Below are 922,746 nucleotides of genomic sequence, written 5' to 3' on the forward strand. Positions count from 1 at the left end.
AGACAGCATGGATTATCGTCAGCGCCCGGTGCCGACCACCGATGCGGAAACCTACGAGTTCATTAACGAGCTGGGTGACAAGAAAAATAACGTGGTGCCGATTGGCCCGCTGCATGTCACTTCCGATGAACCGGGCCACTTCCGTCTGTTCGTCGATGGCGAAAACATTATCGACGCCGACTACCGCCTGTTCTACGTCCACCGTGGTATGGAAAAACTGGCGGAAACCCGCATGGGTTATAACGAAGTCACCTTCCTGTCGGATCGCGTGTGTGGTATCTGCGGTTTCGCGCACAGCACTGCCTACACCACTTCCGTGGAAAACGCGATGGGCATTCAGGTGCCGGAGCGTGCGCAGATGATCCGCGCCATTCTGCTGGAAGTGGAGCGTCTGCACTCGCACCTGCTAAACCTCGGCCTCGCCTGCCACTTTACCGGCTTTGACTCCGGCTTTATGCAGTTCTTCCGCGTGCGTGAAACCTCCATGAAAATGGCGGAGATCCTTACCGGGGCGCGCAAAACTTACGGTTTGAACCTGATCGGCGGGATTCGCCGCGATCTGCTCAAAGAGGATATGATCCAGACCCGTCAACTGGCGCAGCAGATGCGTCGTGACGTGCAGGAGCTGGTGGACATGCTGCTGAGCACGCCGAATATGGAACAGCGTACCGTGGGTATCGGCCGTCTGGACCCGGAAATTGCCCGCGACTTCAGTAATGTCGGCCCGATGGTGCGCGCCAGCGGCCACGCCCGCGACACCCGCGCCGACCACCCGTTTGTCGGCTACGGTCTGCTGCCGATGGAAGTACATAGCGAGCAGGGTTGCGACGTGATTTCTCGTCTGAAAGTCCGTATCAACGAAGTCTACACCTCGCTGAATATGATCGATTTCGGTCTGGATAATCTGCCGGGCGGCCCGCTGATGGTGGAAGGATTCACCTATATTCCGCACCGTTTTGCGCTCGGCTTCGCTGAAGCGCCGCGTGGTGACGATATCCACTGGAGCATGACCGGCGACAACCAGAAGCTGTACCGCTGGCGCTGCCGTGCGGCGACCTACGCCAACTGGCCGACGCTGCGCTATATGCTGCGCGGCAACACCGTCTCCGACGCGCCGCTGATTATCGGCAGCCTCGACCCGTGCTACTCCTGTACCGACCGGATGACGGTGGTCGATGTGCGTAAGAAGAAGAGCAAAGTCGTGCCGTACAAAGAACTTGAGCGCTACAGCATTGAGCGTAAAAACTCGCCGCTGAAATAAGGAATCGCCATGTTTACCTTTATCAAAAAAGTTATCAAAACCGGCACGGCGACCTCGTCTTATCCGCTGGAGCCGATTGCGGTTGATAAAAACTTCCGCGGCAAGCCGGAACATAATCCGCAGCAGTGCATCGGCTGTGCCGCCTGCGTTAATGCCTGCCCGTCGAACGCGCTGACGGTGGAAACCTTACTGGCAACTAATGAGCTGGCGTGGCAGTTCAATCTTGGCCGCTGCATCTTCTGCGGTCGCTGCGAAGAGGTGTGCCCGACGGCGGCGATCAAACTGTCGCAAGAGTACGAACTGGCAGTGTGGAAGAAAGAAGATTTCCTGCAACAGTCCCGCTTCGCGCTGTGCAACTGTCGCGTGTGTAATCGTCCTTTCGCGGTACAGAAAGAGATCGACTACGCCATTGCGCTGCTTGCGCACAACGGCGACAGCCGCGCGGAAAACCACCGCGAAAGCTTTGAGACCTGCCCGGACTGTAAGCGTCAGAAATGCCTGGTGCCGTCCGACCGTATTGAACTGACTCGCCATATGAAAGAGGTCAGCTAATGAGCAATTTATTAGGCCCGCGTGACGCCAACGGCATTCCGGTACCGATGACGGTGGATGAATCCATCGCCAGCATGAAGGCGTCTTTACTGAAAAATATTAAGCGTTCGGCATACGTTTACCGCGTGGACTGCGGCGGCTGTAACGGCTGTGAAATCGAAATCTTTGCGACGCTTTCGCCGCTGTTTGATGCCGAGCGTTTCGGCATCAAAGTAGTACCGTCGCCGCGTCATGCCGATATTCTGCTGTTTACCGGCGCGGTGACCCGCGCCATGCGCTCTCCGGCGCTGCGCGCCTGGCAGTCGGCACCGGACCCGAAAATCTGTATCTCTTACGGCGCCTGCGGCAACAGCGGCGGCATCTTCCATGATCTGTACTGCGTATGGGGCGGTACGGATAAAATCGTCCCGGTGGATGTGTATATTCCAGGCTGCCCGCCAACGCCTGCCGCCACGCTGTACGGATTTGCGATGGCGCTTGGCCTGCTGGAGCAGAAAATCCACGCCCGCGCGCCGGGTGAGCTGGACGATCAGCCCGCAGAGATCCTGCATCCGGATATGGTGCAGCCGCTGCGCGTGAAGGTGGATCGCGCGGCGCGCCGGCTGGCGGGTTATCGCTATGGTCGTCAGATCGCCGATGATTACCTGACACAGTTGGGGCAGGGCGAGCAGCAAGTGGCGCGTTGGCTGGAAGCGGAAAACGATCCGCGTTTAACCGAAATTGTCACCCATCTCAATCATGTTGTTGAAGAGGCGCGTATCCGATGAGCGAACAGGTGGTGTTCAGTCAACTGAGCCGTAAGTTTATTGATGAGAACGATGCGACGCCCGCCGAGGCGCAGCAGGTTGTCTATTACAGCCTGGCGATTGGTCACCACCTGGGGGTTATCGATTGCCTGGAGGCCGCGCTCACCTGCCCATGGGATGAGTATCTGGCGTGGATCGCCACCCTGGAAGCCGGTAGCGATGCCCGGCGTAAAATGGAAGGTGTGCCGAAGTATGGCGAGATCGTCATCGATTTCAACCATGTGCAAATGCTGGCGCGCGCGTTTGATGAGGCGCGCGCCGCGCAGACCCCGCAGCAGCAAGAATGGAGCAAACTGATGCTCAGTATGCTGCATGACATTCATCAGGAAAGCGCCATCTACCTGATGGTGAGGAGGCTTCGTGACTGACGTTTTACTCTGTGTCGGTAACAGTATGATGGGCGACGACGGCGCAGGCCCGTTACTGGCGGAAATGTGCGCGGCGCAGCCGAAGGGCAACTGGGTTGTCATCGATGGCGGCAGCGCGCCGGAAAACGACATTGTGGCGATTCGAGAGCTGCGCCCGCAGCGTCTGTTGATTGTCGACGCCACCGATATGGGACTTAATCCGGGCGAGATCCGCATTATCGATCCGGATGATATCGCCGAAATGTTTATGATGACCACCCACAATATGCCGCTCAACTACCTTATCGATCAGCTGAAAGAGGATGTCGGCGAGGTGATTTTTGTTGGTATCCAGCCGGATATCGTCGGGTTTTATTATCCGATGACTCAACCGATTAAGGACGCGGTAAACATCGTCTATCAGCGCCTGGAAGGCTGGCAGGGAAACGGCGGATTTGCCGCGCTGGAAGCGCCGGAGGCGTAAAATGCGCACATATTTAGGGAGAATTTGTGTTACACGGCAAAGGTTGTAAGAAGGACGTGAAGATTATCGTATGGAGCGGACTGCTATTTCTCTGCCTCGCCGCACGCGCACTGGCCACCGGTGTTGTCGGTTACCTGCCGATGAGTGACGGTGAATATGCGCAAAAGCGTGCGCTAAAGCCTCTGTTGACCCTGCCTTATTCTGTATCGCCCGACCAGACATGGCATTTTCGCCAGGTCGGAGTCAGTGGCGTGACGCTACTGCCGGAGCCGAAAAAAGATAACGAATGGCGGATTAGTGGAAAAGACAGAGCCGGTAATTCGTGGGTTGTCCCGGTGGGAATGCTGATTAATTTGGCGGGTAATGCGCAATTTTATCGCGCTGACCTCGATCGTAACGGCATTCAGGATCTGGTTATCTGGTTGGGCAATCCTGGGTTGGGCCTGGCGCCGAGCGCGCAATACATCATTTTCACCTTTCTCAATAATGGCCGCCCCTGCGTCTTTGAACCGTGGGGGTTTTATACCGCCAGCGATACTGGCGTCGATGATTTGCTTGATTTACAGGGCAATGGGCGTACGCAACTGTTGGATATGCAGTTTGACTCAGGCTACTGGATAACCAATTTATATCAGGTGAAGGACGCCCGCTGGCAGCGCGTACACGGCTGGTTTGGCCGGTTGAGTTATCCGGCGCTGACCCGTTTTAATCACTATCCTGGCCGTAAATTAATTATCAAACCTATTGCCGGAAGGAATCCGCAAACGGACGATCTTTCCCTTACGCAGCGCTGTTTAATACGCGGTAACGTATTGCCAGGCGTTAATCAGGATTGATGCCAGTTTCGGTGCAGAGTTGACTGGCTATCACTGCAAATCTTGACCACCACTGGCGACATTACGTGTCATCGACACTTGTGACGATGACACGTAAATGCTCACGAAAATAGAAAGAATATTCTTAAATAACAATGAAATAAAAATTGGCACGATTCGTGTATATATCGGCACATCATCTGTTATTGCTGGAGAATTTGATGAACCGTTTCATCATTGCAGACGCGAGTAAGTGCATTGGTTGCCGTACCTGTGAAGTGGCTTGCGTCGTATCCCATCAGGAAAATCAGGATTGCGCATCGCTGACCCCTGAAACCTTTTTACCTCGTATCCATGTCATCAAAGGCGTGAATGTTTCCACGGCAACGCTGTGTCGCCAGTGTGAAGACGCGCCGTGCGCCAACGTTTGCCCGAATGGCGCCATCAGCCGTGACAAAGGCTTTGTTCATGTGATGCAGGAACGCTGCATTGGCTGTAAAACTTGCGTAGTGGCATGTCCTTACGGCGCCATGGAAGTGGTGGTACGTCCGGTGGTTCGCAATAGCGGCGCGGGGCTGAACGTGCGTGCCGAAAAAGCCGAAGCCAACAAGTGCGATCTGTGTCACCACCGTGAAGCCGGTCCGGCCTGTATGGCCGCTTGCCCAACGCACGCCCTCATCTGCGTGGACCGCAATAAGCTTGAACAGCTGAGCGCGGAAAAACGCCGTCGTGCGGCGCTGGATTCAACGGCATCGCTGCTTTTCTGATTTCTGCGATTGCGCGTAGAATACGCCACAAAGCATTGCCGGATGGCGGCATCAATGCCTTATCCGGTCTACGGTCCGTGCGGTTGTAGGCCTGATAAGCGTCGCGCCATCAGGCATCCGGGTTCGATGATGGCGGGAAAATAAGATGGCGATAGACACTCCTTCCGGCGTACAGCTACGCATTCGGGGCAAAGTACAGGGCGTCGGTTTTCGTCCTTTTGTCTGGCAGCTGGCGCAGCAGTTGCAATTACACGGCGACGTGTGTAATGACGGCGACGGCGTCGTCGTTCGGCTGCTGGAAGAACCGTCGCAATTTATTGCCGCGCTCTATCAGGATTGCCCGCCGCTGGCGCGCATTGACAGCGTTGAACACGCGTCGTTGGTATGGGAGCGCGCGCCGACGGATTTCGCTATTCGTCAGAGCGCAGGCGGTTCGATGAACACGCAAATCGTGCCGGATGCGGCGACCTGCCCGGCATGTCTTGCCGAGATGAATACCCCAGGCGAGCGGCGCTACCGTTATCCTTTCATCAATTGCACCCACTGTGGACCACGCTTCACCATTATTCGTGCTATGCCCTATGACCGGCCATTTACGGTGATGGCGGCGTTTCCCTTGTGTCCGGAATGCGACAGCGAATACCGCGATCCGTACGATCGCCGTTTTCATGCCCAGCCCGTTGCCTGTCCGTCATGCGGGCCGCATCTTGAGTGGCGGAGCCAACATGAACGAGCGGAAAAAGAGGCGGCTTTGCAGGCGGCGGTCGCCCAACTGAACGCCGGAGGCATTATTGCCGTTAAAGGGCTGGGTGGTTTTCATCTGGCCTGCGATGCGCGCAATGATAACGCAGTGGCGATGCTGCGGGCGCGTAAACATCGCCCGGCGAAACCATTGGCGGTGATGTTGCCCACGGCGCAAACGCTGCCGAGCGCGGCACGTTCGCTGCTGACCACGCCAGCGGCCCCGATTGTACTGGTGGATAAGCAGTATGTACCTTCGCTGAGTGAGGGCATCGCGCCAGGGCTTACGGAGGTGGGCGTGATGCTGCCCGCCAACCCATTGCAACATCTCTTGTTGCAGGCGCTCAATTACCCGCTGGTGATGACATCCGGCAACCTGAGCGGCAGACCGCCCGCCATCACCAACGAACAGGCGCTGGACGATTTACACGATATTGCCGATGGTTTTCTGTTGCACAATCGCGACATTGTACAGCGCATGGACGACTCTGTTGTGCGCGACAGCGGTGAAATGCTGCGTCGTTCGCGGGGATACGTGCCGGACGCGATTGCGTTGCCGCCCGGATTTCGCGATGTGCCGCCGATACTTTGTCTGGGCGCGGATCTGAAAAATACGTTCTGTCTGGTACGCGGCGAACAGGCGGTTGTCAGCCAGCATTTGGGCGATCTCAGCGATGACGGTATCCAGGCGCAGTGGCGCGAGGCATTGCGTCTGATCCAGTCAATCTACGATTTTACCCCAGAGCGTATCGTCTGTGATGCGCATCCGGGCTATGTTTCCAGTCAGTGGGCCAGTGAGATGCGTCTGCCGACAGAGACGGTGTTACACCATCATGCCCATGCGGCGGCTTGCCTGGCCGAGCATGGTTGGCCGCTGGACGGCGGAGAGGTGATTGCCCTGACGGTAGACGGTATCGGCATGGGCGAGAATGGCGCGCTATGGGGCGGAGAATGTCTGCGGGTCAATTATCGCGAATGCGAACATTTAGGTGGTTTACCCGCCGTGGCGCTGCCGGGAGGCGATCTGGCTGCCAAACAGCCGTGGCGTAATCTGTTAGCGCAGTGCCTGCGCTTTGTGCCGGACTGGCAGGATTACCCGGAGACAGTGGAGCTGCAACAGCAAAACTGGAATGTCCTGGCGCGCGCCATTGAGCGCGGCGTCAATGCCCCGTTGGCCTCTTCCTGCGGGCGGTTGTTTGACGCGGTGGCTGCCGCGCTTCGCTGCGCGCCAGCATCGCTTAGCTATGAGGGCGAGGCCGCCTGCGCGCTGGAGGCGCTGGCCTCTCAATGCGCTAACGTTGAGCATCCGGTAACGATGCCGCTTAACGGCGCTCAACTGGACGTCGCCGTTTTCTGGCGGCAATGGTTGAACTGGCAGGCCACGCCCGCGCAACGCGCCTGGGCTTTTCATGATGCGCTGGCGTGCGGGTTTGCCACGCTAATGCGCCAACAGGCTACGGCGCGGGGGATAACCACTCTGGTCTTCAGCGGTGGGGTGATACACAACCGCTTACTTCGCGCGCGTCTTGCCTTTTATCTTTCTGATTTTAAATTGTTATTTCCGCAGCGGTTACCGGCGGGCGACGGCGGGCTGTCGTTTGGACAGGGCGTGATTGCCGCAGCGCGAGCATTAAGGGAAGTGTAGGGCACCGGATGGCGGCTGCGCCTTATCCGGCCTGTAAACAGATGCTCACTCGTAGGCCGGATAAGACGCGAAGCGGCGCCATCCGGCATCACAGGCTTATACGAACAACGTTTTCAGCAGTGCAAAGGCCTCTTTCATGCGGTCTTCACTCACCACAAAGGCGCGTAGTTGGCCTTCTCCGCTCATGCCTTTGGCAATCATACCGTCAGATTCTGTGGTAATATGCCAGCTTAAATCACGGCGCTGAGTTTCTCCCGCCAGATGCAGCGGCAGTTCCGGCGTTTTGACTTTTACCAGCATCGCCGGTAGCTTCAGCGGCGCGCTGCCACCGAGCAGATTTTTCGCCAGGTACATCGCGCTTAACTGGATCGGTTGCAGGAAGGGCAGTACCTGACCGTTGATCTCCGCGCAATCGCCGATCGCATAAATATCCGGGTGACTGGTCTGTAGATAGCTATCCACGCAGACGCCGCGGTTGACGACTACCCCGGCGCGGCGCGCCAGAGCGGTTTCCGGGCGTAAGCCGGTGGCGGCAATCACCGCATCGACCTCAATACTACGCTGGCTTGCCAGCGTAGCGCGGATACCGGCTTCGATTTTCTCCAGTTTTTGCAACTGCGATTTCAGCAGCAGATGCACCCCCATATCGGTCAGGTGATGCTGTAAGCGACTGCTCACTTCCGGTGGCATCAGTGAGGCGAGAAGGCTGGCGGCGTTATCCATCAGCGTTACCGTTTTCCCGGCGCGGCAGAAATCCATCGCTAATTCACTGCCAATGAGACCGCCGCCGACAATCAGCACCCGCTGCGCGTCGCGCAGTGGTGTCTCACAGGCGCGGTACTCCTGCTGGCTATTCAAAGTAAGCATTAACTCACGTCCTGCAATCGGCGGCACAAAGGCTGCCGCCCCGGTCGCCAGTACCAGCTTGTCGTACTGCCACTGCTTATCCTGACTTTTCACCACATGGGCATCGGCATCAATGTCAGTAACCCAGGTATGCGGGAACAGTCGTAGATTAAACTGTTCAGCAAATTCCCCCGCTAACTGGCGGGTGAGATCATCGGCGCGCTGCGACTGGCTGATAACGTGGCTGAGATCGGGCTTGTTGTACTCATCCATGCTGTCCGCCGCAATCAGGGTTAACGGCACATGCGCATCTTGTTTACGGATATTTTTGACGAGCTGGCGGGCGGCGAAGCCCGACCCAATAATGATGATCCCCCGACTCATTTTGCCTCCGTCGCCAGTACGTCGAACACGTCTTTACCTAATGAACATTCCGGGCACAGGAAGTTATCCGGCACGTCGCTCCACGGCGTACCCGGCGCGACATCCTGCAACGGCTCGCCCAGCGCAGGGTCGTAAATCCACTGGCATACGCTGCATTGCATTTTGGGGCCGAGGTCTGCGGCGGCGCAGGTTGTGGTTTCTTCGACTGGCGCGGTTTTCTGTGTGGTTTCCGGCAGCGGAGCAAGCGCCCACTGACGGGCGATGTCGCGACCATGCTGACGGCACAACTCCAGCGCATCCAGATCCGGACGCCATTTCGCTTTCAGACTCAGGGACATTTCAAAACCGGCATCCTGTAAGCGCGTGGACAGTCGATCTACCGCGCCGCCGCTCCAGCCATGAGAACCGAAGGCGCTGGCGCGTTTGTTGCGAAAGCGCAGGCCGGTCATCTCTTCCACCAGACCAGCGATTTTCGGCATCATCACGTTGTTCATGGTAGAAGTGCCGACCAGCACGCCTTTCGAACGGAAGACGTTGGTCAATATTTCATTTTTATCGCTGCGGGCGACGTTAAAGATTTTGACCGCCACGTTGGGGTCTACTTCATTGATACCCTGTGCGATGGCATCCGCCATCATGCGAGTATTGTTCGACATGGTATCGTAGAAAATAGTGATACGATCTTCCTGATAATCTGCCGCCCATTTCAGATACAGCTCCACGATTTGCGTTGGGTTGTCGCGCCATACCACGCCGTGTGAGGTGGCAATCATATCCACCGGCAGGTTGAAGCCGAGGATTTCGGTAATTTTTGGCGTTACCAGACGGCTGAACGGCGTCAGGATATTGGCGTAGTAGCGCTGGCATTGTTCAAACAGTTCGGTTTGGTCCACTTCATCATTGAACAGGCGCTCGTCGCAGTAGTGCTGACCAAAGGCGTCGTTGCTGAATAACACCGCGTCGCCGGTCATATAGGTCATCATGCTGTCCGGCCAGTGCAGCATCGGCGTTTCCACGAAGATCAACTGCTTGCCGTTGCCGATATCCAGCGTATCGCCGGTTTTCACCACCTTAAAATTCCATTCCGGGTGATGGTGATGGCCGTTGATAGAGTCAATGGCGTTGGCGGTACAGTAGATAGGCGTGTCCGGGATCTGCGCCATCAGTTCGGTCAGCGCGCCTGCATGGTCTTCTTCGGCATGGTTAATGATGATGTAGTCGATATCCGCGAGGTCGATTTCACTGCGCAGGTTTTGCACAAACTCACGGCTAAACTTATGATCGACGGTATCGATCAGCACATTCTTTTCTTCACGAATGAGATAGCTGTTATAGCTGCTGCCGCGCAGCGTTTTGTATTCAGTGCCGTGAAAATCACGTACTTCCCAGTCGCGCTGGCCAACCCAATGAATATTATTTTTAACCAGAATAGACATAACCACCTCAATTCATTCAACGTTTACAAAAAGTTGTTTTGCTTATTGCAGCTAGTGTGCCAACTTTTCATCTTATTGATTTGTATTGAGTTATATTTGTTTTGTATTTTTGATGTAGTCAAAAAGACTATAAATGATGCTGTCAATATGACACTATAGGTTGTCAAAATGACAATGAGGTAACCATGAGTTTTTCCGTGGAGGTATTGGCGGGCATCGCCATTGAGTTACAACGCGGCATTGGGCATCAGGATCGTTTTCAGCGGCTGATTACTACGCTGCGTCAGGTGCTGGCGTGCGACGCCTCGGCGCTGTTGCGTTATGAATCACGACAATTTATTCCACTGGCGATTGATGGCCTGGCGCAGGACGTCCTCGGCAGACGTTTTACCCTGGAAGGGCATCCGCGCCTGGAAGCCATCGCCCGCGCGGGGGACGTGGTGCGTTTTCCGGCTGATAGCGATTTACCCGATCCGTATGACGGGTTAATTCCCGGACAGGAAAGCCTGAAAGTCCACGCCTGTGTTGGTCTGCCGCTGTTTGCCGGACAGAACCTCATCGGTGCGCTGACCCTTGATGCTATGACGCCGGAGCAGTTCGAGGTATTTAGCGATGAAGAACTACGGCTTGTCGCCGCGCTGGCCGCCGGGGCATTGAGTAATGCGCTGTTAATTGAACAACTGGAAAGCCAGAACATGCTGCCGGGGTCGTCAGGCGTGTTTGAACCGATAAAAGAGACACACATGATCGGCCTGTCGCCGGCGATGACGCAGTTGAAAAAAGAGATCGAGATTGTGGCGGGCTCCGATCTTAACGTGCTGATCGGCGGTGAAACGGGGACTGGTAAAGAGCTGGTGGCGAAAGCCATTCACCAGGGCTCTCCCAGAGCGGTCAATCCGCTGGTCTATCTCAACTGCGCCGCGCTGCCGGAAAGCGTGGCGGAGAGCGAGTTGTTTGGTCATGTAAAAGGGGCTTTTACCGGGGCTATCAGTAATCGTAGCGGTAAGTTTGAAATGGCGGATAACGGCACGCTGTTTCTGGATGAGATTGGCGAACTGTCGCTGGCGCTACAGGCCAAGCTACTTCGCGTGTTGCAGTATGGCGATATTCAACGCGTCGGCGACGATCGTAGCCTGCGCGTGGATGTGCGGGTGTTGGCGGCGACCAACCGTGACCTGCGTGAAGAGGTGCTGGCGGGGCGTTTTCGCGCCGATCTGTTCCATCGCCTGAGCGTTTTCCCGCTCTTTGTGCCGCCGCTGCGCGAGCGCGGCGATGATGTGGTGCTGCTGGCGGGCTATTTTTGCGAGCAGTGCCGACTGCGGCTGGGGCTGTCCCGCGTGGTGCTGAGTCCCGGCGCGCGCCGCCATTTGCTCAACTATGGCTGGCCGGGCAACGTCCGGGAGCTGGAACATGCCATTCACCGTGCGGTTGTACTGGCGAGAGCGACCCGGGCAGGGGATGAGGTGATACTGGAGGCGCAGCATTTTGCCTTGTCAGAGGACGTTTTACCCGCGCCGCCTGCGGAAAGCTTTCTGGCGCTGCCGACTTGCCGCAATTTGCGCGAATCGACGGAGAACTTCCAGCGAGAGATGATTCGCCAGGCGCTGGCGCAAAATAATCATAACTGGGCGGCCAGCGCGCGGGCGCTGGAAACCGACGTCGCCAACCTGCACCGGCTGGCGAAACGTCTGGGACTGAAGGATTAGATAATCCCCGCCTGGTAGAAATCCTGCAGGTTAATGGCGCCGGTGAGTTTGCCGTTTTCATCGACCACTGGCGCGGCGGTAATTTTGCGTTTCATCAGGAGCTCTTTGGCGTCAATGGCGCGGCTTTGCGCCTGGAGCGTAATACCGTTGGGCGTCATGGCTTCGCTTACCGGCGTGGTGAGCGCGCCGCCGCCTACCAGCCAGCGACGCAGGTCGCCGTCGGTAAAGACACCTTTCACAACATGTTGCTCATCGCAAACCGCCACCAGCCCCAGCCCGGTACGGCTAAGTTCCAGCATGGCATCCATCACGCTGGTGGCAAGCATCACCTGCGGTATTGCATCGCCCTGGCGCATCAGGTGATGCACATTATTGAGCAAACGCGCGCCCAGTGCGCCAGCCGGATGCGAACGGGCGAAATCTTCTTCGTTAAAACCGCGCGCCTGCATGACCGCCATCGCCAGCGCATCGCCCATCATCAGCGTATTGACGGTACTGGACGTTGGTGCCAGATGCATCGGGCAGGCTTCACGCTCGACGGAAATATCCAGAACGGCTTTTGCCGCTCGCCCCAGCGGAGAGTGAAGTTTACCGGTCATCGCCAGCAGCGCGACGGATTTATCTTCCAGACGCGGGATGATGAGGTCGAGTTCTTTTGCGCCGCCGGAATAGGAGATAAATAACATCACGTCGCGGCTTTCAATCATCCCCAGATCGCCATGCAGTGCTTCCGCCGGATGAACAAAAAAAGCGGGAGTACCGGTACTGGCAAGCGTCGCGGCGATTTTTTTACCAATATGACCTGATTTACCAATACCGGAAACGATCACTTTGCCTTCACAGTGAATAATGATATTGGCGGCGCGGACAAAATCATCGCCCAGACGCTCCGGCAGACGGCTGGCTTCCTGTAGCTCCAGCATTAAGGTCTGACGGCCCGCGTTTAGTAGTGCATCACTCATTGCTTTCTCCGGTTATGATTACTTCAATCCCTTTTGCTTCCAGCGCCTGACGAAATGCCGGATCGATCCCCGCGTCCGTGATCAGTTTGTCGACGGTTTCCAGACTGCACACCACATTGGGGCTTTTACGACCAAATTTTGAGGAGTCCGCCATCAGAATCACCTCGCGTGCTGCATTGCACATTGCGTTACTGACGGTGTAAACCTCATTGAACGTGGTCACACCGACGTTCAGGTCAATACCGTCAGTTCCCATGAAAAGTTTATCAAAGCTGAATTGCTCAAAGGCGTTTTCCGCCAGTTGACCGTGAAACGACGCCGATTTTTTACGGAAGGTGCCGCCGGGCATCAGGATAGTTTGTTCGTTGTCCAGTTCCGATAGCGCGTTGACAATATGGAGGCTGTTGGTCATCACCGTGATGTTGCTAAAACGCGAAAGCAACGGCACCATCTGTAACACGGTACTTCCGGCGTCCAGAATAATGGAATCGCCATCATGGATATATTTCACAGCGGCTGCGGCTATCAGCGCTTTTTTGTGGGTGTTGATAAGCGTTTTGTGATCAATAGGCGGATCGGACTCTTCTTTATTCAACACCACGCCGCCATAGGTGCGGATGACGGTTCCGGCATTTTCCAGAATGACCAGATCTTTACGGATAGTGGTGCCTGTCGTGTCAAAGTACTGGGCCAGTTCTTCAACCGAGCATTTTCCCTGTTTTTGCAGGTGCTCCAGAATCGCGGCCTGACGCTGACGAGGTTTCATAGGCGTGATTACCCTGACTTATGTATTTACCCGTCATATTTCACGCTGCATGTGCGTTGGCTTTCCTCGCTCACCCCGGTCACGTACTGATGTACGCTCCTGGGATTCGCTGCGTCGCCGCCTTCCTGCAACTCGAATTATTTAGGGTATTGGTTGCAAAATGATAATTTCGCAAGCTATACGCATTCACAACGAAATTACCCATGTTTCAGTTTAAGCGCCAATGATAGTGCATTCTGCGCGAGCGAATCATGGGGAAAGATCACATCAGGCTGTAATTCATGCAAATGTTTTCCTTGCATTGCGGCAATTTTAACCGGTCTGGCGAATACCGTAAGGCCTTTCATCAATAAAGTGTCCGTCACCCGCTGCTGTTCGTCCAGCGCCACGGCAACCACCACCCGGGGCTTAAAACGCCCGCCGGAGCGCCCGACGCCGACCCGCCCCTGTTGGCTAAGTTTATCGAAGGCCCGATTAAAGCGGGAAATCTGCCAGCCGCCCAGCGCCAGCTGCGCACACCAGGCGATAACGGCGACGGTAATCAGAGTGGAAACCATAATGTGCTCCTGTTGGTTTGCCTGATGGCGGCGTAACCGTCTTATCCGGCCTACGGCGCCATCCGGCAATTCACGGTCAGAACATCACTTGACCGCCGGTTACGTTGATCGACTGCCCGGTGCAATAAGACGCTTTCGGGCTGGCATAAAATAGCAGCATGTTCAGCACATCCTGATAATCACACCCGCGTTTGAGCGGTACTTTATCAATGTAATACTGTTCCACCTCGTCGGGCTTAATGCCCAGTTTAGTGGCGTATTGCGGCAGCAGTGACTGGAACATTGGCGATTTCAACAGGTTGCCGAGCATCAGCGAGTGTACGGTAATGCCGTATTCCGCCAGGTCCAGCGCCAGAGACTGGGTTAACCCCACGCCGCCGAATTTCGCCGCGCTGTAGCCGGAGTTGTGTTTACTGCCCACTTTGCCGGATTTAGAGTTAATCTGAATAATGCGCCCCTGAATGCCGTCGCGTATCATCAGGCGGGAAAACTCACGGGCGCAGAGGAAATAGCCCACCAGATTCACCTGTAGCGAGCGGTCAAAATCGCCCAACTGGAAATCGCTGATAAACGCCGCTTTGGCGATACCCGCGCTGTAAACCAGCAGATCGACGCGCCCGAAAATCTCGTCTACGCCGCGGGACAGCGCCAGCACGCTCTGCTCGCTGGTAGCGTCGGCGCCAAAACCGTACGCCATACCTTCGCCAAAATCGGCGTTAATTTCCTGGGCGACATTCGCGGCTTTATCGCTTTGAATATCAACGACCGCCACGCGGTATCCTTCTTCTGCAAGCCCACGGCAAAGGAATGCCCCCAGGGTCTGGCCTCCGCCAATGACAACGGCAACTTGATTCATGTTTTTTCTCCTTAAGCGACAAACGTCAAAATACAGCCCGGCGCGATATCGTCCGGTACAGGCCCCGCAACGTGTACGGTGCCGGGAAATTCTGCTTCGCGCAGACCATCGAAGCGCAAAGTGATATGCCCCAGTTCACGCAGGTTTTGCTCGGCTACGCTGCCGACCGCCGTGACCGGATAGCAATGTTGGCCCAATTCACACCGCGCGCCAGGCTGCAGCGCGCCGGTCAGTTCGCCATGACAATGGATGAAGCAAAATTCTTCGATATCCGCCGGCGCGCCTTCCCGAAACGTAATCAGCATCTGTTCGCCGAGCGCCTCCTTCGCGCTCTGGCCGATACGGGTGATGGTGGTTTGATAAATCACGCTCATGTCTGAACCTCTTATTGATAGATAAAGCCGGAAACAAACCAGGCGATAAGTACCGTGGGCGCGCCAGTCAGGAAGCGTCCGACCAGCACGGAAGGTACGCCGACGCGAACGGTGTCTTGTTTCGCTTCCGCCAGTGACAGGCCGACCGGGATAAAGTCGCAGGCCGCCTGCGCGTTAATCGCGAACAGGGCGGGAAGCGCCAGATGCGGGGGGATATTGCCCAGGCCTATCTGAACGCCGATCAGGACGCCAATGACCTGAGCGATAACCGCGCCAGGGCCGAGAAAGGGCGACAGCAGCGGGAAAGAGCAGATCAATGCCAGCGTCACCAGCCCCAGTGGATGGCTGGCTAATGGCGCCAGGCCGTGGGCGATCCAGTCGCCAAGACCTGAGGCCATAATGATGCCGATCAGCGCCGAAACGAACGCCATAAACGGCAGGATTGTTTTCAGGACCGTATCAATGGTGTCGCGACCGGACTGGAACAGTACCGCCACGGCGGAGCCCATTCCCATACCGACTTTTGCCAGCAGCCCGTCGCTCTGCTCGGTGATTTTTTTGCTGGTGTCGTAGTCACGTCCTAATGTCGTTTTGGCAGGCTGGGGACTGGCAGGCGTTTCGCCGACAAGAGTAATGTTTTCTTCTTTTACGCCGGAGACATAAATATCCTCAACAATATACTGCGCCAGTGGGCCGGACTTACCCGTCGAGTGAATATTAATGGTTGGAATCCGGCGTTTCGGATAGATACCGCAGCGCAGCGTACCGCCGCAGTCGATAATGGCCGCGCCGATTTCCGCTTCCGGCGGTTCGCCTTCTTTAAAGCCGTCCACCGCTTGCCAGCCTGTTAGTTGCGCCAGTTTGTCGACGATCGCCGGGCGCGTACCGGCTGTGATATAGACGATCTTTTTGCCTGGCGTAACGTCCAGTTCAAGCGGGCCGCCCCAGCCGCCGGCGCCTTTCTCAATACGAACCCGTGTCATGATACCGCTCCTGTCAGATGAACTTTCTGCTCAAGTTGAATCCCCATTTTTTTCTCAAAAATAGCGGTGGTGAGATCGGTGACCCAACCGCGGAAGAAGTTCGTCACCAGACCTACCAGCAGATAGCTCACCGCGAGCGGGCCGAGAGGAAGCCCTAACGTGGTGAGTCCGCTGGCGATACCCAGATAAACAAACAGTTCGCCGGGATTGATATGCGGAAACAGACCGTTCATGGAGTGACAGCTATAGGAGGCCGCCGCGTAATAGCTCGGCTTGTACTTCTCCGGCATAAAGCGTCCCAAACTCAGGGTCATCGGATTACAAAAAACAAATGTCCCGATACACGGTAAAAGCAGGTAACGAGATAGCGGATTTCCGGCGCAGCGTTGGGCAAAACGCTCAATACGCTGCTGGCCGATAAAATTGATGAGCGCATTCATGATAACCAGCAGGCTTATCAGTAGCGGAAGAATACCTGTCACCATACCGGTAAACACCTCTCCGCCTTTCTGGAATAACCCGATGAACCACTCCGCACCATGTGTAATGGTTTCGATCATTGTTCTCTCCTGTAGGGTTTTTAGTTTTCTTGCTAATTTCCTGTTCATTGTAATCGTGTTGAAAGATTTAAAAGTGTTATTGTGATCGCAAAATAAAAGAAAAATATTTTAAGTTGAAAGATTGCGGGGTGGGGGAGCGGATACAAACTGAAAAGAGGAGAAAGGTGATTTATTCTCTTGTGCCGCTTCCTTGTGCGGCGGGGGATGCTTTACCATACTTCTCCCTGGCTGAATTTGTTTAATGGATGTCTCATGTTCAAGCGTCGTTATGTAGCGTTACTTCCACTTTGCGTATTGCTTGCTGCCTGTAGCAGCACGCCAAAATCTTCCGAGACTCAAGCGACGACGGGCACGCCTTCCGGCGGCTTCCTGCTTGAGCCGCAGCATAACGTCATGCAAATGGGCGGCGACTTCGCCAACAACCCTAATGCGCAGCAGTTCATTGATAAAATGGTCAGTAAACACGGTTTCGACCGTCAGCAGTTGCAAGAGATCCTCTCGCAGTCTAAAAGACTGGATTACGTTCTGCGTCTGATGGACAGACAAGCGCCGACCACTCAGCCGCCCGCCGGACCAAATGGCGCCTGGCTTCGCTACCGCAAACAATTTATTACGCCGGATAACGTGCAAAACGGCGTCGCGTTCTGGAATCAGTATGAAGACGCGCTGAACCGCGCCTGGCAGGTATACGGCGTACCGCCGGAAATCATCGTGGGCATCATCGGCGTGGAAACCCGCTGGGGACGTATCATGGGGAAAACACGGATTCTGGACGCGCTGGCGACGCTGTCATTTAACTATCCGCGCCGGGCGGAATATTTCTCCGGCGAGCTGGAAACCTTCCTGCTCATGGCGCGCGATGAGCAAGACGATCCGCTCAATCTGAAAGGTTCCTTTGCCGGCGCGATGGGCTACGGCCAGTTTATGCCGTCTTCCTATAAAGAATATGCGGTCGATTTCAATGGCGATGGGCACATTAACTTGTGGGATCCGGTAGATGCCATCGGCAGCGTGGCGAACTATTTCAAGGCGCATGGTTGGGTGAAAGGCGATATGGTTGCGGTGCCGGCGAGTGGTCAGGCGCCTGGGTTGGCGAATGGTTTCAAAACAAAATACAGCATCTCTCAGCTTGCCGCCGCAGGCTTAACGCCGCAGCAATCGTTGGGCAATCATCAGGAAGCCAGCCTGCTGCGTCTGGATATCGGTACGGGATACCAGTACTGGTACGGCCTGCCGAACTTCTACACCATTACCCGATATAACCACAGCACGCATTATGCGATGGCGGTTTGGCAACTGGGGCAGGCGGTAGCGCTGGCGCGGGTGCGCTAATTTACGCTTAGGGAGGGGAGCCCCCCTCCGCTATTACTATGGCTTTTTGGGCTGATTCTCTGCCTGCAAGTGGGATATCTTTTTTGATAGTGCCAGACTATAACCCAGACATCCCAGGCCTAAGATAATTTGACCGCCGTCATACGGTTCAAAATAGCCTGACGACAATATATTCAGTACTCCCATTCCTAATGAACATACTCCACCCACAATTAACCACAGCCGTAGTTGACAGGTTTGTTTCAGTTTGTGCTGTGCGCTTTCCGTTTTTTTGAGTGACATCCTTGCTTTCTCTCCGTGCGTGTAAATTTAGCGACATAGTACTGCTATTTAGTCATGTGCTACCTCTTTCATTCTGCATAAATAACCTGCTGGCATTTTTTCGGAATCCGACTCGTAAAATCGACAGCTCGTCCCCATCTCTGGTGAGAAAGTGCTATCTTGTGCGGCAGGATTTCTAACTGACAGAGGTCATGATGACTGACAGTGAACTGATGCGGCTTAGCGAACAGGTCGGGCTGGCGTTAAAAGCGCGCGGGGCGACCGTAACGACAGCGGAGTCCTGTACCGGCGGCTGGCTGGCGAAAGCCATTACCGACATCGCCGGAAGTTCCGCCTGGTTTGAACGCGGCTTTGTCACCTATAGTAATGAAGCCAAAGCGCAGATGATTGGCGTGCGTGAAGAGACGCTGGCGCAGCATGGCGCGGTCAGCGAACCCGTAGTGGTCGAAATGGCGATCGGGGCGCTGAAGGCCGCTCGCGCCGATTTTGCTGTCGCTATTAGCGGGATTGCCGGGCCGGATGGCGGCAGTGAAGAAAAGCCGGTTGGTACGGTGTGGTTTGCTTTCGCCAGCGTCAGCGGAGAAGGGATTACGCGTCGGGAATGCTTCAGCGGCGACCGTGAATCGGTGCGTCGACAGGCGACGACATACGCGCTACAAACCCTGTGGCAACAATTTCTACAAAACACTTGATACTGTATGAGCATACAGTATAATTGCTTCAACAGTACGAATTCACTATCCGGTTCAATACCAAGTTGCATGACAGGAGTAATAATGGCTATCGACGAAAACAAACAGAAAGCGTTGGCGGCAGCACTGGGCCAAATTGAAAAGCAATTTGGTAAAGGCTCCATCATGCGTCTGGGTGAAGACCGTTCTATGGATGTGGAAACTATCTCCACCGGTTCGCTTTCACTGGACATCGCACTCGGTGCGGGCGGTCTGCCGATGGGGCGTATCGTCGAAATTTACGGGCCGGAATCTTCCGGTAAAACGACCCTGACGCTGCAGGTGATTGCCGCTGCGCAGCGTGAAGGTAAAACCTGTGCGTTTATCGATGCGGAACACGCGCTTGACCCCGTTTACGCACGCAAGCTGGGCGTCGATATCGATAACCTGCTCTGTTCTCAGCCGGATACCGGCGAGCAGGCGCTGGAAATCTGTGACGCGCTGGCGCGTTCAGGCGCGGTGGACGTCATTGTGGTCGACTCCGTAGCGGCGCTAACGCCGAAAGCGGAAATCGAAGGCGAAATCGGCGACTCTCACATGGGCCTCGCGGCGCGTATGATGAGCCAGGCGATGCGTAAGCTGGCGGGGAACCTGAAACAGTCCAATACGCTGCTGATCTTCATCAACCAGATCCGTATGAAAATTGGCGTGATGTTTGGTAACCCGGAAACCACCACCGGCGGTAACGCGCTGAAATTCTACGCCTCCGTTCGTCTTGATATCCGTCGTATTGGCGCGGTGAAAGAAGGCGATAATGTCGTGGGTAGCGAAACGCGTGTGAAAGTGGTGAAAAACAAAATCGCCGCGCCGTTTAAGCAGGCCGAGTTCCAGATCCTCTACGGCGAAGGCATCAACTTCTATGGCGAACTGGTTGACCTGGGCGTGAAAGAGAAGCTGATCGAGAAAGCGGGCGCATGGTACAGCTACAACGGCGAGAAGATTGGCCAGGGTAAAGCGAACGCGACTACCTGGCTGAAAGAGAACCCGGCGACAGCGAAAGAGATCGAGAAAAGGGTTCGTGAATTACTGTTGAGTAATCAGAATGCCACGCCCGATTTCGCCGTTGACGATAGCGAAGGCGTTGCAGAAACCAACGAAGATTTTTAATCATCAGGTGATGGTGGGTCGGACAAAACGAAGCCGCCATTCAGCAAAACGTTAAATTACCATCAAGGGCTGCATTTATGCGGCCCTTTTGGCATTTACCCCTGTTAAGGTTTTTTATGAGTGAACCCACATCGCGCCGTCCCGCTTATGCTCGTCTCCTTGATCGTGCGGTACGTATTCTTGCTGTCCGCGATCACAGCGAGCAGGAATTACGGCGTAAACTCTCCGCGCCGGTGATGGGCAAAAATGGGCCGGAAGAGATTGATGCGACGGCAGACGATTATGAACGCGTGATCGCCTGGTGCCACGAACATCACTATCTTGATGACGAGCGCTTCGTGATGCGCTTTATCGCCAGTCGTAGCCGCAAAGGCTATGGCCCGGCGCGTATTCGCCAGGAGTTGAATCAGAAAGGCATTTCCCGTGAATCGACTGAAAAAGCGATGCGAGAATGTGAAATTGACTGGAGTGAAATGGCACGTGAACAGGCCGTTCGCAAATATGGCGAGCCGCTCCCTTCAAACTTTTCAGAAAAGGTTAAGGTACAGCGCTTTTTGCTCTATCGCGGGTATCTGATGGACGATATCCAGCAAATATGGCGAAATTTTGCAGATTGAGCGCATACGGGATTTTACTTCCCGGTAAAGAAAACTTATCTTATTCCCACTTTTTCCGTCTGGACGCGGGTTGCTTAACGGCGAACAGCGTCTGCGACGAATATTCCTTAAATACACAAAATCATTCAAGCCGCATCAAAGCGGCAAGTGAGCCTCGGGAACGCGTGACCGGGAAACTCGCAGCCAACGCAGAGGCGGCCTGAAGGATGAAGTGTAGCTTGATTTCAGGATAATTATGAGCAAGAGCACCGCTGAGATCCGTCAGGCGTTTCTCGACTTTTTCCATAGTAAAGGGCATCAGGTAGTTGCCAGCAGTTCCCTGGTGCCTAACAATGACCCCACTCTGTTGTTTACCAATGCCGGGATGAACCAGTTCAAGGATGTTTTCCTTGGGCTCGATAAACGTAATTATTCCCGTGCAACCACTTCCCAGCGTTGCGTACGCGCGGGGGGTAAACACAACGATCTGGAAAACGTCGGATACACTGCACGTCACCATACTTTCTTCGAAATGCTGGGCAACTTCAGCTTCGGCGATTACTTCAAACACGACGCCATTCAGTTCGCATGGGAATTACTGACCGGTGAAAACTGGTTTGCTCTGCCAAAAGAGCGTTTATGGGTCACCGTCTATGAAACCGACGACGAAGCCTATGAGATCTGGGAAAAAGAAGTCGGCATCCCGCGCGAGCGTATCATCCGTATCGGCGACAATAAAGGCGCGCCATACGCATCGGATAACTTCTGGCAGATGGGCGATACCGGTCCCTGCGGTCCGTGCACCGAAATCTTCTACGATCATGGCGACCACATCTGGGGCGGCCCTCCGGGAAGCCCGGAAGAAGACGGCGATCGCTATATTGAGATCTGGAACATCGTCTTTATGCAGTTCAACCGTCAGGCTGACGGGACGATGGAACCATTGCCGAAACCGTCTGTAGATACCGGTATGGGGCTGGAGCGTATTGCCGCGGTACTGCAACACGTTAACTCTAACTATGACATCGACCTGTTCCGCACGTTGATTGAAGCGGTAGCGAAAGTCACCGGCGCCACCGATCTGGGTAATAAATCGCTGCGTGTTATCGCCGACCACATCCGTTCTTGCGCATTCCTGGTTGCCGATGGCGTGCTGCCGTCGAATGAAAACCGTGGCTATGTGCTGCGTCGCATTATTCGTCGCGCGGTTCGTCACGGCAACATGCTGGGCGCGAAAGAGAGCTTCTTCTACAAGCTGGTTGGGCCGCTGATTGAGGTAATGGGCTCCGCAGGCGAAGAGTTGAAACGTCAGCAGGCGCAGGTCGAGCAGGTTCTGAAAACGGAAGAAGAGCAGTTCGCCCGTACGCTGGAGCGCGGTCTGGCGCTGCTGGATGAAGAACTGGCGAAATTGCAGGGCGACACCCTGGATGGCGAAACCGCTTTCCGTCTGTATGATACTTATGGTTTCCCGGTCGATCTAACGGCGGACGTCTGCCGTGAGCGCAACATCAAAGTCGATGAAGCCGGTTTTGAAGCCGCTATGGAAGAGCAACGCCGTCGCGCGCGCGAAGCTAGCGGTTTTGGCGCGGACTACAACGCGATGATCCGCGTTGACAGCGCTTCTGAATTTAAAGGTTATGACCATCTGGAACTGAACGGCAAAGTGACCGCGCTGTTTGTCGATGGTAAAGCGGTTGAAGTGATTAACGCGGGACAGGAAGCGGTTGTCGTGCTGGATCAGACCCCATTCTATGCGGAATCAGGCGGTCAGGTTGGCGATAAAGGCGAGCTGAAAGGCGCTGGATTTACTTTCGCTGTGGACGACACGCAAAAATATGGTCAGGCGATTGGTCATATCGGCAAATTGTCTGCGGGCGCTCTGAAAGTGGGCGATGCGGTACAGGCTGACGTAGATGAAGCGCGCCGCGCACGTATCCGTCTGAACCACTCCGCCACGCACCTGATGCACGCGGCGCTGCGCCAGGTATTGGGTACCCATGTGGCACAGAAAGGCTCGCTGGTTAACGATAAAGTGCTGCGTTTCGACTTCTCTCATACCGAAGCCATGAAGCCTGCTGAAATTCGTGCCGTTGAAGATCTGGTGAATGCGCAAATTCGTCGCAACCTGCCGATTGAAACGAACATCATGGATCTGGAAGCGGCGAAAGCCAAAGGCGCAATGGCGCTGTTTGGCGAGAAATATGATGACCACGTGCGCGTTCTGAGTATGGGCGATTTCTCCACCGAACTGTGTGGCGGTACTCACGCCAGTCGTACCGGTGATATCGGTCTATTCCGTATTATCTCTGAGTCCGGCACCGCAGCGGGCATTCGTCGTATTGAGGCGGTAACCGGTGAAGGCGCTATGGCCACCGTTCACGCGCAAAGCGATCGCTTAAACGATATTGCGCATCTGCTGAAGGGCGACAGCCAGAATCTGGGCGACAAAGTGCGTGCCGTACTGGAACGTACACGTCAGCTGGAAAAAGAGTTGCAGCAGTTGAAGGACCAGGCCGCAGCGCAGGAGAGTGCAAATCTTTCCAGTAAAGCGGTTGATCTCAACGGCGTGAAGCTCCTGGTCAGCGAGCTTGCTGGTATTGAGCCGAAAATGCTGCGAACCATGGTTGATGATCTGAAAAATCAACTGGGGTCTACCGTTATCGTACTGGCAACGGTTGTTGAAGGTAAGGTTTCTCTGATTGCGGGCGTGTCGAAGGATGTGACCGACCGGGTTAAAGCAGGGGAGTTGATTGGTATGGTCGCTCAGCAGGTGGGCGGTAAGGGTGGCGGTCGTCCGGACATGGCGCAAGCCGGTGGTACGGATGCGGCAGCTCTGCCTGCAGCGTTAGCCAGTGTACAAGGCTGGGTCAGCGCAAAATTGCAATAATTATAAGCGTTCGTTGGCGCCGCAGCCCATGCTGCGGCGTTTACGTCAACGCTATCGACAACGATAAAGTCAGGTTGAAGTTTTGTATATCGGCTAAACTTAGGTTTAACAGAATGTAATGCCATGACTGCTTACACCTAAGGTGTTTGTCATCGCTTACTTTTTGGCGTTATATGATGGATAATGCCGGGATACAGAGAGACCCGACTCTTTTAATCTTTCAAGGAGCAAAGAATGCTGATTCTGACTCGTCGAGTTGGTGAGACCCTCATGATTGGCGATGAGGTCACCGTGACAGTTCTAGGGGTGAAGGGCAACCAGGTGCGTATTGGCGTGAACGCCCCGAAAGAAGTTTCTGTCCATCGTGAAGAGATCTACCAGCGTATCCAGGCTGAAAAATCCCAGCAGTCCAGTTACTAAGGTTTTCGCGTCTCACTTTTCGGGTGAGACGCAGCCTCTCTTCTCGCTCGCCCGCGTTGTCCCTTCATGACATTTTTCAACCTCACTGTTGATATGGTGCGCTTTTGGCGGCTAGCGTGTCATCGAATTATCTGTTGATAAAACACTCTTTTTGGCTTTTTTACAGACTAATTGAGCGTGAAGTGTGCAAACGATAAAAGCTCTGGAAAAATTGTTTGACTTATAAGTCCCAGAAAGTAATATGTGCGCCACGCAGCGACGATGAGCAGAACAAGTTCTTCGAAGCACTCGTAAGAGGCGTGTGGTGAGGTGGCCGAGAGGCTGAAGGCGCTCCCCTGCTAAGGGAGTATGCGGTCAAAAGCTGCATCCGGGGTTCGAATCCCCGCCTCACCGCCATTTGCATCCGTAGCTCAGCTGGATAGAGTACTCGGCTACGAACCGAGCGGTCGGAGGTTCGAATCCTCCCGGATGCACCATCTCTTACTTGATACGGCTTTCCCGCGGTATCAAAATCTGCAGTAAAGTAAGTTTCCCGATGCATCCGTAGCTCAGCTGGATAGAGTACTCGGCTACGAACCGAGCGGTCGGAGGTTCGAATCCTCCCGGATGCACCATCTCTTACTTGATACGGCTTTCACCGCGGTATCAATATCGGCAGTAAAGCAAGTTTTCCGATGCATCCGTAGCTCAGCTGGATAGAGTACTCGGCTACGAACCGAGCGGTCGGAGGTTCGAATCCTCCCGGATGCACCATATTCTCCGTACTTTCAGCGATGAAGATACGGATAAGATAGCGGTAATCACCGCTGGCACCAGGAAGGATAACGTTGCGTTAGCAACGGCCCGAAGGGCGAGCCGTAAGGCGAGTAATCCTCCCGGATGCACCATCTCTTACTTGATACGGCTTTCACCGCGGTATCAATATCAGCAGTAAAGCAAGTTTCCCAATGCATCCGTAGCTCAGCTGGATAGAGTACTCGGCTACGAACCGAGCGGTCGGAGGTTCGAATCCTCCCGGATGCACCATATTCTCCGTACTTTCAGCGATGAAGATGCAGATAAGATAGCTATAATCCCCGCTGGCACCAGGAAGGATAACGTTGCGTCAGCAACGGCCCATAAGGCGAATAATCCTCCCGGATACGTTACTGCCCTGCAATCGCTTTTCCCCTTATCCTGAATACACCTCTTCATCTCTATTAGCGACAAAATCAACCAATTGCGATAAAGTACTGTCTGGTTATTCGGTTTGCGAGAACACGATGTACGCACGTTATGCTGGTTTGATTTTTGATATGGACGGTACTCTCCTGGATACCGAACCCACGCATCGCAAAGCGTGGCGTGAGGTTTTGGGGCGCTATGGTCTTCGTTTTGATGAACAGGCAATGGTCGCGCTTAACGGTTCGCCAACCTGGCTTATCGCCCAGTCAATCATTGAGCTTAACCATGCCGATCTTGATCCCCTGTCACTGGCGCGTGAGAAAACCGACGCGGTAAAAAGCATCCTGCTGGACTGCGTAGAACCGCTGCCGCTGGTTGAGGTGGTCAAAGCGTGGCATGGGCGGCGTCCCATGTCGGTCGGTACCGGTAGCGAAAGCGCTATCGCGGAAGCCCTGTTAGCGCATCTGGGGCTGCGTCGTTATTTTGATGCGGTTGTGGCGGCAGATCACGTACAGCATCACAAACCTGCGCCTGACACCTTCCTACTGTGCGCCCAGCGGATGGGCGTCATGCCGACGCAGTGCGTGGTATTTGAAGATGCCGATTTTGGTTTACAGGCGGCGCGGGCGGCGGGAATGGATGCCGTGGATGTTCGACTATTGTGAGTGACGGACTGTCGCTCCTGTCTCTGTTTGCCAGTAGTTTTCTCAGCGCGACGCTGTTACCCGGTAATTCTGAGGTGGTTTTGGTTGCTATGCTGGTCTCCGGCGTCAGTCATCCCTGGGTCTTAGTCTTAACAGCAACAATGGGTAATAGCCTTGGAGGGGTAACTAACGTTATTCTTGGGCGTTTCTTTCCGCTGCGCAAAACGTCGCGCTGGCAGGAAAAAGCGACTGGCTGGCTAAAGCGTTATGGCGCAGCCACACTATTATTAAGCTGGATGCCGGTCATCGGTGATTTGTTGTGCCTGTTAGCGGGATGGATGCGCATCCCGTGGGGGCGGACGATCTTTTTTTTGTGTCTTGGTAAGGCGCTGCGCTATGTTGCGCTCGCAGCGGCGACGGTTCAGGGCATGATGTGGTGGTAATAATTGTAGGTTTGGCATGTATGGCCGCCATTACAGTTATGCTTATTAAAACGATTTGGACAGGCGGGAGGTCAATTTGATCCCGGACGTATCACAGGCTCTGGCCTGGCTGGAAAAACATCCTCAGGCGTTAAAGGGGATACAGCGCGGGTTAGAGCGCGAAACGCTGCGTGTCAATGCTGATGGCACGCTGGCGACAACAGGTCATCCTGAAGCGTTAGGTTCAGCGCTGACCCATAAATGGATTACCACGGATTTTGCGGAAGCCCTACTGGAGTTTATTACGCCAGTCGATGGCGATATCCAGCATATGCTCACTTTTATGCGCGATCTCCATCGGTATACGGCCAGGAAACTGGGCGATGAGCGGATGTGGCCATTAAGTATGCCCTGCTATATTGCGGAAGGGCAGGACATAGAGCTGGCGCAGTACGGCACATCCAATACCGGGCGCTTTAAAACGCTCTATCGCGAAGGGCTGAAAAATCGTTATGGCGCTTTGATGCAAACCATCTCCGGCGTACATTACAATTTTTCATTACCGATGGCGTTCTGGCAGGCGAAATGCGGCGTTACGGAAGGCGAAGCGGCAAAAGAAAAAATTTCTGCCGGCTATTTTCGTCTGATTCGCAACTATTACCGTTTTGGCTGGGTCATCCCCTATCTGTTTGGCGCGTCTCCGGCCATTTGCTCCTCTTTCCTGCAAGGAAAGCCAACCACATTACCGTTTGAAAAAACGGACTGCGGCATGTACTACCTGCCGTATGCGACGTCGCTGCGTTTGAGTGATTTGGGCTATACCAATAAGTCGCAAAGCAATCTCGGAATTACGTTTAACGATTTGCATGAGTATGTGGCAGGTCTGAAGCGCGCGATTAAAACCCCTTCCGAGGAGTACGCGCGGATTGGTGTGGAAAAAGACGGTAAGCGGCTACAGATTAACAGCAACGTTCTGCAAATTGAAAATGAGCTGTACGCGCCCATTCGTCCCAAGCGCGTGACGCGCAGCGGCGAATCGCCTTCTGACGCGCTTCTGCGTGGTGGTATTGAGTACATCGAAGTTCGTTCTCTCGATATTAACCCGTTCTCACCGATCGGCGTAGACGAGCAACAGGTGCGCTTCCTCGATCTGTTTATGGTCTGGTGCGTATTGGCCGATGCGCCGGAAATGAGTAGCGATGAGCTGTTATGTACGCGTACTAACTGGAATCGCGTTATTCTGGAAGGGCGTAAGCCGGGCCTTACCCTGGGGATTGGCTGTGAAACCGCGCAGTTCCCGCTGCCCAAAGTAGGGAAAGATCTCTTCCGCGATCTGAAACGCGTGGCGCAAACGCTGGACAGTATCCACGGGGGAGAGGAGTATCAAAAGGTGTGTGATGAGTTGGTCGCCTGCTTTGATAATCCTGAACTGACATTCTCCGCCCGGATCCTACGGTCTATGATTGATGAAGGCATTGGCGGCACCGGGAAAGCGTTCGGTGAGGCTTACCGTAATCTGTTACGCGAAGAGCCGCTGGAGATTTTACAGGAAGAAGAGTTTATTGCTGAACGTGACGCTTCAGTACGTCGTCAGCAGGAGATTGAGGCGGCGGATACCGAGCCGTTTGCCGCGTGGCTTGCGAAACACGCCTGACCCAAAAGAAAAAGGCCACTCACGGAGTGGCCAAAATTTCATCGCTGAAAACAGGGATGATGATAACAAATGCGCGTCTTTCATATACTCAGACTCGCCCCGGAACAAAGAGTTCAGTTTATTTTTAAAAAATTATCGGAGGTGACTAAATGCCATTATTAGATAGCTTCGCAGTCGATCATACCCGGATGCAAGCGCCGGCGGTCCGGGTTGCAAAAACGATGAACACCCCGCATGGCGACGCAATCACCGTGTTTGATCTGCGTTTTTGCATTCCGAACAAAGAAGTGATGCCGGAAAAAGGGATTCATACGCTTGAGCATCTGTTTGCTGGCTTTATGCGCGACCACCTCAACGGTAACGGCGTTGAGATTATCGATATCTCGCCGATGGGCTGCCGCACCGGCTTTTACATGAGCCTGATTGGCACGCCGGACGAGCAGCGTGTTGCCGACGCCTGGAAAGCGGCGATGGCGGATGTGCTGAAAGTGCAGGATCAAAACCAGATCCCGGAGCTGAACGTTTACCAGTGCGGTACGTATCAGATGCACTCGCTCAGTGAAGCGCAGGACATTGCCCGTCATATTCTGGAGTGTGATGTGCGCGTGAACAGCAATAAAGAGCTGGCGCTGCCGAAAGAAAAACTGCAGGAACTGCATATTTAGTCTTATTGGTAAGCGTTTCCAGTATTTAAATTAACCCCGGTCTATGGCCGGGGTTTTTTATTGCTTAATATAATTTGCGTTTATTATATTTGCGGCGAGAATACATTTTAAATTAAGTAATGCCTGGCCTGTTAAATAATAAAGTGTGATCTGGTAAACAGAAAAGGCGGATAACTCACGATGCCAGAGTGTATTGATCACATAAACTAAAAATCATAAATAATTAATAGAAAAACATAATGGAATGCGCCAGATATCCAGGTAATAACAAGACTCTACTAATAGCCGGTCGATGGGGTTTTTAGCAAATCTTATCTGGTATACATCAAACTTAAGGGATAAAAAATGAAGGCTAAATATTTGGCGCTGATGATCGGCGCTTGCTTTTCTCATAACCTTTGGGCAGCGAATAATATCACTATTGAGCAGCGTCTGGCTGAACTGGAGCAACGTGTTGTTAATGCTGAAAAACGTGCATCCGATGCCGAGGCGCAAATTCGCTCGCTGAAACAGCAGCAGGTCGCCGCTACGCCGACGGTGAATGTCCAGTCCGCCGAGCCCATTGCAGCAGATAAAACGCCGCCGAAGCTGACCTTATCCGGATTCAGCGATATTAAGTTCTATGGCGATGTCGAATTTAATATGGATGCGGCAAGCCGTTCCGGTAGTCTGACATCGACGAGAACGTCAGCGAATAAAGATTGGGCATCAGGAACCAATGAACGCTGGGATATTAACGGACGCCTGTTGCTGGGCTTTGATGGCTACCAGCGGCTGGACAACGGTAATTTTGCCGGATTCTCTGTACAGCCTCTGGCGGACCTGACCGGAAAAATGAACCTTGATGATGCCGTTTTCTTCTTTGGTCGTGAGAATGACTGGAAAATTAAGGTTGGTCGTTTTGAAGCCTACGATATGTTCCCGCTGAATCAGGATACGTTTATTGAATATTCGGGGAATACAGCGAACGATCTTTACAGTGACGGTTACGGCTATATCTATATGATGAAAGAAGGACGGGGACGTAGCGACAGCGGGGGTAACTTCCTGCTGAGTAAAACCATCGACAACTGGTATTTCGAAGTTAACACATTGCTGGAAAATGGCAGTACGTTATATACCGAGAAGCAGTACCACGGAATGGATTTAAGCAACGATAAAAACGTGGCTTACGTCCGTCCGGTTATCGCCTGGCAAAACGGGCGTTTTTCAACGGCGATAGCGATGGAAAGTAACGTCGTTAACAACGCCTATGGCTATTATGAGAATGGGAAGTGGATCGATCAGTCAGATCGTACGGGCTATGGTTTTACCATGACCTGGAATGGTCAAAAAACTGACCCGGAAGATGGCGCAGTGATTAACCTGAATACCGCCTATATGGACGCGACCGATGAGACAGATTTTACCGCCGGGGTGAATGCGTTGTGGCATCGATTTGAACTGGGTTATATCTATGCGCATAACAAAATCGAAGCCTTTAATGCTACCAATATCGATGCCGTTTGTGAGGACGATTGCTGGGTCACCGATCCCGGCAATTATGACATTCACACTATTCATGCCTCATATTTATTCCCCAACGTGATGGATATGAAAAACTTTAACATCTACCTCGGTGCCTATGCTTCATGGGTAGAGGCCAATCCGAATAATGGCGATAACAGTGAAGATGCGCGTTACGGCGGGCGTCTGAGATTCAAATATTTCTTCTGATTGTTGGTCTACTAAAAAAGGGATCCGCAGATCCCTTTTATCAGATAGTTAGTGCGCGCCGCCGCCGCCGCCGCCCGCACCGAAGGGCGGTTTGGCGAACCACACCAGGCCGAGCAGCACCAGGAAGATCCCCGCCGACATCCAGAAGATTTCGTTGGCGGAAATAATCAGCCCCTGATTCGTGATTTGCTGGGCTATCCAGCCTGACGCCTGTTGGTGCGTCATCCCTAAGCCTTCCAGTTTATCGTACATAGCCTGAGCGTTTGGATTATACGCCGTAACCGACTCCGTGAGCTGAGCATGGTGTAGCGACTCACGATCGGTCCACATAGTGGTGGTAATCGAGGTGCCGATGGAGCCCGCCAGCGTTCGCGTGAAGTTCGACAGGCTTGATGCCGCCGCCAGCCGTTCTGGCGGTAACCCGGAGAGCGTAATGGTGGTCAGCGGCATAAAGAAGCAGGCGACGGCAAATCCCTGAATAAACTGCGGCCATGCGGAAGCGCCGAAATCCATACCCGGTTCGAATGTCCAGGCGCGCCAGTAAAAACAGACGGCGTACATAATGAAGCTGAACGTGACCAGCCTGCGCATATCCAGTTTATGCGCGAAGCGTCCGATAATCGGCGACAAAATTACCGGAATAATGCCGACTGGCGCCGACGCCAGACCTGCCCACGTTGCGGTATAGCCGTACACCTCTTGCAAAAGCTGCGGCAGTAGAACAATGGCGCCGAAATAGAGCATATAGGCAAGGCTGATGCACAAGCAGCCAATAGTGAAGTTACGCGATTTAAAAAGAGAAAGATCGACGATAGGGTGATCGTCGGTCAGTTCCCAGACGATCAGGAAACTGATGGCGATGACGGCGACCACGGTCAGGATGATAATTTCCTGCGAGGAGAACCAGTCCAGCTCTTTACCGCGATCGAGCATAATTTGCAGGCTGCCGATGCCAATCACCAGTAACGCCAGCCCGACGGCGTCAATACGTCGCCGTTCGGTATGCGTTTCACGTCCGCGCAGCGTGTGTAATGTCATCAGGACGACGGCGATGCCAATCGGCACGTTGATGAAGAAAATCCATCCCCAGTGGTAATTATCACTGATATAGCCCCCCAGAATCGGGCCGCAAATCGGCGCGACAATGACGGTCATTGACCAGAGCGCCAGCGCAATGGAGCGCTTTGCAGGCGGATAGTTATTCAGCAACAGGCTTTGCGAGAGCGGAATCAGCGGCCCGGCGACCACGCCCTGCACCACGCGGAAGAAGATCAGCATATTCAGGCTGCTGGATACGCCACAGGCCCAGGAGGCTGCGGCAAAGGCGACCGTCGACCACATGAACAGTTTGACTTCGCCAAAACGTTTCGCCAGCCAGCCGGTTAAGGGAATCGAGATAGCGTTCGCCACCCCGAAAGAGGTGATAACCCATGTCCCCTGGCTTAGGGAAGAACCCAGGTTCCCGGCGATGGTCGGAATCGCTACGTTGGCAATGGTGGAGTCCAGCACCTGCATGAATGTCGCCAGCGACAGCGCGATCGTCATGATGACGAGCTGCGCGCCCTCCAGCGGTTTTTGCTGTTGCATCACACGCACCTCAGGATTAACCCGCGTTAGCCTGTACGATGTCGTCGATCAGTTTATTGACCGGCGCGAGATTAATTTCGCGTGCGTTACTTTCGGCAACCGGCGTCGTTCGTACCTGGCTGGCCAGTACCTGACCGTCGCGATTAGCGGTATCCACGGTGACCAGCGTCGATAAACCAATACGCAGCGGATGTTGTTCTAACTGGCGGGCGTCCAGTTCGACGCGTACCGGCAGACGTTGAACCACTTTAATCCAGTTACCCGTCGCATTTTGCGCTGGCAGCAGGGAGAAGGCGCTGCCTGTCCCCATATCCAGACCGACGACTTTACCGGTGTATTTTACGTCGTCGCCATAAATGTCAGTAATAATCGTCACTGGCTGCCCAATGCGCATATTCGCTAATTGGGTCTCTTTAAAGTTAGCGTCCACCCACAGATCGGTTGCAGGCACCACGGCCATCAGCGGCGTGGTGGGGCTGATCTGCGCGCCAGGCTGGACGGCGCGGCGGGAGACATAACCGGTCATTGGACTGACGATGCGAGTACGCTCCAGCGCCAGCCAGGCGTTACGCACTTCGGTCGCCGCTTGTTGAACCGCAGGCTGATCTTCCAGATTACTGTTGAGTATCATTGCCTGGTTGGCATTGTACTGTTGAATGGCGACATCCAGCTGTGCCTGCGCGCTGGCGACGGCATCGCGGGCGTGTTGCAGCTCTTCCCGGCCAATAAGATTGGCATTACCCAGCGGCACACGACGGTTAAGGTCGCTCTGCGCTTGCGCCAGGGCGGTTTTTTGCACGTCGATATTCGCCTGCAACTGCTTACTGTTAATCATCAACTGGTGCGTTTGGCGCACGCTGGAGGCCAGCGCCGTTTTGGCTCTTTCAAACGCTTGTTTGGCGTCAGTCTGATCGAGCGTGACCAGAACATCGCCCTCTTTTACAAAGTCGGTGTTATCAGCCCAGACTTTCGTCACGCTGCCTGACACCTGCGCCATGATTTGAACCTGGTTCCCTGCCACGTAAGCATCATCTGTCTCTTCAATATGACGCAATACTAAAAACCAATAAATTCCATATGCCACGGCAATAATAACAAAGAGCAAGGTAAGAAGTAGCAGCGCTGTTTTGCGTTTGCCTTTCTTCTTAGCCGGTTGCTGCGGGGTTTGGATCTCCGCATTTGCGCTCATGTTGTTCTCCACGATCTTATTATTCACATCGGCTGAGCCGACCTGTTGTCAGAAAGGCCAGCAGTAATGCGTGCCGGCCTGTCCGCTTTCCTGTTATTAATCTGGATTTTTGAGCGGGTCGGCGCTTTAGCGCAGCGCCTCAAGAACAGTGCCTTCCTGCTCCATTTGATCAAGACGCGTCAGGAGTTTACGAGTGATGTGCTCAAGTTGATCTTTTTCGGCTGTGCTAAGTGATGACCAGAGTTGATGCAGACAATGATGCTGAGGCGGAAGCACTTCTTGCAAAAATGCCTGGCCTTTCTCCGTTAATTGCAGATGCAGGCAACGGCGGTCGTTATCGCTCTCACGACGCTCAATCCAGCCGCGTTTTTCCAGCTCATCTGCAATGCGTGTCGCATTGGTGCGAGATGAACCCAGCGCGCAGCTTAATTCAGACGGCTGAATACTGTGGTTTTCCTGAGACTCCAGCGTAATCAACGCCATAAACAACGTCTCGTTAATCCCTTGAGCCTTCAGCATTTTATTGCGGTTTTCCAGGAGCTTGCCTTGCATGTGCATACAAAGACGAGTCAAAAGAATTTCCTGGTAAGGAAAGTCTTCGTGACGGCTGGCGCGAAATTTTAGCATTTGTTCAATGGGCGTAAACGAACTATCCATTTGGGCATGACCTCATTAATTTCAGCCGATATAGTAACGACAGTGACAAATAAAGTAAATGTATTATTAATACAAAATCATTCTTTCAGGCTATAAAGCAACCAATGATACGCAGACTGAGACGTCAGCGGGAACATTGGGCCCGGTAAAGCGCCGCCTGCGGCAAATCCAGGAATGACGAGAAAAGCGTGAGTGCCTGCATGAAAAAATCAGGAGAGAACGATAAGCGGGAGGGGCGAAAGCCGGGTAAACGGCCTTACAACCCGATGCAAAAGCCACCGGAATATCACGAATAGCTATCGGTGAACGACCTTCGAATCCTTGAACGGGCGCTATTGGCCTGGGAGCAGATGGGGATGCAGGGCTTTCCATAGAATTATATTATTCTTCACCGGTATAAAAATAACCATGATAAATGAATAGCATAACCTTAACAGACTGGGGAGCTCCTTAACACCCTAAGGAGCTTAAACAAAGGTAAACGCTCACTATCCGCTTAATTTACGGCTTCCTGTCGGTGAAAACCTCGCCACCAGACCAGTAAATTAAGTAAGGCTACCGTGACACCCGCCAGACAAACGCCGGCCCAGCCGGCATGTTGCCAGGCGGAGGCGGAAATCAGCGACCCTGCGGCGCCACCGATAAAGTAGCTGGTCATATAGCCGGCGGTGAGCCGGTTACGCGCATCCGGATGCAAACGATAGATGACCGTCTGATTGGTGATATGTACCCCCTGAACGGTGAGGTCCAGTACCAGAATGCCAATAATCAGCGCCAGTACCGAGGTGTGCCCAAGCCAGATCGCCAGCCAGGAGAGTAACAGCAGCAGTAAGCCGAACGTGGTGGTGAGGTGAGATTTACCTTTATCGGCAAATCCGCCAGCCGGACGCGCGCCTAAAGCGCCGGCAGCCCCCGCCAGGCCAAACAGGCCAATCATCCCCTCGGAATAGCTAAACGGCGGCGCGGCGAGCAAAAAGGCCATTGATGTCCAGAGGATGCTGAAATTAGCAAAGGTCAGACAGCCCAGCAGCGCGCGGGTACGCAGCAGCTTATCGTGAATAAACAGGCTGAATACAGAACCCAACAGTTGCGGGTAGTTAAGATGGGTGTCGGATTTGAGCTTTGGCAGTCCCCGCCATAACGCGACGGCCATCAGCGCCATCAGCGCCGACGCTACCCAAAATACGGTGCGCCAACCGCCGAGGTTTGCCAGCAGTCCGGCGACCGTTCGCGCCAGCAGGATCCCCAGCAACAGGCCGCTCATAATGGTGCCGACCACTTTACCGCGGGTGGCGGGCGTCGCAAGCGTGGCGGCCAGCGGAACCAGAATCTGCGCCACCACGGAGAACAGTCCGGTTAAGGCCGTTCCGAGTATCATCATGCTAAGCGACTGACTGCTGGCGGTGATCAGCATTCCGCCAGCCGCCAGCAACGTCATGGAGACAATCAGCGTTCGGCGTTCAAACATGTCGCCGAGCGGCACCAGAAACAACAGGCCAGCGGCATAGCCCAACTGCGCGGCGGTAACGATAAACCCTGCGGAGCTGGCGGAAAGCGAAAAGTGATGCGCGATGGTATCAAGCAGCGGCTGGGCGTAGTAGTTGCTGGCGACCGCCAGACCCGTGGCCACAGACATTAAAACGATCAGCGCCGGGCTAAGCCCATGAGTGGGTTTCGTCATTATGGTAATCGTGATTTAGATAATTATTTCCTGGGAAAACAATCATAGCGGATGTTGATGAATAAAGGGGAACAGTGACGTGATGAATCGTGCGCTTTGAGGAGAAATTGCGTTGGCCGGATAGCGGCGCATGAACTGCGCCTTATCCGGCATAAAAAACGATATTATTTCTGCGCGGCCAGCGCTTCTTTCACCCAGCCGTCAAACTGCTGCTGGTGGGCGTTGATCCAGCCGTCTACGTGGCCCTGAACATCGGCTTCAGACGATTTACCGGCATGCATCATGGCGTTCTGCGCGTTGATATCCGCCAGCGGCAGCTTCATGATGGCGAACAGTTTCGCCGCCGCCGGGTTTTTCTCCGCCCATGCCTTATTGGCGACAATATGCATGGTATTAACCGGGAACCCATAGTTCGCGCCGTTCGGCAGTTTAGTATCAATATTTTTCTGTTCGCCTGGCAGGGAGGAGAACGGCACCTGTAGCCAGACGACATCTTTACCCGGCTTCATTACGTCGCTCACCCAGTACGGGGTCCAGGTGTAATACAGCACCGGCTTGCCTTCTTTAAAACGGGTAATGGTATCAGCCATCATCGCCGCATAGTTACCGTGGCTGACCTCAACGGTTTTTTGCAGATCAAACGCTTTATTCTGGTGATTGATTACGGCTTCGCAGCCCCAGCCCGGCGAGCAGCCCATCATGTCCGCTTTTCCGTCGCCATTGGTATCGAAGATTTTGGCGATTTTCGGATCTTTTAGCTGAGCGATATTGGTGATGTTGTACTGCTCGGCGGTTTTTTTATCGATCAGATAGCCCTGCGCAGCGCCGGAGACGAAGACGCCCTCGCGGTAAAATTTTTTGTCTCCGCCTGCTGCGGCATACATATCATCATGCAGCGGCTGCCAGTTCACGGCGGTAAACGTCGCATCGCCAGAGGCGATGGAGGTGTAGCCTACGTTGTAATCGACTTCACTCGGCTTATTTACGGTATAACCCAACTTTTCCAGCGCCCGACTGACCAGTAACGTCTGGAAGGACTCTTCAGAAATCGTGCTTTGGATAGGTTGGACGGTAATGCCTTTGCCAGGCAGGTCGGCAGCGAAAGCGCTGGCGGTGACAAGGGTGGCAAACGCTGAGGCAAATATCACGGTATGTCGCATCGTTGTTCCTTTAATTATGGTAGGGAGTTGTAAGCCCGGTAAGCGCAATGTCACCGGGCGTCAGGAGAGTTACTTAACGAAAGGGCGGGTGATTAGCCCAACAGGACCGGTGGTATACCAGCGACGGTTACCGCGGCTACGCGAGTCGCGCCCGACGGCCTGCGTCAGACGGTCCAGAATGATGGCAAGAATCACAATGCCGACGCCGCCGACGGTTGCCAGCCCCATATCAAGACGACCAATGCCGCGTAGTACCATCTGGCCAAGTCCGCCGACCGCAATCATCGAGGCGATGACGACCATCGAGAGAGCCAGCATCAGCGTCTGATTAACCCCTGCCATAATGGTGGGCATCGCCAGCGGTAGTTGCACTTTGAACAACATTTGGCGCGGGCTGGCGCCGAACGAGCGCGACGCTTCAATTAAGTCGGCAGGCACCTGGTTAATGCCCAGGATCGTCAGGCGTACAATCGGCGGTAGAGCAAAAATAATCGTCACCACCACGCCCGGCACGTTACCGATGCCGAATAACATGACAATCGGCACCAGATAGACAAACGCGGGCGTGGTCTGCATCGCATCCAGCAGCGGACGAACTATTTTGGCTGCGCGCGGGCTGCGCGCCAGCCAGATTCCCATCGGTAATCCGATCACGACGCAGAACAACAGGGCGGTCAATACCAGCGCCAGGGTAATCATCGCCTGCGACCAGGCGCCGATCGCGCCGATGGCGATCAGCGATATCAGCGTTGCGATCCCCATGCCCACGCCGGAAACCTGCCAGGCAATCAGCGCAAAGAGAATAATCGCCACAGGGGCGGGCATTCCCAGCAGCAGTTGCTGAAAGCCGTTAAGAATGTAATCCACCGGCACACGAATCCCCTGAAAAAGGGGACGGAAATGGGTGACGACCCAGTCGATTCCCTCTGTGACCCAGTTATCCAGCGGGATCAGCGTCTTATGGAACGGGTCCAGAAGAGAAAAGTGTTCAGGGGCTGGCGCGGGCGCGCTGTTCAACCAGTCGGTACTGCCGCCGTCCGTGGCTACACCTGCCGGCGTTCCCCAGGCATCAGCCGTTTGCGTCGTAGTATCGGCCACCTGTGCGGTATCCCACGGATTCGTTTGATCAGCCATTGTTACCCCCCTCGCGATCTAAAGCCTGTAGCAACATACGTTTTGAAATAATGCCAACATACTGGTGTTCTTCATCGACAACCGGCACCGCGCAGGGCGCCTGGCCGACGTGAGAGAGCAACTCGCTGAGTGGGGTTTGCGCATCAACGACTAAAGGGTCGTCGATAAGCGCCGCTTCAATCCCTTGCGCCTGGCTTAATGCCGCTTTTAATGAGTCGATGGACACGACGCCCACGAATTTATTGCCACGCTCAATGACGTAACCATATTCACGGTCTTCGTCCTGTAATAATTTCAGTGCCGAACGGGGACCGAAACCTGGCGTTTTACGAATTAAGCCGACCGGACTGCGACGGGCAATATCTTTGGCGCTAAAGACCTGACTAATATCCACGCCACGGAAGAACGTGCGGACATAATCATTTGCCGGATTATTCAGGATCTCATCCGGCGTACCAACCTGTACGACCTCGCCATTTTGCATAATGGCAATCCTGTCGCCAATACGCATAGCCTCATCAAGATCGTGGGAAATAAAGACAATGGTGCGCTGATGTTTCGCCTGTAATTTCACCAGCTCATCCTGCATTTCGGTACGAATTAATGGATCGAGGGCGGAAAACGCTTCATCCATTAATAAGATATCAGGGTTGATTGCCAGCGCGCGGGCAAGCCCAACACGCTGACGCATCCCACCGGAAAGTTCATCCGGGTAGGCGTGAGCGTAATTCTCAAGCCCCACCTGACGCAAGGCGTCCAGCGCTTTTTCGCGACGCTCTTGCGCCGCGATGCCCGCTAATTCCATACCGAATGCCGTATTATCCAGCACGGTCATATGTGGCATGAGCGCAAATGACTGGAAGACCATCGCAATCTTTTTCCTGCGCACCTCGCGAAGCTCAGCGTCTGATATTTTGGCAATATCAACGCCGTCAATCAGTACCTGTCCGCGGGTGGGTTCAATCAGGCGATTGAGAAGGCGTACCATTGTGGATTTACCCGAGCCGGATAATCCCATGATGACAAATATCTCGCCTTCTTCAATGGCCAGACTGGCGTCTTTAACGCCAAGCGATAGCCCCGTTTTTTCCAGTATTTGCTCTTTCGATAGTCCCTTTTCAATATATTTGAAGGCACGCTGCGGATGCTCTCCAAATATTTTATACAGATTCTTCACTTCTAATTTAATTGCCATGCAATAGAACGATTCCTGTTATTTACTTATGTCGATATGTTACCTGATAGAAATAGTTACCTTTTTCTACCCTAACATACTCAGAATCTGAGACAACCCTGAATTTGCTTCTGGCATGAATATTGCGAGGTGCTATCGGCTGTGATTTCCCATGATATAAGGGCTGAACGCGAATGGGGAGGAAGAGATATTTTTTGAGACAACCAGCAAAAATCCACCTGAATTGGAGGAATCCAGGTGAATAATGTCACTCGTATTGAGTGTAGGACATGTTGTAATATTTGCGCGATTTAACCCGGTATTGCTTGAAATAAAGGCATGGAAAATGTAACGTTATTTCCCATGCCCGTAAGGTTAAAAGTTCCAGTCTTCGTCTTCGGTTTCGACCGTTTTTCCCATCACATAAGATGAACCTGAGCCGGAAAAGAAATCATGGTTTTCATCGGCATTCGGCGAGAGCGCGGCAAGGATTGCGGGATTCACGTCTGCCATCTCCGGCGGAAATAACGCCTCATAACCCAGGTTCATTAAGGCTTTATTGGCGTTGTAGCACAAGAAGGCTTTGACGTCGTTAACCCAGCCGGTTTCCGCATATAACGCTTCTGTGTAGCGGATTTCGTTGTCGTACAGTTCCATCAACAAATCCAGCGCGAAAAGCTTTAACTCTTCACGCTCGATTGCCGATAGTTTTTGTAGCGCTATCTGATACTTATAGCCAATATAATAACCGTGAACCGCTTCATCGCGAATGATTAAACGAATCAGGTCGGCAGTGTTCGTGAGCTTACCGCGGCTGGAGAAATACATCGGCAGCCAGAAGCCGGAATAGAACAGAAAAGACTCTAAAAAGACGCTGGCAATCTTTTTCTTTAGCGGTTCATCGCTGACGTAATGAGCTAAAATAATCTGCGCCTTACGCTGAAGCGGCGGGTTTTCTTCGCTCCAGGCGTAGGCGGCATCAACCTCTTTCGTCTGGCACAGCGTGGAGAAAATAGAACTGTAAGAGCGGGCGTGTACCGCTTCCATAAAGCTGATGTTCGACAGTACGGCCTCTTCATGCGGCGTGATGGCATCTGCCATTAACGACGGCGCGCCTGCGATGTTCTGGATAGTGTCGAGCAGCGTAAGACCCGTAAACACGCGAATGGTGAGCTGCTGTTCGGCGGCGCTCAGCGTCTGCCAGGCCGGAATATCATTCGATAACGGCACTTTTTCCGGCAGCCAGAAGTTACTGGTCAGCCGGTTCCACACCTCCAGATCTTTGTCGTCCTGGATCTTGTTCCAGTTGATGGCGCTAATACGAGATAATTTCATATGGCTTTCCTTATAGCGCGCAGGATACGCAGCCTTCAATTTCAGTACCTTCCAGCGCCAACTGGCGAAGCCGGATGTAATACAGTGACTTAATACCTTTTCGCCAGGCATAGATCTGCGCTTTGTTGATATCGCGGGTCGTGGCGGTATCGGGGAAAAACAGGGTGAGCGACAGCCCTTGATCGACGTGGCGCGTGGCCTCGGCATAGGTATCAATAATTTTTTCCGGACCGATATCGTAAGCATCCTGATACATGTCCAGATTTTCATTGGTCATAAACGGCGCGGGGTAATACACACGCCCGGTTTTGCCCTCTTTGCGAATCTCAATTTTGGCCACAATCGGATGAATGCTGGAGGTCGCATGATTAATGTAAGAAATCGAACCGGTCGGCGGCACCGCCTGCAAATTTTGGTTATAGATGCCATAGCGCATCACATCGTCGCGCAGCTTTAGCCACATTTCGCGTGTGGGCAGCGTAATGCCGCTGCGGGCAAATAGCGCCCTGACTTTCGCCGTTTTCGGTTGCCAGTCGTCTTGTAAATACTGCGTAAAATAGTCGCCACTGGCATAGCGCGACTGCGCAAATCCGGCGAAGGTTTTGCCGCGTTCGCGGGCCAGCCGCATTGAAGTATGCACGGCATGCCAGGTAATAGTGTAAAAATAGAGATTGGTGAAATCCAACGCCTCCGGCGAACCGTAGGCAATGCCTTCTCTCGCCAGATAGCCATGCAGATTCATCTGGCCCAGACCGATGGCATGAGAGGCGGCATTACCGGCGGCTATTGAGGGCACGCTGCGTATATGGCTCATGTCCGACACCGCCGTCAGGCCGCGAATAGCGGTTTCTACGGTACGGCCAATGTCCGGTGAATCCATGACGTGAGCGATATTCAGCGAGCCGAGATTGCAGGAGATGTCATGCCCGATGTGGGTATAGTCAAGGTTATCGTCGTAACGAGAGGCGCTATTGACCTGTAAAATTTCCGAGCACAGGTTGCTCATATTAATGCGACCAGCAATAGGATTCGCGCGGTTTACCGTATCTTCAAACATGATGTAGGGATACCCGGATTCGAACTGAATCTCCGCCAGTGTTTGAAAAAAGTCACGGGCGTTAATATAGGTTTTGCGCACGTGCGGATCGGCAATTAATTCATCGTACCGTTCGCTAATGGCGATATCGCCAAACGGTTTGCCGTAGCGTCGTTGTACGTCATAGGGCGAAAAGAGCGCCATTTGCGCGTTTTCTTTCGCCAGCCGGAAGGTGATGTCCGGGATCACCACGCCGAGAGAGAGCGTTTTGATCCGGATTTTTTCGTCAGCGTTTTCCCGTTTGGTATCCAGAAAACGCAGAATATCCGGGTGGTGCGCATGGAGATAAACCGCGCCGGCCCCCTGGCGCGCGCCAAGCTGGTTGGCATACGAAAACGCGTCTTCCAGCATTTTCATCACCGGGATCACGCCGGAAGACTGATTCTCAATGCGTTTGATCGGCGCGCCCGCCTCGCGCAGATTGGAGAGTAAAAACGCGACGCCGCCGCCGCGTTTGGAGAGTTGTAGCGCCGAATTCACCGCCCGCCCGATCGACTCCATATTGTCTTCGATACGGAGCAGGAAGCAGGAGACCAGTTCCCCACGCTGCTGTTTGCCGCAATTTAAAAAAGTCGGGGTGGCGGGCTGAAAGCGACCAGAAAGCATTTCATCGGTCAGTTGGGTGGCCAGCGTTTCGTCACCCTGCGCCAGCGTCAACGCCACCATTGTCACCCGATCTTCAAAGTGTTCCAGATAACGTTTGCCGTCGAAGGTTTTCAGCGTGTAACTGGTATAGAACTTCCAGGCGCCAAGAAACGTCTGGAAGCGAAAGCCGCTGGCATGGGCGTGCTCGAACAGGCGAAGGACGAAGGCGCGGTCGTAACGCGCGAGGACGGCGTCATCGTAATACCCTTCCCGAACCAGCGTCTCCAGACGTTCATGCTGGCTGGCAAACGTCACGGAATGCGGGCGGACGTGGGCGGCAAAGAAGGCGTCGATCGCCTGCTGGTCCTTGTCGAACTGAATATGGCCTGCTTTATCATAAAGATTCAGCATCGCGTTTAGGGCGTGGTAATCCATGGTTTCCTGCATTACGCGCTCCGGGGTAGTTGTTGCCAAAATTCATTTACTCCTTTTCGGACGTTATCGATGTCGCGTTGTGTGCCCATGAGCTCAAAGCGGTACAGCCAGGGTACGCCACATTTTTGTGCTATCACATCGCCAGCGCATCCCCAGGCATCGCCGAAATTGCGATTACCGGAGGCGATAACGCCGCGAATGCGCGCCCGGTTGTGTTCATCATTTAAAAAGCGGATCACCTGTCGCGGCACCGCACCGGCCATCCCGCCGCCGCCGTATGACGGCACAACCAGAATGTACGGTTCGTCTACCCGAATTCGCTCCCGCTCATTGAGCGGAATACGCGTGGCGGGTAGCCCCAGACGCTGCATAAAACGGTGCGTATTTTCAGAGCTGCTGGAGAAGTAGACGAGCGCGCTCATGCGTTTGCCGCGTGGGGTGTCGGGTGCAGACGGTTAATCATGTCCGGACGGAAGCCAGACCAGCTCAAATCGCCCGCCATCACCACCGGTAATTGACGAAACCCTTGCGCCCGGAGCGTATCCGCTGCATCCGGCACCAGATCGACGTTCACCATCTCAAATTCAAATCCACGGCTTTCCATCGCCCGCTTTGTGGCGTGGCACTGAACACAGTTATTGCGAGTGTAAATAGTAATGCTCATGATTCGTATTTCCATTTAAAATGAGAAAACGGCGCGATGAAACGCGTCGGATTGTCGGGTGTTGATACAGGAAATACTAGATGTAGTTGAATTAAGATTCAACCATACAAGATATGGGAATTTTCGATTGATTTTAACGCCGCAGATGAACGCAGCGGGGTAGGGGCGGCATGGCTAATTTTTGCCGGATGGCGGCGTGAACGCCCGATCTGGCCTGCAGGTTCACGCATAACAGAGTTGGCTGGCATCCGCGCCATCCGGCAACAATGCGTCACATTCGCATACCGATCGCCAGACGGTTAAAGCAGTTCATTAAACCGATGGCGAAGGTCAGATCGCTGATTTCACGCGCGCTGAAATGATCGAGCAGCGGCAAGTAAACATTATCTTCGGCGTGGGTTTCAGCAATGTGCGTCACCGATTCCGCCCAGGCTAACGCCGCGCACTCTTGCTCGCTGAAATGGTGGCTTACCCGCCATCCTGCCAGCGCATCTAATTTAGCTTGATTCACGCCAGCCTTACGCAGCGCTTTGCTGTGCATCTCCAGGCAAAATGCACAACCATTTATTTGCGAAACACGCAGGTAAATCAGCTCCATCAGCGTGGGGTCAAGCGTGCTCTTTTCCAGCGCGTTTTTCGCCTGCACCAGAGCGCTGTAAACCTCCGGGCTCAGTTCATAATAGGGTTGGCGTAACGTCGTCATCATGTTTCTCCTCGTGTTGATGACGAGCACTGTAGCACTATAATGGTCTGTAAAAGAGGGCCATATTTTTACAGAAAAAGCAGACCATATGCCGCGCTATCAGCACATCGCTCGTCAGTTAAAAACGGCCATTGAGCAAGGAGAACTCGCGCCCGGAACGCGTTTGCCTTCCAGTCGGACGTGGGCGCAGGAACTGGGCGTTTCTCGCGCCACGGTGGAAAATGCCTATGGCGAGCTGGTGGCGCAGGGCTGGCTGGAGCGACGTGGCCAGGCAGGCACGTTTGTGAGCAACGCTCTACGGTTTGAGACGGCGCCGCCGATACCCGCTGTTTTTGCCGGAGAAAGTCCGGAACCGAAACCCTTTCAGATGGGGTTACCGGCGCTGGATCTCTTTCCGCGCGAGAAGTGGGCGCGAGTGATGGGGCGTCGGTTGCGCACGCAGACGCGCTTCGATCTGGCATTAGGCGACGTCTGCGGCGAGGCGATTTTGCGCCAGGCGATAGTCGATTACCTGCGGGTTTCACGTAGCATTGAATGTCTGCCGGAACAGGTATTTATTACCTCCGGATATGCGGATTCTATGCGGCTAATCCTGCGTACATTGTCTGTGCCGGGAGACAGCATGTGGGTGGAAGATCCCGGTTTTCCGTTAATTCGCCCGGTGATAACGCAGGAGGGGATTACGCTGGCGCCGATTCCGGTCGATGCCGATGGGCTGAATGTCGCGGCGGGGATGCGGGATTGCCCGCAGGGGCGCTTTGCATTGGTGACGCCCGCCCACCAAAGTCCGTTGGGGGTGGCACTGTCGTTAACTCGCCGACGGCAACTTCTGGCATGGGCGGCGAATGTGCAGGCCTGGATTATTGAAGATGATTACGACAGCGAATTTCGTTATCACGGTAAACCACTTCCGCCGCTCAAGAGTCTGGATGCCCCGCAGCGAGTGATTTACGCCGGAACGTTCAGTAAGTCGCTCTTTCCGGCATTACGTACCGCCTGGCTGGTGGTGCCGATAAAGCAGATTGAGCATTTCCGCCAGCAGGCGTCGCTGATGCCCTGTAGCGTACCGTTGTTATGGCAGCACACGCTGGCTGATTTTATCCGTGATGGCCATTTCTGGCGGCATCTGAAAAAGATGCGCCAACATTATGCTCAGCGACGGTTATGGATTGAAGAGGCGCTGGCAGAACAGGGATTTGTCGTGACATTACAGAAAGGCGGTATTCAATTGGTTATTGAGGTTGAAGGTGATGATAAAGCGCAGGTAGCAAAAGCGAATCAGGCCGGACTGGCGGTACAGGCGCTAAGCCGTTGGCGAGTGGTTTCGTCAGGAAAGGGGGGCATTTTACTGTCGTTTACCAATATTACTTCCGCTGGCATGGCGAAACAGGTCGCATGGCAGCTTCGACAGGTGATACGGTAACCGTTTCGCCGAATGGCGCGACCTGGGCCTGCGGCAATGATGCAGGCCCCATAAAGTATGTCGCCATCCGGCTGCGCACGTCGTTAGCGACGCAGGCTAAGCAGCGCCCCGATAAAAATCCCTACCGCTGCGGCGGTTCCTACGCTACACCAGGGTTTTTCACGCACAAACGTATCCGCGCATCCCATCGCATCACAGGCGGCTTGTTTTACGCGAGTACGACCCTGCATCCGCGCCCGGGTCTCTTTCAGCAACGCCTGTGCTTTGCGTCGCGCAGCCTCAGCTTCGTCTTTCGCATCGCTTCCCCAGGATTTAAGGACATCTTCCAGACTGTCGGCTAATCGATTGACATCATTCTGAATATCCTGAACACCATCATCGACGTCGTTTCGGTTCGGTTTGTTAAGCATATGATCCTCCATTGATTTCGATGTAGCTTTCAGTGTAGTTCATATTTTTACCTGCTGAGGCTTGTTACGGCGATATCATGCGTTTCTGGACTTTTCTGAAAGCGTTGATAACGCGCTATCGGGTAAGGTAAGCCCGCAGTACAAGAGAATGAGGATAAAATATGTATTTACGACCTGACGAGGTGGCGCGGGTACTGGAAAAGGCAGGGTTTACCGTCGATGTGGTGACGAATAAGACGTATGGTTATCGACGCGGCGAGAATTATGTTTATGTTAACCGCGAGGCGCGTATGGGGCGTACCGCGCTGATCATTCATCCCAGATTAAAAGACCGTAGCTCATCACTGGCTGACCCGGCTTCGGATATTAAAACCTGCGATCATTACCAAAATTTTCCGCTCTATTTAGGCGGCGAGACCCACGAACATTACGGTATTCCCCACGGCTTTAGCTCCCGAATAGCGTTAGAACGTTATCTGAACGGGCTTTTTGGCGACGAAAAAAGCGACTAAAAGCGCGACTGGCAATGCCAGTCGCGACGTTAACTTATGCCTTAGCCTGATGATAGCTGCTCACTTTAAACAGGCGGCGACAATAATCCAGGAAGTAGCCATAAACCGCGCCCATTAACATTGAAACAACAATGTTTGAACTCACGGCGGCCACTATCTGATGCCAGCCGGCGCCGACGGTCAGCAAGATGATAATATAAACGGGTGACTGAAAGGTGACATAAGCCAATACATCCGCCAGGTTTTTGGCCCATCCCGCCGGGCTTGCCTTACGCGCGACGCGCATAATCAGATCGCGGTAAACGCCGTATGGCCATGCAATCAAAATGTTGACAGGTATCGCCACCAGCCTGGAAGAAAGCGACTGCTCAAAGCTCATTCCGGAGAGGAATATCTCGATCAACATGTTCACAACAGAACAGTAAACAACCATCGCAAACGTGTCTGCTACGGCATGACGCAAGCGTGACTGTGGAGAGAACATGTTAATGCTCCTTGTAGCGTATCGATCAGAATGAGGTGATAGTTGGTAGTGAAATCATAAAGCACTTTTGTCTTTACATAGAGTATATCCCTACATAATAACTATCAACTAGTGTAATATTTTTATTTATAGGCTTTTTGTCGATAAAATACTCTGTGATTGTGTGTTTTTTGCTCGCAGCGAGATTTTCGTTGTTGTTAGTCATTAATTACTTTTAAATCAATGCATTATAATGCATTGTTTTTCTGGCGATTTTCAGCCACATTCCAAATGTTGTCAGATGCGATGTATTCTCGGCTAACGGCACGCGCTCTACTTTTCTCAGCATAATTATAGCTATTGCAGGCTGATTTTTAGCATAAAGCTCTGATGATAATTTTTGAATGATTAATCTATTATTGTGCTGAAATATTCACTTCTGTATAAGGTCAGCCACCGTGAGGGTCACCGCGGTTACTGAGATACGCAATACGCTATAAACAGCCAAACGGGAAACCTACAGATATACCGTAGGCAGAATAACCTGAAACACGCAGGGGGTAATGAATATAACCTTCTGGTTAACAGATTAATATAATTAATCGAGTTATGCTGTGTATATCTGTATGAACTTTAGGATCTGGAAATATAATCAACAATCGCATACAATACCGCCTGTAATAGTTTTTTGTTTTCTGCGTTAAAAGGTTTTTATTGATATGAATTTGATGTTACAGAACTTAAATAATATCCGCACGCTGCGCGCTATGGCTCGCGAATTCTCCATTGACGTTCTTGAAGAAATGCTCGAAAAATTCAGGGTTGTCACTAAAGAAAGACGCGAAGAAGAAGAATTGCAGCAACGCCAGCTTGCCGAGAAGCAGGAGAAAATTAATGCCTTTCTGGAGCTGATGAAAGCAGACGGTATTAACCCGGAAGAGTTATTTGCCATGGATTCAGCAATGCCGCGTTCTGCTAAAAAGCGCCAGCCGCGTCCGGCAAAATATCGTTTTACTGATTTCAATGGCGAAGAAAAAACCTGGACCGGACAAGGTCGTACGCCTAAACCGATTGCCCAGGCGCTGGCGGCGGGGAAATCTCTGGATGATTTCTTAATCTAATCACGGATAGCTTTTAACTGATGGCGCTTCGTTTCCTGTCTCTATTAATCGGGACTCCGGGAACGTTGCGCCATGCTCATTCTGATAAATCAGCACACGCCAAAATCGCCCTCTTCGCAATAGGGGGTGACATCTGCCGCTTTGAGGATCAATTTTTCGCCCGGCTCATTACCGACCTGTACCGCGACAATATGATCCTCGTTGACTTCAATCACTTTCAGTTTCGGCCCACCCATTCGGGGCTGTACGATATCGCCTGGTGTGAACATAACGCTCTCCTGTTGAACAATGGTATAAACCCGCCTTCAGTCTACTACACACCTACCGACGCGCGGTGAAGGTACCGCTTAATGAGTACGGGTATTCCAGGGCATTTTTTCCAGTAGTCGCGCCATTCCGCAGAAGCCGGTCATGCCTGCCAGCATTAACCCGGCCCCGACAAAACCGCTAATGAGGAAAAAGCCGCCGTGGACCGTATAGCCCAGAATCACCCCAAGCAACGTCAACCCGCCGGCGGCGATTTGCACCTGACGCATCAGTGGCAACGGTTGCGATTTGTCTTCTGTGACGGGCAATCCTGCCGCTTTCCATCCGTCGATACCGCCTTCCAGTAGACTGACCTGAGCTGGGGCGGCAATGGCCTGTAGTTTTGCTGCATTGCTGCTGGTTCGTTTACCTGACTGACAGTGAAAAATAATCTGTTCCGCTCGCAGGTTGGCGGGCAAATCGCCCTGTTCAAGCCGGGAAAGCGGCGCCAGTTGCGCATGTGGAATATGCTCGCGCAGATATTCGTCGGCGTCGCGTACATCAATCAGTTTCGCGCCTTGCGCTATCAGCGCTTGCGCCTCACGGGGGGAAACTATCCCAATGGACATCGTGCCTCCTTATGGACAATAGAGATTCTTTAACGTGGCGATAATCGTATTAACCGCCTCATTTTTAATGAAATAGTGAATGCGCTGGGCATCGCGTTGACTATCAATCAGCCCTTCTTCCCGCATCCGCGCCAGATGCTGCGACGTCGCGGAGGGGCTTAGCCCGGTAATGCGCGCCAGTTCGCCTGCGCTGGTTTTTGGCGAACCGCAAAGCATACATAAAATCAGTAATCTTTTTGGGTGGCTCATCGCTTTGAGCAGGGCCGCCGCCTGTTCTGCGCTGGCCTGAAGTTGTTCAAGCTCTGTCATAGTTATTTAAGTATTTTCTAAATTTAGTTAATTCTAAAATAAACATCAACCTGATGCCAGCGTAAAAAGCGTAAAGGAGGGTAAAAGCGCGGCGCGCGACTGGCAGGCTCAGGTAAACTGACTATGCTTAGAGATAAAATCTCTTTTTAAACAATGACTAATTTTGCTTGTATGGAGTGTATATGGGTTTCTGGAGAATTGTATTTACGATTATTTTGCCTCCGCTCGGCGTACTTTTAGGAAAAGGGTTCGGTTGGGCATTTATCCTTAATATCCTGCTGACATTACTCGGATATATTCCGGGGCTTATCCACGCATTTTGGGTTCAGATGCGTCATTAATTACCGGCCACCGGCGGCGCATAAGCGCCGCTTATCAGGATAACCTCATTCCCTCTGCTACACTTTTCTTTGTGTGTATTTTTGACAAGCGAGGTGAATATGGGACTTTTCAATTTTGTAAAAGATGCAGGTGAAAAACTCTGGGACGCGGTAACCGCTAATCATGATAAGGACGATCAGGCGAAAAAAGTCCAGGAACATTTAAATAAAACGGGAATACCCGACGCTGACAAAGTGAATGTGCAAATAGCTGATGGAAAAGCGACAGTGACGGGGGATGGGCTGAGTCAGGAGGCAAAAGAAAAAATTCTGGTTGCCGTGGGGAATATCGCCGGGATTAGCAGCGTTGACGATCAGGTTAAAACCACGACGCCGGCGGCTGAAAGTCAGTTTTATACCGTAAAATCAGGCGACACCCTGAGCGCTATTTCAAAGCAAGTGTATGGTAACGCCAATCTGTATAATAAAATTTTCGAGGCAAATAAACCGATGCTGAAAAGCCCGGAAAAAATATATCCGGGACAAGTGTTGCGTATTCCTGAAGAATAATGGCTATCAGGTCGCGCCAGGCTACATTTTCCCTGCCATCGCCTGGCGAATAATGGGAATCGGCGTCAGCAAATGCTGACGCATTAATTCGCTGGCGCGTGCCGCCTCGCGCGCCAGTATCGCTTCGGTTAGCGTGTGATGCTGGATATGTTTATCTTCCAGCATCTCGACGGACAGAACGGTTTCACGTAACCAAATAAAGCGGTAGCGGGCCGCCAGGTCAAATAAGCGTTCGCGCATCTGTAGCAGATAGTGGGAGCCGCACCCGGCGACAATGGCGGAATGGAACGCCTGGTGGCGCTGATCCCATTCATCGAGCATATGTTCACTGGCATCGCTGGCTTCCAGTTTGCTGAGCATATGCGCTCGCGCCAGGATCTCCGCCTCCCACGCATCATCGCCGCGTTCAATCGCCAGGCGTACCAGCATCGCTTCCATATTGGCGCGCGCGTCAAAAATATCGAGGAGTTCCGCCTCTGACATGGACGCCACGCGATAGCCTTTTTGATTCACCACGGTGACCAGCCGTTCCGCCACCAGTTGTGACAGCGCCTCGCGCAGCGGCCCTACGCCAAGCGCATAGCGGGCGGTTAATAAACTCATCCGCAGTTTCTCATCCGGCTGATAAGTGCCGCGAATAATGTCATTTTTAAGCCAGCGATAGCCATCTATGGCCGTCGGTTGGGAAAGGGCGGTCATCTTTTACTCCTGAGAAGCTTCCCGGCTGACGCCGGGAATAACTAACGTAGGTTTTGCAGGGGGGCTTTTTGCCACCTTATCAGTTTTTTCCAGCGAGACATAATGGGGACAGTACCTATTATGCCCAGCCCTAACAGCCCCGTTGAAATGACTTCTAGTTGCTGTGCCGGTCGAAATAGCATCACCACCAGGACAAAGCAGATAAAGCCGATAACCAGCCAGGTGAGCCACGGATAAAGCCACATTTTCGGCTTAATTTCTCCGCCCTGCGCCAGCAGAATTTTACGCATTCGCAATTGCGAAATCGCAATCACCAGATAGACCAGCAGCGCGATGGCGCCAGAACTGTCGATAAGAAATTTAAACACTTTTGCCGGGGCGTAATAATTGACGATAACGGTTAAAAACGCCGCGCCGGTAGAGAGGAGAACCGCCACCCAGGGCGTTTTGCTACGGTTAGTTTTTCCCATTATCGCAGGCGCATCGCCGCGGCGGCTAAGGGAATAGAGCATCCGGGAGGCGGTATATAATGCGGAGTTCAGACAACTGGTCACCGACAACAAAATCACGCAGTCCATAATGAATTTTGCGTGCGGAATATGAAGCAGCTCCAGTACCGAACGGTACGAACCTACGCTTTTCAGACCCGGCATATTCCACGGGATCAGCGCCACCACCACAAAAATGGAACACAGGTAAAAGATGGAAATTCGCCAGATAACAGAATTGGTGGCGCGTACGATATGTTTATCCGGCGTATCGGATTCCGCGGCAGCAATAGTAACGATTTCCGCGCCCATAAAAGAGAACATGGTGATCAACATGGCGCTTAACACCGCGCCGAAGCCGTTAGGCATAAAACCGCCGTGATCCCAGAGCCGGGAGATACCGCTTACCTCGGCATACGGATAAAAACCGCTAATCGCCGTCGCGCCCAGCGCGATAAACGCCAGAATGGCAATTACTTTACATAGCGCCAGCCAGAATTCGAACTCGCCGTAATTTTTGACGCTCAATAAATTGCTTCCGGTTAAGGCAAGCGTAATCACTAATGAAAATAGCCATACCGGAATACCCGGTATCCATGAATTCAGAATAATGGCGGCAATATTGGCCTCCAGCGGAATAACCAGCACCCAAAACCACCAGTATAACCAGCCGATGGTATACCCGGCCCAGGGGCCGATCGCTTTATCCGCATAGGTGGAAAAAGAACCGGTATCCGGTGTGGCGACGGCCATTTCAGCCAGCATTCGCATAATCATGACGACTAAAAGTCCTGCGAACAGATAGGCCAGCAGTACCGCAGGGCCGGCCTCCGCAATCGCCACGCTGGAACCGACAAACAGGCTGGCGCCGATGACGCCGGCGATCGATAACATGGTGACGTGGCGTGATTTCAGCCCGCCCCCTAATGCATGTGATTCTGACAATTGCCCCATCCTAAAACCTCTTTATTGTTATTGCGCTCGTTTACCGGATGGCGCCTGGCTTATTCGGCCTACAATCGAAACGGTTTTTGTAGGCCGGATAAGACAGTTACGTCGCCATCCGACGCTGCTTATTGGACATTACGCTTGTTTCGCCTCATCAAAGCACTGGGCGATAATCTCCAGGCCTTGCCGAATCTGCGAGGCCTCAATAGTGAGTGGAACGAGGATGCGCAAGATGTTGTAGTAAGGACCGCAGGAGAGCAGAATTAACCCTTTCTCGCGGGCGCGGGCCACAATGTCGGCGGTCAGAGCCGCGTTCGGTTTGCCGGGGTCGCCATTTTCGAACAACTCAATGGCGATCATGGCGCCCAGTCCGCGCACGTCGCCAATCTCACGGTGCGTTTCCGCTATCTCCATCAGGCCATCGCGCAGCGTTTTGCCAAGCGTATTCGCCTTTTGCAGTAGATTTTCCTGCTCGAAAATGTCCAGTACCGCCAGCGCGGCGGCGCAGGCAATCGGGTTTCCGGCATAGGTGCCGCCCAGCCCGCCCGGCGCGATAGCGTCCATCACGTCTGCCCGGCCGGTAACGCCTGCCAGCGGAAAGCCGCCGGCGATCGATTTCGCAAACGTGGTAATATCTGCCGCAACGCCCATCTGTTCCATGGCGAACAGCGTACCGGTCCGGCCCGCGCCGCTTTGCACTTCGTCGGCAATCAACATAATGCCGTGTTGGTCGCATAGCGCGCGCAGTCGCTGCATAAACTCGGGAGAGGCGGCGTAAAATCCGCCTTCGCCCTGTACCGGCTCAATAATAATGGCGGCGATATCTTCCGGCGCGGCATCATTTTTAAAGATGCGCTCAATGCTGGCGATGGCGTCGTCGTCGCTGATGTTGTGTAGCGGGCAAGGATAAAGCGCGCGGTAGACATGGCCTGGCATCAATCCCATACCAGCAGAGTACGGGTGTACTTTCCCGGTCAGAGAGAGCGTGTAGTGGGTACGACCGTGGTAAGCGCCGCTAAACGCGATAGCGCCGCTGCGTTTTGTCGCCGCGCGGGCGATTTTCACCGCGTTTTCAACCGCTTCTGAACCGGTCGTGACCAGCAACGTTTTTTTGGCGAAATCGCCCGGTACCTTCTGGTTCATGCGTTCGCACAGCGCCAGGTACGGTTCATAGGCCAGCACCTGAAAACAGGTATGCGACAATTTCTTCAGCTGCGCTTCGACCGCTGAAACAATGCCGGGATGTAAATGACCGGTGTTCAGGACGGCAATGCCGCCCGCGAAATCGAGATACTCACGGCCTTCGACATCCCAGACCCGACAATTTTCCGCCCGCTCGGCGAAAATCGGGTGAATCTGCCCCACGCCGCGAGGAACGGCGTTATGACGGCGCTGCATTAAAGCGTTATTGGTATTCATTAGCGACTCTCCTGTTAAAGGCCGATGCACATATATTTGATTTCTAAATAATCTTCGATGCCGTATTTGGAACCTTCACGGCCTAATCCGGAGGCCTTAATACCGCCGAAAGGCGCGACTTCGTTGGAGATAATGCCGGTATTAATACCGACGATGCCGTATTCCAGCGCTTCGCCGACGCGGAAAACGCGGCTTAAATCGCGTGCATAAAAATAGGCTGCCAGGCCGAACTCGGTATCGTTAGCCTGTCTGATGACATCCGCCTCGTCGCTGAAGCGGAACAGAGGCGCGAGCGGCCCGAATGTCTCTTCTTTGGCGACTTTCGCGTTATCAGGAACATCCGCCAGAATGGTCGGTTGAAAGAAGTTGCCGCCCAATTTGTGCGCTTCACCGCCCGTAATGACGCGGGCGCCTTTTTCCAGCGCATCGGCGATATGCTCCTGGACTTTCGCCACGGCTTTTTCATCAATCAGCGGCCCGATAGCGACGTCGGCTTGCAGGCCGTCGCCGACCGCGAGCTTATTTACCGCCTGGTTGAGTTTTTCCGCAAAACGATCGTAAACGCCGTCCTGAACATACAATCTATTGGCGCAGACACAGGTCTGCCCGGCGTTGCGAAACTTCGAAGCCAGCGCGCCTTCGACGGCTTTATCCAGATCGGCATCGTCAAAGACGATAAACGGCGCATTGCCGCCCAACTCCAGCGATACTTTTTTAATGTCTTTGGCGCATTGTTCCATCAGCTGGCGGCCAATCTCCGTCGAGCCGGTAAATGACAGTTTGCGTACCAGCGGGTTGCGGGTCAGCTCGTCGCCGATATCGCCTGCCGAACCGGTAACGACGTTAAATACGCCTGCGGGAATTCCGGCGCGCCGGGCCAGTTCCGCCAGCGCCAGCGCGGAAAATGGCGTCTGGCTGGCGGGTTTGAGTACCATTGTGCAGCCTGCGGCCAGCGCGGGGCCGGCTTTACGGGTGATCATCGCTGAGGGAAAGTTCCACGGGGTAATCGCGGCGGTGACGCCGATGGGCTGTTTAATCACCAGCAGCCGTTTATCGGCCTGATGACCTGGAATCGTGTCGCCATAGATACGCTTGCCCTCTTCGGCGAACCATTCAATAAACGAGGCGGCATAGCTAATTTCGCCTTTCGCTTCCGCCAGCGGTTTACCCTGTTCCAGCGTCATCAGACGCGCCAAATCGTCCTGATGTTCCATCATCAGATTAAACCAGCGACGCAGGATATTGGCTCGCTCTTTGGCGGTGAGCGCGCGCCAGGCGGGCAGGGCGCGATTGGCGGCGTTGATGGCGTCGCGCGTCTCTTCCGCCCCCATTTTGGGCACATTGCCAAGCGGTTTCCCGTTGGCGGGGTTGCTCACGGGGATGACATCGCCGCCGCGCGCGTCGCGCCAGTCGCCATCGATAAAGGCCTGCTGGCGGAACAGGGTAGAGTCGTTAAGTTGCATAATTGCTTCCTGTCTGAAGGGTTAACGGGTAAATGCGGCGTGTAGTGCGTCCACGCTGCGTGCCGCACGCAGCGTACGTCCGGGGTTGCTCTGGCTTTCGCGTAGCGCCTGAACTTTGCTGACGATATGCGCGCCGATAGGTATCGCGGATGTCGCCGCCGGGGAGGGGGCGTTACAGGTGTGAATGGAACGCGGCGTCGTAACAAACAGAAAATCATCAATCAGTTTGCCGTCCGGCGAAACCGCCTGCGCCCGCACGCCTGCCGGCCAGGGCTGGAGATCGTTGACGGTCAGGCTGGGGCAATACTTTTGTACTCGCCGCAAATAGCCGCTTTTGCACAGCGAGTTTTTCATCTCGCCCAGTCCGGAAAGCAGATGGTTTTGCAGTACGCGGCGAATGCCGGCGGAGCGGAAAATCTCCAGGGTGTCGGTGAAGGAAACGTCGCGCTTACGGTAGCCTTCGCGTTTAAGCGCCAGCACCGCATTCGGCCCGACCGTGACGCTGCCGTCGATCATGCGGGTAAGATGGACGCCGAGAAACGGCATTGCCGGATCGGGGATCGGGTAGATCAAATGGTTAACGATCCGGTTGTGTCGCGGGGCCAGACGAAAGTACTCGCCGCGGAAAGGGCAGATAATAAAACCGGGCTCCACGCCCAGCATTTTGACCAGCCGATCCGCCATCAGTCCTGCACAGCCGATAAGCGTAGCGGTTTCTATTTCCCGACCTTGCGAGGTGCGAATAACAATGCCAGCGGCATGTTCTGTTAGCGCGCTGACCTCGGCATGGTAGATGATCTCGCCGCCTTTGGCCTGAAAGCGGTTCGCCATGGCCGTCGCGACATCGCGATAGCTGACAATCCCGCTGGAAGGGACAAAAATCCCGCCCAGGCCAATGATATTGGGTTCGCGTTCACGCAGCTCCGCCGCGCTTAACCACTCGCGCTCTAAGCCGTTGGCCGCCGTCCGCTCCCATAGCGCGCGCATCCGCGCCATTTCCAGCTCCGAGGTGGCGACCAACATTTTGCCGCAGGTGTCGTAGCGGATGTTGTTTTGATCGCAAAAGGTTTTGGTCGCCTGATTGCCTGCCAGACAAAACTGCGCTTTGAGGCTGCCGGGCGTGTAGTACACCCCGGCATGGATCACGCCGCTGTTATGCCCGGTCTGGTGGCAGGCTGGCGCGGACTCTTTTTCCAGCAACGCGATGCGCGCATCTGGGTAGACATCAATAAGTTGCATGGCGGTCGACATGCCGATAATGCCGCCGCCGATAATCACAAAATCATACATCCGCGTAATTCCTTCGCCGTGGCGTTTATTGGTGAGTTTGATAATGGCTGGCGGCGTAGGCGAAGTAACCTCGCTGGCGCATCAGTTCGCGACGCAAGTCAGGATGCGGCGTAAAACGATCGCGTCCATGTAGCCAGAACAGATTGTTAATCAGCAGGAATTTGCCGACCGGTACCGGCACGGAGAGGATGTTTTGACTGGTTTCCAGCGCGTCTGAAAGCTCGCTGAGCCAGACGCCTTCTTCAAAGTCTTTTGGCTGGACGAACTGGTCGATATAACGCATGACCGGGCGGCCTTGTTGGTCGACATCAAACACCGGGTGCCAGACGTCATGGCTAACATTTTTGCTTGGCGGCGCCGCCCAGCGCATGACGCGACGCGCCAGCGGATGGGTAAAAAACGACTCCAGATGTTCCCAGTCATCAAGGTGCAGCAGCAGCGAATTACCGCCTTCCATATTCTGTTCGTCGATTTTCATCATCAGCACGTAGTCGGTCACCTCCTCAACATAGGTACCGTCATTGTGCAGTTCCATTACGCGGTGGGGCTGGCGCAGATAACTGTCGGAGTTGTCGACGTTTTTGACCACGAAACGCGCGTAGTACTGGCCGCTCATCGCATCGTAGTTGGAGCGACCAATAAGATGTGCCACCGCCGTCGCCAGTTTGACCATCTCTTCTGCCTGTGCGACATCATCGATCCCTTCGGCGCTGATCAACAGCGCGCCTTGTGCACGGTTGAGGAGCGTTTTGATCAACAGCGGTTGTAGCTGATTGCCGCACAGATCGTCGAGGATCTTGCCGATTTTGAAACGTAAGAAAGATTTGTATTCCAGCGCCTGCACCGGCCACTGCGCGACCTGATGGAGAAATTGTCTTGTGGTATCCGCCGTAAACGTTAACGCCAGCAGACGCGGCGACTGCGCCGAAGGGGCAAGGGTGAAACCAGTATGGCGTTGGGCTAAATCATCTGTGTTCGCTTTTACGGCAGTCAGTGCATTCATCAGAATCATTCCTCTCGGTAAGATGGTCAGGGAGACATGGCGATGCTCATTTCGTAGCCATAAATTAAAAATATCGACATTTTCCAGGAACGCGTATGAAATAACCGCTTTTGTTTAATTATTGTGATCAAAAACAACAAATATTTAACAATACGAAAGGTGAGGTTAACGGCGCCACGAGCCTGACAACGGCAAGAAGGGGTGTAAAATGAGCGAGTTATGGGGAGAGTGATGCTGGCGGGGTTGCCCGGCCTGGCACATGAGCGCGTAGGCCGGACAAGTACAACGTATTTCAGCAGTCAATTAACTGGCGTCAACCTGCGGTTTACGGCTGTGTTTACGGATCAGACGTAACACTGGCGGTACGACAATGACCATGATCGCCATGAGCAGCAGGGCTTTGGCAACGCCGCTTTGCCACAAAATCGCCATATTGCCGTTACTGATGGAGAGTGCGCGACGCAGGTTCTGCTCCAGCATTTCCCCCAGTACGAATCCCAGGATCAGCGGCGACATGGGGAAGTGCATTTTACGTAAAATGTACCCTAACACGCCAAGTGCGACCATCAGCACCAGATCGAAGGTGGTGCTGTGTACCGCATACACCCCTACCGCCGATACGGCAGCGATGGCGGGTACCAGGAACCACAGCGGAATGGTGAGCATACGGGTGAACAGACCGATCAACGGGATATTCATGATCAGCAGCATCACGTTCGCAATCAGCAGCGCAGCGATGAGTCCCCAGACGATATCCGGCTGTTCGGTGAACATCGCCGGGCCTGGCGTGATGTTGTACAGCGTCAGCGCCCCCATCATCACTGCCGTAGTACCGGAACCGGGAACGCCCAGCGTCAGCATCGGGATGAAGGAGCCGCAGGCAGAGGCGTTGTTTGCCGCCTCCGGCGCCGCGACGCCGCGAATATCCCCTTTGCCGAAGCTATCGCTGTTGCCGCTGAGTTTTTTCTCGGTCATATAGGTAATGGCGCTGGCGATGGTCGCCCCGGCGCCGGGCAATACGCCGACAAAAAAGCCGATCACGGAGGAACGCAGGGTGGTGCCGATACACTGCGCGCCTTCTTTCAGGTTGAACAACATTCGACCCGTTTTGCGGACCATTGTTTGCCCGCTGCTGGTATGTTCCAGCATTAAAAGTATTTCTGATACCGAGAACAGGCCGATCACCACGACGATAAACTGTACGCCGTCGGAAAGATGAACGCTGTCAAAGGTAAAGCGATAAACCCCGGTGTTGGCGTCCACGCCGACGGTCGCAAGGCCAAGACCGATCAGCGCTGCCAGAAATGATTTAAGCGGGTTTTGCGCCATCATGCTGCCAAGACAGGCGATGGCAAAAACCATTAAGGCGAAATATTCCGCCGGACCGAAGGCCAGCGACCATTGCGCCAGTAAAGGGGCGAACAGAATGATGCCGCCGATAGCGATTAATGAACCGAAAAATGAGCTGACTGCGGAAATCGACAGCGCTACGCCGCCTTTCCCTTGCTGCGCCATTGGGTAACCGTCCAGCGCCGTCATGATCGCCGCCGCATCGCCGGGGACGTTGAGCAATATGGAGGAGATCCTGCCGCCATACTCACAGCCAATGTACACCGTCGCCAGCAGAATTAGCGCCGACTCCGCAGGCAGATGCAACGCAAAGGCCAGCGGCAGTAAGATTGCCACGCCGTTGATCGGTCCCAGGCCCGGCAGCAGACCGACGATCGTGCCCACGAAGCAGCCAATCAACGCGATAACCAGGTTTTCCGGCGTCATCGCCACCGCAAAGCCCTGAGAAAGATATATCCAGGTATCCATCGTTGCTCCGTTAACTCAGCCAGGCGCCGAGAGGTAAGGTGACATCAAGCAGCCGGTCAAAGGCATACCACAGCAGAATGCCTAATACCGCGCCGGAGATACCCGCCGCCGGAATCGTGGCGCCGAACAGCATCCCGATAACCATGGTGAGAAGCGCGGTGGCGATGGGAAAACCCAGCCATTCGAATCCCCAGGCATACATCAACAGGATGATGATCATGGTAATTAGCTTTTGCAGAACATGGCGGCGCGGCCAGCTCACCGTGTCGGGATGGCGCAATAACAGCGCCAGCGCGCAGAGCGCCATCAGGCCGATAATCCCCAGCGGAAAAGGGCGGGGGCCGACGGGTTCATAGCTGTATTCGCTTTGGATCTGCCAGGCGATGAATAGCCCGGCGATACAGAGCAACAGCCAGATACCCGCAAAGATACGATCGCTCATCATTGCCTCCGCGATTATTTCGCGAGTCCGAAGGCTTTCGCCTGTTCACGGTAATCAGTAACCTGTTTTTTCACGTAGTCATCGAGCTGCTGGCCGGTCATGTCGAACTCAAACAGGCCGCGCAGATCGCGCTGTTTTTTAAACTCGTCGGTTTGCTGGAGCTTCTTGAAGGTATCCACCCACCACTGGTAATCGGCATCGCTGACTTTGGGCCCGACGTAGAAGCCGCGAATAATCGGCCACACCAGGTCGTAGCCCTGTTCTTTAGCGGTAGGGATATTGGCAAGCTGGCCCGGCAGACGATTTTCTGAAAAGACGGCAAGCACGCGGATTTTGTCGCCGCCCAGATAAGGCACCATTTCACTGAGATCGCCGGAGACAACCTGAACATGGTTGCCCATTAATGCCGTCACCGGCTCGCCGCCGCCCTCAAAGGCAACGTAGCGCATCTTGTGCGGGTCGACGTTCGCCTTTTGCGCCAGCAACGCCGACTTCATCCAGTCCTGGCTGCCAATAGAGGCGCCAGCGCCAATGACCACGCTGTTGGGATCTTTTTCCATCGTCGTCATCAGATCTTTCAGCGTCTTCCACGGGGAATCCGCACGCACGGCGATCATGCCGTAATCAGTGCCCACGCTTGCCAGCCAGCGCACATCATCCACGCCGTAGCGACCAAATTTCCCCTGCGACAGGTTGAGCAGCGAACCGCCGGAAAAGGCGACCACAGTCCCGGGTTCGCCAGGGCGTTGGGCGACTATCGCGTTATAGGCCACAGCGCCGACGCCGCCGGGCATATACGTTACCCGCATGGGTTTCTCGATAGCGCCAGTCTCCAGCAAACTCACCTGAATCAGCTTACAGGTGAGGTCGAAACCGCCGCCAGGTTTGGCTGGCGCGATACATTCCGTTCGCGACGGCGCCTCCTGCGCCAGAACAGAGGTACTCATTAATAAAATGCTTGCAGTAAGGGTACGAAGTAATTGTTTTTTCATTTTTTATCCTCACGCCGGACGTCCGGATTTTTCAGGTTCGGAAGAAGATTTTTGTGATTATGTGAGCCGACATGTAGCAGTTCGGTTGCGTGATTGTTAAAACAATAACCTTTCAATTCCCTTTCAATGCGGCAGAAACTTTACAGGATGTGATATGCGTCTCTTATTGGCGGAAGATAACCGTGAGCTGGCTCACTGGCTGGAGAAAGCGCTGGTGCAAAACGGCTTTGCCGTGGACTGCGTATTTGACGGCCTGGCGGCTGACCATCTTCTGCACAGTGAAATGTACGCGCTGGCGGTGCTGGATATCAATATGCCGGGAATGGATGGACTGGAGGTGGTGCAACGGCTGCGTAAACGCGGTCAGACCTTGCCCGTTTTGCTGCTCACGGCGCGAAGCGCGGTGGCGGATCGCGTAAAAGGTCTCAACGTCGGCGCCGATGACTATCTGCCGAAACCCTTTGAACTGGAAGAGCTGGATGCCCGTTTACGGGCCTTGCTCCGACGCAGCGCTGGGCAGGTCCATGAAGTTCAGCAACTGGGGGAATTGATCTTTCATGATGAAGGGTATTTTCTGTTACAGGGACAACCGTTAGCGCTGACGCCGCGTGAGCAGGCGCTCTTAACCGTATTGATGTACCGACGAACGCGGCCGGTTTCGCGTCAGCAGCTTTTTGAACAGGTGTTCAGCCTGAACGATGAGGTAAGCCCTGAAAGCATCGAACTTTATATTCATCGACTGCGTAAAAAACTTCAGGGAAGCGATGTACGAATTACGACGCTGCGCGGCCTGGGTTATGTGCTGGAGCGCGGCGATGAAGTGGGTTAAGCCACAATCGTTGTACCTGCAACTCTTACTGTTCCTGGGTTTGCCGCTGATTCTGCTATGGGGGCTGTCGGCGTTTAACAGTTATGTCAATGCGCTACAGGCCGCCACTCAGGCTTATGATCGTACGTTGCTCTCCTCGGCGCGAACGGTATCGGAACGGCTGGTGGTGCGCAATAAGCATCTGGAAGTTAACGTGCCCTGGGTGGTGCTGGATAGCTTCGAGCTTAATATGAATGATCGACTCTATTACAAAGTCGTCGACCCTTCCGGGAAGGTCATTTCCGGTTATGACGATCTGCCTGCCATGCCGCCCGCTACGCCCCGTACCCGGCTTTATCCGGCGCTGGCGTGGTTCTATCATACCGAGTATCGCGGCGAGGCGATCCGCGTGGCGCGTTTGCTACAGCCGGTCAACGAAGGCGGCATTATCGGCATGGCGGAGGTTTATGTCGCAGAAACGCTGCAGTCCCGTCGTTATCTGGCGGGCCAACTGCTGTTCTCTTCCTGGATCTCACAGGGGCTGCTGGTGCTGCTGACCTTGGTGCTGGTTGGCTGGTTATTACGCCGGATCCTGCGCCCTATGCGTCAACTTTCGTCATTAATGGTACGCCGCGAACCGGGTCTGCTGACGCCGCTGCCGGAACTGCTGCCGTGGTCGGAAACACGCTTGTTAATCGTGGCGTTTAATCGCTACATTGACAGGCTCCGCGGCATCCTTTCCCGGCAGGAACGCTTTAGCGCCGATGCTTCTCACCAGTTAAAAACGCCGCTGGCGGTGTTAAAAACGCAGGCGGCGGTGGCGTTAGCCAGCCGGCACCCTCATCACTGGTACGAAAGTCTGCAGGCGATGAGCGTAACGCTGGATAGCACCATTCAGCTCACGGAAAGATTGTTGCAACTTTCTGCGGTAAAGCATAAAGAGCAGGGCGAGCGGCGTTTTTCCCCGGTGAATCTGTACGATATCGTACAGAGCGGCTGTTTTACCCGACTGGCGCAGGCGCGGAGTAAACATATCGACCTGGGCTACGAAGGCGAACAGGAAGCGATGTGGATCGAGGGGGATGAGGTACTGCTTAGCGAGCTGTGCGGAAACTTGCTGGATAATGCGCTGAAATACACGCCTGAGCAAGGCATCGTCACCGCGCGGCTTGAACGGGATGGCGATGCCGTGACGCTGGTTGTCGAAGATAGCGGCCCCGGCATTGATGATGAACACATCCATCTGGCGCTACAGCCGTTCCACCGGCTCGATAACGTAGGAAATGTGGCCGGGGCGGGCATTGGTCTGGCTTTGGTCAATGATATCGCACGCCTGCACCGTACTCATCCCCATTTTTCCCGTAGCGAAGCGTTGGGAGGGTTATACGTTCGGATACGCTTTTTAAGCCTTGTTCTGCAGTAATGCGCACAAATGTGTCAGCGGTAAAGCACGTTTACAAAAAGTCGCATCTTGAGGTGTGACGTTTTAATCAAATGATCATACATTCCCCCTACAAACCGTAGCGTTAATTAAAAATATAGTGGGTGCAGGGGCATGAATAATCATACTAAACGACGGGGAATAGCATTAACCGTCTTTCTTGTCGGGGTTAACATCCTGGCCTGGATTTGGGCGTTCTGTGTTTTTCATCACCATGCAGTCATGCTAAGCGCAGCCATACTGGCGTATAGCTTTGGGCTGCGTCATGCGGTTGATGCCGATCATATCGCAGCCATCGATACCGTCACCCGTAAACTGATGCAGCAGGGTAAAACGCCTTTAGGCGTGGGGGCGTTTTTTTCATTGGGTCATTCGACCATTGTCGTTCTGGCATGTCTGGCGATTGTTGTGACGTCGATGGCATTTCGCGATCGTATTGATGTTTTGCATCAATATGGTTCGTTGATTGGTACGGCTGTTTCCGCTTTTTTTCTGCTGGCGATGGCCCTGCTTAACCTGTTTATTTTGTTCAACGTCTGGCGGCAATTTCGCTCGGTTACCCGCGGCGAGTCAGTGAGGGCGCATGACGAGGCCATACCTGGCGGGCTGATGACGCGTATATTTCAGCGTACGTTTCGTTTGGTCACTTCCAGTTGGCATATGTATTTTGTCGGTTTTCTGTTTGGCTTGGGATTTGATACCGCAACCGAGGTTGGGTTGCTGGGCATTTCCGCTTCAGCAGCTAACCAGGGGCTATCTCTCTGGTCGATGATGATTTTTCCTGTGCTGTTTACCGCCGGGATGGCGCTGGTGGATTCCCTGGATAACTTTGTCATGGTCGGCGCTTACGGTTGGGCTTTCTCGCGTCCATTACGTAAGCTTTATTATAATATGACCATTACCGCCGCATCCGTCATTGTCGCGCTGGCGATTGGCGGGCTTGAGGCGCTGGGGTTGATTGATGATGCGTTACAGTTAAGCGGAACATTTTGGCAGACCGTCAGCACGCTTAACGATCATATGGGGAACGTGGGCTTCTGGGTAGTGGGTGCTTTTGTGCTATTCTGGCTGCTCTCGTTGTTGAATTATCGCTGGCGCGGCTATGATAAAATCACCCTCAATACCTGATTGATTTCTGTAAAAATAGCATTTCGGCAGTGGTGTCATATCATTGCCGAAGCATTTTATCTCCTGAGAGTATATTCTTCCCGGTAAGTGCGTTATTTTTCATGCTTGCCTTTCGTTATCAATTTAAGCAATCCGATATAACATACAATACCAAAAATAATAATAACAGTTGTATACCCAAGAATCAGCCAGTCTGCATGTGTCATAATATAATCCAGTTATCAGGTATCCCGTGTTAAGGCGATCTTTAAGCCTGTTGTCAGCAAGAACCACTGTACCCGTTCAGTGCTGTTGGCAATAACGTATTGTTTATGCACAAGAGCGTTGTTACAAATAACGTATACATTGAGCATAGACCTCACCCACATTTTTGTAATGCCATAAAGCAAGGCTACACCTTTAATCTACTGACGGTATGCCAGGCCAGAAGAGATAAAAGGGTGGTTGTCATCATCATCTGTTCCTGACGCCAGGTTAATGACACATACATATGAAAATGTATAACCGCTGCATGCTTTTTAGCACGTTATCTGTAACATACCGTGTTAATCAATTCCATAAAACCGAGTATAGTGTAAGTGAATTTCGAGTAATTGTCATTATGATTATATGGTGGTTAACTTATTTTTTAAATTCTGATTAAATTTTCGTTTTTTATCAGGTCATCAGGATTTATGAAAAACCTGGGCGTAAAAACATATTTACGTCCAGGCTTTCTTTTTAGCAAATCGATTTCCCGGTAAAATAGGGGGTCGACCACATGCGCTTATATTCCCATTCAGGCCTTAGTATGCCGATGGAAAAAAGTAATTTTTTTTGTCTTTCCTGGCAGTAATGTCTGGCACGGTTAATATTTAGCCACATTAGTATGCTGCCGGGACTGAGTGGTCTGAACTCATTTTTAATTGCACCATTAGATACGTCAAAGTAGACGTTCATCTGGCTTTCAGATTTCAATACGATATCAAATGCACAGGGTATCCCTTCAATATAAAGAATATGCCCAAACAGAAGGTGATGCAGTTGACTAAAAAAGTTGGCAAGGTTATCAGCGGGATAGCAGGATGAAGTATTGCCGAAACGAGACCGAAATAACTCGATAAAAATATGAGTCAGTTCATCAGAAGAACAATCAGCAACGCTTTTTACACTCCCGCCTTTTTTAAGAAATTGCTGATATTCATTACGGCGTCTTTTTTCAAACTTAGAAGAGAACGTTTCTTTGACCAGACAATTTTGTTTCTTTCTGGTGAGTTTCCATATGGCATTGCGTATTTGTGGCTGATGCAACGCCGAAAGTCGGTTAGTACGATCGGGCAAGAAGCAGCGTAAATCTGGCGCCATCGGAATAAGTATCTCATCTGAAGATAGCGGGAAGGTTCTGCGCGTCAGGATGCCAATATTCTGATCATTACAGATAAAGTAGGCGCCTTTAATCTTATCATCTTCTTTATAGTGGAAGAATTTAAAATGCCAGTTATGGCGCTTCATAAAATAATCAACAATATCTGGGTGCATATTGATACTACCGCCGTATTGCGTAAACACCTCCCGGTATAGGGTAAAGGAAGACGGTTGCCAGCGGGTTAATATACGCTTAACTTCTTGTATTTTCACCAAAACTCCTGACTTAGCTTACTGAAAATGCTATTTTGTATTATTTTTTCGCTCAACCAAATAAAAATGTGAAAAATGTTTAGCTTGTATTTAATGGTTAACATGCTAATCGATGACGTTATGGTGAAGGGAATAAGATTAAGATGTTGATCATAGCATGAGTGAAAGCGACGGTTTAATGCCGCGCTTTTCACTCGCAAGCCATTCCGTATTTAACCATTCAGTAGCGATACAGATTTCAAAGAGCTCCGCTGAACGGTAGCAGGATCTGCACATCCGCGTATGAAATAGTTCTACCGGGAGAGGCTGTTAACCTCTTGTATTATTGTATCCAGAATATGATAGCGCTTCCGATACTCTGCGCGTTTTTTGCTGGGGATACTTTCAGGCGCTTTACGCATCACCTGTGATGGCAGATGATATAAGGCACCTTTCTTAACGCCGTTTAGCGACTCCCAGAATTCACTATAGCTGGCTACAAAAGTTTTTTTCTTCTGGAATAAGTACCGGAGTTGACGATAAACATGGTTGTTTTCACTTACCGCATAAATCTCGTCGACATTACAGGCCTGCATCAATGTCGCAAATGCTTCATACAGCATCCGTTTAGGAAAGAGACCGTAACAATCTTTGGTGGCGTTACGTATGACTTGTGGGCCGACATGTTTACTGGGCCCTTGTAACCCGGCAACCAGCGCTATTTGCTTCCCTTCATGGCGTATAAAGGAAAATGATAAACGTGCCAACGGCGTATCATTGAAGCACAGCGTTAATGTCAGTTCACCTTCTCTGTCATAGCCACAGGGACCGCAGTAGATATCTACCAGAGCGCCGTTTTTTCCTTCCAGGTGAGCGAGTAAGATTTGTTCCTCGGACAGAAGGATCTTTTTAATTTTATTTTCCGGAAAGGACTGAACGAACTGGTAGTGTTCCAGAATAGCCCTTGCCCGGCAACGCATGCTAAGTCCGGTATACAAATAGGGCCGCTGGATTTTTGCCGGCAACAGTGGACGATGAATGATCAGCGTTCTGGGCTGAGACAGATGGCATAATTCATTGAAGTATTTAATTGTCGTTATGGGGTTAATAAGGCAACGTAATACAAATTTATAGCGAAACTTACGCTCTCCCCAGCGTTTATGGCGATAAGGCGTCTGCGCCATGACTTCTTTTAACATTAATAATGGATTATATCTTTCCATATCACTTTGCTGCATCGTCATACTACGTCCCTACTACTCGATAGACTTATAACCGAGACGGTAGCCTGATTGAGTTAAACGTAAAGGCAACGAAGAAGGCCTGTACAGACGACGTTGTTAAACAGTTTATCAATGGCAGCAATAAAACGCCTGAACGCGCTTTTTAATAGGTTTTCTGCTAATGAGTGGGATGAGTCCTGAACGTAGTATTAAAACGAATGCCGTGTTTATTATTTTAAATAATGTTATATATTCTAAATAATTCGAGTTGCAGGAAGGCGACAAGCGAGCGAATCCCCAGGCGCTTACTAAAGTAAGTGACTGGGGTGAGGGAACGCAGCCGCAGCACATGCAACTTGAAGTATGACGAGTATAAGCCAATATATTTATTTGGCTGGTATTGTGTAAGCCAGACAGCAACGCGTCGTGATGCGTTATTATGTAACCAGACGCAAAGGGGTATTCACCTTATCTCTAAATGCAAATCTATATGATAAATTTTATCATGTACTGTGTTGCTCTCTCTGGGAGAAAATATATGCAGCGTTCACTCGATAGTCTGGCCGGTATGGCTACATCTGCTTTTGGCGCGGGGACTTCTGCTGCTATGCGGCAAGCTACCTCGCCCAAAACCATTCTGGAATATATCATTAACTTTTTTACCTGTGGTGGGGTGCGTCGGAAAAATGAAGCACAATATCAGGAATTGATAGAGACTATGGCTGATACATTGAAAAGTTCAATGTCTGACAGAGGTGCTCCGTTGCCAGAAAACATCATCCTGGATGATGTGGATGGGTGTCGTGTCGAATTTAATCTTCCTGGTGAGAATAACGAAGCTGGACAAGTTATTGTACGGGTCAGTAAAGGCGACCATTCTGAGACGAGAGAAATTCCGTTTTCCTCTTTTGAAAAAATATGTCGAGCTTTACTATTCAGATGCGAATTTTCTCTCCCTCAGGATTCTGTAATATTAACTGCCCAGGGAGGCATGAATCTTAAAGGCGCTGTCCTTACCGGAGCAAATCTGACGGCAGAAAATTTATGTGGCGCAGACCTAAGCGACGCAGATTTAGGGGGGGCAGTACTGTTTATGGCGGATTGTGACGGTGCAAATTTTAAGGGCGCAAATCTATCGGGAGCATCATTAGGCGACAGTAATTTAATGAACGCCTGTCTGGAAGATAGTATTATGTGTGGCGCTACCCTCGATCGCGCTAATCTTACTGGTGCCAATTTACAACACACAAGTCTGTTAGGCTGTAGCATGGTAGAATGTAATTGTTCCGGTGCGAATATGGATCACGCTAATGTTTCAGGCGCAACCCTTATACGTGCCGATATGAGCGGTGCGACATTACAGGGTGCTACTATAATGGCTGCTGATATGGAAGGCGCTATCTTAACCCGGGCAAACCTGCAAAAGGCGAGTTTCATTTCTACGAACCTGGGCGAGGCTGATTTGTCCGAAGCTAATTTAAAAAATACCAGTTTTAAAGATTGTACACTAACCGATTTGCGTACTGAAGACGCCACAATGTCTACGAGTACACAAACACTTTTTAACGTATTTTATAGTGAAAATATTTAGCCCTATTTGATGTAAATCTGAAATAAAAGCAATGTAAGAAAATAATCTGCTACTGAATAGTAGCTGGGAGTAAATTATTTACAGTATCTTTTATTATTACAGGAGTATGCGACGGTAAAAATATCTGAATAACTATTTCTATTTTCTCAAGTAGAACTTCCAACTAAAGCGAATTGTTTGAAAAGGAAAACGTTATGCCTGGATGTATAAGTGCCTGTTCGTGCGTTGCCAGCCCGACGCCTCCCGATCCTAAGGCCCCCCCTAAGCCTAAGTGGATAGAGTTAAAAGGTTATTGTGTTACATGTACTAGTCAGGAGGATATTCGTCCACCTAAAGAGGGTGAACCAAAGCAAAAAATGACACCCAGCGAGTTAGTGCTGTTACGAGGTCTTTTAAAAGACCTGGGGGTAACACAACATCCCTGGCAAGACCCGACAGTAAAATCCACTAACTGTGGGTTGCCATATTTTCCAGTAGATCCTGGAGAACGAGAAACCGATGTTTGATGGTTTTCTGTCTGCAAAGCGCCTGATAAATATTACCAGGCGCTTTGTATTTTGGAGCCAACATCACTTTCATTGTCATATATCGAATGACTACAATCGTATCCGATCCCGCCATTACCCTGACGGAAAGCCTCTGGCAAACTGTAAGAACGGTTCGCCGTCGGCAGGGAAGCGTCGGTGAACCCTGAACCACGCTATACCATTTTTCCTGGTTGTTTCTTGTCATTAACGCTTTGAAAAATAGTTTTATTTCTCTATTCCTGTTTTGTAAAACCTCCGTTCAGTAGGCGCATTCTGCCACCCCTCCCGGATTTACTGGCAAAGTGGAGCCCGGACAGAGAGTCATATTGCAAAATCCCGTTTCCGTTTTCTTATTACCAGATTTTTGCGGTCGAAAGATTGCCTTTTTCTTAATTGAATGATAATTATTATCATTAGCATATGATAATAATTACTATATAGCCGTAACCTGGCAAGGATGTGAGCTTGAGGGCAACAGCGCTACTTTAGACATTATTTAGGGAATGGGTATGAGAGTTAATAAGTTCCTCTGGTTAATAACCGTGGTTTCTACAGGGATTAATAGTCCATTATCAGCAGCAGAATCTACAGACGACAACGGCGAAACGATGGTGGTTGAATCCACTGCCGAGCAAGTATTAAAGCAACAGCCGGGCGTTTCGATTATTACTCGTGACGATATTCAAAAGAATCCTCCCGTTAACGATCTTGCCGATATTATTCGTAAGATGCCTGGGGTTAATCTTACCGGCAATAGCGCCTCGGGGACGCGCGGAAATAACCGACAAATTGATATTCGTGGTATGGGGCCGGAAAATACCTTAGTGCTGATTGACGGCGTTCCGGTGACGTCGCGAAATTCGGTTCGCTATAGCTGGCGCGGAGAACGCGACACCCGTGGCGATACGAACTGGGTGCCGCCGGAGATGGTAGAACGTATTGAAGTGATCCGTGGGTCCGCCGCCGCGCGCTATGGCTCCGGTGCCGCAGGCGGGGTGGTGAATATCATCACCAAACGCCCCACTAATGACTGGCACGGCTCGCTGTCGCTCTATACCAACCAGCCGGAAAGCAGCAAAGAAGGTGACACCCGGCGGGGTAACTTTAGCCTTAGCGGCCCGTTGGCTGGAGATACGTTGACGATGCGCCTGTACGGTAATCTCAACAGAACCGATGCCGATAGCTGGGATATTAACTCCTCCGCCGGTACCAAAAATGCCGCCGGACGGGAGGGGGTCACCAATAAAGATATTAATAGCGTCTTCTCATGGAAAATGACCTCGCAGCAAATCCTTGGTTTTGAAGCGGGATATAGTCGGCAGGGGAATATTTATGCTGGCGATACGCAAAACAGTACTTCAAACGCGGTTACCAAAAGTCTGGCGCAGTCCGGGCGGGAGACCAATCGCCTGTACCGGCAGAATTACGGTCTAACTCATAACGGCATCTGGGACTGGGGGCAAAGCCGCCTGGGGTTCTACTATGAAAAAACCGATAACACCCGCATGAATGAGGGGCTCTCCGGCGGCGGCGAGGGGCGTATTACCAACGACCAGACGTTCACCACTAACCGCCTGACCTCGTATCGCACCAGCGGCGAGGTGAATGTTCCGGTGATATGGCTATTTGAGCAAACGCTCACCGTCGGCGCGGAGTGGAACCGCGATGAGCTGAACGATCCTTCCTCTACCAGTCTGACGGTTAAGGATAGCAATATCGCCGGGATTCCCGGTTCGGCGGCTAACCGTAGCAGCAAAAATAAATCGGAAATCAGTGCGCTGTACGTTGAAGATAATATCGAACCCATGGCCGGTACCAATATTATTCCGGGTCTGCGTTTTGACTATTTGAGCGAATCCGGGAGTAATTTTAGTCCCAGTCTTAACCTTTCCCAGGAGTTAGGTGAATACGTCAAGGTGAAAGCCGGTATTGCCCGGGCCTTTAAGGCACCGAACTTGTATCAAACCAGTGAGGGGTATTTACTCTATTCGAAAGGCAACGGTTGTCCAAAAGATATTACGTCAGGCGGCTGTTACCTGGTCGGTAATAAGAACCTCGATCCTGAAATTAGCATCAATAAAGAGATTGGGCTGGAATTTACCGTAGACGATTATCACGCAAGCGTCACGTATTTCCGTAACGATTATCAGAATAAGATTGTCGCAGGTGATCAGATTATTGGCAGAAGCGCATCTGGCGCTTATGTATTGCAGTGGCAGAACGGCGGTAAAGCGCTGATTGAAGGTATTGAAGCCAGCATGGCTGTTCCGCTGATGCCGGACCGTCTGAACTGGAATACCAATGCGACTTATATGATTGCTTCTGAGCAAAAAGATACCGGCAATCCCTTATCGATAATCCCGAAATATACGGTGAATACCTTCCTCGACTGGACTATTACCAGCGCACTCTCCGCTAACGTCAACTGGACGTTATACGGCAAGCAAAAACCGCGAACACATGCGGAGTCGCGTAGTGAAGAGACCAAAGGATTGTCCGGGAAAGCGCTGGGGGCTTACTCACTGGTTGGTGCCAACGTTAACTACGATATCAACAAGAACCTGCGTCTTAATGTCGGTATCAGCAATATCTTCGATAAACAGATCTATCGCTCCGCCGAAGGGGCAAATACCTATAACGAACCGGGTCGGGCTTATTATGCCGGTGTGACGGCCTCGTTTTGATGGGTTATGCCCGCCGCTGGCGGGCATATTCTGGCGACGGGTTAATGGCAGCGTGGTTCTTGGCTTGCCGGTTCGCGACTGATATCCAGCAATGCACTGCGAAAAGAGGCGTTAAACATGGGCCCGTGGCCCAGGCCCGGGTAATGCTGCAGGGCCGCGTTAACGCCGTTGTTCTCAAGCGTTCTCACGGTCTCCTGAACTTTTTGCAGGAGCTCGGCCATCTGGCGTTGCCTGCTATCCCCATTCGACGCTGAACCTTCCATTATGATGAGTTTTTTATGGCAGAACGGCGACGGCTTCACTGTCGTAAGGCGATTCAACAGGGCAAAGTTATCCCTGCTGAGTGACGGGCTGGCGCTGTAATAGATATGAAAGAAGGATGACGACAGCCAGGAGTCCAAAACGAACAGGCCGCCATAAGAATGTCCCCATACCCCGCGCCGTTCGGGGTTGATGGTTATTCCTTGTTCCACCTGCGGCGCGATATGTCTCTCCAGTAGCTGGCGGAACGCTGGCCCGCCGCCGGTCTTACGATGAAAACGCGGGCTATTTTCACTGCCTTCGCGATCGATTCCCGGCGCCGACGTATAGTCATAAGCTCTGCCGTTAAGATCAAACGGCAGGTTAGTCTGATAGCCAATCGCCACAATCACCGGCGGCGAGTGGTCTGCCAGTTGTTTGAGCAGCGCCTCCGGCAGTCTGTCCATCACTGCGTTGCCGTCCAGCATATATAAAACAGGATAACCCGACGGCGGGGCGGCTTTGTTGGGAATAGCGGTCCATACCCGGTAATGTCTTGCGCCATCGGCAGATTGAAAGTCATTGACCCTAAAATGGTAATATCCCGAACCTTTATCAGCGATATTCGGCCCTAATGGCTGCATATCCGGCTGCGCATAACTCAGCGCGCTAAAACAAAAACTCACTAAAAATAGCGCCATGCGATAGCGCTTGTTGTGGTACTGGCGACCATACATCGGATGTGATTCCTTTTTGGTAGGTGAAGTTTTATCGGGGCAGTAGACGTAATCCGTCAATCAGCGCGCCGCGCCACCAGGCATAATCGTGACCGCCGGTGTACACGTTGCAATGGCTTTCAACGCCGGCGGCGCGCAATTTTTCATGCAACTGTTTGACCTGCGGGACCGTTGAACCTTCCAGCGATCCCACGCACAGATGCGTACGTACGGCTGGCGAGGGCGCGGATAACACATGTTCGCTGACCCATGAGCGCTCTTCTGCGCTGAAATGGGGCGGGCGATTGCGGTTGTCCGGCGTCCACCACATTGAGGGGGAGTGACTCAGTACCAGGCCGAAGCTCTCTGGCGCGTGGCGGGCCGCCATCAGCGCGGTCACGCCGCCGAGGCTTTGCCCAGCCAGCACCGTTTGTGTACGGTCCGCCCACCACCGTTCCGGGTATTTGGCGCGAAGGGTTGGCAGCAGGCGTTCGGCAATGTCGAGCACCAGCTCGCGGCGACCGCCGAGGATTGCGACGCGTTCACCCGCGTTGATGTTATCAATGCCGAGTACGGCCACCGGCGCGATGCGTCCGCTGCGGATGGCGGCGTCAATGGCGGCGCTTACCCCAAGATGGTCGAACCAGATCTCGCCATCCGTGAGTACCAGTAAGCCCAGCGGTTGTACGACAGGAACGTCAGGAAGATACAGCCGCACACGGCGACGTTGTCCGGCGAGCCGATGCTCTGAGGTGAAAAGCTGCCCGGCGTAAGCGCGACAGCCTGACCACTCCTCCTGTGCCGGGGCATGATCCAGCGCCAGAACGGATTCCTGCGCATTGCCCCGAACATTTATTCCCGGCGCGCTGTTCAGCGGGTCCGCCTTCCCGACAAGGGAGGCGAAACGGCTTCCAAGCTGCAACACCGTCTCGTCCGGGGTTTCCGGTGGTATTTCGACCATCGTATAGGAACCGCAGTAGGACGCCGGTAAGCGAAGCGTCAGATGCCAGATATCCGTTGTGGGCAGTTGCGTCATCATACCTTTCGCCACGTTATCTTTATCGGTGACACGGTTCAGGCGAACATAAACCCCCCGCAGAGGAGAGGCGGCACGCCACAGGAAGGTGACTTCCCGTTCATCGTCTGCGCCGTTAATGGCTGTCACCAGCGGCAGCGCGAGCGAGTTTACTTCTCGCCAGAAGTGAGAAGCGTCAACCTGGCTTCCGGCGGCGAGTTGGCGGCGAAGGCGCGTAGCGGTCTGTATAGCGACAGGAGCGACGGGCGGGCTCAGTCTCATTCTTTGTATTCCATCTCATTTATATTTCGGTCAGTACTAATAGCTAAAGCGGCTGTTACAGGAACAGCCGCTTGCGGGCTTTCTTTTGCGTAAATCGTGGCGATAAAAACTATCCCATGACCTCTTCTTGCGTATCGCGTGTCTGGCCGACGCTGTCCCGCCACAGACGAGCATACAGGCCATGAGTCGCTATCAACTGCTCATGGCTGCCATATTCAGCGATACATCCTTTATCGATTACGACAATAACATCGCAACGGCGAGCGGTGGTCAGCCGGTGCGCGACGATAAGCGCGATGCGTTTCTCGGTATGCGTCACTCCGGTAAGCGAGGTTATTAAGCGCCCCTCGGCGCTGCGGTCGATACGCGCTGTCGCCTCGTCGAGCAGCAGAATGTGCGCCTGTGCCAGTTGGGCGCGGGCGAGGGCAATCAACTGACGCTGGCCCGCGGACAGATCCGTGCCGCCGTTATTGACCGGAGTACGAAACCCCAGCGGCAGATGTTGCACAGTTTCAAAGAGTCCCGCCCGTCGCGCCGCGATCTCCACCTCCGTGTCGCTGCTGTCTGGCCGCGAATAGCGGATATTTTCGGCAATATCGCCGCTAAATAATGCGACATCCTGAGTGACCAGCCCCGTCTGGCGACGATAATCACTAAGCGACGCGGCATCAATTACGCGCTCACCGACACGGATTTGCCCGCTACCGGGAGAGTAGAGTCCGGCCAGCAGCTTGATCAGCGTCGATTTGCCAGCGCCGCTACGTCCGACCACCGCGACTACCGTTCCTGGCGGAATGGTGAGCGAGAGATTATCAAGCACAGGTTGCGTTTTTTCGGGATAGCGGAATGTCAATGCCTCCAGACGTAGCGCGCCAGTGCCAGGCGTTATGGAGGACGGTTCAATATTCTCTGTTTCCTCAGTCGCCAATAGCGCATTGATATGTTTGCCGCTGGCGGTCGCCTGCTGCCAGGAATCGACAATGCCTGACAACTGCTGTACCGGGCCATAAAATTGTCCCAGTAGCAGGAAGAACGCCGCCAGTATCCCGGGCGTCATTTCGCCTCCGGCGACCCGGGTCGCCCCGATTAAAAGCACGGCGGCATAGGCGGCCTCGGTGCAGAAAGTCAGGAACGGAAAATAGACGGCAAGGTATTTTTGCGCCCGCACGCGGGTGGCGCGGAAGTTATCTGATAACGCCCGTAGCCTGGCGGCTTCCTGCTGTTGTTGGCCGTGTGACTGTACTACCCGCATACCGGAGACCTTTTCCTGAAGCGTACTGTTCACCTTACCAATTTCCAGCCGTGCCTGGGCGTAGGCAGGCGAGCTCAAACGGCGGTAAATCCACGTCGCCAGCACCACTACAGGTACGGCGCTTAATGCCGTTAACGCAAGAATGGGGTCAAGCCAGAACATTGCCGCGGCGATAGCGACCATTGTCACGATGCTGGTGGCCGCGCTGGCAAGACCGTTTTGCAGAAATCGGGCGAGTGAATCAACGTCGACGGTCATGCGAGTAAGACGCGAGTCGATGTGCTTCTCGTGCCAGGGAAGACTCAGGCGTAGCAGGTGGCTAAAGCTGCGTAAGCGTACCGTATGCTGTACCGACTCTGCCGCGCGGGCGGCGAAGATCGTTTGCAGCGCATAGCAGCACCAACCGATCGCTACCAGACACAGCGCGAGCAGAGCGCATATGCCAATAGTCGACATATCCCCTGCGGCAACGCCTGAGTCAATACCGCGCTGCAAAAGCACCAGCACGCCAACGCCTGCGGCGGAATCAAGCGCGATAAGCAGGGCGGCGATGACGAACATCCAGGCTACTGGCGTCAGCAGCGATGAGACTTGACGCCCGTGGCCTGCCAGCGCCATCTGTACGGCGCGTTCTGGAACGCGCGTCATCCGGTCGACAAAACCTTTTCCGGCGGGTGTCTGGCGCTCATGCGCGTCGTCGGATTTTGCCGCCTGCGTTGTTGGCCATAGCGCACGTTGTTCCGCTGGGGCGAGGGCGAGAAAATCACCCTCGCCGCTCATCAGCGAGCGAAACGTCGGACACCTTGCATCCAGCTCCGCCTGGGTACCGATATCCACGACGCGGCCTTTATCCAGCACGACGATCCGATCGGCTAACTGCAGTGTTGAACGGCGGCGTGCAATCACCAGCAGCATATGCTCATTATCGGCATAACGACCAAGAGCCGTGTTAATTTCCGCTTCAGTACCGGCATCGACCGCCGAGGTGGTGTCATCGAGAATCAGCAGTTCCGGCGCGGTAATCAGTGCCCGGGCTAGCGCAATACGCTGGCGTTGGCCGCCGGAGAGGTTGCTTCCGCGTTCGGCCAGTCGGGTATTGAACCCCTGCGGTAGCGCATTGATGAACCCGCTGGCGCCTGCGGCATCGGCGGCGCGTCGAATGTCGTCCTGAGTCGCTTGCGGGTGCCCATAGGCGATGTTTTCCGCCACCGTACCGGCAAACAGAAACGCGTCTTCAAACACTACGCCAACGCGACGACGAAGCGCCGTCAGTTTCAGGTCGCGAATATTCTGTTGACCCGTAGTGGTGTTGAGCCATACTCCGCCGGAGGTGGGATCGTAAAAGCGCGCCAGCAACATCAGCAATGTTGATTTCCCGGAGCCGGATGCGCCAACCACCGCCACGGTTTCACCGGCGTGAATGGAAAACGAGATCTCATTGAGGATACGGTTACCGTTGTCGTAGTGGAAACTCATCTTCTCCACGTCCAGCCCGATAATCTGACCTTCAACCGACTCAGTACCGTCTTCCATGCGAGAACGCGTGTCGATAAGCGCGAAGACGCGCTCCACCGACGCCTGTGTGCGCTGTGCGATAACCAAAAACGATGCCAGTACGCGGGTAGGGCCGGTCAGCATAGCGAGAAAACTCGCGAACGCAACGAAGGTTCCCAGATCGATGCGCCCATTCATTACCGACCAGCCGCCATAGCACAGCAGGACGATTTGCCCTATCACCGGTAGCGCCAGCATGGTTGCGCCCGGCATCGCCTGCGAGATAGCGGCGCCGATGCGTACCCGCACCATCTGCCGCGACTGACCATCGAGCCAACGCGTTTCGCGTAACTCCGCCACGCAGGACTTCACCACTGAGATCTGTTCCAATACTTCGCGCATATGTTCCGTCATGTGCGCCAGCCGGTCTGAGGCAAGCCCCGTTTGTGCGAAAACACGGCGACGGGCGCGCAGGGCGGTAATGGCAAGGGCGGCCAGTACGCAAATCACGATAAGCGTCATGGATGGCGACATCCATAGCATCACCGCGATACCGGCCACATAGTAAGTGAGCACCGCCAGCGGCACCGGACACATCTGTAGCAAGGTGTGTACCTGTTGAAGATCGCTGTTGGTACGCGAAATGACCTGCCCGGTACGCAAGGCGTCCTGGCCTGCGCCGTCCAGTTTTTGAATACTGTCGAACGCACGGCTACGTAACGTATGCTGAACCCACAGCGAGAGTTCCCCGGCATAGCCGCGGCGCACGTAATTCCCGATAAAATCAAAAAGGGCAATTAACAGCAGGCCGCAGGCAAGTAACGGCAGGTGGGTCGTCTCGCCTGCTATCGCGTCATTGACGGCCTGACGCGTTATTAGCGGCGTCAGCGCAGCCAGTAAAATGGTCGATACTGATGCTACGATGACAATGATGCTCAGTGTTTTACGTTCCCAACACACGCGGGCAAGGCGAACTATCCAGGCACGAGCGGGCATGGGGAAATGAGTCGCGGGCATTAAGCCTCCTTATCGGTGAAAGATGAGATATGGCGACACACGCTGGGTTCAGCCGCCATATTGTCATTGCGCTGCTGCGGTTAGCCGTGTTGCAGCATAGCGATCAGTTTTTTTGCCACCTCGGTCGGGCAAGGCTGGGCCGCCATTTCCGCCGCGACCTCCTGCGACGCCTCGCGAAGCGCGCGATTACCGAGGAAGGTATTGATCATGCTGCTCGTAAGCCCGCTCTTACCGGGAATAATGCCGCATCCGCGCTCGACCACGGCGCGGGCATTGACGGGTCTGTCGGCACCCTGGCCAAAGACTATCTGCGGAATGCCGGCATGCAGCGCCGTCAGGGTGTTGCCTGCGCCGCCATGGTGGATAAAACCGTCGGCGCCGTTAAGGAAAACGCCCATCGGAAGCCAGTCGACCAGACGGACATTCGGTGGCAGAGAACGTAAATCCGAGCGGGCGTTTGCCGGAAGATGCAGGATGATTTCGGCATCTACTTCGCCGGCAGAATCCATTACCCAGGAAATCAGATCCAGGCCATCTACCATCGGTTTGACGGTGCCGAGGCTAACCAGAAGACGCTTGCGATCAGGTGTACGTTCCCACCATTCTTCCCAGACGGCGCCGCCGTTATACGGGACGTATTGCATGGAGATAACCGGCTCTCCGTCATTTTGCAGTATGCTCATGCTGGGCGGTGTGACGTCTATCCACGCCAGATCTCTTGGTGGCACGCTGACCCCATGGCGGCGGTAGGCGTTAGAAAGTGATTTCGTCACGCCTTTGATGTGCCAGGGCGTATGACCGAAGCCGACGGTTTGCATCACTACTGGAATGTCATACTTAGCGGCAATCAGTGGTCCAACGACCCCAAGGGGAGGATAGACGATGAGATCTGGCCGCCACTGTCCGGCGAACGCGACCAGCGGGTCGGTCATCTCTTCGCTGAAAAATGAGAAGTTCCCCATTTTTGTTCCAATGTTATTTTCTTTTCGCAATGCCTCCTGACGGCGATAACCCGCTTCCGAATCGAAACCAGGCGCAGCGTCAAATACCACCAACCCAGCTTCTGCTGCTTTCTGTGCAAATTTTCCACCGCTTGCAATCAGCACTTCATGGCCATTAACACGAAACGCTTGCGCCAGGGACAGCACAGGGTATAGCAGTCCATACAGTGGTGGACCGACAAACAGAATACGCATGAGAAATCCTCTCTCTCCACGTCATAAATCGAACAAGTCGTTAATGAGAATGATAATAATTACCAATATCATTTGAAAAATGCAATAACAAATACGACCCTTGATCATGTGATGATTTTTTGCGTAAAAATCGGGGAAGAGGAGAGCGTTACGCGGTGAAGTTTGGTTTCAGGCTTATTTACGCGCGTATGGTCGCGAAGGCAAAGCGCCAGAATTGGGGAACTGGATTCGAATACCAGACGCCCGTGGATTATTAATGATAACTTCGCAAATAACCTTTCAGACAATGCGGTAAACGTACCGACAGCAAGGTAACGGGAAACGTAGGGAGTAGTATTGATAACACGTTGCGGGGCAATTTAATGGTGTCCGGCGGCGGATTGTGTTCTGTGCAGACTTTCCGGCGTTAAATCCCGTATCACCTGCGAGCCTGGACTATCTCTGTGGTATCAACTCTGTAGGAATTTTGTCCCCTTCGTCTTCATTAGCCAATGAAACCGGTTTTACGTTACCGTTCGAATGTTGCGAACGAACAGCTCCTTATGCGGACTATCGTCACCGCTCTGCGATTTTTATAGCGCATCAGCCACACGATTTATTGGTTCTTGAAAACCAAGGTTTTTGATAAAGCAATCCTCCATGAGAAAAGCGACTAAAATTCTTCCTTATCTGATGTAAAGGAGAAAATCATGGCTACTATTGGGTATATTCGGGTGTCAACAATTGACCAAAATATCGATTTACAGCGTAATGCGCTTACTAGTGCAAATTGTGACCGCATTTTTGAGGACCGTATCAGTGGCAAGATTGCAAACCGCCCCGGCCTGAAACGGGCGTTAAAGTATGTAAATAAAGGCGATACTCTTGTCGTCTGGAAATTAGACAGACTGGGCCGCAGCGTGAAAAACCTGGTGGCGTTAATATCAGAATTACATGAACGTGGAGCTCACTTCCATTCTTTAACCGATAGTATTGATACCAGTAGCGCGATGGGGCGATTCTTTTTTCATGTAATGTCGGCACTGGCCGAGATGGAGCGAGAATTAATTGTCGAGCGAACCCTTGCCGGACTGGCTGCCGCCAGAGCGCAAGGACGACTGGGAGGGCGCCCTCGGGCGATCAATAGACATGAACAGGAACAGATTAGCCGGCTATTAGAGAAAGGCCATCCTCGGCAGCAACTAGCTATTATTTTTGGTATTGGCGTATCTACCTTATACAGATACTTTCCGGCAAGCCGTATAAAAAAACGAATGAATTAAAATAAAAATCACAACAGGGTGGATATAACATTTTTGTAATACAGGCGTATGGCATAAATAAACCGAAAGGGTATACGAAAAAGACAGCATCTAATTAAAAAGAGAAAAAAATTCAACGCATTAACATATATAGTGTAACGCGCTCACGATAAAGCCTATGTTATATCCAGCTATAGACGACATCGCTCAAAACACTACCAGACGCAGTGTTCACATAGAAAGGCTTTTTAATCAAACTGTTAGGTGTAAGCAATTACAGACAGAAAAAGTAGTAAAGTTTATGCCTCAAGTGTCGATAACCTGGATGACACAGGTAAGCCTGGCATAACATTGGTTATCAAAAACCTTCCAAAAGGAAAATTTTATGGCACAAGTAATCAACACTAACAGTCTGTCGCTGCTGACCCAGAATAACCTGAACAAATCCCAGTCCGCACTGGGCACCGCTATCGAGCGTCTGTCTTCTGGTCTGCGTATCAACAGCGCGAAAGACGATGCGGCAGGTCAGGCGATTGCTAACCGTTTTACCGCGAACATTAAAGGTCTGACTCAGGCTTCCCGTAACGCTAACGACGGTATCTCCATTGCGCAGACCACTGAAGGCGCGCTGAACGAAATCAACAACAACCTGCAGCGTGTGCGTGAACTGGCGGTTCAGTCTGCTAACAGCACTAACTCACAGTCTGACCTCGACTCCATCCAGGCTGAAATCACCCAGCGTCTGAACGAAATCGACCGTGTATCCGGCCAGACTCAGTTCAACGGCGTGAAAGTGCTGGCGCAGGACAACACCCTGACCATCCAGGTTGGTGCCAACGACGGTGAAACTATCGATATCGATCTGAAGCAGATCAACTCTCAGACCCTGGGTCTGGACTCACTGAACGTGCAGAAAGCGTATGATGTGAAAGATACAGCAGTAACAACGAAAGCTTATGCCAATAATGGTACTACACTGGATGTATCGGGTCTTGATGATGCAGCTATTAAAGCGGCTACGGGTGGTACGAATGGTGCACCTAGTGTAACAGGTAGTGCGGTTAAATTTGACGCAGATAATAACAAGTACTTTGTTACTATTGGTGGCTTTACTGGTGCTGATCTTGACAAAAATGGCGATTATGAAGTTAACGTTGCTACTGACGGTACAGTAACCCTTGCGGCTGGCGCAACTAAAACCACAATGCCTGCTGGTGCGACAACTAAAACAGAAGTACAGGAGTTAAAAGATACACCGGCAGTTGTTTCAGCAGATGCTAAAAATGCCTTAATTGCTGGCGGCGTTGACGCTACCGATGCTAATGGCGCTGAGTTGGTCAAAATGTCTTATACCGATAAAAATGGTAAGACAATTGAAGGCGGTTATGCGCTTAAAGCTGGCGATAAGTATTACGCCGCAGATTACGATGAAGCGACAGGAGCAATTAAAGCTAAAACCACAAGTTATACTGCTGCTGACGGCACTACCAAAACAGCGGCTAACCAACTGGGTGGTGTAGACGGTAAAACCGAAGTCGTTACTATCGACGGTAAAACCTACAATGCCAGCAAAGCCGCTGGTCATGATTTCAAAGCACAACCAGAGCTGGCGGAAGCAGCCGCTAAAACCACCGAAAACCCGCTGCAGAAAATTGATGCCGCGCTGGCGCAGGTGGATGCGCTACGCTCTGATCTGGGTGCGGTACAAAACCGTTTCAACTCTGCTATCACCAACCTGGGCAATACCGTAAACAACCTGTCTGAAGCGCGTAGCCGTATCGAAGATTCCGACTATGCGACCGAAGTTTCCAACATGTCTCGTGCGCAGATCCTGCAGCAGGCTGGTACTTCCGTTCTGGCGCAGGCTAACCAGGTCCCGCAGAACGTGCTGTCTCTGTTACGTTAATTTATTTCGTTTTATTCAGCCCCGTGAATTCGGGGCTTTTTCATTTAGCATAGATGAATATATATTTATGGAATGTATAGCTGTAAATGATATTTCCTACGGGCGAGAGGCTGAAATATGGCCGCGGGATTATTCTATGCTTGCTCGTCGAGTTCAATTTCTACGTTTTAATGATATCCCTGTTCGATTGGTGAGTAATAATGCCCGGATAATCACAGGCTACATTGCGAAGTTTAATCCGAGGGAAAATTTGATTCTGGCTTCGGATGAACCTAAAGGAAATAAGCGCATTGAAGTTAAATTAGAGTCTCTGGCAATTCTTGAAGAATTATCAGGTAATGATGCTTTTAATCTTTCGCTGGTGCCGGCTGACGAATTTAATCTTCAGCAATATACTCCATCGAGAAGAGATTATTTCTCGATTTGCAATAAGTGCTATAAACAGGGAGTCGGTATCAAAATCTATATGAAGTATGGACAGGTTTTGACTGGCAAAACGACAGGCGTAAATGCGTGTCAGGTTGGTGTGAGGACATCCAATGGCAATCATATGCAAGTTATGTTTGACTGGGTGAGCAGGATCACGTCTTCGGATTACGCTGAATAACGCATACGGTAATAAAAAATTCCGTGAGAAAAGTAAAACTTAGGGGGCTACCGGAGAGGACCTGATGAACGGAGGACATGAATGGTATTCATCGTGCCAGACTCCTGCTCTTGTCAGAAGAAGGTAAAAGTAGGTTCCGCGACGCATTTGGGTTCACGGGCATCATAAGAGAGATGAACACTGATAAAGTACTTTCTCCTGGGGTACCGGAACAGTCCAGGAAAGAGGGCAGTTGCACTATTGTCGTCTGGTGATGATTACTCTTCATTCATGCTTGCCGAACGAGTTGAAGCGATGTAAAAGGCCGTAGCTACCGATCCCAACAATCACAAAATTTACCAGGCCTTTTATGAAGGCTCAAATTTGGCTCAATGGGTACGCCAACGCCTTCTGTGATACTGTAGGGGGCCAGGTTATCCGTGGCGATTCACGACAGCCTCCTAATGCGCAATGGTCAAAGCATCTTCAAGCGCCCGCTGCTCTAGGTTTTGCATGTGGCAACATACATGAAGTGAAAGGTCGTGAGTACGATGCAGTATGCGTCGTAGTCCCGCCGAATCGAGCCCCTGAAAACAGAATTGAAGCACTGTTTGAGTCATGGCAAGAACGAGTAGATGCTGAGGCAAAGCGTGTACTCTACGTTGGCCTAACCCGTGCTCGCAATTTTGTTGCTCTTGCGATACCAAACGCCTTTGCAGGGCGTTGTGTTGATCTGCTGACCACAGGCCAAGTGCCCTACACAAGAGTGAATTTGTGAACCAGATACCAACAGTTTTCATATCCTATTGATATAAACTAATTTTAAATGGATTTTTCGCTATGTGGCATGACAACGAGACAACTGTTGATTATTTGAATTTTGGTGTTGTTGCTGATGCATGCGCAAGCCTGCTGAAGCAGGCTAATGGGGAACCTATTTCTATAGGGGTCTCAGGTGGCTGGGGAGCTGGTAAATCTTCTCTGGTGAAAATGATTGCATCCCGCCTGGAGAGCTCTTCAGTTAAAGGGGCGTTGGTTGAAGAGAGAAATCAAGAAAAGCATTCCTTCGTCGTACTCACTTTCAATCCATGGCTGTACCAAGATTTTGAGTCCGCCAGAAGTGCATTGTTACAAATTGTGGGGGACGAGATTGTTCGGCTTACAGATGAAAATAAGACTATCACTGACAAAGTATCTGAATTGTGGCGAAGGATAAATCTTCTCCGAGTCGCTCAATTAAGCAGCGAAGCTGCATTGACTTTAACTACTGGCATTCCTGTCGGTTCTCTTGGAAAAACCGTTTGTAAATTGGCTGGTTGGTTTGCGTCGGATGACAAATCGAGCAATGGATCATCAGATACAGATAGTCTCGAGCTAAATACCAGTGGTCTTCTAAAACCGAGTGAACCATTCTCGATGCCAGCCCATATTCAGGCATTCAGGGATACTTTAGAGAGTATTCTCGATGAGTTGAAAATTACGCTAGTAATATTTGTGGATGATTTAGACAGATGTTTGCCACAAACAGCAATTTCAACACTTGAATCAATTCGTTTATTACTATTTATTCGCCGTAGCGCTTTCGTTATTGCTGCAGATAATGATTTTATAAAAGCTGCAGTGAAGGTTCACTTTGATGGAGCGGGAATTACGGGCGATGTTGCAACTAACTATTTCGATAAATTAATACAGGTTCCACTGCATGTTCCTCGCCTTGGTTTGAATGAGGCGAAAGCGTATCTGGTGCTTTTGCTGCTTGAGCGAGAGACCAACGCAGGTCATTTCAGTAAGGAAAGATTCAATCATGCTCTTAGCGTTATCCCTGAGAAGCTGCGTAATAGTTGGAAAGGTGAAACGATCAATCAAGAGTTTTTATATGAACTGGTTGAGCATGTTAATGCACTCAAAAGTTTAATGGATTTAGCCCAAGGCCTTGCGGCTCTTCTTCATAGTTCTTTAGCAGTAAACGCTAATCCCCGGCTAATGAAAAGATTTTTAAATACTGTTTATTTGCGTGATGCTCTTTCTGCGCCTCAGGGAATAACGTTAGATATAGCCGCACTGGCAAAATGGCATCTCCTTGAAAGGTGCGACGAAAGCCTTGCTGAGGAACTTGCTAGTCGTGTTCATTCGGATAATGACGGTAGGGTACAAGTTTTGGCGGATGCTGAAGCTGCTGCAGCGGGTCAGAGTAGTTTACCTGAGCCTTTCAAGAATACGCCATTTACTCAGCAATGGCTCCAACTCCTGCCAGCTTTGGGAACCGAGGATCTACGCCCGCTTCTCCACCTCAGTCGTGACTCTGGAACTCGTGACTTCGGTGATGACAATATGACTCCTGATTCTAGAAAATTGAGAGACGCACTGAAAGTTGCAACTAATGGTCATGAGTCCTTAGTTGAACTTATGAGGAAAATAGGACCTTCACAGACAGAGTTGGCGATGACTAAGGCCTGGCAGAGCAATAGTACCTCACGTACCTGGAAGAGTAGCAAAGAAATTGTAATGCTGATTGAGTGCTGCAAGGTTTACACGGAAATTGGGAATAAAGCAGTCAGCTTGTTGGATCAGGCTCCTCTGAAACTTATTGGCCCAGGTTTAATCCCAACTCTTGGTGCTCAGCCATGGGCACAGCAACTTTTAGAACGATGGAAAGATCTTAACGAATTACCAAAAACAACTAGGAATGCAATTGTGAACCTTGGGAGGAGGCGCTAATGGGAACATCAACTTCTAGTGGGGGAGGCCGTGCAGGTTCACCGTTTGATCCTGAATGGTTAAAACCTGAAAGTGACTCTACAACAGGTGGAGGTGATTCGCCTGATTCACCATCGGAGGAGAACGGTGGAAATGTAATTCCTGATGGTGCAATAGCACCAGAACGACGGTTTGGACCTGCTCGTTCGCTACTTGGGAGATATCTGCAAAATGGCAGCCACGATAATTTACGTGGTGCGACAAAAAGCATGGTCTCCAAAGGCATGGGGGGCGCGCGACGAGCAGCCGCTACTATGCGAGGTGTTGCCAGTGGTGTCGGTAGTCTTGGTGAGTTCCTGACGTCTGTTAGGGATGGAAACGACCAGCGAGTGATTGATTGGCTTACTCACGTTCGTCAAGAGAACCTTTCGGCAACAGATCTTACTCTTGAAATTTTGAAAGAGGTTATTCCTGGGACAGGAAGCGTTGATGACGAATCGCTCCGTAATGCTGGCGCGGAGGCTATGGCACAACTCTATGAACTTTATCCGGACGTGGACATATTTAATCTCACGGATGCGCAGATAGCTGAAGTCATGGGGTTGACCATTGCGAATGAGATTTGTAATCGAATAGATCTCCAGCTTGGACAGACTTACGAAAAATTAAAATATGATCCTTTATTAATTCAGGAACGGCGTTCTGATATTCGCGAGTGGGTCGGTGCTGAGGTTAGAGTGGTATTGGAAAAACAAACTACAAAAAATACAGAACCGAAAAGTTTGGCTCAGTCAATTCTCTTGTCTGCCTTAGAGGTATTTTCAGAATGATTAAAGTTATGTGTGCTAAAGCAGAACTGATTCCAGCGCAGATTCCTGCTGATGAGCGAGTATTCTCCTATTTTAAAGGCGCTAAGCGTGCAGGTGTTGGTACAATTGCGAATCGATGGCATGGTGCATTAAAACGGGGTGGGTTTCGACCTTCAACAGAGATTTGGGATTTCGTACAGTTTTGCCTCGCGGTATGTAGCGCGGATCTATCAAGCCCTAGAAGAACAAGTGCAGATGGCTGGACCCGGAATATTCAGCTTACGGTTGGGTTGTGCGATCCAGATAAATGGCTACCGCTGAAATCTGATCTTGAAGATATGCTAAAAGTTCTGACTGGTGATTATTGGTTATTAAATTTCAATAATGCAGGCATGGAATCTCCTCAAGGAGACGGCGCTTTTCTCAGCAATGACTGCGTGTCTTTATTATCGGGGGGATTAGATAGTCTAATAGGTGGGATTGATTTAGTAACTAAAGGCCAAAAACCTCTATTTGTTTCTCAGCTCGCACATAAAGATTCAGAGCGACAGAGAGCATACGCGGCTATGCTGATGGGAAATGGCTCACATTATCAATGGAGTCATGGTATCAGCTTCAAAGGATCGCGCGAACCTTCTACACGTGGTCGTTCATTAGCTTTTTATGCATTTGCACTACTTGCTTCAACAAAAATCAACCAACCGAAGCCAACAATATTTATCCCGGAAAATGGGGTGATCTCCATTAATCCTCCTTTGGTTCCAGGGCGTGTATCTAGTTTGAGTACTCGAACAACGCATCCTATGTTTATCGATATGTTGCAAAGAGTTCTGGATACTTTGGGTATTAATGTGCAGTTTCAATTGCCTTACCGTTTTAAAACTAAAGGCGAAATGATGCGGGAATGTCTTGACCAAGACCTCTTGCAAAAATGGGCTGCTGATTCTACAAGTTGTGGCCGTTTTCGAACTTATAATCGTCAGCACTGTGGACGCTGTGTTCCATGCTTGATCCGTCGGGCTGCATTCCTTGCATGGATACCTGAGGGGGATACAACATCTTACCGCTTTGAGTCTGTTGTTGGCAGTGATAAATCAAGTGCACCCGATGATCCTATGGCTGTTGCACTTGCCATCCTTGATGTAAGGAAGAGAGGGCTTGATAGATTTCTTGGTGGCTCGTTGGCTTTTGCACCGATTAACGAGCGCCCTATGTACCGTAGAGTTTTGCAAGAAGGTATAAAAGAGCTAGAAACTGTACTCACTCAGGATAAATTGCTTTGATTGATTTTCACTGTCACGTTGATTTGTATCCCAAGGCTAGAAATGTTTATGCCGGTGCGATTAAGCGTAATGTTTTCACTTGGTTAGTTACTACGAGCCCAAAGGCTTTTCAGGCTACAAGTCATGTTTTAGAAAAACATGAATCGGTAATGATCAGTCCTGGACTTCATCCTGAAATTGTCGCTGATCGTTTCCAGGAATTGGAAATGCTTCTCGAGTTGATTCAAAACGTAGCTGCTGTAGGTGAGATTGGATTGGATGGTTCAAAACGATATTCCACCAGTTACGCGATGCAACGTCGAGTGTTTTCCGAGGCGGTCAGGAAGTGCCACGATGTTGGGGGACGAGCAATGAGCATTCACTCAAGACAGGCCGTTCCGGATGTGCTAGCTACCTTAAAAGCGTTCCCCTCTCACGGAATTCCTATTTTACATTGGTTCACTGGAAGTGTTACGGAATTGAGGGATGCTTCAGCACAGGGATGCTGGTTCAGTATTGGTCCGGCTGCTTTCAACTCTGCCGCAGGGAAAGCTCTTGCTACTAAGCTCCCTAAAGACAAGGTTGTGCCAGAGAGCGACGGGCCATTTGCTCAATTTGACAATCGAACTGTGATGCCATGGGATTTCAATATTACAGTTCGATTGCTGGGTCAGGCGTGGTCAATGCCTGAAAATGATGTAAAGCTACAATTGTTAAGCAATACGAAAACGTTGCTTGGACAGATCGGGGTCAATCGAATTGCTCTCAACTCTTAAACGAAATGGTATTCAATTGCCACAGGTTTAACAGATATTTTAGTCGGATGGTGTAAGTCTCAATGCGTATGCTGTTTGTTGACATAGTGAGTAACCGCAACGTACTTAAATCAAGGAACCTCATAACTTTTAGGGGGAATTGGCAGCGAGAGACATTACCGACGAGTTTTATGGAGAATCATCTTTGTGAGCATTTGACTGCCAAAACTAGGTATGCTGGATTTTTATTCTACAAAAGGAAAATGTGATGGAGTCTGCACGTGATAAACATACCCGTGAGATTGTAGAGGCAGAGGATCTGTGGTTGCTTGATAGTGTTGATACGGAAGGCTATGTGTGCTGGGGGTGTGGTATAACCATGCATCCTGCTGCATGGGAAAAAGATAAAAAAGTCAGAGCCTATTTTAAAAAGAAACGACATATTCAACATCATCATGAATGTGATGCTGATGCTGAAAGCACAGTAATTCGCCAAGGCCAGAAGGCGAGTGTCCGCAACATACTGGACAGTGCTCCGGGTTTAATGCCCTCGGGATTAAAGTTGATCGAAAAACGCCCGGTTGTTGAACCCGGTTTCTCTGGTGATGAAAGTAAATCCAGTTCGACACGTTCAGCATCCTCACAATCTGGTGAAGGTAATTCATCCGAACGACAATCCCGGCGTCAAGTGAATGCTATTCGCAATATTTGCCGTGCCTTCATCCGGTTCCCGCATGACCGGGGAATGTCGCTTAACGTTCCTGGTATCAGTGGTCAAATCTACATGACGGCGTTTAAAAAGCTCCGGAATGAGATTCAACCTTACCCGGAGCCGAAGATCTTTTATGCACCACTACTCTGGAACAAATTTACTGAAAATGATGAAAAACTCATCATTCCACTGTCTGGTGAATGGGGGGAAGATGAGTCAGGTAAACCTAAACCCACTCGAAGCTACCAGATCTACATCGATTGGGCTGGCTGGTCAAAAGCCAAGCGTACCGTGGTTCGCAAAGAGCTGGAGGCCGCTCGGACAGAGGCGATAGAAGCCAAAGGGAAAGGGCTGAAAGATAAAGCTTGGGTTTTCTTTATCGGCGAGCAAAGTGCGGATAATCCGGAGATCTTCTACGTTAGCGATTATCGACTCATCTGCGCGATTGTAGGGCATATCACTTATCCCTGACGTGAAAAAGTCTTCCCGAGTGGAAAGGCCTGCTCATATGGCTATTTGTGACTACCGCCGAAATTGAGCCTGTCAGTAATTCTGTGTAACTGCCAATATATTAAAGGTGATCGTTCAGGCGGTCACCGAACTCGACAATAAAGCGACTCATCGCCAGTCACCAATTCTGGATCGGCATACTCCATTTTTTTGATGCATCCTTGATTGCCAGATAAATAACCTTTCGTACCGAGTCATCCTGACCTTCCCCCTGTAAACAGTGCCAGTCTAAACTGAAGTTTCCGGTCTTTCTTCCATCATACAGCTGGTAATCGGTATCTTTAAGTTTGGCGGCTTTGATTTCCGTATCTGTTAACGCTTGGTTCGTCTTGCCATGAGTCGTCTCCATGCTTTTAGGCCCAACGAAAACAATAGAGCTTTTCGTTGGGCCTATCAATGGGCCTAAAAGTTCAGAATAAATTAGTTTGCTTGAGATTTTGCAGGACAAATTGAAGACATAAAAAAGCCCGCAGAGCTTGTGCCATGCGGGCTTTCAGGATTTCATCGGATGACTCTGGTAATCACCGATGGAGAATTTTGGTGGAGCTGGCGGGAGTTGAACCCGCGTCCGAAATTCCTACATCCTCGGTACTACATGCTTAGTCAGTCTTTACATTCGCCTGGCACCTGCGGACGGACACGCCACTACCAGACTAGCCTGATTCGTTTTAACGCTTCAACCCCAGGCAGGGCATCCGCGCGATCTCTTTTGGGTTTGACCTCTCTTGATCCCCGTCCTAAGAGCGGAGGCTAGGGAGAGAGGGCTCTAAGCAGGTTATTAAGCTGCTAAAGCGTAGTTTTCGTCGTTTGCGACTATTTTTTTGCGGCTTTTTACGAGGCCAACCGCCCCTCGGCATGCACCTTGGGTTTCGCAAATCCCGTCGAATCCAGAATCAGCCCCAATGTGTAAGGTAAGTATAACAGACTTGTGACACGCGTGACCAGCCCCCGTATCTTCTTATCTTCAACGATTTACCGCTCGCGCAGCGCTTCTTTCGCGCGATTAAACGGTTTGATTAAATAGTCGACAATGGTTTTTTCACCGGTTTTGATATCTACCGTGGCGATCATGCCTGGAACAATCGAAAAACGGCGTCCTGATTTATTTTGTAGATAGTCCTGGTGGGTGCGGATAAACACGCGATAGTAGAAAATTTCCGGTTTCACTTTATCCTGAATGGTATCCGGTGAAATGGTCTCCACCACGCCGTCAAGCCCGCCGTAAATGGCGTAATCGTAAGCAGTAATTTTAACCAATGCGCGTTGGCCGGGATGAATAAAGGCGATATCACGCGGCGAAAGGCGGGTTTCAATCAGCAGACGATCGTCTACCGGCACTATCTCCATCATCTCGCCGTTAGGCGGGATCACGCCGCCAATCGTCGTGACCTGGATATTTTTAACAATGCCGCGTACCGGCGAACGCACGGTGAGGCGGGTGACGGAATCCTCGCGTCCTTTTAAAATGGCGGAGAGCATATCGACCTCAGCGTTCGCTTTCGATAACGCTTCGCGTGCCTGCACATAATATTGTGAGCGCAGATCGGTAATTTTTAAGCCTAAATCGCTTTTTTGTCGTTGCAGGCGCAGCACTTCAACATGACTGGCCGCGCCGCTTTTCTCCAGCCGCTGGGTAATGGTCAGCTCTTTATTAACCGACGCCAGCGCATCCCGTAGCTCGGCTTCGGTATCGGCCAGCTGCGCGCGGCGGCTTTTATAGAGACGCGTCTCTGCGGCAATCAGATCCGGCCAGCCGTTCAGCTCAGCGGGGAAGGCGAGAGGTAAGTCGCTGACTTCCGCGGTTAACCGTGCGCTGGAGGCGAGTGAAGCGCGATATTTTGCCGCACTTTCACCAACATTGGATGCCAGACGCGTCGGATCAAGCCGGGCGACAATCTGGTTGGCCTGAACTCTGTCGCCTTCCCGCACCGTCAACTGCGCCAGAATGCCGCCATCCAGCGACTGCAGAACCTGTTCGCGTGAACTTGGGATCACTTTCCCGTTGCCGGTGGAAACCTCATCCAGTCGGCCAAACCACGCCCAGATGCCGAGAATGAGAAATAACAGTGAGCAGATCAGAACAATACGACCCGCGCCGGAAAACGCCCGTTCACGCTGAATATCGAAATCGTCCATCGCGGCATCATGCTGATTGATTTTCATTTTTCCACTCCCGACGGTGACTTTGCATCCGATCCGCGTTAAGCGCCTGCGCTTTTGGCGCATCCATCACCAGTTGTCCTTCTTTCAGGACAACGACACGCTCAACCAGCTCCAGTATTGGTACCCGGTGCGTCGCGACGATCAGGGTACGGTTGCCAAGCCACTGATGTAACCGCTGAATAAACTCTCGCTCCGTATGCTCGTCCAGCGAGGCGCTGGGTTCGTCAAGTAACACAATATTGGGGGAGCGCAGCAGCATTCTCGCCAGCAACAGGGACTGACGCTGCCCGCCGGACAGGCCGTTACCGCCCTCCATAATGGGATGATCCAACCCTTTTGCCAGCCGCCTGACGAAGACGGCGCCGCCGCTGACTTCGAGCGCGTCAAAAATCTGTTCATCGTTGGCGTGCGGCGCGCCGAGCGTCAGGTTCTCTCGTAGGGTGCCGAAGAAAAGCCGCGCGTTCTGGCTAAGAAAGCCGATGTTGCGGCGTAAATCCGCCATATCGATGTGCGACAAGCTGAGATTATCAAGCCGGGCATCTCCCTGAATCATCTCCAGGCCGCCCGCCATCGCCTGTAAAAGTGTGGATTTACCCGCGCCGTTACGCCCCAGTATCGCAATCCGCTCGCCTGGCATGATCTCCAGACGTACGAGGCGCAACGGTATGCGTTGATCGTCGTTATGGTAACGAAACTGAGCGTTTTCAAAGAGGTAATGCCCGTGGAGGATGTCGCGGTGTATCAGGCTATCGTCATGCTGTGTCTCGGTGGGCAGTTGCATAATGTTGTCGAGACCCATCTTCGCCGCTTTCACCTGCTGCCAGCGCGCCAGCACGCCGCACAGGTTAGCCATTGGCGCGATCATCCGCGAGCCGAGCATCGACGCGGCGACCACGGCGCCGGTAGTCATACTGCCTTCAATGACCATCGGCGCGCCGAACATAATCACTGCGGCATACACCAGACTTTGTACCGACATCCCCCAACTGATAAGCCCTTGCGTGAGTTTGCGGGTGCGTAGACCCGACTCGCCGGTAATACGAATATAGCTATTCCACTGCTGAAGAAAGCGGTTCTCCGCCTGCATCAGTTTAATATCTTCCAGCCCCTGAACGCTTTCGACCAAGACTGCATTGCGTAGCGTCGCTTCATGGGCGGCCTGGTTGGCGAGGACAGCCAGTTTTTTTTGCAGTACGACACCCGGCAGGATCATCAGCAGAGCCGCCACGGGCGCTATCCATGCCAGCGGTGGGGCAATAATCGCCAGGACTATCATAAACAGGAAAAAGAAAGGCAGATCGACAATGGTCGCCAGCGTTGAAGAGGTAATCATCTCGCGGATCTGCTCCAGTTCGCGTAACTGCGAGATAAAACTGCCGGTGGAACGGGGGATAGCGCTGTTGCGCAGCCTTAACGCATGACCGAATACCCGATCGGAAATGCGCATATCGGCGCGTTTACCGAGCACATCCATAATGTGCGTACGCGCTTCACGCAGCAGAAAACCGAACAGCACCGCTACCAGCACGCCGAAGGAGAGAACGTACAGGGTAGGATATGACTGAGCGGGGATCACCCGATCGTAAACCTGCATAGAGAACACAATCCCGGCCAGCGACAGCACGTTAATCAGAAAGGCGGCGACCATTACCGGTAAATAAGGGCGAATATCCTGCAGAACCAGCTCGCGCATCCAGTCGGGTTTAAAGCGGGAGATATAGCGGTCGACGCGGCTATCCTTGAGCGCCGATAGCGGGCGTAGCGCGGCAACATAGAGGATCTCCGGCAATAACTCGCTGAGCGTCAGGCGGTTACGCTGACCCTCTTCTTCAATCACAAAAACGTCTACCGCATCTTCGCTATTAACATGTTCGATGACCAATAACTGCCCGTCCCGGAGCTCGACAACCAACGGCAATCGCCACTGACTAAATGCCGTTTTGTCTATGTCCGGCGCATGAAAGGATAAACCCGCCTGCCGCGCGAGCTGCGTTAAGGCGGTCGTTCTGCTTTTACCCCTAAACCACGGGGCGTTGGCCTGAATTGAACCGGGAGAACAGGCAACGCGATAATGACCGGCGACATAGCTGATGGCCTGCGCCCATTGGCTTAGCGCGCGCTCACTGAGTACCTCTTCTACATCGGGGGCGGCGCGGGTCATGGCTGGATCTCCACGGATTGAATGCTGCGATGATTTAACGCGAACGCCTGACGAAGCGCGCCGGTGTTATACAGACAGTTCAGTTGCAACTGATGCAACTGGCTTTCCGTTTGCAGTTCGGCAAAACGCGCCTGGTAAACTTCCTGCTCCGCATTAAGCACGTCGAGCAGCGGGCGGGAACCGAGGTCAAGGTATTGCTGCTGATACAGTTCGCGCGTACGTTCGCTAAGCTGCTGTTGCCGACGAAGGATTTGTAACGCGCTGGCAAGACTCATTGCCTGGCTGCGCGCCTCCATCAGTTTCTGGCGGACATCAAGCCGGGTGCGCTGAATGGTCGACTGAGCCGCGTCTACCGCATGGCTGGCGGCGTTGCGTCGGGCAGTCAGCCCTCCGCCCTGATAAAGCGGCATCTCAACTTTTACCCAGGTGGAATACTGGGTTTTATCCAGCACTTCATGACTGGGATATTTATCATTAAGATAATGTTGTACAGAAGGTTCGAGCGAAATCGTCGGCGTCATTTGCGCGCTGGCATAGTCCAGATTCGCCCGCGCAACGTTGGCCTGCGCCCAGGCGGCCAGTACCGCGGGCACCAGTCGATCGTCGGGCGTCGCCGTCTCACAGCTGCGAGCAAGTTTCGCCGGGAAGTCATTATTGATGCCGTTAAGCGAATTCCAGCCCAGCCAGCTCATCAGTGAGGCTTTCGCACTGTCGAGATTGGCCTGATACTGCGCCAGTTGCGAGCGGGCGGATTCGATTCTGGCTTCGGTTTGCACCACGTCAGAGAGCGACGTAGCGCCTTCATCGCTGCGCTGCCGGATAAGTTTACCGATGCTGTCCAGCGCGACGAGCTGTTCTTCCGCCGCTTCTACCATTTGCTGCCAGCTCTGCGTTTGTACAATGGCGTTGGCGGTTTCGTGCGCGACGGTATCAATACTGAGCAACACGTTGGCCTGTTGCTGTGCTGCGCCTGCGGTTTCGGCGCGAACCTGGCTTGCCACTTTGCCGAAGTCATAAAGCATTTGCGATACCGACAGCACCAGCGAGGGGCTATACCCGTGATCGGTGTAGGTATTGCTGTACCCATTGTTCACGCCAGCGCTGACTTGCGGATAATATTTCGATTTGGCGACCTCTATTTGTTCATTCTGTGCGAGCAGTTTGCCGACGGCTTCGCGAATAGAAGGATGCCAGTTAACGGCGCGATTGACCGCATCATTGAGCGTCAGGTTGCCCGGCGCGGCGGCGCTGAGCGGCAACTCAGCGGCGGAGCCATCCAGCGAAGGGAGCATCTGGTTCGTTGCTAATCCTTCGGATGTAATCATTGGCGGCGCTTCTGCGCCCCGGGGCTGGTGATGAAACAAAGCAAATGCCAGTACGATGGCGACAGGCGCGACTCTTCCCATAGTTTATCCCTTTTAAATATCACCGCTTGTTGCCCCGAACGTCGTGGCGTTCGGGGCTTTTTTATCAACCGCCGGTTATCAGGTGGTTGTTCTGCAACAGATCATTTAGCGTGAGCTGCACATTCTCCAGAGTGACAAGGTCAGTTGATTTAAACGCGCTGCCGGCGCCGTCGCGATCGACGGATATCACCGTATTGGCGCCGCTGGTATGAACCTGAACAAAGTTACCCAGCGTCGCCGCCTGGTGATCCCAGCCGGTCAGCAGTTCGTGGATATCGATCTTGTCGCCCTGCGCGGTAGAGAAGTTTTGCCAGCGATCGGCGCCGTTGCCGCCGGTCGCGTCCGCGCCGTTTAACAGGTGGCAAATCAGCGTATCGCCATAGGCGGAGCCGATGAGAACATCGTTTTGGTTGGTACTGACGATTTGCGGCGCCATATCAATGGTCAATGTGGCGCTATCCGTATGACCCATCTTGTCATCCAGTTGATAGGTAAAGACCTCTTTACTGGTGATGGACGACATCGCGACGCCATTATTCAGGGTGTAGGTGTAGGCGCCATCGAGGTTAATTTGCAATGTGCCGTAATGTCCCTGAATCGTGGCGCTGGTGGTATTCGCCGCGGCGTCCAGCGTGGCGGCGCTGCCGTTATACCCGCTAATGCTCAGGCGGGTATTCACCGTATTAAGCTGATCCATCGCCCCCGCCGCATCGCTGCCATCAAAAATATTGCCGGGAACGGTATGCGTTCCGGACGTTTCAAAATTATCCAGATCGACGGTGGTGCCGATGACGCGTGGCGTGATCGTCGCCGCCCCGGCCAGGGTATTGGTGCCGGTAAAGTTAAGCGTGTACGTTCCGGCATCCAGCTCCAGGCCGCTCAGGTTGACGGTCACCGTCGCGCTGCCCAGCGTGATATTCGCCACCGGGACGGTTCCGTTGCGTATGACGGCCCCGTTCTCCTGAATGGCCCAGCTAATATTCAGATTGCCCAGCGTAATGAGCGTGGAGACATCAAAGACCAGTGACGCGCCTTTAAGTACGGTGCCCGTTGCAACGTCAAAGGTGCCGCTCCCGCTGCCCGATTTGCCGAGTAGCCCCCAACTGGCGCTGCCGACGCTGGAGTCCAGCCAGGCAGCGGTATCCTGAAGCGTGGCGACGCTAAGGGTATCGCTGACATCATTAATCGCATCCAGCGCCCTGGCGGTTGGCGTGATATTGAGCGAGGCCGTATCGGTATCGCCGTTTGGCGCTTTGACCGTATAGATAAAGCTGTCCGGCGTTTTAATGCTGTCGGCGCCGACGCCGTTCTTCAGCGTGTAGGTATAGTTGCCTCTTGCGTCAATGGTGAGCGTGCCATACAGCCCGTTTACCTCCGTCGTGCCGGTCGCCGCAATCGCCACGCCGTTTACTTCAGTGAGGAGGGCGTCCGTAGGGGCGACATCATTGGTCAGTACGTTGCCGGTGGTGTTGGCGGTGATACTGTCAACGGCATAGGTGTGGTCCTGGGAAATCGCCAACGTATAGCCTGTGAGGACGCTAATGCCGCTGGCGGTATTCAGCACGAACAGGTATTCGCCGCCAGGCAACGTCAGGGTCAGCGGCTGGGACTGTCCGGCTAACAGCAGGGTGTTAATCCAGCCCTTTTCCACCCGGAACTGCTCATATTGCTGAATGGCATCGTTGAAGCGATAAACGTACAGATCGAACGTGGAAACCAGTGAGACGCCGCCGACGGTTCCCTGTAACGTCATGGTTCGCGTAGCGCCTTCTTCAACGTTAAAGATGATCGGATTAGTCATATCATCAAGCAGATTCGCGTTCAGTACATTACCAAGTCCGACGCTTAATACCGTGACGCCGCTTTGTGTCGAGGGACCGTTGTTGACGTAGCTAACGTGAGTATCAAAGACCAGAGAGGCGTTATTGTCTGTCGCTATCACACTGCCCGGTACAGGCGCGGGACCCAAATTAATAACCAGTTGCGCGGCGCTGCTACCGACGCCATTCTGGGTGATGGTGTAGGTGAAGCTCTCTTTATGTCCGTATCCCGCCGTGGGCTTAGTCAGCGTGTAGGTGTAACTGCCATCCTGATTAATGTGCAGCGTGCCGTATTGTCCCTGGATATCCACGCCACCCGCGCCGACCGGCGTACTGACGCCGTTGGCGTTGGTGATGGCGGTGACCGTGGTGCCCGTCGGCGCGGTATCATCAGCCATGACGTTGCCGGTACTGATGGTTGGCCCGCTAATAATACCTGCGCTGGTCTGGTGTACATCGACATCCAGGCTGGTATATGACCCGGTGGCGAGCAGACTGGTGTTATAAGTGAGTACCCGGTACTGGCCTTCGCCCAGGCCGCTCAGGTTCAGAGTAACGCCGCTCCCGGTCAGGGTAAGCAAATTCGCGAAGTCGCCAACGGCGGTGTTGACGATCGTCGTCCAGGCGCCGAGGCTGGTGTCGTAGCGCTGTACCACAATCTCCTGAGTACTGAGCAGCGAAAGCACGATTCCCGTTGCGGCGGCATCGATGGTGACGTCGCCCGTACCACCTTCAGCAATGGTGAACTCAACCTGAGCGGTATCGTTACCCAAAACCGAGGCGACATTGCCAAGCGCGCCAACCAGCAGCAGGCCGTAATCCGAATAATTTTGCGTGCTGGTGACGGCGGTAGAGGTCAGATCAAGACTGGTGATGTTATCCCTTGCCGCCAGCGGCAGAACCGGCGCAGTAATGCCTAACGCGCCGGAGGCGTTACCCGCAGCGTCAGTGGCCGTCACGTTAATGAGTTGACCTTCAATTTGTTTTGTCGGCAAGGTGAGAGACCATGCGCCGTTGCTGCCGGCGGTGGTGGTGAGCGTCACGCCCCCCGTCAGCGTGACGGTTACGGTGCTGTTTGCCTCTGCCAGCCCGGAAAGTGAACCGCCATCGGCGCTGAGCGTACCTGACGGCGTACCGGGCGCCAGCGTATCGACAATCACCGTCGCGGCGCTGGAGACGCTGCCTGTACCGTTGGCGTTAGTCGCGGTGGCGGTGAAGGCGTGGCTGCCTTCGGTCAAATTGCCTGTCGGGGTAAAGCTCCAGTTTCCGCTGGCGTTCGCCGTGGTGGTGCCGAGCAGCGCCCCGTTGTTATAAATGCTCACCGTGGCGCCCGCCTGAGCGGTACCATTCAATGTGGGTTGTGCGTCATTAGTGACCTGGCCGTTGGCGATAGCGCCGGTATAAATACCCACATCATCTACTACGTTGGTGATGATCGGTGCTTCCGGCACACGCGTATCGGGCGCGGTAAATCCGGCGGCAATGCCAGTGTTGCCTGCTTTATCCTGGGCAAATGCCAGTAGCGGCTGACCATTGGTCTGCGCGGGCGTGAGTGTGGCGGTGAAGCTGCCTGTACCGTCGGCGGTGGCGGTTCCCAGTACCACACCAGTATCAGAGGTAATCGTCACTGTACTGCCTGCTTCCGCGGTGCCCGTCACCCGATTACCGGTAGCATTGATGACCAGGTTGCCGGGCGCGCCGGGCGCAATGGTATCCACGATAATCGTTATCGATGGCGAAGCGGCGCTAACGTTACCAGCCGCATCGGCGGCGCTAACGCTATAGGCGTGACCTCCCTGGCCGAGCGCGGCGGTTGGCGTCCAGCTCCAGTTGCCGCTGGCATTGGCGTTCACGGTCGCGACCAGCGCGCCATTATCGAAGATGCTTACCGCGCTGTTGGCTTCCGCAGTACCGTTGAGCGTCGGCTGTGTGTCGTTGGTCGATTGTCCATTGCCAATGGCGCCGGTGTTGTTCGGGACATCATCAACGATGCTGGTTATAAGCGGAACCGTTGGCGCAAGGGTATCGACCACGATAGTAAACCCGCTGGTGGCCGGGCTAACGTTGCCTGCCGGGTCGGTGGCGGTCACTGTTAATGTGCGCGTGCCGTCGTTTAACCCTGTCGTCGGCGTGAAGCTCCACGCGCCGCTCGCGTTAGCCGAGGTGACGCCAAGCAGAGTGTCGCCATCATAGATACTGACCACGCTGCCCGCTTCGGCAGTGCCGTTCAGCGTGGGGCGGTTATCATTGGTTATCTGACCATTAGCGAGATTTCCTGTGACCCCGCCCGCGACGTCATCCACCACGGACGTCAGGATTGGCGTTTGCGGCGCGGTGGTATCGACCGTCAGGGTGAAAGCCGTACTGTTCGGGCTGCTGTTTCCTGCGGCATCGGTGGCGACGGCGGTGATGACGTGCGTTCCGCTTGCCAGCGTTGAGGTGGAGACGCTCCACGCGCCGTCAGGCTGAGCCGTTGTCGTGCCAATGACCGTACCATTTTCATAGAGCGTGATCGTGGCGCCGGCTTCTGCGGTGCCGCTGAAGGTTGGCGTAGGATCGTTGGTATTTTGGCCGTTCGCGATCGTGCCGAGGTCTGGCGCCTGATCGTCACTGACTGATGTGATTACCGGCGTCAGCGGCGGCGTGGTATCGACGACGAAATTAACGCTGTCTGAAACGGGACTGGCGTTGCCTGCGGCATCAACGGCAATGACGGTAATTACATGGTTGCCCGTCGCCAGAGAGGCATCAGGCGTATAGCGCCAGCTACTGCTATTGTCGGCGGGAATTTCAGCCAGCAGCGTGCCGTTATCGTAGAGACGAATAGCTGTGTTGGCTTCACGGGTGCCGCTAATGACAGGGCGCGCCTCGTCTGTGATCTGCCCTGAACTCAGATTGCCGGTAATGGGGCCCGTACCGTCGTAGACCGTATCAATAACAGGCGCGGCGGGAGCCGTGGTATCAATAGTAAACGAGCGTATTTCGGACGCGGCGCTGGTATTGCCTGCCGCATCGGTTGCTGTCGCCGTCAGGTTCCAGACGCCCGCGCCCAGCGAGGTAGACGGCGTAAAGCTCCAGCTACCGTTGGCCTGAACTTGCGCCGTGCCGACCAGCGCGCTGCCATTATAAATCGAGATGGTTGTACCCGCCTCACCGGTACCCGAGAGTGTTGGTCGGGTTTCGTTCGTCGAGCCGCCGTTGGGGACGATGCCCGTCACCGGCGCCGTATTGTCTGCCACGCTGGCGATAACCGGCGCGGCGGGCGGTGTGGCGTCAATCGTCAGCACAAATCCGCTGGACACCGAGCTGCTATTACCCGCCGGATCGGTGGCGCTAAGGGTGAACGTGTGGCTACCGTTTGCAAGCGGCGTCTGCGGTGTGAAACTCCATGTGCCGTCGCTATTCACCGTCGTGGTACCGATGGACGCGGGATTACCGTCAAGATAGACATTAATCGTCGCGCCTGCCTCTCCGCGCCCGTTCAGGGTGGGCGTCGCATCGTTCGTTAGCTGCCCGCTAACCAGGTTGCCGGTAATACCGGGCTGGTCATCCACGACGGAGGTGAGAACCGGGATCGCCGGAGGCGTAATATCGACCACGATCGTCCACGGCGCGGAGACCGCGCTGGTATTGCCCGCCGGATCGGTAGCGCTAACCGTCAGATTATGGCTTCCTTCTGACAAATTGCGGGGCACCGGGAAGGTCCAGCTACCGTTTTCGCCTACCTGAGCTGTGCCAAGCGGCGTACCGTTATCAAAAATGGTGATTGTCGCGCCAGGTTCGCCAGTTCCGTTCAGTATTGGCTGTCGATCGTCGGTGGATTGCCCCGGTAACACCGGGACGGTCGGTTGATTGTTATCGTCAATCACGGAGGTGATAACCGGCACATCTGGCGCCAGCGCGTCAATGTTCAGCGTAAAGCCGTCCGAAGGCTGGCCGCTATTGCCAGCGGGATCGGTCGCCACGGCGGTAAAGATGTGTGCGATGCTCTCCAGCGGCGCGTTCGGGGTGAAGCGCCAGTTGCCGCTTTGATCTACCGTGGCGGAACCGATTTCTACGCCGTTATCCAGAATGCGGATCGTGGCGCCTGCTTCTCCCGTTCCGTTGAGCGTCGGGCGTGAATCATTGGTGAGCGCGCCGTTATCCAGCGTACCGGTCATGCCGGGGACATCATCCGTTGCGCTGGTAATAACCGGTTGCGCCGGCGCGCTAAGATCGACAGTGATCCCGACCGGTGCGGACAGGCCGCCCGGGCCATTCGCATTGGTTGCCTGGACGGTGAAGTAATGTGTACTTTCGCTTAATGGCGTCGCGATCTCAAAGATCCAGTTCCCGCTGGCGTCAACGGTGGCAAAGCCTGCTGAATCGCCATCAATGAAAACTTCAACGGTAGAGCCGATATCCGTGGTGCCGCGCAGCGTCGGCATGGTGTCGTCCGTGGCGCCGCCCGCCGCAATATTCCCCTGTATGCTCCCGACATCATCTTCAATCGCCGTGATGGCCGGGACGGCGGGCAGACCGCTGTCGGAAGCAGGAAAATTCGTAGCCGGGCCGTTATTCCCCGCGCGATCGATAGCAATTGCCGTCAGCGTACCGCCATCGGTTTGCGCCGGACTGAGCGTAACGACGAATTCACCGGTGCCATTAGCGACAGCGCTGCCGACCAGGGTGCCATCGGCATGGTGAATTTCAACGGTAGCGTAAGGATCGGCAAGTCCGGCGACGCGCGTGCCATCGTCGTCCACCGTCTGGATCGTTGGCGCGGGCGGGGCGGTGATATCCACGGTAATGATGATCGGTTGGGTTTGCGCCGTGGTATTTCCAGCGTCGTCAGTCGCGCTGAAGGTTAGCGCATGGCTGACTTCTGACAATTCTGGCGTATTGAATGTCCAGACCCCGTCGGTAACGAGCGCCGTCCCGATTGCCACGCCATTGTCGTAAATCGTGACGGTGCTGCCGTTTTCGCCGCTGCCGTTGATAGTCAGCGTCCGATCGTTAGTAAAGGCGCCATCGGTTAATGGCCCGGTCACTGGCGCAATATCGTCAAGGATCTCATTGACGACGGGCGGCTGCAACGGAACGGTGTCGACGGTGAAGGTAAAGCTGTTCGATACGCCGCTGCTGTTTCCGGCGGCATCGGCGGCAATGGCGGTCAGGGTGTAGACGCCATCCGGCAACGCGCTGGTCACCGCTAGCGTCCAGGTACCGGTCTCATCGACGGTGACTACGCCCACGACACTACTGCCGTTATAGAGCGTGATCACGCTGCCGATGTCGCCAGTGCCGTGAATGACCGGTGTATTGTCGTCAGTGGTTGCGCCGCTGACAATAGTATCCTGGACTTCGCCGACGTTATCTTCGGCAAAAGTGATAACCGGATTGGCGGGCGCAGTGGTGTCTAGCGTAAAAGTGACTGAGGCGGAAGGTGGACTGATATTGCCCGCTATATCGGTTTCCGTGACGGTAATGGTATAGGTTTCTGGCGTCAGTGCCGCAGGCGTAAAGTTCCAGCTACCGTTATCGCCTACCGTTGTGCGACCAATTTCACTGCCATTATTGTAGAGAATTATCGTGCTGCCGATCTCTCCCGTGCCGCTGAAGGTCGGCGTGGTATCGTTCGTTGCGCCATTATTGCCGATGTTGCCGATAACCGGCGCGACGTTATCGCTGATCAGCGGCGCGTCAGGCTGCGCTGGAGGCTGGGTATCAAGGGTAACGGAGAAAACGCCGGAGGTCGGGCTACTATTGCCTGCGGCATCCGTGGCGGTGGCCGTCAGGATGTTTAATCCTTCGCTCAGATTACGGGTTAGCGGATAGATCCAGCTACCCTGTGGATTGACCTGGACGGTAGCCAGTTCTACGCCGTTATTGTACAGGGTGATGATGGCGCCGGGTTCGCCGGTGCCGCTGAGGGTCGGCATACGCTGATTGGTAATACTGCCGTTTGCCAGTAGCACCTCGCCTTCTCCGCCTGTGATGGCGGCTGACACGATCTGCGGCGCATCCGGCGCCTGGGTATCGATGCGTAGGGTAAAGCTGATGGATTCCGGACTTTCGTTCCCCGCCGGATCGTTGGCGCGAGCGGTCAGAAGGTGGTCGCCGTCGCCCAGCGCGGCAGGCGGCGTAAACTGCCAGCGTCCGTCCGTGCCGACCAGCGCCTGACCTATGGCATTGCCATTATCGTAAAGGATGATTGTGTCGCCTGCGGTGCCGCTACCGCTCAACCGGGGCTGGGATTCCTGGGTAATCTGATTGGTATCAATCGTATTTCCGTCGCCGTCAGCTACGCCGATAACGCCGGGGGCGGCAGGGGCCTGGGTATCAATGGTAATCGTAAAATCGGTCGAAAAAGGCGTGGTGTTGCCGTTACTGTCGCTGGCCGTCACGGTAAAGGTGTAGGTGTCGTCCGCCAGTGGCGAGGCCGTGGTGTAAGCGTAGCTCCAGACGCCGGAATTACCGACGATAATATCTGCTATCCGGGCGCCATTCTGATACAGGTGTACTGTGGAACCCGGTTCACCTGTACCATTAATCGTTGGCGTGCTGTCGTTAGTGAGCCCCAGATGCGCGACGCTACCGAGAATACCCGGCGTATCATCTGTAATGAAGGTGATTACCGGTTGCTGCGGCGATTGCGTATCGACCACCAGGTCGAATGACGCGGCCGGACTTGCATTGCCTTTAGCGTCGGTTGCGATTACGGTCAGTCGATGCGCGCCTTCACCTAAATTTTGCGACGGCGTAAACGTCCAGCCGCCGTTGGGCTGTAGCGTGGCGAGTCCCAGCGAAACGCCGTTATCAAAAATTTCGACACGCGCGCCAGCCTCCGCCGTACCGCTAAGGGTGGGGCGGTTGTCATTGGTGGTTTGTCCGTTAACCAGCGGCCCGGTGAAGCTTTCAACATCGTCCAGCACCTGAGTGATAATGGGCTTATCCGGGGCGGTGATATCGGGCGCTTGCGCTGTGGTTGGCGGGCTGACGTTGTTGGCGCTGTCGGTAGCGGTGACGGTAACCTGTTCGCCGTTGGTCTGTGCGGGGACGAGGGGAAGGGTAAAATGACCTTCGCCATCTGCTTTGCCGCTGCCAAGCGGCTTGCCGTCCGGCGTGGCGATCGTGATGGCGCTACCCGGTTCGGCGGTGCCGCTGATACTGGTGCCATCCTCACTAATTACCACGTTTTTCGGCATTTCCGGCGCGGTACTGTCCGGCGCGATAACCGTCGCGGCGGCGCTTTCGTTTTTCGCGACATCGGTGGCGGTAGCGATAAGCGCCTGGCCGTTAGTCTGCGCCGTATTCAGCGGAACGATAAATTGTCCGTTGCCATTAGCGACGGCGCTGCCAAGTACGGTGTTGCTACTGTCGCGGATAGTGACCGTTGCCCCGGCTTCCGCCTGACCGCTTACGGACAGACCGTCGGTCGCCACGGTAAGACCGTCCGGTGCCGCAGGCGCAGTTTTATCCGGCGCGTTCAGCGTTTCTACCGGACCGCTATTCGTGGCTTTATCGGTAACGCTAATGCTTAATGTTTCGCCGTTAATTTTCGCCGGGCTAATACCTATTGAGAAGGTACCGTCGTCGCCTGCCGTTCCACTACCGAGCGTATTTCCCAGGCTGTCTTTGATAACCACAGTACTGCCAGCTTCCGTAGTGCCGGTGAGTCTGTCGCCGACGTCGCTAACCGCCAGGCCTTCCAGCACCGGCGGCTGCGTGTCGATATCAATGGTAAAGGAGACGGACTGCCCGCTGGTGCCGCGATCGTTGGTCGCGGTAGCGGTAAAGACATGGTCGCCATCGGCAAGCGCCAGCGAGGGGGTAAAGCTCCATTTGCCGTCAGCGTCAGCGACAATGGGCGGAAAGGTCGCTACAGGAAAGCCATTATCGTTAATCGATATCGTACTGCCTGGTTCAGCAGTACCGCTGAGGGTTGGGCGGTTATCATCTGTGGCATCGCCATTTTTCAGCAGCCCGGTAACGGCGCCAGCGTCATCCGTCACGGTAAGGATAGTCGGCTGGGCAGGATACTGTGAGTCAGAAGCGGTAAACTCCGTGGCGGGGCCGATGTTACCGACGGCGTCCTGAATACGCGCTTCCAGACGCTCGCCGTGGGTCTGAGCCGGATTCAGCGTGATGCTGAAGTGGTTATTTTCTCCGGTAATCGTGGAGCCCAGGTAATTTCCCGCCGGGTCATAGATCGACACAGTACTGCCAGCTTCAGCGGTGCCGCTAACGGTTGTGCCGTCTTTCGCAACATTATCAATGATAGCGGCGTCAGGCGGTGTGGTGTCCACAATGATAGTAGGCGTTGTCGTCACGCGGCTCGTGTTTCCGGCTTTGTCGCTTTGTTCGACGGTAAAGGTATGTTCGCCATCGCTTAACGGCGTAGTCGGCGTAAAGGTCCAGCGTCCATTTTCGTCTACGGTAGCGCTGCCGATAACGGTTGAACCTTCTTTAATCGTGATGGTATTGCCTGCCTCTCCCTGCCCGGAAAATAGCGGTTTTGCCTCGTCAGTCCGGTCATTATTCTGTAGCGGCCCGGTGAGCAAACCGGTGTTATCGGCAATCAGTTCAACGCGTGGGGCATCGGGGCTGAGTGTGTCGATAGTCAGCGTAAAGCGGGCTGATTCGCTACTTTCGCCTTTAACGTTAGTCGCAATGGCGGTGAAATGATTTTCCCCATCCGCTAGCGCGCTGGTAATGGCAAAACGCCAGTTTCCGCTGGTATCAACCGTTGTTGAGCCTATTTCCTGACCATTGGCGTAAATATGGATGACTGTGCCTGCGCTGCCGGTGCCCTCCAGAGTGGGGGTACTGTCGTTCGTAAACTGATTATTGCTCAGCGTGCCGGTGAGGGGAGCGGCATCATCGATAGCGGCGGTGATAACCGGTGTATCGGGGAGAGGAATGTTGGGCGCATCAATGGTTGCGGATGGGCCGGTATTGCCGGCATCGTCAGTCGCGGTCACGGTAAGTTGTTCGCCGCTAATCTGTGGCGCTGTCAGATCAATACTAAATTTACCGTCGCTATCCGCTTTGCCCTCGCCAACGACGTTGCCTGAGGGATCTTTGATGGTAATGGTACTGCCCGCTTCGGCTTGCCCGCTTACCGTTTTTCCGTCCGCTGAAATCAATAATTCGCCGGGAGCGAGAGGCGGGGTAGTATCTACAGGATTACTGCTACCTGGAGTATTGCCGTTGGGGGTACTGCCGCCGGGATTGCTGTTATCAGGGGGATTACCGTCAGGATTGGTGTTATCGGGGGGCGGATTATCGCCATCCGAATGATGGTGGGAATCGCCGCCGCCGGAAGACGCGATAGCGGCAATGCCGCCAGCCGCCACCGCGCCAGCCAGTACCCACGGCCAAACGGCGCCGCCTGCTTCATGGGAAGCGCCGGAAGTGACCAGCAGTTCATTAATATCAGCGATTTGTTCAAAATGTAGCCCGGCTTGAGGATTTTCTACCCACCATAACGTGCCATCGTTTTCCGCCAGTACTAACTGGCTTGCGCCCAGATCGTTGGTAACGTAAAAGTTTTTAATCGTGATCGTTTCGCCGGAATGGAGCCTCACCACCAGATCCTGATTAATGCGCGTAAGTTGACTAATTTCCTCCCGGGCCACTGATAATTTAACAATTGACGGGGCGTTAAGAGTGACCGCTGAGGATTCCACAGTGGTGGAGACGCCAGTCAATTTCGAAACCACGGCGAGTAGACGCATAAATTAGCTCCTGATGGATTTGCTCTGTGTATTAATTAACGGGCACGACGTTCAGGGCAAAATGCGTAGACGAGCCTTCCCGTTCATCGTGAGAGATGAATTTCCGTAGCCATATTCTTTTTTATGAGCGTAGGTGGAGGTCTGGTTTTCTCGCCGAATAACCCTTTGTTTTTTGTGCCTGACTAGTGCTTTCGTATTAGATGATATAGTCAGAAAAAAATCTTTCTGCAAATTAAGATCTATTGATAAAGGTGTTAGTGCGTCTGAAATATAACGGAGTTTGTGTTAAGTAGAGGTAGAGTGGGCTAACAATGCATGATAATTTTTTATTTATCTTTATGTTTTATAATGAATTTTAATTTTTTCTTCTTTTTCTCTTTTAACATAAAAACAATACTTTTTGTGAAGGTATTCAGCAATATTAAATTTTATAAAAATCATTTGAAGTATTGTGTTATTAGGCTATAAAAATTTTTTAAACAAAGAATATATTCTTGTTGTGGTATTTATTGCTATTGATAAGCGTCAGACACAGAGAATATATTTTCGAGGCATGCATGAGATATGAACATTGACCAGCTTCATACTGAGAAGCTGGTCACAAAAAATGTCTATTATCGGCCTGCATTTTTCATAATGCGTGCTTTATCCAGTTGCCACTCACGTTCTTTAAGATCGGAACGTTTATCATGTTGTTTTTTACCTTTCGCCACGCCGATCTTTACTTTGCACCAGGCATTTTTCCAGTACAGAGAAAGCGCGACGACAGTATAACCTTCACGATTAATACGGCCATACAGCGAATCAAGCTCACGCTGATTTAACAACAGTTTGCGGGTTCGGGTTGGGTCGCATACAACATGTGTCGAGGCGACCGCCATCGGCGTAAAGTTTGCGCCAAACAGCCAGGCCTCGCCATCTTTGAGGATAACGTAACTGTCGCCGATATTGGCTTTTCCTGCGCGCAGAGATTTTACTTCCCAGCCTTGCAGGGCGAGACCAGCCTCGAACTCTTCTTCGATAAAGTATTCGTGCCGGGCGCGCTTATTCAGCGCGATGGTGGCTGAGCCCGGTTTATGTGCTTTTTTCTTCGTCATAAGTGTCGTGAATTCATAGGTAATCTGATATCGAAAACACCCCATTACGTCCTGATGAGGTGCAAAAATCTATCTTAGCATGAGTTGGGCTATGCACGCACAATTAAGGCATGACGGTTGGGGACAGCATTTTTTTTACTCGCTGATAAGTGGTATTATTTACACGATTTATGTTGATGGGAATTGCTATGCCTCAGATTAGTCGGACTGCTTTAGTCCCCTACAGTGCGGAACAGATGTATCAGTTAGTGAATGACGTGCAATCGTATCCCCAGTTTTTGCCTGGGTGTGTTGGCAGTCGTGTCCTGGAGTCATCGCCAGCACAGATGACGGCGGCTGTTGACGTGTCGAAGGCGGGTATCAGCAAGACGTTTACGACGCGTAATCAGCTAACGCGTAACCAGAGTATTCTGATGCATCTGGTGGATGGCCCCTTTAAAAAGCTGATCGGCGGCTGGAAATTTACCCCGCTCAGCCCCGAGGCGTGCCGTATTGAGTTTCAGCTTGATTTTGAGTTTACCAATAAACTCATTGAGCTGGCGTTTGGTCGTATATTCAAAGAGTTAGCGTCCAACATGGTGCAGGCGTTTACGGTTCGCGCCAAAGAGGTTTACCGTGCCGGATAAACTTGTGGTTGAAGTGGCTTATGCGCTGCCGGAAAAGCAGTATTTGCAGCGCGTAACGCTGGAGGAGGGCGCGACGGTCGAAGAGGCGATTCGCGCTTCCGGCTTGCTGGAATTGCGCACGGATATCGATCTGGCGAAAAATAAAGTAGGTATCTACAGTCGTCCGGTAAAACTCACCGATACGGTGCAGGATGGCGATCGGGTTGAAATTTACCGTCCCTTAATCGCCGATCCAAAAGCATTACGCCGCCAGCGCGCCGAAAAATCGGCTGGTAGATAATTAGCCTCTTTTGCCGGATAACGGTGTGAAAGCCGTACCACACCTGAAGCACAGGCGTGCCTGTAAGCCAGATAAACGTAGCGCCATCAGGCAAATTCGTACCAAATGGCGGGGGAGAGGTTTGCAGGCCTGATGAACGTAACCTCATCAGGCGGTATCACAAACTTACTTCGTCAACGCCGGTTTGTTATCAATATTGGTTAACACGCCGCTGCTGTTAAAGGTGAGCGTCAGAGTCTGCTGCGTCACGTTCTCATGTCCTGGCTGCTGGCGGAAGACATAAAACCAGGTGTTCGTACCAAAAGGATCGGTCATCATCGGCGTGCCTAAAGCATACGCAACCTGTTGTTGCGTCATACCAACACGCACTTTGGCGACATCCGTAGGTGTAAGATAGTTCCCCTGATTGATGTCAGGTCGGTAAACCACTCGCTCCAGAGTGGAACAGCCTGCGGTCAACATCAGGAGTACTGCTGCGGCAGCAGTCAGCGTTTTACAGCGCATAGTGATTGGGTTCCTTTTCGGGCCTGAGCAGTACGTGGCTCATATTAATATGCCGATGATAATAGACCTTTCATCACTTTAAAACCTTTTGCTGTCGGGTCTTACGGCGTTTTTGTTGTGAACTCAGACCTTCGGGAGATAAAAAAGTTTACGCCGCCAGCAGTTCTTTTGCGTTTGCCAGCGTATTACGCGTAACTTCACTTCCTCCCAACAGGCGGGCCAGTTCCTGTAAACGCGCACGTTTATCCAAAGGTTGCATATGGGTTTCGGTCATTGCCCCGTCTGTTTCTTTACTGACAAAGAAGTGCTGGTGACCGCACCCGGCTACCTGTGGCAGGTGAGTGACGCACATCACCTGAGTGGATTCGCCAAGCTGACGCAGGAGTTTACCGACCACGGCGGCGGTTGGGCCGCTGATGCCAACATCGACCTCGTCAAAAATTAGCGCCGGCGTTTCCATTTTGCGCGCGGTAATCACCTGAATAGCCAGCGCAATGCGCGACAGTTCACCGCCAGACGCGACTTTAGCGATAGGCTGCAGCGGCTGACCCGGGTTTGTCGTCACTTTAAACTCCACGCGATCGGCGCCGTCGTTGCTCAGATGATGCTCATCAAATTTCACGTCGATAGTAAACAGACCGTGCGGCATCGAAAGTAAATGCATACTTTCAGTGATCAACTGCCCCAGCTCCTGGGCGTAAAACTGACGCTGTTGATGCAGCGCTTGCGCCGTTTCCAGCGCTTGTTGGTGATGCTTATTAACCGCCAGCGTTAGCGTTTCCAGCGAATCGGCCTGATCGTCGAGCTGCTGCTGTTCTTCGAGCAGTGACTGATAAAGCTGCGGCAGCGCTTCCGGGCTGACGTGATGTTTTCGCGCCAGCGAAATTTGTTTAGCGATGCGCTGTTCAAGCTCAAACAGGCGATTGGGGTCTAAATCCAGACGCTCGCAATAGTGGCGTAATTCATCGCTGGCTTCGGTGAGTTGGATAGTGGCTTCTTCCAGCATATCCAGGATGCCGGAAAGCTTGCTGTCCATACCTACCAGCTCGCTAACCAGTTGTTTTGCGCTATATAACTGGCTTTGCAGGTTAACGTCTTCGCCGTCCGCGAGTAGCGCCAGAGCGTTCTGGCTGGTCGTAAGCAACTGCCCGCTGTTGGCCAGCCGTTTGTACTCTTCGTCAATTTGCTCGAATTCGCCGGCCTGCGGATTAAAGTCGTTCAACTCTTTTAACTGATATTGCAGCAGTTCCGCGCGCGCGGCGCGTTCCTGGCTTTGTTGCTGGTGATGGGCGAGATCGCGGCAGCTTTGATGCCATAATTGGTAGCGAGCAGCCATCTGCTGCGCTAAAGCGGCTTCGTTGGCATAGCTATCCAGCAGCGATTTTTGCTGTTCGGGTTTGGTAAGCTGCTGGTGCGCATGTTGACCGTGAATTTGAATCAGCAACTGACCGAGCTCGCGCAATTGAGACAGGGGCACAGCGGTGCCGTTAATAAAGCCCCGTGAGCGACCATCGCTGCTGATAACGCGGCGAAGTAAGCATTCGCGACCTTCTTCAAGCTGGTTTTCTTCCAGCCAGCGCAATGCCGCAGGCGTGTCTTTCAGCGCAAAGCGGGCACACAAATCGGCGCGGGTCGCTCCGGTACGGACCATATCGGCCTCAGCGCGACCGCCCAGACACAGACCCAGGGCATCAATCGCAATAGATTTACCCGCGCCGGTTTCACCAGTAATGACGGTCATTCCGCTCTGAAAATCGATCTCAAGCTCACGAACGATAGCAAAATTGCTGATGGTCAGTTGCGCCAACATAGCTGTTTTCCTGTATGAAAAACCATGACTGTAATTAAATACAGTATAAACTGGTTTTTTATACAGTAAAGAGGCTAACGTAAAATTAGAATAATTTTTTTGACCAACCGAGTTTTGTGCTTAATGTATTGAAATAGCTATAGTCTTTGGGATGTATGAGGTTGAGATGGTAATCGCAGCGGCGAATCAGCACATCTTCTCCTTCCTGAATAGGCAGCGCTATCTGGCTGTCGCAGCTAATTTCCAGATCGCTACGGCGATGCGAAAAACGCAGACGAATCGTGCTACTGCTGTTAATGACTAACGGGCGCGCCGACAAGGTATGCGGGAACATCGGCACCAGGGTGATTGCATCCAGTGAAGGGGTCAGAATAGGGCCGCCTGCGGAGAGCGAATAGGCGGTGGAGCCGGTCGGCGTAGAAATGATCAGACCATCAGACCGCTGTGAAAAAGCGAAGGTTTCATCAATATAAACCTCGAACTCGATCATATGCGCCACTTTTCCCGGATGCAGCACCACTTCATTAATGGCTGTGCTGATACGTTTCTGGCGGCCCTGTTGGCAGACCTGCGCTTCCAGCAGAAAACGTTTTTCGGAGATATAGCGCCCTTCCAGCACATCAGATAATTGTTGCAGGGCGTTGTCCGGATCGAGATCGGTCAGGAAGCCAAGATTACCGCGGTTAATGCCAATCACATTGATGTCATAACGCGCCAGCGTACGCGCTGCGCCAAGCATATTGCCGTCGCCGCCCACGACTACCGCCAGATCTGCCTGTTGACCAATTTCCGCCAGCGTGCCGGTTGGCACATTTTTTAGCTGTAATTCGTGGGCGATTTGTTGCTCCACAATGACCTCATAACCCTGATCGCATAGCCAACGGTAGAGCATTTCATGTGTCGTGAGTGCGGTGGGATGACGCGGATGCCCCACAATGCCGATACACTTGAAATGATTATTCATTTTTCTGAGGTCCTTGTAGCGAAGATTGATGACAATGTGAGTACTTCCCTTGAAACCCTGAATCTGATCCCCATAATAAGCGAAGTTAGCGAGATGAATGCGAAAAAAAACGCGGAGAAATTCATGAGTAGTAAAGAACAGAAAACGCCTGAGGGGCAAGCCCCGGAAGAAATTATCATGGATCAGCACGAAGAGGTTGAGGCAGTTGAACCAAACGATTCTGCTGAGCAGGTGGATCCGCGCGATGAAAAAATTGCGAATCTGGAAGTTCAGCTTGCAGAAGCCCAGACTCGCGAACGCGACACCGTGTTGCGTATCAAAGCGGAAATGGAAAACCTGCGCCGTCGTACTGAACAGGATATCGAAAAAGCGCATAAATTCGCTCTCGAGAAGTTCGTCAACGAATTGCTGCCGGTAATCGATAGCCTGGATCGCGCGCTGGAAGTTGCAGACAAAGCCAATCCGGATATGGCGGCAATGGTCGAAGGGATTGAGCTGACGCTGAAGTCTATGCTGGATGTGGTGCGTAAGTTCGGCGTGGAAGTGATTGCTGAGACCAACGTGCCGCTGGACCCGAACGTGCATCAGGCGATTGCGATGGTGGAGTCGGAAGAGGTTCCGGCAGGCAATGTGCTGGGTATTATGCAGAAAGGCTATACGCTGAACGGTCGTACCATTCGCGCGGCGATGGTGACTGTAGCGAAGGCGAAGTAAAAGTCTGATGGCCGATGTAAAGTCGGCCATTTTTTTAGCTTAAAAAATCCTGCACTTCCAGCCACGGCGTGTTGAAATCCTCTATTTTTTTATATTCGCTCATTGGCAGAACGACCACATTATAGGTGTCAGATCCTTCATTCAGATCAAAAATCTGGAAGCCCCTCTTATTGAGTTCGGTCTGGATGCGTTCAAAGATCTCGTCAAGGTAACGGTCTCCGGCTTCACAGACATCGGAGATTTCATCCTCTTGGGTTATTTCGACAAGAAGATTTCTTAATTCCTCAGAATTCGTCAGGTTTTTTGTGAGTTCATAAAAGCGATCTGCGGCAAAATTAGCCAGTTCGCCTTCTTCATCTTCACCTTTCCAGTCAACGAGGTGAATAAATCCTTCGCCGCGTAGAACTTGTAAAAATGCCTGTGCCAGCTCGTTATTTCCGAGATCGCCACCGCTACAATCCAGGACGTCCTGCAACCCATATTCGTCTTCATCTTCGTCTTCAAAGATTTCAGGTTGCGTCGAAAGTTGAGAGAAAATAGTGGGCCATAAGGTTGGGTTGTGTGATAAAAAAACGTTGGCGACGACGTTGAGGTCGTCTGCAAAATTCTTATCCCATTCAATTACATAATCTTCTGACATAACATCAATATCCTTTCTGAATGCCTGAAAAGACATTATTGCATTGTTAAGTAAATGGCAGGAATTGATGGAATCTTAAAAGACGGCGATAAAAAAGGCGAACCGGAGTTCGCCATTGTGTTACTCCGCCACACTCTCGCGCAGCGGTTTTACCGGTACGACCTTCACCTGCTTAATCATATTTTCCTGTACGTCGAGAATATCGATATCGTACTGCTCAATGCGCACGCGCGTGCCAGCAACCGGAATTTCTTCCAGAGCCTCCAGAATCACCCCGTTGACGGTGCGCGCGTCATCTTCCGGCAGGTGCCAGTTAAACGCTTTATTGATTTCCCGGACGTTGGCGGTACCGTCAATAATAACCGAGCCGTCGTTTTGCGGCGTGACCTCTTCCGCCAGTGTCGGCGACATCGAGGTGGTGAAGTCGCCGACGATCTCTTCGAGAATATCTTCCACGGTGACCAGACCCTGGATATCGCCATATTCGTTGACGACTAATCCGACTTTCTTTTTATTGCGCTGAAATTTAATCAGTTGCGTACTGAGCGGCGTACCTTCCGGGACGTAATAGATTTCATCGGCGGCGCGCAGCATCATCTCTTTGGTGAACTCTTTTTTCTCGGCCATTAACCGCCAGGCTTCACGCACGCGCAGCATACTGATGGCGTCATCCAGCGAATCGCGATAGAGCACAATGCGTCCGTGCGGCGAGTGGGTAAGCTGCCGCTCGATAGATTTCCAGTCGTCATTGATATCGATCCCGATAATTTCATTACGCGGCACCATGATGTCATCCACGCTGACCTTTTCCAGGTCGAGAACCGACAGCAGCATATCCTGATTGCGGCGAGAGATTTGCGAACGGGATTCATGCACGATAGTGCGTAATTCCTCTTTGCTTAACGACCCGCTGACCACGATGTCCGTTTTAATTCCCATCAGACGCATCAGCAGGCGGGTGATGGTGTTAAGTAACCACACCAGCGGCATCATCAGTATCTGTAACGGCGCCAGCAGGAAGCTGCTGGGATAGGCCACTTTTTCCGGATAGAGCGCGGCGATAGTTTTGGGCAGGACTTCGGCAAAAACTAACACGACAAACGTCAGTACCCCGGTGGCGATAGCCACGCCGGCATCGCCGTAAAGCCGCATACCCACAATCGTGCCGAGCGCCGAGGCAAGAATGTTGACCAGGTTATTGCCGATCAGCACCAGGCTTATCAGTCGGTCGGGTTTACGCAGTAATTTTTCTACCCGTTTTGCCGAGCGATTACCTTGCTTCGCCATATGGCGTAAACGGTAACGGTTTAGCGTCATCATTCCAGTTTCGGAACCGGAAAAATAGGCCGAGATGACCACCATGATGATTAATATGATAATCAGCGTGGTGGTGGAGATGTGTTCCAGGGGAAACTCCTTTAAAAGCTTAGCTTACAAATTGCTGTAATATGCGGCTACCAAAATAGGCCAGCGTCAGAATACCCGCGCCTGCGACGTTAAACCACACGACCCGGCGACCCCGCCAGCCTTCATGGTAATGCCCCCACAGCAGAACGATATAGACAAACCATGCCACGATAGAGAGCACGGCTTTATCAATATTTTCAGTACTGAACAGGTTATGCATGTAAAACAGGCCGGTACACAGAGTAAGGGTCAGCAGTACGACGCCAATCTGCGTGATATGAAACATTTTGCGCTCAATGCTCATCAATGGCGGCATTTCATTACTAAACGCCAGCTTTTTGTTCTTCAACTGATAGTCGATCCACGCCAGTTGTAGCGCATACAGCGCGGCGATTATCAGCGTCGCGTAAGAGAAAAGCGACAGACCGATGTGCACCATCATGCCTGGGGTCGCTTCCAGATGCGTAATATATTCATTAGGCATGAACGTGGCGAAGGCGAGGTTAATCAGCGCAAAAGCATAGACAATGGGCAGAAGTAGCCAGCCGCGATTACGCGACGCGACAATGGTCATCACCGTGCAGATCATCAGGCTGACCAGCGAACCGACATTCAGCAGGCTCAGGTTTTGTCCACTGTCGCCGCCGGGCAGAATACGCGATTCCAGCGCGACAGCATGGCACACCAGCGCGATGACCGCAGAAAGAATAGCCATACGCCGCCAGCCGCTGTTTTTTTGCAACAGTCCGGGAACGATCAGCGCGAGGCTGAAGGAGTAGGCGACAAGGGCAAGTAAAGCAAAAACGGGCATAGTTGTGTCGACAGTTGACCAGTGAGAAAGAGAAGCAGTATAGCGTTACGTGACCGCAGCTCCAACCGTTGCATAACAACAAAGACGGCTTCATGGTATACTGTGGCGAAATTCTGTAACTGTGTCGCTGCGGCGACCAACCGTTTCCACCCCAGGCGAGAGACAATGTTTGATAATTTAACCGATCGTTTGTCGCGCACGCTGCGCAATATCAGTGGCCGTGGGCGCCTTACTGAAGACAACGTTAAAGAGACGCTGCGCGAAGTGCGCATGGCGCTGCTGGAGGCTGACGTTGCGCTGCCGGTAGTGCGTGAGTTCATCAATCGCGTAAAAGAGAAAGCGGTTGGTCATGAAGTTAACAAGAGCCTGACCCCAGGGCAGGAGTTCGTCAAGATTGTCCGTAGCGAACTGGTTGCGGCGATGGGCGAAGAGAACCAGACGCTGAATTTAGCTGCGCAGCCGCCAGCCGTAGTATTGATGGCGGGTCTGCAGGGGGCGGGTAAAACCACCAGCGTCGGTAAGCTGGGTAAATTCTTGCGCGAGAAGCACAAGAAGAAAGTGCTGGTCGTCTCTGCCGACGTCTATCGCCCGGCGGCGATCAAACAGCTCGAAACGCTGGCTGAGCAGGTTGGCGTGGATTTCTTCCCGTCTGATGTCGGCCAGAAACCGGTTGATATCGTCAACGCCGCGCTGAAGGAAGCGAAGCTCAAATTCTACGACGTGCTGCTGGTGGATACCGCCGGTCGTCTGCACGTTGACGAAGCGATGATGGACGAAATCAAACAGGTCCACGCTTCTATCAAGCCAGTAGAAACGCTGTTTGTCGTCGATGCGATGACCGGTCAGGATGCGGCGAATACCGCAAAAGCCTTTAACGAAGCGCTGCCGTTAACCGGCGTGGTGCTGACCAAAGTTGATGGTGATGCGCGTGGCGGCGCGGCGCTCTCTATTCGTCATATCACCGGCAAGCCGATTAAATTCCTCGGTGTCGGCGAGAAAACCGACGCGCTGGATCCGTTCCATCCGGATCGTATCGCCTCGCGTATTCTCGGCATGGGCGACGTGCTGTCGCTGATCGAAGATATCGAAAGTAAAGTTGACCGCGCACAGGCTGAAAAGCTGGCGACTAAACTGAAGAAAGGCGACGGTTTCGACCTGAACGACTTCCTGGAACAGCTCAAACAGATGAAAAACATGGGCGGTATGGCCAGTCTGATGGGCAAATTACCGGGCATGGGGCAGATTCCGGACAACGTTAAATCGCAGATGGATGACAAAGTGCTGGTGCGTATGGAGGCGATCATCAATTCGATGACGCTGAAAGAACGCGCGAAGCCGGAAATCATTAAAGGTTCCCGCAAGCGTCGTATCGCGCAGGGCTGTGGGATGCAGGTGCAGGACGTTAACCGCCTTCTGAAACAGTTCGACGACATGCAGCGCATGATGAAGAAAATGAAGAAGGGCGGGATGGCGAAGATGATGCGGAGTATGAAGGGGATGATGCCGCCAGGCTTCCCGGGTAGATAAATATATCGGGCTACCTTATTTGCCATTTTGACGCCGGAGTGTGCTCGACAAAACACGATAGTGTTTTGAACGCCCTTTAGGGCGGCCCGAAGGGCGAGCGGAGCGAGTAAATGCTCACGTACTGCGTGTACGCTCCGCTTTCTGCGCGCACGCCGACGCCAAACTGGCTGCAACGGTCACGCCCTGGAATCAAGCTTCATCACATGTTGATTGCTTTTTTCCCAGAAATCAGTAAAATTTTCGGGCTTTTAATATGACGCCGGGCTCCGTTCCTCGATGGGGCCCGGTTGTTTTATTCACACAAGAGGATGTTATGGTAACTATTCGTTTAGCTCGTCACGGCGCTAAAAAGCGTCCGTTCTACCAGGTTGTTGTCACCGACAGCCGTAATGCACGCAACGGTCGCTTCATTGAGCGCGTTGGTTTCTTCAACCCAATCGCTAGCGAAAAAGAAGAAGGCACCCGCCTGGATCTGGATCGCATCGCTCACTGGGTTGGCCAGGGCGCAACCATTTCCGATCGCGTTGCGGCGCTGATCAAAGAAGTAAAAAAAGCAGCTTAATCTGTCACGGTGGTCATGATGAGCAAGCAACTCGCCGCACAAGTACCCGCTGAACCGGTTGTACTGGGGAAAATGGGTTCTTCATACGGTATCCGTGGTTGGCTCAGAGTGTTTTCCTCCACTGAAGACGCCGAAAGCATTTTTGACTATCAGCCCTGGTTTATCCAGAAGGCGGGTCAGTGGCAGCAGGTACAGCTGGAAAGCTGGAAGCACCACAATCAGGATCTGATCATCAAGCTGAAAGGCGTTGACGATCGAGATGCCGCGAATCTTCTGACGAATTGCGAAATTGTCGTGGATTCCTCGCAACTTCCTGCGCTTGAGGAGGGAGACTACTACTGGAAAGACCTGATGGGCTGCCAGGTAGTCACCGCTGAAGGCTACGATCTCGGTAAAGTTATCGACATGATGGAAACCGGGTCGAATGACGTTCTCGTCATTAAGGCGAACCTGAAAGATGCATTTGGTATCAAGGAACGACTAGTACCGTTCCTCGATGGGCAGGTTATCAAGAAAGTCGATCTCGCTACTCGTACTATCGAAGTAGACTGGGATCCTGGTTTTTAAACCACCGAATAAACGGTAATAAATGGCGTTATGGGGATTGGCTTGTGTTTATTGGCATCGTTAGCCTGTTTCCTGAAATGTTCCGCGCAATTACCGATTACGGGGTAACTGGCCGGGCAGTAAAAAAAGGCCTGCTGAACATCCAAAGCTGGAGTCCTCGCGACTTCACGCATGACCGGCACCGTACCGTGGACGATCGTCCTTACGGCGGCGGACCGGGGATGTTAATGATGGTGCAACCCTTGCGGGACGCCATTCACGCAGCAAAAGCCGCGGCAGGTGAAGGCGCTAAAGTGATTTATCTGTCGCCTCAGGGACGCAAGCTTGATCAAGCGGGCGTTAGCGAGCTGGCCACGAATCAGAAACTTATTCTGGTGTGTGGTCGCTACGAAGGCGTAGATGAGCGCGTAATTCAGACCGAAATTGACGAAGAATGGTCAATTGGCGATTACGTTCTCAGCGGTGGCGAACTACCGGCAATGACGCTGATTGACTCCGTCGCCCGGTTTATACCGGGGGTTCTGGGGCATGAGGCATCAGCAATCGAAGATTCGTTTGCTGATGGGTTGCTGGATTGTCCGCACTATACGCGCCCTGAAGTGTTAGAGGGGATGGAAGTACCGCCAGTATTGCTGTCGGGAAACCATGCTGAGATACGTCGCTGGCGTTTGAAACAGTCGCTGGGCCGAACCTGGCTTAGAAGACCTGAACTTCTGGAAAACCTGGCTCTGACTGAAGAGCAAGCAAGGTTGCTGGCGGAGTTCAAAACAGAACACGCACAACAGCAGCATAAACATGATGGGATGGCATAGGCCCCCGAATATCAGTTTACCCAGGATAAGAGATTAAATTATGAGCAACATTATTAAGCAACTTGAACAAGAGCAGATGAAGCAGAACGTACCTTCCTTCCGTCCGGGCGATACCGTGGAAGTGAAAGTATGGGTTGTTGAAGGTACCAAGAAACGTCTGCAGGCATTCGAGGGCGTGGTTATCGCTATTCGTAACCGCGGTCTGCACTCTGCATTCACTGTTCGTAAAATTTCCAACGGCGAAGGCGTTGAGCGTGTCTTCCAGACTCACTCTCCGGTAGTTGACAGCATTGCTGTTAAACGTCGTGGTGCTGTTCGTAAAGCTAAACTGTACTACCTGCGTGAGCGTACTGGTAAAGCGGCTCGTATCAAAGAGCGTCTTAACTAAGAACGCGCTTTCGCAACATCCGAAAGCTTGTAGAAAAGAAGGGGCTGGCATTACGCTGGCCCCTTTTTTATGGGGTGCTCCACGCCATAGACGGTTACATGATTAGGCCGGGTCTGTGGTCTCAACGCTGAGTCAGAAACGGCCTGGCCCGTTCCTTAGTTTAGCGAGCGTTCCGCACGCCGGTGTTTAGCCTGATACATATTTCGATCGGCCAGTTCTTGTAGTTTTTCGGCAGTGGCATGTTCCCATGTCAGCGCAAAGCCAATACTCAGGGTCATCGTTATCCGCTGGCCGTTATGCAGTTCAAAAGGTCGATTAAACGCCTGGGATAGCGCTGCGCAAATACGTTGTACTTCATATTCCGAATGTACATCGTAAAGCACCATCGCAAATTCATCGCCGCCGAGTCGGTAAGTCTGATAACGGCTACCACCGAATTCCGCTAATCTTTTGGCAACCTCTATAAGTACGCGGTCGCCTGCCGCATGTCCCCAGGTATCATTAATATATTTAAAGTTATCGCCATCCAGAAATAACAATGCCGAACTGCTACGAGCGGAATTGTCCTTCATCAGCGCGTTAATACAGCTGCGAAATGCCGCGCGATTGGCAAGCCCCGTCAGCGGATCGTGCAGCGCGGTACGTAGTAACTGAGCATTTTTAGCCTGAAGCCGTAGCTGCCATTCTTCCATCTCATCCAGAAGGCTATTGAAATCCTGCGCAAACAGGTGAAATTCCGCAATACGCTCATCAGGTACCCGGCGTGAAAAATTTCGGTTAGTGCGAACGTCGTGTACAACTTCAGTAATATTTTGCAGCGCATCCACAACGCCATTGTGTAAATAACGTGTGAGCAGCAGGGCAATGCCGGATGCCAGCAGAATACATCCTGTCAGTACTGCCAGCGATAGCCAGATAAAATGACCAATAAGGCTGTCGCGGGCGACAAGCCGTACTTCGCCGATGGCCCTGCCGTTGTGCCAGACGGGTTGTGATACCGGCAATGGAAAAAGCCAGTGGCTAATTAAGCCGATGAGCTTATCGTCTGCGGCTCGCGCATCATAGCGCCATGAGGCGATAGTTCGGCCATTTTTATCGCGGACCTCCGCCGCTGAAAATTGTCCCTGGCGTCCCAGTGTGGCGAGCGTTTCCGCTGCGGCCGCGTTATCGGAAAATACCAGTGCCGCTTCAAGGCTATGGGCCATTGTGGCGGCGGTCAAATCGAGATTCTTTTGCGCATACTGTTTGAGCGTAAGGACAGACGCAACGCAAATTAATAGCCAGATCAATGTCATTGTAAGCAGCACGCTGATTATACTAATCCGCCGTAGTGTGCGTTTAAATGTTGGTCTGGACAGAGAAAATTCCTTATTCATGCTTTTGATTCCGTGCAAGCATTAATACTTCTGGATTCACTCTCACCCCGCTATGCGAGAGGGAGTCCAGGTTGACGGAAAATTTGACTTCATCATTGTTAATGATCAGACAAAATGCGCTGCCAATAATACATTCAGTATTTTGCTCGGCAATTAATAACAAAGCATTAACTGGATAATGACGCGTTAACTCCACCTGATAAGCTGGCGATTCATTGCCAAAGTAAAAACCATCACAGCGGGCGCTCAGGGCTTCTTGTGTGGTACGGATGACAAGCGGTTGATAAGGGAAAGCCCAGTCAGCCTCTTCGCTAAGTACCCTGACAAAACGAGCAGATGAAAATATGCATAGCCTTGGCGGCCCGGATAACGCCGGCCAGTGTGTATAACTGACGATACCGGAGACGATGGCGCGTACGGATTTCTCTTCTTCCGTGACGCGTTGAGCATACAGAGGCAAGCTTGCTAATAATAGCGATAACAGAAGGATAAATCGGTGAGAAAAACGCATTAACAAGTCCCCACCATCTTCATTCGTAAAGCATTAAAATACATCCGTGATTGTTTGTAGCAAAATAACATTATTTTGCCATATCGTCATTATGTCTTATTGATAATATGAATAATTTAATTGGCGTCCCTGATATTAAATTCTTGTGATTATGGTATTAATCACCCTATATCAGAAAGTAAAAATATGTGTGCGGAGAAAAAATAATCAAAAAATAGCGAGCATCGCTCATTTTACCGCTTTTCTGAGGCTGGGAATAAAATAATTCACTTGTTGTGTAAATTTTTTGATACGAAATGGAGGGGTTTAATCGACGATTGCGCATGGTGTAAAGTTTATTTTACGTAATATGGATTGAAATCTTTACTTTTTGTGGTATGGTTTAAACATCCTCGTGGAGGATCAACTATCGCAAACAAGAAAAGACAGGATCGCCATCATGCAAAAAGACGCGCTGAATAACGTACGTATCACCGATGAACAGGTATTAATGACGCCGGAGCAGCTTAAAGCGGCCTTTCCTTTGAGTCTGGCGCAGGAAGCGCAGATAGCGCAGTCCCGGGGAATCATTTCTGACATTATTGCCGGGCGCGATCCGCGTCTGTTGGTGGTATGCGGTCCTTGTTCTATTCACGATCCTGAAACCGCTCTGGAATATGCCCGTCGATTTAAAGCCCTTGCCGCAGAGGTCAGCGATAGCCTCTATCTGGTAATGCGCGTCTATTTTGAAAAGCCGCGGACTACCGTCGGCTGGAAAGGGCTGATTAACGATCCTCACATGGATGGCTCATTTGATGTGGAAGCCGGGTTGAAAATAGCGCGTCAGCTACTGGTGGAACTGGTGAATATGGGGTTGCCATTGGCGACCGAAGCGTTGGATCCGAACAGCCCGCAATACCTGGGCGATCTGTTTAGCTGGTCGGCGATAGGCGCGCGCACAACCGAATCGCAAACCCACCGCGAAATGGCGTCTGGTCTTTCTATGCCGGTCGGCTTTAAAAACGGCACGGATGGCAGCCTGGCGACAGCGATTAACGCCATGCGCGCCGCTGCGCAACCTCATCGTTTTGTTGGCATTAACCAGGCCGGTCAGGTTGCGTTATTGCAAACCCAGGGAAATCCGCATGGCCATGTGATTTTGCGTGGCGGCAAAGCGCCAAACTATAGCCCGGCAGATGTCGCTCAGTGTGAAAAAGAGATGGAACAGGCGGGACTACGTCCTTCGCTGATGGTAGATTGCAGTCATGGTAACTCCAATAAAGATTATCGCCGCCAGCCAGCCGTTGCCGAATCTGTGGTTGCGCAGATTAAAGATGGCAATCGTTCAATCATTGGCTTAATGATTGAAAGTAATATTCATGAGGGGAATCAGTCTTCCGAGCAGCCGCGCAGCGAAATGAAGTATGGCGTTTCCGTCACCGATGCTTGTATTAGCTGGGAGATGACCGATGCCCTGTTACGTGAAATTCATAAAGATTTGAGCGGCCAGCTGGCGGTGCGCGTCGCATAAGAGGTTGTTATGGTTGCTGAATTGACCGCGTTACGCGATCAAATAGATGATGTCGATAAAGCGTTGTTGAATTTACTGGCTAAGCGCCTGGAACTGGTTGCCAAAGTCGGCGAGGTGAAAAGCCGTTTTGGCCTGCCTATTTACGTGCCGGAGCGTGAGGCCTCTATGCTGGCTTCACGACGGGCGGAAGCAGAAGCGATCGGTGTCCCGCCCGATCTCATTGAAGATGTCCTGCGCCGGGTAATGCGTGAATCTTACTCCAGCGAAAATGATAAGGGGTTCAAAACGCTTTGTCCTTCTCTGCGTCCGGTCGTCATTGTGGGCGGCGGCGGACAGATGGGGCGTCTGTTTGAAAAAATGCTCACGCTGTCGGGCTATCAGGTCCGTATTCTGGAACAGCAGGATTGGCCGCGCGCCAGGGACATTGTCGCCGATGCCGGAATGGTGATCGTCAGCGTGCCGATTCATGTTACTGAACAGGTCATAGCGCAACTGCCGCCCTTGCCGTCCGACTGTATTCTGGTCGATCTGGCATCGGTGAAAAGCGGTCCGTTGCAGGCAATGTTGGCGGCCCATGATGGCCCCGTGTTGGGCTTGCATCCGATGTTTGGCCCGGACAGCGGGAGCCTGGCGAAGCAGGTGGTGGTCTGGTGTGACGGGCGTCAACCGGAAGCGTATCAGTGGTTTCTTGAGCAAATCCAGGTGTGGGGCGCGCGGTTGCATCGAATTAGCGCAGTCGAGCACGATCAGAACATGGCTTTTATCCAGGCGTTGCGCCACTTTGCTACCTTCGCTTATGGGCTGCATCTGGCGGAAGAGAACGTCCAGCTTGAGCAGCTTCTGGCGCTTTCATCGCCGATTTATCGACTGGAGCTGGCGATGGTCGGGCGTCTGTTCGCCCAGGACCCGCAGCTGTATGCGGACATTATTATGTCGTCGGAGCGCAATCTGGCGCTTATCAAGCGTTACTATAAACGTTTTGGCGATGCGATCGGGTTACTGGAACAGTGTGATAAGCAGGCTTTTATCGACAGTTTTCGCAAAGTTGAACACTGGTTTGGCGATTATGCCAGACGCTTCCAGAATGAAAGCCGTGTGTTATTGCGTCAGGCGAATGACAGCCGACCATAATGATGACATCTATACTAAAAGCCAGCTTTGCTGGCTTTTTTCGTTTAAGGAACCGTTATGACTACGCCGCACGTTTTATTTGATTATGTCGGACATCTACCAGAATGCCCCACATGGAGCGAGGATGAAAGCGCGCTGTATTGGACCGATATCCTGGAACAGGAGATCCATCGTTACCATCCGGCGAGCGGGACGCATAGCGTGCTGGCGTTTCCGGAAGAGGTGGGCTGTTTTGCCTTGCGTGAGCAGGGCGGATTTATTGTGGCCATGCGTCATGCTATCTGGCTGGCCGATAAAAATGGATTATTGCAGCGTAAGGTTTGCGACAATCCCTCTAATACGAAACTGGCGCGTTTCAACGATGGCGGCACTGATGGCGATGGACGTTTTTATGCCGGAACGTTCTGGGCGCCAGGTGACTATAATGGCGCGTTGCTGATGCGGATCGATCATGACCTGACGGCAAAAGTGATCCAGTGCGATATCCAGGGACACAACGGCCTGGCGTTCAGCCCGGATAACCAGTGGATGTATACCTCCGATACGCCGAATGGCGTGATATACCGCACGTTACTTGATAAGCATGGCGAACCGGGCAAGCGTGAACTTTTTCGCCATTTTGGCGAAGGAGAAGGACTTCCCGACGGCGCGGCGATGGATAGCGAAGGGTGCTACTGGAGCGCGATGTTTGACGGCTGGCGCGTGGCGCGTTTCTCACCGCAAGGAGAGCAGCTGGAAGAGTACCGGTTGCCGGTACGTTGTCCGACGATGGTTTGCTTTGGCGGCGCAGATATGAAAACGCTGTTTATTACAACTACCAGAGAAAATATGTCTGCTCAGGAAGTGGCGGATTATCCGCTCTCCGGCGCCATCTTCACCCTGCAGGTAGCCGTCGCAGGGATGAAGAAAAGCCGTTTTATTGAACGTCAGGCAGGTTCTACCGGCACGACGTTTTCGCTGGGATAGCAGCCAAGCACTTTCATTGAGCGCGTGATCTCGCCCAGCTCTTTTAGCGCGCTTTGCATTACCTGCGACTCCAGGTTCGCCTGAATATCGAGATAAAACATCTCTTCCCACGGATTGCCGTGAATGGGGCGCGACTCCAGTTTCGTCATGATGAGATTGTGGTTACGCAGCACCAGCAGCGCTTCGACCAGCGCGCCAGCTTGCTGCCCGGTGGCGATTAACAGAGTGGTTTTTGCCGGAACCTGATCGGAAACGTTGATGGCTTTGCGCGCCAGTACCAGAAAGCGGGTGATATTCTGCGTCTGGTTTGCGGCGATGCGTTCCAGCACCTGTAAACCGTGCAACATGCCGCCTGCCTCGCTGCCGAGCGCCGCGACGCGCGGAGAGTTCGCCTGCGCGACTTTTTCCATCGCTGCCGACGTACTCTCGGTATAGTCGATTTTCCAGTGCGGATAGCGGCTCAAAAACTTACTGCACTGCTGGAACGGCTGCGGATGGCTGTACACCGTTTCGATGGTATTCAGATCCGTAGCGCCGGAAACCAGCACGCAGTGATCGATAGTGACGGTCATCTCACCGACAATCGACAGGCTGGTGTGTTGCAATAAGTCGTACACATCGTTAATAGCGCCGGAGCTGGTGTTCTCTATCGGAACCACGGCGTAATCGGCCTGGCCGGTTTCGACCTGATGAAAAATATCGGCGAATTTTGCGCAGCCGCTCTCAATAAATTGCTCAAAATGGCGTGCAGCATACTGGCGCGCCGCGAGATGAGAATAGGAGCCTTTCGGCCCAAGAAACGCAATACGTGCCGAATGAGGGTGAGTATTATTCAGATGTTGTTGCAGCAGCGCCTGCTGAGTAAGCACGGAGTCTTCAATGATAAGCTGGAACAGACGGGTAATGTAGTGTGCGTCGAGATGGTGGGCTTTACCGAGATGGATGAGTCTGTCCAGCAGCGCGCGTTCACGATCGATATCCCGAACCGGACGATGCGACAGTAGTTTTGCTTGTCCCACTTCAATCGCCAGCGCGCGTCGTTTTGCCAGTAAGGCCAGTAACTCTTCGTCTAAAGCGCTGATTTTATCTCGCAGCGCCAGTAATGGGTTTTCCGATGTCATAGTGTTGCCTTTTTTGTTATCAATAAAAAAGGCCTCCCGGTGGGGGAGGCCTTCTTGTTCGTCTTCGCATTCTTTATCACATGACGAAACGCCTCCCGGTCAGGGGAAGATAAAAAAGAATGCGAAGAAAAACCGGGTGAGCTTCATAACTGTTTCCTTTGTGTACGTAAGTACAGTACCCGTACTGTTTTAATCCTGTCAACAAAAAACGCGCCCGAAGGTGCGATTGAAATGCTTGTTAAATAAGGCGCTCTTATTTAAATCAATCAGTTATGAGCGCCTTATCAGCCCTAATTACCCCTAAAGTGCCTTAGTTGGTGGACATTATCTGGACACTCCCGCGCATAGGGTTAAACCGTATAGCATCGGATAAATAGTCCGGGGCGAAGTGAGCATACGTCATTGTTTGCTCAATAGTTGTATGCCCCAGGATTCGCTGTAGCGTGATAATGTTTCCACCGTTAATCATGAAATGAGTAGCAAAAGTATGTCGTAACACATGAAGCGCTTGTCCTCTTGGCAGGTCGGGTTTTACCTTACGGAGTACATCGCGAACTCGTTCATAGTTAGTGTCAAACAACTTTCCTGATTTGCGCGTAAGGATGTAGTCAGCTATCTCTTGTGAAATTGGAACTGTTCGGGCGGGGCCAGTTTTAGTCTTGACGAAAGTTACACGATTACTGATAACGTGTTCTGCTTTCAGATTACTGGCTTCGCCCCATCGCGCCCCTGTATTTAGGCATAACACGACAACCCTACGATCATCACCAGTGAGTGCCATTAATAAGTCCCGGATCTCCTCTTCTGACAGGAAGGACATTTCTGTGTTTTCTAGGCGTAGTTTACGCACCTTGTGAAATGGGTTTTCATGATGAAACTCCTCCATATCAATTAGCAGCCTAAACATGCTGGACATAGTGCAAAAGTCCCTGTTTACCGTTCCGGCAGATACACCATCATGTAGCCTGTTTGCGCGATACTTCATTAAAAAATTACGGGTCAGTTCGTAAACTCTGGGTTCGCCCATTTCACGGTTAATCTTTTCTAGCCGTTTTTTGTATGAGTCACCGTAATTATGGTTTTTACCGTGGTAACTCCACCATAGCGCGATCAAATCAGACAAAAGTCTTCTGTCTGCTGGTTTATCCTGCCACTCTTTATCGTGGAAGTTTGTCAAAACATATTTTTCATATGCCTGAGCTTCTGACTTCCTGTTGAATTTTCGGCGAATCCTCTTTCCTGAAGTTCCGCGCGGTCTTACGTCCACTTCATAACGACCATCATCGAGCTTCTTAATCGACATAGCGAAGCCCTCCGACATTCGAATCATTATGTAAATTATGTGCTAATGCGTATAGAAAACAGACAATTAACCAGCCTTCTGGGCGGAGTGGGATGATTTTTTGTCGTCTTGCCCATCAGGGGAGAGAGACGGCGCGATCTGTCCCGCTGCCGGTGCTGTTTTGCCTGTCATCAGCCAAAGCGTATATTTTTCAAACCGCTGTACTCCAACAGCACGTTCAACAATTTCAGCTCTGGCCGATTGATGTCCAGATTCATATTTTTTTACTGTCCCGATAGCGACTCCGGTAAGTTCCGCAAAACTTTTCTGGGTTAAACCTTCGGCCTTACGTATCTGGCGGAGTTTCTCCGCATAATCTCTTGACATGGTTCTTAAATTGCAACTATCATCGGTTCTCGTATAAGAACCTTGTTTAACAAACCCTAGAACGCCCTAAGATGCTCTAGGAACCCAAACTGACGGAGGATAACACAGATGAAAGAGCTATCCGAAAACGAGATTTCATTACTGGTGACACCAGAACTTTTTGCTACCTACATAGGTAAAACACCGTCTGCGATCCGAAAAATGGCTTCTGCTAATAAGTTGCCAGTTGTACGCATGAAAGATCCTGATAACCCATCGAAAAAAGGGGGAGAAATTTATATTCATCGTGGCGAATGGGATGATTACGCAGCTTACCTTGCGCAGTCTGCACCGCCTGAGTGGCATAACTGGAAAAACCGCTTATTTACATCTGAACCAGGAATCTTTAAAGAGTGGGCTAAGCGAGTTTTTACGACGAGTAAAACAACAAGCCATAATAAAAAATAATTTTTTAATTTATTCGGGATTCACTATGAAAGCGAAATACGCCACGCTTATTCGTAGCCTGTTACGTACCTATCGCGAACAGGCAAGTGCTATTGAGAAGGAGTCATTCTCTGTTCATAGCGATGGTATCCAGTTAATGGAGCTAAATTTAAAACTGGCGAAGTGTCTCGAAGGTATGTCTTTAATGGCCAGGTTTAATAATGAATTTGAGGATTATTGTGAACTTCACGAAATTACTATGATGGCTTTTAATGGGAGTATTCCGGTTGATGATAATATTCCAGGCCTCATTTCACTCGCTTCATGCACTGTAAAAAATAATAAATCTGCTGTACAACTTACCGCCGTTCAACGTTAAGGAAATACCATGAAACATTTAATGATTGACCTTGAGACAATGGATAATAAACCAACCGCTGCAATTACTGCTATCGGTGCTGTTCTGTTTAATCCGGAAACGGGTGAAATGGGGGAAACATTCTATCGTCGTATCAGTCTTACAAGTAGCGTTGATTACGACTGCACGATGGGCGCAGATACAGTGTTGTGGTGGCTGCGTCAGTCCATCGAAGCAAAGAGCGAGATTATTAATGATGCGAATTGTCCGCTGGATACCGCCATATCTGACCTTTTCCATTTTATCTGTGAACTCACTGATGCACATCATTTACAGGTCTGGGGTAATGGAGCGTCATTCGACAACGTTATTCTTCGTCATGCTGCAAATAAGGTCGGCTTGTTAAGCCCAATGTGGAATTACTGGAATGATCGTGATGTAAGAACAGTAAGTGCACTGGCTAAAGCTCTGGGACTGAACATTAATAATATTATTAAGTTTGAAGGCGTCAAACATCACGCTTTATATGATGCTATCCATCAGGCAAAAATTGTTTCTTATGTCTGGACGTACCTCATGAAAATAGCCAGTGTGAAATAACTATGCTGAAAGTGACCTCTCATGCAAGTGAAAGTGTCATAAACAAGGCATTTTCAGCGCTGACAGAATATTACAACGGCAAAAAGGTTTATCAGGTTATTAAGCCGAATCATTATTTTTCTGTTCATGTCTCCTATCGCTGGCGTCTGCTTAGTAAGAATAAGGGCAGGGACTGGGAATTAATGACGCACGAGCGATATAACAAACAGTATAAAATATAATTTTTGCCTTTCTTCCACTATTCATATCTGGATTATATATGAACGCTACGATACAACGGGACGTTGTGCGCCGCCTTGTCCGTGACTTTGAATTTAAAGAAAAAGATAAATATTTGCAGCAGGGCATATGCCCTTCCTGTCATAAACGTGAGTTATTTACCAGTATTGAGAAACCCTGGATTCTGAAATGTGGCCGCGAAAATAACTGCGGTCATCAGGTCGTTGTTAAAGAGCTGTATTCGGATATTTTTGAAGACTGGTCTAAGCGTTATCAGGACACGCCCGAAACCCCACATGCGGCGGCAGAAGCCTATCTGCGTGAGGCCAGAGGGCTGAATACGGAACCACTGAAAGGCAGTTTTACCCAGGGCGCATTTGTGAAGGATGGTATGGGATCTGCCACTGTCCGGTTTAAGTTGTCATGTGGTGCCATGTGGGAGCGTATCATTGACCAGCCGCAGCGCTTCGGAAAACAAAAAGCGAATATCAAAGGAAGCTATGTTGGTCACTGGTGGGTACCGCCTTTTATTAACCTGCTGGAAGTGAACGAAATCTGGATCACCGAGGGCATTTTCAATGCACTGAGTCTTTGTCAGGCTGGCTTACCTGCGGTGGCAACACTGAGCAGCAATAATTATCCGCTGGCCGCGCTGGATACACTGGCCAAAGAATTGGGTGAAAAACCACGCCCGCGCCTTGTATGGGCGTTTGATGGTGATAAGGCCGGTACAAAACACACACTGGCTTTTGCTGCGCGCAGTGATGCCGCCGGCTGGAAAACGCGCGCCGCGCAGCCGGTGAAATCATCGTCTTGCCTGGACTGGAATGATTTGCTGCTACGTGACCGTTTCAGTAAATCAGACATAAAAAATTACCGCTATTATGGCGATCTCCTGCTGGCGAAAAGCCCGACTGAAAAAGCCCTTCTTATGCATCAACATAATGAATGGCATTCGTTTTATTTTGAGTATGGCTCACGTATGTACTGGTTTGAGCTGGATCTTGACCGGTACACACGCGCACTGGATCGTATTACCAATACCGGAACCGAAGTCATACAGGAATGGGAGGCCAGAGAAAAAGCTGTTAAAGAGTCCGGATGTGTCACGGAAATTGCCAACTGCTGGCTGACTCCCCTGTATTTCCAGCGTTCTGAACCCACGGACGAGTCCTGGTATTATGTGAAGGTGAATATGCCAAACAGACCGGCTGTGAAAGACACCTTCACAGCAAATCAGCTTACCAGCTCCGCCGAGTTTAAAAAGCGGTTGTTGCATATTGCCAAAGGGGCTGTGTATACCGGGAGTACCAAACAGCTGGATAAGTTTATTCAGATGCGTCTTCCCGAAATCAAAGAGGTTAAAACGCAGAATTTTATTGGTTACAACAAGGATTATTCAGCGTGGTTGTTTAATCGTGTGGCCGTTTGCGATGGCCGGCTGTATGAAATGAATGACGAGGATTATTTCGAAATTAACCATGCAAGCGTAAAAAGCCTGAGTCTTACGCCTGTACTGGATCTGAATCCAAAGCTGAATGAATTTACCACAGGCTGGATTGACGATATCTGGACGGCGTTCGGTGAAAAAGGATATGTGGCGCTGGCGTTCTGGCTGGGGTCACTCTTTGCTGAACAAATCCGCGAACGTGACAAGTCATTTCCGTTTCTGGAGATTGTCGGCGAACCCGGAACGGGTAAATCAACGCTTATTGAGTTCCTTTGGAAACTCGCTGGCCGTGAAGAATATGAAGGTTTTGATCCATCTAAATCGACGGCCGCAGCGCGCGGGCGTAACTTTGCTCAGGTAAGTAACCTGCCGGTGGTGCTAATTGAAGGTGATCGCACTACGGACAACGCGAAACAGCGTGCTTTTGACTGGGATGAACTGAAATCACTGTATAATGGTCGGGCATCCCGCGCAGTAGGCATCAAATCCAACAATAACGAGACATATGAACCGCCATTCAGGGGAAGTATTGTTATCGCACAGAACGCAGATACAGACGGCAGTAAGGCGTTTCTGGAGCGTATTATCCATATCTACACTGACAAACGTGGCCAGTCCATTCAGACGCGACATGCCGCAGAGCGGCTTGAACAAATCCCTGTCAGTCGGGTGTCCGGATTCACGTTACTGGCGGCCATGCGTGAAAAAGAAATTATGGATACGTTCAGCAGGAGTTACGAACGCGCCCGTAATGAACTGGAGTCAGATGCGGATATTCGCCATATTCGTATTGCAAAAAATCACGCGCAGCTGGCTGGTCTGCTGGATGCGCTCGCGATTGTTGTACCGTTGCCGGTTGAGCGCATAGAAAAAACCCGTGCGGCTATCACTGCACTGGCCGTGGAACGCTGCCAGGCACTTAAAAAGGATCATCCTATGGTTCAGGAGTTCTGGGAGTTGTTTGATTACCTGGATGAACTGGCACCTTATGGCATCAATCATTCGTCTGATGAGAATGAAATAGCGGTTAATTTTAACCACATGGAGGAAGTCGCCGCTGCACACCGGCAGCGCATACCTTTTACCTTAACGGAAATCAAAAAGCTGCTTAAAAACGGTAATGAACGCCGTTTCATCAGGCAGGGAACCACACGCAGCGCAGTAAGTGAGCGTCATAATCGCGGTAAAGGGGATATGTCCAGAATGCCTGAGACCTTCCGGTGCTGGATATTTGGTCGAGAGAAATAAAAAAGGCACCGTGTGCGGTGCCATGTGTTATGCGGCCAGACTGGCTTTTAATAAATCCAGCGTCATTTGCTTCTGTTCTGGTGAGAATGAATTAATGATGGTCTGTAACATCATATCGCCTGTCTTCGCACTGGGGCTGAGTGTGTGGGAGAATGTCAGATTCAGTACAAATGTATGTCCGCACTCCACATCCGTACAGGCGCAATAAATATCTGAAATATGGGGGTGTTTGGGATTGGTTTTTCTGATAACCGCTTTTGCCCCGCACTCCGGACATTTTACTTTCAGTACCCGCATATCCCTCGCTCCGTTAATCTGAAAACGCTGATATTTTAGCCTTTTTCTGGACATTAATCACCTTCCAGCTCACTGTCTTTCAGGAAATTAAGGTACAGGTGGGGCGGTACATCACTTTCCTGCGCCACTGAGGCGCTGAACATACGCTGAATGGGTAAAATCTCCGCTTTACGGTATGTTTTAGCCGCTTTCTCAATATCACCCATTATAGCTCCGTTGGTGGGGATAATCCCTGCCAGACCAGCCGGAAAACGATGCGCGGTCAGCACGTCCTGGGCGCTGATGCTTTTGATGTTCTGAAACTCATCTTTGGCGCTGATATCGCCAATCGGGATAAATTTGATGCCATCCGGATCGCCTTTGGGGATGTTCACAAACATGGTGCTGAAGTTCCCGATCCCCTTCGACTGCTCCAGCTTCTGAATGATTTCTTCTTCCACTTCGTCGGTCATATTCGGGTCGTTGCAATAAATCATGCCGCCCGTGTGACCACCGTTGTGGTAGTAACGCCGGCGAAAAATCGTGGCTTCACCGTTGAGCATGGCGGAGTGGATGCCGCTGATGTAATCCGGAAGACCATAAATGGCCTGTTGCGGGTCGTACTGCCTGAGAAAAATAATATCTTCAGGCGGATAAATTACCGGTTCACCCTGCTGTAGTACAACAAATTCCCCGGTCTTACGCTGGCGGGTATAGAGTGCCGGCAGCGGGTAAAGTGCGATTACATCCCCCCAGCCGTTACGTACCTTGAGAATGGCCACATCACCGAACGTCAGCCAGTCAAACACGGCCGCGCCCAGTTGCTCATGCGTCAGGCCACCGCCATCATAATTTGCTGTCACCATATTGCGGCGGGCATACAGCACGCCACCGTGCTGCGCGTTCAGGTTTACCAGTTGCGCCAGCGCCAGCCGGTCAATCGGGAGCGTCCAGTGTTCCGCCTCATTGTCATACCAGACGTCTGTATAGTTCGTGCCGGTTGTCAGAATGGGTTCTGGCTTACCCAGCGTGATAAGGCTCATATGGCGCTGTCTGGTAACGGTGCGGCGTTCCCTGTATTTCCGTTTTTTCATGCTGCTTTCCCTAAGTTGCCCCAGCGTGATTTTCGCTGGTTTTCAAAGTTTAATGGTTCGTTGTCAATGGCATGGGCGATAGCCCAGAAGCTGTCAGCGTGGCCGGTTTCAGCTGTACGGTCGGCAACAAACGTCATGGCGTTACCGCTGGCCGTGGATGTTCTGCGGATGGTCATAAAGCTGGCGGCGATTTCCGTCTTCTCCTTATCCCATTCCACGCGGTTGTCTTCGATAACGTCAATCATCTTCATCACCAGGCGGTTTTTCGTTTCCACGCCGTAGCGGATAGCCACCGCCTGACGCATGGCAAAATGCTGCACATCCTCAAAGACACCACTCCCCAGACCGGTAATATCAATGCCGATGTAGGTCATGTTGTACTGACCAAACAGCTTCTTAATTTGTGCCGCCTGCCATTTCCAGTTCATTCCCTGCCAGTGGAATACGCGCAGCACGCGAAATTTTTCGCCAGCCACGATCGGCGGCGCGATAATCACGAAGGTGGATGTGTCCCCGCTGCGTGCAGGGTCATAGCCTGCCCACACTTCACGATTGCCGAATGGTCGTGGCAGGTTTTCGTCATGATCCTCCCAGATATCCGGATCAACACAGCAACGTTCGACGTGGGAGAACGAAAATACGCTGTCCTTGCTGTCCACGAACACGCACATGTACAGCATGTTGAAGGTGTCGCGGTTGTAGCGGTTGCGCAGCTTATCGATGCTGGCCAGGTTAAACCCGCCTGCGATCGCGTCTTCCAGCGTGATGATGTAGCGCCACTGGCCATCAGGACATAACCGTCCGCCGTCACGCAGCTCCTTCTCTGTTGGGAACGCCACGCGTGCGCGTTTTTTGTCGCCGCGCTTCCACTCTTCGCCTGTCCAGAACGGGTACGCCTGGTGTGTTTTGCTGCTGGGTGTGGAAAAGTAAGTGGTGCGCCATTTGTCGTGTGTGGCCATTGCGCTGGCCACTTCGTTTAATTTTGCAAAGTTGGGTACCCAGAAATATTCATCACAGTACAGATGGCCACTGTATGACTGGGCGGTGTTCTTGTTGGTTGACAGGAAGCGCAGCTCCGCGCCGTTGGACAAACGGATGGTATTGCCGGTCAGCTCCACGCCGAAATACTGCTCCGCAATGTTGACGATATAGCTGCGGAATACTTCAGCCTGGGCTTTTGAGGCGGACAGGAAGATTTGTGGATCACCTGTCATAACCGCATTCTCAAACGCTTCTATTGAGAAATACCAGGTTGCGCCAATCTGGCGGCTTTTCAGGATGTTCCTGATTTGCTGATGAAGATTGTCGCGAAGGTGTTTCTGGTAGCCGAAAAGGTGCTCCAGCGCGAAACGGTCAAAATCCTCCTGGGTTAAATGGCTGATATCGTTCTTTTTGTATTTGCCGCGTTTCCGGGGCTTTTCGTCGCCACAGGACTGGCGGGACGCCGGCGCATCACTTTCACTGTGTTTAATTTCTGCCAGCTTTTCCTGATGCTTATTATGCTGTGCACGGAGTTTCACCAGGTGAGACACGAGGCTGTCCAGCTCCCGCAGCTCCAGTTCCGATTTCCCTTCACGTAATGTCAGTGACTGAATACGGCGGTTTAATGCGTCTTCTGTTGATTCATGACTGAGTAATTCCGCCCAGCAATATTTCTCCGCCCAGTAATAGACGATACGTCTGTTAGGCAGATTAAGTTCATCGGCAATTTCCTGCGGAGTATATCGTTTTAAATAGAGTGCCCGTGCAACGCCTTTTAATTCTTCACTGTATTTCGCCATTGGCTTCCTTGCCTTTATGTCAGTACTGTCTTTTCGGTTAAATCCGGAAACAGTGGTATGTATGAATTATTCAGCAATTTGGTTTTCTTTTTTGAAAATAATTTCGTGGATATACGGATAAGCGACATAACCGAATTATTCCGGAATGAAGTGAATGCGGAGGCTAATTTTATTGGCGATACTGAAAACCGCAGCAGGAAGGGAGGCAATATGTCAGCTTCACAACTGGCAACAAACTGGATTTGTATCGCTACTGCGGGTGAAACGGTGGATAAGCGGGCTATTGAAGAGCAATGGCTACTGGATGCCGCTGAATTATACGACCCCTCTTTGTATACGGCGCTGTTATGGCCGGAGCATTCCCGTAATTTCGGGAATATGGGGGAGGTGCTGGAATTAAAAGCTGAACGTGATGATGAAGGTATTTTGCGTTTATATGCTCGTTTATGTCCTGGTATTTCGTTACTTCAGGCGAACGCCAACGGGCAACTTTTATTTTTGTCGCCGGAATTCACACCGGACGGTAATTTCCGGAACACCGGTAAAACCTATCTGGAAGGGCTGGCAGTCACTGACAGCCCGGCAGGAGTGAGCACCACACGGCTACGTTTCAGCCGCACCAAAGGAAAACGCATCGGCCCGTATAAGCCGCTGGCGTTTGATGAAGTCAGGGAATTTAAAAAGGAAAAGGGAATGTCTAAAGCGAAAAAAGGCTGGCGCCATTTTTTCAGTATTGAAGAACCAGAAGCGACCGCGGAGCAGGAAACATCACAGCCTGATGCTTTACAGGCGCTCGCTGAAGCGCTGGATGCGATTGATAAGCGTGTATCTGCCATTGAAACCCGTTTGGGTGAGGCGGAAGAAGCGGTATCTGATGTCCAGGAAGATGTGGACACCGTTAAGGAAGTGGTGGATACCGAAGATTTTGCGCGCCTGGTAGGGAATCTGCCAGAACTGGTGAAAAACTTCAGCAAGCTGAACAGCAAAGTTACCCAGTTGCCGGATAAAAAATTCAGCAAGGGCAAAAAAGGCTTCAATTTCCTGTAAGGGATAACACAACTTTTCTTTAAGGAAAAAGAATATGCAATTAAATGCGAAAGCCCGTGAGTTTCTGCGCCAGTATCACAATGGTCTGCGTGAATCCTACGGTGCGACCGATGACGACCGCTGGTTTGCGCTGTCAGATCCGAAAGAAACCCAGATGCGTAATGCGCTACTGGAGGAGTCATCTTTCCTGAATCTGTTGACGGTTGCTGATGTGGATCAGTTACAGGGGCAGGTGGTTCCGGTTGGCAGTTCTGGCCTGTATACCGGGCGTGTGCTGGATGGCCGTTTCCGTAAAAAAGTGGGCGTCAGCGGCAATGATTACAGGCTGGTCGAAACAGATTCGTGTGCCGCACTGACCTGGCAGTTGCTTTCTGTCTGGGCGAATGCCGGCGATGAAAACGAGTTTTTCCAGCGTGTCCAGGAGTTCACCAATCAGGCGTTTGCGCTGGATATGCTGCGTATCGGGTTTAATGGTACCAAAGTGGCAGAAACCACAAATGCGGAAACCAACCCGAACGGCGAGGATGTGAACAAGGGCTGGCATCAAATCGTTAAAGAGTGGAAGGATGGCCAGCAGATCATCACTGATAAGGTTGTGCTGGACGGTGACGGTAAAGGTGATTACGTGTCGCTGGATGCGATGGCATCCGATCTTATCAATGCCAAAATTCCGGCACAGTACCGTAATGATCCGCGTCTGGTGGTTCTGGTAGGTGCTGACCTGGTGGCGGCGGAGTCGTTCCGTCTGTATCAGAAAGCTGATAAACCCACTGAAAAGATTGCGGCACAGCTGCTGTCTGACAGTATCGCCGGCCGTACGGCTTATGTTCCTCCGTTTATGCCAGGCAAGCGCATGATTGTTACCACACTGCCTAACCTGCATATCTACACCCAGCGCGGTACGCGTCAGCGTAAAGCGGAGTTTGTGGAAGATCGCAAGCAGTATGAAAACAAATACCTGCGTAATGAAGGCTATGCCGTGGAATATCCGGAACTGTATGCCGCATTTGACGAAAGCGCGGTAACGATTGGGGCAACGGCTGCACCGTCAGCAGGCGCATAACGGGGGAAATAATGCAGTTGTCACCGGCACAGCGACACAGCGCGCGTATTGCAGCAGAACGGCTGCTGCGTCAGCAACAATCTCTCGACAGTGAAACCAGTCTGCACGTCCAGATTGCGGCACTGGAAAAGGATGTGGCAGCGGCCGCAGCGATTAGCAACCGTGCGGAGCGCATGGAGTTCAAGCGTGATGTGCTGTTGCCCCGCTGGATGCCGACCGCACAAACCTGGCTGGAAAGTGACAGCATGCATCAGAATCCCGTTTTTGCCTGGTGTGTCATCTGGCTGTTTGATACCGGCCAGTTCGATCAGGCGCTGGACTGGGCGGATGTGGCCATCGAACGGGGGCAGGAAACCCCGGCCGCGTTCGGCAGTGCGTTCCCGGTGTTTGTGGCCGATACGGTACTGGCCTGGGCGGAGACGGAAGCCGCACAGGGGCAGGATGTGGAGCCGTATTTCAGCCGCACGCTGGGAAACGTTATGCAGCACTGGAATGTGTATGAGGTCATCAAGGCCAAATATGTGAAATTTGCCGGTCTGCACCTGCTACGCGATGAGAACGGAGAGCCACGCGCAGCGGCAACGGAAGACAGGGATGTATTGCTCCGGGCGAAGGATTTGCTGGAGCAGGCGAAGGGATTCGACCCTAAATGTGGTGTCGGCACGATGTTGCAGCGCATTGCTGCACGTCTGCGGGCGCTGGATAAGTAATCACAGGCTACCGACCCGAAAGCGGGCGCGGTGGAGGGGAGCGCATCAGCGTATCGCCCGTGGAAACCGGCCAGCCCGCTTTTTTCCGGAGGAACAGGATGTTCAGCGGAACTGCAATTGATTTTGATGATGCCATTCTGACTAATGATGGCTTCTGGCCAGACCTGAGCGTGAAGGATTTTCAGTCCCAGCGTGCTATTCCTGCCGATATCGACGCAGCCACCATCCGTCAGGCGCTGCTGACCGCAGCCGGTGAAATCAATGATGATCTGGTCAGGGTAGTGGCGGATTGTCGCCTCAGTGGCCATGCAAGCGCGGCGGACGTTCCGGGCGTTGAGATTGACGGTGAAAATCTGTTGTGCGCCCGTTACCGCAAGGCTGTTTTTGCCCGCGCCAAAGCTGACCTGATGGGCGAATTTGCGTCTGTTGGGCGCCGTGAAAGCCATCCTGGGCAGGAAAGCGATGAAACCCGCTCCAGTCTGATAGCGGAATCCACGCTGGCGGTACGGCGTATCAAAGGGCTGAAACGCATCACGGTGGCCATGATATGAGCCAGCTTACCGAATTAACGGATTTTCTCATTGCGAACATGCCCAGACGGGCAATGCAGGGATTTGACAGCCAGATGGATGAAATCGCATTCATCCCGGCACAGCGTGACACCGGGCTGGGGCAGTATCGCATTGCCATCATTCGTTATAACGCCGTGCTGACGTGGGAGCGTTATCCCTACCGTGAGTACGATCCCAAAATTCTGATGGCGTTATTTATGTCGTGGCTTTGTCAGGATGAGCGGGCGCTCTTTGAGGAAACCGGCATTGATGCCGAATTACCTGAATTTGATATCGAAACCATCGACCAGGAAACCGCCATTATGGTGGTGACGCTGCCAATGGTGGAGGAACTGAATCTGATCCCCGATCCCAAAGGTCAGATCCCGTTTGATGGCCAGCGCTGGAAGCTGGCAAACCCCGAAGTCTGGACGGCGGATGAGGTGACGGTGATCCCCGTCAATGAGGGGGATGGATGATAAATGGCGAACTGAACCAGGAACAGTTCCGCCAGCTACAGGAGGCGCTGAAAAAGCTGGATTTGCCTCCTGCCAGACGTCGCCGGCTGTTGTGGCGCATGGCGAAATACGGCGTGGAAGCCGCAGCAAAGCGCAATGTGCGCAACCAGCAGTCACCGGAGGGGGATAAGTGGCAGGGGAGACAGACCCGGCGTAAAGGCAAGATGTTGCGCAATATGCCGAAACTTATCCGCATCCGTGAAATGCCGGAAACGGATTCCGTCAGGTTGTATCTGGCTGGTGGCCATTACCGGAATGCGAAGGGAAATCTGCCTGCCGGCGTGGTGGGTTATGTCCAGCAGAATGGCATGAGCGTAACCGTCAACCGCAGGCAGGTGGAAGGCCGTGAGCAGGGGGATAAACCTGCATCACTGCGACAGGCGAAACGTCTGCGTAAGGCCGGGTATAAAGTCAGGCGCGGCAAGCGCTGGCGTAAGCCCGGTTATAAGGAAATACAGGAAAAAATGACCGCCAGACAGGCAGGTTTGCTTATCCGGATACTGGAGGACAAACCGGTCAAAACATCCTGGCAGATTGATTTACCTGCCAGGGCGTTTCTGGGGATAGGTCAGGATGATTTTAACAGAGCGCTGGCACGACAGCTTCAGGCTATCGGGTTCGGCTGGGATGTTAACGCGCAGGATATCAGGGGGAGAGCATGACCTGGCCAATCGTAACCGTTAACCAGGTAAACCAGTTACTGGGTGAAACCAAAGAGGTGGAACGCACGTTGCTGTTTATCGGTACGGGTACCAAAAATGTGGGAAAAACTCTGGCTGTTAATGCACAGAGTGACTTTAACGCGCTACTGGGTGAGGGAAACAGTCCGTTAAAAAGTGATGTACTGGCTGCACTGGCGAACGCCGGCCAGAACTGGTGGGGATTTGTTCATGTACTGGCCGCAGACAGTGAGCCGGGCGCGTGGGTGGATGCCGTCAAAGCTGCACAGGTTTCCTGCTCGGTGGAAGGCGTGGTGCTGTCGGATGATGTGGCGGCAAAAGAACAGATTAACCAGGCGGCAACGCTGCGATCTGAACTGATTGCGCAATACGGGCGCTGGGTGTGGTTCATCCTGGCGGTTCAGGGAATGCAGGAGGATGAAGCCCAGGCGGATTATCTGAAACGTCTGTCCACCCTTCAGCAGGGTATTGCAGAGAAAGCGGTTCAGCTGGTTCCGCGTCTGTGGGGGAATGAACCGGGCGTGCTGGCCGGTCGCCTGTGTAACCGGGCGGTGACGGTGGCTGACAGCCCGGCGAGGGTGAAAACCGGGCCGTTACTGAATCTGGGCAGCGATGAACTACCGGAAGATGGCACCGGGAAAACACTGGAGCTGGCCACCCTTAAAGCGCTGGAAGCGCAGCGCTACAGCGTGCCGATGTGGTATCCGGATTATGACGGTTTTTACTGGGCTGACGGACGTACGCTGGATGTGGAAGGGGGGGATTATCAGTCCATTGAGACGCTACGTATTGTGGACAAGGCCGCCCGTCGTGTCCGTCTGCTGGCTATCGGTAAGATTGCCGATCGCTCCCTGAACAGTACACCGGGAAGCATTGCCGCACACCAGACGCTGTTTGCCCGTCCGCTGCGTGAAATGTCCACGGCGGCCAGCATTAACGGTGTGTCATTTCCGGGCGAAGTGAAGCCACCGCAGGACGGTGACGTGACCATTGTCTGGAAGAACAAAAAGGCGGTGGATATCTACATTGTGGTGCGTACGTATGAAGTACCACTGCAAATCACCATCAGTCTGTTACTGGATGCGAGTCTGGAGGCCAGCGCATGACCAAACGTATTTCAGGGATGTCCTTTGACGTCTACGTGGATGGCGACCTGATCCATATTGAAAAGATTTCGCTGGATATCACCGACAACAGCGCCGCAGCTCAGACACGCGGTGTACCTGACGGCTATGTCGACGGCGATGTGGCCGCAGAGGGTGAAATTGAAGTCAGTTCAAAAGTGCTTCAGGTACTGACGGCCAAAGCCCGTTCAGCCGGTTCATGGCGGGGCATTCCCCCTGTGGACTTCCTTTTTTACGCCAAAGCCGGCAGCGAAGAAATGAAGGTGGAAACCTTCGGTAATAAGCTCCAGCTCAATAGTGTACTGGATGTTGATCCGAAGGGCAGCAGCGTGTCCACGCATAAAATTAAATACTTCGTGACCAGTCCGAAGTTCGTCAACATCAACGGCGTTCCGTATCTGGAAGCGGAGGCCACGGAAAACCTGGTTGGATAAGGGGCAGCAGGGATGCAGGACTATGAAAAGGGATTTATTGCCCTTGTGGTTATGGGGGGGCTGATTGCACTGGGGAAACTACTTAACAGTGACGAGCCGATTACCCTTCGTCTGGTGGCCGGCCGTGTCATTGTCGGGGCCGGGTTATCTGTTATTGCCGGCGTTGCTCTTTACTTTGTACCAAATATTCATCCGCTGGCATTGCTGGGATTTGGTTCTGGTCTGGGGATTCTGGGACAAAACGTGGTGGAAGCATGGTTACGTAAACGTGGATTTGCCGGAATTTTGGGCAAGGGGGTGACAAAGTGACACTGAGTGAAAAACAGCAGTTGTTTACCATTATGGTGGCAAATCTGATCCACTGGGCAGAAGAACACGGCTACCGGCTGACGTTCGGGGAGGCTTACCGCACGCCGGAACAGGCGGCGCTGAACGCTAAAAAGGGTAGCGGTATTAGCAACAGTCTGCATACCCGGCGTCTGGCGGTGGATTTTAACCTGTTTATTAACGGCCAGTACCAGACCCGCACAGAGGATTACCTGCCGCTGGGCGAATACTGGGAGTCACTGGGCGGCAGCTGGGGCGGGCGCTTCAAATCCAGGCCGGACGGCAATCATTTCAGTCTGGAACATGACGGGGTTCGCTGATGGAGCGTGTGGTGGCGGGCTGGCTTGTGACGGTTGTTCTGGCCTTCTGGGCAGGCTGGAAGGCGGCTAACTGGCAGCGTGACAGTATCGATCTGGCCATCAGCCGGTCAGCCAGCGCTACCGGGGAAACGCTGGCGAGCGTGGCCGGTGAATCCGGGCGAAAACTGGAAGAACAACTGGAGGCTTTGAAAAATGCGCCGCCGCGTGAAATTCGTACGGAGGTGGTTAAACCGGTGTTTACTAACGTGTGCCTGTCTGATGACTTTGTCCGCATGTACAACGACGCCGTCACCAGTACCGAACGTACGTTATCAGGAAAACCTGAAAACTAAATGTGCCACGCAGCTGCCGCGCCTGAATGGCACGCAGGGAAAAGATGCGGCGGAATTACTGACACTTTATCTGGAGTTATACGGGCAGTGTGCTGCACGTCATAACACGCTGGTTGATGAAATTAATTTAAGAGAGAATATTATTTATGGAAAAAATTAATCTGGTTGTATGTAAGAAAGAAATTACGTTTGAACCAAATCAGACGGCTTATAATAAATTCATCAATGAAATGGCGATGGATAATAAAGTGGCTCCAGCCCATAGTTATCTTATGCGTATTGTTGTACCAGAGTGTAAAGAAGCGCTGGAAGATATTCTGAAGCGTCCGGGGGCAGCGCTTCAACTTGCAGGGAAAATCAATGAGCTTTATGCGCCAGAACTGGAAATTGAAGTAAAAAACTGACAAAGCGAGTCCGGTCAATTGAACAGAACGGACTCGAACAATATCTGATTTTACGGCGTCATTATTTACCGCACGGTCAGGATTCCGTGGATGATATTTCCGCCGCTATCTGGCTGGATAATCGCCACTGGGAAAATACGCGCATAGCGGTTGCTAACGGAATAAGCACCGCATTTAAAGGTTCAGGATGAAACAGTTAGATTTTACATTAAGCCTGATTGATAAACTGACGCGCCCGTTAAAGCAGGTGCAGAGCAGTGTCACAGGCTTTGCGGAAAAATCGAAAGCGGCCTTTACGCAGATTGGGGGCGGTGCGCTGGCTTTAGCCGGCACAGGGATGGCCATCAAAGGGGCGTTATCGCCGGCTATTGAGATGTATGACGCACTGAATGACGCTGCGGCAAAAGGGATTGATGATCAGGCTTTAAAGGCTGTCCAGCGTGATGCGCTGCGGTTCAGTATGACCTACGGTGCCAGCGCGGTGGAGTTTGTTAAGTCCACAGAAAATATTAATGCCTCCATTGCCGGCCTCGCCGGTAATGAGCTGCCGAAAGTGACAAAAGTTGCTAATACCCTGGCATTTGCCCTGAGATCCACATCTGCCGAAACGGCGGAATTTATGGGGCAGATGTTCGGTAACTTTTCCGCTGATGCGGAGCGTCTGGGCAAGGTTCAGTTCGCTGAGCAGCTGGCCGGAAAAATGGTGTATATGCGCAAGGTCTTCGGTACTGAAATGGGCACTATCAAAGACCTGATGGAAGGGGCGCGGGGCGTTGGTACCAACTACGGCGTCGGACTGGATGAACAGCTGGCCGTACTGGGGCAGCTTAACCGCACGCTGGGAACGGAAGCCAGCAGCGCTTACGAAGGCTTCATGACCGGAGCCATTGAGGGCGGTAAAAAGCTGGGGCTGTCCTTTACGGATGCCACCGGCAAAATGCTGTCCATGCCTGAAATGCTGATCAAGTTACAGGGCAAGTATGGCAAAAGTCTGGAAGGGAACCTGAAAGCACAGGCGGAGCTGGATGCGGCATTTGGTGACAGTTCGGCGGTGGTGAAACACCTGTACGGCAATGTGGCCTTACTGCAACGTAACATCACCGAGCTGGGCGGATCTGACGGGCTGAAGCGTACACAGGAGATGGCCGGCAAACTGGTGAAACCGTGGGATCGCTTTGTACAGATCCTTAAGTCTGTTCAGACCGTCATTGGACTGACGTTGATCCCCGTCCTGTATCCGGTGCTGAACCGCCTGGCTGATATGGGACAGACCTTTGCCCGCTGGATGCAGTTGTTTCCCAACATTGCGCGTGTTATCGGTTATGCGGCTATGGCGTTGTTGGGGTTTGCTGCTGCCGGCGCAATAGCTAACATCGTTCTGGGCGTCTCAAAACTTATTAAGCTGGGCGCGATTGCTCTCTGGAAGACACTGACTTCAGTCACGAAGATATACACCGCCACCGTCTGGATTGCCTCAAAAGCTGTAGCGGCATGGAATCTGACGCTTAAATTTCTGCGTGGTACGCTTCTTGCGGTTCGTATGGCGGCAATTATGGCCGGAATTGGCATAAATCTGATGAGCTGGCCGGTTCTGCTGGTTATTGGTGCGATTGGCCTGCTGGCAGCAGGGTGTTATCTGCTGATTAAACACTGGGACGATGTACAGGCGGCGGTGATGAATACGGCAGCGTTTACCGCTGTGGCTGGCGTTGTCGAATGGCTTGCCGGTGTGTTCTCGACGGCATGGCAATGGATTAAGGACGGCTGGAACGGCTTTATTAATCTGCTGACGGGATTTTCACCTTCACAGGCATTAAGCGGGATGGCCGGTGGTATTGTATCCATGTTTGATAATATCTGGCAGTCCGTTAAAGGTAGCTTCCTGAAATCATGGAACTGGATTGTAGAAAAGCTGAATAAAATACCCGGTGTCAATATTTCGCTGGCTAACGAGTCACCTCCGGCACTGACAACAAATACGCTTTCTACTGGTGGAGAATTAAAAGGTATTGATAAAGGTGGTATTAATAAATCTATAAGTAATAACTCAAGGGCTGTGACGGATAACAGCCGGAAAATTAATACTGTCAATATCTATCCAAAAGAAATGATAACGCCGGGGCAGTTAATGGAGTTTCAGGAGCTGGGCGTATGAATGAAATCCTGTATGTTGATTTATTAATTCAGGGAAATGACTTTGTCCTGAATACCGGTAATGAACCTGAATTATGTAATAACCGTAAAAGTATCGGGCAGGACATTATTCATTCCATTATTGAAAGCGGTCTGGCGACGGAATTAATTGCCGAGAGAAGCCCGACCATGCGGGCAGATATTTTTACCCGTATGGAATTACTGATTGAGGATGATGAACGTATCGTTCCGGGAACAGTGGAAATCGGTGAAGAAAGCCGGACACGGTTGTGGATCACGGCCAGCACTTATGACTTCGGCGGAATATCGGTACAGGTGGATTTATGACGGAAAAGCCACAGGTTGACTTTGAAGAGGTGGTGAAAGCCAGCGGTATGCCGGTGACGGAAGAAGAGATTCGCGATCGCTTTAATACCATTGCGACGGAGGAGGGAATTATCACGAATACCTCCCGTATGTCTCCGTTCTGGCGACTGGTCACGGCCATTGTAACCGCGCCGGTGATGTGGCTGAAGGAGGTTCTGATCTCCACCGTACTGGCAAATATGTTTGTGGCCACGGCCAGTGGAAGCATGTTACGGCTGCTGGCATGGGCGGTGAATATCACGCCGAAGCCCGCCAGCGCTGCACAGGGCGTTATCCGTTTTTACAAGGAAGACGCCAGCGCCGTGGTGACGGTGAAGGCCGGAACGGTGATACAGACAGAACGTATTAACGGCAGGGTGTATGAACTGGCCATCACGGAAGATGTGGTGATTGCCTCCGGTACCGCCAGCGCACTGCTGCCGGTAAAGGCAACGGGAACGGGCGGCGCATATAACCTTGCGCCGGGATATTACCGCATTCTGCCGGTGGCCGTGGACGGCATCAGCCATGTGGCCAGTGAAGAAAACTGGCTGACCGTACCGGGCGCGGATGAGGAAAGCGATGATGAACTGCGTGAGCGTTGCCGTAACCAGTTTAACCTGGTGGGCAACTACCACACGGACGCGGTGTACCGGTCGATGATTGCCGGTGTTGCCGGACTGAGCATTGACCGGATTTTCTTTGAGCACGAAGCACCGAGGGGGCCGGGGACGGCCAACGCCTATTTATTGCTGGACAGCGGCGTGGCTTCTGCGCCGTTTGTGGATGCCGTGAATGACTATATCAACACGCAGGGGCATCACGGCCACGGGGACGATATGCAGTGTTATGCCATGCCGGAAACCCTGCACGATCTGGCGGTCACTGTCTGGGTCAGGAACCTGAACAATATCAGTGATGATGAACAGAAGCGCCTGAAGGACGGTATTGAAAACCTGATCCGGTGCGCCTTCCGGGAAAATACGGATTATGACGTCAGAAGGACGTGGCCGTATTCACGGTTCTCCTTCTCGCAGCTGGGGCGCGAAATCCATAAAAATTTTCCGGTAACGGAATCGCTGAATTTTTCGCTGGATGACATTGCCAGTGAGCTGAATGTGCCGCGCCTGAAATCGCTTGTGGTGAGTATTGAGAATGAATGAGTTCATGAAAAAACTGGCCGGAATGGTACTTCCCTCCTGGATGGACAGGGGCGAGCCGCGAAAACTGCTGCAAACGGCGCGTCGGTTCTGGGCGGAAGTGTACGGCTGGGTGACGTGGCCACTGAACCAGTTTGATCCGCTGACCTGTACACCGGCGTTACTTAACCTGCTGGCGTATGACCGGGACATTTCCCGCTTTGACGGGGAGCCGCTGGAACTGTTCCGCAGGCGTGTGGCGTATGCCTTCGTGAATGCGCGTGACGCCGGTTCTGTTGAGGGATTTATCAGTATCTTTGAGCGGCTGGGGATCGGGTACGTTGAACTGATGGAGCGCCAGCCGGGAATTGACTGGGATGTGATTCAGGTTCGCGTCACGGACAGCCAGATTGCGACTAACACGCAGCTGATGATCCAGATTATCCGGCAGTACGGGCGGACATGCCGCCGTTACCAGTTTGAAGTGATCACGTCCGAACGGCTGACTATCCGGGCGGGATGGGATCAGGGGGAATATGTGGTTTATCCGGCAGCACTGAGCGGTACGGAAACCAGCAGCGCAACGTACAGCGCAGGGTTATAAGGGGATTATATGTCACAGACAACAATCACACTGGCATTTGAACAGTGGAAAGCGCAACAGGGCACCACGGGGGAGCCTGTTCTGCTGGATGAATTTGTGTTCGCTAATGTGCCGGCACTTGACCCGGATCAGCCGGTTGACCGCAATGAAACCCTGCCACCGGCTGAACAGATTGTTCACCGGCAGGCCGTCAGCCGTAAGGGCGTGGTGAATGACAACGCTGTGGTGCATTCCGTCGTACTGGGGGCTGATGTGGGGGATTTTTCCTTTAACTGGATTGGTCTGATTAATAAGGCCAGCGGTACGCTGGCAATGATTGTTCATGCGCCATTACAGCAAAAACTTAAAACAGCTGAAGGGCAACAGGGGAACGTGCTTACACGCTCGTTTCTGATGGAATATAACGGCGCACAGGCTGAAACCGGAATTAATACGCCTGCTGAGACCTGGCAGATTGACTTTACCGCGCGTATGGCCGGAATGGACGAGCGCCAGCGCCTGGAAAATATCGACATCTTCGGGGCGGCGGCGTTTTTTGGGGACGGCTATCTGGTCGGGAAAAGCGGGAATCAGTTTTATGTGACCAAAGGTACCGGCTATGTGGCAGGTCTGCGCACAACGCTTGCAGAAAACCTGAATATTACCGTGACAACCAGGCCAGTCAAAGTCTGGCTGGATGTATGCTGGACAGGAACGCTTACCAGCGTGTGGGGTGTGCAGTCCCGTATTACGGTTGCTGACAACCTGGCGGATTATGTGCAGAACGGCGTACAGCATTATGTGTTTGCGGTGGCGGGTATTGATGAAAACGGCAATATTACGGATTTACGCCCGAAAGGGACACTGAATGAGCAGCAGGCCAGCGATGCGCTGAGAAAACATGAGCAATCCCGTAATCATCCGGACGCCACTACCAGCGCGAAGGGGTTCACTCAGTTAAGCAGCGCGACAGACAGCACCAGTGAAGAACAGGCCGCTACGCCGAAAGCAGTCAAGATTGCTATGGATAATGCCGCAGCACGACTAGCGAAAGACAGGAACGGATCGGATATTCCTGATAAACCTCTGTTTGTTCAAAATATTGGACTGGGAAATGTGCTTTTCAAAGGTGATGGCAGGTTCCTCGCGGGAACATTTGTCAGTGACGCAATTGACCGAACATCAATTGGTGCCAGGGCGGCTACAGGCTGTCAGTTTATGCGCGCACATCAGGCACCTGATGCGCCAGACCAGGTAAGTTTCTGGCAAATTATTACCCTTAGCGAGGTGGTAAGTCCGACCACTGTTGTGGATGTTCTTGCAGTCAGTGGCAATAACGTATTGTTTGGTCACGGTACAGGAGCAGGTATTACCTCATGGCGTCATGTGGCGATGCTGGAGGGGGGCGCCTTTACGGGGGGGATTTCTGCTCCAAATATGCGTGGCGATACCCTGGTTACGGTTGGGGATGGCACTGGTGGGATGGCTAAAGGTGACGTTGATAGTGCAGGTTTTAATGGTAACAATCTGAACATTAAGTCATGGAATGGTATTGGATTTCAGAACTCAGAAGACCTGGCTATCCGGGCATATATCAGCACCCGACTCGGTGTTATCGCAGCTGCTGAAAATTTGCAGGCCGGAAATGCGATATTCAACAAAAACGGCGATGTTTACGGCGATATATGGGGCACAGGCAGCGGGCCTGGCTGGTTGAGTGCGTATATTGCAGGCAGACCGTTACGACAATACATCACCATGGTCGGTGTGTACCAGAACGACAAAACAAAGCCATTTATGCTTCATGATGATGGTTCTGGTGTATTCCTTGCTACAACTGACATGCTAAGTGGGTATGTTCAGTCAATTCGATTCGGTGCCGTTGAGCATGGAAACTTATATCGTTCGCCCGGATTTGCAGACCAGTTAGGTTACGTCATTACAGGTGTTGAGAATGGAGACTCGAACGATACACCAGACCGGATCCAACGACGCTTGTTACAGCTTAAAGTGAATGGTCAGTGGTATACGGTAGGGACATAAAAATGAGACATTTTAAAAAATTCACTAAAACAACGGAATTAACCCCTGTTCAGCAGGAGTTATCAGAGAACTGCAGCGTTCAGTTTATCCACGATGAATCAGGTGTTGACTGGTATGTGCTACAGAAATTATTTCAGCCAGACACACTGAAAATACAGTATGACAAAACAGGGCTGATTATTGCTGCGGATAAAGATGCAACAAAGTTATTTCCGCTGAATTGCTCTGTTGTGGAACTCGCTGATACTGATATTCCTGATGGTTTCCAGGCTGGTAATTTTACCTATAGCAACGGCGTTATCGCACCTGTTCAGGTTGATTATGTTGCTTTAGCGACAGCAGAACGCGACCGGCGCATGGCGTCGGTCACGTCAAAAATCAATCAGCTTATGGAAGCGCAGGATGATAGTGATATTACTGATGCCGAGCTGGTCGAACTTTCCGATTTACGTGAAGTGCGTACAAAATTGCGCCGTCTGGATCTGACTGGTGCGCCAGATATTGACTGGCCGGAGGTACCGGATGTGGCGTGAAGCGCGTCTGGCTTTTACGGATTCTCTGGCTGCGCTGGATTGTTCCGTCGTTCCGGCGCATCCGTGGATTCACGGTCTGGGGCAGCAGACTGATAACGGGGCATACCTGAGTCCGGTCAATGCAATCCATTATCTGGCGGAAAGGCTGGCCGGAACGGGAGGCAATACCGATGTGGTGATCATGATGGTAACGGGACAGACCCATGAAAACTTCATGAAGGGGCTTAACAGCCTGGTGGATGTTTTCCCCGCGCCCGCATTCACCCAGGTTAGACGTCTGGCTGAGTCTGCGGCGACACTGGCTACTGAGAAAATGCAGATCCCCGCGAAAGCCGGGGCAGGACTGCCGGTTGCCATTCCGCTGTCCGTTCCGACCAGCAGGGCAGCGTTATCCGCTGCCGCTATCAGTGAGGCGCAGAAAGCGGCTGGCGCCGGATTCAGCCTGGACGGGCTGAAACAACAGCTGGAGGAATTTACGCAACTGCGTGACAGCCTGATTAACGATGTGGCCAGCGGCCTTGCTGATTTGCAGGGGAAAAGCGCCAGGGCATGGGTATTTACGGCCAGTGGCGACACCGCCGCCACCCTTCTGGCGCTGGTAAAGGACATTCCGCAGCCTTCAGCTGTTTATACTGCGGCAATCATGCTGGCCGGAAAAAATCTTGATGGAATAAGGGGCATGATTCATGACGTCGATCCCGACACTGGCGCTTAATGGTGAGGCCATACTGCTGAAAAACATGCGCGTGACCGTTTCCCAGCAGTTTCAGGATAAAGACCAGTCCGGTCAGACCAGCGCGACCACCAAATCAGAGCAGGGGGCAAAGGGCAAAGAGCTGCGTATCAGCGGCGAAATACCCTTTAAAAACCCGGAGATCCTGAAGCGTATTTTTGAACTGGCCAGCGCCACCGATGCAGACGGGAAACGCATGAAATACCGCGTTGCGCATGAGGTGGCCAGAGCGGTGAATTTTCGTGAGGCCACCTTCAGCGGAATGCTGGATGCACCGCCGCAGGACGGGAAAATGGCCTGGCTGGTCACGTTCACCCTGGCGGAACATGTCAGCGTACAGGAGAAGCGGGAAGCCAGGGCAACCGGTAAAACAACGGCAAAAAAACAGACGGCCAGCAGTACGGGACAATCCGGTGGCCAGAGTGCCGGAGAGGATGAAGAAAAACTGACGTGGTTTGAACGCAGGGTGCTGAAGCCCGTCAATGATGCTTTAGGTTAATGATGAAACCAGTAAAACGCCTTTACCTTTCAACGGATGAAATACACCTGGCTGACGCCAGTCTGGTGCTGGAGCTGAACAGCTGCGGACGTGGCTTTATTACGGCACAGACGACCACAGACTACACCGGCAAACTGGTACGGCTGGATGTGGGGTATTCCGGTTTACTTCTGCGCTGGTTTACCGGCTATGTGGAGCGCTCACAGCCTGCCGAAAACGGTTATCAGCGTCTGTTTGTCCGCGAGCTGGCTGGCGTGTTTGAGCGGATGTGGCCATGCTCATTTCAGCATCCCACACTGCGCGATGTGGCCGGATGGCTGGAGGAAAACAGCGGGATCAGCATTGCGGTACCGGATGTGCCGTACAGTGATAAACCGATCCCCCATTTCACCCATAACGGGACGGGATACCAGCTGCTGAATAACCTGGGCAGGGCATTCAGTATCACGGATTACATCTGGTATCCATTGCCGGATGGTTCGCTGTATGTCGGCGGCGCAGAAAAGGCGCTGTTTGCCGGACGCCCGGTAGAAATCCCGGCAGAGTTCAGCCAGGGAACGGCGGGCGGTAATTCCATGACATTGCCGGTGATCCAGAGTCTTCGTCCGGGCGTGGACGTGAACGGGGAACGCGTGACCAAAGTTCATCTGACGAATGACACAATGACCATCACCTGGACACCACGGAACCGCGCCACAGGTCAGCCATTGCAGAAAACACCGGCGCAGCGCCAGATAGAAAGCCATTACCCGGAACTGGCTTCAGGTCTTCACCTGCCCAAACTGGCCAGGGTGGTGGCGCCCAGCGAGGCCGTAAAAAGCGGTAATTTTGCCGACCCGTTCCGGCCACGGTACGCTGTTGACGTGCAGCTGCTTGACGCGGACGGCAACCCGGACAACCAGACGCCGGTATATTCCGCCGTACCGCTGCCGGTGCCAATGGCCGGTAACGATTCGGGAATGTTCCAGTTTCCACCGGAAGGAACGCTGGTAGAAGTGGCGTTTACGGGCGGCAGACCGGACAAGCCCTTTATCAGGCAGACGCTGCCGGATGGCACCAGTCTGCCGGACATTAAGCCCGGCGAACAGCTGCAACAGCAGCGAGCGGAAGTCTCGCAACGCGTGACACAGGCAGGAGACTGGGTACGCCAGACGGATCAGACCATCAGTGAAACATCGATGGCGCGGACGGTGAAAGCCGACACGGAACGACGAGAACTGGTCAGCCGTGAAACCACGGTGAAAGCCACGGATAAAATCACAGTACTGGGTACCGCCACGCTGATGGCCGGAGCCATACAGCAGGTCAGTGCTGGCGACTTCAGCCAGGCGGTAAAAGGAAACCGGCTGGCCAGTATTACAGGAAATGAAGAAACCGAAATCGCCGGGCAGCTGTCCACGAAAGTGGCCGGCGCCATGAATGTTGATGTGGGGGGAACCCTGACAGAAAAGATTGCCGCATTACGTAAATCCGTGGCAGCGGGCGGTCAGCAGATTATGGGGCCAACCGTGCATATCGGTAGCGAGGGCGTAAATACGCTAACCATGATGCTGGACACCATTGATTTACTGGCAGAGCTGGCGCAGCAATGTGCGAGCCATTCACACCCCAGTGTTGGTACGCCGACGAACGCGGGCGCATTTAATCAGACAGCAGCGAAGGCCGGGCAGACCCGGAGCAAGTACCAGAACATCATCGCCTGATTCTCTCTTTTCAGCCCGCATAATGCTGGCTTTTTTATCCCCACTTTCAGACCGTATCAGACGCATTTTTAGCGTCGTTAATATCTGCCCCCGTTCATCCATTACCACATTTGTTTCAGTGGCACAGCAAGCCGCTGCGGCTGTCTGTTGGCGACGAAATAACGGAGGAAGAGACGAAAACGGCGCTACACCGCACCCGCCTGCGGTTTTCGTGTTGAGAATGATTTCAGTTTTTCCGGTCGTACAAAACACATCGCCAGACCGCGCCAGCGCTGGGGCTTTGGCAGTGGTTCGCCAACTGAAATGTGTGAAACAGATTTCAAGGATTTCAGTTTTTGTGCGATTGCCGGCTATGGGGGAGAAATATCGGAGCCTGATTACATGCGGGATTAACAGCGATTACGTGACTTTTTACGTAACGACCGCAGCGGGATCACGTAAGAGCGTGTAAGTGTCCAGGCCTTAACTGGCGTACTCTGGCGCGGAATGGCAGTGGAATGCGGAACTGAAATACTTTGCACAGCCTGAACCATTGCCATACCTGCACTAACGTAGACGCTCCAGTGCTCAAGTCACTAACAGTTAGATATACAAAACTACCAACAAATCAGGGTGATTTCTGACCAATTCTGATTTTTTCAAAAATTGAGGGGGACCATCGGAAAACCGTCACAAACGTCACAAGATTTAAAAATAGTATCTATCTATATGATATTAAATAATAAATAGGCATTACTAAAACCATCACAAAAACATCACAACAGCATCACAGTGTGACGGTCTTAGATCATCACAAATCTGTTTTATAACTCACTGAATTTATTGGGTGTGACGGTTTGCGTTACGTTTTGTGATGGTTTTACCGTCACAACATTTATTTATAATAATCATATGGTTAATGTGTAATTTCAGGATGCGTGATGGTTGTGACGGTTTTCCGATGGCCGTCTTAAATATGAGAGGTGGGGGAGCGCAAATTCATTAACATTTTACAGATACAAAAAAGCCCCAGAGAATGGGGCTATTGCTGCGTTTACTGGTCGTCTTGTTTGGGCTTCACAACCACTGATGCCAGCTTGTCGATCAGACGTTCGCAAGCCTCAACATCTTTCAGGCTACGCAATTTTACCTTTGCTGTTTTCGGCTCATCACCGCGAGTGCAAAGATTCAACTCGATTTCAACATCGTTCCTGTTCAGTAATCCCATAATAACCCCTGCTAACTTCCTTGCCTGAGTAGCCACTTCAAAGATGAGATTAAGTCTATCTGGTGCATTGTTGGAAAAGCAAACAGTGTTACTAACGTCAAACCCGTTACTTTTGAAGTAATCTTTTATTGAAGCTGAAAGTTCAGGAGGACAAGCAAGCCTGACGCCGGCCAGTTTTGATTGATGTAGTGGTGCTCCTTCTAACTCTTGCATTTAAGGCTCCATATGAAAAAACCCCAGATTCGGGGTTTTTTGTTGTCGATGTGGTCGATATGTGGACGCTGGTTGAAATAAATCCTTTTATTTCAGTGTGCTACAGTGAAATAAAACGCGCCCGAAGGCGCGTTGGCGATACACTCAATGTAAGGGACTACTCTTCTTCTGCTTCGACGAAGCTGGCATCTTTCACCGATGCGGTGGCACGACGGGCTTCGCCTTTGTGCTGCACTTTATTGAGCTGCCGTTCCAGCTTGTTGATCAATTCATTAATAGCGGTGTACATATCTTCGTGTTTTGCGCTGGCGACCAGATGTCCGTTCGGTGTATTAATGGTGGCGTCAGCAATAAAACCCTGTGGCTCTTTAGACAGAATGATATGAGGATTAATCAGGTGAGTTTGCCATTTTTCCAGTTTGGCGAGACGGTCTGCGACATGTTGGCGGATTGCCGGAGTAATTTCCATTTGTTTACTGGTAATGTTCATTGTCATAAATTTTACCTCTTGTCTTTCCCGTCTTGGTGATTCCAGCATACCGTTCTTAATGTCAAAATGTGTGATGTAAATCACATTATTTTGTCACTTTTTGTCAAGGCGAACTTTTTGTGAGGCATCGCAGGAAGAAGCGATCTTTTACTTGAGGAATGGCTGAAAGCAGGCCATATTTGACTGGATGCGTTGCAGTGAAATCATTTCTGTTGCATCAGATATCGAATAAAAAAACGGCAGCCGGAAGGCTGCCGTTTTGCTTGTTGGTATTGCTTCAGGTGTTTTTGCTGTTAGCGGCAATAATTTTCGCGACTTTGTCAGCCTGCGCATTCAGCTGCATCTGACGATAGGCGTTTTCCATCAGCGGCAACGCATCGCGCGTGGCCTGCGTATCAGGATAATTGCGTAGCATACCTTCTACCCGGTTTACGACCGCAACCCATGCGCCGCGCGCGGTATAGTACTCTGCGACGGAATATTCATATTTCGCCAGACGGTCTTTCAGGAATACCAGACGCTTAGTGGCGTCGGTGGTGTACTGGCTATTAGGATAGCTGCGTACCAGTTTCGAAAAGTCATTGAACGCCGCCCGCGCATGTTGCGGATCGCGATCGCTGCGATCGACGCCAAAGAAACCTTGCAGCGCGCTATCATCCAGCGCCATGTTCGTCAGGCCGCGCATGTACATGACATAGTCAATATTAGGGTGCGTTGGATTAAGACGCATAAAACGATCGATGGCGGCCTGCGCTAGCGGCAAATCGGCGTTTTTGTAATAGGCGTAGATAAGATCCAACTGCACCTGCTGAGAATACGGTCCGAATGGATAACGATTATCTAACGCTTCCAATTGCGTTATTGCCTGTTTCCAGTTACCGTCCTGCAGCTTTTGCTGAGCAGTCGCGTAGATTTCATTCGGCGGATTATCGGGCACCTCTTCCTTTGAACCCGAGCAACCCGCCAGAAACAGGCTCAACGTGGCTGCTGCCACCAGATATTTCATGCGCGTCATGACGTTTTGACTTTCCTCAAAATGTTTTACGGGAGATTCTCTGTTCCTGCTCCCGGTTAAGACCAGCTACAATAGCACACTATATTAAACGGCAAAGCCGTAAAACCCAACGTTAAACGAAGAAGCTGTATATGGCACAACGAGTACAACTCACCGCAACGGTCTCCGAAAACCAACTCGGTCAACGCTTAGATCAGGCTTTGGCCGAAATGTTCCCGGATTATTCACGTTCGCGTATAAAAGAATGGATTTTGAATCAGCGCGTGTTGGTCAATGGTCAACTTTGCGATAAGCCAAAAGAAAAAGTGTTAGGTGGCGAGCGGGTGGCTATTGATGCGGAGATCGACGAAGAGATTCGTTTTGAAGCGCAGGATATCCCGTTAGATATTGTTTATGAAGATGACGATATTCTGGTTATCAACAAACCACGCGATCTGGTGGTACATCCTGGCGCGGGTAACCCGGACGGTACGGTACTGAACGCGTTGCTACATTATTATCCGCCGATTGCGGATGTCCCGCGCGCGGGCATTGTGCATCGTCTGGATAAGGACACGACGGGGCTGATGGTGGTGGCCAAAACCGTTCCGGCGCAAACGCGCCTGGTGGAGTCTTTGCAGCTGCGCGAGATCACCCGCGAATATGAAGCGGTCGCGATCGGACATATGACGGCGGGAGGAACGGTGAATGAACCCATCAGTCGTCACCCGACCAAACGTACCCATATGTCGGTGCATCCCATGGGCAAACCGGCGGTGACCCACTACCGCATTATGGAACATTTCCGTGTGCACACGCGTCTTAGGTTGCGTCTGGAGACCGGGCGTACGCACCAGATCCGCGTGCATATGGCGCATATTACGCATCCGTTAGTGGGCGATCAGGTCTACGGTGGTCGTCCACGTCCACCGAAAGGCGCATCGGAAGAATTTATTTCCACGCTGCGTAAGTTTGACCGCCAGGCGCTTCATGCAACGATGCTGCGTCTCTACCATCCTGTATCGGGTATCGAAATGGAGTGGCACGCGCCGATTCCACAAGATATGGTGGACCTTATCGATGCGATGCGCGCCGATTTTGAAGATCATAAAGATGATGTGGACTGGTTATGAATGCACTGATTGTCCCGCAGTGGCCGCTGCCGAAAGGCGTCGCAGCCTGTAGTTCTACCCGTATTGGCGGGGTGAGTTTACCGCCTTACGACTCGCTGAATCTGGGCGCGCATTGCGGCGATAACCCGGAGCATGTTGAAGAGAACCGCAAGCGTCTGTTTGCGGCGGGCAATCTGCCTTCGAAACCTGTCTGGCTTGAACAGGTTCACGGTAAAAATGTGTTGAGGCTTACCGGAGAACCTTATGCCTCCAAACGTGCGGATGCGTCTTACAGCAATACGCCAGGAACCGTCTGCGCGGTAATGACGGCAGACTGCCTGCCTGTGCTATTCTGTAACCGTGAGGGAACAGAAGTGGCGGCGGCTCATGCGGGCTGGCGCGGATTATGTGAAGGCGTACTGGAGGAAACTGTCACCTGCTTTGCTGACAAACCAGAAAATATCATCGCCTGGTTAGGTCCGGCGATCGGCCCGACCGCGTTTGAAGTGGGGCCGGAAGTGCGTGACGCATTTTTAGCAAAAGATGCGCAAGCCGATAGCGCATTTTTGCCGCACGGGGGAAAATTTCTGGCGGATATTTATCAGCTTGCACGCCAACGTCTGGCGAATACCGGCGTTGAACATGTCTATGGCGGGGATCGCTGCACCTTTAGCGAAAGTGAGACTTTCTTCTCTTATCGTCGCGACAAGACGACAGGTCGTATGGCAAGTTTTATTTGGCTGATATAACCTAAAGAATCAAGACGATCCGGTACGGGTAACTTTCTTTTCACATAATTCAGGTCATTCACCTTGAATAATTGAGGGATGACCTCATTTAATCTCCAGTAGCAATTTTGACCTGTTATGGGAGGAGTTATGCGTCTGGATCGTCTTACTAACAAATTCCAGCTTGCTCTTGCCGATGCCCAGTCGCTCGCGCTGGGGCACGACAACCAATTCATCGAACCTCTTCATTTAATGAGCGCCTTGCTGAACCAGGAAGGGGGATCGATACGTCCTTTATTAACCTCCGCCGGCATTAATGCTGGCCAGTTGCGCACCGCTATCGATCAGGCGCTGAGCCGTTTACCGCAGGTGGAAGGCACCGGCGGCGACGTACAGCCTTCTTCGGAACTGGTACGCGTACTGAACCTTTGCGACAAGCTGGCGCAAAAACGGGGGGACAATTTTATTTCGTCAGAGCTGTTTGTTCTGGCGGCGCTTGAGTCTCGCGGCACGTTAACCGATCTGCTGAAATCAGCCGGTGCGACCACGGCCAATATCACTCAGGCAATTGAACAGATGCGCGGAGGTGAAAGCGTGAACGATCAAGGGGCTGAAGACCAACGTCAGGCCTTGAAAAAATATACCGTCGATCTGACCGAGCGGGCTGAACAAGGTAAGCTTGACCCGGTAATTGGTCGTGATGAAGAAATTCGCCGTACCATTCAGGTACTGCAACGTCGTACTAAAAACAACCCGGTGTTAATCGGTGAGCCAGGGGTCGGTAAAACGGCAATTGTTGAAGGGCTGGCGCAGCGCATTATTAATGGTGAAGTTCCTGAAGGCTTAAAAGGCCGCCGCGTACTGGCGCTGGATATGGGCGCGCTGGTGGCCGGGGCGAAATATCGCGGCGAATTTGAAGAGCGTCTGAAAGGCGTGCTGAACGACCTCGCAAAACAGGAAGGCAACGTCATCCTGTTTATTGACGAGCTGCACACGATGGTTGGCGCAGGTAAGGCCGATGGCGCCATGGACGCCGGGAATATGCTGAAACCGGCGCTGGCGCGTGGTGAACTGCACTGTGTGGGCGCCACCACGCTGGATGAATACCGTCAGTACATTGAAAAAGACGCGGCGCTGGAACGTCGTTTTCAAAAAGTGTTTGTCGCAGAACCTTCAGTGGAAGACACCATTGCTATTCTGCGTGGCCTGAAAGAACGTTACGAGCTGCACCACCATGTGCAGATCACTGACCCGGCGATTGTGGCGGCGGCAACATTATCTCACCGCTATATCGCTGACCGTCAGTTGCCGGATAAAGCTATCGACCTCATCGATGAAGCGGCATCCAGCATTCGTATGCAGATTGACTCTAAGCCGGAGGAGCTGGACAGGCTCGACCGCCGCATTATTCAGCTCAAACTGGAACAGCAGGCGTTGATGAAAGAGTCTGACGAGGCGAGTAAAAAACGTCTCGATATGCTGAATGAAGAACTGGACGATAAAGAGCGTCAGTATTCTGAGTTAGAAGAAGAGTGGAAAGCGGAAAAAGCGTCGCTCTCTGGTACGCAAACTATTAAAGCGGAGCTGGAGCAGGCGAAGATTGCCATTGAGCAGGCGCGTCGTGTGGGCGACCTCGCGCGAATGTCTGAACTGCAGTACGGCAAAATTCCGGAGCTGGAAAAACAGCTGGAAGCCGCGACCCAGTCGGAAGGTAAAACCATGCGTCTGTTACGTAACAAAGTAACGGATGCGGAAATTGCCGAAGTGCTGGCGCGCTGGACCGGTATTCCGGTTTCCAGAATGCTGGAAGGCGAACGTGAAAAACTGTTGCGTATGGAACAAGAGTTACACAGCCGTGTGATCGGGCAGAACGAAGCGGTTGAAGCGGTATCTAACGCGATTCGCCGTAGCCGTGCTGGGCTGTCCGATCCGAACCGTCCGATTGGTTCATTCCTGTTCCTTGGGCCGACCGGGGTCGGTAAAACCGAACTGTGTAAAGCGCTGGCTAACTTTATGTTCGACAGCGACGACGCGATGGTGCGTATCGACATGTCTGAGTTTATGGAGAAACACTCCGTGTCTCGTTTGGTCGGGGCGCCTCCGGGATATGTCGGCTATGAAGAAGGCGGTTATTTGACGGAAGCGGTGCGCCGTCGCCCTTATTCCGTCATCTTGTTGGATGAAGTGGAAAAAGCGCATCCGGATGTATTCAACATTCTGTTGCAGGTGCTGGACGACGGTCGACTGACTGACGGGCAGGGGAGAACGGTCGACTTCCGTAATACGGTGGTTATTATGACTTCTAATCTCGGTTCCGATCTCATTCAGGAGCGCTTTGGCGAACTGGATTACGGTCGAATGAAAGAGATGGTGCTGGGTGTGGTTAGCCAAAACTTCCGTCCGGAATTTATCAACCGTATTGATGAAGTTGTGGTATTCCATCCGTTAGGTGAGCAACACATCGCTTCTATTGCTCAGATCCAGCTGCAGCGTCTGTACAAACGTCTGGAAGAACGTGGTTATGAAATCCATATCTCCGACGAGGCGCTGAAACTGTTGAGCGCCAACGGTTACGATCCGGTCTACGGGGCGCGTCCGTTAAAACGTGCTATTCAACAGCAGATCGAAAACCCACTGGCGCAGCAAATCCTGTCTGGTGAACTGGTTCCTGGCAAAGTGATTCGCCTTGAAGCCAATGATGATCGTATTGTGGCAGTGCAGTAAGTCACAAATTTGAATAAAACGGGCCCTGACGGGCTCGTTTTTGTTTAAAAACCAGGCGAAAATAGGCTTTTGGTTCAAATGTTGTTTGAAAAGTGAACGGTTGAGCTTTTTTTTGCATTTAGGTCTTGTCAGGCTCTAATAACTCCCTATAATGCGCCACCACTGACACGGAACAACGGCATACAGGCCGCCGGGTCAGAAAGGCTTCGTTAAGAAGTCTGTGAGGAAAGCGAAAATAAAGGCTTGACTCAAAAAGAGGAAAGCGTAATATACGCCACCTCGCGACGGTGAGCTGAAAGCCGCGTCGCACCTGCTCTTTAACAATTTATCAGACAATCTGTGTGGGCACTCGAAGATACGGATTCTTGACGTCCTCGGACGAAAAATGAATACCAAGTCTCAAGAGTGAACACGTAATTCATTACGAAGTTTAATTCATTGAGCATCAAACTTTTAAATTGAAGAGTTTGATCATGGCTCAGATTGAACGCTGGCGGCAGGCCTAACACATGCAAGTCGAACGGTAACAGGAAGCAGCTTGCTGCTTCGCTGACGAGTGGCGGACGGGTGAGTAATGTCTGGGAAACTGCCTGATGGAGGGGGATAACTACTGGAAACGGTGGCTAATACCGCATAACGTCGCAAGACCAAAGAGGGGGACCTTCGGGCCTCTTGCCATCAGATGTGCCCAGATGGGATTAGCTTGTTGGTGAGGTAACGGCTCACCAAGGCGACGATCCCTAGCTGGTCTGAGAGGATGACCAGCCACACTGGAACTGAGACACGGTCCAGACTCCTACGGGAGGCAGCAGTGGGGAATATTGCACAATGGGCGCAAGCCTGATGCAGCCATGCCGCGTGTATGAAGAAGGCCTTCGGGTTGTAAAGTACTTTCAGCGGGGAGGAAGGTGTTGTGGTTAATAACCGCAGCAATTGACGTTACCCGCAGAAGAAGCACCGGCTAACTCCGTGCCAGCAGCCGCGGTAATACGGAGGGTGCAAGCGTTAATCGGAATTACTGGGCGTAAAGCGCACGCAGGCGGTCTGTCAAGTCGGATGTGAAATCCCCGGGCTCAACCTGGGAACTGCATTCGAAACTGGCAGGCTTGAGTCTTGTAGAGGGGGGTAGAATTCCAGGTGTAGCGGTGAAATGCGTAGAGATCTGGAGGAATACCGGTGGCGAAGGCGGCCCCCTGGACAAAGACTGACGCTCAGGTGCGAAAGCGTGGGGAGCAAACAGGATTAGATACCCTGGTAGTCCACGCCGTAAACGATGTCTACTTGGAGGTTGTGCCCTTGAGGCGTGGCTTCCGGAGCTAACGCGTTAAGTAGACCGCCTGGGGAGTACGGCCGCAAGGTTAAAACTCAAATGAATTGACGGGGGCCCGCACAAGCGGTGGAGCATGTGGTTTAATTCGATGCAACGCGAAGAACCTTACCTGGTCTTGACATCCACAGAACTTTCCAGAGATGGACTGGTGCCTTCGGGAACTGTGAGACAGGTGCTGCATGGCTGTCGTCAGCTCGTGTTGTGAAATGTTGGGTTAAGTCCCGCAACGAGCGCAACCCTTATCCTTTGTTGCCAGCGGTCCGGCCGGGAACTCAAAGGAGACTGCCAGTGATAAACTGGAGGAAGGTGGGGATGACGTCAAGTCATCATGGCCCTTACGACCAGGGCTACACACGTGCTACAATGGCGCATACAAAGAGAAGCGACCTCGCGAGAGCAAGCGGACCTCATAAAGTGCGTCGTAGTCCGGATTGGAGTCTGCAACTCGACTCCATGAAGTCGGAATCGCTAGTAATCGTGGATCAGAATGCCACGGTGAATACGTTCCCGGGCCTTGTACACACCGCCCGTCACACCATGGGAGTGGGTTGCAAAAGAAGTAGGTAGCTTAACCTTCGGGAGGGCGCTTACCACTTTGTGATTCATGACTGGGGTGAAGTCGTAACAAGGTAACCGTAGGGGAACCTGCGGTTGGATCACCTCCTTACCTTAAAGAACTGTTCTTTGCAGTGCTCACACAGATTGTCTGATGAAAAGTAAATAGCAAGGCGTTTACGCGTTGGGAGTGAGGCTGAAGAAATAAGGCCGTTCGCTTTCTATTAATGAAAGCTCACCCTACACGAAAATATCACGCAGCGCGTGATAAGCAATTTTCGTGTCCCCTTCGTCTAGAGGCCCAGGACACCGCCCTTTCACGGCGGTAACAGGGGTTCGAATCCCCTAGGGGACGCCACTTGCGCGGTAATGTGTGAAAGGCGTTGCCATCAGTATCTCAAAACTGACTTACGAGTCACGTTTGAGATATTTGCTCTTTAAAAATCTGGATCAAGCTGAAAATTGAAACACAGAACAACGAAAGTTGTTCGTGAGTCTCTCAAATTTTCGCAACACGAAGTGAAACATCTTCGGGTTGTGAGGTTAAGCGACTAAGCGTACACGGTGGATGCCCTGGCAGTCAGAGGCGATGAAGGACGTGCTAATCTGCGATAAGCGCCGGTAAGGTGATATGAACCGTTATAACCGGCGATTTCCGAATGGGGAAACCCAGTGTGACTCGTCACACTATCATTAACTGAATCCATAGGTTAATGAGGCGAACCGGGGGAACTGAAACATCTAAGTACCCCGAGGAAAAGAAATCAACCGAGATTCCCCCAGTAGCGGCGAGCGAACGGGGAGGAGCCCAGAGCCTGAATCAGCATGTGTGTTAGTGGAAGCGTCTGGAAAGGCGCGCGATACAGGGTGACAGCCCCGTACACAAAAGCGCATGTGCTGTGAGCTCGATGAGTAGGGCGGGACACGTGGTATCCTGTCTGAATATGGGGGGACCATCCTCCAAGGCTAAATACTCCTGACTGACCGATAGTGAACCAGTACCGTGAGGGAAAGGCGAAAAGAACCCCGGCGAGGGGAGTGAAAAAGAACCTGAAACCGTGTACGTACAAGCAGTGGGAGCCCCACCACTAAGCCAGTGGTGAACTCCACATACGCATCCTTTGCTGATGGCAATGGTTAACGGAGCGAAAGCGACGTTCAACCGCAAAACAAGCAGAGGGGGCTTAGTGGTGGGGTGACTGCGTACCTTTTGTATAATGGGTCAGCGACTTATATTCTGTAGCAAGGTTAACCGTATAGGGGAGCCGCAGGGAAACCGAGTCTTAACCGGGCGTTAAGTTGCAGGGTATAGACCCGAAACCCGGTGATCTAGCCATGGGCAGGTTGAAGGTTGGGTAACACTAACTGGAGGACCGAACCGACTAATGTTGAAAAATTAGCGGATGACCTGTGGCTGGGGGTGAAAGGCCAATCAAACCGGGAGATAGCTGGTTCTCCCCGAAAGCTATTTAGGTAGCGCCTCGTGAATTCATCTCCGGGGGTAGAGCACTGTTTCGGCTAGGGGGCCATCCCGGCTTACCAACCCGATGCAAACTGCGAATACCGGAGAATGTTATCACGGGAGACACACGGCGGGTGCTAACGTCCGTCGTGAAGAGGGAAACAACCCAGACCGCCAGCTAAGGTCCCAAAGTCATGGTTAAGTGGGAAACGATGTGGGAAGGCCCAGACAGCCAGGATGTTGGCTTAGAAGCAGCCATCATTTAAAGAAAGCGTAATAGCTCACTGGTCGAGTCGGCCTGCGCGGAAGATGTAACGGGGCTAAACCATGCACCGAAGCTGCGGCAGCGACACTCAGGTGTTGTTGGGTAGGGGAGCGTTCTGTAAGCCTGCGAAGGTGGCCTGTGAGGGTTGCTGGAGGTATCAGAAGTGCGAATGCTGACATAAGTAACGATAAAGCGGGTGAAAAGCCCGCTCGCCGGAAGACCAAGGGTTCCTGTCCAACGTTAATCGGGGCAGGGTGAGTCGACCCCTAAGGCGAGGCCGAAAGGCGTAGTCGATGGGAAACGGGTTAATATTCCCGTACTTGGTGTTACTGCGAAGGGGGGACGGAGAAGGCTATGTTGGCCGGGCGACGGTTGTCCCGGTTTAAGCGTGTAGGTGTGTGTTCCAGGTAAATCCGGTTCACTTTAACACTGAGGCGTGACGACGAGGCACTACGGTGCTGAAGCAACAAATGCCCTGCTTCCAGGAAAAGCCTCTAAGCATCAGGTAACATCAAATCGTACCCCAAACCGACACAGGTGGTCAGGTAGAGAATACCAAGGCGCTTGAGAGAACTCGGGTGAAGGAACTAGGCAAAATGGTGCCGTAACTTCGGGAGAAGGCACGCTGACACGTAGGTGAAGTGATTTACTCATGGAGCTGAAGTCAGTCGAAGATACCAGCTGGCTGCAACTGTTTATTAAAAACACAGCACTGTGCAAACACGAAAGTGGACGTATACGGTGTGACGCCTGCCCGGTGCCGGAAGGTTAATTGATGGGGTCAGCGCAAGCGAAGCTCCTGATCGAAGCCCCGGTAAACGGCGGCCGTAACTATAACGGTCCTAAGGTAGCGAAATTCCTTGTCGGGTAAGTTCCGACCTGCACGAATGGCGTAATGATGGCCAGGCTGTCTCCACCCGAGACTCAGTGAAATTGAACTCGCTGTGAAGATGCAGTGTACCCGCGGCAAGACGGAAAGACCCCGTGAACCTTTACTATAGCTTGACACTGAACATTGAGCCTTGATGTGTAGGATAGGTGGGAGGCTTTGAAGTGTGGACGCCAGTCTGCATGGAGCCGACCTTGAAATACCACCCTTTAATGTTTGATGTTCTAACGTGGACCCGTAATCCGGGTTGCGGACAGTGTCTGGTGGGTAGTTTGACTGGGGCGGTCTCCTCCTAAAGAGTAACGGAGGAGCACGAAGGTTGGCTAATCCTGGTCGGACATCAGGAGGTTAGTGCAATGGCATAAGCCAGCTTGACTGCGAGCGTGACGGCGCGAGCAGGTGCGAAAGCAGGTCATAGTGATCCGGTGGTTCTGAATGGAAGGGCCATCGCTCAACGGATAAAAGGTACTCCGGGGATAACAGGCTGATACCGCCCAAGAGTTCATATCGACGGCGGTGTTTGGCACCTCGATGTCGGCTCATCACATCCTGGGGCTGAAGTAGGTCCCAAGGGTATGGCTGTTCGCCATTTAAAGTGGTACGCGAGCTGGGTTTAGAACGTCGTGAGACAGTTCGGTCCCTATCTGCCGTGGGCGCTGGAGAACTGAGGGGGGCTGCTCCTAGTACGAGAGGACCGGAGTGGACGCATCACTGGTGTTCGGGTTGTCATGCCAATGGCACTGCCCGGTAGCTAAATGCGGAAGAGATAAGTGCTGAAAGCATCTAAGCACGAAACTTGCCCCGAGATGAGTTCTCCCTGAGACTTAAAGTCTCCTGAAGGAACGTTGAAGACGACGACGTTGATAGGCCGGGTGTGTAAGCGCAGCGATGCGTTGAGCTAACCGGTACTAATGAACCGTGAGGCTTAACCTTACAACGCCGAAGATGTTTTGGCGGATGAGAGACGATTTTCAGCTCAGATTCAGAGTCCGAAGGATTTTACGCTGAGACAAGGCGGCAAACGCAGCGACGGAAGGAGCATACAGAAGTATGTGACTGACGCCCGCAAGAGCAGCCAACGCCGTATCAGTGTAAAAGACACAGGACAGAGCACAAAGAATTTGCTTGGCGGCCGTAGCGCGGTGGTCCCACCTGACCCCATGCCGAACTCAGAAGTGAAACGCCGTAGCGCCGATGGTAGTGTGGGGTCTCCCCATGCGAGAGTAGGGAACTGCCAGGCATCAAATTAAGCAAACGGCTCAGTCGAAAGACTGGGCCTTTTGTTTTTGTCTGTTTCTGCCGGATGGCGGCTCCGCCTTATTCGGCCTACAGGAATTATCCCGCCTACGAAGCTGGTGCTCTTGTAGAACTGATAAGAGCACAACCCACCCAATCGTTAACGATGAACTATCCTTTACACGTGCTTATATAAGCAGTGAGGATTTTCATTGGCTATCAAACCTTTTAACTACCAGCAGGACTTTTCCAGCATCGATTTCCGCCAGCAGCCTGAATTGTATCAGGTTGGACGAGGCGAGCAGGGGGTGCTACTGGTTGAACCCTACAAAAGCGAAATTCTTCCTTTCTGGCGCTATAAAGATGAAGCATCGGCGATGAAATCCGCAGAGCAAATCTACCAGTTGTTCGAAGCTTACCGGCAGCAGAATGATTTCGTTGGTATGGACATGGCGCGTAAATTTATTCAGATGGGATACACCCGCGCCAGGCGATACGCTAACTATAAAGGCGGTAAAAAGTATGCAGAAGACGGCAGCCTGATTACACGGGGTAATGATCCTATTAAGGCCGCGGCGGCAACGGTTTTCAAAGGTTGGTGGGATAAAATCCGTCAGGACGAAGACTATCTGAAACGGAAACGCCAGCATCAGGCACGGTGGGGATAAAAATTAGCAAACAAATAATTAACACTTTATTTACTTTTTAGTCTCGCGTAATCTGAATCTCCAAAATAAAAGGCCGATTAAGCCTGGCAACGAGGAGAACAGTATGGCAGAAATTATTCAGCGTATAGATAAAAACAACGCTGAGGCTCCGGAGATGCGGCGACGCATATGGGCTATCGTGGGGGCCTCTTCCGGAAACTTAGTGGAATGGTTTGATTTCTACGTCTACTCTTTCTGCTCGCTCTATTTTGCACATATCTTCTTTCCTTCTGGTAATACCACTACTCAGCTTTTGCAAACGGCAGGCGTCTTTGCCGCCGGTTTTTTAATGCGGCCTATCGGTGGTTGGCTGTTTGGACGCATTGCCGATCGACGCGGGCGCAAAGCCTCAATGTTGATTTCGGTGTGCATGATGTGCATGGGGTCGCTGGTGATTGCCTGCTTACCTGGTTACGATACCATCGGCACCTGGGCACCGGCGCTGCTACTTATTGCAAGGTTATTTCAGGGGCTCTCGGTAGGGGGAGAGTATGGGACCAGCGCGACATATATGAGTGAAGTTGCGCTTGAAGGTCGTAAGGGATTTTTCGCGTCTTTTCAGTACGTTACGCTTATCGGTGGCCAGTTGCTGGCATTGCTGGTCGTTGTGATTTTGCAGCAGGTTCTGGAGGATGCTGAGCTTCGTGCCTGGGGATGGCGTATTCCCTTTGCGCTGGGCGCCGTGCTGGCAGTTGTGGCGTTATGGCTACGTCGCCAACTGGATGAAACCTCGAAGCATGAGACTCGCGCGTTAAAAGAAGCCGGTTCGTTGAAAGGTTTGTGGCGTAATCGCAAAGCCTTTTTGATGGTGCTTGGTTTCACCGCGGCAGGCTCGCTGTGCTTTTATACCTTCACCACCTATATGCAGAAATATCTGGTAAATACAGCAGGTATGCATGCCAATGTCGCCAGCGGCATTATGACGGTCGCGCTGTGTGTTTTCATGTTGGTGCAGCCGTTATTCGGCGCGTTATCCGATAAGATTGGCAGGCGCACTTCTATGCTATGTTTTGGCGCGCTTGCGACGCTTTTCACCGTTCCAATTCTCTCCGCGTTGCAGAATGTGACGTCGCCTTATGCCGCATTTGCTTTAGTGATGTGCGCGCTATTGATTGTGAGTTTCTATACCTCGATTAGCGGGATCCTGAAAGCGGAGATGTTTCCGGCGCAGGTTCGCGCCCTGGGCGTCGGTTTATCTTACGCGGTAGCAAATGCGTTATTTGGCGGCTCTGCGGAATATGTCGCGCTGTCGCTAAAATCTGTCGGTATGGAGAGTTCGTTCTTCTGGTATGTTACCGCGATGGCCGTTCTGGCTTTCCTGGTTTCGCTGATGTTGCACCGTAAAGGAAAGGGCTTACGCCTTTAGTATCGCGCCATTTGCCAGATAGCGTAACCGGTTGTCGCGCCAGCGACATCCCAGACAAAATCTTTCCAGCTCCAGCCGCTGCCTTCCGGGCGGCTGTCCCAGAGTTCTTTTGAGGCTCCGAGACTCAAAGAAAACATCAGCCCTATCGCTGCGCTGCGGTCAGGGCTTACTCCCTGGTGACGCGCATACTCATTACCGGCTGCCGATAGCATCGCTGATGCCATAAAATGCTGGGCTTTATCCTGACCGCTCCAGTGGTCGTTAGCCAGATGGCTGCACCCGGAGAGAAACAACACCGTAAAAGGAATCAACACGCGCACCAGTTCACTCCTAAGAGAAAACCCCGTACAGGACGGGGCTTCGATTACAGGATACGGCTAATTAATCTGTCGATGCGGATCCGGCGCAGACGGCGAATCAATTTACGCACTTTTATCGGATAGTCGGCAATGCTCTGCAGGTCACGATAATGTTTTACGATGGTTGTGTGCGTTCGGATAAGTTCCAGCTCTTTTTCCCGCTGAGGGGCAAGCTCCTGCTTAGGATCGTGGATCAGAATGGCGTTTTCCAGATCCAGACGCCAGGCGCGAGGATTCAGATTGTTGCCGGTGAGTAGCATCCATTTATCATCTACCCACATCCCTTTCAAATGATAGGTATTGTCGTCATCTTTCCACAGACGCACCACAAGCTGATCGGTATTGACGTAATACTGTAAACGGCTCAGGAAGCGGCGCAGGTTAATCTCATAGAGATAGGGCAGCGCGCCAATGATCTTGAACGGTTCATCTTCTGGAATGTAAAAATCATTTGCGGTTTTATCGCCAACAATGATTTCGACTTTCTTTCCGTCGCGCAGTAGCTGAATAATATTCCGCACCAGTACCGCTGGTAGATTGAAGTAAGGGGTACAAATGGTGAGCTTATGCTCCGCACAGGGCATGAGATGGAAAATGGTTTTGTTCAGCAGACTGGATTTTCCAAGCCCGACCAGCGGCGTAACGGAGAGCTGCTCGTCATTAGCGTCACCCTGAAAATGATATGACGCATCACGCAGCTCCTGACGGTATAAGCGGATATCGTTTTTAATCTCCGGGCTTTTCGGCCGCTGGGTATTATCCAGACGATTCACACCACGGCCATTCATCAGATTTTGCGTCACCCAGTCAAACATGATGTCTGCCATTTGCCGATTGCGAATCAGCTGGTAGCGATCGTAGCGATATTTGTCATGCTGATGGAGATAGACATCGTTCAGGCTGGCGCCGCTGTACAGGACGCTATCATCAATGATAAAGCCTTTAAAATGCAGTACGCCAAGCGCTTCTCGTGTATTAATCGGTACGCCGTAAACCGGGACATCAATGCCGGGGTTTTCCTGCGCCAGTCGGCAATACCAGTCTGCATTGGTATTCGAGGCCGCTGCGCCAATGCGCCCGCGTTGCGCGCGATGCCAGTCGACCAGCACCCTCACGTCCAGTTCAGGACGCTGCCGTTTAGCCGCATAGAGCGCGTCGAGTATACCTTTACCCCCATCGTCCTGTTCCAGATACAGGGCAACGATACAAATACGCTGCGTCGCGCTGGCGATTTTCTCCAGCAGTGTCTCCCGAAAAGTAGCAGGAGTATAAAAGAAATCTACATCATCAACTGACTGAGAAATCTTAGGGAGTTGGGCAAGGTGTTGTTGATGTTTATTACGCTTAAATTTTGACAACATCACAGTGCATTTCTTCTCTGTTCATTGAAGGGTCCTCTGTGCTATGCAGACGACATAAGCGAGCAATAATAACATCAGTACCCGTTAAAGTGGTCAACATTTCCAGTACATTACTCACGATTCATCACATTTGGCCAGATTCAGCGTCAATCCCACGATGCCCTCGTCGAGCTGAATATCGACCTGAAATCCCAGTTTTCTGGCCAGCGCGACCATGCCGCGATTGTTCGGCATCGTAATACCGTTCAGCCGCTTCAATCCGTGATCGCGAGTATAGGCAATCAATTTCTCCATTAAACGGCGTCCTAAACCCAACCCTTTGAGATCTGAACGCACCAATACGGCAAACTCGGCATCTACGTTGTCAGGATCGGAGATCGCGCGCGTTACGCCGAGGATCTCTTCAGCGTTGTCCATCCGCCTCACGGCCACAAAGGCCATTTCTCGATCGTAGTCGATCTGCGTCATGTTGGCTAAATCTTCATGGGTGAATTCGTTGATCTCGCTGAAATAACGGTAGTAAAGATCCTCTTTGGTGACCTGTGCGATGAATTGTCGCAGTTGGGGCTCATCTTCCGGCAGGATCGGACGGAACAGGCAGCGATCGCCATTTTTCATCTCCACCCACTCTTCAAGCTGGTGGGGATAGGGGCGTACCGCAAGTCGACTTTCGTTATCGCCATCAAACGGGGCAATATCCAGCGTCACATCCAGCGCGGTAAACTCACTGGCGGAAGCCAGCAGCGGATGGATATCCAGACGCTGAATTTCCGGGCAGTCGACAATCAGGTTTGAAACCTGGACCAGCAATTGGCTTAAACCGACAATATCCAGCGGACGCAGCGCGCTACGGGCGCGAATTTTCCGCTGTTTAATGCCCTGAATCACCAGATAGCGCGCCAGATTCATGTTGAGCGGCGGCAGCGCGACGACAGCCTGCTCTTCCGGACGCCACTCTACGCCGCCTTCACCCAACATAATCAAAGGACCAAACACCGGATCGTGCTCGACCACCACACGAAGCTCCTGCGCGCCGGCGCGGTTAGCCATGCTTTGTACCAGCAAACCGTGAATCCGCGCTTGCGGCCAGGCCATCTTTACACGATCAAAAATGGCGTTCGCGGCCTGTTGTACCTCGCTTGCGGTCCGCAGGTAAAGCATGACCCCCTGAACTTCAGATTTATGCGGAATGTCGGGCGAGCGCAGCTTGAGAGCTACCGGATAGCCTATCTGTTCGGCGATATGCACCGCTTCAGCGCTGTCGCTGGCAATCCAGGTCGGGAGCGTGTGCAGCCCATAGGCGTGTAAAATCGGCTGTACTTCATGGGTATCCAGTGAGGTGGCGCCTTCCGCAATCGCCCGCTGTAACAGATTATGCGCCTCAGCGGTATTGGACGTCAGGTTACTCGGCAGCGCTGGCGTTTCCCGCAGTTGCTTCTGGTTACGCCGGTATTCCACCATATGCATAAACGCGGTAATCGTGCCTTCCGGCGTACGGTAGGTTGGTAATCCGGCTTCGCTGAATAGCCGTCTTGCCTCCTGAGACGAGAACTCGCCGCACCAGTTTGTCAGCAGCGTAACAAACTTGCCTCTGGGGTGGCGCTTAATCGTCTCGATCAGGGCATGGGCGCTTTCCGTACCCGGCGCGGCAGCGCTGGGAGAGTGGATAACCATAAGCGCGTCAAAATCCTGACTGGCGAGCAGGATATCCAGCGTTTTGACGTAATGTTCGCTGCTGGCGTCATCACACAGATCCAGCGGATTGGCAATATCAATGTGCGCGGGAAGCGCCTGCCGTAGTTGCAGGCAGGTCTCTTCGCTCAACGTCGCCAGCTTGCCGTTACGCGACCACAACTCATCTAACGCCAGCGCGGCAGGCGCGGCGCCATTGCTGATGATCATCAGTCTGTCGCCGCGTAGCGGACGCATATGGCTCAGTGTTTCGACGGCGGAAAAAAGCTCGTGCGTATCCTGGACTCGCAGCAGGCCTGCGCGCTGGATGGCCGCATCCCACGCAGGGTCCATTCCCGCGCTGGTATTAAGTAAACGCTGGGCAGCCGGGCTTCGGCCGCTTTTAATCACCAGAATCGGTTTGTTACGTGAAGCGCTACGGGCGGCGGAAACAAAACGGCGGGCGTCGCTTAACTGTTCCAGATAGAGCAAAATCGCGCTGGTCTTGCTGTCGCGCGCCAGATAGTCCAGTAGTTCATCGACATCAATATCCAGGCTATCGCCCAGCGCGATAAAGTAGGAAAAGCCCATTTCACGCTGTTGCGCCCAGTCAAGAATAGTATTGGAAACGGCGGCAGACTGGGAAATAAAAGCGAGCTTGCCCTGTTTAATCGGGACGGGAGAAAAGCTGGCATTCAGCCCTTGCCACGGCGCGAGGAGCCCAAGACTGTTTGGACCCAGCAGACGCATTTTATAATGCCGGGCACAGGCAAGAAGTTCTTCATGTTGCGACGTGGGAGCAGACAGGATAATGCACGTTTTACACCCTTTCGCGCCAAGCGCGTCCAGTAACGCCAGGTTACGGCTGGCGTTAGTGCATAAAATAGCCAGATCGGGGGTGAAAGGAAGACTGGCGATATCCGGCCAGGCCATGACGCCTAAAACGGCTTTCCAGGCGGGCGTCACGGGAAGGACGGGGCCATTGAATCCGCCCGCCAACAAGTTACGCATCATCAGGTAACCCGCGCGGTGGGGCTTCATTGATGCGCCAATCACTGCGATCGATTTTGGTCGCAGTAGCGCTTCCAGTCCTTGCTGGCTCATACCGGTTTCCCTTACACAGAAGTGACCGGATAATTTTAAACGCTTTCGCTATTTTATGCTGTGACGTTTCCCGGATGTTGCGTTTTTCCTGCCAGATAGCGCGTTTTAAAACGGGTAAAATGTTCACCTAAACTGGTTGCCGCCTCGGTATCTCCCGCCAGATCTAACAACGCTATCGCGACTTCGGCGGTGCAATATTGCCCTTCGGCATGGATTTCACGCAGACGATAAGCTGAAAGACGCGATAAATCGACGGAAATGACCGGCAGATGATCCAGATAAGGGCTTTTACGAAACATTTTACGTGCTTCGGGCCAGGTGCCGTCCAGCATAATAAACAGCGGCGGTTTCCCGACGGGCGGGGTGGAAATGACCTCGCGCGCTTCGCCGGCGTAGGACGCAGGAAAGACCACTATCGGCTGATAATCCGGATGCCGTACCAACTCCAGCAACGCCTGCGGCGGCTCGGTACGCGACCACTGAAACGCCGCGGTATCCGGCAAAATATCGGCTATCAGCCGGCCGGTATTACTGGGTTTCATCGGTTCAGTGTCAAACATGACCAGACAAAAACGGCTTTTCGCCTGAGAAGGCGTTAACGTATCACACAGGCAAGATTTTAGCGGCAGCAGGCAGCGTTGACAGCGGCGAACCCGATTGCCTCTGGCAAGAAAAGGGCGTGTAGCGCGCGCAAGCCGTTCGGCGCGTAACTGAAGGACAGCGTTATTGGTCATAGGAAGCGTTTGCGGAGAAAAACGCTATTGTGGCAGAGGTGAAAACGGGGCACAAGATGCGCCCCGTGGTGTTTACAGCGCTTCGTTCAGCCAGTTGTCGAAAGGCGCTTTAGGCACTGCGCCATTAAGCATATCGACCACCTGTCCATGTTTAAAAATCATAATCGTCGGGATGCTGCGAATACCGAAACGGGCGCTGAGTTCCCGTTCCGCCTCGGTATTTACTTTGACGAAACGGACTTTACCGCTGCGCTCTTCTGCGACATCCTCGAAGATTGGCGCAAAGTTACGGCAAGGGCCGCACCAGGGTGCCCAAAAGTCGATCACCACTGGAAGATCGTCCTTCAACAGTTTGTCCAGCGTTTCGCCGGTCGCATTAATGACTTCTCCGTCAAACAACTCATGACCGCAGCGTCCACATTTTGCCGTGTCCTGAAGCCGATCGTCGGGGATGCGGTTAATGGCCTGACAATGGGTACAAACGGTGTTCATAGCTAACCTCTGAATACGTCGGAAGACGTCCCGCTACGCGCGGGATGTTTCTATAATGTTACATATTATCGAGGAGTCTGTGCTAAACAACAATGTGTTTTATTCAATGAGTACAATAGTCGCAAGCTTTTAAACGAAATCATGGCTAACCGGATGCACATCGGGTAATCTTCGCGCTTCGCGCAGCGCTGGTGGAGAAAAGCATGAACGATGAATTAAAAAACAAAAGCGGCAAAGTCAAAGTGATGTATGTCCGTAGTGATGATGACTCTGATAAACGCACCCATAACCCGCGTACCGGGAAAGGGGGAGGCCGCCCAGCAAAGTCTCGCACTGACGGTGGACGTCGCCCCGCCCGTGATGAGCGAAATAATCAGAGCCGTGACCGTAAACATGAAACTTCGCCGTGGCGCACCGTGTCCCGCGCGCCAGGCGATGAAACGCCTGAAAAAGTCGATCATGGTGGTATTAGCGGTAAAAGTTTTATCGACCCTGAAGTTTTGCGTCGCCAGCGTGCGGAAGAGACACGCGTCTACGGCGAAAATGCCTGCCAGGCGCTATTCCAGAGCCGTCCTGACGCCATCGTGCGCGCATGGTTTATCCAAAGCGTAACGCCGCGTTTTAAAGAGGCGCTGCGCTGGATGGCGGCGAATCGTAAAGCCTACCATGTGGTGGATGAAGCCGAACTGGCAAAAGCTTCCGGGACTGAGCACCACGGTGGCGTGTGTTTCCTGATTAAAAAGCGTAACGGTACGACCGTTAAGCAATGGGTAAAGCAGGCGGCGGATCAAGACTGCGTGCTGGCGTTGGAAGATGTCGCTAACCCGCATAATCTGGGCGGCATGATGCGTAGCTGCGCGCACTTCGGCGTGAAAGGCGTGGTGGTACAGGATGCGGCGTTGCTGGAGTCCGGCGCGGCGATTCGTACTGCGGAAGGCGGGGCGGAGCATGTCCAGCCGATCACTGGTGAAAGCATTGTTGACGTACTGGATGATTTTCGTCAGGCGGGGTACACCGTGGTGACGACGTCCAGCGATCGCGGTCAGGCGCTCTTTAGTACGACCCTGCCGGAAAAGATGGTGCTGGTCTTAGGCCGTGAATATGACTACCTGCCGGAAGCGGCGCGCGAACCCGACGATCTGTGCGTGAAAATTAACGGCACCGGGAACGTGGAAAGCCTGAATGTGTCGGTTGCGACAGGCGTACTGCTCGCCGAGTGGTGGCGACAGAATAAAGCGTAAGGGCTGCAGCCCGGTGACGCAACGCGCGCCGGGCCAATGATGTACTTCCTACCGCCCGGTCAGACAAGGCGCTTTCGCGCCGTTATCCGGGCGATAAAACGGCGAGTCGCCAACGTTATTCACTCTCAGCCGGTAATACTGGCGTCCAGTCGATAGTTTTCTCGCCGTGTTGTTCCAGCCATTGGTTCGTTAGCGCAAAATGGTTACAGCCAAAAAATCCGCGGTGCGCAGAGAGTGGCGAGGGATGCGGAGCTTTCAGAATATGGTGGCGCTGTGGATCAATAATCGCGCCTTTCTTCTGGGCGTGCGAGCCCCACAGCAAGAAGACGACCCCTTCGCGGTGTTGGTTAATCAGGCTTATCACTTTATCCGTAAAAGTTTCCCACCCCAGGCTGGCATGAGAGTGCGCCTGGCCTGCCCGTACCGTGAGCACCGTATTCAGTAACAGTACGCCCTGGCGCGCCCAGCTTTCCAGATAACCGTGCGCGGGGCGAACAAAGCCGGGAATGGAGGCTTCCAGCTCTTTGTACATATTCACTAATGACGGCGGGGGAGCGATCCCAGGGCGCACGGAAAACGCCAGACCATGTGCCTGGCCGGGGCCGTGGTAAGGATCTTGTCCCAGGATCACCACCTTAACGTCGCCCAGTTCCGTGAAGCGAAAGGCGTTAAACACATCTTTTTGCGGCGGGTAGACCGTGATACCCGACTGACGCTCGCCAGCAACAGTGTGAAGCGTATTGATAAAGTAAGGTTGCTGTTTCTCATCAGCCAGCACATCGTGCCAGGTTAACTCAGTCGCCATCTCGCTCTCCTGCGAATTTCCAGTTCCCTTAGCTTAACTGCTTCTTTCTGCAGTGCAAAATCCTGCGTGCTACAAAAACGGTTACCTACAAAAGATAGTTGAAAATTTATGTAAAAAGTTTATAGGTCTGAATGGTGTAAGTTGATGTAAAACAATAAATTCCCTTCATTACCCTTTTTATGGTGTGGTTTTTATTGATTTAAATCAAAGAATGAAGGGTGATCGAAGGGTATATATACACTCAAGCAACAATGGTTTTACCAATTGGCCGGGATTAGGCCGACCGAAATCAAATAATTTTGCCTGGGGAGGCATCACATGATTACAGGTATCCAGATTACTAAAGCCGCTAACGACGACCTGCTGAATTCCTTCTGGCTGCTGGACAGCGAAAAAGGCGAAGCGCGCTGCATCGTTGCAAAATCCGGCTTTGCTGAAGATGAAGTTGTGGCTGTCAGCAAACTGGGCGAGATTGAATACCGTGAAATTCCGATGGAAGTTAAACCGGAAGTACGCGTTGAAGGCGGTCAGCATCTGAACGTTAACGTTCTGCGTCGTGAAACTCTGGAAGACGCGGTTAAGCATCCGGAAAAATACCCGCAGCTGACTATTCGTGTTTCTGGTTATGCGGTGCGTTTTAACTCCCTGACGCCGGAACAGCAGCGCGACGTTATCGCTCGTACCTTTACCGAAAGCCTGTAAGGCTTATCCGGTAATAACAAGCGGAAGAGGCCGGGCCTTTTCCGCTTTTGTTTTATTTGGGTCAGTAAAAAATCCGCACCGCGCAGTACACCAGCAGTAACGCCAGAATGATATTTAACTGGCGACCATAATGGCGAAACGCCCGCTGAAACAGATGTCCCGCCAGCGCCCAACACACATTACCGAACGTGCCGATCAATGCCAGCAATATACTGACGCCGATGACCCAGTTCAGCGCCTGCGTTTGCGGTAAAACAAATGTAGACAGAGCGGTAATGCCGTACAGAATAATTTTGACGTTCACAAACTGCAGGCCAAAGCTTACCCAAAAGCCAACCGGTTTTGGTCTGACCTTCTCATCCGCCGCTGGACTGGTGGCAATTTTCCACGCCAGCCACAGGATATACGCAGCCCCCACCCAACTGAGCAAATGAATGATTGCCGGATCGATAACCGCAAGGGAAAACGCGATCCCGGCGCACAGCAGCATGACGACCAAAAATCCCAGACTCATACCTGCCAGTACACGAATACTCTGCCGAAAACCATGTGCAGTTGCTGCGCTAAGCGCGAGAATATTGTTAGGGCCGGGGGTAAGGGCGGTGATTAATGTATAAGTCCAGAAAGCGCTTAAAAGCATCGGTGCCACTTGTCATCTCCTCTGTTTTAGCAGACAGTACCCGATATGAAATATTTAAAAAAATGAATGTTTTTTAATTCTGAATTCGAGATTTTCGATAGGTTGGTGGTTATGGATCTGCGTCGGTTTATTACGCTGAAAACGGTAGTGGAAGAGGGCTCGTTTCTGCGGGCTTCGCAAAAGCTGTGCTGTACTCAGTCGACGGTAACTTTTCATATTCAACAGCTTGAACGTGAGTTTTCCCTGCAACTGTTCGAGAAAATAGGGCGCCGAATGTGCCTGACCAATGAGGGGAAAAAGCTGATGCCGCATATCCATGAACTGACGCGTGTGATGGAGTCGATTCGTGAAGCCGCAAGGCAGGATGCGGAACCCGGCGGAGAGCTGCGCGTGGCGACAGGTGAAACCTTACTGGCGTACAAAATGCCGCAGGTTTTACAACGTTTTAAGCTGCGAGCGCCGAATGTCAGATTGTCGCTACAATCGCTGAATTGCTATGTGATACGTGATGCGTTGCTGAATGACGAGGTCGATCTGGGCGTTTTTTATCGCGTAGGTAATGATGACGCGCTCACGATGCAGCAACTGGGGGAGCAGTCGCTGGCGCTGGTGGCCTCTCCACTGCTACAGAATGCTGATTTTACGCAGCCAGATCAGCATATCCCCTGTAGTTTCATCATCAATGAACCGCAATGTGTCTTCCGCCAGCTGTTTGAAAGTACGCTACGGCAGAGGCGGATTACGCTGGAGAACACCATTGAACTGTGGAGTATTGAAAGCATTAAACAGTGTGTGGCTGCTAACCTGGGCATCAGCTTTTTACCACGTTTTGCCGTTGAACGAGAACTTAGTACCGGTCAGTTGAAAGAGCTGCCGTTTGGCGCGCCGTCGCTATCGATCATGGCGCTGTGCGCCCATCATGCCGGGAAAGCGGTCAGCCCGGCAATGCAGATATTTATGCAGTGTATGGAGGCGTGTTTTACCGTGGAAGATAAAAAAATGCCGGGTTAACGAACCCGGCATTATTATTACTCTTCGCTGGATGGCTCCTGCATTTTCGTACCGCTTGGCTTGCGGCGTTTACCGATATTTTTTGTATCGCGGTGACGTTTCTTCACGCGCGGCTTCTCTTTTTCTTTCTCTTTTTTCTTCTCGGCGCGTTTCGCCAGCACTTTTTTCGACGGTTTGCCGGTCAACTTTTCGCTAGGCGCACGCGTGGTCGGGCGAAGCTCATCAATGATGCGCGCTTTTAGCGGCTCTTCGATGTAGCGACCGATTTTCAGCAGCAACAGATGGTCGTGGGCTTCTACCAGCGAGATTGCAGTGCCTTTGCGGCCAGCACGGCCTGTACGACCAATGCGATGCAGATAGGTATCGCCACTGCGCGGCATGTCGAAGTTAATGACGTGGCTGACGTCAGGAATATCAATCCCGCGTGCCGCGACGTCGGTCGCGACCAGCACGTTAACGCGACCGTCGGTGAGACGCTTAATACCTTCGTTACGTTTGATCTGCGCCATCTCACCTTCAAGATAGCAATTGTTGATCCCTGCCAGACGCAGCGTTTCAGCCAATTCATGGACGCGTTCACGTTTACGTACAAACACGATAGAACGGGTTGCATCGTCTTGTTTTAGCAGGTGCTTCAACAGCGCAACTTTATGTTCGAAATTGTCGGCACGGTAGTACCACTGGTGAATTTTCTTACGCTCGCGGGTTGACGGATTGGCGGAAACCTCAACCGGGTCTTCCAGCAGGCGCTCGGCAAAATCTTTAATCGCATCGCCTTCCAGCGTGGCGGAGAACAGCATCGTTTGTTTACGCCAGCGGGTCTCACCAGCGATATGTTCAATGTCCTGAGCGAAGCCCATGTCGAGCATCCGGTCAGCTTCGTCAAGGATCAGTGTTTCAACCGCCCGGCAGTCAAAGTTCTCTTCTTTTATATATTGCAGCAGACGGCCCGTCGTGGCGACCACGATATCCTGGTTTTCGCTAAACACTTCAGCATGGTTCATATAGGCCACGCCGCCGGTAATCGTGGCGATATCCAGATGAGTATGCTTAGCCAGTTCACGAGCGTGATCGGCAACCTGCATTGCCAGTTCGCGGGTTGGCGTCAGGATCAGAATGCGCGGCGGCCCCGATTTTTTACGCGGAAAGTCGAGCAGGTGCTGCAACGCCGGCAGCAGATATGCCGCCGTTTTACCGGTGCCTGTCGGCGCAGAACCGAGTACATCACGGCCATCGAGCGCAGGCGGAATGGCGGCAGCCTGAATGGCGGTCGGGCGAGTGAAACCTTTATCCTGGAGGGCATCCAGCAGGCTTTCGTCGAGTTCAAGTTCGGAAAAAGTCGTTACAGTCATGTTCTACCTCTGTGTGGGGCGCTGATTATAGACGTTACGGCCGCAATCTTCATCTGTTTGTATGGATATCCCTTCTCAGGTATTGTTTTCACCCGGCGCTGTCGCCGTTTTTTGCAAGGTTGTTTTTACATGTCTCAGTCTGGCTCCGCTCTTCGTCGTAACGGATTTACGTTTAAACAGTTTTTTGTCGCACACGATCGGTGTGCGATGAAAGTGGGAACTGACGGTATTTTACTCGGGGCGTGGGCGCCGGTCGCGGATGTAAAGCGAATTCTGGATATCGGTACTGGAAGCGGTCTGCTGGCGTTAATGCTGGCGCAGCGGACGGATGACAATGTGCCTATTGACGCCGTGGAACTGGATGCCGGGGCTGCCATGCAAGCGCAGGAAAACGTTGCTCACTCTCCCTGGCCGCATCGAATAACAGTGCATACTGATGATATTCAGTGTTGGGCGCCTCGCCAGACGGTACGCTTTGATCTTATTATCAGCAACCCGCCTTATTACGAACCCGGTGTGGAATGCGCCACGCCGCAGCGGGAGCAGGCGCGTTACACCGCTACGCTGGATCACCAGACGTTATTGGCTATTGCGGCGGATTGTATTACCGAAGACGGCTTTTTTTGCGTAGTCTTGCCGGAACAAATAGGTAACGCTTTTACGCAGCAAGCGCTCAACATGGGATGGCATTTGCGGTTACGTACTGACGTTGCGGAAAACGAAGCGCGCTTGCCGCACCGGGTTTTGCTCGCATTCTCCCCGCAAGCCGGGGAGTGCTTTAGCGACAGATTAGTAATTCGCGGGTCAGACCAGCATTATTCTGAAAGTTATACGGCGCTGACCCAGGCATTTTATCTGTTTATGTGAGGCGTTAACGGCGAAAGGATCGATGGGCCTGATTCAGCCAGTTGTTGCGGATAATCCAGCGTAAAGTGCAGCCCCCGGCTCTCTTTACGCATCATCGCGCAACGCACAATCAGTTCGGCCACTTGCACCAGATTGCGCAGCTCCAGTAAATTATTCGAGACGCGAAAGTTGGCGTAATACTCGTCAATCTCTTGTTGCAACATGGTAATACGCCGTAGGGCGCGCTCCAGCCGTTTCGTCGTGCGCACAATCCCCACATAGTCCCACATCAGCAGGCGCAGTTCATGCCAGTTATGCTGAATCACCACCCGCTCATCGGCGTTCTCCACGCGGCTTTCATCCCAGGCGGGAAGGGCGTCAACGCTATGGACAGAAGGCATTCGCCTGTCGATATCCATTGCTGCGGACCAGCCGTACACTAAGCATTCCAGCAACGAGTTGGACGCCATACGGTTAGCGCCGTGCAGGCCGGTGTAACTGACTTCGCCAATGGCATATAAGCCGTCTATATCGGTACGACCATAATCATCGACGACTACGCCGCCGCAGGTATAGTGCGCGGCAGGAACAACGGGAATCGGTTCTTTGGTTAAATCCATCCCCAAATCGAGCAGTTTCGCATAGATCATCGGGAAGTGCTGGCGGACAAAATCGTCAGGCTTGTGGCTGATATCGAGAAACATACAGTCTGCGCCGAGTCGTTTCATCTCATGGTCAATCGCGCGGGCGACAATATCGCGCGGCGCCAGTTCGCCGCGTTCGTCAACGTCCGGCATAAACCGTGAACCGTCCGGACGTTTAAGGTATGCGCCTTCGCCGCGCAGCGCTTCGGTAAGGAGAAAATTACGCGCCTGCGGATGATAAAGGGCGGTGGGATGAAACTGGTTAAATTCCAGATTAGCGACCCGACAGCCCGCGCGCCAGGCCATCGCGATACCGTCGCCGGAGGAAATATCCGGGTTAGTGGTATATTGATAAACCTTTGAGGCGCCACCGGTCGCCAGCACCACCGACTTCGCATGACAGGTTTCAACCCACTCTTTATTGCGATTCCAGATCCAGGCGCCGACGACCCGGCGAGGCCCCGGCAGACCCATTTTATCGGAGATAATTAAATCAACGGCGTTGCTGCGTTCCAGCACCTGAATATTAGGATGATTTTGCGCCCGACTGACCAATGTGGTTTCGACTTCCTTTCCGGTAGCGTCGGCGGCATGAAGGATACGGCGATGACTATGGCCGCCTTCACGCGTGAGATGATAGCTCTCCTTGCCGTTTGGCTGGACATGCGTATCAAACAGCACGCCCTGATCGATAAGCCACTGCACGCAGGTACGGGCGTTGCTGGCGACAAACTCCACCGCGTGGCGATCGCAAATTCCGGCGCCGGCAATCAGCGTATCTTCGACATGCGACGCAATACTGTCGGTTTCATCAAACACGGCGGCAATACCGCCCTGCGCATAAAACGTGGAGCCCTCGCTCACCGGCCCTTTACTCAGGACGATAACCTTATGTTTTTCAGCCAGACGCAGCGCCAGCGAGAGTCCGGCCGCGCCGCTGCCGATAATTAACACATCACAGGACAGTTCAGGAGTTGTCATCATGGTTCTTGTTTAATTTACTAAACATGGTTGCGGCAGATTAGCACTATATGGCGCTAAAAAGCACGTTGTGATTTCGCTGGTGTTGTGCTTATTAAACATAAAATAAAAATACGGCGAGAGATAAACGGCAAAAAATATTTTATAGGGCAGGGTGTTAGCGTCGGATTTTGTAGTGAAATAAAGATGCTGTTAGGTTACTCTGCACACGACGAAATGGGCATTTCTGTACAGATAGTGCGTTGTTCAGCATCTGTAGACTTATAATGGAAGATAAGACCTGTCTACAACATGACAAACAAAAACAAATGCGTAACGGAACTTTACGAAACATAGACACTCTAACCTGTTGCTTGCTCATAGTGCGGCTTATGGAGTGGCGTTTCGAAAGCGCGTGGAAATTTGGTTTGGGGAGACATTACCTCGGATGAGCGAGCAGTTAACGGACCAGGTCCTGGTTGAACGGGTCCAGAAGGGAGATCAGAAAGCCTTTAACTTACTGGTAGTGCGCTACCAGCATAAAGTGGCGAGTCTGGTTTCCCGCTATGTGCCATCGGGCGACGTTCCCGATGTCGTACAGGAATCATTTATTAAGGCCTATCGCGCGCTGGATTCTTTCCGGGGGGATAGCGCTTTTTATACCTGGTTGTATCGCATTGCGGTCAATACCGCGAAGAACTACCTGGTTGCTCAGGGGCGTCGTCCGCCTTCCAGTGATGTAGACGCGATTGAAGCAGAAAACTTTGAAAGCGGCGGCGCGCTGAAAGAAATTTCGAACCCTGAGAACTTAATGTTGTCAGAAGAACTGAGACAGATAGTTTTCCGAACTATTGAGTCCCTCCCGGAAGATTTACGTATGGCAATCACCTTACGGGAGCTGGATGGCCTGAGCTATGAAGAGATAGCGGCTATCATGGATTGCCCGGTGGGGACGGTGCGTTCACGTATCTTCCGGGCGCGGGAAGCTATTGATAATAAAGTTCAACCGCTTATCAGGCGTTGACGATAGCGGGATACTGGAAAAGGTATTAGGCATGCAGAAAGAAAAACTTTCCGCTTTGATGGATGGCGAAACGTTGGATAGTGAGCTGCTCAAAGCGCTTACGCACGACCCGGAAATGCAGAAAACCTGGGAGAGTTATCACCTGATCCGCGATTCAATGCGGGGGGATACGCCTGACGTTCTCCATTTCGATATATCCGCTCGCGTGATGGCCGCTATTGAAAACGAGCCAGTACGTCAGGTGTCGCCATTAATCCCTGAGGCCCAACCCGCTCCGCAGCAATGGCAGAAAATGCCGTTCTGGAAAAAAGTGCGTCCGTGGGCGGCGCAGCTTACCCAAATGGGCGTGGCGGCGTGCGTTTCACTTGCAGTTATCGTCGGTGTCCAGCACTATAATGGGCAATCTGAAACATCCCAACAACCTGAAACGCCGGTTTTCAATACCCTGCCTATGATGGGGAAAGCCAGCCCGGTAAGTCTGGGAGTGCCTTCTGAAGCAGCGCCTGTCGGCAGTCAGCAACAGCAGGTACAGGAGCAGCGTCGTCGCATTAATGCCATGTTGCAGGACTATGAACTGCAGCGCCGACTGCACTCCGAACAGCTTCAGTTTGAGCAGGCGCAAACCCAGCAAGCCGCGGTACAGGTGCCAGGAATCCAAACTTTAGGAACGCAATCGCAGTAATGAAGCAACTTTGGTTTGCCATGTCCCTTGTGGCGGCTAGCCTGTTCTTCTCAGTAAACGCCTCGGCCGACCCTGCGTCCGGGGCGTTATTGCAGCAGATGAACATCGCCAGTCAGTCACTGAATTACGAGCTGTCATTCGTCAGCATCACGAAACAAGGCGTTGAATCTCTGCGTTATCGACACGCACGCCTGGATAGTCGCCCGCTTGCGCAATTGCTACAGTTGGACGGTCCCCGCCGGGAGGTCGTACAGCGTGGTAATGAAATCAGTTATTTTGAACCGGGCCTTGAGCCGTTCACCCTGAACGGTGATTATATTGTCGATTCTCTGCCTTCCCTGATTTACACCGATTTCAAGCGCCTGGCGCCTTACTACGACTTTATTTCCGTCGGTCGCACCCGTATCGCAGACAGATTGTGCGAAGTTATCCGCGTTGTGGCGCGCGATGGTACGCGTTACAGCTATATCGTCTGGATGGACATGGACACCAAACTACCGATGCGCGTTGATCTTCTGGATCGCGATGGCGAGACGCTGGAGCAGTTCCGCGTTATTGCGTTCACGGTGAGTCAGGATATCGGCAGCAACATGCAGGCGCTGGCGAAGGCGAATCTGCCGCCGCTGCTTTCTGTTCCCGGTGGCGAAAAAACGAAATTTAACTGGAGTCCATCCTGGGTGCCGCAAGGCTTTAGCGAAGTTTCCAGCAGCCGTCGTCCGTTGCCGACGATGGATAACCTGCCTATCGAATCGCGGCTTTATTCTGACGGTCTGTTTAGCTTTTCCGTCAATGTGAACCGGGCGACGCAAAACAGCAGCGATCAGATGCTGCGCACCGGGCGCCGAACGGTTTATAGCAGCGTTCGCGACAACGCGGAAATCACCATTGTCGGCGAGCTTCCGCCGCAAACGGCGAAGCGCATTGCCGACAGTATCAAATTCAGGGCAGTACAATGATTAAAGAGTGGGCAACCGTTATCTCCTGGCAGAATGGTCAGGCGGTGGTGAGCTGCGACGTTAAAGCGTCATGCAGCAGCTGCGCCTCCCGTGCGGGATGCGGCAGTCGCGTGCTGAATAAATTAGGGCCGCAAACCACGCATACCATTGTTGTGCCAAGCGCGGAGCCGCTGGCGCCGGGGCAGAAAGTCGAGTTGGGCATCGCCGAAAAAAGCCTTTTAGGTTCGGCGTTGCTGGTCTATATGTCGCCTTTAGCAGGGCTATTTCTTTGTGCGGCGCTTTTTCAGATGCTGTTTGGATCTGACCTTGCCGCATTAAGCGGGGCCGTGCTGGGCGGCGTGGGCGGTTTTCTGGTTGCCCGCGGCTATTCCCGAAAACTGGCGGAGCGCGACGCCTGGCAGCCGGTGATTTTAAACGTTGCCCTCCCGCCGGACCTTGTTCGCGTCGAAACTACCTCAATCGAAACGCGCCAGTAAACGTTTTGCCCAACGGTACACCTGCCGCGTTGGGTTGTTGTCCCGATAAGCATTCGCTTTTCCTGCGTTGCGGTGTTTTACAGGAAAAAAGCGAGGCGTTTTCCAGTTCCCGCTCTCCTTACACTATGAACATTTCCTCGCCTTAGCGTTGTAGTGTAGAATGCGGCGTTTCAGTTAAAACAGACGTTAAGCTCAGAACAGCGACCTCTAAAGTCTGGTCAACCAGGCGTAAGGCATAATAATTTATCTCTATGAAGAACATACGTAACTTTTCGATCATTGCTCACATTGACCACGGTAAATCGACGCTGTCTGACCGTATTATCCAGATCTGCGGTGGCCTGTCTGACCGTGAAATGGAAGCTCAGGTACTTGATTCGATGGATCTTGAGCGTGAGCGCGGTATTACTATTAAAGCCCAGAGTGTGACGCTGGATTTTAAAGCGTCTGATGGTGAAACTTATCAACTGAACTTTATCGACACGCCGGGACACGTTGACTTTTCCTATGAAGTTTCCCGTTCGTTAGCCGCCTGCGAGGGCGCGCTGCTGGTGGTGGATGCCGGCCAGGGCGTAGAAGCGCAAACGTTGGCGAACTGCTACACCGCGATGGAAATGGATCTTGAAGTGGTGCCGGTGCTTAACAAGATTGACCTGCCGGCCGCCGATCCGGAGCGTGTGGCGGAAGAAATTGAAGACATTGTCGGCATCGATGCGACGGATGCGGTACGCTGCTCCGCCAAAACGGGTGTCGGCGTGACGGATGTTCTGGAACGCCTGGTGCGCGATATCCCGCCGCCGCAAGGCGATCCGGACGGCCCGCTGCAGGCGCTGATTATTGACTCCTGGTTCGATAACTACCTGGGCGTGGTATCGCTGGTGCGTATTAAAAACGGCACCATGCGTAAAGGCGACAAAATTAAAGTGATGAGCACCGGGCAGACCTACAACGCTGACCGCCTGGGGATTTTCACGCCGAAACAGGTTGATCGTACCGAGCTGAAGTGCGGCGAAGTAGGCTGGCTGGTCTGCGCCATTAAAGATATCCTCGGCGCGCCGGTTGGCGATACTTTAACCTCAGCGCGTAACCCAGCGGAAAAAGCGTTGCCGGGCTTTAAGAAGGTGAAACCGCAGGTCTATGCAGGTCTGTTCCCGGTCAGCTCCGACGATTATGAAAGTTTCCGCGACGCGCTCGGCAAGCTGAGCCTGAACGATGCCTCACTGTTTTATGAACCGGAAAGCTCCTCGGCGCTGGGCTTTGGTTTCCGCTGCGGCTTCCTCGGCCTGTTGCACATGGAGATCATTCAGGAGCGTCTGGAACGCGAATACGATCTGGATCTGATCACCACTGCGCCGACCGTGGTTTATGAAGTAGAAACAACGGCGAAAGAGACTATCTATGTTGATAGCCCCTCCAAGCTGCCGCCGTTGAATAACATTTATGAACTGCGCGAGCCTATCGCCGAGTGTCATATGCTGTTACCACAAGCCTATTTAGGTAACGTTATTACGCTGTGTATTGAGAAACGCGGCGTACAAACTAACATGGTATATCACGGTAACCAGGTCGCGTTGACCTATGAAATCCCGATGGCGGAAGTGGTGCTCGACTTCTTTGACCGTCTGAAATCAACGTCGCGCGGCTATGCGTCTCTGGATTATAACTTCAAGCGCTTCCAGGCTTCCGATATGGTGCGTGTTGATGTGTTAATCAACAACGAGCGTGTCGATGCGCTGGCGCTGATCACGCACCGTGATAACTCGCAAAGCCGTGGTCGCGAGCTGGTGGAGAAGATGAAAGATTTGATCCCACGTCAGCAGTTTGATATCGCGATTCAGGCGGCGATTGGTACGCATATTATTGCCCGTTCGACGGTAAAACAGTTACGTAAAAACGTGCTGGCGAAGTGCTACGGCGGTGATATCAGTCGTAAGAAAAAACTGCTGCAGAAACAGAAAGAAGGTAAGAAACGCATGAAGCAGATCGGTAACGTCGAGCTGCCTCAGGAGGCGTTCCTCGCCATTCTGCATGTCGGTAAAGACAATAAATAATCCCTAAGGAGTTGGCATGGCGAACATGTTTGCCCTGATTCTGGTGATAGCCACACTGGTGACGGGCATTTTATGGTGCGTTGATAAGTTTGTTTTCGCGCCAAAACGTCGGGCGCGCCAGGCTGCCGCGCAAACGGCGTCGGGAGATGCGCTGGATAACGCTACGCTCAATAAAGTGGCGCCTAAGCCGGGCTGGCTGGAGACCGGGGCGTCGGTTTTCCCGGTTCTGGCGATCGTTCTGATCGTTCGTTCATTTCTTTATGAACCCTTTCAGATCCCGTCAGGCTCAATGATGCCGACACTGCTTATCGGCGATTTTATTCTGGTGGAAAAATTTGCCTACGGCATTAAAGATCCGATCTACCAGAAAACCCTGATTGAGACCGGTCATCCAAAGCGCGGGGATATTGTGGTATTTAAATATCCGGAAGATCCTAAGTTAGATTACATCAAACGCGCCGTCGGTTTGCCGGGCGATAAAATCACTTATGATCCGGTTGCGAAAGAGGTGACGATTCAGCCTGGCTGTAGCTCCGGTCAGGCGTGCGAAAATGCGCTGCCGGTTACCTACTCTAACGTTGAGCCGAGCGATTTTGTACAGACCTTTGCCCGCCGTAACGGCGGAGAAGCGACCAGCGGTTTCTTTGAGGTTCCGCTAAACGAGACGAAAGAAAACGGCATTCGCCTGACCGAACGTAAAGAGACGTTAGGCGATGTGACCCACCGCATCCTGATGGTGCCGATAGCCCAGGATCAGTTGGGCATGTATTACCAACAGCCAGGACAACCGCTGGCGACCTGGGTTGTACCGCCGGGACAATATTTCATGATGGGCGACAACCGCGATAACAGCGCGGATAGCCGTTACTGGGGATTTGTTCCGGAAGCGAATCTGGTCGGTAAAGCGGTCGCTATCTGGATGAGCTTTGACAAGCAGGAAGGGGAGTGGCCGACAGGCGTACGCCTGAGTCGTATCGGCGGTATTCACTAACTGTGACGAAATGATCGTTTACGCTGCCGTCTTTTTAGCGGCAGCGTGAATTATTTCCTGGATAAATTCCCTCAGACTAACGACATCCCCTGTCGTTGTGTATAGAATATTCCCCCGAAGTTTTAGGTTGGCGCCGTTTGGTCGCCACGGCACACGAAACAGCGTTGGTTATAGACAACCTTCTTTCCGCTGCAGCGATGCGGCAGGACAGATGACGTGTATCAGGTCTGTTTCGTGTGCTGGATTGTTGACGCATTCATTTATTGGTATCGCATGAACCCCATCGTAATTAATCGGCTTCAACGGAAGCTGGGCTACACTTTTAATCATCAGGAGCTGTTGCAGCAGGCATTAACTCACCGCAGCGCCAGCAGTAAACATAACGAACGCCTGGAGTTTTTAGGCGATTCAATCCTGAGCTTCGTTATCGCTAACGCGCTTTATCACCGTTTTCCACGGGTGGATGAGGGAGATATGAGCCGTATGCGCGCCACGTTGGTACGTGGTAATACGCTGGCGGAATTAGCCCGTGAATTTGATTTAGGCGAGTGCCTGCGTTTAGGGCCGGGCGAATTAAAAAGCGGCGGATTTCGTCGGGAGTCCATTCTGGCGGACACCGTTGAAGCGTTAATCGGCGGAGTATTTCTCGATAGCAATATCCAGACCGTCGAGCAGTTAATCCTTAACTGGTATAAAACTCGTCTGGATGAGATAAGTCCGGGCGATAAACAAAAAGATCCTAAAACGCGCTTGCAGGAGTATTTGCAGGGTCGCCATCTGCCGCTGCCATCTTACCTGGTTGTGCAGGTACGCGGCGAAGCGCACGATCAGGAATTTACTATCCACTGCCAGGTCAGCGGCCTGAGTGAACCGGTGGTTGGCACGGGTTCCAGCCGTCGTAAGGCGGAGCAGGCTGCCGCCGAACAGGCGCTGAAAAAACTGGAGTTGGAATGAGCACCGACAAAACTTATTGCGGATTTATTGCCATCGTCGGACGTCCGAACGTTGGCAAATCCACCTTGCTGAACAAACTGCTTGGGCAGAAGATTTCGATCACTTCCCGTAAAGCGCAGACCACGCGCCACCGCATTGTCGGTATTCATACCGAAGGCCCGTATCAGGCAATCTATGTCGATACCCCGGGACTGCATATGGAAGAAAAGCGCGCCATTAACCGTTTGATGAATAAGGCGGCGAGCAGTTCGATTGGCGACGTTGAGCTGGTGATTTTCGTTGTGGAAGGCACCCGTTGGACGCCGGACGACGAAATGGTCCTGAACAAACTGCGCGATGGCAAAGCGCCGGTTATTCTCGCCGTTAACAAGGTGGATAACGTGCAGGAAAAAGCCGATTTGCTGCCGCACCTCCAGTTCCTGGCAAGCCAGATGAACTTTCTTGATATCGTACCCATCTCTGCTGAAACGGGTATGAACGTCGATACCATTGCCGGTATCGTGCGTAAACATTTACCGGAAGCGATTCACCACTTCCCGGAAGATTACATCACCGATCGCTCTCAGCGCTTTATGGCGTCTGAAATCATCCGTGAAAAGCTGATGCGTTTTCTCGGCGCCGAGCTGCCGTATTCCGTTACCGTTGAGATTGAACGTTTTGTTACCAACGAACGCGGCGGCTATGATATCAACGGGCTGATCCTCGTCGAGCGCGAAGGGCAGAAGAAGATGGTGATTGGCAACAAAGGCGCCAAAATCAAAACCATTGGTATTGAAGCGCGTAAAGACATGCAGGAGATGTTCGAAGCGCCGGTACACCTGGAACTGTGGGTGAAAGTGAAATCCGGCTGGGCCGATGACGAACGCGCTCTGCGCAGTCTCGGTTACGTAGACGATCTGTGAGTTAACACAGCGTGGAAGGGTGGCAGCGCGCATTTGTCCTGCACAGTCGCCCCTGGAGCGAAACCAGCCTGATGCTGGACGTCTTCACGGAAGAATCGGGGCGCGTGCGCCTTGTCGCCAAAGGCGCGCGATCTAAACGTTCCAATCTGAAAGGCGCGTTACAGCCTTTTACACCGTTATTGCTACGCTACAGCGGACGCGGCGAGGTGAAAACCCTGCGCAGCGCCGAGGCAGTTTCTTTGGCGCTGCCGTTAAGCGGTATTACGCTCTATAGCGGCCTGTACATCAACGAGCTCCTCTCTCGCGTACTGGAATATGAAACGCGCTTCTCCGAACTCTTTTTTGATTATCTGAACTGTATTCAGGCGCTGGCGGGAACCACCGGCTCGCCTGAACCGGCGTTGCGACGTTTCGAACTGGCGTTGCTGGGGCATCTGGGGTATGGCGTCAATTTTACCCACTGTGCAGGCAGCGGCGAACGGGTGGATGACACCATGACCTACCGTTACCGCGAAGAAAAAGGCTTTTTCGCCAGCGTCGTCATCGATAACAACACCTTTACCGGACGGCACCTGAAAGCGCTGGAGGCGCGGGAATTTCCGGATGTAGATACCCTGCGTGCCGCTAAACGCTTTACCCGTATGGCATTAAAGCCGTATCTTGGGGGAAAACCGTTAAAAAGCCGGGAGCTGTTCCGGCAATTTATGCCCAAACGCACAGTAAAAACGAAAAAAGATTAACGAGGATTGTCATGGCTGAATTACTGTTAGGCGTCAATATTGACCACATTGCCACGTTACGTAATGCGCGCGGCACCGACTATCCGGATCCGGTACAGGCGGCGTTTATTGCTGAACAGGCAGGCGCGGACGGTATTACCGTACACTTGCGCGAGGATCGTCGCCACATTACCGATCGCGATGTGCGCATTCTGCGTCAGACGCTGCATACGCGTATGAATCTGGAGATGGCGGTGACCGAAGAGATGCTGGCGATCGCCGTAGAAACCAGGCCGCATTTCTGTTGTCTGGTGCCGGAAAAACGCCAGGAAGTCACCACCGAAGGCGGTCTGGATGTGGCCGGACAGCGCGATAAAATGCGTGATGCCTGTGCGCGCCTGGCGGCGGCTGGCATCCAGGTTTCGCTCTTTATCGATGCCGATGAAGCGCAAATCAACGCGGCAGCGGAAGTCGGCGCGCCGTTTATCGAAATCCATACCGGCTGCTACGCCAACGCGGAAACCGATGCGGAACAGGCAAAAGAGCTGGCGCGTATTGCCAGCGCCGCGACCCTGGCGGCCCGTCTGGGGCTAAAAGTAAATGCGGGTCATGGCCTGACTTACCATAACGTCAAAGCTATTGCCGCACTGCCGGAAATGCACGAGCTCAATATCGGTCATGCCATTATTGGTCGGGCGGTGATGACGGGGCTGAAAGAGGCGGTGGCTGAAATGAAACGTTTGATGCTGGAAGCGCGCGGTTAATGGCGATTCTCGGCCTGGGAACGGATATTGTAGAGATTGCCCGCATTGAGGCAGTGATCTCCCGTTCCGGCGAACGTCTGGCAAGGCGTGTGCTCAGTGACAACGAGTGGGCTATCTGGGAGACGCATCAGCAGCCGGTGCGTTTTCTCGCCAAGCGTTTTGCGGTCAAAGAGGCGGCAGCGAAAGCTTTTGGCACCGGCATCCGCAACGGTCTGGCGTTTAATCAGTTCGAAGTGTTTAACGATGAGCTGGGAAAACCACGTTTGCGGCTGTGGGGCGAGGCGTTAACGCTGGCGGAAAAACTCGGTGTGGCGCACATGCATGTCACGTTGGCCGATGAACGCCATTACGCCTGCGCTACGGTCATTCTGGAAAGTTAGATTTGCCGGATGGAGGCGTAAACACGTTACCTGACCTACAGGCCGATATATTGTCGGCCTGATAAGCATAGCGCCATCAGGCATTGTTGCGTTGGAAGTGCGTTAACCCGCTTACAGTTTATCTGCGTGATGCATCAGAACAAACTTATCCCACAACTGTTCTTCGGTTTCGACATGGGCGGGATCCTGCAAAATCGTATTGGGGATCGGACAGACTTTCTGACAGGTCGGCGTTTCGTAATGGCCTACACACTCGGTGCATTTGTCGCTGTTAATCTCATAAATGCTGTCGCCCATTGAAATCGCCTCATTCGGGCACTCCGGCTCGCACATATCGCAATTGATACATTTTTTGGTGATTAACAGCGCCATCAGGAAATTCTCAGAAACAACACAAATCGGGCGGGCATTATACGCCTATTTTCTGCTCGGGCCAGCTCTTTTCTGGCGCTGATTTGTTATCTACCGTGTAAAAATTTTTGATCTGCTTGAGCAGGCAGATGGTTGCGTTATCCAGTGAAAGGTCATTACTGTGCACCAGCATGACAGGAATAAAGAATGCGGGGATGCCCAGTGAAACCAGGCGAACATTTTTGGGTGTCGATAAATGGGTTAGCGAGCGGGTAATAAATGCGATGCCAATCTGCGCTTCGGCATACTCAAGGCATGAGTAGTGGTTATCCAGTTCGCAGATGACGTTAGGAACGACTTTGCGGTTATTAAATTCAGTGGTGATGATCCCCCTTAATAGCAGAGAGTCATTAAGTACGATAATGGGCTGGTCGTTTAAATCTTTTAGATGCAGACGTTCGCGTGTCGCCAGAGGATGAGAAAGTGGGATTGCAGCGATAATTTCATCTTCAAACAGCATGGTCGAGCTTAGCTGGGCAGGGAGCGCTGTTCGATAAACAATGCCAATATCAACGGCGCTATCCGTCAGCTTTTTAATGGTTTGCTCAGTTGAGAACTCTTTAACATTTAAAGATATTTCCGGATGGTGTGCCATAAAGTTGCGAAAAGCGGGCAGGACCAGGTAGCTGCCTGACACCCCGATTGAAATAGTATCGCGCTGTTGATCCTGATAGGGAAGAAGTTCATTTTCTGCATTTTTTAAATCCAGCATTATTTTGTTAGCGTGTCGTTGCAAAATAATGCCTGCTTTTGTTAATTTAATTCCTCTACCTTTTCGCTTAAATAATATTGTTTTAAGTGATGACTCAAGTTGTTTTATTTGCTGACTTAATGATGGCTGAGTGATAAACAGGCGACTGGCTGCCCGACCATAATGTAATTCATCACACAATATCAGGAAGGAATGTAGTTGTTTGATATTCATTAAAATTTAATGCCAATCGATTGGGTTTTGTTATAACGATTATAAAAAATACCAAATTGTTTGCCTATTTTGCTTTTTTTAAACTGTGATCAGTGCATTTTAAAAAGGGAAAATTATGTCGGCATCAATCAACCGCTGGGGAATGCTTGCCGCTCACGTGTGCATCAATTTTGTGCTCGGGGGCGTCTACGCATTTAGCTATTTCAAAACACCACTCATGGCGCAATATCACTGGGATCCGGCTACGCTGGCGTTAGCATTCTCTATCAACATGGGGATCATTCCTTTACCGATGATTTGGGGCGGGAGAATGATCGACAATGGTAAAGGAAAGCAGGCGATAGTTATCGGTGGTATCCTGTTTTCTTTAGGTTTTATCTTGTCCGGGTTTGTGGATAATTTGCCCATGCTGTTTTTAACCTACGGCGTCATTGCCGGGTTGGGATCGGGCCTGGCTTTTACGGGTAATCTTAATAATATTCTGAAATTTTTCCCTGACCGTCGCGGTCTTGCCAGCGGTATCGTACTGGCGGGGGTTGGCGTCGGGACGCTACTTTGCACCCGCCTGGCCGAATATTTTATGGCGCAAACTCACGATGTTAGTCGGGCGTTGTTATATCTTGGTATTGTTTATCTGGTGGTTATTTTTATCGTCCAGTTCTTTATTCGTAGCGCGCCAGCAAAAGATAGCGGAGGAATTAAAGCGTCGCCACTGGATAAAGACTATCGGCACATGCTGAAAGATCTGCGCTTCTGGCTGTTGTTTATGATTCTGGCGCTGGGCGTGTTCTCTGGGATGGTAATTAGCTCAAGCTCTGCGCAAATTGGTATGACGCAGTACGGTTTACTGTCCGGTGCATTAGTCGTTAGCCTGGTCTCGATATTTAACTCGATCGGTCGCCTGTTCTGGGGAGGGCTAACCGATAAATTAGGCGGCTATAATACGCTGGTTATTGTTTACCTCTTTACCTGCTTGTGTATGCTGCTGTTATTTTTCTTCAATGGCAATACTTCGGTATTTTATTTCAGCGCTCTGGGCGTGGGCTTTGCTTATGCCGGTATATTAGTTATCTTCCCTGGCTTGACCAGCCAGAATTTTGGTATGCGTAACCAGGGACTAAACTACGGCTTTATGTATTTTGGTTTTGCCGTCGGTGCGGTTATTGCTCCTTATGTCACGTCCGCTATTGCAAAATATACCGGAAGCTACAATACAGTATTTATTTTGACAACGGTGCTATTGCTTATTGGAGTCGTGTTGACCCTGATAACGAAAAAATATGTCGCAACGGTTTTAGCCAAAATTCATTAATCAGATAATAAGGAAATAAAAATGAAAATTGCAATCGCAGGTGCAGGCGCTATGGGGTGTCGTTTTGGCTATATGCTGCTGGAGGCCGGGCGCGACGTGACGCTTATCGATAGCTGGCAGGAGCATGTCGACGCTATTCGTAGCAAGGGGTTGTTTGTCGAAACGGAAACGACTCAGAAGTATTACCCCATCCCTGCTATGTTGGCTGATGAATCCCAGGGGGAGTTTGAGCTGGTTATTCTGTTTACCAAAGCCATGCAGCTGGATAGCATGTTACAGCGTATCAAGCCATTACTGCCAGCCGCGAAAGTCGTGATGATTCTATCTAACGGTCTGGGAAATATTGAAACGCTGGAGAAATATGTCGATCGGCAGAAAATCTATGCGGGTGTGACGTTATGGTCCAGCGAACTGGAGGGAGCTGGGCATATTATGGCCACCGGTACCGGAACGATTGAACTGCAGCCGATTGCCAGCCAGGATTCGGCTCAAGAGGCTAAGGTCATTGCCACCCTTAATAGCGCTGGATTGAATGCTGAAATAAGCCCTGACGTATTATTATCGATCTGGAAGAAAGCAGCCTTTAATAGCGTAATGAACACCTATTGCGCGCTACTGGATTGTAATGTCGGCGGATTTGGTCAGCGGCCTGGTGCTTTAGATTTAGCGCAAGCGGTAGTTGATGAGTTTGTGTTAGTTGCTGCCAGCCAGAATATTCCGTTGACTGAGCAAATGGTGATGAATACGGTGAAGAAAGTGTTCGATCCGCGTGAGAGCGGCCACCACTATCCTTCTATGCATCAGGATTTACATAAAGGCCGACTGACTGAAATCGACTATTTAAATGGTGCGATTGCGCGAATCGGCGCTCAGAACAATATTGCCGTACCGGTTAACACACTCCTGACGCAATTGATTCACGCTAAAGAAGCGCAATAAACTTGATGGCTCTTCTGCATGAGGCGGAAGAGCCATTTCAAACCAGTTTTTTTACCAGCGCCTCGCTATGGCGAATACGCTCCGGCGCCCGCTCTAAATCCTGTTGTACCAGCGCCATAAACAGTAAGTCGGTCAACATCATTTGCGCATGTGTCGAGGAGATAGCGGCGCTGCGCGTCGCCTGCTCTTCAGCAATCGTATACAGACAGCGGGTGGCGCGCTGCTGCAAGGCGTTGGGAGAAAAACCGGTAATGGCCAGGATCTTCGCGCCTGCGCGTAATGTTTCGTCCGCCGCCAGGTTCAGCTCGCGCCGTTCCCCGGAATAAGAGATCGCCAGCAGCAGATCCTCCGGCGCCAGCGCCTGCACCGTCGCCAGCAGGGCGTGCATATCGCGCTCAACCACCGCGTTAATGCCAATCTTCAGTAGCTTCCAGGCAAAATTTTGCGCCACCAGCCCAGAGGCGCCAATCCCGGTGATCACAATACGGCGGGCGTGGCGCAGCATCGTGACGCTTTCTAACAGTTTTTCTTCACTGTTAACGTCCAGCGTGGCGTGCATCGCCGCCACATTCTCTTTAATTAATTTTTCCCCGACCAGGCGCATCGGATCGTCGCCGCGAATCTGGTTATGAACGGGAACGGAATGCGGATTAGGATTGCTGGCCAACGCTTCGCTGAGAGCCAGTTTCAACGCCGGAAACCCTTTAAACCCCAGTTTTTGCGCGAACTTGACTACGCTGGATTGGCTGACGCCCGCTTCGGCCGCCAGTTGCTGCGAGCTCAGATGCCGCGCCGTATCCGGTTGCGCGAGCAGATAATCCGCCAGTTTCCTGTCGCTTTGCGCGAGATCCGGATAACGCTGGCGAATACGAATCAAACAGTTCATGGGCAGCTCCTGCGAAACGTGATGGCGACGACAAAACGAAATTTCACTCGCCTGGGGGAATATTCTATTCCATCATGGACGCTTATTATGAATTAAAAATTCCAGAGGGACAAAAATGAATCTTGGTACCTTAGTGTCTGAAACCCGTAACCCGCAAACGATGGATCTGGATGCGTTGCCTACTCCTGAATTAGTTAAGCGTTTTAATGAACAGGATACGCTGGTAGCGGAAGCAGTAAAAGCCACTCTGCCTGACGTCGCGCGTGCGGTGGATGCCGCGGCGGCGGCGCTGAAGTCTGGCGGACGTATCATCTATATGGGCGCGGGCACCAGTGGTCGGCTTGGCGTACTGGATGCCTCAGAATGCCCCCCGACGTTTGGCGTTCCGCACGGTCTGGTCGTCGGGCTGATTGCCGGCGGGCCGGGCGCGTTGCTGAAAGCGGTCGAAGGCGCGGAAGACAGCCAACAGGCAGGCGAAGACGATCTTGTCGCGCTAAATCTGCAAGAACAGGATCTGGTCGTGGGGCTCGCGGCGTCGGGTCGTACACCCTATGTGATTGGTGGCCTGCGCTATGCGCGACAGTCCGGTTGTACCACTGTTGCCGTCTCCTGTAATCCAGATTCGCCTATTGCGCGGGAGGCTAATATCGCTATTTCGCCCGTTGTCGGGCCGGAAGCGCTTACCGGCTCCACGCGGCTGAAATCCGGCACCGCGCAGAAAATGGTGCTCAATATGATTTCTACCGGCGCGATGGTGAAGTTCGGTAAGGTCTATCAGAACCTGATGGTGGATATGAAAGCCACCAACGTCAAACTGGTCGATCGCGCGTGTCGGATGGTCGTTGAAGCGACCGGGATAGGTCGTGAAGAGGCGGAAACGTTGCTGAAACAGACCGATTTTGAGGTTAAGCCCGCCATTTTGATGGCGCTTACGGGGCTGGATGCTGCAGCCGCCAGGGAAAAACTCGCCGCTCATCAGGGCTTTTTAAGGGCGGCGTTAGAACACTAAAGAGGTGTGTATGGATAAGACGGCAGCGCTCGCCAGCGACATTTTACGTGGTATCGGCGGAGAGCAAAATATTCTGCGCCTGGAAAACTGTATGACGCGAGTCAGGGTGGAGGTACAGGACGACAGCCAACTGGATATTCCGCGCTTAAAAGCGTTGCCTGGCGTCAGTGGATACGTAAAGCAAGGGGAGCAACATCAGCTGATCGTTGGGCCGGGGAAGGCTGCGCAGGTGGTTGATGCGATGCGCGTGCAGATTGCCGCAGGTGGTGTAAAGCCGGACGATGCTATGGCGCGTACCAAATCCGAGGCGAAAGCGAAGTATAAAGCGCCGATGAGCGATGCGTTGCGTAAGCTGGCGAATGTTTTTATTCCGCTTATTCCCGCCTTTATCGCATCCGGTTTGATTACCGGCATTATCAACATTCTTAAACGTCCGGATATCGTCGGCGATGTTGCCGTCCACTATCCTAACCTGCTGGGCCTGATGGGGATATTTGGTAGCGCGGTATTCGCTATCATGAACATTCTGGTTGGCGTCAATACCGCGAAAGTCTTTGGCGGATCGCAGGCGTTAGGCGGCGTGATGGCGGGGATCCTTTCCAGCCCGCAACTGGCGCAGATTACGCTCTTTGGCGAGGCGCTTCAGCCGGGACGGGGCGGCGTCATCGCCGTCCTGCTGGTGGTGGCGTTAATGTGCTGGATTGAGCGCCAGTTCCGTAAGCTGCTGCCGGGGTCGCTGGAGTTAATTCTTAACCCTTTATTGACGACTGTTATCACCGGCGCGGTAGCGATTGTCGCTCTGCAACCGCTTGGCGGCTGGATTTCAGACGCTATCGCTCACGGCGCGTCCTGGGCTATCGATCGCGGCGGTTTTCTGGTGGGCGCGGTGTTAGCCGGAACCTTCCTGCCGTTGGTACTGACCGGGCTGCATCAGGGGCTGGTGCCTATTCATGTGGAGCTGGTGCAAGCGCACGGCTATAACGCGCTGTTTCCCATCCTGGCGATGGCGGGCGTTGGTCAGATAGGCGCGGCCATTGCCGTACTGATGAAAACCCGCAATGCGCGACTCAAAAAGGTGATTAAAGGCGCGCTTCCTGTCGGACTGCTGGGGATTGGCGAGCCGCTGATTTTTGGCGTCACGCTGCCATTGGGTAAGCCATTTATTGGCGCTTGCCTCGGCGGCGCGGTAGGCGGGGCGTTGATCAGCTACTGGAAAGTGGCGACGGTAATTACCTTTGGTATTTCCGGTTTGCCGCTGGCATTAACAATTGTTGCCGGAAAAGTCCTGTTCTATCTGTTAGGCTATTTAATAGCGGTAATTGCCGGGTTTATTTTTACCTGGCTGCTGGGGTTCAATGATCCAGAGGAGTAAGGTTTGGTCAGCCACGAGCGTCGTGTCGTCTTTTTTGATTTGGATGGAACGTTACATCAACAGGATATGTTCGGCAGTTTTCTGCGTTATTTGCTGCGCCGTCAGCCGCTAAATGCGCTGCTCGTACTGCCGTTGTTGCCCATTATCGGTATCGGTTTACTGGTAAAAGGGCGTGCGGCCCGCTGGCCGATGAGTCTGCTGTTGTGGGGCTGTACTTTTGGCCATAGCGAAACGCGTTTGCAGGCGCATCAGGCGGATTTTGTCCGTTGGTTTCGCGCTAACGTCACGGCGTTTCCGGTCGTACAGGAGCGTCTGACCACCTATCTATTGAGCTCTGACGCGGATATCTGGCTTATTACCGGTTCTCCGCAATCATTGGTAGAGCAAGTCTATTTTGATACGCCGTGGTTGCCGCGTGTTAACCTCATCGCCAGCCAGATGGCGCGACGGTATGGCGGCTGGGTATTAACCGTGCGCTGTCTGGGCCATGAAAAAGTCGCGCAACTGGAACGTAAAATCGGTACGCCGTTGCGTCTTTATAGCGGCTACAGCGACAGCAAACAGGATAACCCGCTGCTTTATTTTTGCCAGCATCGCTGGCGGGTGACGCCGCACGGCGAGTTGCAGCAGCTCGAATAGTGAAACGCATAGCGTCTGTGTATAATGCCGCCCGCTTTCATTACCGGAGTTACCTCTTTGTCTGATGTCGAATTAGATCACGAATACTGGATGCGCCACGCGCTGACGCTGGCGAAACGCGCCTGGGACGAACGCGAGGTTCCGGTTGGCGCGGTATTGGTGCATAACCATCGCGTCATTGGCGAAGGCTGGAACCGACCCATTGGCCGCCACGATCCTACTGCGCATGCTGAAATAATGGCGCTGCGTCAGGGCGGTCTGGTATTGCAGAATTATCGGTTACTGGATACCACGCTGTATGTCACGCTGGAACCCTGTGTGATGTGCGCAGGCGCTATGGTGCATAGCCGCATTGGACGCGTTGTCTTTGGCGCGCGCGATGCAAAAACCGGCGCGGCCGGATCGCTAATTGATGTGCTGCACCATCCGGGAATGAATCACCGGGTCGACATTATTGAAGGGGTGCTGCGCGATGAATGTGCGACGCTGCTCAGTGATTTTTTCCGTATGCGTCGTCAGGAAATTAAAGCCCTGAAGAAAGCCGACCGTGCGGAAGGCGCGGGGCCGGTAGTATAGCGCAATGCCGGATAAGACGTTGCGCGTCGCCATCCGATAAGACCATCGCGCTATTTTTCTTCTTTCTTCTGCGGCGTAAACAGTAAAGACGGCGAATGCGTCAGGTAGCCTGATGACTGCGATAAAAACGACAGGAGGGGGAAGGGCGCTTTATTCAGCTCCTCCGGCGACACCGCCGGGTAATCCTGCGCCAGTTTCATGGCTTCCGCTTCCTGCTTTTCTTTTTCCTGTAAATACCCCACTAAACTTATCTGGTATTTACGGATATTTTCCACATAAGCATAAGCCTCATGTCCACGCGCGTAACCGTAGGTTAGCTTACTGTAATACGGTTTTTGGCTTAACAGAGGCAAACGCTGCTTCACATCGGTCCAGCTATCCGGATTGCCTTTGGTTTTTACCGTCAGCGATCTGGCATCGAGCATGTGCGCATAACCCATATTGTAGGCGGCTAAGGCAAACCAGATACGCTCGTCTTCCGGAACGGTTTCGGGAACTTTAGCCATCATATCTTCAAGATAGCGAGCGCCGCCGCTGATGCTTTGCTCCGCATCGGTACGGTCGGTCAGCCCCAGACTTTGGGCGGTATTTTTAGTCAGCATCATCAGGCCGCGCACGCCGGTTGGCGAGGTCGCCAGCGGGTCCCAGTGTGATTCCTGATAAGAAATCGCCGCCAGCAGGCGCCAGTCTATCTCTTTGGCATATTTTTTAAATAACGGCTCCAGCTCCGGCAGGACGTTATCCACCGCTCGCAGGAAAGAGCGGGTATCAACGTAGTCGAAATCATCGCCATGCCCCAGATATTTCTCTTCGATCCGCGCCAACGACCCGTCTTCATTGATCGAATTGAAAAAATCGAGCAGCGCGGCGGAGAGCGTATTATCGTCGTCCAGTCGGCTAAACCAGGTCACGGGCTGTTCATCCGTGACGTCCAGCGCCACGGCCAGTTCGGGATGGACGCGCTGAAACAGACTGATCGCCACTGAATCGGCAATGGTGTAATCCAGCTTGCCGCTGATGACCTCTTCCAGCAGCGTCGTCGAGCCTTTTTTATCATCCACCTTCCAGCTCAGGTCGGGAAACTTTGTCTCTTTTAAACGCTGTAAGTCATTGACCACGACGTGCCCTGGCGCAATGGTAAGCTGATTCTCGTTAACGGTCGCCAGCGAACGTGGGCGATATTGTCCGACCCGGTAGACGAGCTGTTGCGAAACCGAATAATACATGGGGCCGGGCTGATAGTTTTTAACGCGCGCGCTGTCGTAGACCAGCCCTGCCGCGAGCAGGTCGGCATTGCCGTTATCCAGATCGTCAAACAACTGGCTGATATTCTGGCGCACCGTCACTTTCAGCTTCACGCCGAGATAGTTGGCGAACTGCTGCGCCAGTTCATAGTCCAGACCATATTTTTTACCGTTGATAACGGAATAGGTTAATGGCGAGTCGATCGTACTGACGCGCAGTACCCCCCGGGCTTGAATCGCGGCGATATGGTTTTCGGTTTTACCGAACCAGGGGATTGAGGGCCAAAGGGCTGCTGCCAGCAGCAGCGTCAATATGCCGATGAACAGATAATTAATCTTTAATTTTTTCAATTAGTTAATTCTCTGGATCGTGCGTTGCCTCGGGCTGAAAAAGATGTTTTGCTGCAATAGATAAGTCATTAATGAGCGGCATTTTGCGTAACAATGCGCCAGTTGGCAACTTATTCGCAACGATAGCCGCACCGTATGACAAGAAAAAGCGGTGATTTTATTTCTACGCAAACGGTTTCGTCGGCGCGTCAGATTCTTTATAATGACGGCCGTTTCCCCCCTTGCGCACACCGAAGCTTAGAAGACGAGAGACTTATGATGGAAATTCTGCGTGGTTCGCCTGCACTGTCTGCATTCCGTATCAATAAACTGCTGGCGCGCTTTCAGGCTGCCAACCTCCAGGTCCACAATATATACGCTGAGTATGTCCATTTTGCTGACCTGAACGCCCCGTTAAATGATAGCGAGCAGGCGCAGCTTACCCGTCTGCTACAATACGGCCCGGCGCTTAACAGCCATACGCCGGCGGGTAAACTCCTGTTGGTCACACCGCGTCCTGGTACCATCTCCCCCTGGTCTTCAAAAGCAACGGATATCGCCCACAACTGCGGCCTGCAACAGGTTGATCGGCTGGAGCGCGGCGTAGCGTACTATATCGAGGCTTCGACGTTGACGGCGGAACAGTGGCGACAAGTGGCCGCAGAGCTGCACGACCGTATGATGGAGACGGTGTTCTCTTCTTTAACCGATGCGGAAAAACTGTTTATCCACCATCAGCCTGCGCCGGTTTCCAGTGTCGATCTGCTGGGAGAAGGCCGTCAGGCGTTAATTGACGCCAACCTGCGTCTCGGTCTGGCGCTGGCGGAAGATGAAATCGACTATTTGCAGGAGGCGTTTACCAAACTGGGGCGCAACCCGAACGATATCGAACTGTATATGTTCGCCCAGGCGAACTCCGAGCACTGCCGCCACAAGATTTTTAACGCCGACTGGATTATCGACGGTAAACCGCAGCCGAAGTCGCTGTTTAAAATGATTAAAAACACCTTCGAAACCACGCCGGACTATGTGCTCTCTGCCTATAAAGACAATGCCGCGGTGATGGAAGGATCTGCGGTGGGGCGCTACTTCGCCGACCACAATACTGGCCGTTACGATTTTCATCAGGAGCCCGCACACATTCTGATGAAGGTCGAAACGCATAACCATCCAACCGCCATCTCTCCGTGGCCGGGGGCGGCGACCGGTTCCGGCGGCGAAATTCGTGATGAAGGCGCCACCGGGCGTGGCGCGAAACCAAAAGCCGGGCTGGTGGGCTTCTCCGTTTCCAACCTGCGTATTCCGGGCTTTGAACAGCCGTGGGAAGAGGATTTTGGCAAGCCGGAACGTATTGTCACCGCGCTGGATATCATGACCGAAGGTCCGCTGGGCGGCGCGGCGTTTAACAACGAATTTGGTCGCCCGGCGCTGACCGGCTACTTCCGTACTTATGAAGAGAAAGTGAACAGCCACAATGGCGAAGAGCTGCGTGGCTACCACAAGCCGATCATGCTGGCGGGCGGGATCGGTAATATCCGCGCCGATCACGTGCAGAAAGGCGAGATCGTCGTCGGCGCGAAGCTGATCGTCCTTGGCGGCCCGGCGATGAATATCGGCCTCGGCGGCGGCGCGGCTTCTTCAATGGCTTCCGGCCAGTCTGATGCGGATCTCGATTTTGCCTCTGTTCAGCGCGATAACCCGGAAATGGAACGCCGCTGCCAGGAAGTGATCGACCGCTGCTGGCAGTTGGGCGACGCTAACCCAATCCTGTTTATCCATGATGTGGGCGCGGGCGGTCTCTCCAATGCGATGCCGGAGCTGGTGAGCGACGGCGGGCGCGGCGGGAAGTTCGAACTGCGCGACATTCTTAGCGACGAGCCGGGCATGAGCCCGCTGGAAATCTGGTGTAACGAATCCCAGGAGCGCTACGTACTGGCGGTCGCGGCTGACCAGTTGCCGCTGTTCGATGAACTGTGTAAGCGCGAACGCGCGCCGTATGCGGTCATTGGCGACGCTACCGAAGAACAGCATCTCTCGTTGCATGATAACCATTTCGACAATCAGCCGATCGACCTGCCGCTGGATGTCCTGCTGGGCAAAACGCCGAAAATGACCCGCGATGTGCAAACATTGAAGGCGAAAGGCGATGCGCTGAACCGCGCGGATATCACAATTGCCGACGCGGTAAATCGTGTTCTGCATCTGCCGACCGTGGCGGAAAAAACCTTCCTTGTCACTATTGGCGACCGTACCGTCACCGGTATGGTGGCGCGTGACCAGATGGTTGGCCCGTGGCAGGTCCCGGTGGCTGACTGCGCGGTCACTACCGCCAGCCTCGACAGCTACTACGGCGAAGCGATGTCGATTGGCGAGCGCGCGCCGGTGGCGCTGCTGGACTTTGCCGCCTCCGCCCGTCTGGCCGTCGGTGAAGCGTTGACTAACATTGCCGCGACGCAGATTGGCGATATCAAGCGCATCAAGCTTTCCGCTAACTGGATGGCGGCAGCCGGTCATCCTGGCGAAGATGCCGGTTTGTATGACGCGGTTAAAGCGGTGGGAGAGGAACTCTGTCCGCAGCTTGGCCTGACGATTCCGGTGGGCAAAGATTCGATGTCGATGAAAACCCGCTGGCAGGAAGGCAACGAACAGCGCGAAATGACCTCGCCGCTGTCGCTGGTGATTTCCGCGTTTGCCCGTGTGGAAGACGTGCGTCACACCCTTACGCCGCAGCTGTCAACGGAAGATAACGCCTTGCTGCTGATCGATCTTGGTAAGGGCCACAACGCGCTGGGCGCAACGGCGCTGGCGCAGGTCTATCGTCAGCTTGGCGACAAACCCGCGGACGTGCGTGACGTCGCGCAACTGAAAGGCTTCTATGACGCCATGCAGGCGCTGGTCGCTGCGCGTAAATTACTGGCCTGGCACGACCGTTCCGACGGCGGTCTGCTGGTGACGCTGGCCGAGATGGCCTTTGCCGGCCACTGCGGCGTGCAGGTCGATATCGCCGCGCTGGGCGATGACCATCTGGCCGCACTGTTCAACGAGGAGCTGGGCGGCGTGATTCAGGTACGCGCTGAAGACAGAGACGCGGTCGAAACGCTGTTGGCGCAGTACGGCCTTGCTGACTGCGTCCACTACCTTGGTCAGGCCCTGGCTGGCGATCGCTTTGTGATTACCGCTAATGACCAGACGGTATTCAGCGAAAGCCGCACTACGCTGCGTGTCTGGTGGGCGGAAACCACCTGGCAGATGCAGCGTCTGCGCGACAATCCGCAATGTGCTGACCAGGAACACGAGGCGAAAGCGAATGATGCCGATCCGGGCCTCAACGTGAAGCTGTCGTTTGATATTAATGAAGATATCGCCGCGCCGTACATTGCGACAGGCGCACGACCGAAAGTCGCTGTACTGCGCGAGCAGGGGGTGAACTCTCACGTGGAGATGGCGGCGGCGTTCCATCGTGCGGGCTTTGACGCGATTGACGTCCATATGAGCGACCTGCTGGGCGGTCGTATCGGTCTGGGCAACTTCCATGCGCTGGTGGCTTGCGGCGGCTTTTCCTACGGCGACGTGCTGGGGGCAGGCGAAGGTTGGGCGAAATCCATTCTGTTTAACCATCGGGTGCGCGACGAATTCGAAACCTTCTTCTATCGTCCGCAGACGCTGGCGCTGGGCGTGTGCAACGGTTGCCAGATGATGTCGAATCTGCGCGAGCTGATCCCGGGCAGCGAACTGTGGCCGCGTTTTGTACGTAACCATTCTGACCGCTTCGAAGCCCGCTTCAGCCTGGTAGAAGTGACGCAAAGCCCATCGCTGCTGCTGCAAGGAATGGTAGGCTCACAGATGCCGATTGCGGTTTCCCATGGGGAAGGGCGCGTTGAGGTGCGGGACGATGCGCATCTTGCCGCGCTTGAGAGCAAAGGCCTGGTCGCTCTGCGCTACGTTGATAACTTTGGTAAGGTGACTGAAACCTATCCGGCTAACCCGAACGGTTCGCCGAACGGCATCACGGCGGTGACGACCGAAAACGGTCGGGTGACGATTATGATGCCGCATCCGGAACGTGTATTCCGCACCGTCGCCAACTCCTGGCACCCGGAAAACTGGGGCGAGGATAGCCCGTGGATGCGTATCTTCCGTAATGCGCGTAAGCAGCTTGGTTAATTAGCCCGATAGCCATTAAGCCCCTCTTCACGAGGGGCTTTTTTGTAGACGGCGCTTATCAGGCCCACGGGGAAGCGCGGTTGAAGCTACCGTCTTGAACGTCAAGCGGTAGGCCGGATAAGGCGTTTACGCCGCCATCCGGCAATAAACTAGTGCTTATGCCGCAAGATTAAAGTGTCGGGAAATCCCGACATGAGTGGGGGATAGGTTGTCGCCAAAAAGAGACATTTAACTATTTGATTTTAAATTGTTTTATTTTTAGGTGTTACAGGTGTTGCTGATTGGCGACAGAAAGGGCAAAAAACAGACAGAGCCATTTTTAGCATGAATAGCGATATTTTTCATATCTATCATTGTGTTAACAAAGTCTTTTGAATGTTGGCACAATTACTGCATAATGATAACCAGTGGCTCATTCACCTTCTTATGTCAGCCCCTTAGGGACGCGCTACATAAACTTCGAATGACGCACAACAAGGTGCCTGCCGTCCAACTTCTGATAATAGCGTAGCTTTATCAACCTCCGGGCGAAACGTCGAGTTAGGCACCGCCTTATTCCATAACAAAGCCGGGTTTAGCCCGGCTTTGTTGTATCTGGCGCTTCCCTCGGTTAGCATCTTTTTTATTCTTCTTTTATGTGAGCGACACGTTGAAGCGCTGGTCTGTTTTCCCCCGTTCTTTACGACAATTGGTCATGCTGGCCTTTTTGCTGATCCTGCTGCCGTTGCTGGTTCTGGCCTGGCAGGCGTGGCAAAGCCTTAACGCGTTAAGCGATCAAGCTGCGGTGACTAACCGCAGCACGCTTATTGACGCCCGGCGCAGCGAGGCGATGACCAACGTCGCGCTGGAGATGGAGCGAAGCTACCGACAGTATTGCGTGCTTGACGATCCGACGCTGGCAAAAGTGTATCAAAGCCAGCGTAAGCGCTATAGCGATATGCTGGACGCCCATGCCGGCGTCTTGCCGGATGATAAGTTGTATCAGGCGTTACGCCAGGATTTAAACGCGCTGGCGCAATTGCAGTGTAAAGATAGCGGCCCGGAAGCGGCAGCGGCCGCGCGCCTGGAGGCCTTTGCCAACGCGAATACGGAAATGGTGCAGGCGACGCGTACTGTGGTTTACTCGCGCGGGCAGCAGTTACAACAAGAAATCGCCGAGCGCGGACAATTTTTCGGCTGGCAGGCGCTGGTGCTATTTCTGGTGAGCCTAGCGATGGTGCTACTTTTTACCCGCATGATTATCGGGCCGGTGAAAGGAATTGAACGGATGATTAATCGCCTGGGCGAAGGCCGTTCTTTGGGGAATACCGTCACCTTTACCGGTCCGCGTGAATTACGATCGGTGGGGCAGCGCATTATCTGGCTGAGTGAGCGTCTGGCGTGGCTGGAATCCCAGCGCCATCAGTTTCTACGTCACCTGTCCCATGAGCTGAAAACCCCGCTGGCCAGTATGCGCGAGGGGACTGAGCTGCTGGCCGATCAGGTGGTTGGGCCGCTGACGCCGGAGCAAAAAGAGGTGGTCGATATTCTGGATGACAGCAGTCGTAATTTACAAAAATTGATTGAGCAATTGCTTGATTACAACCGGAAACTGGTAGACAGTGCCACAGAGCTGGAAGCGGTCGATATCGCGCCGCTTGTGGATATGGTGGTTTCCGCCCACAGTTTGCCTGCCCGCGCTAAAATGATGCATACCGATGTCGACCTGGAGGCCGAACGCTGCATAGCAGAGCCCATGTTGCTGATGAGCGTGCTGGATAATCTCTATTCCAACGCGGTGCACTATGGCGCTGAATCCGGTAACATTTGTATCCGTAGTCGCTCTCAGGGCTCCACGGTTTATATCGATGTGGTTAATAGCGGCGAACCGATTCCGCAAACCGAAAGAGAAATGATTTTTGAGCCTTTTTTCCAGGGAAGCCACCAGCGAAAAGGGGCGGTAAAAGGCAGTGGGTTAGGGCTGAGTATCGCCAGAGATTGTATTCGTCGAATGCAGGGAGAGATCCAACTGGTGGATGACAAAGCGCAGGAAGTTTGTTTTCGCATCTCGCTGCCATTGCCTGCATCTGACAAACACTAATATGAATTTAAGCCTGGTGCGTATGTCACACGTTTTCGTCCAAACTATTAAACGATGCCTTTTGCGGTGGGGAATACCGGTGGGCATATCGTGTCTGGCGCTGACCGCATGTGTTCCCCATGCTTCACAGCAACTGCCCGGTAGCGCAGCGCAGGACACGCTCCCCCATTATCAACTGGCGGATTATCTCCCGACGGCGTGCGCGGATATCTGGTCGCTACGCGGGCAGGCGGTAGAGACGAATCCGCTGTACTGGCTACGCACGATTGACTGCGCCGATCGTCTGATGCCGGTTCAGTCGCGCGCAGAGGCGCGCGCGTTGACGGATGATAACTGGCAAAATGCCTTCAGGCGCGGGATTTTACTGGCGGATGCAAAAATTACGCCGCCGGAGCGGCGCGCCATAGTGACCCGTCTGGAGGCGTTAAGCGCGCAAATACCGGCTCAGGTACGGCCCGTCTACCAAATCTGGCATGACGGTCAGGCGTTGCAATTAGCGCTTTCTGCCGAACGTCAGCGTTATAGCAAACTCCAGCAAACGTCAGATAGTGAGCTGGATACGCTGCGCCAGCAGCAACAGGCCTTGCAAACGCAGCTCGATCTTACCACCCGTAAGCTGGAGAGTTTAACCGATATTGAGCGCCAGCTTTCGACACGAAAACCGGCAGGGAATTACAACGCCGATACGCCGCATACGAATGACAAACCCGCGACGTCTGAAGATGGCGCGGCGCCGTCGCCGTCACAAGATGAGGTAACGCCATGATAAGCCGTAAACCGGCGCACCTGCTGCTGGTCGATGACGATCCCGGATTACTGAAATTGCTCGGTATGCGCCTGACCAGTGAAGGATACAGCGTAGTGACCGCAGAGAGCGGCCAGGAAGGACTACGGGTACTGCATCGGGAAAAAGTGGATCTGGTAATAAGCGACCTGCGCATGGACGAAATGGATGGTATGCAACTGTTCACAGAAATTCAGAAAGTACAGCCGGGAATGCCGGTTATTATTCTGACGGCGCATGGTTCTATTCCGGATGCGGTGGCCGCTACCCAGAAAGGCGTATTCAGCTTTTTGACGAAGCCGATCGACAGAGACGCGTTATATAAAGCGATAGATGAAGCGCTGGAGCAGTCCGCTCCCGCGACGGACGATAGCTGGCGCAACGCTATCGTTACCCGTAGCCCGCTGATGCTGCGACTGCTTGAACAGGCGCGCATGGTCGCGCAGTCGGATGTCAGCGTATTGATTAACGGACAAAGCGGCACCGGGAAAGAGATTTTCGCACAGGCGATTCATAATGCCAGCCCGCGCAGTAACAAGCCGTTTGTCGCCATCAACTGCGGCGCGTTGCCGGAACAGTTGCTGGAGTCCGAATTATTTGGCCATGCGCGCGGCGCCTTTACCGGCGCAGTGAGCAATCGTGAAGGGTTGTTCCAGGCGGCGGAAGGCGGCACGCTGTTTCTGGATGAAATTGGCGATATGCCCGCGCCGTTACAGGTGAAGCTGCTGCGGGTGTTACAGGAGCGCAAAGTCAGGCCGCTGGGCAGCAATCGCGATATTGATATCGACGTGCGAATTATTTCCGCGACGCACCGCGATCTGCCGAAGGCGATGGCGCGGGGCGAATTTCGTGAAGATTTGTACTACCGGCTGAATGTTGTGAGCCTGAAAATTCCGGCGCTGGCGGAGCGTACCGAGGATATTCCGCTGCTGGCTAATCATCTGCTCAGACAGTCGGCACAGCGGCATAAACCGTTTGTTCGCGCCTTTTCTACTGATGCAATGAAACGGCTGATGACGGCAAGCTGGCCGGGCAACGTGCGCCAACTGGTCAACGTCATTGAACAATGCGTGGCGTTAACCTCTTCGCCGGTGATCAGCGATGCGTTGGTCGAGCAGGCGCTGGAAGGCGAAAACACCGCTCTGCCCACCTTTGCCGAAGCGCGAAACCAATTTGAACTGAACTATCTGCGCAAGTTACTGCAAATTACCAAAGGTAACGTGACTCACGCGGCAAGGATGGCGGGGCGCAACCGCACGGAATTCTATAAGCTACTCTCCCGTCACGAACTGGATGCGAATGATTTCAAAGAGTAGTTTTCATGCCGTAAAGTAGCGCGAAATATGTTACGTTTAACCGATCAAAACACAGGCGACCTTTTCAAGGAATAGCATGAAAAAGATTGATGCGATTATTAAACCCTTCAAGCTGGACGATGTCCGTGAAGCGCTGGCCGAGGTAGGTATTACCGGCATGACGGTCACTGAAGTCAAAGGCTTTGGCCGTCAAAAAGGCCACACCGAGCTGTATCGCGGCGCGGAATATATGGTGGATTTTCTGCCGAAGGTAAAAATTGAAATCGTTGTGCCTGACGACATCGTGGATACCTGTGTTGACACCATCATTCGTACCGCGCAGACGGGGAAAATCGGCGACGGTAAGATCTTTGTCTTTGATGTCGCCCGCGTTATTCGTATCCGTACTGGCGAAGAAGACGACGCGGCTATCTGATGTGCCGATTCGCTGCCCGTCCCCTCCTTGTGGGCAGCGAACCACCGTTTAATCGCCCTGCGGTAGCGCCGATGTAGTCCGGGTGCAAACCCATCTCAGGCCGACAATGGCGACGATCAGCGCCACGCAACTTAGCGTCCACTCGCCCATTTGCGAGAAAAAGTGTCCGTAGGCGGCTACCGCCGTATCACTAATTTGCGATTCCGTGGTTTGTTGCGCGACGACGCCAGCCAGCCAGTTAGCGACCGCGCCGGTCGCCAGCATATAAATACCGGTTAGTACGCCCGTGACGCCAGGCAGGTTGAGGCGGGTAATTTGCGCCATCGCGACCGGATCAATAAACAGCTCCGCAAAGCCCATCAGCGCCAGCCCTGCGATCATCATTCCCATTGATGCCTGCCCGTCTAACCGGGCCTGATGCGCGTTTAGCGCCAGCAGCATAAAACCGCCGCCCATTAATACCAGCCCCACGGCAAATTTAAGCCAGACGCGCAGCACCGAGCGGGCGCTCTCTTTCGGGCTGCTCAGCCACGCCAGCACCACGCCCGCCGCCATCACCGCAATCGCATTGACCGACTGGAACAATGCGGTGGGGACGGTCATGTTCAGCCAGTGGCGGTTGACAAAACGGTCGATGAATAAACTGATCGAACTTCCACCCTGCTGCGCCAGAACCCAGAAGAGAGTGCCGGTGATCATTAACAGAACGATTTGCCACAAGGCGCGACGGTGTTCGGGAAATTTAACCATAATACGGGCGATAAGTTGCGCCGCGAAGACGCAGACAATGGCCAGCACATAGCCAGACCAGTTATTTTCCAGCAGGAGGGTGAAGAATACCGGCGCGATACACAGCATTAATACCAGCCAACCCCAGGTTGGAAGGGCGAATTTAACCGCCCGCAGCGCGGGGCGATTAACACCGCGCGTCTGCTGAAAGTGGCGATGACCGCTTAAAAAGATGAGCAGGCCGATGAACATTCCCACGCCCGCCAGCGCAAAGCCGACATGCCAGCCATACCACTGCGCCGCCAGACCACAGGCGATCGGCGCGGCTATCGATCCAATATTTCCGGCGGCGTAGAGCAGCGAGAATCCTCCGTCGCGGCGGTTGTCATCAGGGGCGTAAAGTTCGCCCAGCAGACAGCTAATATTGGATTTAAACAAGCCGTAGCCGCAGATAATAATGGCCAGCGCCGCATATAAACTCAGCGTTGAATCAGATTCTAAGCCCAATACCACATGACCCAGCGTCATCAATAAGGCGCCGGTGATAACCGCCACGCGGTTGCCAAGCAGGCGGTCGGCAAGCCAGCCGCCAAGAATAGGGGTAACGTAAACTAAAGAGGCGTAGGCGCTGAAGAGGTTGATCGCGTGGCTGTCATTAAAACCAAGCTGGTGGGTAAGATAAAGGATGAGTAAGGCACGCATGCCGTAAAAGCTGAAGTATTCCCAAATTTGAATCGCCACGATGTAAAAAATCGCGCGCGGTTGTGAGGGTGTTTTCATAAAGTCTCCTTGCTGCGTGAAAAAAGGGAAGTGGCAAGCCACTTCCCTTTGGTACTTATTTCGTATTTTCTTTCAGCACCTTAACGGTGTAACGTCCGTCTGCCTGACGATAGGCGCCGTGGATATCGGTTTCGAAGCCCGGATAGTGGGCGCCGATTTCGCACAGCATTTGCAGGAATTCCAGTACCGGACGGCTTTCCTCGGTGATCATTTCACCAGGCATCACCAGCGGCACTCCCGGAGGGTAAGGAAGGATCATGTTGGCGTTGACGCGTCCAACCATCTCTTCAAGATACACCTCTTCCGTTTCGCCATGCAGTTCTTTCTGGAACGCAGTATACGGCGTCATCACCATTTTCGGCAGCACTTCAAACGCACGGTACATTAAGTCCGGCAGATTATGGTGTTCGACCAGTTTATGAATATTCTGCGCCAGTTCCTGGATGCGCATATTTTCATAAAACTCAGGCGCTTCGCGGTACAGTGCCGGCAGAATGTTTTTGACGCGCAGGTTCAGGTCAAAGGCGCGTTTAAATTCAGTGAGCGCGCGCAGCAGGCTCAGAGCTTTGGTTTTGTCGATACCAATGCTGAACAGGAACAGCAGGTTGTATGGACCGGTTTTTTCTACGATGATGCCACGTTCATCGAGATATTTGGCGACCAGACTTGCCGGAATACCGAACTCATCCATCGTACCGTCTTTCTTCATCCCCGGCGTCAGGATAGTGACTTTGATCGGGTCGAGGTACATGTGTTCGTTATCGATATTTTTGAAGCCATGCCATGCGCTATCTGAACGCAGCGGCCAGCACTCAGCTCCATCGATATGTTCCGGCTGCCATACGTCAAAGAACCAGCCGTCAGATTCGCTTTTCAGGCGTTTAATTTCTTTACGGAATTTAATCGCACGTTCAATAGAGCCGTTAATCAGGCGTTTACCCGCATTACCTTTCATCATCGCCGCTGCGGTTTCAGTAGACGCTACGATACCGTAGTGCGGAGAAGTGGTGGTATGCATCATGTAGGCTTCGTTAAAGGTTTCTTCGTTAATGTCGCCTTTAACATGAATCATGGATGCCTGTGAAAACGCCGCCAGCAGTTTATGCGTGGACTGGGTTTCATAAATGATTTTGCCTTCTACACGGTCGCCGCTCATACCGCATTTACCCTGATAAATAGGGGAGAAATTGGTATAAGGCACCCAGGCGGAGTCAAAATGAATGGACTTCACATCCAGAGTTTTCTTGATGTAGTCAGTGTTATACAACAGACCGTCATAGGTTGAGTTAGTAATAACAGCGTGGACCGGCCAGGTTGCGTTAGGCGTCTCTTTTACCCGTTTAGCGATAGTGGCGTGCTGGAACTCGCTTTGCGGAATACCGCCAAGAATACCGTAGGCGTTACGGGTTGGGCGGAAATAAATCGGCGTAATGTCGCTCATCATCATCAGATGGGTCAGCGATTTATGGCAGTTACGGTCAATCAGTACCGTGCTGCCTGCCGGCGCGGAGTACATACCGACGATTTTGTTCGCCGTAGAGGTGCCGTTCGTCACCATGTAGCTACGTTCGGCGTTAAAGACGCGGGCGATATACTCTTCCGCTTCTTTATGTGGGCCGGAGTGGTCCAGCAGTGAACCCAGTTCGGAAACGGAAATCGAAATATCGGATTTCATCGTGTTCGGGCCGAAGAAATCATAAAAGATGCTGCCGACGGGGCTTTTCTGGAAAGCAGTACCGCCCATGTGGCCAGGCGTGCAGAAAGTGTATTTCCCTTCGCGCACATATTTGAACAGCGCTTTTGTCAGCGGCGGCAGAATATTGTCGATGTATTCATCGGTATTCTGGCGAATTTTCGCCGCGATATCGGCTGCGGCGCCTAAAGCATATTCAAAGAAGCGAACCTGCATTCTCAGATCGTTGAGGCTGACGTCCAGCGTAGAGTAGCTGTTGGCGAAGGCGTACAGCGGCATATACTCGTTCAGCTTGCTAATCTCTTCGCAAAGCTCAAGGTTATATTTATCCCAGTCGAAAATGACGCCGCAAAGGCGGGAGTTATTTTCAATCAGCTTCAGCAGGTCTTCTCGGTCGTTTGGATAGACGATACGGAAATTTAAACCTTCCAGTGCACGATGCAGTTCACGAATAGGCTCTTCTTTAAAGTAGACGCCCATGTGGTTCATGATAGCAATAACGTTCATAGTCTTGTTCCTGGTAAAGTGGGCCCCTCCCGCTACGCTATAGCAGGTGACGAAAGGGGCTTTGAGAAAAAGGAGTTAGCGGTTAAAGCGCTTCAGCCGTATTGTTGTCGCTGTCGTTGTTCTGGCGCTGGTGCATTTTGCGACCGTAGAACATCAGGATGATCAGACTGACGATAAAGGTGCCGGAGAGTTCGAAGGAGCTGGCGCCCATCAGTGCGATGAAGCAAAATGCGCAGCCCAGTACAGAACAAATTAGGCTTACCGAGTTACGGATGTTGAACCCTTCGAAGCGAATCAGGTCAACACAGGAGTAGAAGTACGGCAGCATGGTAAGCAGTACGGCAATCCCGGTCAGTTCGCCGAACAGGTCGGACGCTTTACCGCCGCTGGAGTTCATGATGGTGATCAGAATCATCAGCGCCGTCATTTTCACCGCAGCCAACAGCAGACCTTTTTTCGGAATACCGTTTTTATCCATTTCACCGTAAATTTTCGGGAAGTTGCCGTCGTTGGCGGCGCGAACCCCAGCCTGGCCGACCAGCATCATCCAGGAGCCCAGAGACGTCAGGCAGGCGAAAGCGGTAAAGGCGGAAACCAGCGGCGCAGCCCAGCCACCCAGAATCGTGGAGGTACTGATAGCGAACGGCGCGCCGGAAGAGGCCATAACGGAAGCTGGGAACATCCCGGCGATAACCTGAGTCGCGGCGATATAGATGATGCCTGCCAGCGCGGTACCCAGCATGGTTGCCAGCGGTACGGTGCGTTTCGGGTTTTTCACCATGCCGGTGCTGACGGCGGCAGACTCAACGCCAACGAACGCCCACAGGCAGAGCAGAATACTTTTAACAATGGCGTGAGAGTCGGTCGTCGTGGACGTGTTCCAGTTCGCGTGATAGGTCGCGATATCGAACCAATGCCAGCCGGCGACTGCGGTCAAGACTACCGGGATCAGCACCAGGAATAGGCCAATCGTTGTCAAGCGGCTGACCCAGGCCCCGCCCAGCATATTAATAAAGGTGAACAGCCAGACGATAGCAATACAGGCAATACCTGCCGGTATTGGATTATTTAATGCCGGGAAGAATGTAGAAAGATAAGAAACCGCGGTAATACCGATGGCTAAGTTACCAATCCAGTTTGCGTGATAATAAAGAACGCCGGTCTGGAAACCAAACGCCGGAGATATTTCCCCAGCATAAGCGATAGGGCCACCCTGTTGCGGGTTTTTGGTTGCCAGCCTCGCATAAACATAAGCCAGCGACATTGCCCCAATAATAGAAATTACCCAGCCCCAGATGGCAATGCCACCAATACTGGCAAGGTTGGCGGGTAATAATGCAATCCCGCTCCCCATCATATTACCGGCAACGACGCCAGTACAGGCAAATAGCCCGATCTTTTTGACAGAACTCATGTTCATTTCTCCTGAGCTGTATTTTTAAGAACCGGGCTTATGCTTCATATATGCTGCGTGCCCGTTCAACTGTCGACAAGATTAACGAATGAGTTGAGATAAGTCCTAAAGAAAAAGTGAAATAAACACAAACATGAAAAAACTGATAGATTGATTTTTTTGAATTAACATATAAATATCATGAAAAATATCATGAAAGGATAAACATCGTTTAATTACAAAGAGTTATATTTACATATCTTTGCGATGAATATGTTGCCAAAATTAACATAAGCTATTTTTGGCAACATGTTTTTCACAAAATAAAAGCGAAAAATTTAATATCTTTTCGCTTTTATTTGTCATAGTTCAGCGTTAAATTTAATCTTCTGCCAGAAAACTATTCAGATAAGGGACAATTTTCTGAACGGATGTCTGAAATACGCCATTTTCGATCCAGTACAGCGTGTTTTCACCTGGACGTAAATTAAAGGCGGTCAGATAGGCATCAGCGGCCAGACGATTCTCACCTTTCATTTCGTAAACTTTCCCCAACAGGACATAGTTAAACCACGACATTTCAAGCTCGATGCTTTTATTGATTTCCTCATACGCTGCATCGATATCACCTTTGCCCAAAAGATCAACGGTCTTGATTTTATAATAAACAGACGTTTTCTCAACGCCCGGAATTTGATCTATTTTTTTAAACTCTTCGTTCAGCGCAGCCACTTGTTCTTTATCAAACGGCTGTTGTGATTGCCGTAATACATCTACCAGCACTTTATATTCATAGGCATAGTTGAAATCAGGCGTTTCCTTAATAATGCCATTCAGAATATCGCTGGCTTTACTTAGCGCCTGCGCATCGCCGCTCAGAATAAGCTGGCGCGCCTCATAAAAACGCATCAGCGCGGTATTTTGCGGCGTTCTGAACAGGGCCAGTTGTTCTCGCATACGATTAGGCCAGGGCTGTGTTAAAACGAAAGACAGGCTATTAAACAGATCATCCTGGATGGACAACTGGTTAGTATTGGTGACGAAATAACGCTTATCCAGCATGGTTGAACCATCGGCGTTATCAATGAGCACCACAGACATAAAGCACTGCTGCGCCCGATAGTGGCGCTGATTGACAAACTGAATGGTTAACGTCTTACCGGAGCTGCTTGGCTCATTGACCCGGTAATTGGTTTTATCGTGCACCATAAAGGTCGAGTAGGTGTTCAGCAGGTCGGTGATTAAGCCGCCCAGACCGATGGCGTAGGACTCCTGCGAGACCCAGTTATTACAGGAATTGCCGCCTTCAAAACGAACATCTATATCTCGTGGGTTAAGTAATAACCGCGTTTTTGTTACCGCGGCATTATGATCTACCACCGACATCACGATAAACACCACCAGCGTCGCCAGCGAGAGCAGGAACATCACCCACGTCCAGAAAGCGGCGATACGCGGCTTTTTCGCCTTTTTAGTCGGCGTTTGCAAAGAGGCGGGCGGCACAGGCGTAGCGGCAGTAACCCCCTCCGTCGGTTCTGCATTCGTCGCTGCGATCGGCGGCTGCGACGACGTTGATGAATTATCGATCTCATCGCTATTTTCTTCGCACCAGATAACCGGCGCCGTCAGCTTATAGCCGCGTTTAGGTACGGTAACGATGTATTCAGCATTGCTGTCTCCGCCATCTCTTAATGATTTGCGTAGTTCAGAAATGCTTTGGGTGACAACATGGTTGGTCACGATGGTGCGCATCCAGACATGATCAATAATGTTATCCCGGCTTAACACTTCATCCGGATGATGCGCAAAATACATCAGAAGATCGATCAGCCGTGGTTCAAGAGTAATCTGGCGTCCCTGACGACTGATCTGATTAACAGAAGGTGTAACCAGCCACTCTCCAATGCGTACAACAGGTTGCTGCATAAAAAGATGCCCTAACGAGCTAAGTCAAACGTTAATAATAACACGATTTGCACAGACTTTTTTTATTCCCCTGACCCGTCCTGAATAGCGTTGACACGTTCCAGACTTAAATCCGGAGAACGTGATGATGACTGAGTTCAAACGCACCCAACGCGATTATCCTCTATCCTTTAAAATAGCCGTCGTTGAGCAGGTCGAAAAAGGCGAGATGACCTATAAACAGGCCCAGCAGCGATATGGCATTCAGGGGCGCTCCACCGTACTTGTCTGGCTGCGTAAATATGGCCGGCTTGACTGGAGACCCGGACTTCCTGACCTGGTGAAGAGGAAACTGCCTGTGGCTCAGACAACTATCCCGCTGACACCCGAGCAAAGAATCAGGGAACTTGAAGAACAGCTTGAGCTGGCAAACCAGAAAGCTGAGTTTTTTGAGTCCGTTATCAACGTCCTGAAAAATGATTACGGGGTAAGTGTTGTAAAAAAGCGGCCCGGCAAGTCCTCACGCAAAGTCAGGCCCCCAAAATAACAGTTACGCGTGCATGTCAGTTCCTGGGGCACAGCAGACAGGCGTGGTACCAGTACAATACAAGATGTAATAAACGGCAGGAGCATCATGCTCAGGTTCTTGATTTTGTTGCCCGTACCCGGTGCCGCCAGCCGCGAATCGGTACGCGTAAACTGCACTATCTGCTGAACATGCAGGCCGATAAAACGCTGAATATCGGACGGGACCGTCTGTTTAATCTGCTGGGTGAATACCGGCTCCTGGTACCCGTGAAACGGGCATATCACAAAACCACCAACAGCCATCATCGCTTTTACCGGCATCCTAATCTGCTGAAACCCGGCCCTGAACAGGTTACCGCCCTTGAGCCAGAGCAGGTCTGGGTCGCCGATATTACTTACCTTCCACTACGCAGCGGCACGGCCTGTCTGAGTCTGGTCACCGATGCCTGCTCCAGAAAAATCGTGGGTTACCATGTCGGGGAAAACCTGCAGACAGAAAATGTGGTAAAGGCGTTCAGGCAGGCTCTGAGGCGGAGAAAAACGACAGGTCCGCTGGTACATCACTCTGACAGAGGACTGCAATACTGTTCGGTACTTTATCAGTCAGTTCATGAGCGAAACGGAATAACCTGTTCAATGACCGATGGTTACGACTGCTACCAGAATGCGCTGGCTGAGAGAATAAACGGGATACTGAAAAATGAGTTTTTACTCTCGCGTCCTGCAGACCTGGAGCAAGCGCGGGAAATAGTAAAAGAGTCCGTGGCAATTTATAACCATGAACGGCCACACCTGGCCCTGAAATACAAAACGCCCGATGATGTTCATCAGGCGTTTTACAGACAAAAAACTGTCAACCTATATCAGGACTAGTCACCCTTTTTTGTAAAAGAAAGGCATAAAAAGCAGCGCAATAAGCAGGGGAACGGGGAGGAAAACGGGCGTTCGCCTTAACGATAACGCCCGTTTTTTCAGAGGATTTCTTGCAATTACAGCACCTTATGCGGGCCGAAGCATTCGTAATGAATGTTTTCGTTATTCACGCCAAGTGAAACCAGTTGTTTTGCGGCAAACTGCATAAAGCCTACCGGGCCGCAAAGATAGAACTGCATTGCCGGATCGCTGATCGCGGCTTCCAGTTTGCTTAAATCCATCAGCCCTTCGCTGTCAAAGAGGCGTTGGGCGCGATCGGCCTCGGTTGGCTCGCGGTACCAGGTATGGGCAGTGAAACGCGGCAGTGTACGGCCCAGCTCGCTCACTTCGTCGGCAAACGCATGGACGTCGCCGTTCTCCGCCGCGTGGAACCAGTTCACCTGCGCGGTATGCTGTTCTTTCGCCAGCGTATCGAGCATCGCTAACATCGGCGTCTGGCCGACGCCAGCGGAAATCAGCGAAACGGGGGTATCAGCGGCGACATTCATAAAGAAGTCACCTGCCGGCGCAGCCAGATGTACCACATCGCCTACGCTGGCGTGATGGTGTAACCAGTTTGATACCTGGCCGCCGTCTTCACGCTTCACGGCAATACGGTACCCTTTGCCATCGGGTTTACGGGTCAGTGAATATTGGCGGATCTCCTGATGCGCAAAACCTTCCGGCTTCAGCCAGACGCCCAGATACTGCCCGGGACGGTATTCCGCCACCGTACCGCCGTCGACCGGTTCAAACTCAAAGCTGGTGATCAGTGCGCTACGCGGGGTTTTCGCAACGATGCGGAAGGGGCGCGTGCCTTCCCAGCCGCCGTCTTTGCTGGCGTTCTCGTGATAAATCTCGGCTTCCCGATGAATAAAGACGTTAGCCAGTACGCCATAGGCTTTGCCCCACGCGTCCAGCACTTCCTGGCCTGGGTTGAACATTTCGTCCAGCGTCGCCAGCAGATGCGTCCCGACGATGTTGTACTGCTCCGGCTTAATCTGGAAGCTGGTGTGCTTCTGCGCGATTTTTTCTACCGCCGGCAGCAACGCCGGTAAATTTTCGATATTGCTGGCGTAGGCCGCGATAGCATTAAACAGGGCTTCGCGCTGATCACCGTTACGCTGGTTGCTCATATTGAAGATTTCTTTGAGCTCCGGGTTATGCGTAAACATACGGTCGTAGAAGTGGGCGGTCAGTTTCGGTCCTGTTTCAACCAGCAGGGGAATGGTGGCCTTTACTGTAGCGATGGTTTGTGCGTCAAGCATACGTGCTTCCTTTATGTGAAAATCTAATGATGTATATCAAATGCATCTTATAAAAATACCCTTGCATTGTAAATGGATCTTCTCTGCTTTACGTTATGGATGTAACAACGTGAAAAATCTGCATCACAAAGCTGAAAAGAAATCCGTTGAAATTCGTCAGGCTCTCGTTCAGGAAACCCTTATCTGACGCACAGGTAATCGTTTGCGTAAAAACCTTTGTCAAGACCTGTTATCGAAGAATGATTCGGTTATACTGTTGGCCGAAGTCCCACGGACTGCCTTTTCAGGCACAAATTTTATTGTTAGCTGAGTCAGGAGATGCGGATGTTAAAGCGTGAAATGAACATTGCCGATTATGATGCCGAGTTGTGGCAGGCTATGGAGCAGGAAAAAGTACGTCAGGAAGAGCACATCGAACTGATCGCCTCCGAAAACTACACCAGCCCGCGCGTGATGCAGGCGCAGGGGTCTCAGCTGACCAACAAATACGCTGAAGGATATCCGGGCAAGCGCTACTACGGCGGTTGCGAATACGTTGATGTCGTTGAGCAACTGGCTATCGACCGCGCGAAAGAACTGTTCGGCGCCGACTACGCTAACGTGCAGCCGCACTCCGGTTCTCAGGCTAACTTCGCTGTTTACACCGCGCTGCTGCAACCGGGCGATACCGTTCTGGGTATGAACCTGGCGCAGGGCGGCCACCTGACTCACGGCTCCCCGGTTAACTTCTCCGGTAAACTGTACAACATCGTACCTTACGGTATCGATGAGTCCGGTAAAATTGACTATGACGAGATGGCGAAGCTGGCCAAAGAGCACAAGCCGAAGATGATTATCGGTGGCTTCTCTGCCTACTCCGGCGTGGTTGACTGGGCAAAAATGCGTGAAATCGCTGACAGCATCGGCGCATACCTGTTTGTCGACATGGCACACGTGGCGGGCCTGATTGCCGCAGGCGTTTACCCGAACCCGGTTCCGCACGCTCACGTTGTCACCACCACCACCCACAAAACCCTGGCGGGTCCGCGCGGCGGCCTGATCCTGGCGAAAGGCGGCGACGAAGAGCTGTACAAAAAACTGAACTCCGCCGTCTTCCCAAGCGCGCAGGGCGGCCCGCTGATGCACGTGATCGCGGGTAAAGCGGTAGCACTGAAAGAAGCGATGGAGCCGGAGTTCAAAGTTTACCAGCAGCAGGTGGCGAAAAACGCCAAAGCGATGGTGGAAGTGTTCCTGAACCGCGGCTACAAAGTGGTGTCTGGCGGCACTGAGAACCACCTGTTCCTGCTGGACCTGGTGGATAAAAACCTGACCGGTAAAGAAGCTGACGCCGCGCTGGGCCGCGCTAACATCACCGTGAACAAAAACAGCGTGCCGAACGATCCTAAGAGCCCGTTCGTGACTTCCGGTATCCGTATCGGTTCTCCGGCGGTCACTCGTCGCGGCTTCAAAGAAGCGGAAGTGAAAGAGCTGGCTGGCTGGATGTGTGACGTGCTGGACAACATCAATGATGAAGCCACCATTGAACGCGTGAAAGCGAAAGTGCTGGATATCTGCGCCCGCTTCCCGGTTTACGCGTAAGCGTTTGTGTTGTGTAAATGGCCCGATGGCGCTGCGTCTGTCGGGCATTACTTATGCGCCATAACGTGACGCCGCCGGAAGTCATTATCCGGCGGCGTTGCCGTTTGAACTTCTCCCTCCGCCTGTTAACCTTATGTTACCCTTGCCAGCGCAACCGTTTACCGCCAGACTATCGCCTCCAAACGGGAGGGAATCATGGCATTGCATTCCACGCGCTGGCTGGCGCTCAGTTATTTCACCTACTTCTTTAGTTACGGTATTTTTCTGCCCTTCTGGAGCGTCTGGCTCAAAGGTCTTGGGCTAACGCCGGAAACCATCGGTCTTCTGCTGGGCGTGGGTCTGGTCGCGCGTTTTCTCGGTAGTCTGCTCATTGCGCCTCGCGTAAGCGATCCTTCGCGGTTGATCTCCGCGCTGCGCGTCCTGGCATTGCTGACGCTGGTATTTGCGCTGGCATTTTGGGCAGGAACGCATGTCGCGTGGCTAATGGTGGTGATGGTTGGGTTTAACCTCTTCTTTTCACCACTGGTGCCGCTGACCGATGCGCTGGCCAATACCTGGCAAAAGCAAATTACCCTGGACTATGGTCGGGTGCGGCTGTGGGGGTCCATCGCCTTCGTGATAGGGTCGGCGCTGACCGGTAAGCTGGTGAGTTTATACGATTACCAGGCGATTCTGGCGCTACTGACGCTCGGCGTCGCCTCGATGTTGCTGGGTATGTTGTTACGTCCCAGCGTGCCGCCGCAAGGGGAAAGCCGTCAGCAGGAGAGCGCAGGCTGGCCCGCCTGGCGTACGCTGGTGGCACAAAGTTGGCGTTTTCTCGCCTGCGTCTGTTTGCTGCAAGGGGCGCACGCCGCCTACTACGGTTTTAGCGCCATCTACTGGCAGGGGGCTGGCTATTCAGCATCGGCGGTCGGCTATTTATGGTCGTTGGGCGTGGTGGCGGAAGTGATCATTTTTGCCCTGAGTAAAAAGCTATTCCGCCGGTTTAGCGCCCGCGACTTGCTGTTGCTTTCCGCTGTGTGCGGCGTGGTACGCTGGGGACTGATGGGCTGGAGTACGGCGTTGCCGTGGCTGATTGTGATACAAATCCTGCACTGTGGCACGTTTACCGTTTGCCATCTGGCCGCCATGCGCTATATCGCTGCGCGTCAGGGAAGCGAGGTGATTCGTTTGCAGGCCGTCTATTCCGCTGTGGCGATGGGCGGCAGTATCGCGATTATGACGGTCTTTGCCGGTTTTCTGTATCAACATCTGGGCGGCGGCGTGTTCTGGATTATGGCGCTGGTGGCATTGCCCGCTATCTTCCTTCGGCCCAAAGTGGTTGCCGTGTCATGATTCCAGGATCTTGCGGATCTGCTGCTGTTGGTGCTCTGTGAGGGCGCGATCCGCATGAATTAATGGCGGTGAGAAGAGCGGTAGCGGCGTGGCGTAAGGGGTAACAATCAGCGCTACGCCGCGCGGGCATCCCTCTTTTTGAAACGCCTGGAGCGATATCCGTCTGATATTCAGCGGCAATAGGGTCAGTTCACGCAGTTGCTGCTCAATATGCGTCTCCAGCGCATCATTTTTATCCGCTAACAATACGATCTGTCTCTCATGCAAATCGTTATCCTGCATCAGCCAGGCGCCGAAAATCACTGCCACCAGCCCCGTCTCTTCCTCGGAAAAGTGGATACCATATTCGGCTTCAAACCCGGCGAGCGCCTCACGTGTGGTGCGAACCAGACGCGGATAAAGACGGTTGAACTCTTCCGGAAGCGTATTATCGATGCCAATCGTGAATAAACTTCGGTTCAGCGCCTGGGCGAGATGGACATACAGCTGATCGTTAAGCCCTTGTTCGTCGCTGAAGCGTACGTTCCCTTTTTCTCGAAAGCGCAGCACCAGCCGCGCCACCTCCAGTCGCAGTTGCTGCGCCCGTTGATGCGTGTCGCGAATCGGGTCGGGGAGGCGAATCATTGAAAACAGTAACGCCATAAACAGCGCTTCATTGAGCGGTGCGGCCTGCATCACGTGGCGCTGCCAGTGACGACCAATTTCCTGGGCGAGTGGATATTCCGCACACGACTGCGCCCAAATCTGCTGTACAGGGTTGAACTCCGGGGTGATGCCGGCATGGTGTTGTAGCAGACAATACTGTAAAAAGAGACGCAGGAACTGCACGTCGCGATGTTCAAATGGTTTTTGCAACCGGCGGGCGCACAGATTGATGAGCGCGTGCAGATTAATATCGTCATACAGCGGACGCGCGATACCGCGCTGCTTTAGCGCGTTTTTTAAGGCCGGGGTAAACTGTTGCGTGACGAAGGTCGGGCATAAACGCAGGCCGCGCCTGAGCCAGTGTAAAAGGCAAAGGCGCTGATCGAGTGCTGTACCTTCGATCCGATAGCAACCGTTCTGGCATGTTGTGATGGCAAGGCGATGATAGCGCTGGATCTCCAGGCTTGTCTCAGTGATATCCTCACGGGCAGTATCATCATCAACGCCATTAAGCGCGCTGAAGATTTCCACCGTGGCAATTGGCTCCGGCTGGAAAAGCGTCAGCAATACCTGACAGCGGCGCTGGGGAGCGGAAAGTACAGATGGTGGGGCAATTGTCGGCATCATCTGTCAGGTCTCCCGTTAGTTTGTCTGGTAAGGATAGCTAAAGTTTGCGTGTGAAAAATGTGATAAGCGTGCTTTTAGGCCAGGAATGCTGAGGAGTGTCACAGAATTTTTATCGCGAGGAACAGATGAAGCCAGTGAAACGCAGCGCCTTAATACTATTTCTCGCCGTTTTATCTTTCGTAGCGGCGGCGCATCCGCACAGCTTCATCCGTCTGCAAACGCAGGTGGTCAGTGAAAATGAGCAATTTGTGGCGTTAAAAATGCGCTGGACAATGGACGCGCTGACGTCCGCCGATCTGCTGTATGACGCCGGAAACGCGGCGCCGGGTTCAGAAATATGGAAAAAGTTGGCGGCGGAAGTGATGGCTAACGTACTTGGGCAGCACTACTTTACAGAAGTGTGGCGCAATGGCGCGAAAGTGAAGTTTAAAAACAGGCCGACAGAATACGGTATGACGCGTGACGCGCATCAGGCGGTATTGACCTTTACGCTACCGCTGGCTGAACCGCAGCCGTTAAGCGGACAGACTTACACCTTTTCAACGTTTGATCCCTCTTATTATGTCGATATGCATTATGACCAGGACAGCGATATCACGATGCCGGAATCGCTGCGCGAAAAGTGTCGGATTCAGGTTTATACTCCTGCGCCCGGCGAAGAGACGCTACGTTTCGCCCAGTCGCTGGATAAAGAGGACGCGCCGCCGGAGGATATGGATTTAGGTAAACAGTTTGCCCAAACGGTGACCTTGCAATGTCAGTAATTTTTTCTCAACGCACTCCGGGGCGACGCTGGCTCTCGCTGTGGCCATTGGCGTTATTCCTGCTGCTGATGCTGGTTGGCGGTCTGTGGATATGGCAGGCCTGGCCGCAGGTGATGTTGAAAAGCGCTCTTTGGCAGCGGGACGTGAATCAGCAGTTGAGCGCGCTGCTTAACGCGGTGGCGACGCATCCTGAGCGGGCGGGCGGATCGTTGCTTCTGCTGAGTTTTATGTATGGCGTGCTTCATGCGCTGGGGCCGGGACACGGCAAAGTGGTGATCGCGACATGGCTGGCGACGCATCCTTCGAAGCTGAAATCAAGTATCGTGTTAACCCTCGCCGCCGCGTTATTGCAGGGATTCGTGGCTATCGGGTTGGTGGTGGGCGTGCTGACCGTATTGCAACTTCCGGCCAGGCAGCTCCATCTGAGCGGTTTCTGGCTGGAAAAGGGGAGCTATGCGTTAGTTGGCGGGCTGGGCATCTTGCTGTGCTGGCGGGCCATAAAAAGGTTACGCGCGCTGCTACGTAAACCTGTCTTTATCGCTTTTACGCCGCGCCATGTTCACCATGAAAAATGCGGCTGCGGACATCAGCATCTACCGACGCAGGAACAATTGCATAGCGGCGATGACTGGCGCGCGCGACTCATGATCGTACTGTCTATGGGGATGCGGCCCTGTTCCGGCGCGATAATGGTGCTGTTATTCAGTAAAGTGATTGGCGTTTTTAGCTGGGGAATGGTGTCGGTACTGGCAATGGCGGCGGGAACCTCGCTAACGATTACCTCGCTGGCGCTGCTGGTACACACTTTTCGTGCTCTGGCGGTGAAACTCAGTGGAAACAAAGCGCCTGCGTTATGGCGGCAGGTAGGCTGGTCAACGCTGGCGCTGGCCGGAGGGGTCATACTGCTTGTTGCGGCGCTGGTCATGTGGTTTAGCGTGCCGCAGCCTGTGGGCGGGCTGCGGCCATGGCGTGGTTGATTAGTGTCCGGCGGGTTTGAGATGCATCCGCGCGACGGATTCGTCTTCGGCCCAGTAAATGCGTTCGGCGACCATCGCTTCCGGATTGAGCTGAACGCCGCGCAGTACCCGTTCTTTAAAACGCAGATAGCCGCCTTTGTCGATCAGATGGCCCATATGTAGATAGATCGGTTTTCCGCCGAGCATCTCTTTTTCAAATTCATACAGGTTAACGATCACCTGCTTTATCACATCTTCAGTCACCCAGTTGAGGAAGAGCTTGCCGACGCGCGGCGTCTTTTTACTGGTGCGTCCGCCCAGACGGACTTGCCAGAGCTGATCCGGCTTACGTTGCCAGGCCAGCGTCGGACAGGCCAGCACGCACTCGCCGCAGCCGATACAGGCGGACTCTTCTTTGACCGCTTTGCCGTTCTTCAGCGCCAGGCAGCCTACCGCGTGGTGACTACAGGCCTTCACGCAGGCGCCGCAACCGATACAGCGATCGGCAGTGAAGCGCATTTTCGCCACGCCAATAATTCCCAGATCGGCCATTGACGCCTTCGCGCAGTCATTCGGGCAGCCGACGATGACCGTTTTGAGATGATAAGGGCTGGGATAGACCAGTTTTTCAAGACGACGGGACAGACCGGTCGTGTCAGTGTTGGCTTTCTGGCAAATGCGGTTCCCCTGACAGGCGACAATATTTCGCCCGCCAATAGCGAGATAGCCCGCTTTGGTATCCTCAACCTGGACGTCGCACAGTTCTATTTCAATCTCGCGAAGAAATGGCTCCAGCGCAGCGTTCACGTTGTCGATATCTTCGTAACGGATACCCGGCATCGCCAGCTTCTGGCGGGTAGTGAGGTGAATTTGTCCGTTGCCCCAGGTTTCGGCGATGTCACGCGCTACCGTCAGCAAATGCGCGGGCAAAATACCGCCGGGAATGCGGACGCTGATCATGGCTTCGCCGCGCACTTTTGACAGGCGATATTCGTTTTTCGCACGGGCTTTAATGATATCAATATCAATGCTCATGATGTTCTCCTTAATCGGCAAAACGTTGCGCGACGGCGTAGTTAAATATCGGACCGTCGGTGCAGACATACACTTCGCCCATACGGCAGTGGCCGCACTTCCCGACGGAGCAGGCCATCCGGCGTTCGTAGTCCACCCAGATTTGCTCCGGCTTGAGCCCTTTTTGCAGCAGCATTTTTACGGTAAAGGTAATCATTATTGGCGGCCCAACGACGATGGCCTGCATAGTGTCGATATCGCTAAGCGTCATGTCGGCAAGCCGATCGGTCACCCGGCCAATCTGGTAACGGTCATCAGCCTCGCCTTCATCCAGCGTGAGCACCAGATTATGTTTGCCGTGCCACGTCGCCATTTCTTCTTTGTACAGCACGCAATCGCGATTTTTATAGCCGAGAATCATATCCAGTTGACCAATTTCCTGGGGATTCTCAACGAAATAGCGCATTAAGCCTTTCACCGGCGCGACGCCCGTGCCGCCTGCGACAACCAGTAAGGGTTTATGGCGCAGCGTATCGACCGGATAGCCATTGCCATAGCAGCCGCGTAGCCACACGTTGTCGCCTTCTTTCAGCGTAAAGAGGGCGCTGGTCACTTTTCCGACATTACGAATCAGCAGATCTATCCAGCCGTCGCCGTAGTCGGAAACGGAGATGGGCGCTTCGCCGACGCGCGGCAGCGACACCTCAACAAATTGCCCCCAGTGCGCGGGAAAATCGACGGCCACGCGGAAATTCCACTCCAGCGGCGTGTGGCGAGTAATACTGAGGATGCGGTACGCCGCAGGCAGCAAACTGTGCTGCGGTTTATCATGACAGGAACAATGTGACATGCGTTATGCCTCCTCTGCCAGCGCCTGCCGAACGGCAGCGGTCATTTTATTGATAATCAAAGAAAATTTGATGTATTGCGGGCAGCGATCGTCGCAGCGGCCGCAGCCGACGCACATATGTTCAATGCCGTTGCGCGCTTTGTAGTCATTGACCTTATGCAGGGCGCGGTAGCGCAGACGCTCGCCGGGTTTTTCGCGAAAACCATGACCGCCGGCCATGTCGCTAAAGCCCGGCACCATGCAGCTTGCCCACTGGCGACGGCGTTCGCCGCGCTGCGGATTTTCATCATAGGCGACGTCAAAGACGCTATAGCAGGTACAGGTTGGGCACCCGGTAGTGCAGCGGCCACAACTGATGCAGCGGCTGTCGTAAGCGTCCCATAGCGGATGGCGGGTGAGAATGTCGCGAATTTTTTGCGGATCGCGGCAAACGCTGTCCGGCGTGACGACGGTTTCCCGGTTTTCGCTGACGAAAGAGGGGGTATAGTCAGCCTCCTGCCCCAGCCCTTGTATCGCCGCCTCGATAAAGGGATCGCGGATGCTGACAAGCGCGCCCTCATCGCTAAAACGCATGGCGGCGCTATAACAGTCAGTTTTATTAGTACCCATTGAGACGCAGAAACAATTTTCGAAGCTTTCTTCACACTCAATAAGGACGAAACGAATATGCTCCCGTAGCAGTTGATAACTGTAATCGGAATTATTCCCATTTGATAAATACATATAATCCAGCCGCGACATGGCGTTAATGTCGCAGGCGCGGGCAAAGATGATTATCGGGGAGGTGTCTGTCTCGGCAATTTGAATGGTGTCTTTATCGAAATAAAAGAGCGTTTCGGTGATAGGGGCGATAATGGTATTCGGCGACATGTGCGATTTCTCGTGCCAGATGAGATCGCGCTAGCCGCTAATCCGTTGATAAATAATGTTGTCAGTGTCGGAAAAACGCCCGCCGCGAAACTCTGCGGACGGGGCAAACACGCGCCATTTTTTGTTTAATCGCTGGATAAGCAGACTAAACTCGTCAGGCGTAATTTTGATAGCCATCACATACTCCACAGTAATATTCAGGAAAAACAAATGAAAATAAATTGTTATAAAAATCAGTTGAATATTACTGTTACGCTAGCGCTAATCCACCGCCTTCGCTAACGGGAAAAAATGGTTTTTACTATCGGTATAATAAATATATTCTTAATCATAAAATATGCATATATACAGCGTCGCGCTATTTAGCGGATAGCGCGGTCTGAATAAATTTAATCATCGCATCACGGTAAAGGTTTGCATAACGTCCGGAAAAAGCATCAATGTGATCGCCGTCAGGAATGAAGATTTTTTGTTTGGGCTCCCGGGCGAGGGCATACAATTTCTCACTGTCCTGCCAGGGAATAACATGGTCTGCCGTGCCATGAAGAATCAATACCGGAATGGGGCTGACGCTGGCGATATTGCGATCCGCGCTATAGCGGTCATCAAGCAAATAGCCGCTGCCCGGGATCATCTGGTTGGCGATGGAGGAATAGGATAAAAACGTTGAGTCGAGAATAATCGCACGTATGCCCGCCTGGTCGGCGTAGCGCATATTTGCGCAGCCTACGCAGTGGCCTACGGCGGCCAGTACATTATTGCCGCCCAGGCTCTGCCCCAGCAGTACCAGGCGCTCGGGGTTAACGTCGGCGCGATGCCGCACATAATCTATCGCGCTTTTCGTATCGTCCAGTAGCCCCTCTTGTGATGGGGTACCCTCCGATTCGCCAAAACCACGGTAATCAAACATAAACAGGTTTACGTTGCGTACTGGCAGCCAACTGACTAACGGCCAGTGCGCCGACATATTTCCGGCGTTGCCATGGACATGAATCACCGTCGCGACGGCGTTTTCCGGCCTGCCGAAAGCAGTGGGAATAAACCAGCCGTGCAGATGCGTGCCATCTTTGGCGGTAAAGGTAATGGATTCAGCTTCGGCAGGGGTTGGCCCATAGACTTTATTGTCCGGGTAATAAAAGGCATTGATCGCTACGCGGGGTAGCAGATAAATACAGACCACAATGATAAACAGAATAAAAAGGGATTTGACGATGCGTCGGGTATGTTGAAGGGTCATGTTCGCTTCCTTGCCGCTTTATGCCAATAGCGGAGCAGGGAGCGATCGTACAAAAACATGCAGGCAAGTAAAGCGATGAGGCTGTGTTTAGGAAAAACGCCTGAAAAGGCACGGCGGATGAGTGGCCCCATCCGCCGAAGAGACTTAGCGCTTCAGCGCATCGCTCAGTTCGTCGCGCATATTCGCCAGCATGGCTTTAACGACGCGCGGATTCCCCGCCACGATATTACCGGTCATCATGTAGTTATGACCGCCGGTGAAATCGCTGACGATACCGCCCGCTTCACGAACCAGCAGTTCGCCCGCGGCGAAATCCCACGGACGAAGGCCAATTTCAAAGAAACCATCGACACGACCTGCAGCCACATAGGCCAGATCCAACGCGGCGGAACCGGTGCGGCGGAAATCGGCGCATTCGGTGAACAGCTTGCCGATAATATTAATGTAGGTGGTCGCGTATTGTTTGGCTTTGAACGGGAAGCCAGTAGCGAGGATAGTGCCGTCCAGATCGCGCGCGGTACTGCCGCGCAGACGGTAGCCGTTCAGCTGTGCGCCCTGACCGCGGGTGGCGGTGAACAGTTCGTTACGCATCGGATCGTACACGACAGCCACTTCAGTACGGCCTTTAATGCGTACAGCAATGGAAACAGCGAAGTGTGGCAGACGTTTGATGAAGTTGGTGGTGCCATCCAGCGGATCGATAACCCATTGAACATCCTGATCTGTGCCAACGTGCTCACCGCTTTCTTCGGTGATAATAGTGTGTTGCGGGTAAGATTTGCGAATGGTGTCGATAATCACCGCTTCAGCGGCCTTATCCACATTGGTCACAAAATCGTTACTGCCTTTTTGGCTCGCTTCTACAGCGTCCGGAGTTTCATAGTTTTTGGCAATTACATTACCCGCCTTGCGCGCTGCGCGCACGGCGATGGTCAGCATCGGATGCATCGGTCTCTCTCACTGGATGTTAAAGAACGGGAAAACGGCGCAGAGTATAGCAGCGAGATCGGAATCTGTCTTGGTTTTATGGTAAGATGTCAGAATAATCTTTAGCTGAAGAAAGACAATGCTGCAAAACATTCGAATTGTGCTGGTGGAAACCTCCCACACCGGCAATATGGGCTCCGTGGCTCGCGCTATGAAAACCATGGGCTTAACTAACCTGTGGCTGGTAAACCCGTTGGTGAAACCGGACTCCCAGGCCATCGCCCTGGCGGCAGGCGCCAGCGATGTGATCGGTAATGCGCAGATCGTCGATACGCTGGATGAAGCGTTGGCTGGCTGTAGCCTGGTGGTCGGCACCAGCGCCCGTTCCCGCACTTTGCCGTGGCCGATGCTTGATCCGCGCGAGTGCGGCTTAAAAAGCGTGGCGGAAGCGGCAAATACGCCGGTTGCGCTGGTTTTTGGTCGTGAGCGTGTCGGGCTGACTAACGATGAGTTGCAAAAATGCCATTATCACGTCGCTATTGCCGCTAACCCGGAGTACAGCTCGTTGAATCTGGCGATGGCGGTACAGGTCATCGCGTATGAAGTCCGTATGGCCTGGCTGGCGACGCAGGAAAACGGCGACGCGGCAGATCATGAAGAGACGCCGTATCCGCTGGTCGACGATCTTGAACGTTTCTACGGCCATCTGGAGCAGACGTTGCTCTCCACTGGCTTTATTCGCGAAAACCATCCGGGGCAGGTGATGAATAAATTGCGCCGTCTGTTTACCCGCGCCCGCCCGGAAAGCCAGGAGTTGAATATTCTGCGTGGGATTCTGGCGTCTATTGAGCAGCAGAATAAAGGCAAGTAACCGCGTTAATGCCGGATGGCGCTTCGCTTATCCGGCCTACAGGCCGCACGATTTGTAGGCCGGATAAGCGAAGCGCCATCCGGCACATCAATATCGCACGGAACGCTAAATACCTGACTAATTTACTCAAGTAAATAGTTGACCAAATTACTCGGGAATGTCAGACTTGTCCCTGCTATGCAATACCCCCATTTTACAATAAAAAACCCCGGGCAGGGGCGAGTTTGAGGTTAAGTAAGACATGAGACTGACATCTAAAGGACGTTATGCCGTGACCGCAATGTTAGACGTTGCGCTCAACTCCGAAGCGGGCCCGGTACCGTTGGCTGATATTTCTGAACGTCAGGGGATTTCCCTTTCTTATCTGGAACAGCTATTTTCCCGTTTACGTAAAAACGGTCTGGTTTCCAGCGTACGCGGGCCGGGCGGCGGTTATCTGCTGGGTAAAGATGCTGGCAGTATTGCGGTCGGCGAAGTGATCAGCGCGGTTGATGAATCCGTTGACGCGACCCGTTGCCAGGGCAAAGGCGGCTGTCAGGGCGGCGATAAATGCCTGACCCATGCGCTGTGGCGTGATTTAAGCGATCGCCTGACCGGTTTTCTCAACAATATTACCTTAGGCGAGCTGGTGAATAACCAGGAAGTTCTGGATGTGTCTGGTCGCCAGCACACGCATGACGCGCCGCGCGCCAGCGGTCGTGCGCAGGATGCTATCGACGTTAAATTACGCGCTTAATTAAAATATTACGCCATCTCTTCTGGCGGCCTCATGCGGTGAATGCCGCGGTCGTCTGAAGGATGAAGCGTAAAAAAGAATTCAGAATCAGGCCGGGACGCGGACGTCCCGTCAACACGGTCGTACATCCAGCCGGTTGCCTGATTCCTTGCATTGAGTGATGTACGGAGTTTAAGAGCAATGAAATTACCGATTTATCTCGACTACTCCGCAACCACGCCGGTGGACCCGCGTGTTGCCGAGAAAATGATGCAGTTTCTGACCCTGGACGGAACCTTTGGGAACCCGGCGTCTCGTTCACACCGTTTCGGCTGGCAGGCTGAAGAAGCCGTCGATATCGCCCGCAACCAGATTGCTGAACTGGTCGGCGCCGACCCGCGTGAAATCGTCTTTACCTCAGGGGCGACGGAGTCCGATAACCTGGCGATCAAAGGCGCTGCCAACTTTTATCAGAAAAAAGGCAAGCACATCATCACCAGCAAGACCGAGCACAAAGCGGTGCTGGACACCTGCCGTCAGCTTGAGCGCGAGGGGTTTGAAGTGACCTACCTGGCGCCGCAGCGCAACGGCATCATCGATCTCAACGAGCTCGAAGCAGCGATGCGTGACGACACCATTCTGGTTTCCATCATGCACGTGAACAACGAAATCGGCGTGGTACAGGATATCGCGACCATCGGCGAAATGTGCCGCGCGCGCGGTATCATCTACCACGTTGACGCCACCCAGAGCGTGGGCAAACTGCCTATCGACCTGAGCCAACTGAAAGTGGATCTGATGTCCTTCTCCGGTCATAAAATTTATGGTCCGAAAGGCATTGGCGCGCTGTATGTGCGTCGTAAGCCGCGTATTCGCATTGAAGCGCAGATGCATGGCGGCGGGCACGAACGCGGTATGCGCTCTGGTACTCTGCCTGTCCACCAGATCGTCGGTATGGGCGAAGCTTACCGTATCGCGAAAGAAGAGATGGAGACCGAAATGGCCCGTCTGCGCGGTCTGCGTAACCGTCTGTGGAACGGCATCAAAGATATTGAAGAAGTTTACCTGAACGGCGACCTTGAGCAGGGCGCGCCAAACATTCTCAACGTGAGCTTTAACTACGTTGAAGGCGAGTCGCTGATCATGGCGCTGAAAGACCTGGCGGTCTCTTCCGGTTCCGCCTGCACCTCCGCCAGTCTGGAACCGTCCTACGTGCTGCGCGCGTTGGGCATGAATGACGAGCTGGCGCATAGCTCTATCCGTTTCTCTTTAGGTCGTTTTACCACTGAAGAAGAGATCGACTACACCATTGATCTGGTTCGTAAATCCATTGGCCGCCTGCGTGACCTTTCTCCACTGTGGGAAATGTACAAGCAGGGTGTGGATCTGAACAGCATCGAATGGGCACATCATTAATCGGTATCGGAATCAGGAGAATTTATAATGGCTTACAGCGAAAAAGTAATCGATCACTATGAGAACCCGCGTAATGTAGGGTCGTTTGACAACAACGATGATAACGTGGGAAGCGGCATGGTTGGCGCGCCGGCCTGCGGCGACGTCATGAAGTTGCAGATTAAAGTTAACGATGAAGGTATCATTGAAGACGCGCGCTTCAAGACTTACGGCTGCGGTTCCGCTATCGCCTCCAGTTCTCTGGTAACGGAGTGGGTGAAAGGGAAATCCCTGGACGAAGCGCAGGCGATTAAAAACACCGACATTGCAGACGAACTGGAGCTGCCGCCGGTGAAAATTCACTGCTCTATTCTGGCGGAAGACGCGATTAAAGCCGCTATTGCGGATTACAAAAGCAAACGCGAAGCGAAATAAAATAGAACGTTAACATTGAGGTTTTGTTATGTCGATTACACTTAGCGACAGTGCAGCAGCGCGAGTTAATACCTTCCTGGCCAACCGTGGTAAAGGGTTTGGTCTGCGTCTGGGCGTGAGAACCTCCGGCTGCTCAGGTATGGCTTATGTACTGGAATTTGTTGACGAGCCAACGGCGGAAGACACCGTGTTTGAAGACAAAGGCGTTAAGGTAGTGGTTGACGGCAAGAGCCTGCAATTTCTGGACGGTACACAGCTGGACTTCGTAAAAGAAGGTCTGAACGAAGGGTTTAAATTCTCCAACCCGAATGTGAAAGATGAGTGTGGTTGCGGCGAAAGCTTCCACGTGTAACCGTGTTCCGCTGTTATACCGAGCATTCGTGCTGTAGAAAAGCGGCAAGCGAGTGAATCTCCAGGCGCTTACTTGAGTAAATGACTGGGGGAACCCGCGCAGACAACGCATCTGCGGCGCGAAGTAAGAAGGTATAACCCCACCGTGGTCGCCTGCGTGTGGGGTTTGTTCTGACAGGCTATCCCTGAGAATGTTATGGATTACTTCACCCTCTTTGGCTTACCAGCCCGTTATCAGATTGACACCCAGGCGCTGAGCCTTCGTTTTCAGGATCTGCAACGCCAGTATCACCCTGACAAATTTGCCAACGGCACTCAGGCGCAGCAGCTTGCCGCCGTCCAGCAATCCGCCACGATCAACCAGGCCTGGCAAACGCTGCGTCACCCTTTGACGCGCGCGGAGTATCTGCTCTCCTTACACGGGTTCGATCTGGCCAGCGAGCAACATACGGTACGCGACACCGCGTTTCTGATGGAACAACTCACGCTTCGCGAAGAGCTGGACGATATCGAACAATCAAAAGACGACGTGCGGCTGGAAAGCTTCATCAAACGCGTACAAAAGATGTTTGATGCTCGTCTTCAGCAAATGGTGGAACAGTTGGACAACGCCGCGTGGGACGCGGCGGCGGATACGGTGCGCAAACTGCGGTTTCTCGATAAACTGCGAAGCAGCGCAGAACAACTCGAAGAAAAGCTGCTCGATTTTTAACTGGAATCTAACATGGCCTTATTACAAATTAGTGAGCCTGGTCTGAGCGCCGCGCCGCATCAGCGTCGTCTGGCGGCGGGCATCGACTTAGGCACTACCAACTCTCTGGTTGCGACGGTTCGCAGCGGCCAGGCGGAAACTCTGCCTGACCACGAAGGGCGCCACCTGTTGCCTTCAGTGGTTCACTATCAGCAGCAGGGCCATACGGTCGGTTACGCTGCGCGTGACAATGCCGCGCAGGATACGGCCAACACTATCAGCTCTGTGAAACGCATGATGGGACGCTCGCTGGCGGATATCCAGGCGCGCTATCCGCATCTGCCTTACCGGTTTAAGGCAAGCGTTAATGGGCTGCCGATGATTGACACGGCGGCTGGATTGCTCAATCCGGTACGCGTATCGGCTGATATTCTCAAAGCGCTGGCCGCGCGGGCTAGCGAATCGCTCTCCGGCGAGCTGGATGGCGTGGTGATTACCGTTCCCGCCTATTTCGATGATGCCCAACGTCAGGGGACGAAAGACGCCGCGCGGCTGGCAGGCCTGCATGTGCTGCGCCTGCTCAACGAACCGACGGCGGCGGCGATTGCCTACGGTCTGGACTCAGGCAAAGAAGGCGTTATTGCTGTTTACGATCTCGGCGGCGGTACCTTCGATATCTCTATTTTACGCCTGAGCCGCGGGGTGTTTGAAGTGCTGGCGACGGGCGGTGATTCTGCGCTCGGCGGCGACGACTTTGACCATCTGCTGGCGGACTATATTCGCGAGCAGGCGGGAATTGCCGATCGTAGCGACAATCGCGTTCAGCGCGAACTGCTGGATGCCGCGATTACCGCGAAAATCGCCTTAAGCGATGCCGATACCGTTCGCGTTAATGTTGCGGGCTGGCAGGGGGAGATCACTCGCGAGCAGTTTAACGATCTCATTTCCGCGCTGGTTAAGCGCACGCTATTGGCCTGCCGTCGCGCATTGAAAGATGCCGGCGTTGATCCCCAGGACGTTCTGGAAGTGGTCATGGTCGGCGGTTCGACCCGTGTACCGCTGGTGCGTGAGCGGGTGGGCGAATTTTTTGGCCGCACGCCGTTAACCGCTATTGACCCGGATAAAGTGGTCGCTATTGGCGCAGCGATTCAGGCCGATATTCTGGTCGGCAACAAGCCGGACAGCGAAATGCTGCTGCTGGACGTGATTCCACTCTCTCTTGGGCTGGAAACGATGGGCGGCCTGGTGGAAAAAGTCATTCCGCGCAACACCACTATCCCGGTGGCGCGCGCGCAGGATTTCACCACCTTCAAAGACGGCCAGACCGCGATGTCTATCCATGTGATGCAGGGCGAACGCGAACTGGTGCAGGACTGCCGCTCGCTGGCGCGCTTTGCGCTGCGCGGGATTCCGCCGCTGCCGGCGGGCGGGGCGCATATTCGCGTGACCTTCCAGGTAGACGCCGATGGCCTGTTGAGCGTCACCGCAATGGAAAAATCCACCGGCGTCGAGGCCTCCATTCAGGTCAAACCTTCCTATGGCCTGACCGATGGCGAAATCGCCTCGATGATCAAGGATTCCATGAGTTTTGCCGAGCAGGACGTGAAAGCGCGTATGCTGGCGGAGCAAAAAGTCGAAGCCGCGCGCGTGCTGGAAAGTTTGACCGGCGCGCTAACTGCCGACGCCGCGCTGTTAAGCGCCGCAGAACGTCAATGCATTGATGATGCCGCCGCACATTTAAGCGCGGTCGCACAAGGCGATGATGTTGACGCCATAGAACAAGCCATTAAAAACGTAGATAAACAAACCCAGGAATTTGCCGCGCGCCGCATGGACCAGTCGGTTCGTCGCGCGTTGAAAGGCCATTCCGTAGACGAGGTTTAACATGCCGAAGATTGTTATTCTGCCTCATCAGGATCTTTGTCCGGATGGCGCAGTTCTGGAAGCTGAGACCGGTGAAACCATTCTTGACGTTGCGCTGCGCAACGGCATCGAGATTGAACACGCCTGCGAGAAATCGTGCGCCTGCACCACCTGTCACTGTATTGTACGTGAAGGCTTCGACTCCTTGCCGGAAAGTTCGGAAGAAGAAGACGATATGCTGGATAAAGCGTGGGGGCTGGAGCCGGAAAGTCGACTGAGCTGCCAGGCCCGCGTTACCGACGACGATCTGGTTATCGAAATTCCACGTTACACAATCAACCATGCGCGTGAGCATTAACAGAGGGTAGTATGGGACTCAAGTGGACCGATAGCCGCGAGATCGGCGAAGCGTTATACGACGCATATCCTGATGTCGATCCTAAAACCGTTCGTTTCACCGATCTGCATCAGTGGATCTGCGAACTGGACGATTTTGACGACGACCCTAACGCATCCAATGAAAAAATTCTGGAGGCGATTCTGCTAGTCTGGTTGGATGAAGCAGAGTAAGTCAAATAACGGGCTGCCCTACGGCGGCCCGTTTGCTAATAAGGAAAATAACAATGACAGAAGCCATGAAAATTACGCTTTCCACGCAGCCTGCCGATGCGCGCTGGGGCGATAAAGCCACTTACAGTATTAATAACGACGGTATTACCTTGCATCTTAACGGTAAAGACGATCTGGGATTGATCCAGCGTGCGGCGCGTAAAATCGACGGCCTGGGAATAAAACAGGTCGCGCTGACAGGCGAGGGATGGGATACCGAGCGTTGTTGGGCATTCTGGGCGGGTTACAAAGGACCAAAAGGCGTCCGTACCGTAATGTGGCCGGATTTAGACGATGCCCAACGTCAGGAACTGGATAACCGCCTGACCATTATTGACTGGGTGCGCGACACCATTAATGCTCCGGCGGAAGAGCTTGGGCCGGAGCAACTGGCGCAGCGCGCGGTGGATCTGCTGTGCAGCGTCGCGTGCGATAGCGTCACTTACCGTATCACCAAAGGCGAAGATCTGCGCGAGCAGAACTATATGGGGCTGCATACCGTAGGCCGTGGTTCTGAGCGTCCGCCGGTGCTGCTGGCGCTGGATTACAACCCGACGGGAGACAAAGATGCGCCGGTTTACGCCTGCCTGGTCGGTAAAGGTATCACCTTTGACTCCGGCGGTTACAGTATCAAACAAAGCGCTTTTATGGACTCAATGAAATCCGATATGGGCGGCGCGGCGACAGTAACGGGCGCGCTGGCGTTCGCCATTACCCGTGGGCTGAATAAACGCGTAAAACTGTTCCTGTGCTGCGCCGATAATCTGATCAGCGGCAACGCGTTTAAACTGGGCGATATTATTCGCTACCGTAATGGCAAGAATGTCGAAGTCATGAATACCGATGCGGAAGGGCGACTGGTACTGGCGGATGGCCTGATTGACGCCAGCGCGCAACACCCGCAGCTAATCATTGATATGGCGACGTTAACCGGCGCGGCGAAAACAGCGCTGGGTAACGACTACCATGCGCTATTCAGTTTTGACGATACGCTGGCGGGGCGCTTGTTGACCAGCGCGGCGCAAGAAAATGAACCGTTCTGGCGTCTGCCGCTGGCGGAGTTCCACCGTAACCAGCTGCCGTCTAACTTTGCGGAACTGAACAACACCGGCAGCGCGGCTTATCCCGCCGGGGCAAGCACCGCCGCGGGTTTTTTGTCGCACTTTGTTGAAAATTACCGCGAAGGCTGGCTGCACATTGACTGTTCCGCCACTTATCGCAAAGCGCCGGTTGAGCAGTGGGCTGCCGGGGCAACCGGTCTGGGTGTGCGCACCATCGCGAATCTGCTGACCGCCTGAACGGTGTTTTTGTAGGCCGGGTAAGCGAAGCGCCACCCGGCATTTTGCCTGATGACGCCGTGCGTCTTATCAGGCCTACAACCCATATACATAATTTGTGATTCCTATGTCCGAAACTAAAAATGAATTAGAAATCTTGCTGGAGAAAGCGGCGATTGAGCCCGCGCATCGTCCGGCATTTTTCCGTACCTTACTGGAGTCCACCGTCTGGGTGCCGGGCAGCGCTGCCGAAGGCGAGGCGATTGTGGAAGACAGCGCTCTGGATTTGCAGCACTGGGAAAAAGAAGACGGCACGACCGTCATTCCCTTCTTTACTTCTCTGGAGGCGCTGCAGCAGGCCGTGGAAGACGAACAGGCGTTTGTGGTGATGCCGGCGCGCACGCTGTTTGAAATGACGCTTGGCGAAACGTTATTCCTCAACGCTAAATTGCCGACCGGCAAAGAGTTTATGCCGCGTGAAATCAGCCTGCTTCTCGCTGAGGAAGGCAGTCCGTTAAGTACGCAGGAAGTGCTGGAAGGCGGCGAGTCGCTTATTTTATCCGAAGTGGCCGAGCCGCCGTCGCAGATGATTGATTCCCTCACTACGCTGTTTAAAACCATCAAACCGGTGAAACGCGCATTTCTCTGCGCGATTAAAGAACATGCGGACGCCCAACCCAATCTGCTGATTGGTATTGAGGCTGACGGCGAGATTGAAGAGATCATTCACGCAGCGGGCAATGTGGCGACCGACACGTTACCGGGGGACGAACCGATCGATATTTGCCAGGTGAGGAAGGGCGAGCAGGGTATCAGCCATTTTATCACCGAGCATATCGCGCCGTTCTACGAGCGCCGCTGGGGCGGGTTCCTGCGCGATTTTAAACAGAACCGCATCATCTGAAGAAAAGAAAGCCGCCCAACAGGGCGGCCTCCTGGCTTACCTGCTCTGGACGTTGAGCGTTACGGGAACAGAGCTACCTGGGTGGCTTCTGTCTGCGTGAAGACACAACGTGCCAGAAACAAGAAGCACGACACAAAAGTATCGTACCTTCATGTTGCGGTCCTTGCGAAGACCGTATCACGGCAGCACCGCTGGCGATAATGCCGTGATAGCAGGCACTACGGTGTGCCTGCGCTTACGGCCATGGGTTATCCTCTCCTGAAGCCAGCGCCCGTTTGCGAGACGGCGGAAAGGGCCGGGAAAGATAATACCTCAAATGTTGAATAGTTTCCCGGTAAATCATATTGACATTTGCTCCCTTAAAAGGGAGTATTAATCCCCTACGGTGTGCCTGCGTTGCTATGGCAACAAAGCCTGCTGGAAAGGCCGCGAACCGGACCAGCACAAAAAAACCGCTCAATTGAGCGGTTTTTTTGTGGCCTGCTTAAACAGAATTTATGTAGATTCGCTTTAAATCAGCCTGAACGGTAGGCCGGATAAGCGTGAGCGCCACCCGACATCATGTCGATTAATCGACGAGCGCGTCCAGTTTTGCCCAAAACGCCTCATGATAATCCTCCAGGTCAAGTAAAGCGGCATCGCGTTGTTCATTCATTTTTTGCTGTGCCTTCCATTGCGGAAGATGTAAATCCTCTTCGGTAAAGCCAATGTCTTTAGCGCCCGAAATAATATTATAGAGATATTCCACCAGAGAAGACTCCGCCAGCCAGAATTCATTACGTTCCATGCGGGCAATAGGGTATTCGCCGTTGGCATCCCGTTCTGTGATATAGATAAAAATGGCCTGATCGCCGACATGATCGATACGAATTAATGCCGGAAGACGGGGATCGTTACTCCAGACAGGCATCAGATCTTCAATATCAATACCTGAGCTATCCATGCCAACGCCGTAATACGCCTCTTCATCAGGGGAGTAAGAATGAATTACTCCCTCTTTATCAATAGATCTTTGTAATGTTTCAATCACAGGCATATTATAATTGCTAAGTAGATCGCGGTCGTAGGCCAGTAGCGCCTTCAGGCTTTCAGGTAACTCAGTGGTTTCCGTATTTTGCGGATCGCGATACTTACGCACTCGCAGACGACTTATTTCCTCGGCAGACATAGGAGTAGGTACCTTATTACGGTTAACCTTTTTAACCAACTCAATTAAATTAGTGAGTGAAATATCCATTTTCCATCCTTAAAAAATTATCTTTACAGGAGTTATTTTCCGGTGAAAACCAAAACAGCGGTAATGATACTCCTTATACCGGACGTAAAGTATTTACCGATAAAAAATAGGATTTTATTAAGAGAAAATAATGCCCGTTTGCAGGACAGCGGAAAAGAGCGGAATAAAAACAATGTCTGTAGATCGTTTTACATCAGCCTGAACGGTAGGCCGGATAAGCGTGAGCGCCATCCGGCATGGCGGATATTAAGCGGGTTCAACCGGTAAATCGGTACGCGCGCCCCATTCGCTCCACGCGCCGTCGTAAAGCGTGACGTCAGGCACATCCAGCGTGGCGAGCGCCAGTACCACGACCGCGGCCGTCACGCCGGAACCGCAACTGGCGATAATCGGTCTGTCGAAACTCACGCCGTGGCTGAAAAAAACCTCATTCAGTTCGTCAGTGGTCTTTAATTCGCCTTCATACACCAGTTCCGTCCACGGGACGTTTAGCGCGCCAGGAATGTGTCCGCGCCTCAGTCCCGGACGCGGTTCATCAGCCTGAGCGTTAAAACGCGCCGCCGGACGCGCGTCAACGATTTGCGCGGTTTTTTCATGGCTTGCCAGCAATACGTCGGTGAGACGCACCACGGCTTGCGGCGCGAATTTCGCCTCAAACTCGCCTCCTTCATGCGCTTCTTCGCCTTCGCGCAATAGCCATTCGTCGCGCTGCCAGCCCGCCAGTCCGCCCGCCAGAATGGACACTTTCTCGGCACCGAACGTGCGCAGCATCCACCATGCCCGCGGAGCGGAGAACAGATTGCCTTCATCGTATATGACCAGGTGTTTATCCTGGCGAACACCCAGTTCACGCATGGCCACCGCAAACGCTTCCGGGCGCGGCATCATATGCGGCAACGGCGATGCGCGATCGGAGAGCGCTTCAATATCAAAAAACAGCGCGCCGGGAATATGTCCGGCGCGATATTCGCCCGCCATATCACGATGTTCTTGTCCTGGCGGCGCCATACGGGCGTCAAGAATCTGTATTTCCGGATCATCAATATGTTCGGCAAGCCAGTCGGCGGCGACAAAAAAGGCGGTGGTCATGGGCATCTCCATTGTTACCTGGTTATGGTCAAATTGTCGGACGTTTCCCGAAAAGGGACAAGTAGAAGAGGCTGTTTTGGCTGGCGAAACCACATTTCTGCGTAAAATTTTCGCATCATCACAGTAATACGGACTTACACAATAAAATTTCTCGCGCATAATATCTCATCAACCGTTGCTGACAGGCCGTTAAGGCCAGGGATGAAAGATGAAACATTTACGCGTGGTGGCCTGCATGATCATGCTGGCGCTGGCGGGATGCGATAACAACGATAAAACCGCCCCGACGACTAAAAGCGAAGCGCCAGCCGTAGCGCAGCCCTCGCCCGCAAAAGACCCGTCACAGCTACAAAAGCTGGCGCAGCAAAGCCAGGGCAAAGCGCTCACGCTATTAGACGCCTCCGAAGCGCAGCTCGACGGCGCGGCGACGCTGGTGCTGACGTTTTCAATTCCTTTAGATCCTGAACAGGATTTCTCCCGTGTGGTTCACGTGGTTGATAAGAAAAGCGGCAGCGTTGACGGCGCATGGGAGCTGGCGCCAAATTTAAAAGAGCTAAGGTTACGTCATCTGGAACCTGAACGCGTGCTGGTGGTCACGGTTGATCCCGCCGTTAAAGCGCTGAATAACGCCACCTTCGGCAAGTCTTATGAAAAAACGATTACCACGCGTGATGTCCAGCCCAGCGTCGGATTTGCCAGCCGGGGATCGCTGCTACCGGGGAAAATCGCGGAAGGACTGCCGGTCATGGCGCTTAACGTCAACCACGTTGATGTGAACTTTTTCCGCGTTAAGCCCGGATCGCTGGCGTCATTTGTCAGCCAGTGGGAGTACCGTAGTTCTCTCTCTAACTGGGAGTCCGACAATCTGCTGAAAATGGCGGATCTGGTTTATACCGGTCGTTTTGATCTTAATCCGGCGCGCAATACGCGTGAGAAACTGCTGCTGCCATTAAGCGATATTAAGCCGCTGCAACAGGCGGGCGTATATGTGGCGGTAATGAATCAGGCTGGACACTACAACTATAGTAATGCCGCTACGTTGTTTACCCTTAGCGATATCGGCGTGTCCGCGCACCGTTACCATAATCGGCTGGATATCTTTACGCAAAGCCTGGAAAACGGCGCGGCGCAGTCGGGAATTGAGATCGTTCTTCTGAATGATAAAGGGCAGACGCTGGCGCAGGCGACGAGCGACGCGCAGGGGCATGTGCAACTGGAGGCTGATAAAGCGGCGGCGCTATTACTGGCGCGTAAAGAGGGGCAGACCACGCTGCTTGATCTCACGCTTCCGGCTCTGGATCTGTCGGAATTTAATGTCGCTGGCGCGCCCGGCTACAGCAAGCAGTTCTTTATGTTCGGCCCGCGCGATCTCTACCGACCGGGCGAAACGGTTATCCTCAACGGATTACTGCGCGATAGCGACGGTAAAACGCTGCCCGATCAACCCGTTAAGCTGGAAGTGGTAAAACCAGACGGACAGGTGATGCGTACCGTCGTCAGCCAGCCGGAAAACGGGCTATACCGTTTGAATTATCCGCTGGATATCAACGCGCCGACCGGCTTGTGGCATGTCCGCGCCAACACCGGCGATAATTTGCTGCGGAGTTGGGATTTCCACGTGGAAGACTTTATGCCGGAGCGGATGGCGCTCAACCTGACGGCGCAAAAAACACCTCTGGCGCCTGCGGATGAGGTGAAATTCTCCGTTGTCGGCTATTACTTGTATGGCGCGCCTGCTAACGGCAATACCCTGCAAGGGCAACTTTTCCTGCGTCCGCTGCGCGACGCTGTCGCGGCATTGCCTGGCTTCCAGTTCGGCAATATTGCTGAAGAGAATCTTTCGCGCAGCCTGGACGAAGTTCAACTGACGTTGGATAAAGGCGGACGTGGTGAAGTGAGTGCTGCCAGCCAGTGGCAAGAAGCGCATTCGCCGCTGCAGGTAATTCTACAGGCCAGCCTGCTGGAGTCTGGCGGTCGTCCGGTCACTCGTCGCGTAGAGCAGGCGATTTGGCCTGCCGATACGTTACCGGGAATTCGTCCACAGTTCACCGCCAAAGCGGTATACGACTACCGTACGGATACCACCGTTAATCAACCGATTGTCGACGAAGACAGCAACGCCGCATTCGATATTGTTTACGCCAACGCGCAGGGCGAGAAAAAAGCGGTGTCCGGTTTACAGGTGCGGCTCATCCGCGAGCGTCGCGACTATTACTGGAACTGGTCGGAAAGCGAAGGCTGGCAGTCGCAGTTTGATCAAAAAGATCTGGTGGAGGGTGAGCAGACGCTGGATCTGAACGCGGATGAAACCGGAAAAGTCAGCTTCCCGGTGGAATGGGGCGCGTACCGTCTGGAGGTCAAAGCGCCGAATGAGACGGTCAGCAGCGTTCGTTTCTGGGCCGGCTATAGCTGGCAGGATAACAGCGACGGTAGCGGCGCGGCGCGTCCGGATCGCGTCACCCTCAAACTGGATAAAGCGAATTATCGTCCAGGCGACACCATGAAATTGCATATTGCCGCGCCGGTCGCCGGTAAAGGTTATGCGATGGTGGAGTCCAGCGATGGTCCGCTGTGGTGGCAGGCGATCGACGTGCCGGAGCAGGGGCTGGAGCTCACGATTCCGGTGGATAAAACCTGGAATCGCCACGATCTCTATCTCAGTACGCTGGTGGTGCGTCCCGGCGATAAATCTCGTTCCGCGACGCCAAAACGCGCCGTGGGGTTACTACACCTACCGCTGGGGGATGAAAACCGCCGCCTCGATCTGGCGCTGGAAAGCCCGGCTAAAATGCGCCCGAATCAGCCGCTCACCGTCAGGGTGAAAGCCAGCGTTAAACACGGCGAAATGCCAAAACAGATCAACGTGCTGGTCTCCGCGGTCGATAGCGGCGTATTGAATATCACCGATTACGCGACGCCGGACCCGTGGCAGGCGTTCTTCGGTCAAAAACGCTACGGTGCGGATATCTACGATATTTACGGCCAGGTCATTGAAGGGCAGGGGCGGCTGGCGGCGTTGCGTTTTGGCGGCGATGGCGACGACCTTAAGCGCGGCGGAAAACCGCCGGTAAACCATGTCAATATCATCGCGCAGCAGGCGCAGCCGATCACGCTCAATGAGCAGGGCGAAGGGGTCGTAACGCTGCCGATTGGCGACTTTAACGGCGAACTGCGGGTTATGGCGCAGGCATGGACAGCGGACGATTTTGGTCGCGGCGAAAGCAAAGTCGTTGTCGCCGCGCCAGTGATTGCCGAGCTGAATATGCCGCGTTTTCTGGCGGGAGGGGATGTTTCGCGACTGGTGCTGGACGTCACCAATCTGACCGACCGCCCGCAGACGCTGAATATTGCGCTCGCCGCCAGTGGGTTACTGGAGCTGCTTAGCCAGCAGCCGCAACCGGTCAACCTGGCGCCGGGCGTGCGCACTACCTTATTCGTTCCGGTACGCGCGCTGGAAGGTTTTGGCGAAGGCGAAATCCAGGCGACCATTAGCGGTCTGAATCTGCCGGGAGAAACCCTCGACGCGCAGCATAAGCAGTGGCAAATCGGCGTGCGTCCGGCCTGGCCTGCCCAAACGGTAAATAGCGGCATTGCGCTGGCGCCGGGAGAGAGCTGGCATGTACCAGAGCAGCATCTGGCAAACGTCTCGCCAGCCACGTTACAGGGACAACTGCTGTTAAGCGGAAAACCGCCGCTCAATCTGGCGCGCTACATTCGCGAGCTGAAAGCATATCCGTACGGGTGCCTGGAACAAACCACCAGCGGGTTATTCCCGGCGCTGTATACCAATGCCGCTCAATTGCAGTCGCTCGGTATTACCGGCGATAGCGATGAAAAACGGCGCGCCGCGGTGGATATCGGCATCTCCCGGATACTACAGATGCAGCGTGATAACGGCGGTTTTGCGCTATGGGATGAAAATGGGGCGGAAGAGCCCTGGCTAACGGCCTACGCAATGGATTTCCTCATTCGCGCGGGCGAGCAGGGATATAGCGTCCCGCCGGAGGCCATTAACCGGGGCAATGAGCGACTGCTGCGCTATCTGCAGGATCCCGGCACGATGCTGATTCGTTATAGCGATAATACCCAGGCCAGTACTTTTGCCGCTCAGGCTTACGCCGCGCTGGTACTGGCGCGCCAGCAGAAAGCGCCGCTCGGCGCGCTGCGCGAAATCTGGGAGCGCCGTAGTCAGGCGGCTTCAGGACTGCCGCTGATGCAATTGGGCATCGCGTTAAACACGATGGGTGATGCCAGACGCGGCGAAGAGGCCATTACGCTGGCTCTGAATACGCCGCGTCAGGACGAACGGCAATGGATGGCGGATTACGGCAGTTCTCTGCGCGATAACGCTCTGATGTTGTCGTTACTGGAAGAGAACAACCTCAGACCGGACGCGCAAAACGCGCTATTAAGCTCGCTTTCTGAGCAGGCCTTCGGTCAGCGCTGGCTCTCTACCCAGGAGAACAATGCCTTGTTCCTCGCCGCGCATTCGCGACAGGCCAGCGCGGGCGCCTGGCAGGCGCAGACCTCGTTAGAGGCGCAGCCGCTGTCGGGCGACAAGGCGCTGACCCGTAATCTGGATGCTGACCAGCTGGCCGCCCTTGAGGTGACGAACACCGGTAGCCAGCCGCTATGGCTGCGTCTGGATAGCAGCGGCTATCCCTCATCTGCGCCTGAGCCTGCCAGCAACGTTTTGCAGATTGAACGACAAATACTGGGGACCGATGGTCAGCGCAAATCGCTGTCCTCGTTGCGTAGCGGCGAACTGGTGCTGGTCTGGTTAACGGTAGTGGCCGATCGCAATGTGCCGGATGCGCTGGTGGTGGACCTGCTCCCGGCCGGGCTGGAGCTGGAAAACCAGAATCTGGCTGACAGCAGCGCCAGCCTGCCGGAAAGCGGTAGCGAAGTGCAAAATCTGCTTAATCAGATGCAGCAGGCGGATATTCAGTATATGGAATTCCGCGACGATCGGTTTGTGGCTGCCGTCGTTGTCAATGAGGGCCAGCCCGTGACGCTGGTCTACCTGGCGCGCGCGGTAACGCCGGGGACGTACCAGCTTGCGCAATCGCAGGTGGAATCGATGTATGCGCCTCAGTGGCGGGCAACCGGCGCGAGCGAGGGGCTGCTGATTGTGACGCCTTAAATGAACGGTTGGCGTGGTAAACGTGGCCGCTGGCTGTGGCTGGCGGGCGCGCCGTTTTTTATTCTCCTGGCGTTATGGGCGGCGGATAAACTCTGGCCGCTGCCGCTCAATGAGGTCCATCCTGCGCGGGTCGTGGTCGCCCATGACGGTACGCCGCTGTGGCGCTTTGCCGACGCCGGGGGGATCTGGCGTTATCCGGTGACGATTGAAGAGGTCTCTCCCCGTTACCTGGAGGCCTTAATCAATTACGAAGATCGCTGGTTCTGGCAGCACCCTGGCGTTAACCCTTTTTCCGTCGCGCGCGCGGCATGGCAGGATCTTACCGCCGGGCGCGTTATTTCCGGCGGCAGTACGCTGACTATGCAGGTGGCGAGGCTTCTGGACCCGCATTCGCGCACGTTCGGCGGTAAAATCCGCCAGCTTTGGCGCGCCCTCCAGCTTGAATGGCATTTGTCCAAGCGCGATATCCTGACGCTGTACCTGAACCGCGCGCCGTTCGGTGGCACGCTACAGGGTATTGGCGCTGCAAGCTGGGCCTACTTCGGCAAGCCGCCCGCGCGCCTGAGCTACGCTGACGCGGCGCTGCTGGCCGTATTGCCGCAGGCGCCGAGCCGGTTACGCCCCGACCGCTGGCCTGCGAGAGCCGAAGCGGCACGGAATAAAGTGCTGGATCGGATGGCGGAGCAGGGCGTCTGGCCTGCCGAAACGGTACGCGAGTCGCGTGAAGAGCCGGTCTGGCTGGCGCCGCGTCAAATGCCGCAACTGGCGCCGCTTTTTGCCCGAATGATGTTGAGTAAAAGCCGGAGCGACAAAATTGTGACCACGCTGGACGCCGGATTGCAGCGGCAACTGGAAGATCTGGCGCGGGCATGGAAAGGGCGGCTGCCTGCACGCAGTTCGTTGGCGATGATCGTCGTCGATCATACCGATATGAGCGTGCGCGGCTGGGTAGGATCGGTAGACCTTAATGACGACAGCCGTTTTGGTCATGTCGACATGGTAACGGCGATCCGATCGCCGGGATCGGTACTCAAACCCTTTGTGTACGGTCTGGCGCTGGATGACGGCTTGATCCATCCCGCATCATTATTACAGGACGTTCCGCGCCGCACCGGAGATTACCGCCCGGGAAACTTCGACAGCGGATTTCACGGCCCGGTCAGCATGAGCGACGCGCTGGTACGCTCGCTGAATCTGCCTGCCGTTCAGGTACTTGAAGCCTATGGGCCGAAACGATTTGCGGCAAAACTGCGTAACGTCGGCCTGCCGCTATATTTGCCTGCTGGCGCGGCGCCCAATCTTTCGCTGATTCTGGGCGGCGCGGGCGCGCGGCTTGACGAGATGGCGGCGGCATACAGCGCGTTCGCTCGTCATGGGAAAGCGGCGAAACTACGGTTACAGCCGGACGATCCGCTGTCGGAAAGACCATTAATGTCGCCGGGAGCGGCGTGGATCATTCGACGGATTATGGCGGATGAAGCGCAACCCTTGCCGGATAACGCGCTGCCGCGCATTGTGCCGTTGGCGTGGAAAACCGGCACCAGCTACGGCTATCGCGATGCGTGGGCTATTGGCGTTAACGCGCGCTATATCATCGGCATCTGGACAGGCAGACCCGACGGCACGCCTGTGGTGGGGCAATTTGGTTTTGCCAGCGCGGTGCCATTGCTTAACCAGGTCAATAATCTGTTACTGGCGCATACGGGACGCCTGCCGGAAGATCCGCGTCCGCAGACGGTAAGCCGCGGCGTCATTTGCTGGCCGGGCGGACAGACTCTGCCTGCCGGAGACAGCAACTGTCGCCGCCGACTGGCGACATGGCTGCTCGATGACAGCCAGCCGCCCACGCTGCTGTTACCTGAGCAGGAAGACATCAACGGTATTCGTTTCCCGGTCTGGCTGGATGATACGGGGCGGCGTGTCGCTGCCGACTGTCCGCAGGCGCGTGCGCATACGTTTATCGTCTGGCCGCGGCCGCTGGAGCCGTGGCTGCCGCCTGCGGAAAGACGTAGCGCCCGCTTGCCCGCGGCGTCCGACCACTGTCCGCCGCTACAGGGCAATGATGCCGCGCCGTTAATGCTGTCAGGAGTGAGGGATGGCGCGGTGATCAGGCAATTGCCAGGCCAGGAAAACGTTACGCTGCCCGTCTCGACTACCGGCGGTAAAGGGCGTCGCTGGTGGTTTTTAAATGGCGAACCTGTTAATGGCGAAAATAATCGCCTTTCTTTATTAATAAATATCGCTGGACGTTATCAACTTGTCGTAATGGATGAGTCCGGTCAGGTTGCAGCGGTTAATTTTGAATTAATACGTTAACCATTCTCCAAAATAGATTATCAATTCCTTTTAATTTAAGCTTAATGATAATTGTTAATTATTACTGGATCATACATAACCGGAGAGCTTGATAAATATCAAGAGAACCAACGCATAAAAACGTGAGAATGGGTTTTTATTTGACGAGTCGGATCATGAAAAATATAAAAAGCCAGGGAAATGGCGAACAGCCTGCTATTTCTCGCCGCCACTTTATCCAGGCCAGCTCCGCGCTTATTGCGTTACCGTTTGTCTCCTCGCCAGCTATCGCTCAGGCGCGCGCTGTGACGGCAACTGAAAACAGGCCTGCGGAAAAAGTCGTTCAGACATGCAGCACTTTTGACTGCGGGGGCAAATGCGATATTCGGGCGCATGTTAGTGACGGTATCGTGACGCGAATTTCAACGCGACCGGATAATGCGCTGGATGCGCAAATGCCGGTGATGCGTGCCTGTGTTCGTGGACGCGCATACCGTAAATTTGTTTATCATCCTGACAGACTTAAATATCCCATGAAGCGCGTAGGAAAACGCGGTGAAGGAAAGTTCGAGCGAATTTCCTGGGATGAAGCGACAACCTTAATCGCCGATAATTTAAAATCGATTACTGAAAAATATGGCCCGGCTTCGCGCTATGTTCATGTTGGTACCGCCGTTTCCGGCGGCACCTTTTCCGGCGATAAAATGGCGCGTCGCCTGCTGAATCTTACCGGCGGCTATCTCGAAAGCTACCATTCGGTGAGTATGGGCAACACGGTAGCCGCGACGCCCTATACTTACGGCGCTGCCGCCAGCGGCAGTTCGCTGGATACGCTTTTGGACACCAAACTGGTGATTCTGTGGGGCCATAACCCGACGGAGACCATTTTTGGTCATACCAACTATTTCTTGCAGAAGATGAAGCAGAACGGTACGCGGTTTATCGTGGTCGATCCGCGCTATTCCGACACCGTTTCCTCGCTGGCGGATCAGTGGATCCCACTGTTGCCCACCACCGACAATGCGCTGATGGACGCGATGATGTACGTCATCATCAGCGAGAATCTGCACGATCGCGCATTTATTGCGCGCTACGCTATCGGTTTTGACGAAGACTCAATGCCGGAAGGCGTACCGGCTAACGAATCGCTGGTGGCGTATCTGACCGGCGTCAAAGACGGTGTCGTTAAGTCCCCCGAGTGGGCAGAAAAGATCACCCATGTGCCGGCGCAAACCATTCGCCAGTTAGCGCGTGATTACGCGAATACCAAACCTGCCGCGTTGATTCAGGGGTGGGGGCCACAGCGCCACAACTGCGGCGAGCGCACCGCGCGCGGCTCGACCCTGCTGGCAACCATTACCGGTAATGTCGGCATCAAAGGCGGTTGGGCTGCGGGTTACGGCGGCTGCGCTAACCGTAAATTCGCCGTGGGTCCGGAGATGCCGGATAACCCGGTAAAAGCCAAAATTTCGGTGATGAACTGGGTGCAGGCCGCAGACGACGCCAGCAAAGTGACGCCGGATATGGGGCTGAAAGATGCCGATAAGCTGGACAGTAACATCCGTATTCTGTTCTCGCTGGCCGGGAACTATCTGGCGAATCAGAACCCCGATCTGCACCAGGCGGTACGCGTACTGGAGGATGAATCAAAGATCCAGTTTATTGTCGCCAGCGATCTGTTCATGACGCCGAGCGCGAAATACGCCGATCTACTGCTGCCGGAAACCAGCTTTATGGAACGCTGGAACATCGGTGAAACCTGGGGCACGGCAAGCTACCTGATACTCTCTGAAAAACTGATCGAGCCTGAATTTGAGCGTCGCTCCGACTACGACTGGCTACGTGAGGTGGCGGCGAAATTAGGCATTGAGAATGAATTTAGCCAGGGGCGCGATGAGAAAGCGTGGATTGAACACATCTGGGAACAGACGCGCCTGGCGATGCCGGACGAAAATCTTCCGGATTTTGCCACGCTGCAAAAGACCCGTCAGCATCTGTTCAAAAGCGCGCCATTTATCGCCTTTGAAGACAATATTCGCGATCCGGACAATCATCCGTTCCCGACGCCGTCAGGGAAAATAGAGATCTTCTCGAAGCGCCTGTACGACATGCAGCATCCGGAAATCCCGGCGTTATCGCACTACGTTCCCGCGCATGAAGGCCCGGAGGATGCGCTGGCGAAAGATTTTCCGCTCCAGTTAATCACGTGGAAAGGAAAAAACCGCGCCAACTCAACGCAATACGCTAACCCGTGGCTGATTGAAGTGCAGCAGCAGACATTGTGGATCAACCCGCAGGATGCGCAAACGCGCGGCATTACGCATGGCGATATGGTGCGCATTCATAACTCACGCGGAATTTGCGAAATCCCGGCGGAAGTGACGCCGCGCATTATTCCCGGCGTTGTCGCGATGCAGGCCGGCGCCTGGTGGCAGCCGGATGAGAACGGTATTGATAAAGGCGGCTGTGCGAACGTCCTCAGCTCGGCCCGTATTACCGCCCTGGCGAAGGGAAATTCACATCAAACCATGCTGGTGGAGGTGGCTAAAGCATGAGTCAGTTTACACATTACCCGCCGGTGAGCGATAAACAACTGGGGTTTTTCATCGACTCCTCACGCTGCTCCGGTTGTAAAGCCTGCCAGGTGGCCTGCAAAGACAAAAACAATCTGGAAGTAGGCCGTCGTTTCCGCCGCGTCTATGAAGTCAAGGGCGGAAGTTTCATCCCTACCGGGCAGGGCGGGGTCAGCAATAACGTATTTGCTTATACGCTTTCTATTTCCTGCAACCACTGTGCGGACCCTGTCTGCACCAAAAATTGCCCGACTACCGCTATGCATAAACGCCCGGGCGACGGCATTGTGCGCGTTGATACCGACAAATGCGTCGGCTGTGGCTATTGCGCCTGGTCCTGCCCTTACGGCGCGCCACAGCTTAACGAGCAGACCGGCCAAATGTCCAAGTGCGACATGTGCGTTGATTTACTGGCGAAAGGTGAACCGCCCGTCTGTGTCGCGACCTGTCCGCTGGAGGCCATCAAGTTTGGCCCGATTGATGAACTGCGCGCGAAGTACGGTAGCGTATGCGACGTTAACGGGCTGCCAGATTCATCAATAACCAAACCTAATCTGGTTGTCAAAGCGCATCAGGGCGCAGAAAAAGAGGGTAAACGCCATGCATGAGTTACCGCTGCTGATTTTTACGCTCTGTTTGCAAGGGTCTGTGGGTGTGACTCTGTGGCTGGCGTTGGGCCGCCAGTACGCCGTAGAGGGACGGGTGCCTGCACACGGCGCGCTTCCCGCGATGGCGGGGGCGTTTGTACTGGCCTGCGTAGGGCTGCTTGCTTCAGCGCTACACATGGGCTATCCCCTGAATGCGCTAAATGCGTTACGTCATGTCGCCAGTTCGTGGCTGAGTCGCGAAATCGTCTTTGCCAGCCTTTATCTGGCGGCGCTGGGGCTAGGGGTTGTGCTGCTGTTTTTCCGAAAGCCAGGCTGGCAGCCGCTGCTGGCGCTGGCGGCAGCGTTCGGGCTGGTGGATGTATTCTGCATGGCGCAGGTTTATATCCATGCCTCGGTGGCGACCTGGCAGCATAGCAACACGCTGGCGCTGTTCTTTGGCACGTCAGGCATTATCGGCTCGGTAGTCATTGCGCTGGCTTATCTGCGCAACGCTGGCGCCGCAATGCGCTGCGCTGTGGTGGTGGTCGCACTGATGGTGCTGATTCGCCTGATCATGCAGCCGCTATGGTTGGCGGATATTAATGCAGTGGATACGACGGTCGTCACTTTCCCGCATCATCCGCTACAGGCGCTGGCGCAGTTGCGCGACATCTATCTTCTCGGCTGGTGTGTCTCAGCGGCGGGAATGCTCTGCTTTGCCGCAGGCGGTCTGCGAAACGCCAGAGGGACTCTGGTGGCGGGCAGCGTATTGCTGCTTCTCGGCGAGATTATGCTGCGCTACGTCTTCTTTAGTATTGGCTGATGGTTAACCTGACGATCGATCCGGCGGTAGACGTGACGCAGGCCTGCGTCCGTCGTCGCTTTCGTTTTTCTTCCTGCCGCGCTTGCGCCGATGTTTGTCCGGCGCAGGCGTTTTCACTGGCGCAGGGGCAGGTCAGCATAGATACGACGCGCTGCATAGCCTGTGGCGACTGTCTGTTTGTCTGTCCTGTTGACGCCATTATCGGTATCAAACCGGTTAAACGCTTTGTGCAGGGGGATACGTTGGTGGGGCCGTTTTCGCTACAGGCGCCAACGGTCGATGAACTGCTTCTCTGGCACAGCCAGTACGGTATTCGCTTTATTGATATTGCGGTGGAGCGATCGGCGCAGTGGCTGATGGCGTTGGCGGGGCTAAATTTAGCGCTGCGCCGCTACGGCGAGCCGGGCTGGTCTTTCAAACATGTTGTCGGCGCGGAGATTAACGCCTCGCGGCGCACTCTGTTTCATGTTCCGCGCGACGCCATTACCCCGTGCGCCGTCGAGCCGGGGAAACGGCGTCTCAGACAGGCGTTTTCCGCGTTCAGCGAATGCGTACCCGAAATCAGTCCGCAAGAGTGCAGGATGTGCGGCGCCTGCTGGCGAAGCTGCCCGGAAAACGTTATCCAGTTTGACGACGACACGCTGACGATAGCGGCGGCGCGTTGTACGGGATGCGGCGGCTGTGCGGCGGTATGTCCGCATCAGGCGCTGCGGCTGCGGTTTGACGTGGAACCCGCCTCAACGCGGCATAGTGCGGTGCATACGCTCACCTGCGAAAGCTGCAAACGTACTTTCCATGCTCTCACGCCTGAACACACGCACTGCGTGCTGTGTCAGTCCCCTGAGTTTGCTGTGCGCCTTTAACTTTTGTTGCTAATGCTCATTTTATTTTAAAAAAATGTTACCTGCATCCATAGGCAATTGATGGGATGCTCTTTATAATCCGCGCCTGACATAACAACAGAACATATTTCAGAGGTAAACATGGCTATTGAACGGACTTTTTCCATCATTAAACCCAACGCGGTGGCAAAAAACGTTATTGGCAGCATCTTTGCGCGCTTTGAAGCTGCAGGGTTCAAAATTGTTGGCACTAAAATGCTGCACCTGACCGTTGAGCAGGCGCGCGGCTTCTATGCTGAGCACGACGGCAAACCGTTCTTTGACGGTCTGGTGGAGTTCATGACCTCTGGCCCTATCGTGGTATCCGTGCTGGAAAGTGAAAATGCGGTGCAGCGTCACCGCGATCTGCTTGGCGCCACCAATCCGGCGAACGCGTTGGCGGGTACGCTGCGCGCCGACTACGCTGATAGCTTAACTGAAAACGGCACCCACGGTTCGGATTCGCTGGAATCCGCGCAGCGCGAAATCGCCTTTTTCTTCGGTGAAGGCGAAGTGTGCCCGCGCACCCGTTAATCTCCTTCGTCTTTCACGCTGTAAATGCGTTGGCGATAAATTATCGGTTCAAATATTATTTTTGCTAATGCCGCGTGCAGACGTGGCATCCTTACGCCAGAATTTGTACAATGCAGCGCCCCCGGACGAGCAGTAAGCTTACCGGGGCGTTTCTTTTTTCAACCCTCCAGGGGCCATAACGTGTAATAACGAGGCCGGAATAGCATATGTCTGAACAAATTGTCACACCTGAAAGCAGTACCCCGGTAGTTCTTAACAACGAAACAAAAATCAACCTGCTGGATCTCAACCGTCAGCAGATGCGCGAGTTTTTTAAAAACTTAGGTGAAAAGCCTTTCCGCGCCGATCAGGTGATGAAATGGATGTATCACTATTGCTGCGATAATTTTGATGAGATGACCGACATCAACAAAGTGTTGCGCGGCAAATTAAAAGAGGTCGCGGAAATCCGCGCGCCGGAGGTCGTTGAAGAGCAGCGTTCCTCAGACGGCACCATTAAGTGGGCGATTGCTGTCGGCGATCAGCGCGTTGAAACGGTCTACATCCCGGAGGATGACCGCGCTACGCTGTGTGTCTCTTCACAGGTAGGATGCGCGCTGGAGTGCAAGTTTTGTTCAACTGCGCAGCAGGGCTTTAACCGCAACCTGCGCGTATCGGAAATTATCGGTCAGGTCTGGCGTGCGGCGAAAATCGTCGGCGCGGCCAAAGTCACCGGCCAGCGTCCGATCACCAACGTGGTCATGATGGGGATGGGCGAGCCATTGCTTAACCTGACCAATGTCGTACCGGCGATGGAAATTATGCTCGATGACTTTGGTTTCGGCCTGTCCAAACGTCGTGTCACGCTCTCAACGTCAGGCGTGGTGCCTGCGCTGGATAAACTGGGCGATATGATAGATGTCGCGCTGGCTATCTCCTTACATGCGCCGAATGACACTATTCGCGACGAAATCGTCCCGATCAACAAAAAATACAATATCGAAACGTTCCTGGGCGCGGTTCGCCGCTATCTGGAGAAATCCAACGCCAATCAGGGGCGCGTGACGATTGAATACGTAATGCTTGACCACGTTAACGACGGCACTGAACACGCGCATCAACTGGCGGAGCTACTAAAAGAGACGCCTTGTAAGATTAATCTGATTCCGTGGAACCCGTTCCCTGGCGCGCCGTATGGCCGCAGCTCTAACAGCCGTATCGATCGCTTTTCTAAGGTTTTGATGAGTTATGGTTTCACGACCATCGTACGCAAGACGCGTGGCGATGACATTGATGCGGCATGCGGACAGTTGGCTGGCGATGTGATTGACCGTACCAAACGTACCCTGCGTAAGCGTATGCAGGGAGAGGTGATTGACATCAAGGCTATTTGATAGCAGTTGCGCCACGGGGCATTCATTATACCGTGGCGCAATGTCAGTTGAATAATGTCTGGCGTTGTACTTGTCTGGTCAATAATAACGGTGCGTTTTTGTCGACTTTAAGGCAGTATGTAATGGTGCAACAAGAGTTTAGCCTTGTGTCTTAGCGGTTTTGTCATCTGCGGCCTGACAGGCTTATACTGTCTGACTAAGGTTAACTAACCTGATGTTTCGCGGTGTGGGCGGGCATTACGGCTCGTCGGCGCCTGAATCCTAATTTACACGTACCTGTAGCTGTAGCGAATGAATACTGAAGCCACGCACGACCAAAATGAAGCACAAACCACCGGCGTTCGTCTGCGCAATGCCCGTGAACAACTCGGACTCAGCCAGCAGGCTGTCGCTGAGCGACTTTGCCTGAAGGTTTCTACGGTACGCGATATTGAAGAAGATAAGGCGCCGTCCGATCTTGCTTCAACCTTCCTGCGCGGATATATCCGCTCATATGCGCGTCTGGTGCATGTTCCAGAAGAGGAACTGCTGCCGGGGCTGGAAAAACAAGCTCCGCTGCGCGCCGCTAAAGTCGCCCCGATGCAGAGTTTCTCATTAGGAAAGCGTCGTAAAAAACGCGACGGCTGGTTAATGTCTTTTACCTGGCTGGTACTGTTTGTGGTCGTAGGGCTGACCGGCGCCTGGTGGTGGCAGAACCACAAGGCGCAGCAGGAAGAGATCACAACAATGGCCGATCAAAGCACGGCTGAACTGAACGCAGATAAAGACAGCGGCCAAAGCGTACCGCTGGACACCGGTGCCGCGACAAGCCAGGATACGACGCCAGCGCAAACGGCTCCGGCGCCTGCGACGCCGGTTGATTCGACGGCGGCGACGCAAACGCCAGCGCCAACGGCGGCGGCAACGCAAAATACGGTAGTCGCGCCTTCGCAGGCGAATGTCGATACGGCTGCGACATCTGCCGCGCCAGCGGCAACGGAAACGCCGTCCGCGCTGCCGACCAGTCAGGCTGGCGTAGCGGCGCCTGCTGCCGATCCGAACGCGCTGGTGATGAATTTTACCGCTGACTGTTGGCTCGAAGTCACTGACGCCACGGGTAAAAAACTGTTTAGCGGTATGCAGCGTAAAGATGGCAATTTAAACCTAACCGGTCAGGCGCCTTATAAACTTAAAATTGGCGCGCCGGCCGCGGTGCAGATCCAGTATCAAGGAAAACCTGTCGATCTGAGCCGCTTTATCAGAACTAATCAGGTTGCGCGTCTGACCCTTAATGCCGAACCGACACCGGCGCAGTAACAGACGGGTAACGCGGGAGATTTTTCATGCATAACCAGGCTCCGATTCAACGTAGAAAATCGACACGTATTTACGTTGGGAATGTGCCGATTGGCGATGGCGCCCCCATCGCCGTCCAGTCGATGACTAATACGCGTACCACTGACGTGGAAGCGACGGTTAATCAGATCAAAGCGCTGGAGCGCGTTGGCGCAGATATTGTTCGTGTTTCTGTACCGACCATGGACGCCGCCGAAGCGTTCAAGCTTATCAAACAGCAGGTTAACGTCCCGCTGGTTGCCGATATTCACTTCGACTACCGCATTGCGCTGAAGGTGGCGGAATACGGCGTTGACTGCTTGCGTATCAACCCCGGCAATATCGGTAACGAAGAACGCATTCGCATGGTGGTGGACTGCGCGCGCGACAAAAACATCCCTATCCGTATCGGCGTAAATGCCGGATCGCTGGAAAAAGATCTGCAGGAAAAATACGGTGAGCCGACCCCGCAGGCGCTGCTGGAATCAGCCATGCGCCATGTCGATCATCTCGATCGTCTCAACTTTGATCAGTTCAAAGTGAGCGTAAAAGCGTCCGATGTATTCCTTGCCGTTGAGTCTTATCGTTTGTTGGCTAAACAGATCGATCAGCCGCTGCATCTGGGGATCACCGAAGCGGGCGGCGCGCGTAGCGGGGCGGTCAAGTCGGCGATCGGTTTAGGTCTGCTGTTATCGGAAGGTATCGGCGACACGCTGCGCGTATCGTTGGCGGCCGACCCGGTGGAAGAGATCAAAGTCGGTTTCGATATTCTGAAGTCGCTGCGCATTCGCGCGCGCGGCATCAATTTCATCGCTTGCCCGACCTGTTCTCGCCAGGAGTTCGACGTTATCGGCACGGTGAACGCGCTGGAGCAGCGTCTGGAAGATATCATCACCCCGATGGACGTCTCGATCATCGGTTGCGTAGTGAACGGGCCGGGCGAAGCGCTGGTATCGACGCTGGGCGTGACGGGCGGCAATAAGAAAAGCGGCCTGTATGAAGACGGCGTGCGTAAGGACAGACTCGATAACGACGATATGATCGCGCAGCTTGAATCCCGTATTCGCGCGAAAGCAAGTCAACTTGATGAAGCGCGTCGGATTGACGTGTTGCAGGTTGAAAAATAAGAACGTGATGGGAAGCGGCGCGCTTCCCGTGTATGATTGAACCCGCATGGCTCCCGGTTCGTTCGGGGAAGCGCTGAGGGTTCATTTTTATATTCAGAAAGAGAATAAACGTGGCAAAAAACATTCAAGCCATTCGCGGCATGAACGATTATCTGCCTGGCGAAACCGCCATCTGGCAGCGCATTGAAGGCACACTCAAAAACGTGCTCGGCAGCTACGGTTACAGTGAAATCCGCTTGCCGATTGTAGAGCAGACCCCGTTATTCAAACGCGCGATCGGTGAAGTTACTGACGTGGTTGAAAAAGAGATGTACACCTTTGAGGATCGCAACGGCGATAGCCTGACATTGCGCCCTGAAGGTACGGCGGGCTGTGTACGCGCCGGCATCGAACATGGTCTCCTGTACAATCAGGAACAGCGTTTGTGGTATATCGGGCCGATGTTCCGTCATGAGCGTCCGCAAAAAGGCCGCTACCGTCAGTTCCACCAGCTAGGTGCCGAAGTCTTTGGCTTACAAGGCCCGGATATCGACGCGGAACTGATTATGCTGACCGCACGCTGGTGGCGCGCGCTGGGCATCTCTGAACACGTTAGCCTGGAGCTGAACTCTATTGGTTCCTTAGAGGCGCGTGCGAACTATCGCGATGCGCTGGTCGCGTTCCTCGAACAGCATCAAGAGACGCTGGACGAAGACTGCAAACGCCGCATGTATACCAATCCGCTGCGCGTGCTGGATTCAAAAAATCCGGACGTACAGGCGCTGCTCAACGACGCGCCCGCTCTCGGCGACTATCTCGATGACGATTCACGCGAGCACTTTGCCGGCCTGTGTAAATTGCTGGACGCGGCGGGAATTGCCTACACCGTCAACCAGCGTCTGGTACGCGGTCTGGATTACTACAACCGCACCGTATTTGAATGGGTAACAAACAGTCTGGGGTCACAAGGCACCGTCTGTGCGGGTGGTCGTTATGACGGTCTGGTGGAACAACTGGGCGGTCGCGCTACCCCGGCAGTGGGCTTTGCGATGGGCCTGGAACGACTTGTTTTGTTAGTTCAGGCAGTTAATCCGGAATTTATTGCCTCTCCTGTTGTCGATATATACCTGGTAGCTGCCGGCGCACAAACGCAGTCTGCGGCAATGACGCTGGCGGAGCGGCTGCGCGATGAAATGCCAGGCGTGAAGCTAATGACAAACCACGGCGGCGGCAACTTTAAGAAACAGTTTGCCCGCGCCGATAAGTGGGGCGCCCGTATTGCACTGGTTCTTGGCGAATCTGAAGTCGCCGATGGGACTGTTGTAGTGAAGGATTTGCGCTCCGGTGAGCAAACGGCAGTGGCGCAGGACAGCGTTGCCGCGCATTTGCGCACTTTATTGGGCTAAGGAGAAGGACAGCGTGGAAATTTACGAGAACGAACACGACCAGGTGGATGCGATTAAACGCTTCTTTGCCGAAAACGGCAAAGCGCTGGCTGTCGGAGTGATTTTAGGGGTTGGCGCGCTGGTTGGCTGGCGTTACTGGAGCAGCCATCAGACGGAGTCCGCGCGTGCTGCTTCTCTGGCGTATCAAAATGCGGTGACAGCGGTAAGCGCCGATAAGCCGGATAGCATTCCCGCCGCTGAAAAATTCGCGGCTGAGAATAAAAATACCTATGGTGCGCTGGCGTCTATGGAACTGGCGCAGCAGTTTGTGGATAAGAATGAACTTAAAAAAGCCGAAGCCCAGTTGCAGCAGGGGTTGGCGGCCACCAGCGATGAAAATCTCAAAGCGGTGATTAATCTGCGTCTCGCTCGCGTTCAGTTGCAGCTTAAGCAAGCCGACGCCGCGCTGAAAACTCTGGATGCCGTTAAAGGCGAAGGATGGACAGCCATTGTCGCTGATTTGCGCGGCGAAGCGTTGCTGAGTAAGGGTGATAAAAAAGGCGCGCGCAGCGCATGGGAAGCGGGCGTCAATAGCGATGCTTCTCCGGCGTTGAGCGAAATGATGCAGATGAAAATCAATAATTTGTCCATCTGAGAGGGACCCGATGCAATTGCGTAAATTACTTCTGCCAGGGTTGCTTTCCGTTACCCTGCTCAGCGGCTGTTCACTGTTTAGCGGCGAAGAAGATGTCGTCAAGATGTCTCCATTACCGCAGGTTGAAAACCAGTTTACCCCGACCACTGTCTGGAGCACCTCTGTCGGTAACGGAATTGGCGAATTTTATTCTAACCTTCATCCGGTAATGGCAGATAACGTGGTCTATGCAGCCGATCGCGCGGGCGTGGTAAAAGCGCTTAATGCGGATGATGGCAAAGAGATCTGGTCTGTGAATCTGGGCGAGAAAGACGGCTGGTTCTCTCGTTCGTCCGCGCTGTTGTCCGGCGGCGTCACTGTCGCGGGCGGTCACGTCTATATCGGCAGTGAAAAGGCCGAGGTTTATGCGCTGAATACCAGCGACGGTACCACAGCATGGCAGACGAAGGTCGCAGGCGAAGCGTTGTCTCGCCCGGTTGTCAGTGATGGAATCGTCCTTATCCATACCAGCAACGGTCAGTTGCAGGCGCTAAATCAGGCGGATGGCGCCATTAAATGGACGGTGAACCTGGATATGCCTTCGCTGTCGCTGCGCGGCGAATCTGCGCCGGCAACCGCGTTCGGCGCGGCTATCGTTGGTGGTGATAATGGCCGCGTCAGCGCCGTGCTGATGCAACAAGGGCAGATGATTTGGCAGCAGCGTATCTCCCAGGCCACTGGCCCAACGGAAATTGACCGTCTGAGCGACGTCGATACCACGCCGGTTGTGGTAAACGGCGTCGTTTACGCGTTGGCGTATAATGGTAACTTAACGGCGCTGGATCTGCGCAGTGGTCAGATTATGTGGAAACGCGAGCTGGGGTCGGTCAATGACTTTATCGTCGACGGCGACCGTATCTACCTGGTCGATCAGAACGATCGCGTGCTGGCGCTGACCACTGACGGCGGCGTAACGCTGTGGACGCAAAGCGATCTGCTGCACCGTTTGCTGACCTCCCCGGTACTGTATAATGGTGATTTAGTCGTCGGCGATAGCGAAGGTTATCTGCACTGGATTAATGTCGATGACGGGCGTTTTGTGGCCCAACAAAAAGTAGACAGTTCTGGTTTCCTGACCGAACCGACGGTGGCGGATGGTAAACTGCTCATCCAGGCCAAAGACGGTACGGTCTACGCGATTACGCGTTAATCGTCACGGTTGTGCGTTTTAAAAAACGGCTCCTGGTGTAGGGGCCGTTTTCCTGTTTTTAACAACGGCGTAAAAATGACGCGCGTTGTCTGATGATTTTTTAAATGAGGCTTTAAACATGGTACCTGTGGTCGCGCTTGTCGGGCGCCCTAACGTCGGAAAATCCACGCTATTTAACCGTCTGACCCGCACCCGAGATGCGCTGGTTGCGGATTTCCCGGGTCTGACTCGTGACCGTAAGTACGGTCGTGCGGAGGTTGAAGGCCGCGAGTTTATCTGTATCGACACCGGCGGTATTGACGGCACCGAAGACGGCGTCGAAACGCGGATGGCGGAACAGTCGCTGCTGGCGATTGAAGAAGCGGATGTGGTGTTATTCATGGTAGATGCGCGCGCTGGTCTGATGCCGGCGGATGAAGCGATTGCCAAACATCTGCGCTCCCGTGAAAAACCGACCTTCCTGGTGGCGAATAAAACGGATGGTCTCGATCCCGATCAGGCGGTTGTCGATTTTTACTCGCTGGGATTAGGCGAAATTTACCCTATCGCCGCCTCACATGGTCGCGGCGTATTGAGCCTGCTGGAACATGTGCTTCTGCCGTGGATGGATGATGTCGCGCCGCAGGAAGAGGTGGATGAAGACGCGGAATACTGGGCGCAGTTCGAGGCGGAACAAAATGGCGAAGAAGCGCCGGAAGATGATTTTGACCCGCAAAGCCTGCCGATCAAGCTGGCGATTGTCGGTCGCCCGAACGTAGGTAAGTCCACGCTCACTAACCGTATTCTCGGCGAAGAGCGCGTGGTGGTATACGACATGCCGGGCACCACTCGCGACAGTATTTATATCCCGATGGAACGCGACGAACGGGAATATGTGCTGATTGACACGGCGGGGGTGCGTAAGCGCGGAAAAATCACCGATGCGGTAGAAAAGTTCTCGGTGATTAAAACGTTGCAGGCGATTGAAGACGCTAACGTCGTACTGTTGGTTATCGATGCGCGCGAGGGGATCTCTGACCAGGATTTGTCTCTGCTGGGCTTTATCCTCAATAGTGGGCGCTCACTCGTTATCGTAGTCAACAAATGGGATGGCCTGAGCCAGGAAGTCAAAGAGCAGGTGAAAGAGACGCTGGATTTCCGTCTGGGCTTTATTGATTTTGCCCGCGTGCACTTTATCTCTGCGCTGCACGGCAGCGGTGTCGGGAACCTGTTTGAGTCCGTACGCGAGGCTTACGACAGTTCCACTCGCCGGGTGAGCACTGCGATGCTGACCCGTATCATGACGATGGCGGTGGAAGATCATCAGCCGCCGCTGGTGCGCGGTCGCCGTGTGAAGCTGAAATATGCCCACGCTGGCGGCTATAACCCGCCGATTGTGGTTATTCACGGCAACCAGGTAAAAGATCTGCCAGACTCCTATAAGCGCTATCTGATGAACTACTTCCGCAAGTCGTTGGAAGTGATGGGTACGCCGATTCGCATTCAGTTTAAAGAAGGGGAGAACCCGTATGCGAACAAGCGTAACACACTGACGCCAACGCAAATGCGCAAACGTAAGCGTCTGATGAAGCATATCAAGAAAAGCAAGTAATGCTTTTTCAGTAATATTCCAGGCCTGATAAGCGCAGCGCTATCAGGCCTTTCAAGTAAAAGCGAGTCACGCGCCTGAGGAGAATGTTATGGAAATAATCTGCCCTGTTTGCCATCACGCGCTGGAGCGCAATGGCGATACAGCCCATTGCGAGACATGCGCTAAGGATTTCTCGTTACAGGCACTTTGTCCTGACTGCCGCCAGCCGTTACAGGTGTTGAAAGCCTGCGGCGCAGTGGACTATTTTTGCCAGAACGGTCATGGTTTAATTTCAAAAAAACGAGTTAATTTCGTCATTTCCGATCAATAAAACCGCTGTCGACGTTGCGCCGCAGAGCAGAGGCGCCGACGTCTTATCCGGCTAAGGGCAAAAGCGTTATTCGATACTCCCGTAATATCAGCATAGTATCCTGCCCGGCGGCTATTTTATTCTTTTTATTTATTCAACTATTTATAGGGAATATTATTCCCGAAAATCAATATTAAAAATAAATAACATCTTTCTTTTTATTTATTATATCAATATTATAAGTCTGTTTCATATTAAACTTTTCTTTTTAGGAATATATTTAGGCCTGTTAGTTATGATTCCCTATGAATCATCCATATAATATCGTTTCATAGCAGCGTGTTTATTTAACGACAGGGATATCATATGGTGCGAAGGATTCGCATTCTGGTTTTGCTATTAGTGTCTGGAGTATCAGTTGCGGCTTCCGGCGCAGGTAACTCTGTACCTGCAAACGATGAAAGCCACTCCTCCCTGCCTGATTTAGCCAGCGAATCCGCGAAAAAAGAAGAACAGGAAAATAAAGGAAAGTCCTTTAAAGAACAGGGCGCTGACTACTTTATTAATTCCGCCACCCAGGGCTTTGATAATCTCACCCCGGAAGCGCTGGAATCCCAGGCGCGTAGCTATTTGCAAAACCAAATCACTTCATCAGCACAGTCATATCTTGAAGGCGTAATGTCACCTTATGGCAAGATCCGTACCAGCCTCTCCGTAGGCGAAGGCGGCGATCTGGACGGCAGTTCGCTGGATTATTTCGTTCCCTGGTATGATAACGAAAAAACCTTACTTTTTAGCCAACTCTCAGCCCAACGTAAAGAAGACCGCACCATTGGTAACTTTGGGCTTGGCGTGCGCCAGAACGTCGGCAACTGGCTGCTTGGCGGCAACGCATTCTATGACTACGATTTTACGCGCGGTCACCGTCGACTAGGTCTGGGAACCGAAGCCTGGACGGATTACCTGAAATTCTCCGGCAACTATTACCATCCTCTTTCTGACTGGAAGGATTCCGAAGATTTCGACTTTTATGAAGAACGACCTGCGCGCGGTTGGGATATCCGCATGGAAAGCTGGCTGCCCTTTTATCCGCAGCTTGGCGCTAAATTAGTTTACGAACAGTACTACGGCGATGAAGTGGCGCTGTTTGGCACCGATAATCTGCAAAAAGATCCTCATGCCGTTACCTTGGGGCTGGAATATACGCCGGTACCGCTGGTTACGGTTGGTTCGGATTACAAAGCCGGTACTGGCGATAATAACGATTTTAGCGTTAAAGCGACTGTGAACTACCAGATAGGAACGCCGCTGGCGGCGCAACTCGATCCGGAAAACGTTAAAATCCAGCACTCTTTAATGGGCAGCCGCACCGATTTTGTCGATCGTAACAATTTCATCATTCTCGAATACCGCGAGAAAGATCCGCTGGACGTCACGTTGTGGCTGAAGGCCGACGCCACCAACGAACACCCGGAATGCGTGATTGAAGATACGCCTGAGGCCGCGGTGGGGCTGGAGAAATGTAAGTGGACGGTCAACGCGCTGATTAACCACCATTACAAAATTATTTCTGCTTCCTGGCAGGCGAAAAACAACGCCGCCCGTACTCTGGTGATGCCGGTGGTAAAAGCAGATGCGCTGACCGAAGGCAACAATAACAGCTGGAATCTGGTGCTTCCTGCCTGGGTTAACGCCGATACCGAAGAGCAGCGCACCGCCCTGAACACCTGGAAAGTACGCATGACGCTGGAAGACGAAAAGGGCAATAAGCAGAACTCCGGTGTGGTGGAAATCACCGTCCAGCAGGATCGCAAAATTGAGCTGATCGTTGACAACATTGCCGATACCGATCGTAGCGATCACAGCCATGAAGCCAGCGCGCTGGCCGATGGCGAAGACGGCGTGGTGATGGATCTCCTGATCACCGACTCCTTTGGCGACTCCACGGATCGCAATGGTAACGAACTGGTGGACGATGCCATGACGCCCGTGTTGTACGACAGCAATGATAAAAAAGTCACCCTGGCCCAGACGCCCTGCACCACGGAAACCCCCTGCGTGTTTATTGCCAGCCGTGACAAAGAAGCGGGGACGGTGACGCTTTCCAGCACCCTGCCGGGCACTTTCCGCTGGAAGGCGAAAGCAGACGCCTATGGCGACAGTAACTACGTTGATGTCACTTTTATCGGCGACAACCTGAGCGCGCTGAATGCGGTGATTTATCAGGTCAAAGCCGCCAACCCCGTCAATCTCATTGGTAAAGAAGATAAACATCCTACGGTTAATAACACCTACCGTTTCCTGCTGTGGCGCGACAAGAATAAAGACGGCGTATTCCAGATGTCCGAGCAGCTCACGGAAGAAGAGATGGCGTTGTACGACTACCAGTGGGAGTTTACCGGACAGAGTACAAACGGACATACCGGCGCGCTGGCCAACACCATAAATGAAGATCTTGTTCTGCCAGTAACCAATAAAGAGGCGGCGCAGAAGTTTGCCGCCAATGTGGAAGATGGCGTTCAGGGTTACGGCATACGCGTTACGTATAGTCAGAAATAGCGTCAGCGTTGTGGCTGACCAGCCAGCCGCTGAATTTTGAGAAAAAGGAGAGTCTGAATGCAAGCAACAGTAAAACGGCGGCTGACGAAGGTCGCTTTAGCATTAGTAGTTGCCGGGTATTGCGCCGCGCCGGCGGTGGCGGCAAACGGTAATCTGAAATCGGGGCAGTGGCAGATTGTCTCTGAACAGACGGGCACCATTCAGGGTTCGGTGCCGTGGATTACCCGTGCGGCGGATAAGACCGCGGATACCGACAAAGATCACGTAACGGTAACTATCGATCGCGGCGATCGTACCATTGTGACCGAAGGCGATAAGCAGTTCCACGTTGGCGATAAGGTCACGGTCAACTGGGCGATTGGCGATACGGAAGGCGACCTGGATGTCGACAACGCCGCCACGAAACTGACGGTGCAGTGGATGAGATACAGCGACCAGAATGGTAGCAATCCCGAAGAGATTGGCACCAAAGGCAGCGATACCTATGAAATTCAGGCGGGTGACGCAGACCATTATATCGGTATCAAAATCACCCCAACCACCACCACCGGTGACCCTGCCGTGGCAACCGAACTGCTGTTGAAAGACCTGTCGACCGATGCGGGCGGTGGTGCGGATGGCGACGACATTCCGGAAGGTCCGGTGGTGGATGAAAACGTCCATGTGGTTATCTATGAGTCTGGCTCAACCACCAACCTGCTGGGTACCTCTACTCCGCTCAAAACCGACACCACCTATAAAGTGCTGCTGTGGAGCGATAAGAACGGCAACGGTACCTATGATACCGGTGAAGACGTTACCAGCCAGTACGACTACCGCTGGAAATTCGTTGGCACCAGCGCAATTGCAGGTACTGGCACTGGCGGTATTGTCAACGAAAACTGGAACGATAAAGACCTTGTTATCCCTGTCACCAACGTCGACGCGAAAGCGGCGTTCGAAGGTGCGGAAGGCGGCGTTACCGTGGGTAGCGACGGTGTCCAGGGCTTTGGTCTGTCCATCGACTACAAACGCAAATAAGTTGTCCTCAACATACCACTCCCCGCGGGGAGTGGTATTTTCCGCGCACTTTGCTTAGCCGCGCGCTAAGCAAAGTGGGTTGAATTACGACAGAGAATGAAAACGGGTGGCTATCGCTCATGGACAGGAATCGGCAAGTGAATAAAGTTGTACATTTCTTACTGACATTACTGATCATGTTTGTAGCGTCGATCGCCCCTGCGCAGGCCTTACTGAAAGGCGGGACCTGGCAAGAGTTGAACTCAGCCACTGCCGCAGTTAACGGCACCGTGCCCCGCGCCGACGGCGCGATTATTCCCGTGTATCAGGGAAGCATGCTGCTTGACCCGACCAAAACCTACGATGTTGCGTTCACCGCCATGCCGCGCGATTTTAGCGCGGATGCCACCTCAACCTCGATGCGTGCGGTCAATTCCACCGATACCGAAGGCGATCTCTTTAGCGATCCGCCGACCATTGCCTGGGAAAATCAACAGCCGCCGAGCGTGGGCCTGTTATGGGCCGATGCCGCCACGCCCGACACGCCGCTTTCGCCGCAGCCGATGCCTAACCAGACCTTTTGCGCCCAGAACCTGGCCGGACGGAAACTGGTTGTCTGGCCGCAGCCAGACGATGAAACGACCGTCCCCGCGCTGTGGCTCTATACCCACACCGGCGTGCCGAATAATGCGGCCATCCCGTTGCTCAGCCCGAAAGTGACTGTCAATATTGCTCAGGCCGTCGGCCATCCCGTGTCGGTCAGCGGCGATCATGTTGACGCCAGCTTTGAAGCCTCAAAAGTGAAAGTGGGAGAGAGCATCACCCTCACCGTCACGACCAGAGGGTGTGATGGCGAACTGGTGAAAAATGCGCCGTTTGTCATCCGCCGTGAGGATGCCAAAAACCGTCAGGGTGTGGTCAATAACACTAACCCGGTGCACGTTGGCGATACCGAGCTAACGACCGTGCAAACGGAGTATCGCGGCGTCACCGATGCCGAAGGTAAAGCCACAGTGGTGGTGACGCAGGATGAAGGCCCCGGCGTAAAAACGCATCTTATCGTCGCTTCGCAAAGTTATCCTACGCTGACGGACGGCGTGGACGTTATTTTCACCACCATCACCAGCCCCGACACCGCCCAGGCCAACATGTACGGCCACATGCTGGAGAGCGCCAGCGCCACGCTGAACGGCGCGACCTACACTTTCACTCGACCGAAGCTGGCGGTGGAGGCGGGTAACGCTGACGAAAGCGTCAACGATACTAACGAAACCTGGGCGCAGTTTACCTGGGGCGGCGCGGATAACCATTGCGACGTTCTGCCGGACGCCGAACAACTGGTGGCGCTAAGACATGCGCACAGCACGCTGGCAACGTACACCGGCTGGCCGGCGTCGGGCGATGCGGAATACTGGTCATCGACCAAAGATCAGATGAGCAACTACCACGCTGCCGTGCATATGAACAGCGCGTCGGTCGTCAGGGCGCCCAACAGCGATACGCTGCTGGTTAGCTGTGTGGACAAGGCCCAGCCCGCGGCGCACCCGCAGATTACCCTCTCCCCGGAAGGGCCTTATAAGGCGCAGGTGGGGGAATCGATTGATCTGGTCATGACCGTGGTCGATAAAGACACGCAAAAACCGCTGCCTTACCGTTACATGGAGCTGTTTATCGATCCGGCGAAAAACCGCAAAGGGGAGCATCAGGACGCGTGGGATAGCCAGCGGGTTACCGTCAGCTCCGAAGATATGCGCGCCTCTTCGCCGGAGCACTATACCGGCGTGACCGACGTCAACGGTCAGGCGCACCTGACGCTACAGCACGACAGCGGCATGGGGGTCGAGACACCCATCCGCATCGTGATGCCGGACGATGAAGGCGGCAACGTCGAGCTACCCTTTAGCGTGATTTTCACCGTAATCACCAGCCCGGACGTGGACGGCGCCAACATGTGGGGCCATATGCGCGGCGTGGTGGATGCGGGCAACCTGTATAAACGCCCGCTGCTGGCGGTGGAAGCCAGCCATAAAGACGGCCAGTTCAGTGAAAACAACGAAGAGTGGGCGACGTTTAACTCCGTGGCATCGGCCACCGCGCAGTGCGGCGTCGGCCAGGTGCCGGATCAGTCATCGCTGGCGCATTTATACAGCGAGCACCCCAGCGGCAAGATGGAAATCGAACACGGCTGGCCGACCGAAGACTACTTCATTGCCGCCGACAGCGACGCCTCGGGAACGGTACACGTCAACCTCGAAAATGGCGATAGCAACAAATTTACCAATCAGCCGAACTACCTGACCTGCTCGGCCAATGAAATGGTGGCGGTGCTGGACGTCTACTTCAACGACGACCCAACGACCAAAAATGCTGATATGACCGCCAAAGTCGGTGAACAGATTAAGCTAAACGTTCATTCGCGCAACGCCCTTAACGACATGGCGATTGCCTATACCGACTTCACCATCACCATGGCCAACGGCAAGCGGCGCGACGGGCAGTCGACCGGCTTTACCGATCCCAGCAACGGCGAGATGCAGTTTGACGGCGTGGGCTACCTTGCCGGGCAGGTTTATCACGGGATCACCGACGCCAACGGCGATGCGACCATTATCCTCACCCAGAATAAGGGCGTGGGGCTGCTGACGCCGTTAAGCATCGCGCCCGTCGATTCATTAATCAAGACGCCGATTTCCCGCAGCGTCAAGTTTACCGTCGCCACCAGCCCGGATGTCAGCGTCGCCCGCATGTGGGGGCATATGACGCCGTCGCTGACGGCTGCGGATGGCGCGGTGTACAAGCGCCCGCTGCTCTACGATGAACTGGCCAGCAAGACCAATGCTGCGGAGTACCCGGAAGACAACGAACGCTGGGTGGTGTTCTATGGGCCGAATACGACCAAAGGCGCTAGCCCGGAAACCTGCCCCAAGGGGTATTTTCCGTCCGTTGAGCAACTGGATTCGCTGTACAGCAAATACCCGAACGGAGCGATAAAAACCGCCCAGGGCTGGCCGATCATCCGTTCTTACTGGAGCGGCACAAACGCCGGGACGCTCACCCCGGGAATGCCATCCTATGACTATTACACGGTCGATCTGAATGATGATGCGCACCGGAAGGTTCCCAATATTAGTGATAGCGACAGGCAATACCAGATTTGTTCCGCGACGCCGCAGACTCTGGCCGGGCGGATTACGCTCACTTCTACGCTGGCGACGGATAGCGATATCCAGGCGGTGAAGGCAAAAAACAGCGACTCGATTCCGCTGGTGATCACCACCACCGATGCGGCGGGCAACCCGGTGCCTTATACGCCATTTTCCCTTATACGCGACGCCGGGACGGCGCGCAACACCAGCTATACCTTTACCGGCAGCACTAACATGATGCTGGCGCCGCCCACCGGTTCGGCGCAACAGTTCTACTATAATGGCTACACTATTTACGGTGCCACCGGCGCGGACGGCACGGCGGTCCTCACGCTGACGCAGGCCGCAGGGCCGGGGGTGAAAAACGTGATAACCGCAGCCCTGACCGACACGCCGACGGTAACCTCGACGCTGCCGGTGGTGTTCACCACCGTGACCAGCCCGGACAGCCCGCAGGCCAATATGTATGGCCATATGCCGGAAACCTTCACCGCCAGCAACGGCGCGGAGTTTAAGCGCCCGCTGCTGTATAGCGAGCTGGCGTCGACGTTAGGTGTGAAGAGCTATGCCGACACAAATGAAAACTGGCCTATAGTGAATAATTTTGATACCAGTAATTATGGCGCCTGTTCGATAAATCAGATGGCCACGCTGGATGATCTCCAGGCGCTGTACCGCGATCACCCCAGCGGCAAGGTCACGACCGACATAGGCTTACCCGTCAAGAAGAAATGGTGGGCGGGCGACAGCCTGCTGCAAGGTCAAGTCATTTACTGGCAATATATCGATCTCAGTACGAGCAAAGAGGGCTCTATGTCGGGAACGCCGGGTAATTACTATTACCAGCTCTGCCTGACCAAACCGCGCCAGATGAATATCGCGCTCTCTACGGACGCCTGGAACGCGGACAAATCGGCGGCCGTGGCGAAAAAAGGCGAAACGATCCCCATGACGGTGAAGGTAACGAACGCTGCCGGGCAGCCGGTTAGCAACGCGACGGTGAAAATCACGCGCGGCGATGCGCTGACGCGTGCGGGGAGCGTGTACACCACCAACAACGCGGACGATATTACCTTAAGTAATATCCAGCCTTCCGGTACGGCGACGTACTTGCTGGGGACGGTGGATAAATATATGTATGCGCAAACGGACGCCCAGGGGCAAATAACGTTTAGCGTGTCGCAAAATAATACCATGGGTCTTAAAACGCCCATCCGCGTCACCGTTGCGAATGACATTTCAGCAACGAGCAGTAAGGACGTGATATTTACCGTCCTTACCAGCCCGGATGCCGCCAGCGCCAACTACTGGGGGCATATGCCGGAAACCGTGGAAGGGCCGGACGGCCTCCGCTACCAGCGCCCGCATTTGCAGGCGGAAGCGCCGTCGGGCGTCAACTACATCACCGTGAACGGTGAAAAATGGGCGGCGCCGACCGGCGTACAGACGTATACGGCAGGCCAGTCTGCGTGCGACTTTGAGTATATGCCGCTGATGAATGACTTAAAGGCGCTACAGCAACTCTATCCTGACGGCGCGCTGGAGGATCAATTCGGCTGGCCGGTGAAAACCGGTAAACTCTGGTGGTCTGCCGATCTGAATAGCTCGAAAGCACACCAGGCGATAAACCTGAAAACCGGTCAGATATCGGCGCCAACCTCCACCAGCTTGCAGGCCTGCCTGGTCAATGCGCGTAATGTCCCTGCCTCCATTACGCTAACCTCGACGGCGATGGATGCGGCGAAAGGCGCGGCGGTGGCGAAAAAAGGCGAGGCTATTCCCTTGACGGTGACGGTGAAAAACCGCGCGGGCGTTCCCATAGCGAATGAACCGTTCACCCTGAAACGGGGCGATGCGAATGATCGCCTCGACATTAAATATACGTGGAATACTACAGCAGACGATTTGACGTTGCAGGAACTGACGCCGTCGCCGGCAACGAAATCAATGACCTCTTCCGGCAATGTGTTTAGCGGCGTCACGGGGGCTGACGGGACGGCAACGTTTACGGTGAACCAGGACGGCAGTGTGGGGCTAAAAACCGAGCTGACGGCCAGCGCGACGGGGGATGTCACGCAATCAACCAACACCGTGCTGGGCGTGATCTTTACCGTGATTACCAGCCCGGACTCCAGTTACGCGGAGTTCTGGGGGCATATGCCGGATACGCTGACGGTTGATGGCGTGACGCTGCATCGACCCTTGTTAATGAAAGAAGCGCCTGCTGGCGCGACGGATAGCCGGAAAGAAAATAACGAAACCTGGGTTTCGGTTTATACGAAAGCCGATGGCACTATCTATGATATGAGCAAGAACTGTGGCGGGATGGCCGGGTTCCCGGCAAAAGGCGTGCTGGAAAAAATGCGCGATGAGCAGATAGCAGTCGCTAACGGATGGCCGACAATCTCGTTGCCTTATGTTAGCAGTACGCCTGGGACGTATAATTATTGCCGGGTTTCGTTAGCGAAAGGGGGCACAACACATTGCCCGACCACCAACAACGATTTCACGATAGGCTATGCCGCCTGTCTTGTACAGCCGTGATCGGGATGGTTGGGTTTCGGTAAATTGTCGTTGGTACCGGTAGTGAAACGTTTCGCATTTTTACCGCCGATGGAATGAATAGTCAGAAAGGGATGTATTCCAGGTGCTGCATTGAAACTGAAAACGAATACCCGTCTTTTATCCGGGCTACAGGCATGTCTGTTTTGTGTTACCGCTTTTTTTGCCCAGGCGGCGCAAAGCAGCACCCCATGGCAGGAGCCTGACGTCTCAACTGCCGCCATTAACGGCACGCCGCCGCTGGCTGATGGCGTGACGATCCCGGTTTATCAGGGCAGCGTTCAGTTGCGATCTGATGCAGCGAATCCCGTCGATTATTCCGCGAAACCCAGCCAGTTCAGCACCAGTGATGTCGGCAGCGCGCTGATCTTAACCAATCCGCGCGATGCCGAAGGCGATATTTTCGCCGAGCCGCCGCTGGTCTGGCAGAGTGAACGGATACCCTCCGTCACGCTGGTATGGGCCGACGCCGCCACGCCGGAGACGCCGCTGTCTCCGCAGCCGTCGGCAAACCTGACGTTCTGTGAGCAAAATATGGCAGGCCGTCATCTGGTAGTCTGGTCGCAACTGGATACCTCAACCGCTATGCCGCCGTTGTGGTTGCTTACCCGCACCGGCGTGCCTTATAACACGGCGGTCGAAGTGCTTGATCAAAAGTTTGCCGTGGATATCGCGCCCGCCGTGGGTGACCCGGTAACCCTTACCGCCGATCATCTGGATGAGTCGCTTAACGCCGCGAAGGTGAAAGCGGGCGAAAGCATCACGCTGACGGTGAATACCAAAGGTTGTAACGGTGAGCCAGCGGGCAATATCGCGTTTGTGATTACCCGCGGCGATGCGCAAAACCGCCAGGGCGTGGTGAACAATACCGCGCCGGTACGCGTCGGCAACACCGAACTCACCACCACTGCCACCGAATACCACGGCACGACCAACGCGGAAGGGGTGGCGACGGTGACCGTCACCCAGGCTAACGGGCCGGGCGTTAAAACCCCGTTGATGGCGCACCCGTCGAACGCGCCTGCGCTGAAAGCCAGCGCGGATGTGATTTTTACCACCCTCACCAGCCCGGACAGCAGCAGCGCCAACATGTACGGCCATATGGCGGACAGTTCCACCGCCACGGTGGACGGCGCAAGCTACACCTTTGACCGCCCCAAACTGGCGGCGGAAACCGAGGGCGAAGACCGCGTCGCCAGTATCAACAATGAAAACTGGGCGCAGTTCACCTGGGGCCATGCGGATAAACACTGCGATATTCTGCCGGATGCGCGCCAACTGGAAGGGTTAAAAATCGAGCGCGGCGATTTAGCCACCACTCTCGGCTGGCCGGTGGGGGGGACATCCGGTGACGAAGAGTACTGGTCCTCCTCACAGGGGGCGAGCGCAACTGACCACATCAGCATTGATATGCGCAGCCGCGCCCTTACGCAGATGCCGGACGCCACGCAATCGCTGGTGAGCTGTGTGGATAAAGCCTCGCCTGCGGTCACGCCGAAATTAGTGATTAGCACCGATAATTTTGATTCGACGGTCAACGCGGCGAAAGTGAAGGTGGGCGAAGAGATCAACATGAAGATCGCCGTCACCGACAGCGCCACCAATAAACCGCTGCCTTATCGCTACTTTAATGTCTACCTGGGCGACGAGCAAAATCGCCAGAATCAGAAGAACGCCGATCTTGATGCTGCGCATCAGTGGACGGATGAACCGGTAGTCATCACCAATCTGGACGGCGGCGACGGTCACTATCACGGCATCACCGACGCCAACGGCCAGTTTTCGCTGGCGCTGACCCAGGACAAGGGCGCTGGCGTATTAACCCCGGTGCGTGTGGTGCTGTTCGACGGCACGGAAGCGACGCAGAACGTGATTTTTACCGTCGTCACCAGCCCGGACGTGACGCAGGCCCGTATGTGGGGCCATATGCAGGGCGTGGTGGAAGCGGGCAATATCTACAAACGCCCGCTGCTGGCGGAAGAGGCCGCGCAGGATACCGGTTCCGAATTTGAGAATAACGAGTACTGGGCCACGTTTAACTCAGTGACGGCGGCGACAAACCAGTGCGGCGCAGGCCAGGTGCCGGGACAACTGCTGCTGGATACGCTGTATGAAGCCCATTCCGGCAATACGATGGAAACGACTTACGGCTGGCCGACACAGAAACACAGCTATATTGCGGCGGATACCGATGGTTCCACCACTGCGCACGTTAACCTGGCGACCGGTGCGGACAGCCTGTTCAGCGGCGCTGAACCGAACTATCTCTCCTGCTCCGGTAACGAGTTGGTGACCAGCCTGGACGTGTACTTTGATGGCAACGAGTCGTTACGTAATGCGGTAGCCAAAGTGGGCGAAAAAATTACGATGAACGTCCATTCCGTCAACGCGATGAACGGGTTAAGCGTGCCCAACGCCAGCTTTACCGTCACCATGTCGCACGGTAAAAATCGCGCCAACGCCACCACGGGCTTTACCGACTCCAGCGACGGAGCGCTGGTGATGGGCGGAGCGTCTTTCGGCTCTTCCCAGGCGTCGATGACGTACCAGGGCATGACCGATGCCGAGGGCAACGCCACGCTGGTCATTGAACAGCCGCAGGGCGTCGGCTTGCTGACGCCGCTGACCGTACTGCCGGTTAACTCGCTGATCACCACCCCCGTTAACCGCAGCGTGAAGTTTACCGTTTCCACCAGCCCCGACACGCCGGAGGCGCAAATGTGGGGCCATATGTCCGACACCATCACGGTGGGCGATATGACCTTTGAGCGGCCGAAGCTGGCAACAGAGGTTGCCGCGACCCGCACCCAAACCGAGGCTAACGAGAGCTGGGCGCGCGTTACCCATGCCGATGCGGTAGGCAATACGGCGGCGGGCGGCTGCGCCGCTAACCGATTGCCGCGCGCCGATCAACTGGAGGCGCTGTATGCCGCCAACCGCGACGGGGCTATCAACAGCACGCACGGCTGGCCGGTACTGATTAATTACTGGACCTCTACCTGGCAAAGCGCCACCACGTGGAAACTGATAGCGCTTTCTAACGGTAGCGAATTTCCGGGCGGCGCTGGCGCATCCGATTACGTCAGTTGCCTTGCCAGCGATAACCCGACGGCAGCCTCCATCACCATTGAGCCGGTGAATACGTCATTGTGGTATGACGAGAACAGCGAACACGCGGTGAAGGTGAAAAAGGGCGATACGCTCCAGCTCAAAGTGACGGTAAAAGACGCCAGCGGCAATCCTCTGCCGCAAGCGCCGTTTGTGCTCAGCCGCGGCGACGGCTACACCCGTCAGGGGGAAAAACATATCGCCGGCAGCGGCGACGGCATCGTCTCGGCGGTAGTGATTGACGGCGATTCGCTCAACGACACCGCCACCAAAATCGGCGGCATGACCGGTGAAAACGGCAGAAAAATCATCAACGTCACCCGCCCGGATGCCCACGGGACGAAAGTCGCGATTACGGCGGCGCTGTACGATAACGCCAGCGCGACGGCCAGCATCGACACTATTTTTACTGTGGTCACCAGCCCTAATAGCGACAAAGCCAAAATGTGGGGCCATATGCCGGAAACGACCACGGCGGCCAACGGCGTGGTGTTTAAGCGCCCGCTATTATCGGCTGAAATCGCCAGCGGCTTTACCCACGGCGACAATACGGAAAACAACGAAGCCTGGGGAATCGTCGATTTTGAAGTGGCGAACGACGCCTGTGGCGCGGGATACGTACCGACACTTGCCGATCTGCAATCGCTGTACGACGCCAGGCCCGGCGGCGCCATGAATACGCAGCAGGGCTGGCCGCTGGATGGTAAAAACTACCAGAACAGCACCGCTGATTTGAGCAGGAGTACGGAAAACCGCTACGTTAAGTCGATTGATCTGCGCGATGGCGGTATTAGCTCGCTGGCGTGGAGTGAACAACTCTATTTCGTCTGCCTGCAAAACGCCCATCCGGCGGCGACGCAGATAACGCTCACTTCGCCTGTGTATAACGACAGCGACGGCTTTGCCAAAGCGAAAGTCGGCGAGTCCATCCCGGTCATCATCACCACGCGGGACGCCCAGGGCAACCTGGCCGCCGACACGCCGGTTATCTTTACGCGCGGCGACAGCGTTGGGCGCGCGAATCAGGAAGTGAATAGCGCGTCGGCGGCGGAGATACAGATAAACCACAGCGACGGGCGTAGCAGCGGCGTTAAATATTACACCGCCACCGGCGCTGACGGCACGCTGACGCTGAATATCAGCCAGGACAGCGGCGCGGGCTTTAAAACGCCGCTGACGGCGGCGATAGAGCACAACGGCGTAACGAGCGCGCCGCTACCGGTCATTTTTACCGTCGTCACCAGCCCGGACACGCCGAAAGCCAACTACTGGGGCCATATGGCGGAAACGCTGACCGACAGCAGCGGCGTGGTGTACAAGCGCCCGTTGCTGGCCAGCGAGTTCAGCGTCACGCCCGGCAAATCGCTGACCATCGCCAACGGTTACTACGACAAAGGCGAAACCTGGGGCATGATAACCGTCGATAAAGCCTGGAACGGCGCCGGCGGCGGCTGCGGGCGCAATTATCTGCCCACCGTCAGCAACCTCCAGACGCTGTACAGTACCTGGCCTGATAACGCCATGCGCAGCCGTAACGGCTGGCCGATGACCAGTTCTGGCAACAACAATGTCAGCCGCTACTGGTGGGCGGGGGATTACGTGATGTCGTCAGACGGCGCGCAGTCGCTCTACGCGGCGGTCAACCTGTTTAACGACGGCAATGATGTCAAAACGACGACCAGCACCACGACGTACTATATGCAGACCTGCCTTACCTCGCCACGCAGCGCCGCCGCCAGCCTGACGCTGACGCTGGCAGGCCAGGATGCAGCCACCGGGATCGCAAAAGCGAAAAAGGGCGAGCAGATGGCCGCCACCGTCACGGTGAAAGACGCCGCAGGTCAGCCGATGAAAAACGTGATGGTGAAAATCAGCCGGGGATCTTCGTACAACCGCGTCAACAGCGCCACATCGTCCTCAAGCGCTGCAGACGATATTACGCTGCGTAATGTGATGCCGTCCGGCCCGGCGACATACCTGCTGGATACCTCCGCGAAATATCTGTATGCGCAAACCGATGCCCAGGGACAGGTGACATTTACCCTTGCGCAGGACAGTACCGCAGGTTTAAAGACCACCATCAGCGCCGCCACGATGGACGGCAGCAACCTGACAGACAGCAAAGACGCTATCTTTACCGTTATCACCAGCCCGGATAGCGACAAGGCCTCATACTGGGGCCATATGCCGGAAACCTTTACCAACAGTAAGGGCGTTGAGTTTACGCGGCCGCTGCTGCGCGCCGAGCTTTCTTCAACGACGGATACCACGTCCTTCCTGTCAAATAATGAGCTCTGGTACACCTGGAACCGCTATCCAAACCTGTATCAGGACTCCGCCAGCCCGTGCGATCGGCTGGGATTGCCGACGCTGGATGATTTAAAAACGTTGTATAACGACTATCCGAATGGTGGACTAACGGCCGCCTTTGGGTTGCCTGTAGACGCGGGGAAATACTGGGGAGCAGGGGATTCGAAAGTCAACGATACGCACTCGACGAATAATTTCCAGTATATCAGGCTAAATAACGGCGTTACGCAGGTCACAAATACGAATACCTCAACGGCGCAGCTCTGTCTGGCGAAGCGCAGGGTGTTGGCGATAGCGCTGACCTCCAGCGCCATGAATGCCGAAAAATCCGCCGCGCTGGCGAAAAAAGGGGATAAAATCCCGCTGACGGTGACCGTCACGGACGGCGCCGGCACGCCGCAGCCCAACGTGCCCATTCGGCTGGGGCGAGGAAACTATTCGCAAAACCGGGCTGGCGGTAGTGACAGCACCAACAACAGCGACATGCTGTTAACGCCGATTGCGCCGCCAGCGGATGCTAAAGTATTTGCCTACCATTATTCCGGGGAGCAGCTCTGGTACTGGTACGGCACTACGGATGAGAGCGGCAGGGTGCAGTTTGAGCTGACGCAGGATAATACCCCCGGCCTGAAAACAGCGCTGCAGGCGATGCTGTCCGACAATCCGCCGACCGTCAGCAATATGGATGTTATTTTTACCGTCATTACCAGCCCGGACAGCGATAAAGCCAAAATGTGGGGCCATATGCCGGAAACGGCGGTCAACAGCGCGGGGGTGAAATTCCACCGCCCGCTGCTGGCTGCGGAGATGACGTCGAATAGCGGCACCTACTATTACAATAACGAAACATGGCCTCTGGTGACTATCGCGAACACCCAGAAAGCGGGCGCGACCACCTGTGATGCGGCATATCAGCCGTTGTTTAATGACCTGCAAACGCTGTATAGCGACCATCCAGACAGCGCTCTCAATACGGCATTCGGCTGGCCGGTAGGGGCGGGTAAAAGCTGGCTGGCGGTGGACCAGGAGCCTGGAACCGGGTATTACCAGTATCTGCGGCTGGATACCGGCGCCAAAGGCCACACCAGTTCCACGAGCGTGTCTGGCGCGCAGGTGTGTCTGGTCGAGCCGCATACGTCTACTCCTGCCAATATTACGCTGACCTCGACGGCGATGGACAGCGCGAAAAACGCGGCGGTAGTGGAGAAGGGAAGCGCGATGCCGTTAACGGTGACGGTAAAAGATAGCAGCGGTAACCCGGTCGCCAACGTCGGTTTTACGTTGTCACGTGGCGATTCGAAAAATCGGGCAGGTACGGTGGTAACGGATGGCGACGTGGCAGCGGATGCCGGAGCAGATGATCTCATGCTTAAAGAGCTGACTCCCGCAAGCGCCAGCCGAAGTATGACCACCACCGGGATTGTCTTTACCGGCACTACCGGCAGCGACGGTACGGCAACGTTTACGCTTAATCAGGATAAAAGTCTGGGGTTAAAAACGCCACTCACGGTGAAACTGACGGACAATACGGCTCTTCACGCCTCACTGGATGTGATTTTTATGGTACTTACCAGCCCGGATACGGATAAAGCGTTGTTCTGGGGAAATATGTCGGATACGACATCCGTCAACGGAAAAACGCTGCATCGTCCGTGGCTGCAGGCTGAGCTACCGTCAGGCGTGACGCCAGTATTTACCAACGGAGTTCATGCAAATAACGAGTACTGGGCGATGACGCATACGGTGGACAACACTAAATGGGATATTGCCAAACAGTGCGGTAGCCTGAGCAAAGCACCGGATAATAACGACCTGTTGACGCTGTATCATTCAATTAGCTCGTTAGGCTGGCCGACGCTGGGCTATCCCTATTTATCTAAATCAACCTCGGGCGGCGGCATGTATTGCGGCGTGGATGAGAATACTAAGCAACAAAACTGCGCCATTCAGCCGGCAAGTACAGCAGGTTATGCGACGTGCGTGGAGTAACGTATTAAGCGTCTGGCACGAAAAATAATTTGTTTTTCACGTTCAACTGAGCTTCATGAAAAAGTGAACGGAGCATTCATTGAAAAGTATATGTTCTGTTAATTGGAGTCATCACCGTTTGCCGCTGGTGTGTAGAAGCGCCGTTTCCCTTCTGTAACCCGGCATCTGGCGCTACCTATATACAAAATAACACCAGGTGTCGCATGATAATCACACCTTTTATCTCACGTATCTATTTATCTGAATATATGAAACCATTAAATATTATTCATAATATAAATATTTATTAAATAGGTGAAGATATTCATATTAATTATAAATTAACCAGAAACTGACCTGGCATTAAAATAAGGCTTGAAATTAGTTAATAATTTGGCTTTGATAATACATTGTTACAGATGACAGCAACCATTCATAGAATCATATTTTTGTTATTTATTATTTAACTCATTTATATACACCATTTAAAAGTTATTTGCAGCCAATCAAATCAAGTTTGCTTCGTGAATGTTATTAAAAGGAAATTTAAAAATTGAACAGGACCTACAGTATCGTCTGGAGCGCCGTGCGAAATATGTATGTCGTAGCTTCAGAACTGGCGCGAAGCCACAGCAAAGTTAAAATACAGGCGCACGCTAATGAAGTCGCCCCTTCTATTAAAAAGCCTGATTCAGGATGGGCAAGACACCATGCGCTGGCCCTGGCAATTGTTGCCGCGCTTGGCTTTGCCAGCCCGCTGGCCATCGCCGATAATCCGGTGTCATACACCGATGGGGTCGAGCACGACCTGAACGCCGATTCGCCGATTTCCTACTCAGGCACTGGTGAAGGTTCTGCACTGCACCTCGAAGGCCTGGCAACGCCCGAAGGGGGGTGGCAGGCAACGTCGGGTACAGGTACAAATGTCGTGATTAACACCAACGGCGGCGGCGATCCTGTTCAGGGAACTCATGCTATCGCCACGGCAGTTACCCTCAACAAGGGCGCAACACTTGACCTGACCGGGGCGCAGATCTCTACAGAAGGAACCTACACGGCAGGTATCGACCTCCAGGCGCAAAGCAGCATGACGCTGAATGGCGGGAGCATCCAGATCGGAAGTAATTACGGCATCCTGACCCTCTCTGGCGAGTCATGGGCTGCCCTGATTGGCACCAACGTTACGGCAACGACGCAAAGTCGTAGCAGCATAGTGTCACAATCAGGTAGCACGCTTAACATTAAGGACGGGAGCGTAATCACGCTGACAAACGGTCAGGTGCGCGTAGTAGGCGAGACGACATACAACTCCTGGCTGAATGTGTCCGATAGCACGATGAGCTCCACGGGTACGGATAGTACGCTTCTTGTGTCCAACAAGGGCGTTCTTGATATTACGAACTCTACCGTCACGCACGATAATGCCACAGGCGCCGCCATTGAGGTGAAAAACGCCTCAACGGTGAGCATCTCTGACGATAAAGATTCGATGGCCATCAACTCCAAAGGCATCGGTATTAAAATCCTTGCCTCCAGCGTGGATATTAACGGCGCCACCATCAACGCCGACGGCGACGGCATCTTTATAACAAGCAAAGGTAAAAGCGGTGGGTATGATGATATCAACGCGCTGACGGTTAACAAAGCACAGGTTAATTCAGAGACGATTGCGCTGCATGTGGACTCTGGCACGACGATTAACGATCCTATCGTGCTAACCGATAGCGCATTTGACGCGCCGGCAGTGATCAAGCTGGGCAGCAAGGCGGTCATTCAGGCCGACAATACGACATTGAACGGTGACGTTGTTCAGAGTGACATGTCATCGTCATCGCTGTCTTTAAGCCAGGGTTCCACGTTAACCGGTAGTGTAGATGCGATGTTTACTACACTGTCGCTCGACGATACTAGCCAGTGGAATATGACCGACTCGTCAATCATCGGCAACCTGACCAACAACGGCGACATTACGCTGAACAACGAGAGCGGTTCGACAGGCACGCTGCTGACGGTGGGCAATACCCTGACCTTGCAGGACGGCAGCCAGATAAACGCGACGCTGGATACCGCCAACAGCTCGCCAATTATCAAAGCCGCCAACGTCACGCTGGGCGGGACGTTGAACCTTAGCTCAGCGGCCACCTTTGTCGCGCCCGAAACCGACGAGCAGTTAGGATCGTTCACGCTAATTGATTCGCAAACCGCGATTACTACCGATTTTGACAGCGTAACGCTGGATGCCGACACCTCCGCTATGCCGGATTACCTGACGATCAACGCGGGCGTTGATGCGAATGATAATACCAACTACGTGTTGTCTACGGGCCTGAGCTGGTACGCGGGCGCAAAATCTGCGCGCGTTGCGCACGGCACCTTTACCGTTGACGCAGGCGATACCTTTACCGTCACCAGCGAACTGGATGAAACCGCGGCCACCTCCAACTGGGACGGTAAAACGCTGTTCAAAGAAGGCGACGGTACGCTCGTCCTCAGCAACACGGCGAACGACTTCGGCAATACCGACATTAACGGCGGTACGCTGATTGCAAATGATGCCGCCGCGCTCGGCAGCGGCGACGTGGCCATTGCAGAAAACGCAAAGCTTGAGTTGAGCCAGGGCACGCTGGATAACAACGTGACCGGCGAGGGCCAAATTGTCAAAAGCGGTAGCGATGAGCTGATCGTGACCGGCGATAACAACTACAGCGGCGGTACCACCATTACCGGCGGTACGCTGACGGCTGACCATGCGGATTCGCTGGGCAGCGGCGATATCGACAACAGCGGTGTGCTTCAGGTCGGCGAGGGCGAGCTGGAAAATACGCTTTCCGGCAGCGGTTCGCTGGTGAAAACCGGCACAGGCGAACTGACGTTAAGCGGCGATAACAGCTACAGTGGCGGCACCACTATTTCCGACGGCACGCTGATTGCCGCCAACGTTAACGCGCTGGGCGGCGGCAATATCGACAACAGCGGTACGCTGATGCTGGACGCGGAGGGCGAATTCAACCTTGCGAATGTCACGACCCAGTCAGGAGCAACGACTGAGCTGGCCAAAGGTACGACGCTCAACGTCGACTCGCTGACTCAGCAAGCCGATAGTACGCTGAATATTGACCTCAGTAAGACTAATGGTGAAAGCGCCATTACCGCCGACAGCGTCACGCTGGGCGGCACGCTCAACATCAGCGGTATCGGTAATGTTACAGACAGCTGGACGCCTGAGGCATACACTTACACGCTGATTGACAGCGACAGCGCCATTACGACCGATTTCAATGATCTGACCGTCGCGGGAATGAATAGCGAAGATGTTGACTTCCTGACCATCGACGGAAAAGTCGACGAAGCAGACAGCACAAACTATGATCTGACGGCCTCCCTCTCCTGGTATGCGGACAGAGACAACGCTTCTACTGACGCCCACGGCACCTTTACGCTAAGTGACCCTGACGGCAGCTTTAAGGTTGCGGCTAAACTGACAGATGTTGATGACGCGCTGGATCCGGGCAGCACATGGGACGGTAAGTCGCTGACCAAAGAAGGCGCAGGCATGCTGATCCTCTCCGGCGACAACGACTACAGCGGCGGCACTACAATCAATGAAGGTACGCTGGTCGCCGCCAGCACGACGGCGCTGGGCACCGGTCTGGTGGACAATAACGCCACGCTGGTACTGGACGCAGACGGTGCAGTCAGCGCGGCGGGCGGCATCACCACTCATAGCGACGCGACGACCCAACTGGCGCTCGGCACCTCGTTGGATCTCGGCGACAGCGCGTTAATTCAGGAAGATGGCAGTACGCTGAACGTTGAGCTGAATAGTGACTCAGTGCAACCGCTGATTACCGGTGGCAGCGCCACGCTTGGCGGTGATTTGGTCGTCAGCGACGCCAGCCTGCAAGCGCGCGCCTCCGACGCGGAGTTCCAGTCCTTTAAACTGATGGATATGGACAGCGATATCAGCGGCGACTTTACCAGCCTGACGATGAACCTCACCGACAAGCCGGACTATCTGACCGTAACCGGAACAATCAATCCTCAAGACCAGTCTGAATACCTGCTTACCGAAGGGCTGAGCTGGAATGCGACCGCAACGTCAGCGACGCCAGCACACGGCACGTTTACCCTGGGCGCAGGCGATAGCTTTGACGTCACCAGCGTACTGGGCGATAAAACCGGCAACGGCGACTGGGATGGTAAAACGCTGACCAAACTGGGCGCGGGTAAACTGACGCTGAGCGGCGCGAATACCTATAGCGGCGATACTAACGTACAGGAAGGCACGCTGTGGCTGGCCGGTGCCGGTACGATTGGCGAAATGGGCAGCCAGCAGGCGGTGAACGTCGCCGCCGACGCGACCTTCGGCGGCAGTAATGGTACTACCGTTAACGGTAAGGTGACCAACGAAGGGACGCTGGTCTTTGGCGACAGCGACGAAACAGGCGCCATCTTCACCCTCAATGGCGATCTGATCAACATGGGGACGATCGCCAGCGGTAACAGCGCAAGCACGCCTGGCAATACGCTTTATGTCGATGGCGATTACACCGGCAACGGCGGCTCGCTTTACCTGAATACCGTCCTGGGCGACGATGATTCGGCGACCGATAAGTTGGTCATTACCGGCGATGCCTCCGGCACCACCGATCTGTACATCAACGGCATCGGCGATGGGGCGCAGACCACTAACGGTATCGAAGTGGTGGATGTTGGCGGTGTATCAACCAGCGATGCGTTTGAGCTAAAAAATGAGGTGAACACCGGTCTGTATACCTACCGTCTGTACTGGAATGAAAGTGACAACGACTGGTATCTGGCGTCAAAAGCACAATCTGATGATGACGACAGCGGCGGCGATGACAGTGATGTCACGCCTCCGAGCGGAGGCGGCGATGTCGCACCGCAGTACCGGGCGGATATCGGCGCGTACATGGGCAACCAGTGGATGGCGCGCAACCTGCAAATGCAGACCCTCTATGACCGCGAAGGCAGCCAGTATCGTAACGCCGATGGCAGCGTCTGGGCACGCTTCAAAGCGGGTAAAGCGGAATCAGAGGCTGTCAGCGGTAATATCGATATGGACAGCAACTACTCTCAGTTCCAGTTAGGCGGCGACATTCTGGCCTGGGGCAACGGCCAGCAGAGCGTTACCGTTGGCGTCATGGCGAGCTACATCAACGCCGATACCGACAGCACCGGTAACCGTGGCGCAGACGGTAGCCAGTTCACCAGCAGCGCCAACGTAGACGGCTACAACCTTGGCGTCTATGCCACCTGGTTTGCCGATGCCCAAACGCATAGCGGCGCGTATGTCGATAGCTGGTATCAATACGGTTTCTACAACAACAGCGTAGAGAGCGGTGATGCGGGATCTGAATCTTACGACTCAACTGCTAATGCTGTCTCGCTGGAAACCGGTTATCGCTACGATATTGCGCTTAGCAACGGCAATACTGTCAGTCTGACGCCGCAGGCGCAGGTTGTCTGGCAGAACTACTCAGCGGATAGCGTGAAGGATAACTACGGCACCCGGATCGACGGTCAGGATGGCGACAGTTGGACAACGCGCCTGGGTCTGCGTGTTGACGGCAAGCTGTACAAAGGCAGCCGTACGGTTATCCAGCCGTTTGCTGAAGCCAACTGGCTGCACACCAGCGATGATGTGTCGGTATCGTTTGATGATGCCACGGTGAAACAGGATCTTCCGGCTAACCGTGCGGAGCTGAAAGTGGGTCTGCAGGCAGATATCGATAAGCAGTGGAGCGTTCGCGCTCAGGTTGCCGGGCAGACTGGCAGCAATGACTTTGGCGATCTGAACGGTAGCCTCAATCTGCGCTATAACTGGTAAGTTAGACAAAACCGGGCGGGTATTCCCAGCCCGGTTTTGAGTCTAATGACAAACCGGTTGATCGTCGGATTATGGCTACACCTTATCCGATGTGGCGCGTAGGTTGGCTGAGGCGAAACCGAAAGCTGACATCGCGGTGCAAAGGGTGGGGGAATATTGGATTACGTGCCCGGCGTGACGGATTTGACTTCACTTTCAAGCCAACCGTCCTCCAGCCGCGTGGTCATGATATCGCCCGCTTTGACCTGTTTGATCTTTTTCAACACCTTGCCGTCCGTTGTCGTCGAAACCGTATAGCCGCGCGCCAGCGTGGCTAACGGGCTGACCGCTTCCAGATGCGTGACCGCGTTGCCAAAACGCTCGCGCTGTTCGCTTAACCGTGAGCGGATATTCTCCGTCAGACGATATTCCAGCTGTTGGATGCGCGACTGCGCGCGGTGAATGCGCGGCTGCGGATTTTGCTGGCTCAGGCGTTGACTTACGCGCTGTTGGCGCTGAGTGGCCTGCTTAATCCTGGCCTCAAGCGCAAATCCCATCCGTTGGCGTAGACGTTCCAGCGCGGTTTGCTGGCGGGCCAGACGCAGTTGCGGATGTTGCTGTTGCAGACGGTGAAAAATCTGCGTGAAACGACGGCTGCGATTGGCGAGGTAATAGTCCATCGCCATGCCCAGGCGCTGCTGGGCGGACTGGATCTGACGCAACAACTCCTGCTGGTTACGGCTGACAATTTCTGCCGCTGCTGATGGCGTCGGCGCGCGCAGGTCGGCGACAAAATCGGCGATAGTGACGTCGGTTTCGTGACCGACGGCGCTGACCACCGGAATGCGGCTGGCAAAAATAGCCCGCGCCACGCGTTCGTCGTTAAAACTCCACAAATCTTCCAGCGAACCGCCGCCGCGCCCGACGATCAGCACGTCGCACTCGCCGCGCGCGTTTGCCAGTTCGATAGCACGAACGATCTGCCCCGGCGCATCGTCGCCCTGGACCGCAGTCGGGTAGATAATAACGGGCAGGGATGGGTCACGACGCTTCAGCACATGGAGAATATCGTGCAGCGCCGCGCCGGTTTTCGAGGTGATCACCCCAACGCAATGGGCCGGGGTGGGCAACGGCTGTTTATGCTGCTGATCGAACAAGCCTTCGGCCTGGAGTTTGGCTTTTAGCTGCTCATACTTCTGCTGCAACAAGCCTTCGCCAGCCGGCTGCATACTTTCGGCGATGATTTGATAATCGCCGCGCGGCTCGTACAGCGTAATGTTGGCGCGTACCAGCACCTGCTGCCCGTGCTGCGGGCGGAACGTCACCCGGCGGTTGCTGTTGCGGAACATCGCACAGCGCACCTGAGCGGTATCGTCTTTGAGCGTAAAGTACCAGTGGCCCGACGCAGGCTGCGTGAAATTAGAAATCTCGCCGCTGATCCATACCTGTCCCATCTCCTGTTCTAACAGCAGACGAACCGTCTGGTTAAGGCGGCTTACGGTAAAAATTGAGGAAGTTTGAGAGGATAACATGTGAGCGGGATCAAATTCTAAATCAGCAGGTTATTCAATCGATAGTAACCTGCTCACGGGGGATCGCAAGCACTATTTGCAAAAAAATGTAGATGCAACCGATTACGTTCTGTATAATGCCGCGGCAATATTTATTAACCTCCCAGGTGAGATATTGCCCATGCTACGTATCGCTAAAGAAGCCCTGACGTTTGACGACGTCCTCCTTGTTCCCGCTCACTCCACCGTTTTGCCGAATACTGCCGATCTCAGCACGCAGTTGACGAAAACTATTCGTCTGAATATTCCTATGCTTTCTGCGGCGATGGACACCGTGACGGAAGCGCGTCTGGCAATTGCCCTGGCCCAGGAAGGCGGCATCGGTTTTATCCACAAAAACATGTCTATTGAGCGCCAGGCGGAAGAAGTTCGCCGCGTGAAGAAACACGAGTCCGGCGTAGTGACCGACCCGCAGACCGTCCTGCCAACCACCACGTTGCATGAAGTGAAAGCCCTGACCGAGCGTAACGGTTTTGCGGGCTATCCGGTGGTGACTGAAGATAACGAGCTGGTGGGTATCATCACCGGTCGTGACGTGCGTTTTGTGACTGACCTGAACCAGCCGGTTAGCGTTTACATGACGCCGAAAGAGCGTCTGGTGACCGTTCGTGAAGGCGAAGCCCGTGAAGTCGTGCTGGCAAAAATGCACGAAAAACGCGTAGAAAAAGCGCTGGTCGTTGATGATAACTTCCATCTGCTTGGCATGATTACCGTAAAAGATTTCCAGAAAGCGGAACGTAAACCAAACTCCTGTAAAGATGAGCAGGGCCGTTTACGTGTCGGCGCGGCGGTCGGCGCAGGCGCGGGCAACGAAGAGCGCGTTGACGCGCTGGTGGCGGCAGGCGTTGACGTACTGCTGATCGACTCCTCTCACGGTCATTCAGAAGGCGTGTTGCAACGTATCCGTGAGACGCGCGCTAAATATCCTGACCTGCAAATCATCGGCGGCAACGTTGCGACGGGCGCAGGCGCTCGCGCACTGGCGGAAGCCGGTTGCAGCGCGGTGAAAGTGGGTATCGGCCCGGGTTCCATCTGTACCACTCGTATCGTGACTGGTGTGGGCGTTCCGCAGATCACCGCTGTTTCCGACGCAGTTGAAGCGCTGGAAGGCACCGGAATTCCGGTTATCGCTGACGGCGGTATTCGCTTCTCCGGCGATATCGCCAAAGCCATCGCCGCAGGCGCGAGCGCGGTAATGGTGGGCTCTATGCTGGCCGGTACGGAAGAATCCCCGGGCGAAATCGAACTGTACCAGGGCCGTTCGTACAAATCTTACCGCGGCATGGGCTCGCTGGGCGCGATGTCCAAAGGTTCCTCTGACCGTTACTTCCAGAGCGACAACGCCGCCGACAAACTGGTGCCGGAAGGTATCGAAGGCCGCGTAGCCTATAAAGGTCGCCTGAAAGAGATCATTCACCAGCAGATGGGCGGCCTGCGCTCCTGTATGGGGCTGACCGGTTGTGCTACCATCGACGAACTGCGTACTAAAGCGGAGTTTGTGCGTATCAGCGGTGCGGGTATCCAGGAAAGCCACGTTCACGACGTGACCATCACCAAAGAGTCCCCGAACTACCGTCTGGGCTCCTGATTTTCTTCGCCCGACCTTCGCGTCGGGCGATTTATTTAATCTGTTTCACTTGCCTCGGAATAAGCGTCAATGACGGAAAACATTCATAAGCATCGCATCCTCATTCTGGACTTCGGTTCTCAGTACACTCAACTGGTTGCGCGCCGCGTGCGTGAGCTGGGTGTTTACTGCGAACTGTGGGCGTGGGATGTGACAGAAGCACAAATTCGTGACTTCAACCCAAGCGGCATTATTCTTTCCGGCGGCCCGGAAAGCACCACCGAAGAAAACAGCCCGCGCGCGCCGCAGTATGTCTTTGAAGCAGGCGTGCCGGTATTTGGCGTTTGCTATGGTATGCAGACCATGGCGATGCAGCTTGGCGGTCATGTAGAAGGTTCTAATGAGCGTGAATTTGGTTATGCGCAGGTCGAAGTGTTGACCGACAGCGCGCTGGTTCGCGGTATTGAAGATTCCCTGACCGCAGACGGCAAACCGCTGCTGGACGTGTGGATGAGCCACGGCGATAAAGTGACGGCGATTCCGTCCGACTTCGTGACCGTCGCCAGCACCGAGAGCTGCCCGTTCGCCATCATGGCTAACGAAGAAAAACGCTTCTACGGCGTACAGTTCCACCCGGAAGTGACTCACACCCGCCAGGGGATGCGCATGCTGGAGCGTTTTGTGCGTGATATCTGCCAGTGTGAAGCGTTGTGGACGCCGGCGAAGATCATCGACGACGCCGTGGCGCGCATTCGCGAGCAGGTAGGCGACGATAAAGTGATCCTCGGTCTCTCCGGCGGCGTGGATTCTTCCGTCACCGCGATGCTGCTGCACCGCGCGATCGGTAAAAATCTGACCTGTGTATTCGTCGACAACGGCCTGCTGCGTCTCAACGAAGCCGAGCAGGTGATGGACATGTTTGGCGACCATTTTGGCCTGAATATCGTTCACGTTCCGGCGGAAGAGCGCTTCCTGTCCGCGTTGGCTGGCGAAAACGATCCAGAAGCCAAGCGTAAGATCATTGGCCGTGTTTTTGTGGAAGTGTTCGACGAAGAAGCGCTGAAACTGGAAGACGTGAAATGGCTGGCGCAGGGCACCATCTACCCTGACGTTATCGAATCTGCGGCGTCTGCAACCGGTAAAGCGCACGTCATCAAATCTCACCACAATGTCGGCGGCCTGCCGAAAGAGATGAAGATGGGGCTGGTTGAACCGCTGAAAGAGCTGTTCAAAGACGAAGTGCGTAAGATTGGTCTGGAGCTGGGCCTGCCGTACGACATGCTGTACCGTCACCCGTTCCCGGGTCCGGGCCTCGGCGTTCGTGTTCTGGGTGAAGTGAAGAAAGAGTACTGCGACCTGCTGCGTCGCGCGGACGCTATCTTCATTGAAGAGCTGCGCAAAGCGGATCTGTACGACAAAGTCAGCCAGGCGTTCACCGTCTTCCTGCCGGTCCGTTCCGTAGGCGTCATGGGCGATGGTCGTAAGTACGATTGGGTGGTCTCCCTGCGTGCCGTCGAAACCATCGACTTTATGACTGCGCACTGGGCGCATCTGCCGTATGACTTCCTGGGTCGTGTTTCCAACCGCATCATCAATGAAGTCAACGGGATTTCCCGTGTGGTGTATGACATCAGCGGTAAACCACCAGCTACCATTGAGTGGGAATAAGTCGATAACCCTTCCTGTGTTTTCATGAACAGGTAAAAGTGAATTTAACCCTCTGTTTTTGCAGAGGGTTTTTATTTATGTGCATTCATGAATTTTCTATGTGGCGCACAGTTCCTGACGGCAAATTTGACGTAATCCTCGGAAAAGTAAACAGTACGAGATCGATGGAGTAAGCAGCAGGAGTTCGAGCGAATGCGACAACGTTTTGTGCTGTCTCAGCTCACTCATAGTTTTCCTCGAATTGCATGCAGGAAAGCCAGACTACAATGTCCGCTGTGAGCGAGGAGAGGTCGTCCCATCCAGCGTAAGAACGTAAAAAAACCGCCGTGAGGCGGTTTAGTTGTTCAGTTAGGAAGTGACGCTTGCGAGTCGTGCTGCAAATCCAATGAAGAACATACCTACCAGCGTGTTTCCAATGGTTGATAATCTACGGTTGCCTTTCAGACGGCTTAGCAGATAAGAGCCGCAGAAAACGAGGAAGCCGAAATAAACGAGAGTAATCGCGAACATTACCGCAGCAAGAATGATAAACGCCATCCAGGAGTGTTCAGCCTGAACATTGATGAACTGGGCGAAAAAAGAGATATAGAACAGTAGCGTCTTTGGATTCAGTAGAGTAACCAGCATTCCGCGTCCGATGATCCCCTTAGCATTAGCTGAAGATTTCTTTTCCTCACTCGTTTCGATAGCTGGCTTAAAGATAGTGCGTATCGTCTGGACACCGAGATAGAAAAGATAGGCAGCACCTGCGTATTTGATGGCGTTAAACAAGGCAGGGGTTGAGCTTATGACCGCAGCCAGCCCACACCATGCCAGCAGAACCAGAAGTACGTCACTCATGAGAATGGAAAATATTGCAGCAAAGCCTCGTTTGATGCCGCTCGTAATGCTTGTTTTAATCACGAACATGGTCTCAGGGCCAGGAGCAAGGACTATCAGTGTCGCACCAAGCAGATACGTCCAGAAATTCACGATACCAAAATCAGCAAACATTTTTACTCCAGCTCTATCGTTTTCAACGAGGTTATTCTAACGTAACAGGCCATAATGAAAACACATCATGGCTACTTTCAATTCAGCCAATGTTCGCTTCTGGCACCAGGCCGACTACGCCTAAAAAATTTCAGAGCTTAATGGGCTCTTTACAAAACAAATTCTGACGTATGGGACTGGTCACCTTATTCTCCTTCCACGATGGTTATCTTCCTGATTTCGCATTGACTATGGCGGATAGGGCGGAACCGCAGGTGACCTTTGAGTATACGTTTACGGTAAAGCACTGCATCGACACAATAGCGGGTTTCCTGAAGTGCGTTGAGGTTGAGCCGCATCCGGTTATCACAGAGATACTCACACAGTTTGAGAGTACCGTACGTCAGTGCCCGCTGGGATGCCAGATTTGCCCTGAACTTGTGCCAGCTACCGGGAGTTTAACCACGCTGAAGGCTATCGGGTTTTGTATTCGGTCGAGGGAATCTTAGTAACCGCGCATGTGATCTTATCACCTAGGCAGGATATCCCGCGGTTGCTCTTTAAGCGTCTGATCATGGTCTGAACCCATTGAGTGGGTTGTCTTTTTGCGTTAACGCTAAAGCTTCTTTTTCTTGCGCGGGCTTTTTTATGTAGGGTGACCCGTCCTGAACAGCGAAAATACTGTGCGACCAGACAGAAACCTCCGCTCACGCAGAGGTTTTTTACTGGTCATAAATGATTAGCGAAATCAGTTAAACCAGCCGCTTGCCTTTTCCTCTCGGGCTTTACCTTCGCTTTGCAGCAGATCGCGACCGCCTTCAGATAGATTTCTGTTTGCATCAGCATGAGATTGAATAACATCTGTCTGGGCAGCTTTACTTTTCAGCTCTTGATCGATGAATTCATTTTCTCTTTTTACCCGGGCCTCTTCCCTGGCCAGCGCCAGTTTTTGTTTCTGAATTTCTAAACGACGAAGCTCATCTTCGTAGCTTTGATCGCGCGCTTTATCTTGCGCGGCTTCCGCTGCCAATTTTGCTTGCCGTGCTTTCCGTTCAGCTTCTGCCGCTTTTGCTCGCTGCTTAGCAACCGCTGCCGCATTGGCTTGCCTTTGTCTTTCCTGTTGAGCCTCTTGATCTCGTTTGGCTTGCAGAGCATCACGCTGTCTGTTTTCTTCATTTTTTCCTTGCTGTTCAGCCTGGGCTACCGCCGCAAGCTGATCCTGCAAAGAAGAAGATAAAACCGAGCCGCTTAGGGTGAATAAAACAGCGCCTAAAATAACTTTCTTCATAAAATCTCCTGATAGTTAGCTTTTCTCAGGACATTTCGTATTGGGTTGAATTCGCGTTTCGTTATCTTTGGTCGATATCACCATAGCCAGACCGGTGGTAAATTGGCACGTTTTTCCCACCTGGGTGGAGGTATAAACCTTCGTTCCTTCTTTGTAAGTCAAAGATACGGCTTCAACTAACGTTTTATCTTTAACTAATGAACCCGCCGCTGCGCCAACGGCTCCGCCGCCAACCGCGCCGGCAGTAGTACCCAAACCGCTACCTGAGCCCACGTTATGACCAGTAACGCCGCCCGCTACAGCCCCAAGAATTGCGCCGAAGGTCTGAGCGGTTTTTTTATTGGCGGTGTTATCTACGGCAACTTTCGCTGGCAAAACAGAGATAATATTGACGGTCTTTGTTTCTTGCTTCGCGTTTAACTGCCCGGTTTGGTAAACATCTGCGGCGTAGTCATCCGCATTGGACTGGCATCCGGCAAGAGAAAAAGAGGCAAACAAAACCAGAGGCAAAGCATTTTTTTTTTAAATTCATCACAATTCCTTGTTTAGGTAATAACGCAAAAAGGAATGTATTTAAGACTAATCTTAAAAAAAGTAAACTATCGTTTCTTGTAGTTGATTGTTTTTTTATACTAAAAAACAAAGCATTAGATAATGCGATGCTTTGTTTTTATCGGTTCATGCTAAGCCAGGGAAGGGGGTAACAGAGCGCTGGATAACACGGCAAACCTGTGACGATAATACCGCCATCACTATTTTAACGGATAACAGCTTAACGTTGTCCCGGCGTGGTGACAGAAAGCGATGACTGTTGCGCTTCTTTTTTATCCTGATGGTGCTGCCAGGCGCCGATAGAAGAGTAGACGAAACGTCCAAAGAAGAAGAGAAAACTGATAAGCAGTACGATACGGGTCATGCGAGTGTTAAATCGATGTCGTTTTCGCATACTGTTGGCCTGACTCACAAAGGGTTCCTTAACGTTGGCCCAGCGGTATGGGCGGGATCAGGCTGAGTTCTTCAAGGGTATTATCAGGGCGAAGAACGTAACAAGCCTGCGTTCACTCTACATTAAGGCATACTGCGAACCGATGGTCAATTCCTCTTAATGTAAAATTGCGTCAGTTGATTTATCTTATATTGTTATGGAAGATAATTTTAGTATTTACATTAATAATAAATTAATGATAACAAAGAATAAAAAGACGAATAAAGGCTGCAGGAGAAAGGTAATAATTGACTTAAATCAAATGTTACTTTTGTTTAATAATTACAATCGATGACTATCGTGTGATGTATATCGCATCATCAATTTAAAGTCAGGTGGGATGCCTGTCTGTTAACGCCCCTTTGGGATTGGGGGGTTCTGCTGAGCATCTATGAAGCTGAATAAAACTTATATAAATATCAGAGATAAATGGTGGGGACTACCGCTCATCCTTCCTTCGATTTTACTACCTGTTTTAAGTAGCGCAAATACTTATGCGCTTACCAGCACTGGAAATGTGGTTCTTTTTTACCTCCCGTTAGCTTTTATGCTTAGTCTGATGCTCTTTTTCGGCTGGGCAGCACTGCCGGGTATTGTGCTTGCTATCTTCTGGCGCAGATACCCGCAGACAGGGCTGTATGAAACCCTTTCTGTGACGATGCACTTTATCATTACTATCGTGCTAAGCTGGGGCGGCTATCGTGTCTTTTCCCCCCGGCGAAACAATGTTTCCCACGGCGACGCCCACCTGTTGTTTCAACGAATGTTCTGGCAGGTATTTTGTTCAGCGACATTATTTCTGGTCATTTACCAGTTTGCCGCTTTTGTTGGCATGTACGAAAGCAAAGCCAGCCTGATGGGGGTAATGCCCTTTAATATCAACACGCTGATTAATTACCAGGCGTTACTGGTCGGTAACCTTATCGGCGTGCCATTGTGCTATTTTATTATTCGTACTCTCCGCAATCCGCTGCACCTGCGAGGGTATTATCAGCAATTAAAGCTACAGATTGATAGCAAGGCCACTAAAAAAGAGATCGTTATTTGGCTGGCCGTATTGACTACACTAATGTTTATACTGTGTATGCCATTGACTGATAATAGTTCAATATTTAGTACCAACTATACGCTTTCGTTATTATTGCCGGTCATGCTGTGGGGCGCGATGCGCTATGGCTATAAGTTTATTTCAATTATCTGGGCCGTCGTGCTAATTACGTCGATTCATTATTATCAGCGTTATATGCCCTGGTATTCAGGTTATGATACGCAATTAGCGATTACCTCTTCGAGCTATCTGGTTTTTTCTTTTATTGTTAATTATATGTCTGTACTGGCCACGCGTCAGCGCGTAGTGAGTGGTCGCGCACGGCGCCTGGCCTATCTTGACCCGGTTGTACATCTTCCCAATTTACGTGCGTTAAATCGCGCGCTTAAAAATGCACCCTGGTCTACGATCTGTTTTTTACACGTGCCGGGTCTGGAGCTATTGGGTAAAAATTATGGCGTCATGTTACGCATCCAGTATAAGCAAAAGCTCTCTCACTGGATTACGCCGATGTTGGCCTCAAATGAGTGCGTCTACCAGATGTCAGGGCACGACCTGGTGCTGCGTCTTAATACAGAGGCGCATCAGCAGCGTATTGAAGCGCTGGATAAACATATTAAGCAGTTTCGGTTTATCTGGGACGGACTGCCGCTACAGCCGCCTGTCGGCGTGAGCTACTGCTGCGTACGTTCTCCGGTTAGCCACCTTTATCTTCTGCTAGGCGAATTAAGCACCAGTTCCGATCTTTCGTTGACGACTAACGCGCCGGAGGATTTACAGCGGCGCGGCGCAATGCACCTGCAGCGCGATTTGAAGGGCAGAATTGCGATGATGAATCGGCTGCAACAGGCGTTGGAGCACGATCATTTTTTCCTGATGGCGCAGCCTATTTTCGGTGTTCGTGGGGATGTTTACCATGAAATTTTACTGCGACTCAGGGATGACAACGGCGACGTTATCAACCCGGACAATTTTTTACCCGTGGCGCATGAGTTTGGTTTGTCTTCCGCTATCGATCTCTGGGTGATTGAAAACACGCTGCGGTTTATGGCGGCCAGCCGGGAATATATGCCCGCGCATCGTTTTGCCATTAATCTGTCGCCAACATCGGTATGCCGCGCTCGTTTTCCTGCAGAAGTTAAGCAGCTGCTTACGCAATATCAGGTTGAACCCTGGCAACTGGTTTTTGAGGTAACGGAAAGCAACTCTCTCACCAATGCTGAGCAGGCGCAGTTGACGCTGGGACAGCTACAGCAGTTTGGCTGTCAGATAGCGATTGATGATTTCGGTACTGGCTACGCCAGCTATGCGCGGCTGAAAAACGTTGACGCCGATATTCTTAAAATTGACGGCAGTTTTATTCGCAATATAGTGTCAAACAGTCTCGATTATCAGATTGTGGCTTCTATTTGTCATTTAGCGCGAATGAAAAATATGCAGGTCGTCGCGGAGTATGTCGAGAGCGAAGAAATACGAAGCGTCGTGCTGTCGTTGGGGATCGACTATCTTCAGGGATATTTAATTGGCGAGCCGCAGCTATTATCTGAGATTCAGTAAAGGCAGACGCCGCAGCGCGGCGTCTGATCCACAATTTACGCGGCGATCTCCGGCGAGCTTTCTTCCTCAATATTGAGACGCCAGCCAGTTACCGCTTCCCAGTACTGCTGTTCTTTTTCCAGATCAAGCAGTACCAGCGCATTCTGGCTGAACCAGTCATGCGGAAAACATAACGTCCAGTGGCTGTCATCGGTCGTTAGCCGCAGCGTCGGCGGCGTGGTGGTCGCCTGCCGCTGGTTGTTCAGTAATACGCCCAGCCGAAGTAGCTGGATTAACGGCAGATACTGTTTTTTCTTAAACAGCGTAAAGCGGGGCATATCATCTAGTTTTATGGCTTTACGATGATAACGCACCAGCGTCGCCATCATCATTTGCTGCTCCTGATTAAAGCCGGGCAAATCGCTGTGTTGCAGAATATAAGCCGAATGGCGATGTAAACCGCTGTGATTAATATTCAGTCCAACCTCATGCAGCATTGCCGCCCAGCGGAGCAACGCTTCAAGCTGCGGATGCGCCAGTTTTGGCTGCTGGGCCTGCCACTGCTCGTACATCTGCATGGTGGTTTCCAGCACGCGTCTGGCCTGTTCTCTGTCAATGTTGTATTGATTGGCCAGACTTTTTGCGGTACGGCTGCGAACATCCTGATGGCGGAAGCGGCCTTCCATTTCATACAGCACGCCTTCGCGCAACGCGCCGTCGGAAAGGCGAAGCTCGCGGATAGCCAGAGCATCAAAAACGCCGCACAGAATCGCCAGGCCCGGCACAAAGACCGCTTTTCGTTCTTCAGACAGACCCGGCAGGCTGAGCGCATTAAAGGAGCGGTGCTTCAACACTTCTGACTTCAGTTTATCGAGGCGCTCCGGCGTAATGAAGCCATCTTTCTCACCCAGCGCCAGGAGAACTTCATGAGCGGCCTTAATCGTACCGGAAGCGCCCATCGCCACGTTCCAACCCTGAATACGATACTGCCAGGTTAAGGTTTCCAGTTTTTGCGCTGCCGCCATTCGGGCGCGCTGGAAGTTTTCTTTATTGATAACGCCGCCGGGAAAGTAGAGCTGCGCGAAGCTCACGCAGCCCATACGACGGCTTTCAACCAGCCTGGGTTCGAAGTTTTCGCCAATGACCAGCTCTGTTGACCCGCCGCCGATATCGATCACCAGCTTGCGGCCTTTTTCCGGCTGCGTATGTTCTACGCCCATAAAAATCAGGCGCGCTTCTTCGTTACCGGAAATAATCTCTATCGGGTAGGGAATAACCTTTTCCGCGCGTTTGAGAAAATCAGCGGCATTTTGCGCCTGACGTAACGTATGGGTGCCTACGATACAAACGCTGGAAGGGGAGAAACCTTGTAAGCGTTCAGCAAACAGCGACAGACAGCTAAGCCCCCGTTCCATGGCTTCTTCGCTGAGTTTGTTATCTGCGCCCAGCCCGTCCGCCAGATGGACGCGCTGTTTTAAGCGCCCGATAATCTGCATTGCGCCGTCAACCACGCGGGCAATGACCATATGAAAGCTGTTTGAGCCGAGATCGACCGCAGCGAACTCCTGCGGGCGAGGGGATTTATCGTAAATTGGCATAGCGTTAGTCTGGTTGCTCGAGTGATTTGATGTAGTCATAAATTGCCAGCTGCGCCTGAACTTTGCGGCGATTGCCGCGCGGTACGTAGCGGTTGCTGAGTTCTTTATCGATAAAACGCGCTTTTACCGTGTCGCTAAACAGAATGTCAATGATATCCAGGACGCGTTGTTTAAGCCGCGGGTCGAGGATAGGCGTAGCGACTTCGATACGGTAGTCAATATTACGCGTCATCCAGTCAGCTGAAGAGAGCCAAACTTGCTTATCACCGCCGTTTTCGAAAATATAAACCCGATCGTGTTCAAGATAGCGATCCACGATGCTAATCGCGCGAATATTATCGCTAATTCCTTCCAGTTGCGGAATAAGAGAGCACATACCGCGCACCAGCAGATTGACCTGGACGCCCGAACCCGACGCGGCGTATAACCTGTCGACCAACCCTTTATCGACCAGGTTGTTAAGCTTTAACGTAATCCCTGACGGTAAGCCTTGCTGGGCATTGGCGATTTCACGATCGATCATCTCATACAGCAGACGCCGTGAGTTTTGTGGAGAAACCATCAAATAATCGAAAGTGACCGGGCGATAGGGGTTTTCAATAAAATTAAAGACCCGGCGCACTTCATTGGTAATGCGCGCATCGGCGGTCAGCAGCGAATAATCGGTATACAGCCGCGCCGTTTTTTCGTTGAAGTTACCGGTGCCGATATGCGCATAACGCACCACGTCATCGCCCTCTTTTCGTGAGATGAGAAAGAGTTTGGCGTGAATTTTCAGCCCAGGCGCAGAGAAAATAACGTGGACGCCCGCTTCGGTTAACCGCTTGGCCCAGTGAATATTTGCCTCTTCATCGAAGCGCGCCTGCAACTCCACCACCACGGTGACTTTTTTGCCGTTATGGGCGGCATGGATCATCGAGTCAATAATGCGCGAGTCTTTCGCTACGCGATAAATATTGATTTTGATCGCCAGCACGCTTGGGTCAAACGACGCCTGGCGTAGCAGTTCCAGTACATGTTCAAAGGTGTGATAAGGATAATAGAGCAGCACATCACGTTCACGAATCGCGTCGAAACCGTTACGAAACTTCTCTTTATCAAACCAAAGATGGCGTAACCGCGGTAACGGTTTATTGACCAGGTTGGCTTTACCGACATTCGGAAAATTAATAAAGTCTTTAAAATTGTGGTAGCGCCCGCCGGGTACGATTGAGTCATACCGGGAGATCGTCAGTTTTTCCCGCAGCACGTCGACCAGCGCGGCGGGCATATCGCGTTGATAGACAAAGCGCACAGGTTCAGCGGTCAGGCGCTGCTTCAGGCTGGAGGACATCAGCTCCATCAGACTGGATTCCATCTCATGCACCAGGTCATATTCGGCATCGCGGGTCATTTTCATCGAATAGGCATTGAGCGCGTCATAGTCGAAGAACCCTTTAAAAATGTCATCCAGGCAGTAGCGCAGAATATTATCCAGCAGGATCATCGGCTTGCGTCTGCGCGGTGTCTCCGGCGGCAGATTAACGAAGCGTGGGACTTTGTCGGACGGTATCTCCAGCAGCGCATAGTTGATGGTGTCGCCGCGGATAATCTCCACCGCCAGATAGGTGTAATCATCTTTTAAAAACTGAACAAGATCCGTCTCCCGGTTAATGAGAATCGGGGTAATATGCTGGCGCAAATAGTGCTTAAAATAGTGGCGCAACCAGCTTTGTTGGTTCACCGAGAGCTGACGCTCGTTGATCAGAAAGATTTGATTACGCGCCATTTCCAGCAGTAATTCGTTGTACAGGCCGTCGAACTCCTGGTCTGCTTTCAACACGCGGGACTGAATTTTGCCTAACAAATGGCGTGAATGAGAATTTGAACCCTGCTCTTCGCTGATAATAATGCGTCGTTTCAGTTCAGCGAAACGCACTTTGTAGAACTCGTCGAGGTTATTAGAATAGATTCCCAGGAACCGCATCCGCTCAATCAACGGGTTGGATTTATCCGCCGCTTCCTGTAACACGCGTTCGTTAAATGCTAACCAGCTCAGCTCTTTCTCGATATATAGCTTTTCCTGACCCATTACTACCTATACTCCGTTTTATTCACGGGACACTGCCTGATAATTATGGCGAGCATTACGCGTTAATGTCCAACAGCGTCAGAAAAATATGACAATAAACTGATAGCATAAAGGAAGGGAAAAGAGTAGGCCGGATAGGCATTTATGCCGCCATCCGGCAAGCAGACGCAGTCCTGTTCGATGACATATTATTCGTCAGACGCATAACCTTGCGGCGGCAGACGACGCCCGTCCAGCCAGGCGGCGTTATCGCGCATCTTTAGACGCCCCTGCGCAAACCAGCTAATCACCAGCGGATAAATCGCATGTTCCTGAGTCTGTACGCGTGCGGTGATATCATCTTCGCTGTCGTCGGCAAAAACCGGCACCTTCGCCTGGAGAATGACCGGGCCGCCGTCGAGTTCGTCTGTCACGAAATGTACCGAGGTACCGTGCTCCTCATCGCCGTTTTCCAGCGCCTGGCGATGGGTATGCAACCCCGGATATTTTGGTAGCAGGGAAGGGTGAATGTTCAGCAGACGCCCGTAGTAATGCGCGACAAACATCGGACTCAGAATACGCATAAAACCGGCCAGCACAACCACATCGGGCGCATACGCGTCTATCTTGCGAATCAACTCGCGATCGAAGGCGTCGCGGCTGTCAAACCGATCGGCTGTCAGCGCTTGCGCCGGAATGCCGGCTTCTCTGGCGCGTTCAAGGCCGAACGCGTCGGCCTTATTGCTGAATACTGCCCTGAGGGTGCCTTTAATTTTCTTCGCTTCGCAGGCATCGATAATCGCCTGTAAATTGCTTCCGTTGCCGGAAATCAGCACCACAATATTCATTATTCAATAACCACACGCTGTTCGGAATCAGAGGCTTTGATGATACCGATTTTCCATGCGTTTTCACCTTTCTCGTTTAGCAGAGCAAGCGCTTTGTCCGCTTCCGGAGCGGAGAGCGCAATCACCATGCCGACGCCGCAGTTAAAGGTTCGGTACATTTCATGTCGGCTGACATTACCGGCGGTTTGCAGCCAGGTAAAGATGGCGGGCCACTGCCAGGACGACTCATTAATTACCGCCTGGGTATTCTCCGGCAGAACGCGCGGAATATTTTCCCAAAAGCCGCCGCCGGTGAGGTGGGCGATAGCGTGCACATCGACGTTTACAATCAGTTCCAGAACCGATTTTACGTAGATACGGGTCGGTTCAAGCAGATGATCGGCCAGCGGCTTCCCTTCCAACAGAGTGGTTTGTGGGTCGCAGCCGCTAACGTCAATAATTTTCCGCACCAGCGAATATCCATTCGAGTGCGGGCCGCTGGAGCCGAGCGCAATCAGCACGTCGCCTTCGGCAACCCGGGAGCCGTCGATGATTTCTGATTTTTCGACTACGCCGACGCAGAAACCCGCCACATCGTAATCTTCGCCGTGATACATGCCCGGCATTTCCGCCGTCTCGCCGCCGACCAGCGCGCAGCCGGATTGCAGGCAGCCTTCGGCAATACCGTTGATCACGCTGGCAGCGGTATCGACATCCAGTTTACCCGTGGCATAGTAATCGAGGAAAAACAGCGGTTCCGCGCCCTGAACGACCAGATCGTTTACACACATTGCCACCAGATCAATACCGATAGCGTCGTGGCGCTTTAAGTCCATTGCCAAGCGAAGTTTGGTGCCTACGCCGTCAGTGCCGGAAACCAGTACCGGTTCACGATATTTTTGCGGCAACGCGCACAGCGCACCGAAACCGCCCAGACCGCCCATAACCTCCGGGCGGCGAGTTTTCTTCACTACGCCTTTGATTCGATCAACCAGAGCGTTACCCGCATCAATATCGACGCCGGCATCTTTATAGCTAAGAGAGGTCTTATCGGTCACTGCCTGGTTCCCCACGTTTTTTCTTGCGGTAAAAGTTAAATTCGGCGCAATTCTAACAGGGAAAGCAAACGTTTGCGAGCGTGGTCTGCGCCCTGGATATCCGGACGATTTTTTTGGCATGGTTTCGGTCGCTGCTTGAAAATTTCTCTGTTGGTAAAAAAGAAAAGGATATCCAGCACTTGGTTTACGACAGGCGGTCGGGACAGGCCATTCATCCTTAAAATTGCTAAGATTCAAACGGTTGTTAGCCTTTATCGCCTGTTTCAACGTGAGTGATTTATACTCACTTTTCCGCTATCTGCGCTTTTGGTTGATCCAGGTCAAGCATACATTGTGTTGCGTCAGAGAGGAAAAGCGGTATAATCCGGCGATTTTTTTTGTGGTTGCCAGTCATCTGAGGATAGGAGAAGAGTATGAAGATCGTGGAAGTCAAACACCCACTCGTCAAACACAAGCTGGGTCTGATGCGTGAAAACGACATTAGCACTAAACGCTTTCGTGAACTCGCCTCAGAAGTAGGCAGCCTGCTGACGTATGAAGCGACAGCCGACCTGGAAACGGAAAAAGTCACCATCGAAGGCTGGAATGGCCCGGTGGAAATCGACCAGATCAAAGGTAAAAAAATTACCGTTGTGCCGATTCTGCGCGCGGGTCTGGGCATGATGGAAGGCGTTCTGGAAAATGTACCGAGCGCGCGTATCAGCGTAGTCGGGATGTACCGTAACGAAGAGACGCTTGAGCCAGTACCTTATTTCCAGAAACTGGTATCGAACATTGATGAGCGCATGGCGCTGATCGTCGACCCGATGCTGGCGACCGGCGGTTCTGTCATCGCGACCATCGACCTGCTGAAAAAAGCAGGCTGTAGCAGCATTAAGGTGCTGGTGCTGGTCGCCGCGCCGGAAGGCATTGCGGCGCTGGAAAAAGCGCACCCGGACGTTGAACTGTACACCGCCTCTATCGATCAGGGGCTTAACGAGCACGGATACATTATTCCGGGGCTTGGCGATGCCGGCGATAAGATTTTTGGTACCAAATAAGTGAATAAATAATTAAAAGCCGACTTTAAGAGTCGGCTTTTTTTTGAATAAAACCACTCATAACAAACACACTTAGAGGAAAACACTATGACGCGCCGTGCTATCGGGGTGAGTGAAAGACCGCCGCTTTTACAGACAATCCCGCTTAGTTTACAGCACCTTTTCGCCATGTTTGGCGCGACCGTGCTGGTGCCAGTTCTGTTTCATATCAATCCCGCGACGGTGCTGCTGTTTAACGGTATCGGAACGTTGCTGTATCTCTTTATCTGCAAAGGTAAAATTCCTGCCTACCTCGGATCGAGCTTTGCCTTTATTTCCCCGGTATTACTGTTGTTGCCGCTGGGTTATGAAGTGGCGCTGGGCGGTTTTATTATGTGCGGCGTGTTGTTCTGTCTGGTCTCTTTCATCGTTAAAAAAGCGGGCACCGGCTGGCTGGATGTGATGTTCCCGCCTGCGGCAATGGGCGCAATCGTTGCCGTCATCGGTCTGGAGCTGGCTGGCGTCGCGGCGGGGATGGCCGGATTACTGCCTGCGCAAGGGCAGTCGCCGGACACGAAAACAATTATTATCTCCATGGTCACGCTGGCGGTGACGGTGTTCGGCTCCGTACTGTTTCGCGGTTTCCTGGCGATCATTCCGATTTTGATCGGCGTGCTGGCGGGCTATGCGCTGTCATTCGCGCTGGGGGTGGTCGATACCACGCCGATTGCCCAGGCACACTGGTTTGCGCTGCCGACCTTCTATACGCCGCGTTTTGAATGGTTCGCGATCCTGACGATTCTGCCCGCGGCGTTGGTCGTGATTGCTGAGCATGTCGGTCATCTGGTGGTGACGGCGAATATCGTCAAAAAAGATTTAGTGCGCGATCCCGGTTTGCACCGCTCGATGTTCGCTAACGGACTGTCGACGATCATTTCCGGTTTCTTCGGCTCCACGCCGAATACCACCTATGGGGAAAATATTGGCGTCATGGCGATCACCCGCGTTTACAGTACCTGGGTTATCGGCGGCGCGGCGATTTTCGCCATTCTGCTTTCCTGCGTCGGCAAACTGGCGGCGGCGATTCAGATTATCCCGTTACCCGTGATGGGCGGCGTCTCGCTGCTGTTGTACGGCGTCATCGGCGCGTCGGGGATTCGCGTCTTGATCGAATCGAAAGTCGATTACAACAAAGCGCAAAACCTGATCCTCACCTCGGTGATTTTGATCATCGGCGTGAGCGGCGCGAAAGTGCATATCGGCGCGGCAGAATTGAAAGGGATGGCGCTGGCGACCATCGTCGGGATTGGCCTGAGCCTGATTTTTAAACTGATTAGCCTGTTGCGTCCGGAAGAAGTGGTTCTGGAGGCAAATGATGCGGAGCCTCCGCATCAGTAACGGGTTGCCGGGCAGCGATGCTGCCCGGTTCTATCTCACGGGAATTATGTGGTAAACTCAGCGCGATTTTATGTCATCCTGGGTTGAGGTATCTCTGAACACACCGGCACAGCTCTCTTTGCCACTTTATCTTCCTGACGACGAAACTTTCGCAAGTTTCTGGCCGGGGGATAACGCCTCTCTACTGGCCGCGTTACAAAACGTGTTGCGCCAGGAACATAGTGGATATATCTACCTTTGGGCGCGTGAAGGCGCGGGCCGCAGCCATTTGCTGCACGCCGCCTGCGCTGAATTGTCGCAGCGTGGAGATGCGGTAGGCTACGTCCCGCTCGATAAACGTACCTGGTTCGTGCCGGAAGTGCTCGACGGTATGGAACACCTCTCGCTGGTGTGTATTGATAACATTGAGTGTGTCGCTGGCGATGAACTGTGGGAGATGGCGATCTTTGATCTCTATAACCGCATTCTGGAGTCCGGTAAGACGCGGTTATTGATCACCGGCGATCGTCCGCCAAGACAGTTAAATCTGGGCTTGCCCGATCTCGCTTCCCGTCTGGACTGGGGGCAAATCTATAAACTCCAGCCTCTTTCCGATGAAGACAAACTTCAGGCGCTACAGTTGCGCGCCCGGTTACGGGGGTTTGAACTGCCGGAAGATGTCGGGCGGTTTTTACTCAAACGTCTTGATCGCGAAATGCGCACGCTGTTTATGACGCTGGATCAGCTCGATCATGCGTCGATCACTGCCCAGCGAAAACTGACGATCCCGTTTGTCAAAGAGATCCTGAAACTGTAATACGCCGCGACGGCGGCGTTTAACGGTTAACCGAGGATGTCCAGCACCTGCTCAGGCGGTCGGCCAATACGCGCCTGACCATTTGCTACCACAATGGGGCGCTCCATCAGTTTAGGGTGTTCAACCAGCGCCTGGATTAACGCCTCTTCACTCAGCTGGCTATCCGCCAGGTGAAGCGTCTTATAGAGATCTTCTTTCTGGCGCATCAGTTCGCGCGCGCTGGACATGCCCAACATACGCAGCAGTTCCCGCACGGTGGCGGCATCGGCGGGCGTATCCAGATAAAGCACCACTTCCGGTTCCACGCCGTTAGATTTCAGCAGGTTCAGCGTGTCGCGGCTCTTCGAGCAGCGCGGGTTATGGTAGATTTTAATCGTGTCGGTCATGAGTTCTCCTTGTGACGCCATCCGGCTAATAAACGGCGATTACATTTTCGTGTATGGCTTGAAGCGTTCCTGTAACTGGCGCAACTGGTCGATACGCGCATCGTAACGCGCCTGTTGCTGACTACCCAGTTTTGCCTGGGCGCTGGCGCTGCTGAGCAGTGAAATTGCCTGATCCAGTCGTCCCGCCAGCGCATAACTTTCAGCGCGCGCCGCCAGCTCCTGATCGCGGTTGTTCAGCGCGGCTTCGGCCTGAGCAAGCAGATCCCAGCCGTTACCGTCATCTTTATGGCTAAAGGTGTAGCGATTCAGAATGGTTTCCGCCGCTTTTGGCTGGCCTCCCTGGAGGTACGCATTGGCGAGGTTTAACTGCAGCACAGGATTAACGCGCAGATCGCGGGCATTTTTCAGGCGATTAATCGCGTCGTTGGCTCTTTTCTGCCCCAGGTCAATATCGGTGGCGAGGTCAAGATACCAGGCATTATTCGGTTCCGCGCTTAATAGCGGCTGCAACGTTTTGCGCGCTTCATCGTACTTGCTCGCTTCCATCGCCTGCAACGCCCGGCCATATTGCGCCGCATGTTGCTGACGCACGTTGCCTTTAGACCACTGATCCAGCAGGTCGCTGGTGAGCTGGTTACGTCCGGAATTGTACATTCCCAGGGCGCGCGCTTTGGCGAAATAAAAGTCGGCGGAAGATTGCACCACGACCGGGCGCATCTGGTTGGCACGGTTGCGGGCATCCGCAAGGCGGCTTTCCGGTAAGGGGTGAGTGAGCAAAATTTCAGGCGGGCGCGTGGAGTAACGCGCCTGGTCGAGCAGTTTTTCGAGGAAAGAGGGCATCGCCTGTGGGTCAAATCCGGCGCGTTGCAGTACCTGAATACCAATACGGTCGGCTTCTTGCTCATTTTGCTGGGTGAAACTTATCATTCCCTGGCGCGTTCCCGCCAGAGTACCGGTTAGCGCCGCCATACCGGCCTGTGGGCTGGCCATGGCCAGCAAAATGGAACCCAGCGCGCCCACCCAGGTAAGCGGCGCGCTGCGCTTTTGATCTTCCATCGCGCGCGCCAGGTGGCGCTGCGTCACGTGGGAGATTTCATGCGCCATGACTGAAGCTAGCTGGCTTTCGTTATCCGCGTAGCGAAAAAGCGCCGAGTGCAGCACCACATTGCCGCCAAAGAACGCGAACGCGTTGATTTCGTCATTATTGATCAAGAAAAAATGGAAGGGCGTTTTGACGGAGTCGGCGTGCGAGACCAGACGCATCCCCAGCGCGTTAATGTATTGCACCAGCAGCGGATCGTTGATTAACGGCGCGCTGCCGCGTAGCTGGCGCACATAAAAGTCGCCCATTTGCATCTCTTGTCCGATAGAAAGCGTGCTTCCTGCCGAGGTTCCCATATCGGGCAGCGTGTCGGCAGGGTCGGCAAATGCGGGCGCGACCTGACCGAGAGCCAATGCTGCAATGAGGGTTGCCACCAGGTTTTTTTTCAACTGCCTGAACATAACCTCTATCCTGTTGTTTTGAGATAGCCCTTTGACCAACGTCGTGAAATATCGTTCCACGCTCCGACACTTCATAAGTGTAACTGTGATGAGCACAGACTCACTATTTTAGTTTCCTGAATCAACGATAAAAAGCGAAGTCTTTTTTGTGACATTTCGATACAATTCGGCATCACAATCCCGCAGTTGAGTTCTGGGAAGGGTTTTATGCTCGAAATGTTAATGCAATGGTATCGCCGTCGCTTCAGCGACCCGGAGGCGATTGCCTTGCTGGTCATTCTGGTGGCTGGTTTTAGCATCCTCTTTTTCTTTAGCGGCCTGTTAGCGCCGCTGCTGGTCGCAATCGTACTGGCCTACCTGCTGGAGTGGCCGACGGCGCGCCTGCAGGCGATTGGCTGTTCCCGGCGCTGGGCAGCCTCCATTGTCCTTATCCTCTTTGTCGGCATTCTGTTATTAATGGCGTTTGTGGTGATGCCGATTGCCTGGCAGCAGGGTATTTACCTGATTCGTGATATGCCCGGTATGCTGAATAAACTGTCCGATTTTGCCGCGACCTTGCCGCGACGCTATCCGGCGCTGATGGATGCGGGCATTATTGATGCGATGGCGGAAAACATGCGTACCCGGATGCTTAACATGGGCGATTCGGTGGTGAAGTATTCGCTGGCGTCGTTAGTCGGGCTACTGACGCTGGCGGTATATCTGGTGCTGGTGCCGCTGATGGTCTTTTTCCTGGTAAAAGATAAAGAGCAGATGCTGAATGCCGTGCGCCGCGTACTGCCGCGTAATCGCGGGCTGGCGGGGCAGGTGTGGAATGAGATGAATCAGCAGATCACCAACTATATCCGCGGAAAAGTGCTGGAGATGGTAGTGGTGGGCGTGGCGACCTGGCTGGGCTTTTTGCTGTTTGGCCTCAACTATTCGCTACTGTTGGCGGTACTGGTGGGCTTTTCGGTCCTGATCCCCTATATCGGCGCCTTTGTGGTGACAATTCCGGTGGTGGGCGTCGCGCTGTTTCAGTTTGGCCTGGGGACGGAATTCTGGAGCTGTTTTGCCGTTTATCTGATTATTCAGGCGCTGGATGGCAATCTGCTGGTACCGGTACTTTTCTCCGAAGCGGTGAATTTGCATCCGCTGGTGATTATTCTGTCAGTGGTGATTTTCGGCGGTCTGTGGGGTTTCTGGGGGGTGTTTTTCGCCATTCCATTGGCGACGCTGATTAAAGCCGTTGTCCATGCCTGGCCGGATGGTCAGGTGACGGATACCTCATCCTGAGCGGTCTGTACAAAAGTTGTAAAGCGTGAACAACATCATAGTACCCTGCCGCCATTTTGCGCACGCCTGATGAGGGACAAGCGCTTAGAAAGCCGCTCTTTTTTTTAATGCCGCACCGTGTTGCGGCATTTTTATTGTCGGAACCTACAAAATTCTCGCTGTAAAGCCGCCAAAATTTGGTGACTTAGCCTAAGCATTCTTCTGAGAAACTCGTTAATAAGTGACATCATTGATGCGAGATTGTTTTTTTAATGTGAAGCGATAACGAAACAGGGAATGAGTGTGTTGAGAAAACATTACTTGAAAGGGTATACCGCGCGGCAAATTGTACAGCGAGCCATGAAAATTATTCCTTACTCGGTAAACGTCATGGATGAGCATGGCGTCATTATCGCGTCTGGCGAACCTTCGCGGCTTCGCCAGCGTCACGAAGGGGCCATTCTGGCGCTGAAGGAAAACCGTATTGTAGAAATTGATTCCGCTACCGCCAATCAGCTTAAAGGCGTGCGATCCGGCATTAATCTTCCCATCTCTTTTCATGAACAGCTTATCGGCGTGGTCGGCATTACCGGCGAGCCGGAGGAGGTTCGCGCGTATGCCGAGCTGGTTAAAATGGCGGCGGAGCTGGTGATCGAGCATATGGTGCTGATCGAACAGCGACAATGGGATAAACGCTATCGCGAAGAGCTGATCAACCAATTGATTTTGCGGGAAAATTCAACAGAGTCGTTGCGATCCATGGCGGCCTATCTGGGTATTGATCTGGCGGTTCCCAGAGTGGTGCTAATTATTGAACTTTCCCAGCCGGATCGCGAAGCGTTGCGCAATGTAATGGATTATTTCGAGAATCACGCGCGCAACCATTTGGTGACGTTTACCGAATTTAATGAATTAATCATTATTAAGCCTATCACGTTAAAAGAGGGAAAGTGGAATACCCGCCAGGAAATGGGGGAATTGCAGATTTTTAAATCATGGGCTGCATCATCGGGCTTTAGCCGTATTTTGGTTGGGGGCTATTTTGCCGGCGAGACGGGATTGCACCGATCTTTGCTCACTGCGAGAGCCACGCAGGCGATGGCGAAAAGACAAAAGCTGCGCAGCCAGTACATTTTTTATCATGACCACGCGCTTCCCGCGCTGCTAAGCGGGCTGTCTGAAAGTTGGCAAGTGCAGGAGTTATCGCGTCTGTGGCTACAACTGGCGCAACATGACGCGAAAGGCGTATTGCAACAGACGCTGCGGACCTGGTTTGAACATAATTGTGACCTGACGCAAACGGCCAAAGCATTGCATATTCATGTGAATACATTGCGCTATCGCTTACAGCGCTGTGAGGATATTACGCACATAAAAATCAACGAGTTAAAAAGTACGCTTTGGCTTTATATTGGTATGGAGCTCCAGGCCGAATCTGTACCGTCCGACAAGTTACCGCTGCCAGGTCGAATCGAAATTTGTTGAAAGCTCCAGCGGATTTTTAGGCGGGTTTTTCCATACTGCGCGCTCCATGTTAAAGGAGGCGCAGTATATGACGTCGATATCCACCCTGGGAGCCATTGCCGCATTGGTTGTGGCCATCGTATTAATTTTAAGAAAAGTGTCGCCAGCCTACGGCATGATGGCGGGCGCGCTGGTCGGCGGTTTGATTGGCGGCGCCGATCTTCTGCAAACCGTGTCGCTGATGGTGTCAGGCGCGCAGGGCATCGTTAATGCTGTATTGCGTATTCTGGCCGCAGGCGTACTGGCGGGCGTATTAATTGAGTCCGGGGCGGCGAATACGATTGCTGAGACGATTGTCCGCAAAGTGGGGGAAACCCGGGCGTTATTGGCATTAGCCATTGCCACACTATGTCTGACCGCCGTCGGCGTATTTATTGATGTGGCGGTGATTACCGTCGCGCCGATTGCGCTGTCGATTGCGCGTAATGCAGGCCTGTCAAAAAGCGCTATTCTGCTGGCGATGGTCGGCGGCGGCAAAGCGGGTAACGTGATGTCACCCAACCCGAACGCTATTGCCGCCTCCGATGCGTTTCATGTTCCTCTTACCTCTATTATGCTGGCGGGCGTGGTTCCGGGCATCGTTGGGCTTATTATCGCCTATCTGTTAGCGAAACGGCTGAATAATAAAGGCGCGGGCGTCGCCGATCATGAAGTGACTCACCATGATGACTCCGTCGCCAGACCCGGCTTTCTGGTGGCGATTAGCGCGCCGCTGGTCGCTATTTTCCTGCTTTCTCTCCGTCCGTTTGCCGGCATTTCCATTGACCCGTTAATTGCCCTGCCCGTAGGGGGATTGGTCGGTCTGCTGTTGATGGGACGCGCGCGCCACTGTAACCAGTACATGGTCGCCGGTCTGATGCGTATGGCGCCTGTCGCTATTATGTTGCTGGGAACCGGTACGCTGGCCGGCATTATCGCTAATTCCGAACTTAAAGATGTCCTGATTCATGGCCTCACCGCTTCGGGATTGCCATCCTGGCTGCTGGCGCCCGTGTCTGGCGCCATGATGTCAATGGCGACGGCCTCAACCACAGCGGGAACGGCGGTGGCGTCCGGCGTTTTCTCTCCCACGTTACTTGAACTTGGCGTTTCCGCCCTGGCGGGAGCCGCTATGATCCATGCGGGCGCCACGGTGCTGGACCATCTGCCGCACGGCAGCTTTTTCCACGCGACGGGCGGCAGCGTCAATATGCAAATTCATGAACGTTTAAAGCTAATGCCGTATGAAACGCTGGTGGGGTTAGCCATTACCTTTATTTCTACTCTGATGTTCGGTTTCTTTGGTTTTGCAGGATAATCCCTATGAAAATTGTTATTGCTCCTGATTCATTTAAAGAAAGTTTGTCCGCAATGGCGGTCGCTGAGGCGATAGAAAAGGGGTTCCGCGAAATTTATCCTGACGCCGACTACGTTAAAGTGCCCATGGCGGATGGCGGGGAAGGAACCGTACAATCAATGGTGGAGGCCAGCGGCGGGCGTTATGTTGACCAGTGGGTACAAGGCCCGCTTGGGCAACCGGTGGCCGCGCGCTGGGGAATGCTGGGCGATAGCGATACCGCCGTGATTGAAATGGCGGCGGCATCCGGGCTGCATCACGTTTCGCCTGAATTGCGCAACCCGCTTAATACCACCAGCTACGGCACCGGCGAGTTAATTGTCGCGGCGCTGGAGCGTGGCGTAAAGCGTATTATTCTGGGAATTGGCGGCAGCGCGACGAATGACGGCGGCGCGGGGATGATGCAGGCGCTTGGCGTTATATTGCGCGATAAACAGGGGCGCTCGCTTTCTCCGGGCGGCGAGGCGCTGGCGGCGCTGGCCTCTATCGATCTGTCCGGTTGTCACCCATTGCTGCGTAAGGTATCGATAACCGTGGCGTGCGATGTCAACAATCCGCTGTGTGGTCCCCAGGGCGCATCGGCCATTTTTGGCCCACAAAAAGGGGCGACAGCGGAAATGGTGAACACCCTGGACGCGGCGCTGGAAAACTGGGGCCGGCATATTTATCAGGCTACGGGACGTGAGGTGATTAACGCTCCCGGCGCGGGCGCGGCAGGTGGAATGGGCGCCGCGCTTTTGGGGTTGCTCAATGCGGAATTACGCGCCGGCGTAGAGATTGTCGTGGAAACGCTACAGCTTGAGCAGGCGGTTAAAGATGCCGATCTGGTGATTACCGGAGAAGGGCGGCTGGACAGCCAAAGTATTTGCGGCAAGACGCCGATTGGCGTCGCCAGAGTGGCGAAGCGGTATCATAAACCGGTTATCGCGCTCGCCGGTGGGCTGCAACACGATCATCACGTTGTGTATCAACAGGGTATCGATGCGGCGCTGTCGATTTTGTCGCATATCGTTACGCTGCCGGAAGCCTTACACGAGGCAGAATATAATCTGAGCCTGTCGGCGCGCAATGTGGCGGCGATATGGCGTCTGGCGCGGCAAGCCTGACGGCGCATTCCCTTTCCAGGCCGCACATCAGCGCGGCCTGAGGCTTTTACGCGTTTTCTTTCAGCCAGTTCAGCACCACATCATGGTGATTGCTGGTTTTAAAATCATTAAAGACGTGCTCAATCTTACCATCAGCGTCAATCAAAAAGCTGATGCGGTGAATGCCGTCATACGTTTTGCCCATAAACGACTTTTCGCCCCAGACGCCGAACTGTTCACACACCTGATGGTTTTCATCGGACAAAAGGGTAAAGTTCAGCAGCTCTTTTTCAGCGAAACGGGAGAGTTTTTCAGGTTTATCGGTGCTGATGCCCAGCACGTCCACGCCTGCTTTTTTAAGCTCGTCCATGTTATCGCGTAAGCCGCAGGCCTGCACGGTACAGCCGGGTGTCATGGCTTTTGGGTAGAAATAAACCAGAACGCGCTGCCCCTGGAAGTCGGTCAAATTTACTTGTTCCCCGTCTTGATCCGGCAAGCTAAATTTCGGTGCGATATCACCGGCTTTCAGTGGATTCATTACTTAACTCCATCCTGTTCATCATGTTGTGAGTAATTGACGACGTTTATACTGCCTTGCGCATTGAGTTCTGTACATAGTGCTTTAAAGGCTTGCTCAATATTTGCGGAATTTTGCGACGCCGGGCTATGTGCGGTGATTTGAATAAATAATTGCGCAGCTTTATCACCTTCAGCCGGCTGCGTGCGGGAGACCAGCTCCGCAATATTCATTTCATGACTATTAAACAGCGCGGTGAATCGCTCAATTAAATGCGGGGAGTCGGCGACCTCAACCTGAACCCATACCGTCGCAGGCATTGCCGGGCGGGGGCGGTCGGACGTCCGTTTCATCACAATCAGCAGATCCAGCTCCGCGCCTTTTAACGGCAATGTCGATTCAATCAAGGTAATCGCGTTCCACGTGCCGGACAACAGCATAATAAACGTGAATTCATCGCCCAGCATCGCCAGTCGGCTGTCTTCGATATTACAGCCGCAACTGCTGACATGGCGAGTAATGGTATTCACAATACCGGGCCTGTCGGCGCCCAGCGCAGTGATAACCAAATAGTGTTGTGATGACGGTGTCAAACCAGTTATTCCTTTGAGCGGTGAGGTAATCTTAAGGAAACCATAAAAAAAACCTGCATACAACAATCAGAACGGCTTTGGTCGCTTGCTTTTATTGCCATACCAAACGTACCATTGAGGGACTTGTTTGCACAGAGGATGGCCCATGTTCACGGGAAGTATTGTCGCGCTTGTTACGCCGATGGATGAGAAAGGTAACGTCAGTAGGTCTTGCCTGAAAAAACTCATTGATTATCATGTCGCCAACGGTACCTCGGCGATTGTTTCGGTTGGCACCACCGGCGAGTCTGCCACGCTAAGCCATGATGAACATGGCGATGTCGTGATGATGACGCTGGAACTGGCTGACGGACGTATTCCGGTTATCGCTGGCACGGGCGCAAACGCGACCGCGGAAGCGATTAGCCTGACGCAGCGTTTTAACGATAGCGGCATTGTTGGCTGCCTGACGGTAACGCCGTACTACAATCGCCCCACGCAGGAAGGTTTGTTCCAGCATTTCAAAGCCATCGCGGAACACACTGCCTTGCCGCAAATTCTGTATAATGTGCCGTCCCGTACCGGTTGCGACATGTTGCCGGAAACCGTGGGTCGTCTGGCGGAAATAAAAAATATTATCGCTATCAAAGAGGCGACAGGGAACTTAACCCGCGTTCACCAGATCAAAGAGCTGGTTTCAGACGATTTTATTCTGCTTAGCGGCGATGACGCGTCCGCGCTGGACTTTATGCAACTGGGTGGTCATGGCGTGATTTCCGTTACTGCTAACGTAGCGGCGCGCGATATGGCTGACATGTGCAAACTGGCGGCGGAAGGGCAATTTGCCGAGGCGCGCGCTATCAACCAGCGTCTGATGCCGTTACACAACAAACTATTTGTCGAACCCAATCCTATCCCGGTGAAATGGGCATGTAAGGCATTGGGTCTTGTGGCGACCGACACGCTGCGCCTGCCAATGACGCCTATCACGGACCATGGTCGTGACATCGTCAAAGCAGCGCTTCAGCATGCTGGCCTGCTGTAAAGTTTAGGGAGATTTGATGGCTTACTCAGTACAAAAGTCGCGCCTGGCGAAGGTTGCGGGTGTTTCGCTTGTTTTGCTGCTCGCTGCCTGTAGTTCCGATTCGCGCTACAAGCGCCAGGTAAGCGGCGATGAATCCTATCTGGATGCCGCGCCGCTTGCTGAACTTCACGCCCCGGCAGGAATGATCCTGCCGATAACGACCGGCGACTACGTTATTCCGGTCACGAAGGGGAGCGGCGCGGTTGGTAAGGCGTTGGATATCCGTCCGCCAGCGCAGCCGTTAGCGTTAGTGAGCGGCGCGCGTACCCAGTTCTCTGGCGATACCGCTACGCTATTGGTGGAAAATGGTCGTAGCAGCACGCTGTGGCCGCAAGTCGTCAGCGTGATTGAGGCTAAAAATTATCCGATTGAAAAACGTGACGATGCCAGCCAGACCCTGACGACCGATTGGGTGAACTGGAACCGCCTGGATGAAGACGAACAGTATCGTGGACGTTATCAAATCTCGGTGAAGCCGCAGGGCTATCAGCAGGCGGTAACGGTAAAACTGGTTAATCTGGAACAGGCTGGCAAGCCGGTCGCTGACGCGGCGTCGCTGCAGCGCTATAGCACGGAAATGATGAACGTCATTTCCGCCGGTCTGGATAAGACCGCTACGGATGCGGCAAATGCCGCGCAGAACCGTTCCGCCGCAACGATGGATGTGCAGAGCGCCGCTGATGATACCGGTTTACCTATGCTGGTCGTTCGCGGTCCGTTCAACCTCGTGTGGCAACGCCTCCCGGCCGCGCTGGAAAAAGTGGGCATGAAAGTCACCGACAGCACTCGCTCTCAGGGCAGCATGGCGGTAACGTACAAACCGTTGTCTGACAGCGACTGGCGGGATCTGGGCGCTAGCGACCCGGGCCTGGCATCCGGAGACTATAAATTGCAGGTCGGCGATTTAGATAACCGCAGCAGCTTGCAGTTTATCGATCCTAAGGGGCATACTCTGACGCAAAGCCAGAACGACGCGCTGGTTGCCGTCTTCCAGGCAGCGTTCAACAAGTAATTTAACAGGGCTGGAGTAATCCGGCCCTTTTTTCTGATAAGATACGCAAACGTGTGCGTCGGTACAAAAACGCGATTTAACCGCTATTTCGCACCACAATTACAGGCCGGCGTCTCCGGCAGGCGTAGCAGGAAATGAATACTTATCGTTAATTCACACCCAGGAGTGTTAAAGATGCAAAAGCAAGCTGAGTTGTATCGTGGTAAAGCGAAAACCGTATACAGCACGGAAAACCCGGACCTGTTGGTGCTCGAATTCCGCAATGATACGTCAGCAGGGGATGGCGCGCGCATTGAACAGTTTGATCGCAAGGGCATGGTAAATAACAAATTCAACCATTTCATTATGACTAAACTGGCCGAGGCGGGCATCCCGACCCAGATGGAACGTTTGCTGTCTGATACCGAGTGTCTGGTGAAGAAGCTGGAGATGGTGCCGGTTGAATGTGTGGTGCGCAACCGTGCGGCAGGGTCGCTGGTCAAGCGTCTGGGCGTGGAAGAAGGCATGGAGCTTAACCCGCCGATATTCGATCTGTTCCTGAAAAACGACGCGCTGCACGACCCGATGGTGAATAGTTCCTACTGTGAAACGTTCGGTTGGGTAAGTCAGGAAAATCTGGCCCGTATGAAAGAGTTAACCTACAAAGCCAACGACGTACTGAAAAAACTGTTTGATGACGCGGGTCTTATCCTGGTGGATTTCAAACTGGAGTTTGGCCTGTATAAAGGCGAAGTGGTGCTGGGCGATGAGTTTTCGCCGGACGGCAGCCGCCTGTGGGATAAAGAGACGCTGGACAAAATGGACAAAGACCGCTTCCGCCAGAGTCTGGGCGGTCTGATTGAAGCCTATGAAGCCGTCGCGCATCGCCTGGGCGTGAAATTAGATTAATTCCGCTTCTGACCGGGGGGCAACCGCTCTCCGGTATCATCCTTTCCTCATTCTGATAGCGTTTACCTGTGGTAATCCTGCGCCTGACCGCCTACGATCATCTGTATAACAAAGAGAGAATGAGGTGATTATGCGCTGGCAAGGGCGTCGTGAAAGCAACAATGTAGAGGACAGACGTAATCGGCCAGGCGGCCCCTCGCTGGGTGGCCCAGGCTTTCGTCTTCCGCGCGGAAAAGGCGGCATCATTCTGTTAGTGGTGGTGTTGGTCGCAGGGTACTATGGGGTGGATTTAACCGGTCTGTTGACCGGCCAGCCGGTTTCGCAGCAGCAGTCGACGCGTTCGATAAGCCCCAATGATGATGAAGCGGCAAAATTTACCTCGGTGATTCTGGCGACGACCGAAGATACCTGGGGTCAACTCTTTCAAAAAATGGGGCGCGGCTATCAGCAGCCAAAACTGGTGATGTACCGTGGTATGACGCGCACCGGCTGTGGTGCGGGTCAGTCCGTAATGGGGCCGTTTTACTGCCCGGCGGATGGCACCGTTTATATCGATCTCTCATTTTACGATGATATGAAAAATAAGCTGGGCGCGGACGGTGATTTTGCCCAGGGTTATGTCATCGCCCACGAAGTCGGCCACCACGTACAAAAACTGTTAGGTATTGAGCCGAAAGTACGCCAGTTGCAGCAAAACGCGTCGCAAACGGAGGTGAATCGCCTTTCGGTGCGCATGGAGCTACAGGCGGATTGCTTTGCCGGCGTGTGGGGACACAGTATGCAGCAGCAAGGCGTACTGGAGGCGGGCGATCTGGAAGAGGCGCTCAATGCCGCACAGGCTATCGGCGACGATCGCTTACAACAACAGGGGCAGGGGCGCGTCGTGCCGGATAGTTTTACCCACGGCACCTCAGAACAGCGCTACAGCTGGTTTAAGCGTGGCTTTGACAGCGGTGACCCGGCGCAATGTAATACGTTTGGCAAAAACTTTTGATAAACCGGGGCAGGGATGTCTGATATCGATGCGCTACAGGCGTTAACGTCGCAAATGACACAGGAAGGCATTCGCCGTTTACTGGTCATCAGCGGCGACGCGGCGTGGTGCCGGGAGCGGGCCGAGGCGATACGCGCTGCATTGCCCGGTGACTGGCTGTGGGTCGCGCCTGACGCGCCCGCCCAGCCGTGCTGTACGCCACAGGCGTTACAAACGCTGCTGGGCCGTGAATTCCGTCATGCGATATTTGATGCCTGGCAGGGCTTTGACGCCGCAGCGTTTGCCGCTCTGAGCGGGACCTTGCAGGCCGGAAGCTGGCTGCTTCTGCTGATGCCGCCGTACGAGACGTGGGAAAGCAGGCCTGATACCGATTCACTGCGCTGGAGCGACTGCGCGCAGCCTATCCCTACACCGCAGTTTGCACAGCATCTTAAACGGACTCTTTCCCGCGATCCGCAAACGCTGCTTTGGCGACAGCGCCAGCCGTTTTGCTGGCCATCTTATCCTTTCCGTGGACGCTGGCGACCCGCCACCGGCGAGCCGCAGCCGGAGCAGGCGGCTATCTTATCGCGTTTACGTGAAATGCCGCCCGGCGTGGCGACGGTGATTGCCCCCCGTGGGCGCGGCAAATCGGCGCTGGCCGGGCAATTCATCTCCCGGATGGCGGGCACGGCTATCGTGACCGCACCGGCGAAAACGGCAACGGATATCCTGGCAGCGTTTGCCGGTGAGCGGTTCTGCTTTATGGCGCCGGATGCGTTGCTGGCGAGCGGGGCAAGAGCCGACTGGCTGGTGGTTGACGAGGCGGCGGCAATCCCCGCGCCGCTGCTGCTGCAACTGGTTTCGCGCTTTCCCCGCATACTACTCACCACCACCGTTCAGGGCTACGAAGGCACCGGACGCGGTTTTTTACTTAAGTTTTGCGCCCGTTTTCCGCAGCTTCACCGCTTCACGCTTCGTCAGCCTGTCCGCTGGGCGCCAGAATGCCCGCTGGAAAATATCGTCAGCGAGGCGCTGATATTCGACGATGAAGCGTTTGCGCAGGCGCCGCATGGCGCGATAGCAATCTCGGCTTTTTACCAGCAGGCCTGGGGGGAGACGCCCGCGTTGCCGAGGGCTGTGTATCAGTTACTGTCGGGGGCGCACTATCGTACTTCGCCGCTGGATCTGCGCCGAATGATGGATGCGCCAGGACAGCATTTCTTGCAGGCTACGGCGAATAACCGTGTGGCGGGCGCCCTCTGGCTGGTCGAAGAGGGTGGGTTATCCGCAGAACTCAGTCAGGCTGTATGGTGCGGTTTCCGGCGTCCGCGTGGAAATCTGGTGGCGCAGTCGCTGGCGGCGCACGGTAGCGACCCTTTAGCCGCGACGCTGGTTGGGCGTCGCGTAAGCCGTATCGCGGTGCACCCTGCCCGCCAGCGCGAAGGCATCGGTCAGCAGTTGATTGCCTGCGCGTGCGTACAGGCGGCGCAGTGTGATTATCTTTCCGTCAGCTTTGGCTATACGCCGGAGCTGTGGCGTTTCTGGCAACGCTGCGGCTTTGTACTGGTACGGATGGGCAACCATCGGGAGGCGAGCAGCGGTTGCTATACGGCGATGGCGTTATTGCCGCTGAGCGACGCGGGAAAACGGCTGGCGCAGCAGGAACACCGACGTTTGCGCCGCGATGCGGATATCCTGACGCAGTGGAACGGCGAGGCGATACCGCTGGCGGCGTTAGATGAACAGGCGCTTAATGATGAAGACTGGCGTGAGCTGGTCGGTTTTGCGTTCGCGCACCGTCCGCTACTGACATCGTTAGGTTGCCTGCATCGTTTACTGCAATACAGCGCATTGCCATTACCGGCGCTGAGAGGGCGGCTGGAGGAAAAAGCCAGCGATGCCGAACTGTGCGCCCGGCTACGCATTTCAGGCCGTAAAGCTCTGCTGGCGTTGCAGCGTGCGCAGGCGGCGCAGGCGCTGATTGCGCTGGATGCCGGACGAACGCAGCTTTTGCGCGACGTAATGCCCGGCGGTGGGGACCATGCCGGATAGCGATACCTGTCCGGCATGATATTCGGTTACTTTTTCGGCTGATCTTTCTTCGGCCAGTCGTCTTCATCGTCCCACTTATCGTTAAAATCGCGATGCGGGGGCAGCTCAGGTTTATTGGCAAGGAATTTCTTATGGTCGATGCGTTTGAGATCTTTGATCACATTCAGCAGTACGCCTACCAGAAACACCAATACCAGAATCCACCAATATTTTGCCAGCCAGTCCATGCTTATTTCCTCTTACAGGAACGCTCATCAGGCGACGAGCTGTTCCATAATGCGTTGATACATACGGGCCAGTAGCTGGAGATCGGCGGCATTCACACATTCATTAATTTTATGAATGGTGGCGTTCACCGGCCCCAGTTCTACCACCTGCGCTCCCATACGGGCGATAAAACGTCCGTCGGACGTACCGCCCGTCGTCAGTAATTGCGGTTTAATTTCATTATAGTGCTCAATGGCGTTTACCACCGCGTCCACCAGCTTTCCGCGTGCGGTCAGGAACGGCTGACCGGAAAGCCACCAGTCTACGGTATAGCGTAGCTGATGCTTCTCAAGCAGCGCATGTACCCGTTCTTTGATCATCTCATCGGTCAGCTCCGTGCTAAAACGGAAGTTAAACTGCACGAACAGTTCGCCGGGAATGACATTATTGCTGCCGGTGCCTGCCTGGATATTGGCTATCTGCATACTGGTGGCCGGGAAAAAGTCATTGCCCCGATCCCACTCGATAGCGACCAGTTCATTAAGAAAAGGCGCAGCGCGATGAACAGGGTTATCCGCCAGATGCGGATAGGCGACGTGCCCCTGAACGCCATGAATAGTGAGGTTACAGGTGAGGGAACCGCGACGCCCGTTTTTGACGACATCACCCACAATTTCAGTACTGGAAGGTTCGCCGACCAGACAGTAATCCAGCCGCTCGTTACGGGCCATCAGCGCTTCAACCACCTTTACGGTGCCATTTTTTGCGCTGGCTTCTTCATCAGAGGTAATCAAAAATGCGAGACGGCCCCGGTGATGAGGATGCTGCGCAACAAAACGTTCAGCAGCCACTACCATGGCCGCCAGTGAACCTTTCATATCCGCCGCGCCGCGACCGAACAACATTCCGTCGCGAATCGTAGGTTCAAACGGCGGATTGATCCAGCGATCGACATCGCCAGCCGGTACGACGTCAGTATGCCCGGCGAACGCCAGCGTTTCGCCACGCCCACGCCATGCCCAAAAATTTTGCGTGTCGCCAAAATCCATATGCTCAATGGTAAAACCGATTTTATGCAGGCGTTCAATCATTAATGCCTGACAGCCTGCGTCATCCGGACTCAGGGAGGGGCGACGAATAAGTTGCTGTGTCAGCTCAATAACCGGGCACGACATAGACTACACCTCATCAAAAAACTGCTGATAACGGGATTCACTGAAACCAAGCAGCATAGGCTTCCCGGGCGCGCAGAGCAATGGGCGTTTGATGATTGCCGGCTGTTCAACCATGAGAGCAGCGGCGGAGTCGGCATCGGTAATCCCGCTGCGGTGGCCTTCATCCAGTTTGCGCCATGTTGTGCCGCGCGTATTCAGTAAAGGCTGCCAGCCGAGTTCGGCAATAAAGGTATTAAGAAGAGGGAGGTCTATGCCATCCACACGGTAATCGTGAAAACGATAATCAATGCCATGCTCCTCCAGCCAACGGCGCGCTTTTTTGATCGTGTCGCAATTCTTAATGCCATAGAGGGTAATCATATTGAATCCTTTAACGCGAAATTCGAATAAATAATCAATAGTATCGTCTGCGGGATAATAAGTGTGGCTGTTAATGGTTATTTATCCAGCGCTGATCGGCAATCAATATAACATTGTTGAGTGAATGTGAATAATGATTCCAAAACGTTCCAGATGTGGCTTGTTTATAATTCGCGAGGAAAATCTTATTTTGCGCACATGCAATTGTTTGTTTTTTAACCCGATTTGATAAAGTAGTAGAAAAGGTATTAATGTTGCTAAATATTGCAGTAAGTCACATAAAATTTACGGCTACAGCGCCATAGTAATATCATAGACAGCATAACCAGAGGATATCGCAACAATCGGTTAAATGAACTTCTCTCTATACCGCTAACTACGTAGAATACCCATAATAATAAGAGAGGCTATTATGATTGAACGTGAACTGGGGAACTGGAAAGATTTTATCGAAGTCATGCTTCGTAAATAAATGCCTGGAAGGCACCGCGCTCCCATAGGGGATAAGAAAAGGCGACTCAACGAAAGTCGCCTTTTTTGTGCCCGGCACCTCGTATCAGGCTGGCCGGGATCTTATTCCGGGCGCGGCTTCAGCGGGAAGCGGCGACGTATCAGCACGAAAAACAGGGGTACAAAGAAGATAGCCAGAACGGTTGCTGAGATCATTCCCCCCATCACGCCGGTTCCGACAGCATGTTGGCTACCCGAGCCTGCCCCGGTGCTGGTGGCCATCGGCAATACGCCAAAGATAAACGCCAGCGAAGTCATCAGTATCGGTCGCAGGCGCTGGCGGCTGGCGTACAGCGTGGCGTCTAACAGCGCGTGTCCCTTCTGATTCATTTCGTTGGCGAATTCCACAATCAGAATCGCGTTTTTCGCCGAGAGGCCGATAACGGTCAACAGCCCCACCTGGAAGTAAACATCGTTTTCCAGCCCGCGCATCCAGGTGGCGAGTAACGCGCCGATGACGCCGAGCGGCACAACCAGCATCACCGAGAAGGGCACCGACCAGCTTTCATACAATGCCGCCAGACACAGGAAGACGACTAATAGCGAAATAGCGTACAGCGCAGGCGCCTGCGCGCCGGAGAGCCGTTCCTGGTAAGACATGGCTGTCCATTCCAGGCCAAAACCGCCCGGTAGCTGATGCACCAATGACTCCATGACATCCATTGCCGTCCCGGTACTGACCCCCGGCGCGGCCTCTCCGACAATTTCTACCGCCGAATAGCCGTTATAGCGTTCCAGACGCGGCGATCCGGTTTCCCAGCGCGAGGTGGCGAAGGCGGAGAAGGGGACCATGCCGCCGTCTTTGTTACGGACATACCAAAGATTAATATCATCCGGCAACATACGATATTTCGCTGCGGCCTGAACATAGACCTTCTTCACGCGGCCCCGGTCCATGAAGTCGTTGACGTAGCTCGACCCCCAGGCTGTTTGCAGGGTGTCGTTGATATCGTCAATCGATACGCCCAGCGCCTGCGCTTTTCGTTGGTCAATATCAATTTGCAGTTGCGGGCTGTCGTCCAGGCCGTTGTGGCGCACGCGGGTCAAGGAACTGTTTTTCCCGGCCAGCTCAATGAGTTGATCTCGTGCGGCCATCAGCGCGTCATGGCCTGCTCCGGCGTGATCCTGTAATTCCATATCAAAACCGGCGGAGCTGCCCAGACCGCTAATTGCCGGCGGGCTGCTGGCGAAGACGCGAGCTTCTTTAATCTGGTTAAATGCTTTTGTCGCCCGCTCAATAATGGCGAACGAGGAGCCGGTGGTGGGATCGCGCGCGTCCCAGTCTTTCAAGCGAACAAACATGCGCGCGACGTTTTGCCCGTTCCCGCCAGGGCCGGAACCGACCGTCGAGAAGACCGACATAATGTTGTCTTTCTCATGGGTGAAGTAATAGTTTTCAACCTTTTCAACGACTTTCAGGGTCTGCTGTTGCGTAGAACCGCTCGGTAGCTGGATAGACGTAGTGAACATGCCCCGATCTTCCTGCGGCAGAAAGGAGGTGGGGAGGCGCAAAAACAGGAACACCATGCCGCCAAGCAACAGAACATAAATCAGAATCCAGCGCAGGCTGCGATGCAAAATTTTCGCTACGCCTTTCTCATAACGTTCGGCATTACGATTGAAGGTACGGTTAAACCAGCCGAAAAATCCGCGTTGCCCGTGCTGCTCGCCTTTGTGCAGCGGTTTTAATAACGTTGCGCACAACGCTGGCGTCAGGATCATGGCGACCAGCACCGACAGCACCATTGCCGAGACAATGGTGATAGAAAACTGACGATAAATCGCCCCGGTGGTACCGCCAAAGAACGCCATCGGCACGAATACCGCAGACAGCACCATCGCGATACCGACCAGCGCCCCCTGGATTTGTCCCATGGATTTGCGCGTCGCTTCACGCGGCGTGAGCCCTTCTTCGCTCATGATACGTTCGACGTTTTCCACCACCACGATGGCATCGTCGACCAGGAGCCCGATCGCCAGCACCATCGCGAACATGGTTAATGTGTTAATACTGTAGCCGAACGCGTAAAGCACAGAGAAGGTGCCCATTAATACTACCGGCACGGCGATCGTCGGAATTAGCGTGGCGCGAAAGTTTTGCAGGAACAGATACATCACCAGGAAAACCAGCGCGATAGCTTCCAGCAACGTTTTGACCACATCGATAATCGAGGCTTTGACAAAGGAGGTGGTTTCATACGCGATCTTGTATTCCAGGCCGTGAGGGAAGTACTGCGCCAGCTCGTTGAGGCGATCCAGCACCAGCTTCGCGGTCGCCATTTCGTTCGCGCCGGAGGCCAGCTTAACGCCAAGGCCGGAAGCCGGATTGCCGTTAAAACGGCTGAGGTAGTCATATTTTTCCGCCCCCAGCTCCACGGTGGCGACATCGCCCAGTTTGACCTCGGAACCGTCCTGATTAACGCGCAGGGTGATATCGCGAAATTGTTGCGGCGTTTGCAGCAGCGACTGCGCATTAATGGTGGCGTTCAGCGCCTGCTTGTCGACCGAAGGCGTACCGCCAAGCTGCCCGACGGCGATTTGCGCATTCTGCGACTCAATCGCATCGGTCACGTCTTTCGTGGTCATCTGAAAACTATTCAATTTGGCCGGATCGAGCCAGATACGCATAGAGTACTGTGAACCATAAGCGTCAATATCGCCCACGCCGTTGACGCGGCTGAGCGGGTCCTGAATATTACTGGCGACGTAGTCGGCGATATCCTGCTTGTCCATAGAACCGTCGGTAGAGACGAAAGCGATGGTCAAAATATTGGTATCGCCCGTTTTGCGTACCGTGACGCCTTGATCCTGTACCGCCTGCGGCAGTTTACGCATCGCGGACTGTAACTGATTTTGCACCTGCTGAACCGCCTCATCAGGATCGGTTCCCGCAATAAAGCTCAGGGTGATGGTCGCCTGTCCGGTTCCGCTGCTTTGTGATGACATGTACATCAGATTATCGAGGCCCGTCATATTCTGCTCAATAACCTGGGTTACGGTATTTTCCAGCGTTTGCGCCGACGCTCCCGGATAATTCGCGGTAATACGTACGTTGGGCGGCGCCAGATCGGGATATTGTTCAACAGGTAAAGAAAAAATGGCTAACGCCCCTGTCAGACACAACAGGATAGCCAGCACCCAGGCAAAAATGGGGCGATCGATAAAAAAATTCGCCATTAAAGGGGAACCTCGTGTTTCTACATATCGTTATAGATTTGAACTGCTTCACTGTAGCGGCAAGCTACGAGCCAAACGTGGAGAAATAAAGGAGATAATGTAAATTATCATGCGCTTTTACAGCATACTTTTTGTGCCAACGCCGGAAAGCCTGACATCTGGCCTTCCGGCGATTTGCCGTTCTTTACGTTAACTGACTCTCTTCCTTATTGGAGGAGCGAAAACTGATACTGACCAGCGTGCCGCCGCCGGAGGGTTGCGAAAAATTCAGCGTGCCGCCAAGGCGCTCCGCGCGCTCACGCATTATATTCAGACCATAGTGTCCGGCAGGCTCATGCGGTTCGCCGATACCAATGCCATTATCGCGAATATAAACGGTATGATCGCCGTCAGGCGCGGTGACGCAGCTCACGGCGATTTCGCTCGCGTTGGCGTGTTTAATGGCGTTCAGGACCGCTTCGCGCACAATTTGCAACAAATGCACCTGCATTTGCGCATCCAGCGCCAGCGTGGGTAAACGGCAATCCAACGTGAGTTTGGCCGGAGTCTGACTCTGTAAATCTTCCAGCATCTCATGCAATGCGGAGGGTAAATCGGCCTGCTGTAACGTCAGACGGAACGTGGTGAGTAACTCGCGAAGCTGACGGTAGGCGTCGTTCAGCGCTCTGGAAAAATCCGCCATGATGCTTTGCGCGCCGGCGTTATCTTCTGGAATGGCGCGCTTCAAAAGCGTTAACTGAATACGTAAATAAGAAAGTACCTGCGCCAGCGAATCGTGTAACTCACGGGCAATCGTCGCGCGCTCTTCCATTAACAAAAGTTGCTGGAAGTGTTTTTGCGCCTGATTAAAGTACAAACCACGCCCCAGCATCGTGGAGACGCTGTTCAGCAACGGCGTAGAGGCATTAACGTTGGGGCTTTGCCAGTGGAGTTCGCCATAGACCGTGTCCTGCATCGTCACTGGCAGCATTTGCATCGGCAGGTCGGGGCTTTGCGTGCCTTCGCTAATCCGCCAGTTATCGCCCACGGTTAACTCCAGATACCAGGCGGCGTCATGTTCACGGACAATTTGCAAAATATGGCGAAAACAGTGGACATCGATTTGGCTGGTATTCAGCGCCTGGGAGCACTGGTATAACACCTCCAGGCGGCGGTGCGCTTCGTGCAGATCGTGCGTTTTTTCTTCCACCGAGGCTTCCAGCGAACGGTAAAGTTTATGCAGCTCGCTCGACATCTGACTAAACGTTTTCGCCAACAATCCCAGCTCATTGGGTAAGCTGGTATCCAGCGGCAGCGGGGCGAACTGACCATGTTCAATTCGCTGACTGGCGGTGACCAGTTGATTCAGCGGGCGAACGACCTGCTGGCGGATACGCCGTAGGGTAAAAAAGACCAGCGTAAAGATGCCGATACCGCCCGCCAGCGATATGGCGACGACCAGCATGACTTTACGCTCGGCGTAATGCTGTAACGCCAGAACGAAGAGATCAATTTGATCGACGTAATTGTTGATATTGGTCTGATACCAGGCAATGTCGCCGTCCTGTAGGCGGCTATTCATCTCCAGCCAGTTGGCGTGCAGGCGCGCGTAGCGAGTTTTCACCGCCTGCGGCACATACCAGGCGTTGAGATTTTGCAGTACCGGCGAGTTGAGCGCGTGCTGGAAAAGTTGACGATGCGCATTAATCTGCGGGCTACGGCTTTGCAGATCGTAACCCAGCCGATAGCTCTGCATTCGTAGCGAGCCGGCGATATTGATCGCTTCGGCATCCCGTAAACTGCTGGTCAGCGTCAGTAATGCGCTGCCGGTGGACAGAATAGACAACAGCACAATATAGAAAAAAGCCTTAGCCAGACTGGCTGAGACCGGGCGTTTAACCGTCACGCTGGGACTCCCCGCATTTAGCTGAATCGCAATTGCATTTGCTTTGAAATAAATTGATCTGCCACAGGTTCTGGACAGATAGTTGTGCTTCCTGGGCAGATGAACATTGCCGACCCCGCCTTCGTCAGTTAATAACAATGCTCATATAAAGAATAAGGTTTTTACAACCAAAACAGAAGGATGCCATGAATCGTTTTATTATGGCCAATAGCCAGCAGTGTCTGGGCTGCCATGCCTGCGAGGTCGCCTGCGTAATGGCTCACAATGATGAGCGCCATGTCCTGACGTCACAGCGCTATCAGCCCCGAATTACTGTCATCAAACATCAGCACCAGCGCAGCGCGGTCACATGTCACCATTGCGAAGATGCGCCCTGCGCCCGTAGCTGTCCGAACGGCGCGATCGCGCATATTAACGACAGCGTGCAGGTCAATGCGCAGAAGTGTATCGGCTGTAAATCCTGCGTCGTCGCCTGCCCATTCGGCACCATGCAGATGGTATTGACGCCCGTCGCGCCAAACCAGTTCAAAGCCAGCGCGCATAAATGCGATCTGTGTCAGGGACGTGAACAGGGTCCGGCCTGTGTGGAAAATTGCCCGGCGGATGCGCTGCAACTGGTCACCGAAGACTCGTTGACCCGTCTGGCTAAAACGCGACGGCTGCGTACCGCCCGGCAGGAGATTCGCCCCTGGCATACCGTGGATACACAACACAGTGGGACAGCAAGCAGTAAAGTCGAGCGTATGCAGGCGACGCCGCCGCGCGGCGAACCGGATAAACTGGCGATTGAAGCGCGTAAAACCACCTTTGAGGAAATTTATCTGCCGTTTCGCGCCGCGCAGGCGGAGCGTGAAGCGGCCCGCTGCCTCACATGCGGGGAACACAGTATCTGCGAATGGACCTGTCCGCTGCATAACCATATTCCCCAGTGGATCGAACTGGTGAAAGCCGGCGATATTGATGCGGCGGTAGAGCTTTCCCACCAGACCAACTGTCTGCCGGAAATTACCGGGCGCGTCTGTCCGCAGGATCGGCTATGCGAAGGCGCGTGTACACTCCGCGATGAGTATGGCGCGGTTACCATCGGCAACATTGAGCGCTATATCTCCGATCGCGCTCTGAGCAAAGGCTGGCGTCCCGACCTGTCGGACGTACAGAAGAGCGATAAGCGCGTGGCGATTATCGGCGCGGGGCCGGCAGGTCTTGCCTGCGCTGACGTGCTGGCGCGCCATGGCGTAAGCGCCACCGTCTACGATCGCCACCCTGAAATCGGCGGTTTGCTCACCTTTGGTATTCCGGCTTTCAAACTGGATAAATCTCTGCTGGCGCGCCGTCGGGAAATCTTCAGCGCGATGGGGATTCGTTTCGAGCTTAACTGCGAAGTAGGGAAAGATATTTCTCTGGAGACGCTGCTGGAGAGTTATGACGCCGTCTTTGTCGGGGTAGGAACCTATCGTTCCATGAAGGCTGATTTACCGAATGAAGACGCGCCGGGGGTATATGATGCGTTGCCATTCCTCATCGCCAATACCAAACAGGTGATGGGGCTTCCGGCGTTGCCTGACGAGCCGTTTATTGATACTGCGGGCCTTAACGTGGTTGTGCTGGGCGGCGGTGACACCGCAATGGACTGCGTACGTACGGCGCTGCGTCATGGCGCTGCCAACGTCACCTGCGCCTATCGCCGCGATGAGGCCAATATGCCAGGGTCGAAAAAAGAGGTGAAAAACGCGCGGGAAGAGGGCGCGAACTTTGAATTTAACGTTCAGCCGGTTGAGTTGGTGCTAGATACGCACGGGCGCGCCAGCGGTATTCGCTTTTTGCGTACGCGGCTTGGCGAACCGGATGGTCAGGGGCGACGCCGCCCGGTACCTGTACCGGACAGCGAGTTCGTGATGCCGGCGGATGCGGTCATTATGGCGTTTGGTTTTCATCCGCATGGTATGTCGTGGCTGGAATCGCATGGCGTGAAGGTGGATAACTGGGGACGTATTGCCGCCAGCGTCGAGAGCGAGTTTCGTTACCAGACGTCCAACCCGAAAATCTTCGCCGGCGGCGATGCGGTGCGTGGCGCCGATCTGGTGGTGACAGCGATGGCAGAAGGCCGACATGCCGCACAGGGGATACTCGACTGGTTAGCTAAATAAGCGTATTTGTAGGCCGGTTAAGGCCTGGAACGGTTAAATGATTGAGTGATAAAAAATCTTAAACTTATTGGCTAACCTTACTCCGTTTGCAGAAATGTTGACGCTCGCAGGGCTGGACGCCCTGCGATAAACATTTTCCCGTCGGGTCGACGTTTAACAGGCCTGATGAGGCCAATCTTAGTATTGAAAATAGAGTGTAAATTGAAGGAAGGGACGCTATCAGAATCCCTTCTTAGAGCCTATCCCATTAGGGCTATTTTACTTGCCATTTTGGTCCTGGGCAGTGCTCGCCAAAACGCGTTAGCGTTTTGAACGCCGCTTGCGGCGGCCCGAATGGCGAGCGTAGCGAGTCAAACCTCACGTACTACGTGTACGCTCCGTTTTTTGCGCGCTGTCCGTGTCCAAACTGGCTGCGCCAATAACGCCTGGTAGGACAGGCTCTTAATTTTTATTTTAAGGAACCATATATCTGGTCAACAATCCAGCCATACGTCGCCGCAGGTAATAATCCACTGACAAAAACATTCGGATTCACTTTAGGATTTGCTACCGGCGAGTGCGGCCTGTTACCTAAAATCACAATCGCCATATGATTAACCGGATCGATAGACGTCAGCGTTCCGGTCCATCCGGTATGTCCATACGTTTGCGGACTGGCTAATACCCCGAACGTGGGGGTCATTGAGGCGTTGCCGTTAACGCGCCATCCCAGACCAAAGGTAGCGTCTTCTGGCGAGCGGCGAGTAAACTGCGCAACCGTTTTGTCGTCGAATAGCTTCACGTTACCGTAGCCGCCCCCATTGAGCATGACTTGCATTAACACAGCCATATCATGGGTATCAGAAAACAGTCCGGCGTGTCCTGAAACGCCGCCCATTGAGTACCAGGCTTTTTCATCATGCACCTGGCCCCATAGTGTATTGGTGCGAATATTGGGGAAATGAATCACGCCGTCACGCGTATTGCCGTGTAGTTCCGTTGCGGCGATTTGCGGCGGCGTGAAGCCTTTCATCAGCGGGTTAAAGACGGTATGTTTTAATCCGAGCGGTTTATAAATGGTGGTTTCGACGTAGCGATCTAATGGCATTGCCGTTATCGATTCAATGATAAAACCAAGAATCATATAATCCACGTCGCTGTAGATATGCTTCGACCCAGGTTGATATTCCAGCGGTGTCTTTTTAATCATCTCCAGAGTAGTGCTTTTACTCTGTGAAAATAATTTACCGGCGACGTTTTTATTGGGATATTGTGGGTCGGCAGGAAAGCCCGCGACGTGATGAAGAATATCAATAATGCGGAGTTTATCTTTGCCTTTTATTTTATCCCCAGGCATATCCTTAAAGCCGGGGATGTATTTTGATACCAAATCATTGACATCTATTTTTCCTTCATACACCAGTTTTTGCAATGCAAAGTTAGTGGCATACATTTTTGTGTTTGAAGCCAGGTCATACATCGTGTTAGTGGTCGCCCGAATGGGATGGGCTAACAGCGTGGAACCGTCATATTTTTTGGCATAGCCCCAGGCTTTTTGTAGAACAATATGATTATCTTTTATCACCAGAAGATTGATGCTGGGATATCCGGCATCAATTTGATTTTGAATCCAGCCATCAAGTCGGTGAAGTTTTTGGCTATCAAACCCCACCTGATCAGGGCTCGCGGTGGTCAATACCGGATACTCAACGGCAAAAGCTGAAAGGGAAAACGTCAGTAGAACCGTCGCAACGAGAGTAAATTTCATGATGATTCCCTCAGTCTCACTCCGGCCGTCAAATCATATCGCGAGCATGGACTCTGCGGCCCGGAGAAGCAGAATATGGTCATGGCAGTGACAGAAAAATATGGCTGTACGTCCGTTCAGTCGGCATTAAGGATTAACCCTTCAGCAGACAAAACCGACCTCACGGCGTAATATTAATGCTCTTTTTACACCCTGGAGCCAGCATGTCGCAAACCATTACGCTTATTAAGGATAAAATTCTTTCTGATAATTATTTTACTCTGCGCAACATTACCTATGACCTGACCCGTCGTAATGGCGAGGTTATCCGTCACAAGCGTGAGGTTTACGATCGCGGGAATGGCGCAACTATTCTGCTTTACAACTCAACTAAAAAAACCGTGGTTCTGGTTCGCCAGTTTCGCGTGGCGACATGGGTCAACGGTAATCAAGACGGTATGTTAATTGAAACCTGCGCTGGCCTGCTTGATAACGACGAGCCGGAGGTCTGTATCCGTAAAGAGGCCATTGAAGAGACAGGGTATGACGTTGGCGAGGTACGCAAGATATTTGAGCTGTATATGTCGCCAGGCGGCGTCACGGAGCTGATTCATTTCTTCATTGCCGAATATCATGATAGCGAGCGCGCCAGCATCGGCGGCGGCGTGGAGGACGAAGAGATTGAGGTGCTTGAACTACCGTTTTCCCGGGCGCTGGAAATGGTGCGCTCAGGCGAGATTCGGGACGGTAAGACCGTGTTATTGCTTAACTATTTACAGACGTCTCATCTAATGGACTGAAAAAAAAGAAATATATTTCTTTACACAAAAAAGACCAATCCGATAAATCTGATTGAGAACCCTGAGGCGCGCAAGGAAGATACCGCCTGAGCTGTGTTGTTCTGAATCTGGGGTTGTTCCGTTCATGCGCTACCGCGTTATTCTTTTTTGTCTGTTTGGCCTGTTGCCGGTCCAGCTACTGTGGGCTGCGCCAGCGCAACGGACTTTTTCCGACTGGCAGGTCACCTGCAATAACCAAAATTTTTGCGTAGCGCGCAATACTGGCGAACATCATGGGCTGGTGATGACATTAAGCCGCAGCGCCGGGGCGCGTACCGATGCGGTACTGCGCATCGATCGCGGCGGTTTGGCGCCGCCCGACGCTAAAGAAGCCGCAATTGCGCCTCGCTTATTGCTGGATGGCAAACCGCTTTCGTTCAACAGTCCACACTGGCGCGTGTCGCCCTGGCATCTCATGACCGGCGATCCTGCCACCATCACCACATTTTTACAGACGATTCAGGATGCGCAGGCCATCACCTTAAAAAACGGCGTTCAGACGCTTTCGCTGGCGGGATTAAAAGCGGCATTACTGTTTATCGACGCGCAACAAAAACGTGTGGGCAGCGAAACCGCCTGGATTGAAAAAGGAAACGAACCGCCGCTCAGCGTGCCCCCGGCACCGGCATTAAAGGGGATCGCCGTTATTAATCCAACGCCCGTACCGCTGAGTGAGGAAGAACGCGACGATCTGCTGGACTACGCAGCATGGCGGGTAAACGGCATTCGTTGTTCGCTTGACCCGCTGCGTCGCGAGACGCAGGTCAGCGCGTTGACGGATGATAAAGCGTTATTGATTGTTAACTGCGAAGCTGGCGCCTATAACACTATTGATCTCGCCTGGGTAGTTTCACGCAAAAAAACGCTCGTCTCGCGCGCCGTGCGTTTGCGGCTGCCGTTTAATCGCGGCGTCGAAAGTAATGACATGGAGTTGATGAACGCCTTCTTTGACGAGAAAACGCGCGAGCTGGTGACGTTGGCGAAAGGGCGGGGGTTAACCGACTGTGGTATCCAGACGCGCTGGCGTTATGATGGCGATCGTTTTCGTCTGGTGCGTTATGCCGAAGAACCGAGCTGCGATAACTGGCACGGGCCGGATGCCTGGCCTACGCTGTGGATCACGCGTTGAATCCTGGTTGTTATCCCCTTTTCAGAATAGGGATACACCTATTGAGGTTTCATTTATGGTATAGAGATTGCTACGTTACGGTAGGATTGTTACTTTACCCGATAGCCTCACCACAGCAGGAAATAGTATGAAAATAAATAATGGCCCCGTATTATGCCCCCATTGTGGCTGCCTGAGCGCTTATTATGAAATAGATCGGCTGGCGGCGATAAGAGAAAAAGTGAATAAAGAAGGCGGATCAGCGGCGTGGGATTCAACATTGCAGGCGCATAAAAAAAAGGCCTTTTGCCTGATGTGCCATAAATCCATTGATGAGGTCGTCATCGGGCAGTCAGATGCGCCTGAGTCTACGAAGTAATTTTGCACAGCCTACAGAACAGGTCTGCAGACTGCGCAAAGTCTGTGTTGCTAACGCTCGCCTTAGCCTTTGATGTTCAGCACCCGGCGGGCTTTTTCTACAATATTTTCCACGGTAAAGCCAAAATACGGGAACAGTTTGTCAGCCGGGGCGGATTCACCGTATCCCGTCATGCCGATAATTGCGCCTTTTAGGCCAACATATTTATACCAGTAGTCGGCTATACCGGCTTCCACCGCGACGCGGGCGGTCACGTGCGCCGGTAGCACTGATTCGCGATATGCCTCGTCCTGCGCATCGAAAATGTCCGTTGAAGGCAACGACACCACGCGAACGTTATGCCCCTCGCCAGTCAATTTTTCCGCCGCCTGGAGGGTAATTTCCATTTCCGATCCGGTAGCGATCAGAATGATATCCGGCTTGCCGCCGCTATCTTTGAGAATATAACCGCCGCGGGCAATCGCTTTCACCTGTTCCGGCGTGCGTTCCACCTGCGCCAGATTCTGCCGCGAGAGAATCAGCGCCGTCGGCCCGTGCTGACGTTCAATGGCCAGCTTCCAGCCGACCGCCGCCTCAACCTGATCGCAGGGACGCCAGGTGCTGAAGTTTGGCGTTAAGCGCAGGCTCGCCAGTTGTTCCACGGCCTGGTGCGTCGGGCCATCTTCGCCCAAACCGATGGAGTCGTGGGTATAGACCATAATCTGCCGGGCTTTCATTAAGGCCGCCATACGCGCCGCGTTACGCGCATATTCGACAAACATCAAAAACGTGGCGGTATACGGTACAAAGCCGCCGTGGTGGGCGATGCCGTTGGCAATGGCGGTCATGCCGAATTCGCGCACGCCATAGTGGATGTAATTACCTGCCGGATCCTCTTTCAACGAGGTCGAACCTTTCCAGATAGTCAGGTTGCTCGGCGCCAGATCCGCCGATCCGCCCAACAGTTCCGGCAACAGGGGACCGTAGGCATTGAGCGTATTTTGCGATGCTTTACGGGTGGCGATTTTGGCCGGATTAGCCTGCAAGTCGTTAATAAATTTTTGCGTGGCGGACTCCCATGTCTCCGGCAGTCCGCCGCTCATCCGGCGGGTAAACTCCGCGGCCAGCTCAGGATAAGCCTTCTCATAAGCAGCAAACTTTTCCTGCCACTGCTGCTGCGCTTTCTCGCCTTTTTCACGGCCATCCCACGCGCGGTAAATCTCTTTTGGGATCTCAAACGCCGGATGATGCCATCCCAGCTTCTGGCGGGTCAGCGCCACCTCTTCTTCGCCCAGCGCCGCGCCGTGCGACTCCTCCTTCCCGGCTTTATTCGGCGAGCCAAAACCTATCACCGTCCGACAGATAATTAGCGAAGGTTTATCTTTTACGCTCTGGGCTTCGAGAATGGCTTTTTTCACCGCTTCCGGATCGTGCCCGTCAATGTCATGCACGACATGCCAGTGGTAGGCTTCAAAACGTTTGGCGGTATCGTCGGTAAACCAGCCTTCGGTTTCGCCATCAATGGAGATGCCGTTGTGATCGTAAAAGCCGATCAGTTTGCCCAGTCCCAGCGTACCAGCCAGCGAACACACCTCATGCGAGATCCCCTCCATCAGACAGCCGTCGCCCATAAAGACATAGGTGTAGTGGTCGACAATCTCATGGTCCGGCCGGTTGAACTGTGCGCCTAACGTACGCTCGGCAATCGCCAGCCCGACGGCATTCGCCAGCCCCTGGCCCAGCGGCCCGGTGGTGGTTTCAACGCCGGGCGTATAGCCAATCTCCGGGTGACCAGGCGTTTTAGAGTGCAGTTGACGGAAGTTTTTTAACTCCTCCAGCGGCAGGTCATAACCGGTTAAATGCAGCAGACTATAGAGCAGCATGGAGGCGTGACCGTTGGAAAGGATAAAACGGTCACGGTCATACCAGGTCGGATCGGTGGGGTTATGTTTAAGAAAATCGTTCCATAGCACTTCAGCGATATCCGCCATCCCCATCGGCGCGCCGGGGTGCCCGGAATTGGCTTTTTGAACGGCATCCATGCTCAGCGCACGAATCGCATTGGCAAGGTCTTTACGGGACATAAATCACTCCATGCAAAGTTTATAGTTTGGCGGCAAGCAGGTCTTCCAGTTTGCGCTGGTCAACGGCAAAAAGACGGATACCTTCCGACAGCTTCTCTACGGCCATCGCGTCCTGATTATGTTCCCAGCGGAACTCCGCTTCCGTCATTGGCGTAGGACGGTGGAACATCTGCGAGGAAGGCACCAGTTTACGGATCACCGGTTCTTCTTTTTCTTTCAGCTCTTTAAGCAGGTTAGGGGAGATAGTCAGTCGATCGCAGCCGGTTAGCGCGAGGATTTGCTCAGTACGGCGGAAACTTGCGCCCATCACGATGGTTTCATAGCGATGCTGTTTAAAGTAATCGTAGATATTGCGTACCGATTTCACGCCGGGATCTTCCTCCACGACATACGGCTCCAGCGGACTACGCGCCTGATACCAGTCGTAAATTCGGCCCACGAACGGAGAGATCAAATAGACGCCCGCTTCGGCGCAGGCGCGCGCCTGGGCAAAAGAGAACAACAACGTCAGGTTGCAATTAATGCCCTCTTTTTCGAGCTGCCCGGCGGCGCGGATACCTTCCCAGGTTGCGGCGAGCTTGATCAGAATGCGCGATTTATCAATACCCTGCTGCTGGTAGAGATCCACCAGATGGCGCGCTTTCTCGATACTTTTTTCTTTATCGAATGATAACCGCGCGTCGACTTCAGTGGAGACGCGACCGGGAATACTTTTCAGTATTTCCGCGCCAAAATTGACCGCCAGTTTATCGCTGGCTGCTGCAACCTGCTGTTCCTGCGTACCGCCGTGTTTTTTCCCCCAGGCAATCGCATCCTCAATCAAATGACCATACTGCTCAAGCCCGGCGGCTTTCAGCAGTAAAGAGGGATTTGTCGTGGCATCCTGCGGCTGGTAGTGGCGGATGGACTCAATGTCGCCGCTGTCGGCGACGACGGTAGTGAATTGTTTGATGCCGTCTAGCTGGTTCATAGGAAATACTCCTTGAAAAGTAAAGTGTTAGATGAGTGTGTTGATTCACACTTCTGAAAGATTGATACACTACATAACCAAAAAGCATAGCAGACAGGCATGGTATTGCTGGTATAAGCAGGTAACATGGCCGTTATAAGTTGATAACAAACTCTTGCGCCGTGTCGTGATAGTTTGCAGACCTTCAAAGTTTGTGTTGCGCAGTACGGTGATAATGTGCGGCGCACCAGGCCGCGTCACTTTTTGAACGATACGTGAAAGGAACAACAAGATGGATGAGCAGTTAAAACAAAGCGCCCTTGATTTCCACGAATTTCCGGTACCCGGTAAAATTCAGGTTTCTCCGACTAAGCCCCTAGCCACCCAACGCGATCTGGCGTTGGCTTACTCGCCAGGCGTGGCGGCGCCCTGCCTGGAAATCGAAAAAGATCCGCTGGCAGCCTACAAATACACCGCGCGCGGCAACCTTGTCGCGGTCATTTCCAACGGTACAGCGGTGCTGGGGTTAGGCAACATTGGCGCGCTGGCCGGCAAGCCGGTCATGGAAGGCAAAGGCGTTCTGTTTAAAAAATTCGCCGGCATCGATGTGTTTGACATTGAAGTCGATGAGCTTGATCCGGACAAATTTATCAATGTGGTCGCAGCGCTGGAGCCGACCTTTGGCGGCATTAACCTTGAAGACATTAAAGCGCCGGAATGTTTCTATATTGAACAGAAACTGCGCGAGCGCATGAACATCCCGGTTTTCCATGACGATCAGCACGGAACGGCGATCATCAGTACGGCCGCCATTCTTAATGGCCTGCGAGTCGTAGAGAAAAATATTTCCGACGTGCGAATGGTCGTCTCCGGCGCAGGGGCGGCGGCAATCGCTTGTATGAACCTGCTGGTCGCGTTGGGGATGCAAAAGCACAACATCGTGGTTTGCGACTCTAAGGGCGTTATTTACAAAGGCCGTGAGCCGAATATGGCGGAGACCAAAGCGGCCTATGCGGTAGACGACAGCGGCAAGCGCACGCTGGATGAAGTCATTGACGGCGCGGATATTTTCCTCGGCTGTTCAGGCCCGAAAGTGCTGACTCAGGAGATGGTGAAGAAAATGGCCCGCGCGCCAATGATTCTGGCGCTGGCCAACCCGGAACCGGAAATTCTGCCGCCGCTGGCGAAAGAAGTGCGTCCGGACGCCATCATCTGTACCGGTCGTTCCGACTATCCGAACCAGGTGAACAACGTATTGTGCTTCCCGTTTATCTTCCGCGGCGCTCTGGACGTCGGCGCGACGGCGATCAACGAAGAGATGAAACTGGCGGCGGTCCGTGCGATTGCCGAGCTGGCGCACGCCGAACAGAGCGAAGTGGTGGCCTCGGCCTATGGCGATCAGGACCTGAGCTTTGGGCCGGAATACATTATTCCGAAACCGTTTGACCCGCGTCTGATTGTCAAAATCGCTCCGGCGGTCGCGAAAGCGGCAATGGATTCCGGCGTGGCGACGCGCCCGATTGCTGACTTTGATGCCTATATCGATAAACTGACCGAGTTTGTCTACAAAACCAACCTGTTCATGAAGCCGATCTTCTCGCAGGCACGCAAAGATCCGAAGCGCGTAGTGCTGCCGGAAGGGGAAGAGGCGCGCGTGCTGCACGCAACCCAGGAGTTGATAACCCTGGGGCTGGCGAAGCCCATCCTGATCGGACGTCCGAGCGTGATCGAAATGCGTATCCAGAAACTGGGGCTACAGATCAAAGCGGGCGTTGATTTCGAGATCGTGAATAATGAATCCGATCCGCGCTTCAAAGAGTACTGGAGCGAGTATTACCAGATCATGAAGCGTCGCGGGGTAACTCAGGAACAGGCGCAGCGTGCGATGATCGGCAACCATACGGCCATTGGCGCGATCATGGTGCAGCGTGGGGAAGCGGATGCGATGATCTGCGGCACCATCGGCGACTACCATGAGCATTTCAGCGTCGTGAAAGCGGTCTTTGGCTACCGTGACGGCGTGCATACGGCAGGGGCGATGAACGCCTTACTGCTGCCAAGCGGCAACACTTTTATCGCCGATACTTATGTTAACGAAGATCCCACGCCGGAACAGTTGGCGGAGATCGCCGTAATGGCGGCGGAAACCGTTCGCCGCTTTGGTATTGAGCCGAAAGTCGCGCTGTTGTCGCACTCTAACTTTGGTTCCTCAAATTCGCTGTCCGCCAGCAAAATGCGCGAAACCCTTGAGCGGGTACGCGAACGAGCGCCCGATCTGATGATTGACGGTGAGATGCACGGTGATGCGGCGTTGGTAGAAAGTATTCGTAATGACCGGATGCCGGATAGCCCGCTGAAGGGAGCTGCCAATATTCTGGTGATGCCGAATATGGAAGCCGCCCGCATTAGTTACAACTTACTCCGCGTCTCCAGTTCCGAAGGCGTCACGGTCGGCCCGGTCCTGATGGGCGTGTCTAAACCGGTACATGTATTAACGCCGATCGCCTCTGTACGTCGTATCGTGAATATGGTGGCGTTAGCGGTAGTTGAAGCGCAAACCACGCCGCTTTAATAACGCATTACTCTCTCTTCTGGCGCAGGTTCTCCTGCGCTTTTTTTATGCGCCGCTGGGCTTCGCCATGACATGAAAGGCTCAGGTGGGGATACTCTGGAACCTATTGCGTTACCCCTACTTATTTCACTGAATCTGTACTATGCACAAATCGAGTGATACGCATTATTTTTATCAATAGTAGTAATACAAAGAATAGCTGGTGGGTATTTATTTCGGAACAGGCTTAAATTCAGAATGACGCCTGAAAATGTGATGCACCACGATATTTATCGTTAACACCCTCGACAGAAGTCCCTTTTATTTTCTTTCTCTTAGTGATCTACCTCACCTTTTACATCACCTTGCCGAATTTTGTTATTTACTCCGACAAAAAATTGCCACGATGACGGCAGTTTCAGTGGAGGCGGTGAGCAATGAATAAAGAACGCATTATTCAGGAATTTGTGCCGGGCAAACAGGTCACGCTGGCGCATCTCATTGCGCACCCTGGTGAAGAACTGGCGAAAAAGATCGGCGTTCCCGATGCTGGCGCGATTGGCATTATGACCTTAACGCCGGGGGAAACGGCGATGATCGCTGGCGATTTAGCGATGAAGGCTGCGGATGTACACATCGGTTTTCTCGACAGATTTAGCGGCGCGCTGGTGATTTATGGCACCGTCGGCGCAGTAGAAGAAGCGCTATTACAGACGGTCAGCGGGCTGGGGCGATTATTAAACTTTACCCTGTGTGAGTTAACAAAAAGTTAATTGGTGGCGGTAATGAAACGTATTGCTTTTGTCGGCGCGGTCGGTGCCGGAAAGACAACGCTTTTTAACGCGTTACGGGGAAATTACTCCCTCGCCAGAAAAACGCAGGCCGTGGAATTTAATGATCATGGCGATATCGATACGCCGGGTGAATATTTTAGCCATCCCCGTTGGTATCACGCCTTAATTACCACGTTGCAGGATGTGGACACGCTGATTTATGTCCACGCGGCAAACGATAAAGAAAGTCGCTTACCTGCCGGGTTATTGGATGTTGGAACCCGTAAACGACATATCGCCGTTATCAGCAAAACGGACATGCCGGATGCCGACGTCGCCGCTACGCGGCAGTTGCTTTGCGAGATTGGATTCCGGGAGCCGATTTTCGAGCTCAACGGCCACGACCCGCAAAGCGTGCGGCAGTTGGTGGATTATCTGGCAGCTCTCAGTGAACAGGAGGAAGAGGCAGGTGAAAAAACTTATCACAGCTAACGATATTCGTGCGGCCCACGCCCGCGGCGAACAGGCGATGTCGGTAGTGCTGCGCGCCAGCATTATTACCCCGGAGGCTCGCGAAGTGGCGGAACTACTGGGCTTCACGATTACCGAATGCGACGAGCCCGTCCCGGTATCCACATCGGCGCAGTCGTGTAAAAGCGAAAGCCAGCGCATTCGGGAAGCCATCATCGCGCAGCTCCCGGAAGGGCAGTTTACTGAAAGCCTGGTAGCGCAGTTGATGGAAAAAGTGCTCAAGGAAAAGCAGTCGCTGGAACTGGGGACGATGCAGCCGAGCTTTACCTCCGTCACGGGTAAAGGCGGCGTGAAAGTCATTGACGGCAGCAGCGTGAAATTTGGCCGCTTCGACGGCGCCGAACCGCACTGCGTCGGCTTAACCGATCTGGTTACAGAGCAGGATGGCAGCAGCATGGCCGCCGGGTTTATGCAGTGGGACAACGCCTTTTTCCCGTGGACGCTGAACTACGACGAAATCGACATGGTGCTGGAGGGCGAACTGCACGTACGCCATGAAGGCGAAACCATGATTGCCAAAGCCGGAGATGTCATGTTCATCCCTAAAGGCTCCAGCATTGAATTTGGCACGCCAACGTCCGTGCGCTTTCTGTACGTCGCCTGGCCTGCGAACTGGCAATCCGTATGAACGATTTCATCACCGAAACGTGGCTCAGAGCGAATCATACGCTCAGCGAAGGATCGGAGATCCATCTGCCCGCTGACGCACGACTGACGCCCTCGGCCCGGGAACTGCTGGAAAGCCGCCGCCTGCGCATTAAGTTTCTGGATCAGCAAGGCCGGCTGTTTGTCGATGATGACGAACAGCAGCCGCAGCCGGTACATGGCTTAACCAGTAGCGATACGCACCCACAGGCCTGCTGTGAACTGTGCCGCCAGCCGGTGGTGAAAAAGCCCGATACGCTGACCCATCTGACGGCGGACAAAATGGTCGCCAAAAGCGACCCGCGCCTCGGCTTTCGCGCCGCGCTCGACAGCGCCATCGCGCTGACCGTGTGGCTACAAATCGAACTGGCGGAACCCTGGCAGCCGTGGCTTTTCGATATCCGCTCGCGGCTGGGCAACATTATGCGCGCCGACGCTATAGATGAACCACTGGCGGCGCAGTCTATCGTCGGGCTGAACGAGGATGAGCTGCATCGGCTTTCCCACCAGCCGCTGCGCTATCTCGACCACGATCACCTGGTGCCGGAGGCCAGCCACGGTCGCGATGCGGCGCTGCTTAATCTCCTGCGAACCAAAGTCCGCGAAACGGAAACCCTCGCCGCACAAGTGTTTATTACCCGTAGTTTTGAGGTCTTGCGCCCGGACATTTTACAGGCGCTGAACCGTCTCTCCAGTACGGTTTACGTGATGATGATTTTGAGCGTGGCGAAACATCCGCTGACGGTCGCCCAAATTCAACAACGGTTGGGAGAGAAGCCATGATCATTGAACGCGCCCGCGAACTGGCGGTACGCGCCCCCGCCAGAGTCGTCTTTCCCGATGCGCTGGACGAACGCGTGCTGAAAGCGGCGCATTACCTGCAACAGTACGGTCTGGCTCGCCCCGTTCTGGTCGCCAGTCCGTTTGCGCTGCGTCAGTTTGCCCTGAGTCATCGTATGGCGATGGATGGCATTCAGGTCATCGACCCACACAGCAACCTGAGTATGCGCCAGCGTTTTGCGCAACGCTGGCTTGCCCGCGCCGGAGAAAAAACGCCGCCAGACGCAGTGGAAAAGCTTAGCGACCCGCTGATGTTCGCTGCCGCCATGGTGAGCGCCGGTGAGGCAGATGTGTGTATCGCAGGCAACCTGTCGTCAACGGCGAACGTGTTGCGCGCAGGGCTGCGGGTGATTGGCCTGCAACCCGGGTGCAAAACATTGTCGTCTATTTTCCTGATGCTGCCGCAGTATGCCGGTCCGGCATTAGGGTTCGCCGATTGCAGCGTAGTGCCGCAGCCGACGGCGGCGCAGCTGGCGGATATCGCTATCGCCAGCGCCGGCACCTGGCGGGCCATTACAGGCGAAGAGCCGCGCGTGGCGATGCTGTCATTTTCAAGCAACGGCAGCGCCCGTCACCCCAATGTTGCCAACGTGCAGCAGGCGACAGAGCTCGTTCGCGAACGTGCGCCGCAACTGCTTGTGGACGGTGAATTGCAGTTTGACGCCGCTTTTGTACCGGAGGTCGCCGCGCAAAAAGCGCCTGACAGCCCGCTGCAAGGCCGCGCCAACGTGATGATTTTCCCGTCGCTGGAGGCGGGCAATATTGGCTACAAAATCGCTCAGCGTCTGGGAGGCTATCGCGCTGTTGGGCCGCTAATTCAGGGGCTTGCCGCGCCGCTTCACGACCTCTCCCGAGGCTGTAGCGTGCAGGAAATTATCGAACTGGCGTTGGTGGCAGCCGTGCCGCGCCAGGCTGACGTGAGCCGCGAACGCAGCTTACACACACTGGTTGAATGAACGGTCCCGTTCTGGACCCCTTTAATGAGAGGAAAACACGATGGAAGCATTAGGAATGATTGAAACCCGGGGCCTGGTTGCGCTGATTGAGGCCTCAGATGCGATGGTAAAAGCCGCGCGCGTGAAGCTGGTCGGCGTGAAGCAGATTGGCGGTGGCCTGTGTACGGCTATGGTGCGTGGCGACGTGGCGGCATGCAAAGCCGCAACCGATGCTGGCGCCGCTGCGGCGCAGCGCATTGGCGAGCTGGTCTCCGTACACGTGATTCCACGCCCGCACGGCGATCTGGAAGAAGTGTTCCCGATCAGCTTCAAAGGCGACAGCAACATTTGATGGTAGGCCGGATAAGACGCGCAGCGTCGCCATCCGGCATGAATGCGCGCCATTGCCTGATGGTGCGCAGATTCAAGGCCTACGACCCAACGGGCAATCCATGGAGGCGGATATGAAACTGGCAGTCGTCACAGGACAAATCGTATGTACCGTCCGCCATCAGGGACTGGCGCATGACAAATTGCTGATGGTGGAAATGATCGATGCCCAGGGCAACCCCGACGGGCAGTGTGCCGTCGCTATCGACAGTATTGGGGCGGGAACCGGAGAGTGGGTACTGCTGGTCAGCGGCAGTTCCGCACGCCAGGCGCATCGCAGCGAATTATCACCGGTCGATCTGTGCGTCATTGGCATCGTCGATGAAGTGGTGGCTGGCGGGAAAGTGGTTTTCCATAAATAGGACTGAACATCATGAATCAACAGGATATTGAACAGGTGGTGAAAGCGGTACTGCTGAAAATGAAAGACAGCAGCCAGCCGGCCAGCACTGTTCATGAGATGGGCGTTTTTGCCTCCCTGGATGACGCAGTGGCGGCAGCAAAACGGGCCCAGCAGGGGCTGAAGAGCGTGGCGATGCGCCAGCTTGCCATTCATGCCATTCGCGAGGCGGGCGAAAAACACGCCCGAGAATTAGCGGAACTTGCCGTCAGCGAAACCGGCATGGGACGCGTTGACGATAAATTTGCTAAAAACGTGGCGCAGGCGCGCGGCACGCCGGGCGTCGAGTGTTTATCTCCGCAGGTGCTGACCGGCGATAACGGCCTGACGCTGATTGAAAATGCGCCGTGGGGCGTGGTGGCCTCGGTCACGCCGTCCACCAATCCGGCGGCGACGGTGATTAATAACGCCATCAGCCTGATTGCCGCAGGCAACAGCGTCGTGTTTGCCCCGCATCCGGCGGCGAAAAAGGTCTCTCAGCGGGCAATCGCTCTCCTCAATCAGGCGGTGGTCGCCGCCGGCGGCCCGGAAAATCTGCTGGTCACCGTGGCGAACCCGGATATCGAAACCGCCCAGCGGTTGTTCAAATATCCCGGTATTGGCCTGCTGGTGGTGACTGGCGGCGAAGCGGTGGTGGACGCGGCGCGTAAACATACTAATAAACGCCTGATCGCCGCCGGTGCCGGTAATCCCCCGGTGGTGGTGGATGAGACCGCCGACCTGCCGCGCGCCGCACAATCCATCGTCAAAGGCGCGTCGTTTGATAACAACATCATCTGTGCCGACGAAAAAGTGCTGATTGTGGTGGATAGCGTCGCTGACGAGCTGATGCGTCTGATGGAAGGTCAGCACGCGGTGAAACTGACCGCCGCTCAGGCCGAACAGCTCCAGCCGGTGCTGCTGAAGAATATTGATGAGCGCGGCAAAGGCACCGTCAGCCGTGACTGGGTCGGTCGTGACGCGGGCAAGATTGCCGCAGCCATCGGCCTGAACGTCCCGGATCAAACGCGCCTGCTGTTTGTGGAAACGCCCGCCAACCATCCGTTTGCCGTTACTGAAATGATGATGCCGGTACTGCCGGTGGTGCGGGTCGCCAACGTCGAAGAAGCCATCGCCCTGGCGGTTCAGCTTGAAGGCGGTTGCCACCATACGGCGGCGATGCACTCGCGCAATATCGACAACATGAACCAGATGGCGAACGCCATCGACACCAGCATTTTCGTCAAAAACGGGCCGTGCATTGCCGGGCTTGGATTGGGCGGAGAAGGCTGGACCACCATGACTATCACTACGCCAACCGGCGAAGGGGTGACCAGCGCGCGTACCTTTGTGCGGCTGCGTCGATGCGTGCTGGTGGATGCGTTTCGCATTGTATAAGGGATGACTCATGGCGCACGACGAACAACTCTGGCTCACCCCAAGACTGCAAAAAGCGGCGGCCCTGTGTAACCAGACGCCCGCCGCCAGCGATACACCGCTGTGGCTGGGCGTCGATTTGGGCACCTGCGACGTGGTGTCGATGGTGGTCGACGGCAACGCCCAGCCGGTGGCGGTATGCCTTGACTGGGCCGACGTTGTGCGTGACGGCATCGTCTGGGATTTCTTCGGCGCCGTCACCCTCGTGCGCCGCCATCTCGACACCCTTGAACAGCAGCTCGGCTGCCGCTTTACCCACGCGGCGACCTCGTTTCCGCCAGGCACCGACCCGCGTATTTCGATCAACGTGCTGGAGTCTGCCGGGTTAGAAGTCAGCCATGTACTGGATGAACCGACGGCGGTAGCGGATCTGCTGGCGCTTGATAATGCAGGCGTGGTGGATATTGGCGGCGGCACTACCGGCATTGCCATCGTCAAACAGGGCAAGGTGACTTACTCCGCCGATGAAGCCACTGGCGGGCACCATATCTCCCTGACGCTGGCGGGCAACCGCCGTATTCCCCTGGAAGAGGCGGAACAGTACAAGCGCAGCAATGAGCAGGAGATTTGGCCGGTAGTGAAGCCGGTGTACGAAAAGATGGCGGAAATCGTTGCTCGCCACATTGAAGGGCAAGGAATTGCTGATTTATGGCTGGCGGGCGGTTCCTGTATGCAGCCGGGCGTGGAGGCGTTATTTCGCCAGCGTTTCCCGGAGTTACAGGTGCATTTACCGCAGCACAGCCTGTTTATGACCCCGCTGGCGATAGCTAACAGCGGGAGAGCGAAAGCGGAGGGACTCTATGCAAGCTGAACTACAGACGGCGCTGTTTCAGGCATTCGACACCCTGAATCTGCAACGGGTGAAAACGTTCAGCGTACCGCCGGTCACGCTGTGCGGACTTGGGGCGCTCGGCGCCTGCGGCCAGGAAGCGCAAGCGCGAGGCGTAAGCCATCTGTTTGTGATGGTCGACAGCTTCCTGCATCAGGCGGGAATGACCGCGCCGCTGGCACGCAGCCTGGCGATGAAAGGCGTGGCGATGACGGTCTGGCCGTGTCCGCCAGGCGAGCCGTGCATCACCGATGTTTGCGCGGCGGTGGCGCAACTGCGTGAGGCGGTGTGCGACGGCGTAGTGGCCTTTGGCGGCGGTTCGGTGCTGGACGCGGCGAAAGCGGTCGCCCTGCTGGTGACTAACCCTGACCAGACGCTGAGCGCCATGACCGAGCGCAGTACATTACGCCCGCGTCTGCCGCTGATTGCGGTGCCGACCACCGCCGGAACCGGTTCTGAAACCACCAACGTGACGGTGATTATCGACGCGGTCAGCGGGCGCAAGCAGGTGCTGGCGCACGCGTCACTAATGCCGGACGTGGCGATTCTTGATGCTGCCGTGACCGAAGGCGTTCCGCCAAACGTGACGGCGATGACCGGTATCGATGCGTTGACGCATGCGATTGAGGCCTACAGCGCGCTCAACGCCACGCCGTTTACCGACAGCCTGGCGATTGGCGCGATAGCGATGATTGGCAAATCGCTGCCGAAGGCCGTCGGCTATGGGCAGGATCTGGCGGCGCGTGAAAATATGTTGCTGGCCTCCTGTATGGCGGGAATGGCCTTTTCCAGCGCCGGTCTGGGGCTGTGTCATGCGATGGCGCACCAGCCAGGGGCGGCGCTGCATATTCCGCACGGCCAGGCCAACGCCATGCTGCTGCCGACAGTCATGGGCTTTAACCGGATGGTATGCCGCGAACGCTTCAGTCAAATCGGTCGGGCGCTAACCAATAAGAAATCGGACGATCGCGATGCGATTGCGGCGGTGAGCGAGCTGATTGCCGAAGTAGGGCAGAGCAAACGGCTGGCTGACGCTGGCGCCAAACCCGAACACTACAGCGCGTGGGCGCAAGCCGCACTGGAGGATATTTGTCTGCGCAGTAACCCACGCACCGCCACACAGGCACAGATTATCGACCTGTACGCGGCTGCCGGGTAATGCCTGTAGGCCGGATAAGGTGCTCGCACCGCCATCCGGCAATAACACGGCGTTAATGCCGGAGGCGACGTAAACGTCTTATCCGGCCTACAAATCATAAATGGCAGGGAGTAAGGGCTATGGGAATTAACGAAATCATCATGTACATCATGATGTTCTTTATGCTGATTGCCGCCGTGGACAGAATCCTGTCGCAGTTCGGCGGGTCGGCGCGCTTCCTCGGTAAATTCGGTAAGAGTATTGAGGGGTCTGGCGGCCAGTTTGAAGAGGGCTTTATGGCGATGGGCGCGCTGGGACTGGCGATGGTCGGTATGACCGCGCTGGCGCCGGTGCTGGCGCATGTACTGGGGCCGGTTATTATCCCGGTATACGAAATGCTGGGCGCGAACCCATCCATGTTCGCGGGTACGCTGCTGGCCTGTGATATGGGCGGATTCTTCCTCGCCAAAGAGCTGGCCGGCGGTGATGTCGCGGCGTGGCTATACTCAGGGTTAATACTTGGGTCGATGATGGGGCCGACCATTGTGTTCTCCATTCCGGTGGCGCTCGGCATTATCGAGCCGTCTGACCGCCGCTACCTGGCGCTTGGCGTACTGGCGGGTATCGTCACCATTCCCATTGGCTGCATTGCGGGGGGGGTGATCGCCATGTACTCAGGCGTGCAGATCAATGGTCAGCCAGTGGAGTTTACCTTCGCGCTGATCCTGATGAACATGATCCCGGTATTGATCGTCGCGGTGCTGGTAGCGCTGGGGCTGAAGTTCATCCCGGAAAAAATGATCAACGGTTTCCAGATTTTCGCCAAATTTCTGGTGGCGCTGATCACCATCGGTCTGGCGGCTGCGGTGGTTAAATTCCTGTTGGGCTGGGAGTTGATTCCGGGACTCGACCCGATCTTTATGGCGCCAGGCGACAAACCCGGCGAAGTGATGCGCGCCATTGAAGTGATCGGCTCTATCTCCTGCGTGCTGCTCGGCGCGTATCCGATGGTGCTGTTACTGACCCGCTGGTTTGAAAAACCGTTGATGAATGTCGGTAAACTGCTGAACGTAAATAATATTGCGGCGGCAGGCATGGTGGCGACCCTGGCGAACAATATCCCCATGTTCGGCATGATGAAGCAGATGGATACCCGCGGCAAAGTGATTAACTGCGCATTTGCCGTCTCTGCGGCGTTCGCGCTGGGCGACCATTTAGGCTTCGCCGCCGCCAACATGAACGCCATGATCTTCCCGATGATTGTCGGCAAGCTGATCGGCGGCGTGACGGCGATTGGCGTGGCGATGATGCTGGTGCCGAAAGATGACGCCGCCCAGGTGAAAACCGAAGCGGAGGCGCAATCGTGAACACTCGCCAGCTACTGAGCGTCGGTATCGATATCGGCACCACCACCACGCAGGTGATCTTCTCGCGCCTGGAGTTGGTTAACCGTGCGGCGGTGTCGCAGGTGCCGCGCTACGAATTCATCAAACGCGACATTAGCTGGCAAAGCCCGGTCTTCTTTACGCCCGTGGATAAGCAGGGCGGTCTGAAAGAGGCCGAACTTAAAGCGCTGATTCTGGCCCAGTATCAGGCCGCAGGCATCGCGCCTGAATCGGTGGACTCCGGGGCTATCATTATCACCGGCGAAAGCGCCAAAACCCGCAACGCCCGTCCGGCGGTCATGGCGCTCTCGCAGTCGCTGGGCGACTTTGTGGTCGCCAGCGCCGGGCCGCATCTGGAATCAGTCATTGCCGGTTACGGCGCCGGAGCGCAAAGCTTGTCTGAGCAGCGGATGTGCCGGGTGCTGAATATTGATATCGGCGGCGGCACGTCTAACTACGCGCTGTTTGACGCGGGAAAAGTCAGCGGTACCGCTTGCCTTAACGTCGGTGGTCGCCTGCTGGAAACCGACGCTCAGGGGCGCGTGGTTTATGCCCATCAGCCGGGGCAGATGATTATCGATGAGGTGTTCGGTTCGGGTACTGATGCTCGCGCCTTAGCTGCCGCACAGTTGGGGCAGGTGGCGCGGCGGATGGCGGATCTCATCGTCGAGGTTATCACTGGCGCGCTCTCGCCGCTGGCGCAATCGCTGATGCAAACCGGGCTGCTGCCCGCCGATATTACGCCGGAGGTGATCACCCTTTCCGGTGGGGTAGGTGAATGCTACCGCAACCAACCTGCCGATCCGTTCTGCTTTTCTGATATCGGGCCGCTGCTGGCGACCGCGCTGCATGAGCACCCGCGTCTGCGCGAGATGAACGTGCAGTTTCCGGCGCAAACCGTACGCGCCACGGTGATTGGCGCGGGGGCCCATACGCTCTCGCTTTCCGGCAGTACTATCTGGCTGGAAGACGTCCAACTGCCGCTGCGCAACCTGCCGGTGGCGATCCCGCAGGATGACGCCGATCTGGTGAACGCCTGGCGGCAGGCGCTTCTCCAGCTTGATCTCGACCCGCAAACCGACGCTTACGTGCTGGCGCTTCCCGCCACGCTTCCGGTGCGTTACGCCGCATTACTCACGGTCATCAACGCGCTGACGGCTTTTGTCGCGCGTTATCCCAATCCACATCCCCTGCTGGTGGTGGCCGAGCAGGATTTTGGTAAAGCGCTGGGCATGTTATTGCGCCCACAGTTACCGCAACTTCCGCTGGCGGTCATCGATGAGGTGGTCGTGCGGGCGGGAGACTATATCGACATTGGTACGCCTCTTTTTGGCGGATCGGTTGTGCCGGTGACGGTGAAATCACTCGCATTTCCTTCCTGAGGGAACGACTTATGAAACTAAAGACCACATTGTTCGGCAATGTTTATCAGTTTAAGGATGTAAAAGAGGTACTGGCTAAAGCCAACGAACTGCGTTCGGGGGATGTGCTGGCCGGGGTTGCCGCGGCAAGTTCGCAGGAGCGCGTAGCGGCAAAACAGGTACTGTCGGAAATGACGGTGGCGGATATCCGCAACAATCCGGTGATTGCCTATGAAGAGGACTGCGTGACGCGCCTGATTCAGGATGACGTCAACGAAACGGCCTATAACCGGATTAAAAACTGGAGCATCAGCGAACTGCGCGAATACGTACTGAGCGATGAAACCTCCGTGGACGACATCGCGTTTACCCGCAAAGGCCTGACCTCCGAAGTGGTGGCGGCAGTGGCGAAAATCTGCTCCAACGCCGACCTGATCTACGGCGGTAAGAAAATGCCGGTGATCAAAAAAGCCAATACCACCATCGGTATTCCGGGCACCTTTAGCTGCCGTTTGCAGCCGAACGATACCCGTGACGATGTGCAGAGTATCGCCGCGCAAATCTACGAAGGGCTTTCTTTCGGCGCAGGCGATGCGGTGATCGGCGTTAACCCGGTGACCGATGACGTGGAGAACCTGACCCGCGTGCTCGACACCGTTTACGGCGTTATCGATAAATTCAATATTCCGACCCAGGGCTGCGTGCTGGCGCACGTCACCACCCAGATTGAAGCGATTCGTCGCGGCGCGCCAGGCGGACTGATTTTCCAGAGCATTTGCGGCAGCGAGAAGGGCTTAAAAGAGTTCGGTGTCGAGCTGGCAATGCTCGACGAAGCGCGGGCAGTGGGGGCGGAGTTCAACCGCATCGCCGGGGAAAACTGCCTGTACTTTGAAACCGGACAGGGCTCGGCGCTGTCGGCTGGCGCGAACTTTGGTGCCGACCAGGTGACGATGGAAGCGCGTAACTACGGGCTGGCTCGCCACTACGATCCGTTCCTGGTGAACACCGTGGTGGGCTTTATCGGGCCGGAGTATCTCTACAACGACAGGCAGATTATCCGCGCCGGTCTCGAAGATCACTTTATGGGCAAGCTGAGCGGCATCTCGATGGGCTGCGACTGCTGCTATACCAACCATGCCGACGCCGACCAGAACCTTAACGAAAACCTGATGATTCTGCTCGCCACTGCCGGCTGTAACTACATCATGGGGATGCCGCTCGGCGACGACATCATGCTCAACTACCAGACTACCGCTTTCCACGATACCGCCACCGTCCGTCAGTTGCTGAATTTACGGCCGTCGCCGGAGTTTGAACGCTGGCTGGAAACGATGGGCATTATGGCAAACGGTCGTCTGACCAAACGGGCGGGCGATCCGTCACTGTTCTTCTGATGACGCGGGGATAACACCATGGATCAAAAACAGATTGAAGAAATTGTACGTAGCGTGATGGCGTCAATGGGACAGGACGTACCGCAACCCGTCGCGCCGTCAACGCAGGAAGGCGCAAAGCCGCAGTGCGCCGCGCCGACGGTGACCGAAAGCTGCGCGCTGGATTTAGGTTCCGCAGAGGCAAAAGCCTGGATTGGCGTCGAGAACCCACATCGTGCGGACGTGTTGACCGAACTGCGTCGCAGTACTGCGGCACGCGTCTGCACGGGTCGTGCCGGGCCGCGTCCGCGCACCCAGGCGCTGTTGCGCTTCCTGGCGGATCACTCCCGTTCGAAAGACACCGTGCTCAAAGAAGTGCCGGAAGAGTGGGTAAAAGCGCAAGGGCTGCTGGAAGTGCGTTCGGAGATCAGCGACAAAAACCTGTACCTGACGCGCCCGGATATGGGGCGTCGCCTGAGCCCGGAAGCCATTGACGCGCTGAAGTCACAGTGCGTGATGAACCCGGATGTGCAGGTAGTGGTCTCCGATGGCCTCTCTACGGATGCGATCACCGCCAACTATGAAGAGATCCTGCCGCCGCTGCTTGCCGGTCTGAAGCAGGCCGGGCTGAACGTCGGCACGCCGTTCTTTGTGCGCTATGGCCGCGTGAAGATTGAAGATCAGATTGGCGAAATTCTCGGCGCGAAGGTCGTCATCCTGCTGGTGGGCGAACGTCCGGGGCTGGGGCAGTCGGAAAGCCTCTCCTGCTACGCCGTCTATTCCCCGCGCGTGGCGACCACCGTCGAGGCCGACAGAACCTGTATTTCAAACATTCATCAGGGGGGGACGCCGCCGGTAGAAGCCGCCGCCGTGATTGTGGATTTGGCCAAACGAATGCTGGAGCAGAAAGCGTCCGGCATCAACATGACCCGTTAAGGAGACATCATGCCTGCATTAGATTTGATTCGACCTTCAGTGACTGCCATGCGCGTGATTGCCTCCGTGAATGACGGCTTTGCGCGGGAACTTAAATTACCGCCACATATACGTAGCCTCGGACTCATCACGGCAGATTCTGATGATGTGACCTATATTGCCGCTGATGAAGCGACAAAACAGGCGATGGTGGAAGTGGTCTATGGCCGCTCCCTCTATGCCGGGGCGGCTCACGGGCCATCGCCTACCGCCGGTGAGGTGTTGATTATGCTGGGCGGCCCGAACCCGGCGGAAGTGCGCGCCGGTCTGGATGCGATGGTCGCCAGTATTGAAAACGGCGCGGCGTTCCAGTGGGCGAACGATGCGGAAAATACCGCGTTCCTGGCGCATGTGGTTTCGCGTACCGGCTCGTACCTCTCGTCTACCGCAGGTATCGCGCTGGGCGATCCAATGGCCTACCTGGTGGCGCCGCCGCTGGAAGCGACATTCGGCATTGACGCGGCGATGAAATCCGCTGACGTTCAACTGGTGACTTACGTGCCGCCGCCGTCGGAAACCAACTATTCGGCCGCGTTCTTAACGGGAAGCCAGGCCGCGTGTAAAGCCGCCTGCAACGCCTTTACCGACGCCGTGCTGGATATCGCCCGTAACCCTGTCCAGCGTGCGTAACGGAGGCTGCCAATGATCAATGCCCTGGGATTACTGGAAGTGGACGGAATGGTCGCCGCCGTCGATGCGGCGGATGCCATGCTGAAAGCGGCCAACGTGCGTTTGCTCAGTCATCAAGTGCTCGACCCTGGCAGGCTCACGCTGGTGGTGGAGGGCGATCTGGCGGCGTGTCGTGCGGCGCTGGATGCCGGAAGCGCCGCCGCGCAGCGCACAGGCCGTGTGATTAGCCGCAAAGAAATTGGTCGTCCGGAAGAGGACACCCAGTGGCTGATTGGCGGGTTTGCGCGTGCGACAACGCCGACTGAGAAAGCGCCCCAGGTACCCGCAACGCCTGAGTTCGCTGAAGCGTTACTGGCGCTGCTGGCATCAGTACGCCAGGGAATGACGGCGGGAGAGGTGGCCGCGCATTTTGGCTGGCCGCTGGAGCAGGCCAGAAACGTGCTGGAACAACTCTTTTCTGACGGAGCGTTGCGTAAACGCAGTAGTCGCTATCGCATCAAAAATTAATCTGTCGGAGGGCCGGGCGTCCTGGCGGGCGTCCGGCATAGAAGATCATGAAAAAGACCCGTACAGCGAATTTGCACCATCTTTATCATGAAGCGTTACCCGAAGACGTTAAACTTACGCCCAGAGTCGAGGTGGACAATGTTCATCAGCGACGGACGACGGATGTCTATGAACATGCTCTGACTATCACCGCCTGGCAGCAGATCTACGATCAGTTACACCCGGGTAAATTTCATGGCGAGTTCACGGAAATCCTGCTTGATGAGATTCAGGTGTTCCGTGAATACACCGGCCTGGCGCTGCGTCAGTCGTGTCTGGTTTGGCCAAACTCTTTCTGGTTTGGTATTCCGGCGACGCGCGGCGAACAGGGATTTATCGGCGCGCAGGGGCTCGGCAGCGCCGAGATTGCCACCCGACCGGGAGGCACCGAGTTTGAACTGAGCACGCCGGATGATTACACCATTCTGGGCGTCGTTATCTCGGAAGATGTTATTTCCCGTCAGGCCACGTTTTTGCATAACCCGGAAAGGGTGCTGCATATGCTACGTAACCAGTTAGCGCTGGAGGTAAAAGAGCAGCATAAAGCGGCGCTGTGGGGCTTTGTGCAGCAGGCGCTGGCCACCTTCAGCGAGAGTCCTGAAACCCTGCATCAACCTGCGGTGCGTAAGGTCTTGAGTGATAATTTGTTGCTGGCGATGGGCACGATGCTGGAAGAGGCGAAGCCGATTCATAGCGCCGAGAGCATCAGCCATCAGGGATATCGTAGGCTACTGTCGCGGGCGCGGGAATATGTGCTGGAAAATATGTCGGAGCCGCTGACGGTGCTCGACTTATGTAACCAGCTACACGTAAGCCGTCGCACGCTGCAAAATGCGTTTCACGCCATTTTGGGCATTGGCCCCAATGCGTGGCTGAAACGTATTCGCTTAAACGCAGTACGCCGGGAGTTGATTAGCCCGTGGTCGCAGAGCGCCACGGTCAAAGATGCCGCGATGCAGTGGGGATTCTGGCATCTGGGGCAATTTGCCACCGATTATCAGCAATTATTTGCCGAAAAACCGTCGTTGACGCTGCATCAACGGATGCGGCAATGGGCTTGATATTGATGGGTAGGCTCTCCGGTTGCTGATAACGTGCGCGTGTCGGGAATTGCCCGGTGGCGGCTGGCGCCTTACCGGGCCTACGGATTCGCTGCTGTCTGTGGTTGGTAGTGTCGGTAGGCCTGATAAGGCGCAAGCCGCCATCAGGCAATGAGATGATTCCCATGCCGGATGGTGACGCGTTGCGTCTTATCCGGCCTACGAAACGGAACTATTATCAGGTAACGACACCCAGTCGCGTACCTGAATAAACTCGCTCAGCGCCGCTTCCGGGCTACCCGCTTCCGGCTGCCAGTCGTACTCCCAGCGCACCAGCGGCGGCATCGACATCAGGATAGATTCAGTGCGCCCGCCGGTTTGCAGACCAAACAGGGTGCCTCTGTCCCACACCAGATTGAACTCCACGTAGCGCCCGCGGCGATAAAGTTGAAAATTACGCTCCCGCTCGCCCCAGACCATCGCTTTGCGTCGTTCGACAATCGGTAAATACGCCCGGGTGTAGCCGTTGCCGACCGCCTGCATAAAGTCGAAGCAGTGGTCGAAATCCGGCGTATTCAAATCGTCAAAAAACAGGCCGCCAACGCCGCGCTGCTCGTTGCGGTGTTTGAGAAAAAAGTAGTCGTCGCACCACTTTTTATAACGCGGATACACATCGTCACCAAACGGCTGGCACAGGTCGCGGGCGGTGCGGTGCCAGTGAACGGCATCCTCTTCAAAGCCGTAGTAGGGCGTTAAATCGAACCCGCCGCCAAACCACCACACCGGATCGGCGCCCGGTTTTTCGGCAATAAAAAAGCGCACGTTAGCATGGCTGGTGGGAATATACGGATTGTGCGGATGCACCACCAGCGATACGCCCATCGCTTCAAAGCTACGCCCGGCGAGTTCTGGCCGATGCGCGGTGGCGGACGCGGGCATTGCATCGCCGTGAACGTGAGAGAAATTAACGCCCGCCTGTTCGAAAATCCCGCCGTTGCGTAATACCCGGCTGCGTCCGCCGCCGCCCGCTTCGCGTCGCCAGCTATCTTCGACAAAGTTTGCGCCATCCACAGCGGATAACTTTTGGCAAATATCATCCTGCAGGCGTAGCAGAAACTGTTTTACGTGATGTGCATCGGGTTTCATGATTACCGTTTCTTCGTGTGTGCTTTCTGATTATCAAACCAGTGAAAATAACTGATGATGCCGTTGGCGATCGCCGTAGCGATTTTCTGGCGAAACGCCGTCGTGCCCAGCAGGCGTTCTTCTTCCGGATTGGTAATAAACGAGGTTTCGACCAATACCGACGGAATTGACGGTGATTTTAGCACCACGAAAGCCGCTTGTTCGGTAGTGCGGCTGTGTAATTTATGTATAGGTTTGATTTTCTTGAGAATATGCGAACCCAGCGTCAGACTGTTTTTAATCGTATCGGTTTGCACCAGATCAAACAAAACTTGTTGTAATAGATGATCCCGGTCAGTGGCTTTTTTACCCGCCACTTCGTCCGCGCGGTTTTCACGCTCGGAGAGATACTTCGCCATGGCGCTACTGGCCCCGCGGTTGGAAAGCGCAAAAACGGAAGCGCCTGCCGCTTTCGGGTTGGTAAAACCATCGGCATGAATAGACATAAACAGATCCGCGCCGTGCTTATGGGCGATTTCCACCCGATCGTACAGCGGAATAAAGGTATCCCCTGTCCGGGTTAAACGCGCATCGATTCCGTGATTTCGCAAAATAGCGCGTACGTTTTTGGCAATTGCCAGCACGACGTGTTTTTCCTGAGAACCGTTGCGGCCAATCGCGCCGGTATCGATGCCGCCGTGTCCGGGGTCGAGCATCACCAGCCGTTTACTGCCGGTTTTTTTGGTTTTGGGTTTGCTGTGACCATTACTGGTTTTTAGCGTTTCTTCTTTGGCTATTGCGTGCGACATACCTGACAGCGTCAGGGCCGCCAGACCTGTTTTGAGTACCTGGCGGCGCGATGTGAGAGTTTTTAGGAGTTTAAAAGTGCTCATACGGCCTGAGTTGTGAAAATTAAGTTCAAGATGTTATATCGTATCGCGTAATCCGTTACGACGGTTGGTGATGAGAATTGTTTTACTTTTCATTTCAATACGTGACACATCGCCATTATGCCATTTTTTCCGCTACATCGCGTCAGATATTGGCTGAATCAGATGTTTGCGCCATAATCTTGGTTTTTCCACCCGAAAAGGCAACGAATACCATGGAAATACGCGTTTTTCGCCAGGAAGATTTCGAAGAGGTGATTACCCTCTGGGAGCGTTGCGACCTGCTGCGTCCATGGAACGATCCTGAAATGGATATTGAACGCAAGGTGAATCACGATGTCAGCTTGTTCCTCGTTGCGGAAGTTAGCGGCGAAGTCGTCGGTACGGTAATGGGCGGTTATGACGGGCATCGCGGCTCGGCGTATTACTTGGGCGTTCACCCGGAGTTCCGCGGGCGCGGCATTGCGAATGCGTTGCTTAACCGGCTGGAAAAAAAACTCATCGCCCGCGGGTGTCCGAAAATCCAAATTATGGTGCGCGATGATAACGACGTTGTGCTGGGCATGTATGAACGTCTGGGGTATGAGCATTCTGACGCCCTAAGTTTGGGTAAACGCCTGATTGAAGATGAAGAGTACTGAGTTTCATCCAGCCGATTATGATGTACACGGACGTTTACGCCTGCCGTTTCTGTTCTGGTGCGTACTGTTACTTCAGGCGCGCGCCTGGGTACTCTTTGTCATTGCCGGTTCATCCCGTGGACAGGGTAATACTTTGTTAAACTTTTTTTATCCCGACCATGACAATTTTTGGCTGGGGCTGTTGCCCGGCGTTCCGGCGGTAGTGGCATTTTTACTCAGCGGGCGGCGTGAAGCGGTTCCTGGTGTGTGGCGCTGGCTGCGCGGACTCCTGATCCTTGCTCAACTGGTGTCGTTGTGCTGGTTGCCGGTGATGTGGCTGGGTGGCGACCCGGTCAACGGCGTCGGGCTGGCGCTGCTGCTGGCGGACATCGTCGCGCTGATCTGGCTGTTAACCAATCAACGTTTGCGTGCCTGTTTTTCCTTTGAGAAAGAATAACGGCACTTTTTGGCGAACCCGCACTCCAACCAACGTTAATTAATAAAAGAAAGGAAGTGAGATGAAATCGCTGCGTTTGACTTTACTCGCACTGCCGCTGGCGCTGACCGGCTGCTCGACGCTCTCCTCGGTCAACTGGTCTGCCGCAAATCCATGGAACTGGTTTGGTTCCTCGACAGAAGTCACTGAGCAAGGCGTGGGAGCGCTGACCGCCGCCACGCCGCTGGAAGAGCCGGCTATTGCAGAGGCATTAGATGGCGATTATCGCCTGCGTAGCGGTATGAAAACCGATAACGGCAACGTGGTGCGCTTTTTCGAAGCGATGAAGGGCGACAATGTCGCGATGGTGATCAACGGCGAGCAGGGAACCGTGAGCCGTATTGATGTGCTGGACAGCGATATCCCAACTGCCGCGGGGGGCAAAATCGGTACGCCGTTTAGCGACCTTTACAGCAAAGCGTTTGGTCACTGCGAGCCGGTTTCCAGCGATAGCCATACCAGCGTCGAATGTAAAGCCGAGGGAAGTCAGCATATTAGCTATGTTTTCTCCGGCGAGTGGAGCGGACCGGAAGGCTTAATGCCTCCTGATGACGTCTTAAAAAACTGGGACGTGCGCAAAATTATCTGGCGTCGTTAATTTGCGCCTGAACAAACCGCTTCGCTTAAAAACAAGGTAAAATAACCTCCATTAATGCCACGACTGCGTGGCATTCTCATTTTCAGGAGGAATCATGTCTCAGGTTCAAAGTGGCATTTTGCCGGAACATTGCCGTGCGGCAATTTGGATTGAAGCCAATGTGAAAGGCGACCTGGACGCCCTGCGCGCGGCCAGCAGAACATTTGCCGATAAACTGGCGACCTTCGAAGTCAAATTTCCGGACGCCCATCTTGGGGCCGTTGTGGCGTTTGGCAACAATACCTGGCGTGCCCTGAGTGGCGGCGTCGGGGCGGAAGAACTGAAAGATTTTATTCCTTATGGTAAAGGACTGGCGCCAGCCACGCAGTATGACGTGCTGATCCATATCCTTTCCCTGCGCCACGATGTGAATTTTTCTGTTGCTCAGGCGGCGATGGAAGCCTTCGGCGACTGTATCGACGTGAAAGAAGAAGTTCACGGCTTCCGTTGGGTGGAAGAACGCGATCTGAGCGGCTTTGTCGACGGGACAGAGAACCCGGCGGGCGAAGAGACGCGTCGTGAAGTGGCGGTGATCAAAGATGGCGTGGATGCCGGCGGCAGTTATGTGTTCGTGCAGCGTTGGGAACACAATCTCAAGCAACTTAACCGGATGAGTATTCACGATCAGGAGATGATGATCGGGCGTACCAAAGAAGCCAATGAAGAGATTGACGGCGATGCGCGTCCGGCAACATCTCACCTGAGCCGCGTCGATCTCAAAGAAGATGGCAAAGGGCTGAAGATTGTACGCCAGAGCCTGCCATACGGCACCGCCAGCGGTACTCATGGTCTCTATTTCTGCGCTTACTGCGCACGTCTGCACAATATCGAACAGCAGCTTTTGAGTATGTTCGGCGATACCGACGGTAAACGCGACGCGATGCTGCGCTTCACCAAACCGGTGACTGGCGGCTACTATTTTGCGCCGTCGCTGGATCGCCTGTTAGCGCTATAAGGTAAAACCCTGTCGGATGGCAGCGCAAACGCTTTATTCGACCTACGATTGGTAGGACTGATAAGCGCAGCGCCATCAGGCAGAACAGCATGAAAATGCCCATCCCCGCCTCCGCGGGGATTTTTTTACCTAATATTTACCTGAATTAGTGAGCTATTCCTCAGCACTTATTTGTTATTACTGTATTTTCAGTGTTAATGGAGTGTAAGACTCCATATTCAAAAGGAGACATTGAAAATGGGTAAACTCACGGGCAAGACAGCATTGATTACGGGCGCATCGCAGGGCATTGGCGAAGGGATCGCTCGCGTATTCGCACGCCACGGCGCGAACTTAATCTTGCTGGATATCTCCGATGAGATTGAAAAGCTGGCGGATGAGCTGGGCGGGCGCGGGCATCGCTGCACTGCCGTTAAGGCTGACGTCAGAGATTTTGCTTCGGTGCAGGCGGCGGTTGCGCGCGCCAAAGAGACTGAAGGTAGAATTGATATTTTGGTGAATAACGCTGGCGTGTGCCGTCTGGGCAACTTCCTCGATATGAGTGAAGAAGATCGCGATTTCCACATTGATATTAATATTAAAGGTGTCTGGAACGTCACCAAAGCCGTCCTGCCGGAGATGATTAAACGTAAAGATGGCCGCATTGTGATGATGTCTTCCGTCACGGGAGATATGGTGGCGGACCCGGGTGAAACGGCCTATGCGCTGTCAAAAGCCGCCATTGTCGGTTTAACCAAATCGCTGGCGGTAGAGTATGCGCAGTCCGGTATTCGCGTGAATGCCATTTGCCCTGGTTATGTAAGAACACCGATGGCGGAAAGCATTGCCCGTCAGTCTAATCCTGACGATCCGGAATCGGTATTAACGGAAATGGCAAAAGCCATTCCGCTACGCCGTCTTGCCGATCCGCTGGAAGTAGGGGAACTGGCGGCATTTCTGGCTTCCGATGAGTCCAGCTATCTTACCGGAACGCAAAACGTCATTGATGGCGGCAGTACCCTGCCTGAAAGCGTAAGCGTAGGCGTCTGATTGATGCCGGTCTCCTCCCCGCGCCGCGTGGGGAGGGATTCTCTTATTCCCTTTTCAACTTTCAAATCATCAAACGGTATATAAAACCGTTACTCCTTTAGCGCTGGTTATAAATATGATGACCATAAGAAAGTCATTAAATTTATAAGGGTGCGCAATGGCCGTTAACTTACTGAAAAAGAGACCCCTGACGCTGGCAGCAATGCTATTACTGGCAGGGCAGGCGCAGGCAACAGAGCTGCTGAACAGCTCATACGATGTCTCCCGCGAGCTGTTTGCCGCCCTTAACCCGCCGTTTGAGCAACAATGGGCGAAGGATAACGGCGGCGATAAGCTGACGATTAAGCAGTCTCATGCCGGGTCATCAAAACAGGCGCTGGCGATTTTGCAGGGACTGAAGGCAGACGTCGTGACCTACAATCAGGTGACCGACGTACAGATTCTTCATGATAAAGGCAAACTGATCCCTGCCGACTGGCAAAGCCGTCTGCCGAACAACAGTTCGCCATTCTATTCCACGATGGGCTTCCTGGTGCGCAAGGGGAACCCGAAAAATATTCACGACTGGAGCGATCTTGTACGTTCCGACGTGAAGCTGATTTTCCCTAACCCGAAAACCTCCGGCAACGCCCGCTATACGTATCTGGCGGCATGGGGCGCGGCGGATAACGCGGACGGCGGCGATAAAGCCAAAACCGAACAGTTTATGACCCAGTTCCTGAAAAACGTCGAAGTGTTTGATACCGGCGGTCGCGGCGCTACGACTACCTTTGCCGAGCGTGGTCTGGGCGATGTGCTGATTAGTTTTGAGTCGGAAGTGAACAATATCCGCAAACAATATGAAGCCCAGGGATTTGAAGTGGTGATCCCGAAAACGAACATTCTTGCTGAATTCCCGGTTGCCTGGGTGGATAAAAACGTGCAGGCCAACGGCACAGAAAAAGCCGCCAAAGCTTACCTGAACTGGCTGTATAGCCCGCAGGCGCAGACCATCATCACCCATTACTACTACCGCGTGAATAACCCGGAAATCATGGGCAAGCAAGCAGATAAATTCCCGCAGACCGAACTGTTCCGCGTGGAAGAAAAGTTTGGTTCCTGGCCGGAAGTGATGAAAACGCACTTTGCCAGCGGCGGCGAGCTGGACAAACTGTTGGCGGCGGGGCGTAAGTAATGCTTGCCGTTTCTTCCCGACGCGTGCTGCCCGGCTTTACGTTAAGCCTCGGCACCAGTTTGCTGTTTGTCTGCCTGATCCTGCTGTTGCCGTTGAGCGCGCTGGTGATGCAGCTCTCACAGATGAGCTGGGCGCAATACTGGGATGTTGTGACCAACCCACAGGTGGTGGCTGCCTATAAAGTGACGCTGCTGGCGGCATTTGTAGCGTCGATTTTTAATGGAGTGTTTGGCCTGCTGATGGCGTGGATTTTAACCCGCTACCGTTTTCCAGGGCGCACGTTGCTGGATGCGCTGATGGATCTGCCGTTTGCGCTGCCGACAGCGGTAGCGGGGTTAACGCTGGCCTCGCTGTTCTCAGTGAACGGTTTCTACGGTCAGTTTCTTGCGCAGTTTGATATCAAAGTGACCTATACCTGGCTCGGTATTGCGGTGGCGATGGCCTTTACCAGCATTCCATTTGTGGTGCGCACCGTCCAGCCGGTACTGGAAGAGCTGGGGCCGGAATATGAAGAAGCGGCACAAACGCTGGGGGCCACCCGGCTGCAAAGTTTTCGCAAAGTCGTGCTGCCTGAGCTGTCGCCTGCGCTGATTGCCGGCGTGGCGCTCTCTTTTACCCGTAGCCTGGGCGAGTTTGGCGCGGTGATTTTTATCGCTGGAAATATTGCCTGGAAAACAGAAGTGACCTCGCTGATGATTTTTGTGCGTTTGCAGGAGTTTGATTACCCAGCCGCCAGCGCCATTGCCTCGGTGATCCTTGCGGCATCCTTGCTGCTGCTGTTCTCTATCAATACTTTGCAAAGTCGCTTTGGTCGACGTGTGGTAGGTCATTAATGGCGGAAGTGACTCAATTGAAGCGATACGACGTCCCCCGCATTAACTGGGGAAAATGGTTTTTGATTGGCGTCGGGATGCTCGTTTCGGCGTTTATCCTGCTGGTGCCGATGATTTACATCTTCGTGCAGGCGTTCAGCAAAGGGTTAATGCCGGTACTGCAAAATCTGGCCGATCCGGACATGCTGCACGCCATCTGGCTGACGGTGTTGATTGCCTTGATCGCAGTGCCGGTGAATCTGGTGTTCGGCATTCTGCTGGCGTGGCTGGTGACGCGCTTTAACTTCCCCGGACGTCAGCTATTGCTGACCCTGCTGGATATTCCCTTTGCCGTCTCACCGGTGGTGGCCGGTCTGGTTTATCTGCTGTTTTATGGCTCCAACGGCCCGTTGGGCGGCTGGCTGGATGAGCATAATTTGCAAATGATGTTCTCCTGGCCGGGGATGGTACTGGTCACTATTTTTGTCACCTGCCCGTTTGTGGTGCGCGAACTGGTGCCGGTGATGCTCAGCCAGGGCAGTCAGGAAGATGAGGCGGCGATTTTACTGGGCGCATCCGGCTGGCAAATGTTTCGCCGCGTGACGTTGCCGAATATTCGCTGGGCGCTACTCTACGGCGTGGTATTAACCAACGCCCGCGCGATTGGCGAGTTTGGCGCGGTGTCGGTGGTGTCCGGCTCGATTCGCGGCGAAACGTTATCGCTACCGTTACAGATTGAATTACTGGAGCAGGACTACAACACCGTCGGCTCCTTTACCGCCGCCGCATTGTTGACGCTAATGGCGATTATTACCCTGTTTTTGAAGAGCATGTTGCAATGGCGTCTGGAGAATCAGGAAAAACGCGCGCAACAGGAGGAAAATCATGAGCATTGAGATCGCCAGAATTAAGAAATCGTTTGGTCGCACTCAGGTACTGAATGATATCTCGCTGGATATTCCTTCCGGCCAGATGGTTGCCTTGTTGGGGCCGTCTGGTTCCGGCAAAACGACGCTGCTGCGCATTATTGCCGGGCTGGAACATCAGTCCAGCGGCCATATTCGTTTCCACGGTACGGACGTTAGCCGCCTGCACGCGCGTGAGCGTAAAGTCGGTTTTGTGTTTCAGCACTATGCGCTGTTTCGCCATATGACGGTGTTTGACAACATCGCTTTTGGCCTGACGGTGCTGCCGCGACGCGACCACCCAACTGCGGCGGCGATTAAAACGAAAGTGACGCAATTGCTGGAGATGGTGCAACTGGCGCACCTCGCGGATCGCTTCCCCGCCCAGCTTTCCGGCGGACAAAAACAGCGCGTGGCGCTGGCGCGCGCGCTTGCCGTGGAACCGCAAATTCTACTGCTGGATGAACCGTTTGGCGCGCTGGATGCCCAGGTACGTAAAGAGTTACGTCGCTGGTTGCGCCAGCTACATGAAGAACTGAAATTCACCAGCGTCTTTGTCACCCACGATCAGGAAGAAGCGACGGAAGTGGCGGATCGGGTGGTGGTAATGAGTCAGGGCAATATCGAACAGGCTGACGCGCCGGATCGGGTGTGGCGTGAACCGGCAACCCGCTTCGTACTGGAGTTTATGGGCGAGGTGAACCGCCTGACAGGCACCGTCCGCGGCGGGCAGTTTCACGTTGGCGCGCATCGCTGGCCGCTGGGTTATACGCCCGCGTACCAGGGGCCGGTCGATCTGTTCCTGCGTCCGTGGGAGGTGGATATTAGCCGCCGCACCAGCCTGGATTCTCCGCTACCAGTACAGGTCATTGAGGCCAGCCCAAAAGGTCACTATACACAGTTAGTGGTACAGCCGCTGGGGTGGTATCACGATCCGCTGACGGTGGTGATGGCGGGTGAGGATGTTCCGGTTCGCGGCGAGCGTTTGTTTGTCGGCTTACAGAACGCACGTCTCTATCATGGCGACCAGCGTATTGAGCCCCATGAGGCGCTTGCTCTTGCGGAGTCTGCCTGATAGGTTAATTTGCATAGTTATCGCCCGGTGGCGCTTCGCTTACCGGGCCTACAGCGTATATCGTGATTTTGTAGGCCGGGTAAGCACAGCGCCACCCGGCATTTTTATTGAGCTGAAAACGTGAATACATTAGAACAAACCATCGGCAATACGCCGCTGGTCAAATTACAACGTCTGGCGCCGGATAACGGCAGTGAAATCTGGGTCAAGCTGGAAGGCAATAATCCGGCAGGGTCGGTGAAAGATCGCGCGGCGCTATCCATGATTGTCGAAGCGGAAAAGCGCGGAGAAATTAAACCGGGCGATGTCCTGATTGAAGCGACCAGCGGCAACACCGGCATTGCGCTGGCGATGATCGCCGCGCTGAAAGGTTATCGCATGAAGCTGTTGATGCCGGACAACATGAGCCAGGAGCGTCGGGCGGCAATGCGGGCCTATGGCGCGGAACTGATTCTGGTCACTAAAGAGCAGGGAATGGAAGGGGCGCGCGATTTAGCGCTCGCTATGTCTGAACGAGGCGAGGGCAAACTGCTCGATCAGTTTAATAACCCCGATAACCCATATGCGCACTACACCACCACCGGCCCGGAAATCTGGCGGCAAACGTCAGGTCGCATCACCCATTTTGTCTCCAGCATGGGCACGACCGGCACCATTACCGGCGTGTCGCGTTTTCTGCGCGAGCAGGAAAAACCGGTCACTATCGTTGGCCTACAGCCGGAAGAGGGCAGCAGTATTCCGGGCATTCGCCGCTGGCCAGCGGAATATATGCCGGGCATTTTTAACGCCTCGCTGGTAGATGAGGTGCTGGATATTCACCAGAATGATGCCGAAAACACCATGCGTGAACTGGCCGTTCGTGAAGGCATTTTCTGCGGCGTGAGTTCCGGCGGCGCGGTAGCGGGCGCGTTACGCGTCGCACGAGCCACGCCCGGCGCGGTAGTGGTGGCGATTATCTGCGATCGCGGCGATCGTTACTTGTCTACCGGCGTGTTTGGTGAAGAGCATTTCAGCCAGGGGGCAGGGATTTAAACGAGGTGCCATCGTCGTATGGCACCCGTGTGTTATAGCGTTTTATCCGTTTCCGCAATAAGCGCATGTAAATAAGGCTGCGCGTTTTCATCGCTTTTACCGGGAATTTTAACGATATAGGGCTTTCCGGTGATGGACGACGACGACGCGACTTTATCGATAAACTGTTCGGCGGTGTCGATACGATTGCGTGTGTTACCCAGTTTTAAGCGCAGGTGCGATACGGCTTCCTCGCAGTTATGCGCATCACCGTTACGAACGAATGTCAGATCCTTTTTCTGCGCCAGCGCATTAAGCATGGCGTTAATGCGCGCTTCTTCATGGGCGTTCAGCTTCGCCCAGGCGGGTAGGGTCAGCAGGAGCGCAACGACGGCGCAGACAATTTTCTTCATGGTAAAATCCTTTTTCATGCGATAATCACTGCACCTCAGACCGTTAGCCGGATAATAAGTTGCACTCCTGGTGTGGTTATTTCTGTGAGTGCGCCAGCGTGAGTTCATCCAGAAAACGCCACAGCTTTTCATTCATTTGCTGGTAATCCCATGCGCGCATCTCGGCAACCGAGCGGATAAAACGTTTCCCTTGCGCGTCGGCCAGCTCCTGCTGCGAATGTTGGATTAATCCTTCAACCGCCTCGACGGTAAATTCCATATGACACTGGAAGCCGTAGACAAAATTGCCATACTGCACTATCTGACGTGGACAGCCGGCACTTTCAGCCAGCACGGTCGCCTGATCGGTGAGTCCTGGCATATCGTTGTGCCAGTGGCCGACGGTTAACGGGGAGCCAAAGTGGGCGATAAGCGGATGCCGCAGACCGGCTTCAGTGAGCGTAATAGGGTAGTGACCAATCTCTTTTTCCGGACTTTGGCACACAGCGGCGCCCAGCGCCTCGCCAATGAGCTGCGAACCAAGACAAATGCCGATAACCATTCGCCGGGCCGTAATCGCCTGATTAATTAAGTGCTGTTCGGCGCGAGAGTCAAAGTACGGGCACTCTTCGCGGGTGGTGCGCGGCGACTGCGGACCGCCAAATACCACAAGCATATCGAACTCATCGGCATTGGGCGGTAGCGCTTCTCCGGCATAGACGCGCGACCATGAAATGGTATAACCGCGATCTTCAGCCCATTTCAGATAAGCGCCAGCGGATTCAAACGACTCATGGACAACAAAATGAACTCGCACGTTATTTTCTCCTGTTAGCGATTTAGCGCCTGATGGATATCAGCCGCCAGCGTGTTGATCTCGCCGTCATTTAATGTCGACAGCGTGATACGTAGACCGTGAGACGGCGCGCTTACGCCAAAGGCTTCGCCCTCACGTACCAGCCAGCCGGATTTTGCCAGCGTAAACGCGGTAGCCTGGCTATGGGTGTCCAGCGGGAGCCAGGCATTCACGCCGTCGCCGGGAGAAATGGCGATGCCATATTGCTGTAGGGCGCGGGCCAGTTTTTGTTGCCGGGTGGCGTAAAACAGCCGCGTTTGCGCCAGCCTGTGCTGATACTCAGGGTCGGTCAGGCAGGCGTAGACCAGATCCTGTAACAGATGGCTGACCCACTGACTACCGGCATTTAGCCGCAGCCGAAGTTTTGCCGAGGTCGCGCTGTCGCTGGCGACAATAGCAAGACGTAAATCAGGGCCGAGGGCTTTGGAAACGGAGCGTATCACCGCCCAGTGTTGCGTTGTCTGCGCAATAACCGGCTGCCAGGGCGACGAAGAAAGCAGGGCGAAGTGATCGTCGATAATGACCACTACCTGAGGGTAACGCGCCAGTATATTTTGTAGCGCAGCGGCACGGCGAGCGCTCAGGCTACAGCCGGTAGGGTTGTGTGCGCGCGGCGTTAAGATCACTGCCCGCGCGCCCTGGTTTAGCGCCTGTTCCAGCTTTTCAGGCTGCATTCCTTCGCTATCCACACTGACCGGGCTGGCGCTAAAACCGGCATAGCGCAGCATATTGATACTGCTTAAAAAACAGGGATCTTCCACCGCGACGCTGTCGCCCGGCAGCAGATGCGCGCAAAGCAGTCTTTCGATAGCGTCGATAGCTCCGCTGGTGATATCAATTTCGCCTGCGACGGGGGTGGCATCCCGTAGCCAGCGCGCCGCCCAGGCGTGTAGTTCAGGGGAAACGGGCGCATCGCCGTACAGATGCGGCGTGCGGCTGAGACGAGCAAAATAACGGCTAAGGTCAGGCAGACGCTGCGGATCGGGATTGCCGCCGGAAAGGTCGTGCAGAGGCGTATGCGGATCGCCGCCTTCCAGCGCTACGGGAGACGGACTGCCTTTAATCACCGTCCCATTGCGGCCTAAACTTTGCGCCAGTCCCGCCGTTATCAGCCGTTTATACGCCGCTGCGACGGTATTGCGGTTCACCTTTAATTCGCTTGCCAGCTCCCGTACCGGCGGGAGCGAATCCTTCGCCCGTAACGTGCCGGCGATAATGTGTTGACGGATACTGTCAAAAATTTCGTTAGCGGTTTTTCCGTCGATCATTATTGACCTATGACAAAATGAATTTTAGCATATGACAATGATAATGAGGCGGTAGCCTGCTGTCCAGCGAGAGGAAAATTTTATGGGACAAGAGAGTGATATTCAGTCAGTGCTCTTCGACGACAACCATCGGGCGTTACAGACCGATATCGTCGCCGTCCAGTCACAGGTCGTGTACGGCAGCGTAGGCAACAGTATCGCTGTTCCGGCCATTAAAGCGCAGGGACTACGCGTGACGGCGGTCCCGACGGTGCTATTCAGCAATACGCCGCACTATAAAACCTTTTATGGCGGCATTATTCCCGCCGAGTGGTTTGCAGGCTACCTTACGGCGTTGAATGAGCGCGATGCGCTACGTGAATTAAAAGCGATTACCACCGGTTACATGGGCAGCGCAGACCAAATTGTCTTGCTTTCGAAGTGGCTAATGGCGATCCGGGCTTCGCATCCGGAGGTGTGTATTCTTGTCGATCCGGTCATTGGCGATACCGACAGTGGAATGTATGTGCAGGCGGAAATTCCGCAGGCTTATCGCACACATTTGTTGCCGCAGGCGCAGGGGCTAACGCCGAACGTATTTGAGCTGGAGATGCTGAGTGGTAAACCGTGCCGCACGCTGGAAGAGGCGGTGGCGGCGGCGCAATCGCTGCTTTCCGATACGTTGAAATGGGTGGTTATCACCAGCGCGCCGGGCGAGTCTCTGGAGACCATAACGGTTGCGGTCGTTACTGCGCAGGTCGTAGAGGTCTTTGCCCATCCGCGGGTGGCGACGGAGTTAAAAGGGACGGGAGATCTCTTCTGCGCCGAGCTGGTCAGCGGTATTGTGCAGGGGAAAAAACTGACGACCGCGGCAAAAGATGCGGCGCAGCGCGTGCTGGAGGTGATGACCTGGACACAGCAGTGTGGCTGTGATGAGTTAATTCTGCCGCCGGCAGGGGAGGCGCGATGAAGAGTTATCGGCTGGTGGTTCGCCAGCAGGGACGTATCGTGGGGCATTTTGAAACGAGCGGGCTGGACGCGCTGGAAGATATTTGCGTAGCGCGGGCGATGTTTGGCATCACTGGCGGCTATCAGTGCGAGTTGCAAGTGTCCGATTCCGAACGCAGGATGCTGGAGAGTGGCCCGGATGGGATGAAGATCCTGATGCGCGAGAAGTGCTTTCGCCCGGTGACCTCGCAGTTGTAACCCGTGGATTGGCGCTGAAATGTTCGCAACCTTGTAGGCCTGATAAGCGTAGCGCCATCAGGCAGTGCGCCACACCATCGCCGGATGGCGGCGCAAGCGCCTTATCCGGCCTACAGGCAAAAAATGGCGCCCAAAGGCGCCATTCTTCACTGCGGCAAGAATTACTTCTTAATGCGGATAACCGGAGTTTCACCCACGGTCACGCTACCGGACAGTTTGATCAGTTCTTTGATTTCATCCATGTTGGAGATAACAACCGGAGTCAGGGTAGACTTGGCTTTTTCTTCCAGCAACGGCAGATCGAACTCGATGACCGGATCGCCAACTTTCACGCGCTGACCTTCTTCAGCAATACGCTTGAAGCCTTCGCCTTTCAGCTCAACGGTGTCGATACCGAAGTGAACGAACAGCTCAATGCCGCTATCGGATTCGATAGAGAACGCATGGTTGGTTTCAAAGATTTTGCCGATGGTACCGTCAACAGGGGCGACCATTTTGTTACCGGTTGGTTTGATAGCGATGCCATCACCAACGATTTTTTCAGCAAAAACTACATCCGGCACGTCTTCGATGTTGACGATCTCGCCAGAGAGCGGGGCAACAATCTCAATAGTTCCGGTGTCTTTCTTATCATCAGAAACCAGAGATTTTAGTTTATCGAACAAACCCATGATCTTCTCCTAAGCAGTAAATTGGGCCGCATCTCGTGGATTAGCAGATTGTTTTTTCTTCAATGAACTTGTTAACCAGCGTCATTAACTCGTCCGTTGTCGGTTGAGCAAGAGCCTGCTCTGCTAACACCTTCGCATCTTCGAAGTTCGTGTTACGGATAATCTTCTTAATGCGCGGGATAGAAATGGCGCTCATAGAGAATTCGTCCAGACCCATCCCCAGCAACAGAAGTGTAGCACGTTCGTCGCCTGCAAGCTCACCACACATGCCAGTCCATTTACCTTCTGCATGAGAAGCATCAATAACTTGCTTGATCAAGTTCAGTACGGACGGTGACATTGGCTGGTAAAGGTGTGAAATCATATCATTACCACGGTCAACTGCCAGGGTGTACTGCGTTAAATCATTGGTGCCGATACTAAAGAAATCAACTTCTTTGGCTAAATGACGCGCAATTGTCGCCGCAGCCGGTGTTTCCACCATCACGCCAATCTCAATGCTTTCGTCAAATGCTTTACCTTCGTCACGCAGTTCCTGTTTGTAGATTTCAATCTCTTTGCGCAGCGCGCGAACTTCTTCAACAGAGATGATCATCGGGAACATAATGCGCAATTTACCGAAAGCGGAGGCACGCAGAATCGCGCGAACCTGGTCACGCAGGATCTCTTTGCGATCCATGGCGATACGCACGGCGCGCCAGCCCAGGAACGGGTTCTCTTCTTTCGGGAAGTTCATGTACGGCAGCTCTTTGTCGCCGCCAATGTCCATGGTACGGACGATAACCGCCTGCGAGCCGCACGCTTCAGCGACCGCTTTATAGGCGGCAAACTGCTCTTCTTCCGTCGGCAGCGCGTCGCGATCCATGAACAGGAATTCAGTACGATACAGACCAACGCCTTCCGCGCCGTTACGCTCAGCGCCTTCAACGTCGCGAACGGTACCGATGTTGGCGCAAACTTCGACCTGATGTCCATCCAGCGTGATTGCCGGCAGATCTTTCAGTTTTGCGAGTTCCGCTTTCTCGGTCGCAACCTGCTCCTGGACGGCGCGCAGTTGCTCAATAACATCGTTGGTCGGGTTGACGTAAACCTGGTTGTTTACGGCATCCAGAATCAGATAGTCGCCGTTTTTCACCTGAGCGGTGACGCTACCGGTACCTACGATCGCTGGCAGTTCCAGAGAACGCGCCATGATGGAGGTATGAGACGTGCGTCCGCCCGCGTCGGTGATGAAGCCCAGCACTTTCTGCAGGTTCAGCTGCGCGGTTTCTGACGGCGTCAGGTCAGCGGCAACCAGGATAACTTCTTCCTGAATCGCGCTCAGATCGATAATGGCCAGACCCAGGATGTTGCGCAACAGGCGCTTACCGATATCACGTACGTCAGCCGCACGCTCTTTCAGGTATTCATCATCCAGTTCTTCCAGGGCAGTGGCCTGACCTTCGATAACTTCATGTGCGGCTGCGTCAGCCGTCATGTGCTTATCTTTAATCAGGGCTATGATTTCCTGCTCCAGCTCCTCATCTTCGAGCAGCATAATATGCCCTTCAAAGATGGCTTCTTTTTCTTCACCGAACGTTTCACCAGCTTTTGTCTTGATCGCTTCCAGTTGCGCAGATGCCTTGGCACGACCGCTCAGAAAACGTTCAACTTCCTGATCAACCTTGTCGGCAGAAATTTTTTTCCGGTCAATGACGATTTCGTCTTCTTTCAGCAGCAGTGCTTTGCCGAAAGCGATACCCGGGGATGCTAAAATGCCTGAAATCATAACCCTACCTTACTTGTGACTGATTTTTAAAAGAACCCGGAAAAAAACTTACTCGAGTTCCGCCATCAGTTTGACCAGATGTTCAACCGCTTTCTGCTCATCTTCACCTTCTGCGGAGATGGTGACGACGGTGCCTTGAGTCAGGCCCAGAGTCTGCAGTTTAAACAGGCTTTTCGCGCTGGCGCTTTTGCCGTTGGAAGTCACAGTAATCTCAGAAGTGAAGCCTTTTGCTTCTTTAACAAACTGAGCAGCAGGGCGGGTGTGCAGACCGTTCGGAGCGGTAATGGTAACTTCTTGCTGGAACATTGTATTTCCCCAACTTATAGGTTTAGTGTTGTGGAACTAAAGTCTAGCCTGGCGGCTCAACTTTAGCCTGTATTGTTAGCGCCGGCGTAAACGGGACGCGACACAAAAGGTGTTCTACGCAATCCGTTGCTGGCAACTTATGGCCGCTGACGTTTCGCTCGTCAGTAAACATTATGCCGCGAAAGGAAGATTTGAACCAAATCATAAAATCGATTCAGCTAACGCTTTTCCTGTAACGATTAATTTCGCGCATCAAAATAATTAGTCTGGTTAAATACCAGTTCCGGCAGGGTGAATCAATGCCAGGTGAGGTGAAAGTTTGAAGCAGGCCACAAAAAAGCACCCAAAAAGGTGCTTTTTTACGCGTTTTTAACATGCTGGCATCACTGTTGCAGTTCTTTCTCAGTAAAGAGATCGGCGAACAACGCGGTGCTCAGATAACGCTCACCTGATGAGGGTAGGATAACCACAATATTCTTATTGGTAAAGCTTTCATCTTCCTGCAGCTTAAGCGCTGCAGCAACTGCGGCGCCGGAAGAAATTCCTGCCAGAATACCTTCCTCTTCCATCAGACGGCGCGCGGTAGAAATGGCTTCTTCATTGGTGATGCCAACCACTTTATCAATCAGTTTCAGATCCAGGTTGCCCGGGATGAAGCCTGCGCCGATGCCCTGAATTTTATGCGGGCCTGGTTTGATCTCTTCACCAGCCAGCGCCTGGGCGATAACCGGGGAGTCAGTGGGTTCTACCGCAACGGTGATAAGATCGGTTTTACCCTTCGTCCCTTTGATATAACGCGTGACGCCAGTTAACGTACCGCCAGTGCCGACGCCGGAGATAAACACATCCACCTGACCATCGGTGTCTTCCCAGATTTCCGGGCCGGTGGTTTTTTCATGGATTTCCGGGTTGGCAGGGTTGCTGAACTGCTGGAGCAGGAGATATTTTTGCGGATCGCTGGCGACAATTTCTTCGGCTTTCTGAATAGCGCCTTTCATCCCTTTCGCCCCTTCGGTCAGCACCAGATTCGCGCCTAATGCTTTGAGTAGCTTGCGGCGTTCAATGCTCATGGTTTCCGGCATGGTCAGGGTGAGTTTGTAACCGCGCGCGGCGGCGACATACGCCAGCGCAATACCGGTGTTGCCGCTGGTCGGCTCCACCAGTTCCACGCCAGGTTTCAGTACGCCACGCTTTTCGGCATCCCAAATCATGTTGGCGCCGATACGGCACTTGACGCTGAAGCTCGGGTTGCGCGACTCCACCTTCGCCAGAATGCGTCCATTACCGATACGGTTCAGTCGAACCAGCGGCGTATGACCGATAGTCAGCGAGTTATCTTCATAAATCTTACTCATGGCCTGTCCTTAACTGTATGAAATTGGGATACCTTCCCAGCATACCTTCCAGCCAGATATGGGGAAGTAAGGATTTCGCATATCTATATGCTGATGGGGAATAATGGTTATCAGTATGGAATAAGAGACAGCATAAGAGCCTATCCCATTAGGGCTATTTTACTTGCCATTTTGGACCTGGGCAGTGCTCGCCAAAACGCATTAGCGTTTTGAACGCCGCTTGCGGCGGCCCGAAGGGCGAGCGTAGCGAGTCAAACCTCACGTACTACGTGTACGCTCCGGTTTTTGCGCGCTGTCCGTGTCCAAACTGGCTGCGCCAATAACGCCTGGTGGGATAGGCTCTAAGCCATCTCTTATTTATACATTTTTACGTTATTTCCATAACGCGTGCTTAGCACGCCAGCAATCAACCCACATTGCCGTCGCGCCACAGACGGCGACAGGCATAATGAAAAGGTTAAGCACCGGAATCATCGTAAAGAGGCTGGTGAGCGCGCCAAATTGCATATTCGCCACCTTCTGCGTGCGCAACGCGGCGCGCATCGTTTTAAACGGCACTTTGTGGTTATCAAACGGGTAGTCGCAATACTGGATCGCCAGCATCCAGGCGCTGAACAAAAACCACAGCACCGGCGCGATGGTTTGGCCAATGCCAGGAATAAAATAGAGAACCAGCAGCACAATAGCGCGCGGCAGATACCACGCCAGCTTTTGCCATTCACGTTTCATAATGCGCGGTACATCTTTCATGATGCCGAGTATGCCGGTATCTGGCGGCGTGGCGCCGGTTAACCGCGCCTCAAGCTGTTCGGCTAAAAGGCCGTTAAACGGCGCGGCGATCCAGTTGGCGAGGGTCGAGAAAAAATAGCCAAAGACCAGCAGAACAGAGATAACCGCAATCGGCCACAGCAGATAGCTCAGCCATTGCAGCCAGTCCGGCACATGACTCATCAACGAAGGTATCCAGGCGTCAAGCTGGGTAAACAGCCACCAAAATGCGCCGCCCATCAGCACAATGTTGACCAGCAAAGGTAAAATAACAAAGCGGCGGATTCCCGGTAGGGTGACTAACTTCCATCCTTGCGAGAAATAATAGACGCCGCTACGTGGTACGGTTGTGGATGATGAAACCATATTCAGGACATACTCCTTTTTCTTAAAGCCCTGGGTAAACGTGGGATATCTTACCCGGTTATCAGGCGGTGGATAGTTCGGAAATGTTCGAAAAAACAGCAAAAAGCACATTTTCCTTCATCTTTATGCTGCGAAAGCCAACAGTACACTTGCACTTGACGTAATCGGCAAATACTCTTAGTGAGTAAATGTTTGCCGTGGTGGCAAGGTGTTAGAACAACAGAGAATATAATGATGCAGGATTTGCGTCTGATATTAATCATTGTTGGCGCGATCGCCATAATCGCTTTACTGGTACATGGTTTCTGGACCAGCCGTAAAGAACGATCTTCTATGTTCCGCGATCGTCCACTAAAACGCATGAAATCGAAACGCGACGACGACTCGTATGACGACGATGTCGAAGAAGACGAAGGCGTGGGTGAAGTTCGTGTTCACCGCGTAAATCATGCCCCCGGCCAGTCGCAGGAGCATGATGCCCCTCGTCAGTCGCCGCAACACCAGTACCAGCCGCCTTATGCGTCTGCGCAACCGCGTCCAGCGGCGCCGCCGCAGCCGCAAGCGCCGATGCAACAGCCGGTTCAGCAACCGGTCCAACCTGCGCCGCAGCCTCAGCAGGTTCAGCCATCTGCGCCGCCGGTACAGCCGCCGCAACAGCAGCCTGCGCCGCCGTCGCAAGCGCCGCAGCCTGTTGCGCAGCCCGCGCCGCCGCCATCAGCGCAAACCTTCCAGCCTGCGGAACCTGTGGTTGAGGCGGAACCGGTAGTGGAAGAAGCGCCGGTTGTGGAAAAACCGCAGCGTAAAGAGGCGGTCATCATTATGAACGTCGCGGCCCATCATGGCAGCGAGCTTAATGGTGAAGTGTTACTGAACAGTATTCAGCAGTCAGGCTTTAAATTTGGCGATATGAATATTTTCCATCGTCATTTGAGCCCGGACGGCAGCGGCCCGGCCTTGTTCAGTCTCGCGAATATGGTCAATCCGGGAACGTTCGATCCTGAAATGACGGACTTCACTACGCCTGGCGTCACTATCTTTATGCAGGTACCGTCTTACGGCGATGCGCTGCAGAATTTCAAGCTGATGCTGCAATCCGCGCAGCATATCGCTGATGAGGTCGGTGGCGTCGTGCTGGATGACCAGCGTCGGATGATGACGCCGCAGAAACTGCGCGAATATCAGGACCGCATCCGCGAGGTGATGGACGCTAACGCCTGAGGTTAACGCAGGTGTGACATTTTTAACGTAACCCCCGCCTGTCGGGGGTTTTTTATCATTGATGGTGTGATATGGAACCAATCGAACAACAACTGACAGAACTGCGAACCACGCTTCGCCATCATGAATATCTGTATCATGTGATGGATGCGCCCGAGATTCCCGACGCCGAATATGACCGCCTGATGCGGGAACTGCGAGAGTTGGAGGCGCAACGTCCGGACCTTATCACGCCGGATTCGCCCACGCAGCGCGTTGGCGCGGCGCCGCTGACGGCATTCAACCAGATTCGCCATGAAGTACCGATGCTGTCGCTCGATAACGTATTTGATGAAGAAAGCTTCCTGGCGTTTAACAAGCGAGTGCAGGATCGTCTAAAAAGCACGGAAAATGTCATCTGGTGCTGCGAGCTAAAGCTGGATGGCCTGGCGGTCAGCATTCTGTATGAAAACGGCGTGCTGGTGAGCGCTGCGACGCGTGGCGACGGCACCACCGGTGAAGATATCACTTCAAACGTGCGCACGATTCGCGCCATTCCGTTAAAGCTGCACGGCGATAACATTCCGGCGCGTCTTGAAGTTCGCGGAGAGGTATTTTTACCGCAGGCCGGGTTTGAAAAGATCAATGAAGACGCGCGCCGCACTGGCGGCAAAGTGTTTGCTAACCCGCGTAACGCGGCGGCGGGCTCGCTGCGTCAGCTCGATCCGCGTATTACGGCGAAGCGACCGCTAACATTTTTCTGCTACGGCGTCGGTATTCTGGAAGGCGGCGAGTTGCCGGATACGCATCTGGGACGTTTGCTGCAATTTAAAGCGTGGGGGTTACCGGTCAGCGATCGCGTGACGCTGTGCGATTCTCCCCAGGCGGTACTGGATTTTTATCACAACGTCGAAAAAGATCGCCCCACGCTCGGTTTTGATATCGACGGCGTGGTGATTAAGGTCAACTCGCTGGCTTTGCAGGAACAGCTGGGCTTTGTGGCCCGCGCGCCGCGCTGGGCGGTGGCGTTTAAATTTCCTGCTCAGGAGCAGATGACTTTTGTGCGCGATGTTGAGTTTCAGGTCGGGCGCACCGGGGCGATTACGCCGGTGGCGCGTCTGGAACCGGTTCAGGTGGCTGGTGTGCTGGTCAGCAATGCCACGTTGCATAATGCCGATGAAATTGAGCGACTTGGCTTGCGCATTGGCGATAAGGTGGTTATCCGTCGGGCAGGCGATGTGATCCCTCAGGTGGTCAACGTGGTTCTGTCCGAACGCCCTGAAGAGACGCGTCCGATTGTGTTTCCAACGCACTGTCCGGTGTGCGGATCGGACGTAGAGCGCGTCGAAGGCGAAGCCGTTACCCGTTGTACCGGCGGGCTGATTTGCGGCGCGCAGCGTAAAGAGTCGTTGAAACATTTTGTGTCGCGCCGGGCGATGGATGTAGACGGGATGGGCGATAAGATCATCGACCAACTGGTGGAAAGGGAGTATGTCCATACGCCAGCGGATCTGTTCCGTCTGACGGCGGGTAAACTGACCGGCCTGGACCGAATGGGGCCAAAGTCCGCGCAAAATGTTGTAAACGCGCTGGAAAAAGCCAAAGCGACGACTTTTGCGCGTTTTCTCTATGCGCTGGGCATCCGTGAAGTGGGTGAAGCGACGGCGGCGGGGCTGGCGGCTTATTTCGGCACGCTGGAGGCGCTGCAGACCGCTACCATTGACGAGTTGCAGAAAGTACCCGACGTGGGGATTGTGGTCGCTACGCACGTCTTTAACTTTTTTGCCGAAGAGAGCAATCGTGACGTGATTGGGCAGCTACTGGCGGAAGGGGTTCACTGGCCCGCGCCGGTAGTCATTAATGTGCAAGAGATCGATAGCCCGTTTGCCGGTAAAACCGTGGTACTAACCGGTAGCCTGAGCCAGATGTCCCGCGATGACGCTAAAGCGCGTTTAGCGGCGCTGGGCGCGAAAGTGGCAGGCAGCGTATCGAAGAAAACCGATCTGGTGATTGCCGGTGAAGCGGCGGGCTCCAAACTGGCCAAAGCGCAGGAACTGGGTATTACCGTGATTGATGAAGCGGAAATGATCCGCTTACTGGGTGCCTGAGATGGAAAAAGAGCAGCTGGTTGAAATCGCCAACACCGTGATGCCCTTTGGCAAATATCAGGGACGTCGATTGATCGACCTTCCGGAAGAGTATTTGCTGTGGTTTGCCCGTAAAGATCAATTTCCGGCGGGTAAACTAGGGGAGTTGATGCAAATCACGCTGCTGATTAAAACCGAGGGGCTGACGCAACTGGTACAGCCCCTGAAACGCCCGCTTTAAGCTTTCGCGGCGCGGCTTTCCTGCTGCGCCTGTAACTTCTCGGTCTGGCGTTTGTAGCGCCGCGCCAGCCCTGCGCAGACCATCAGTTGGATCTGGTGGAAGATCATCAGCGGTAATACCATCATACCCAGCACTGACGTCGGAAACAGAATATTGGCCATCGGGATCCCGTTGGCCAGGCTTTTTTTCGAACCGCAGAAGACAATAGTGATTTCGTCGGCTTTATTGAAGCCGCATTTACGGGCGACAAAGACGTTAATGGCGATGACGATCGCCAACAGTATGAGGCTGACCACGACGATAAACAGCAACGATCCCCAGCCGACTTTGTGCCAGATGCCGTTGACCACCGCTTCGCTGAACGCCGAGTAGACCACCAACAGAATAGAGGTCTGATCCGTTTTCGCGATCCACTTTTTGTTGTGCGCGACCCAATTGCCGATCCACGGGCGAGACAGGTGTCCCAGCACAAAAGGCAGCAGCAGTTGCAGCATAATTTTGCCCACCTCTTCCAGACTGCCCTGCGCGCCATGAATATTCATTACCAGACCGACCAGCAGCGGCGACAGGAAAATGCCCAGCAGGCTGGACGCAGACGCTGAGCACACCGCGGCCGCGACGTTACCGCCCGCGAGTGAAGTAAACGCAATCGCAGACTGCACGGTGGCGGGCAAAATACACAGATACAGAAAGCCGCTGTAGAGCATAGGGTTGACATTGACAGGCGCCCACCAGGCAAACAGTACGCCGAGGACAGGAAAGAGCACAAAAGTGCTGCACATGACCCACAGATGCAACCGCCAGTGGCTGCCGCCAGCGATGATCGCTTCACGCGAAAGCTTCGCGCCATGCATAAAAAACAGCAGAGCGATAGCCGCTGTCGTAATGCCTTCAACGACAGGCACAAAGCCACCTTCCGCCGGGAAAAAAGAGGCCAGTAGTACCACGGTGATAAGTGTCAGCGTGAAAGGGTCAAGGATACGAAAAAGTTTCATAAAAACTCCTGAAAGTCGGTGCAGCTATTTTGCGTTTTTCGCTTTGAGAAATAAAATTGATTTATTGCATCTATATATGAATCTAGTCGATGAACTATTCACTGCGTCAACTGCGTATTTTTATTACCGTCGCCCAGGCCAAAAGTTTCAGTCGGGCAGGGGACAGGATTGGACTGAGCCAGTCTGCGGTCAGTCATAGCGTAAAAGAGCTGGAGCGGCAAACCGGCGTCAGACTGTTGGATCGCACTACGCGTGAGGTGGTGCTGACCGAGGCGGGGCAACAGCTGGCGACGCGTCTGGAGCGGGTGCTTGATGAACTGAACAGCATACTGCGCGATGCAGGCAGAGTAGGGACACAATTAACCGGCACCGTGCGCGTTGCCGCGAGCCAAACCATTTCTGCGCATCTTATTCCGCAATGCATTGCCCAAAGTAATTCACTTTATCCCGCTATTGATTTTGTATTGCACGATCGTCCGCAGCAGTGGGTGCTGGAGAGCATCCGCCAGGGTGAAGTGGATTTTGGCATCGTTATCGATCCCGGCGCAGCGGTGGATTTACAGTGTGAAGCCATCTTATCAGAGCCTTTTTTACTGTTGTGTCGCCAGGATCATCCGCTGGCGCATCAGGAATGGGTGAGCTGGCAGGATCTTAAACAGGCCTCGCTGGTCTTACAGGATTATGCTTCCGGCAGTCGACCGCTGATTGATGCGGCGCTGGCCCATTTTGCTATTGAGGCGGATATCGTGCAGGAGATTGGTCACCCGGCCACGCTGTTTCCAATGGTGGAAGCGGGAATCGGCATCAGCGTGCTGCCCGCGCTGGCGTTACCGCTCCCGCAGGGCAGCCACTTACAGGTTAAACGGCTGACGCCCGTAGTTGAAAGGCAGCTCATGCTGGCGCGGCGAAAAAACCGATCGCTCTCCACGGCGGCGCAGGCGTTGTGGGACGTGGTGCGTACTCAGGCCAGCGAATTAACCGCCGCGAGGGCGAAAGATCCGCTGTATCAGCTATAAATATCTATCTGTCCGTGTGTGAGGTGCGGTCTTGCCCTGCCATTTTTGACAGGGCAGTGTGTTAAAACAGGTATTTGATGGAATAAATAATGCCATCCTGCAGGAAGGATTCTCCTAACTTATTATCAGCGTAACGATATTGTACTCCTGCGGTCAGGTGAGGAGTCGCATTCCACCACAGCGCTACTGCGCCATTAATGCCATCTTTCCCGCCATTGCCCGCAGCGTAGGACGCATCGCGGTCAAACTCATACTCATTCCAGTTCGTTACGCTGAATTTCTCACTACCCAACGAGAAGCTATAGCCGGCCACCCAACCTAATACATAACCATTATCGCCTGTGTAGTAGGTCTGATCGGTATAACGTTTGGCAAAGAAGGGTTTAAACCAGTAACCGTTACCTGTGAAGTTATAGCCTAAACCATAGAGAAACATGTCATCATGGAAATTAGCGCGATGAGGTGAACCGTACGTCCCGTAGGCATGGAGATAGAGGTTTAATCCTGTATCGCCCAGATAAATACGGTTGGTATTTTTAAAGGTGTAACGCTGTTCGCTGCCTGGTTTAGCGTGGCGGCCATTGTAAAAATTTTCCCAGTCGAAGAACCCGTACATTTCTCCCCAGCTAAAATTCGCTCCGCCTTCCAGTTCCAGGTACCCAAAATCATCTTTATGGGATTTTTTACTGGTTTTTTCCGTGGTGTCTGATGTCCAGTCGAGGTAATGGAGGCCGATATCGGCGAACCCGCCTTTAAATTCCGCATGGGTGAGTGCGGGAATAATGAGTAAAGAAGAAAGCATCAGAGTAAGAATTTTTTTCATAGCATATTTCCCTATGCCGATAATTATTAATGGGTTAATTAAAAAGAGGCAATTTATAAATATGAAAGCGGCATATTGTTAATATGAAGTGCAAGCAAAAACCAATACTGTTTTCCCTCTGTATTAATACAGAAGCGATCTAAATCTATCGATATTAAATGGCTATTGATGACACGTGAAAAGTGTATTGGTCAGCAAGGGGCGATGGTCGTTATAAAAAGGAGTCAAATTAAATCCGATAGAACAAGGAAACTTATGCCTCACGCTCTTTTTTCTCATAATCCTGAGTATTGTATTGATATTATTCATGCACATAAACCGGCATTTACCCCGCGAGTCGCGTTTATTTTAGGCTCCGGGTTGGGTGCTCTGGCGGATCAAATCGAAGATGCGGTAGCCATTTCTTACGAGAAATTGCCGGGATTTCCCGTCAGCACCGTACACGGCCATGCTGGTGAACTGGTGCTCGGCCATCTGGCGGGTGTTCCGGTGGCCTGTATGAAAGGCCGCGGACATTTTTATGAAGGGCGTGGAATGGCGGTGATGACCGATGCCATTCGCACGTTGAAATTACTGGGCTGTGAAGTGTTGTTCTGCACCAATGCGGCAGGATCTCTGCGTCCGGAAGTGGGGCCGGGTAGCCTGGTTGCGCTTAGCGATCACATTAATACGATGCCCGGTACGCCGATGGTGGGGCCAAACGATGATCGTTATGGCGATCGCTTCTTCTCGCTGGCTAATGCTTATGACGCAGATTATCGCGCCATGCTTCAGTCCGTTGCGGCAGAGGAGGGATTCCCCCTCACTGAAGGCGTATTTGTTTCTTATCCGGGTCCGAACTTCGAAACGGCGGCAGAAATCCGCATGATGCAGATTATTGGCGGCGATGTGGTCGGAATGTCCGTTGTCCCTGAGGTGATTAGCGCACGTCATTGTGGCCTCAAAGTTGTTGCCGTCTCAGCGATCACCAATCTGGCGGAAGGGCTGGGCGATGTAAAACTCTCCCATACGCAAACGCTGGCTGCGGCTGAACTTTCCCGGCAGAACTTTATAAATCTGATTTGCGGCTTTTTACGTAAGCTGGCCTAAACACAATGACTACGGCCCCGTATTGGGGCTTTATCTCACGGCAAGGAATAAAAAATGGGTATTACGTCCCGCTTAAAAGTCATGTCGTTCTTGCAATATTTTATCTGGGGGAGCTGGCTGGTTACCCTGGGCTCTTACATGATCAACACTCTGGATTTTACCGGCGCGAATGTTGGTATGGTCTACAGCTCAAAAGGACTGGCAGCGATTATCATGCCAGGCATTATGGGGATCATTGCTGATAAATGGCTGCGCGCTGAGCGAGCCTATATGCTTTGCCATCTGGTTTGCGCGGGGGCGTTATTATACGCCACCACAGTTACCGATCCCCAGACGATGTTCTGGGTGATGTTGGTTAATGCGATGGCGTATATGCCAACGATTGCATTATCCAATAGCGTTTCGTACTCCTGTCTGGCGAAAGCAGGTCAGGATCCGGTAACGTCATTTCCGCCTGTGCGCGTTTTCGGCACAATAGGTTTTATTGTTGCGATGTGGACGGTGAGCCTGATGGGGCTGGAACTGAGCAGTGCGCAATTATACATCGCTTCTGGCGCATCGTTATTGCTGGCCCTGTATGCGCTGACGTTACCGAAAATTCCGGTAGCCGAGAAGAAGGCGAACACCACGCTTGCCAGTAAGCTCGGACTGGATGCTTTTGTTCTGTTTAAAAATCCACGCATGGCAATCTTCTTTTTGTTTGCGATGATGTTGGGGGCGGTGCTGCAAATTACCAATGTCTTCGGTAATCCGTTCCTGCATGATTTTGCCCGTAATCCTGAGTTTGCCGACAGCTTTGTGGTGAAGTATCCCTCTATCTTGCTTTCAGTTTCGCAGATGGCGGAAGTGGGCTTTATCCTCACCATTCCGTTCTTCCTTAAACGCTTTGGTATTAAAACGGTAATGCTGATGAGCATGCTGGCGTGGACGCTGCGTTTCGGCTTCTTTGCCTTTGGCGATCCATCCCCGTTTGGCTTTGTGCTATTGCTGCTGTCGATGATTGTTTATGGCTGCGCATTTGATTTCTTCAACATCTCAGGGTCAGTATTTGTAGAGCAGGAGGTGGACTCAAGTATTCGCGCCAGCGCGCAGGGGCTGTTTATGACCATGGTTAACGGCGTGGGGGCGTGGATTGGGTCTCTTTTAAGCGGTATGGCCGTGGATTATTTTTCTATTGATGGCGTAAAAGATTGGCAAACCATCTGGCTGGTTTTTGCCGCCTACGCTCTGGCATTGGCCGTTATTTTTGCATTGTTCTTTAAATATCAGCACCATCCAGAAAAACTGTCGACCAAATCATTAGCACATTAATTTTATTTGACTGGCGAGAGGATGTTCGCCAGTCCATTTTTATGAACAAGGACACAGTATGAAAGAAATTATTCTCTCCTCCGGTATTGGATTTGGTATTGGCGCATTTTTTACTTTATGCCGTATACCTATTCCTGCACCAAATGTTTTACCCGGGGTATTATCTATTGTATTTATGTATATTGGGTATCTTGTCGTTAAATCTATTTTTTACTAGGTAATATGGTAAATTCCAGACGTTATCCCTTATTCCTGGAGTGCGATAGTGATGGAACGAGCCCATCGTATTGATCTAAAGCTATTACGTTATTTCCTCGCTGTTGCAGAAGAATTGCATTTTGGCCGGGCTGCTGCCCGGTTAAATATGTCACAACCTCCCTTGAGTATCCATATCAAAGAACTTGAACAGCAACTGGGTACATTGCTGTTTATCCGTCATTCCCGCAGCGTTGCATTAACCCATGCCGGGAAAGTTTTGATGGAGGAGTCACGTCGCTTGTTAGCCAATGCAAATCAGGCGCTGGCGCGAGTGGAGCAGATTGGTCGCGGTGAAGCGGGGCGCATTGAATTGGGTGTGGTTGGTACGGCGCTGTGGGGAAGAATGCGTCCTGCGATGCGTCACTTTTTGAAAGCAAATCCCAATGTTGAAGTACTTTTTCGCGAAAAGTCTCCCGGTATGCAAATGGCGTTGTTAGAGCGTCGGGAACTTGATGCAGGGATCTGGCGTATGGCTATCGAACCGGCAGTCGGTTTTACCAGCATACGTTTGCATGAATCTGCATTCATGGTTGCAGTTCCGGAAGATCACGATCTGGCATCCAGAGATTCTGTGCCGCTGGCGGCGTTGCGCAATGAATATTTTGTTACGTTGCCTTCCGTACATTCTGATTGGGAATTTTTACAACGTGTATGCCAACAGGCAGGCTTTTCGCCAATGATTATTCGGGAAGTGGTTGAGCCGCAAACGGTGTTGGCGATGATCAGTATGGGGATTGGGATTACGTTGATGGCTGATGGCTATGCGCAAATGAGCTGGCCGGGTGTGGTGTTTCGTCCGTTAGAGGAACGTATTCCGGCGGATTTGTATATTGTGTATGACCAGCAGCAGGCAACGCCAGCACTGGAGAAACTGGTGGCGGCGTTGACGGTATGATGTCTGTGCCGGATGGCGACTAACGTCTTATCCGGCCTACGTGTGCGGTGTCGTCTGTAGGCCTGATAAGCGCAGCGCATCAGGCAAGACCCGAACCTGCGGCAGGTTCGAATCTTATAAATCGCAGATAGCAAAAAAGCGCCTTTAGGGCGCTTTTTTACATTGGTGGGTCGTGCAGGATTCGAACCTGCGACCAATTGATTAAAAGTCAACTGCTCTACCAACTGAGCTAACGACCCGAAGTGGTGGGTGATGACGGGATCGAACCGCCGACCCCCTCCTTGTAAGGGAGGTGCTCTCCCAGCTGAGCTAATCACCCACTTCGGTACTTCACAATAAGAAATTTAGCTGGCGAGAAAGTGGTGGGTGATGACGGGATCGAACCGCCGACCCCCTCCTTGTAAGGGAGGTGCTCTCCCAGCTGAGCTAATCACCCACTTCTCAATTTCTTATCTACACGGCGGAGACTACATAAAGTAGTTGGTGGGTGATGACGGGATCGAACCGCCGACCCCCTCCTTGTAAGGGAGGTGCTCTCCCAGCTGAGCTAATCACCCCCGCTGTGTGGAGTCGCATTATAGGGAGAGTTGAAAATGAGTCAACGCATTTTCTAAAGTTTTTGTTTGTTCGTCGTAAAATTAAACAAAACGATCGTGAATTACCCCGCACTGCATGATTTCTATACGGAAATAGCAAAGCGCAGCGTTCTGACCGGATCAACATTGAGGAATCAAGCCACAGTGATAGAATACAAGGCTATTCATCTTTCCAGGATTTGCCGGTTGTCGGCATCTTTATAAACGTAAGGCCATTTCATGAAAATCAAAACTCGCTTCGCGCCTAGCCCGACAGGTTATCTGCACGTCGGCGGCGCGCGTACTGCTCTTTATTCCTGGCTTTTCGCACGTCACCACGGCGGTGAATTCGTGCTGCGTATTGAAGACACCGATCTTGAGCGTTCCACGCCGGAAGCCATTGAAGCCATCATGGATGGTATGAACTGGCTGAACCTGGAATGGGACGAAGGCCCATATTTCCAGACCAAACGTTTTGATCGCTATAACGCGGTGATTGACGAGATGCTGGAGGCGGGAACAGCCTATAAATGCTACTGCTCTAAAGAGCGTCTGGAGCAACTGCGTGAAGATCAGATGGCGAAAGGCGAGAAGCCGCGTTATGACGGGCGTTGCCGTCACAGCCACGAACATCATGCCGACGATGAGCCATGCGTGGTGCGCTTTGCCAACCCGCAGGACGGTTCCGTTATTTTTGATGATCAGATCCGTGGGCCGATCGAATTCAGCAATCAGGAGCTGGACGATCTGATCATTCGTCGTACCGACGGTTCCCCGACCTACAACTTCTGTGTGGTGGTTGACGACTGGGATATGGAAATTACCCATGTGATCCGTGGCGAAGACCATATCAACAATACTCCGCGCCAGATTAACATTCTGAAAGCGTTAAACGCGCCGGTGCCGATGTACGCGCATGTGTCGATGATTAACGGCGACGACGGTAAAAAACTGTCTAAACGTCACGGTGCGGTGAGCGTGATGCAGTATCGCGATGACGGTTATCTGCCGGAAGCGTTGCTGAACTATCTGGTGCGTCTGGGCTGGTCCAGCGGCGATCAGGAGATCTTCACCCGCGAAGAGATGATCAAGCTGTTCTCCCTCGGTGCGGTGAGCAAGTCTGCGAGCGCGTTCAACACCGATAAACTGCTGTGGCTGAACCACCACTATATCAATACGCTGGCGCCGGAATATGTGGCGACGCATTTGCAGTGGCATATTGAGCAGGAAAATATCGACACCCGTAACGGCCCGCAGCTTGCTGAACTGGTGAAGTTGCTGGGCGAGCGCTGCAAGACTCTGAAAGAGATGGCGCAGAGCTGCCGCTACTTCTATGAAGACTTCAGCGAGTTTGACGCCGATGCGGCGAAAAAACACCTCCGCCCGGTGGCGCGTCAGCCGCTGGAAGTGGTGCGCGACAAGCTGTCGGCGATTACGGACTGGTCAGCAGAAAACGTCCACCACGCGATTCAGGCCACGGCGGATGAGCTGGAAGTGGGGATGGGTAAAGTAGGGATGCCGCTGCGTGTGGCTGTGACCGGTGCCGGGCAGTCGCCTGCGCTGGATGTCACCGTACATGCGATTGGTAAAACCCGCAGCATTGAGCGCATCAACAAAGCGCTGGGCTTTATCGCCGAGCGTGAAAGTCAGCAGTAACGCCAGCTGAAATAGAATAAACGGCAGGGCAGACGCCTGCCGTTTATTATTTGTTAGTCCGCCTCATTGATACCTAAACGCGTCAGAAATCCGCGAATACCTTCCCGCGATAAAAACAGCGCCAGTTTTTCCTGTTCCTGAGCGGACATATTTTCAACGGCATCAATAATTTGTCGATAAGCGTGACTGTGCGCCGCGTTCGCATATTCTGCGAAAGCCTCTTCCGCCTGATAAAACGCAGGCAGTTTGCGAAAAGCCGGAATATTGAGAATAAACTCCCGCACGCTGGCATCAATATGGATGAGTCTTGCGCGTCCGCCTTTGACGCCGGGAAATTTTTCGGTTTTCCAGTGTTGTTCTCTGATCCAGCGATTGACGGTTTGTCTGGCCACGCCGAGGCATTCAGCCAGCTCTTCAGTGGTCATTTTACTGCGTAATCTTTTCATATTATTTGCTATCGCGTATCCCTAAGCGTTGTAACAAACCGGTAATCCCTTCACGCACGAGGAGAGAGGTAAACTGTTTCTGCTCGGATGAGGTCATCTCTTTGGCGAGCGTCATGAGCAGCGCTTCAAGCGATGCGTTGCTGGCAGGCGTGAATGTGTCTGCGTGATGGTCAACTGAACGTTCAGCGCTGCGGATATATTCACGAACCTGTTCGTTTACATGAACCAGACGGGCTTTACCGCCCTGGACGCCAGGTTTGGGCGATGTTGCCCAGCCTTCTTTCCGTACCCATTTATTGATGGTTTGTCGGCTGTAACCGGTGAGATTAGCGAGTTCTTCTGGCGTCATCCGTTCCTTGAACATAACGATTCCCTGAATAGTCGTGGGGTTAATTAGTGGTTCATTTTATAGCACCATTTTAGTCGAAACCGTGACGTGTTTAACTACTGAATGCGAGTTGTGCCGCAATGTCCTTTATTTGAATGCTTTTTCAGCGATTGAATTCGGCAAGTTCATTTTGCCGTTGACACATGCCGAGGGAATTCATATGATGCCGCCCGTCAACTCGACAAGCTTTACGTAGTGGGGCTATAGCTCAGCTGGGAGAGCGCTTGCATGGCATGCAAGAGGTCAGCGGTTCGATCCCGCTTAGCTCCACCAAATTTACTCCCGATAAATTTGGCGTATACGTAAAAGCACTATGGGGCTATAGCTCAGCTGGGAGAGCGCTTGCATGGCATGCAAGAGGTCAGCGGTTCGATCCCGCTTAGCTCCACCAACATTCAAACCCTCGCTGAAAAGCGGGGGTTTTTGCTTTTTGTCACAAAATTTATGGCGTCTGAGCTGCTCTTCAGGTGCGTTTGTTTGCCGCTGCTTTTGCGGTCAATATGAGCTTTTGTTAGATTGCTTCATAATGAGAATATACTTATTATTCATGCGCCTTATATAATGATGTGAGCATTAAAGCAATGCCGGATAAGTGTAACGTATTAAAAAATATAAAAATATTCTTACTGGCCTTCTGCCTGACCGTTCCGGCTATTCTGCTATCTCGTCTCATTTCTCCCCGCGCCACAATTGATTCCAGCTATATCTTTCTGGCCTGGCTACCGCTCTGCGTCATGTTTTCCGTGCTGTTCTTATTTGGCCGCCGTGGCGTCGCGCCGATGGTAGGCGGAATGATGTTGACTAATGAATGGAATTTTCATTTACCTCTGCCACAGGCGATGGTGCTGCTATTTTGCCAGACGTTTCCCGTGTTGCTGGTTTGCGCTATCGTACGCTGGCAGCTGGGCGCGCGCTGGCGCTACGGAATACCCAACCAAGGCATCTGGCTACGCGTTTTCTGGTTAGGGTTAATGACGCCGTTTGGCATAAAAATCAGTATGCATCTGGCGGGGCGCTACCTGGCTTTCCCGGTGACCATCTCTACCTTCTTTGGCACCGGCACCGCTATTTTCTCGATTGTTGATTTATTGAGTCTGATTTCTGCCGCGCTTATTTTTACCCTCTTTTTCTATTATCCGCTGCGGATGATAGTCAGCCCGCACTATATGCGTATTTTCTGGCGGAGGGATGTCGCTCCTTATCTCGCCAAAGAAAAACGCCTGTTTACGCTTCTCTGGTTTGCCACTCTGGCGACGCTATTAGCGGTGCTGTGTACGCCTTTCGAGACAAAGTATATTGCTGGCTATCTGGTGCCAGTTCTGTTCATTGGATTTACCATCGGCGTGGGGAAAATCAGCTATCCGCTGTTGAATTTTAGTTGGGCTCTCACTGCGCTATTCCTGCTTAGCTATAACCGCAATTTTCTGCAGGGCGTGGGCTCAGAATATTCGCTGGCATTTATCCTTTCAGTTCTCATTTCTTTTAGTATTTGTTTGTTGTACATGGCGCGAATTAATCAGCGTAGCGAATGGTTGAATCGACAATGGCACTCGCAGGCATTGACCGATCCGTTGACGCAACTGCCTAACCTGCGTGCGCTGGAGCAGTTTCTTTTACAGGATGCCGGGCAAAGCGTGTGTTATCTACGCATGGAAAACCTGGAATTTCTGAGCCGTCATTACGGTATGCAGATGCGTGTACATTGCGAACGCGAGGTGTTTCGCGTGTTGCAGCCGCTGCTGCTGGAAAAGGAGAAAATTTTCCATCTGCCGGGCAGTGAATTATTGCTGGTATTGACGGGGCCGGAGACGGAAGCCCGCCTGCAATATATGCTCAATGTGCTTAATAACCGCAAAATTTACTGGAACAATACCGGTCTGGACATGGAATACGGCGCATCGTGGGGAACATTCGATGGTCGCCAGGAAACCTTGCAACCGCTGTTGGGGCAATTAAGCTGGCTGGCGGAGCAATCCTGCTCGCACCGTCGGGTGCTTGCACTGACCCAGAGTATTGAAGCCGCTTCCGGGCAGACGACGGAACGGGTGCTGCGGTTGCAGAAAATCCGTCAGGCGCTGGAGCGCGGCGCGCTGGTTTTGTATGCGCAACCCATTCGCGACGCGCAGGGAAAAGGGTATGACGAGATTCTGACGCGGCTTCGGTGCGACGACGGTATCATGATGCCGAATCAGTTCATTCCGCTTATCGCCCAGTTTAACCTGAGCGTACGGTTTGATATGCAGGTGATGGAAGCGCTCCTGCAATGGTTGTCCGCGCATCCTTCGGCGGAGCAGGGGGCGCGTTTCTCGGTTAATTTGATGCCGCTGACGCTGCTGCAAAAAGAGACGGCGTCGCGCATTATGCAGCTTTTTAAACGCTATGGCGTCCCGCCTGCTTCGGTCATCATCGAAATTACTGAAGAACAGGCCTTCTCTCATTCCGAAATCAGTATGCACAATATCAACCAGCTGCGTAAGTTTGGCCTAAAAATCGCCATTGATGATTTCGGCACCGGCTATGCAAACTATGAACGGCTAAAACGCCTCAAGGCGGACATCATTAAAATCGACGGTTGTTTCGTAAAAGATATTCTGACGGACTCCCTGGATGCGATGATCGTGAAATCCATCACTGATTTAGCGAAAGCGAAATCGTTGAGCGTCGTGGCTGAGTTTGTTGAAACGCCTGCGCAGCGCGATCTGCTATTGCAGCTTGGCGTACACAGTTTGCAGGGATATCTGATTGGCCGCCCGCGCCCGTTAGGCAAATAAGCGGCATAAAAAAACCGGGGATAGCTCCCCGGTTTCTACATTAAACGCAGACTTACAGTACCAGCGCCGCGATAGAGGCGGACAGTACGCTCACCAGCGTAGAACCGTAAACCAGTTTCAGACCAAAACGGGAAACCACGTTGCCTTGCTCTTCGTTCAGGCCTTTAATCGCGCCCGCAATAATACCGATGGAAGAGAAGTTCGCGAAGGACACCAGGAAGACGGAGATAATGCCTTCAGCGCGTGGAGAGAGGGTAGAGGCGATTTTCTGCAGATCCATCATCGCCACGAATTCGTTGGAAACCAGTTTGGTCGCCATGATACTTCCTACCTGCAGCGCTTCACTGGACGGTACGCCCATTACCCATGCGACCGGGTAGAAGATGTAACCCAGAATGCCCTGGAAGGAGATGCTGTAGCCGAACCAACCGGTAACCGTTGCGAACAGCGCGTTCAGCGCCGCGATCAGCGCGATGAAACCGATCAGCATCGCCGCGACGATAATCGCCACTTTAAAACCTGCCAGAATGTACTCGCCCAGCATTTCGAAGAAACTTTGGCCTTCATGCAGGTTCGACATCTGAATATTTTCTTCGCTGGCATCAACGGTATAGGGGTTGATCAGCGACAGAACGATAAAGGTGCTGAACATGTTCAGAACCAGCGCTGCGACCACATATTTAGGGTCCAGCATCGTCATATACGCGCCCACGATAGACATGGAAACGGTAGACATCGCCGTTGCAGCCATGGTGTACATGCGGTTACGGGACATTTTGCCGAGGATATCTTTATAAGCGATAAAGTTCTCAGACTGGCCGAGGATCAGCGAGCTGACGGCGTTAAAAGACTCCAGTTTGCCCATACCGTTTACTTTGGACAGCAGGAAACCAATAGCGCGGATGACCACTGGCAGAACGCGGATATGCTGGAGAATACCGATCAACGCGGAAATAAAGACGATCGGGCACAATACTTTCAGGAAGAAGAACGCCAAACCTTGATCGTTCATACTGCCAAAGACGAAGTTTGTCCCTTCGTTGGCAAATCCGAGCAGTTTTTCAAACATCTCGGAGAAACCTTTTACGAAGCCAAGGCCAACATCAGAGTTCAGGAAGAACCAGGCCAGTAGCACTTCGATAACAAGTAACTGAATGACGTAACGAATGCGAATTTTTTTACGGTCGCTGCTAACCAGCAGTGCGAGTACCGCAACAACGGCAAGCGCCAGGACAAAATGAAGGACGCGGTCCATATTTGCTCCAAATATGAGGCAGGTTTAATTTTCGTGCACATTCTATGCAACAGCCGTAAAGAAAACGAGATCCAACACACACTATAATAAGGACCTGTGACGAGATTCAAAATTAGTGATCTGTAATACACTTTTACTGTACTGAATATGAAAATGAAAAGTTATATCAGTGTGCTAATCTTGTAATGTTAAGCCAAACTGTTCTGATACAGGTCGTCATCGTATCGGTCTATCGTTTCACACTATCAAAGTAATCACCCGTACCCATTGAAATGCACTTGATAATCATTATCAATAAACATAGCATGAAACATAGCAAAGGCTATGTTTTTGAGGCAAAAGATGACTGACAATCGCGTAGAGAATAGCAGCGGACGGGCGGCGCGCAAGCTAAGGCTCGCATTAATGGGACCTGCGTTCATTGCCGCGATTGGTTATATCGATCCCGGTAACTTCGCGACCAATATTCAGGCCGGCGCCAGCTTTGGCTACCAGCTACTCTGGGTGGTGGTCTGGGCGAACCTGATGGCGATGCTGATTCAAATCCTCTCGGCAAAACTCGGAATCGCCACGGGCAAGAACCTGGCGGAGCAAATTCGCGACCATTATCCGCGCCCGGTAGTCTGGTTTTACTGGGTACAGGCGGAAATCATCGCGATGGCCACCGATTTAGCTGAATTTATCGGCGCGGCAATAGGTTTTAAGCTGATCCTGGGCGTCTCTTTATTACAGGGCGCGGTATTGACCGGTATCGCGACGTTTCTGATTTTAATGTTACAGCGCCGCGGTCAAAAACCGCTTGAAAAAGTCATCGGCGGTTTACTGCTTTTTGTCGCCGCTGCTTACATTGTGGAGCTGTTTTTCTCTCAGCCTGATATGGCGCAGCTCGGAAAAGGAATGGTTATCCCGGCGCTACCGAACCCGGAAGCCGTATTCTTAGCCGCCGGCGTGCTTGGCGCGACGATTATGCCGCACGTGATTTATCTGCACTCGTCATTAACGCAGCATCTGCACGGCGGAACGCGGCAACAACGGTACTCAGCAACGAAATGGGATGTCGCTATTGCTATGACGATTGCCGGTTTTGTCAATCTGGCAATGATGGCGACCGCCGCTGCGGCGTTTCATTTTAGCGGCCACACCGGCATCGCCGACCTCGATCAGGCATACCTGACGCTGGAACCGTTATTAAGCCATGCGGCGGCAACGGTGTTTGGTCTTAGTCTGGTAGCGGCAGGGCTTTCCTCCACTGTGGTAGGGACTCTGGCGGGGCAGGTGGTGATGCAAGGGTTTGTCCGTTTTCACATTCCGCTGTGGGTACGGCGCACCATTACCATGCTGCCCTCATTTATTGTGATTTTGATGGGGCTTGACCCTACCCGAATTCTGGTGATGAGCCAGGTGCTGCTGAGTTTTGGTATTGCGCTGGCGCTGGTGCCGCTCCTGATTTTCACCAGTAACGCTACGCTAATGGGCGAGCTGGTGAACACGCGGCGAGTAAAACAGATTGGCTGGATAATTGTCGTGCTGGTCGTCGCCCTGAATATTTGGTTGCTGGTTGGAACGGTGATGGGGTTGTCATAAAGACAGAAAGATAGCAGGCCCGATGCGTGGGCGTCATCGGGCTGTTATTCAGCAGGAGGCTTAGTGATGATGTTTGTGACCCCGGCCTCGCCCGCGATGATCGTCGCGATCGCGCCAGCCTTCCCGATAACCGCGTTCATACGCTTTACGCTTATCCCAGCCGCGATGATAGCCGTTGTCATGGCGCCACCAGCGATTTTTACGCCATTCATAATGGTTGTGCCAGTAATCACGGTCGCGCCAGCGACCACCGTCCCAGTAGTTACCGTAATCATCGCGATCGCCAATCTGTAATTTAATTGAGGGCAACAGGGTGATTTCGCCCGCATTCGCGGCAAGCGGTGTAAAAGCCAGCAAGGCTGCCGCCAGAATCAGTGACCTGAACATACTTTCTCTCCTTCACGATCGAGCCGTCGCCGGCCTGTTAATGCAATATTACAAAGCAGTAAAGATTTGTTTCATCGCCTTAACTCTTAAATCATGAAGGAGAGCATTTTTTGCTAAAACCGGCCCTCCAGAATAGCGTCAATTTCTGCACATTCCGCCGCCGAAAAACGGCGATTGGCCAGCATTCCTACGGCGTCTTCGATTTGCGACGGTTTGCTGGCGCCAATCAGTACCGAGGTAACGTTATCGTTACGCAGCACCCAGGCGAGCGCCATCTGAGACAATTTTTGGCCCCGTCGTGCAGCCAGTTCATTCAACCGGCGAACTTTTTCCAGTTTGTCGGCGGTAATCTGTTCTGGTTTAAGGAAACGGCTTCCGCTCGCCGCGCGGGAATCTTCCGGAATGCCATTCAGATAACGGTCAGTGAGCTGCCCGCCCGCCAGCGGCGAGAAGGCAATACTGCCGACGCCTTTTTCCTGCAACAGCGCCAGCAGCCCGTCCTCTACCCAACGCTCAAAAAGCGAATATTTAGGCTGATGAATCAGGCAAGGCGTGCCGAGATCCTCCAGAATATCGATAGCTTGTCTGGCCAGATCGGCAGGATAGTTAGAGATCCCCACGTACAACGCTTTGCCGTGGCGCACAAGGTGATCTAACGCTTTCATCGTCTCTTTAAGCGGCGTTTCGGGATCGGGACGATGGTGATAAAAGATATCGACATACTCCAGCCCCATACGTTTCAGGCTTTGATCGAGGCTGGCGATAAGGTATTTCCGTGAACCCCAGTCGCCATAAGGGCCATCCCACATGGTGTAGCCCGCTTTGGTGGAGATGACTAACTCATCGCGCCACGGTAAAAAATCTTCCTGCAGAATGCGGCCAAAATTGCATTCTGCGGAGCCCGGCGGCGGCCCATAATTATTGGCGAGATCAAAGTGGGTAATGCCCAGATCGAACGCGCGTTGCAGCAGCGCCCGGCTATTTTCTACCCGTGTCGCATCGCCGAAGTTGTGCCATAGCCCCAGCGAAATGGCGGGAAGTTTGACGCCGCTGCGCCCGCAGCGACGATACTCCATTGTGTGATAACGATTTTCATCGGGCTGATAAATCATGACCTTTCCCCCTGTGGCGTGAATAAATAGTGTATACGGTTACACTCGCCAGGCGGTATCCGGATTTTACTGTTCGCCGCTGTAAACATTGTTTTCCAGGCTTTCATCCCCGTCGTGCTGGACAGCCATCGGCATTCCTTAATACTCAACATAATGTCAACGTCAGAAGGAAAGCTGTCATGCAAAACCCCTATACCGTGGCCGACTATTTGCTGGACAGACTGGCAGGATGCGGCATTGGCCATCTTTTTGGCGTACCGGGCGATTATAACTTGCAGTTTCTTGACCATGTGATTGACCACCCGACCTTGCGTTGGGTGGGATGCGCCAATGAGCTGAACGCCGCTTATGCCGCGGACGGCTATGCGCGCATGTCGGGCGCTGGAGCGCTACTCACCACCTTTGGCGTGGGAGAACTTAGCGCTATTAACGGTATCGCGGGCAGTTACGCGGAATATGTCCCGGTCTTGCATATCGTCGGCGCGCCCTGTAGCGCTGCGCAGCAGCGTGGCGAATTGATGCACCATACCCTCGGTGACGGCGATTTTCGTCATTTTTATCGCATGAGTCAGGCGATATCCGCTGCCAGCGCAATATTGGATGAACAGAACGCCTGCTTCGAGATTGACCGCGTATTGGGTGAAATGCTTGCCGCACGCAGGCCAGGATACATCATGTTGCCCGCCGACGTGGCGAAAAAAACGGCCATCCCGCCTACGCAGGCGCTGGCGTTGCCCGTGCATGAAGCGCAAAGCGGCGTGGAGACGGCTTTTCGTTACCACGCCCGTCAGTGCCTGATGAACAGTCGGCGCATTGCGCTATTGGCCGACTTTCTTGCCGGGCGTTTTGGTTTACGACCATTGTTGCAGCGCTGGATGGCGGAAACGCCCATCGCTCATGCGACACTACTGATGGGGAAGGGGCTTTTTGATGAACAGCACCCGAACTTCGTTGGCACCTATAGCGCTGGCGCCAGCAGCAAAGAAGTGCGTCAGGCCATAGAGGACGCCGATAGGGTTATCTGCGTCGGCACCCGTTTTGTCGATACCCTTACGGCCGGATTTACCCAACAATTGCCGGCGGAACGCACGCTGGAGATTCAGCCTTACGCGTCGCGCATCGGCGAAACCTGGTTCAACCTCCCGATGGCGCAGGCGGTGTCTACGCTGCGCGAACTATGCCTTGAATGCGCTTTTGCGCCGCCGCCGACGCGTTCCGCCGGACAGCCAGTGCGGATTGATAAGGGAGAACTGACCCAGGAAAGCTTCTGGCAAACCTTACAGCAGTGTCTCAAACCCGGCGATATTGTCCTTGTCGACCAGGGGACCGCCGCCTTTGGCGCTGCCGCGCTGTCGCTTCCTGACGGCGCGGAAGTTGTGGTTCAGCCGCTGTGGGGGTCTATCGGCTATTCCTTGCCCGCCGCGTTTGGCGCGCAAACCGCCTGCCCCGATCGGCGGGTGATTCTGATTATTGGCGATGGCGCGGCGCAGCTCACGATTCAGGAGATGGGCTCGATGTTACGCGACGGGCAGGCGCCGGTCATCCTGCTGCTCAACAATGACGGCTATACCGTAGAGCGCGCCATTCACGGCGCGGCCCAGCGGTATAACGACATCGCGAGCTGGAACTGGACGCAGATACCACCGGCGCTAAACGCGGCGCAACAGGCGGAGTGCTGGCGGGTGACGCAGGCTATCCAACTGGCGGAGGTCCTCGAACGGTTGGCGCGCCCACAACGTCTGTCATTTATTGAAGTGATGTTGCCAAAAGCCGATCTGCCGGAATTACTGCGTACCGTGACCCGGGCGCTGGAAGCCCGCAACGGGGGATAATGGCCCCCGCTGCGCCGGATTAGGGTTCGTGACGGTTGGCGGCCAGCAACGGTTTTCCCGCCAGCAATAGCCAGGCGGGGAGCATCACAATGCAGAGCAGCGGCAGCAGATTGGTATCCGGTACGACGACTGCCGCCATAAACAGACTGAGCCAGCCGTCGCGCGTCACTACCAGCACTAAGCCAAGAATCGCGCAGGAGACGGTAATCGCCGCGGGTACGGCCTCAACATGGGCATGGAGCATGAGCCCCAGCGCCGCGCCGATAAACACAGCCGGAAAAATGCGCCCGCCGCGAAAGCCGCTCGCCGCCGCGATGACCAGCGCGGCGAGTTTGACGACGGCTAAGGTAAAATAATCTCCCGCGCCCAACGTCTGGCTAAACGCCATTTGTTGCATTTCGTCCAGGCCTTTAAACAGGGTAAGCGGCCCGCCAATGACGCCCAGAATACCCAGTATAAAACCGCCAATGCCGAGAATCAGGACCGGATTTTTCAGGCGATGCAACAACTCATGCAGACGCGGAAGGCACCAGACGGCGACCATCCCGGCGGCAATGGCGATCGCCGCGACGATCGCTCCGCTGGCAATGTCCACCAGCCGCATCTGCGTGTAATGGGCGATGGGTAACGAAAAATGCGGATGAAAGAACAGACTGGTGGTGAGTGACCCCGCCGCTGCCGCCATTAACGGCGCAAACAGGCGATCCCACATGGGAATATCGTTAGAGCCGCTAAGTGTTTGCGAAAAAATCAGCGCTGCGGCGACGGGCGTGCCGAACAGCGCGCCGATGGTGCCCGCTGAGGCCAGAATCGTCCAGTCTAACGCCGTGATACGCGGAAACAGGCGGGAGCCGAAAGCCGCCGCCAGCGCGATATTTATTGTCATTATCGGATGCTCTGGCCCCAAACTTACCCCACCAGCAAGGCCGATGATTAAGGCGAGAAGCAGCCCGGGTAGCGCAGATGGCGAGACCGGCATACTGATTAACGGTTCGATGGCCGGATCGGGGCCAGCGTGTCCGGGACTGTAACGGATAATCAAACCCACCACGATCCCGGTTAGCGTGAGCATACCCACTATCCAGAACGGCGAATCATAAGCGATGCCGATGCTGGTGGGCAGTCGTTGCCAAAGAAATTGCTGAAAAACCGACGCGACTTTCATCGCAGCGATTAAAACCAGGCTTGACGCTACGCCAATAATCAGCGCGGGGAGCGACAGCAGCAGCATCGTTCGGGCACGCGGGTGGAACATAATCTCTTCCTTACACGGGGTCGTATACCTATTTTGCACAGCCTGCCCGACGGCATTGCTGCAATTGGTGCTGAAACAAGAAAGTAATTCTGTGATGAAGATCTATATTTATAGGCAGTCAGCCTGATGGCCGTTGTTGTTATGCCCCCATGAATTTACAGTGTGACAAAGACTTATTTTGACTTTAGCGGAGCAGTAGAAGAATGACAAAGTATGCTTTAGTAGGAGATGTAGGCGGCACGAATGCGCGTCTTGCCCTGTGTGATATCGCCAGTGGAGAAATCTCGCAGGCCAAAACGTATTCCGGCCTGGATTATCCCAGTCTTGAGGCCGTGGTGCGCGTTTATCTCGATGAGCATAGCGTCAGCGTGGAAGATGGTTGTATCGCCATAGCCTGCCCGATTACCGGTGACTGGGTAGCGATGACTAACCATACCTGGGCTTTTTCTATTGCGGAAATGAAAAAAAATCTCGGCTTTAGCCATCTGGAAATCATCAACGATTTCACCGCCGTGTCGATGGCGATCCCGATGCTGAAAAAAGAGCATTTAATTCAGTTCGGCGGCGGCGAACCGGTAGACGGCAAACCTATTGCGGTGTATGGCGCGGGAACCGGCTTGGGCGTGGCACATCTGGTGCATGTGGATAAGCGTTGGATTAGCCTTCCGGGCGAAGGCGGGCATGTCGATTTTGCGCCTAATAGCGAAGAAGAAGCTATGATTCTGGAAATATTGCGCGCCGAAATTGGCCACGTTTCCGCCGAGCGCGTGCTGTCTGGCCCGGGGCTGGTGAATCTTTACCGGGCGATTGTTAAGTCCGACAACCGTCTGCCGGAAAATCTGCGCCCGAAAGATATTACCGAACGCGCCCTGGCGGATAGCTGTATCGATTGTCGCCGCGCGTTGTCGCTCTTTTGCGTCATCATGGGGCGATTTGGCGGCGATCTGGCGTTAACCATGGGGACATTTGGCGGCGTTTATATCGCTGGCGGTATTGTCCCGCGCTTCCTGGAATTTTTTAAAGCGTCCGGCTTCCGTGGTGGCTTTGAAGATAAAGGCCGCTTTAAAGATTATGTACACGGTATTCCGGTCTATCTGATTGTCCATGATAATCCTGGCTTGTTAGGTTCCGGCGCGCATCTGCGCCAGACATTAGGCCATATTCTATAAGTCAGACGGCGGCATAAACGCCTTATCCGGCCTACAAAAGCGTGTCATCTGTAGGCCTGATAAGCGTAGCGTCATCAGGCAATGAAACATTCTCTTGTCAGTCTCAAACCGCGTGCCTCACGCGGTTTTTTCATTGCCTGACCTGTCCTGAATAGCGTTGACACGTTCCAGACTTAAATCCGGAGAACGTGATGATGACTGAGTTCAAACGCACCCAACGCGATTATCCTCTATCCTTTAAAATAGCCGTCGTTGAGCAGGTCGAAAAAGGCGAGATGACCTATAAACAGGCCCAGCAGCGATATGGCATTCAGGGGCGCTCCACCGTACTTGTCTGGCTGCGTAAATATGGCCGGCTTGACTGGAGACCCGGACTTCCTGACCTGGTGAAGAGGAAACTGCCTGTGGCTCAGACAACTATCCCGCTGACACCCGAGCAAAGAATCAGGGAACTTGAAGAACAGCTTGAGCTGGCAAACCAGAAAGCTGAGTTTTTTGAGTCCGTTATCAACGTCCTGAAAAATGATTACGGGGTAAGTGTTGTAAAAAAGCGGCCCGGCAAGTCCTCACGCAAAGTCAGGCCCCCAAAATAACAGTTACGCGTGCATGTCAGTTCCTGGGGCACAGCAGACAGGCGTGGTACCAGTACAATACAAGATGTAATAAACGGCAGGAGCATCATGCTCAGGTTCTTGATTTTGTTGCCCGTACCCGGTGCCGCCAGCCGCGAATCGGTACGCGTAAACTGCACTATCTGCTGAACATGCAGGCCGATAAAACGCTGAATATCGGACGGGACCGTCTGTTTAATCTGCTGGGTGAATACCGGCTCCTGGTACCCGTGAAACGGGCATATCACAAAACCACCAACAGCCATCATCGCTTTTACCGGCATCCTAATCTGCTGAAACCCGGCCCTGAACAGGTTACCGCCCTTGAGCCAGAGCAGGTCTGGGTCGCCGATATTACTTACCTTCCACTACGCAGCGGCACGGCCTGTCTGAGTCTGGTCACCGATGCCTGCTCCAGAAAAATCGTGGGTTACCATGTCGGGGAAAACCTGCAGACAGAAAATGTGGTAAAGGCGTTCAGGCAGGCTCTGAGGCGGAGAAAAACGACAGGTCCGCTGGTACATCACTCTGACAGAGGACTGCAATACTGTTCGGTACTTTATCAGTCAGTTCATGAGCGAAACGGAATAACCTGTTCAATGACCGATGGTTACGACTGCTACCAGAATGCGCTGGCTGAGAGAATAAACGGGATACTGAAAAATGAGTTTTTACTCTCGCGTCCTGCAGACCTGGAGCAAGCGCGGGAAATAGTAAAAGAGTCCGTGGCAATTTATAACCATGAACGGCCACACCTGGCCCTGAAATACAAAACGCCCGATGATGTTCATCAGGCGTTTTACAGACAAAAAACTGTCAACCTATATCAGGACTAGTCAGCCTTTCCTGTGCATGAATACTTCAACTGACTGAATTATTTCACTTTACTCTTGCTGAGCGAAAGGTCAAACACCAGCGCGTTGAGTCATCACGTCATGGTGATTACTCAGGCGAAAACAGGGATTTATTTTACTGTACGTATCCGGTTCGCTGCCTTATTTACGCTTTCATCGCGGCAGCTTGCCGGAAAGGCTCCTTATTTTCGGGGAAATATCCCTGAAAAATACCGCAATATGACATGATCGAATACCATTATCGTTAGTAAGGCTTTTGATTAAAGAGGAAAAACCACAAAATCAAAAGGGGATTATTTGAGATAAGGTCTATTGACAGGAAATTATCGTCGGCCGTACCGCGTTAGGTAAATTCAATGATATCAATTTGTTAATGATATGATTTATTTGGTGCTATAACTGACACGCTTAAAAAGTAAATTTTTACGGTTGTTCCTCTTTTTCGTCGCTAAAAAATATTTTCATTAGCCTCTCGACAGGAAGAAAATTTTCAGGCTATTTTCTAAAGGAGCCACCATCGTGGCAGCGTCGCTCGGACGGTCCGGGCGCTAACGTTAATCTGAGGATATTATGGCTGACTCCCGCCCTGAACGTCGCTTTACGCGCATCGATCGCCTTCCGCCCTATGTTTTTAACATCACCGCTGAACTCAAAATGGCTGCGCGTCGGCGCGGCGAAGATATTATTGATTTCAGTATGGGTAATCCTGATGGCGCAACCCCTCCCCACATTGTCGAAAAACTTTGCACCGTCGCGCAGCGTCCGGATACGCACGGTTATTCCACGTCCCGCGGCATACCGCGTTTACGCCGCGCGATTTCTCACTGGTATCAGGAACGTTATGATGTCGATATCGATCCGGAAACCGAAGCGATTGTGACCATCGGTTCCAAAGAGGGACTGGCGCATTTAATGCTGGCGACGCTGGATCATGGCGATACGGTACTGGTGCCGAACCCCAGTTACCCGATTCATATCTATGGCGCCGTTATCGCCGGGGCGCAGGTGCGTTCGGTTCCATTGGTCGAGGGGGTGGATTTCTTCAACGAGCTGGAGCGCGCTATTCGCGAAAGTTATCCGAAACCGAAAATGATGATTTTGGGTTTTCCGTCTAACCCTACGGCTCAGTGCGTCGAACTGGAATTTTTTGAAAAAGTGGTCGCTCTGGCTAAACGTTATGATGTGCTGGTAGTGCACGATCTGGCGTATGCCGATATTGTGTACGACGGCTGGAAAGCGCCATCCATTATGCAGGTGCCCGGCGCGCGCGACGTGGCGGTCGAATTTTTCACGCTGTCGAAAAGCTATAATATGGCGGGCTGGCGTATTGGGTTTATGGTGGGCAATAAAACCCTGGTCAGCGCGCTGGCGCGCATTAAAAGTTATCACGATTATGGCACCTTTACCCCGCTTCAGGTGGCGGCTATCGCCGCTCTGGAAGGCGATCAGCAGTGCGTGCGCGATATTGCCGAGCAGTATAAACGTCGTCGCGATGTGCTGGTGAAGGGACTGCATGAGGCGGGCTGGATGGTTGAAATGCCGAAAGCCTCAATGTACGTCTGGGCGAAAATCCCGGAGCAATATGCGGCGATGGGGTCACTTGAGTTTGCCAAGAAGCTGCTGAATGAGGCGAAGGTTTGCGTTTCTCCAGGGATAGGCTTTGGTGACTATGGCGACACCCATGTACGCTTTGCATTAATAGAGAATCGCGATCGCATTCGCCAGGCCGTCAGAGGGATTAAAGCGATGTTCCGCGCCGATGGCGTGCTGCCGTCACATCCGAAACCCGTTGAAGCGAGCACGGAGTAGAAAAGCAAACAGGAGCCCCATGGCTCCTGTTTTTCTTTGCATTGTACTTTTAAATCATCAGGGCGAAAGTACCGGCCCAAACGATGACCATAAATGAAATGCCCATAAAGAAATATTTCACGTTTCATCTCTCCGCGTACCTGTCGTACGCCTAAATGAACTTACACTTACCTGATTATAGAGATTTGATGCCGGACAATACGAAATTGAGAATTATTCGTGTTTCGACCGCCTGCATCACCTCAGAATTCTGCGCGTCATCGCTCCAGACGGCGCTAATGTACGCCTAAAAATGAGGTGAAACAAGAGGCATTTTCTTATTTACTTTTAGTAACTTACAAGTGTCGGGGATCGGCGACAGTTTAATTTCTGACAGTGATAAATCGCCATTGAGCGACGCCGCCGACACAGTAAAAAACCGCCTGTAAACAGGAGACTTATCGCTAAAAGCAAGAATGAGTTATTTATGATATGAATATTATGGCGGTGTGAAATGACAAAATAAAAGGCCTTGCGGCCTTTTTCAGATGTAGAGTGACGCTTCCCCCAACGGGCGAGTTTTGAAACGGCGATGGATCCAGAGATATTGCTCCGGGGCGCGCATGATCTCTTTCTCAATAATTTTATTCATATAGGCAGCGGCTTGATTTTCATCTGCCGGGTAACCTTCCATTTCAGGGGTAATATACAGACGATAACCCGAGTTATCGGATTTCCTTACCATTGTAACGGTCAACATGGCGGCGCCGGACAGCCTGGACAGTACATAGGTGCCGTTGGTGGTGGCGACGTTTTCAACCGCGAAAAATGGCGCAAAGGAGCTGCCTTTAGGGCCGTAGTCCTGGTCGGGAGCAAACCAAACGGCTTCCCCTTTTTTTAGCGCGCCCACAATGCCGCGCAGATTGTTTCTGCCGATCATCGCTTTATTTGAGCGCATACGACCGCGCGTCTGCACCCACTCCATGAGCGGATTGTTATGCGGACGATAGGTCGCCATCATCGGCTGGCAGAGACCCATTACCCGGCCTCCCAATTCCAGCGACATAAAATGCACGCCAACGACCATTACGCCGCGATTTTGCGCCTGCGCACGGGTAAGGTTGTCCAGCCCGTCCACATCAAACCATTTGCGAACCCGGCTATCAGGCCAGAACCAGGCCATGCCCGTTTCAAGCAGCGCCATGCCAAGAGAGTGGAAATTCTCGGCGATCAGTTTTTCCCTTTCTTCCCGGGAGAGGGTCGGAAAACAGAGTTCAATATTTTTCTGGGCGATCGACTCACGTCGCTTCAGGAAGGGGCGCGCCAGCTTACCGGTGCGGGTGCCCAGAAAACGCAAAACCGGGTAGGGAAGCTGCACCAGTAACCAGAGGACGCCAACGCCAAACCACGTCAGCCAGTAGCGCGGGTGCAAAAACGCGCGTGAAAATTTGCTTTGAGGAAACATAAAATACCTTCTGTAGATACGAAAATAATGTATCGCAGAAGAGTCATTATCCGCAGCGGTACACTCTGAAATACGCATCATCCTTCAAGTTGCGTTCGCTTATCCGAAGCACTTACTTGAGTAAGCTCATCAGGGTAACTTGAATGATTTACGTATAGTTAGGCCATCATGTACGACAATGGTTCCCGTAAGGAGTGTAAAACTAAGTCAGTACTAAACCACGAGGGCATGAACGCCAGGCAGGTTAATGTACCACCAGTTATTTACTCGCGCCCAGAAATTCTTTATCAAGAAGCGTAAATATTTCTCCCGTAGCAAAAATAAGCTAATCATTATTTTTAATGCATTGTTTTTACAGTAATAATTTTATTTCAGACGAAGGTTATTGAAAAATGATTAGAAAAATAAAATGTGAGATAAATGTTATGGAAATGAAGGGCTGATAAGGTTTATCTTAAAGGAGAAGTGAGAGGGACCGTAAGGCTATATGGAAGCCTTGCCATAGACAGGAGGTATTATAGATGATCTATTTATGGACATTTCTTGCAATAAGTATACTTGCCGTGAGTGGCTATATCGGTCAGGTGATGGGGGCTTTTTCTGCGGTTTCTTCTTTTACGGGAATGGTTATCCTTGCCGCGCTGATTTATTTACTCAATGTATGGCTGCAGGATGGCGATGACATCGTTAGCGGATTATTGCTTTTTCTCGCACCGGCATGTGGGTTAATTATTCGCTTTATGGTGGGATACGGTAAGCGTTAGTCAGTACATACCCTTCATACTTCAAGTTGCTGATGTGTTGGCTATGGATTACTCGGCCCATTCATGGGCCTCGCCCTGACGGGACGTCGCTCACCCCAGTCACATCGTTATCTATGCTCCAGGGGACTCACTCCCTTGCCGCCTTTAAGCAACTCGAATTATCTTGGGTATACACGATGTCAGTGAATAGATAGCGCCGATAATATCGGCGCTTCTGTTCCCCGGGAAGGCTAATCGTTTATTGCGCGTCCGCAAGCTGCAGTGAGTCCTGATTATGTAACGCATTCTGGCGCTGGCGTTCCAGTTCCAGCGCGCCGCGATGGGAGAGGTAACAGAATAGAATGCAGCACACGATGCCGCCCATCAGAAGATAAAATCCGCCGTACCAGCCCAGTTTATCCACCATGACGCCAAACAGGCTGGTGCCCAACGAGGCGCCGAAAATATAGCTCATGAACCCACGTAAACCGACGGCGGAACCTACGGCAAAGCTGGGGACTATCTCCATTGTCTGTACGGACGCGAGGAATTGCGGGACGTAAATCAGACAACCTACAATGGCGGCGAAAATCGTTACCATCAGCAAAGATTCACTTTTCCAGTATCCGATCAGACAGACAAAAATCAGCGCCATGCAAATCATGGCTAACGGCATTCTGCGGCCCTTAAACAGTTTATCTGACAGCCAGCCTGCCAGTAGCGTAGAGGGAATTGCCGCCCACTCGAAAAAGAGAAACGCGACGCTCATCTGTTCTTTTGAAAAGTGTTTTACTGTCAACAGATAGATAGGCAACCAGCTAATCATGCCAAACCGCACCATATAGACGAAGACATCCACCAGCGAAATATACCAGGCATTTTTATTGCGCAGCACATAAGTACAGAAAATTTGCCATGCGCTCATATTTTCCGGCGCTTTTGCCGTATTCTTCGTTTTCAGTACGACTTTTTCTTCCGGCATCATCTGTTCCAGGGAGGGAAGACCTTCTTCGCGCGGCGAACCTTTTCCCAAGACCAGAACAATTAAGGCAAAAATGACGGCGACGCAGGCCGGAACGATATAACTGGCGCTTTGCCAGTGTTCGCTGCCCAATATCGCAAAAGCCGCACCGACGATAGGCGCGACGATCCCGCCGCCAACGTTATGCGAGATATTCCAGAAGGCGCCTACGCGTCCGCGTTCCCGACGAGGGAACCAGTTTGCAATAGTAATAAACGAGGGGCCGACGCCCATGCCCTGAAAAAGGCCATTGAAGACCACCAGAGCGGCAAATATCCAGAATGCGCTACTGAATCCCAGCCCAACGTTAACAATCGCGCAGAGTACCAGACCGCACGCCATGAAGACTTTTGGGCTGGCTTTATCCGCCAGACTGCTCATTACGCCTTTACTGATTCCGTAAGCAATAAGCATACAGCTACTCAGCAGGCCGATTTGCGTAGCGCTGAGATCCAATTGCTCTTTTAAATAAGGCGTCGATAATGTGAAATTGTTTCTGACTATATAGTAAGCGAGATACCCCAGAAATACGCTTAACAATGCCTGTATACGATATCGACCATACGTAGCCTGGACTTTTTCCGGTGGGACTTTATGCGCCGATTGCCCTGTTTTTAATATTGTTAACATGGAGTCACCTGTATTTTATAGTGAGATGAACATCAGGAGGTTTTGTCGGTAGAGTGAAAGGAGTGACAATAAAATTCAAGTCGAAGAAATGTGTCAAAATTGACTCAATTGGGTGAATTTAAAGGTTGTTTTTGACCCATTCTGAAGGGTGTGGTGAAACTTTAATTATTGACATGGCCGTTTTATCGTTAGCATGTGCGGATATTAACAAATTTGCTGCCAGTGATCTGATACGCTTTATTGATGTTTTCGGGCGACGGACCCGTTATTATTCAAATAACGTTGTTCTGGATGCCAACAGAAATAAAAGGGTAAGTTTTGTCTCAATATTTTCTTTATGTGATATCGATATTTATGAACGGGATCACAAATCGACTTTTCTCATGCTGTAGTCGTTTCGCCAGAGTGGGCGCTTTTACGCTATGGCTGGCGGCAATGTTCGGTTCTTGCCAGGCGTACAGCCGCGAGCTGGTGATGGCAACGACCTTTTCACCCAGCGCGACCGCCTGGATTATCCAGCGCTGGCAGACGGAGCCGGGTTCCGTCATGATTCGTACGCTCAACCGTACCAGCGGTTCTTTAGAGCAATTACTTGATACGGCGAATGCGGAAAATGTCGATCTGATCCTGACGTCATCCCCCATGCTGTTGCAACACCTTCAGGAGCACCAAAAGCTGGCGCTATTGGATAGCGCGCCTGCCGCCAGCCAGAAGCTGGTGCCGCGTTCTATCCGCTCAACTTCAGTGGCGGTAGCGGTATCCGGATTTGGGCTATTGATCAATCGTTCAGCGCTCGCTGCGCGCCATCTTCCGCCGCCTGCCGACTGGCAGGATATGGGCCTGCCCAGTTACCAGGGCGCTCTATTAATGAGCAGTCCGTCACGTTCAGACACCAATCATTTGATGGTGGAGTCGCTGTTGCAGCAAAAAGGCTGGACGGCAGGATGGGCGACGCTGCTGGCAATCTCGGGTAATTTGGTCACGATTTCCTCTCGCAGTTTCGGCGTAGCGGATAAAATCAAAAGCGGGCTTGGCGTTGCCGGGCCGGTCATTGATAACTATGCTAATTTGCTACTTAACGATCCTAATCTTGCTTTTACCTATTTCCCGTATTCTGCGGTGTCGCCCACTTACGTCGCGGTGTTGAAAAACAGCCGTCATGCAGATGAAGCGCGTGCTTTTATTCATTACTTATTAAGTCCGAAAGGGCAAAGGATACTGGCTGACGCGAATACCGGTAAGTATCCCGTCGCACCGCTTAGCGCCGATAATCCTCGCGCCGCGCAACAACAGCGTTTGATGGCCCAGCCGCCGTTGAACTATCGTCTGATCCTGAAGCGTCAGCAACTGGTACAACGCATGTTTGATACCGCGATCAGTTTTCGACTTGCGCAGCTTAAAGATGCATGGCGAGCGTTGCACAGCGCAGAAACGCGGCTTAAACGCCCCTTACCTGAAATCAGAGCCTTATTGACCAGCGTCCCGGTGGATGCGGCAAGCAGCGAAGATGAAACCTGGCTGGCGCAGTTTGATAATAAAAGCTTTGCCGAACAAAAAATGATGGAGTGGCAGATCTGGTTTCTGAACAATCAGCGGCTGGCGATTCACAAACTGGAAGAGCTGAAATGAAGGGGAGATTATTGCAACGGCTTCGTCAGCTCAGTATCAGCAACAGTTTACGGGGCGCATTTTTAACTGGCGCATTACTGACGCTGATTGTCAGTATGGTCAGCCTTTATTCCTGGCATGAGCAAAGTTCGCAGGTTCGCTATTCGCTTGATGAATATTTTCCTCGCATCCACTCCGCTTTTTTAATTGAGGGGAACCTGAATCTGGCCGTGGATCAACTCAATGAATTTTTGCTGGCGCCGAACACGACGGTACGTTTGCAGTTACGTACGCAGATTATTCAGCATCTGGATAAGATTGAGCGTCTCAGTCAGGGGCTTCAGCTTGCTGAGCGCCGGCAACTGGCCGTCATTTTACAGGATAGCCGGACCTTGCTGGCGGAGCTGGACAACGCCCTCTACAACATGTTTTTGGTGCGGGAGAAAGTCAGTGAGCTTTCCGCTCGCATCGACTGGCTCCATGATGATTTCACCACGGAGCTAAATTCGCTGGTACAGGATTTTACCTGGCAGCAAGGGACGCTACTCGATCAAATTGAGGCGAATCAGGGCGATGCAGCGCAGTATTTGCAACGTTCGCGCGAGGTGCAGAACGAGCAGCAGCAGGTATATACCCTGGCGCGAATTGAAAATCAGATTGTTGACGACCTGCGCGACAGATTGAATGAGCTCAAGTCCGGCAATAATGACGGGATGCTGGTGGAGACCCATATTCGCTATCTGGAAAACCTAAAAAAAACGGCGGATGAGAATATTCGTGCGCTCGATGACTGGCCCAGTACGATCACGCTGCGGCAAACCATCGACGAACTATTGGAAATCGGGATGGTAAAAAATAAGATGCCCGATACCATGCGCGATTATGTTGCGGCGCAAAAAGCCTTACTGGACGCCAGCCGCGCCAGAGAGGCTACGCTAGGGCGCTTTCGCACGCTGCTTGAGGCGCAGTTAGGTAGTAGTCACCAGCAAATGCAGACGTTCAATCAACGCCTGGAACAGATTGTTCGCGTTAGCGGCGGGCTTATTTTAGTGGCGACGCTCCTGGCGTTGCTGCTGGCCTGGGGACTCAACCACTATTTTATCCGTTCCCGGCTGGTAAAGCGTTTTACCGCGCTTAATCAGGCTGTGGTACAGATAGGGCTGGGGAGAACCGACTCGACTATCCCGGTTTACGGGCGCGATGAGCTAGGACGGATAGCCCGTTTGCTACGTCATACGCTGGGCCAGCTCAATATGCAACGCAGGCAGCTTGAACAAGAGGTCGCCGAGCGCAAAGAGATAGAAGCCGACCTGCGCGCCATGCAGGATGAGTTGATTCAGACGGCGAAACTGGCGGTAGTCGGCCAGACCATGACCACGCTGGCGCATGAAATTAACCAGCCGCTGAATGCGCTTTCAATGTATTTATTTACGGCGGGACGCGCGATTGAACAAGGTCAGAGCGGACAGGCGAGAAATACGCTCACCAAAGCGGAAGGGCTCATTAACCGGATTGACGCCATTATTCGTTCGCTGCGGCAGTTTACCCGCCGGGCGGAGCTGGAAACGCCATTGTATCCCGTTGATCTGCGCCAAACCTTCGTGGCGGCATGGGAGTTATTAGCCATGCGCCACCAATCCCGGCAGGGAGCGCTTTCACTGCCAACCGACACCGTATGGGTTAGCGGCGATGAAGTGCGTATTCAGCAGGTTCTGGTGAATGTGCTGGCGAATGCGCTTGACGCCTGTTCGCATGATGCGGCGATCGCGGTGACATGGCAGACGCAGGGAGAGGCGCTGGAGGTTTATATTGCAGATAACGGCCCTGGCTGGCCTGGGGCGCTGTTGCCCTCTTTACTCAAGCCGTTTACCACTAGTAAAGCTGTCGGGTTGGGTATTGGGCTGTCGATTAGCGTGTCGCTGATGGCGCAAATGAAGGGCGACCTGCGTCTGGCGTCGACGCTAACGCATAACGCTTGCGTGGTGCTGCAATTCTCGGTAACGGATGTCGATGATGTTGAATGATGAATGTTCTATTTTGCTGATTGATGATGACGTTGATGTACTTGACGCCTATACCCAAATGCTTGAGCAGGCAGGCTACCGCGTGCGTGGCTTTACCCATCCTTTCGAGGCCAAAGAGTGGGTAAAAGCGGATTGGGAGGGGATCGTTTTGAGCGATGTATGTATGCCGGGGTGTTCCGGTATCGATCTTATGACGCTGTTTCATCAGGATGACGATCAACTGCCAATCTTATTGATTACCGGACATGGCGATGTACCGATGGCGGTTGATGCGGTGAAAAAGGGCGCCTGGGATTTTCTGCAAAAACCCGTCGATCCGGGCAAACTGTTGATATTAATTGAAGACGCGCTACGCCAGCGTCGGTCGGTCATTGCACGGCGGCAATATTGCCAGCAGACGTTACAGGTTGAATTGATTGGGCGCAGCGAGTGGATGAATCAGTTTCGACAACGGTTACAACAACTGGCGGAAACGGACATTGCCGTATGGTTTTACGGTGAGCATGGCACTGGACGTATGACTGGCGCCCGTTATCTCCATCAACTGGGGCGTAACGCGAAAGGGCCGTTTGTACGCTATGAACTGACGCCGGAGAATGCCGGGCAGTTGGAGACATTCATCGACCAGGCGCAAGGAGGCACGCTGGTGTTGAGTCATCCCGAATATCTGACACGCGAACAGCAGCACCATCTGGCGCGTTTACAAAGCCTGGAGCATCGGCCTTTTCGTTTGGTGGGCGTTGGCAGCGCTTCGCTGGTGGAGCAGGCGGCAGCTAACCAGATTGCGGCCGAGCTTTACTACTGTTTCGCCATGACCCAAATCGCCTGCCAGTCTCTTTCTCAGCGACCGGATGATATCGAGCCGTTATTTCGCCATTATCTTCGAAAAGCCTGCCTGCGACTCAATCATCCAGTGCCGGAAATAGCGGGGGAATTACTGAAAGGAATAATGCGACGCGCCTGGCCAAGCAATGTGCGCGAACTGGCTAATGCGGCAGAGCTTTTTGCTGTTGGCGTGCTGCCGCTGGCGGAAACGGTCAACCCGCAGTTGCTTCTGCAGGAGCCGACCCCGCTTGACCGGCGCGTTGAAGAGTATGAGCGACAAATTATTACCGAAGCATTAAATATTCATCAGGGACGAATTAATGAAGTGGCGGAGTACCTGCAAATTCCCCGTAAAAAACTTTATCTGCGCATGAAAAAATATGGTCTAAGTAAAGAGCATTATAAATTCTGATATTACAGTTACTTTCAATCTGGCTGACAACATCAGCAACGATGTCGTTAGCCAGATAACGTCGCATCACCGTAATGGTAAATCATTCCATCATGATTATAGATTGCTTATTATTCACCTGAGCATCAAATTCTATTTCTTAACTTCAATATAAGGTAAAAATGCGTCAAGTTCTCTGGCGTAATAAATGTACTCTTGTCCGACGATTTGACAAGATGAAAACTTCATCACCTCTCCAGATTACATCTGAATATGAGGACAAGAGAAATGAAAAAACATGCTATTGCAGTAATGATGATCGCCGTATTTTCTGAGTCGGTTTATGCGGAGTCTACCTTATTTATTCCGGACGTCTCTCCTGATAGCGTCACGACATCCCTTTCTGTGGGTGTGTTAAATGGTAAATCCAGGGAGCTGGTTTATGATACCGACACCGGGCGGAAGCTGAGTCAACTGGACTGGAAAATAAAAAATGTCGCCACGTTACAGGGGGATTTATCATGGGAACCCTATTCGTTCATGACGCTGGACGCCCGCGGCTGGACGTCTTTGGCGTCGGGATCGGGTCATATGGTTGACCATGACTGGATGAGCAGTGAGCAGCCAGGCTGGACCGATCGTTCAATTCATCCGGACACCAGCGCCAACTATGCTAATGAATACGATTTGAATGTGAAAGGTTGGTTATTGCAGGGCGATAACTACAAGGCGGGCGTGACAGCGGGCTATCAGGAAACCCGTTTTAGCTGGACGGCAAGAGGCGGGTCTTATATTTATGATAATGGTCGATATATTGGTAATTTTCCTCATGGCGTGCGCGGCATAGGTTATAGCCAGCGTTTCGAAATGCCCTATATCGGGCTGGCGGGTGATTATCGTATTAATGACTTTGAGTGTAATGTACTGTTTAAATACAGCGACTGGGTAAATGCGCATGATAATGACGAACACTACATGCGCAAACTTACCTTCCGTGAAAAAACGGAAAATTCACGATATTATGGCGCTTCTATTGACGCCGGATATTATATTACCAATAATGCAAAAATCTTTGCTGAGTTCGCTTACAGTAAATATGAAGAAGGTAAGGGCGGTACGCAAATCATAGATAAAACCAGCGGTGATACGGCGTATTTTGGTGGCGATGCCGCAGGTATAGCTAATAATAACTATACGGTTACCGCGGGGTTGCAGTACCGCTTCTAGACCACATCAGGATGTCATCGGTCATAACCGGCCGATGACGACTTTTTGCTGAACGTATGGCATGTCCGGTGATATTGTGTTTACCTCATATAGATCTGGCGAGTTTGGCGTTAAGATGTGGCAAGGAACAGTAGAGGGGGACCTCATCCAGATGTTATAAACTTCAATTCAGAAAGTTACTTTCCATATACTCTTTGTGGGACTGCTTCAACCTTTGGGCAGATATCGGAAATGAAAAAGATAGACCAGGCGACTATTCGCTATCAGGCACTGTTGCAAATAGTCGGTGGTGATAAACTTATCATCCCCTTTTGCTGATGGAGCTGCACATGAACCCATTCAAAGGCCGGCATTTTCAGCGTGACATCATTCTGTGGGCCGTACGCTGGTACTGCAAATACGGCATCAGTTACCGTGAGCTGCAGGAGATGCTGGCTGAACGCGGAGTGAATGTCGATCACTCCACGATTTACCGCTGGGTTCAGCGTTATGCGCCTGAAATGGAAAAACGGCTGCGCTGGTACTGGCGTAACCCTTCCGATCTTTGCCCGTGGCACATGGATGAAACCTACGTGAAGGTCAATGGCCGCTGGGCGTATCTGTACCGGGCCGTCGACAGCCGGGGCCGCACTGTCGATTTTTATCTCTCCTCCCGTCGTAACAGCAAAGCTGCATACCGGTTTCTGGGTAAAATCCTCAACAACGTGAAGAAGTGGCAGATCCCGCGATTCATCAACACGGATAAAGCGCCCGCCTATGGTCGCGCGCTTGCTCTGCTCAAACGCGAAGGCCGGTGCCCGTCTGACGTTGAACACCGACAGATTAAGTACCGGAACAACGTGATTGAATGCGATCATGGCAAACTGAAACGGATAATCGGCGCCACGCTGGGATTTAAATCCATGAAGACGGCTTACGCCACCATCAAAGGTATTGAGGTGATGCGTGCACTACGCAAAGGCCAGGCCTCAGCATTTTATTATGGTGATCCCCTGGGCGAAATGCGCCTGGTAAGCAGAGTTTTTGAAATGTAAGGCCTTTGAATAAGACAAAAGGCTGCCTCATCGCTAACTTTGCAACAGTGCCCTACAAATTGCTTTGATCGATATAAGCGATCAATAATTGTATTTTTAATAGTTTTAAGCTATTGAGTTTTGATATATTGATCGATGTTATCGATCAATTGGTATTGCTGATTTCCAAACGTCTTGGAATAAAAACGGGACATGTAAAGCTTTGCATCGTCTTACAAGGCTTTGCATGTTTTTTCAGGGAGAGGTACTTGAAAGGGTGGAAGTGCTGGGGAGAGGGGGAGCGTTAAAAATTCTGTATAATTTTAGTAACATAAAATAAAAAGAATGGCGCATGTCCCACCCCTTCGATTTCGACAAAGCACTTAAAGCCCTTCAGGTCCGGCCAGGCATTAACGGGCAAAGATGGCATCTTAACGCCATTAATCAAGTATTTAACCGAGTCTACCCTGTCTGCTGAACTTGACTCCCATCTGGCTCAGGATGTTGAGGCAAACCGTAAAAATGGTTCCGGCAAAAAGCCATTAAAGCCCCAACAGGCAGTTTTGAACTGGCAACTCCGCGCAATCGTAACGGCACTTTTGAGCCATAACTGGTGAAGAAGCTTCGGACCCCCCTGTACGACGAGATCGAGCGCAATATCATTCGACTGTTTGCGCTGGAGATGAGTTATCAGGACATCGGCCGGGAGAGTGAAGATCTTGATGCCTTCAGCGTTTCAACCGCCACCGTCAGTGCAGTACCGATAAAGTCCTCCCTGAACTAAAACAGTGGCAACAGCGCCCGCTGGAGAAGATTTATCCCGTCGTCTGGCTAGACGCTATTCATTATAAAAACCGTGAGGATGGCCGTTATCAGAGCAAGGCGGTTTATACCGTTCTGGCACTGAATCTGGAAGGCAAAAAAGAAGTTCTGGGCCTATATCTGTCGGAAAGTGAAGGTGCTAACTTTTGGTTAAGTTCTAACAGCGAGAGGGTACTTTAAAGGGATGTTTTTCGTTATGTTTATAGGCACTATTCGCTGGAAATCATAAGACATCAAAGACGCTGCAACGCCTTGTGTGGTGTGGGTTTGCTGAGATTTGTGAGAGGTGGGTAAAAGAGGTCATGGTGTCCCCTGCAGGAATCGAACCTGCAACTAGCCCTTAGGAGGGGCTCGTTATATCCATTTAACTAAGGGGACAACGCGGCGCCAGTATAGCGTTTTTTATTCGCCGGAGTAAGTGTAGCGCCGCCTGACTGGTTAAACCGTCGCCACTCAGCGCTGTTTTTCCGCTTTTTTCCGCTCCCGTTCCAGGCGCTCGCCGCGTAGCCTCGCTTCTTCCTTACGTTTATTGCTCATATCGTTGCGGATCTGCGCGTGGCTCATTAATGCGAAAATAAAAGTGCCGCCGCAGATATTTCCGGCAAGTGTGGGAAGGGCGAAGGGCCAGAGAAAGTCGCTCCAGGGCAGCGTGCCGTTGAAAACCAAATACAAAATTTCAACGGAACCGACGACAATATGGGTGGTATCGCCCAGCGCGATAAGCCAGGTCATCAAAATAATGACCACAATCTTTGCCCCGCCTGCTGCAGGAAACATCCATACCATTGTGGCGATGATCCAGCCAGAGATAATCGCGTTGGCAAACATCTCCGTTGGGCTATTTTTCATGACCTCCATACCAATTTTGACAAAGGCGTCGCGGGTCTCTTCATCAAATATAGGCATATATTCAAATGCCCACGCCGCAACCCCGGTGCCAATAAGGTTGCCCAATAAGACTACGCCCCATAAGCGCATCAGCAGGCCAACGTTACTCAGAGTGGGATTTTGCATTACCGGCAATACGGCGGTAACGGTATTTTCAGTAAATAATTGCTGGCGGGCCATGATGACAATGATAAAACCAAAGGTATAGCCGAGATTTTCCAGTAAAAAGCCGCCGGGAACGCCTTCAAGCTGCACGTGAAAAATCCCTTTCGCCAGGAGTGATGCCCCCATAGAAAGTCCTGCGGCAATGGCTGACCAGAGCAAAGCCATCGCATCGCGTTCCATCTCTTTTTCACCATCCTGGCGAATATGTTCATGAATCGCCATGGCGCGGGAAGGAAGACGATTTTCATCCACTTCAATCTCTTTACCGCTTTGTTTTTCTTCGCTTTCAACTTCCAGGTCACTGCTGTGCCGGTTAATTTTATCGTCGTTAAGGCTATCCATGATGATCCCTGCTGATTAACACATATTAATAAAGCGTAGCGGTTTTTCATTTACCCAGGCCGGGGCATTCTCCGAAAAAATAAAAATGATCACGCTCGTTTTTATCTGTTTCGTTAGAATAGGGCCGTCACGTTGTTGCGTTACCAGGCTATGCTCAAAGCAATGAGATCGCGCATATAGACATCGTTTGACGTGCTGTTAAAATCGCTCACACCTAAACAGGCGGATACGGTAGCGTTCCGTCATGGATGGCAATCAGCGATAGCCATAATTCACAGGGAGACATCTATGAAGCTTCGCCTGTCGGCGCTGGCGCTGGGAACCACACTGCTGGTCGGGTGTGCGAGTTCCGGTACAGAACAGCAGGGGCGTTCAGACCCATTTGAAGGGTTTAACCGCACCATGTACAACTTCAACTTTAATGTGCTGGACCCGTATGTTGTTCGGCCGGTCGCGGTCGCCTGGCGTGATTATGTTCCACAGCCTGCGCGTAACGGTTTAAGTAATTTCACCGGCAACCTCGAAGAACCGGCGATCATGGTGAACTATTTCCTGCAGGGCGATCCTTATCAGGGTATGGTGCATTTCACCCGTTTCTTCCTGAACACCTTATTAGGGATGGGCGGCTTTATTGACGTCGCGGGAATGGCGAATCCTAAGCTGCAGCGCGTTGAACCGCATCGCTTTGGCAGTACGCTGGGCCATTATGGCGTGGGGTATGGGCCTTATATGCAACTTCCGTTCTACGGCAGCTTCACGCTGCGTGAAGATGGCGGGGATATGGCGGATACCTTGTATCCGGTGCTCTCGTGGTTGACCTGGCCAATGTCCATAGGAAAATGGACTATCGAAGGGATAGAAACCCGCGCGCAGTTGCTGGACTCCGATGGTTTGCTGCGCCAGTCTTCCGATCCTTATATTATGGTGCGCGAGGCGTACTTCCAGCGTCATGACTTTATCGCCAATGGCGGAAAACTCAAGCCGCAGGAAAACCCGAACGCGCAGGCGATTCAGGACGAACTCAAAGAGATCGACTCGGAATAAACGGCAGTAAATAAAAAGGTGAGCGCAATGCTCACCTTTTTGATCCGTCTCAGAAAGAGATTAGAACGCGTAGTTAAAGTTAGTACCGAACAGCCAGGCTTTCCCTTCAGATTCAAACTGATAAGGGCCTTCATTAATTTTCACGCTCTGACCATGCATATAAGAGACGCCAACGTCGACAGACGCATCTTTATTAAAGGCGTAAGTCGTACCGGCGCTCAGCCAGAAACGGTCCTGGTCCGGAATAGAGATAGAACGGTTTTGCGCTGGTACCGGGCTGTCATCGAAGGCGATACCGGTACGGAACGTCCAGTTGTCATCGTAGTAATAGGTGGTGCCCAACGCAATGCGATAAGCGTCTTTAAAGCCTTCATGCTTCTCAAAGAGCGTATCGCCAGCGGTCGATTTTGCCTTCAATTCCTGGAACTGGCTCCAGCTGGTATAGGCCAGGCTATAGTGGATGGCCCACTGTGGCGCCACACGGTTATAACCGGACACTTCCCACATTTCCGGCAGATTCAGCGTCAGGTAGCCTGACTGCGTCGCGCCGCCGGTTGCCGTTGGGATAGGCAGGTTAAAGCGGTTTATAGCGATGGGAAGATCGCTACTGTAGTTGCCTTTAAAGTCAATTTTGACTTCCGAGCGGTAGGTCAGCGCGTAGCGGTTATTTTTATCCAGTTCATAAAGGATACCGGCATTCCAGCCAAAGCCCCACTGATTACCGTTCAGGTGGGCAATCTTGGTGTCGCTGGGAATCTGACCCGCGACCGGCGCCAGCGCCGGATTCTGTGCCGCGACCAACTGGCCTAAATCGCCCGCAAAACGTTCGATTTTTGCACGCGCGTATACCGCATCAAAGCCGAGGCCGAAGCTCCAGGCCTCATTTAAGCGATAAGCGCCGCTTAAATTCAGGTTCATGGTTTCAAGATCGGTCGTACCGCCAACCGAGCCGCCGGCGTATGTGTCGTTAAACTCTGTCGCCAGACCATAGTTAGAGGTAATAGAAGCCCCCCAGCCAAACTGATCGTTAATCGGGGCGACAAAATGGACGTTCGGCACCCAGGCCGTCGGCGCGATGTTATCCGCATCTAACGTCCGACGAGATGGCGATGTCCCGCTAATATTAACATCAGGATCAATATAAACCGCGCCCGCTGAAAACGTCGGGCGGTCAAACATGGTAATTAACGCCGGGTTGCGGCTAACGTTACCCGCATCATCTGCGATTGCGCCTTCACCCGAATAGGCCCGGCCAAGGCCAGAGGAAGAAAATTCGTTTAACTGAAAGCCTGCAGACCAGGCCTGGGTGGAGATGATTGCCACTGCGACTGCGAGAGCAGACTTTGTAAACAGGGTTTTCTGGCTCATGACCATAACCTCATTGATTATTTTTATACAAACTATGTTACATGCTGTAACAGGAGCGCGAAGTGTAGGGTCTGCGGTACGACTTAGAAATCAGACCAGTGGCGAGAGTATAGGTCTGACCAGCTAGAATGTTGCAAGTATGTTTATAAGTTTTTTCAATTGTGATCTTAGAAACGAGATCTGGCTGGCAAAATCGGCGGGCTTAACGGTCTCCCGATCGCGCGATTTTTGTTTTAGATCATTTTTAAGTGTGATTTCGGTCACTTAACGCGTTTCCCACCATTAACGACTGGAGAGGCGAATGCCGGGAGCGTAAAATATCCCCATCGTTTATCTGGCACCCTGGGTGCAAATACAGAGGAAATCTACAATGAGTAAATGCAGTGCTGATGAAACCCCGGTTTGCTGCTGTATGGACGTTGGAACCATCATGGACAACTCCGATTGCACCGCGTCATACAGCCGCGTATTCGCTACCCGCGCAGAGGCTGAAGAGACGCTGGCGGCGTTAACCGAAAAAGCGCGTAGCGTGGAGTCTGAACCTTGCCAAATTACGCCAACCTTTACCGAGGAATCCGAAGGCGTTCGTCTGGATATTGATTTTGTTTTCGCCTGCGAAGCAGAAACGCTGATCTTCCAGCTCGGCCTGCGTTAATCCGTTCATTCACGACGCCTCCGTCATCATCTGGCGGAGGCGTTTTCTTTTTTTGTCGCTTCCCTTCACTGTGCCTTAGCTCCCACTTTCTTTTCTCTCTGCTTGGCTAAATGTAAAAAATTGGTTAAGACTGTGATCAGGTCAGACCACTAATTTATTTTTTTACAGGGGAGTACTATGCGTCAGGCTTTACCGTTGGTCACCCGTCAGGGCGATCGCATTGCTATTGTCAGTGGGTTACGAACCCCCTTCGCTCGTCAGGCCACTGCATTTCATGGTATTCCCGCTGTTGATCTCGGCAAGATGGTGGTAGGCGAGCTGCTGGCGCGCAGTGAAATTCCAGCCGATGCCATTGAGCAACTGGTTTTTGGTCAGGTAGTACAAATGCCGGAAGCGCCCAACATTGCGCGCGAAATTGTGCTGGGTACGGGAATGAATGTTCATACCGATGCCTATAGCGTAAGCCGCGCCTGCGCCACCAGTTTTCAGGCGGTAGCGAATGTGGCGGAAAGCCTGATGGCCGGCACGATACGCGCGGGTATCGCTGGCGGCGCAGATTCGTCGTCGGTACTGCCAATAGGCGTGAGTAAAGCCCTGGCGCGGGTACTGGTTGATGTCAATAAAGCCCGGACGACCCGCCAACGGCTGACGCTTTTTTCTCGTCTGCGCTTACGCGACCTGTTGCCCGTTCCTCCCGCCGTTGCTGAGTATTCCACCGGTCTGCGCATGGGCGATACCGCCGAACAGATGGCGAAAACGTATGGTATTACGCGTGAACAGCAGGACGCGCTGGCGCATCGTTCACATCAGCGCGCCGCGCAGGCATGGGCGGAGGGCAAACTGGCGGAAGAAGTGATGACGACCTATGTGCCGCCGTATAAAAACCCCTTTGCAGAAGACAACAACATTCGCGGCACCTCCACGCTGGCGGACTACGCTAAACTGCGTCCCGCTTTTGACAGAAAACATGGCTCCGTGACCGCCGCCAATAGTACACCGCTGACCGACGGCGCTGCCGCCGTTATTCTGATGACCGAATCCCGCGCTAAAGAGCTGGGGCTGCACCCGCTTGGTTATCTGCGCAGCTACGCCTTTACCGCTATTGATGTCTGGCAGGACATGCTATTGGGGCCGGCCTGGTCAACGCCGCTGGCGCTGGAGCGGGCCGGGTTGACGATGGCCGATCTGACGCTTTTTGACATGCATGAAGCGTTTGCCGCTCAGACTCTGGCGAACTTACAACTGCTGGGCAGCGAACGATTTGCCCGTGAGGTGCTTGGTCGTGCGCAGGCGACAGGGGAGGTGGATGACGCTAAATTCAACGTGCTCGGCGGCTCAATCGCCTACGGGCATCCTTTTGCCGCAACGGGCGCGCGGATGATAACCCAAACGTTGCATGAATTACGGCGTCGGGGCGGAGGTTTTGGCCTGGTCACGGCCTGCGCAGCTGGCGGTCTTGGCGCGGCGATGGTTCTGGAGGCGGAATAATGACTACCACATCTGCTTTTATGCTTAACGTGCGTCTGGATAATGTCGCGGTTGTCGCTATTGATGTCCCTGGAGAAAAGGTGAACACCCTGAAAGCGGAGTTTGCCGCGCAGGTACGCGCCATCCTGAAGCAGATCCGGGAAAATAAAGCGTTGCAGGGCGTTGTTTTTATCTCAGCCAAAGCAGATAACTTTATTGCTGGCGCTGATATCAACATGATAGGTCACTGCCAAAACGCGCAGGAAGCGGAAACGCTGGCGCGTCAGGGGCAACAACTGATGGCGGAGATTCAGGCGTTGCCTGTTCCGGTTATCGCTGCCATTCATGGCGCCTGTCTGGGGGGCGGCCTTGAAATGGCGCTGGCCTGCCATCGGCGTATCTGTACCGATGACGTTAAAACCGTTCTCGGACTGCCGGAGGTACAGTTAGGGCTTTTACCGGGATCGGGCGGAACGCAGCGTCTTCCGCGGCTGGTGGGGGTCAGTACCGCGCTGGATATGATCCTGACAGGTAAACAGCTTCGCGCCAGACAGGCGCTTAAAGCCGGGCTGGTTGATGATGTGGTGCCGCAAACTATTTTACTGGAAGCGGCTGTCGAGCTGGCTAAAAAAGAACGCCTGGCGCAGCGGACTTTACCGGTCCGTGAACGTATCCTGGCGGGGCCGCTGGGGGGCGCGCTGTTATTTCGCCTGGTGCGTAAAAAGACGGCGCAAAAAACGCAGGGTAATTATCCGGCGACGGAGCGGATCATTGATGTGATTGAAACCGGACTGGCGCAGGGCAGCAGTAGCGGCTATGACGCGGAAGCGCGCGCTTTCGGCGAGCTGGCGATGACGCCGCAATCGCAGGCGCTGCGCGCTATTTTCTTTGCCAGTACCGAGGTGAAAAAAGATCCCGGTAGTGATGCGCCGCCCGGCCCGCTGAACAGCGTGGGCATCTTAGGCGGCGGGTTAATGGGCGGCGGTATCGCCTGGGTTACGGCCTGTAAAGGCGGCTTGCCAGTACGAATTAAGGATATAAATACTCAGGGAATCAATCATGCTCTGAAGTACAGCTGGGATCTGCTTGAAACAAAAGTACGCCGCCGCCATATCAAAGCCAGCGAACGCGATAAACAGTTGGCATTGATATCAGGTTCGACCGATTACCGTGGTTTCAGTCATCGTGATCTGGTCATTGAAGCGGTGTTTGAAGATCTGCCGTTAAAACAACAGATGGTGGCGGAAGTGGAGCAAAATTGCGCTGCTCACACCATTTTTGCCTCCAATACTTCTTCCCTGCCGATTGGCGATATTGCGGCGAATGCGGCCAGACCGGAACAGGTGATTGGATTGCACTTTTTTAGCCCGGTCGAAAAAATGCCGCTGGTTGAGGTCATTCCTCACGCGTCTACTTCCGCGCAGACCATCGCCACGACCGTTAAGCTGGCGAAAAAACAGGGTAAAACCCCGATAGTCGTCAGTGATAAAGCCGGGTTTTATGTTAACCGAATTCTTGCGCCATATATCAATGAGGCGATTCGGATGCTGACTGAAGGCGAACGCGTCGAACATATTGACGCCGCCCTGGTAAAATTTGGTTTTCCGGTGGGGCCAATCCAACTTTTGGATGAGGTAGGAATCGACACGGGCACTAAAATTATTCCTGTGCTTGAGGCGGCGTATGGAGAACGTTTTAGCGCGCCTGCAAATGTTGTCGCTTCAATTTTGAATGACGATCGCAAAGGTAGAAAAAATGGTCGCGGTTTCTATCTTTATGGCGAAAAAGGGCGTAAAAGCAAAAAACAGGTTGACCCTGCTATTTATAAGCTTATTGGCGTGCAAGGGCAGAGTCGACTGTCTGCGCAGCAGGTGGCAGAGCGCTGTGTCATGTTAATGCTTAACGAAGCGGCGCGCTGTTTCGACGAAAAAGTGATTCGCAGCGCGCGCGATGGCGATATTGGCGCCGTGTTTGGTATCGGTTTTCCGCCGTTTCTCGGTGGCCCGTTCCGCTATATGGATGCTCTCGGGCCGGGTGAAATGGTGGCGACATTACAGCGCCTGGTGGCACTTTACGGTCCTCGTTACGCGCCTTGTGAACAATTAGTGCGCATGGCGGAGCGCAGGGAGCATTTCTGGACGAATGGGGAAACTGACCAGGGAAATTGAGGTCAAAGAGAATATGAATCCGCACTGAATGCCTCCTTAGTGGCGAAATAATAATCAAGGATTGACTATACTTACGCCATTGAGGTAAAAAACAGCGTTTCATTCGGTGAATGGATAAGGCACAATGCCGGCCACCGCATTTTTGCCGCAGCCAATAGGGGCATGTGGTAAGCGTGTTGGTGAAACTGGTTAACAAAAGCGGTGCAATATGCAAGTTTTTATCATGCGTCACGGCGACGCAGCCCTCGATGCCGCCAGTGATTCGGTTCGTCCCTTGACCTCTTGTGGGTGTGACGAGTCTCGCCTGATGGCGAACTGGCTGAAAGGTCAAAAAGTGGATATCGAACGTGTTCTGGTGAGTCCGTTTCTTCGGGCCGAACAGACGTTAGATGTGGTCGGCGATTGTATGAATCTGCCGGCTCAGGTGGATGTCCTGCCGGAGCTAACGCCCTGTGGCGATGTCGGTCTGGTTAGCGCTTACCTTCAGGCGCTGGCCAATGAAGAGGTCGGATCGGTGCTGGTGATCTCTCACTTACCTCTGGTCGGATACCTGGTATCTGAGCTTTGTCCGGGCGAAACGCCGCCGATGTTCACGACGTCCGCAATTGCCAACGTTACGCTTGATGAAAGCGGCAAGGGGACATTCAACTGGCAAATGAGTCCCTGCAATCTGAAAATGGCGAAAGCGATTTAATCTTTGCTGCCTGATGGCGCTTCGCTTATCAGGCCTACGACAGCGCTGGCTGTTCGTAGGCTGGATAAGGCGCTTGCGCCGCCATCCGGCAATTCCGCATCAGGGTAATTCGGGCGGTTGCCACTCTTCCACTTCAATCAACACCAGCAGCGCGGCGTCGCCGCCGTACTCTTTCGGCGCCTGGTGAAAGGCCATCACATGCGGATGCTGCGCCAGCCATAACGGCGTTTGCTGTTTCAGAATATGTTTACCGTGTCCATGCATGACGCAGGCGCAAAAAATATGTTCCCGACGGCAGGCGGCAATCAGCGCCCCCAGTTCCTGCTTGGCCTGAAGCTGCGTTAAGCCGTGTAAATCCAGAAACAGTTCTGGCGAATAGTCGCCGCGGCGCATTTTTTTTAGCTCGAAATGGCTGACATCTTCACGGACATACTTTACCGGCCCTTCCGTATTGAGCAGCGGCTGGAACTCATCAGAAAAATAGTGGCTGGCGTCCGCCTGTTCCTGAATTAACCTTCGGGTAGGGACTTCCGTGATTTTCTTGCGCAGTGGCCGATGGACGATAGTATCCTGTTTAATCTTTCGGGTGCCGACCATCAGCTGACGGAACAGCGCCTGGTCCTCCTCGCTGAGCGATGTTTTCTTTTTCATTCGTGGGTCTCGTCTGATCTTTTGCCTTAGTTTACCCGACCCGGAGGATATCCGAACGGTCAAAACGGATTTTTCGTATTCTCCCGCCGCGTCAATGCTGATTTATCCCTGTCTTCGTGGCAAACTAGCCGCCGAATTTAATGCGAGCATGCCCTGGAGGAATACGTGGATAAAATTTTCGTCGATGAAGCAGTAAGTGAACTGCATACCATTCAGGACATGTTGCGCTGGGCGGTAAGCCGCTTTAGCGCGGCGAATATCTGGTATGGACACGGTACCGATAACCCGTGGGATGAAGCGGTACAACTGGTGTTGCCGTCTCTTTATCTGCCGCTGGATATTCCGGAGGATATGCGGACCGCGCGGCTGACGTCCAGCGAAAAACACCGCATTGTCGAGCGAGTGATTCGTCGCATTAACGAGCGTATCCCGGTCGCCTACCTGACCAATAAAGCCTGGTTCTGCGGCCACGAATTTTATGTCGATGAGCGCGTGCTGGTGCCGCGTTCACCGATTGGCGAGCTGATTAATAACCACTTCGCTGGCCTTATTAGCCAACAGCCGAAATATATTCTGGATATGTGTACCGGCAGCGGCTGCATCGCCATCGCCTGTGCTTATGCTTTCCCGGACGCAGAGGTTGATGCGGTCGATATTTCGCCGGATGCGCTGGCTGTCGCCGAGCATAACATTGAAGAACACGGTCTTATCCATCACGTGACGCCAATCCGTTCCGATCTGTTCCGCGATCTGCCGAAAGTTCAGTACGATCTGATTGTCACTAACCCGCCTTATGTCGATGCGGAGGATATGTCCGATCTGCCGAACGAATATCGCCACGAACCTGAGCTGGGGCTGGCGTCCGGCACTGACGGCCTCAAATTGACTCGTCGTATCCTGGGAAATGCGCCGGATTATCTGTCCGATGATGGCGTTCTGATTTGTGAAGTCGGAAACAGCATGGTACATCTGATGGAGCAGTATCCGGATGTGCCGTTCACCTGGCTGGAGTTTGACAACGGCGGCGATGGCGTCTTTATGTTGACCAAAGCGCAGTTGCTCGCGGCCCGTGAACATTTCAATATTTATAAAGATTAAAACACGCAAACGACAACAACGATAACGGAGCCGTGATGGCAGGAAACACAATTGGACAACTCTTTCGCGTAACCACTTTCGGCGAATCACACGGGCTGGCGCTTGGGTGTATCGTCGATGGCGTGCCGCCCGGCATCCCGTTGACGGAGGCCGATCTGCAGCACGATCTCGACAGACGCCGCCCTGGCACCTCGCGCTATACTACCCAGCGCCGCGAACCGGACCAGGTAAAAATTCTCTCCGGCGTGTTTGATGGCGTGACGACCGGCACCAGCATTGGCCTGCTGATTGAGAACACCGATCAGCGCTCGCAGGACTACAGCGCGATTAAAGATGTTTTTCGTCCGGGACACGCGGATTACACCTATGAGCAGAAATACGGCCTGCGCGATTACCGTGGCGGTGGACGTTCTTCCGCGCGTGAAACCGCGATGCGCGTAGCGGCAGGGGCGATCGCCAAGAAATACCTGGCGGAAAAGTTCGGCATCGAAATCCGCGGCTGCCTGACCCAGATGGGCGATATTCCGCTGGAGATTAAAGACTGGCGTCAGGTTGAGCTTAATCCGTTCTTTTGTCCCGATGCGGACAAACTTGACGCGCTGGACGAATTGATGCGCGCGCTGAAAAAAGAGGGTGACTCCATCGGCGCGAAAGTGACGGTGATGGCGAGCGGCGTGCCGGCAGGGCTTGGCGAACCGGTATTTGACCGACTGGATGCGGACATCGCCCATGCGCTGATGAGCATCAATGCGGTGAAAGGCGTGGAGATCGGCGAAGGATTTAACGTAGTGGCGCTGCGCGGCAGCCAGAATCGCGATGAAATCACGGCGCAGGGTTTTCAGAGCAACCACGCTGGCGGCATCCTCGGTGGCATCAGTAGCGGGCAACACATTGTGGCGCATATGGCGCTGAAACCTACCTCCAGCATTACCGTGCCGGGACGTACGATCAACCGGGCGGGTGAAGAAGTCGAAATGATCACCAAAGGGCGCCACGATCCGTGTGTGGGGATTCGCGCAGTGCCGATCGCAGAAGCCATGCTGGCGATCGTGCTGATGGATCACCTGCTGCGCCATCGGGCACAGAATGCGGATGTAAAGACAGAGATTCCACGCTGGTAAGAAATGAAAAAAACCGCGATTGCGCTGCTGGCATGGTTTGTCAGTAGCGCCAGCCTGGCGGCGACGCCGTGGCAGAAAATAACCCATCCTGTCCCCGGCGCCGCCCAGTCTATCGGTAGCTTTGCCAACGGATGTATCATCGGCGCCGACACGTTGCCGGTACAGTCCGATAATTATCAGGTGATGCGCACCGATCAGCGCCGTTATTTCGGCCACCCGGATCTGGTCATGTTTATCCAGCGGTTGAGTCATCAGGCGCAGCAACGGGGGCTCGGAACCGTCCTGATAGGCGACATGGGGATGCCTGCCGGAGGCCGCTTTAATGGCGGACACGCCAGTCATCAGACCGGGCTTGATGTGGATATTTTCTTGCAGTTGCCGAAAACGCGCTGGAGCCAGGCGCAGCTATTGCGCCCGCAGGCGTTAGATCTGGTGTCCCGCGACGGTAAACACGTCGTGCCGTCGCGCTGGTCGTCGGATATCGCCAGCCTGATCAAACTGGCGGCACAAGACAATGACGTCACCCGTATTTTCGTCAATCCGGCTATTAAACAACAGCTTTGCCTCGATGCCGGAAGCGATCGTGACTGGCTACGTAAAGTACGCCCCTGGTTCCAGCATCGCGCGCATATGCACGTGCGTTTACGCTGCCCTGCCGACAGCCTGGAGTGCGAAGATCAACCTTTACCCCCGCCGGGCGATGGATGCGGCGCTGAACTGCAAAGCTGGTTCGAACCGCCAAAACCTGGCACCACAAAGCCTGAGAAGAAGACACCGCCGCCGCTGCCGCCTTCCTGCCAGGCGCTACTGGATGAGCATGTACTCTGATGGACAATTTTTATGATCTGTTTATGGTCTCCCCGCTGCTGCTGGTGGTGCTGTTTTTTGTCGCCGTACTGGCAGGATTTATCGATTCTATCGCCGGGGGCGGAGGGCTGCTCACTATCCCTGCGCTGATGGCCGCCGGGATGTCGCCGGCAAACGCGCTGGCGACCAATAAATTACAGGCGTGCGGCGGCTCCCTCTCGTCTTCGCTCTATTTTATTCGCCGTAAAGTGGTAAACCTGGCCGAGCAAAAGCTCAATATTCTGATGACGTTCATTGGCTCGATGAGCGGCGCGCTGCTGGTGCAGCACGTGCAGGCGGATATTTTGCGCCAGATCTTGCCTATCCTGGTGATTTTCATCGGCCTCTATTTTTTATTGATGCCGAAGCTGGGCGAGGAAGATCGCCAGCGCCGCCTGTATGGATTACCGTTCGCGCTGATAGCCGGGGGATGCGTCGGGTTTTACGACGGCTTTTTCGGGCCTGCCGCCGGGTCGTTTTACGCTCTGGCGTTTGTCACCTTATGTGGCTATAACCTGGCGAAATCCACGGCACATGCCAAAGTGCTTAACGCTACCTCCAACGTTGGCGGCCTGCTGTTATTTATCATCGGCGGCAAAGTGATCTGGGCGACGGGCTTCGTGATGCTGGTTGGTCAGTTTTTAGGGGCGCGAATGGGGTCGCGTCTGGTGTTGAGCAAAGGCCAAAAACTTATCAGACCGATGATCGTTATTGTCTCGGCGGTAATGAGCGCCAGGTTACTTTATGATAGCCACGGACAGGAGATCCTCCACTGGTTGGGGATGAATTAATGAACAATACGCACCATTACGAACAGTTAATTGAGATTTTTAACGGCTGCTTTGCCGAAGAATTTAATACCCGTCTGATTAAAGGCGACGACGAACCGATCTATCTTCCTGCTGACGCGCAGGTACCGTACCACCGCATCGTCTTTGCGCATGGGTTTTACGCCAGCGCGCTGCATGAGATTTCTCACTGGTGTATCGCCGGTAAGGCGCGCCGCGAACTGGTTGACTTTGGTTACTGGTACTGCCCGGATGGACGCGACGCGCAGACCCAAAGTCAATTTGAAGACGTCGAGGTGAAGCCACAGGCTTTCGACTGGTTGTTTTGCGTGGCGGCGGGGTATCCCTTTAACGTCAGTTGCGACAATCTGGAAGGCGATATTGAGCCGGATCGCGTGGCGTTTCAGCGCCGGGTTCATGCGCAGGTAATGGCGTATCTGGAGCAGGGCATTCCTGAACGTCCGGCCCGCTTCATCAAAGCGCTACAGAATTACTATCACACGCCCGAACTTAAGGCGGAACAGTTCCCGTGGCCGGAAGCGCTTAATTAAAGCCAGCGCCACGTTTACAATGAGGAAAGAAGATGATCGCGGAGTTTGAATCACGCATTCTGGCATTAATTGACGATATGGTAGAGCACGCCAGCGACGATGAGCTTTTTGCCAGTGGATACCTGCGTGGCCACCTGACGTTAGCCATTGCCGAGCTGGAGAGCGGTGATGACCACTCCGTCGAGGCGGTCTATGCCAACGTTAGCCAAAGTCTGGAAAAAGCGATCGGCGCCGGCGAACTGTCGCCGCGCGATCAGGCGTTAGTCAAAGCGATGTGGGACAATTTGTTCGACAAGGCAAAACAATAACGCCGTGGGCCGGAAGGCGACGCTTGCCGCCTTCCGCTATTGACAGGCCCATTACTTCACCGCTTTTCCCTTCAATAACTTTCTCACCCATAACCGATTCGGATTTAACGCCGCCAGCGTACTGGCATCCAGAGGAATCGGCTCGTTACTCATCTGCGCCGCCAGAATTTCTGCGCATAATGGCGCTGAGCACAAACCGCGCGATCCCAGCGCGCCGAGCATAAATAAACCCGGATACACAGGCGCAGGCGCCGCCGACGTTTTATTATCGGCTAAATCGGCGTAATGCGTCAGCGTGGCGTGGTAATCCGGGACATTGCCCACCATCGGCAGATGGTCGCGGGTGGCGCAACGCACGCCGCAACGGGCGCTGTTGCCGCTGACGTCAACCTCTGTGGCCCATTTCGCATCCGGAAAACAGTCAAGCAGACGCTGTCGGTTCTGACGCTGATCTTCTTCGCGCCAGACGGTGCTTTCGTCACCCCGGTGATAGCTGGCGCCAATACAGTGCTGCTGATTATGCGGATTTTGCGGCGTCAGATAGCCGTCGTAGCATAACACCTGACGCAACGCCGAGAGAGCGGGGGTGGTGGGAATATGACTGACCTGCCCCCCGACGGCATACACCGGCAGCGGCTGGGTCTGATCAAAACGGTTAATCTGATGGCCGTTCGCCAGAACGACGGTCTCATGGCTGGCGGTTTCACCTGACGTAAAGCGCAGTTGCCAGCGCGACTCCTGCGCAACGAGCGACGTGAGCGTATGGCGAAAGCGCGTTTGTAAACCCTGTTCGGTCGCCAGTGCGATGACTGCGCGAGTTAATTGTTCCGGGCACAGCCAGCCGCCTGCCGGATAGGTAATTCCTCCGCAGCGTGTCGTCACGCCAACCGCCTGTTCCGCCTCTTCGGCATTGAGCGCCGAGGCCAGTCCGGCGGGCAGCGCCAGGGACAGCATCTGGGCAATTTTCTGCTGGCTTTTCTCATCCCATCCGAGCTGCGTTACGCCGCACCAGGCATGATCAAAAGAGACGGGCAGGGCATCATACAGGCGACGGGCAAAGGTGAATGCGGTCGGGAAAAAGCGATTAATGGCGGCGTCATGTTTGCTAAGGAGCGGATAAAGCGCGCCCTGTCGATTACCGGAAGCGCCCTGGGCGGGCTGATCATCTGCGCAATAGAGCGTCACCTGCCAGCCGCGACGCAGTAACGCCAGTGATAACAGCGCGCTGGCAATGCCGCCGCCAATGATCGCCGTTTCACGTTTTTCGCTTCCACTGCGGTAAAACCAGGGCGCGGAAAGGGTCGGCATGAGGTGTTGTTCCATCACTCCACAAAGCATCTCGCGTTTACGCCCGAAGCCTTTGCGTTTTTGCATGGTAAAACCGGCTTCCTGCAATCCCCGACGGACGAAACCCGCCGAGGTAAACGTCGCCAGCGTTGCGCCGGGCCGCGCCAGCCGCGCCATCGCGTTAAACAGGTTTGGCGTCCACATATCCGGATTTTTCGCCGGGGCAAAACCGTCGAGGAACCAGGCGTCGACTGTTTGATTCAGCGTGGCGTCCAGTTGGTCGGTCAATTCATTAATATCGCCAAACCACAAATCCAGCGTCACCCGACCCCGATCCAGCAATAGGCGGTGGCACCCCGGGAGCGGCAGCGGCCATTGCGCCTGCAGCTGCTCTGCCCAGGGCGCGAGCTCCGGCCAGTGTTGGTGCGCCAGCGCCAGATCGTCGCGCGTTAACGGGAATTTCTCAAAACTGATGAAATGTAACCTTTGCAGCGTCGCCTGTGGGTGCGCAGAACGAAAGCTGTCAAACGCCTGCCACAGCGTCAGGAAGTTGAGTCCGGTGCCAAAACCGCTTTCCGCGACTATAAATAATGGATGTGAATGTACGGGAAATCGCTCCGCAAGACGATTGCCGCCAAGAAAAACGTAGCGTGTCTCTTCGAGTCCATTGTCATTAGAAAAATAGACATCATCAAAATCTCGGGAAACAGGTGTACCCTCAGCGTTAAATTCGAGTGTGGCGGGTTGTATGGCGTATTGTTTCACGTAAGTTACTCGTCTGACGGGCGGTATCGCGATCTTAACGATGTGTGCCTGATGGCGCAAATTTCCGTACTAAATGGCTGATCGGACTTGTTCGGCGTACAAGTGTACGCTATTGTGCCAATCGAAACTTAAAAATAGTGCGAATTACAGAGGTATTGAATGAAACGTGCAGTGATTACTGGCCTGGGCATCGTTTCCAGCATCGGTAATAACCAGCAGGAAGTCCTGGCATCTCTGCGTGAAGGACGTTCAGGGATCACTTTCTCTCAGGAGCTGAAGGACGCCGGCATGCGTAGCCAGGTATGGGGCAACGTAAAACTGGATACCACTGGCCTCATTGACCGCAAAGTCGTGCGCTTTATGAGCGACGCCTCCATCTATGCTTATCTGTCTATGGAGCAGGCAGTGGCCGACGCCGGTCTGGCGCCGGAAGTCTATCAGAATAACCCGCGTGTCGGCCTGATTGCAGGTTCCGGCGGCGGCTCCCCGAAATTCCAGGTCTTTGGCGCAGACGCCATGCGTAGCCCGCGTGGTCTGAAAGCCGTGGGCCCGTATGTGGTGACGAAAGCAATGGCATCCGGCGTTTCCGCCTGCCTCGCTACGCCGTTTAAAATTTATGGCGTGAACTACTCCATTAGCTCCGCTTGCGCGACCTCCGCACACTGTATCGGCAATGCGGTTGAACAGATCCAACTGGGCAAACAGGACATCGTTTTTGCTGGCGGCGGCGAAGAGCTGTGCTGGGAAATGGCCTGTGAGTTCGACGCGATGGGGGCACTGTCCACCAAATATAACGATACGCCTGAAAAAGCGTCCCGTACCTATGATGCGCACCGTGATGGGTTTGTCATCGCGGGCGGTGGCGGTATGGTTGTTGTCGAAGAGCTGGAGCACGCTCTGGCGCGCGGCGCGCATATCTATGCGGAAATCGTCGGCTATGGCGCAACATCCGATGGCGCAGACATGGTTGCTCCGTCTGGTGAAGGCGCAGTACGTTGCATGCAGATGGCGATGCACGGCGTAGACACGCCGATCGACTACCTGAACTCTCACGGTACCTCTACTCCGGTAGGCGACGTGAAAGAACTCGGTGCAATCCGTGAAGTGTTTGGCGATAACAGCCCGGCTATCTCCGCGACCAAAGCGATGACCGGCCACTCGCTGGGTGCGGCTGGCGTGCAGGAAGCTATCTACTCTCTGCTGATGCTGGAGCACGGTTTTATCGCGCCGAGCATCAACATCGAAGAGCTGGATGAGCAGGCTGCGGGTCTGAACATCGTGACCGAAACGACCGAGCGTGAACTGACTACCGTAATGTCTAACAGCTTCGGTTTTGGCGGCACCAACGCCACGCTGGTGATGCGTAAGTTGTAAGCCTGACTATTACGTTGTAGTATCAACAATGAAACAGGTCGCTAATGCGACCTGTTTTTTCATTCAGGGAACAACAAATTATATGGATATTATATAAATGCCAACTAATACATTAGATAAAATTAGGCATAGTTTGAGTTGTGTGGCTGTTTTATTTGGTTTGTTCGGCATTTTTGTTTTTGCCTCATTTTCGCCTTCCTATGCCTGGCTTTATTTGGGAGGTCTGGCTGCGCCTTTTATATATAGTATTGTTTTTGTCTATGCGATTGCCGCCTGGAGTATTTATTCAAAGTATTACCCGTTTTTATCATTGGGTCGCTTATCATTCGTGGAGTGTTTTGTTCCGGCGCTGGCCCTGGTGTGCCTTACCGTTCTCTACAATGCTTTTAGTGGCCCGGAACCCTGGATGGCCGAGTTATCAAGGCAATTTTTTCTTCATAAATTTCTTAACACGCTGGCGATGTGCTTTCTGGCTCCTGTGGCGGAGGAAATTATATTCAGAGGGTTTTTATTAAACAGCAGTATCGGTTGGGGTCGGTACTCAAGAGCTTCCGGTATTATTATTACTTCACTCGCTTTTGCATTTATGCATACACAATATCTCTTTGCGGTGACTTTTGTTTATCTGTTTGTTTTTTCATCGATATTATGCGTTGTTCGAATGAGAAGCCGTGGGCTAATGATACCTATAACACTTCATATTTTAAATAATGCCTGGGTTGTTTTCGGCTTACTGTTTTCAGCGACGGAATAAGAGCCTGATGAAATAGGCGCTTTAACCTCTCCGGTACGAACAAGAGACCGATGGCGATTCCCTTTTTTAATGCTTCTTATATTCCGGCGCGACTTTTGCTGACCAGGCCTCAGCCTGGGTGATGGCGCCTGCGTCATAAATCGGCTGTTCATAACCCCTGTCAGCATCCCGAACGCGGTAAATTTTCCAGCGTCCCTCTTCCCAACGGGTATAAACTTCCAGGTGGATGGGCGTTGACTCTGTGCCCAACAGAACATCCACTTTTTCTCCGCCGAGGAAAGGGTGTGCCTTCCCAACCCGTAACTGTGGAATCCACTCTGGCGCATAGTCCTGCGCATACATAAAATAATCTGCCCCTACAATCTCCTGTTCATAAAGGGACTGTATTAGCGCCAGGCGATGAATAACCTCTTTAGCAACGTAACGTTGCATTAAGGCGGTGGTGTCGTCAGGGGTATTCACATCGTTCGTGAACGTCGTCACCCATGAGGTATAGAACTGCTTCACGGCCTGCGTACTGTCGTGATGAGGCGCAGAGCAACTACAAAGCAACAGGATAAGCGCGACAAGGGAGAACGTTTTCATTAATTCTTCCTGTAGATGGTATATGAGGGCCTGGCTGCCCGGTAGCCCGGGCCGGCCCACATATCGCGTTGTTTAAAATCTGAATACCACTCTGTGCCATCGTATATCGCCATGTGACCGCTCGGGTTTCCGCCAGCGTAAGGTTGAATAATGATGACGTCACCCTCGCGCGGCATTTCATAGGTACCAATAGCGGTGAATCCGGCGCTTCTTAACATTGGGCCATAATCTTTCGCATGATATGTATGCCCAGCGTGATACCGCCCGCCTGAATTGCCTTTCGGGTAAATTCCGCACACCGGCCTGACGAGAAAGATCTCTGAGCGTAATACCTCTTTTTTCAAGTGTACTTTTAATATCTGCACGATGCCAGTCCTGGCTTTTTGGTTCCATTCTGTAATCCTAAGAAGATGTGTTATCGGCACCGATATTTTTAAGGTAAAAATTAGCGCGAGAAAAAGAAAGTTACTTTCTTTTTCACTCTGAGAATAGTGCCAGAAAGAAAGCAAAATTTCGCGAAAAAGAAGAAATATTTTTATTTCATCAGGGGAAAGGAAAGAAACCGATGGCAAAGGAATGGTTCACGGTTAAGGAATGTCTTGGCTTACCGGGGTTTCCGGGAAGCGAGCCTGCGGTTCGCGAACGTTTATATAAGTACAGCGAAGGGAAAGAGGGTGTCAGGCGTAAGCGTGTTAAATCAAAGGCCGAGGAGTTTCATATATCTGTTTTCCCTCTTTATGTTCATCGTTATCTTGACGACAGCGGAGAGGAACCGACGCCAGAACCCATTTCCTTACAGGAAGCGGAGCCTGAAGATATCTGGGAGATGATGTTCAGGTTACTGACGCCAGAACAGCGCAAGCAGGTGACCGGACGCTTTAAGGTGAGAGGAATGAAAGCGGTCTTTCCCTTTCTGTTTGATGACACGCCGCCACGTTGATACCCTGGCTGCAATTTCAAGGTTGACAAGTTTCGCGTCTCACAGGCAGACTTCACTCTCTACATTATCCTTCCGATAATGCGTAAGCGTTTAACGTTATCCAACGCACCTTAATCCTGACGTTCAGGTAGAGGGGGGCGTGGCCTTTCCCCGCCTTACTCTGCATTCTGGAGTAATGCATGACAGCAGTTAGCCAAAAAACAACGACCCCGTCTGCGAATTTTTCGCTGTTCCGCATCGCCTTTGCGGTTTTCCTGACCTATATGACGGTCGGCCTGCCGTTACCCGTCATCCCGCTTTTTGTTCATCACGAACTGGGCTATAGCAATACGATGGTTGGGATCGCCGTGGGCATTCAGTTTTTTGCGACGGTACTGACGCGCGGCTATGCCGGACGGCTGGCGGATCAATATGGCGCTAAACGATCGGCGTTACAGGGGATGTTTGCCTGCGGGCTGGCGGGCGCCGCCTGGCTCCTGGCCGCGCTGTTGCCGGTTTCCGCGCCGATAAAATTCGCGCTGCTTATTGTCGGGCGTTTGATCCTCGGATTTGGCGAAAGCCAGCTGCTGACCGGAACCCTGACCTGGGGACTGGGGCTGGTTGGCCCAACGCGTTCCGGTAAGGTGATGTCGTGGAACGGGATGGCGATTTACGGTGCGCTGGCGGCCGGTGCGCCGTTGGGCTTGCTGATCCATAGCCACTTTGGCTTCGCGGCGCTGGCGGGGACGACGATGGTTTTACCGCTGCTGGCCTGGGCATTCAACGGCACCGTGCGTAAAGTGCCTGCGTATACGGGGGAGCGACCTTCACTGTGGAGCGTGGTCGGGCTTATCTGGAAACCGGGCCTGGGCCTGGCATTGCAGGGCGTGGGCTTTGCCGTCATCGGTACGTTTATTTCACTTTATTTTGTCAGCAATGGCTGGACGATGGCGGGATTCACCCTGACCGCGTTTGGCGGTGCGTTTGTACTGATGCGCATATTGTTCGGTTGGATGCCGGACCGCTTTGGCGGCGTGAAGGTCGCCGTTGTCTCATTGCTGGTTGAGACGGCAGGGTTGCTGCTCTTGTGGCTGGCGCCGACGGCCTGGATAGCGCTGGTAGGCGCGGCGCTCACCGGGGCAGGGTGTTCACTGATTTTCCCGGCGCTGGGCGTGGAGGTTGTGAAACGCGTACCTGCACAGGTACGCGGTACGGCGCTCGGCGGCTACGCCGCGTTTCAGGATATCTCCTACGGCGTTACCGGCCCGCTGGCGGGCATGCTGGCCACGTCATGCGGCTATCCTTCCGTATTCCTCGCGGGAGCGATCTCCGCTGTGGTTGGCATCCTGGTGACGATATTATCGTTCCGGCGTGGTTAAGAAACCAGCCAGAAAAGCGCCAGTACAATTATTAGCGCGATAAACAACAGGCCTGGCCGCGCAGACAGATTTTTCACGGTTTCAATCATCGGCGCAAACGGGCGGTAGATGGGTTGAATAGAGAGCGGTTCCAGCTCATCAGTCTCCCGCTCTACGCGACGCAGGAAAATATGGTTAAGTAAATCCTGCACCTGGGCGGTGGTCAGCACCGTTTGCGGCTGAATTTGATAAGTGTGTTGGGCATACTCTTTGATCGCTGTGAGTTCGTCCGGTTCCAGCGGTTGTTTTAACGCAGCCTGCAGCGTATGTAGCGTAGGCGCGTGTTGTAGTGACAGCGTCTGCCGCGCCTGTAGCCATGTCGCCAGATGGGTAAACTGTTTTGCCGGAATGAGCTCGCCGCTTTTCACGCCGGAGAGTTCCAGCATTGATTGCCAGATAAGTTTGTTTGACTCGCCGGTCGCGGCCGCCAGCTTCGTCACCAACTGATTCAACGTATTATGTTCAGCAGGCAATAATGGCCGATCCGTTGCCGGACGTTGCTGCGGCTGCGGAATGGAAAGCTGCCCCTGTTGCAGGAGCGTCAGCACGTTTTTGAGTTGATCGGGCGTAAGCTGGCTAAGCGCGGTTTGACCGTATTGCTGACGGATAAAATCGCTGACGGCCTGACGATTATTCCCGACGCCAAGCAGCTCTGTTAGCTGTGAAAGCACCTGACGATTGGCATGATTTTGCTGCGCTACGCCCAGACGCTGGGTAAGATTCTGTTCAGCGGCGGGGAAGTGGCGCGACAGTAGCGGCGCGTCATTTTTTATCCCCAGATCGTGTTTCATTCCGGCCCATACTTCCGCGCTTTGCTGCTGGGTCAGTGAAATCAGGCGCGTGATCAGCCTTTCCAGTACCGTACGCTGTTGCATGGAAAGCGGCTGCTCGCTCGCAGCGGAAAGAGGATTACGCCCTTCGCCTGGAGGCTGTGCAGGGGCGCCGGAGATGGGATGCATAATTAATTATCCTTTAACCATAAATCTGAGCAATATATGCCTGGCGGCCAGATTATGGCACACTTGTCCGGTTAACTCTCGTTCTCAAACAGGTACGACAGTCGTGAAAATTCTCGTTGATGAAAATATGCCTTACGCCCGCGAATTATTTAGCCGCCTGGGTGAGGTAAAGGCAGTGCCGGGTCGCCCGATCCCCGTTGAAGAATTGAACCATGCCGATGCGTTAATGGTGCGTTCGGTCACGAAAGTGAATGAATCGCTGCTGAGCGGCACGCCGATTAACTTCGTTGGTACTGCTACGGCAGGCACCGATCATGTGGATGAGGCATGGCTGAAGCAGGCGGGCATCGGTTTTTCAGCCGCGCCCGGCTGTAATGCTATCGCCGTGGTGGAGTATGTGTTTTCCGCGCTGTTGATGCTGGCCGAACGTGACGGCTTTTCGTTACGCGATCGCACTATAGGGATTGTCGGCGTGGGTAACGTTGGAAGCCGGCTACAGACCAGGCTTGAAGCGTTGGGTATCCGTACGTTGCTGTGCGATCCGCCACGCGCCGCACGCGGGGACGAGGGTGATTTTCGTACGCTGGATGAGCTGGTGCAGGAAGCGGATGTCCTGACTTTCCATACGCCGCTCTATAAAGACGGACCGTATAAAACGCTGCATCTGGCCGATGAGACGCTGATCCGTCGACTGAAACCCGGCGCCATTCTCATTAACGCCTGCCGCGGTCCGGTGGTGGATAACGCTGCGTTGCTGGCGCGACTTAATGCCGGGCAGCCGCTGAGCGTGGTGCTTGATGTGTGGGAGGGCGAACCGGATCTTAACGTCGCGCTACTGGAGGCCGTGGATATCGGCACATCGCATATCGCCGGCTATACGCTGGAAGGCAAAGCGCGCGGCACCACCCAGGTCTTTGAGGCGTATAGCGCGTTTATCGGTCGCGAGCAGCATGTCGCGCTGGAGACATTACTGCCTGCGCCTGAGTTTGGTCGTATTACGCTTCATGGCCCGCTGGATCAACCGACGCTGAAAAGACTGGCGCATTTGGTGTATGATGTGCGCCGCGACGATGCGCCGCTGCGTAAAGTCGCTGGAATTCCGGGTGAATTTGATAAATTGCGTAAAAATTATCTTGAGCGCCGTGAATGGTCGTCTTTATACGTGATGTGTGACGACGAAACGGCAGCCGCCTTGCTGTGTAAGCTAGGTTTTAACGCTGTTCATCACCCGGCACATTAATGTCTTCTTAATGCTCCCTGTCGAATAATGCGACAGGGACGCTTATGTATTTCTGGAGTAAATCACCATGTCTGAAGGCTGGAACATTGCCATTCTGGGCGCAACGGGCGCCGTAGGCGAAGCCCTGCTTGAAACACTGGCTGAACGCCAGTTCCCGGTCGGTGAAATTTATGCGTTGGCGCGTCATGAAAGCGCGGGCGAGCACCTCCGTTTTGGTGGCAAGTCGGTCATTGTCCAGGATGCGGCGGACTTTGACTGGACGCAGGCGCAGTTGGCGTTTTTCGTTGCCGGCGCAGAGGCATCGGCTGCCTGGATAGACGACGCGACCAATGCAGGTTGCCTGGTGATAGATTCCAGCGGTCTGTTCGCGCTGGAGCCTGATGTGCCGCTGGTCGTGCCGGAAGTTAACCCGTATGTACTGGCGGATTACCGTAACCGTAACGTGATTGCGGTCGCCGATAGTCTGACCAGTCAACTGCTGGCGGCGCTCAAGCCGTTAATCGATCAGGGGGGACTGTCGCGCATCGCCGTCACCAGTATGTTATCAGCGTCCGCACAGGGGAAAAAAGCGGTCGATGCGCTGGCTGGACAGAGTGCGAAGCTGCTTAACGGCATACCGATTGATGAAGATGATTTCTTTGGCCGCCAGTTAGCGTTCAATATGCTGCCGCTGCTGCCGGATCGGGAAGGCAGCGTGCGCCAGGAACGTCGTATCGTCGATGAAGTGCGTAAAATTTTGCAGGATGATGGCGTGATGATCTCCGCCAGTGTCGTGCAGTCGCCGGTGTTCTATGGCCATGCGCAGATGGTGAGCTTTGAAGCGCTCCGTCCGCTGGCGGCGGAAGAGGCGCGCGAGGCGTTTTCCCGCGGTGAAGATATCGTACTGTCAGAAGAGACGGATTACCCGACGCAGGTGGGCGACGCTTCCGGCAATCCACAGCTCTCTATTGGCTGTGTGCATAATGATTACGGTATGCCGGAACAAATTCAGTTCTGGTCAGTGGCGGACAACGTGCGTTTCGGCGGCGCGCTGATGGCCGTTAAAATTGCGGAGAAGCTGGTGCAGGAGTATCTGTACTGATGTCCGGACAGCAATCATCGCCGGTCTATAAAATTGCGCTGGGTATTGAGTACGACGGCAGCAAGTATTATGGCTGGCAGCGTCAGAATGAAGTGCGCAGCGTGCAGGAAAAGCTGGAAAAAGCGCTCTCGCAGGTGGCAAATGAACCTATTAACGTGTTCTGCGCCGGGCGCACCGATGCCGGCGTTCACGGCACCGGGCAGGTTGTCCATTTCGAAACGACCGCATTGCGCAAAGATGCGGCATGGACGCTGGGGGTAAATGCGAATTTGCCTGGTGACATTGCCGTGCGCTGGGTGAAAACTGTACCGGATGATTTTCACGCGCGATTTAGCGCTACGGCTCGCCGTTATCGCTATATCATCTACAATCATCGACTGCGTCCTGCGGTGTTAGCAAAAGGCGTGACGCATTACTATGAGCCGCTGGATGCAGAGCGGATGCATCGCGCGGCGCAGTGTCTGCTTGGCGAAAATGATTTTACCTCGTTTCGCGCGGTGCAGTGCCAGTCGCGCACGCCGTGGCGTAATGTGATGCACATCAACGTTACCCGCCACGGCCCTTATGTGGTGGTCGATATCAAAGCGAATGCCTTTGTTCATCATATGGTCAGGAATATTGTCGGCAGCCTGCTGGAAGTAGGCGCTCACAACCAGCCGGAGAGCTGGATCGCAGAGCTGTTAGCGGCCAGGGACAGAACGCTGGCGGCGGCAACGGCGAAGGCGGAGGGGCTATATTTGGTTGCGGTGGATTACCCTGACCGGTTTGACCTTCCAAAACCGCCAATGGGCCCGCTATTTCTGGCGGACTAATCCGAATCGCACACCCGAAACGTGTCGGGTAGAAAGGCAAAGACAAATATGGACCTGATCTACTTTATTATTGATTTTATTCTGCACATCGATGTGCATCTGGCGGAGCTGGTCGCGGAGTACGGCGTCTGGGTGTACGCTATTTTGTTTTTGATTCTGTTTTGTGAAACCGGCCTGGTCGTCACGCCGTTCCTGCCGGGCGACTCGCTGCTGTTTGTCGCCGGGGCGCTGGCTTCGCTGGAAACCAACGATCTCAATGTGCATGTCATGGTGGCGTTAATGCTGATCGCCGCAATTGTCGGCGATGCGGTAAATTACACGATTGGTCGACTGTTCGGCGAAAAACTGTTCAGTAATCCGAATTCGAAAATTTTCCGCCGCAGTTATCTGGATAAAACCCACCAGTTTTATGAAAAACACGGCGGTAAAACTATCATTCTCGCTCGCTTCGTGCCGATCGTCAGAACCTTTGCGCCGTTTGTGGCAGGGATGGGGCACATGTCCTATCGGCATTTTGCCGCCTATAACGTCATCGGCGCGCTGCTGTGGGTACTGCTCTTTACCTACGCCGGTTATTTCTTCGGTACGATACCGTTGATTCAGGATAACCTTAAGCTGCTGATTGTGGGGATTATCGTGGTTTCGATATTACCTGGCGTCATTGAGATTGTCCGGCATAAGCGCGCTGCGTCGCGTGCCGCAAAATAGAAAGTAACTCAGCGGTTCGACCACTTTTTTATCCAAAGTTTCGGGCTGTTATGTTTTAATGTGCAACATTCATGGTCTGTTGGGGGCAAAAATGGCATTATGCGCCCCTTATAATAAAGCTGACTAAGGTTCAGGCAGAAAGGTCACCAATGAGCTGGATTGAACGAATTAAAAGCAACATTACTCCCACCCGCAAGGCAAGCATTCCTGAAGGGGTGTGGACCAAGTGTGATAGCTGCGGTCAGGTTTTATACCGCGCTGAGCTGGAACGTAATCTTGAGGTCTGTCCTAAGTGTGACCATCATATGCGCATGTCGGCGCGCAATCGCCTGCATAGCCTGTTAGATGAAGGTTCCCTTGTGGAGTTGGGTAGCGAGCTGGAGCCAAAAGACGTGCTCAAGTTCCGCGACTCCAAAAAATATAAAGACAGACTGGCGTCCGCGCAGAAAGAAACCGGCGAGAAAGACGCGCTGGTGGTCATGAAAGGGACGCTTCACGGTATGCCGGTTGTCGCCGCCGCGTTTGAATTCGCGTTCATGGGCGGCTCCATGGGGTCTGTCGTTGGCGCACGCTTCGTTCGCGCCGTTGAACAGGCGCTGGAAGATAACTGTCCGTTAGTGTGTTTCTCTGCTTCCGGCGGCGCGCGTATGCAAGAAGCGCTGATGTCGCTGATGCAGATGGCGAAAACCTCGGCGGCGCTGGCTAAAATGCAGGAACGTGGTCTGCCCTACATCTCGGTATTGACCGATCCGACAATGGGCGGCGTTTCCGCCAGTTTTGCGATGCTGGGCGATCTCAACATCGCCGAGCCAAAAGCCCTCATTGGCTTCGCTGGCCCGCGCGTTATCGAACAAACCGTTCGTGAGAAGCTCCCGCCGGGATTCCAGCGCAGTGAGTTCCTGATCGAAAAAGGCGCTATTGATATGATAGTTCGCCGCCCGGAAATGCGCCTGAAGCTGGCGAGCATTCTGGCGAAGCTGATGAATCTGCCCGCGCCGAATCCGGACGCCCCGCGTGAAGGCGTGGTGGTGCCTCCGGCGCCGGATCAGGAGTCTGAGGCCTGATAACTGAAAAGGGCAGGGCCGCAGGCTCTGCCCTTTTGCTTTTCACCGTAAAGAAGCAGCGGAATCAATGAAAAACAAATCTATACCTCAAGCTGCGTCGCCCCTGGCCTCGTGGCTTTCTTATCTGGAAAACCTGCACAGCAAGAGTATCGATTTAGGCCTTGAGCGCGTAAGCCAGGTGGCAGCGCGTCTGGACATCCTCAAGCCTGCGCCGTTCGTTTTTACCGTTGCGGGAACCAACGGCAAAGGTACGACCTGTCGAACGCTGGAGTCGGTGTTAATCGCGGCGGGATACCGTGTGGGCGTCTATAGTTCGCCTCATCTGGTACGTTACACCGAGCGCGTGCGCGTGCAGGGGAAAGAATTAGCGGAATCCGCGCATACCGCGTCCTTTGCGGAAATAGAAGCGGCGTGCGGCGATATTTCATTGACCTATTTTGAATATGGTACGTTGTCGGCATTGTGGCTGTTTAAACAGGCTAACCTTGACGTGGTGATTCTGGAGGTCGGGTTGGGCGGGCGCCTGGACGCCACGAACATTGTGGATGCCGATGTAGCGGTAATTACCAGCATCGCGCTTGACCATACTGACTGGCTGGGGCCGGATCGCGAAAGTATCGGCCGCGAGAAGGCCGGGATTTTTCGTGCGGAAAAACCCGCTATCGTCGGCGAACCGGAAATGCCGGCAACCATCGCGGATGTCGCGCAGGAGACCGGCGCGCTGTTGCTGCGTCGCGGCGTTGACTGGCGTTATGAGGTGACAGCGACCCACTGGGCGTTTACCGATGGTGACGGCATGCTTGCCGGACTGCCGTTGCCGCAGGTTCCTCAGCCGAATGCCGCCACCGCTCTGGCCGCGCTGCGCGCCAGCAGGTTGAACATTGACGAGCAGGCGATTCGCGACGGTATTGCGCAGGCTACCTTGCCGGGACGTTTTCAAATCGTGAGTGAGTCGCCGCGCGTTATCTTTGATGTCGCCCATAATCCCCACGCGGCGGAATACCTGACGGGTCGTCTGAAAATGTTGCCGAAACGCGGGCGCGTGCTTGCGGTGATTGGTATGCTGCATGATAAAGATATCGCCGGCACGTTAGCCTGGTTGAAAAGCGTGGTTGACGACTGGTATTGTGCTCCGTTAGAGGGGCCGCGCGGCGCGACGGCGGAACAACTTCTGGAACATCTGGGGAAAGGGAATGTCTATGATAGCGTCGCGCAGGCATGGCAGGCCGCTATCGACGCGGCGCAGCCAGAAGATACCGTGCTGGTGTGCGGATCGTTCCACACCGTCGCACATGTTATGGAAGTGATAGACGCGGGGAGAATCGGTGGCGAGTAAGTTTCAGAATCGTTTAGTCGGCACGATTGTGTTAGTCGCGCTGGGGGTTATTGTGCTTCCCGGTCTGCTGGACGGACAGAAAAAGCATTATCAGGATGAATTTGCTGCGATTCCACTGGTACCGAAGCCTGGCGACCGCGATGAGCCGGATATGATGCCTGCCGCAACGCAGGCGCTGCCGACACAGCCGCCGGAAGGGGCGGCTGAAGAGGTGCGGGCGGGAGATGCGGCAGCGCCATCGCTGGACCCGTCGCGCATGGCGTCTAACAATGTCGAGCTTGATCCGATACCGGCGGAGACGCCTAAACCGAAGCCGGTTGAAAAGCCGAAGCCGCAGCCTAAACCGCAACAGCCGGTTGTCGCCGCTTCCACGCCGACGCCCGCGCCGCAACCAGTCGCCGACGATAAACCTGCGCCGACCGGCAAAGCCTATGTCGTACAGTTGGGCGCGCTGAAAAATGCGGATAAAGTCAACGAGATAGTCGGCAAGCTTCGTTCCGCCGGGTTCCGGGTTTATACTTCCCCCTCAACGCCGGTACAGGGTAAAATAACCCGTATTCTCGTCGGGCCGGATGCGTCGAAAGATAAGATGAAAGGATCGCTTGGCGAGCTCAAGCAGATTTCCGGGTTAAGCGGCGTGGTGATGGGATATAGCCCGAACTAAGGCGCGTTTTGCCTGAGCGCGCAGCGTTAAGGCCTACGGTGTTCACCTGGTAATAGCCGAAGTTCTGTAGGCTGGATAAGGGGTTTACGCCGTCATCCGGCAGAAGGAATAAACCTGGTATCCTGCGCTTATCAGGCCGATGGCAGCTCTTCTGGTTGTGCCCGAAGAGATAAAAAGTGTGATGGCGTTGAATATTTTTTCAGCGCCATTTTTATTTACGCGTGGGAAGGAAATCCCTACGCAAACGTTTTCTTTTTCTGTTAGAATGCGCCCCGAACAGGACGACAGGGCGTAAAATCGTGGGACATCTATGGTCTGGATTGATTACGCCATTATCGCGGTGATTGCTTTTTCCTGTCTGGTTAGCCTGATCCGCGGCTTTGTTCGTGAAGCGTTATCGCTGGTGACGTGGGGTTGTGCTTTCTTTGTCGCCAGTCACTACTACACTTACCTGTCTGTCTGGTTTACGGGCTTTGAAGACGAACTGGTTCGTAATGGGATTGCTATCGCGGTACTGTTTATCGCGACGCTTATCGTCGGCGCTATCGTGAATTTTGTGATAGGTCAGCTAGTAGAAAAGACCGGCCTGTCGGGAACTGACCGGGTGTTGGGGATCTGTTTCGGCGCACTGCGAGGCGCGCTGATTGTCGCCGCCATTCTGTTCTTCCTTGATACTTTCACCGGCTTGTCGAAAAGCGAAGACTGGAGCAAATCGCAGCTCATCCCGCAGTTCAGCTTCATCATCAGATGGTTCTTTGACTATCTGCAAAGCTCGTCGAGTTTCTTGCCCAGGACGTAACAGGTTCTGAGATGTGGCTTAACGAGGAAAATGACGTATGTGCGGTATTGTCGGTATCGCCGGTGTTATGCCGGTCAACCAGTCGATTTATGACGCGTTAACAGTGCTCCAGCATCGTGGTCAGGATGCTGCCGGTATCATCACCATTGATGCGAATAACTGCTTCCGCTTGCGTAAGGCAAACGGGCTGGTGAACGATATTTTTGAAGCTCGCCACATGCAGCGTTTGCAGGGCAACATGGGGATCGGCCATGTGCGCTACCCTACCGCAGGCAGCTCCAGCGCTTCGGAAGCGCAACCTTTTTACGTTAACTCGCCGTATGGCATCACGTTGGCCCATAATGGCAACCTGACTAACGCGCACGAGCTACGTAAAAAGCTGTTTGAAGAAAAGCGCCGTCATATCAACACCACCTCCGATTCCGAAATCCTGCTCAATATTTTCGCCAGCGAGCTCGACAACTTCCGTCACTATCCGCTGGAAGCCGACAATATTTTTGCCGCGATTGCCGCGACTAACCGTCAAATCCGCGGCGCCTATGCCTGCGTGGCGATGATTATCGGCCACGGCATGGTGGCTTTTCGCGATCCGCACGGCATTCGCCCGTTAGTGCTGGGCAAGCGTGACGTTGGCGATGGTCGTACGGAGTATATGGTCGCTTCTGAAAGCGTGGCGCTGGATACGCTGGGCTTTGAATTCCTGCGCGATGTCGCGCCGGGCGAAGCTATCTATATTACCGAAAAGGGGCAACTGTTCACGCGCCAGTGCGCGGATAACCCGGTCAGTAATCCCTGCCTGTTCGAGTACGTTTATTTTGCTCGCCCGGACTCCTTTATCGACAAAATCTCCGTCTACAGCGCTCGTGTGAATATGGGCACCAAACTTGGCGAAAAAATCGCTCGTGAATGGGAAGATCTGGACATCGACGTCGTGATCCCTATCCCGGAAACCTCCTGCGATATCGCACTGGAAATTGCCCGTATTCTCGGCAAGCCGTACCGCCAGGGATTTGTCAAAAATCGTTACGTGGGACGTACCTTTATCATGCCGGGCCAACAGCTACGCCGTAAATCCGTGCGCCGTAAGCTCAATGCTAATCGCGCGGAATTCCGCGATAAGAACGTCCTGCTGGTGGATGATTCCATCGTGCGTGGCACCACATCAGAGCAGATCATCGAGATGGCCCGGGAAGCCGGCGCGAAGAAGGTTTATCTGGCGTCCGCCGCGCCGGAAATTCGTTTCCCCAACGTCTATGGCATTGATATGCCGACCGCCAATGAGCTGATCGCGCATGGTCGCGAGGTGGATGAGATTCGGCAGATTATCGGCGCAGACGGGCTTATCTTCCAGGATCTGAACGATCTGATCGAAGCCGTACGCGCGGAAAACCCGGATATCCAGCAGTTTGAATGTTCGGTATTTAACGGGGTATATGTCACCAAAGACGTAGACCAGCAATACCTCGACTTCCTGGATTCATTACGTAATGACGACGCCAAAGCGGTGCTGTTCCAGAACGAAATGGAAAACCTGGAAATGCATAACGAAGGCTAATGGCTTTGCCAGCGGCGCGATGCCGCTGGCCGATGTCAATTACGTACCACGCCGAAGCGAATAGCGTATTTTTGTACTTTGTACTGTAACGTGGTGCGCGATACGTTAAGGCTGCGGGCCGCGGCGGCAATATTCCCCTGATGCGTATCCAGCGCGGTTTCTATTAAATGCCTTTCGTAGTTGGCAACCCGTACCTCCAGCGACCCTTCATACTGCGGATCGGGTGACGAGGGAAGGGGATTTTCCGGCGCGGTTTCCGGTACGCCTAAATTTAACTCGTCCTGTTCAAAAATGATGTGTTTCAGCAGCCCGTCTTTTTCCTGCATGATCATACTGCGTACAATCGCGTTTTCCAGCATCCTGACATTACCCGGCCAGGCGTGATTGAGCAGATCAGCACGTGCCGTCTCGCTTAATCCGTGAATATCCTGCGGCACGTCATTACGGTATTTATCAATAAAATAATTCGCCAGTAAGGGAATATCTTCCGGGCGGGCGCGCAGCGGCGGTAACGTCAACATTCCGACGCTCAACCGATAAAAAAGATCTGCTCGCAGACGTTCTTGTTGAATTAATTTGACGGGCGCTTCGTTCATGGCGGCAACGATCCTGACATCAGAGTGGAGTTGCTGTTGTCCGCCGAGCCGCCAGAAGGTTTTATCCTGCAAGAATCGCAGCAGCTTACTTTGCATCTCTATCGGCATGGCGTTCAGCTCATCAAGAAAGAGCGTTCCCCCGTTTGCCAGTTCCAGATAGCCCTGGCTATTTTCCGCGCCGGTATAGGCGCCGCGCACGGTGCCGAAAAGCGTACTTTCGATAAGCGTAGGCGGTAGGGCGCCGCAGTTCAGGGCGATGAAGGGTTTATTCGCCCGCTTGCTGCATTGATGTATCAGGCGGGAAAATAACTCCTTACCCGTTCCCGTCTCCCCGACAATCGTCACCGGAATATTACTGGCGGCCAGCCGTTTGGCTTTGGCGATATTACTGAGCATTTCCGGGTTTTCGGTAATAATGGCATGGTGCTTCTCATGGTGATCGGCATACAGCAGTTGGTTCAGTTCTACCACCTGCTCCTGGAGCCGCCTGACGCCGGACATATTCCTGCCGATTTCGATAACGCCGACCATGCCGCCATCGCTTGCATAGAGCGGCGCGGTGGTGTGCTGATAGTCAACGGCCTGGCCTCGCGCATTGTAATAAATTTGATAATGGCCAATGTATTCCACGCCTTTTTTTAACGATGAAAGCATCGTACTTTGCGTCTCTTTCATGCCCGGATAGACATCGAGCATATGTTTTCCCATTGCCCGTTCAATGCTGTAGCCGTCCAGATCCGCGCTTTCCTGATTGTAGTAAACGTATTCACCACGCTCATTAATGACGGCCAACGGCTGATGAATCAAATCGAAAAAGCGGGAAAACATCCTGAGCGCCGAGGCCAGTTCCTGATTGGTGGATGCCATACATGCATTCCTCATATCTATTGTTCATATTGCCATTATAAAAGTGACGAATTTTCGTCGTTGTGATGAATAGCAAACTCAATGACGAAAATGAGAAATAGCTTATTTTTATAAGTAATTGATTATTTTGATAAAAAATAGTGGCATGCCTTTTGCTTTATCCCTGTAAAGAATGCGGATTTTTACCATAAACATTAAGCAGAGGGCGTTATGACTGACTCGATTATGCAGAATTACAACCAGCTACGTGAGCAGGTAATCAACGGCGATCGCCGTTTCCAGCACAAAGACGGTCATTTGTGTTTTGAAGGGGTCGATCTGGACGCACTGGCGCGCCAGTACCCCACGCCGTTCTATGTGTTTTCTGAGCCGGAGATTATTCGTAACATTCATGAAATCCAGCGGGCATTTGCGGCGCATAAAAATACCAAAACCTTCTTTGCGTCAAAAACCTGCTCGGTCATGGGGGTGTTGAAAGCCATTCGTGACGCCGGAATTTGCGCGGAGGCAAACTCACAATATGAGGTTCGCAAGTGTCTGGAGATAGGCTTTCGCGGCGATCAGATCGTCTTCAACGGCGTGGTGAAAAAGCCTGCCGATCTGGAATATGCTATCGCCAACGATCTGTATCTTATTAATGTTGATAGCCTGTATGAGCTGGAACATATTGATGCCATCTCTCGCAAGCTGAAGAAAGTCGCCAATGTTTGCGTCCGCGTAGAGCCGAATGTTCCCTCGGCGACGCATGCGGAACTGGTTACCGCTTTCCATGCGAAGTCGGGTCTCGACCTGGAACAGGCGGAAGAAACCTGCCGCCGCATTCTGGCAATGCCTTATGTGCATTTGCGCGGCTTGCATATGCATGTAGGCGATCAGGTGCCGGAGTCAGAGCCTTTCGCAAAAGCGACTAAAGTGCTGGTGGATGAATCCCGTCGCCTGGAAGAGGTGCTCGGTATTAAATTTGATTTGATTAACGTGGGCGGCGGAATTCCGGTTCCCTATAAATATGACGACGAGAATGGCGACCCGTTAAAAGATAATATGTATGCCGGTATTACCGCCCAGGATTTTGCCGATGCGGTCATTCGCGAAGTGCATAAATGGCGTACCGATGTGGAAATATGTATTGAACCGGGACGTAAAGTGACCGGGTCGGCGGCGGTTTTACTTACGGAAGTCTCCTGCGAAAAACGTAAAACAAATTACGATCTTAACGGCAATGTGGAATGCCACGTTGAATGGAAATTTGTCGACGCTGGTTACAGCGTACTCTCTGACAGCCAGCATTTTGACTGGTTCTTTTATGTCTATAACGCCTCTCGCATGACGGCAGCGCACGACGCCTGGATAAAATTAGCCGGGCCGCTGTGTGATGGCGGGGATTATTTCCACATGGGAGTGAAAGGCGAAGAGTTTTTACTGCCGAAGGAGACTCATGTTGGCGATATTGTCGCGTTTCTTGATGCCGGGGCATACACCATTGAAAGTCAAACCGTTTATAACAACCGTCCGCGCACGGGCGTGGTGATGATCGATAAAAATGGTGAGACGCGTCTGATTCGTCGGGAAGACAGTTACGAAGATATGGTCAAGTACGACATTTATTAATACTGTTTTGGGCTTCAGTTTCATGCTGAAGCCCGTCGTCAGATGATAAGAAGAGGGCAGTGATGCCTGAATGCATAACAGGAGATGGCCATGAGTAACACGAATTCTGGCTTACTTGGCATCAAAGACATTGTCTTTATGAATGTCATCGCTATTCTGAGTTTGCGGCAAATCCCTAACGTGGCGCCTTACGGGGCATCGGCCATGTTGTTATGGGTGATAGCCGCATTCTGCTTGTTTTTTCCTTTAGCGATGGTATGCGGCGAGCTGTCAACCGGCTGGCCGAAAGATGGCGGGATATTTGTCTGGATTAAAGAGGCATTTGGTAAACGTATTGCATGGATTGTCGTGGTTTGTTTTCTCTTTTCCTGCGTACTGTTTTTCCCATTAATGCTGCAATTCGGCTTTACCGCGTTGGGCTATATGATCGGCGGCGGCCTGGCGGAAAATAAAGCATTTATCGGTATTGGTTCCGCGGTAATTTTCTGGCTATTAACGCTGATGAATATCCGCGGGATGGAATGGACAAAAATTATTAATAGCATCAGCGCCTGGTGCGGCGTATTTATTCCCTCCGCCATCCTCATTTTACTGGCGGTGGTATGGCTATGTACCGGACACCAGATGCAGACGGACTACACTACAGCGAAAAACTGGATTCCGGATCTCGGACACTGGGATACGATCGTTTTCTTATCCAGCATGATGTTTGCGTTTGCCGGACTGGAGGTCGCCCCGATGATTGCCGGGCGTACCCGTAATCCACAGCGTGATTTTCCGCGAGCGATGGCCGTCTCCGCCGCCGTTATCGTTGGGATCTATATGGTCGGCACCTGGGCGCTAAACACGCTTTTACCCGCCGGGAAAACCGACATTGTGGCAGGCGTCATGCAGGCTATGCATGCTGCTGCGGATACGCTGCATATGCCGTGGTTAATTCCTGTTATGGCCATCTGTATGTTTTTTGGCGCTCTCGGGCAGATTAACTCCTGGCTGGTGGGGCCGATTTATATGCTCCAGGAAGCCTCGCGTGAAGATAATCTGCTGGGGGACCGAATCGGCAAATTACATCCGGTGTGGAAAACGCCCGCCTTTGCCTTGACTGTACAGGCGATTATTGTCACGGTCCTGTGTTTTTCGACTTTTATTTCGCCAAGCGTTGCGGCGGCTTACTGGATGTTAACGGCGCTAACGACCATCACCTATTTTATTCCTTACCTGGTGATGTTCCCGGCGTTCTGGCGTTTACGTAAGACTCAGCCGGATACGCCAAGAAGTTTTAAAATTCCGGGCAAGGTTTTACCGGCTATTTTACCCGCGCTGGGCTTTCTTTCTATCGCCTTTGCCGTTGCGCTGTTATTTATTCCGCCTTCTCAAATTGATATGGGCGGATATTTCCAGTACGCCGGGAAAATTATTGGCGGAGCCGTGCTGGCGGTTGTCGTCGCGGAGTACATTTACCATCGGGCGCAGAAACGTAATGCCCGTTTAAGCATGGCGGGAGGAAAATAAAATGTATATGCCAGTTCTGGAAATCAATCTACGCAAGCTGGAAGAAAACGCCCGCACGGAAAAAGCTCTGCTGGCAAGCAGCGGTATTGACGTGATGGCTGTCAATAAAGTTTTTGACGGCTGCGTGGAAACTGCACAGGCGGTGTTCAACGGCGGAATTACCGTTATTGCTGAATCACGAACCTATAATTTGAAAAAAATACGCGAGACAGGATGTACGACTTGCCTGTTACGCAGCCCGTGTCTGAGTGAAATCGAAGATGTGGTGCGCTACGCGGATATTAGTTTAAATAGCGAGCCGGTGGTATTACGGGCATTATCGCAAGAAGCCCAACGCCAGGGGAAAACGCATCAGGTATTACTGATGGTGGATATGGGCGATTTACGCGAGGGTATCTGGTTTGGTGAATATCAACGCATTCTTGAGACCGTGACTCTGATTACTGGTCTGCCCGGTCTGGAATTATATGGACTGGGCACCAACTTTAATTGTTACGGCACCGTGTTGCCAACGGTAAAAAATGGCGAGGATTTTCTGGCGCTGGCCGCCCGGCTGGAAGCCGACAGCGGTATTCCTGTCCGGCGGCTTTCTGCGGGAAACTGCACCAGCTATCACCTGCTGGATAAAGGTATCTGGCCGCAGGGACTGAATCATCTGCGCATCGGCGGACTGCATGAATTCGGCATTGAATATGTGGACATGAAATACCTGAATGAATTTCACCACTCCGCAAAACCGGTCGATAAAGCCTGTTCCGATATGTATATCCTGGAAGCGGAAATCATCGAACTGAACAGTAAACCTACCGTCCCGGTCGGGGAGCTGGGCGTCGATGCCTTTTTGCAAAGTAAAACCTTTGTCGATCGTGGCATACGCCGACGCGCATTGCTGGCGTTTGGTCGCCAGGATGTGCCGTCGGATAACTGTGTGCCATGCGACGACGCTATCACTATCTTAGGACAAACCAGCGATCATACGCTGGTGGATATTGAAGATTGTCGTCAGTCGCTAAAAGTAGGCGATGTGGTTCGCTTTGAGCTGGATTATACGGGCCTGTTAATGGCCTGCCAGACCAAAGGCGTCGCCTGGAGGTTTACGCGTTAACGCATAACCGCCGCGGCTATGTCGCGGCGGCATCTTTGACCTCACGAAAGACAGGGAGTAACGATGGATACCCTGCAACAACCACCGCCAGCAGAGCCCGAAGGCGGTCTGCGGCGTAACCTGAAGAAGCGGCATCTGCTAATGATGTCGTTGGGCGGCACGATTGGCACCGGCTTATTTATCGGCATTGCCGAACCGTTAAGCAGCGTCGGGCCGGCGGGAACCTTACTGGCCTATCTGTTTGCCGGAAGCATTATGCTGGCGACGATGATGTGTCTTGGCGAATTATCATGCGCCTTTCCTCACTCCGGTTCATTTCAACATTACGCGCTGATGTTCATGCCGTCACCTTGCTGGAGCTATACCATTGGCTGGCTTTACTGGTTTAGCTGGGTCTTTTCCCTGGCAGCCGACCTCACTGCCGCAGGGTTTATTGCTCACCAGTTTTTCCCCGCGGTTCCGGTATATATGTTCTGCCTGGCGATTCTGCTCATCCTGACGGCCATCAATCTTACCTCCGCAAAAAGTTTTGGCGAATGCGAATACTGGCTTTCGGCCATTAAGGTCTTCGCGATCGTGCTGTTTATTTGCGCGGGCGGGGTTATGATCTACTCGCTAATGGGCCATAGTGACTGGCACCCGACGTTAAAAACAGACGGAATGTGGTTTCCCCACGGTTGGGAGCAAATTGTGGTCTGTATGACGATCGTGATTTACTCCTTCCAGGGGGTGGAACTGGTAGGAAATGCGGCAGGGGAGACCGAATCGCCGCACATTATTTTACCGAAAGTGATCCTGGGGATCGGTCTCAGAATCATTTTGTTTTACGGCCTGGCGATTGCGGTGCTGGCGCTGGTCTATCCGCATGAACTGACGCCAAATGGACAAAGTCCCTTTGTATGGGTATTCTCCCACGCGGGCATTCCGGGGGCGGATACGCTGATGACGCTGGTGATCTTTTCCGCCGCGGTTTCTGCCGCTAACTCGGCTATTTACGCCAGTTCGCGTATGCTGTGGTCTATGGCGGGCGATCGCTTTGCGCCAGCCTGCTTTGGTAAAACGAACGGCGGCGGCGTGCCGGTGTATGCTATTTTAATCACGGCCTTGTTGGCGTTGGTGTCGTTGCTGACCCGCTATATTCCCGCACAGCAATTTTATTTATATCTGATCGCCAGTACCGGGCAGGTGGGTTGCCTGGCATGGATAACCATCGGATGGTGCCAGTATCGTTTCCGACAATCGGTGCGTAATGGAACGTACGCCAGCGATTTGCTACGCTATCGATCGCCGCTTTTCCCCTGGACGGCCCGATTTGTCATTATCACCAATTTTGCCATTATGGTCGGCACCTGGTTTAGTGAGCAAGGGGTAGTGATAATGTTGGTTGAGCTGGCTTTTATGATAGGGATTCTTTTGTCATGGTATCTCTTCAGACCCACTTTGAGCCGATTACGTAACACAGTGGGATGAACGGCGCTCGTAAACGGTAAGAGAACATGAAACGACTCATTGTAGGAATTAGCGGCGCCAGCGGAGCGATTTATGGCGTGCGCTTATTACAAATTTTGCGCGATGTCGATAGCGTGGAAACGCATCTGGTGATGAGCCAGGCGGCCCGGCAAACGCTGGCGCTGGAGACCCATTTTTCGCTGCGCGAGGTGCAGGCGCTGGCCGATGTGACGCACGATGCGCGCGACATTGCCGCCAGCATTTCCTCCGGCTCTTACCCGACGGCGGGAATGGTTATCCTGCCCTGTTCGATTAAAACGCTGTCGGGGATTGTCCACAGTTATACTGACGGACTGCTTACCCGCGCGGCGGATGTGATATTAAAAGAGCGGCGACCTCTGGTGCTGTGTGTGCGCGAAACGCCGCTGCATATCGGGCATTTGCGTTTAATGACCCAGGCCGCTGAGATAGGCGCGGTGATTATGCCGCCGGTTCCGGCTTTTTATCACCTTCCTCAGACGTTAGATGATGTTATAAATCAAACGGTTAACCGAGTTTTGGATCAGTTTGATATCCCCCTTCCGCACGATCTTTTTGTTCGCTGGCAGGGCGCATAGCGTTGTCTGTTTAGCGTGCATTATTGTCCCTGTTGCCCTGTTTCAGGGCAATTTTGTAACCGCGATCATATCCTCAACATTTAATTCGTTAAAAGCCGCCGAAACGCTGCGGTTCAACCGTCATACCTGCTATCTTCAACATCAGGACAATATTGCAACGTTTTATTAACAAATTTAACGTCGAATCGTTTTGCTGACGTGAAAATGGCATAAGACCTGCATGAAAAAGTCTGCAAACACACAACGCCACGTAAAACATAAGAAAATGACGCTACTTGAGGGGTATGTATGAAGAAGACCGTTCTCGCTTTGTCTTTGCTGATAGGTCTGGGCGCGACGGCGGCCAGTTACGCCGCGCTCCCGCAAACGGTTCGTATTGGAACAGATACCACCTACGCGCCTTTCTCATCGAAAGATGCCAAAGGCGACTTTATTGGCTTTGATATCGATCTCGGTAATGAAATGTGTAAGCGTATGCAGGTGAAATGTACCTGGGTCGCCAGCGACTTTGATGCGCTTATTCCCTCACTAAAAGCGAAAAAAATTGATGCCATTATTTCATCGCTCTCTATTACCGATAAACGCCAGCAAGAAATCGCGTTTTCCGACAAACTTTACGCGGCGGATTCACGCCTGATTGCGGCAAAAGGGTCTCCCATTCAGCCGACGCTGGAATCGCTGAAAGGCAAGCATGTCGGCGTGCTGCAAGGGTCCACGCAAGAGGCTTACGCCAATGATAACTGGCGCACTAAAGGTGTGGATGTGGTGGCTTATGCCAACCAGGATCTTATCTATTCCGATTTAACCGCCGGTCGTCTGGATGCCGCATTGCAGGATGAAGTCGCCGCCAGCGAAGGTTTCCTGAAGCAGCCAGCGGGCAAAGAGTATGCGTTTGCCGGTCCTTCCGTGAAGGATAAAAAATATTTTGGCGACGGGACGGGGGTTGGGCTGCGCAAAGACGATACCGAGCTAAAAGCCGCGTTTGATAAAGCGCTGACCGAACTGCGCCAGGACGGAACTTACGACAAAATGGCCAAAAAGTACTTCGATTTTAATGTTTACGGCGATTGAGGGAAGGGGATAACGCGCCGCGCTGGGGAACTATCACGGTGCAAAATAGATGTTTTGCACCTTTTTGGTGCATAAGCCGTTGCGGAACAGGCGCATAAATGCATACTTAATCGATTTTTATGCAAAATAAACCGGCTGACAAGGTAGAATGCTTTGCCTTGTCGGCCTGATTAATGGCACGATAGTCGCATCGGATCTGTAAAGATCTCCTGGAAAGACAGTCTGTTGAGGATAGTTATGAAAAAACTGGCGTTATCCCTTTCTCTGGTGCTGGCATTTTCCAGCGCTACCGCAGCATTTGCCGCTATTCCACAAAAGATTCGTATCGGTACCGATCCTACATACGCACCGTTTGAATCCAAAAATGCACAAGGTGAATTGGTCGGCTTTGATATCGATCTGGCCAAAGAGCTGTGCAAACGTATCAACACACAGTGTACGTTCGTGGAAAACCCGCTGGATGCGCTGATTCCGTCTTTAAAAGCGAAGAAAATTGATGCCATCATGTCCTCGCTGTCCATCACTGAAAAGCGCCAGCAGGAAATCGCGTTTACCGACAAGCTTTACGCCGCTGATTCCCGTCTGGTGGTGGCGAAGAACTCTGATATTCAGCCGACCGTCGCGTCGCTGAAAGGCAAGCGCGTCGGCGTGCTACAGGGGACGACGCAGGAGACCTTCGGCAATGAGCACTGGGCGCCGAAAGGGATTGAGATCGTCTCTTACCAGGGGCAGGACAACATTTATTCCGATCTGACGGCTGGCCGTATTGATGCAGCGTTCCAGGACGAGGTCGCGGCCAGCGAAGGTTTCCTTAAACAGCCCGTCGGAAAAGACTATAAATTCGGCGGCCCGGCGGTGAAAGATGAGAAGTTATTCGGCGTAGGAACCGGTATGGGGCTGCGCAAAGAGGATAACGAGCTGCGCGAAGCGCTGAACAAAGCCTTTGCTGAAATGCGTGCTGACGGTACTTACGAAAAGCTGGCGAAAAAGTACTTTGATTTTGATGTTTATGGCGGTTAATCACCGTCGGTGCAGATAAAGCCCAAAGAATATTGACTGTCTGCATTGCCTGAGGGCGCTGTGCGTGTCAGGCCTACGGGGAGCATCGTAGGCCGGGCAAGGCACAGCCGCCATCCGGCGTGATGTGAGGCAAAAATGCAAAAGAGGCTTCTTACTTCACCACACACAACAGGACAGGCTGCATGTTGTACGGGTTTTCAGGCGTAATTTTACAGGGCGCGATCGTCACGCTGGAACTGGCGCTCAGTTCCGTGGTGCTGGCCGTGCTTATCGGTCTCGTCGGCGCGGGGGCGAAGCTTTCGCAAAACCGGGTAACGGGGCTTATTTTTGAAGGGTACACCACCCTGATTCGCGGGGTGCCGGATCTGGTCTTAATGCTGCTGATATTTTACGGATTGCAAATCGCGCTTAACGTGGTGACCGATTCGCTGGGTATCGACCAGATAGATATTGATCCGATGGTGGCCGGTATTATCACCCTTGGTTTCATCTACGGCGCCTATTTTACCGAAACCTTTCGCGGCGCGTTTATGGCGGTACCGAAAGGCCATATCGAAGCGGCGACGGCCTTTGGTTTTACCCACGGGCAAACCTTCCGGCGGATTATGTTCCCGGCGATGATGCGTTACGCCCTGCCGGGGATCGGCAATAACTGGCAGGTGATACTCAAAGCGACGGCGCTGGTGTCGCTACTGGGCCTGGAAGATGTCGTCAAAGCCACGCAACTTGCCGGTAAAAGCACCTGGGAGCCTTTCTATTTTGCCGTGGTCTGTGGACTTATCTACCTGGTATTTACCACCGTTTCCAATGGTGTGCTGCTCTTACTTGAGCGTCGCTATTCCGTGGGCGTGAAGAGGGCCGATTTGTGATTGAGATCATTCAGGAGTACTGGAAATCCCTGCTGTGGACGGATGGCTATCGTTTTACCGGCGTGGCGATTACGCTGTGGTTGTTAATTTCATCAGTGGTGATGGGCGGTCTTCTGGCGGTGATTCTGGCGGTGGGTCGCGTTTCCAGTAATAAATTCATCCGTTTTCCCATCTGGCTGTTTACGTATATTTTTCGCGGCACGCCGCTGTACGTACAGCTACTGGTGTTCTATTCGGGGATGTATACGCTGGAGATAGTCAAAGGCACCGATCTTCTTAACGCGTTTTTCCGCAGCGGACTGAACTGTACCGTACTGGCGCTGACGCTGAATACCTGCGCGTATACCACGGAGATTTTCGCCGGGGCGATTCGCTCGGTGCCGCACGGTGAAATTGAAGCGGCACGGGCCTATGGCTTCTCGTCATTTAAAATGTATCGCTGCATTATTTTGCCGTCGGCATTACGCATCGCCTTGCCTGCCTACAGCAACGAAGTGATTTTAATGCTGCACTCTACGGCGCTGGCGTTTACCGCGACGGTGCCGGATTTGTTGAAAATCGCCCGCGATATTAACTCAGCGACTTACCAGCCGTTTACCGCGTTTGGCATTGCCGCCGTGTTGTATTTACTCATTTCGTATGTCCTGATAAGCCTGTTCCGTCGGGCGGAAAGACGCTGGTTGCAGCACGTGTCCTCTAAATAATTCGAGTAACATGATGTCAGAAAATAAATTACACGTTATCGATTTGCACAAACGCTACGGCGGTCATGAAGTGCTGAAAGGGGTATCGCTGCAGGCCCGCGCCGGAGATGTGATTAGCATCATCGGCTCGTCCGGCTCCGGTAAAAGCACTTTTTTGCGCTGTATTAACTTCCTCGAAAAACCGAGCGAAGGCGCGATTATCGTGAACGGTCAGAACATTAATCTGGTGCGCGACAAAGACGGGCAGCTCAAAGTGGCGGATAAAAATCAGCTACGCTTGTTGCGTACCCGCCTGACGATGGTGTTTCAGCACTTTAACCTCTGGAGCCACATGACGGTGCTGGAAAATGTGATGGAAGCGCCGATTCAGGTACTGGGATTAAGCAAGCACGACGCGCGCGAGCGGGCGTTGAAATATCTGGCGAAGGTGGGGATTGATGAGCGCGCTCAGGGCAAATATCCCGTCCATCTCTCCGGTGGCCAACAGCAGCGCGTTTCTATTGCGCGCGCGCTGGCGATGGAACCTGACGTTTTACTGTTCGATGAACCCACATCGGCGCTCGATCCTGAACTGGTCGGCGAAGTGTTGCGCATCATGCAACAACTGGCGGAAGAAGGCAAAACGATGGTGGTGGTCACGCATGAAATGGGCTTCGCCCGCCATGTCTCTTCGCACGTTATTTTTCTGCATCAGGGGAAAATTGAAGAAGAGGGCGATCCGGAGCAGGTGTTCGGTAATCCGCAAAGCCCGCGTTTACAGCAATTCCTGAAAGGCTCGCTGAAATAAAAGAAGCCCGGCGGCGCATCGCTTACCGGGCAGGATACGGCGCTTTGGGAACTAGCGAATCACATCCGCCAGCGCCTCTTCTAAATCATACCAGCGAAATGCGAATCCGGCGGCTTCAAGCCGTTTTGGCAGCGCCCGCTGTCCGCCCAGCACCAGCACTGACGACTCGCCCATCAATAAGCGAATTGCCGTCGCCGGAATGCGAATAATCGCCGGACGACGCAGCACGCGACCCAGCGCATGAGCAAAATGCTCATTATGGACGGGATACGGCGAGACCATATTGAAGGGACCGCGAAGATCGTTATTCAGCAGCCACAGGATGCCGTTGACCATATCGTCGATGTGAATCCAGGCCAGATATTGCCGACCATTACCCACCGGACCGCCGAGTCCGAGGCGAAACGGCGGAACCATTTTCCCCAGAATCCCGCCTTGCGGTGCCAGGACAACGCCGGTACGCAGCAGGCAGACGCGGGTCTGGTCGCTCTGCGCACGACAGGCAATCTGTTCCCAGCGGGCGCAAAGTTTATGCGTAAATTCGTTGTGCGGCGGCTCATCTTCAGTGACGACAACGTCGCCCAGATCGCCGTAATAGCCCGTGGCGGAGCCGGATATCAACACCGAGGGCGGTGTAGCGCTGGCATGAATTAAATCCACCAACTTTTGCGTGATAGCCCAGCGGCTTTGGCACAACCGTTCTTTTTGTTGCGACGTCCAGCGCTTGTCGGCAATCGGTTCGCCCGCCAGATTGATGATGGCATCAATCTCATTGAGGTGCTCACGTTCCGCCAGCCCTTTCCATAATGTCACTCTGGAATCGAGAATCTGACGCGCGTTATCGGGATTGCGCGTAACAACCGTCACCTGATGCCCCAGTGTTAACAGCCGGGGAATGAGATGACGCCCTATCAGGCCCGTACCGCCGGTAATCAGAATCTGCATATGACCTCCAGAGTAGGGAGGATTTCCTCTTCCCTAATGTCAGGTTTTTAATACGAATAAGGGTGCCGGACGCAGGTTTTTTCCGTGTATACACCTCTACATCATACATGATGTATGCTACCTCGTTACGCTTTCGTACTGTTACAGTGCAGTTGCGCTTGTAACAGTGCGCGCGCTGTCGCAGGACGCGTGCGAATGCGTTCAAACCAGTTATACACCGCCGGGTAGCTATCAAGATCGATTCGCTGACGCTGATGTGCGTTAACCCACGGCCAACTGGCGATATCCGCAATACTGTAGTGGTCGCCGCCCAGCCACGGGGAGGCTTCAAGGCGTTTATTCAGGACGTTGTATAAGCGTTGCGTTTCAACCTGATAGCGTTCAATCGCATAGGGGATGGCCTGCGGCGCAAAATGGTTAAAGTGATGATTCTGGCCCAGCATCGGCCCTAACCCGCCGACCTGCCAGAACAGCCATTGCAGCGTGGTATGGCGTTCACGCAGCTCCCCGCTAAGCAGTTTGCCGCTTTTTTCCGCCAGGTAGAGAAGAATTTCGCCGGATTCAAAAAGACTAAGCGGTTGACCGCCGTCTGCCGGGGCGTGATCGACGATGGCAGGAATTTTATTATTGGGAGAGATAGCCAAAAAATCAGGGCGAAACTGATTGCCCTTGCTGATATCTACTTTTAGCAAACGATACGCCAGCTCCGCCTCTTCCAGAAACAGCGTTATTTTATGCCCGTTGGGCGTGGGGGCGTAGTAAAGGTCAATCATTTTGGCTCCTGCATGTGCGTAAAGAGTCTGGGCTGAATTAAGTATAGAAAGCCTCCTGATGTGTGTGAGTTTTCATCAGGTGACAGCAGGCGAAAGACGCTATATTTTGGGAAGAAACCTAATACGCCCTCAAGAGGACATTATGAGTAAGCCTGTTATTGTGCTGTGGTCGGATGCGAACTTTTTCTCTCCCTACGTCTTGTCCGCCTGGGTGGCATTACAAGAAAAAGGGCTTTCCTTTACTCTGAAAACCCGCGATCTGGACCAGGGAGAACATCTGCAACCTGGCTGGCGAGGATATGCGCTGACGCAGCGCGTACCGGTGCTTGAGGCCGACAATTTTGAGCTGAGCGAGTCGTCCGCTATTGCGGAATACCTGGAGGAGCGTTTCGCGCCGCCGCAGTGGGAGCGTATCTACCCGCACGATTTACAAAAACGCGCCCGCGCGCGACAGATTCAGGCGTGGCTACGCAGCGATTTACTGCCGCTTCGCGAAGAACGGCCTACCGACGTGGTGTTTGCCGGGGCGAAAAAAGCGCCGCTAAGCGAGGCTGGAAAAGCCAGTGCGGCAAAACTGTTTGCGACGGCTGAAGCGCTATTGGGGCAGGGGACGCAAAATTTATTTGGTGAATGGTGCATTGCCGATACCGATCTGGCATTGATGATCAATCGTCTGGTGCTGCATGGCGATGACGTGCCGGCGTCGCTGGCGGCGTATGCGACATTTCAGTGGCAGCGTGCTTCCGTACAGCGTTTTATTGCGCTTTCCTCGAAGCGTTCAGGCTGAAAATCTATTCATATTCCAGTATCATAACGCCGTTTTTCACAATGAGGAGTGAGCGATGAAACTGATGTTCGCATCGGACATTCATGGTTCTTTACCCGCCACGGAACGCGTGCTTGAGCGGTTCGCGCAAAGCGGCGCGCGTTGGCTGGTGATATTAGGCGATGTCCTTAACCACGGGCCGCGCAATGCGCTGCCTGAAGGCTATGCGCCCGCCCAGGTTGCCGAACGCCTGAACGCGGTGGCGACGCAAATCATTGCCGTGCGCGGCAACTGCGATAGCGAAGTGGATCAGATGCTGCTGCATTTCCCGATAACTGCGCCGTGGCAGCAAATATTGACGCAAGAGAGGCGGCTATTTTTAACGCATGGGCACCTCTTCGGGCCGACGAATCTGCCCGCTCTGCATACTGGCGATGTGTTGGTCTATGGTCATACGCATCTGCCGGTGGCGCAACAGCAGGAAGGGCTGTATCACTTTAATCCTGGGTCAGTGAGCATCCCGAAAGGCGGGTATGCGGCAAGCTACGGTATTCTGGATGATAATGTGTTGAGCGTAATCGCACTCAATGATCAAAGTATCATTGCGCAGGTTGCAATTAACTCGTAATTTACCTCACAAACGTAAATGCGCCGTAAGAGCGCCAGAAATAAGAAGGTTTCCTGATGGTGGAACAGCGTCGTTTGGCAAGTACGGAATGGGTGGATATTGTGAATGAAGACAATGAAGTCATTGCACAGTCCAGCCGGGAACAGATGCGTGCGCAACGCTTACGGCATCGTGCGACGTATATCGTCGTTCATGATGGTATGGGTAAAATTCTGGTGCAGCGTCGTACCGAAACAAAAGATTTTTTGCCCGGTATGTTAGATGCTACCGCAGGCGGCGTGGTCCAGGCTGATGAGCAGCTACTGGAATCTGCCCGCCGCGAAGCGGAAGAAGAGTTGGGTATTGCAGGCGTGCCGTTTGCCGAACACGGTCTGTTTTACTTTGAGGACCAACATTGCCGGGTTTGGGGCGCGCTGTTTAGCTGCGTTTCCCACGGGCCTTTCGCGCTTCAGGAAGATGAAGTCAGCGAAGTGTGTTGGCTGACTCCGGAGGAGATCACCGCGCGCTGTGATGAATTTACGCCGGACTCGCTCAAAGCGCTGGCGCTGTGGATGACCCGCAACGCCAAAAACGAAGCCGCGCTTCAGGAGAAACCGGAAGAGACGGAATAAGCGTTTTAGCAGCTTTCCCGCATACATAAACTGGAGGCGATAGATTTTCGATCGCTCCAGTTTCCCTGATTTAACCTCTCCAAGAGCGCCCGTCCGGCTTCACTGCCAATCTTACGGTGCGGTACGGCCATGGTGGTTAACGGCGGCTGGCAGACCCGGCTGACATCGCTATCGCCAAACCCGACCACCGCTAAATCGTCCGGAACTTTGATCCGCCGTCGTTGGCACTCGTATAACGCGCCGCAGGCCAGCTCATCCGATACGCATACCAGCGCGTCCAGCTCCGGCCACGCCAGTAAAAACTCAGGCAGTTGCGACGCGCCGGTAGAAAAATTGGGCGGCAAGGCGGCATTAATCACCCGGTTTGGCGACATATGGTGGCGAAGCATCGCTTTGTACCAGCCGTGCAGATGTTGCTGAAAAATCCACTGCTCCTGATTGGCGCATAGTAGCCCGATATTCTGATAACCGCGCTGAATCAGCATTTCCGTCAGCTCATACATTGCCGCAACGTTATCAATACCGATATTCATATCAATAGGATCGCTGCGAATCGCGCCCATCTCCATCACCGGGATAGAGGCATTTTTTAGCCACTGGCGCACGGTAGTGCTATGTTCGACGCTAAGCAGAATCGCCGCGGCAATGTTGGAGGCCAGCAGCGTTTCGAGCAGCTTCTCCTCTTGTTCCACGCGATGCTGCGATTCCGCCAGCATTATCTGGTAGCCTGCGGGCTGTAAAATTTGTTGCAGCCCGGCGAACATTTCAGAACACCCCGCTTCCGCAAGGTTCGGTACGACCATCGCGATGGTGTGCGAGGAGGCAGACGCCAGCGCGCTGGCGGCGAGATTAGGCATATAGCCCAGCTCATGCACTGCCGCTTCGATTTTTTCCCGGAGTTTATCAGAGACCTGTTCCGGCGTGCGTAAGGCTCGTGATACGGTCATCGTGCCTACACCGGCAAGTTGGGCTACATCGGCGATAGTCACTTTACCGGTACTGCGCCGTTTACGGGGTATCGACATACAAATTCCTGCGTCATTACAACATGTTGAGATGCTTTTTTATTGTCGTTCTTTGCTTCGCATGACTGGCAGTATACGCCTTAAATCCGCTTTTTTGCTGTGATTTCACACCATGATTTTAATTTGATAGCGCTATCACAATTCTGAGTAATAGTCGCTGGTAGCGCTATCTTTGTGATAACGATCGCAGCTAATATCGGATGGCTTGAATAAAGTTTGTTCATAATTTCATACACCATGGGGGCGAATAACATGCTGGGAACCTGGTTATCTGACGCAACCATCACGCTACGGGAGAGCGTGGAAACGTGGCCGCAGGCGCTGGAAATTTGCGGCAAACCCCTGCTGGACGCAGGTGTTATCGCACCGGAATACATTACGGCGATTGTTCAGCAGCATCAAAAGCTTGGGCCGTATTATGTATTAGCGCCAGGGTTAGCGATGCCGCATGCGAGGCCGGAAGAGGGGGCGAAAGGGTTAGGTTTATCGTTACTGAAACTACAGCGCGGCGTTTCATTTGGCGCAGACGAATTTGATCCGGTTGACATCATTATTATGCTGGCGGCGCCTGATAAGCACAGTCATATCGAAATGATATCGGCGCTGGCGGAATTATTTTCCAGTGATGTAGATATGGAACAATTACATCAGGCAAAAAACCTGGAGGACATTAAAACGATTATTGACCGTTTCTGATTTTATTCCATTTTCTTGCGGTAAATAACATTACGCCCGTGCGTGATGCAGACCAACTCTACTTTTAAAAGGTGACAATAATGAAAATCATGGCAATTTGCGGTTCCGGCCTGGGTAGTAGTTTTATGGTAGAAATGAACATTAAAAAAGTATTAAAGAAACTCAATATTGACGCCGAGGTGGAACACTCCGATCTCTCATCGGCCACGCCCGGGGCTGCCGATCTTTTTGTAATGGCCAAAGATATCGCGGCCAGCGCCAGCGTACCGGAAAGCCAACTGGTGGTGATCAATAACATCATCGACATCAACGAACTGGAAACGCAGCTGCGCGCATGGTTCGCTAAACAATAATTATTGCTGGCGAGGTGGATATGTTTATCCTTGAAACGCTGAATTTTGTTGTTGATATTTTAAAAGTGCCCTCGGTGCTTGTAGGGTTAATTGCGCTGATTGGTCTGGTGGCGCAGAAAAAAGCGTTTTCCGATGTGGTAAAAGGCACGATTAAAACCATTTTAGGTTTTATTGTGCTTGGCGGCGGCGCAACCGTACTGGTGGGTTCATTAAATCCGCTAGGGGGTATGTTTGAACACGCTTTTAATATTCAGGGCATTATTCCTAATAATGAAGCGATAGTTTCAATCGCGCTGGAGAAATATGGCGCGTCCACGGCGTTAATTATGGCATTTGGTATGGTGGCCAATATTGTCGTGGCGCGCTTTACGCGTCTTAAATATATCTTTTTGACCGGGCATCACACCTTTTACATGGCCTGTATGATTGGCGTAATCCTGACCGTGGCGGGGTTTGAGGGCGTAGGGCTGGTCTTCACCGGATCGCTGATCCTGGGGCTGGTGATGGCCTTCTTCCCGGCGTTGGCCCAACGTTATATGAGGCGGATTACCGGTACCGATGACATTGCGTTTGGTCACTTCGGTACCCTGGGATATGTGCTTTCCGGCTGGATTGGCAGCCTGTGTGGTAAAGGCTCCCGCTCCACGGAAGAGATGAACCTGCCGAAAAACCTCAGTTTTTTACGCGACAGTTCTATCTCGATTTCGCTGACCATGATGATTATCTATCTGATCATGGCAGTCAGCGCAGGGCGTGAGTATGTCGAAGCGACGTTTAGCGGCGGGCAAAACTATCTGGTGTACGCCATCATCATGGCAATCACCTTCGCCGCCGGCGTATTCATCATTCTGCAAGGCGTCCGTCTGATTCTGGCGGAAATTGTTCCGGCCTTTACCGGCTTTTCAGAAAAACTGGTGCCAAACGCGCGTCCGGCGCTGGACTGCCCGGTGGTGTATCCCTATGCCCCTAACGCGGTACTGATTGGCTTCCTGTTCAGTTTTCTCGGCGGGCTGGTGGGTCTGTTCCTGCTGGGACAGATGAAGCTTGTGTTGATCCTGCCAGGCGTTGTGCCGCACTTCTTTACCGGCGCGACCGCAGGCGTCTTTGGCAATGCCACCGGCGGTCGCCGCGGGGCGATGATCGGCGCATTTGCTAATGGTCTATTAATCACTTTCCTGCCAGTGCTGTTACTGCCGGTTCTCGGCGCGATCGGCTTCGCCAATACCACGTTCTCGGATGCTGACTTTGGCGTAATCGGTATTTTGCTGGGCAACCTGGCGCGTTATCTGTCGCCGATGGCTATCACGGGGCTGGTGGTGGCGCTATTCGCGCTACTGGTGGCGTACAACGTGTTGGCCAAAAACAAAAAAGCGACTGCCGAAGTGCAGGAAAATAGCGGAGCGAAAGAATGAACGTAACCGAAATCACCCAACTGGCGCGCGATATTCGCGTCGCCACGCTCAAATCCTTAAACCATCTTGGCTTTGGTCACTATGGCGGCAGCATGTCGGTAGTGGAGACTCTGGCGGTTCTGTACGGCGCGGTGATGAAAATCGACCCTGCCGACCCGGACTGGCCGGAGCGCGATTACTTCGTGCTGTCGAAAGGCCATGCGGGCCCCGCGTTGTACAGTACCCTGGCGATTAAAGGCTATTTCCCGCGCGAAGAGCTGAATACGCTTAACCAGAACGGCACCCGTCTTCCCAGCCATCCGGATCGGCTAAAAACGCGCGGCGTGGACGCCACGACCGGCTCACTGGGACAGGGCATCTCTATTGCGGGCGGTATGGCGCTGTCGCATAAACTGGCGCGGCGACCCAATCGGGTATTTTGCATTGTCGGCGATGGGGAGCTGAATGAAGGGCAGTGCTGGGAGGCGTTTCAGTTTATTGCCCACCACCGCCTGAATAATCTGACCGTTTTCATTGACTGGAACAAACAGCAGCTTGACGGCGAGCTGGAGGAGATTATCAATCCATTCGATCTGGAAGGGAAATTCCGTGCGTTTGGTTTCGATGTCGTCACCGTCAAAGGCGATGATATCGCCGGACTACTGGCGGTGGTTCAGCCAGTGCCGCCCGCTGATGCCCGGCCACGGGTTGTGATCCTTGACAGCATTAAAGGGCAGGGGGTGCCATGCCTGGAGCAGTTAACGAATTCTCACCACTTACGCCTGACGGATGGCATGAAGCAGACGCTCAATGAGGCCATTCATCAACTGGAGGTCATGCATGATTAAGCTTGCGCCCGCAGGGCTTAAAGACGATATCGAAATGCGCAAAGTTTACGCCGGTTTTGTCGCCGGGCAGATTGAGGCCGGAAGCCCAATTATTGCGCTTGAGGCTGATTTAATGAGCTCGATGGCGATGGACAGCGTGGCGCGTGACTACCCGCAGCATGTCATTAACTGCGGTATTATGGAGGCGAATGTGATTGGCACTGCGGCGGGGCTGGCGCTGACCGGTCGTAAACCGTTTGTGCATACTTTTACCGCTTTTGCCAGCCGTCGCTGTTTTGATCAGCTCTTCATGGCGCTGGATTATCAGCGTAACAACGTCAAAGTGATCGCCTCCGATGCCGGAGTGACGGCGTGCCATAACGGCGGCACCCATATGTCTTTTGAAGATATGGGGATTGTTCGCGGGCTGGCGCACTCCGTAGTACTGGAGGTGACGGATGCGGTGATGTTCGCGGATATTTTACGCCAGCTAATGGACCTGGACGGTTTTTACTGGCTGCGTACCATCCGTAAGCAGGCGCGGAGTATCTATGCGCCAGGCTCTACCTTTACCATTGGCAAGGGCAACGTACTGCGTGAGGGCGATGATATTACGCTTATCGCCAATGGCATTATGGTGGCGGAGGCGCTGGAGGCGGCGCGCCAACTGGAGCAGGAAGGTGTGAGCGCCGCGGTCATTGATATGTTCACCTTAAAGCCTATCGATCGCATGTTGGTGAAAAACTACGCGGAAAAAACGCGGCGTATCGTCACGTGTGAAAACCACAGCATCCATAATGGACTGGGGTCAGCGGTGGCGGAAGTGCTGGTGGAAAACTGCCCGGTGCCGATGCGCCGTGTTGGCGTCAAAGAGCGTTATGGGCAGGTAGGAAGGCAGGATTTCTTACAACAAGAGTACGGACTCACCGCCGAAGCGATTGTAGAAGCCGCGAAATCACTGCTTTAATCATGGAGATATTGCCGGATGGCGCTGATGCTCATCCGGCATTTTGGATCAATGATATCCCATCATCTGCGCGCCAATGACGACCACGCTGGACATAATAAACAGTAGTCCCAGCAGCGACGCCCCCACTTTCAGCCAGTTGCGAAAATCGACCCGGCACACGCCCAGCGTGGCCATCAGCGAGGCCGATGTCGGATAGATAATATGGCTGAAGCCATCGCCAAACTGGAAGGCCAGAACAGTCACCTGACGGTTAACGCCGACCAGATCGCCGAGCGGCGCCAGTAATGGCATGGTTAACGCCGCCTGACCCGAACCGGACGTGACAAAGAAATTAAATACCGCCTGGAAGAGCAGCATAAACCAGGCGGCGATAGCATTATTAAGCCCGCTGATGCCATGCGCGATACTGTTAAGCAGCGTATTGAGCACGCTGGGTTCCCCAGCTTCGCCGTTGCCGACCAGCAGCAGAATGCCTTTGGCAAAACCCACCAGCAAGGCGGGCGCGATCATCATCCTCGCCCCTTCGGTGAATGAGGACGCCATCACGTTGACCGTCATACCGTTGAGGCGGAAGATAACGCCGATGAGGCCGATCACCACGCCCATGGTGAAAAACTGGCTGGCGATCTCCGGAATAAACCAGGCGTGGACAATCACGCCCCAGACGACCCAAATCATTACGCCGGTCAGAACCAGCAGTACCAGCCAGTCGCCGAAGGTGAAAGGGCGCTGGACGACTTCATCCTGCTGTTCGCGGAAATAGCGATCGGATTCGTGGACGCGGGAAAGCAGCGGATTCTTTTTCACGCGTGAGGCGTAGACCAGCGTAAAAACCAGCCCAATCAGCGTGGCGACAATCCAGACCACAATACGCAGCCCGGAGCCTGAAAGTACCGGCACGCCGGCAATCCCCTGGGCGACGACTACGCAGAAAGGGTTCATCCACGAACTGGCAAAGCCAATTTGGGTGGCGATATAGGTCACCAGGACGGTGGTAATGCTGTCATAGCCCAGCCTGACCATCAGCGGGGCTATGATAATTGCAAAGGCGACCGCCTCTTCGCCCATGCCAAATACGGCGCCCCCTAACGAAAAGAGGACAAATAGCACCGGAATAAACAGGACTTCGTTGCCCCGCGTGTGGCGAATAAGCGCCAGAATGCCGTTATCCACGGTGCCGGTACGCATCACGATGCCGAATGCGCCGCCAATCACCAACATAAACATAATGATGCCGACGGCAGTGCCGAACTTCGATCCGGATGTTAACCCTTCAAACGGAAAATTCATCAGCCCTGGTCTTTCATCGCCAGTAGTGAAAAATTGTACGCGATGATACTGCGCTTCCCCGGCCTCATTGGTCACAATGCGAAAAGAGTGCGGGTCGACGACCTTGCGGGTTTTTGTCTGACCATCGACCTGATACTGCACTTCCTGGCTATCAAACATCCCAACGGGGACGACCCAGGTAGCGATACTGGTTAAAATGGCGACAAAAAAGATGATGACCAGCGTATCGGGCATTGCCCATTTTCTGGCTGTTTTTGATTCTGTAACGACAGACATGACAGACTATCCCTGTTGCAAAGCAAAGAGGCTAAGTATGAGAAGAAGGGAATAGTTATTCATTGATGCAGCGCAGTTAAGCAAAAAATTCCGCTTTGCAGGGTAAATAGCAGAATGCCGGATGGCGATGCTAACGCGTCTTATCCGGCCTACAACGGTATTTCACCTGTAGGCCGGACAAGGCGTTCACGCCGCCATCCGGCATTAGCTTTTACTGTTACTGCTGCTGTTGAGAAGCCTGGATTGCCGTCAGGGCGATGGTGTAGACGATATCGTCAACCAGCGCGCCACGGGACAGGTCGTTCACCGGCTTGCGCATACCCTGCAGCATCGGCCCGATGGAGATCAGGTCGGCAGAGCGCTGTACCGCTTTGTAGGTGGTGTTACCGGTGTTCAGATCCGGGAAAATGAACACGGTAGCGCGACCCGCAACCGGCGAGTTCGGCGCTTTGGATTTCGCTACGTCAGCCATGACCGCGGCGTCGTACTGCAACGGACCGTCGATCATCAGGTCAGGACGTTTTTCCTGCGCCAGACGCGTCGCTTCACGTACTTTCTCTACGTCGCTGCCCGCGCCAGAGGTGCCGGTGGAGTAGGAGAGCATTGCCACACGCGGTTCGATGCCGAAGGCAATGGCGGAATCCGCAGACTGAATCGCGATTTCTGCCAGCTGCTCTGCAGTCGGGTCTGGGTTGATTGCGCAGTCGCCGTAAACGTAAACCTGTTCCGGCAGTAGCATAAAGAATACAGAAGAGACCAGGGAGCTACCCGGCGCCGTTTTAATAAGCTGCAGCGGCGGACGGATGGTGTTGGCGGTGGTATGAACCGCGCCGGAAACCAGGCCGTCGACTTCGTCTTGCTCCAGCATCAGCGTGCCGAGCACCACGTTGTCTTCCAGCTGTTCGCGGGCAACCGGTTCGGTCATGCCTTTGCTCTTACGCAGCTCAACCAGGCGAGCGACATAGCTTTCACGCACCACTTCCGGATCGACGATTTCAATGCCTGCGCCCAGCTCAACGCCCTGAGATGCCGCGACGCGGTTGATTTCATCCGGGTTGCCCAGCAGTACGCAAGTGGCGATGCCGCGTTCAGCGCAGATTGCCGCCGCTTTGACGGTACGCGGTTCGTCGCCTTCCGGCAGCACTACGCGTTTACCGGCTTTACGCGCCAGCTCAGTCAGTTGGTAGCGGAACGCCGGCGGAGAGAGACGACGGCTACGCTCGGAAGTGGCGGTCAGCGACTCGATCCAGTCAGCGTTAACGTAGTTCGCGACGTATTCCTGAACTTTCTCGATGCGCTCATGGTCATCAACCGGGACTTCCAGATTGAAGCTTTGCAGGCTCAGCGAAGTCTGCCAGGTGTTGGTGTTCACCATAAAGACCGGCAGACCGGTGGCGAATGCGCGTTCGCACAGTTTAGAAATGCGCGCGTCCATTTCATAGCCGCCGGTCAGCAGCAGGGCGCCGATTTCTACGCCGTTCATCGCGGCCAGGCAAGCTGCGACCAGTACGTCCGGACGGTCAGCGGAGGTCACTAACAACGATCCTGCGCGGAAATGTTCCAGCATATGCGGAATACTGCGCGCGCAGAACGTAACGGATTTAACGCGGCGGGTTTTGATATCGCCTTCGTTAATGATGGTGGCGTTCAGGTGACGCGCCATATCGATAGCGCGGGTCGCAATCAGATCGAAGCTCCACGGCACCGCGCCCAGAACCGGCAGCGGGCTGGATTCCTGCAGTTTAGCAGGATCGATTTTGATCACCTGCGCTTTGGAAGAGTCGTCAAAGATCTCCGACAGATCCGGGCGAGTACGGCCTTGTTCATCAACCGGCGCATTCAGTTTGTTGATGATAACGCCGGTGATGTTGGTGTTTTTCGCGCCGCCGAAGCTGCTGCGCGTCAGTTCGATACGCTCGTTCAGCTGTTCTGGCGTGTCGGTACCCTGAGACATGACAAAAACGATTTCCGCATTCAGCGTTTTCGCGATTTCATAGTTCAGAGACTGAGCGAACTGATGTTTACGGGTCGGAACCAGACCTTCAACCAGCACCACTTCCGCGTCTTTGGTATTCGCATGGTAGTTTGCGATGATCTCTTCCATCAGCACGTCTTTCTGGTTGCTGGAGAGCAGAGATTCAACGTGACTCATCTTCAGCGGTTCAGCAGCCGGCAGGGTAGAGTTCGCGCGAACGATAGTGGTGGTCTGGTCAGGCGCATCGCCGCCAGCGCGAGGCTGGGCGATAGGCTTAAAGACGCTCAGACGAACGCCTTTGCGTTCCATAGCACGGATGACGCCGAGGCTGACGCTGGTCAGACCGACGCTGGTTCCGGTAGGGATCAGCATAATAATACGGGACACGGTTTATCCTCTTTCGTTACCGTCTTTTGGGGACGGGTTACAAAACAGCACCGCCAGCGAGGCTGGCGGTGTGAAATCAGGCAGTCAGACGGCTCGCGTCCTGCGCGATAACCAGTTCTTCGTTGGTTGGGATCACCACCGCCGGACGGGTACCTTCTTTGTTGATGAAACCAGATTTGCCGAAGCGGGCCGCCAGGTTACGTTCGTGGTCGACTTCAAAGCCCAGTACGCCCAGTTTGCCCAGAGACAGCTCGCGAACCATCGCGGCGTTTTCACCGATACCGCCGGTGAACACGACTGCATCCAGACGACCGTCCATCAGAGCGGTGTAAGAACCGATGTATTTCGCCAGGCGGTGGCAGTAAACGTCCATCGCACGTTTTGCGTCTTCTTTGGTGGCGTAGTTGTCTTCAACATAACGGCAGTCGCTGGTCACTTCAGTCAGACCCAGCAGACCGGACTCTTTGGTCAGCATTTTGTTGATCTGATCCACGCTCATGCCCAGAGTGTCGTGCAGGTGGAAGATAATCGCAGGGTCGATATCGCCGGAACGGGTACCCATGACCAAGCCTTCCAGCGGGGTCAGACCCATAGAGGTATCCACGCATTTACCGTTACGAATAGCGGAAACAGAACCGCCGTTGCCCAGGTGGCAGGTGATAATGTTCAGTTCCTCTACCGGCTTGTTCAGCATTTTTGCCGCTTCCTGAGTTACATAGAAGTGGCTGGTGCCGTGTGCGCCATAGCGACGAACGCCGTGTTCTTTATACAGGCTGTACGGCAGGGCATACAGGTAAGATTCTTCCGGCATGGTCTGATGGAAGGCGGTGTCGAACACGGCAACGTTTTTATCTTTCAGCTGCGGGAAAGATTTCAGCGCTTCGGCGATACCAATCAGGTGAGCCGGGTTATGCAGCGGTGCGAAAGAGGCGGAATCTTTGATGCCCTGAATGACGGACTCATCAATGACTACGGAGCTGGTATACTTCTCGCCGCCGTGTACGATACGGTGACCAATTGCAGTTAACTGCGCAGACAGTTCTGGTTTTTGTGCCAGAATAGTGTTAACGATAAAGTTCAGCGCTTCACTGTGAGCGGCGCCTGCACCTAAAGCCGCTTCTTGTTTACTGCCGTCCATTTTCCATTTGATGCGTGCTTCTGGCAGATGGAAACATTCGGCTAAACCAGAAAGGTATTCATCACCATTAACTGCATCAATAATTGCAAATTTCAGTGAAGAACTACCGCAGTTCAGAACCAGTACTAACTTACTCGACATGGAAGTACCTATTTATGATACGTGGCTAAAAAAACGTCAGTGAGCCATAGAGCGTAGCGCATGATAGCCCTGACATTTATGATTAACATCATGCGCAGGAGTTTTTTTGGGCATGATGGAAGAAATACCTTTGAGTCTATGCCATTTTGCGTATTTTTCAGCCAATGGCATACTATGTGTAATATTGACGACTCAATGATTTTAAACTACCGGCCTTTGACAGGCCGACACAGGATACCTGATAGTGGGTATCGAAGACAAAATGTTTTGAACGTTGTCCCTCGCAGTTGTTGTTTTGCACAAATTTTTTAAATTTTATATGTGAAGTTGAGGTAGGCCATGTCGACACCGGATAATCGCTCCGTAAATTTTTTTAGCTTATTTCGCCGGGGGCAGCACTACGCGAAGACGTGGCCGATGGAAAAGCGGCTGGCGCCCGTTTTCGTCGAAAACCGCGTCATTCGTATGACGCGCTATGCCATACGATTTATGCCGCCTGTCGCCGTCTTTACATTATGCTGGCAGATAGCGCTGGGCGGTCAGTTAGGCCCGGCCGTGGCGACCGCTCTGTTCGCCCTGAGCTTGCCCATGCAGGGATTATGGTGGTTAGGGAAACGTTCTGTGACGCCATTGCCGCCTTCAATCCTCAACTGGTTTTACGAAGTTCGCGGTAAATTGCAGGAGGCTGGACAAGCGCTGGCGCCGGTAGAAGGAAAGCCGGATTACCAGGCATTAGCTGACACGCTTAAGCGCGCCTTCAAACAACTGGATAAAACTTTCCTGGATGATTTGTAATTGACCCCGGATTACGCATATAAAAGAAGGCATACCAATGCCTTCTTTTTTTCATCGCCATAGCGTGATACAGGAGTTCAAAATGGAAATGACCAACGCGCAACGTCTGATTTTGTCTAACCAGTACAAAATGATGACGATGCTCGATCCCACCAACGCCGAGCGTTACCGTCGCTTACAAACAATTATTGAACGCGGCTACGGCCTGCAGATGCGCGAGCTGGATCGCGAGTTTGGCGAGCTGACGGAAGAGACCTGTCGTACCATCATCGATATTATGGAGATGTACCATGCGCTGCACGTCTCCTGGACCAACCTCAAAGATACGCAAGCCATCGACGAACGTCGCGTCACCTTCCTGGGGTTTGACGCCGCGACGGAAGCGCGTTACCTCGGCTATGTCCGTTTTATGGTGAATATAGAAGGACGCTACACTCACTTTGACGCCGGGACACACGGCTTTAATGCCCAGACGCCGATGTGGGAAAAATACCAGCGGATGTTGAATGTCTGGCATGCCTGCCCGCGTCAGTACCACCTGAGCGCGAATGAAATCAATCAAATCATTAATGCCTGAGGAGGCTCGCGTGCAGTGTAAAGGTTTTCTGTTTGATCTGGATGGAACGTTGGTTGACTCATTACCTGCCGTTGAACGCGCGTGGTGTAGCTGGGCCGATCGTTTTAACCTTGCTCATGATGAGGTGCTGGGCTTTATTCATGGCAAACAGGCGATCACCTCGTTGCGGCATTTTATGGCGGGTAAATCGGAGGCGGAAATTGCCGCTGAGTTTACGCGCCTGGAGCAAATAGAAGCCACTGAAACCGCAGGGATCACCGCGCTGCCGGGGGCAGTCGATTTACTCAATCACCTGAATAAAGCGGGCATTCCGTGGGCTATCGTCACCTCCGGTTCAATGCCGGTCGCGCGTGCGCGCCATCAGGTCGCGGGCCTTCCAGCGCCAGAGGTGTTTGTCACCGCCGAACGAGTCAAACGCGGCAAACCGGAGCCGGATGCGTATTTGCTGGGCGCACAACTGCTTGGCCTGGCCCCTCAGGAGTGCGTCGTAGTAGAAGATGCCCCGGCTGGCGTGCTGTCCGGACTGGCTGCGGGCTGCCACGTCATTGCGGTCAATGCGCCGGCCGACACGCCGCGTCTGGCGGATGTTGATTTTGCGTTGGATAGCCTGACGCAATTATCGGTCGCTAAACAACCAAACGGCGATGTGGTGGTGTTAAGAAAGACCTGATCATGATATCGCCCCGCTTTGGCGGGGCATATTTATGGCAGAATCGCGTTATCTTCTCATCTGACAAGGATATGTTGTGAACGGTGAATTGATTTGGGTTCTCTCTTTACTGGCGATTGCCGTCGTGTTGTTTGCGACGGGCAAAGTACGTATGGATGCGGTGGCTTTATTCGTCATTGTTGCTTTTGTCCTTAGCGGTACCTTGACCCTTCCGGAAGCCTTCTCCGGCTTTAGCGATCCGAATGTCATTCTTATCGCCGCCTTATTTATTATTGGCGACGGCCTCGTGCGCACCGGCGTTGCGACGGTGGTCGGTACCTGGCTGGTTAAAATGGCGGGCAGCAGTGAAATCAAAATGCTGGTTTTACTGATGATCACCGTCGCCGGACTTGGCGCTTTCATGAGTTCAACCGGCGTGGTGGCGATCTTTATCCCCGTTGTTCTTAGCGTTTCTATGCATATGCAGACCTCGCCTTCGCGCCTGATGATGCCGCTGAGTTTTGCCGGGCTTATCAGCGGAATGATGACGCTGGTGGCGACGCCGCCGAACCTGGTGGTTAACAGTGAACTGCTGCGTGAAGGCCTGCACGGGTTCAACTTTTTTAGCGTGACGCCGCTGGGGATAGTGGTGTTGGCGCTCGGCATTGTTTATATGCTGGTGATGCGCTTCATGCTAAAAGGCGATGCGCCCGGACAACAGGCCGGTAAGCGGCGCACTTTCCGCGATCTTATCCGCGAGTACCGTCTGACGGGGCGCGCTCGCCGTCTGGCGATTCGCCCCGGTTCGCCAATGGTGGGACAGCGGCTGGACGACCTTAAACTGCGCGAACGTTACGGCGCCAATGTCATCGGCGTTGAACGCTGGCGGCGCTTTCGGCGGGTTATCGTCAATGTGAACGGCGTATCGGAGTTTCGCGCTCGCGACGTTCTGCTGATTGATATGTCGGCGGCGGAGGTTGACCTCAGAGAGTTCTGCGCCGAGCAACTGCTGGAACCGATGGTATTGCGTGGAGAATATTTTTCCGATCAGGCGTTGGATGTTGGCATGGCGGAAATTTCGCTTATTCCGGAGTCTGAACTGATTGGCAAGTCGGTGCGTGAAATCGCTTTCCGTACACGTTACGGGCTGAATGTGGTCGGCCTGAAACGCGACGGCGTCGCGCTGGAAGGGTCGCTGGCCGATGAGCCGTTATTGATGGGCGATATCATTCTGGTCGTGGGGAACTGGAAGTTAATCAGCCTGCTGGGGCAAAAAGGCCGCGACTTTGTGGTGCTGAATATGCCGGTCGAGGTCAGCGAAGCCTCTCCTGCGCACAGCCAGGCGCCGCACGCCATTTTCTGCCTGGTATTGATGGTGGCGCTGATGTTGACCGATGAAATTCCCAACCCGATCGCGGCGATTATCGCCTGCCTGCTGATGGGAAAATTTCGCTGTATTGATGCTGAAAGCGCATATAAAGCGATCCACTGGCCGAGTATTATCTTGATTGTGGGTATGATGCCGTTTGCGCAGGCGTTGCAAAAAACCGGCGGCGTCTCTCTGGTCGTGCAAGGGTTAATGAATATCGGCGGCGGCTATGGGCCATATATGATGCTGGGATGCCTGTTCGTGCTGTGTGCCGTCATAGGACTGTTCATTTCTAACACGGCAACGGCGGTGCTGATGGCGCCGATTGCGCTGGCGGCGGCGAAATCGATGGGGGTGTCGCCCTATCCGTTTGCGATGGCGGTGGCGATGGCGGCATCCGCCGCCTTTATGACGCCGGTTTCATCGCCGGTGAATACTCTGGTTCTGGGGCCGGGAAACTATAGCTTTAGCGATTTTGTGAAGCTTGGCGTGCCGTTCACGCTTATTGTGATGGCGGTTTGTATTGTGATGATTCCGATGTTGTTTCCGTTTTAACCCCAGGCAGGAAAAGGCCTGATGGCGCTGCGCTTATCAGGCCTACGGGTATCACGCTACGTCCAGGCCGGATAAGACGTTGACGTCGTCATCCGGCACAACCGTTTAAAGCGGTGAATCCTGGCTTATCTCGTCAAGAGAGAGATGGAAACTTGGCACGAACACCGCCATAAAATAGTCCATCTCCTGGCTGCGACGTAATTCCAGCGTTTTTTCCAGCCGCGTTTTTGCCAGTCTAAACTCATTATTTCCCGCTGAGAGCTCCTCCAGGCATTTCAGGTAGGCGCAAAGCGCATCGGCCTGTTTTACGATTGCCTGTTCTTCTTCGCTCCAGGCATTCTCATCAATAAGCGGTGCGAAAATATCGCGTAATTCATCCGGCGCCATATCAACCAGCTTTTGCTGGGCGATTTTTTCGATCGCTTTATATTCCTGGGCTATCTGGGAATTAAAATATTTTACCGGCGTTGGCAGATCGCCGGTCAGTACTTCCGAGGCATCATGATACATCGCCAGAAGCGCGATGCGTTCAGCATTGAGCTGGCCGCCAAATTTACGGTTTTTTATCGCCGCTAACGCATGGGCGACCATCGCCACCTGCAGACTATGTTCGGAGACGTTTTCCGTACGCACGTTACGCATCAGCGGCCAGCGGTTAATCAACTTCATGCGGGAGAGATGGGCGAAAAAATGGCTCTGCTTCATAGATTACCTTTTGTTTTCACTGCGGCAGACTTCATTGTGCGGGGAGGGAGATGAAGATGCAATTCAGGCTACCGAAGTAGCCTGAATTTAAGATTATTGATGGTAACCTGAGAGGAAACGCCCAAAACGGTTGATGGCCATCTCCAGGTCATCTTCACGCGGTAGCGTCACAATGCGGAAGTGATCCGGCCACGGCCAGTTAAAGGCGGTACCTTGCACCAGCAGCACCTTTTCCTGTAGCAGGAAGTCCAGCACCATCTTCTGGTCGTCGTGAATATTAAAACGTTTAGCGTCGATCCTGGGGAACATGTACAACGCGCCGCGCGGTTTTACGCAGGAAACGCCGGGAATATCGTTAATCAACTCCCAGGCTCGGTTACGCTGTTCATACAGTCGACCGCCCGGCAGAATAAATTCGCTAATGCTTTGATAGCCGCCGAGCGCGGTCTGAATAGCATGTTGCGCCGGGACGTTGGCGCACAGGCGCATTGAGGCTAACATCTCCAGCCCTTCAATATAGCCCTTCGCATGTTTTTTCGGCCCGTTTAGCACCATCCAGCCCTGGCGGAAGCCGGCGACGCGATAGGTTTTAGACAAACCATTAAAGGTGATGGTCAGCAGATCAGGCGCCAGTGCGGCGATAGAGTGATGCTCGGCATCGTCATAGAGAATCTTGTCATAAATTTCATCGGCGAAGATGATGAGATTATGCTCGCGCGCAATGTTGACAATTTCCATCAACAATTCTTTAGAATAGACGGCGCCAGTAGGGTTGTTTGGATTAATAATGACAATACCACGCGTACGTGGGGTGATTTTGGCGCGGATATCGTCAAGGTCCGGGAACCAGTCGGAAGATTCATCGCAAAGATAATGTACCGCCTTGCCGCTGGAGAGCGATACCGCCGCTGTCCATAACGGATAATCGGGCGCGGGAACCAGCATTTCATCGCCACTGTTAAGCAACGCCTGCATCGCCTGAACGATCAGTTCGGAAACGCCGTTACCGATATAGATATCTTCCACGGTTACATCGCGCATTCCACGGGCCTGATAATGCTGCATAATCGCTTTACGGGCGGAATAAAGCCCTTTCGAGTCGCAATATCCTTGCGCCGTCGGCAAATTACGAATGACATCGACCAGAATTTCGTCCGGCGCTTCGAATCCGAAGGGGGCGGGGTTGCCGATATTCAGTTTAAGAACTTTATTACCTTCTTCCTCAAGGCGTTTTGCTTCTTTCAGAACGGGGCCACGAATGTCATAACAGACATTTTCGAGTTTGCTGGATTTTTCAATGGGGGACATGAATCTTGACCTTTTAGCTGTTATTGCCACTCCCTGCCGTGGAAGTCAGCACGAAACAATGTACTCCCACGACGGTGAGTTTTGAAGAGTGAACAGAAGAAGATTTTGTTTATTTTTAACGCGCTTTCGTACTGTTTAAAACTTCATAAAATCATTTGGTTAGATGCATTTTCTATTTTTGGTTGCATGTATAGTGTTTTGTTCTATGTGATTGCGCGTAATGTGGTTTTTTATGTTGTCAGAAATTATCTGTTTTATGAGAGATAAGCATTCATCATTAGTGTCGCGCTGGCTATTTCGGAAATACTGAGTATTAAAGGTAAAATGAGAAGGTTAGACCTTTCCGGCGGCGGGGGGTGTGAAACTATTGTTAAGTATAATTAATGAATGGTAGAAATCTTAATTAATTATTATTTAATATTTAAAAAGCATTTACTAAAGTCGTAATAATATCTTTCTGGTCCGATTAGTATAACATATCCCAGGTTAAGATTATTCGTAATAATACTTATAAATATAGCGGTTTTAGGTTAAGATAATGATCCGAAACGGGGGCGTAGTCTGCGTAGTCTGCGTTGTCTGCTAATTATCATGACGCGATTTTATACATAACCTATTGTTCAATATATTGTTTTTGTATCTGTGCGTCTCGGTAAACTATTTGACGCTGTTACAAGATTTACACGTCCATCATTAGCAGAAATCTGTAGACGCCTAAAGGTATGACACATTCTCTTTGATATATCCCGATCAGTTGCATTTGGTATTATATCAGTAAGTAAGAGAAGTGTTTTGGTCGTATTTTCAATTACATTCTAACATTTACCTGGGTAACCAGGCGGTACTGCGAAGGATGCACATTACAAATGGAATTGCTTGTTTCTGAATGCACAGCATTAACCAGGTCAGCCCGATATGACCCGCCAGTAAGTGAAAAATTATGATAAATGCAAATCGTCCGATAATTAACCTCGATCTCGATCTGCTGAGAACGTTCGTGGCCGTTGCCGATCTGAACACCTTCGCCGCGGCGGCGGCGGCGGTATGTCGTACTCAGTCTGCGGTCAGTCAGCAAATGCAGCGTCTTGAGCAACTCGTGGGAAAGGAATTGTTCGCCCGCCATGGCCGTAACAAACTTTTGACCGAACACGGTATCCAGCTTCTGGGGTACGCCAGAAAAATCCTGCGTTTTAATGATGAGGCGTGTTCATCATTAATGTTCAGTAATCTTCAGGGAGTGTTAACAATCGGCGCTTCTGATGAATCAGCTGATACTATCCTGCCTTTTTTGCTTAGCCGAATCAGCTCGGTTTATCCGAAACTCGCGCTTGATGTACGGGTAAAACGCAACGCCTATATGGTGGACATGGTTAAATCGCAGGAAGTAGATTTGGTGGTGACGACTAACCAACCTCATTCGCTGGACTGTCTGAATTTGCGGACCTCGCCCACCCATTGGTATTGTGCGGCTGAGTATGTTTTGCAAAGGGGAGAGCCCGTACCACTAGTCCTGCTGGACGATCCCAGCCCATTCCGCGATATGGTGCTGGAGACGCTAAATGCAGCGGGTATTCCCTGGCGGCTGGCCTATGTGGCGTCTACATTACCGGCGGTACGCGCGGCCGTTAAAGCCGGTCTTGGCGTAACGGCTCGACCTGTCGAAATGATGAGTCCCGACCTTCGCGTGCTGGGCGCCGCAGACGGATTACCGCCTTTGCCGGATACGGAATATCTGTTGTGCCGCGATCCCAATAGCCAGAACGAGCTGGCGATGGTGATTTTCCATGCGATGGAAAGCTATCAAAACCCATGGCATTACAACCAGTTTTCTGCAGAGGGCGGAGATGATCCGCTGATGGTGGAAGGGGGTTTTGAGTAGCTCGCAGGCAAAAGGCGCTAAGTCGTAAATGTAAAAAAGAGCCGCTGGCGATGAAAAAACGCTCAGTGGCTCTTTTTTTGTGCCCATCTGTACGCGCTTAACCGCACAAATTGTAAAAGTTGCGGTAAATCAGCCAGTAGCGATTCGCAGTTCAATGTGGGCAAAAAATAACCAGAACATCCATTTTATGAATTTGCATGTTAAAAAACTAGAGAAATTGTTGCTGTTTTAGGGGGTGAATTAACAAAAGCGTGTCACAGATCAAGAAAATACTCCCATTTAGGGGGAGGCATCTTCACAAATTCCTGTCAAAATAGGTGTGTGTTATTTCTTTTGCTTCACAACGGACACGATTCAACAACATAAAATCCCCCCTGGCCGAAGAGTCATTTTCTCCAGGATGGCACTTAATGTTAATGGTGATGAATTGATGTAAATTAATGTGAAGGAACTTTTGTTAAAGTTGACAAAAGGTTATAGAAAGGAGTAAAAAACCACATCAATTAGCTGTTTTTATCATTTTCTACAGTAATTGTAGGGTTTTTTTTATTCCTCCCCATGAATCGATGTGGCGCCCATCTGCCGTAAAGAGCAGAGAAACTGGCGCTACTTTTGATGAGTAAGCAATGAGTATGTCAACATCCACTGAAGTCATCGCTCATCACTGGGCATTCGCTATCTTTCTTATCGTTGCCATTGGCCTGTGCTGCCTGATGCTGGTAGGCGGTTGGTTTTTGGGCGGTCGCGCACGCGCGAGGCACAAGAACGTTCCGTTTGAATCAGGTATCGACTCGGTCGGCACCGCCCGCTTACGCCTGTCTGCCAAGTTTTACCTGGTAGCCATGTTCTTCGTTATCTTCGACGTTGAAGCGCTGTATCTGTTCGCATGGTCAACTTCTATCCGCGAAAGCGGCTGGGTTGGCTTTGTGGAAGCTGCAATTTTTATTTTTGTGTTACTGGCTGGTCTGGTTTATCTGGCGCGTATTGGCGCGTTGGACTGGACGCCCGCGCGTTCACGCCGCGAGCGTATGAACCCGGAAACGAACAGTATCGCTAATCGTCAACGCTAACCGCGAGGCATTAAGATGGATTATACGCTCACCCGCATAGATCCTAACGGTGAGAATGACCGTTACCCCCTGCAAAAACAGGAGATCGTAACCGACCCCCTGGAGCAGGAAGTTAACAAAAACGTGTTCATGGGCAAACTGCATGACATGGTTAACTGGGGCCGTAAAAACTCAATTTGGCCCTACAACTTCGGCCTTTCTTGCTGCTATGTAGAGATGGTGACCTCTTTTACCGCAGTGCATGACGTTGCTCGTTTCGGCGCGGAAGTGCTGCGTGCGTCGCCACGTCAGGCTGACCTGATGGTGGTGGCCGGTACCTGCTTTACCAAAATGGCCCCGGTTATTCAGCGTCTGTATGACCAAATGCTGGAGCCAAAATGGGTCATTTCTATGGGCGCCTGCGCTAACTCCGGCGGCATGTACGATATTTATTCGGTAGTGCAGGGCGTTGATAAGTTCATCCCGGTGGATGTGTATATCCCTGGCTGTCCGCCGCGTCCGGAAGCGTATATGCAGGCGTTGATGCTGCTGCAAGAATCGATTGGCAAAGAGCGCCGTCCGCTCTCATGGGTGGTGGGCGATCAGGGCGTGTATCGCGCCAATATGCAGCCAGAACGCGAACGTAAACGCGGCGAGCGTATTGCCGTCACGAACCTGCGTACCCCGGACGAGATTTAATTTGCGCCTGTCGGCAGCAGCACTTCACTTCGCTAACCACTATTTTAATAGCGCGAAGCACTGCCGACCACCACGGACCATTTGCAATGGTGAACAATATGACCGACTTAACCGCGCAAGACGCTGCATGGAGTACCCGCGATCATCTTGATGATCCGGTTATCGGCGAACTGCGCAACCGTTTTGGGCCGGATGCCTTTACCGTTCAGGCGACCCGCACCGGTATCCCCGTTGTTTGGGTCAAGCGTGAACAACTACTGGAGGTTGGCGATTTCTTAAAGAAACTGCCGAAACCTTACGTCATGCTGTTTGACTTACACGGCATGGATGAACGCCTGCGTACGCACCGTGACGGGTTACCCGCCGCGGATTTTTCCGTTTTCTACCACCTGATTTCCATTGAGCGTAATCGCGATATCATGCTCAAGGTGGCGTTGTCTGAAAACGACCTGCGCGTGCCGACCTTCACTAAACTTTTCCCTAACGCCAACTGGTACGAGCGTGAGACCTGGGAGATGTTTGGTATTGATATCGAAGGCCACCCGCACCTGACGCGCATCATGATGCCGCAAACCTGGGAAGGCCATCCGCTGCGTAAAGATTATCCGGCGCGCGCGACCGAATTCGACCCGTTTGAGCTGACCAAAGCCAAGCAGGATCTGGAGATGGAAGCGCTGACCTTTAAGCCGGAAGACTGGGGGATGAAGCGCGGGACTGACAACGAGGACTTTATGTTCCTCAACCTCGGCCCGAACCACCCATCTGCGCACGGTGCGTTCCGTATTATCCTGCAACTTGACGGCGAAGAAATCGTCGACTGCGTGCCGGATATCGGCTATCACCATCGCGGCGCCGAAAAAATGGGCGAGCGCCAGTCCTGGCATAGCTACATTCCCTATACCGACCGTATCGAATACCTCGGTGGTTGCGTCAATGAAATGCCGTACGTGCTGGCGGTAGAAAAGTTGGCAGGGATCACCGTCCCGGATCGTGTGAACGTCATCCGCGTGATGCTCTCTGAACTGTTCCGCATTAACAGTCATCTGCTGTACATCTCGACCTTTATTCAGGACGTCGGCGCGATGACCCCGGTCTTCTTTGCCTTTACCGACCGGCAGAAAATTTATGACCTGGTGGAGGCGATTACCGGTTTCCGTATGCACCCGGCCTGGTTCCGTATCGGCGGCGTCGCGCACGACTTGCCGCGCGGTTGGGATCGCCTGCTGCGAGAGTTCCTTGAGTGGATGCCGAAGCGTCTGGATTCTTACGAGAAAGCCGCGCTGCGTAACACCATTCTGAAAGGGCGTTCGCAGGGCGTTGCCGCTTACGGCGCGAAAGAGGCGCTGGAGTGGGGCACCACCGGCGCAGGGCTGCGCGCGACCGGGATCGACTTCGACGTGCGTAAATGGCGTCCATACTCTGGCTACGAAAACTTTGACTTTGAAGTGCCGGTGGGCGGCGGCGTTTCCGACTGCTATACCCGCGTGATGCTGAAAGTGGAAGAGCTGCGCCAGAGTCTGCGCATTCTTCAGCAGTGCCTCGATAACATGCCGGAAGGCCCGTTCAAAGCGGATCACCCGCTGACCACGCCGCCGCCGAAAGAGCGCACGCTGCAACATATCGAAACCCTGATCACCCACTTCCTGCAGGTCTCCTGGGGCCCGGTGATGCCGGCGCAGGAGTCCTTCCAGATGGTGGAAGCGACGAAGGGGATTAACAGTTACTACCTGACCAGCGACGGCAGCACTATGAGCTACCGTACCCGCGTGCGCACGCCGAGCTTTGCGCACCTGCAGCAGATTCCCTCGGCGATCCGCGGTAGCCTGGTCTCCGACCTGATTGTCTATCTGGGTAGTATCGATTTTGTTATGTCAGATGTGGACCGCTAATTATGCACGAGAATCAACAACCACAAACCGAGGCTTTTGAGCTGAGTGCGGCAGAGCGTGAAGCGATAGAGCACGAGAAGCACCACTACGAAGACCCGCGTGCGGCGTCCATTGAAGCGCTGAAAATCGTTCAGAAGCAGCGTGGCTGGGTGCCGGACGGCGCGATCTACGCTATTGCCGATGTGTTGGGTATTCCGGCGAGCGACGTCGAAGGCGTCGCCACATTCTACAGCCAGATCTTCCGTCAGCCGGTCGGTCGCCACGTGATTCGCTACTGCGACAGCGTGGTGTGCCATATCACCGGCTATCAGGGGATTCAGGCCGCGCTGGAAAAAAATCTCAACATCAAACCGGGGCAGACGACCTTTGATGGCCGCTTTACGCTGCTGCCGACCTGCTGCCTGGGGAATTGCGATAAAGGGCCGAACATGATGATTGATGAGGATACTCACAGCCATCTGACCCCGGAAGCCATTCCTGAACTACTGGAGCGGTATAAATGAAAAACGTTATCCGTACTCCCGAAACCCATCCGCTGACCTGGCGTCTGCGCGATGACAAACAGCCGGTCTGGCTGGATGAATATCGTAGCAAAAACGGCTACGAAGGCGCGCGTAAGGCGCTGACCGGCCTGTCTCCGGATGAAATCGTCAGCCAGGTAAAAGACGCCGGTCTGAAAGGGCGCGGCGGCGCGGGCTTTTCCACCGGTCTGAAGTGGAGCCTGATGCCGAAAGATGAATCCATGAACATCCGTTACCTGCTGTGTAACGCCGATGAAATGGAGCCGGGCACCTATAAAGACCGTCTGCTGATGGAACAACTGCCGCACCTGCTGGTGGAAGGCATGCTGATCTCCGCGTTCGCGCTGAAAGCGTATCGCGGCTACATCTTCCTGCGCGGCGAATATATCGAAGCGGCTGTACATTTGCGCCGTGCGATTGCTGAAGCCACCGAGGCCGGGCTGCTTGGCAAAAATATCATGGGCACCGGGTTCGACTTTGAACTGTTTGTCCACACCGGGGCAGGGCGTTACATCTGTGGTGAAGAAACGGCGCTGATTAACTCCCTCGAAGGCCGCCGCGCGAACCCGCGCTCCAAGCCGCCCTTCCCGGCGACCTCCGGCGTATGGGGCAAGCCGACCTGTGTGAATAACGTCGAAACGTTGTGTAACGTCCCGGCAATCCTCGCCAACGGCGTGGAGTGGTACCAGAACATCTCGAAAAGCAAAGATGCGGGTACCAAGCTGATGGGCTTCTCGGGCCGCGTGAAGAATCCGGGCCTGTGGGAATTACCGTTCGGCACCACCGCGCGCGAGATCCTCGAAGACTACGCCGGCGGTATGCGCGATGGCCTGAAATTCAAAGCCTGGCAACCGGGCGGAGCGGGAACCGACTTCCTGACCGAGGCGCATCTTGATCTGCCGATGGAATTCGAAAGCATCGGTAAAGCGGGGAGCCGTCTGGGGACCGCGCTGGCGATGGCGGTAGACCACGAAATCGGCATGGTATCGCTGGTGCGTAACCTGGAAGAGTTCTTTGCCCGCGAATCCTGCGGCTGGTGTACGCCATGCCGCGACGGGCTGCCGTGGAGCGTGAAAATTCTGCGCGCGCTGGAGCGTGGCGAAGGCCAGCCGGGGGATATCGAGACACTTGAGCAACTGTGTCGTTTCCTCGGACCGGGTAAAACCTTCTGCGCGCATGCGCCGGGCGCGGTTGAGCCACTGCAAAGCGCAATTAAGTATTTCCGCGAAGAATTCGAAGCTGGCATCAAGCAGCCGTTCAGCAATACCCATTTAATTAATGGTATTCAGCCGAACCTGCTCAAAGAGCGCTGGTGAGTTAACGATTTTTAATTTGGAAGCATGCTAATGGCTACGATTCATGTAGACGGCAAAGAATACGAGGTCAACGGCGCGGACAACCTGCTACAGGCATGTCTGTCCCTCGGCCTTGATATTCCGTATTTTTGCTGGCACCCGGCGCTGGGAAGCGTCGGTGCTTGCCGCCAGTGTGCGGTGAAGCAATACCAAAACGCGGAAGATACGCGTGGTCGCCTGGTGATGTCCTGTATGACGCCAGCCACCGACGGTACCTTTATCTCTATTGACGACGAAGAAGCGAAACAGTTCCGTGAAAGCGTGGTGGAGTGGCTGATGACTAACCACCCGCACGACTGTCCGGTTTGTGAAGAGGGAGGTAACTGCCATCTTCAGGATATGACCGTGATGACGGGTCACAGTTTTCGTCGCTACCGTTTCACTAAACGTACCCACCGCAACCAGGATCTGGGGCCGTTCATCTCTCACGAAATGAACCGCTGCATCGCCTGCTACCGTTGTGTGCGTTACTACAAAGATTATGCCGATGGCACCGATCTGGGCGTCTATGGCGCGCATGACAACGTCTACTTCGGGCGTCCGGAGGACGGTACGCTGGAAAGCGAATTCTCCGGTAACCTGGTCGAGATTTGCCCGACCGGCGTATTCACCGATAAAACGCACTCCGAGCGCTACAACCGTAAATGGGACATGCAGTTTGCGCCGAGCATCTGCCAGCAGTGTTCCATCGGCTGTAACATCAGCCCGGGCGAGCGCTATGGCGAATTACGCCGTATCGAAAACCGTTACAACGGCACCGTTAACCACTACTTCCTCTGCGACCGCGGTCGTTTCGGCTATGGCTATGTGAACCTGAAAGACCGCCCGCGTCAGCCGGTTCAGCGTCGTGGCGATGACTTTATTACTCTCAACGCCGAGCAGGCGATGCAGGGCGCGGCGGATATTCTGCGCCAGTCGAAGAAAGTAATCGGTATCGGTTCGCCACGCGCCAGCATTGAGAGCAACTTTGCGCTGCGTGAGCTGGTTGGTGCGGAAAACTTCTACACCGGTATCGCGCGCGGTGAGCAGGAACGTCTGCAACTGGCGCTGAAAGTGTTGCGTGAAGGCGGAATTTACACCCCGGCGCTGCGGGAAATCGAATCTTATGACGCGGTACTGGTCTTGGGCGAAGACGTTACCCAGACCGGCGCGCGCGTTGCGCTGGCGGTACGCCAGGCGGTGAAAGGTAAAGCGCGTGAAATGGCGGCGGCGCAGAAAGTGGCCGACTGGCAGATTGCGGCCATCCTTAACATCGGCCAGCGTGCCAAACATCCGCTGTTCGTGACCAACGTGGACGACACCCGTCTGGATGATATCGCCGCCTGGACCTATCGCGCGCCGGTGGAAGATCAGGCGCGCCTGGGCTTTGCGATTGCTCATGCGCTGGACAATACAGCGCCTGCGGTTGACGGTATCGACAGCGACTTACAAAACAAAATTGATGTCATTGTGCAGGCGTTGGCCGGCGCGAAAAAACCGCTGATTATCTCCGGCACTAACGCCGGTAGCAGTGAGGTTATTCAGGCGGCCGCCAACGTGGCGAAAGCGCTGAAAGGCCGTGGTGCCGACGTCGGTATTACTATGATTGCCCGCTCCGTGAACAGCATGGGGCTGGGCATGATGGGCGGCGGTTCGCTTGACGATGCGTTGGGCGAGCTGGAAACCGGCAGCGCGGACGCGGTGGTGGTGCTGGAAAACGATCTCCACCGTCATGCAAGCGCTACGCGCGTGAACGCCGCGCTCGCCAAAGCGCCGCTGGTGATGGTGGTTGACCATCAGCGCACGGCGATTATGGAAAACGCGCATCTGGTGCTTTCTGCGGCAAGCTTCGCCGAAAGCGATGGTACGGTCATCAACAACGAAGGCCGCGCGCAGCGCTTCTTCCAGGTTTATGATCCGGCCTACTACGATAACAAGACGATTATGCTGGAAAGCTGGCGCTGGCTGCATTCGCTGCACAGCACCGTCGAAAACCGCGAAGTGGACTGGACTCAGCTTGACCACGTGATCGACGCGGTCATTGCCGCCATGCCGCAATTTGCCGGCATTAAGGACGCCGCGCCGGATGCGACCTTCCGCATTCGCGGGCAGAAGCTGGCGCGCGAACCGCATCGTTACAGCGGTCGTACGGCGATGCGCGCCAATATCAGCGTGCATGAACCACGTCAGCCGCAGGATAAAGACACCATGTTCGCCTTCTCGATGGAAGGGAATAACCAACCGACTGCCCCGCGATCTGAAATTCCGTTCGCCTGGGCGCCGGGCTGGAACTCCCCGCAGGCGTGGAACAAGTTCCAGGATGAAGTGGGCGGCAAACTGCGTCACGGCGATCCGGGCGTGCGTTTGATTGAAGCGACTGAGGGCGGTCTGGATTATTTCACTACCGTGCCGGCAAGCTTCCAGGCGCAGGACGGTCAGTGGCGTATTGCGCCGTATTACCACCTGTTTGGCAGCGACGAATTGTCTCAGCGTTCTCCGGTCTTCCAGAGCCGTATGCCGCAGCCGTATATCAAACTTAACCCGGCGGATGCCGCGAAGTTGGGCGTCAATGCCGGGACGCGCGTCTCCTTTAGCTACGATGGCAATACGGTGACGCTGCCGGTTGAAATCTCTGAAGGGTTAGCGGCAGGGCAGGTAGGGCTGCCGATGGGTATGCCTGGCATCGCGCCGGTTCTGGCTGGCGCGCGTCTTGAGGATCTGCGGGAGGCGCAACAATGAGTTGGATTACACCGGATCTGATTGAGATCCTGCTGAGCATTCTCAAAGCGGTGGTGATTCTGCTGGTGGTCGTCACCTGCGGGGCCTTCATGAGCTTTGGCGAACGTCGTCTGCTGGGTCTGTTCCAGAACCGTTATGGACCAAACCGCGTTGGCTGGGGCGGCTCGCTCCAGCTGGTCGCGGATATGATCAAGATGTTCTTTAAAGAAGACTGGATCCCGAAATTCTCGGATCGCGTCATCTTTACCCTGGCGCCGATGATCGCGTTTACTTCGCTGCTGCTCTCCTTCGCCATTGTGCCGGTTAGCCCTAATTGGGTGGTGGCCGATTTAAACATCGGGATTTTGTTCTTCCTGATGATGGCCGGTCTGGCGGTTTACGCGGTGCTGTTCGCCGGTTGGTCGAGCAACAACAAATACTCGCTGCTGGGCGCGATGCGCGCGTCTGCCCAGACGGTGAGCTACGAAGTGTTTCTTGGTCTTTCCCTGATGGGCGTGGTGGCGCAGGCCGGTTCATTTAATATGACCGATATCGTCAATAACCAGGCGCATCTGTGGAACGTGATTCCGCAATTCTTTGGGTTTGTTACTTTCGCCATCGCGGGCGTAGCGGTCTGTCACCGTCACCCGTTTGACCAGCCGGAAGCCGAGCAGGAACTGGCGGACGGTTACCACATCGAATATTCCGGTATGAAATTCGGTCTGTTCTTCGTGGGGGAGTACATCGGTATCGTCACCGTTTCCGCGCTGATGGTAACGTTGTTCTTCGGTGGCTGGCATGGCCCGTTCTTACCGCCATTCGTCTGGTTCGCGCTGAAAACCGCGTTCTTCATGATGATGTTCATTTTGATTCGTGCGTCGTTACCGCGTCCGCGTTATGACCAGGTAATGTCCTTCGGCTGGAAAGTTTGCCTGCCGCTGACGCTCATCAACTTGCTGGTAACGGCGGCTGTCATTCTGTGGCAGGCGCAATAAGGGACACAAAGACCATGACCTTAAAAGAATTATTAGTAGGTTTCGGCACTCAGGTACGCAGTATCTGGATGATCGGCCTGCATGCGTTCGCCAAACGCGAAACGCGGATGTATCCGGAAGAGCCGGTCTATTTACCGCCCCGTTACCGTGGCCGTATCGTGCTCACGCGCGACCCGGACGGTGAAGAGCGCTGCGTTGCCTGTAACCTGTGTGCGGTAGCCTGTCCGGTAGGCTGTATCTCTCTGCAAAAAGCGGAGACCAAAGATGGCCGCTGGTATCCGGAATTTTTCCGCATTAACTTCTCACGCTGCATCTTCTGCGGCCTGTGCGAAGAAGCGTGCCCGACCACGGCGATTCAGTTGACCCCGGACTTCGAACTGGGCGAATACAAACGTCAGGATCTGGTGTACGAAAAAGAGGATCTGCTGATTTCCGGTCCGGGTAAATACCCGGAATATAACTTCTACCGGATGGCGGGTATGGCAATCGACGGCAAAGATAAAGGCGAAGCAGAGAACGAAGCCAAGCCTATCGACGTCAAGAGCCTGTTACCGTAAGGAGAGGGCAATGGAATTCGCTTTTTATATCTGTGGCCTGATAGCCATCCTCGCGACCCTGCGAGTGATCACCCATACCAATCCGGTACACGCGCTGTTGTATCTGGTGATATCGCTACTGGCGATTTCCGGGGTGTTCTTTTCGCTGGGCGCTTACTTTGCCGGTGCGCTGGAAATTATCGTCTACGCGGGTGCCATCATGGTGCTGTTTGTGTTCGTGGTGATGATGCTCAACCTCGGCGGCAGCGAAATCGAACAGGAACGCCAGTGGCTGAAGCCGCAGGTGTGGATTGGTCCGGCGGTTTTGTCGGCCATTATGCTGGCGGTCATTGTGTACGCCATTCTGGGCGTTAACGACCAGGGCATCGACGGCACGCCGATTAGCGCGAAAGCGGTGGGCATTACGCTGTTCGGGCCTTATGTTCTGGCGGTCGAACTGGCGTCTATGCTGCTGCTGGCAGGCCTGGTGGTGGCGTTCCACGTCGGTCGTGAAGAGCGTGCGGGCGAAGTGCTAAGCAACCGCACCGATGACCGCGCGAAAAGAAAAACGGAGGAGCGCGCATGATCCCCTTAACACATGGACTGATCCTCGCTGCGATTTTATTCGTCCTGGGTTTAACCGGTCTGGTTATCCGCCGCAATCTGCTGTTTATGCTGATCGGGCTGGAAATCATGATTAACGCCTCCGCGCTGGCCTTTGTGGTCGCCGGGAGCTACTGGGGCCAGACCGATGGTCAGGTGATGTACATTCTCGCCATCAGCCTTGCGGCTGCGGAAGCGAGTATTGGACTTGCACTGTTGCTGCAACTCCATCGCCGTCGCCAGAACCTGAACATCGATTCAGTAAGTGAGATGCGTGGATGAACATGCTTGCCTTAACCATTATTCTGCCATTGATTGGCTTTGTACTGCTGGCGTTCTCTCGCGGACGCTGGTCGGAAAATCTCTCCGCGACCATTGGCGTGGGCTCCGTTGGTCTGGCGGCGTTGGTGACAGCGTTTGTCGGGATGGATTTCTTCGCCAACGGCAAACAGGCGTTCAGCCAGCCGCTGTGGACGTGGATGTCGGTCGGTAACTTCAACATCGGTTTTAACCTGGTGCTGGACGGCCTGTCGCTGACCATGCTCTCTGTGGTCACCGGCGTCGGCTTCCTGATCCACATGTTCGCGTCCTGGTACATGCGTGGGGAAGAGGGCTACTCTCGCTTCTTCGCTTATACCAACCTGTTTATCGCCAGCATGGTTGTTCTGGTGCTGTCCGATAACCTGCTGTTGATGTACCTCGGCTGGGAAGGCGTGGGCCTGTGCTCTTATCTGTTGATCGGCTTCTATTACAGCGATCCGAAGAATGGCGCAGCGGCAATGAAAGCCTTCGTGGTGACCCGTGTCGGTGACGTGTTCCTCGCCTTCGCGCTGTTCATTCTCTACAACGAACTGGGCACGCTGAACTTCCGCGAAATGGTCGAGCTGGCGCCAGCGCACTTTGCTGACGGCAACAACATGCTGATGTGGGCGACGCTGATGCTGCTGGGCGGCGCGGTCGGTAAATCTGCGCAGCTACCGTTGCAGACCTGGCTTGCCGACGCGATGGCCGGTCCGACGCCGGTCTCCGCGCTGATCCACGCCGCCACCATGGTGACCGCCGGTGTCTACCTGATCGCTCGTACCCATGGTCTGTTCCTGATGACCCCGGAAATTCTGCATCTGGTGGGCATTATCGGGGCGATTACGCTGGTAATGGCAGGTTTCGCCGCGCTGGTGCAGACCGACATCAAGCGCGTGCTGGCCTATTCCACCATGAGCCAGATTGGCTACATGTTCCTGGCGCTTGGCGTGCAGGCGTGGGATGCGGCAATTTTCCATCTGATGACGCACGCCTTCTTTAAAGCGCTGCTGTTCCTGGCCTCCGGCTCGGTGATTCTGGCCTGCCATCACGAACAGAACATCTTTAAGATGGGCGGTCTGCGTAAGTCGATTCCACTGGTGTATGCCTGCTTCCTGGTGGGGGGCGCGGCGCTGTCGGCGCTGCCGCTGGTCACTGCGGGCTTCTTCAGTAAGGATGAGATCCTGGCTGGCGCGATGGCGAACGGTCATATCAATCTGATGGTGGCGGGTCTGGTCGGCGCGTTCATGACCTCCCTGTACACCTTCCGGATGATTTTCATCGTATTCCACGGTAAAGAACAAATTCATGCTCATGCAGGGAAGGGGATTACCCACCATCTGCCGCTGATTGTCCTGATGATTCTGTCTACCTTTGTTGGCGCGCTGATTGTGCCGCCATTGCAGGGGGTGCTGCCGCAGACAACTGAACTGGCGCATGGTCGCGTCATGACCCTGGAAATTACCTCTGGCGTAGTGGCGATTGCCGGCATCCTGATTGCCGCATGGCTGTGGCTGGGTAAACGTACGCTGGTGACGTCGATCGCCAACAGCGCGCCGGGCCGTCTGCTGGGGACCTGGTGGTATAACGCCTGGGGCTTTGACTGGCTGTACGACAAAGTATTCGTCAAGCCATTCCTCGGTATCGCCTGGCTGCTGAAGCGCGACCCGCTTAATGCGTTGATGAACATTCCGGCTATCCTTTCCCGTTTTGCAGGCAAAGGCCTGGTACTGAGCGAGAACGGTTATTTGCGCTGGTATGTGGCATCCATGAGCATCGGCGCGGTTGTGGTGCTGGCGCTGCTGATGGTACTGCGTTGAGTTTGTTGGCTGGATGAACGACTGCCGGATGGCGCAGTGCTTATCCGGCCTACAAACCCAAAAATAATTTTTAGAATTCGTTGAAAATCTGTTCCTGAAGTACAGGCGTCATCGGCGAAGTCAGACCGGATACCGCCAGCGCACAGCAACCGGAGCGTACTGAAGTACGTGAGGATGATTCGCGAAGCTCACCCCTACGGGGCCGTCCTTACGGACGTTCAAAACGCGCTGCGTTTTGTGTGAGCACTGGCAGGATTTGGGCTGACGAGTGAGATAGCCTGAGCAGGAGTAAATATAAGGGACATACTTAGCTATGTTATTACCCTGGTTGATATTAATCCCCTTTATCGGTGGCTTCCTGTGCTGGCAGACCGAACGCTTTGGCGTGAAGGTGCCGCGTTGGATAGCGCTGATTACCATGGGGCTGACGCTGGCGCTCGGTCTGCAATTGTGGTTGCAGGGCGGCTACTCACTGACGCAATCCGCCGGTATTCCGCAGTGGCAATCTGAATTTGTTCTGCCGTGGATCCCGCGTTTTGGCATCTCTATCCATCTGGCGCTCGACGGACTGTCGCTGCTAATGGTGGTGCTGACCGGCCTGCTCGGCGTTCTGGCGGTGCTTTGCTCCTGGCGAGAAATCGAAAAATATCAGGGCTTCTTCCACCTGAACCTGATGTGGATCTTAGGCGGCGTTATCGGCGTGTTCCTGGCCATCGACATGTTCCTGTTCTTCTTCTTCTGGGAAATGATGCTGGTGCCGATGTACTTCCTGATAGCGCTGTGGGGCCACAAAGCTTCTGACGGTAAAACGCGTATCACGGCGGCAACCAAGTTCTTCATTTACACCCAGGCGAGTGGTCTGGTGATGTTGATTGCCATCCTGGCGCTGGTGTTTGTGCACTATAAAGCGACCGGCGTGTGGACCTTCAACTATGAAGAGCTGCTGAATACCCCGATGTCCCACGGTGTGGAATATCTGCTGATGCTGGGCTTCTTCATCGCCTTCGCGGTGAAAATGCCGGTGGTGCCGCTGCATGGCTGGCTGCCGGATGCGCACTCCCAGGCGCCGACCGCCGGTTCTGTCGACCTGGCCGGTATCTTGCTGAAAACCGCCGCTTACGGTCTGCTGCGTTTCTCCCTGCCATTGTTCCCGAACGCGTCGGCGGAGTTTGCGCCTATCGCCATGTGGCTTGGCGTTATCGGCATTTTCTACGGCGCGTGGATGGCCTTTACCCAATACGACATCAAGCGCCTGATTGCCTATACCTCCGTTTCCCACATGGGCTTCGTGCTGATCGCCATCTACACCGGTAGCCAACTGGCGTACCAGGGCGCGGTGATTCAGATGATTGCGCACGGTTTGTCCGCAGCCGGTCTGTTCATTCTGTGTGGCCAGTTGTACGAACGTCTGCATACGCGTGACATGCGTATGATGGGCGGCCTGTGGGGCAAAATGAAATGGTTGCCTGCGCTGTCCATGTTCTTTGCGGTGGCGACGCTCGGGATGCCGGGCACCGGTAACTTTGTCGGCGAATTTATGATTCTGTTCGGCAGCTACCAGGTGGTGCCGGTGATTACCGTTATCTCGACCTTTGGGCTGGTATTCGCCTCTGTATACTCGCTGGCGATGCTGCATCGCGCTTACTTTGGTAAAGCGAAGAGCCAGATTGCCAGCCAGGAACTGCCAGGGATGTCGCTGCGCGAGCTGTTTATCATTCTGTTGCTGGTGGTGCTTCTGGTACTGCTTGGCTTCTATCCGCAGCCGATTCTGGATACCTCGCATTCTGCGATGAGCAACATCCAGCAGTGGTTTGTTAATTCCGTTACTACTACAAGGCCGTAAATCGCCATGACAATAACTCCACAACACCTGATTGCGCTGCTACCGCTGCTGATCGTCGGCTTGACGGTGGTGGTTGTGATGCTCTCCATTGCGTGGCGACGCAATCACTTCCTCAATGCCACGCTGTCGGTCATTGGGCTTAACGCTGCTCTGGTTTCGCTTTGGTTTGTCGGCCAGGCTGGGGCAATGGACGTCACGCCGCTGATGCGCGTTGACGGCTTTGCGATGCTCTACACCGGGCTGGTGCTGCTGGCGAGCCTCGCCACCTGTACCTTTGCCTACCCGTGGCTGGAAGGCTATAACGATAACCAGGAAGAGTTCTACCTGCTGGTGTTAATCGCCAGCCTGGGGGGAATTCTGCTGGCGAACGCCAACCACCTGGCGGCGCTGTTCCTCGGTATCGAACTAATCTCACTGCCGCTGTTCGGCCTGATTGGTTATGCTTTCCGCCAGAAACGCTCGCTGGAAGCCAGTATCAAATACACCATCCTCTCCGCCGCCGCCTCGTCTTTCCTGCTGTTCGGGATGGCGCTGGTCTATGCGCAGTCCGGCAACCTGTCTTTCGAAGCGCTCGGTAAGAGCCTCGGCGATGGTATGCTGCACGAGCCGTTGCTGCTGGCGGGCTTTGGCCTGATGATTGTCGGTCTGGGCTTTAAACTCTCTCTGGTGCCGTTCCACCTGTGGACGCCAGACGTTTACCAGGGCGCGCCTGCGCCGGTTTCCACCTTCCTGGCGACGGCGAGCAAAATCGCTATCTTCGGCGTGGTAATGCGTCTGTTCCTCTATGCGCCGGTAGGCGACAGCGAAGCGGTACGCGTGGTGCTGGGCATTATCGCCTTTGCCTCTATCATCTTCGGTAACCTGATGGCGCTGAGCCAGACCAACATCAAACGTCTGCTCGGTTACTCTTCTATCTCTCACCTCGGCTATCTGCTGGTGGCGCTGATTGCCCTGCAGAGCGGCGAGATGTCGATGGAAGCGGTAGGCGTTTATCTGGCCGGTTATCTGTTCAGCAGCCTCGGCGCGTTTGGCGTGGTCAGCCTGATGTCCAGCCCGTTCCGCGGCCCGGATGCCGATTCCCTGTACTCTTACCGTGGTCTGTTCTGGCACCGTCCGGTTCTTGCCGCGGTGATGACGGTGATGATGCTGTCGCTGGCAGGTATTCCGATGACGCTGGGCTTTATCGGCAAATTCTACGTGCTGGCGGTCGGCGTTCAGGCCAGCCTGTGGTGGCTGGTCGCCGCCGTGGTGGTGGGTTCCGCGATTGGTTTGTACTACTACCTGCGCGTTGCGGTGAGTCTCTACCTGCACGCGCCGCAGCAACCGGGACGCGACGCGCCGACAAACTGGCAGTACAGCGCAGGCGGTATCGTGGTGCTGATCTCCGCGTTGCTGGTGTTGGTACTGGGCGTCTGGCCGCAGCCGCTGATTAGCCTTGTGCAGTTAGCGACGCCGTTGATGTAAGCAATAAGTAAAAACGAAAAACCCGCTTCACGAAGCGGGTTTTTTATTACCTGATGTCATTCTTTAAAATGACTCAGGACGGTAGACCGGATAAGGCGCTTGCGCCGCCATCCGGCCTGTAAGGTCTCAGCGACCGGAATTTAACTTAGCAACTGCCGGCTTACCAGCGGGCCGCTGATGTTTTGCGCCGCGCGTTCCATCACTTCCTGTATCACTGAAGAGAGTTCGTTAATCTCAAACTTGGCCACGTAGCCGTCGGCTTTCACCTTACGCACATGATCTTCGTTGGCGCTGCCGGAAAGGGAAGAGTGAATAACAACCGGGATCTTTTTCAGCCGTTCATCGGTTTTAATTTTACGCGTTAACGTAAAGCCATCCATCTCCGGCATCTCAAGATCTGTCAGGACCAGCGCGATTTTCTCGCTAATTGGCTTACCTTCGGCCTCCGCTTCCTGCGCCAGTTGCTGGATTCTCTCCCATGCATCCTTGCCGGTCACATGCATCTGATGCGGAATTTCCATCGCGTTCAGCCCTTTTTCCAGCATCGCGCGGGCGACTTTGGAGTCTTCCGCCACAATGGCTACCGCACCAGGGGTAATATAAAATTTATTGGTCTTCAGATTGGTGGCGCGCAGATCGTGGCTGGAGGGGACAATATCATAAAGGATCTGCTCAACGTCGAGCACCAGCGCCAGGTTGTTGGTTTCTTTGTTGTCATCCAGGCAGGCAATACTGGTGATGTAGCGACCGTTGACGGCTTTCTCGGCGGTATGCACCTGTTGCCAGTCAAGACGCATAATATTTTCCACCGACTCGACGGCAAATGCCTGTACGCTGCGCGCATATTCGGTGATCAGCAAAATATTCAGCCCGGTTTCCGGCTTGCAGCCCGCTACCGCTGGCAAATCAATCACCGGAATGACCTGATCCCGAATATTGACCATGCCCAATAGCGGCGCTTTCATGCCTGCCGGGCGCGTAAAGGCGGGCATTGGTACGATTTCGCGCAGCTTAAATACATTGATGCCGAACAGCTCTGACTTCTGTTCATGCAGCGATGTACCAAGACGGAATAACAGCAGTTCAAAACGGTTGGACAGGGTTAAATTGGCCCTGTCATCAATATCTTTCTGAAAATTGTCCATCCTAACCTCATTATGAAAGCCTGCCTTTTTTAGTGTTATCGGCAATGAGGACAAAAAATGGAGCGCTAAACCGGGAAAACAGAAAAATCGTAAGCCAGCTCCGTCGCCGGGAAAATAGCGCGGCATTCCGCCAGTAAGCGCTGACAGCCTTTATCGTCATAGCGTGAGCTAATATGGGTCATGATCAGCCGACCAACGGCAGCTTCCCGCGCCAGCGTCGCGGTTTGACGGGTGGAGCTGTGTCCGCGAGCGTTGGCTTTCTCCTCCATTGACGCATCCAGCGTGGTTTCATGAACCATCACATCCACACCCTGCGCCAGTGCGAGGGCGGCCTCGCAGGGCGCGGTATCGCCGAAAATCGCCACTGATTTCCCGGCCACTGCGGGAGCAAGGTAGTCGGCGCCATTGATCTGCCTTCCATCGGCAAGCGTAACGGTTTTTCCTGCCTTCAACGCCTGAAACAGCGGGCCGGGCGTAACGCCTGCGGCTTTTAACGCCCTGGCATTCAGCGCGCCAGGCTTGTCATGTTCAACAACGCGATATCCGTAGCACGCCAGTGGATGCTCCAGCCTGAACGCGGTCACTTTACGCAGACCGTCGTCAAGAATATCGCCAGCGCTAATTTCTTCAATTTGCAACGGAAAATCGGTCCATGAACCGCTAAGGCGCAGTGTGGTTGCAATAAACTCACGCACGCCTTGAGGCCCGTATACGGTTAGCGGATGGGGATTCCCCGCCATCGACCGGCTGCATAGCAGACCCGGCAGGCCAAACAGATGATCGCCGTGAAGATGGCTGATAAAAATGCGCTCAAGCTTACCGGGATGAAACGCGGTATTAAGCATTTGATGCTGTGTCCCTTCGCCGCAATCAAAAAGCCATACTCCCGGCTGCGTTGGATGTTGCAGATGTAATAAAATTGCCGTTACATTGCGTGAGCGCGTGGGAACGCCTGCGGACGTACCTAAAAAAATTAATTCCATCTTGTCCATACACGTTTGGTTATCGTTTAACCCAAGATTACCACAACACAGGAGCGCATCATGATTGACTGGCAGGATCTCCACCATAGCGAACTTACCGTTCCTCAACTTTACGCGTTACTCAAATTGCGCTGCGCAGTCTTTGTGGTAGAACAGCGCTGTCCTTACCTGGATGTGGATGGCGATGATTTAGTTGGCGACAATCGTCATATTTTGGGCTGGCATCAGGATGAGCTGGTGGCGTATGCGAGGATTCTGAAAAGCGATAACGAATCAGACCCGGTTGTTATTGGCCGGGTGATCGTCAGCGATGCCTGGCGAGGGGCGAAACTGGGCCAGCAATTAATGGCGAAAACGCTGGAATCTTGTGGGCGGCACTGGCCGGATAAGCCGCTATATCTGGGGGCGCAGGCGCATCTAGAACCTTTTTATGCGCGGTTTGGTTTTATTCCGGTTACCGATGTTTATGACGAAGACGGCATTCCGCACCGGGGAATGGCGCGGGAGGTTCATCAGGCATAAACCGAAACCGTTGACTATAGTTAGGAGCAGGTGTTAACACAACGGAGAATGAGAATGTCATATCAATTTGGTGAATCACGTGTTGATGATGATCTGACTTTGCTCAGCGAAACGCTGGAAGAGGTTTTACGTTCCTCAGGCGATCCCGCCGATCAAAAATACATTGAGCTGAAAGCCCGCGCGGAACAAGCGCTGGAAGAGGTGAAAAACCGCGTAAGCCATGCGTCGGATAGCTATTATTACCGGGCAAAGCAGGCCGTTTATAAAGCGGATGACTACGTTCATGAAAAACCCTGGCAGGGTATTGGCGTAGGCGCGGCGGTAGGACTGGTGCTTGGACTGCTGCTGGCGCGGCGCTAAATCCCCCCACTGAACAGAATTGCAACCCTCCCTAAATGAGGTACTGCTTTTTTAGGGCAGTACCCCGTATAATGTGGGGTTTTTAACAGGGAGGGTCCGCGTGCATTCTATTACTACTGCGCTGGAAAATCTGACGCGTCAGCTATCGCAAGAGATACCGGCGACGCCAGGGCTTTGCGTTTTCGATGCGCCTTTCCCTTTAAACGATGCCTTCGATGCATTGAGCTGGCTGGCCAGCCAGTCATCCTTTCCGCAATTCTACTGGCAACAGCGCAATGGCGACGAAGAAGCTGCCGTTCTCGGGGCCATCACCGTATTTTCATCGCTCGATCTGGCGCAACGGTTTTTACGTCAGCACGCGCAGCCTGACCTGCGTATTTGGGGGCTGAATGCGTTCGAGCCGAAAGAGGGCTACTTATTGCTGCCGCGGCTGGAGTGGCGACGTAGCGGGGGTACGGCGACCTTACGCTTACATCTGCACAGTGACGTTTCGCTACGCGATGATGCGCGCCAGGCGAAAGCGTTTCTCGCTTCTCTGGTCGGTATTAAGCCTGTTCCGGCGCTGCGCCTTTCGCTCACGAGCGAACAACACTGGCCGGACAAAGACGGTTGGGTGAAGCTGATTCAGCAGGCCACCCACACCATTGCGCAAGAGGCGTTTGATAAAGTTGTGCTGGCGCGGGCCACCGACTTACAGTTCTCCCGTCCGGTCAATGCCGCCGCGATGATGGCGTCCAGTCGTCGTTTAAATCTCAACTGCTACCACTTTTTTATGGCCTTTTCCGCCGATACCGCCTTTCTGGGATCATCGCCGGAGCGGCTCTGGCGGCGGCGTGAAACGGCGCTGCGTACCGAAGCGCTGGCCGGGACGGTGGCGAACCATCCGGATAACCATAAAGCCTGGCAGCTTGGCGAATGGTTAATGAAAGACGATAAAAACCAGCGAGAAAATATGCTGGTTGTCGAAGACATCTGCCAGCGACTGCAAAACTGCACCCACTCGCTGGATGTGCTGCCGCCGCAGGTGCTCAGACTGCGCAAGGTTCAGCATTTGCGCCGCTGTATCTGGACGGCGCTTAATCAGGCGGACGACACGCTCTGCCTGCACCAGTTACAGCCTACCGCAGCGGTCGCCGGGATCCCTCGTGAACCCGCGCGTTGTTTTATAGAACAACATGAGCCGTTCGAACGTGAATGGTATGCCGGGTCGGCAGGCTATCTCTCCACGCGGCAAAGTGAGTTTTGCGTGACGTTACGTTCAGCCAAAGTGACGACCAATGTGGTGCGATTGTATGCCGGCGCGGGAATCGTCCGCGGCTCCGATCCGGAACAGGAATGGCAGGAAATAGATAATAAAGCGGCCGGGTTACGTACCTTATTGCAGATGGATGCGTAATGAGTCACATATTCCCGACCCATATCAATAATCCATTTTTGCAGCTCTTTATACTTAGTCCCAATGATTGATACCGGACAAACTCATGTCAGTAAGTGCATTTAACCGGCGCTGGGCGGCGGTCATCCTGGAAGCCTTAACCCGTCATGGCGTCAGGCATGTTTGTATCGCCCCTGGTTCCCGTTCCACGCCGCTCACGTTGGCGGCGGCAGAGAATCCTGCTTTTATTCACCATACGCACTTTGATGAGCGTGGGCTTGGTCATCTGGCGTTAGGGCTGGCGAAAGTCAGCCAACAGCCGGTTGCCGTTATTGTCACTTCAGGTACCGCCGTGGCGAATCTCTATCCGGCGTTGATTGAGGCGGGGCTGACGGGCGAGAAGCTCATTTTACTTACAGCCGATCGCCCGCCGGAGCTGATTGACTGCGGCGCCAACCAGGCGATCCGTCAGGCGGGGATGTTTGCCTCGCACCCCTCCCAAACTCTGTCGTTGCCGCGTCCCTCGCAGGATATTCCGGCGCGCTGGCTGGTGTCGACCATCGACAATGCGCTCGCCATGCTTCATGCGGGCGCGCTGCACATTAACTGTCCTTTTGCCGAACCGCTGTATGGCGATATGAATGACACCGGTCTGGTCTGGCAGCAGCGTCTCGGCGACTGGTGGCAGGATGAAAAACCCTGGCTGCGCGAAGCGCGTCGACTGGAAAGCGACAAACAGCGCGACTGGTTCTTCTGGCGACAAAAACGCGGCGTTGTCGTCGCCGGGCGTATGAGCGCGGAAGAAGGCAAAAAAGTGGCGCAGTGGGCGCAAACTCTGGGATGGCCATTAATTGGCGACGTATTGTCGCAAACCGGGCAGCCGCTGCCGTGCGCCGACCTGTGGCTCGGCAACGCCAAAGCGGTGACCGAACTGCAGCAGGCGCAAATTGTCGTCCAGCTTGGCAGTAGCCTTACCGGAAAACGCTTACTGCAATGGCAGGCAACCTGCGAGCCGGAAGAGTACTGGGTAATCGACAATATTGAAGGTCGTCTGGACCCTGCGCACCATCGTGGACGCAGACTGGTAGCGAAAATCGCCGACTGGCTGGAACTACATCCGGCGGAAAAACGTAAACCGTGGTGTGTAGAGATCCCGCGTCTGGCGGAACTGGCGTGGCAACGGGTGGTCGCGCAGCGAGACACCTTTGGCGAAGCGCAGCTGGCGCACCGTATCCGCGACTATCTGCCGGAGCAGGGGCAATTGTTCGTGGGCAATAGTCTGGTGGTACGTCTGATCGACGCGCTGTCACAGTTGCCGGCCGGCTATCCGGTATACAGCAATCGCGGGGCAAGCGGCATTGACGGCCTGCTTTCCACGGCGGCGGGCGTGCAGCGCGCCAGCGCTAAATCGACGCTGGCTATCGTCGGCGATTTATCCGCGCTGTACGATCTTAACGCGCTGGCGTTACTACGTCAGGTATCCGCGCCGTTTGTGTTGATTGTGGTCAACAATAACGGCGGGCAGATCTTTTCCCTGCTGCCGACGCCGCAAAGCAAACGTGAGCGCTTTTATTTGATGCCGCAAAACGTCCATTTTGACCATGCGGCCGCCATGTTTAACCTGCGCTATCATCGCCCGAAAAACTGGGAAGAACTGGAGTCTGCGCTGGCTGGCGCGTGGCGAACCCCGGCGACAACGGTGATTGAGCTGGTGGTAAACGATACGGACGGCGCGCAGACGTTGCAGCAACTTTTGGCTCAGGTAAGCCATTTATGATGTTGCACGCGCAGCACATGCCCGGACAGCCTGGGGCGCCCTCGCTGGTTTTCCTGCACGGTTTTTCTGGCGATTGCCGCGAATGGCAGCCGGTTGGCGAACAGTTTCACGGCTGTTCGCGGCTCTATATTGACTTACCGGGACATGGCGGATCTGCGGCTATTCCGGTCGGCAGATTTGCCGATGTCATCAGATTACTGCGCGCTACGTTAATTAGTTACAACATACTAAAGTTTTGGTTGGTGGGATACTCCCTTGGCGGCCGGGTGGCGATGATGGCAGCCTGCCAGGGAATACCAGGCCTGTGCGGCCTGGTGGTTGAAGGCGGTCATCCGGGGCTGCAAAATGAACAGGCGCGCGCTGAAAGACGATTGTCCGACGGGCGCTGGGCAGAGCGTTTTCGTCATGAACCATTGACTGAGGTTTTTCACGACTGGTATCAGCAGCCGGTGTTCGCCTCGCTGACGGCGCAGCAAAGGCAGGCGCTGACGGCGCTGCGTAGCCAGAATAACGGCGAAACGCTGGCTGCGATGCTGGAGGCGACATCGCTTGCCGTCCAGCCGGATTTACGCGAGGCGCTCAACGCGCTGGCATTTCCGTTTTATTATTTATGTGGCGAACGCGACAGCAAATTCCGCGCCCTGGCGCAGGAAGTGGCGGCGACATGCCATGTTATTCGTAACGCCGGACACAACGCGCATCGGGAAAACCCCGCTGGCGTGGTAGACAGTCTGGCTCAGATTCTGCGTCTCTGACTAAAGGACACACTATGATCTATCCTGATGAAACAATGCTTTACGCACCGGTAGAATGGCACGACTGCTCGGAGGGTTACACCGACATTCGTTATGAAAAATCCACCGACGGTATTGCAAAAATCACCATTAATCGTCCGCAGGTGCGCAATGCATTTCGTCCGTTGACCGTCAAAGAGATGATTCAGGCGCTGGCGGATGCCCGTTACGACGACAACGTGGGCGTGATTATTCTGACCGGCGAAGGCGATAAAGCGTTTTGCGCGGGCGGCGACCAGAAGGTGCGCGGCGATTACGGCGGTTATCAGGATGACTCCGGCGTGCATCACCTGAACGTGCTGGACTTCCAGCGCCAGATTCGCACCTGTCCAAAACCGGTTGTCGCGATGGTCGCGGGATATTCCATCGGCGGTGGCCATGTGCTGCACATGATGTGTGACCTGACCATCGCGGCGGAAAACGCCATCTTCGGCCAGACTGGTCCGAAAGTTGGCTCCTTTGACGGCGGCTGGGGCGCTTCGTATATGGCGCGTATCGTTGGTCAGAAGAAAGCGCGTGAAATCTGGTTCCTGTGCCGCCAGTACGATGCGCAACAGGCGCTGGATATGGGGCTGGTTAACACTGTGGTTCCGCTGGCGGATCTGGAAAAAGAGACCGTGCGCTGGTGCCGCGAAATGTTGCAAAACAGTCCGATGGCGCTGCGTTGCCTGAAAGCGGCGCTGAATGCCGATTGTGACGGTCAGGCCGGGCTGCAGGAGCTGGCGGGCAACGCTACCATGCTGTTCTACATGACCGAAGAAGGGCAGGAAGGCCGTAACGCCTTTAACCAGAAGCGTCAGCCTGACTTCAGCAAATTCAAACGGAACCCATAATGCGTAGCGCGCAGGTATACCGCTGGCAGATCCCCATGGACGCGGGGGTGGTTCTGCGCGACAGGCGGTTAAAAACTCGCGACGGGCTGTATGTTTGTCTGCGTGACGGCGAGCGTGAAGGGTGGGGAGAGATCTCCCCGCTGCCGGGCTTCAGTCAGGAAACGTGGGAAGAGGCGCAGACGGCGCTCCTGACATGGGTGAATGACTGGCTTCAGGGGAGCGAGGGATTACCGGAGATGCCTTCGGTCGCGTTTGGCGCAAGCTGCGCGCTGGCGGAACTGACTGGCGTATTGCCGGAGGCGGCGGACTATCGCGCTGCGCCGTTATGCACTGGCGATCCTGACGATCTGGTGCTGCGGCTTGCCGATATGCCCGGCGAGAAAATCGCTAAGGTCAAAGTGGGTCTCTATGAAGCGGTACGCGACGGCATGGTGGTTAATTTGCTGCTGGAGGCGATCCCGGATCTGCATCTGCGTCTGGATGCGAATCGCGCCTGGACGCCGCTAAAAGCCCAACAGTTCGCAAAGTATGTTAATCCGGATTACCGCGCTCGTATCGCCTTTCTCGAAGAACCGTGTAAGACGCGGGATGATTCCCGCGCCTTTGCCCGTGAAACCGGCATCGCGATTGCCTGGGACGAAAGTCTGCGCGAAGCGGATTTCACCTTTGAAGCCGAAGAGGGCGTCAGGGCTGTGGTTATCAAACCTACGCTGACCGGATCGCTTGATAAAGTGCGTGAGCAAGTCGCTGCCGCCCATGCGTTGGGACTGACGGCGGTCATCAGCTCTTCGATCGAGTCCAGCCTCGGCCTGACGCAACTGGCGCGGATTGCCGCCTGGTTGACGCCGGGAACGCTGCCCGGACTGGATACCTTGCATCTGATGCAGGCGCAACAGGTTCGCCCCTGGCCCGGTAGCGCGTTGCCTTGTCTGAAGCGTGATGAGCTGGAACGACTGTTATGACATTCACGGACTGGCCGTGGCGCCACTGGCGTCAGGTTCGCAGTCAGGCGCCCGCTCTGCGCCTGAACGATGAAGTGCTAAGCTGGCGCGCCCTCTGTGAGCGTATTGATGCGCTGGCGGACGGGTTTGCCGCGCAGGGCGTACGCGAGGGCGACGGTGTCCTGCTGCGCGCCGGGAATCAGCCGCGCACTCTGTTGGCATGGCTTGCGCTGATGCAGTGCGGCGCGCGGGTTCTGCCCGTCAACCCGCAGTTGCCCCAGACGTTGCTGGAGGCGCTGGTGCCGAAGTTAACGCTGCGTTTTGCGCTGACACTGGAAGGCGAAAACGCGTTTTCCGGATTAACCTCGTTGCAGATACAAAAGAGCACAGCGGCGTATGCCGTGGCCTGGCAACCGCAGCGTCTGGTTTCCATGACGCTGACATCGGGTTCCACAGGATTGCCAAAAGCGGCCGTACATACGTGCCAGGCGCATCTTGCCAGCGCGCAGGGAGTGCTTTCGCTAATGCCGTTTGGCCCGCAGGATGACTGGCTGCTATCGCTGCCGCTGTTTCATGTATCCGGGCAGGGTATTATGTGGCGCTGGCTCTTCGCCGGGGCGCGCATGACGGTACGCGATAAGCAACCGCTGGAGCAGATGCTGGCAGGGTGTACTCATGCTTCGCTGGTGCCGACGCAGCTATGGCGGTTGCTGGCGAATCGGGCGGCGGTGACGCTGAAAGCCGTTTTGCTCGGCGGCGCGGTGATTCCGGTTGAACTCACCGACCAGGCCAGCAAACAAGGGATTCGCTGCTGGTGCGGGTATGGGCTCACGGAGTTCGCGTCTACAGTATGCGCCAAGGAGGCCGATGGTTCTGATGATGTGGGCGCGCCGCTCCCCGGCAGAGAGATCAGAATCGTCGATAATGAAGTCTGGCTGCGCGCCGCCAGTATGGCGGAAGGTTACTGGCGTGATGGCAAACTGATCCCGCTGGTTAATGACGAGGGCTGGTTTGCCACGCGCGATCGCGGCGAGCTGAACCACGGCAGGCTAACCATCGCCGGGCGGCTGGACAACCTGTTCTTTAGCGGCGGCGAAGGCATTCAGCCGGAGGAAGTCGAACGCGTTATTAACGCGCATCCGCTGGTGCAACAAGCCTTCGTCGTGCCGGTAGAAGATAAAGAGTTTGGCCATCGTCCCGTTGCGGTTGTGGAGTATGCATCGCAGGCCGGAGACGTGAACCTCGCTGAATGGGTTCGCGATAAACTGGCGCGTTTTCAACAGCCGGTTCGCTGGTTGACGCTGCCGTCAGAACTGAAAAACGGAGGGATTAAAATATCTCGCCGTGCGCTCCAGCAGTGGGTGTGTAAGATCTGTAAAAATTAATGTTAGGTTAATATACAACCATTCCATCGCTATTGCCGTTTTGTTTATCCGTTGATGTGTAACGTGTTATGAACAATCAGCGTGAAACGGGGGCGCTATGGAATGGTTGGTTAAGAAATCGCATTATGTCAAAAAGAGGGCGTGCCATGTTCTGGTGCTGTGCGATAGCGGCGGTTCGCTAAAAATGATCGCCGAGGCGAATTCCATGATATTACTGAGTCCCGGCGATATCCTGTCGCCTTTACAGGATGCGCAGTATTGTATTAATCGGGAAAAACACCAGACCTTAAAAATCGTTGATGCACGCTGTTATTCCTGCGACGAATGGCAGCGGTTGACGCGCAAGCCATCATGATCTGGCGGGCAGAAAAATCAGCATTACCCCCGCCATAATGCACAATACGCCGAGCATCGCTTTTAGGCTGAAAGCGCCTTGCAAACCGGGTAACAACATTGAGGCTACCCAGACAAGCACATAGCTGAGACTCAGCAGCGCATAGGCTTTGCTGAGCGCAAGCGTGTGTAATGTTTTATGCCAGCAGAAGACGGAAACCAGATACCCCGCCAAACCGGCGAATAGCGCCAGGGTCGCGGCATTAAGAGCGCCCAGCCCGGAAATAAACGCCAGCGGATGCGCTATCGATGGCAGTCGCATCATGGCGAATCCTAAACTCAACTGGGCGAGGGAGGCAATCGCAACGCTTATCAGTCCCCACATTACGCCCATTATGCCGCACTCCCCAGAATGATAATGCCGCTGATAATTAATGCGACGCCCAACCAGTGGCGGGGCGGAACCTGTTCATGCCAGATTTTCCAGGCCGCCAGCGTGACCCAGACAAAATTCAGACTCAACATCGGGTAAGCAATTCCCACCGGCAGGGTTTGTAGCACCAGCAGCCACAGCACCATCGCTGCGCCCATGCATATCAGCGCCAGGCCCAGCCACAGCATCAAGTGACGGCGGCGTCCGCCCGTCGTCAATGGCCGTGTCGCTTGCTTTTGGCAGAGCTGACCGCCAACGCTGAGCAGACTGGCAAGCACCAGAACGATGCCGATCATTTAGGCCGATACTGAATTAACACCAGACGCCCCTGATAATCAACATTGTCCGCAGGGGGAAGGGAAAGAGCGCTGATGTCTTCGTCTTTGTCTATTGAAAGTACTAGCGTAATAATGCCCTCCTGACGATGCTGGTTGAGCCAGGCGTTAAAATCGTCGGCTTTAACGAATTTATTCTGTACATCAGGATAGCTGAGACCATACCTGAGTTCGCCCGCGTGTCCGTAGAGCATAATATCGTCTCGTTTCAGACTCCAGGCCAGCCCGGCGGCGACGCCGACGTTGTCGGCAAGAATATAGCGGCTTGATGCCAAAGGCGCCTGGGTCATTTCGACAAAAAACTGGGGCTGTTTGGACTCCATCACCCTGTCGGGGATGGAAAAGCCGAACAGCAGCGCCAGTCCCAGCGGACAAAACGCGGGTAATAGGTATTTTTGGCTATGACAGAGGCTATACCAGCCCATAAACGCCCAAACAGTAAAGACGCCCCAGACGCAAAAAACTTTATAGGTTTCGATATGTGTCCACACCGGCGATTTCAACGGGCCCCATGAGGAGACGACAAACGCCGCGACGATCCCGACTAACCCGAACACCAGGTTGATCCCGCCGTTGACACGTAGCGCGGCGACGCCTTCTTTTACGTTATGCAGGACGAAGCGCGCCATGAGTATCGCTATCGGTGCGAAACAGGAAAGAACATAGGTGGGCAGTTTCCCTTTCGCAATACTGAAAAAGAGAAGCGGCATGATCGTCCATCCGAGCAAATAGAATGCGCCGTTTCGCTCGCGCCAGCCCAGTTTAAGCGCGCCAGGCAGTAACCCCAGCCACGGTAAACTTCCCGCGAGCAGTACCGGCAGATAGTACCAGAAAGGGGCTTTATGCTGGGCATCGCTCATGGCGAATCGCTGGATATGCTCCACCCAGAAAAAGTAATGCCAGAAATCGGCTTCGCGTCGCGCAATGGCGATCGCCCAGGGAAGGACAACCACAAAGCAGCTCAAGACCGCCAGCCAGCCGTAAAGCAAAAAGTCCTTCCAGCGTTTCTGAACAATAACCCACGGCAGCACGCTCACCACCGGTACGGCCAGGGCGAGGAAGCCTTTAGTTAATACACCCAGACCGCAGGTTGCGCCCAGTAGCAAAAACATCCCAATCTTGCCCGTTCGGGTCGTGGCCTGCATCCCCTGCCAGAAACAACACATCCCGGCCGTAAGCCAAAGCGCGATCATCGGGTCGAGTACCGCATACGTCCCGATACTGTAAACGGCAAAGAGGGAGAGAAATATCACGGAGGCGAGCAACGCGGTACGTTTATCCCGCCATAAGCGGAACGTCAGCCACGCCACCAGCGCTGCGGCCAGCAATGTCGTTAAAATAGCGCCGGCCCGCACGCCAAAATTGGTAGCGCCAAAAAGCCACTGACCCAGACTGTTTATCCAGTAACCGGCTATCGGTTTTTCAAAATAACGTAATCCCAGAAAATGCGGCACGATCCAGTCGCCAGACGCCAGCATCTCCCGACTTATTTCGGCATAGCGCGTTTCATCCGGCTGCCAGAGCAGGCGGCTGTTGACAGGAATAACATAGTAGAGCGCGATAAACGCGGCGAAAGCCAGATAATAGCGTATCGATTTCATCATGAGGCGCTCGCTGCCTGTTGGCACCCCAGCCAACCTTCACGGCCAGGGATGTGTCCACGTACAATTTGCCCCAACGGCAGAGACTCAGGCGATGTCGGCAGCAGTTCGCCCAGAGGACAAAAGGTGATCCCCGCGTCACGTGCACGAACGAGCAAATCTTCAAACAGCGGCTGATGGACAATACCTTCGACTTCCGCATGGATGGTATATACCGGCGTGCCTTTGTCCTGCAACATACGGGAGATAATCCAGGTATTGAACGACTGCGCCTGAACGGCGGGGCCGATAACCTCATCCCACGTGGGTAAGGTGACGGGGATTTGCGGCGTCCCTGTCTGGCCCGGCATCAGTAGCGGACGGAATAAGGTGGTTCCACGGCAATCGCTGTTATACCGCAGGTTGAACGGCTCTTTCGCACGAACAACGCGCCCATCCGCTCGCCAGCCGGCCGCGGCTGAGCAGGTGACGGGTTTTCCGATAATGGCCTCAAGCGCCGTTATGCCGCGCGCAATATCTTCTTCAAGCTGGCGGATACTCCAGTGGCCGCTGTGAGTCTGCCACGCATGGTGATCCCAGGCGTGTAGTCCCGTCTCATGGTATGTTGCCGTTTCACGAATAATCCCGGCATTGGCGTTGCCGATATTTTTTCCCGGCCAGGCGGTACCGGCCAGCAGGATATCCCAGCCGTAGAGCGAAGCGGCGTTTGAACGTAGCATTTTCCATAAAAATCGCGGTTTTATCAGACGCCAAAGATGGCGTCCCATATTGTCCGGCCCGACGCTGAAGAAAAAGCTGGCCTGAACGCCGTGGCGATGCAATGTCGCCAGCAGCCGGGGAACACCTTCACGCGTTCCTCGCAAGGTATCAACATCAATGCGTAAACCGACTTTCGTCATGATGCGCGTTCCGCGACATCTACGCTGCGCAGGAAGAAGTCCAGCGTTTCTTCAACCGTATCACGCATCGCAATAGACGGTTCCCAGCCCAGACAGCGCCTGGCATTGTCGATACTGGGTTTCCGGTGTGCGACATCCTGATAACCCTTGCCGTAATAACTACGGCTTTCGACGACCTGGAAACCGGCAAACGGTGGGAAATGGCAGCGCAGCGGATGCTTATCAAAACTGTCGAGCAACAGCGTCGCCAGTTCCTGAATACTGGCTTCGTTGTCAGGATTGCCGATATTAATGATTTTGCCATCGCACCGATCGCCCTCATTCACAATAATGCGGAATAATGCTTCGATCCCATCGCGAATATCGGTGAAACAGCGCTTCTGCTGACCACCGTCGATAAGCTTGATCGGCGTCCCTTCTACCAGGTTCAGAATCAACTGCGTTATCGCGCGTGAACTGCCGATACGCGCCGCGTTCAGGCTATCCAGCCGCGGCCCCATCCAGTTAAAGGGACGGAAAAGCGTGAAGCGCAATCCCTCTTTTTCGCCATAAGCCCAAATCACCCGGTCGAGAAGCTGTTTGGAAACGGAGTAAATCCAGCGTGGCTTATTCACCGGCCCGACGATCAGATTCGATTTGTCCTCGTCAAAAGAGGCGTCCGTACACATGCCGTACACTTCAGAGGTAGACGGGAAAACCACGCGTTTACGGTATTTCACGCAATAACGGATAATCCGCAGGTTTTCTTCAAAATCAAGTTCAAAGACGCGCAGCGGGTTGCGGGTGTATTCAATCGGGGTAGCAATCGCTACCAGCGGCAGTACGACATCGCATTTTTTGACATGATATTCGATCCATTCTGAGTGGATGCTGATATCTCCCTCCACGAAATGAAAGCGAGGGTGGAGCAGGAACCGGCTAATGGCGTTGCTGCCGATATCCATACCGTAGACCTCGTAATTCTCTTCATTCAGTAACCGTTCGGTCAAATGATTGCCGATAAAACCGTTGACGCCGAGGATGAGAACGCGAATGCGACGTTTACCGCTGGTCGCTGGTGGACGGTTCAAACGCGCGCCCGCCACCAGACCAAGCGTCTGTGCAAGCTGCGAGCCCTGTACAGTAATGCCGTCTCCGGCCTGGCCGGTAATAATCTCCAGCGCGCCATCGGCGCAGGCGACCCGCAGCGGAGAGACCGAAATTACCGAGCCGGGAAGCGCGCCCTGCGCATCCGGACAAATTCGGGAAGACCAGATAGTGAATTTTTGCGAGCCGTTATAGCTGAACGCGCCGGGCCAGGGGGCGGCTACCGCCCGCACCAGGTTATGCACCGTGGAAACCGGTTTGTGCCAGTCGATAAGGCCATCTTCCGGCCTGCGGCGACCATAATATGTAGCGTCAGACTCACGCTGGGGAACAGAAGGTATATCGCCGCATTTCATGGTGGGCAGGATGCTATTAAGCAACTGGCGCGCGGCCTGACATAGCTTATGATGCAGGGTAAGCGCAACATCGTCCTGCGCAATAGCGACGCGTTGACTGGCGACAATCTCTCCGGCGTCGGCACGTTTGACCATACGATGCAGCGTTACGCCCGTTTCGCTTTCGCCGTTAACCAGAACCCAGTTTAGCGGCGCACGGCCACGATAGGCAGGCAATAGAGAACCGTGCAGATTGAACGCGCCAGCCGGGGCGAGGTGCAGAATTTCTTCGCTTAACAGGTTGCGGTAATAGAACGAAAAAATAATATCCGGCGCAAGCTCAGCGATGCGGTCGACCCAGATAGGATGGTTTACGTTATCCGGTGCATAAACCGGAATCCCTAATTCTGCCGCCAGCTGGGAGACGGAGCCAAAAAAGGTGTTTTCCGCAGGATTGTCGGCATGAGTAAAAATCGCGGCAATCTCATACCCGGCATCCAGTACGGCCTGCACGCCCTGACATCCCATATCGTGATAGGCAAAAATAACGGCTTTCATTGGTGACTTTCCTCAGTAAACGGCGTGCTTTCCGGGTAGATAACTTGTTGAACAAAATAGCGGGGGCGGGCGCGGACATCGTTATAAATGCGACCGATGTATTCGCCCAGCAGTCCCATACCGATGAATTGCGCGCCGATGAAGGTAAACAGGACGGCAAAGAGCATAAATACGCCTTCCGCCGCCCACTGCGGCCCCAGCGCCAGGCGAAGTACAATAAGCAATACCGACAGGCTAAACCCGCCGATGGCGATAACGCTGCCCAGCAGGCTCAACAGGCGCAGCGGCGTCGTCGTCAGGCAGGTCACCAGGTCATACATCAGGTTAATGAGACGCATAAAACTGTATTTAGAGTCGCCAAATTCACGTTCAGCGTGATGCACCGGGATCTCGGTAGCCCGACGAGCGAAAATGTTGGCCAGAATAGGGATAAAGGTGCTGCGTTCATGGCAGCGCAACATAGTATCGATAATAGGGCGGCGATAGGCGCGTAACATGCAGCCGTAATCGCCCATCGCTTTGCCCGTTGTGCGCTGGATCAGTAGATTAATGATTTTTGACGCCGATTTGCGAAACAGGCTGTCCTGTCGGTTCTGGCGCACGGTGCCTACCACATCGAACCCTTCATCGGCTTTCGCCACCAGACGTGGGATCTCTTCCGGCGGGTTTTGCAGATCGGCATCCAGCGTAATGATAAGATCGCCGCTTACATGGCTAAACCCCGCCATAATCGCTGCATGTTGACCGTAGTTACGGTTGAGTAAAATAGAGATGATATGGCTATCGGCCTCCTGGGACGCCTTAACCATCAGCTCCGCCGAGCTATCGCTGCTACCATCATCTATCAATAAAATCTCCCACGCTTTGCCCAGGCTCTCGCAGGCGGTGGTGGTGCGTCTTATCAATTCCGGCAGGCTTTCCTGTTCGTTATAGACAGGAATAACCACCGAGACTTTTTTTATGGGGGCGGCGTCAAACATGCTTATTGTCCTGCTATCTGATGAAGGGCGGTAATGACCCGATCAAAGTCACTCTCGGTCATGTCCGGGAAGAGCGGCAGTGAGCAGATCCGCTCGCTGTTCCACTCGGTGTCAGGCAGCGTGAGCGTTGGGAAACGTTCGCGATAATATTTTTGCGTATGCGCGGCGCGGAAATGCAGCCCTGTGCCGATGCCTTTCGTTTTCAGCGATGCCATCAGAGCATCCCGGGTAATACCGCAGCGGGCTTCATCGACCCGGATAATGAATAAATGCCAGGCGTGAATATGCTCCCACGACGGAAGGCTCAGAGGCTGAAAAGGCAGGTCTGCCATTGCCTGGTGGTACTGCGCTGCGATGGCGGCGCGGCGAGCGTTAAGCGCATCCAGTTTCTGTAACTGAGCAAGCGCGATAGCGGCGTTGAGGTCGGGCAAATTATATTTGTAGCCCGGCGCCAGGACTTCCGCTTGTGGCGCGCGTCCTCCGCTCTGTCGATCCCAGGCATCAACGCCAAGCCCGTGAAACTTGAGACTGCGCAGTTTATCGGCGAATTGCGGGTTGTCCGTGACGACGATACCGCCTTCAGCGCAGGTAATGTTCTTAATGGCGTGGAAGGAGAAAATCGCGGTGCCCCGGGCGCCAATGTGGCGACCTTTGTATCTGGTTCCTGTCGCGTGCGCCGCGTCTTCAATCACCGGAATGCCATAACGCTCGCCAAGAGCGTAAATAGCGTCCAGATCGGCGGGCGCGCCAGCGTAGTGGACGGGGATAATTGCTTTGGTTTGTGGCGTAATCGCGGCTTCGATATGTTCAGGCGTGACCATCAGCGTATCGCGATCGACATCGACCATGACGGGATTCGCGCCGAGTAAAACGATCATATTTAGCGTAGAAACCCACGTCATTGACGGTGTAATGACCTCGTCGCCTTCACCAATGCCCAGCGCCATCAACGCGATGTGCATACCGGCAGTGGCTGAACTGACGGCAACGGCATATTGATTGCTAGTTAACCGACAAAACGCCGCTTCCAGTTCCTGATTTTTCGGGCCGGTTGTTATCCAACCTGAGTCCAGTACGGTCTTAACAGCAGCAAGCTCTTCCGCGCCCATCGCCGGACGGGAGAAAGGCAAAAAGTCCGACATCATTTTTCCTTCAGCCATTGAAAGCCGCTTTTCAAATATTTCGGCAATAGAAAAGGGCTTATTTTTTAACGCATTTAGCTGAACCCTACTGGATGAAGATTAAATTAACATTAAGAAATTAAGGTGAAGTAAAAAGATAATTTTTAACGGAATTATGCTTTGCTTTCGCCGAAAGTTTAAGGCATTTTATGCATGCCCAAAAGCTGTTTTTATGTTTCTGGTCTGGTCTTCCGTCGCGGAATTTCATTTTAATCGTATTGCTATTAAGTTAGCTGCACTGTCTGCCTGAGAGGTTAATGTGCTGGCATTTACCCTACGCTTTATTAAAAACAAACGCTATTTCGCGATTCTGGCGGGGGCGTTGGTTATTATCGCCGGGTTGGCCTCACAACATGCCTGGAGCGGTAACGGTCTACCGCAGATTAACGGTAAAGCGCTGGCGGCGCTGGCGAAGCAGCATCCGGTAGTCGTGTTATTCCGCCATGCCGAGCGGTGCGATCGTTCCGATAATACCTGCCTGTCAGACAGCACGGGGATTACGGTCAACGGTGCGCAAGATGCCAGAGCGCTGGGTAAAGCCTTCAGTGCCGATATACAAAATTACAATCTCTATTCCAGTAATACGGTGCGCACCATCCAGTCGGCAACCTGGTTTTCTGCGGGCAAGTCGCTTACGGTGGATAAAAAAATGATGGATTGCGGCAGCGGTATTTATGCTTCAATCAATACGTTACTGAAAAAGTCGCAGAATAAAAATATAGTCATTTTTACCCATAATCATTGTTTGACGTATATTGCAAAAAATAAGCGCGGCGTAAAGTTTGATCCGGACTATCTTAATGCGCTCGTTATGCATGCGGAAAACGGAAAACTCTTTTTAGATGGTGAATTTGTTCCCGGCTAGCCGCATGTTAAAAGCGTAAAGACAGCCTGAAGCGGCTGTCGTCATTATAATAACCCTTTCAATGCTAATGTGTGGCGTGTCGCTACATTCAAATCATACAGCGCCAGTTCTTCTGGCTTGACCCAGGCGTAGTCCTGAAATTCGTCGTTAATACATATATCGCGGTTAGCGGAAACACAGTCGAAGATGAGATAAATCATATAAATCTCTTCTTGTCTGCCATCAGCGTAGGTTTTAACGCGGATATCGTCGCGGAAGGTCCACGGCGTAATATCGCTCAGAATCAGTTGTTCGCCGAGTTCCTCCCGAATCTCCCGACGCAGCGCCTCTTCAATGCGTTCGCCTGGCTCGACCCCGCCGCCCGACAGCGCCCACTGACCGGGAAAGACGCCGCGGTTGTCGGCCATTTTGCACAGCAGATAACAGCCATCATTTTGAATTAATGGGCAAACTATAGTTCGTTGACGCATAAGTCGCTTCCTTAAACCACCAGGCCATCAGCTTAACAAATCATTCTGCGAAATTCTTTGTGAAAAATGGAAGCGATAACGCAGACTGCGTTTTTTGTTAATTTTGTTGATGCAGGCGTCGCCATGTGATGGCGCAATGATGCGTCATGGCGAAAGTAGTATTTCGTTACAATATGTTTTTGGAATGGTTTCTTAGTGCATTGATTCCTCAGCGTCTGGCAGTACAATTCTGCCGTTTTGGGGAGTTTTTCTTTATGTGCTTGCTGGAAAGGGTAAAAATGAAAAAAAGCATATTATTAGGTTTTGCCGGAATGCTGTTCGTTTCTGCATCGGCGCAGGCCATCAGTATTAGCGGCCAGGCGGGCGAAGATTACACCAACATTGGCGTGGGTTTTGGTACGGAATCGACGGGGCTGGCGCTAAGCGGCAACTGGATGCACAACGATGATGATGGCGACGCTGCGGGCGTGGGTCTGGGGCTGAACATTCCGGTGGGACCGCTGCTGGCGACGGTCGGCGGTAAAGGTATTTATACCAATCCGAAAGACAGCGATGAAGGCTATGCGGCGGCTGTCGGCGGTGGGCTACAATGGAAAATCGGCAACAGCTTCCGTCTGTTCGGCGAGTATTATTATTCACCAGATTCGCTGTCCAGCGGTATCGACAGCTATGAAGAAGCGAATGCAGGCGCGCGTTTCACCATTATGCGCCCGCTGAGCATTGAAGCCGGTTATCGTTACCTGAACCTGGCGGGTAAAGACGGCAACCGCGACAATGCGATTGCTGACGGCCCTTATGTTGGCGTAAACGCCAGCTTTTGATGCTAACGGCGCGGCAATCGTCGCGCCATATTCCTCCTTTTCCCGTCATTCTTCTTTCCACGTCATATTCGTCTTTGCGTTATAGTGTTTTCATCATAAAAGCAGGAGAACACAATGCTAAATGTGGAAATGCTATCCACCGGGGATGAGGTGTTGCACGGACAAATCGTTGACACCAATGCCGCCTGGCTGGCTGATTTTTTCTTTCATCAGGGCGTTCCGTTATCACGGCGAAATACGGTAGGCGATAACCTGGACAGTCTGGTCGCTATCTTGCGTGAACGCAGTCAACATGCTGATGTTTTGATTGTTAATGGCGGGTTAGGGCCGACCAGCGATGATTTAAGCGCGCTCGCCGCGGCAACGGCAAAAGGCGAAGGATTAGTACTGCACCAGGCGTGGCTGACCGAAATGGAACGTTACTTTCAGCAGCGTGGTCGCGTGATGGCGCCGAGCAACCGTAAACAGGCGGAACTGCCTGCCAGCGCGGAGTTTATTAATAATCCGGTCGGCACTGCCTGTGGATTTGCGCTCCAGCTCAACCGCTGCCTGATGTTTTTCACCCCCGGCGTACCGTCGGAATTTAAGGTTATGGTGGAGAAGGAAATCTTACCGCGGTTACGCGCGCGTTTTTCGCTGCCGGAGCCGCCGCTTTGCCTGCGGTTAACGACTTTTGGACGTTCAGAAAGCGACCTCGCGCAGCGTCTCGATTCACTGCCGTTGCCGCCCGGCGTGACGATGGGGTATCGCTCATCAATGCCGATCATTGAACTGAAGTTGACCGGCCCGGCGACGCAACGGGAGGCGATGCTGGCGTTATGGCCAGAGGTCAAACGGGTTGCCGGGCAGAGTCTGATTTTTGAAGGTACGGAAAATCTGCCGGCGCAAATAGCCCGCCGCCTGCAGGAAAGGCAGTTGAGTCTGACGTTGAGCGAGCAATACACCAGCGGCTTACTGGCGCTACAGCTTTCCCGCGCCGGGGCGCCTGTTCTTGCCAGCGAAGTCGTTCCTTCTCAGGAAGAGACGCTGGCGCAAACGGCGCACTGGACGACAGAACGACGCAGCAATCATTATGCCGGTCTGGCGCTGGCCGTGTCGGGGCTGGAAAACGAACATCTTAATTTCGCGCTGGCGACGCCGGATGGCACGTATGCCTTACGCGTGCGTTTTAGCGCCAATCGGTATAGTCTGGCAATACGTCAGGAGGTCTGCGCGATGATGGCGCTAAATATGCTGCGCCGCTGGCTTAATGGCGAGGACATTATCAGCGAGCATGGCTGGATAGACGTGGTTGAATCATTGACGGCATAGAACTTTTAGTGGGAAGGCCTGGCCTTCCCATCCTTATATACTTATAAATTCTTGGCAGAGCATCATTTCAGGATAAGTACTCGCCATTACTGGAGACTGTATTCATATATTTGTCGCCGGGTTTGGGTGTTAAATAGTGTTTGTTCCTCTACTGAAAGCGTTAAGAACTTTTCCGCAAACTCTCGTAGTGTGGTAGCAGGATCGTTTTGTCCGGCATTCGATAAGAGTTGAATTGTATGGTAACAAAATAGACCACAGCCGTTGGGTACATTATTTTGTAAATTCATTTCAATAAAATCAACATCTTCGTTTTCTGATATACCTGCAATTTTTGCTGCTTCTATAATCTCTTGCTTAGTATTTTCATTTAAATCATGATAACTGTTAAATATGAGACATTTTATTTTTTCTGCAAGTTTATAAAATAAACAGAGAAGCCAGTGATCTCCTGTATTTATCAGAAAGATTTCATTTTCACATAATCCTGATTGAGCAATCTTTTCAAGTAGCTGAGTGCGTAATATATTTTCTTTGGTGGTAGGATGAATAAGCCCAATGGGATAGTTTACCGAGAGAAAAGGTGATTCTTGAACCAGACCTTGCGTTGCAGCTGCCAGCTCATCTGACGACATCATTCGCACACTACACCAAAGATTTTCAACTCCTACCTGTTCTTGATCTGTCTGAGCGAACTGGTCGCCCATAATTTTATGTGCTATTCCTATTTTTTTAGAAAGGTCGGTTGTCGCGGAACCGGCCATATAAAGTAATCTGGAAGGGGCATGTAGCTTTTTCCACTCAGTATTATCTTTTGTTATATCGTTATTGGCGATTTGATGTAATACAAGGCAAGCCTGATTGATTTTTTTGTCTATATCTGGTGATCCCGATCTTTTTCCGCTAAAGAGATCAAAAAGTAATTTCTCAACTTTATGTCCCAGGTCATCGTTGCGTAACGCAAGATTGCATAACAGATCAATACAATTCTGATTACCGTTCTCTACTTCGCCAATCAACAACGCAAGCGCCTCATCGCTCACATCTTCTGAATATAAACTGTGAAATTGCGGTGTGCTCAATCGGTAAAGTGAATTTACACATATATTCATTTTGCTCTGTTTCCTGGTAGGTGAAAGTAACGAATATGATGTCATGTATAATTATTTGTAAAAATATTATTGTTAGTGGGAGATATATTAAATCAGGCATAGACCTGATTTTATTATTATTCACATAACACTCAATTATTATTGGAGATATTCAGTTATCCCCCTCTTTAAAGGAGGCTGGTAACGCGGCGATACAAGAGATATTGCTCTATAAACAGTAACGTCGTTATCTGTCATGCCACCGTGGGTTAGCGGTCATGGTTAACCAAATAGGGCAGGTTATTGCAAAGAGACATCCGCGTTTATACCCAAAATAATCCGTAGCCAACACATAAGCAACTTGAAGTATGAAGGGTACATGTCTGATGGAAAATCGTCCCTGGTGAGTAGGGTAATAGCGCCGGAGGGGCTCCGGCGCTTTTTACTTAGCCGAGCGCCTGGGCCAGTAGCGTAATGGGGTGTTCGCAGCGTTTGCTTGTAGACATCTCAATTTGCCACTTACAGGTTTCACAATCGGTGACGACAATGTCGGCGCCGCTCTCTTCAATCTGGCGGAACAGCGGCGCGCCGATGGACTGTGATGTCGGATAGTTTTCCTTTTTAAATCCATACGTACCGGCAATGCCGCAGCACTGTGAATCAAGTACCGTCAATTCAAGCCCCGGAATTTGCCGCAACAGTTCAAGCGTGTAAAGCGTCCAGCCCATTTTTTCCATATGACACGGCGTATGGTAGACCACTTTCAGCGGCAAAGGATTAAGCGGCAGCGTTTTCCCGGCATCCAGTTTGCGCCATAGCCAGCGGGTGGCCAGCTCGATATGTTCGCGCAGCCCGGCGTTGTCCACGTCCAGCACTTCAGGATATTCATCGCGCAACGCAAACGTACAGGTGGATGACGTGGCGATGACCGGAATACCTTTGACGGCAATCGCCTCGCGTAGCGACTCCACATTGCTGATAGCCTGTTTGCGGGCTTTATCCGTAAAACCGTTAGCGATCAGCGGCACGCCGCAACATTTCTCTTTACTCAGTAGCTGTACGCCGGTACCCATTGCGTTCAGCACCTTAATCAGATCTTTTCCGAGCTGCGGATGGTTGTAATTCACAAAACAGCCATGGAAAAAGGCGACCTGATCTTTGTATTTAGCCTGCTGCGCCGCCACGCTACGATACCAGCGGCGGAAGGTGCCGAAAGAGTATTTTGGTAAGGTGCGGCGATGATCGATTTTGAGCGCGTAATCAAGCAACTGGCGCACTGGCTTTAATGCGGTGGCGGTATTGACCACCGGCGCGAACGGCGTTGAAACGCTGCCCATCAGATCGGTATGGCTGAGAATAAAATTACGCAATGACGGGCGCGTCGTATCGTATTTCGCGCGGGCGCGCTGGATGATATCGCCAATCTTCACGTCCGACGGACAGGCGACCTCACACCGTTTGCAGTTAATGCAATATTTCAGCGCCTCATCATACAGCGCGCCGTCTTTCAGACGCAGGCGTTCGCCATCCGGTCCGGCCTGTTTAGGGCCAGGGTAGCCTGGATTAACGCGGCTGACCGGGCACGCGGTGGTGCACACCGTACATTTAATACAACTTTCAAAACGTGTGTCGCTCATTGCTGTTCTCCTGCACGCTCAGCGATATGGTGCGCGGCCTGGAGGGCGCTGACTGCGCAGACGCCGCCGCCGCATCCCTCAGCTATAGGATCGAATCCCGCCAGCACAGAACCTATTGCATACAGATTTTCTACCGTGTTGCCCGCAAGGGAGGGGCGGAAAGCGTCATCCGTCACGACGCCAAACTGCTGCCAGGGCTGTGGGTCGAAGAAATGTTGTTGATACCATTCGGCGCGGGTGGCCGTTTGCTGTACGTCGAGCCCTAAAATAGGTTCGCGGATCCCTTCGCGCTCGGCAACCAGACCGCTACTAAAGAAGCTACCGCTGGCAAGTACGGCAAAACGCGGGCGTAGTGGGATATCGGCATGGTTGCGGGTCCATATTTCGCTCACGATACCGTGACGGCAGGTGACTTTCTTCACTTCATCGCCCGGCATCCAGATGCCGCCCTGACGGACAAACTGGCGCTGGAGCTGATTGTGCAGACGAATACCGAGCACCGATGGCGGCAGCGTCGGCAGCAGCGTAAGCGCGCAGGGCAGACGTTCGTTAAGCCAGCGCCACAGCGTATCGTTCGCCAGCCCGAAACAGGCGGGCATGATGATCATGTCGCAGTTTGTCGCTATTGGCGACAGCGCGTCGTACAGCAGCGGCCATTTTTCTTCGTTATCAAGCAGACGCGCAATATTGACCGCGCGAAATTCCGTCGGGTTATCACGCAGTACGTCCAGTTCCGGAAGGTCGATTTCTGCGGTTTCCACGTTGAGGTCGCGTTGGCGCAGCGACGCTGCCGCAAGGTGCGCCTGGAAATCCAGTAATCCGCTAACGCCGACGACGCAAATTCGCTGTGCGGATAACGGCCAGACCGGTACTTCCGGCGAGCTAAGCCAGGTTGAACGCAATGTGCCAAGCGGCGTGACACGCTGGTGCGCCTGCTGTACGTCACCGTATAACTGCGCGCCGCTGGCGTTAAGTAGCGTTTGCGCCTGTTGCGCCAGCGTAAGGACTTTTTGCGCGCCTAAACGCGAATAAGGATGTTCAGGCGCCTGGCGGCACAGCGCATCAAGCCCGGCGGTAATGTCGGTCACCGGTTGGCCGTCGGGCAGGGCGCTGAGTAGATCCAGCGAGCCGGAGGAAAAATGCAGCGCGCTTTGTCCGCGGGTGACGATGGCGCAGCGTAATCCATGCTGCTGGAGTTGCAGTCCGCATAGCAAACCGGCGAGACCGCCGCCCATAATAACCGTATCAAATTTCATCCTGGTGCTCCTTCTCCAGACCGCATAATCCCTGATAAACCCAGCGCGTGAATTCGCTTTCGCGCAGCGCGTCTCCCCAGGCGACAGGTTGTACGCCTTTCCAGCGCTCATTCAGAAATTCAGAGAGTTGCGTAATAGATTGCGCCGCGGTCGTCACATTAAAACGCTGCAATAGCCCGGCCGCGCGGCAGGCGCACAGTTCGCCCTGGCAAGTGCCCATCCCTACGCGGGTGCGACGGCGCAGATCCAGCAGGCTATTCACGGTTAAGTTTTCGACGGCATACTGCACTTCCCCCGCCGTGACGGCCTCGCATTCACAGACCAGGCTACGGTGTTGGCGGCCTTCACTCAGCCACCCCGGCGTGCGATCGCCATGCCGATAAACCGCCGATCCGCGTAGCGGCGCGGGAAGCGAGATAATGCGTTTCAGCGTATGTTCCGTAGACTCTTTTGAGCCAGGCAACGGCGTATCCGCCGTGATGCAGGGGCGAGTATTGCCCAACTTGCGGCACACGGCGTCGGTCGCCCATTCCGCCATCAGGCGGTAAGTCATTAGCTTCCCGCCGGTAATGGTAATGAAGCCATCAAGCCCGTCGCGTTCGGCGTGGTCGAACAACACAATACCGCGGCTGACGTTACGACCGCTGGGATCGTCATCGCTGGCCACCAGCGGGCGGACGCCGGAATACGCGCGCAGAATACGCGTCTTCGCCATGACAGGGGCCAGTTTTTCCCCTTCACGCAGCAGGATATCGACTTCATCTGCGGTGACGCGGTTGCTGTCTATCTCATTGTAATCAATATGGGTAGAGGTGGTGCCGATCAGTGAAATCGTATCGCCAGGTACCAGAATGTCGGCATCCGATGGTTTCCGACAGCGGTTAATGACATGCTGGTTGATCCGATGGTCCATGATCAACAGCGAGCCTTTCGCCGGGAACATGCGAATACTCAGGTCGGCGTATTCGGCGATCCGTTGCCCCCAGATACCAGCCGCATTGACCACCACCGGCGCGTGAAGCGTCTGGGTTTCGCCAGTGAGATGGTTACGCACATGGACGCCGCAGACCGTTGCGCCTTCACGAATGAGCCCGGTCACTTCATGCGCCGTTAACACGATTGCGCCATGTTCTCTGGCATCCAGCATATTGGCGGCGGTCAGGCGGAAAGGGTCCACGGTGCCATCCGGCACTTTTACCGCACCGATGAGCGCAGGGTTAACGGAAGGTTCGATGATGCGAGCCTGCTGCGGATCGATGGCTTCAGCGCGAATGCCTGCCGCTTCACAGGCGCGAATAAAGGTGGCCTGAAACGCAAGATCATCTTCCGGCAACGTAATAAACAGACCATCCGTCGGTTCGACGCAATGGCGGGCGATCCGTTTTAAAATCTGGTTTTCACTAATGCACTCGCGCGCGGATTCCGCGTCGGTAACCGCATAACGAGCGCCGCTGTGCAGCAGCCCGTGGTTACGCCCGGTCGCGCCAGTCGCTATATCATGCCGCTCCACCAGAATGACACGTAAACCGCGCAGCGCGCAGTCGCGGGCGATCCCTGCGCCTGTTGCTCCACCGCCAATGATAATCACGTCACTTGCTTGCGAGTCGCGAGTTTTCATTGTTTTTCCTCACAGTTCGTTTTTTATCATTTAGCCATACAAATCATATGGAATGTTTGATTTCGCGCATAATCGCTCACTATTCGAAAATGAAACGTGATTTCGTGCGCCTTTCTGAACATTAGTCATAAAACTGTAACAATATGTGCTGTAATTCACATTAACGTGACGTATCTTTACTTAACATCGCGGCCACACTGGGAGCAGCGGGGTTGTTTGAACGAACTGCGGTGTTTACCTCTAAATAAAATACGGGCCACGGAGGCTACAATATGTTGAGTATTTTTAAACCAGCGCCGCATAAAGCGCGCTTGCCAGCGGCGGAGATTGATCCGACCTATCGCCGATTACGCTGGCAGATTTTCCTGGGGATATTCTTTGGCTATGCCGCGTATTATCTGGTGCGCAAGAACTTTGCCCTCGCGATGCCCTACCTGGTAGAACAGGGTTTTTCACGCGGCGATCTGGGCTTTGCGCTGTCCGGGATTTCCATCGCTTATGGTTTTTCGAAATTTATAATGGGTTCGGTGTCCGATCGCTCGAATCCGCGCGTTTTCCTGCCGGCAGGGTTGATTCTGGCCGCAGCAGTCATGTTGTTTATGGGCTTTGTGCCGTGGGCGACATCCAGCATCGCCGTGATGTTTGTGCTGTTGTTCCTTTGCGGCTGGTTCCAGGGGATGGGGTGGCCGCCGTGCGGACGTACGATGGTTCACTGGTGGTCGCAGAAAGAGCGCGGCGGCATTGTGTCGGTCTGGAACTGTGCGCATAACGTCGGCGGCGGGATCCCGCCACTGCTGTTCCTGCTGGGGATGGCGTGGTTTAACGACTGGAAAGCGGCGCTCTATATGCCAGCCTTTGGCGCGATTGTGGTGGCGCTGTTCGCTTTCGCAATGATGCGCGATACGCCGCAATCCTGCGGTCTGCCGCCTATCGAAGAGTATAAAAACGACTATCCGGACGACTACAACGAAAAAGCGGAAGAAGAGCTGACTGCGAAGCAGATCTTCATGCAGTACGTACTGCCAAACAAACTGTTGTGGTACATCGCTATCGCCAACGTGTTTGTTTATCTGCTGCGCTACGGCATCCTCGACTGGTCGCCGACCTACCTGAAAGAAGTGAAGCATTTCGCACTGGATAAATCCTCCTGGGCCTACTTCCTGTATGAATACGCGGGTATTCCGGGCACGCTGCTGTGTGGCTGGATGTCGGATAAAGTCTTCCGCGGCAACCGCGGTGCGACGGGCGTGTTCTTTATGACCCTGGTGACTATCGCGACCATCGTTTACTGGATGAACCCGGCAGGGAACCCGAACGTTGATATGGCTTGTATGATTATCATCGGCTTCCTGATCTACGGCCCGGTAATGTTGATCGGTCTGCACGCGCTGGAACTGGCGCCGAAAAAAGCGGCGGGTACGGCGGCGGGCTTTACCGGTCTGTTTGGTTACCTGGGCGGTTCTGTCGCTGCAAGCGCCATTGTGGGTTATACCGTTGACTTCTTCGGTTGGGATGGCGGCTTTATGGTGATGATTGGCGGCAGCATTCTGGCGGTAATCCTGCTGGTGGTCGTGATGATTGGTGAAAAACGCCATCATGATGAGCTGCAGTTAAAACGCAACGGAGGCTAATAATATGAAAACCACACTGAAAAACCTTAGCGTGGCGTTAATGTTGGCAGGAATGACCATCGGAAGCGGCGCCGTGGCGGCTGAAAAAGTCGTTATCGCCCACCGTGGCGCCAGCGGTTATCTGCCGGAGCATACGCTACCGGCGAAAGCGATGGCGTATGCGCAAGGGGCAGATTATCTGGAACAGGATTTAGTGATGACAAAGGACGACCATCTGGTCGTCCTCCATGACCACTACCTTGACCGGGTGACTGACGTCGCTGACCGTTTTCCGGACCGGGCGCGTAAAGATGGGCGCTATTACGCTATCGATTTTACGCTGGATGAAATTAAATCCCTGAAGTTTACCGAAGGGTTTGATATTGAAAACGGCAAAAAAGTACAAACTTATCCGGGCCGTTTCCCGATGGGAAAATCTGATTTCCGCATTCATACCTTTGAAGAGGAAATTGAATTCGTTCAGGGATTAAATCACTCTACCGGTAAAAATATCGGTATTTATCCGGAAATTAAAGCGCCGTGGTTCCATCATCAGGAAGGGAAAGATATTGCCGCGAAAACGCTGGAAGTGCTGAAGAAGTATGGTTACACCGGCAAGCAGGACAATGTCTATTTGCAGTGTTTTGATGTCGCTGAGCTGAAACGTATTAAGAATGAACTGGAACCCAAAATGGGGATGGATCTCAATCTGGTTCAACTTATTGCGTATACCGACTGGAATGAAACACAGCAGAAACAGCCGGACGGTCGTTGGGTAAATTACAACTACGACTGGATGTTTAAGCCGGGCGCTATGAAGCAGGTGGCGGAATATGCGGACGGTATTGGTCCGGATTACCATATGCTGGTTGCGGAAGGTTCGACGAAAGGGAATATCAAGCTGACTGGAATGGTGCAAGACGCGCATCAGAATAAGATGGTAGTGCATCCTTACACTGTGCGTGCCGATCAATTGCCGGACTATGCCACAGACGTCAATCAGTTATACGATATCCTGTATAACAAGGCGGGCGTCGACGGGCTGTTCACCGACTTCCCGGATAAGGCGGTCATGTTTCTGCAAAAAAATGACTAAAGGTTTGCCATAGTCGAAGTGACGCGCCGGATGAGGGCATAAACGCCTCATCCGGCCTGGCGCAACGTTTGCCAGCGTAAGTCTGGTAAACGCAATGCCATCAGGCGGTGTTGTTTTATAGCAACCCCTCATCGGTCAGTGTTTCCATACATTTTTGTAATAAAAATAGCGGACTTCCTTCTACCGGCGGTTCTTTTGCTAACAGGGAAATTTGTCGATAAAAGGTGGGTTCCAGCGCCACGGAGCATAATTTTTCTGTCGTGGCTTTTAAGGTTAATTCTGGCAATAAGGCGATACCTAACCCCTGGCGAATAAAATTCAGCGCAGTATCGGGATGGTTAAATTCATATTTAAATATCGGTTCAATACCCTTTTCTTTAAACAACGCCATAATGCTTAATTCATAACGACCTTTACTGACAATAAGTGGTTCGTCCATCAGTTCTTCGACCGTTACTGTACTATTGGCCGCCAGGGGATGATTTTCAGGCACCACTACGGTGAATTTATCCCGGTAAATGGGGACGCAATACATACCGTTGACCGGAAAAGGAACGAAACCGGCATCAATACTTCCGTCCTGCAGCGAATCAATAATAGCCGTACTGTTCTCTTCATAGGGGATAATTTTTACATTTGGATGATGGCTTTCAAAATAGCGAATGACGCCGGGTAAAATGCAGGCGCAGGCGCTGGGAAAACAGCCAATCCGTAGCGTACGGGCTGGGTTCTTTTTTTCTTGTTCGGCAATCTCTTTTACCGCGTTGACGTCGCGCTGGATCGCGCGTAAGTGCCTGACGATGCGGCTACCGGCGGCGGTAAGCTCAATCTCTTTACGACGCTCACGAATCAATATATCAACGCCGAGCTCCTCCTCAAGCGCGGAGATGGCCTGGCTGACGGCGGATTGCGTCATGTATAGCCGTTTGCTGGCCTCGGTAAATCCGCCGTACTCCAGTACGGCAAGCAGGGCGTGGATTTGGGTTAGTGTCATTAGTAAAACCTAATTAATATAATTAAAACGATTAATTTTTCTAATAGAGTGCACTTGTTTATACTGTGATTCTATCGAATACATCACATTTTGACGCACCTGATAGGTGTTCAGTTGAGCTGAGCGTTGCCTGCGTGCGCCATCTGAACGGGTCGTTAAGAATGAAAGAAAAATTATGGACGAAGGATTTTTGGGCAATCACCATAGTAAGTTTTATTATCTTTTTTGTTTTTTATGTACTGCTAACTTTATTACCCATTTATATCGCTGACCGCCTGCATGCTTCTGCAGATAAGGCCGGGCTGTTAGTGACATGTTTCCTGGCCGCGGCAATTGTTATTCGGCCATTTGCCGGACAGTGGGTGGGAAAATATTCGAATAAAAAGATTCTGGTGCTCTCTTCTCTGGCTTTTTTGGTGATTACCGCGCTGTATCCGGTTTGCCATTCTATCGAGTCGCTGCTCTTTATCCGCGTACTTCATGGGATTACGTTTGGTGTTATTACCACGGTAAAAGGAACTATTTCAGCGCGGTTAATTCCGGCCTCCCGACGTGGAGAGGGCATCAGCTTTTTCTCTTTAGCGATGGGCCTGGCGATGGTCGTAGGACCGTGGATCGGTTTGAATATGGCCCGCTGGGACGCGTTCACTGCCGCATTCTGGCTTTGTTCCGCTGTAGCGGCGTTAGGGATTGTGCTTTCCCTGATTGTGACGGTCCCTCCGGTAATTCGTCATGCCGATGGTTCGAAACCGAATCTGGGTTTTGCCGCGATGTTTGACCGCGCCGCCTTGCCTTTTGCGCTGGTCACCTTTTTTATGACTTTCTCCTATGCCGGCGTGTCGGCTTTCCTGGCGCTGTATGCGCGTGAGCTGGATTTAATGGCGGCGGCCAGTAATTTCCTGCTGTGCTACGCGATTTTACTGATGATATGCCGTACCTTCACCGGGAATATTTGTGATAAAAAAGGGCCGAAATATGTTGTTTTCCCATGCCTGTTGGCTTTTACCATCGGTCTGGTGGCGCTGGGCTACACCAATGGCAGCATCATGATGATTATTTCCGGCGGTCTCATCGGTATCGGCTACGGTTCGGTCACGCCGGTTTTCCAGACGCAAATTATCAGCTCGGTTGAACCGCATAAAATCGGCGTGGCGAATTCACTGTTCTTTAACGCGATGGATGCCGGAATGGCGATTGGCGCCTTTATCATGGGAATGATGGTTGAGTCGGTTGGCTATCGTATGATTTATGTCGCTGGCGCGGTGCTGGTGGTACTCGCTGGCGCACTGTATGCCGTGCAGATGAAAAAACGTGGCGTGATGCCGTTGGTTTCCACCAGCGAGTTGCACTGAGTTACATCTCGATTTCGATATCGCCTTTTGCCCTGCAGCAGCAGGGCAAAATCTCTCCCGGCTGGATAAACGCTAAAGGTTCCGTAATCCAGTCAACCTGACCGGCAACCAGCCGGGTACGACAGGAGCCGCAATATCCTTCGCGGCACTGATACTCCACCTCAACGTTATGCGATTCCAGCGCGGCCAGCAGAGAAGGGTGTTCATCCTGGCACAGCAGTTGTGTGCCAGTGATACGCAGCGTGACGCGTCCCATCAGAGCTGGAAATTACTCAGATCGTCGGTATCGACTTCCGAATCGATTTGTCCGACCAGATAAGAGCTAACTTCCACTTCCTGTGGCGCGACCTGAACGTTATCGGACACCAGCCAGGTATTGATCCACGGGATTGGGTTGGAGCGGGTCTGGAACGGCAGATCCAGCCCTACCGCCTGCATACGAATATTAGTAATATATTCAACGTATTGACACAGGATATCTTTATTCAGGCCGATCATCGAACCGTCGCGGAACAGATAGTCCGCCCACTCTTTTTCCTGCTGCGCCGCCTGCACGAACAGGTCATAACATTCCTGTTTACACTCTTCGGCGATTTCTGCCATCTCCGGGTCGTCCACGCCGCTACGCAACAGGTTCAGCATATGTTGCGTGCCGGTCAGATGCAGCGCTTCGTCACGGGCGATCAGACGGATAATTTTGGCGTTGCCTTCCATCAGTTCACGCTCGGCAAATGCGAAAGAGCAGGCGAAGCTGACGTAGAAGCGGATGGCTTCCAGCGCGTTCACGCTCATCAGGCACAGATACAGTTTTTTCTTCAGCTCACGCAGATTCACGACAACCGTTTTGCCATTAACGGTATGGGTGCCTTCACCGAGCAGGTGCCAGTAACTGGTCATCTCAATAAGTTCGTCGTAGTAGGCGGAGATACCTTCGGCGCGCTTCTGAATTTGCTCATTGGTCACGATATCGTCAAACACGACCGCCGGATCGTTGACGATGTTACGAATAATGTGGGTGTAGGATCGTGAGTGAATCGTCTCAGAAAACGCCCAGGTCTCTACCCACGTCTCCAGCTCCGGGATGGAAATGAGCGGCAGCAGGGCGACGTTCGGGCTACGTCCCTGAATGGAATCCAGCAGCGTCTGGTATTTGAGGTTGCTGATGAAGATATGTTTTTCGTGCTCCGGCAACGCCTGATAATCGATACGATCGCGGGAGACGTCGACCTCTTCCGGACGCCAGAAGAAAGAGAGCTGTTTTTCGATCAGTTTTTCGAAGATGTCATATTTCTGCTGGTCATAGCGTGCAACGTTGACCGGCTGGCCAAAGAACATGGGTTCCTTGAGCTGATCGTTTTTCGTCTGTGAAAAAGTGGTGTATGCCATTGAAGTGAATCCTTTATGGGATGAGCGCCGGATGGCGGCGCAAGCGCCTTATCCGGCCTACAAACCGTACAATCGTAGGCCGGGTAAGCATAGCGCTACCCGGCACTATTCATCAGATCTTACAAGCGCCGCTTTCGCAGCCATCGTCCTGAATAGAAGGCGCCAAATCGTCCTGCGCATCTTCCGCGCCGTCGCGGGTATTTTGATAGTACAGAGTTTTCACGCCAAACTTATACGCAGTGAGCAAATCTTTCAGCAGTTGCTGCATCGGCACTTTTCCTGACGGGAAACGTGATGGATCGTAGTTGGTATTAGCGGAAATCGACTGGTCGATAAACTTCTGCATGATACCCACCAGTTGCAGATAACCGTCGTTGTTCGGCATCTCCCACAACAGTTCGTAAGCGTCTTTCAGATGCTCATAATCCGGCACGACCTGACGCAAAATACCGTCTTTCGAGGCCTTGATGCTGACGTAGCCGCGCGGTGGTTCGATACCGTTGGTGGCGTTGGAGATCTGGGACGACGTTTCCGACGGCATTAGCGCCGATAGCGTGGAGTTACGCAGACCGTGGGTTTTGATCGACTCACGCAGTTGTTGCCAGTCGTAGTGCAGCGGTTCGTTGACGATCGCATCCAGATCTTTTTTGTAGGTGTCGATCGGCAGAATGCCTTTTGCATAGGTGGTTTCGTTGAACCATGGGCAGGCGCCTTGCTCTTTCGCCAGTTCGTTGGACGCTTTAAGCAGATAGTACTGAATGGCTTCGAAGGTTTTATGCGTCAGATTATTGGCGCTGCCGTCGGAATAACGTTTACCGTTTTTCGCCAGCCAGTAAGCGAAGTTAATCACGCCAATGCCCAGCGTACGACGGCCCATTGCGCCGCGTTTGGCAGCCGGAATCGGGTAATCCTGATAATCGAGCAGAGCATCCAAAGCGCGTACTGCCAGAATAGCCAGTTCTTCCAGCTCGTCCAGAGTCTTAATGGCACCCAGGTTGAAGGCAGACAGCGTACACAACGCAATTTCGCCGTTTTCATCGTTGACATCGTTCAGCGGTTTGGTTGGCAGGGCGATCTCCAGACACAGGTTAGACTGGCGTACCGGGGCGACAACCGGATCGAACGGACTGTGAGTATTGCAGTGGTCAACGTTCTGGATATAAATACGGCCGGTAGAGGCGCGTTCCTGCATCATCAGCGAGAACAGTTCGACCGCTTTCACACGCTGTTTGCGGATGCTGTCGTCGTTTTCATATTTCACGTACAGGCGTTCGAATTCGTCCTGGTCGGCGAAGAACGCATCGTATAGCCCGGGTACATCGGACGGACTGAACAGCGTAATGTCGCCGCCCTTCAGCAGACGGGTATACATCAGTTTGTTGATCTGTACGCCGTAGTCCATGTGACGTACGCGGTTGCCTTCCACGCCACGGTTGTTTTTCAGTACCAGCAGGCTTTCCACTTCCAGGTGCCACATCGGGTAGAACAGTGTCGCCGCGCCGCCGCGCACGCCGCCCTGCGAGCAGGATTTCACCGCCGTCTGGAAGTGCTTGTAGAACGGGATGCAGCCGGTGTGGAAGGCTTCGCCGCCACGAATCGGGCTGCCCAGCGCACGAATGCGTCCCGCGTTGATGCCGATACCGGCGCGCTGAGAAACGTATTTCACGATAGCGCTGGAGGTGGCGTTGATGGAATCCAGACTGTCGCCACACTCGATCAGTACGCAGGAGCTGAACTGACGGGTTGGGGTACGCACACCGGACATGATGGGCGTCGGCAGCGAGATTTTGAACGTAGAGACCGCATCGTAAAAACGTTTTACATAGTCAAGACGCGTTTCACGCGGGTAGTTCGAGAACAGGCAGGCCGCTACCAGAATGTAGAGGAACTGTGCGCTTTCATAGATTTCGCCGGTCACGCGGTTTTGCACCAGATATTTCCCTTCCAGTTGCTTAACGGCAGCGTAGGAGAAGGTCATATCGCGATCGTGAACGATAAACGAATCCATCTGCTTGAACTCTTCTTCCGTGTAGTCTTCCAGCAGATGATTGTCGTATTTGCCAAGCTCAACCATTTTTACCACATGGTGGTAAAGTGCGGGCGGCTCAAACTGGCCGAAGGCTTTCTTACGCAGGTGGAAAATCGCCAGACGCGCAGCCAGGTATTGATAATCCGGCGCATCGCGAGAGATCAGGTCTGCGGCGGCCTTAATGATAGTTTCATGGATATCGGAGGTCTTAATCCCATCATAAAACTGAATATGCGAGCGTAGCTCGACCTGAGAAACCGATACGTTATTCAGTCCTTCTGCCGCCCAATCAAGCACGCGATGAATTTTGTCGAGATTGATGCGCTCAGTACGGCCGTCACGCTTTGTCACCAGCAGACTCTGATTCATGTGGTTTTCTACCTGTTTACCTGTCCGTGAAAGAAAAATATCCCCCCGCTTATCCACAACGCCACGTTGTGACTAACTCTGTGGATAAATACTATATATAGGGGGTAATCGATAAGTGAAACGCTATATGGTGAGTATTCTAGTAGGGATTCTTTTGAGTACAAGAGTTGATTTTGGCGTTAAATTGCGGTTGCAAAAGCGTAAGAATCGCTAAATGCGCGTCTGATAAGGCCTGGAGAGGATGTCAACAATTCATAAAAAAAAATCAAAATTTGATCGAATGCTGATTTCTTCATCGAAGAGAAAGGTTGCGCCCGATGATCTAACGCAACCCTTATAGGAAAATTCTTTGATGTCAGGCTTTTTTAGCGCGGGTATGCAACATGTAGTTAACGTCTACTCCGGGACCGAGTTTGAAAGTATTAGTTATCGGGTTGTAGTGCAGCCCGGTGATATGTTGCTCTTTCAGGACGGTTTCATCTACCCAGCTTAACAGTTCAGCAGGCTTAATGAATTTCTTCACGTCGTGCGTGCCTTTTGGCACCATGCGCAGAATATACTCAGCGCCGACGACCGCCATCAGCCAGGATTTTCCATTGCGGTTCAACGTTGAGAAGAACACCTCGCCGCCGGGTTTAACCAGTTGGGCGCAGGCGTGGACGACCGATTGCGGATCGGGAACATGCTCCAGCATTTCCATACAGGTGACGACGTCGTATTGCTGGGCGTGTTTTGCCGCATGTTCCTCAACCGTCTCCTGCACGTACTCTACCTCGATGCCGCTTTCCAGCGCATGCAGTTTGGCGACCTGCAAAGGCTCAAAGCCCATATCCAGCCCGGTGACGGTTGCGCCTTCGCGTGCCATACTTTCCGCCAGAATGCCGCCGCCGCAGCCGACGTCGAGTACCTTTTTACCAAACAGGCCGCCTGAGCGCTCAGTAATGTAGCCAAGGCGTAGAGGGTTGATACGATGCAATGGCTTGAATTCGCCCTCCAGATCCCACCAGCGCGACGCGACGGCTTCGAATTTGGCGATTTCATTATGGTCAACGTTGTGAGCTACCGACGGTTTTTCAGTGTTCATGAGTACATGAGATTCCGCTATTGATCTATCGGGGCAGTATAGCAGGTGCAAAGTCGCTGCGTTATATCTACTGCCGTCTTTATTACGCTTTCAGCGCAAGAAGTTTTCTTGCGCGTTCTGTAAAACCGCTACCGATGTGGTGCGTGATAAAATTACAGACGCCCTCGACGTTGTTGTTTTTTAACATATCCAAAATAGTGGCATGTCCACGGTTAGAGCTGGTGATATATTCAGCGGTAAAATCCAGTCTGTAGCGAATTGCCAATAAACGTGCTGAGATCAACAGGTGTGCTTGTGAAATGTATTTATTATCGGCATATTTCACAAAAACATAATGAAAATCATGATCCAGTTTGAGGTAAGCTTGCGTATCGCGCTCTGCATTAATTTTTGCTGACTTCGATAAAATATTGCTTAATTCGACTATGACATTGTTAGCATTTTTCTCCATCGCTTCACGAATTGCGCCCTGTTCAAGGATAACCCTCATTTTGATGAGATCATTGATATCCTCGTCGGTGACAGAAAAAACAAATGTCCCACTGCGGGGAATGATGTTGACCAGGTTTTCATTATAGCTCAGCCAAATAAAAGCTTCACGAATTGGTGTTTTACTTACCATCAGAATATTTGATAGTTCATTTTCACTGATCGCTTGCCCAAGATCGAAATCGCCATGGATAATCATCTCCCTTATTTTCTCTTTAATCACCTGGGTGATGGATTTGGGTATTTCAATTGATATGTGACTAAAATCACGCTTTAATCTATTTTTCATTTTCTTCTCCTCCATGGTTAAACCCGGCTCCATTGTAATTAATTTATTCAAAATTAACGGATCTAATATATCAGATATAAGAAAATTTACATACTTTATTGTTGTTATTGTATATTTCATTAAGTTTGCTTGCTGATATATCAGATATGACACATTAGCTTTTGAATTGTATTGTTTTTTACGTAACATCAATTCCGGTCAATACCCTTATTCATTGAATCATAAAAGGTGATGCAAAATGAGTAGTCCACAAGAAAATTTATACGATGCAATTCGTATTGTAAAAAGGAAAATCATTCCTTTGGCCTTTATTCTTTACTTTTTTAACTATATGGATCGTGTCAATATTGGGTTTGCTGCATTACGCATGAATGAATCTCTCGGTATTACGCCTGAGGATTTCGCTAATATTTCTTCTATATTCTTCATATCATATTTAATCTTTCAAATTCCGAGTAGCATTGGCTTGCAAAAGCTTGGCGCAAGAAAATGGATTAGTTCCATTATTATCGGCTGGGGAGCGGTAACAGGGCTGATTTTTTTTGCTAAAGATACTCAACATATTTTGCTGGCTCGCATTTTTTTGGGGATATTTGAAGCTGGCTTTTTCCCGGGCATGGTTTATTATCTTGCATGTTGGTTCCCGGCTCGTGAACGCGGAAAAGTCAATAGTTTCTTCATGTTATCTATTGCTGTTGCATCGGTATTGGCTGCACCGATGTCTGGTTGGATCATCGAGCATTTGAATACCCCGGATTATGAAGGCTGGCGCTGGCTTTTTGCTATTGAAGGTATCCCTACCGTATTCCTTGGCATCCTGACATTTTATTTACTGCCTGACAGTCCAGAAAAGGCTAAATGGCTTACGCCACAGCAGATATCGGCCTTAGTTAATAAATTACGCACTGACAATGAAACCGCAGCTGCATTAAATAAAAATACCAACTCATCCTTTCTTTCCGTAATCAAAAATCCAGTTTTGCTTCAGCTTTCTTTCGCCTACATGTTGATTCAGGCGGCTGCTCTGGCGGCAAACTACTGGTTGCCGGGGTTGGTGAAGGGATTTTCAGCTGATTTTACGGATACTGATGTTGGTTTAATCATGAGTATTCCGTTTATTTTCGCTATGTTCAGCATGCCCTGGTGGGGCTGGCATTCCGATAAAAAGAATGAACGAAAATGGCATGCTGCATTACCCATGTTTCTGGCAGGCTGTGGTTTTCTGATGATTGCTCTTGTCCCCTCAATGTCGCTGAGAATGCTGGGGCTAACGTTCTATGGTGTTGGGATCCTCAGCTATTACGGACCTTACTGGGCGCTGCCTTCTGCATTATTGTCGCCGTCAGGGTTGGCTATCAGCATTGCGTTTATTAACTCATGTTCAAGTCTTGGCGGATTCCTGATTAATAAGTCACTGGGATTCGTTTCTACTCATTATGGTGCGACAGGAATATTTATTGTAGAGGCAATACTTTGCTTCGCTGCGGTAGCCGTTTTGGCGTTAATGAAAATTGATGTGAAAAAAGAAAAAAGCCAACAAACAAATGTTGTATCACGAACCTGATAAATGGAGAAATTATGAAAATTACGTCTATTGAAGTTTTTGACTGTGAATTAAAAAAAAGAGATCAAACGATGTCATCCTATAACCCAGTACTTATCCGGGTGAATACCGACTCAGGATTAAGTGGTATTGGCGAAGTAGGACTGGCCTATGGCGCAGGCGCTAAAGCTGGCGTAGGGATCATCAGAGATCTGGCGCCATTGATTGTGGGTGAAGATCCATTAAATATCGAAAAAATTTGGGAGTTCTTTTTCAGAAAGACTTTTTGGGGAATGGGAGGCGGGAACGTTTTTTATGCCGGAATGAGCGCTATTGATATTGCTCTTTGGGATATCAAAGGTAAATATTTAGGTGTACCTGTTTATCAGCTCCTTGGCGGGAAAACTAATGAAAAATTAAGAACCTATGCTAGTCAGTTACAATTTGGTTGGGGGGATAAACGCCAGATATTAGTGACACCTGATGAATATGCTGAGGCGGCGCGTGCGGCTCTTGACGATGGATATGATGCGATTAAAGTGGATCCACTCGAAATCGATCGTAATGGCGATGACTGTGTTTTTCAGAATAAAAATCGTAACTATTCAGGATTGTTACTTGCCGATCAATTAAAAATGGGGGAAGCGCGAATTGCCGCTATGCGTGAAGCAATGGGGGATGATGCTGATATTATCGTGGAAATCCATTCTCTTCTCGGTACAAACTCAGCTATTCAATTTGCGAAGGCGATAGAAAAGTATCGTATCTTTCTTTATGAAGAACCGATTCATCCATTAAATTCTGATAATATGCAGAAAGTTTCCCGTTCAACAACGATTCCAATCGCCACTGGCGAGCGTTCCTACACAAGATGGGGATACAGGGAATTACTGGAGAAGCAGTCTATTGCCGTAGCGCAACCTGATTTGTGTCTCTGCGGCGGAATTACCGAAGGAAAGAAAATCTGTGACTATGCTAATATTTATGACACCACTGTACAGGTGCATGTTTGCGGCGGTCCTGTTTCCACGGTAGCCGCGCTGCATATGGAAACAGCAATTCCCAACTTTATTATTCATGAGCATCATACCAATGCGATGAAAGCATCTATTCGGGAACTTTGTACCCACGATTATCAACCGGAAAATGGCTATTATGTCGCGCCGGAACAGCCCGGATTGGGTCAGGAATTAAACGATGAGGTAGTGAAAGAATATCTGGCCTATGTGATTAAATAGCATCTGGTGATACTGATTATGGTTTATGCCTCCCGGCATATCCCCTAAATAATTCGAGTTGCAGGATAAAATGGTTAACCGTCTTGAACAGCGCTTGCGCTAACCGCGACGGGGCGAGGCCCAGGGATGGGCCGAGTAACTCGCAGCCAACGCACATGAAACTTGAAGTATGACGGGTATACACGGGAGGTATTGATTTTCTAACCTCTTCCTGGCCAGGCCCCGATCTCCCCTGTGTCGCCTCTGAAGCCGATCGCCAATAAACGCCGAGACCACGCTTATAAATGAAGAGAGCATGCGGCACCCGAATAAAGCATTGTCTGGCTGCATTCCGTTTACCAGTACGTGGGCGAATGTGTTATAATTTGCGACCTTTGAATCCGGGATACAGTAGAGGGATAGCGGTTAGATGAGCGACCTTGCGAGAGAAATTACACCGGTCAACATTGAGGAGGAGCTGAAGAGCTCCTATCTGGATTATGCGATGTCGGTCATTGTTGGCCGTGCGCTGCCGGATGTCCGAGATGGCCTGAAGCCGGTACACCGTCGCGTACTTTACGCCATGAACGTATTGGGCAATGACTGGAACAAAGCCTATAAAAAATCTGCCCGTGTCGTTGGTGACGTAATCGGTAAATACCATCCCCACGGCGATTTCGCAGTGTATGGCACCATCGTTCGTATGGCGCAGCCATTCTCGCTGCGTTACATGCTGGTGGATGGTCAGGGTAACTTCGGTTCTATTGACGGCGACTCCGCGGCGGCAATGCGTTATACGGAGATCCGTCTGGCGAAAATCGCCCACGAACTGATGGCCGATCTCGAAAAAGAGACGGTGGATTTCGTGGATAACTATGACGGTACGGAAAAAATTCCGGACGTCATGCCGACCAAAATTCCGAATCTGCTGGTGAACGGTTCTTCCGGTATCGCAGTAGGTATGGCGACGAATATCCCGCCGCACAACCTGACGGAAGTGATTAACGGCTGCCTGGCGTATATCGACAACGAAGACATCAGCATTGAAGGGCTGATGGAACATATTCCGGGGCCGGACTTCCCGACCGCCGCGATCATCAACGGTCGTCGTGGTATCGAAGAAGCCTACCGTACCGGTCGTGGCAAAGTGTACATTCGCGCCCGCGCGGAAGTTGAAGCTGACGCGAAAACGGGCCGTGAAACCATCATCGTCCATGAAATTCCCTATCAGGTGAACAAAGCGCGCCTGATCGAGAAAATCGCCGAGCTGGTGAAAGATAAACGCGTGGAAGGCATCAGCGCGCTGCGTGACGAATCCGATAAAGACGGGATGCGCATCGTGATTGAAGTGAAACGCGATGCAGTGGGCGAGGTGGTGCTTAATAATCTCTACTCCCAGACCCAGCTACAGGTTTCCTTCGGTATTAACATGGTGGCGCTGCATCATGGCCAGCCGAAGATCATGAACCTGAAAGATATTATTTCAGCGTTCGTGCGCCACCGCCGTGAAGTGGTGACGCGTCGGACTATTTTTGAACTGCGTAAAGCCCGTGACCGCGCGCATATCCTTGAAGCTCTGGCGATTGCGCTGGCCAACATCGATCCGATTATCGAACTGATTCGCCGTGCGCCAACGCCGGCGGAAGCGAAAGCGGCGCTGATTTCGCGTCCGTGGGATCTGGGCAACGTTGCTGCGATGCTGGAGCGCGCCGGTGACGACGCCGCGCGTCCGGAATGGCTGGAGCCAGAATTTGGCGTGCGTGACGGTCAGTACTACCTGACTGAACAGCAGGCGCAGGCGATTCTGGATCTGCGTTTGCAGAAACTGACCGGCCTGGAGCATGAAAAACTGCTCGACGAATACAAAGAGTTGCTGGAGCAGATTGCTGAACTGCTGCACATTCTGGGCAGCGCCGATCGCCTGATGGAAGTGATTCGCGAAGAGATGGAGTTAATTCGCGATCAGTTCGGCGATGAGCGTCGTACCGAAATCACCGCCAACAGCGCCGATATTAATATCGAAGATCTGATTAGCCAGGAAGATGTTGTCGTGACGCTGTCTCACCAGGGTTACGTCAAATATCAACCGCTGACGGATTACGAAGCGCAACGTCGTGGTGGGAAAGGTAAATCTGCCGCACGTATTAAAGAAGAAGACTTTATCGACCGTCTGCTGGTGGCCAACACCCATGACACCATCCTCTGCTTCTCCAGCCGGGGCCGTCTGTACTGGATGAAGGTCTATCAGTTGCCGGAAGCCAGCCGTGGCGCGCGCGGTCGTCCGATCGTTAACCTGCTGCCGCTGGAAGCCAACGAACGTATCACCGCGATTCTGCCGGTTCGTGAATACGAAGAAGGCGTCAACGTCTTTATGGCGACCGCCAGCGGTACCGTGAAGAAAACGGCGCTGACCGAATTCAGCCGTCCGCGTTCCGCCGGTATTATCGCGGTGAACCTCAACGACGGCGACGAGCTGATTGGCGTTGACCTGACTTCTGGTTCTGACGAAGTCATGCTGTTCTCGGCCGCGGGTAAAGTGGTGCGCTTCAAAGAAGACGCCGTCCGTGCGATGGGGCGTACCGCGACCGGTGTGCGCGGTATTAAGCTGGCGGGAGACGATAAAGTCGTCTCTCTGATCATCCCACGCGGCGAAGGCGCTATTCTGACCGTAACGCAAAACGGCTACGGGAAGCGTACCGCAGCGGACGAGTACCCGACCAAGTCTCGTGCGACGCAGGGCGTTATCTCTATCAAAGTGACCGAGCGCAACGGTTCCGTTGTCGGTGCGGTACAGGTAGACGATTGCGACCAGATCATGATGATCACGGATGCCGGTACTCTGGTGCGTACCCGTGTGTCCGAGATCAGCGTAGTGGGACGTAATACCCAGGGCGTTATCCTTATCCGCACGGCGGAAGATGAAAACGTGGTGGGTCTGCAACGCGTTGCTGAACCGGTAGATGACGAAGAACTCGACGCTATCGACGGCAGCGTGGCGGAAGGGGATGAGGATATCGCCCCGGAAGCGGAAAGCGATGACGACGTTGCGGATGACGCTGACGAGTAATGTTATTGCTGTGCGAGGGCCGGAGATCCGGCCCTTTTTCTTTGCCGTTGCGGGCTACGTCATTTACCGCTACCTTAGTCACACTCTATTTACATCCTGAGGCGGAGCTTCGCCCCTTTGAAATACCTTGCTTCCTTTCGAACTACGCTGAAAGTCTCGCGCTACTTATTCAGAGCGTTAGCGTTACTCATTTGGCTCTTAATCGCCTTTGTTTCGGTGTTTTACATCGTCAATGCCCTGCACCAGCGGGAGTCTGAAATTCGTCAGGAGTTCAACCTTAGCTCCGATCAGGCGCAGCGTTTTATCCAGCGCACGTCGGACGTGATGAAAGAGCTCAAATATATCGCCGAGAACCGTTTAACGGCGGAAAACGGCGTCATGTCGTCGCGTGCGCGTGATGACAAAATGGTGGTGCCGGATTTTGAACCGCTATTCGCCGACTCAGACTGTGCGGCGATGGGCTCCGCCTGGCGCGGCTCGCTGGAGTCGCTGGCCTGGTTTATGCGTTACTGGCGCGACAACTTTTCAGCGGCGTATGATCTTAACCGCGTTTTCCTGATTGGCAGCGATAACCTCTGTATGGCGAATTTCGGCCTGCGTGAAATGCCCGTGGAGCGCGATGATGCGTTAAAAGCGTTACATGAGCGGATTATGAAATACCGCAACGCGCCGCAGGAAGAAAGTGGGAATAACCTTTTCTGGATAAGCCAGGGCGCGCGTCAGGGCGTGGGCTACTTTTATGCGCTGACGCCGGTGTATCTGGCCAACCGTCTGCAAGCGTTGCTGGGCGTCGAGCAGTCCATCCGCATGGAAAATTTTTTCACGCCGGGCAGTTTGCCGATGGGCGTCACCATTATTGATGAGAACGGCCATTCGCTGATTTCGTTGACCGGTCCTGACGGCATTATTAAAGCGGAGCCGCGCTGGATGCAGGAGCGCTCCTGGTTTGGCTATACGCCAGGTTTTCGCGAACTGGTACTCAAAAAAAGCCTGCCGCCATCCTCGCTCAGTATTGTCTATTCTGTGCCTGTAGATTTAGTCCTGGAGCGTATTCGTATTCTTATCCTGAACGCTATCCTGCTGAACGTGCTGGTGGGTGCAGGGCTGTTTACGCTTGCGCGGATGTATGAGCGGCGAATTTTCATTCCGGCGGAGAGCGATGCTCAGCGCCTGGAGGAGCATGAACAGTTCAACCGTAAAATCGTTGCCTCCGCGCCGGTGGGGATCTGTATTCTGCGCACTATTGATGGTGTCAATATTCTGAGTAACGAACTGGCGCACACCTACCTGAACATGCTCACGCATGAAGACAGACAGCGCCTGACGCAAATCATTTGCGGCCAGCAGGTCAACTTTGTTGATGTATTGACCAGCAATAATACCAATTTGCAAATTAGCTTCGTCCATTCCCGCTATCGCAATGAAAACGTCGCGATTTGCGTGTTGGTAGATGTGAGTACGCGCGTCAAAATGGAAGAGTCGCTGCAGGAGATGGCGCAGGCGGCGGAACAGGCAAGCCAGTCTAAATCCATGTTCCTTGCGACGGTCAGCCATGAATTGCGCACACCGCTGTACGGTATCATCGGCAATCTCGATCTGCTGCAAACCAAAGAGCTGCCAAAAGGCGTGGATCGGCTGGTCACGGCGATGAATAACTCCTCCAGTCTGTTGCTGAAAATTATCAGCGACATTCTCGACTTCTCGAAAATTGAGTCGGAACAGCTAAAGATTGAGCCGCGCGAATTTTCACCGCGAGAGGTGATGAATCATATCACCGCCAATTATCTGCCGCTGGTGGTGCGTAAGCAGCTCGGCCTGTATTGTTTTATTGAGCCTGACGTGCCGGTATCGCTGAACGGCGACCCGATGCGTTTACAGCAGGTCATTTCAAACCTGTTGAGCAACGCCATTAAGTTTACCGATATTGGCTGCATCGTGCTGCATGTGCGCTGTGATGGGGATTATCTCAGCATTCGCGTGCGGGATACCGGCGTCGGTATTCCGGCAAAAGAGGTGGTTCGCCTGTTCGATCCCTTCTTCCAGGTGGGAACCGGCGTACAGCGTAACTTTCAGGGGACCGGTCTGGGGCTGGCGATTTGCGAAAAATTGATCAGCATGATGGACGGCGATATTTCCGTCGATTCGGAGCCGGGCATGGGGAGCCAGTTTACGCTGCGCATCCCGCTTTATGGCGCGCAATACCCTGTGAAAAAGAGCGTGGAAGGACTCGCCGGAACCTGCTGTTGGCTGGCGGTGCGCAATACTTCTTTGTGCCAGTTTATTGAGACCAGTCTGGCGCGTAGCGGCGTTCATACGCAGCGTTATGAAGGGCAAGAACCCGCCGCGGACGATATTTTAATTGTCGATGACGCGCTGGAGCATACCTGGCAGGGGAGGGCGGCGGTCGTCTTTTGCCGCCGTCATATCGGGATTCCGTTGGAAAGAGCGCCGGGCGAGTGGGTGCATAGTGTGGCGTCGGTGCATGAGTTGCCCGCGCTGTTGGCGCGTATTTATAGTATTGAGCTGGATAGTGAAGCGCTTTCCAGCGCATTGCCGACGACGGATAAAACCGCAGATTCAAATGACGACATGATGATTCTGGTCGTTGACGATCATCCGATCAATCGCCGTCTGCTGGCCGATCAATTGGGATCGCTGGGGTATCAGTGTAAGACAGCCAATGATGGCGTGGACGCTCTGAATGTGCTGAGTAAAAATGCTATCGATATTGTTCTGAGCGATGTGAACATGCCGAACATGGACGGCTATCGTCTGACGCAGCGTATCCGTCAGCTTGGGCTGACGCTGCCGGTCGTCGGCGTGACGGCGAACGCGCTGGCGGAAGAGAAACAACGTTGCCTGGAGTCCGGTATGGATAGCTGTTTGTCGAAGCCTGTGACGCTGGATGTGTTGAAACAGACGCTGGCGGTGTATGCCGAGCGGGTACGTAAAACGCGGGCATAAAAAATGCCGGATGGCGGCGTCGCCTGTCCGGCCTGTAAAAGATGAGTCGACTGGTAGGCCTGATAAGCGTAGCGCCATCAGGCTGGGTAACATAAAAGCGATTTATTCTTTGTCTGTCGGACTCAGGGTGACGGAAGAGAGATAGTTGAGCAGCGCGATATCATTCTCTACGCCCAGTTTCATCATCGCCGATTTCTTCTGGCTGCTGATGGTCTTAATGCTGCGGTTGAGCTTCTTGGCGATTTCGGTGACCAGGAAGCCCTCGGCGAACAGGCGTAATACTTCGCTCTCTTTTGGCGACAGGCGCTTATCGCCGTAACCGCCTGCGCTGATTTTCTCCAGCAGGCGAGAAACGCTTTCTGGGGTGAATTTTTTGCCTTTTTGCAGCGCGGCCAGCGCCTTAGGCAGATCGGTTGGCGCACCCTGTTTGAGTACGATCCCTTCAATATCAAGATCCAACACGGCGCTCAGGATCGCCGGATTGTTGTTCATGGTCAGAACGATAATAGACAGGCTCGGAAAATGACGCTTGATGTACTTGATCAAGGTGATCCCATCGCCGTATTTATCTCCCGGCATGGAGAGGTCAGTGATCAACACATGCGCATCTAATTTCGGCAGGTTGTTGATCAATGCTGTGGAATCTTCAAATTCGCCGACAACATTCACCCACTCGATTTGTTCAAGTGATTTGCGAATACCGAACAGTACAATCGGGTGGTCATCGGCAATAATTACGTTCATATTGTTCATGTATTGGGCTACCTTGCTACAGCAAGCTTTTGACGTAGGCGTCAATGTCGCTGATATATTTTTCTATACCTGGAGCATCTTTCTCACGAATCAGATGTTCCAGCGTTTCACATAACTGCTTGCCGGGTACCAGATTAAGCATGGCAAACACCCCTTTCAGGCGGTGGGCCGTTTGGGCCAGCGCAGCGAAATCGCTGGTTGCCGCCTCAGTATACAACCTCTTAACATCATCCGGTACTGTGTCTACAAATAGCGCATAATAGCCGCTGGCATGAAGCTCGGCATTTTCATCTCCGCCGAGCGGGGAGGCGGGAATCTCTTCCTGCGCCAGCTGCTCTTCGATAAGTTGTAGTACAGCTTCCTGCATAGCATTGCTCATATTAAAGTTGACGCGCAACTGACCCGGGCCAATTTTCCGCACGCCTGACTCATCATCGCTTAAAAGCAAGCCCGAGGCAGTAAGATTAGACGGATTATCCGTTAAAAAGAGATCATATTCTTGACTTATCTGCCTTTCATCCGGCGTGATGCAGGTGGCGCCCCAGTTTTCTAACTGACGCAGCACAATCGCGCGAACCTCGTTGGACGTCACATCGACCATCACGCTCACGTCGTCCAGCAGGCGCTCTTCGACCTGAGTATGCTGATCGTGAGGAAGCATTTTGACATGAACGGTATAGCGCGTGCCCAGCGTTTCTCGCGCTTTAATGTTGAGATGACCGCCCAGTTTGCGCGCCAGTTGATTGCACAGCCAGAAGGTGAGCGGATTCGCTTTGCCGTAACGATCGCCCTGCGTTTCATTCATATACGGGAAATGCAGATTATCAATCTCGTTTAACGTTACACCTTCGCCCGTATCCAGAATACGGAAAGTCAGACGCTCCGCGATAGATTCATCCTGCTCGACTTCAAGCGTAATTTTACCCATAGCGGTCGTCGTGACGGCATACTGAATCAACAGCAGCAAAATCCGACGCAGGGCGTCGCGATCGCCCCAGCGTTCATCGTTGCCGCTAAGATGGTTATTAATCAGCAGTTGCAGCCCTTTACGCTTAATGGCGGGCAGCACTTCCGGCACGACTTCGTCAATAAGATCCTGCAGGGAGAACAGCGTTGCTTCGCTCTTCCATGCGTCATTTTCCAGCATATTCGCCAGTTGGATTTCATCGATCATACGTACCAATACATCCGCCTGATCCGCCAGTTTCAGGCTTTCCGGCGTGGTGACTGCCGCGGCGTTAACCGCCAGTTGGCGTACGGGCTCTTTAAGCGTGTTGCTGATATTTTGCATAAAGGCGGCGCGGCCCTGCTGATTCTTCTCATACAAACGCTGCGCCTGTTTAAGCTTCTTATTTACCAGCACTTCCCGGTCCTGATCGCGAATAATAAAGATCTGCGTGCGGGGAGCGATCTGGCTGCGAAACAGACGGATCTCATACAGTTCGTTATTAATTGTCGCCTGAATCACGCCCTGATGCTGCTCCGCCATGCTGGTAATATTTTGCAGGTTAAGATGCGGCAACAGATGATCGGCGATTTTATTGCTGATCACGGTGCGGTTGCCTTCCTGATCGTAGACCAGCAGACCCAGCGGCAGCAGAGAAACGATCTCTTCATTAATGGCGCGTAAGACGCGAAGCTCATTATTCGCCGCGTTGCCGGATGTCGATTCCGTCGACCGTCCCGGCTGATGACGGAACGTGGCGTAGCCAAATAACGCCAACGCCAGCAGCCCGATGTTCAGCAGTAAAGGCAGCAAAATATTTTGCAGCGTATCAAGCAAAAGCGTACCGAACGGTACCTGCCAGATCAGGCGCATTCCGGTAGAGTTAAGCGCTGAGGAGATCTCAATTTTTGAACCGTTAAAGCTAATCGTGACGCTATCTGGCGCTTCCTTTTCACTGCTTCGCCCCGTCGTCTGGGTTGCGTCAGGCTCTATCCGAAAACTGTCCAGCGGCATTCCCGGCGGGATTAAATCATTAATGGGCAGATCAAACGCCACCACGGTCGCCAGATGTCCTGGCTGATTGAAGGTCGTGCGTAGCGTAAAATAGTGACCGTTTTGCCAGGCCAGTTTTCGCAATGAGGAGAAACTTTCGCGCTCATCCAGCGCATTCGCCTGTTGCAACATCTCTGCCCGGCGGGAATCGACGATATTGCCAATAGTGGACTCTTTAAAGCCGGAAGAGAGATCTTTCAACGGTAGGGTAGAGATAAGAATCAGGCTGTTATCCTGTCCGTTGAGGTAATACATTGACCACGGCACGTTTTCCGCGCCCCACAGCGTATCCAGATAAGTTGACATACGCTGCGTCATTTCCAGCGTGGCGCTGTCATGGGAACCGAAAATCAGCGCTTCAGTTTTACGTCGCGGCTTTTCAAGATAATACACATCCTGCTTCAGACGCGTTTCCTGAAGTCCTTCACCTGTCGATGGCGTAGTGGTCGCGGCGATGTTGTCATAAATTTGCCAGGTAACATACCGCCAGGTGTCCACGCGTTTATGAATAGCGTGAGTGATATCGACAATTTGATAGCTTTTGTCTTTCAACCAGGCGTTGACGGCGCTCTGTACCATAACGCCCATCGTTACCAGCAGCACAATGATCAGCAATAAGAAGAAACGGGTAATGCTTCCCGGTAGAAGGGAGAATCGGGTAGAGACCGTTGTGTCAGACTGACTCATTTATGTTTACGACCTGTAAAAGCAACGCTGAAGGTGAAGGGCAGTATAAAGGGTAATGAATGAATTTCCAGACTCTTACGTCATGCCGGGCAACTTAACACGCGCTCCGTCGGCGGGACGGGAAAAGCGTACAACCTTCGCAGAACGGTACAAATATAAAGACTACTTATAAATGTTTAGCACTAAATATCAAGAAATTATTTGCTAATGTCTTACGAACGGTCGAGCAGGGGAGGGTAGTGAATAACCGTGATAGTTTTAGGCAGGTAGCATAAATCTGCCGGGTGTGTCTGAAAAAACGTAAAAAAAACCGAATGCGAAGCATTCGGTTGAAATAGGGGTAAACAGACATTCAGAAGTGAATGACGGTAATAAATAAAGTTAATGATGATAGCGGTCACTATTTTAGTTGCGAATGAAGATTCTGTTTTATCATTCAGTGCTATGAATTTCATCAATTTAACCCGTTGATTTTAAAAGTCTCGTGAATATATTTTATCTATTTGTGCTTATTTTTACTTGATTTTTGTTTTAAAAAAGTTCCGTAAAATTCATATTTTGAAACATCTATGTAGATAACTGTAACATCTTGAAAGTTTTAGTATCATATTCGTGTTGGATTATTCTGTATTTTTGCGGAGAATGGACTTGCCGACTGGTTAATGAGGGTTAACCAGTAAGCAGTGGCATAAAAAAGCAATAAAGGCATATAACAGAGGGTTAATAACATGAAAGTTAAAGTACTGTCCCTCCTGGTACCAGCTCTGCTGGTGGCGGGCGCAGCGAATGCGGCTGAAATTTATAATAAAGACGGCAACAAATTAGACCTGTTTGGTAAAGTTGATGGCCTGCACTACTTCTCTGACGACAAAGGCAGCGACGGTGACCAGACCTACATGCGTATCGGCTTCAAAGGCGAAACGCAGGTTAACGATCAGCTGACCGGTTATGGCCAGTGGGAATATCAGATTCAGGGCAACCAGACTGAAGGCAGCAACGACTCCTGGACGCGTGTGGCGTTTGCGGGTCTGAAATTCGCTGACGCAGGTTCCTTCGATTATGGTCGTAACTACGGCGTAACCTATGACGTGACCTCCTGGACCGACGTTCTGCCGGAGTTCGGCGGCGACACCTACGGCGCTGACAACTTTATGCAGCAGCGTGGTAACGGCTATGCCACTTACCGTAACACCGACTTCTTCGGCCTGGTGGATGGCCTGGACTTCGCGTTGCAGTATCAGGGCAAAAACGGCAGCGTGAGCGGTGAAAACACCAACGGTCGCAGCCTGCTGAACCAGAACGGCGACGGTTACGGCGGATCGCTGACTTATGCAATCGGCGAAGGCTTCTCTGTCGGTGGCGCTATCACCACGTCTAAACGTACTGCCGATCAGAACAACACCGCTAACGCTCGCCTGTATGGTAACGGCGATCGCGCCACGGTTTACACCGGCGGCCTGAAATACGATGCGAACAACATCTATCTGGCAGCGCAGTATTCTCAGACCTATAACGCAACCCGTTTTGGTACCTCTAACGGCAACAACCCGTCCACCTCTTACGGTTTTGCCAACAAAGCGCAGAACTTTGAAGTGGTTGCTCAGTACCAGTTCGACTTTGGTCTGCGTCCGTCTGTGGCTTACCTGCAGTCTAAAGGTAAGGACATCAGCAACGGCTACGGCGCCAGCTATGGCGACCAGGACATCGTAAAATATGTTGATGTCGGCGCGACTTACTACTTCAACAAAAACATGTCCACCTATGTTGATTACAAAATCAACCTGCTGGATAAAAACGACTTTACCCGCGATGCGGGCATCAACACCGACGACATCGTAGCGCTGGGTCTGGTTTACCAGTTCTAATCAGCAAAAGATGTTGCTAAAGGGCCTGCGGGCCCTTTTTTCATGCCTTATTCCGGCGTACAAATACGACGTTTTGATATACGCTTGCGTCCATTCGAATGAGGATAAACAGCGATGAAAATGACTTTTTGCCGGGCCGTGTGTCTGGCGGCGGCTTTTTTACTTATGGGCTGCGATGAGGCTCCCGAAACGACAACAGCGTCACCTGCCGCTCAGGTGCTGGAAGGTAAAACGATGGGGACCCTCTGGCGGGTGAGCGTGGTTGGCATCGATGCGAAACGCGCCGCAGAGTTACAGACTAAAATCCAGACTCAGCTTGATGCTGATGATTGGTTGCTTTCTACCTATAAAAATAACTCCGCGCTGATGCGTTTTAACCATTCACGCAGTCTTGCGCCCTGGCCGGTCAGCGAAGCCATGGCGGATATCGTGACCTCGGCGCTGCGTATTGGCGCGAAGACGGATGGCGCGATGGATATCACCGTGGGCCCGCTGGTCAATCTGTGGGGGTTTGGACCGGATCGGCAGCCGCTGCATATCCCAACACCAGCACAAATCGATGCGGCAAAAGCGAAAACAGGCCTGCAACATTTGCAGGTTATCGACAGGGCTGGACATCAGTTTTTGCAAAAAGATCTGCCGGATCTTTATGTTGATCTCTCCACGGTCGGGGAGGGCTATGCGGCGGATCATCTGGCGCGTCTGATGGAGCAGGAGGGCATTGCGCGTTATCTGGTCTCGGTGGGCGGCGCATTAAGCAGTCGCGGGATGAATGCGCAAGGGCTGCCGTGGCGCGTCGCGATTCAGAAGCCGACCGACCGGGAAAACGCGGTGCAGGCGATTGTGGATATCAACGGGCATGGCATCAGCACCTCCGGCAGCTACCGTAACTATTATGAGCTGGATGGCAAGCGCGTCTCGCACGTTATCGATCCGCAAACGGGGCGCCCCATTGAACACAACCTGGTATCGGTTACGGTCATTGCGCCAACGGCGCTGGAAGCGGATGGCTGGGACACCGGCCTGATGGTGCTCGGTACGCAAAAGGCGCAAGAGGTCGTGCGGCGGGAAGGGCTGGCGGTCTTTATGATCATGAAAGAAGGTGAAGGCTTTAAAACCTGGATGTCGCCGCAGTTCAAAACGTTCCTGGTGAGCGATAAGAATTAAAACGCAAGATTACGGGTTTTTGTGGGCGGATTTACGGACACACTGCATGTAAGCAAGCACTATGCTTAATGAAGGAGTCTATGATGAAAAAAGCGTTACTTACCGATGATGAATGCTGGCTGCGGGTGCAGGCGCGCGATGCCAGCGCGGATGGGCGTTTCGTTTTTGCAGTGCGAACCACTGGCGTTTTTTGCCGCCCTTCTTGTCGCTCGAAGCGGGCGTTACGTAAAAATGTTCGCTTTTTTGCCAACGCGCAGCAGGCGCTGGACGCCGGTTTTCGCCCCTGCAAGCGCTGTCAGCCGGATAATGCGCGCGCGCAGCAACGGCGGTTGGATAAGATTGCCTGCGCCTGCCGTTTGCTTGAGCAGGAGACGCCGGTAACGCTGGCGTCTCTGGCGCAGGCGGTGGCGATGAGCCCGTTTCATCTGCACCGTCTGTTTAAAGCGAGCACCGGAATGACGCCGAAAGGGTGGCAGCAGGCGTGGCGCGCCCGGCGGCTGCGTGAGGCTTTGGCGAAAGGAGAGCCGATCACGGCGGCTATTTATCGCGCCGGCTTCCCGGATAGCAGTAGCTACTACCGTCATGCCGACCAGACGCTGGGCATGACGGCAAAACAGTTTCGCAAAGGCGGCGATAATGTCTCCGTTCGCTATGCGCTGACGGACTGGGTTTACGGACGGTGCCTGGTGGCGGAGAGCGAGCGGGGGATTTGCGCGATTCTCCCCGGTGATAGCGACGACGCGCTACTGGCTGAATTACACACCCTTTTCCCGGCGGCCCGCCACGAACCTGCTGACGCGCTTTTTCAGCAACGGGTGCGGCAGGTTGTCGCGGCTATCAACACACGCGATGTGCTGCTCTCGTTGCCGCTGGATATCCAGGGAACCGCGTTTCAACAGCAGGTCTGGCAGGCGTTATGCGCAATTCCCTGCGGCGAAACCGTAAGCTATCAACAGCTTGCCGCGACTATCGGCAAACCCACGGCGGTACGCGCGGTCGCCAGCGCGTGCGGCGCGAATAAACTGGCGATGGTGATCCCGTGTCATCGGGTCGTGCGTCGCGATGGCGCGCTCTCCGGTTATCGTTGGGGCGTGCGTCGAAAAGCGCAGCTATTAAAGCGAGAAGCGCAAAAAGAGGAGTAGCAATGCTGGATCTATTTGCTGATGAAGCGCCTTGGCAAGAGCCCCTGGCGCCTGGCGCGGTGGTGTTGCGCCGCTTTGCGTTTCGCGCGGCGCAGTCGCTATTAGACGATATCGGGTTTGTCGCCAGTCAGTCTCCGTTTCGTCAGATGGTGACGCCGGGCGGCTACACCATGTCGGTGGCGATGACCAACTGCGGCGCGTTAGGGTGGACCACCGATCGTCACGGTTATTGTTATGCCGTGCGCGATCCGTTGACCGATAAACCCTGGCCTGCGCTGCCGTTATCGTTTGCCAGCGTATGTCGTCAGGCGGCAATCGCGGCAGGGTATGCGAGCTTCCAACCGGACGCCTGCCTGATCAATCGCTACGCGCCCGGCGCAAAACTGTCGCTGCATCAGGATAAAGACGAGCCGGATCTGCGCGCGCCTATTGTCTCAGTTTCGTTGGGGGTGCCGGCGGTTTTTCAGTTTGGCGGCCTGTGTCGCAGCGACCCGATCCAGCGGATCTTACTGGAGCATGGCGATATCGTGGTCTGGGGCGGCGAGTCCCGGCTGTTTTATCATGGTATCCAGCCGCTTAAAGCGGGCTTTCATCCCATGACCGGTGAATTTCGTTACAATCTCACCTTCCGTCAGGCGGCTGAAAAAGAATAAAAATAAGAATTATTATTGCTGTGCAGGTGGAGTTAGTTAAACTGCGGGCTGTTATTATCGGTCCGGGTTGTATGCATGGAACTTCTTATTCTTGTCTGGCGGCAGTACCGCTGGCCATTTATTAGCGTGATGGCGCTGAGCCTCGCCAGCGCGGCGCTGGGGATTGGCCTGATCGCGTTTATCAATCAGCGCCTGATTGAAACGGTGGACACCACCGTCATGGTGCTGCCGGAATTTCTCGGTCTGCTCCTGTTGCTAATGGTCGTCACATTAGGTTCCCAACTGGCGCTCACCACTCTGGGACACCATTTCGTTTACCGCCTGCGCAGCGAATTTATCAAGCGCATTCTGGATACGCACGTTGAACGCATTGAGCAACTGGGCAGCGCCTCTTTACTGGCCGGTCTGACCAGCGATATTCGCAATATTACTATCGCCTTTGTGCGTCTGCCTGAGCTGGTGCAGGGCATTATCCTCACCGTCGGCTCGGCGGCGTATCTGGCGATGCTATCGACAAAAATGCTGCTGGTTACGGCTATCTGGATGGCGGTCACTATCTGGGGCGGATTCGTGCTGGTGGCGCGGGTTTACCAGCATATGGCGACCCTGCGCGAGACCGAAGATAAGCTGTACAACGACTATCAGACGGTGCTGGAAGGACGCAAAGAGCTGACGCTAAACCGCGAGCGTGCGGAGCAGATTTTTCAGCAATGTTATACCCCGGATGCCAAAGAGTACCGTCATCACATTATCCGTGCCGATACTTTTCACCTGAGCGCCGTCAACTGGTCGAATATCATGATGCTGGGAGCGATAGGCCTGGTCTTCTGGATGGCGAATAGTCTCGGCTGGGCGGATACTAACGTCGCGGCGACCTATTCACTGACGTTGCTGTTCCTGCGCACGCCGCTGCTGTCTGCGGTGGGGGCGTTGCCAACCCTACTGACCGCCCAGGTGGCGTTTAATAAACTGAATAAATTCGCGCTCGCCCCGTATAAGCCTGATTTTCCACAGCCGAAAGCCTTTCCCGACTGGAAGACGCTGGAGCTGCGCAACGTGGTTTTCCACTATCAGGATAACGCGTTTTCCGTGGGGCCCATCAACCTGACGATTCACCGCGGCGAACTGCTGTTTTTAATTGGCGGCAACGGTAGCGGGAAATCGACGCTGGCCATGTTATTGACCGGTTTATACCAGCCGCAATCGGGAACGATTTTACTTGACGGTCAACCTATTGCCGCCGGGCAGCCGGAAGATTATCGCAAACTGTTTTCTGCGGTGTTCACCGATGTGTGGTTATTCGACCGCCTGCTGGGGCCGCAGGGGAAACCCGCCAATCCTGCGCTGGTCGAAAAGTGGCTTGAGCACCTGAAAATGACGCACAAGCTGGAGCTAAACGACGGGCGCATCTTGAATCTTAAACTGTCGAAAGGGCAAAAAAAGCGCATTGCGCTGCTGCTGGCGCTGGCGGAAGAGCGCGATATTATTTTGCTGGATGAGTGGGCCGCCGATCAGGACCCGCATTTCCGCCGGGAATTTTATCAGGTACTGTTGCCGTTAATGCAGGAAATGGGGAAAACCATTTTCGCCATCAGCCATGATGATCACTATTTTATTCACGCCGATCGTCTGCTTGAAATGCGTAACGGGCAGTTAACCGAACTCACCGGCGACGAACGTGACGCCGCTTCGCGTGATGCGGTTGCGCGTACTGCGTAATGGACTATGGCGCCGGATGAACCACCTGATGGCAGCCCGTAGGCCTGATAAGATGCTACGCGTCGCCACCAGGCTGCGGGCGGGCGGGTTTCCAGACGTGTTTTAAAAAGAACCCCGGAGCGCTGCGTGAGTCGGCGTGTTCAGATGCCCGGTAAGTGTGACCGGGCAGCGTAACATTATCGCGTGACGGCGTTCTGTACGTTAGCGTCCGCTTTCCAGATGCGGTATTTCACGTCCACATTCGCCGGGGTATACACCACGATCGGCAGCTTGCTGTTGTAGCGCAGCATCCCGTCTTCACCCAGCCAGGCGGTGACGAATTTTTGCTCTTTCTTACCGTCAGGGCAGGCCATCATGGTTGATACCGGAGAGGTGACGTTATCAAAGACATAATAGTCATAGCCCCAGCCTTCCAGCGTTTTTGTTTCCAGCGTGCCGCCGAGGCGATGCTGGTTACAATCCACATTCAGCGTTTGGCCAATCAACAGTTCCACTTTGAGGGTAGATTCATCCTGCTGAGGGGTAAGGGTTATCACTTGCCGCTTCATTCCTTTTTCCGCCTGCGGATAGGGGGCGATTTTTTCCAGCGGCTGGGCGGTATCGCCATTGTTAGCCCAGGCAGAGGCGCTGGCGAGGGCGGCGAAGACGACGGCAGGGACAAACATCTTCATTTGATTGTTCACAGTATTTCCTTTCTGCTGTTTTCGGTATTCACTGACAACAGATTAACACATTCATATTATCTATTAATCTGTATTTACTCATATTTTCAAGATTATTAATAAAATAGCGTCTTTTTATATAGTGGAATATTCTGATATTGATAATGTAAATGAAATTATCAGCTATTAGTGGTTTTCGTTATATAAATATCTATATAACTCATTGAAATGTGAGAAAAAGCACGTTTACGGGTCTTTACCCGGCACTCTTTTGATCCGGCAACAGCATTTACCTCTATCGGGGTATGCATCTCTTACACATCCTGAAATATCTTATTTACAAAAATAACTACTCATAAATTGTACGGTTTTTATTGGCATTCACTCCCTATGGAAGCGTGTCGTTATGGAAGGGCGATATCATGGTTGATTTATCCCGTCGAAGCATGTTGACCGGCAGTTGGCGCAACGCCAGCAATGGGATTCTTCCGCCGTGGGCCAGAGAAACGACCTATTTTCTCGCACATTGTCTGCGTTGCGACGCCTGTATCCAGGCGTGTGAGGCCGACATCCTGCAGCGAGGGGCGGGGGGATATCCGAGCGTAGATTTCAAACGGGGCGAGTGCAGCTTTTGTTATGCCTGTGCGCAGGCCTGTACTGAATCGCTTTTTCTTCCGCGCCACACCAGGGCCTGGGATCTGATTTTTACGCTCACGGAAAACTGCCTCGCCAGGCAATCGGTTGAATGCCATCGCTGCCAGGACAGTTGTGAACCTATGGCCATTACCTTTCGTCCCACGCTATCCGGCATTTACCAGCCGCAGCTTGACTCGCAGGCCTGTAACGGATGCGGGGCGTGTGTGGCTATCTGTCCCGTGTCAGCCATCAAAGCGGAGAACCACCATGCGCACTAACTGGCAGGTCTGTAGCCTGGTCGTGCAGGCCAAAAGTCAGAACATCGCCGCCATTGGCACACAGTTGAACACGTTGCCGGGTTGCGAAGTCGCGTTAAGCGACGTTGAAAGCGGGCAGCTGATCGTGGTGGCGGAAGCAGATCAGAGTGAAACGCTGATGCAAACAATTGAGTCAGTACGCAATGTCGAGGGCGTACTGGCGGTGTCGCTGGTTTATCACCAGCAGGATGAGCAAGGTGAGGAAACACCATGAAACTCAGTCGTCGTAGCTTTATGAAAGCTAACGCCGTTGCGGCCGCTGCGGCGGCTGCCGGTCTGAGCGTGCCGGGCGTCGCCCGCGCCGTTGTCGGGCAGCAGGAAGCCATCAAATGGGATAAAGCGCCGTGCCGTTTTTGCGGAACGGGTTGCGGTGTGTTGGTGGGAACGCAGCAGGGCCGTGTGGTCGCCTGCCAGGGCGACCCCGACGCGCCGGTCAACCGTGGTCTGAACTGCATTAAAGGCTACTTCCTGCCCAAAATCATGTACGGTAAAGATCGTCTGACGCAGCCGATGCTGCGCATGAAAGACGGCAGCTATCACAAAGACGGCGAGTTTACGCCGGTGAGCTGGGAACAGGCCTTCGATGTGATGGAGGAGAAGTTTAAAACCGCCCTGAAAGAGAAAGGACCAGAAGCGATCGGCATGTTTGGATCGGGTCAATGGACCATCTGGGAAGGCTATGCCGCCGCGAAACTGTTCAAGGCTGGTTTCCGCTCTAACAACATCGACCCGAACGCGCGTCACTGCATGGCCTCGGCGGTGGTGGGCTTTATGCGCACCTTTGGCATGGATGAACCGATGGGCTGCTACGACGATATTGAGCAGGCCGATGCGTTTGTGCTGTGGGGTTCCAACATGGCGGAGATGCACCCGATTTTATGGTCGCGCATCACTAACCGCCGTTTGTCCGACCCGAACGTGAAGGTTGCCGTCCTCTCCACCTTCCAGCACCGCAGCTTTGAACTGGCGGACAACGGTATTGTCTTTACCCCGCAAAGCGACCTGGTGATCCTTAACTATATTGCGAATTACATTATTCAGAACAACGCGGTAAATCAGGATTTCTTCACAAAGCATGTGAATCTGCGTAAAGGGGCGACGGATATCGGCTACGGCTTACGCCCGACGCACCCGCTGGAAAAGGCGGCGAAGAATCCGGGCTCCGACGCTTCCGAGCCGATGAGCTTCGACGAGTATAAAGCTTTCGTGGCGGAATATACGCTGGACAAGACTGCTGAAATGACCGGCGTGCCGAAAGATCAACTGGAACAGTTGGCGCAGCTCTACGCCGATCCGAATAAGCGCGTGATCTCTTACTGGACGATGGGTTTTAACCAGCATACCCGCGGCGTGTGGGCGAATAACCTGGTTTACAACCTGCATCTGCTGACCGGAAAAATCTCCCAGCCTGGCTGCGGTCCTTTCTCGCTGACCGGCCAGCCTTCCGCCTGCGGTACGGCGCGTGAAGTGGGAACCTTCTCACACCGTCTGCCCGCAGACATGGTCGTGACGAACGAAAAACACCGTGATATCTGCGAAAAACACTGGCAGATCCCCGCTGGCACTATCCCGGCAAAAGTGGGTTTACACGCGGTGGCGCAGGATCGCGCGTTGAAAGACGGCAAGCTGAACGTCTACTGGGTAATGTGTAATAACAATATGCAGGCCGGGCCGAACATCAATGAAGATCGGATGCCGGGCTGGCGCGATCCGCGTAACTTTATCATTGTCTCCGATCCTTACCCGACGGTGAGCGCGCTGTCTGCTGATCTGATCCTGCCGACCGCCATGTGGGTTGAGAAAGAAGGCGCTTACGGCAACGCCGAACGCCGCACGCAGTTCTGGCGTCAGCAAATTAAAGCGCCGGGCGAAGCCAAATCCGACCTCTGGCAACTGGTGCAGTTCTCCCGTCGTTTTAAAACCGAGGAGGTCTGGCCGGAGGCGTTGCTGGCCCAGAAGCCGGAGCTGCGCGGCAAAACGCTGTATGACGTTCTGTTCGCCACGCCGGCGGTCAGCAAATTCCCGTTGAGCGAGTTGAAAGAGGATCAGTTAAACGATGAGTCTCGTGAGCTGGGCTTCTATCTGCAAAAAGGGCTATTTGAAGAATACGCCTGGTTTGGACGTGGCCACGGGCACGATCTGGCGCCGTTCGACGATTACCACAACGCGCGCGGTCTGCGCTGGCCGGTCGTCGAAGGCAAAGAGACGCAATGGCGTTACAGCGAAGGCAACGACCCGTATGTAAAAGCGGGGGAAGGGTACAAATTCTACGGTAAACCGGATGGCAAAGCGGTGATCTTCGCGCTGCCATTTGAACCCGCGGCGGAGTCGCCGGACAACGAGTACGATCTGTGGCTTTCCACCGGTCGCGTGCTGGAACACTGGCATACCGGCAGTATGACGCGCCGCGTGCCTGAATTGCATCGCGCCTTCCCGGAAGCAGTGGTCTTTATTCACCCGCTGGATGCGAAAGCGCGCGATCTGCGTCGTGGGGATAAGGTTAAAGTGTCATCCCGCCGCGGCGAAGTGATTTCGATTGTCGAAACGCGTGGACGTAACCGTCCGCCGCAGGGACTGGTGTATATGCCGTTCTTCGATGCCGCTCAGCTAGTGAACAACCTGACGCTGGATGCGACGGACCCGCTCTCTAAAGAGACGGACTTCAAGAAGTGCGCCGTTAAGCTGGCGAAGGTGTAACGCGTTATGTCCCGTACAGCGAAACCCCAAAATGGCCGCCGCCGCTTTCTGCGTGATGTTGTGCGCACTGCGGGCGGGCTGGCGGCGGTTGGCGTGGCGCTGGGCTTGCAACAGCAAACCGCGCGCGCATCGGGCGTGCGGCTGCGTCCGCCTGGCGCGCTGAATGAAAATGTCTTCGCCAGCGCCTGTGTGCGCTGCGGGCAGTGCGTTCAGGCGTGTCCATACGACACGCTAAAACTGGCGACGCTGGCCTCCGGGCTATCGGCAGGCACGCCCTATTTCGTCGCTCGCGACATCCCCTGCGAAATGTGTGAAGACATTCCGTGCGCCAAAGTCTGCCCCAGCGGGGCGCTGAATAAAGATATCGCCTCCATTGATGACTCGCGTATGGGGCTGGCGGTGCTGCTGGATCAGGAAAACTGCCTCAACTTTCAGGGGCTGCGCTGCGACGTTTGCTACCGCGAATGCCCGAAAATCGATGAGGCCATCACGCTGGAGCTGGATCGCAACATGCGCACCGGCAAACATGCGCGCTTTCTGCCCACCGTACACAGCGACGCCTGTACCGGCTGCGGCAAATGCGAAAAAGTCTGCGTACTGGAGCAACCAGCGATAAAAGTGTTGCCGTTGTCATTGGCGAAAGGGGAGTTAGGACACCATTACCGCTTCGGCTGGCTGGAGGGGAAAGATGGCAAATCGTAAACGCGACGCCGGGCGAGAAGCGCGGGCGAAAAAAGGCTGGTGGCGTAGCCACCGCTGGCTGGTGTTACGCCGTATCAGCCAGTTTATGGTGCTGGGGATGTTTCTCAGCGGCCCGTGGCTGGGCTTTTGGGTTTTGCATGGCAACTACAGCAGTAGTTTGCTGTTCGATACCCTCCCGTTGACCGATCCGCTGATTACCCTGGAAAGTCTCGCCAGTGGACATCTTCCCGCTACCGTGGCGCTGACGGGAGCAGTGATTATCGCTGTGCTGTATGCGCTGGCGGGAAAGCGATTATTTTGCAGTTGGGTTTGCCCGCTAAACCCCGTTACCGATTTGGCTAACTGGATGCGCAGGAAATTTGACCTGAACCAGTCTGCGACGATTCCACGCCATATACGGTACGTCCTTCTGGTGGTGGTGTTAATCGGTTCGGCCTTGACCGGCACGCTGCTGTGGGAATGGATTAATCCCGTGTCGCTGTTAGGTCGTAGTCTGATTATGGGATTTAGTAGTGGCGCGTTGCTGATTATTGCTTTGTTTTTATTTGATTTATTAGTCGTTGAGCACGGTTGGTGCGGGCATATTTGCCCGATGGGCGCGCTGTATGGCGTGTTGGGCAGTAAAGGCGTAGTGACCGTGACGGCCAAAAAACGTGAGAAATGTAATCGCTGTATGGATTGTTTTCATGTTTGCCCGGAACCGCATGTGCTACGTGCGCCGGTGCTGGATGAGCAAAGCCCGGCGCAGGTCACTCACCGCGACTGCATGACCTGCGGTCGCTGCGTGGATGTCTGTTCTGAGGATGTTTTTACAATAACGATACACAACATCATTCGGGATGCATCGCGGCGGTAAGCGAGGAAATCCCCAGGAGCATAGATAACGATGTGACTGGGATTTTGGAGCGCAGCCAACAAAGAGGCAGCTCGAAGGATGAAGTGTAAATGCGATGGAGTTCGGGAGCGAAACAATGAAAAGCCATGACCTGATGAAAGCGCTGTGTCAATGGATGGCCACGCTTGCCCTGGTGGTAAGTGGTGCGGTTTGGGCGGCAAACGGAGTGGATCTGAGCCAGTCGCCGGAAGTATCCGGGACGCAGGAAGGGGCGATTCGTATGCCGAAAGAGCAGGAACGTATGCCGCTAAATTACGTCAACCAGCCGCCGATGATCCCGCACAGCGTCGAGGGCTACCAGGTGACGACCAATACCAACCGCTGTCTGCAATGCCACGGCGTGGAAAGTTATCGTACGACGGGCGCGCCGCGTATCAGTCCGACGCACTTTATGGACAGCGACGGTAAAGTGTCGGGCAACGTCGCGCCGCGTCGTTATTTCTGCCTGCAGTGCCACGTACCGCAGTCTGATACCGCGCCGATTATCGACAATACCTTTACCCCCTCGCAAGGTTACGGGAAATAAGAGGTCATTATGGAAAATTCTAACCGTAAACCCGGCTGGATAAAGCGCGTCTGGCGATGGTGGCGCAGCCCCAGCCGCCTGGCGCTGGGGACGCTGCTGTTAATCGGTTTTATCGGCGGCATCATCTTCTGGGGCGGCTTCAATACCGGAATGGAAAAGGCTAACACCGAAGAGTTTTGTATTAGCTGCCATGAAATGCGCAACACGGTGTATGAGGAGTATATGGAAACCGTCCACTACAACAACCGTAGCGGCGTTCGCGCCACCTGTCCTGACTGCCATGTGCCGCATGAGTGGGGGCCGAAGATGATCCGTAAGATCAAAGCCAGTAAAGAACTGTACGCGAAGGTATTTGGGCTGATAGATACACCGCAGAAATTTGAAGCTCATCGCCTGACAATGGCACAAAATGAGTGGCGGCGCATGAAAGACAACAACTCGCAGGAATGCCGTAACTGCCACAATTTCGACTTTATGGATCTGACCGCGCAAAAAGGCGTCGCGGCGAAAATGCACGATCAGGCGGTAAAAGACGGACAGACCTGTATCGATTGCCACAAAGGGATCGCGCATAAACTGCCGGATATGCGTGATGTTAAACCAGGTTTCTGACAGGACGTTGATGAGTGGGAATGCTTGAAGCCAGAGATCTGTACTGCGAGCGGGACGAGAGGACGCTGTTTCGCGGGCTGTCGTTCACCGTGGAGGCCGGGGAGTGGGTGCAGGTCACCGGCGGCAACGGCGCCGGAAAAACCACCCTGCTGCGCCTGCTGACCGGGCTGGCGCGCCCGGACGGCGGGGAGGTGTACTGGCAGGGCGAGCCCCTGCGCCGCGTGCGCGACAGCTTCCATCGCAGCCTGCTGTGGATAGGGCACCAGCCGGGGATAAAAACCCGCCTGACGGCGCGGGAGAACCTGCACTTCTTCCACCCCGGCGACGGCGCGCGCCTCCCGGAGGCGCTGGCGCAGGCCGGGCTGGCGGGATTTGAGGACGTGCCGGTCGCCCGGCTCTCGGCCGGGCAGCAGCGCCGGGTGGCGCTGGCCCGCCTGTGGCTGACCCGCGCCGCGCTGTGGGTGCTCGACGAGCCGTTCACCGCCATTGACGTTAACGGCGTGGTGCGCCTCACCCGGCGGATGGCGGAGCACACGGCGCAGGGCGGGATGGTCATTCTCACCACCCACCAGCCGCTGCCGGGGACCGCGGACACCGTCCGCCGCCTGGCGCTGACCGGCGGGGAGGCAGGGCTGTGATGTGGCGTGTCTTCTGTCTCGAACTGCGCGTGGCGTTCCGCCACGGCGCGGACATCGCCGGCCCGCTGTGGTTCTTCCTGATGGTCATCACCCTGTTTCCGTTAAGCGTCGGGCCGCAGCCGCAGCTGCTGGCGCGTATCGCGCCGGGCATCATCCAGGTGGCGGCGCTGCTGGCCTCGCTGCTGGCGCTGGAGCGGCTGTTTCGCGACGACCTGCAGGACGGCAGCCTGGAGCAGCTGATGCTGCTGCCGGTGCCGCTGCCGGCGGTGGTGCTGGCGAAGGTGCTGGCCCACTGGGCGGTGACCGGCCTGCCGCTGATTATGCTCTCCCCGCTGGTGGCGCTGCTGCTGGGGATGGACGTGTACGGCTGGAAAATCATGGCGCTGACGCTGCTGCTCGGCACGCCGGCGCTGGGGTTTCTCGCCGCGCCGGGCGTTGCGCTGACGGCCGGGCTGCGGCGCGGCGGCGTCCTGCTGGGCATTCTGGTGCTGCCGCTGAGTGTCCCGGTGCTGATTTTCGCCGCCGCGGCGATGGACGCGGCATCGATGCATTTACCCGCTGACGGCTATCTGGCGGTGCTGGGAGCGCTGCTGGCGGGCAGCGCGACGTTAAGCCCGTTCGCCACCGCGGCGGCGCTGCGCATCAGCGTGCAGTAGCGCCCCGGCACGACGGACATTTTATGGTTTCAGGAGGTCAGGTGACGACTATGTGGAAAACCCTTCATCAGCTGGCGGCGCCGCCACGGCTGTATCAGATTTGCGGCAGGCTTGTGCCGTGGCTGGCGGCGGCCGGCATCATCGCGCTGGCCACCGGCTGGGTCCGGGGCTTTGGTTTCGCCCCGGCGGACTACCAGCAGGGGGAGAGCTACCGCATTATGTACCTGCATGTCCCGGCGGCCATCTGGTCGATGGGTATCTATGCGGCGATGGCGGTGGCGGCGTTCACCGGGCTGGTCTGGCAGATGAAAATGGCCAGCCTTGCCGTCGCGGCGATGGCGCCGGTGGGGGCGGTGTACACCTTCATCGCGCTGGTCACCGGCGCGGCGTGGGGCAAACCGATGTGGGGCACCTGGTGGGTGTGGGACGCGCGCCTGACCTCGGAGCTGGTGCTGCTGTTTCTCTACGCCGGGGTCATCGCCCTGTGGCACGCCTTTGACGACCGTAAAATGGCCGGGCGCGCGGCGGGCATTCTGGTGCTGGTCGGCGTGGTGAACCTGCCGGTTATCCACTATTCCGTCGAGTGGTGGAACACCCTGCACCAGGGCTCGACGCGGATGCAGCAGAGTATCGACCCGGCGATGCGCTCGCCGCTGCGCTGGGCCATCGCCGGCTTCCTGCTGCTCTTTATGACGCTGTCGCTGATGCGGATGCGCAACCTGATTTTACTGATGGAAAAACGCCGCCCGTGGGTGAGCGAACTGATACTGAAAAGGGGGCACCGGTGAGTCCGGCATTTTCATCGTGGAGCGATTTTTTCGCCATGGGCGGGTACGCCTTTTTTGTCTGGCTGGCGGTGGCGATGACCGTGGCGCCGCTGGCGCTGCTGGCGCTGCACACGGTGCTGCAGCGCCGGGCCATTCTGCGCGGCGTGGCGCAGCAGCGGGCGCGCGAGGCGCGGATGCGTGCCGCACAGGCGCAACAGGAGGCCGCGTGAACCTGCGACGTAAAAACCGGCTATGGGTGGTCTGCGCGGTGCTGGCGGGCCTGGCGCTGACTACCGCCCTGGTCCTGTACGCGCTGCGCGCGAATATCGACCTGTTCTATACCCCCGGCGAAATCCTCTACGGCAAGCGCGAGACGCAGCAGCTGCCGGCGGTGGGCCAGCGCCTGCGCGTCGGCGGGATGGTGATGCCCGGCAGCGTCAGGCGCGACCCGGACTCGCTGAAGGTGAACTTCAGCCTCTACGACGCCGAAGGGTCGGTGACGGTGAGCTATGAGGGGATACTGCCGGACCTGTTCCGCGAGGGGCAGGGGGTGGTGGTGCAGGGCACCCTGGAGAAGGGCAACCACGTCCTGGCGCACGAGGTGCTGGCCAAACATGACGAGAACTACACCCCGCCGGAAGTGGAAAAGGCGATGCAGGAAAACCACCGCCGCCCGCAACGCGCTGATAAGGACACCTCATCATGATGCCTGAATACGGCCACGCGCTGCTGTGCCTGGCGCTCGGCGTGGCGCTGCTGCTGTCCGTTTACCCGCAGTGGGGCGTGGCGCGCGGCGACGCGCGGATGATGGCGTCGGCCGGGGTGTTCGCCTGGCTGCTGTTCATCTGCGTGGCGGGCGCGTTTTTCGTGCTGGTGCACGCCTTTGTGGTTAACGACTTCACCGTGGCCTATGTCGCCGGCAACTCGAACACGCAGCTGCCGGTGTGGTACCGGGTGGCCGCCACCTGGGGGGCGCACGAGGGCTCGCTGCTGCTGTGGGTGCTGCTGATGAGCGGCTGGACCCTGGCGGTGGCGGTGTTCAGCCGGCGGGTGCCGGCGGATATCGTCGCCCGGGTGCTGGCGGTGATGGGGATGGTCTGCGCCGGTTTTCTGGCGTTCATCTTGTTCACCTCCGGCCCGTTCGCCCGCACGCTGCCGGCCTTTCCGGTGGAGGGGCGCGACCTGAACCCGCTGCTGCAGGACCCGGGGCTGATTTTCCACCCGCCGCTGCTGTACATGGGCTATGTCGGCTTCTCGGTGGCCTTCGCCTTCGCCATCGCCGCGCTGCTGAGCGGGCGTCTGGACAGCGCGTTCACCCGTTTTGCCCGCCCGTGGACGCTGGCGGCGTGGGTGTTCCTGACGCTGGGCATCGTGCTCGGCTCGGCGTGGGCCTACTACGAGCTGGGCTGGGGCGGCTGGTGGTTCTGGGACCCGGTGGAGAACGCCTCCTTTATGCCGTGGCTGGCGGGTACCGCCCTGCTGCACTCGCTGGCGGTCACCGAACAGCGCGCCGGCTTCAAGGCGTGGACGCTGCTGCTGTCCATCTGCGCCTTCTCGCTGTGCCTGCTGGGCACCTTCCTGGTGCGCTCCGGGGTGCTGGTGTCGGTGCACGCCTTCGCCTCCGACCCGGCGCGCGGAATGTTTATCCTCGCCTTTATGGTGCTGGTCACCGGCGGCTCGCTGCTGCTGTTCGCCGTGCGCGGGCACAGGGTGCGTTCGCGGGTGAACAACGCGCTGTGGTCGCGCGAGTCGCTGCTGCTCGGCAACAACGTCCTGCTGATGGCCGCCATGCTGGTGGTGCTGCTGGGCACCCTGCTGCCGCTGGTGCACAAACAGCTGGGGCTGGGCAGCATTTCGGTGGGGGAGCCGTTCTTTAACACCATGTTCACCTGGCTGATGGTCCCCTTTGCCCTGCTGCTGGGGGTGGGGCCGCTGGTGCGCTGGGGCCGGGACCGGCCGCGTAACATCAGGAAACTGCTGCTCACCGCCCTGGTCTCCACCCTGGTGCTGTCGGTACTTTTGCCATGGCTGCTGGAAGATAGAATCATCGCCATGACGGCGGTGGGGATGGCGATGGCCTGCTGGATTGCGGTGCTGGCGGTGGCCGAAGCCGTACAGCGCGTGTCCCGCGGCACGAAAACCTCTCTCAGCTACTGGGGAATGGTGGCGGCGCACCTCGGGCTGGCGGTGACGATTACCGGCATCGCCTTCAGCCAGAATTACAGCGTGGAGCGTGACGTGCGGATGCGGGCGGGCGACAGCGTGACCATTCACGACTACCGCTTCACCTTCCGGGAGGTGCGGGACATCACCGGGCCCAACTACCGCGGCGGGGTGGCCCTCATCGGGGTGACGCGCCACGGCGAGCCGGAGGCGGTGCTGCACGCGGAGAAACGGCTCTACAACACCAGCCGGATGGTGATGACCGAGGCGGCGATTGACGGCGGGCTGACCCGCGACCTGTACGCCGCGCTCGGGGAGGAGCTGGACAACGGCGCGTGGGCCGTGCGCCTGTACTACAAACCGTTTGTCCGCTGGATATGGGCCGGGGGGCTGCTGATGGCGCTGGGCGGGCTGCTGTGCCTGGCGGACCCGCGCTACCGCCGCCGTAAACCATTGCCGGAGGCCGGATGAAACGCAACGTACTGTTATTACCGCTGCTGATTTTTCTGCTGATTGCCGCGGCGCTGCTGTGGCAGCTGGCGCGCAACGCGCAGGGGGATGACCCGACGAATCTCGAATCGGCGCTGACCGGGAAGCCGGTGCCGGCGTTCCGCCTGGAATCGCTGGAGACACCGGGTCAGTACTATGAGGCGGAGGTGCTGACGCAGGGGAAACCGGTGCTGCTTAACGTCTGGGCCACCTGGTGCCCGACCTGCCGCGCCGAACATCAGTACCTGAACCAGCTTTCTGCGCAGGGTATCCGGGTGGTCGGGCTGAACTATAAGGACGACCGGGCGAAGGCGGTGGCCTGGTTAAAAGAACTGGGCAACCCGTATGCGCTGAGTTTATCGGACAGCGACGGGATGCTGGGGCTGGACCTGGGCGTGTACGGCGCGCCGGAAACCTTCCTCATCGACGGCAGGGGGATTATCCGCTACCGCCATGCGGGCGATTTGAATGCCCGGGTATGGGAAAGTGAACTGAAACCGCTGTGGGACAGATACAGCCGGGAGGCGGCGCAATGAGACTGTTACCGGGCATGGTGATGCTGATGCTGGTGCTGGTTATCTCCGGGTCAGCGCGGGCGACCACCGACGTGATGCCGTTTAAAGATGAAGCGCAGGAGCAGCAGTTCCGCCAGCTCACGGAGCAGCTGCGCTGCCCGAAATGCCAGAACAACAGCATTGCGGACTCGAACGCGATGATAGCCACCGACATGCGCCGCAGGGTGTATGACCTGATGCAGGAGGGGAAGAGCCGCCAGGAAATCATCGATTACATGGTGGCGCGCTACGGCAACTTCGTCACCTACGACCCGCCGCTGACCCCGCTGACGGTGCTGCTGTGGGTGCTGCCGCTGGCCGCCATCGTGGCGGGCGGGTGGATAATCGTCGCCCGGACGCGCCGGCGGGTGCGCCTGCGCCGGGAGCCGCTGCCGGCGGACACCCCGGTTTGCGGCGCGCGCGCCGGGTGGGGCGTTTACGTGCCGGGGGCCGTCATTGCGCTGGCGGTCGGCGCCGGCAGCTACGCCCTGACCGGTGGCTATCCGCAGGTGAGGGCCTGGCAGCAGGCAACGGCGCAGACGCCCGGGCTGCTGGCGCGGGCGCTGGATCCGCAGGCGCAGCCGCTGAATGAGGAGGAGATGGCGCGGCTGGCGCTGGGGCTGCGCACCCGCCTGCAGAATGATGCCGGCAATGTTGAGGGCTGGCTCATGCTGGGGCGCACCGGTATGGTACTGGGTAATGCCGGTACCGCCACCGGGGCGTATGCGAACGCTTACCGTCTGGACCCGAAAAACCGCGATGCGGCGCTGGGCTACGCGGAGGCGCTGACGCGCTCGTCCGACCCGGAGGATAACCGCCGCGGCGGGGAGCTGCTGCGTCAGCTGGTGAGCCGCGACCACACGGATATCCGGGTGTTAAGCCTGTATGCGTTTAACGCCTTTGAGCAGCAGCGCTTTGGCGAGGCGGTGGCGGCCTGGGAGATGATGCTGAAGTTACTGCCGGCGGGTGACGCCCGGCGGGCGGTGATAGAGCGCAGTATCCGGCTGGCGCAGGAGAAATAAGACCCTGACGGCCCGGTGGCGCGGCGCCATCGGGCCTGGCTTGTTACTGCATTCCGCGTGTTTGTAAAAATAGAATGGTCGCCGCGACGCGCGAGCGCACGTTTAGCTTGCGAAGTAGATTACGAATGTGCACCTTAACCGTCTGCTCAGAAATATTCAGTACTGACGCAATCTGTTTGTTAGAAAGCCCCTGCGCCAGCTCATGCAAGACATCTAACTCTCGTTCGGTCAGGATACTAAAGGGATCTTCCTGCGCGCCAAACCGTTCGCGCTCACGCAGATATTCATTGACCCGATCGCTAAAGACTTTACCGCCGTTAGCGCCTTTGCGAATGGCCTCCAGCAGCACCTCCGGATCGCTATCTTTGAGCAGATAACCGTCGGCGCCGGCGTCGATCAGCGCGTAGATGTCGCTAGCGGAATCCGAGACGGTAAGAATAATAATTTGCGCCGTCACACCATCCCGGCGTAGCGCGTTCAGGGTATCTAACCCGCTCAGACCTTTCATATTCAGATCCAGCAGGATCAGATCGGGCTCAATGCGATTCGCCAGATCGATCGCACTCGCCCCGTCACCCGCTTCGGCAACGACATGAAAAGCCGGGTCCAGTTCCAGTAATTGACGAATACCTCGCCGCATAAGTGGATGGTCGTCCACAATAAGCACCTGAAAAGGTGTTACTTCAGGCATGCTGTATCTCCTGAGTTTTATTAGAATGATTATTGTTTTCAGCGCGGAAATCGTCCAGATTTGCCACATTGTCAAGCGCGTAAATTTTACCCTAATTAGTGCATGGGTAAGTAGTAAAACCTGTGACAGGCGAGTAATTAGCTGAACGATAGAAAGGATAAAACAACCCGTTGTGAGAGAAAACAGAATACTCCCTGAAGTTGAATACTGGTCTGGACGCTTTTTTCGGACAATGTGACATAACAGAAGTGTGGCATATGTTGCTGCGCCCTTGCACCCGTAAGTCCAGACTATCTTTACTGGCAGGAAATTCCTTATTAAAAGTCATAGCGTCTAAAGCTTGTCATTATTAACAAATTATTTTAACTGAATTTATTTATGGTTTTATTAATGTCAATGATATACATCTGAGCAGAACGAATAAACCGCGACATCTGTTAAATTAAATATTAAGTCAATAGCAGAGGTATTTTTATGCGATAAAGAGATTCTGACGATATTCTTATCATAAATGAAAATGTGGTCAGAAATGAGTGTCATTCACTTATAACTTATCCTGGATGTGCCTGAACAACACTCGCGGCGTTTTGAGCACCCGTTGGGGCGACTCAAGGGGAGAACGTAGTGTGGATGCTATATCAGCCGTTTCTGTGAGCGTAAGCGTGGCGTAGAAAATTTTAAATATGTTAGCCGGTTAAAAATAACTATTGACATTGAAATGGTGGTGGAGTGTATATGAAGAGAATATTTATATATCTATTATTACCTTGTGCATTCGCATGTTCTGCTAATGATAATGTTTTTTTTGGCAAGGGCAACAAGCATCAGATCTCTTTTGCTGCGGGAGAAAGTATAAGAAGAGGAGGGGTTGAGCACTTATATACGGCTTTTCTGACATACAGTGAACCCAGCGATTTTTTCTTTTTACAGGCAAGAAATAATCTGGAGTTAGGAGGATTTAAGGCTAAGGGTAGCGATGATTGCAGTAAACATTCTGGCAGCGTTCCCTGCAATAAATATAACCAGGGCGTATTGGGTATCTCGAAGGATGTGGCGCTGGTTCATTTCGCTGGTATCTATACTGGTATTGGTCTGGGGGCTTATATAAAATCTAAGTCGCGAGATGATATGCGTGTCAATTCTGCATTTACCTTTGGAGAAAAAGCGTTTCTTGGCTGGAACTTTGGGGCTTTTTCTACAGAAGCTTATATCCGGCATTTCTCGAATGGATCACTTACGGATAAAAATTCAGGGCATAATTTTGTAGGTGCTTCAATTAGTTATAATTTCTGAAGTTGAATAACAATTAGCGAGTTGCTGGCTGAAGGAGTAATTAATCACCGTACGTTGTCTACAAAACGTGTTGTGAATAGCCGATCGTTATCGACCCTATGGCGACAGGGAGGCTAATTGTTAGCGACAAAGGCGTGGTAGGCCGTTTACCTTACCAGAACGTTTTATTATTGCTGCGACAGATTGCTTACTCATTTACCTGCCACTGCAAACATTTCTTCCAGCATAGGGTGTAGATGCGCTTTTTCTGTTTTAGTACAAAAATGGTTTACGTTATTTGCCTGCATTGACTTTACGTTGACCACTGCACGGGAAAGGTGTCCGATCAGTTTATGCAAAATCAGTTCATGCAAAATAACGTCTCTGGCATCAGCTAACTTTTTAATTGTAGGCATAAAAAAACCAGCCCTGAGAGGCTGGTTTTTAAGGGGAATTTTGGTCGGCACGAGAGGAGCGGAACTAGTGCTCTAACCTGCTAGTTTTACAAGCAATTTGTTCTGTTCAGAGAATGGCGATTTGCCTAAAAATTAGCCTGTAAGGATCGCTTGGTGAATTTGTGATGTTCATCGCTTATTTGCGGCCTGTTAATTCCATGCTGCCACGCACAGCACTGCCCACCTCTTGTCAACTCCTCTGTTAGCGGTAAAAGAGCAAATTTTGTTCATATCAGGTGACAATCCTATCTGCCGTTATATAATGAATATAACCAATATATCCATAATGAGGAGGGGATGATGGCAGTGAAAGGTAACACCGTGCGCCGTGACGAATCCTTCTTTGACATTAAAACCGTCAACGGCGATGAACTGCATACTCTGACTACGCGCGCTGATTCGGAGTATTTGGTCATTGATTTAGGGAGCATCAGCGAACGTCATACAGGGTTTGACGAAACTCTTAAAGTTGCGATGAATGCTGCGGTAAATGCGGTTATCGCCTCAATGGGGATTGTGGTCCCTGGCGTAAGGGCACGGAAAGCAGCAGGCGCACCGAAAGTAGTGAAATCGGCGGGTGAAGCCGTGACTCAAGCCGATAAGCAGGGGCGAGCAGAACGTAATGCGCAGCGTCGTGAAGCGCTTAATACCCGCATTCTTGCTGATTCTGAGTGGCTGTCAGCAAAAGAGCTCTCAGAGAAAGCGCAGTTCAAAAACACCAACCCCAGCGCCGGGCCTAATCGCTGGAAGTCTGCCGGGCGGATATTTGCTATACAGATTAATGGAAAAGACAAATATCCGGGATATGCTCTGGATGAAGGCTATCGTCCTGTGCCCGTCGTTAAACAGATTATCTCCGTATTTGGCGAGAAAAAAACGCCCTGGGGACTGGCCATCTGGTTCGGTTCGGCAAATAGCTGGCTGGGAGGTAAAAAGCCAAAAGATGTACTGAAAACAATGCCAGGTCAGGTGCTGCAGGCGGCGCAGGCCGAGCTGGATGGAGGGGCGCATGGATGATCCTGATGATAAGGGGCTGATTGAACGAAAAGTACCGGCCCCGAAGGAAAACCTTACCGCTAATTTTGCGAGCTGGGCTGCCGGAAAACCGATTTACCGGATCCATTCATCCAGATTCACCGCGACGCAGTTTAATCCAGGTCTGGGAAGCGCTCGTTTCAGCCCAATGAGCAATGGCGTGCCGACGCTGTATGGCGGCGTCAGCACCGGCGTGGTGATTATGGAAACCCTTTTTCACGATCTGCCCGTAGATTCTGCTGGCGTTCCTTTTGATTTAGGCAGGCTGGAAGGAAAGGTGCATTCCGTCGTTAAGCCTGTTCTGGATCTGAACTTGGTCGATTTGAATCCTAAAACGTTACGGAAGATGGGCGTGAAGCGATCGGAGCTTCTTGATTCTCCGGCAGAGCAGTATGTATTCACGCAGGAATATTCTGTCGCTATCTATAACGCGCACCCGGATGCGCACGGGTTGCAGTGGTCATCTCGGCAACATGGCGGCACAGCTCTGATGTTATTTGGCGATCGGGTAACGCCGGAACAACTGACGGTTGAAACGGAGTCTGAGCCTGTTCTGGCGTCAGAGAGTATTCTGGCGTTGATTGAGGAGGAGGCGGATCAACTTGGCATTGTTTTGATCGAGCCTTATGGTGGTGATGAACCGGGGGAAATGTAACGAATTGGTGTTTTCCTTATTCGTGACATCCGGTCATTCGTACCATGTCGACAGCTTGCTGTTATAAGTATTTTGATGTAATCAAGGATATTGCAGCAGGCTTCTTCCAACATAGTAAATGTTTTTATCTGCTAACGTGTCAGAAGTTTGAAAAATTTTTTGCAAGTGTGTTGTCATGGTAGTTTCCTCATTGTGCGGTTGTTACATTAACTGACTGATAAGGTGTATGTAATTACTGATCCACTACTTCTTTGCTAAAGCAGACCTTCAATGATACAAAGCGCAATCGCTTAATTTTTAACGCACTAGCGCAGCCTATCTTGGGCGCATATCATAATCAAAAATATTGGCGCTGCTAATGTTAGTGTGGATGAGGGAAGAAATGCCCTCCCGAAGGGAGAAAAGTTGATGAGTATTGCAGGCATACGTTCCAATCGTGGAGATGGTTACCAGACACTGGTAGCCTTTGATTGGGCGTTGACAGTACTATCCGACCAGGATTTTCAATGGATTGAAATCGACTCGATAAGTTATCTCGTTGATGATGTAGTTATTGGCAAAATCGACGGAAATATAATCGCTTGTCAGTGCAAAAAGAATCAAACCGATTTCAAGGCTTGGACGATAGCTGACCTTGGAGATGAACTAGATAAAGCCTCCCTTCTACTGGCTGAGAACCCAAAGGTGAATGTCCGATTCTATTCCCGAAATAACTTTGGCGACCTTGCAAAACTTAAAGAGCACAGTTCATCTCAACCAGACGAAGGCAGTTACCAACAAAGTTTAGGTAAGGCGCAGCGGTTGCTGGATGACGCCTTGTCAAAACAACTGGCAAAAATTGCCCCCAGCCTTTCAACTTTTGAATTCCTGAGTCGAACCAATTTCGTGCCAGCGACGATTTAGATCGGATGGAAGCATTGTTACGCGAACGTTTACGAAACTTGGTGAGCAATACTGACTCTGCCTTCAATGCTCTCTGGATGAAACTCGACCAACTAGGCGCACGCATGGATGGCAGTAGATCATCTACAGCGGTTCAGCATCGCCTAACCAAACACGATCTTCGGAACATTATCCAACAGTCTGGGTCAACACTGGCTCCTCCCATGGATCTTGTAGGGATACGCCATTCTTTTTCCAGTACTTCTGCTATTGGTAGGTCTTGGCGTCGAGACATTGCGGGGCTGCGTATTACCAGCCCAATTGTGAATGAGATTCTTGCCGCCATTGATGTGCGAAAAAGATCTATCCTGCTTACAGGTCTCCCTGGTTCTGGGAAAACATGTGTAATGCTTGCATTGCAGGAGGCATTGGAAGAACGTGTAAAAACCTGTTCAAATATTGTACCTCTCTTTATTCAATCACGTGAGTTTGCTGACCTGGCTACGTCAGAAGAGCGTCAGGTTCAGGGACTATCGCAACAGTGGGTTGAGAAAGCTGCAAGGCTGGCTGAAGACGCTCATGTGGTAGTCGTTATTGATTCTTTAGATGTATTGTCCATTGCTCGTGAACATCGCGTACTGCAGTATTTTCTTGCACAGATCGATCGTCTGCTGTTGATCCCCAATATCACAGTTGTTACCGCCTGTCGCGACTTTGACAAACATTACGACAGACGGATTGCCGAACGGCATTGGGATTGTGAATTAAAGTGCCAGCCACTGGACTGGAATAATGAAATTGTGCCATTGCTTGATACGCTAGGGATTGCGACAGCCGCTATCGATGCTGATACGCGCGAGCTGATTCGCAATCCGCGTGAATTGGCACTATTTGTTGAACTGGCCCGAAGAGACGGCAGTTTCAACGTAGTGACCAGTCAGGCACTGGCGCAACGTTATCTGGATACTATTGTGCTTGCTGATAGCGACTTAGGGGATAATGCGATACAAGCGATTGAAGCTATTGCGTCAGAAATGCTGAAAATGCGAAGCCTGGTAGTACCGCATCAACGCTTTACTGCTTCTCCAGACATTCAGCGAAAACTTTGTAGCCTCAATGTATTGCAGGAAACTCAGGATGGGAAGCTGACCTTTGGTCATCAAACCCTTCTGGATGTGCTTGTCATAAGTCGAGCCATTCGTAATGGTGTCACATTGAACGAATTCATACGCGATTTACCACCTGTTCCATTTGTTCGTCCCAGCATCCGAAGTTTTATCGCTCAGTTGGCTCTGGGTGAGCGCCGCGAGTACAGAAAACAACTTAGAACCGTATTGACGGGTAATGCGGCCTTCCATATCAGACGTCTGGTAGCAGAATCGTTTGCTGAACAAAAACCGCAGAATGAAGACTGGTTATTGATACGAGAACTGCGAGAAAAAAACCGTGAAGTTTTTCAGGTAGTTTATGTCGCAGGCGGATCGATTGAGTGGCATCGTTTCTGGATCAATAATTTGGTTCCCTATTTAAAAGCGACCCGGGATGCTGAAGGCGTGGCGATGCATGTTCATCGTATTGCCCAATGGAGCAATATTGATACTGCTGGCGTGGTATCATTCTGGATAGAAGCGCTTACGCTGAACTGGTTTGATAGCAATGGAATTGCGGATCAGATAGCAATGCATCTCTCAGTCATTAAGGCTGAAAATTTATCAGTAGTTGTTCCATTGCTTATGCGATTACTTGATACGCCACTATCGGATTACAGCCCTCTTGGGGAGGTCATTGCTAATTGCGTGGCTGCTGGTGTGATAGGAGATACGTTACTTTGGCGTTATATTACGGATGGCCTTACAGGTGAGGATATACTGCAAAATAGATTCGATAATAAGCTGCGTTGCCAACCCCATGAATTTGGGAGTAAAAATGAAAATTTTCTCCAACAACGGATGGTGCAATCCAGTGCTTTGCTGGATTTAGCTGTAGAAGCAATAGAATATTGGAGTTATACCCAAGAATCACAATATGGCGCAACCCGTATAAGTTATCGTTATGGTTTCCTGGGGGAAACGTCATATGAAAATGTTCATAGTCAGCGGGATATACATCATGTGGACAGTATGAATATTCTTTTTGACGCAGTTGAAGCTGGTATTCTTTACAACGCAAAAATACACTCAAACTGGTGGCAAAAAAACTGTGAACGCCTTTGTTTCCATCATGAAGGCGCGTTGCTCTATTTTGGTATACTTGCCTGTACCCAATCGCCAGAAGCCAATATTGACCTGATAGGCCGCATGTTGTGTGACCGCAGTATGCTGGAGTTTGAACTTTCTTTTGAATTAGGTGGTTTGATACAGTCAATATTCACATTTCTTCCTTCCCCCAAACAAGATGCTGTGATGGCTAGCATTTTAAATATGTGGAAAGATGTTGCCGATAGTAATGATTTAAGGGTGATGAAATCGCAAGCCGAAGTGATTGTGTCGATTCCTTGCCACCTGCGTTCACTCGAAGCGCAGGCGGTGTTGGATACCTATGAGAAAAAAGCAGGAGTATTGATCCGTCAGCCTAAAATTCATTCTCATGGTGGCATTGTTAGAGCGCCATTCTCATTTGAGCTATTTCTTGGCATCAATGACGACGGAGTGTTGAAATTACTGGCGCATTATGAGGGCCATTCTGGTTGGGATTGGAATGATTTTTTGGTCGGCGGTGAGCGTGAGGTGGGCTGGCAATTACGAGAGGCCTCCTCTCGTCATCCTTCCCGATTTTTGGGCTTATTATCTAATCACTGGACGGACATACCTGAAAGTTTTCGTGATGATGTCATGAGTGGGGTTTCCACATATCTGGCCCATCGCTATGGCAACTTGAAGGCTGACGAAACATGGAATCCGCTCGAAGAACCTGATGCTTCCCTCCTGGCAAACCGGATCCTTGATGAACTGGAAAGACACCCAAGGTACTGGAGGCATCGACGCTCTACGGCTAAAGCCCTTGAAGCATGCTCGCATGTCATACATGACCCACGAAAAGCAGAGCAGCTTTTATTTTTAGCCATAGATTTCGTTGGGTTTCAGGAAGAGGATCCAATCAAGGGTGACTCTGTCGGTTTACTTGGCTTAGGACTCAATATGGCAAAAGGTGCCGTAGCCGAAGCTTTGATGATTCTCGCAGATAATTTTCTAGCGCAGGACAACGAATTCCCTGAGCTGCTGGCACCTACATTGCGCCGTTTCGCCCGTGACAAACATCCGGCGGTTCGCGCCATGATCTTACGCCGCTTACCCTATTTGCAAAGCAAATCTTTCGATTTCGGTTGGGATTTATTCCACCTCGTCATGCAGGATGCAGATGGACTTTGGAAAATTGCTGAGCGATGCCTTTATTATGCATACCACAGACATTTTGATGTCGTGGAGCCTTTATTAGCGCGCCTTCGCTGTGAAGGGCGTGGTAAAGATTTGGAAACTTGGGGACGCATTTCGGCTTTAGCAGCCATGACTCAACACGTTGAGTTTAATGAATTTCTAAACGACTTGAATGCTCTGGACACTACAGAAGCCTGGCATGGCGCAACCACCGTCTGGACAAACGCTGAAAACATGCGACAGCAAAGGGAACAGTGCTTTGCGGGTATTAAGGCGGGTTTAAATGCTGATGGCCGCCATGCCCTGGGAGTAGCGGGTGAGATGGCTCGCATTTTCCACTATAAAGGTGAAGTCGTTTTTGTTCCGATAGGATTGCTCAGTCGTTGTTTTTCAGTATTTGAAAACGCTGGCGATGGTGAGAAGAAACATCCTCGTTTCTTCGGGTTTATCGAATGGCTTAATGTAATTTCGCTACAAGACCCAGAATACGCTTTAGCTGCGACAGAAATCTACTTAGCCTATGTAGATCATAGCAAACAACGCTTATATGATCATAATGATAATCTCACCCAATTGATGACCAGGCTTTTTGCGGAAGCAGAAGAACGTGAGGAGTCTGATCGTGGTTCAATGCTACAACGCGTTGTGGCGATACAAGATACGCTACTTTCTTTGGGGGTTAAGGAGATAGCCGATTGGTTAAAAGCAGCGGAAAGGCCATAATTTCCATACACCATAATCTTGCTGCTTTATGCTTTAGATAGAGTGATCATATCATTTCCATTTTCTGCGATCTCAGCCCCTGGATAATGTAATGAAAGGGGTTGAAATGAGCTCTTAATGTGCTGGTGAAAGATAAGGTGCGGTCAGATCGAGACCTATCACTTTCAGTCTTAGAGAGCTGTCTTTGGCCATAAGATGTTCAGCTTTTGCATTGAGTAGATCAACTAATTTATTGAGGTTGAGGTATTTTTTGGTTAATGGATCGCGCCAGCGTTTTTTGGCTTTATCGCGGATCTCGCGGGCGTAACCGAGAGAAACAGCGGGGTAAGGGCCAATACTCATGGTTCGTCATTTGTGCGAGTGGGGATGGTAGTAGCGAAACAGCCACAACTTTGAGCCTTGCGGAGTGATTTTTAGTTCCAGCCCATCACCATCATAAAGTACGTGTGGTTTAGCGGAAGGGCGGGCATTTTTGATTTCTATATTGCTTAAGGGCCGAGGGTTTTGCATTGCACTGCCCTCTATAAAACAATGTATTTATTGAGGAAAATGCCACTTTGGGCATGTCGGGATAACGCCAAAGATCTCGATAGCCCAAATATATGCCTAAAAACTGCGGATGCAAGCGAACAACTATGAACGACTACGAACGAACAATAAAAAAACAGCGAGTCTTACAACTCGCTGTTTTTGTGGGGTTTATGAACGAGTACGAACGACTACGACTAGTTCAAAAAATTTGATTGGTCGGCACGAGAGGATTTGAACCTCCGACCCCCGACACCCCATGACGGTGCGCTACCAGGCTGCGCTACGTGCCGACTTGTGGGTGCTAATACTACCTCTTTCCAACGCGAATGCAAGGGAAAACGGTGCTAACTGATTTATAATTAATCAGTTAGCGATAAAACGTTTCTCTTCTGTTAGCACTTGCAGCAGCAGACTGAGCTGCGGCTTCTGATCTTTGATCTTCTCGCCGTGTAAGTCATAGGTCTGATAATGACCGTTATTATTGAGCACCAGGGTCATTTGCGGCGTCGTGATTGCCAGCGTACTGCCGTCTGCCGCCGTTACCCAGTTATGGCGACGTGGAACGGTAAAGATGTCCTGGCCCTGTGAATATTCGTTCGCTGGCGTGCTGACATGTAACAGGCGTTGCATCAACGTGGTCATCACATCGGTATGATCGGTAAGCACATTAATACGCTGCGCAGGCGTCCCCGGCCAGTGGATCACCAGCGGTACTTGCAGATGACCTTGCGACCAGTCGAAGCGATTTTCTTCCGGCGTCAACGGTATGCCGCGTCCTGCGGTAATGATCACGACAGTATTGTCGAATTTACCGGCCTCTCGCAGCGCGTTCAGAACCCGATTGATTTGCGCATCCACGTCGCTGGCGGCACTGGCGTAACGCTTAACAAAATTTTTCTGGTTACTGTCATCAATATTAGTACCGTTAAACGATATCCATGAGAACCAGCGGTTATCTTCCTGTGCGTAGCGCCCAAGCCAGTCTATCCACTGGCTGGCCGTTTGCGCATCAGACTGCGTTTGCGCTGCCGGCATCGAGAAATCGGACAGTAATGCCTGACGATAAAGCGGGCTGGCGAAGCCATCCGAAGAAAACAGTCCCAGTTGGTAGCCTTGCTGATTCAACGCGGTAATGAGCGCCGCAGGCGTTCTGGTGGATAACACGCCATCCATATAGCCTGGCGATATGCCATAGAACAGGCCGAAAATACCGTTATCAGTGGTATTCCCTGAACTCATATGACGGGTGAAGTCGATGTTTTGCTCGGCAAATGTAGCCAGCTCCGGCATCTGCTTCTCAAAGCGAGAATAGTTCAGGCCGTCTACGGTAATGAGCAGCACATTCTGACCGGTGCCCATATCGCGATAGTGCAAATTGCTGAGCGGGTACTGAACGGAGACCGCTTCCGGATTGCCTTGCTCTACCAGACGGCGCTGATATTCCTGCGCATCCAGCAGACCGTGTTTTTCAAGAAAACGTCGCGCCGTCATCGGATAAGAGAGCGGCAGGTTTGCCCGCTGCATGGTAATCGGCCGGTAAAAATTAGCGTCTGCCCAGATGTAGATAAGATGCGATGCGATAAAGGAGACGAAAAAGAATGCCGCAAGCGGCCTTGCGAAATGGCGACGGCGCGTGAGACTGCGCAGCTTTTGCCAACTCCATGTCGCAAATAGCATCTCAATCAATAAGATAACCGGCACGCTAATAAACATAAGCTGCCAGTCGCGCGCCATTTCGTTCTGGTCAGGGTTGATGACCAGCTCCCAGACAATGGGATTAAGATGCAGGTGAAAACGGGTAAAGACTTCGCTGTCGATAAGCAACAACGTCATACCCGCGGTCGCCAGAATGGCTGATAAAAACCGCATCAGCCGCTGGGACATCACGATAAACGTGAGCGGAAAAAGAATAAGCAAATAGGTGGCGAACACCAGAAAGCTAAAGTGCCCGACAATGCTCAGGTAGGAGTATATGCGACCCGCAAGCGTTGTCGGCCAGTCGGCGACAAACAGGTAACGGCTGCCGAGCAACGTAGCCAACAGTATATTGAACAGAGCGAACCAGTGCCCCCAGCTAACCATCTGGGAGACTTTTTCACGGTAGCGCTGACGATGAGTTACCATACCTGTCGCTTGTTTCTCCGGAGTCGGCTTTTTAGTGCGCGTTGTCTTCGCTAATCGAAGACTGCAAGGCGCGGGCAAAAGAGTTCGCAATCGCCTGGCGTTGAGCCGGCGCAACGCTGGTGTTGATAAGGTTGGTGACCATATTTCCCAGCACCATCAGGGAAAGATCGGTCGGCGCCTTATGTTTTTCCAGTACACTGAGCAGTTCGCTCAGCAGTTGTTCAACATGTTCATCACTATAGCGGGAGAGTTGTGGCATAAATCAAAATCTGTTTGTTCATGAAAGGGCAACATATTACCGTAGCAACAGTTTTTTTTCTGCATTTTTATCCCCTAAATCATCCGCGTTACGGATAACGCCTGAAATGACAGGGCGATTGCTTGCGTCTTCCGGCAGGCGGTGGTTGAATACCGCCCGGTCTTAAAGGAGAGTTTATCATGAGTCTGGATATCAACCAGATTGCCCTGCACCAGCTTATCAAGCGCGATGAGCAAAATCTTGAGCTGGTCTTGCGCGATTCATTGCTGGAGCCGACAACCACCGTTGTCGAGATGGTGGCTGAACTGCATCGGGTCTATAGCGCCAAGAATAAGGCGTATGGCCTGTTTAATGAAGAGAGTGAACTGGCGCAAGCGCTGCGGTTGCAACGTCAGGGGGAAGAAGATTTTCTTGCCTTTAGCCGGGCGGCGACCGGACGCCTGCGTGACGAACTGGCGAAATACCCCTTTGCGGACGGCGGCATTGTATTGTTCTGCCATTATCGCTACCTGGCGGTGGAGTATCTGCTGGTTACGGTACTGAACAACCTGAGCAGTATGCGGGTCAATGAAAATCTGGACATTAACCCGACGCATTATCTTGATATCAATCATGCGGATATCGTGGCGCGTATCGATCTTACCGAGTGGGAAACTAATCCGCAATCGACCCGCTACCTGACGTTCCTGAAAGGTCGTGTAGGGCGCAAGGTCGCTGACTTCTTTATGGATTTCCTCGGCGCCAGCGAAGGGTTGAACGCCAAAGCGCAGAATCGCGGCCTGTTGCAGGCAGTGGATGATTTCACCGCAGAAGCGCAGTTGGATAAAGCAGAACGTCAGAACGTGCGCCAGCAGGTGTACAGCTACTGCAATGAGCAATTACAAGCCGGGGAAGAGATTGAACTGGAATCGCTGTCTAAAGAGCTTTCCGGCGTCAGTGAAGTCAGCTTCAGCGAATTTACCGCCGAAAAAGGCTATGAGCTGGAAGAGAGCTTCCCGGCAGATCGCAGTACGCTACGCCAGTTAACCAAATATGCCGGCAGCGGCGGCGGGTTAACGATTAACTTTGATGCGATGCTACTGGGCGAGCGGATTTTCTGGGACCCGGCGACCGATACGCTGACTATCAAAGGGACGCCGCCGAATTTGCGCGATCAGTTGCAGCGACGCACGTCGGGCGGGAAATAAAGGCATACGACATAAAAGGACGCCGTAGTGAGTAAAGGAATACGTCAGAAGCCGCCTGTTAATTTCAGTTTATTTCGGCAGGTTTTGTATGCGCACATTGTCGCATTTTTGATGATGTTGGTGCTCGGCATGGTGTTCACCGTTCTCTCGTTGGTACTGTTTTATACTTATGGTGCCAACTGGTTACTGAGCTTGTTCATATGCCCGCTGTTCTTGTTAAGTGGTTTATTCATTACTGGATTTGCTTTTAAATCAACCTGGTCCAGCATACGTTACTATTACGACAAGGGGCAGTTGAAACGGTATGGACTCAATCTTGATGCAACTTTGACGCATAAAGAGAAGGTGGAAATACGCATCGATAATGCAAAGCGTCAAGTGCGTGTAGATGAACTGGAGCTCCATGTCTTATTTGATTTTCAGTTTGATAGCAAGACATGGAGCTGCGGCGACTTACTGACCAATGAAAAGGTATTTGATGCGTTGAATGATGGGCAAACGATACCAATACGAATTCTGCCATGGAAACCGGAAAGTGCCAGCGTTCGTCAACGGGCATTATTCAATCGGCTTAAAGGTATGAATACCGCGTCGGAAACTACAGATCCTCGATTAGGGGAGGCGCTAATTGAATGTGGCGAGGTGTAAGAAAGCAGAAAAGCAAAGTGGGTTCTCGTTGCTCTGCATGTCGTCAAATTCAATTAAACGCATAAAAAAACCCCGCCGGGGCGGGGTTTTTCTTCAACTTCCAGTCGATTACGCGCGAACGAAGTCGATGTGAGTCAGCTTCGGTTTGTAAGCGTGACGCTGTACAGCCTGAGCTTTAACTTTTACTTCTTTACCGTCAACAACGAGGGTCAGAACTTCGCTGTAGAATTCAGCTTTAGCTTGCATGTTCATCACCTGGTCGTGGTCCAGTTCGATAGCAATCGGGGCTTCAGAACCGCCGTAGATGATTGCCGGGAACTTGTTAGCGGCGCGCAGGCGGCGGCTCGCACCCTTACCCTGCTCTTTACGTACTTCTGCGTTGATAGTAAACATTTAAATCTCTCTTTAATAATTCCTGCTACAGGCGACCCAGCAACAGGTAAGTGATCTGCTTTGCGTATGCAAAGGCGGGCGGGATTCTATACTCAAATCGCCGTTACATCAATGAAAAGTACAATTAACCACGTAATTCGTGCGCTCGGCGGAAGCGGCCTTCATAGTCGAACACTTTTTCACGCACCTGCCAGCACTGGCCTTTCATCCGCGCGACCACAAAATCGGGATGCCGCAACAGCGCCTGCTGCGCGACAATATCCGCCGCCGTGATCCAGCGTAAAGGAACGCCGGGCGTGCGGGTATGCGGGCGAATAAATAGCTGTTCGAAAGCGGTACGCTGGGCGGGCGTGTGCAAGCGGAAGCGCTCACTGACATCCGCGCCGTCCTCGTCATAGTAAGTGATTTTCAGCCATTCGCCTTTCTCATCCTGCCCATGCTGCATCGTCATTCCGCTACAGCGCAGGACTAACGCATCCTTGAGCCTGAGCGCCGCTTTTAACATATCGTCCGGGTCGACCAGAATGGCGTCACATTCCCGGCAGCGTCGGGCGGCAATATCGTTTTCGGCATTACACTGCGGGCAGTTTTTGAAGCGAAAGCGAAAATCGCACTGCTCGCGATGGCCATCGTCATCGTCAAACCAGCCCTGGCAGCGACGGCCAAAGTGTTCAATCAGCGTGCCGTCGGCAGTGGTTTTCCCCCAGAAGGTGTTGGCAAAGCCGCAGGCCGGGCAAAATACCTGGACAGGGACGTTATCGCTTTTTCCCTTCGGGCTACCGACCTCCGGGGCATACAGGTCGTGCGGGTTGCCTGCGTAATCAAGAATCAGGCAATCGGTCTTTCCCGGCGCAAGGCGCAGACCACGCCCGACAATTTGTTGGTAAAGACTAACTGACTCGGTGGGACGTAGAATCGCGATGAGATCAACGTGTGGGGCGTCAAAGCCGGTGGTCAGCACCGAGACGTTAACCAGATAGCGAAAACGCTGCGCCTTGAAATTATCAATCAGCGCATCGCGCTCGGGCCCTGGCGTATCGCCGGTAATCAGCGCCGCGTCTTCCGCCGGAAGCAGACCGACAATCTCTTTCGCATGTTCGACCGTGGCGGCGAAAATCATCACGCCTTTGCGCGTTTGCGCAAATTCCATAATCTGGCTGATGATGTGCGGCGTAATCCGCTGCTGCTTTTTCAGCTCGCGGTTCAGGTCGGCTTCGCTGAACAGCCCATTGCTTTGGGCCTGCAGGCGACTGAAATCGTATTGGACCACTGGCATATCAAGCCGCTCAGGCGGCGTCAGATAGCCGTGTTTAATCATATAGCGCAGCGGCAGTTCATAAATACAGTCGCGAAACAGAGCGTTGTCGTTGCCGCGCACCATACCGTGATAATGAAATTGATAAATCCAGCCTTTTCCGAGGCGAAAAGGCGTGGCGGTGAGTCCAAGCAGACGTAAGTGAGGATTAACTTTACTCAGGTGAGTGAGGATTTGCTGATACTGACTGTCTTCATCGTCACCGATGCGGTGGCATTCATCGACAATCAACAGCGAAAACTCCTCCTGGAAGGCGTCAAGATTACGCGCCACCGACTGTACGCTGCCGAACACGACTTTGCCCTGACTCTCTTTACGTTTGAGTCCGGCGGCGAAAATATCCGCTTCCAGCCCCAGCGCGCAATATTTGGCGTGGTTCTGCGCGACCAGCTCTTTCACATGCGCCAGCACCAGTACCCGTCCGCGGGCGACGCGCGCCAGTTCGGCGATCACCAGGCTTTTACCTGCGCCGGTCGGCAGAACAATCACGGCGGGCGTACGGTGGCGGCGAAAGTGGCTGAGCGTGGCGTCTACGGCTTCTTGCTGGTAGGGGCGGAGTGTAAAAATCATGGTCTCACTACGTTAAACGGTTCCGGGAATAGTATGCCATGAATCATTTCCCTTGAGGGATATAGTTAGCCCGCTATACTGAGCGGATAGCAATTCCCTTTTTTCGGGTAGAATGCCCGATTTCCGTATTATTACAGGCTAAATCACACACATGCGACTTGATAAATTTATCGCTCAGCAGCTTGGCGTCAGCCGCGCTATTGCCGGGCGTGAAATTCGTGGTAACCGCGTTACCGTCGATGGCGACATCATTAAAAATGCGGCCTTCAAACTGCTCCCGGAACATGCGGTTGCGTATGACGGCAATCCCTTAGCGCAGCAACACGGGCCACGCTATTTTATGCTTAACAAGCCGCAGGGATACGTTTGTTCAACCGATGATCCCGATCATCCAACGGTGCTGTATTTCCTGGATGAGCCGGTGGCGTATAAGCTGCATGCCGCAGGACGTCTGGATATCGATACTACCGGTCTGGTGTTAATGACAGATGACGGTCAGTGGTCGCACCGCATTACGTCGCCGCGCCATCACTGTGAAAAAACCTATCTGGTGACCCTGGAGTCGCCGGTGGCCGACGATACGGCAGCGCAATTTGCGAAAGGCGTGCAGTTGCATAATGAAAAAGATCTCACTAAACCCGCTACGCTGGAGGTGATAACGCCTGTGCAGGTCCGGCTGACCATCAGCGAAGGCCGTTATCATCAGGTGAAGCGGATGTTTGCCGCAGTAGGCAATCACGTTGTGGAACTGCACCGCGAACGGATTGGCGCCATTACGCTGGATGAGAATCTGGCTCCCGGCGAGTACCGCCCGTTGACTGAAGAAGAAATCGCCAGCGTCGGCTAACTATCTCGTTAAATTCAGGAGTTCGATGTGACCACCCGGCAGCACTCTTCCTTTGCTATTGTCTTTATTCTTGGCCTGTTGGCCATGTTAATGCCGCTGTCGATTGATATGTATCTTCCAGCGCTGCCGGTGATTTCTGCGCAATTCGGCGTGCCTGCCGGTAGCGCGCAGATGACGCTCAGCACCTATATTCTGGGGTTTGCGCTGGGTCAGCTTATCTATGGACCGATGGCGGATAGCCTCGGGCGTAAGCCGGTCATCCTGGGCGGGACGCTGGTATTTGCCGCTGCGGCGGTCGCCTGTGCGTTGGCGCAGACTATCGATCAACTGATCGTGATGCGTTTTTTCCACGGTTTGGCGGCCGCGGCGGCAAGCGTCGTCATCAATGCGCTGATGCGGGATATTTATCCAAAGGAAGAGTTTTCGCGCATGATGTCATTTGTCATGCTGGTCACTACGATAGCGCCGTTAATGGCGCCCATTGTCGGCGGCTGGGTGTTGGTATGGTTAAGCTGGCACTATATCTTCTGGATACTGGCCATTGCGGCGATTCTGGCGTCAGTCATGATCTTTGCTCTGATTAAAGAGACGCTGCCCGTTGAGCGGCGTCAGCCTTTTCATATTCGTACCACAATAGGTAACTTTGCCGCGTTGTTTCGCCACAAACGCGTACTGAGCTATATGCTGGCGAGCGGGTTCAGTTTTGCCGGTATGTTCTCTTTTTTGAGCGCGGGGCCGTTTGTCTATATCGAAATTAATCATGTTCCGCCGCAGGATTTCGGCTACTACTTCGCGTTGAACATCGTATTTCTGTTTGTGATGACGATTATCAACAGCCGTTTTGTCAGACGGGTAGGGGCGCTAAACATGTTTCGGGCCGGGCTATGGATTCAGTTTGCGATGGCGGTATGGATGGTTTTCAGCGCGCTGATGGGCATTGGATTCTGGGCGCTGGTGGTCGGCGTTGCGGCGTTTGTCGGCTGTGTGTCGATGGTTTCGTCCAATGCGATGGCGGTCATTTTGGATGAGTTTCCGCATATGGCCGGAACGGCGTCTTCGTTGGCGGGCACTTTCCGCTTTGGTATTGGCGCTATCGTCGGCGCGTTGCTGTCGCTGGCTACCTTTACCAGTGCGTGGCCGATGATTTGGTCGATTGCGCTTTGCGCCGCCTGTTCCATTCTGTTTTATCTCTACGCCAGCCGTCCCAAAAAACGGTGACGGGCGCGCTGTCCCTCAATGGCGCCGAAGAATGCGCAGGCGGCGTTGGGGGACGCTATCCGCTACACGATGGCAAAGCCAAACGGCTTTCATAGTTGATGTATATCAATTACCAATTCATCATTTTCCTCCTTTATGTTTATTTTATGTAAAATCCATTTATGTAAAAAGTCACATCATTGTAGTTAAAAAGGTTGAGTTAGATCGCAGAAACGGGTACATATAGCCCGCCGCTATCTCCGCGTCGGTAAAACTATTTTAACTCCCGCTTGCTGTAGAGCCACTGACGGAGAGAAGGGCGTTAGCAATCTGTTTAAGGACGGGTTGTCAATGATGTGTTAATATAAATGTAAGCAAATTGTGAAGTAATTGTGCTTCCGGGGAAAGAAAGTGAATACATTACAGCTCTCAATTGTTCACCGTCTGCCGCAAAACTATCGCTGGTCGGCGGGTTTTGCGGGGTCAAAGGTTGAACCGATTCCGCAAAACGGGCAGAGCACCGAGAATAGTCTGGTGGCGCTTAAACTGTTGAGTCCGGCAGGCGATAGCGCGTGGTCAGTGATGCATAAGCTCAGCCAGGCGCTAAGCGATATTGAAGTTCCTTGCTCCGTGCTGGAGTGCGAAGGGGAACCGTGCCTGTTCGTTAATCGTCAGGATGAGTTTGCCGCCACCTGTCGGCTGAAAAATTTCGGCGTGGCGATAGCGGAACCTTTTTCTAACAATAATCCTTTTTAGGCGTCAGCTTAACGCGAGTAGCTGACGCGTATACGCTTGTTGCGGTGCGGTAAACACGCGCTCGCATTGCCCCTGTTCAACCACCTCCCCCTGTCGCAGCACGATAACCTGATGGCACAGCGCGCGTACTACATGCAGATCGTGGCTAATGAAGATATAGGCCAGACGGTGCTTTTGCTGGAGCGATTTCAGGAGGGCAAGAATCTGCGCCTGAACGGTTTTATCCAGCGATGAGGTCGGTTCATCCAGAATAATAAGCGACGGTTTTAAAATCAGCGCCCTGGCGACGGCGATACGTTGACGCTGGCCGCCGGAAAACTCAGCGGGGTAACGATGCCGCGTTTCCGGGTCCAGGCCGACTTCCATCATGACCGCTTTCACCTGCTGTTCGCGCTGCGCGCCTGAAAGCGTAGGCTGGTGGACGCGCAGGCCTTCTTCGATAATTTGCAACACGTTTAAACGCGGGTTTAGCGATGAGTTCGGATCCTGGAATACGACCTGGATACGGTGGCGAACAGGTAAAAGCTGGCGGCGGTTTAACGTATCCAGTGATTGACCGTCAAACACGATGCGGCCTTCGGAGCGGATAAGCCGTAACAGCGCCAGACCGGTGGTACTTTTTCCCGATCCTGACTCGCCGACCAGACCCAGCGTTTCGCCTGGATGCAGGGTGAAACTGATATTGTTAACCACCACATTATGATCCACGACGCGCTTCAGAATGCCTTTGCGGATCGGGAAGGCGACGCGCAGCCTGTCTACTTCCAGCAACGGCGTCTGCCCGGCGGGGAGCGGAACCGGATCGCCTGTGGGTTCGCTGTTGAGTAGTTTTTGCGTGTATGGATGGGTCGGCGCGGAGAGCAGCGTGTCGGCGCGTTGGTTCTCTACGCACTTGCCGTGTTGCATTACCGCCACTGAATCCGCCAGTTTTTTTACAATGCTGAGGTTATGGGTGATAAACAGCAATCCCATATTGAGCTCGCGCTGGAGTTCCCGCAGTAGAGATAAAATCTGCGCCTGTACGGAGACGTCGAGGGCGGTGGTCGGCTCATCGGCGATCAGTAATTCCGGCCGTGTTAACAGCGCCATGGCGATCATGACGCGCTGGCGTTCGCCGCCGGAAAGCTGATGAGGGTAATCGCGCAGACGCTGGCTCGCCTGGCGGATACCGACCCGATCCAGACAACCGATCATCTCCGCCCTTGCCGCCTCCCGACGCATTCCCCGATGGAGCGACAGCACTTCATAGAGCTGTTTTTCCAGCGTATGCAGCGGGTTAAGTGAAACCATCGGTTCCTGAAAAATCATGGCGATTTTATTGCCGCGCACGCCGCGTAGCGTCTGCTCGCTGGCATGAAGCAATGATTCGCCGTGAAAGCGAATATCGCCGGAGAGGTAGACGGCGGGAGGGGTAGGCAAAAGACGCAGAATGGAAAGCGCCGTCACGCTTTTTCCTGACCCGGACTCGCCGACCAGCGCCAGCGTTTCCCCGGCGTTCACCTGTAACGAAATGGCGTTAACGACAGGACGTACGTGCTGTTGCTGACGGAAACCTACCGATAAATTTTCAATCGCAAGCAATGGAGATGTCATCTTATACCGCCTTAGCAGGATCAAAGGCGTCGCGTACCGCTTCGCCGATAAAAATCAGCAGCGATAGCAGAATGGCGACAGACAGAAAGGCGGCGATCCCCAGCCAGGGAGCCTGTAAGTTGTTTTTCCCCTGTAAAAGAAGTTCGCCGAGAGAAGGGGAGCCAAGCGGCAGACCGAATCCCAGAAAATCCAGCGACGTCAGGGTGGTGATGGAGCTACATAAAATGAACGGTAAAAATGTCAGAGTAGCGACCATCGCATTAGGCAACATATGGCGCAGGATAATGTCCCGATCGCTGACGCCAAGCGCCTGCGCGGCGCGGATATAGTCAAAATTGCGGGTCCGTAAAAACTCGGCGCGCACTACGCCCACCAGACTCATCCAGCCAAACAACACGGTTATGGCCAGCAGCCACCAGAAGTTAGGCTGCACTACGCTGGAAAGTAAAATAATCAGAAACAGGGTCGGCATCCCCGACCAGACTTCGATGAGACGTTGCCCCCATAAATCGACTTTGCCGCCATAATAGCCCTGTAGCGCGCCCGCCAGTACGCCCATGACGCTGGAGCAAATCGTTAACATCAGACCGAATAAAATAGAAATGCGGGTGCCGTACAGGATGCGGGCGAAAACGTCGCCGCCATTCGCATCGGTGCCCAGCCAGTTTTTCGCCGAAGGCGGGGAGGGGAAAGGCTGCGTGGTGGCAAAATTAATGGTATTGGCGCCAAAGCGTACGGGGGCCCACAACACCCAGCCCCGATTCTCAAGCTGCCGTTGTAGCCAGGGGTCCTGATAATCTGCCGTTGTCGCCAGCGGGCCGCCGAAATCGCGCTCGCTGTAATTTTTTACCAGCGGAAAATACCACTGGCCTTCATAGCGCACCAGCAATGGCTTATCGTTAGCAATCAGTTCCGCGCATAAGCTCAGGCTGAACACGACCAGGAAAATCCATAGTGACCAGTAGCCCCGGCGATTATGGCGGAAACGCGCCCAGCGGGCCTGATTGACCGGGCTTAATCGCGGCATTATCGTCCCTCAAAATCAATGCGTGGATCGACCAGCGTATAGCTGATATCGCTCAGGATATTCAGTAATAAGCCAATCAGGGTAAAGATATAAAGCGTGCCGAACATCACCGGATAGTCGCGCGAAACGGTTGCTTCATAACCCAGCAGCCCCAGGCCGTTGAGCGAGAACATGACTTCAATTAGCAACGAGCCGGTGAAAAACATACTGATAAAAGTGGCGGGAAACCCGGCGATCACCAGCAGCATGGCGTTACGAAAAACATGTTTCCAGAGAATGTTTTTTTCACTCACGCCTTTAGCGCGAGCGGTAACGACATACTGTTTACGCACCTCGTCGAGAAACGAATTTTTCGTCAGCATCGTCAGGGCGGCAAAACCGCCGATGACGGTCGCCAACACCGGTAGCGTAATATGCCACAAATAATCGGTGATTTTCTGGTACCACGGTAACGTGTCAAAGTTGGCGGAGACCAGGCCACGTAGCGGAAAGATATCGTAGTAGCTGCCGCCGGCAAAAAAGACGATTAATAAAATAGCGAACAGAAAGGCGGGGATCGCATAACCAATAATGATAAACGCGCTGCTCCACACATCAAAGCGACTGCCGTTATGGACGGCTTTGCGGATCCCCAGCGGGATAGACACCAGATAAATAATCAGCGTGCTCCATAATCCCAGGGTAATGGAGACGGGAAGGCTATCTTTGATCAGCGTTAGTACGGATGCGCTGCGAAACAGACTGTCGCCGAAGTCAAAAGAGAGATAGTCCCGTAGCATCTTGAAATAACGCTCATGCAGCGGTTTGTCGAAGCCGTAGCGATGGGTGATCTCCGCGATCACCTCCGGATCGAGTCCCCGGCCGCCGCGATAATGGCTGTCGCTGATATTGCCGACGCCGGTTTGCGCATGACTGGCGCGAACGCCTTCGCCGCTGGCGCCGGGCAACGCGCCGCCCTGGCCAAATTCAATCGCGGCAATCGCCTGATCGACAGGGCCGCCGGGAGCGATCTGCACGATAAAAAAGTTAATGGTAATAATGGCCCATAGCGTGGGGATCACCAGTAACAGACGGCGGATAAGATAGGCGCCCATTGATTCTTACTACCTCCTGGCTGCCGGTAGTTTGGCGGCTTTGTTGACATCATACCACCAGGTATCTAACCCGATGGTATATACCGGGCGAATCGCCGGATGGGAGAATTTATCCCACCAGGCGAGCCTGTCTTGCGCCATATACCACATCGGCAGCATGTAATAGTTCCAGGTCAGCACGCGATCCAGCGCCCGTCCCAGCGGCACCAGTTTCGCTTTATCACCCTGCGCTGCGATAATTTGCGCGATCAGTTTATCCACGACCGGGCTTTGTACGCCGGGAGCGTTATAACTGGAGTCAATGTATTCCGACGCCCATGAGATTTGTAGATCGGAGCTGGGCCAGGGCATCGCCCGCCATAGCCTCGGCATCATGTCATAGTCGCGGCTGCGCATCCGGTTGGTGAGCTGAGAATTATCAACCTGACGGATAGTCATCGTAATGCCCAGACGCTGAAGATTATGCTGGAAGGGCAGAACCCACTGGCTATTACTGCTGGCAGGAAGGAGAAGTTCAAACGTCAGGGGCTTACCGGTGACGCTATTGACCCGTTGCTGTCCGTTGATCACCCATCCGGCCTGCGTCAACAAGGCGTCAGCTTTAAGAAGATTTTCGCGATCGTAGCCGTCGCCGTTAGAGACCGGCGGCTGATAGATCTGAGTGAAGACTTCAGGAGGAAGATCTTTTTTCATCGGCGCGAGTAATACCAGCTCATCGGCGTCAGGATAATTTCTGGCGGCGTACTCGGTATTCTGGAAGTAACTGTTGGTTCGGCTCCAGGCATTATAGAACAGCGCTTTATTCATCCACTCAAAATCGAAGGCCAGGGTGACGGCTTCACGTACCCGCCGGTCTTTAAATACCGGGCGCTGAATGTTAAAGGCCAGCCAGCGTGTGTCCTGCGCCGACTCGTTTTTCTGCTCTTCTTTAATGATGTAATGATTATCGAAATTTTTACCGATGTAGCGCGTTGCCCAGTTTTTAGCGTCGTTTTCCAGCCGTAGATCAAATGCGCCCGCTTTAAACGCCTCGAAAGCGACATTGTCATCAAGGTAGTAATCGTAGCGGATAGTGTCGAGGTTAAAACGTCCACGATTGACCGGCAGATTAGCCGCCCAGTAGTTTTTGACGCGTGAATAGACAATGTACTGGCCCATTTTCCACTGAGTAATCCGGTATGGCCCGCTGGCTAAGGGCGGCGTTGAAAGCGGATCGCTAAGTTTGTGATTTTTCCAGAATTTTTCGGGCATGATCGGTAATGAAAACAGACTAAGCATGTCTTCTTTACCAGGCTTCGCCAGCTCAATTCGCACGGTTAAAGGCGCAATCGCCTTCACGGTAGTACCTTTATAGACCAGACGGAACTGCGGTACGCCTTCGGTCATAAACTTATGAAAGGTAAAGGCCACATCGCGGGCGGTAATGGGCGTGCCATCGTGAAAACGAGCGCGGGGATTAATCGAGATTTCCACCCAGGAATAGTCGGCGGCATAGCGGGCATGGTCGGCAATCAGCGGGTAATAGCTTCCGGGTTCATCATCCGAAGTGGTAAAAAGCGTATCGTAAAGGGCTTCGGTACGTACGCCGGGATTGCCGCGCAGCGAGTAGCGATTGAAATTATCGAACGTACCAATGGCGGAAAGCGTCATCTGACCGCCTTTCGGCGCAGCAGGATTCACATAATCAAAGTGATCAAAGTTAAAAGCATACTTAGGTTCGCCGAGTACGGCGAAAGCGTAGCTTTCTTTGATTTCCTGGGCCTGGGCGCCAGCGCTAACCAGTGCGACAAGCAGAAGCATTACGCGCGCAATCATCTGAAGGCGGTTTCCTTATCGTATTGCCCGCGGCAAACCGGCAGGCGTTTCGCTGAATAATAAGTGACGTTGCGTCTGATGTGAATCCGTTAAAACCGTAAGGGGACTACCATTCAGGCACAGAAGGCGCCGACATCCACAGCACGAAATCTTTAAGGGGTAAAGGACGGCTAATCCAGTATCCCTGCAAGTAATTAACACCGTGATCGCGTAGCCAACGAGCCTGCTCCGGCGTTTCAACGCCCTCGGCCACCGTCAGCATATTCAGGCGTCTGGAGAGCGTCAGCACGGTATCCAGAACCGGCGACGTGACAGTTTCCGTGCCGATCGCCTGGATAAAGCCGCGATCGATTTTCAGATAATCTAAAGTAAATCGCTCCAGATAAATCAGGGCGCTATGGCCTGTACCGAAATCATCTATAGCGATTTCAAACCCGGCGGAATGCAGCCATTCGAACAGTTTGGCCGCTTCATACTGCTGAAGCATATCGCGTTCAGTGATTTCCAGCACGATATGAAAATGGTGCGCGGGCAGGGCGTCCCTGAGCCGGTGCATATCCTCTTTAAAACTGTCGCTGTGCAGATGTTCCGGCGCGATGTTAATGCCAAATTTGGCACCGACGGGCATCACCTTCTGTAACGTGGGCGCGTCGCGGGCGATCAGCTCGAACAGATGCTGCGTTAACGGTACGATAAGTTGCTGCGCTTCGGCATAGTGGATAAAGGCATCCGGCGGAATCTCTCCTGCCGTAGGGTGACGCCAGCGCAGTAAGACTTCAAGCCCGGTGACGCTCAGCGTACGAGTATCGACGACGGGCTGATAAACCACATAAAACTGCTCGTGTTTGATCGCCGTTAAAATCTCTTTGCCCGGTCGCGTCCGGAGGGCATAGATAAAGTAACAGATAAACCCTGCTACGATGCCGCTAATGCAGCCCAGCATCAACGCATACCACAAGTCATTGTAGGTCCAGCTATCGGCATAAAGCTGTATTTTAAGCGGCAGGCCGTTGATAGTTGCCTGTCGTGAAGGCGTGCCCGGCAGCTCCGCGACGGTCAGCAGACGCGAAGAAAAGGTCGACAGCGCGGTATTGCCGACAATCAGCGCGATGCCGTTAAAATCGTCCTGGCGCGTGGTATAGAGTAAGTAGGGCGTCAGGTTAATATTCAGCGATGTGAATACGCCGCTGTCATTTAATAATGGGTTTCGATACCAAATCACCATTGTCGGTTTGTTGGGCATCATTGGCGTGCCGGGCAGAATCGCCATAGCAACGTCTTTGCGGATATCTATATCCGGTACCAGTTGCTGAAGCGGCATATTCATGGCGCCAGTGGCGGAAGAGCAGAACACTTTTTTATCTTTAATCAATAAGAAGGCGCGGACATTAAGGCTAAAAGCGGCTCTTGAGGTGAGTTCTGCGCCAACCTGCTTGCAGGTGTTGATCGTCAACGGCTGAAGAATATCGGTGGTGGCTTTCAGGTCGGCGAAATAGCTGGCCAGGTAATGTTGTACATCAGAAAGGAGCGTATTGTATTTAACATCCCGTTTATGCCACGACAGGAAAAATTGCAGGCTACCAATAAGTAATGCTGCCGCTATCCCCGTAATGATACAGGTAAGCAGGATTTTCCGACCGGAAGAGGAGTCGCGTGTAAGCATAATTCCTGGTGTGACCTGAAAAGGCGGATGCCGGTTAAACTGGTTGATTTATAAGACTATAGCCTGGATTACCCCGGATAGTCATGCTTTTCTGTGATGCGCAGGAAAGCGTATTGTCGCAGTAGTCGTTGGCGGAAACGACCTGAATGTCTGATGGCGCTATGTTTATCAGGCCTATGTTCGTGTGTTGTAGGCTGGATAAGAGGCGACACGTCGCTATTCGGCAAAACGGGTTCAGAAGGGATAATAAGCAAAAGCACTGCCGAAGCAGTGCTTTTTATGTCGTCTCATCAGGTAAGCCAAGGGAGGTGCTGCCTGATGAAGATTAACTGCGGCTCAGAACTCGACGCGCTTCATTGTAGCGTTTTTTCCAGTACGGTTCGTTCATACTGGAGATAATGACGCCGCTACTGGTAGACGCATGGACAAACTGGTTATTGCCGATATAAATACCGACATGACGACCAGTGGAACCGGCGCGGAACAGAACCAGATCGCCCGTACGCAGGTTATTGCGTGAAACCGCTTTGCCCATTTCCTGCTGTTCATAGGTTGAACGCGGAAGCTCTAAACCAAACTGTTCACGGAAGGTGCGCTGTACAAAGCTGGAACAGTCGACGCCTTTCTTGGTGCTGCCGCCCAGGCGGTAACGCACGCCTTTCCAGTCAGCATACTGATCCATAATCCGCGACTTAACGTCAAGGTTACGCACCATATTTTCAAATTCATCCTGAGAGGCTTGCAGTGAAGAGCTATCGCTATTGCCCACAGCATGCGTCTCAGAATGCATATTCTTTGCGGTATTGGTGGTTGTGCTACAAGCAGAAAGCAGAACCGCAACTGCAATCGCAGGAATCCCGCGCAAAATATATCTCAAAATCGGTTGAGATTTGACCATGTTGTTTGTTTTCCCTTGAAGTCCTTAACGATAAATATCGTTATAAAAATGCCAAACGTGATGAGACTAATTACCTGCACAGCTTGAGACAATTCTTTGTGCACAAATCTGTGGCGGAACGCACAAATTTATTCGCAATGAGAATAATTATCTGGCGAGGCAAAACGAGTTTGAGATTACCCGATTGTTGCTGTCATTGCGAGCGATTTCGCGTGATTTTTTATAAGAATTTATGATACGAAAAGTGAACTATCAGCACGGGTCAAATTAAGCGCAAATCGTTTAAAAATCGTGCAACCTGTTCATTTTGAAGAGGAATAATATGACCGAAAAATGATGGGCTGGGGAAATATCATCATAAATTACCTTCAACGATGTAAAACTATCGCTGAAGGTAATGTTAATTACATAGGTTATTTATTTAAAATTTGTTTATTTCTGCCCGGGAGATAATTCTCAAAAAGCGCTATCGCCCGGTCGCTGAGCGGGGTCATCAGCCACCAGGGGAGGCCAATCAAAATAACCGTGAGCGACCCGACCACAATATCGGTGAACCAGTGAGCGCCAATCATAACGCGCGGAAACGCGAAAACCACAAATATAATAAGGGCGATAATCCCCGCAGTTTTGCCGAAATAACGCAGCATAAAGGCGGAAAATATCAGCAGCATCATACCGTGATCGCCTGGGAAACTGTCTTTTGACGCGTCTTTTGTCGGGATATGCAGCAACTCGCTGACGCGATAAATATGCTCAAAAGAGAGCGTTGGGCTGGCGCGCTTGACGGGGATCAGCGCCTGACCGAGTTGGTTAAGCACCACCGCTGTTAGCAGCATGACCAATCCGATTATCACAATGCGCCGCCGGCCCGACGCGTCTTCTTTTAGCCAGAAACTGAGCATCAGTCCGCCCATCGCCAGCAGCGAACAGCCGTCAAACGCCCGATTATTGGTAATAGCGACCCACCAGAGGAACGCGTGGCTTTCCACCAGTTTCTGGTTAAAGAAGTGGAATATGCCGGAATCAATGGTGAACCAGAAACCGTGATTGACGGGAAGATACCATGACAAAAACAGCGCCAGACCGGCGGCATTAAGCAGAATTATCAAGGAATAGCGGGTTTTCATCGTCATTTCGCCATAGTTTTTAAACGGTGGCAACCTTACGCGTGCGTCGCTAAACGAAGCTTCAACAAGGCCGTCTGTAACGTATTCCAGTCGGTTTCTGTGTTTGAGATAAGTTCAACCCGGCTATCCGGCGGCGCGACACTCTGTGTTTCGATGTGCAGGTCATCGCCCTGGCGATTGATGCGTACCAGCCCCTCTTGTATGCGCATAACGCCTTTCACCCGGCCCACCGGCGCCAGACGCGCCCATTCGAGTAGGCCAATGGTGTCAAACACGGTATCGGCATCGAAAATCCAGCCGCAGGCCTGATGACCCTGTCCGCTATTGAGGCTGCGTCGCCAGCGCTGCTGGGCGGGCAGATTTAGCGCGGCGAGTCCTTTTTTACTGGCATGAGTGTGAGAATGCGCGGCGCTGGCCGGCAGTTCCGCCAGATTTTGTCGTGGTAAATCAAGAAGCTTACCGTCTATCTGTCCATGTTCGGCATGAATCAGTTGACGATCGCCGCCGTACTGTCGCCACCACTGTTGCAGGGCGGCATCGCTCTGTGCCGTGGCGCGATCGGTCTTATTGGCGATGATAATATCGGCTGAGGCGAGCTGATCGCGGAAATTTTCATTGGCGACGCTCTGTTGGTCCAGTAGCAGGCGAGGGTCAAGGATGCAGAGCGTAGCGCGTAAATCAATCCACGGCTCATAAACCGGCGCAGTTAATAAATCCAGAATCTGTTTTGGGTGCCCCAGTCCGGTTGGTTCAATCAGCAACCGATCAGGTTTGCCCTGGCGTAGCAGCGTGTTGAGCCCTACCTGCATAGGCAATCCGTTGACGCAGCACATGCAGCCGCCGGGGATCTCTTTTAGCAGTGCGCCGCTGTCGGCAAGCAGTGCGCCGTCAATACCCACTTCGCCAAATTCATTGACCAGGACGGCCCACTTTTCAGCCGGATCTTTATGAGCTAATAAATGAAGGATAGAGGTGGTTTTTCCGCTACCGAGAAATCCAGTAATAAGATTGGTTTTGGTCACGTCAGCTCCAGAATATTGATACAACATAACAACTTTAATAATCCTGGCGAATAAACGTGAAAAAGAGAAGCTCTGAGTTGACGAAGTCGTGCTTCTGCCATCTTAAGAGCAGAAAATGTTAAATTTTTAACGTTTCTCTTTCCGGGCGCAGAACAGTCAATAAAGAAAAGGGTCAGACTGCGCCCTGGGGCGCAGCCGAAAAATGTGAAACTTAATCCGCGCGCCCCATATAACGGCGCTCTTCGATATGAATGCGGATTTTCTCACCTGCGCTCAGGTATTCGGGAACCTGAATCACCAGACCGGTGCTTAATGTCGCGGGTTTGTTACGTGCGCTGGCGGACGCTCCTTTAATACCCGGCGCGGTTTCGACGATTTCCAGATCCACGGTCTGCGGAAGCTCTAGCGCCAGCAGTTGGCCGTCCCAGGTCAGAACCTGCATATCCGGCATTCCGCCTTCAGGCATAAACAGCAACTCTTCTTCAATCTGATCTTTGGTGAAGGTATACGGCGTATAGTCTTCTTTATCCATGAACACATATTCGTTTCCATCGACATAAGAAAAGTCAACGCCGCGACGGCTCAGGGTGACGGTATCAACGATATCGTCGCCTTTGAAACGTTCTTCCACTTTCAGACCGGTGCGGACATCGGAAAAACGCATTTTATACAGTGTGGCGGCGCCACGGGCGGTAGGTGACTGAATGTCGATATCTTTCACAATCAGCAATTTGCCGTTGTAGTTCAGTACCATACCTTTTTTGATTTCGTTCGCTCTTGGCATCGAGGAGATCCTGTTGTAGAGATTATCTAAAATATCGCGTAAAACTACTCGCGCCGGGCCGTCCAGGCAAGTGGAATTGTCACTTTTGCTGGTGCAAAAAAGGTGATACTGTTCGCCCGCTTTCCGCTCCGCGTTCAACGAGAATACGCGATGGCACGTCGCCCGGAGGGGGGAAGTGTGCTGTGTTGTCCCTTCTGTTTCCAGCCTTGTCTTCGGAATGTCTGAGGGCAGGCCTGATCATGATGACGTCTACATTTTAAATCTGGATTTTTCTTTGGACAAATTCTGTTATCTTTCATTTGGTTATAAATAGAGGGCTGAGCATGGACTGTCGTAGCGGTTGTGGCGCTTGCTGTATTGCGCCTTCAATTTCGTCGCCGATACCCGGAATGCCGAATGGCAAGCCGATGAATACCAGATGCGTGCAGCTTTCGGAAGATAACTTGTGCCTTATCTTTGGCTCGCCTTTACGCCCAAAAGTGTGCTCTGGTTTGCAACCGACAGGGGACATGTGTTTAACGACCCGGGAAGAGGCCATTATTTATTTGCTGGAACTCGAACAGAAAACCTTACCATGAGCTAAGCCGCTTTTGATAAATGTGCAGGGGCTTACGTTATATCCCGAAATAGTCTGCAAAAGCTGCGCCTCAAATTACCTCCTTTTACCATTAAATAGCGTAATACATGCTTCCCTTATTTCGTGGCTTCTGAAGCGGTAGATGTCGCCGCTCAACCCCGTTGGTGCCTGAACGTGTACCGAACAAACCGTCAAATAAAACAAAAACGATCAATTTTATTTATATGATAGTTTTTATCTATTAAAAAGAGGAATTTTGATCGATTTTAATTATTTATAACGATCGATATCATGAATTTGATAGTTTATATCTATCATTGATGTATTTACCGATCGATATAACCAGTGTGAATGTGTTGTTATTTTCCTTTAAAATACTCGAATTCTTATGTGTGGGTTTTATCTTATGAAGAAATATACGTTCGCAGCCAGGGCGTTTATTTTTACGCTGGTGTTGCTTTTTGTTATTTCAGTATTCGGGTTGACTATTAGCGTTTTAAAAGGTATGTGAAATGCGGGGAGAAAATAGTGAAATTGATTTAGTCGACGTTTCCTTATTCCTTATAAGAAAATGGCTAAGTATCGTGATCGCTACCTTTATTTTTGTCGCCATTGGCTATGTTTTTGTGAGCGTGCAGCATGATACAAAGGTTGTGAGTATGACAATCAAACCTAATCTGGATACGCCTGCTACCTATGCGTTATGTGGCTATACTAATGATATTCAATGTAAAACAACGGTTATCCTTAACCAGTTTAGCCGTTTCTTGCCTGCGGAATATAAAAATAAAATAAGTTTTGACGCGAAAAAACAGCTTGTCCTTTTTAAGGCACAGGGGAGGGAAGAAAGGGTCAATAATATTATTTCCACCCTGAAAAATAGTGTCGATAAAATGGCAGCATGGTATATCGATGACGGTGACATTAAACGTTATAGCGTGCATAAAAATATGTTACAAACGGAAACATATGCAAAGCTATCATTGTTGTCGGAGGCGGTTAAAAATAATGCTAACATTGAAGTGATAGATGTTGCTGTTACACCAAAATATAAGATGCGGCTGGTGTTGGTCCTTTGCGGACTGATGGGCGTAATTTTCTCAATAACCGGTCTTTTATGTAGGAGGGCGCTAACAGAATATCGTATTGAGAAAAAGACAATGAATGACCGCGCATGAACATTGCGCAGAGATAAACTCTGCGCTGAAATGTGTCGAAGAGTAAAAGTATCAGGCTTGCAAGTTAAACATCTTTAATACGCGCCAGGCAGAACATGGTGGCGACAATCATGACTAACGCAAACCAGAAGACCGCATGGTAATTCCAGATTTCTGCGGCGATTCCCGCCAGCGAACCGGCAATGATCCAGCCGACGCGAATGGTATTGGTATACAGCGTGGTGGCTGAACCCGCCTGGCCTGGCATGAGATCCTGAAAATAGAGCATGCCAATCCCGCCAAGAATGCCGATGTAAATCGCGTTCAGCAACTGCAAGCCGAGCAACGTCGCCGGCGCGTGCGCCAGCAACATACCCGCATAAAAGCACAGTCCGGCGACAACGGCGATGCACATTAACAGGCGTTTTCCCAGCCGTTTGGCGAAGTAACCTGCAATCAGCATTGTGGGAATCTCCAGCCCGGCGGCGGTGCCCATCATCACGCCTGCAAGTTTTTCCGGAAGATGCAGCTCATTGATGATAAACAGCGGCATATTAATGATATACAGGCTGTTAGTTCCCCACATTAACGTACAGATGACAAACAGCAACAGCGTATCGCGGCGATTACGACGCGGTGCTTCCAGCGTGCCGGTCGCCAGCGGCGCATCTTTGCGCATTGACGGTAAAAAGAACCACACCATGACGCCGCAGACGATAAAAGCTACCGCCGCGCTCAAATACATCACCGTAAAGCTAAAACCCATCGCCAGCGCATAGGCCAGCGGCGGCCCAATGACCCAGGCCAACGAGACCTGGGCGCGGAGGATTGAGCTGAACATCACCGCTTCACGACCTGTACGATCGGCATGTTCTCGGGCCAGCGCAAACATCTGCGGGTTGGCGGTAGAGCCGAAGCTACTGAGAAAGACGCCGATGAACAGCAAAATAAAGTAGTTGCGGTTCCAGGCAAACAACACGCAGGCCAACATGCCCAGCACGCAACAGAAAACGATCAGTTTTTTGCGATCGCCTTTTTTATCTGAGCGACCCGCCAGAAACTGGCTCACGATAATGCCGATAACCGCGCTGCCGGTAAAAAAGAATCCCACCATGCCGGGGCGGGCGTGAACCTCATCCGTCAGAAAAATACTGAGCGTCGGCGTCTGTAGCGCACCGGCAATACCGGTGAGAAAAGCGACGATCAAAAAGGCGGTAGACGTCAGGTCAAACGATTTGGGCGCAGCGGCGGCGGGACTGTTGTGCATGTTTCTATATCAGTGGTGTGAAGAGAGGCGGAGTTTACGCTGCCCGTCAGAAAATAAACAGGCGTCTGAATCAAAATCGACACGAAAAATCAAAATAGCATTCCAGTTTGTTACCAGGGCGTGCTGACGCAAGCTGAAAGAAAAAAGCTGAAGCCTTTTATGCGTCAGCTATTGAGGGACTGTTGGAGAAAAAATGTGCTTCACCTCAAAAAATTGCTACAAAACTGGTAACTTTTCTTGCGTGCTGAAGCAGAAAGATCCAGACTTCTTGAAACGTTTCAGCGCGATCTGGTTTTTTTGATAACTCAGATTGGCGCTTTTTTTCTCATAGTGGCTGAATCGTTTCAATTCAGCAGGAGAGGAGACACATGTTCCAGTTATCGGTTCAGGACATTCATCCGGGCGAGCAGGCCGGAAATAAAGAAGAGGCCATTCGGCAAATCGCCGCCGCGTTAGCGCAGGCGGGGAATGTGGCGGGCGGCTATGTTGACGGTATGCTGGCGCGCGAACAGCAAACCTCGACCTTTCTTGGCAATGGTATTGCGATTCCCCATGGCACAACAGACACGCGCGATCAGGTGCTGAAAACCGGCGTCCAGGTCTTTCAATTTCCGCAGGGCGTTACCTGGGGAGAAGGCCAGGTCGCCTACGTGGCGATTGGTATTGCCGCCAGTTCGGACGAACACCTCGGCCTGCTGCGTCAGCTGACGCATGTGCTGAGCGATGACTCCGTGGCTGAACAGCTGAAATCCGCGGCAACGGCGGAAGAGCTGCGCGCATTGCTGATGGGCGAGAAGCAAAGTGAACAATTAAAACTTGATAACGAGACGATGACGCTGGATGTCATCGCCAGCTCGCTGGTCACATTGCAGGCGCTAAATGCGGCGCGTCTGAAAGAGGCGGGAGCGGTTGATGCGGCGTTCGTCGCAAAAACGATTAACGATAGTCCGATGAATCTGGGACAAGGCATCTGGCTGAACGACAGCGCGGAAGGCAATTTGCGCAGCGCTGTTGCGGTAAGCCGTGCGACCCAGCCGTTTGACGTAGAGGGTGAAAAAGCAGCCTTATTAGTCACTGTCGCGATGAACGACGAGCAGCCGATTGCCGTGCTAAAACGCCTCGGCGACCTGTTGCTGAACAATAAAGCCGATCGTCTGCTGAGCGCCGACGCCGCGACGCTGCTGGCGTTGCTGACCAGTGATGATGCGCTGACGGATGACGTACTGAGCGCGGAATTTGTAGTGCGTAATGAGCATGGTCTCCATGCCCGTCCGGGCACCATGCTGGTGAATACGATTAAACAATTTAACAGTGAAATTACCGTGACAAACCTTGATGGAACCGGCAAACCGGCAAACGGACGTAGTCTGATGAAAGTGGTGGCGTTAGGCGTGAAGAAAGGCCATCGTCTGCGCTTTACCGCGCAGGGTGAAGATGCTGAACAGGCGCTGAAAGCGATTGGCGATGCGATCGCCGCCGGTCTCGGGGAGGGCGCATAATGAGCAGGCGTGTCGCCACCATTACCCTTAATCCGGCTTACGATCTGGTTGGGTTTTGCCCTGAAATCGAACGCGGCGAAGTGAACCTGGTGAAAACCACGGGTCTGCACGCGGCGGGCAAAGGCATTAACGTTGCCAAGGTGCTAAAAGACTTAGGCATCGACGTCACCGTCGGCGGTTTTCTCGGTAAAGATAACCAGGACGGTTTTCAGCAATTGTTCAGCGAACTGGGCATCGCTAACCGCTTTCAGGTGGTTCAGGGCCGGACCCGCATCAACGTGAAGCTGACGGAAAAAGATGGCGAAGTGACCGACTTCAACTTTTCCGGCTTTGACGTGACTCCCGCAGACTGGGAACGCTTTGTTAACGACTCCCTGAGCTGGCTGGGTCAGTTCGATATGGTCTGCGTCAGCGGTAGCTTACCGGCTGGCGTGAGCCCGGAAGCGTTCACCGACTGGATGACGCGTCTACGCAGCCAGTGTCCATGCATTATCTTTGATAGTAGCCGTGAAGCGTTAGTCGCCGGTCTTAAAGCTGCGCCGTGGCTGGTGAAACCGAATCGCCGCGAACTGGAAATTTGGGCGGGTCGTAAGCTCCCGGAAATGAAAGATGTGATTGATGCGGCGCACGCGTTACGCGAACAGGGTATCGCCCATGTGGTGATTTCGCTGGGAGCGGAAGGCGCGCTGTGGGTTAACGCCTCAGGAGAATGGATCGCTAAACCACCGGCGGTTGACGTGGTAAGTACCGTCGGCGCAGGCGATTCCATGGTTGGCGGATTGATTTACGGCCTGCTGATGCGCGAGTCCAGCGAACATACGCTGCGTCTGGCGACGGCGGTTGCCGCGCTGGCGGTCAGCCAGAGCAATGTGGGTATTACCGATCGTCCTCAGTTGGCCGCAATGATGGCGCGCGTCGACTTACAACCGTTTAACTGACAGCAGGAGAGGCATAATGAAAACGCTGCTGATAATTGACGCTAATCTCGGCCAGGCTCGCGCTTACATGGCGAAAACCCTGCTTGGAGCGGCGGCGCATAAAGCAAATCTGGAAATTATCGACAATCCGAATGATGCTGAGCTGGCGATCGTGCTGGGCGAATCTCTGCCGAACGACAATGCTCTGAACGGCAAAAAGGTTTGGCTGGGGGATATTGGTCGCGCCGTCGCGCATCCGGAACTGTTTCTGAGTGAAGCCAAAAGCCATGCGACCCCTTACAGCGCCCCTGCTGCGGCTGTTCCTGCGGCGAGCGGCGGTCCGAAACGCGTGGTCGCGGTAACGGCCTGCCCGACCGGCGTCGCCCATACTTTTATGGCGGCTGAAGCCATTGAAACGGAAGCGAAAAAACGCGGCTGGTGGGTAAAAGTCGAAACGCGCGGCTCCGTGGGGGCCGGCAATGCCATCACCCCGGAAGAGGTGGCGGAAGCGGATTTAGTGATTGTGGCGGCGGATATCGAAGTGGATCTGGCGAAGTTTGCCGGTCTCCCGATGTACCGCACGTCGACCGGCCTGGCGCTGAAAAAGACGGCGCAGGAGCTGGATAAAGCCGTAGCGGAAGCGACGCCGTATCAACCGGCGGGTAAGGCATCGCAAGCGGCGACCGAAGGAAAGAAAGAGAGCGCTGGCGCATACCGGCATCTGTTGACGGGCGTTTCTTACATGCTGCCTATGGTGGTTGCCGGGGGATTGTGTATTGCGCTTTCCTTCGCCTTTGGTATTGAAGCCTTTAAGGTGCCGGACACGCTGGCGGCGGCGCTGATGCAGATTGGCGGCGGTTCGGCGTTTGCGCTGATGGTGCCGGTACTGGCGGGTTATATCGCTTTCTCCATCGCGGATCGCCCAGGCCTTACGCCAGGTCTGATTGGCGGTATGCTGGCGGTTAGCACCGGTTCCGGTTTTATCGGCGGGATCATTGCCGGCTTCCTTGCCGGGTATATGGCGAAGCTTATCAGTACCAAATTGAAACTTCCGCAAAGTATGGAAGCGCTGAAGCCAATCCTGATCATCCCGTTAATTTCCAGTCTGGTGGTGGGGCTGGCAATGATTTACCTGATCGGTAAACCGGTTGCCGGGATTCTGGAAGGGCTCACCCACTGGCTGCAAACCATGGGAACCGCAAACGCAGTGCTGTTGGGCGCGATTCTCGGCGGGATGATGTGTACCGACATGGGCGGCCCGGTGAACAAAGCGGCGTATGCGTTTGGCGTTGGTCTGCTGAGTACGCAAACTTACGCGCCGATGGCGGCGATCATGGCCGCAGGTATGGTACCGCCGTTAGCGCTGGGTCTGGCGACGATAGTGGCGCGTCGTAAGTTCGACAAAGCGCAGCAGGAAGGCGGTAAAGCGGCGTTGGTGCTGGGGCTGTGCTTTATCACTGAAGGCGCTATTCCGTTTGCGGCGCGCGACCCGATGCGTGTACTGCCGTGCTGTATCGTTGGCGGCGCGTTGACCGGGGCCATTTCTATGGCGGTAGGCGCAAAATTGATGGCGCCGCATGGCGGTCTGTTTGTTCTGCTTATCCCAGGCGCAATTACGCCGGTATTGGGATACCTGCTGGCAATTGTGGCCGGTACGCTGGTGGCAGGACTGGCTTATGCCGTCCTGAAACGTCCGGAGACGGAAGTCGCGGCAAAAGCGGCGTAAGAGAAACACGCTAAAAAAGGCAGAGCGCGCTCTGCCTTTTTTATTGCCTGAAGAACATTGAGCGTCAGGCCATCGCTTCGGCAATTTGCTGGGCTTTTAACCACGCAATCTCTTCCGCCCAGATATCAGGATTGATGGTCTCCAGTATCAGCGGAATACCGTCAAAACGCGCATCCTGCATAATCCAACGAAACGCATCGTGGCCGATATTGCCTTCACCCAGACTGTGATGGCGGTCAACGCGGCTACCGAATGCGCTTTTGGCGTCGTTAAGGTGCATTCCGCGCAAATACTGAAATCCGACAATTTTCCCGAATTCGGCGAATGTTTTTTCGCACGCCTCTGGCGTACGCAGATCGTATCCGGCGGCAAAGGCATGGCAGGTATCGATACAGACGCCAACGCGCGACTTATCTTCCACGCCGTCGATGATGGCGGCTAACTGTTCAAACTCAAACCCCAGATTACTGCCCTGACCGGCTGTATTTTCGATAACCGCCGTAACGCCCTCGGTCTGCGCGAGGGCAATATTGATAGATTCCGCGATCCGCGCCAGGCAATCCTCCTGTGCAATCTGCATCAGATGGCTACCGGGATGAAAATTAAGCAAGGTTAAGCCGAGTTGTTCACAGCGTTGCATTTCATCGAGAAAGGCATCGCGTGATTTTTCCAGCGCTTCACTGACCGGATGGCCCAGATTAATCAGGTAACTATCGTGGGGAAGGATTTGCGTCGCTGAAAAATGATACTTTTCACAGGCGATTTTAAAGTCATCAATGACTTGGGGAGTAAGGGGGGCGGCACGCCACTGACGCTGGTTTTTTGTGAAAAGCGCAAAGGCCGTTGCGCCAATTTCAGCCGCGCGGGCAGGGGCGTTAGCCAGACCGCCAGCAGCGCTGACGTGCGCTCCGATGTATTTCATAAAAGACTCCTGTTAAACCCGCTAACGGTTCATTACGAACGCTATGATAACGGGTTAACAGGCGTGAAACGTAATAATTTATGCGATAAGGCTATGGATTAGGACGTTAATGGCGCCACCGCCAATAATCAGCCAGGCGAATAGTGCCAGCGCCATCAGCAGCGGTTTCGCCCCCGCTTTTTTCAATGCGCTAACGTGAGTGGTCAGACCCAACGCCGCCATCGCCATCGCCAGCAGCACTGTGTCCAGTGTCACCAGCATATCCACCACGGCTTTCGGCAGCAGGTGGAAAGAGTTGAAGATCGCCACTACGATGAAGAAAATAGCAAACCACGGAATGGTAATTTTGCTTTTTTCCGCGCCGGTCGCCGGTGAAAGCTGTTTAACGCGTGCCGCCAGAATGATCAGGAACGGCGCCAGCATCATGACACGCAGCATCTTAGCGATAACTGCCGCATTTTCCGCATCCGGGCTAACGGCATGACCCGCTGCGACCACTTGCGCGACTTCATGCATGGTTGAGCCGATATAGATGCCGTAAGTTTCCGGGCTGAACCAGTGCGCCAGCAGCGGATACATTGCCGGGTAAAGGAAAATAGCGATGGTGCCGAAAATAACGACAGTCGCGACGGCTACAGTAACCTTACTGGCTTCCGCTTTTACCACCGGTTCTGTCGCCAGTACCGCCGCCGCGCCGCAGATACTGCTACCGGCGCCAATCAGCCAGCTGGTATGCCTGTCCAGACCAAAGACTTTTTGGCCTAAGAAGCAGGCCAGCATGAACGTGCTGGAAAGCGTTAATACGTCAATCACAATACCGCTAATACCCACGTCGGCGATTTGTGAAAAGGTAAGGCGGAAGCCGTAAAGGATAATCCCTAAACGCAGCAGATGTTGTTTTGCAAACAGCACGCCGCCGTCGCATTGTTTCCATATTTGTGGATAGACGGTATTCCCGATAACCATACCCAGCAGGATAGCCAGGGTCAGGGCGCTGAACCCCGCGCCTGCAACGGCAGGGATAGCGCCGCCCCACAGGGCGACTCCTGTAATGACGGCGCTCAGAGCGAGCCCCGGTATAAAATGCCACATTGTACGACGATGATTCTGCAAGGTGAGTTCTGTCATAACCTTCTCCTGTATATGGACAATAAGGTTACGGTGATCTGGTTTAAAAATAAAATTGATTATATATTTATAATTAATCTTTATAAGTGGTAAGTGAAACGCTATCGGTGGGATACGACTATGCATATTACGCTACGACAACTTGAAGTGTTTGCTGAAGTACTGAAAAGCGGTTCAACAACCCAGGCGTCGGTCATGCTGTCATTATCGCAGTCCGCCGTTAGCGCCGCGCTCACCGATCTGGAAGGTCAGCTCGGCGTACAGTTGTTTGATCGGGTGGGGAAACGGCTGGTGGTCAACGAACATGGGCGCTTGTTATACCCGCGCGCGCTGGCATTGCTGGAGCAAGCGGTAGAAATTGAGCAGCTATTTCGTGAAGATAACGGCGCGATACGGGTTTATGCCAGTAGCACCATCGGCAATTACATTTTACCCGCCATGATTGCCCGCTATCGCCAGCATTATCCGGCCTTGCCGCTGGAACTCAGCGTGGGAAACAGCCAGGACGTGATTAACGCGGTGCTGGATTTTCGGGTTGATATCGGCCTGATTGAAGGGCCGTGTCACAGTACAGAGATTATCTCTGAGCCGTGGCTGGAAGATGAGCTGGTGGTCTTTGCCGCGCCGTCCTCGCCGCTGACGCAGGGGCCGGTGACGCTGGAACAGCTTGCGGCATCCCCATGGATTTTACGCGAGCGCGGTTCCGGTACGCGGGAAATTGTCGATTATTTGCTGTTGTCGCATTTGCCGCGCTTTCATATGGCGATGGAGTTGGGGAATTCAGAAGCGATCAAACATGCGGTGCGTCATGGACTGGGGATAAGTTGTTTATCGCGCCGGGTGATTGCTGAACAACTCCAGGCGGGAACCCTGGGCGAAGTCGCGGTGCCGTTACCGCGCCTTGTGCGCACGTTGTGGCGTGTTCATCATCGGCAGAAACATCTTTCTAACGCGTTGCAGCGTTTTTTGAGTTACTGTGAATAAAGGTGAAGAGGAGGGCTGCCCGGGCGGCATCGCCATTTTTAGTATCCGCTTACGTATACGTTATTCTCTGCTTTACTTATAATCCGTGGCCGGTCATGAAGGTCTCTTATAACCGCGCATTTGTGTCGGAAGGATAGTATTTCGTCTGTTACAATCGCGCCTCATTTTTTGGATGGATAGCATTTTCACATGGGTTCCAAAACTAAAACCACAGAAGCGCCCGCGCTACGTCGCGAATTAAAGGCGCGTCACCTGACGATGATTGCCATTGGCGGCTCCATCGGGACAGGTCTTTTCGTTGCATCTGGTGCGACAATTTCTCAGGCGGGGCCAGGCGGCGCGCTGTTTTCTTATATTCTGATTGGTTTGATGGTCTACTTCCTGATGACCAGTCTTGGCGAGCTGGCGGCCTATATGCCAGTATCTGGCTCGTTTGCGACATATGGTCAGAACTATGTGGAAGAAGGCTTTGGTTTCGCGCTGGGCTGGAACTACTGGTACAACTGGGCGGTGACTATCGCTGTTGACCTGGTTGCCGCGCAATTGGTGATGGGCTGGTGGTTCCCGGACACGCCGGGCTGGATCTGGAGCGCGCTATTCCTCTGCGTCATTTTCTTGCTGAACTACATTTCTGTACGCGGTTTTGGCGAGGCGGAGTACTGGTTCTCGTTAATTAAAGTCGCGACCGTTATTATCTTCATCATCGTTGGCGTAGCGATGATTATCGGCATTTTTAAAGGTGTCGAGCCGGTCGGCTGGAGCAACTGGACGACGGGCGATGCGCCTTTCGCTGGCGGTTTTGCGGCAATGATTGGCGTCGCGATGATCGTGGGCTTCTCTTTCCAGGGAACTGAGCTGATTGGTATTGCCGCCGGGGAATCTGAAAACCCGGAGAAGAATATTCCACGCGCGGTGCGTCAGGTGTTCTGGCGTATTCTGCTGTTTTATGTTTTCGCGATTTTGATTATCAGCCTGATCATTCCTTATACCGATCCAAACCTGCTGCGTAACGACGTCAAAGACATTAGCGTCAGTCCGTTTACCTTAGTGTTCCAGCATGCGGGCTTGTTGTCTGCGGCGGCGATAATGAATGCGGTTATCCTGACGGCGGTACTGTCTGCGGGTAACTCCGGGATGTATGCCTCGACCCGTATGCTCTACACCCTGGCCTGTGACGGTAAGGCCCCGCGTATTTTTGCGAAATTGTCCCGCGGCGGCGTACCGCGCAATGCGCTTTATGCCACCACCGTGATTGCCGGTCTTTGCTTTTTGACCTCAATGTTTGGCAACCAGACGGTCTATCTGTGGCTGTTGAACACCTCCGGTATGACGGGCTTCATCGCCTGGCTGGGGATTGCCATTAGCCATTATCGCTTCCGTCGCGGTTACGTGTTACAAGGGTATGATGTGAATGATTTGCCGTACCGTTCCGGGTTCTTCCCGCTGGGGCCGATTTTCGCCTTTGTACTGTGCCTGATTATTACGTTGGGGCAGAACTATGAAGCGTTCCTGAAAGATACCATCGACTGGGGCGGCGTCGCGGCGACCTATATCGGTATTCCGCTGTTCCTGCTTATCTGGTTCGGCTACAAGCTGATAAAAGGTACGCATTTCGTGCGCTATAGCGAAATGCACTTCCCGGAACGCGTTAAAAAGTAACGCGGTATTCTCGTCGTAGGCCGGATAGGCTTTTATGCCGCTATCCGGCACTGACTGCCTGAATCTGACTCTTCTAACCCTCTCATTCGAGAGGGTTTTTTGTTTTTTCTTCATGATTGGTTCAAATGACATAATTATTAACAATTAAATTGATAATTATTATCGTTTGCTTTATCGTTACGCTCGAAATCAGAAAGGATGAAGATTCGGGCGCGACCGTCACTCATGAGCCCGACTCGCCTGCATAAAAAGAGTTCGCCGTGATAACCGTTATCGCAGGCGAAACGTAATGCGTTGTGAGCGATAACCAATTTTTTTGTCGTATTTACCTCATGGAGAAATGGAATGTTTAGGTTTAACCCTTTCGTTCGGGTAGGGCTTTGTATGTCCGCAGTTACGTTGGCCTGGCCGGTTGCCGCGGCAACGGATGATGGTGAAACTATGGTCGTTACCGCGTCCGCCATCGAACAAAATCTGAAAGATGCGCCAGCAAGTATCAGCGTCATTACCCAGCAAGATTTACAGCGCAGGCCCGTGCAAAACCTGAAAGATGTCCTGAAAGAGGTGCCGGGCGTACAGCTCACTAACGAAGGGGATAACCGTAAAGGCGTGAGTATTCGTGGTCTGGACAGCAGTTATACGCTGATCCTGATCGACGGTAAGCGCGTTAACTCCCGTAACGCGGTCTTCCGCCATAATGATTTTGATCTGAACTGGATACCGGTTGACGCTATCGAACGTATTGAAGTGGTGCGTGGCCCCATGTCCTCGCTGTATGGCTCCGATGCGCTGGGCGGCGTGGTCAACATTATCACCAAAAAAATTGGTCAGAAATGGCACGGCAGCGTCACGGTTGACTCCACTATTCAGGAACATCGCGACCGTGGCGATACTTATAACGGTCAGTTCTTTACCAGCGGTCCGCTGATCGACGGCGTGCTGGGAATGAAAGCCTACGGTAGCCTGGCGAAACGCGAAAAAGACGAGCAGCAGAGTTCCGCCACCACCGCTACGGGTGAAACGCCGCGCATTGAAGGATTTACCAGCCGGGATGGAAACGTCGAGTTTGCCTGGACACCAAACGAAAATCATGACGTTACCGCAGGCTACGGTTTTGATCGCCAGGACCGGGACTCCGACTCGCTGGATAAAAACCGTCTGGAACGGCAAAACTATGCGTTGAGCCATAACGGACGTTGGGATCTCGGCAATAGTGAGCTCAAATTCTACGGCGAAAAAGTGGAAAACAAAAACCCCGGCAACAGTAGCCCTATCACGTCAGAAAGCAATTCGATTGACGGGAAATACGTTCTGCCGTTAGCGTCTGTCAACCAGTTCCTCACCTTCGGCGGCGAATGGCGTCACGATAAACTGAGCGATGCGGTGAACCTGACCGGCGGTTCCAGTACTAAAACCTCCGCCAGCCAGTATGCTCTGTTCCTTGAAGATGAGTGGCGCATCTTCGAACCGCTGGCGCTGACCACCGGTATTCGTATGGATGACCATGAAACCTATGGCGATCACTGGAGCCCGCGTGCTTATCTGGTCTATAACGCAACGAATACCCTGACGGTGAAAGGTGGGTGGGCCACGGCCTTTAAAGCGCCGTCGCTATTGCAATTAAGTCCGGACTGGGCGACCAACTCCTGCCGTGGCGGATGCCGCATTATCGGTAGCCCGGATCTGAAACCTGAAACCAGTGAAAGCTGGGAGCTCGGCCTTTATTACCGTGGCGAAGAAGGCATACTGGAGGGCGTGGAAGCGAGCGTTACCACGTTCCGTAACGATGTGGACAATCGCATCAGCATTAGCCGTACCCCTGACGTTAACGCCGCGCCCGGCTATTCCAACTTTGTCGGTTTCGAAACCAACAGTCGGGGACAGCGCGTTCCGGTCTTCCGTTATTACAACGTGAATAAAGCGCGTATTCAGGGCGTGGAAACCGAGTTGAAAGTTCCGTTTAACGAGGCGTGGAAACTGTCGTTGAATTACACCTATAACGACGGACGCGACGTCAGTAATGGCGGGAACAAGCCGCTTTCCGATCTGCCGTTCCACACCGCGAACGGTACGCTGGACTGGAAACCGGCGCAGCTCGAAGACTGGTCATTCTACGTATCAGGGAATTATACCGGGCGTAAGCGGGCCGACAGCGCAACAGCGAAAACGCCGGGCGGGTACGTGGTCTGGGATACCGGCGCGGCATGGCAGGCGACGAAAAACGTTAAACTGCGTGCGGGCGTTCTGAACGTGGGCGATAAAGATCTCAAACGCGACGACTACGGTTATACCGAAGACGGACGTCGTTACTTTATGGCGGTGGATTACCGTTTCTGACAGAGACTGGCGACAGCCGCGTTTTGCCGCTGTCGCCAGAATGTTATAACCGATGCAGCCTGGAGAGCAGCGCCAGCGACAGAGTCGTTAGCAGAATGGCGATCACCGCATAGATATAAACGCCCGACCACGCCCAGCTATTTTTCACCATAATTACCGGCACACCGGCCATTGCCGCGCCGACATAGCTGAACAATCCCCGAAAGCCGGTAATCGATCCCGCCGCATCCTTATGGGTCACATCCAGACAGCCGACGGCAAAAAGCATATGCGGTCCGTATAAGGCGAAGCCCATGATGGTGAACAGAATCGCGGTGAGGGTGTAAGAGGTATCCTGAACCAGCGGCACCAGCACGATGCATATGCACAGCGCTAACGCGAAGATTAATCCGGTCATCCAGCGGTTACTTTTGAACATAAAGTCAGACAAGTAGCCTGCCAGCAACCCACCTGCCAGTCCGCCCGCCTCAAACCAGGAAATAATCGAGTTCGCTTTTATCAGGCTCCAGCCGTGAACCTGCGAATAGTAAATCTGCGGCCAGTCGTTAAGGATTGTGCGCGCAATATAAACCGACATATCACCGATAATAATGATCCATACTAGTGGATTGGTCAGGATATATTTCACAAAAATCTGCCAGAAGCTCAGGTTGACCGGGCTGGCCTTGACCTGGGCCAGTTCCGTCGGGTCGTTACGCCACTGCCCCACGTTGGGCAAACCTAACGTACCGGGACGATCTTTAATGGTAAATAGCGCCACTATCCCCATCAGCAGTGAAATGGCGCCGGGAACATAAAACCCCATTTTCCAGCTACCGCTAAAGGCGATAGCAAAGCTGGTCAGCAGCGGCGCGAGGCTGCCGCCGATATTGTGCGCCGCTTCAACGATAGCCCACCAGCGTCCCCGTTCGTTTTTCGAAAACCACGAGGCCATAATTTTCGCCATCGGCGGAAAGCTGGTGCCCTGTAAGATCGCGTTGAGGCTGTACAGTACGTAGAATGCCGCCACGCTATCGGAAAAACCGAACAGAATATTTACAATCCCCACGCCAATCAGCACCGGGCCGGTCATGGCTTTCGGGTTAATTTTATCGACCAGCATCCCGCCGACAAACTTCATCGCGCCATAAAGAATGTAAAAAATAGAAGACATAATGGCGAAGTCTTCTGCGGTCAGCGACGTTTCCGTCAGCATGGCCGGCATCGCGGCGGAGAAGTTTTTACGGGTAAGATAAAAGACGGCATAAGAGATAAAGACCGAGGCGATAATCTCAAAACGAAATTTTTTATAGGTCTGGTCTATCTCTTTTTTCTCTTTTACAATCGGCTTATCGGGCTGGCTGAAAATAAATGTTTTTATACTCATTTTAAAATTCCCTTCCGGCGAGGTGAGTCGCGTTATAATTCATCTTCAATAAGAAAAAGAAGCAATTCGAAACCGTGATAATTAATCTGATGGTGGATTTTTTCCCGTACAACCGGCTTCGCTTTCCAGGCAATACCGGTGCCAGCATGTTCTAACATCGGCAGATCGTTGGCGCCATCACCACAGGCAATAATATTCTCCGTGGCAATATTTAACCGGGCAGCCAGGTCAACCAGCGTCTGTTTCTTGTTTGCGGCGTTCATAATCGGCAAGGTAATGTTATCCGTCAGAACGTTATCGCGTATTTCAACCGTATTCGAAAAGGCATAATCCAGTTGATACCGCGCTTTTAGACGCTGGGTGAATATATCCAGTCCCCCGGAGATAATCGCGGTTTTAAATCCTTTGGCCTTGATGACTGGCAGAATAGTTAACAGGCCTGGCGAAAGGGTCATGCGATCGCATACGGCGTTCAGCACTGCTTTCGGCGTGCCTTTCAACATTCCGATACGTCGGGTAAAACTGGCGTTAAAATCAAGCTTGCCCTCCATCGCCTGTTGGGTAATGGCGGTGATTTGCGTCGACATGCCAAGCTCGCGGGCAATTTCATCCACGCCTTCTTCCGCAATAAATGTGGAGTCCATATCAAACGCGATAATACCGTTAGCAGGCAGTGGCTGCGGCTTAATAAAAAAATCAAACTGCCATTGCAATGAGAGTTCGCGTAAATAGCGATAAAATTCAGGCGTCAGACATTCCGCTGGCAGCGTAAGTTTTAGATAAGCAGTATTGATAAGCGCGGCATAACGTTTATCAAATAATAGCGGAAACGGCATGGTGACGGCATTCAATAACGTTTCCTGTAATTTTTTCTGAAACGTATCGATATCCTGTGTAGTAATAAAATAAATAATGCTCATATGATAACTCCCTTAATTTACGGGTATTATAATGGCTCTTTTGCGGCGTGGAATCTCGTGCTATCACAGATATCACAGCCAGAAAAGGGCTAAAAAAGCGTTGTTTTTGATACCAGGTAAAGTTCAGACACAAAAGGTATCACTTTTGATATGCCAACTGTGCGAGGATGTTATTTATTACTGAACGCGAATGAGACTGAAAGGATTGATATAACGATGGAGAGTTGCCTTGATATATTCAAAATAGTAATAGGTCCATCCAGCTCACGTACCGTAGGGCCGATGCGCGCCGCCTGTCACTTTATTTCATTGCTCAGAGAACAAGAGACGTTACCGCTAATTCGGGAAATTGAAATCGAGCTGTATGGCGCGTTATCGTTAAGCCGCAAGTGCCACAATGTGGATACCGCCCTGTATCTTGGGCTGCTGGGTTGCCAGCCGGAGAATGTCGATCTCCGTTCGCATATGGCGGTGATTAAGCGTGCGGAAAATGAAAACAAAATCGAACTCCCGCTCTCTGACGCGGGCGGAATCACGATAAAAGTCAAGATTATAGCTAATCACCAGGCGCATCCAGGCCATCCTTATGCCATGACGTTTCGCGCCAGGGATGATTATTTTACGGTGTATGAAGAGACCTGGTTTTCTACCGGCGCCGGGCAGGTTCGTAAACATGGCGAGCCGCTGACGCCATCGCTTCCTTTGCGTACAGTGTCGCCCTTTGAATTTAGTCATGCCGCGCAGTTGCTGGCGCTGTGTCGGCGTAACGGCCTGTCCGTGGCGGCGCTGATGATGAAAAATGAGCTGTGCCGCCACTCGCCACAGACGTTGCAGAATTATCTGGCGCAAATATGGGACGTGATGCAGCAGGCGGTTTATCGCGGCCTGCATACTGAGGGGGTATTACCCGGTCCCTATCAGGTACCGCGGCGCGCCTGTGCGTTACATAAGACGTTACAGGCTAACCGCTCCGCCAGCGATTTTTTAACCGCGCTGAACTGGGTCAATGCCTTCGCGATTGCGGTAAGCGAAGAAAATGCCAGCGGCGGACAGATTGTTACCGCGCCAACCAATGGCGCGTGCGGCATCATTCCGGCAGCGCTCTGCTGGTATGATAAATTTGTCACGCCGCTGGAGCCCGGTGCTCTGACCCGTTTCTTCCTGACCGCCGCCGCTATCGCGATATTGTTTAAACAAAACGCCTCTATTCTGGGATCTGAAGTTGGCTGTCAGGGGGAAATCGGCGTGGCGTGCTCAATGGCGGCGGCGGGCCTGGCTGAACTGATGGGCGCATCCGTGGAGCAAACGCTGAGCGCCGCTGAAATTGCCATGGAACATCATCTGGGATTGACCTGCGATCCGCTGGGCGGGCAGGTACAAATTCCCTGCATAGAGAGAAATGCCATCTCTGCCGTGAAAGCGATAAACGCGGCGACGATGGCGATGAGTCGCGTAAGCGAACCCTGTATTTCGCTCGATGAGATCATTGCTGCGATGTACGAGACCGGTAAAGACATGAGCGCTAAATACCGTGAAACGTATCATGGTTCGCTGGGGAAAATTCAGCCGCGCAAGAGAGGGTAACAGCGTGAAATACAATACGATGAATAACGACGAGATTATCCTGTCGTTGTGCGCCCGCTTAAAGGAGACGCGTCTGTCTCTTGCGATGACCCAGCAGCAGCTTGCCGATCGCGCGCACGTTGGCATCGCCACCATCAAGCGTATCGAGAAGGGGGGAGGGCTCAATCTTGATACGTTAATTTCTCTCCTGCGGGCGCTGGATAAGTTGCATAATCTTGATGCGGTGCTGTTTGAATCCGAGCTGCGTAATTTTCACGAAAGTTATGAAGGCGGAGAGGGCAGCGGCCGCCTTCAGGTACGCCAGCAGGCCGCGGATTTAAATAATAAATCTTCCGCGCCGCAGTCGGAGGAGGTGAATTACAGCGCGGCGCTGGAAAATTCATTATGTTGGTGACGCCTCACGCTCGTCCCGTAAATACCGGGCATGAAAGCGCAGATGGTCCTCGATGAAGGACGCAATAAAATAATAGCTATGATCGTAGCCAGGCTGGATTCGTAGCGTCATCGGCCAGGCGGTTTGCCGCGCGGCTTCCGCCAGTACGGCGGGCTGAAGTTGATCGGCGAGGAATTGATCGCTGTCGCCCTGATCGATGAGCACAGGAATGGCGTCCTGCGGCTGGCTGGCCAGCATTAATTCGCAGCTATCCCACTCAGTCCAGGCTGATTCATCTTCGCCGAGATAAGCGGTAAGCGCTTTGATTCCCCACGGCACGCGGCTGGGGTTGACGATGGGCGCAAAAGCAGAGACGCTGGTGTATTTGCCCGGATTTTTCAGCGCCATGATTAACGCGCCGTGGCCGCCCATCGAGTGCCCGCTGATGGCGCAACGGTCGCTGACGTTAAACTGTGTCTGGATAAGCGCCGGAAGCTCATCGCGCAGGTAATCGTACATGCGATAATGGCTGGCCCAGGGCGGCTGTGTGGCATTGAGATAAAACCCGGCGCCGTGGCCTAAATCGTATCCGCTATCGTCGGCGACCTGTTCACCGCGTGGACTGGTATCCGGCATCACCAATACAATGCCCAGTTCTGCTGCGATACGCTGCGCGCCTGCTTTGGTAGTAAAATTCTCATCATTGCAGGTCAACCCGGACAACCAGTACAGTACCGGAGGCGGTTCATTATCCTGAGTCGGCGGAAGAAAAATGCTGAATGTCATGGCGCAGTTTAGCGTGGCGGCATGATGACGCCAGCGCTGCTGCCAGCCGCCAAAACATCGGTGCTCTTCGAGCATTTCCATGCGGGAGCTCCTTTTATAGTGAACCTGATAAGGTATGCAGATTCTTCATAATACAGATTATTCACCGCGTTGTGAGTAACTTTCACTTCCGTAATACATAAACATGCTTCATCATTTAAATAACGTTGCGTTAACAAATATGCCCTTTGTCCTGCCAGCATTCTCGCAACGGAAAAGATGTCATGAAAGGCAGCGACAATTTCAACAATTATGGGCGTGAATACTGGATTATGTGCGCTACCTCACGCACAATAATCACACTGTCACAATATTGACAAACTTTGCCCCATGCAGGGCAGAGGCGCCACACCTGCAGGAGAACACGATTAATGCCATCACTCAGTAAAGAAGCGGCCCTGGTTCATGACGCGCTGGTTGCCCGGGGGCTGGAAACGCCGCTGCGCCCGCCTATGGATGAACTGGATAATGAAACGCGAAAAAGTCTTATCGCAGGGCATATGACTGAGATTATGCAGTTGCTGAATCTCGATTTGAGCGATGACAGTCTGATGGAAACGCCGCATCGTATCGCTAAGATGTACGTTGACGAGATTTTCGCCGGCCTCGACTATGCCAATTTCCCGAAAATTACCCTCATTGAAAATAAAATGAAGGTGGATGAAATGGTCACCGTCCGCGATATCACGCTGACCAGCACCTGTGAACATCACTTCGTGACCATTGATGGCAAAGCGACCGTCGCGTATATCCCCAAAGATTCCGTGATCGGCCTGTCGAAAATTAACCGCATCGTGCAATTCTTCGCCCAGCGTCCACAGGTTCAGGAACGTTTGACCCAACAAATTCTGACGGCGCTGCAAACCTTGCTCGGCACCAATAATGTAGCGGTATCGATTGATGCGGTGCATTACTGCGTGAAAGCGCGCGGTATTCGTGACGCAACCAGCGCCACGACGACGACGTCGCTGGGCGGATTGTTTAAGTCCAGCCAGAATACGCGCCAGGAGTTTCTGCGTGCCGTTCGCCATCATCCATGATTAAGGCGGAGACGATGGAGCGTAATGTCACGCTGGATTTTGTACGTGGCGTCGCTATCCTCGGTATCCTGCTTCTTAACATTAGCGCCTTTGGATTGCCGAAGGCGGCTTATCTCAATCCCGCCTGGTACGGCGCGATCGTTCCCGAAGACGCCTGGTCCTGGGCGATTCTCGATATTGTGGCGCAGGCTAAGTTTCTTACGCTGTTCGCGTTGTTGTTTGGCGCGGGGCTACAAATGCTGCTTCCGCGTGGTAAACAGTGGATTCAGTCGCGCTTAACGCTATTGGTACTGTTAGGTTTTATCCATGCGTTATTCTTTTGGGACGGCGACATTCTGCTGGCCTACGGTCTGGTCGGGTTAATTTGCTGGCGACTGGTACGCGACGCGCCTTCGGTAAAAAGCCTGTTCAATACCGGCATACTCCTTTATCTGGTCGGGATTGGCGTGCTACTGCTGCTGGGCGTGGTATCGAGTAGCGAAACCAGCCGCGCCTGGACGCCGGATGCGTCGGCAATATTGTATGAAAAATACTGGAAGCTGAACGGCGGCATGGAGGCTATCAGCAACCGGGCAGAGATGCTGTCGAATAGTTTACTGGCGCTCGGCGCGCAGTATGGCTGGCAACTGGCAGGTATGATGCTGCTGGGCGCCGCGCTAATGCGTAGCGGCTGGCTGAAAGGTCAGTACAGTCTGCGGCACTATCGCCGTACCGGGGTTCTGCTGGTGGCGTTAGGGCTAATGATCAACCTGCCTGCGGTCATTTTACAATGGCGGCTGGACTGGGCGTACCGCTGGTGCGCCTTCTTATTGCAGGCGCCGCGCGAACTGAGCGCGCCGTTGCAAACGCTGGGCTATGCCGCGCTGATGTTTGGCTTCTGGCCGCAGCTTAGCCGATGCAGACTGACGCTTGCCATTGCCTGCGTAGGGCGAATGGCGCTGACCAATTATCTGCTGCAGACGATCATCTGTACCACGCTGTTTTATCAGTTTGGCTTATTTATGAAATTCAATCGACTGGAACTCTTGTTCTTTGTCGTTCCGGTATGGGCAATAAACCTTCTCTTTTCCGTCATCTGGCTACGTTTCTGGCGACAGGGACCGGTCGAGTGGTTATGGCGTCAACTCACGTTGCGCGCGTCAGGATCGCTCAGATAACGATCTGGATCACATTCATTAACAAAATGGCTGTAACCGTTTCCATCCCTGTGATGTTTCTCACGCAGCCCTGGGCAGGGGGCTGACAAAATAGCCGCCTGCTAACGGGGCATTTGTGAGCATTTTTGAACTCAAACAGGGCAGTGAATATGATCACCATTCGTGATGTAGCGCGCCAGGCTGGCGTGTCTGTAGCGACCGTTTCCCGCGTACTGAATAACAGCGCGTTGGTCAGTCCCGACACCCGTGACGCCGTTATGCAGGCCGTCACCCTGCTGGGATATCGGCCAAATGCGAATGCGCAAGCGCTGGCCACCCAGGTGAGCGATACCATCGGTGTCGTGGTCATGGATGTTTCCGATGCCTTTTTCGGCGCTCTGGTGAAAGCCGTAGATCTGGTCGCGCAGCAGCACCAGAAATATGTTCTCATTGGCAACAGTTATCATGAGGCGGAAAAAGAGCGCCATGCGATTGAAGTCTTGATCCGTCAGCGTTGTAACGCATTGATTGTTCACTCAAAAGCCTTAACCGATCGCGAGCTGAGCGACTTTATGGATCAGATCCCCGGTATGGTGCTGATTAACCGTATCGTGCCGGGTTATGCGCATCGTTGTGTCTGTCTCGACAATGTGAGCGGCGCCAGAATGGCGACCCGAATGTTGCTGAATAATGGACATCAACGCATCGGCTACCTGGCCTCCAGCCACCGTATTGAAGATGACGCGATGCGCAGAGAAGGGTGGTTACACGCGCTGCAAGAGCAGGGGGTTGCTGCGTCGGAGAGCTGGATTGGCACCGGCACGCCGGATATGCAGGGCGGCGAGTCGGCAATGGTTGAGTTGCTGGGACGCAATCTGCAACTGACGGCGGTATTTGCCTATAACGATAACATGGCGGCGGGCGCGCTGACGGCGTTAAAAGATAACGGCATCGGCATTCCCTTGCATCTGTCTGTCATCGGTTTCGATGATATCCCTATTGCTCGTTATACCGATCCTCAGTTGACTACCGTGCGCTATCCTATTGCTTCTATGGCGAAAATCGCGACCGAGCTGGCGTTACAGGGGGCCGCAGGCACGCTGGATATCACGGCGACGCACTGCTTTATGCCGACCCTGGTGCGGCGCCATTCGGTGGCGTGGCGACAGAATGCGGTACTGATCACTAACTGATTACGCACCGCATGTAACCGTTTTCAATCTGTGAGTAAATTCACAGTTTATTAACATTGTGATAGTTATGATGACAACGTTTGTCGCACTGTAACTAATGTGTAACAGTTAGTTGTCAGTTTTACTGGGGTATTTCGCTTATAAAAACCGTTATCACAATATCCCGCGACTACCGGACAAAAATAAAGAGTTGAATAAGAGCCTATCCCATTAGGGCTATTTTACTTGCCATTTTGGTCCTGGGCAGTGCTCGCCAAAACGCGTTAGCGTTTTGAACGCCGCTTGCGGCGGCCCGAAGGGCGAGCGTAGCGAGTCAAACCTCACGTACTACGTGTACGCTCCGGTTTTTGCGCGCTGTCCGTGTCCAAACTGGCTGCGCCAATAACGCCTGGTGGGATAGGCTCTAAATACGCTTCGGCGTTCAGTAACACGCGTTAACGTGCTGAACAGCCGGGCATTTTTTTACGCTATACCCTACATAATAAAACCGGAGCTACCATGAATAAGAAGGTACTGACCCTTTCTGCCGTGATGGCAAGTCTGTTATTCGGCGCGCACGCACACGCGGCTGATACTCGTATTGGCGTGACGATTTATAAATATGACGATAACTTTATGTCCGTGGTGCGTAAGGCTATTGAAAAAGATGGCAAATCCGCGCCGGATGTTCAGCTACTGATGAATGACTCGCAAAACGATCAATCTAAACAGAATGATCAAATTGACGTTTTATTGGCGAAAGGGGTTAAAGCTCTGGCGATTAACCTGGTCGACCCGGCAGCCGCCGGTACGGTCATTGAGAAAGCGCGCGGGCAAAATGTGCCGGTGGTGTTCTTTAACAAAGAGCCTTCCCGCAAAGCGCTGGACAGCTATGACAAGGCGTATTATGTCGGGACTGACTCTAAAGAATCCGGTGTGATTCAGGGCGACTTGATTGCCAAACACTGGCAGGCGAATCAGGGTTGGGATCTGAATAAAGACGGTAAAATTCAGTATGTTCTGCTGAAAGGCGAGCCGGGGCACCCGGATGCTGAAGCCCGTACGACGTATGTGGTGAAAGAGTTAAATGATAAAGGTATTCAGACCGAGCAACTGGCGTTAGACACCGCTATGTGGGATACCGCGCAGGCAAAAGATAAGATGGATGCCTGGCTGTCTGGCCCGAACGCTAACAAGATTGAGGTGGTTATCGCGAATAACGATGCGATGGCGATGGGCGCGGTAGAGGCGCTGAAAGCGCATAATAAATCGTCGATTCCGGTCTTTGGCGTCGATGCGTTACCGGAAGCTTTGGCGCTGGTGAAATCGGGCGCGATGGCCGGTACGGTACTGAATGACGCCAACAATCAGGCGAAAGCGACATTCGATCTGGCGAAAAACCTCGCCGAAGGCAAGGGCGCGGCTGACGGCACCAGCTGGAAGATTGAGAACAAAATCGTGCGCGTGCCTTATGTCGGCGTGGACAAAGACAATCTGAGCGAATTTACCCAAAAATAACTTTTCCGTCTGTGGGCGCAATTTTGTTGCGCCCTGAAACCGTGGAAGGGTGACGCGCCGCAGACCGGATAACGTATTTCTTTTGCCATCCGGCGCGGATAGTCATAATTAAAAAGGCCGACAGGGTATCATTATGGGCAGCACGATCTCTCCGTCGTCGGGTGAATATTTGTTGGAAATGCGTGGCATTAACAAATCATTTCCCGGCGTGAAAGCGCTTGATAATGTCAACTTAAACGTTCGTCCGCACTCTATTCATGCATTAATGGGCGAAAACGGCGCAGGCAAATCAACATTATTAAAATGTCTTTTCGGTATTTACCAAAAAGATTCCGGCAGCATTGTATTTCAGGGAAAAGAAGTGGACTTCCATTCGGCGAAAGAAGCGCTGGAGAATGGGATTTCGATGGTACACCAGGAGTTAAATCTGGTATTGCAACGTTCGGTCATGGATAACATGTGGCTGGGGCGTTATCCCACCAAAGGTATGTTTGTCGACCAGGATAAAATGTACCAGGATACCAAAGCGATATTTGATGAGCTGGATATCGATATTGACCCGCGCGCGCGCGTGGGAACGTTATCCGTTTCGCAAATGCAGATGATTGAAATTGCGAAGGCGTTTTCCTATAACGCTAAGATCGTTATTATGGATGAACCGACCTCATCGTTAACTGAGAAAGAGGTTAATCATCTGTTCACCATTATTCGCAAGCTGAAAGAACGCGGCTGCGGCATTGTTTATATCTCGCATAAAATGGAAGAAATTTTTCAATTGTGCGATGAAATTACTATTTTGCGCGACGGTCAATGGATTGCCACCCAGCCGCTGGAAGGGCTGGATATGGATAAGATCATTGCGATGATGGTCGGGCGTTCCCTGAACCAGCGCTTTCCGGATAAAGAAAATAAGCCGGGCGACGTGATTCTGGAGGTCCGTCACCTGACCTCGCTGCGCCAGCCTTCCATTCGCGATGTCTCCTTTGATTTGCACAAGGGCGAAATTCTGGGCATTGCCGGCTTGGTTGGGGCAAAGCGTACCGATATCGTCGAAACGCTGTTTGGCATTCGTGAGAAGTCGTCCGGGACAATCACTTTACATGGCAAGAAAATTAATAATCACACTGCGAACGAAGCGATTAACCACGGTTTTGCGCTGGTGACGGAAGAGCGTCGTTCCACCGGAATTTACGCCTATCTGGATATCGGATTTAACTCATTAATTTCGAATATCCGTAATTATAAAAATAAAGTGGGGTTACTGGATAATTCCCGGATGAAAAGCGACACCCAATGGGTCATTGATTCCATGCGGGTAAAAACGCCGGGGCATCGCACGCAAATTGGTTCGCTTTCCGGCGGCAATCAGCAAAAGGTGATCATTGGTCGCTGGCTATTAACGCAGCCGGAAATATTAATGCTGGACGAACCGACCCGCGGCATTGATGTCGGCGCAAAATTTGAAATTTATCAGCTTATTGCGGAACTGGCGAAAAAAGGCAAGGGGATCATCATTATCTCTTCTGAAATGCCGGAGCTGTTAGGGATTACCGATCGTATCCTGGTGATGAGTAACGGTCTCGTTTCCGGCATTGTCGATACTAAAACAACAACGCAAAACGAAATTTTGCGTCTTGCTTCTTTGCACCTTTAAGATCAGGGGCTCCTTATGAGTGCGTTAAACAAGAAAAGCTTTTTGACCTGGCTGAAAGAGGGCGGAATTTACGTCGTTCTTTTAGTGTTGCTGGCGATTATTATTTTCCAGGACCCGACTTTTTTAAGTTTGCTGAATTTAAGTAATATTCTGACGCAATCTTCGGTACGTATTATTATCGCGCTGGGCGTGGCGGGACTCATCGTCACCCAGGGGACAGACCTGTCGGCGGGGCGTCAGGTAGGGCTGGCGGCGGTCGTGGCGGCAACATTACTGCAATCAATGGAAAACGCCAATAAAGTGTTTCCGGAAATGGCGACCATGCCGATTGCGCTGGTCATCCTGATTGTCTGCGCGATTGGCGCGGTGATTGGCCTGGTGAACGGCATCATCATTGCTTACCTGAACGTGACGCCGTTTATTACCACGCTTGGCACGATGATTATCGTTTATGGGATCAACTCCCTTTACTATGACTTTGTCGGCGCTTCGCCCATTTCCGGCTTTGACAGCGGCTTTTCCACCTTTGCGCAGGGCTTTGTGGCGATGGGCAGTTTCCGGCTCTCCTACATCACCTTTTACGCTCTGATTGCGGTAGCGTTTGTCTGGGTGCTGTGGAATAAGACCCGTTTTGGTAAAAACATTTTTGCTATTGGCGGCAACCCGGAGGCGGCGAAAGTTTCTGGCGTAAACGTGGCGCTGAACCTGCTGATGATTTATGCGCTCTCCGGCGTGTTTTATGCCTTCGGCGGCTTACTGGAAGCAGGGCGTATTGGTTCTGCCACCAACAACCTCGGCTTTATGTATGAACTGGATGCGATTGCCGCGTGCGTGGTCGGGGGCGTATCGTTTAGCGGCGGAGTGGGGACGGTCTTCGGCGTGGTGACCGGCGTCATTATCTTTACCGTCATCAACTATGGCCTGACCTATATAGGGGTAAACCCGTACTGGCAGTACATTATCAAAGGCGGCATTATCATTTTCGCCGTGGCGCTGGACTCGCTGAAATACGCGCGTAAGAAGTAGTTATCCAGACCTATTACTTTGCTTATCAGATAACCCGGCGCAGCGAAACTGCGCGCCGGGCTTCATACCGTGAGCTACAGCGTTAACGCGTGCTCTTTTTCGCCTTTTTTAAATTTGACCTCGCCTAAATCAATACAGGCGACCGGGCAGACATGACCGCACAGCAGACAACCGACGCATTTTTCCGTATTGCAATGCGGCGTGCGGCTGTGTTCATCCCACTCCATCGCCTGATGACCGCCGTCATAGCAGGAGATATAGCAACGTCCGCAGCCGACGCATTTCTCCTGATTAATCCGCGGATAGACGATATAGCTGCGATCCAGGTCTTCCGCCGGGATAATATTGCCATTCGCCAGCCCGATCATCTCCTGTAATGAGGCAAATCCCTGATCGGCCAGATAGTGGCTGAGGCCGCTCGCCATATCTTCTACAATGCGGTAACCGTATTGCATAATGCCTGTCGTCACCTGTAGGGTCGCCGCGCCCAGCAGCAGAAATTCGGCAGCGTCTTCCCAGGTTTCAATGCCGCCGATACCGCTAATCGGGAAATCGCGCAGTTCAGGGTGCATTCGCAACTGCTGGATAAAACGCAGCGCAATGGGTTTCACCGCTTTTCCTGAATAACCGGAGATGCTGGATTTACCGTTAACCACCGGCATCCCGATTTTGCGGTTCAGGTCGATGTTAGTAATGGATTTCACGGTGTTGATGGTGGCGATACCGTCGGCTCCACCGCGTTTAGCGGCCAGCGCGACTTCGCACATATCGCCAATATTCGGCGTCATTTTCGCCAGCATTGGCAAAGATGAACCGCGTTTTACGGCGCGGCAGTATTTTTCAACCAGTTCCGGGCTTTGCCCTACATCGCTTCCCATGGCGTGCGAGGTCATCTGCGGGCAAGAGAAGTTACACTCAATCATATCCGCGCCGGCTTCTTCAACCAGACGCGCCAGTTCCTGCCACTGCTGTTCATTTTCTCCCATGATGGAAGCAATCAGCACCTTATCCGGATAATCCTGTTTTAGCCGTCGAATGGCGGCCAGATTCTCTTCCAGCGGATGCTCAGCAATTTGCTCCATGTTTTTGAAACCAATAAAACCGGTATCTTCTTTCGTCAGATGATCAAAACGTGGAGAGACTTCGTTGGCAATAAAAAAACCAATGGTTTTAAAAACGATCCCGCCCCAGCCGGTATCATAGGCTTTGGCGCACATCTCATAACAATTGCCTACCGGAGAAGAAGAAAGGCAAAACGGATTGGGAAACTTAACGCCGCAAAAGGTAACAGACAAATCTTTTGTTAACATGAGCAGGCCTCCTCTAAATAATGATGAATAGCCTGAGCGGCTTCTTTTCCGGTTTTTACCGCATAAACGACGGTCTTATCACCTTTAACAATATCGCCAGCGGCAAAGATCGCCGGGTCGTCGGTTTGATAATTGTGCGTGTCGATAATATTATGCTGCGCTTTTATCTCCGCAAAGGTATCCAGTCGCGCGTGCTGCCCCACGGCCAAAATAATATTTTCCGCTTCCAGCGTCAGTTCTCCTGAGTGGCGTACATGGTGGAAGGTCACTTTATTTCCGCTGACGGCGACAGGCGTAAAACCATCAATAATCGATACGCCTAATGCCTGCGTGCTGGTAAATTCTTTTTCGCTGGCGGGAAATTGGGCTAATTCTTCCCGCGCCACGCAGGTGACGGAAGGACAGCCGAGAATTTTTAACGTACTGGCGACATCCATCGCTACGTCGCCGCCGCCAATAATTAATGCGCTACGCGGAACGCTAATATCGCCGTCGGCCTGACGGGCGCGCTGTAAAAAATCAACGGCAATCTCTACGTGACTGGCTTGCTCAAATAACGGTAAATCAGAGCCACAGGACATCCCGACGGTCATCAGCACGGCGCGATATTCGGCTTTGAGTTGCGCAAGCGATAGCGACCCGCCCACCTCACAATTACATTTAATATTGACGCCCATTTCTACAATGCGGGCAATTTCCTGATCGAGTACGCTTTGCGGCAGACGAAATGCCGGGATGCCGTGACGCAGCCATCCGCCGGGCTGCGGCTGTTTTTCGTAAATGGTGACGTCATAGCCTAAATGTGTGAGCGTCACGCTTGCCTGCAAACCTGCCGGACCCGCGCCAATAATCGCGACTTTCCCGCGTGTTTTACTCCCGGGCTGATAAATCTGCATGGCAGTCTGCTGTTCAAAATCGGTAATAAAACGTTGCAGGCGTGCGATATCAATAGGTTTATCTATTCCGGAACGTGTACATCCGCGCTGGCATAATTTTTCCGTCGGACAGACTCTGGCGCAGACGGCGCCAAGCGCATTATTTTCCCGGATAGTTTCCGCTGCGCCTTTAAAATTGCGAAAGTAAATAGAACGAATAAATTTCCCCGGATCGGTTTGCGCCGGGCAAGCCTGACTACAGGGCGCATCGTGACATAATAAACAACGTGAAGCCTCTTTTATTGCCAGTAATGGCGTAAAACCAGGCGTGAGTTCATCCAGATAATTTTGTTGCGGCATATAATCTTCCTTAATGCTTGAATAAATTAAGGCGAAACGCAAATAACGCGTTTTAATGATCCAAAATCTACCGCCAGCCTAAGCATTGAAAGAAGGGTATTCTGTGAAAGAATTCACAAAAAAATGAAACCAGAATGCAAAACAGCATTTGTTCCTTATATCATAATAATAACTATTCTCAATTTTAAAGGGATAATAAATAGATTAACGATAAAAAAGAAGATAAATAATCATTCCAGTAAATAAAAAACCGCAACCGGTATAAAGAAAAAGATAAGACCAATATTGTACGGGATCGGCATGGCGATAGACATAAACCGGTTTTCGCGCATTTTTGACAACTTTATCTACCGCGCCGGTTCGCCAGCCTTTCCAGGCCTCACGGAAGCAAAAAAGCGGGAGTAGCAGAAAGGCTAATATGACAAATATCGTCTGTACATCCATGATCATTTCCCTTTTTTCTTTTCCAGTTCAAGCAATTGTTCCGGCGTAACGGCCGGATACCCCTGGGCGTCATTCGGCACCTGATGCTGCGTGGGAATAGGTACCAGCGGGCCTAAAAAACGCGGTTCGCGTTTAAAAATATAGAGATCCGCCAGCGCGCTAAAGCGGGCGCCAAATTCGCGCAAGCGTACTGTCAGCATATTTTTGGGTGAAGGTACCGCGTAACACTGCGCCTGAATGCCCATATGCAACGCAATAAACAAGGCGCGTTCGCAGTGGAAGCGCTGAGTGATGATAATAAAGTCGTTGGTATCAAACACTTTGCGGGTACGCACAATGGAGTCAAGCGTACGGAAGCCAGCGTAATCAAGCACAATGTCCGCAGGATCGACGCCCGCCGCGATAAGGTCTTTGCGCATGGTCATCGGTTCGTTATAGCTTTGCAGGGCATTGTCGCCGCTGAGCAGCAGGTAATTGACTTTACCGCTATTGTAAGCGTTTAACGCGCCCTGGATACGATAACGATAGTACTGATTAATGACACCCTTGCGATAGTATTTGGCTGTCCCTAACACGACGCCAACCTGGCGGTAGGGGAGATCCTGTAGCTCGTCATAGATATAGGGCGCTGTTTTCCAGCTCATCCACCGATCGAGGCCAAGCACCGTCAACAGCAGCAAGCCTACCAGGACCAACAGGCTGTAAAACACGCGCTTTAACATGCAGGAAACTCGATACCAGGATGAAAGTACGATCAGGCTACTGTACCCGAAGACGTAGCGCAAGAAACCGCCGTCTGATTGCGGAGATTTTCAGCATGATTTCCCTTGTATCGGGTCGCGGGAGAGGAGAGTCAGGCCGGATAAGACGCCAGTGCGTCGCTATCCGGCACATTTGCTTAGCCGAGAAGCACGCGGTCAATATTATGGCAACCTAATGCTTTCAGCGTTGCGGCGGTGGCATCCCATTGAATTAATGCCGCATCGCCTTTTTCCGCCAGAATCGCGCGCTGAATATCCGCATAGTCATAGCCATTGAGACTCAGCAGGTTTAGCGCGCCTTGCAGTGGGGGAAGCGTAGGGTTAAAGGCGGCGTTTTCCGCATAGCTGCCGGTGAAAATACGGCCATCTTTACATTCCAGCGCCACGCCGCTCGGTGAGTGGCTATAAGGCATATGGCTCTTATTGGCTGCCGTAATCGCCGCTTGCGTTAGCGTATCGCCCGTTAACGTAAAGCCATGATCCTGCTCGTCCATCAGCAGCGTTTTGATCTCCAGATCTTTTGGCCCGAAAGCGTCAGGCAGATAATCGCGTAACGTATGCGGCGCGCGGCCCGGCAGATGAATGCGCAGATCCAGACCGCTGTTCAGCTCGTTCATAAACTGGCGACAGTGGCCGCAAGGCGTGTAGTTAACGGTGACGGCGGCGAGCCCTTTTTCGCCGCGTAGCCAGGCGTGGCTAATCGCGCTTTGTTCAGCATGCACAGTTTGTTGCATGGTGGCGCCCAGGAACTCCATATTCGCGCCGAAATACCAGTTGCCGCTAACACCGCGCGCAATCGCGCCGACGTTAAAATGGGACAAATCGGTACGGGCGCAGGCCGCCGCCAGAGGTAACAGTGCGAAAGCCAGCGCGTCTTCGTCCAGTCCCGCCGTATTTTTAAGCGTCGAGACCTGCTCTGCGGTCAGCATGGCGGGAAAATGGTGGTCCGCCAGGATAGGGGCCAGCGCTGATTGCAAATTATCCGCAAGCTGGGCAAAAGCAGTTTGAAAACGTGGATGCATGGCGTTGCCTCATAACAATGTAATGGAACCGTAGTTTACGGGCCTGCTATGTCTTAATATGTGATCTAAATCTCATTGCTTATGCAACATGTGAAACTTCAATGAAAAATGCGCGACGTATCGCAAATTTTAACCCGGTCTTTTGTCCCGTCGTTAGCGCATTACCGCCAGAATGAGCGGAAACAAAAAGGGCGCTACCAGCGAGGTAATAATGCCGCAGATCACCAGCGCCAGGGAGCTAAACGCGCCTTCCTGGTAATCCAGCTCGGCACAGCGCGCAGTACCGAGCGCATGTGAGGCGGTCCCCATTGCCAGCCCGCGTGCGGCCTTAGTACGGATGTGCATCGCGTTTAACAGCGTGTGGCCAAACACCGCGCCCAGAATACCGACAAAAATTACGCATACCGCGCTGATCGCGGGGATGCCGCCGATGCTGTCGCCCACCGCCATCGCGATAGGCGTAGTCACGGATTTAGGCAGTACCGATGCCGCGATTTCAGGCGTTGCGCCCATCAGCAAGGCAACGGATGTCCCGGTAATCATCGCTACCAGACTGCCGACAAAACAGATGCTAATAATGGATTTCCAACGCGCGCGAATCTGGTGCAACTGTTCATAAAGGGGATAGGCCAGCGCCACCACCGCCGGTTGCAGCAGATCGTTAAGTACTTCGCTGCCTTTGAAGTAGTGCTCGTAGGGAATACCGGTCAGCAACAGAAAAGGAATAATGACTACCATTGCCACCAGCAGCGGATTCAGCAACGGCATTTTAAAATGCGCCGCCAGTCTGCGGGCGGCGAAAAATACCGCCAGCGTCAGCGGTAACGACCACCAGATATATGTCATCATTTTTTCGTTCCCTTCTGCCCAACCACTTTACGCTCACCGTGTATCAGATGTGAACTCCAGCTTACGACCACAAAAACGACCAGCGTACTGATAGCGCAAGAGACCACCACCGGGCCGAATTGCGCGCGCAGTAAGTCAAAATATTGCATGACCCCGACGCCAATCGGCACAAACAGCAACGCCATATAACGAATCAGCACATAGCAGCCGGGGTTAACCCACTTTGCCGGCAGAATTTGCAGCGCCAGCAATACAAACAGAATTAACATCCCGATAATGCTGCCGGGAATAGTGATAGGAAGCAGTGATGCAAGAAAAATGCCTGCGTACAAACAGGCATAAATCAATACAAAAGCGCGTACATATTGCCAGATAATATTCAGTGACTTACTCATGTTTAAAGCCCTTGATGAGATAGATTCATCATACAATTAAACGTTAAAACGTGCTACCGATCACATCATGAATTCTTAGCATAGTGGGTATAGACAGCAGGAACATCGGGCAATGCCCCTGGTCGGCGGCGTTAAACCTGGGCTAAAAAATACAAAAAGCGACTCAGGGCCAAAGACGGCGTCTCATTCTTACGCCAGAACATCCCTACGCTGCCTTTTTGCTCAATTTTTGGCAAGTTTAAAATCGCCAGTTGCCCCTGGCTGGCATAGCGTTGCGCCAGCCGTAAAGAAAGAATAGAGATCATATCGCTGCTTTGCAGCAAATTGGTGCTGACGTTCATTGACGCCGATTCAATGGTGTTTTCCGGGAGCATGACGCCGTTATCGACGAGGGCGTTATCAATACTGATGCGAATAGGGGTGCCGGTTGGCCAGACTATCCACCGCCAGTGCGCCAGATCGCTCCAGGCAATCTGCGCTCGCGCGGCCAGCGGATGGTGCGGACGCGCCACAAAGCAGACCGGCTCGGTATAAAGTACCTGATAATTAAGCGGCAGTTGCAGGGCGCGTCCGCCGACACGCCCTACCACCACATCCACCTGACCGGCAAGCAAATCGTGCAGCAGCGGCGTCATTACCTTTTCTTCAATATTCAGATGCAGCGTCGGCATTTCGTTAAGCAGGCTCAGAATCGCCTGTGATACGCAGTCAGTCGCCACGGGCGAACAGCCGATCTTCAGGCTGCCAACCAGGCCGCCCTGCTTGAAACGGGCGATTTCATACTGTGAACGCTCCAGATCGTTAATTAGGCGCTGGGCGTGCTGGAGCAGTAATTTACCGCCTTCCGAGGGGCGTAGCCCTTTACTGTGGCGCTCAAAAAGCGTGATGCCTATCTCATCTTCGAGTTGAGATAACCACTTCGATAGCGCCGGCTGGGAGATATTCATCATCCGGGCGACGTGCGTCAGGTTGCCCTGTTCGCCCAGCGCAACCAGCGTTTGCAGGTGATGTAATTTCAATTTCTGCGCCCAGTTCGCCATTCGCTATAACCTCCAGGTTATGTCTCTGCCTGAAAAGCCATTGTACATTTTATCGCTCACTCTACAAACTCGTAACATAGCAAACATAAAAACAACATCTATCTCCCTGCACTGAGGCATTAGCTATGACTCAACGACGTGATCTACAAGCCCTTATTGATGCCGCGCCCGTCGGCAAAATGCAGTGGCGCGTTATCATCTGCTGTTTTCTGGTGGTTATGCTCGATGGTTTCGACACCGCCGCGATTGGCTTCATCGCCCCGGATATTCGTACCCACTGGCAGCTAAGCGCCAGCGAACTTGCGCCGCTGTTTGGCGCAGGGCTGCTGGGGCTTACGGCCGGCGCGCTGCTATGCGGGCCGCTGGCGGATCGCTTTGGCCGCAAGCGGGTCATTGAGCTTTGCGTGGCGCTATTCGGCGCATTGAGCCTGCTTTCCGCTTTCTCGCCGGATATAGAAACCCTGGTGTTGCTGCGCTTCTTAACCGGTCTGGGACTGGGCGGAGCGATGCCGAATACCATCACCATGACGTCGGAATACCTTCCCGCTCGTCGACGCGGAGCGCTGGTCACGCTGATGTTCTGCGGTTTTACCCTGGGGTCGGCGATGGGTGGGATTGTGAGCGCGCAACTGGTGCCGCTGATTGGCTGGCACGGAATTCTGGCGCTAGGCGGCATCTTGCCTTTGATGCTGTTTTTCGGCCTGCTGTTCGCGCTGCCGGAATCTCCCCGCTGGCAGGTACGCCGCCAACTACCGCAAGCCGTTGTCGCCCGGACGGTCAGCGCCATTACCGGCGAGCGCTATCACGATACGCAATTCTTTCTGCATGAGACGGCAGCCGTCGCCAAAGGCAGTATTCGCCAGCTTTTTGCCGGGCGACAGCTTGTCATTACCCTGATGTTATGGGTGGTGTTCTTTATGAGCCTGCTCATTATCTATCTGCTTTCCAGCTGGATGCCGACGTTACTTAACCATCGCGGTATTGATCTGCAACAGGCGTCTTGGGTGACTGCCGCATTCCAGGTTGGCGGCACGCTTGGCGCGCTGTTACTCGGCGTATTGATGGACCGGCTTAACCCGTTCCGGGTACTGGCGGTGAGCTATGCGCTGGGCGCGGTTTGCATTGTCATGATAGGCCTGAGCGAAAACGGCCTTTGGCTGATGGCGCTGGCAATTTTTGGTACCGGCATCGGTATTAGCGGTTCCCAGGTAGGGCTTAATGCTCTGACGGCGACGCTGTACCCCACCCAAAGCCGGGCGACGGGCGTGAGCTGGTCGAACGCCATTGGACGCTGCGGGGCGATTGTCGGTTCGCTCTCCGGCGGCATGATGATGGCCCTCAATTTCTCTTTCGATACGTTGTTTTTTGTCATTGCTATTCCGGCGGCTATCAGCGCGGTAATGCTTACCCTGCTGACGGTGGTTGTCCGCCTTTCGATTTCTGTACCTGACGACCTGCCGCGTGCCAGCGTCGTAAACGAATAAGGAGAATCTCCATGTCTGAAATAAATCAGAACGTAAAAGATAGCCGTCAACAGTATTACCAGCATATTTCCGGGCAGAATCTGACGCCGCTGTGGGAATCGTTACATCACCTGGTACCGCAGACGCCAAACGCCAACTGCGCGCCGGCCTACTGGAATTATCAGGAAATTCGTCCGCTACTGATGGAAAGCGGCAATGTCATTGGCGCGAAAGAGGCGATCCGCCGGGTGCTGGTGCTGGAAAATCCGGCATTGCGCGGTCAGTCGTCGATCACGGCGACCTTATACGCTGGTTTACAGCTGATCCTGCCCGGCGAAGTCGCGCCGAGTCATCGCCATAACCAGTCGGCGCTGCGTTTTATCGTCGAAGGTAAAGGCGCATTTACCGCGGTGGATGGCGAGCGCACGCCAATGCATACCGGCGATTTTATCCTGACGCCGCAGTGGCGCTGGCACGATCATGGTAATCCGGGATCAGAGCCGGTGGTATGGCTGGATGGTCTGGATCTGCCGTTAGTCAATCTCCTGGGCTGTGGTTTTGCGGAAGACTATCCCGAAGATCAGCAGCCGGTGACTCGAAAAGAGGGCGATTATCTGCCGCGCTATGCAGCGAATATGCTGCCGCTGCGCCACCAGCGCGGGAACTCGTCGCCGATTTTCAACTACCGTTACGACCGCAGCCGCGAGGCGCTGCACGATCTGACCCGTATGGGCGATCCGGATGAGTGGGAAGGTTACAAGCTGCGTTACGTTAATCCCGTCACCGGCGGTTATCCGATGCCGTCGATGGGCGCGTTCCTGCAACTGTTGCCAAAAGGCTTTGCCTCGCGTGTGGCGCGGAGCACCGACAGCACTATCTACCACGTCGTTGAAGGGGCAGGGCAGGTCACTATCGGCAACGAAACTTTTCATTTTTCCGCAAAAGACATTTTTGTGGCGCCGACCTGGCATGAGGTGTCGTTTCGCAGCAGCGAAGACACGGTGTTATTCAGCTTTTCGGACAAGCCGGTTCAGGAAGCCCTGGGGCTGTTCCGCGAAGCACGTTATTAATTAGGGAGAGAGAACATGACCAAATATGTATTCCAGCCGCAGGCCCCAGTGACAGTACCCGTGGCGGGCAGTGATGAGCAGTTTCCGGTACGTCGCGTTTACTGCGTGGGTCGCAACTATGCCGCCCATGCCCGTGAAATGGGCTTTGATCCCGATCGCGAACCGCCGTTCTTCTTTTGTAAACCAGCGGACGCTGTCGTCCCGGTAGCGGAGGGGGATACCCTGGAACTGCCGTATCCGGCGCAGACCGATAACTACCATTATGAAATTGAGCTGGTGGTGGCGATTGGTAAAAAGGGGAGCGATATCCCGCTGGAAAAAGCCCATGAATATGTCTGGGGATACGCCACAGGTCTGGACATGACGCGTCGCGATCGTCAGATGGAAATGCGTCAGATGGGACGCCCGTGGGAAATTGGCAAAGCGTTCGATCTCTCCGCGCCCATTGCGCCATTACACAAAGCCGCTGAAACGCATAATGTGGATAACGCCCCTATTTGGCTACAGGTTAACGGCGAAGACCATCAGCGCAGCGATATTCGTCATCTGATTTGGTCGGTGAATGAAACCATCAGCTATTTGTCCGGCTTTTTTGAATTGCAGCCAGGCGATTTGATTTTCACCGGTACGCCAGAGGGGGTGGGCGCAGTGGTGAAAGGAGATGTCATCACCGGGAACGTAGAAGGTCTGACGCCGATTGCTGTGAAAATTGTCTGAGGTGAACGATGAAGCTGTACAGTTTCTTTAATAGTTCGGCGTCTTATCGTGTACGTATTGCGCTGGCGTTAAAGGGGATTGATTACCAGACAGTGGGCGTCAATATTCGTATCGGCCAGCAGAATGCGCTGGCCTACCGACGGATGAATCCGGTAGGCCTGGTGCCGACGCTGGTCACTGATGACGGCGAATCGTTGGGGCAATCGCTGGCCATCGTCGACTGGCTGGACCGACATTTTCCGCAAACGCCGCTGCTGCCGACGAGCGACCCGGCGCGCAGCCAGGCGCTGGAAATTGTCTACGCTATCGCCTGCGATATACACCCAATCAATAACATGCGCGTGTTGCGCTACCTGACCGATGAGCTGAAGGTTAGCGAAGAGGATAAAAAACGCTGGTACGCCCACTGGATACAGCAAGGGTTAAGCGCGGTAGAGCAGCTATTGCGTAAAAGTCAGTCCGGACGATTCTGCGTGGGCGACGCGCCAGGCCTTGCGGACTGCTGCCTGATTCCTCAGTGGGCGAATGCGCTCAGGATGGGCTGCGATTTATCAGGCTATCCGCGCTGTAAAGCCGTTTATGACGCCTGCGTACAGCTACCGGCGTTTATTGCCGCCGCGCCGGAAAATCAACAAGATAAAATCCCGGCCTGAAAAGGAGAATGACCATGACTCACGTGACAAGCGCAATTATTGTAGGTGGCGGAATCGGCGGCGCGGCGACCGCGCTGTCGCTGGCGCGCCAGGGAATAAAAGTCATGCTGCTGGAAAAAGCGCACGAAATTGGCGAGATTGGCGCGGGTATTCAGCTTGGGCCGAACGCTTTTTCGGCGCTGGATAGTCTCGGTGTGGGCGATGTTGCCCGCCAGCGTGCGGTGTTTACCGATCACATTACCATGATGGATGCCGTGAATGCCGAAGAAGTGGTACGCATTGAAACCGGACAGGCGTTCCGCGACCATTTTGGCGGGCCGTATGCGGTAATTCACCGGGTAGATATTCATGCAACGGTATGGGAAGCGGTGCTGACGCACCCTGGCGTGGAGTATCGTACCTCGACCCATATTGTCGATATCCGCCAGACGCCGGATGACGTTACGGTGTTTGATGAGCAGGGAAATAGCTGGACGGCGGATATTCTCGTGGGCTGCGACGGCGTTAAATCGGTCGTGCGGCAAAGTTTACTCGGCGACGCGCCGCGCGTAACGGGGCATGTAGTCTATCGGGCGGTGATTGATTGCGACGATATGCCGGACGATTTACGTATTAATGCGCCGGTGCTGTGGGCAGGCCCGCATTGTCACCTGGTCCATTATCCGCTGCGCGGAGGCCAACAGTACAATCTGGTGGTGACATTCCACAGCCGCCAGCAAGAAGAGTGGGGCGTGAAAGACGGCAGTAAAGAAGAGGTGCTCTCTTATTTTGCCGGTATTCATCCCCGCCCGCGTCAGATGCTGGATAAGCCGACCTCCTGGCGCCGCTGGTCGACCGCCGATCGCGAGCCGGTCGCGAAATGGGGAACCGAGCGTATCACTCTGGTGGGCGACGCCGCGCATCCGGTGGCGCAATATATGGCCCAGGGCGCCTGTATGGCGCTGGAAGACGCCGTCACGCTGGGCAAAGCGCTGGAACGCTGCGACGGTGACGCGCAGCAGGCATTTGCGCTGTATGAGTCGGTGCGTATTCCCCGCACGGCGCGTATCGTCTGGTCTACCCGCGAGATGGGGCGTCTCTATCACGCCGCCGGGGTGGAGCGTCAGGTACGTAATCTGTTGTGGAAAGGAAAATCGCAGGAGGCGTTTTATCGCGGTATCGAATGGCTGTACGGCTGGAAAGAAGATAACTGTCTTGAGCCGCGTTGAGCGCCTTACGTGACGTAGCGTGGCGTTTGCGCCGCCACCCGGCAAAAAGTTTTGCTCATCGCAGAGAGGCGTTATGATAGCGCCTCTTTTTTTGCTGTGGATACCGATATGCGTGTTTTACTGGCGCCGATGGAAGGCGTGCTCGACGCGTTAGTGCGCGAGCTGCTGACCGAAGTGAATGATTACGATCTCTGCATCACCGAATTTGTGCGCGTGGTGGATCAGCTGCTGCCGGTAAAAGTGTTTCATCGCATCTGCCCGGAGTTGCATCACGCCAGCCGCACGCCGTCCGGCACGCCGGTGCGTATTCAGCTTCTGGGCCAGCATCCGCAGTGGCTGGCGGAAAACGCCGCGCGGGCGACGACGTTGGGATCGTATGGCGTGGACCTGAACTGCGGCTGTCCGTCAAAAGTGGTGAACGGCAGCGGCGGCGGCGCGACATTGCTCAAAGATCCCGAACTCATCTATCAGGGCGCGAAAGCGATGCGGGCCGCGGTACCGTCGCATCTGCCGGTGACGGTAAAAGTGCGTCTCGGCTGGGATAGCGGCGATAGAAAATTTGAAATCGCCGATGCTGTGCAGCAGGCTGGCGCCAGTGAACTGGTGGTGCATGGTCGTACCAAAGCGCAGGGCTACCGCGCCGAGCATATCGACTGGCAGGCGATCGGCGAAATACGCCAGCGTCTGACTATTCCGGTTATCGCTAATGGCGAAATCTGGGACTGGCAGAGCGCGCAGGCATGTATGGCGACCAGCGGCTGCGATGCGGTGATGATTGGCCGTGGGGCGTTAAATATTCCTAACCTGAGTCGGGTGGTGAAGTATAACGAACCGCGTATGCCGTGGCCGGAAGTGGTTGCGTTATTACAAAAATATACCCGACTGGAAAAGCAGGGCGATACCGGTTTATACCATGTCGCGCGTATTAAACAGTGGTTGGGATATTTACGTAAGGAATATATTGAGGCAACGGAACTCTTTCAGTCGATTCGGGCGTTAAACCGTTCATCCGAGATTGCGCGGGCGATTCAGGCTATTAAAACCTAATCTCTACAGCGTCCAGAACGTGTGCCGGGCAGACATTATCGCTGCCCGGCGCAGGAATCAGAAAATCATCTTAAACACGCCCGTTACCACCAACAGCCCAATCAGAAAAATAATTAAGATTGCCCATAGAAGAATTTTCATTGTTTGTCCCTTTATTGGTAAATACAAACAAAGTATAGGAAAGTATTAAGCCATCTGCTGCTTTGTTGGGCGCGGCGACGTTTAACTCATGAAGGCTGCTGGCGCGTATTGCAGCAAAATCGTTCATTTATGAACGGGTTAGTGGGACTTTTCATTGAAGTATTACATCAAAAAATGTATCAGATGAAATTATTTGCTAATCATATAAATTTCAAAATATGTCTTTTGTTGTCTGATGATGTATTGCCACGCGTAACTAAAAAATAGATCGCCGTAAGACGTACTCTCTGCGCACCTTTTTTTATCAGAACACCTCCATGAATCGTAATTCTTTCCTTGCCGCGACAGCGAGCTTACCGCTTTTTATTTTGCTGGCGGGCTGCGCCCCTATGCACGATACCCGCCAGTCGCTGACCCAGCAGACGCCCTCTTCTCATGTTGATTCCAGCCTGCCGGCGGCATTGAAAAACGGTTGGCCGGATAGCCAGTGGTGGAAGGCGTATCACGATGCGCAGCTTGACGCGCTGATTGATAATGCCATACAGCATTCGCCGGATATGCAGGTGGCTGAACAGCGTATTCAACTGGCGGAAGCGCAGGCGAAAGCGGTTGAGGCGCAGGACGGCCCGCAGCTCGACTTTTCTGCCGACATTGAGCGCCAGCGAATGTCCGCGGAAGGGCTGATGGGGCCATTCGCGATTACCGACCCTGCGGCGGGAACGACCGGGCCGTGGTATACCAACGGTACATTCGGCCTGACGGCGGGCTGGGATCTGGATTTATGGGGGAAAAACCGCGCTGAAGTTACCGCGCGGATCGGGGCGGTCAAAGCGCGCGAAGCGGAGCAGGAGCAAACCCGACAACTGCTGGCAAGCGGCGTGGCGCGACTCTACTGGGAGTGGCAGACGCAGGCGGCGCTGAAAAATGTGCTGATGCAAATCGAGCATGAGCAGCAAAACGTGGTGGCGGTAAACCGGGAGCTGTATCAACACGGTATTACTTCTTCTGTTGAAGGGGTCGAGACCGATATCGACGCCAGTAAAACCCAGCAGCAGTTGAATGACGTTAACGGTAAAATGAAGGTGATTGAAGCGCGGCTCAGCGCGTTAACCAATACGCAATCGGCGGCGCTCAAGCTGCGTCAGGTGAGTCTCCCCGCCGTTGAAAGCCAGTTACCGTCGCAACTGGGGTATTCGTTGCTGGCGCGCCGGGCGGATCTACAGGCCGCGCACTGGTACATTGAATCCTCGTTGAGCAGCATTGACGCCGCGAAGGCCGCGTTTTATCCCGATATCAATCTGATGGCTTTTTTACAGCAGGATGCGTTACATCTGAGCGATCTGTTCCGCCATTCCGCACAGCAATATGGTATTACCGGCGGGCTGACGCTGCCGATTTTCGACAGCGGCAGGCTGAATGCCAACCTCGATATCGCCAAAGCGCAAAGCAACCTTTCTATCGCCAACTACAACAAAGCGGTGGTAGATGCGGTTAATGATGTGGCGCGCGCCGCCAGTCAAGTAGAGACGCTGGCGCAGAAAAACCAGCATCAGCAGCAGATTGAGCATGACGCGCAGCGTGTGGTCGGTCTGGCGCAAGCGCGCTTTAATGCCGGCATTATTGCGGGTTCCCGCGTGAGCGAGGCCAAAATCCCGGCACTGCGCGAGCAGTGTAACGGCTTGCTGTTGCAGGGCCAGTGGCTGGATGCCTCTATTCAGCTTACCAGCGCGCTGGGCGGCGGTTATCATTCCTGATTTTTCCGGATGATTCAGACAGGGTTCCTATACTTAGGCTGTGTATGAATCATCCGGAGAGGAATATGACCAAGGTCGCAATTGTAACGGCATCAGATTCGGGAATTGGCAAAGCGTGTGCGTTGTTATTAGCACAAAACGGTTTTGATATTGGTATCACCTGGCATTCCGATGAACGCGGCGCGCAGGAGACGGCGAAAAAAGCGGCGCAGTTTGGTGTGCGGGCAGAGACCATTCATCTTGACCTGAGCCAGTTACCCGAGGGCGCGCAGGCCATTGAACATCTTATCCAGCGCCTGGGGCGCGTTGACGTGCTGGTCAATAATGCCGGGGCGATGACCAAATCCGCGTTTATTGATATGCCGTTTACGCAGTGGCGGCAAATTTTTACCGTGGACGTCGATGGCGCGTTTCTCTGCGCGCAGATCGCCGCCCGGCATATGATTAAACAAGGAGAGGGAGGGCGTATTATCAACATCACCTCCGTCCATGAGCATACGCCGCTTCCGCAAGCCAGCGCCTATACCGCGGCGAAACATGCGCTGGGGGGATTGACTAAATCCATGGCGCTGGAACTGATTGAACATCATATTTTGGTCAACGCCGTTGCGCCAGGCGCTATCGCCACACCGATGAATGATATGGATGACAGCGACATTGAGCCGGGATCGGAACCCTCGATCCCTATCGCCCGACCGGGTTCTACGCATGAAATAGCCAGCCTCGTCGCCTGGCTGTGCTCGGAAGGAGCAAGCTATACCACCGGTCAGTCGCTGATTGTCGACGGCGGGTTTATGCTGGCGAATCCGCAATTCAACGCCAAATAAACGCCGGGGGCCGGATGGCGGCGTTATGCCATCCGGATACCATCGGGTTTAACGGGCCTCCGCTTTGCCGCGTCTTTTCAGCCACCAGCGCACGCCCACCACCAGGACGATAGCCAGAATCAGCCAGACCCCGTGCCTGAGATGCTGATCGAGGTCGTGTAGCCATGGCGCGATCACCTCGCCGCCAAGATATCCCAGCGTGGTAAACAGTAACGCCCAGATCAGCGCGCCTACAATATTCAGCGGCAGAAAAATTTTAGGCGGCAGGCGGCTGGCGCCAATCAGCAGCGGGCCAACCACCCGGAAGCCGTACATAAAACGCGTGCCGATCACAAACAGATACGGATGGCGTTGGATCATTTTCTGCGCGCGACGAATCTTCGTATGATAACGGGGGAAACGACGCAGGATCTTCCCGCCATAGCATCGTCCTAACAGATAAAGTAGCTGATCGCCCATCATCCCTCCCAGCGCGACAGCCGCCGCCACCAGCGGAAACTTGAGCAATCCCTGATGCGCCGCGACGCCCCCCAACAGGGTAACGGTTTCACCTTCGGCCATACTGCCGATAACCAGCGCCGCATAGCCATAATGCGTAATAAGCGTGTTGATATCCATGCGTAAACCACCTCCGGCATTAAGCATACACCCTGGCAAGAGGCGTGCGCGGCAAAGCCGACGTTTTGCCGGAGACTATTTTGCCATTGTTCATAAAATAACCAGAAACTGAATTATACTTGAACATACTGGCATCTGAGGCAGCAGAAGGGGGCAGTATGAACCATGTATGGGGGCTTTTTTCCCATCCCGATCGGGAAATGCAGGTGATCAAAAGCGAAAACGAAACCGTTTCGCATCACTATACGCACCATGTTTTGCTGATGGCGGCGATTCCCGTCGTCTGCGCCTTTATCGGCACGACGCAAATCGGCTGGAATTTTGGCGACGGCAACGTGTTACAACTCTCGCTGTTTACCGCTTTTGCGCTGGCGGTTTTGTTCTACGGCGTGATGCTGGCGGGCGTCGCGGTGATGGGACGCGTCATCTGGTGGATGGCGCGAAACTATCCGCAACGGCCATCGCTTGCGCGCTGTATGGTTTTTGCCGGCTATGTCGCGACGCCGCTGTTTTTAAGTGGTCTGGTGGCGCTCTATCCCCTGGTATGGCTATGCGCACTGGTCGGCGCTGTCGCGCTCTTTTACACCGGCTATTTGCTGTATTTGGGGATTCCGACTTTCCTTAACATTAATAGAGAGGAAGGATTAAGCTTCTCCAGTTCGACGCTCGCTATCGGCGTGCTGGTCCTGGAGGTGCTACTGGCGATCACTGTGATCTTGTGGGGATACGGCTACCGCCTGTTCTGATGCGAAAAAGGGCTGGCGCAAAAGCCAGCAATGCAGCATTTGCTGACGATTCTTCTGTAGCGGCAACGCTGGCGTGCCGCTATGATGCCACTGCTAGCTTGAGTATAATCTTAGCTCAGGCGGTGTGCGTTACGACGCGCGTGAATCATTATCAGAAATCTCATCATGCTGAAATTCCGAGCTTCATTCCTGAGCCTTGCTCTGATGTTGGCCGTTCCTTTTGCCCCGCAGGCCGTGGCGAAAACGGCAGCGACAACCGCGGCGTCTCAACCTGAGATTGCCTCCGGTAGCGCAATGATTGTTGATCTCAACACCAATAAAGTGATCTATTCGAACCACCCGGATCTGGTGCGTCCGATTGCCTCGATAACCAAATTAATGACAGCGATGGTCGTGCTCGACGCGCGATTGCCGCTGGATGAAATACTGAAGGTCGATATCAGCCAGACGCCGGAAATGAAAGGGGTTTACTCCCGCGTGCGCCTGAACAGCGAAATTAGCCGCAAAAATATGTTGCTGCTGGCGTTGATGTCATCCGAAAACCGTGCGGCGGCAAGCCTGGCGCACTATTATCCCGGCGGTTATAACGCGTTTATTAAAGCGATGAATGCGAAGGCGAAAGCGCTGGGCATGACGCATACCCGCTTCGTTGAGCCGACGGGGCTGTCGATTCATAACGTCTCGACCGCGCGGGATTTAACAAAATTGCTGATTGCCACGAAGCAATACCCGCTGATTGGCCAGCTAAGCACCACGCGCGAAGATATGGCGACATTCTCGCATCCGGCGTATACGCTGCCGTTTCGCAATACCAACCATTTGGTCTACCGTGATAACTGGAATATCCAGTTAACGAAAACCGGCTTTACCAATGCGGCGGGGCATTGCCTGGTGATGCGTACCGTGATCAATAACAAACCGGTCGCGCTGGTGGTCATGGACGCGTTCGGCAAATATACCCACTTTGCGGACGCCAGTCGCCTGCGTACATGGATTGAAACCGGTAAAGTCATGCCCGTTCCGGCTGCCGCGCTGAGCTATAAAAAGCAAAAAGCCGCGCAAATGGCGGCAGCCAGCGCCAGCGCCGGAGCGCAAACCGCACAGAACGATTAAGTCGCCGCAGGCCCGGCAGGCATCGCGCCGCCGGGCTTCACGGTAAACCGCACCGTGTTAATGCGTTTCGTCGGGCGTATTTTCCTGCCAGAATTTCCGCTTACTCGTTTTGCCGATACCGGGGTTCATACTGTTGGTTGGGTCATTTTGCCGATAAAAACGCGTCAGCGTTTCCGGCGCTTTATACAGATGTCCAACGTTGTGCTCCGCCGGGTATTGTGCCCCGCGCGCCTGCAACAGCTCCAGCATTTGCGCTTTCAGCGCATGGACGTCGACGCCTTTCTTCACGATATAGTCCTGATGAAAAACGTGGCACATAAAGTGACCGTAATAGAGTTTATGTACCAGTTGGCTGTCGATTTCCGGCGGCAGATGCTCGAACCAGTCGGTATCGTTGCGGCGCAGAGCGATATCCAGCGCCAGAATATCTTCCACTTCATCAGCGTGTACGGCCTGATAACGAATCGCCGCGCCAGCAGCGGCGAAGCGGTGCAGGAAGGCTTTGCTGCCTTCTTCCGGCGTACAGGTGAAGAAACCGCCCTCAGCGGATTTAAAAAATTCATTCAGCCAGCGTTGCGCTTCTGCGACGCCGTCTCCCGCCATTTTTAACAGCAGATGATGCTCATATTTATCGCGCCAGTTTTTCATTCGTGGCGGCAGATGGCTGGGAAACAGATGGCCGAATTTCTGCATCGCGCGGTCGGTGAAATGCGGACGGAAAAATTTTACTTTTTCCAGCATCGCATCGGTTCGGCCTTTTAGCGTGAAAAAGAATGGCATCTTGTCGGTGCCGAGTTTATCGATCATCAGAAAGGTATCTTTACCGTACTGCTCCGCAATATCGTAGATATCGCGATGCATATATTCTCCCGCCACTGGCAGATTGTCGAAGTTCGCCAGAATATGCCGACGGATTTCAGTCAGTACCGCGGGCTGATTGGTGCCGATATAAAAAACCTGCTGATTTTTTTCCGCTGCAAAGGTATCAAGGCGAACGGCAAAAACCGCCAGTTTTCCGGCGCAGCCGGAAGATTCAAACAAACGGTCCGGGTCGGCGTTATAGCGGGCGGGCGTATCGGCGTTGATATCTCGTACCCGCGTCACGTAGTCGTGATCGTGCGCATGACGACCATCGTGGCGCACATCCTCATCTTTAATCCGTTCGTCATCCAGCTTGCTCAGGATCTGCTCCGGCGTATGCCCAAGATCGATACCCAGATGATTGACCAGTTGCAGTTTGCCTTGGTCGTCAATACGGGCAAAGAGCGACATCTCGGTATAGGCCGGGCCGCGCTGCACCAGCGAGCCGCCGGAGTTATTACAGATACCGCCGATGACCGACGCGCCGATGCACGACGAACCAATCACCGAGTGCGGTTCACGGCCCAGCGGTTTAAGCGCTTTTTCCAGCGCATAGAGCGTCGTACCGGGCCAGGCCAGAACCTGTTGGCCGTTATCCAGTAAGTGCAGCTTATCCAGCCGCTGGGTGCTGATAATCACAATATCGCGATCGTAGTCGTTGCCGTTCGGCGTGGAGCCTTCCGTCAGACCGGTGTTGGCGGCCTGCATCAGAATAATTTTGTCAGCGTTAACGCAGGCGTTGAGCACACGCCACAATTCCAGTAATGAACCCGGGAAAACAACGGCCAGCGCGTCGCCCTGACCGGAACGGAAACCCTTGCGATAGCGGGCGGTTTTGGCGGGGTCTGTCAGCAGGTGAGAATGGCCTACCAGGCGGGTCAGCTCATTCAGGAACGTTTTATTATCAGTCATTGTTATGGAAGACATTCTCCACTCCTTGTGGTGGGACAAAATATCAGCGTTAAGCATAGCGCTTTGTATGACAATACGCTTTCTCATTCAAATTGTTTCTGTGTTGGTGGTATTCATTTGCCGCCTTGATACCATTTGCTGGCGGCTGCGTATTCGACTGTGCGGAAAATTAGGAGAATAACCTTCGCTTTCTTCTCCTCTCGCGTTTAGGCTTATGGCAAACTGCGGTTTTTATTCTGTTTTTACCGCCTCGTCGGGATAAAGATAAAGAGAGACTCAACATGAAATGGTTATGTTCAGTAGGTGTTGCTGTGAGTCTGGCGATGCAGCCAGCATTGGCGGAAAACCTGTTTGGCAATCACCCGCTGACGCCTGAAGCGCGCGACGCGTTCGTCACCGATTTACTCAAGAAAATGACTGTCGATGAAAAAATTGGTCAGTTACGTCTGATTAGCGTCGGCCCTGATAACCCGAAAGAAGCGATTCGCGAGATGATCAAAGACGGGCAGGTAGGGGCGATTTTCAATACCGTCACCCGCCAGGATATCCGTCAAATGCAGGATCAGGTGATGGCATTGAGCCGCCTGAAAATTCCTCTCTTTTTTGCCTATGACGTGGTACACGGCCAGCGAACCGTCTTCCCGATAAGCCTCGGTCTGGCTTCTTCTTTTAATCTGGATGCGGTAAGAACCGTAGGACGCGTATCGGCGTATGAAGCGGCGGACGACGGTCTGAATATGACCTGGGCGCCGATGGTGGATGTCTCCCGCGATCCGCGTTGGGGACGCGCCTCCGAAGGCTTTGGCGAAGATACATATTTAACCTCCATCATGGGCGAAACCATGGTGAAAGCGATGCAGGGCAAAAGCCCGGCGGACCGCTATTCGGTGATGACCAGCGTGAAACATTTTGCCGCGTATGGCGCCGTTGAAGGCGGTAAAGAATACAACACCGTGGATATGAGTTCCCAGCGTCTGTTTAATGACTATATGCCGCCATACAAAGCGGGGCTGGATGCGGGGAGCGGCGCGGTGATGGTGGCGCTGAACTCGCTGAACGGCACTCCTGCGACGTCAGATTCCTGGCTATTGAAAGATGTCCTGCGCGATGAGTGGGGCTTTAAGGGAATTACCGTTTCCGACCACGGCGCTATTAAAGAACTGATTAAACACGGTACCGCGGCCGACCCGGAAGATGCGGTGCGCGTGGCGCTAAAGGCAGGGGTGGATATGAGCATGGCGGATGAGTATTACAGCAAATATCTGCCGGGTCTGATTAAGTCGGGCAAAGTGACGATGGCGGAACTGGACGACGCGACACGCCATGTGCTCAACGTAAAATATGACATGGGATTGTTTAACGACCCCTATAGCCATCTGGGGCCGAAAGAGAGCGATCCGGTGGACACCAATGCCGAAAGCCGCCTGCATCGTAAAGAGGCGCGGGAAGTGGCGCGGGAAAGTGTGGTACTGCTGAAAAACCGGCTGGAAACGTTGCCGCTGAAAAAATCGGGCACCATTGCCGTTGTTGGGCCGCTGGCCGACAGTCAACGTGATGTAATGGGAAGCTGGTCTGCTGCTGGGGTCGCGAATCAGTCGGTGACGGTGCTGGCGGGTATTCAAAATGCCGTCGGCGACGGGGCGAAGATCCTCTATGCCAAAGGAGCGAATATCACTAATGATAAAGGCATCGTCGATTTCTTAAACCTGTATGAAGAGGCAGTGAAAATCGATCCGCGCTCACCGCAGGCGATGATTGATGAGGCGGTGCAGGCGGCGAAACAGGCCGATGTAGTGGTCGCAGTGGTAGGCGAGTCGCAGGGGATGGCGCATGAAGCCTCCAGTCGTACCAATATCACCATTCCGCAGAGTCAGCGCGACTTAATCACCGCTCTGAAAGCCACCGGTAAGCCGCTGGTACTGGTATTAATGAACGGCAGACCGCTGGCGCTGGTAAAAGAAGATCAACAGGCCGATGCGATTCTGGAGACCTGGTTTGCCGGGACGGAAGGCGGCAACGCCATTGCCGATGTGCTGTTTGGCGATTACAACCCGTCAGGCAAACTGCCGATCTCCTTCCCGCGTTCGGTGGGACAAATTCCGGTCTATTACAGCCATCTCAATACGGGACGCCCGTATAATCCTGAAAAGCCAAACAAATACACCTCACGTTATTTTGACGAAGCGAATGGCCCGCTCTATCCGTTTGGTTACGGTCTGAGCTACACCACATTTACGGTGTCTGACGTCACGCTCTCCTCACCGACAATGCAACGCGACGGCAAAGTCACGGCCAGCGTAGAGGTCACGAACACCGGTAAACGCGAAGGGGCTACGGTCATCCAGATGTACTTACAGGATGTCACGGCGTCAATGAGCCGCCCGGTGAAGCAATTAAAAGGCTTTGAAAAAATCACCCTCAAGCCCGGCGAACGTAAAACCGTGAGTTTCCCGATTGATATCGAGGCGTTGAAGTTCTGGAATCAGCAGATGAAATATGACGCGGAACCCGGCAAGTTCAACGTCTTTATCGGCGTGGATTCCGCTCGCGTTAAACAAGGATCGTTCGAGCTACTGTAAGCCTGCCGTCAACAGGGCGCGATAGCTGCGCCCTGTCTGGCAATGACTTTTTCTGTCCCCCCTTTTATTGCCTGCCACGTCACTTACACTGGCGGAAAATCCCAGGTTAAACGCAGACTTTTCAACTATGCTTTTTTCTCAAGTCTCTGAAAAAGGCCGTAAAAGGATGAGGAAAGCATCATGACGATCTCAAAGCTATGGGTAAGTTCGCTGGCGTTGCTGGCGACGGTGAGTTTACCTCTACAGGCGGCATCGCCCGTGACGGTCGGGTCAAAGATTGATACCGAAGGCGCGCTGCTCGGCAACATGATTTTGCAGGTACTGGAAAGCCACGGCGTTAAAACGGTCAATAAAATTCAGCTCGGGACGACGCCAGTCGTTCGTGGCGCGATTACCGCCGGAGAGCTGGATATCTATCCGGAATATACCGGTAACGGGGCGTTCTTTTTTAAAGATGAAAACGATCCGGCATGGAAGAATGCAAAGCAAGGCTTTGAGAAAGTCAAAAAACTGGATGCGGATCAGAATAAGCTGGTCTGGTTGACGCCTGCGCCGGCAAATAACACCTGGACCATCGCGGTACGCCAGGACATCGCTGAAAAAAATAAACTCTCCTCGCTTGCCGATCTCAGCCGTTATCTGAAAGAGGGCGGCACTTTTAAACTGGCGGCGTCTGCGGAATTTATCGAACGGGCGGATGCGCTGCCGGCATTTGAAAAAGCCTATGATTTTACCTTGAATCAGAACCAGCTCTTGTCGCTGGCGGGCGGCGATACGGCGGTCACGATCAAAGCCGCCGCGCAACAAACATCCGGCGTTAACGCCGCGATGGCGTATGGCACCGACGGCCCGGTCGCCGCGCTGGGTCTGCAAACCCTGAGCGACCCGAAAGGCGTCCAGCCTATCTATGCGCCCGCGCCGGTAGTGCGTGAATCGGTGTTACAGGCCTATCCGCAGATAGCCGACTGGCTGCAGCCCGTTTTCGCCAGCCTTGATGAGAAAACGCTGCAACAGTTGAACGCCAGAATCGCCGTAGAAGGGCTGGATGCGAAAAAAGTCGCCGCAGATTACCTCCGACAAAAAGGGTGGGTGAAGTAATCTGTGAGTGACGCTGCCAAAAAAATTACGGTTAATCGTGTGCTGTTGCTGTTGGTTGTTCTGGCCCTGCTTGCTGTCGCGCTGCCTTTCATTAATTACGCCCCGAATCGTCTGGTGAGCGGCGAGGGGCGCCAGTTATGGGAGATCTGGCCGGCGACCATCTGGATGCTGACTGGCGCGGGATGCGCGCTGTTTACGTTGTGCTTTGTACCCGGTAAACGCGGTAGCGTACTGACGCTGATGATGGCGCAGACGCTTTTTATTGTCATGCTGTGGGGAGTCGGCAGGGCGGCGACCCAGTTGGCGCAGGAGGGCAGCCCGCTGGCGCGTACCAGTCTGGGAAGTGGATTGTGGCTGGGCCTCGGTCTGATGCTGCTGGCCTGTAGCGATGCGATCCGCCGTATTACCGTTGGGCCGCTGTGGCGCTGGTTGCTGCACGCGCAAATTGTCATTGTCCCGCTGGCGCTGCTGTTTTCAGGCACGTTCGACAACCTCTCGCTTCTGAAAGAGTATACCAACCGCCAGGATGTTTTCGATGCCGCGCTGGTGCAACATTTAATGTTACTGGCGGGCACGGTGCTGCCGGCGCTGGCGATCGGACTACCGTTGGGCGTCTGGTGTTATTTTTCCGCCTCACGCCAGGGGCCGGTGTTTACCGTACTGAATGTGATCCAGACTATTCCTTCCGTCGCGCTGTTTGGCCTGCTGATCGCGCCGTTGGCCGGGCTGGTGAAACAGTTTCCGTGGCTTGCCGAATTCGGCGTCGCGGGAACCGGCATGACGCCTGCGCTGATAGCGCTGGTGCTCTATGCGTTATTGCCGCTGGTGCGCGGCGTGGTCGCCGGGCTCAATCAGGTGCCACGCGATGTGCTGGAGAGCGCAAGAGCAATGGGAATGAGTAGCGGCCAGCGCTTCAGGCATGTGCAATTGCCGCTGGCGCTGCCGGTCTTTTTACGTAGCCTGCGGGTAGTAATGGTCCAGACAGTGGGAATGGCCGTCGTCGCCGCGCTGATTGGCGCGGGAGGTTTCGGCGCGCTGGTGTTTCAGGGGCTATTGAGCAGCGCCATTGATTTAGTCCTGTTGGGCGTCATTCCGGTGATTGCGCTGGCGGTAGTGATCGACGCGCTGTTTGATTTATGGATCGCGTTTTTGAAGGGAGCAACCGATGATTGAATTTAACCATGTCAGTAAAACCTTCGGCGATCAACAGGCTGTTAGCGACCTCAATTTGCACTTTAGCGAAGGCAGCTTTTCGGTGTTAATTGGCACCTCCGGTTCGGGAAAATCGACCACTCTGAAGATGATTAACCGGCTGGTAGAGCATGATAGCGGAACGATCCGTTTTGCCGGGGAAGAGATCCGCAGCCTGCCGGTGCTTGAACTGCGCCGTCGCATGGGCTATGCCATTCAGTCTATCGGTCTTTTTCCCCACTGGACGGTGGCGCAAAATATCGCCACCGTACCGCAACTACAAAAGTGGTCGCGTGCGCGGATTAACGATCGTATTGACGAACTGATGGCATTATTGGGTCTGGAAAGCGCGCTGCGCGATCGCTATCCGCATCAGCTTTCCGGCGGGCAACAGCAGCGGGTCGGCGTTGCGCGGGCGCTGGCTGCCGATCCGCAGGTATTGCTGATGGACGAGCCTTTCGGCGCGCTTGATCCGGTAACGCGCGGCGCATTGCAGCAGGAGATGACCCGCATTCATCAGCTACTGGGGCGCACCATCGTACTGGTGACGCACGACATCGACGAGGCGCTACGCCTCGCCGACCATCTGGTGCTGATGGACGGGGGCCACGTTATCCAACAGGGATCGCCACTTTCTATGCTGACCTCGCCGGAAAATGATTTCGTGCAGGCATTTTTTGGCCGCAGCGAGCTGGGCGTAAGGCTGCTTTCGTTACGTAGCGTAGGCGATTATGTACGTCGGCATGAACAGCTCAGCGGCGACGCGCTGGTGGAAGAGATGACGCTACGCGATGCGCTATCGATGTTTGTCGCCCGTCGGTGCGACGTCCTGCCGGTGGCGAATCAGCAGGGCGAGCCCTGCGGTACGCTCCATTTCCGCGATCTGCTTTCGGAGACGTCCCCCCGTGAAACGACTGTGTGATCCGCTTCTCTGGCTTATTGTTCTGTTCTTGCTTCTGCTGTTTGGATTGCCTTATAGCCAGCCGTTCTTCGCCGCGCTGTTTCCCGATTTACCGCGCCCGGTCTACCAACAGGAGAGTTTTGCCGCCCTCGCGCTCGCCCATTTCTGGTTGGTGGGCATCTCAAGTTTGTTTGCCGTCGTGGTGGGCGTCGGCGCAGGGATTGCGGTCACGCGAGAAAGTGGGAAAGAGTTTCGTCCCCTGGTGGAGACTATCGCCGCCGTCGGGCAGACCTTTCCGCCGGTCGCGGTACTGGCGATCGCGGTACCCGTCATGGGTTTTGGTCAGCAACCGGCCATTATCGCCTTGATCCTGTATGGGGTGTTGCCCATCCTGCAGGCGACCCTGGCCGGGCTGGGCGCGGTGCCTGCCAGCGTGATGAGCGTTGCCAGCGGTATGGGAATGAGCCGTCGCCAACAGTTGTATCAGGTTGAGCTGCCGCTGGCCGCGCCGGTGATTCTGGCGGGCATCCGAACCTCGGTGATTATCAATATTGGTACGGCGACCATCGCTTCAACGGTGGGGGCCAGTACGTTAGGCACGCCGATCATTATCGGGCTTAGCGGCTTTAATACGGCCTATGTTATCCAGGGGGCGCTGCTGGTGGCGCTGGCGGCGATCATTATCGATCGCCTGTTTGAAAGGCTGACGCGCGCGCTTACCCGGCACGCAAAATAAAACTGTAACCTGCCAGCATCACGCCGCCGATACCGCCAATAGCCATCAGCAGGAAAAGGGCGATCACCCCGATTTTCGCTACGCGCATTATGTACTCCTTATGTTAATAAAAGGAGTATACATTAAAGCGAATTTGTTAGCTGCTGTTTAAACGCCAAGGGGATGAATGTCGCGTCCCTGGGCGCGCCATGCCAGGAGTTGCTGCTGCTGCGCCAGCGTCTGGTTTTCTCCGCACCATACCAGTAACGTCTTGCCGTCAAACAGTTCCGGGCGGAACTGGCTAAGCGAATGCGCCAACACGTCGATTCGCCATCCCTGTTGGCTGGCGACCCAACCTTCCAGCCACAGGCGGGTGGTATCATGGATATTCCAGCCGATCACCAACGCATCTTTTCCCTGTTTCTTACGCGCAGACGCCAGGCAGAGCGCAATATAGTTGATCAGGATACCGTCAAGAATGCCGAGCAGCGCCTGAAGGGCGGGTTGTTGGCACTGTAATCGTCGCCGCAGCGGGACGAACAGGTTAGTGGTCAATGTTTGGGCTGGATAATCCTGACCGCGTTCTTTGACCCATAACCGTAAACTGTGCAGATTACTGCTTTGCAGATAGTGCAGCAGGATCTCCTGCTGTTCGCGCCAGCCGTTAGGTTGTTCGCTACTGTCGCTACTGAGCAGCACTTTGACTTTGCTGACCTGGACGCCGTTATCTATCCAGCGCTTGATTTCGCGGATTCTGTCGATATCGGCATCGTTAAACAGACGATGACCGCCATCCGTTCGCTGTGGTTTTAAAAGTCCATAACGTCTCTGCCACGCGCGCAACGTGACAGGATTGATATCACAAAGCAAAGCCACTTCACCAATTGTGTAAAGCGCCATCGTTTCACCCTTGCTCGCGAGGTCCCGGTTTAACTTTAGACGCTCTTTTAGGAACCAGGAAGTTTTGCCTGTTTTTTATGCATTAAAATGCGAAGTAGCGGGTTGCAGCGCGGCGTTTAAGTGATCGTATTCACGAATTCATATTTTTATGCAACAGTTCAAAGAAAGTTAATCGTACTCAATGTATGTTACGCGCTTTTAATTGAAGTGTGGTTTGCGGGTATGTACGAGTTTAATCTGGTGTTGCTGCTGCTTCAGCAGATGTGCGTGTTTCTGGTCATTGCGTGGCTAATGAGTAAAACGCGCCTGTTCATCCCGCTTATGCAGGTCACGGTTCGTCTGCCGCACAAGCTTCTGTGTTACGTCACGTTTTCTATCTTCTGCATTATGGGCACTTATTTTGGGCTACATATCGAAGATTCGATTGCCAATACCCGCGCGATTGGCGCGGTGATGGGTGGCCTACTCGGCGGGCCGGTCGTCGGCGGGCTGGTCGGCCTGACCGGTGGGTTACATCGGTATTCTATGGGCGGCATGACGGCGCTGAGCTGTATGATTTCCACCATCGTCGAAGGGCTGCTGGGCGGGTTGGTACACAGCGTTCTCATACGTCGCGGACGCCCGGACAAAGTGTTTAGCCCGCTGACGGCGGGAGCAATTACGTGTGTTGCCGAACTGGTGCAGATGCTGATCATTTTACTGATAGCCAGGCCGTTTGACGATGCCCTGCATCTGGTCAGTAATATTGCCGCGCCGATGATGGTGACGAATACCGTTGGCGCCGCGCTGTTTATGCGTATTTTGCTCGATAAGCGCGCCATGTTCGAAAAATATACTTCGGCATTTTCTGCTACCGCGCTGAAGGTCGCCGCGTCAACGGAGGGGATTCTGCGTCAGGGATTTAACGAAGTGAACAGTATGAAGGTGGCGCAGGTGTTATATCAGGAGCTGGATATTGGCGCCGTCGCCATCACCGATCGTGAAAAACTGCTGGCTTTTACTGGTATTGGCGACGATCACCATCTACCGGGCAAACCCATTTCATCAGGTTATACGCTGAAAGCAATTGAAACCGGAGAGGTGGTTTATGCCGATGGCAACGAAGTGCCGTATCGCTGTTCGCTACACCCGCAGTGTAAACTCGGTTCGACGCTGGTGATCCCGCTGCGTGGCGAAAATCAGCGAGTCATGGGCACCATTAAATTGTACGAAGCGAAAAACCGACTGTTCAGCTCAATTAACCGCACCCTGGGAGAGGGTATTGCACAGCTTTTATCCGCGCAGATCCTGGCCGGGCAGTATGAACGGCAGAAGGCGTTGCTGACGCAGTCAGAGATCAAGCTGTTGCACGCGCAGGTGAACCCGCATTTTCTGTTTAACGCGCTCAATACCATTAAAGCGGTGATTCGCCGCGACAGCGAACAGGCCAGCCAACTGGTGCAGTACTTGTCGACCTTTTTTCGCAAAAATTTAAAACGCCCGTCGGAAATCGTCACGCTGGCGGATGAAATTGAACACGTAAACGCTTATCTGCAAATTGAAAAAGCGCGTTTTCAGTCGCGTCTGCAGGTACAGCTTGATGTTCCATCGACGCTTTCACGTCAGAAATTGCCTGCGTTTACATTACAGCCGATTGTTGAGAACGCCATTAAACATGGCACGTCGCAACTGCTTGATACCGGCAACGTCGCTATTCGCGCCCGGCGCGAAGGGCAGCATTTGATGTTAGATATTGAGGATAATGCGGGACTGTATCAGCCTTCCGCCGGCAGTAGCGGGCTGGGGATGAGTCTGGTTGATAAACGTCTGCGCGAACACTTTGGCGATGATTATGGTATTAGCGTGGCCTGCGAGCCGGACTGCTTTACCCGAATTACATTACGACTTCCACTGGAGGAGGACGCATGATTAAAGTGCTGATTGTGGATGATGAGCCGTTAGCGCGGGAAAATCTGCGGATTTTGCTCCAGGGGCAGGATGACATTGAGATTGTGGGAGAGTGCGCGAACGCGGTAGAAGCGATTGGCGCGGTACATAAGCTGCGACCTGATGTGCTGTTTCTGGATATTCAGATGCCGCGTATCAGTGGACTGGAGATGGTAGGAATGCTTGACCCGGAACACCGCCCGTATATCGTTTTTTTAACCGCGTTTGACGAATACGCCATCAAAGCCTTTGAAGAACACGCTTTTGATTATCTGCTCAAGCCGATAGAGGAGAAACGGTTGGAAAAAACGTTACATCGTCTGCGTCAGGAGCGCAGTAAACAGGATGTTTCGTTATTGCCGGAAAACCAGCAGGCGCTTAAATTCATTCCCTGTACCGGACACAGCCGGATCTATTTGTTGCAAATGGATGATGTCGCCTTTGTCAGTAGCCGTATGAGCGGCGTTTATGTGACCAGCAGTGAAGGGAAAGAGGGGTTTACCGAGCTGACGCTGCGCACGCTGGAAAGCCGGACGCCGCTACTGCGTTGTCATCGTCAGTTTCTGGTGAATATGGCCCATTTGCAGGAAATTCGGCTGGAGGATAATGGGCAGGCAGAGCTAATTTTACGCAACGGCCTGACGGTGCCGGTAAGCCGTCGCTATCTGAAAAGTTTAAAAGAGGCGATTGGCCTGTAAAAGACTGTTAGAATATCGTTTTGCCATAGAAACGACCGAAGGCCTCATGCTGAGTAACGATATTCTGCGTAGCGTGCGCTACATTTTAAAAGCTAATAATACCGATCTGGCGCGTATCCTGGCGCTGGGTAACGTTGATGCTACGCCGGAGCAGATTGCAATCTGGTTGCGCAAAGAAGAGGAAGAGGGGTTTCAGCGTTGCCCGGATATCGTGTTGTCCTCATTTCTCAATGGCCTCATTTATGAAAAACGCGGTAAAGATGAGGCGGCGCCTGCATTGACGGCGGAACGTCGTCTCAACAACAATATTGTGCTGAAAAAGCTGCGTATTGCCTTTTCGCTAAAAACAGATGATATCCTGGCGATACTTACCGGTCAGTTGTTTCGTGTCTCAATGCCAGAGATCACCGCGATGATGCGCGCGCCGGACCATAAGAACTTCCGCGAATGCGGCGATCAGTTTATGCGTTATTTTCTGCGCGGTCTGGCGGCCCGTGAACACGCGGCGAAGTAATTCTGCGGTATTGTTCCCGGCAGCGTCCTGTCTGACCGGGAAAACGCATTATTATACTAATTGATTCTATGATACCCGCTCTCTTCCAACAGTTTCTGCGAGCGAATCATTGACAGATAGTACGCGGAACAGTTGTCAATTGATGATCCTGGCAATTTACAGAGGTCGCTTATTTTTGCCTGGGTAAAATCAATATCCACATATTCCGTAGCATAGCTATCATAATAGTCGATTCGTTCAGTCAAACCCGGCATACCCTGATAAGCTTCGCCGACTTGACTCAGCATTTTTTGTGCTTCTTCTTTATTATTGGCTTTCAGGGTCTTATAAAGTAGTTTATGTTCAGATATTTGACGTAAAACGATATCCCCTTTGTAGTAATAGGTTAACTTGATTTCAATACCGTTGAGATTACCTACATAGCGTTGTGTTTCCTCTGACTCTTTGCTAGCGGCTATCTTCTTGATAAACGCTGTCATGTTATTTTGGTTTCCCTGGAGAGTATCGTTTTTCTGATCGCAGCCAGTTATGCTAACCGATAGAGAGAGCGCGAATAGTGGCAGTGCCATAAGGCGTAGAACCCGCATAACAATTCCTTGTCGTTAAGTATTGGTGTGGCCAGGAATTCAGGGATTATAGGCTTTGGCGAGGGGACTTACAGCGAGGCTGTCTTTTTTCGGAATTCATAAAGAAAAGACGCTGCCGAAGCAGCGCCCTGAGCGACTTTACCAGTCGATGCAATACATTATGCCTGCCAGTTATTTCGCTTCTTTAAAACCAGCAGCTTCCAGCAGCGTCTGGGTTTGTTTCATGCTGATACCTTTGCTGGTATCGCCGGACACCATTGTCCCTGAGATTTGCTGTAACGCTTTAAAGTCCACTTTTTCCATATCCACAGAGACGTTTTCCTGGGCATAGGTATCTTCATAGGTTAATTTTTCTTCCACTCCGGCGATATTTTTATATTTCGCGCTCAGCGGATCGAGAATTTTGGCGGCATCTTCTTTCGTTTTAGCGCCTACAGTGGCATAGCTGATTTTACTTTCAGACGTCTGCTTAATGATTTTGTCACCTTTATAGGTGTAGGTAATTGAAATTTCTGTCCCCGCCAGGTTTGCGTTAAAGGTCTTTGATTCTTCTTTATCGCCACAGCCAGCAAGAGAGAACACCAGTACGGAAGCCAAAGCCGCGGACAATAACTTGCCAGAAATTTTCATCTAAAACTCCATTTTATATAATGATTGGGCTTTTAAAATAATTTCAATGAATTAATTTAACCCAGTAATAGCAATGTATCAGGGAGAGATAGAATATGACTTTTAGCCGTTATTTAGCAGTCCGGATATGGAGTCTTGGCGCTATTGCTTATTAAGGAAAAAGTTAAAACGCGCGGAGGGGGCGATATGCCAGTCAGGATTAAGCGGTTAAAAAAGCCGGAGCATGCTCCGGCTTGTTGCTTATTTCACCTGCTGGCCAGGCTTCGCGCCGTCATCAGGGCTTAACAGGAAGATATCTTTCCCGCCAGGGCCTGCGGCCATCACCATTCCCTCGGAGACGCCAAAGCGCATTTTGCGCGGCGCGAGGTTGGCGACCATTACCGTCTGGCGGCCGATCAGCGCCTGCGGGTCCGGGTAGGCGGAACGAATGCCGGAGAAGACGTTACGCTTCTCGCCGCCCAGATCCAGCGTCAGACGCAGCAATTTGTCGGAGCCTTCCACGAACTCAGCGTTTTCAATCAATGCTACGCGCAGGTCAATTTTGGCGAAATCGTCAAAGGTGATGGTTTCCTGAATCGGGAAGTCGGCTAACGGGCCGGTAACCGGCGCGGCTGCGGTTTTCACCTCTTCTTTAGACGCTTCAACCAGCGCTTCAACTTGCTTCATGTCGATGCGATTGTAGAGCGCCTTAAAGGTGTTGACCTTGTGACTGAGCAGCGGCTGTTCGATGGCATCCCAGTTCAGTTCGCTGTTCAGGAAGGCTTCAACGCGTTCAGAAAGCGTCGGCAGTACCGGTTTCAGATACGTCATCAGCACGCGGAACAGGTTGATGCCCATCGAGCAAATGGCCTGCAGGTCAGCGTCGCGGCCTTCCTGTTTAGCCACCACCCACGGCGCTTGCTCGTCAACATAACGGTTAGCGACGTCGGCCAGCGCCATAATCTCACGGATAGCTTTGCCGAATTCACGGCTTTCCCATGCTTCGCCAATCACCGCAGCGGCGTCAGTAAAGGTTTTGTACAATTGCGGATCGGCCAGTTCAGCCGCCAGCACGCCGTCGAAACGCTTATTGATAAAACCGGCGTTACGGGATGCCAGGTTGACTACTTTATTGACGATATCGGCATTGACGCGCTGGACAAAGTCTTCCAGGTTCAGGTCGATGTCATCAATGCGTGAAGAAAGCTTCGCGGTGTAGTAGTAGCGCAGGCTGTCGGCGTCAAAGTGTTTCAGCCAGGTGCTGGCCTTAATAAAGGTGCCGCGAGACTTAGACATCTTCGCGCCGTTCACCGTCACGTAACCGTGAACGAACAGGTTGGTCGGCTTACGGAAGTGGCTGCCTTCCAGCATGGCAGGCCAGAACAGGCTGTGGAAATAGACGATGTCTTTGCCGATAAAGTGATACAGCTCGGCGTCGGAGTCTTTTTTCCAGTACTCATCAAAACTGGTCGTGTCACCGCGCTTATCGCACAGATTTTTGAAGGAGCCCATATAGCCAATCGGCGCGTCCAGCCAGACGTAGAAATATTTGCCCGGCGCGTTCGGGATTTCGAAACCAAAATACGGCGCATCGCGGGAAATGTCCCACTGCTGGAGGCCGGATTCAAACCACTCCTGCATTTTGTTCGCCACCTGCTCCTGCAGCGCGCCGCTGCGGGTCCACGCCTGCAGCATTTCGCTGAATGACGGCAGATCAAAGAAAAAGTGCTCGGAGTCACGCATTACCGGCGTCGCGCCGGACACCACGGATTTCGGCTCAATAAGTTCGGTCGGGCTGTAAGTTGCGCCGCAGACTTCGCAGTTATCGCCGTACTGGTCCGCGGATTTACATTTCGGGCAGGTGCCTTTCACAAATCGGTCCGGCAGGAACATGCCTTTTTCCGGATCGTAGAGTTGAGAGATGGTGCGGTTCTTAATAAAACCGTTCTCTTTCAGGCGCGTATAAATCAGCTCGGACAGCTCGCGATTCTCGTCGCTGTGCGTTGAGTGGTAGTTGTCGTAGCTAATATTAAAACCGGCGAAATCGGTCTGGTGCTCCTGGCTCATTTCACCGATCATTTGCTCCGGTGTAATACCAAGCTGCTGCGCTTTCAGCATGATCGGCGTGCCATGAGCGTCATCGGCACAGATGAAGTTAACCTCATGGCCGCGCATTCGCTGGTAACGGACCCAGACATCAGCCTGGATGTGCTCCAGCATATGGCCGAGGTGGATAGAGCCGTTGGCGTACGGCAGCGCGCACGTTACCAGAATTTTCTTCGCGACTTGAGTCATAGTGGGTATTACTTCTTCTGTTGTAAAAAAGGGCTTTGATAGTACCAAAATGGTAATTACTGCGCCAATCGATAAGGGCATTTATCCGTAAATGAATAATTGTTACCGCTGGAGTAAACTACAAAGTTACAATCGTACTTTTCAGAACTACAAAAGGAGTCGGGATGAACGAACAATCCCAGGCCAAATCACCAGATACCCTGCGAGCGATGGTCGCCGGGACGCTGGCGAATTTTCAGCACCCAACCCTGAAGCATAACCTCACCACGCTTAAGGCGTTGCACCACGTCGCCTGGATGGATGATACGCTGCACGTTGAGCTGGTCATGCCGTTCGTCTGGAACAGCGCGTTTGAGGTCTTAAAAGAGCAATGCAGCGCCGATCTATTACGTATTACAGGCGCAAAAGCGATCGACTGGAAACTGTCGTACAACATTGCGACGCTGAAACGCGTCAAAAATCAGCCTGGCATTAATGGCGTGAAAAACATCATTGCCGTGAGCTCCGGTAAAGGCGGGGTAGGTAAATCGTCCACGGCGGTAAACCTGGCGCTGGCGTTAGCGGCTGAAGGCGCAAAGGTCGGGGTTCTCGATGCCGATATTTACGGTCCGTCGATCCCAACCATGCTTGGCGCAGAAGATCAGCGCCCGACATCGCCAGACGGTACGCATATGGCGCCGATTATGTCTCACGGCCTGGCGACCAACTCGATCGGCTATCTGGTGACTGACGATAACGCGATGGTATGGCGCGGCCCAATGGCCAGTAAGGCGCTGATGCAGATGTTGCAGGAGACGCTGTGGCCGGATCTGGATTATCTGGTACTGGATATGCCGCCGGGAACCGGGGATATTCAGCTAACGCTGGCGCAGAACATTCCTGTTACCGGCGCGGTGGTGGTGACTACGCCGCAGGATATCGCGCTAATCGACGCCAAAAAAGGTATCGTGATGTTCGAGAAGGTGGAAGTGCCGGTGCTCGGCATTGTGGAAAATATGAGTATGCATATTTGTAGCAACTGCGGCCATCACGAACCGATCTTCGGCACGGGCGGCGCGCAGAAGCTGGCGGAAAAATACCATACTCAGCTTCTGGGTCAGATGCCGCTGCATATTAGTCTGCGTGAAGATCTCGATCGCGGTACGCCGACGGTGGTTAGCCGTCCGGAGAGCGAGTTTACCGCGATCTATCGCGAACTGGCCGATCGCGTTGCGGCACAGCTTTACTGGCAGGGTGAAGTGATTCCGGGAGAAATCGCCTTCCGCGCGGTGTAATTTCTGGTGTTAAATCTTATTCATCGCATCAATGATATATTGATGCGATGAATATATGGAATGGAAAAGCTGCGTAATATTGTTTATCCTGCCTGTATAATCCATGCCTTTTTCTGAATAATTCGCCTCAATGCATCATTTGAATTGATCAAACCTATCTCATTAATCTACCATTCCAATTGGTTTTAGCAGGGACGTTAATACATAATTCAACGGAAAAATGGCTTGTACGCTGTTTTTCACTTAAAACAGGAATAATGAACGCAATGAAGAAAAGTTTATTCTTGGGATTTATAACTCTGGCTTATGGAATGAGTTTACAGGCTTTGGCTTCTGATACGGCAACCTTAACCATTACCGGGAGGGTTGTTGAACCAACATGCAGTACTGATGTTGTGAATAATACGGTGCAGCAGCGATGTGGTCAGACTCTTCATCATACAGATATTAACAATGTTACCCCCACTCCTGCACAAGGCATTGTTACTGAAATTGTCGCTGTTCCTGGGGATTCCACACGACAGATAGTGTTAAATCGCTACGACTAAGAAAATATATTGTTTATTAAGCCTCTATCATTTCAATGAATGATAGAGGCTTTTTTATTTGCGGTACAAATAATTATTGTCAATTAATTACGCTAATTTATTAAATTTTAAAATAGTACTCACCTTCACTTATTTGCTACAATTATATTGATATTTGTAACTTGTTTTAAATCAATAAAACAACACGTTTACATTGCAGTAACGTTTTTGGTGTGCGAATTTAAATCCAAGAGTTAACCCTCTTAACAAATAGAAATTATTTTATTAAGGAAGATACTATGAAACGTTCAATTATTTCTGCTGCTGTACTGTCTGCTGTATTTATGAGTGCTGGGGCGTTTGCTGAAGATACCGGAACTTTAAACATTATTGGCACAGTAGTTGGAACATCATGCCAGTTTGTGTCAGGAAATAATTCAGAGGATGTGGTGTTAAGTCAGGTTGAAACTAATGTATTTGATACGATGAGTCCCGGTTCGGTTTATACACCAATCACGGAACAGACCACACATCTCAAAATTTACTGCCCAGGTATTGAAGAAGGAAAAAGTCTGAATATTACTGTCAAGGCACCAACTTTAGATGCTGAAGGTGTAATTGGAAATACGTTACCTGATGGTGCTAAAGGTGTCGGTTTTGCTTTGAAATATAAAAACAAAGCTGTTGATCATAGCTCAAATAATATCATCGTGGGAGCCACAGATTTTGACTCAGATAAGATCTATACGATTCCACTGGATGTTTATTATGCTAAGCAAGGTACTGACGCAGTAACGTCAGGGGATGTGAACGCTACCGTAACACTGCAAGCTGCATATAATTGATTTGTAGGCCGGCATAACCTGCCGGCCTTTTATAAGGTAGTTACCCATGAAAAAACTTCTTTTTTTTTCGCTGTTCTTCATTTCAACGGCAAATGCCGGTGTGGTTATTTACGGTACTCGCATTATCTATCCAGCAGAGAAAAATGAAGTACTGGTGCAGTTAATGAATCAGGGTGGGCGTTCTTCATTGGTTCAGTCGTGGATTGATGATGGAGATACATCGTTACCACCGGAAAAGATTAAGGTTCCATTTTTGCTAACACCTCCTGTTGCGAAGGTGGCTGGGGATTCAGGTCAGCAGATTAAAATTAAAAAAATGCCAAATATGCTACCAAATAATAAAGAAAGTTTGTTTTATCTCAACGTGCTGGATATTCCACCAAACAATCCAAATAGTACCGGTAAAAATGTATTGAAATTTGCAATGCAGAATCGCATCAAATTATTCTATCGGCCTAAAGGAATTGCCCCAGTTAATAGAGGTACTTTTCAGAAACTGTCCATGAAACGTACTGCTAGTAGTTATTCTATTCAGAATGATACAGCTAATTGGGTCACGATAATAGAAGTTAAAGTTAATGGTGTTAAAATAAATAACGAAAGTATTATGCTTGCACCGCTCTCCAGTGCAGATGTGGCATTAAAAAGTGCTAATGCCAATCAGTATAAAATGACCATTATTGACGATCACGGTAATTATATTAGCGATAACGTCAGCTTAAAATAACAGGAGCTGGTTATGTTAAGGATGACTCCGATTGCTTCGGCGGTATTACTGTTGCTACTCGGCATTGACGCCCATGCCGCAGAAGAAACGTTTGATACAAATTTTATGATGGGTGGAATGAAAGGTGAGCGGGTTTCTGATTTTCGCCTCGATGATAACCAACCCCTGCCAGGCCAATATGATATTGACATCTACGTCAATAAGCAGTGGCGTGGTAAGTATGATATTACTGTTAAGGATAATCCGGATGACACCTGTTTATCCCGCGATGCATTAACGCGTCTGGGGATAAATATACAAGCGTTGGACAAGCAGAATGAATGCCCAACCTTGAAGCAGGCGGTACAAGGGGGCAGTTATGCCTGGAATATTGGCACGTTTCGTCTGGATCTTAGCGTTCCGCAGGCGTTTGTCGATGAACTTGAGCAAGGGTATGTTCCTCCGGAAAACTGGGATCGTGGCATTAATGCCTTCTATACCTCGTACTATGCCAGCCAGTATTACAGCGACTATAAGGATTCTGGCAACAGTAAAAGTACCTACGCGCGTTTCACCAGCGGGTTAAACCTGCTGGGCTGGCAGCTGCATTCCGATGCCAGCTATAACAAAACCGATGACAGCAGCGGGGAGTGGAAAAGCAACACCCTGTATTTGGAGCGCGGCATCCCACAAATTCTGGGCACTCTGCGTGCCGGGGATATGTATACCTCATCAGATATTTTTGATGCGGTGCGTTTTCGTGGCGTACGGCTGTATCGCGATATGCAGATGCTGCCGAACTCAAAACAGAATTTTACGCCGCTGGTGCAGGGGATTGCGCAAAGTAACGCGCTGGTCACCATCGAACAGAACGGTTTTGTGGTTTACCAGAAAGAGGTTCCGCCAGGCCCGTTCTCTATTGCGGATTTACAGTTGGCAGGCGGCGGTGCGGATCTTGATGTTAGCGTCAAAGAGGCTGACGGATCGGTAACAACCTATCTGGTGCCCTATGCTGCGGTGCCCAATATGTTGCAGCCGGGTGTTTCAAAATATGATTTTGCGGCAGGGCGTAGCCATATCGAAGGCGCCAGCAACCAGACCGATTTTGCGCAGATGAGCTACCAATACGGGCTGAATAATCTCTTAACGCTGTACGGCGGCACCATGCTGGCGGATAACTACAATGCATTTACGTTGGGTACTGGCTGGAATACGCGTATCGGCGCGATTTCCGTCGATATGACACAATCGCATAGCAAGCAAGACAATGGTGATGTGTTTGACGGGCAAAGTTACCAGATTGCCTATAACAAGTATTTGACGCAAACCGCCACCCGTTTTGGGCTTGCTGCCTATCGTTACTCGTCACGAGATTACCGAACGTTTAACGATCACGTTTGGGCCAATAACAAAGACAGCTATGATCGTGATGAAAACGATGTGTACGACATTGCGGATTATTATCAGAACGATTTTGGTCGTAAGAACAGTTTTTCGGCGAACGTCAGCCAATCTTTGCCGCAGGGCTGGGGCTCTGTATCTTTGAGCACGCTGTGGCGTGATTATTGGGGGCGTAGCGGTAACAGTAAAGATTATCAGCTGAGCTATTCCAATAGCTGGCAACGGATTAGCTATACCTTTTCCGCCAGCCAGACTTACGATGAAGATCATCACGAAGATAAGCGTTTTAACGTCTTCATCTCTATTCCGTTCGATTGGGGAGATGATATTAGCGCTCCGCGCAGGCATTTGTATGTGTCTAACTCAACGACCTTTGATGATGACGGTTTTGCGTCAAATAATACCGGGCTTTCCGGCACCGCAGGCAGTCGCGATCAGTTTAACTATGGGGTGAATCTCAGCCATCAACGGCAGGACAGCGAGACAACGGCTGGCGGGAATCTGACGTGGAATGCGCCGGTCGCCACGCTTAACGGTAGCTACAGTCAGTCTTCTAAATACACGCAAACTGGCGGCAGTATTTCAGGTGGCCTGGTAGCCTGGTCTGGTGGCGTGAATTTAGCCAACCGACTGTCGGAAACGTTTGCCGTGATGCATGCGCCGGGTCTGGAAGGGGCGTATGTGAACGGGCAGAAATACCGTACCACCAACCGTAATGGCGTGGTGGTCTATGATGGTTTAACGCCGTATCGTGAAAACCACTTGATGCTGGATGTCTCCAACACTAATAGTGAAACCGATCTGCAAGGGAATCGGCGTAATACAGCCCCATATCGGGGGGCAGTCGTTCTGGCGACGTTTGATACCGACCAACGTAAACCTTGGTATATCCGGGCGCAGCGTCCCGATGGTTCACCGCTGACCTTTGGTTACGAAGTAGAGGATATTCATGGACATAATATTGGCGTGGTAGGCCAGGGAAGCCAGCTCTTTATTCGCACCAATGAAGTACCGCCGGAAATAAATGTGGCGATTGATAAACAACAGGGACTTTCATGCTCAATCACTTTCGGCAAAACGATTGATGAAAGTAAAGTTTATATTTGTCGGTGAGGAATGTCATGAGATATTTATTGATGTTGTTTATGATTTTTATATCTTCAAATTTGCAAGCGTATTGTTATATTATAAATCCGGAATCTGCTAGTAATACAAAAATAGAGGATGTAATTGAAATTAAATTAGATAGCAGGAATGTTTTTGAAAAAGAAGTATCAATGGTATTTCCAGATTCTTTCTCTGGATTCCATTGTATGGGAGGGACTGCTGTAGAAAACCGCTTTAAGACAACGTATTCAAGTGGTAATGGGGAGACTGTAAGATATAAAATAAATGATGGTAGCGGACATAGGTTGTATGTTGATGTGACATTGTTTGTTGACGGTAGCCAAACAGGAAAACAAAAAGCCAATGAGACTTCTCAAGCCAGTAAACTAAACAATAACTTAAAATACAAGGTGTTGGCTAAGGTGGTAAAAGTGGAGGCAGATGATAATAGTATTGAAGCCAAATCTGCAGGTGAAGCTTTTTTGTTAGGAAATTATATCAAAGTTAAACCATTGGATTGTCATGGTGCAGTTATTTGTGCTCATGATAACACCAATCATGAATATAGTTTTAAAGTGCCGATAAAAATATTTTTTACTAAGACAACATGTTCTTTGTCTAATAATGAGATTACGTTGCCTCCTATTTCATTAAGTGATCTGTTGGCTGGTAATGCTCAGGTCGAATACTTTCCTGATGCACTGAAATTTACATGTGATGGAGGGCTGGGAATGACGACAAGTATTGTAAATTATCATTTTTCTGCCGTTTCAGCAACCAATGGAGATTATTTGGCAAATGAATTAACAAGCGCCGATAGTGCAAAAAATGTTGGGTTTAAAATTTTCCTTAATGATAACCTTATTCATGTAAACTCTGATGAGAAAAGGCAACTGTTAGGGTATAATAAAGAAATGACTGAAGCTTCAGAACTGAAGCTGGGTGTACAATACTATAAATATGGTAACGTCCAACCGGGCAATGTAAAAAGTAGTGTTTATATTATTACAAGTTATCAGTAATCAATGCTAAGCACACTCTCCTTAACGGAGAGTGTGCTTTTTTATCGATGATAAAAAATCTCGCCATCATAGGCTTTGATGATTTTTCCATCGGTATCGTTAATCAGTACATACGCGCCGCCCATATAGGTCCAGTGAGTACCGGCATCTGGCGCGGGCAGATTACGTAATTTCCACTGTTTAATATTATACTCATCGGTGCGGTACATTTGCGGAACGGTATCGCCGGGCTTGAAGTGGGTGAAGTCGGCGATAAAGCTTTTTAACTCATATTGATCAATGCCCGTTGTCGCGGGGGCGGCCCATGCAAAACTGGTTGCAAGCAACAGCGCGCAAGGCAGCAACTTACTTTTCATACTTTTACCCTCCACATATGCGGGTCAGTTAACATCGTGTGTATCATTTCTGCTGGTGGCGTATCTGACAAGCGCTATTTTGTTATCTCACGCCCCTTTTCGTAAAAAGTGTAAACGAAAGCGTCGCGCAGCAACATATCCGCCAGCAAGTTTGCCAGAACCGAATAGGTTTTGAGAACTATCTGATAACGCTGAAATTATCGTCCGCCGCTGACTGTAAATTTACATTGTCTGGCACAGACAGTATGCTTAATAGCGAAACCCCGCTTAACACGGTGGGGCTTGACGACTCGGGGTGCCCTTCGTTGTGAAGGCTGAGAAATACCCGTACCACCTGATCTGGATAATGCCAGCGTAGGGAAGTCTGACACTGCTCGTGTCCCTTCTTCACGCGGGCAGGAGCTGAACCATGCAGCCTGACCTGCACTGCCGCACGCTTGCGGCGCATACGTTAAAACACTTTCGCGCGCTCTCCCCGCTTACGCACTGTATGACGAATGACGTCGTACAAACGTTTACCGCCAATACGTTGCTGGCGCTGGGCGCTTCACCCGCCATGGTGATTGATCCTGTCGAGGCCAGACCGTTTGCCGCCATCGCCAACGCCTTGCTGATTAATGTCGGAACATTAACTGCCTCACGCGCTGACGCGATGCGTGCGGCGGTAGAAAGCGCTTATGATGCCAAAACGCCGTGGACGCTTGATCCTGTCGCGGTGGGCGCGCTGGAATTTCGTCGGCGATTTTGCCTGGATCTCTTGTCCCTGCGCCCGGCGGCAATACGCGGCAACGCCTCGGAAATCCTGGCGTTATCCGGCATGGCGCTGGGCGGACGTGGCGTAGATACCACCGAGGCGGCGTTGGCCGCACTGCCTGCGGCGCAGGCGCTGGCGCGTCAGATAGACTGCATCGTTGTGGTTACCGGAGAGGTAGATTACGTCACTAACGGTCAGCGCACGCTGAGCATTCCCGGCGGCGATCCGTTAATGACTCGCATTGTAGGCACCGGCTGCGCGTTGTCGGCGGTCGCCGCCGCCAGTTGCGCGTTACCGGGCGCCGCGCTGGACAATGTCGCTTCGGCTTGCTGCTGGATGAAACTGGCTGGACAGGCCGCGGCAGAGCGTAGCGAAGGACCGGGCAGCTTCATCCCGGCTTTTCTTGATGCGCTCTATCATCTGGATGTGGAGGCGGCCAATGCAACGAATTAACGCGCTGACGATTGCCGGCACCGATCCCAGCGGCGGGGCCGGTATCCAGGCGGATCTCAAGACCTTTTCCGCGCTGGGCGCATATGGCTGTTCGGTCATCACCGCGCTGGTGGCGCAAAATACCTGTGGCGTACAGTCGGTGTACCGGATAGAGCCGGACTTTGTCGCCGCTCAACTTGATTCCGTGTTCAGCGATGTGCGCATTGATACCACGAAAATCGGGATGCTGGCGGAAACCGATATTGTCGAGGCCGTGGCGGAACGGTTACAGCGCCATCATGTACGTAATGTGGTGCTGGATACGGTGATGCTGGCGAAAAGCGGCGATCCGCTGCTCTCGCCCTCTGCGATAGAAACATTACGCGTCCGGCTGTTGCCGCAGGTATCGCTGATTACGCCTAATTTGCCGGAAGCCGCAGCATTACTGGATGCGCCCCATGCGCGTACGGAACAGGAGATGCTGGCGCAGGGGCGGGCGTTACTGGCGATGGGGTGTGAGGCGGTATTGATGAAAGGCGGGCATTTAGAGGATGCGCAAAGCCCGGACTGGCTCTTTACCCGCGAGGGCGAGCAGCGTTTTAGCGCGCCGCGTGTGAACACCAAAAATACGCATGGGACGGGCTGTACGCTGTCGGCGGCGCTGGCGGCGTTACGGCCCCGGCATCGCAGTTGGGGAGAGACGGTAAACGAGGCGAAGGCATGGCTTTCGGCGGCGCTGGCGCAGGCGGACACGCTGGAAGTGGGGAAGGGCATTGGTCCGGTACATCATTTCCACGCGTGGTGGTAGTATACTGCCTACAGACCCGTCGTCAGGAAAGATAAATGGAACAAGCGCATACCCGGCTCATCGCGCAACTGAATGAACGAATTTCAGCGGCGGATAATACGCCGCTATACATGAAATTCGCCCAGACGGTAAAGGATGCCGTGCGCAGCGGTATTCTTGAGCACGGTAATATTTTGCCTGGCGAACGCGATCTCAGCCAGCTTACCGGCGTCTCGCGCATCACGGTACGAAAAGCGATGCAGGCGCTGGAAGAAGAGGGTGTCGTCACGCGCGCCCGCGGCTACGGTACGCAAATCAATAATATCTTTGAATATTCCCTGAAAGAGGCGCGGGGATTTTCTCAGCAGGTTGTCTTGCGCGGCAAAAAACCGGATACGCTATGGGTTAACAAACGCGTGGTAAGTTGTCCGGATGAGGTCGCGCAGCACCTGGCGATCCCCGCAGGCAGCGACGTCTTTTTACTCAAACGCATTCGTTATGTTGATGAGGACGCGGTATCGATTGAAGAGTCCTGGGTGCCCGCGCATCTGATTCATGATGTCGACGCGATTGGTATTTCTCTGTATGACTATTTTCGTCGCCAGCACATTTACCCTCAGCGTACCCGATCTCGCGTCAGCGCCCGGATGCCGGATGATGAGTTTCAGTCGCATATTCAAATGGATGGTAAAGTGCCGGTGCTGGTGATTAAGCAGGTGGCGCTCGATCAGCAGCAGCGGCCTATTGAATACAGCATCAGTTATTGTCGTAGCGACCTATACGTTTTTGTGTGCGAGGAGTAGCGCCTCGCGCGTGGGCGCGCAGTCGCCGCCGCGATGCCCGACCACCCAGCTCGCCACCGCATTTCCCAGCAGTACGGCATCCGCGAGCGACCAGCCTGACGCCAGTCCTGCCAGCACGCCGCCAGCATGGCTGTCGCCCGCGCCGATGGTATCCACCACGGTTGCCGGAAACGCTGGCACAACGCCGGAAGATTGCGCGCTAAAATACCACGCTCCGTCTTTATCGTGGCGCACCACCAGCGGCGCGGAAAAGCGGTTTACCCATGCTTCGCCGAAAGTGCGCGTATCGGTCGCAAGCCCGGCGCGTTCCGCAGCGATGATGGCTTCCTGGCGATTGAGGGAGACGATGGGCCGGCAGGCCATAATGCGCGCCATTGCATCTTCTGTAATATCGCCGATTCGTGGGCCAAAATCGATAAAAGGCGTTACATCGTCGACGGTTTCCAGCCACTGGATCAGTGGTTCGCCACAGGACGAGGCCAGTTGATAGCCGGACAGGTAGACAAGACTGCCCCGCGGTGTCCTGAGCTGCGACAGCCAGTCCGCATTCCACTGGTTTTCCACGCCGCTAAAAGACATAAACGTGCGTTCGCCATCCGGTTCGACTAACGCCAGACACCAGCCGTTATCTCCTTCAACCGCGTCAATCACGCTGGATAATCCCTCTTTTGCCAGACGGCGGCGAATCCTCTCCGCCCACACGCCCTGGCCCAGCGGCAGCGCATTGCTGGCGTCAATCCCCAGTCGTTTCAACGCCACGGCAATATTCAGCGCACAGCCGCCGACATTGACGCTCTGTTGTTGCAGTTCAATATCGCCTCCGCGACGCGGCAACGTCCAGGCGTCGGCAATGATATCGATCACTGCTGCGCCGATAACGGTGAGCGGACGCCGGGTATGCAGGGTCGGTAATAATGTCAGCAACCGTGCGCCGTTCATAGTGCCTCCCGCCGTTGACGATAACTCGCCAGCGCAACGGCATAGCGCGCAAAATCCAGCTGATTAACCTCGTCCAGCGTTTGCTTTAACTGGGGGTTAATGGCGCTTACCCCGTGCAACGCGCCGCAAATGGCGGTGGCCATCGCGCCGATAGTGTCGGTATCGCCGCCGAGGTTAGCGCACAGCACGGCACAGCGGTTAGGATCGGTATTCGCCAGTTCCACCATGGCGATAGCGCAGGGAACCGATTCAATGGTGCTGGTTCCCGCGCCGATGATCTGATAGAGCTGTTCGCTGGCAGATTCGACGCCGTCGGCGCGGCGGACAATGTTTAGCGCCAGTTCCAGACGTGCCGATAGCGAGGCGCTAAACGTGGTAATACGCGCTGTCTGCGCCTGATGGGCGACGGCGGGGAGCGAGTCGGCAATACTTTGCCACGTGTCGCCGTTAACCGCTCGCGAGACGGCCCAGGCGACAACCACGGCGCCAGCCACCGCCAGATCGGATTTATGCGTCGGGCTGGAGGCTAACGCTACTTCTGCTATAAAGGCTGTCAGGTTAGTTGGCGGTAACAGGCAGCCCAACGGCGAAACGCGCATGGCCGCGCCGTTAGTCACGCCGTTATTTTCCAGCGCCGCGATGGGTTTGCCGTCGCGAATCGCATTCAGCGCAATTTTTGACGTCGGGCCGAGTACATTTTTATTGAACGCATCAAAGCGTTCCGCCCAGGCGAGGATGTTACGTCCAATAATCTCGGGATCAATGTTGCCTTCGCATTCGAGTAGCGCGTCGGCCAGGCAGAGCGCCATTGCGGTATCGTCCGTAAACTCCGCGCGATTAAAATAGCAGGCGGCATTATTCTCTTTTGGGCCGGGCAGAAAGCGGTCAATCCAGCCGAAATGCGCTTTGACGCGCGTTCTCGGCCACAGCTCAGAGGGCATTCCCATCGCATCCCCTAACGCTTGCCCGTAAAGAGCACCGAGAATACGTTCTGCTTTCATTTTACTTCCCCTTGTGTCAACGCAATATCGCGATCGTCAATAGCAGTGATCTCTTTGTCCGATTCGCGAAAGAAAATCATAAACAGTAGCGCGATGACGGCAATCATCACTGCGCCAAACGTCCACATGCCCGCCCAGTTGAATGTCAGACCGTTAACCGGTTGCGGATAAGCAAACATTTTTTCCATCATCACGCCGCCGAGACGATAGCCCAGCAGGCTGCCGAATCCCTGACAGCAGAGGGTGATAAGCCCTTGCGCAGCGGTACGCATATGAACCGGCGCTTTTTTATCGACATAAATGTAGGCGGTGACGTAGTAGAAATCGTAACTTACGCCGTGCAGCAAAATACCGAGGAACAGCAGGGCGTAAGTGAAGTACGTTTCCGCGCCGCCATAGACAAAAAAGCCGTAGCGGATCGCAGCGGTAACAAGACCAAGCAATAATACCTTTTTAATACCAAAGCGCTTGGTGAAAAAGGGCAGCGCCAGCATAAAGAAGATTTCAGAGAACTGGCCGAGCGTCATCCAGCCGGTGGCGTTCTTCATTCCCACTTCCGTCAGATAGCCGTTAGCGAAGATGTAGTAGAAGGCCAGCGGCATCGCAAACAGGAAGGAACAGAAGAAGAAAACGAGAAAGTTTTTATCGCGCAGCAGGATCAGCGCATCCAGCCCCAGCATCACTTTAATATCCATCTTGCCGGTGCTTTTTGGCGGCGTGTCTGGCAGACAGAACGCAAAGACGCCCAGCAACGCTGAACTTGCGGCGGTTATGAGCAGTGGAATGTTGGTGGGAGAAATATCGTTATAGCCTAACATTTGCGGCAGGAATCCACAGGCGAGGCCGGAGGCAATCCACCCAATGGTTCCCATAACGCGAATGCGTGGAAAATCGCGTTCAACGTCCGGTACGTTAGCGAAGGCAATGCTGTTTGTCAGCGCGATGGTCGGCATATAGGTCAATGAATAGGCCAGAAGCAGCGGAAAGAATCCGGCAAAGGTGGTTTGCTGCGCCGCGAAATACATCAGCACGGCGCCTGCAAACATCAGTACCGCCAGGACTTTTTGCGCCGAGAAAAAACGGTCGGTAACGGAGCCGACCAGAATCGGCGACAGGATCGCCGCAATGGCGGTACAGGCATAAGACCAGCCTATTTCACCGGCGGAAAACCCGCTTTTATTTAGCCATAGCCACAGGGGGACGAACCAGGCGCCCCAGATAAACCACTCCACGAACATCATGAACGACAGTTTAAAGGTCGTTTTCATTTTTGAATCCTTCATGACAGGTAAGGTACGCCACGACAATACCATTTAATAATACCTTTTAAATACCATTGAGCATTAATTTTGACCGATCTAACACTTTTTCGGACGTGAATCGAGTCAGCAGATAGCGCCGAAAAAATGCGCTAAAGTTGGCAAAAATGGTCGGTCAGTACCAGGCTTATTGCGACCCGCAATCTGCGGGGCAGGACTATTCACCTTCCGATACCCTATCGGAACTTACGGGAGCATAGCTATGACTGATATTGCGCAGTTGCTTGGCAAAGACGCCGACAGCCTTTTACAGCATCGTTGTATGACCATTCCTTCCGATCAGCTTTATCTACCCGGCAAGGATTACGTTGACCGGGTGATGATTGACAATAATCGTCCACCAGCCGTTCTGCGTAATATGCAGACGCTCTATAATACTGGACGCCTGGCGGGAACAGGATACCTTTCGATACTGCCCGTCGATCAGGGAGTGGAGCACTCCGCCGGCGCCTCTTTTGCGGCCAACCCGCGCTACTTTGACCCAAAAAACATTGTTGAATTGGCGATTGAGGCCGGCTGTAACTGCGTGGCCTCTACCTACGGCGTACTGGCCTCGGTTTCACGGCGCTATGCGCACCGTATTCCGTTTTTGGTCAAACTGAATCACAACGAAACATTGAGCTATCCGACAGAGTACGATCAGACCCTGTACGCCAGCGTTGAGCAGGCGTTCAATATGGGCGCCGTGGCGGTAGGCGCGACGATCTATTTCGGTTCGGAACAGTCCCGTCGCCAGATTGAAGAGATCTCCGCCGCTTTTGAGCGTGCGCATGAGCTGGGTATGGTGACCGTATTGTGGGCTTACCTGCGTAATTCTTCCTTTAAAAAAGACGGCGTCGATTACCATGTATCCGCTGACCTGACGGGGCAAGCCAACCATCTGGCCGCTACGATTGGCGCGGATATTGTGAAACAGAAAATGGCCGAGAATAATGGCGGTTATAAAGCGGTCAACTTCGGCTATACCGACGATCGCGTGTACAGCAAACTGACCAGCGATAACCCGATTGATTTGGTACGTTACCAGTTGGCGAACTGCTATATGGGACGCGCCGGGCTTATCAACTCCGGCGGCGCGGACGGCGGCGACACTGACCTCGGCGACGCGGTTCGTACCGCGGTGATCAACAAACGAGCCGGTGGAATGGGGCTAATTCTGGGACGTAAAGCTTTTAAGAAATCGATGGCTGATGGCGTGAAGTTGATTAACGCCGTACAGGATGTCTATCTGGATAGCAAAGTCACCATCGCCTGAGTTCAACGAAGAAAAGCCGGATGTGAGCGCATCCGGCCAGCGACAGGTGTTATTAACGTAGTAACGGGCAGTCTGGCGGCAGCCGACAGCGTAATGCGCCAGGCAGCACCTCAATATGAAATTCTTGCCCGCTGAGTGGTTCGCCATCCAGATTGAACGTGATTTCATGCGGCGCATGAATATCAAACCACGCCGAGGCGCCGTCAATAATATTCGGATTGTCATCTGACTGCGTGAGCGTGGAAAACAGCGCCGGAAGTAGCTCTTCGCCGGTAAAAATTCGTAGCTGTAACAGCCCGTCGTTAATCAGCGCGGTGGGACATAATTGCTGCCCGCCGCCGGCCTGACGACCGTTGCCGATGCCGATCACCAGCGCATCTCCCTGCCAGTGAAAGTTTTCGCCACGTATTTCGCAGCGGTCAGGGGTCAGCGTATCCATTCTCATCAGACCGTGAATAAGATAGGAGACGCCGCCCAACGCGGCTTTAAGTTTTTCCGGCGTTTCAGTGGTAATGCGGGTGCCAAAACCGCCCGTCGCCATATTGATAAAACAGGTTTTATCATTGACCCTGGCCATATCAATTTCCATCGCGTTTCCGGCAATCGCCAGTTTCAGCGCTTTGTCCAGCGCTTCAGGAATACCGGCGCTGGTGGCAAAATCGTTGGCAGTGCCGAGCGGCAAAAGGCCCAGTGCAGGGGCTACGCCGTCGCGGATCTGGATGAGCGCGGTCGACACTTCATTAATGGTACCGTCTCCGCCGCCGGCAATCACCGTTTCAACGCCCAGTCTACGGGCTTCATCAACGTAACGCTGCGCGTCGCCTTTTTCCCAGGTTACCCGAACGTGAATCTGTATACCTTCGTCGCGAAGTAGAGTAATGGCCTCACGTAGCGGCTGGTTATCAGCGCTTTTGCCATTGAGGATCAGTAAGCTGGCGGGAAAGTTAGCCATCCGTTATGCCTTAATAGGTTGAACAACAATCTCCAGAAAGTGTATAGCAGAAATGAAAAAGCGAGGTCAGAACAGGATGAAAATTGAAATGTTGCGCACTTATTGCTTTACCGTTTTTTTTCCTGCTGTACGCAGCGGTAAGCGAAGCATGGTTTAAGGCAAATGGCGACAAGAGAGATGCCGGTATGCGCATTGAGTAGCGCTTGTGAGAGTGTAAGGAAATCACAAGGGGTAGTCAGACGCTTTCCGATATAGCGCCTTTGATAACGAAACGGAGAATTAACAAGACGAACATACGTCAGTTATCAGTATTAATTTCAAACTTCATAATATCAGATAAAAACCTGATATTTATTACCAAACATACTTTTTAATAGCATAAAATCGAAATGTTCTTTAGACTGCTTTGGCAGGAACAAGGCGCACTATTAGCAGTACACTATTCTTGTTATCAAATAAAACCTATTTAGATGATGACTTAGCGCGGTGTCTTATAGTCGTACCGTTGCCTGAGATATCGCTTTTTTCATAAACATAAACAGGCATGTGCATGAAGAGGTTTATATGAATGTCACTTCGGGCGTGAATGCGCAAACGCCATTGCTCCCCCCTTCTGAACGGTGTAATGAAGAAAGTCCGGCAGCTGAAATCGTTGAGTTTAACGCTTACGGCAATAAACCCAGATGTTTAATATGCGTGGGAACCACGGCATTGTTTACAGGTATTTTCAGTGGGGTATGCTCAGGGGCTGTCGCCAGTGTCAGTAGTGGTGCTGCATATACTACCGCTCTGACGGTTTTAGGCGCATCGTTTGGCATGGGGGGAATTGGTATGATGGGAATATGCGCCGGACTATACCTTAGCGCAAATGGCGTCAGAACCCGGCCAGCCTGGCCATAAATGAGCAAACACAGCAAGTCATAGGGAAAAGACGAATTCTGACGATGACACGGGGTGTTAAGCGTCCAGACCAGAGGCTTATGGCTTATATAGAAACTCTTTAAATAGAGTATGGGGTGTTATGTATTCAAGAGCCGATTGCTTATTAAGACAGTTTTCACTAAAATTAAATGCCGATTCAATTGTCTTTGACGAAAACAGATTATGCTCATTTATTATAGATAACCGTTACCGTATCTTACTAACAAGCACTAACAGCGAGTATATAATGATATACGGTTTTTGTGGAAGACCTCCGGATAATAATAATCTTGCTTTTGAATTTCTCAATGCTAATTTATGGTTTGCAGAGAATAATGGACCACATTTGTGTTATGATAATAACTCCCAATCATTATTACTGGCTCTCAACTTCTCACTCAATGAAAGTTCTGTAGAGAAACTTGAATGTGAAATTGAGGTAGTTATTAGATCAATGGAGAATCTGTATCACATTTTACAGGATAAAGGAATAAATCTGGATACCGATTATACGTGACGGTGGGAAGGGTGAGTAAAACAAGGCTATCATGATTACCTCCAAGAACTGGCAGTTAAACTGCTTGTGTTCATAATGATATTTTCGTGTTTAAATTCAATGAAATCGCAAAATGCGTTATAATCTTGTATATGAGAACCGTCAAAATAATGCCTCAACCCTTTACTGAGCCAATCATTATAGGGATCGCCATAAGGTTTACTGTGCATAATTTCGAGTCCTTTTATTAATGCTGGATGCTCGCTGCGGTTAACAGCAATAATTCCATTTTCAAGGCTAACATGATTATCTTTACGACTTACATGGATAGCGATACCATCAGGTAAATACAACGTGCCGAGTTTATCAGTAAGTAACATATCTGCATCAAGATATATGCAACCGCCGCCTGGTTGCAAATGATGGCAACCAGGTTTACCAGCTTCCAGAAAGGCATCGCTTCCTTTTAGCAGGAAAAGATTTCTGTAGAAGTCAAACCATAAGTGACCTTTGTCTTTATTATGAGATGAAATAAGCGTTTCCTCAGGATTGTTTTTCAAGACATCTTCCAGGCTTTTTTTTACCCCGTTAAGCAAGACCTCATCTCGTTCACTTGCTGACTGAGCTTCCAGTTTGGTGATGTTTTCTAAATAAATCGTCGTTAACTTTTTATCATACATGCTATAATTAAGGTCAGAATTATAAATAATCTTTATGTTTCTATAATTTTGTTCCAATTTTGCCAATGCTTTTCTTTGTCCCTTGCTAAAATCGCCATCAACGAAAATACCAATAATTCTTTCTTTTTCTATTATAGCAGCATTGATAATATTATTAAGATAAGGGTTTTTCTGCGTATTGATAATGGGAATTTCGTTTTGACCAAATCTATCTGGATTGCGTTCAAACCACTGAAAAACGAGCGGCGTTTGGTGATCTAGTGGTAATAGAGGATAATCAACCCCAGCAAAACTTACATGGCCTGATGAAGGTGGACTGAGCGTAGGTGCGATGGTTTGAGTATTACTTTGACATGAAATCAAACCTCTAATCCGGGAAAACATTATTTTAATCCTTGTAAAAGCGACATTAAAACGTGCCATATTTTTACACGCTTAAATTATCAGTTTTTAACCTTAATTTAATAACCTGGAAACTTTTTGTGTAAGTTCTCACAAAGCAGTTATTGATTTAATTCACTGATGTTAAACGTAAACGTCAGAATGCTAAGTCCTGAGTCTGACCGGATGCGGGGAGGATTGTGACTTGCTGGCTGGCCATGAATAGGGGAGGTCTCTAAACCTAAGCGCCCATTTGCGCTTTGGTTAGTGTGGTCAATTTTTGGATATGGCGGGAAGTACTACTTTTTTATTGATTATACGCAAAAAATAAGCCTGCGTAAGGGAGATTACGCAGGCCAAGGAGGTGGTTCCTGGTACAGCTAGCATTTATGGGTTATGTTTTTCAGCGCGTTGAATAATACCCGCATTGAGCGAAGCGGTATGTGATCAATTTCTAAGAATCTTCCCGCCATGAAAAAATAACCGCAATTAACTACTTAGCATGGGGGTTACGCGTTGATTCGCCTGAGAAATTACGCATCAATAGTGCGTAATCCAGCGTAACGTCCTGCGGGACGGGCATCCAGACGGTATAGCCATCGCCAGGCGCCACCGGCATAGCGTCGCCTTTGGCGTTCTCCATCTGTTCCAGGGTGAAATTGATATTTCCCTGCGGTGTCATCAGCTCCAGACTATCGCCAACGGAGAATTTATTTTTCACCGCCACGGCCGCCAGTTGGCCTTTACGCTCGCCGGTGAACTCGCCGACAAATTGCTGGCGTTCGGAAACGGAGTACCCGTACTCGTAATTCTGGTAATCGTCGTGCGTATGGCGACGCAGGAAACCTTCGGTATAGCCGCGATGAGCCAGACCTTCCAGCGTTTCCAGCAGCGTAGGGTCGAAAGGTTTACCCGCGGCGGCGTCGTCGATAGCCTTACGGTAGACCTGCGCGGTACGGGCGCAGTAATAAAAGGATTTGGTGCGGCCTTCGATTTTCAGCGAGTGGACGCCCATTTTCGTCAGGCGCTCCACGTGGGCGATAGCGCGCAAATCTTTTGAGTTCATGATATAGGTGCCATGCTCGTCTTCGAACGCGGTCATGTATTCGCCCGGTCTTTGGGCCTCTTCTATCATAAACACTTTATCCGTCGGCGCGCCGATACCGAGCGTCGGCTCAACGTTCTGTACCGGAATCGGTTCGTGCTTATGCACGATGTTGCCGACAACGTCTTCTTTTCCTTCCTGCACGTTATATTCCCAACGGCAGGCATTGGTGCAGGTGCCCTGATTCGGATCGCGTTTATTGATGTAGCCGGAAAGCAGGCAGCGGCCGGAATAGGCCATGCATAGCGCGCCGTGGACGAAAATTTCTATTTCCATATCCGGCACCTGCTGGCGAATTTCCTCAATCTCTTCCAGCGACAGCTCGCGGGAGAGAATCACACGGGTCAGCCCCATCTGCTGCCAGAATTTTACCGTCGCCCAGTTTACGGCGTTAGCCTGTACCGACAGGTGAATCGGCATTGCCGGGAAGTGCTCGCGTACCAGCATAATCAACCCTGGATCGGACATGATCAGCGCATCCGGGCCCATCTCGACGACGGGTTTCAGGTCACGGATAAAGGTTTTGAGCTTGGCGTTATGCGGGGCGATGTTCACCACCACGTAGAATTTTTTTCCGAGCGCGTGGGCTTCGTTGATGCCAAGCTGCAAATTTTCGTGATTGAATTCGTTATTACGCACGCGTAAAGAGTAGCGCGGTTGGCCCGCATAGACGGCATCGGCACCGTAAGCGAAAGCGTAACGCATATTTTTCAGCGTTCCCGCCGGCGAAAGAAGTTCTGGTTTAAACATCATTTTCTCGTTCTGATGACAGGTCAGATCCGCCTCACCTGATGAGGCGGCTTGAGGAGAGTCCTCACTTTAAGGGCGGGCATTGTACGCTTACGGACAGGCCGAGTAAATATTGCGAGAGTATATTGGCGCTAATAGAACACCGGATGTTAATGGAGAGCCAATGATGAAAATGAGCCGCACGGCCATCGCGTTGAGTTTGCTGGGAATGGTCGCGCATCCCGTTTGTGCCGCTCCGTCGTTTGAAGAGACGGCAAGACAGGTGATTATCGCTTTTCAGCAGCGAGACAACGCGAAAATTAATGCCCTGATTGATAAAAAAGTTGGGATGTATGTGCTGTACCGAATTGGGGCTGGGCATGATTATGAGTGGATGAAAAGTTTTGATATTAATAAGCCGATACCCGGTTTTAACTACCTGTTGGGGCAGGTAGGTTGGTTTTCAGAGCATATTCCTGTGGATAAGGAATTTGATCACCACACGGAGGCTGAGTACGTTTGTGAAAAGGGATGGGATCACGCCGGTTTTTTTGTCAGCTATACCGGTACTAATAATGCGCTGCTGACGTTTAGCATGGTGAATGGAGCGGATAGTGGGGATCAGGCGTCGGATACCCGTATAGCAAACGCCAGGCGGCTTGAGCTGCAATCAGAGCGAGTGGTGGCAGTGCCGAAAAAATGGGGTGATGGTTTGATTTTTCATCTGAGCGAACTTCATGGCTTGGGCAAAGGGTGGAGTTTAACGCTGCTGGATTTGGTCACGGAAGATTGTAGTGCGTGAGGCATATATGTTTAATCAGGGTAAATAGCTGCTTATTTATATCTTTCTGCTATCAGGATGTTATGGCACCCCCTCAATATTCAGAATTTAAATAAAGCATTTCCTGAATATGAAACTAATTCACTAAAAAATAAAGGTGAAATCACCTCGGCAACATGCATTAAAGAAAATACAAAAGGTCATTTGACTTATTATAGCGTCAGTGATCCCGTCTTTGACTAATTTGGCTCACGTTATGTATCCACTATGGGGAATCTTTATATATTCCGAAAAAAAACACAATGATATTCTTAATGCAGATAAGAGAGTAATCTTAGGGGGTGCAGGTTTGTAAACCAGGGTATGGCGGTAGCGTTATTTTTTAACGAGATATCATCAGAGGTAGAATTAACGATCGCAGACGATACTCAGTATTAAGAGGAAATCAGGTTGAAGTTGAACAGAAAATGATAAATACGTATTGATAAGATGGAATCCATTTAATCTACTTATTAGTAGATTTTATTATGAAAATATATTTTTCTTGATGTTTTTACGCATTGCGCAATAGCAAATCATTGCCGCCTTGATGCAACTTGAGTGATTTTGTGTATAGTGTGACAATGCTGAATACTGAATTGATACCTTCTACATATTAAATCAGGGGTTAGTGGTATGAGCGATTTTATAAAATATCTATTTATTTTTCCTTGCTTATGGTGCGCAAATTCTTTTGCGATTACTCAAACTCAATGGGATGGTAACTTTAGAGTCGAGGAACTTGGCGAGCAGTTAAATGATGGGAGTCAGGTTTTTTTACAATATAATTTAAAGATAGATAGTAAAAATAATCGTGCTTCTTTATCCATGACAACCTGGCATGCGGGGATAACATGCATTGGTGACTACTCTTTAAAAATCAATTCTGGTGTTTTGGCATTATACTATAACGGCGACGAGGAAAATGCATGTCCATATCCATCACCGCAATTTGAGATAAGCAATAAAGGAAAAGCATATTATATAAAAGGGAAAATGTTTTCATATTCTCAACCTGGTGAGTGGTTGCCACTCAAACGTATCACACTAAAATAATTCTATATTTGATAAATTATGATGATGAAGTTAATGATGGTATGAAATATTAATTGGATATGTCGTGAACATATTTTTGTTATATGTTTTCAATGTGTATGACAAGAAAATTTGCATGAAAAGATTATATGAGACGGTTTGAAAAATGAATGAAGTTCACATAAAAGCAAGGTCATTCTGAAACGAATTTGTCAAATTTACTGAATTATATATCAATAATTCCTGACTATCGACAATAATGTAAAATCGAGTACAAACTCACGGGTTTGTAGTAATTAGGGCAAAGAACAAGTCAGATAAAAAATTTCTCATTATTTATTCAAAAAGCAAGTGCAAACTGTTAGTTTGAATTTGTACTTCTTCATAGAAGTGTTGAATAATATTGACGTCAAACATGTTCTGCCTTTTTTTACTAAACTGAGTAAGGTAACTTTAATATTATAATTGCAATGATACAAAATCACATCAATATATAATGAGGAAAACTATATGCCCGCCGCCGCTCGGCTAAACGACAAAGGTATGTGTTCGACTCTGGATAGAGTGTTAATATGAAATCGAATAATGTGATTATTTTTGTGATTCTATTTTTATCCTCTGTGAGTTATTGTTTTGCTGATATGAAGATATTAAAAATAAATCAGTCCCATTATATGAGTCCTTATAATAAAGAGCCTGGGGATAGAAACTTATGCAATAAATGGGTTTTAAATGCAAGTCAGATAGAAAAAATATTTTTGTTAAGTGATAAATATAAGGAAATGAGTGATACCATGACTGGATTTTGGCTCTGGTTTCCTTGTGAAATAACGGGTGAGTTGATTTATAATAAGAAAAAGTGGCATTTTTCTATTAATGCTGCTGCCACGGCAGAATGGTCCGATGGTAAGGAAACGATATACTGGGGGTGTTCCAGGGAAAAATGTGATGACATGTTTATACTTCCATATCCAGGCCGGAGTTATATAGGTGGTGGTGGCAAATTGATTTGGTGACGAGGTAGAACTTCATCCGGGTTTTAGCCTTTTAAAATGAATTAAATTTAACCTTCAGCATCATGACGAGAGTATGAAAGTATATTTTTGTACACACCGGGATAAAGAATAAAATAACCAAGAATCGTATATTTAGCACGTTAAATACAACTTTTTAAATACAAGTCAGTGCTGGATTTTACAGATTAATGTTGCGTTATTACTAAATTCATAAATTAATTTTTGAGTTATGGTTGTTATGATCTTTCCCTGATAGAACAGTGCATTCAGGCAGAGGTGGCATTATCATCAACAAACATAATGTTCATTTTTATGGGCGTAGGGGATTCACCCTTATTTAAAGATTACAAAGAAATATATTTCTCATTTAATGTTAAATAACATGTGACTCATATTGTCAGTGATGTTCCGGATGAGATAATTGATTTTACATTTGAATGGAAGGGTTAAAAAACTATGTGTGACGGTATCTTTTCGTTCAGAGAAACGTAGCGGAAAGAAAGAACCGGAAATGTTGGGTGAGATATTATATATGTTCAGAAGATTTAACAGCAGAAAAATTTGCTAATGCGATGAGAAGCCATTGGGATGTGGAAAATAAATTGCATTGGCGTTTGGATGTGGCGATGAACGAGGATGATTGCAGGATAAGAAGGGGAAATGTCAAGAGCTTTTTTGAAATAATAAAATCGGGTGAATATGAAATTTGGGGATGTGAGATAATGAGATGGATAAGAATAAATATACTTAAATGTACGTTAGTATTTTGCCTGGCTTGTGGTTTTTCATTTGCAAAAACACCATGTACTAATATGTCTGATAAATTGAGTGCTGCACAAAGAGATTCTTTGCAAAATAATATCAAAAGGCAACTAAAAACAGAACGATTAAATATACTTGAATTTTTTAAAGAGCAAAATAGTTCAATCGTCTATATAGAAACATATGGTGCCGATGAGGCGTTTGTTTTTTATTCTGGAGATGAGTTTAAGGATGATTTTATCACAATATGGAGTGGTGCGGCTGAAATATCAGAGGAAAAAAATATAGAAAAATGGGTAAAAGATCATGTTCCATATATTCCAGATAGGTTGGCTCGATGTTTCGCATGGTACACAATCTATAGGCATGACTGATCTGAGATTTAAGATAACTTTGTCGACGTGCGGAAATATGGTGAATAGGGAACCTGTCGGGTGAGGAAAATCCGGCGTACCTGGAGCAGGTGATACGGCTGCCGGGGCAGCAATATGATGAGGAATCGGGGCTGTATTATAACCGGCACCGTTACTATAATCCGGGGCAGGGAAGATATATTACGCAGGATCCGATAGGGCTGTCCGGGGGATTAAATCCTTATACTTACCCGCTCAATCCGGTCGTAAATATAGATCCTCTGGGGTTAGTCAATATAAATTTATTCCCTGAAAATCAATATATTCATGATATAGCCGATCATATTACAATTCCCGGGGTTTTCACTGTTGGAGTACATGGCAGTCCTTTATATGTTGAAGATGCTTCAGGTAACCCTGTAGATGTGAAAAAATTGGCGGACATGATCAGGAAAGATCGGAATTATAGAAAAGGCAAACCGATTAAGTTGATTTCTTGCAATATAGCTAAAGGTGGAGAAGGATCTTTTGCTAGCCAGTTGGCGAAAGAGCTTAACGTGAATGTGACTGGGCCGGATACTCTTTGGAGTGTATGGTGGGAAAATGATAATTCTGGTATTCCTCAAATGGATAGTGTATTAACAGCACCAACTGATTCTCAGCCATGGACTCGTGGACATCCTACTGTACTTGATGAGAAAGATAGGGGGAATTGGGTGACATTTGGTCCCGATGGTAACGAGATCTCATCTGTTAAAAGTGAGTTGAGAAGCCCTCAGAGATAAAGAAATGATGTACAATTATAAAAAAACACAAGCAGTTATACTGTTTAGTCTCTATATCTTTTTTTGTCAGGCATGTGGAGGAGGAATGTATAATTCTGATAATGAAAAAAAAGCAGGTAAATATAGTGGAGAGTCTACTCATTCGATTTATTGTTTGAGTGATGATGAGAGGTCGAAACTTGAAACTAAATCTATAAACGGAGACGCTGAGGCAGCCTTTCGGTTGTATAAGTATTATTCATTCTCTAATTATGACGCTGATGAACAAATGCGCTACTTAGCAATAGCAGCATCCCATAATAATATTATGGCCGAATATGCTTATGGAATATTTCTATCATGTAAAAATGGCCCATATTCAAAATATTATGATTTAAACAAGGCAATTTATTGGATGAAATTGGCAGCAGCGCATGGTCATACTGAGGCTAAAACTGAGTTATTAAGGCTGGAAGAACTAAAATAACAGAGGGTTGAGAGTGGGGAGAGAGAATGGCCAATAACGGGTATATATACTGATCTTTCCTTTCATAAGATAACGGGAGATGTATTAGGTACGGAAATTATAATTGGATACTCAAATAAAGGTTACTGGGCTATGTTTCAGTATAGCGAGGGGGAGCCATCAATTCCAGTAATTGTTCCATTAAATGTTAGTGGAAATAATATCTCATTCAATCTGCCAACAAATACTTATGACAGAGGTAGGTTCGATGGGGAAATATTACAAGGTGGTTGGTTGATTGGTGAATTTGAAAGAAATAAGCAAAAGTTAAAATTAACACGTAAAAATAGCTACTGGCAATACAGGTGACTATTTTCTGCAATCGATATGGTTATATGAGCTTATAATTAAAAATAATGAAAGGAGTGGAATGTGAGCGGAAAACCAGCGGCGCGCCAGAATGATATGACAGCAAAAGGCGGCCCGATAGTCCAGGGTTCAGCGGGAGTGCTGAGAGGCGCGCCGACAGGCGTGGCGTGTTCGGTATGTCCGGGTGGAATGACGTCCGGCGAGCCGATAAACCCGCTGCCGGGGGCGAAGGTGCTGCCGGGTGAGATCGACTTCACGCCGCCCGGCCCGCTGCCGTTCATACTCACCCGCGCCTAATCAAGCTAACACAGGAATACAGAAGCTGGTTGATTCATTAATAAGTGAGCGAGGGCAAAGTACAGGTAAGAAACCTGGTCGATGTGAGATGCTCGAAGAGTTAATTGCAGATGTAGATTTACTGCACTGGAGACAAGTACACCATGAAGGCATGGGGATGCAAACATTCACGGCAATCCAAAGATAAAATTACCAAGTGATAATCGTTATGAAAGTTATTGAAAAATACAAACAAAAAAAAGAAAGAAGAGAGATTTTTCTATATGAAAAGTATAAAAACTACACCATAGAACAACTCACTCCTATTTTGTATGATAATGACACCTTAAAAAGAAAAGCTGCTATATTTTGCCTGCAAATATTAAGTGGAGACGATGTTTTTAATTTATCCATGAATCTTTGTCATTCCAGGGATAACTATTAAAAGAAAATTGGAGTTACTATTTTAAGTCAAATGACCATGTCATATGAGAAACTGCGAAAATCTTTTTGTTTTTTAGAAAACATGTTCCAACTCAATAAATCAGTCTTGATAAGAGCCTCTATTATCAATGCGTTAGGGTATTTTTGTAAAAAAGACAAACATTTCGAAAAGAAATTTATTAATTTATGCACTAAAGTAATTCATGATAAATCGGCAAATGTTCGATGTGCAATTGCAGCAGCACTATCAAATATTAATGATAACTCGACAATACCTTTATTGCTATGTTTACTTCGTGATAATAATAGCGACGTGAAGAATTGGGCTGCATTTTCTATAAATTTCAATCAATATGACACCGAGGATATCAGAGAGGAGTTTGTGGGGATGTTATTGGATACGAATGATGATATAAGAATTGAGGTTATATCAGGTCTGGCAGAGAGAAAGGATGAACGTGTTCTGGAAACCATAATTAAAGAACTTAAGAAAGGTGTGATTTTTGATGAAATTATTATTGCAGCCGGGAATGCCGGGAGTAAAGAATTGCTTCCTATTCTAAATGAACTATTAAATGAATTTAGAGATGAACGTATTATAGACAAAATTAATGAATCGATAAAAAAATAAAAGAAAATGTTTGTGAATAATAGTCTATCTGTGCTACTGCTAATGAGATATAAAATTATCTGGTGTCGAGATTACAACTGATGTCGATGGTATGATTTGCTGCAAAGGAGGAATATCATACAGGATCCGATAGGGCTTATGGGGGGATTAAACCCGTATCAACGACCACTGGAACGCTTCAGAAACCAGGCGATATAAAATAAATTTATATGATGAGGAAATAAATGCGATTTGTTATTATATTTATAATGTTAATAGTATCATTTTACACATTTGGTGGCAAAATGGCTAAGTCTAAAGACGATAATAAATGGAGGTCGGAATCTACTTCCACCATCTATAATCTAACGGATGAGCAAAAATTCGAGCTTGAAAACAAATCGAAAGATGGAGACTCGGAAGCATCATTTCGATTATATCAATATTATTGCTTCACCATAAATAACATTGACGAACAATTAAGGTATTTGGAGATATCTGCATCTCAAGGAAATATCATAGCTCAATATAATTATGGTATTTATTTATCCAATACAAATCCAGCCTTTTCAAAGTATTATGATTTGGACAAAGCTATTTATTGGATGGGATTGGCTTCAAAAAATGGTGATATAGGTGCTCAAAACAAGCTACAAGAACTGGAAAAATTAAAGAATTAGCTATGAGGTAAATGTTTTTATTATCAATGAGTTATGTTAATCTTGGTCAAGAGGGACGGGCTGACGCCGGAGCAGATGACGGGGCAACTGGAGCCACACCATGAGCCGGAGAGAAAACTCCACCTTTGCCACTGTGACCATATTCTGATGGAAAAGTAGAGCATTGGGGGGGATGTTGGTCCAAACAAGAAATGGATATAACTCAACCAGGGTCAATCTGGCCGGGCTCTCAAAAAATGCATTGAACTAAAATGGGACTATTTGCAGAAGCACTGCGGATGCTGTGCTTTATGAATTGTCTGCTGGTGAGAAGGTCGGCGGCAGAGAATATATTGAAAGATTTACAGCGAGCTTTAAGGGGAGAGTAATGGATAAAATTATTGCTGACTATGTGGATAAATTTAGTTCTTTTTCGGACTCTATATCAGAAACAATTGGGTCCGTTAATGAGTATTGGATTCCTGATGAGTCACCGTTGATTATGCTATTTTCGCAGATTGGTAAGTCTTTGGTGGCGATATTTTCTGAACTTGATTGTGTTAAAAAAGAGTTATTGTTTAAATATATTGAAGATGGAATAACTTCAGATAATGATGAATTAGCTACTGCCATAGCAACAGGTCTTGTTGAGGCAATAGTTACATCGACAGACGCCAATCAATATTTATGGGGGGAAATAGAGGGGTTATTGGGAGTAAAATCTAAGGAACATGCTCTGGCTTGGAGGAATTTTGGAACACCATGACGGTATTTATTTAAATATGTAGAGTCCGGTAATGACGCAAATTTAGTGATAGTGATTGATTGTCCGATACCAGCTAATGTTCTTATCGTGCCGTGCATTTTTTCTGACTTTGAAATATTGGTTTTGAAAAGGATGCCTATGCGACAGGGAATAAAATAAAATATGATATGAAAAAAATAACTGATGCAGGTGATAATTTATGTCAAAAAAATTTTTCTCTATAATTATGGTCATATCATTCGTTGCGGCGATAACAGCTTGCCAGTCTTCCATTCCTGAATATGTCAGGAGTACCCTCAACGGGCACTCTATCCAGGATGTTTTGGTGTATATGAAGGGATTGCCTTTAGATAAAAGGTATGATTTTTATTATTATGGTACGCGTGCTAAAAGACCATATCCATTATGGATGGCTGATGGTATTGCCCCTATGGGATCGAAGGCTATTCCTCTATTGAGAGACAAACTTTCAACCACAAATAGTTCTTTTGAAAAAATGACAATTATATATTTGTTATCTGTGATGTCAGTTCATGGTTGCTATGATGTTAAGTCTGACAGCGAATTGTTTTCGTTAGTTATGCAGAAGGAACGTGAGTTAAATGATGATAATTATCATGATTATATCACTAATATGAACTATTTTTATGAATTTGGAAGTTCTTTAAATAGTAGAGAAAGAATAAAGTGTGAATAATGTGGTGTTTTGTAAACGAGCTCCATCCTCCGGGGCAACGTTTTGTGGAGGATGCAGGGGGTAATGCCTTCAATCGATAGAATTTATGGTATGTACTGTTATTTTAGGTTTTCTATGGTTACTGTTGCCATTCATTGCCCCGTTGCCTTTCAGATGAAATTTATCGTCATGGTCATAGTTCTGCCCGGCATGAGCGCTTTCGTTGCCGGTCATGTAGACGTGTTTTCCAGTTGTCTTATACCTGTGAAGCCCGTACGCTCGGCGTTAAATACCATATTGTTGATATGGCCTTCAATGGTGCTGACGTGCGCGATACAGCAAAAACGCTAAAAATTGGTATCAACACCGTCATCTGCACATCTTAATAATTGACGCTTATTTAGCAATCATATCATGAGTGTTTAATTGAAAAATACAATAATGCATGATGACAATATTTTATTATATAGTTTTCAACATATAACCCAATATTAATGCCGATTATGAATAATTATAGATTAACTTTTTCTTTATATTTCCTGCGTTCGGTAATGTTGCTTAGCATCATTTTAACAAGTGTTGGTTGTAATAATCAAAAGAGTAAGAAATTGGTTCTTCCTGTTGATTCCACGCAGTTTACGCAATTGGCTTGTTATTATAAGGATATTAATTCCGATGATAATGTAATGGAGTTAAAATTACCAGGTGAATATAAAGAGAAAACTAACTTATTTAATCAACAGGAAATTAAGGTGCCGGTAAAAGGTGAGAATTTTCTTTCTCCGTATATTGGTGATGGTGTCCGTTATTATGAATTAGGGTACTTTAAACATGATGGTAATACTTACAAATTGATAATTTATAATAAAATTGGAGAGTCTGATACGTTATTGCTTAATGTACAAATAAATAGTTATGATGCAAAAGGAAACCTGGTGGATGCTTTATTGCTTAGTAGCTTTTTTGCTTATGAAGATATCGTGCGTTTTTCTGATTTTGTCATCCGCCAGGATTACACAATAAGCATTGATAGTTGTGTTATATATAGGTGGTATGAGGACAGCAAAGATGGTCATCTTGTAACTATAAAGTTTAAAGATCAGGCGCCTCAGATTTATATAAAGGAACAATATCAAATGGAAAATGGTCGGTTCAAATTGATATCCAGAAATGAAGTATCACAGGGTAAAAAAAAGAAGCGAGCGTTAAATATACCATGCTTACGACATGAATAATTGTAATGGAGGTGTTAAGGTAATATGGATAGCAGGAAAGAATGAGGAACGTTATGAGAATTATAAATAGATTGTTAATTTCAACTGATCTCAGGTTAATCATAAAATTTCAGTTTCCGCGCCAGATTTATTCAACGCGCAGATAGTGCCCGTCGGCGCGGACATTTGCGCCAAAACCGCAGTCCACAAACGTATCGGTGCTGGCATCAATGGTTTCAGAAGAAAAAGCCAGCGAAATGTCGCAGTGAATATCATCGCCTTCCCGAAGCGCCACGATGGTTTTATCGTTTTCCAGCGTTACCGTTGCGGAGAACTCGCCGATATTGGGGCCGAAGTAGATCCCCATTAAACCGAACCAGTAACCCTGAAAATTAACCTGATAGCGTGATGGGGTGGGTAATGCCTTCACGCTAAGCACGTTCCAGGAGGCGCGCCCGGCATAGCGCCAGTATTCACCCGCCGCAAAAACCGGTGGCGGCAGGGCCGATTGCTTATCTTTGATCAGTTTCAGGTTGTAGATCGACTTGCTATCATTCGGCCTTAGCATCAGCCAGGCGCGGGCTTTACGCCACTCGCCTTCGCGTATCCAGGTTAGCGCCACGTTGTTGTAGGCCGTCGCGATGGCGCTGTCGTCAAGGGCGCAGCTTTCGCTCCATGCGGCCTGCTGTTCAAAAGCGTCGCGCGCTTTGGCATATTTTTGGGTCTTGTAAAGCTGTTCGCCCTGGCTGGCCAAAACTGGAATTTTTGCGCAGTCGGCCTCGATCTGCTGCTCCGTAATTTCAGCCCTGGCGGTGGCGCAGAGTAGAAGCAGGGCGCAAAGAAATAGAGATTTTCTTTGTATTATCAACACCTTACACCATTGAGTTGACCTGTCCCGGCAGCTCTGAATTCGGGATGCGGACGGTATACCACGCGAATCGGAAGCGTTTCCAGAAAGAATCGAAATGCAGGTGGTCCAGGCAGTCCATAACGATTTCATTATCCGGGTAAAGCGTGAAGGCAAAATGCGCCCAGCGTGCGCTTAGCTTCATATTAAACAGCGTTCGATCGTGTTTATTACCGTGCAGGCGCGATAGGGTCACCATAGCGTGTAGCGTGCCTTTGTTGGCCTCTTGTTGCACCAGTTCCAGATGCTTATGCGCCAGCGTAATATCCTTCACTTCAAAAATATTCAGCAGGAACAAGCCCCAGGCCTCTTTATGCCCGTACTGATGCGCCAGCCAGAGATTATCGAGCAGTTCTTTTTCATAAGCGGAACGTTTTTCGGTATCAGGTTCTTGTTTACTCAGACGCTGGTTGCAGATGCCGATGCTGAAATGAATATTTTGCAGGTCATTTTCATAGTCGGTATAGCCTCCGTTATCTATTAATTTGTACGGGGTGCTCTCGCGCAGCGCTAACTGCCGGTGCAAAATCTCCGCCGCGCGCTGAAAATACCCTAACGCGATGGCAGGATCGTAAGGTAGTAGGCCGTTGTTCTCTTTATTATTGTGTTCAAGGCCCAGCAGGTTTAGCGCGGCGGGTATATTTCTTTGTGCGCCCAGCTCTGCCAGCGGCACAAAATGTTCCGGGAGCCCGAACCAGTCGAAATTTTTAATCGCCGCCCGCCAGTTATGGTTATATTGAATGTCGGCGACGCTATCGAGCCAGGCGAGGCCTTGCGCCTCATCCTTTTCGAAACCCAATAACCCGGCGTACTGAAAGTAGCCACGACGGATTTTCGGCACTGCGAATTCCGTTTGCTGCGCATTCTGACAGAGAAAATTATACATCCACCAGGTGTCAGGAAAATCGCGCAGGGCGAACTTTATCGTGTCATCAGAGAAGTAATTGTTGAACTTAACTTTTTCCACGATCGAACGCTGAAGGGTTCGCCAGAGCGCGTCATTATCGTCCAGATCGCTATAGCAGACCCGCAGCCACTCCAGCGCGTTGTGGCGAGATTCCTGAATATGCGCTCGCAGGCTAATCTCTTCGGCTTTGGCGATAATACGTTCCTGTTCTGCCGGGGAGTCAACCTCTTTGATGCGCAGATCGCGGTGATCGTCCCACCAGATCAATAGCTCCAGATGTTCACGTTCTGCGGCAGAAAGGTGATCGCATACGCTTGATTCCAGAAATTCGCGGATCTCCTCGTGAGACCCTCTCCAGCGTGGCATACGAAACGGGATATATTCATCCAGCACGTAAAATGCCGTCGGGAAAATAGCCAGGCAGACGGCGAGCCAGTATTTTTGCCCGGCATCGTCATTGCACTCCGGCAGCACGGACGGGCGCGGCAAATTTGGGCAAACCGCGTCGGCAAACGACAGCCCGGAATGGGCCATCAGCGCGTCCACCTCCTGCGGTGAATGGCGATGATATTCAGCCAGATCTTCCATTAATGGCTGCCCGGCAACATCCGCGCCCTCGAGGAACTCAACCAGCCAGTCGGGCTGGCCGAAGACTTTGGAGTTGGTACTGGTCAGGGCCGCCGCCATCCACTGGCGCGGTTCACAGTCGATAGCATTGAGCGCGGCGATGACCATCCGTTCGTTGCAGGCGGCGGCGCAGATCCACATCGCTCGGGTGGTTTCTCTCGCCCAGCCATAGCTGCGGTAAAGCCACGCACGGTGATTCCAGTATTGCGCCTCGGCAAGCCAGGCGTGAGTGGAGCGGGGACGAGCGCGCTGCCAGTTTTTGATCAGCGCTAATCCTTGCGGCCCAGCCTCAACCAGCGTGTCCATATCGTAAAAAGGGTTGTCCATTTGATTCCAGGCGAAGAAATAGCGCTTTTCCGCTTCGCGGCTGGTAAAGCTCTCCGTCAGCGCCTGGTTGTAGCGTTCGTCCAGTTCGTCATAGCGTTCTTCGCGCAGCAGGCCGGGAATATCGGCGATATGCCATTCGCGTTGCCCGTCATTGAGGGGATTTTTGTGGTTGCACATCTCAAACATAGCGTTGAGCAGACGATCATCCTGTTCCATAAAGCGTCCTTTAAATCGGCTCGAAAATTTTGAATTCATTCCACGGCAGTTGTCGCCAGCGGCTGACAGGGTCTTGCAGATAATGGGTGGCTTCCTGTAAATCCCGTCCGGCAAGCGCTGTTGGCGTGTCACGTAGCGTGAGCCATACCCGGCGGGCACGAACGTAGGCGGTGGCGTAATCCTCCCAGGAATCAAAACAGTCCTGAGCGCGCTGGGCGTTGAGCAATAGCACCAGCCAGGCCTCGTTTTCGTTACACCAGCCGAGCCCGGCGATACAGCGGGTCAGAAAGGCGGTTCGCATGCAGTCGAAAGCCAGCGCGTCGCGGACCTGGCCTTGGGCCGCCAGATGATGATAAAACGTGCGCGGCGAGCTGCCGATGCCCGCAGGCCAGCGGCGTAAGATATCCTCAACCTTGTGGCGTAACGCCGCGCCGTCGAGGTTTTCGCTCAAGCCCAGCTCTTTTTTTACCTGCTGCGCCAGATAGCGGCGTTTGTCATCGTCAAGTTTAAATACCAGCTCAACGCCTTTGATCGGTAGCCCGTTGCGCCGGGCGAGGATATCAGCTAGCGCCAGCGCCCATTGCCGCCGTCGGGTATCGCGACGCAGGTCTTTCAGGCGATCTTTTTCTTTCTCCTCGGCGATACGGGCCGCAATCAGCGGTTTGTTTTTTTTGTAGTTGCGCCAGCTAAAAAATAGGGCGGCAATAATAAGAACAATCCAGAACATTATTGCACCTCCTTGATGACAGGAAGGTAACGCGTGGTTTGTAGCTCAGGCTTTCAATTTCGAAAGGTTCACTACTGGTGTTTTTCCCGGCAAGCGTAGGGTGCCATTCATGCCGTGGAAACAGCATTTCCGCAGCCGTCGCCACGTTAGGATCAACAACCTGAAGGTAGCGCAGTGCCTCCGGGGCGCTGTGCAGCAGCAGCCACTGTAAAGCCACCGGAGGCGTAGGGAAGTGCTCCATTAAATGAAAATTGTCATGCAACACATTGAGCAGAAAATTGAGGTCATGAATATGAGTAATAAATTTCCAACCTGAATATTCCGGCGTCGATTCATAAACTATTCCCATCCCTTCGCAATCAGCGTGGCGCTCAGGAAGTGGTTGCAGATGGCGTAACAGAGATAAAACATCGTTAGCATATTTCTTAATAGGATGGCGATTTTGCTTACCTTTAATCTGATCAATACTCAGGCCGTTATTACCAACCACCAGGCTTATTGTGACGTGGGGAATATTATTGCCGTCGCGCAGGCTGAACAGGCGAAGTTTTTGTTGTTCCATTTGCCGGGCGTAGTAATCGCCGTAGCCGCCGGAAAGCGCGCCTTTATTATCAAAATCTCCGACGCAGTGTTGCATATGCCAGGATTCATACGCCATCTCACTGCGCAGGCCGGGATTTGTTGCATCAAGTTCAACCAGCACACCGTTATTCACCGTCATCACCGGTTTTAGCGCCTCGCTGTTGGAGGGATACCAACCTTGTTCACGCAGGCGCTGCATTTTTTGATGCTCCGCTTCGCGCATTGCCAGCACGGTAAAGCAGTTGATGCGCTGCAGTTTAGTTTCCAGCCGCGTTCCTTCCTGACGCGAAAGAAATTCCACTAAATCTCTTTCCATTGCCACAAGTTGCGGGTGCTGAACGTTAAGGTAGTAAAAGCGCTCATCGCCACCCAGCTTTGGCGCCAGCCAGGCGGGGATTTCTGCATCAGCGCTAAAATAAACGGCATAATCGGCGACGGAGCGCACAGGATAAACATGAGGAAAGTCACCAATGATCCAACGATAAAAATGGTTGCTTAACCAGCGCTGGATAATTTCGCTGTCGCCGCGTTGTTGGCTCCGGGAAAAAATAGACGATTTTACATTTGGCGCATTTATTATATTGCGTGGTTTATAGCGGTGAGATGACGTTTCTGTCATAAAAATCCATGTATAATTAAGCTGGTATTATGTTTATGTATTTTTAGATTCACTTAATGAATTAATGCGCAATAAGTTTAAAAAACTACTCACAGTATATCGGTAAACTAAAAAGAGCGGCCAAATAATTTATTGTCCCCGATCGCGTTCGTCGTGGTTTTCGGGATACCGCTCGGCCAAATGAAAGAGGGCAGTGTGTTAATTCCGCCAGAATAGCGTTGGCGGAAAATATCGTCTTACGACCTTGTTATTGTTATGCCAATAATCATTATACCAGGCGACACGCATCCGCTTCCCAGCGATATCCCACCCCGTAGACCGCGCGTATAAATGACTGTTCGGCATCCAGCGATTCCAGTTTACGGCGCAGGTTTTTAATGTGGCTGTCGATAGTACGATCGGTCACCACACGGTAGTCGTCGTAGAGGTGGTTTAACAACTGCTCGCGGGAAAAAACTTTACCCGGTTCAAGCGATAAGGTTTTTAGCAGGCGGAATTCAGCGGGGGTTAAATCCAGCGCTTTACCACACCAGGAGGCCTGAAAGCGGCTTTCATCAATCATTAACGGGCTTTCGGCATCCTGCTGCTGGAGTTCGCGCTGCGGTTTACAGCGGCGCAAAATGGTTTTCACGCGGGCCACGACTTCGCGCGGGCTGTAAGGCTTACAGATATAATCATCGGCGCCGATTTCCAGCCCAAGCAGCCGGTCGATCTCTTCAATTTTGGCTGTGACCATCACAATGGGGATGTCGGAAAAACGACGAATCTCCCGGCATAGCGTCAGACCATCGGTACCCGGCAGCATCAGATCCAGCAGGATCAGATCCGGCGGCGTTTGACGCACATACGGCAGTACCTTGTCGCCATGATTGATGAGCGTGGGGGCGTAACTCGCCGCGCGTAAGTAGTCAATAAGCAGCTGTCCCAGCTTGGGTTCATCTTCAACAATCAAAATGCGCGGCGTGTTTTCATCAATGGGTAATTCAGTCATACTTCTCTCTGTAAATCGCGATCCAGCGGTAACTCTACTGTAATGCTAACCCCGCCAAAAGGCGAATGAGCGGCGTGAAGATGACCGTTATGCGCGTGTACAATATTGACGCATATCGCCAGCCCCAGTCCAGAACCGCCGCTGGCGCGGTTACGGGACACTTCCGTGCGGTAAAAACGGTCAAAAAGCTTTTGTAACTGTTCATCGCTGACGCCCGGTGCAGAATCGGCAAAGGTCAGGAATAATGATTTGTCGCGTTGTTCGGCGGAAATATGCAGGCCACCGCCGCTGTCGGTGTAGCGCAGACTGTTTTCCAGTAGATTATTAAACAGTTGCATCAGGCGATCCGGGTCGCCGAAGACGGTCATACTATCCGGCAACGCGTAATGTAGCGTTAGCCCCCGGCTGGTAAAGCGTTCTCTGAACGCGCCGCCAGCGACTTCCAACAGGGGAACAAGATCGACGGTCGTTTTTTGGTAAGCCAGCGCGCCCTCGTCAGACAACGACAGCTGATGCAGGTCGTCAACCAGTTTGGTAAGCGTACCGACTTCCGCCTGTAGCGAGGTAACCGATTCTGGCGTGAACTGGCGAACGCCATCCTGAATGGCTTCCAGTTCGCCGCGCAATACCGCCAGCGGCGTGCGCAGTTCGTGGGAAATATCCGCCATAAAGTCGCGGCGCATCTGCTGATTTTTTTCCAGCGTGCTGGCAAGCTGGTTAAAGTCCTGCGCCAGTTTTCCCAGCTCATCGGCGCTGGTTGGGGTCACGCGCGTGGTAAAATCCCCCGCCGCCAGCCTGTGCGTACCCTCGACCAACCGTTTGACCGGGGCGAGCAGGCCACGCGCCAGCAAAAACGTCGCCAGCGCGGCCAGCAACGTTGATAACGCCACGATCATCCAACTGGCGCGCCGCTGCTGCATATCAAAATTAATATCCGTATTGCGCGTCAGCCGCTCGACAGGAGAGGCGATAATCGCGCCGACTTCGACGCCATTGACCAGAATGGGGCGGCGAGTACCGTCATGCGGCACCGGACCGCGTGGGCCGACCAGCACCCGGCCATTTTGATCGACGACCCAGAACTGGGTGCGCCAACCGTGCGGCGGCATACCGGGGCCGGGTTTATCCCGGTCGTTGTCATGCTCAAATGAACGCAGAATCTGGAAAACGAAGCGATCGTTGTTGCGTAAAAAACGCCAGTTGCCGTGTTGCTGGTACTGGTCGCCCAGCGCATCGCCCAGCATTTGTAGCCGCTGCTCGTTGCCGTGTTTGATATAGTCAATAAATCCGCGTTCAAAACTGACGCGCACGGCCCAATGCATACTGATCAGCAGCACGATGCAGGTGGCGAAGATCGCCAGAAACAGCTTGCCGGTGATTCCGGGCCGCCAGACTTTCATTACAGGCTCCTTTTACGCCGTGAAATGACCATGTTTTGCTGTGTATCGTTCGGCACGCGGGCAAAAATTATCGCCGGTAGCGCGATAATAACCGCCATACATAACCAGGTGTACATAAAGACGTGATGTGTGGCGCTACTGTCTATCCCGATATGCTGTTGGCCAAACATACCCAGCAGCATTCCGGCAATAGTGACGCCGATACTCATCGAGAGCTGCATAATCATCGATAATAAGCTATTGCCGCTGCTGGCCAGCGTATCGGGAAGGTCTTTTAGCGTTAAGGTATTCATGGAAGAAAAGCGCGCCGAGTTCACCATTCCCTGCAAAAGCAGTACCAGCGGCAGGAGATAATACCAGCCGAGCAGCGCGACCGACATAAACAACAGGCTAACCAATGCCAGTCCGAGCGTGGTCGCCACCAGAACCCGACGATAGCCAAAACGGTTAACTATCTGCACCACAATCCGCTTCATTCCCATGCTGCCCAGCACCATGGGGATCATCATCAAACCGGCATGAAACGGTGAAAAACCAAGACCAATTTGTAAAAAGACCGGCGTCATAAACGGCAGCATACCGCTGCCGATACGCCCGGCAAAACTGCCCAGCAACCCCAGTGAAAACGTGGGCGTGCGGAACAATCGCAGGCTGAATAACGCGCCTGAGTTTTTTTTGGCATGGAAGAGATAGAGCAGAATGGCTGCCGCGCCGCCCGCAGCAAGTCCGGCTAATGTCCAGGGCGAAATCCCCATGCTTTTACTACCATCCAGCGCCAGCGTGAGTACCGCCATGCCGATAGCTAACAGCAGGAACCCCGGCAGATCAAAGCGCCGGGTCTCTATGGTGTAGTTTGGCATCAGCATAAAGGTTGCCATAGCGCCGACAATTCCCACCGGGATATTGATCAGAAAGATCCAGTGCCATGAAGCATATTCCACCAGCACCCCGCCCAGCGCGGGGCCGAGTAACGGCCCGATCTGTCCCGGTAGGGTGACGAAGGTCATCGCCGCCATATATTGCGCGCGCGGCACGATTTTCATGACCGTCAGGCGTCCGACCGGCACCATCATCGCGCCGCCTACGCCTTGTAAAACCCGCGCTAATACCAGTTGATTAAGCGTGCCGGAGAGGGCGCAAAACAGCGAACCCAGCGTGAACAGCACAATGGCGGCAAAGAAAATATTACGCACGCCGATTTTATCTGCCAGCCAGCCGCTGGCGGGGAGCATTACGGCGACGGTAAGAACATATGACACCACTACCATGTGCATATGCAGCGGGCTTTCCCCCAGGCTTTTCGCCATGGAGGGCAGCGCAGTGTTGACGATGGTGGTATCCAGCGACTGCATAAAAAAGCCGAATGCCACAATCCAGAGTTGCCAGCGGGTGTTGTCAGGAAGTTCTGTCATATCTCTACTACCGGTTTGCTATTTTTACGCGAAAAACGCAGCCGCAGACGGTCGAAAAAGAGGTACACCACCGGCGTGGTATAGAGCGTCAGGAGCTGGCTCATGACCAAACCGCCGACAATGGTTATCCCCAGCGGCTGCCGTAATTCCGAACCGTCTCCGCCAGATAACACCAATGGCAGTGCGCCGAACAGCGCCGCCAGCGTGGTCATCATTATTGGACGGAAGCGTAACAAGCAGGCCTGGAAAATGGCTTGTTCCGGCGTCAGGCCGCCGCTTCGTTGCGCTTCAAGCGCAAAATCGACCATCATAATGGCGTTTTTCTTCACAATGCCAATTAATAGCATGATCCCTATCAGGGCGATTAGGCTGAAAGGGGCATTGAAGAGTTCCAGCGCCAGAAGCGCCCCAACGCCCGCCGATGGCAGAGTAGAGAGAATGGTCAGCGGATGGACGTAGCTTTCGTACAGTATCCCCAGCACAATGTAGACGGTAGCGATCGCCGCCACTATCAAAATAAGCTGTGAATTCATGGTCTGCTGGAAGACTTGCGCCGTTCCGGAAAAACTGCCGCGTACCGTCGAGGGGACGCCAAGCTGCGTCATGGTGCGATTAATGGCCTCCGTCGCCTGCGATAACGATGTGCCGGTCGGCAAGTTAAAGGCAATCGTGGACGCTGCGGAAAGTCCCTGATGGTTTACCGACAGCGGCGCATTGGCGGGCCGCCATTGGGCGAAATAAGAGAGAGGAATCGCTTTTCCGTCGCGGTTGATAACGAACATTTTCTCCAGCGCGCTGATATCCTGGGTATAGCGCGGATCGACTTCCATCACCACTTTATACTGGTTCATCGGCTGATAAATGGTGGAAATTTGCCGCTGGCCGAAAGCATTATTTAACAGACTGTTTGCGGCCTGAACATCAATGCCCAGCCGTGACATGGTGTCGCGGTCGTAGATAAGGTTCATCTCCGCGCCGTTATCCTGCTGGTCGGAGTTTACGTCCGCCAGTTGCGGCAGGGCCGAGAGCGCTTTGCGTATTTTCGGCTCCCACTCGCGCAGCGCCGGCAGGGAGTCAGACAGCAACGTATATTGGTAACTGGCGTTAGCCTGCCGCCCGCCGACGCGAATATCCTGTACCGCCATCAGAAACAGCCTGGCGCCGGGTTCTTTTGCCAGTTTGACCCGCAGTCGGTCAATGACTTGCTGCGCCGTCTCTTTGCGTTCGCCGCGCGGCTTCAGCGTAATAAACATCATGCCGCTATTCACCCTCGATCCGCCGGTAAAACCAGTGACATTATTCACCGCCGGATCGTCGCGAATAATTTTCATAAAATCCTGCAGCTTGCCGCGCATGGCCTGGAAAGAGATGCTCTGGTCAGCCTGAATACCGCCCATCAACACGCCAGTGTCCTGCTCCGGAAAGAATGTTTTAGGGATGGCGATATAAAGCCAGATGTTCAGCGCAATGGTGCCAAGAAAAACCACACCGACAAGACGCGTATGGTTAAGCACCCATTTTAATGACGTGCCGTAACCCTGTTGCAAGGCGACCAGCAAACGGCCAACGCCCCGTTTACGCGGTTGGGTGCGCGGTTTGCTTGATTTAAGCATCCAGCCGCACATCATCGGCGTCAGCGTGAGCGAGACCACCAGCGAAATGCCAATCGCCACCGAGAGGGTAACGGCGAATTCCCGTAATAATCGTCCTGGCAGGCCGCCCATTAACAGCAGCGGCAGAAATACCGCCACCAGCGACAGACTCATGGAGATGACCGTAAACCCAACTTCTCGCGTACCCTGTAATGCCGCCTGCAAAGGTTTCATTCCCGCCTCCAGATGGCGGGCGATATTTTCCAGCACCACAATGGCATCATCAACGACAAATCCGGTCGCGATAGTCAGCGCCATCAGCGACAGATTGTTGAGGCTGAAGCCGCACAGATACATGGCGGCGAAGGTGCCGATGAGCGAAACGGGAACGGCGACGGCGGGAATTAGCGTGGCGCGCCCGGAGCGCAGGAATAAAAACACCACCAGGATCACCAGCGCAACAGAGATAGCCAGTGTCTCTTCTACCTCTTGCAGCGACGCGCGAATCGTCGGCGAACGATCCTGGGCGATTTGTAAATCGATAGCGGCGGGGATCATTGCCCGCAGTTCCGGCAGTTTTGCCCGGATGCCGTCGACCGTCTGAATAATGTTGGCCTCCGGCAGCTTGCGGATCATCAACAAAATAGCGGGTTTAGCGTTCGTCATCCCGGCGTTACGGACATCCTGCACCGAGTCGGTGACGCTGGCGACGTCGCCCAGGCGTACCGCCGCGCCGTTGTTATAGTGAATAATCAGCGGCTGGTATTCGGCGGCGGTTTTCAGTTCGTCGTTGGTCTGGATTTGCCAGCGGTGGACGCTATCTTCAATTGCGCCTTGCGGTCGGCGTACGTTGGCGCTGTCGATCGCTTCGCGGACCTCATCCAGCGAGGCGCCCTGGTTAAAGAGCGCCTGCGGGTTTAAGCCTACACGTACTGCGGGCAGGGAGCTGCCGCCGACGTCAACATCGCCGACGCCGTCAATTTGCGCGATGGTTTGCGCCAGTTGGGTAGAGGCGAAATCATACAGTTTGCCCTGTGACCAGCTCTCCGAGGTGAGCGTTAAAATCATAATCGGCGCGTCGGACGGGTTGGCCTTGCGATAAGTTGGGCGGCTGGGCATTCCGCCTGGCAACAAGCTTTGCGCGGCGTTGATGGCGGCCTGCACATCGCGCGCCGCGCCGTTAATATCGCGATCGAAATTAAATTCGAGAATAATGCGCGTACTGCCGAGTGAGCTGCTGGAGGTCATTTCATTGACGCCTGCAATGCGTCCCAAAGAACGTTCCAACGGCGTCGCCACTGACGAAGCCATGGTTTCCGGCGAGGCGCCCGGTAGCGAGGCGCTAACCATAATCACCGGGAAATCGACCTGCGGCAGCGGGGCGACCGGCAGCAGACGAAAGCCCAGAATGCCGCACAGCGTAATGGCGGCGGCAATCAAAATGGTGGCGACCGGGCGGTAGATGAAAAGGGCGAAAAAGCGCATCTACGCCTCCTCTTTATGGCGCGGAAAGCGACTTTTCACGTACAGCGACAGGCGGTCAAACAGGAGATAAATCACCGGTGTGGTAAACAGAGTTAATACCTGGCTGACCAGTAGGCCGCCCACCATCGCGATCCCCAACGGGCGACGTAATTCCGCGCCAACGCCGGTACTCAACATTAATGGCAATGCCCCGAGCAACGCCGCCAGCGTGGTCATCAGAATCGGTCGAAAACGCAGCAGACAGGCCTGGAAGATAGCGTCGCGCGGGCTCATCCCCTGTTCGCGTTCGGCGGCGAGGGCGAAGTCAATCATCATGATGGCGTTTTTCTTCACGATGCCGATCAGCAAAATAATGCCGATAATGGCGATAATATCGAGCTCGCTACCAGCGATGATCAGCGCCAGCAGCGCGCCGACGCCCGCCGTCGGCAGCGTTGAGAGAATCGTGATCGGATGGATAAAACTCTCATACAGCACGCCGAGCACGATATACATCGCCACCACGGCGGCGACAATAAGCCAGACGGTGCTGCCCAGCGCCGCCTGGAAGGCGAGCGTACTGCCCTGAAACTGCGTTGTAATATCCGCTGGCAGGGCGAGCGTTTTTTCCGTATCGAGAATCGCCTGCACCGCATCGCCGAGCGAATAGCCCTCCGGCACGTTAAACGAAAATGTCGTAACCGGGAACTGATCTAAATGATTGATGGAGAGCGGAGCGAAGCGCTGCTCAATGCGGGCAATCGCGCTGAGCGGTACGGTGCCGCCGTCGCGGCTCGTCAGGCGAATCGTCTCCAGCGCCGCCAGGCCCGGCGTGCTGGCGGTATTATGTTCCAGCACGACGCGGTACTGGTTCGCCTGGGTATAAATCGTTGAAATCAGGCGTTGTCCGAACGCGTTGTAGAGCGCGTTATCCACATCCGCCATGCTGATACCCAAACGGCTGGCGCTGTCGCGGTCGACATTCACCCAGGCCGCTAATCCCCGATCTTGCCAGTCGCTGCTTACCTCAGAGAGCTGTGGCAACGACTGTAGCGCGTTCTGCAGTTTTGGCACCCAGTGGCTGAGCGCATCGAGCGTCGTGGCCTGCAGGGTAAACTGATACTGTGTGCGGCTGACCTGCGTGTCGATGGTTAAATCCTGCGTCGGCTGGAGATACAGCGCCACGCCGGGAATCGTCGCCACGGCGGTTTGCAGCCGGGAGATCACCTGCTGCACGCGGTCATCACGCGCATCCAGCGGCTTGAGGTTAATTTGCAGGCGCGCGCTATTCAGCGTGGGGTTAGCGCCGTCTACGCCAACAAAAGTCGTCAGGCTTTGCACCGCCGGGTCCTGTAATATCCGCTCCGCCACCTGGCGCTGACGTTGCGCCATACTGGCATACGATGACGATTGCGGCGCCTGCAGCGTTCCCTGGATAATGCCGTTATCCTGTACCGGAAAGAACCCTTTCGGAATGATTATCCACAGCATAACGCTGAGCAGGAGCGTGGCGAATGCCACGCTCAATGTAAGCCACGGATGGTTGAGCACTTTCGCTAATCCGCGTCCGTAGCTGGCGATCACGCGGTCAAACATCCGCTCGCAGGCGCGGGAAAAGCGGTTTTGTTTACGCAGAGACTGCTGGCTGAGCATACGCGCGCACATCATGGGCGTGAGCGTCAAAGAGACGACGGCGGAGATTAAAATCGCTACCGCCAACGTCACCGCAAATTCGCGGAACAGTCGACCAACAATATCGCCCATAAAGAGCAACGGGATCAGCACCGCAATCAGTGAAAAGGTGAGGGAAATAATGGTAAAGCCGATTTCGCCCGCGCCTTTGAGCGCCGCCGCCAGCGGTTTTTCTCCTTTTTCGATGTAGCGCGAGATGTTCTCGATCACCACAATCGCATCGTCCACCACGAAACCCGTGGCGATAGTGAGCGCCATCAGCGTCAGGTTATTAATGGAAAAATCCAAAAATACCATCACCGCAAAGGTGCCGATAAGCGACAGCGGTACGGCGACGCCGGGAATAATTGTGGCGGGAATGTTACGTAAAAACAGATAGATAATCATGACGACCAGCGCGATCGCCAGCATCAGTTCAAACTGAGTATCGCGTACGGAAGCGCGAATATTGGTGGTGCGATCGGACAGGACCGTGACCTTCACCGATTTCGGCAGGCTTTCGGTAAGCTGGGGCAGCATCTGGCGAATGCTGTCCGCTGTCGCAATGATATTGGCGCCAGGCTGGCGTTGAACGTTCATCACGATAGCCGGTGCTTGATTCGCCCATGCGCCGAGCCAGCTATTTTCCGCCCCCTGTTCGACGGTGGCGACATCGCCCAGCCGTACCGGCGCGCCGTTTTGATACGCGATGATAAGCCTGCGGTATTCGTCGGCAGACTGCATCTGATCGTTAGCAGAAAGCGTCACCGCCCGTTCGGGGCCATCCAGACTGCCTTTCGCCGAGTTGACGTTGGCGCCGGTAATTGCGGTACGGACCGTTTCGCTGGTCAGACCGAGCGCGGCGACAGCCTGAGCATTCAGTTTTACGCGTACTGCAGGGCGCTGCCCGCCGGCAAGCGTCACCAGTCCGACGCCGGAGACCTGCGAGATCTTCTGCGCCACGCGGGTTTCTACCATGTCCTCTACCTGAGTCATTGGCATCGCGTTTGAGGTGACGGCAAGCGTCATAATCGGCGGGTCCGCCGGATTGACTTTGCTATAAATCGGCGGATTCGGCAGGTCGGAAGGCAATAAATTGGTGGCTGCGTTAATCGCCGCCTGTACTTCCTGCTCGGCAACGTCCAGCGGCAGCGTCAACTGAAACTGTAGCGTTACCACCGACGCGCCGCCGGAGCTTTGCGACGACATCTGCTTCAGTCCTGACATCTGGCCGAACTGGCGCTCAAGCGGCGCGGTGACGGCGGAGGTCATGACATCCGGGCTGGCGCCAGGGTAGAGCGTAACAACCTGAATAGTGGGGTAGTCGACCTCCGGCAAAGCGGCGACGGGCAGGAAGCGATAGCCGATAATCCCGGCGAGTAAAATCGCCGCCATCAGCAGAGTGGTGGCCACGGGGCGCAGAATAAACAGACGCGAAGGGCCGCCCGTGCTGCCCGGAGGTAATACCTGCATCAGGCGCGCGCTCCTTTTTGACCTTCATGGCGGGAAGGGGATTTTTCATCCGCCACGGTGGTTTGCGGCTCAACGACCTCGACTTTTGCGCCTTCCGTCAGCCGATCAATACCATCGGTAACGACACGATCGCCTGCCGACAAGCCAGCGCTGATCACCACGTTTCGGTTATCCTGAATACCGATTTTTACCCGCTTCTTGCTGACGTTATTTTCGTCGTTCAGCACCCACACAAAGTGGCCCTCATTGCCCATTTGCACCGCCGCGGCAGGCACCACAACGGCATTTTGTTCGGTATCGACCAGCATCCGGGCGTTCACAAATTGATTGGGGAACAGCGTATCGTCCTGATTGGTAAAGCGCGCTTTAATTTTGATCGTTCCCGTTGTGGGATCAATCTGGTTGTCCAGACTGAGCAACACACCTTCGCTCAATTTGTGCGAGTTAGTCCGATCCCAGGCTTCTACGACCAGCGTTTTCCCCGCTTTCTGCGCCTGAACCACGGTCGCGATATCGCTTTCCGGCAGAGTAAAAATGAGATCAATCGGGTGCGTTTGCGTAATGACGACAATACCTGCGGTATCGCTGCTGGAAATCTGGTTGCCGACATCCACCTGTTTCAGACCCACGCGTCCCGAGACCGGGGCCGTGATACGACTCCAGTCGAGCTGTAACTGCGCGCTGGCGACATTAGCTTCATCCGCTTTAATGGTTCCCTGGGTTTCGTTGACCAGCGCCTGTTGCGCATCCAGTTCCTGACGGGAAACCAGATTGGTTTTTGCCAGTTGTTGATAGCGCGCCAGATCACGACGCGCATTCGCCAGCGTAGCGTTATCTTTCGCCAACTGTCCCTGAGCCTGCGCCAGGGCGACCTTAAACTGGCTGGGATCGATTTGCGCCAGCAGATCGCCTGCGTTGACCTGCTGACCTTCCTCAAAGTGCAGGGCGATGAGTTGACCATCCACGCGGCTACGCACCGTAACGGTATTCGCTGCGGTCACGGTACCCAGCCCGCTCAGATAGCGCGGTACGGCCTGCGTGGTCGCGGTCGCGGCCTGTACCGGCGCCAGAGGGCCGTCGCGCATACCGCGGCGACCTGCGGCGGCGGTATGCGGCGCTTGCGCGGCGACGCCCGGCGCGGCCGTCGGGCTTTCGCTACGGCTATGCCAGAACCAGAATGCGGCGGCGGCCACTACAACCCCAATCGCGATTGCCCAGCGGAAAGTATTACTGCCTTTCATCGGTATAAGTTTCTCATCCTGAAACGTTTTGCGGAATGTTGCTCCCTCTATTGTAGTCAGCAGGGAAGGGAGAAAAATGGAGGAATTATGGAACACGGTCGGGATTATTCTGAATGGCGACCCGCTTTGCGAGGCGCTACGCAACTCTCATCGGTGAAAATCGTTAACGCGCCGGAGTGCGGTAAAGTGGCGGCACGGCAATGAAGATAAGCCACCGATTTCAGCAGGACGCTGAAACGGGAAAGCCCCTCCCGAGGAAGGGGCCAAAATAAGGAAAGGGTTATGATGAAGTTAGTCATCATACTGGTGATACTCTTAGTGATTAGCTTCCAGGCTTACTAAGACACCAGGGGGAGGAGGAATCCTCCCTTACCCTCACTCCTGACGTTAAGCCACATCAAAAATAATGTCAATCCATCAGCGCTGAGCTTGCGAGGCGCTTAGCGGAAAACGACCTCCGCCCAGCGCGCCAGTCCTGCGGTGACGGAGCCGAAATCATCGCCGCCAGCGACGGGTATGCCCGGTAGCTGTTCGGAAAGCGCTTTTTTAATCAATGGCGAACGGGCGCTGCCGCCGGTCAGATAGATGACATCCGGTTTTTCCTGCGCGCTGTCCAGCGCCAGTTGCACCTGTTCCAGAATACGCGCCAGCGGTTGATCCAGCGCCGCTTCCAGTCCTTGCTGGCTGATAGCGACCGCCAGGTCGTCGCTGATAAATGGCAGCCTCGCCGTAACATCCGCCTGGCCGGAAAGGGCGATTTTGCTCTCTTCCGCGCAGCGCACCAGGCGGTAACTAAGCCGCTGACGCCAGACCTTGAGCAGCAACGCGACCTTGTCTGCTTCACGCGCGTTGCGAACCAAATCGTTCAACATACGACCATTCGCGCTACTGTAAAAATCGCTTTGCGCCGGGACGTCGTTAATCGCCACGGCGTTCCACCACGGCAGCACCGGCAGGGCGATGCCTTTTTCGGTTTCGCCGCCCATGCCCAGCAAAGGCATCAGATTTTTAAAGGCCAGCGCGATATCCAGATCGTTTCCGCCCACGCGGCAACCGCTGTGCCCCAACAGGCTGTTTTCACGATCGGCGCGCTGACGCCACTGCGGCCCCATCAGCAGCATGGAGCAGTCGGTGGTGCCGCCGCCAATATCCACGACCAGCACACGCTTCTCTTCCCGCAGCGTAGCCTCGTAGTCCAGGCCCGCCGCAACCGGTTCATACTGGAATACCACCTCCTGAAAACCGGCGCGTTTTGCCGCCCGCTCCAGAATACCCTGCGCCTGGCGGTTCGCGTCATCGCCGCCCAGTCCCTGAAAGTTGATCGGGCGACCGATCACCGCCTGGGTAATGGCCTCCGGCAATTGGCTGTGCGCCGTATGACGAATATGTACCATCATGGCGCAGACTAAATCTTCAAACAGCGCGACCTGCTGCGGTTTCAGGCCGCTGGCGCCTAAAAAGGATTTTGGCGATTTGACAAACCAGACCTCCTGGGGATCGTCAATATAGTGCGCCAGCGACGCCAGACCAAACTGTACGCTTTGCGCGCCAACCTCAATATCTTCCTCGCGGTTGTAGCGTATCGCGCGGCGCAGCAGCGCCTGGGTTTCTTCGTCCGTTGCCGGCACATCATGATGGCGATACAGCCACTCGCTCACCGCTTCGCGCGTCGGCGCGCACAGCATAGACGGCAGTAATGCGCTGTTATTCTCCATTGTCAGCAACTGTGGATGCCCGTCGCGCATAATGGCGACCGAGCAGTTTGCCGTACCGTAATCAAATCCTATAAACACCTTAAAATCCCCATGCCAGTGAAGAAGGGGCGTGACTTTAGCGAAATGTCGTCGCGGCGACAACTGGAATATGAAAGCAAGGCGTTACGTGCGATTAGCGTTTATGCTGAAAGGTCAAATAAAGGAGAAAAGTATGTTTACCCTGAGCTGGCAGCCGCCTTACGACTGGTCGTGGGTGTTGGGCTTTCTTGCCGCGCGTGCGGTGGACGGCGTGGAAACGGTAGGCGAGGGCTTTTATGCGCGCAGCCTGGTGGTGGGCGAGCATCGCGGACTGATCAGCGTGAGCCCCCATCTGCCCACCCACACTGTGCAGGTCAGCGTGAGCGCCGGATTACTTCCCGTCGCGCCGGCGTGTCTGGCGAAGGTTTCGCGTCTGTTTGATCTTGACTGCCAGCCCGCGCAGGTTGCCGCCGTGCTGGGGCCACTGGGCGAGGACAGACCGGGGCTGCGTTTACCGGGATCGGTTGATACGTTTGAACAAGGCGTGCGGGCGATACTGGGGCAACTGGTGAGTGTCGCGATGGCGGCCAGGTTGACGGCGAAAGTGGCGCGCCGCTATGGCGAGGCGTTGCCGGATGCGCCCGATTATGTCTGTTTTCCCGGTCCGGAAACGCTAGCGTTGGCCGATCCGCTGGCGCTTAAAGCTCTGGGGATGCCGCTGCGGCGCGCCGAAGCGCTGATTCATCTGGCGCAGGCGACGCTGGCGGGAAAACTGGCGCTCGCCGCGCCGCCGGATATTGAGCAGAGCGTTAAAAATTTACAAACGTTTCCGGGAATTGGCCGTTGGACGGCGAACTATTTCGCCCTGCGCGGTTGGCAGGCAAAAGATATCTTTTTGCCCGATGATTACTTAATTAAGCAGCGCTTTGCCGGGATGACGGCCGCGCAGATCCGTCGCTACGCGGAGCGCTGGAAACCGTGGCGTTCCTACGCGCTACTGCATATCTGGTATACCCACGGCTGGCAACCGTCAATGGATAGCGAAATAGCTGGTATTCAGTAACAAATCCAGCGGTTGCGCTTCGGCGATAGTGTCGCCATAAATCAGATCCACGCCAATACGGGAGAGCGTATCCAGCACCTGTGGATTTTGTACCGGCCCGGCGAGCGTTTTGATGTCCAGATGCTGGGCGTGTCCCTGGATGATCGAGGTCAGCATTTCATCCATTAAACTCTCATGAACGTTGGCGATAAGGTCGCTATCCAGCAGTAAATAATCGGCGATATGCGGGGTCAGTAAATTAAACAGCTGTAAATCGCGCCCGACATGGCTGAGAATCACCTGGCAGCCGCGTTGCCGCAGTTTTCGCAGAGTCGCAGCGGCGGTCTGCGCCTGCTTAACGATAACGTCAGCCGGGATAATCAGGTGTAATAACCGTGGCGGCAGTGGGCTATGCTCCAGTTGTTCCAGCAGCTCATCAATAAGGGTCGCGCTGTATAATCCCGCGGCGGACAGCGGCAGCGCAACGCTTAATCCCTTGCTGGCGACGGCGGTCGCCGCATGGCGGAAAAACTCATGGAATACCCGTCGGTCAAGCGCGTGATGCAGCGCGGGGTCGGCTAACCCTGCCCGGAACGCGCGCTCTTCCATCACTTCCCCTTCGCTGGTCCACAGCCTGAGTGAGACCAGCCAAAAGCTGGTGGCCTCCGGCGTACGCGGCGGCGCGACGTTTCTGGCAAGCATTAGCAGGTGGTTATTTTTAATCATATGCCACTGTTCTTCCAGCGGCATCATTCCCTTTGAGGAGGTTAATGCGTGCTGCGGTTCGTACACGGTCAGACGGCCTCGACCGCTATTTTTCGCGGCGTAGCAGGCAATATCGGCCTGAGACACGACCTCTGTGAGCTGGCAGTTATGTTCATTTATCATTGTGATCCCGGCGCTGGCGCCGATCCGATGCAGGCGTCCTTCCCACATAAAGTGATACTCATTAACGGCGTTGATAAGCCGCGTCACGATAAAGCGCGCGCTGTCACTATTACAATCTGGCAGCAACAGGCCAAACTCATCGCCACCCAGACGGGCCAGAAGATCGCCGGATCGAAGCATACTGAGCATCAGTGACGCGAGTTCGCGCAATAAGGCATCGCCGGCGGCATGTCCCGCGCTGTCGTTAACCGCTTTAAAACGGTCCAGATCGATAAACACCAGCGCATGATGTTGAGGCGATTCCTGTATTGTTTGCAGGCGCTGTTGAAGCTGCTTTTCAAAACTGGCGCGGTTGGCAAGATGGGTGAGGGCGTCATGCGTTGCGCTGTAGCTGAGCTGGCGTAACATTTTTCGTGATTCGGTAACGTCCTGGATAACCAGAACCGAACCAATCTTATCGCCGTCAAGCGTACTGAGCGGCGTGATACTGTAATGAATATCGTAGCTGCCGCCGTTATGACAATGGAGCACTATCTCCTGTTCCATGTCCGATCGCGACCTGTCGGCGCGATAAATATCCTCCAGCAGCGGCCCCTTATCACCTGACGTAATGCGCAGAACCGTTAATAATGGCGCGCCTAAAGCATCCTCTTGCCGCCAGCCGCTCATCTTCTCGGCGATCGGGTTCATAAAGGTGATATTCATCGCGACATCAATACACACCACCGCTTCTCCGATAGAGTCAAGCGTGATGTGCAACCGTTCTTTTTCCTGAAACAGCGCGTCGTTCGCCTGTGTAATACGCTCCATCAACCGCTGGTTTTCCTGCTCGCTTTGCTTGAGATCGTTAATATCTTCAATCTGAGCAATAAAATAGAGAGGTTTATTGTCTTTATGACGAACCAGCGAGACGGCCAGCAGCGCCCAGACGACATCGCCGTTGCGGGTGTAGTAGCGTTTTTCCATGGAATAGCTATTGATGTCGCCGCGCACCAGCATGTTTAGCTGTTCAAGGTCGTTATTCAGGTCTTCCGGCCAGGTCAATTGCTGAAATGTCATCGTGCGTAATTCATCCTGGCTATAGCCAAGAAAATGGCTCAGAGATTTATTGACCTGTAGCCACTGACCCTCCGTACCGACCAGCGCCATACCAATGGCGGAATACTCCATCGCGTTGCGAAAGCGGGATTCGCTCTCGGTGATATGTTTACGTTCCGTGCGAAACGCGTACATCACCATCGTCATCATATTGGCAGGCAGCAGGATCATTAAAAAAGGCAGCCACGGCATATTGACCATCACGTCGGTTTTCGGCGTGGCGAGCAGCGTGGGGTCATTGGCCAGCATGAGCGAGACCACGATAACGGTAGCTAAAAAAATTAAAAACGCCTCCATTCGCGGCAGGCGCACCGCACTCCACATCAACAGGACGATAACGCACGTAAACGGCCACGGAATATAGCGCATAGCGAGCCAGCTTAGCGCCAGCGTAATGACCAGCGTCAATAGCGTTTCCAGCAACAGATGCGGGTCGCGATGACGCAACAGATAGTGTGGTTTAAACAGTAAACCTAACGGCACCAGCGTCAGCGCGCCGATGGCTTCCGATAATACCCAAATCAGAAACGCTTTCGAGGCGACCGCTTCCGGCGCTATCAGCCAAAATAACAGGCCGCCGAGTAGCGGCGGAATCACGGCGCTGCCGATAGCCAGACGAAACCAGTCATTCAAATTTTGTAAGGGGTTGTAGCTGGGGAGCAGTTTTCGCAGCAGTATCGCGCCAGTGGCCGCCTCGATAATATTTATTGCCGTCCAGCTAAAGTTAAGCGAGGCGGCCGGAAATAAAGTCAGTGAGGCGCCGATGCTGCTGAGCGAGCAGGCGACCGCGATCCCAGGCCACAGACGGCCCGCATGGCGGTAAAACGCGACCATCATAATGGAGGTGGGGAACCACAGCGGCGCGAGTTGGGTGCCGACACGCGATAATACGAGCGAAAAGAGCGTAAAGACAAACGCGACCAGGCCTAAACTGACCAGACGCAATAGCGGGTGGGGGACGGTAACGAAAACATGTTGGGATGGTTTACTCATTACCACTCTATCCGAATCGCCGGTAACGTCGCGGAATACCGGACGCGTCAGTTTACTCTGTGATTATGCTAGTATAAACGCGTAATGATTTATACGCTGGCTGAATATAAATTGTGGCTCCCGGCGTATTCCTCCTCCAGACGGGGCGATAAATCCGCTGTCCGCGTTAAAACTGAACGCTTTTACGTCGCGACGTCGAATACGCCGCCAACAAATTCACCGTGGCATAGCGCCGGACTGGTATCGCGCTGCTGAAATCCCTATAATTGCCGCGTTTGGCGTTTCGGCGCCCCCCTTCCTTACATCCAGGTTAATCAGGTCGCTAAATTTATGACTGATCAGTCTCATCAGTGCGTCATTATCGGTATCGCTGGCGCATCGGCTTCCGGCAAGAGTCTTATTGCCAGTACCCTTTACCGCGAATTGCGTGAACAAGTGGGTGACGAACATATTGGCGTTATTCCCGAAGACAGTTATTACAAAGATCAAAGCCATCTGTCGATGGAAGAACGCGTAAAAACTAACTATGACCATCCGAATGCGATGGATCACAGCCTGCTATTTCAGCATCTTCAGGCGCTCAAGCGCGGTTCGGCGATTGAATTACCGGTATACAGTTATGTTGAGCATACCCGTATGCAGGAAACGGTTCGCGTAGAACCGAAGAAAGTGATTATTCTTGAAGGTATTCTGTTACTGACCGACGCGCGTTTGCGTGAAGAGATGAACTTCTCTATTTTTGTCGATACGCCGCTGGATATCTGTTTGATGCGCCGTATCAAACGCGATGTGAACGAGCGTGGTCGCTCAATGGATTCGGTGATGGCGCAATATCAGAAAACGGTGCGTCCGATGTTCCTGCAATTTATTGAGCCTTCCAAACAATATGCGGATATTATCGTGCCGCGCGGCGGTAAAAACCGCATCGCTATTGATATTCTGAAAGCGAAAATCAGCCAGTTCTTTGAATAAATCTGGCGAATTGTGTACCGTTCAGTGATAACCTGGTTAGCCCTTGATGTGCTTGATTTAAGGGCTTGATGCGCGAAAGGAGAAAGTGCCATGCGTTTATGCGACCGAGATATTGAAGCCTGGCTGGATGAAGGCCGTTTGTCTATCACCCCGCGACCTCCCGTAGAGCGCATTAATGGCGCGACGGTCGATGTACGTCTTGGCAATAAATTTCGAACCTTCCGTGGCCATACGGCGGCGTTTATCGATCTGAGCGGGCCGAAAGATGAGGTCAGCGCGGCGCTGGATCGCGTGATGAGCGATGAAATCGTTTTGCCGGACGGCGAGGCATTTTATCTGCATCCGGGCGAGTTGGCGCTGGCTGTCACCTTTGAATCCGTTACCCTGCCGCCGGATTTAGTGGGCTGGCTGGATGGTCGTTCCTCGCTGGCGCGTCTGGGATTGATGGTGCATGTGACGGCGCACCGTATCGATCCCGGCTGGTCGGGCTGCATTGTGCTTGAGTTTTACAATTCCGGGAAGCTGCCGCTGGCGTTGCGTCCGGGTATGCTCATCGGCGCGCTGAGCTTTGAGCCGCTGTCCGGCCCGGCGGCGCGGCCTTATAACCGCCGTCAGGATGCCAAATATCGCGATCAGCAGGGCGCTGTCGCCAGCCGGATTGATAAAGACTGAGCCATTCGGCGCAATACTGCCGGTCCATTGAGGGTAGCATGAGACGATTTCTGACGACGCTGATGATTCTCCTGGTCGTGCTGGTGGCCGGATTCTCTGCGTTGGTATTGTTGGTCAATCCGAATGATTTCCGCGCCTATATGGTGCAGCAGGTTGCCGCGCGTAGTGAATATCAGTTGCAACTTGACGGGCCGCTGCGCTGGCACGTATGGCCGCAACTCAGTATCCTTTCCGGGCGAATGACGCTAACGGCGCGAGGCGCCAGCGAACCGCTGGTGCGGGCTGACAATATGCGCCTGGATGTCGCTTTATGGCCGCTGTTGAGTCATCAGCTTCATGTTAAGCAGGTGATGCTGAAAGGCGGGGTGATTCAATTGACGCCGCAAACGGAAGCGGTACGCAGTGATGATGCGCCGGTCGCGCCGAAAGATAATACCTTGCCGGACGTAGCGGAAGATCGCGGCTGGTCGTTTGATATTCGTAGCCTGCGCGTTGCCGATAGTGTGCTGGTTTTCCAGCATGAAAATGATGACCAGGTCACGGTGCGCGATATTCGTCTGAATATGGAACAAGATGCCGAGCATCGCGGCACGTTTGATTTTTCGGGACGCGTGAACCGCGATCAGCGGGATCTTGCTTTATCGTTCAGCGGAACGGTGGATGCTTCCGATTACCCGCATAATTTAACCGCGGGTATTGAGCAACTGCGCTGGCAATTGCAGGGCGCGGATCTACCAGCGCAGGGGATTGAGGGGCAGGGACAATTGCAGGCGCAGTGGCAGGAGGCGCAAAAACGTCTTTCATTTAACCACTTAAATTTAACGGCGAATGACAGTTCTCTGACCGGGCAAGTTCAGGTAACGCTGGCGGAGCAGCCGGAATGGCAAATTGACCTCCAGTCCAGCAAGCTTAATCTGGACAACCTGTTGCCGCATCATAGCGCCGTGGCTCAGACAGGCGGCGCGGTGTCGCAGGGGCAAAATACGCTCCCCCTGACCAGGCCAGTTATCGCGTCGCGTGTTGGTGCGCCGCCTTATCAGGGGCTGCAAAGCTTTACGGCGGAGATTGCTTTACAGGCGGATTCAGTTCGCTGGCGGGGAATGGACTTTACCCAGGTTTCGACGAAGATGTCTAATCAGGCCGGATTGCTGGATATTACCGAGTTGCAGGGGAAACTGGCCGACGGAGAGATGTCGCTGCCCGGCACGCTTGACGCCCGCACCGCCAGTCCGCGCATCGAGTTCCACCCTCGCCTCAATCATGTTGAGATTGGGACTATCCTGAAAGCCTTCAATTATCCGATTAGCCTGACCGGTAAGATGTCGCTGGTTGGCGATTTCTCCGGGGCAGATATTGACGCGGAGGCATTTCGCCACAGCTGGAAAGGAAAAGCGCATGTTGACATGAGCAATACGCGCCTTGAAGGAATGAATTTCCAGCAACTGGTGCAGCAGGCCGTAGAGCGAAGCGGCGGCGACGCGCAGCAGTCGCAGGAAAATATGGACAACGCGACCCGACTGGATCGCTTCACGACCGATCTGACGCTAAATAAGGGCACGCTGACGCTCGACGACATGGTCGGGCAATCTTCTATGCTGGCGTTAACCGGCAGCGGAACGCTGGACCTGGTTAAGCAGAGCTGTGATACGCAATTTAATCTGCGTGTGCTGGGCGGATGGAACGGCAATAGCAACCTGATCACCTTCCTGAAAGAGACGCCGGTGCCGCTGCGCGTCTATGGCAAGTGGCAGGAGCTGAACTATACCCTGCAAGTGGATCAGTTATTGCGTAAGCATTTACAGGATGAGGCGAAGCGTCGGCTCAACGACTGGGCGGAGCGCAATAAAGATACCCGCAATGGTAAAGATGTGAAGAAACTGCTGGATAAGCTGTAGTTTTTGGCCAAAGGGCAGAGCCGGATGGCAAGGCTAACGCGCCTCCGGCCTGCCTGGTAAGCAGGCCGGGGCAGGCGAACAGGCGTTACATCTCCTGGTCTGGCTCGCCGTTATGCAGCGGAATTAACTGCACTTTCTGCACTCGATGGCTTTCTACCTGCAATGTTTTCAGCAAATAATCACCCACCTGAACCTCTTCACCGGTTTGCGGTATGCGCTGCAAATATTCCATCAATAATCCGGCAATCGTATGGTATTCCCGTTTTTCATCCAGCGGTAGCGGCACGTACTGCACCAAATCCTCCAGCGGCATATGGCCGTTTGCTGTCCAGGAACCGTCCGGGTTCTTCTGAATATCGTGGCGGGCGTCAATTTCCTCGACTTCATTCGGCAGATTACCGGCAATAGTCTCCATGACATCGCTTAATGTCACAATGCCTTCAACCGAGCCAAACTCATCTACGACAAAGGCAAAATGGGTTCTGGCGTTACGGAACTGCTCCAGCGCAGGCAGCAGCGGCAATGTTTCCGGGAAAACCAGCGGTTGGCGAATCAGCGCCCGCAGGTTGAGCGGTTCGCCGCGCAGCGATTGTTGCAACAGATCGATGACGTGGACGACGCCGAGTAAATCTTCCTGTTCATTTTCACCCGTCACGACCAGACGCGTATGCTGGTTCTTTTCCAGCAGAGCGCGGATTTCCGCTTCCGGCGCGTTGAGATCGATATGCTCGATATCGTGACGCGACGTCATGATGCTACTTACGGTGCGCTGGTTGAGATTCAGCACCCGCTCAATCATCCTGCGCTCCTGCGGATTAAAAATCTGGCTGTCGTCATGGTCTGCCAGCATCGCGGCGGTTTCCGCATCCAGTTCGGCATCCTCTTTTTTACCGCTAATCAGCCGCATCACGGCCTCCGTTGTGCGCTGGCGCAGCGTATGGTTAGCGGAAAGAAAACGGCGGCGGTTAAAAATAGCCAGTTGGTTGAGCGCCTCGATCATCACCGAGAAGCCGATAGCCGCGTACAGATACCCTTTCGGAATGTGGAAACCAAACCCTTCCGCCACCAGGCTAAAGCCGATCATTAGCAGGAAGCTAAGGCACAAAATGACAATGGTGGGATGGTTGTTCACAAATCGGGTCAGGGACTTGCTGGCGAGCAGCATCAGGCTAATGGCGATTATCACTGCCGCCATCATGACCGCCAGGTGATCGACCATCCCCACGGCGGTAATCACGGAGTCGAGAGAAAAGATAGCGTCCAGCACCACGATTTGCGCGACCACCGCCCAGAATTTCGCCCCCTTACGCTGGGTAGGGTTGGCGCTATCTTTCCCTTCCAGCCGTTCGTTGAGCTCCATGGTGGCTTTAAAGAGCAGGAAGAAGCCGCCGAACAGCATAATCAGATCGCGGGCGCTAAAGCTTAACGCCTGTATGCTAAAGAGCGGCTTAGTCAAGGTGACCAGCCACGAGATTGACGCCAGCAGCAGCAGGCGCATGATCATCGCCAGTATCAGGCCGGTAATGCGCGCGCGGTCGCGCTGCCCCGGCGGTAGTTTTTCAGCGAGGATGGCAATAAAGACCAGGTTATCAATGCCGAGAACAAGTTCGATAACGATTAACGTCACCAGTCCGGCCCAGATTGACGGATCGGCAATCCATTCCATAGTAAGAGCAATACCTTCTGTAATATGACAATTGTCACAATTCGATCATGGATAATACGGCGGAAAAATGCAATGCCGCAGAGCAATTTATCTTTGTTACGCGGCTATAAAATAACTTTAAAATAGCCGTAATGTTTCTGTCGGAAACTAAATAATGTCAAGAATATATTTAGGAAATATCGCAGGTGGAGTGGAGTAAATAAATATTGTCAACATCAATAAAATCCTAAAATCATCTGTTAATTCATTTAATATTAATCTTAAAAATATAGAATGGCGGGTTTGTTACCTTGCCTGTCATTAGGTTAGCTGCAACAATTCTTGCAGGATTAAGATAGCGCTCTTAAATATCCTGTCACGACATCGAGAAAACTATTAATACGTAACCTTTATTTCGCTGAAGATTTTTATCTGAACGAGGATGAAATCGGAGGGGAATGCGAAAATTTAGAATAATCAGTGTATTGGTAGCTAAGAAGCCAGGGGCGGTAGCGTGCCTGAAAGCCTGAATATAAGCCTTTATTATTCTGTCAATAGCCTGCGGATGAATTGATTTTTTTTCAGAATGATGCCAGTTAATTTTCTCTGCCATTAACTGCAAGGTAAATGTGCACGGACGAAGCCGCTATTTAAATTGCACAGGATAATGACTCTGCCAAAGTGATAAATAATCAATGATGAAATCTAAAATGAAATTGATGCCATTATTGGCGTCGCTCAGCTTGATAAGTGGTTGCACAGTACTTCCGGGCAGCAATATGTCTACGATGGGGAAAGATGTGATCAAACAGCAAGACGCTGACTTTGATCTCGACCGGATGGTCAATGTGTATCCGCTGACGCCACGGCTGGTTGAGCAATTACGCCCGCGGCCCAATGTCGCGCAACCGAATATGTCGCTGGACCAGGAGATCGCCAGCTATCAGTATCGCGTCGGGCCTGGCGATGTGCTGAATGTCACCGTCTGGGATCACCCGGAATTGACCACGCCAGCAGGCCAGTACCGTAGCTCAAGCGATACCGGCAACTGGGTACAGCCGGACGGCACCATGTTTTATCCCTACATTGGCAAGGTTAGCGTCGTCGGTAAAACTTTGTCAGAGATTCGCAGCGATATTACCGGGCGTTTAGCGAAGTACATCGCGGACCCGCAGGTGGATGTCAATATCGCCGCTTTCCGCTCGCAAAAAGCGTACATCTCCGGCCAGGTGAATAAATCCGGTCAGCAGGCTATTACTAACGTACCGCTAACCGTCCTGGATGCGATTAACGCTGCGGGCGGCCTGACCGATATGGCGGACTGGCGCAACGTCGTGTTGACGCACAACGGCAAAGAACAGCGCATTTCGCTACAGGCGCTGATGCAAAATGGCGATCTTAGCCAGAACCGCTTGCTCTACCCTGGCGACATTCTGTATGTGCCGCGCAATGACGATCTGAAAGTCTTTGTCATGGGCGAAGTGAAAAAACAGAGCACCCTCAAAATGGATTTCAGCGGCATGACGCTCACCGAAGCATTAGGCAATGCGGAAGGCATCGATCTGACCACCTCCAACGCCAGCGGCATTTTTGTGATTCGTCCGTTGAAAGGCGAGGGGGGACGCGGCGGCAAGATCGCCAATATCTACCAGCTTGATATGTCTGACGCCACGTCATTGGTGATGGCGACGGAATTCCGACTTCAGCCTTACGATGTGGTGTACGTCACGACCGCGCCGGTTGCTCGCTGGAACCGCCTGATCAATCAGTTGCTGCCGACCATTAGCGGTGTCCGTTATATGACGGATACGGCCAGCGACATTCATTCCTGGTAATCGTTATGTTTAACAAAATCTTAGTGGTCTGTGTGGGGAATGTTTGCCGTTCCCCGACGGCAGAACGTTTGCTAAAGCGCTTTCATCCTTCGCTGACGGTAGCGTCCGCCGGGTTAGGCGCGCTGGTCGGCAAAGGAGCCGATCCTGCGGCGGCGAGCGTGGCGAGCGCCCACGATCTGTCTTTGGAAAATCACTGCGCAAGGCAAATTTCCGCGCGTCTGTGCCGGGAGTATGACCTGATTCTGACGATGGAGAAACGCCACATCGCCGCCCTGTGCGACATTGCGCCGGAAATGCGCGGCAAGGTAATGCTGTTTGGTCACTGGGACAGCGAGCGTGAAATACCGGACCCGTATCGCAAAAGCCGCGATGCGTTTGAGGCGGTGTACACATTACTGGAAAGGTCTGCCCGCCAGTGGGCGCAGGCACTGAATGCAGAGCAGGGAAAACCATGACAGAAAAAGTAAAACAATCTGCGGCGGCTACGGGTAGCGATGAAATCGATATCGGGCGTCTGGTCGGAACGGTGATTGAAGCGCGTTGGTGGGTGTTGGGGACGACGGCCATATTTGCGCTGTGCGCGGTAATTTATACGTTCTTCGCCACGCCCATCTATAGCGCCGATGCGCTGGTGCAGATTGAACAAAACGCCGGTAATTCGCTGGTACAGGATATCAACAGCGCATTAGCGAATAAGCCGCCGGCTTCCGATGCGGAAATTCAGCTCATTCGATCGCGCCTGGTGCTGGGGAAGACCGTTGACGATCTGGATCTGGATATTGCCGTCACCAAAAACACCTTTCCGCTGTTCGGCGCCGGGTGGGAGCGGCTGATGGGGCGTCACAATGAAATGGTGAAAGTCACGACATTCACCCGACCAGAGACGATGAGCGGACAGATCTTCACCCTCAAAGTGCTGGGCGACAAACGTTATCAGTTGGTCAGCGACGGCGGATTTAGCGCGCAGGGCGTTGTGGGCCAGCCACTCAATAAAGACGGCGTGACGATGCGGGTAGAGGCGATTGACGCCCGTCCTGATACGGAATTTACGGTGAGTAAATTCTCAACGCTTGGCATGATTAATAACCTGCAAAATAACCTCACCGTAACGGAAACCGGCAAAGATACCGGCGTTCTGAGCCTGACGTTCACGGGAGAGGATCGCGACCAGATCCGCGAAATTCTCAACAGTATTACCCGTAACTATCTGCAACAGGATATTGCGCGGAAATCTGAAGAGGCGGGGAAGAGCCTGGCGTTTCTGGCAAAACAACTGCCGGAAGTCCGCAGCCGTCTGGATGTGGCGGAAAACAAGCTAAACGCTTTCCGCCAGGATAAAGACTCGGTGGATTTACCGCTGGAGGCGAAGGCGGTGCTCGATTCGATGGTTAATATCGACGCCCAGTTGAATGAGTTGACGTTTAAAGAGGCGGAAATTTCCAAGCTCTTTACCAAAGCGCATCCGGCTTACCGCACCCTGCTGGAAAAACGTAAAGCGCTGGAAGATGAAAAAGCCAAACTGAACGGGCGGGTGACGGCAATGCCGAAAACCCAGCAGGAGATTGTGCGTTTGACCCGTGATGTGGAGTCCGGCCAGCAGGTTTATATGCAACTGCTTAATAAACAGCAGGAGCTGAAAATCACCGAAGCCAGCACCGTTGGCGACGTGCGCATCGTTGACCCGGCGATTACCCAGCCGGGCGTGCTGAAGCCGAAAAAGGCGTTGATTATTCTCGGCAGCATTATTCTGGGATTAATGTTATCGATTGTCGGCGTGCTCCTGCGCTCGCTGTTTAATCGCGGTATTGAAAGCCCGCAGGCGCTGGAGGAGCACGGGATCAGCGTCTATGCCAGTATTCCGCTGTCGGAATGGCAAAAAGCGCGCGATAGCGTCAAAACCATTAAAGGGATTAAGCGTTACAAGCAGAGCCAACTGCTGGCGGTGGGCAATCCGACCGATCTGGCGATTGAGGCGATTCGCAGCCTGCGCACCAGCCTGCATTTCGCCATGATGCAGGCGCAAAATAATGTACTCATGCTCACAGGCGTCAGCCCCTCTATCGGTAAAACCTTTGTTTGCGCCAACCTGGCGGCCGTCATCAGCCAGACGCATAAACGGGTATTACTGATCGACTGCGATATGCGCAAGGGCTACACCCATGAACTGCTCGGCACCAATAACGTGGACGGCTTATCTGACATTCTGGCGGGCAAAGGTGAGATAGCCTCCTGCGCGAAACCCACGGCGATTGCTAATTTTGATCTTATTCCGCGCGGTCAGGTGCCGCCTAATCCATCGGAACTGCTGATGAGCGAGCGCTTCGGCGAGCTGATCGCCTGGGCAAGCAGCCGCTACGACCTGGTATTAATCGACACGCCGCCGATTCTGGCCGTGACGGACGCCGCGATTGTGGGTCGTCACGTCGGGACAACGCTGATGGTGGCGCGTTATGCCGTCAACACCTTAAAAGAGGTGGAAACCAGTCTGAGCCGTTTTGACCAGAATGGCATTCAGGTCAAAGGCGTCATTCTCAACTCCATTTTCCGCCGGGCGACGGGTTACCAGGATTATGGCTATTACGAGTATGAATACCAGTCAGATTCCAAATAAAAAATAAGGCGTGCCGGATGGCGCGGCCTGTGACTGTAGGCCGGACAAGCGTAGCGCCATGCGGCAAAACTATCTGGGGAATAAGCATGACAACAGACAATCCGCTGATCTCAATTTATATGCCAACCTGGAACAGGCAGCAGTTGGCTATCCGGGCGATTAAATCAGTACTACGTCAGGACTACCGTCACTGGGAGATGATCATCGTGGATGATTGCTCTTCATCTTATCAGCAGCTACAACAATTTGTTGAGGAGCTGAACGACCCGCGCGTCCGTTATACCCATAACGCCAGGAATACCGGCGCCTGCGCGGTTCGCAACCAGGCCATTATGCAGGCGCAAGGGCACTACATTACCGGTATTGATGATGACGATGAATGGACGCCAAACCGTCTGAGCGTGTTTCTGGCCCATAAACACCAGTTGACTACGCACGCCTTTTTGTATGCCAACGACTATGTGTGCGAGGGCGAGGTCTACTCTCAGCCTGCCAGCCTGCCGCTGTATCCGAAATCCCCTTATTCGCGCCGCTTGTTCTACAAGCGCAATATTATTGGCAATCAGGTTTTTACCTGGGCCTGGCGTTTTAAAGCGTGTTTGTTCGATACCGAACTCAAGGCGGCGCAGGACTACGACATTTTTCTGCGCATGGTGGTGGAGTATGGCGAACCGTGGAAAGTCGAAGAGGCGACGCAAATTTTACATATCAACCACGGCGAGATGCAGATTACCTCTTCGCCGAAAAAGTTCTCCGGCTATTTCCATTTTTATCGTAAGCACAAAGATAAATTCGATCGCGCCAGTAAAAAATACCAGCTTTTTACGCTGTACCAAATTCGCAATAAGCGAATGACCTGGCGCACGTTGCTGACGTTGCTCTCCGTGCGTAACAGCAAACGCCTGGCGGCCGGGCTGCGGGGGCGATAACGATGCTGGAAGACTTACGCGCGAATAGCTGGAGCTTACGCCCCTGTTGCATGGTGCTGGCCTACCGTATCGCTCATTTTTGTTCCATCTGGCGCAAAAAGAATGTGCTGAATAATCTGTGGGCCGCGCCGGTGCTGGTGCTGTATCGCGTGATCACGGAATGCCTGTTCGGGTATGAAATCCAGGCCGCCGCGACCATTGGTCGGCGGTTCACTATCCATCATGGTTACGCGGTAGTGATCAATAAACACGTCGTCGCCGGCGACGATTTTACCATTCGCCACGGCGTCACCATCGGCAATCGCGGCGCGGACAGCCTGGCTTGCCCGGTGATTGGTCACGGCGTTGAGCTGGGGGCGAACGTCATTCTGCTTGGCGATATTACTATTGGTAATCACGTCACGATTGGCGCGGGTAGCGTGGTGCTTGACAGTATTCCGGACCATGCGCTGGTGGTGGGAGAAAAAGCACGGGTGAAGGTCAGCACATGAATATTCTGCAATTTAATGTACGGCTGGCGGAAGGCGGCGCGGCGGGAGTGGCGTTAGATCTTCATCTGCGGGCGCTGCAAAAAGGGCTGACGTCACGTTTTGTTTATGGTTATGGCAAAGGCGGAAAAAAAAGCGTCAGTCACCACCGCTATCCGCAGGTGATAAAACAGACGCCGCGCGGCACGGCAATCGCCAATATCGCGCTATTTCGTTTCCTGAATCGCGATCTGTTTGGCAATCTCGACAATCTTTACCGCACGGTTATCCAGACATCCGGCCCGCTGGTGCTGCATTTTCATGTTCTCCACAGTTACTGGCTAAACCTGGCGGACATCGTGACATTTTGCGAAAAAGTCAAAGCGCAAAAACCGGACGTCACGCTGGTCTGGACGCTGCACGATCACTGGAGCGTCACCGGGCGTTGCGCCTTCACCGACGGTTGCGAGGGCTGGAAAAGCGGCTGCCAAAAATGCCCGACCCTAAGCAATTATCCGCCAGTCAGGGTGGATCGGGCGCACCAGCTTATTGACGGCAAACGTCAGCGCTTCCGGGACATGCTGCGGCTGGGCTGCCAGTTTATTTCGCCGAGCCAGCATGTGGCCGAGGCCTTTAACAGCGTTTATGGCGCGGGACTCTGCCGGGTGATTAACAACGGTATCGATCTGGCGACCGAGGCGATTCTCGCGCAACTATCACCTGTGCCGCTGAATCCGGGCAAACCGCGGATCGCCATTGTGGCGCATGACTTGCGTTACGACGGCAAAACTGACCAGCGTCTGGTACACGACATGATGGCGCTGGGCGAAAAAATTGAACTGCATACCTTCGGTAAATTTTCGCCTTTTACCGGCCAAAACGTTGTTAATCACGGTTTTGAAACCGATAAGCGCAAATTAATGAGCGCGCTCAATGAGATGGACGCGCTGGTCTTTAGCTCGCGGGTCGATAACTATCCGCTGATCTTATGTGAAGCGCTCTCGATCGGCGTACCGGTGATCGCCACCCACAGCGAGGCGGCGCAGGAGGTGCTGGCGAAATCCGGCGGCCAGACCTTTGCCGCTACAGATGTACTGCGCCTGGCGCAGCGGCGTAAGCCAGAGATTGCTCAGGCGGTATTTGGCGCCACGCTGGACGCCTTTCGTATGCGTAGCCGCGTCGCGTACAGCGGTCAACAGATGCTGGAGGAGTATGTCTCGTTCTATCAGAATCTGTAGCTACCTGCTGCTGCCGCTGATCTACCTACTGGTCAATGTCAAGATTGCCCAACTGGGGGAAAGCTTTCCCATTACCATCGTCACTTTTTTACCGCTGTTGCTGCTGTTATTTGTGGAACGCATTAGCGTAAAAAAATTGATGATTGCCTTAGGCATCGGCGCGGGGCTTACGGCATTTAACTTCCTGTTCGGCCAGTCGCTGAATGCCGGTAAATATGTCACATCCACGATGCTGTTTGTCTATATTGTGGTCATTATCGGGATGGTCTGGAGTATCCGATTCAAAACCATTTCCGCGCATAACCACCGAAAGATTTTACGTTTTTTTTATCTGGTGGTGGGTATAGTGGTCGCGCTCGCCGCGGTTGAGATGGCGCAAATTATCCTTACCGGCGGCAGCAGTATTATGGAAGGAATTTCGAAATATCTCATTTACAGTAATAGCTACGTACTGAACTTCATAAAATTTGGCGGTAAGCGTACCACTGCGCTTTATTTTGAACCGGCATTTTTCGCTTTGGCACTAATCTCAATTTGGCTGAGCATCAAACAGTTTGGTATCAAAACACCGAAAAGCGATGCTATGATTCTGGCAGGGATAATATTATCAGGATCATTTTCAGGGGTAATGACCTTTATCCTGTTTTACCTTCTGGAGTGGGCGTTCCAATATTTGAATAAGGATGCGATAAAGAAAAAACTTCCACTGGCGCTGGTCTCATTAACCCTGTTTTTGGTTGGGGTAATTATTGCATTTCCTTATATCGCGACACGACTTGGCGATTTAGGGACGGAAGGCTCATCTTCTTATTATCGTATTGTGGGCCCCTTAGTCATGGTCGGATATTCCTTGACCCATATTGATGGTGTAGTCAGATTTGGCTCACTTTATGAATATGTTGCATCATTCGGAATCTTTAACGGTGCGGATGTCGGGAAAACCATAGACAATGGATTGTATCTACTGATTATTTATTTTTCCTGGTTCGCAGTGCTAATGACGCTGTGGTATATGGGGAAAGTTTTAAAAATGGCGCTAAATGCGTTTGGCGATAATCGCAATTTTCGGGTGCAGCTCTATCTTTTTACGCCGGTGTCGCTGTTTTTTACCGGTTCAATATTTAGCCCGGAATATGCTTTTTTAATCGTCTGTCCGTTCATTTTGCGCAAGGCGTTAAAAATTTCATAACGGGGGTGGTGGCATGTTTTTAAGCGTCGTTACCGTCGCCTTTCGCAATTACGAAGGGGTGGTAAAAACCTGGCGCTCGCTGCGCAATCTGGCGCGCGATCCGGGTCTGTCATTTGAATGGATCGTAGTGGATGGCGGTTCGGAGGACGGCACGCGCGAATTTCTGCAAAAACGTCACGGTGAGTTTAACCTGCGTTTTATCAGTGAAAAGGATCGCGGTATTTATGATGCCATGAACAAAGGCATTGCGCTGGCGCAGGGGCGCTATACCCTGTTTCTTAATTCCGGTGATGCGTTCCATGATGATGCCGCGCTGTTTGTCCGCCAACTGGCGCGACAAAAGGGCGAGGCGATGTATATTGGCGACGCGCTGCTGGATTTCGGCGGCGGGCATAAAATACGCCGGAAGGCTAAACCCGGGTATTATATCTACCATAGTTTGCCAGCCAGCCATCAGGCGATATTTTTCCCGACGGCAGCGTTAAAAAAGTATCCTTATGATCTGCAATATCATGTCTCTTCAGATTATGCGCTGGCGGCCCGTCTCTATAAAGCAGGCTATCCTTTTCGGCGAATTAACGGACTGGTATCTGAATTTTCGATGGGCGGCGTGTCAACCTCGAATAATCTGGAATTATGTCAGGATGCAAAAAACGTACAGCGAAAAATATTACGTGTGCCAGGGTTTTGGGCGCAATTATCCTATTTATTACGTCTGAAAACGACGGGTAAAACAAAAGCGCGGTATAACAAAGTTTAATCACCGGGAGTTATTATGCAGGATCTTAGCGGCTTTACGGTGCCGAAAGGGTTCCGCGGCGCTAATGCGCTAAAAGTACAATTATGGTGGGCGGTACAGGCGACATTATTCGCCGGATCGCCGCAAATATTGTATCGCTGGCGAGCCTTTTTGCTGCGTCTGTTTGGCGCCAAAATTGGAAAAAATGTGGTTATTCGACCGTCAGTAAAAATTACCTATCCGTGGAAATTAACCGTCGGCGATTATGCCTGGGTAGGCGACGACGCTGTGTTATATACGTTGGGTGAAATTAATATTGGCGCACATGCGGTTATTTCACAAAAAGGGTATTTGTGCACCGGTAGCCATGATTATACCAGCGCCCATTTCGATATTAATGCCGCGCCGATTGTTATTGGCGAAAAATGTTGGCTGGCGACTGATGTTTTTGTCGCGCCCGGCGTGACGATAGGTCATGGCACCGTCGTCGGCGCACGCAGCAGCGTATTTAAATCATTACCGGCAAATGCGATTTGTCGGGGCAATCCCGCAGTGGTAACGCGCCAGCGCGTTCAGAAAGTTACTCCCTAACGGGACTATTTGAGGAAATGAAAATGTCAAAAGTCGCTCTCATTACTGGCGTAACCGGACAGGATGGGTCTTACCTGGCAGAATTTCTGCTGGAAAAAGGGTATGAGGTGCATGGTATCAAGCGCCGCGCGTCATCGTTTAATACCGAGCGCGTGGACCATATTTATCAGGATCCGCACAGCTGCAACCCGAAATTTCATCTGCATTATGGCGACCTGACCGACGCCTCCAACCTGACCCGCATTTTACAGGAAGTGCAGCCGGATGAGGTCTACAACCTGGGCGCGATGAGCCACGTGGCGGTGTCGTTTGAGTCGCCGGAATATACCGCCGATGTGGATGCGATGGGCACGCTGCGCCTGCTGGAGGCGATTCGCTTCCTCGGTCTTGAAAAGAAAACGCGGTTCTACCAGGCCTCCACCTCTGAATTGTACGGGCTGGTGCAGGAAATTCCGCAGAAAGAGACCACGCCGTTCTACCCGCGTTCCCCCTATGCGGTGGCGAAACTGTACGCCTACTGGATCACTGTCAACTACCGTGAATCCTATGGTATTTACGCCTGTAACGGCATTCTGTTTAACCACGAGTCCCCGCGTCGTGGCGAAACCTTCGTCACCCGTAAGATCACCCGCGCCATCGCCAATATCGCCCAGGGACTGGAGTCCTGCCTGTATCTCGGCAACATGGACTCGCTGCGCGACTGGGGCCATGCGAAAGATTACGTACGGATGCAGTGGATGATGTTACAGCAGGAGCAGCCGGAAGATTTCGTGATTGCCACCGGCGTGCAGTATTCCGTACGCCAGTTTGTGGAGCTGGCGGCGGCGCAACTGGGGATAAAACTGCGCTTTGAAGGCGAAGGCATTAATGAGAAAGGGATCGTGGTATCCGTTACCGGACACGATGCGCCGGGCGTGAAACCGGGCGATGTGATTGTGGCCGTTGATCCGCGTTATTTCCGTCCGGCGGAAGTGGAAACCCTGCTGGGCGACCCGTCCAAAGCGCATGAGAAACTGGGCTGGAAACCGGAAATCACCCTGTCGGAGATGGTCTCCGAGATGGTGGCGAACGATCTGGAAGCCGCGAAAAAACACTCACTGCTGAAATCTCACGGTTACGAGGTGGCCATCGCGCTGGAGTCCTGAGAATGAATAAGCAACGAATTTTTGTGGCGGGCCATCGCGGGATGGTGGGCTCCGCCATTGTACGGCAGCTTGCGCAGCGCGGCGACGTGGAACTGGTGCTGCGCACCCGCGATGAGCTGGATCTGCTCGACGGGCGCGCGGTACAGGCGTTCTTTGCCGGAGCGGGTATCGACCAGGTTTATCTGGCGGCGGCGAAAGTGGGCGGCATTGTCGCCAACAACACGTATCCGGCGGATTTTATTTATGAAAACATGATGATAGAGAGCAACATTATTCACGCCGCGCACCTGCACAACGTGAACAAACTGCTGTTTCTCGGTTCGTCCTGTATCTATCCGAAACTGGCAAGGCAGCCGATGGCGGAAAGCGAGCTGCTGCAGGGGACGCTGGAGCCGACCAACGAGCCGTATGCCATCGCCAAGATCGCCGGGATTAAACTGTGCGAGTCCTACAACCGTCAGTACGGTCGCGACTACCGTTCGGTGATGCCAACCAACCTGTACGGCCCGCATGACAATTTCCATCCGGACAATTCACATGTGATCCCGGCGCTGCTGCGCCGTTTTCATGAGGCCGCGCAGAGCCACGCGCCGGAGGTGGTGGTGTGGGGCAGCGGTACGCCGATGCGCGAATTTCTGCACGTTGACGATATGGCGGCGGCCAGCATTCACGTGATGGAGCTGGCGCGCGAAGTGTGGCAGGAGAACACCGCCCCGATGCTGTCGCACATTAACGTCGGCACTGGCGTGGACTGCACCATCCGCGAGCTGGCGCAGACCATCGCAAAGGTGGTGGGTTACCAGGGCCGGGTGGTGTTCGACGCCGCGAAGCCGGACGGCACGCCGCGTAAATTGCTCGACGTCACGCGCCTGCATCAGCTTGGCTGGTATCACGAAATTTCACTGGAGGCAGGGCTTGCCGGTACTTACCAGTGGTTCCTTGAGAATCAGCAACGGTTCCGGGGGTGACAATGTTTTTACGTCAGGAAGATTTCGCCGCCGTGGTGCGGACCACGCCCCTCATCTCCCTCGATTTCATTGTGGAAAACGGCCAGGGGGAAATTTTACTGGGCCAGCGTCTCAACCGTCCGGCGCAGGGCTACTGGTTTGTGCCGGGGGGGCGGGTGTGCAAAGACGAAACGCTGGAGACCGCCTTTGCACGCCTGACGCAGGCGGAACTGGGCGTGCGTCTGCCGCTGGCGGCAGGGACGTTTTATGGCGTCTGGCAGCACTTCTATGACGACAACTTTTCCGGTGAGGATTTTTCAACTCACTACATCGTGCTCGGCTTTCGTCTGCGCGTGGCGGAGAGCGATTTACGCCTGCCTGACACCCAGCATGGCAGTTACCGCTGGCTGACGCCGGAACAGCTTCTGGCAAGCGATAATGTTCATGAGAACAGTCGGGCCTACTTCTCTCCTGACGCGCCGGCGGTGGGCCTATGAAGATCCTGGTCTATGGCATTAACTATTCACCGGAACTGACCGGTATCGGCAAATATACCGGCGAAATGGTGGCGTGGATGGCGCGGGAAGGCCATGAGGTGCGGGTCATTACTGCGCCGCCGTACTACCCGCAGTGGAAGGTCGGTGAGCGCTATTCCGCCTGGCGCTATCGCCGGGAAGAGGGCGAGGCTACCGTCTGGCGCTGCCCGCTGTATGTGCCGAAACAGCCCTCCACCCTAAAACGACTGCTTCATCTGGGGAGCTTTGCATTGAGCAGTTTTTTCCCACTGATGGCGCAGCGTCGCTGGAAGCCGGATCGGATTATCGGCGTTGTACCGACGCTCTTTTGTACGCCGGGAATGCGCCTGCTGGCGATACTCTCCGGCGCGCGTACCGTACTGCATATTCAGGATTACGAAGTGGATGCCATGCTCGGCTTAGGAATGGCGGGAAAAGGCAAGCGCGGCAGCGTAGCGCGGTTAGCGACGGCCTTTGAACGCAGCGCGCTGCGTAACGTTGATAATGTTTCGACCATATCTCGCTCCATGATGAATAAAGCGCGGGAAAAGGGCGTCGCGGCGGAAAAAATCCTCTTTTTTCCGAACTGGTCGGAAGTGGCGCGCTTTCAGGACGTTAATGACGCTGACGTGACGGCTTTGCGTCAGCAGCTTGGCTTGCCAGAGGGTAAAAAAATCGTGCTCTATTCCGGCAATATCGGCGAAAAGCAAGGGCTGGAAAAGGTGATTGACGCCGCGGAACGATTACGCGATCGACCGTTGATTTTTGCGATTGTCGGCCAGGGGGGCGGCAAGGCGCGGCTGGAGAACATGGCCCGCGAACGCGGCCTGCCAAATATTAAATTCCTCCCGCTGCAGCCTTACGACGCCTTACCCGCGCTGCTGAAAATGGGCGATTGTCATCTGGTGGTGCAAAAGCGCGGCGCGGCGGATGCGGTACTGCCCTCCAAGCTGACTAACATTCTGGCGGTCGGCGGCAATGCGGTGATTACCGCTGAGCCGCACACCGAATTAGGACAACTTTGCGCGCGCTATCCGGGCATCGCCGTTTGCGTGGAACCGGAGTCGACCGACGCGCTGGTCGACGGGATTAGCCAGGCGCTCGCCATGCCGAAAAACAACACGACGGCACGTGAATACGCCGAACGCACGCTCAATAAAGAGAACGTGCTACGCCAATTTATTGCAGATATTCGGGGATGATAATGCGTCAGACAAAACTTTACCCGGTTGTGATGGCCGGTGGCTCCGGTAGCCGATTGTGGCCGCTTTCTCGCGTGCTTTATCCAAAACAGTTTCTGTGCCTGAAAGGCGATCTCACCATGCTGCAAACCACCATTTGCCGTCTGAACGGCGTGGAGTGCGAAAGCCCGGTGGTTATCTGCAACGAACAGCACCGTTTTATCGTTGCCGAACAGCTCCGCCAACTCAATAAGCTGACGGAGAACATTATTCTTGAGCCCGCCGGGCGCAATACCGCGCCGGCGATTGCGTTGGCGGCGCTGGCGGCGACGCGCCAGCATACGGACTGCGATCCGCTGATGCTGGTACTGGCGGCGGATCATGCGATCGCCAATGAAGAGGCCTTCCGCGACGCGGTGCGCAGCGCCATACCCTGTGCCGACGCGGGCAAACTGGTGACCTTCGGTATCGTGCCGGATCTGCCGGAAACCGGCTATGGCTATATCCGGCGTGGTGATGTCGTGCCGGGCGCGACGGATGCGGTGGCTTTTGAGGTGGCGCAGTTCGTTGAGAAGCCGGGGCTGGAAACCGCCCAGGCCTACGTCGCCAGCGGCGATTACTACTGGAACAGCGGCATGTTTCTGTTCCGCGCCGGACGCTATCTGGAAGAGCTGAAAAAGTTCCGCCCCGATATTCTGGCCGCCTGTGAGCAGGCGATGCGCGGCGTCGATCCGGATCTTGACTTCATTCGCGTGGATGAAGAGGCCTTCCTCGCCTGTCCGGAAGAGTCCATTGACTACGCGGTGATGGAGCGGACGGCGGACGCGGTGGTGATGCCAATGGACGCGGGCTGGAGCGATGTCGGCTCGTGGTCCTCGCTGTGGGAAATCAGCGCCCACACCCCGGAGGGAAACGTCCACCACGGCGACGTCATCAGTCATAAAACGGAAAACAGCTACGTTTACGCCGAATCCGGCCTGGTGACCACCGTCGGCGTGAAGGATCTGGTGGTGGTGCAGACCAAAGACGCCGTGCTGATTGCCGATCGCCACGCGGTGCAGGACGTGAAAAAGGTGGTGGAGAAGATCAAGGCCGACGGACGCCATGAGCACCACATGCACCGCGAGGTTTACCGTCCGTGGGGCAAATACGACTCCATCGACGCGGGCGAGCGCTATCAGGTGAAGCGTATTACCGTCAAGCCGGGGGAAGGACTGTCGGTGCAGATGCACCATCACCGCGCCGAGCACTGGGTGGTGGTGGCGGGGACCGCCAGAGTCACCATCAACGGCGAGGTTAAGCTGCTCGGTGAAAACGAGTCCATCTATATTCCGCTGGGGGCGACCCACTGCCTGGAAAATCCGGGAAAAATACCGCTCGATTTAATTGAAGTGCGTTCCGGCTCGTATCTCGAAGAGGACGACGTGGTGCGGTTCGAGGATCGTTACGGGCGGGTCTGACGCCTGCAACGGTGCCCGGTAAGCGCAACGCGCCATCCGGCAATGAATAACAATAACGATGTTGGCCATTTACGGTCAGGGCTAACTGTTGCCTGAAGAAGGGTAAGAACATGACAAAATTAACCTGTTTCAAGGCCTACGACATTCGCGGCAGGCTGGGCGAAGAGCTCAATGAAGATATCGCGTGGCGGATTGGCCGCGCCTACGGCGAATATTTAAAACCGAAAACCATCGTGCTGGGCGGCGACGTGCGTCTGACCAGCGAGGCGCTGAAGCTGGCGCTGGCGAAAGGGTTACAGGACGCGGGCGTTGACGTGCTGGATATCGGTATGTCCGGCACCGAAGAGATTTACTTCGCCACCTTCCACCTTGGCGTGGACGGCGGTATTGAGGTGACCGCCAGCCATAACCCGATGGACTACAACGGTATGAAGCTGGTACGCGAGGGCGCCCGCCCGATAAGCGGCGACACCGGTCTGCGCGACGTTCAGCGTCTGGCGGAAGCGGGCGATTTCCCGCCGGTGAACGAGGCCGCGCGCGGCAGCTACAGACAAATCAGCCTGCGCGACGCCTACATCGACCACCTGCTGGGGTATATCAGCGTCAGCAATCTCACCCCGCTGAAGCTGGTAGTGAATTCCGGCAACGGCGCGGCGGGGCCGGTCATTGACGCCATCGAAGCGCGCCTGAAGGCGCTGGGCGCGTCGGTGGAGTTCATCAAAATCCACAACACCCCGGACGGCACCTTCCCGAACGGCATTCCCAACCCGTTGCTGCCGGAGTGTCGCGACGACACCCGCAAGGCCGTTATTGAACACGGGGCGGACATGGGCATCGCCTTTGACGGCGACTTCGACCGCTGCTTCCTGTTCGATGAGAAAGGGCAGTTTATCGAGGGGTACTACATCGTCGGGCTGCTGGCGGAAGCGTTTCTGGAAAAACACCCGGGGGCGAAGATTATCCACGACCCGCGCCTGACCTGGAACACGGAGGCAGTGGTGACGGCGGCGGGCGGGACGCCAGTGATGTCAAAAACCGGGCACGCCTTTATCAAGGAGCGGATGCGTACGGAGGATGCCATTTATGGCGGGGAAATGAGCGCGCATCACTATTTCCGTGATTTTGCCTACTGCGACAGCGGGATGATCCCGTGGCTGCTGGTGGCGGAGCTGGTATGCCTGAAGGGGCAGTCGCTGGGTGAACTGGTTCGCGACCGGATGGCGGCGTTCCCGGCGAGCGGGGAAATCAACAGCAGACTGGCGGAGCCGGCGGCGGCCATCGCGCGGGTGGAAGCGCACTTCGCGGAAGAGGCGCAGGCAGTGGACCGCACGGACGGCCTCAGCATGTCGTTCGCCGACTGGCGTTTCAACCTGCGCTCGTCGAACACCGAACCGGTGGTGCGCCTGAATGTGGAATCACGCGGCGATATACCGCTGATGGAAGCGCGAACACGCACTCTGCTGGCGCTGCTGAATCAGTAACGTCAGATCTCCCCTTACCGCCTGCGGGTAAGGGGCCAAACACAGGAACAACGATGACAAATCTAAAAAAGCGCGAACGAGCCAAAACCAATGCATCGTTAATCTCTATGGTGCAACGCTTTTCAGATATCACCATCATGTTTGGCGGGCTGTGGTTCATCTGTGAAGTCAGTGGACTGCCATTCCTGTACATGCACCTGTTGGTGGCGCTGATTACGCTGGTTGTGTTTCAAATGCTGGGCGGGATAACCGATTTTTATCGCTCCTGGCGCGGCGTCAAAATGTCGACAGAGTTAACGCTGTTACTGCAAAACTGGACGCTGAGCCTGATCTTCAGCGCCGGTCTGGTGGCGTTTAATGATGACTTTGACAACCGCCTCGCCACCTGGCTGGCCTGGTATGCGTTGTCCAGCCTGGGCTTAGTGTTATGCCGTTCATTTATTCGTTTCGGCGCGGGCTGGCTACGCAATCGTGGTTATAACACTCGCCGGGTCGCCGTCGCCGGAGATTTACCTGCGGGCCAGGCGTTGCTGGATAGCTTCCGTAATGAGCCGTGGCTGGGTTTTGAGGTGGTGGGCGTCTATCACGATCCTAAACCGGGCGGCGTCTCTGCTGACTGGGCCGGGAACTTCGAGCAGTTAATTGACGATGCGAAAGCCTCGCGAATTCACAATGTTTATATCGCCATGTCAATGAGCGACGGCGCCATGGTGAAAAAACTGGTGCGCGAGCTGGCCGACACCACCTGCTCGGTGATCCTTATTCCCGATGTGTTCACCTTTAATATTCTCCACTCGCGCGTGGAGGAGATGAGCGGCGTTCCGGTCGTTCCGCTGTATGACACGCCGCTATCAGGGATTAACCGTCTGCTTAAACGGGCAGAAGATATCGTGCTGGCGTCGCTGATTCTGCTGCTCATCTCACCGGTACTGTGCTGCATTGCGCTGGCGGTCAAATTGAGCTCGCCCGGGCCGGTGATTTTCCGTCAGACGCGCTACGGGATGGACGGCAAGCCGATCAAGGTCTGGAAGTTCCGCTCAATGAAGGTGATGGAGAACGATAAGGTCGTTACCCAGGCGACGCAAAACGATCCGCGCGTCACCCGGGTAGGTAACTTTTTGCGTCGTACCTCGCTGGATGAATTGCCGCAGTTTATCAACGTATTAACTGGCGGGATGTCCATCGTCGGTCCTCGTCCTCACGCGGTGGCGCACAACGAACAGTATCGTCAGTTGATTGAAGGTTACATGCTACGCCACAAGATGAAGCCGGGCATCACCGGCTGGGCGCAAATTAATGGCTGGCGCGGTGAGACCGATACGCTGGAGAAAATGGAAAAACGCGTGGAATTCGACCTGGAATACATCCGCGAATGGAGTATTTGGTTCGATATCAAAATCGTTTTTCTGACGATTTTTAAAGGGTTTGTTAATAAAGCGGCGTATTAAGAACCTGACCCACAAGGCTATTTTACTTGCCATATTGCACCAGGGCAGCGTGTACGCTCCGGTTTTCCCGCGCTGTCCGTGTTCAATCTGGCGGCACCAATGACGCCTTGTGAACAGGTTCTGGAGAAAAGAATGAGTTTACGACAAAAAACGATTAGCGGCGCTAAATGGTCGGCTATCGCCACGATAGTGATTATCGGTCTGGGGTTAATTCAGATGACGGTGCTGGCGCGGATCATCGACAACCACCAGTTTGGCCTGTTGACCGTCTCGCTGGTGATTATCGCGCTGGCCGACACGATCTCGGACTTTGGCATCGCGAACTCGATTATCCAGCGTAAAACGATTGGGCATCTGGAGCTGACCACGCTTTACTGGCTAAACGTTGGGCTTGGGATTGTGGTATTTGCGGTGGTCTTTTGGCTGAGCGATGCGATTGCCCATGTTTTGCATAATCCGGATCTTGCGCCGTTAATCAAAACGTTGTCGCTGGCGTTTATCGTGATCCCTCACGGGCAGCAGTTCCGCGCGCTGATGCAAAAAGAGCTGGAGTTCAATAAGATCGGCATGATCGAAACGACCTCCGTGCTGGCGGGGTTCACCTTTACGGTGATTAGCGCCCATTACTGGCCGCTGGCGTTAACCGCGATTCTCGGCTATCTGGTGAACAGCGCGGTGCGGACGCTGCTGTTTGGTTACTTTGGCCGCAAGATTTACCGTCCGGGGCTGCATTTTTCGCTGGCATCGGTGTCCACGAACCTGCGTTTTGGCGCGTGGCTGACGGCGGACAGTATCGTCAATTACATCAACACGAATTTATCGACGCTGGTACTGGCGAGAATTCTCGGCGCAAGCGTCGCCGGGGGATATAACCTCGCGTACAACGTGGCGGTTGTGCCGCCGGCGAAACTTAACCCCATCATTACTCGCGTGCTATTTCCGGCATTCGCCAAAATCCAGGACGATACCGAGAAGCTGCGCGTCAACTTCTATAAGTTGCTTTCCGTGGTGGGAATTATCAATTTTCCCGCGCTGTTGGGCCTGATGGTAGTGGCGAACAATTTTGTGCCGTTAGTGTTTGGCGAGAAGTGGAACAGCATTATCCCGATCCTGCAATTGCTGTGCGTGGTGGGGCTGCTGCGCTCGGTCGGCAACCCGATTGGTTCGCTGCTGATGGCGAAAGCGCGCGTGGATATCAGCTTTAAGTTCAACGTCTTTAAAACGTTTCTGTTTATCCCGGCAATTCTCATTGGCGGCCATCTGGCGGGGGCGATTGGCGTGACGCTGGGGTTCCTGGTGGTACAAATCATCAACACCATTCTGAGCTATTTCGTGATGATTAAGCCGGTACTCGGCTCCAGCTATCGTCAGTATATTCTCAGCCTGTGGCTACCGTTTTATCTCTCATTGCCAACATTTATTACCAGCTACGGCGCAGGAAAGCTGGTCGACGGTTATTTACCGTTGTCGGGGGTATTCGCACTACAGGTTATGGTCGGTATTTTGAGTTTTATTTTAATGATTATTTTTTCACGCAATGCGCTGGTGATGGAAATTAAAAATCAGCTTGTTGGCAGTGCAAAACTGAAAAAGTTATTACGTGTCGGATGACGGGGATATAAGAGGCTATTTATGAAATTATTAATTTTAGGCAACCACACATGCGGCAACCGTGGTGATAGCGCCATTATGCGCGGTTTGCTTGATGCCATCCGTCAACAGGCGCCAGAGGCGGAGATGGATGTGATGAGCCGTTTCCCGGTGAGTTCCGCCTGGTTGCAGGGGCGCCCGATTATTGCCGACCCGCTGTATCAGTTAAGCCAGAAACAGCAGGCGGCGGCAGGGCTTAACGGTCGGGTGAAAAAAATATTACGCCGTCGTTTTCAGCATAAAATTTTATTGTCTAAAGTCGCCCAGGAAGGATCGCTGCGTAATTTTGCTATCGCGCCGGAATTTGCCGAATTCGCGCAATTTATTGCGCAGTATGACGCCGTCATTCAGGTGGGTGGTTCAAACTATGTCGACTTATATGGTTTGACTCACTTTGAATATCCGCTGTGCGCGTTTATGGCGAACAAACCAATTTATATGGTGGGACATAGCGTCGGCCCTTTCCAGAATCCTGACTTTAACCAGCTCGCCAATTATGTTTTTGGGCGCACCAGTGCGCTGATCCTGCGTGAAACCGTCAGCCGCGATCTGATGACCGCCGCGCAGATCGATACCCGGAAAGTGGAGCAGGGGGTGGATACCGCCTGGTTAGTCGAACGCCGTCACGACGAGTTTGTCGCCAGTTATGCTGTGCAGCACTGGCTGGACGTCACCGCGCGCCGCAAAACCGTCGCGATTACGTTGCGCGATCTGGAGCCGTTTGATAAACGCCTGGGCACCACTCAGCAGGCCTATGAGCAGGCATTTGCCCAGGTCGTGAATCGCCTGATTGCGGACGGTTATCAGGTACTGGCGCTGTCAACCTGCACCAGTATCGATCGCTATAACCGCGATGACCGGATGGTTGCGTTACGGATGGCGAAGTATGTAAACGACTCAGAGCATTTCCATATCGCGATGGACGAACTCAATGACGTGGAAATCGGAAAGATCCTCGCATCCTGCGTACTGACCATCGGGACGCGCCTGCATTCCGCCATTATCTCCATGAATTTTGGCACGCCCGCTATCGCCATTAATTATGAACATAAATCCGCCGGGATTATGCAGCAGCTAGGCCTGGCGGAATTGGCCATCGATATCCGTCACTTGCTGAACGGTTCATTACAAAGCGTGGTGGCCGATACGCTCAATCAATTGCCTGCGCTAAAGGCAAAAGTGGCTAACGCCGTCACCGAGGAGCGGGCGAAAGGGTTCACGATGATCAAATCCGTTCTCGACAGAATTCGGGAGGAACAATGAAAGTCAGCTTTTTTCTGCTGAAATTTCCACTCTCATCGGAAACCTTTGTGCTGAATCAGATTACTGCGTTTATTGATATGGGCCATGAGGTCGAGATTGTCGCGTTACAAAAAGGCGATACCCAACATACTCACGCCGCCTGGGAGAAGTATGGCCTGGCGGCGAAAACCCGCTGGTTACAGGATGAGCCCCAGGGACGGCTGGCGAAACTGCGCTACCGGGCATGTAAAACGCTGCCGGGGCTGCATCGGGCGGCGACCTGGAAAGCGCTCAATTTTACCCGCTATGGCGATGAATCACGCAATTTGATCCTTTCCGCGATTTGCGCGCAGGTGAGCCAGCCTTTTGTGGCGGATGTGTTCATCGCACACTTTGGTCCGGCGGGCGTGACGGCGGCCAAACTACGCGAACTGGGCGTGCTTCGCGGCAAAATCGCGACTATTTTCCACGGGATTGATATTTCCAGTCGCGAGGTACTCAGTCATTACACGCCGGAGTATCAGCAGCTGTTTCGTCGTGGCGATCTGATGCTGCCTATCAGCGATCTGTGGGCCGGTCGCCTGAAAAGTATGGGCTGCCCGCCGGAAAAGATTGCCGTTTCGCGCATGGGCGTCGACATGACGCGTTTTTCCCATCGTCCGGTGAAAGCGCCAGGGATGCCGCTGGAGATGATTTCCGTCGCGCGCCTGACCGAGAAAAAAGGCCTGCATGTGGCGATTGAAGCCTGTCGGCAACTGAAAGCGCAGGGCGTGGCGTTTCGCTACCGCATTCTGGGGATTGGCCCGTGGGAACGTCGGCTGCGCACGATCATTGAGCAGTATCAGCTAGAGGATGTCGTTGAGATGCCGGGGTTTAAACCGAGCCATGAAGTGAAGGCGATGCTGGATGACGCCGATGTTTTTTTGCTGCCGTCGATTACCGGTACGGATGGCGATATGGAAGGTATTCCGGTAGCGCTGATGGAGGCGATGGCGGTAGGGATTCCCGTGGTATCTACCGTGCATAGCGGTATTCCGGAACTGGTGGAGGCCGGCAAATCCGGCTGGCTGGTGCCGGAAAACGATGCGCAGGCGCTGGCGGCCCGACTCGCTGAGTTCAGCCGGATTGACCACGACACGCTGGAGTCGGTGATCACGCGCGCCCGTGAAAAAGTGGCGCAAGATTTTAATCAGCAGGCGATTAATCGCCAGTTAGCCAGCCTGCTACAAACGATATAAACGAGGTGGTATGCCCGCGACTAAATTCTCCCGACGTACCCTCCTGACGGCAGGTTCTGCGCTTGCTGTTCTTCCTTTTCTGCGCGCCTTGCCGGTACAGGCGCGTGAACCTCGCCAGACCGTCGATATTAAGGATTATCCGGCGGATGACGGTATTGCCTCGTTCAAACAGGCCTTCGCCGACGGACAGACCGTGGTCGTACCGCCAGGATGGGTGTGTGAAAATATCAATGTGGCGATAACGATTCCGGCGGGAAAAACGCTGCGGGTACAGGGCACGGTGCGTGGGAATGGCCGGGGACGGTTTATTTTGCAGGACGGGTGTCAGGTGGTGGGGGAGCAGGGCGGCAGTCTGCACAATGTGACGCTGGATGTTCGCGGGTCGGACTGTGTGATTAAAGGCGTGACGATGAGCGGCTTTGGCCCCGTCGCGCAAATTTTCATCGGCGGTAAGGAACCGCAGGTGATGCGTAATCTCATTATCGATGACATCACCGTTACCCACGCCAACTACGCCATTCTCCGCCAGGGATTTCATAACCAAATGGACGGCGCGCGGATTACGCATAGCCGCTTTAGCGATTTGCAGGGGGACGCCATTGAGTGGAATGTCGCGATTCACGACCGCGACATCCTGATTTCCGATCATGTCATCGAACGCATTGATTGTACCAATGGCAAAATCAACTGGGGGATCGGCATCGGGCTGGCGGGTAGCACCTATGACAACAGTTATCCTGAAGACCAGGCAGTAAAAAACTTTGTGGTGGCCAATATTACCGGATCTGATTGCCGACAGCTTGTGCACGTAGAAAATGGCAAACATTTCGTCATTCGCAATGTCAAAGCCAAAAACATCACGCCCGATTTCAGTAAAAATGCGGGTATTGATAACGCAACGATCGCAATTTATGGCTGTGATAATTTCGTCATTGATAATATTGATATGACGAATAGTGCCGGGATGCTCATCGGCTATGGCGTCGTTAAAGGAAAATACCTGTCAATTCCGCAAAACTTTAAATTAAACGCTATTCGGTTGGATAATCGCCAGGTTGCTTATAAATTACGCGGCATTCAAATTTCCTCCGGCAACACCCCCTCTTTTGTCGCCATCACCAATGTACGGATGACGCGTGCTACGCTGGAACTGCATAATCAACCGCAGCACCTCTTTCTGCGTAATATCAACGTGATGCAAACTTCAGCGATTGGCCCGGCGTTAAAAATGCATTTCGATTTGCGTAAAGATGTCCGTGGTCAATTTATGGCCCGCCAGGACACGCTGCTTTCCCTCGCTAATGTTCATGCCATCAATGAAAACGGGCAGAGTTCCGTGGATATCGACAGGATTAATCACCAAACCGTGAATGTCGAAGCAGTGAATTTTTCGCTGCCGAAGCGGGGAGGGTAAGTACCGTTATTTTTACGAAAATTCCTGGGAAAAAGTTGTTCATACTTAATGTTATGGTGCCGACTAAGACGTAATGTAGAGCGTGCCATCATTATCCCTGGCAGCAGAGTAATTCATGCTGGCGAAAACAAGCTAAAGAGCTATAATTCAGCAACCATTTTACAGGTGGAAGAAACAATGATGAATTTGAAAGCAGTTATACCGGTAGCGGGTTTGGGTATGCATATGTTGCCTGCCACCAAGGCAATCCCAAAAGAGATGCTACCGATCGTCGACAAGCCAATGATTCAGTACATTGTCGATGAGATTGTGGCTGCAGGGATCAAAGAAATCGTACTGGTGACTCACGCGTCCAAAAACGCCGTTGAGAACCACTTCGACACCTCTTATGAACTTGAATCGCTTCTTGAACAGCGCGTTAAGCGTCAGCTTTTGGCGGAAGTGCAATCTATCTGCCCACCGGGCGTGACGATTATGAACGTTCGCCAGGCGCAGCCGTTAGGGCTGGGGCATTCTATTCTGTGCGCGCGTCCGGTCGTGGGCGATAACCCTTTCATTGTGGTACTCCCGGATATTATTATTGATGATGCTACCGCCGATCCGCTGCGCTATAACCTTGCGGCGATGGTGGCGCGTTTCAATGAAACGGGTCGCAGCCAGGTGCTGGCGAAGCGCATGAAAGGTGATTTATCGGAGTATTCCGTTATCCAGACGAAAGAACCTCTGGATAATGAAGGCAAAGTCAGCCGGATTGTGGAGTTTATCGAAAAACCGGATCAGCCGCAGACGCTGGATTCCGATTTGATGGCGGTAGGCCGTTATGTGCTTTCAGCCGACATCTGGGCGGAACTGGAAAGAACCGAACCGGGCGCCTGGGGCCGCATCCAGCTCACCGATGCCATTGCTGAACTGGCGAAAAAACAGTCGGTTGACGCGATGCTAATGACGGGTGACAGCTATGACTGCGGTAAAAAAATGGGCTACATGCAGGCATTTGTGAAGTACGGGCTGCGCAACCTGAAAGAAGGAGCGAAGTTCCGTAAGAGCATAGAGCAGCTTCTGCATGAATAAGTATTAACAACCGTGATAAATGGTTGGTGATAAACATAATAACGGCAGTGAACATTCGAAGCGGCAAGTTGGCTGAAACGAGTGTTGACTGCCGTTTTAGTTTTGTATAAAGGGCTTAAGTAACAAGGGGTTATCTGGAGCATTTTAATGTTGATTTTATAAGATTAATCCTTGTTTCCGGATGCAATTAATAAGACAATTAGCGTTTAAGTTTTAGTGAGCTTTGCCCTGCTGGGCGAGGTTTGTAACAAGTCGATATGTACGCAGTGCACTGGTAGCTGATGAGCCAGGGGCGGTAGCGTGTGTAACGACTTGAGCAATTAATTTTTATTGGCAAATTAAATACCACATTAAATACGCCTTATGGAATAGAAAAGTGAAGATACTTATTACTGGCGGGGCAGGTTTTATTGGATCAGCTGTTGTCCGCCATATTATTAAGAATACACAGGACACTGTAGTTAATATTGATAAATTAACCTACGCCGGTAATCTTGAATCCCTTTCTGATATTTCTGAAAGTAATCGCTACAATTTTGAACACGCGGATATTTGTGATTCCGCTGAAATAACGCGTATTTTTGAGCAGTACCAGCCGGACGCGGTGATGCATTTGGCTGCGGAAAGTCATGTGGACCGTTCGATTACCGGGCCGGCAGCATTTATTGAAACCAATATCGTCGGCACCTATGTACTTCTTGAAGTTGCGCGTAAATACTGGTCTGCGCTTGGCGAAGATAAAAAAAATAATTTCCGTTTTCATCATATTTCCACTGATGAAGTTTACGGCGATTTACCGCATCCTGATGAAGTTGAAAACAGCGTTACGCTGCCGTTATTTACTGAAACGACGGCATATGCGCCAAGTAGCCCCTATTCTGCGTCAAAAGCATCCAGCGATCATTTAGTCCGTGCCTGGCGGCGTACCTATGGTCTACCAACGATCGTTACCAATTGTTCTAATAACTATGGCCCTTATCACTTCCCTGAAAAACTGATTCCGTTGGTCATTTTGAACGCACTGGAAGGAAAGCCTTTGCCAATTTATGGCAAAGGGGATCAGATTCGCGATTGGCTATATGTAGAAGATCACGCTCGCGCGCTTCATATGGTAGTGACTGAAGGCAAGGCAGGGGAGACTTATAACATTGGTGGACACAATGAGAAGAAAAATCTCGATGTGGTATTTACCATCTGTGATCTGCTGGATGAAATTGTACCCAAAGCGACTTCTTATCGTGAACAAATCACTTATGTCGCGGATCGTCCGGGCCATGATCGTCGTTATGCCATTGATGCAGGTAAAATTAGCCGCGAATTAGGCTGGAAACCGCTGGAGACCTTTGAAAGCGGTATTCGTAAAACAGTGGAATGGTACCTTGCAAATACTCAATGGGTAAACAATGTTAAAAGTGGGGCGTATCAGAGTTGGATAGAACAGAACTATGAAGGACGCCAGTAATGAATATCTTACTTTTTGGTAAGACAGGGCAAGTAGGCTGGGAGTTGCAACGTTCTCTGGCACCAGTAGGGAATCTGATTGCCCTGGATGTCCATTCAAAAGAGTTTTGCGGTGATTTTAGTAATCCGAAAGGCGTTGCCGAAACCGTTCGTAAGCTTCGTCCCGATGTGATTGTTAACGCAGCCGCACATACTGCAGTAGATAAAGCAGAGTCTGAACCAGAACTGGCGCAGTTACTTAACGCCACCAGTGTGGAAGCCATCGCTAAAGCGGCCAACGAAACTGGCGCATGGGTAGTGCATTATTCAACCGATTATGTATTTCCTGGTACCGGCGATATCCCATGGCAGGAAACGGACGCTACGTCGCCGCTGAATGTCTATGGCAAGACCAAACTGGCGGGAGAAAAGGCCCTGCAGGATAACTGCCCTAAGCACCTTATCTTCCGCACCAGTTGGGTTTATGCCGGTAAGGGCAATAATTTCGCAAAGACAATGCTTCGTCTGGCGAAAGAGCGTCAGACACTTTCAGTCATCAACGATCAGTACGGTGCGCCAACCGGTGCGGAATTACTGGCTGACTGCACGGCTCATGCGATCCGTGTGGCATTAAATAAACCAGAAGTCGCAGGTCTTTACCATCTGGTTGCCGGGGGAACCACAACCTGGCATGACTACGCGGTGTTAGTCTTTGACGAGGCGCGCAAAGCAGGGATAACGCTTGCGCTGACTGAGCTTAATGCTGTGCCGACCAGCGCCTACCCGACGCCGGCGAGCAGACCTGGTAATTCGCGTCTCAATACTGAAAAGTTTCAGCGTAATTTTGGCCTTATTCTGCCGCAATGGGAATTAGGAGTTAAGCGTATGCTGACTGAAATGTTTACGACGACAACCATCTGATAAATTTAAATGCCCATAAGGGCATTTTCTATGAATGAGAAATGGAAATGAAAACGCGTAAGGGCATTATTTTAGCGGGGGGCTCCGGCACTCGTCTTTATCCGGTGACCATGGCGGTAAGTAAGCAATTGCTACCAATTTATGATAAACCGATGATTTACTATCCCCTTTCCACACTTATGCTGGCAGGCATTCGGGATATCCTGATCATCAGTACGCCACAGGACACGCCGCGTTTTCAACAACTGCTGGGAGACGGCAGCCAGTGGGGGCTGAATCTTCAATATAAAGTACAGCCAAGCCCGGATGGCTTAGCACAGGCGTTTATTATTGGTGAAGAGTTCATTGGTAATGATGATTGTGCATTAGTCCTGGGTGACAATATCTTCTATGGTCATGATTTACCAAAGTTAATGGAAGCTGCCGTTAATAAAGAAAGTGGTGCTACCGTCTTCGCTTATCATGTAAACGATCCAGAGCGCTACGGTGTAGTTGAGTTTGACCAAAATGGCACAGCCGTTAGTCTGGAGGAAAAACCGTTACAACCGAAGAGTAATTACGCGGTAACGGGGCTGTATTTTTATGATAATAGCGTGGTGGAGATGGCGAAAAATCTTAAGCCTTCCGCTCGCGGTGAGTTAGAAATCACGGATATTAACCGTATCTATATGGATCAGGGAAGATTGTCTGTCGCCATGATGGGGCGCGGTTATGCCTGGCTGGATACAGGGACGCATCAAAGTTTGATAGAGGCCAGTAATTTTATTGCAACCATCGAAGAACGCCAGGGTCTGAAAGTGTCTTGCCCGGAAGAGATCGCATTTCGTAAAAATTTTATAAATGCACAACAGGTTATAGAACTGGCCGGGCCATTATCAAAAAATGATTATGGCAAATATTTGCTGAAGATGGTGAAAGGCTTATAAGTGATGATTGTGATTAAAACAGCAATACCAGATGTCTTGATCTTAGAGCCTAAAGTTTTTGGCGATGAGAGGGGATTCTTTTTTGAAAGTTATAACCAGCAGACCTTTGAAGAGTTGATTGGACGTAAAGTTACATTTGTTCAAGATAATCATTCAAAATCCAAAAAGAACGTACTCAGAGGGCTACATTTTCAGAGAGGAGAAAATGCACAGGGGAAGTTAGTTCGTTGTGCTGTCGGTGAGGTTTTTGATGTTGCGGTCGATATCCGAAAAGAATCGCCTACTTTTGGTCAATGGGTTGGCGTAAATCTATCTGCTGAGAATAAGCGACAGCTTTGGATTCCAGAAGGTTTTGCTCATGGTTTTGTTACTCTTAGTGAGTATGCAGAGTTTCTGTACAAAGCAACTAATTATTACTCACCTTCATCGGAAGGTAGCATTTTATGGAATGATGAGACAATAGGTATTGAATGGCCTTTTTCTCAGCTGCCTGAGCTTTCAGCAAAAGATGCTGCAGCACCTTTACTGCATCAAGCCTTGTTAACAGAGTAAGCATCGTGTCTCATATTATTAAGATTTTTCCATCAAATATTGAATTTTCCGGTAGAGAGGATGAATCAATCCTCGATGCTGCGCTATCGGCTGGCATCCATCTTGAACATAGCTGCAAAGCGGGTGATTGTGGTATCTGTGAGTCCGATTTGTTGGCGGGAGAAGTTGTTGACTCCAAAGGTAATATTTTTGGACAGGGTGATAAAATACTAACCTGCTGCTGTAAACCTAAAACCGCCCTTGAGCTAAATGCGCATTTTTTTCCTGAACTAGCTGGACAGACAAAAAAAATTGTCCCATGCAAGGTAAATAGTGCTGTACTGGTTTCAGGCGATGTTATGACTTTGAAGTTACGCACACCACCAACAGCAAAAATTGGCTTCCTTCCAGGGCAGTATATCAATTTACATTATAAAGGTGTAACTCGCAGTTATTCTATCGCTAATAGTGATGAGTCGAATGGTATTGAGTTGCATGTAAGGAATGTTCCCAATGGTCAGATGAGTTCGCTCATTTTTGGGGAGTTACAAGAAAATACTCTTATGCGCATTGAAGGGCCTTGCGGAACATTTTTTATTCGTGAAAGTGACAGACCTATAATCTTCCTTGCAGGCGGTACTGGATTCGCTCCAGTTAAATCAATGGTTGAGCATCTCATTCAGGGAAAATGTCGTCGTGAGATCTACATTTACTGGGGAATGCAATATAGTAAAGATTTTTACTCTGCATTACCGCAGCAGTGGAGTGAACAGCACGACAACGTTCATTATATCCCTGTTGTTTCTGGTGATGATGCCGAATGGGGGGGAAGAAAGGGATTTGTCCATCATGCCGTGATGGATGATTTTGATTCTCTAGAGTTCTTCGATATATATGCATGTGGTTCACCTGTGATGATCGATGCCAGTAAAAAGGACTTTATGATGAAAAATCTCTCTGTAGAACATTTCTATTCTGATGCATTTACCGCATCTAAATAATATTGAGGATAATTTATGAAAGCGGTCATCCTGGCTGGTGGACTTGGTACCAGACTAAGTGAAGAAACAATTGTAAAACCAAAACCGATGGTAGAAATTGGTGGCAAGCCTATTCTTTGGCACATTATGAAAATGTATTCTGTGCATGGTATCAAGGATTTTATTATCTGCTGTGGTTATAAAGGATATGTGATTAAAGAATATTTTGCGAACTACTTCCTTCACATGTCAGATGTAACATTCCATATGGCTGAAAACCGTATGGAAGTTCACCATAAACGTGTTGAACCATGGAATGTCACATTGGTTGATACGGGTGATTCTTCAATGACTGGTGGTCGTCTGAAACGTGTTGCTGAATACGTAAAAGATGACGAGGCTTTCCTGTTTACTTATGGTGATGGCGTTGCCGACCTTGATATCAAAGCGACTATCGATTTCCATAAGGCTCACGGTAAGAAAGCGACTTTAACAGCTACTTTTCCACCAGGACGCTTTGGCGCATTAGATATCCAAGCTGGTCAGGTCCGGTCATTCCAGGAAAAACCGAAAGGCGATGGGGCAATGATCAATGGTGGTTTCTTTGTGTTGAATCCATCGGTTATCGATCTCATCGATAACGATGCAACAACCTGGGAACAAGAGCCATTAATGACATTGGCACAACAGGGGGAGTTAATGGCTTTTGAACACCCAGGTTTCTGGCAGCCGATGGATACCCTACGTGATAAAGTTTACCTCGAAGGGCTGTGGGAAAAAGGTAAAGCTCCGTGGAAAACCTGGGAGTAAGTAGATGATTGATAAAAATTTTTGGCAAGGTAAACGTGTATTCGTTACCGGCCATACTGGCTTTAAAGGAAGCTGGCTTTCGCTATGGCTGACTGAAATGGGTGCAATTGTAAAAGGCTATGCACTTGATGCGCCAACTGTTCCAAGTTTATTTGAGATAGTGCGTCTTAATGATCTTATGGAATCTCATATTGGCGACATTCGTGATTTTGAAAAGCTGCGCAATTCTATTGCAGAATTTAAGCCAGAAATTGTTTTCCATATGGCAGCCCAGCCTTTAGTGCGCCTATCTTATGAACAGCCAATCGAAACATACTCAACAAATGTTATGGGTACTGTCCATTTGCTTGAAGCAGTTAAGCAAGTAGGTAACATAAAGGCAGTCGTAAATATCACCAGTGATAAGTGCTACGACAATCGTGAGTGGGTGTGGGGCTATCGTGAGAACGAACCCATGGGAGGGTACGATCCATACTCTAATAGTAAAGGTTGTGCAGAATTAGTCGCGTCTGCATTCCGGAACTCATTCTTCAATCCTGCAAATTATGAGCAACATGGCGTTGGTTTGGCGTCTGTGAGGGCTGGTAATGTCATAGGCGGAGGCGATTGGGCTAAAGACCGTTTAATTCCCGATATTCTGCGCTCATTTGAAAATAACCAGCAGGTTATTATTCGAAACCCATATTCTATCCGTCCCTGGCAGCATGTACTGGAGCCTCTTTCTGGTTACATTGTGGTGGCGCAACGCTTATATACAGAAGGTGCTAAGTTTTCTGAAGGATGGAATTTCGGCCCGCGTGATGAAGATGCGAAGACGGTCGAATTTATTGTTGACAAGATGGTCACGCTTTGGGGTGATGATGCAAGCTGGTTACTGGATGGTGAGAATCATCCTCATGAGGCACATTACCTGAAACTGGATTGCTCTAAAGCAAATATGCAATTAGGATGGCATCCGCGTTGGGGATTGACTGAAACACTTGGTCGCATCGTAAAATGGCATAAAGCATGGATTCGCGGCGAAGATATGTTGATTTGTTCAAAGCGTGAAATCAGCGACTATATGTCTGCAACTACTCGTTAAGAAAATAAGTTTAAGGAATCAAAGTAATGACAGCAAATAACCTGCGTGAGCAAATCTCTCAGCTTGTCGCTCAGTATGCGAATGAGGCATTGAGCCCGAAACCTTTTGTTGCAGGTACAAGCGTTGTGCCTCCTTCCGGGAAGGTTATTGGTGCCAAAGAGTTACAATTGATGGTTGAGGCGTCTCTTGATGGATGGCTAACTACTGGTCGTTTCAATGATGCCTTTGAGAAAAAACTTGGGGAATTTATTGGGGTTCCTCATGTTTTAACGACTACATCTGGCTCTTCGGCAAACTTGCTGGCACTGACTGCGCTGACTTCCCCAAAATTAGGCGAGCGAGCTCTCAAACCTGGTGATGAGGTTATTACTGTCGCTGCTGGCTTCCCGACTACAGTTAACCCGGCGATCCAGAATGGTTTAATACCGGTATTCGTGGATGTTGATATCCCGACATATAATATCGATGCCTCTCTCATTGAAGCTGCAGTTACTGAGAAATCAAAAGCGATAATGATCGCTCATACACTCGGTAATGCATTTAACCTGAGTGAAGTTCGTCGGATTGCCGATAAATATAACTTATGGTTGATTGAAGACTGCTGTGATGCCCTTGGGACGACTTATGAAGGCCAGATGGTAGGTACCTTTGGTGACATCGGAACCGTTAGTTTTTATCCGGCTCACCATATCACAATGGGTGAAGGCGGTGCTGTATTCACCAAGTCAGGTGAACTGAAGAAAATTATTGAGTCGTTCCGTGACTGGGGCCGGGATTGTTATTGTGCGCCAGGATGCGATAACACCTGCGGTAAACGTTTTGGTCAGCAATTGGGATCACTTCCTCAAGGCTATGATCACAAATATACTTATTCCCACCTCGGATATAATCTCAAAATCACGGACATGCAGGCAGCATGTGGTCTGGCTCAGTTGGAGCGCGTAGAAGAGTTTGTAGAGCAGCGTAAAGCTAACTTTTCCTATCTGAAACAGGGCTTGCAATCTTGCACTGAATTCCTCGAATTACCAGAAGCAACAGAGAAATCAGATCCATCCTGGTTTGGCTTCCCTATCACCCTGAAAGAAACTAGCGGTGTTAACCGTGTCGAACTGGTGAAATTCCTTGATGAAGCAAAAATCGGTACACGTTTACTGTTTGCTGGAAATCTGATTCGCCAACCGTATTTTGCTAATGTGAAATATCGTGTAGTGGGTGAGTTGACAAATACCGACCGTATAATGAATCAAACGTTCTGGATTGGTATTTATCCAGGCTTGACTACAGAGCATTTAGATTATGTAGTTAGCAAGTTTGAAGAGTTCTTTGGTTTGAATTTCTAATTCAATTTATTCTATCTGGTGATTGCGATGACCTTTTTGAAAGAATATGTAATTGTCAGTGGGGCTTCCGGCTTTATTGGTAAGCATTTACTCGAAGCGCTAAAAAAATCGGGGATTTCAGTTGTCGCAATCACTCGAGATGTAATAAAAAATAATAGTAATGCATTAGCTAATGTTAGATGGTGCAGTTGGGATAATATCGAATTATTAGTCGAGGAGTTATCAATTGATTCTGCATTAATTGGTATCATTCATTTGGCAACAGAATATGGGCATAAAACATCATCTCTCATAAATATTGAAGATGCAAATGTTATAAAACCATTAAAGCTTCTTGATTTGGCAATAAAATATCGGGCGGATATCTTTTTAAATACAGATAGTTTTTTTGCCAAGAAAGATTTTAATTATCAACATATGCGGCCTTATATAATTACTAAAAGACACTTTGATGAAATTGGGCATTATTATGCTAATATGCATGACATTTCATTTGTAAACATGCGATTAGAGCATGTATATGGGCCTGGGGATGGTGAAAATAAATTTATTCCATACATTATCGACTGCTTAAATAAAAAACAGAGTTGCGTGAAATGTACAACAGGCGAACAGATAAGAGACTTTATTTTTGTAGATGATGTGGTAAATGCTTATTTAACTATATTAGAAAATAGAAAAGAAGTACCTTCATATACTGAGTATCAAGTTGGAACTGGTGCTGGGGTAAGTTTGAAAGATTTTCTGGTTTATTTGAAAAATACTATGATGCCAGGTTCATCGAGTATATTTGAATTTGGTGCGATAGAGCAAAGAGATAATGAAATAATGTTCTCTGTAGCAAATAATAAAAATTTAAAAGCAATGGGCTGGAAACCAAATTTCGATTATAAAAAAGGAATTGAAGAACTACTGAAACGGTTATGAGATTTTCATGATCTTTTAATAAATAAATCGTTAACAAATTAGTCGCGTTATGTTGTAAAAACTAAGTCGTTTAATTGCATAGTGAAAGTTCAATTGTTAAAAATTCCGAGTCATTTAATTGTTGCAGGTTCATCATGGTTATCCAAAATAATAATTGCCGGGGTGCAGTTAGCAAGTATTTCATATCTTATTTCTATACTAGGTGAAGAGAAATATGCAATCTTTAGTTTGTTAACTGGTTTATTAGTATGGTGTAGCGCTGTTGATTTTGGCATAGGTACAGGACTGCAAAATTATATATCAGAATGCAGAGCCAAAAACAAAAGTTATGATGCATATATTAAATCAGCATTACATCTAAGCTTTATAGCTATTATTTTTTTTATTGCTTTATTTTATATTTTTTCTGGGGTAATTTCCGCTAAATATCTTTCTTCTTTTCATGAGATATTACAGGACAAAACCAGAATGCTCTTTTTTACCTCATGTCTGGTTTTCAGTTCTATTGGAATCGGAGCTATTGCTTATAAAATACTTTTTGCCGAATTGGTCGGGTGGAAAGCTAATCTATTAAACGCATTATCTTATATGATAGGTATGCTCGGCTTGCTATATATATACTATAGGGGGATCTCAGTTGACATAAAATTATCACTAATAGTCCTGTATCTTCCAGTGGGTATGATTTCATTGTGCTATATTGTATATAGATACATAAAGCTTTATCATGTTAAAACAACAAAATCTCATTATATAGCAATTTTACGTAGATCTTCAGGGTTTTTTCTTTTTACTTTATTATCGATAGTGGTGCTTCAAACAGATTATATGGTCATTTCTCAAAGGCTAACTCCTGCTGATATTGTTCAATATACAGTAACGATGAAAATTTTTGGTTTAGTCTTTTTTATTTATACTGCTATTTTGCAAGCATTATGGCCTATATGTGCTGAATTGAGAGTCAAACAGCAATGGAAAAAACTTAACAAAATGATAGGTGTCAATATTTTGCTTGGCTCACTATATGTTGTTGGATGTACAATATTTATTTATTTATTTAAAGAACAGATATTTTCAGTAATAGCCAAAGATATTAATTATCAAGTTTCTATTTTATCTTTTATGTTAATTGGCATATATTTCTGTATTCGCGTTTGGTGTGACACTTATGCAATGTTATTGCAAAGTATGAATTATTTAAAAATACTTTGGATATTAGTACCACTACAAGCAATAATTGGTGGAATAGCACAATGGTATTTTTCTAGTACGCTTGGAATCAGTGGAGTGCTGCTTGGCTTGATTATATCTTTTGCTTTAACTGTTTTTTGGGGGCTTCCACTAACTTACTTAATTAAGGCAAATAAGGGATAATCATATGCTTATATCATTTTGTATTCCAACTTATAATAGAAAAGAATATCTTGAAGAGTTGTTGAATAGTATAAATAATCAGGAAAAATTTAATTTAGATATTGAGATATGTATATCAGATAATGCCTCTACTGATGGTACAGAGGAAATGATTGATGTTTGGAGGAACAATTATAATTTCCCAATAATATATCGGCGTAATAGCGTTAACCTTGGGCCAGATAGGAATTTTCTTGCTTCAGTATCCCTTGCGAATGGGGATTATTGTTGGATATTTGGCAGTGATGATGCTCTTGCGAAAGACTCGTTGGCGATATTACAAACTTATCTCGATTCTCAAGCAGATATATATTTATGTGACAGAAAAGAGACCGGGTGTGATTTAGTTGAGATTAGAAATCCTCATCGTTCTTGGCTCAGAACAGATGATGAACTTTATGTGTTTAATAATAATTTAGATAGGGAAATCTATCTCAGTAGATGCTTATCTATTGGTGGTGTATTTAGCTATCTAAGTTCTTTAATAGTAAAAAAAGAACGATGGGATGCCATTGATTTTGATGCGTCCTATATTGGCACTTCCTATCCTCATGTATTTATCATGATGAGCGTATTTAATACGCCAGGGTGCCTTTTGCATTATATATCAAAACCACTCGTAATATGCCGAGGAGATAATGATAGTTTCGAGAAGAAAGGAAAGGCCAGACGAATTTTAATTGATTTTATTGCATATTTAAAATTAGCTAATGATTTTTACAGTAAAAATATATCTTTAAAACGAGCATTTGAAAATGTTTTGCTAAAAGAGAGACCATGGTTATATACAACTTTGGCTATGGCATGTTATGGCAATAGTGATGAAAAAAGAGATTTATCTGAATTTTATGCAAAGCTAGGTTGTAATAAAAATATGATCAACACTGTACTTCGATTTGGGAAACTAGCATATGCAGTGAAAAATATTACCGTGCTTAAGAATTTTACTAAACGGATAATTAAGTAGTAGTAAGTTATTATATTGAGATTAAATGTAGATTTAACCTTTCTGGATTCAGCTAGATTTACGTTACTGACTTTTCTTTTTAATGAAAAATCATATTTGATATATATAAATAAATTTGGATAGCTTAACTACTTAGATGTTTTTTTTCTGGGAATGTTAGTATAATAATATATTTCTTTATGATTGTTTTTGTAGTGTTTTACTGCCGGTATTACATTAACTCTATTATTAAGAATTACACCTAGTGTAAGCTTCGTAATATTATTTATCCTTATGATTATTGCTTTAAAGATGCGTATGGAAAAACGGAGAGCTATTCAATGATCGTAAACCTATCACGTTTAGGTAAAAGTGGTACGGGAATGTGGCAATACTCGATTAAATTTTTAACGGCACTGCGAGAAATAGCTGATGTTGACGCAATAATCTGTAGCAAGGTACACGCTGATTATTTTGAAAAGCTCGGTTATGCAGTAGTTACTGTTCCGAATATTGTTAGCAACACATCAAAAACATCGCGACTTAGACCATTAGTATGGTATGTATATAGTTACTGGCTTGCGCTGAGGGTTTTAATTAAGTTTGGTAATAAAAAATTGGTGTGTACTACACATCACACTATCCCCTTACTGAGAAACCAAACGATAACCGTACATGATATAAGACCTTTTTATTATCCAGATAGTTTTATTCAGAAAGTGTATTTTCGCTTTTTATTAAAAATGTCCGTTAAGCGATGTAAGCATGTTTTAACGGTATCTTATACCGTTAAAGATAGCATTGCTAAAACTTATAATGTAGATAGTGAGAAAATATCAGTAATTTATAATAGTGTTAATAAGTCTGATTTTATACAAAAAAAAGAAAAAGAGAATTACTTTTTAGCTGTTGGTGCAAGTTGGCCACATAAAAATATTCATTCATTCATAAAAAATAAAAAAGTTTGGTCTGACTCTTATAATTTAATTATTGTATGTGGTCGTACTGACTATGCAATGTCTCTCCAACAAATGGTCGTTGATCTGGAACTAAAAGATAAAGTGACTTTTTTACATGAAGTCTCATTTAATGAATTAAAGATTTTATATTCTAAAGCCTACGCGCTTGTTTATCCATCTATTGATGAGGGTTTTGGTATACCTCCTATTGAAGCGATGGCATCAAATACTCCAGTTATAGTGTCCGATATACCAGTATTTCATGAAGTGTTAACCAATGGTGCATTATATGTGAATCCGGATGATGAAAAAAGCTGGCAGAGTGCAATTAAAAATATAGAGCAGTTGCCTGATGCAATTTCCCGATTTAACAACTATGTCGCACGGTATGACTTTGATAATATGAAGCAGATGGTTGGCAATTGGTTGGCGGAATCAAAATAAATGAAAATAACATTAATTATTCCCACATATAATGCAGGGTCGCTTTGGCCTAATGTTCTGGATGCGATTAAGCAGCAAACTATATATCCGGATAAATTGATTGTTATAGACTCAGGTTCTAAAGATGAAACGGTTCCGTTAGCCTCAGACCTGAAAAATATATCAATATTTAATATTGACTCTAAAGATTTTAATCATGGAGGAACCAGAAATTTAGCAGTTGCAAAAACTCTGGACGCTGATGTTATAATTTTTCTAACGCAAGATGCAATTCTCGCGGATTCGGATGCAATTAAAAATTTGGTTTATTATTTTTCAGATCCATTGATAGCAGCGGTTTGTGGTAGACAACTTCCTCATAAAGATGCTAATCCCCTTGCAGTGCATGCCAGAAATTTTAATTATAGTTCAAAATCTATTGTTAAAAGTAAGGCAGATATAGAAAAATTGGGTATTAAAACTGTATTTATGTCCAATTCTTTTGCTGCCTATCGCCGTTCCGTTTTTGAAGAGTTAAGTGGGTTTCCTGAACATACAATTCTTGCCGAGGATATGTTTATGGCGGCTAAGATGATTCAGGCGGGTTATAAGGTCGCCTACTGCGCTGAAGCGGTGGTAAGACACTCCCATAATTATACCCCGCGAGAAGAGTTTCAACGATATTTTGATACTGGTGTATTTCATGCTTGTTCTCCGTGGATTCAGCGTGACTTTGGCGGAGCCGGTGGTGAGGGTTTCCGCTTCGTAAAATCAGAGATTCAATTCCTGCTTAAAAATGCACCGTTCTGGATTCCAAGAGCTTTATTAACAACCTTTGCTAAATTCTTGGGTTACAAATTAGGCAAGCATTGGCAATCTTTACCGTTGTCTACATGTCGCTATTTTAGCATGTACAAGAGTTATTGGAATAATATCCAATATTCTTCGTCAAAAGAGATAAAATAAATGTCTTTTCTTCCCGTAATTATGGCTGGCGGCACAGGTAGCCGTTTATGGCCGCTTTCACGCGAATATCATCCGAAGCAGTTTCTAAGCGTTGAAGGTAAACTATCAATGCTGCAAAATACTATAAAGCGATTAGCTTCACTTTCTACAGAAGAACCCGTTGTCATTTGCAATGACAGACACCGTTTCTTAGTCGCTGAACAACTCCGTGAAATTGACAAGTTAGCAAATAATATTATTCTCGAACCGGTAGGCCGTAATACTGCACCAGCGATCGCTCTTGCCGCGTTTTGTGCGCTCCAGAATGCTGATAATGCTGATCCTCTTTTGTTGGTTCTTGCTGCAGATCATGTGATTCAGGATGAAATAGCTTTTACGAAAGCTGTCAGACATGCTGAAGAATACGCTGCAAATGGTAAGCTTGTAACTTTTGGTATTGTTCCAACGCATGCTGAAACGGGTTATGGATATATTCGTCGTGGTGAGTTGATAGGAAATGACGCTTATGCAGTGGCTGAATTTGTGGAGAAACCGGATATCGATACCGCCGGTGACTATTTCAAATCAGGGAAATATTACTGGAATAGCGGTATGTTTTTATTTCGTGCAAGCTCTTATTTAAACGAATTAAAGTATTTATCACCTGAAATTTATAAAGCTTGTGAAAAGGCGGTAGGACATATAAATCCCGATCTTGATTTTATTCGTATTGATAAAGAAGAGTTTATGTCATGCCCGAGTGATTCTATCGATTATGCAGTTATGGAGCACACACAGCATGCGGTGGTGATACCAATGAGCGCTGGCTGGTCGGATGTGGGTTCCTGGTCCTCACTTTGGGATATATCGAATAAAGATCATCAGAGAAATGTTTTAAAAGGAGATATCTTCGCACATGCTTGTAATGATAATTACATTTATTCCGAAGATATGTTTATAAGTGCGATTGGTGTAAGCAATCTTGTCATTGTTCAAACAACAGACGCTTTACTGGTGGCTAATAAAGATACAGTACAAGATGTTAAAAAAATTGTCGATTATTTAAAACGGAATGATAGGAACGAATATAAACAACATCAAGAAGTTTTCCGCCCCTGGGGAAAATATAATGTGATTGATAGCGGCAAAAATTACCTCGTTCGATGTATCACTGTTAAGCCGGGTGAGAAATTTGTGGCGCAGATGCATCACCACCGGGCTGAGCATTGGATAGTATTATCCGGGACTGCTCGTGTTACAAAGGGAGAGCAGATTTATATGGTTTCTGAAAATGAATCAACATTTATTCCTCCGAATACTATTCACGCGCTGGAAAATCCTGGAATGACCCCCCTGAAGTTAATTGAGATTCAATCAGGTACCTATCTTGGTGAGGATGATATTATTCGTTTAGAACAACGTTCTGGATTTTCGAAGGAGTGGACTAATGAACGTAGTTAATAATAGCCGTGATGTTATTTATTCATCAGGTATTGTGTTTGGAACGAGTGGGGCTCGCGGTCTTGTAAAAGATTTTACACCTCAGGTATGTGCTGCTTTTACGGTTTCATTTGTTGCCGTTATGCAGGAACATTTTTCCTTTGATACCGTAGCATTGGCAATAGATAATCGTCCAAGTAGTTATGGGATGGCTCAGGCGTGTGCTGCTGCATTGGCGGATAAAGGCGTTAACTGTATTTTTTATGGAGTGGTACCAACCCCAGCTTTGGCCTTTCAGTCTATGTCTGACAATATGCCTGCGATAATGGTTACGGGAAGTCATATTCCATTCGAGCGGAACGGCCTCAAGTTTTATCGTCCTGATGGTGAAATCACGAAACATGATGAGGCTGCGATCCTTAGTGTTGAAGATACGTGCAGCCATTTAGAGCTTAAAGAACTCATAGTTTCAGAAATGGCTGCTGTTAATTATATATCTCGTTATACATCTTTATTTTCTACTCCATTCCTGAAAAATAAGCGTATTGGTATTTACGAACATTCAAGCGCTGGGCGTGATCTTTATAAGCCTTTATTTATTGCATTGGGGGCTGAAGTCGTTAGCTTGGGTAGAAGCGATAATTTTGTACCTATAGATACAGAGGCTGTAAGCAAAGAGGATCGGGAAAAAGCTCGCTCATGGGCTAAAGAGTTCGATTTAGATGCCATATTCTCGACAGATGGGGATGGTGATCGCCCTCTTATTGCTGATGAGGCCGGTGAGTGGCTAAGAGGCGATATACTAGGTCTATTATGTTCACTTGCATTGGATGCAGAAGCCGTCGCTATTCCTGTTAGTTGTAACAGCATAATTTCTTCTGGCCGCTTTTTTAAACATGTTAAGCTTACAAAAATTGGCTCGCCTTATGTTATCGAAGCTTTTAATGAATTATCGCGGAGTTATAGTCGTATTGTCGGTTTTGAAGCCAATGGCGGTTTTTTATTAGGAAGCGACATCTGTATTAACGAGCAGAATCTTCATGCCTTACCAACTCGTGATGCTGTATTACCAGCAATAATGCTGCTTTACAAAAGTAGGAATACCAGCATTAGCGCTTTAGTCAATGAACTCCCAACTCGTTACACCCATTCTGACAGATTACAGGGGATTACAACTGATAAAAGTCAATCCTTAATTAGTATGGGCAGAGAAAATCTGAGCAACCTCTTAAGCTATATTGGTTTGGAGAATGAAGGTGCAATTTCTACAGATATGACAGATGGTATGCGAATTACTTTACGTGATGGATGTATTGTGCATTTGCGCGCTTCTGGTAATGCACCTGAGTTACGCTGCTATGCAGAAGCTAATTTATTAAATAGAGCTCAGGATCTTGTAAATACAACGCTTGCTAATATTAAAAAACGATGCTTGCTGTAAAAAAATTGAATGTTATTTACTTAATATGCCTATTTTATTTACATTATGCACGGTCAGAGGGTGAGGATTAAATGGATAATATTGATAATAAGTATAATCCACAGCTATGTAAAATTTTTTTGGCTATATCGGATTTGATTTTTTTTAATTTAGCCTTATGGTTTTCATTAGGATGTGTCTATTTTATTTTTGATCAAGTACAGCGATTTATTCCTCAAGACCAATTAGATACAAGAGTTATTACGCATTTTATTTTGTCAGTAGTATGTGTCGGTTGGTTTTGGATTCGTTTGCGACATTATACATACCGCAAGCCATTTTGGTATGAGTTAAAAGAAATTTTTCGTACGATCGTTATTTTTGCTATATTTGATTTGGCTCTGATAGCGTTTACAAAATGGCAGTTTTCACGCTATGTCTGGGTGTTTTGTTGGACTTTTGCTATAATCCTGGTGCCTTTTTTTCGCGCACTTACAAAGCATTTATTGAACAAGCTAGGTATCTGGAAGAAAAAAACTATCATCCTGGGGAGCAGACAGAATGCTCGTGGTGCATATTCTGCGCTGCAAAGTGAGGAGATGATGGGGTTTGATGTTATCGCTTTTTTTGATACGGATGCGTCAGATGCTGAAATAAATATGTTGCCGGTGATAAAGGATACTGAGATTATTTGGGATTTAAATCGTACAGGTGATGTCCATTATATCCTTGCTTATGAATACACCGAGTTGGAGAAAACACATTTTTGGCTACGTGAACTTTCAAAACATCATTGTCGTTCTGTTACTGTAGTCCCCTCGTTTAGAGGATTGCCATTATATAATACTGATATGTCTTTTATCTTTAGCCATGAAGTTATGTTATTAAGGATACAAAATAACTTGGCTAAAAGGTCGTCCCGTTTTCTCAAACGGACATTTGATATTGTTTGTTCAATAATGATTCTTATAATTGCATCACCACTTATGATTTATCTGTGGTATAAAGTTACTCGAGATGGTGGTCCGGCTATTTATGGTCACCAGCGAGTAGGTCGGCATGGAAAACTTTTTCCATGCTACAAATTTCGTTCTATGGTTATGAATTCTCAAGAGGTACTAAAAGAACTTTTGGCTAACGATCCTATTGCCAGGGCTGAATGGGAGAAAGATTTTAAACTGAAAAATGATCCTCGAATCACAGCTGTAGGTCGATTTATACGTAAAACTAGCCTTGATGAGTTGCCACAACTTTTTAATGTACTAAAAGGTGATATGAGCCTGGTTGGACCACGACCTATCGTTTCGGATGAACTGGAGCGTTATTGTGATGATGTTGATTATTATTTGATGGCAAAGCCGGGCATGACAGGTCTATGGCAAGTGAGTGGGCGTAATGATGTTGATTATGACACTCGTGTTTATTTTGATTCCTGGTATGTTAAAAACTGGACGCTTTGGAATGATATTGCCATTCTGTTTAAAACAGCGAAAGTTGTTTTGCGGCGAGATGGTGCGTATTAAGCTTACCGAGAAGTACTGAATAATAATTGTATAAAATAGCCTGCGTAAAATCTGAACGCATCAATCGCTACCTTAATATCATACCTTTGAGTTAACATACTATTCACCTTTAACCTGCCATGACCGTTTGTGGCAGGGTTTCCACACCTGACAGGAGTATGTAATGTCCAAGCAACAGATCGGCGTCGTCGGTATGGCAGTGATGGGGCGCAACCTCGCGCTCAACATCGAAAGCCGTGGTTATACCGTCTCCGTTTTCAACCGCTCCCGTGAAAAGACCGAAGAAGTAATTGCCGAGAATCCCGGCAAAAAGCTGGTGCCTTATTACACGGTGAAAGAGTTTGTTGAATCCCTCGAAACGCCTCGTCGTATCCTGTTAATGGTGAAAGCGGGCGCAGGTACTGATGCAGCTATCGATTCGCTGAAACCGTATCTGGAAAAAGGCGATATCATTATTGATGGCGGTAACACCTTCTTCCAGGACACAATCCGTCGCAATCGCGAGCTGTCTGCGGAAGGTTTTAACTTTATCGGTACCGGTGTTTCCGGTGGTGAAGAGGGCGCGCTGAAAGGGCCATCTATCATGCCTGGCGGTCAGAAAGATGCCTATGAACTGGTGGCGCCGATCCTGACGAAGATTGCTGCTGTGGCGGAAGATGGCGAACCGTGCGTGACCTATATCGGCGCCGATGGTGCGGGTCACTACGTCAAGATGGTCCATAATGGTATTGAATATGGCGATATGCAGCTTATCGCTGAAGCTTACTCCCTGCTGAAAGGCGGCCTGAACCTCAGCAATGAAGAGTTGGCGAACACTTTTACCGAGTGGAATAACGGCGAGCTGAGCAGTTATCTGATCGACATCACTAAAGACATCTTCACTAAAAAAGATGAAGACGGAAACTACCTGGTGGATGTCATTCTTGATGAAGCCGCCAACAAAGGGACCGGTAAATGGACCAGCCAGAGCGCGCTGGATCTGGGCGAACCGCTGTCGCTGATTACCGAATCCGTCTTTGCGCGTTACATCTCTTCGTTGAAAGCACAACGTGTTGCCGCATCTAAAGTGCTCTCCGGGCCGAAAGCGCAACCGGCAGGCGACAAAGCGGAATTTATCGAGAAAGTGCGTCGCGCGCTGTATCTTGGCAAGATCGTCTCCTATGCGCAGGGCTTCTCGCAGCTACGCGCCGCGTCTGATGAATATCACTGGGATCTCAACTACGGCGAGATTGCTAAGATTTTCCGTGCGGGTTGTATCATTCGCGCTCAGTTCCTGCAGAAAATCACCGATGCTTACGCAGAAAACGCTGGTATTGCCAATTTGCTGTTAGCGCCTTACTTCAAGAAAATTGCTGATGAGTACCAGCAGGCGCTGCGTGATGTTGTGGCTTACGCGGTGCAGAACGGCATTCCTGTGCCGACATTCTCTGCGGCAGTGGCCTACTATGACAGCTATCGCGCCGCAGTACTGCCAGCTAACTTAATTCAGGCGCAGCGTGACTACTTTGGTGCGCACACCTATAAACGTACTGATAAAGAAGGCATTTTCCATACCGAGTGGTTGGAATAATTTCTGCAAAAATGTTTAAGCCCGGTTTAATACCGGGCTTTTTTTTATCTCTATTCTTATTGATTTATCGCTTTTACTTAATATTAACTTAATAATCTGTGTTTATCGTAATGAAGATAATCTGAATTGTTTTCGTCTGCGTTGCACTTTATATACTCAGGCGTTAAAACTTTAATATCTTATCAGGATGCGAAATACATCATGATTCATAATTAAGTTAATTCTGAGAGCGAATAATGAAAATCACGATATCCGGGACGGGTTATGTTGGCTTGTCTAATGGTTTGCTTATTGCACAACATCATGATGTGGTGGCGTTAGACATTGTTCCTTCCCGTATTGAACTGTTAAATGATCGGATATCTCCGATTGTTGATAAAGAAATTCAGCAATTTTTAAAGGAAGATAACATCAGATTCAGGGCAACGCTGGATAAGTTTGATGCGTACCAGAATGCAGATTACGTCATCATTGCTACGCCTACGGATTACGATCCCAAAACCAACTATTTTAATACGTCCAGTGTGGAATCGGTCATTCAGGATGTGATCAGCATCAACCCCGCAGCCGTGATGGTTATTAAGTCTACGGTGCCGGTTGGCTTCACGGCGGCAATGCGTCAGAAGTTTGCGACAGAAAATATCATTTTCTCTCCGGAGTTTTTACGTGAAGGTAAAGCCCTTTACGATAACCTTTATCCCTCCCGTATCGTGATTGGGGAACAGTCTGAGCGCGCCAGAGAATTTGCCGCATTACTCCAGGAAGGCGCTATTAAACAGGAGATTCCGACGCTGTTTACGGACTCCACTGAAGCGGAAGCCATTAAACTTTTCGCCAATACTTATCTCGCTATGCGAGTCGCTTATTTTAATGAATTAGACAGCTATGCTGAAACGTTAGGATTAAATACCCGACAAATTATTGAAGGGGTGTGCCTCGACCCGCGTATTGGCAATCATTATAATAATCCCTCTTTTGGTTATGGCGGATATTGTTTGCCAAAAGATACCAAACAGTTGCTGGCTAATTATCAGTCGGTGCCTAATAATATTATCTCCGCTATCGTTGAAGCAAACCGTACGCGTAAAGATTTTATTGCCGACGCTATCCTCGCCAGAAAGCCTAAAGTGGTGGGCATTTATCGCCTGATTATGAAGAGTGGCTCCGATAACTTCCGCGCCTCATCGATTCAGGGGATTATGAAACGTATTAAAGCGAAAGGCGTAGAGGTCATCATCTATGAGCCGGTAATGCAAGAAGAAACTTTCTTTAACTCACGTCTTGAACGTGATTTGCACTGCTTTAAACAGCAGGCGGATGTCATTATTTCCAATCGGATGGCGGCAGAGCTTTTGGATGTCGCTGAAAAAGTGTATACCCGCGATCTTTTCGGTAGTGATTAATAAGGCAATCGGGGCTGATGAGTCCCGATGATTTATTGACCAAATGGAAATAATGTCTGATTTTTATCATTAATCCTATGGCATATATTTTCTTTATGACTACACTGTCTCCAGCTTCATCCTTTTTTTAGTTAGGGTATCTATGACAGTGGATAGTAATACGTCTTCCGGGCGTGGGAACGATCCGGAACAGATTGATTTGATTGAGTTATTGCTACAGTTATGGCGTGGGAAGATGACCATTATTGTAGCCGTTATTATCGCCATTTTGCTGGCCGTAGGCTACCTGATGATAGCCAAAGAAAAATGGACATCCACGGCGATTATTACCCAACCTGATGCCGCGCAGGTTGCCACCTATACCAACGCGCTCAACGTCTTGTATGGCGGGAATGCCCCCAAAATCTCTGAAGTGCAGGCGAATTTTATAAGCCGCTTTAGTTCTGCGTTTTCCGCATTATCGGAAGCGCTGGATAATCAGAAAGAGCGGGAAAAGCTCACCATTGAACAGTCGGTAAAGGGGCAGACGCTGCCGCTCTCGGTTTCTTATGTGAGTACTACCGCTGAAGGGGCGCAGCGTCGGCTGGCGGAATATATCCAACAGGTGGATGAAGAGGTCGCTAAGGAACTGGAAGTTGACCTGAAAGATAATATCACGCTGCAAACCAAAACGTTGCAGGAGTCCCTTGAGACGCAGGAAGTTGTGGCGCAGGAACAAAAAGATCTGCGTATTAAGCAAATCGAAGAAGCGTTGCGCTATGCGGATGAGGCCAAAATCACGCAGCCGCAGATTCAGCAAACCCAGGATGTTACCCAGGACACGATGTTCCTGTTGGGGAGCGATGCGCTAAAATCGATGATACAGAACGAAGCGACGCGTCCACTGGTCTTTTCTCCGGCCTATTACCAGACGAAGCAGACGCTGCTGGACATTAAAAATCTGAAAGTGACTGCCGATACGGTGCACGTCTATCGTTATGTGATGAAGCCGACGCTGCCTGTCCGTCGCGATAGCCCGAAAACAGCCATTACCCTCGTGCTGGCAGTGTTGCTGGGCGGGATGATCGGCGCCGGGATTGTGCTGGGACGCAATGCGCTACGTAGCTATAAGCCAAAAGCCTTGTAAGCTTCTTTGCCGGATGGTGGTCGGCTTCGAAAGGTAAAATTTCTCATAAAAAAACCGGGCATTGCCCGGTTTTTTTACGCTTATTGATGACGCTTACGAAGATTGTCGATTACGGTGGTGAGGTTGAGATCCTGATCCTGCAACAGCACCAGCAGGTGGTACATCAAATCAGACGCTTCATTGGTTAATTCAAAACGATCATTGACGGTGGCCGCCAGCGCGGTTTCCACACCTTCTTCGCCAACTTTTTGCGCAATACGTTTAGTACCGCTGGCGTACAGTTTCGCCGTGTAAGAGCTGGCCGGATCGGCGGTTTTGCGCTCTGCCAGTAGCTGCTCCAGTTGATACAGGAATAACCATTGATGGCTGGCGTCGCCAAAGCAGCTGCTGGTACCTTTGTGGCAGGTCGGCCCGACAGGGGTTGCCAGCACCAGCAGTGTATCGTTGTCGCAATCTGGCGCAATGCTGACGACATTCAGCACATGGCCTGAGGTTTCGCCTTTGGTCCATAAACGCTGTTTCGTGCGTGAGAAGAACGTGACATGGCCGGATTCAATGGTTTTGTCCAGCGCTTGTGGGTTCATATAGCCCAGCATCAATACTTCGCCGGATACCGCATGTTGCACGATGGCTGGCATCAGGCCATCGGTTTTTTCCCAGTCCAGCTCGCGGCGTTGTTGCTCTGTTAACATATCCTGATCTCCACGCCCTGGCCTGCCAGGTACGCTTTTAATTCGCCAATATTGATGATTTGCTTGTGAAAAACGGAGGCGGCAAGCGCGCCGTCGACATCGGCATCACGGAATGCCTCAAGAAAGTGTTCCATCGTGCCCGCGCCGCCGGAGGCGATCAGCGGCACGCGGCAAACGTCACGGACTTTTTTCAACTGCGTCAGATCGTAACCGTTACGCACGCCGTCCTGGTTCATCATATTCAGGACGATTTCCCCCGCGCCGCGCTGTTGTACCTCTTGCACCCAATCCAGCGTCTCCCACTGCGTTACGCGGGTACGGTTTTCATCGCCGGTATACTGGTTAACATGGTATTTCCCCGTGGCGTCGTCAAACCAGGTATCAATCCCGACGACAATGCACTGCACGCCAAAACGGTCAGCCAGACGGGTAATCAGCGTTGGGTCAGCCAGTGCAGGGGAGTTGATAGAGATCTTATCCGCCCCGAAAGAGAGAATTTTGGCGGCGTCGTCAATTGACCGGATACCGCCCGCTACACAAAACGGAATGTCGATCACCTCGGCAACGCGCGCCACCCAGCTTTTATCGACTACGCGACCATCGCTGGAGGCGGTAATGTCATAGAACACCAGTTCGTCCGCGCCTTCGTCGGCATAGCGTTTGGCCAGCGGAACGATATCGCCAATGATCTCATGGTTGCGAAACTGTACGCCTTTTACCACCTGACCATCACGAACGTCCAGACACGGAATTATACGTTTTGCCAGCATTGGATGGCCTCCTTAACGGTAAATTTCCCTTCCAACAGCGCGCGTCCGACAATCACGCCGCGCACGCCGGTGCCGCGCAGGGCGGCAATATCATCGATATCGCCAATACCGCCGGAGGACTGAAAGGCGATCTGCGGATATCTGGCGCATACCTCTTCATACAGCGACACGTTAGAGCCCGCCAGCGTGCCGTCGCGAGAAATATCGGTACACAGTACATGTTTCAGGCCGACGGGGAGATAGGTCTCCACCAGTTGTTCCAGCGAGACGCCGGAATTTTCTTGCCAGCCGCTAACCGCCACCTGCTTGTTGCCGTGTTCGTCTATGCGAACGTCCAGCGCCAGTACCAGCGCCTGCGCGCCAAAACGTTCAAACCAGCCTTTCACCACGTCAGGGGATTTCACCGCCGTTGAACCGATGACCACACGGGCAACGCCAGCTTTCAGTAATGCCGCAACGTCTTCTTCGGTACGCACGCCGCCGCCGACCTGAACAGGCACGTTCACGCCCGCGACCAGGGTTTTAATCAGCGGTATCTGTCGCTTAGCCGGATCTTTAGCGCCGGTCAGATCTACCAGATGCAGCACCCCGGCGCCCTGGGCGGCGTAATCCTGCAAACGGGGCAGGGGATCGTTACCGTAATCCCGCTGCCGGGCGTAGTCGCCCTGGTGGAGACGCACCACGGTGCCGTCAATTAAATCTAATGCCGGAATAATCATTACATCTCCAGGAAGTTTTTCAGCAACTGTGCGCCCGCCGCGCCCGAACGTTCCGGGTGGAACTGTACGCCGAAGAAATTATCTTTCTGTACCGCCGCGGTAAACGGCTCGCCGTAATTGCACTGGGCGATAGTCCACGGGTTGACCGGCATCGCGTAGCTGTGAACAAAGTAAAAATAGGCGCCATCTTCAATGCCCTGAAACAGCCGGTTGCCCGCCTGCGGATACACGCGATTCCAGCCCATGTGCGGCAGCGGCAGACCAAAGTCGGTCATTTTCGGCACGTCTTGCTCGATAATGTTCAGCAGATCCACGCCGCGCGTCTCTTCGCTGCGACGACCCAGCAGTTGCATCCCTAAGCAGATACCCAGTACCGGCTGAGTACACGCTTTAATTAAGTCGATCAGTTCACGTTCGCGCAGTTGATCCATAGCGGCCTGTGCCGTGCCGACGCCGGGCAGAAAGAGTTTGTCAGCGCGTAATACGATTTCCGCTTCGCGGCTGACCACCGGGGTGTAACCGTGGCGCGCCACGGCGGATTTTACCGAGCTTAAATTGGCGCAGCCGGTGTCAAGGATGACGACGTTCATCACAGCACTCCTTTCGAGGACGGTAATGTATCGCCCTCCACGCGAATAGCCTGGCGTAGCGTCCGACCAAAGGCTTTAAACAAACTTTCGACACGGTGGTGATCGTTCTTACCCTTAGTCTTGAGATGCAGAGTGACGCCCATCGTGTAAGAGAGTGAGCGGAAAAAGTGTTCAATCATCTCTGTGCTCAAATCGCCCACACGCTGGTAGGTAAATTCAGCTTTATATTCCAGATGCGGACGACCGGAAATATCCAGCGCGCAGCGCGCCAGACATTCATCCATCGGCAGTACAAAGCCAAAACGGCAGATACCGCGCTTGTCGCCGAGTGCCAGTTTTAATGCCTCACCGAGCGCCAGTCCGGTATCTTCTACCGTGTGGTGATCGTCGATATAGAGATCGCCCTTAACGGTAATCTCCATGCGAAAGCCGCCGTGGGTGGCGATTTGATCGAGCATATGGTCAAAGAAGCCGACGCCGGTATTAATCTTGCTGTTGCCTTCGCGATCCAGCCAGACGCTGACATCAATCTGTGTTTCTTTGGTGTTGCGGACCACATGCGCATAGCGATCGCGTTTCGTTAGCTGTTCGCCAATCATCGTCCAGTTCAGCGTTTCACGGTGATAGCGTAAACCAGTAATGCCCATATTATCAGCGAGCTGGATATCGGTCGCACGATCGCCAATCACATAGCTGTTGGCGCTATCCATCGCTTGTTCCGCAAGATAACGCTCCACCAGCTTCACTTTGGGCTTGCGGCAGTCGCAGTCGTCTGCGGGCAGGTGAGGGCAGATCAGCACCTCATCAAAGCATACGCCCTGAGAGGTGAAAATCTGCATCATCAGGTTGTGCGGTCCGTCGAAGTCCGCCTGCGGGAAACTTTGCGTGCCAAGTCCATCCTGGTTAGTGATCATCACCAGCTTAAAACCGGCTTTTTGCAGCTTCAGCAATACGGGAATCACCTCTGGCTCAAAGGCCAGTTTATCAAAGCGGTCTACCTGAAAATCGCTTGGCGGTTCGGAAATCAAGGTTCCGTCCCGGTCGATGAAAAGATACTTCTGACTCATACTGGCTCCGCACGTAAGGCGTCAATGACGCGCTGGTTTTCCTGGCGGGTGCCGACCGTAATCCGCAGGCAGCCGCTTAAAGAAGGTTGTTTATTCTGATCGCGTAAGATAATGCCCTGATCCCATAAGGATTTAAACACGCTGCTGGAGGCGGTAAACCGCGCCAGAATATAGTTGGTTTCAGAGTCAAAGACGTGTTCTACGCAGGCGGTCTGTTGCAGGGCATTCACCAGATACTGACGTTCCTGCACTGTCTGCGCCACGCGATCGCGCATTGCGTTTATTCCCTGCGGACTCAGCGCCTGGGCGGCGATATCCGCCACTGGCGTAGAAAGCGGATAAGGGGCGATCACTTTTAACAGCAGGTTGATCACCTCTTCATTAGCCAGCGTAAAGCCGCAGCGCAGACCCGCCAGCGCAAAAGCTTTCGACAATGTGCGCAGGATAACCAGATGAGGATATTCAACCAGCCAGCCTGTCAGCGTGGCCTGCGGGCAAAACTCAATATAAGCTTCGTCGGCGACGACTATCGCTTTACCGCGTGTCAACTCCAGCAGCGTGCGCAGATCCAGCGGGTTGATAAGTTGCCCGGTGGGGTTATTGGGGCTACAAACGAACACCACTTTTGCGCCGTCAAGGTTGTCGGAAATCCCCTGTAGATCCAGCTGCCAGTTTTCAAGCGCGGGAACCGTCCGGCGCTCTACGCCAAGGGTTTCGGCGCTGACGCTGTACATACCGTAAGTGGGCGGACAGTAGAGAATGGCGTCTTTTCCCGGTTCGCAGAAGGCGCGGATCACCAGTTCGATCCCTTCATCCGCGCCGCGGCTGACCAGCACCTGCTCCGGCTTTACGCCAGCATATTGCGCGTAGTTTTCAATCACGGCCTTTGGCTGGCATTCCGGGTAGCGGTTAAGCGTTTGTTGGGTGAGCTGAAACTCCACCGCTGTCGGGAATTCATTCGCGTTCAGCCAGACATCGCCGTTACCGCCCAGACGGCGGGCGGACTGATACGGTACTAGGTTGCGGACATTTTCACGGGCTAAGTCAGCGACGCTGAGAGTGTTTTCAGTGCTCATGCTTGCTCCTTGAGGGCGTTTACGCGCAGGGTCACGGCATTTTTATGGGCGGTCAGACGTTCTGCCGCCGCCAATGTTTCAATGGTTGATGCCAGAGCGGAAAAGCCCGCTTTCGACAGTTCCTGAACGGTCATCCGTTTCTGGAAATCCGCTAACCCAAGGCTGGAACAGGTAGCAGTATAGCCATAGGTCGGTAAGACATGGTTGGTTCCGGAAGCGTAATCACCGGCGGATTCCGGCGACCAGTCGCCGAGAAATACCGAGCCTGCGCTGGTAATCGCATCCACCAAATCGCGCGCATTGCGCGTCTGGATAATTAAGTGTTCCGGCCCATACTGATTAGAGATGGCGACGCACTGCGCTAAATCTTTGGTCACAATCAGACGGCTGGCGCTCAGGGCCTGCCGGGCGGTGTCCGCGCGCGGCAGTTCCGCCAGTTGACGTTCTACCGCCTCCGCCACCTTGCGGGCAATGTCAGCATCCGGCGTCAGCAGGATCACCTGGGAATCCGGGCCGTGCTCAGCCTGGGAGAGCAGGTCAGAAGCGACGAAATCCGGTGTTGCGCCGCTGTCGGCGATCACCAGCACTTCAGACGGCCCGGCTGGCATATCGATAGCCGCGCCGTCGAGACGCTGGCTGACCTGACGCTTGGCTTCGGTTACAAAGGCGTTGCCGGGGCCAAAAATTTTATCCACTTTCGGTACGGACTCGCTGCCGAAGGCCAGAGCGGCAATCGCCTGCGCGCCGCCGACGTTAAAGATTTCCTGCACGCCACACAGTTGCGCCGCATAGAGGATTTCATCAGCGATGGGCGGCGGCGAGCACAAAACCACGTTCTGACATCCCGCAATGCGCGCCGGCGTTGCCAGCATCAGCACCGTTGAGAAGAGCGGAGCCGAGCCGCCGGGAATATAAAGACCGACAGACGCGATGGGACGCGTAACCTGCTGACAACGTACGCCTGGCTGGGTTTCCACATCTACAGGCGGTAGCGTCTGCGCGGAATGGAACGTTTCAATATTTTTGACGGCAGCGGCCATCGCCTGTTTTAATTCGTCGCTCAGACGCGCGCCGGCGGCGGCGATCTCTTCAGGGGTGACGCGTAGCGCTGTCACTTCTGTTTTATCAAATTTAGCGCTGTATTCACGCAGGGCATCGTCACCGCGCGTTTTTACATTATCCAGAATATCGCTGACCGTCCGGGTAATACTGTCAGAGGCGGAAATCGCCGGACGCGTCAGCAGCGCACGCTGCTGTTCAGGGCTACAGCTGTTCCAGTCAATCAGGGTATTGAAGCTCATGGTCTTTACTCCATCACAGGGTTCCGCCTTATCCGGCCTACAGAACCCAAAATATCAACGCATTACGTAGGCCTGATAAGCGCAGCGCTATCAGGCGTCAGATCACTCCATCATCTTCTCGATCGGCAGTACCAGAATCGAGCTGGCGCCAAGCGCTTTCAGTTTCTCCATGGTTTCCCAGAACAACGTTTCGCTGCTGACCATGTGCATCGCCACGCGCTGTTGCTCGCCCGCCAGCGGCAGAATTGTCGGCCTTTCAGCGCCTGGCAGCAGGGCGATAACCTCTTCCAGGCGTTCACTTGGCGCGTGCATCATGATGTATTTCGATTCGCGCGCCTGAATCACGCCCTGAATACGGGTCAGCAATTTATCGATCAGCTGTTGCTTGCTCTGTGCCATCTCACCGTCGCGCTGAATCAGACAGGCTTTAGAGCGGTAGATAACTTCGACTTCACGCAGGCCGTTAGCTTCAAGCGTCGCGCCGGTAGAGACCAAATCGCAGATAGCGTCGGCCAGCCCCGCGCGCGGCGCGACTTCGACAGAACCATTTAACAGACACGATTTAAAAGAGACGCCTTTCTGGTCGAGGTAGCGTTTGAGGAGGTGCGGATAAGAGGTAGCGATACGTTTACCGTCCAGCGCGGCCGGGCCGTCCCAGGCTTCGTCAACCGGCGTTGCCAGCGATAAACGGCAGCCGCCGAAGTCAAGACGGCGCAGGGTTAAATAGCGTGGATCTTCGCCCTGCGCGCGGCGGTTGAGTAGCTCTTCTTCCAGCACGTTTTCGCCGATAATACCGAGATCGACCACGCCATCCATCACCAGACCCGGAATGTCATCATCACGCACGCGCAGGATATCAATCGGCATGTTTTCCGCCATCGCAATCAGGCGCTGAGTGTGTAAATTAATTTTTATGCCGCAGCGGGCCAGCAATTCTCGTGAATCATCGCTTAAACGGCCTGATTTCTGAATAGCTATGCGTAAGCGGGTGTTGTCTAACATTCTGCGTTCCTCTTTATCCTGTCTGAACCGGTCTGTATAGCGCGCCAAAAAAAAGCCCCCGGAAGATGATCTTCCGGGGGCTTTCTCATGCGTTCATGCACCACTGGAAGATCTGAATGTCTTCCAGCACACATCGCCTGAAAGACTAGTCAGGATGATGGTGATGATGGTGGTGTTTAAATTGAACGCGTGTCATAAAAATTCCGATGAATGCTTATTCATTTGATACCTTTTAACCTAAACCACTTTTACGCCTTAAAGCAAGCGCTTTTTTCATTTCGCATTTATAGTATGAATTGTCAGTCACGGCGGGCTGGCGTAGCCTTATGTATAAGGCGTTAAAGTCAGGAGAAAATGGATGAAAAAGGTCGCAATTGTCGGTTTAGGTTGGTTAGGCATGCCGCTGGCAATGTCGCTGGCAGCGAGAGGCTGGCAGGTTACCGGCAGCAAAACCACCCTTGACGGGGTGGAAGCGGCCCGTATGAGTGGAATTGAAAGCTATCCGCTGCGTCTGGAGCCGGAGCTGGTCTGTGAGGCGGACGATCTTGACGCTCTGCTGGATGTCGATGCGCTGGTGATAACACTGCCCGCGCGCCGTAGCGGTCCGGGAGAGGATTTTTATCTGCAGGCGATGCAGGAGCTGGTCGACAGCGCGCTGGCTTATCGTATCCCGCGTATTATTTTTACCAGTTCGACGTCTGTTTACGGCGATGCGCAAGGCGTGGTGAAAGAGAATACGCCGCGTAATCCGGTCACGGCCAGCGGGCGTACCCTGAAGGAACTGGAAGATTGGCTGCATAATCTGCCGGGCACGTCAGTAGATATTCTGCGGCTGGCGGGGTTGGTCGGGCCTGGGCGCCATCCCGGACGTTTCTTTGCCGGAAAAACCGCGCCGGATGGTCAACACGGGGTCAATCTGGTGCATCTTGAAGACGTGGTTGGCGCAATTACCCTCTTGCTACAGGCGCCAAAAGGGGGGCACATCTATAATATATGCGCGCCGGCGCATCCAGCCCGCAACGTGTTTTATCCGCAAATGACGCGCTTGCTGGGAATGGCGCCGCCGCATTTTCGTGACGCACCGGACAATGGCAAAGGGAAGATTATCGACGGTAGCCGGATTTGTAATGAGCTGGGATTTGAATATCAATATCCCGATCCGCTGGTGATGCCGATGGAGTGAGTCGCTGTCCAGCAGGTGGTCGCCATATAGCGCAAGGGGACGAGTATGAAACCACTGCTGGACGTTCTGATTATTCTTGATGCGTTAGAAAAAGAAGGCAGCTTCGCGGCGGCGTCGGCAAAATTATTTAAAACGCCGTCCGCCCTCAGTTATACCGTTCATAAGCTGGAAAACGATCTTAATATCCAACTGCTCGACCGTAGCGGGCATCGCGCGCGATTTACGCGAACTGGTAAGATGCTACTGGAAAAAGGCCGTGAAGTGCTGCACACCGTTCGCGAGCTGGAAAAGCAGGCGATTAAACTGCATGAAGGCTGGGAGAACGAACTGGTCATCGGTGTGGATGATACCTTTCCCTTTTCTCTTCTGGCCCCGCTTATCGACGCTTTTTATCAACGCCACAGCGTGACGCGCCTTAAATTTGTCAATGGCGTTCTCGGCGGTTCATGGGAGACGCTGACGCAGGGAAGGGCGGATATCATCGTTGGCGCCATGCGCGCGCCGCCGCCTGACACCGGCTTTGGCTTTGCAAGACTGGGCGATCTTGAACTGGTGTTTGCTGTCGCCCCGCATCATCCGCTGGTTCATGAAGAGGAACCGCTTAGCCGCCAGACGATCAAACGTTTTCGCGCGATTGTGGTTGGCGATAGCGTCCATTCCTCGCGATCAATAGGGTCTGAACTGCTCGACGCTCAGGAAGCGATTACCGTGTTTGATTTTAAAACCAAGCTGGAGCTGCAAATTAGCGGCCTGGGATGCGGCTATTTACCGCGTTATCTGGCGCAGCGATTTTTGGAAAGCGGCGCGCTTATAGAGAAGAAAGTCGTGGCGCAAATCGTCTATGAACCGGTGTGGGTTGGCTGGAATGAACAGACCGCCGGGCTGGCCAGCGGCTGGTGGCGGGATGAAATTTTAGCAAATAATGCTATTGCTGGGGTGTATGCAAAATCGCCGGTTTAAAAATCAATCGCTTATGAAAAATAATTTTTTGAACGCGCTCGCATTCTCTTGTCATTTCACTTCAATTTAGGGCAGAATACGCCGCTTGCAAAAAATGACACTAACCGACGTTTTAATACGCGTCGGTTATTTTTTTGCTTCAAACACATCATTCAATACCAAGAGGCCGGGCTTCGTACCGGATAGATACTTACTTAAAAATCGACAGTTGTTGTCGCTGAGGAATCCAGAAAATGGGGCAATTTTTTGCTTACGCGACGGCATTCGCCGTAAAGGAGAATGACCATGTCGCATAACGTTACTCCAAACACCTCTCGCGTGGAATTACGTAAAACGCTTACGTTAGTTCCGGTTGTAATGATGGGTCTTGCCTATATGCAGCCGATGACGCTGTTCGATACATTTGGTATCGTTTCAGGCCTCACTGACGGTCACGTACCGACGGCGTATGCATTCGCGTTAATCGCGATTCTGTTTACGGCGTTGAGCTACGGGAAACTGGTGCGTCGCTACCCTTCCGCGGGTTCGGCGTACACCTATGCCCAGAAATCCATCAGCCCGACCGTTGGCTTTATGGTGGGTTGGTCTTCTCTGCTCGATTACCTGTTCGCGCCGATGATCAACATTCTGTTGGCGAAAATTTATTTTGAAGCGCTTGTGCCCTCCATTCCGTCATGGGTGTTTGTCGTGGCGCTGGTGGCCTTTATGACGGCCTTTAACCTGCGCAGCCTCAAATCGGTCGCTAACTTCAACACCGTGATTGTAGTGCTACAGGTGGTGCTGATTGCGGTCATTCTGGGCATGGTGGTTTATGGCGTATTTGAAGGCGAAGGCGCCGGTACGCTGGCGAGCACCCGTCCGTTCTGGTCCGGCGATGCGCACGTTATCCCGATGATTACGGGAGCGACGATCCTGTGCTTCTCCTTTACCGGCTTTGACGGCATCAGTAACCTGTCGGAAGAGACCAAAGATGCTGAGCGCGTGATCCCGCGTGCGATTTTCCTGACCGCGCTGATTGGCGGCCTGATCTTCATCTTTGCAACCTATTTCCTGCAATTGTACTTCCCGGATATCTCTCGCTTTAAAGATCCGGATGCGTCTCAGCCGGAAATCATGCTGTACGTGGCGGGTAAAACCTTCCAGGTGGGCGCGCTGATCTTCTCTACTATCACCGTACTGGCTTCCGGTATGGCGGCGCATGCAGGCGTAGCGCGCCTGATGTACGTGATGGGGCGCGACGGCGTATTCCCGAAAAGCTTCTTCGGTTACGTTCATCCGAAATGGCGTACGCCAGCGATGAACATCATCCTGGTCGGGGCGATCGCGCTGCTGGCGATTAATTTTGACCTGGTGATGGCGACGGCGCTGATTAACTTTGGCGCGCTGGTCGCGTTTACCTTCGTTAACCTGTCGGTGATTTCGCAGTTCTGGATCCGTGAGAAGCGTAATAAGACGTTGAAAGATCACTTCCAGTATCTGTTCCTGCCCATGTGCGGCGCGCTCACGGTTGGCGCGTTGTGGGTTAACCTGGAAGAGAGCTCAATGGTACTGGGCCTGATCTGGGCGGGTATCGGGCTGATTTATCTGGCGTGCGTAACTAAAAGCTTCCGCAACCCGGTTCCACAGTACGAAGACGTCGCGTAATCGCACGTATTATCGGCAATAGTAAAACCGGAGGCAGTGCCTCCGGTTTTTTGTCTGTCATCCAGCACGTTTGCCGGATGGCGGCGTCACTCTTTAACCGATCTGGATTAACAATGCTCGTCAGGCATTGGTCAATTACACAATCTCAGTTGCGTACTGCCACAGTGATTTCAGCAGCCCCAGCTTCGTTTTATCTTCCGCATACTGCTGAGAAAGCATCTGCAATTCGTTGGCATACTGTTGTAAAAACTCCGGCGTCAGCACCTGACGGCGATGCTCCAGCCAGCGCTGCTGCTCTGCGTCATCCAGCGTACCGGGAAAATTGCGTGCGCGGTAATTAAACAGCAGCTTCTCAATGCGCTTATCGACAAAGGTAATATCCAGCGCGGGCAGGTTACGCGGCTCGGTTTCGAGTACGATTTTCATGGCTGCGCGATCGGCATCGCTGAAAAAACCATCATAGAGCTGGGCATCAACGTTATCCGAGGCGGCAAAAGGTTCGGCTTCGGCAAAAATCGCCACCACTTTGTCGCGGACCTGCGGGTTTTCACGCAACACTTTCAGGTTATCCAGGCAGTGCTGGCGGTTAATTCCCAGCCGGTCGGCATCCTCCGGGCGCAAGGTATTCGCCTGCGCCAGTACCGGACATTTATTGATATGCACCAGCTTTACCGGCACTGCGACGTGATCGCCAAGATCGGCTTTGGCCGTATAAAGCCGCTCGCGAAGGGTATCGCTGTCCAGCTCAAGAAGAGGAGAAATATCGCCTGCTAAATCGACCATGATCACCGCGTTACGGTTTTCAGGATGCCACGCCAGCGGCGCGACCCAGCTTGTATTACCGCGCCACGCGCCAAACATGCCGGAGACATGCACCAGCGGCTTCATTTGCGGAACGTCAATCAGCGCCGCCAGTTTATGTTTACTGCGGTGGCTATAAAGATAATCAAACAGCCGCGGCTGGCGTGTTTTCACCAGTTGCGCCATCGCAATAGTGGCGTAGACATCCGCCATCGCATCATGCGCGTTGCTGTGTTCGATCCCGTTCGCCTGGGTTAAATGTTCCAGACGAAAGCTGGGCAGGCCGTCGTCGTTTTCCGGCCAGTTAATTCCCTCCGGGCGCAGCGCATAACAGGCGCGCATGACATCCAATAGATCCCAACGTGAATTATCATGCTGCCAGCTCCAGGCGTAGGGATCGTAAAAGTTGCGATAAAAAATATTGCGCGTAACTTCATCATCAAAACGCACATTGTTGTAGCCCACAACGCAGGTTTTAGGAACGGTAAACAGCGCATGAATGCGTCTGGCGAAAGCGGCTTCGTTTTCTCCTTTCTCACGCGCTTCCTGCGGCGTGATGCCGGTAATCAGCACCGCGCCGGGCTGCGGTAGATAATCATCAGCGGGTTTGCAATAAAACACCTCCGGCTCGCCAATAACGTTGAAGTCGTTATCCGTACGGAGCGCGGCGAATTGCGCAGGTCTATCGAGGGCCGGATGCGTACCGAAGGTTTCGTAATCGTGGAAGAGGAATGTGCTCTGTATGCTGTCGTTTTTAACTGTCACTTGATGTACACGCCTGATGTTATATGTATATGAAATATTTTATTCTTTTATTTTGTCGTTGATTGATTGTATTTGTACACCAATTGATATCGTTGCTAATGTTTGTACATGCGATGCTGAGTACATAAACATTAAAATCATTGAGTACAAAATACTAAAATGGCCATCAGCGACACTAAGCTACGCTCCCTCTATGGTAAACCATATTCCGGCCCATCTGAAATTACTGATTCTGATTTAGTACTGTATGGAATTTAGGCCAGGGTCAATCTGGCCGGGATCTCAAAAAATGCATGGACTAAAACGGGTCTATTTACAGAGGGACACAACGCTGTGTCCCTTAATTCCATGCGGGTTGAGGCTGAACTACGCCCAGGCCAGTGGCAGGATGGATGACAGAACACTCGGGAAATATTTTCTGGCATGACGTTGCATACTATCCGCCACAACGCTGGTACAGGTAAAGGCGCCATGGAGGCCGTGAAAACGGTCGGACCAGTCGGTAAACTGTTCGCTGGACGGGAATATCGCCGGAGACAGCTCCCAGGCTTTCTGCATCAGCGCCTCCGCATAGCCTCTCAGGGCGGGCGGAGAGTCATGCTCAGTGCCGAAAATGGCGCTGGAGGAATAGCGTGCGAATGCGGTACTGAGACAGAACAGGGTTTCCGCCTGCTTCTGTGGGGTGGCGTCCGTCAGGTGATAAGCACTGAGGATGTGCTGGTAGTGTGTCGGGCTGAGTTTGCCTTCAGGAAGCAAGGGGTCAAAAACGGTGTTCAGACGCGACACTGAGGCATCATCAATCAACTTCACGGTGGAATGTTTCTGGTTCGTGGCGGCAATAAACTGCTGGTTCAGCTCCCCGTGCTCTTCAGTGCTGAGGATGATATCAATCAGCTCCCCAAAGCGTCGCTGCGTGGCCTGCTGATTAAATGCGGCGAGAAACACCGGAAAGTCATGACGGAATAACTCTACCGGAGAGATTTGCGCGGTGGAAACGTTCTCTCCGGCTCGCAGCAGGTAAAAGTTGTCCCATGCAGTGTCAGGAGTAGGGTTTAGCATTGTTAACAGCGTGTCAGTGGAGAGCATCATCGCCGTGTCTGAATCCTGGGAGGAAAGCAGCAGGAAATTATCTGCGGCGCGGGTTGTCCAGTCCGGGCTGCCGTCATAATTGCCGAAGAGTCCATTATGGATGTGGGGAGACACCGCCGGGTGCGCAAGATACTGTTCATAAAGCGCTGCAGCTTTCTGGCGGGTGCCATCAGTGCAGTCCACGCCTGTCATACAGTGTAAAATCACCTGATTAAAGAGTCCGCTGTGAGTGGTCATGGCGGCGCTGTTCCTGTCAAACGAATCCAGCAACACAGGCAGTATGCGCTGCTGATAATATGTGTCAGGAGCCGGCAGGGGAACGTCATTATAGGTCTGGCACTGGTGGGCAAAAAAACGTTCCTGAACAGGCCTGATCCACTCGCTGATAAGCGTACTTTGCGTATAGGGGGGGTGGGCCAGTACGCTCACCAGCGAACTTTCAACTGGCCGGATACCTGCCTCTGTTAAACGGCCGCCCCGCAATGACTTCACCAGGTCTTCCATTGCCCGGACTTTTTCCTGACTGTATTTATCGGGCAGGCTGTCAATGGTCATCAGAATACTTTTACCATTATTGTGCTCATGATTTAAAAATCCATCCACAGCGTTCTCAGTCCAAAGGAGTGGCATTTGCAGCCAGATATCACCTAGACGAATAAAATTTCCGCCCCTTGATACTGACGGAGGTGATGAATTATCCGGTTCATGTAAAATAACGCCAGAGAGGTTGGCTTTGTGACGTATAAGCGTATTTTTTAATGTTGTATCAATAAAAGAGGGCTGTTGTTGTGTAGTAATTGAATACTGTAGAAACACTTCATTCATGTCTGAATTACTAAATTTTGTATTACTGCAGACTACATCACTCAGTGTCGAATAAGTGAATCGGCATTCGTCAAAATGTAAATGAGATATATCAGAATAAGTAAATTTTGAATTTGAAAAGTTGAACCCCTTAATAATATCGCCGTCTCGCTCCATGAAGCTGGGGGGCAATATTTTGCTGAATGTAATATTACGGAAATCTGCGTTTGAAAAATCGCGATCTGCGGCCGTAAGGGTTTCTCCGGCTTTCTGTCGTAAAACTGCATCCGTGAGTTTCTTAGCCCAGTCGGCAGGTGATGACGGGGAAGACGTAGCCTGAAGTGAGAGGGAGGGGGATACTGGTGGTGTTCTACCTTCAGAAACAGTGGGCCTGTTATTGGCTGATACAGAGACTCCACCGGGGAGCGGGGCCGCACCTGTCATTCTGTAATTATAATCACATGTTTGATTTGCAATATGCTTACGCATGAATGCTGCATTCATTTTTGAGACATCTTCTGCTGAAATATTTTTCTTGCCTGCATTATTTGTATCTTTAATATTTTTAACAGTAATCAATGTTTTGTTTAAGGTGTTTTTATCTTTCGGCTGAAAGAAGTCTTTTATTTTTTGTGGTAACGCTAACTCAATCGGTGAGTCCTTTCCTGTTTTAAATTTTTCATTTAAAGATGTATGCGTGTTTTTAACACTGGTTATTTTTGAGGCGAGCCCGTTTTTCGTATGTTCACGAATAGAGGTAATTAATTTTTTAACCTGGTTAGGAATAGTAGAAAAATTAATTGCGCCTGATGATATCTTCATTAGAATTCCTTATCAACATCATTATGGAAAAACGGTCTGGATTTTTAACGCCTTAAAAGTAAGCTTCATATGTCGGTATGGCGATGGAGATCACAATTCACCATGTTATCTGGCAGGTTTCTTTCAGAAAGTGTCCATCCTGTCATCATGTCACCGTATTGTGGGACGCTGACGTATCTGCAGAAAAATCAAGGCATAAGGGAGCGGGTCGGGTAACGAAGCCCGTGTGCACGCAAAAGTAAACCCGCTTCGATGCTCAACCAGCGTTTTTCACCGGCATTCGGGATATCGTCGGCGGACGTTCCGGCGCGTATGAGAAAGAACTGCGTAAAGCGCGTGAAATCGCTTTTCAGGAAATAATCGTTTTCTTTTAAATATTATTACGTGTTATTGGAATTGTATCATTTTTATAATTAACAGCGGGTTGTTTGGTAATTCTGCTGATTATTCAATGACAGTCCATGTGCGTGTTCAGGAAATGTAAAATATTTATAAAATAAAAGGTTTTATCGTGTTGACATGCTCATTTTAACAACTATTTCAAATTGTGATTGAAGCCGACATTTCATAATACAAATTAAATATAATCTTCAGCTATATCTAATAACAGGAGGTTATATGAGCATTAGTCGTCGTTCTTTTTTGCAGGGGGTAGGCATCGGCTGCTCTGCCTGCGCGCTGGGCGCTTTTCCGCCCGGGGCGCTGGCGCGCAACCCGATTGCCGGCATTAACGGTAAAACCACGCTAACGCCAAGTTTGTGCGAAATGTGTTCCTTTCGTTGCCCTATTCAGGCGCAGGTAGTCAATAACAAGACCGTTTTTATCCAGGGCAATCCTTCTGCGCCGCAGCAGGGGACGCGCATATGCGCCAGGGGCGGGAGCGGCGTCAGCCTGGTCAATGACCCGCAAAGGATTGTAAAACCTATGAAACGCACCGGGCCACGCGGCGACGGTGAATGGCAGGTGATTAGCTGGCAACAGGCTTACCAGGAAATCGCGGCGAAAATGAATGCCATCAAAGCGCAGCATGGCCCCGAGAGCGTGGCTTTCTCTTCCAAATCGGGCTCGCTCTCCAGCCATCTTTTCCATCTGGCTACGGCCTTTGGTTCGCCTAATACCTTTACTCACGCCTCAACATGCCCTGCCGGGAAAGCCATTGCGGCAAAAGTGATGATGGGCGGCGATCTGGCGATGGATATCGCTAACACGCGCTATCTGGTTTCGTTTGGCCACAATTTGTATGAAGGGATTGAAGTTGCCGATACCCATGAGTTAATGACCGCGCAGGAGAAGGGGGCCAAAATGGTGAGCTTCGATCCGCGTTTGTCGATATTTTCCAGCAAGGCGGATGAGTGGCACGCTATTCGTCCCGGGGGGGATTTAGCGGTTCTGCTGGCGATGTGCCACGTCATGATTGATGAACAGCTCTACGATGCGTCTTTTGTTGAGCGTTATACCAGCGGATTTGAACAGTTAGCACAGGCGGTAAAAGAGACGACGCCGGAATGGGCCGCCGCGCAGGCCGATGTCCCAGCCGACGTTATTGTCCGGGTGACACGCGAACTGGCTGCCTGCGCGCCTCACGCTATTGTCAGTCCTGGTCATCGCGCGACGTTCTCGCAGGAAGAGATCGATATGCGGCGTATGATTTTTACGCTTAATGTGCTGCTCGGTAATATTGAGCGCGAAGGCGGGCTATATCAGAAAAAAAACGCGTCTGTTTACAATAAACTGGCCGGAGAAAAGGTCGCGCCAACGCTGGCGAAACTCAACATTAAAAATATGCCGAAACCGACGGCGCAACGCATCGATTTGGTCGCACCGCAGTTTAAATATATCGCCGCTGGCGGCGGCGTGGTGCAAAGCATTATTGACGCGGCGTTAACCCAGAAGCCTTACCCGATAAAGGCGTGGATTATGTCGCGGCATAATCCTTTCCAGACCGTCACCTGTCGTTCGGACCTGGTAAAAACCGTTGAGCAACTGGATCTGGTGGTCAGCTGCGATGTCTATTTGAGCGAGAGCGCGGCATATGCCGACTATCTGCTGCCGGAATGCACCTATCTCGAACGGGACGAAGAGGTATCCGATATGTCGGGACTGCACCCGGCTTACGCTCTGCGCCAACAGGTCGTAGAGCCGATTGGCGAGGCGCGTCCGAGTTGGCAAATCTGGAAAGAACTTGGCGAGCAGTTGGGATTAGGGCAGTACTATCCGTGGCAGGATATGCAGACGCGCCAACTCTATCAGTTGAACGGCGACCATGCCTTAGCGAAGGAACTGCGACAGAAAGGGTATCTCGAATGGGGCGTTCCGCTGCTATTACGCGAACCAGAATCCGTTCGTCAGTTTACGGCGCGTTACCCCGGCGCTATCGCGACGGACAGCGACAACACCTATGGCGAACAGCTTCGCTTCAAATCGCCCTCCGGCAAAATCGAACTTTATTCCGCAACTCTGGAGGGATTGCTCCCAGGCTACGGCGTTCCGCGCGTTCGTGACTTTGCGCTTAAAAAAGAGAATGAGCTTTACTTCATTCAGGGCAAGGTGGCCGTGCATACCAATGGCGCGACGCAGTACGTACCTTTACTCAGCGAGCTAATGTGGGATAACGCGGTCTGGGTCCATCCGCAAACGGCGCAAGAAAAAGGCATTAAGACCGGCGATGAGATCTGGCTGGAAAATGCCACGGGTAAAGAGAAAGGTAAGGCGCTGGTGACGCCCGGTATCCGCCCGGACACGCTTTTTGTCTATATGGGATTTGGCGCTAAAGCTGGGGCCAAAACGGCGGCGACGACACACGGTATCCACTGCGGAAATTTACTGCCGCACGTGACGAGTCCGGTATCCGGTACGGTAGTGCATACCGCAGGCGTGACGCTGAGTCGGGGATGAGGGAGGAGGGAACCATGAATCATTTAACGAATCAGTACGTCATGCTGCATGATGAAAAACGTTGTATCGGCTGCCAGGCGTGTACCGTTGCCTGCAAAGTGCTTAATGACGTACCGGAGGGATTTAGCCGCGTACAGGTACAAATTCGCGCCCCTGAACAGGCATCCAACGCACTAACCCATTTTCAATTTGTCCGCGTCTCCTGTCAGCACTGTGAAAATGCGCCATGTGTCAGCGTTTGTCCTACCGGAGCGTCATATCGTGATGAAAACGGGATCGTGCAGGTGGATAAATCGCGCTGTATTGGCTGCGATTATTGTGTTGCCGCGTGTCCTTTCCATGTGCGCTATTTGAATCCGCAAACCGGTGTCGCCGACAAGTGTAACTTCTGCGCCGACACGCGGTTGGCGGCTGGCCAGTCTCCGGCGTGCGTATCCGTTTGCCCAACGGACGCGCTGAAATTCGGCAGACTGGATGAGAGCGAGATCCAGCGCTGGGTCGGTCAGAAAGAGGTCTATCGCCAGCAGGAGGCGCGTAGCGGCGCGGTCAGTCTGTACCGTCGTAAAGAAGTCCATCAGGAGGGTAAAGCATGAATACTATCTGGGGAGCGGAACTACACTATGCGCCAGATTATTGGCCGCTGTGGTTAATTTATGCAGGCGTCGTGGTGCTGCTCATGCTTGTTGGGCTGGTTATCCATGCGTTATTGCGCCGGATGCTGGCGCCAAAAACGGCGGGCGGCGAAGAGCATCGTGACTATCTCTACTCGCTGGCGATTCGCCGTTGGCATTGGGGAAATGCGTTACTGTTTGTTTTATTACTGTTAAGCGGTTTATTTGGTCATTTTTCTCTCGGCCCTGTAGCGCTAATGGTACAAGTGCATACCTGGTGTGGTTTTGCCTTACTGGCTTTCTGGGTCGGGTTTGTGCTGATCAATCTCACCACAGGTAACGGGCGTCACTATCGGGTAAATTTTTCCGGACTGGTAACGCGCTGCATACGCCAGACGCGTTTTTACCTTTTTGGCATTATGAAAGGGGAAGCGCATCCGTTCGCGGCAACAGAGCAGAATAAGTTCAATCCACTGCAACAACTGGCATATCTGGCGATTATGTACGCGCTGGTACCGCTGTTAATCATCACCGGTTTGCTGTGTCTCTATCCGCAGGTTGCGGGTCTGGGCCCTGTGATGCTGGTGCTGCATATGGCGCTTGCTATCATCGGCTTACTGTTTATTTGCGCGCATCTCTATCTGTGTACTCTTGGCGACACGCCGGGACAAATTTTCCGTAGCATGGTTGACGGCTATCATCGTCATCGTACCGCGCCGCGCGGGGATAAGTCCGCCGTCTGAGCGTATCCATAAAATAATGTCAGCAAGAAAATGTGCCTTGTGTCACATTTTCTTGCAATTTATCCATGTTTGTTTAACTGAACTTCCGTAAAAAGAACGGCAAATTGAGACCATCCTGAGGACATGCTGTTGAAACGCCGTTTGTTTATTGCCGCTTCTTTATTCGCGATGCACCTTTCTCCTGCGCTTGCGGCCGATGCCGTAAGTTTTGCTCCCCAACCGCCAGCCATTGATGCAGGCGCCTGGGTGTTGATGGATTACACTACGGGACAGGTTCTTACCGCCGGTAATGAACACCAGCAACGTAATCCCGCCAGCCTTACCAAGCTAATGACGGGCTACGTCGTCGATCGCGCCATCGATAGTCATCGTATCAGCCCTGACGATATCGTCACCGTTGGGCGCGACGCCTGGGCGAAGGATAATCCGGTGTTTGTCGGCTCCTCGTTGATGTTTTTAAAAGAAGGAGATCGCGTGTCGGTGCGTGATTTAAGCCGTGGCTTAATCGTGGATTCCGGTAACGATGCCTGTGTGGCGCTGGCGGATTATATCGCGGGCGGGCAGCCGCAGTTTGTGGCGATGATGAACAGCTATGTGAAAAAACTCAATTTACGGGATACCCATTTTGAAACCGTCCACGGTCTGGATGCGCCGGGACAACATAGCTCCGCGTATGACCTGGCCGTACTCTCCCGGGCGATTATTCACGGTGAACCTGAATTTTATCACATGTACAGCGAGAAGAGCCTGACCTGGAACGGCATCACACAGCAGAACCGCAACGGCTTGTTGTGGGATAAGACCATGCATATTGATGGGCTTAAAACCGGACACACATCGGGGGCGGGGTTTAATCTTATCGCATCGGCGGTGGACGGGCAGCGTCGACTTATCGCCGTCGTGATGGGGGCGAAAAGTTCGAAAGGCCGTGAGGAACAGGCGCGAAAACTGTTGCAGTGGGGCCAGCAAAACTTTGCGACGGTGCAGATTTTGCACAGCGGTAAAAAAGTGGGCAGCGAGCGAATCTGGTATGGAGACAAAGAAAAGATTGCGCTGGGTACGGAACAGGATTTCTGGATGGCGCTGCCCAAAGCGGAAATTCCGCATATCAAAGCAAAATATGTGCTGGATAGAAAAGAGCTGGAGGCGCCAATCGCCGCTCATCAACAGGTAGGTGAAATAGAGCTCTACGATCGGGATAAACTGATCGCTCAGTGGCCGCTGGTCACTCTGGAATCGGTGGGTAAAGGCGGTATGTTCTCTCGTCTGAGCGACTATTTTCAGCATAAAGCGTAAGCCGTTGTCACGCACACCGTTCACCGTCATCTGAGGTGTCAAAAGGGCGGGATTGCGAGGTTGCTCACAAAATGATCACGCTGTCCTTGTGACCGTAAAAGGCTGTAATTATACTGTACATTCATACAGTATGATGAAGTGACGGAGGCAGCATGGATTACGAAATCAGGCAGGAACAAAAACGCAAGATAGCCGGTTTCCACATGGTCGGTCCATGGGAACACACCGTGAAGCAGGGTTTTGAACAACTGATGACGTGGGTGGATCGACAGCGGATCGTGCCAGTTGAATGGATTGCCGTCTATTACGACAATCCAGATGTCGTACCTGCGGAAAAACTCCGCTGCGATACCGTGGTGTCCGTGGCAGAGAATTTCATCCTGCCGGACAATAGCGAAGGCGTAATCGTGACCGCCATTGAAGGCGGCGAATATGCCACTGCTGTCGCGCGAGTGGAAGACCGTGACTTTGCGAAGCCGTGGGAACGGTTTTTTGATGTCCTCGAGCAGGATAGCGCTTATCAGATAGCCTCTGCGCCCTGTTTTGAAACCTATCTGAATAACGGCATGGAAGATGGATACTGGGATATTGAAATGTATATTCCGGTACAGCGGAAGTGATCGACTGGTTTCCTGTCTGAAAAGAGCGGACGGATAATGTGTTCCGTCCGCCAGTGCGCTATTTTTGCTATAAAGCAGGTACAATGCATTTTTTGCCATTCCCGTAAGGAGCGCAAGCGTGCGTGCCGATAAGTCATTAAGCCCTTTTGAAATACGGTTGTACCGTCATTATCGCATCGTGCATGGCATACGTATCGCCCTGGCGTTCATTCTTACCTTTCTGCTGGTTCGTCTGTTTTCTATTCCCGAGGGCACATGGCCGCTAATCACGTTAGTGGTGATTATGGGGCCCATCTCATTCTGGGGAAATGTAGTGCCTCGTGCTTTTGAGCGCATAGGCGGTACGATCCTGGGCGCGGCGTTAGGGCTGGTGGCGTTACGCCTGGAGCTCTTTTCCTTACCGCTGATGCTGGTGTGGTGTGCGATAGCGATGTTTTTGTGCGGCTGGCTGGCCTTAGGGAAAAAACCGTATCAGGCGCTACTGATAGGCATAACGCTTGCCGTTGTTGTCGGCGCTCCCGCTGGTGATATGGATACGGCATTATGGCGTGGCGGGGATGTGATTTTGGGGTCGCTACTGGCGATGTTGTTTACCGGCATCTGGCCCCAGCGCGCCTTTTTGCACTGGCGCATCCAACTGGCGCATTGCGTCACGGCGTATAATCGGGTGTATCAGGCAGCGCTGTCGCCGAATTTGCTGGAGCGCCCCCGGTTGGATAAACATTTGCAACGGTTGCTGAACGATGTCGTCAAAATGCGCGGGCTGATAACGCCCGCCAGTAAAGAAACCCGGATACAAAAATCTATTTTCGAGGCCATTCAGACCATCAACCGCAATCTGGTTTGTATGCTTGAATTACAAATCAATGCCCACTGGGCGACGCGCGCCAGCCATTTTGTGATGCTTAACGCGCACACATTGCGTGAAACCCAGCAGATGACGCAGCAAACCTTGCTAACGATCGCCCACGCGTTGTTTGAAGGCAACCCGCAGCCGGTACTGGCAAACACCGGTAAACTGAATGATATTGCTGCCGAGTTGCGGCAGCTAATGAACGAGCAGCAGGGCGACGCGGTGGCTGAAACCCCCATCCACGGCTATGTTTGGCTAAGTATGGAAACGGCCCGACAGTTGGAACTGCTTTCACATTTGATCTGCCGGGCTTTGCGCAAATAAAAAGCAGATGGGGCGAATGAATTTGTTGCTGCTTCGATTCAGCAAAGATTAAGAGTATGATACTAATATAAGGATAAAATGAGTGCTACTGGCAACGATTTTATCCCCGAACCTTCAGGTTTCCCCAGACGGCGACGTAATGGTGTTGCCTCTGGCGGCTTGAAGTATGACGGGGATAAACGTAATGTTTATCCACTAGCAGTTGCTTAACGAATCCGAATCTCACATTATCAGGGGTGTAAAAATGGAAACAACCAAGCCTTCTTTCCAGGACGTGCTGGAGTTTGTTCGTCTGTTCCGTCGCAAAAATAAACTGCAGCGTGAAATTCAGGACATTGAGAAGAAGATCCGTGACAACCAGAAGCGTGTGCTGCTGCTGGACAACCTGAGCGACTACATCAAGCCAGGTATGAGCGTTGAGGCGATTCAGGGTATCATCGCCAGCATGAAAAGCGACTATGAAGATCGCGTTGATGACTACATCATTAAAAATGCCGAAATCTCCAAAGAGCGTCGCGACATTTCCAAAAAGCTGAAAGCGATGGGCGAAATGAAACACGCCGATGTAAAAGCCGAATAATGCGCTACGGCAGTGGGAGCGTATATCAGGCTCTCACTGCAGTTTGACTCCGCCTGTGACCATCTTGAGTAAATGTTGTTTTGGCCAGTGTCGGGTAAGTTTTTTCTCTGCCAGCTTACCTTTCAGGCGCGCAATGTCATGACGTTTCCGGTCCAGCATCAGACCCACCACGCTACCGCTATGTGCCACGTTCAATCCGTATAAATCACACTCTTCGACCAGCGACAGCAGGGCGGTAAATCCTGGCTTAGGTAACAGCGTCTGGCTGGCGATAGCGCTAAGCGTAGCCGCCTCACCCAGTTGGAGCGGATTTTGCGTTATACAGGCTTCCTGCACCAGATTCCAGGCCTGCTGCAAGGTTGGTGAACTTGCTATTAATTTCTGCTGGCGAGGGAGACGGTGGTAATCTTGCGTGCGCAGTGTGACCGGACTTTCCAGTACCAGCAAATCGATTGGCGGCGGTGGCTCGCAGGCGATTTGCGTGGCCGCATTATTATGATCAAACAGCGTTAACTGATGAAAAACGGTGCTATCAGTGGGTTCGATTGAGACGCAAAGCTGTGCAAGGGTAGTTTCATCCAGCGAATGGCCAAGATGATGCGCCGTTGCCACTGCCGTAGCGGCAATATCTGCGGTGCTGCTGGCCATGCCTTTGGCAACGGGAATTGACGAACGCACATCGACGCGAATCTCATTACTCCAGTGCGCAGGATACTGCCAGTGCGCCAGAACGCGCTCCACCATCGCCCGCGACAATGGGCGTTCGTTTACCAACGGCGGCGCAGCCGTGACTGCTACGGTGCTGTACCAGTCAACGGGGCAGGAGACCAGTTTCTCACTGCCCAGAATCCATCCCTGGATAAGTTCCCCGCATGAGGCGGGGCATTGCGCAACAGCCACGTTATCACCTTTCAGGTACGAATAGTGTGCGCGCATAGTGTCATGGTAAAAGCGTTATTACCATGACTTGCCGCAATGCGTCGTATAAACCTCTCAGGCTGGTACACAAAGCCCTTCCGTGGCCGGTAGCGCAATGCGCATAACGTCTTGTGCGATCATTAACTCTTCGTTGGTGTTGATGACAGCGACTTTCACCAGGGCGTTCTCCGTCTGGATAAATGTTGCATTACGCTGATTTTTCTCTTCATCAACGGCTAAGCCTAAAAATTGCAAATTATGGCACACCGCCGATCTGGCGCGCGCTGAGTTCTCGCCAATGCCCCCAGTGAATACCAGCGCATCCAGTCCTCCCATTTGCATAATATAGCTGCCAATGGTGGCGCGAATGCGTTCGGCAAACAGAGTGAGAGCGAGTTTAGCCTGCCGGTTACCGGTATTGGCTGCCTGTTCGACATCGCGGTAATCAGACGACACGCCAGAAACGCCCAGCAAGCCTGACTCATTATTTAATAACTGATTCAACTGTTGCGGCGTTTTGCTTTCGCGCTGGGCTATCCACGGCAGAATAGAGGGATCAATATCTCCGCTACGGGTGCCCATCATCACGCCTGACTGCGGCGTAAAGCCCATCGACGTATTGACCGAACGCCCGTTCTTGATGGCGCAGATGCTGCTACCGTTTCCAAGATGACAACAAATCACCCGTAATGCGCTGAGTGGTACGCCCAGCTTTTCCGCCAGAACGCCGCTGACATACTTATGGCTGGTGCCATGAAAGCCATAACGGCGAATCCCCAGTTCCGCGTAATAATGCCAGGGAAGCGGGTAAATATAGGCGGGTTCATCCAGCGTCTGGTGAAATGCCGTATCAAACACGGCTACGGAAGGGGCATCAGGCAACAGTTGACGAAAAACGTGAATACCCAACGCGTTTACCGGGTTGTGAAGCGGGGCCAGTTCAGCAAGACGTTCGATTTGCGCTAACGTTTCATCCGTGACCAGCGTCGAGTCTTTAAAAAACTCACCGCCGTGCGCCACACGATGGCCCACCCCGTCAATGTCCCGCAGACTGTTAATGATTTGATAACCCAGCAGCTTTTCCAGAAGCAGCGTTACCGCATCGCGATGATCGGCAACGGGGACGGTTTCCTGCCATTTTTGGCTGTGCGTCTTAATTGTCACCTGCGCATCCGCCATACCGATACGTTCAATCAGTCCCTGGCAGAGCATGTCGCCCTGCGGCATCTCCAGCAGCTGAAATTTTAACGATGAGCTACCGGCGTTAATGGCCATTATTTTGTAAGACATAAAGGTTCCTTCGAATTCAGAAAATCCAGCACGGCGTCGAGACCCGAGTTATTCAGCGCGCTGGTAATAAAAATCTGCTGTGCGCCAGCCTGCGTAAGCCACTCCGCAACCAGCGAAATACGCTGCGGCTCGGCGAGATCGGCCTTGGTGACCAGGCCAATCGTCGGGCGGTTCATCGGGGCGGTAAAACCCGGAGAAAAGGGCGACCACTGGGCGTCGGCATTCAGCACTAGGGCGATGACGTCGGCCTCGCAGGCGCTGGTCAGCAGGGCGCTGTACAGGCAGCGGTTCTCCAGATATTCGCCCGGCGTATCGATGGCCATCGGCGACCATTCAATGGCCTGAGTTTTCTTATAATGGAGCGCTTCGCCGCGCAGGCTTTGGGTCAGCGAGGTTTTTCCGCACTGGCTGGGGCCGATAAACATCAAACGCTTCATGACTTTACGTCCGGGTGATCGAGCAAGTGGTGAACTGCATCATTTCGCCCAGCGTGCGCGTTACCTGCTTGAGGGCATACTCGACGGCAGAAACGTCGCCGGTCAGCACCACGGCACCGGTAAAGCGATCGAGAAAACCAATTTCCACCGCGCCGGATTTGGTAGCAATATCGCAGGCAATAATAGATGCTTCGCTCGGCGTGATGGTAAGGATGCCAATGGCGGACACCGCATCCTGCAGGCCCAGCTTCTTAAAGAGATCTTTCCCTGGATTAGCAATCAGGTGCGCGAGAGTGACCTGTTTCCCCGGCACGTATTCCTGAATCATGCGATCCGTTGTCGGTTGTCTTTCCATTACCCCTCCACCATCTGTCGCCACATGGCTTCATGCGGGCGTGGGATCACCGAACGGTAAACCAACAACCCTTTCTCGCCCGCGCTTTCGCTGGCAACCGTCACGGCGTTATTGACGTCAGAAACGTCGCCCGCCACCACCATGTAGCATTTACCGCCGATACCGAAGGCCATATGCACCCGCACCAGGGTGACGTTTGAGCCTTTCACCGCCCGGTCTGCGGCGCTAATGCAGGCCGCCACGCTCCAGGTTTCGACGATGCCGACCGCCTGGCGCTTATCCACGCTGTTCAGGCCGCTGATGGCCGGAAGTACGCTGGGATGAATATTCGCCAGCACCAGGCTGTCGACGAGCATCTCGCCGGCCTGCGACGTACCGGTTTCAATGGCCTGCTGGATAGCGCCGATATCGCCGCCCAGCATCAGTAAAAACTTCCCCGGACAGATGGTCTTGCTGACCAGTAGATCGACGTTGGCGCTTTTCAGCATCGCATCGCCGAGTTCCATCCCTTTGGCGATGCTGGTGAGTTCTAAAATTCCTATAGCCTGAGACATGGTTAACCTCTTACAACAGTGATGGCCTGTTCGCTGATGGCCGAAACAATGCCGTCGATGCTGGCGTGAATGGATGCGCCGAGCGCGCCAGGCGGGACATCGGCAACGCATTGCCCGCGAGTCACGCGCTCGCCGACGGCAACAGTCGGTACTGCGCTGGCACCAATATGCTGGCGCAGCTGCAAAGTGACTTTTTCTACTGACGGCTCTTCTTCAACCAGCGGCGCTTCCTGGTACCAGGGGCTTAGTCCCAGTTTGGCGATCAGCCGCTTCACCGGCACCAGGCGATATTTCGCCATTTCGTCGGCCGGATTCAGCGGCCCTTCGTAGCGCTGGTTTTGCGCCCGCAGCTCGCGTTTTAACATGCGGTTGATGCGCATCGGCGAGATCCCGACCGGGCAGGCCACGCTTTCGCAAACGTTGCATTCCGAGCAGGTAAGGGCGCTCAGCAGCAGTTGCGGCGTGGCAGCCTGATGAAAGTTCACCGCCCGCACCAGCAGGTGCGGAGAGAGTTCGTGGCCGATCAGATGTCGTGGGCAGAGATCGGTACAGAGTCGGCACTGTTCGCAGACGGTGCGCGCGACGGAAAGCACTGTGCGCTCGTCCTGCATCCTGCGCTGGATAAGCGGATGGCTTTTTGGGAGCACCAGCAGGCCGCCGGTAGTTTTCGTCACCGGGTTATCAAGAGAGGTAATCAGGCCACCCATCATCGGGCCGCCGTTAATAAAACCGGGGTTGTCGACCGTCGCGCCGCCCGCCAGCGCCAGCACTTCATGCAGTGACATGCCGACAGGAACGGTAACGGTCAACGGTCTGGCGACCGCGCCGTTCACGGTCAACGTGCGACGAGTGACCGGAAACTGCTGCTCGACCGCCCGGGCAATATTCAGCACCGTTTGCACGTTATTCACTACCACGCCGACGCTGGCCGGTAGCGCAGCCGGGGCGACCCGGCGGCCGGTTGCCATCCAGATAGTCAGCACCTCATCGCCCGCGGGATATACATCCGGCAGGATATGCAGGCGGATACCGGCTGGCAGTAGTGGGGTGAGGGCGTCGATGGCCCGGCGGTATTTTTCTTTCAGGGCTATCACCCCTTCGCGCGCGCCGGTTGCCGTCATCGTGTACTGCACGCCGCGAACAAGACGCGCGGCCTGCTGCCACATCAGTTGCTGGTCAACTTTGAGCATCGGTTCACACTCGGCGGCGTTCACCAGAAAAATCTCTACCTGCGCCTGTAGTTTGACGTGAGCGGGAAAACCTGCGCCGCCCGCGCCGACAACGCCCGCTGCGCGAACGCGCTCGCGAATTTCATCAGCGCTATAAGACATTTCAACGACGTTGACGGCGGTACTCATAGCAGTTCCTCCAGCAGTTCCCGAATGGCTTCGGCATTGGCCGGGCGCGGATTAGTGCGCAGCGTAACGTCAGCCAGCGCAGCCTGCACCATCGCCGGAATGCGTGCGGAAAAGTCGGATCTTCCTTCTTTAAGCGCAACGGCCAGTGAGGGAAGGGCACAGCGTTGCTTAAGCAGTTCGATTTGCTGAATCAGCGCATTGATCGCCGCGATATCATTGGCTTCTGCCGGGCAAAAACCGCAGGCTTTGGCCAGCCGCGCGTAGCGTTTGGCGGCGCGCGGAACGCCGGCGTTAAAACGGATAACCGTGGTTAACAGCAGGGCGTTGGCCAGGCCATGCGGCAGATGAAACTGCCCGCCAAGCTGGTGGGCTATCGCGTGGTTAAGCCCCAGCCCCGCCTGGCTGAAGGCCATCCCGGCGAGCGTTGAGGCATTGTGCATTTTCCCGCGCGTCGCCACGCAGTCGCCTTTTTCCACCGCCGTGGGCAGATACTGGAACACCAGTTTGGCGGCTTTTTCCGCCAGCGCGTCGGTAAAGTCGCTGGCGCGCGGTGACACCCAGGCCTCCAGGGCGTGGGTCAGCACGTCCATGCCGGTGTTGGCGGTAATCTGCGGCGGTACGCTGACCACCAGCTCCGGGTCGAGGATCGCCATATCCGGATACAGCGCATTGTTGAACAGCGGATACTTGATGCCTTTATCCGGGTCGCTAATTACGCAGGCGCTGGTCACTTCCGAGCCGGTGCCGCTGGTGGTCGGGATCGCCACGCAGGTTTCGATGTTGATCCCGCTCTGCTGGCTAAACCAGACAATCGCTTTCGCCGCGTCCATTGCCGAGCCGCCGCCAAAACCGATCACCACCTGCGGTTGCAGAGCCTGCATTTGCGCAATGCCCTGAACCACTGTGTGGATGGTGGGGTCCGGCGTTATCTCGCTAAAGACGCTGATGCGGTTATCTGCGGGCAGCGCGTTACGCAGGGTATCCAGCAGCGGAGAGTGCGCCAGAAAGCCATCGCAGATTATCCAGATGTGCTTATTGGTAAAGCGCTTGAGCACCGCCAGGCTGCCCTGACCGCTGTACAACCGCGTTTGTAGTGAGAAGGTATTCATCGCGACCTCAGTTAGCGAATAGAAAAGCCGTTGGTCAGTACGCAGCGCCGGGAACGGGCAAAAGTACGCGCTGACGTGGTCCCTTCACCGGTTGGTGTGGCGATAGTGAAGGTGGTAAAGCCTTCGCCGCCGACGCCGATCCCGGCATAAGAGGGGCCGTTTTTGACGAATATCGAGGTTTGCAGCGTGCGGGCCGCGAGGTTCAGGCGTGACACGTTCTGCGAGTGCATAATGGCGGTATGATGCAGCCCCTCTTCAACCTTCAGGGCCAGCGCCAGCGCGCTATCGAAATCGCTGACTTTTACCACCGGCAGCATCGGCATCAACTGTTCGCTGGTGACCCACGGATCGTCAGCGTTAACCAGCGCAATCAGCAGACGCGGTGCTTTTGCAGGGACAGCGATCCCGGCGGCTTCCAGCATGGCCGATGGGCTCTTGCCGACCAGTTTTTTATTCGCCTGGCCTTCAGGCAGGCAGACGGCGCGGAGTTTGTCGGTATCGGCAGGGCTTAACAGCAGCGCGCCGAAGGTTTGCATTTGCTGCACCAGACGCTCGGCGACGCTTTCCACTACGATCAGGCTCTTCTCGGCAATGCAGGGCAGGTTGTAATCGAATGACGCGCCGTTAATGATATCTTCCGCCGCTTTCACCAGGTCTGCCGTTTCATCGACGATGCAGGGCGGGTTACCCGCGCCAGCGCCAATCACCTTCTTACCGCTCTTCATGCCCATTGCCACAATGCCCGGGCCGCCGGTAATGGCCAGTACTGCGATTCGCGGGTGGGCCATCATCTGCTGGGTCGCTTCGAAGGTGGGTTCAGCTACAGTCACCACCAGATTGCGGATGCCGCAGCAGCGGAAGGCAATCTCTTCAATCAGGCTAATCAGCTTCAGAGAGACCTTTTTCGCGCCCGGATGCGGGCTAAAGTAGACGCTGTTGCCCGCAGCTAACATGCTGATGCTGTTGTTGATGATGGTTTCCGTCGGGTTGGTGCTTGGGGCGACTGAACCGATGACGCCAAACGGCGAGTATTCAAAGAGTACCATGCCGCCGTCACCGGTCAGCGCGGTGGTGGTGAGGTCTTCTACGCCCGGCGTGTTGTCCAGCGCAGCCTTGTTTTTGAGGAATTTATCTTCTTTGTTGCCCATCCCCGTTTCATTGGCGCTCTCTTCCGCCAGGGTCGCCAGCAGCGGCGTCAGCTCCTGACGCATCGCGCTGATAATGGCGCTGCGGGTTTTTAGCGGGCACTGCTGATAACGTAAGAACGCCTGGTGCGCGGCGTCGATGGCCTCGCTCACGGACTGGAAAATCCCTTTGCCCTGAGGCTGGGCCGGCGTTTGCGCCGGCGTGGTTAATTGCTCGCTAAGAATGGTGCGAATCAGGGTTTCGAGTTCAGAAGTATTCATTGATGAGTTCCCACGTTAATAGCCGCGATGGCGGTCTGTGCTATGTCCATGTCCTGCTCAACGCTGCCGCCGCTGATGCCAAGACCCCCAATTAATATGCCGTCGCGCCACAGGGCGTAACCGCCGCCAAAGGTGACCACTTTTCCCTGTAAATGACTTTCCAGGCCATAAAGCGCCGCGCCTGGCTGAACGACATCGCTCAGCTCGTGGGTCGCCGTTTTCATGGCAACAGCGGTCCAGGCCTTTTTCGGCGCCAGTTCGCTGCTGACCAGCAGGGCGTCCGGCATCCGCCAGGTCACAGTTTCCGTGCCGTGCGCGTCAACGATGCTGACGACTACCGGAACCTGAAGCTGCTGCGCGCGTTCAACGGCTGCGCGGGTGAGCTGGTGTAGATCGTGAAATGAGAGGGCCACGGGCGTTGTCTCCTTGCTGCGGGTCGGCTGGCTGGCAGCCAGATAGCGCTTGCTAACTTCACGGATGATGTTGGCCTGGTGCGCATCGCTATCTTCCGCGCGGGCCAGGGCGTACAGGCAGTCTGATAAGCGGTTGATGTAGCGCATCAGCACCTGGCGTACGTTGACTTCAGTTGCCAGTTCAACCAGCCGGCGTTCGGCGCGGCGCGCCAGCGTGCGGGCAAAATGTAATCGGCTCGCGGCTTCGCAGCGTCCGGGTAAAATAAAGCTGTGCAGCGGTTCGACGCGGGCCATTGCCCGATCGATAGCGGCTTCCAGAGCCGAAATCTCTTCGCTGCTGATGTAGCGCTGTTTGGGCGACGGCTGCTCGCTGTCGCTGGCCAGCTCTGCGCTAAACCAAAAAAGTTGCTGCTGGATGGCCTCGAGTAAGGTGCGGTGATTTTCATCCGCAGCGGCGCAGGCGCACAGGCTCAGCGCGGCGTTCAGCTCATCCAGCGTGCCGTAGGCTTCAACCCGCGGGTGGGTTTTGCTCACCCGCTGGCCGGTAAACAGTGATGTGGTGCCAGCGTCACCTGTTCGGGTATAAATCGCCATAACCGCCCCTTAACGCGAAAGCGTATCTACAATGCCAACAACGGCGAGGTCGATGGCCTCATTTGGCCCGGAAAAAACGTGCCTGGCGCTGGAGCCGCCGCTGAGCAAAACCAGTTCGCCGACGCCTGCGCCGACGGAGTCCACGGCCACTTCATCGCCGGAGGTAGGCGAGGCGGGGAGTTCGCCATCGGCGCTGACCCGACGCACCAGCAGCAGCTTTTTCCCAATCAAAGAAGGTGATTTTTGCGTGGAGACAACCGCGCCCGTGACTCGTGCCAGATGCATGATTTACTCCTGCTTAATTAATTGAATATTCCGCGCATTGGCCGCGTCACGCGCCATGGCGGTCACGATGCATTTGCGGTGGACAACCACACGCCCCCGGCTTAGCAGCGCGACATCGCGATAGCTCAGCACCGAACCCGCATGCAGAACCAGCGGCAGTCCGTGCTCGTCGGTGAATACCAGCGGCAGACGAGCCAGTTTTTTTACCGGGATAACCGGCAGCAACTGGCTGTGCAGGCTGAGCTGTACGCGGATGCCAAACGCCAGCGCGTCGTGAATTTTCCGGGCGGCGGCATCGTCGGTTTCTGCATCCGCAAGCTGACCCAGCAGCGGCAGGTCGACGAGCAGGATGCGCAGCGACGCGTGCTGACAGAACAGCGCTGGACAGTCGGCATCGCGAAGTTGCGTAACGCTCAGCGTCGCCGTGCTCTGGGCACGGCGCTGCAGCCGGGAGACAATCTCCTCGACAATGCGCTGCAGAGTTTCGCCGTTCATCGCGGGCCTACCAGCCGGGCAAAGGCCTGCGGGTTATCGGCACCAGCGGCGTTGGCTTCATCGGTATCAATGTGCATTTCGAGGCGCATGTCCGGTGAAACGCGAATCGCCACGTTGTTGAAAATCAGCCCGCGATCGTCGCCTTCAATCGCCACTGAAACCCTATCGCCGTGGGAAACCCGCAGGATCAGCGCATCAAGCGGCGACATATGGATATGCCGCTGCGCGACGATAACCCCGGAAGGTAGCTCCAGTTCGGCAAAGGGGCTGACCAGGCGGATGCCCGGTGTGCCCTTCAGGTTGCCGGACATTCTCAGCGGCGCGGCAATCCCCAGCGTTCTCGCATCGGTACGCGAAATTTCCACCTGGCTTACCGAGCGCAGCGGGCCGAGCAGGCGCACATTTTTGAGCTGCCCTTTCGGTCCCACCAGGGTGACGGTTTGCTCCGCGGCGTATTGTCCCGGCTGCAGCAGCGCTTTTTTTTCGCTGATGGGATGGCCGGGAAACAGCCGCTCATAATCCTGCGCGGACAGGTGGATATGACGGTTTGAGACGCCCAGCGGAATAGGCCGCTGGCGCATCTCGTCGAGAACTTTACTGACCGTTGATTGCAGAAGCTCTTTATCCATTACGCTTCACCTCGCTTGCCAGAATGAATGCAAAGCGTACGAGGTTCGCCCTTCTGGCGCGGACATTTTGGATCCAGACACAGATTGCAGCTGACCAGTTCTGATTCCTGCGGGGCCTCTTCGGCTGGCGCTTCAGAAACGACATCAGCTATCTCTGACGCTTCAGGCTCAGGTTCAATGACGGAGGGGGAGGGTGTCTCTGCGAGCAGGATCCCTTCTCCGGGCCTGGCGATAACCTTGTGGGCCACCAGACCATTCCGCTGTTCGGCAAATTGCGCACCGGTGGTGATGGCCGCCTGCACGGAGGCCACATCACCGGTAATTTTAATCACCATCCAGCCTGAACCATTGGTCTTTTCGAGGGCGAGCAGCGTGATAGAAGCGGATTTCGCCATGATATCGGCGCAGCTGATAGCCAGTGCCAGACCACAAACTTCAAGTAATCCCAGTGATTGCTTCACGCGGTGCTCCTTATTCGCCATCGATTAGGCTGATTTCGGTAAAATGGCCTCAATATCACTGTGCGGACGCGGGATAACGTGGCAGGATTTCACTTCACCCACTACGCTTGCCGCCGCGCTGCCGGCATCTACGGCTGCTTTAACCGCGCCGACGTCGCCGCGAACCATGACGGTAACCAGGCCAGAACCAATTTTTTCGTAGCCCACCAGCTGTACGTTGGCGGATTTCACCATGGCGTCGGCAGCTTCAATGGCGCCTACTAACCCTTTTGTTTCAACCAGTCCCAGTGCGTTATTCATACTGCCGTTCTCCTGTGATTAAGCATGGAGATCCCGAAAAGGGATCCCTTTGACCAGTCGTGCCGCGTTATTACCGGTGTTGCGTTGGGCCTGACTGTCCTGATGATGCATCAGCGTAAAAAGCGGCGCCGATGCGGGTAAATTCTTGTAATGCACGACCAGCGAGTGTCGATCGCAGGCAATGCCGACCAGCAGCGGCGAGCTGCGCGCCGCCTGCCAGGCGCTGTCAACGATATCTCCAGCCGGGTGATGCTGAAGCAGGAAAGGGATGCCTTCCTCTTCGATACCCAGCAGCACTTCGTGCCAGAGGCTGGCGCAGTCGTTGATAACGGTAATGACGATGGCCGGGGCGCTGTGATTACTGTCCATGTGCAAACTCCTTGTGCCAGGAGAGAATCAGGCCGGTGGCCACCGCGTTTCTTGGGCCTTCGCTGCCGCGAATATTTCCTCGCCCGGCGACCAGGCGGTAGTGCGCCAGCGCATCGGTGACCAGCTGCGGAACTTCGAAATCCAGCGACGAGCCGCCGACCAGCACCACGAACGGAATATCGCGAATGTTGCCGGTTGGACTGACCTGGCGCAGCGCGCGCAGGGCGTTGGTGACAAAGACGCGTTCTTTAGCGCTGCGGCGAATGGCGCGCACTTTTTCCAGCGCTAAGTCGCCGGGAAGCGGCACCAGTTCGTCCGGTTTCACCACGCAGACGCGGGCGAACACCGTAGGAGGCAGCGGCGTCGGGAAGAACTGGACGCTGCCATCCTCGTGGCGTAAGTGGAACAGGCTTTCGACCTTCGCCAGCGGGTATTTTTTGATCTCTTCCGCCAGATAGCGGTCTTCCAGCCCCAGTTCGCGGGCAATAATCATCGTGACCATGTCGCCTGCCCCGGCGAGATGGGTGGCGATGATTTCGCCTTTAGGGTTGATGATGGAGGCATCGGTGGAGCCCGCGCCGAGGTCGAGGATCGCCAGCGGTCGGGTGGTACCCGGCGTGGTCAGCGCGCCCAGAATGGCGGCTTCAGCCTCAGCGCCGCCGATCTGCACGTCGATATTAAGCTTCTGCTCAATTTCACGGGCAATCATCGCCATTTGCAGACGGTCTGATTTCACCATCGAGGCGATGCCGACGGCCTGCTCCAGCGAGAACTCCCCGGCCAGACCGCCGGTGACGCTCACCGGAACCGAGGTGTCAACGGCCAGAAGATCCTGAATGAAAATCTCGCTGCTGGGCTTATTGGTTAGCTCGGCCATGGTCTGGCGTACGTGCTCCAGCATGCCGCCGATATTGGTCCCGGCCTCGCCGGTGACGTTGTCGAGCTTGCCGCAGCCGTCCACCGCTTTCATGATAGCTTCGGCACCGGCGGCAACATCCACGCGCACGGTACGACCCTGCGCCTGCAGCTCCAGGTTACCGGCGGGTATTGCGCGCGCTTTGACGTCGCCGGATGGCGTTTTAACCACCACGGCGGAACGGTTGCCAATCAGCGCGCGCGCCATCGGGACGATGTTTTTCGTCTCATCGGCGTTGAGGTTGAATACGGTGGCGATGCCGTAAGGGTTGGAGAGGGTCTCGATAACCTTCCCCGGCACGGCGACTTCAATCGCCGCCAGCATCCCCAGAGGAATGCGGTCGATGTAGAGCACTTCGTCAACGATCGGCAGCGATTTTTCCAGCCGGTTGCTGACTAGTACGCCATCGTCGCGCTGCAAAATGACGCCGGTAATCTGGTATCCGGCACGCATTGAGGCGTTGATAACATTGGCGATGTCGGCAAAATCGAATGCCGATGACACTACCAGAATATAGGACGAGTCCGCCGGGCGGGTTAACAGCTCCTCCGGCGTAATCGTGATACCCACACCAAGGCCTACTCCGCCCGGCGTTTTTGGGTTATGGCCGATCATTGTCGATTCGGTGATGATGGTTTCGGTAATGGTTTCCATCGCCACATCGCCAATCACCGGCGTGGCTTCGTTAATGCGGATGAGCGAAATATCGCTGACATTGATCCCCGCGCGCTTTGCGACGAGGGCGAGCGCTTCCTGAATGCCGAACACGTTACGCAACGTGCCTTTGATCCCGGTGGTTTCCGCCAGCGCGCTGTGCGTAATCGTCAGTGCGCCAGTCTCATCTTGCCGCGCCAGTGCGACTTCCGTTGATGAGTTACCGATGTCAATGCCAGCTATATATCGCATTGTCTACCCCTAAAGTTAATCGTCGCCTTTGAGTTTTTTACGCTCGACATACAGCGTTGCCGCTTCGCGAACGAAAGCTGCGCAAATCTTTGCCTGATAACGGTTTTCGAGATCGTCGGCGATAGCGAGCAGCTCTTCTTTCGTTGAACGATACGGACGAAGGGCGTTGTAGATTTCAAGAATGCGATCGTCCGGTACCGCGGTCAGTTCGGCGGCGCGTTCGAAGTTCATCGCCAGCCGGTCGCGGCCCGCATCTTTGGCGATAGACGCCTGTAAGCGCAGGGTTTCCGGGGTAATGCGCATATCCTGAGCGGTGACTTTATTGCTCAGCACGTTTTCCAGCGTAAAGTCGTCCAGCGTTTTATTGGTGGCGGTTTTCACCCATTCCGGGTGTTTGTTCGCCAGCGGGTAGTCGCTGACCTTTGCGCTGCGGGACGTGCCGCCTGCCGCAGGAGCCGCTGCTGGCGCATCGCCCTGCAGGCTGTTCATGCGGCTCAATACGTCCCGAACCATCGATTCAATTGCGTCGGTATTCATGGAGTTATCCTTTATCAAAGCGCCACGCGCAGTTCCTGCGGGTTTTTGCCCGTCACGACGTACTTGGTCTCTTTAATGTGCAAAATGGCCGACTTTGCCTGGTACTTCGGGCGTGCCATCTGGTCATTGAGCGTAGGGACCGGCTGTGGTGATTCGCGTTTCGCATAACGGGCGGCGTTTTTACCAATCTGACGGTAGGTTTCCAGCGTCAGCAGCGGCGCCTGTGGGAACAGCTCCAGGTTGGAGAGCGGCGGTAGCCCCTGCTGGTGGATAACCGTAGTGCCTTTCGACTGGATGCCGATGGAAATGCCGGAGCCGCTCAGGCGGTTACCTTCAACGGCGACGAACGCCACGTCGGAAGATTTAAAGCAGCGAATCACGCGCGCCCTGATACCTTCTTCTTCAATACCGGCAATGACTTCGCGCAGGATGCTCTTATGCGGTAAGCCGACGATATTAACAGTCTGTGCCAGGCCAAATGCCGGGCCGACGGCGATAATGACTTCGTCCTGCTGAGTACCCTGGCGCGCTTCGCCCACTTCGGTCAGAAAGCCGTCGCCCGCAGGCGCAGCGGTCTGTGGTGCTGTGGATGCCGCAGGCGCATTAAACGAGACGGGTTTATCGCTGCCCTTCATATCGCGGAGCACGTCTTCAATTATCTGGCGCAGTAATTTTTCATTAATTTCCATTTCTCACCCCTTAATCAATCTCGTTGGGATCAAGAGCGCCAGGGATGTTTTTAATCTCTTCCCAGCGTTCTCCCTGCAGGCGATAACCTGTTGCCGGACCGGCATAGTCATTGACGTCATTAACCGCAGAGAGCACTTGTCCGTCGCCGACGATAATGGCGGAGGTGTGCAAATAGTCGCCGGTTAGCTTGGCTTTCTGGATGTTGAGCATGTCCTGGGCCACGTCGGTAAACCCGCCCTGCGCCAGCGCTTTAACGACTTCCAGACCGTTGCGGTTTTTATTGATGATTTCCTGGGCGAACTTGATGTCTTCGACGATGTTACGCTCCGGCATATCTTTCGAACCGTGGGCATAGGTCGCGGCTTCAACTTCTTCATCGGTAATCGGCGGTAGTCCCATTCCGGCAAACACGGCCTGCAGCGCGCGGGCGGCTTTGTTACGGATGGCGATAACGTCCTCTTCGCGAACCGGGCGCAAACCGCCGTCCACTTTCAGGTCACGCTGGATAACGTTGTAGTCGTCAAAGTCTTCCGCATCTTCGTTGGAACCGGCGAACATGTTGTCGTAGTTCGGCACCGCGGAATAACCGGAGGAGATAAAGTCGGTACCCGGCAGGAACTGCATCAGCAGGCGCGCGGTACGACGCATATCGGAGTGGGTGAAGGTCTGGTCGTTACTGGAGGCGCACTCCAGATCCAGCGAAGAGCAGATCAGGTTTTCCGCCAGCACGGCACGAATGCCTGATGGCACGGCAGACGGTACGCCGATACAGCTTACGGAGCCATTTTGCAGACCCTGAACGCCAGCCGCTTTGGTGATATAGATGCAGCGCGCTTCCAGATACAGCATGGATTTGCCTTCGGCGTAGCCCATCTGCACTTCGGATCCGGAGCCGGAGGTGAAGCGCATTTTCAGGCCGCGAGAGGCGTAGGAAGAGGCTAAGAAGCCTTTCGACCATGGCGTATCGTCACCGTCGGTGAAGACCGGCTCGGTGCCGTAAACGGAAATGGTTTCGGCGTAGCAGGTGTGGCCCAGCATGCCGAGCTTCAGCTCGGTGGCTTCTTCCAGGGAGCACTGCGTCAGTACGCCCGGACGACCAACCTGAGAGCCGACCAACAGCGCGATGGCGTTGAACGGCGCGTAGCGTGCTACCGCAACCGTGGTTTCTTGTTCGTCAAACCCGCGCCATGCGCCTTCGGCGGCATCGGCGGCAATTTGCACCGGGTTATCCTTGACGTTGGTGACGTGCGCCTGCTGAGACGGCGTGCGGCGTGCGCGCATTTTCTGCATCGCCATCATCATCTCAACCACGTTCATATGCGAAACCACTTCAACAATTTTCGCCGGGGTCATGGCGGTGGTCAGCGGAACGATTTCGCTGCGCTTGACGTTAGGATCGCACAGCATATTGGCAAGCTTGACCGAGTCCATCGCCATCACTTCTTCGGCGCGGTTCAGGTTGATGCCGTAGCGGGCGATAAAGTGGTCGATCAGGTCGAATTCGCTAACCGGTTTTCCGTCCAGCTCGGTTACCGCGCCGTTAACGATTTTTATCGACGGTTTTGGGTCGTTCGGGCTTTCCATCGCGATAAAGCCTTCTTCGATCCACTCCTTAACAAAGCCGTCCTGATTCACAGGGCGTTTCGCCAGTGCTTCAAATCTTTTCGATCTCATGAATCAGCCTCGTGGGTATCAGATGTAGGACGGGCGATCGTTTTTCGGTTCAGAACCGAGGGTCGCAAGGACGGTTTTGCCGATTTCGCGGGCGGAGGTCACCGCTTGACGGACCGCGCCGGAGTCGCCGGAAATCACCAGAATGGCTTCGTTACTAAAGCTGGTGCCGTGCGCCGGAGAGCTGTACGCCACGACTTCAACGTTGGCTGACTTCAGGGCGGTATCGGCCATCAGTACGCCGACGGAAGCCGGAGCGCCGACGATGACGCCGCAGGCACGGCCAATCGGCGCGCCGAACGCTTTTTCCAGCGCGTAGCTGGCACGAGCGGTGTACTGCAGCTCGATATGTCCGGCTTCGTTGCCGTAAACATCACCGAAGGTGCGGTCCAGCTCTTTCAGCGCGACTTCGATACCGCGCTTGACGTCGGACACGTCGTTACCGCCTAAAATAATCAGCGAACCGTGGCCCGCTCCGCCTTTGGTATCGCGCGGCAGCTCAATGCTGACCACTTCGGTATTGGTGGCTTTCACCGCTTCGTCCGCCGCCATAATGTGCGGGCCTGCGCCGGTGCGGGCGCCGAGAATGCCGATGGAACGATAACGCTTCTCAAGCTTCATCGCGTCCAGCAGGGCGGTATCGACGTTGGCGATAACCAGGCCCAGGGTATCGCCAATGGCGGTCCCGACAAATTCCGTTAAACTGCAGCTTTTTTCTGCCATAGCCGTCTCTCGTATAGGTTGGGGTTGACCAGGGATGGCCTGTTGTTCCGGCGTTGCCACACGGGCAATCACCTGCGCCATGATCTGTTCCACCAGCTCATTGCTGCTCATTGGCTAATTCCCTTCGGTAAGATTTTTTCTACATCGGTGTGAGGGCGTGGGATGACGTGTACGGCTTTCACTTCACCCACGTTGCGTGCGGCTGCGGCACCTGCATCGGTGGCCGCTTTTACCGCGCCAACATCGCCGCGCACAATGACGGTTACCAGCCCGGAGCCAATCTTTTCATAGCCCACTAACATCACATTGGCTGACTTAACCATTGCATCAGCGGCCTCTATGGCTGCGGTTAAGCCTTTGGTTTCTACCATTCCTAGTGCTTCTTGTTGCATAAAGACCTCGCATGGAGTGTTCCGATAGTTGGGACTATAAGAAGATGCGAGGAAAAAGAATGGCTGACTTGCTGTTGAGCATCAGAAAATAATGGGAAAGCAATATGACTAAATTGCCTTTTGTTTTTATAACTCATTGATGGTTAACATTTAATTTATTATTGTCTATATGATTATTTTGTTTTTATTATTTCATTTTTACATTTTTGTTAGTGACGAGAGTATTTTTATTTGATATGGCGAAAGACGCAAAATGTGATGCTTATTCGAAATTGATAAGTTGGCTTGTGCAATATTTTATTATTTTCACAGGCGTATTTTGTAGCTCAAATTTCCCGTGTGATGGGCTGATAAAAATATCGGAAAAGCAAAATTTTGCTATCGCAACACGATTTTTCCGGAAGGCAGGCCCGCAGGTTGCCAACAATTTACAGGCGGCACTTTTTATAGTGAGGTTAGCTGTACTCTACCGCCAGCCGAAACTTGCGCTGGCCAGGACACGAACTTTGCTCAGAAGGTGTCACATGAATGATTCTCTAAAGGCGCAATGTGGTGCGGAATTTTTAGGCACAGGACTCTTTTTGTTTTTTGGTATCGGTTGTTTGAGCGCGCTCAAAGTCGCAGGCGCCAGCCTCGGATTATGGGAGATTTGCATTATTTGGGGGCTTGGGATTTCACTGGCCGTTTACCTTACAGCCGGGATCTCCGGCGGACATCTTAACCCTGCGGTGACGATTGCGCTGTGGCTGTTTGCCTGCTTTCCCAAACAGAAAGTATTGCCTTATATTATTGCCCAGTTTGCCGGCGCTTTTGGCGGCGCTCTGCTGGCGTATGTGCTTTATAGTAGCCTTTTTACTGAATTTGAGACTGCGCATCATATGGTGCGCGGTAGCGTCGAAAGTTTGCAATTAGCCAGCATTTTCAGTACCTATCCGGCCGCAGCGCTAAATGTATGGCAGGCTGCGTTGGTGGAAGTGGTCATTACGTCGATTCTGATGGGCATGATCATGGCATTGACGGATGATGGCAATGGCATTCCTAAAGGGCCGCTTGCGCCTTTGCTTATTGGGATACTGGTTGCCGTTATCGGCGCGTCTACTGGACCCCTTACCGGTTTCGCAATGAACCCGGCGCGTGATTTCGGTCCCAAACTGTTCACATGGTTAGCGGGGTGGGGGAACATGGCGATGAGCGGTGGGCGAGAGATCCCTTATTTTATCGTGCCGATTGTCGCGCCTGTTATCGGCGCCTGTGCCGGAGCAGCCATATATCGCTATTTTATTGGTAAGAATTTACCTTGTAACCGCTGTGAACTGTAAGAAAATGCGAACCAGATTCACAGCAATGATGTATCGTAAAAACAGGTGAGATAATTTCGTGATCTGCTTTCACGAACTGATCAAAACGTCTCCCAGCAATGGGAGACTTTTGATATTGTCATTGTACTTTTTATCAGGGCCAGGATAATGCTAATAAAAAGTGAATGTAAATAATGTGTTTTGTTTATAACAATAAATTAACTGAGGGGTTTTATCATGATTTCTGCGAGCGCTCTGAACTCAGAACTCATTAATAAAATCGCACAGGATTTTGCACAAGCCACCGGTCTGGCGGTTGTGGTTGTCAATATTCATGGTGATGAAATATCTGAGCTATTCAATTTCACGCCGTTTTGTCAGTTGATGCGGCAGCATCCCCAGCATAGTACCCGTTGTCGTATGAGCGATCGCTGCGGGGGACTGGAGGCATCGAAGTCCGATCAACCCTGTATTTATCGTTGTCATGCCGGTCTAACGGATTTTTCTATTCCGCTGGTAATCGCAGGGCATTTAGTTGGCTTTGTTTTATGCGGGCAGGTTCGTTTAAGTAATGACGTGGAGCTGGTAAACATTCTTAATGTTGACGATCGCTGGCAGGCTGACCCTGAGCTCTTGAATGAATTTCGGAATGTGCCAGAGATGGACTATTCACGCGTTATCGCTTCCGCCGATCTTCTTAAACTGATTGTTGAGAATTGCCTGAAAAAACAGCTCAATTTCGTGGTTATCAAAGACAATCCGCAGCAGTCGGAGGTAAATAAAACCGCTCGTGGTCCCACTCCGCATGACAGTAAAATGAAAAAAGCGCTTCGCTATATTGATGCGCATTTGTCCGACGATCTTCGTCTTGAGGATGTCGCCTCACATGTCTATCTCAGCCCCTATTACTTCAGTAAGCTATTCAAGAAATATCAGGGAATCGGATTTAATGCGTGGGTGAACCGCCAGAGAATGGTTAGCGCCAGAGAATTGCTTTGTCATAGTGACTGGAGTATTGCCAGTATTGCGCGTAATTTAGGCTTTTCGCAAACCAGCTATTTTTGCAAAGTCTTCCGCCAGACCTATCAGGTTACGCCGCAGGCTTATCGACAGCAGATAAATGAGAATTCTCATCCTCCATCGTTATGAATAGCAATATTTTGCTATTGCCGATTTTTGATAGTCTTTTGTATCTTAATCATTTCAGAAAGAAAATTTATCTGGTGTAACAATAAATTGTCATAGCGCAACAAAATAATAAAATTTAGGGCATAAACTGCACCAGTTTTTATTTTTGTGATGAAGTACAGTGTCAGGAAAGATAAGTTTTATTACGCTTTGTCGATACGTTTTATCGTCAATATACCGGTAAGGATGAGTAGATTAACGTCAGATGAGCAACCGCTCAGGCTATTGCTCACAGAAATGTAAAACGTAGCACATTATTAATTGCCGTTATGGGTGTGCCGTACAGCCATAACGTAAACCAACAGGTTTGCCACATTTGTGGTAGGGAAGGGGGTGAAAATCCCCCGCAGCCCCCGCTGCTGTGATGCTGACGACCCCGTAAAGACCACTGATCGCAAGATTGGGAAGGACGGGCGAGGAGGACGCTAAGCCAGAAGACCTGCCTGTCGGTGATAACCAACAACTTCGGTGGGAAGTGGGTTGCGAAGACGCGTACAGTCGAAAGACTGAACATGCGCGTACCTGTATACCCCTACCACCCTGAACAGGATCAGGGTAATGGCGGCAAGGCATCACGCATTTATTCTTGCAGGCACAGGAAGCGGTTGCGGCAAAACCACGGTGACGCTTGGTTTGTTGAGGCTGCTGCAAAAACGCGCGCTGCGCGTACAGCCGTTTAAAGTTGGGCCAGATTACCTTGATACCGGCTGGCATACCGCTATCTGTGGCGTGGCGTCCCGTAATCTTGACAGTTTCATGCTTCCTCCTCCTGTTCTCAACGCCTTATTTTGCGAACAAATGCGGCAGGCGGATATCGCTGTCATTGAAGGCGTCATGGGGCTGTATGACGGCTATGGCGTCGACCCCAATTACTGCAGCACAGCCGCGATGGCCAAACAGCTTGGTTGCCCGGTCATCCTACTGGTGGACGGCAAGGCTGTTTCAACGTCGCTTGCGGCTACCGTTATGGGATTTCAGCACTTCGACCCGACCCTCAACCTCGCGGGCGTGATTGTGAATCGCGTCACTAGCGACGCCCACTATCAGCTCCTCAAAAATGCCATTGAACATTATTGCTCACTGCCGGTACTGGGGTATGTCCCTCCTTGCGACGGCGTCGCATTACCTGAACGCCACCTGGGGTTGATTACCGCCAGAGAATCCCTCGTCAATCAGCAATCATGGCATGATTTTGCCGCCACGCTGGAACAAACAGTGGATGTGGATGCGCTACTCTCGCTGAGCCTGTTATCAGCGCTTCCGGCGGGAATGTGGCCTGAACGCCCCGATAACACAGCGGGGGCAGGGCTGACGCTTGCTCTGGCGGATGATGAGGCCTTTAACTTTTATTACCCCGATAACATCGATTTGCTGGAGCGTGCCGGCGTTAACATTGTGCGTTTTAGCCCACTGCATGACCGCGCATTGCCTGATTGTCAGATGATCTGGCTGGGCGGTGGATATCCTGAATTATACGCCGCGGATCTGGCGGCAAATACGGCGATGTTAAAACATTTGCGGGCGGCGCATCAGCGCGGCGTGGCGATTTACGCGGAGTGTGGCGGTCTGATGTATCTGGGGAGCACTCTGGAGGATAGCGGCGGGGAAATTCATCAGATGGCGAATATTATCCCCGGTCACAGCAAAATGGGTAAGCGACTTACCCGCTTTGGTTACTGTGAGGCGCAGGCTATGCAGCCAACGCTATTGGCGGTGCCTGGCGAGATAGTGCGCGGCCATGAATTTCACTACTCAGATTTTATCCCCGAAACACCCGCCGTTATGGCCTGTCGTAAGGTTCGCGATGGCCGCGTGTTACAAGAATGGACTGGCGGCTGGCAGACAGGCAACACGTTTGCCAGCTATCTGCACGTCCATTTCGCCCAGCGTCCGGAAATGTTGCAGCACTGGCTGGCGGCGGCGAGGCGAGTATTATGACGATCCTTGCCTGGTGTATCGCCTGGGTGCTGGATTTTATCATCGGCGACCCTCAACACTGGCCCCATCCGGTACGCTGGATAGGCCGATTAATTACGTTTGTGCAGCGTATTGTGCGTCGCTATTGTCCCGGCGATAAAGCGCTGCGGATTGGCGGCGGCGTAATGTGGGTTGTGGTTGTCGGGGTGACCTGGGGCGTGGCATGGGGCGTACTGGCGCTGGCGCAGCGGATTCACCCCTGGTTTGGCTGGAGCGTCGAAGTCTGGATGATCTTTACCACGCTGGCCGGACGCTCTCTGGCCCGCGCCGCGCAGGAGGTTGAACGACCGTTGCGGGAGAACGACCTTGCGGAAAGCCGAATAAAACTCTCCTGGATCGTCGGGCGCGATACGTCGCAACTTCAGCAAGCGCAGATCAATCGCGCCGTGGTGGAAACGGTTGCAGAAAACACCGTTGACGGCATTATCGCGCCGCTCTTTTTCCTCTTTCTCGGCGGCGCGCCGCTGGCGATGGCCTACAAAGCCGTCAATACCCTGGATTCAATGGTGGGCTACAAACATGAAAAATACCGGGCGATTGGTATGGTCAGCGCCCGTATGGACGACGTAGCGAACTATTTGCCCGCCCGACTGAGCTGGCTGTTGCTGGGCATTGCGGCAGGACTGTGTCGCCTGAGTGGTTGGCGGGCGCTGCGTATTGGCTGGCGTGACCGTTATAACCACAGTAGCCCAAATTGCGCCTGGTCGGAAGCGTGTGTGGCTGGCGCCTTAGGAATCCAGCTCGGTGGCCCAAATAACTACTTTGGCGAGCGTGTGGACAAGCCCTGGATCGGCGACGCGCAGCGCGGTATTTCCGTGGACGATATTTCCCGAACGATTCGATTGATGTGGGTCGCTTCAACCCTGGCGCTGGCGTTGTTTATTGCGGCGCGGTGCGGGTTATCTGGCGTGGCCTGAGGATGACAGTATGCATTATATCCAGCAGCCCCAAACCATTGAGGCCAACAGTTTCACCATTATTAGCGACATTATTCGCGAAACGCGTCCTGATTACCGTTTCGCCAGTCCGCTCCATGAGGCCATTATCAAGCGGGTTATTCATACCACCGCCGATTTCGACTGGCTGGACATTTTGTGGTTCTCTGCCGATGCGCTGGAGCAGCTTTGTGATGCGCTACGCCAACCGTGCATTATTTATACCGATACCACGATGGCGCTGTCCGGCATTAATAAAAGATTACTGGCGACGTTTGGTGGCGAGTGTCGCTGTTATATCAGCGATCCGCGCGTGGTGCGCGCCGCACAAACGCAGGGGATTACCCGTTCAATGGCCGCCGTCGATATCGCTATCGCCGAGGAGGAGAAAAACAAGCTCTTTGTTTTCGGTAATGCGCCGACGGCCCTGTTCCGTTTGCTTGAACATAACGTGACGGTGAGCGGCGTGGTGGGCGTACCGGTAGGCTTTGTCGGCGCGGCGGAGTCCAAAGAGGCACTCACCCATAGCCATTTCCCCGCGGTTGCCGCGTTAGGGCGTAAAGGCGGCAGTAACGTGGCTGCCGCTATCGTCAATGCGTTGCTCTATCACCTCCGGGAGGCCTGATGAGCGAGCTTTCTTTTGACGCGCCGGTCTGGCACCACGGTAAAGCGTTACGTAAAGGATATACCACTGGTTCCTGCGCGACGGCGGCGGCAAAAGTCGCCGCGCTGATGGTATTACGTCAACATCTGATTCATCAGGTCTCCATCGTCACGCCGTCGGGCGTCACGCTATGCCTGAACGTGGAGTCGCCGCACATTGAAGGCCAGCAGGCGATAGCCGCAATTCGTAAAGATGGCGGCGATGACGTGGATGCCACGCACGGAATGCTGATTTTTGCCCGCGTTACGCTCAACGACAGCGGTGAGATTACGCTCACTGGCGGCGAAGGTATTGGTACGGTAACGCGTAAAGGGATTGGACTGCCGCTCGGGAGCGCCGCCATCAATCGTACGCCGCGCCATACCATTGAGTCAGCGGTGCGCGAAGCGATAGGCCCGGCGCGTGGGGCCGATGTGGAGATTTTTGCCCCGGAAGGCGAAGCGCGGGCGCAAAAAACGTATAACTCGCGGCTTGGCATTCTTGGCGGCATTTCCATTATTGGCACTACCGGCATTGTGACGCCGATGTCGGAAGAAAGCTGGAAACGCTCGCTATCGCTGGAACTGGAGATCAAACGGGCGTCAGGATTAACGCGGGTGATACTCGTGCCGGGCAACCACGGCGAACGGTTTGTTCGCGAACAAATGGGCGTCGACACACAGGCAGTCGTCACCATGAGCAATTTTGTCGGCTACATGATTGAAGAGGCGGTACGGCTGGGATTTTGCCAGATAGTGCTGGTGGGTCATCCTGGAAAATTGATCAAAATCGCCGCCGGGATCTTTCATACCCATAGCCATATTGCCGATGCGCGCATGGAAACGCTGGTCGCGCATTTAGCTTTACTGGGCGCGCCGCTGGAGTTACTCACCCTGGTCAGCGATTGCGATACCACCGAAGCGGCAATGGAGCACATTGACGCATATGGCTTCGGGCATATCTATAACCATCTTGCCAGGCGTATTTGTTTACGAGTCATGCAGATGCTGCGTTTTACCAAAACGCCGCCTGTCTGCGACGCCATCCTGTTTTCTTTTGATAACCATATTCTCGGCAGTAATCGTCCCGTCGACGAGATTGCTAAGGAGCTGCAATGCTAACGGTTGTGGGAATGGGGCCCGCTGGACGGCATTTGATGACGCCTGCGGCGCTGGAAGCGATAGACCACGCCGATGCGCTGGCAGGCGGTAAACGGCATTTGGCGCAGTTTCCGGCGTTTGGCGGCGAACGATTTACGCTGGGCGCGGATATTGGCGCGTTGTTGTCATGGATTGCCGCCCGTCGGGATAAAGGGATCGTGGTGCTGGCCTCCGGCGATCCGCTGTTTTATGGCATCGGTACACGCCTGGTGGCGCATTTTGGTATCGAACAGGTTCGCATTATCCCTGGCATCAGCGCCGTACAGTATCTGTGCGCACAGGCTGGAATTGATATGAATGACATGTGGTTGACCAGTAGCCACGGTCGTTGCGTCAGCTTCGAGCAGTTGGCGAACCATCGCAAAGTGGCGATGGTCACGGATGCCCGCTGCGGGCCGCGAGAAATCGCGCGGGAATTGGTCGCGCGGGGCAAAGGGCATCGCTTAATGGTGATTGGTGAAAATCTGGCGATGGAAAATGAGCGGATCCACTGGCTACCTGTCAGTGCGGTCAACGCCGACTATGAAATGAATGCAGTGGTGATCCTGGATGAAAGATGAGCTTTTTCTGCGCGGCGAGAACGTGCCAATGACCAAAGAGGCGGTACGGGCGCTGGCACTGTCGAAACTTGAGCTCCACCGCGCCAGTCACCTGATTGACGTCGGGGCGGGAACGGGAAGCGTCTCAATTGAAGCGGCGCTGCAATTTCCTTCGTTGCAGGTGACGGCTATCGAGCGTAATCCTGCCGCGCTACGGCTGCTTGATGAGAATCGTCAGCGCTTTGCCTGCGGCAATATCGATATTCTCCCCGGCGAAGCGCCAATGACCATAACCGGGAAAGCCGATGCGGTGTTTATGGGCGGCAGCGGCGGGCATCTGACGGCGCTGATTGACTGGGCGATGGGCCATCTGCATCCCGGTGGCCGTCTGGTGATGACCTTTATCTTGCAGGAAAACCTCCATAGCGCGCTGGCGCATCTTGCGCGCATCGGCGCATGCCGAATGGACTGTGTACAGCTTCAGCTTTCATCGTTAACGCCGCTGGGGGCGGGACACTATTTCAAACCGAACAACCCTGTTTTTGTTATCGCCTGTCAGAAGGAAAAAAACCATGTCAGAGACATTTGATCCACGCTGTGTATGGTTCGTCGGCGCCGGGCCGGGCGATCGCGAGCTGATCACGCTGAAAGGCTACCGCCTGCTGCAACAGGCGCAGGTAGTTATCTATGCCGGTTCGCTGATCAATACCGAACTGCTGGATTACTGCCCCGCGCAGGCAGAACGCTACGACAGCGCCGAACTGCATCTTGAGCAGATTATCGAGCTGATGGCCGCGGGCGTGAAAGCGGGAAAAACGGTGGTGCGTTTGCAAACGGGCGATGTTTCGCTGTACGGCTCCGTGCGTGAGCAAGGCGAAGAGTTAACTCGCCGTGGTATCGACTGGCAGGTAGTGCCTGGCGTCAGCGCGTTTCTCGGCGCTGCGGCAGATCTGGGTGTGGAATATACCGTACCGGAGGTATCGCAGAGTCTCATTATTACCCGTCTGGAAGGGCGTACGCCAGTACCGGCGCGCGAACAACTGGAGGCTTTCGCCAGTCACCAGACGTCAATGGCGATTTATCTCTCCGTTCAGCGTATTCATCGGGTGGCGGAACGTCTCATTGCCGGCGGTTATCCGGCAACTACGCCTGTCGCAGTCATCTATAAGGCTACCTGGCCGGAAAGTCAGACCGTTCGCGGCACGTTAGCGGATATTAGCGACAAAGTACGTGATGCTGGCATCCGTAAGACAGCGCTAATCCTGGTCGGGAATTTTCTGGGTAAGGAGTATCACTACTCAAGACTCTATGCAGCGGACTTTAGCCATGAATACCGTAAAGCCTGAATCCATTGCGTTGTTTTGCCTGACGCCCGGCGGCGTGGCGCTGGCAAAGAGACTCGCCGCGATGCTGCCGTTAACCTGCTTTACCAGTGAAAAACTGCGGGAAGAGGGATTTATTCCCTTCGATGGCGGATTCGCTAATACCGCCCGGCAGGCTTTTACCACTTATACCGCGCTTATTTTTATCGGCGCGACCGGCATTGCCGTTCGTGTCCTGGCGCCGTTAGTGAACGACAAGTTCAGCGATCCGGCGGTGGTCGTCATTGATGAACGTGGTCAGCATGTCATTAGCCTGCTTTCCGGTCATGCGGGCGGGGCCAATGCCTTGACGCGCTACCTGGCAGGAATGTTAGGCGCCGATCCGGTGATTACCACGGCAACGGATGTCAATGAGATGTCCGCGTTGGACACCTTAGCTTTCCAGCTTAACGCCCGCATGACCGATCTTCGCACGGCGGTAAAAACCGTTAACCAGATGTTGGTCAGTCATCAACGTGTGGGGTTATGGTGGGATGCCGAACTAACGGAAGAGATCGGCCAGTGCGATATTCGCGGTTTTATCCCTGTTGATGATTTGCAGCGGTTGCCTGAGCTGGATGCGCTTATCTGCGTCTCTTTGCGTAATGACCTCCCTGAGCTTCCCGTACTGCACTGGAAACTGGTGCCCCAGCGTGTGGTGGCGGGAATTGGCTGTCGCCGCGATACGCCATTTCCCCTGTTAGCGACATTACTGGCGCGTCAGCTTGAAGCGCAGAAACTCGATCCGCTGGCGTTAAAAGCGATTGGCAGCGTCACGCTCAAAAAAGGGGAGCCGGGGCTTATTCAGCTCGCCTCCTGCTGCCGCGTGCCTTTTAAAACCTTTACCGCCGAAGCGTTGCGCGAATTCGAACACCATTTTCCCGGTTCTGGCTTCGTCAGAAAAACGGTGGGCGTTGGCAGCGTATCCGGCCCGGCTGCGTGGTTATTAAGCCAGGGACAATTGTTAGGCGAGACCCTGCGAGAACAGGGCGTCACTATTACTTTAGGAGTTGCACACTGATGTTGAGCGTAATTGGTATTGGCCCCGGTTCGCAGGCAATGATGACGATGGAGGCGATTGAGGCGCTTCAGGCGGCGGAAATCGTCGTGGGTTACAAAACCTATACCCATCTGGTTAAAGCATTCACCGGCGACAAACAGGTGATCAAGACCGGCATGTGTAAGGAAATTGAACGCTGCCAGGCGGCTATTGAACTGGCGCAGGCCGGGCATAACGTAGCGCTGATTAGCAGCGGCGACGCCGGTATTTACGGCATGGCGGGACTGGTGCTGGAGCTGGTGAGCAAGCAGAAGCTGGACGTCGAGGTACGGCTCATTCCTGGCATGACCGCCAGCATCGCCGCCGCCTCTTTACTGGGCGCGCCGCTGATGCATGACTTCTGCCATATCAGCCTCAGCGACCTGCTGACCCCGTGGCCGGTTATTGAAAAACGTATTGTTGCCGCCGGAGAGGCAGACTTTGTTATCTGTTTTTACAACCCGCGCAGCCGCGGGCGCGAAGGGCATCTGGCGCGCGCGTTTGACCTGCTTGCCGCCAGTAAAAGCGCGCAAACGCCGGTTGGCGTGGTGAAATCCGCCGGACGTAAGAAAGAGGAAAAATGGCTGACTACGCTCGGCGATATGGATTTTGAACCGGTAGATATGACCAGTCTGGTCATCGTTGGTAATAAAACGACCTATGTTCAGGATGGGCTGATGATAACGCCGCGAGGTTACACGCTGTGAATGAGGGGGAAGTGCTGGTGGTGGGCGGCACCAGCGATGCGCGCGCGTTATGCCGACAACTGGATGCGGCGAACGTCGCGTACACCTTATCCGTGGCGACGCCAGCCGGAAAAGCGCTGGCTGGCGACATTAAAGGACAGGTGCGCTGTGGTCGTCTGGAGTACGGGCAGATGGTCGCATGGCTAAAAGAAAACCGTACTCGCTGGGTAATAGATGCGTCGCATCCTTATGCAGAAATGGTCAGCCATAACCTCCTTCGCGCCTGTGAAACGGCGGGCGTGTTGTTAAGTCGTTATCAGCGTCCGGAGCCGCTTAGCAATCTGACGCATCCGCTTCTCTATACGGCGCGCAGTATTGCCGATGCCTGCGAGATAGCGAGGCGTTTTGGTCCGCGCGTGTTACTGACGACCGGCAGTAAAGATCTGGCCGTCTGGCGTGCCGGGCTGGCGGAAAAAACGTTGCTGGCGCGCGTACTGCCCGTGGCGGAGGTGATTCAACGCTGCAGCGAACTGGGGTTCGGCGTTGGAGAAATTTTCGCTCTGTGTGGGCCGTTCAGCGCTGATTTTAACGCCGCGTTTTACCGCCAGTGCCGGGCTGACGTGGTCATTACCAAAGCGTCCGGCGCGGAGGGGGGATATCAGGAAAAAGTTCAGCCCTGTCTGGATGCGGGCATTCCCTGCATCGTTATTGCGCGCCCGACGCCGCTCGTGACGGGTGATGAGTTACTGGAAAGCCAGGCCGCCTTTGCGCAGCGTTTATCGCGCTGGCTGGCCGCAGCTAAGGAGTAAAAATGAAAAAAGCGCTTCTGGTAGTCAGTTTTGGCACCAGCTATCACGACACCTGTGAAAAAAACATTGTGGCGTGCGAACGTGATCTGGCGGCGTCCTGTCCCGATCGCGACCTGTTTCGCGCCTTCACTTCCGGAATGATCATTCGCAAGCTTCGCCAGCGTGACGGTATCGACATCGATACGCCATTACAGGCTTTGCAAAAGCTTGCCGCACAGGGATATCAGGACGTGGCGATTCAGTCGTTGCACATTATTAACGGCGACGAATATGAAAAAATTGTCCGTGAGGTACAACTCTTGCGTCCGTTATTCACTCGCCTGACGCTGGGCGTGCCGTTGCTGAGCAGCCATAACGATTATGTGCAGCTAATGCAGGCGTTGCGACAACAGATGCCATCGCTCAGACAAACGGAGAAAGTCGTTTTTATGGGCCACGGCGCCAGCCATCACGCATTCGCAGCTTATGCCTGTCTCGATCATATGATGACCGCGCAGCGCTTCCCGGCGCGCGTCGGCGCCGTAGAAAGCTACCCGGAGGTCGACATCCTGATCGACAGCCTGCGTGACGAAGGCGTCACCGGCGTACATTTGATGCCATTAATGCTGGTGGCGGGCGATCACGCCATTAATGATATGGCTTCAGACGACGGCGACTCATGGAAAATGCGCTTTAACGCGGCGGGCATTCCGGCGACGCCGTGGCTGAGCGGGCTGGGAGAAAACCCGGCTATCCGGGCGATGTTTGTCGCGCATTTGCACCAGGCGCTGAACATGGCGGTAGAGGAGGCGGCATGAACGGTAAATTATACGCATTAAGCACCGGGCCAGGCGCGCCCGACCTGATAACCGTCCGCGCAGCGCGGATTCTTGGCTCGCTGGACATTCTGTATGCGCCCGCCGGTCGTAAGGGGGGCGATAGTCTGGCGCTGTCGATTGTGCGCGACTATCTCGGCGAGCAGACGGAAGTACGTTGTTGCCATTTCCCTATGAGCGCTGACGGCGCCGAGAAAGAAGCGGTCTGGAACGAGGTTGCCGCCGCGCTTACCGCAGAGGTGAAAGCGGGTAAACAGGTCGGTTTTATTACCCTGGGCGATGCGATGCTATTCAGTACCTGGATTTTTTTACTCCAGCGTATCGGCTGCCCGGAGTGGCTGGAGATTGTCCCCGGCGTCACGTCCTTCGCCGCGATAGCCGCCCGCGCGAAAATGCCGCTCGCCATAGAACAGCAATCGCTGGCGGTTATTTCTTGTACCGCGCCGGAAGCGGAAATAGCCCAGGCGCTACAACAGCATGATAGCCTGGTGCTGATGAAAGTGTATGGCCGGTTCGTTCGTATTAAAGCTTTGCTGGCGCAGGCTGGCCTGCTGGAATGCGCCTTAATGATGTCCGAGGCCACACTGCCCGGCGAGCAGTGCTGGCGCCATCTCCACGAGGTCAACGATGATCGACCGTTGCCCTATTTTTCGACCATTCTGGTCAATAAACAGTGGGAGTATGCAGAATGAAACTTGAACAGCAGCTTCGACAGTTGTCTTTCAGTGGACTGGCTGCAGCGCTATTGCTGATGGTTGTCCCGCAACAGGCGTTTGCGATGCATATCATGGAGGGCTTTTTACCGCCAGTGTGGGCGCTGGCCTGGTGGTTACTGTTTTTACCCTGCTTGTGGTATGGGCTGGTGCGCTTACGGCGTATTGTGCAGGAGGATAATCATCAGAAGGTACTGCTGGCGCTGTGCGGCGCGTTTATTTTTGTCCTGTCCGCGCTCAAAATTCCGTCGGTAACGGGGAGTTGTTCACATCCGACCGGCGTTGGTCTGGCGGTTATCTTGTTCGGGCCCGGGGTGGTGGCGATTCTCGGCGCGGTTGTGCTGTTGTTTCAGGCGCTATTGCTGGCGCACGGCGGCCTGACGACGCTTGGCGCAAACGGAATGTCGATGGCGGTGATTGGCCCGGTTGTCGGTTATCTGGTGTGGAAAATGGCCTGCCGTGCCGGAGTGCGCCGTGATGTCGCCGTTTTTCTGTGCGCGATGCTGGCGGATTTGGCGACCTATTTTGTGACTTCAGTCCAGCTTGGCGTTGCGTTTCCCGATCCCCATGCCGGAGCGACAGGGTCTGTTGTGAAGTTTATGGGGATTTTCTGCCTCACACAGATTCCTGTCGCCATTGCCGAAGGTTTATTAACCGTCATGATTTATGACCAGTTAACCAAACGGCAAGTGATTACCGTACAAGGACATTAAAATGAAAAAAACGTTGATGTTGTTAGCGATGGTGGTGGCGCTGGTGATTCTGCCGTTTTTTATTAACCATGGCGGTGAATATGGCGGTTCAGACGGCGAAGCGGAAAGCCAGATTCAGGCTATTGCGCCGCAGTATAAACCCTGGTTTCAGCCGTTATATGAACCTGCCAGCGGTGAAATTGAAAGCCTGCTGTTTACCCTTCAGGGCTCTCTTGGCGCGGCGGTGATTTTTTATATCCTGGGGTATTGCAAAGGTAAACAACGCCGTGATGACCGGGCTTGATCGACTCAGCTATCAAAGCCGCTGGGCACACGTTGCGCCGCAGCGCAAGTTTTTGCTGTGGCTGGCGATGATGATACTGGCGTTTGCTCTGCCGCCTGTAGGGCAGGGCATTGAGCTGCTGATCATTGCCGGATTGAGCTGTTGGCTATTGCGCATATCCCTCTGGCGCTGGTGTCGATGGATGGCGATACCTTTTGGATTTTTGTTGGTCGGCGTGATAACGATTATCTTCAGCATCAGCCGCGAGCCGCAAATGCTGTTGGCTGGCATATCTGTCGGGCCGTACTGGATCGGGATTACCCGTGCGGGCGTGGTTACGGCGAATGAAACGTTCTGGCGTAGCCTGACGGCGCTGTCCGCGACGTTGTGGCTGGTGATGAACCTACCGTTTCCGCAGTTAATTAGCTTGCTTAAGCGCGCGCATATTCCACGCCTGCTTACCGAGCAAATCCTGTTAACGTGGCGCTTTCTCTTTATTCTTCTGGATGAGGCGGCGGCAATTCGTCGCTCGCAAACGCTGCGTTTTGGTTATTGCAGCCTGCCGAACGGCTATCGATCTCTGGCAATGCTAACTGGACTCCTGTTTACGCGGGTGTTAATGCGTTATCAGCAAATGACTACCACGCTGGATATCAAACTGTATCAGGGTGATTTTCACCTGTAAGGACTATTATGCTTGCCACTTCAGACCTGTGGTTTCGTTATCAGGATGAGCCGGTACTTAAAGGGTTAAATCTGGATTTTTCGCTTTCGCCTGTTACCGGTTTGGTGGGCGCGAACGGCTGTGGGAAGTCTACGCTTTTTATGAACCTGAGCGGCCTGTTGCGTCCGCAAAAAGGGGCCGTGTTGTGGCAGGGAAAACCGCTGGATTACAGCAAGCGCGGACTACTGGCGCTGCGCCAGCAAGTTGCGACGGTTTTTCAGGACCCTGAACAGCAGATTTTTTATACTGATATCGATAGCGACATTGCGTTTAGTTTACGTAATTTGGGGGTGCCGGAGGCGGAAATCACGCGCCGCGTCGACGAGGCGCTAACGCTGGTTGACGCCCAACATTTTCGCCATCAGCCCATTCAGTGTTTGAGTCATGGGCAAAAAAAACGTGTGGCTATCGCCGGAGCGCTGGTGCTACAGGCGCGCTATCTATTGCTGGATGAACCCACTGCTGGTCTCGATCCCGCTGGGCGCACTCAGATGCTTGCTATCATCAGGCGGATTGTGGCGCAGGGAAATCATGTCATTATCTCCAGCCATGATATCGATCTTATTTATGAAATTAGCGATGCCGTATACGTATTACGCCAGGGCCAGATCCTGATGCATGGCGCGCCTGGCGAGGTTTTCGCGTGTACGGAAGCGATGGAACACGCGGGGCTAACCCAGCCCTGGCTGGTCAAACTTCATACTCAACTGGGACTGCCGCTGTGTAAAACAGAAACGGAGTTTTTTCATCGAATGCAAAAGTGCGCATTCAGGGAGGCGTCATGACGCAGGCAGTTATGTTGCAGGGGACGGCATCCGACGTCGGCAAAAGTGTGCTGGCGGCGGGTTTATGCCGCATTTTTTATCAGGATGGTCTGCGTACCGCGCCGTTTAAATCGCAAAATATGGCGCTTAATTCTGGTATTACGCCGGATGGTAAAGAGATGGGGCGGGCGCAGATTTTTCAGGCGGAAGCCGCGGGGATCACGCCAGATGTGCGTATGAACCCGGTGCTGCTCAAACCGACCAGCGATCGCCTGGCGCAGGTCGTGCTGATGGGGAAAGTGGCGACCAATATGGATGCGGTGAGTTACCATGACTATAAACCGCGTTTGCGTGAGCAAATCCTTGCGGTCTATAACAGTCTGGCGCAGGAATATGACGTTATTGTGCTGGAAGGCGCCGGAAGCCCGGCGGAAATCAATCTGCGCGATCGCGATATCGTCAATATGGGAATGGCGGAAATGGCCCAGTGTCCGGTTATTCTGGTGGCGGATATCGACCGGGGCGGCGTATTCGCCGCTATTTATGGCACGCTGGCGCTGCTGCATAAACAGGAGCGTGACAGAGTAAAGGGCGTCATTATCAACAAATTCCGCGGCGACGTGGCGCTACTCTATTCCGGTATCGAACAAATCGAATCGCTTACCGGCGTCCCGGTTCTGGGAGTGATGCCGTGGCTGGATGTGGATCTGGAAGATGAAGATGGCGTCGCGCTACAAAACGATAAATATCGCGGTAACGCCCCCCGTGATATCACTATTGCCATTGTGCAACTGCCACATATTTCTAACTTTACGGATTTTAACGCTCTGGCGGCGCAGCCGGATGTGCGCATACGCTATATTCGCCGCCCGGAAGCGTTGACTGACGCTGATCTGGTGATCCTGCCGGGCAGTAAGAATACGCTGAGCGACCTCGCCTGGCTGCGCGAAAGCGGGATGGCGGATGCGGTATTGCAGACACATCGGCAGGGCGTGCCGGTGATGGGAATTTGCGGCGGCTACCAGATGCTGGGCGACACTATTGTGGATGAGGTGGAGTCGGGGCTGGGTACGCAGCCGGGCCTGGGGCTGCTTAATACGATCACTCGCTTTGCACAGGATAAAACCACGACGCAGGTTAACGCGACAATGTCAGGCGAGCTGCCCGGCTGGCTGGCTGCCGCGGCGGGGCTACCGGTACGCGGTTATGAAATCCACATGGGGGAAACGGTGCTGCAGGAAGGATGCTGTACGGCCATGACGTTACAGAAAAATGGATGCTCTGTGGCGGATGGCGCGGTCACCGCCGACGGACTGGCGTTTGGCACTTACCTTCACGGCCTGTTTGATAGCGATGCCTTTACCCGTGCGGTGGTCAATGGGTTAAGGGCACGAAAAGGACTTACGCCGTGGGAAACGACTTTTTGTTATGCGGAGCATAAAGCGCGGCAATTTGATCTGCTGGCGGAAGCGATGCGGCAACATATTGATATTGATAAAATTTATACCATCATGCAACAGCATCAGGAGCCGGTATGATGATTCTGGTGACGGGCGGGGCGCGTAGTGGTAAAAGCCGTCATGCTGAAACCTTAATTGGCGATGCGCCGCAGGTACTGTATATCGCCACCTCGCAGATTCTTGATGACGAGATGGCGGCGAGAATTCAGCATCATAAAGATGGCAGGCCGGCACACTGGCGGACCGCAGAATGCTGGCGGCATCTTGATACGTTGATTACCGCGGATCTTGCCCCTGACGACGCGATTTTGCTGGAATGTATTACCACCATGGTGACGAATCTGCTGTTTGCGCTGGGAGGCGAAAACGATCCCGAACAGTGGGATTACGCGGCGATGGAGCGCGCCATTGACGATGAAATTCAGATTTTAATTGCAGCCTGCCAGCGCTGCCCGGCGAAAGTGGTACTGGTGACAAATGAGGTGGGAATGGGGATCGTCCCGGAAAACCGTCTGGCGCGCCATTTTCGTGATATTGCCGGTCGGGTCAACCAACGACTGGCGGCAGCGGCGGATGAGGTCTGGCTGGTGGTCTCAGGTATTGGAGTCAAAATTAAATGAGTAAGCTGTTTTGGGCCATGCTCGCTTTTATTAGCCGCTTGCCCGTGCCGTCACGCTGGTCGCAGGGACTGGATTTCGAGCAGTATTCGCGTGGGATCGTGATGTTTCCCTTTATCGGGTTGATTCTGGGGGGCGTAAGCGGCCTGATTTTCATCCTCCTGCAACCCTGGTGCGGTATTCCGCTAGCGGCGTTGTTCTGTATTCTGGCGCTGGCGCTGCTGACCGGTGGTTTTCACCTGGATGGGCTGGCCGATACCTGCGATGGCATTTTTTCCGCGCGCAGCCGTGAGCGAATGCTGGAGATTATGCGCGATAGTCGTCTGGGAACCCATGGCGGGCTGGCGCTTATTTTTGTGCTCCTGACAAAAATTCTGGTGGTCAGCGAACTGGCGTTACGTGGAACGCCAATGTTGGCGGCGCTGGCGGTGGCCTGTGCGGCCGGACGCGGCAGCGCCGTTTTATTGATGTACCGTCATCGCTACGCCCGTGAAGAGGGGCTTGGCAATGTATTTATCGGTAAAGTCAGCGGACGGCAAACCTGCATTACTCTGGGATTGGCGATAATCATCGCCACGGTATTACTGCCTGGTATGCAAGGACTGGCCGCAATGGTGGTCACATGCGCGGCGATTTTCATCCTTGGCCAGTTGCTTAAACGTACGCTTGGCGGTCAAACCGGCGATACGCTGGGCGCGGCGATCGAACTTGGCGAATTGATCTTTCTGCTGGCTCTGTTATGAGCCGATTATTACGGACGAGACATCTTATGCAGACACTACACGCTTTACTCCGTGACATTCCTGCGCCGGACGCCGAGGCGATGGCGCGTGCGCAGCAACATATTGACGGCCTGCTCAAACCGCCGGGCAGCCTGGGCAGACTGGAAACCTTAGCCGTTCAGCTCGCGGGTATGCCGGGTCTTAACGGTACGCCGCAGGTAGGTGAAAAGGCGGTGCTGGTGATGTGCGCCGACCATGGCGTCTGGGATGAAGGCGTAGCGGTTTCGCCCAAAATCGTGACGGCGATTCAGGCGGCGAATATGACGCGGGGAACAACCGGCGTATGCGTGCTTGCCGCTCAGGCCGGTGCGAAGGTGCATGTCATTGATGTCGGTATTGATGCCGAACCTATTCCTGGCGTAGTTAATATGCGCGTCGCGCGCGGCTGCGGAAATATTGCCGTTGGCCCGGCGATGAGTCGCTTGCAGGCTGAGGCGCTTTTGCTGGAGGTTTCCCGCTACACCTGCGACCTGGCGCAACGCGGCGTGACCTTATTTGGCGTAGGGGAGCTGGGAATGGCGAACACTACGCCAGCCGCCGCGATGGTCAGCGTTTTTACAGGAAGTGATGCAAAAGAGGTGGTGGGGATTGGCGCGAATCTTCCGCCTTCCCGCATCGATAATAAAGTGGACGTCGTGCGGCGGGCGATTGCGATTAATCAGCCCAATCCGCGCGACGGCATTGATGTGTTGTCGAAGGTGGGTGGTTTTGATCTGGTCGGGATGACCGGCGTGATGCTTGGCGCGGCAAGGTGTGGCTTACCCGTATTGCTGGATGGCTTTCTTTCCTACTCGGCAGCGCTGGCGGCCTGTCAGATTGCGCCTGCGGTGAGACCTTATCTGATCCCGTCGCACTTTTCGGCGGAAAAGGGCGCCCGCATCGCGCTCGCGCATTTGTCTATGGAACCCTATTTGCATATGGCGATGCGGTTAGGTGAAGGAAGCGGCGCGGCGCTGGCGATGCCGATCGTGGAAGCCGCGTGCGCCATGTTCCACAACATGGGGGAGTTGGCGGCCAGTAATATTGTCCTGCCGGAGGGGAACGCAAACGCAACATAACCCGGGCGCACAACACCAGCCATGTGAGAAAAAAGCTATACTTAACGCACACCTGCCGCGACAAAGGAAGGGATATAATGCGTCGTATCACACCTTTTTTTCCGTTTTTCGTCTTGTTGGTAAGCCATTTCTCGCTGGCTATAAGCTATCCGTTGCCGCCCGAAGGCAGTCGTCTGGTAGGACAGCCTGTCACAATCGCCGTACCACAGAACAATACTCAGCCCTTAGAGTCATTTGCCGCCCGCTACGGTCAGGGGCTGAGTAATATGCTTGAAGCGAATCCCGGCGTGGATGTGTTTTTACCTCAGTCTGGTTCCACACTGGTAGTGCCGCAGCAGTTGATTCTGCCTGACACCGTTCGTGAAGGTATTGTGGTAAACGTCGCCGAGATGCGCCTTTATTATTATCCCGCAGGCACGAATACGGTTGAGGTGCTACCCATTGGTATTGGTCAGGCTGGCCGTGAAACGCCGCGCAACTGGGTAACTGCGGTTGAACGCAAACAAGATGGCCCGGTTTGGGTGCCAACGGCTAATACGCGCCGGGAATATGCTAAAGAGGGAAAAACGCTGCCCGCGATGGTGCCTGCGGGGCCGGATAACCCTATGGGGCTATACGCAATATATATCGGCAGGTTATATGCCATCCATGGCACTAATGCTAACTTTGGCATCGGCCTTCGCGTCAGTCAGGGCTGTATCCGTTTACGCAATGACGATATTAAATATTTATTCGACCATGTTCCTGTAGGAACCCGCGTTCAGATTATCGACAGGCCCGTTAAATTTTCGGTAGAGCCGGATGGCAGTCGTTGGCTGGAGGTACACGAACCGCTTTCTCGTAACCGTGCTGAATTTGAGTCAGACAAAAAAGTTCCATTGCCCGTTACGCCAGTGCTGCGCACGTTTATCAAAGGGGATGACGTTGATACTTCGCGGGTTAATGAGGTGCTGGAGCGCCGTTCCGGAATGCCGGTCAACATTAGCGCAGGCAGGTCTGGCCTTTAAATATCCTGCCACATTGCTGGTTTTCATGGGCTGGAGTATCTGTATTAGTAGTGAGTGTCATGGCAGGGGCTCCATTTTCTCAACGAACCGTGAGGCCCCCGATTAAGTCCCAAAAAACTATGGGTATCAAAAAACCCGGTAAACCTTATCAGGTCAACCGGGTAAAGATAAGTTCTTGTTTTTTGAACGTCTCCGGACTCACCAGGATGTCCCGAAACTAAAATCTGGCTCCTCTGACTGGACTCGAACCAGTGACATACGGATTAACAGTCCGCCGTTCTACCGACTGAACTACAGAGGAATCGTGTGAACGGGGCGAATATTAACGAGGTGCCCCTGGCTTGTCAAAGCCTGTTTTCACAAAAAAAGTTCGTTTGCTGTTTTATTCCACACTTCGGTTAAAATTCACCGTTTCCTGATGATTTTCACAGCAAAAAGCGCTTACTCCCTCTTTACGCGCGGGTATCTCCACAGCCAGCGCCCGCTTACCAGACGCCAGTAAAACAGCGCGCCGCGCACGGCCCAGTCAAGAAACATCCCCAGCCAAACCCCTACAACCCCCATACCCAGCACAATACCAAGCGTATACCCTGCCACAACGCGACAGCCCCACATCCCCAGCATCGATACCCACATCGCAAATCGCACATCGCGCGCGCCTTTAAAACCCGACGGCAGCACCCACGCGGCCGCCCAAATTGGCATAAAGGCAGCATTAAGCCAGAGCAGAACTTTCACTACCTCTTTTACGTCCTGCTCCTGGGTATAAAATGAGGCAAACAGACCCGCGAACGGCGCTGTCCCCCAAGCGATTGCCGTGAGTACGATAGTCGACATCCAGAATACATGGCGCAATTGACGCTCTGCCTGACCAATTTGTCCGGTACCAAGACGCTTACCGGTGATAATAGTCGACGCCGAACCAAGGGCGTTACCCGGCAGGTTGATAAGCGCCGCCACGGAAAAGGCAATAAAGTTACCCGCAATAACGTTAGTGCCCATTCCGGCGACAAACATTTGCGTCAGTAGCTTGCCACCGTTGAACAGCACTGATTCAATGCTCGCCGGAATACCGATACCCATCACTTCCCAGATAATGCCGAAATTCAGCGGCTTCAGATAGCTTTTCAGCGGAATGCGCAGCGCCGGATTAAAACCAATCATCAGCACCCAAATAATCGCTACTGCGCCGATGTAGCGCGAAATGGTTAATCCCAGCCCCGCACCGGCAAAACCCAGCCCTTGCCAGGAGAAAGCCCCGTAAATCAGGATGCTGCTGATGACAATATTGAGAATGTTCATCCCGCCGTTAATCATCAACGGGATTTTCGTATTCCCTGCCCCACGCAGCGCGCCGCTACCGATTAGCGCAATTGCCGCAGCCGGATAACTCAGTACCGTCAGTTCAAGGTACGTTAACGCCAGCCCCTTTACTTCTGGCGTCGCCTCGCCTGCGACAATATTAATAATTTCACTGCCGAAATAATGAATGACCACTGCCAGCACAACGGCAAATAGCGTCATAATCACCAGCGACTGGCGCGCCGCCGCCCTTGCCCGTCGCCTGTCGCGCTTGCCGAGGCTAAAGGCGACCACCACCGTAGTACCAAGATCGATAGCCGCAAAAAAAGCCATAATTACCATATTAAAACTGTCGGCAAGCCCCACGCCCGCCATTGCTTCCTTGCCCAGCCAACTGACGAGAAAAGTACTGAGCACGCCCATTAGCAAAACACAGGTATTTTCCAGAAAAATGGGGATAGCAAGTGGGGTGATTTCACGCCAGAACAACACTTTGTAGCTCTTGCGTTTGGCATACCAGGGCGTACGGACGACAGCCTGGCGTAAGGCAGTGGAGACGTTCAAAATGGACCTTAAAGAAGAGAGTTGAAACCACATTTCAATAATGAGCGAGAAATCGTAAGGCTGCAAAGCTTTTTGCAGAAAAAATGTCTGCAAATGCAACAAAGTGATGAGATAACCCGCAATCGAATCTGTAAGAGGTTAAATGGGGTTTGACAAAAATTTTTCCGCCGCTAATATACGACCCCACACGATTCCTCTGTAGTTCAGTCGGTAGAACGGCGGACTGTTAATCCGTATGTCACTGGTTCGAGTCCAGTCAGAGGAGCCAAATTTTAGTTTCAGGACATCCCAGCGAGTCCGGAGACGTTTAAAAAACAAGAAGTTATCTTTACCCGGTTGACCCGAGAAGGTTTACCAGGTTTCTTGATATCCATAGTTTTTGGGGGCTTAATCGGGGACCTCACGGTTCGTTGAGAAAATGGAGCCCCCACCTATGGCATTAACCGATACCGCTATCCGCAAGATCAAACCCACCGATAAATCCTTCAAGATTACCGACAGTTCAGGACTGTACCTGCTGATCAAACCCAACGGCTCGAAACTCTGGTATATGAAGTACCGCATTGACGGGAAAGAAAAGAAGCTGGCCTTTGGCCCCTACCCGGATGTTTCCCTGTTCAAAGCGCGTCAGCTACGTGATGCCGCACGCGCCAGAGTGCGTGAAGGGGCAGATCCTGCCGCTGATAAGAAGATTGCTCGGCAGAAAAAGAAAAACGGACATACCTTCCGCCAGATCGCCATGAACTGGCACGCCGATCACCGACGCTGGTCTGCGCATTATGCCGCGACCATCCAGCGCAGGCTGGAAATGTATGTTTTCCCGGATATCGGAGACAAATTAATCGATCAGATCGTCACGGAAGATTTACTGTTTACCTTGCGTAAGGTCGAGAGCAAAGGCTTTCTGGAGATCACCGCGCGACTGAAAAACTACGTGACGGAGATCATGCGCTATGAGGTGAAAAAGCAGCTAATCAAATCAAACCCGGCGCTGGATCTGGACGGTGAATTTACGCCGCCGGAAACGCAGCATTACCCGGCCCTGCCGCTTGAGAAACTGCCTGAACTGTTATCGCGGACGGATAGCTACTCCGGCAGGCTGTTGACAAGGTATGCGCTTAAGCTGTCGTTGCTGTTTTTCGTGCGCTCCAGCGAACTGCGCTTTGCCCGCTGGAGTGAAATCGACTGGCAACAGAAGCTATGGATAATCCCGGAAGAGCGCGAGCAGATCGACAACGTGCGCTTCTCTCATCGCGGCACGAAAATGAAAACACAGCACATCGTTCCACTGTCCGATCAGGCTATTGCGATCTTAAAGCAAATTGAAGCGCTCTCTGGTCATCTGGCGTTTATCTTCCCCGGCGAATACGATCAGGATAAGTGCATGAGCGACAATACCATTAACAAGGCATTGCGCGTGATGGGCTACGACACTAAAAAAGAGATCTGCGGTCACGGCTTCCGGGCGATGGCGTGCAGCGCGCTGAGTGAGTCGGGGTTATGGAGCAAAGACGCCATTGAAAAACAAATGAGCCATCAGGAAAGAAACAGCGTGCGGGCTGAATATCTGGAAGAGCGGATCGCGATGATGCAGTGGTGGGCGGATTATCTGGATGCGAATCTCAACGGGTATATTTCACCGTATCAGTTTGCCAGTCGGCTGAAAAAAGCATCGTAATAGAAATTTTTGTTAAAGGGGGAACGGGTGTTCCCCCTTTGGTGCGTTTCAATCCGTGAATTACTTCAGCAGATCAATCAGCCGCAGCAGAGCCAGTAAAAGCTCCAGTACGGCGATGAGCACAATCAGCTTACGCATCAACGTGTCCATCCGCTCTCCTTTTGAAAGGAGCGCAACGCCTGCATCTTACCCTTACACTGCCTGTCGGTGCAGGTGTACATTTGTTGGAACATACTGCCACGCTCCAGACCGGGGCACTGCCTGCGGCACCACCCGTCCGGCAGTCAGGGCTTGAAATCGGTCTGATCTGAAGCCTGACAATCCCAACGGCTGGCATTATAGAACTCCACTGGTGATTTGCAATGGGTTATGAAGACAGCTATAATTTGGACGTTGGAACGTACTGCCACGCAACGCCGCTCAGGTCGCCATCCGCAGCCTGAGAGCGAAAAATAAAGAACCCTGCCTCACCAGCAGGGTTTTTTATTTTCTGCGATCGGCCTTCCAGAGTGTCTCTTGATGTTGGCAGCTAATCGCGGTATCTTTTACCCGTACCTGCAAAAGCGGGTGCCGGGTTTGACAGCCTGAACCACAAAGCGGACAGCCGCTCATTTTTTAATGCGGTTTTTTTGTGTCCGTAATGAACCGAGTTACGTCCATATTATGGTGGGGCGTAGCGGGGGAGCGTTCGCGCTCGCCGGTTTCTTTGTGGCCGGTCTGTCAACCCTGTTACGTCTCACCACCCCGTTTGACAGCGGTCTGGTGAGGTTTGCAAAACCACACAAAGAGGCTGCCTTATGGCGACTACCCCAAACCAGATGCACCCGTTACTTGCTGTTTCCTTCAATGCCGCTACAGACTTTACCGTACTGGCTAATCATTGTGAAAATTTCGCCGAACCCCTGATTGAAAACAACGATCCTACGTTGAAAATGGCGCTTTGTGGCAGGATCAACGCCTGTCTGACATTATTGCAACCCACGCTGCTTGATCCGGTTCCTCCTCATCTTGTTGAAAGTCTGACCGTCGATACACTTCCTACCAGCTATCCCCGCTTCGGGCCGGAATGCACCGAGATTTGTAACTACTGCCTTGCCCTGACCCAAACGCTGGCAGGACAGGGATTTTCCTCTGAAACGGAAAAATATCTTAGCTGGCTGCTGTACGACCTGATCAATTACTTCGCTGCGGAAATGAAAGCACCGCGCTGGTTGCGTACTGCCGACGGCGTGAAGTTTATCGACGAGGTGGCCGCATGATGCTACAAGACTGGCATCCCGCCGACATCATCGCGGCGCTGAAAAAGCGGGGAACGTCGCTTTCTGCACTTTCCCGTCAGGCGGGGCTGGCATCCTCCACGCTGGCGAATGCACTGATAAGGCACTGGCCCAAAGGTGAGAGACTGATAGCTGAAAAGTTAGGCGTTGCGCCCGAACAAATCTGGCCGTCACGTTACCGTAAGCCGGAATACCGTTGAAGCTAAACCGGCTCTCCCGATCTTCTGTCAGCTTTGCTGGCGGAAGATCGGGAGAAGACAAGCGAAGCGCGGCAGAGCGTCATTCATAAAATCACGAAAAAATCTACAAACAACTCAATTTCCAGAAAAAAGGTTTCCCCTTTTCATTCGCATAAAACGGTTGTAATCTCCCTCTTGCCCTATGCTGTCGTAGACAGCGCCCAAAGCTTCACAACCTGAAAGAAGAGCCTGACTTGTCAGGATATGGTTGCCATTTTACCGGCAGGGCCTCTGCAAAAATGCCGGGCCGCAGATACTGCGGCAGAGGTTGAGAGTTATACACGCTACATCCTTTCACTGCGCCAGTTCGCTGGCTATGTTTCCATCCGCCCGGAAGTCTCACGATTTCCCGGTTTATCTGTACCTGCTGATTATCAGCGCTTTTTATCTGCGCCAGATCTCTGGTCAATGCTGTACTGCGCCGGAAACGATCCGGTAACCCCTACACCCGCTGCCACATCAGCTCCTTTGACTTTACGGGCTGCGGCCTGCAAAGACGTTCGGCTTTGCTGCCGCGTGACCGTAAACCTGCACCAGAACCTGCAATCTTTCGCGCACTGCACCCGACCAGTGCGTCACTTTCGTCGCGCAAAGCGACAAAGTGACACACAACCACCACACCGCGCTATGCCCCTGTTTTCGGGGTTCCAGCGCTCATTCCCGAATCTGACACGCCTTTTTAGGGCCGCTGTCAGCAAGAAAAAGGAGAAAAAGATCGATACCGAGGGGGGCATGACGCCCCGGAGAATTCCTGCTCACACAGGCAGCCTGTACCGCGTACAGTCTGAAACTCCCTATACCTCAACAAGCTGCCACTCCGGCGTGAAGGTATCGTTCTGGCGCAGCCTAAAAGCATACGCCGGAGACTGTTTGTGTTTTCAAAATTAAGGGGGAGTATATGGGTAAGTTAGGTGATGAAATGAAGGTTCTGGCGAAACACTGCGGCGGCAGCCATAAAACGGTGAACGATCGCATTCATATCGTGCAACGTTTTGATCAGCATTTACGGGCGCTGAACGTCCAGATCCAGCGGGTGTCGCAGATTAAGGTTCGCCACATTGAAAACTACATTCATGAAAGGCTGTCGCAGGGGATCAGTAAACGCACGTTGCAAAATGAAATGGCTTCGTTGCGTGCTGTGTTACAACAGGCCGGGCGTAAGCAAGTGGCAGAGCATGAGAGACTGACCAATAAATCCCTGGGGCTTTCTGGCGCATCCTGCAACGGTACGCGGCAGGCCATCACACCGGATCATTACCGCCATGTGCTGGAAACGGCCCGCGCGAAAGATCCGGGACTGGCGGCAGCGCTGGAGCTGACGCGGTTGATGGGATTACGTTCTCAGGAGGCAGTACAAAGCGCACAATCACTGAAAACGTGGAAACAGGCCGTTGAACGTGGTGACACACGTTTAACCGTAATTTTTGGCACCAAGGGAGGACGGCCTCGTGAGACGGTGATTCTGGATCCCGATGCAGTCAAAAAAGCGCTGGATAATGCGTTAGCTGTTGCAGAAAGCCGTAATGATCGGTTGATCGACAAGCCGGATCTTAAAAGCGCGATGGATTACTGGCACAACCAGGCAGCGCGTATTGGTCTGACTGGCGTATATTCCCCGCATTCCCTGCGTTATGCGTGGGCGCAGGATACCATCCGTAACTATCTGGCGCAGGGGTTAAGTAGGAAAGAAGCGCTGGCAATGGTGGCGATGGATCTGGGGCATGGAGATGGGCGTGGGCGGTATGTGGCACAGGTGTATGGGCATATAAAAGAACAATAACCCCTATACTGGTACCGTTTAACTACTAACTGAATATCAAAAGGAAGAACGTTGAAAGAGAAAAATCAAGACATGTAATTTTTTATTCAAGATAGATAACGATACTGGTTAGGACGTTTGGCCTATGCCTTATGGATTAAGAAAATGTTTAATTGATGTAAATCATTTTGTGTTTTTTGGACATAAGATAGTTTTGCATAAATACCATTATTTACTCATGAGGTTAGGTAAAAATGCATCGTGAACAAATACGTCTAAAAGCAGAAACACTACAAATTCCTTTTTTGGTCCATTTTACTCGAGTTGTTAATTTACCCAGTATTATGGAACATGGCATTGTACCTGTTACTGGTGCAGGTGATCGAAACATAGCTCCAGAGATTAATGATGAATTAAGACTTGATGGGCATAGGGACAGCACCTCTCTTTCGATTGCATTTCCTAATTATCGAATGTTCTATCGATATAGAATGGACAATCCTGGTGTTGAGTGGGTTGTTTTGGGCATTCATCCATCTATCCTTTGGCGCAATGATTGTGCTTATTGTTGTCATAATGCAGCAGACGCACGGATCAGTGTCCAATCATTAGCTCAACTAAAAACTCTTGAAGCATTTGAAGGCATGTTTGCGGAAATTGACGGTTTGGAGTCTCGGCAGGAACAGAGATTGAGTAATTTTGACCCTACAGATGGGCAAGCAGAAGTGCTATCCTTTGGTATTATAGAACCACAGTTCATTTTTGCTGTTATTTTTAACAATGAATTAACAAAAAATTCATATCAACACGTTCTCGGCAATAGACAAATATTAGTTAATCGTTCTGGCTCAGGATACTTCGCATCCCGCTCATATGTAAGGTAGTTTAATGGCACAAAGACCTGTTTACATTCCCACTGGTGAAAAGCAACTCTATGTTAAAACTGAGTCAGTTGACTTTACTTGGTTCGCAGGGATGTCAGTGAAACAGAAGCAAAGATCCGTAGACTCCTTACACGAAGCAGCTAAGAGCATATTGCCAAATCCTGGCAAGATTCTCGAAATTTCAAGTAAATCACATGATGATCTTGGCATTGCATTAAGTGCTTTTAATCTTTCGTTCACCACTTTAAAACATCAGAGAACGTTGACTATTGAATGTGCATTCCAAGGAAGTAAAGTCTTCCAGAGAGGCGGGCCTTATACTGACATATTTGAGATGACATCGCGCGAGGCCAAGAAGGACAAACGCCTCTTAACCTCGGGAAGACTCACTGGGTTCAAATTTTTTGGCATAGAATGGGAATTGGAACCACTAACAGCTTTTTACGACTGGCTTTACATTAGCGCTCTCAGAAAACGAACTGAACTGGCAGAGCAGATTGTTGAATACAATGCTTTTACAGATATCGAATTTAATCCTGAACGTTCAATAAATTGCCAAGCTTACTCTGCTGCGCTGTATGTATCATTGTTCAGGTTAGGTATTCTCGACGAAGCTATATCCTCAAAGGAAAGTTTCTTGGAAACGATTAATCGCGCATCTGTATGTAATACCAGACAAAATGAAGCCACTCAATCTGGTTTTAAATTCTGAGAAAGATGTGATCGATTTCACATTTCAAATTATCTCTGACGCTTGGGGCCTTAATAAGGGCCCCATTTTAATTAAAAGAAACAAATTCATTAAAATTCAACATGATATATCAAATAGCGCATCCAGTCAGAGGAGCCAGATTTTAGTTTCGGGATGTCCTGGTGAGTCCGGAGACGTTTAAAAAAAAAAGAAGTTATCTTTACCCGGTTGATCTGAGAAGGTTTGCCGGGTTTTTTGATATCTGTCATTTTGGCGTCCGAGTGCCTCCAGGTTCGTTAAACAAAGCCTTTCACGATGGCACTCACTGATACTGCTATCCGTAGGATCAAACCCACCGATAAAAATTTCTACATCAGAAAATAACAGATTGCATCCAGCGTCCTGAAACCATGCAGGGAGTGCGAAAACTGCTGCCTGATACATGGTGCCTGACAGCCCCTTATTTATAATTATCTTGATCCTGTTTACGCTAGCTTAAAAAACCAATATTAAAACCAGTGAAATTTCCAACTGCGTCTTTGATAGTAAACTGACGATTACCGCTGTCGATGGCTCCGCCCTGGGGAATGTCATTTTAATCATATGGGCGTTAATGCCTCCTCTGATACCGCGCCAAAATGGGAAATCTTCAGCGACGCTTTCACCGCCGCCGCTAACGAAGAGGCGGATGTGGCAGGTGAACTGATGGTCACCTGTGCCGCCGCCCTTACGCTAACCCCTTTAGTTTCCTCCTTTGCTGTCATACTATCGAATGACGTGCCTCACCTGTGAACGCTAAGGAGAATAATATGGAAAATAAAGGCACAAACCTGACGCCCGAGCAGGCGCTGGATCGCCTGGAGGAGCTGTACGAGCAGTCGGTTAACGCGCTCCGTGAAGCCATCGCTGACTATGTTGATAACGGCACGCTGCCCGATCCCCATGCCAGGCTTAACGGACTGTTTGTTTATCCTTCGCTGTCTGTAAGCTGGGATGGCGCGACACCGAACCCGCCTAAAACACGCGCTTTTGGACGCTTTACTCATCCCGGCTGTTATACCACTACCGTTACGCGGCCTGCGCTATTTCGCGCTTATCTTCTGGAACAGCTTAACCTCGTTTACCATGATTATGGCGCGCATATTGCGGTAGAGGCCTCGCACCATGAGATCCCGTATCCTTATGTGATCGATGGCTCGGCTCTGACGCTGGATCGTTCTATGAGCGCCGGGCTAACGCGCCATTTTCCTACCACAGAACTGGCGCAGATTGGCGATGAGACGGCAGACGGTCTGTTCCACCCCGGCGAATTCTATCCGTTATCGCACTTCGACGCGCGTCGTGTTGACTTCTCGTTGGCCCGGTTACGGCACTATACCGGTACGCCGGTTGAACATTTTCAGCCCTTCGTTTTGTTTACCAACTACACCCGCTATGTCGATGAGTTTGTGCGCTGGGGATGCAGCCAAATTCTTGATCCTGACAGTCCCTATATCGCGCTTTCCTGTGCCGGCGGAATTTGGATCACGGCAGAAACGGAAGCGCCGGAAGAGGCTATTTCCGATCTGGCCTGGAAGAAGCATCAGATGCCTGCCTGGCACCTGGTAACGGCAGATGGGCAGGGGATTACGCTGGTAAATATCGGTGTCGGCCCTTCAAATGCTAAAACGATTTGCGACCATTTGGCCGTGCTGCGGCCTGACGTCTGGCTTATGATTGGGCACTGTGGAGGGTTACGAGAAAGTCAGGCGATTGGTGATTATGTGCTGGCCCATGCCTACTTACGCGATGATCATGTGCTGGATGCTGTTCTGCCGCCTGATATTCCGATTCCAAGCATTGCGGAAGTACAGCGTGCGCTGTACGACGCTACCAAAGCGGTTAGCGGAATGCCCGGCGAAGAGGTGAAACAGCGACTGCGCACGGGAACGGTCGTCACCACGGATGACCGTAACTGGGAGCTTCGTTATTCCGCATCTGCGCTGCGATTCAACCTTAGCCGTGCGGTCGCGATTGATATGGAGAGCGCGACGATTGCAGCCCAGGGCTATCGCTTTCGTGTGCCTTACGGCACGTTGCTTTGTGTTTCTGACAAACCTTTACACGGTGAAATTAAACTGCCCGGGCAGGCAAATCGGTTTTATGAGGGGGCTATTTCAGAACATTTGCAAATTGGCATTCGTGCTATTGATTTACTACGCGCAGAAGGTGATCGTTTGCACTCACGTAAATTACGCACGTTTAACGAGCCGCCGTTTCGCTAACGAAATGAGCTGTCGCCTGCTGTTGGGCAGGAGCGGAAGAGGCATATTTATGTGATATGGAAAGTGGTTGAATGAAGCCTTAGCGGGAGGTGATTCTGCATCCCGCTAAGGCCTTATTGTGCCGCGGCTTCATCACCATCGCCGGAGATCTGTTGCCGATAATCGCGTCTACGTCAGGAAACGCGCCGGAAGGCGAAAACATTGCACCGCACTTCACGCTCCTTGAGCGCCTGGACCCACAAGCCCGGATTAACAAGCAGATACCGACCGTGAGAAGCGGTCAGCTTAAAGGGGTGTCAGAAGGCTTGATACTGAGGATTTTCGCGTTGGACAAGAATATAGGGTGGTCACGTCATTATCGAACTGAAATGACCCCAAATCAGACCACCAATTTCGCCGGATGCGCAGGGAAAACCAGATGTGCATCGAGAGAAATTTTAACGCTAACTTATTGAAATCTGCGGTAATAAGAATTTATAAGTAAGCCTGAAAACAGGAATTTGGCTCCTCTGACTGGATACTGATATTGATTTATCATATTGAATTTATGAAGATTTTATTTTTAAAATTGGAGTGAAGCCCTCAATAAGGCTCCAAACGCAATAACTATTCTGAAATGTGATATTTGTCATGTTTTAGATTACTCTTTGGCCGTAAGTGGGCATGACAGACAGCTTTGTGTCAAAGTGGACATCGGTTATGTAATTACCTGAGTGCCAAAGCCAAAATATCAGTACGATAACCAACTCAATACGAAATTTGTGAGTTGGTTTGTAATGGTTCGGTTAAATTTCACTGTGTTCTTTTGGCTTAATTACAAGTAAGGCAATCAAGACACTAATTGATGCAGCAAGCAGAACCATATTATTTACTGCATCATAAGCGAAAATATATGAGAATGGGCTATCAAATTAACATTAATTATTTTTTACTAACTCACTGTAAGTTAATTTAGTTAAGTACTTAACATAGTCTACTGCGTTTTCTTTAATCACTTCTTTGGAAGGGTTATATTCTGCACCATAAAAGGCAAAGTGTGGAACATATTCAGCACCAACATATTTAATCGTCATTTCAAATGGGCGAAGTACTTCTTGCATGGTAAATTTATAACGGCCATTCGCCATATAGTCTGCAAGTTCAATACCGGCAGTTACAGCCAAAGCTATTTTTTTATTCTTCAGCTTATCGCCTGTAGAGCCGTATGCCCATCCATAAAGAAACACTTCATCCAGCCATTGTTTCAACATGGGAGGGCAGTTGAACCAGTAAACTGGGAACTGCAAAACCAGCGACTCATGTTGCTCAACCAGTCTTTGCTCAGTCTCGATATTGATCCTGCCGTCAGAATATGCTTTATAAAGCTCATGGACAGTAAACTGATCAGGATACTTTTTTAACTCATTTATCCAACACTGATTAACAACTGAGTTTTCAATATTTGGATGAGCGACAACTATAAGCGTTTTTTTCATCATTTCCTCATTCAGGACTGACTTGCGATTGGGTTACTCAGGAGTATATGATTGGCCCTGTCGTTTGTGAAGTACGCAAATTTAGGTTATATACTTACCAAAAGGAGAGTGTAAATGATGACTGAGACATGCTCACAGACTGGTATCAACCTAGAGGAAACCGATTTTGGTTATACTCTTTCCTTAATTAGCGGGAAATATAAAATGATAGTTATGTACTGGTTAAATGAAAATAAACCAGTCATGCGATACAACGAGCTTAAACGCCGCATCGGTACGATTTCTTTCAAAACTCTGAGTAATACTCTGAAAGAACTCGAACAAGATGGAATAATCAATAGGGTGGAGTATCCTCAAATACCGCCCAAAGTTGAATACAGTCTTTCAAAACGAGGGGAATCATTAATGCCAATTCTGGATTTAATGTGTGATTGGGGTGGGAAAAACCGCAACTAATAATTTAGTAGTGTGGATACAGATGATGAACAACTCTGAGTAATTCTCAACTGTTCATAGCAGACTTCGGCGATCGGTGTAATGATTGGCATCGCTCAGTCCGGCTGGTGACTGGTGATGTTTAGTGATTGATCAGATCGCACAATCCGGGCTGAGTTCCCTCAAAGCGATCTGCTATTCCACACTATTTAGGAACACGTTATCGTAGCTTAGCTGATAACGTGTTCCTAAATAGTGTGGAATAGCAGATATTTTCTGAATCACTTCAAAGAGTAAGCCTTAGAGGGCGAATGGCTATATCCCGTTCTTAGCCGACTGTCAGAACTGGTTATACACCTGCGCCACATACCGCCCACGCCCGTCACCATGCCCCAAATCCATCGCTACCATCGCCAGCGCCTCTTTCCTGCTAAACCCCTGCGCCAGATAGTAACGAAGGCTAGCTTCTTCTCTTTGCCATCAACGCGGTACTTCATGTACCAGAGTTTTGAGCCGTTGGGTTTGAGCAGCAGGTTGGGTCCTGAACTGTCGGTGATCTTGAAGGATTTCTCGGTGGGTTTGATCTTGCGGATAGCGGTATCGGTTAATGCCATGGGAGGGGGCTCCATTTACTCAACGAACCGTGAGGCCCCGATTAAGCCCAAAAACTATGGATGTCAAAAAACCCGGCAAACCTTATCAGATCAACCGGGTAAAGATAATTTCTTGTTTTTTAATACGTCTCCGGACTCGCCAGGATGTCCCGAAACTAAAATCTGGCTCCTCTGACTGGACTCGAACCAGTGACATACGGATTAACAGTCCGCCGTTCTACCGACTGAACTACAGAGGAATCGTGTGAACGGGGCGCATAGTAACGATGTGCGATCGGCTTGTCAAAGGGGGAAATAAGATTGCGCGTTTGTTTGCTGACAAAAACAACAAAATGTTGAAGTTTTGATCTAATCCCTGCTTTGCCCCGGCATGGCGCAAATTTGTCTGTAATTGCACAAGCCAAATGCTGTGACCTTACCGCAATGGCTATGTACCAGCGTCTGATGAAACGTGAAAAACTGGCAGGCACTTGGCAAATAATTCTGAGACATAACGCCGTAGAGATTAAGGGCAGGGAGTAGAATGAACTTTAGACGTGAAATATTTTGTGAAAATGGTTGATACAGGCAGTCTGACGCCGGTAGCGGAAATGGCAGATAAATTTCTGGTGAAGGCGAAAAGATTTCCGTCAATATCATAGGCAGAATTATGACGCATCAGCTTTTGGCGACGACACGGGACGAGCGGGTTTTATCGCGCTTTTCCTGAAGGATTTTTTCATCAGCCTGTTTTTTGCGTTCGGGTCAATCCCTGAGCCAGCAGCCTTTTGGCCTCGTCACGGCGTTGTCTGGCATCAGCAAGCGATACAGCAAGGTAAACCCCAATAGAAAACACCTTCTGTTTGCCATCGAAGCGATAGCCTGTCTGCCAGTATTTTGAATCGATAGAGACCAAACCCGTCAGTGAGCTTGACGGCCTTTTCCGCTGGTCTGGCATTTTTTACTTTAGTATCAGTCAGTGACATGACGGTTCCCTCCGCGTGCTGGTAAAACGCAAATCGAACCAGCTTTACCAGCAAAAGGGTATGGCTTCGAGTGGTTTTTAGTAAACGAGAGTAAACTTGAAGAAGGGGATAATCAGTTGATATAAATGCAGAAAGCAGACGTCAGTGAACGTCTGCTTTCCTAAATCTGGCTCCTCTGACTGGACTCGAACCAGTGACATACGGATTAACAGTCCGCCGTTCTACCGACTGAACTACAGAGGAATTGTTTCAACGAGGCGCATAATACTGGGCCCGCTATAACGTGTCAACAGTAAAATTAACGCGCCAATTCAATTGGTTAATTAACCCACAAAGTGAGGAATTAATGTTCGGATTCCTCGCCGTAGTCGCCTTCGTCAGCGCTTACCCGTAAGCGCTGAGAAGGATCCTGGCGATAGAACTGGCAAAAACGCTGCCATAGCGCCGGGAAACGTGGAGCAAACAGTTCTGGCGCGCTGAAAAAATACTCTGACAACACGGCAAAACATTCTGCAGGGTCGGTGGCGGCATAGGCATCTATACTGGCCGCGCTTTCGCCAACAAGATCGATTTCATCCTGAATATTATTCATTGCCGCGTGGAGATCGTGTTCCCAGCCAGCCACATCGCGCAACGGGATGAAAGGGATGCCGCTGGCGCGATCGCCATTACGCATATCCAGTTTGTGCGCGACTTCATGAATAATGAGGTTGAAACCCGAAGCATCGAACGAGTCCTGGATATCCAGCCAGTTCAGAATGATGGGCCCTTGTTGCCAGCTTTGCCCCGACTGTACGACACGCTGGCTGTGCACCAGACCTATGTCATCTTCCCATTCATCATCTACCACAAAGGGCGCGGGATAAATGAGCACTTCATGAAAACCATCAAGCCACTCAATACCGAGCTCCAGGATCGGTAAGCAAAAAATTAACGCAATACGTGCACTTTTTAACGAGTCGAGCTCAAATCCCTGTAGCGCTACCAGTCTTTTCTGCTGCAAAAAACGTTCGGCTAGCGCAATAAGCCGAGCCTGTTCTTGCGCGGTGAGGTTTACCAGAAGAGGTATAGCTAGCGCATCATCCCACGGCCAGTCTTCGTTCTGGGTTATTTCTTGTGCTTTCCAGGGCCACTTAATCATCGTTTTGCTCGTAAACTCGTCACTTGAACAAAATTACCCGAATAGGGTCTGTTAAAATGCCAAATTACCTGGCATCATTGCAATATACGGAGAGATGCCGGAGCGGCTGAACGGACCGGTCTCGAAAACCGGAGTAGGGGCAACTCTACCGGGGGTTCAAATCCCCCTCTCTCCGCCAATCATTCAACAAAATCAATAACTTACGAAGCATTTTTGATTTTGTCATGCATAAATCCCTGCATTAAAACTTCTTTCTATCGCTCTGTTTTCTCGCCTCTACGCTGCCATTTTTACCATGTTGCTTCGTGTTGGGCATCCACTTTTATCTTCTTTAGTTCACAAGCTCACATTCTTAACAACAACTTAGCCAGTCTCGCATCTCCGATAACAAAACAGTTGAACTGCATGCGTTTCACACGGATCCTGTGAAGATATATCGAAGGAAATGGATTGCTGGAGGATGGATGAAAAGAAGTGAAATCAGGAAAGCACTGGAAGCATGGTTTGATGTTGAGCGCTATGAGGCGATAGAGAAGCTAAGCCTTCAACAGTTTTATGTGGAGATTGAGCGGCGTATCTTGGCCTACAGGATGTTGTTGAGCCGGAATACCATACCGACCCTGAACAGACTTTTGCTGGATGACTACCGCTATAAAATTTTGCGAGGCGAAATCTTTTTCAGTGGTGATGCCGCTACCCTTGGACATGAGCTTGCCAGAACCTACGCGGTAAACCCTACGACACGAAGCCATGCGCAATTTTATGCGAAAACGCTGACATTAACTGAAGCCACTCCTGAGATTTCCGCGTTAAGCGAATCCGAATTTCTGTCCGAGTATCTAAAACAAACATCGCTGAAAAACCTTTCACGTATCACTGTCGATATTCATCTGGAAGAGGCATCAACCGAAGAAATCATTGAACATCTGAAAGTGCTGATCCCGCAATGGAAGAGACAGCTAAAGATGAAAGCTCCTGCGGAACGGGAGTATCGTTTTGGCAAAAGCACGTTCAGAAAAATTATTGAATACCGTCTTATTCCAATGATGGACCTGATTTTCTGGGGTGAGGACAATGGCGTCAAAATCCCGCTTTCGCTGATTTCTTCGCTGCTTCACGAAGACAGCGACAACGATCGTGATGAAGGAATGCTAAAGGCAACGGACTACCCGCTGGCAATGGCTTTTCTGACTGATGAAAACTATCTAAAATCGCTTGAAGATTACATCATGCAAAACAATCACTTAAAAGACTTACCGGTTGATAAGCATGTTGAGGATGATAAGAAGAAGAAAAAAGCCGCCAAGTAAAAAGGGTTACGTTCGCCGTGAGCGAACATGATCGCATCCAGCCTTAACGAACCTCTTTCTGTTCATCTCCCTTCATATTTTTCAAAAAACTCTTTTATGAACGCCCCTAAAACGTCATAAGCGAATTCGCTATTATTGTTCTCGTCGCAATAACATAGAGAAAAATGAAATCTCATAGAGATTACGTAAAATAATAGAGGACAGACAATGAAAAACAGTAATCAGATAGATGCTATGAAAAATGAATATGTCGCGAAACGATTTATTCGTGTTCCTGATGTTTTAAATCGAGTGGGATTCAGTCGCACTACCTTATATGAGCGTATTAAGGAAGGCAACTTTCCAGACAGGGTAAAAATAGGTCCACGGTGCGTCGCTTTTGTCGAAAGTGAGATAGATGAATGGATTGAAGCTACTATTCGGAACTCACGCCAGAACGCTGCATAAAAACAGATACAAGATCTCGTGTCGAACAGATAACTATTCGCACAGGGCATCTTATTACCCTAAACAATAATGGAGAAGAATATGAAGATAGAACTTATTACGACAAAACAGTTTATTGAACAAGCCGAGTGTTATTTCAGGAACTATATGGACGGATTGCAGAGGAATGCACCAGATGATTTTTATTATTTTATCAACAATAAATATAATATGAATGACATTATGGAAAGTATCATTAAAAAAACGAGATATCATTTTTATGATGACACCGAAGAAGGCAAAAGGAATCGGATTTATGGAGAAGTAAGCCACAGTAAGGTAAAACAACACCTTCGTCAGCTTTGGATTGTCTATAAATGTGTATACCGCTAATACTTACACAAATATTTTGCTGTTCCAATATTAAACTAAAGAGGAAATAAAAATGAATACATTTAAAAATAAAAACACTGAAATCTTTTATGTTGTATCCTTGCATATCTATGCGGAGCTTTTTAACTCAAAGGATAAAACAACCAGTAATATGATTATAACGCATGTAATGGATCATGAGTTTGTTTGTAAGCTAATCGATCTGGCGATGAGAAATGCTGAGAAACATCTTCTGAAAAAAACATGGAAAAAGAACGCTGCTGAAAAACTATCTGAAGTTGACTTTAAAGAGGTTAAGCAGGCATTAGCCAAAATGCACTACACCGTTCTGGCGGAATCAATATGTTGATGTGTTCTGACGTCTATCAGCCCCTTCATGGGGCTGATACAAATATTATTTGTCTATTCAAGGAGCAAAAAAATGATCGATGAATTTCATGTGATGTATATGTATAAAAAAATCCAAGCGGAAGCCGCAACTACTGACATTAAAACACTTGAACAGCTTTTGAAGAAGTTCCGACAAGTCGTTGCGGAGCGCCGGGAAGAATACTATCAGGAAATAGGTGAGAAAAAAGCACAGAAATTGAGGACCATGAGATTACAACAGTTGCTTGAGAAAATGGTGTGTGATCGGGTTTCACCGGAAGATTTTCAGGGATGAATACGACATGGATAATCTGGCAGAACCTGAACAGGTAGCAGGCTCTACCAGAGAAAATCAGAGTTAATACAAGTTAGATCGCGAAGTCTTCCAGTGTCTTACCAGCTTCGATAGCAGCAGCGATCGCTTTAGGAGTACGGCCTTGACCTGTCCAAGTCTGCTCGTTGCCGTTTTCATCTGTATATTTGTATTTGGCAGGGCGTGGAGCGCGGGTTGATTTGGTTTTAGGCTGGGATGAGCTAACAACAGCAAGGAGTTCTGATGGATCAATACCATCTTCTAACAGTTTCTGACGGAAGGCTTGCAGCTTAGCCTGACGTTCTTCTTGTTCTTTACGGACGGAACTTTCTTCCTCACGACGATCTTCAACGACAGCAGTGAGTTTTTCCAGCATCTCTTCCAGAGTTGCCAGATCTGTTTCACGAGCATGTGCGCGAAGTGTACGAATATTGTTCAGTGCCTTGAGAGCTTCACTCATAGTATGTTGTCCGGTGTTTTAAAATGGGCGATTAATAAGGTTAATGTATATAATGCTGTTGAAAAGTCAAAAAACAACCCGTAAATAATATAGTAAATATTATCGGTTAAGCAATGCAATAAATCTCATTTGACACGGATAACATAGGACAGTTCTTCAAAGAGACATTTTCCTGCGCTTTTGGCTTGATGGCTCGAACTCTGACGAGATATGAGAGAGTTGCTCAAGACTTTGTTCAATTGAGTGCTGGAACTCAACAGCGGCTTCTGTACGCTGTTTTATGACCAAGGCTACTATTTCTTCATCACTTTTTTCTGAAATGGCCTTACGGTATAATACACGTTCGTTAAATAAATCAAGATTACCTGATGATTTTGCTGATGTGTTAGCTTTTGAACTGCTGATGGGATTTAACTCGTCAATAAAGTATTCAATAAGAGATTCTCTCTTTTTTTCCAGCCTACGAAGTTCAGTATGTGCCGACTTAAATTTTTGAGCCTTAACCAATGGAACATCATCAGAGCGTAGCCTACGATATTCTTTTCTGTATTCTTCTATCGAAATATGATTTTTTAGTTCTTTGACTGTATTTACGTATTCGATTAAATCACTGTTGTCTGTTTTTACTTTTCTCATATAAGACCTCGTAAATAAAATAGTGGATGTATTTATATTACGAGATATGGTGTAAGTGTCAAATTGACATAGGCATAAAAATATTATTTGGCTTTATACTGTTCAAAAATAATCTCACCTGTGTCCGTATAAATTTCTACTTTTCCTACTTTCCCATCAGTGCCTTTTATCGAGAAACGAATTAATCTTTCATTATAGTATTTTTCTAACAAGTCTGGTCGTTCAGTAAAGTATCTTGATTTTGTGGAGCGATCTTTCAGATAGTCGCAGCTTGAACAAACCTGCTTTTTGAAATCCTTCTCAGATAAACCACTTTCTTTTATTTTTGAAGAAATAAAAGCCTTTAAAGGTCGTTCATATTCCTCTTTTTCTTTTGCTTTGCGTATTTGTTCCGCTTTCTTGCGCTGTTCTTCAATACGGTAAAGTCTGCCTTGTTCTTCCTGCGCTCGTATTATATCCTCTTGGATCATTTTACTGATGATTGAAGCTGGAACAACACTGATACCTTCAGACCACCCCTGATAAGGATTATTGTTTTGTATATTTCGGACTGTAGCAGATATTCTGTCTATATCCAGTTCTTTATCAAAGGAAACAATACGTTGTCCGTTTTCTTTTGATATGAGTTTAGCCGTGTTCACAGGGGATTCAAGGCCCTTTAATTTGAATGTGGCTACGGCACTGTTGCGACTTCTATAATATAATGCTTGTTTCCTATCTCCAATGTAGCATTCAAGGTAAGAGAACATCTTAAACTCCTGAATGCCAAATGTTTCCTCAAGCATGGTCATCTGCTCAGCTAATATATTTAGTATATCACTCTTGGATAGTTTTTCGTGGAGCTTAATCTCAAGCGAACCGGGTAGTTTTTTCATTGTTATTTCCTTGTTGTTGTTATTTTATCAGGATACTTTCTGCATATGAGAGTCTGCGCCAACAGAGTTTCTTCTTGCTTCCTCATTTTCCTTTGTTCTTTTATATACTTTTCGTGGTTTATCAATATGTATGCTATTGTTGGTATTAGGAACAGCGTTATTCTTTTTCTTTTTACTGAAAACAAATGCGTCAGTATAGATTTCTTTGGTTTCAGTTTCTAAGGAAAGGGTTCTTCTTTCACTTTTTGACATAGCTGAATAACTTTCTGGATACTGTTCTATTTCTGCGCAAAGATTGCGAGCGTTGCTCAGTTGTTCTTTACGTTTCTGATCCAGTTGATGGCTCATCCCTTTTGCGAAAATGTTAGAGTTGATATAGAGATGTCCATGGTGCTCGACGAGTATTCCTTTCTGCCTGAGTTTTTTGAAAATGTTAGACATATTACCGGAAGCGATATTCAGTGCTTTGCACAGTGATGATTGTGAAAGATTAATCAGGTTCCCAAACTCCATATATTCCAAGATGTACGTTAATACGCGGAATTCATTCTTAGAAATATCAAGGTCAGAAAAAACACGAAAGTTAGAAGTAAAAGCAAATACATAAGGTTGTGAAAACGAAATAGATTTATCTTCCTCAGAAGAAATAACTGTCGTTGATTTTATTTCTTTGTTTTGTAGCAAGCGCTTTGCGATATCAATCTTTTGCTCGGTGGTTAATGATTCAAATAAGTGTAATAGATCAGCATCGTTTGTATTCATATTATTCTCTCTTATTATTTTGTTATATGTATTTTAATACTATGCAAAAAAATGAAAGTCAATAGTAGAACTATAAATAAAATAGAAAGTATATTCTTATGACAATGTTATATGTTAAAAAAACTATGTCCGAACATAGATCTTGCTATGTTCGAACATAGGACGGATCTATGTTTGAACATAGGAGTTTGCTATGTTCGAACATAGGAAAAAAAGTTGTGAAGCCGCGATTTCACTGGTCCGGGACTATGCTTATAATTAAATAATTAGTAAGAAGTTAAGAGAGTCCAGTTTTACTTTTGTGTTATGTTTTAGTGGTTTTACAAGGGATGTTGTATTCCTTAATAACTGCTATCAGCGAAGTGATTGTGTTGAACAATCACGAACCGCTGCTTTTTATTGTGAGAGCTTAATTAATATTCCTTTTACTTTATATGCGTCTTCGACGCGATCTTTTTGGATAAATCCATCATTAACAGGGGCAAGCCCTGTCCAGCAAAGTGATTGTTGCCAACAATCACGAAGTGCTGCTACTAAGGATATAGTTTTCCTATGCGTTTAAGAGCAAATGCTATATGTCAGAGAGAGGATGTTATATTCGCATAGGATCTGAATTCTAACTTGGTGGAGGGAATGATCTTTATACTGGCCGCTTTGTTCTCCATTGATAAAATATTAATGACTTATAAGTGATCAAGAAAAATAGTTTCAAATCAGTATCTGGGGCGTAGCCGTGCGGCAGCACAAGGGATGTATTTTCAAAAAATAATAATTGAATGTATCAGGTAAAAATAAATATCAATAAATATAAGTAAGAGTGTTCTGTAAACTGTTAATAAAACGCACAGGAAGCTTGCTAAGACGTTGGAAGCAGGAAGATAACACATATAACCATCTTCACGCTTAAAGCTCTTATAACTGATTACAGGAAGTAATTTATATGGAAAAAATTATTAATGGAAAAATACATCATTAACAGGGACAAGCCCTGTCCAGCAGAGTGATTGTTGGCAACAATCACGAAGTGCTGCTACTAAAGATATAGTTTTCCTATGCGTTTAAGAGCAAATGCTATATGTCAGAGGGACAATACATGTTTAAACATAGGAACCGAATTAAAATTTTAAAGGAAAATGGATCTGGCTTTGATCGAATGCATTTATTTATTATCTCATAGTAATAAAATCAAATACAAATGCCAGTGTCAGGGCGTAGCCGTGCGCAAACTCAGAGATAAAGATTTTTTCAAAAAGAAGTTTAAATATAAAAACTTGAAATATGAATAAAATAAAAATATATTTGATTTTTACACTTACGATAGAGTATTAAACAGTAATAAAATAAAAAAGGAAAATACAATGAACAATATCAAAATGATCACACTCTTCCATCCCCATGACAAAACACCATTTATGATCTGTATTGTAAACAAAGTAGAAAATACAGAACACGGATTGAAATTAACCCTTGAAAACGGAAATAGCATTTGTTTCAATAATTATAGCCATTATCTGTTATCCGAGTCTGTAAGTCGTTGCGATAAAGACAGGTTGAAAAATATTTATATCCGCTTGGTTTCAGAACTCGCACAGATGAGTGAAGAAACTATAAAATCGCAAATGTTGTAAAACTTTTATCAAAACATCATAAATATTTTTGATATTACGATTGGTTGCATGATATTAAATGAAAAAATAAGAGGGAAAATATCATGCGAAAAATAAAAACAAAAATCTACAGACCTACAGTTTTAACAAGAAACATGGATAAACACTATATCCCTGTTTTACAGGACTTAATAGAAGCGATATACAGCGACAGATTGTTATCAAGTCTTGCAGATAGCGGTAATATTGTAATCCATGATTCACTTGGATATCCGGTTGCTAAGTATAAAAATACGAGGATTAGCATAGGCATAGAACCATTAAATCCGATGATAAGACAGGATCTAACTCTTAGATATATCGTGGTAGTTAGAAACGGAAAAGTATCACAGGAAATTAATGGTTTACTTAACAGATAATTTCCAAAAGCTATAAGCATATTTAAATACTATATCAACGAACATGAATCAGTAAAAGGTCATGCATCAGCAAGCTTCATTAAAGTATGTTACTAATTATAATACTTTATAACAATATTTTTGATTAACACACTAACCAGACATAGACACGAATAATCAATAATCAAGTAGTGGGAAATGTTAAAATTTAGGACGATTTTTTTAAAGAAGATTTTTACATTGAAGAATTCAATCCTTGCCCGTCGCGGGGCTGTTATCGTTATTGTTTCAGCAGTTTTTACATCAATAATGTTTTTTGCCCATAGTTGGGCATCTGACAAAGAAGTGGCAATGACACTTTCCGTTCTTAACAGCAATGAGTATAACTTTTCATCAACTTCGGATGTTCTATCTACCACTCGAAAAGAATACGAAAAGAAACATGCTTTAGAAATAAAAGAGAAAAATGATAAAGAGTTCGAAGAATGTGAAATTCAAAACGAAAACTCGAAACTACCATGTTTGAATGGAAATGAATTTTCAGTAGCGACACAATGGAAAATAAATGGAGTAAATAGCTCTTGTAATGAATATGATATGCAGGGAGATTCTGGTAAGGGATATGACTCTGAATCTCAATGTAAAATTAGTCTCAATAAATGGTTAAAAGAAAATAATAAAATAACTCCATGGCATATAGCCCAAACTTCATTTTTCTGGTTAGACATTACTGGTTTACTGTTTATGTTTGGAGGGTTTTTGACAACTCTTTTTGCTGGAATGCGAGCGTTATGGGGTAAATCAGATTCTTAATATAACAGGAGTATAGAGCTTCAACAAATGCTGAAGCTCATAAAAATATTTTGTTGTGTTGAATGGTATCTGTAGGGAGAGGGATGCGGTTATATGAACTTACCCATATGCTAATTAATCCAGCAGACCGCGCGAAGTCTTACTGGCTGTCTGACTAAAATTATAACGATCCACAACATCTCCCTTAAACCAGATATCCAGCGATTTAATGTGTGCCATGCTACTATTGGTCAGTAAAGCAAGGCCGGGAACATAGTTAGATAACTGGCTTTCTCCCGTCATACTGGAGTAGCTCCACATCTCTTGTCCATCGTTCGTGGCGCGTGTCTGTGGTTCTCCGAACGCGATGAGGATCTCTTGTTGGGTGGTTTTTCCTTTGACGATTTTTAGCTTTACCGTCTGATGATTTTCATCTGTGAGAGATTTATTGCCATGAAAGGTGCAGCTGGCAAGTGGAAGAATAACCAATACAGCAATAAGCATTTTTTTCATTTTAGCCCCATAGGTATATAATAATTAAAGATAACGGATTAAAAAACATATTTTTTAAATACAAGAAGCCAGCGTTCGCACAGTTCTTGGTTTGAAGTTATTTTATTCTTTAAGGGAACATTAATTTTCCACATGGGGTTTTTAATATCATCAGTTAAAATATTTAGTCCAGATCTTTTATTAGCTGCAAGTTGTTCTCTCCAGTTAGCAATAGCTGCATTATTCATGCCTTTCAGTGTTCCATTGCCGTAAAACTTATCACCCTCTGAAAGCGTATAATTGATCTCTCTGATATTGTCATAGGAATATGTCTTGTCTCTTTCTTTATCGAAAAAACGAATGGTGCGCTGTTTGGTGTCTATGACGATCCCGGTTCGCTGACATTCATAAGATAAAACATCGCCATCCAGAACTTCTGTAAAGCTGTTGTAGTGCTTTTTCTTCTGTAGATCAGAAACAGTCAATATAATGATAAAAATCACTACCAAGAATATAATACCTGTTGTTTCCACTCTTACTTCCTCCATGTAAATGAGTTAAAGGGGCTTGGCCTGTTTGCTGAGCTTCAGGGAGTTTTGGCTCTCAAGGCTCTGGTGCGAGGTGTCAGTCCCTGCCTCTCAAGCCTATCAGAACGTAAATATATGATCGATATAAAAGATCAATAATTGATTATTGATAGTTTTTAGCGATTAAATGCGCGATATCGATCGGTTATTAATTGCTAAAAACGATCGAATATTTAATTATGATAGTTAAAAACTATCATATGGCTGTTTTTGATCGTTTTAAACGATATGACGAGCGTCAAAAAGAATTGAATCCTATCAATTGGTTAGACAGTGGTTTTGTTGTGCCATATCTGTCTGAACACGCAGAAACACTACAGCTAGCCAGAAAAGCATCAACACATAACAGTATTTTTGATTATCAGGATGGATACGCAGATGAAGAAGATTTTACTCGTTGCTGGCGCAGGTCTGGCACTGGCGGGATGTGGTGAAAAAGGCGGTTTTGAGAAAGCGATCAACGCGAAGATCGGGCAGACCAGATACTGTTTCTCGCTGGATAACAATAATACCAGCTTCCCCATCCGTCTTGCCAAGCCACGGCTTGATTCGACTGGCACAGGGACCAATTCAGTGATCCTCGACGGTTTTATTGAGCAGGGCCTGATGGTTTTTGAACAGGGCTATGACTCGAACGTATTAGGGATAACAGAGGAAGGCAAAAAAGCCAAAGTCTGGAGCACAGCAGACGGTGCCTGTGTTGGTCGTCGTGCTGTTGACGAGATCAAGGAATGGACGGAACCGGGTAACGGAGGCCAGAAGGTTGTTCGCGTATCTTATACATGGAAGCTTACTGACGTTCCGAGCTGGATTGACAAAAAGGCGTTCGCCAACGTTAAAGGGATGAATGAACCTGCTGATGGCGCAATGAATCTATTTAAAACCAGTAATGGTTGGAAAGCTAACTAAAAGGATACTGGATTGTTAAGTGCCCCTGTTGCTCTGTAGAAAGTCAGAGCTGGGGCATGTTTGCATAGGATACATTGTAGAAATAGTTATCATCATTATTTCTAATAATACGACCTTTAGACATAAGTGTAATTACCCTTATCAAATAACTTAAACTGAAAATTATCTTATCTGGAATTAATAATAACTATTATTTGGTTTAATTAGATAATATGTCGATTTTTAGTAATGTTTCTAGTTTGTTTTATCTATTCTATTAATAATAAGGTAGTGTTTACTGCAATGCTTGCTATGAGTAGATTTTATGCAGATTATTTTTTGCGATTGTGATTTTTGTTGACATTTACATTTATTGTAAATATATTGCATTTTATCGCAACTATACTTAATTGAATGTGCATCAATATGAAAGTTTATAAATACACGCCACATATTTCTTTGTTTCTGAAAGAACCAACACTATCACTTACACCAGCAATATTTCTCAATGATCCATTTGAGGCCCAGTTAACTAAAAAATATAAAGACGAAGTAGTGACTGCATATTCAAAAATTTTTTCTGAGGAAAAACGCGAGCGTATGGCACTAAGGCTTAGAAATGATTTAGATAATAATGGTGATTATTCAGGAATTGTATCTCTAACAACAAAAAAAGGTGGTTTAATGATGATGTCGCATTATGCTGATAATCACCGTGGGGGGTTTTTAGAGTTTACTATATCAGATGATATAGGTGAAGGTATAAACAATAGAATTAATTTATTTATTAAAAATGACCATATCCACTATCATTGTGGGCCAGTCACATACGCTGATAAGGATAACAGAGGATTTTCCTATTCCAACAATAATATTGATGATATATATCTCGCTTGCTTTGAAAAAGGGTATGAATGGAGTGTGGAAGAAGAAATTCGGTATGTTGCTGACTTTCGAAAGGCTGATTATTTTATACTACCAGTGAATAACCTTCTTAATTATTATGTATCTAGAATAGATGATGTTATAGGGTATGAAGTAGAGAATGAGTGTGTTAGTTTTATATATCGAGATTTTGAGGATAATCACTTAAAATTGAGGGCCAGAAAAATCCAAGATATATTCTACGCTATAATTATGTCAAAGGATGAAGTCGGTACGCTTAGGCTATCGGAAGACATGAAAACTATATATTTTGATATAAATAAAGATGGTGAAAATTTCATCATACCTTTTATGAAATTAAATAGGTTGGTGAAAGATAACATTCATTTTTATCCAATGCTTAATGTAAATCCAGATACATTAACTGGCGTATATTTAGGTGCTCGGTTTGATAGAAAAGACCTCCATAGTGAGGATTTGTATAAGTTTAAAAATTTGGGGTGTAATATTTATTCGTGTGAATTGAGTGATATTGATTTCTCTCTTAAGTTTAATAAGGTAGAGTTTTGAAGGCGATAGTTTGTGTTTCTTTAAAAAATAACGGCAACGTTGATAGTAAAACATAAAAGATTGCTTGGAACGTGGTCTGAAGAAAAGATGCCTAATTTATGCTTAGCATTTTTCGCTGCTGGGGAGTGTGAATGGTGTATAAGGTTCATGCTCTTATCAGTACCCGGAAATTCTTGTTTAGGACGATTTAGAAAAATAACACACTTGTTAGTCAGAATCCGATTTATATCGCCAAAATTCAACATTCTCTTGGTTGTATTACTTTGGTCATTTTAATACAAAAATACACTAAGGAAGAATACTTAAAAATAGTAATCGATGCTTAGTGATCTGTATCCCATTTTGTATAGCCCGAAGGGAGCATCCGCGATGAGCTACCTTTTCTTATGTGTTTTGATGTAATCGATGGTGTGAGATCCATGTTCTTATCAATGTCCGGCTGTTCATGCTTCGGACGACTTGGGAAACGAACGGTCTTATCATTATCTGACTCGTCGCCATAACATTCTTCACGTGATGATGTTTGGTCATTGTTAAATTTGGCGCGTTTTTCAAACTCTGAGCGTGAAACATAAACCCCCATAACTTCATCAAACACATAATTTTCAGCAATGCGCTTATCATGATCAGCATCAGTGGTATCGGGTTTCCTTCTGGCCCATACAAATCTCTCTTTGAAGAAGCCCACCACCAGTAGCGTGAAACGCTTAAACATTCCATTCTGACGCGGCTTAACCTGTTTTCTATTGCTCATGGGAGCGCGGTTCTTCGCTCTCGTGTTTCGAGAAGAGGAGGTTTTCAGTTTAGTGGATTTACTTGGTTCAGGGGCAACCAGAACATGAGTTCCTTTTTCTGCCATACCAACCTTACTTATCTTGTTTGGATCACGGTAAGATTTTACGGCTGGTCTTCTGTATGGTTCAGATGTCGTCATAACAGGCTGCGGTTCTTTTGTTATCGGGTAGTCTGGAAGGACTATCTCTTCTGGTTCAGCAAGATGTGTAACCGTAAAGCTTCTGACATCAACCACGATCTCAAGTGGTAGCTCACTGAATGTGGTGTAGACCTTCTTCGCTTCCTCAATTTGAAGGTTGCGTAGGGCTTGTTCAGCTGCTCGCTGTTCCTGTGACTCGGTGTCATTCCACTTGGCACGATGAACGCGCTGCATTGCAGGACGATTGGTTTCTGTTGCCTTGGCAAGCCAGAATGCTTTTTCTTCAGCGCTGAATGCTTCTTCTGCCTGAGCAAGGGCATCAGCACATTGTGTTCTGAGAGAGCGGTGATCGATACGTTCTTCACTGCCTGCGGCCTCAAGGTAGCTGTTCGACATCGTGGCCCACGACTCACGCCACTGAACAACCATCTTCTTATCATTCCAGCTCCTGTCTTTTTTACCAAAGCCAGCAGCGGTGATAGTTTTCAGGGTTAACATAACGTGAGCATGGGGATTCTTACCGTCTAAATCGTGGAAAACGATATCAGCAATCATTCCTTTATCGACAAAGTTCTTCTGGCAGTATTCAGCAACTAATTTTTTCTTGTCATCATTGTTGAGTTCTACGGGAATAGCGACATCAAAATAACGGGCTGTTTGTCCGTTGTTCTGGCGTTCCACTCTTTCAACTTCATTCCATAGCGCTGACGAGCTTTCAATAATATGAGAAGGTGCGGAAACAGGAGCCAATATAATATGACCATGAAGGTCTGTTCTGTAGCTGAAATCGAAAACCTGTCCAATGCGATCATCTGTAATACGTGTACGGGCATGGTAGGCAGCTTTTGCAACGGAAGTCATGCCCTCGCTTCGTTTCACAATTTTAAAATCCAGATGGAAAATCGCCATTAAAAATATAACCTCAAATATAAATGCTGCTGTTAGTTTTTCGTAAGAAAAACTTTGGGGTTGACGTTGACCTTGGTTTTGCTTTTAGCCTGCGGCAGCAACCGTCGGTAGACCCTACACACTGCGTAGCAGTGTATAGGTGGGCATTGTCTTTAAAAAAATAAGCCAATGTAAAAACTCCCCCCTTATTAATTAATACGAAATATACTGATAGTTGTAAAACAATACACCGGATTAAGCGGCGCAAACTGGATTAAAGGTGTAGGTTTCACATCTAAAGGGAAAATAGAGTAAAGAAAAGGCCCGTAAGGGCAAAAGAAGTATTAATTGTTCCCGCCGTAAGGCGGGGCCGATAAATTTGATAGAAATAGCAGATAAAACAGAGAGTGTTATGTGTTGCACAATTCACAGGTCAAGACCTGAAAACATATTTAAAAACAACAGGTAAAAATAAAATAACAAAAGCACAAAAATAAGTAACGCGGAGAGTGTGAGGTATTTTAAGTTAGTGATTACTATCACATGAGTTGCACTATTTTATTTATAGATATCCCAGATTTATTTCCTATGACAAAACGATGTGAATTTGACGTTATTCATCTTTGTGATAATTAAATACGTATAAACAATAAGAGGTAATAACTATGGATAATGAAAGTAAAAGATCAAGAACAGAAAAAACATTAAAACAAAAGGTGGCATTTGCTCAACTTGAACTTAACCGCCTTAAATCAATGGAGAAATCAGAGCAAAAGAAAGTTGAAACAAGGCTCAAGATTATTCTTGGTGCGGAAGTAGCTAAGGCTATGAATTGTGGTGTCGAACAGGTGGATAAGGAACTTGTTATGGGTATTTTGCTTTCAGCATCTGAGTTGAATGATATTGAAAGAATTAAATATATAAAAGCAGGGAGATGGTTTCTTGCTCAAATGGATGGCAGACAAAAATAAAAAAAGATTAAATAAAATATATAAAAGGGGTTGATATCTAATTAATATCTGTTATCTATATAAAAGAACAGAACGCAGGATAATCCTTTATTAATACATGTTTTTTCCTTTTCAATCAATCATGCGTTCTGTTCGACCAGTAATCTGTTAATTTTTATCTTTATGTAGTGAACGTCATTATTACTTTTTTATCAGATATGATAAATATCCCATGAGGAAGTAATAATGACAGTAGTGATAACAAATGTTGTTTTTAAATCTCCCAAAAGGCAAAGAGCGATCTTTGCTTTTTTTAATTCATCCGTCTATCAGATGGAATAATATATATCTTTCTTCACTTATTGCCAGATATGAAAGATACGTTATAACAGGAGGTATCATTAAAATAAAAAAGGAGATAATAATGGTTTTGTTAAATAATAAAAGAAAAAGCAAGAAAGGTTTCTCACTACTCGAACTATTACTTGTGTTAGGTATCATTGCGGCATTAGTCGTTGCGGCTTTTATTGTGTATCCAAAGGTTCAGGCTTCACAAAGAGCGCAAGCGGAAAGTAATAACATAGCCACCATACAGGCAGGTGTGAAAGCACTTTATACATCAGCGTCAAGCTTTACCGGACTAACGAATACCGTAGCTGTTCAGGCAAAAATATTCCCTGATAATATGTTAAGTGGAACAGGCAATGCGGCTAAACCAATTAACGCATTCAAAGGGAATGTGACGCTGGCTGCGGCAGCTACAGGTCCGTCATCTGCGGCAGGTTCTTCTTTCACTATCACATATGACAACGTGCCAGCAGCAGAATGTGTGAAAATAACCACAGCGGCGGCAGGCAATTTTTACACTGCTAAAGTGGGTTCTAAAGTAGTAAAAGCTGCAGATGGCACCCTCGATGTAGCAGCTACCGCCGCAGCATGTAATAACGCTACAAGTAATACATTAGTTTTCACGTCTATTTAACGAAGAGGGCGCAGGCCCTTTTCTTTCTTATTGCTAAAACAGGGAGATAATTATGATAAAGAAAAAAGGATTTACCTTACTGGAAGTCAGTATTGTTTTAGGTATTGGAACACTCATCGCTTTTATGAAGTTTCAGGATATGAGAAACAATCAGGAAGCGGTACTGGCTGATAATGTCGGAACACAGATTAAACAGCTTGGTGAAGCGGTTAACCGCTATATCAGTATTCGCTATGACAAGATTTCCACACTGTCATCTTCTCACAATCAGAGCAGTGATCCGGGTCCAAGAACCTGTACGGCTGCTGGTTGTGAAATCACTTACCAGACGTTGATTAATGAAGGTCTTTTACCTGTCGGCTATACTGGAACCAACGCGCAAAAATCCACGTATAAGATTTTGTTGAAGCGTTCGGGAACAGCGCCTGATTATGTGATTAATGGTCTGATAACAACCAGCAGCCCTTGGAAAGAAGGTGGGCGCATTCGCTATGACCTATTAGGCAAAGCAGTTCAGGCTGCGGGTGTTGATGGTGGTATGAGCAGAACAACCAAGATAGCTTCTGGCTATGGTGGTCAGTGGAGTGAGAATTCAGGCAACTACAGCAATATTACTGATGGTGGATTGCTGGCTTACCGCGTGGGCTATAACTCTTCTATGTATTCTGTTTACCTGCGTCGTGATGGAACATTGCCAATGACTGGCGATCTGAATCTTGGCGGTAAGAGCATCAAAAACATACAGGACATTACAGCATCAGGAACAACAACGACCGGAGCACTGAAAACCACGGGTAATGCGTCTGTTGCATCAGATTTGACAGTCGGTGGAACCTCTACCCTTAATGGTCCTGTAAATATCAACAACAACCTGAAAGTAAAATCCGATACCTATCTTAATACGCTATCAACAACAGGTCTGGCGAAGTTTGGTAGCCGTATTGCGACGAACGGACTTAATCCAAACGATCTGCCTTCTGGCTGGGCTGGCGGTGTTCGCACTTATGATTTATATGCGTCTGGAACTGTTGGGGCTGGAACCGGGAAAACAGTTAATGCTTATATGAACAGTGCGGGTAATATTTTCGCATCAGGCAATCTGACAGCCGGAACGATAAAATCCAATGGCATAATTGAATCAGTTGGTAGGGTTAAAGTGGGTGAATATATCCATCTGAATGGTCAGGCAACGCTGAATGCGAAATGTACGCCTAATGGTCTGGTGGGGCGAGACAGTGCGGGGAAAGTGTTATCTTGTGCTAGTGGTAAATGGAAAAATGTTTCTGCAGGGGCTGGTTTGTATTCCGTGACGTTCCAATATAATCCTGCTGCTGGTTCTTATGGATATAATCCAGCGACTTGTATAACCAAAAATCCAGATACAAATGCATGCTCTTGCCCTTCAGGAGCAAATGCTGTGGAGCTAATGCCTTCATTTACAACATATTCTTATGAGTCAGGGGGAGGAAGCCCGGGTCATGGCGCAGGCCCTACGACTCATACTGTAAATAAATATTATATGTTATATCAGTGTCGTTAATTTATGCTTGTGTTTAAGTGTGGTATTTTTAAGTAAAAATTTATTATCAATTCATAATACATTATTAATAAGTGTCTTTTAAAGATATTCACTTTATAATATATCTGATTATCTGTATATGGAGATTAATTTACAATTCAATGAGTTGATCCCATTGTCTTAAGTATGAGTCTATTGAAGACTTATTCTATCCTATGGATAGTTCCTCTGAAGAGGATGTGAAAGGGTCGTGAGACCCTTTTAAACTACATTATCATATTTTTGTCAATGTATGCTGCTTTGCTAATTGTGAAAATTATTGTTTACTTTTTGATGAATAGGAATGCAGTGTTTTAAAATAATCAAAGAGGCATTCAGCAAATCTTCATTTCTACCTGATTCTTTTTCTCCATCTGGACAATATTTCCCACCATGAAATAGATTATTCCTTACCCTTCTAATCATCAAAAGTAGTTGTTGGGTAGTACGTTGCTTTTTATCCACTGGTTGATCTTGAAAAATAATTTTACCTTCGCTAAGGATTTGCTTTCTTGGAGGAGACTCTAATAAATAGCCTACCGCTTTTTTAAGATCTTCGTTCTCGATTTTTAAAAAATTATCATTAATTTTTTTAGCAAAACAATCCCAACATGGCTCAACTTTTTTACTATCACCTCTAGCAAATCCTGAAACTTTTAAGGCATATTCCAATCGTGAAAAAACACATATAAAATCAAGTATTAATTTTTCAGAAACATATAAATGTTGAAACATATAATTATTATCCCAATTTCCAGATGCTGAGATATTTTGCATTACTAATAAGTCAACTGTTGTTATTCTTCGATAAAGCAAATTCAATTGTCTCCACAACTGTTCTGGCTTTAAATACAATACCTAAATCAATCATTTCTTGTTGTGTTGCCATTGGTTGTGTTGTTGTTGGAATTGGAACTGATATGATTTTATTTAAATGTGTTCTAAAATATACAGCGGCGACAACCCCAACAAAATGGAAACGTGAGCCAAAGGCAAAGCCACCATCTCTGGTTGCGAAGGAGCCTTGATTTAGAATAAAAACAGGGCTCCCACTTGAACCACCAAATACAGAAGCGTCAATAAGAAAACGTGGAGAACCTTCGAAATCTACTTCGATGGGACTTGCGGTTGTACCGCGTCTTGCAACTGGTAGTAGATTTGTGCTGTCCCAAATGCCATTAGGGTATCCAATGAAGGTTATCGGTTCAATAGCATCCATCTGCTTTATTTGTTCTTCATTAGGGATCATCGATGTCTCGACACATCGTATAAATAAATCAACGCCGTGTTGTTTTTTTATAAAATCTAAGAGTGGAACTAATGGACATATCGCAATATCTATTACTTCATCTGGATGCCCAAACCATAATTCTTCCCATTCTGGATTTTTTATATTCAAGCTAAACCCATCACCAAGAGCAGGGGTGTTATCTTTTCCCTTTAAAAAAGTAAGCGTTCCTTGAACCGTGTTCTCGATAACATGCTTGTTTGTTACAATAGAAAGATATTCAATGTTATCTTTTTTATGACAAAAGAAAAAACCAGTGCCTGAACCAGAGTCACCGTTTCTTGATATTGTATCTATTCTTATTGTTGTGAAAAAAAGTTGTTCGGATATGGTACTTACTTGCATATTTATCTCCCTTGAATGTTGCCTTTGATTATATTCCAAAAAACATGATTTGCTATATGCCAAAAGGCATAACCAAAGATTTTTAGTTTTTACTTAACAAGGTATGATATTTTTTAACTTTGTGTTATCAAAAGTCAAGTCTGACTGAATAGCACTATTTCCCCGTTGGCAAAACCTTCTACCCACATACATTCTACCTTTAGCCTATGGAAGAAGCCTCCTGCACAGGTATTGTCATGGAAGTTATCATTGTAATAGAACTTAAAATCGACATAGCTATCTTAATCCTGCTTTTCAGAAGACAATCATTTCAGGAAGATGGTGAGCTTTTAGCGTATCTCTTCCTGTTTGAGAGATCTTTTATAAATTAAATCAATAAATTATAAATATACTGTAATTTTATACAGCAATGATGTTGCCTTTAGTCGAATTAGGGCTTATAAAGAACATGGTTATCACTGCATGTAGTGATTTTTTTCGATGAAAACACTACATAAGTGATGTTCATGACTTTTGGGGATTCGTTTAATGAGTAAAAACGTAAAACAGACTTCTGAAAATGTGGCTTCCACTGCTGCAAAAACGCTGACTGATCCTAATGCCTCAGCCATCCAGAAAAGCCTTGCGGGTTCCGCGCTTTCTCAACGTGGGACGTCAAACCAGACCAGTGGCAAAATGGAACATAAGGCTTCCTCAGCTCTTGATAACCCACGCTCCAGCGAATTAACGAAGCAGCTTGCCGCTTCGGTATTGGCACAATCAAACAAAGGGCGTAAGTGACAAGTTACAGGGAGAGTAAAACCTCCCTGTGTTTTTTTATTTACTGAGATACTTTGCTTGCTGGAAAGCGATTATTGTTTCTGAGCAAACTCAAAGGGCCTGACCATCCCATTCCGATTCTCATCAAGAAAATCAGCCCACCATTGAAGCATTAACCTTCGCTGCTCAAGATGTTTAGCCTTATGGGTATAGGCTGCACGAACGCTGTTGCTTTCCTTGTGGCTCATTTGAAGTTCTACAGCGTCTTCTGACCATAAGCCAGACTCAATTAATGCACTACATGCCAGTGTGCGGAAACCATGACCGCAGATGTCCTGCGTGGTGTCATAGCCCATCTTACGCAGCTCCTTGTTGATAGTGTTTTCAAACAGAGCAGTTAAACGGCAAAACAATATCGCGTCCAATCATCCATCAGCGCCACACGCTGAGGCCACAACGTCCTATGTTGATATTATGCAGTTTTGCCTGCCCAATCACGAAATGTTGCTGTATCATCGAAAACGTTATTTGAACTTGCATCTTTTTACAATCTTAACGATATATTAGGTTGGAGTTAGTATACGTTGATAAAAAAAGTTAATTATTGCATGTGATACGGTTGTTTATTATCCAACTATTTTGGTATATAATAGCCACATACTGAGTGTTATGTCATTATTTAATGGCTTGTAAAGTAGAGGGTATTAATGAAAATACAAAAAATTGATATCAAAGATGTTGGTGGTATAAAAAGAGCAATAATTAATTTTGATGCGAGCATGAATATTATTTGCGGACCAAATGGGATAGGAAAAACCACAATTTTAGATTCCGTAGCACATAGTTTTATTAATACAAACAGCTATGTCCTTAAAAGACATGCTCAGTCTACTGATGGTCAGATAAATACCGTATTAAATGATTGTGACAATATTAGAGAAAGTCATATTTCTCTTGAACAGTTCAATCCTAAGGATTACTCATATATTAGTGGCTTAAGAGAGTTAGGAAGGAAAGTGATTTATTTGAATATTTCTAGAATGTTCAAATATGTATCTTTATCTAATATCTCTAAAGATGAGGAGAGACAAGATCATAGCATATACACACTTTTGACTGACGGAATTTCGGTTGCGGATATGAAAAATTGGTTCGCAAAACGCTGTCTCTTCTTTAATACACCAGAAGCATTAAGTGAAAATAATAAGGTTAATTTGGAGTTGGCAAAAAAATGCTTTTCACTGCTTAATGCTGAATATAAATTTTCTCGCGTAGATGCGAAAAAATTTGATGTTTTCGTATCTACTCCAAATGGAGAAATTTGGTATGAATATTTGTCATCAGGATTTAAATCATGTCTGAGTATTTTATTCGGCATAATAAAAGAGATTGAACTAAGAATGCCTGATGAAAATTGTTTAGCACAGCATTTTGATGGCATTGTATTGATTGATGAGCTGGAAATGCATCTTCATCCTGAATGGCAGTCCAAAATTGTTTCTGTTTTGCGAGACACATTTCCTGCAACACAATTTATAGTTACTACTCATAGTCCTCACATTATACAAAATGCGGAACCTAATCAGATAATTGCATTAGGGACAGATAGTAATGGATATACATACGTCAGAGAACTTCCGAGTAATGAGTTTGGTTATACTGGATGGACATTAGATGAGGTACTCAAAGATGTAATGGGAATGGAAGACACAAGAAGTCAGAAATTACAAAGTATGCTTGCTGCATTTGATCAAGCTATTGATGAGGAGAATAAAATTGAAGCAGAGCGTATTTATAAAGAATTAGATAGGGCACTTCATCCAGCAAATGTGCTTAGAAAAATGCTTAGTATTGATCTTTCCTCAGTAATCGAGGAGGGCAGTAAATAAATGATTAAGCTGGAAAGAAATTTTACACCTCTATTCTTTTCTCCTCAGAATGTTAGTCGTTTAACTGAAAAATTTAAGAGCAGTGGTACTCATGTATGGCATCATGATGATGTAAAAAATTCGTTGATGGAGTTAAGTGATAAAAAATGTGCATACTGTGAGGTTAAGCTTGGTGAAAAAAGCACATATCATGAGGTGGAGCATTTTAAAGATAAGAATGATTACCCTGATGATGTAATAGAGTGGAATAACCTATTACCTTCATGTCGTCATTGTAATGGTTCTAAAGGGACACATGATGTTGTCCAAGAACCAATAGTTAATCCTTTTGAGGAACTCCCGGCAGAGTTTTTTTATATTAAAAATTTCAGAATGAAAGGGAGGAATGAGAAAGGTATTCTGACTATAGATGTTTTAAATCTTAACGATAGAGAACATTTGGTTAAGCCAAGATGTGAAACAGGAGCTATAATTGCGGAAAAAATAGAGGATTCTTTAACTTTATTTGAGGGATATCTTTCAAATCCAATAAGCAAAAATAAAAGAAAATTAATCGGTACTGTTAGAGGGATACTGAAAGAATGTCAAAGAAGTGCCATATTTTCTGCAGTATCGGCTACTGTATTACATACGAGCGAGGATTATCTGACTTTACGGGGTAATATGATGGCCCATAAGTTATGGGATGAAGATATGGAGAACCTTCACATAATGTCAAGTAATATACAATTACCAACAACAGCTTAATATAACAAATATCATTCTGCTATATGAGTAAACGGCATTAATTATTCTGTGTTACTCACATATTTTGATTATCTATGACAGGCTGAGAACATCCAAGCCTGTCATAACATAGTAACATCACTTAGTGGGGTTAATATGTTTGCAAAACAATACCCCGTCCACTCATCCATCAACGCGACCCGCTTAGGCCATAACGTCCCACGTTGATACGCTGCTTCGGCCTTATCTGCCAACTGGTGAGCTAATGCATGTTCAATAACCTCACGTGGGTAGTTGGTCGTTTCACCAGCCCAATCACGGAATGTAGACCTGAACCCATGTTGCGTTAAGTCGGTATATCCCATTCGTTTTAACACTGCCAGCAAAGCAGTATCAGAAAGTTGTCCTTTACGAGGGGCAGGGAACACAAAGTTATTGCCTTTAAAGCGGGGTAAATCTTTTAACAGTGCAACGGCAGCATCAGACAAAGGAACTCGATGCTCTTTTGCCGCTTTCATTCGACTGGCGGGGATAGTCCATGTTTTACCTTCAAGATCGATCTCTGACCACTCGGCACCACGAATTTCTCCTGAGCGTGCTGCGGTCAAAATGGCAAACTCAAGGGCACGAGGTGAAACGCCGCTCCGTTCACGCAGCTCTTCCATAAAGGTGCCGATCTGACTATAGGGGAGGGCGGCATGGTGTTTGGTGATTTGAACTTTACTTGGTTGAGGCAGGAGAGGTTTCAACATACCTTTCCATGCGGCAGGGTTATCCCCTTCAAAGTATTCTTTAGCCTTAGCGTAATCGATCACCGTTTCAATACGTCCACGAAGACGGCTGGCGGTTTCATTCTTGGTTAACCAGATAGGTTCCAGTATTGCCAGAAGATCAATTTTGGTGATTTCACTAACGGCCTTTTTGCCAATGAAAGGGTAGGCATAGGTCTCCAGTGTGGAACGCCATTGAGCGAGATGTTTTTTGTTCTTCATCTCACTGTCTTTGACTTCCAGCACTTCTTCACAACACTCGGCAAAGGTCTTTTTCTTCCGGGCCAGTATTTCCTGCCGGGCTTTTTGCTCGTGTTTTTCCTGAAGGGGATTAATACCATTACGGATTTGTTTACGTAGCTCACGCGCTTTGTCACGCGCTTCGGCTAAGGAGACTTCCGGGTAAGGGCCAAGCCCCATATTCAAACGTCTTGGAACTGTTCTACCGAGATTGTTGATTCGGGTTCCCATAGCTACACAAAGAACCCATGCACGGGACTGATTTCGGATGCGAAGGTATAAACCATCCACACCACCAACGGCATACATACCTTCGGATTTTAATCGTGATACGACGAGTCCTGAGAGTTCCTTGGCCTTCTTTGGCATAGCAAAATCCTGTCATACAACCCGCCATACATACGGTACTGCATAAAATAGCTGATTGTTTGCACAGTAGCAATACACTACCGAACAAAAAAATAATGACAATATTTTGTTTTTAAAGGAAAAATTGTACTCAGGTGGGCATTGGCGAACACTAAAAATTTAGACCCTCTCTCCGCCACAATTCAAACACTTAGCTCATCTTCTTTCAGCGATCAGTCTCACACTTAGAATACACTTAGAGTATTCTGTTAGAATATTACGTGAAAAACGTATCGCCATCTTATGCTTTTTCTGCCAGAAGAGGGGGCCAGGGATGGTGTTATTTTTACTTTTCGATCATAAGTCAACTCCTGGTTTTCTGCCCCGGTCTTTCGCTGTACCCCATCGGGATTCACAGTGATGTCACTTGCGGCGACTTAACGCCGTCGTCCTCGGTAATCGTCGCACCCGGCCTGTTGCCCGAAATGTTCCCCTGTAGACATGGGCGCCGGGCAGAAGATTACTTGCTGTCAGGGAAACGCGCTGGCGCGTGGCGATAACTTACGCTGCGGGACTGTCGACGCTGTACAGAAAATCTGGCCTCCAGGCTGGCTTAAATATGCGCACATGACAATACAACCGGAAAATTTACAAAACGCATAATTTGAACTGAGAGAGAAACTTACAAACGAAGCGACGAAGATTTAAACAGTCGTAGCGACTCCGGTATCTTGCGTGCATGTTCAAATAACACTACTGTATATAAAAACAGTATTCGAGGTATGGATTATGGAATTTTTCAGACCTACAGAGTTGCGCGAAATTATTCCTCTCCCATTTTTCAGTTACTTAGTGCCGTGTGGATTCCCCAGCCCCGCGGCGGACTATATTGAGCAGCGTATCGATCTTAATGAGTTGCTCGTTTCTCATCCCAGCTCAACATATTTTGTCAAAGCCACGGGTGATTCAATGATTGAAGCAGGCATCAGCGACGGTGATCTGCTGGTGGTGGATAGCTCACGGAACGCTGACCACGGTGACATTGTAATTGCGGCAATTGAAGGAGAGTTCACCGTAAAACGGTTGCAGTTGCGCCCGACAGTGCAGTTAATCCCCATGAACGGCGCCTATCGACCTATACCTGTCGGCAGTGAAGACACGCTCGACATATTCGGGGTGGTGACCTTTATCATTAAAGCGGTCAGTTGATTATGTTCGCGCTCTGCGATGTTAATAGCTTTTACGCCTCCTGCGAAACGGTCTTTCGTCCTGATTTATGTGGCCGACCAGTGGTGGTGTTATCAAACAATGATGGCTGCGTTATCGCGTGTAGCGCCGAGGCGAAACAGCTCGGTATCGCACCAGGTGAGCCATACTTCAAACAGAAAGAACGCTTCCGGCGATCCGGCGTTGTTTGCTTCAGCAGTAATTACGAGCTTTACGCTGATATGTCGAACCGGGTAATGACCACACTCGAGGAGATGGTGCCGCGGGTAGAAATTTACAGCATTGATGAGGCTTTTTGTGATCTGACGGGGGTACGAAACTGCCGGGATCTGACAGATTTCGGGCGCGAGATAAGAGCGACGGTCCTGAAGCGCACGCACCTGACTGTCGGTGTAGGCATTGCCCAGACGAAAACCCTTGCCAAGCTGGCTAATCATGCTGCGAAAAAGTGGCAGCGCCAGACCGGCGGGGTGGTTGACCTGTCGAACATCGATCGCCAGCGTCGGCTGCTGGCCCTGATACCCGTAGAGGATGTCTGGGGTGTCGGCAGGCGCATCAGTAAGAAGCTCAATGCCCTGGGCATCAAGACTGCTCTCGATCTCTCTGAACAAAGTACTTGGATCATCAGGAAACACTTCAATGTCGTGCTGGAGCGTACCGTGAGAGAGCTTCGCGGAGAGCCATGTCTGGAGCTTGAAGAGTTTGCGCCGGCAAAGCAGGAAATCGTTTGTAGCCGCTCTTTCGGCGAGCGGGTCACAGACTATGAGGAAATGCGCCAGGCTATTTACAGCTACGCTGCGCGCGCGGCAGAAAAACTCCGCGGCGAGCACCAGTACTGCCGTTTCATCTCAACATTCGTCAAAACATCCCCCTTTGCCCTGAACGAGCCCTACTACGGTAACAGCGCCGCGGTGACGCTTCTCACCCCCACGCAGGATTCACGCGACATTATCAATGCGGCTGTGAAATGTCTGGATAAAATCTGGCGCGACGGCCATCGCTACCAGAAAGCGGGGGTGATGCTGGGTGACTTCTTCAGTCAGGGCGTAGCGCAACTCAACCTTTTCGACGATAACGCGCCGCGCGCCGGTAGTGCGAAGTTGATGGAAGTACTGGACCATCTTAACGCAAAAGACGGGAAGGGGACGCTGTACTTCGCCGGGCAGGGGATGTCGCAACAGTGGGCTATGAAGCGAGAAATGCTTTCGCCTCGGTACACCACAAGATACTCTGATCTACTGCGTGTTAAGTAACTTGTGCGATCAATGCCTGAGATAGTTGCCAAATCATCCCCGTTCTCTAACCGATTTTGGTCACACAAGATCACAGGAACCTCTCACGATGAGGCGCATGTATCCTGGTTTACGACATCAGGAAATGTGGCGCATTTATTGCCAGGTAGGCGTTGTGGGACGTCACTTATTTACGCCAGATTTCAGCCGTAGCGACGGGCATGGATAAAAAGAGTATGGCAATCAGCGTGATAATGCTAAAAAACAATTAATATTTTTTTAACAAAACTAAAGCTTGCTATGTGCAGTTAACCATGCGTTAATGGTTGTGCGGTTTGATACAAACTTATCTGAAGTAGTGATTGTAATATTTCTCATCATTTGTTCCTCTTGAGATCTCCTTTAGGTTTTTTTCTCTCTGATAATTTTCTTCAGGCCATTTCGCCCAAGGGCTCATTCAAAAGGTAACAATATTATGACGACGAAAATCACTGGTTTAGTAAAATGGTTTAACCCTGAAAAGGGCTTTGGTTTCATTACGCCTAAAGATGGCAGCAAAGATGTGTTTGTGCATTTTTCCGCCATTCAAAGTAATGAATTCCGCACTCTGAATGAAAATCAGGAAGTGGAGTTTTCAGTAGAGCAGGGACCAAAAGGTCCATCAGCGGTCAACGTTGTGGCGCTTTAAGGCAACTGATATTACTAATAAAATTCACTTCCGGTGTCCATGTTGCCATGGTTCACAATACAGAACATCGACATTCGATGTTACTGAGCAAAATCCATTTGGCGCGAAATGTATTTTTTGTAAGTCAACCATGATCACTTTTGATAATGTTGGATTATACATTCGCTCAGGACAGGTTCCGCCAGATTTTAGAAAATAATTCATATTAGCTCCGTACCGGAGCTTTTTTATGCCCGATGATTATCATCTATAGACGCTGACATCCATCATCTATAGTGGCATTTACCTTTCCCCAAAGGTGTTATTTCTCTTGCAGACAGCGCCTGAAAAGAGCGACGTTGTCTTCATCTATCCGATGAAGCCAGGTCACCTGTCTTTGCGCCGTTATCCGTTATTTAATTCTTGCCCTATAATAACAAGCCCGCGCTAAGCACGGGCTTGAATAACATAAAGCGTCTTAGAACTGGTAGACCAGACCAACACCTACGATATCATCGGTTGCAATACCGTTGTTTGCGTAGAAGTCATCATCTTCGTCCAGCAGGTTGATTTTATAATCAACGTAGGTGGACATATTTTTGTTGAAGTAGTAAGTCATACCGACGTCAACATATTTAACCAGATCTTTGTTGGTGTAACGCCAGTTGCCACGATGGACTTCCTGACCGCCTAAATCTTTGCCCTTAGACTGCAAGTAGGCGATGGACGGACGCAGACCGAAATCGAACTGATACTGCGCAACCACTTCAAAGTTCTGGGTTTTGTTAGCAATACCGCCATTATCTTCGCCATTGCCGCCGCCATAATAGGTCATGTTGCGGGTTTCAGCGTACATCGCCGCCAGGTAAACATTGTAGGCGTCATATTTGGCACCTACGGTCCAGGCTTCAGCGGTTTCACCACCAGCATAGTTGTTGCGCTCATTCATGCCGTCGCCATAACCACGAGCAACCTGATTGTCCGTACGGTCAGAGGAAGAGTAGGCCGCACCCAGGCTTAACCCGAAGTCAAAGTCGTAGGAGGCAGACATACCGAAACCGTCGCCGTTTTCACGGGCCAGTTTGCGGCTGCCGCCGTTACCTGTACCTTCACCAGCACCGCCATTTTCATTATTACCCTGGTACTGCAACGCGAAGTTCAGGCCTTCCACCAGACCGAAGAAGTCGGTATTACGGTAGGTAGCAACGCCGTTGGTTCTGCCCAGCATATAGACATCGGTCTGGGTATAAGTATCACCGCCGAATTCCGGCAGCGCATCGGTCCAGGCTTCAATGTCGTAGATAACACCATAGTTACGGCCATAATCGAAAGAGCCGTACTCGCCGAATTTCAGACCGGCAAAGCCCAGACGAGTCCAGGAGTTTGCACCTTCGCCTTCGGTGGTGTTCACCTTAATGTTGTATTCCCACTGACCATAGCCGGTCAGCATATCGTTGATCTGCGTTTCGCCTTTAAAGCCAATACGGGCGTAGGACTGGTCGCCATCGTCGCCTGCATTGTCAGAGAAGTAACGCAGACCATCAACTTTGCCGTACAGGTCGAGTTTGTTGCCATTTTTATTATAAATTTCAGCCGCATTTGCTGCGCCTGCCACTAATAACGCCGGGACAAGCAGTGCCAGAACTTTTCTGTTCATTATGTATTCCCTTATGATAATAATTTATATGAATATGTAGCCACTTCAACAAAACTACAAATTGATACTATTCTATGAAGTTCATGGAATTTAAAAAATAACATGTAACAAAGGTATTTAAAATATTTCAATTTGTTTCTGTTTGGTTTTTTATAATACGAGCTATATAAGTTACTAAGAATATATATTCTATAATTATCATTTTTTATCAATGAGTTATATGTTTTGACTTGATGGTTATTGAAGTGAATATAATTTGTTTTTTATATGTGTTTGATGCTTTGATTAGGAAAAAGGCATAAAAAAAACCGGCATAAATGCCGGTAATGTGGGTAATGATAAAATAAATGATAAAAGGCTAATAACCGAATCATTCTGACACTTAATGCTAATAAAATAAAACGCTATCGCGGTGCGTAAAAATAAGTTGTTCTGGTTATAGGTTATTCTGCATCAGAGTGCGATTCAATCACCATTCCCTTATTTAACAGCAGGTTCAGCGCCAGACGCAACATTAACTGAGAATAAACTATTTGTGGAATGAATAACCAGAACAGGTGGATAAGGTATTTCATGGTCGAAATGTGACTAATGTCACATTATAATGTAATTAATGTCATATGACTTACATCACAAAAGCGGAGTAAAGTTTGAGTACCAGGGAGGACAACGCCACCCGTAGCATGGGCGGCAAATTAGCGTTATGGGTTTTTTATACCTTTTGCGGCTACTTCATCTGGGCGATGGCGCGTTGCGTGTGGCTGATGTCCGCCATACAAACCGAGCCGGTTCTCGGCCCAATCAGCACTCCTGGCAGCGCAACGGAAAAATGGCTTAACGCGCTTTCGCTGGGCGTCGTCTGGCTTATTCTGGGGTGTATTGCCTGGTACACCCGGCCTCGCAAAAACAGGGCTTATCCCGCCGACACCAAGCCAGAAACGCGCAAGCACGCAGGGATGTAAAGTGGTGGCGGATATGTCAGGATAGCGAACCCTGTGCTCAGGCATGTAATAAAAATGGTCTGCTATAAAGAGAGGGCGTATGGACTCAGGATACTGGCAATCGCAGTTTGAAGACTGGCTACGTCACCACCACCAGGAACAGGATGCCGCCCATGACATCTTCCATTTTCGTCGTGTTTGGGCAACCGCGCAAACGCTCGGGGAAAACAGTCCTGTCGACTGGCTGGTGGTGCTATCGGCATGTTATTTCCATGACATCGTCAGCCTGGCGAAAAATCATCCGCAGCGGCATCGTTCTTCCATTCTGGCGGCGGCAGAAACCCGGCGTATTTTTCTGCGGGATTTTCCTGACTTTCCGGCAGAAAAACTGGCGGGCATTTGTCATGCTATCGAAGCGCATAGCTTCAGCGCAAAAATTGCGCCTACCACGCCAGAGGCAAAAATCGTGCAGGATGCAGACAGGCTGGAGGCGTTGGGCGCCATTGGTCTGGCGCGGGTCTTCGCGGTCTCCGGCTCGCTGGGCGTCGCGCTGTTTGATGCCGACGATCCCTTTGCCGACAGACGGCCTCTTAACGATAAGCAATTCGCGCTCGACCATTTTCAAACCAAACTGCTGAAACTGCCGCTGACGATGCAGACTGAACGGGGCAAGTACCTGGCGCAGCGTAATGCGGATTTTCTGGTGTCGTACATGGCGAAACTGAGCGCTGAGCTGAAAGGCGACTATGAAACACGGGATGATGCGGTCATCCAGATGTTTGCTACGCATCAGTAACCCCTGCCGCTGAAACGTAAACCGCGTCATTTTATGTTAGTCTGTCGGCAATTATTTTTGGCCGGTTAAATGTATGCAGGAAAATATTTCAGTAACACACGCCCGGAACCTCATCGCCGACGACGCCGGAAGCGAGATCCAGGCGATGCTGAGTCAATTGCTGGAAATCTACGATGTTAAAACGCTGGTGGCGCACCTTAACGGCCTGGGCGAACAGCACTGGAGCCCGGCCATCTTCAAGCGCGTAATGATGAACGCGGCATGGCATCGTTTGAGCGACAATGAACTCACCTGTCTTAAAACAGGGTTGCCGACGCCGCCAGCGCATCATCCACATTACGCCTTTCGTTTTATCGATCTCTTCGCGGGCATCGGCGGCATTCGCCGCGGATTTGAAGCGATAGGCGGACAGTGCGTGTTTACCAGCGAATGGAATAAGCACGCGGTACGGACATATAAAGCGAACTATTTTTGCGATCCGCTGCAACATCGCTTTAATGAAGATATCCGCGATATCACGTTGAGCCACCGGGAAGGGGTCAGCGATGATGAGGCGGCGGAACACATTCGCCAGCATATTCCGCAACATGATGTCCTGTTGGCGGGCTTTCCCTGTCAGCCATTTTCTCTGGCGGGCGTTTCCAAGAAAAATGCGCTGGGCCGCGCCCACGGCTTTGCCTGCGAGACTCAGGGGACGTTATTTTTTGATGTCGTAAGAATTATCGATGCCCGCCGCCCCGCGCTGTTTGTGCTGGAAAACGTGAAAAACCTTAAAAGTCACGACCAGGGCAACACCTTCCGCATTATTATGCAAACGCTCGATGAACTGGGATATGACGTGGCGGATGCCGCTGACAATGGCCCGGACGATCCGAAAATTATCGACGGGCAGCACTTTCTTCCTCAGCATCGGGAACGTATTGTGTTGGTGGGATTCCGTCGCGATTTAAACCTGAAAACCGATTTTACGTTACGCAATATCGCCCGTTGTTATCCACCGCGCCGTCCGACGCTGGCAGAACTGCTGGAGCCCGTCGTCGAAGCCAAATATATCCTGACGCCGGTGCTGTGGAAATATTTATATCGCTACGCGAAAAAGCACCAGGCGCGGGGAAACGGTTTTGGCTATGGCATGGTTTATCCTGACAATCCGGAAAGTGTGGCGCGCACGTTATCTGCTCGCTACTACAAAGATGGCGCCGAAATTTTGATCGATCGTGGTTGGGATATGGCGAAAGGCGAAGTGAATTTCGACGATGCTGGCAACCAACAACATCGTCCCCGCCGACTCACGCCGAGAGAATGCGCGCGTTTAATGGGATTTGAGGCGCCGCAAACGTACCAGTTCAGGATACCTGTCTCGGATACGCAGGCCTATCGCCAGTTTGGCAACTCCGTGGTGGTGCCGGTATTTGCCGCGGTAGCAAAGCTGCTGGAACCCAAAATTCACCAGGCGGTGACGCTGCGTCAGAGAGAGACGGTAGATGGCGGACGTTCACGATAAAGCCACGCGCAGTAAAAATATGCGCGCGATAGCGACCCGCGGTACGGCTATTGAAAAACGTCTTGCCAGCCTGCTAAGCGCGCAGGGGATTACGTTTCATACTCAGGACGCGACATTACCGGGCAAGCCGGACTTTGTGGTGAATGACTATGATTGTGTGATTTTTACTCACGGCTGCTTTTGGCATCATCACCACTGTTATCTGTTCAAAGTACCGGCCACGCGAACGGCTTTCTGGCTGGAAAAAATCGGTAAGAACGTTGAGCGCGATGAGCGCGATATTCAGCGTTTACAGGCGCTTGGCTGGCGGGTGCTGATCGTCTGGGAGTGCGCCTTGCGCGGGCGAGCGAAATTGAGCGACGCGGCGTTGGCGGAGCGCCTGGAAGAGTGGATCTGCGGCGGCGGCGCCAGCGCGCAGATCGACATCCAGGGGATTCATCTACTGGCGTGAATCTTCCGTTTTACACGGCGTGACCACCGCCCTGGCGGGAAACAGGTACTTACCCAGAGTCACCAGCACTACGGCAAACACAATCACACCCAGCGCGGCCCATTCAACGGGCGATAACCTCTCACCGCCCAGGCCAGTGCCAAGCAACACGGCGACAACCGGATTCACATAGGCGTAGCTGGTCGCCAGCGCCGGACTGACGTTGCGAATCAGGTACATATAGGCATTAATGGCGATAATAGAACCGAACAACGCCAGGTAGCCGACGGCCATAAACCCCGATAAACCAGGCAGCGTGGCGAGCTTTTCGCCGGAAAGAAACGCCGCGCAAAGCAATACCACGCCCGCCGCCAGCATTTCAATCGCGCCCGCCATCATGCCCACAGGCAGGGCGATGCGCGAGCCGTAAACGGAACCAAATGCCCAGCTCATCGAACCTATCAGGATCAAAATCGCGCCCCACGGATTGCCGCTTAAATTACCGCCGCTGTTCAGCAGAATAATCCCGGCAAGTCCAATGGCAATCCCCACCCATTCTAATTTGCGCGTTTTAATACCAAAAAAGTAGCTAAAGCACAGCGTAAATAGCGGGACAGTGGCGACCACGACGGCAGCAATGCCCGATGGCACGTTTTGATGCTCCGCCACCGTCACCAGGCCGTTACCCACCGCCAGCAGCAGTAGACCAATCAGCGCGGCGTTGATGGTCTGGCGCAGCGGCGGAAGTTTTTCGCCGCGCAGCAGCAAAAACGCCATGAGCAACATCCCCGCCGAGAGAAAACGTACGCCTGCCATCATCAGCGGCGGCCAGCTTTCAACGCCTATGCGGATAACAAAATAGGTAGACCCCCAAATGATGTACAAGGCAAAAAGCGCGCCAAAAAGAGGTAATAACTGCCGGAAACGCATAATCACTCACGGTGAAATAAAAAGGGTGGATATAGTAAACGTCAAAATTATTATGCTGGCGAGCATTATAATTGTCCTTTTGGAATAAAAAGGCGTTGACCCGCACCGCCGGTTTCGGCATTACGCATTTTGCTACATACTTAACGTCTTAGAAGAAAAGACCGAGGAAATCATTTTGGCAGGAAGTAGCTTACTGACATTACTCGACGATATCGCCACGCTGCTGGACGATATTTCGGTAATGGGCAAATTGGCCGCGAAAAAAACCGCGGGCGTACTGGGGGACGACCTGTCGCTCAATGCGCAGCAGGTGACCGGCGTTCGCGCTAATCGCGAGCTGCCAGTGGTATGGAGCGTGGCGAAAGGATCATTAATCAACAAGGTTATTCTGGTGCCGTTGGCGCTGCTGATAAGCGCATTTATCCCGTGGGCCATCACGCCTTTATTAATGTTAGGCGGCGCGTTTCTCTGCTTTGAAGGGGTAGAAAAAGTCCTGCATACCTTTGAGGCGCGAAAACACAAAGAAGACCCGGCGGAGCGGCAAAAACGTCTTGAGGCGCTGGCTGCGCAAGATCCTTTGGCCTTTGAAAAAGATAAAGTAAAAGGGGCGGTCCGTACCGATTTCATTCTGTCCGCTGAAATTGTGGCCATTACCCTGGGGATTGTCGCGCAGGCGCCGCTGCTTAATCAGGTGTTGGTGCTGGCGGGGATTGCGTTGGTTGTGACCATTGGCGTGTATGGCCTGGTGGGTATTATTGTCAAACTGGATGATATGGGGTACTGGCTGGCGGAAAAGCGTAGCGTGTTGGTGCAGGGCGTCGGTAAAGGATTGCTGATTATCGCGCCCTGGTTAATGAAAGCATTATCCATTGTCGGTACGCTGGCGATGTTTCTGGTCGGCGGCGGGATTGTCGTACACGGTATTGCGCCGCTACACCATGCCATTGAACATTTTGCGCAGCAGCAGGGGGCTTTCATGGCGCATACGATCCCTGCGGGGCTGAATCTGGTGCTCGGCTTTATTATCGGCGCCATTGTAGTGGCGCTGGTGAAAGGTGTGGCGAAAATTCGCGGTGTTTCGCACTGATTTTCTACAATGAATTATGCAAAATTGCCCATCCTCGTCTAAGGTGAAAACGTTTCATCTGATACAGGAGGCAGGTATGGTCTTTTCTGTCAGTGAGGAAGTTACCGTGAAAGAGGGTGGGCCCCGGATGATCGTCACCGGTTATTCCAGCGGAATGGTAGAGTGTCGCTGGTATGATGGTTTTGGCGTAAAGCGGGAGGCATTCCATGAGAATGAGCTCGTGCCAGGCAAGGAAAGGCGCGTGCGGGACGAAGCCCGATGACAAAACGCCCGGTTAATGCCGGGCGTTTTGCTGTGGAGAAAAAGAGTCGTCGCGCTGCGACATGCTGCTACCTGGCTATGCCAGGATTGAGTGGTATCCCTTGATGAGGTCTGGCTACCGTAAGCCATCAGGGGGAGTTGTATCAATAACCAGGAGTTACCAGGGTGCCGCACGAAACACTGTTAGACAATCAAGGCTGGTTTAAAAAGCTGGCGCGGCGTTTTGGTCCCGGTCATGTCGTCAACACCTGTTTTCTGATCGTGATGCTGTTCTCGACGCTACTTACCTGGCGGGAAGTGATGATACTGAAAGACGCGTATGTCGCCAGTCAGCGCAATCATCTGGGGAGCGTCGCGAATGTCCTTGACCGCCAACTGCAATTCAACATGGACAGGTTGATCTTTTTACGCAACGGTATGCATGAAGCACTGGTGGCGCCGCTGGCTTTTTCCGCATTGCAAAGCGCGGTGACGCAGTTTGAGCAACGACGCGTCAGACATTTCTGGCAACTGGAGCTGGATAAGCGGCGGACATTGCCGTTATATGGCGTTTCCGATCAATTTGTCGCCCGGACGACGCTTCTTTCGCGGGAGAGTCGTGACCTGGCAAATGAATTAACCGCCACTCTGGAGTTAGGGTATCTGGCGCGTCTGGCTCGCTCATCCGCCATGCTGACGCTGGAGACGATGTATGTTTCTCGCTCAGGGTTTTACCTCTCAACTCTCCCTACGGCGTACGGTAGCGATATTGTCTCCCGTTACTATCAGTACGTGACCCAGCCCTGGTTTATCGAGCAAAGCCAACGGCGTAACCCACAGCGCGGCGTGCGGTGGTTTACCTCCGCACAGCCCTATGTTGCTGACGAGCAGAAAAAAGTGACAGCCAGTCTACCGCTGGATCACGATAATTACTGGTATGGCGTACTGGCAATGGATATTCCCGTCGCGTCATTACAGCGGTTCCTGCGCGATGCGGCCGAAAAGGATATTGAAGGGGAATATCAGCTATACGATAACCATCTCCGTTTGTTGACGGACTCCGCGCCGGAACAACAAACCGCGAATACGTTAAATGACCGTGAGCGCGCCTTACTGGCGCGTGAAATAGAAAAAGATACCCTGGGCGGGCTGCGTTTAGGAACGCATTATGTAAGCTGGGAGCGGCTGGATCATTTTGATGGCGTCCTGCTGCGCGTGCATACATTACGTGAAGGCATACAAGGGAATTTTGGCAGTATTAGTATCGCGCTGACGCTGTTATGGGTGCTTTTTACGGCGATGCTGTTGATCTCCTGGGGCGTTATTCGACATATGGTCAAAAATATGTTTGTTCTGCAAAATTCGCTGCAGTGGCAGGCATGGCACGATCCGCTGACCCGGCTATATAACCGTGGCGCGCTGTTTGAAAAAGCGTCCAGGCTGGCAAAGCGCTATCGGGAAGCCCGCCAGCCATTTTCTGTGATACAGCTGGATTTAGATTATTTTAAAAGCGTTAACGATCGCTTTGGTCATCAGGCAGGCGATCGCGTGTTGTCCCATGCCGCTGGGCTCATTGGCAGCACCATTCGAGCGCACGACATCGCCGGACGGGTAGGGGGCGAAGAGTTTTGTATCGTGCTGCCCGGCGCGACGAAAGCGCAGGCGCTGCAGATTGCCGAACGCATACGCCAGCGCATTAATGACAAAGAGATTCTGGTGACGAAAAGCACGACGCTTCGTATCAGCGCGTCAATGGGGATCAGTAGCGCGGAGGAATACGGCGACTATGATTTTGAGCAGTTGCAGTCGCTGGCCGACAAACGGCTTTATTACGCCAAACAGTCCGGACGTAACCGTATTTGCGCCAGCGACGCGACTCAGGAGCGGGAAAAGAAATAGTCCATTCCTTCGCGCCAGCCATCCGGCCCTTCGTTCTGGCTACGGTAGACGCGCTGAGGATCGTCGTTACGCAAATGTACACCCTCCCGGTTTAGCCCTTTAACGACAACCGCATAATCCATCACATCCAGTAAGGGCGCATCATTGGGGCCGTCTCCTAGCCCCAACGTCAGAGGACGCGCGCGCCACTGCCGACGATATGCTTCTATCAGCCAGTTAGCAGCCTGATCTTTACCGGCGGAGGCGTCCAGCACATGCCAGAAACGGGCGCCATGGACAAATTGCAGTCCCAGGTCATTTAAACGGGCGACAAACTGCGCCATGCGTTCATCGCTATCGCGCCAGATCAGCGACACCGAAGCTTCATGCAGACGGGTTAGGGCAGACTGGGCCCGGTTTAGGCCCGTCCATTCGCTTATCACCTGATCGTCAACGTCATCAAACGTGGTGAACTTAAACTGTTCCTTTTCACGCAACTTATGCAGGACGAGGCGGATTTCGTTGTGAGAAATACCGGCTATCAGGCGGGGATAGTTGGGATGGTCTTCCCAATGAACGTCCAGTTGGATCACCGCGCCGTTTTCCGCAATCAGCGGCAGTCCCTGTAGATTTAACGTCGTCTGGAGCTGGAGCATTTCAGCCGCGGTTTTACTGCTACAGAGGATCACAGGTACGCCGCTTTCATGCAGGCGTGTAAGCCAGGGGGCCGCGGGCTGCCACTCAAACGTGTGGCTGTTCAGCAATGTGCCGTCCAGATCGGTAAAAATCAGCAAGGGGTCATGGATTGAGAGCATTTTTTCCTCATTTTCCGTTGCAACGGCGGGCTTATTTCCAGGAAAAATCCTAAAGCACACCCGAAAGAAGTCGAACGCTAACTGGAACCGATCCCGTCGCTTCCAGGCAGCACATGCGTTGTCACACTTTTGCTACCGAACTATTAGCGTGCTTAATCATTCATGTAAAAAATATTTACTTGTCATGCAAAAAAATTGCAGATAAGGTAAATCTCACATCAGATTTCCTGGTGTAACGAATTTTCAAGTGCTTCTTGCATAAGCAAGTTTGATCCCGACCCGTAGGGCCGGGATTTTTTTCGGCCATTTTTAACGGTTTACTTCTGTTACACTAAAATCATGAATATCCAGCTCGAATGCTTCAGCTAATTCATGCCATGTATGATATTCCCGTCCGTCTACGCTCACCCGCTCAGGATCTTCCTGGCTACGGTGAACCTCGCTTTCGCTGATCTCATTGATGGCCGCCAGTAGCGCATCTACATCGACGCTCACTTCGCGCTTAGCCGTATCACTGTACTCTTTTGCCGTTTTCATCTTCACTACCTCACGGGTTCCTGACAGCCTAAGTATAGACCGTTGAGAAAACCAGCAAACACGCCGGCAAGGCGCTGTCAGACGCAGAAAATTGTTCTACACTGGCACAAAGCGACAGGAGGAAAATGATGAAGGTGAATGATCGGGTAACCGTTAAAACGGACGGCGGTCCCCGCCGACCGGGCGTGGTACTGGCAGTGGAAGAATTTAGTGAAGGCACAATGTACCTGGTTTCGCTGGAGGATTACCCGCTCGGCATCTGGTTCTTCAATGAGTCAGGTCACCAGGATGGTATTTTTGTCGAGAAGGCGGAGCAGGACTAATTGAGCCGGACTGGAGGTACATTGCCAGTCCGGATGTCTCAGCGCATGTTAACAAAAATGCCGTTAGTGACGTTATCTGTCAGCCGCACTACGTGATAGATCACTTGTTTATTATGCGTTTTTATCTTTCTTTTTATATTCCCCTTATGGGAGGATACTGTTTTTGCTTTAATATTCATTCTGTCAGAAATCTGAATGGTTCCCTGACCTTCCATCCACATTCGCAACATGCTGGATTCAGTTCGACTTAACGATAATGTTGGTAAATTTATGGTTCCTGAAATACCCGACTCTTTTTTCAGAATATCGCCAAGAATGGTATCCAGCGAGTCAGGTTTAATCGATTTTGAGCTAATCAATAAGTTTTTTCTTACTAATAAATATTCATCAAAATGCACATTAGCAATTGCCATAAAAACAATAAATAACGTGTCAGGATGTTGATTAATGATTTGCTTTATTTGTTGACTGTCTGAAGGCGTATGAATGAAACAGTCCTCATTAATAAACACCACCGAAGGCTGATGCGCGCCACAAGCGATAGCGAGTTCGTCAACGGTTTCGATGTCGTTGATTTCCCTTTTTTTCACCCCTCTGCTGACCAGATACCCGCTTAACCCTAGCCGGGTGTAACTGCATAAATCCATAATAATCGTTGACATGGCATACCCTCACTCAATGCGTAACGATAATTCCCCTTACCTGAATAACTCACCATAATCAGACGGAACACGAATAGTCACCTTAGACAACGCTTACGCGGTTTTTCAGGCGAACTTACTATCCCGTAAAGTTACATATAATTTGCCAGGAATCATCTTAAAGTAAAGTGAATGTTGCGTTATGTGAGTGAAGTAAAAACAAATAAGGGGCAGCGGATATATCCTGGTGAATGTTTTTTAAAATTTATTTTCGGATAAACCTTAGTAAAACAGGATAAAAATTATGGGTTATTATTTATCGGCATCTCGCTAACAATATCAGCAAGCAAATTGAAAATTTCGCTGAATAAATGTTCGCAAAACGGCGCAATTAATGGCATTAGCGCGGCCATCAGCATAATGCCGACGGTGAGGGTAAGCGGGAAACCGATAACAAATATCGAGAGCTGCGGCGCCATGCGGTTTAATAGCCCCAGCGCCAGGTTGAGCGTAAGCAGGAGGGTAATGACCGGCAATGCCAGCATCAGTCCGTTTAAGAAAATGAGCCCACCGGCCCTGGCGAGCGCCATAAATGCATTACTGTTCACCGGGTTACTACCGATGGGCAGAGTATGGAAGGTATCGACCAGCAGAGAAATAAGCCACAAATGGCCATTAAAGGTGAGAAACAGTAGCATGGCGAGCATATCCATAATACGCGCCAGAACCGGCATATTCAGGTGGCTGCCCGGGTCGACGAAGGTGGCAAAGGAAAGCCCCATTTGCAGACCGATAAACTCACCTGCGGTACGCACCGCCGCAAAGGCGAATTGCATGGTAAATCCCAGCGCAATACCGATCAGAATTTGTTGCATCGCCAGCCATAAGGCGGCAATAGAAAAAAGCGGCGTATCGTTTGCCGGTAGCGACGGCGCGATAACAAGGGTAATCATTATTCCCAACCCCAGTTTTACCCGCTTGGGAATAGCGCGCTCGCTGAGAATGGGCGCCGTTGAAATCAGCGCCAGTACGCGCAGCAAAGGCCAGAAATAGAGATGCAGCCAGTATAGCCATTGCTCGCTTGTAACCTGTATCATCGTTCTGTTTATCCGATGATATAAGGTAAATTGCTGAACAGAGTGCGTACGTAGTCCAGCAGCAGGTTGAGCATCCACGGGCCGGCAACGATAATTGCGATGAATACCGCGACGATTTTAGGGATAAACGACAGCGTCATTTCATTAATCTGAGTCGCGGCCTGCAAGATGCTGATAATGAGGCCGGTAATCAGCGCGACGAGTAACAGCGGCGCAGCCAGGGCGAGAGCGACTTTCATCGCCTCGGTCCCCATCATCATGACGGATTCAGGAGTCATTTTGCGCCTCTAACTGTAAAAGCTTTGGGCCAGCGACCCCACAAGCAATTGCCAACCATCGACCAGCACAAACAGCATCAGCTTAAACGGCAGGGCGATTGTCGCTGGCGGCACCATCATCATCCCTAACGCCATCAGTACGCTGGCGATCACCAGGTCGATAATCAAAAAAGGGATGAAAATCGTAAAACCGATCTGAAACGCCGTCTTTAATTCGCTGGTGACATAAGCGGGCAGGAGGATACGCATCGGTACTGCTTCCGGTCCCTGTAACGGACCGCTATTGGCCAGACGGGCAAACAGCGCCAGATCGGCTTCGCGGGTTTGGCGCAGCATGAACGCGCGTAACGGTTGCGCGCCTTTATCCAGCGCTTCCTGCATAGAAATTTTCTGCTCGCTAAACGGCTGGTAAGCATCCACGTAAATCTTGTCAATGACGGGCGACATAATAAAAAAGGTCAAAAACAACGCCAGCCCGAGTAACACCTGATTTGGCGGTGCCGAGGGCGTGCCCAGCGCGTTACGCAACAGGCCAAAAACAATGATGATACGCGTGAAGCTCGTCATCATCAGTAAAATCGCCGGCAGAAACGTCAGCGAGGTGATGAAAACCAGCGTCTGGACGGATAATGACCAGCTTTGGCCTCCGCCCGCTAATGGTTGGCTGATAAGCCCCGGCAGTTGCGCAGCGGCGGCGGGACTAAAAAGCCACAGACCAGCCAGAGAAAGGAATAACAAACGGCGCATCAGGATCTCCCGGAACGCTTGAGTAAGCTCTTCATCATGTTCTGGAAATCCGCCGGTGGGGCAACGGGTGCTTCCGTGTCATTCTCCGCGGGCGGGAGGGTGTGCAGCAGGTTGATCTGCGAGGCGGTCACGCCCAGTACCAGACGCGCATTTTCGACCTCGACAATCACCACGCGTTCGCGCGGGCCAAGCGAGGCGCTGGCTGACACCTTGAGCCCCCGGACGCTATTTCCTTTTGGCGCGAATCCCATACGCTTAATCACCCAGGCCGCCGCCAGAATGAGCGCAATAATGCCAATTAATGCGCCGCTCACCTGCATGAGCGGCGATCCGGCTGGCGCGGTGGGCTGAGAAACCGTGGCCTCTGTCTTCATCATTAACGACTCAAACGACGCATACGCTCGGATGGCGTAATAATATCGGTGATACGTACGCCGTATTTATCCGCCACGACGACCACTTCACCCTGGGCAATCAGGTAGCCATTAATCAGGATATCCAGCGGCTCGCCCGCCAGCCCGTCCAGCGCGACGACCGACCCCTGCGTCAGACGCAGCAGTTCTTTAATGGTCATTCGCGTGCGGCCCAGCTCTACGGTCAGTTTGACCGGGATATCCATAATCAGATCGATATCCTGCATAGCACCGCTGACATCGCCGCCGCCAAGCTGTTGGAAAACCGCGTCGGCGGCGCTTTTATTGGTGGTCGCTTTTTGCTCGTTTAACGCGTCAGCCCACAGATCATCCAATGCGCCAGTATTCTCATCGGACGGATTATTCATGTCACTCATTTGGGCTGTTCCTCATTCAGCGAATTCAAAATTGGGTTGATCAAATGTTCTACGCGTAGCGCATACTGTCCGTTTACGGTGCCATATTGGCTGGTGAGTACCGGAACGCCGTCCACATGAGCAATAATGCGGTCGGGTTTTTCAATCGGCAGTACATCGCCGGGTTTCAGCTTCAAAATCTGGGAAAGACGTAACGGAATATCGGCAAAATTGGCCACCAGCTCCAGTTCAGAGTGCTGAACCTGGCGTACCAGGTTATCACGCCAGTTCTGATCTTCATGGCGCGAGTTTTCCAGCGGCGGATTCACCAGCAGCTCACGCAGCGGCTCGATCATGCTAAATGGCAGACAGATGTTAAATTCACCGGTCAGATTGCCGATCTCCACATGAAACGGCGTATTGACGACGATATCGTTCGGCGAGGTGGTGATATTGGTAAATTTCACCTGCATTTCGGAACGCACATACTCCACTTCCAGCGGATTAATGGCTTTCCATGCGTCGCTATAGCCTTCCAGCGCCAGTTTCAGCATACGGTTGATGACACGCTGTTCCGTATGGGTAAACTCGCGGCCCTCGACTTTGGTCGGAAAACGGCCGTCGCCGCCGAACAGGTTATCGACGGCAATAAACACCAGACTCGGCGAGAACACCACCAGCCCGGTGCCGCGTAGCGGCTTCAGGTGGATCAGGTTCAGGTTGGTCGGTACCGGCAGGTTACGCGCAAATTCGTGATACGGCTGAATACGTATGGCACCCACGGTAATATCCGGGCTGCGGCGCAGCAGGTTAAATAATCCCATCCGGAACTGGCGTGCGAAACGCTCGTTAATAATCTCCAGCGCCTGCAAGCGTTCACGCACGACGCGACGCTGGGTATTGGGATCGTAAGGGCGAATATCGCTATCGCTTGCGATACCGGGAGTGGGTTCGTCTTTGGTGTCGCTGTCGCCGTTCAACAGCGCGTCGATTTCAGCCTGAGAAAGAATACTATCGCCCATATCGTTACCGCAGAATAAAAGCTGTATAAAGCACGTCAGTGACGACCTGTTTTGGTTGTCCGGCAACGAGTGGCGCGGCCAGCGTCTCTTTAATGGCGGCAATCAGTTTTTGTTTGCCAGCTTCTGTTGAGAGCTCGGCGGCATTCTGACGGGAAAACAACAACAGCAGACGGCTGCGCACTTCCGGCAGATATTCATTTAATCGCGCGCGCGTCGCTTCGTCTTTCAGACGCAGGGTCACGCCGATATACAACACGCGATCCGCATCGCCCAGATTGACGGTAAACGTATCCAGCGCAAAAAATACCGGCGCGGGCGGCGGAGCCGGTTCCGCTTTAGCGTTCGTGGTCGGTTGCTGCTGCATACGCCAGTAGCTATAACCGGCGGTCGCGCAGGCGGCGAGGGTAATCAACACCAGCAAAGGTATCCAAATCGAGCGTTTGCTCTTTTTGTTAATCGCGGAGTCAGTCATCTGATACGGGCTTCCTGTTTCGGTACTGCTTATTGGCTGATTATCCCGTGTCCTGTCCACGACAAAGCGTGGAAAAGACGCGGATAATCATGCTACCTCTGGCGTTAGGCGAAGATATCCACTGCGCCATTGCCGCGCGCGGCGGCCTGAAGCGAGGCCGGCGCCGCTAACGCTATATCATCTTCAGCGCCAAACGCGTCTGTGTGTTGGGCGCGGGCAGACTGTTGTTGCGATGAAGACTGCTGCTGTCCGGCAAAGCTTTCGCTACTGATACTACTTTGTCCCAACTGAATGCCGCTTTCCGCCAACTGGGTGCGTAACATGGGCAGGGCGGCTTCCAGCGCGGCGCGGACATGGCTGTGCGGCGATACCATCTGGAGCTGCGCCTGATTGTCATCCAGCTTGAGCGAAATATGCACCTGACCTAACTCTTCCGGATGCAATCGAAACTGCGCGCTTTGCTGTCCCTGACGCGTAAATAACATGACCTGCTGACTGAACGTTTGCTGCCATTCATGGCTGCCTAACGGCGCGCTGAGTACCGGGGCTGAGGCGACAGGTAGCGGTTGCGGTTGCGCCGTGGCGCTGCTGAGCGTCGGCATTGCCGCGCCATGCGTTACTGGCGCGGGTGGGCTATCCACCTCCACTTTCGCGCTGGTCGCGGCGGCGGCAACCACCAGCGGCGTCAGTGCTGGACCCGTGGCGCGATCGTCGCTGGCGCGCGCAAGCGACGCCTCGGTTTTCCCTTTTTCATGCTCGCTAAAAGAGAGCGTATGTGTCTCTTCCTGCGGCGCCGATGGCATGTCGCTGCGCAACAGTGACGGCAAGGCGATGTGATTTTCAGCCGGCGTCTCTCCGGCGACAGGCGTCGCGACAGGTTGTCCGGGCAGCATGGCGAATAAGGCGCTCAGACTGGCAAGATCCTCATCGCTCAGCGCGGGTGTTTTCTCATCATGCTGCGCCGTTTTACTCAATGCGGCCAGAGCGCTGGTTTTCAACGATGGCGTTAGCGTAGACAGTAGATGCTGCGCTTGTGTCAGATCGGTAAGCGTTTCATCCGTCGCATTCGCTTTTTGCGCCAGCAGGTCGGCAAGCTTCACCGCCTGGCCCGGCTCGCCATGTTGGGTCAGTAACCCTTTCGATAATTTGCCGCCTGCCGCCTGTAAATCGGCCAGCGTGATGCGGGCGTCTTTGCCCTGTGCGCCGTCTGCGCCTAACGCGCCCGCCAGGAGCGCCAGAAAGTCCTCGGCTGAACCGGTGGTTTTTCCTGACGTCAGACCCGCGGTCATGTCGGTATCGGTGGTGATCAGTTGGGGCAGGGTGATCATTCGGGTTTCCTCATTGCTGCACGCTGAGCAAATTCATCCATCTTTTTCTGATCCATGCGGTTTTCAGCTAACAGCGCTGCCGCGGTTTGTCGGTCCTGTAAGGTTTGCCAGGCCTGAAGTCGCTGCTTTTTCTCACGCCAGCTCTTCAGCGCCAGGTCGACTTTTTGCGTCCACTGCGTAAGCTGGAGGCGATGCTGCTCTATCGCCTTTTCCAGTGTCTGAATAAACTGCTGATAGTTGATCCAGCGATTACTGGCGATGCCGTTGCCCATATCGGTGTTCAAATTACTGCGATACTCATTCTGATAATCGATCAGCATTTTGAGCTGTTCTTCCGCCTGTTGGCAGCCGCGACGCATTTCGCCCAGTAAACGCGCCGCGTCATCTACCTCTTTTTCGGCCAGATCTTTGAGTGTTTCCAGAGCGCCATGTTGTGCCATGATCGTCGCCCTCCTGCTTTATCACACCGTCGGGAAAATTAAATCGAGCGCCTGCAGAGAGTCCTCCCAGTCGGCCCGTTCAAAAATGCCTTGCTGTAAAAACGCTTCCAGTTGCGGCCATAAGGTAATGGCTTTATCGAGCATCGGATCGCTACCTTTGGCATAGGCGCCGACGCTGACCAGATCGCGGTTACGCTGGAAACTGGAAAGCAACTGTTTAAATAGCCGTACCCGCGCATAGTGCTGCTCGGTAATGAGCGCGGTCATCGCCCGGCTGATTGACGCCTCGATATCAATGGCCGGATAGTGCCCGGCCTCCGCCAGGCGGCGGGACAAGACAATGTGCCCGTCGAGGATTGCGCGTGCCGAGTCGGCAATGGGATCTTGTTGGTCGTCCCCCTCGGTCAACACGGTATAAAACGCGGTGATAGAGCCGCCGCCGTGGATGCCATTACCGGCACGTTCGACCAGCGCCGGCAGCTTTGCGAACACCGAGGGCGGATAACCTTTGGTGGCTGGCGGTTCGCCGATTGCCAGCGCAATTTCACGCTGCGCCATCGCATAGCGCGTCAGCGAATCCATAATCAGCAACACATGCTGTCCGCGATCGCGAAAGTCTTCGGCGATGCGGGTGGCATAGGCGGCGCCCTGCATTCGCAGCAGTGGCGAAACATCCGCCGGGGCGGCGATCACCACCGAACGCGCGCGGCCGTCGGGGCCGAGAATATTTTCGATAAAATCTTTAACTTCGCGGCCACGTTCGCCGATAAGTCCCACGACAATCACGTCCGCCCGTGTGTAGCGCGCCATCATGCCAAGCAGAACCGACTTACCGACGCCGGAACCGGCAAAGAGTCCCATACGCTGACCGCGCCCTACGGTTAACAACGCGTTGATAGCGCGTACGCCGGTATCCAACACATGTTCGATTGGCGTTCGCTGTAGCGGGTTAAACGGCGGCGTGATTAACGCGCCGGTTTCCAGCGTATCCGGCGCAGGCAGTCCGTCGAGCGGTTTACCGCCGCCATCCAGCACCCGACCAAGCAGGGCCGGGCCGAGCGGTAACTGTTTGCCGCTTTGCAGACCGTCGCCATGCCCGTTACGGGCGTAAACGCGGGCACCGGGCAGAATGCCTTCGACCTCTTCCAGCGGCATTAAAAACAGACGCTGGCCATTAAAACCGACGACTTCCGATTCCACCTCTTTGGTTTCAGGGCCGTCCTGGCGCTCAATAATGCAGGTGGCGCCCAGCGGAAGCTGGAGACCGGTGGCCTCCAGTACCAGGCCCGTGGCGCGGGTTAAACGTCCATAACGGCGCACCGCCGGCAATAACGCCATTTTTGCTTCAAAGTTGTCGAGCGCGGTAAGCCAGCGGGTCAGGCGCGTGGTCATCAGAGCACTCCCGGCGCCGCCAGGCGACACAACTCTTGCCAGCGAGTGGCGACGCTGGCGTCCAGATCGCCCTCATCAGCAGAGACTTTACACCCGCCGTGATGCAACGTTGGATCGCCGCGCAACCGCCATCCGTGAAGACTGAGCGTGGCGCCCAGCATCTCTTCCACCCGCTGTAAGTCGTCCGGATGCACGCGCAACTGCGGCTTGCCGCTAAAGAGCGGCTCTTGCTGCAACAGTTGTTGGATCTGTTTAATCAGCGCTGAGTTGTCCACCGCCGGCGTTTGGCCGATGACCTGACGTGCGGCCTCCAGGGCCATTTGCATCAGCCGTGAGGCGATAACGCTATCGAGCGCGTCAAGCGTGTTCTGAAACTCGCTCACTAACTGCTGCATACGGGCATGAATCGGCGCCTGCTGCGTCTGCGCCTGGGCTTGTCCTTGCTCCAGCCCCTGCGCTAACCCTTCCTGGTATCCCTGCGCGTGTCCTTTTTGCCGTCCCTCCGCCAGCCCGGCGTTATAACCTTGTTCATGGGCCTGTATTTTTAGCTGCGCCAGCTCCTGCTCCAGCTGCTGTTCGGCAGTGAGTTCGGGCTCCGGCGTATCTTCTGTCAAGGTCACGTTATCAGCCTTAACCGGCACAAACGTTTCTGGCGGCGGGGCGAGATCGTCGGGGGTCCAGACTTGCCACGGCAATTCATTAGACATAGGTATCCTCGCCGCTGCCAATCACCATTTCGCCGGTTTCCGCCAGACGACGCACAATAAGCAGAATCGCTTTCTGCTCGTTTTCCACCTGAGACAGACGAACCGGGCCACGGTTGGCAAGGTCGTCGCGCAGGATATCGGCGGCGCGCTGGGACATATTGCGCAGGAACTTCTCGCGTAATGGCGGTTCGGCGCCTTTCAGAGCGATCAGCAGCGATTCGGAATCCACTTCCTGCAACAGACGCTGGATACTGCGATCGTCCACATCCACCAGATTTTCGAACAGGAACATCTCGTCGATGATTTTCTGCGCCAGTTCGCCGTCGAATTCGCGCACAGCGGTAATAACCGCTTCTTCCTGCTGCGTTTTCATCAGGTTGATAATTTCCGCCGCGGTTCTTACGCCGCCCATTTTGCTGCGTTTCAGGTTCTGACCGTCGAGCAGGCCATTCAGCACTTCGGTCAACTCCGCCAGTGCCGCCGGCTGTACGCCGCCAAATGTCGCGATACGCAGCATCACATCATGACGCAGACGTTCGTCAAACAGCGCCAGAATATCGGCGGCCTGACTGCGTTTGAGGTGGACCAGAATGGTGGCGATAATCTGCGGGTGTTCATCGCGAATCAGGTCGGCGGCGCTCTGCGGTTCCATAAAGTTGAGCGTTTCGATACCGCTGGTGGTATCGCGCGTTTCCAGAATATCTTCCAGCAGGCTGGAGGCGCGTTCTTCGCCCAGCGCTTTAACCAGTACGGAGCGCAGGTATTCGTTGGCGTTAATATTCAGCGCGGCGAACTGCTCCGCTTCTTGCTCAAACTCTGATAGTACGTCCGTCAGTTGTTTGTTGGAGATCTGACGCACGTTAGCCATCGCCGTACTTAGCGCCTGCACTTCGCGGGTGGAGAGGTGTTTAAACACCTCTGCCGCCCGGTCTTCGCCAATGGTCATCAACAAAATGACGCTTTTATCGGTACCGCTAAGATTACTCATGATCGTTACTCATCCACTGGCGAATGACCAGCGCCACCACGCGCGGATCGTTGTCTGACATTTCGCGAATACGCTGGCTCATCACCTCGGCGCCCAGACGCTGGTTAGCCCGGCGTTGCTGGAGCTGCTCGTCTTTGCTAAGGCGTACTTCCACGGCTTCTTCGGTTTCCTGGCGAACCTGTGCCTGTTCCTGCGCCGCTTTCGCTTCTTCAACGCGGCGCGTCAACTGCGGACGTACCGCTTTGCGCCACAGAATCCAGGCCACCACCAGCACCAGTAACCAGCGACCTGCCGCGAGCAACTGATCGATAAAGGACTGCTGTTGCCAGAAGGGCAGTTCGCCGCCGGTGTCATCCACTGCGCTAAACGGTGAATTCACCACGTTTAGCGTATCGCCGCGTTTATCAGAAAAACCCATCGCTTCACGGGTTAGATCCTCGATCTGTTTCATCTGATCGGCGGTCAATGGCAGCGGTTTGCCATCTGCCAGCGTTTTGTAATTCACCACGACAGCTACGGAGAGACGCTCAATATCGCCTACATTCATTTTGGTGTGACGAATGGTGCGGTCCACTTCGTAGTTACTGGTTTCATTACGCTGTGTACTGCGCGGGCCAGCACTGTTACTGTTGGTACTGGTGCTGGTTTGTGGCGTATTCTGCGCGTTTTGTTGATTGGTCGGCGGCGTGGCGATCGGCGCCTCGTTAGGCGGCGCTGGTTGGTTCGACAGCGCGCCAGGCACGCCGCCGGGATAGCCCGCGCCTACCTGTTCGCTAATATTCAACTGACGTGAACGCAGGGTGGCCTTCGACGCATCGCCGTTCGGGCTGTAGTGCTCTTCCGTCTGCTCTTTATTGGCAAAATCCAACTGGGCGGTTACCTGAGCGTGAACATTACCGTTCCCGACGATAGGCGACAGAATGGCTTCGATACGGCGTTGGATGCGGCTTTCCACATCATTAGCAAATTTTAATTGCGCGTCATTAAGGTCGCGACCGCTGGTATTGGATTGCGTGAGCAGATGACCGGATTGGTCGACCAGCGTGACGTTTCCTGGCGGCAAACCGGCGACAGCGCTGGAAACCAGATGTACCACGGCGCTAATTTGTCCTTCATCCAGCGCCCGTCCCGGTTCCAGTGTGACGGTGACGGAGGCGGAAGGGGATTTTTGTTCCCGCACAAATAGCGACGGCTTTGGCATCGCCAGGTGAACGCGGGCGCTTTTTACCGGACCCAGCGTCTCGATCGTCCGGGCCAGTTCACCTTCCAGCGCGCGCTGATAATTCACCTGCTCGCTGAACTGGCTGATACCGAATTTTTCCTGATCAAGTAGTTCAAAGCCTACCGCGCCGCCTTTAGGCAGTCCCTGCTGCGCCAGACGCAGACGCAGTTCATGCACTTTGTCGGCGGGCACTTCAATCGCGCCGCTGCCATTGGCAAAGCGATAGGGGATATTCATCTGGGTCAACTGCGCGACGATCGCGCCGCCGTCCTGATCGGAAAGGTTGCTAAATAGCGTGCGGTAATCGGGCGTTTTGGCCCACAGCACCATCGCAACGACGATCGCCACGGCGGCGGAACCCGCCACAATTAACGGAATTCGGGGATTCGCGCGTAGGCGATTAAGCCACTCGAGAGGTTTAGGTTGGGTTGCAGTCGATGCAGTCGCACTCATCTCGCACCTCGTGACTGATCGTGGACGGCGTTTTTTGCAAAGTGGAACAAGACTCACTCCCGGGTCAGCAAACTCGAAAAATTGACGGTCTCATTATTTGTGGTTTCGAATTTTTCTATGCGCTAAAAACCGAGGTTTTTTATCGTTATTTAACGCCTTTATCTTATTGACAAACTGGTAATCTCTGCTGCGTAAAAAATCATCCAGGGGAATAGCATGGCAGCAATACAGGGGATTGAAGGGGTTATTAGCCAGTTACAGGCGACGGCGATGGCCGCGCGCGGGCAAGAAACGCACTCGCAGTCGACGGTGAGTTTTGCCGGCCAGCTACATGCTGCGCTGGATCGTATTAGCGACAGACAGACGGCGGCGCGCGTTCAGGCGGAAAAATTCACTCTGGGTGAGCCGGGCATTGCGCTTAATGACGTGATGACCGATATGCAAAAGGCGTCCGTCTCCATGCAAATGGGGATTCAGGTGCGCAACAAGCTGGTTGCCGCGTATCAGGAAGTCATGTCCATGCAGGTTTAAGCCAGGGCTGACAACCCATCCGCAGCGAACTCCCGGGCGCTTACCTAAGTCAGCGGCGGGGGGGCCGCGACGCCCATGCAACCAGTGCATGATTATGTGGGCTTGTTTTTTGCGAGGCGCGCTCATTTTATTGATAAGCGGGTTGCACATTGTTGCAGGGACTTATTAAAAATAGGGTACGCCTGTTTACTGACGCCATTCATTCCTACTATTCGTTCTGACGCTATTGTCATTGAGTTTGCAATCCAGAATGTTCCTGCAATATATGCGCCGTTGCGATAATACACGGTAAATTCTTTATTAATGCCTGGAATATCTGTTTCATGGAGATCCAGTATATACCCATACGGGGACAGATTATCAGCGAGACAGCGGGCAATGGCGCTCGGATGTGCATTGACCACTGTGACGGGTGAATAACGGGCAGCGGCAAGACAGACGACTCCAATAATGGAGATGAAAATAATTTTTATCATTTTTTTGGCTTCTGCTGTGCATAAATAAATCATCACCTGATGATGTCAGTGAGTAAAAATATAAATACCTGATAGTCTTTTATGGCGTAGACGGAAAATAATAATTATTTTATGTTTTGCTTAAAATAACCCTGGGTTTTTCATCGGCTCAGACAAAATTAAAACGGTATACGTTATATAATAGATTTATGCCACGGCGTACAAGACGACCTTGTCTGATTTCTTTTATGCGTTGTAGATTTTTGCCGGTTATGCCGTAAAAAGGTCTCCCGCCGTAACGTACAGCGGGAGTATGCGCTTATTTTTGAATCAGATAACGAATTGTTGGGCCATCCTGTTGGATATCCAGTACCGTATAGCCGTGATTGCGCGCATCCAGTGGAATATTATTAATGGACTGCGGACAGTCGCTCACCACTTCCAGGATCTCCCCTTTTTTTAGCTGCGGCATCGCTTCCAGAGTGGCGACCGCCGGGTACGGGCAAGGTTCGCCAACCATATCCAGACGGTAATCAGGGACGATATTTTTCATACAGATTCCTTAGCAGGCGTCAGCCCCGCACGGCGGAAAAAACGTTTTTCCCAGCCGATAATTAACATCAGCGCGGCAAATAATAACAGATAGGTGACCAGCAGACCGCCCAGCGGACCAAAGGTATTCAGCAGGTTAACTTTATCCCAACTGGTCGCCAGCGCGGGCGCGAAATCATCCCAGTAGTAAGCCAGGATGGTCGAACCGATGACATTGCCGAGGCCCACCCACCAGTAATGCACCTGGCCTTCTACGGCGCGGTACATCCAGCCGGTTTCGCAGCCGCCCGCCAGCACGATGCCAAAACCGAACAGCAGTCCGCCAATGACCGCATTCGGGCCAGCCCACATAATTTTAGGTGCAACGCCCAACTGCACGTAGCTGAAAATACCAATGGCGCTGACCGCCATGCCAAAAATAATCGCTTTCGCCATATGGGCGCGTCCGGAGATCCACAGATCGCGAAAGGCCGAGGTAAAGCAGATTTGCGCGCGCTCGATCAGCAGCCCAAACCCGACGCCGAACAGCATCGCCAGCCCCAGTTTCGGCTGATGCATTGCCGTTAATAACGCCCAGCCAATCATGCCGATAAAGACCAGCATACCGAGCCTGAAACGCCGTCTTGCCTGATCCGGTTTCTGCGTCAGTGGCGAAGCCGCGGAGACCTTTTGCATTTTCACCGGTATGCGAAATATCGGCAGCAACGTAAAGCGGGCGCCGAACCAGGAACCGATAGCGGTCGCCAGCGCAAAGAACCACGCGTGTAGGGAGAACTGCGGGATTCCGGTAAAAAAGGCGGCCAGGTTACACCCCATCGCCAGACGCGCGCCGAAGCCAGCGATCATGCCTCCGACCACCGCCTGTACGATACGGATTCGGCTGCGCGGCATACGCAGTTTTACGTTGTTGGCCCACAGCGCCGCGGCGAAACAGCCGCCGAACATGCCGAGGATCATCATGCCGTCGATACGCGTCAGCGGCGTACCTTCCAGATGAATCAGCTTGTAGTAACCCCACTGTTCGGCATGAACGCCAAAAAGCTGTAAAATTTGCCCGCCCCAGCGGGTAAATTCGCCCGTCACGGCCCAGAACGTGCCGGTGATGCCAAAATAGTAGGTAGAGAGAATACCGGCTGCGATCACCGCAGGGGCCGGCGCCCAGAATTTAATTAACCAGGTTTGCTTGAAGTGTTGCCATGACATGTGTTTAGCCTCTGAACTCAGAAGGTGTGAAACAAGAAGTGCGCATACTACACCGATCACAGAATTTGCCTACACCTAATAAGCGGTAATACCGACTGGATCAAATTGCGGCCAGCGCCTGGAAAGGCTGGCGGCGTCAGGGCTTTAATGCCACAATTCTTCTTTCTTCTGATGCAGGATGAATGATGAAAAAAGTAGCGATCGTTGGCGCATTGCTGGTTCTGGCCGGATGCGCCGAGGTGGAAAACTATAATGATGTGGTGAAAACGCCCGCGCCGGCCGGTCTGGAAGGGTACTGGCAGTCAAAAGGCCCGCAACGTAAGCTGGTGAGCCCTGAAGCTATCGCCAGCCTGGTGGTGACTAAAGAAGGCGATACGCTGGACTGCCGCCAGTGGCAGCGCGTTATTGCTCTGCCGGGCAAGCTGACCATGCTCTCCGATGACTTAACCAATGTTACGGTTAAGCGTGAGCTCTATGAGATTGAGCGCGACGGGAATACCCTGGAATATGATGGCATGACGCTGCAACGGGTCGCTCGTCCGACGCCGGAGTGCGCCGCCGCGTTAGAAAAAACGCCGCTGCCGACGCCGCTGCCGTAATTTCGCTTCCCGGCAGCGCTCTGCCGCCGGGAACGCTCATCACACGTCCTCAATGACCCACACGCTGACGCTGCCTGCGTTGCAGAAGAACGTCGCTTCGCCTTGATCATTAGTTACAACATGCTCACTGCGGTTTCCCAGAAAATCACGCCAGGTCTTGTTAGCGTAATTGTCGCCGAGCAGGAGGGTTTTTTCACCGTCGTCGCCATTGGAAAGTACAACCACACAGCCTGGATTCTCTTCAGTACCGCTGCGACTAAAGGCGATACAGTTAGGATGATCGAAAAAGAGTGTTTGTATACCGTGCGCAAAACGCTGACGAGCGAGGATCAGCCGATCCAGTTGGTTAATCACCGGCATGTCGACCCGACAGGTCTCGCCATTTTCGCCGCTATCTTCATAGCTGGCGCCGTATAAATCGGGATAAAACACTGACGGTACGCCGTTTTCACGAAGCAGGATCAGCGCATAGGCCAATGGTTTGAACCAGGGTTCTACCGGCGCTTCCAGCGCCTGTAACGGTTGTGTATCGTGGTTAGCGACCAGCGTCACCGCATGAAAAGGGTCGGCTTCTACCAGCGTGCCGGTGAAAATGTGGCGCATGTCATACTCCGCGCCCTGGCGCGAGGCTTCATGAAATTTCATCTGCAACGGCGCGTCGAACAGCATGGTTTTCCCGTCGACCTGATCGATGTACGTTTTCAGTTTATCCACTTCATGCGACCAGTATTCTGCGACAATAAACAGCGGTTTTGGTGCAACCGCCTGTACATGCTCAATCCATTCTTTATAAAACCAGGCGGGTATATGTTTTACCGCGTCCAGGCGAAAGCCGTCACAGTGGGTTTGTTCCATGACCCAACGAGCCCAATATTTAATCTCTTCCGTAACCGCGTGATTGCGAAAATCGATATTTTCCCCCATCAGATAGTCGAAATTACCCAGCTCATCATCAACCTGATCGTTCCAGCCATCGCCGGTATAGTCATTGACGATCTTAAAAATGCCGTCTTCGTCGGGATTCTCGATGTGATCAATGCCGCTGAAACAGTGATAGTCCCAAATAAAGTTGGAATACTGGCCCGCGCGGGCAGGGAAGGTGTAGCGCGTCCAGCCTTCGCATTCAATGATGTTGTCATCGATTTGCGTGCGGTCATCCTGATTCACGCGCTGAACGCGAATACGTTCTTTTTCGTCTGCGCCCATTTTGTGGTTCACGACGACGTCGAGCAGCACCGCAATATTATTTTTTTTGAGCGCGTCTATCGCCGTCAGTAACTGGCGTTTATCGCCGTACTTTGTCGCGATAGTTCCTTTTTGGTCAAATTCGCCGAGGTCAAACAGGTCGTAGGTATCATAGCCTACGGAATAGCCGCCGGAGGCGCCTTTACAGGCGGGCGGTAGCCAGACCATATTGATACCGATATCATTCAGCCCATCAGCACGTTCCGCCAGCTCAGACCAGAGTTTTCCGCCGTCGGGATAATACCAGTGGAAGTACTGCAATAACGTGGGGTTTTTCATCTTCCGTGCTCCAGAAGTCGTTTAGCCGACCTCTGGAGTATGGAAGAATTTTCATACGAGACGGGAAAATATTATGAGGCGCCAGGCGCGTCTGGCACGAGTAACATACCGGAAAGACGGCCATAAGCGTTGTTGAGTGATTTTTGGCGGGTGGATTGTCCGATCAAACTACTGAGTTCATCCAGTCGCTGTTGCAGCAGCCCTTTCAGGAGCTGCTCATTATCCAGCGTTTGTTTGATGTATCCGGCGACCATATCCTGAATGCTTCGCGTAATGCCCGGTGGAGTTTGCTTTTCCATCACCGTTTCAATACTTTGCAGATAGGAGACCTCTTGTTGCAGTAAGAGATCCCATTCACCTCGCTGCGCAAGTTCAAGCAGCGATTGACTGAGCAGCGCAATACGCTGCCAACGGTTGATAAACTCCACGGTTGAGGTCATTAACGAGACTCCTGGAAAGATGCTTTCGGTGAAATCTGCTTCCAGGCTTCTGCAATATTGCTGAGTAACCCTTCCACTTCTTCGATGGCCTGAGCGTCGTTACGCAAATTAGCCTGCAGTAAACGGCGAATCATATAGTCGTATAGCTCGGAAAGATTCGTCGCAATCTCACCGCCTTTTTCCTGATCGAGGCCGGCTTTCAGCCCGTTATCGATAATATTGATGGCTTTGCTTAACGCTTCACCTTTCGCGACAACATCGCCTTGTTCTAAAAACAGGCGAGCGCGCACCAGAGCGCTATTCGCGCCATCAAACAACATTTCAATCAACTGATGCGGGCTGGCGCTCATCACGGCGCTTTCCACGCTGACTTGCGCATAAGCTTTGATACCGCTCGCGGTGTACATGGTGACCTCTGTTATCAGGACTTGTTCATAGCTGTAAATTGCTGGGTCAAATAACTACTGGTGTTATTCAGCTTACTCATCATGGTATCCAGTTGGGTAAACTGGGCCTTGTAACGGGCAACGGTTTCATCGATGCTGTTGCTAACGGACAGGTACTGTTTTGTCAGGCTTTTCAGCGTGGCGTTAACGTTGTCCTGCGCATTATCAATAATGCCGTCATCCGCCAGATAACTTTTCACTTCGGTGGCAATTTTGGTGGTGATACCCGTTTCTTTACCATCACCTACCAGCAGCTCACGCGCTGCGGCTGTGTTATCTTTCAGTACTTTGGTCAGCTTATCATCATCAATCTTCAGTTTGCCGGAAGTCCCATCCTGAGTGATGCCAATTTCCGCCATTGTTTTGAACGCAGAATTACTGCCGCTATTGGCAAATTGTGCCCGAATCCCGGTCTGGATAGTACGAACCACACTATCGCCTAACAGCGCGCCGTTTTTATCGCTGGCTTCTTCGCCCGGCTCAACGGCGGTATATTTAGTTAATGAGCTAAAAGTATCCACCAGCGAGTTATAGGCATCCACCCAGGATTTAATCGCCTCTTTCGCCTTGGTATCATCTTTCGTTACCGTCACGGTCGCGTCGGTCACTTTCTTCGTCAGGGTGAGCGTAATTCCCTGAGGGGCGTCGGTTACGGTATTGCTCTGACGCTCAATGTCGATGCCGTTTACGTTCAGCTTCGCGTTTTCTGCTTTCACCAGCTCTTGCATATTGCCGGTATTGGTGGTGCTGTCATAAGCGAGTAGATCGTTAAGTTTTGTATCGCCTTCCACCGTGATCTTCATCGTATTGTCGGTACCGCTATTGGCGGTAAGCACCAACTGGAATTCGTTCTCTTTGACCTTAACGATACTGGCGGCGATACCGCTGTCGGCGTCATTGATGGCGTCACGGATCGCCTCCATGGAGGTGTCGCCTTTATCCAGCTTAATTTCCAGCGGCTCTTTACGTCCCGGCTGTTCAATTTTAATTGTCCGGGACGTGACCGACGTATCGCCCAACTGCTCTTTGGTGGTTGCGAAGGTGGTTTTTGTCGCCAGCGACTGCGCGGCGGCAAGCTGGGTTACGCTAATCTTATAAGTCCCTGCGGCAGCGCCTGCGGTAGTACTGACTTTGAGGTCCTCTGTCGTGCTGGACGCCACGGTAGACTTAAATAAATCCGCTTTATTTAACGCGGTATTTGCCGTCTGGAATTTTTCTAATGCGCTTTTCAATGTGCCATAGGCGGTTAGCTTTGCCGAATTCGCGCTCTGCTGTTTGGTAATTGGCGTTAAGCGTCCTTTTTCGTTCTTTGTCAGGTCTGTCAACAACTGGTCTAACGGTAAGTTTGATCCCACACCTAATGATGAAATTGAAGCCATGCCTTCTTCCTTTTTGATTGCAAACAGTAGTTAAGCGCGTTATCGGCAATCTGGAGGCAAAGTTTAATGATAATTTTGCAAAAATAATGCGCGGAATAATGATGCATAAAGCGGCTATTTCGCCGCCTAAGAAAAAGATCGGGGGAAGTGAAAAATTTTCTAAAGTTCGAAATTCAGGTGCCGATACAAGGGTTACGGTGAGAAACCGTGGGCAACAGCCCAATAACATCAAGTTGTAATTGATAAGGAAAAGATCATGGCACAAGTCATTAATACAAACAGCCTGTCGCTGTTGACCCAGAATAACCTGAACAAATCCCAGTCCGCTCTGGGCACCGCTATCGAGCGTCTGTCTTCCGGTCTGCGTATCAATAGCGCGAAAGACGATGCGGCAGGTCAGGCAATTGCTAACCGTTTCACCGCGAACATCAAAGGCCTGACTCAGGCTTCCCGTAACGCTAACGACGGTATCTCCATTGCGCAGACCACTGAAGGCGCGCTGAACGAAATCAACAACAACCTGCAGCGTGTGCGTGAACTGGCGGTTCAGTCTGCTAACAGCACCAACTCCCAGTCTGACCTCGACTCCATCCAGGCTGAAATCACCCAGCGCCTGAACGAAATCGACCGTGTATCCGGTCAGACTCAGTTCAACGGCGTGAAAGTCCTGGCGCAGGACAACACCCTGACCATCCAGGTTGGCGCGAACGACGGTGAAACCATCGATATCGATCTGAAGCAGATCAACTCTCAGACCCTGGGTCTGGATACGCTGAATGTGCAGAAAGCGTATGATGTAGATAGCAAAGCTGTGACTGGTGTTTCTACTTTGGATACTACAGGTCTTACTGGCGCGAATATTAAAACTGGCGTTGATGGAGCTACCACTACGAGTGGCTCCATTAAAGATGGCAAAGTATACTATGATGGTGCTACTAAAAATTATTATGTTGAAGTAGACTTTTCTGATGCCGCTGATACTGCTAAAAATGGCTACTATAAAGTCAATGTTGCTGATGATGGCACTGTTACAATGGGGGCCTCGACTACTAAAGAACCTGCGAAACCTGCAGGTGTTGTTGAAGTAACGAAAACCCAAGAAGAGAAAGCAATTAAGGCGTCTGCTGAGGTGAAAGCTGCTTTGACTGCTGGTGGCGTCGATGCTGCTGATGCAGCTACGGCAGAAATGGTCAAAATGTCTTATACCGATAAAAACGGTAAGACGATTGATGGTGGTTATGCTGTAAAAGTAGGCGATAGCTACTATGCCGCTACCCAGAAAAAAGACGGTAGTTTCAGTGTTAATACTACTTCTTACACTGATAAAGACGGCAACACTAAATCTGCACTGAACCAACTGGGTGGCGTAGACGGTAAAACCGAAGTTGTTACTATCGACGGTAAAACCTACAATGCCAGCAAAGCTGCTGGTCATGATTTCAAAGCACAGCCAGAGCTGGCTGAAGCAGCCGCTAAAACCACCGAAAACCCGCTGCAGAAAATTGATGCCGCGCTGGCGCAGGTGGATGCGCTGCGTTCTGACCTGGGTGCGGTACAAAACCGTTTCAACTCCGCTATCACCAACTTGGGCAATACCGTAAACAACCTGTCTGAAGCGCGTAGCCGTATCGAAGATTCCGACTATGCGACCGAAGTCTCCAACATGTCTCGCGCGCAGATTCTGCAGCAGGCCGGTACCTCCGTTCTGGCGCAGGCGAACCAGGTTCCGCAAAACGTCCTCTCTTTACTGCGTTAATCCGGCGATTGATTCACCGACACGTGGTACACAATCAAGGCAGCGAAAGCTGCCTTTTTTAATTCCGGAGCCTGTGTAATGAAAGAAATCACCGTCACTGAACCTGCCTTTGTCACCCACTTTTCCTGTTCTGGCTCGGCCTGCCGCGATCACTGTTGTAAGGGCTGGAAAATCACGCTGGATAAGACGACGGTCAAAAAGTATCTCGCCAGTAAAGACGCGACGATTCGTACCATCGCGCAAGACCATATTATCCTGCTGAAAAAGAACAACAGCCACTGGGGCGAAATTAAGCTGCCTTCGGCGCTGGGGAATTGCCCTTATCTGGATGAGGAACGTCTGTGCCGAGTACAAAAAACGTTAGGCGCAAAGGCATTAAGTCATACCTGTTCCTCTTTCCCGCGGGCGCATCATACCTACAAAAATGAGGTACGTAACTCCCTGAGTCTTGCCTGCCCGGAGGTGACGTCCCGCATTTTAAACGATCCTGACGCAATGGCGCTCGGCGAAAAAACAATCATTCAGCAGACATTCAATACTGCGCCGTTATTCCCAGCGCAGCAAAAGTTACTCAATCTGTTTTGCCTGAGTCTGATCAACCATGCCAACAGCAGTACGGAAGCCGCGCTCTATGCGTTGATTAAATTTGTCATGTATACGCAGAAATTTGCCAAAATTGATGATGCTGCGCTGGGCGAACTGGAACAGGTGTATGCCGCGTTACTTGAACAGTTGCAGACCGGCGTGCTGGCGCAGGAATTGATGAATATCGCGCCGGACAGCAAGGTAAAAACCTCGCTGGTATTGCAGATGCAGGACTATTTCCGCTCGCTCCCGCTTAGTCGTGGCAGTGTTATCCTCGATCACTATATCCAGTGTCTTCTGCGGGTGCTGACGGCGGAAGAGGGCGTTTCAATGGAGCAGAAGGTTAGCGATATTGAGTCCTCATTAGCGCGCTGTTTACAGGCGGATGAGCAGCAGAAGAACTGGGCCTTCAGAAATTTAATTCTCTATAAAATTTGGGAAAATAATTTCCCCAACCAGCCGAATGTCGACCCGTTACGCGCGCTGTATATTATCGTGGCGGAATATGCCTTTATTAAGCTATTAACGGCAGCCAGCGTGCATGAGCGCGGGCGGCTTGAGTGGGATGACGTTACCAATATTGTGTATAGCTTTCACTCCCGCAGCCAGCATAACAGCGAGGTGGCGGCGAATTTTCATCGCCATATAGAAACGGTGCGTACTGGCGACGATCTGTCGATGATTCATCTTCTGACATAGTTTTGTTCGGGGTGGGCTTTTGCGCATCCCGTTTATCCTATCTGGCTGATTTTATTCTGCTCTTTGAACCGCTAAAAAGGCGCTACAGGTTACATAAGTGAAATAACCCTTCTTTTATAGCCTTATTCCTTCGATAGAACCCTCTGTAGAAACGGATAATCATGCCGATAACTCATTTAACGCAGGGCTGTTTATCGTGAATTCACTGTATACCGCTGAAGGTGTAATGGATAAACACTCGCTGTGGCAGCGTTATGTACCGCTGGTGCGTCACGAAGCATTGCGCCTGCAGGTGCGATTGCCGGCGAGCGTGGAACTGGACGATCTGCTACAAGCGGGCGGCATCGGGTTATTAAATGCGGTCGACCGATATGACGCTTTGCAAGGAACGGCATTTACCACTTACGCAGTGCAGCGTATTCGTGGGGCGATGCTGGATGAATTACGCAGCCGCGATTGGGTGCCGCGTAGCGTCCGGCGTAATGCCCGCGAAGTGGCGCAGGCGATGGGACAACTGGAGCAGGAACTGGGGCGTAATGCGACGGAAACCGAAGTGGCGGAACGTCTTGGCATCCCTGTTGCGGAGTATCGTCAGATGTTGCTCGATACCAACAACAGCCAACTTTTCTCTTACGATGAGTGGCGGGAAGAGCATGGCGATAGCATCGAACTGGTGACTGAAGAACATCAACAGGAAAACCCGTTACATCAACTGCTGGAGGGCGACCTGCGACAGCGGGTAATGGACGCGATTGAATCGCTGCCGGAACGCGAGCAACTGGTGTTAACGCTGTATTACCAGGAAGAGCTCAACCTCAAAGAGATTGGCGCGGTACTGGAAGTCGGCGAATCGCGGGTCAGCCAGTTGCATAGTCAGGCCATCAAACGATTACGCACCAAACTGGGTAAGTTATAGGTCGCGCATGGTCGCACCCGAAAAGTGCCGCACAACGTATAGACTACCAGGAGTTCTCATGACGGTGCAGCAACCTAAAAGGCGGCCCTTGAGCCGCTATCTTAAAGACTTTAAACACAGCCAGACGCATTGCGCGCATTGTCACAAACTGCTCGACCGCATTACGCTGGTTCGCCGTGGCAAGATCGTTAATAAAATCGCTATTTCACAGCTGGATATGCTACTTGACGACGCTGCCTGGCAGCGGGAGCAGAAGGAGTGGGTGGCGCTGTGTCGCTTTTGCGGCGATTTGCACTGCAAAAAGCAGAGTGATTTTTTCGATATTATCGGTTTCAAACAGTATTTGTTTGAACAAACCGAGATGAGCCATGGCACGGTGCGGGAATATGTCGTGCGTTTACGACGTCTTGGCAATTACCTCAGCGAGCAAAACATTTCCCACGATCTGCTGCAGGACGGTTTTCTCGATGAAAGCCTGGCGCCATGGTTGCCGGAAACCAGCACCAATAATTACCGTATCGCACTACGTAAATACCAGCAATATAAAGCGCATCAGCAGATTGCGCCCAGACAGAAATCCCCCTTTACCGCCAGTTCTGATATATATTAAAAAAGCATAAGATGTAGCAGAGTCGTGTTGGTGAAACGTGGCAAACCTTCTACATTAGGCTGAGTCCCCCAAAGGTTCGCGAGACGTGACGATGCGCCATGGCGGGACACAGTCTATGGTCATTAACGGCAATATTCGGGGTTACTATGAAATTAGCACTGCTGGGACGTCAGGCACTGATGGGAGTAATGGCTGTAGCGCTGGTGGCGGGAATGAGCGCGAAGAGCTTTGCCGATGAGGGTTTGCTGAACAAAGTTAAAGAACGCGGCACGCTGCTGGTAGGGCTGGAAGGTACCTATCCGCCGTTTAGCTTTCAGGGCGAAGACGGCAAATTAACCGGTTTTGAAGTCGATTTCGCCGAGGCGTTGGCAAAACATCTGGGCGTTAAAGCGTCGTTGAAGCCGACCAAATGGGACGGAATACTGGCGTCGCTGGACGCTAAACGCATTGATGTGGTGATAAACCAGGTCACGATTTCAGACGTCCGCAAGAAAAAATATGATTTCTCTACGCCTTATACTGTCTCCGGCGTTCAGGCGCTGGTGAAAAAAGGCAATGAAGGCACGATCAAAACGGCGGCCGATCTGCAGGGCAAAAAAGTCGGCGTTGGGCTGGGGACTAACTATGAAGAGTGGCTACGTCAACATGTGCAGGGCGTGGATATCCGCACTTATGACGATGATCCTACAAAATACCAGGATCTGCGCGTAGGCCGTATTGACGCGATTTTAGTCGATCGTCTGGCGGCGCTGGATCTGGTGAAAAAAACCAAAGGTACGCTGGCTGTCACCGGTGATGCGTTTTCGCGTCAGGAGTCCGGCGTTGCGTTACGTAAAGGCAACGAAGACTTGCTGAAGGCGGTAGATAACGCCATTGCGGAAATGCAAAAAGATGGCACCTTAAAAGCGCTCTCTGAGAAATGGTTTGGCGCTGACGTGACCCAATAATGCTCTACGTTGCCCGGCAGGCAGAGCGCCGCCGGGCAATATCAACCTCATACTATGTCAGCAAACGGAGGCGCGTGAATCGGCGCCTTTTTTATTTCCGTTGGATCAACGTGCATAATAAAAAGAACACACCACAACGTTACCGGAGGCTCAATGCCACTACATCACTTAACGCGCTTTCCTCGCCTGGAGCTTATTGGCGCGCCGACCCCGCTCGAATACCTGCCGCGATTGTCTGATTATCTTGGCCGTGAGATTTACATTAAGCGCGATGACGTTACGCCCATTGCAATGGGCGGCAATAAACTGCGCAAGCTGGAGTTTTTGGTGGCCGACGCGCTGCGAGAAGGGGCGGATACGCTGATAACCGCAGGGGCGATTCAGTCGAACCATGTCCGTCAGACGGCGGCAGTCGCGGCCAAATTGGGGCTGCATTGCGTCGCCTTGCTGGAAAATCCAATCGGTACCACTGCGGAAAATTACCTGACGAATGGTAATCGCCTGTTACTGGATTTATTTAATACACAAATTGAGATGTGCGATGCGCTGACCGATCCGGATGCGCAGCTGCAAACGCTGGCGACGCGCATTGAAGCGCAAGGGTTCAGGCCCTATGTGATCCCGGTCGGCGGCTCCAGCGCGCTGGGCGCAATGGGATACGTAGAGAGCGCCCTGGAAATCGCCCAGCAGTGTGAAGAGGTCGTCGGGCTCTCTTCGGTGGTGGTGGCCTCCGGCAGCGCCGGAACGCACGCCGGGTTAGCTGTCGGGCTGGAACATCTGATGCCGGATGTCGAACTGATTGGCGTGACCGTTTCACGTTCTGTCGCCGAGCAGAAACCCAAAGTGATTGCCTTGCAGCAGGCTATTGCCGGTCAGCTGGCGCTGACGGCGACGGCGGATATCCATTTATGGGATGACTATTTTGCCCCGGGTTACGGCGTGCCAAATGACGCGGGGATGGAGGCGGTGAAACTGCTGGCGAGCCTGGAGGGGGTGCTGCTGGATCCGGTATATACCGGTAAAGCGATGGCGGGTCTGATAGACGGCATCAGCCAGAAACGCTTTAACGATGACGGGCCGATTCTCTTTATTCACACCGGTGGGGCGCCTGCGCTGTTTGCCTACCATCCTCATGTATAACCTCCAGGTAATCAACGCGAATGCAAGAAAGTATCCAACTGGTTATTGAATCGCTGCCGTATTTGCTTAAAGGCGCCGTCTTTACCCTGCAACTGAGTATTGGCGGTATGTTTTTTGGTCTGCTGCTGGGATTTGTGCTGGCGCTGATGCGGATGTCTCCGTTATGGCCGGTTCGCTGGCTGGCGCGCTTTTATATCTCGATTTTTCGCGGTACGCCGCTTATCGCTCAGTTATTTATGATCTATTACGGCCTGCCGCAATTTGGGATTGAGCTGGACCCTATCCCGGCGGCGATGATTGGTTTATCGCTCAATACCGCGGCTTACACGTCCGAGACGCTGCGCGCGGCGATCTCGGCTATCGACAAGGGACAATGGGAAGCGGCGGCGAGCATTGGCATGACGCCGTGGCAAACGCTACGTCGCGCTATTTTGCCGCAGGCGGCTCGCGTCGCGCTTCCGCCGTTGAGCAACAGCTTTATCAGCCTGGTGAAAGATACGTCGCTCGCCGCGACGATTCAGGTGCCGGAGTTGTTCCGCCAGGCGCAGTTAATTACCTCGCGAACGCTGGAGGTGTTTACCATGTATCTGGCCGCGTCGTTAATCTACTGGGTAATGGCGACCGTCTTATCGGCACTGCAAAACTATTTTGAAAACCAGCTTAACCGCCAGGAGAGAGAGCCAAAATGAGTGCGATCGAAGTCACCAACCTGGTCAAAAAATTTCATGGTCAAACAGTGCTGCACGGTATCGACCTTGAGGTAAAGCCCGGAGAAGTCGTCGCCATTATCGGCCCGAGCGGCTCAGGGAAGACAACGTTATTACGCTGCATTAACCTGCTGGAACAACCGGAAGCGGGTACCATTAAAGTGGGCGATATTATCATCGATACCGCCCGCCCATTCAGCCAGCAAAAAGGGTTGATTCGCCAGTTACGTCAGCATGTCGGCTTTGTCTTTCAGAGTTTTAACCTGTTCCCGCATCGTACCGTGCTGGAAAATATCATTGAAGGTCCGGTGATTGTAAAGGGAGAGCCGAAAGCCGAGGCGACGGCGCTGGCGCGGGAACTGTTAGCCAAAGTCGGGTTGGCCGGTAAAGAGACCCGTTATCCGCGCCGCCTGTCGGGCGGGCAACAGCAGCGCGTGGCGATTGCGCGCGCGCTGGCGATGCGCCCGGAAGTGATTCTGTTTGATGAGCCCACGTCGGCGCTTGATCCTGAATTAGTCGGCGAGGTGCTTAATACGATTCGCCAGCTGGCGCAGGAAAAGCGCACGATGGTGATCGTCACTCACGAAATGGGCTTTGCGCGTGACGTGGCTGACCGGGCAATATTTATGGATCAGGGGCAAATCGTTGAGCAGGGGCCGGCGAAAACCTTGTTCGCCGATCCTCAGCATCCGCGTACCCGCCAGTTCCTTGAGAAATTTTTAGTGAAATAATGCCTTTTCAACGCTCGCCCGAATTAGCCGCGCCTTGGGCGAGCGCAATGAATAATTATGAAGTCATTCTGCCAGATTATTAACCTCGCTCTCAGGCGGAAGCCAAAAAGTGTAATGCCGCTCAAGTATTCTACGTTTCGTCCGATATTTCTTATATATAAACACTATTTATGTGTTAATTTAAGTCATTCATAATAATGATTATCAATATCAAAGGCGTGACCATAAAATATGCAGGAAAATGATTTCTTCACCTGGCGACGCGCAATGTTGTTACGCTTTCAGGAGATGGCGGCAGCAGAGGATGTTTATACTGAATTGCAATATCAGACACAGCGGCTGGAATTTGATTATTATGCCCTGTGTGTTCGTCATCCCGTCCCCTTTACCCGGCCTAAAATATCGCTTCGTACCACTTATCCTCCGGCGTGGGTAACGCATTATCAGTCCGAAAACTATTTTGCGATCGATCCGGTATTAAAGCCGGAAAATTTCAGGCAAGGTCATTTACATTGGGATGACGTGCTATTTCATGAAGCGCAGGCGATGTGGGATGCCGCCCAGCGTTTCGGATTACGCAGAGGCGTAACCCAGTGTGTGATGTTGCCGAACCGGGCGCTGGGCTTTTTATCTTTCTCCCGTAGCAGTTTACGCTGCTCCTCGTTTACCTACGATGAAGTGGAGCTGAGGTTGCAACTGCTGGCGCGGGAGAGTCTTTCGGCGCTGACAAGATTTGAAGACGACATGGTGATGGCGCCTGAGATGCGTTTCAGTAAACGTGAGAAAGAGATTCTGAAGTGGACGGCGGAAGGGAAGACCTCATCGGAGATCGCCATTATTCTGTCGATTTCTGAAAATACCGTTAACTTCCATCAGAAAAACATGCAGAAGAAATTCAATGCGCCAAATAAAACACAGATTGCCTGCTACGCTGCGGCGACAGGTCTGATATGACGTGCTGACGATGCTTCGCGCCAGACGCGAAACCGGCTGAAAGCGATGCTAACAGCCGGTTTTTTACTACTGGCGGTAAGCCTGTTTAATTTGCTTAACCGTACTGGAAAATACCGCCGCTTGTGCTTCATCATCCATCTGCGCGATCTGTTTTTCCATTTTAAGAATCACGCGCCCTGCATCGGCCTGGCCCATCGCCTGCAGCATCAGCGTTAACATGGCTTTCAGGCAGTTGACTTCAGTAGCCAGTTCTTGATTATTCTCAGCGGTGGAAAAATCAGGCGTACTCATTTATTTTCCTCGTTATGTTTCAGTGAAAATGTGCGATAGCAGATGTTAAGGCGGCGGAGTATACCATAAGCTACGCTAAAAATAGCAGTGGTTGTTTTTTGATCAAAAAGCGGAGGGGTTACCCACAAAATAAACGTTGCCGCGTGATGCATATATTTTCTTCATTCTTTGTTTATTACGCGTATTTTACTCGTTAATTATTGTTACAAAGTTGATTCCCTAATTAGTGTTTAGACAGCGGAACGTGAAATTTTTGTCACCATTATGAAATAGCAGCCCGGGACAGCGCTGTCAGAAGGGGCTACAACGTTGGCAGTTGCCACATGACGTACAACATAATTTCCAAAAACGAGAGCAAAATCGAATACCCGGTGTTTTTTTACGTTTCAAAGTTGAGATAAAACCAGCTAATATAAGGGCGATTAACTATCAGTAGCGTTATCCCTATTCTGGAGATATTCCTTTGATCAACGTTCTTCTTGTTGATGACCACGAACTGGTGCGCGCAGGGATACGACGCATTCTTGAAGATATAAAGGGCATTAAAGTTGTCGGTGAAGCGTGCTGCGGAGAGGATGCGGTAAAATGGTGCCGTACTAACGCCGTTGACGTCGTGCTGATGGATATGAACATGCCCGGTATTGGCGGCCTTGAGGCGACGCGTAAAATTGCCCGATCGACAGCGGATATCAAAGTGATCATGCTGACCGTCCATACGGAGAACCCGTTGCCCGCCAAAGTGATGCAGGCTGGCGCAGCTGGCTATCTCAGCAAAGGCGCTGCGCCTCAGGAGGTGGTGAGCGCTATTCGTTCGGTGTATTCCGGACAACGTTATATCGCCTCCGATATCGCTCAGCAGATGGCGCTCAGTCAGATCGAGCCTGCAAAAACGGAAACGCCGTTCGCCAGTTTGTCTGAACGCGAGTTGCAGATTATGCTGATGATCACCAAGGGCCAGAAGGTCAATGAGATTTCAGAACAGCTGAATCTCAGTCCTAAAACGGTGAACAGCTATCGCTATCGTATGTTCAGTAAATTAAACATTCATGGTGATGTTGAGCTGACTCACCTGGCAATCCGCCATGGCCTGTGTAATGCGGAGACGTTAACAAGCCAGTGAGTGAAATATTTGACGCAAAGGCGTTTTTGAAAACCGTTACCAGCCAACCCGGTGTCTATCGTATGTATGACGCCGGCGGTACGGTTATTTATGTCGGTAAAGCAAAAGATCTGAAAAAGCGTCTTTCCAGCTACTTTCGCAGCAACCTGGCTTCGCGTAAAACCGAAGCGCTAGTTGCGCAAATTCAACACATTGATGTCACGGTAACGCATACCGAAACGGAAGCGCTGCTGCTTGAGCATAATTACATCAAGTTGTATCAACCGCGTTACAACGTGTTGTTGCGTGATGATAAATCCTATCCTTTTATTTTTCTGAGCGGCGATACCCATCCGCGTCTGGCGATGCACCGTGGCGCCAAACATGCGAAAGGCGAGTACTTCGGTCCATTTCCTAATGGCTATGCCGTGCGGGAAACGCTGGCGCTGTTACAGAAAATTTTCCCTATCCGCCAGTGCGAAAACAGCGTGTATCGCAACCGCTCGCGTCCTTGCCTGCAATATCAGATTGGCCGCTGTTTAGGCCCCTGCGTTGCAGGACTGGTCAGCGAGGAGGAGTACACGCAACAGGTGGAGTATGTCCGGTTGTTTTTGTCCGGTAAGGACGACCAGGTCTTAACACAGCTGATTGCCCGGATGGAAAAGGCCAGCCAGGATTTGGCATTTGAAGAGGCGGCGCGTATTCGCGATCAGATCCAGGCGGTACGCCGGGTCACGGAGAGACAGTTTGTCTCCAATGCGGGCGACGATCTCGACGTTATCGGTGTGGCTTTTGATGCGGGTATGGCCTGTGTGCATGTGTTGTTTATTCGCCAGGGTAAGGTGCTGGGCAGCCGCAGCTATTTTCCAAAAGTGCCTGGTGGTACGGAACTGGGCGAAGTGGTGGAAACCTTTGTCGGGCAGTTTTACCTGCAGGGTAGCCAGATGCGCACGCTACCGGGCGAGATACTGCTCGATTTTAATCTGAGCGATAAAACGCTGCTGGCCGACTCGTTGTCGGAACTTGCCGGACGGCGTATTCATGTCCAGACAAAACCGCGTGGCGATCGCGCCCGTTATCTCAAGCTGGCGCGGACCAACGCGGCAACGGCCTTAATCACTAAACTCTCGCAGCAGTCCACCATCACGCAGCGTTTGACTGCGCTGGCGGCGGTATTAAAACTTCCTGCGATCAAGCGGATGGAATGTTTTGACATCAGCCATACTATGGGGGAGCAAACGGTCGCATCCTGTGTGGTATTTGACGCTAACGGGCCGTTACGCGCCGAGTATCGTCGTTATAATATCGCGGGCATCACGCCGGGTGATGACTACGCGGCGATGAATCAGGTGCTACGTCGGCGTTATGGCAAGGCCATAGAAGAAAGTAAGATTCCGGATGTTATTCTGATCGACGGCGGAAAAGGGCAGCTCGCCCAGGCGAAAGCCGTTTTCGCTGAGCTCGATGTCCCCTGGGATAAGCATCGTCCTTTGCTGCTTGGCGTCGCCAAAGGCGCGGACAGAAAGGCCGGTCTGGAAACACTCTTTTTTGAACCGGAAGGCGAGGGGTTTAGCCTGCCGCCGGACTCGCCGGCGCTACATGTTATTCAGCATATTCGCGATGAGTCGCACGATCACGCGATCGGCGGGCACCGTAAAAAACGCGCGAAGGTTAAAAATACCAGTACGCTGGAAACTATTGAAGGCGTTGGGCCTAAACGTCGCCAGATGCTGCTGAAATATATGGGCGGTTTGCAAGGACTACGTAACGCCAGCGTAGAAGAAATTGCAAAAGTGCCGGGTATTTCGCAAGGTCTGGCAGAAAAGATCTTCTGGTCGTTGAAACATTGAGGCCACTGTAGCAACATAGGGGTAATTTCACTGACAACAGATAGTTACCCGTCACTATGCAATTTAATATCCCTACGTTGCTCACGCTGTTTCGCGTCATCCTGATTCCATTCTTTGTCGTGGTGTTTTATTTGCCGTTCGCCTGGGCGCCGATGGTCAGCGCGCTGATTTTCTGTATTGCCGCGATTACCGACTGGTTTGACGGCTTTCTGGCGCGACGCTGGAACCAGAGTACGCGTTTCGGCGCTTTCCTCGACCCCGTCGCCGACAAGGTGCTGGTGGCGATCGCCATGGTGCTGGTCACCGAGCATTATCATAGCTGGTGGGTGACGTTACCTGCGGCGACGATGATAGCCCGCGAAATTATTATCTCTGCTCTGCGTGAATGGATGGCGGAGCTGGGCAAACGCAGTAGTGTAGCGGTCTCCTGGATCGGTAAAGTCAAAACTACCGCGCAGATGGTGGCGCTGGCGTGGCTCTTGTGGCGTCCGAATATCTGGGTAGAGTATGCCGGGATCGCGCTTTTCTTTGTCGCAGCGGTGCTAACATTGTGGTCCATGTTGCAATATTTGAGCGCTGCACGTGGAGATTTGCTTGATCAGTGATCGTTTCGCCGCAAATTTCAGCAAACGATCGTGAGTGACGAAAAATATCGTTGACTCAGTGCGTCAGGTAAGTAGAATGCAACGCATCGAACGGCAGCACTGATTGCCAGACGATAACAAAATCAAGTGATTAACAAAGTTGCTTGATACTGCGGGAATAGCTCAGTTGGTAGAGCACGACCTTGCCAAGGTCGGGGTCGCGAGTTCGAGTCTCGTTTCCCGCTCCAGTTTAAAAGCATTGGCGTAAAGCGAATGCTGGCTGAAAAGCCAAAAAAATTTGGCGCGTTAACAAAGCGGTTATGTAGCGGATTGCAAATCCGTCTAGTCCGGTTCGACTCCGGAACGCGCCTCCAATTTTTCCCGAGCCCGGATGGTGGAATCGGTAGACACAAGGGATTTAAAATCCCTCGGCGTTCGCGCTGTGCGGGTTCAAGTCCCGCTCCGGGTACCATGGGAAAGACAAGAATAATCAAAGCAATAAGCAGTGTCGTGAAACCACCTACGGGTGGTTTTTTTGTGCCTTCAGTTTGTATGCCGACCGCGAGCGTGAACTCTCAAGCGCGATATACAGTAAAAAACATCGGTAGCGGCATTTCTGCCAGTACAACAGTTATGTGCTACCGACCCGCAAGAACTTATGCCTGGTAAATACTAAACGTCGGGTAAATCAGCCGATAAAATCCATTAATCTCTATAAAAAATGCTGATATGTTTTATGCCTGCTTTATTAAAGAGAGTAGGTCTGCCAGTGAAATATACCGATAATGCAAAATTATTTATTAGCTTCATTAATATTGGGATTGTAGGTTGCGCTTTTTTACTTTTTTTTATTTTGTATGAGCCTGAGAGTGCAATCGTAACCTACTCTCTTCCAGGAGAGCTTTCCTCTTCAACATGTGATGCGCGTAATTTTATTGGCTACGTCGATGAAAATGACTTTGCAGAGTATATAAAAAAAGTAGAACTGACGCGCTACAGTATGTATTGTCTGAAAAAAACAGGGGCGGGTCAGTGGAGTATTTATGCAAATTAAACGAGTATATAACTGTTCAGGAGTATTTTCTGCACAATTTAATTAAAGGTAGATAGCGAACTAATATTCATCACTAGGTAATGTGATCCGCTTCATGCTTTAATCACGTTTTGCAATATTGTCTTAATAACAGGTCAACTACAGATAATTTCGGGTTTTCGTGAATGGCGGTTTTGGTCAGTCTCTATATTATGCTTTCCCCGCTTTACGGAGATGATGATGCAAAAGAAAACCTGGGCCGTTTTATTGATGCCATTGTGCCTCACCGCTTGCCACCAGACGACCAACCGATCAACAGCCAAAGATGAAATTCTCACAGGGAGCTATATTGACCCGACAAAAACACGCTTTCCGTTAGCGGATTATTCACAGTCGGTTGATAAATGGATACCTCCGGACTCGGCTGATTACACTATTCCGGTTATTGATAGTGCTACCCAACAACGCTACTTTAGCGCACTAAAATCTCATTATTTCGGAATGGACAGTGAAGCGCACTCGCCGTGGAATGATTTTTATATTACCGCATTGCTGAAAAAAAACGCAGCACAGGCCCGGGATGCCAGTATTAAGCAGTTTCTTAGCGACGGCAGTACTTATTGGGGGGAAAACTTCAGACTTTATACCTCTCGCTGGAAAGAGGAGGTTAGAGGGAATACGGATACGCAGATTGACAATATCTATCATGCCTCCCGGCGAGGCATTATGGTCAGGGAAAGTTTAGTCAGAGCGCTGCCAACGGACGACCCGCTCTTTAACGATCCCCGTCAGGCGGGCGAGGGGTACCCGTTTGATAATTTACAAATGTCTTCGCTGCGTCCCGGTACGCCGGTCTATACGCTGACGAAGAGCAAAGACCAACGCTGGCAATATGTCGTTTCACCAGCGGTAACTGGCTGGGTTCATAGTGAAGATATTGCCAGTACGGATCAGAAATTTATAACACAGTGGGTTTTGCTCGCTCACAAGCAACTGGGGGCATTTATCAACGCGCCGGTTTCTGTCCATGCCGCAGGCGTCTATTATTTCACCGGGCGACCGGGCACTATTTTACCGTTCCGACATCAACGGGCGGGCCAGTTCCTGATTGCGGCGCCAGTTCGCGGCAGCAACGGTCGCGCGTTTATCCATTGGGTCTGGCTAAGCGGTAACGAGTTTACGGCTATGCCGTGGAAAATGACGCCGGAAAATATCGCCGTGCTAATGAAAGCAATGCACGGCGCCCCCTACGGTTGGGGAAATTTTAACTTTTATAATGATTGTTCAGCCGAAGTCCGCAGCCTGTTAATGCCGTTTGGCATATTCCTGCCCAGACATTCATCCGCGCAGGTAGAGTCTGCTGGACGGGTGGTCGATCTTAGTCATAAAAATCCCCAAATGCGGATCGATTATCTCACCAGATACGGAAAACCGTTTACTACGCTGGTCTATATTCCAGGGCATATTATGCTGTATATCGGTAACACAACCATGAATGGGCAGGTCGTGCCGATGACTTATCAGAATATCTGGGGATTGCGCCCAAACCATGCTAATAGCCGGAGCATTATCGGTGAGGCGGTATTTTTGCCGTTACTGCGTTTTTATCCTGAAAATCCTGAGCTGATATCGCTGGCTGGTAAGGTTCTGTTTAAGCTTGGTTATATAGAATAGGTTGACAAACTGTGTTATCGCGGAAGACATGATTAAGGCAACCGTGCGCGTGGATATAAAGAGAGTATCCCTGTAAACTGTGTCTGAAAAAAGTATGCGCTATAGTGCGGGCTGTTTATTTGAAATACTATCTGGAGCTGATTCTGGATGTGATTATGTGCCTCACACATTGAAGTGAGAGTTATTGTTGGCGGTATCTGGCTGGAGGCTGGGTGGTAAAAAGACGTAATTTATTGCATTTTAATAACGGTGCCCGGTCAGAGCGCGATCTTGGGGATCTGGTCACTAAAGTTTTTGAGAAAGCGGCGAAAAAAGAACCGCAACCGCTATACACATTTAGCCTGCCGTTGCTGAGTGTGCAGGATGAGATCCGTGTTTACTGTAAGAAAAAAAATATCAAAATAGGGTACGATACGCTGTTTATGGAAATAACCTTTTCTGCTGACAGAGAAGCGGTAGACGAACTCATTAAACACTTTTTTACTGAAAATAAGCTCTATTTGAGAGGGCGGTTTTATCTGTCCGCGGCGGTGGTATAAGTTAGCATGAGTATAATATAGCGAGAAACCCATCTCTCGCTTTTGTATGGGGCGAGCGCTTCCTGGCGGAAAATCTGCGCCCTGATCCTCCTTTTGTGCGTTAACTTCCGGAATCCTCCTCATTTCGTGTTAATCTGGCCCCTGATGGTTGCCATCCAAACTGCCTGCAAAAAAATTATTTTTATCCGCTGCAATGTAAGAGGCCTACAGGCGGAAGTCATCACTGAGGAAAAGCGTTATGAAAATGGAACCATTAAACGAGAACGAGCTGGAATGGCTGGATGATGTGCTGACGAAATACAATACCGATCAGGCCATTTTGGATGTCGCGGAGCTGGACGGTCTGATTACTGCGGTACTAAGTTCTCCGCGTCCCATCGAGCCGGAACAGTGGCTGGTCGCGATATGGGGGGGACCCGCGTACGTACCGCGCTGGACATCTGAAAAAGAAATGACGCGATTTATGGATCTGGTGTTCCAGCACATGGCGGATGCAGTCGCCCGGCTTGAAGACTATCCAGAACAGTTCGAGCCGCTGTTTGGCCTGCGAGAAGTTGATGGCCATGAATTAACGATTGTTGAAGAATGGTGCTTTGGTTACATGCGCGGAGTGTCGCTGTCCGACTGGTCTGACTTGCCGGATACGCTAAAACCGGCGCTGGAAGCGATTGCCTTACACGGCACTGAAGAAAACTTTGCGCTGTTGGATAAAATGAGCCCGGAAGCGTTCGATAAAAGCGTTGACGCTATCCGTATCGCGGCGCTTGAGCTGCATGCCTGGTGGATGGCGCATCCGCACACGACGCCGCTACAGATGCCGATAAAAGCAGAGGTGAAAGTTGGGCGTAACGATCCTTGTCCATGCGGGAGCGGCAAAAAATTTAAGCAGTGCTGCCTGCATTAATGGCTCGTAAACGGCCATAGCGTGACGATTATCGAGCCTGGACGGCGTCCGGGCCCGGTAATCTTTGCCTGACATTAACCTGGATCGGGCAGAAACCCCAGTGCGATCGAAAACTGGACGCCAATCACGACAATGCCGCAGATAAACACCAGCGCCAGCGCTGGTGTGCCGCCTGCCACACGATAGCCCGCCTGAGGGCTCTGTTTACGGCACTGCCAGACCAGCATAGCAGGGATGAGCAGTGCCAGCACTGCCAGCGCTACGCCGGCATAGCCTAATGCCATCACAAATCCGCGTGGGTAGAAAAGCGCAAACGCCAGCGGCGGCAGAAAGGTAATCAGCCCGGTTTGCAGGCGTCCGGACACCGTACTGCGGCGCTGGAATAGATCGGCCAGGTAATCAAATAATCCTAGCGCTACGCCCAGAAAAGAGGTCGCCAGCGCCAGATCGGCGAACAGGTGGACCGCCAGTTCGACATGTGGCGAAGCGACCACTTCTCTGAGCGCCTGCAGCAGGCCATTTAACCCGGCATGGCTGGCCAGTAGCCCTCTGAATGTCGGCGAGTCGATACTTCCCAGCGTGGCGAGCTGCCAAAAAATATAGGCCACTAACGGAATGGCGCTACCCGTCATAAAGACCCAACGCAGCCGGCGAATGTTGCCGTTCATATAACTCACAATACTCGGTACGCTTCCGTGAAAACCAAAAGAGGTGAAAATGACCGGTATGGCGGATAACGCCAGCCCCTGCTGTAAAGGAAGCGTAAGAAGATTTACTTTATGAATATGTGGCGTGAGCAACGCAAGCATGATGACCAGAAAAATGATCTTCGCGCTAAACAGGAAGCGGTTAAAAAGGTCGACCAGCGAGGTGCCCACACACACCACCCCACCGGCAACAAAGGTGAACAGCAGCACCCCGGCAGCGGGCGAGAGCGTGGCGCCAAGCCAGTTATTAATACTGGATGCCAGTAATTCTCCGGCTCCGGAAATGTAGGCGGCGGTGAGCGCATACATTAAGAACATCATACTGAATCCCGTAAGCCACTGTCCGTAACGTCCAAGATAGCGTTTTGCCAACGAGCCCAGCCCAGTATCCGCCGGAACGTGTTGATATACTTCCAGTAATAGTAGCGCGGTATAACACATCAGCGCCCACAGACCAATCAACAATCCCAGCGTGACGCTGAAACCAACGCCAGCCGCTGCCAGCGGCATTGCCAGCATCCCGGCGCCGATAGTGGTGCCTGCCACGATAAAAATACTGCCCAGAGTTCTGTTTTTCACGCTTTCTACTACCCCGGTAACAAAGAACGGTGATATCCGCGGCGCAGGGTAAGGCATTACGCTATTTTCGTCAAATGGTCGTTACAATGGGTGTACTGTAAAATTTACAGTTCCGGGCATAAAAGCGAATATGGAAGGAGACGCGGACAACCGCCGTAAACCTGCGCTAGCGCAAAGTCGCTCGTACACGGACACATTAGGCTACGAGTTTTATTCAGGAGGGGTTATGGATTCCATTCATGGTCACGAAGTGCTCAACATGATGATTGAGTCTGGCGAGCAGTACACGCATACCTCGCTGGAGGCGGCAATAAAAGCGCGCTTTGGCGAGCGGGCACGATTTCACACCTGTTCAGCGTCAGATATGACGGCGGCGGAACTGGTCGCGTTTCTGGCGGCGAAAGGAAAGTTTATTGCCGTGGAGGACGGTTTTTCAACGCATGAGAGTAAAATCTGCCGCCATTAATACGCCACGGTGAGAGCGCGTCTCACCGTGTAAGGACTTGCTGGATTAATTTTGCGTATCCAGGGTGGAGAGTTCTTTATCAATGAAATAAAGCCCTTCGCCGCTTTTTCCCGCCAGCGTTAATTTATCAATAATAGATTTGAACAGTTTTTCTTCTTCATGCTGTTCTGCCACATACCACTGCAAGAAATTAAATGTCGGATAATCCTGGCTGGTCATTGCGGCATGAGCCAGTTCATTAATTTTTTGCGTAATAAGCTGCTCATGCTCATAGGTCGCGCGGAACAGCTCATCCAGCGAGGCGTACTCAGCGAAGGGCGAAGAAACGGTATGAATGCGCGGCAGGCTTCCGGTATCGGTAAGGTAGTCAAACAGGCGCTGCATATGCGTCATCTCTTCTTGCGCATGGCGACGAAGAAATGCGGCTGCGCCTTCAAAACTATGATAGCTACACCACGCGCTCATTTGTTGATAGAGCAGGGAGGAGTACAACTCCAGATTCATTTGCTCATTCAGTTTGTCGATCATTTCTGTTTTCAGCATGGTTCCGCTCCACAAATAGCAAAAGATATACAGTAATGTGGCGCCACTATAATTTGTTATTTTATTATTTGCAAAAGGTAAAATATTAAATTTAATTATTAAAAATACGAATGGGAATAAAACGCATTAACGCCAGTGTATAGGGTATAAAAATAAAGGAAAGCCAGCATCTTCATGCTGGCAATAGCGACCCTGCGCTCTCCTCCATTGTACATGGTGTCGGCGTTAAGCCAGCCGCCTTAATAATAAAGCGGCATAATTTGCGGGACGGCAACGCCCCGGCACTGCCAGGAGAGGGTAAATCGGGTGTTCAGACACAACGAGCCCGCATAAATGCTACAGGTTCCTACCGGCTGACCAAACGAAACGGCATCGGCATAGCCCATCTGCTGGCATTCGCGTGTTGCGGTCCCGTGAGATACATAGTCATCTGTCCGTGAAGTAAAAAATAGCGGCTGGTTATACGTCAGGCGCACGATGCCGCTTATCGGGCTGGCTTCGCTGACCTGCGCTTGTCGAGTAATGGTGCATCCCGTCAGGGCTAGCAGTGAAAGAGTAAAAATAAGAGGCTTCATAAAATCGCTCCGACAATTCGGTATCAGACCATGCTACCTCGTGTCTTGCACCGTCAATGGCTGGAATAACTTACGGATTCGCCTTGATTAAAGGTAACGGCAGGAGGTTTACAGCGGGAACAGAAAATGTGTGAGCGTCTCTTCATTTAATGAAACTTAGTTTCATTAAATTTGAATGCGTGTTCTCAAGTGTGTAGTGTGGGCAAAACGTCATGATTTACGCAGACGCGACCGTCTGCATTCAGGAGGAACACGATGAAAATTGCACTGATGATGGAAAATAGCCAGGCCAGCAAAAATGCCATCATTTATAACGAACTTAGCGCCGTCGCCAATGAAAAGGGATTTCCCGTTTTTAACGTCGGCATGTGCGACGAAAATGACCATCACCTGACGTACATTCATTTAGGCATCATGGCGAGTATTCTGCTTAATGCAAACGCGGTTGATTTTGTGGTTACTGGCTGTGGCACTGGTCAGGGCGCGCTGATGTCGTTAAATATTCATCCAGGTGTCATTTGTGGCTATTGCATCGATCCGGCAGATGCTTTTCTGTTTGCGCAGATCAACAACGGCAATGCGTTGTCCCTGCCATTTGCGAAAGGCTTTGGCTGGGGCGCTGAGCTGAACGTGCGTTTCATCTTTGAAAAAGCGTTTACCGGGCGTAAAGGTGAGGGGTATCCGCCTGAGCGCAAAGCGCCGCAGGTACGCAATGCGGGCATTTTGAATCAGGTTAAGGCCGCGGTCGTCAAAGAGAATTATCTGGATACACTGCGGGCTATCGATCCTGAACTGGTTAAAACGGCGGTTTCAGGGCCGCGTTTCCAGCAATGTTTGTTTGAAAACGGCCAGAATAAAGAAATAGAAGCGTTTGTACGTGAGATGCTGGGGTAATGCCCGGACAAGACAGAGACGTTTCGCGCCTGTCGGCTGGCATGATGTGCCGATAATACGCCAGTAGCGACAGGCGCCACCTCTGGCAAACAGACCAGAAACGGTGTAGGCCGGATAAGCTGCTTCGCGTTGCTATCCGGCTAATAACGTCTCAATATTGTCGCTCGGGGAGCCGCTATCAGTGATGCTGATAGGTCACGACGTTAAGGAGATGCTGATCGGTTTGCGCCAGACATAACCCTGCTCGTTTAGCGCTGCGAACTTCTTCGAGAATAGTTTGTAAAAGTACGCCATCCTGCTGCTGCTCTTTTTCCAGGGTATGGAGAAAATCGAGCGTTGAGGCATCATTCAGCGCTTTCGCTTCATCTGCCAGACGCGACAGCGTGCTGGCGCGTTGCTGATAATCCTCCAGGGTTTTCTGGAACAATTCTTCCAGAGAGCAGAGCTCTTCACCCGGAACGTCAATGGCTTTAACGATAGGGGTGGCGCCGGCGTTTTTCATAAAATTAAACATGCGCATCATTTGCGTCACGTTGCCTTGCGCCTGGGTACGAAGAAAGGTGGCGGTGCCTGTTAAACTGTGTTCAGAACACCATTCGCTTAGATGGAGGTAAAGATTTGATGCGTAAAACTCAAGGTTCATTGGCGTGTTGAGCTTTTGAACCATTCCTACAGCTGCCATAACAATATCCTTATTTCCAGAAAGTGTTGATGTGCATGACAGACGAGAATGCAACGGGCCGTTGTCACATTCTTACCTCTATGCACAATAAATACTCTTAGCAGAAGAACTCCGTTCCGCCAGTCCCTTATGCGATCTCATTTCCTGTTTATCGATCGGTAATGAGAATAGCGCATCAATAAAAATAAGAAAATCCTTAAATGCAATTGTTTATCTTTTTTTACATTTTCAGCGGTGTGATTTTTTCAGGTGTAATGATTTTTGGTATGTCATTCTTGTAACTATTTGAAAGATAAAAGATATTATATTTTTTCTGTTTTATGGAACATTGTTTCAGATCATGAGGTGAGCCTTTCAAGTATGGTAATTTCAATAAAATAAACATTAGCCAGTCTGGATATCACACGCATAAACGGTTGAGAGCAAATATGCCTGTTTTTATAAACTAGCCGATTTTGCGGTAGATCATTTTTAATATCATTAATCATACGAGCACGTTATTCGGTTGAGCGCAGTTTTGCTGGGTGACTCGTTAACAAGGAGCAGTCAATGAAAAAGGTCGCGGTGCTGTTGGCACCAGGATTTGAAGAAGCAGAGGCCATTGTTACTCTTGATATTCTGCGACGTTTGCATATCGACGTCGAAACGCTGGCGTGTGCTGAATCACGGGCGGTGGTGAGTTACCATGATATTCCTATGGTTGCGGACAGCACGCTGAGTGAACGCCAGCAGGCGCTTTTCGATGCGGTAGTGCTACCGGGCGGTCCGCAGGGGAGCGCTAATCTGGCGGCTAATCCGGCGGTGATCGCTTTCGTTGCGCGTCATGATGCGGCAGGCAAATTAATTTGTCCTATCTGTTCCGCGGCGGCAAGGGTGCTGGGTGCTCACGGATTGCTGAAGGGGCGTCGTTATGTCTGTTCCGGCGATCTGTGGAAAGCGGTTCCGGAAGGTGTCTATGTGGATGCGCCCGTGGTTGAAGATGGTAATTTAATTAGCGGCAAAGGGTTGGGTCATGTCTTTGATTTCGCGCTAACCCTTTCCGCCAGACTGCTGGGAGACGATGCGCCGGTTCGCGAACAGGCTGAACATATCTATTATCCCTGGTAATCGTTATTCACCCAGGGCCGTAAGGATTAGCTGGCTGATGTTATGGATTAATGTGCTGGCTTTCCTGCCTTTTGGCTGATGAATTCGCTCTGGGTTATGTCATTTTCCGCTAAAACTATTCCCGCCATCAGCATTTATCTAATGAATGAAAGACAGTGCACCGTTTTACGTCTTCTCTAACAAGAATCGTTTGATTTTACCCTACATAAAAAACGCTAAAGCAGGTCAATGACTTCCCTGGGTTATGAGTTAATCGTTATTTCTGCGTGTGTCTTAGGGGGGGGATTCCTGAAAGGCGGCCTCGGAAAAGTCTCATATGTGGTGGCGAGCGTACTGATATCAGGAGCGGTGGAGAGCGCGATGAACCTGCTCAACATTTCACCTTTTGCACAGTGTATGGTTCGCGGCTGAATCCTTCTGACAACAGTTATCTTCGACCATTATAAGCAAAAAGCGAAGCGTACGATTTGATGAATTAATACTCAACTAAACAGTATAGCTTCACGTCATCGCCAGCCGCTACCCCGGCTGGCGATGGTCTTTCTAAATGGCGAGCAGCGTCACACTGTCTATACTTACATGACTAATGAGACCGTTTGTGAGTCTCAATATGATGATAAGGAGGAGACCAGGGTGGCAGAACCGTTAACCGTATCCCCCGAACTCACTGCGAACTATGCGTATTTTTTTGACCTTGATGGCACATTGGCAGAGATAAAGCCTCATCCCGATCAGGTAGTGGTACCGCATAAAATCCTTCAGTTGTTAGACCGTCTCGCGGCGCACAACGCAGGGGCACTGGCATTGATTTCAGGGCGTTCAATGACTGAGCTGGATGCTTTGGCGAAGCCTTTTCGCTTTCCACTCGCTGGCGTTCACGGGGCAGAGCGTCGTGACATCAATGGTAAAACCCATATCGTGCGCCTTCCTGAAGCGGTAGTCCGTGAGGTAGAGGCGTTATTACGTTCGACGCTTGTAGCGCTGCCCGGAACGGAGCTGGAGACGAAGGGGATGGCATTTGCGCTGCACTACCGTCAGGCTCCGGAACATGAAGCGGCGCTGTTGGCGCTTGCGCAACACGTTACGCAGCACTGGCCGCAACTGGCGTTGCAGCCTGGTAAATGTGTTGTGGAAATCAAACCTAAGGGAACCAATAAAGGCGAAGCCATTGCCGCCTTTATGCAGGAGGCGCCCTTTGCGGGACGGATTCCCGTTTTTGTGGGCGACGATTTGACCGATGAGGCTGGCTTTGGCGTGGTGAATCACGCTGGCGGAATTTCCGTAAAAGTGGGTGTCGGGGCAACCCAGGCGGCATGGCGGCTGGAAAGCGTACCCGATGTCTGGCGCTGGCTGGAACAAATCAATTATCCACAACAAGAACAACAAGTAATGAATAACAGGAGAGATGGCTATGAGTCGTTTAGTCGTAGTATCTAATCGAATTGCCCCCCCGGATAATAAAGGCGGCGCCGGCGGCCTCGCCGTTGGCGTGCTTGGCGCGCTAAAAGCGGCTGGCGGGTTGTGGTTCGGCTGGAGTGGCGAGACAGGTAACGAGGATGAGCCATTAAAAAAGGTGACAAAAGGTAATATTACCTGGGCATCGTTTAACCTGAGTGAACAAGATTACGAAGATTATTACTGTCAATTTTCCAATGCGGTTCTCTGGCCTGCGTTCCACTATCGTCTGGACCTGGTACAGTTTCAGCGTCCTGCATGGGAAGGCTATATGCGGGTGAATGCGTTATTAGCGGATAAGTTATTGCCCCTCATTAAAGAGAACGACATCATTTGGGTGCATGACTACCACCTGTTACCGTTTGCCAGCGAGCTGCGTAAACGCGGCGTGAACAACCGAATTGGTTTTTTCCTGCATATTCCATTCCCGACCCCGGAGATTTTTAACGCTTTACCGCCGCATGATGAACTGCTGGAGCAGTTGTGTGACTTTGATCTGCTCGGGTTCCAGACGGAAAATGATCGCCTGGCTTTTCTGGATAGTCTTTCGAGTCAAACGCGAGTCACGACTCGCAGCGGCAAGCAGCATATCGCGTGGGGGAAAGACTTCCAGACAGAAGTGTATCCTATCGGTATTGAGCCCGATGAGATTGCTCTGCAGGCTGCCGGGCCGTTGCCGCCTAAACTGGCGCAGCTCAAGGCGGAACTGAAAAATGTGAAGAATATTTTTTCCGTTGAGCGGCTGGATTATTCGAAAGGGCTGCCGGAACGTTTTCTGGCGTATGAAGCGCTACTGGAAAACTATCCGCAGCATCGGGGAAAAATTCGTTATACCCAAATTGCGCCTACATCACGCGGCGAAGTACAGGCATACCAGGATATTCGCCACCAGCTTGAGACGGAAGCAGGCCGGATTAATGGGAAATATGGACAATTGGGCTGGACGCCGCTCTATTATCTGAATCAACATTTCGACCGTAAACTGTTAATGAAGATATTCCGTTATTCAGACGTCGGGCTCGTCACCCCGTTGCGTGACGGGATGAACCTGGTGGCGAAAGAGTTTGTCGCCGCGCAGGATCCCGCTAACCCTGGCGTACTGGTACTGTCACAGTTTGCCGGCGCGGCGAATGAACTGACGTCGGCGTTAATCGTCAATCCTTACGATCGGGATGACGTGGCGGCGGCGCTCAATCGCGCGTTAACGATGCCCCTTGCCGAGCGTATTTCGCGCCATGCGGAAATGCTGGACGTGATCGTTAAAAATGACATTAACCGCTGGCAGGAGCGTTTTATTCATGACCTAAAGGAGGTCACGCCGCGTAGCCCTGAGCGTCAGCAGCAGAACAACGTGGCGACGTTCCCTAAGCTGGCCTGAAATATCGCGAGCGGCGACTAGTCGCCCGCTAACGGCACCAGCAACACATCTACCTGGCTGGCGCTGACGACACTTTTTGCCGAGCAGGACGCGCGCGAAAAGAAACTGTGGTTATGGTTGCCGCAAATGACCAGATCAACATGGTGTTTGCGGCACACAGCCAAAATATGCTGGCTTAACTCACCTGATGCGATGAAAGTTTGTTCAATCGGATAATCCGCATTTTCCCCCAGCATCTTAAGAAAATTCTCGGTCTCTTCATGCATAACCGCGCGTAAATCCTCCATCATGGGCGCAGCGAACTGGTTATACAGTTCAGGATCGGAAGCGAGAGTAATCAGGCTTATTTTCGCCTGAACAGGGCGGGCGATAGAGACCGCTTTAGCCAGTAGCTGGTGACTTTCCGGGGTGACGGCAACGGCGACAAGAATATGGGTGTAGCTCATAACTCGCTCCTTGATTGCAAGAATATGAGATTGTGCTTTAGCTTTACTCTGTTTATCGCATTTCTGCAATGCGCTAATGCCACATTAATGTGAAGGACATCATAATTAATCATTAATTATTCTTATGTAAAGAATCGTGGCATAAGACACTTTTTACACACCACCCGGATGCTTCATTTAAACGGGTGAACAAGGAAAGCTAAAAGTTAAATCAAATGAGCTTATTTTTAACAGCGGAGGGCGTATGCTGTGACGAGATTAATTAATAACGTTTAATATTTAAGCCACTGTTTACTAAAGGTAAAATAAAATCGTTTCTAAAATAGAAATAATAGCCTGTTATCTATTATCCTGGCGTTATTTTAACAGAGAGAAACAAAAAAGAATTTGGTGTTGACGTACCCCTATTCAGCAGTGTGGAATAGAAAAAGTGAACATTAGGTTATTAATTAAACAAAGTAAAAGCCATGCTGATGGTTTTATCGTAAGTATTCTGTTAAATTATGTGATCTACATCACATATTTTCTAAAATCGCCGTCCCGCTCCGTTGTATGTCACGAAGCTGACGAGTAGAGTTGCGTCGAATTAGGAAAAATCTTAGGCATTTGTAAAAATTGATGTAAACGTGTAAGGCGAATCTCAGTGGGAGGCTGCGTTATACGTCACAATGTCCATAATGTCTGAGCGCTGCTATGCATTTGACCTTTTTGCTTCTTTTACCGGGCCTTCCCGGCGACATCACGGGGTGCGGCTACGTCGCACAAAAATAAAGTTGGTTATTCTGGATGGGAACAATGCATACATCCGAGTTGCTAAAACACATTTATGACATCAATTTGTCATATTTACTCCTTGCACAGCGTTTGATCGTCCAGGACAAAGCATCTGCGATGTTCCGCCTCGGTATCAACGAAGAGATGGCAAACACACTGGGCGCGTTGACCCTGCCGCAGATGGTCAAACTGGCGGAGACGAACCAGTTAGTTTGTCATTTCCGGTTTGACGATCATCAGACGATCACCCGTTTGACTCAGGATTCGCGCGTCGATGACTTACAGCAGATTCACACAGGTATCATGCTTTCAACGCGTCTGCTCAATGAAGTGGACGATACGGCGCGTAAGAAAAGGGCATGATAATGAGTGAAAAAAGCATTGTTCAGGAAGCTCGCGATATCCAGTTGGCGATGGAGTTGATTAATCTTGGCGCTCGTCTACAAATGCTGGAAAGCGAAACACAGCTCAGCCGTGGTCGCCTCATCAGGCTGTACAAAGAATTACGCGGTAGCCCGCCGCCTAAAGGGATGCTGCCATTTTCGACAGACTGGTTTATGACCTGGGAGCAAAATATTCATGCCTCCATGTTCTGCAACGCCTGGCAATTTTTACTGAAAGCCGGCTTATGCAGCGGTGTGGATGCGGTGATTAAAGCTTATCGGCTTTATCTTGAGCAGTGTCCGCAACCGCCTGAAGGGCCGTTGTTGGCGCTGACTCGCGCATGGACGTTGGTGCGTTTTGTTGAAAGTGGGCTGCTCGAATTGTCGAGCTGTAACTGCTGCGGTGGGAACTTTATTACCCATGCGCATCAGCCCGTAGGCAGCTTTGCGTGTAGTTTATGCCAGCCGCCATCCCGCGCAGTAAAAAGACGTAAACTTTCCCGAGATGCTGCCGATATTATTCCACAACTGCTGGATGAACAGATCGAACAGGCTGTTTAACCGAAACGGTGTGGACAAACACTCCAGCAGCGGTAAGTTATTACCGCTGCTTTTTTTTGCCTTGCCTTCGCGTTAATCGCCCGACTGCGCATCCTGTCATAGTCAACAGCGGAAGGATGATGTCGTGCTTATCTTATTAGGTTACCTGGTGGTTATCGGTACAGTTTTCGGCGGTTATGTCATGACCGGCGGACACCTTGGGGCACTCTATCAACCTGCTGAACTGGTCATCATTGGCGGCGCGGGGATAGGGGCGTTCATTGTCGGCAACAACGGGAAGGCCATCAAAGGCACGATGAAAGCGATCCCGTTGTTATTTCGTCGTTCGAAATACACAAAATCTATGTACATGGATTTGCTGGCGTTGCTCTATCGCCTGATGGCCAAATCACGCCAGCAGGGGATGTTCTCCCTTGAACGCGACATTGAAAATCCGAAAGAGAGTGAAATCTTCGCCAGTTATCCGCGTATTCTGGCCGATGCGGTAATGCTTGATTTTATTGTCGATTATCTGCGCCTGATCATCAGCGGCAACATGAATACGTTCGAAATTGAAGCGTTGATGGATGAAGAGATTGAAACCCATGAAAGCGAGGCGGAAGTCCCGGCCAACAGTCTGGCGATGGTGGGGGATTCGCTGCCTGCCTTTGGTATCGTCGCGGCGGTAATGGGGGTGGTTCACGCTCTGGCTTCAGCCGATCGTCCGGCAGCGGAGTTGGGGGCTCTGATTGCCCATGCCATGGTAGGTACGTTCCTCGGTATTTTACTGGCTTATGGATTCATTTCACCGTTAGCGACCGTTTTGCGCCAGAAGAGCGCCGAAACCACCAAGATGATGCAGTGCGTAAAAATTACACTGCTGTCTAATCTGAACGGCTATGCGCCGCCGATTGCCGTGGAATTTGGTCGTAAAACGCTTTATTCCAGTGAGCGTCCATCGTTTATTGAGTTGGAAGAACACGTTCGCGCAGTGAGAAACCCAAACCAGCAGCAGACGACTGAGGAAGCATGAAAAATCAGGCTCATCCCATTGTCGTCGTAAAACGCCGCAGGCACAAACCGCACGGCGGCGGGGCGCACGGTTCCTGGAAAATTGCCTACGCCGATTTTATGACGGCGATGATGGCTTTTTTTCTGGTGATGTGGCTGATTTCCATCTCCAGCCCTAAAGAATTAATTCAGATTGCCGAATATTTTCGTACGCCGTTGGCCACCGCGGTAACGGGGGGAAATCGGATTGCCAATAGCGAGAGCCCGATACCAGGCGGCGGCGATGATTACACCCAACAGCAGGGTGAAGTGGAAAAGCAGCCGAATATCGACGAGCTGAAAAAACGGATGGAGCAGAGTCGGTTAAACAAACTGCGCGGCGATCTGGATCAACTGATCGAATCCGATCCCAAACTGCGCGCGTTACGTCCGCATCTGAAAATTGATTTGGTTCAGGAGGGGTTGCGTATCCAGATTATCGACAGCCAGAACCGCCCGATGTTTAAAACCGGCAGCGCCGAAGTTGAGCCGTATATGCGCGATATCCTGCGTGCGATTGCGCCAGTGTTAAACGGTATACCTAATCGCATTAGCCTGGCCGGCCATACCGATGACTTTCCCTACGCGAACGGCGAAAAAGGCTATAGCAACTGGGAGTTATCCGCCGATCGCGCCAATGCCTCGCGTCGCGAACTGGTCGCTGGCGGGCTGGATAACGGAAAAGTATTACGGGTGGTTGGCATGGCCGCCACGATGCGGCTGAGCGATCGCGGTCCTGATGATGCCATCAACCGCCGCATAAGCCTGCTGGTGTTAAACAAACAGGCGGAACAGGCCATTTTGCATGAAAACGCTGAAAGCCAGAATGAGCCGGTAAGTGTATTACAACAGCCTGCGGCAGCCCCGCCGGCAAGCGTACCCACATCGCCAAAAGCGGAACCGAGGTGATAGCGTGAGCATGGATATTAGCGATTTTTATCAGACATTTTTTGATGAAGCTGACGAGCTGTTGGCTGATATGGAGCAGCATCTGCTGGATTTGGTGCCGGAATCCCCGGACGCTGAACAACTGAACGCCATTTTTCGCGCGGCGCACTCCATTAAAGGCGGCGCGGGCACATTCGGCTTCACTATTCTGCAGGAAACCACGCATTTAATGGAAAACCTGCTGGATGAAGCCCGACGCGGTGAAATGCAGCTCAATACCGACATTATCAACCTGTTTTTGGAAACGAAAGATATTATGCAGGAACAGCTCGACGCCTATAAAAACTCCGAAGAGCCGGATGCCGCAAGCTTCGAATATATCTGCAATGCGCTACGCCAGTTGGCGCTGGAGGCGAAAGGCGAAACCACGCCGGCGGTCGTAGAAACCGCGGCACTAAGCGCGGCGATCCAGGAAGAGAGCGTAGCCGAAACCGAATCGCCTCGTGACGAGAGTAAACTGCGCATTGTACTTTCACGGTTGAAAGCCAATGAGGTCGATCTGCTTGAAGAAGAGTTGGGCAATCTGGCTACTCTGACGGATGTCGTTAAGGGGGCGGATTCACTGTCGGCAACTCTGGATGGCAGCGTCGCGGAAGATGACATTGTCGCGGTGCTCTGTTTTGTCATCGAGGCCGATCAGATCGCTTTTGAAAAAGTGGTCACCGCGCCGGTTGAAAAAGCGCAAGAGAAAACCGAGGTAGCACCGGTAGCGTCTCCGGCAGTCGTTGCGCCAGCCGCCAAAAGCGCGGCCCATGAACATCATGCGGGGCGTGAAAAACCTGCGCGTGAACGCGAGTCCACCAGCATTCGCGTGGCGGTAGAGAAAGTGGATCAGCTCATAAACCTGGTCGGCGAGTTAGTGATTACCCAGTCAATGTTGGCCCAGCGTTCTAACGAGCTGGACCCGGTAAACCACGGCGATCTCATTACCAGTATGGGGCAGTTACAACGTAACGCCCGCGACTTACAAGAGTCGGTGATGTCGATTCGTATGATGCCTATGGAGTACGTCTTCAGCCGTTTCCCGCGTCTGGTACGCGATTTAGCGGGCAAACTGGGCAAGCAGGTAGAGCTGACGCTGGTGGGGAGCTCCACTGAACTTGATAAAAGCCTGATCGAACGCATTATCGACCCGCTGACACACCTGGTGCGCAACAGTCTCGACCACGGGATTGAAATGCCGGAAAAACGCCTTGAGGCGGGGAAAAATGTTGTCGGCAATCTGATTCTTTCCGCAGAACATCAGGGCGGGAATATTTGTATTGAAGTGACCGATGACGGCGCGGGGCTTAACCGTGAGCGTATCCTGGCGAAGGCCATGTCGCAGGGGATGGCGGTGAATGAAAACATGACCGACGATGAAGTAGGCATGTTGATCTTCGCGCCGGGATTCTCAACTGCGGAACAGGTCACGGATGTCTCCGGTCGCGGCGTTGGCATGGATGTGGTGAAACGTAACATTCAGGAGATGGGCGGTCACGTTGAGATCCAGTCAAAACAAGGCTCCGGCACCACGATTCGTATTCTGCTGCCGCTGACGCTGGCCATCCTCGATGGGATGTCGGTTCGCGTGGCGGGGGAAGTTTTTATCCTGCCGTTAAATGCGGTGATGGAGTCGCTGCAACCGCGTGAAGAGGATCTTCATCCGCTGGCGGGCGGCGAACGGGTTCTGGAAGTTCGCGGCGAGTATTTGCCGCTGGTCGAATTGTGGAAAGTGTTTGACGTGGACGGGGCGAAAACCGAAGCCACGCAGGGCATTGTTGTGATCCTGCAAAGCGCGGGACGCCGTTACGCGCTGCTGGTCGATCAGCTCATCGGTCAGCACCAGGTGGTGGTCAAAAATCTGGAAAGCAATTATCGCAAGGTACCGGGGATTTCCGCCGCGACGATCCTGGGCGACGGCAGCGTCGCGCTGATTGTTGATGTTTCCGCATTGCAGGGTTTAAACCGCGAACAACGTATGGCGATCACAGCCGCCTGATTGAGTGAGAAGGGAATAATATGACCGGTATGAGTAATGTAAGCAAACTGGCCGGCGAGCCGTCAGGTCAGGAATTCCTGGTGTTTACACTGGGAAATGAAGAGTACGGCATCGATATCCTGAAAGTGCAGGAGATCCGTGGCTATGACCAGGTGACGCGCATCGCCAATACACCGGCCTTTATAAAAGGGGTGACTAACCTGCGCGGCGTGATTGTCCCCATTGTCGATCTGCGCGTGAAATTCTGCGAAGGCGACGTTGAGTATGATGACAATACGGTAGTGATCGTACTGAATCTGGGGCAACGCGTCGTCGGGATAGTGGTAGACGGCGTGTCTGACGTACTGTCGTTAACGGCGGAACAAATCCGTCCGGCGCCAGAATTTGCCGTGACCTTGTCAACAGAATATTTGACGGGATTGGGCGCGCTCGGCGAGCGTATGCTGATTCTGGTGAATATCGAAAAACTGCTTAACAGCGAAGAGATGGCGCTGCTGGATATCGCAGCATCACACGTCGCGTAATAACGTTGCCGGATGGCGTCGCGCCATCCGGCAATACTAGCCGTTATGCTT

General features: G+C 52.3%; 842 protein-coding genes, 22 tRNA genes, 3 rRNA genes, 1 other RNA gene, 24 pseudogenes, 2 riboswitches and 2 other annotated features (1 of these 896 cut by a window edge). Of the genes and pseudogenes, 563 read left to right on the forward strand and 329 right to left on the reverse strand.

Features of this window, described 5'->3' with window-relative positions; genetic code table 11:
- The 8 genes from hycE to hypF all read left to right on the forward strand — a co-directional run.
- Positions 1 to 1,261 carry the 3' portion of a formate hydrogenlyase subunit HycE gene (gene hycE, locus HU143_RS05350; protein WP_023227550.1) on the forward strand. Its footprint begins 449 nt before the window's first position, so only the last 1,261 of its 1,710 coding nucleotides appear in the window; the start codon falls outside the window, past its left edge; the stop codon is at positions 1,259 to 1,261.
- Between the two features lie 9 nt (positions 1,262 to 1,270).
- A complete protein-coding gene (gene hycF / locus HU143_RS05355) occupies positions 1,271 to 1,813 on the forward strand; it encodes a formate hydrogenlyase subunit HycF (protein WP_000493773.1) in 543 nt (180 codons plus the stop codon).
- The gene (gene hycG, locus HU143_RS05360) at positions 1,813 to 2,580 is read left to right on the forward strand and encodes a formate hydrogenlyase subunit HycG (protein ID WP_000067419.1); all 768 of its coding nucleotides are present in this window, start codon (positions 1,813 to 1,815) and stop codon (positions 2,578 to 2,580) included. Before hycF ends, hycG begins: the two co-directional genes overlap by 1 nt.
- Positions 2,577 to 2,987: a formate hydrogenlyase maturation HycH family protein gene (locus tag HU143_RS05365; RefSeq protein ID WP_000003725.1), complete on the forward strand. Its 411-nt coding sequence runs from the start codon at positions 2,577 to 2,579 to the stop codon at positions 2,985 to 2,987. The genes hycG and HU143_RS05365 overlap by 4 nt, the downstream gene beginning before the upstream one ends.
- Positions 2,980 to 3,450: a hydrogenase maturation peptidase HycI gene (gene hycI, locus HU143_RS05370; protein WP_000132984.1), complete on the forward strand. Its 471-nt coding sequence runs from the start codon at positions 2,980 to 2,982 to the stop codon at positions 3,448 to 3,450. The genes HU143_RS05365 and hycI overlap by 8 nt, the downstream gene beginning before the upstream one ends.
- A 26-nt stretch (positions 3,451 to 3,476) precedes the next feature.
- On the forward strand, positions 3,477 to 4,286 hold the full coding sequence (locus HU143_RS05375; protein ID WP_023227549.1) for a hypothetical protein: 810 nt from the start codon (positions 3,477 to 3,479) through the stop codon (positions 4,284 to 4,286).
- A gap of 200 nt (positions 4,287 to 4,486) precedes the next feature.
- Positions 4,487 to 5,032, forward strand: a complete 546-nt coding sequence (hydN, locus tag HU143_RS05380; protein ID WP_001078791.1) for an electron transport protein HydN — start codon at positions 4,487 to 4,489, stop codon at positions 5,030 to 5,032.
- A 145-nt stretch (positions 5,033 to 5,177) separates the two neighbouring features.
- A complete protein-coding gene (hypF, locus tag HU143_RS05385; protein WP_023227548.1) occupies positions 5,178 to 7,418 on the forward strand; it encodes a carbamoyltransferase HypF in 2,241 nt (746 codons plus the stop codon).
- A gap of 96 nt (positions 7,419 to 7,514) precedes the next feature.
- Here the strand turns inward: hypF and norW are convergent, their stop codons facing one another.
- Together norW and norV are read right to left on the reverse strand one after the other, a co-directional pair.
- Positions 7,515 to 8,648, reverse strand: coding sequence for an NADH:flavorubredoxin reductase NorW (gene norW / locus HU143_RS05390; RefSeq protein WP_023227547.1), 1,134 nt, complete (start codon positions 8,646 to 8,648; stop codon positions 7,515 to 7,517).
- Positions 8,645 to 10,084, reverse strand: coding sequence for an anaerobic nitric oxide reductase flavorubredoxin (norV, locus tag HU143_RS05395; protein WP_000026012.1), 1,440 nt, complete (start codon positions 10,082 to 10,084; stop codon positions 8,645 to 8,647). The genes norW and norV overlap by 4 nt, the downstream gene beginning before the upstream one ends.
- Before the next feature lie 185 nt (positions 10,085 to 10,269).
- Here norV and norR point away from each other — a divergent pair, with 185 nt between their 5' ends.
- Positions 10,270 to 11,790, forward strand: a complete 1,521-nt coding sequence (norR, locus tag HU143_RS05400; RefSeq protein ID WP_000010814.1) for a nitric oxide reductase transcriptional regulator NorR — start codon at positions 10,270 to 10,272, stop codon at positions 11,788 to 11,790.
- Here the strand turns inward: norR and gutQ are convergent.
- The 7 genes from gutQ to srlA all read right to left on the reverse strand — a co-directional run bounded on the left by gutQ (position 11,787) and on the right by srlA (position 16,848).
- Positions 11,787 to 12,752: an arabinose-5-phosphate isomerase GutQ gene (gene gutQ, locus HU143_RS05405; RefSeq protein ID WP_001278201.1), complete on the reverse strand. Its 966-nt coding sequence runs from the start codon at positions 12,750 to 12,752 to the stop codon at positions 11,787 to 11,789. The two genes, norR and gutQ, sit on opposite strands and share 4 nt — an antisense overlap.
- Positions 12,745 to 13,518, reverse strand: a complete 774-nt coding sequence (gene srlR / locus HU143_RS05410; RefSeq protein WP_000804536.1) for a glucitol operon DNA-binding transcriptional repressor SrlR — start codon at positions 13,516 to 13,518, stop codon at positions 12,745 to 12,747. The genes gutQ and srlR overlap by 8 nt, the downstream gene beginning before the upstream one ends.
- 197 nt (positions 13,519 to 13,715) lie before the next feature.
- Positions 13,716 to 14,075: a transcriptional regulator GutM gene (gene gutM / locus HU143_RS05415; RefSeq protein ID WP_000255198.1), complete on the reverse strand. Its 360-nt coding sequence runs from the start codon at positions 14,073 to 14,075 to the stop codon at positions 13,716 to 13,718.
- Positions 14,076 to 14,151: 76 nt separating this feature from the next.
- Positions 14,152 to 14,931: a sorbitol-6-phosphate dehydrogenase gene (srlD, locus tag HU143_RS05420; protein ID WP_001077372.1), complete on the reverse strand. Its 780-nt coding sequence runs from the start codon at positions 14,929 to 14,931 to the stop codon at positions 14,152 to 14,154.
- Positions 14,932 to 14,942: 11 nt separating this feature from the next.
- The gene (gene srlB / locus HU143_RS05425) at positions 14,943 to 15,305 is read right to left on the reverse strand and encodes a PTS glucitol/sorbitol transporter subunit IIA (RefSeq protein ID WP_000111553.1); all 363 of its coding nucleotides are present in this window, start codon (positions 15,303 to 15,305) and stop codon (positions 14,943 to 14,945) included.
- Between the two features lie 11 nt (positions 15,306 to 15,316).
- Entirely contained in the window at positions 15,317 to 16,288 is a 972-nt protein-coding gene (locus HU143_RS05430; RefSeq protein WP_000199039.1) for a PTS glucitol/sorbitol transporter subunit IIB, read from the reverse strand.
- A complete protein-coding gene (srlA, locus tag HU143_RS05435) occupies positions 16,285 to 16,848 on the reverse strand; it encodes a PTS glucitol/sorbitol transporter subunit IIC (RefSeq protein WP_000573333.1) in 564 nt (187 codons plus the stop codon). The genes HU143_RS05430 and srlA overlap by 4 nt, the downstream gene beginning before the upstream one ends.
- Positions 16,849 to 17,100: 252 nt before the next feature.
- Here srlA and mltB point away from each other — a divergent pair, with 252 nt between their 5' ends.
- Positions 17,101 to 18,180 carry a lytic murein transglycosylase B gene (gene mltB, locus HU143_RS05440; protein ID WP_000476820.1) on the forward strand — a complete coding sequence of 360 codons (1,080 nt, stop codon included), beginning with the start codon at positions 17,101 to 17,103 and terminating at the stop codon, positions 18,178 to 18,180.
- Between the two features lie 36 nt (positions 18,181 to 18,216).
- Here mltB and HU143_RS24430 read toward each other — a convergent pair whose 3' ends face one another.
- On the reverse strand, positions 18,217 to 18,462 hold the full coding sequence (locus tag HU143_RS24430) for a hypothetical protein (protein ID WP_024136629.1): 246 nt from the start codon (positions 18,460 to 18,462) through the stop codon (positions 18,217 to 18,219).
- A 194-nt stretch (positions 18,463 to 18,656) separates the two neighbouring features.
- Here HU143_RS24430 and pncC point away from each other — a divergent pair, with 194 nt between their 5' ends.
- From pncC to HU143_RS05515, 15 genes are all read left to right on the forward strand, one after another.
- Complete coding sequence (gene pncC / locus HU143_RS05445) at positions 18,657 to 19,154, forward strand: nicotinamide-nucleotide amidase (protein ID WP_000132239.1); 498 nt, start codon at positions 18,657 to 18,659, stop codon at positions 19,152 to 19,154.
- Between the two features lie 84 nt (positions 19,155 to 19,238).
- Positions 19,239 to 20,300 carry a recombinase RecA gene (gene recA, locus HU143_RS05450; RefSeq protein ID WP_000963150.1) on the forward strand — a complete coding sequence of 354 codons (1,062 nt, stop codon included), beginning with the start codon at positions 19,239 to 19,241 and terminating at the stop codon, positions 20,298 to 20,300.
- A 116-nt stretch (positions 20,301 to 20,416) separates the two neighbouring features.
- Positions 20,417 to 20,917, forward strand: a complete 501-nt coding sequence (gene recX / locus HU143_RS05455; protein ID WP_001294863.1) for a recombination regulator RecX — start codon at positions 20,417 to 20,419, stop codon at positions 20,915 to 20,917.
- Between the two features lie 235 nt (positions 20,918 to 21,152).
- On the forward strand, positions 21,153 to 23,783 hold the full coding sequence (alaS, locus tag HU143_RS05460; RefSeq protein ID WP_185191075.1) for an alanine--tRNA ligase: 2,631 nt from the start codon (positions 21,153 to 21,155) through the stop codon (positions 23,781 to 23,783).
- 234 nt (positions 23,784 to 24,017) lie between these two features.
- On the forward strand, positions 24,018 to 24,203 hold the full coding sequence (gene csrA, locus HU143_RS05465) for a carbon storage regulator CsrA (RefSeq protein ID WP_000906486.1): 186 nt from the start codon (positions 24,018 to 24,020) through the stop codon (positions 24,201 to 24,203).
- A gap of 303 nt (positions 24,204 to 24,506) precedes the next feature.
- Positions 24,507 to 24,599, forward strand: a tRNA-Ser gene (locus HU143_RS05470).
- Between the two features lie 3 nt (positions 24,600 to 24,602).
- Positions 24,603 to 24,679: transfer RNA gene (locus HU143_RS05475), tRNA-Arg, on the forward strand.
- Between the two features lie 61 nt (positions 24,680 to 24,740).
- Positions 24,741 to 24,817: transfer RNA gene (locus tag HU143_RS05480), tRNA-Arg, on the forward strand.
- A 62-nt stretch (positions 24,818 to 24,879) separates the two neighbouring features.
- Positions 24,880 to 24,956: transfer RNA gene (locus HU143_RS05485), tRNA-Arg, on the forward strand.
- Between the two features lie 196 nt (positions 24,957 to 25,152).
- Positions 25,153 to 25,229 (forward strand) — tRNA-Arg (locus HU143_RS05490).
- Positions 25,230 to 25,465: 236 nt separating this feature from the next.
- The gene (gene yqaB, locus HU143_RS05495) at positions 25,466 to 26,032 is read left to right on the forward strand and encodes a fructose-1-phosphate/6-phosphogluconate phosphatase (protein WP_000271296.1); all 567 of its coding nucleotides are present in this window, start codon (positions 25,466 to 25,468) and stop codon (positions 26,030 to 26,032) included.
- Positions 26,029 to 26,454: a YqaA family protein gene (locus HU143_RS05500; RefSeq protein ID WP_001279499.1), complete on the forward strand. Its 426-nt coding sequence runs from the start codon at positions 26,029 to 26,031 to the stop codon at positions 26,452 to 26,454. The genes yqaB and HU143_RS05500 overlap by 4 nt, the downstream gene beginning before the upstream one ends.
- 76 nt (positions 26,455 to 26,530) lie before the next feature.
- Positions 26,531 to 28,087, forward strand: coding sequence for a glutamate--cysteine ligase (gene gshA, locus HU143_RS05505; RefSeq protein ID WP_000611821.1), 1,557 nt, complete (start codon positions 26,531 to 26,533; stop codon positions 28,085 to 28,087).
- Positions 28,088 to 28,236: 149 nt separating this feature from the next.
- Positions 28,237 to 28,752 carry an S-ribosylhomocysteine lyase gene (gene luxS, locus HU143_RS05510; RefSeq protein ID WP_001130193.1) on the forward strand — a complete coding sequence of 172 codons (516 nt, stop codon included), beginning with the start codon at positions 28,237 to 28,239 and terminating at the stop codon, positions 28,750 to 28,752.
- Between the two features lie 345 nt (positions 28,753 to 29,097).
- Complete coding sequence (locus HU143_RS05515) at positions 29,098 to 30,468, forward strand: carbohydrate porin (RefSeq protein WP_023226797.1); 1,371 nt, start codon at positions 29,098 to 29,100, stop codon at positions 30,466 to 30,468.
- 48 nt (positions 30,469 to 30,516) lie between these two features.
- On the opposite strand, the gene emrB is transcribed toward HU143_RS05515, so the two are convergent.
- From emrB to HU143_RS05575, 12 genes are all read right to left on the reverse strand, one after another.
- Positions 30,517 to 32,055: a multidrug efflux MFS transporter permease subunit EmrB gene (gene emrB, locus HU143_RS05520; protein ID WP_001187298.1), complete on the reverse strand. Its 1,539-nt coding sequence runs from the start codon at positions 32,053 to 32,055 to the stop codon at positions 30,517 to 30,519.
- A gap of 16 nt (positions 32,056 to 32,071) precedes the next feature.
- Positions 32,072 to 33,244, reverse strand: a complete 1,173-nt coding sequence (emrA, locus tag HU143_RS05525) for a multidrug efflux MFS transporter periplasmic adaptor subunit EmrA (RefSeq protein ID WP_001275605.1) — start codon at positions 33,242 to 33,244, stop codon at positions 32,072 to 32,074.
- Positions 33,245 to 33,370: 126 nt separating this feature from the next.
- Positions 33,371 to 33,901, reverse strand: coding sequence for a transcriptional repressor MprA (mprA, locus tag HU143_RS05530; RefSeq protein ID WP_000378431.1), 531 nt, complete (start codon positions 33,899 to 33,901; stop codon positions 33,371 to 33,373).
- 496 nt (positions 33,902 to 34,397) lie between these two features.
- The gene (locus tag HU143_RS05535) at positions 34,398 to 35,582 is read right to left on the reverse strand and encodes an MFS transporter (protein ID WP_000165769.1); all 1,185 of its coding nucleotides are present in this window, start codon (positions 35,580 to 35,582) and stop codon (positions 34,398 to 34,400) included.
- A gap of 164 nt (positions 35,583 to 35,746) precedes the next feature.
- The gene (gene proX / locus HU143_RS05540; protein WP_001216613.1) at positions 35,747 to 36,742 is read right to left on the reverse strand and encodes a glycine betaine/L-proline ABC transporter substrate-binding protein ProX; all 996 of its coding nucleotides are present in this window, start codon (positions 36,740 to 36,742) and stop codon (positions 35,747 to 35,749) included.
- A gap of 69 nt (positions 36,743 to 36,811) precedes the next feature.
- On the reverse strand, positions 36,812 to 37,876 hold the full coding sequence (gene proW, locus HU143_RS05545; RefSeq protein ID WP_001582082.1) for a glycine betaine/L-proline ABC transporter permease ProW: 1,065 nt from the start codon (positions 37,874 to 37,876) through the stop codon (positions 36,812 to 36,814).
- Positions 37,869 to 39,071, reverse strand: coding sequence for a glycine betaine/L-proline ABC transporter ATP-binding protein ProV (gene proV / locus HU143_RS05550; protein WP_000985529.1), 1,203 nt, complete (start codon positions 39,069 to 39,071; stop codon positions 37,869 to 37,871). The genes proW and proV overlap by 8 nt, the downstream gene beginning before the upstream one ends.
- Positions 39,072 to 39,425: 354 nt before the next feature.
- The gene (gene nrdF, locus HU143_RS05555; RefSeq protein ID WP_000777903.1) at positions 39,426 to 40,385 is read right to left on the reverse strand and encodes a class 1b ribonucleoside-diphosphate reductase subunit beta; all 960 of its coding nucleotides are present in this window, start codon (positions 40,383 to 40,385) and stop codon (positions 39,426 to 39,428) included.
- A 10-nt stretch (positions 40,386 to 40,395) separates the two neighbouring features.
- Entirely contained in the window at positions 40,396 to 42,540 is a 2,145-nt protein-coding gene (gene nrdE, locus HU143_RS05560) for a class 1b ribonucleoside-diphosphate reductase subunit alpha (protein ID WP_000246622.1), read from the reverse strand.
- The gene (gene nrdI, locus HU143_RS05565; protein WP_001275409.1) at positions 42,513 to 42,923 is read right to left on the reverse strand and encodes a class Ib ribonucleoside-diphosphate reductase assembly flavoprotein NrdI; all 411 of its coding nucleotides are present in this window, start codon (positions 42,921 to 42,923) and stop codon (positions 42,513 to 42,515) included. The genes nrdE and nrdI overlap by 28 nt, the downstream gene beginning before the upstream one ends.
- Entirely contained in the window at positions 42,920 to 43,165 is a 246-nt protein-coding gene (gene nrdH / locus HU143_RS05570) for a glutaredoxin-like protein NrdH (protein WP_000028870.1), read from the reverse strand. The genes nrdI and nrdH overlap by 4 nt, the downstream gene beginning before the upstream one ends.
- A gap of 271 nt (positions 43,166 to 43,436) precedes the next feature.
- Positions 43,437 to 43,868 (reverse strand): carboxymuconolactone decarboxylase family protein, encoded by a 432-nt coding sequence (locus tag HU143_RS05575; protein ID WP_000209815.1) that lies wholly within the window; start codon positions 43,866 to 43,868, stop codon positions 43,437 to 43,439.
- Positions 43,869 to 43,956: 88 nt separating this feature from the next.
- Between HU143_RS05575 and HU143_RS05580 the strand changes: the two genes are divergently transcribed.
- Positions 43,957 to 45,291 (forward strand): PLP-dependent aminotransferase family protein, encoded by a 1,335-nt coding sequence (locus HU143_RS05580; protein ID WP_001138467.1) that lies wholly within the window; start codon positions 43,957 to 43,959, stop codon positions 45,289 to 45,291.
- Positions 45,292 to 45,374: 83 nt separating this feature from the next.
- On the opposite strand, the gene HU143_RS05585 is transcribed toward HU143_RS05580, so the two are convergent.
- On the reverse strand, positions 45,375 to 45,701 hold the full coding sequence (locus tag HU143_RS05585) for a DUF883 domain-containing protein (RefSeq protein ID WP_001519557.1): 327 nt from the start codon (positions 45,699 to 45,701) through the stop codon (positions 45,375 to 45,377).
- A gap of 161 nt (positions 45,702 to 45,862) precedes the next feature.
- Here HU143_RS05585 and HU143_RS05590 point away from each other — a divergent pair, with 161 nt between their 5' ends.
- Positions 45,863 to 46,213 (forward strand): DUF2002 family protein, encoded by a 351-nt coding sequence (locus HU143_RS05590; RefSeq protein ID WP_000281304.1) that lies wholly within the window; start codon positions 45,863 to 45,865, stop codon positions 46,211 to 46,213.
- A 34-nt stretch (positions 46,214 to 46,247) separates the two neighbouring features.
- On the opposite strand, the gene alaE is transcribed toward HU143_RS05590, so the two are convergent.
- Complete coding sequence (gene alaE / locus HU143_RS05595; RefSeq protein ID WP_000492669.1) at positions 46,248 to 46,697, reverse strand: L-alanine exporter AlaE; 450 nt, start codon at positions 46,695 to 46,697, stop codon at positions 46,248 to 46,250.
- Positions 46,698 to 47,395: 698 nt separating this feature from the next.
- Here alaE and stpA point away from each other — a divergent pair.
- A complete protein-coding gene (stpA, locus tag HU143_RS05600; protein WP_001051100.1) occupies positions 47,396 to 47,797 on the forward strand; it encodes a DNA-binding protein StpA in 402 nt (133 codons plus the stop codon).
- Positions 47,798 to 47,886: 89 nt separating this feature from the next.
- Here stpA and HU143_RS05605 read toward each other — a convergent pair whose 3' ends face one another.
- From HU143_RS05605 to HU143_RS05615, 3 genes are all read right to left on the reverse strand, one after another.
- Positions 47,887 to 48,066: a hypothetical protein gene (locus HU143_RS05605; RefSeq protein WP_000494942.1), complete on the reverse strand. Its 180-nt coding sequence runs from the start codon at positions 48,064 to 48,066 to the stop codon at positions 47,887 to 47,889.
- 78 nt (positions 48,067 to 48,144) lie between these two features.
- Entirely contained in the window at positions 48,145 to 48,672 is a 528-nt protein-coding gene (locus HU143_RS05610) for a rhodanese family protein (RefSeq protein WP_000022011.1), read from the reverse strand.
- Positions 48,673 to 48,681: 9 nt separating this feature from the next.
- Positions 48,682 to 48,981, reverse strand: a complete 300-nt coding sequence (locus tag HU143_RS05615; protein WP_000137432.1) for an ArsR/SmtB family transcription factor — start codon at positions 48,979 to 48,981, stop codon at positions 48,682 to 48,684.
- A 182-nt stretch (positions 48,982 to 49,163) separates the two neighbouring features.
- On the opposite strand from HU143_RS05615, the gene HU143_RS05620 reads away from it, so the two are divergent.
- Both HU143_RS05620 and lysM read left to right on the forward strand, forming a co-directional pair.
- Positions 49,164 to 49,322, forward strand: coding sequence for a YqaE/Pmp3 family membrane protein (locus tag HU143_RS05620; RefSeq protein ID WP_000508175.1), 159 nt, complete (start codon positions 49,164 to 49,166; stop codon positions 49,320 to 49,322).
- A gap of 99 nt (positions 49,323 to 49,421) precedes the next feature.
- Positions 49,422 to 49,871: a peptidoglycan-binding protein LysM gene (gene lysM / locus HU143_RS05625; protein WP_000522406.1), complete on the forward strand. Its 450-nt coding sequence runs from the start codon at positions 49,422 to 49,424 to the stop codon at positions 49,869 to 49,871.
- Between the two features lie 21 nt (positions 49,872 to 49,892).
- Here the strand turns inward: lysM and csiR are convergent, their stop codons facing one another.
- From csiR to HU143_RS05670, 9 genes are all read right to left on the reverse strand, one after another.
- Entirely contained in the window at positions 49,893 to 50,570 is a 678-nt protein-coding gene (gene csiR / locus HU143_RS05630) for a DNA-binding transcriptional regulator CsiR (protein WP_000126152.1), read from the reverse strand.
- A gap of 41 nt (positions 50,571 to 50,611) precedes the next feature.
- Positions 50,612 to 52,012 carry a GABA permease gene (gene gabP / locus HU143_RS05635; RefSeq protein ID WP_023226799.1) on the reverse strand — a complete coding sequence of 467 codons (1,401 nt, stop codon included), beginning with the start codon at positions 52,010 to 52,012 and terminating at the stop codon, positions 50,612 to 50,614.
- A 129-nt stretch (positions 52,013 to 52,141) separates the two neighbouring features.
- Positions 52,142 to 53,425, reverse strand: a complete 1,284-nt coding sequence (gene gabT, locus HU143_RS05640) for a 4-aminobutyrate--2-oxoglutarate transaminase (RefSeq protein WP_023226800.1) — start codon at positions 53,423 to 53,425, stop codon at positions 52,142 to 52,144.
- A 14-nt stretch (positions 53,426 to 53,439) separates the two neighbouring features.
- Positions 53,440 to 54,888, reverse strand: a complete 1,449-nt coding sequence (gene gabD / locus HU143_RS05645; protein WP_023226801.1) for an NADP-dependent succinate-semialdehyde dehydrogenase — start codon at positions 54,886 to 54,888, stop codon at positions 53,440 to 53,442.
- A 21-nt stretch (positions 54,889 to 54,909) separates the two neighbouring features.
- Positions 54,910 to 56,178 (reverse strand): L-2-hydroxyglutarate oxidase, encoded by a 1,269-nt coding sequence (lhgO, locus tag HU143_RS05650; protein WP_000271905.1) that lies wholly within the window; start codon positions 56,176 to 56,178, stop codon positions 54,910 to 54,912.
- Positions 56,179 to 56,203: 25 nt separating this feature from the next.
- Positions 56,204 to 57,181, reverse strand: coding sequence for a glutarate dioxygenase GlaH (gene glaH / locus HU143_RS05655; RefSeq protein ID WP_000993100.1), 978 nt, complete (start codon positions 57,179 to 57,181; stop codon positions 56,204 to 56,206).
- Positions 57,182 to 57,484: 303 nt separating this feature from the next.
- A complete protein-coding gene (locus tag HU143_RS05660) occupies positions 57,485 to 58,999 on the reverse strand; it encodes a tripartite tricarboxylate transporter permease (protein WP_000382037.1) in 1,515 nt (504 codons plus the stop codon).
- 10 nt (positions 59,000 to 59,009) lie between these two features.
- On the reverse strand, positions 59,010 to 59,444 hold the full coding sequence (locus HU143_RS05665; protein ID WP_001574835.1) for a tripartite tricarboxylate transporter TctB family protein: 435 nt from the start codon (positions 59,442 to 59,444) through the stop codon (positions 59,010 to 59,012).
- An 11-nt stretch (positions 59,445 to 59,455) separates the two neighbouring features.
- Positions 59,456 to 60,433 (reverse strand): Bug family tripartite tricarboxylate transporter substrate binding protein, encoded by a 978-nt coding sequence (locus HU143_RS05670; protein WP_023226802.1) that lies wholly within the window; start codon positions 60,431 to 60,433, stop codon positions 59,456 to 59,458.
- Between the two features lie 154 nt (positions 60,434 to 60,587).
- On the opposite strand from HU143_RS05670, the gene tctD reads away from it, so the two are divergent.
- The 3 genes from tctD to HU143_RS05685 all read left to right on the forward strand — a co-directional run bounded on the left by tctD (position 60,588) and on the right by HU143_RS05685 (position 63,810).
- Complete coding sequence (tctD, locus tag HU143_RS05675; RefSeq protein ID WP_001237934.1) at positions 60,588 to 61,262, forward strand: transcriptional regulator TctD; 675 nt, start codon at positions 60,588 to 60,590, stop codon at positions 61,260 to 61,262.
- On the forward strand, positions 61,249 to 62,664 hold the full coding sequence (locus HU143_RS05680) for a sensor histidine kinase (protein ID WP_023226803.1): 1,416 nt from the start codon (positions 61,249 to 61,251) through the stop codon (positions 62,662 to 62,664). Before tctD ends, HU143_RS05680 begins: the two co-directional genes overlap by 14 nt.
- A 132-nt stretch (positions 62,665 to 62,796) precedes the next feature.
- The gene (locus HU143_RS05685) at positions 62,797 to 63,810 is read left to right on the forward strand and encodes a HoxN/HupN/NixA family nickel/cobalt transporter (RefSeq protein WP_001059354.1); all 1,014 of its coding nucleotides are present in this window, start codon (positions 62,797 to 62,799) and stop codon (positions 63,808 to 63,810) included.
- A gap of 720 nt (positions 63,811 to 64,530) precedes the next feature.
- Here the strand turns inward: HU143_RS05685 and HU143_RS05690 are convergent.
- Both HU143_RS05690 and HU143_RS05695 read right to left on the reverse strand, forming a co-directional pair.
- Positions 64,531 to 65,427 (reverse strand): antimicrobial resistance protein Mig-14, encoded by an 897-nt coding sequence (locus tag HU143_RS05690; RefSeq protein WP_023226804.1) that lies wholly within the window; start codon positions 65,425 to 65,427, stop codon positions 64,531 to 64,533.
- A 293-nt stretch (positions 65,428 to 65,720) separates the two neighbouring features.
- Complete coding sequence (locus HU143_RS05695) at positions 65,721 to 66,650, reverse strand: VirK family antimicrobial peptide resistance protein (protein WP_023226805.1); 930 nt, start codon at positions 66,648 to 66,650, stop codon at positions 65,721 to 65,723.
- A gap of 517 nt (positions 66,651 to 67,167) precedes the next feature.
- On the opposite strand from HU143_RS05695, the gene pipB2 reads away from it, so the two are divergent.
- The 3 genes from pipB2 to HU143_RS05710 all read left to right on the forward strand — a co-directional run bounded on the left by pipB2 (position 67,168) and on the right by HU143_RS05710 (position 71,431).
- Positions 67,168 to 68,220, forward strand: coding sequence for a type III secretion system effector PipB2 (gene pipB2 / locus HU143_RS05700; protein ID WP_023226806.1), 1,053 nt, complete (start codon positions 67,168 to 67,170; stop codon positions 68,218 to 68,220).
- A gap of 173 nt (positions 68,221 to 68,393) precedes the next feature.
- On the forward strand, positions 68,394 to 68,726 hold the full coding sequence (locus HU143_RS05705; protein WP_077905756.1) for a hypothetical protein: 333 nt from the start codon (positions 68,394 to 68,396) through the stop codon (positions 68,724 to 68,726).
- Between the two features lie 530 nt (positions 68,727 to 69,256).
- Complete coding sequence (locus HU143_RS05710; RefSeq protein WP_023226807.1) at positions 69,257 to 71,431, forward strand: TonB-dependent siderophore receptor; 2,175 nt, start codon at positions 69,257 to 69,259, stop codon at positions 71,429 to 71,431.
- Positions 71,432 to 71,472: 41 nt separating this feature from the next.
- Here HU143_RS05710 and HU143_RS05715 read toward each other — a convergent pair whose 3' ends face one another.
- The 4 genes from HU143_RS05715 to iroB all read right to left on the reverse strand — a co-directional run bounded on the left by HU143_RS05715 (position 71,473) and on the right by iroB (position 78,643).
- Complete coding sequence (locus tag HU143_RS05715) at positions 71,473 to 72,408, reverse strand: alpha/beta hydrolase (RefSeq protein WP_023226808.1); 936 nt, start codon at positions 72,406 to 72,408, stop codon at positions 71,473 to 71,475.
- 31 nt (positions 72,409 to 72,439) lie between these two features.
- The gene (locus HU143_RS05720; protein WP_023226809.1) at positions 72,440 to 73,684 is read right to left on the reverse strand and encodes an esterase family protein; all 1,245 of its coding nucleotides are present in this window, start codon (positions 73,682 to 73,684) and stop codon (positions 72,440 to 72,442) included.
- Between the two features lie 109 nt (positions 73,685 to 73,793).
- Positions 73,794 to 77,447, reverse strand: a complete 3,654-nt coding sequence (iroC, locus tag HU143_RS05725; protein ID WP_023226810.1) for a salmochelin/enterobactin export ABC transporter IroC — start codon at positions 77,445 to 77,447, stop codon at positions 73,794 to 73,796.
- Between the two features lie 80 nt (positions 77,448 to 77,527).
- Positions 77,528 to 78,643 (reverse strand): salmochelin biosynthesis C-glycosyltransferase IroB, encoded by a 1,116-nt coding sequence (iroB, locus tag HU143_RS05730; RefSeq protein ID WP_023226811.1) that lies wholly within the window; start codon positions 78,641 to 78,643, stop codon positions 77,528 to 77,530.
- Positions 78,644 to 79,332: 689 nt separating this feature from the next.
- Here iroB and hin point away from each other — a divergent pair.
- The 9 genes from hin to HU143_RS05775 all read left to right on the forward strand — a co-directional run bounded on the left by hin (position 79,333) and on the right by HU143_RS05775 (position 89,082).
- Positions 79,333 to 79,905, forward strand: a complete 573-nt coding sequence (gene hin, locus HU143_RS05735) for a flagellar phase variation DNA invertase Hin (RefSeq protein ID WP_000190920.1) — start codon at positions 79,333 to 79,335, stop codon at positions 79,903 to 79,905.
- Between the two features lie 364 nt (positions 79,906 to 80,269).
- Positions 80,270 to 81,790: a FliC/FljB family flagellin gene (locus HU143_RS05740; RefSeq protein ID WP_000079792.1), complete on the forward strand. Its 1,521-nt coding sequence runs from the start codon at positions 80,270 to 80,272 to the stop codon at positions 81,788 to 81,790.
- Between the two features lie 67 nt (positions 81,791 to 81,857).
- The gene (gene fljA, locus HU143_RS05745) at positions 81,858 to 82,397 is read left to right on the forward strand and encodes a phase 1 flagellin gene repressor FljA (RefSeq protein ID WP_023226812.1); all 540 of its coding nucleotides are present in this window, start codon (positions 81,858 to 81,860) and stop codon (positions 82,395 to 82,397) included.
- 349 nt (positions 82,398 to 82,746) lie between these two features.
- Positions 82,747 to 83,154, forward strand: coding sequence for a 3'-5' exonuclease (locus HU143_RS05750; RefSeq protein ID WP_023226814.1), 408 nt, complete (start codon positions 82,747 to 82,749; stop codon positions 83,152 to 83,154).
- A gap of 62 nt (positions 83,155 to 83,216) precedes the next feature.
- Positions 83,217 to 85,094, forward strand: a complete 1,878-nt coding sequence (locus HU143_RS05755) for a KAP family P-loop NTPase fold protein (RefSeq protein ID WP_023226815.1) — start codon at positions 83,217 to 83,219, stop codon at positions 85,092 to 85,094.
- Positions 85,094 to 85,903 (forward strand): hypothetical protein, encoded by an 810-nt coding sequence (locus HU143_RS05760; RefSeq protein ID WP_023193100.1) that lies wholly within the window; start codon positions 85,094 to 85,096, stop codon positions 85,901 to 85,903. Before HU143_RS05755 ends, HU143_RS05760 begins: the two co-directional genes overlap by 1 nt.
- Positions 85,900 to 87,165, forward strand: coding sequence for a Qat anti-phage system QueC-like protein QatC (gene qatC / locus HU143_RS05765; protein WP_023226816.1), 1,266 nt, complete (start codon positions 85,900 to 85,902; stop codon positions 87,163 to 87,165). The genes HU143_RS05760 and qatC overlap by 4 nt, the downstream gene beginning before the upstream one ends.
- On the forward strand, positions 87,162 to 87,920 hold the full coding sequence (qatD, locus tag HU143_RS05770; protein ID WP_023193101.1) for a Qat anti-phage system TatD family nuclease QatD: 759 nt from the start codon (positions 87,162 to 87,164) through the stop codon (positions 87,918 to 87,920). The genes qatC and qatD overlap by 4 nt, the downstream gene beginning before the upstream one ends.
- A gap of 247 nt (positions 87,921 to 88,167) precedes the next feature.
- Entirely contained in the window at positions 88,168 to 89,082 is a 915-nt protein-coding gene (locus tag HU143_RS05775; protein WP_020839148.1) for a hypothetical protein, read from the forward strand.
- A 292-nt stretch (positions 89,083 to 89,374) separates the two neighbouring features.
- Here HU143_RS05775 and HU143_RS24800 read toward each other — a convergent pair.
- The 7 genes and pseudogenes from HU143_RS24800 to smpB form a co-directional block, all read right to left on the reverse strand.
- A pseudogene (locus tag HU143_RS24800) lies at positions 89,375 to 89,457 on the reverse strand (integrase); the annotation flags it as partial.
- 202 nt (positions 89,458 to 89,659) lie between these two features.
- Positions 89,660 to 90,022: a transfer-messenger RNA gene (gene ssrA / locus HU143_RS05785) on the reverse strand.
- Between the two features lie 71 nt (positions 90,023 to 90,093).
- Complete coding sequence (locus HU143_RS05790; RefSeq protein WP_072101449.1) at positions 90,094 to 91,257, reverse strand: HlyD family type I secretion periplasmic adaptor subunit; 1,164 nt, start codon at positions 91,255 to 91,257, stop codon at positions 90,094 to 90,096.
- Positions 91,258 to 91,264: 7 nt separating this feature from the next.
- Positions 91,265 to 93,445, reverse strand: a complete 2,181-nt coding sequence (locus HU143_RS05795; protein WP_023226827.1) for a type I secretion system permease/ATPase — start codon at positions 93,443 to 93,445, stop codon at positions 91,265 to 91,267.
- A complete protein-coding gene (locus tag HU143_RS05800) occupies positions 93,442 to 94,851 on the reverse strand; it encodes a TolC family outer membrane protein (RefSeq protein ID WP_023226828.1) in 1,410 nt (469 codons plus the stop codon). The genes HU143_RS05795 and HU143_RS05800 overlap by 4 nt, the downstream gene beginning before the upstream one ends.
- 64 nt (positions 94,852 to 94,915) lie before the next feature.
- A complete protein-coding gene (bapA, locus tag HU143_RS05805; RefSeq protein ID WP_023226829.1) occupies positions 94,916 to 106,390 on the reverse strand; it encodes a biofilm-associated protein BapA in 11,475 nt (3,824 codons plus the stop codon).
- A 614-nt stretch (positions 106,391 to 107,004) separates the two neighbouring features.
- A complete protein-coding gene (gene smpB / locus HU143_RS05810; protein WP_001518569.1) occupies positions 107,005 to 107,487 on the reverse strand; it encodes an SsrA-binding protein SmpB in 483 nt (160 codons plus the stop codon).
- Between the two features lie 188 nt (positions 107,488 to 107,675).
- On the opposite strand from smpB, the gene HU143_RS05815 reads away from it, so the two are divergent.
- Both HU143_RS05815 and HU143_RS05820 read left to right on the forward strand, forming a co-directional pair.
- Positions 107,676 to 108,113, forward strand: coding sequence for a type II toxin-antitoxin system RatA family toxin (locus HU143_RS05815; RefSeq protein WP_001537508.1), 438 nt, complete (start codon positions 107,676 to 107,678; stop codon positions 108,111 to 108,113).
- Complete coding sequence (locus HU143_RS05820; protein ID WP_001112990.1) at positions 108,103 to 108,393, forward strand: RnfH family protein; 291 nt, start codon at positions 108,103 to 108,105, stop codon at positions 108,391 to 108,393. The genes HU143_RS05815 and HU143_RS05820 overlap by 11 nt, the downstream gene beginning before the upstream one ends.
- Positions 108,394 to 108,558: 165 nt before the next feature.
- On the opposite strand, the gene bamE is transcribed toward HU143_RS05820, so the two are convergent.
- The 3 genes from bamE to nadK form a co-directional block, all read right to left on the reverse strand.
- Positions 108,559 to 108,897, reverse strand: coding sequence for an outer membrane protein assembly factor BamE (gene bamE, locus HU143_RS05825; protein ID WP_001203445.1), 339 nt, complete (start codon positions 108,895 to 108,897; stop codon positions 108,559 to 108,561).
- Between the two features lie 148 nt (positions 108,898 to 109,045).
- Positions 109,046 to 110,707 carry a DNA repair protein RecN gene (gene recN, locus HU143_RS05830; RefSeq protein ID WP_000880965.1) on the reverse strand — a complete coding sequence of 554 codons (1,662 nt, stop codon included), beginning with the start codon at positions 110,705 to 110,707 and terminating at the stop codon, positions 109,046 to 109,048.
- A gap of 85 nt (positions 110,708 to 110,792) precedes the next feature.
- Entirely contained in the window at positions 110,793 to 111,671 is an 879-nt protein-coding gene (nadK, locus tag HU143_RS05835; RefSeq protein ID WP_023227264.1) for an NAD(+) kinase, read from the reverse strand.
- Between the two features lie 123 nt (positions 111,672 to 111,794).
- Between nadK and grpE the strand changes: the two genes are divergently transcribed.
- Entirely contained in the window at positions 111,795 to 112,385 is a 591-nt protein-coding gene (grpE, locus tag HU143_RS05840) for a nucleotide exchange factor GrpE (protein WP_001518875.1), read from the forward strand.
- Positions 112,386 to 112,419: 34 nt separating this feature from the next.
- Here grpE and HU143_RS05845 read toward each other — a convergent pair whose 3' ends face one another.
- From HU143_RS05845 to HU143_RS05855, 3 genes are all read right to left on the reverse strand, one after another.
- Positions 112,420 to 113,025: a DUF6630 family protein gene (locus tag HU143_RS05845; RefSeq protein ID WP_001287924.1), complete on the reverse strand. Its 606-nt coding sequence runs from the start codon at positions 113,023 to 113,025 to the stop codon at positions 112,420 to 112,422.
- A gap of 120 nt (positions 113,026 to 113,145) precedes the next feature.
- On the reverse strand, positions 113,146 to 114,432 hold the full coding sequence (locus HU143_RS05850) for an HlyC/CorC family transporter (protein ID WP_127172650.1): 1,287 nt from the start codon (positions 114,430 to 114,432) through the stop codon (positions 113,146 to 113,148).
- Positions 114,433 to 114,451: 19 nt separating this feature from the next.
- Positions 114,452 to 115,243 carry a cytochrome C assembly family protein gene (locus tag HU143_RS05855; RefSeq protein WP_001537507.1) on the reverse strand — a complete coding sequence of 264 codons (792 nt, stop codon included), beginning with the start codon at positions 115,241 to 115,243 and terminating at the stop codon, positions 114,452 to 114,454.
- Between the two features lie 165 nt (positions 115,244 to 115,408).
- Here HU143_RS05855 and ffh point away from each other — a divergent pair, with 165 nt between their 5' ends.
- The 5 genes from ffh (at position 115,409) to rplS (ending at position 119,099) form a co-directional block, all read left to right on the forward strand.
- Positions 115,409 to 116,770 carry a signal recognition particle protein gene (gene ffh, locus HU143_RS05860; protein ID WP_023227265.1) on the forward strand — a complete coding sequence of 454 codons (1,362 nt, stop codon included), beginning with the start codon at positions 115,409 to 115,411 and terminating at the stop codon, positions 116,768 to 116,770.
- 313 nt (positions 116,771 to 117,083) lie between these two features.
- The gene (rpsP, locus tag HU143_RS05865; protein WP_000256453.1) at positions 117,084 to 117,332 is read left to right on the forward strand and encodes a 30S ribosomal protein S16; all 249 of its coding nucleotides are present in this window, start codon (positions 117,084 to 117,086) and stop codon (positions 117,330 to 117,332) included.
- A gap of 18 nt (positions 117,333 to 117,350) precedes the next feature.
- Positions 117,351 to 117,899, forward strand: a complete 549-nt coding sequence (gene rimM / locus HU143_RS05870; protein ID WP_000043266.1) for a ribosome maturation factor RimM — start codon at positions 117,351 to 117,353, stop codon at positions 117,897 to 117,899.
- Between the two features lie 44 nt (positions 117,900 to 117,943).
- Positions 117,944 to 118,711, forward strand: coding sequence for a tRNA (guanosine(37)-N1)-methyltransferase TrmD (trmD, locus tag HU143_RS05875; protein ID WP_000469807.1), 768 nt, complete (start codon positions 117,944 to 117,946; stop codon positions 118,709 to 118,711).
- A gap of 40 nt (positions 118,712 to 118,751) precedes the next feature.
- Positions 118,752 to 119,099, forward strand: a complete 348-nt coding sequence (gene rplS / locus HU143_RS05880; protein ID WP_000065257.1) for a 50S ribosomal protein L19 — start codon at positions 118,752 to 118,754, stop codon at positions 119,097 to 119,099.
- A 155-nt stretch (positions 119,100 to 119,254) separates the two neighbouring features.
- On the opposite strand, the gene dgcN is transcribed toward rplS, so the two are convergent.
- Together dgcN and HU143_RS05890 are read right to left on the reverse strand one after the other, a co-directional pair.
- Positions 119,255 to 120,475 carry a diguanylate cyclase DgcN gene (gene dgcN, locus HU143_RS05885; RefSeq protein WP_001030985.1) on the reverse strand — a complete coding sequence of 407 codons (1,221 nt, stop codon included), beginning with the start codon at positions 120,473 to 120,475 and terminating at the stop codon, positions 119,255 to 119,257.
- Positions 120,468 to 120,986: a YfiR family protein gene (locus tag HU143_RS05890; protein ID WP_001212379.1), complete on the reverse strand. Its 519-nt coding sequence runs from the start codon at positions 120,984 to 120,986 to the stop codon at positions 120,468 to 120,470. The genes dgcN and HU143_RS05890 overlap by 8 nt, the downstream gene beginning before the upstream one ends.
- Positions 120,987 to 121,425: 439 nt before the next feature.
- Here HU143_RS05890 and aroF point away from each other — a divergent pair, with 439 nt between their 5' ends.
- The 3 genes from aroF to HU143_RS05905 are packed head-to-tail and all read left to right on the forward strand — an operon-like array spanning position 121,426 to position 124,593.
- Complete coding sequence (gene aroF, locus HU143_RS05895; RefSeq protein ID WP_001168062.1) at positions 121,426 to 122,496, forward strand: 3-deoxy-7-phosphoheptulonate synthase AroF; 1,071 nt, start codon at positions 121,426 to 121,428, stop codon at positions 122,494 to 122,496.
- Between the two features lie 9 nt (positions 122,497 to 122,505).
- Complete coding sequence (gene tyrA / locus HU143_RS05900) at positions 122,506 to 123,627, forward strand: bifunctional chorismate mutase/prephenate dehydrogenase (protein WP_023227266.1); 1,122 nt, start codon at positions 122,506 to 122,508, stop codon at positions 123,625 to 123,627.
- A gap of 57 nt (positions 123,628 to 123,684) precedes the next feature.
- Positions 123,685 to 124,593 carry an SMP-30/gluconolactonase/LRE family protein gene (locus tag HU143_RS05905; protein WP_000210991.1) on the forward strand — a complete coding sequence of 303 codons (909 nt, stop codon included), beginning with the start codon at positions 123,685 to 123,687 and terminating at the stop codon, positions 124,591 to 124,593.
- Here the strand turns inward: HU143_RS05905 and pheA are convergent.
- The 4 genes from pheA to HU143_RS05925 all read right to left on the reverse strand — a co-directional run bounded on the left by pheA (position 124,554) and on the right by HU143_RS05925 (position 127,383).
- Positions 124,554 to 125,714, reverse strand: a complete 1,161-nt coding sequence (pheA, locus tag HU143_RS05910) for a bifunctional chorismate mutase/prephenate dehydratase (protein WP_000200077.1) — start codon at positions 125,712 to 125,714, stop codon at positions 124,554 to 124,556. The genes HU143_RS05905 and pheA overlap by 40 nt on opposite strands.
- A 22-nt stretch (positions 125,715 to 125,736) precedes the next feature.
- Positions 125,737 to 125,862 (reverse strand) — a sequence feature (Phe leader region).
- Positions 125,814 to 125,861: a pheA operon leader peptide PheL gene (gene pheL, locus HU143_RS05915; RefSeq protein WP_010989056.1), complete on the reverse strand. Its 48-nt coding sequence runs from the start codon at positions 125,859 to 125,861 to the stop codon at positions 125,814 to 125,816. Its footprint overlaps the feature before it by 48 nt.
- 162 nt (positions 125,863 to 126,024) lie before the next feature.
- Positions 126,025 to 127,017 carry a tyrosine-type recombinase/integrase gene (locus HU143_RS05920; RefSeq protein WP_054175282.1) on the reverse strand — a complete coding sequence of 331 codons (993 nt, stop codon included), beginning with the start codon at positions 127,015 to 127,017 and terminating at the stop codon, positions 126,025 to 126,027.
- Positions 127,018 to 127,083: 66 nt separating this feature from the next.
- Positions 127,084 to 127,383, reverse strand: a complete 300-nt coding sequence (locus HU143_RS05925) for a helix-turn-helix domain-containing protein (RefSeq protein WP_000085723.1) — start codon at positions 127,381 to 127,383, stop codon at positions 127,084 to 127,086.
- 108 nt (positions 127,384 to 127,491) lie between these two features.
- Between HU143_RS05925 and HU143_RS05930 the strand changes: the two genes are divergently transcribed.
- From HU143_RS05930 to HU143_RS05950, 5 genes are read left to right on the forward strand one after another with little or no spacing between them, the layout of a single operon-like run.
- Entirely contained in the window at positions 127,492 to 127,830 is a 339-nt protein-coding gene (locus HU143_RS05930; protein WP_002954289.1) for a Cox family DNA-binding protein, read from the forward strand.
- Between the two features lie 25 nt (positions 127,831 to 127,855).
- Positions 127,856 to 128,188, forward strand: a complete 333-nt coding sequence (locus HU143_RS05935; protein WP_000645096.1) for a hypothetical protein — start codon at positions 127,856 to 127,858, stop codon at positions 128,186 to 128,188.
- A 9-nt stretch (positions 128,189 to 128,197) separates the two neighbouring features.
- Entirely contained in the window at positions 128,198 to 128,767 is a 570-nt protein-coding gene (locus HU143_RS05940; RefSeq protein ID WP_000681786.1) for a 3'-5' exonuclease, read from the forward strand.
- A 2-nt stretch (positions 128,768 to 128,769) separates the two neighbouring features.
- On the forward strand, positions 128,770 to 128,988 hold the full coding sequence (locus tag HU143_RS05945) for a hypothetical protein (protein WP_000922120.1): 219 nt from the start codon (positions 128,770 to 128,772) through the stop codon (positions 128,986 to 128,988).
- 38 nt (positions 128,989 to 129,026) lie between these two features.
- Positions 129,027 to 131,684 (forward strand): toprim domain-containing protein, encoded by a 2,658-nt coding sequence (locus tag HU143_RS05950; RefSeq protein ID WP_054175272.1) that lies wholly within the window; start codon positions 129,027 to 129,029, stop codon positions 131,682 to 131,684.
- A 27-nt stretch (positions 131,685 to 131,711) separates the two neighbouring features.
- Here HU143_RS05950 and HU143_RS05955 read toward each other — a convergent pair whose 3' ends face one another.
- The 3 genes from HU143_RS05955 to HU143_RS05965 are packed head-to-tail and all read right to left on the reverse strand — an operon-like array spanning position 131,712 to position 134,835.
- A complete protein-coding gene (locus tag HU143_RS05955) occupies positions 131,712 to 131,981 on the reverse strand; it encodes an ogr/Delta-like zinc finger family protein (protein ID WP_001264830.1) in 270 nt (89 codons plus the stop codon).
- 53 nt (positions 131,982 to 132,034) lie between these two features.
- Complete coding sequence (locus tag HU143_RS05960; RefSeq protein ID WP_054175273.1) at positions 132,035 to 133,054, reverse strand: phage portal protein; 1,020 nt, start codon at positions 133,052 to 133,054, stop codon at positions 132,035 to 132,037.
- Entirely contained in the window at positions 133,051 to 134,835 is a 1,785-nt protein-coding gene (locus HU143_RS05965; protein WP_054175274.1) for a terminase large subunit domain-containing protein, read from the reverse strand. The genes HU143_RS05960 and HU143_RS05965 overlap by 4 nt, the downstream gene beginning before the upstream one ends.
- 210 nt (positions 134,836 to 135,045) lie before the next feature.
- Here HU143_RS05965 and HU143_RS05970 point away from each other — a divergent pair, with 210 nt between their 5' ends.
- The 24 genes and pseudogenes from HU143_RS05970 (at position 135,046) to HU143_RS06070 (ending at position 152,077) form a co-directional block, all read left to right on the forward strand.
- Positions 135,046 to 135,882, forward strand: coding sequence for a capsid scaffolding protein (locus tag HU143_RS05970; RefSeq protein ID WP_023375469.1), 837 nt, complete (start codon positions 135,046 to 135,048; stop codon positions 135,880 to 135,882).
- Positions 135,883 to 135,916: 34 nt separating this feature from the next.
- Positions 135,917 to 136,945, forward strand: a complete 1,029-nt coding sequence (locus tag HU143_RS05975) for a phage major capsid protein, P2 family (protein ID WP_001176503.1) — start codon at positions 135,917 to 135,919, stop codon at positions 136,943 to 136,945.
- An 11-nt stretch (positions 136,946 to 136,956) separates the two neighbouring features.
- Positions 136,957 to 137,655, forward strand: coding sequence for a phage terminase small subunit (gene gpM, locus HU143_RS05980; protein WP_001177276.1), 699 nt, complete (start codon positions 136,957 to 136,959; stop codon positions 137,653 to 137,655).
- A 98-nt stretch (positions 137,656 to 137,753) separates the two neighbouring features.
- The gene (locus HU143_RS05985; RefSeq protein WP_000491223.1) at positions 137,754 to 138,206 is read left to right on the forward strand and encodes a head completion/stabilization protein; all 453 of its coding nucleotides are present in this window, start codon (positions 137,754 to 137,756) and stop codon (positions 138,204 to 138,206) included.
- Positions 138,203 to 138,685 (forward strand): phage tail protein, encoded by a 483-nt coding sequence (locus tag HU143_RS05990; RefSeq protein WP_000080871.1) that lies wholly within the window; start codon positions 138,203 to 138,205, stop codon positions 138,683 to 138,685. Before HU143_RS05985 ends, HU143_RS05990 begins: the two co-directional genes overlap by 4 nt.
- Complete coding sequence (locus HU143_RS05995) at positions 138,682 to 139,386, forward strand: hypothetical protein (protein ID WP_001534848.1); 705 nt, start codon at positions 138,682 to 138,684, stop codon at positions 139,384 to 139,386. Before HU143_RS05990 ends, HU143_RS05995 begins: the two co-directional genes overlap by 4 nt.
- The gene (locus tag HU143_RS06000; RefSeq protein ID WP_001748058.1) at positions 139,383 to 140,510 is read left to right on the forward strand and encodes a DUF2586 domain-containing protein; all 1,128 of its coding nucleotides are present in this window, start codon (positions 139,383 to 139,385) and stop codon (positions 140,508 to 140,510) included. Before HU143_RS05995 ends, HU143_RS06000 begins: the two co-directional genes overlap by 4 nt.
- Positions 140,507 to 140,962, forward strand: coding sequence for a phage protein (locus HU143_RS06005; protein ID WP_054175275.1), 456 nt, complete (start codon positions 140,507 to 140,509; stop codon positions 140,960 to 140,962). The genes HU143_RS06000 and HU143_RS06005 overlap by 4 nt, the downstream gene beginning before the upstream one ends.
- A gap of 12 nt (positions 140,963 to 140,974) precedes the next feature.
- Positions 140,975 to 141,271, forward strand: coding sequence for a phage holin family protein (locus HU143_RS06010; protein ID WP_001154426.1), 297 nt, complete (start codon positions 140,975 to 140,977; stop codon positions 141,269 to 141,271).
- Positions 141,268 to 141,609: a M15 family metallopeptidase gene (locus HU143_RS06015; RefSeq protein WP_054175276.1), complete on the forward strand. Its 342-nt coding sequence runs from the start codon at positions 141,268 to 141,270 to the stop codon at positions 141,607 to 141,609. Before HU143_RS06010 ends, HU143_RS06015 begins: the two co-directional genes overlap by 4 nt.
- Positions 141,609 to 141,941 carry a hypothetical protein gene (locus HU143_RS06020; protein ID WP_054175277.1) on the forward strand — a complete coding sequence of 111 codons (333 nt, stop codon included), beginning with the start codon at positions 141,609 to 141,611 and terminating at the stop codon, positions 141,939 to 141,941. The genes HU143_RS06015 and HU143_RS06020 overlap by 1 nt, the downstream gene beginning before the upstream one ends.
- On the forward strand, positions 141,868 to 142,101 hold the full coding sequence (locus HU143_RS24435) for a hypothetical protein (RefSeq protein WP_001747519.1): 234 nt from the start codon (positions 141,868 to 141,870) through the stop codon (positions 142,099 to 142,101). Before HU143_RS06020 ends, HU143_RS24435 begins: the two co-directional genes overlap by 74 nt.
- Positions 142,088 to 142,345, forward strand: a complete 258-nt coding sequence (locus HU143_RS06025; protein ID WP_000411500.1) for a putative phage tail assembly chaperone — start codon at positions 142,088 to 142,090, stop codon at positions 142,343 to 142,345. Before HU143_RS24435 ends, HU143_RS06025 begins: the two co-directional genes overlap by 14 nt.
- An 86-nt stretch (positions 142,346 to 142,431) precedes the next feature.
- Entirely contained in the window at positions 142,432 to 142,536 is a 105-nt protein-coding gene (locus tag HU143_RS24805; RefSeq protein ID WP_001747521.1) for a DUF6890 family protein, read from the forward strand.
- Positions 142,533 to 144,500: a phage tail tape measure protein gene (locus HU143_RS06030; protein WP_000811098.1), complete on the forward strand. Its 1,968-nt coding sequence runs from the start codon at positions 142,533 to 142,535 to the stop codon at positions 144,498 to 144,500. The genes HU143_RS24805 and HU143_RS06030 overlap by 4 nt, the downstream gene beginning before the upstream one ends.
- Positions 144,497 to 144,826 carry a DUF2590 family protein gene (locus HU143_RS06035; RefSeq protein ID WP_001002797.1) on the forward strand — a complete coding sequence of 110 codons (330 nt, stop codon included), beginning with the start codon at positions 144,497 to 144,499 and terminating at the stop codon, positions 144,824 to 144,826. The genes HU143_RS06030 and HU143_RS06035 overlap by 4 nt, the downstream gene beginning before the upstream one ends.
- Positions 144,823 to 146,007, forward strand: a complete 1,185-nt coding sequence (locus tag HU143_RS06040; RefSeq protein ID WP_054175278.1) for a baseplate J/gp47 family protein — start codon at positions 144,823 to 144,825, stop codon at positions 146,005 to 146,007. Before HU143_RS06035 ends, HU143_RS06040 begins: the two co-directional genes overlap by 4 nt.
- The gene (locus HU143_RS06045; RefSeq protein ID WP_001001824.1) at positions 146,000 to 146,587 is read left to right on the forward strand and encodes a phage tail protein; all 588 of its coding nucleotides are present in this window, start codon (positions 146,000 to 146,002) and stop codon (positions 146,585 to 146,587) included. Before HU143_RS06040 ends, HU143_RS06045 begins: the two co-directional genes overlap by 8 nt.
- 9 nt (positions 146,588 to 146,596) lie before the next feature.
- Positions 146,597 to 147,562, forward strand: a pseudogene (locus tag HU143_RS24440) (phage tail protein); the annotation flags it as partial.
- A 45-nt stretch (positions 147,563 to 147,607) separates the two neighbouring features.
- Positions 147,608 to 148,609, forward strand: a pseudogene (locus tag HU143_RS24445) (phage tail protein); the annotation flags it as partial.
- 2 nt (positions 148,610 to 148,611) lie between these two features.
- Positions 148,612 to 149,142 carry a tail fiber assembly protein gene (locus HU143_RS06055; protein ID WP_001215677.1) on the forward strand — a complete coding sequence of 177 codons (531 nt, stop codon included), beginning with the start codon at positions 148,612 to 148,614 and terminating at the stop codon, positions 149,140 to 149,142.
- Entirely contained in the window at positions 149,132 to 149,857 is a 726-nt protein-coding gene (locus HU143_RS06060; protein WP_054175280.1) for a hypothetical protein, read from the forward strand. Before HU143_RS06055 ends, HU143_RS06060 begins: the two co-directional genes overlap by 11 nt.
- Positions 149,829 to 150,374, forward strand: a complete 546-nt coding sequence (locus tag HU143_RS06065; protein ID WP_000200789.1) for a hypothetical protein — start codon at positions 149,829 to 149,831, stop codon at positions 150,372 to 150,374. The genes HU143_RS06060 and HU143_RS06065 overlap by 29 nt, the downstream gene beginning before the upstream one ends.
- Entirely contained in the window at positions 150,374 to 152,077 is a 1,704-nt protein-coding gene (locus tag HU143_RS06070; RefSeq protein WP_089541748.1) for a hypothetical protein, read from the forward strand. Before HU143_RS06065 ends, HU143_RS06070 begins: the two co-directional genes overlap by 1 nt.
- A 1,033-nt stretch (positions 152,078 to 153,110) precedes the next feature.
- Here HU143_RS06070 and HU143_RS06075 read toward each other — a convergent pair.
- From HU143_RS06075 to bamD, 3 genes are all read right to left on the reverse strand, one after another.
- The gene (locus tag HU143_RS06075; protein ID WP_001748131.1) at positions 153,111 to 153,497 is read right to left on the reverse strand and encodes a hypothetical protein; all 387 of its coding nucleotides are present in this window, start codon (positions 153,495 to 153,497) and stop codon (positions 153,111 to 153,113) included.
- A gap of 157 nt (positions 153,498 to 153,654) precedes the next feature.
- Positions 153,655 to 153,993 carry a ribosome-associated translation inhibitor RaiA gene (gene raiA, locus HU143_RS06080; RefSeq protein ID WP_000178449.1) on the reverse strand — a complete coding sequence of 113 codons (339 nt, stop codon included), beginning with the start codon at positions 153,991 to 153,993 and terminating at the stop codon, positions 153,655 to 153,657.
- A gap of 271 nt (positions 153,994 to 154,264) precedes the next feature.
- On the reverse strand, positions 154,265 to 155,002 hold the full coding sequence (gene bamD / locus HU143_RS06085) for an outer membrane protein assembly factor BamD (protein ID WP_000197660.1): 738 nt from the start codon (positions 155,000 to 155,002) through the stop codon (positions 154,265 to 154,267).
- 131 nt (positions 155,003 to 155,133) lie between these two features.
- Here bamD and rluD point away from each other — a divergent pair, with 131 nt between their 5' ends.
- The 9 genes from rluD (at position 155,134) to HU143_RS06130 (ending at position 167,355) form a co-directional block, all read left to right on the forward strand.
- Entirely contained in the window at positions 155,134 to 156,114 is a 981-nt protein-coding gene (gene rluD, locus HU143_RS06090; protein WP_000079130.1) for a 23S rRNA pseudouridine(1911/1915/1917) synthase RluD, read from the forward strand.
- A complete protein-coding gene (yfiH, locus tag HU143_RS06095; RefSeq protein ID WP_000992640.1) occupies positions 156,111 to 156,842 on the forward strand; it encodes a purine nucleoside phosphorylase YfiH in 732 nt (243 codons plus the stop codon). The genes rluD and yfiH overlap by 4 nt, the downstream gene beginning before the upstream one ends.
- A 129-nt stretch (positions 156,843 to 156,971) precedes the next feature.
- Complete coding sequence (gene clpB, locus HU143_RS06100) at positions 156,972 to 159,545, forward strand: ATP-dependent chaperone ClpB (protein WP_001235094.1); 2,574 nt, start codon at positions 156,972 to 156,974, stop codon at positions 159,543 to 159,545.
- A 455-nt stretch (positions 159,546 to 160,000) separates the two neighbouring features.
- Positions 160,001 to 161,542 (forward strand): 16S ribosomal RNA (locus tag HU143_RS06105).
- 170 nt (positions 161,543 to 161,712) lie between these two features.
- Positions 161,713 to 161,788: transfer RNA gene (locus HU143_RS06110), tRNA-Glu, on the forward strand.
- A 183-nt stretch (positions 161,789 to 161,971) separates the two neighbouring features.
- Positions 161,972 to 164,979, forward strand: a 23S ribosomal RNA gene (locus HU143_RS06115).
- A 191-nt stretch (positions 164,980 to 165,170) separates the two neighbouring features.
- Positions 165,171 to 165,286 (forward strand): 5S ribosomal RNA (rrf, locus tag HU143_RS06120).
- The 16S, 23S and 5S rRNA genes sit together here with 1 tRNA gene alongside, the layout of an rRNA operon.
- Before the next feature lie 208 nt (positions 165,287 to 165,494).
- Entirely contained in the window at positions 165,495 to 165,950 is a 456-nt protein-coding gene (locus HU143_RS06125) for a DUF4385 domain-containing protein (RefSeq protein ID WP_023227274.1), read from the forward strand.
- A gap of 103 nt (positions 165,951 to 166,053) precedes the next feature.
- Positions 166,054 to 167,355, forward strand: coding sequence for an MFS transporter (locus HU143_RS06130; RefSeq protein ID WP_000807818.1), 1,302 nt, complete (start codon positions 166,054 to 166,056; stop codon positions 167,353 to 167,355).
- Here the strand turns inward: HU143_RS06130 and HU143_RS06135 are convergent.
- The 5 genes from HU143_RS06135 to trxC all read right to left on the reverse strand — a co-directional run bounded on the left by HU143_RS06135 (position 167,352) and on the right by trxC (position 173,076).
- On the reverse strand, positions 167,352 to 167,675 hold the full coding sequence (locus HU143_RS06135; RefSeq protein ID WP_001264473.1) for a YfiM family lipoprotein: 324 nt from the start codon (positions 167,673 to 167,675) through the stop codon (positions 167,352 to 167,354). The genes HU143_RS06130 and HU143_RS06135 overlap by 4 nt on opposite strands.
- Positions 167,676 to 167,719: 44 nt before the next feature.
- Positions 167,720 to 169,075: a CDP-diacylglycerol--serine O-phosphatidyltransferase gene (pssA, locus tag HU143_RS06140; protein ID WP_000949286.1), complete on the reverse strand. Its 1,356-nt coding sequence runs from the start codon at positions 169,073 to 169,075 to the stop codon at positions 167,720 to 167,722.
- 114 nt (positions 169,076 to 169,189) lie between these two features.
- Positions 169,190 to 171,850 carry a protein lysine acetyltransferase gene (gene pat, locus HU143_RS06145; RefSeq protein ID WP_000082642.1) on the reverse strand — a complete coding sequence of 887 codons (2,661 nt, stop codon included), beginning with the start codon at positions 171,848 to 171,850 and terminating at the stop codon, positions 169,190 to 169,192.
- Between the two features lie 53 nt (positions 171,851 to 171,903).
- The gene (tapT, locus tag HU143_RS06150; RefSeq protein WP_023227275.1) at positions 171,904 to 172,584 is read right to left on the reverse strand and encodes a tRNA-uridine aminocarboxypropyltransferase; all 681 of its coding nucleotides are present in this window, start codon (positions 172,582 to 172,584) and stop codon (positions 171,904 to 171,906) included.
- A 72-nt stretch (positions 172,585 to 172,656) separates the two neighbouring features.
- Entirely contained in the window at positions 172,657 to 173,076 is a 420-nt protein-coding gene (gene trxC, locus HU143_RS06155) for a thioredoxin TrxC (RefSeq protein ID WP_023227276.1), read from the reverse strand.
- Positions 173,077 to 173,279: 203 nt separating this feature from the next.
- Between trxC and HU143_RS06160 the strand changes: the two genes are divergently transcribed.
- The gene (locus HU143_RS06160) at positions 173,280 to 174,317 is read left to right on the forward strand and encodes a tRNA/rRNA methyltransferase (RefSeq protein WP_000997368.1); all 1,038 of its coding nucleotides are present in this window, start codon (positions 173,280 to 173,282) and stop codon (positions 174,315 to 174,317) included.
- A 115-nt stretch (positions 174,318 to 174,432) separates the two neighbouring features.
- On the opposite strand, the gene ung is transcribed toward HU143_RS06160, so the two are convergent.
- Positions 174,433 to 175,122, reverse strand: coding sequence for a uracil-DNA glycosylase (gene ung / locus HU143_RS06165; protein ID WP_000179978.1), 690 nt, complete (start codon positions 175,120 to 175,122; stop codon positions 174,433 to 174,435).
- A gap of 318 nt (positions 175,123 to 175,440) precedes the next feature.
- Between ung and grcA the strand changes: the two genes are divergently transcribed.
- Positions 175,441 to 175,824 (forward strand): autonomous glycyl radical cofactor GrcA, encoded by a 384-nt coding sequence (grcA, locus tag HU143_RS06170; protein ID WP_000627811.1) that lies wholly within the window; start codon positions 175,441 to 175,443, stop codon positions 175,822 to 175,824.
- A gap of 61 nt (positions 175,825 to 175,885) precedes the next feature.
- Here grcA and eamB read toward each other — a convergent pair whose 3' ends face one another.
- Positions 175,886 to 176,473 carry a cysteine/O-acetylserine transporter gene (gene eamB, locus HU143_RS06175; protein ID WP_023227277.1) on the reverse strand — a complete coding sequence of 196 codons (588 nt, stop codon included), beginning with the start codon at positions 176,471 to 176,473 and terminating at the stop codon, positions 175,886 to 175,888.
- A 102-nt stretch (positions 176,474 to 176,575) separates the two neighbouring features.
- On the opposite strand from eamB, the gene HU143_RS06180 reads away from it, so the two are divergent.
- Positions 176,576 to 177,475 carry a LysR family transcriptional regulator gene (locus HU143_RS06180; RefSeq protein ID WP_023227278.1) on the forward strand — a complete coding sequence of 300 codons (900 nt, stop codon included), beginning with the start codon at positions 176,576 to 176,578 and terminating at the stop codon, positions 177,473 to 177,475.
- Positions 177,476 to 177,492: 17 nt separating this feature from the next.
- On the opposite strand, the gene srmB is transcribed toward HU143_RS06180, so the two are convergent.
- Positions 177,493 to 178,827, reverse strand: coding sequence for an ATP-dependent RNA helicase SrmB (srmB, locus tag HU143_RS06185; protein ID WP_023227279.1), 1,335 nt, complete (start codon positions 178,825 to 178,827; stop codon positions 177,493 to 177,495).
- A 129-nt stretch (positions 178,828 to 178,956) separates the two neighbouring features.
- On the opposite strand from srmB, the gene trmN reads away from it, so the two are divergent.
- Positions 178,957 to 179,694 (forward strand): tRNA(1)(Val) (adenine(37)-N(6))-methyltransferase TrmN, encoded by a 738-nt coding sequence (trmN, locus tag HU143_RS06190; RefSeq protein ID WP_000083338.1) that lies wholly within the window; start codon positions 178,957 to 178,959, stop codon positions 179,692 to 179,694.
- Here trmN and nadB read toward each other — a convergent pair.
- Positions 179,679 to 181,301 (reverse strand): L-aspartate oxidase, encoded by a 1,623-nt coding sequence (gene nadB / locus HU143_RS06195; protein WP_023227280.1) that lies wholly within the window; start codon positions 181,299 to 181,301, stop codon positions 179,679 to 179,681. The two genes, trmN and nadB, sit on opposite strands and share 16 nt — an antisense overlap.
- A gap of 263 nt (positions 181,302 to 181,564) precedes the next feature.
- Here nadB and rseD point away from each other — a divergent pair, with 263 nt between their 5' ends.
- The 12 genes from rseD (at position 181,565) to acpS (ending at position 191,176) form a co-directional block, all read left to right on the forward strand.
- Positions 181,565 to 181,729 carry a rpoE leader peptide RseD gene (gene rseD, locus HU143_RS06200; protein ID WP_014344135.1) on the forward strand — a complete coding sequence of 55 codons (165 nt, stop codon included), beginning with the start codon at positions 181,565 to 181,567 and terminating at the stop codon, positions 181,727 to 181,729.
- A complete protein-coding gene (rpoE, locus tag HU143_RS06205) occupies positions 181,726 to 182,301 on the forward strand; it encodes an RNA polymerase sigma factor RpoE (protein WP_000003307.1) in 576 nt (191 codons plus the stop codon). Before rseD ends, rpoE begins: the two co-directional genes overlap by 4 nt.
- 31 nt (positions 182,302 to 182,332) lie before the next feature.
- Positions 182,333 to 182,983, forward strand: a complete 651-nt coding sequence (gene rseA, locus HU143_RS06210) for an anti-sigma-E factor RseA (RefSeq protein WP_001168374.1) — start codon at positions 182,333 to 182,335, stop codon at positions 182,981 to 182,983.
- The gene (gene rseB / locus HU143_RS06215; protein WP_000812021.1) at positions 182,983 to 183,939 is read left to right on the forward strand and encodes a sigma-E factor regulatory protein RseB; all 957 of its coding nucleotides are present in this window, start codon (positions 182,983 to 182,985) and stop codon (positions 183,937 to 183,939) included. The genes rseA and rseB overlap by 1 nt, the downstream gene beginning before the upstream one ends.
- The gene (gene rseC, locus HU143_RS06220; RefSeq protein ID WP_000589049.1) at positions 183,936 to 184,415 is read left to right on the forward strand and encodes a SoxR-reducing system protein RseC; all 480 of its coding nucleotides are present in this window, start codon (positions 183,936 to 183,938) and stop codon (positions 184,413 to 184,415) included. Before rseB ends, rseC begins: the two co-directional genes overlap by 4 nt.
- A 251-nt stretch (positions 184,416 to 184,666) precedes the next feature.
- The gene (lepA, locus tag HU143_RS06225) at positions 184,667 to 186,466 is read left to right on the forward strand and encodes a translation elongation factor 4 (protein ID WP_000790154.1); all 1,800 of its coding nucleotides are present in this window, start codon (positions 184,667 to 184,669) and stop codon (positions 186,464 to 186,466) included.
- 16 nt (positions 186,467 to 186,482) lie between these two features.
- Positions 186,483 to 187,457, forward strand: coding sequence for a signal peptidase I (gene lepB, locus HU143_RS06230; protein WP_000002559.1), 975 nt, complete (start codon positions 186,483 to 186,485; stop codon positions 187,455 to 187,457).
- Between the two features lie 273 nt (positions 187,458 to 187,730).
- Entirely contained in the window at positions 187,731 to 188,411 is a 681-nt protein-coding gene (rnc, locus tag HU143_RS06235) for a ribonuclease III (protein ID WP_001068341.1), read from the forward strand.
- The gene (gene era, locus HU143_RS06240; protein ID WP_000102230.1) at positions 188,408 to 189,313 is read left to right on the forward strand and encodes a GTPase Era; all 906 of its coding nucleotides are present in this window, start codon (positions 188,408 to 188,410) and stop codon (positions 189,311 to 189,313) included. The genes rnc and era overlap by 4 nt, the downstream gene beginning before the upstream one ends.
- 11 nt (positions 189,314 to 189,324) lie before the next feature.
- Entirely contained in the window at positions 189,325 to 190,053 is a 729-nt protein-coding gene (recO, locus tag HU143_RS06245) for a DNA repair protein RecO (RefSeq protein WP_000399380.1), read from the forward strand.
- Positions 190,054 to 190,064: 11 nt separating this feature from the next.
- On the forward strand, positions 190,065 to 190,796 hold the full coding sequence (pdxJ, locus tag HU143_RS06250) for a pyridoxine 5'-phosphate synthase (protein WP_000818964.1): 732 nt from the start codon (positions 190,065 to 190,067) through the stop codon (positions 190,794 to 190,796).
- A complete protein-coding gene (gene acpS, locus HU143_RS06255) occupies positions 190,796 to 191,176 on the forward strand; it encodes a holo-ACP synthase (protein ID WP_000986043.1) in 381 nt (126 codons plus the stop codon). Before pdxJ ends, acpS begins: the two co-directional genes overlap by 1 nt.
- A gap of 111 nt (positions 191,177 to 191,287) precedes the next feature.
- Here acpS and HU143_RS06260 read toward each other — a convergent pair whose 3' ends face one another.
- A complete protein-coding gene (locus HU143_RS06260) occupies positions 191,288 to 191,548 on the reverse strand; it encodes a YfhL family 4Fe-4S dicluster ferredoxin (protein ID WP_001196291.1) in 261 nt (86 codons plus the stop codon).
- Between the two features lie 37 nt (positions 191,549 to 191,585).
- Positions 191,586 to 192,512 (reverse strand): LysR family transcriptional regulator, encoded by a 927-nt coding sequence (locus HU143_RS06265; protein ID WP_001022463.1) that lies wholly within the window; start codon positions 192,510 to 192,512, stop codon positions 191,586 to 191,588.
- 115 nt (positions 192,513 to 192,627) lie between these two features.
- Between HU143_RS06265 and HU143_RS06270 the strand changes: the two genes are divergently transcribed.
- The gene (locus HU143_RS06270; RefSeq protein WP_001276364.1) at positions 192,628 to 193,824 is read left to right on the forward strand and encodes an OFA family MFS transporter; all 1,197 of its coding nucleotides are present in this window, start codon (positions 192,628 to 192,630) and stop codon (positions 193,822 to 193,824) included.
- A 21-nt stretch (positions 193,825 to 193,845) separates the two neighbouring features.
- On the forward strand, positions 193,846 to 194,763 hold the full coding sequence (locus tag HU143_RS06275; protein ID WP_023227281.1) for an oxidoreductase: 918 nt from the start codon (positions 193,846 to 193,848) through the stop codon (positions 194,761 to 194,763).
- A 37-nt stretch (positions 194,764 to 194,800) separates the two neighbouring features.
- On the opposite strand, the gene HU143_RS06280 is transcribed toward HU143_RS06275, so the two are convergent.
- Positions 194,801 to 195,649 carry a MurR/RpiR family transcriptional regulator gene (locus tag HU143_RS06280; RefSeq protein ID WP_000995703.1) on the reverse strand — a complete coding sequence of 283 codons (849 nt, stop codon included), beginning with the start codon at positions 195,647 to 195,649 and terminating at the stop codon, positions 194,801 to 194,803.
- Positions 195,650 to 195,764: 115 nt separating this feature from the next.
- On the opposite strand from HU143_RS06280, the gene murQ reads away from it, so the two are divergent.
- Genes murQ through tadA form a run of 4 tightly spaced genes read left to right on the forward strand, consistent with a single transcriptional unit; the run spans position 195,765 to position 199,245 of the window.
- Positions 195,765 to 196,658, forward strand: coding sequence for an N-acetylmuramic acid 6-phosphate etherase (gene murQ / locus HU143_RS06285; protein ID WP_001048531.1), 894 nt, complete (start codon positions 195,765 to 195,767; stop codon positions 196,656 to 196,658).
- Between the two features lie 10 nt (positions 196,659 to 196,668).
- Complete coding sequence (locus HU143_RS06290) at positions 196,669 to 198,030, forward strand: PTS transporter subunit EIIC (RefSeq protein ID WP_000361660.1); 1,362 nt, start codon at positions 196,669 to 196,671, stop codon at positions 198,028 to 198,030.
- Positions 198,031 to 198,033: 3 nt separating this feature from the next.
- The gene (gene yfhb / locus HU143_RS06295) at positions 198,034 to 198,669 is read left to right on the forward strand and encodes a phosphatidylglycerophosphatase C (protein ID WP_000253558.1); all 636 of its coding nucleotides are present in this window, start codon (positions 198,034 to 198,036) and stop codon (positions 198,667 to 198,669) included.
- Between the two features lie 24 nt (positions 198,670 to 198,693).
- Complete coding sequence (tadA, locus tag HU143_RS06300) at positions 198,694 to 199,245, forward strand: tRNA adenosine(34) deaminase TadA (protein ID WP_023216173.1); 552 nt, start codon at positions 198,694 to 198,696, stop codon at positions 199,243 to 199,245.
- A gap of 50 nt (positions 199,246 to 199,295) precedes the next feature.
- On the opposite strand, the gene mltF is transcribed toward tadA, so the two are convergent.
- Together mltF and HU143_RS06310 are read right to left on the reverse strand one after the other, a co-directional pair.
- Positions 199,296 to 200,840, reverse strand: a complete 1,545-nt coding sequence (gene mltF, locus HU143_RS06305) for a membrane-bound lytic murein transglycosylase MltF (RefSeq protein WP_000734249.1) — start codon at positions 200,838 to 200,840, stop codon at positions 199,296 to 199,298.
- The gene (locus HU143_RS06310) at positions 200,841 to 201,071 is read right to left on the reverse strand and encodes a hypothetical protein (RefSeq protein ID WP_001667158.1); all 231 of its coding nucleotides are present in this window, start codon (positions 201,069 to 201,071) and stop codon (positions 200,841 to 200,843) included. It lies immediately after the preceding gene.
- Positions 201,072 to 201,095: 24 nt separating this feature from the next.
- Between HU143_RS06310 and purL the strand changes: the two genes are divergently transcribed.
- The 5 genes from purL to glnB all read left to right on the forward strand — a co-directional run bounded on the left by purL (position 201,096) and on the right by glnB (position 209,578).
- Positions 201,096 to 204,983: a phosphoribosylformylglycinamidine synthase gene (gene purL / locus HU143_RS06315; RefSeq protein WP_024148203.1), complete on the forward strand. Its 3,888-nt coding sequence runs from the start codon at positions 201,096 to 201,098 to the stop codon at positions 204,981 to 204,983.
- Positions 204,984 to 205,632: 649 nt separating this feature from the next.
- Positions 205,633 to 207,063, forward strand: a complete 1,431-nt coding sequence (gene qseE / locus HU143_RS06320; RefSeq protein ID WP_001676035.1) for a two component system sensor histidine kinase QseE/GlrK — start codon at positions 205,633 to 205,635, stop codon at positions 207,061 to 207,063.
- A 1-nt stretch (position 207,064) separates the two neighbouring features.
- The gene (gene qseG / locus HU143_RS06325; protein WP_077909987.1) at positions 207,065 to 207,829 is read left to right on the forward strand and encodes a two-component system QseEF-associated lipoprotein QseG; all 765 of its coding nucleotides are present in this window, start codon (positions 207,065 to 207,067) and stop codon (positions 207,827 to 207,829) included.
- Entirely contained in the window at positions 207,829 to 209,163 is a 1,335-nt protein-coding gene (gene glrR / locus HU143_RS06330; RefSeq protein ID WP_024131115.1) for a two-component system response regulator GlrR, read from the forward strand. Before qseG ends, glrR begins: the two co-directional genes overlap by 1 nt.
- A gap of 76 nt (positions 209,164 to 209,239) precedes the next feature.
- On the forward strand, positions 209,240 to 209,578 hold the full coding sequence (gene glnB, locus HU143_RS06335) for a nitrogen regulatory protein P-II (protein WP_000717694.1): 339 nt from the start codon (positions 209,240 to 209,242) through the stop codon (positions 209,576 to 209,578).
- Positions 209,579 to 209,626: 48 nt separating this feature from the next.
- Here glnB and dtpD read toward each other — a convergent pair whose 3' ends face one another.
- From dtpD to cadC, 4 genes are all read right to left on the reverse strand, one after another.
- A complete protein-coding gene (gene dtpD, locus HU143_RS06340; RefSeq protein ID WP_000856793.1) occupies positions 209,627 to 211,087 on the reverse strand; it encodes a dipeptide permease DtpD in 1,461 nt (486 codons plus the stop codon).
- A gap of 55 nt (positions 211,088 to 211,142) precedes the next feature.
- Positions 211,143 to 213,287 carry a lysine decarboxylase CadA gene (cadA, locus tag HU143_RS06345; protein ID WP_001100652.1) on the reverse strand — a complete coding sequence of 715 codons (2,145 nt, stop codon included), beginning with the start codon at positions 213,285 to 213,287 and terminating at the stop codon, positions 211,143 to 211,145.
- 82 nt (positions 213,288 to 213,369) lie between these two features.
- Positions 213,370 to 214,701, reverse strand: coding sequence for a cadaverine/lysine antiporter (gene cadB / locus HU143_RS06350; RefSeq protein WP_000100008.1), 1,332 nt, complete (start codon positions 214,699 to 214,701; stop codon positions 213,370 to 213,372).
- Positions 214,702 to 215,061: 360 nt separating this feature from the next.
- Positions 215,062 to 216,606, reverse strand: a complete 1,545-nt coding sequence (gene cadC, locus HU143_RS06355) for a lysine decarboxylation/transport transcriptional activator CadC (protein WP_023227283.1) — start codon at positions 216,604 to 216,606, stop codon at positions 215,062 to 215,064.
- Positions 216,607 to 216,730: 124 nt separating this feature from the next.
- Between cadC and HU143_RS06360 the strand changes: the two genes are divergently transcribed.
- Positions 216,731 to 217,986, forward strand: a protein-coding gene (locus HU143_RS06360; RefSeq protein ID WP_085983316.1) for an IS3-like element ISSen1 family transposase whose coding sequence is annotated in 2 segments (ribosomal slippage) — positions 216,731 to 217,082 and positions 217,082 to 217,986 — 1,257 coding nt in all. Because the reading frame shifts where the segments join, the coding sequence is not laid out codon by codon here.
- A 116-nt stretch (positions 217,987 to 218,102) separates the two neighbouring features.
- Here the strand turns inward: HU143_RS06360 and hmpA are convergent.
- The gene (gene hmpA, locus HU143_RS06365; RefSeq protein WP_000883146.1) at positions 218,103 to 219,293 is read right to left on the reverse strand and encodes an NO-inducible flavohemoprotein; all 1,191 of its coding nucleotides are present in this window, start codon (positions 219,291 to 219,293) and stop codon (positions 218,103 to 218,105) included.
- 324 nt (positions 219,294 to 219,617) lie between these two features.
- Between hmpA and glyA the strand changes: the two genes are divergently transcribed.
- Together glyA and HU143_RS06375 are read left to right on the forward strand one after the other, a co-directional pair.
- Complete coding sequence (gene glyA / locus HU143_RS06370) at positions 219,618 to 220,871, forward strand: serine hydroxymethyltransferase (RefSeq protein ID WP_000919178.1); 1,254 nt, start codon at positions 219,618 to 219,620, stop codon at positions 220,869 to 220,871.
- A 195-nt stretch (positions 220,872 to 221,066) separates the two neighbouring features.
- A complete protein-coding gene (locus HU143_RS06375) occupies positions 221,067 to 222,206 on the forward strand; it encodes a 3-phenylpropionate MFS transporter (RefSeq protein WP_001173730.1) in 1,140 nt (379 codons plus the stop codon).
- On the opposite strand, the gene csiE is transcribed toward HU143_RS06375, so the two are convergent.
- Positions 222,201 to 223,478, reverse strand: a complete 1,278-nt coding sequence (csiE, locus tag HU143_RS06380) for a stationary phase inducible protein CsiE (RefSeq protein WP_000982961.1) — start codon at positions 223,476 to 223,478, stop codon at positions 222,201 to 222,203. The two genes, HU143_RS06375 and csiE, sit on opposite strands and share 6 nt — an antisense overlap.
- A 125-nt stretch (positions 223,479 to 223,603) precedes the next feature.
- Here csiE and HU143_RS06385 point away from each other — a divergent pair, with 125 nt between their 5' ends.
- Positions 223,604 to 224,242: a DUF1007 family protein gene (locus tag HU143_RS06385; protein WP_024136614.1), complete on the forward strand. Its 639-nt coding sequence runs from the start codon at positions 223,604 to 223,606 to the stop codon at positions 224,240 to 224,242.
- Entirely contained in the window at positions 224,233 to 225,219 is a 987-nt protein-coding gene (locus HU143_RS06390; protein WP_051129125.1) for a nickel/cobalt transporter, read from the forward strand. The genes HU143_RS06385 and HU143_RS06390 overlap by 10 nt, the downstream gene beginning before the upstream one ends.
- On the opposite strand, the gene asrC is transcribed toward HU143_RS06390, so the two are convergent.
- From asrC to suhB, 5 genes and pseudogenes are all read right to left on the reverse strand, one after another.
- Positions 225,220 to 226,233 carry a sulfite reductase subunit C gene (gene asrC / locus HU143_RS06395; protein ID WP_000020685.1) on the reverse strand — a complete coding sequence of 338 codons (1,014 nt, stop codon included), beginning with the start codon at positions 226,231 to 226,233 and terminating at the stop codon, positions 225,220 to 225,222.
- Between the two features lie 10 nt (positions 226,234 to 226,243).
- Entirely contained in the window at positions 226,244 to 227,062 is an 819-nt protein-coding gene (gene asrB, locus HU143_RS06400; protein WP_000017585.1) for an anaerobic sulfite reductase subunit AsrB, read from the reverse strand.
- 3 nt (positions 227,063 to 227,065) lie between these two features.
- A pseudogene (gene asrA / locus HU143_RS06405) lies at positions 227,066 to 228,109 on the reverse strand (anaerobic sulfite reductase subunit AsrA).
- 181 nt (positions 228,110 to 228,290) lie between these two features.
- Positions 228,291 to 229,169, reverse strand: coding sequence for an alpha/beta hydrolase (locus HU143_RS06410; protein ID WP_051129126.1), 879 nt, complete (start codon positions 229,167 to 229,169; stop codon positions 228,291 to 228,293).
- A 144-nt stretch (positions 229,170 to 229,313) separates the two neighbouring features.
- Complete coding sequence (gene suhB / locus HU143_RS06415; RefSeq protein WP_000553467.1) at positions 229,314 to 230,117, reverse strand: inositol-1-monophosphatase; 804 nt, start codon at positions 230,115 to 230,117, stop codon at positions 229,314 to 229,316.
- Positions 230,118 to 230,235: 118 nt separating this feature from the next.
- Between suhB and trmJ the strand changes: the two genes are divergently transcribed.
- From trmJ to sseB, 11 genes are all read left to right on the forward strand, one after another.
- On the forward strand, positions 230,236 to 230,967 hold the full coding sequence (trmJ, locus tag HU143_RS06420) for a tRNA (cytosine(32)/uridine(32)-2'-O)-methyltransferase TrmJ (protein ID WP_000940032.1): 732 nt from the start codon (positions 230,236 to 230,238) through the stop codon (positions 230,965 to 230,967).
- 241 nt (positions 230,968 to 231,208) lie between these two features.
- Positions 231,209 to 231,703, forward strand: a complete 495-nt coding sequence (iscR, locus tag HU143_RS06425) for a Fe-S cluster assembly transcriptional regulator IscR (protein WP_001241346.1) — start codon at positions 231,209 to 231,211, stop codon at positions 231,701 to 231,703.
- Positions 231,704 to 231,883: 180 nt separating this feature from the next.
- Positions 231,884 to 233,098, forward strand: coding sequence for a cysteine desulfurase (gene iscS / locus HU143_RS06430; protein ID WP_000775263.1), 1,215 nt, complete (start codon positions 231,884 to 231,886; stop codon positions 233,096 to 233,098).
- 27 nt (positions 233,099 to 233,125) lie between these two features.
- Positions 233,126 to 233,512, forward strand: a complete 387-nt coding sequence (gene iscU, locus HU143_RS06435) for a Fe-S cluster assembly scaffold IscU (RefSeq protein ID WP_000331704.1) — start codon at positions 233,126 to 233,128, stop codon at positions 233,510 to 233,512.
- A 28-nt stretch (positions 233,513 to 233,540) separates the two neighbouring features.
- Positions 233,541 to 233,864, forward strand: coding sequence for an iron-sulfur cluster assembly protein IscA (gene iscA / locus HU143_RS06440; RefSeq protein WP_000028952.1), 324 nt, complete (start codon positions 233,541 to 233,543; stop codon positions 233,862 to 233,864).
- Between the two features lie 195 nt (positions 233,865 to 234,059).
- Positions 234,060 to 234,575: a co-chaperone HscB gene (gene hscB, locus HU143_RS06445; RefSeq protein WP_000384398.1), complete on the forward strand. Its 516-nt coding sequence runs from the start codon at positions 234,060 to 234,062 to the stop codon at positions 234,573 to 234,575.
- 12 nt (positions 234,576 to 234,587) lie between these two features.
- Positions 234,588 to 236,438, forward strand: coding sequence for a Fe-S protein assembly chaperone HscA (gene hscA / locus HU143_RS06450; RefSeq protein ID WP_051129127.1), 1,851 nt, complete (start codon positions 234,588 to 234,590; stop codon positions 236,436 to 236,438).
- Position 236,439: 1 nt separating this feature from the next.
- A complete protein-coding gene (gene fdx, locus HU143_RS06455; RefSeq protein WP_001124466.1) occupies positions 236,440 to 236,775 on the forward strand; it encodes an ISC system 2Fe-2S type ferredoxin in 336 nt (111 codons plus the stop codon).
- An 11-nt stretch (positions 236,776 to 236,786) separates the two neighbouring features.
- Entirely contained in the window at positions 236,787 to 236,987 is a 201-nt protein-coding gene (iscX, locus tag HU143_RS06460; protein WP_000523621.1) for a Fe-S cluster assembly protein IscX, read from the forward strand.
- Between the two features lie 53 nt (positions 236,988 to 237,040).
- Complete coding sequence (pepB, locus tag HU143_RS06465) at positions 237,041 to 238,324, forward strand: aminopeptidase PepB (protein ID WP_000133541.1); 1,284 nt, start codon at positions 237,041 to 237,043, stop codon at positions 238,322 to 238,324.
- 106 nt (positions 238,325 to 238,430) lie between these two features.
- A complete protein-coding gene (sseB, locus tag HU143_RS06470) occupies positions 238,431 to 239,207 on the forward strand; it encodes an enhanced serine sensitivity protein SseB (protein WP_021000603.1) in 777 nt (258 codons plus the stop codon).
- A 36-nt stretch (positions 239,208 to 239,243) separates the two neighbouring features.
- Here the strand turns inward: sseB and timP are convergent, their stop codons facing one another.
- The 3 genes from timP to sseA all read right to left on the reverse strand — a co-directional run bounded on the left by timP (position 239,244) and on the right by sseA (position 241,533).
- A complete protein-coding gene (gene timP, locus HU143_RS24810) occupies positions 239,244 to 239,360 on the reverse strand; it encodes a small toxic inner membrane protein TimP (protein ID WP_350028759.1) in 117 nt (38 codons plus the stop codon).
- A gap of 415 nt (positions 239,361 to 239,775) precedes the next feature.
- Entirely contained in the window at positions 239,776 to 240,444 is a 669-nt protein-coding gene (locus HU143_RS06475; RefSeq protein ID WP_000355343.1) for a DUF5066 family protein, read from the reverse strand.
- A gap of 246 nt (positions 240,445 to 240,690) precedes the next feature.
- The gene (gene sseA, locus HU143_RS06480) at positions 240,691 to 241,533 is read right to left on the reverse strand and encodes a 3-mercaptopyruvate sulfurtransferase (RefSeq protein WP_000205241.1); all 843 of its coding nucleotides are present in this window, start codon (positions 241,531 to 241,533) and stop codon (positions 240,691 to 240,693) included.
- Between the two features lie 208 nt (positions 241,534 to 241,741).
- Between sseA and HU143_RS06485 the strand changes: the two genes are divergently transcribed.
- The 21 genes and pseudogenes from HU143_RS06485 (at position 241,742) to HU143_RS06585 (ending at position 285,774) form a co-directional block, all read left to right on the forward strand.
- Complete coding sequence (locus HU143_RS06485) at positions 241,742 to 246,676, forward strand: alpha-2-macroglobulin family protein (protein WP_023227032.1); 4,935 nt, start codon at positions 241,742 to 241,744, stop codon at positions 246,674 to 246,676.
- Positions 246,677 to 248,992 (forward strand): peptidoglycan glycosyltransferase PbpC, encoded by a 2,316-nt coding sequence (pbpC, locus tag HU143_RS06490; RefSeq protein WP_023227033.1) that lies wholly within the window; start codon positions 246,677 to 246,679, stop codon positions 248,990 to 248,992.
- A 155-nt stretch (positions 248,993 to 249,147) separates the two neighbouring features.
- Complete coding sequence (locus tag HU143_RS06495) at positions 249,148 to 251,526, forward strand: DMSO/selenate family reductase complex A subunit (RefSeq protein WP_023227034.1); 2,379 nt, start codon at positions 249,148 to 249,150, stop codon at positions 251,524 to 251,526.
- A complete protein-coding gene (locus HU143_RS06500) occupies positions 251,523 to 252,152 on the forward strand; it encodes a DMSO/selenate family reductase complex B subunit (protein WP_000077436.1) in 630 nt (209 codons plus the stop codon). The genes HU143_RS06495 and HU143_RS06500 overlap by 4 nt, the downstream gene beginning before the upstream one ends.
- On the forward strand, positions 252,145 to 252,954 hold the full coding sequence (locus HU143_RS06505; RefSeq protein WP_001748975.1) for a dimethyl sulfoxide reductase anchor subunit family protein: 810 nt from the start codon (positions 252,145 to 252,147) through the stop codon (positions 252,952 to 252,954). The genes HU143_RS06500 and HU143_RS06505 overlap by 8 nt, the downstream gene beginning before the upstream one ends.
- Positions 252,954 to 253,817: a 4Fe-4S dicluster domain-containing protein gene (locus HU143_RS06510; protein WP_023227035.1), complete on the forward strand. Its 864-nt coding sequence runs from the start codon at positions 252,954 to 252,956 to the stop codon at positions 253,815 to 253,817. Before HU143_RS06505 ends, HU143_RS06510 begins: the two co-directional genes overlap by 1 nt.
- 120 nt (positions 253,818 to 253,937) lie before the next feature.
- Positions 253,938 to 254,369, forward strand: a complete 432-nt coding sequence (ndk, locus tag HU143_RS06515) for a nucleoside-diphosphate kinase (RefSeq protein ID WP_000963846.1) — start codon at positions 253,938 to 253,940, stop codon at positions 254,367 to 254,369.
- Positions 254,370 to 254,575: 206 nt separating this feature from the next.
- Entirely contained in the window at positions 254,576 to 255,742 is a 1,167-nt protein-coding gene (locus HU143_RS06520) for a bifunctional tRNA (adenosine(37)-C2)-methyltransferase TrmG/ribosomal RNA large subunit methyltransferase RlmN (RefSeq protein ID WP_000003206.1), read from the forward strand.
- 291 nt (positions 255,743 to 256,033) lie between these two features.
- On the forward strand, positions 256,034 to 257,038 hold the full coding sequence (gene rodZ / locus HU143_RS06525; RefSeq protein WP_001090890.1) for a cytoskeleton protein RodZ: 1,005 nt from the start codon (positions 256,034 to 256,036) through the stop codon (positions 257,036 to 257,038).
- Between the two features lie 26 nt (positions 257,039 to 257,064).
- A complete protein-coding gene (ispG, locus tag HU143_RS06530) occupies positions 257,065 to 258,183 on the forward strand; it encodes a flavodoxin-dependent (E)-4-hydroxy-3-methylbut-2-enyl-diphosphate synthase (protein ID WP_000551804.1) in 1,119 nt (372 codons plus the stop codon).
- 110 nt (positions 258,184 to 258,293) lie between these two features.
- Positions 258,294 to 259,568, forward strand: a complete 1,275-nt coding sequence (gene hisS, locus HU143_RS06535; protein WP_001107146.1) for a histidine--tRNA ligase — start codon at positions 258,294 to 258,296, stop codon at positions 259,566 to 259,568.
- 13 nt (positions 259,569 to 259,581) lie between these two features.
- Positions 259,582 to 260,202 (forward strand): YfgM family protein, encoded by a 621-nt coding sequence (locus HU143_RS06540; RefSeq protein ID WP_000409190.1) that lies wholly within the window; start codon positions 259,582 to 259,584, stop codon positions 260,200 to 260,202.
- A gap of 10 nt (positions 260,203 to 260,212) precedes the next feature.
- Positions 260,213 to 261,391 (forward strand): outer membrane protein assembly factor BamB, encoded by a 1,179-nt coding sequence (gene bamB / locus HU143_RS06545; protein WP_001177072.1) that lies wholly within the window; start codon positions 260,213 to 260,215, stop codon positions 261,389 to 261,391.
- A 118-nt stretch (positions 261,392 to 261,509) separates the two neighbouring features.
- Positions 261,510 to 262,982: a ribosome biogenesis GTPase Der gene (der, locus tag HU143_RS06550; RefSeq protein WP_000249411.1), complete on the forward strand. Its 1,473-nt coding sequence runs from the start codon at positions 261,510 to 261,512 to the stop codon at positions 262,980 to 262,982.
- Between the two features lie 88 nt (positions 262,983 to 263,070).
- Entirely contained in the window at positions 263,071 to 263,292 is a 222-nt protein-coding gene (locus HU143_RS06555) for a zinc ribbon domain-containing protein (RefSeq protein WP_000402503.1), read from the forward strand.
- Between the two features lie 345 nt (positions 263,293 to 263,637).
- On the forward strand, positions 263,638 to 265,830 hold the full coding sequence (gene sinH, locus HU143_RS06560) for an intimin-like inverse autotransporter SinH (RefSeq protein WP_023227036.1): 2,193 nt from the start codon (positions 263,638 to 263,640) through the stop codon (positions 265,828 to 265,830).
- 57 nt (positions 265,831 to 265,887) lie between these two features.
- Positions 265,888 to 266,850 (forward strand): SinI family autotransporter-associated protein, encoded by a 963-nt coding sequence (locus HU143_RS06565; RefSeq protein WP_023227037.1) that lies wholly within the window; start codon positions 265,888 to 265,890, stop codon positions 266,848 to 266,850.
- A 119-nt stretch (positions 266,851 to 266,969) separates the two neighbouring features.
- The gene (locus HU143_RS06570) at positions 266,970 to 272,519 is read left to right on the forward strand and encodes an adhesion domain-containing protein (RefSeq protein ID WP_064441665.1); all 5,550 of its coding nucleotides are present in this window, start codon (positions 266,970 to 266,972) and stop codon (positions 272,517 to 272,519) included.
- Positions 272,520 to 272,630: 111 nt separating this feature from the next.
- Entirely contained in the window at positions 272,631 to 279,944 is a 7,314-nt protein-coding gene (gene ratB / locus HU143_RS06575) for a DUF823/DUF824 repeat adhesin RatB (protein ID WP_051129109.1), read from the forward strand.
- Positions 279,945 to 280,046 (forward strand): annotated as a pseudogene (locus tag HU143_RS06580) (IS1 family transposase); the annotation flags it as partial.
- 430 nt (positions 280,047 to 280,476) lie between these two features.
- A complete protein-coding gene (locus HU143_RS06585) occupies positions 280,477 to 285,774 on the forward strand; it encodes an autotransporter outer membrane beta-barrel domain-containing protein (RefSeq protein WP_077951525.1) in 5,298 nt (1,765 codons plus the stop codon).
- 161 nt (positions 285,775 to 285,935) lie between these two features.
- Here HU143_RS06585 and xseA read toward each other — a convergent pair whose 3' ends face one another.
- Positions 285,936 to 287,285, reverse strand: coding sequence for an exodeoxyribonuclease VII large subunit (xseA, locus tag HU143_RS06590; protein ID WP_023227040.1), 1,350 nt, complete (start codon positions 287,283 to 287,285; stop codon positions 285,936 to 285,938).
- Positions 287,286 to 287,445: 160 nt separating this feature from the next.
- On the opposite strand from xseA, the gene guaB reads away from it, so the two are divergent.
- Both guaB and guaA read left to right on the forward strand, forming a co-directional pair.
- Positions 287,446 to 288,912, forward strand: coding sequence for an IMP dehydrogenase (guaB, locus tag HU143_RS06595; protein ID WP_000944174.1), 1,467 nt, complete (start codon positions 287,446 to 287,448; stop codon positions 288,910 to 288,912).
- 69 nt (positions 288,913 to 288,981) lie between these two features.
- Positions 288,982 to 290,559: a glutamine-hydrolyzing GMP synthase gene (guaA, locus tag HU143_RS06600; protein ID WP_000138296.1), complete on the forward strand. Its 1,578-nt coding sequence runs from the start codon at positions 288,982 to 288,984 to the stop codon at positions 290,557 to 290,559.
- A 348-nt stretch (positions 290,560 to 290,907) separates the two neighbouring features.
- On the opposite strand, the gene leuE is transcribed toward guaA, so the two are convergent.
- The gene (gene leuE / locus HU143_RS06605; RefSeq protein ID WP_000457102.1) at positions 290,908 to 291,552 is read right to left on the reverse strand and encodes a leucine efflux protein LeuE; all 645 of its coding nucleotides are present in this window, start codon (positions 291,550 to 291,552) and stop codon (positions 290,908 to 290,910) included.
- A 230-nt stretch (positions 291,553 to 291,782) separates the two neighbouring features.
- Here leuE and HU143_RS06610 point away from each other — a divergent pair.
- Positions 291,783 to 292,114, forward strand: a pseudogene (locus HU143_RS06610) (type II toxin-antitoxin system RelE/ParE family toxin).
- A 165-nt stretch (positions 292,115 to 292,279) separates the two neighbouring features.
- On the opposite strand, the gene HU143_RS06615 reads toward HU143_RS06610, so the two are convergent.
- The 3 genes from HU143_RS06615 to HU143_RS06625 all read right to left on the reverse strand — a co-directional run bounded on the left by HU143_RS06615 (position 292,280) and on the right by HU143_RS06625 (position 293,783).
- Entirely contained in the window at positions 292,280 to 292,819 is a 540-nt protein-coding gene (locus HU143_RS06615) for a DUF5384 family protein (protein WP_000755800.1), read from the reverse strand.
- A gap of 15 nt (positions 292,820 to 292,834) precedes the next feature.
- Positions 292,835 to 293,329, reverse strand: coding sequence for a glycine zipper 2TM domain-containing protein (locus HU143_RS06620; protein WP_001131774.1), 495 nt, complete (start codon positions 293,327 to 293,329; stop codon positions 292,835 to 292,837).
- 262 nt (positions 293,330 to 293,591) lie between these two features.
- Positions 293,592 to 293,783 (reverse strand): YfgG family protein, encoded by a 192-nt coding sequence (locus HU143_RS06625; protein ID WP_000075924.1) that lies wholly within the window; start codon positions 293,781 to 293,783, stop codon positions 293,592 to 293,594.
- 178 nt (positions 293,784 to 293,961) lie between these two features.
- Here HU143_RS06625 and HU143_RS06630 point away from each other — a divergent pair, with 178 nt between their 5' ends.
- Positions 293,962 to 294,099, forward strand: coding sequence for a hypothetical protein (locus HU143_RS06630; RefSeq protein ID WP_001581698.1), 138 nt, complete (start codon positions 293,962 to 293,964; stop codon positions 294,097 to 294,099).
- 96 nt (positions 294,100 to 294,195) lie between these two features.
- Positions 294,196 to 296,409, forward strand: coding sequence for a sensor domain-containing phosphodiesterase (locus tag HU143_RS06635; RefSeq protein ID WP_023227042.1), 2,214 nt, complete (start codon positions 294,196 to 294,198; stop codon positions 296,407 to 296,409).
- A 35-nt stretch (positions 296,410 to 296,444) separates the two neighbouring features.
- On the opposite strand, the gene ppx is transcribed toward HU143_RS06635, so the two are convergent.
- The 4 genes from ppx to purM form a co-directional block, all read right to left on the reverse strand.
- Complete coding sequence (ppx, locus tag HU143_RS06640) at positions 296,445 to 297,986, reverse strand: exopolyphosphatase (protein ID WP_001123330.1); 1,542 nt, start codon at positions 297,984 to 297,986, stop codon at positions 296,445 to 296,447.
- A 4-nt stretch (positions 297,987 to 297,990) separates the two neighbouring features.
- Positions 297,991 to 300,057 carry a polyphosphate kinase 1 gene (gene ppk1 / locus HU143_RS06645; RefSeq protein WP_000529555.1) on the reverse strand — a complete coding sequence of 689 codons (2,067 nt, stop codon included), beginning with the start codon at positions 300,055 to 300,057 and terminating at the stop codon, positions 297,991 to 297,993.
- Positions 300,058 to 300,245: 188 nt separating this feature from the next.
- Positions 300,246 to 300,884 (reverse strand): phosphoribosylglycinamide formyltransferase, encoded by a 639-nt coding sequence (purN, locus tag HU143_RS06650; protein WP_001028589.1) that lies wholly within the window; start codon positions 300,882 to 300,884, stop codon positions 300,246 to 300,248.
- The gene (purM, locus tag HU143_RS06655; RefSeq protein WP_023227043.1) at positions 300,884 to 301,921 is read right to left on the reverse strand and encodes a phosphoribosylformylglycinamidine cyclo-ligase; all 1,038 of its coding nucleotides are present in this window, start codon (positions 301,919 to 301,921) and stop codon (positions 300,884 to 300,886) included. The genes purN and purM overlap by 1 nt, the downstream gene beginning before the upstream one ends.
- 413 nt (positions 301,922 to 302,334) lie before the next feature.
- Between purM and upp the strand changes: the two genes are divergently transcribed.
- The 3 genes from upp to HU143_RS06670 all read left to right on the forward strand — a co-directional run bounded on the left by upp (position 302,335) and on the right by HU143_RS06670 (position 305,134).
- Entirely contained in the window at positions 302,335 to 302,961 is a 627-nt protein-coding gene (gene upp, locus HU143_RS06660; RefSeq protein WP_000706208.1) for a uracil phosphoribosyltransferase, read from the forward strand.
- Between the two features lie 87 nt (positions 302,962 to 303,048).
- Positions 303,049 to 304,338 (forward strand): uracil permease, encoded by a 1,290-nt coding sequence (gene uraA, locus HU143_RS06665; protein WP_000198339.1) that lies wholly within the window; start codon positions 303,049 to 303,051, stop codon positions 304,336 to 304,338.
- Positions 304,339 to 304,432: 94 nt separating this feature from the next.
- The gene (locus HU143_RS06670) at positions 304,433 to 305,134 is read left to right on the forward strand and encodes a DnaA inactivator Hda (RefSeq protein WP_061835882.1); all 702 of its coding nucleotides are present in this window, start codon (positions 304,433 to 304,435) and stop codon (positions 305,132 to 305,134) included.
- A gap of 26 nt (positions 305,135 to 305,160) precedes the next feature.
- Here the strand turns inward: HU143_RS06670 and arsC are convergent, their stop codons facing one another.
- Both arsC and bepA read right to left on the reverse strand, forming a co-directional pair.
- Complete coding sequence (gene arsC / locus HU143_RS06675) at positions 305,161 to 305,520, reverse strand: arsenate reductase (glutaredoxin) (protein WP_000132650.1); 360 nt, start codon at positions 305,518 to 305,520, stop codon at positions 305,161 to 305,163.
- Between the two features lie 39 nt (positions 305,521 to 305,559).
- Positions 305,560 to 307,023, reverse strand: coding sequence for a beta-barrel assembly-enhancing protease (gene bepA, locus HU143_RS06680; protein ID WP_000489630.1), 1,464 nt, complete (start codon positions 307,021 to 307,023; stop codon positions 305,560 to 305,562).
- Between the two features lie 207 nt (positions 307,024 to 307,230).
- On the opposite strand from bepA, the gene HU143_RS06685 reads away from it, so the two are divergent.
- From HU143_RS06685 to HU143_RS06700, 4 genes are all read left to right on the forward strand, one after another.
- Entirely contained in the window at positions 307,231 to 308,298 is a 1,068-nt protein-coding gene (locus HU143_RS06685) for an AI-2E family transporter (protein ID WP_000892057.1), read from the forward strand.
- Positions 308,299 to 308,574: 276 nt separating this feature from the next.
- Positions 308,575 to 309,762 carry a sugar diacid recognition domain-containing protein gene (locus HU143_RS06690; protein WP_001533732.1) on the forward strand — a complete coding sequence of 396 codons (1,188 nt, stop codon included), beginning with the start codon at positions 308,575 to 308,577 and terminating at the stop codon, positions 309,760 to 309,762.
- A 67-nt stretch (positions 309,763 to 309,829) separates the two neighbouring features.
- A complete protein-coding gene (locus tag HU143_RS06695; RefSeq protein WP_000200859.1) occupies positions 309,830 to 311,098 on the forward strand; it encodes a GntP family permease in 1,269 nt (422 codons plus the stop codon).
- 5 nt (positions 311,099 to 311,103) lie between these two features.
- A complete protein-coding gene (locus tag HU143_RS06700; RefSeq protein WP_000706377.1) occupies positions 311,104 to 312,243 on the forward strand; it encodes a glycerate kinase in 1,140 nt (379 codons plus the stop codon).
- 46 nt (positions 312,244 to 312,289) lie between these two features.
- On the opposite strand, the gene bcp is transcribed toward HU143_RS06700, so the two are convergent.
- Both bcp and HU143_RS06710 read right to left on the reverse strand, forming a co-directional pair.
- Positions 312,290 to 312,760 carry a thioredoxin-dependent thiol peroxidase gene (gene bcp / locus HU143_RS06705; RefSeq protein WP_001068686.1) on the reverse strand — a complete coding sequence of 157 codons (471 nt, stop codon included), beginning with the start codon at positions 312,758 to 312,760 and terminating at the stop codon, positions 312,290 to 312,292.
- On the reverse strand, positions 312,760 to 313,332 hold the full coding sequence (locus HU143_RS06710; RefSeq protein ID WP_000189061.1) for a glycine cleavage system transcriptional repressor: 573 nt from the start codon (positions 313,330 to 313,332) through the stop codon (positions 312,760 to 312,762). The genes bcp and HU143_RS06710 overlap by 1 nt, the downstream gene beginning before the upstream one ends.
- Before the next feature lie 145 nt (positions 313,333 to 313,477).
- Between HU143_RS06710 and dapA the strand changes: the two genes are divergently transcribed.
- The 5 genes from dapA to tmcA all read left to right on the forward strand — a co-directional run bounded on the left by dapA (position 313,478) and on the right by tmcA (position 319,323).
- On the forward strand, positions 313,478 to 314,356 hold the full coding sequence (gene dapA / locus HU143_RS06715) for a 4-hydroxy-tetrahydrodipicolinate synthase (protein ID WP_023227044.1): 879 nt from the start codon (positions 313,478 to 313,480) through the stop codon (positions 314,354 to 314,356).
- A gap of 16 nt (positions 314,357 to 314,372) precedes the next feature.
- A complete protein-coding gene (bamC, locus tag HU143_RS06720; protein WP_001619327.1) occupies positions 314,373 to 315,407 on the forward strand; it encodes an outer membrane protein assembly factor BamC in 1,035 nt (344 codons plus the stop codon).
- Between the two features lie 174 nt (positions 315,408 to 315,581).
- Positions 315,582 to 316,295, forward strand: coding sequence for a phosphoribosylaminoimidazolesuccinocarboxamide synthase (purC, locus tag HU143_RS06725; protein ID WP_001171630.1), 714 nt, complete (start codon positions 315,582 to 315,584; stop codon positions 316,293 to 316,295).
- A 130-nt stretch (positions 316,296 to 316,425) separates the two neighbouring features.
- Positions 316,426 to 317,289, forward strand: coding sequence for a neutral zinc metallopeptidase (locus HU143_RS06730; RefSeq protein WP_001267523.1), 864 nt, complete (start codon positions 316,426 to 316,428; stop codon positions 317,287 to 317,289).
- Between the two features lie 15 nt (positions 317,290 to 317,304).
- Complete coding sequence (gene tmcA, locus HU143_RS06735) at positions 317,305 to 319,323, forward strand: tRNA cytosine(34) acetyltransferase TmcA (protein WP_023227045.1); 2,019 nt, start codon at positions 317,305 to 317,307, stop codon at positions 319,321 to 319,323.
- 26 nt (positions 319,324 to 319,349) lie between these two features.
- Here the strand turns inward: tmcA and HU143_RS06740 are convergent, their stop codons facing one another.
- Genes HU143_RS06740 through HU143_RS06750 form a run of 3 tightly spaced genes read right to left on the reverse strand, consistent with a single transcriptional unit; the run spans position 319,350 to position 321,065 of the window.
- A complete protein-coding gene (locus HU143_RS06740) occupies positions 319,350 to 319,550 on the reverse strand; it encodes a YpfN family protein (protein ID WP_000383839.1) in 201 nt (66 codons plus the stop codon).
- A gap of 27 nt (positions 319,551 to 319,577) precedes the next feature.
- Positions 319,578 to 320,705, reverse strand: coding sequence for a succinyl-diaminopimelate desuccinylase (gene dapE, locus HU143_RS06745; RefSeq protein ID WP_023227046.1), 1,128 nt, complete (start codon positions 320,703 to 320,705; stop codon positions 319,578 to 319,580).
- 3 nt (positions 320,706 to 320,708) lie between these two features.
- The gene (locus tag HU143_RS06750; RefSeq protein ID WP_000631925.1) at positions 320,709 to 321,065 is read right to left on the reverse strand and encodes an ArsC family reductase; all 357 of its coding nucleotides are present in this window, start codon (positions 321,063 to 321,065) and stop codon (positions 320,709 to 320,711) included.
- Between the two features lie 412 nt (positions 321,066 to 321,477).
- On the opposite strand from HU143_RS06750, the gene ypfM reads away from it, so the two are divergent.
- Positions 321,478 to 321,537, forward strand: coding sequence for a protein YpfM (gene ypfM / locus HU143_RS06755; RefSeq protein ID WP_001386977.1), 60 nt, complete (start codon positions 321,478 to 321,480; stop codon positions 321,535 to 321,537).
- A 101-nt stretch (positions 321,538 to 321,638) separates the two neighbouring features.
- Here ypfM and acrD read toward each other — a convergent pair whose 3' ends face one another.
- Together acrD and narQ are read right to left on the reverse strand one after the other, a co-directional pair.
- A complete protein-coding gene (gene acrD / locus HU143_RS06760) occupies positions 321,639 to 324,752 on the reverse strand; it encodes a multidrug efflux RND transporter permease AcrD (protein ID WP_001263077.1) in 3,114 nt (1,037 codons plus the stop codon).
- Between the two features lie 184 nt (positions 324,753 to 324,936).
- On the reverse strand, positions 324,937 to 326,637 hold the full coding sequence (narQ, locus tag HU143_RS06765; RefSeq protein ID WP_000216814.1) for a nitrate/nitrite two-component system sensor histidine kinase NarQ: 1,701 nt from the start codon (positions 326,635 to 326,637) through the stop codon (positions 324,937 to 324,939).
- Between the two features lie 185 nt (positions 326,638 to 326,822).
- Between narQ and aegA the strand changes: the two genes are divergently transcribed.
- Complete coding sequence (gene aegA, locus HU143_RS06770; RefSeq protein ID WP_001078942.1) at positions 326,823 to 328,784, forward strand: formate-dependent uric acid utilization protein AegA; 1,962 nt, start codon at positions 326,823 to 326,825, stop codon at positions 328,782 to 328,784.
- A 448-nt stretch (positions 328,785 to 329,232) separates the two neighbouring features.
- On the opposite strand, the gene pbp4b is transcribed toward aegA, so the two are convergent.
- A complete protein-coding gene (pbp4b, locus tag HU143_RS06775) occupies positions 329,233 to 330,531 on the reverse strand; it encodes a penicillin binding protein PBP4B (protein WP_000673293.1) in 1,299 nt (432 codons plus the stop codon).
- 203 nt (positions 330,532 to 330,734) lie between these two features.
- On the opposite strand from pbp4b, the gene nudK reads away from it, so the two are divergent.
- From nudK to HU143_RS06790, 3 genes are all read left to right on the forward strand, one after another.
- Positions 330,735 to 331,310, forward strand: a complete 576-nt coding sequence (gene nudK / locus HU143_RS06780; RefSeq protein WP_000084037.1) for a GDP-mannose pyrophosphatase NudK — start codon at positions 330,735 to 330,737, stop codon at positions 331,308 to 331,310.
- Positions 331,311 to 331,434: 124 nt separating this feature from the next.
- Positions 331,435 to 332,478 (forward strand): DUF1176 domain-containing protein, encoded by a 1,044-nt coding sequence (locus tag HU143_RS06785; protein WP_001270678.1) that lies wholly within the window; start codon positions 331,435 to 331,437, stop codon positions 332,476 to 332,478.
- Positions 332,479 to 332,605: 127 nt separating this feature from the next.
- The gene (locus HU143_RS06790) at positions 332,606 to 332,836 is read left to right on the forward strand and encodes a hypothetical protein (RefSeq protein ID WP_000700635.1); all 231 of its coding nucleotides are present in this window, start codon (positions 332,606 to 332,608) and stop codon (positions 332,834 to 332,836) included.
- Between the two features lie 62 nt (positions 332,837 to 332,898).
- Here the strand turns inward: HU143_RS06790 and tkt are convergent, their stop codons facing one another.
- Both tkt and tal read right to left on the reverse strand, forming a co-directional pair.
- Entirely contained in the window at positions 332,899 to 334,899 is a 2,001-nt protein-coding gene (gene tkt, locus HU143_RS06795; protein ID WP_000087331.1) for a transketolase, read from the reverse strand.
- A gap of 19 nt (positions 334,900 to 334,918) precedes the next feature.
- Positions 334,919 to 335,869, reverse strand: coding sequence for a transaldolase (gene tal, locus HU143_RS06800; protein WP_001072443.1), 951 nt, complete (start codon positions 335,867 to 335,869; stop codon positions 334,919 to 334,921).
- Positions 335,870 to 336,140: 271 nt separating this feature from the next.
- On the opposite strand from tal, the gene maeB reads away from it, so the two are divergent.
- The 18 genes from maeB (at position 336,141) to eutR (ending at position 353,627) form a co-directional block, all read left to right on the forward strand.
- Complete coding sequence (maeB, locus tag HU143_RS06805; protein ID WP_000344299.1) at positions 336,141 to 338,420, forward strand: NADP-dependent oxaloacetate-decarboxylating malate dehydrogenase; 2,280 nt, start codon at positions 336,141 to 336,143, stop codon at positions 338,418 to 338,420.
- A gap of 416 nt (positions 338,421 to 338,836) precedes the next feature.
- Positions 338,837 to 339,172, forward strand: a complete 336-nt coding sequence (gene eutS, locus HU143_RS06810; protein WP_001031445.1) for an ethanolamine utilization microcompartment protein EutS — start codon at positions 338,837 to 338,839, stop codon at positions 339,170 to 339,172.
- Between the two features lie 12 nt (positions 339,173 to 339,184).
- Positions 339,185 to 339,664 (forward strand): ethanolamine utilization acetate kinase EutP, encoded by a 480-nt coding sequence (gene eutP, locus HU143_RS06815; RefSeq protein ID WP_000820751.1) that lies wholly within the window; start codon positions 339,185 to 339,187, stop codon positions 339,662 to 339,664.
- Positions 339,642 to 340,331, forward strand: coding sequence for an ethanolamine utilization acetate kinase EutQ (eutQ, locus tag HU143_RS06820; protein ID WP_023227047.1), 690 nt, complete (start codon positions 339,642 to 339,644; stop codon positions 340,329 to 340,331). The genes eutP and eutQ overlap by 23 nt, the downstream gene beginning before the upstream one ends.
- Entirely contained in the window at positions 340,328 to 341,131 is an 804-nt protein-coding gene (gene eutT / locus HU143_RS06825) for an ethanolamine utilization cob(I)yrinic acid a,c-diamide adenosyltransferase EutT (RefSeq protein ID WP_000997661.1), read from the forward strand. The genes eutQ and eutT overlap by 4 nt, the downstream gene beginning before the upstream one ends.
- Positions 341,128 to 342,144 (forward strand): phosphate acetyltransferase, encoded by a 1,017-nt coding sequence (gene pta / locus HU143_RS06830; RefSeq protein ID WP_023200853.1) that lies wholly within the window; start codon positions 341,128 to 341,130, stop codon positions 342,142 to 342,144. Before eutT ends, pta (HU143_RS06830) begins: the two co-directional genes overlap by 4 nt.
- Before the next feature lie 40 nt (positions 342,145 to 342,184).
- Positions 342,185 to 342,475, forward strand: a complete 291-nt coding sequence (eutM, locus tag HU143_RS06835; RefSeq protein WP_000387716.1) for an ethanolamine utilization microcompartment protein EutM — start codon at positions 342,185 to 342,187, stop codon at positions 342,473 to 342,475.
- A 112-nt stretch (positions 342,476 to 342,587) separates the two neighbouring features.
- Positions 342,588 to 342,875 carry an ethanolamine utilization microcompartment protein EutN gene (gene eutN, locus HU143_RS06840; protein ID WP_001522340.1) on the forward strand — a complete coding sequence of 96 codons (288 nt, stop codon included), beginning with the start codon at positions 342,588 to 342,590 and terminating at the stop codon, positions 342,873 to 342,875.
- 11 nt (positions 342,876 to 342,886) lie between these two features.
- On the forward strand, positions 342,887 to 344,290 hold the full coding sequence (locus HU143_RS06845; protein ID WP_023138804.1) for an aldehyde dehydrogenase family protein: 1,404 nt from the start codon (positions 342,887 to 342,889) through the stop codon (positions 344,288 to 344,290).
- A 10-nt stretch (positions 344,291 to 344,300) separates the two neighbouring features.
- Positions 344,301 to 345,140: an ethanolamine utilization protein EutJ gene (eutJ, locus tag HU143_RS06850; protein ID WP_000929676.1), complete on the forward strand. Its 840-nt coding sequence runs from the start codon at positions 344,301 to 344,303 to the stop codon at positions 345,138 to 345,140.
- On the forward strand, positions 345,130 to 346,317 hold the full coding sequence (gene eutG, locus HU143_RS06855; protein WP_023227048.1) for an ethanolamine utilization ethanol dehydrogenase EutG: 1,188 nt from the start codon (positions 345,130 to 345,132) through the stop codon (positions 346,315 to 346,317). The genes eutJ and eutG overlap by 11 nt, the downstream gene beginning before the upstream one ends.
- Positions 346,318 to 346,436: 119 nt before the next feature.
- The gene (gene eutH, locus HU143_RS06860; RefSeq protein ID WP_000512393.1) at positions 346,437 to 347,663 is read left to right on the forward strand and encodes an ethanolamine utilization protein EutH; all 1,227 of its coding nucleotides are present in this window, start codon (positions 346,437 to 346,439) and stop codon (positions 347,661 to 347,663) included.
- Positions 347,660 to 349,063, forward strand: a complete 1,404-nt coding sequence (eutA, locus tag HU143_RS06865; protein WP_001097522.1) for an ethanolamine ammonia-lyase reactivating factor EutA — start codon at positions 347,660 to 347,662, stop codon at positions 349,061 to 349,063. Before eutH ends, eutA begins: the two co-directional genes overlap by 4 nt.
- A gap of 11 nt (positions 349,064 to 349,074) precedes the next feature.
- Positions 349,075 to 350,436, forward strand: coding sequence for an ethanolamine ammonia-lyase subunit alpha (gene eutB / locus HU143_RS06870; protein ID WP_000769990.1), 1,362 nt, complete (start codon positions 349,075 to 349,077; stop codon positions 350,434 to 350,436).
- An 18-nt stretch (positions 350,437 to 350,454) separates the two neighbouring features.
- On the forward strand, positions 350,455 to 351,351 hold the full coding sequence (eutC, locus tag HU143_RS06875; protein WP_000372354.1) for an ethanolamine ammonia-lyase subunit EutC: 897 nt from the start codon (positions 350,455 to 350,457) through the stop codon (positions 351,349 to 351,351).
- 9 nt (positions 351,352 to 351,360) lie between these two features.
- Positions 351,361 to 352,020 (forward strand): ethanolamine utilization microcompartment protein EutL, encoded by a 660-nt coding sequence (gene eutL, locus HU143_RS06880; protein WP_001111056.1) that lies wholly within the window; start codon positions 351,361 to 351,363, stop codon positions 352,018 to 352,020.
- Positions 352,021 to 352,032: 12 nt separating this feature from the next.
- A complete protein-coding gene (eutK, locus tag HU143_RS06885; RefSeq protein ID WP_000606266.1) occupies positions 352,033 to 352,527 on the forward strand; it encodes an ethanolamine utilization microcompartment protein EutK in 495 nt (164 codons plus the stop codon).
- 47 nt (positions 352,528 to 352,574) lie between these two features.
- Entirely contained in the window at positions 352,575 to 353,627 is a 1,053-nt protein-coding gene (gene eutR / locus HU143_RS06890; protein ID WP_000753665.1) for an HTH-type transcriptional regulator EutR, read from the forward strand.
- A gap of 198 nt (positions 353,628 to 353,825) precedes the next feature.
- On the opposite strand, the gene hemF is transcribed toward eutR, so the two are convergent.
- Together hemF and amiA are read right to left on the reverse strand one after the other, a co-directional pair.
- Positions 353,826 to 354,752, reverse strand: a complete 927-nt coding sequence (gene hemF / locus HU143_RS06895) for an oxygen-dependent coproporphyrinogen oxidase (RefSeq protein WP_023227049.1) — start codon at positions 354,750 to 354,752, stop codon at positions 353,826 to 353,828.
- A 2-nt stretch (positions 354,753 to 354,754) separates the two neighbouring features.
- Positions 354,755 to 355,624, reverse strand: a complete 870-nt coding sequence (amiA, locus tag HU143_RS06900) for an N-acetylmuramoyl-L-alanine amidase AmiA (RefSeq protein WP_000102880.1) — start codon at positions 355,622 to 355,624, stop codon at positions 354,755 to 354,757.
- A 212-nt stretch (positions 355,625 to 355,836) separates the two neighbouring features.
- On the opposite strand from amiA, the gene HU143_RS06905 reads away from it, so the two are divergent.
- The 10 genes from HU143_RS06905 (at position 355,837) to cysM (ending at position 364,356) form a co-directional block, all read left to right on the forward strand.
- Positions 355,837 to 356,262, forward strand: coding sequence for a GNAT family acetyltransferase (locus HU143_RS06905; RefSeq protein ID WP_000406008.1), 426 nt, complete (start codon positions 355,837 to 355,839; stop codon positions 356,260 to 356,262).
- The gene (locus HU143_RS06910; protein ID WP_017441396.1) at positions 356,249 to 356,698 is read left to right on the forward strand and encodes a DUF2919 domain-containing protein; all 450 of its coding nucleotides are present in this window, start codon (positions 356,249 to 356,251) and stop codon (positions 356,696 to 356,698) included. Before HU143_RS06905 ends, HU143_RS06910 begins: the two co-directional genes overlap by 14 nt.
- A 61-nt stretch (positions 356,699 to 356,759) precedes the next feature.
- A complete protein-coding gene (locus tag HU143_RS06915) occupies positions 356,760 to 357,335 on the forward strand; it encodes an RpoE-regulated lipoprotein (protein ID WP_000838968.1) in 576 nt (191 codons plus the stop codon).
- 94 nt (positions 357,336 to 357,429) lie between these two features.
- Complete coding sequence (yfeX, locus tag HU143_RS06920) at positions 357,430 to 358,329, forward strand: porphyrinogen peroxidase (RefSeq protein WP_000084583.1); 900 nt, start codon at positions 357,430 to 357,432, stop codon at positions 358,327 to 358,329.
- A 237-nt stretch (positions 358,330 to 358,566) separates the two neighbouring features.
- A complete protein-coding gene (ucpA, locus tag HU143_RS06925; RefSeq protein WP_000517460.1) occupies positions 358,567 to 359,358 on the forward strand; it encodes an SDR family oxidoreductase UcpA in 792 nt (263 codons plus the stop codon).
- 157 nt (positions 359,359 to 359,515) lie between these two features.
- On the forward strand, positions 359,516 to 360,532 hold the full coding sequence (gene cysP / locus HU143_RS06930) for a thiosulfate/sulfate ABC transporter substrate-binding protein CysP (protein ID WP_000290275.1): 1,017 nt from the start codon (positions 359,516 to 359,518) through the stop codon (positions 360,530 to 360,532).
- A complete protein-coding gene (gene cysT / locus HU143_RS06935; RefSeq protein ID WP_000881745.1) occupies positions 360,532 to 361,365 on the forward strand; it encodes a sulfate/thiosulfate ABC transporter permease CysT in 834 nt (277 codons plus the stop codon). The genes cysP and cysT overlap by 1 nt, the downstream gene beginning before the upstream one ends.
- Positions 361,365 to 362,240: a sulfate/thiosulfate ABC transporter permease CysW gene (cysW, locus tag HU143_RS06940; RefSeq protein ID WP_000852705.1), complete on the forward strand. Its 876-nt coding sequence runs from the start codon at positions 361,365 to 361,367 to the stop codon at positions 362,238 to 362,240. Before cysT ends, cysW begins: the two co-directional genes overlap by 1 nt.
- Entirely contained in the window at positions 362,230 to 363,324 is a 1,095-nt protein-coding gene (gene cysA / locus HU143_RS06945; protein ID WP_023227050.1) for a sulfate/thiosulfate ABC transporter ATP-binding protein CysA, read from the forward strand. The genes cysW and cysA overlap by 11 nt, the downstream gene beginning before the upstream one ends.
- A gap of 120 nt (positions 363,325 to 363,444) precedes the next feature.
- Entirely contained in the window at positions 363,445 to 364,356 is a 912-nt protein-coding gene (gene cysM, locus HU143_RS06950; protein ID WP_001093875.1) for a cysteine synthase CysM, read from the forward strand.
- A gap of 32 nt (positions 364,357 to 364,388) precedes the next feature.
- On the opposite strand, the gene HU143_RS06955 is transcribed toward cysM, so the two are convergent.
- The 3 genes from HU143_RS06955 to ptsJ are packed head-to-tail and all read right to left on the reverse strand — an operon-like array spanning position 364,389 to position 366,851.
- The gene (locus tag HU143_RS06955; RefSeq protein ID WP_000710731.1) at positions 364,389 to 364,766 is read right to left on the reverse strand and encodes a YfeK family protein; all 378 of its coding nucleotides are present in this window, start codon (positions 364,764 to 364,766) and stop codon (positions 364,389 to 364,391) included.
- A gap of 58 nt (positions 364,767 to 364,824) precedes the next feature.
- Positions 364,825 to 365,544, reverse strand: coding sequence for a GMP synthase (locus HU143_RS06960; protein ID WP_001263750.1), 720 nt, complete (start codon positions 365,542 to 365,544; stop codon positions 364,825 to 364,827).
- Between the two features lie 14 nt (positions 365,545 to 365,558).
- Positions 365,559 to 366,851, reverse strand: coding sequence for a transcriptional regulator PtsJ (gene ptsJ / locus HU143_RS06965; RefSeq protein WP_023227051.1), 1,293 nt, complete (start codon positions 366,849 to 366,851; stop codon positions 365,559 to 365,561).
- An 82-nt stretch (positions 366,852 to 366,933) separates the two neighbouring features.
- On the opposite strand from ptsJ, the gene pdxK reads away from it, so the two are divergent.
- Positions 366,934 to 367,800, forward strand: coding sequence for a pyridoxine/pyridoxal/pyridoxamine kinase (pdxK, locus tag HU143_RS06970; protein ID WP_000529613.1), 867 nt, complete (start codon positions 366,934 to 366,936; stop codon positions 367,798 to 367,800).
- Positions 367,797 to 368,036 (forward strand): hypothetical protein, encoded by a 240-nt coding sequence (locus HU143_RS06975; protein WP_000844541.1) that lies wholly within the window; start codon positions 367,797 to 367,799, stop codon positions 368,034 to 368,036. The genes pdxK and HU143_RS06975 overlap by 4 nt, the downstream gene beginning before the upstream one ends.
- Before the next feature lie 161 nt (positions 368,037 to 368,197).
- Here HU143_RS06975 and crr read toward each other — a convergent pair whose 3' ends face one another.
- The 5 genes from crr to cysZ form a co-directional block, all read right to left on the reverse strand.
- Positions 368,198 to 368,707: a PTS glucose transporter subunit IIA gene (gene crr, locus HU143_RS06980; RefSeq protein WP_000522253.1), complete on the reverse strand. Its 510-nt coding sequence runs from the start codon at positions 368,705 to 368,707 to the stop codon at positions 368,198 to 368,200.
- A 40-nt stretch (positions 368,708 to 368,747) separates the two neighbouring features.
- Positions 368,748 to 370,475, reverse strand: coding sequence for a phosphoenolpyruvate-protein phosphotransferase PtsI (gene ptsI / locus HU143_RS06985; RefSeq protein ID WP_000623114.1), 1,728 nt, complete (start codon positions 370,473 to 370,475; stop codon positions 368,748 to 368,750).
- A 48-nt stretch (positions 370,476 to 370,523) separates the two neighbouring features.
- A complete protein-coding gene (ptsH, locus tag HU143_RS06990) occupies positions 370,524 to 370,781 on the reverse strand; it encodes a phosphocarrier protein Hpr (protein WP_000487600.1) in 258 nt (85 codons plus the stop codon).
- Positions 370,782 to 371,164: 383 nt separating this feature from the next.
- The gene (gene cysK / locus HU143_RS06995) at positions 371,165 to 372,136 is read right to left on the reverse strand and encodes a cysteine synthase A (RefSeq protein ID WP_000036904.1); all 972 of its coding nucleotides are present in this window, start codon (positions 372,134 to 372,136) and stop codon (positions 371,165 to 371,167) included.
- Positions 372,137 to 372,508: 372 nt separating this feature from the next.
- Positions 372,509 to 373,270: a sulfate transporter CysZ gene (gene cysZ, locus HU143_RS07000; protein WP_000255008.1), complete on the reverse strand. Its 762-nt coding sequence runs from the start codon at positions 373,268 to 373,270 to the stop codon at positions 372,509 to 372,511.
- Positions 373,271 to 373,501: 231 nt separating this feature from the next.
- Between cysZ and zipA the strand changes: the two genes are divergently transcribed.
- The 3 genes from zipA to HU143_RS07015 all read left to right on the forward strand — a co-directional run bounded on the left by zipA (position 373,502) and on the right by HU143_RS07015 (position 376,795).
- Positions 373,502 to 374,488 carry a cell division protein ZipA gene (zipA, locus tag HU143_RS07005; protein ID WP_000983126.1) on the forward strand — a complete coding sequence of 329 codons (987 nt, stop codon included), beginning with the start codon at positions 373,502 to 373,504 and terminating at the stop codon, positions 374,486 to 374,488.
- Between the two features lie 71 nt (positions 374,489 to 374,559).
- A complete protein-coding gene (ligA, locus tag HU143_RS07010) occupies positions 374,560 to 376,575 on the forward strand; it encodes an NAD-dependent DNA ligase LigA (protein WP_000433273.1) in 2,016 nt (671 codons plus the stop codon).
- Between the two features lies 1 nt (position 376,576).
- Positions 376,577 to 376,795, forward strand: coding sequence for a DUF3820 family protein (locus HU143_RS07015; RefSeq protein ID WP_001519708.1), 219 nt, complete (start codon positions 376,577 to 376,579; stop codon positions 376,793 to 376,795).
- Here the strand turns inward: HU143_RS07015 and HU143_RS07020 are convergent.
- Positions 376,792 to 377,790, reverse strand: coding sequence for a bile acid:sodium symporter family protein (locus HU143_RS07020; RefSeq protein ID WP_023227053.1), 999 nt, complete (start codon positions 377,788 to 377,790; stop codon positions 376,792 to 376,794). The genes HU143_RS07015 and HU143_RS07020 overlap by 4 nt on opposite strands.
- 89 nt (positions 377,791 to 377,879) lie before the next feature.
- On the opposite strand from HU143_RS07020, the gene HU143_RS07025 reads away from it, so the two are divergent.
- A complete protein-coding gene (locus HU143_RS07025; RefSeq protein ID WP_001109831.1) occupies positions 377,880 to 378,806 on the forward strand; it encodes a LysR family transcriptional regulator in 927 nt (308 codons plus the stop codon).
- A 61-nt stretch (positions 378,807 to 378,867) separates the two neighbouring features.
- Here the strand turns inward: HU143_RS07025 and HU143_RS07030 are convergent, their stop codons facing one another.
- Positions 378,868 to 379,629, reverse strand: a complete 762-nt coding sequence (locus HU143_RS07030; RefSeq protein ID WP_023227054.1) for an outer membrane protein OmpK — start codon at positions 379,627 to 379,629, stop codon at positions 378,868 to 378,870.
- A gap of 255 nt (positions 379,630 to 379,884) precedes the next feature.
- Here HU143_RS07030 and xapA point away from each other — a divergent pair, with 255 nt between their 5' ends.
- Genes xapA through HU143_RS07050 form a run of 4 tightly spaced genes read left to right on the forward strand, consistent with a single transcriptional unit; the run spans position 379,885 to position 383,182 of the window.
- The gene (gene xapA, locus HU143_RS07035; RefSeq protein ID WP_023227055.1) at positions 379,885 to 380,718 is read left to right on the forward strand and encodes a xanthosine phosphorylase; all 834 of its coding nucleotides are present in this window, start codon (positions 379,885 to 379,887) and stop codon (positions 380,716 to 380,718) included.
- Between the two features lie 54 nt (positions 380,719 to 380,772).
- Positions 380,773 to 382,029 (forward strand): nucleoside permease, encoded by a 1,257-nt coding sequence (locus HU143_RS07040; protein WP_000513241.1) that lies wholly within the window; start codon positions 380,773 to 380,775, stop codon positions 382,027 to 382,029.
- A gap of 58 nt (positions 382,030 to 382,087) precedes the next feature.
- Positions 382,088 to 382,246: a XapX domain-containing protein gene (locus HU143_RS07045; RefSeq protein WP_000658727.1), complete on the forward strand. Its 159-nt coding sequence runs from the start codon at positions 382,088 to 382,090 to the stop codon at positions 382,244 to 382,246.
- A 51-nt stretch (positions 382,247 to 382,297) separates the two neighbouring features.
- Positions 382,298 to 383,182, forward strand: coding sequence for a LysR family transcriptional regulator (locus tag HU143_RS07050; RefSeq protein ID WP_000438882.1), 885 nt, complete (start codon positions 382,298 to 382,300; stop codon positions 383,180 to 383,182).
- 163 nt (positions 383,183 to 383,345) lie between these two features.
- On the opposite strand, the gene HU143_RS07055 is transcribed toward HU143_RS07050, so the two are convergent.
- The 4 genes from HU143_RS07055 to HU143_RS07070 form a co-directional block, all read right to left on the reverse strand.
- Positions 383,346 to 383,421, reverse strand: a tRNA-Lys gene (locus tag HU143_RS07055).
- A 4-nt stretch (positions 383,422 to 383,425) separates the two neighbouring features.
- Positions 383,426 to 383,501, reverse strand: a tRNA-Val gene (locus HU143_RS07060).
- A 41-nt stretch (positions 383,502 to 383,542) separates the two neighbouring features.
- A tRNA-Val gene (locus tag HU143_RS07065) sits at positions 383,543 to 383,618 on the reverse strand.
- 45 nt (positions 383,619 to 383,663) lie between these two features.
- A tRNA-Val gene (locus tag HU143_RS07070) sits at positions 383,664 to 383,739 on the reverse strand.
- Positions 383,740 to 383,997: 258 nt separating this feature from the next.
- Here HU143_RS07070 and gltX point away from each other — a divergent pair.
- Positions 383,998 to 385,413, forward strand: coding sequence for a glutamate--tRNA ligase (gene gltX, locus HU143_RS07075; RefSeq protein ID WP_000695623.1), 1,416 nt, complete (start codon positions 383,998 to 384,000; stop codon positions 385,411 to 385,413).
- A gap of 53 nt (positions 385,414 to 385,466) precedes the next feature.
- Here the strand turns inward: gltX and HU143_RS07080 are convergent, their stop codons facing one another.
- The gene (locus HU143_RS07080) at positions 385,467 to 385,859 is read right to left on the reverse strand and encodes a MerR family transcriptional regulator (RefSeq protein ID WP_000826514.1); all 393 of its coding nucleotides are present in this window, start codon (positions 385,857 to 385,859) and stop codon (positions 385,467 to 385,469) included.
- Position 385,860: 1 nt separating this feature from the next.
- Entirely contained in the window at positions 385,861 to 386,223 is a 363-nt protein-coding gene (locus HU143_RS07085; RefSeq protein WP_000472034.1) for a MerR family transcriptional regulator, read from the reverse strand.
- A 221-nt stretch (positions 386,224 to 386,444) separates the two neighbouring features.
- On the opposite strand from HU143_RS07085, the gene HU143_RS07090 reads away from it, so the two are divergent.
- The 3 genes from HU143_RS07090 (at position 386,445) to HU143_RS07100 (ending at position 389,018) form a co-directional block, all read left to right on the forward strand.
- Positions 386,445 to 386,520 (forward strand) — tRNA-Ala (locus HU143_RS07090).
- Between the two features lie 42 nt (positions 386,521 to 386,562).
- Positions 386,563 to 386,638, forward strand: a tRNA-Ala gene (locus tag HU143_RS07095).
- 190 nt (positions 386,639 to 386,828) lie between these two features.
- Positions 386,829 to 389,018, forward strand: a complete 2,190-nt coding sequence (locus HU143_RS07100) for a sensor domain-containing phosphodiesterase (RefSeq protein WP_051129142.1) — start codon at positions 386,829 to 386,831, stop codon at positions 389,016 to 389,018.
- Positions 389,019 to 389,070: 52 nt separating this feature from the next.
- Here the strand turns inward: HU143_RS07100 and nupC are convergent, their stop codons facing one another.
- On the reverse strand, positions 389,071 to 390,273 hold the full coding sequence (gene nupC / locus HU143_RS07105) for a nucleoside permease NupC (protein WP_000376343.1): 1,203 nt from the start codon (positions 390,271 to 390,273) through the stop codon (positions 389,071 to 389,073).
- A gap of 342 nt (positions 390,274 to 390,615) precedes the next feature.
- Between nupC and HU143_RS07110 the strand changes: the two genes are divergently transcribed.
- On the forward strand, positions 390,616 to 391,857 hold the full coding sequence (locus tag HU143_RS07110; protein ID WP_000131734.1) for an Nramp family divalent metal transporter: 1,242 nt from the start codon (positions 390,616 to 390,618) through the stop codon (positions 391,855 to 391,857).
- A gap of 60 nt (positions 391,858 to 391,917) precedes the next feature.
- Here the strand turns inward: HU143_RS07110 and ypeC are convergent, their stop codons facing one another.
- Together ypeC and mgrA are read right to left on the reverse strand one after the other, a co-directional pair.
- Positions 391,918 to 392,244, reverse strand: a complete 327-nt coding sequence (gene ypeC, locus HU143_RS07115; protein ID WP_000490091.1) for a DUF2502 domain-containing protein YpeC — start codon at positions 392,242 to 392,244, stop codon at positions 391,918 to 391,920.
- 113 nt (positions 392,245 to 392,357) lie between these two features.
- Positions 392,358 to 393,356: an L-glyceraldehyde 3-phosphate reductase gene (gene mgrA / locus HU143_RS07120; protein ID WP_000640289.1), complete on the reverse strand. Its 999-nt coding sequence runs from the start codon at positions 393,354 to 393,356 to the stop codon at positions 392,358 to 392,360.
- Positions 393,357 to 393,535: 179 nt separating this feature from the next.
- Here mgrA and HU143_RS07125 point away from each other — a divergent pair, with 179 nt between their 5' ends.
- Positions 393,536 to 395,188, forward strand: a complete 1,653-nt coding sequence (locus tag HU143_RS07125; protein ID WP_023227056.1) for an alpha-keto acid decarboxylase family protein — start codon at positions 393,536 to 393,538, stop codon at positions 395,186 to 395,188.
- 19 nt (positions 395,189 to 395,207) lie between these two features.
- On the opposite strand, the gene HU143_RS07130 is transcribed toward HU143_RS07125, so the two are convergent.
- A complete protein-coding gene (locus HU143_RS07130; protein ID WP_000468920.1) occupies positions 395,208 to 396,443 on the reverse strand; it encodes an ion channel protein in 1,236 nt (411 codons plus the stop codon).
- 203 nt (positions 396,444 to 396,646) lie between these two features.
- Between HU143_RS07130 and glk the strand changes: the two genes are divergently transcribed.
- From glk to alaC, 3 genes are all read left to right on the forward strand, one after another.
- Positions 396,647 to 397,612, forward strand: a complete 966-nt coding sequence (glk, locus tag HU143_RS07135; protein ID WP_000170380.1) for a glucokinase — start codon at positions 396,647 to 396,649, stop codon at positions 397,610 to 397,612.
- Positions 397,613 to 397,803: 191 nt separating this feature from the next.
- Positions 397,804 to 399,059, forward strand: a protein-coding gene (locus HU143_RS07140) for an IS3-like element ISSen1 family transposase (protein ID WP_085983316.1) whose coding sequence is annotated in 2 segments (ribosomal slippage) — positions 397,804 to 398,155 and positions 398,155 to 399,059 — 1,257 coding nt in all. Because the reading frame shifts where the segments join, the coding sequence is not laid out codon by codon here.
- Between the two features lie 588 nt (positions 399,060 to 399,647).
- Complete coding sequence (gene alaC / locus HU143_RS07145) at positions 399,648 to 400,886, forward strand: alanine transaminase (RefSeq protein WP_000785620.1); 1,239 nt, start codon at positions 399,648 to 399,650, stop codon at positions 400,884 to 400,886.
- A gap of 49 nt (positions 400,887 to 400,935) precedes the next feature.
- Here alaC and ypdK read toward each other — a convergent pair whose 3' ends face one another.
- Together ypdK and lpxP are read right to left on the reverse strand one after the other, a co-directional pair.
- Complete coding sequence (gene ypdK / locus HU143_RS07150; protein ID WP_010723117.1) at positions 400,936 to 401,007, reverse strand: membrane protein YpdK; 72 nt, start codon at positions 401,005 to 401,007, stop codon at positions 400,936 to 400,938.
- Positions 401,008 to 401,409: 402 nt separating this feature from the next.
- Positions 401,410 to 402,330: a kdo(2)-lipid IV(A) palmitoleoyltransferase gene (gene lpxP, locus HU143_RS07155; RefSeq protein ID WP_000484431.1), complete on the reverse strand. Its 921-nt coding sequence runs from the start codon at positions 402,328 to 402,330 to the stop codon at positions 401,410 to 401,412.
- A gap of 521 nt (positions 402,331 to 402,851) precedes the next feature.
- Here lpxP and HU143_RS07160 point away from each other — a divergent pair.
- Positions 402,852 to 403,094 (forward strand): YfdY family protein, encoded by a 243-nt coding sequence (locus HU143_RS07160; protein ID WP_000639889.1) that lies wholly within the window; start codon positions 402,852 to 402,854, stop codon positions 403,092 to 403,094.
- A gap of 238 nt (positions 403,095 to 403,332) precedes the next feature.
- Here the strand turns inward: HU143_RS07160 and pgtP are convergent, their stop codons facing one another.
- Positions 403,333 to 404,724: a phosphoglycerate transporter PgtP gene (gene pgtP / locus HU143_RS07165; protein WP_000955747.1), complete on the reverse strand. Its 1,392-nt coding sequence runs from the start codon at positions 404,722 to 404,724 to the stop codon at positions 403,333 to 403,335.
- Positions 404,725 to 405,159: 435 nt separating this feature from the next.
- On the opposite strand from pgtP, the gene pgtC reads away from it, so the two are divergent.
- From pgtC to HU143_RS07200, 7 genes and pseudogenes are all read left to right on the forward strand, one after another.
- The gene (pgtC, locus tag HU143_RS07170; RefSeq protein ID WP_000467983.1) at positions 405,160 to 406,353 is read left to right on the forward strand and encodes a phosphoglycerate transport regulator PgtC; all 1,194 of its coding nucleotides are present in this window, start codon (positions 405,160 to 405,162) and stop codon (positions 406,351 to 406,353) included.
- Positions 406,350 to 408,356: a two-component system sensor histidine kinase PgtB gene (gene pgtB / locus HU143_RS07175; protein WP_051129189.1), complete on the forward strand. Its 2,007-nt coding sequence runs from the start codon at positions 406,350 to 406,352 to the stop codon at positions 408,354 to 408,356. The genes pgtC and pgtB overlap by 4 nt, the downstream gene beginning before the upstream one ends.
- Positions 408,346 to 409,593 carry a two-component system response regulator PgtA gene (gene pgtA / locus HU143_RS07180; RefSeq protein ID WP_000930843.1) on the forward strand — a complete coding sequence of 416 codons (1,248 nt, stop codon included), beginning with the start codon at positions 408,346 to 408,348 and terminating at the stop codon, positions 409,591 to 409,593. Before pgtB ends, pgtA begins: the two co-directional genes overlap by 11 nt.
- 267 nt (positions 409,594 to 409,860) lie before the next feature.
- A complete protein-coding gene (gene pgtE, locus HU143_RS07185; RefSeq protein WP_023226598.1) occupies positions 409,861 to 410,799 on the forward strand; it encodes an omptin family outer membrane protease PgtE in 939 nt (312 codons plus the stop codon).
- Between the two features lie 194 nt (positions 410,800 to 410,993).
- Positions 410,994 to 411,092, forward strand: a complete 99-nt coding sequence (locus tag HU143_RS24455; protein WP_229038663.1) for a hypothetical protein — start codon at positions 410,994 to 410,996, stop codon at positions 411,090 to 411,092.
- Positions 411,093 to 411,128: 36 nt separating this feature from the next.
- On the forward strand, positions 411,129 to 411,833 hold the full coding sequence (locus HU143_RS07195; protein WP_001067855.1) for an IS6-like element IS26 family transposase: 705 nt from the start codon (positions 411,129 to 411,131) through the stop codon (positions 411,831 to 411,833).
- A 331-nt stretch (positions 411,834 to 412,164) separates the two neighbouring features.
- Positions 412,165 to 412,790: pseudogene (locus HU143_RS07200) on the forward strand (IS256 family transposase); the annotation flags it as partial.
- 147 nt (positions 412,791 to 412,937) lie between these two features.
- Here the strand turns inward: HU143_RS07200 and HU143_RS07205 are convergent.
- Together HU143_RS07205 and HU143_RS07210 are read right to left on the reverse strand one after the other, a co-directional pair.
- A tRNA-Arg gene (locus HU143_RS07205) sits at positions 412,938 to 413,012 on the reverse strand.
- 75 nt (positions 413,013 to 413,087) lie between these two features.
- The gene (locus HU143_RS07210) at positions 413,088 to 414,029 is read right to left on the reverse strand and encodes a formate/nitrite transporter family protein (RefSeq protein WP_001590337.1); all 942 of its coding nucleotides are present in this window, start codon (positions 414,027 to 414,029) and stop codon (positions 413,088 to 413,090) included.
- Positions 414,030 to 414,317: 288 nt separating this feature from the next.
- Between HU143_RS07210 and mlaA the strand changes: the two genes are divergently transcribed.
- Positions 414,318 to 415,073 carry a phospholipid-binding lipoprotein MlaA gene (gene mlaA, locus HU143_RS07215; RefSeq protein WP_000776787.1) on the forward strand — a complete coding sequence of 252 codons (756 nt, stop codon included), beginning with the start codon at positions 414,318 to 414,320 and terminating at the stop codon, positions 415,071 to 415,073.
- A gap of 60 nt (positions 415,074 to 415,133) precedes the next feature.
- Here mlaA and fadL read toward each other — a convergent pair whose 3' ends face one another.
- Positions 415,134 to 416,441: a long-chain fatty acid transporter FadL gene (gene fadL, locus HU143_RS07220; protein ID WP_001518618.1), complete on the reverse strand. Its 1,308-nt coding sequence runs from the start codon at positions 416,439 to 416,441 to the stop codon at positions 415,134 to 415,136.
- A 370-nt stretch (positions 416,442 to 416,811) separates the two neighbouring features.
- Between fadL and HU143_RS07225 the strand changes: the two genes are divergently transcribed.
- From HU143_RS07225 to sixA, 4 genes are all read left to right on the forward strand, one after another.
- Entirely contained in the window at positions 416,812 to 417,096 is a 285-nt protein-coding gene (locus HU143_RS07225) for a YfcZ/YiiS family protein (RefSeq protein WP_000030904.1), read from the forward strand.
- Between the two features lie 177 nt (positions 417,097 to 417,273).
- Positions 417,274 to 418,584, forward strand: coding sequence for an acetyl-CoA C-acyltransferase FadI (gene fadI, locus HU143_RS07230; protein WP_001248130.1), 1,311 nt, complete (start codon positions 417,274 to 417,276; stop codon positions 418,582 to 418,584).
- Positions 418,584 to 420,731: a fatty acid oxidation complex subunit alpha FadJ gene (gene fadJ / locus HU143_RS07235; RefSeq protein ID WP_023226603.1), complete on the forward strand. Its 2,148-nt coding sequence runs from the start codon at positions 418,584 to 418,586 to the stop codon at positions 420,729 to 420,731. Before fadI ends, fadJ begins: the two co-directional genes overlap by 1 nt.
- Positions 420,732 to 420,939: 208 nt before the next feature.
- On the forward strand, positions 420,940 to 421,425 hold the full coding sequence (gene sixA, locus HU143_RS07240; protein WP_023226604.1) for a phosphohistidine phosphatase SixA: 486 nt from the start codon (positions 420,940 to 420,942) through the stop codon (positions 421,423 to 421,425).
- A 99-nt stretch (positions 421,426 to 421,524) separates the two neighbouring features.
- Here the strand turns inward: sixA and smrB are convergent, their stop codons facing one another.
- Positions 421,525 to 422,076, reverse strand: coding sequence for an endonuclease SmrB (smrB, locus tag HU143_RS07245; protein ID WP_000730794.1), 552 nt, complete (start codon positions 422,074 to 422,076; stop codon positions 421,525 to 421,527).
- Positions 422,077 to 422,241: 165 nt separating this feature from the next.
- Between smrB and prmB the strand changes: the two genes are divergently transcribed.
- The 6 genes from prmB to HU143_RS07275 are packed head-to-tail and all read left to right on the forward strand — an operon-like array spanning position 422,242 to position 426,788.
- Positions 422,242 to 423,174: a 50S ribosomal protein L3 N(5)-glutamine methyltransferase gene (gene prmB, locus HU143_RS07250; protein WP_001542329.1), complete on the forward strand. Its 933-nt coding sequence runs from the start codon at positions 422,242 to 422,244 to the stop codon at positions 423,172 to 423,174.
- A gap of 35 nt (positions 423,175 to 423,209) precedes the next feature.
- Positions 423,210 to 424,295 (forward strand): chorismate synthase, encoded by a 1,086-nt coding sequence (aroC, locus tag HU143_RS07255; protein ID WP_000918456.1) that lies wholly within the window; start codon positions 423,210 to 423,212, stop codon positions 424,293 to 424,295.
- A gap of 3 nt (positions 424,296 to 424,298) precedes the next feature.
- Entirely contained in the window at positions 424,299 to 425,123 is an 825-nt protein-coding gene (gene mepA, locus HU143_RS07260) for a penicillin-insensitive murein endopeptidase (protein ID WP_000750429.1), read from the forward strand.
- Positions 425,123 to 425,932, forward strand: a complete 810-nt coding sequence (locus HU143_RS07265; RefSeq protein ID WP_000368599.1) for a sulfite exporter TauE/SafE family protein — start codon at positions 425,123 to 425,125, stop codon at positions 425,930 to 425,932. The genes mepA and HU143_RS07265 overlap by 1 nt, the downstream gene beginning before the upstream one ends.
- Positions 425,932 to 426,480 carry an elongation factor P hydroxylase gene (locus HU143_RS07270; RefSeq protein WP_001066345.1) on the forward strand — a complete coding sequence of 183 codons (549 nt, stop codon included), beginning with the start codon at positions 425,932 to 425,934 and terminating at the stop codon, positions 426,478 to 426,480. Before HU143_RS07265 ends, HU143_RS07270 begins: the two co-directional genes overlap by 1 nt.
- A 32-nt stretch (positions 426,481 to 426,512) precedes the next feature.
- Positions 426,513 to 426,788 (forward strand): YfcL family protein, encoded by a 276-nt coding sequence (locus tag HU143_RS07275; RefSeq protein ID WP_000559749.1) that lies wholly within the window; start codon positions 426,513 to 426,515, stop codon positions 426,786 to 426,788.
- 51 nt (positions 426,789 to 426,839) lie between these two features.
- Here the strand turns inward: HU143_RS07275 and mnmC are convergent, their stop codons facing one another.
- Complete coding sequence (gene mnmC / locus HU143_RS07280) at positions 426,840 to 428,840, reverse strand: bifunctional tRNA (5-methylaminomethyl-2-thiouridine)(34)-methyltransferase MnmD/FAD-dependent 5-carboxymethylaminomethyl-2-thiouridine(34) oxidoreductase MnmC (protein WP_023226605.1); 2,001 nt, start codon at positions 428,838 to 428,840, stop codon at positions 426,840 to 426,842.
- Between the two features lie 159 nt (positions 428,841 to 428,999).
- Here mnmC and fabB point away from each other — a divergent pair, with 159 nt between their 5' ends.
- The gene (gene fabB / locus HU143_RS07285) at positions 429,000 to 430,214 is read left to right on the forward strand and encodes a beta-ketoacyl-ACP synthase I (RefSeq protein ID WP_000817161.1); all 1,215 of its coding nucleotides are present in this window, start codon (positions 429,000 to 429,002) and stop codon (positions 430,212 to 430,214) included.
- Positions 430,215 to 430,311: 97 nt separating this feature from the next.
- On the forward strand, positions 430,312 to 430,968 hold the full coding sequence (locus HU143_RS07290; RefSeq protein WP_001142900.1) for a CPBP family intramembrane glutamic endopeptidase: 657 nt from the start codon (positions 430,312 to 430,314) through the stop codon (positions 430,966 to 430,968).
- A gap of 66 nt (positions 430,969 to 431,034) precedes the next feature.
- Here the strand turns inward: HU143_RS07290 and HU143_RS07295 are convergent, their stop codons facing one another.
- The 3 genes and pseudogenes from HU143_RS07295 to HU143_RS24465 all read right to left on the reverse strand — a co-directional run.
- Positions 431,035 to 431,553: a YbjP/YqhG family protein gene (locus HU143_RS07295; protein WP_023226606.1), complete on the reverse strand. Its 519-nt coding sequence runs from the start codon at positions 431,551 to 431,553 to the stop codon at positions 431,035 to 431,037.
- Positions 431,553 to 431,869: pseudogene (locus HU143_RS24460) on the reverse strand (hypothetical protein); the annotation flags it as partial. The pseudogene HU143_RS24460 and the gene HU143_RS07295, both read right to left, overlap by 1 nt.
- Positions 431,851 to 431,946: pseudogene (locus HU143_RS24465) on the reverse strand (helix-turn-helix domain-containing protein); the annotation flags it as partial. The pseudogenes HU143_RS24460 and HU143_RS24465, both read right to left, overlap by 19 nt.
- A 172-nt stretch (positions 431,947 to 432,118) precedes the next feature.
- Between HU143_RS24465 and HU143_RS07305 the strand changes: the two are divergent.
- Both HU143_RS07305 and HU143_RS07310 read left to right on the forward strand, forming a co-directional pair.
- Positions 432,119 to 432,493: a hypothetical protein gene (locus HU143_RS07305; protein WP_001051266.1), complete on the forward strand. Its 375-nt coding sequence runs from the start codon at positions 432,119 to 432,121 to the stop codon at positions 432,491 to 432,493.
- 179 nt (positions 432,494 to 432,672) lie between these two features.
- Positions 432,673 to 433,851, forward strand: coding sequence for an MFS transporter (locus HU143_RS07310; protein ID WP_000127720.1), 1,179 nt, complete (start codon positions 432,673 to 432,675; stop codon positions 433,849 to 433,851).
- Here HU143_RS07310 and flk read toward each other — a convergent pair.
- Positions 433,848 to 434,849 carry a flagella biosynthesis regulator Flk gene (gene flk, locus HU143_RS07315; RefSeq protein WP_000553397.1) on the reverse strand — a complete coding sequence of 334 codons (1,002 nt, stop codon included), beginning with the start codon at positions 434,847 to 434,849 and terminating at the stop codon, positions 433,848 to 433,850. The two genes, HU143_RS07310 and flk, sit on opposite strands and share 4 nt — an antisense overlap.
- A 103-nt stretch (positions 434,850 to 434,952) precedes the next feature.
- Between flk and pdxB the strand changes: the two genes are divergently transcribed.
- The 9 genes from pdxB (at position 434,953) to purF (ending at position 444,108) form a co-directional block, all read left to right on the forward strand.
- The gene (pdxB, locus tag HU143_RS07320; RefSeq protein ID WP_000699176.1) at positions 434,953 to 436,089 is read left to right on the forward strand and encodes a 4-phosphoerythronate dehydrogenase PdxB; all 1,137 of its coding nucleotides are present in this window, start codon (positions 434,953 to 434,955) and stop codon (positions 436,087 to 436,089) included.
- 67 nt (positions 436,090 to 436,156) lie between these two features.
- Positions 436,157 to 437,170, forward strand: a complete 1,014-nt coding sequence (locus tag HU143_RS07325) for an aspartate-semialdehyde dehydrogenase (RefSeq protein WP_001289141.1) — start codon at positions 436,157 to 436,159, stop codon at positions 437,168 to 437,170.
- Positions 437,170 to 437,982 carry a tRNA pseudouridine(38-40) synthase TruA gene (gene truA / locus HU143_RS07330; protein ID WP_000016631.1) on the forward strand — a complete coding sequence of 271 codons (813 nt, stop codon included), beginning with the start codon at positions 437,170 to 437,172 and terminating at the stop codon, positions 437,980 to 437,982. Before HU143_RS07325 ends, truA begins: the two co-directional genes overlap by 1 nt.
- Before the next feature lie 48 nt (positions 437,983 to 438,030).
- A complete protein-coding gene (locus HU143_RS07335; RefSeq protein ID WP_000364318.1) occupies positions 438,031 to 438,690 on the forward strand; it encodes a DedA family protein in 660 nt (219 codons plus the stop codon).
- Positions 438,691 to 438,839: 149 nt separating this feature from the next.
- Positions 438,840 to 439,754 carry an acetyl-CoA carboxylase, carboxyltransferase subunit beta gene (accD, locus tag HU143_RS07340; RefSeq protein WP_000118383.1) on the forward strand — a complete coding sequence of 305 codons (915 nt, stop codon included), beginning with the start codon at positions 438,840 to 438,842 and terminating at the stop codon, positions 439,752 to 439,754.
- A gap of 67 nt (positions 439,755 to 439,821) precedes the next feature.
- A complete protein-coding gene (gene folC, locus HU143_RS07345) occupies positions 439,822 to 441,090 on the forward strand; it encodes a bifunctional tetrahydrofolate synthase/dihydrofolate synthase (protein WP_080229785.1) in 1,269 nt (422 codons plus the stop codon).
- Positions 441,080 to 441,754 (forward strand): cell division protein DedD, encoded by a 675-nt coding sequence (gene dedD / locus HU143_RS07350; protein ID WP_000157031.1) that lies wholly within the window; start codon positions 441,080 to 441,082, stop codon positions 441,752 to 441,754. Before folC ends, dedD begins: the two co-directional genes overlap by 11 nt.
- Positions 441,755 to 442,064: 310 nt before the next feature.
- Positions 442,065 to 442,553: a colicin V production protein gene (gene cvpA, locus HU143_RS07355; RefSeq protein ID WP_000262102.1), complete on the forward strand. Its 489-nt coding sequence runs from the start codon at positions 442,065 to 442,067 to the stop codon at positions 442,551 to 442,553.
- A 37-nt stretch (positions 442,554 to 442,590) separates the two neighbouring features.
- Positions 442,591 to 444,108, forward strand: coding sequence for an amidophosphoribosyltransferase (purF, locus tag HU143_RS07360; protein ID WP_000334205.1), 1,518 nt, complete (start codon positions 442,591 to 442,593; stop codon positions 444,106 to 444,108).
- Between the two features lie 35 nt (positions 444,109 to 444,143).
- On the opposite strand, the gene HU143_RS07365 is transcribed toward purF, so the two are convergent.
- A complete protein-coding gene (locus HU143_RS07365; RefSeq protein WP_000168925.1) occupies positions 444,144 to 445,571 on the reverse strand; it encodes a sigma-54 interaction domain-containing protein in 1,428 nt (475 codons plus the stop codon).
- 210 nt (positions 445,572 to 445,781) lie between these two features.
- On the opposite strand from HU143_RS07365, the gene HU143_RS07370 reads away from it, so the two are divergent.
- The 10 genes from HU143_RS07370 to hisP all read left to right on the forward strand — a co-directional run bounded on the left by HU143_RS07370 (position 445,782) and on the right by hisP (position 456,313).
- The gene (locus HU143_RS07370) at positions 445,782 to 447,179 is read left to right on the forward strand and encodes a diaminopimelate decarboxylase family protein (RefSeq protein WP_023226609.1); all 1,398 of its coding nucleotides are present in this window, start codon (positions 445,782 to 445,784) and stop codon (positions 447,177 to 447,179) included.
- A 90-nt stretch (positions 447,180 to 447,269) separates the two neighbouring features.
- Positions 447,270 to 448,691 carry an APC family permease gene (locus tag HU143_RS07375; protein WP_000072512.1) on the forward strand — a complete coding sequence of 474 codons (1,422 nt, stop codon included), beginning with the start codon at positions 447,270 to 447,272 and terminating at the stop codon, positions 448,689 to 448,691.
- 1 nt (position 448,692) lies between these two features.
- Complete coding sequence (locus tag HU143_RS07380) at positions 448,693 to 449,796, forward strand: alanine/ornithine racemase family PLP-dependent enzyme (RefSeq protein ID WP_000281907.1); 1,104 nt, start codon at positions 448,693 to 448,695, stop codon at positions 449,794 to 449,796.
- Between the two features lie 63 nt (positions 449,797 to 449,859).
- Positions 449,860 to 451,266 carry an amino acid permease gene (locus HU143_RS07385; RefSeq protein ID WP_000380346.1) on the forward strand — a complete coding sequence of 469 codons (1,407 nt, stop codon included), beginning with the start codon at positions 449,860 to 449,862 and terminating at the stop codon, positions 451,264 to 451,266.
- A gap of 26 nt (positions 451,267 to 451,292) precedes the next feature.
- A complete protein-coding gene (locus HU143_RS07390; RefSeq protein ID WP_000825682.1) occupies positions 451,293 to 451,862 on the forward strand; it encodes a UbiX family flavin prenyltransferase in 570 nt (189 codons plus the stop codon).
- A 288-nt stretch (positions 451,863 to 452,150) separates the two neighbouring features.
- A complete protein-coding gene (gene argT / locus HU143_RS07395; protein ID WP_000754418.1) occupies positions 452,151 to 452,933 on the forward strand; it encodes a lysine/arginine/ornithine ABC transporter substrate-binding protein ArgT in 783 nt (260 codons plus the stop codon).
- Between the two features lie 237 nt (positions 452,934 to 453,170).
- The gene (gene hisJ / locus HU143_RS07400; protein WP_000731868.1) at positions 453,171 to 453,953 is read left to right on the forward strand and encodes a histidine ABC transporter substrate-binding protein HisJ; all 783 of its coding nucleotides are present in this window, start codon (positions 453,171 to 453,173) and stop codon (positions 453,951 to 453,953) included.
- A 182-nt stretch (positions 453,954 to 454,135) separates the two neighbouring features.
- A complete protein-coding gene (locus HU143_RS07405) occupies positions 454,136 to 454,822 on the forward strand; it encodes a histidine ABC transporter permease HisQ (RefSeq protein WP_000965498.1) in 687 nt (228 codons plus the stop codon).
- Positions 454,819 to 455,526 (forward strand): histidine ABC transporter permease HisM, encoded by a 708-nt coding sequence (gene hisM / locus HU143_RS07410; RefSeq protein WP_000569771.1) that lies wholly within the window; start codon positions 454,819 to 454,821, stop codon positions 455,524 to 455,526. The genes HU143_RS07405 and hisM overlap by 4 nt, the downstream gene beginning before the upstream one ends.
- Before the next feature lie 13 nt (positions 455,527 to 455,539).
- Positions 455,540 to 456,313 (forward strand): histidine ABC transporter ATP-binding protein HisP, encoded by a 774-nt coding sequence (gene hisP, locus HU143_RS07415; protein WP_001293591.1) that lies wholly within the window; start codon positions 455,540 to 455,542, stop codon positions 456,311 to 456,313.
- A 51-nt stretch (positions 456,314 to 456,364) separates the two neighbouring features.
- Here the strand turns inward: hisP and HU143_RS07420 are convergent, their stop codons facing one another.
- The gene (locus tag HU143_RS07420; protein WP_023226610.1) at positions 456,365 to 457,258 is read right to left on the reverse strand and encodes a TIGR01777 family oxidoreductase; all 894 of its coding nucleotides are present in this window, start codon (positions 457,256 to 457,258) and stop codon (positions 456,365 to 456,367) included.
- A 125-nt stretch (positions 457,259 to 457,383) separates the two neighbouring features.
- Positions 457,384 to 458,031, reverse strand: coding sequence for a GSH-dependent disulfide bond oxidoreductase (gene yfcG, locus HU143_RS07425; protein WP_023226611.1), 648 nt, complete (start codon positions 458,029 to 458,031; stop codon positions 457,384 to 457,386).
- A gap of 142 nt (positions 458,032 to 458,173) precedes the next feature.
- Here yfcG and yfcF point away from each other — a divergent pair, with 142 nt between their 5' ends.
- From yfcF to yfcD, 3 genes are read left to right on the forward strand one after another with little or no spacing between them, the layout of a single operon-like run.
- Complete coding sequence (yfcF, locus tag HU143_RS07430; protein ID WP_000043013.1) at positions 458,174 to 458,818, forward strand: glutathione transferase; 645 nt, start codon at positions 458,174 to 458,176, stop codon at positions 458,816 to 458,818.
- A gap of 55 nt (positions 458,819 to 458,873) precedes the next feature.
- Positions 458,874 to 459,425, forward strand: a complete 552-nt coding sequence (gene yfcE, locus HU143_RS07435) for a phosphodiesterase (RefSeq protein ID WP_000772458.1) — start codon at positions 458,874 to 458,876, stop codon at positions 459,423 to 459,425.
- A gap of 56 nt (positions 459,426 to 459,481) precedes the next feature.
- On the forward strand, positions 459,482 to 460,036 hold the full coding sequence (yfcD, locus tag HU143_RS07440) for an NUDIX hydrolase YfcD (RefSeq protein ID WP_000230215.1): 555 nt from the start codon (positions 459,482 to 459,484) through the stop codon (positions 460,034 to 460,036).
- Between the two features lie 5 nt (positions 460,037 to 460,041).
- On the opposite strand, the gene HU143_RS07445 is transcribed toward yfcD, so the two are convergent.
- Positions 460,042 to 461,061: a LacI family DNA-binding transcriptional regulator gene (locus HU143_RS07445; protein ID WP_000026949.1), complete on the reverse strand. Its 1,020-nt coding sequence runs from the start codon at positions 461,059 to 461,061 to the stop codon at positions 460,042 to 460,044.
- A 252-nt stretch (positions 461,062 to 461,313) separates the two neighbouring features.
- On the opposite strand from HU143_RS07445, the gene HU143_RS07450 reads away from it, so the two are divergent.
- The 5 genes from HU143_RS07450 (at position 461,314) to HU143_RS07470 (ending at position 465,295) form a co-directional block, all read left to right on the forward strand.
- Positions 461,314 to 461,757: a PTS sugar transporter subunit IIA gene (locus HU143_RS07450; RefSeq protein ID WP_023226613.1), complete on the forward strand. Its 444-nt coding sequence runs from the start codon at positions 461,314 to 461,316 to the stop codon at positions 461,755 to 461,757.
- An 80-nt stretch (positions 461,758 to 461,837) separates the two neighbouring features.
- A complete protein-coding gene (locus HU143_RS07455) occupies positions 461,838 to 462,110 on the forward strand; it encodes a PTS sugar transporter subunit IIB (RefSeq protein WP_000699818.1) in 273 nt (90 codons plus the stop codon).
- A gap of 20 nt (positions 462,111 to 462,130) precedes the next feature.
- Positions 462,131 to 463,522: a PTS ascorbate transporter subunit IIC gene (locus HU143_RS07460; RefSeq protein ID WP_001522266.1), complete on the forward strand. Its 1,392-nt coding sequence runs from the start codon at positions 462,131 to 462,133 to the stop codon at positions 463,520 to 463,522.
- On the forward strand, positions 463,519 to 464,349 hold the full coding sequence (locus HU143_RS07465; protein ID WP_001103267.1) for a transketolase: 831 nt from the start codon (positions 463,519 to 463,521) through the stop codon (positions 464,347 to 464,349). Before HU143_RS07460 ends, HU143_RS07465 begins: the two co-directional genes overlap by 4 nt.
- Entirely contained in the window at positions 464,342 to 465,295 is a 954-nt protein-coding gene (locus tag HU143_RS07470) for a transketolase family protein (protein WP_051129167.1), read from the forward strand. The genes HU143_RS07465 and HU143_RS07470 overlap by 8 nt, the downstream gene beginning before the upstream one ends.
- A 48-nt stretch (positions 465,296 to 465,343) precedes the next feature.
- Here HU143_RS07470 and yfcC read toward each other — a convergent pair whose 3' ends face one another.
- The 3 genes from yfcC to ackA all read right to left on the reverse strand — a co-directional run bounded on the left by yfcC (position 465,344) and on the right by ackA (position 470,505).
- Positions 465,344 to 466,864, reverse strand: coding sequence for a putative basic amino acid antiporter YfcC (yfcC, locus tag HU143_RS07475; protein WP_000117932.1), 1,521 nt, complete (start codon positions 466,862 to 466,864; stop codon positions 465,344 to 465,346).
- A 217-nt stretch (positions 466,865 to 467,081) separates the two neighbouring features.
- A complete protein-coding gene (gene pta / locus HU143_RS07480) occupies positions 467,082 to 469,226 on the reverse strand; it encodes a phosphate acetyltransferase (RefSeq protein ID WP_000086690.1) in 2,145 nt (714 codons plus the stop codon).
- A gap of 76 nt (positions 469,227 to 469,302) precedes the next feature.
- Complete coding sequence (gene ackA, locus HU143_RS07485) at positions 469,303 to 470,505, reverse strand: acetate kinase (RefSeq protein ID WP_000095689.1); 1,203 nt, start codon at positions 470,503 to 470,505, stop codon at positions 469,303 to 469,305.
- Positions 470,506 to 470,844: 339 nt separating this feature from the next.
- Here ackA and yfbV point away from each other — a divergent pair, with 339 nt between their 5' ends.
- The 4 genes from yfbV to HU143_RS07505 all read left to right on the forward strand — a co-directional run bounded on the left by yfbV (position 470,845) and on the right by HU143_RS07505 (position 474,450).
- Positions 470,845 to 471,300, forward strand: a complete 456-nt coding sequence (yfbV, locus tag HU143_RS07490) for a terminus macrodomain insulation protein YfbV (RefSeq protein WP_000106617.1) — start codon at positions 470,845 to 470,847, stop codon at positions 471,298 to 471,300.
- Between the two features lie 82 nt (positions 471,301 to 471,382).
- Entirely contained in the window at positions 471,383 to 471,877 is a 495-nt protein-coding gene (locus HU143_RS07495) for a YfbU family protein (RefSeq protein WP_000426135.1), read from the forward strand.
- Positions 471,870 to 472,547 (forward strand): sugar phosphatase, encoded by a 678-nt coding sequence (locus HU143_RS07500; RefSeq protein WP_001555201.1) that lies wholly within the window; start codon positions 471,870 to 471,872, stop codon positions 472,545 to 472,547. Before HU143_RS07495 ends, HU143_RS07500 begins: the two co-directional genes overlap by 8 nt.
- A gap of 76 nt (positions 472,548 to 472,623) precedes the next feature.
- Positions 472,624 to 474,450, forward strand: coding sequence for an SLC13 family permease (locus tag HU143_RS07505; protein WP_001012857.1), 1,827 nt, complete (start codon positions 472,624 to 472,626; stop codon positions 474,448 to 474,450).
- Positions 474,451 to 474,555: 105 nt separating this feature from the next.
- On the opposite strand, the gene yfbR is transcribed toward HU143_RS07505, so the two are convergent.
- Positions 474,556 to 475,155: a 5'-deoxynucleotidase gene (yfbR, locus tag HU143_RS07510; RefSeq protein ID WP_020437474.1), complete on the reverse strand. Its 600-nt coding sequence runs from the start codon at positions 475,153 to 475,155 to the stop codon at positions 474,556 to 474,558.
- Positions 475,156 to 475,248: 93 nt separating this feature from the next.
- A complete protein-coding gene (gene alaA, locus HU143_RS07515; RefSeq protein ID WP_000074540.1) occupies positions 475,249 to 476,463 on the reverse strand; it encodes an alanine transaminase AlaA in 1,215 nt (404 codons plus the stop codon).
- A gap of 940 nt (positions 476,464 to 477,403) precedes the next feature.
- On the opposite strand from alaA, the gene lrhA reads away from it, so the two are divergent.
- The 15 genes from lrhA to nuoN all read left to right on the forward strand — a co-directional run bounded on the left by lrhA (position 477,404) and on the right by nuoN (position 494,113).
- Positions 477,404 to 478,342, forward strand: a complete 939-nt coding sequence (gene lrhA / locus HU143_RS07520; protein WP_000606288.1) for a transcriptional regulator LrhA — start codon at positions 477,404 to 477,406, stop codon at positions 478,340 to 478,342.
- A 79-nt stretch (positions 478,343 to 478,421) separates the two neighbouring features.
- The gene (locus HU143_RS07525) at positions 478,422 to 478,574 is read left to right on the forward strand and encodes an STM2329 family putative cytoplasmic protein (RefSeq protein WP_001522276.1); all 153 of its coding nucleotides are present in this window, start codon (positions 478,422 to 478,424) and stop codon (positions 478,572 to 478,574) included.
- Between the two features lie 394 nt (positions 478,575 to 478,968).
- Positions 478,969 to 479,412, forward strand: coding sequence for an NADH-quinone oxidoreductase subunit NuoA (nuoA, locus tag HU143_RS07530; RefSeq protein WP_000062993.1), 444 nt, complete (start codon positions 478,969 to 478,971; stop codon positions 479,410 to 479,412).
- A gap of 15 nt (positions 479,413 to 479,427) precedes the next feature.
- The gene (gene nuoB / locus HU143_RS07535; protein ID WP_000386728.1) at positions 479,428 to 480,090 is read left to right on the forward strand and encodes an NADH-quinone oxidoreductase subunit NuoB; all 663 of its coding nucleotides are present in this window, start codon (positions 479,428 to 479,430) and stop codon (positions 480,088 to 480,090) included.
- 86 nt (positions 480,091 to 480,176) lie between these two features.
- Positions 480,177 to 481,979 carry an NADH-quinone oxidoreductase subunit C/D gene (gene nuoC / locus HU143_RS07540; RefSeq protein WP_000247855.1) on the forward strand — a complete coding sequence of 601 codons (1,803 nt, stop codon included), beginning with the start codon at positions 480,177 to 480,179 and terminating at the stop codon, positions 481,977 to 481,979.
- A 2-nt stretch (positions 481,980 to 481,981) separates the two neighbouring features.
- Positions 481,982 to 482,482: an NADH-quinone oxidoreductase subunit NuoE gene (nuoE, locus tag HU143_RS07545; RefSeq protein WP_000545038.1), complete on the forward strand. Its 501-nt coding sequence runs from the start codon at positions 481,982 to 481,984 to the stop codon at positions 482,480 to 482,482.
- Positions 482,479 to 483,816 carry an NADH-quinone oxidoreductase subunit NuoF gene (gene nuoF, locus HU143_RS07550; protein ID WP_000800048.1) on the forward strand — a complete coding sequence of 446 codons (1,338 nt, stop codon included), beginning with the start codon at positions 482,479 to 482,481 and terminating at the stop codon, positions 483,814 to 483,816. The genes nuoE and nuoF overlap by 4 nt, the downstream gene beginning before the upstream one ends.
- A 30-nt stretch (positions 483,817 to 483,846) precedes the next feature.
- Positions 483,847 to 486,573: an NADH-quinone oxidoreductase subunit NuoG gene (gene nuoG / locus HU143_RS07555; RefSeq protein WP_001518099.1), complete on the forward strand. Its 2,727-nt coding sequence runs from the start codon at positions 483,847 to 483,849 to the stop codon at positions 486,571 to 486,573.
- Positions 486,570 to 487,547, forward strand: a complete 978-nt coding sequence (nuoH, locus tag HU143_RS07560; RefSeq protein ID WP_000118515.1) for an NADH-quinone oxidoreductase subunit NuoH — start codon at positions 486,570 to 486,572, stop codon at positions 487,545 to 487,547. The genes nuoG and nuoH overlap by 4 nt, the downstream gene beginning before the upstream one ends.
- 14 nt (positions 487,548 to 487,561) lie before the next feature.
- Positions 487,562 to 488,104 (forward strand): NADH-quinone oxidoreductase subunit NuoI, encoded by a 543-nt coding sequence (gene nuoI / locus HU143_RS07565; RefSeq protein WP_000172747.1) that lies wholly within the window; start codon positions 487,562 to 487,564, stop codon positions 488,102 to 488,104.
- Positions 488,105 to 488,114: 10 nt separating this feature from the next.
- Positions 488,115 to 488,669 (forward strand): NADH-quinone oxidoreductase subunit J, encoded by a 555-nt coding sequence (nuoJ, locus tag HU143_RS07570; RefSeq protein ID WP_000393524.1) that lies wholly within the window; start codon positions 488,115 to 488,117, stop codon positions 488,667 to 488,669.
- On the forward strand, positions 488,666 to 488,968 hold the full coding sequence (gene nuoK, locus HU143_RS07575) for an NADH-quinone oxidoreductase subunit NuoK (RefSeq protein ID WP_000612687.1): 303 nt from the start codon (positions 488,666 to 488,668) through the stop codon (positions 488,966 to 488,968). Before nuoJ ends, nuoK begins: the two co-directional genes overlap by 4 nt.
- Positions 488,965 to 490,806 carry an NADH-quinone oxidoreductase subunit L gene (gene nuoL / locus HU143_RS07580; protein ID WP_001056582.1) on the forward strand — a complete coding sequence of 614 codons (1,842 nt, stop codon included), beginning with the start codon at positions 488,965 to 488,967 and terminating at the stop codon, positions 490,804 to 490,806. The genes nuoK and nuoL overlap by 4 nt, the downstream gene beginning before the upstream one ends.
- Positions 490,807 to 491,119: 313 nt before the next feature.
- Entirely contained in the window at positions 491,120 to 492,649 is a 1,530-nt protein-coding gene (gene nuoM, locus HU143_RS07585) for an NADH-quinone oxidoreductase subunit M (RefSeq protein WP_001581249.1), read from the forward strand.
- 6 nt (positions 492,650 to 492,655) lie between these two features.
- On the forward strand, positions 492,656 to 494,113 hold the full coding sequence (gene nuoN / locus HU143_RS07590) for an NADH-quinone oxidoreductase subunit NuoN (RefSeq protein ID WP_000156669.1): 1,458 nt from the start codon (positions 492,656 to 492,658) through the stop codon (positions 494,111 to 494,113).
- A 140-nt stretch (positions 494,114 to 494,253) separates the two neighbouring features.
- On the opposite strand, the gene HU143_RS07595 is transcribed toward nuoN, so the two are convergent.
- Positions 494,254 to 495,258, reverse strand: coding sequence for a chemotaxis protein (locus HU143_RS07595; protein ID WP_000368554.1), 1,005 nt, complete (start codon positions 495,256 to 495,258; stop codon positions 494,254 to 494,256).
- A 65-nt stretch (positions 495,259 to 495,323) separates the two neighbouring features.
- Positions 495,324 to 496,241 (reverse strand): ribonuclease BN, encoded by a 918-nt coding sequence (rbn, locus tag HU143_RS07600; protein WP_023226614.1) that lies wholly within the window; start codon positions 496,239 to 496,241, stop codon positions 495,324 to 495,326.
- Positions 496,242 to 496,301: 60 nt separating this feature from the next.
- On the opposite strand from rbn, the gene HU143_RS07605 reads away from it, so the two are divergent.
- From HU143_RS07605 to pmrD, 9 genes are all read left to right on the forward strand, one after another.
- A complete protein-coding gene (locus tag HU143_RS07605; protein WP_000568153.1) occupies positions 496,302 to 496,763 on the forward strand; it encodes a GNAT family N-acetyltransferase in 462 nt (153 codons plus the stop codon).
- A gap of 54 nt (positions 496,764 to 496,817) precedes the next feature.
- Positions 496,818 to 497,123, forward strand: coding sequence for a stress response protein ElaB (gene elaB, locus HU143_RS07610; RefSeq protein ID WP_001522308.1), 306 nt, complete (start codon positions 496,818 to 496,820; stop codon positions 497,121 to 497,123).
- Between the two features lie 100 nt (positions 497,124 to 497,223).
- Complete coding sequence (menF, locus tag HU143_RS07615) at positions 497,224 to 498,519, forward strand: isochorismate synthase MenF (protein WP_023226615.1); 1,296 nt, start codon at positions 497,224 to 497,226, stop codon at positions 498,517 to 498,519.
- Positions 498,520 to 498,604: 85 nt separating this feature from the next.
- Positions 498,605 to 500,275 carry a 2-succinyl-5-enolpyruvyl-6-hydroxy-3-cyclohexene-1-carboxylic-acid synthase gene (gene menD / locus HU143_RS07620; protein ID WP_023226616.1) on the forward strand — a complete coding sequence of 557 codons (1,671 nt, stop codon included), beginning with the start codon at positions 498,605 to 498,607 and terminating at the stop codon, positions 500,273 to 500,275.
- Positions 500,272 to 501,030 (forward strand): 2-succinyl-6-hydroxy-2,4-cyclohexadiene-1-carboxylate synthase, encoded by a 759-nt coding sequence (gene menH, locus HU143_RS07625; protein WP_023226617.1) that lies wholly within the window; start codon positions 500,272 to 500,274, stop codon positions 501,028 to 501,030. Before menD ends, menH begins: the two co-directional genes overlap by 4 nt.
- Before the next feature lie 14 nt (positions 501,031 to 501,044).
- On the forward strand, positions 501,045 to 501,902 hold the full coding sequence (menB, locus tag HU143_RS07630; protein WP_000640013.1) for a 1,4-dihydroxy-2-naphthoyl-CoA synthase: 858 nt from the start codon (positions 501,045 to 501,047) through the stop codon (positions 501,900 to 501,902).
- Entirely contained in the window at positions 501,902 to 502,864 is a 963-nt protein-coding gene (gene menC / locus HU143_RS07635; RefSeq protein ID WP_001255563.1) for an o-succinylbenzoate synthase, read from the forward strand. The genes menB and menC overlap by 1 nt, the downstream gene beginning before the upstream one ends.
- Entirely contained in the window at positions 502,861 to 504,228 is a 1,368-nt protein-coding gene (menE, locus tag HU143_RS07640) for an o-succinylbenzoate--CoA ligase (RefSeq protein ID WP_023226618.1), read from the forward strand. Before menC ends, menE begins: the two co-directional genes overlap by 4 nt.
- Before the next feature lie 97 nt (positions 504,229 to 504,325).
- Positions 504,326 to 504,583: a signal transduction protein PmrD gene (gene pmrD, locus HU143_RS07645; protein ID WP_000455132.1), complete on the forward strand. Its 258-nt coding sequence runs from the start codon at positions 504,326 to 504,328 to the stop codon at positions 504,581 to 504,583.
- On the opposite strand, the gene arnF is transcribed toward pmrD, so the two are convergent.
- From arnF to arnB, 7 genes are read right to left on the reverse strand one after another with little or no spacing between them, the layout of a single operon-like run.
- Positions 504,578 to 504,955, reverse strand: a complete 378-nt coding sequence (gene arnF, locus HU143_RS07650) for a 4-amino-4-deoxy-L-arabinose-phosphoundecaprenol flippase subunit ArnF (RefSeq protein WP_000538696.1) — start codon at positions 504,953 to 504,955, stop codon at positions 504,578 to 504,580. The two genes, pmrD and arnF, sit on opposite strands and share 6 nt — an antisense overlap.
- Positions 504,955 to 505,290 (reverse strand): 4-amino-4-deoxy-L-arabinose-phosphoundecaprenol flippase subunit ArnE, encoded by a 336-nt coding sequence (gene arnE, locus HU143_RS07655; RefSeq protein WP_000579484.1) that lies wholly within the window; start codon positions 505,288 to 505,290, stop codon positions 504,955 to 504,957. Before arnE ends, arnF begins: the two co-directional genes overlap by 1 nt.
- Complete coding sequence (gene arnT, locus HU143_RS07660) at positions 505,287 to 506,933, reverse strand: lipid IV(A) 4-amino-4-deoxy-L-arabinosyltransferase (protein WP_001581234.1); 1,647 nt, start codon at positions 506,931 to 506,933, stop codon at positions 505,287 to 505,289. The genes arnE and arnT overlap by 4 nt, the downstream gene beginning before the upstream one ends.
- The gene (arnD, locus tag HU143_RS07665; protein ID WP_000169760.1) at positions 506,930 to 507,829 is read right to left on the reverse strand and encodes a 4-deoxy-4-formamido-L-arabinose-phosphoundecaprenol deformylase; all 900 of its coding nucleotides are present in this window, start codon (positions 507,827 to 507,829) and stop codon (positions 506,930 to 506,932) included. The genes arnT and arnD overlap by 4 nt, the downstream gene beginning before the upstream one ends.
- Positions 507,826 to 509,808, reverse strand: coding sequence for a bifunctional UDP-4-amino-4-deoxy-L-arabinose formyltransferase/UDP-glucuronic acid oxidase ArnA (gene arnA, locus HU143_RS07670; RefSeq protein WP_051129351.1), 1,983 nt, complete (start codon positions 509,806 to 509,808; stop codon positions 507,826 to 507,828). The genes arnD and arnA overlap by 4 nt, the downstream gene beginning before the upstream one ends.
- Positions 509,805 to 510,788, reverse strand: coding sequence for an undecaprenyl-phosphate 4-deoxy-4-formamido-L-arabinose transferase (gene arnC, locus HU143_RS07675; RefSeq protein WP_000458893.1), 984 nt, complete (start codon positions 510,786 to 510,788; stop codon positions 509,805 to 509,807). Before arnC ends, arnA begins: the two co-directional genes overlap by 4 nt.
- Positions 510,789 to 510,790: 2 nt before the next feature.
- Entirely contained in the window at positions 510,791 to 511,930 is a 1,140-nt protein-coding gene (gene arnB / locus HU143_RS07680; protein ID WP_023226621.1) for a UDP-4-amino-4-deoxy-L-arabinose aminotransferase, read from the reverse strand.
- A gap of 298 nt (positions 511,931 to 512,228) precedes the next feature.
- On the opposite strand from arnB, the gene pmrG reads away from it, so the two are divergent.
- The gene (gene pmrG / locus HU143_RS07685; RefSeq protein ID WP_023226622.1) at positions 512,229 to 512,834 is read left to right on the forward strand and encodes a lipopolysaccharide core heptose(II)-phosphate phosphatase PmrG; all 606 of its coding nucleotides are present in this window, start codon (positions 512,229 to 512,231) and stop codon (positions 512,832 to 512,834) included.
- Positions 512,835 to 512,878: 44 nt separating this feature from the next.
- On the opposite strand, the gene nudI is transcribed toward pmrG, so the two are convergent.
- On the reverse strand, positions 512,879 to 513,304 hold the full coding sequence (gene nudI / locus HU143_RS07690; RefSeq protein ID WP_001249902.1) for a nucleoside triphosphatase NudI: 426 nt from the start codon (positions 513,302 to 513,304) through the stop codon (positions 512,879 to 512,881).
- A 278-nt stretch (positions 513,305 to 513,582) separates the two neighbouring features.
- Here nudI and HU143_RS07695 point away from each other — a divergent pair, with 278 nt between their 5' ends.
- On the forward strand, positions 513,583 to 514,125 hold the full coding sequence (locus HU143_RS07695) for a YfaZ family protein (protein WP_001670658.1): 543 nt from the start codon (positions 513,583 to 513,585) through the stop codon (positions 514,123 to 514,125).
- A gap of 114 nt (positions 514,126 to 514,239) precedes the next feature.
- Positions 514,240 to 515,436, forward strand: coding sequence for a nicotinamide mononucleotide deamidase-related protein YfaY (locus HU143_RS07700; RefSeq protein ID WP_023226623.1), 1,197 nt, complete (start codon positions 514,240 to 514,242; stop codon positions 515,434 to 515,436).
- An 86-nt stretch (positions 515,437 to 515,522) separates the two neighbouring features.
- Here the strand turns inward: HU143_RS07700 and sseL are convergent, their stop codons facing one another.
- The 4 genes from sseL to glpA form a co-directional block, all read right to left on the reverse strand.
- Positions 515,523 to 516,545, reverse strand: coding sequence for an SPI-2 type III secretion system effector deubiquitinase SseL (gene sseL, locus HU143_RS07705; RefSeq protein WP_023226624.1), 1,023 nt, complete (start codon positions 516,543 to 516,545; stop codon positions 515,523 to 515,525).
- Positions 516,546 to 516,970: 425 nt separating this feature from the next.
- Positions 516,971 to 518,161: an anaerobic glycerol-3-phosphate dehydrogenase subunit GlpC gene (gene glpC, locus HU143_RS07710; RefSeq protein WP_001285726.1), complete on the reverse strand. Its 1,191-nt coding sequence runs from the start codon at positions 518,159 to 518,161 to the stop codon at positions 516,971 to 516,973.
- Positions 518,158 to 519,417, reverse strand: a complete 1,260-nt coding sequence (gene glpB / locus HU143_RS07715) for a glycerol-3-phosphate dehydrogenase subunit GlpB (RefSeq protein WP_000667145.1) — start codon at positions 519,415 to 519,417, stop codon at positions 518,158 to 518,160. Before glpB ends, glpC begins: the two co-directional genes overlap by 4 nt.
- Positions 519,407 to 521,035, reverse strand: coding sequence for an anaerobic glycerol-3-phosphate dehydrogenase subunit A (gene glpA / locus HU143_RS07720; protein WP_000857205.1), 1,629 nt, complete (start codon positions 521,033 to 521,035; stop codon positions 519,407 to 519,409). Before glpA ends, glpB begins: the two co-directional genes overlap by 11 nt.
- Positions 521,036 to 521,307: 272 nt before the next feature.
- Here glpA and glpT point away from each other — a divergent pair, with 272 nt between their 5' ends.
- The gene (gene glpT / locus HU143_RS07725) at positions 521,308 to 522,666 is read left to right on the forward strand and encodes a glycerol-3-phosphate transporter (RefSeq protein ID WP_000948739.1); all 1,359 of its coding nucleotides are present in this window, start codon (positions 521,308 to 521,310) and stop codon (positions 522,664 to 522,666) included.
- Positions 522,667 to 522,670: 4 nt separating this feature from the next.
- Positions 522,671 to 523,741, forward strand: a complete 1,071-nt coding sequence (gene glpQ, locus HU143_RS07730) for a glycerophosphodiester phosphodiesterase (protein ID WP_000858952.1) — start codon at positions 522,671 to 522,673, stop codon at positions 523,739 to 523,741.
- A 115-nt stretch (positions 523,742 to 523,856) separates the two neighbouring features.
- Here the strand turns inward: glpQ and HU143_RS07735 are convergent, their stop codons facing one another.
- Positions 523,857 to 524,735: a LysR family transcriptional regulator gene (locus tag HU143_RS07735; RefSeq protein ID WP_001618549.1), complete on the reverse strand. Its 879-nt coding sequence runs from the start codon at positions 524,733 to 524,735 to the stop codon at positions 523,857 to 523,859.
- 161 nt (positions 524,736 to 524,896) lie between these two features.
- Here HU143_RS07735 and HU143_RS07740 point away from each other — a divergent pair, with 161 nt between their 5' ends.
- The gene (locus tag HU143_RS07740) at positions 524,897 to 526,087 is read left to right on the forward strand and encodes an MFS transporter (RefSeq protein WP_023226625.1); all 1,191 of its coding nucleotides are present in this window, start codon (positions 524,897 to 524,899) and stop codon (positions 526,085 to 526,087) included.
- 1 nt (position 526,088) lies between these two features.
- Here the strand turns inward: HU143_RS07740 and yfaE are convergent, their stop codons facing one another.
- From yfaE to HU143_RS07765, 5 genes are all read right to left on the reverse strand, one after another.
- Entirely contained in the window at positions 526,089 to 526,343 is a 255-nt protein-coding gene (gene yfaE, locus HU143_RS07745; protein WP_000533921.1) for a ferredoxin-like diferric-tyrosyl radical cofactor maintenance protein YfaE, read from the reverse strand.
- Complete coding sequence (gene nrdB, locus HU143_RS07750) at positions 526,343 to 527,473, reverse strand: class Ia ribonucleoside-diphosphate reductase subunit beta (RefSeq protein ID WP_000332026.1); 1,131 nt, start codon at positions 527,471 to 527,473, stop codon at positions 526,343 to 526,345. The genes yfaE and nrdB overlap by 1 nt, the downstream gene beginning before the upstream one ends.
- A gap of 112 nt (positions 527,474 to 527,585) precedes the next feature.
- Positions 527,586 to 529,871 (reverse strand): class 1a ribonucleoside-diphosphate reductase subunit alpha, encoded by a 2,286-nt coding sequence (nrdA, locus tag HU143_RS07755; protein WP_001076495.1) that lies wholly within the window; start codon positions 529,869 to 529,871, stop codon positions 527,586 to 527,588.
- Positions 529,872 to 530,226: 355 nt separating this feature from the next.
- Positions 530,227 to 530,955 carry a bifunctional 2-polyprenyl-6-hydroxyphenol methylase/3-demethylubiquinol 3-O-methyltransferase UbiG gene (gene ubiG / locus HU143_RS07760; RefSeq protein ID WP_001091009.1) on the reverse strand — a complete coding sequence of 243 codons (729 nt, stop codon included), beginning with the start codon at positions 530,953 to 530,955 and terminating at the stop codon, positions 530,227 to 530,229.
- A gap of 82 nt (positions 530,956 to 531,037) precedes the next feature.
- The gene (locus tag HU143_RS07765; RefSeq protein WP_000944714.1) at positions 531,038 to 531,922 is read right to left on the reverse strand and encodes a GntR family transcriptional regulator; all 885 of its coding nucleotides are present in this window, start codon (positions 531,920 to 531,922) and stop codon (positions 531,038 to 531,040) included.
- Between the two features lie 49 nt (positions 531,923 to 531,971).
- On the opposite strand from HU143_RS07765, the gene HU143_RS07770 reads away from it, so the two are divergent.
- From HU143_RS07770 to rcsC, 4 genes are all read left to right on the forward strand, one after another.
- A complete protein-coding gene (locus tag HU143_RS07770; protein WP_023226626.1) occupies positions 531,972 to 533,297 on the forward strand; it encodes an MFS transporter in 1,326 nt (441 codons plus the stop codon).
- A gap of 14 nt (positions 533,298 to 533,311) precedes the next feature.
- Complete coding sequence (locus tag HU143_RS07775; RefSeq protein WP_000705581.1) at positions 533,312 to 534,514, forward strand: mandelate racemase/muconate lactonizing enzyme family protein; 1,203 nt, start codon at positions 533,312 to 533,314, stop codon at positions 534,512 to 534,514.
- Positions 534,515 to 534,923: 409 nt separating this feature from the next.
- A complete protein-coding gene (gene gyrA, locus HU143_RS07780; RefSeq protein WP_001281214.1) occupies positions 534,924 to 537,560 on the forward strand; it encodes a DNA topoisomerase (ATP-hydrolyzing) subunit A in 2,637 nt (878 codons plus the stop codon).
- A 117-nt stretch (positions 537,561 to 537,677) separates the two neighbouring features.
- Entirely contained in the window at positions 537,678 to 540,524 is a 2,847-nt protein-coding gene (gene rcsC, locus HU143_RS07785) for a two-component system sensor histidine kinase RcsC (RefSeq protein WP_000876075.1), read from the forward strand.
- A gap of 102 nt (positions 540,525 to 540,626) precedes the next feature.
- On the opposite strand, the gene rcsB is transcribed toward rcsC, so the two are convergent.
- On the reverse strand, positions 540,627 to 541,277 hold the full coding sequence (rcsB, locus tag HU143_RS07790; RefSeq protein ID WP_001061919.1) for a response regulator transcription factor RcsB: 651 nt from the start codon (positions 541,275 to 541,277) through the stop codon (positions 540,627 to 540,629).
- Positions 541,278 to 541,293: 16 nt separating this feature from the next.
- Complete coding sequence (gene rcsD / locus HU143_RS07795; protein WP_023226627.1) at positions 541,294 to 543,963, reverse strand: phosphotransferase RcsD; 2,670 nt, start codon at positions 543,961 to 543,963, stop codon at positions 541,294 to 541,296.
- A gap of 728 nt (positions 543,964 to 544,691) precedes the next feature.
- Here rcsD and HU143_RS07800 point away from each other — a divergent pair.
- From HU143_RS07800 to HU143_RS07820, 5 genes are all read left to right on the forward strand, one after another.
- Positions 544,692 to 545,828, forward strand: a complete 1,137-nt coding sequence (locus tag HU143_RS07800) for a porin OmpC (protein ID WP_000865523.1) — start codon at positions 544,692 to 544,694, stop codon at positions 545,826 to 545,828.
- A gap of 114 nt (positions 545,829 to 545,942) precedes the next feature.
- Positions 545,943 to 546,995: an FAD:protein FMN transferase ApbE gene (gene apbE, locus HU143_RS07805; protein WP_023138042.1), complete on the forward strand. Its 1,053-nt coding sequence runs from the start codon at positions 545,943 to 545,945 to the stop codon at positions 546,993 to 546,995.
- 80 nt (positions 546,996 to 547,075) lie between these two features.
- Complete coding sequence (gene ada / locus HU143_RS07810) at positions 547,076 to 548,137, forward strand: bifunctional DNA-binding transcriptional regulator/O6-methylguanine-DNA methyltransferase Ada (protein ID WP_000975968.1); 1,062 nt, start codon at positions 547,076 to 547,078, stop codon at positions 548,135 to 548,137.
- 2 nt (positions 548,138 to 548,139) lie between these two features.
- Positions 548,140 to 548,790 (forward strand): DNA oxidative demethylase AlkB, encoded by a 651-nt coding sequence (gene alkB, locus HU143_RS07815; RefSeq protein WP_023226628.1) that lies wholly within the window; start codon positions 548,140 to 548,142, stop codon positions 548,788 to 548,790.
- Between the two features lie 75 nt (positions 548,791 to 548,865).
- Positions 548,866 to 550,509, forward strand: a complete 1,644-nt coding sequence (locus tag HU143_RS07820) for a multidrug ABC transporter permease/ATP-binding protein (protein ID WP_000421589.1) — start codon at positions 548,866 to 548,868, stop codon at positions 550,507 to 550,509.
- Positions 550,510 to 550,685: 176 nt separating this feature from the next.
- Here HU143_RS07820 and eco read toward each other — a convergent pair whose 3' ends face one another.
- Positions 550,686 to 551,180 (reverse strand): serine protease inhibitor ecotin, encoded by a 495-nt coding sequence (eco, locus tag HU143_RS07825; RefSeq protein WP_001747464.1) that lies wholly within the window; start codon positions 551,178 to 551,180, stop codon positions 550,686 to 550,688.
- A gap of 413 nt (positions 551,181 to 551,593) precedes the next feature.
- Here eco and napF point away from each other — a divergent pair, with 413 nt between their 5' ends.
- The 15 genes from napF (at position 551,594) to HU143_RS07900 (ending at position 563,845) form a co-directional block, all read left to right on the forward strand.
- Positions 551,594 to 552,085: a ferredoxin-type protein NapF gene (napF, locus tag HU143_RS07830; protein WP_000228069.1), complete on the forward strand. Its 492-nt coding sequence runs from the start codon at positions 551,594 to 551,596 to the stop codon at positions 552,083 to 552,085.
- Complete coding sequence (napD, locus tag HU143_RS07835; RefSeq protein ID WP_001260058.1) at positions 552,075 to 552,338, forward strand: chaperone NapD; 264 nt, start codon at positions 552,075 to 552,077, stop codon at positions 552,336 to 552,338. Before napF ends, napD begins: the two co-directional genes overlap by 11 nt.
- Positions 552,335 to 554,821, forward strand: a complete 2,487-nt coding sequence (gene napA, locus HU143_RS07840; RefSeq protein WP_000778090.1) for a nitrate reductase catalytic subunit NapA — start codon at positions 552,335 to 552,337, stop codon at positions 554,819 to 554,821. Before napD ends, napA begins: the two co-directional genes overlap by 4 nt.
- A gap of 6 nt (positions 554,822 to 554,827) precedes the next feature.
- Entirely contained in the window at positions 554,828 to 555,523 is a 696-nt protein-coding gene (gene napG, locus HU143_RS07845; protein ID WP_000091673.1) for a ferredoxin-type protein NapG, read from the forward strand.
- Positions 555,510 to 556,379, forward strand: a complete 870-nt coding sequence (napH, locus tag HU143_RS07850) for a quinol dehydrogenase ferredoxin subunit NapH (RefSeq protein ID WP_000013528.1) — start codon at positions 555,510 to 555,512, stop codon at positions 556,377 to 556,379. Before napG ends, napH begins: the two co-directional genes overlap by 14 nt.
- A 115-nt stretch (positions 556,380 to 556,494) precedes the next feature.
- Positions 556,495 to 556,944 carry a nitrate reductase cytochrome c-type subunit gene (napB, locus tag HU143_RS07855; protein ID WP_000835182.1) on the forward strand — a complete coding sequence of 150 codons (450 nt, stop codon included), beginning with the start codon at positions 556,495 to 556,497 and terminating at the stop codon, positions 556,942 to 556,944.
- Between the two features lie 9 nt (positions 556,945 to 556,953).
- Positions 556,954 to 557,556: a cytochrome c-type protein NapC gene (napC, locus tag HU143_RS07860; RefSeq protein ID WP_000431778.1), complete on the forward strand. Its 603-nt coding sequence runs from the start codon at positions 556,954 to 556,956 to the stop codon at positions 557,554 to 557,556.
- Positions 557,557 to 557,576: 20 nt separating this feature from the next.
- Entirely contained in the window at positions 557,577 to 558,194 is a 618-nt protein-coding gene (gene ccmA / locus HU143_RS07865) for a cytochrome c biogenesis heme-transporting ATPase CcmA (protein WP_064441671.1), read from the forward strand.
- Entirely contained in the window at positions 558,191 to 558,850 is a 660-nt protein-coding gene (gene ccmB / locus HU143_RS07870) for a heme exporter protein CcmB (protein WP_023226629.1), read from the forward strand. Before ccmA ends, ccmB begins: the two co-directional genes overlap by 4 nt.
- A gap of 50 nt (positions 558,851 to 558,900) precedes the next feature.
- Positions 558,901 to 559,638, forward strand: a complete 738-nt coding sequence (locus HU143_RS07875; protein ID WP_000266003.1) for a heme ABC transporter permease — start codon at positions 558,901 to 558,903, stop codon at positions 559,636 to 559,638.
- A complete protein-coding gene (gene ccmD / locus HU143_RS07880) occupies positions 559,635 to 559,847 on the forward strand; it encodes a heme exporter protein CcmD (protein ID WP_000074110.1) in 213 nt (70 codons plus the stop codon). Before HU143_RS07875 ends, ccmD begins: the two co-directional genes overlap by 4 nt.
- The gene (gene ccmE, locus HU143_RS07885; RefSeq protein WP_001053607.1) at positions 559,844 to 560,323 is read left to right on the forward strand and encodes a cytochrome c maturation protein CcmE; all 480 of its coding nucleotides are present in this window, start codon (positions 559,844 to 559,846) and stop codon (positions 560,321 to 560,323) included. Before ccmD ends, ccmE begins: the two co-directional genes overlap by 4 nt.
- Positions 560,320 to 562,251 carry a heme lyase CcmF/NrfE family subunit gene (locus tag HU143_RS07890; RefSeq protein WP_023227704.1) on the forward strand — a complete coding sequence of 644 codons (1,932 nt, stop codon included), beginning with the start codon at positions 560,320 to 560,322 and terminating at the stop codon, positions 562,249 to 562,251. Before ccmE ends, HU143_RS07890 begins: the two co-directional genes overlap by 4 nt.
- The gene (dsbE, locus tag HU143_RS07895; protein WP_000828293.1) at positions 562,248 to 562,805 is read left to right on the forward strand and encodes a thiol:disulfide interchange protein DsbE; all 558 of its coding nucleotides are present in this window, start codon (positions 562,248 to 562,250) and stop codon (positions 562,803 to 562,805) included. Before HU143_RS07890 ends, dsbE begins: the two co-directional genes overlap by 4 nt.
- A complete protein-coding gene (locus HU143_RS07900; RefSeq protein ID WP_023227703.1) occupies positions 562,802 to 563,845 on the forward strand; it encodes a cytochrome c-type biogenesis protein CcmH in 1,044 nt (347 codons plus the stop codon). The genes dsbE and HU143_RS07900 overlap by 4 nt, the downstream gene beginning before the upstream one ends.
- A 43-nt stretch (positions 563,846 to 563,888) precedes the next feature.
- Here the strand turns inward: HU143_RS07900 and narP are convergent, their stop codons facing one another.
- Complete coding sequence (narP, locus tag HU143_RS07905) at positions 563,889 to 564,536, reverse strand: nitrate/nitrite response regulator protein NarP (RefSeq protein ID WP_001115498.1); 648 nt, start codon at positions 564,534 to 564,536, stop codon at positions 563,889 to 563,891.
- A 729-nt stretch (positions 564,537 to 565,265) separates the two neighbouring features.
- On the opposite strand from narP, the gene pagL reads away from it, so the two are divergent.
- Complete coding sequence (gene pagL / locus HU143_RS07910; RefSeq protein WP_000281877.1) at positions 565,266 to 565,829, forward strand: lipid A 3-O-deacylase PagL; 564 nt, start codon at positions 565,266 to 565,268, stop codon at positions 565,827 to 565,829.
- A gap of 191 nt (positions 565,830 to 566,020) precedes the next feature.
- On the opposite strand, the gene HU143_RS07915 is transcribed toward pagL, so the two are convergent.
- The gene (locus HU143_RS07915; RefSeq protein ID WP_023227109.1) at positions 566,021 to 566,224 is read right to left on the reverse strand and encodes a DinI-like family protein; all 204 of its coding nucleotides are present in this window, start codon (positions 566,222 to 566,224) and stop codon (positions 566,021 to 566,023) included.
- Positions 566,218 to 566,295, reverse strand: a pseudogene (locus tag HU143_RS24470) (hypothetical protein); the annotation flags it as partial. The gene HU143_RS07915 and the pseudogene HU143_RS24470, both read right to left, overlap by 7 nt.
- 265 nt (positions 566,296 to 566,560) lie before the next feature.
- On the opposite strand from HU143_RS24470, the gene HU143_RS07920 reads away from it, so the two are divergent.
- The 4 genes from HU143_RS07920 to HU143_RS07930 all read left to right on the forward strand — a co-directional run bounded on the left by HU143_RS07920 (position 566,561) and on the right by HU143_RS07930 (position 572,932).
- The gene (locus HU143_RS07920; RefSeq protein ID WP_223228908.1) at positions 566,561 to 567,280 is read left to right on the forward strand and encodes an MbcA/ParS/Xre antitoxin family protein; all 720 of its coding nucleotides are present in this window, start codon (positions 566,561 to 566,563) and stop codon (positions 567,278 to 567,280) included.
- Entirely contained in the window at positions 567,273 to 567,953 is a 681-nt protein-coding gene (locus HU143_RS07925; RefSeq protein ID WP_000342600.1) for an RES family NAD+ phosphorylase, read from the forward strand. Before HU143_RS07920 ends, HU143_RS07925 begins: the two co-directional genes overlap by 8 nt.
- Positions 567,954 to 568,361: 408 nt before the next feature.
- The gene (locus HU143_RS24475; protein ID WP_181143423.1) at positions 568,362 to 568,856 is read left to right on the forward strand and encodes a hypothetical protein; all 495 of its coding nucleotides are present in this window, start codon (positions 568,362 to 568,364) and stop codon (positions 568,854 to 568,856) included.
- Positions 568,857 to 568,861: 5 nt separating this feature from the next.
- Positions 568,862 to 572,932 (forward strand): AAA family ATPase, encoded by a 4,071-nt coding sequence (locus tag HU143_RS07930; RefSeq protein WP_223541551.1) that lies wholly within the window; start codon positions 568,862 to 568,864, stop codon positions 572,930 to 572,932.
- Between the two features lie 114 nt (positions 572,933 to 573,046).
- Here HU143_RS07930 and HU143_RS07935 read toward each other — a convergent pair whose 3' ends face one another.
- The 5 genes from HU143_RS07935 to HU143_RS07950 form a co-directional block, all read right to left on the reverse strand.
- The gene (locus tag HU143_RS07935; protein ID WP_023227107.1) at positions 573,047 to 573,274 is read right to left on the reverse strand and encodes an Arm DNA-binding domain-containing protein; all 228 of its coding nucleotides are present in this window, start codon (positions 573,272 to 573,274) and stop codon (positions 573,047 to 573,049) included.
- A gap of 6 nt (positions 573,275 to 573,280) precedes the next feature.
- Positions 573,281 to 573,442: an integrase arm-type DNA-binding domain-containing protein gene (locus tag HU143_RS24815; protein ID WP_353846976.1), complete on the reverse strand. Its 162-nt coding sequence runs from the start codon at positions 573,440 to 573,442 to the stop codon at positions 573,281 to 573,283.
- A 234-nt stretch (positions 573,443 to 573,676) separates the two neighbouring features.
- Positions 573,677 to 573,753 (reverse strand) — tRNA-Pro (locus tag HU143_RS07940).
- 73 nt (positions 573,754 to 573,826) lie between these two features.
- Positions 573,827 to 575,587, reverse strand: a complete 1,761-nt coding sequence (gene yejM, locus HU143_RS07945; RefSeq protein WP_000256150.1) for an LPS biosynthesis-modulating metalloenzyme YejM — start codon at positions 575,585 to 575,587, stop codon at positions 573,827 to 573,829.
- Between the two features lie 31 nt (positions 575,588 to 575,618).
- Positions 575,619 to 575,846, reverse strand: a complete 228-nt coding sequence (locus HU143_RS07950) for a YejL family protein (protein ID WP_001135904.1) — start codon at positions 575,844 to 575,846, stop codon at positions 575,619 to 575,621.
- A gap of 179 nt (positions 575,847 to 576,025) precedes the next feature.
- Between HU143_RS07950 and yejK the strand changes: the two genes are divergently transcribed.
- Positions 576,026 to 577,033, forward strand: coding sequence for a nucleoid-associated protein YejK (yejK, locus tag HU143_RS07955; protein ID WP_000050806.1), 1,008 nt, complete (start codon positions 576,026 to 576,028; stop codon positions 577,031 to 577,033).
- A 27-nt stretch (positions 577,034 to 577,060) separates the two neighbouring features.
- Complete coding sequence (locus HU143_RS07960; RefSeq protein WP_000033432.1) at positions 577,061 to 577,681, forward strand: hypothetical protein; 621 nt, start codon at positions 577,061 to 577,063, stop codon at positions 577,679 to 577,681.
- Positions 577,682 to 577,789: 108 nt separating this feature from the next.
- Here the strand turns inward: HU143_RS07960 and rplY are convergent, their stop codons facing one another.
- Together rplY and HU143_RS07970 are read right to left on the reverse strand one after the other, a co-directional pair.
- Positions 577,790 to 578,074 (reverse strand): 50S ribosomal protein L25, encoded by a 285-nt coding sequence (gene rplY, locus HU143_RS07965; RefSeq protein ID WP_000494192.1) that lies wholly within the window; start codon positions 578,072 to 578,074, stop codon positions 577,790 to 577,792.
- 124 nt (positions 578,075 to 578,198) lie between these two features.
- Positions 578,199 to 579,959: a DEAD/DEAH box helicase gene (locus tag HU143_RS07970; protein WP_023227106.1), complete on the reverse strand. Its 1,761-nt coding sequence runs from the start codon at positions 579,957 to 579,959 to the stop codon at positions 578,199 to 578,201.
- Between the two features lie 151 nt (positions 579,960 to 580,110).
- Between HU143_RS07970 and rsuA the strand changes: the two genes are divergently transcribed.
- The 3 genes from rsuA to HU143_RS07985 all read left to right on the forward strand — a co-directional run bounded on the left by rsuA (position 580,111) and on the right by HU143_RS07985 (position 582,759).
- Complete coding sequence (gene rsuA, locus HU143_RS07975) at positions 580,111 to 580,806, forward strand: 16S rRNA pseudouridine(516) synthase RsuA (RefSeq protein WP_001234835.1); 696 nt, start codon at positions 580,111 to 580,113, stop codon at positions 580,804 to 580,806.
- A 27-nt stretch (positions 580,807 to 580,833) separates the two neighbouring features.
- The gene (locus HU143_RS07980; protein WP_000213349.1) at positions 580,834 to 582,024 is read left to right on the forward strand and encodes a Bcr/CflA family multidrug efflux MFS transporter; all 1,191 of its coding nucleotides are present in this window, start codon (positions 580,834 to 580,836) and stop codon (positions 582,022 to 582,024) included.
- Between the two features lie 390 nt (positions 582,025 to 582,414).
- Positions 582,415 to 582,759, forward strand: a complete 345-nt coding sequence (locus HU143_RS07985) for a YejG family protein (protein ID WP_001094639.1) — start codon at positions 582,415 to 582,417, stop codon at positions 582,757 to 582,759.
- A gap of 3 nt (positions 582,760 to 582,762) precedes the next feature.
- Here the strand turns inward: HU143_RS07985 and yejF are convergent, their stop codons facing one another.
- The 9 genes from yejF to yeiP form a co-directional block, all read right to left on the reverse strand.
- Positions 582,763 to 584,352 (reverse strand): microcin C ABC transporter ATP-binding protein YejF, encoded by a 1,590-nt coding sequence (gene yejF, locus HU143_RS07990; RefSeq protein WP_000203619.1) that lies wholly within the window; start codon positions 584,350 to 584,352, stop codon positions 582,763 to 582,765.
- Between the two features lies 1 nt (position 584,353).
- Positions 584,354 to 585,379, reverse strand: a complete 1,026-nt coding sequence (locus HU143_RS07995) for an ABC transporter permease (RefSeq protein ID WP_001137761.1) — start codon at positions 585,377 to 585,379, stop codon at positions 584,354 to 584,356.
- Positions 585,379 to 586,473: a microcin C ABC transporter permease YejB gene (locus HU143_RS08000; RefSeq protein ID WP_000501623.1), complete on the reverse strand. Its 1,095-nt coding sequence runs from the start codon at positions 586,471 to 586,473 to the stop codon at positions 585,379 to 585,381. Before HU143_RS08000 ends, HU143_RS07995 begins: the two co-directional genes overlap by 1 nt.
- Positions 586,474 to 586,482: 9 nt before the next feature.
- Positions 586,483 to 588,288 (reverse strand): extracellular solute-binding protein, encoded by a 1,806-nt coding sequence (locus HU143_RS08005; protein ID WP_000561742.1) that lies wholly within the window; start codon positions 588,286 to 588,288, stop codon positions 586,483 to 586,485.
- A 106-nt stretch (positions 588,289 to 588,394) separates the two neighbouring features.
- Positions 588,395 to 589,951: a cyclic di-GMP phosphodiesterase gene (locus tag HU143_RS08010; protein WP_023227105.1), complete on the reverse strand. Its 1,557-nt coding sequence runs from the start codon at positions 589,949 to 589,951 to the stop codon at positions 588,395 to 588,397.
- Between the two features lie 325 nt (positions 589,952 to 590,276).
- The gene (gene mepS, locus HU143_RS08015; protein ID WP_000241015.1) at positions 590,277 to 590,849 is read right to left on the reverse strand and encodes a bifunctional murein DD-endopeptidase/murein LD-carboxypeptidase; all 573 of its coding nucleotides are present in this window, start codon (positions 590,847 to 590,849) and stop codon (positions 590,277 to 590,279) included.
- A 413-nt stretch (positions 590,850 to 591,262) separates the two neighbouring features.
- Positions 591,263 to 591,982: a phosphatase PAP2 family protein gene (locus HU143_RS08020; protein WP_023227104.1), complete on the reverse strand. Its 720-nt coding sequence runs from the start codon at positions 591,980 to 591,982 to the stop codon at positions 591,263 to 591,265.
- A gap of 29 nt (positions 591,983 to 592,011) precedes the next feature.
- On the reverse strand, positions 592,012 to 592,998 hold the full coding sequence (locus tag HU143_RS08025) for a CobW family GTP-binding protein (protein ID WP_000169350.1): 987 nt from the start codon (positions 592,996 to 592,998) through the stop codon (positions 592,012 to 592,014).
- A gap of 211 nt (positions 592,999 to 593,209) precedes the next feature.
- Positions 593,210 to 593,782 carry an elongation factor P-like protein YeiP gene (gene yeiP / locus HU143_RS08030; protein WP_001136822.1) on the reverse strand — a complete coding sequence of 191 codons (573 nt, stop codon included), beginning with the start codon at positions 593,780 to 593,782 and terminating at the stop codon, positions 593,210 to 593,212.
- Between the two features lie 323 nt (positions 593,783 to 594,105).
- On the opposite strand from yeiP, the gene HU143_RS08035 reads away from it, so the two are divergent.
- From HU143_RS08035 to HU143_RS08045, 3 genes are all read left to right on the forward strand, one after another.
- Positions 594,106 to 594,360 (forward strand): YkgJ family cysteine cluster protein, encoded by a 255-nt coding sequence (locus HU143_RS08035; protein WP_001523448.1) that lies wholly within the window; start codon positions 594,106 to 594,108, stop codon positions 594,358 to 594,360.
- A 387-nt stretch (positions 594,361 to 594,747) separates the two neighbouring features.
- Entirely contained in the window at positions 594,748 to 594,870 is a 123-nt protein-coding gene (locus tag HU143_RS08040; protein ID WP_001519564.1) for a membrane protein, read from the forward strand.
- A gap of 1 nt (position 594,871) precedes the next feature.
- Positions 594,872 to 595,537 carry a GNVR domain-containing protein gene (locus HU143_RS08045; protein ID WP_023227103.1) on the forward strand — a complete coding sequence of 222 codons (666 nt, stop codon included), beginning with the start codon at positions 594,872 to 594,874 and terminating at the stop codon, positions 595,535 to 595,537.
- A 64-nt stretch (positions 595,538 to 595,601) separates the two neighbouring features.
- On the opposite strand, the gene setB is transcribed toward HU143_RS08045, so the two are convergent.
- Positions 595,602 to 596,783, reverse strand: coding sequence for a sugar efflux transporter SetB (setB, locus tag HU143_RS08050; protein ID WP_000551934.1), 1,182 nt, complete (start codon positions 596,781 to 596,783; stop codon positions 595,602 to 595,604).
- A 368-nt stretch (positions 596,784 to 597,151) separates the two neighbouring features.
- Between setB and fruB the strand changes: the two genes are divergently transcribed.
- From fruB to fruA, 3 genes are read left to right on the forward strand one after another with little or no spacing between them, the layout of a single operon-like run.
- The gene (fruB, locus tag HU143_RS08055; protein ID WP_023227102.1) at positions 597,152 to 598,282 is read left to right on the forward strand and encodes a fused PTS fructose transporter subunit IIA/HPr protein; all 1,131 of its coding nucleotides are present in this window, start codon (positions 597,152 to 597,154) and stop codon (positions 598,280 to 598,282) included.
- Positions 598,282 to 599,220 (forward strand): 1-phosphofructokinase, encoded by a 939-nt coding sequence (fruK, locus tag HU143_RS08060; RefSeq protein WP_000091249.1) that lies wholly within the window; start codon positions 598,282 to 598,284, stop codon positions 599,218 to 599,220. Before fruB ends, fruK begins: the two co-directional genes overlap by 1 nt.
- A 16-nt stretch (positions 599,221 to 599,236) precedes the next feature.
- Positions 599,237 to 600,925 (forward strand): PTS fructose transporter subunit IIBC, encoded by a 1,689-nt coding sequence (fruA, locus tag HU143_RS08065; RefSeq protein WP_023227101.1) that lies wholly within the window; start codon positions 599,237 to 599,239, stop codon positions 600,923 to 600,925.
- A gap of 64 nt (positions 600,926 to 600,989) precedes the next feature.
- On the opposite strand, the gene nfo is transcribed toward fruA, so the two are convergent.
- Both nfo and HU143_RS08075 read right to left on the reverse strand, forming a co-directional pair.
- On the reverse strand, positions 600,990 to 601,847 hold the full coding sequence (gene nfo / locus HU143_RS08070; protein WP_023227100.1) for a deoxyribonuclease IV: 858 nt from the start codon (positions 601,845 to 601,847) through the stop codon (positions 600,990 to 600,992).
- 78 nt (positions 601,848 to 601,925) lie between these two features.
- Entirely contained in the window at positions 601,926 to 602,975 is a 1,050-nt protein-coding gene (locus tag HU143_RS08075) for a YeiH family protein (protein ID WP_000137966.1), read from the reverse strand.
- Positions 602,976 to 603,095: 120 nt separating this feature from the next.
- Here HU143_RS08075 and yieE point away from each other — a divergent pair, with 120 nt between their 5' ends.
- The 3 genes from yieE (at position 603,096) to cirA (ending at position 607,955) form a co-directional block, all read left to right on the forward strand.
- Entirely contained in the window at positions 603,096 to 603,959 is an 864-nt protein-coding gene (gene yieE / locus HU143_RS08080) for a DNA-binding transcriptional regulator YeiE (RefSeq protein WP_000548316.1), read from the forward strand.
- A gap of 189 nt (positions 603,960 to 604,148) precedes the next feature.
- Positions 604,149 to 605,618, forward strand: a complete 1,470-nt coding sequence (gene lysP / locus HU143_RS08085; RefSeq protein WP_000535000.1) for a lysine-specific permease — start codon at positions 604,149 to 604,151, stop codon at positions 605,616 to 605,618.
- Between the two features lie 345 nt (positions 605,619 to 605,963).
- Positions 605,964 to 607,955: a catecholate siderophore receptor CirA gene (gene cirA / locus HU143_RS08090; RefSeq protein WP_023227099.1), complete on the forward strand. Its 1,992-nt coding sequence runs from the start codon at positions 605,964 to 605,966 to the stop codon at positions 607,953 to 607,955.
- 43 nt (positions 607,956 to 607,998) lie between these two features.
- On the opposite strand, the gene HU143_RS08095 is transcribed toward cirA, so the two are convergent.
- On the reverse strand, positions 607,999 to 609,321 hold the full coding sequence (locus tag HU143_RS08095) for an MFS transporter (protein ID WP_000023807.1): 1,323 nt from the start codon (positions 609,319 to 609,321) through the stop codon (positions 607,999 to 608,001).
- Between the two features lie 32 nt (positions 609,322 to 609,353).
- Complete coding sequence (gene serB / locus HU143_RS08100) at positions 609,354 to 610,241, reverse strand: phosphoserine phosphatase SerB (protein ID WP_023227098.1); 888 nt, start codon at positions 610,239 to 610,241, stop codon at positions 609,354 to 609,356.
- 216 nt (positions 610,242 to 610,457) lie between these two features.
- Between serB and HU143_RS08105 the strand changes: the two genes are divergently transcribed.
- Entirely contained in the window at positions 610,458 to 611,825 is a 1,368-nt protein-coding gene (locus tag HU143_RS08105) for an L-serine ammonia-lyase (protein ID WP_000443206.1), read from the forward strand.
- A gap of 4 nt (positions 611,826 to 611,829) precedes the next feature.
- Positions 611,830 to 612,219 carry a helix-turn-helix domain-containing protein gene (locus HU143_RS08110; RefSeq protein ID WP_000876815.1) on the forward strand — a complete coding sequence of 130 codons (390 nt, stop codon included), beginning with the start codon at positions 611,830 to 611,832 and terminating at the stop codon, positions 612,217 to 612,219.
- Here HU143_RS08110 and fghA read toward each other — a convergent pair.
- On the reverse strand, positions 612,208 to 613,065 hold the full coding sequence (gene fghA, locus HU143_RS08115; protein WP_000425487.1) for an S-formylglutathione hydrolase: 858 nt from the start codon (positions 613,063 to 613,065) through the stop codon (positions 612,208 to 612,210). The genes HU143_RS08110 and fghA overlap by 12 nt on opposite strands.
- A gap of 329 nt (positions 613,066 to 613,394) precedes the next feature.
- Here fghA and folE point away from each other — a divergent pair, with 329 nt between their 5' ends.
- From folE to mglC, 6 genes are all read left to right on the forward strand, one after another.
- Positions 613,395 to 614,063, forward strand: coding sequence for a GTP cyclohydrolase I FolE (folE, locus tag HU143_RS08120; RefSeq protein WP_001139611.1), 669 nt, complete (start codon positions 613,395 to 613,397; stop codon positions 614,061 to 614,063).
- A gap of 14 nt (positions 614,064 to 614,077) precedes the next feature.
- Positions 614,078 to 615,220, forward strand: coding sequence for a DUF418 domain-containing protein YeiB (yeiB, locus tag HU143_RS08125; protein WP_001518079.1), 1,143 nt, complete (start codon positions 614,078 to 614,080; stop codon positions 615,218 to 615,220).
- A 149-nt stretch (positions 615,221 to 615,369) separates the two neighbouring features.
- Complete coding sequence (galS, locus tag HU143_RS08130; protein ID WP_023227097.1) at positions 615,370 to 616,392, forward strand: HTH-type transcriptional regulator GalS; 1,023 nt, start codon at positions 615,370 to 615,372, stop codon at positions 616,390 to 616,392.
- Positions 616,393 to 616,890: 498 nt separating this feature from the next.
- Positions 616,891 to 617,889 (forward strand): galactose/glucose ABC transporter substrate-binding protein MglB, encoded by a 999-nt coding sequence (gene mglB / locus HU143_RS08135; RefSeq protein WP_001036943.1) that lies wholly within the window; start codon positions 616,891 to 616,893, stop codon positions 617,887 to 617,889.
- Between the two features lie 133 nt (positions 617,890 to 618,022).
- Positions 618,023 to 619,543: a galactose/methyl galactoside ABC transporter ATP-binding protein MglA gene (gene mglA, locus HU143_RS08140; RefSeq protein WP_000535913.1), complete on the forward strand. Its 1,521-nt coding sequence runs from the start codon at positions 618,023 to 618,025 to the stop codon at positions 619,541 to 619,543.
- A 15-nt stretch (positions 619,544 to 619,558) separates the two neighbouring features.
- Positions 619,559 to 620,569 carry a galactose/methyl galactoside ABC transporter permease MglC gene (gene mglC / locus HU143_RS08145; protein ID WP_001275101.1) on the forward strand — a complete coding sequence of 337 codons (1,011 nt, stop codon included), beginning with the start codon at positions 619,559 to 619,561 and terminating at the stop codon, positions 620,567 to 620,569.
- Positions 620,570 to 620,643: 74 nt separating this feature from the next.
- On the opposite strand, the gene preA is transcribed toward mglC, so the two are convergent.
- The 8 genes from preA to HU143_RS08185 form a co-directional block, all read right to left on the reverse strand.
- Complete coding sequence (gene preA / locus HU143_RS08150; protein ID WP_000956095.1) at positions 620,644 to 621,879, reverse strand: NAD-dependent dihydropyrimidine dehydrogenase subunit PreA; 1,236 nt, start codon at positions 621,877 to 621,879, stop codon at positions 620,644 to 620,646.
- Positions 621,873 to 623,114, reverse strand: coding sequence for an NAD(P)-dependent oxidoreductase (locus tag HU143_RS08155; protein ID WP_001136406.1), 1,242 nt, complete (start codon positions 623,112 to 623,114; stop codon positions 621,873 to 621,875). Before HU143_RS08155 ends, preA begins: the two co-directional genes overlap by 7 nt.
- Positions 623,115 to 623,318: 204 nt before the next feature.
- Positions 623,319 to 623,564 carry a DUF2542 family protein gene (locus HU143_RS08160; protein WP_000605187.1) on the reverse strand — a complete coding sequence of 82 codons (246 nt, stop codon included), beginning with the start codon at positions 623,562 to 623,564 and terminating at the stop codon, positions 623,319 to 623,321.
- Complete coding sequence (gene sanA, locus HU143_RS08165; protein WP_000920081.1) at positions 623,561 to 624,280, reverse strand: outer membrane permeability protein SanA; 720 nt, start codon at positions 624,278 to 624,280, stop codon at positions 623,561 to 623,563. The genes HU143_RS08160 and sanA overlap by 4 nt, the downstream gene beginning before the upstream one ends.
- Before the next feature lie 176 nt (positions 624,281 to 624,456).
- Positions 624,457 to 625,341: a cytidine deaminase gene (cdd, locus tag HU143_RS08170; protein ID WP_000553526.1), complete on the reverse strand. Its 885-nt coding sequence runs from the start codon at positions 625,339 to 625,341 to the stop codon at positions 624,457 to 624,459.
- A gap of 153 nt (positions 625,342 to 625,494) precedes the next feature.
- Complete coding sequence (locus tag HU143_RS08175; protein WP_023227096.1) at positions 625,495 to 626,190, reverse strand: CidB/LrgB family autolysis modulator; 696 nt, start codon at positions 626,188 to 626,190, stop codon at positions 625,495 to 625,497.
- Positions 626,187 to 626,585, reverse strand: coding sequence for a CidA/LrgA family protein (locus HU143_RS08180; RefSeq protein ID WP_023227095.1), 399 nt, complete (start codon positions 626,583 to 626,585; stop codon positions 626,187 to 626,189). The genes HU143_RS08175 and HU143_RS08180 overlap by 4 nt, the downstream gene beginning before the upstream one ends.
- 131 nt (positions 626,586 to 626,716) lie before the next feature.
- On the reverse strand, positions 626,717 to 627,625 hold the full coding sequence (locus tag HU143_RS08185) for a LysR substrate-binding domain-containing protein (protein WP_000024658.1): 909 nt from the start codon (positions 627,623 to 627,625) through the stop codon (positions 626,717 to 626,719).
- A 125-nt stretch (positions 627,626 to 627,750) separates the two neighbouring features.
- Between HU143_RS08185 and HU143_RS08190 the strand changes: the two genes are divergently transcribed.
- The 6 genes from HU143_RS08190 (at position 627,751) to dusC (ending at position 633,783) form a co-directional block, all read left to right on the forward strand.
- Positions 627,751 to 629,109, forward strand: a complete 1,359-nt coding sequence (locus HU143_RS08190; RefSeq protein WP_000194222.1) for an MFS transporter — start codon at positions 627,751 to 627,753, stop codon at positions 629,107 to 629,109.
- Positions 629,110 to 629,120: 11 nt separating this feature from the next.
- Positions 629,121 to 630,158, forward strand: a complete 1,038-nt coding sequence (gtdA, locus tag HU143_RS08195) for a gentisate 1,2-dioxygenase (protein ID WP_001289857.1) — start codon at positions 629,121 to 629,123, stop codon at positions 630,156 to 630,158.
- Between the two features lie 15 nt (positions 630,159 to 630,173).
- Complete coding sequence (locus tag HU143_RS08200; RefSeq protein ID WP_000170626.1) at positions 630,174 to 630,875, forward strand: fumarylacetoacetate hydrolase family protein; 702 nt, start codon at positions 630,174 to 630,176, stop codon at positions 630,873 to 630,875.
- An 8-nt stretch (positions 630,876 to 630,883) separates the two neighbouring features.
- Entirely contained in the window at positions 630,884 to 631,528 is a 645-nt protein-coding gene (gene maiA, locus HU143_RS08205; RefSeq protein ID WP_000781183.1) for a maleylacetoacetate isomerase, read from the forward strand.
- Between the two features lie 14 nt (positions 631,529 to 631,542).
- On the forward strand, positions 631,543 to 632,736 hold the full coding sequence (locus HU143_RS08210) for a 3-hydroxybenzoate 6-monooxygenase (protein ID WP_000150113.1): 1,194 nt from the start codon (positions 631,543 to 631,545) through the stop codon (positions 632,734 to 632,736).
- Between the two features lie 108 nt (positions 632,737 to 632,844).
- Complete coding sequence (dusC, locus tag HU143_RS08215) at positions 632,845 to 633,783, forward strand: tRNA dihydrouridine(16) synthase DusC (protein ID WP_023227094.1); 939 nt, start codon at positions 632,845 to 632,847, stop codon at positions 633,781 to 633,783.
- A 57-nt stretch (positions 633,784 to 633,840) separates the two neighbouring features.
- Here dusC and yohP read toward each other — a convergent pair whose 3' ends face one another.
- Complete coding sequence (gene yohP / locus HU143_RS24820; RefSeq protein WP_000698460.1) at positions 633,841 to 633,924, reverse strand: small membrane protein YohP; 84 nt, start codon at positions 633,922 to 633,924, stop codon at positions 633,841 to 633,843.
- 317 nt (positions 633,925 to 634,241) lie between these two features.
- Here yohP and mdtQ point away from each other — a divergent pair, with 317 nt between their 5' ends.
- Both mdtQ and HU143_RS08230 read left to right on the forward strand, forming a co-directional pair.
- Positions 634,242 to 635,678: a multidrug resistance outer membrane protein MdtQ gene (gene mdtQ, locus HU143_RS08225; protein ID WP_001081453.1), complete on the forward strand. Its 1,437-nt coding sequence runs from the start codon at positions 634,242 to 634,244 to the stop codon at positions 635,676 to 635,678.
- Between the two features lie 65 nt (positions 635,679 to 635,743).
- Positions 635,744 to 636,505, forward strand: a complete 762-nt coding sequence (locus HU143_RS08230; RefSeq protein WP_000169608.1) for an SDR family oxidoreductase — start codon at positions 635,744 to 635,746, stop codon at positions 636,503 to 636,505.
- Between the two features lie 48 nt (positions 636,506 to 636,553).
- Here the strand turns inward: HU143_RS08230 and HU143_RS08235 are convergent, their stop codons facing one another.
- Positions 636,554 to 637,123, reverse strand: coding sequence for a DedA family protein (locus tag HU143_RS08235; protein ID WP_001523476.1), 570 nt, complete (start codon positions 637,121 to 637,123; stop codon positions 636,554 to 636,556).
- Positions 637,124 to 637,281: 158 nt separating this feature from the next.
- Here HU143_RS08235 and HU143_RS08240 point away from each other — a divergent pair, with 158 nt between their 5' ends.
- Entirely contained in the window at positions 637,282 to 637,869 is a 588-nt protein-coding gene (locus HU143_RS08240; protein ID WP_001017057.1) for a Yip1 family protein, read from the forward strand.
- Positions 637,870 to 638,034: 165 nt separating this feature from the next.
- Positions 638,035 to 638,982, forward strand: a complete 948-nt coding sequence (gene pbpG, locus HU143_RS08245) for a D-alanyl-D-alanine endopeptidase (RefSeq protein WP_000911555.1) — start codon at positions 638,035 to 638,037, stop codon at positions 638,980 to 638,982.
- A gap of 57 nt (positions 638,983 to 639,039) precedes the next feature.
- On the opposite strand, the gene dld is transcribed toward pbpG, so the two are convergent.
- The gene (dld, locus tag HU143_RS08250; RefSeq protein WP_023226725.1) at positions 639,040 to 640,770 is read right to left on the reverse strand and encodes a D-lactate dehydrogenase; all 1,731 of its coding nucleotides are present in this window, start codon (positions 640,768 to 640,770) and stop codon (positions 639,040 to 639,042) included.
- Positions 640,771 to 641,036: 266 nt separating this feature from the next.
- Here dld and bglX point away from each other — a divergent pair, with 266 nt between their 5' ends.
- From bglX to HU143_RS08275, 5 genes are all read left to right on the forward strand, one after another.
- Positions 641,037 to 643,334 (forward strand): beta-glucosidase BglX, encoded by a 2,298-nt coding sequence (gene bglX, locus HU143_RS08255; protein ID WP_000871560.1) that lies wholly within the window; start codon positions 641,037 to 641,039, stop codon positions 643,332 to 643,334.
- Positions 643,335 to 643,514: 180 nt separating this feature from the next.
- Complete coding sequence (locus HU143_RS08260; protein WP_023226724.1) at positions 643,515 to 644,432, forward strand: ABC transporter substrate-binding protein; 918 nt, start codon at positions 643,515 to 643,517, stop codon at positions 644,430 to 644,432.
- A 3-nt stretch (positions 644,433 to 644,435) separates the two neighbouring features.
- The gene (locus tag HU143_RS08265) at positions 644,436 to 645,605 is read left to right on the forward strand and encodes an ABC transporter permease (protein WP_001278103.1); all 1,170 of its coding nucleotides are present in this window, start codon (positions 644,436 to 644,438) and stop codon (positions 645,603 to 645,605) included.
- On the forward strand, positions 645,598 to 646,545 hold the full coding sequence (locus tag HU143_RS08270) for an ABC transporter ATP-binding protein (protein ID WP_000569166.1): 948 nt from the start codon (positions 645,598 to 645,600) through the stop codon (positions 646,543 to 646,545). Before HU143_RS08265 ends, HU143_RS08270 begins: the two co-directional genes overlap by 8 nt.
- Positions 646,529 to 647,260, forward strand: a complete 732-nt coding sequence (locus HU143_RS08275) for an ABC transporter permease (RefSeq protein WP_000824854.1) — start codon at positions 646,529 to 646,531, stop codon at positions 647,258 to 647,260. Before HU143_RS08270 ends, HU143_RS08275 begins: the two co-directional genes overlap by 17 nt.
- Here the strand turns inward: HU143_RS08275 and HU143_RS08280 are convergent.
- Both HU143_RS08280 and mlrA read right to left on the reverse strand, forming a co-directional pair.
- The gene (locus HU143_RS08280; RefSeq protein ID WP_001261696.1) at positions 647,241 to 647,348 is read right to left on the reverse strand and encodes a protein YohO; all 108 of its coding nucleotides are present in this window, start codon (positions 647,346 to 647,348) and stop codon (positions 647,241 to 647,243) included. The genes HU143_RS08275 and HU143_RS08280 overlap by 20 nt on opposite strands.
- 59 nt (positions 647,349 to 647,407) lie before the next feature.
- Positions 647,408 to 648,139: an HTH-type transcriptional regulator MlrA gene (gene mlrA, locus HU143_RS08285; RefSeq protein ID WP_001240418.1), complete on the reverse strand. Its 732-nt coding sequence runs from the start codon at positions 648,137 to 648,139 to the stop codon at positions 647,408 to 647,410.
- A 222-nt stretch (positions 648,140 to 648,361) separates the two neighbouring features.
- Between mlrA and HU143_RS08290 the strand changes: the two genes are divergently transcribed.
- The 3 genes from HU143_RS08290 to HU143_RS08300 are packed head-to-tail and all read left to right on the forward strand — an operon-like array spanning position 648,362 to position 651,277.
- Positions 648,362 to 650,047, forward strand: a complete 1,686-nt coding sequence (locus HU143_RS08290) for a sensor histidine kinase (RefSeq protein WP_000272850.1) — start codon at positions 648,362 to 648,364, stop codon at positions 650,045 to 650,047.
- Positions 650,044 to 650,763, forward strand: a complete 720-nt coding sequence (gene btsR, locus HU143_RS08295; RefSeq protein WP_000598637.1) for a two-component system response regulator BtsR — start codon at positions 650,044 to 650,046, stop codon at positions 650,761 to 650,763. Before HU143_RS08290 ends, btsR begins: the two co-directional genes overlap by 4 nt.
- Positions 650,764 to 650,809: 46 nt before the next feature.
- Positions 650,810 to 651,277 carry a DUF1456 family protein gene (locus tag HU143_RS08300; protein ID WP_000950415.1) on the forward strand — a complete coding sequence of 156 codons (468 nt, stop codon included), beginning with the start codon at positions 650,810 to 650,812 and terminating at the stop codon, positions 651,275 to 651,277.
- Positions 651,278 to 651,333: 56 nt separating this feature from the next.
- On the opposite strand, the gene HU143_RS08305 is transcribed toward HU143_RS08300, so the two are convergent.
- The 3 genes from HU143_RS08305 to metG form a co-directional block, all read right to left on the reverse strand.
- A complete protein-coding gene (locus HU143_RS08305; RefSeq protein ID WP_023226723.1) occupies positions 651,334 to 651,864 on the reverse strand; it encodes a YehR family lipoprotein in 531 nt (176 codons plus the stop codon).
- 171 nt (positions 651,865 to 652,035) lie between these two features.
- The gene (locus tag HU143_RS08310) at positions 652,036 to 652,494 is read right to left on the reverse strand and encodes a YehR family lipoprotein (protein WP_000703137.1); all 459 of its coding nucleotides are present in this window, start codon (positions 652,492 to 652,494) and stop codon (positions 652,036 to 652,038) included.
- Between the two features lie 240 nt (positions 652,495 to 652,734).
- On the reverse strand, positions 652,735 to 654,768 hold the full coding sequence (metG, locus tag HU143_RS08315; protein ID WP_023226722.1) for a methionine--tRNA ligase: 2,034 nt from the start codon (positions 654,766 to 654,768) through the stop codon (positions 652,735 to 652,737).
- Between the two features lie 164 nt (positions 654,769 to 654,932).
- Here metG and apbC point away from each other — a divergent pair, with 164 nt between their 5' ends.
- The 6 genes from apbC to HU143_RS08345 all read left to right on the forward strand — a co-directional run bounded on the left by apbC (position 654,933) and on the right by HU143_RS08345 (position 661,650).
- A complete protein-coding gene (apbC, locus tag HU143_RS08320) occupies positions 654,933 to 656,042 on the forward strand; it encodes an iron-sulfur cluster carrier protein ApbC (protein WP_001005424.1) in 1,110 nt (369 codons plus the stop codon).
- 266 nt (positions 656,043 to 656,308) lie between these two features.
- A complete protein-coding gene (locus HU143_RS08325) occupies positions 656,309 to 656,590 on the forward strand; it encodes a DUF2574 family protein (RefSeq protein ID WP_001543027.1) in 282 nt (93 codons plus the stop codon).
- Between the two features lie 278 nt (positions 656,591 to 656,868).
- Positions 656,869 to 657,414: a fimbrial protein gene (locus tag HU143_RS08330; RefSeq protein WP_000830494.1), complete on the forward strand. Its 546-nt coding sequence runs from the start codon at positions 656,869 to 656,871 to the stop codon at positions 657,412 to 657,414.
- A gap of 46 nt (positions 657,415 to 657,460) precedes the next feature.
- Positions 657,461 to 658,141: a fimbria/pilus periplasmic chaperone gene (locus tag HU143_RS08335; protein ID WP_000734580.1), complete on the forward strand. Its 681-nt coding sequence runs from the start codon at positions 657,461 to 657,463 to the stop codon at positions 658,139 to 658,141.
- A 12-nt stretch (positions 658,142 to 658,153) separates the two neighbouring features.
- The gene (locus HU143_RS08340) at positions 658,154 to 660,634 is read left to right on the forward strand and encodes a fimbrial biogenesis outer membrane usher protein (protein WP_000945357.1); all 2,481 of its coding nucleotides are present in this window, start codon (positions 658,154 to 658,156) and stop codon (positions 660,632 to 660,634) included.
- 8 nt (positions 660,635 to 660,642) lie between these two features.
- Positions 660,643 to 661,650 carry a fimbrial protein gene (locus tag HU143_RS08345; protein ID WP_023226719.1) on the forward strand — a complete coding sequence of 336 codons (1,008 nt, stop codon included), beginning with the start codon at positions 660,643 to 660,645 and terminating at the stop codon, positions 661,648 to 661,650.
- Between the two features lie 41 nt (positions 661,651 to 661,691).
- Here the strand turns inward: HU143_RS08345 and rcnB are convergent, their stop codons facing one another.
- Positions 661,692 to 662,006, reverse strand: coding sequence for a Ni(II)/Co(II) efflux transporter accessory subunit RcnB (rcnB, locus tag HU143_RS08350; RefSeq protein WP_000837534.1), 315 nt, complete (start codon positions 662,004 to 662,006; stop codon positions 661,692 to 661,694).
- Positions 662,007 to 662,287: 281 nt separating this feature from the next.
- A riboswitch (TPP riboswitch) is annotated at positions 662,288 to 662,384 on the forward strand.
- 31 nt (positions 662,385 to 662,415) lie between these two features.
- On the opposite strand from rcnB, the gene thiM reads away from it, so the two are divergent.
- Genes thiM through HU143_RS08365 form a run of 3 tightly spaced genes read left to right on the forward strand, consistent with a single transcriptional unit; the run spans position 662,416 to position 664,782 of the window.
- Complete coding sequence (thiM, locus tag HU143_RS08355; protein WP_023226718.1) at positions 662,416 to 663,213, forward strand: hydroxyethylthiazole kinase; 798 nt, start codon at positions 662,416 to 662,418, stop codon at positions 663,211 to 663,213.
- Positions 663,200 to 664,000 carry a bifunctional hydroxymethylpyrimidine kinase/phosphomethylpyrimidine kinase gene (thiD, locus tag HU143_RS08360; protein ID WP_001188957.1) on the forward strand — a complete coding sequence of 267 codons (801 nt, stop codon included), beginning with the start codon at positions 663,200 to 663,202 and terminating at the stop codon, positions 663,998 to 664,000. The genes thiM and thiD overlap by 14 nt, the downstream gene beginning before the upstream one ends.
- 35 nt (positions 664,001 to 664,035) lie before the next feature.
- Entirely contained in the window at positions 664,036 to 664,782 is a 747-nt protein-coding gene (locus tag HU143_RS08365; RefSeq protein WP_000434062.1) for a GntR family transcriptional regulator, read from the forward strand.
- Here the strand turns inward: HU143_RS08365 and HU143_RS08370 are convergent.
- From HU143_RS08370 to HU143_RS08380, 3 genes are read right to left on the reverse strand one after another with little or no spacing between them, the layout of a single operon-like run.
- Positions 664,756 to 665,721 carry a PfkB family carbohydrate kinase gene (locus HU143_RS08370; RefSeq protein ID WP_023226717.1) on the reverse strand — a complete coding sequence of 322 codons (966 nt, stop codon included), beginning with the start codon at positions 665,719 to 665,721 and terminating at the stop codon, positions 664,756 to 664,758. The genes HU143_RS08365 and HU143_RS08370 overlap by 27 nt on opposite strands.
- Complete coding sequence (locus tag HU143_RS08375) at positions 665,718 to 666,722, reverse strand: ADP-ribosylglycohydrolase family protein (RefSeq protein WP_023226716.1); 1,005 nt, start codon at positions 666,720 to 666,722, stop codon at positions 665,718 to 665,720. The genes HU143_RS08370 and HU143_RS08375 overlap by 4 nt, the downstream gene beginning before the upstream one ends.
- Complete coding sequence (locus HU143_RS08380) at positions 666,719 to 667,990, reverse strand: nucleoside permease (RefSeq protein ID WP_000858688.1); 1,272 nt, start codon at positions 667,988 to 667,990, stop codon at positions 666,719 to 666,721. Before HU143_RS08380 ends, HU143_RS08375 begins: the two co-directional genes overlap by 4 nt.
- 253 nt (positions 667,991 to 668,243) lie before the next feature.
- On the opposite strand from HU143_RS08380, the gene fbaB reads away from it, so the two are divergent.
- Positions 668,244 to 669,296 carry a class I fructose-bisphosphate aldolase gene (gene fbaB, locus HU143_RS08385; RefSeq protein ID WP_000129590.1) on the forward strand — a complete coding sequence of 351 codons (1,053 nt, stop codon included), beginning with the start codon at positions 668,244 to 668,246 and terminating at the stop codon, positions 669,294 to 669,296.
- A 52-nt stretch (positions 669,297 to 669,348) separates the two neighbouring features.
- Here the strand turns inward: fbaB and yegS are convergent, their stop codons facing one another.
- Positions 669,349 to 670,248 carry a lipid kinase YegS gene (yegS, locus tag HU143_RS08390; RefSeq protein ID WP_001273393.1) on the reverse strand — a complete coding sequence of 300 codons (900 nt, stop codon included), beginning with the start codon at positions 670,246 to 670,248 and terminating at the stop codon, positions 669,349 to 669,351.
- Between the two features lie 564 nt (positions 670,249 to 670,812).
- On the opposite strand from yegS, the gene steD reads away from it, so the two are divergent.
- On the forward strand, positions 670,813 to 671,148 hold the full coding sequence (steD, locus tag HU143_RS08395) for a type III secretion system effector SteD (protein WP_001581073.1): 336 nt from the start codon (positions 670,813 to 670,815) through the stop codon (positions 671,146 to 671,148).
- A gap of 121 nt (positions 671,149 to 671,269) precedes the next feature.
- On the forward strand, positions 671,270 to 671,686 hold the full coding sequence (locus HU143_RS08400) for a CesT family type III secretion system chaperone (protein ID WP_023226715.1): 417 nt from the start codon (positions 671,270 to 671,272) through the stop codon (positions 671,684 to 671,686).
- 35 nt (positions 671,687 to 671,721) lie between these two features.
- Here HU143_RS08400 and sseK2 read toward each other — a convergent pair whose 3' ends face one another.
- Together sseK2 and yegQ are read right to left on the reverse strand one after the other, a co-directional pair.
- Positions 671,722 to 672,768: a type III secretion system effector arginine glycosyltransferase SseK2 gene (sseK2, locus tag HU143_RS08405; protein ID WP_077909966.1), complete on the reverse strand. Its 1,047-nt coding sequence runs from the start codon at positions 672,766 to 672,768 to the stop codon at positions 671,722 to 671,724.
- A 451-nt stretch (positions 672,769 to 673,219) separates the two neighbouring features.
- Positions 673,220 to 674,581 carry a tRNA 5-hydroxyuridine modification protein YegQ gene (gene yegQ / locus HU143_RS08410; RefSeq protein WP_001517981.1) on the reverse strand — a complete coding sequence of 454 codons (1,362 nt, stop codon included), beginning with the start codon at positions 674,579 to 674,581 and terminating at the stop codon, positions 673,220 to 673,222.
- 163 nt (positions 674,582 to 674,744) lie between these two features.
- On the opposite strand from yegQ, the gene HU143_RS08415 reads away from it, so the two are divergent.
- The 16 genes and pseudogenes from HU143_RS08415 (at position 674,745) to HU143_RS08490 (ending at position 684,811) form a co-directional block, all read left to right on the forward strand.
- Positions 674,745 to 675,362, forward strand: a complete 618-nt coding sequence (locus HU143_RS08415; RefSeq protein WP_000977165.1) for a hypothetical protein — start codon at positions 674,745 to 674,747, stop codon at positions 675,360 to 675,362.
- 654 nt (positions 675,363 to 676,016) lie between these two features.
- Positions 676,017 to 676,436, forward strand: a complete 420-nt coding sequence (locus HU143_RS08420; protein ID WP_001589493.1) for a hypothetical protein — start codon at positions 676,017 to 676,019, stop codon at positions 676,434 to 676,436.
- Between the two features lie 551 nt (positions 676,437 to 676,987).
- Entirely contained in the window at positions 676,988 to 677,431 is a 444-nt protein-coding gene (locus HU143_RS08425; protein WP_023226714.1) for a hypothetical protein, read from the forward strand.
- A 390-nt stretch (positions 677,432 to 677,821) separates the two neighbouring features.
- Positions 677,822 to 678,198: pseudogene (locus tag HU143_RS08430) on the forward strand (ISAs1 family transposase); the annotation flags it as partial.
- A 416-nt stretch (positions 678,199 to 678,614) separates the two neighbouring features.
- A pseudogene (locus HU143_RS24485) lies at positions 678,615 to 679,331 on the forward strand (RHS repeat-associated core domain-containing protein); the annotation flags it as partial.
- 85 nt (positions 679,332 to 679,416) lie between these two features.
- Complete coding sequence (locus HU143_RS08440; protein ID WP_049823359.1) at positions 679,417 to 679,797, forward strand: sel1 repeat family protein; 381 nt, start codon at positions 679,417 to 679,419, stop codon at positions 679,795 to 679,797.
- Between the two features lie 132 nt (positions 679,798 to 679,929).
- Positions 679,930 to 680,145 carry a hypothetical protein gene (locus HU143_RS08445; RefSeq protein WP_174565076.1) on the forward strand — a complete coding sequence of 72 codons (216 nt, stop codon included), beginning with the start codon at positions 679,930 to 679,932 and terminating at the stop codon, positions 680,143 to 680,145.
- 63 nt (positions 680,146 to 680,208) lie between these two features.
- Positions 680,209 to 680,436, forward strand: a pseudogene (locus tag HU143_RS08450) (type IV secretion protein Rhs); the annotation flags it as partial.
- A complete protein-coding gene (locus HU143_RS24825) occupies positions 680,387 to 680,629 on the forward strand; it encodes a polymorphic toxin type 34 domain-containing protein (protein ID WP_071787772.1) in 243 nt (80 codons plus the stop codon). The pseudogene HU143_RS08450 and the gene HU143_RS24825, both read left to right, overlap by 50 nt.
- A 21-nt stretch (positions 680,630 to 680,650) precedes the next feature.
- Entirely contained in the window at positions 680,651 to 680,866 is a 216-nt protein-coding gene (locus HU143_RS08460; protein ID WP_089541750.1) for a hypothetical protein, read from the forward strand.
- 36 nt (positions 680,867 to 680,902) lie between these two features.
- Complete coding sequence (locus HU143_RS08465; protein WP_229025474.1) at positions 680,903 to 681,496, forward strand: HEAT repeat domain-containing protein; 594 nt, start codon at positions 680,903 to 680,905, stop codon at positions 681,494 to 681,496.
- A gap of 224 nt (positions 681,497 to 681,720) precedes the next feature.
- A complete protein-coding gene (locus tag HU143_RS08470; protein WP_001540397.1) occupies positions 681,721 to 682,155 on the forward strand; it encodes a sel1 repeat family protein in 435 nt (144 codons plus the stop codon).
- Positions 682,156 to 682,522: 367 nt separating this feature from the next.
- Positions 682,523 to 682,900, forward strand: a complete 378-nt coding sequence (locus tag HU143_RS08475) for a hypothetical protein (RefSeq protein WP_024148155.1) — start codon at positions 682,523 to 682,525, stop codon at positions 682,898 to 682,900.
- Positions 682,901 to 683,099: 199 nt separating this feature from the next.
- A complete protein-coding gene (locus HU143_RS08480) occupies positions 683,100 to 683,597 on the forward strand; it encodes a hypothetical protein (RefSeq protein ID WP_023226708.1) in 498 nt (165 codons plus the stop codon).
- Positions 683,598 to 683,711: 114 nt separating this feature from the next.
- Positions 683,712 to 683,956: pseudogene (locus HU143_RS08485) on the forward strand (IS1 family transposase); the annotation flags it as partial.
- Positions 683,957 to 684,070: 114 nt separating this feature from the next.
- A complete protein-coding gene (locus HU143_RS08490) occupies positions 684,071 to 684,811 on the forward strand; it encodes a hypothetical protein (protein WP_024148154.1) in 741 nt (246 codons plus the stop codon).
- A gap of 127 nt (positions 684,812 to 684,938) precedes the next feature.
- Here the strand turns inward: HU143_RS08490 and HU143_RS08495 are convergent, their stop codons facing one another.
- The 10 genes and pseudogenes from HU143_RS08495 to mdtA form a co-directional block, all read right to left on the reverse strand.
- Positions 684,939 to 685,658 carry a tetratricopeptide repeat protein gene (locus tag HU143_RS08495; RefSeq protein ID WP_000586678.1) on the reverse strand — a complete coding sequence of 240 codons (720 nt, stop codon included), beginning with the start codon at positions 685,656 to 685,658 and terminating at the stop codon, positions 684,939 to 684,941.
- Between the two features lie 4 nt (positions 685,659 to 685,662).
- Positions 685,663 to 687,774 carry a DUF4034 domain-containing protein gene (locus HU143_RS08500; RefSeq protein ID WP_023226706.1) on the reverse strand — a complete coding sequence of 704 codons (2,112 nt, stop codon included), beginning with the start codon at positions 687,772 to 687,774 and terminating at the stop codon, positions 685,663 to 685,665.
- Positions 687,775 to 687,784: 10 nt separating this feature from the next.
- Positions 687,785 to 688,501, reverse strand: coding sequence for a DUF1266 domain-containing protein (locus tag HU143_RS08505; RefSeq protein ID WP_000498587.1), 717 nt, complete (start codon positions 688,499 to 688,501; stop codon positions 687,785 to 687,787).
- Positions 688,501 to 689,702, reverse strand: a pseudogene (locus HU143_RS08510) (cytoplasmic protein). The gene HU143_RS08505 and the pseudogene HU143_RS08510 overlap by 1 nt, the downstream one beginning before the upstream one ends.
- A 268-nt stretch (positions 689,703 to 689,970) precedes the next feature.
- A complete protein-coding gene (gene baeR, locus HU143_RS08515) occupies positions 689,971 to 690,693 on the reverse strand; it encodes a two-component system response regulator BaeR (RefSeq protein ID WP_000137854.1) in 723 nt (240 codons plus the stop codon).
- Positions 690,690 to 692,093, reverse strand: a complete 1,404-nt coding sequence (gene baeS, locus HU143_RS08520; RefSeq protein WP_000870081.1) for a two-component system sensor histidine kinase BaeS — start codon at positions 692,091 to 692,093, stop codon at positions 690,690 to 690,692. The genes baeR and baeS overlap by 4 nt, the downstream gene beginning before the upstream one ends.
- A complete protein-coding gene (locus HU143_RS08525; protein WP_000137818.1) occupies positions 692,093 to 693,505 on the reverse strand; it encodes an MFS transporter in 1,413 nt (470 codons plus the stop codon). The genes baeS and HU143_RS08525 overlap by 1 nt, the downstream gene beginning before the upstream one ends.
- On the reverse strand, positions 693,502 to 696,582 hold the full coding sequence (mdtC, locus tag HU143_RS08530; protein WP_023226704.1) for a multidrug efflux RND transporter permease subunit MdtC: 3,081 nt from the start codon (positions 696,580 to 696,582) through the stop codon (positions 693,502 to 693,504). The genes HU143_RS08525 and mdtC overlap by 4 nt, the downstream gene beginning before the upstream one ends.
- Complete coding sequence (gene mdtB, locus HU143_RS08535; protein ID WP_053505555.1) at positions 696,583 to 699,705, reverse strand: multidrug efflux RND transporter permease subunit MdtB; 3,123 nt, start codon at positions 699,703 to 699,705, stop codon at positions 696,583 to 696,585.
- The gene (gene mdtA, locus HU143_RS08540; RefSeq protein WP_023226702.1) at positions 699,705 to 700,946 is read right to left on the reverse strand and encodes a multidrug efflux RND transporter subunit MdtA; all 1,242 of its coding nucleotides are present in this window, start codon (positions 700,944 to 700,946) and stop codon (positions 699,705 to 699,707) included. The genes mdtB and mdtA overlap by 1 nt, the downstream gene beginning before the upstream one ends.
- 282 nt (positions 700,947 to 701,228) lie before the next feature.
- Here mdtA and ibsA point away from each other — a divergent pair, with 282 nt between their 5' ends.
- Complete coding sequence (ibsA, locus tag HU143_RS08545) at positions 701,229 to 701,288, forward strand: type I toxin-antitoxin system Ibs family toxin (protein ID WP_074430376.1); 60 nt, start codon at positions 701,229 to 701,231, stop codon at positions 701,286 to 701,288.
- A 98-nt stretch (positions 701,289 to 701,386) separates the two neighbouring features.
- Here ibsA and yegD read toward each other — a convergent pair whose 3' ends face one another.
- Positions 701,387 to 702,739, reverse strand: coding sequence for a molecular chaperone (gene yegD / locus HU143_RS08550; protein ID WP_023226701.1), 1,353 nt, complete (start codon positions 702,737 to 702,739; stop codon positions 701,387 to 701,389).
- A 133-nt stretch (positions 702,740 to 702,872) separates the two neighbouring features.
- Here yegD and alkA point away from each other — a divergent pair, with 133 nt between their 5' ends.
- Complete coding sequence (gene alkA, locus HU143_RS08555; protein ID WP_023226700.1) at positions 702,873 to 703,742, forward strand: DNA-3-methyladenine glycosylase 2; 870 nt, start codon at positions 702,873 to 702,875, stop codon at positions 703,740 to 703,742.
- Here alkA and HU143_RS08560 read toward each other — a convergent pair.
- Positions 703,710 to 706,700 carry an MASE1 domain-containing protein gene (locus HU143_RS08560; RefSeq protein WP_023226699.1) on the reverse strand — a complete coding sequence of 997 codons (2,991 nt, stop codon included), beginning with the start codon at positions 706,698 to 706,700 and terminating at the stop codon, positions 703,710 to 703,712. The genes alkA and HU143_RS08560 overlap by 33 nt on opposite strands.
- A 330-nt stretch (positions 706,701 to 707,030) precedes the next feature.
- Here HU143_RS08560 and udk point away from each other — a divergent pair, with 330 nt between their 5' ends.
- From udk to asmA, 3 genes are all read left to right on the forward strand, one after another.
- Positions 707,031 to 707,672: a uridine kinase gene (udk, locus tag HU143_RS08565; protein ID WP_000132082.1), complete on the forward strand. Its 642-nt coding sequence runs from the start codon at positions 707,031 to 707,033 to the stop codon at positions 707,670 to 707,672.
- Between the two features lie 90 nt (positions 707,673 to 707,762).
- A complete protein-coding gene (dcd, locus tag HU143_RS08570; protein WP_001234783.1) occupies positions 707,763 to 708,344 on the forward strand; it encodes a dCTP deaminase in 582 nt (193 codons plus the stop codon).
- Positions 708,345 to 708,382: 38 nt separating this feature from the next.
- The gene (gene asmA, locus HU143_RS08575) at positions 708,383 to 710,239 is read left to right on the forward strand and encodes an outer membrane assembly protein AsmA (protein WP_001252271.1); all 1,857 of its coding nucleotides are present in this window, start codon (positions 708,383 to 708,385) and stop codon (positions 710,237 to 710,239) included.
- An 85-nt stretch (positions 710,240 to 710,324) separates the two neighbouring features.
- Here the strand turns inward: asmA and HU143_RS08580 are convergent, their stop codons facing one another.
- A complete protein-coding gene (locus HU143_RS08580; RefSeq protein ID WP_023226698.1) occupies positions 710,325 to 711,905 on the reverse strand; it encodes a TerC family protein in 1,581 nt (526 codons plus the stop codon).
- A gap of 674 nt (positions 711,906 to 712,579) precedes the next feature.
- On the opposite strand from HU143_RS08580, the gene HU143_RS08585 reads away from it, so the two are divergent.
- The 40 genes and pseudogenes from HU143_RS08585 (at position 712,580) to wzzB (ending at position 758,402) form a co-directional block, all read left to right on the forward strand.
- Positions 712,580 to 713,719 carry a polysaccharide export protein gene (locus tag HU143_RS08585; RefSeq protein ID WP_000978077.1) on the forward strand — a complete coding sequence of 380 codons (1,140 nt, stop codon included), beginning with the start codon at positions 712,580 to 712,582 and terminating at the stop codon, positions 713,717 to 713,719.
- Positions 713,720 to 713,724: 5 nt separating this feature from the next.
- Positions 713,725 to 714,174, forward strand: a complete 450-nt coding sequence (wzb, locus tag HU143_RS08590) for a low molecular weight protein-tyrosine-phosphatase Wzb (protein ID WP_000482224.1) — start codon at positions 713,725 to 713,727, stop codon at positions 714,172 to 714,174.
- Positions 714,171 to 716,330, forward strand: coding sequence for a tyrosine-protein kinase Wzc (gene wzc / locus HU143_RS08595; RefSeq protein WP_023226697.1), 2,160 nt, complete (start codon positions 714,171 to 714,173; stop codon positions 716,328 to 716,330). Before wzb ends, wzc begins: the two co-directional genes overlap by 4 nt.
- Positions 716,331 to 716,416: 86 nt before the next feature.
- The gene (gene wcaA, locus HU143_RS08600) at positions 716,417 to 717,259 is read left to right on the forward strand and encodes a colanic acid biosynthesis glycosyltransferase WcaA (protein ID WP_000205695.1); all 843 of its coding nucleotides are present in this window, start codon (positions 716,417 to 716,419) and stop codon (positions 717,257 to 717,259) included.
- A 2-nt stretch (positions 717,260 to 717,261) separates the two neighbouring features.
- Positions 717,262 to 717,750, forward strand: coding sequence for a colanic acid biosynthesis acetyltransferase WcaB (gene wcaB / locus HU143_RS08605; RefSeq protein ID WP_023226696.1), 489 nt, complete (start codon positions 717,262 to 717,264; stop codon positions 717,748 to 717,750).
- A complete protein-coding gene (gene wcaC / locus HU143_RS08610) occupies positions 717,747 to 718,964 on the forward strand; it encodes a colanic acid biosynthesis glycosyltransferase WcaC (protein WP_023226695.1) in 1,218 nt (405 codons plus the stop codon). The genes wcaB and wcaC overlap by 4 nt, the downstream gene beginning before the upstream one ends.
- Positions 718,939 to 720,153, forward strand: a complete 1,215-nt coding sequence (gene wcaD / locus HU143_RS08615) for a colanic acid polymerase WcaD (protein ID WP_000091392.1) — start codon at positions 718,939 to 718,941, stop codon at positions 720,151 to 720,153. Before wcaC ends, wcaD begins: the two co-directional genes overlap by 26 nt.
- A gap of 13 nt (positions 720,154 to 720,166) precedes the next feature.
- Positions 720,167 to 720,913: a colanic acid biosynthesis glycosyltransferase WcaE gene (gene wcaE, locus HU143_RS08620; RefSeq protein WP_000480132.1), complete on the forward strand. Its 747-nt coding sequence runs from the start codon at positions 720,167 to 720,169 to the stop codon at positions 720,911 to 720,913.
- A 15-nt stretch (positions 720,914 to 720,928) separates the two neighbouring features.
- Positions 720,929 to 721,483 carry a colanic acid biosynthesis acetyltransferase WcaF gene (wcaF, locus tag HU143_RS08625; RefSeq protein ID WP_001153603.1) on the forward strand — a complete coding sequence of 185 codons (555 nt, stop codon included), beginning with the start codon at positions 720,929 to 720,931 and terminating at the stop codon, positions 721,481 to 721,483.
- Between the two features lie 23 nt (positions 721,484 to 721,506).
- Positions 721,507 to 722,628 carry a GDP-mannose 4,6-dehydratase gene (gene gmd, locus HU143_RS08630; protein WP_000048160.1) on the forward strand — a complete coding sequence of 374 codons (1,122 nt, stop codon included), beginning with the start codon at positions 721,507 to 721,509 and terminating at the stop codon, positions 722,626 to 722,628.
- Between the two features lie 2 nt (positions 722,629 to 722,630).
- On the forward strand, positions 722,631 to 723,596 hold the full coding sequence (fcl, locus tag HU143_RS08635; RefSeq protein ID WP_001041701.1) for a GDP-L-fucose synthase: 966 nt from the start codon (positions 722,631 to 722,633) through the stop codon (positions 723,594 to 723,596).
- A gap of 2 nt (positions 723,597 to 723,598) precedes the next feature.
- The gene (locus HU143_RS08640) at positions 723,599 to 724,072 is read left to right on the forward strand and encodes a GDP-mannose mannosyl hydrolase (protein ID WP_023138394.1); all 474 of its coding nucleotides are present in this window, start codon (positions 723,599 to 723,601) and stop codon (positions 724,070 to 724,072) included.
- Positions 724,069 to 725,292, forward strand: coding sequence for a colanic acid biosynthesis fucosyltransferase WcaI (gene wcaI, locus HU143_RS08645; protein WP_023226694.1), 1,224 nt, complete (start codon positions 724,069 to 724,071; stop codon positions 725,290 to 725,292). Before HU143_RS08640 ends, wcaI begins: the two co-directional genes overlap by 4 nt.
- Positions 725,289 to 726,731: a mannose-1-phosphate guanyltransferase gene (cpsB, locus tag HU143_RS08650; protein WP_000605954.1), complete on the forward strand. Its 1,443-nt coding sequence runs from the start codon at positions 725,289 to 725,291 to the stop codon at positions 726,729 to 726,731. Before wcaI ends, cpsB begins: the two co-directional genes overlap by 4 nt.
- Before the next feature lie 110 nt (positions 726,732 to 726,841).
- On the forward strand, positions 726,842 to 728,212 hold the full coding sequence (gene cpsG / locus HU143_RS08655) for a colanic acid biosynthesis phosphomannomutase CpsG (RefSeq protein ID WP_023226693.1): 1,371 nt from the start codon (positions 726,842 to 726,844) through the stop codon (positions 728,210 to 728,212).
- Between the two features lie 53 nt (positions 728,213 to 728,265).
- On the forward strand, positions 728,266 to 729,660 hold the full coding sequence (gene wcaJ, locus HU143_RS08660; RefSeq protein ID WP_000183155.1) for an undecaprenyl-phosphate glucose phosphotransferase: 1,395 nt from the start codon (positions 728,266 to 728,268) through the stop codon (positions 729,658 to 729,660).
- A 132-nt stretch (positions 729,661 to 729,792) separates the two neighbouring features.
- On the forward strand, positions 729,793 to 731,271 hold the full coding sequence (gene wzxC, locus HU143_RS08665; RefSeq protein WP_000058681.1) for a colanic acid undecaprenyl disphosphate flippase WzxC: 1,479 nt from the start codon (positions 729,793 to 729,795) through the stop codon (positions 731,269 to 731,271).
- Between the two features lie 21 nt (positions 731,272 to 731,292).
- Positions 731,293 to 732,573: a colanic acid biosynthesis pyruvyl transferase WcaK gene (gene wcaK, locus HU143_RS08670; RefSeq protein WP_023206160.1), complete on the forward strand. Its 1,281-nt coding sequence runs from the start codon at positions 731,293 to 731,295 to the stop codon at positions 732,571 to 732,573.
- Positions 732,570 to 733,790: a colanic acid biosynthesis glycosyltransferase WcaL gene (wcaL, locus tag HU143_RS08675; RefSeq protein WP_023226692.1), complete on the forward strand. Its 1,221-nt coding sequence runs from the start codon at positions 732,570 to 732,572 to the stop codon at positions 733,788 to 733,790. The genes wcaK and wcaL overlap by 4 nt, the downstream gene beginning before the upstream one ends.
- 10 nt (positions 733,791 to 733,800) lie before the next feature.
- Entirely contained in the window at positions 733,801 to 735,204 is a 1,404-nt protein-coding gene (gene wcaM, locus HU143_RS08680) for a colanic acid biosynthesis protein WcaM (protein WP_023226691.1), read from the forward strand.
- Positions 735,205 to 735,381: 177 nt separating this feature from the next.
- Positions 735,382 to 736,275, forward strand: coding sequence for a GalU regulator GalF (gene galF, locus HU143_RS08685; RefSeq protein WP_000981469.1), 894 nt, complete (start codon positions 735,382 to 735,384; stop codon positions 736,273 to 736,275).
- Positions 736,276 to 736,651: 376 nt separating this feature from the next.
- On the forward strand, positions 736,652 to 737,737 hold the full coding sequence (rfbB, locus tag HU143_RS08690; protein WP_000697846.1) for a dTDP-glucose 4,6-dehydratase: 1,086 nt from the start codon (positions 736,652 to 736,654) through the stop codon (positions 737,735 to 737,737).
- The gene (gene rfbD, locus HU143_RS08695; RefSeq protein WP_023226690.1) at positions 737,737 to 738,636 is read left to right on the forward strand and encodes a dTDP-4-dehydrorhamnose reductase; all 900 of its coding nucleotides are present in this window, start codon (positions 737,737 to 737,739) and stop codon (positions 738,634 to 738,636) included. The genes rfbB and rfbD overlap by 1 nt, the downstream gene beginning before the upstream one ends.
- 47 nt (positions 738,637 to 738,683) lie before the next feature.
- Positions 738,684 to 739,562, forward strand: coding sequence for a glucose-1-phosphate thymidylyltransferase RfbA (rfbA, locus tag HU143_RS08700; protein ID WP_023226689.1), 879 nt, complete (start codon positions 738,684 to 738,686; stop codon positions 739,560 to 739,562).
- Entirely contained in the window at positions 739,563 to 740,114 is a 552-nt protein-coding gene (gene rfbC / locus HU143_RS08705) for a dTDP-4-dehydrorhamnose 3,5-epimerase (protein WP_000973709.1), read from the forward strand.
- Positions 740,115 to 740,119: 5 nt separating this feature from the next.
- Positions 740,120 to 741,113 (forward strand): annotated as a pseudogene (locus tag HU143_RS08710) (CDP-6-deoxy-delta-3,4-glucoseen reductase).
- Complete coding sequence (rfbF, locus tag HU143_RS08715; RefSeq protein ID WP_000648783.1) at positions 741,110 to 741,883, forward strand: glucose-1-phosphate cytidylyltransferase; 774 nt, start codon at positions 741,110 to 741,112, stop codon at positions 741,881 to 741,883. Before HU143_RS08710 ends, rfbF begins: the two are co-directional and overlap by 4 nt.
- Positions 741,884 to 741,887: 4 nt before the next feature.
- Positions 741,888 to 742,967, forward strand: a complete 1,080-nt coding sequence (gene rfbG, locus HU143_RS08720) for a CDP-glucose 4,6-dehydratase (protein WP_000565903.1) — start codon at positions 741,888 to 741,890, stop codon at positions 742,965 to 742,967.
- 26 nt (positions 742,968 to 742,993) lie between these two features.
- Positions 742,994 to 744,307, forward strand: coding sequence for a lipopolysaccharide biosynthesis protein RfbH (rfbH, locus tag HU143_RS08725; RefSeq protein ID WP_000126349.1), 1,314 nt, complete (start codon positions 742,994 to 742,996; stop codon positions 744,305 to 744,307).
- Positions 744,308 to 744,334: 27 nt separating this feature from the next.
- Positions 744,335 to 745,234, forward strand: coding sequence for a CDP-abequose synthase (gene rfbJ, locus HU143_RS08730; RefSeq protein WP_023226688.1), 900 nt, complete (start codon positions 744,335 to 744,337; stop codon positions 745,232 to 745,234).
- 81 nt (positions 745,235 to 745,315) lie between these two features.
- Complete coding sequence (locus HU143_RS08735; RefSeq protein WP_006497737.1) at positions 745,316 to 746,608, forward strand: MATE family efflux transporter; 1,293 nt, start codon at positions 745,316 to 745,318, stop codon at positions 746,606 to 746,608.
- A gap of 4 nt (positions 746,609 to 746,612) precedes the next feature.
- Complete coding sequence (gene rfbV, locus HU143_RS08740) at positions 746,613 to 747,614, forward strand: abequosyltransferase RfbV (protein ID WP_000908622.1); 1,002 nt, start codon at positions 746,613 to 746,615, stop codon at positions 747,612 to 747,614.
- 320 nt (positions 747,615 to 747,934) lie between these two features.
- A complete protein-coding gene (locus HU143_RS08745; RefSeq protein WP_001521643.1) occupies positions 747,935 to 748,996 on the forward strand; it encodes a glycosyltransferase family 4 protein in 1,062 nt (353 codons plus the stop codon).
- Positions 748,997 to 749,941: an O antigen biosynthesis rhamnosyltransferase RfbN gene (rfbN, locus tag HU143_RS08750; RefSeq protein ID WP_000705151.1), complete on the forward strand. Its 945-nt coding sequence runs from the start codon at positions 748,997 to 748,999 to the stop codon at positions 749,939 to 749,941.
- Complete coding sequence (locus HU143_RS08755; protein WP_000009016.1) at positions 749,942 to 751,381, forward strand: mannose-1-phosphate guanylyltransferase/mannose-6-phosphate isomerase; 1,440 nt, start codon at positions 749,942 to 749,944, stop codon at positions 751,379 to 751,381.
- The gene (gene rfbK, locus HU143_RS08760) at positions 751,368 to 752,801 is read left to right on the forward strand and encodes an O-antigen biosynthesis phosphomannomutase RfbK (RefSeq protein ID WP_001103643.1); all 1,434 of its coding nucleotides are present in this window, start codon (positions 751,368 to 751,370) and stop codon (positions 752,799 to 752,801) included. The genes HU143_RS08755 and rfbK overlap by 14 nt, the downstream gene beginning before the upstream one ends.
- Before the next feature lie 71 nt (positions 752,802 to 752,872).
- A complete protein-coding gene (locus HU143_RS08765) occupies positions 752,873 to 754,303 on the forward strand; it encodes an undecaprenyl-phosphate galactose phosphotransferase (RefSeq protein ID WP_023226687.1) in 1,431 nt (476 codons plus the stop codon).
- 163 nt (positions 754,304 to 754,466) lie between these two features.
- Positions 754,467 to 755,873 carry an NADP-dependent phosphogluconate dehydrogenase gene (gene gndA / locus HU143_RS08770; RefSeq protein WP_000043532.1) on the forward strand — a complete coding sequence of 469 codons (1,407 nt, stop codon included), beginning with the start codon at positions 754,467 to 754,469 and terminating at the stop codon, positions 755,871 to 755,873.
- 236 nt (positions 755,874 to 756,109) lie between these two features.
- A complete protein-coding gene (gene ugd / locus HU143_RS08775; RefSeq protein WP_023226686.1) occupies positions 756,110 to 757,276 on the forward strand; it encodes a UDP-glucose 6-dehydrogenase in 1,167 nt (388 codons plus the stop codon).
- A gap of 142 nt (positions 757,277 to 757,418) precedes the next feature.
- Positions 757,419 to 758,402 (forward strand): LPS O-antigen chain length determinant protein WzzB, encoded by a 984-nt coding sequence (gene wzzB, locus HU143_RS08780; protein ID WP_000215255.1) that lies wholly within the window; start codon positions 757,419 to 757,421, stop codon positions 758,400 to 758,402.
- Between the two features lie 80 nt (positions 758,403 to 758,482).
- Here the strand turns inward: wzzB and hisIE are convergent, their stop codons facing one another.
- From hisIE to hisL, 9 genes are all read right to left on the reverse strand, one after another.
- The gene (gene hisIE / locus HU143_RS08785) at positions 758,483 to 759,094 is read right to left on the reverse strand and encodes a bifunctional phosphoribosyl-AMP cyclohydrolase/phosphoribosyl-ATP diphosphatase HisIE (protein ID WP_023226685.1); all 612 of its coding nucleotides are present in this window, start codon (positions 759,092 to 759,094) and stop codon (positions 758,483 to 758,485) included.
- Entirely contained in the window at positions 759,088 to 759,864 is a 777-nt protein-coding gene (gene hisF / locus HU143_RS08790) for an imidazole glycerol phosphate synthase subunit HisF (RefSeq protein ID WP_000880125.1), read from the reverse strand. The genes hisIE and hisF overlap by 7 nt, the downstream gene beginning before the upstream one ends.
- The gene (gene hisA / locus HU143_RS08795) at positions 759,846 to 760,583 is read right to left on the reverse strand and encodes a 1-(5-phosphoribosyl)-5-[(5-phosphoribosylamino)methylideneamino]imidazole-4-carboxamide isomerase (protein WP_000586406.1); all 738 of its coding nucleotides are present in this window, start codon (positions 760,581 to 760,583) and stop codon (positions 759,846 to 759,848) included. The genes hisF and hisA overlap by 19 nt, the downstream gene beginning before the upstream one ends.
- Positions 760,583 to 761,173 (reverse strand): imidazole glycerol phosphate synthase subunit HisH, encoded by a 591-nt coding sequence (gene hisH / locus HU143_RS08800; protein WP_001103591.1) that lies wholly within the window; start codon positions 761,171 to 761,173, stop codon positions 760,583 to 760,585. Before hisH ends, hisA begins: the two co-directional genes overlap by 1 nt.
- Complete coding sequence (gene hisB, locus HU143_RS08805) at positions 761,173 to 762,240, reverse strand: bifunctional histidinol-phosphatase/imidazoleglycerol-phosphate dehydratase HisB (RefSeq protein ID WP_000080044.1); 1,068 nt, start codon at positions 762,238 to 762,240, stop codon at positions 761,173 to 761,175. Before hisB ends, hisH begins: the two co-directional genes overlap by 1 nt.
- A complete protein-coding gene (gene hisC / locus HU143_RS08810; RefSeq protein ID WP_023226684.1) occupies positions 762,237 to 763,316 on the reverse strand; it encodes a histidinol-phosphate transaminase in 1,080 nt (359 codons plus the stop codon). The genes hisB and hisC overlap by 4 nt, the downstream gene beginning before the upstream one ends.
- Positions 763,313 to 764,617 carry a histidinol dehydrogenase gene (gene hisD, locus HU143_RS08815; protein WP_023226683.1) on the reverse strand — a complete coding sequence of 435 codons (1,305 nt, stop codon included), beginning with the start codon at positions 764,615 to 764,617 and terminating at the stop codon, positions 763,313 to 763,315. The genes hisC and hisD overlap by 4 nt, the downstream gene beginning before the upstream one ends.
- A 102-nt stretch (positions 764,618 to 764,719) precedes the next feature.
- The gene (gene hisG, locus HU143_RS08820) at positions 764,720 to 765,619 is read right to left on the reverse strand and encodes an ATP phosphoribosyltransferase (protein ID WP_000886604.1); all 900 of its coding nucleotides are present in this window, start codon (positions 765,617 to 765,619) and stop codon (positions 764,720 to 764,722) included.
- Positions 765,620 to 765,665: 46 nt separating this feature from the next.
- Positions 765,666 to 765,789 (reverse strand) — a sequence feature (His leader region).
- Positions 765,765 to 765,815: a his operon leader peptide gene (gene hisL / locus HU143_RS08825; protein WP_001364200.1), complete on the reverse strand. Its 51-nt coding sequence runs from the start codon at positions 765,813 to 765,815 to the stop codon at positions 765,765 to 765,767. (Overlaps the previous feature by 25 nt.)
- 162 nt (positions 765,816 to 765,977) lie before the next feature.
- Here hisL and HU143_RS08830 point away from each other — a divergent pair, with 162 nt between their 5' ends.
- From HU143_RS08830 to plaP, 4 genes are all read left to right on the forward strand, one after another.
- The gene (locus HU143_RS08830; RefSeq protein WP_000754712.1) at positions 765,978 to 766,802 is read left to right on the forward strand and encodes an SDR family oxidoreductase; all 825 of its coding nucleotides are present in this window, start codon (positions 765,978 to 765,980) and stop codon (positions 766,800 to 766,802) included.
- 45 nt (positions 766,803 to 766,847) lie between these two features.
- Positions 766,848 to 767,762: a LysR family transcriptional regulator gene (locus tag HU143_RS08835; protein ID WP_000803316.1), complete on the forward strand. Its 915-nt coding sequence runs from the start codon at positions 766,848 to 766,850 to the stop codon at positions 767,760 to 767,762.
- Between the two features lie 233 nt (positions 767,763 to 767,995).
- Positions 767,996 to 768,058 carry a membrane protein YoeI gene (yoeI, locus tag HU143_RS08840; RefSeq protein ID WP_096335044.1) on the forward strand — a complete coding sequence of 21 codons (63 nt, stop codon included), beginning with the start codon at positions 767,996 to 767,998 and terminating at the stop codon, positions 768,056 to 768,058.
- On the forward strand, positions 768,048 to 769,406 hold the full coding sequence (gene plaP / locus HU143_RS08845) for a putrescine/proton symporter PlaP (RefSeq protein WP_001519005.1): 1,359 nt from the start codon (positions 768,048 to 768,050) through the stop codon (positions 769,404 to 769,406). The genes yoeI and plaP overlap by 11 nt, the downstream gene beginning before the upstream one ends.
- A gap of 135 nt (positions 769,407 to 769,541) precedes the next feature.
- Here plaP and sbcB read toward each other — a convergent pair whose 3' ends face one another.
- Entirely contained in the window at positions 769,542 to 770,972 is a 1,431-nt protein-coding gene (sbcB, locus tag HU143_RS08850; protein ID WP_000216702.1) for an exodeoxyribonuclease I, read from the reverse strand.
- 159 nt (positions 770,973 to 771,131) lie between these two features.
- Here sbcB and HU143_RS24490 point away from each other — a divergent pair.
- Positions 771,132 to 771,209: pseudogene (locus HU143_RS24490) on the forward strand (hypothetical protein); the annotation flags it as partial.
- A gap of 129 nt (positions 771,210 to 771,338) precedes the next feature.
- On the opposite strand, the gene sopA reads toward HU143_RS24490, so the two are convergent.
- Complete coding sequence (gene sopA / locus HU143_RS08855) at positions 771,339 to 773,687, reverse strand: SPI-1 type III secretion system effector HECT-type E3 ubiquitin transferase SopA (protein WP_053505557.1); 2,349 nt, start codon at positions 773,685 to 773,687, stop codon at positions 771,339 to 771,341.
- Between the two features lie 266 nt (positions 773,688 to 773,953).
- On the opposite strand from sopA, the pseudogene HU143_RS08860 reads away from it, so the two are divergent.
- The 8 genes and pseudogenes from HU143_RS08860 to HU143_RS08895 all read left to right on the forward strand — a co-directional run.
- Positions 773,954 to 774,046: pseudogene (locus HU143_RS08860) on the forward strand (heavy metal-binding domain-containing protein); the annotation flags it as partial.
- 259 nt (positions 774,047 to 774,305) lie between these two features.
- On the forward strand, positions 774,306 to 776,582 hold the full coding sequence (phsA, locus tag HU143_RS08865; RefSeq protein ID WP_000028220.1) for a thiosulfate reductase PhsA: 2,277 nt from the start codon (positions 774,306 to 774,308) through the stop codon (positions 776,580 to 776,582).
- 14 nt (positions 776,583 to 776,596) lie between these two features.
- Positions 776,597 to 777,175 carry a thiosulfate reductase electron transport protein PhsB gene (gene phsB, locus HU143_RS08870; RefSeq protein ID WP_001016236.1) on the forward strand — a complete coding sequence of 193 codons (579 nt, stop codon included), beginning with the start codon at positions 776,597 to 776,599 and terminating at the stop codon, positions 777,173 to 777,175.
- Positions 777,172 to 777,936 (forward strand): thiosulfate reductase cytochrome B subunit, encoded by a 765-nt coding sequence (gene phsC, locus HU143_RS08875; RefSeq protein ID WP_001092553.1) that lies wholly within the window; start codon positions 777,172 to 777,174, stop codon positions 777,934 to 777,936. Before phsB ends, phsC begins: the two co-directional genes overlap by 4 nt.
- 123 nt (positions 777,937 to 778,059) lie before the next feature.
- On the forward strand, positions 778,060 to 779,232 hold the full coding sequence (dacD, locus tag HU143_RS08880) for a serine-type D-Ala-D-Ala carboxypeptidase DacD (RefSeq protein ID WP_020437405.1): 1,173 nt from the start codon (positions 778,060 to 778,062) through the stop codon (positions 779,230 to 779,232).
- 152 nt (positions 779,233 to 779,384) lie between these two features.
- Positions 779,385 to 779,852 (forward strand): DNA gyrase inhibitor SbmC, encoded by a 468-nt coding sequence (gene sbmC / locus HU143_RS08885; RefSeq protein ID WP_000384326.1) that lies wholly within the window; start codon positions 779,385 to 779,387, stop codon positions 779,850 to 779,852.
- 118 nt (positions 779,853 to 779,970) lie between these two features.
- A complete protein-coding gene (locus HU143_RS08890; RefSeq protein ID WP_001200854.1) occupies positions 779,971 to 781,029 on the forward strand; it encodes an FUSC family protein in 1,059 nt (352 codons plus the stop codon).
- 244 nt (positions 781,030 to 781,273) lie between these two features.
- Positions 781,274 to 781,609 carry a DUF496 family protein gene (locus tag HU143_RS08895; protein ID WP_000450405.1) on the forward strand — a complete coding sequence of 112 codons (336 nt, stop codon included), beginning with the start codon at positions 781,274 to 781,276 and terminating at the stop codon, positions 781,607 to 781,609.
- A 33-nt stretch (positions 781,610 to 781,642) separates the two neighbouring features.
- On the opposite strand, the gene pduX is transcribed toward HU143_RS08895, so the two are convergent.
- The 21 genes from pduX to pduA all read right to left on the reverse strand — a co-directional run bounded on the left by pduX (position 781,643) and on the right by pduA (position 798,417).
- The gene (gene pduX, locus HU143_RS08900; RefSeq protein WP_001673791.1) at positions 781,643 to 782,509 is read right to left on the reverse strand and encodes an L-threonine kinase PduX; all 867 of its coding nucleotides are present in this window, start codon (positions 782,507 to 782,509) and stop codon (positions 781,643 to 781,645) included.
- Between the two features lie 93 nt (positions 782,510 to 782,602).
- A complete protein-coding gene (gene pduW, locus HU143_RS08905) occupies positions 782,603 to 783,817 on the reverse strand; it encodes a propanediol utilization propionate kinase PduW (protein ID WP_000120647.1) in 1,215 nt (404 codons plus the stop codon).
- Positions 783,802 to 784,254, reverse strand: a complete 453-nt coding sequence (gene pduV, locus HU143_RS08910) for a propanediol utilization protein PduV (protein ID WP_000826277.1) — start codon at positions 784,252 to 784,254, stop codon at positions 783,802 to 783,804. Before pduV ends, pduW begins: the two co-directional genes overlap by 16 nt.
- 4 nt (positions 784,255 to 784,258) lie before the next feature.
- Positions 784,259 to 784,609 carry a propanediol utilization microcompartment protein PduU gene (gene pduU / locus HU143_RS08915; RefSeq protein WP_000441103.1) on the reverse strand — a complete coding sequence of 117 codons (351 nt, stop codon included), beginning with the start codon at positions 784,607 to 784,609 and terminating at the stop codon, positions 784,259 to 784,261.
- Positions 784,609 to 785,163: a propanediol utilization microcompartment protein PduT gene (gene pduT, locus HU143_RS08920; protein WP_000075772.1), complete on the reverse strand. Its 555-nt coding sequence runs from the start codon at positions 785,161 to 785,163 to the stop codon at positions 784,609 to 784,611. The genes pduU and pduT overlap by 1 nt, the downstream gene beginning before the upstream one ends.
- Before the next feature lie 2 nt (positions 785,164 to 785,165).
- On the reverse strand, positions 785,166 to 786,521 hold the full coding sequence (gene pduS, locus HU143_RS08925) for a cobalamin reductase PduS (RefSeq protein ID WP_023226679.1): 1,356 nt from the start codon (positions 786,519 to 786,521) through the stop codon (positions 785,166 to 785,168).
- Positions 786,518 to 787,630, reverse strand: a complete 1,113-nt coding sequence (gene pduQ / locus HU143_RS08930; RefSeq protein ID WP_023226678.1) for a 1-propanol dehydrogenase PduQ — start codon at positions 787,628 to 787,630, stop codon at positions 786,518 to 786,520. Before pduQ ends, pduS begins: the two co-directional genes overlap by 4 nt.
- 11 nt (positions 787,631 to 787,641) lie before the next feature.
- Positions 787,642 to 789,036 (reverse strand): CoA-acylating propionaldehyde dehydrogenase PduP, encoded by a 1,395-nt coding sequence (pduP, locus tag HU143_RS08935; protein ID WP_001097677.1) that lies wholly within the window; start codon positions 789,034 to 789,036, stop codon positions 787,642 to 787,644.
- On the reverse strand, positions 789,033 to 790,043 hold the full coding sequence (pduO, locus tag HU143_RS08940; protein ID WP_001029486.1) for a two-domain cob(I)yrinic acid a,c-diamide adenosyltransferase PduO: 1,011 nt from the start codon (positions 790,041 to 790,043) through the stop codon (positions 789,033 to 789,035). The genes pduP and pduO overlap by 4 nt, the downstream gene beginning before the upstream one ends.
- Positions 790,044 to 790,052: 9 nt before the next feature.
- Positions 790,053 to 790,328, reverse strand: coding sequence for a propanediol utilization microcompartment protein PduN (gene pduN / locus HU143_RS08945; protein ID WP_000549825.1), 276 nt, complete (start codon positions 790,326 to 790,328; stop codon positions 790,053 to 790,055).
- Positions 790,329 to 790,331: 3 nt separating this feature from the next.
- The gene (gene pduM / locus HU143_RS08950) at positions 790,332 to 790,823 is read right to left on the reverse strand and encodes a propanediol utilization microcompartment protein PduM (protein ID WP_001012966.1); all 492 of its coding nucleotides are present in this window, start codon (positions 790,821 to 790,823) and stop codon (positions 790,332 to 790,334) included.
- Positions 790,820 to 791,452, reverse strand: coding sequence for a phosphate propanoyltransferase (locus tag HU143_RS08955; RefSeq protein ID WP_001540344.1), 633 nt, complete (start codon positions 791,450 to 791,452; stop codon positions 790,820 to 790,822). Before HU143_RS08955 ends, pduM begins: the two co-directional genes overlap by 4 nt.
- Complete coding sequence (gene pduK, locus HU143_RS08960; RefSeq protein WP_001284393.1) at positions 791,452 to 791,934, reverse strand: propanediol utilization microcompartment protein PduK; 483 nt, start codon at positions 791,932 to 791,934, stop codon at positions 791,452 to 791,454. Before pduK ends, HU143_RS08955 begins: the two co-directional genes overlap by 1 nt.
- A 3-nt stretch (positions 791,935 to 791,937) precedes the next feature.
- Positions 791,938 to 792,213, reverse strand: coding sequence for a propanediol utilization microcompartment protein PduJ (pduJ, locus tag HU143_RS08965; protein WP_023226677.1), 276 nt, complete (start codon positions 792,211 to 792,213; stop codon positions 791,938 to 791,940).
- An 18-nt stretch (positions 792,214 to 792,231) separates the two neighbouring features.
- Entirely contained in the window at positions 792,232 to 792,582 is a 351-nt protein-coding gene (gene pduH, locus HU143_RS08970; protein ID WP_000377961.1) for a propanediol dehydratase reactivase beta subunit PduH, read from the reverse strand.
- The gene (pduG, locus tag HU143_RS08975; protein ID WP_017465523.1) at positions 792,572 to 794,404 is read right to left on the reverse strand and encodes a propanediol dehydratase reactivase alpha subunit PduG; all 1,833 of its coding nucleotides are present in this window, start codon (positions 794,402 to 794,404) and stop codon (positions 792,572 to 792,574) included. The genes pduH and pduG overlap by 11 nt, the downstream gene beginning before the upstream one ends.
- Positions 794,405 to 794,419: 15 nt before the next feature.
- Positions 794,420 to 794,941 (reverse strand): propanediol dehydratase small subunit PduE, encoded by a 522-nt coding sequence (gene pduE, locus HU143_RS08980; protein WP_001090598.1) that lies wholly within the window; start codon positions 794,939 to 794,941, stop codon positions 794,420 to 794,422.
- Between the two features lie 14 nt (positions 794,942 to 794,955).
- Complete coding sequence (pduD, locus tag HU143_RS08985) at positions 794,956 to 795,630, reverse strand: propanediol dehydratase medium subunit PduD (RefSeq protein ID WP_000405049.1); 675 nt, start codon at positions 795,628 to 795,630, stop codon at positions 794,956 to 794,958.
- 10 nt (positions 795,631 to 795,640) lie between these two features.
- Entirely contained in the window at positions 795,641 to 797,305 is a 1,665-nt protein-coding gene (gene pduC / locus HU143_RS08990; protein WP_001256896.1) for a propanediol dehydratase large subunit PduC, read from the reverse strand.
- Positions 797,306 to 797,323: 18 nt separating this feature from the next.
- On the reverse strand, positions 797,324 to 798,136 hold the full coding sequence (pduB, locus tag HU143_RS08995) for a propanediol utilization microcompartment protein PduB (RefSeq protein WP_000097500.1): 813 nt from the start codon (positions 798,134 to 798,136) through the stop codon (positions 797,324 to 797,326).
- On the reverse strand, positions 798,133 to 798,417 hold the full coding sequence (gene pduA, locus HU143_RS09000) for a propanediol utilization microcompartment protein PduA (protein WP_001183618.1): 285 nt from the start codon (positions 798,415 to 798,417) through the stop codon (positions 798,133 to 798,135). The genes pduB and pduA overlap by 4 nt, the downstream gene beginning before the upstream one ends.
- 524 nt (positions 798,418 to 798,941) lie before the next feature.
- On the opposite strand from pduA, the gene pduF reads away from it, so the two are divergent.
- The 23 genes from pduF to ldtA all read left to right on the forward strand — a co-directional run bounded on the left by pduF (position 798,942) and on the right by ldtA (position 818,967).
- A complete protein-coding gene (gene pduF, locus HU143_RS09005) occupies positions 798,942 to 799,736 on the forward strand; it encodes a propanediol diffusion facilitator PduF (protein WP_001000023.1) in 795 nt (264 codons plus the stop codon).
- 216 nt (positions 799,737 to 799,952) lie between these two features.
- The gene (gene pocR / locus HU143_RS09010) at positions 799,953 to 800,864 is read left to right on the forward strand and encodes a transcriptional regulator PocR (RefSeq protein WP_023226676.1); all 912 of its coding nucleotides are present in this window, start codon (positions 799,953 to 799,955) and stop codon (positions 800,862 to 800,864) included.
- Positions 800,865 to 801,189: 325 nt separating this feature from the next.
- Positions 801,190 to 801,365: riboswitch (cobalamin riboswitch) on the forward strand.
- A 96-nt stretch (positions 801,366 to 801,461) separates the two neighbouring features.
- Positions 801,462 to 802,841, forward strand: a complete 1,380-nt coding sequence (locus HU143_RS09015) for a cobyrinate a,c-diamide synthase (RefSeq protein WP_023226675.1) — start codon at positions 801,462 to 801,464, stop codon at positions 802,839 to 802,841.
- Positions 802,838 to 803,797 (forward strand): adenosylcobinamide-phosphate synthase CbiB, encoded by a 960-nt coding sequence (cbiB, locus tag HU143_RS09020; protein ID WP_023226674.1) that lies wholly within the window; start codon positions 802,838 to 802,840, stop codon positions 803,795 to 803,797. The genes HU143_RS09015 and cbiB overlap by 4 nt, the downstream gene beginning before the upstream one ends.
- A 10-nt stretch (positions 803,798 to 803,807) precedes the next feature.
- The gene (locus HU143_RS09025; protein WP_023226673.1) at positions 803,808 to 804,440 is read left to right on the forward strand and encodes a cobalt-precorrin-8 methylmutase; all 633 of its coding nucleotides are present in this window, start codon (positions 803,808 to 803,810) and stop codon (positions 804,438 to 804,440) included.
- Complete coding sequence (cbiD, locus tag HU143_RS09030; protein WP_023226672.1) at positions 804,440 to 805,579, forward strand: cobalt-precorrin-5B (C(1))-methyltransferase CbiD; 1,140 nt, start codon at positions 804,440 to 804,442, stop codon at positions 805,577 to 805,579. The genes HU143_RS09025 and cbiD overlap by 1 nt, the downstream gene beginning before the upstream one ends.
- On the forward strand, positions 805,573 to 806,178 hold the full coding sequence (locus HU143_RS09035; protein WP_000958833.1) for a cobalt-precorrin-7 (C(5))-methyltransferase: 606 nt from the start codon (positions 805,573 to 805,575) through the stop codon (positions 806,176 to 806,178). The genes cbiD and HU143_RS09035 overlap by 7 nt, the downstream gene beginning before the upstream one ends.
- Positions 806,168 to 806,746 (forward strand): decarboxylating cobalt-precorrin-6B (C(15))-methyltransferase, encoded by a 579-nt coding sequence (locus HU143_RS09040; RefSeq protein ID WP_023226671.1) that lies wholly within the window; start codon positions 806,168 to 806,170, stop codon positions 806,744 to 806,746. The genes HU143_RS09035 and HU143_RS09040 overlap by 11 nt, the downstream gene beginning before the upstream one ends.
- Entirely contained in the window at positions 806,730 to 807,503 is a 774-nt protein-coding gene (locus HU143_RS09045; protein WP_023226670.1) for a cobalt-precorrin-4 methyltransferase, read from the forward strand. Before HU143_RS09040 ends, HU143_RS09045 begins: the two co-directional genes overlap by 17 nt.
- Complete coding sequence (gene cbiG, locus HU143_RS09050) at positions 807,484 to 808,539, forward strand: cobalt-precorrin 5A hydrolase (RefSeq protein WP_001098919.1); 1,056 nt, start codon at positions 807,484 to 807,486, stop codon at positions 808,537 to 808,539. The genes HU143_RS09045 and cbiG overlap by 20 nt, the downstream gene beginning before the upstream one ends.
- Positions 808,539 to 809,264 (forward strand): precorrin-3B C(17)-methyltransferase, encoded by a 726-nt coding sequence (locus tag HU143_RS09055; RefSeq protein WP_000953643.1) that lies wholly within the window; start codon positions 808,539 to 808,541, stop codon positions 809,262 to 809,264. The genes cbiG and HU143_RS09055 overlap by 1 nt, the downstream gene beginning before the upstream one ends.
- Entirely contained in the window at positions 809,261 to 810,052 is a 792-nt protein-coding gene (locus HU143_RS09060; protein ID WP_023226669.1) for a cobalt-precorrin-6A reductase, read from the forward strand. The genes HU143_RS09055 and HU143_RS09060 overlap by 4 nt, the downstream gene beginning before the upstream one ends.
- Positions 810,053 to 810,054: 2 nt before the next feature.
- On the forward strand, positions 810,055 to 810,849 hold the full coding sequence (gene cbiK, locus HU143_RS09065; protein ID WP_000709784.1) for a sirohydrochlorin cobaltochelatase: 795 nt from the start codon (positions 810,055 to 810,057) through the stop codon (positions 810,847 to 810,849).
- Positions 810,846 to 811,559 (forward strand): cobalt-factor II C(20)-methyltransferase, encoded by a 714-nt coding sequence (locus tag HU143_RS09070; RefSeq protein WP_001013557.1) that lies wholly within the window; start codon positions 810,846 to 810,848, stop codon positions 811,557 to 811,559. The genes cbiK and HU143_RS09070 overlap by 4 nt, the downstream gene beginning before the upstream one ends.
- Positions 811,556 to 812,293, forward strand: a complete 738-nt coding sequence (gene cbiM, locus HU143_RS09075; protein ID WP_064441675.1) for a cobalt ECF transporter S component CbiM — start codon at positions 811,556 to 811,558, stop codon at positions 812,291 to 812,293. Before HU143_RS09070 ends, cbiM begins: the two co-directional genes overlap by 4 nt.
- A 1-nt stretch (position 812,294) precedes the next feature.
- Positions 812,295 to 812,576 (forward strand): energy-coupling factor ABC transporter substrate-binding protein, encoded by a 282-nt coding sequence (locus tag HU143_RS09080; RefSeq protein ID WP_000753212.1) that lies wholly within the window; start codon positions 812,295 to 812,297, stop codon positions 812,574 to 812,576.
- The gene (locus HU143_RS09085; protein WP_000147127.1) at positions 812,563 to 813,240 is read left to right on the forward strand and encodes an energy-coupling factor ABC transporter transmembrane protein; all 678 of its coding nucleotides are present in this window, start codon (positions 812,563 to 812,565) and stop codon (positions 813,238 to 813,240) included. The genes HU143_RS09080 and HU143_RS09085 overlap by 14 nt, the downstream gene beginning before the upstream one ends.
- Before the next feature lie 8 nt (positions 813,241 to 813,248).
- Positions 813,249 to 814,064, forward strand: coding sequence for an energy-coupling factor ABC transporter ATP-binding protein (locus HU143_RS09090; RefSeq protein ID WP_000881540.1), 816 nt, complete (start codon positions 813,249 to 813,251; stop codon positions 814,062 to 814,064).
- On the forward strand, positions 814,061 to 815,581 hold the full coding sequence (locus tag HU143_RS09095; protein WP_023226668.1) for a cobyric acid synthase: 1,521 nt from the start codon (positions 814,061 to 814,063) through the stop codon (positions 815,579 to 815,581). The genes HU143_RS09090 and HU143_RS09095 overlap by 4 nt, the downstream gene beginning before the upstream one ends.
- The gene (cobU, locus tag HU143_RS09100; protein WP_000973193.1) at positions 815,578 to 816,123 is read left to right on the forward strand and encodes a bifunctional adenosylcobinamide kinase/adenosylcobinamide-phosphate guanylyltransferase; all 546 of its coding nucleotides are present in this window, start codon (positions 815,578 to 815,580) and stop codon (positions 816,121 to 816,123) included. The genes HU143_RS09095 and cobU overlap by 4 nt, the downstream gene beginning before the upstream one ends.
- The gene (gene cobS, locus HU143_RS09105) at positions 816,120 to 816,863 is read left to right on the forward strand and encodes an adenosylcobinamide-GDP ribazoletransferase (RefSeq protein ID WP_023226667.1); all 744 of its coding nucleotides are present in this window, start codon (positions 816,120 to 816,122) and stop codon (positions 816,861 to 816,863) included. Before cobU ends, cobS begins: the two co-directional genes overlap by 4 nt.
- A 26-nt stretch (positions 816,864 to 816,889) precedes the next feature.
- Positions 816,890 to 817,960, forward strand: coding sequence for a nicotinate-nucleotide--dimethylbenzimidazole phosphoribosyltransferase (cobT, locus tag HU143_RS09110; protein WP_001193983.1), 1,071 nt, complete (start codon positions 816,890 to 816,892; stop codon positions 817,958 to 817,960).
- A 77-nt stretch (positions 817,961 to 818,037) separates the two neighbouring features.
- Positions 818,038 to 818,967 (forward strand): L,D-transpeptidase, encoded by a 930-nt coding sequence (gene ldtA / locus HU143_RS09115; protein WP_001252817.1) that lies wholly within the window; start codon positions 818,038 to 818,040, stop codon positions 818,965 to 818,967.
- Positions 818,968 to 819,192: 225 nt separating this feature from the next.
- On the opposite strand, the gene HU143_RS09120 is transcribed toward ldtA, so the two are convergent.
- Together HU143_RS09120 and HU143_RS09125 are read right to left on the reverse strand one after the other, a co-directional pair.
- Positions 819,193 to 819,268: transfer RNA gene (locus HU143_RS09120), tRNA-Asn, on the reverse strand.
- Positions 819,269 to 819,408: 140 nt separating this feature from the next.
- Entirely contained in the window at positions 819,409 to 820,866 is a 1,458-nt protein-coding gene (locus tag HU143_RS09125; RefSeq protein WP_023226666.1) for an EmmdR/YeeO family multidrug/toxin efflux MATE transporter, read from the reverse strand.
- A 159-nt stretch (positions 820,867 to 821,025) separates the two neighbouring features.
- On the opposite strand from HU143_RS09125, the gene HU143_RS09130 reads away from it, so the two are divergent.
- The 8 genes from HU143_RS09130 (at position 821,026) to HU143_RS09165 (ending at position 827,382) form a co-directional block, all read left to right on the forward strand.
- Positions 821,026 to 821,101, forward strand: a tRNA-Asn gene (locus HU143_RS09130).
- A gap of 165 nt (positions 821,102 to 821,266) precedes the next feature.
- Positions 821,267 to 822,511, forward strand: a complete 1,245-nt coding sequence (locus HU143_RS09135; protein ID WP_023226665.1) for a tyrosine-type recombinase/integrase — start codon at positions 821,267 to 821,269, stop codon at positions 822,509 to 822,511.
- A 797-nt stretch (positions 822,512 to 823,308) separates the two neighbouring features.
- Positions 823,309 to 823,770, forward strand: coding sequence for a hypothetical protein (locus HU143_RS09140; RefSeq protein ID WP_023226664.1), 462 nt, complete (start codon positions 823,309 to 823,311; stop codon positions 823,768 to 823,770).
- Positions 823,767 to 823,988, forward strand: coding sequence for a helix-turn-helix domain-containing protein (locus HU143_RS09145; RefSeq protein WP_023226663.1), 222 nt, complete (start codon positions 823,767 to 823,769; stop codon positions 823,986 to 823,988). The genes HU143_RS09140 and HU143_RS09145 overlap by 4 nt, the downstream gene beginning before the upstream one ends.
- Positions 823,989 to 824,231: 243 nt before the next feature.
- Positions 824,232 to 824,915, forward strand: coding sequence for a hypothetical protein (locus tag HU143_RS09150; RefSeq protein ID WP_167803033.1), 684 nt, complete (start codon positions 824,232 to 824,234; stop codon positions 824,913 to 824,915).
- Positions 824,916 to 824,925: 10 nt separating this feature from the next.
- Entirely contained in the window at positions 824,926 to 825,807 is an 882-nt protein-coding gene (locus HU143_RS09155; protein ID WP_023226662.1) for an integrase domain-containing protein, read from the forward strand.
- A gap of 233 nt (positions 825,808 to 826,040) precedes the next feature.
- Positions 826,041 to 826,670, forward strand: coding sequence for a DarT ssDNA thymidine ADP-ribosyltransferase family protein (locus tag HU143_RS09160; RefSeq protein ID WP_024148151.1), 630 nt, complete (start codon positions 826,041 to 826,043; stop codon positions 826,668 to 826,670).
- 4 nt (positions 826,671 to 826,674) lie between these two features.
- A complete protein-coding gene (locus tag HU143_RS09165; protein ID WP_023226661.1) occupies positions 826,675 to 827,382 on the forward strand; it encodes a DarT1-associated NADAR antitoxin family protein in 708 nt (235 codons plus the stop codon).
- A gap of 177 nt (positions 827,383 to 827,559) precedes the next feature.
- On the opposite strand, the gene HU143_RS09170 is transcribed toward HU143_RS09165, so the two are convergent.
- A complete protein-coding gene (locus HU143_RS09170; protein ID WP_023226660.1) occupies positions 827,560 to 827,805 on the reverse strand; it encodes a hypothetical protein in 246 nt (81 codons plus the stop codon).
- 159 nt (positions 827,806 to 827,964) lie between these two features.
- Between HU143_RS09170 and HU143_RS09175 the strand changes: the two genes are divergently transcribed.
- Together HU143_RS09175 and HU143_RS09180 are read left to right on the forward strand one after the other, a co-directional pair.
- Positions 827,965 to 828,153 (forward strand): hypothetical protein, encoded by a 189-nt coding sequence (locus HU143_RS09175; protein WP_023226659.1) that lies wholly within the window; start codon positions 827,965 to 827,967, stop codon positions 828,151 to 828,153.
- 17 nt (positions 828,154 to 828,170) lie between these two features.
- A complete protein-coding gene (locus HU143_RS09180) occupies positions 828,171 to 829,625 on the forward strand; it encodes an AMP nucleosidase (RefSeq protein WP_000428191.1) in 1,455 nt (484 codons plus the stop codon).
- A 917-nt stretch (positions 829,626 to 830,542) separates the two neighbouring features.
- Here HU143_RS09180 and HU143_RS09185 read toward each other — a convergent pair.
- The gene (locus tag HU143_RS09185; protein WP_023226657.1) at positions 830,543 to 831,100 is read right to left on the reverse strand and encodes an NAD(P)H-dependent oxidoreductase; all 558 of its coding nucleotides are present in this window, start codon (positions 831,098 to 831,100) and stop codon (positions 830,543 to 830,545) included.
- 114 nt (positions 831,101 to 831,214) lie between these two features.
- On the opposite strand from HU143_RS09185, the gene HU143_RS09190 reads away from it, so the two are divergent.
- Complete coding sequence (locus tag HU143_RS09190; RefSeq protein ID WP_023226656.1) at positions 831,215 to 831,556, forward strand: winged helix-turn-helix transcriptional regulator; 342 nt, start codon at positions 831,215 to 831,217, stop codon at positions 831,554 to 831,556.
- A 318-nt stretch (positions 831,557 to 831,874) separates the two neighbouring features.
- Here the strand turns inward: HU143_RS09190 and HU143_RS24500 are convergent.
- The 6 genes and pseudogenes from HU143_RS24500 to mtfA form a co-directional block, all read right to left on the reverse strand.
- Positions 831,875 to 831,997: pseudogene (locus HU143_RS24500) on the reverse strand (DNA-binding protein); the annotation flags it as partial.
- Positions 831,991 to 832,149, reverse strand: a pseudogene (locus HU143_RS09195) (Arm DNA-binding domain-containing protein); the annotation flags it as partial. The pseudogenes HU143_RS09195 and HU143_RS24500, both read right to left, overlap by 7 nt.
- Before the next feature lie 163 nt (positions 832,150 to 832,312).
- Positions 832,313 to 832,388: transfer RNA gene (locus tag HU143_RS09200), tRNA-Asn, on the reverse strand.
- A gap of 421 nt (positions 832,389 to 832,809) precedes the next feature.
- A pseudogene (locus HU143_RS09205) lies at positions 832,810 to 833,114 on the reverse strand (Arm DNA-binding domain-containing protein); the annotation flags it as partial.
- Positions 833,115 to 833,281: 167 nt separating this feature from the next.
- A tRNA-Asn gene (locus HU143_RS09210) sits at positions 833,282 to 833,357 on the reverse strand.
- Between the two features lie 100 nt (positions 833,358 to 833,457).
- Positions 833,458 to 834,255, reverse strand: coding sequence for a DgsA anti-repressor MtfA (gene mtfA, locus HU143_RS09215; protein WP_000598921.1), 798 nt, complete (start codon positions 834,253 to 834,255; stop codon positions 833,458 to 833,460).
- A gap of 88 nt (positions 834,256 to 834,343) precedes the next feature.
- On the opposite strand from mtfA, the gene HU143_RS09220 reads away from it, so the two are divergent.
- The 6 genes from HU143_RS09220 to HU143_RS09245 all read left to right on the forward strand — a co-directional run bounded on the left by HU143_RS09220 (position 834,344) and on the right by HU143_RS09245 (position 837,048).
- A tRNA-Ser gene (locus HU143_RS09220) sits at positions 834,344 to 834,433 on the forward strand.
- Between the two features lie 286 nt (positions 834,434 to 834,719).
- Complete coding sequence (locus tag HU143_RS09225; RefSeq protein ID WP_023226654.1) at positions 834,720 to 835,565, forward strand: DUF6387 family protein; 846 nt, start codon at positions 834,720 to 834,722, stop codon at positions 835,563 to 835,565.
- A gap of 207 nt (positions 835,566 to 835,772) precedes the next feature.
- The gene (locus HU143_RS09230; RefSeq protein ID WP_023137511.1) at positions 835,773 to 836,012 is read left to right on the forward strand and encodes a helix-turn-helix transcriptional regulator; all 240 of its coding nucleotides are present in this window, start codon (positions 835,773 to 835,775) and stop codon (positions 836,010 to 836,012) included.
- A gap of 81 nt (positions 836,013 to 836,093) precedes the next feature.
- Entirely contained in the window at positions 836,094 to 836,384 is a 291-nt protein-coding gene (locus HU143_RS09235; protein WP_023226653.1) for a hypothetical protein, read from the forward strand.
- Positions 836,385 to 836,436: 52 nt separating this feature from the next.
- A complete protein-coding gene (locus tag HU143_RS09240) occupies positions 836,437 to 836,733 on the forward strand; it encodes a hypothetical protein (protein ID WP_023226652.1) in 297 nt (98 codons plus the stop codon).
- Positions 836,734 to 836,805: 72 nt separating this feature from the next.
- Positions 836,806 to 837,048 (forward strand): hypothetical protein, encoded by a 243-nt coding sequence (locus HU143_RS09245; protein ID WP_023226651.1) that lies wholly within the window; start codon positions 836,806 to 836,808, stop codon positions 837,046 to 837,048.
- A 73-nt stretch (positions 837,049 to 837,121) separates the two neighbouring features.
- Here HU143_RS09245 and HU143_RS09250 read toward each other — a convergent pair whose 3' ends face one another.
- From HU143_RS09250 to HU143_RS09265, 4 genes are all read right to left on the reverse strand, one after another.
- Positions 837,122 to 837,526, reverse strand: a complete 405-nt coding sequence (locus HU143_RS09250) for an H-NS family nucleoid-associated regulatory protein (protein ID WP_023226650.1) — start codon at positions 837,524 to 837,526, stop codon at positions 837,122 to 837,124.
- 156 nt (positions 837,527 to 837,682) lie between these two features.
- Positions 837,683 to 838,162, reverse strand: a complete 480-nt coding sequence (locus tag HU143_RS09255; RefSeq protein ID WP_023226649.1) for a DUF4756 family protein — start codon at positions 838,160 to 838,162, stop codon at positions 837,683 to 837,685.
- Between the two features lie 83 nt (positions 838,163 to 838,245).
- Positions 838,246 to 839,037 (reverse strand): hypothetical protein, encoded by a 792-nt coding sequence (locus tag HU143_RS09260; RefSeq protein WP_023226648.1) that lies wholly within the window; start codon positions 839,035 to 839,037, stop codon positions 838,246 to 838,248.
- A 27-nt stretch (positions 839,038 to 839,064) separates the two neighbouring features.
- Positions 839,065 to 839,799 (reverse strand): replication/maintenance protein RepL, encoded by a 735-nt coding sequence (locus HU143_RS09265; RefSeq protein ID WP_023226647.1) that lies wholly within the window; start codon positions 839,797 to 839,799, stop codon positions 839,065 to 839,067.
- A 1,358-nt stretch (positions 839,800 to 841,157) separates the two neighbouring features.
- Here HU143_RS09265 and HU143_RS09270 point away from each other — a divergent pair.
- The 3 genes and pseudogenes from HU143_RS09270 (at position 841,158) to HU143_RS09280 (ending at position 842,617) form a co-directional block, all read left to right on the forward strand.
- On the forward strand, positions 841,158 to 841,427 hold the full coding sequence (locus tag HU143_RS09270) for a hypothetical protein (protein WP_023226645.1): 270 nt from the start codon (positions 841,158 to 841,160) through the stop codon (positions 841,425 to 841,427).
- An 83-nt stretch (positions 841,428 to 841,510) separates the two neighbouring features.
- Positions 841,511 to 841,822, forward strand: a pseudogene (locus HU143_RS09275) (hypothetical protein); the annotation flags it as partial.
- A 180-nt stretch (positions 841,823 to 842,002) separates the two neighbouring features.
- On the forward strand, positions 842,003 to 842,617 hold the full coding sequence (locus tag HU143_RS09280) for a hypothetical protein (RefSeq protein WP_023226644.1): 615 nt from the start codon (positions 842,003 to 842,005) through the stop codon (positions 842,615 to 842,617).
- Between the two features lie 114 nt (positions 842,618 to 842,731).
- Here the strand turns inward: HU143_RS09280 and HU143_RS09285 are convergent, their stop codons facing one another.
- Together HU143_RS09285 and HU143_RS09290 are read right to left on the reverse strand one after the other, a co-directional pair.
- Complete coding sequence (locus tag HU143_RS09285; RefSeq protein WP_023226643.1) at positions 842,732 to 843,109, reverse strand: hypothetical protein; 378 nt, start codon at positions 843,107 to 843,109, stop codon at positions 842,732 to 842,734.
- Positions 843,110 to 843,147: 38 nt separating this feature from the next.
- Positions 843,148 to 843,621 (reverse strand): DUF4755 domain-containing protein, encoded by a 474-nt coding sequence (locus tag HU143_RS09290; RefSeq protein ID WP_023226642.1) that lies wholly within the window; start codon positions 843,619 to 843,621, stop codon positions 843,148 to 843,150.
- A gap of 233 nt (positions 843,622 to 843,854) precedes the next feature.
- Between HU143_RS09290 and HU143_RS09295 the strand changes: the two genes are divergently transcribed.
- The 3 genes from HU143_RS09295 (at position 843,855) to HU143_RS09305 (ending at position 846,018) form a co-directional block, all read left to right on the forward strand.
- A complete protein-coding gene (locus tag HU143_RS09295; RefSeq protein WP_024148149.1) occupies positions 843,855 to 844,109 on the forward strand; it encodes a hypothetical protein in 255 nt (84 codons plus the stop codon).
- Positions 844,054 to 844,584 carry a membrane lipoprotein lipid attachment site-containing protein gene (locus HU143_RS09300; RefSeq protein WP_023226641.1) on the forward strand — a complete coding sequence of 177 codons (531 nt, stop codon included), beginning with the start codon at positions 844,054 to 844,056 and terminating at the stop codon, positions 844,582 to 844,584. The genes HU143_RS09295 and HU143_RS09300 overlap by 56 nt, the downstream gene beginning before the upstream one ends.
- A 405-nt stretch (positions 844,585 to 844,989) precedes the next feature.
- Complete coding sequence (locus HU143_RS09305; protein ID WP_023226640.1) at positions 844,990 to 846,018, forward strand: DUF2971 domain-containing protein; 1,029 nt, start codon at positions 844,990 to 844,992, stop codon at positions 846,016 to 846,018.
- A gap of 322 nt (positions 846,019 to 846,340) precedes the next feature.
- Here the strand turns inward: HU143_RS09305 and mobQ are convergent, their stop codons facing one another.
- Entirely contained in the window at positions 846,341 to 847,861 is a 1,521-nt protein-coding gene (mobQ, locus tag HU143_RS09310; protein ID WP_023226639.1) for a MobQ family relaxase, read from the reverse strand.
- A gap of 644 nt (positions 847,862 to 848,505) precedes the next feature.
- Between mobQ and HU143_RS09315 the strand changes: the two genes are divergently transcribed.
- The 3 genes from HU143_RS09315 to pilV all read left to right on the forward strand — a co-directional run bounded on the left by HU143_RS09315 (position 848,506) and on the right by pilV (position 851,312).
- On the forward strand, positions 848,506 to 848,811 hold the full coding sequence (locus tag HU143_RS09315) for a conjugal transfer protein TraD (protein ID WP_023214923.1): 306 nt from the start codon (positions 848,506 to 848,508) through the stop codon (positions 848,809 to 848,811).
- A gap of 403 nt (positions 848,812 to 849,214) precedes the next feature.
- Positions 849,215 to 849,772, forward strand: coding sequence for a type IV pilus major subunit protein BfpA (gene bfpA, locus HU143_RS09320; RefSeq protein WP_023214922.1), 558 nt, complete (start codon positions 849,215 to 849,217; stop codon positions 849,770 to 849,772).
- Positions 849,773 to 849,824: 52 nt separating this feature from the next.
- Positions 849,825 to 851,312 (forward strand): shufflon system plasmid conjugative transfer pilus tip adhesin PilV, encoded by a 1,488-nt coding sequence (pilV, locus tag HU143_RS09325; protein WP_023226638.1) that lies wholly within the window; start codon positions 849,825 to 849,827, stop codon positions 851,310 to 851,312.
- A 282-nt stretch (positions 851,313 to 851,594) separates the two neighbouring features.
- Here pilV and HU143_RS09330 read toward each other — a convergent pair whose 3' ends face one another.
- Positions 851,595 to 852,107 (reverse strand): hypothetical protein, encoded by a 513-nt coding sequence (locus tag HU143_RS09330; protein WP_131186980.1) that lies wholly within the window; start codon positions 852,105 to 852,107, stop codon positions 851,595 to 851,597.
- A gap of 10 nt (positions 852,108 to 852,117) precedes the next feature.
- Complete coding sequence (locus HU143_RS09335) at positions 852,118 to 852,963, reverse strand: trypsin-like peptidase domain-containing protein (RefSeq protein ID WP_023226636.1); 846 nt, start codon at positions 852,961 to 852,963, stop codon at positions 852,118 to 852,120.
- A gap of 528 nt (positions 852,964 to 853,491) precedes the next feature.
- Here HU143_RS09335 and HU143_RS09340 point away from each other — a divergent pair.
- Positions 853,492 to 853,743: a hypothetical protein gene (locus HU143_RS09340; protein ID WP_000042271.1), complete on the forward strand. Its 252-nt coding sequence runs from the start codon at positions 853,492 to 853,494 to the stop codon at positions 853,741 to 853,743.
- A 71-nt stretch (positions 853,744 to 853,814) separates the two neighbouring features.
- Here HU143_RS09340 and HU143_RS09345 read toward each other — a convergent pair.
- Positions 853,815 to 854,108 (reverse strand): annotated as a pseudogene (locus tag HU143_RS09345) (tyrosine-type recombinase/integrase); the annotation flags it as partial.
- A gap of 321 nt (positions 854,109 to 854,429) precedes the next feature.
- On the opposite strand from HU143_RS09345, the gene HU143_RS09350 reads away from it, so the two are divergent.
- Both HU143_RS09350 and HU143_RS09355 read left to right on the forward strand, forming a co-directional pair.
- Positions 854,430 to 855,611: an AAA family ATPase gene (locus tag HU143_RS09350; RefSeq protein WP_023226634.1), complete on the forward strand. Its 1,182-nt coding sequence runs from the start codon at positions 854,430 to 854,432 to the stop codon at positions 855,609 to 855,611.
- Positions 855,612 to 856,358 (forward strand): HNH endonuclease, encoded by a 747-nt coding sequence (locus HU143_RS09355; protein WP_023226633.1) that lies wholly within the window; start codon positions 855,612 to 855,614, stop codon positions 856,356 to 856,358. It begins immediately after the preceding gene.
- Between the two features lie 101 nt (positions 856,359 to 856,459).
- Here HU143_RS09355 and HU143_RS09360 read toward each other — a convergent pair whose 3' ends face one another.
- The gene (locus tag HU143_RS09360; RefSeq protein WP_023226632.1) at positions 856,460 to 857,716 is read right to left on the reverse strand and encodes a tyrosine-type recombinase/integrase; all 1,257 of its coding nucleotides are present in this window, start codon (positions 857,714 to 857,716) and stop codon (positions 856,460 to 856,462) included.
- Positions 857,717 to 858,484: 768 nt separating this feature from the next.
- Here HU143_RS09360 and HU143_RS09370 point away from each other — a divergent pair.
- The 4 genes from HU143_RS09370 to HU143_RS09385 all read left to right on the forward strand — a co-directional run bounded on the left by HU143_RS09370 (position 858,485) and on the right by HU143_RS09385 (position 861,041).
- Positions 858,485 to 858,904: a translesion error-prone DNA polymerase V autoproteolytic subunit gene (locus HU143_RS09370; protein WP_000394197.1), complete on the forward strand. Its 420-nt coding sequence runs from the start codon at positions 858,485 to 858,487 to the stop codon at positions 858,902 to 858,904.
- Between the two features lie 2 nt (positions 858,905 to 858,906).
- Positions 858,907 to 860,175, forward strand: a complete 1,269-nt coding sequence (locus tag HU143_RS09375; RefSeq protein ID WP_023194544.1) for a Y-family DNA polymerase — start codon at positions 858,907 to 858,909, stop codon at positions 860,173 to 860,175.
- Positions 860,176 to 860,629: 454 nt separating this feature from the next.
- Positions 860,630 to 860,842 carry a cold shock domain-containing protein gene (locus tag HU143_RS09380; RefSeq protein ID WP_000208509.1) on the forward strand — a complete coding sequence of 71 codons (213 nt, stop codon included), beginning with the start codon at positions 860,630 to 860,632 and terminating at the stop codon, positions 860,840 to 860,842.
- A 10-nt stretch (positions 860,843 to 860,852) separates the two neighbouring features.
- Positions 860,853 to 861,041 carry a hypothetical protein gene (locus tag HU143_RS09385; protein ID WP_024131109.1) on the forward strand — a complete coding sequence of 63 codons (189 nt, stop codon included), beginning with the start codon at positions 860,853 to 860,855 and terminating at the stop codon, positions 861,039 to 861,041.
- Positions 861,042 to 861,299: 258 nt separating this feature from the next.
- Here HU143_RS09385 and ompS1 read toward each other — a convergent pair whose 3' ends face one another.
- On the reverse strand, positions 861,300 to 862,478 hold the full coding sequence (gene ompS1, locus HU143_RS09390; protein WP_024154957.1) for a porin OmpS1: 1,179 nt from the start codon (positions 862,476 to 862,478) through the stop codon (positions 861,300 to 861,302).
- Between the two features lie 650 nt (positions 862,479 to 863,128).
- On the opposite strand from ompS1, the gene drpB reads away from it, so the two are divergent.
- The 4 genes from drpB (at position 863,129) to HU143_RS09410 (ending at position 866,170) form a co-directional block, all read left to right on the forward strand.
- Positions 863,129 to 863,440: a cell division protein DrpB gene (gene drpB, locus HU143_RS09395; RefSeq protein WP_023227458.1), complete on the forward strand. Its 312-nt coding sequence runs from the start codon at positions 863,129 to 863,131 to the stop codon at positions 863,438 to 863,440.
- Between the two features lie 79 nt (positions 863,441 to 863,519).
- Positions 863,520 to 864,215 (forward strand): phosphohydrolase, encoded by a 696-nt coding sequence (locus tag HU143_RS09400; RefSeq protein ID WP_023227459.1) that lies wholly within the window; start codon positions 863,520 to 863,522, stop codon positions 864,213 to 864,215.
- A gap of 73 nt (positions 864,216 to 864,288) precedes the next feature.
- On the forward strand, positions 864,289 to 865,719 hold the full coding sequence (locus HU143_RS09405) for a DNA cytosine methyltransferase (protein WP_001157305.1): 1,431 nt from the start codon (positions 864,289 to 864,291) through the stop codon (positions 865,717 to 865,719).
- On the forward strand, positions 865,700 to 866,170 hold the full coding sequence (locus HU143_RS09410) for a very short patch repair endonuclease (RefSeq protein WP_023227460.1): 471 nt from the start codon (positions 865,700 to 865,702) through the stop codon (positions 866,168 to 866,170). The genes HU143_RS09405 and HU143_RS09410 overlap by 20 nt, the downstream gene beginning before the upstream one ends.
- On the opposite strand, the gene yedA is transcribed toward HU143_RS09410, so the two are convergent.
- The gene (gene yedA, locus HU143_RS09415; RefSeq protein ID WP_001212263.1) at positions 866,159 to 867,079 is read right to left on the reverse strand and encodes a drug/metabolite exporter YedA; all 921 of its coding nucleotides are present in this window, start codon (positions 867,077 to 867,079) and stop codon (positions 866,159 to 866,161) included. The genes HU143_RS09410 and yedA overlap by 12 nt on opposite strands.
- A gap of 169 nt (positions 867,080 to 867,248) precedes the next feature.
- Here yedA and HU143_RS09420 point away from each other — a divergent pair, with 169 nt between their 5' ends.
- The 3 genes from HU143_RS09420 (at position 867,249) to dgcQ (ending at position 870,305) form a co-directional block, all read left to right on the forward strand.
- The gene (locus tag HU143_RS09420; RefSeq protein ID WP_089541754.1) at positions 867,249 to 868,166 is read left to right on the forward strand and encodes a DUF808 domain-containing protein; all 918 of its coding nucleotides are present in this window, start codon (positions 867,249 to 867,251) and stop codon (positions 868,164 to 868,166) included.
- Between the two features lie 76 nt (positions 868,167 to 868,242).
- On the forward strand, positions 868,243 to 868,428 hold the full coding sequence (locus HU143_RS09425; RefSeq protein ID WP_000232161.1) for a YodC family protein: 186 nt from the start codon (positions 868,243 to 868,245) through the stop codon (positions 868,426 to 868,428).
- Between the two features lie 164 nt (positions 868,429 to 868,592).
- Positions 868,593 to 870,305, forward strand: coding sequence for a cellulose biosynthesis regulator diguanylate cyclase DgcQ (gene dgcQ, locus HU143_RS09430; protein ID WP_001119828.1), 1,713 nt, complete (start codon positions 868,593 to 868,595; stop codon positions 870,303 to 870,305).
- Here dgcQ and HU143_RS09435 read toward each other — a convergent pair.
- The gene (locus HU143_RS09435; protein WP_000948794.1) at positions 870,284 to 871,099 is read right to left on the reverse strand and encodes a mannosyl-3-phosphoglycerate phosphatase-related protein; all 816 of its coding nucleotides are present in this window, start codon (positions 871,097 to 871,099) and stop codon (positions 870,284 to 870,286) included. The genes dgcQ and HU143_RS09435 overlap by 22 nt on opposite strands.
- Before the next feature lie 309 nt (positions 871,100 to 871,408).
- Positions 871,409 to 871,636: a YodD family peroxide/acid resistance protein gene (yodD, locus tag HU143_RS09440; protein ID WP_000844798.1), complete on the reverse strand. Its 228-nt coding sequence runs from the start codon at positions 871,634 to 871,636 to the stop codon at positions 871,409 to 871,411.
- A 128-nt stretch (positions 871,637 to 871,764) separates the two neighbouring features.
- On the opposite strand from yodD, the gene dsrB reads away from it, so the two are divergent.
- Complete coding sequence (gene dsrB / locus HU143_RS09445) at positions 871,765 to 871,959, forward strand: protein DsrB (protein ID WP_000867218.1); 195 nt, start codon at positions 871,765 to 871,767, stop codon at positions 871,957 to 871,959.
- 38 nt (positions 871,960 to 871,997) lie between these two features.
- On the opposite strand, the gene rcsA is transcribed toward dsrB, so the two are convergent.
- The 14 genes from rcsA to fliF all read right to left on the reverse strand — a co-directional run bounded on the left by rcsA (position 871,998) and on the right by fliF (position 883,515).
- Complete coding sequence (gene rcsA / locus HU143_RS09450) at positions 871,998 to 872,621, reverse strand: transcriptional regulator RcsA (protein ID WP_000103971.1); 624 nt, start codon at positions 872,619 to 872,621, stop codon at positions 871,998 to 872,000.
- Between the two features lie 281 nt (positions 872,622 to 872,902).
- Positions 872,903 to 873,697 (reverse strand): flagellar biosynthetic protein FliR, encoded by a 795-nt coding sequence (fliR, locus tag HU143_RS09455; RefSeq protein WP_000616953.1) that lies wholly within the window; start codon positions 873,695 to 873,697, stop codon positions 872,903 to 872,905.
- A gap of 8 nt (positions 873,698 to 873,705) precedes the next feature.
- Positions 873,706 to 873,975, reverse strand: coding sequence for a flagellar biosynthesis protein FliQ (gene fliQ, locus HU143_RS09460; protein ID WP_000187355.1), 270 nt, complete (start codon positions 873,973 to 873,975; stop codon positions 873,706 to 873,708).
- 9 nt (positions 873,976 to 873,984) lie between these two features.
- Positions 873,985 to 874,722 carry a flagellar type III secretion system pore protein FliP gene (fliP, locus tag HU143_RS09465; protein ID WP_001253411.1) on the reverse strand — a complete coding sequence of 246 codons (738 nt, stop codon included), beginning with the start codon at positions 874,720 to 874,722 and terminating at the stop codon, positions 873,985 to 873,987.
- Positions 874,722 to 875,099 (reverse strand): flagellar biosynthetic protein FliO, encoded by a 378-nt coding sequence (gene fliO, locus HU143_RS09470; RefSeq protein ID WP_000978276.1) that lies wholly within the window; start codon positions 875,097 to 875,099, stop codon positions 874,722 to 874,724. Before fliO ends, fliP begins: the two co-directional genes overlap by 1 nt.
- Positions 875,099 to 875,512, reverse strand: a complete 414-nt coding sequence (gene fliN, locus HU143_RS09475) for a flagellar motor switch protein FliN (RefSeq protein ID WP_001282111.1) — start codon at positions 875,510 to 875,512, stop codon at positions 875,099 to 875,101. Before fliN ends, fliO begins: the two co-directional genes overlap by 1 nt.
- The gene (fliM, locus tag HU143_RS09480; protein WP_000502811.1) at positions 875,509 to 876,513 is read right to left on the reverse strand and encodes a flagellar motor switch protein FliM; all 1,005 of its coding nucleotides are present in this window, start codon (positions 876,511 to 876,513) and stop codon (positions 875,509 to 875,511) included. Before fliM ends, fliN begins: the two co-directional genes overlap by 4 nt.
- A gap of 4 nt (positions 876,514 to 876,517) precedes the next feature.
- Entirely contained in the window at positions 876,518 to 876,985 is a 468-nt protein-coding gene (fliL, locus tag HU143_RS09485; protein ID WP_000132169.1) for a flagellar basal body-associated protein FliL, read from the reverse strand.
- Positions 876,986 to 877,089: 104 nt separating this feature from the next.
- The gene (gene fliK / locus HU143_RS09490) at positions 877,090 to 878,313 is read right to left on the reverse strand and encodes a flagellar hook length control protein FliK (protein WP_064441677.1); all 1,224 of its coding nucleotides are present in this window, start codon (positions 878,311 to 878,313) and stop codon (positions 877,090 to 877,092) included.
- On the reverse strand, positions 878,310 to 878,753 hold the full coding sequence (gene fliJ / locus HU143_RS09495) for a flagellar export protein FliJ (protein ID WP_000046981.1): 444 nt from the start codon (positions 878,751 to 878,753) through the stop codon (positions 878,310 to 878,312). Before fliJ ends, fliK begins: the two co-directional genes overlap by 4 nt.
- A gap of 21 nt (positions 878,754 to 878,774) precedes the next feature.
- Positions 878,775 to 880,145 (reverse strand): flagellar protein export ATPase FliI, encoded by a 1,371-nt coding sequence (gene fliI, locus HU143_RS09500; RefSeq protein ID WP_000213257.1) that lies wholly within the window; start codon positions 880,143 to 880,145, stop codon positions 878,775 to 878,777.
- Positions 880,145 to 880,852 carry a flagellar assembly protein FliH gene (fliH, locus tag HU143_RS09505; RefSeq protein WP_023227464.1) on the reverse strand — a complete coding sequence of 236 codons (708 nt, stop codon included), beginning with the start codon at positions 880,850 to 880,852 and terminating at the stop codon, positions 880,145 to 880,147. The genes fliI and fliH overlap by 1 nt, the downstream gene beginning before the upstream one ends.
- The gene (fliG, locus tag HU143_RS09510) at positions 880,845 to 881,840 is read right to left on the reverse strand and encodes a flagellar motor switch protein FliG (RefSeq protein ID WP_000067735.1); all 996 of its coding nucleotides are present in this window, start codon (positions 881,838 to 881,840) and stop codon (positions 880,845 to 880,847) included. Before fliG ends, fliH begins: the two co-directional genes overlap by 8 nt.
- Positions 881,833 to 883,515, reverse strand: a complete 1,683-nt coding sequence (gene fliF, locus HU143_RS09515) for a flagellar basal-body MS-ring/collar protein FliF (RefSeq protein WP_001276833.1) — start codon at positions 883,513 to 883,515, stop codon at positions 881,833 to 881,835. Before fliF ends, fliG begins: the two co-directional genes overlap by 8 nt.
- 216 nt (positions 883,516 to 883,731) lie before the next feature.
- Here fliF and fliE point away from each other — a divergent pair, with 216 nt between their 5' ends.
- Positions 883,732 to 884,046, forward strand: coding sequence for a flagellar hook-basal body complex protein FliE (gene fliE / locus HU143_RS09520; RefSeq protein WP_023227465.1), 315 nt, complete (start codon positions 883,732 to 883,734; stop codon positions 884,044 to 884,046).
- 122 nt (positions 884,047 to 884,168) lie between these two features.
- On the opposite strand, the gene HU143_RS09525 is transcribed toward fliE, so the two are convergent.
- From HU143_RS09525 to yedE, 3 genes are all read right to left on the reverse strand, one after another.
- Entirely contained in the window at positions 884,169 to 884,555 is a 387-nt protein-coding gene (locus tag HU143_RS09525) for a hypothetical protein (protein ID WP_000639596.1), read from the reverse strand.
- Between the two features lie 265 nt (positions 884,556 to 884,820).
- Positions 884,821 to 885,054 carry a sulfurtransferase-like selenium metabolism protein YedF gene (yedF, locus tag HU143_RS09530; protein WP_000790504.1) on the reverse strand — a complete coding sequence of 78 codons (234 nt, stop codon included), beginning with the start codon at positions 885,052 to 885,054 and terminating at the stop codon, positions 884,821 to 884,823.
- On the reverse strand, positions 885,051 to 886,256 hold the full coding sequence (yedE, locus tag HU143_RS09535) for a selenium metabolism membrane protein YedE/FdhT (protein ID WP_001531105.1): 1,206 nt from the start codon (positions 886,254 to 886,256) through the stop codon (positions 885,051 to 885,053). The genes yedF and yedE overlap by 4 nt, the downstream gene beginning before the upstream one ends.
- A 185-nt stretch (positions 886,257 to 886,441) precedes the next feature.
- On the opposite strand from yedE, the gene yedD reads away from it, so the two are divergent.
- Positions 886,442 to 886,855, forward strand: a complete 414-nt coding sequence (yedD, locus tag HU143_RS09540) for a lipoprotein YedD (protein WP_000754694.1) — start codon at positions 886,442 to 886,444, stop codon at positions 886,853 to 886,855.
- A 39-nt stretch (positions 886,856 to 886,894) separates the two neighbouring features.
- Here the strand turns inward: yedD and amyA are convergent, their stop codons facing one another.
- The 4 genes from amyA to fliD all read right to left on the reverse strand — a co-directional run bounded on the left by amyA (position 886,895) and on the right by fliD (position 890,644).
- Positions 886,895 to 888,379 carry an alpha-amylase gene (gene amyA, locus HU143_RS09545; RefSeq protein ID WP_020898909.1) on the reverse strand — a complete coding sequence of 495 codons (1,485 nt, stop codon included), beginning with the start codon at positions 888,377 to 888,379 and terminating at the stop codon, positions 886,895 to 886,897.
- A gap of 71 nt (positions 888,380 to 888,450) precedes the next feature.
- The gene (gene fliT, locus HU143_RS09550; RefSeq protein WP_000204899.1) at positions 888,451 to 888,819 is read right to left on the reverse strand and encodes a flagella biosynthesis regulatory protein FliT; all 369 of its coding nucleotides are present in this window, start codon (positions 888,817 to 888,819) and stop codon (positions 888,451 to 888,453) included.
- The gene (gene fliS / locus HU143_RS09555; RefSeq protein WP_000287764.1) at positions 888,819 to 889,226 is read right to left on the reverse strand and encodes a flagellar export chaperone FliS; all 408 of its coding nucleotides are present in this window, start codon (positions 889,224 to 889,226) and stop codon (positions 888,819 to 888,821) included. Before fliS ends, fliT begins: the two co-directional genes overlap by 1 nt.
- Before the next feature lie 14 nt (positions 889,227 to 889,240).
- The gene (fliD, locus tag HU143_RS09560; RefSeq protein WP_000146806.1) at positions 889,241 to 890,644 is read right to left on the reverse strand and encodes a flagellar filament capping protein FliD; all 1,404 of its coding nucleotides are present in this window, start codon (positions 890,642 to 890,644) and stop codon (positions 889,241 to 889,243) included.
- Between the two features lie 256 nt (positions 890,645 to 890,900).
- Here fliD and HU143_RS09565 point away from each other — a divergent pair, with 256 nt between their 5' ends.
- The 9 genes from HU143_RS09565 (at position 890,901) to sdiA (ending at position 899,689) form a co-directional block, all read left to right on the forward strand.
- Positions 890,901 to 892,400, forward strand: coding sequence for a FliC/FljB family flagellin (locus HU143_RS09565; protein WP_023227467.1), 1,500 nt, complete (start codon positions 890,901 to 890,903; stop codon positions 892,398 to 892,400).
- Positions 892,401 to 892,478: 78 nt separating this feature from the next.
- Complete coding sequence (fliB, locus tag HU143_RS09570) at positions 892,479 to 893,684, forward strand: flagellin lysine-N-methylase (RefSeq protein ID WP_023227468.1); 1,206 nt, start codon at positions 892,479 to 892,481, stop codon at positions 893,682 to 893,684.
- 196 nt (positions 893,685 to 893,880) lie between these two features.
- Positions 893,881 to 894,600 carry an RNA polymerase sigma factor FliA gene (locus HU143_RS09575; protein WP_001087453.1) on the forward strand — a complete coding sequence of 240 codons (720 nt, stop codon included), beginning with the start codon at positions 893,881 to 893,883 and terminating at the stop codon, positions 894,598 to 894,600.
- A 58-nt stretch (positions 894,601 to 894,658) separates the two neighbouring features.
- On the forward strand, positions 894,659 to 895,210 hold the full coding sequence (gene fliZ / locus HU143_RS09580) for a flagella biosynthesis regulatory protein FliZ (RefSeq protein WP_000218080.1): 552 nt from the start codon (positions 894,659 to 894,661) through the stop codon (positions 895,208 to 895,210).
- Between the two features lie 146 nt (positions 895,211 to 895,356).
- Complete coding sequence (gene tcyJ, locus HU143_RS09585) at positions 895,357 to 896,157, forward strand: cystine ABC transporter substrate-binding protein (protein ID WP_000761634.1); 801 nt, start codon at positions 895,357 to 895,359, stop codon at positions 896,155 to 896,157.
- Between the two features lie 153 nt (positions 896,158 to 896,310).
- A complete protein-coding gene (gene dcyD / locus HU143_RS09590) occupies positions 896,311 to 897,297 on the forward strand; it encodes a D-cysteine desulfhydrase (protein ID WP_001128188.1) in 987 nt (328 codons plus the stop codon).
- A gap of 20 nt (positions 897,298 to 897,317) precedes the next feature.
- Positions 897,318 to 897,986: a cystine ABC transporter permease gene (gene tcyL, locus HU143_RS09595; RefSeq protein WP_001158238.1), complete on the forward strand. Its 669-nt coding sequence runs from the start codon at positions 897,318 to 897,320 to the stop codon at positions 897,984 to 897,986.
- Positions 897,983 to 898,735 carry an L-cystine ABC transporter ATP-binding protein TcyN gene (gene tcyN, locus HU143_RS09600; protein ID WP_001273033.1) on the forward strand — a complete coding sequence of 251 codons (753 nt, stop codon included), beginning with the start codon at positions 897,983 to 897,985 and terminating at the stop codon, positions 898,733 to 898,735. The genes tcyL and tcyN overlap by 4 nt, the downstream gene beginning before the upstream one ends.
- 231 nt (positions 898,736 to 898,966) lie before the next feature.
- Entirely contained in the window at positions 898,967 to 899,689 is a 723-nt protein-coding gene (gene sdiA, locus HU143_RS09605) for a transcriptional regulator SdiA (protein WP_001157167.1), read from the forward strand.
- Positions 899,690 to 899,755: 66 nt separating this feature from the next.
- Here sdiA and HU143_RS09610 read toward each other — a convergent pair whose 3' ends face one another.
- Positions 899,756 to 899,980 (reverse strand): DUF2594 family protein, encoded by a 225-nt coding sequence (locus tag HU143_RS09610; RefSeq protein WP_000106483.1) that lies wholly within the window; start codon positions 899,978 to 899,980, stop codon positions 899,756 to 899,758.
- Positions 899,977 to 900,132, reverse strand: a complete 156-nt coding sequence (locus tag HU143_RS09615) for a hypothetical protein (RefSeq protein ID WP_000546186.1) — start codon at positions 900,130 to 900,132, stop codon at positions 899,977 to 899,979. Before HU143_RS09615 ends, HU143_RS09610 begins: the two co-directional genes overlap by 4 nt.
- A 311-nt stretch (positions 900,133 to 900,443) precedes the next feature.
- Between HU143_RS09615 and uvrY the strand changes: the two genes are divergently transcribed.
- From uvrY to HU143_RS09665, 10 genes are all read left to right on the forward strand, one after another.
- Positions 900,444 to 901,100 (forward strand): UvrY/SirA/GacA family response regulator transcription factor, encoded by a 657-nt coding sequence (uvrY, locus tag HU143_RS09620; RefSeq protein ID WP_000611323.1) that lies wholly within the window; start codon positions 900,444 to 900,446, stop codon positions 901,098 to 901,100.
- Complete coding sequence (uvrC, locus tag HU143_RS09625; protein ID WP_001289475.1) at positions 901,097 to 902,929, forward strand: excinuclease ABC subunit UvrC; 1,833 nt, start codon at positions 901,097 to 901,099, stop codon at positions 902,927 to 902,929. Before uvrY ends, uvrC begins: the two co-directional genes overlap by 4 nt.
- A 56-nt stretch (positions 902,930 to 902,985) precedes the next feature.
- Positions 902,986 to 903,534 (forward strand): CDP-diacylglycerol--glycerol-3-phosphate 3-phosphatidyltransferase, encoded by a 549-nt coding sequence (gene pgsA, locus HU143_RS09630; RefSeq protein WP_001160192.1) that lies wholly within the window; start codon positions 902,986 to 902,988, stop codon positions 903,532 to 903,534.
- 151 nt (positions 903,535 to 903,685) lie between these two features.
- Positions 903,686 to 903,761: transfer RNA gene (locus HU143_RS09635), tRNA-Gly, on the forward strand.
- A gap of 52 nt (positions 903,762 to 903,813) precedes the next feature.
- A tRNA-Cys gene (locus HU143_RS09640) sits at positions 903,814 to 903,887 on the forward strand.
- Between the two features lie 11 nt (positions 903,888 to 903,898).
- Positions 903,899 to 903,985, forward strand: a tRNA-Leu gene (locus HU143_RS09645).
- Positions 903,986 to 904,234: 249 nt separating this feature from the next.
- Positions 904,235 to 904,567: a hypothetical protein gene (locus HU143_RS09650; protein ID WP_001556026.1), complete on the forward strand. Its 333-nt coding sequence runs from the start codon at positions 904,235 to 904,237 to the stop codon at positions 904,565 to 904,567.
- A 213-nt stretch (positions 904,568 to 904,780) separates the two neighbouring features.
- Positions 904,781 to 906,220, forward strand: coding sequence for an SH3 domain-containing C40 family peptidase (locus HU143_RS09655; protein WP_077909997.1), 1,440 nt, complete (start codon positions 904,781 to 904,783; stop codon positions 906,218 to 906,220).
- 212 nt (positions 906,221 to 906,432) lie between these two features.
- A complete protein-coding gene (locus tag HU143_RS09660; RefSeq protein WP_000240837.1) occupies positions 906,433 to 906,759 on the forward strand; it encodes a glucose-6-phosphate dehydrogenase in 327 nt (108 codons plus the stop codon).
- A gap of 238 nt (positions 906,760 to 906,997) precedes the next feature.
- The gene (locus HU143_RS09665) at positions 906,998 to 907,663 is read left to right on the forward strand and encodes a YecA family protein (RefSeq protein WP_023227470.1); all 666 of its coding nucleotides are present in this window, start codon (positions 906,998 to 907,000) and stop codon (positions 907,661 to 907,663) included.
- A 74-nt stretch (positions 907,664 to 907,737) separates the two neighbouring features.
- Here the strand turns inward: HU143_RS09665 and tyrP are convergent, their stop codons facing one another.
- Positions 907,738 to 908,949, reverse strand: a complete 1,212-nt coding sequence (gene tyrP, locus HU143_RS09670; protein WP_001562965.1) for a tyrosine transporter TyrP — start codon at positions 908,947 to 908,949, stop codon at positions 907,738 to 907,740.
- 226 nt (positions 908,950 to 909,175) lie between these two features.
- Between tyrP and HU143_RS09675 the strand changes: the two genes are divergently transcribed.
- On the forward strand, positions 909,176 to 909,415 hold the full coding sequence (locus HU143_RS09675; protein ID WP_000377238.1) for a YecH family metal-binding protein: 240 nt from the start codon (positions 909,176 to 909,178) through the stop codon (positions 909,413 to 909,415).
- Positions 909,416 to 909,460: 45 nt separating this feature from the next.
- On the opposite strand, the gene ftnA is transcribed toward HU143_RS09675, so the two are convergent.
- Together ftnA and HU143_RS09685 are read right to left on the reverse strand one after the other, a co-directional pair.
- Positions 909,461 to 909,958 carry a non-heme ferritin gene (ftnA, locus tag HU143_RS09680; protein ID WP_000920611.1) on the reverse strand — a complete coding sequence of 166 codons (498 nt, stop codon included), beginning with the start codon at positions 909,956 to 909,958 and terminating at the stop codon, positions 909,461 to 909,463.
- Positions 909,959 to 910,197: 239 nt separating this feature from the next.
- Entirely contained in the window at positions 910,198 to 910,533 is a 336-nt protein-coding gene (locus HU143_RS09685; protein ID WP_000803229.1) for a YecR-like lipofamily protein, read from the reverse strand.
- A gap of 255 nt (positions 910,534 to 910,788) precedes the next feature.
- On the opposite strand from HU143_RS09685, the gene HU143_RS09690 reads away from it, so the two are divergent.
- Positions 910,789 to 911,427, forward strand: coding sequence for an RpiB/LacA/LacB family sugar-phosphate isomerase (locus tag HU143_RS09690; protein ID WP_000684804.1), 639 nt, complete (start codon positions 910,789 to 910,791; stop codon positions 911,425 to 911,427).
- A gap of 178 nt (positions 911,428 to 911,605) precedes the next feature.
- Here the strand turns inward: HU143_RS09690 and HU143_RS09695 are convergent, their stop codons facing one another.
- On the reverse strand, positions 911,606 to 912,109 hold the full coding sequence (locus HU143_RS09695; protein WP_000741707.1) for a non-heme ferritin-like protein: 504 nt from the start codon (positions 912,107 to 912,109) through the stop codon (positions 911,606 to 911,608).
- Positions 912,110 to 912,658: 549 nt separating this feature from the next.
- Between HU143_RS09695 and HU143_RS09700 the strand changes: the two genes are divergently transcribed.
- From HU143_RS09700 to otsA, 4 genes and pseudogenes are all read left to right on the forward strand, one after another.
- The gene (locus HU143_RS09700; protein ID WP_000754800.1) at positions 912,659 to 913,216 is read left to right on the forward strand and encodes a DJ-1/PfpI family protein; all 558 of its coding nucleotides are present in this window, start codon (positions 912,659 to 912,661) and stop codon (positions 913,214 to 913,216) included.
- Positions 913,217 to 913,444: 228 nt separating this feature from the next.
- Positions 913,445 to 913,627 (forward strand): annotated as a pseudogene (gene araH, locus HU143_RS09705) (L-arabinose ABC transporter permease AraH); the annotation flags it as partial.
- Between the two features lie 222 nt (positions 913,628 to 913,849).
- On the forward strand, positions 913,850 to 914,653 hold the full coding sequence (gene otsB / locus HU143_RS09710) for a trehalose-phosphatase (RefSeq protein WP_000840114.1): 804 nt from the start codon (positions 913,850 to 913,852) through the stop codon (positions 914,651 to 914,653).
- On the forward strand, positions 914,628 to 916,049 hold the full coding sequence (otsA, locus tag HU143_RS09715) for an alpha,alpha-trehalose-phosphate synthase (RefSeq protein ID WP_000089042.1): 1,422 nt from the start codon (positions 914,628 to 914,630) through the stop codon (positions 916,047 to 916,049). The genes otsB and otsA overlap by 26 nt, the downstream gene beginning before the upstream one ends.
- Positions 916,050 to 916,066: 17 nt before the next feature.
- Here the strand turns inward: otsA and uspC are convergent, their stop codons facing one another.
- Complete coding sequence (uspC, locus tag HU143_RS09720) at positions 916,067 to 916,495, reverse strand: universal stress protein UspC (RefSeq protein WP_023227471.1); 429 nt, start codon at positions 916,493 to 916,495, stop codon at positions 916,067 to 916,069.
- Positions 916,492 to 916,608 (reverse strand): hypothetical protein, encoded by a 117-nt coding sequence (locus tag HU143_RS09725; protein ID WP_001617301.1) that lies wholly within the window; start codon positions 916,606 to 916,608, stop codon positions 916,492 to 916,494. The genes uspC and HU143_RS09725 overlap by 4 nt, the downstream gene beginning before the upstream one ends.
- Before the next feature lie 682 nt (positions 916,609 to 917,290).
- Here HU143_RS09725 and flhD point away from each other — a divergent pair.
- The 6 genes from flhD to cheW all read left to right on the forward strand — a co-directional run bounded on the left by flhD (position 917,291) and on the right by cheW (position 922,695).
- Entirely contained in the window at positions 917,291 to 917,632 is a 342-nt protein-coding gene (gene flhD / locus HU143_RS09730; RefSeq protein ID WP_001518146.1) for a flagellar transcriptional regulator FlhD, read from the forward strand.
- The gene (gene flhC, locus HU143_RS09735) at positions 917,629 to 918,213 is read left to right on the forward strand and encodes a flagellar transcriptional regulator FlhC (protein WP_080229776.1); all 585 of its coding nucleotides are present in this window, start codon (positions 917,629 to 917,631) and stop codon (positions 918,211 to 918,213) included. Before flhD ends, flhC begins: the two co-directional genes overlap by 4 nt.
- A gap of 124 nt (positions 918,214 to 918,337) precedes the next feature.
- Positions 918,338 to 919,225: a flagellar motor stator protein MotA gene (motA, locus tag HU143_RS09740; protein WP_000906312.1), complete on the forward strand. Its 888-nt coding sequence runs from the start codon at positions 918,338 to 918,340 to the stop codon at positions 919,223 to 919,225.
- A complete protein-coding gene (motB, locus tag HU143_RS09745; protein ID WP_000795653.1) occupies positions 919,222 to 920,151 on the forward strand; it encodes a flagellar motor protein MotB in 930 nt (309 codons plus the stop codon). Before motA ends, motB begins: the two co-directional genes overlap by 4 nt.
- A 4-nt stretch (positions 920,152 to 920,155) precedes the next feature.
- A complete protein-coding gene (cheA, locus tag HU143_RS09750; RefSeq protein ID WP_000061307.1) occupies positions 920,156 to 922,171 on the forward strand; it encodes a chemotaxis protein CheA in 2,016 nt (671 codons plus the stop codon).
- A gap of 20 nt (positions 922,172 to 922,191) precedes the next feature.
- Complete coding sequence (cheW, locus tag HU143_RS09755) at positions 922,192 to 922,695, forward strand: chemotaxis protein CheW (RefSeq protein ID WP_000147295.1); 504 nt, start codon at positions 922,192 to 922,194, stop codon at positions 922,693 to 922,695.
- The last annotated feature ends 51 nt before the right edge of the window (positions 922,696 to 922,746 follow it).

Origin of the sequence: Salmonella sp. SJTUF14076, assembly GCF_015534835.1 — a bacterium.
Taxonomy (GTDB): domain Bacteria; phylum Pseudomonadota; class Gammaproteobacteria; order Enterobacterales; family Enterobacteriaceae; genus Salmonella; species Salmonella enterica.

Coding starts and splice junctions, on each gene's coding strand:
- hycF (WP_000493773.1), top strand. CDS start 1,271: ATGTTTACCTTTATCAAAAAAGTTATCAAAACCGGCACGGCGACCTCG.
- hycG (WP_000067419.1), top strand. CDS start 1,813: ATGAGCAATTTATTAGGCCCGCGTGACGCCAACGGCATTCCGGTACCG.
- HU143_RS05365 (WP_000003725.1), top strand. CDS start 2,577: ATGAGCGAACAGGTGGTGTTCAGTCAACTGAGCCGTAAGTTTATTGAT.
- hydN (WP_001078791.1), top strand. CDS start 4,487: ATGAACCGTTTCATCATTGCAGACGCGAGTAAGTGCATTGGTTGCCGT.
- hypF (WP_023227548.1), top strand. CDS start 5,178: ATGGCGATAGACACTCCTTCCGGCGTACAGCTACGCATTCGGGGCAAA.
- norW (WP_023227547.1), bottom strand. CDS start 8,648: ATGAGTCGGGGGATCATCATTATTGGGTCGGGCTTCGCCGCCCGCCAG.
- norV (WP_000026012.1), bottom strand. CDS start 10,084: ATGTCTATTCTGGTTAAAAATAATATTCATTGGGTTGGCCAGCGCGAC.
- norR (WP_000010814.1), top strand. CDS start 10,270: ATGAGTTTTTCCGTGGAGGTATTGGCGGGCATCGCCATTGAGTTACAA.
- gutQ (WP_001278201.1), bottom strand. CDS start 12,752: ATGAGTGATGCACTACTAAACGCGGGCCGTCAGACCTTAATGCTGGAG.
- srlR (WP_000804536.1), bottom strand. CDS start 13,518: ATGAAACCTCGTCAGCGTCAGGCCGCGATTCTGGAGCACCTGCAAAAA.
- gutM (WP_000255198.1), bottom strand. CDS start 14,075: ATGGTTTCCACTCTGATTACCGTCGCCGTTATCGCCTGGTGTGCGCAG.
- srlD (WP_001077372.1), bottom strand. CDS start 14,931: ATGAATCAAGTTGCCGTTGTCATTGGCGGAGGCCAGACCCTGGGGGCA.
- srlB (WP_000111553.1), bottom strand. CDS start 15,305: ATGAGCGTGATTTATCAAACCACCATCACCCGTATCGGCCAGAGCGCG.
- HU143_RS05430 (WP_000199039.1), bottom strand. CDS start 16,288: ATGACACGGGTTCGTATTGAGAAAGGCGCCGGCGGCTGGGGCGGCCCG.
- srlA (WP_000573333.1), bottom strand. CDS start 16,848: ATGATCGAAACCATTACACATGGTGCGGAGTGGTTCATCGGGTTATTC.
- mltB (WP_000476820.1), top strand. CDS start 17,101: ATGTTCAAGCGTCGTTATGTAGCGTTACTTCCACTTTGCGTATTGCTT.
- HU143_RS24430 (WP_024136629.1), bottom strand. CDS start 18,462: ATGTCACTCAAAAAAACGGAAAGCGCACAGCACAAACTGAAACAAACC.
- pncC (WP_000132239.1), top strand. CDS start 18,657: ATGACTGACAGTGAACTGATGCGGCTTAGCGAACAGGTCGGGCTGGCG.
- recA (WP_000963150.1), top strand. CDS start 19,239: ATGGCTATCGACGAAAACAAACAGAAAGCGTTGGCGGCAGCACTGGGC.
- recX (WP_001294863.1), top strand. CDS start 20,417: ATGAGTGAACCCACATCGCGCCGTCCCGCTTATGCTCGTCTCCTTGAT.
- alaS (WP_185191075.1), top strand. CDS start 21,153: ATGAGCAAGAGCACCGCTGAGATCCGTCAGGCGTTTCTCGACTTTTTC.
- csrA (WP_000906486.1), top strand. CDS start 24,018: ATGCTGATTCTGACTCGTCGAGTTGGTGAGACCCTCATGATTGGCGAT.
- yqaB (WP_000271296.1), top strand. CDS start 25,466: ATGTACGCACGTTATGCTGGTTTGATTTTTGATATGGACGGTACTCTC.
- luxS (WP_001130193.1), top strand. CDS start 28,237: ATGCCATTATTAGATAGCTTCGCAGTCGATCATACCCGGATGCAAGCG.
- HU143_RS05515 (WP_023226797.1), top strand. CDS start 29,098: ATGAAGGCTAAATATTTGGCGCTGATGATCGGCGCTTGCTTTTCTCAT.
- emrB (WP_001187298.1), bottom strand. CDS start 32,055: ATGCAACAGCAAAAACCGCTGGAGGGCGCGCAGCTCGTCATCATGACG.
- emrA (WP_001275605.1), bottom strand. CDS start 33,244: ATGAGCGCAAATGCGGAGATCCAAACCCCGCAGCAACCGGCTAAGAAG.
- mprA (WP_000378431.1), bottom strand. CDS start 33,901: ATGGATAGTTCGTTTACGCCCATTGAACAAATGCTAAAATTTCGCGCC.
- HU143_RS05535 (WP_000165769.1), bottom strand. CDS start 35,582: ATGACGAAACCCACTCATGGGCTTAGCCCGGCGCTGATCGTTTTAATG.
- proX (WP_001216613.1), bottom strand. CDS start 36,742: ATGCGACATACCGTGATATTTGCCTCAGCGTTTGCCACCCTTGTCACC.
- proW (WP_001582082.1), bottom strand. CDS start 37,876: ATGGCTGATCAAACGAATCCGTGGGATACCGCACAGGTGGCCGATACT.
- proV (WP_000985529.1), bottom strand. CDS start 39,071: ATGGCAATTAAATTAGAAGTGAAGAATCTGTATAAAATATTTGGAGAG.
- nrdF (WP_000777903.1), bottom strand. CDS start 40,385: ATGAAATTATCTCGTATTAGCGCCATCAACTGGAACAAGATCCAGGAC.
- nrdI (WP_001275409.1), bottom strand. CDS start 42,923: ATGAGCGCGCTCGTCTACTTCTCCAGCAGCTCTGAAAATACGCACCGT.
- nrdH (WP_000028870.1), bottom strand. CDS start 43,165: ATGAGCATTACTATTTACACTCGCAATAACTGTGTTCAGTGCCACGCC.
- HU143_RS05575 (WP_000209815.1), bottom strand. CDS start 43,868: ATGACGACGTTACGCCAACCCTATTATGAACTGAGCCCGGAGGTTTAC.
- HU143_RS05580 (WP_001138467.1), top strand. CDS start 43,957: ATGCCGCGCTATCAGCACATCGCTCGTCAGTTAAAAACGGCCATTGAG.
- HU143_RS05585 (WP_001519557.1), bottom strand. CDS start 45,701: ATGCTTAACAAACCGAACCGAAACGACGTCGATGATGGTGTTCAGGAT.
- HU143_RS05590 (WP_000281304.1), top strand. CDS start 45,863: ATGTATTTACGACCTGACGAGGTGGCGCGGGTACTGGAAAAGGCAGGG.
- alaE (WP_000492669.1), bottom strand. CDS start 46,697: ATGTTCTCTCCACAGTCACGCTTGCGTCATGCCGTAGCAGACACGTTT.
- stpA (WP_001051100.1), top strand. CDS start 47,396: ATGAATTTGATGTTACAGAACTTAAATAATATCCGCACGCTGCGCGCT.
- HU143_RS05605 (WP_000494942.1), bottom strand. CDS start 48,066: ATGTTCACACCAGGCGATATCGTACAGCCCCGAATGGGTGGGCCGAAA.
- HU143_RS05610 (WP_000022011.1), bottom strand. CDS start 48,672: ATGTCCATTGGGATAGTTTCCCCCCGTGAGGCGCAAGCGCTGATAGCG.
- HU143_RS05615 (WP_000137432.1), bottom strand. CDS start 48,981: ATGACAGAGCTTGAACAACTTCAGGCCAGCGCAGAACAGGCGGCGGCC.
- HU143_RS05620 (WP_000508175.1), top strand. CDS start 49,164: ATGGGTTTCTGGAGAATTGTATTTACGATTATTTTGCCTCCGCTCGGC.
- lysM (WP_000522406.1), top strand. CDS start 49,422: ATGGGACTTTTCAATTTTGTAAAAGATGCAGGTGAAAAACTCTGGGAC.
- csiR (WP_000126152.1), bottom strand. CDS start 50,570: ATGACCGCCCTTTCCCAACCGACGGCCATAGATGGCTATCGCTGGCTT.
- gabP (WP_023226799.1), bottom strand. CDS start 52,012: ATGGGGCAATTGTCAGAATCACATGCATTAGGGGGCGGGCTGAAATCA.
- gabT (WP_023226800.1), bottom strand. CDS start 53,425: ATGAATACCAATAACGCTTTAATGCAGCGCCGTCATAACGCCGTTCCT.
- gabD (WP_023226801.1), bottom strand. CDS start 54,888: ATGCAACTTAACGACTCTACCCTGTTCCGCCAGCAGGCCTTTATCGAT.
- lhgO (WP_000271905.1), bottom strand. CDS start 56,178: ATGTATGATTTTGTGATTATCGGCGGCGGCATTATCGGCATGTCGACC.
- glaH (WP_000993100.1), bottom strand. CDS start 57,181: ATGAATGCACTGACTGCCGTAAAAGCGAACACAGATGATTTAGCCCAA.
- HU143_RS05660 (WP_000382037.1), bottom strand. CDS start 58,999: ATGGATACCTGGATATATCTTTCTCAGGGCTTTGCGGTGGCGATGACG.
- HU143_RS05665 (WP_001574835.1), bottom strand. CDS start 59,444: ATGATGAGCGATCGTATCTTTGCGGGTATCTGGCTGTTGCTCTGTATC.
- HU143_RS05670 (WP_023226802.1), bottom strand. CDS start 60,433: ATGAAAAAACAATTACTTCGTACCCTTACTGCAAGCATTTTATTAATG.
- tctD (WP_001237934.1), top strand. CDS start 60,588: ATGCGTCTCTTATTGGCGGAAGATAACCGTGAGCTGGCTCACTGGCTG.
- HU143_RS05680 (WP_023226803.1), top strand. CDS start 61,249: ATGAAGTGGGTTAAGCCACAATCGTTGTACCTGCAACTCTTACTGTTC.
- HU143_RS05685 (WP_001059354.1), top strand. CDS start 62,797: ATGAATAATCATACTAAACGACGGGGAATAGCATTAACCGTCTTTCTT.
- HU143_RS05695 (WP_023226805.1), bottom strand. CDS start 66,650: ATGACGATGCAGCAAAGTGATATGGAAAGATATAATCCATTATTAATG.
- pipB2 (WP_023226806.1), top strand. CDS start 67,168: ATGCAGCGTTCACTCGATAGTCTGGCCGGTATGGCTACATCTGCTTTT.
- HU143_RS05710 (WP_023226807.1), top strand. CDS start 69,257: ATGAGAGTTAATAAGTTCCTCTGGTTAATAACCGTGGTTTCTACAGGG.
- HU143_RS05715 (WP_023226808.1), bottom strand. CDS start 72,408: ATGTATGGTCGCCAGTACCACAACAAGCGCTATCGCATGGCGCTATTT.
- HU143_RS05720 (WP_023226809.1), bottom strand. CDS start 73,684: ATGAGACTGAGCCCGCCCGTCGCTCCTGTCGCTATACAGACCGCTACG.
- iroC (WP_023226810.1), bottom strand. CDS start 77,447: ATGCCCGCGACTCATTTCCCCATGCCCGCTCGTGCCTGGATAGTTCGC.
- iroB (WP_023226811.1), bottom strand. CDS start 78,643: ATGCGTATTCTGTTTGTCGGTCCACCACTGTATGGACTGCTATACCCT.
- hin (WP_000190920.1), top strand. CDS start 79,333: ATGGCTACTATTGGGTATATTCGGGTGTCAACAATTGACCAAAATATC.
- HU143_RS05740 (WP_000079792.1), top strand. CDS start 80,270: ATGGCACAAGTAATCAACACTAACAGTCTGTCGCTGCTGACCCAGAAT.
- fljA (WP_023226812.1), top strand. CDS start 81,858: ATGGAATGTATAGCTGTAAATGATATTTCCTACGGGCGAGAGGCTGAA.
- HU143_RS05750 (WP_023226814.1), top strand. CDS start 82,747: ATGAAGGCTCAAATTTGGCTCAATGGGTACGCCAACGCCTTCTGTGAT.
- HU143_RS05755 (WP_023226815.1), top strand. CDS start 83,217: ATGTGGCATGACAACGAGACAACTGTTGATTATTTGAATTTTGGTGTT.
- HU143_RS05760 (WP_023193100.1), top strand. CDS start 85,094: ATGGGAACATCAACTTCTAGTGGGGGAGGCCGTGCAGGTTCACCGTTT.
- qatC (WP_023226816.1), top strand. CDS start 85,900: ATGATTAAAGTTATGTGTGCTAAAGCAGAACTGATTCCAGCGCAGATT.
- HU143_RS05775 (WP_020839148.1), top strand. CDS start 88,168: ATGGAGTCTGCACGTGATAAACATACCCGTGAGATTGTAGAGGCAGAG.
- HU143_RS05790 (WP_072101449.1), bottom strand. CDS start 91,257: ATGGACGATTTCGATATTCAGCGTGAACGGGCGTTTTCCGGCGCGGGT.
- HU143_RS05795 (WP_023226827.1), bottom strand. CDS start 93,445: ATGACCCGCGCCGCCCCCGATGTAGAAGAGGTACTCAGTGAGCGCGCG.
- HU143_RS05800 (WP_023226828.1), bottom strand. CDS start 94,851: ATGGGAAGAGTCGCGCCTGTCGCCATCGTACTGGCATTTGCTTTGTTT.
- bapA (WP_023226829.1), bottom strand. CDS start 106,390: ATGCGTCTACTCGCCGTGGTTTCGAAATTGACTGGCGTCTCCACCACT.
- smpB (WP_001518569.1), bottom strand. CDS start 107,487: ATGACGAAGAAAAAAGCACATAAACCGGGCTCAGCCACCATCGCGCTG.
- HU143_RS05815 (WP_001537508.1), top strand. CDS start 107,676: ATGCCTCAGATTAGTCGGACTGCTTTAGTCCCCTACAGTGCGGAACAG.
- bamE (WP_001203445.1), bottom strand. CDS start 108,897: ATGCGCTGTAAAACGCTGACTGCTGCCGCAGCAGTACTCCTGATGTTG.
- recN (WP_000880965.1), bottom strand. CDS start 110,707: ATGTTGGCGCAACTGACCATCAGCAATTTTGCTATCGTTCGTGAGCTT.
- nadK (WP_023227264.1), bottom strand. CDS start 111,671: ATGAATAATCATTTCAAGTGTATCGGCATTGTGGGGCATCCGCGTCAT.
- grpE (WP_001518875.1), top strand. CDS start 111,795: ATGAGTAGTAAAGAACAGAAAACGCCTGAGGGGCAAGCCCCGGAAGAA.
- HU143_RS05845 (WP_001287924.1), bottom strand. CDS start 113,025: ATGTCAGAAGATTATGTAATTGAATGGGATAAGAATTTTGCAGACGAC.
- HU143_RS05855 (WP_001537507.1), bottom strand. CDS start 115,243: ATGCCCGTTTTTGCTTTACTTGCCCTTGTCGCCTACTCCTTCAGCCTC.
- ffh (WP_023227265.1), top strand. CDS start 115,409: ATGTTTGATAATTTAACCGATCGTTTGTCGCGCACGCTGCGCAATATC.
- rpsP (WP_000256453.1), top strand. CDS start 117,084: ATGGTAACTATTCGTTTAGCTCGTCACGGCGCTAAAAAGCGTCCGTTC.
- rimM (WP_000043266.1), top strand. CDS start 117,351: ATGAGCAAGCAACTCGCCGCACAAGTACCCGCTGAACCGGTTGTACTG.
- rplS (WP_000065257.1), top strand. CDS start 118,752: ATGAGCAACATTATTAAGCAACTTGAACAAGAGCAGATGAAGCAGAAC.
- dgcN (WP_001030985.1), bottom strand. CDS start 120,475: ATGAATAAGGAATTTTCTCTGTCCAGACCAACATTTAAACGCACACTA.
- HU143_RS05890 (WP_001212379.1), bottom strand. CDS start 120,986: ATGCGTTTTTCTCACCGATTTATCCTTCTGTTATCGCTATTATTAGCA.
- aroF (WP_001168062.1), top strand. CDS start 121,426: ATGCAAAAAGACGCGCTGAATAACGTACGTATCACCGATGAACAGGTA.
- tyrA (WP_023227266.1), top strand. CDS start 122,506: ATGGTTGCTGAATTGACCGCGTTACGCGATCAAATAGATGATGTCGAT.
- HU143_RS05905 (WP_000210991.1), top strand. CDS start 123,685: ATGACTACGCCGCACGTTTTATTTGATTATGTCGGACATCTACCAGAA.
- pheA (WP_000200077.1), bottom strand. CDS start 125,714: ATGACATCGGAAAACCCATTACTGGCGCTGCGAGATAAAATCAGCGCT.
- HU143_RS05920 (WP_054175282.1), bottom strand. CDS start 127,017: ATGTCGATTAAGAAGCTCGATGATGGTCGTTATGAAGTGGACGTAAGA.
- HU143_RS05925 (WP_000085723.1), bottom strand. CDS start 127,383: ATGTCAAGAGATTATGCGGAGAAACTCCGCCAGATACGTAAGGCCGAA.
- HU143_RS05930 (WP_002954289.1), top strand. CDS start 127,492: ATGAAAGAGCTATCCGAAAACGAGATTTCATTACTGGTGACACCAGAA.
- HU143_RS05935 (WP_000645096.1), top strand. CDS start 127,856: ATGAAAGCGAAATACGCCACGCTTATTCGTAGCCTGTTACGTACCTAT.
- HU143_RS05940 (WP_000681786.1), top strand. CDS start 128,198: ATGAAACATTTAATGATTGACCTTGAGACAATGGATAATAAACCAACC.
- HU143_RS05945 (WP_000922120.1), top strand. CDS start 128,770: ATGCTGAAAGTGACCTCTCATGCAAGTGAAAGTGTCATAAACAAGGCA.
- HU143_RS05950 (WP_054175272.1), top strand. CDS start 129,027: ATGAACGCTACGATACAACGGGACGTTGTGCGCCGCCTTGTCCGTGAC.
- HU143_RS05955 (WP_001264830.1), bottom strand. CDS start 131,981: ATGCGGGTACTGAAAGTAAAATGTCCGGAGTGCGGGGCAAAAGCGGTT.
- HU143_RS05960 (WP_054175273.1), bottom strand. CDS start 133,054: ATGAAAAAACGGAAATACAGGGAACGCCGCACCGTTACCAGACAGCGC.
- HU143_RS05965 (WP_054175274.1), bottom strand. CDS start 134,835: ATGGCGAAATACAGTGAAGAATTAAAAGGCGTTGCACGGGCACTCTAT.
- HU143_RS05970 (WP_023375469.1), top strand. CDS start 135,046: ATGTCAGCTTCACAACTGGCAACAAACTGGATTTGTATCGCTACTGCG.
- HU143_RS05975 (WP_001176503.1), top strand. CDS start 135,917: ATGCAATTAAATGCGAAAGCCCGTGAGTTTCTGCGCCAGTATCACAAT.
- gpM (WP_001177276.1), top strand. CDS start 136,957: ATGCAGTTGTCACCGGCACAGCGACACAGCGCGCGTATTGCAGCAGAA.
- HU143_RS05985 (WP_000491223.1), top strand. CDS start 137,754: ATGTTCAGCGGAACTGCAATTGATTTTGATGATGCCATTCTGACTAAT.
- HU143_RS05990 (WP_000080871.1), top strand. CDS start 138,203: ATGAGCCAGCTTACCGAATTAACGGATTTTCTCATTGCGAACATGCCC.
- HU143_RS05995 (WP_001534848.1), top strand. CDS start 138,682: ATGATAAATGGCGAACTGAACCAGGAACAGTTCCGCCAGCTACAGGAG.
- HU143_RS06000 (WP_001748058.1), top strand. CDS start 139,383: ATGACCTGGCCAATCGTAACCGTTAACCAGGTAAACCAGTTACTGGGT.
- HU143_RS06005 (WP_054175275.1), top strand. CDS start 140,507: ATGACCAAACGTATTTCAGGGATGTCCTTTGACGTCTACGTGGATGGC.
- HU143_RS06010 (WP_001154426.1), top strand. CDS start 140,975: ATGCAGGACTATGAAAAGGGATTTATTGCCCTTGTGGTTATGGGGGGG.
- HU143_RS06020 (WP_054175277.1), top strand. CDS start 141,609: ATGGAGCGTGTGGTGGCGGGCTGGCTTGTGACGGTTGTTCTGGCCTTC.
- HU143_RS24435 (WP_001747519.1), top strand. CDS start 141,868: ATGACTTTGTCCGCATGTACAACGACGCCGTCACCAGTACCGAACGTA.
- HU143_RS06025 (WP_000411500.1), top strand. CDS start 142,088: ATGGAAAAAATTAATCTGGTTGTATGTAAGAAAGAAATTACGTTTGAA.
- HU143_RS06030 (WP_000811098.1), top strand. CDS start 142,533: ATGAAACAGTTAGATTTTACATTAAGCCTGATTGATAAACTGACGCGC.
- HU143_RS06035 (WP_001002797.1), top strand. CDS start 144,497: ATGAATGAAATCCTGTATGTTGATTTATTAATTCAGGGAAATGACTTT.
- HU143_RS06040 (WP_054175278.1), top strand. CDS start 144,823: ATGACGGAAAAGCCACAGGTTGACTTTGAAGAGGTGGTGAAAGCCAGC.
- HU143_RS06045 (WP_001001824.1), top strand. CDS start 146,000: ATGAATGAGTTCATGAAAAAACTGGCCGGAATGGTACTTCCCTCCTGG.
- HU143_RS06055 (WP_001215677.1), top strand. CDS start 148,612: ATGAGACATTTTAAAAAATTCACTAAAACAACGGAATTAACCCCTGTT.
- HU143_RS06060 (WP_054175280.1), top strand. CDS start 149,132: ATGTGGCGTGAAGCGCGTCTGGCTTTTACGGATTCTCTGGCTGCGCTG.
- HU143_RS06065 (WP_000200789.1), top strand. CDS start 149,829: ATGACGTCGATCCCGACACTGGCGCTTAATGGTGAGGCCATACTGCTG.
- HU143_RS06070 (WP_089541748.1), top strand. CDS start 150,374: ATGATGAAACCAGTAAAACGCCTTTACCTTTCAACGGATGAAATACAC.
- HU143_RS06075 (WP_001748131.1), bottom strand. CDS start 153,497: ATGCAAGAGTTAGAAGGAGCACCACTACATCAATCAAAACTGGCCGGC.
- raiA (WP_000178449.1), bottom strand. CDS start 153,993: ATGACAATGAACATTACCAGTAAACAAATGGAAATTACTCCGGCAATC.
- bamD (WP_000197660.1), bottom strand. CDS start 155,002: ATGACGCGCATGAAATATCTGGTGGCAGCAGCCACGTTGAGCCTGTTT.
- rluD (WP_000079130.1), top strand. CDS start 155,134: ATGGCACAACGAGTACAACTCACCGCAACGGTCTCCGAAAACCAACTC.
- yfiH (WP_000992640.1), top strand. CDS start 156,111: ATGAATGCACTGATTGTCCCGCAGTGGCCGCTGCCGAAAGGCGTCGCA.
- clpB (WP_001235094.1), top strand. CDS start 156,972: ATGCGTCTGGATCGTCTTACTAACAAATTCCAGCTTGCTCTTGCCGAT.
- HU143_RS06130 (WP_000807818.1), top strand. CDS start 166,054: ATGGCAGAAATTATTCAGCGTATAGATAAAAACAACGCTGAGGCTCCG.
- pssA (WP_000949286.1), bottom strand. CDS start 169,075: ATGTTGTCAAAATTTAAGCGTAATAAACATCAACAACACCTTGCCCAA.
- pat (WP_000082642.1), bottom strand. CDS start 171,850: ATGAGCCAGCAAGGACTGGAAGCGCTACTGCGACCAAAATCGATCGCA.
- tapT (WP_023227275.1), bottom strand. CDS start 172,584: ATGACCAATAACGCTGTCCTTCAGTTACGCGCCGAACGGCTTGCGCGC.
- trxC (WP_023227276.1), bottom strand. CDS start 173,076: ATGAACACCGTTTGTACCCATTGTCAGGCCATTAACCGCATCCCCGAC.
- HU143_RS06160 (WP_000997368.1), top strand. CDS start 173,280: ATGAACGATGAATTAAAAAACAAAAGCGGCAAAGTCAAAGTGATGTAT.
- ung (WP_000179978.1), bottom strand. CDS start 175,122: ATGGCGACTGAGTTAACCTGGCACGATGTGCTGGCTGATGAGAAACAG.
- grcA (WP_000627811.1), top strand. CDS start 175,441: ATGATTACAGGTATCCAGATTACTAAAGCCGCTAACGACGACCTGCTG.
- HU143_RS06180 (WP_023227278.1), top strand. CDS start 176,576: ATGGATCTGCGTCGGTTTATTACGCTGAAAACGGTAGTGGAAGAGGGC.
- srmB (WP_023227279.1), bottom strand. CDS start 178,827: ATGACTGTAACGACTTTTTCCGAACTTGAACTCGACGAAAGCCTGCTG.
- trmN (WP_000083338.1), top strand. CDS start 178,957: ATGTCTCAGTCTGGCTCCGCTCTTCGTCGTAACGGATTTACGTTTAAA.
- nadB (WP_023227280.1), bottom strand. CDS start 181,301: ATGATGACAACTCCTGAACTGTCCTGTGATGTGTTAATTATCGGCAGC.
- rseD (WP_014344135.1), top strand. CDS start 181,565: ATGGAAGATAAGACCTGTCTACAACATGACAAACAAAAACAAATGCGT.
- rpoE (WP_000003307.1), top strand. CDS start 181,726: ATGAGCGAGCAGTTAACGGACCAGGTCCTGGTTGAACGGGTCCAGAAG.
- rseA (WP_001168374.1), top strand. CDS start 182,333: ATGCAGAAAGAAAAACTTTCCGCTTTGATGGATGGCGAAACGTTGGAT.
- rseB (WP_000812021.1), top strand. CDS start 182,983: ATGAAGCAACTTTGGTTTGCCATGTCCCTTGTGGCGGCTAGCCTGTTC.
- rseC (WP_000589049.1), top strand. CDS start 183,936: ATGATTAAAGAGTGGGCAACCGTTATCTCCTGGCAGAATGGTCAGGCG.
- lepA (WP_000790154.1), top strand. CDS start 184,667: ATGAAGAACATACGTAACTTTTCGATCATTGCTCACATTGACCACGGT.
- lepB (WP_000002559.1), top strand. CDS start 186,483: ATGGCGAACATGTTTGCCCTGATTCTGGTGATAGCCACACTGGTGACG.
- rnc (WP_001068341.1), top strand. CDS start 187,731: ATGAACCCCATCGTAATTAATCGGCTTCAACGGAAGCTGGGCTACACT.
- era (WP_000102230.1), top strand. CDS start 188,408: ATGAGCACCGACAAAACTTATTGCGGATTTATTGCCATCGTCGGACGT.
- pdxJ (WP_000818964.1), top strand. CDS start 190,065: ATGGCTGAATTACTGTTAGGCGTCAATATTGACCACATTGCCACGTTA.
- acpS (WP_000986043.1), top strand. CDS start 190,796: ATGGCGATTCTCGGCCTGGGAACGGATATTGTAGAGATTGCCCGCATT.
- HU143_RS06260 (WP_001196291.1), bottom strand. CDS start 191,548: ATGGCGCTGTTAATCACCAAAAAATGTATCAATTGCGATATGTGCGAG.
- HU143_RS06265 (WP_001022463.1), bottom strand. CDS start 192,512: ATGAATATCAAACAACTACATTCCTTCCTGATATTGTGTGATGAATTA.
- HU143_RS06270 (WP_001276364.1), top strand. CDS start 192,628: ATGTCGGCATCAATCAACCGCTGGGGAATGCTTGCCGCTCACGTGTGC.
- HU143_RS06275 (WP_023227281.1), top strand. CDS start 193,846: ATGAAAATTGCAATCGCAGGTGCAGGCGCTATGGGGTGTCGTTTTGGC.
- HU143_RS06280 (WP_000995703.1), bottom strand. CDS start 195,649: ATGAACTGTTTGATTCGTATTCGCCAGCGTTATCCGGATCTCGCGCAA.
- murQ (WP_001048531.1), top strand. CDS start 195,765: ATGAATCTTGGTACCTTAGTGTCTGAAACCCGTAACCCGCAAACGATG.
- HU143_RS06290 (WP_000361660.1), top strand. CDS start 196,669: ATGGATAAGACGGCAGCGCTCGCCAGCGACATTTTACGTGGTATCGGC.
- tadA (WP_023216173.1), top strand. CDS start 198,694: ATGCCGCCCGCTTTCATTACCGGAGTTACCTCTTTGTCTGATGTCGAA.
- purL (WP_024148203.1), top strand. CDS start 201,096: ATGATGGAAATTCTGCGTGGTTCGCCTGCACTGTCTGCATTCCGTATC.
- qseG (WP_077909987.1), top strand. CDS start 207,065: ATGAATTTAAGCCTGGTGCGTATGTCACACGTTTTCGTCCAAACTATT.
- glnB (WP_000717694.1), top strand. CDS start 209,240: ATGAAAAAGATTGATGCGATTATTAAACCCTTCAAGCTGGACGATGTC.
- dtpD (WP_000856793.1), bottom strand. CDS start 211,087: ATGAAAACACCCTCACAACCGCGCGCGATTTTTTACATCGTGGCGATT.
- cadA (WP_001100652.1), bottom strand. CDS start 213,287: ATGAACGTTATTGCTATCATGAACCACATGGGCGTCTACTTTAAAGAA.
- cadB (WP_000100008.1), bottom strand. CDS start 214,701: ATGAGTTCTGTCAAAAAGATCGGGCTATTTGCCTGTACTGGCGTCGTT.
- cadC (WP_023227283.1), bottom strand. CDS start 216,606: ATGCAGCAACCTGTTGTACGCATTGGAGAGTGGCTGGTTACACCTTCT.
- hmpA (WP_000883146.1), bottom strand. CDS start 219,293: ATGCTTGACGCACAAACCATCGCTACAGTAAAGGCCACCATTCCCCTG.
- glyA (WP_000919178.1), top strand. CDS start 219,618: ATGTTAAAGCGTGAAATGAACATTGCCGATTATGATGCCGAGTTGTGG.
- HU143_RS06375 (WP_001173730.1), top strand. CDS start 221,067: ATGGCATTGCATTCCACGCGCTGGCTGGCGCTCAGTTATTTCACCTAC.
- csiE (WP_000982961.1), bottom strand. CDS start 223,478: ATGATGCCGACAATTGCCCCACCATCTGTACTTTCCGCTCCCCAGCGC.
- HU143_RS06385 (WP_024136614.1), top strand. CDS start 223,604: ATGAAGCCAGTGAAACGCAGCGCCTTAATACTATTTCTCGCCGTTTTA.
- HU143_RS06390 (WP_051129125.1), top strand. CDS start 224,233: ATGTCAGTAATTTTTTCTCAACGCACTCCGGGGCGACGCTGGCTCTCG.
- asrC (WP_000020685.1), bottom strand. CDS start 226,233: ATGAGCATTGATATTGATATCATTAAAGCCCGTGCGAAAAACGAATAT.
- asrB (WP_000017585.1), bottom strand. CDS start 227,062: ATGTCACATTGTTCCTGTCATGATAAACCGCAGCACAGTTTGCTGCCT.
- HU143_RS06410 (WP_051129126.1), bottom strand. CDS start 229,169: ATGACCCTTCAACATACCCGACGCATCGTCAAATCCCTTTTTATTCTG.
- suhB (WP_000553467.1), bottom strand. CDS start 230,117: ATGCATCCGATGCTGACCATCGCCGTGCGCGCAGCGCGCAAGGCGGGT.
- trmJ (WP_000940032.1), top strand. CDS start 230,236: ATGCTGCAAAACATTCGAATTGTGCTGGTGGAAACCTCCCACACCGGC.
- iscR (WP_001241346.1), top strand. CDS start 231,209: ATGAGACTGACATCTAAAGGACGTTATGCCGTGACCGCAATGTTAGAC.
- iscS (WP_000775263.1), top strand. CDS start 231,884: ATGAAATTACCGATTTATCTCGACTACTCCGCAACCACGCCGGTGGAC.
- iscU (WP_000331704.1), top strand. CDS start 233,126: ATGGCTTACAGCGAAAAAGTAATCGATCACTATGAGAACCCGCGTAAT.
- iscA (WP_000028952.1), top strand. CDS start 233,541: ATGTCGATTACACTTAGCGACAGTGCAGCAGCGCGAGTTAATACCTTC.
- hscB (WP_000384398.1), top strand. CDS start 234,060: ATGGATTACTTCACCCTCTTTGGCTTACCAGCCCGTTATCAGATTGAC.
- hscA (WP_051129127.1), top strand. CDS start 234,588: ATGGCCTTATTACAAATTAGTGAGCCTGGTCTGAGCGCCGCGCCGCAT.
- fdx (WP_001124466.1), top strand. CDS start 236,440: ATGCCGAAGATTGTTATTCTGCCTCATCAGGATCTTTGTCCGGATGGC.
- iscX (WP_000523621.1), top strand. CDS start 236,787: ATGGGACTCAAGTGGACCGATAGCCGCGAGATCGGCGAAGCGTTATAC.
- pepB (WP_000133541.1), top strand. CDS start 237,041: ATGACAGAAGCCATGAAAATTACGCTTTCCACGCAGCCTGCCGATGCG.
- sseB (WP_021000603.1), top strand. CDS start 238,431: ATGTCCGAAACTAAAAATGAATTAGAAATCTTGCTGGAGAAAGCGGCG.
- timP (WP_350028759.1), bottom strand. CDS start 239,360: ATGAAGGTACGATACTTTTGTGTCGTGCTTCTTGTTTCTGGCACGTTG.
- HU143_RS06475 (WP_000355343.1), bottom strand. CDS start 240,444: ATGGATATTTCACTCACTAATTTAATTGAGTTGGTTAAAAAGGTTAAC.
- sseA (WP_000205241.1), bottom strand. CDS start 241,533: ATGACCACCGCCTTTTTTGTCGCCGCCGACTGGCTTGCCGAACATATT.
- HU143_RS06485 (WP_023227032.1), top strand. CDS start 241,742: ATGAAACATTTACGCGTGGTGGCCTGCATGATCATGCTGGCGCTGGCG.
- pbpC (WP_023227033.1), top strand. CDS start 246,677: ATGAACGGTTGGCGTGGTAAACGTGGCCGCTGGCTGTGGCTGGCGGGC.
- HU143_RS06495 (WP_023227034.1), top strand. CDS start 249,148: ATGAAAAATATAAAAAGCCAGGGAAATGGCGAACAGCCTGCTATTTCT.
- HU143_RS06500 (WP_000077436.1), top strand. CDS start 251,523: ATGAGTCAGTTTACACATTACCCGCCGGTGAGCGATAAACAACTGGGG.
- HU143_RS06505 (WP_001748975.1), top strand. CDS start 252,145: ATGCATGAGTTACCGCTGCTGATTTTTACGCTCTGTTTGCAAGGGTCT.
- HU143_RS06510 (WP_023227035.1), top strand. CDS start 252,954: ATGGTTAACCTGACGATCGATCCGGCGGTAGACGTGACGCAGGCCTGC.
- ndk (WP_000963846.1), top strand. CDS start 253,938: ATGGCTATTGAACGGACTTTTTCCATCATTAAACCCAACGCGGTGGCA.
- HU143_RS06520 (WP_000003206.1), top strand. CDS start 254,576: ATGTCTGAACAAATTGTCACACCTGAAAGCAGTACCCCGGTAGTTCTT.
- rodZ (WP_001090890.1), top strand. CDS start 256,034: ATGAATACTGAAGCCACGCACGACCAAAATGAAGCACAAACCACCGGC.
- ispG (WP_000551804.1), top strand. CDS start 257,065: ATGCATAACCAGGCTCCGATTCAACGTAGAAAATCGACACGTATTTAC.
- bamB (WP_001177072.1), top strand. CDS start 260,213: ATGCAATTGCGTAAATTACTTCTGCCAGGGTTGCTTTCCGTTACCCTG.
- der (WP_000249411.1), top strand. CDS start 261,510: ATGGTACCTGTGGTCGCGCTTGTCGGGCGCCCTAACGTCGGAAAATCC.
- HU143_RS06555 (WP_000402503.1), top strand. CDS start 263,071: ATGGAAATAATCTGCCCTGTTTGCCATCACGCGCTGGAGCGCAATGGC.
- sinH (WP_023227036.1), top strand. CDS start 263,638: ATGGTGCGAAGGATTCGCATTCTGGTTTTGCTATTAGTGTCTGGAGTA.
- HU143_RS06565 (WP_023227037.1), top strand. CDS start 265,888: ATGCAAGCAACAGTAAAACGGCGGCTGACGAAGGTCGCTTTAGCATTA.
- HU143_RS06570 (WP_064441665.1), top strand. CDS start 266,970: ATGGACAGGAATCGGCAAGTGAATAAAGTTGTACATTTCTTACTGACA.
- xseA (WP_023227040.1), bottom strand. CDS start 287,285: ATGTTATCCTCTCAAACTTCCTCAATTTTTACCGTAAGCCGCCTTAAC.
- guaB (WP_000944174.1), top strand. CDS start 287,446: ATGCTACGTATCGCTAAAGAAGCCCTGACGTTTGACGACGTCCTCCTT.
- guaA (WP_000138296.1), top strand. CDS start 288,982: ATGACGGAAAACATTCATAAGCATCGCATCCTCATTCTGGACTTCGGT.
- leuE (WP_000457102.1), bottom strand. CDS start 291,552: ATGTTTGCTGATTTTGGTATCGTGAATTTCTGGACGTATCTGCTTGGT.
- HU143_RS06615 (WP_000755800.1), bottom strand. CDS start 292,819: ATGAAGAAAGTTATTTTAGGCGCTGTTTTATTCACCCTAAGCGGCTCG.
- HU143_RS06630 (WP_001581698.1), top strand. CDS start 293,962: ATGGAAGATAATTTTAGTATTTACATTAATAATAAATTAATGATAACA.
- HU143_RS06635 (WP_023227042.1), top strand. CDS start 294,196: ATGAAGCTGAATAAAACTTATATAAATATCAGAGATAAATGGTGGGGA.
- ppx (WP_001123330.1), bottom strand. CDS start 297,986: ATGCCAATTTACGATAAATCCCCTCGCCCGCAGGAGTTCGCTGCGGTC.
- ppk1 (WP_000529555.1), bottom strand. CDS start 300,057: ATGGGTCAGGAAAAGCTATATATCGAGAAAGAGCTGAGCTGGTTAGCA.
- purN (WP_001028589.1), bottom strand. CDS start 300,884: ATGAATATTGTGGTGCTGATTTCCGGCAACGGAAGCAATTTACAGGCG.
- upp (WP_000706208.1), top strand. CDS start 302,335: ATGAAGATCGTGGAAGTCAAACACCCACTCGTCAAACACAAGCTGGGT.
- uraA (WP_000198339.1), top strand. CDS start 303,049: ATGACGCGCCGTGCTATCGGGGTGAGTGAAAGACCGCCGCTTTTACAG.
- arsC (WP_000132650.1), bottom strand. CDS start 305,520: ATGACCGACACGATTAAAATCTACCATAACCCGCGCTGCTCGAAGAGC.
- bepA (WP_000489630.1), bottom strand. CDS start 307,023: ATGTTCAGGCAGTTGAAAAAAAACCTGGTGGCAACCCTCATTGCAGCA.
- HU143_RS06685 (WP_000892057.1), top strand. CDS start 307,231: ATGCTCGAAATGTTAATGCAATGGTATCGCCGTCGCTTCAGCGACCCG.
- HU143_RS06690 (WP_001533732.1), top strand. CDS start 308,575: ATGAGTGTGTTGAGAAAACATTACTTGAAAGGGTATACCGCGCGGCAA.
- HU143_RS06695 (WP_000200859.1), top strand. CDS start 309,830: ATGACGTCGATATCCACCCTGGGAGCCATTGCCGCATTGGTTGTGGCC.
- HU143_RS06700 (WP_000706377.1), top strand. CDS start 311,104: ATGAAAATTGTTATTGCTCCTGATTCATTTAAAGAAAGTTTGTCCGCA.
- bcp (WP_001068686.1), bottom strand. CDS start 312,760: ATGAATCCACTGAAAGCCGGTGATATCGCACCGAAATTTAGCTTGCCG.
- dapA (WP_023227044.1), top strand. CDS start 313,478: ATGTTCACGGGAAGTATTGTCGCGCTTGTTACGCCGATGGATGAGAAA.
- bamC (WP_001619327.1), top strand. CDS start 314,373: ATGGCTTACTCAGTACAAAAGTCGCGCCTGGCGAAGGTTGCGGGTGTT.
- purC (WP_001171630.1), top strand. CDS start 315,582: ATGCAAAAGCAAGCTGAGTTGTATCGTGGTAAAGCGAAAACCGTATAC.
- HU143_RS06730 (WP_001267523.1), top strand. CDS start 316,426: ATGCGCTGGCAAGGGCGTCGTGAAAGCAACAATGTAGAGGACAGACGT.
- tmcA (WP_023227045.1), top strand. CDS start 317,305: ATGTCTGATATCGATGCGCTACAGGCGTTAACGTCGCAAATGACACAG.
- HU143_RS06740 (WP_000383839.1), bottom strand. CDS start 319,550: ATGGACTGGCTGGCAAAATATTGGTGGATTCTGGTATTGGTGTTTCTG.
- dapE (WP_023227046.1), bottom strand. CDS start 320,705: ATGTCGTGCCCGGTTATTGAGCTGACACAGCAACTTATTCGTCGCCCC.
- HU143_RS06750 (WP_000631925.1), bottom strand. CDS start 321,065: ATGATTACCCTCTATGGCATTAAGAATTGCGACACGATCAAAAAAGCG.
- acrD (WP_001263077.1), bottom strand. CDS start 324,752: ATGGCGAATTTTTTTATCGATCGCCCCATTTTTGCCTGGGTGCTGGCT.
- aegA (WP_001078942.1), top strand. CDS start 326,823: ATGAATCGTTTTATTATGGCCAATAGCCAGCAGTGTCTGGGCTGCCAT.
- pbp4b (WP_000673293.1), bottom strand. CDS start 330,531: ATGAAATTTACTCTCGTTGCGACGGTTCTACTGACGTTTTCCCTTTCA.
- nudK (WP_000084037.1), top strand. CDS start 330,735: ATGTCGCAAACCATTACGCTTATTAAGGATAAAATTCTTTCTGATAAT.
- HU143_RS06785 (WP_001270678.1), top strand. CDS start 331,435: ATGCGCTACCGCGTTATTCTTTTTTGTCTGTTTGGCCTGTTGCCGGTC.
- HU143_RS06790 (WP_000700635.1), top strand. CDS start 332,606: ATGAAAATAAATAATGGCCCCGTATTATGCCCCCATTGTGGCTGCCTG.
- tkt (WP_000087331.1), bottom strand. CDS start 334,899: ATGTCCCGTAAAGACCTTGCCAATGCGATTCGTGCGCTGAGCATGGAT.
- tal (WP_001072443.1), bottom strand. CDS start 335,869: ATGAACCAGCTAGACGGCATCAAACAATTCACTACCGTCGTCGCCGAC.
- maeB (WP_000344299.1), top strand. CDS start 336,141: ATGGATGAGCAGTTAAAACAAAGCGCCCTTGATTTCCACGAATTTCCG.
- eutS (WP_001031445.1), top strand. CDS start 338,837: ATGAATAAAGAACGCATTATTCAGGAATTTGTGCCGGGCAAACAGGTC.
- eutP (WP_000820751.1), top strand. CDS start 339,185: ATGAAACGTATTGCTTTTGTCGGCGCGGTCGGTGCCGGAAAGACAACG.
- eutT (WP_000997661.1), top strand. CDS start 340,328: ATGAACGATTTCATCACCGAAACGTGGCTCAGAGCGAATCATACGCTC.
- pta (WP_023200853.1), top strand. CDS start 341,128: ATGATCATTGAACGCGCCCGCGAACTGGCGGTACGCGCCCCCGCCAGA.
- eutM (WP_000387716.1), top strand. CDS start 342,185: ATGGAAGCATTAGGAATGATTGAAACCCGGGGCCTGGTTGCGCTGATT.
- eutN (WP_001522340.1), top strand. CDS start 342,588: ATGAAACTGGCAGTCGTCACAGGACAAATCGTATGTACCGTCCGCCAT.
- HU143_RS06845 (WP_023138804.1), top strand. CDS start 342,887: ATGAATCAACAGGATATTGAACAGGTGGTGAAAGCGGTACTGCTGAAA.
- eutJ (WP_000929676.1), top strand. CDS start 344,301: ATGGCGCACGACGAACAACTCTGGCTCACCCCAAGACTGCAAAAAGCG.
- eutG (WP_023227048.1), top strand. CDS start 345,130: ATGCAAGCTGAACTACAGACGGCGCTGTTTCAGGCATTCGACACCCTG.
- eutH (WP_000512393.1), top strand. CDS start 346,437: ATGGGAATTAACGAAATCATCATGTACATCATGATGTTCTTTATGCTG.
- eutB (WP_000769990.1), top strand. CDS start 349,075: ATGAAACTAAAGACCACATTGTTCGGCAATGTTTATCAGTTTAAGGAT.
- eutC (WP_000372354.1), top strand. CDS start 350,455: ATGGATCAAAAACAGATTGAAGAAATTGTACGTAGCGTGATGGCGTCA.
- eutL (WP_001111056.1), top strand. CDS start 351,361: ATGCCTGCATTAGATTTGATTCGACCTTCAGTGACTGCCATGCGCGTG.
- eutK (WP_000606266.1), top strand. CDS start 352,033: ATGATCAATGCCCTGGGATTACTGGAAGTGGACGGAATGGTCGCCGCC.
- eutR (WP_000753665.1), top strand. CDS start 352,575: ATGAAAAAGACCCGTACAGCGAATTTGCACCATCTTTATCATGAAGCG.
- hemF (WP_023227049.1), bottom strand. CDS start 354,752: ATGAAACCCGATGCACATCACGTAAAACAGTTTCTGCTACGCCTGCAG.
- amiA (WP_000102880.1), bottom strand. CDS start 355,624: ATGAGCACTTTTAAACTCCTAAAAACTCTCACATCGCGCCGCCAGGTA.
- HU143_RS06905 (WP_000406008.1), top strand. CDS start 355,837: ATGGAAATACGCGTTTTTCGCCAGGAAGATTTCGAAGAGGTGATTACC.
- HU143_RS06910 (WP_017441396.1), top strand. CDS start 356,249: ATGAAGAGTACTGAGTTTCATCCAGCCGATTATGATGTACACGGACGT.
- HU143_RS06915 (WP_000838968.1), top strand. CDS start 356,760: ATGAAATCGCTGCGTTTGACTTTACTCGCACTGCCGCTGGCGCTGACC.
- yfeX (WP_000084583.1), top strand. CDS start 357,430: ATGTCTCAGGTTCAAAGTGGCATTTTGCCGGAACATTGCCGTGCGGCA.
- ucpA (WP_000517460.1), top strand. CDS start 358,567: ATGGGTAAACTCACGGGCAAGACAGCATTGATTACGGGCGCATCGCAG.
- cysP (WP_000290275.1), top strand. CDS start 359,516: ATGGCCGTTAACTTACTGAAAAAGAGACCCCTGACGCTGGCAGCAATG.
- cysT (WP_000881745.1), top strand. CDS start 360,532: ATGCTTGCCGTTTCTTCCCGACGCGTGCTGCCCGGCTTTACGTTAAGC.
- cysW (WP_000852705.1), top strand. CDS start 361,365: ATGGCGGAAGTGACTCAATTGAAGCGATACGACGTCCCCCGCATTAAC.
- cysA (WP_023227050.1), top strand. CDS start 362,230: ATGAGCATTGAGATCGCCAGAATTAAGAAATCGTTTGGTCGCACTCAG.
- HU143_RS06955 (WP_000710731.1), bottom strand. CDS start 364,766: ATGAAAAAGGATTTTACCATGAAGAAAATTGTCTGCGCCGTCGTTGCG.
- ptsJ (WP_023227051.1), bottom strand. CDS start 366,851: ATGATCGACGGAAAAACCGCTAACGAAATTTTTGACAGTATCCGTCAA.
- pdxK (WP_000529613.1), top strand. CDS start 366,934: ATGGGACAAGAGAGTGATATTCAGTCAGTGCTCTTCGACGACAACCAT.
- HU143_RS06975 (WP_000844541.1), top strand. CDS start 367,797: ATGAAGAGTTATCGGCTGGTGGTTCGCCAGCAGGGACGTATCGTGGGG.
- crr (WP_000522253.1), bottom strand. CDS start 368,707: ATGGGTTTGTTCGATAAACTAAAATCTCTGGTTTCTGATGATAAGAAA.
- ptsI (WP_000623114.1), bottom strand. CDS start 370,475: ATGATTTCAGGCATTTTAGCATCCCCGGGTATCGCTTTCGGCAAAGCA.
- ptsH (WP_000487600.1), bottom strand. CDS start 370,781: ATGTTCCAGCAAGAAGTTACCATTACCGCTCCGAACGGTCTGCACACC.
- cysK (WP_000036904.1), bottom strand. CDS start 372,136: ATGAGTAAGATTTATGAAGATAACTCGCTGACTATCGGTCATACGCCG.
- cysZ (WP_000255008.1), bottom strand. CDS start 373,270: ATGGTTTCATCATCCACAACCGTACCACGTAGCGGCGTCTATTATTTC.
- zipA (WP_000983126.1), top strand. CDS start 373,502: ATGATGCAGGATTTGCGTCTGATATTAATCATTGTTGGCGCGATCGCC.
- ligA (WP_000433273.1), top strand. CDS start 374,560: ATGGAACCAATCGAACAACAACTGACAGAACTGCGAACCACGCTTCGC.
- HU143_RS07015 (WP_001519708.1), top strand. CDS start 376,577: ATGGAAAAAGAGCAGCTGGTTGAAATCGCCAACACCGTGATGCCCTTT.
- HU143_RS07020 (WP_023227053.1), bottom strand. CDS start 377,790: ATGAAACTTTTTCGTATCCTTGACCCTTTCACGCTGACACTTATCACC.
- HU143_RS07025 (WP_001109831.1), top strand. CDS start 377,880: ATGAACTATTCACTGCGTCAACTGCGTATTTTTATTACCGTCGCCCAG.
- HU143_RS07030 (WP_023227054.1), bottom strand. CDS start 379,629: ATGAAAAAAATTCTTACTCTGATGCTTTCTTCTTTACTCATTATTCCC.
- xapA (WP_023227055.1), top strand. CDS start 379,885: ATGCCTCACGCTCTTTTTTCTCATAATCCTGAGTATTGTATTGATATT.
- HU143_RS07040 (WP_000513241.1), top strand. CDS start 380,773: ATGGGTATTACGTCCCGCTTAAAAGTCATGTCGTTCTTGCAATATTTT.
- HU143_RS07045 (WP_000658727.1), top strand. CDS start 382,088: ATGAAAGAAATTATTCTCTCCTCCGGTATTGGATTTGGTATTGGCGCA.
- HU143_RS07050 (WP_000438882.1), top strand. CDS start 382,298: ATGGAACGAGCCCATCGTATTGATCTAAAGCTATTACGTTATTTCCTC.
- gltX (WP_000695623.1), top strand. CDS start 383,998: ATGAAAATCAAAACTCGCTTCGCGCCTAGCCCGACAGGTTATCTGCAC.
- HU143_RS07080 (WP_000826514.1), bottom strand. CDS start 385,859: ATGAAAAGATTACGCAGTAAAATGACCACTGAAGAGCTGGCTGAATGC.
- HU143_RS07085 (WP_000472034.1), bottom strand. CDS start 386,223: ATGTTCAAGGAACGGATGACGCCAGAAGAACTCGCTAATCTCACCGGT.
- HU143_RS07100 (WP_051129142.1), top strand. CDS start 386,829: ATGCCGGATAAGTGTAACGTATTAAAAAATATAAAAATATTCTTACTG.
- nupC (WP_000376343.1), bottom strand. CDS start 390,273: ATGGACCGCGTCCTTCATTTTGTCCTGGCGCTTGCCGTTGTTGCGGTA.
- HU143_RS07110 (WP_000131734.1), top strand. CDS start 390,616: ATGACTGACAATCGCGTAGAGAATAGCAGCGGACGGGCGGCGCGCAAG.
- ypeC (WP_000490091.1), bottom strand. CDS start 392,244: ATGTTCAGGTCACTGATTCTGGCGGCAGCCTTGCTGGCTTTTACACCG.
- mgrA (WP_000640289.1), bottom strand. CDS start 393,356: ATGATTTATCAGCCCGATGAAAATCGTTATCACACAATGGAGTATCGT.
- HU143_RS07125 (WP_023227056.1), top strand. CDS start 393,536: ATGCAAAACCCCTATACCGTGGCCGACTATTTGCTGGACAGACTGGCA.
- HU143_RS07130 (WP_000468920.1), bottom strand. CDS start 396,443: ATGTTCCACCCGCGTGCCCGAACGATGCTGCTGCTGTCGCTCCCCGCG.
- glk (WP_000170380.1), top strand. CDS start 396,647: ATGACAAAGTATGCTTTAGTAGGAGATGTAGGCGGCACGAATGCGCGT.
- alaC (WP_000785620.1), top strand. CDS start 399,648: ATGGCTGACTCCCGCCCTGAACGTCGCTTTACGCGCATCGATCGCCTT.
- lpxP (WP_000484431.1), bottom strand. CDS start 402,330: ATGTTTCCTCAAAGCAAATTTTCACGCGCGTTTTTGCACCCGCGCTAC.
- HU143_RS07160 (WP_000639889.1), top strand. CDS start 402,852: ATGATCTATTTATGGACATTTCTTGCAATAAGTATACTTGCCGTGAGT.
- pgtP (WP_000955747.1), bottom strand. CDS start 404,724: ATGTTAACAATATTAAAAACAGGGCAATCGGCGCATAAAGTCCCACCG.
- pgtC (WP_000467983.1), top strand. CDS start 405,160: ATGTTCGGTTCTTGCCAGGCGTACAGCCGCGAGCTGGTGATGGCAACG.
- pgtB (WP_051129189.1), top strand. CDS start 406,350: ATGAAGGGGAGATTATTGCAACGGCTTCGTCAGCTCAGTATCAGCAAC.
- pgtA (WP_000930843.1), top strand. CDS start 408,346: ATGTTGAATGATGAATGTTCTATTTTGCTGATTGATGATGACGTTGAT.
- pgtE (WP_023226598.1), top strand. CDS start 409,861: ATGAAAAAACATGCTATTGCAGTAATGATGATCGCCGTATTTTCTGAG.
- HU143_RS07195 (WP_001067855.1), top strand. CDS start 411,129: ATGAACCCATTCAAAGGCCGGCATTTTCAGCGTGACATCATTCTGTGG.
- HU143_RS07210 (WP_001590337.1), bottom strand. CDS start 414,029: ATGGATAGCCTTAACGACGATAAAATTAACCGGCACAGCAGTGACCTG.
- mlaA (WP_000776787.1), top strand. CDS start 414,318: ATGAAGCTTCGCCTGTCGGCGCTGGCGCTGGGAACCACACTGCTGGTC.
- fadL (WP_001518618.1), bottom strand. CDS start 416,441: ATGAGCCAGAAAACCCTGTTTACAAAGTCTGCTCTCGCAGTCGCAGTG.
- HU143_RS07225 (WP_000030904.1), top strand. CDS start 416,812: ATGAGTAAATGCAGTGCTGATGAAACCCCGGTTTGCTGCTGTATGGAC.
- fadI (WP_001248130.1), top strand. CDS start 417,274: ATGCGTCAGGCTTTACCGTTGGTCACCCGTCAGGGCGATCGCATTGCT.
- fadJ (WP_023226603.1), top strand. CDS start 418,584: ATGACTACCACATCTGCTTTTATGCTTAACGTGCGTCTGGATAATGTC.
- sixA (WP_023226604.1), top strand. CDS start 420,940: ATGCAAGTTTTTATCATGCGTCACGGCGACGCAGCCCTCGATGCCGCC.
- smrB (WP_000730794.1), bottom strand. CDS start 422,076: ATGAAAAAGAAAACATCGCTCAGCGAGGAGGACCAGGCGCTGTTCCGT.
- aroC (WP_000918456.1), top strand. CDS start 423,210: ATGGCAGGAAACACAATTGGACAACTCTTTCGCGTAACCACTTTCGGC.
- mepA (WP_000750429.1), top strand. CDS start 424,299: ATGAAAAAAACCGCGATTGCGCTGCTGGCATGGTTTGTCAGTAGCGCC.
- HU143_RS07265 (WP_000368599.1), top strand. CDS start 425,123: ATGGACAATTTTTATGATCTGTTTATGGTCTCCCCGCTGCTGCTGGTG.
- HU143_RS07270 (WP_001066345.1), top strand. CDS start 425,932: ATGAACAATACGCACCATTACGAACAGTTAATTGAGATTTTTAACGGC.
- HU143_RS07275 (WP_000559749.1), top strand. CDS start 426,513: ATGATCGCGGAGTTTGAATCACGCATTCTGGCATTAATTGACGATATG.
- fabB (WP_000817161.1), top strand. CDS start 429,000: ATGAAACGTGCAGTGATTACTGGCCTGGGCATCGTTTCCAGCATCGGT.
- HU143_RS07290 (WP_001142900.1), top strand. CDS start 430,312: ATGCCAACTAATACATTAGATAAAATTAGGCATAGTTTGAGTTGTGTG.
- HU143_RS07295 (WP_023226606.1), bottom strand. CDS start 431,553: ATGAAAACGTTCTCCCTTGTCGCGCTTATCCTGTTGCTTTGTAGTTGC.
- HU143_RS07305 (WP_001051266.1), top strand. CDS start 432,119: ATGGCAAAGGAATGGTTCACGGTTAAGGAATGTCTTGGCTTACCGGGG.
- HU143_RS07310 (WP_000127720.1), top strand. CDS start 432,673: ATGACAGCAGTTAGCCAAAAAACAACGACCCCGTCTGCGAATTTTTCG.
- flk (WP_000553397.1), bottom strand. CDS start 434,849: ATGCATCCCATCTCCGGCGCCCCTGCACAGCCTCCAGGCGAAGGGCGT.
- HU143_RS07325 (WP_001289141.1), top strand. CDS start 436,157: ATGTCTGAAGGCTGGAACATTGCCATTCTGGGCGCAACGGGCGCCGTA.
- truA (WP_000016631.1), top strand. CDS start 437,170: ATGTCCGGACAGCAATCATCGCCGGTCTATAAAATTGCGCTGGGTATT.
- HU143_RS07335 (WP_000364318.1), top strand. CDS start 438,031: ATGGACCTGATCTACTTTATTATTGATTTTATTCTGCACATCGATGTG.
- accD (WP_000118383.1), top strand. CDS start 438,840: ATGAGCTGGATTGAACGAATTAAAAGCAACATTACTCCCACCCGCAAG.
- folC (WP_080229785.1), top strand. CDS start 439,822: ATGAAAAACAAATCTATACCTCAAGCTGCGTCGCCCCTGGCCTCGTGG.
- cvpA (WP_000262102.1), top strand. CDS start 442,065: ATGGTCTGGATTGATTACGCCATTATCGCGGTGATTGCTTTTTCCTGT.
- purF (WP_000334205.1), top strand. CDS start 442,591: ATGTGCGGTATTGTCGGTATCGCCGGTGTTATGCCGGTCAACCAGTCG.
- HU143_RS07365 (WP_000168925.1), bottom strand. CDS start 445,571: ATGGCATCCACCAATCAGGAACTGGCCTCGGCGCTCAGGATGTTTTCC.
- HU143_RS07370 (WP_023226609.1), top strand. CDS start 445,782: ATGACTGACTCGATTATGCAGAATTACAACCAGCTACGTGAGCAGGTA.
- HU143_RS07375 (WP_000072512.1), top strand. CDS start 447,270: ATGAGTAACACGAATTCTGGCTTACTTGGCATCAAAGACATTGTCTTT.
- HU143_RS07380 (WP_000281907.1), top strand. CDS start 448,693: ATGTATATGCCAGTTCTGGAAATCAATCTACGCAAGCTGGAAGAAAAC.
- HU143_RS07385 (WP_000380346.1), top strand. CDS start 449,860: ATGGATACCCTGCAACAACCACCGCCAGCAGAGCCCGAAGGCGGTCTG.
- HU143_RS07390 (WP_000825682.1), top strand. CDS start 451,293: ATGAAACGACTCATTGTAGGAATTAGCGGCGCCAGCGGAGCGATTTAT.
- argT (WP_000754418.1), top strand. CDS start 452,151: ATGAAGAAGACCGTTCTCGCTTTGTCTTTGCTGATAGGTCTGGGCGCG.
- hisJ (WP_000731868.1), top strand. CDS start 453,171: ATGAAAAAACTGGCGTTATCCCTTTCTCTGGTGCTGGCATTTTCCAGC.
- HU143_RS07405 (WP_000965498.1), top strand. CDS start 454,136: ATGTTGTACGGGTTTTCAGGCGTAATTTTACAGGGCGCGATCGTCACG.
- hisP (WP_001293591.1), top strand. CDS start 455,540: ATGTCAGAAAATAAATTACACGTTATCGATTTGCACAAACGCTACGGC.
- HU143_RS07420 (WP_023226610.1), bottom strand. CDS start 457,258: ATGCAGATTCTGATTACCGGCGGTACGGGCCTGATAGGGCGTCATCTC.
- yfcG (WP_023226611.1), bottom strand. CDS start 458,031: ATGATTGACCTTTACTACGCCCCCACGCCCAACGGGCATAAAATAACG.
- yfcF (WP_000043013.1), top strand. CDS start 458,174: ATGAGTAAGCCTGTTATTGTGCTGTGGTCGGATGCGAACTTTTTCTCT.
- yfcE (WP_000772458.1), top strand. CDS start 458,874: ATGAAACTGATGTTCGCATCGGACATTCATGGTTCTTTACCCGCCACG.
- yfcD (WP_000230215.1), top strand. CDS start 459,482: ATGGTGGAACAGCGTCGTTTGGCAAGTACGGAATGGGTGGATATTGTG.
- HU143_RS07445 (WP_000026949.1), bottom strand. CDS start 461,061: ATGTCGATACCCCGTAAACGGCGCAGTACCGGTAAAGTGACTATCGCC.
- HU143_RS07450 (WP_023226613.1), top strand. CDS start 461,314: ATGCTGGGAACCTGGTTATCTGACGCAACCATCACGCTACGGGAGAGC.
- HU143_RS07455 (WP_000699818.1), top strand. CDS start 461,838: ATGAAAATCATGGCAATTTGCGGTTCCGGCCTGGGTAGTAGTTTTATG.
- HU143_RS07460 (WP_001522266.1), top strand. CDS start 462,131: ATGTTTATCCTTGAAACGCTGAATTTTGTTGTTGATATTTTAAAAGTG.
- HU143_RS07465 (WP_001103267.1), top strand. CDS start 463,519: ATGAACGTAACCGAAATCACCCAACTGGCGCGCGATATTCGCGTCGCC.
- HU143_RS07470 (WP_051129167.1), top strand. CDS start 464,342: ATGATTAAGCTTGCGCCCGCAGGGCTTAAAGACGATATCGAAATGCGC.
- yfcC (WP_000117932.1), bottom strand. CDS start 466,864: ATGTCTGTCGTTACAGAATCAAAAACAGCCAGAAAATGGGCAATGCCC.
- ackA (WP_000095689.1), bottom strand. CDS start 470,505: ATGTCGAGTAAGTTAGTACTGGTTCTGAACTGCGGTAGTTCTTCACTG.
- yfbV (WP_000106617.1), top strand. CDS start 470,845: ATGTCGACACCGGATAATCGCTCCGTAAATTTTTTTAGCTTATTTCGC.
- HU143_RS07495 (WP_000426135.1), top strand. CDS start 471,383: ATGGAAATGACCAACGCGCAACGTCTGATTTTGTCTAACCAGTACAAA.
- HU143_RS07500 (WP_001555201.1), top strand. CDS start 471,870: ATGCCTGAGGAGGCTCGCGTGCAGTGTAAAGGTTTTCTGTTTGATCTG.
- yfbR (WP_020437474.1), bottom strand. CDS start 475,155: ATGAAGCAGAGCCATTTTTTCGCCCATCTCTCCCGCATGAAGTTGATT.
- alaA (WP_000074540.1), bottom strand. CDS start 476,463: ATGTCCCCCATTGAAAAATCCAGCAAACTCGAAAATGTCTGTTATGAC.
- lrhA (WP_000606288.1), top strand. CDS start 477,404: ATGATAAATGCAAATCGTCCGATAATTAACCTCGATCTCGATCTGCTG.
- nuoA (WP_000062993.1), top strand. CDS start 478,969: ATGAGTATGTCAACATCCACTGAAGTCATCGCTCATCACTGGGCATTC.
- nuoB (WP_000386728.1), top strand. CDS start 479,428: ATGGATTATACGCTCACCCGCATAGATCCTAACGGTGAGAATGACCGT.
- nuoC (WP_000247855.1), top strand. CDS start 480,177: ATGGTGAACAATATGACCGACTTAACCGCGCAAGACGCTGCATGGAGT.
- nuoE (WP_000545038.1), top strand. CDS start 481,982: ATGCACGAGAATCAACAACCACAAACCGAGGCTTTTGAGCTGAGTGCG.
- nuoF (WP_000800048.1), top strand. CDS start 482,479: ATGAAAAACGTTATCCGTACTCCCGAAACCCATCCGCTGACCTGGCGT.
- nuoG (WP_001518099.1), top strand. CDS start 483,847: ATGGCTACGATTCATGTAGACGGCAAAGAATACGAGGTCAACGGCGCG.
- nuoH (WP_000118515.1), top strand. CDS start 486,570: ATGAGTTGGATTACACCGGATCTGATTGAGATCCTGCTGAGCATTCTC.
- nuoI (WP_000172747.1), top strand. CDS start 487,562: ATGACCTTAAAAGAATTATTAGTAGGTTTCGGCACTCAGGTACGCAGT.
- nuoJ (WP_000393524.1), top strand. CDS start 488,115: ATGGAATTCGCTTTTTATATCTGTGGCCTGATAGCCATCCTCGCGACC.
- nuoK (WP_000612687.1), top strand. CDS start 488,666: ATGATCCCCTTAACACATGGACTGATCCTCGCTGCGATTTTATTCGTC.
- nuoL (WP_001056582.1), top strand. CDS start 488,965: ATGAACATGCTTGCCTTAACCATTATTCTGCCATTGATTGGCTTTGTA.
- nuoM (WP_001581249.1), top strand. CDS start 491,120: ATGTTATTACCCTGGTTGATATTAATCCCCTTTATCGGTGGCTTCCTG.
- nuoN (WP_000156669.1), top strand. CDS start 492,656: ATGACAATAACTCCACAACACCTGATTGCGCTGCTACCGCTGCTGATC.
- HU143_RS07595 (WP_000368554.1), bottom strand. CDS start 495,258: ATGGACAATTTTCAGAAAGATATTGATGACAGGGCCAATTTAACCCTG.
- rbn (WP_023226614.1), bottom strand. CDS start 496,241: ATGGAATTAATTTTTTTAGGTACGTCCGCAGGCGTTCCCACGCGCTCA.
- HU143_RS07605 (WP_000568153.1), top strand. CDS start 496,302: ATGATTGACTGGCAGGATCTCCACCATAGCGAACTTACCGTTCCTCAA.
- elaB (WP_001522308.1), top strand. CDS start 496,818: ATGTCATATCAATTTGGTGAATCACGTGTTGATGATGATCTGACTTTG.
- menD (WP_023226616.1), top strand. CDS start 498,605: ATGTCAGTAAGTGCATTTAACCGGCGCTGGGCGGCGGTCATCCTGGAA.
- menH (WP_023226617.1), top strand. CDS start 500,272: ATGATGTTGCACGCGCAGCACATGCCCGGACAGCCTGGGGCGCCCTCG.
- menB (WP_000640013.1), top strand. CDS start 501,045: ATGATCTATCCTGATGAAACAATGCTTTACGCACCGGTAGAATGGCAC.
- menC (WP_001255563.1), top strand. CDS start 501,902: ATGCGTAGCGCGCAGGTATACCGCTGGCAGATCCCCATGGACGCGGGG.
- menE (WP_023226618.1), top strand. CDS start 502,861: ATGACATTCACGGACTGGCCGTGGCGCCACTGGCGTCAGGTTCGCAGT.
- pmrD (WP_000455132.1), top strand. CDS start 504,326: ATGGAATGGTTGGTTAAGAAATCGCATTATGTCAAAAAGAGGGCGTGC.
- arnF (WP_000538696.1), bottom strand. CDS start 504,955: ATGGGCGTAATGTGGGGACTGATAAGCGTTGCGATTGCCTCCCTCGCC.
- arnE (WP_000579484.1), bottom strand. CDS start 505,290: ATGATCGGCATCGTTCTGGTGCTTGCCAGTCTGCTCAGCGTTGGCGGT.
- arnT (WP_001581234.1), bottom strand. CDS start 506,933: ATGATGAAATCGATACGCTATTATCTGGCTTTCGCCGCGTTTATCGCG.
- arnD (WP_000169760.1), bottom strand. CDS start 507,829: ATGACGAAAGTCGGTTTACGCATTGATGTTGATACCTTGCGAGGAACG.
- arnA (WP_051129351.1), bottom strand. CDS start 509,808: ATGAAAGCCGTTATTTTTGCCTATCACGATATGGGATGTCAGGGCGTG.
- arnC (WP_000458893.1), bottom strand. CDS start 510,788: ATGTTTGACGCCGCCCCCATAAAAAAAGTCTCGGTGGTTATTCCTGTC.
- arnB (WP_023226621.1), bottom strand. CDS start 511,930: ATGTCGGACTTTTTGCCTTTCTCCCGTCCGGCGATGGGCGCGGAAGAG.
- nudI (WP_001249902.1), bottom strand. CDS start 513,304: ATGCGTCAACGAACTATAGTTTGCCCATTAATTCAAAATGATGGCTGT.
- HU143_RS07695 (WP_001670658.1), top strand. CDS start 513,583: ATGAAAAAAAGCATATTATTAGGTTTTGCCGGAATGCTGTTCGTTTCT.
- HU143_RS07700 (WP_023226623.1), top strand. CDS start 514,240: ATGCTAAATGTGGAAATGCTATCCACCGGGGATGAGGTGTTGCACGGA.
- sseL (WP_023226624.1), bottom strand. CDS start 516,545: ATGAATATATGTGTAAATTCACTTTACCGATTGAGCACACCGCAATTT.
- glpC (WP_001285726.1), bottom strand. CDS start 518,161: ATGAGCGACACACGTTTTGAAAGTTGTATTAAATGTACGGTGTGCACC.
- glpB (WP_000667145.1), bottom strand. CDS start 519,417: ATGAAATTTGATACGGTTATTATGGGCGGCGGTCTCGCCGGTTTGCTA.
- glpA (WP_000857205.1), bottom strand. CDS start 521,035: ATGAAAACTCGCGACTCGCAAGCAAGTGACGTGATTATCATTGGCGGT.
- glpT (WP_000948739.1), top strand. CDS start 521,308: ATGTTGAGTATTTTTAAACCAGCGCCGCATAAAGCGCGCTTGCCAGCG.
- glpQ (WP_000858952.1), top strand. CDS start 522,671: ATGAAAACCACACTGAAAAACCTTAGCGTGGCGTTAATGTTGGCAGGA.
- HU143_RS07735 (WP_001618549.1), bottom strand. CDS start 524,735: ATGACACTAACCCAAATCCACGCCCTGCTTGCCGTACTGGAGTACGGC.
- HU143_RS07740 (WP_023226625.1), top strand. CDS start 524,897: ATGAAAGAAAAATTATGGACGAAGGATTTTTGGGCAATCACCATAGTA.
- yfaE (WP_000533921.1), bottom strand. CDS start 526,343: ATGGGACGCGTCACGCTGCGTATCACTGGCACACAACTGCTGTGCCAG.
- nrdB (WP_000332026.1), bottom strand. CDS start 527,473: ATGGCATACACCACTTTTTCACAGACGAAAAACGATCAGCTCAAGGAA.
- nrdA (WP_001076495.1), bottom strand. CDS start 529,871: ATGAATCAGAGTCTGCTGGTGACAAAGCGTGACGGCCGTACTGAGCGC.
- ubiG (WP_001091009.1), bottom strand. CDS start 530,955: ATGAACACTGAAAAACCGTCGGTAGCTCACAACGTTGACCATAATGAA.
- HU143_RS07765 (WP_000944714.1), bottom strand. CDS start 531,922: ATGTTACGTAAAAAACAATACAATTCAAAAGCTAATGTGTCATATCTG.
- HU143_RS07770 (WP_023226626.1), top strand. CDS start 531,972: ATGAGTAGTCCACAAGAAAATTTATACGATGCAATTCGTATTGTAAAA.
- HU143_RS07775 (WP_000705581.1), top strand. CDS start 533,312: ATGAAAATTACGTCTATTGAAGTTTTTGACTGTGAATTAAAAAAAAGA.
- gyrA (WP_001281214.1), top strand. CDS start 534,924: ATGAGCGACCTTGCGAGAGAAATTACACCGGTCAACATTGAGGAGGAG.
- rcsB (WP_001061919.1), bottom strand. CDS start 541,277: ATGAACAATATGAACGTAATTATTGCCGATGACCACCCGATTGTACTG.
- rcsD (WP_023226627.1), bottom strand. CDS start 543,963: ATGAGTCAGTCTGACACAACGGTCTCTACCCGATTCTCCCTTCTACCG.
- HU143_RS07800 (WP_000865523.1), top strand. CDS start 544,692: ATGAAAGTTAAAGTACTGTCCCTCCTGGTACCAGCTCTGCTGGTGGCG.
- apbE (WP_023138042.1), top strand. CDS start 545,943: ATGAAAATGACTTTTTGCCGGGCCGTGTGTCTGGCGGCGGCTTTTTTA.
- ada (WP_000975968.1), top strand. CDS start 547,076: ATGATGAAAAAAGCGTTACTTACCGATGATGAATGCTGGCTGCGGGTG.
- alkB (WP_023226628.1), top strand. CDS start 548,140: ATGCTGGATCTATTTGCTGATGAAGCGCCTTGGCAAGAGCCCCTGGCG.
- HU143_RS07820 (WP_000421589.1), top strand. CDS start 548,866: ATGGAACTTCTTATTCTTGTCTGGCGGCAGTACCGCTGGCCATTTATT.
- eco (WP_001747464.1), bottom strand. CDS start 551,180: ATGAAGATGTTTGTCCCTGCCGTCGTCTTCGCCGCCCTCGCCAGCGCC.
- napF (WP_000228069.1), top strand. CDS start 551,594: ATGGTTGATTTATCCCGTCGAAGCATGTTGACCGGCAGTTGGCGCAAC.
- napD (WP_001260058.1), top strand. CDS start 552,075: ATGCGCACTAACTGGCAGGTCTGTAGCCTGGTCGTGCAGGCCAAAAGT.
- napA (WP_000778090.1), top strand. CDS start 552,335: ATGAAACTCAGTCGTCGTAGCTTTATGAAAGCTAACGCCGTTGCGGCC.
- napG (WP_000091673.1), top strand. CDS start 554,828: ATGTCCCGTACAGCGAAACCCCAAAATGGCCGCCGCCGCTTTCTGCGT.
- napH (WP_000013528.1), top strand. CDS start 555,510: ATGGCAAATCGTAAACGCGACGCCGGGCGAGAAGCGCGGGCGAAAAAA.
- napB (WP_000835182.1), top strand. CDS start 556,495: ATGAAAAGCCATGACCTGATGAAAGCGCTGTGTCAATGGATGGCCACG.
- napC (WP_000431778.1), top strand. CDS start 556,954: ATGGAAAATTCTAACCGTAAACCCGGCTGGATAAAGCGCGTCTGGCGA.
- ccmA (WP_064441671.1), top strand. CDS start 557,577: ATGCTTGAAGCCAGAGATCTGTACTGCGAGCGGGACGAGAGGACGCTG.
- HU143_RS07875 (WP_000266003.1), top strand. CDS start 558,901: ATGTGGAAAACCCTTCATCAGCTGGCGGCGCCGCCACGGCTGTATCAG.
- HU143_RS07890 (WP_023227704.1), top strand. CDS start 560,320: ATGATGCCTGAATACGGCCACGCGCTGCTGTGCCTGGCGCTCGGCGTG.
- dsbE (WP_000828293.1), top strand. CDS start 562,248: ATGAAACGCAACGTACTGTTATTACCGCTGCTGATTTTTCTGCTGATT.
- HU143_RS07900 (WP_023227703.1), top strand. CDS start 562,802: ATGAGACTGTTACCGGGCATGGTGATGCTGATGCTGGTGCTGGTTATC.
- narP (WP_001115498.1), bottom strand. CDS start 564,536: ATGCCTGAAGTAACACCTTTTCAGGTGCTTATTGTGGACGACCATCCA.
- HU143_RS07915 (WP_023227109.1), bottom strand. CDS start 566,224: ATGCCTACAATTAAAAAGTTAGCTGATGCCAGAGACGTTATTTTGCAT.
- HU143_RS07920 (WP_223228908.1), top strand. CDS start 566,561: ATGATGGCAGTGAAAGGTAACACCGTGCGCCGTGACGAATCCTTCTTT.
- HU143_RS07925 (WP_000342600.1), top strand. CDS start 567,273: ATGGATGATCCTGATGATAAGGGGCTGATTGAACGAAAAGTACCGGCC.
- HU143_RS24475 (WP_181143423.1), top strand. CDS start 568,362: ATGAGTATTGCAGGCATACGTTCCAATCGTGGAGATGGTTACCAGACA.
- HU143_RS07930 (WP_223541551.1), top strand. CDS start 568,862: ATGGAAGCATTGTTACGCGAACGTTTACGAAACTTGGTGAGCAATACT.
- HU143_RS07935 (WP_023227107.1), bottom strand. CDS start 573,274: ATGAGTATTGGCCCTTACCCCGCTGTTTCTCTCGGTTACGCCCGCGAG.
- HU143_RS24815 (WP_353846976.1), bottom strand. CDS start 573,442: ATGCAAAACCCTCGGCCCTTAAGCAATATAGAAATCAAAAATGCCCGC.
- yejM (WP_000256150.1), bottom strand. CDS start 575,587: ATGGTAACTCATCGTCAGCGCTACCGTGAAAAAGTCTCCCAGATGGTT.
- HU143_RS07950 (WP_001135904.1), bottom strand. CDS start 575,846: ATGCCACAACTCTCCCGCTATAGTGATGAACATGTTGAACAACTGCTG.
- yejK (WP_000050806.1), top strand. CDS start 576,026: ATGAGTCTGGATATCAACCAGATTGCCCTGCACCAGCTTATCAAGCGC.
- rplY (WP_000494192.1), bottom strand. CDS start 578,074: ATGTTTACTATCAACGCAGAAGTACGTAAAGAGCAGGGTAAGGGTGCG.
- HU143_RS07970 (WP_023227106.1), bottom strand. CDS start 579,959: ATGATTTTTACACTCCGCCCCTACCAGCAAGAAGCCGTAGACGCCACG.
- rsuA (WP_001234835.1), top strand. CDS start 580,111: ATGCGACTTGATAAATTTATCGCTCAGCAGCTTGGCGTCAGCCGCGCT.
- yejF (WP_000203619.1), bottom strand. CDS start 584,352: ATGACATCTCCATTGCTTGCGATTGAAAATTTATCGGTAGGTTTCCGT.
- HU143_RS07995 (WP_001137761.1), bottom strand. CDS start 585,379: ATGCCGCGATTAAGCCCGGTCAATCAGGCCCGCTGGGCGCGTTTCCGC.
- HU143_RS08000 (WP_000501623.1), bottom strand. CDS start 586,473: ATGGGCGCCTATCTTATCCGCCGTCTGTTACTGGTGATCCCCACGCTA.
- HU143_RS08005 (WP_000561742.1), bottom strand. CDS start 588,288: ATGATTGCGCGCGTAATGCTTCTGCTTGTCGCACTGGTTAGCGCTGGC.
- HU143_RS08010 (WP_023227105.1), bottom strand. CDS start 589,951: ATGCTTACACGCGACTCCTCTTCCGGTCGGAAAATCCTGCTTACCTGT.
- mepS (WP_000241015.1), bottom strand. CDS start 590,849: ATGGTCAAATCTCAACCGATTTTGAGATATATTTTGCGCGGGATTCCT.
- HU143_RS08020 (WP_023227104.1), bottom strand. CDS start 591,982: ATGACGATGAAAACCCGCTATTCCTTGATAATTCTGCTTAATGCCGCC.
- yeiP (WP_001136822.1), bottom strand. CDS start 593,782: ATGCCAAGAGCGAACGAAATCAAAAAAGGTATGGTACTGAACTACAAC.
- HU143_RS08035 (WP_001523448.1), top strand. CDS start 594,106: ATGGACTGTCGTAGCGGTTGTGGCGCTTGCTGTATTGCGCCTTCAATT.
- HU143_RS08040 (WP_001519564.1), top strand. CDS start 594,748: ATGTGTGGGTTTTATCTTATGAAGAAATATACGTTCGCAGCCAGGGCG.
- HU143_RS08045 (WP_023227103.1), top strand. CDS start 594,872: ATGCGGGGAGAAAATAGTGAAATTGATTTAGTCGACGTTTCCTTATTC.
- setB (WP_000551934.1), bottom strand. CDS start 596,783: ATGCACAACAGTCCCGCCGCCGCTGCGCCCAAATCGTTTGACCTGACG.
- fruB (WP_023227102.1), top strand. CDS start 597,152: ATGTTCCAGTTATCGGTTCAGGACATTCATCCGGGCGAGCAGGCCGGA.
- fruK (WP_000091249.1), top strand. CDS start 598,282: ATGAGCAGGCGTGTCGCCACCATTACCCTTAATCCGGCTTACGATCTG.
- fruA (WP_023227101.1), top strand. CDS start 599,237: ATGAAAACGCTGCTGATAATTGACGCTAATCTCGGCCAGGCTCGCGCT.
- nfo (WP_023227100.1), bottom strand. CDS start 601,847: ATGAAATACATCGGAGCGCACGTCAGCGCTGCTGGCGGTCTGGCTAAC.
- HU143_RS08075 (WP_000137966.1), bottom strand. CDS start 602,975: ATGACAGAACTCACCTTGCAGAATCATCGTCGTACAATGTGGCATTTT.
- yieE (WP_000548316.1), top strand. CDS start 603,096: ATGCATATTACGCTACGACAACTTGAAGTGTTTGCTGAAGTACTGAAA.
- lysP (WP_000535000.1), top strand. CDS start 604,149: ATGGGTTCCAAAACTAAAACCACAGAAGCGCCCGCGCTACGTCGCGAA.
- cirA (WP_023227099.1), top strand. CDS start 605,964: ATGTTTAGGTTTAACCCTTTCGTTCGGGTAGGGCTTTGTATGTCCGCA.
- HU143_RS08095 (WP_000023807.1), bottom strand. CDS start 609,321: ATGAGTATAAAAACATTTATTTTCAGCCAGCCCGATAAGCCGATTGTA.
- serB (WP_023227098.1), bottom strand. CDS start 610,241: ATGAGCATTATTTATTTTATTACTACACAGGATATCGATACGTTTCAG.
- HU143_RS08105 (WP_000443206.1), top strand. CDS start 610,458: ATGGAGAGTTGCCTTGATATATTCAAAATAGTAATAGGTCCATCCAGC.
- fghA (WP_000425487.1), bottom strand. CDS start 613,065: ATGGAAATGCTCGAAGAGCACCGATGTTTTGGCGGCTGGCAGCAGCGC.
- folE (WP_001139611.1), top strand. CDS start 613,395: ATGCCATCACTCAGTAAAGAAGCGGCCCTGGTTCATGACGCGCTGGTT.
- yeiB (WP_001518079.1), top strand. CDS start 614,078: ATGGAGCGTAATGTCACGCTGGATTTTGTACGTGGCGTCGCTATCCTC.
- galS (WP_023227097.1), top strand. CDS start 615,370: ATGATCACCATTCGTGATGTAGCGCGCCAGGCTGGCGTGTCTGTAGCG.
- mglB (WP_001036943.1), top strand. CDS start 616,891: ATGAATAAGAAGGTACTGACCCTTTCTGCCGTGATGGCAAGTCTGTTA.
- mglA (WP_000535913.1), top strand. CDS start 618,023: ATGGGCAGCACGATCTCTCCGTCGTCGGGTGAATATTTGTTGGAAATG.
- mglC (WP_001275101.1), top strand. CDS start 619,559: ATGAGTGCGTTAAACAAGAAAAGCTTTTTGACCTGGCTGAAAGAGGGC.
- preA (WP_000956095.1), bottom strand. CDS start 621,879: ATGTTAACAAAAGATTTGTCTGTTACCTTTTGCGGCGTTAAGTTTCCC.
- HU143_RS08155 (WP_001136406.1), bottom strand. CDS start 623,114: ATGCCGCAACAAAATTATCTGGATGAACTCACGCCTGGTTTTACGCCA.
- HU143_RS08160 (WP_000605187.1), bottom strand. CDS start 623,564: ATGATCATGGATGTACAGACGATATTTGTCATATTAGCCTTTCTGCTA.
- sanA (WP_000920081.1), bottom strand. CDS start 624,280: ATGTTAAAGCGCGTGTTTTACAGCCTGTTGGTCCTGGTAGGCTTGCTG.
- cdd (WP_000553526.1), bottom strand. CDS start 625,341: ATGCATCCACGTTTTCAAACTGCTTTTGCCCAGCTTGCGGATAATTTG.
- HU143_RS08175 (WP_023227096.1), bottom strand. CDS start 626,190: ATGATGACATATATCTGGTGGTCGTTACCGCTGACGCTGGCGGTATTT.
- HU143_RS08180 (WP_023227095.1), bottom strand. CDS start 626,585: ATGAGTAAGTCACTGAATATTATCTGGCAATATGTACGCGCTTTTGTA.
- HU143_RS08185 (WP_000024658.1), bottom strand. CDS start 627,625: ATGGCGAACTGGGCGCAGAAATTGAAATTACATCACCTGCAAACGCTG.
- HU143_RS08190 (WP_000194222.1), top strand. CDS start 627,751: ATGACTCAACGACGTGATCTACAAGCCCTTATTGATGCCGCGCCCGTC.
- gtdA (WP_001289857.1), top strand. CDS start 629,121: ATGTCTGAAATAAATCAGAACGTAAAAGATAGCCGTCAACAGTATTAC.
- HU143_RS08200 (WP_000170626.1), top strand. CDS start 630,174: ATGACCAAATATGTATTCCAGCCGCAGGCCCCAGTGACAGTACCCGTG.
- maiA (WP_000781183.1), top strand. CDS start 630,884: ATGAAGCTGTACAGTTTCTTTAATAGTTCGGCGTCTTATCGTGTACGT.
- HU143_RS08210 (WP_000150113.1), top strand. CDS start 631,543: ATGACTCACGTGACAAGCGCAATTATTGTAGGTGGCGGAATCGGCGGC.
- dusC (WP_023227094.1), top strand. CDS start 632,845: ATGCGTGTTTTACTGGCGCCGATGGAAGGCGTGCTCGACGCGTTAGTG.
- yohP (WP_000698460.1), bottom strand. CDS start 633,924: ATGAAAATTCTTCTATGGGCAATCTTAATTATTTTTCTGATTGGGCTG.
- mdtQ (WP_001081453.1), top strand. CDS start 634,242: ATGAATCGTAATTCTTTCCTTGCCGCGACAGCGAGCTTACCGCTTTTT.
- HU143_RS08230 (WP_000169608.1), top strand. CDS start 635,744: ATGACCAAGGTCGCAATTGTAACGGCATCAGATTCGGGAATTGGCAAA.
- HU143_RS08235 (WP_001523476.1), bottom strand. CDS start 637,123: ATGGATATCAACACGCTTATTACGCATTATGGCTATGCGGCGCTGGTT.
- HU143_RS08240 (WP_001017057.1), top strand. CDS start 637,282: ATGAACCATGTATGGGGGCTTTTTTCCCATCCCGATCGGGAAATGCAG.
- pbpG (WP_000911555.1), top strand. CDS start 638,035: ATGCTGAAATTCCGAGCTTCATTCCTGAGCCTTGCTCTGATGTTGGCC.
- dld (WP_023226725.1), bottom strand. CDS start 640,770: ATGTCTTCCATAACAATGACTGATAATAAAACGTTCCTGAATGAGCTG.
- bglX (WP_000871560.1), top strand. CDS start 641,037: ATGAAATGGTTATGTTCAGTAGGTGTTGCTGTGAGTCTGGCGATGCAG.
- HU143_RS08260 (WP_023226724.1), top strand. CDS start 643,515: ATGACGATCTCAAAGCTATGGGTAAGTTCGCTGGCGTTGCTGGCGACG.
- HU143_RS08270 (WP_000569166.1), top strand. CDS start 645,598: ATGATTGAATTTAACCATGTCAGTAAAACCTTCGGCGATCAACAGGCT.
- HU143_RS08280 (WP_001261696.1), bottom strand. CDS start 647,348: ATGCGCGTAGCGAAAATCGGGGTGATCGCCCTTTTCCTGCTGATGGCT.
- mlrA (WP_001240418.1), bottom strand. CDS start 648,139: ATGGCGCTTTACACAATTGGTGAAGTGGCTTTGCTTTGTGATATCAAT.
- HU143_RS08290 (WP_000272850.1), top strand. CDS start 648,362: ATGTACGAGTTTAATCTGGTGTTGCTGCTGCTTCAGCAGATGTGCGTG.
- btsR (WP_000598637.1), top strand. CDS start 650,044: ATGATTAAAGTGCTGATTGTGGATGATGAGCCGTTAGCGCGGGAAAAT.
- HU143_RS08300 (WP_000950415.1), top strand. CDS start 650,810: ATGCTGAGTAACGATATTCTGCGTAGCGTGCGCTACATTTTAAAAGCT.
- HU143_RS08305 (WP_023226723.1), bottom strand. CDS start 651,864: ATGCGGGTTCTACGCCTTATGGCACTGCCACTATTCGCGCTCTCTCTA.
- HU143_RS08310 (WP_000703137.1), bottom strand. CDS start 652,494: ATGAAAATTTCTGGCAAGTTATTGTCCGCGGCTTTGGCTTCCGTACTG.
- metG (WP_023226722.1), bottom strand. CDS start 654,768: ATGACTCAAGTCGCGAAGAAAATTCTGGTAACGTGCGCGCTGCCGTAC.
- apbC (WP_001005424.1), top strand. CDS start 654,933: ATGAACGAACAATCCCAGGCCAAATCACCAGATACCCTGCGAGCGATG.
- HU143_RS08325 (WP_001543027.1), top strand. CDS start 656,309: ATGAAGAAAAGTTTATTCTTGGGATTTATAACTCTGGCTTATGGAATG.
- HU143_RS08330 (WP_000830494.1), top strand. CDS start 656,869: ATGAAACGTTCAATTATTTCTGCTGCTGTACTGTCTGCTGTATTTATG.
- HU143_RS08335 (WP_000734580.1), top strand. CDS start 657,461: ATGAAAAAACTTCTTTTTTTTTCGCTGTTCTTCATTTCAACGGCAAAT.
- HU143_RS08340 (WP_000945357.1), top strand. CDS start 658,154: ATGTTAAGGATGACTCCGATTGCTTCGGCGGTATTACTGTTGCTACTC.
- HU143_RS08345 (WP_023226719.1), top strand. CDS start 660,643: ATGAGATATTTATTGATGTTGTTTATGATTTTTATATCTTCAAATTTG.
- rcnB (WP_000837534.1), bottom strand. CDS start 662,006: ATGAAAAGTAAGTTGCTGCCTTGCGCGCTGTTGCTTGCAACCAGTTTT.
- thiM (WP_023226718.1), top strand. CDS start 662,416: ATGCAGCCTGACCTGCACTGCCGCACGCTTGCGGCGCATACGTTAAAA.
- thiD (WP_001188957.1), top strand. CDS start 663,200: ATGCAACGAATTAACGCGCTGACGATTGCCGGCACCGATCCCAGCGGC.
- HU143_RS08365 (WP_000434062.1), top strand. CDS start 664,036: ATGGAACAAGCGCATACCCGGCTCATCGCGCAACTGAATGAACGAATT.
- HU143_RS08370 (WP_023226717.1), bottom strand. CDS start 665,721: ATGAACGGCGCACGGTTGCTGACATTATTACCGACCCTGCATACCCGG.
- HU143_RS08375 (WP_023226716.1), bottom strand. CDS start 666,722: ATGAAAGCAGAACGTATTCTCGGTGCTCTTTACGGGCAAGCGTTAGGG.
- HU143_RS08380 (WP_000858688.1), bottom strand. CDS start 667,990: ATGAAAACGACCTTTAAACTGTCGTTCATGATGTTCGTGGAGTGGTTT.
- fbaB (WP_000129590.1), top strand. CDS start 668,244: ATGACTGATATTGCGCAGTTGCTTGGCAAAGACGCCGACAGCCTTTTA.
- yegS (WP_001273393.1), bottom strand. CDS start 670,248: ATGGCTAACTTTCCCGCCAGCTTACTGATCCTCAATGGCAAAAGCGCT.
- steD (WP_001581073.1), top strand. CDS start 670,813: ATGAATGTCACTTCGGGCGTGAATGCGCAAACGCCATTGCTCCCCCCT.
- HU143_RS08400 (WP_023226715.1), top strand. CDS start 671,270: ATGTATTCAAGAGCCGATTGCTTATTAAGACAGTTTTCACTAAAATTA.
- sseK2 (WP_077909966.1), bottom strand. CDS start 672,768: ATGGCACGTTTTAATGTCGCTTTTACAAGGATTAAAATAATGTTTTCC.
- yegQ (WP_001517981.1), bottom strand. CDS start 674,581: ATGTTTAAACCAGAACTTCTTTCGCCGGCGGGAACGCTGAAAAATATG.
- HU143_RS08415 (WP_000977165.1), top strand. CDS start 674,745: ATGATGAAAATGAGCCGCACGGCCATCGCGTTGAGTTTGCTGGGAATG.
- HU143_RS08420 (WP_001589493.1), top strand. CDS start 676,017: ATGAGCGATTTTATAAAATATCTATTTATTTTTCCTTGCTTATGGTGC.
- HU143_RS08425 (WP_023226714.1), top strand. CDS start 676,988: ATGAAATCGAATAATGTGATTATTTTTGTGATTCTATTTTTATCCTCT.
- HU143_RS08440 (WP_049823359.1), top strand. CDS start 679,417: ATGTATAATTCTGATAATGAAAAAAAAGCAGGTAAATATAGTGGAGAG.
- HU143_RS08445 (WP_174565076.1), top strand. CDS start 679,930: ATGTTTCAGTATAGCGAGGGGGAGCCATCAATTCCAGTAATTGTTCCA.
- HU143_RS08460 (WP_089541750.1), top strand. CDS start 680,651: ATGAAAGTTATTGAAAAATACAAACAAAAAAAAGAAAGAAGAGAGATT.
- HU143_RS08465 (WP_229025474.1), top strand. CDS start 680,903: ATGTCATATGAGAAACTGCGAAAATCTTTTTGTTTTTTAGAAAACATG.
- HU143_RS08470 (WP_001540397.1), top strand. CDS start 681,721: ATGCGATTTGTTATTATATTTATAATGTTAATAGTATCATTTTACACA.
- HU143_RS08475 (WP_024148155.1), top strand. CDS start 682,523: ATGGATAAAATTATTGCTGACTATGTGGATAAATTTAGTTCTTTTTCG.
- HU143_RS08480 (WP_023226708.1), top strand. CDS start 683,100: ATGTCAAAAAAATTTTTCTCTATAATTATGGTCATATCATTCGTTGCG.
- HU143_RS08490 (WP_024148154.1), top strand. CDS start 684,071: ATGCCGATTATGAATAATTATAGATTAACTTTTTCTTTATATTTCCTG.
- HU143_RS08500 (WP_023226706.1), bottom strand. CDS start 687,774: ATGGAACAGGATGATCGTCTGCTCAACGCTATGTTTGAGATGTGCAAC.
- HU143_RS08505 (WP_000498587.1), bottom strand. CDS start 688,501: ATGTTCTGGATTGTTCTTATTATTGCCGCCCTATTTTTTAGCTGGCGC.
- baeR (WP_000137854.1), bottom strand. CDS start 690,693: ATGACTGAATTACCCATTGATGAAAACACGCCGCGCATTTTGATTGTT.
- baeS (WP_000870081.1), bottom strand. CDS start 692,093: ATGAAAGTCTGGCGGCCCGGAATCACCGGCAAGCTGTTTCTGGCGATC.
- HU143_RS08525 (WP_000137818.1), bottom strand. CDS start 693,505: ATGACAGAACTTCCTGACAACACCCGCTGGCAACTCTGGATTGTGGCA.
- mdtC (WP_023226704.1), bottom strand. CDS start 696,582: ATGCGCTTTTTCGCCCTTTTCATCTACCGCCCGGTCGCCACCATTTTG.
- mdtB (WP_053505555.1), bottom strand. CDS start 699,705: ATGCAGGTATTACCTCCGGGCAGCACGGGCGGCCCTTCGCGTCTGTTT.
- mdtA (WP_023226702.1), bottom strand. CDS start 700,946: ATGAAAGGCAGTAATACTTTCCGCTGGGCAATCGCGATTGGGGTTGTA.
- alkA (WP_023226700.1), top strand. CDS start 702,873: ATGTTTACCCTGAGCTGGCAGCCGCCTTACGACTGGTCGTGGGTGTTG.
- HU143_RS08560 (WP_023226699.1), bottom strand. CDS start 706,700: ATGAGTAAACCATCCCAACATGTTTTCGTTACCGTCCCCCACCCGCTA.
- udk (WP_000132082.1), top strand. CDS start 707,031: ATGACTGATCAGTCTCATCAGTGCGTCATTATCGGTATCGCTGGCGCA.
- dcd (WP_001234783.1), top strand. CDS start 707,763: ATGCGTTTATGCGACCGAGATATTGAAGCCTGGCTGGATGAAGGCCGT.
- asmA (WP_001252271.1), top strand. CDS start 708,383: ATGAGACGATTTCTGACGACGCTGATGATTCTCCTGGTCGTGCTGGTG.
- HU143_RS08580 (WP_023226698.1), bottom strand. CDS start 711,905: ATGGAATGGATTGCCGATCCGTCAATCTGGGCCGGACTGGTGACGTTA.
- HU143_RS08585 (WP_000978077.1), top strand. CDS start 712,580: ATGATGAAATCTAAAATGAAATTGATGCCATTATTGGCGTCGCTCAGC.
- wzb (WP_000482224.1), top strand. CDS start 713,725: ATGTTTAACAAAATCTTAGTGGTCTGTGTGGGGAATGTTTGCCGTTCC.
- wzc (WP_023226697.1), top strand. CDS start 714,171: ATGACAGAAAAAGTAAAACAATCTGCGGCGGCTACGGGTAGCGATGAA.
- wcaA (WP_000205695.1), top strand. CDS start 716,417: ATGACAACAGACAATCCGCTGATCTCAATTTATATGCCAACCTGGAAC.
- wcaB (WP_023226696.1), top strand. CDS start 717,262: ATGCTGGAAGACTTACGCGCGAATAGCTGGAGCTTACGCCCCTGTTGC.
- wcaC (WP_023226695.1), top strand. CDS start 717,747: ATGAATATTCTGCAATTTAATGTACGGCTGGCGGAAGGCGGCGCGGCG.
- wcaD (WP_000091392.1), top strand. CDS start 718,939: ATGTCTCGTTCTATCAGAATCTGTAGCTACCTGCTGCTGCCGCTGATC.
- wcaE (WP_000480132.1), top strand. CDS start 720,167: ATGTTTTTAAGCGTCGTTACCGTCGCCTTTCGCAATTACGAAGGGGTG.
- wcaF (WP_001153603.1), top strand. CDS start 720,929: ATGCAGGATCTTAGCGGCTTTACGGTGCCGAAAGGGTTCCGCGGCGCT.
- gmd (WP_000048160.1), top strand. CDS start 721,507: ATGTCAAAAGTCGCTCTCATTACTGGCGTAACCGGACAGGATGGGTCT.
- fcl (WP_001041701.1), top strand. CDS start 722,631: ATGAATAAGCAACGAATTTTTGTGGCGGGCCATCGCGGGATGGTGGGC.
- HU143_RS08640 (WP_023138394.1), top strand. CDS start 723,599: ATGTTTTTACGTCAGGAAGATTTCGCCGCCGTGGTGCGGACCACGCCC.
- wcaI (WP_023226694.1), top strand. CDS start 724,069: ATGAAGATCCTGGTCTATGGCATTAACTATTCACCGGAACTGACCGGT.
- cpsB (WP_000605954.1), top strand. CDS start 725,289: ATGATAATGCGTCAGACAAAACTTTACCCGGTTGTGATGGCCGGTGGC.
- cpsG (WP_023226693.1), top strand. CDS start 726,842: ATGACAAAATTAACCTGTTTCAAGGCCTACGACATTCGCGGCAGGCTG.
- wcaJ (WP_000183155.1), top strand. CDS start 728,266: ATGACAAATCTAAAAAAGCGCGAACGAGCCAAAACCAATGCATCGTTA.
- wzxC (WP_000058681.1), top strand. CDS start 729,793: ATGAGTTTACGACAAAAAACGATTAGCGGCGCTAAATGGTCGGCTATC.
- wcaK (WP_023206160.1), top strand. CDS start 731,293: ATGAAATTATTAATTTTAGGCAACCACACATGCGGCAACCGTGGTGAT.
- wcaL (WP_023226692.1), top strand. CDS start 732,570: ATGAAAGTCAGCTTTTTTCTGCTGAAATTTCCACTCTCATCGGAAACC.
- wcaM (WP_023226691.1), top strand. CDS start 733,801: ATGCCCGCGACTAAATTCTCCCGACGTACCCTCCTGACGGCAGGTTCT.
- galF (WP_000981469.1), top strand. CDS start 735,382: ATGATGAATTTGAAAGCAGTTATACCGGTAGCGGGTTTGGGTATGCAT.
- rfbD (WP_023226690.1), top strand. CDS start 737,737: ATGAATATCTTACTTTTTGGTAAGACAGGGCAAGTAGGCTGGGAGTTG.
- rfbA (WP_023226689.1), top strand. CDS start 738,684: ATGAAAACGCGTAAGGGCATTATTTTAGCGGGGGGCTCCGGCACTCGT.
- rfbF (WP_000648783.1), top strand. CDS start 741,110: ATGAAAGCGGTCATCCTGGCTGGTGGACTTGGTACCAGACTAAGTGAA.
- rfbG (WP_000565903.1), top strand. CDS start 741,888: ATGATTGATAAAAATTTTTGGCAAGGTAAACGTGTATTCGTTACCGGC.
- rfbH (WP_000126349.1), top strand. CDS start 742,994: ATGACAGCAAATAACCTGCGTGAGCAAATCTCTCAGCTTGTCGCTCAG.
- rfbJ (WP_023226688.1), top strand. CDS start 744,335: ATGACCTTTTTGAAAGAATATGTAATTGTCAGTGGGGCTTCCGGCTTT.
- rfbV (WP_000908622.1), top strand. CDS start 746,613: ATGCTTATATCATTTTGTATTCCAACTTATAATAGAAAAGAATATCTT.
- HU143_RS08745 (WP_001521643.1), top strand. CDS start 747,935: ATGATCGTAAACCTATCACGTTTAGGTAAAAGTGGTACGGGAATGTGG.
- rfbN (WP_000705151.1), top strand. CDS start 748,997: ATGAAAATAACATTAATTATTCCCACATATAATGCAGGGTCGCTTTGG.
- HU143_RS08755 (WP_000009016.1), top strand. CDS start 749,942: ATGTCTTTTCTTCCCGTAATTATGGCTGGCGGCACAGGTAGCCGTTTA.
- rfbK (WP_001103643.1), top strand. CDS start 751,368: ATGAACGTAGTTAATAATAGCCGTGATGTTATTTATTCATCAGGTATT.
- HU143_RS08765 (WP_023226687.1), top strand. CDS start 752,873: ATGGATAATATTGATAATAAGTATAATCCACAGCTATGTAAAATTTTT.
- gndA (WP_000043532.1), top strand. CDS start 754,467: ATGTCCAAGCAACAGATCGGCGTCGTCGGTATGGCAGTGATGGGGCGC.
- ugd (WP_023226686.1), top strand. CDS start 756,110: ATGAAAATCACGATATCCGGGACGGGTTATGTTGGCTTGTCTAATGGT.
- wzzB (WP_000215255.1), top strand. CDS start 757,419: ATGACAGTGGATAGTAATACGTCTTCCGGGCGTGGGAACGATCCGGAA.
- hisIE (WP_023226685.1), bottom strand. CDS start 759,094: ATGTTAACAGAGCAACAACGCCGCGAGCTGGACTGGGAAAAAACCGAT.
- hisF (WP_000880125.1), bottom strand. CDS start 759,864: ATGCTGGCAAAACGTATAATTCCGTGTCTGGACGTTCGTGATGGTCAG.
- hisA (WP_000586406.1), bottom strand. CDS start 760,583: ATGATTATTCCGGCATTAGATTTAATTGACGGCACCGTGGTGCGTCTC.
- hisH (WP_001103591.1), bottom strand. CDS start 761,173: ATGAACGTCGTCATCCTTGACACCGGCTGCGCCAATTTAAGCTCGGTA.
- hisB (WP_000080044.1), bottom strand. CDS start 762,240: ATGAGTCAGAAGTATCTTTTCATCGACCGGGACGGAACCTTGATTTCC.
- hisC (WP_023226684.1), bottom strand. CDS start 763,316: ATGAGCACTGAAAACACTCTCAGCGTCGCTGACTTAGCCCGTGAAAAT.
- hisD (WP_023226683.1), bottom strand. CDS start 764,617: ATGAGCTTCAATACCCTGATTGACTGGAACAGCTGTAGCCCTGAACAG.
- hisG (WP_000886604.1), bottom strand. CDS start 765,619: ATGTTAGACAACACCCGCTTACGCATAGCTATTCAGAAATCAGGCCGT.
- HU143_RS08830 (WP_000754712.1), top strand. CDS start 765,978: ATGAAAAAGGTCGCAATTGTCGGTTTAGGTTGGTTAGGCATGCCGCTG.
- HU143_RS08835 (WP_000803316.1), top strand. CDS start 766,848: ATGAAACCACTGCTGGACGTTCTGATTATTCTTGATGCGTTAGAAAAA.
- plaP (WP_001519005.1), top strand. CDS start 768,048: ATGTCGCATAACGTTACTCCAAACACCTCTCGCGTGGAATTACGTAAA.
- sopA (WP_053505557.1), bottom strand. CDS start 773,687: ATGAAGATATCATCAGGCGCAATTAATTTTTCTACTATTCCTAACCAG.
- phsA (WP_000028220.1), top strand. CDS start 774,306: ATGAGCATTAGTCGTCGTTCTTTTTTGCAGGGGGTAGGCATCGGCTGC.
- phsB (WP_001016236.1), top strand. CDS start 776,597: ATGAATCATTTAACGAATCAGTACGTCATGCTGCATGATGAAAAACGT.
- phsC (WP_001092553.1), top strand. CDS start 777,172: ATGAATACTATCTGGGGAGCGGAACTACACTATGCGCCAGATTATTGG.
- dacD (WP_020437405.1), top strand. CDS start 778,060: ATGCTGTTGAAACGCCGTTTGTTTATTGCCGCTTCTTTATTCGCGATG.
- sbmC (WP_000384326.1), top strand. CDS start 779,385: ATGGATTACGAAATCAGGCAGGAACAAAAACGCAAGATAGCCGGTTTC.
- HU143_RS08895 (WP_000450405.1), top strand. CDS start 781,274: ATGGAAACAACCAAGCCTTCTTTCCAGGACGTGCTGGAGTTTGTTCGT.
- pduW (WP_000120647.1), bottom strand. CDS start 783,817: ATGTCTTACAAAATAATGGCCATTAACGCCGGTAGCTCATCGTTAAAA.
- pduV (WP_000826277.1), bottom strand. CDS start 784,254: ATGAAGCGTTTGATGTTTATCGGCCCCAGCCAGTGCGGAAAAACCTCG.
- pduU (WP_000441103.1), bottom strand. CDS start 784,609: ATGGAAAGACAACCGACAACGGATCGCATGATTCAGGAATACGTGCCG.
- pduT (WP_000075772.1), bottom strand. CDS start 785,163: ATGTCTCAGGCTATAGGAATTTTAGAACTCACCAGCATCGCCAAAGGG.
- pduS (WP_023226679.1), bottom strand. CDS start 786,521: ATGAGTACCGCCGTCAACGTCGTTGAAATGTCTTATAGCGCTGATGAA.
- pduQ (WP_023226678.1), bottom strand. CDS start 787,630: ATGAATACCTTCTCACTACAAACGCGGTTGTACAGCGGTCAGGGCAGC.
- pduP (WP_001097677.1), bottom strand. CDS start 789,036: ATGAATACTTCTGAACTCGAAACCCTGATTCGCACCATTCTTAGCGAG.
- pduO (WP_001029486.1), bottom strand. CDS start 790,043: ATGGCGATTTATACCCGAACAGGTGACGCTGGCACCACATCACTGTTT.
- pduN (WP_000549825.1), bottom strand. CDS start 790,328: ATGCATCTGGCACGAGTCACGGGCGCGGTTGTCTCCACGCAAAAATCA.
- pduM (WP_001012966.1), bottom strand. CDS start 790,823: ATGAACGGCGAAACTCTGCAGCGCATTGTCGAGGAGATTGTCTCCCGG.
- HU143_RS08955 (WP_001540344.1), bottom strand. CDS start 791,452: ATGGATAAAGAGCTTCTGCAATCAACGGTCAGTAAAGTTCTCGACGAG.
- pduK (WP_001284393.1), bottom strand. CDS start 791,934: ATGGCGAATAAGGAGCACCGCGTGAAGCAATCACTGGGATTACTTGAA.
- pduJ (WP_023226677.1), bottom strand. CDS start 792,213: ATGAATAACGCACTGGGACTGGTTGAAACAAAAGGGTTAGTAGGCGCC.
- pduH (WP_000377961.1), bottom strand. CDS start 792,582: ATGGACAGTAATCACAGCGCCCCGGCCATCGTCATTACCGTTATCAAC.
- pduG (WP_017465523.1), bottom strand. CDS start 794,404: ATGCGATATATAGCTGGCATTGACATCGGTAACTCATCAACGGAAGTC.
- pduE (WP_001090598.1), bottom strand. CDS start 794,941: ATGAATACCGACGCAATTGAATCGATGGTTCGGGACGTATTGAGCCGC.
- pduD (WP_000405049.1), bottom strand. CDS start 795,630: ATGGAAATTAATGAAAAATTACTGCGCCAGATAATTGAAGACGTGCTC.
- pduC (WP_001256896.1), bottom strand. CDS start 797,305: ATGAGATCGAAAAGATTTGAAGCACTGGCGAAACGCCCTGTGAATCAG.
- pduB (WP_000097500.1), bottom strand. CDS start 798,136: ATGAGCAGCAATGAGCTGGTGGAACAGATCATGGCGCAGGTGATTGCC.
- pduA (WP_001183618.1), bottom strand. CDS start 798,417: ATGCAACAAGAAGCACTAGGAATGGTAGAAACCAAAGGCTTAACCGCA.
- pduF (WP_001000023.1), top strand. CDS start 798,942: ATGAATGATTCTCTAAAGGCGCAATGTGGTGCGGAATTTTTAGGCACA.
- pocR (WP_023226676.1), top strand. CDS start 799,953: ATGATTTCTGCGAGCGCTCTGAACTCAGAACTCATTAATAAAATCGCA.
- HU143_RS09015 (WP_023226675.1), top strand. CDS start 801,462: ATGGCGGCAAGGCATCACGCATTTATTCTTGCAGGCACAGGAAGCGGT.
- cbiB (WP_023226674.1), top strand. CDS start 802,838: ATGACGATCCTTGCCTGGTGTATCGCCTGGGTGCTGGATTTTATCATC.
- HU143_RS09025 (WP_023226673.1), top strand. CDS start 803,808: ATGCATTATATCCAGCAGCCCCAAACCATTGAGGCCAACAGTTTCACC.
- cbiD (WP_023226672.1), top strand. CDS start 804,440: ATGAGCGAGCTTTCTTTTGACGCGCCGGTCTGGCACCACGGTAAAGCG.
- HU143_RS09035 (WP_000958833.1), top strand. CDS start 805,573: ATGCTAACGGTTGTGGGAATGGGGCCCGCTGGACGGCATTTGATGACG.
- HU143_RS09040 (WP_023226671.1), top strand. CDS start 806,168: ATGAAAGATGAGCTTTTTCTGCGCGGCGAGAACGTGCCAATGACCAAA.
- HU143_RS09045 (WP_023226670.1), top strand. CDS start 806,730: ATGTCAGAGACATTTGATCCACGCTGTGTATGGTTCGTCGGCGCCGGG.
- cbiG (WP_001098919.1), top strand. CDS start 807,484: ATGAATACCGTAAAGCCTGAATCCATTGCGTTGTTTTGCCTGACGCCC.
- HU143_RS09055 (WP_000953643.1), top strand. CDS start 808,539: ATGTTGAGCGTAATTGGTATTGGCCCCGGTTCGCAGGCAATGATGACG.
- cbiK (WP_000709784.1), top strand. CDS start 810,055: ATGAAAAAAGCGCTTCTGGTAGTCAGTTTTGGCACCAGCTATCACGAC.
- HU143_RS09070 (WP_001013557.1), top strand. CDS start 810,846: ATGAACGGTAAATTATACGCATTAAGCACCGGGCCAGGCGCGCCCGAC.
- cbiM (WP_064441675.1), top strand. CDS start 811,556: ATGAAACTTGAACAGCAGCTTCGACAGTTGTCTTTCAGTGGACTGGCT.
- HU143_RS09080 (WP_000753212.1), top strand. CDS start 812,295: ATGAAAAAAACGTTGATGTTGTTAGCGATGGTGGTGGCGCTGGTGATT.
- HU143_RS09085 (WP_000147127.1), top strand. CDS start 812,563: ATGACCGGGCTTGATCGACTCAGCTATCAAAGCCGCTGGGCACACGTT.
- HU143_RS09090 (WP_000881540.1), top strand. CDS start 813,249: ATGCTTGCCACTTCAGACCTGTGGTTTCGTTATCAGGATGAGCCGGTA.
- HU143_RS09095 (WP_023226668.1), top strand. CDS start 814,061: ATGACGCAGGCAGTTATGTTGCAGGGGACGGCATCCGACGTCGGCAAA.
- cobU (WP_000973193.1), top strand. CDS start 815,578: ATGATGATTCTGGTGACGGGCGGGGCGCGTAGTGGTAAAAGCCGTCAT.
- cobS (WP_023226667.1), top strand. CDS start 816,120: ATGAGTAAGCTGTTTTGGGCCATGCTCGCTTTTATTAGCCGCTTGCCC.
- cobT (WP_001193983.1), top strand. CDS start 816,890: ATGCAGACACTACACGCTTTACTCCGTGACATTCCTGCGCCGGACGCC.
- ldtA (WP_001252817.1), top strand. CDS start 818,038: ATGCGTCGTATCACACCTTTTTTTCCGTTTTTCGTCTTGTTGGTAAGC.
- HU143_RS09125 (WP_023226666.1), bottom strand. CDS start 820,866: ATGTGGTTTCAACTCTCTTCTTTAAGGTCCATTTTGAACGTCTCCACT.
- HU143_RS09135 (WP_023226665.1), top strand. CDS start 821,267: ATGGCATTAACCGATACCGCTATCCGCAAGATCAAACCCACCGATAAA.
- HU143_RS09140 (WP_023226664.1), top strand. CDS start 823,309: ATGGCGACTACCCCAAACCAGATGCACCCGTTACTTGCTGTTTCCTTC.
- HU143_RS09145 (WP_023226663.1), top strand. CDS start 823,767: ATGATGCTACAAGACTGGCATCCCGCCGACATCATCGCGGCGCTGAAA.
- HU143_RS09150 (WP_167803033.1), top strand. CDS start 824,232: ATGGTTGCCATTTTACCGGCAGGGCCTCTGCAAAAATGCCGGGCCGCA.
- HU143_RS09155 (WP_023226662.1), top strand. CDS start 824,926: ATGGGTAAGTTAGGTGATGAAATGAAGGTTCTGGCGAAACACTGCGGC.
- HU143_RS09160 (WP_024148151.1), top strand. CDS start 826,041: ATGCATCGTGAACAAATACGTCTAAAAGCAGAAACACTACAAATTCCT.
- HU143_RS09165 (WP_023226661.1), top strand. CDS start 826,675: ATGGCACAAAGACCTGTTTACATTCCCACTGGTGAAAAGCAACTCTAT.
- HU143_RS09170 (WP_023226660.1), bottom strand. CDS start 827,805: ATGTATCAGGCAGCAGTTTTCGCACTCCCTGCATGGTTTCAGGACGCT.
- HU143_RS09175 (WP_023226659.1), top strand. CDS start 827,965: ATGGGCGTTAATGCCTCCTCTGATACCGCGCCAAAATGGGAAATCTTC.
- HU143_RS09180 (WP_000428191.1), top strand. CDS start 828,171: ATGGAAAATAAAGGCACAAACCTGACGCCCGAGCAGGCGCTGGATCGC.
- HU143_RS09185 (WP_023226657.1), bottom strand. CDS start 831,100: ATGAAAAAAACGCTTATAGTTGTCGCTCATCCAAATATTGAAAACTCA.
- HU143_RS09190 (WP_023226656.1), top strand. CDS start 831,215: ATGATGACTGAGACATGCTCACAGACTGGTATCAACCTAGAGGAAACC.
- mtfA (WP_000598921.1), bottom strand. CDS start 834,255: ATGATTAAGTGGCCCTGGAAAGCACAAGAAATAACCCAGAACGAAGAC.
- HU143_RS09225 (WP_023226654.1), top strand. CDS start 834,720: ATGAAAAGAAGTGAAATCAGGAAAGCACTGGAAGCATGGTTTGATGTT.
- HU143_RS09230 (WP_023137511.1), top strand. CDS start 835,773: ATGAAAAACAGTAATCAGATAGATGCTATGAAAAATGAATATGTCGCG.
- HU143_RS09235 (WP_023226653.1), top strand. CDS start 836,094: ATGAAGATAGAACTTATTACGACAAAACAGTTTATTGAACAAGCCGAG.
- HU143_RS09240 (WP_023226652.1), top strand. CDS start 836,437: ATGAATACATTTAAAAATAAAAACACTGAAATCTTTTATGTTGTATCC.
- HU143_RS09245 (WP_023226651.1), top strand. CDS start 836,806: ATGATCGATGAATTTCATGTGATGTATATGTATAAAAAAATCCAAGCG.
- HU143_RS09250 (WP_023226650.1), bottom strand. CDS start 837,526: ATGAGTGAAGCTCTCAAGGCACTGAACAATATTCGTACACTTCGCGCA.
- HU143_RS09255 (WP_023226649.1), bottom strand. CDS start 838,162: ATGAGAAAAGTAAAAACAGACAACAGTGATTTAATCGAATACGTAAAT.
- HU143_RS09260 (WP_023226648.1), bottom strand. CDS start 839,037: ATGAAAAAACTACCCGGTTCGCTTGAGATTAAGCTCCACGAAAAACTA.
- HU143_RS09265 (WP_023226647.1), bottom strand. CDS start 839,799: ATGAATACAAACGATGCTGATCTATTACACTTATTTGAATCATTAACC.
- HU143_RS09270 (WP_023226645.1), top strand. CDS start 841,158: ATGAACAATATCAAAATGATCACACTCTTCCATCCCCATGACAAAACA.
- HU143_RS09280 (WP_023226644.1), top strand. CDS start 842,003: ATGTTAAAATTTAGGACGATTTTTTTAAAGAAGATTTTTACATTGAAG.
- HU143_RS09285 (WP_023226643.1), bottom strand. CDS start 843,109: ATGAAAAAAATGCTTATTGCTGTATTGGTTATTCTTCCACTTGCCAGC.
- HU143_RS09295 (WP_024148149.1), top strand. CDS start 843,855: ATGATAGTTAAAAACTATCATATGGCTGTTTTTGATCGTTTTAAACGA.
- HU143_RS09300 (WP_023226641.1), top strand. CDS start 844,054: ATGAAGAAGATTTTACTCGTTGCTGGCGCAGGTCTGGCACTGGCGGGA.
- HU143_RS09305 (WP_023226640.1), top strand. CDS start 844,990: ATGAAAGTTTATAAATACACGCCACATATTTCTTTGTTTCTGAAAGAA.
- mobQ (WP_023226639.1), bottom strand. CDS start 847,861: ATGGCGATTTTCCATCTGGATTTTAAAATTGTGAAACGAAGCGAGGGC.
- HU143_RS09315 (WP_023214923.1), top strand. CDS start 848,506: ATGGATAATGAAAGTAAAAGATCAAGAACAGAAAAAACATTAAAACAA.
- bfpA (WP_023214922.1), top strand. CDS start 849,215: ATGGTTTTGTTAAATAATAAAAGAAAAAGCAAGAAAGGTTTCTCACTA.
- pilV (WP_023226638.1), top strand. CDS start 849,825: ATGATAAAGAAAAAAGGATTTACCTTACTGGAAGTCAGTATTGTTTTA.
- HU143_RS09330 (WP_131186980.1), bottom strand. CDS start 852,107: ATGCAAAATATCTCAGCATCTGGAAATTGGGATAATAATTATATGTTT.
- HU143_RS09335 (WP_023226636.1), bottom strand. CDS start 852,963: ATGCAAGTAAGTACCATATCCGAACAACTTTTTTTCACAACAATAAGA.
- HU143_RS09340 (WP_000042271.1), top strand. CDS start 853,492: ATGAGTAAAAACGTAAAACAGACTTCTGAAAATGTGGCTTCCACTGCT.
- HU143_RS09350 (WP_023226634.1), top strand. CDS start 854,430: ATGAAAATACAAAAAATTGATATCAAAGATGTTGGTGGTATAAAAAGA.
- HU143_RS09355 (WP_023226633.1), top strand. CDS start 855,612: ATGATTAAGCTGGAAAGAAATTTTACACCTCTATTCTTTTCTCCTCAG.
- HU143_RS09360 (WP_023226632.1), bottom strand. CDS start 857,716: ATGCCAAAGAAGGCCAAGGAACTCTCAGGACTCGTCGTATCACGATTA.
- HU143_RS09370 (WP_000394197.1), top strand. CDS start 858,485: ATGGAATTTTTCAGACCTACAGAGTTGCGCGAAATTATTCCTCTCCCA.
- HU143_RS09375 (WP_023194544.1), top strand. CDS start 858,907: ATGTTCGCGCTCTGCGATGTTAATAGCTTTTACGCCTCCTGCGAAACG.
- HU143_RS09380 (WP_000208509.1), top strand. CDS start 860,630: ATGACGACGAAAATCACTGGTTTAGTAAAATGGTTTAACCCTGAAAAG.
- ompS1 (WP_024154957.1), bottom strand. CDS start 862,478: ATGAACAGAAAAGTTCTGGCACTGCTTGTCCCGGCGTTATTAGTGGCA.
- HU143_RS09400 (WP_023227459.1), top strand. CDS start 863,520: ATGGACTCAGGATACTGGCAATCGCAGTTTGAAGACTGGCTACGTCAC.
- HU143_RS09405 (WP_001157305.1), top strand. CDS start 864,289: ATGCAGGAAAATATTTCAGTAACACACGCCCGGAACCTCATCGCCGAC.
- HU143_RS09410 (WP_023227460.1), top strand. CDS start 865,700: ATGGCGGACGTTCACGATAAAGCCACGCGCAGTAAAAATATGCGCGCG.
- yedA (WP_001212263.1), bottom strand. CDS start 867,079: ATGCGTTTCCGGCAGTTATTACCTCTTTTTGGCGCGCTTTTTGCCTTG.
- HU143_RS09425 (WP_000232161.1), top strand. CDS start 868,243: ATGGTCTTTTCTGTCAGTGAGGAAGTTACCGTGAAAGAGGGTGGGCCC.
- HU143_RS09435 (WP_000948794.1), bottom strand. CDS start 871,099: ATGCTCTCAATCCATGACCCCTTGCTGATTTTTACCGATCTGGACGGC.
- yodD (WP_000844798.1), bottom strand. CDS start 871,636: ATGAAAACGGCAAAAGAGTACAGTGATACGGCTAAGCGCGAAGTGAGC.
- dsrB (WP_000867218.1), top strand. CDS start 871,765: ATGAAGGTGAATGATCGGGTAACCGTTAAAACGGACGGCGGTCCCCGC.
- rcsA (WP_000103971.1), bottom strand. CDS start 872,621: ATGTCAACGATTATTATGGATTTATGCAGTTACACCCGGCTAGGGTTA.
- fliR (WP_000616953.1), bottom strand. CDS start 873,697: ATGATACAGGTTACAAGCGAGCAATGGCTATACTGGCTGCATCTCTAT.
- fliQ (WP_000187355.1), bottom strand. CDS start 873,975: ATGACTCCTGAATCCGTCATGATGATGGGGACCGAGGCGATGAAAGTC.
- fliP (WP_001253411.1), bottom strand. CDS start 874,722: ATGCGCCGTTTGTTATTCCTTTCTCTGGCTGGTCTGTGGCTTTTTAGT.
- fliO (WP_000978276.1), bottom strand. CDS start 875,099: ATGATGAAGACAGAGGCCACGGTTTCTCAGCCCACCGCGCCAGCCGGA.
- fliN (WP_001282111.1), bottom strand. CDS start 875,512: ATGAGTGACATGAATAATCCGTCCGATGAGAATACTGGCGCATTGGAT.
- fliM (WP_000502811.1), bottom strand. CDS start 876,513: ATGGGCGATAGTATTCTTTCTCAGGCTGAAATCGACGCGCTGTTGAAC.
- fliL (WP_000132169.1), bottom strand. CDS start 876,985: ATGACTGACTCCGCGATTAACAAAAAGAGCAAACGCTCGATTTGGATA.
- fliK (WP_064441677.1), bottom strand. CDS start 878,313: ATGATCACCCTGCCCCAACTGATCACCACCGATACCGACATGACCGCG.
- fliJ (WP_000046981.1), bottom strand. CDS start 878,753: ATGGCACAACATGGCGCTCTGGAAACACTCAAAGATCTGGCCGAAAAA.
- fliI (WP_000213257.1), bottom strand. CDS start 880,145: ATGACCACGCGCCTGACCCGCTGGCTTACCGCGCTCGACAACTTTGAA.
- fliH (WP_023227464.1), bottom strand. CDS start 880,852: ATGTCTAATGAATTGCCGTGGCAAGTCTGGACCCCCGACGATCTCGCC.
- fliG (WP_000067735.1), bottom strand. CDS start 881,840: ATGAGTAATCTTAGCGGTACCGATAAAAGCGTCATTTTGTTGATGACC.
- fliF (WP_001276833.1), bottom strand. CDS start 883,515: ATGAGTGCGACTGCATCGACTGCAACCCAACCTAAACCTCTCGAGTGG.
- fliE (WP_023227465.1), top strand. CDS start 883,732: ATGGCAGCAATACAGGGGATTGAAGGGGTTATTAGCCAGTTACAGGCG.
- HU143_RS09525 (WP_000639596.1), bottom strand. CDS start 884,555: ATGATTTATTTATGCACAGCAGAAGCCAAAAAAATGATAAAAATTATT.
- yedF (WP_000790504.1), bottom strand. CDS start 885,054: ATGAAAAATATCGTCCCTGATTACCGTCTGGATATGGTTGGCGAACCT.
- yedE (WP_001531105.1), bottom strand. CDS start 886,256: ATGTCATGGCAACACTTCAAGCAAACCTGGTTAATTAAATTCTGGGCG.
- yedD (WP_000754694.1), top strand. CDS start 886,442: ATGAAAAAAGTAGCGATCGTTGGCGCATTGCTGGTTCTGGCCGGATGC.
- amyA (WP_020898909.1), bottom strand. CDS start 888,379: ATGAAAAACCCCACGTTATTGCAGTACTTCCACTGGTATTATCCCGAC.
- fliT (WP_000204899.1), bottom strand. CDS start 888,819: ATGACCTCAACCGTGGAGTTTATCAACCGTTGGCAGCGTATTGCGCTG.
- fliS (WP_000287764.1), bottom strand. CDS start 889,226: ATGTACACCGCGAGCGGTATCAAAGCTTATGCGCAAGTCAGCGTGGAA.
- fliD (WP_000146806.1), bottom strand. CDS start 890,644: ATGGCTTCAATTTCATCATTAGGTGTGGGATCAAACTTACCGTTAGAC.
- HU143_RS09565 (WP_023227467.1), top strand. CDS start 890,901: ATGGCACAAGTCATTAATACAAACAGCCTGTCGCTGTTGACCCAGAAT.
- fliB (WP_023227468.1), top strand. CDS start 892,479: ATGAAAGAAATCACCGTCACTGAACCTGCCTTTGTCACCCACTTTTCC.
- fliZ (WP_000218080.1), top strand. CDS start 894,659: ATGACGGTGCAGCAACCTAAAAGGCGGCCCTTGAGCCGCTATCTTAAA.
- tcyJ (WP_000761634.1), top strand. CDS start 895,357: ATGAAATTAGCACTGCTGGGACGTCAGGCACTGATGGGAGTAATGGCT.
- dcyD (WP_001128188.1), top strand. CDS start 896,311: ATGCCACTACATCACTTAACGCGCTTTCCTCGCCTGGAGCTTATTGGC.
- tcyL (WP_001158238.1), top strand. CDS start 897,318: ATGCAAGAAAGTATCCAACTGGTTATTGAATCGCTGCCGTATTTGCTT.
- tcyN (WP_001273033.1), top strand. CDS start 897,983: ATGAGTGCGATCGAAGTCACCAACCTGGTCAAAAAATTTCATGGTCAA.
- sdiA (WP_001157167.1), top strand. CDS start 898,967: ATGCAGGAAAATGATTTCTTCACCTGGCGACGCGCAATGTTGTTACGC.
- HU143_RS09610 (WP_000106483.1), bottom strand. CDS start 899,980: ATGAGTACGCCTGATTTTTCCACCGCTGAGAATAATCAAGAACTGGCT.
- HU143_RS09615 (WP_000546186.1), bottom strand. CDS start 900,132: ATGCATCACGCGGCAACGTTTATTTTGTGGGTAACCCCTCCGCTTTTT.
- pgsA (WP_001160192.1), top strand. CDS start 902,986: ATGCAATTTAATATCCCTACGTTGCTCACGCTGTTTCGCGTCATCCTG.
- HU143_RS09650 (WP_001556026.1), top strand. CDS start 904,235: ATGCTGATATGTTTTATGCCTGCTTTATTAAAGAGAGTAGGTCTGCCA.
- HU143_RS09655 (WP_077909997.1), top strand. CDS start 904,781: ATGATGATGCAAAAGAAAACCTGGGCCGTTTTATTGATGCCATTGTGC.
- HU143_RS09665 (WP_023227470.1), top strand. CDS start 906,998: ATGAAAATGGAACCATTAAACGAGAACGAGCTGGAATGGCTGGATGAT.
- HU143_RS09675 (WP_000377238.1), top strand. CDS start 909,176: ATGGATTCCATTCATGGTCACGAAGTGCTCAACATGATGATTGAGTCT.
- ftnA (WP_000920611.1), bottom strand. CDS start 909,958: ATGCTGAAAACAGAAATGATCGACAAACTGAATGAGCAAATGAATCTG.
- HU143_RS09685 (WP_000803229.1), bottom strand. CDS start 910,533: ATGAAGCCTCTTATTTTTACTCTTTCACTGCTAGCCCTGACGGGATGC.
- HU143_RS09690 (WP_000684804.1), top strand. CDS start 910,789: ATGAAAATTGCACTGATGATGGAAAATAGCCAGGCCAGCAAAAATGCC.
- HU143_RS09695 (WP_000741707.1), bottom strand. CDS start 912,109: ATGGCAGCTGTAGGAATGGTTCAAAAGCTCAACACGCCAATGAACCTT.
- HU143_RS09700 (WP_000754800.1), top strand. CDS start 912,659: ATGAAAAAGGTCGCGGTGCTGTTGGCACCAGGATTTGAAGAAGCAGAG.
- otsA (WP_000089042.1), top strand. CDS start 914,628: ATGAGTCGTTTAGTCGTAGTATCTAATCGAATTGCCCCCCCGGATAAT.
- uspC (WP_023227471.1), bottom strand. CDS start 916,495: ATGAGCTACACCCATATTCTTGTCGCCGTTGCCGTCACCCCGGAAAGT.
- HU143_RS09725 (WP_001617301.1), bottom strand. CDS start 916,608: ATGATTAATTATGATGTCCTTCACATTAATGTGGCATTAGCGCATTGC.
- flhD (WP_001518146.1), top strand. CDS start 917,291: ATGCATACATCCGAGTTGCTAAAACACATTTATGACATCAATTTGTCA.
- flhC (WP_080229776.1), top strand. CDS start 917,629: ATGATAATGAGTGAAAAAAGCATTGTTCAGGAAGCTCGCGATATCCAG.
- motB (WP_000795653.1), top strand. CDS start 919,222: ATGAAAAATCAGGCTCATCCCATTGTCGTCGTAAAACGCCGCAGGCAC.
- cheW (WP_000147295.1), top strand. CDS start 922,192: ATGACCGGTATGAGTAATGTAAGCAAACTGGCCGGCGAGCCGTCAGGT.